Genomic DNA, 733,595 nt, shown 5'->3' on the forward strand with positions numbered 1-733,595 from the left:
TAAGTTCATTCAGACCACGAAAGGAAACCTCATGCTCGACACCACGGGAACGCTGCATAAAGTAGACATCGGCGAGTTTATAACCGAAGCTGGCGCAACCATTCCCAATGTCACCATCGCTTACCAGGCATGGGGAACCTTCCACGGCAATAACCTCATCGTGGTAGAACACGCATTGACGGGGGATTCCAATGTGGTCGACTGGTGGGATGGCGTGGTCGGGCCGGGAAAAGCCCTGGATACCGATAAATATTGTGTGCTCTGCACCAATGCCCTGGGCGGATGCATGGGCTCCACAGGGCCGACCAGCCTCGCACCCGACGGCAACCACTGGGGATCCCGTTTCCCCGCGCTCTCTATTCGGGACCTGGTGGCAGCGGAAAAACAATTCCTCGACAAAGTCGGGGTAACGCAGATACTCGCGGTCCTCGGCGGCTCCATGGGTGGGGCCCGAACCTTGGAATGGACCCTGCTCTACCCACAACTCGTCAACGCCGCACTCGTGCTTGCGGTCTCAGCCCGAGCCAGTGCCTGGCAAATCGGGATACAAACCGCCCAAATATCCGCTATCGAACAAGACCCCGACTGGCAGGGTGGCGACTACTATCGCACCGAAGCCACCCCGCACAACGGTTTGGCCGCGGCCCGGCGCATCGCACACCTCACTTACCGAGGCGAACTAGAAATCGACGAGCGTTTTGGCACCACAGTCCAACCAGGGGAAAATCCGCTAGGTCCCTACCGTGATCCCCATCAACGATTCGCGGTACAAAGCTACCTTGATTATCAGGGGGTAAAACTCACCGAACGATTCGACGCTGGCACATATGTCACCCTGACCGAGGCCATGAACCGGCACGATATCGGACGCGGACGCGGCGGACTCAATAAGGCGCTTGCCGCATCACAAGTGCCAACCATGATCGCCGGCGTAGACACAGACATTCTTTACCCCTACCACCAGCAGGAACACCTCTCCCGCAACTTGGGCAATTTACTGGCGATGGCTAAGATTTCCTCACCAGTTGGACACGACGCATTCTTGGTGGAATGCCGACAGGTCAGCCGAATTATTCGGCATTTTCTCACCATGGCGGATGCCAATGGCACAGACGCCAATATGTATTTCATTTAGGGCTTTTGGGGCTGTACCCTGCACAGTCCTGGGAGTCAGTATGACGGATCCGGGACGATCAAGCGAGCCCATTCCCCGGCGACCCCTGTCACCATAAGAAACCTGGCCTTCACGAGTCACCGCCGAACCGATTTCCCGCCTTTTAAGGCAGCCACCCCACCAGTATCGAAACTACTGAGCTGGAGTTGCGTTCTCCAGGCCCCACCACAGTGGCATCTGAATCGAGAAAGTACAGCTCAGCACTTGCGCTATAGCCACAGTGGTGTGGTTATGTGATGACGCAATAGGATAACAGCAGGGTCTGACGCGCAAGTATCCGCCCAGTTTTCGCAAATCCACGATGGCAGCTTTCCGTAGCAAGTTCGCTGAGCTGGAGTTCCGGCCGAGAATGCCGTGACCACCATCAAGATACCTATAGCCTCAATGCTGCGTATTTGTTACCCCAGCTCAGCAAATCTGCAGCATCTTGGGGGATTTCCCAGCAGGCTCACCAAGACTCCCCAAGGTGGTTCGTAGGCTAACGGCTCTCCGGCTAACTCCCCAGGGAGTCCACGGATGCTGAAAGAAAGAGGATAAAAGCACCAACAACAGACGTAAAGATCGCATCAAACTTCCGAGACCGCACCGCCAACACCGAAAGAACTTTCGAATCACAGGTTAACCGCACCACCGACAGCCATACCAGTCCAGCTCCTAGAGTGAACGTGGCGCGGCGCCAGTGCTCCATGACCGCGAATCCGCCAGACACCACAATCGCTAACAGGAAGAGTCCCAAACAACCGTATTGCGCCGTCAAAGGCAGTTTGGAAGGTTTGAGGCCAACATCATGCGGATTATCAAGGATGTTTGCCGGTTTTTGCCTGGTGGGTTTCCCCTCCGATGGATTATGTTCTGACGATTCGGGTTTTTCGGCCTTAGCGGGAACGGTTGCAGCTGTCGCCTCAGCGTCAGCCATTTTGCTCCAGTTGCTGCTCCGCACGTTCTACCACATTGCGCACCAAAAAGGCCCGGGTTAGTGGGCCTACGCCACCGGGGTTGGGGGAAACATGGCCGGCAACTGCCCACACATCAGGGTGAACGTCACCAAGCAATTTGCCATCAACCCGGGACACGCCCACATCAAGCACCGCCGCGCCGGGCTTCACCATGTCAGCGGTCAGCATATGTCCCTTACCTGCGGCAGCAACAATAATATCGGCAGCAATGGTTTCAGCCTTCAGATCCTGTGTACCGGTATGACACAACGTCACCGTGGCGTTTTCCGTCTTACGGGTGAGCATAAGCCCAATCGGCCGTCCCACGGTCACGCCCCGACCAATAACCACAACTTTTTTACCCACGCTCTCCACACCATAACGTTTCAGCAAATGAATGGCACCGTTAGGAGTGCAAGGCAATGGGGCGGGTTCGTTCAGAACCAATTTACCCAAGTTCACTGGATGTAGACCATCGGCGTCTTTAGCCGGATCAATACGCTCCAGCACGGCATTTTCATTGAGATGCTTGGGCAATGGCAGCTGAACAATGTAACCAGTACATGCGGGATCAGCATTGAGCTCATCAATGACGGCATGCAATTCTTCCTGGCTAATATCTGCTGGCAAGTCCTTTCGAATCGACTTCACCCCCACCTGTTCACAGTCCCGGTGCTTCATTTTGACATATGCATGGCTGGCGGGATCATCCCCCACCAGCACGGTCGCCAACCCTGGCGTGATTCCTTTTTCCTGGAGTGCCTGAACGCGAGTGGCGAGATCCGCAAAAATCTCATCCCGATAGAGATTGCCGTCAAGTTTGATTGCTGTCATGGTTGCCATTATATTCACCGCCTAGAATCTAAGAGCCGTAATCCTGCACTGATAATCATCCATGCGATTGCCCCACACCTACATTCCCTGACTGTGCGCTAACTCAACCAACCCATCGGAAAAATCGGCAGGCGTATAGGCCATCATTATGAAGTAGTAAAGGTGCTGAGCTGGAGTTCTCAGAATTAACGCCCCAGCAAATGGATACTGAATCGAGAAAGTCCAGCTCGGTACTTTCGCCAACCTTTCGCTGTTGCCGGAACCTACCGACCCCGTGGACATCCGAGCGCATACCCGTACGATTCAGCATGGCGGCAAAACCAAAAATCACCCAAATTGAACGACTTCACCAATAGCCGGTCAGATTTTGCAACGCCATTCCCTATCAACCTCCTGTCGGTGCCACGCTATGTCGCATTATCAATACACCATCCGTTGCGGCGTAAAGTGCTTAATCATGACCACTGAACCTTTCGCGTCATTTGCCCATATTATTTTCGACCAACCATGCATTCCCCCAAACACCGGCAATGCCATCCGCCTCTGCGCAAACACTGGTGCAACCCTCCACCTGGCTGGGCCATTAGGGTTCAATCTGAAGGATAAAAATCTCAAGCGTGCCGGCCTGGATTACCACGACTTCGCCAATGTGCAGGTATACAAAAATCTCCAGAATTGTTTCGACACCTTACCGGAGCACCAACACCGAGTCTTCGCGTTTAGTTCGCATGGCACCACCACCCACACCGATATCACCTACCGATTTGGTGACGTATTACTCTTTGGAACGGAACCTACTGGCTTGGATGAGTCGGCATTACACCATCCACGAATCACGGAAATTGTACGGATTCCCATGCGGCCGGGGATCCGGTCGATGAATCTGGCCAATGCCGCCTCCGTGGCCATTTACGAAGTATGGCGACAATTGGGTTATCCCGGCGCAGCCGATCCCACCATGCCTGACTCCCACAACGCATCGAGCACAATCTAGCCAAATTTACCAAGCCCAAATCTCCAACAAACCGGAAACAACCACAGAGGCTGGAACAACCGCGACAATCGTAATGGCCATACCACTTGACTCAATACGCAACATCTATGGTTACGAAATCTTTACCCCACCACCCCCGGCCAATCTGCATAATGGGATAGTAAAGACTGCCTACACTAACCCCGAAAGGAACACGTATGGCACACGAGGCAAGTAGTAAGCGTGATCGAGATGAAGCCCATCTACAAGGGCATTGGTTGCTGGCTAAGCTCGGGAAAAAGGTGCTTCGTCCTGGTGGAAAGAAACTCACCAATTGGATGATTGATAATGCGAATCCTACAAATAAGCGTGTAGTGGAATTTGCGCCGGGCTTGGGAATCACAGCTGCTGAAATTCTGGATCGAAACCCGAAAACGTATACCGGCGTAGATCAAGACCCGGATGCGGCCACCGCAACCACGTTGTCCACAAAGCAAGCTCGGCTGGGAATCCCTACCGAGGTCATCAATGGTGTGGCATCTGATACTGGCTTGCCGGCAGGCTCTGCCGATTTAGTGGTGGGCGAAGCAATGCTCACCATGCAGGGCGAAAAGGGAAAAGCCGCTATTGTTTCCGAGGCGAATCGCATCCTAGCCACGGGGGGACGATATGCCATTCACGAGCTGCTGCTTACCCCTAATAATGTCGATCAAACGGTTGCCGATAATCTGCGCAAGGCTCTGGCCACAACGATCAAGGTGAATGCTCGCCCGTTGACTGCCACCGAGTGGAGCGAGCTATTGGAAAATAACGGGTTTAAGGTGCTATCAATCAAGGTGGCACCCATGGGGTTACTGCAGCCCAAGCAAATGATTGAGGATGAGGGCCCACGGGTATTGAAGATTATGTTTAATCTGGCCCGTAACCCACAGGCACGCAAGCGGGTCTTGGCAATGCGGAAGGTTTTCAGCGAGAATGCCCAGAATTTAGGCGCCATTTCGATCATCGCGGAGAAGATTTCCGACGTGAAACCTGCCGAAACAGCGGCATCCGAAGCACCTGAGCCTGAGGCCTCGCCCAAAGTTACCGAGTCCAAGCCACAGGACAGCAAACCCGCAGCTGACGACCCCAAGGCTAACGACTCCAAAGCCGAAACGCCCAGCAAACCGGCAGCACCCAACGAAGCAGCAGCTCCCAGCAAAACTGCGGCCGACAAGGTGGTAGAGCCCAGCAAAGCCGAGACCGCTAAGACCACAGCTCCCAAGGCCACAGCCCACAAAGCTACTTCCACGACCGCAGAAACCGAGGCGGCAGCCCCCAAGGTCGAGGCTTCTAAGAAAGCCGAGGCCACCCCCGCCAACAGCGCGCAGGCCGGAGCAGATACCAGCAAAAAGCCCGAGGACAAAAAGCCCGAAGCGGCTCAAGACGCCACGCCTAAAAAGGCTGTCCCCAAGCCACACGATCCACGAACCCGGAACAAGAAGTCATAGCGCTGGTGAGCGATGCCCATGCAATGCCCAAAGCAAGCGCTGGGCATCGTCTCGATTTAGGTCGCGTCCACTCATGCTCACCGGCCCCTGCACCAGGTGAAGTTTCACCGTAGAAATATTGGTGATTCGCTGGATAGGCCCAGTGAAGACGCCAAATTCTTGGATGTGCCGACGAAACACGATGGCGGCACGATGCCCGAAAAAGCCACGGTGTTCGATGGCACAGTCGTCGGTAAGCTCGAATGTTTGGCGGCGAAAGTCGATGGGGGACACGAGGAATGCGCGGGCTGGGCTGCGGAATTGGGGGTGCGCCGGCTGGTCGGGGTCAACCCGGCACCCGGTGAGCAGTTCGCACAGCATCATGGCCGTGCGTTTGTCGCCGACGGGGAGGATGGTCATGCCGTCGCTGCGCTCGCCGTAGCCTGCGACGGTGACCTGGACCCGCCACCAACCAAACGGCCGCCATAGGGCGGTTTTTCGGAGACTGATCGCGTGAACCCGGGACATGTTGAGGGTTTTGCGTTGGAGGTTGGCAAGCCCATAGGAAACATTGATAGTGTCGCCAACTCGATGGGCAGTGAATTGGTAGGAGCCATCAATAGTACGCCAAATGTTGGGGATGGTACTGACGAATACCGGCAGCAGTGCCGCCAAATGAATATCAAACCCCATGCTGGTGAGGGTAAGCACCAGGGATATGAACGCCGACAGGCTAAAAAGCGACGCCAGCAGGGAACGATAGATGGGGATGGGAGGAACGAGGAGTTCGCCTTCGGTGAACTGGCCGAGCAATTGTTTCTTGAGGTTTTCGGCGGCGCGGCGTTTCAGGTAGCGGACTTCAATGCGGGAGTTATGGCCCCCGGCGGTTTCGATGCGCACGGCGGCCAGCCCGAAAAGTCGCGCATGGAAGGGCTGGACAACATCAATGGCTTGGGTTCGGTCCAGGCGGGCACTGCGGATTTTGCGCCGAATAAGACCCCACCGAAAGACGATATCGATGTCGGTGACGGTGTAGCTGGTGGCCCGCCACCACAGGAGGGAGGCTCCTGCGGCTATCACCACACCCGCACCAATGATCCCCGCGGCCTGGAGAGTTTCGGTGCGGTCGTTGGACAGGAGACGGTGGACGAGATCGAAGGTGTAGTCGCTAAAGGTGGTGACGGCAAAAATAATGGAGGCGACGATAAAGCTCCAGGCACGAAGCACAGGGGTCAGGGGATGGACGCGATGGTTCATGGGTTTATAGGTCAATCATGTTTTCTTTTGCTCGCCGGGCAATGCGAGCCCGGAGCTCATCGGCGAGGTCGGCATCGAGTCCGGGGATTTTGGCGTCAACACTGGCGGATGCGGTGTGCAATCGCAGGGTTTTCAGCCCGTACCTGCGTTCGATTGGTCCTTGGCTCACATCGAGATATTGGACCCGCCCATAGGGAACGACGGTAAAGGTATGCCAGAGTTTTCCCTTGCTGAGCAGTAAATCGTTGTCGGTTTCGAGCCAGCCAAGGCGATAAACCTGGCGGGGGATGAGCCAAATCTGCCACAGCAGAAAAATCCCGGCAATAATGGCGAGATAATAGCCCCAATGAATGCCCCAATATTCGTCGTCAAAATATCGTGCCCACACAACCGCACCACCAGTAGCAATGATGCACCAAGGGATGCGGGCAAGATAGCGCACCTTAATCAGGTCCGGCGACACGGGGGTGAGAGTTTCGTCCATAGCGGGTTCTACTTTAGTGGACGTCGAAAAGCGTACCGCTCAGTCTGCCACTACCAAGCATGTTATCAATTTTGTTACATTCGGCACCCGTGGGCACAAAACCGCACTTTACGACGCCGCATTGCGCGCAATAGAGCGCTATTATATCACGGATCAAATAGACCAAGCTGTACATTTTTGAGCAACTGCGCTAGGGTCAACTGCTAGTTAAATACACGCATACCTAAGGATGAAGATTTCAACATTATGGGCATTCGTTTCACCCGCCTCATAGCAGCCACCGCCGCCACCGTTATAGCCGCCACCAGCCTGGTTGCCTGCTCCAGCAACAGCAATTCCACCAGCGCCAATGGCGAAACCACCATCCGCATTGGCACCACCGACGCGGAAAAGAAAGCCTGGGAAGTATTCGAACAGAAAGCCAAAGAAAACGGCATCAAACTGGAGGTCACAAGCTTTGGTGACTATAACACTCCCAATCTAGCGCTGTCCCAAGACCAAATCGACGTGAACCTATTCCAACACCTGAAATTCCTCGCGGAATATAATGTTGCTAACAAGGACAATCTCACCCCGGTCGGCGCCACCGAAATTGTTCCTTTGGCCCTATTCTGGAAGGATCACACTGGCCTCGACGGCATTGATGGACAAGAAGTCGCCATCCCCAACGACCCCTCCAACCAGGGGCGCGCCATTAACGTGCTGGTGCAAGCCAAACTGGTCACGCTGAAGGACGACACGAAAAACACTGTCACCCCCACCCCAGAAGACATCGACCCGGACAAATCCAAGGTGAAGGTCGTGCCGGTTGACGCCGCCGAAACCACGGTCGCCTACGGCGAGGGCAAGCCGGCAATCATTAATAACACCTACCTCGACCGAGCCAATATCGATCCAAAATTATCTGTCTTCGCCGACGACCCCAAGTCGGAGGTTGCCGAACCCTACATCAATGCCTTTGTGGTCAAACACGACCGCAAGGATGAGGAAGTCTTCCAGAAGCTGACAGAGCTATGGCATACCCAAGAGGTGCAGGATGCCGTCGCCGAGGACTCCAAGGGCACATCAATACCGGTCACGCGTTCCGCCGAGGATTTGCAAAAGATCCTGGAGCGGCTAGAACAGTCCAACAAATAATTCCCTCAGCCCACACCTAAAACCCCGGTAATACCACTGGGGTTTTAGGGATTTAACCTCAAGAAAGAGGCTTCAGGTGATCGGTACCCAAATCGAATTCAAAAATCTCTCTAAAACATTCCCGTCACGCAAAAAAGGTGCTGAGAACGTTGTTGCGCTCAGTGATATTAATCTCACCGTAGCACCTGGTGAAATCATTGGCATCATTGGCTACTCCGGCGCCGGCAAGTCCACACTTGTGCGCATGATTAATGGCCTCGACACGCCCACCAGCGGTGAAGTGCTTCTCGACGGCACCAATATCGTGGGCATGAAGGAAAAAGAACTCCGAGCTGTGCGCCGCAATATCGGCATGATCTTCCAACAGTTCAACCTCATGAATTCGCGCACCGCCGCCGGCAACATCGACTACCCACTCAAGCTCGCGGGCATCCCCAAAGACGAGCGAGACGAACGAGTGGCCGAACTTCTCGACTTCGTGGGCCTCTCCGATCGAGGCAGTAACTACCCTGAACAGCTTTCCGGCGGCCAAAAACAGCGCGTCGGCATCGCCCGCGCACTCGCCAGCAACCCCGCCCTCCTGCTTGCCGACGAAGCCACGTCCGCCCTCGACCCAGAAACCACGCATGAAGTCCTCCACCTCCTGCGGAAAGTCAACCAGGACTTAGGCATCACCATCGTGGTCATCACCCATGAAATGGAAGTGGTTCGCGCCATCGCCGACAAGGTAGCGGTCATGGAAAACGGCAAAATCATGGAGTACGGCACCACCTACGAAGTGTTTTCCAACCCCAAAACCGTGGTGGCCCAAAAATTCGTGGCCACTTCACTACGGAACACCCCCGACACCATCGAATCGGAGGAACTGCTTTCCCACGAAGGACGCCTCTTCACCATCAACCTCACGGAAGAATCCGGCTTCTTCGCCGCCGCCGCAGAAGCCCGCAGCAACGGGGCGTCGATCGGCATTGTGCATGGTGGCGTCACCACTTTGCAACGCCACTCCTTTGGCAAAGTCACGGTCCGCCTGACCGGCCCAAAATCTGCGATCGACGACTTCCACAACCGGTTGCAGCGCACCACCGACATTAAGGAGATCCTGCGATGACCACTGCTATTCTGGCCGCCGGCGAAACCAATTGGAATCGGCTCGCCGGCCCATTCCAGGAAGCCATCGTCGACACCCTGGTCATGGTCGGCACCACCCTCGTCATTGGTGGACTGTGCGGCCTCATCCTGGGCATGCTGCTCTACACCACCCGCGCCGGGGGCATCCTTCAAAACAAGTTCATTTTCGGGCTCCTCAACATCCTGGTTAACTTTGTTCGCCCCATCCCCTTCATCATTCTGCTTGTCACCCTCGGCCCCCTGACGAAAGCCCTGGTGGGCAGCCAAATTGGTCGGGACGCCGCCATTGTCGGCATGTCGGTCGCCGCGACCTTCGGGGTGGCGCGCATCGTGGAGCAAAACCTTGTGACCATTGACCCAGGCATGATTGAAGCCGCCCGAGCCATGGGGGCTAGCCCCTGGCAGATCATCACCGGCGTGATCATCCGCGAGGCCTTGGGACCGCTGGTGTTGGGTTATACCTTCTGTTTCATTGCCATTGTGGACATGTCCGCCATGGCCGGTTATATCGGTGGCGGCGGGCTTGGTGACTTTGCCATCACCAAGGGATATCGGGCCTTTAACCTGGAGGTCACCTATGTGACCACGTTCATGATTATCATTATCGTGCAGATCGCCCAGCTCTTGGGCAACTGGTTGTCCCGAAAGATCATGCGCCGCTAGCCAATGGTTGATTAGTGGTTGGCTAATTGGCTGGGAGTCAGCTATGCCCTAGCCACACTGGTAGCCACCCATACCTGAGCGGTTTTAGGCTGGTCCCCACAGCTGGGAATAACCCCCGAAGCTTCCCGCTGTTCCAGGGTCACCAGCCACCCTCGACCATCCCGATGGGTGACCAGCAGCTTTTCTGCTCCTTGGCCTTGGGCCGAGGGTTCCGCACTGGTAGCAGTGGCGGCATCGGTCGCAGCGGCCGCAACGGTAAGAACGCCGGGACGAGGCGTCTCACCCTGATCGAATATTTTTTCTAAAACCGCTATCTCGGCCACCTGCTGCTGGCTGGTGAAGATTCCCCGGCCTCGATTCCCCGGCAAAAACAGTTTATCCTGCAGGGCATAGCTGTATACGTCTTGAGCGGCACGGGAATTCAGCCGCCCATAAAAATAGGCCCAGGGAAACAACATCATGGAGGGGGCGAAGCGATGCCCCTTCGTGTGGCTGCATTCCCAGATCGGCGTATCCGGGAATGCCCGCACCAGGTCCTGGGCGATGGGCCGCCCTTTGATCGCACAACAACGATCCCGTTTAGCATGTGTACAAACAAGAAGCTGTGGTTCGGTGATCACGCGTGCTCGTTCCGGGACGGTATCGGGGCTGGTAAGATCCAGCTCCCCCAACTCATCAATGCTGCTAATCATCAGATGCTTGGTGATCCCTTGCTCACAAAACACCAGGTAAGTATTGTGTTCTGGGCCGCACTGTCGGCCGATACGCCCCGGCTTACGGATGAGATAAAGACCAGGGAGCTGCTTGAGCGTTTCGGTGTCGGCCGCACTAAAGGTACCGCCGTCGAGTATGTCGTGGCTCCACGGACCGGCATGCTCGTAAAGAACGAAGACACCACCGGTACGAGCACTACCAGGCAGGGGTTCTGCCGCAACATCCGAACAGAATGTTCTGGACGAGGGGAGCGCACAGGCATTGGCAGCAAAGGGATCGTAGCCCACGGCACTGGGATAGGAATCGGCGGATTCGATGGGGTTGGCGGCATTCATGGTTCCTTAAGTGTATGGGTTGGCATGCCCGGAGGAAACTTGAGAGTCTTACACCGAATCAGGCGGCACCTCCCCAACACGCACAACCTGCCCAGGGCCTACCCACAACGCCGATCAGGACACCGCGCAGAATGCCGACACCAAGCTAGCACAACTGCTGAGCTGGGGTAACAAACATGCTGTTCTGCCACCTGCGACTTCCAGCCGATAGCACCTTCGCTTAACCAGAACTCCAGCTCAGCACTTCCACTACTCCCCCGCTGCCGCCCGGTTATCAACCATTGCCACCCCATCTGGCACCCACGCCGCGGACTCCAAGCTGTACTTTCTCGATTCAGTACCAACCAAGGGCGGCCCCACAGGCCAGAACTCCAGCTCAGCACATCACCTACCCCCACACACACCAGCTTCAACACGCCAACCTCCGCCCCAAACCCCGACAATGACCACAGCAACCACAGGCACCAAGGAAACCCGCGCAACTGGCACGTCCGCCACAGCCGACGCAGTCGGCAAAACCACCTTCCACCGCGGTAGTCCAGCTCAGCAGTTCTATTTCCCCATAGCTTCTCGTTCAACCAGCACATCTCATCTTGGCAAGAGCTAGCCCATAAACCAACACATCAGTCATCGAGTCATATGGCCAAAAGGGCAATGTTAGTGGCATAACCGCAGCATATCGGTTTGACAACGATCGTTCCGATAATACGCAGTCGTACTCGCCAATCCCTGTTACAGAAGTTACTATTGTGATATGAGTGAAAAGAATCTGACCCCCCGAACCTTAGCCATCATCATTACCGTTGCGGCGCTCATCCTCGCTGCCTGCAATAACAGCGACAGCAACACGAGCAAACCCGCAAACACCGCCAGTACCGCCCAACCCCCCTCCGCCACCGCACCCCCCACCTCCGAACAGCCCGCATCCACCAGCCCCAACGCTCCAGCTGCAACCACCGCAAGCAATAATGCTGAGGGCAACACAAACCCAGGCACAAACCAAAACACCGAGGAAGGGAAACTCGTCCCCATTGGGATGATCGTCGGCAATTATGACGACTACGATCAGGTCACCATTAATTTCGCCGGCACCAACACTCCCGAATGGACCGCTGAATACATCGATAATCCCACCCAGCAGGGCAGCGGCCGACCCATCAAATATGATGGCGACCATGCACTAAACCTATACATCAAAAACGTTGCCATGCCGTTCGAAGTCGGGCGAGACGATCCAAATCTCAGCCCAGTACCGGGCATAGGGCCGGCAGTGTCAGAAGTGCGTTCCGGCGGCACATTCGAAGGACAAGCCCAATTTGTTATTGGCCTCAAAGACAGCAAACATCCCTACAAAGTCCACACAGAACAAAACCCCACCAGGCTCATCATCGACGTACAGCATTAACCGCATAGCCCAAACCAGCAAGGTCGGACATGCTAGCGTGTTACCATGACTGCCACCCCTCAGACTCCACTCGTAGTCCGCATCGCGTCCTCCGCGCTGTTGAGCTGCGCGGTTGCTGTATTATCGACCGATCTCCCCAAAAATATGCGGGCCATCATCATGGTGACATGCATCGCAGTCGGCATAATGGTTATCTACACCCACCCCTACCGCAAACAGGTCCAACAGTTTCTTGCCAGCCATAATGTGAAACCGCAACCACGTCTCACCGATATGCTGCCCGTCATAGTGGTCTGGATTGCATTACTCCTGGTCCCGGTTTTCGCCCCAGCCCCATGGTGGCTCACAACCATATGCTGGCTGGGGATTTTCGCGTGGATGTGGATAGTATTCCCCATCATCGACGGTACCCGGTCGCTGCGGAGGCTAGCGTCGTAACGCACCATAGCCCGGGTCGACCGTAGACTCCGCCGCCTCAACCACCACAATGGGCACCCAATTGCGCTGCTCAGTGCCAGTCCCGGGCAATAATGTGACGGTGACATGCACCCATGTGCCGGCTGGAATGTTACGGAGCTTGTGCCGCGGGTCGGATAATTCAATCCGATAGGCACGGGCATCAGCAGCGCAACAAATGATCACCACCCGCGACAATAAGCTCACCCCATGCTCTACACTTAATTGTCCTGTGACCTGCACTTTCTTCCCGCGTAGCTGATCGTCCACCGGCGCCATGAGCCGCCCTATAATATCGGGAATCTCCAATTCTGGCGTGTCTCCGGGCGGCAACGGCGGCATGGCGCCCCCATTATTTGTGGCAAGCACCACCCGGTTTGCGGTCTCCACCTGCGCAGGCTGTAGCGCCGCAGGACTTGCCCCCACAATAATGACGGCCAAGAACCCCAACACCCACGGTGACCAGCGGTGATCGTGATTTCCGCAGCCACAATGTTCACGCTGGCAAGCCGTGGTCAGCCCCACCATCACAAGCCCAACGCTCGACAGCGCAATCAACACCGGCGATTGCGACACCCACGCTCGATAACTTCCACTTATCGAAGCATACCCCAAGGCCACCCCCACCAACACGCAGAAACTGCCCACAATCCGCCGAGCCATCACCCCCACCACCCCCATAGACATGCCACCGTCAGGGTGGCGACTAATGCCGACACAAAGCCACTCACCGCAATGAACCGTGTCGGCCTATCCCCCAAAATTCCCTCCATCATCGACGCCAATTTCATATCAATAATCGGCCCCACCACCATAAACCCCAACATTCCCGCCGGATGCACCCCCACCAGTGATGCCGCCACAAACGCATCACCAAAGGAACATAACGACGCAACAATCGCCAACGTCATCATGATGACCACCGCAAACACCACCTGATGACTCAGCGACACCAACAAATGCACCGGCATCACCAGATTAATGACCGCAGCCAAGAACGCCCCCACGCACAAAAACGTGAGGGAATCCACAACATCATGGCTCATCAGACCCCACCAGGACCGACGCCCACCATCATGAGGCGCCACCAGGCCTAATCCGGCAAACGCCCGACCACCCCACACCATGACGGAAACTCCCACCCCCACGACCGCAAGCATTCCCGCAACAAGTCGGGCCACCGCCATCTCCCACCCACCGAATGCCATAAACGTAGCGTAGACCACCAATGGGTTTGCGGACGGTGCAGCCAACATGACCGTAATCGCGGCAGCTGGCGTGACCCCCGAATTCATCATCCGCTTCGCTAATGGCACGGACGAGCACTCACAGGTGGGCACACATATCCCCACCAGGGCGGCAACCACCACCGCGGCTATCCCCCGCCGAGGCAACACGCGAGCCCAGCGGTCCGGGGTCATCCACAGCGCCACGGTTGCAGACAACATAGACCCCACCAATACGAACGGCAGGGATTGCACCACCAACGCCAAAAACGCGGTGACCACCACGTGGACCCGCGGAAATTGTGCAAAAAACTGCTGTGCGACCGGATGCCCCCGACTGGCAATGGCCACCACCAGGACCGCCACCAGAGTGAGAAGCACCCGACCACGGACGCTAGTCCAGGTCACGAGAATGCGCCCACCGGGTCAAGGCATGCCGGTTCGACTGCTGGGTTTTACGGAGAATATTCGATGCGTGGGTTTCGACCGTTTTGATAGAAATAAAGAGCTGACCGGCGATTTCCTTATATGTGTAGCCTCTGGCCAGGAGTCGAAGCACCTCCAGTTCGCGCCGGGTAAGGGCGTCGACTATAGGGTCGTCAATGGGGGGATGCCCCTGTTCGACCGCTTTGTCTCGTTCGGGGGCGTCGACCACACCGACGCCGGCTCGGGCATCAGGCCGGGCAAAGGCGTCGAGAACGAAGCCCGCAAGTCTGGGGCTAAAGACGGCATCGCCATCATAGACTCGGGCGATGGCGTCCACGAGTTCCGGACCGGAGATTGATTTGGTGACATAGCCGCGGGCCCCGGATCTGATGACGGAGATGACATCCTCCGCAGCATCGGAGACTGATAGCGCCAAAAATTTCGGGATGGTGGCCACAGACCCGTTGACTACCCCCTGAATCACCGCGACACCACCACCATCTGGCATGTGAACATCCAATAATACCACGTCTGGGGTGGTGTTTCTGATATTGGTTATGGCGTCAAGGACAGTGCCGGCCTCGCCAACGATGTCCACCGCCTTTCCTATTTCGGCTTTGACACCAGCGCGGAACACGGAATGATCGTCAACGAGGAATACCTTCATATCATCTATTCTTACTGTGCTGGCAATCGAATCTCTACCTCCGTTCCATGTTGCTCAGGGTTTGCTGCCACAGGGGTGGAGTGAATGGTAACTTCACCCCCGGCACGTTCCACCCGGCCAAAAATGGAGTCGCGCACCCCATGACGGTCGGCAGGGATCGCATCCAGATCAAAGCCAGGCCCTCGGTCACGCACATAGATGGTGAGCCCGCCAAAGGTCTCCGCATACACATCGATACTGCTGTCACCAGCGTATTTCGCGGCATTGACCATGGCTTCCCTGGCTGCGAGGACACACGCCTGGTTGGCGTCGTCAAGCGGAATGTCTTCACCCACTGTCACCGGCGTGATCCGCACGCCAAACGTATCCTCTACCTCGCCAGATGCTCGTTGTAATGCGGCAAGCACCGTCACATCGGTCACGGGGTCAAAAAGCCACTGCCGTAATTCGCGTTCCTGACTGCGAGCCAATCGCACAACCTCCTCGGGATTGTTGGCACGTTTTTGGATGAGTGCCAAAGTTTGCAACACGGAATCGTGCAGGCGGGATGCGATTTCGGCGCGTTCGTCGGCGATAAGTTGTGCCTCCCGCTGGGCGGAGAATTTTTCCCATAACCGCAGGCCAAACGGCACGATAAGGGCAGCTATCCCGGTAATGGTCAACAACACGGTGCCGACCGCCGCATTGAATGTGGTTCGTTCTTCCCAGTGGTAGGCCGCCAATAATAGGCCGCTGATCACCAGCAATGCTCCGGCGATAATGGCAATGGATGCGCCTTTGGATTCGAATCGGTCATAGGCGAACCATGCGAGGGATGAACCCACCGCTATGATAAGCAGCGGAATTCCAATCCACAGGCTCACGGCGGCAACGCCGAAAACGCCTACCAACGTAAGCAACAATCCTGCCACCACTAGAGTGAGTGATGTGAGCTTATTAAACCGATCTGGAATCGGTTGACCTTCGGTCACGGATTTTGAGAGAATCCACAGGCCAATGTATATCCCAGCGCCCAATCCATTGAGTACGGATAACACAACAAAGGCAATGCGAATCCAGGCAACGTTAACCCGCAGGTGCGCCGCTAGGCCGCTGGCCACACCGGCAACCACCGCACTATCGCGGCGCCGGAGATATTTGGGATATGCAGGGGCGAGTGTCATGCTTTCTATGTTTCCATGATTTTTCGCTGAGAAGCATCAGGGTAGTCCCGGATTTTGGTTCTCAGGGCGGAAATCAGGGCAACCCCCGATGTTTTTTCTTATGTCCCCCAGGAGAATAAAGAGTATGAACACCAGTGGTCCCAACTCTTATTATTATGATCCCGTCACCGACCCAGACGCTAATTTTATTGTCCCTACCGGCACCACCGCGAATACGTGGCGACGCATGTGGGACAGCCGACCGCCCCGGTTTCCCCGGCGGCAAAACGGTTCGAACTGGGTTGGTGGCGTATGTGAGGGTATTGGTGTGAGATACCGTATCGACCCCACGATAGTGCGGTTGGCCTTCGCTATGATTACCCTCATTGGTGGGGCAGGGGTCACTCTTTATTTGATGTGCATGCTTATCTTCCCCCGGTACTCCGTGGATAAGGCACCCATTGAAGTGCTTTTCAGGTCCCTGGATAAGCGGTATTCCCGGGATCGAAGAGTTGGCTGGTTTGCCCTCATTCTCATGATTCTTATCACCGGGCCCCTAAGGATCGGTAACGGTGGCGTGCTGATTGCCACATTCGGGGTGGCTGCCCTGACCTGGTGGGCGTTAAACCAGCATGTTCCTAACCCGCCAGAGGGGCTGATGATGGGGCGGGAAAATCTCCAGTTTTCCGACCAAGTGGACCTATCGGGATATTTGCCAGCACCGGGGTTTGTCGCCCCATTCGTTGCCCCCACCACAACGATGCCGCAGTGGGATCCACTGGTGAATCAGCAATACGGGAATCCGGCAATGACCCCCGGTTTTCCGGGGTCCATCAACTATGTGACCACCGACCCAACAATGTGGATGGTTCCCACACCACCGGTAAAGAAAAAAAGCCGGTGGCCCCGCGTGGTTATTGGTTTAGCCATCATCTTTGGCACCTTTGTCGCGTTGTTGGAAGCCACGGGCACCCAATATACGCAGATCACTACGGAGCAGGAGATTGCAGGCAACTATGACCACAATATGGGAGACGTCATTACGGATTTCGCCAAGCTCTCCGATGTAAAGCAGGATCATACCGTGAGCATCAGTAATAATCTTGGCGACGTCCGCGTGGTGCTGGGGGACAAGACCCGGTTCAAGGTGGAATGCATCGACAATTCTGGCATTGCAGAATGCCCGAAGGACATCATAAACCCCAAGGCCAAGGGCGGGTTAGTAACAATCACGATGACCAAAAATCTTGGCGACGTAAAGGTGGATACAAAATAACGGCTCATACCACCGATACGTCGTCTTGTAGCAGGTGCTTTACGACGATTATGCGCGTTGTAAAGCACCTGCATTTTTCGCTCACCCTCCCCCAAATGAGGTAATACGGTGGGGGTAATAATCACTTTGAAGAATCATGAAGAGGAATTAATGCCCGTAACCCACCCGGTCAAAAAGCTTCACTTTTTCTAACCCTTACTAGCGCATTTTCCGATTCTGTGCAAGTTCCTGGGCGGGAAATCTGGAAAATAATCAGCCGTTTTCGTTGGTGTCCCGCTGTTCATTTTTCAAATATTGCTAGAATGGTAGCAAAGTTAACAAGGGCTCCAACTGTAGTTTTGTCATTTTTGAGTTTTTGCAACTCATTAATATTACTGAGACTAAATTACATTGGAGTGATTTACACAATACCCCTATTTCGGGGGCTCATATAAGGAGTAGTAACATCATGGGAAAAAGAAACTACACCAGCGAGCAGTCATGGCCGAAACACCCCAAAAAAACGGTCAATGAACTCTTCGATGTGGCCAAGCTTCACGGTTGGACCTTGATAGAGGAAACCAACCACAATGCCTTTAGATTAACCTGCCCCGCCGGTTGCTGCTCTTTCCGAGTCTTCTCCACCGGGCGCGCCCAGGAAAATGTTCTAAAATCCAAGCGCAAAGATATAGTTCGCTGTCCGCATAGCAAATTTGCGGACTCTACGGTTAGAGAGGTCACCCAATCCCTCGATAACCTGGAACAGCTCATCAATGCCACCAATATACAGATGAAGCTAACGGAAACCGAGAAGGCTTTCGATAGCGCCCAGTTAGACACCGAACTTGACGAGCTGCTTAGCAAGGTTGAGGACCTGGAAGAATCTTTGACCTCTATATTAAAGAAACTACCCACCAACCGAGCGAGAATATGCACAGCAAATATATCGGAGATGTCGCAAGCGGCAAACGATGAATCACGCAATGTCCGATCCCTGCTAAAACCCTTAAGCCGTGATCGACAAGACGTGAAACAATGTTGGGAACGACTACGCAAACTTAATAGTCAACTGAGATCGCTCCCCTCCTAATTATCACCCCCTAACACCCACACGCCGGTAATGGTGCTGGTCAGAGGCGTGAGCCTCCCCCCGCTGCCTGCCCCGGCGCTTGATGCTTGCGTTTAAACCGCATAAAATCAGTTGCCAGTTGTCAACCACACCACTGGCTAGTTATCAAAGTAAGGCGGTTTAGACACAGCGTTATGACTACCATCATCCCTCTTCGCGTAACCGGACTCGACATGTCCGACGACGCTACTGCTTGTCGCCTCTACGAACAATGGGGAGCGGAACTGGCCACGAAGAACGACGTGACCATGCTGCTTCTGACCATCGACGACACTGACGATATCATTTCAACTGTCGCCGACTCGATCTCCCAAATCACTCTGGCATTCCCCGAGGTAGTAGCCGAATCCGTCTATCGAGATTTGGTGTCCTTATCAGATATTGCCGACCGGGTGGGGGTCACCAAGGAAGCAGTCCGAAAGTGGACCATGCTCACCACCACTCCCTTCCCGCACCAGTTTTCCACCATTGGTGCTGGCCAAAAGGTGTGGGATTGGATCGACGTCTATGACTGGCTAACCCAAGTCAAAAAGTTTGACATGGAAGATGAGTTTCTTCCCACCCGCAAGCAGGTCATCGCTATTGATGCCTATCTTGCGCGTATTCCCGATTGCATCGAATTGGAATGGAATCACCTCCAACTCAAAGCCCAAGCCTGAGCTTATTCCCATTCAATGGTTCCTGGTGGTTTCGACGTGCAGTCCAATACCACCCGATTCACCCCATCAACCTCATTGGTGATGCGGGTTGAAATTTTTTCTAGCACATCATAAGGCAGCCGAGTCCAATCGGCGGTCATGGCATCCTCTGAGGATACCGGCCGCAATACGATGGGATGGCCGTAGGTACGGCCATCCCCTTGCACTCCCACGGAACGAACATCGGCAAGCAATACAACTGGGCACTGCCAAATTTCATTATCCAAGCCCGCATTGGTCAATTCGGTGCGGGCTATGAGATCCGCGGCGCGCAAGGTTTCTAACCGGTCCTCCGTCACCTCACCAATGATACGAATGCCCAGACCAGGACCGGGGAATGGCTGCCGATTCACGATCTCTTCAGGCAAGCCCAGCTCGCGGCCCACCGCCCGAACTTCATCTTTAAACAGCAACCGCAACGGTTCTACCAGCTGGAATTCCAGATCTTCAGGCAATCCTCCCACATTATGGTGGCTCTTAATGTTCGCGGTGCCAGCGCCCCCACCCGACTCCACCACATCTGGGTACAACGTGCCCTGCACTAAAAATTCCACAGCGCCCACGGTATCGGCCGGCTCATCGGCCAACACCAAACCAACCGCACGTTCGAACGACCGAATGAACTCGTTGCCAATTGCCTTCCGTTTTGCTTCTGGGTCTGTGACCCCAGCAAGCTTAGATAAAAAGGCCTCCCGCTCATCCACCGTGACTAGCTTCGCCCCGGTTGCCTTCACAAAATCGGTCTGCACCTGCTCACGCTCTCCGGCGCGCAATAGACCATGGTCAACAAACACGCAGGTCAGTCGGTCACCAATGGCGCGCTGCACCAAGGCCGCGGCCACTGCCGAATCCACGCCACCGGACAATCCGCAGATAGCGCGGCTGGTATCACCCACCTGTTCGCGCACGGTTTCGATCAATTCATCGGCGATATTCGCGGGGGTCCAGTTCTGTTCTAATCCAGCAATCTCCGTGAGGAAGCGCACCAGAATCTCCTGGCCATGGGGTGAATGCAGCACTTCGGGATGGTATTGCACACCGGCCATCCGTCGAGCCGCGCATTCGAATGCTGCGACGGGGGCACCAGCAGAAGAAGCAGTGACAGTGAAGCCTTCAGGGGCTGCCGACACAGCATCCCCATGACTCATCCACACTTTATGAGTGGTTTCCAAACCGGCATGGAGCACCCCAGGGTCGATAACAGTGAGATCGGTCCGACCATATTCCCGGTTGCCGGTGTTAGCAACCGTGCCACCTAGTGCGTGGGTCATGGCCTGGAAGCCATAGCAAATTCCAAAGACGGGAATTCCCAAGTCGAGCAATTCCGATTGCAGGGCCGGAGCACCGGATTCGTAGACAGAGCTTGGACCACCGGAAAGCACTAAAGCGGCGGGGTTTTTCGCCTTGATTTCCGCAATCGTGGCGGTGTGCGGAATAACTTCGGAATAGATTTTGGCTTCACGTACTCGTCGCGCAATGAGCTGCGCGTACTGCGCCCCGAAGTCCACGACCAACACCGGATTATGTTTATGAGGGTTATGGGGGTGGGTTTGTTTCGTCACAGCTAGATAGTGTACTCATGAGATCGGTGCGGGCCCTAATGCTACGCCGCATTTTGGCTGTGAATGCCCGCAACATGCCCACGGTCAAGAAGATTTCCGAAGATTTCACCAGTAGCTGATTTGCTGAGCTGGAGTTCCGAATGAGCGGATTTTCTACCGGTTGAAAACCGCTGGAGCAAACCACAGCACTTTTGTTACCCCAGCTTAGCAGTGCGAACAACCCCGAAACCCACCTCAACGTAGCTTTCCCCCACCCCGATACTCCAGCTCAGCAAGATTGCAGCACAAAATCATGGGGTTACAGGCCCCTTAGGGCCCCACTTATATTCATAAGCACTTACAAAGGATCGCCCACACCTGAGCTTCAAGAGTTCTGAGCTGGAGTTGTGTTAATGGGAGCTTCGCTCACCCTTATCTGAATCGAGAAAGTACAGCTCATAACCCGATCTGTTCAAAACCGGATTGAAAATCTCACATTCATTACCACCCCAATCACCTCAGCCACAACGATAGTAAGTTTGCTGAGCTGGAGTTTCAGAAAAATAGATCCTTCACATCCCGAAACCGCTGGAATGGAACACAGCACTTTTGTTACCCCAGCTTGGCAGTGCGATCAAGAACTTCAACATCACTAAGTTAGTCCGGCACTCACGACCAAAACCACGCTTTTCTGGGATACGCGCCCCAATCAACCCCTAATCCCCCACTGCTTAGCCGCTAGGCTACGGCAGAAAGGTAAATGTCGAGAGAATTCGGCACCTGGATGCCGCCTTTAGCCTCTTTATATCCATTTGGGGCAGCAAATTGTAGTAATGTGCGCCCCTGCCATGGCAATGTAAAACGCATGCCAGAATCACCGGCCTTCCCTTGAGACGTGGCAGCGACAGCTCCATCCACCTCAACCTCACCAGCCTTAAGGGTGAGCTCGGTGGCGAAAAACTCCTCAGCAACAATGGGAATCGTATTACACACAAATAACGTGACCGGATAATCATCATCTGGGTGAATCTGACCAATGCCCACAGAAACCTGGCGAGAATCACAGGTAGTGAGCGCTGGGGTTTCACACCACATGGTGATAGTTTCTGGCACGTCTTGCGAACCCAAAATGGAAATAATAGGCATTTGGGGACGAACCTGGATGTCGATTCTTTGCATACGGTATTTCCTTCCATGGTGTCTTCGACATGAAGTGTCTTGGTCAATTGTACCGATGGTTTCCCACTATAACTGGGAACAGCGCCACCAATAAGGCACTAACATTATCCCCATGCGCCAGTCCCACAAGGTCACAGGCATTTTACTTGTGTTTGGCTCATGTGTGTCATTGCAGTTCGGTGCCGCACTAGCAATGTCACTTTTCCCACTCGTGGGCCCGTGGACAACCACGCTATGCCGATTGTTTCTATCAGGTTTACTTCTGACCTTGGTGATGCACCCTCAGGCACACCAGTGGTCACGATCACAATGGGTAAGTGTGGCATTCTTTGGCTTGTCGTTGGGAATAATGAACGCGTTTTTCTATGTCGCAATCAGCCATATCCCTCTGGGTACAGCTGTGACGATTGAATTTATCGGACCTTTGGTGTTATCGGCTGTGCTATCTCACAGTATCCGGGACGTGTTGTGGGTGGGATTGGCCATGGTAGGTGTTGGGTTGTTTGGGGTGGAGCGGCTGCTCGGGTTGTCGTCGCTGCACCCGATTGGGGTGGTTTGTGCGTTGGGCGCTGGACTGTTTTGGGCGCTCTATATTTTAGCTGCAGACAATGCCGGTAAAAAGGTGACGGGAACTGGAGTTATTGCCATAGTACTTTTGATTGGATCCCTGCCTTCAACTCCACTTGGCATGGCAAACTTATTCATGGTAGCTACTGACGCGCATCTTCTACTTCTAGCGATAGGCACAGCGATACTAGCATCACTGGTCCCTTACACGCTGGAATTTCTTGCGTTACGACGCCTTCCTCCCAGTACTTTCGGCATTCTTTTATGCATGGAGCCGGCGGTGGCTGCCACCGCCGGCTGGCTCCTGCTGAATCAACACATGGGAGTTTTGGGAATGCTAGCGGTGTGTTTGGTTGTTTCCGCTTGTGTGGGAACTGCGACGTCGAAAAGCTAGTGGTTAGAAACCAATCCGATAGGCCAACTCGACCTTTTGGAAGCTCTTCAGGTCTTGGAAACCGCACTTTGCAACGGCACGCCGCAACCCGCCCGCGAAATTTTGGGTTCCCGATGGGTCGCTTGAGGGGCCATACAGCAGGGTTTCCAGGCTGGGCCGCTGCTCGGGATCTACCTCACTCACGGGTTCGACGCGACCACGCGGGAACCGAGGATGCCCCGCAGCCGAAGGCCAAAAATAGCCCTTACCAGCAGCTTCTTTTGCAGTAGCCAGTGGGGATCCCAGAACCACAGCATCTGCGCCACAGGCAATAGCAACCACAACATTGCCTGAGGTGTAGATTTCACCGTCAGCAATGATGTGCACATAGCGCCCACCGGTCTCATCCAAATAGTCCCTGCGAGCAGCTGCCACATCTGCAATTGCAGTGGCCAGGGCAGGCTGAATGCCCAGGGCTTCGCCGCCATTGATGCCATCGCCGGCACCAACAATGACCCCCACGGCACCGGTACGCATCATATGCATGGCTGTGGTGTAGTCAGAAACCCCACCCACGATGACCGGAATGTCTAAAGAAGCGATGAATTCCTTCAGATTTAGTGGTTCTCCTTGGGACAAGTAGTGCTCGGCAGACAGCAGGGTTCCTTGGATAAATAACAGGTCGGCACCAGCCTTAATTACAACTGGGGCCAACTCGGCAGCATTTTGGGGCGAGACCCGCACCGCAACAGTAGCACCGGCCGCCCGGATTTGATTGATGCGTTCGCTCAGGAGGTCGGTGTCTAAAGGCGCAGCATGAAGTTCCTGCAACTTGGCAATTGCATCAGTATTGTGATAGCTGAATTCACCGTTTTCATCACGGGCAGCAGCGACCACCTGGTCAATTGCCGCCTCAACATCAACATGCCTACCTAACAGGCCCTCTGCATTGATGACTCCCATACCACCCAGACGATCCATTTCAATGGCGAATTCTGGATCGGCAATGGCATCGGTTGGATGTGACACAAAAGGAATGTCGAAGGAGTAGGCATCAATATTCCATGATGTGTCAACCTCTTTGGAGGAGCGGGTGCGACGAGTGGGTAAAACTGTGATTGCCTCCAGTGAATATGTTCGGCGTGCCTTGCGCCCAATCCCAATTTCTACATAATCCCGCATCAGCTGGTTTCCTCCTTCAAGGCTTGTGCACTATCGCACTAATCCTACCTCGATTGCCCTCCAAAACCAGTGATAGAACGCCTCGTGTTCAATTTAACATTGCCCGAACGGGCACAAGCAGGGCAAAGCAAACACCGCATTTTACCGTTGTCGGCATCCTGCTACCGTAATTGCCCTCTTCAGGGGTTATTGGCGGACCAGGCATAAGACAGGAAAAGCGTTCTCTACCTCCTGGTAAGTACGGGTGTTTTTAACATTATTTTTGCCTCAGACACAAATGTTTTGTTTCACAAGAATACGGACATAAATCACAGAATCCATCAATGGCCACATCCCCTTTTAGCAACCTAGATAGTCAAAAATATCATCCCGAAGACTCCCACTACCACAGAAGCCACGATAGTAAACATGCTGAGCTGGAGTTCCCTCATAGCTCTTACCGCCAATACCTTACTGAATCGAGAAAGTACAGCTCAGCACAATCTCTACCTGCACACAATTACTCTGCAACCTCCCCTGAAGCCCACTGAAATCTCAAAGTAACCCCGAAAACGCCTCAAAACGATGGTTCCCACACCCAAAAATATTCCGGGCACGCCTCAAACACCATCACCATAATCAATGGCAGAAGTGCTGAGCTGGAGTTCTAAAATCAGCCCCTTCAAAGCAATCATGATGGCCCAATAACCACCCACGATGCCCCGAGCAGCACAGGGGCTAACCCAAACTCCAGCTCAGCACTCATGATACCCATTGCTATAAGGCATATTGGCTCATCTCTGCTGCTACACCAAGGAAGCCGAGCCCCAGACAAGCCAGCTTAAGATGCGAATGTGGCTACAATAAGACCGCTAATTCCCCTGGCTACCGATAGTTTGGCGCTTCAACAGTCTGTTGGATGTGATGGGGGTGAGATTCCCGCAAGCCCGCGGATGTGATCTGCACAAACTTCGCTTGTTGCAGGTCCAGAATCGAAGCAGATCCGGTATACCCCATCGCGGCACGCAGACCACCAACCAATTGATGGGTAATGGCCTCGATGGGGCCTCGGAACGGTACTTGCCCTTCAATCCCTTCAGGCACTAGCTTGTCTTCACTCTTCACGTCAGCCTGGAAATAACGGTCTTTAGAGAAGGAGCGTTTTTCACCGGTCAGGCCGCGCCCTTGCATAGCCCCCATAGAGCCCATGCCACGGTATCGCTTGTATTGTTTACCGTTGACGACCACAACATCGCCAGGCGATTCAGTAGTTCCCGCCAACATAGATCCGAGCATGACAGAGGATGCGCCTGCGGCAATGGCCTTAGCAATATCACCAGAGAACTGCATACCGCCATCGGCGATAATGGGCACCCCAGCAGCACGAGCAGGCACAGAAGCCTCCATGATCGCCGTAATCTGCGGGGCACCGACACCAGCAACCACCCGGGTGGTACAGATAGACCCTGGCCCAATACCCACTTTCACCGCATCGGCACCAGCCTCGATCATTGCTTGAGCAGCAGCCCGAGTGGCAAGATTGCCACCAATGATATCGGCGCGGTCACCGAATTCTGCTTTCACGCGACTCACCATTTCCAAAACACCACGGGAGTGAGCATGGGCAGAATCAACCACTAACACGTCAACACCGGCGTCAACAAGCGCTCCAGCGCGCTGGAAAGACTCTTCTCCTACCCCAATGCCGGCACCAACCAATAACCGCCCTGAAGCGTCCTTAGTTGCGTTAGGGTGTTGCTCGGTCTTGACAAAGTCTTTGACGGTGATGAGTCCAACGAGTTTATTATTAGCTGAAACAATAGGGAGCTTTTCGACCTTATGCGCAGACAGCAGTTCAAGCGCTGCTTCTTTCGTTACGCCTTCAGGTGCCACGAACAACGGCATAGGAGTCATAATTTCAGATACTTTGCGACTGTAATCAGCCTCAAAGCGCATATCACGGTTAGTGCAAATGCCCACTAGTGTGCCAGCCTCATCCACCACCGGCAACCCAGAGATACGATATTTAGCACAGAGAGCATCCACCTCAGCAATGGTCATATCGGGACTGCAAGTAATGGGATCTGTCACCATCCCAGATTCAGAGCGCTTCACTATTTCCACATTCTGAGCTTGCTCTTCAATGGAAAGGTTACGGTGCAGCACCCCAAGCCCGCCTTCGCGAGCCATAGCAACTGCCATACGAGCCTCGGTCACGGTATCCATCGCCGCAGACACAATAGGAATATTGAGACTGATATTGCGAGTGAGTTGGGTGGTGGTAGTAACTTCTGAGGGAATAACATCGGAGGCATCGGGTAAAAGCAATACATCATCGAAAGTCAATCCAATAAGGGCCACTTTATTAGGGTCATCGCCACCAGTGGTCACGCGCTGTTGCGTCATCAAAGATCCTCCTCAATACTGCTGTGGTGTTTTGTCTAGCCTAGCGCTATCTATGAACGGAAGTAGAATTGCAGCGCCGGTTGTTAGCTATAACGCCACACCACCACAAAATATTCTTGCAGCATAAATAGTGAAGCTTGATACTTCTTTATAAGGGCTTTAGGGTTAAGGGCGTGACTTTTGATTGGCAAATGCCCCGTGACCCGTTCGCTGATGATCCTAACGATCCAGCCTCGCTTTTCGACGATGACGACCCGATGCCGCCACTCACTCAAGAAGAACGAATCCAAATTGAGCGTGATCTCATCCTAGTGAGGAAATTCAAGGCTGCCTTACAACCACGTGGCATTAACGGAATTTTCTTCTACTGCGAGGATTGTGACCAACAACATTTTTATGATTGGGACATCATGACAGCAAATATGCGTTCGACGCTTGCTGGGGAGCTAAGCCCGGTACATGAACCCAGTGCTAACCCTAACCCAGATGCCTATCTACCTTGGGATTATTGCCTTGGCTACCTAGATGGGATGAATTACCGCGGTTGAGAATTAACACAGACTCTCTATCCAATTATTTGCAGTTGAGGATGAATTCTGAATCGTTCAACCACCCCAATTACTAACCCCAAATCTGGAAATTATTGCGAAACCATGGACCTTAGGCCCCTTATAGGCCTATAATTTCATGAAGTCACCAAAAGCCCGGCGCGATGTTTGGTTGTGGTCGCCAGCATCACGTCGTAGCCCTACTGATGTTGACGCATCAGCAGGGCACCACAACTTAATATTCTCCGCAGGGGGATATTTGAAGATACCGCTGCTGAGCTGGAGTTTTGTCTTGATACCTCGGTATCAATGACCTAAAATAAGTGTCGAAAAGTATGGGTCACAACTCCAGCTCAGTGGCTTTTTTATTTACTGAGTCGCTCACTTTACCAGTCGATAATCGCATTATTGCAACAACAGTAGATGCCATCATCTGGGGGAATTTTCGGAAGATTTTCATGTTTTTCGGCATATTTAGACGAAGATCACATTTTTCTCCCCACCCACCGAATTTTTCTACATCGACAACCCCATCCACCACAAGTAGTGGTTGTGCTGAGCTGGGGTAACGGTTGTGCTAGATTCAGGCCTGGGAGTTTGCGACATGTAGAAATACTCCTCACCAGAACTCCAGCTCAGCACAAGTGATATCAACTTCGAACGCCCATAAAACCATCATCAATCCACCATCAGGCCACCCACACATCACCCGTATCACAAGTGCTGAGCTGGAGTTGTGGGCTGCGAGGGAGCCTCTGATGGGTACTGAATCGAGAAAGTCAAGCTTAGGACTCATGCCCCAGACATGTTTGTGGCCCGCACCCTATTCCAGGATACGGGCCACAAGTAGCCAGGTTCGTGGTTAACGGCGGAATTCGTCGGGTAGCTGCAATGGCGGTTCGGCTGGTGCTTGGCCTTGGCTAGGTTCGGCCCCTGGAGCTTGTGCCCCGTCAGAAGGCCGTACTGGGGCAACCTGTGTAGGTGTTGCAGCGTTCTGTGGTTGCTGTTGTTGGGTTTGTACCGGAGCGACCGCAGGCGGCACTGCTTCTACCGTCACTGTAACCGTAGTCGTTTGGGCGGGAGCCGGGGAAGGAGCAGCCGGTGGCGTCACAGTCACAGTGGTGACAGTTGTCTTCGTATTGTCAACCTTCTGTTGCGCTTCGGCTTTATCTTGTCCATTATGAAGCTTGTCCACAATCTTTTGGGCCTCTTGAAGGGACTGCTGTGCACCCTTGACATCACCTTTATTGGTGCGATTGGTAACCTCTTCAAGTTTGCTAGCCAACTCTATGACGGCGGCTTTGTCGGCCCCAGCCCGTTCACCAAAAAGTTTCTGGTGCAGCCCATAAAAAGGTGAACCCTCTTGAGCACTAATGACTGCACCACCAGCACCAGCAAGAACAAGTGTTGCAGCTGCAGCACCAATCAGTCCACTGGCGATACGTCCCAAACCCCACCTGCGGCGAGAGTCCAGGTCAATGACATTATCGGCATCATCGTCGTCATCATCAGACTGATCATCATCCGCGTCTTCTTCCGAATCTACGAGATCGTCATCGGACACTTCGTCGTCAAACTCGGAATCGTCCAGGTCATCATCATCGTCGAAATCATCTTCGTCAATGGCTACGAAGACATCGGTGGCGGTGAGTTGATCATCATAGTCGTCATCGAAGTATTCGTCACTGTCGTCGATGCCAAGATCTGCTAAGGCTGGGGCGGGCGGTATGTCGCTTTCCACCTCATCGCGTAATGCCAAAAACAGGTCAGCAAGTGGGTCTTCTCCGTCACTGACATCAACACCGCGGGACAATTCAGTCAGAAAAACGTCGTCGGCGAAGAGCTCGTCTAAAGCCCTCACCAACTCGTCATCATGACCGTCACTGCGGTTTGTCATTTCACTCATTCTCCTGCGCGATCGCCTTGCGCAAAGTTCCGAGAGCACGATGCTGAGCCACTCGAACCGCACCAGGCGTACTACCAACAATTTCAGCGGTTTCTTCCGCTGAAAGCCCCACAAACACCCTTAAAATAATGATCTCGCGTGGCTTTTCACTAAGTAAATCGAGGAGTTCTCGAACTCTGTTACTACCAGCTGCTACCAGCGCTAACTCCTCTGGGGACTCATGATCTACCGTTTCATCTGGCACTTCCTCCGTTGGGTTGGTCAGGTCACGCGCATAACTGCGATGCGCGTCGGCCACTTTATTAGAAGCTATACCATAAACGAACGCCATGAACGGTCGTCCCCGGTCCACAAATTTATGGATCGAGGTAGCAACAGCAAAGCAGATTTCTTGGGCGACGTCTTCAGGCGTTGGATGACGCCCACCACTAATCCGGGCACGGGCATATCGCAGCACCATGGGATAAATGATCTTAATTACTTTACGCAAAGCACGAGAGTCGCCCTGACTAGCTAGCGGCACTAAGCCGGCTAGCTGTTTCTCGGTGTCGCCCATACTTCCACTTTCTTTAAAGTGCAGCTGAGATTAACTGACTGCACTCTTTACAACCCATAAGACTCTTATTATCCTACAAGCACTCTAGACATTACCCACAACCCCCATGAGATGACGACCCTGCTGCCGCCATCACCACTAGGAATACATGCTATTTACGGGGCAACCATATCACCCCCATGAGGCCAAAACTTACGACGCCCACCGGCTAGTCCAGGGTGGTGGGCCATCAGAATGCGGGTCATAATGCTCATTTGGGCTAATGCGATGAGGGTTTTGGGCTAGAATCCTCCGTATAGTTGGTATCAGTAAATCATCTAGCTCATCGGGGTAAAACCGTAATACGTGATAGCCAAGGGATAATAAATACCGTTCCCTGCTTACTTGTTTCCGGAAGATTTCTGTCACAGTTGTACCATTCTCCCAGGCAAATTCTTCGGTGTATTTTACGCGCCCATCCAGTTCAACGATTATATAATCATCCATGAGGTGATCTACCCTATAGTTGCCGATCATCACCTGCGGGGAAATTTTATGGGTGGGGAATTGTGCTTCCATTTGGTAGCGCATACCAGTTTCTTGTACTGAATCAATAATGTCATATGCCCGGTCTAGGATCCGTTGTGCCTTGGCGACTCCCCGCTGACCGGCATGCTCATGTAAATACTCTTGGAATTGTTCATGACTGTTGCCATTACGCATCGCAGCCTCCACGAAAGCTAAGGACTCCAATTCATCGTACATAACACAAAAATCAACAAACGTGCGTTCGATTGTGGTCACTCGTTTGCCGCTCACCTCGGTAATATCTGATTCTGGTAATGCGGCATCTCGATAATGCATGATTTCGGTGCATTGTCTTGACGATGGCGGATGTCTATCGCCAGGTAGATTAAGGCATACTACCAAGCACTTTTCCTTATTAAGTGTGGGTATTCCATGTATATAGGCCGCAGCAAAACCCACAATAACAGCGGTTTTTATTGACCGATTAACCGCCCGAATATGTAAAGCGAATTGCTCAAAACTCCGAGCCTGTTGATACTCCAACAGTGGAGTCCACCATGTACGTGTCAACTGTATATGGGCACGTTCGAACTCTTTTGTGAGCCGATATGGCCGGCGCACGAGTTGCAGCATCATTGATGATTCTTCCTGGTAAAAGTCGATTTTTATTTTAAGAATCATCCAAGAATGTACTCATACACAATATGGTAGCAATATGACAACCGCCACATATGATTTTGTTTGTTGCAGGACCTTCTTGACCTGTGTTTTATCTAGTGATCATTTCGCAGCGTTATTCCCAACACCCCCATCCGTACAGGTAGTAAACATGATTTTCTAATCAGCTATGCCCATGGCCGCCGACAACGCTTGCAGCAACTGGTAGCATAGTTGCTGAGCTGGAGTTGTATGGTTGCATCCCGCAAAACATTGGCAAATGCAGGAGCAACAATATAGCACATTACAAACCCCAGCTCAGCAATCATGCTACCCAGGCTCAATGATGTTCCACGGTGTCCTCTGATGTCCTGTGGCGCAAATGATCGGGGAAAATGTATGGCGTGCGGAGATAGCAAAACGCACGGGTTGAACTGGCTTGGTAGCCTGTAACCCGTGCGTTCCACAACACCTTAGTCTGGGGGTCGTTAGCTGCTAGCCATCAACTAACAACCTGACCAATGGTGATGAGTAAATGCTAGCACTACTCTGCTGGTAATTTGCTCTAATGATGATGTCCATGTCCACCAGGCGCCGGAGGCGCAGGTGGTTGGGGCTTATCAACCACTGAGGCTTCGGTAGTCAACACCATGCGCGCCACCGAAGTAGCATTCACCACTGCGGAGTGAGTAACCTTCACCGGATCAATGATGCCTGCAGCAAGCAAATCATCATATCCTAAGGTTGCGGCGTTAAAACCGAATCCATTCTTCAGATCTGCAACCCGGGAAACTACCACCGACCCGTCCACACCAGCATTTTCAGCAATCCAGAAGGTTGGTTTCACAAGTGCCTTCGCTAGGGCTAATACACCGACTTGGGTATCACCGGAAAACTCATCAGCATAAGACCGCAATTCTTGGGCGATCTGTACCAAAACAGAGCCACCACCAGCGATAATGCCTTCCTGTACCGCAGCGCGAGCGGAATTGATGGCGTCTTCAACTCGAAGCTTACGCTCGGAGATTTCGGTTTCGGTGGCAGCGCCAACCTTCACCACGGCTACACCACCGGAGAGTTTCGCTAGCCGTTCTTCAGCCTTTTCCCGGTCCCAGGAGGATTCGGTTTTGGCGATCTCGGCACGAATCTGATCACGACGTTTCTCCAGTTCAGCAGCGGTACCAGCACCATCAACGATAATGGTCTCGTCCTTGGTTACGGTCACACGCCGAGCCGAACCGAATACGGACAGGTCAGCGTCATGCATGTTTACCCCGACCTCGGGATCAATGACGGTAGCACCGGTAACCACGGCAAGATCATCCAAGAAGGCTTTGCGACGCTCTCCGAAGTACGGAGCCTTCACCGCCACCGCCTTGAGGATTTTTCGGATGGAGTTAACGACCAATGCTTGTAGTGGTTCGCCTTCAACATCTTCCGCAATAATCAACACCGGTTTATTGGATTCCACAACCTTTTCCAGCAACGGCAGGAAGTCCGGCAGGGAGGAGATCTTGTTACGCACAAGCAACACAAGTGCGTCATCAAGTTCGGCTTTTTGGGAATCAACATCGGTGATGAAATACGGGGATAAGAATCCCTTTTCGAATGACACACCTTCGGTCACATCAAGGTAGGACTCTAGTGACTGAGATTCCTCGACTGATACCACACCGTCTTTGCCCACCTTCTCCATGGCGGCGGCAACCATGTTACCGACCTCAGGATCGCGGGAAGAAACGGTGGCGACATTGGCAATGTCTTCCGAGGAAGACACCTCGGTGGCTCGACCTTTCAGCAGCTCAATAACCTTTTCGGCACCAATTTCAATGCCGTGGTTGAGCTCGATAGGATTCGCACCAGCCGCAACATTCCGCAGCCCTTCGGTAATCAGCGCCTGCGCCAACAAGGTTGCGGTGGTCGTGCCATCACCCGCAATATCATTGGTTTTCACTGCGACAGACTTCACCAATTGCACGCCAAGATTCTCGAATGGTTCTTCGATATCAATATCGCGGGCAATGGTAACCCCGTCATTGGTAACCGTGGGGGAACCGAACGGCTTATCCAACACCACATTGCGACCACGCGGCCCAAGCGTCACCTTGACCACATCCGCCAGGGTGTTGACGCCCTGGAGGATTCCTTCGCGGGCTTCTTGATTGAAAGCAATAAGTTTTGCCATATTTGACTACTTTTCGATAATGGCCAGCACGTCACGGGAGTTGAGCAGCAAGTATTCCTCACCGTCGTATTTCAGCTCGGTTCCGCCATACTTGGAAAACACCACGGTGTCACCCACCTTGATGTCCATGGGAACACGATCATCACCATCAAAACGGCCAGGGCCGGCGGCAATGACTACGCCCTCTTGTGGCTTTTCCTTAGCGGAATCTGGAATGACCAGGCCAGAGGCAGTGGTGGATTCAGCTTCCTTGATTTGGATCAAAACACGGTCTTCTAGGGGCTTAATATTGACTTTTGCCACGATATATTCTCCTTAATGCTTATGGTTGTTGACCTACTGGCACTCTACCCCCGCGAGTGCTAAGGCTCAAGCAGTTACGCTTTCAGCGAACATTGTCTTGGTTTTTACCAAGTGAAGCTTATTCAGGTGCTGGGAAATACGTTCGGCTTCTCAAGACATTAACGCACGTGACTGTTCTCTGAGGATAAGAATAACCAAGGTAGGTAGCATGTTCTTTCCGATTTGTCATCATTGATATGGCCGGGCTTTCCCAATAGCTGAATAAGCTTCAGTCTTACACCATCACGCAGCGCATTTGTTACCCCAGCTTGATGCATGATGCGATCATCATGATGTCCACGTAAGGTAATGCATTCCCCTGGTTTCATCGCCCACCGTAACAGTTTTTCGTCCCACAACGCCACATGCTTCACAAGTTCTGAGCTGGAGTTTGGAAGATGAGCCCACCAACGAAAAGCATCTGAATCGAGAAAGTACAGCTTGGTAGCTTGGCACCACATCCCCGCACCCCACGACCGGTCCAAACTTTGCATAAGCCACAAACAACGTGTGCGCCCCACCATAAAACCCCAAAACCCCACACATACACACTGATGTTCGAGTGCATAACCTATGGTTTAGGATTTTCGCCGGAAGTATGTGTAGATGAACATAGCGGGTGCGATAATAGGAAGAGAAACCACTATGCAAGTCGCAAAGATCTTTTCTGCTAGACGTATATCAATAGCGCTAATCAATGCAATCACATATATGGTGAGAATCACATTGAAGATAATGAGTGCTATGAACGCTACATCATATGCCTGTGGTGTTAACGGATTCATACCTTTTCAGTTTACCGTCAAAACCCAAAAACATAGCACACTACACTATTCTAAAATCACTCCGATACTAGGGGGATTTCAACTTCCAGAGAGGTATCAGTACCAATCGATAATGCCGACGGCTGAGCACCTTCATGAATCAGTTGGGCGGCTAACGCTGCGATCATTACACCATTATCTGTGCACAGTGTAAACCTGGGAACCCTAAGCTCAATGCCCGCAGATTGACAACGCCGGCCTGCCAATTCCCGCAAGCGAGAATTGGCCGCCACGCCACCACCGAGAAGTAACACTTGCGCCCCTGTGTCCTTGCATGCCCGAATAGCTTTGAGGGTCAGCACATCACATACCGCTTCCTGGAATGATGCGCACACATCTTCGATAGAAATTGTGGAGTTGTTTCGCTCTGCCTGCTCCACATAGCGGGCAACGGCGGTCTTTAGGCCGGAAAAGGAAAAATCGTAGGGGCTATTTTTCAGCCCCCGGGGAAATGCGATGGCCTTTTTATTGCCCTGCTGCGCAAGCTTGTCGATAATTGGCCCACCGGGATACCCCAGCCCCAATAGTCGCGCTACCTTGTCATAGGCCTCCCCGGCGGCGTCGTCAAGCGTGGAGCCTAGTTCCCGCATAGGCTTCCCCACCGCAGTAACCTCCAGGAGCTGCGTGTGGCCACCAGACACCAAAAGCGCAATAGCATGCGGCAAAGGCTCACCCTCCAAATTCGCCACCGCGACATGCCCACCAAGGTGGTTGACACCATAGAATGGCACACCCCAAGCCGCGGCATAAGCCTTGGCTGCGGACGCACCCACCAGCAGGGCACCGGCTAACCCAGGCCCCACCGTTGCGGCGACAGCATCGGGGGCCGTAATGCCAGCTTCAGATAGCGCCGCATGCATCACCGGTTGCATGGCCTCCAGATGGGCGCGCGATGCGATCTCGGGGACCACACCGCCAAAACGAGCATGTTGGTCCATGGAACTGGCAACCGCATCGGCAAGGATGGTCATGGTGCCATCTGCCGCCAAGTCGATGATGCCCACACCTGTTTCATCGCAGGATGATTCGATGCCCAGGATAATCATGGGTTTGTCCTATCCCTTTCGCTTAATCGTGGCCGCAACATAGTGTATGCATCGGCGCCAGACGGCATATAATACCCCTTCCGCACCCCTATCGTCGCAAATCCGTAGCTGTGGTACAACGCCATCGCCGGCTCATTGTCGGTACGAACTTCAAGGAATATCGGGGCGTCCTGGGCGTCCGCGATGCGGGTAAAAGCATCCATAAAGAGCTTGCCGACGCCACGGCCTTGGTACGTGGGATCCACCGCAATGGTGCGAATCTCACATTCCGCATCATCAGGAGGCCCCAACACCGCCATACCGGCGTATCCCACAAGCCGCCCAGAAATTTCTACGCCAAAATATTTTGTTAGAACATGGGTAATCTCTGACTGAAACTCTTCAACAGACCAAGGTGAGTCACCCGGGAATAGGAGTTGTTCCAGCTCGGCGCACCATGGGGCATCAGCGAGGGTCAGTTCCCGAAGCTTCATGATTCTTTCCGAACTATCGCTGGTGACGGCGCTTTTTTGGTGGGTTCTTTCGCATCTGGGCGCCGTAAATACAGCGGTTGCAATGGTTCAGGTTTGCCCGTGAAATCGGCCACCGCCACGAGATCCGCGGGAAGCGGCACACCCGAAACTACTGTGGTTTCCTGCAGCACCGCAGGCAACATCGGCGCTAGTTTTGCCGGCACACTCATCACATCCACACGATCAAGTCGATAGTCGGATTCCGGCGTGGGCTCCCCAAGCCGAGCGGGTTGGCATACCTCGGGGCCGGCTACTCGCTGCCCCCCATGATAAGACGACCAATAGACTTCTTTACGACGCGCATCGGTGGCCACTAGAAGGTTATCCGGATCTCCCAGGTTATGGGCTATAGCATCGTGAGTAGGCACACCATACACGGGGATATGGCGAGCATCGCCAAAGGCAGCGGCGGTGGCCATGCCGACCCGAAGCCCGGTAAACGGGCCTGGCCCCACTCCCACCACAATGGCATCAAGATCCGAGAATGTGAGGTGGGCGTCGTTAAGCATGCGTAATGTTGCAGGTACCAGAAGCTCATTGTGCGCACGGGAATCGTTGAGCACCGTTTCGCTTCGGGTAGCACCATCGCACACTACGCCCACAATCAGCGCGGGCGTAGCGGTATCAATCGCAAGAATGTTCATATATTAACTCACCAAATTCCAGGCACCAGACTGGGACTTTTTCAACGGCAACAACGAGTCAGCTCTAAACGACTGCTCCTTCTGAGTGCATAGATCCGCAACCCGACGTTCCAGCTTCTCCACCCGAAAACCTGACGTATTATCAGAGAGAAGTAAATAATTATATTCGCTGGTAATTGGCTTCTCTGGCAGGTGAAGTTTCGCAGCATCTATCTTAAACTTAGCGGCAACAGACTGCCGAGTCTCCCCGGGACACACCACAGTGGCTGCTACATAATTATCGCCATAAATATCAACCAGTCGCACAGCAGAAACCCGTAACCCCGCAGCATCAAGCTTTTCGATAGTTCTTTCGAAATTACCCTCTTGATCGGCCAGTTCGGTATTTGTATGAGCCGAATAAATCATGCCAATAACCAGCAACAGCATGCCGGCAACACCTGACGCAACAATAATGCGCAGTGTGGGGCTTAGATTCATATCAGTTTCACTTTCGTCTTAAAATCCAATGAAATCAGGCGGGCGGGCCATCCAGGCACGCCTAACTTTCCGATGTCTCCACGATCCGCCATGAAATGTAGCGTGCTTGCGAACTGGGGTCTTCTCGGACAGCAGCTTCCCTGTCGATTGTAACAAGCAGGTATTGCGGCACGAGTTGCCCGACTAGCCCCCCGCCCCATTCCGCTACCACCACGGCATCGTCCAGCTCAGTGTCTAAATCCAGGGAGTCGAGACCGCCTGATGCATCATGGTCCAAGAGTCGGTAGGCGTCAACATGTATGAGCGTGGGACCACCGCTGAGAGATGGGTGTTCCCGGGCGATGATAAATGTTGGTGACGTTACTCGGCCTTTCACACCCATTCCGCGAGCCAAGCCTTGGGTGAAGGTAGTTTTACCCGCCCCTACCGGACCATCGAGAATCACCACGTCACCAGCCTCCAGGGCGGCACCGAGCTCGGCAGCTAACTCCTGCGTGTCTTCCGGGGTCTCTAGCCTGCGACTACCGGATGTTGGGAACATATCACGCATGCTGACCCCCAAGGTAGCGGCGCACGGTGCGTCCTGTTGGCGCGCAAATCACCGCATAATTAATGTCTTGAATCCTTGAGGCCAACTCGGTGGCGCTCATGCCGCCAGGCCCGAAGATAATTGCTTCATCACCTGGGCGTACGTTGTGTGGGTTATCCCCCAAATCAATGACAAACTGATCCATGCATATCCGCCCTACCTGCGGATACCTGTGCCCACCAATGGTGACTTCCACGTGATTTTGGGCGCGCCGCGGCAACCCATCGGCATAACCTGCGGGAATGACCGCCAAGTACCCCGGCTTGGCTGCCCGCCAGGTGAGGTTATAGCTGGTCCCTTCACCTGGTTCGATGGGTTTAACCACGGTTACCTTCCCAACCCAGCTCATTGCAGGTTGCAAGCCATAATCGTTGCCATCGGCGAGCGGGCTATAACCATAAACAGCGAGTCCAGGGCGAACCATCTCGTGGTAAAAATCGGGGCGAGTGAGCACTGCGGGCGAATTGCTGAGGTGGTTGACGGGCAGCTCTAAACCGAGTTTTCGACCCAGGGCAATGGCCCGATTGAATGCGGCGGCTTGGGTATCGTTGGCCGGGTTACCGGGTTCATCAGCGCAGGCCAGGTGGCTCATGACCCCAGTTACCTCAATGTTCCCAGTCGCAGTGCCCGCATCCTTAAGCAGGGTGAATACCGCCTCCCATTGGGATTCATCCACGCCCGAACGATGTAACCCCGTATCAATTTTTATGGTAGTTTGGACGAGTTTTTCCGGCTTGCCAGCAGCATACTTCACGATGGCCTGAGCGTGAGCCATGGAAACCACCGCCAGATGAATGTTAGCGTCTAGGGCAGCAGCAAAATCCTGTTCAGGCGACCAAATCCAACACAATATGGGAGCGGTAATACCGGCTTCGCGGAGTTCTAAGGCTTCGGCAAGAGTGGCCACACCTAATTGGTCGGCACCATTAGCTAGGACTGTGCGAGCAACGGGAATCGCTCCGTGATTATAGCCATCCGCTTTCACCACACACATTAATTGCGCTGGCTGAACCAGGTTTTTGAGGATCCGAGTATTGGTTGCTATGGCATCTAGGTCGATGACGGTTTCCAACAAATTCACGACAACCATTGTGCCATCAGGAGCGTAAAGCACCGAACTGAAAGCATCTTCACGATGCCACCAAGCTTGCTTTACTATCGGAATCTAATGAACTACATAATGAGCTGCAGCAACAGTCAAGTACAAAAGCTGGTTTCAGACATGACGAGTACATGCCAACACTTGCTGATGTCCGCCAACATCTGCCAACGCCTCCCTGCGCCTACTAGCTGGTGCCCACATGCTACTCATATCACATGTGCTGAGCTGGAGTTCTGGTTAGAAGCGTTCCTACACGCCACAAACCCCCAGGCAGAAAAACAGCACAATCGTTACCCCAGCTCAGCACAATTGCGACAACACACCTCACAAGCGATAGCAACCTCGAAGCCCAGTGAAACCACGTGCAAACCCCGCAAAACCACCCGAAAACCACCTTCAAACCCCACACACCACCCCGTAGCATAACTGCTGAGCTGGAGTTTAGCCACGGCCATCACACAACCCCAGGTGGCCCCAGCCGGAATAATGCCGCACAGCCACTACTCCAGCTCAGCATTCAAGCTACCACCAGCAATCAAGGGGCAATCGAGGGGGCGATCAAGGCGATCAGGACAATCAACGACTGCGGGGCAGAAAAATCATGACGATTCTGGCCGTTCACTCACACAATTCGTCCCGCTACCGTGATGGCAGCCTTGATGAATGGCATTGCACGTTCCATGCGCTCCGCAACACTACCGCTCACCACCACGGAGGGTACGTCTTCAGCCGCGGCCGCATCCACAAACCACTGGTGCATTTCATGGCGAATGTGTTCGCCATCCCGGATACCGTCTTGGACGAAGGGGATTTCATCACCAGTGATAATATACAGGTCAGCCCGGTCGCGGTTAGCGATGTTTCGCATGGTGTCGGTGACGTGCCCGAGATAGCGTCGCTGCCATTGCAGAGTGGCCCAAGCATTGGTATCACAGATAATGACACCATCACTACGAGCCGCCATGGTGTTTTCGTATTGTTGTTGTAGGACACCGATGCGATGAAAATCATCGTCGGTCCAGGTGTAGTCGGTTGTGAGGATGGATTCGGTGTAGTATCGACCCACTTCAGGAACCCATTCCACGCCCAGTTCTTCGGCAATTGCACGAGTGAGGGTGGTGGTTCCGGTGGATTCGGCGCCAACAACTACGATGCGTGCGGCAAGCCCGGCGCGCACGGGATCGGAGAGGTATTGCCAGTTTCCAAAGAGGTCGGTCCGAATTTTGGTGCCGGATATGGGGTAGCGGTTTCGATTGTGGTCCACGGAAATGTGGGTAGCACCCATGTGGTAGGCCCACGTATCCCCGTAGGTTTCGCTGGTGAAGACGGCATCGGGAACGTAGTGGAGAAATTTGGTTGTGTGGGCGGCCCAGGCAATGGAATCGTCATCTTTCCCAATGTCCGGGATGACACGCAAATTGGCATCGGGGTGGACAGCGGCAAGCCAATCCCGGCGATGTTCTGCTGGGATTTTCTCACCAGGGTTGTCGACCACCAGGACATCAACGTGGTCGCTGTTTCTTAGGGCGGTGTCGATGAGATGATGGTGTCCGACGTGGGGTGGGTAGAATTTTCCGATGACAACGCTACGCGGATAGTGGTGGGTCATTTAGTTACGCACCTCCGCTGGGATTTTCTGTTTGTGCACAGTTGGTTCCGGGGTGTTTTGGTGGTTTTTCCAGTCCCACCAGCCGTAGAAGGCGTTGATGAGGAAGATGGCGTAGAGGATAGCAACGAAGGGGACATGTTTATGCCAATAGAGTCCGACAGCGATGACGTCGAGGATGATCCATAGGTACCAGGATTCGAGTTTGCGACGCATCATGAGGTATTGAGCTGCGAACGCGGTAGTGGTGGTAATGGAGTCGAGGATGGGGAAGTCGGCGGGTGTGGGGAATTGCGCTGGGAGCCAGAGGTGAATGTTGGCGATGACGAGCCCGAGGGCAATGCCGCTGACAAGGATGGCGCCGACCCACATGAGGTTGTGACTCAGGGGCATGGTGGTGATGGTGACTTTATTGTGATCGTCTTTGGAGTTCGTGCGGGCGGCCCACAGGTACCAGCCGATCACTCCAGTGATGAAATAGTACACTTGTTCGGCCATGTCGGCGTAGAGGTTGATTTGGTAGAAGAGGAAGCCGAAGAGAATGACGCCAATAATGCCAATGGGCCAGGTGAGAATGTTGCGTCGGGCCGCCAGGATGACTGCAGCAAGGTTAAAAATGGTACCGGAAAGCTCCAGCCAGCTAATTTGATAACCAAGCACGTCGAAGGCGATATTTGTGACGCTGAAGAAGTCGCTGAGCATACCCCCATAGTAAGTGTCATTTTTACACTAAGTCAAGCTTTGCGGCGCCCACCCCCAGCGTCGCAAAGCAAACTACAGGGAAATAAAATTGAAAATCTCCAGCTCAGAAGAGTTAAACCGATAGAGCTTCGCCGGCCGGTGCGCCCCTTCGGCCCACATGTCACCAGTCTCGGTCACCAACCCCAGCCGCAGAAACTTCTTGCGGAAATTCCGCTTATCCACAAACCGACCCAGCACCGCCTCATAAGCCGTCTGCACCTGACTGAGCGTAAACGTCTCTCCCAATAACCCCGAAACTGCGTTCGAATAGCTTAACTTTGCGATTAACCGATCCCGCCCATACGCAATAATCTCTTGATGATCAAACGCCACCTGAGGCAATGAATCAACCGACCACAACGCATGCGTGCAATCCCCACCCGACAGCGACAGGTTATACCCACAACCCAAATACACCACACTCACCGCATGCCCACGGGGATCCCGCGCCACCGTATCTACCGTCACCAACTGCTCAAAAAACCCTAATCGCTGACCAATGTCCATCCCCACCTTGGTTTTCATCACTCGCTCCACCGCCTGCGTGGTGGTTTCCCCCGCAGCATTATAGCCCCCCGGCAACGCCCATTCACCCTGAAACGGTGGCGCCGTACGGTTGATGAGCAGGACCTTCAACTGCGCGTCTTCAACGCAAAACACCACCATGTCCACGGTGAGAGTAGGAGGGTGATAATCACTAGTGTTAGCCATAATTACTTCCAGCCTAACATTGATATCTGCTACAAATTGGCGGAAAGAATGCAGCAGAAAAATAACCACTCACCACCAAATATCGACTACCCTTAACACCGTGGCTGAGAATCTATCCAAACTGATGAGCAAGCTGTCAAAACGCGGCCCGCACCGAGTCATGGTCGGCAACCTCGACTACGTGGGATTACCGGGAAAACTCTATACCCCATCGGAGGGAAAACAATTGCCGGCCATCGCCTTTGGGCACGACTGGCTCAAAGACGTCAAGGCCTACCACGCGGCACTCCGACACTTCGCCAGTTGGGGAATCGTCGTGGTCGCCCCCAACACCGAAAAAAACTTCAACCCTAACCATCGCGGATTCGCATCCGACCTGGAGACCTGCCTGCAAATCGCCACCGGCGTCAAACTAGGCAACGGTAACGTCTCGGTCGCCCCGGGCCGCCTAGGCCTGGTGGGACATGGCATGGGGGGCGGGGCCGCCGTACTGGCCGCGGCAGGCCGACCCAATGTGGGCGCAGTCGTGGCAGCCTACCCGTCATCGGTAACCCCCAGTGCAGAAGCCGCAGCAGCCTCAGTCACCGCGCCGGGGCTCATCCTAGGCACAGGGGAATATGCGGTGCTTGATTTCGGCAATCCCGCAGCTATCGCGGCGAAATGGAAAGGCGAGGTGGCCTATCGAGAAATCACCGGTGCCGACCAAAGTGCTTTGGCCCACGACCCTGTGGCGAAACTCTTGACTGGCCAGGGCACGAAGGCGAACGTTCGAGAGAAGGTGTGTGGGCTCATCACCGGCTTCCTGTTGGCTACCTTGGGGTCGGATAAAAAGTACCAGGGTTTTACCGCAGCCAACGCCTATGCGAAGAATCCAGTGCCATTCCGTCACACCGCCGATGTGGTGTCGTTCACCGGCTCGAAGCTGCTGGAAAAAGCCGACTTTGCCCAGACGTCATCGACGTAGAATTCCCTTCACTCGACCCCGATGCCGCCGCACCGCACCGCTTTTCGACGTGCCCACCTCCGGTTTCGGCAGTGAGACTCGCTGTTGGGCTTGTATTTCATCGGTGACCATTGCTAGCGATCGCTCAAACTCGGCCATTTGCCTGGCGGTTTCCTGCCGAAATTGATCCACAAACTCCTGATAATCCATCATGACCATGCACCCGCCTTATGCGGTTGAAAACCAACCCGTGGCGGCACCGGCGGGTCCTGTGGTGGCGCTGGCGTTGGTGGAACGCATTGCTGTACCTCTATGGGCATGACCACCTGTGGTGGGTCAGGTGTGGGGTCGGGTTCGGGTGCGGCCTCGGGGATGGGAGCGGGATCAGGGACGGGGTCAGGTGTGGGATCGGGGACTGCTTCAGGCGCGGGGGCCTCGCTAGTCGCTAACGCCTGCCCCCCACCATCGTCCGAGACGGCTATCGTCTCCCCCGTATTTACCCCCGACGTCTCCGGTGTGGCTGGCACCGGCTGCGCAGTAATCACACCAGCATCACGCATTGGGATGGCTGGGTCGGGCTCAAACCCGCCAAAGGCCTGATGGGCTTGATGCAACCCGGCCTCCAGTCCAGCTTGCAACCCCAACTGCACCTCCGCCCGCAATTCCGCCACCATCTGTCCCATATCAGGCACTTCACCGGCGTCGTTCCCACCACGGAAGCCGGCATTACCGATGCTGCCCATACCCACGGATGCAGGCCGGGTGGCAGCTCCATCATGCATCTGATCCAACACATTCACATGCCCATGGAGTACTTTGTCAATCCCACAATTACGCTGCTCATACACACCGCACGACCCAGTAATAGCATGGTCGATGGCCGCGCCGCCTAACGCCACTAACTTCATAAATTGGTGGGGGTTATTCGCTGAATCGATGCCACCTAACACCTCACATACCTTATCCACGCTGCTGGCAGCCTGCGTCGCCATCTGTTCGCATGAATGTTCAGCTTCCTGCCCCATGGTGGTAATGGCGGCAGCTGCCGCATGAGCATCCGACACCACGGTGTTTATCGTTTCGGCATGTCGAGCCCAATCATCCACTAACCGGAAAATCCCCTGGATAAGCTCGTGTCCAGCGAAATCTCCGATGGCGTTTGTCAGACCGGAACGAAACTGGGTGGTGAATTCCTCCGGGCACACCACCATGCCAGAACCTTGTGCAGCCGACAAAAGGCGACCAGTATTGGGTGTTTTCGAACAATCAGCCAGAGAACACAACCGATCGAATGATGCTGGCTTCCGATAAATACCACCAGAAGCCTCGCCCAAAGTAGCAATTGCACCAGCCAGAATGGTCACCGAGGCGTCCATGCTGCATCCCCCATCGTGTGGGCAAAATTAGCATCATGATCTGCGAACCGCCGCACTTCCCGATGCGCGGCAGCGCACGCTTCCCGCAGTGCTGTAACATGCGCAGCCTGGTCCGCATGTAGTTGGGCATAATGATTCCGTAGTGGGGCGGCGAAATCCGCAAACTCGGTGCCTAAGTCGGTGGACTCCAGCTCGGGTGTATCTAGACCATGGGATTTCTGGGCAACAAGATAGTGGTCAATGGCTTGGAAAATGGTTTGGACTTCGTGCAGATCTACCGCAACTGAGTCAAATGGCATGGCAATCTCCTTATAGTTGAACACGTCTACTACATAATTGGACTGCCAGAACCAAATTTTGGGCTACCAAATGCTCTTAGCCATGCATGCAACCCATAAAACCCCATTGCTTCATAAGTGCTGAGCTGGAGTTCTGGTTAGAAGCGTTCCTACACGCCGCGAATCCCCAGGGGTTGGAGGTAGTACAGCCGTTACCCCAGCTCAGCACAATTGTGGCAACCCACCCCACAAACAATAGCTAGTCTGAAGCCCTACGAAACCACGAGCAAACCTCGCAAAACCACCCGAAAACCGCTTTCAGGCCCCCACACACCACCACCCATAGCATAACTGCTGAGCTAGAGTTCCGCCGCGTCCCCCACGCAGCCCCAGGTGGCCCCAGCCGGAATAATACTGCGCATCCACTACTACAGCTCAGCACTTATGAAGCAAACCCCGGATATGGCTTCAACGCCCACCGGGGGCGATGGCGACCAAAAACTAGACGTGAGCAACCACGGCCGCAAGCTTACCTGCAATCCGGCGCGCATTCTCCTCGCTAGACGCCTCAACCATGACACGGAACAGCTCCTCGGTGCCGGAAGGTCGCAATAGGACACGACCGGCATTCCCTAACTCATCCTTTGCCATCTCCATTGCCGCCACCACCTCGGGGTGTGTGGCAATCACTGATTTATCCGACACCGGCACGTTAATGAGTACCTGCGGCAAAACATGCATCACCTCGGCCAGCGTCTTGAGAGACAAGCCAGTCTCGGCCATACGCGACATCAAGGCCAAGCCAGTCAATGTGCCGTCACCGGTTGTACCATAATCGGGCATTACGATATGACCAGACTGCTCGCCACCAAGGCTGAGACCATGCTCATTGAGATCCTCCAACACATACCTGTCCCCCACCTTTGTGGTACGCAAGACAATTCCGACGCTATCCATGGCGAGTCGCAAACCTAGGTTACTCATGACCGTCGCCACCAACGTGGACTTGCGTAATTCCCCGTTCTCCTTCATAGCTACCGCGAGAATAGCCATGATTTGGTCGCCGTCCACCACAGCGCCTTCAGCGTCCACAGCCAAGCATCGATCGGCGTCACCATCGTGAGCCAGCCCCAAATCTGCACCATGCTGTTGAACCGCAGCTCTGACCTGATCAATATGCGTTGAGCCACAATTATCATTGATGTTATAGGCGTTTGGATTGTTATGAATGGCGATTACCTCCGCTCCCGCCGCCTTATATGCCATGGGGGTGACGGAAGAAGCTGCACCGTTGGCGCAGTCCACAACAACCTTGATGCCGGCAAGATTGCGCGGCATGGATTCCTTCAAATGGTCAAGGTAGTGCTGCTGCGCATCCACCGCCTCCTCAATGACCCTACCGACACCATGACCCACAGGGCCGGTCTCAGGCAAGGACTCCATGGTCACTTCGATCTGGTCTTCCACCGCGTCTGGCAGTTTGTGTCCACCCTTGGAAAAAAACTTGATGCCATTATCTGGCATGGGATTATGGCTGGCGGAAATCATGACTCCCATGTCAGCACCATAGAATTCCGTGAGGTAAGCAACGGCAGGCGTGGGCAGCACCCCAACCCGCAACACATCCACGCCGCGGCTGGCCATACCTGCGGACAGTGCAGCCGCAAGCATTTCTCCAGACACACGCGGGTCTCGCCCAACCACAGCCAGTGGGCGGCGTTTAGATGACCGATGATCCACGGTAAGCACCTCAGCCGCGGCTGCCCCCAGCCGTAATGCCAGCGAAGCGGTGAGCGCTTCATTAGCCAAGCCGCGCACACCATCAGTTCCAAAAAGACGAGTCATATTGTGTTCAAATTCCTTGAGTCTACGGACAATCCTCTATAGGATAGCCGCACCCCCAAGAGAAAAAACAAAGCATTCAGGCTTTTCAGACAAATACTAACTGGCGTTCATTATTCCCTCAGAGCCCTCCTCGCTTCCGGAATAAGCACGCCTAATGTAAGTACGTGACCCCTAAGCCCGTCCGATATCAACCAACAATTTAGCCCCCGCCAACTTCCACCAACCCCCATCAAGAACACTAAAAACTGAATTCATTGAGCCGCCTATCGGGCCATTCATCAGATTGGCCAAATATCCTAGATAAGCCCCGCAACACGCACCTGCACATGAGCACCAAGCTGGGGTAACCACTATGCTACTTTCAGACCCTGGGGGTTTGAAACAAATAGAAGCACCTCTAACCAGAACTCCAGCTCAGCACTCATGAAGCTTTAAAGCCCCTCCCCCAAACCTCTCAAAATATATCTCCCGCACCCCAACCGCAAGCCAATCAAAGCATTAGTCCTATTCAATCTCAGCCACTATTAATCTAATAGCTAGAACAAGGAAACCCCTTAAAATACCCCCAGATCTTTCGTCTATTAATATGGTACAGTAATATAAATATTAATAATCAAGGCTTTCATTAAATAATTCTCATAAAACCATGCCCCCGAAATTGGTTATTTTGGCCAATTTTTAGCAGATCACCTACATCAATATTTCTTGTTTATAAATTACACATATAAACCCAAGGTAATTATAATATCCGCATTTTGTGTGTATAATTATCGGATAAGTGACTGCAGAATCATCCGGGCAAAAACTGATTAAAATCGGCGTGATTCTGGGTTATCATGATTTTGAGCCAGATCTGGGCGCGTTTTTCCCTCTGGCAAATGTTTAAGTTTAAAGTTAAGAGATAGTCTGATCCAAAAGCTAATTCTTCCCTAATGGAATTTATAAAAGAAGGCATGGTTATTGTGAAGCATTCGCATGGTTTGGTGGCGACAATCGTTGCCGCCTCTTTGGTTGCTACTTTCATTTCGCCTACCACATCTATCGCATATGCACAGCCTGCTGCTCCTATAAATGGTGCTGGGGCTAGCGCCACCAGCACTACACCCGCAAATCCTGAAGATAATCCTATTGGTACTCAGGGTGACCCTAATGCCCAGCCGGGGTCGCCAAGCACGGAGCCTAAGGCCCAACCAAACCAGCCGAATGGCGCACAATCAGGCACAAATCCTTCGGAGGGTAATAAAGCCGGTTCCAGCAGTTCGGGTGACAAAGACAAGATTGGGAGCGTCGATGCTGGATCGTCGTTAGCGGATAACCTGGCCAATAAGGATCGGGACAAGGAGGGCAGTCTAGAAAAGAATGGCAGCGCCAATAATGTGCTGCATGGCCCAAATTCCAAGACCGATGATCCCAAAGCCAAGGCGGAACCATCCAGTTATGGCCCATTCGCGCATTTTCTTCGCACCATTCTAGCCAGTGGCACGAATGCTAAAAGCTCGACCGGTAAGGGGTTGAAGTTTTTATTGGGATTGTTGAACCTGTTGGGTTTGGGGCATTGGAAGTTCCCAGACCGGTTCCGGGATCACCATTCCGAGTATCCATTGCCCACGGATGATTCAATCACGGAACTCAAGGTAGTGGATAAGCAGGATGAATTCGATGGCCGAGTGCAACGGTGGTCAATTCAGTCGCCGACGATGAAACGCATCGTCGAAGTTGAGGTGATGGCACAGCCTAATGCTGCTACCCCAGCCCCAATGTTGTATCTGCTTGATGGGGTGAGTGCGCCCCGGGTGTCGGGATGGTTTGGTCCCGGCGATATCATTAACCGGCTGGGCAATGAGAACGTAACGGTGGTCGCCCCCACCCAAGGCAATGGTAGCTTCTATGCGGATTGGTCGAATACCGATCCGAGCCTGGGCTATATGAAATGGGAGACGTTTATCACGGAGGAATTGCCGCGGGTCTTGGAGGCTCCACAGGCAGATTCGCGCATTAACTTCAATGGCAAGCGCGGTATCGGTGGGCTATCTATGGGCGCATCGGGTGCGGTTCGGATTGCTGCGAAGAATCCCAATTTATTCCATGGTGTGTTTGGTCTGTCGGGTTGCTATTCCACGGTGTCGCAGTTTGGTCGGACCACGATTGAGAGCACGATTAAGGGCCAGGATGGCAACCCATCCAATATTTGGGGACCGTTTGGCAGCTCGGAGTGGCGGGCTAATGATGTGACGTTGCACCCTGAGGGGTTGCGGTCCATGCCGGTGTTCTTGTCTAATGCCAGCGGTAAGATCACGAAGGAGCAGCTCCAGAAGGACAACGGGTTGCCGTTCTATGACACGTCGTTGGGTGCCACATTGGAACATGTGACGTTGGAGTGCACTAAGGATTTGGAAAAGGTCATGGATCGTAATGGCATGACAAATAAGAAGGTTGTGTATATTCAGTCGGGTATTCACCGGTGGAATGACACGTTTACCAGCCAGATTCTGCCCGCATGGGAGTATTTAAAGCCGTCGTTGCAGTAAGCTTATCGACGCAAAAACCGCCCACCCCGTAAACCCCGGGGCGGGCGGTTTTTTGGTATTCCGCGTAGGTTTTAACGCTTGGAGTATTGCGGTGCACGGCGGGCCTTGTGCAGACCGGCCTTCTTGCGTTCCACGGCACGGGCGTCACGGGTCAGGAAGCCAGCCTTCTTCAGGGCTGGGCGATCTGCCGGATTATAGATGTTGAGGGCCCGGGCGATAGCCAGTCGGAAAGCACCTGCCTGACCGGTGGGGCCGCCACCGGTGAGGTTAGCGTGAATGTCGAATTGGCCGTCACGGTCGATGAGCACCAAGGGTGCCTTGATGAGCTGCTGGTGCAGCTTGTTGGGGAAGTATTCTTCCAGGGTACGGCCGTTGCAGACGAATTGGCCGGAGCCTTCCACCATGCGCACCCGAACAATGGCGCGCTTACGGCGACCAACGGTTTGGATGGGGCCTTCGTGGTAGGTAGGCAGGTCTGCCTCAATCTCGGTTTCCGTAACCATGATTTCACCAATGGTGTTGGTGAATTCTTCGGTTGCGGCGGCTGCGGCAGCGATGTCAGCTGCATCGGCCTCAAAGTCTTCGGTTACGTTATTGTCACTCACTGGGCCACCTGCTTGATCTCATAGGTTTCTGGCTTCTGGGCAGCATAAGGGTGCTCGGAACCGGCAAACACGTGCAGCTTCTTGGCGGAGGCACGGCTGAGCCGGTTGTGGGGCATCATGCCCCGGATGGATTCTTCGATCACACGAGCCGGGTGCAGTTCCAGGGACCGGCCGAGGGTCATGACCTTCAAACCACCCGGGTAACCGGAGTGACGATACCGGAACTCACGTTCCCGCTTGTTGGACGAGACACGCACCTTGTCGGCGTTGATGATGATGACATGGTCGCCACAGTCAACGTTGGGGGTGAAATATGGTTTACGCTTGCCGCGGAGCAGGTCAGCTGCGGTTACAGCCAGGCGACCCAGCACCACATCAGTGGCATCGATGACATACCACTTACGGGTAATGTCACCAGCCTTGGGGTGATAAGTAGACACTGATGACTCCTTTTAAGTCTGTCTAGAACTGCCAGCCGTTATGCGTGTGAAGCCGGTATCAGAAATCGGCGGCCGGTGGAGACCCGATTTCGGCGTTAAATCACACAGATTCACAATCCTATATCAATGCTGCTTAAATGCCAAAGTTGTGGTACTGAAAATCGAAATATTGGGGTTTGGCACTACCCACCGCAACACCGCGGGCACGGGCTCACGCCCATTCATCGACTGTCACCTTCGACTGCCGCCAGGGGCGGGTAGTGGTTGGGAGCCTGTGCCTGCGGCATTGTGGCAGGTGGTGCAACGTTCACCGGTGCCGACCTGATCGTCATTGGGGTGATTGGGAACCCGCAGAGAACTTTAGGTGGCACCGCAGGTCATCATGATTTCGGCATCAGCCATGACACCGTGGGGATTTATCACCATGACCTGACGTCCCTCGAATCAGGAGGATGAGGACACCATCAGGCTAGCCCCAGGACGAAGTGGCGGCCCGATTCACATCGCTCATGTCATCGTTACCGTTTCGTACTGTCCGGGCGATGGTGTCCAAGATTGTATTCAGCTCATCGGCCGAATGATCCCATTTGGCCTGGGCTTCTTGGTAGGCAGTAGATGAGGATCCTTCCCAGGCAGTAACCATGGGTTGGATTTGTGATTTGAGGGTATGCAGTAGTGAGCCGATACGGCTGGCTGTGGTTTGGATGTCCGCGGCGGCAGCATCAATTTCGCTGAAGCCGTATTTAATGATGTCCATGGGTTACTCCTTGAATGTAGGTTGGTGAGGGTCTGATGATGGGGCACTGGAGGGGATCGATGCCCCGTCATCACGTGGTTGGGCCAACTTCACACTGATGGCAAATAATTCGATGGGAAGCCATCATGGTGACCGTTGGCAAGGTTGGTATGTTCCGTAATGTTGCGTCGGTTGCCGCAGGTGATGTGTGGTATTGGGATGTCTATCAGTATGAGTTACAGGACCAGTCCGCCTCCCACATGGTTGAGTGATTGCGCATTGCTGGTTTCCACGTTTTCGAAGGCGCGAGCATTAGCGCGAATATTTTCGCCGATGCTTGTGAGCGCATCGCTTAAGTCTTTGGCGTTGGTATCCCACCGTTGCATGAGCTCGTCGAAGGAGGCTTGGGCTTGACCGCTCCAGGCGCCGCGGAGGCCATCAACCACGCCGCGGAGACGAGAGAGCTCGGATTGCACCTCACTATTGGTGTTGTCGACCTGTCCTGCGGTGGTGACCATGACGTCGGCTTCGGTGCGGAAAGTATTGCTCACTTTCGTTCCTTTCTATTGAATTGGTGTACATATAGTTGGACTGAAAAATCCCAGTTTTGGGCTAGTGACGGATGGTGAGTGTTTCGGCGGCCTTCCGACAGGTGGCGCGTTGCGGCAGATTCGCGGCGGCTGTTCGGGTATGGCAGCCCAACGAAAAAACATGGCCGGCGTCGATCCACACGATCCAGTGGACGGTGGAACCATCGCCGGGGTTTTCGATGTAGTTTTTCTCCTGGCCGCGGCCGATTCCTAATGATTCGGCGGGGGTGAGGGTTGGATCACCGTTGATTGTGGCATCCAGCTCGGCAAATATTGCCGTGGGGTCGGCGTCGAAAAGCGGGTCGATGGCCATGGTGACCCGCAGATTTTCGTCGGCGCCGCGACCAATGAGCATGCCGGGTTTATCGGGCTGTTCCTCGATGCGGTAATCGTGCGGTAGCCCTACCTGGATGTTTCCATGCTCCATTGTGATGGTGCTGGTATTGCTTGTCGACGCTGGTTTCTGGGGAACAGCCGCGAGCTGGGACGTTGGGGATGGACGCGCGCTGGCCTGCGGGAGCGTGGGCGGCGGCGAGCCCGGACCGACCGCCCACAGGGACACGCCGCAGATCAGCACGATGACGCCGGCTATGGCGAGGTAGAGGTAAATATTGCCACGAGTAGCTTCCGGGGAATTCGGACGGGAAATCCGGGGGAACACAGATGTCAGCAATGTGTTATCAACATCACATGATTCCGGCGCGGCCGACAGCGACGTCTGTAACGCTGAATCCTCATCGTCATCATCAACACCATCAGGATCGTATGTCACATCATTATCATCGTTCACATCATCGTCGTAATAGTCGTAATCGCCATCGGCCATATCAGTGGCAGAGGTATCGATGTCGGATACCACCGTGACATTTTCTGCTTGCAACCCCACAACGAGGTTATAGCAATATTCCTCCGGACCTTTGACCTGGATGGTGACGTTCGGCCATTGGGCATGCAACTGCCCCCTGGCCTCTGCTATCACATCAGCCACCTGCGTGCCGGCAACAATGCCGCTGCCGGTCAGATCATAGCGGTAGCTATCGGTCTCACCTTCGAACACAATGGCGGTTTCGTAGACGAGAATGGTGAGGTCAATGGGAGCGCTCATGATGCCTTCGCCTCCGTGGCCTCCAGCATGTCAGCTGCCGCAATCTGGATAAGGCCCTGCTGCGTACCGTGGTGGATCATCACACCTCGGCCGGGTGGCTGCGGCTTCAACCGCACCCCAAACAGTGGCCCATCATCCTTGTCCGCGTCCAGCACAATAATGAACGGCGACTGGTCCTTGATCTCCGCCAGAAACGGCTGGAAGAGGGCCCGCACGCAGCCGCCGGATTTGCGGGTAATCACCACGTGCAACCCCACGTCCCGGGCGTGCGGCAACACCGACAGCAGTGGCGCAAACGCCATGTCGGCCACCAGGTCCAGGTTGTCAACGATGAGGAAGATGTCGGGCCCGGTCCACCAGGAGCGGTCTTTTAATTGTTGGGGTGTGACCTCGGCGGATGGCAGGCGCTCTTCCAGGGTAATTTTCATCGCCGCCACGAGTTTCTCGGTTTCCTGGGTACTGGCACTGTAGCCGGCCAACATGTCCGGGTCGATGGCCCCCAGGTGGCTGCGCCGATGGTCGATGACTATGAGTCGGGCGCGTTCCCGACCGATCTGGGTCAGGCCAGCAATGATTGTGGATATGAGCGTCGACTTCCCGGATTCCTGCGCTCCGATGCACACTATGTGCTGGCTAGCAAGATAATCCCAGTTCACGGCCCCAAGTTTCGGTCCGCCCACCCCCAGCAGTACAGAATTCTGCTCGGGATCTAGCTGCGGCAGATCCGCAAGCATGAGGCTGATTGGTAAGAGCTTCAGTTGGGGCACCGGCGGCTGATCCGCGACCAGGGAACGCGCTATGAAGGCAACATCCTGTTGGGCGGATAATGCAATCAGCATAGTTTCGCCGCTGCTTGTCAGCCCTCGTCCTGGCAGCGCCGGCACCTTCAGCTGCGCTTTACGGTCGATCAGGGAGTCCATTGGCTCCCCCAGCTTGGTTTCTATGCGCTGCGGGATCAGGTCACGAATGGCCGGACGCACCACGGACCATCGGGTTGCGGTGAGCACTAGGTGAACGCGGGCTGCTAAGCCGTCGGCGACGATACGACCCAGCTTTTCCATGAGATCCTCGTGATCCCCGTGCAGCACATGCCAGCCGTCAACGATGAGAAAGGTATGCCGCGGTTCCGGCTGATCGATAAACCCACACACTTCATCGATGATGCGCGCGATCTTCTCGGTGTCGTGTTGGTGAGCGACGCCTGCAACGTGGGGCAAAAGCGACAGTGATTCCAGGTCGTTACCAGACAGGTCAAGAATGTAAAACCGCAGGTAATCGGTGGTATGGGTGCAGGCAAGCGCCAGGACAATGGTGCGCAACGCGGTGGTTTTTCCGGTCTGGGGACCGCCGCAGATCATGGCGTGCCCCTGTTGGCCGGAGAACTCCAGCACATAGGGGTCTTGTTGTTGCAGGAATGGGCGGTCAATCCGACCAATGGTTGCGCATAATGTATTGGGGGTGACGGACTGCGTGATGATATCGGTCAGGGGGATTGCGGCCGGCAGTGGCGGTAGCCACATGGTGTGGGCGCTCTGGTGCCAGGAGCGCGCCACCACCTGGGCTGCCGCCACGAGGGCGTCGACAAGTGTGCCTCGTGGGTCAGGGATCAGCACATCAGCAGTAATCGGAGCGGTTTCAGATGCGTAGCCAGACCATAGTGACACGTGGGGCCGGTCGCCCAATGCCGCACCGTCGCAAGTTGGTTTGGGGCGCATGAGTTGGCCGGACACGTAAGCGGTTTGAAAGCAAATAAGCTGGTCAGCATCGGTTTTAAGGAAACCCATCCCGGGTTTACTGGGAAGATGGTAGGCATCGGCCACACCAAGCACCTGCCGCGATTCCACCGCGGAGAAGGTTTTCAACCCAATCCGATAGGATAGGTGCGACTCTAAGCCGCGGAGTTTGCCTTCTTCCAGGCGTTGCGACGCCAACAAGAGGTGCACGTGCAATGATCGGCCCAGGCGCCCAACCGCGGCAAAGAGCTCGCCAAACTCATTATGTTGACCTAAAAGCTCGGAGAATTCATCGAGGATAATCAGCAGTGCTGGCATGGGCTCCCATTCGGGATGGTTGCGCAGTCGAACGGCCTCATACTCATCCACGTTGGGAAAGTTTCCCATCTTGCGCAATAGCTCCTGCCGCCGATTCATCTCCCCGGAAATAGCATCGTACATACGTTCGACAAGTATGGATTCGTCGGCCAGGTTAGTAATCACCGCCGAGGTGTGCGGCAAGGCATCTAAGCCCAGGAATGTGGCACCGCCTTTGAAATCCACCAGCACAAAATTGAGGGAATGTGGCGAATGTGTTGCGGCCAGCGCCACCACGAGTGTGCGCAGGAGCTCGGACTTTCCCGACCCGGTGGCGCCAATGCATAATCCGTGCGGCCCCATACCACCATGCGCGGCCTCCTTGATATCCACGATGAGGCTGTGTCCGTCACTGTCGCGCCCAATGGGAACGCTCAGACGTTGTTCGCCCCGCGGCTGCCACAAACGTTCGAGAGTCTGTGGAGTGAAATCGTGCACTCCCAGCAAGGCCGGGAGTCCGGCATGGCTGTCGCGCGGATCGGCACTGGGGCGGGAAAATGGCGCAAGTTTTCGGGCAAAGAGCAGGGCCTCAGCCTCGGTCAAGCCGTCGGGAACACCGAGTTCTTCATCTGCATCTTCAACGTGCACAATGAGTCTTTCGCCCACGGTAAACGATAGGCCGTCCTCTATGACGATCTCAGACAACACTGGCGTGCTGTTATTCACGGTTATGACAATGGTCCACTCGCGTTGCGATAGCAGCTCTTCCAGCTGCGAGGTTGGCACGGTACCGTCGACAACCAACACGGTATAGGGCGCATTGGCTAGCGTGGTTGGGTTTGTATGCGGCAACCACTTGGCCCAGGCCAGGCCCGTGCCGTGGGCCGCGATTCCCACGGTGTCCGGACCATGGCATAACGCAAGCTGGCATATGATAGCCCGCGCCAATGCCAGGGCGGCATCCCTAGACCTAGCATCCTCAGGCGGGGCGTCTCCAGCTGGGGTTTCTTCAGACAATGCCAGGGCATCGAAAGCTAAAAGCTGCACCACAATGGGCATGTCCGGCAGGAAACTCACGGTGTTCACGGCTTGCCTGAGGCTCACCGCGCACACCGGTTCCAGGTCTTCGGCAACCCCAGGATCTCCCACGTCGATAGGGGTGCAAAGGTCGGCAATGCCCAACCCTAACCGCACGGTCATGGTATCCATGTCGCCGTCGGACCGCTCCCACATTCGGGTCGTACCTATGCGCGAACCAAGCTCTTTAGGATCCGGGTAATTATATAGCTGGTGCGCCCGTTGTTCCCCCGCGTTCTGGCGTGCAACCTCCCGCACCAACCCCAAATGTCGAAGATATGTGCGACGAATTTCGTCGGTGTTTTCTCCGGGTGGCGGGCTAAACATCATAAACACGCTCATGAGCATCATGAGGGGAAAGACCAACGTCATAGGGTTCAGTTGGCCACCCATCATGAACATCAATCCGACCATGGACAAAGCGGCAATAACCATGACGATGGGCATGATGAGCCGCATCATCGGGATTGGTTGGGGTTTCGGCGCCTCGGGTGCCGGCTCCGGGGCGATAACCCCGGTAGGTAGCGGCGGTGCGGATTCCCGTTCGCTAGTAGCAATGGGTGGCACAATGGTGCCGTCCACGGGATGCTCGTGTGCGGGAATAATGGGAGGTATTGATCGCGCCGGCGGCGACTCCTCCACTCTCACCGTTTCCGACTGCGGCGGCATATCTGGCAGGTCAGGTTCTTTTTGCCGGTGCCGACCACCACCATGTGGCACTGGTCGCGCAGGGCGAAAAGGCGGTTTGAGCTCGGTTGATGCGTGGATTGTTTGAGTCATGGTCTCCCCTGTTTGTGCGCGCATGCGAATCGTGAACATCCACACCGGGTTCTACCCAGGGCGTGTGCACGACACGTACGTGCAGTTTTATTGGGAGTCCACCTCACGATCCCCATCAAGAGTGGACACAAAACTGATTATAAGCCCAAACACCTTAAAATAAATTGTGTTCTTTCTCATAATGTTGATAGACGAATTTCACAGCTTCGAAGGTAGACAGATAAGAAAAAGAGCGTCACAATGGAAAAGAACATCCTGTTATAGCTTGTGGGTATGCACACTGCATGGGGATGCACTCAGCATTACCCCCAAAAGATAGCACGAATGTTTCTGAGGTAGTCGATTGGGAATTCCTCACTTTCAGCCATGTTTCCACCCAGTTTTCCCAGATTTCACCATGACTACCATCAACACCTCCCACACCCTTCGGCTCACCGTGCGCATCGAGCTTTTCGACGCCTCTACCAGCATAGACCTCACTATCCCGACCAGTAGCAGCCTGGCGGAAATAATCGACGAAATCCTGGCCATTGCCAATCTTCCCACCAACCCCGCACCATGGTGCGCCACCACCGTGGCGGGACAGGAACTCGACCCAACCATCCCCCTGGCTCAATGCCACCTCACCCAGGGCGACATCCTGGTCATCAGCCCCATTACCGAAACCCCCACCCCGGTTGTCCGGGATGCGGCAGAACTCTTGGAAAACCTCACCCAGGCCACCCCACCACCAATCGGCACAGTCTTCTGCGCCGGACTGGCCGGACTATTAGGGCTCATACTCTTGGTGGCGACCCTGCCCGGGGTGCCGCTCATACTGCGGCTGCTCATCCCAGTGGTAGCGGCTCTCGGCATGCTGCTTTGGACACGCAAGCTCTTCTTCACCCCCATCACCGTTGGCGGGATCAGCCTCACCACCCTCATAGCCATAGCCGGCTCCCCCACCCTGCCAACGGGGGCACACATGAGCGATAGCCAATTTGCCCGCATGTGGGCATTAGCATGTGCGTGTGCAGGCATTGTCCTGATTGTTAGCACTCTCCTGCTCAGGTTTATCACCCCGCATATCTCCACCATTAGTACGCTCATCACCATTGGAAGCAGCCTCATCATCATGGCAGTGGGCGCCTGCTTCTATCATCCTCCGCTGATAGCGCTCACCGATCCTACCTGGTCGTGGCTGGTCAATGCGGCCGCCCTCGTAGTCGCAGTAGGAATAATCACGCTGGCGTTTTCGCCCCTCTTATCGATCAAAATCGCCGGCGTCCGAGTCCCACAACTCCCCACCTCTGGGCAGGATTTATCAATATCGGACGCGAACCAGACGGACACCCCACGCCGAGCTCTCCTAGCCCAACACATCCTCGACGGAATCATGATCGGGCTCGGTTGTGTCCTCAGCCCCGCAATAATCGTGGTATGTGGCTGGGCACCACAACGAAACTTCAGCTTTGCCCTAGCCGTCTGCATGTGTCTCAGCCTTGTCGTACACGCCCACCGGCACCACGGGTCGCCCCGCACCTGGTCGCTCTGGATCCCAGCCATGGCGGCAGCATGCGGTACAGCACTATCAGCAAGCCCCCACCTCATAGACAGCACCGCACCACCCGCACACCCTGGCCTCATCATCGCAGCTTTTCTCGTATCCACCATAGTATTCACCGCCCCAGGCTGGGCAAAGCACCTCACCGACCTGGAACCCACCACAGTGGTTTGGGTGGAACGGGCCGAACTGCTCAGCATTGCTGCTTGCCTCCCCCTAGCCCTCCATCTCGTCGGCCTATTCAGCCTGCTTCGTGGAATAGCATTATGATCCGCCGACTTCTCACCACGCTAATCCTATGGATATTAGTCCTCACCCTAATACCGCCACCAACAACCGCGGCAGACCCACCACCAACCACCTCAACGCCGAATACTGCGCCGAAACGCCCAACAGACTGCGCCACAACATTCGCCGCCAACCCGGAACTCATCAAATACCAGGCTGCCGTATCCGACCACTATCGTGACGTCCACAAACTCGCCACCGGAATGGGCGTCACCATAGGCATTATCGACACCGGTGTCGCGCCACACCCCCGGCTACCACCGATCACGGACGGCGGCGACTTTCTCGAACCCAAGGCAGGCGCCACCGTTGACTGCGACGCCCACGGCACCATTGTCGCCGGTGTCATCGCAGCACACGATACTGGAGACGGCATTGTGGGCGTAGCCCCAGATGCCGCAATCATGTCATTTAGGCAAACCAGCTCCCAATCCAAAGAAACTGACACCGGTGGCACACTTGCCACCCTCACCACCGCCATCAACACAGCCATCGACAAAAAGGTGCAGGTCATCAATATTTCGGTGGTATCCTGCTTACCGCCCGGCGCGCCACCGATCGACACCCGAGAATTCGATGCGGCAATACAACGGGCTGAGGAACACGGGATCGTTATCGTCGCCGCGGCCGGCAATATGGGGAACAACTGTCAGCAAGGATCCGTGGTATATCCGGCGCATCACACCATGGTGGTCGGGGTGACCGCCACGAGTGATTCTTACCAACCGACGGAATATTCCATTAAATCGCCCCATCCCACGATCAGTGCCCTGGGAACGGTCTATGCGGGTTTAGATCCGCTTGGCTCCGGGTTGAGCACGGGAATAGTGCAGCACACCACAGTGTTGCCGTTTGAGGGCACGAGTTTTGCCGCACCCATGGTGACCGGCACGGTAGCGCTATTGCGGCAACGACACCCGTCGGCCAGTGCTCAGCAGATTCGAAACATGTTGTTTGCCAGCGTGGATCCGAGCAATGGCACATTAGACATTGGTCGGGTGGTGCAGTATGTGATGGAGACGCAGCCATCCGCGAGGGTAGTGGCGGTCAATGCTCAGCCAAAATCGTCTCCCATACCCATGTTGCGGGTGGGGTGGGTCATGGGAATAGTTGTGGTGATAGTGCTGGTGATTCTTGGATTAAAGCTTCGAACACAACGTCGAAAAGCGTGATGTTACATCACCGCATGCATGACTGGATCGAGCATAGAAAACCCACCCATTCGCCACACCACATAAGCGGTCAAACCAACAATTCCCCACACAAAAACAAAGCTAGTTGTGGCGAAGGAATAGCGGAAGGCTCTGGAGCGGCTTGCATACCAAGCGGTGACGTGCTCATATTCCCTAATCCCCCAGGAAAGCAGGCGGGTGGCCCAGTGAAGCTCCAGACTGAGAATGGCAACACCAATAAAAACGATAAGCCAACCAGGACCAGGAAGCGGGATAGCAATAATGCCAACAATGACAACAAACCAACCGACTATGAGAACAGCTGGTCGAACCAGAAAACCGAAGCGTTTCTGCTTCATATGATCGTGGTAGCGGGTGATTCCGTCTAATTTTGTTGCGACTGCTTCACGCATGGACGACATTAAGCAACCACCTCACTTCCAGTTGAATGGCACGCCCACTTTCTTTCCAACTTACTTGTTTATATCACATTTGGGTATAGAGACGCCCAGTTACCAGCAAAATCACAGGACATGATCGCTGGGATATATGTCACCATGGGTCGGTTTTTCTTGCCGAGATCCGTGATACGTGGTGGCTAATATAACGGTTGAAGTGCCTGCTGTTTACTCAATGTCGTTCCCGAAGGCAAAAGCCGCAACAAATCCCAACGAATCGAATAAAAATGCGATATCCCCAATGCTGCAGCGGTTTCCTGACTCTCTACTTGATGCCGCAACCCATGGGCCGACACCACATGGATGCCGCTACCGGTATCCACGCCCACTGCCCAGCCAGGGCCGACAAAATGTGTAGCTACCGCTTTACCTGCTAACGCTACCGCCTCACCCCACGCAGGTTTCCCCTTAATGAGGGGAGCTGTTTCTACCTCACCGTGTTCCGCTACGCACAATGGTTGCGCGGTGGGATCAACCCAGGTCGGCACCCGATCTGGCAGGGGAAGATCCGTTAATGTTTTCGAATCGGGGTTTGCGCCTAGTTCCGTGGCGGTGCCGTCCCGCATGTGTATCCCGGCGTCTAATAGGATATCGGCCTGAATCGGTGTCAGGTGCACCACCCCATCGGCGGTTCGCGCCCAGAGCTGCGGATTATTTGCACCAGGGATGCGAAGGATTTCCAGGATGCCGGTCGGTATGGCTGCGGGTGGTTTTTCGGCGATGGCGGAGAATACTTGTGGTGGTGGGCTCCAGCGTGGTGTGGTTGGGGCAATGCCTAGTCGATGGCGAATGTTCCGGCCGTCTGGCGTGTCGGCGGGTGGGAGGAGCCTGCGGCCGTCGGCGGTGACCAGCCATTCGGCTTGATCTACCAGGCCCACTATGGCGTGGTCTACAGCGAGTCGCTGGAATGTGAGGGTTGTTTGGTTGGTGTCCGTCGGGTTAGCACCGGTTTCCTGCATGATGACGGTGATTTGGCTCGGGGCCGTGTCAAGCCGATTCACTGGTTTCGTCGTGGTGTGGCAGGCGTGGGACAGGAGCTTTTGGGTTGCGGTGTCTGGGGGTGCGATGAGCCCTGGCGCGTCTACGATTCCAATGGGAATGGCTTTGGGGAGGTTTTTAAGAACGGTGTCGCTGCCGGTGTGAATGTCGGCGGCTTCGCCAACGATGAGTCGGGCGCTGGCTAGGTTCGCTACTGGGTGGAGTTTATTGTCGATCCGAACGTAGAGTTGGCCACTTTCCGCTTGAATAATGGCCGCATCACCAGGGTCGATGGCGGGTTTGAATACTGCCATGGCAAGGGCGCCAAGGCATATGAGTACGGTAGCGGCGAGACTAAAGACGTGTGCCCGGTTGCGGGTGGCGAGTGGGTCGTGGATCATGCGGATGTCACCGAGGACGAGTCCGTGTTCCAGGCGTCGGGTGAGGAATTTATGCCCAGATATCTGGGCTTTAGTGGTGGGTGTGATGCCCATGTTGGCCTGCCTTGGGTGTAGGCGGCAAGCGGCGCAGAATGACCACCAGCCCCATCGTTTGTGGTGGTCATGTGGTTTTAGGTTACCAAACCTGCACTGGGTTTGGCAGTTTTACCCCTGTTAGCGGCACACGGGTTAATGTGGGGTCGAAGTGTAGGCTGACTGCTCTGGGTTGGCGTATTCTTGTTGGTGGTTTTCTGCGCGCCAATTTGAGCTTGCACCTACCCTTTTTCTGCAAGCATCCGTAAGCTCCTCGTACTGCCCCGGAGAACTCCAGCTCAGCAATTCTCCTCACTATCACAGCCTACGCGGCAAGGCGTTGCCTGGCCCATGGTGAGATTCTGCTACACCGCTTAGCCACCCCACCCTACACAAGTATCATAGGTGCTGAGCTGGAGTTCTCATTTGCCGCAGACCTTAAGGCACCTGGCAAAAGTGCTGAACCATAAAGTACAGCTCAGCACTTGTGATACCCCGGCGCCATGCCGCATCCAAGTACATCTCAGGGGTATGCCACCTGAGTAAATCGCTTGTTTACCATGCTTGCCACCACAACCACCCCGAAACCCAAGCTGGACTTTACCGATCCAGCACCCGGTTTCGAGCACCCCGAAACACACAACTCCAGCTCAGCACTTATGACGCTGGGCTACCACCCACCGGACACCTACCGAGCTAGGCAACCACCGTGATGAGCGCCGCCTCCCAAGCATCAGGCAGATAGATGGCACAAGCTGCGCGGGCAACGCACACAGCGCAGCCGGCAGCACCGACGCCAAGAGCTTAGAACCGAAGGGTAGCTTTCTCGTTGTGGGCGTAACCATTATCAAGACGCCGTCGCCTAGCCTCTTTCTCCGTGAGATCGAGGCTACTTTTCTCCGAGTACTTATTCGAATTGTCATCAATGCCCCCGCTCTTGGGCGTGACAGGACTCTTGCCCTTCGCATCATTTGCGCGGGGGGCAACATCCGGTTTTGACGGCCGGTGATAGCAGGGTTTCGGCTTGGTAACCGTGGTCTGCTCACCGGTTTCCGGGTCATATTCCACCTGGGTGGTCTCCCCCGCAGCCGCGGCAGCCTTACCGTCAGCCGAATCCTTGGGGCACTGCGGCACCGGCAATTGGTTAGATGCCGGGCCAGACTCACGCATGCGGGTCAATTCGGTATCTTTAAACTTGGCGTTCACCGCATAGATTCGGATTGAATTCTTCTGATACACCAAGGTCAAACCAGGTGCCTTGTCCAGCTTGACCGACATTTCCAGGTTGCTTTGTTGGAACCACCAGAAATTTGGTGGGGAAAGCACAATAAAGTTCACACCTAGGTTTTCTGCCGCAATATCTGCTTTATTGCGCTGGTCGGGGTCACCGTGATTGCCAGCACCAATGAGATAGGCGCTGTCGCGGAGAACATGGCTGGGGGCACCGGGCTTTGCGGACACCCCATCATAGTGGCGGGCCAGCGAGGGCAGCTTATTATAGGCGTACATCCAACCATAACCATCGGCACTATTGCCAAAAATGATACCGTCGTAAGCATGCGGTTGTTTGGCCAACCAGTTGAAAGCATCACGGTCGTCTTTGGTCACCATGCGGCTTTCGTACATGGATTCGATCGCCCACCGGGAGCCCTCCCTCACAGAGTAACTGGCCCACGGCACGATGAGCGAGGTAATCCATACGGCAGCAATGGTTGACAGGCAAACAGAGGCGACACGCCATATTTTATTGCGCACAAACCCGGCAAACACGAACCGAATAACTACCGCCACCCCGACACCACAGTAGGCGAAGAGGAACATGGCCACGGGAATCACTAGACGGTGTGCGGTGCCATAGTGCAGGCCACCGATGATATTGAGCAGCCCGCCCCAAGGCTCAGGGAACATCGTGAGGGCATTCATGGTGATGAGCGCGGAGAAAATCAGGAAAAGTATTCCCCACACATTGCGCCGCCACACAAGGGCCACAACCATACCGATCACCGCAAACCACAGGAGATACGTCCAGTCGGTAAGCCCGAATTCGCCCACATGTCGGGTACGCATCAAGAAGGTTTTGATAAACGTTTCCTTGCGGGAAAGATCTTCGAATGCGGTAACGGATTGGACGTCTTCGGACTGGCCAAAACCGGATTTCAGTTGGGGCCAGAGCAGCAGCACCGCAATGCCACCGGTGGCGGCGAGCAGTCCGAAGTCCCGAAGCCGGGCCATGGTGCCGGCAGCCCATTTATTGGTGCGCCAGTCGCTCCAGATACGGGCACCGACCTGACGTGGTTTCCGCGCCGGGTGCTTCTGCTCTTCCAGTTTTGGCTGCGTCGATTCCGATTCGGAGTCCTGATCCGGCTTGGCAGTGGTAGTATCCGGCGTGGTCGAATCCTCCGCAGGAATCGAGTCCGCCGGAGTCCACCATTGGCGCACCGGATGCCACAGCTGGCCGAATAGCCACCAGAATCCCACCAGGAACACCACGACAGTGATTGGGGCAGGGTGCGCGATCGCCACTCCCATAAACCCCATGACGCCGGCAAACATGCGGACCGGCACCGCCGGAATGGACGTGATGAGGACCGCAACGATACCAGTCATAGAAATGGCACCAAGGTACGGCCACATGCCCACATACACGGGGATCCAATACAACACCGGGGTGGCGATGACGATGGCGGCCGAGAACCCTGCGGCGATCTGGGCGGTGAGCCCCCGATTGCCCACGAGTCGCCAAGCGATCAGCCCAACCGACAGGGGAATGGTGACCGACGGCAGCACAATGGTCATCCAGTTGATTGCCTGGATGGGGGTAAATCCCTCGTAGCGGGCGAGTAATGCGGTTGCGGCATGCCACCCAGAGGGGTAGAACAGTTCCTGATGTCCATCAATGTTGTGGGCTTCACCCATGCGGGTGGAGTCGGCGATGCCGCGTTCCAAAATGAATCGGACCTCGCTGGCGTGCCAATGCACGTCCCACCCCTGCACGATCGAGGAGAAATCGTATTTCAGCCCCTGGTATATCTCCAGGAGCCGGCTGGTATAGGTTCCGGCCCCCACGATAACGCCGGCCAAGGGCAGAATCCATCGCGGATCGAAAATGCCCCCGTTGCTGAATACTGGCAGATCATACCAGTGTTCTTCGTCGCTTGTCGACGGTTTCCCCTGGGGGGATTTCCACCACGGAATCCGGGATCGCAACCACCCCACCAGCGGGTTGGCTGCGGTAGGTGCGGGGGCGGGTTTTGGGTCGTGAACCCGCTGATTCTTCCACCAACTGCCCACCCAGTCGAGGGGTTTGCCACCGTTAGGCTGCCATGTTTTCCGCCACCGCCAGAATTGCCCGGCCAGAAACGGCAACCGCCATATCACGGCAGCTGTAAGAAAATACCAGTAGGCGTGGGTAACGTTGGCGAGGTTGAAGGGAATATCGCGGCAGCTGAGCACCCAGCCGGTGAATCCAACGATGCCCATGGTGGTGGGGATGCCGGCGGCTGCGGCCCAGGGGATGCGGAGGCCAGAAACCCAGTTCACTATCATTCCGGGCAGAATGAGGGCGGCAATAGCGACCATCAGTCCGTGTTGGGCTAACACTGACAGTTCCACCCGGATGCCTCCCTCTAGCCAATAACTACAATATCCTACCGAGATAGCAGTTTAGCCTCTGTTGCGGCTCCTCCACCCCTTTAACCCTCGCCACAGGGCGGATCGGATGGTAGTTCATCCCGTTGAGCACGGGTAACCTGGGCCCGGGCAGCTAGTTGTGACTCATCTGGGTAATCCACCCCCACGAGGGATAATCCGGCTGCTGGGGCGACCGGTACTAATGCGGATCGGGAAGTTTCGGCCAGCAGGGATGTGGCAAATCCTGCGGGTCGTTTTCCCTCCCCCACCACGAGGCAGCAGCCCACTAGGGAGCGCACCATGGACCAGCAGAAGGCATCGGCGGTGACGTGGGCCTCAAAGGTGTCGGGTTCGATGGGGGTGGAAATATCGTTCCAGGTGAATTCCTGCAGGTCTCGGATGGTGGTGGCGCCGTCACGGTGTCGGCAAAAGGCGGCGAAATCGTGCAATCCGATGAGTTCGGCGGCGCAGGCCTGCATGGCCGCCAGGTCCACGGGTTTGGGGTGGTGCGCGGTGTCGGTGACGCGGGTGGGTAACGCCCCCCGAGGGTGCGTCGTCAAGCGATACACGTAGTGGCGTCGTAATGCGGAAAAGCGCGCGTCAAAGTCGGGGGGCGCGATCGTGGCGGCATGGACCCGCACGTCTGTGGGCAGCAATCGAGCTAATCGACGCACGAGCCTGCCGGGGTCGCCTGCAATGCTTCGGGTGTCCAGGGCGGCAGCCGGCACGTCGAAATGGGCCACCTGCGCCGCCGCATGCACCCCCGCATCGGTGCGGCCGGCAACCGTCAAAGCGATGGGTTGCCGCAGCACCAGGGTCAGCGCGTCCTCTAGGACCTGCTGGACGGTGCGCAGCTCGGAATGGCCCTGCCGGGCCCAACCATGGAAATGCGTGCCATCATAGGCCAAATCAAGGCGAATACGGATGGGAGTCACAGTCCAACCGTAGCAAACTCTTTAATAGTGGGAGTAGACGCCTTCAGCGGCAGTCCAGACTCCAAATTCCAGCTCTTGTTGGCCCTCCACCCACACGCTGGTTCGCTGCACCAGGAAAACATCACCGGTAGGAATGTCTTCAAACAAGTCCACCTTGGATTTACTGTGGAAAGTACCCCCGCCGAAGTGGGAATGGTCGAAACCAAATTCCATGACCGAGGTAGCAGAGCAGGCCTTTATGCCAACGATCCGCGCATCCCGATCGTAATGGTATTGCTGCGCCCCCTCGGGGATTTCGTCGATGAGGTTTTCGATCAATTGCGGATGATATTGGGTATCTCGAAGCCGCCAGGTGGTCACCGTCGCCATTTGGGCAAACCACCCGTTGTCTTCAGGAGACACCCACACAGTCCCCTCGGATCCCCAACCCATGGGGATGGTGTCCCAGCCAGCGGGAATGCACCAAAAATCGCCATCATCGGCAATACCGTTTGGGTCGATTTGATCCCAATCAATTTGTTGGGTCACCAAGCGGTCATGCAGGGATGCGGGCGGATAGTGGAATGTCGGCATGAGTCACCTCAATCATTAGTTGGTAAGGTTAGCCAACCCTACCATAAAAGGTAAATCAAAAACTATAATGCGTTACGACAGTCATAATCTCCCCATATAGGGGAAGTGCGTCACAGTCCTCCCAGCGTGACATGACAACGTCCCGCACAGGCCACCCCAATACCCCACCTTTTGTTTCCGAAATACCCACATCGCACTAGTGATATCACCCCCATATAGGGGCTAGCAGTTTTGATGCGGAATCTATTGATTATTGTCAACAGTGTAGTAGTTCAAATCCCCCGTGCTGTAAGGAGCTTCCCCGATGAAGCGCGCCACATATTATGTTGCGACTCTCATGCTCTGCGGCGGCATCATCACCCCCACCGCCGCCATGGCTCAATCATTTCCCCAGCCTGCCCCCGCATCGCAGGCGGCACAAAACCCACACCAGGTGCCGAAACCATTCGAAGTGGGAATCCTCAAATGGTCGCAAGACGTCTATAACGCCGGGCACACCAGCGAGCAAGAAGCCCAAAGATGCTCCTCAGCTACCCCGATGCTGCCCACCCAGTTGGGGCAAACCACAAACCAGGCCGCAACGAATTGCTCGACTCGCGCAATCGGTTTCGTGGAATTCATTACCGCATCACTCGTACACCTTGTGGTGAAAGTCACCAAACCGGTGCCGGGCTATCAGGGCATTACCCCGGCGCCGAAACCCGCCAATGGGGAAATAAACCTTTCGAACGCCAATGTGCTCCCCCGCGACTAGCCAACCAGTGGACACCCCAACGCTTGACGCCGCACCACCATGGCATCGAAAAACCCGCGCCACCGCTGTTCTGTGGGGCGCGGGTTTCGTTACGTTAGCTTGACAGCTTACTGCTCGTCCGCTGCGGCAGCCTCGGCAGGCTTCTCGGCCTGCTGGGAAGCAGCAACCCGAGCCGCACGGCTAGCCTCAGCAGAGACGGTTTCCTCCAGAACGAGAGAAATCTGGCTCATGGGGGCGTTATCCCCCTTGCGGTTCTCCAACTTCACGATGCGAGTGTAACCACCATCGCGGTTTTCGAACTTAGGTGCCAATTCATTGAAAAGGCGAGCAACGATGTCCTTCTGGGGGACCTTCTTCAGCACATTGCGGCGATCGGAGAGCGTGCCGCGCTTGGCCTTGGTGATGAGCTTTTCCACATAGGGACGCAGCAGCTTCGCCTTAGCGTCCGTGGTTTTAATAGCCCCGTGGGTAATCAGCTGGCCCGCGAGATTCGACAGAATATGCTTCTGGTTAGTCGCGGAACCGCCGAGCCGCGGGCCCTTCTTTGGGGTAGGCATGATGTACTCCTCGTGTACAGGTTAAAGTGAGCGCAGGGGCAGAAAGTGCAGCTCCTGCCCACAAGGTGATGGTTTACTCGTCCTCGGGATCGGTGTCGATATAATCGCCGGTTTCCGCGTCGTATCCTTCAAGCTGTGTCGGATCGAAATCTTCCGGGGCGTCTTTCAGGGTCAGGCCCAAGCCGGCAAGCTTGATTTTGACCTCGTTTATGGACTTTTGGCCGAAGTTACGGATGTCCAAAAGGTCGGATTCCGTACATTCTGCCAGTTCACCCACGGTGTGGATCTCCTGCCGTTTCAGGCAGTTATAGGAGCGTACCGAGAACCGCAATTCCTCAATGGGCATGCCATAGGCGGCAATGTGTTCGGTTTCCTGCGGCGAGGGGCCAACTTCAATGCCTTCGGCACTCACATTGAGCTCCCGGGCCAAACCAAACAGCTCCACGAGGGTTTTCCCGGCGGAAGCGAATGCATTCCGGGGCGAAATGGAATTCTTGGTTTCGACATCAATGGTCAGCTTGTCAAAGTCGGTGCGCTGTTCCACACGAGTGGCCTCGACGTTATAGCTGACTTTCAGCACCGGCGAATAGATTTGGTCAACCTGGATGCGACCAATCTCGGTGGTGCCCGAATTGGTGGTTGTGCTGCTGGACACGGGCACATAGCCGCGGCCACGCTCGACCACCATTTCGATTTCCAGGCGACCCTGGTCATTGAGCGTCGCAATGTGAAGATCCGGGTTGTGGATTTCCACACCAGCTGGCGGCTCAATAGTGCCGGCAGTCACCTCACCTGCGCCTTCGGCGCGCAGGTACATCACCACTGGCTCATCCGAGTCCGAGGAAATGGCCAACCCCTTGATGTTGAGGAGTATGTCGGAAACATCCTCCTTCACACCGGTAATGGTGGTGAACTCGTGCAGCACGCCGTCAATCTTGACGCTGGTCACTGCGGCCCCCGGGATGGAGGACAGCAGGGTGCGGCGCAGCGAATTCCCCAAGGTGTAGCCAAAGCCCGGTTCCAGTGGTTCAATAACAAACCGCGAACGGGAGTTATCGACTGGATATTCCGTTAGCCGGGGGCGATGTGAAATGAGCATTGAATTCTCCTAAAAATGACGACCACTATTTGACGTCGATAAGGGCGGAAATTTTCCCGATGAAGTTTTTGGCTTACCAACCGGCCGGGTTCGCCCACCGACCGGCCACAGTATGGCGTCGATAAGCGGCGAAATAACCAGCGGAAAACCAACCAACTTACTTCGAGTAAAGCTCGACGATAAGCTGTTCTTGCAGCGGCACGTCGATTTGAGCGCGCTCGGGCAGCTGGTGCACGAGGATGCGCAAGGTGGAAGGAACAACCTGCAACCAGGCAGGAATGACTTTGTCAGCGTCGACGAGGTTTTCCGTTGCCTCTTCGAACCACAACATGGTGTGGGACTTATCCCGAACATCAATGATGTCGTACTGGGACACCCGGTAGGAAGGAACGTTCACCTTCTTACCGTTGACCAGGAAGTGGCCGTGGGAAACCAGCTGACGGGCCTGACGGCGAGTGCGAGCCAAACCTGCGCGGTACACAACATTGTCCAGGCGGGCTTCCAGCAGGATCACCAGGTTTTCACCGGTCTTGCCGGGCATGCGGTTAGCCTCGGCATAGTAGCGGCGGAACTGCTTCTCCAGCACACCATAGGTGTACTTTGCCTTCTGCTTTTCTTGCAGCTGAAGTAGGTACTCGGATTCCTTGATCCGGTTGCGGCCGGCCTGCCCGGGCGGGTAGGGGCGCTTGTCATATGCCTTGCTTCCGCCGACGAGGTCGACGCGGAGACGGCGGGACTTACGAGTTACTGGGCCGGTATAACGTGCCATTGTAAGTTACCTTTTCCTTTCCTTAAACGCGACGACGCTTCGGCGGACGGCAGCCATTGAACGGCTGGGGGGTCACATCCGAGATCTTGGTGACCTCCAGGCCGGCAGCCTGAAGGGAACGAATAGCAGTCTCGCGGCCCGAACCTGGGCCTTTAACGAATACTTCCACAGACTTCATGCCATGATCCATTGCCTTGCGGGCGGCGTTTTCGGCGGCCAGCTGGGCGGCGAACGGCGTGGACTTCCGGGAACCCTTGAAGCCAACATGGCCGGAGGATGCCCAAGAGATCACAGCACCGTGCGGATCGGTGATCGACACGATGGTGTTATTGAAGGTGGATTTGATATATGCGTGACCAGCGGCCACGTTCTTCTTGACAACGCGACGGCCAGTGCGGCGGGCGTTAGAGCGTGCTTTTGGAGGCATGAATTACTTCTTCTTTCCGGCGATGGTCTTCTTCGGACCCTTACGCGTACGAGCGTTGGTCTTGGTGCGCTGGCCCCGAACGGGCAGGCCGCGCCGGTGGCGCAGACCCTGGTAGCAGCCGATTTCAATCTTGCGACGAATATCGGCCTGCACCTGGCGGCGAAGGTCACCCTCTACCTTCCAGGTTGCTTCGATCACGTCACGCAGCGAGGCGATTTGCTCGTCGGTGAGGTTATCGGTGCGCAGATCCGGAGAAATGCCGGTCTCCTTGAGCAGTTGTTTGGATCGGGCTGGGCCGATGCCATAAATGTATGTGAGTGCAACCTCCATGCGCTTATTGCGTGGGAGGTCTACACCAGCAAGACGTGCCATAAGGCGGTACCTTTCCGGTTGTTACAGTGGTTTTCTCCATGCCCATCCCCGCCAAAGAACGCTTTGTCCGGTCGGATGCCGGAGTGTGGGTTAAGTTTCACGGGGCTCTGGCCACTGTCACCAAAGGTGTGATTGGCGCACAAAACTGCCGCTAGGCATGGAGGCGAAAAATTACTTGTAGCGGTAAACGATGCGGCCGCGAGTCAGGTCGTATGGCGATAATTCCACCACGACGCGGTCTTCCGGCAAGATACGGATATAGTGTTGGCGCATCTTGCCACTGATGTGCGCAAGAACCTTGTGCCCGTTGTCGAGTTCGACACGGAACATTGCGTTTGGCAAGGGTTCAACAATCCGACCCTCAACCTCAATGGCGCCTTCCTTTTTAGCCATATCCTCTGCATTTCCCCAGCATATCCGCCGGTTCGTAGGTTTACTTCTACCATGGCAAGAACACACATGTTCTACACCATCCAACAATAATACACACAACCTGCGACGATGGCTAATTACGCCTCGGGCTTTTGCTTTGCGACGTGCATTCCAAAGGCGTTTGTCACCATGGTAGCGTCACTTTCGATTTTCCGCATTCCACCACCCCGACCGGCCTTGTATCCAATAGTTCGCCACATGAGGCATATGAAAACCGCCTCCCAAGTACTGTGGGAGGCGGTGAAGAATCAACGGGAAAGCTATAACGCTCGGCTTCCTTAGTAGACGTATACCACGTCACCGACCTGGAGTTCGTCGAAATACTGAACGGCATCATCATGCCGAAGGTGAACGCACCCATGGGACCACAGGTTGGGGTTGCCCTCATGGAAGGCAATACCGTTATTGGTGAAGTACACCGAATACGGCATGGGGGCATTATTAAACGGCCGCGAAACCTCATTCTTTACCTTGCGAACCACGCGGTGGGTTCCCTTGGGGGTTTCCCAGCCCACAGCACCGGAGGACATGTCCCGGGCCGGACCGAAAACCTTACCATTCTTCTGCAACCAGGTGCGTTGCTTTGTTAAATCCACACAGGCAGCCGCGGTAGGAGGGCAGGAACCATAATCAAAGTTTTCACGCTCTTTTGCTAACCGCTCGGCTTCTGCCCGGTCCTTGGCCTCCTGGGCTTCTTTGTTCTTTTCGTCGACAATCCCGGGGGCCACCGCATTAGCGGCACCATCAACGAGTTCTTTTGCCTTCTGGGCAGAATTGGGATCTAGCTTTTCTGCTTCTTTATGTAGATCGTTGCGAGCCTTCCAGGTATCATTGCGAATCTGGTTCGTAATGTCGACTGCGTTGGGTACGCCCGCCGATTGCGCAGAAGCAACAATGGGGCTTCCCACTGCCAGCACCGAGAAAGCGGCAATGGCAGCCGCGATACCTTTAATACGACGCTTCATCGTAAAAGGCTGAGCATTACGTGACTTAAAATACATGCTGAATACTATAGCCTGATTTTCAGCAAAATCAGAGGCTACACCCTCCCCAAGTGAGGGTGAATTTTTTATCATTTTCGCCATCCTCCCAGTTCAGGACCAATAGTCACAATTTGGCAAAGGGCGACTATGACGCCCACCACAAAACGAATGCAACAATTACACCCAAATATGACCGTTATTACTTCGTTATTTTATAGCGTGGTGTAAGGATACGAGGTCCCGTTGCGGTGGCGGCCACCGTGTGCTCCCAGTGAGCGGCGAGCGAACCATCGGCAGTGACCACTGTCCAGCCGTCGTCAAGCACGAAAGAATCGACGCTGCCCAGCGTAAGCATAGGCTCGATAGCCAGCACGGATCCGTCTTGGATGAGGGGGCCACGACCAGGACGCCCTTCGTTTGCCAGCCACGGTTGTTCATGCATGGTCCGACCAATTCCGTGTCCCCCATAACCATCGACGATGCCAAGTGTTATACCCCATCGTTGCTCAGCTTGGCGGGTGGCCTGCTCTAAGGCGTGCGAAACATCGCTGAGTCGGTTTCCTGGGATCATGGCCTTCATGCCTTCCATGAGCACCCATTCGGTGGCCTCATTCAGCGCCGCAGCCGGCGGCTTCAGAGCCTCCTGACCGCCAATGCCAAACGTCCACGCGGAATCCCCCACCCAGCCGTCGAGGGTGGCCCCACAGTCTATAGAAACAAGATCACCTGTCCGCACATGAGTGCGATCGTTGGGGATGCCGTGAACGATTTCGGTGTTGATCGACACACAGATTGATGCTGGAAACCCCTGATACCCCTGAAAAGTGGGAATTGCCCCAGCACTGCGAATGACGTCTTCGGCTACCTTATCGAGGTCAAGAGTGCTCACCCCAGCTGTTGCCGCTGCTTTAACTGCTTGAAGCGCCTTGCCGACGACTTCCCCGGCCGCTTGCATCGCATCCAATTCACCTGGTGTTTTAGCAGGAATTATTTTACGACGCTTCCGGAAAACCATTTCTTACCCGTATTTCTACCCGTTATTTTGATATATGTGGTGAATTGGTTTTACCACGAATCCCGAGCCGATGCATGGACCGCCGCACCTCATTGATTTTTACTTCCCAATGGTATTGCTGCATGAGTTGGGCGGCGATTCGGGCGGCCCCGAATACCTCATTGGAGTCTAACCAAATCTGGTAGACAAAAAGATCAAGTTTATCGTTTAATCGTTGCTGCTTCAGTCGATTTTCGCGGCGAGGTTCCTCTATGTGCTTATAAAATCCGCCCTTGGTGACCCCTAGCAGGCGCGCCATGCGGCTGAGATCAAAGTTGCCACGTTCCTGTTCCATGAGGTCGAATTTTTCGCTCTTAGTGGCGTGATCGGGCAGGTTTTTCTTCATCACCGCCAGAAATTGTTTATCAAGGTCTTCGTTGCGTTGTTGGCGGGCGAGTCGGCGTTCTTTAATTTTTTGGGCCCGGGCGGCGGCCCGGCTATCACGGCTGTCAAGTTCGGATTGGATTTTCACCCATCTGCTGAGAGTCATGGGGTTGACGCCTACTTCTTTGGCGACTGCGCTGATTGGCCGCCCGGTATCAAGTACCATCCGTGCTGAACGTTTCCGGAACCGCCAATCGTAATGTTTATTTGCCATAGAGCTTATCCCCTTTCCGTCTGGTTAGCGTTCAACAATTAGATTACCAACCAATTACCGCGGCCGAAAAGAGAACCGAAATGTTATCGACAAACAAAAACCAGCATCACATACATTTCTGCATAAGTGCTGGTATTTTATAGCTAATTTTTTATCAATTACTTGCCCAATGCAGCCATAGTTGCCGCATTAATTTCCTCCACCGTGCCCTCGGCGGGGATTGTGATAATCCGATCGGCATAGTGTTCGATAAGCGGTGCGGTTTCGTTCCGATACACCTGCAACCGGGTACGGATCGTTTCTTCGTTATCGTCAGCGCGGCCACGAGCCAGCATGCGGTCGACCACCACGTCCTCGGAAACCTGGAAGTTCACCACACCGTCGAGAACAACACCTGCCTCGGTGAGGATTCCGTCGAGGATTTCGGCCTGTTCCACGGTGCGGGGAAACCCGTCGAGGAGGAAACCGTCACGAGCATCGTCCTCGGCCAGGCGTTCCTTCACCATGCGGGCGGTCACATCGGTGGGGACCAGTTTGCCAGCATCAATGTAGCTTTTCGCTTCAAGCCCCAGGGGGGTGCCGTCACCAATATTGGCACGGAATAGGTCGCCGGTGGAAATGTGGGGTACACCAAGTTTTTCGGAAAGAATGACAGCCTGGGTGCCTTTGCCGGCGCCAGGAGGGCCGAGGAGTACAAGTCGCATATTACTTCAAAAGTCCTTCGTAGTTGCTTTGCAGGAGTTGGGATTCGATTTGCTTGACAGTAGTCAAGGCAACCGAAACCATAATGAGGATTGCAGTGCCGCCGAACGGTGTGGATGAGCCAGCCCGGGCGGACACCCCAAAGTCCAGCATAATATTCGGGAGGATAGCAATCACACCCAGGTAGAGGGCACCAACGAAGAGGAGTCGGTTCATCACATAGCCCAGGTATTCTGCGGTGGGCCGACCGGGACGAATGCCCGGAATGAAACCACCGTATTTCTTCATGTTCTCAGCCTGCTCGGCCGGATCGTATTGCACCGACACGTAGAAGTAGGAGAAGAAGATGATGAGCACAAAGTACAGCACGATGTACTGCCACGACGAAGGGGTTTGCAAGTATTGAATGACGTTACGCTGCCACCAGTTATCCGGCGGGGTGGGGGAACCGGAGTTCACGATTTGAGTGATGAGCACCGGCATATAGATCAGCGAGGAGGCGAAGATCACCGGGATCACACCACCCTGATTAACCTTGAGCGGCAAGTAGGTGGAGGAGCCGCCGTATTGGCGCCGGCCCACCATGCGCTTGGCGTATTGTACGGGAATGCGGCGCTGGCCCTGTTCCACAAAGACCACACCCACAACCAGGATGATAACGGCAGCAAGCACAAGGCTGAAGACGAGCCCACCGGAACCGTGGAGAATATTGGCTCCGTCAGCGGGAATGCGGGTAGCAATGCCGGCAAAGATGAGCAGTGACATGCCGTTGCCCACGCCCCGTTCAGTGATGATTTCACCCAGCCACATCACCAGCACCGCGCCGGCCGACATAACGAGCACGAGGATGATGAGGTCAAAGAGGGTGCGGCCTTCTTTGAGTACCCGGGTGCCCTGACCTAAGAGTTGTTCCCGGTCGGCGAGGGCCACAATGCCAGACGATTGCAGCAGGGCCAACGCCAATGTGAGGTACCGGGTGTACTGGTCCATTTTGGCCTGGCCGGATTGCCCCTCTTTTTTCAACTCTTCAAACCGGGGAATCACCACGGTAAGTAGCTGCACAATAATAGAGGCAGTGATGTAGGGCATCACGCCAATGGCAAAAATGGACAATTGCAGCAAGGCGCCGCCAGAGAACAGGTTGATTAAGGCGTAGACACCCTGAGAATCGGATGTCAACTGGTGAATACGTGCTGAAATAGAAACGTAATCAACACCCGGCGACGGTATCTGGGCACCGATGCGGTACAAAATGATCAGGGCAAGAGAAATAAGTATTTTCTTGCGCAGATCCGCATCCTTAAATGCCTGAAGAATGGCGGACACTTAGCCTCCTGGCTCCTCACGCAGCCATAGGGCTGGCAGGAAAATTTTGTGTTTGGTTGATACCCCGCGGTTTTCGTGGGGCGACTTAGAATTGACTGACCTTGCTACTCTATCATCAGAGTCAAACTAAGTCACAGTCAGGTATGTGAGCACTCCCCCATAAAATATTAAAAGAAAATCCTTAATCCTAGGTCAATACCATGCCCTAGTTTCCGGTTTTATCAGCGCTTCGCTCCCATGCCCATGGTAATCTGTTGCATAATGCTCCACCCAAACGGGAGCGGATTCCACAAATCCAGTAGCCTGCAAGAACCTCCGCAGGCAAAACCCCAATGATGCCCAGCATTGCCCCACGTCAGCTCGATTACCCAGGCCTACGAGCACAACCAACTGCGGCGAAATAGCGCCACAAAGCACCATCAGCATCCGCGCTATCCAACACCCGCGCTTGCCCTCTAGAACAAGGCCCTAGTTACCACCCCTGCATCAAACAGAAGCACTTATACTTGTTAACGCTTTACGCCTTTTGGATTACCCCATAGCCTCCCCCATTATTGGTTCCGTCATGGATAATTATATGGCTTCCATCGGGTAAGTCCATGAAAATGCCAAGTGTCTTGAACGGCTACATCTGACTTTAGATTTCAGCGATGATGATAATCATCTATTGTGATAATCAGGTGAGGTTTTTGGCCTGACAATGGTTGCCTTCTCCTCGCAAAGGTGATACAAAAACAGCACCCGGCTCTTATACTTGTATTAGTGGTTTCGGGTAGTCATAACTAGCGGGAATCCGAGAAGAAGCCAACAGTGTTGGATTCCTGCCTCGCTGGGGCTACCGTGACCCTTGCTACTCATACAAGTGACGGGTGCTGTTTAACGAAGTGGGATAGTGACAATGGAAATGGCAGTTTCTGTTGTTGCTATCCCGCTTTGTAGGTTTTCACGCGGTATGCGCGCTATATTGTAGTCAGCGCCATACCATCAGGCGGAACAACTCGCCGGAGCAAGCCAAAATTTCCGCACGGACGGTAAGAAGCGCCTCCGTGGTCAGTTTAAGCAATAAATTCGTGGTATGGCTAGCCTACGTGGCCGGAAAATTGAGGTTATTTATTGTGCTGCTCCCGATTATTGCGCTGACCGTGATAATTACGGGTTACCTTATCCGCCCATTCAGGGGGACCCCCGCGCCACAAATTACCCTATTTTTTGTCTAGATGGGTGGCAACGCGTTGCGCTACTTCTCGAAAGTTTTTAGTAAAAGGATGATCTGCGCCCAGGATACGGACGGTCTCTTCGATCAAAAATTCGTATTCAACTTCAGCTTCGGAGACCCTACCTGCATGAAAGAGTGTCCAGGCATAGTGGTTCCACACGGAAAGCGTCTTTTCGGATTCTGGCCCATTCACCTCCCGACTGTCGTCGAGCAGCGCCGCCCAAGCGGCCAGGGCTTCATCGTAGCGGTGCAGATCAACGAGGCAATGAGCGTATTCGGTGCGCGCATGGAGGGTGACAAAATGCTTATCACCATACACTTTCCGGCAGCCTTCAACCACCTTGGCGCACTCGGCAAAAGCATCGAAATAGCGTTCGACTGCACGAAGACAGAGCACATAGCGACCCCGAGCAATGTTGGTGTCTCGGCCGTATTCCCCTTGATTATTTTCATGGAATTGGGTAAGCGCTTCGTATTGGGCCAGGGCTTCCCACCAGGCTCTGGCCTCGTAAAGGTAGAGGGCGTAGGTGTTCCAGGCTTCCAGGGTTTCGGGGCTGTCCTCGCCGGTCGCGCGTCGATAAGCATCGAGGAGGGACCGCAATTCGGGGAGTGCCTGTTTGAACTGCCCGGCCTCGGCAAGGGTGCTGGCGTATTGGGTCCAGACGTTGAGGGTGCGGGGATGCTCGGGGCCGTAAAGGTGACGGCGGCCCGCGAGGGCATAACCGAACTGTTCGGCGGCCTCGGCAAGGTGGCCGCAGTTACGAAGCAGGGTGGCATACATGCCCTGGAGATACACGGTATCCCGATGGTCGGGGCCCAAAACGTTCAGGCAGGTAGGGAGCAGCTCTCGCCCCTCGGCCAAGGCCTGTTCATCCCGCTCTAGCTCGGAAAGGCAGGTCACATAATTCTTCCACGTGGTGATGGTAGCAGGATTGGTGGGCCCGAAAACATAGCGGCAATCGTTGAGCAGGGATTGCAGCAGGGGAAGCGCTTCTTCGTATTCACCCAATTCGAGAGCACATTCGACAAATTGTTGCCGGACAAATAGCGTGTCGGGGTGCAGCTCCCCATTGACATACCGAAAACCTTCCGCCACTATGGCGTACTCCTCATAAGCCTGATCCATGTCCTGTGCCTGGCGGAGAAAATAGGCATATTTGCTGCGCACGACGCTGGTTTCCAGGTGATATTTGCCCCGTGTTTGTTCATAAACGGCGACGAGGTTGCTGAGCTCCTCGATCGCCTCGTCTATGCAGTATGAGGCGATCAAACTTTCGATATAGGAATCCCACACCGCAAGGGTCTGTGGGTGTTCTGGCCCTAAAGTTTGTTGGGAGTATTCTAATTGCTGCTTTAGGTTTTCGGTGCTCATAGCCCTTACTGTACAATGGAGAACGCAAACTAGCGTTGTTGGAAGTGAAAAAAACCTATTATGCCTGCTCAAACCTGGTTTACTTATCGACGCCTTACCCAAGCTGTGTAGCTATATCTGATAATGTTTCGTGAATGCCTAAGATAATGGGATGCGTCGGCCCCAATTTTTGGACGGTAGCATCCAGGAGACACTCATATTCGAACTGGGCCTCGGAAATCATACCCGCCTTATAAAGGCCCCATGCATAGTTATTCCAGGCCTTGAATGTTTCTTCATCATCATCACCATAAACCTGCCGGGCCTGTTCCACAATGGTGGAAAGTTCGGTGAGGGTTTCTTCAAAGCGACCAAGTTCTAGCAGGCAGCGGGAATATTCGCTGCGGGCAACGAGAAATTTCATGGGGTTCTGATGGGATTGCTGCTGATACGCGGCAATCACCCTATGGTATTCATCACAGGCGCCGACCAAGTGGCGAGTGGCATAAAGGGTTTGGGCGTAGGTCAATCGCACCGTTGTGGTTTCCTCATCCAAAGTCCCATAGAGTTGTTCGAATCGAGCGAGGATATCTGGCAATTCCCGGGCAGCCTCGGGGAATTGTTTAGTAGCGTAAAGGTAATAGGCGTAGGCGTACCAGGTTTCTAACGTTTGGGGACTATCGAGACCATTTACCTTTTTCCGAACGGCAAGGAGCTTTTTCAGCTCCGAGATGCCCCGGTAAAAATCATGGTTGCGGAGCAGACACCCAATCCAATCATTCCATAGAATGAGTGTTTGATTGTGGTGGATTCCGAGGGATTTTTGGGCCGCCTGAAGCGCACGACCAAACTCATCAATGGCCGCGTCGAGCCTCCCCACATCCATGAGGCAGGTCCCCACCGCACCCCAGGCGACAAAGGTACGCGGATGATACTCCCCCAGAGTCTTCCGGCGGCCGTCCAACACCGCCTGATACTCGATCAGGGCCTCGCCGGGCCGCCCCATGGCACGAAGTTGCCCCGCATACTTATAGCGAATCAACAGGGTATCTGGGTGATTTTCGCCAGAGACCTGCACGCGAACCGCAAGAAGCTGTTCAGCCTCGGCCAGTGCCTGAGTGACACGACCCACCTCATCAAGGCAAATCATCACCTCGGTCCAAGTAAGGAGCGTGTCGGGATCATGGGGGCCAAGAATATGACGCTGCTGTTCAAGCACATCCATAAATTCCGGGAGCGCCTCGGAAAATCGGCCAAGCTTGGCAAGACAATCGGCAGCCTTATTCCGCAAATCCAAAACCGACACATTCGCTTTTCCGTATGCTTGTTCGAATCCATCTGCGCTTTTACGGAATAAGGTACGAGCCTCCTCATATTGGCCCATGGCCTGAAGAATTTCGGCGTTTTTTGTTCGGGCAGCACAGGTAGCCGGGTGATATTCGCCATAGTCATGGCGAAGTTCAGCAACCAAATCGGCGATGCTGGTGGCGGCTGCCGGCAACGCCGAGGGCTTAAGCTCGTTACGGTATTCCAATAACACCGCAACGTAATAGGTCAGGGCCGCGAGAGTTTCGGGATCATACGCACCATTAAGCCGCCAGATCTGGGTAAATCTCTGCTTCAGCTCCTGGGTGATATCTTCCGCATTTCGTCCCATAACCTCACTGTACACACTCGCCCTATTGGCTCTTATTAGCTGACCCAATCATGGTTCTGTTTTTCAGTTACGCCCACCTGAAGACAACCATTCCCCGCCAAACAATCCGCAATAAGAGCAGCTCAATACCATAAATAGGTTTCGAAAATATCCCTACTGTGATCTTGCTATCCTCACCCCCATTATCACCAATTCTGCCAATCAACCCCACACGACGCCATTATTATCACCGTCACCACACTGCCAGCTGACTATAACCCCGCTAAAACTCTCGACATATAGGCAGAGCCTCTCCCAGCTGTGCGCATTCTCACTGTAGAGATTCCTCACTTCACTAGCAAAAGCATTTCATTGGTTGCTAAAATCAATCAATTCATGCAGCGGATCCCGAATCGCCACCGTTTCGCCTCTGCTAGCAAAATCCCTCCCTACCAGGCCCAACCCCACCATGCGGGCGTCGACAAGCGATGGCGACTACTCGCCCTGGCGGCGCGAACGCCATTTATCCTGCATCAACGACCCAAAAGTCCGCAGCTTCTTGCTCACCTGATACCGGTCGTCCGCTTCTTCTAGCGTCCGCCGAGTCCGCGCCACATACGGGCCGCACACCCGCTGTGTCTCCGCGATCAGCTCGTCAACCCGCTCCCCCACGCTTCCACTCCCATGGCCCCCGCTCGTGCCGGCCGCTGCCTGCCGATGCGTGGACAGCTCCTTATACTGGCGTAGCGCCTCCTCGTACCGGCCCTGGTCTTCCAACAGCTGCACCCATTTCCCCCACGCCAATAGGGTCCGCTCGTCCGTGTCCCCCAACCCGGCGCGACAGTCCGCCACCACCGGCCCCAGAAGTTCCGTGGCGTCCGCGTCCCGCTGCAGGGCAAGCAGGCATTCCACTACCGAATACCGGGCGTCCAACGTTGCCGGGTCCTGCTTTCCTAGCAGTTCTTCCCGACGCACCGCCACCGCGGTGTACTGTTCTAGCGCCGGCTCGTACAGTGTGGTTTCCGCAAAGCACCTGGCCCAGTCGGCGCGATTATTCACCGTCACGGGATCCTTGTCACCGAACACTTTTTCGCATGCTGCTACGAGTTTCCCGAGTTGGGGTCGGGCCTCCGCGTATTTCTTATCGGCCATGAGCGAGGTGGTGTAGTCTCGCCATGCTGCGAGGGTATCAGGATGTTCCGCCCCTAAGGATTGCCGCATGTGTTCCAGCCGGGATAGCGGCGTCGGTTCCTCCGCGGTGGTTTCGGCGTTCTCGGTTTTAGGGTCCTCGGTTTTGTGAGGCTTGGCTTTGGGGGGCTCACCTTTAGGGGTTTCAGCTTTGGGGGCCTCGTGCTCGTGGGGGTTTTCGCGGGAAGGTTCGTGCGGGGTTGTGTTCGGGGTCTCATCCATGTTTTCACTCTACAGGGTTCTTGGGTTCTGCGATCTCGCCGGCAAACTGCGCCCCAAACTCTTGGACATGCCGGGTTGTTGAGTGATCTTCCCCGTAGATGCGGGTGCAGTCCTGCACCAATGCGTCGTATTCGGACCAGGCGTCGTCTACCCAGCCCAGGGCGAAGAGAGTGCGCATGTAGTCGTAGCGGAGTTCGATGGTCTCTAGGCTGTCGTCACCATTGATTTGTCGGGACACCGCTAGGAGCCCCTCGAATTCGGTCAGTGCCTCCTCGTATCGGTCGAGACACACCAGGGTGGTCGCGTATTGGGACCAAATGACGAAATGTCGCTTGTGGGTTTCTCCAAACACGTCTCGGGCGGCGCGGCGGGCTAGGTCGAATTCGGTGCTGGCCTTCTCATAGTTACCAGCGGCGAGGAGGCTGCGGGCGTAGATGGTGCGGAGCCGGATCACGTCGGGGTGGTTTTCGCCGCGGTCTTTGATAACAAGGTCGATGAGGGCGCGGTAGAATTCGGCGGCGTCTTCGTGCCGGTTGGCGCCGTCGAGGATTTTGGCGTATCCCAGTATGGTGTGAAGGGTGTCGGGGTGGTTTTCGCCAAAGAGTTCGAGTCGGGTGGCGAGGAGGTCGTGGAATTCCATGAGGGATTCTTCGAGCTCGTTTTGGTTGGCGAGTCCGGCCGCGTAGCTGTTCCAGTATCGGAGTGTTTTGGGGTGGTGGGGCCCGAAGACTTTCCGGGAGTCGTCGAGTAATGCGGCGGTGTGGGCGACTGCGGCGTCGGCGTGGTGGGCGTTGCTGAGGCAGATGGCGTATTGGTTGCGGATTTTAAAGGTGGAGGGGTCGGCGGGACCGAAAACCCGCACATAGGATTCGATTGTTTGTTCGTATTCTTCGATCGCTTCGTCGTAGCGTTGGAGTGCGTGGAGGGCGGCGGCGCGTTTGGCGTGCATGATGACGGTGCGTTCGTCGGTTTCGCCCCATACGGCGGTGAATCTAGGGAGGAGTTTTTCGCATTCCGCCAGGGCTTCTTTGTGTTTCCCGGTTTTGCCTAAGGATACCGTGTAGTGTGCCCAACTTGTCAGGGTGTCGGGGTGATCTTTGCCTTGCACGTGGCGGCGGGAGGTATACACTCGGGAAAATATTTGGGTGGCACCTTCAACATTGCCGAGCCGGTTGAGGCATTGTGCTACTTGTTCTTGTGCGTGGAGGGTTTCGAGGTGTTCCGGCCCGAGGTTGTGTGCCGCTACTTCCTGGAGGACCGCGAATTGTGTGCCGGCGTCCCGCACGTCACCCGCCTGATACAGGAAGTTGGCAAATTTGCGGCGGAGTGGGATGGTTTCGCTGCTTTTCTTCCCATAGCTTTGCTCCTGCACAGTCAGCAGCGCACTGAATTCCGCCGCCGCCGCATCCAGTTGGTTCTCCGCCACGAGCGCATCAATGTACTCGTTCCAGGCCCTATAGGTGTCCGGGTGGTGCATGCCCGACCGCTCTTGAAGCTCCACCAAATGGGTTTTCAGCTGGGTGCTTGTTGCAATCATTCTTTAACTGTACAACCCCGGTTGTCTAGTGTTGCTTTTCGACGCTACCCCTGGCAGAAATACTCCGCCACTTTTTGGGATAGCTCCTGGTAGGCCACGGTCTGCGGGTCGTGCTCCCCCAGGATTCGCACACATTCGGGGATGAGAAACTCATATTCCAAATGGGCTTCGGCAATTTTTTCGCTTGCAAATAGTGCCCATGCGTAGTCGTTCCAGAGTTTGAGTGTTTCGGGGTGATCTTCGCCGCGCGCCTGGCGGGAATCGTGGAGTAGGTGTTCCCATTCGCAGAGGGCTTTTTCATAATCGCCTATGTCCATGAGGCAGTCGGTGCATCGTATGCGCAGGTAGAAGGTTCGATCATCGTTTTCGCCATGGAGTCGGCGGGCGCCTTCCCTGGCACGCTGAAATTCCGTGTATGCGTCAAAGATTTGGTCGCTTCCGAGTAGGCAGTGGGCATACCGGCTGCGAAGATCCACGGTGTCGGGGTGGAATTCGCCTTTTTGGTTCGTCGATATTTCCGTGAGTTGGGCGAGTTCGGCAGCGGCTTCGTGAAAACGGCCGGCATCGGCCAGCATGATGGCGTAATTGCGCCAGGTTTGGCGGGTTTCAACGTGGTCGGCACCTAGGAGACGCCGACGGGCGATGAGGAGGGTGTGGGCTTCTGACACTGCTTCGTTGGTGTAGCCGGCATTGGCGAGGCTGGCTATATAGTTATGCCACACGGTGAGGGTTTCTGGGTGTTCTGGCCCGAGAATTCGCCGGTAGTCGGCAAGAAGTCTGGTCATTTCAGCGTAGGCTTCGTTGCTGCGACCGAGTTCGCTGAGGCAGGCGGCGTGGTGGCCGCGGGTATTGAGCGTGTCTATGTGGTCCGGGCCTAAGTCGTCACGCCTGGCTATGAGGAGGCGGTGGATTTCTATCAATGCCAGGTTGGGTTGCCCGATCCCCCTTAGGATTGCGGCATATTTACTACGCACATAGAGGGTGGAATTATGGTGGTTGCCTAAGAGTTTGGTGCAGAATGGGAGCAATAATTCGGCTTCGGCGAGCGCTTTGGGATAATCGCGCTGTTTCTCTAAACAAACCAGGTAGTTTATCCAGGTTCCTAATATGCCTGGATGGTCATTTCCGTAGAGGCGTCGACGGGTGGTGAGGAGTTCGGAAAATATCTGACCGGCTTCTTCGTATTTTCCCAGGTATGTTATGCATTCGGCGGTTTTTCCGCGGAGATAGAGCCATTCCTCACTGGTGGGCCCGTAGTGGTGATATGTGAGTTGCGCCGCATGATGGAATTTGGTGTAAGCATCTTGATATTTGCCCCTTTGCATGAGGTAGTGGGCATATTTGCTGATGAGGCCGGCCACAAATATGTGGTTGTCGCCAAGCATGCGTTCGCTGACCGATATGAGCAGGGCCAATTCGGTGAGTGCGTGTTCGGTGTCACCATCACGTATGAGCGCATCGATGTAGGTCAGCCACACTTCCCTGGTGTCGACGTGCTCCTCCCCTAACCGGGCGCGAAGCTCATCAAAGGTTTTTTTGATACCAGTGGTACGGGAGTTACGGATTTTAGTCATAGGCTTACTGTACAGAATCACTAGTTAACCTATTCTGAACCTTGCCGAGGTTTTGGTGGTTTATTATTTCACATGATGTAGTGGCGTAGATCATGTGATCTTTCTTTGTCTGATCTCGCCTTGGCGTAACCCTGTTTGAGTCGTTGTGCGACCCCGGCCCGACTTGCACCAACCGCCGGTGGCCTGCGTCTTCCTGCAGCAGACGGCGTTATAACCTCTCCATATCCGCATTAATGTCTGAGATGCTACCAATCCGAGTTTTGCCGTTGTTTCACCGCAGTCTCCCAACAATCACACTCATGATCGTGTCCCTATTCGTGTTCCATCTACACCCGCGCCGCCCCCGCCCACAATGGATCTGTGAGACTCGGGCATGCGGTGATTATCCAGATGCGGGCCCGAACTTAGAATTGCCCAAATGAGCATTCAGGTTTCCTGGGACCAACCAGGATGGGTCGAGGTTGGCTAGCCCAGCTCAGCACTTGTTCTAAGCTGGGGTTCGCAGGGGCAAGCTCACGCCGCTTTGCCCTTGGTGCTCGTTGCAGCGGACACTCACTCAGCCACAATCATTCCAACCACGTCCCACGCCCATTGCTGCATATGTGCTGAGCTGGAGTTCGGTCGCCCAGGCACGCTCAAGAACCCGGAAAATCCACGAACCCCAGCTCAGTACATTCACTAAGCCTGATTTTCCGCTGTAGGATCCCCCAATATCGCACTCTTTCCTGACCAAATGCCTTGTCTACGCCACGGAAATCGAGTTTAGAAGACATGCAGCCACGGCAGGACAAGGGGTAGCACACGTTCTGAGCTGGAGTTCCGTATTTTACCGGCCCCTCAAGAGGGTACTGAATCGAGAAAGTCAAGCTCAACAGGACATGAAGTCGGCCGAATGGCACGCCTTAAGAAGGCATAATCCCCGAATACACACCTGGCATACCGCCGCACCACCCTACTGCACTTGTTCTAAGCTGGAGTTCACACTGGGGTGCTAGCCAACGGATGGATACCTCACACTCATGCAAACCGGCTTCGGCACCCTTGTGCCTACTGGGCGCTGTCCAGAACCGCCGGGCTGCCCCAGGGAGAAAAGCCGCCACGCCGGAACTCCAGCTTAGAAAATATGCAGCCACTTCTGCCTGGGGTTCCGGCGGATCTTACCAGGCTTGAGGACGCATGCAGCACAAAACCGCCCTCACCAATAATGATGAGGGCGGCAATGAATCAAGATCAGGGCAGACGAAAGCCTACTTGGCGGTTACGGCGGTTACTGAACCACCGGCGGCCTCGATCTTCTCCTGTGCCGACTTGGAGAATTTGTCGGCGGTGACGTTGAGCTTGACGCTCAATTCGCCTTCGCCCAACACCTTGACCGGCTGGTTCTTACGAACCAGGCCCTTGGCCACGATATCGGCGACGGTGATGTCGCCACCAGCTGGGAAGGCTTCACCAAGGTCGCCAACGTTGACCACTTGGTAAATCACCTTGTTGCGGCTCTTGAAGCCCTTGAGCTTCGGCAGCCGCATGTGGATGGGCATTTGGCCACCTTCGAAAGCTGCCGAAACTTGCTTCCGAGCCTTGGTACCCTTGGTACCGCGACCAGCGGTTTTACCCTTGGAACCCTCACCACGACCCACACGAGTCTTGGCCTTATTCGCACCCTTTGCTGGGCGCAGATCGTGAAGTTTAATCACATCGCTCATTGGTTATTCCCCTGCCACTTCTTCGACTACCACCAGGTGGCGCACAACCTGAATCATGCCGCGCACAATGGGGGTGTCCTGGCGTACAACAGAGTGATTGATGCGGCGAAGCCCTAACGACTGCATGTTTTTGCGTTGTTTAGGGTTAGCACCAACCAGTCCTTTTTTCTGGGTGATCTTCAGGGCCATGGTTAAGCCTCCTGTCCTGCGCGTTGCCGCAGCATCCGAGCGGGGGCGACTTCTTCCAAGCTCTTGCCACGACGGGCTGCAACTTCTTCGGGGCGAACCAGTTGCTTCAGGCCGGCAACGGTGGCATGCACCACGTTGATGGCGTTGTCAGAACCGAGGGACTTGGACAGAATGTCTTGAATACCAGCGCATTCCAGCACTGGGCGGGCAGCGCCACCAGCGATGACACCAGTACCGGGGGCAGCCGGGCGGAGCATCACGATGCCGGCTGCGGCTTCACCCTGGACCGGGTGGGTGATGGTGCCACCAACCATCGGGACGCGGAAGAAGTTTTTGCGTGCTTCTTCGGCACCCTTTTGGATTGCGGCGGGGACTTCTTTGGCTTTGCCGTAGCCCACACCCACCATACCTTTGCCGTCGCCAACAATGACGAGGGCGGTGAAGCTGAAGCGGCGACCACCCTTGACCACCTTGGACACGCGGTTAATAGTCACCACGCGCTCAATGTATTGGGAGCGTTCGTCTTGTTGCTGATTACGACGATCGTCGCGGCGGCCACCACCGCGGCGCTCGTTTTTATTGTCGTCGGCGGAGCGTCCGCCGTCACGCCGTTCACGTCCGGACATTAGGCGTTCCTTCCGTTGTTGTTAATTGCGGTAGCCATTAGAATTTCAGACCACCTTCACGAGCTGCGTCGGCCAGAGCGGCAACCCGGCCATGGTATTTGTAGCCACCGCGGTCGAATACGACTTTTTCAATGCCGGCTGCCTTAGCGCGTTCAGCGATGAGCTGACCAACCTTGGCTGCTTTGGCTTTCTTGTCGCCTTCTACTGCTGCCACAACCTTCTCCACGGAAGATGCGGCGGCAAGGGTGTGACCAGCGGTATCGTCGATCACCTGCACATGCATGTGCCGAGCAGAACGGAACACAGCCAGCCGAGGTGCTTCGGGGGTGCCGCGCAGGGTCTTGCGAACGCGGACGTGACGGCGCACCCGAGCCTCGCGGCGACGAGCAGAGATATCTTTGCCGACCGGCAACCGCTTCTCGTTGTTGTTGTTGCTCATGTTTACTTACCCGTCTTTCCGACCTTGCGACGGATCTGCTCGCCTTCGTAACGAATACCCTTGCCTTTATAAGGATCGTCCTTACGCAGCTTGCGGATAATGGCGGCGATCTGTCCGACTTTTTGCTTGTCGATACCGGAGACTGACAGCTTGGTGTTGCCGTCCACGGCGAAAGTAATCCCCTCCGGGGGCTCGATGAGCACCGGGTGGGAGTAGCCCAGGGAGAATTCCAGATTCTTACCCTTGGCGGCCACACGATAACCGACACCGAAGATTTCCATCTTGATGGTGTAGCCTTCGGTCACGCCCACAACTAGGTTGTTAATGAGCGAGCGAGACAAACCATGCAAGGACCGGTTTTTCCGGTTGTCATCGGGACGGGTCACCAGAATCTGGTTGTCCTCGATAGCAACTTTAATAGGTTCGGCAACGGTGTGGCTCAGGGTACCTTTGGGGCCTTTCACCTCGACAAATTGGCCGTCGATTTTGACGTCGACATTGGCGGGGATGGCGATAGGTGTCTTACCAATACGTGACATTTCTGCGCGCCTCCCTTACCAGACGTAGGCGAGAACTTCTCCGCCTACACCTTTCGCATAAGCCTGACGGTCGGTCAGTAGACCCTGGGACGTGGAGATGATTGCCACACCCAGACCACCGAGCACCCTTGGCAGGTTATTGGATTTTGCGTACACCCGCAGGCCCGGCTTGGATACGCGTCGCAGACCAGAAATGGCGCGCTCCCGGGTGGGACTGTACTTAAGTTCGAGCGTCAAGGTTTTGCCCACCTTGGCGTCGTCGACAGTGTAATCAGCAATGTAGCCTTCGCTCTTTAAAATCTTGGCGATATTCACCTTGAGTTTGGAGGAAGGCATGGACACGGAGTCGTGGTGTGCGTGATTTGCGTTACGCACGCGCGACAACATGTCCGCAATTGGATCAGTCATGGTCATAGTAACGTGACCTGTTATGCCTTTCTCGTTGCGGTTCCTCTTGACCCGTTGCGTAATCCGCATAGCGTTACCGCATATTTTCCGGCCACTTTTCGCTTCCCATGCTCAATAGCGTGGGGCGCTCGCTGCCACAGTTATACGGTCGCACAAGGCGAGGGGCCTACAACAAAGTAGTTTTAGGTATATGGACGTGAAAAATAGTCCAGCGGGACACGTTACCGAAAAATGTGCTATTAGGCAAATGAGCTTTTCGACTGATGATAATGAATATTACGAGTTGGTGCACTTGTTTGCCCCGCAGAACAAGCAAAACCTGCCAGCATCTTCCGGGGACGAGATGAAGCTGAAGACTGCTGCAACGAAACGATTGACGAAGGCCAAAGCCGGGTACAGACGCTTATCGACGCCCATACTACCGGGAGAGACGTACAACGAAGTGTTTGGCACGAATGATTCGGTGAAGACGCCAGAGCCAAAGTCGAGCGAAGCCAGGAATTTTTGATGAATCGTAAAAGGATCCGCTCCTCACCACTGTCATGCCCACCATCGCTGTGGTCGGCGGTATCGCTGCGACCACTTTCGCGTTCCCGCCACAACTGCGGCAGATGTTCCGATTCTAGTAGGAAATGTTCTGAGCTGGAGTTGTGGTTTTATCGGGTAGCTGCGGCGGGGACTAAAAACCGAACTCCAGCTCAGCACCTGTTCTACCCGACGTAGGGGTTGTGCTGAGCTGCGGTTGTTGTGGCCCGACCCACCAGCAATCCGATCACGCACAGGAATGCTGCCGGCAGTAATCCCAGAACGATCAGATTGGGTGAGGCGATCTCCGCCGCGAATTGCCGCAGGATCACGGCATTCATGAAAACTTGGGTGATGACCCCAGGCCAGATCGACCTGGTGGCCCGAAACGCCTCGGTGTAAAACACAGTCCAGCACAGAAACATGGGGATGGTTGCCACCGCCATGGTGGCCCCGGTGACATTGAACTCGGCAATGTGGCTGTTATTGATCACCATGATGCCCCAGAAGGGCAGCCACCACACCCACCACACGCCGGCGACAATGAGGTAGATCTGCCACGACCGGAGGCGTAGTTTCAGGAGTTGATTGGCGAGATAGCCACGCCATAGGGTTTCTCCTACCAGGCTGGTGACCAGCAGCCACGGGAGGTTTCGTGCCACAACCTCCAGGTAGAAGGTGGCGTGAAGCGTCGAAAAGCTGATGGCATTGGCCAGGAAGCCAATGATAAGCGCGACCGCCAGGGCCGTGGGGCAGGCGAGGATGAGCAACAGGTATGTTGCGCCGGCGCCGCGAAGGTTTGGGGCGAAGCCGGCATCCTGCCAACCCCCGGTGACGGCACGTAACGCCACCACGGTGAGGAGCGGCAGGACGAGTCGCGGTAGTTCGCCGCCGGTGAGGTAGTCGTTCAGGCTGGTGGGAGCGGGTTGGCCAGTGAGCCGGTCGGTGAGGAGCCCAACCCATCCGCTGAGGAAAACCGCGCCGCCGAAGAGAATGAGGTTGCCGACCGTGCGTTTCGTATCTGTCATGTTTCACCTCAATCATTGGGGAGTACGAGATCGGGAAGGTGCTCTTTCACCTGGTCCAGGGGCTCATCGGCCATCACCACGTAACCGTCCCGCGCATCTTTGGTGGGCAGTAATGTCACCTTGTGGGGGATTGTTTCACTGCTGGGTTTGTCATCGCCCTGGTAGTGCTTGGTGGTGGTCACATAGATGATGGCTGTGACGGTGCCGTCGATTTTTCCCTTCACGTTATAAATAGCTATGTCACTCCGGGCCTGGGTGATGGGTAGAACTGTTGCCATACTGTCTCGTATCTCAAGGTTGAACCGTTCCGCAGCGGTCAATAATTCCCGGTCTATCGGAACCCCCGGAATCCCCTTACTAGATTGTGAACAATTTACTATCGCGCAATCCGAATTATTCCATTCGGCGTCAACCACCTTCTGATACCCCGTCATCGCACTGTTAATCGAGGCGATTCGGGGCTTTTCTACCCGAAAATGGTAAATGGTTGCGCCAATCAGCGCGAACGAAATGATAAGCAGAGACAAAACTACGTAGATAATCTTCCGCTGGCCCATCATCAGCCCCATCATAGTTGCAATAAACTGGGGTGGCGTGGCAACTACCCACGTTTTAGGAGGTGTATTTGCGACGCATTCGGAGGTTACCGGATCTCACTTCGGCTCGCCTGGTCGAAGAATTCGCGCTCATACGCGCACGCCACTTGGAATGCTGCCGTAGCCGCCGCCCGCTGCACACCGGTGGCCTGGACTAAGGCATGCTCTACCCGGCGTAGTGCCGCCTCGGTGGTCGTGACAAACGACTGGTCACCATAGGTTTTCAACCATTCATGGTAGGGGTGATCTGGGTGATTACTGGCTGCTAAGCACGCCCCCACCTCGGCATAGATCCAATAGCAGGGCAAGACCGCGGCAGCCCCAACCACGTAATCGTCACCATAGGCGGTGGCGGTAAGGAAGTTCGTATACCCCAAGGTCACGGGGCTGGTGTCGCCACTGATGCCACCCAACCACTCGTGATGCAATTGCGCCTCCACCACTAGACAATCCCGGGCGCTCTCCGCCCACTCCACCTGGTACTGCGGCTCACCCGCCTTGGCCGCCAACACCGCCAAAGCTCGGGAATAGTTCGCCAAATAGTGGGCATCCTGGTTCAAATAGAAATCGAACTCCCGTTTGGAAAGACTGCCATCCCGCAATCCCATAATAAATGGTAGCCCCATGATCTGTGACCACACCTCCCCCATGGAATCCCACAGGGACTGGGTATATGGACCCGCCGCCGGAATGGTTGGTCGATACCTCACTTCACCAGTGAATTTCCAAGGTTTTGTACTGGCGCACGCCGCCTGCCGCCGCACTTGGTGGAAATGATCTATGGGACCGTGCCCACCAGGTGTTCCCACCTCCAGGGCCGCCCCGGCGCGGATAGAATCGGCAAGCCAATAGCTCACCCATTCGATTGCTTCGGTGATGGTGTCGCCGGCGGCTAGTCGGGTGGCCAGTGCGGAGGATAGAGAACAGCCAGTGCCATGGGTGTTAGTGGTGTCGATTCGGGGTGTGGTGATGGTGGTGATGCGCCCATCGGGATACACCACGGCGTTATTGGCGAGCTTCCCGTCAAGGTGCCCACCCTTGGCAATCACAATGGTATTCGATTTCTGGGCAAATTCTGCCGCCTGGGACAGGGCTTCCTCGAACGTGCGTGCGGGTTCCGGGGCGCTGAGGAGTACCGCGAGTTCCGGCACGTTGGGGGTCACAATGTCCACATGATGAGCGAATTCGATCACGGCTTGTTCCGCATCAGGGTCGAGAAGCCGATCACCGCTGGTAGCGACCATCACCGGGTCGAGCACGACCAGAGGCATGGGGTGTTCCGCCAACCATTGCCGCACGCACGCCACAATGTCTGCACTGCCAAGCATGCCGATTTTCACGGCGTCAATGGTCACGTCCGAGACCACAGCATCGAGTTGTTCCCGCAGGAATGAAAGCGGTGGGGTATGAATCGACCGCACCCCATGCGTATTTTGCGCCACCAGTGCGGTAATAGCATTCATGCCATAGCCCCCGGCAGCAGCAATAGATTTCAGGTCTGCTTGCGCACCAGCGCCACCGGTGGGGTCGGTTCCGGCTATGGAGAGTACTCGCGGCACCGATGGGCGTCGCATAGCAAAGGCCGCCCGAAGCTCACCGGCAGCCGCCGCGGGGTCAGGGGACGACATGATTGCCGACACAACGCACACGCCGTCTACCTGCTGTAATTCGGCCGCAATATGCTTGTCGACGCCACCAATGGCCACGCTCTTCATCCCATGGGCTGCCGCCATTCGGGCGATCCGTTGCACCCCAGCCACCCCCAGGGGCGTCGCATGGTCGGGTTTTGTCTCGGTGGCACGCACCGGCCCAATACCGACCACGTCGGGAAGCCGCACCCCGGATGCGCGACAGGTTTCTACCACGTGTTCCAGCTGGTCGGCGGTTTCGATGCTGAGCCCCAACATCAATTCCGCCGGTAGCTGCCGTCGAGCCGCAACATAGGACAGGTCTCCCTGACCAATGTGGGCGTGGAGGCCCAGTTCGGCGGCGATATCCACATGATCGTTAATGAAAAGCGGGATCGTGCTCGGGTCAGCATTCGAAACAGCCGTCACCGCCTGTATTGCGTCTTTGAGCGCTTGGGCCCGCTGGCGGATCTGAGGCTTGGTGGCGTGTTTGTCTCGCAGCTGCACCACAGTCACGCCACCGGTAATAGCCTGGGTGACGATGGCGGGCACAGCGTCCGGGTCGGATCCGGGATCGGTGACGAGGTAAAGGTCCCAAATTGGTTCGCGCATGTCTTACTCCTCCTCGATTGTGACAAGCTCAGCGATGCGTTCAGAGGTAAGCTGGTAGAGCGCATCAATCCAGGCGACAGCGAAAGATCCGGGGGCGGATGCCCGTTGAGCGGCAACCATACCAGCGGCACCACTATGGGCGTGGGCCGCCACTACCGCATCATGCAGGTCGAATGCGTCCCGGCTGGCCACTGCAGTGCGGTGGGCGCCAAGGTAAGCTGCGACCAGGGCACCCAGGGAACAACCGGTGCCAATGACTAGTTGCATCATGGGGTGTCCAGAAACCAATCGGGTCACCCGGCGAGTGCTGACAATAACGTCCTGGGCCCCGGAAATGGCCACCACTCCCCCGGTTTGCGCCGCTAGATCACGGGCGGCGGGGATGGTCGCTTCTACTTCATCGGTGGCATCTACACCACGGCCACCGGCCCCGACCCCGGCCAAGGCGGCGATTTCCGAGGCATTACCACGGATTGCGGCGGGCCGGTACGCCAAGATTTCCCGGGAGAAAGCGGTGCGATGCGGCAAGGCTCCTGCGGCAACCGGGTCGAGCACCCAAGGGGTGCCAACGCTGTTGGCGCCGAGGATGGCCTGCCGCATGCCGGCGTATTGTTCCGCGGAGGGGGTTCCCGGGTTGATGAGCACCCCGGATGCGACACTGGCAAAGGCTGCGGATTCTTCCGGGGTGTCGCACATTGCGGGGGTGGCACCGGCCGCGAGTAACACGTTTGCGGTGACTTGGGTAACCACATTATTGGTGAGGCATTGCACGAGCGGACGAGTGTTCCGCATGGTGTCAATGGCGGCGATAAGCGCAGTTTTAGTGGCGTGATTCGGCATGAATGTGAAAGACCTCGACAATTCCTTCGCTAGTATGAGCTAGAGCAGGTTCAATGGGTGTGTTCTCAGCGCTCCAAGGAGCGCACCCCATGTCGATTTCCCAATGTAGCATAATTCGACGCCACCACCTGTCAGTTTGGGCTGACCCAGCTAGCCCCGTGTGCAGTGTTGGCGCCCCGGCCCGACTGGTTTCAGCCGAGTTCGTCAGGCCAGTGGTGGAGCTTGCCACGCTGGTAGATCAACGGCCGGGTTTCTTCCTCCCAACCACAATCATCCACGGTGACAGTGAGGATAACATGGTCGCCACCAACATAGCGGTCGGTGACAGTACCGAGGAACCAGGCTGCCGCGCCGCCGATCAGTGGCACCCCCACATCATCCCGGCTATCAATGCTTGTGGAATTGTCACGATGGGAGCTACGTCGCACAATGTTCACGCCGGCAAACCGGTCCAGACCGTGGCGGGCGAACTGTACCGCCAGGTGCAACTGGTCCTCGGCCAACACAGACACCCCGATGGGTGCGCCCACCATGAGGTGGGGGTGGGATTTGGACCTAGCGTCGATGCTGAGCAGCACCATTGGTGGTTCCAGCGACAGTGAGGTGAAAGCACTCACGGTGAGCCCAAGATCCGCCCCAGTTTCGGTGTCACGGGCGGTCACTACGGTCACGCCTGAGGGATAATTTCCCACGGTTTGTCGATAGTATGTACTATCCACCATTTTCATAGTGCTAAGCATGGGCCCTCGCTCGCTCCAGCTCCCACCGCAGCTGTGCTTCCGAAGGTGATTGCACCGGGATAAACGCTGCCTCCCGGAATCGACGTGACGCCGGCGAGCTCTTGGCATAGCCAGCCCCGCCCGCGACCCGCACCTCCACATTAGCGGCGGCAACCGCAACCTCGGCGGCCTCTAACCGTAATTCCAATAACTCCACGGGGCTAATATCCGAATTACCAACACGGGTAATAATGTTTTCCTGCCGCGCAATAATGTCAGAAACTTTCGCAGCAATATCCTGAACCTCATCGGCGAAGGTCGCATTCACCCCAAACAATCGTTCACTAGCAGCAACGATCGAAGCCTCGGCAACCCCAATGCATTCCGCGATTTGTAGGACCACAAACGTGGGCCGCACCTGGAGGATGAACGCATCAAAATCGTGGGTGAGAACCTGCGACTCTGACACGAACACATTTTCTAATGAAACCCAGGCGGAGGCGGTGGCGTTCAAACCCAATAGACCAAACGGTTTCCCAAACGTAAGCCCCTCAACGCCGCTCTCTACAAAGATGAGCAGTCGTTCACCATCATCAGTGCGTACCGCGGTCACCAGCACGGCATCATCATACAGGTTTGATGCCCAGTTCAATTTGCCGGTCACCCGGTATCCGCCTTCAACCGGAGTAGCGGCCAGTTCGATCTCACCGCAACCGGCGAATTCCTTGAACGCGGCAGCCATGCCGGTGATGCCGGGGCGGGCACCGGAACGCAGCGACTGTTCCACTGCCGACGCCGCCGGCTTGTTGGCATTGGCCAGATAGGTTTGGGTCATGAGGTGGGCCCAAATAGTGAACCCAACCGACAGGTCGCGGCGGGAGATTTCCCGAACAGTTCGAGCCGCGGTGAGCAGATCCGTATCGAGCAGGCCGACTTCGGCGAGGACCGGCAGAATGTAACGTGCGTCTTCGGTCCCTGCGTCAACTACCTTCGCTTTCTCACTCACAGTTTCGAGAATGCTGGGGTCAACGACGAGGGGTGCGGTAGCTTGTTCGATGATAGCGGTCATAGGTTATACCAATTCGGAGGTGAGGCGAGCGGGACGAGTGTAGGTATTAACCACGGGTGACCACTTGATGGCATCGCGGTGAATTTGGTCGAGGGTGTCACGGTCGGCGTCGCCTTCAAGCTTCACCTTGACGCGAACGTCGGAAACTCCGGGACGCTTGTCGTCGGAAAGGTCGCCAACACCCCAGGTGGGAGAAATATCAATGTCACCTTCGATATCAATTTCGATTGCGGTAAGGGTAACGCCACGGTGGGTGGCAATGGCCTGAATGCCTACGGAGATGCAGGCTGCGAGTGCGGCTTGAGCAACCTCGGTGGGGTTGGGTGCGGAGTCGTCACCTAGCAGCGCCGGGGGCTCAGACACAAGCACTGGATCCAACCCACGCACCTTGGTGTAATTACGGAATTGCCCGTCGGCCTCGGTGTGGGTGCGCACGGTCTTCCGGCCCCCCTCGGGGTTGTCGATGTTCTTCTGCGCAAGCTTGGCAAGCCCCTCCTTGTCGATGGGCTGGAGGGGTTCGCCTGGGTTGTGGTTGGGGGTGAGGTCACTCATGGTAAGACTCCTTCAATGTGTCATCGTTGATCGAATTAGGAACCGACACTAACACATAATTTCCAGGTTTGCATACTACTTAGTGCGCCCTTATTCGATAGGTTCATGGGTTTTTACAATCAGATAACCGTAAATAAATCGGTCCCTACCACCTGCGATATTAATTTTTAGACTTTTCCATTCGCCCTCAGAGATCATGAAAAGTAGACAGGATAGATCACTATGAATTAGAGTTAAATACCAGTTTTAAGACCGATCAGTCTACCAATGAAGACTAAGAGAGGTGCCGCAGGAAACCTATTATGCTCTCACCACGTGAACCATCAACAAGTGTTAGCGTTGGCTACCGCGCCACCCCTCGCTTCCTGCACGCTCAGCGTCACAACCCCGCGAACCAGCGGCCGCCATCGCCCGCGCGGCGCCGTTGATACTTGCCGACGCCCAGGGTTATTTCGCCGACCAAAACATCACCGTATCGCTGCGCAAATATGCCGGGTGGACAGGCCGTTATTCTCGCTAACATGCACCGCAACCGCAGCAACCACGACCGCCTCGACCCCAGGGAAGCAAACACACATTCGGTCCATAATTATCTAAGCCTTGCTATTAGCAATCTTCCTATCGCTTTGGCAGTTGGCTATCACCGCCGGCTGGCTCACAGAGTTAGCCCCTACCCCAGTGCGCACCATCACCAGTGTTACTGCGCATGTTGCGCTGTCCGATATCACCAAGTTGTATGGTTCGCACACGATGATTACAGATGTCGCACTGCTGGGAAATATCTGAAGGCTTTTCGACAACCACACGGAGCCGGTCGTCGAAAAGCTCGGAGATTATTCGTATCGTAGTGCCTCGATAGGGTCGAGTTTGCCGGCACGGCCGGCGGGGTACCAGCCGAAGAACAAGCCGATGACGAGGCAGAACATAAGGGATCCGATCATACCCATGATGGGCGGCATGGTCATGGTTTGGAACATGAGTTGGCATACCAGTGGCCCGAGGACGGCACCGATGGCCATGCCGATAAAGCCACCGATGAGGCACACCACCATTGCTTCAATGACGAATTGTCTGCGAATGTCTTTGCGGGTGGCGCCGAGGGCTTTACGAATGCCAATTTCGCGGGTGCGTTCGGTCACGGTGATGAGCATAATGTTCATGACACCAATGCCGCCAACCATGAGGGAGATAGCACCAATGCCAGCAATAGCGGCGCTGATGCCACCAAGGACATTGTTGACATTTTCTAATTCTTTGGTGTAATCCCGAACCTTCATTTCGTATTCGGGGTTCCCCTCAAACCGTGGTTTGAAATAGTCTGCAATGGTTGTCTTGATTTGTTGCAAATCTCCTGCGGCCGCCGGGGTGGTACGGAATGTGACTGACTGCCAGGTACCTGCCCGGTCGCTGAGCCGGGATTCCAGGGTGTAGGGCACGTACATGCTACTGGATTCCGGCCCACGCCCATTCAATAAGCCTTTCTTGGGTTCTTTGAGCACGCCCACAACAGTGAAGTCGCTGAGGCCGTCGTCAGATTCGAAGGTTATTTCTTTGCCGAGGGCGGCTTGGATATTGTCACCGAATATTTGTTTGGCAAGTTTATTGTTGAGCACCGCGACAGGTTTGTTATTGTCGATGTCGTCTTGGGTGAGGCCATGCCCCACTTCGATTTGGGAGTTATTTTGGACGAAGTAGTAGGGGTTGACGAAGAAGGTGGAGCCGTTGATGGTTTTACTATCATAAATGAGGTCACCACTGTAGGAGGAATTTCCACCAATGGACACCCCGGCTAGTTTGTCGCCCAGGAGGTCTTTGATCCGATCAATGTCATCGCTGGTGATTTCGTAGGAGGGGTCGTCGAGACGGCCGGAATAGTAGTAATATTCTTCGCCACCGGCCTGCTGTAATTCTTCCTCCGTAGGGATGGGCCGGGCTTCGGCGACTATTTCGACACCACCATCGTTGTTGAGGCTGGATAGGGTGTCTTCACGCAAACCATCACCAATGGTAAGGATGGTGATGACGGAGGCGATACCGATAATCACACCCAGGAGAGTAAGGGCGGACCGCATCTTATTGGTGCGAAGGTTCGACAGCGCCAGGGTGAGGGATTCAAAAATACTCACTTAGTCGTCACCTCCCGGGGTGGCCTTGGAATCGGAAGCGGACCCACCCGACTGACCAAACCTAGGCCAGGTAGCACCCGTACCAGTGCCGGTGGTAACGCCGCGCCAGGCTTCCCCACTCTGCCCCTGGGCGGTGGTAGAATGCCGCTGCGACTTCGATTTCGCCTTCTTCACCTTTGGTTTTGCCGGCACCTTCGGCTTGGTCGACACCGTTGGTTTGCCTGATGCTGCTGGCTTGGGGGCCGGCGTTGGCGATGATGCCCCGGCAGCCGGCGTCGAAGCTGCTGGCGTTGCATTTGTCGGTGATTGCGAAGCCGCCGCAGCCTTGGCCTCGGCGGCCGCAATATCGTCAGGCGTGATTGCAGTAAACGGGCCGGTTGCAGGGGCAAGCATGACCGCCGGCACAATCCCGTTCTGGGGGGCCGGCGGGCCGGTCAGTATGCCGTCGTTCATGGTGACAATGCGGGTGGTTTCCTCCGCCAACTCCGGGTTGTGGGTGATGAGTGCAATGGTCACGCCATGGTTTTGATTCAGGTCGTGAAAGAGGTCCATGACCATGCGACCGGTGGCGGTGTCGAGCGCACCGGTGGGCTCGTCGGCAAGCATGAGATCGGGCGAGTTACTGAGCGCCCGGGCAATGGCTACCCGCTGTTTTTGGCCGCCGGACAGTTCGGCGGGCAAATGATCGGCGCGCTCCTGCATGCCCACCATTTCTAGTAGATGGTTGGCGCGTTCTGTGCGGTCCTTGCGGTCTACGCCGGCGTACATCATAGGGAGTTCCACATTGCGACGCGCGGAGATGCGCCCAATCAGGTTGAAGTTCTGGAACACGAAACCAATGTGTTTGGAACGGTAGAGGGCGGCCTTGTCGTCGGAAAGCTCCAGGACGTCGACGCCATCGAGATTATAGGTTCCGGACGTGGGCTTATCCAATAATCCAATAATATTCATGAGGGTTGATTTGCCGGAGCCCGAGGTACCGACCACGGAAAGAAATTCGCCGCGCGCCAGGTTAAAGTTCACACCGTGGAGGATTGTGAGTTCGTTGGGGGTGCCGATATTGAAGGTTTTGACAATGTCCTGCATGTCGATGAGCAGGTCGGAGTCGGTTTCCTCCGCGGGGTTGCGTTTCTTCGCCATTTTCTGCCTTTCACTGCCCTGACTCGGGGGCTATCGTACTTCTGCCGCGGCGGTGCTTGTTGCAGTCCCACTGGCACCGCTAGCGCCGGCACCATCCGCGCCCCCGGGGGCTGCGGTGTCGACTGTGGCTTTCTGCCCCACGGATTGGCGGTATTTCGCGGCATCCACCAGGATCTTGTCACCCTTCTTTGCCTCGCCGGAAAGAACCTCCACATCGAAATCGGTCTTGCTGCCCAGTTTCACGGTGCGTTCCACGATGGTGTCGTCGGCGGCGATGGCCAGGACTTTTTTCTTGCCTTGGTCTTCGTACACGGCAGATTGGGGGATGACCATCTTATCAGAGGCCTCCCGGGTAATAATCCGGGCCTTGGCGGTGGAGCCCAACCGCAGGGTTCCCTTATTGCCTAGCACCTCGATCTCAACGGGGAAGTTCACCTTATTATTACTGCCACTGGCACCAGACGATCCACCGGAAGCGGAACCACCGGCCGAGCCACCACTGGCGGGAGTCGCTGGGGTTTCCTGTGGTGCCGCAACCGTGGAGACGAAGGAGACTTTACCTTGGAATTTCTTGTCACCAGTACCGGGGGTGGTGAATTCCACCCGCTGACCAACGGCAATCTTGGCGACGTCGATTTCTTTCACATTGGCGTGAACAATCATGCGGGCATCATCGGCAATGGTCATGAGGGCGCCATTCGCGGCCGACCCCTGCTTGGCGGCAACATTGGTGACCACCCCGTCGAAGGGAGCGCGAATCTGTGCGGAGGCGATATCGAGTTTGAGTTGGTTATCGCCGGCATTATTGGAGGCCTGGGCAGCCCGAGCATTCCGCACCGCATTATCAATGGCGGCCTGATTGTCTTCCATTTGGAATTGGGCATTGCGTTCCGCCACGGCAAGCGCGGTAGCAGCATCCTTTTTTTCTTCGAACGTCTTAGCGACATTACGTTGATCAGTGACGAGCTTATTGTCGGCCTGAGCCAAGGTGGCCTCGTAGCTGTCCTGGGATTCCCGCAGGTTCCGGTCGGCGGCCTGTAGCTTATTGGTCACGTCGGCGGCATCCAGCCCGGAGTCAATAGTATTACGGTATTGTTTGTTTACGGAGTTTTGCAGGGTTTCCACCCGCTCTTCGGATGCCTTGATTTGCGCCTGGATCTGGACCTGCTGCTCCGGGCTAGCCCCATCGAGTTGGGCCTTGAGCTCCGCAAGATTGCTCTGCTCGGTGGCCAGTGATCGGCGTTCCGTGTCCTGGTCTTGGAGGGTTCCTACCGCCTTGAGACCCATGCGAGCAGCCTCAACGTTAGTGTTCATGCTGTCCTGGCGGGCATTTTCGATCTTGGACTGTTGGGCGGCGATGTCTTGCTGCTTCCCATTGCCACGCAGGGCACTTTCCAGCTGGAAGTTGCGGTTTGCCTCATCGTAAGCGGATTCGGCTGTGCGCAATGCGGCCTTGGCGTTATTAATGTCCTGGTTCATACCGTTATCCAGCAGTTCCTTATACCGGTTGTAGCGGGATTCAGCGCCCTTGATTTCGGCAATGGAATTGGCTTCGTTGGTGGCTGCTTGTGCCTTGCTTTTCGCTAATTCGGTTTCTTTATCGGTGACATCAAGGTTGGCGACCAATTGGTCCGCCTGTACCCGGTCTCCCACTTTGACATTGAGTTGGTTGACCGGGCCGGTGAGTCGGGTGGAGAGCACCATGGATTTTTGGGGTTCTACGTTGCCGGACACGGCGACGCGCTGCGAATTATCACGCTTATCAAGAACCTGAACATCAGAGGAAGCTAATGTGATGGCGGATGAATTCGCAAAGAACGAATACATGGCTACGCCTATCAATGTGATTATCACAACCGCTGCGGCGATAATGAAAAACACCTTACGCTTACTAAGGTTTTTTATTCTCACTGCTGCTATGCCTTTCTGCTTCCTGAATTAACGGTATCGAAAGTAAAATTAGCATAGTAACAATTGTGCAGCACGGCCTAGCACGCTTTTGGGGTGGGGGGAAACCCTGATGTCGGACTCATACTGTGGTATGAGTCTGAGTTTTTCCTGAGGTTACGATATAAAAAATAATGCTTTTCGACGCTCAGGGCAAACCCCTAGGGGCGTCGAAAAGCAATTGAATTACTGAGCCTCGGCTGGGACCGGTTTCGGATCAACCGTCATGAGTGCATCACCAGCAGTAATATTACTCGGCAATGGCAAACCTGCGGCAGGAATCACCGGGCCGGTGCGTTTCGAGTTCGACACCACAATCGGGGTGGTTACCTCATATCCTGCGGCCTTAATGGCATCGATGTCAAATTCGCCCAACAGGTCGCCGGCCTGCACCTCATCATCCTGTTGTGCAGCAGGTTTGAAGTGCTCACCCTTGAGATTCACGGTATCAAATCCGATGTGCATGAGGACATCGACGTTCTTGCCGTCGGCGCCTTTGCCACGGATGGCGAACGCGTGCCCGGATGGGAATGCCACCACAACTTTGCCACTGATCGGCGCGGTCAGTTTACCCACGGTTGGGACAATCGCCAGGCCGGCACCCAACTTGCCTTGGGCGAACATCGGGTCGGACACGGCTGACAGTTGCTTGACTTCACCAGTCAACGGGGCAATAACCGGGAGGGCGTTCTCCGCAGCAACCTCGGTGGTCACAACGGGTGCGGCGTCAGTGCTGGTATCGACGGCGGCACCCACATCATCGGGGTCGATGCTGCCGTTACGTTGTGCCAGGTAGCGACCATAGGCGAAGGCTGCGGCGAAAGAAACGATGAAGGTAATCACGGCGCAGATCATGAAGGGGCCCATGTCTTCAGCCTTGATGGACACAACGCCCAGGAAGCCAGCGGCACCCAGAGCAACGGCCTTCACGTTCAACAGGGCAATCAGGGCGCCACCAACAGCGGCGGAACCGATACCAATGAAGAAAGGCCAGCGCAACCGCAGGTTCACACCGAAGATAGCGGGCTCGGTAATGCCCAGTACAGCGGACACACCGGAGGCACCAGCCAGGCCCTTGAGCTTCTCGCCCTTGGCCAGGAAGAACACAGCCAATGTTGCGGCACCCTGGGCGATATTGGCCATGGATGCGGTAGCGAAGATGAACGAACCACCCTGTTGTTGCAGCTGCAATTCGATCGGCGGGAACGACTGGTGCAGACCAGTAATAACGATGGGCGAGTAGACCAAACCAAACAGGAAACCACCAATGGGACCGCCCGCCTCGTACACAGTTTGCAGCCCATGGCCCAGGGCGGTACCGAGGCTACGCATGATCGGGCCAATAACGATGAAGGTGAGGAAGCCCGTGATGAGCAGCGTGAGCATCGGGGTAATAAGGAAGTCCGCGGTACCCTTGAGCTTCTTGTGGAAGAACTTCTCAATGGTAGCCAACACCCAGGAGATCACAAGGATCGGCAGCACGGTGCCCTGGTAGCCGATCTTATCCACAAACAGGCCAAACAGGTTCCACTGCTCGATGGTTCCTTGAGCCTCGGCCTCGGCCATTTTGTAGAAGTTCACCAGGTCCGGGCTCAACATGGCCATGGCGATACCGGCACCCAGGAACTCGTTACCCCCGAATCGTTTGGTTGCGGTGAAGCCCACGAGGATCGGCAGGAAGGCGAATGGTGCTGAGGCCAGCAGGTTAATCAGACCGGCTAGGCCCTCCATCTGCGGATATTGTTCCACCAGGGATAATTCGCCAAACAGGTTTTTAGCGGTGAGCACATTATTCAGGGCCATGAGCAAACCGCCACCGACCAGGATGGGGATCAGTGGCACAAAAATATCCGCCAGCACCTTGATCGAGCGGGTAAAGACGTTGCCACTATTGGCAACCACTTCCTTGAGCTCCTCGGTACTGACGGCGATACTCTTGCTGGTAGCGTTGTCGAGTTCCTTAAACACCGTGTTGACGTCACCCGGACCAACGATAATTTGGAACATCCCACCAGTTTCAAAGGTGCCTTTCAGATCCGGGTCGTTGTCCAAAGCCTTTTGGTCAACCTTTTTTGAATCTTTGAGCACCATACGCAGGCGGGTTGCGCAGTGGGCTGCGGCGACGATATTGTCTTCGCCGCCGACCGCTTTAAGGACGCGGTCAGCAACCTCTTTATGTTGCATAAGAACTTCTCCCTATGTTTAGTTGATCGAAACTCCCCAAAAACCACACAAACTCACATTTTTGCGAAGCCCGATTATCTACCCCCTCTATTAAACAATCATTGCAACATAAAGACAATAGCTAATCACAGTTTCTTGCGATTGTGCTCCAAATCTCATTGACATTTGGGAAGGTAACAAAACTAGCAGCAATGGCTCCATCAGCAGCTGTAACCTCAACCGCACTACGATCCACAAAAACAGTCAACTCACCAGGCGGGCACGGAACTCGGCGTACGTCACCTGCTACATCAATCTCTAGCACCGGATCCGCCCCCGAAAGATAGTGAATAGTTGCCCCTATTGTCCCCTGTGACCCAGTAATCACTAATGTGGTTTCGTGTCCGTCCAGACGTTCCGAATGCCACAAAATTCCCGAATCCATGTGATTAATCTCACCATTCCGGACAGATTCGGGTACAATCAGGGTTTGCCGCAGCACATGATTATGTACTTCCACCCGCCGTGGCACGGTGAGCGAGTGCACCCATCCTTCCGCTGCTACCGACGGAGTATCATCCTGTCCCGGCAATCCCATCCAGCCAAGTAATAAACCTGAGGTTTCGCTGAATCCGGTGATCTGTGGCGCATAGAACTGTTGCCCGTGATCTAATTCACTAAATCCTCGAAGTACTGTGAACCGGGTGCCGTCCAACTTGCCAACGATATAGCCACATTGATCGCTGCTGGCATAGTGAGTAGCGGTATCGGTAGTCACAGGTTCCAGGCCCTGCGGACAGATAATCAGAATGTCCAGGTCTTCTCCGGTCACCGCATCGCGCAGAGTAATCAGGTTTGGACATTCCCACATGTAGCCGCCCGGCACTAGGTCCGGAGCCGTACCCGGAGCCGCATTAGTGGTATCGAACTCCAGTTCCCCCACGAAATTCCAGTTGTGCAGATCATCGCTGTGATAGAGCACCACCGTCCCGGTTTCGTCTTCCCGCTGGGCACCAATGACCATGCGCCACCCATCGTGGGAATCGTGGGGGTCACGGGTAATCATGGGGTCCCGATAGTGGGCGGTGTATCCAGCAGCGGGACCGTCGATAAGCGGGTTCGCCGCATCCCGCCGATACACGCCGCCCATCAGGTCATCAGGGTCGACCGCATTCACCCGGTTTTGAGTGGCCCGACGCGCAAAACCACCATCCGCAGTGGGTTCTTTCAGATTACCGGTATAGAACAGGTAGACCTGCTCGCCATCAACGACTGCGCCACCGGAGTAGCAGCCATCGAGGTCGTAGGCGACATCGGGGTAGAGCGCATCGGGATGATGCAACCACCGAAGAGTGTCAAGCTCGGCGGAGACATGCCCCCAGCCGGTGTGTTTCTTGCCAAAAGGAAACGCCGGATCATGTTGGTAGAAAACATGAAGCCGGCCGGTGCGTGGAGAGACGAACACACCATTCGGGTCATTAAGGCGCCCCTGAGGCGGTGTGATGTGATACCGCGGGCGGAAAAATGTTTCAGAACTCATACAGCCATGATAGATGCATCCCATATCACAGGTCATAGGTTCATGCTTGTCGACGTTTCCCCTGGTTGAGCGTCGACGAGCTCGGAGAATCCAACGCTACTGGCCCAGGTGGGCGCATTCTTCCAACTTGTCGTGGCCATAGCCCGCCATACGTATTGACCGATGCAGCTGCAATTCAAACCCAGCATTGCCTTTATCCATGATTTTCGCCGAGAGCTTCGAGGCCGGCTGCGGCGCATGATCGTCATCTAGCCAATAGACATACTCGTGCAGCTGTGGCCCGTCACCAAGCAGATAGCGGAAGTTTTTAAACACGAAAAACTGGGTTCGCCCTTTGTCTTCGCTGTCGATCCACTTCTTGGCTTTTTGGGGCGAGATGGGATTGTTGCCGGGCTTGTATGCGGCGGACAAGGGATAGGGCAACAGACCTTTGCGTAATTGTCGGTCCAGCCAGGTAATGTCCCCATCCGTGTAGCCGGCGGTTTTCAGCTTGCCGGCTACCAACTTCCATTTCGCCTGGTAGGCCGGATCGGTTTTGTCCTCCAGCTTGGGATTCATCGCCCGAAGCTCGGCAAATTCCGGTACCTCCTTGGTGACCTCGTCAAACACATAGCTTCGGTTGATGGAACTGTCTTGGCGGAAAAGTTTCATTTCGGGGTTCTGATCATCGACGCCGAAGCTGCACATCCCATTGGCGAACGTGAATGTGAACGGATTGGGGCCCTCGGCGTCCTCGGCACTGGCGACCGGTGGCACCAGTGACATTCCGACAACCACGGCGGCGATGAGTGCCACCAGTCGATTTTTCATGATTATCCTTTGGCAAAGTTATTGGACTTTACTAAATATCGAATCATAAACGCATTACTGGTGCTACCACCATTACCCCCGTGCCGCGGAACTCCAGCTTAGAACACCCGATACCCTTAGGTGGCGTCCTCCTAGCCGCCCCCGCACCAGATTTTTACCCCGTCATCTACCGGTATCACAAGTTCTGAGCTGGAGTTCTGACTTGAGGCCACCCTGCCAACACGCCCTGAATCGAGAAAGTACAGCTTGGCAAACCAGGGCACCGTCCCACGCCGACCATCATGCCCATGATTTGCCCAACATGCGGGCGGGTCACGCCCGCAACTAATGAGGCTTCAGATCTTCTGAGCTGGAGTTGGCCGCCACGCCGTATTCTGGGCGACTGCGCGAATCGCCCCTCCCCCACAACCCCAGCTTGGCACCCGATGCACCCGACTATTCGGGCAGCAGTGGGGTGGATAATGTCGGAACGAAAAACCCAATTACCGAATTAATGATCCGGTAAATCGTGCCTAGCGCCCCACCGGGCTTGCGATCCTGCGAAGGTTTGCTAAACATGCTGTCGCTGGCTGCCCGGGAACCGCTGGTCACGGTGGGTTCCGTGGGCAGACCAGATGCGGAAGTCGACTTGGCAGCTGATTGTGATGAAGTATCTGCGCCGGCACCGAACCCGCCGAGCTTCGCGCACTCCTCTAGAATGTCATGTTGATAGCCGGCGAAATCCCTGGCGCGTTTCACTAATTGCAGGTGCCCCTCACCGCTGGCTTTGTCGGTGATTTTTTCGGAAAGCTCGGGCAATGGTTTGTCCGCCGGTGACCAATATTGGAAGAGCTCGATCTTGCCATTCTCATCAATGTTGTAATACAACATCTTGGAGGCATAGTGTTGCATAATGCCCTTAGGTTCCATATCAGCTCGCCGCCTAGCCTCTTTCGGGGGTAATGGCTTACTGAGGTCAGTGTCATCCGCCAATGGGCTTATCATGCCACGCTTATGGAGTACCCGGTCAATCCACATGATGTCGTTATCCGTATAACCTGCGGCTTTGAGCTTGGCCACGGCTTTATCCCAGTTCACGCGGTATCCCGGGTCAGTGAGTTTATTTTCCAGGCGAGGATTGGCAGCCCACACTGGGGCGAATTCGGGTACTTCCTTGGCGATTTTATCTAGAACATAGCTTTGATTGATATAGCCTCTGTCTTGGGAATACGCCCGTGCTTCCGGGTTATTTAGGTCGATTCCAAAGGTACACACGCCATTATCAAGCTTCACCGTATACGGATTCGTGCCATCTGCTGCGAGAGCCGGAGCAGGCGCTAATGCCGTGATGGCGATAAGCGCCGCCATAAGCCTAGTTGTTGTGGTGTTCATGCCTCTCCTTCAATTCCCATACTTAGTATAAAGGCACGCCCCGAGCGTCGAAAAGCAAGCTAAAAGGCAGGAAGCAGGACTGGACTAACCTGTGAAATAATCGTATACGACTGCACAATGGGATCCTTGCGAAGCGACGGATTCGGCGCCGGTGGCTCCCCCTTGCCGCTGCATTCCATCAGCGCATCGTAACGGTAGCCAGCGAAGGTACGGGCCCGCTCGACGAGCTGCTGATAGCCGGCGTTGGCGGGACCGGTGATCTTCTGCGACAACTCGGGATAAGGGGCGTCACGACGCCAATAGTGCTGCGGCGCCAGCTCCCCATCAACCTCATCGGCCCCCAATTTCGATGGCGCATAATACATCCGAGCAGACCGCGACTGGGCCTTTACCGCAAACATCGCCTCCCGTGGGGTGATCGCATGAGCCACCTCCTCATCCAGATCGCGCACACCCCGCTTTAGCGTGATGGCATCCAGCCACATGATGTCGTTACCGGTGTATCCTGCACTTTTGAGCTTTGCGACAACCTTGCCCCACCGCTTCTGGTATGTCGGATCGGTGGCCAGTTTATTTTCCAACCGGGGATTATCCGCCACCAAGGGGCCAAAGTCGGGCACCTCCCGCGCCACCGCCTCCATGACATAGCTTCGATTTATAAGATCGCTGTCAGCCAGGTATTTTCTGGCCTCTGGGTTTGTCTCATCGAGGCTGAATATGCAGTGCCCATTCTTGTATCGCACCTGGTAGGGATTGGTACCACGGGCAGTCTGGGCCACGGCGGCCCCCGGGGATATAAGCACTCCCACAACCAAAATTAGTGTGGTGATAACAGCTGCGGGTTTCATGGCGTCCTCCTTGGGTTTCCCGCCGACATACCATTGGTCATACCAACCGTAACCCATGAACGGTAGCAACCTTAGGACCAAAACCCGCAGGTAGGCACCTTATCCTAAAAACACCAAAAGCCACCCCTAAAGGTGGCTACGCGCGGCAGTGCAACTGCCGCAGCGGGTTTTACTGCTCTTTCTTGAACGGGAAGCCCAGTTCGCGCAGCAGCGCCCGGCCTTCGTCATTGTTGGTGGCAGAGGTCACGACGGTGATGTCCATACCGCGGGGCCGATCGACCTTGTCCACGTCAATTTCATAGAACATGGTCTGCTCAGTCAGGCCGAAGGTGTAGTTACCGTGGCCATCGAATTGCTGGTCGGACAGGCCCCGGAAGTCACGAATACGGGGCAGGGCCACGGTCAGCAACCGGTCCAGGAATTCCCACATGCGGTCGCCGCGCAGGGTCACGCGGGCGCCGATGGGCATGCCTTCACGAAGCTTGAAGTTAGCAATGGACTTCTTGGCGCGCCGCAGTTCGGGCTTTTGGCCGGTAATCAGGGCCAGATCTTCCAAGGCACCATTGATGAGCTTGGAGTCGCGGGCAGCAGCACCGACACCCATGTTCACAACAACCTTGACGACACCAGGAATCTGCATGATGTTGTCGTAGTTGAATTCGTCATTGAGTTTGGTGCGGATTTCTTCACGGTACCGGGTCTTTAACCGGGGAGTGTAATTCTCGCTCATGCTTAGATGTCCTTCCCAGTACGACGGGAGACACGGACCTTCTTGCCGTTCTCATCAAACCGGTAGCCAACGCGGGTGGGGACGCCATCGGAGTCCAGCACCATCACATTGGACACGTGGATGGGGGCTTCTTGGGTGACAATGCCGCCGGAAGAAGCACCACGTTCCGGGGCGGAGTTAGCAACATGCTTCTTCACCCGGTTCACGCCTTCAACCAGCACTTTATCCTTCTGCGGAAAGGCCTGAATAACCTTGCCCTTGGCACCCTTGTCGGGGCCGGAAATAACCAAAACCATATCGCCCTTATGCACCTTCATAAGTTAGATCACCTCCGGGGCAAGCGAAACGATCTTCATGAACTTCTTGTCACGCAGTTCACGGGCAACCGGGCCGAAGATGCGGGTACCGCGCGGCTCGTTATCGTTCTTAATAATCACGGCAGCATTCTCATCGAACCGAATGTAGGAACCATCGGGACGACGGGTTTCCTTCTTGGCGCGGACAACAACAGCCTTCACAACTTCACCGGCTTTGACGTTGCCGCCGGGAGTTGCTTCCTTGACAGTAGCGACGATCACGTCGCCAATGCCAGCAAAGCGTCGGGTAGAACCGCCCAACACGCGAATGCACAGGATCTCCCGAGCACCGGTGTTATCGGCGATCTTCAGACGCGATTCCTGCTGAATCACTTTGGTCTCCTGACCTCAATTTTATGTGTGACAGATTTCTGGACTGCCACACGCGGTCTATGTACATGCCGCCCCCATTACACGAAGATGCAGCATGGGAACAACCCCGCTATTCAACCACATTGGGGGTAAAATTCGCAAATATTCCCGACGCGGACTCGCGGCTCCTGGGCTCACACCACGGGCGGGCACATCGACTGAAGCTGGAGTTCTAGCTTTACGACGCCTCGGCACCCCCTTCTGAATCGGGAAAGTCCAGCTTGGGTTTTGCGACGAAGCTATACTTCATCGTCGTAAACAAGTTTCACGTGCATGCCTCGTAGCGATTCCAGGTCAACTACCGGATCCATTGCTGCGAATTTGCGCAGATCCGATTGCCCAAGCGCAACGATAGGATCATCTAAATCAGGATTATCGAAATCCTGATCATTCACCCACAACGCCAAAAACGGCCTTTTGAGTTCCAGGTCAAGCCACGCACCGGACTCCACTAAATCATCCAAAAGCACATAAACAGCATAATCAGGTGGGCCGCACCCTGGCCGACCCCATATTGCAGGCGGACGGGCTTCGTCAGCGACCCGTTGAAATATATCTTTCGCCATGATCACACCACCCTCAAGTACAGTCGCAAAGATGCTGAGCTAGAGTTTACTCCCCTCGCCAAACTCCAGCTCAGCACATGTCCAGCCAGATGGGACACTGGGGCCACCTGGGCCGTGCAGTGTGGGTAACCCGCATCAACGGCACCGCTAGCGTGTACTCTTTAATCTACAAGCTGCACACCGGCACGGCGTCACCGCGGCCACCTGCCATTGGCACAGTCAAGAATGCACACGACCACCAGCCACGCGATTCAACGGTGGAACGAACCATCTGCCATTGCTCTTTCGACAATTGCGGCGTGCGGGAGAGCACGAAACCAGCCGACCGATTCGGTGAACCAACAATCGCCAGCGAGTAGTCATCAGCCAGATACGTCACCCGGTAGTTCGTTGCGCCATCTTCTTTTTGGAACGGCACACCTGGGAAATTCACCCGCAGCGAAGCCTTCGACCGCACGGTTGCCGAGCCATCAATAAAGGACTGCTGGCCTAACGAGGTACCACACGAATTACGCACCGAAATGGTTGTATCGTTCACCAACTTGTACTCAGCGGTGGTGTTATTCGCGCACTGAAGCGTATATGGCTGCGGAACGGCTGCAACCTGGTACCACTTGCCCACATACTTTGTAAGGTCCACCGATCCGTCAATCTCCGGCAGCTCAGATCCCGTAATGCCAGGTGGGATCAACTGCGAAGAACCACCGCTGGAGCGACCGCCGTTGAAAATATCATCTGCCTGTGCCACCGGTGTGAGTGCCCCAACGGACACCACCACTGCGGCAATAAGAGAAACTAATTTTCGCATAACACACAACCTCGATTCACAATATAAACAAAAACTAACTCAAGCTTATTGCGATATTCAGGCAAGCACAATGCCTTTGATAATCTCCACGACTTACCTGTTCCTGTATGATTTTGTTCATTATGCGGATTGGAGTGATACCACCAGGCAGACCACGCCGATGACCGCGAACACGCACTGTTTCATGGCCGCCCCACGATGTTTCGGGGACTTGAACGCCAGCGCAGCAGCAGCCACAACCATGGAACCAGCCCCGGCCAGCATCAGGGCGGGATTGCGCATTGCCACCCCAATGCCGGCAATGATTGCCAGCAAGAGGTTATACACACCTTGGTTGTAGGCGAAGAATCGAGTTATAGCCAGCTCTTCGACCGAGGCCTCACCAAACACTTTTCGAGCGGCGGGCTTCTCCCACGCGAATACCTCTAGGTAAAAGATGTATACGTGCAGCAGGGCTGCAAGGGAGATAAACATGAGTGCGATTATCATCAGCATACGAGCATCATACTGACGCTATCGCACTACCCCACTAAACCTACTGTTTTTGCGGGGATTTTGGTTTTTGGCGGCTAGCCTCGGCAATGACCTTGGCTACCTCCTCGCTACTCATCGGTGCGAAACCGGGGCAGGCCTCCACCCCGACGTTCACCTGGAGGGTGCCCTTGTCGGACCAGGAGATTTGTTCACCGGAGTGGGTATGCCCGTGGATAAGGGTTTGCCCGAGATCATGCAGGCGGAATTGCATGGTTTTTTCCGGCTCGTAGTCGCCAGAATAGGGGAAATGGTGCAGCATTACTAATGAGCCGTTAAGCGAGTACCGCGCCACGGTTTGGACGCTGTCGAATACTCGATTGAAGTTGCGTAAGGAGCGTAAATTATTTCGCTTCATGGGATGAGCCTGGTCATGGTTGCCTAATAGTGCTTCCATCCACATGTCGGTGTTTTTACGGGAAAGAAGATCGTCGCGGAATTGGGCAATAAATCGCAGGGCTTTTTCCTCCGCCGGAGGTTTGCCGCAATAAAGGTCGCCAAGCATCCATAGGCGAATTCGCTCATTAGATGGCAGCTTATCCATCCATTGTTCATAAAGATAACGGTCGTGTTTATAAGGGTCATCGAAGCCCCGTAACCGGGAAACTAGTCGATGACCAAAGTGTGGATCGGAGATAAAGTAATCTTTCATGGCGACCATTCTATCCCTGGTTACGAAAAAATAATACTCAGCTATAACTGTATCGATTCCGTTGATATAGCCACATAAGGGATCTGTGCGAGAAATGAGTAGCCCGCCATCATTATTGGTGGCGGTGTCATTTCACGCCGCAACCCCCACAGTAAACCTGCGCTAGTCTAGTGGTTCATCATCCCAGCGGTCTCGGCGGTCACGATCTCGATCCCACCGATCCCAATCACGATCTCGACGATCACGGTACCGATCCCGACGCGGATCGTTGCGTTGCACGTAGAGCCAAGCATTGATGGCGGTCATGCCCACGAGCAGGATTGCCCCACCCACGAAGAATCCAATATAAGGAATGGATCCGGCTGCCGAAATGGCGGTGGGGATGGCTTCGTCCGCGTTTTTGTCGAAAAGTCCACCGTTGTTAGGCACGGTGGTGGGCTGGGCGGTGAAGCCGGTGGCTTTGACTTTATTGTGTGCAGCAGTTTCCGTCGTGTTTTTCGCTGTTCCGCTACGGTTTTGCGACGCACCCCGGTTGCCGGCGTTCGAACCCGCGTTCGGTTCCGTGTTGCTGTTGGTTCGGCCGGTTCCGCTGGCAAGGTGGGCGCTATCGCGGCTGGGAGTGGCGCTGGGCTTATTGGCGGCCTCGCTCGTGGCCGCCGGTTTTGCAGTAACTTCAAAGTTGGGACTGTAGCTGGTGTAGTCGTCTGTGGAGGTGAAGTGAAGGCGGTGGGTACCGGTGGGGAAATCGCATGGGATTTCGATTGTTCCCGACGCTGAGCCGGTATCGTCGATGGGCTGCTTGTCAGCCTCTTGGTCGTCGTCAAGCGCAATGTTGAGGGTTTGACCTTTGGGGAAGCCGTGCGCTTCGAAATCAAGCGTGCTGCATTGTTCCACGGACGTGCTGGAAATCCAGGACGACGTGTTGGGCGTGTCTGGTTTAGGGTTGGCGGCGGGCGTGGCCAAGGCCGTCGGTGTGGTGGATATAGCCCAGAACAGGGCTATAGCGCCAACGGCTGCGACGTTATGCGTGCGGGAGGTCATGCTTTTCCTTGGGGGTTCGGTCAGCTGCGTCGAGGACGTCGGAACGCATAGATCATGCTGGCCGTAAGGAGTGGGATGAGCATGGATGCGCCGATCATCCACCAGTCGGTGGCACTCATGACCCCGGCCTGTGCCGCGACTACCTTGTCGTTGTTGTCGCCCTCAACAGCAGCGTTCTTGATTTCGCCGAGTTTCATGTCGACCCAGCCGACGAGTTGGTCTTTTTCGTCCACTGCGGCGACGGTGTATTCGCCGTCGGGCAGGTCTTTGGTATCGAGTTTGACGGAGCCGGTGGAGTCGAGTTGCGCCCAGGCGACGCCGACTGGTTTCTGGGTGGTGTCAGCAGAGTAGATGTATAGGTAGGCCCAGTCACCGGATTTCAGCCGCGGAATTTTCATGGTGAGGGTCTCGTTTTTGAGAGTCCCAGTCACACCATGGGCGTTCTTTTGGGTGAGTTGGTCGCGGGTTTTCACCGGTGGTTTGGGGGTATGTTTCGGCTGCGGCTTCGAGCTTGCCGACGCGGAGTTGCTGGTGGTTGCCTTGGCGGAGCCGGCTCCGGCAGCACCGGCCGCGCGAGCCCCGGCGGCGGCACGCCCATTGGTATTGGGATTGATGACGCGGGCCCCGGTGGCTGGGCTGGTGCCATTAGTGCCAGTGGTGGTTCGGGTAGCCCCGGTTCCGTTGGTGGAACGGGTGGCGCCACCAGTTATCGTGCCGGAGGTCCGGGTGCCGCCCACACTGGTTCCCCGACCGGTGCCGCCGAGCAGGCTACTGAGGCTTCCTAGGCCACTCAAAGCATTGGTTGACGTGCCTTTTTGGGTGGTTTTCGTACCTGCTGCGGCGCCGCCTGCGGTCGACTTACCTCCCGAGGCACCCCCGGTAGGTGCTTTCCCTGCCGTGCCGTTGCCGCTGGTACCGGTGCCGGTTTTATTGCCGCCGGCGTTTCTAGCCTGCCCGCCAGCCCGTGGGGTGGTGGGTGCGGTGGTCTTTGTCGAATTATTCGACCCACCGGGAAGTCCGGGAATGTTACTGCCGCCAGATGAGCTGAGGGCAGCTAGTGCCGCGGCACCCAGGAGGTTTTCGAATGCTTTGTCAAAATTCTTGATTTCCTTCAAGAGGTAGTTGATGTCTTTAATGGTGTCGGTGGAGCTGGAATCATCCTTGGGGGGTTGAGTTGATGCGGTTGTTGACTGTGAGGTTCCCGAATTATTTGGGGGTGTCGAAGTTTTAGACGAGGCCGTCCCTGAGGTGGAGGGGGTGGTGGAGGGGGGCGTTTGTGCAGTACTGGACGTGGATGGCTGCGTGCTGGGCGCGGCAGACGGCGTGGTGGACGCGGTCGCCTTGCCCGAGTCGGTGGGTTCTGCCGATCCGCCCGGAGCTTGCGGAGCCATCACAGCATTAGCGACAGCAGAACCCGTGGCCGAGGCCTCAGCCTTTGCGGATTCGGCGGCTTCCTTGGCGGTGGATTCGATTTCGGCGGCTTTCGCTGCGGCTTCGGCAGCCATAGCCCGTGGCACTGCTCGCGCGGGTGCCGCTTGTTTTTCTACGTATTCTGTGCCACCAATGACCAGGGATTCGGTGGTCTTTTTGCGGCTAAAGTCATTAGTTGCGGCATTCGTTTCGAACTCAAGTTTGAGACCTTGGCCTGGGGTAAGGTTGGGAAGGTCATAGTCCCGCTCAAAAGTACCGTCTTCCTTGGCCTCGATCTTCCAATAAATTTCCGGGTCGGCGGCCTTGCCATCGGCGGGCGATTGTTGGCTTGCGGGGTTTTCCTGTTTGAAGATGTTTTCAGCACCAGTCTGGGCGTCGTAGCCCTTGAGCCTGACCAGAATGGTTGAGCCTTTATTATCCTTATTCTTCCAGTTTTCACCCTTCAAATGCACTTTACCGTTGGCGGGGTCAGTAATCTTCTTAGTGATGGTCACCTTGGCCTTGTCGGTGGTGCCTTCGCCATCCACCTCAAGTTCGAAAGTTTCTTCGGGAGCCTTGACTGTATCATTGAACGCCTGCACTCCCTGTGTAACCTTATCAACAACATCTTGGGTGGCTTTGGTTGCATCGGTGGGTACCGAGTTTGCCAGGTCGGGCAATGCCTGCGTTGTCGCAGAGGGCGCGGCAGCCGTATCGGAGGGCTTCGTTTCATTACCCCCGTTTGCCGGTGGCGGAGCGGCGGGGATTCCCGGCATCGCAGGTGCCTGCGGCAGGTTCCCGGCCAGTCCTTGAACAAAATTGTTAGCATCTTTGACAGGGTCCTGTGCAAATGCGGTTACCGGGGAAACACTCGAAGTCAGTAGTGAAGCAGTAATAACTGCAGCAGTCCGACGTGACCGACGCGATGGGTAATGAGACTTTGATGAGGAGACCATGATGCAATCCTAAATATTGTGGGGATATCATTATACTAGAAGTCCGACGATTTGGTCGACAATTGTATTCATCAGAAGCACACCACCGGCCGATGTCCATAACGAACCGTCCACCGGAATGATGTGATCCTCTTGGTAGGCACGCAGCCCGGTAAAACCCGGCACTTTGGCGGCTTCTCCGACCACTTTCTTAGCTCTTTCAACGTCAACTGTACCAGCGCCTCCCCCACTTCCCACTTCGTCGTCTCCCCCCAAGGTGCCCAGAAAAATATAGTCAGCGTCGATATTGGCAAGGTTTTCTCTAGGTACGGGTTCGGAGTGGCCTTCACCATCCCGATCCTGGTTTGGGGGTCGATCCAGCCCTAAATCGGTGAGGGCGCGACCTGCGGGAAGTTCCTTCAGTATTAAGGAAGCATTATCGCCTTGCCATCGAACAATGCTGAAGGTTTTATTGCGATATTTTTCCAGTTTCCGCTGAGCGGACTTGACCTTTCCGTTGTAGTCGGACACGAGATCATCGGCTTCGCCCGTCATATTGAGGGCATCCGCGGTGATCCGAAGGTTATCCCGCCAATCACCTCCGGCGTAACCGGTGTATGCGAGGGGTGCGATGGCCGTCAGCGATTCGATTACTTGTTGGTCGGTGCCAATGCTGGTGCCATCGATAAGAATGAGATCCGGTTTGGCTTCTTTTAAAGCCCCATAGCTGGGTTGCGCCACATTGCCAAGTATGGGAACACCATGTCCTTTATCTTCTAGATAGCTAGGAATGGTGGATTGCCCACGACCTGCCGTACCACCGATCAGTGTCGCCCCCAGCGCGAGGGCGTTATCTAAGGTGGGTTCGGACATGGCGGCGACCCGTTCCGGCCCGGCGGGCACCACAATATTGTCGCCAAAAGCGTTTTTTATGATTCGGGTACCGCTTTGGCGTTTTTTGCACGACGATAGCACCAGCCCCGCCGCGGTGAGGCCGGCGAGGCTGAGAAAGGCACGGCGGCCGAGCTGTTTGTTATACATGTTTTTCCCTACACTATGACTAGTGCTTTTCGACGCCTAACGCAGCGTCGAAAAGCGCACTCTTGTACATGTTTTTTATACAACAACTCGGCCGCAGCCTGCTACGCTTTGGGCACCACAATGGGACGACCGGTTTCGGGATCATCGACCAGTCGACAGTCAAGCGCGTATACCTCTTTCAGTAGCGATTCTGTCACTACCTCCGTCACCTGGCCTTCCGCCACGATCGTGCCCTGTTTCATCACCACGAGATTCGTGGCGTAGCGGAACGCCAACGTGAGCTCGTGCAGCACCGCAACCACCGTCACCCCTTGTTGCTGCAGGTCACGGGCAAGGTTGAGCACCTCCACCTGATGGGTGATGTCCAGGTATGTGGTGGGTTCATCCAGCAGCACCACCGGCGTGTCCTGCGCCAACACCATGGCCAGCCACACCCGCTGCCGCTGCCCACCGGACAGCTCATCAATGCGTTTGTCACGCAGCCCAGACACCCGGGCTTTCGCCATGGCACGTTCTACCGCCACCTCATCCTCGTGCGTCCACCGGCCCAGAATCCCCTGGTGGGGGTAGCGACCCCGGGAAATCAGGTCGTAGACCACAATGCCGTCCGGGGCGGTGGGACTTTGGGGAAGCAACCCCATGATGCGAGCTATTTCCTTCGTACCCATAGAGTGAATGTCTTCCCCCTGGAGCAGCACCGTCCCCTGGGCCGGCAGCACCCGGGCCAGCGACCGGAGCAGCGTGGATTTGCCGCACGCATTGGGCCCCACAATGACCGTGAATTCACCGGTGGGAATGGAAACGTTGAGGTCGGTAATAATGTTGGCGCCACCATAGCCAACAGAGAGATTACGTGCCTGAAGGGCCGGAGTTGTTGTCGCAGTGGTCATAGTATCCTTATTTCTCATTTCCGCCATTGTCGGCCCAACAACCACACGAGGTAAACGCCACCAAGCAGGCCGGTGACCACCCCGACAGGTAATTGTGTGGGCGCGAAAATCCGTTGGGCGATAATATCGCTCACGGCCACCAGGGCTGCGCCCATGAGCGCCGCATTTCCCATCCCAATCCCGGGGGCCCGGCTGATGCGCCGCGCAAGCTGCGGTGCCGCCAACGCCACGAACGCAATTGGGCCAGCCACCGCCACGCTGATCGCGGTCAGGGCCACACCGACGACCATGAGCTCCCGGCGCCGCCGCTCTACATCCACGCCCAAACCGATCGCCAGGTCATCGCCGGTAATCATGACCGATAGCGGTCGAGCCAGCAGCAGAGCCGCCGGTACCAGCACCAGGATTGCGGACAGGGCAAACCCTACTTCGCCCCAGGTGGTGGCGTTGAACGAGCCTGCCAACCATTGGGCGGCGGTTTGGGCGGCGTTGATTGATGCTTTCACCATGAGCAGCGCGTTCACTGCTGACAGGATTGATGCCATGCCGATGCCTACCAGCACCAGGCGGGCCGCCGACAGTTTCCCGTTGCTCAAGGTGAGCGCGTACACGGCCAGGGCGGACCCGGCGCCGCCTAATAATGCGCCCACTGCCGTGGCGATGGGGGAACCGTCGAGGACGATAATTGTCACCACCGCACCTGTGGCGGACCCGGTAGTGAACCCGATGATGTCCGGACTACCCAGCGTATTCCCAGATAATTGCTGGAAGATGCAGCCGGACACCCCCAGGGCAGCGCCGACTGCGATGGTGGCCATGACTCGTGGTAGTCGCTGGCTTTGGACGAAGAATTGGCCCAAATAATCATCGCTGAAACCGAACAGGTTTGCGATGGTTTCCCAGGCGGTCATGGGATAGTCGCCCAGCGATAACGCGCCAATCATAGCCACGAAAACAATTGCGACCAATATGGCCCCGAGGAGGACGGTGTTGCGTTCCAGGCGGATACCAGCAATGGTGCGAAATCGGGATGTGTTCGTGGTGGCCTGCAGCCCGGTATCCGATGTGGTGGCCACTGCGAAGTTGGTCATGAGAAGGTCTCCAGGTTTTTACGGCGCACAATGGCTATGAAGATTGGGCCGCCCACCAGGGCGGACATGATGCCGGTCTGTACCTCCGCGGGCATAACGATGACGCGGGCGGCAACGTCGGCAAGCAGCAGAAACGCGGGCGCGGCAATCATGCAGGTCGGTATGACTAGCCGCTGATCGGTGCCGCAGATTGCGCGCGCCAGGTAGGGCACGGCAAGTCCGACGAACATGATGGGGCCCACCGCGGCGGTTGCGGCGCCGGCGAGTAGTGTCACCCCAATGATGACCAGGGTGCGGGTGCGGGTTACTTGCACACCCAGGGCTTTACCGGTGTCGTCGCCGAGGGCGAGCGCGTTTAATGCTGGTGCCGTGATGAGCGCCAGGATCAGGCCGATCACGATGAATGGGGCGACTGTGGCGAACACGTCCCAACCGCGTCCTTCGACCGAGCCGGAAGCCCAATATCGGAATTCGTTAAAGGCTTCCTGGTTGCTCAACAGCACGGTTTGCACCATGGCAGAAATTGCCATGGAGATCGCCACACCGGCCAGGGTGAGTTTCGCGGGGGTCACGTTCACCCGGCCCGCGCCGCCTAGCAGGTATACGCCGATGGCCGCTAGTGTGGCCCCCACCAGGGCAAACCACACGTAGGCGGTGATGCCGTGTATGCCGAGGAACGCGACTGCGGTAACCACGGCGAGTGATGCCCCCGCGTTGATGCCCAGGATTCCGGGGTCGGCAAGCGGGTTGCGGGTGAGCGCTTGCATGAGGGCCCCGGCAACGCCGAGGGCTGCGCCAACAATGATGACCACCCAGGTTCGGGGTACTCGCTGTTCGGCAACGACCACATAGGTTTCGTGGTCGCCCAGCCCCTGCATGGCCAGGAATACGTCGCTGGCGGAGATCGCTTTCGACCCATACAGTATTGATGCCAGGCATGCTGCGCCTAATATTACGAGGATCCCTATGAATCCTACTATCCGATTGCTTCGACTCATGAACGGTAGTTTCCGGTCTCGAAGACGTCAAAGGGGTTATCGTCCTGGCGCGATTGCTCCTGCTGGTTGCGCTGGTTGGCTGCATTGACTGCGGCCGCGGCGGTGGCTGCTGCGGTAGCGGCGGCGTTGCGTTGGAGGTAGAGCCACGCGTTGATGGCGGTCATGCCAACAAGCAGGATTGCGCCCCCGACAAAGAACCCAATGTATGGTACCGAGTTCGCGGTTGGGGTGATTTCTTCATCTTGTGCAGCCTTGTCGAAGAGGCCGCCGTTGGATGGCCCGTCGCTGTTGGTGGATTTTTTCTTCGACTTTTTATTGGAGAAACCGCTGGCCTTGGCCTTATTACCGGTTGCGTTTTTGGCTGATCCGGCGGCTTTGGTGCCGGATGCTTTCGTGGAGCCGCCGCTGCCGCCGTTTTTGCTTGACGACGAGTTTTTGCCACCAGAGCCGGATCCACCGCTGCTTCCGCCACTACTGCCACTACCGCCACCTGAGGAGCCACGGCTGGAACCATTACTGGTGCTACCGGAACTGGTGCCACCACCAGAACCGCCACCGGAGGATGCGCTGCCACCACCGCCGGCGCGGGCAGCCCCACCCGAAGCACCGCCACCTCCACCACCGGAGGAGGTAGATTCGTCCTCGTCATCATCGTCGTCATCATCACTGCTGGCAGAATTACCTCGACTACCGCTAGCAGTGTTCCCCCGACTTGTGGTACCGCCACCCGAGGCGGAATTATTACCATGAGCCCCACCAGCCGAAGTGGTACCAGAGGTACTATCCCCACTATTAGAGTCAGAGGCGCCACTGTCCGAGTTATTCGAATCCCCTGATTCTCCTCCCCCACCAGATTTTGCGGTAACCTCAAATTCGGGGCTGCGGTTAGTGTATCCTTCATTCCGTGGTCCGCCAGTGGCTAGGAAACGTAACGTATGCATACCGGTAGGAAAATCGCAAGAGATTTCGACGCTGCCAGAGGCTCGACCATCATTCCCAATTGCTTGTTCATCAACCACACCCTGGCCTTGAACACTTTTATCACCGCCAGAAACATTACCGTCATCAATCTTCACGTTCACGGTTTCACCTGCGGGAAAGCCGCTCACCTCGTAGCTCACAGAGCCGCACTGTTCTACGGAATCGGGTGAGACACTGGAAGATGTACCAGGGGTGTTGACTGTAGCCGCACCTCCGGGGGGTAATGCAGATGCAGAAGGCATATAGGAAAGACCCCAAAACAGAGTCAAAACACCAATGGTAGCCGCAAACCGAGCGATATTATGTATTCGAAAAGTCATTCTAATCCTCTAAAACTAGTTGCTGCGGCGTGATCGGTGAAACACATAAATAACACCAGCAGTTGCGAAGGGGATGAGCACAGAGATGCCAATCAACCACCAGTCGGCGGCACCCATCATTCCTACTTGGGCTGCCACAATCTCATCGTCTGATTCCTCGTTGCCATCGGAAACTGCGGCATTCTTAATGTCGCCCAGCTTCACATCAACCCAGCCAACCAGGTCGCCTTTCTCGTCGACTGCGGCAACAGTATATTCACCATCCGGTAAATCCTTGGTGTCCAGTTTGACCGCACCGGTGGAATCAACCTGGATCCAGGAAACCCCCACGGGTTTTTGCGATGTGTCGGCCGAGTACACGTACAGGTATGCCCAATCACCTGCCTTCAGTTTGGGAATCTTCATGGTGAGGACTTCCTTCTTCAGTTTTCCTGTGACCCCGAAGACGTTTTTCTTGGTGAGCTGGTCGCGGCTCTTCACCGGTGGTTTTGGTGTGTTTTTCGGCTGCGGTTTCGAACTAGCCGACGACCCATTGTTGGTGTTAGTGGAACCACCAGAATTATTAGAGCCTGTAGAGTTAGGAGAACCTGCGGAATTGCCAGATGTGGTACGTGTAGCACTGTTAGAACTAGCGGTAACAGGTTTGGCGCCGCCCGCTACAGTTCCGCCACTACGTGTAGTGGCTGCGGTCCGGACCCCACCAGTAGTTGTAGCTCGCCCCACGGTTGCATTACCACCAGATGCGCTGGTGGTTGTAGTGGTTTTCTTTTTTGATTTTTTCTTCTTGGACGATTCCCCTGCTGTCGTATTATTACTGGCATCGGGGTTATTGCTAGGTGAGGTGGTGGTAGGGGTTGTGGATTTCTTGGCGTTATTAGATCCACCAGAACCTGCAGCACCAAGCCCCATGGATTTCAGCATCCCATCAAACGCGGTATCAACCTTTTTTATCTGCGAGTTGACGTCCTTGAGGGATTTATCAATATCTTGCGGTGAATTACCGGAAGATTGATTACCTGCTTTATCACTCGAAGAACCTTCGAAGCGAAAAGGTGTCCACCCAATAAATTCCCCATATTTATTCTCGTTACCGTTGACAACCGCTAACCGAAAAGTACCGGCTTCCACCTTGCTGGTGTCCTGAATGGTGAATTGCTTATTGGCATCAAGCTGATGCCAACCGTTCTTCCCAGTCGGCCACCATTCACGTTTCTTCCATACGGTTTTATTCTCAACAGTTTTATTCTCAACATAGGGGATGGCATAAACCCAGTCACCGGGTTGACCAGTGGAAACAGTGACTTTTATTTTGCCACCGTCTTGGGCTGCGACCACAGTCTGGTTTTCAGGAGTGAATTTACTGTTCGCAATGGCTTTGCCAGGAGCCCATAGCGGATGGTATTTGCCTTTTACAAAGGTCAGTTCTACCCCAGATACTGGGTCATCATCTTGCAAGGAACCGCTAAGAAATTGGATAACGTGCCTGCCGTCTTCAAAAACCCCTTCTTTTGTCCCGTTCTCACCGGTTGTTGTTCCATTAGGAAGCGGCATATTGATGTCAAAGTCGCCATTATTGTTGGCCTCAGCCAGGAACCAAATGGTATCGTCCCCCTTTTTGTCGCTGTTGGGATCCCATGGTATGGAAAGCGGCTGGAGGCGATGGGTATTCTTCCCGTCTACTTTGATGGCAATCTTGGCGCCACCGCCCTTCGCGTTGCAATAATCCTTGCCCTTGATGTGAATCGTGTTATCAGCGGTAATACCACCAACAATTTCGGGGACTGGGGTGCGCCCGGAGTCAGGAAGACATTCTGGTGATGAATTCGTCTTTGTCTCACCTGCCGTTTCAGATGCAACTGGTTCTTTTGCCCCCTCGGTACTTGCTGCATCAGGTTTCTGCCCACTAGCAGGTGATTCGGAAGTAGGCTCAGAGGTCGAAGTCATGCCGGCATGATTATCTGGTGGTTCAGTAGCCGCATCAGTAGTGGCATGCTTTGATTCGCCTATATTATCCGCTGTTTCATGCGGCACGTTACCAGCTTGTTTCGTTACTTCTGTAGCATCATTACCGGGTTGAGGGGTTTCAGCAATAGCATTTGCCATTGAGAATCCGGACGTCAGCAACGATGCTGTGATGACAGCGGCGGTACGCCGAGCTCGGCGGGGTATTCGACGAGCTGGTTTGGAAGAAGTAACCATAGTGCGATCCTTAACGTGGGGGCGAGTTTTATACCAGGAATTCGACAACCTGATCGACGATTGTGTTCATGAGCAACACACCACCGGTAGAAGTCCACAGGGAACCGTCAACCGGAATGATGTGATCCTCTTGGTAGGCGTAAAGGTCTTCAAAACCAGGAACCTTGGTGGCTTCAGCAATAGCTTCTTTGGCGCCTTCGGTATCTACGGAACCGCCTGCCTGGGTGTTCCCCACTGAGGAACCGCCTAGGGTGCCGAAGAAAATATAGTCGGCATCGATATCGCTGAGGTTTTCTTGCGACACTGGTTCCGAGTGTCCTTTGCCTTCCCTGTCTTGCACCGGGGGGCGTTTGAGGCCCAGGTCAGTGAGGGCCCGGCCGGCCGGTAGTTCTTTGAGGATCAGAGCAGCATTATTGCCTTGCCAGCGAATAATGCTGAAGGTTTTATCCTGGTATTTTTCTAGTTTTTTGGTGGCGTCTTTGACTTTTTTGTCGTAGTCCTTCATGAGGTCTTCGGCTTCGTCCACCATGTTGAGGGCATCGGCGGTGAGCCGCAGGTTTTCCCGCCAATCACCACCCGGGTAGCCGGTGTACACGGTTGGGGCGATTTTTGCTAACGCGTCGAGCACTGGCTGGTTATTATTCACGCTGGTACCGTCGACCAGAATGAGGTCCGGTTTGGCAGCACCAATGGCCTCAAAATTGGGTTGCGCAACGTTACCGAGGATGGGAATATCTTTGCCCTTATCACTCAAGTAGTTGGGGATGGTTGATTGGCCACGACCTGCGGTAGCACCCACTAGTGGCACACCTAAGGCCAACGCATTATCAAGCGTGGGTTCGGACATGGCAACTACTTTTTGCGGACTTGCCGGCACTTCAATCTCATTGCCGTCGAGGTCTTTTACCGTCCTGCTGCCACCCTGTACTTTGGCTTTTTTACCACCATTACACCCGGATAATGCGAGCCCGGCGGCACTAAGTCCGGCGAGGCCCAGGAAGTGACGACGGCTAAATTTTTTATTCATCACAGTATATTTCTTTCTATTTTTGTTCCTGTGCTTTTCGACGAGATCTATAGCGCCTTGCCTCGTCGAAAAGCGCAGTCCACAGCTATTGCCTATAAATTAATGATGCAAGAACCCCCGTCATGACCAGCAAGGCCTATGAGCGGGGATTATTGTCATTTTTAATGATTAGAACCGGAATTGTGGCGGGAACCAATCACGGGGAATCAAATTGAGTTTGACCAGTGACCCCAAGACTGCGGTAGCCAAACCGGCGATGCCCAAAACGGAGGCAACGGCAATGACGACCTTGCGTACGTTGGTGCCGTCCTTGAAGTAGTTCAGAAGGTTCTCGACGCCTTTGTTAAGATTGTTTTGCGGTTCTTGTGAAGGCTTCGGTTTTTCCGAGGTTTTTGCAGGTTCGGAGGTTTTTTCCGGCTCCGAGGTCTTGCTCGGCTTCGGTGCCGGAGCCTCTGAAGTCGTTTCCGGTTGCGAAGGCTTTGGTTGTGGCTGCGGATCTGGCTTTGGCGCTGGGGCTTCTGAAGTCTTTTCCGGTTGCGAGGGCTCTGGTTGTGGCTGCGGATCTGGTTGCGGTTTCACACTTGGGGTAGCACCACAGGCGTCAGAATCATCACCGGTTTCATTGACCCAAATGACGGCGCTACGGGATGCGACCGGACCGCCATCGTTACCACCCAGAAGGGTAATCACCTGCTTACCAGCCTGGAATTTGGCATCAAATGCCGGCAATACTACCCGCACGGTGAAATTGCCATTCCCAACTGTTGCCGCCGGGATTTCCAATGTCGTGGCGTTACCCTCATTGTATTCCAAATTATCACCGGCGCTTTGATCTGCTGGCCACTCCGACTTATTGGAATTCAACTTCATGCCAAGGAAACCGTCACTAGGACGAGCAGCAAAACCAGTACCGGTCATAGTTACGACATCACCCGGTTTGTAGGTCTGCTTGTCAAACGATAGTTCACCCACCCCATTGCCTTTACGCGGTTCATTGACAACACATTGTGCATCCTGCGCGGTTGCAACAGCGGGAACGACAGCAAGGCCGCCACCAAGGAGCGCAACCGACAAGGCACCAGCCATAAACCTGCGAGTTGCGGTAGCAGAGATCTTATTTTTTTGCATATTCACGCACTTTCCCCCGCACGCACATGGAGGAGATTTTGGATTGCGCACGGGCGTGATCGACTTTTCAAGAGCGAGAGCAAAGGAAAAATATTATACTCTCAATATTTGAATTAAGGCTAATCTAATTTCTCTTTGGCTCACCATCAAGATAGTAGGTGAACCTTTGTAAAATAACAAGAGACCCATTGGCGCAGATCACACTGAGGGGTGGTAAAAAAGCCGATTTTTACGCCCAAATCCACCCTTTGATTTAGTTGCCCATTCGCTATTTATAGTGCTAGATGGCATATTATCTATCGATCTCTCGCGGTCATAAAGTTAGGTAGCTATCTAAATGTTGGATACCACACAATCGGTCATAAATACGGGACTTTACCCCTGTTTTTACCCCCGTTAAATGAGACCAATGTAACTAGATTCCTAGGCTCTCTTGGGGGTGAAACCGGCATAGAATCCAGTCACTTTTCAAATAACGGATTAAATCTGACTATAAATAATTCCTACCCAACAGTCAGTATTTATCCAAATTAACCATTAGCCACATGTCTAAATATTGAGGTTGCAAATATTAAATTCATACGATACTGCTCCCCCGTTTTTCATCGGCGACAACGGAATCGCCCCAAAATATGGCCGTTTTTATAATCATCATCACTATATCGTCACCGCAAATACTCCAGGCAACCAAGTAAAATCGTGGGCTTTACGACGCGCCCCGGGCACCGTTGCTAGAAAAACCACCAGCGACCTTCGTGAAAACCTCACCGAAGAGGAGATTCCCCCCACCTACCCCGACACAATTGACCTCTAAACCATGTCATTTGCCGTACATCGTCGGCTTTTCTTTAGCATCACTTTATCTTAATAAGGTATAACTATGTTTTTATTCATCAAAATTGAAATGCGAATTGACATCCACCAAGAAGCTTATTCAGCATCCCCACACATGACTAGTCTCTGTAAGTAAAGAAGATCGAGCTAGACGGTATGTTCTTTCTGATTTCCCACCTGTTAGTGTAGATGAGTTTTCCTAGCGACTGAATAAGCTTCCAACTTCTTCTCGTAAACCTGTTTAGTAAACACAAAAATGTAGCAACGTGAAAAATCACGTTGCTACATTGTGCGCCACAATGAATTATTTAGAACTTAAAGCCCTGAAGCCATTCCTTCGGGATCATGCCTTGCTGCGCCAGGAGACCAACCACACCTGCAATAATGGCCGGGATGCCGATGGCTGCGGCGACCGCGAACAGGATGCCCTTGGTGTTGTCCTTCAGGCTGCCGAAGAACTTGTTGAAGTCGGACTTGCCATTGCCGTCACCAGGCTTGCCCGGCTCAGTGGGCTTGGTGCTGGGTTCGGTGGTCGGTTTGGTGGACTCGGAAGGCTTAGTGGTGGGCTTGCCAGGTTCGGAAGGCTTAGTGGTAGGTTTACCTGGCTCGGTAGGCTTAGTCGTAGGCTCACTCGGCTTAGCGGTTGGTTCACTCGGCTTAGCCGAAGGTTCGGTGGAGGGATTGGCGGGATCCTCCGGCTCTTCCGGAGTCGGTGTTTCTTCCTGCTGGAGGGTGTAGCTACACGGATCACCTTCATGACCAGACTCATTCACCCAGAAGTCAACGCTACGGCTGAGGGTTACATCCTTATCATTATCGTCATCGGTGCCGGAAAGAGTCAGGACGTTCTTGCCCGTGAAAAGACCATTTTCCAGTGATGGAAGCACAGCCTTGACCCGAATGATGCCTTCCTTGGCGTGGCCCTGGTCATCCACATCCTTGATAATCAGCTTGTTGCCATCGACGGTTAGGCCTTCACCATAATCCTGGTCTTCAGGCCAGGCAACACCAGTCATGGCATTCCCATTCAAGGTCAGATAGGGATTCTTGAGAAGGTTCAGATTCTCGGCAGAGATCTCCAAAACGTCACCGGGCCAGTAGGTATTCTTCTTCAAGGCCAGGTTGGAGTCTTCGAGACCCAGGTTCTTTGGGCCGACGAAGCTGCCGTTGCATTCTTTGATTTCCTGAGCACCGGCAACCGAAGGTACCACGGTCAAACCGCCAGCAACCAGGGCCAATGATGTGAGACCGGCAAGTGCCCGTTGGGTGGCCTTTCCGGCAAATACGCTCTTGCTCATGAGCAGTCCTCTCGTAGAGAGGTAAATAGTGGGGGTAACCACCATTTACCTTTACAAAATAGATAAAACTGAAGAAAAGCACAGAAGAACTGATAGCATATAACGAATAATCATATGCAGTCAGCGCTACATTCGCTTATGGTCATGAGCATAAGCAGACCGACCAATGATGCGCAAGGGGTAAGCCTAGTTCAAATCTAATAAAATCCCATATAGCAAATATGCGCACAACGTGGGGAAATGATCTTTTAGGCATGAATCCCTCGGGCATTTAGCGCGCTAGAACATAAGAATCAGCTATACATACAACCACTCACAGAAGGTAAAAATCTCCTTAAAAGTCTCCTGTCAATTCACGTAAAAATATTTTGAAAATTACCCCTATGGTCCTGTCAATCGGAAACTACAAAACCATAGATTTTTTGCTATTAGCCCCAAATGGCCCCTATTTTTAGGGGCTCTGTCCCATAACAAAAACAGCGATGCGGATTCGCATCGCTGTCGGAAATAACGGTTTTGGTTCAGTATTAGTGGTTATCGGCACCGCAGAAGGCGGTGCTTTCACCAGATTCATTCACCCAGAACTCAACATTTTTCATGATGGTGGGCCGACCGCTGTAGTCGATGCCTACAAGAGTGATGGTGTGCTTACCGGTGGTGAAGTCGTCGTCAAGCTTGGGCAGCACTACCTTGGTGGTAAAAGAACCACCAAGATCGGAATCACGCAGGTATAGGGCCTGATCGTAGTCGTCATAGGTCTTCAGGGAGCTGCCGGCACTCTGGTCTTTGGGCCAGTTGGCGGTGTTGGAATCCAACGACAGGTAAGCGTCGATAAGCGGCCGGAACCCGGTGCCGGTAAGGGTAACCACGTCACCCGGCTTATAGGTGCTCTTGTCGGCGGTCATCGTACCTGCGCCTCTTTGCGCGGGTGCACCGGCATCGACATTGCAGGTACCGGCGCGCTCGGCGGCGAAAGCGGTGGGAGCAGCCAAGATGCCACCGGTCATGAGAGCCAACGACATCAATCCAGCAATAGCACGTTTCATAGCCATACCTTTCTGATTGCACGACAAATTGTCGCGGAGGATTTACGGATTTGAACAGAGGAAGGAAGAAGAAGGAGATAAGCACAACGAGGGAAAATAGCAACAAACAAATAATAGCGTGTTATCGCTACCCATTTTGCTTATGGGTCTTGAGTTTAACGAAGCTGCCCCCGGTTCGCAAGGGAAAAATCCTTCGAAAACCCGGTAAAAAATTAGATACTCGAAGAACACTGTCCAGTATTGTGACCCATAGTTATCGCATTAGACGATGTAAACGCCATATGCCGGTAGATGTTTTCAATATATAAAACATACCCCAACAGCCCAAAAAATAATCCCAAAATTACCCCCACATGGCGAAAAAATACCAACAAAACAGTACAACCATGATCGAGGAAATCCGTCATTCAGGGGTAAATCATGGGGTGATTGAGACGTACGGGCGTCGACAAGCAAAAACGGCAACGATGCCATACATCGCTGCCGCTATTGGATGGAAATTTTAGAACCGGAGCTGCTGCGGAACCCAGCTGTTTGGGATCACGTTAAACCGTGCCATGGCGCTCAGGGCGCCGGCAAAGATAGTGGTCAAACCGAGCACCGCAAACACGGTGGCAAGGAGATTCCGCAGAGACGGCAGGTTGGCAGGGTCACGCAGTTTGCTGCTGAAATCTTCGAGCGAATTTCGGTCACCCGGCTTACCTGGTTTGCCCGGATCCTGCGTCACCGCACCGTTGTACTTATAGGTATATACTTCGTCGAAGCGCTCACCATTCTTCTCTGCGGCGGCCTTGTTCACCGCAATGATCGTACCGTCTCCGGCAACGCTCACATGGTTCGGATTCGTGCCTGCCGGCAGGTTAGCAACCACCTTATTGGTAGCAGGGTCAATAACCGTGATCGTGCCACCACCACGGTTGGTCACATACACCCGCTTATCGGCCTTGTTGTAGTGTGCATTCAGCGAACCGGCACCGGTCGGAATGCTTGCCACCACCTTCTTGGATTCGGTGTTCACCACAACCACATTGCCGGAGCCCTGCGACGCAACGAAGATGTTCTTGCTTACCGGATCGTAGGCAATACCTGAAGCGGATTCCACCTGGTCCTTAGGCAGATCGTAAATGGTCACCTGATCGTTGTTGCGAACATCAATCTTGGCCGCCTTAGGAGCATTCAACGAAGTGGCGAATAATTCCCCGGTCTCCTGATTGAACTCAAGGCTCATCACCCGTTCAAAGCCAGGTAGCTTGATCCGCCGCACCGGCTCATTCTTATTGGCATCAAAAACCACTACTTCATCACCGGAGGCAGCGGAAACATAGGCCAAGCTGGTCTGCTCGTCGACTACCACGTCACGCGAGTGTGCCACGGAACCCTTCGGGAAGGTCTTCACATGGCTCAAATCATCCTGCTTGTACACAGAGACGGTATTTTGCTGAGTGTTCGTCACCCATACCAAACCCTTATTATTATCCAGGCCGACGCCGAAAGCAGCATAGAACTTCTCGCCGTCCTTTTCTAGCGCATCATTCTTTGCGACGACATCCAAGGTCTTAGCATCCAGCTTGTAGATCGTGGACTTATTCGTGCCTTGTGCACTCGTCACAAACACGTGACCGGTCTTGTCATTCACTGCCGACTGGTACAGGCCCGACGGCAATTCCTTCTTCACGCCCGAATACTGGTCAACATTCAGGGACTCGGTGCTGGCATTTACTTTGGTGTTGGTCTCAAGGGTCTTGGTTTCACCACCGGCGGTGTAGGTGAAGGAAATCACCTTGCCGAAGGGGGCGTCTACCGGAACCTGGATGTCCTTAATGGTGACTTGCCCCTTGTCATCGGCGGTGCCTTCCTGGTTCTTCAGCCAGTTCACGCCCTCGGTGCCGACCGCGGTCACCTTGGCGTCTTTGGGCAGGCCAGCGGCGTGGAATTCCACTTTCGAACCGGTAGCGGCATTATTGCTGACGGCACCAGCTGGGGTGACTTCGAACGGGATCTCCACGCTGGTGTCCTTGGCAGTAGCCTTCACCGCATATTTACCGGCGGCAAGTCCCTCGGAAATAGTGACGGAACCTTGGGCTTTGCCGTCTTCGCCAACGGTGATGGCGCCACCCCGACCGGCTTTTGTTTCCTGACCATTGAAGGTAACGGTGACTTTTTCGCCCTTGGGGAAGTTTGTTAGAGAAAGGTTGAGTGCTACATCACCCTTCTTGCCGCGGCGATTATCAATCGCAGTGACCGTGGCCTTGGCTTCGCCGGTGGCCTTGGACTGCTGCTCTGCTGGCTTGTTGTCGTTATTGGGTTTATTATTGTCGGGTTTGTTGTTCCCTTGGTTGTTTTGATTGGCTTGGTTTGCCTGATTGTTGCCGTTATTGGCCTGGTCCGCTGGCTTGTTGTCAGGCTTATTGCCGTTGTCGGGCTTGTTACCATCCTGGTTGTTATTGCCGTTATTGGCGTTGTTATCCTGGTTGCCCTGGTTATTGCCATTATTGGCATTATTACCATTATCAGCCTTGTTGTCATCTTGCTTGGGCTGGGTGGGCTTTTCCGTTGGACCTTCTGCACCACACGGCTGAGTTGCATCCCCGGACTCATTGACCCAAATATCAACGCTGGTAGAAACCTGTGGGCCATTATCGTCACCACCCAAAACCGTGATGACATGCTTACCTTCCTGGAATTTATCGGTGAATTCTGCAGGAAGCACCACCTTAATGGTGAAGTTACCATCCTCATCAAGAACCGAACCAGGAGCAATCAACGTAGTCGGGGTGTCGCCACCTTGGTATGCAAAATCATCGCCGGCACTTTGATCCTTCGGCCAATCAGCCTTATTGCTGTCCAGCTTCACTGCCAGGAAGGTGTCCTCTAGCTGTTCGCCAGTGTCACGGTGAACACGCTTGGCAAACCCGGTACCACTGATTTCGACAACATCACCAGGTTTGTAGGTGCTCTGGTTTGCCGAAATGGCACCCTGGCCTCGTTCTTTCCGCTGTTCATGAGCAATGCACTGGGTTGCGGTATTATCTTCCGCGGCAGCATGCGGTATGACTGTCAAACCACCGGCAACTAACGCCAGCGAGGTCAACCCAGCGATAGCACGCTGGGTAGCAGTTCTTGCATTTGCGGTCTTGTTCATATCATGTACTTCCTCTGCCACCATATCCAGCAGAAATGATGCCGGAGATGCTGACAGTTTGGTTGAATTGGTAAGAAAAGCACGGAGGAAACTCATGTGGTCTCCGAAAGAACCACCACATATTTATTACCTCATCGGCTTGCCGTTCTGAGCGTAAACAAGTTAGGCGCAATTATCAATAGTAAGGCATGCCTTAAACCTAATAAAATACCTGGTAACAAACTTGCTAATTATAGTAAGACATATCTTTGGCACTATTTTTATGGATAGCATTCACCATGGTTAATCACAAAAAAGCATCACACGTTTCGATGACGATAAAAGGTTAGCTTTCCCTTAATGGGACCCGTCATGGGGGTGAAAAATTTTTCCAAATTACCCCCAGAATTCTATTCATCCCCCATTGGCAATCTTATATCGCGGAAGCTGCCTCCCCACTACCCCCAGACGACAGAAGCAGACAAAACCCACAAATGATACAACTATTGGTTACCCTATATCGAATCAGGCAATGACCTTAAATCTGCAAAATACCAATTATTACCAAAGTGTTGAACTAAAAATCTATCTTCTACCGGAAGAATGATGCCAAAGTTCATCGTAACGATCGGCGATCTTCTACCCCCAACTATTGTATTATTTTCGCATTCCCGAACGATGCCTGACTGCCTTCGTGTTGTGCACCGTCATTATTTCGTCACAGACGAAATACGGCGATACCTTCTCTTCTATCATGGGAGCGTGTCGCCGTATTTCAAGCAAGTGTTGAACGAGTATTGCGCAGTCCCTGCGCAACTGTTGCACCAGGTGAGTCCCTATCGACTAATTCACCTGGTCAACCAGTTATTATGATCTTCTGGAGCTAGGTCTGGGGACCAGACTTTAGAACCGAAGTTGTTCTGGAACCCAGCTGGCCGGAATCACATTGAACTTAGCCATGGCACCCAGGGCACCAGCAAACAGGCCGGTCAGACCCAGTACCGAGAACACAGTAATCAGCAGGTTCCGAATCCCCTTCAGGTTCGAAGAGGGGTTTTGCGGAGTCGGGGTGGGCTTAGGCTCCGGCTTATCGGTAGGCTTCGGATCCGCGGTGGGCTTCGGCTTCTCCGTGGGCTTTTCGCTGGTCTTCGAAGGTTCCGGCTTCGGCTGGGGATTCGGGTTCGGCTGTGGTTTCACCCCGTTGAACTTGTAGGTATACACCTCGTCAACGGGCTGACGACCCTCACCCTTAACAGTGCCAGCCTTATTCACCGTGATAATGGTGCCGTCGGCAGCAACACTAGTGTGGTTAGCGTTCTTACCTGCGGGAAGATTGGCAACAACCTTATTGGTGGCGGGATCAATGACGGTCACGGTACCAGCACCACGGTTGGTCACATATACTCGCTTATCGTCCTTGTTGTAGACGGCATTGAGTGCACCAGCACCAGTGGGGATGGTGGCAACAACCTTCTTAGTTTCGGTACTCAGCACGACTGCTTCACCGGAGCGTTGCGAGGTGACAAACAGGTTCTTGCTTACCGGATCATAGGCAACACCGGCACCAGATGCGAAGTTCTTCGGCAGGTTATAGATGGTCACTTGGTTGCCGTTACGCAGATCAATCTTGGCTGCCTTGGGGGTACCGCCAGATGCGGTAAATAGTTCACCGGTGTCCTGATTCAGGTCCAGGCTCATAACCCCATCGAAACCATCAAGCTGGATGGTGCCAATCGGCTGGTCTTGGTTTAGGTCGAAGACCACAACTTTGTTGGCGTTATCACCGCCGACAACCGAAACATATGCTAGGCCAGTCTTTTCATCAATGGCCACGTCGCGGGAGTGCGGTGCAACATCCTTCGGGAAGGTCTTCACGTGGGTCAGGTCGCTCTGCCGGTATACTGACACGGTGCCTTGACGGGTATCGGTCACCCAAACAAGGTTGCGGGTGTTATCCAATGCAACGCCGTAAGCAGCGTAAACGTTGTCCGCACCGTCTTTTTCTAGTGCATCGTTCTTTGCGACGACATCTAAAGTCTTCAGATCCAACTTGTAGATGGTGGACTTGGAGGTGCGCTGCGCGCTAGTAACGAACACATGACCGGTATCATTATTGACGGCCGACTGGTACAGGCCAGAGGGTAATTCCCGTTTGATGCCACTGTACTGGTCGACGCTCACCGGTTCGGTGCTGGCGTTCACCTTGTTGGTGGTCTCTGCTTCAACCTTCTTACCATCATTGGTGGTGTAGGTGTAATAGACGATCTCACCAAATTTAGCATCAGCTGGGATCTGAACGTCGGTAATGGAAATTTGGCCATTTTCTGGAACAACCGCATCCCACACCTGCTTCTTGGTCAACCAGTTTTGGCCATCGGTGCCGACTGCGGTGATTTTAGCACCGGCGGGCAGACCAGCACCATTGAAGGTAACTGCGGAACCTGCGGCAGCGTTATCGCTCAGGGTAGCAACGGGGTTGACCTGGAACTTCGCATTGGCATGGGTGTCTTTGGCAGTCACTGTGATTTCGTACTCACCTGCGGGCAAATCCCTCAGGGTAACGGATCCCGTGGCCTTACCGGTTTCGTCAACCGTGACTTCTTTGTCCAGTGGGATTTCCTTATCGTCATATTTGACGCTGACTTTTTCTCCCTTGGGGAATCCTTCCACGGAGAACTTGACGGAAATATCACCCTTCTTACTCCACCGACCGTCGGTTGCGCTAACAGAAGCCGATGCCGAAGCCGAAGCATTGGTATTCGGCTGCGGCTGGGGGTTCGGATTTGGCTGCGGATTTGGGTTTGGCTGCGGTTGCGGCTGTGGGTTGGGTTGCGGGTTCGGCTGCGGCTGAGGTTGCGGCTGTGGATTCTGGTTGTTCACGCCACAAGCATCATCATCATTCCCGGTTTCATTCACCCAAATCTCGGTGCTCTTGGAAACGGTTGGGCCACCATCGGCACCACCAAGAACCGTAATGATGTGTTTGCCAGGCTTGAAGTTATTATCAAACTCTGCTGGAAGCACTACTTCTGCTTCAAAACCGTCGTCGGTCAGCAGGTGAGAGGGGACAATCAAGGTGGTGGCATCACTGCCATCCTTGAATTCCAGCAGGCTACCGTCTTCCTGTACTGGCCACGTGTTGGAATTGGAATCCAACTTCAGTGCCAAATATGGATTAGCGATCGGCTGGCCATTGCTTTGACGTGCATCAAAGACTGCACCATTGAGCTTGACAACATCACCGGGCTTGTAGGTGGACTTGTCTGCACCAAAAGCACCAGCCCCATTTTCGCCACGAGCCTTATTAACAACACACTGACTGGTTTGTTGCTGCGCACTAGCATAGGGCATCACGGTGAGGGTACCGGCAACAAGAGCCAGCGATGTCAGCCCAGCAATGGCACGCTGGGTGGCGTTTCTTGCAACTACATTTTTCATGATCCACGCTTCCTCTACGCGCGATAACTAGCAGGATCACCACGTGTTACCGCTTGTAGTTTGGTCAATTTTGACAAGAAAAGCACAAGGAAACTGATAACAAACATCGAAAAGATCGCTGTGTTTTCAGCACCTTGTCAGCTTGACATCCACGAATGTAAACGAACTATCGACGAAGCACAATAGCGAGCTGCGTGCCAAAATCTGATAAAACCCCTGGTAGCAAACATGCGATAAAGAAAGCTAACCCTAAGATCACTTTGTATATACTTACATTCACCAAGCTAGCCTATATAAAAGTCTCTACATTTAGATGATTATAAAAACTTATGGTTTCCTTAAATGTTAAATGGAAAAAAGATCAAAAATTTTTCCGAATTCACCCCCAAATTCCTGTCAAAACCCACAAAGTATGTCGTATATCATTTTTGATGCCCATAGATTTAGGGGCAACTATCAGAGAGGCCATGTTGAAGGATCAGATATCAACCTATGGCCTAAAAATCAACCTTGAACATTGTTTTAACTTGCGCATGGCGCCCAATATGTTAATCAATTGCGATCAATTGCCGTGTGTGGATTAGTACATAAATATGTACGAAAGGCTACCCCTGAGTTCATCGTCGAAAAGCTCTATAATCCGCAGGCTGGGACTGTTTTACCCATGGAAAGGCTGTATTTTTATCATCGCAGACAAAAATACAGTGGAGTCTTTCGGGGACTGCCACTGTGTTTGGGGATATGCTTCGGTTCAGGCACCAGAGTTGCACTGGAATCCAGCTGGTTGGGCTCACTGGGCGAATGGGATGGCCTTGGATTCCTCGGTATCCTGAGCGTTTGAGTTTTTGCTGGTTTGTCGCCTTCAACACTCACTTCTCTACCAACGCTTTACGACGTTGCGTCTCCACAACTCGCCCATAACAAAAAGGTGCAGCAATGCGGTTAGGCATTGCTGCACCTTAACTTCAGTTACCAAATGACGCTCATGAATTCATTTGGATTTCTGATCCCCTACCGGAATTGCGGAGGGAGCCATTCCTTCGGGATCATGTTGGCGTGTGCCATAGCGGCAACTGCACCAGCAATGATGCCGGTCAGGCCAAGCACGGAGAAGATCGCAATGAGGATAGTCCGATACTTGCCCAGCTTGCTGCTGAGATCCTGGCTGCCGGTCGGCGGCTTCGGCTTCGGGTCCTCGCTCGGCTTCGGCTTCTCGGTTGGCTTCTGAGTGGTGGACTCAGAGGTGGAAGGCTTCGGCTGCGGAGGCGGAGTCGGCGCATTGTACTTGAAGGTGTAGATTTCATCGACATGTTGATCTACACCACTGTCCTTGAAAGCGTTGTTGACCACTGCAACAGTGCCGTTAGGCGCAATGCTCAAGTGACTTGGTTCATCACCAACCGCTAGGTTAGAAACAACCTTATTGGTAACTGGATCAACTACTGTGAGCGTGCCAGCATCATGGTTCACCACATAGACTCGCTTATCCGTGGGATTATACCGTACATCCAACGTACCTGCACCAGTTGGGATGGTAGCAACAACCTTCTTAGTCTCAGTACTCACGACCGAAACTTCGCCGCCACCAGTACCCACAAAGATGTTTTTGCTTGCTGGATCATATGTAGCGCCAAGGACTGTTTCCGCTCCCTTAACAGTGAAGCGTTCAACCTTCTTGCCATCAGCAAGATTGACCTTTGCTACCTGCGGGTCAGCAGAATCACCTGAGGTAGCAATCAACTGGTTGGTTTGCTTATCCAAAGACAGGCTTGCAACCTTCTCGAAACCATCCAACTTGACTGTACCAATAACTCCAGTCCCATCCTCATCAGCATTCATATCAAGGATGGAAATTTCATTACCTTCGCCTGCCACGTAAGCAAGATTTGCCTTTTCATCAACAACTACGCTTGTAGCACCCCGAATTGGCGCCTTAGAGAAGGTCTTAACATGAGTCAAATCACTCTGTCGATAGACTGAAACAGTCCCAGTCTCAAAGTTGGTTGCCCAAACCTGATTCTTGTTATCCAGGGCAATACCATCAGCGGCATAACCCTCATAGATATCGGTCTTAGCCTTAACATCCAAGGTCGTAGCGTCAAGCCGGTAGATGGAGTACAAGCCTTCAGCTGAACGACGGGTCACAAAGATGTTGTTAGAGCTGGAATCAAATGCCGATTGATAAAGAGAGCTAGGCAAAGTCCGCTTAGCTACAGCATACCGATCAATGTTGCTGGTCTCAGTACTGGAAGTCACCTTAGAATCAAGCAGCACTTCATATTCTTTGCCATCTTCTTTTGCCAAATAGGTGAAGAAGATAGGGTCGCCGGACTTAGCATCGGCCGGAATCAGCACGCCTCGAATAGCAACTTCCCCCCTATCATTAGCAAGAGCGTTGACGGATTGGTCGTGCCGCAACCAGTTTGCGCTGTCAGTACCAACAGAGATAATCTTATCTCCCTCTTTCAAACCACTGGCTTCGAAATCCACCTCTGATCCCGCTGCCGTACCACCCGTAATCAAACCTTTGACATCAGGATTCGTTGGTTTAGGAGCAGCTTCTTTCAGCAACTGTGGTGCATTTGCGAGTGCGACAGCAGCGGCGCCTTCAGGCAAAGCTGCATCCTCTGCGGCGGCTTCAGGGGCAGCGGCTTCTGCCGGGGCGGCCTCTTCAGCTGCTGCGTCGTTGTTGGGTTCTGCTGTAGCAACTACTGGTTCAGCAGGTTCATCTTGCGCACCAGCATAGGGCATGACGGTCAGCCCACCGGCAACAAGTGCCAGGGAGGTCAACCCGGCGATTGCTCGCTGGCTTGCAGTCTTGGGAAGTAAGTTCTTCTTCATATCACTTTCCTCGCTGTTCGATGTGACGTATCAAGCCGGGGGAGGAACCAAATAACAATCTCATGAGAGATTTTTGTTTTCAGCCCCCGTGGTGGCTTGTCATCACCGACCATAAACAGGCTTCTTCACAGAGCGCAATAGCCTTTGGAAATCATCACCACGCGCCAGATTCTCAGAAACCGCAGGTAGCAGACATGCCAAGCGTAAAGACTCATCAGTAGCGTTCTTTCTACTTACATGTGTTTGGCATGGTAAACACCTGAAAAACAGCATTATGCAATTACATAAATAGAGTCTCAGCTAACTTTAAGAAAAATGCTGGAAAATTGCTGGAAAAAATCTTGAAATTACCCCCGTTTTCCTGTCAGAAACCCGACAGTTGGCCAGACTCTATGTTTGATACTGCTGTAAATTGCCCCCATTTATGGGGGCATCAAAAGAATTTTCCTGCAGAATTACCAAAACGCCGGCAACTGCCCTTAATTTTATGGGCTAAAAAGTTCAAAATCAAATCCGTGATATTACCCCCATAAATCAGGGCAGCAAACCTACTAAACTCGCTCTTTATTAGGCTCACCTATGATTTGATTGTTTACCCTATGTAGGGGCATGATTACTTAGGTATCCAACCTTTCGACAAGTCCCGTGCCCCCAAAAAGCTGCATGTCAGCTCATCTTTATTTTGACAACACACAACATGACCAATCGACATATCACCATGAAAAACCCACCCCAGCACATTATCATCACCGGTGCTACTGGCGGAATTGGCGCTGCCTGCACTAAACTATTTCGGTCGCACGACCATGTAGTAAGCACATGGGATATACCCGAAGTAGATGTCACCGATATCCACCAGGTCACAGAGCAGTTCCGACAGGACGTCGACAAACATGGACCAGTAGCTGCATTGGTACATTGCGCTGGTGTCATGGAACCAGACTCTGCTACCAATCCGCAAAATACCAGGAATATGACCATCAATTATGGGGGTGTGGTGAACGTATGTTCTGTCGTCGCAAAGCACATGCAGGAGCAACGAGCTGGGGCGATTGTCGTTGTGTCGTCGAACGCCGCCACGACACCTCGCGTCGGCATGGCTAGTTATGGGGCGTCCAAGGCGGCGGTAACGGCATGGGTGCGCACACTGGCGTTGGAATCTGCGCAGTTCGGGGTGCGATGCAATGTAGTCTCGCCAGGGTCGACGGATACCCCCATGTTGCGGGGGATGTGGCAACCAGACACGGACCAGTCCGAGCAGGTCATTGCCGGCACACCACAGGAATATCGGTTAGGAATCCCGCTGCAGAAACTCGCCCAACCTGCGGATATTGCGGAAGCCTGCGCGTTTTTGATCTCCCCAGCAGCCGGGCACATCACCATGCACGACCTGCGGGTTGATGGCGGCGCCACCCTCGACTCATAACTCACTCACCATTCAAGGAGCATAATGGCTATTCCCCAACTCTCCCCCTACGAGATTCCCCCACTGCCCACAAACCAGGCCGCACACTGGCAGCTCGATCCCAAGCGTGCAGCATTATTAATCCACGACATGCAGGAATACTTCATTGCCGCATATGACCGTAATGCGAATCCCATGAGCACGGTTTTATCGAATATTCAATCGATTATTTCATTCGCTGACTCACACGGCATGCCGGTATTTTTCTCCGCGCAACCGCCAGCACAGCACTGGTCACGTCGAGGCCTGCTTAACGACGTGTGGGGCACCGGCATCGTCACGGATGCCCAGGCAGCCATTATCCCAGAGCTAGAGCCCGCAGCCGCACATCACCAGGTAATTACCAAATGGCGATATTCTGCATTCGAACGAACAGACCTGGAACAGGCACTGGCATTCACCCGACGCAACCAGCTTATTATCACCGGAGTGTATGGTCATATGGGATGTCAAGTAACCGCGGTGGATGCCTTCATGAAAGACATTCAGCCCTTCATGGTCGGCGACGCCATTGCGGATTTCTCGGCCACGGAACACGCCGAGGCCATGTCGTGGGTGGCCAAACGCAGCGGCATGGTCATAAGCACCGCGGAGGTACTCAGTGCATAGTTTTATCTTCACCGAATCCGGTTTAACCCTGACCGCGTGTGGGGTGGCCCAAGAGTTTGACCGAATTTCTGATGCGAACGAGTATTTGCATGATGGGCTTTCGTTGATAGTGGGGGCGTTACCATTTCATCGCACCGACGCACCCCGACTATTTGCCCCACGGGAATACAAATTCTCGTCAGAACCGGTGACGCTGGAATCACCGGACGCGCTGCCCGCGGTTGCAAGCGTGGATTTCCTCCCGCCGCTGTCTGTGCACCAGCAACGCATTGAGCAGTGCATCGCCAAAATTCAGGCCGGCACCCTGGACAAACTGGTGCTTTCCAGGGCGGAGCGGTTTCATTTCACCGGTCCAGTGAACCCCGAGGCTGTGCTGGCCGGCTACATGGCGAGCGCCGGCACGGGTTTCGGATACCTGGTAGAGCTGGCGGACGGCGAATTCTTTATCGGTCCCAGCCCCGAGGTGTTGATAAAGAAGCAGGGCCGAGAAATCTCATCATTTCCGCTGGCAGGAACCGCCATGCGTAGCACAGACCCGGAATTAGATCGCGCAATCGCCGCCAATTTACAGGCCTCGGAAAAAGACCTACACGAGCATTCGTTTGTGACCACGGGCATCAGGGAAGCACTCGCACCCCTGTGTACGCAACTGGAGATCCCAGCGATTCCGCTGGTGATGCACACCGCCCACACCTGGCATTTGGGCACCCCGATCAGGGGTATTTTGCGGCCGGACGTAGACATGTCGGCCCTGGACTTGGCGCAGCTCCTCCACCCCACGGCCGCGGTCAATGGGCACCCGGCACAGATTGCCGCGGAGCTTTTGGCTAAGCAAGAACCGGATCGTGGGTTCTATTCCGGCGCAGTAGGGTGGGCCAATGGCCGGGGCGATGGCGAATGGCGGGTGGGGATCCGCAGCGCGCTCATCAGCGGAGATACCGTAACCGCCTATGCCGGCGGCGGGATTGTCGCAGACTCCGTGGCGGCGGACGAACTGCAGGAAACCCACACGAAGTTGGGCCCAATCCGCTCCGCACTGGGCATACTGTAGGGCCGGTTGGTGGCGATCACAGAAAGACAATGAGGGATAGCAATGGGAGTGACCAAATGAGTTTGTACCCGGCCGATTTTGTGGAATTATACCGGCGGGAAGGATTGTGGTTAGACGAGACGTTTGCCACATTTTTTGCCGATGCGGCGAACCGGTTTTCCGACGCCGAGGCGGTGGTAGGACCAGACCATACCGGTGTTGAGCATCGCCTGACCTACCGTGAGCTGGCGGATTATAGCGCGCAGGCTGCCGGAGTCCTGGCCGCACATGGTGTTGGCCAGGGGGATTTCGTGGTGGTACAGCTGCCCAACATCGTGGAATACGTAGTAGCGATCGGGGCGGTGTTCCGCCTGGGGGCGCGTCCGGTGTTTGCGCTCCCCGCACACCGACAGGCAGAGCTCACCCATTTTGTGAACCAGTCGGGGGCGAAAGCGCTCATAACAACCGGCGTGTGGAATGGGTTCGACCATCGGGAATTGGCCCGGGAGCTGAATATCACCACGCTGGTGATCGCGGAGGATCCGCAAGAATTTTCGAGGTTCACATTCGCGGATTGGGCCGAGGCGAAACCGGTACCGGCGGCGCAGGTTGATCCCCTTGATATTGCGTTCTTACAGGTGTCGGGCGGCACGACAGGGATACCAAAGCTCATCCCCCGCAGTCACGCGGACTACCTGTATTCGGTGCGAGAGTCCGCACGAATTTGCGAACTTACCCCGGAGACCAGATTCTTGGTGGTATTGCCGGTCTCCCATAACTTCACCATGAGCTCCCCGGGGATTCTCGGGGTGTTATGGTCGGGCGGCACGATCGTGCTGTGCCCGGAGCCCACGCCGTCGACAAGCTTTACGCTGGTGGCACGGGAACGGATCACGTTGTGCGCGCTGGTTCCACCGCTGGCGTTGGCGTGGCTGGCCATGGCGCCGGTGCTGCACCCCGACCTGAGCAGCCTCAAGGTGTTGCAGGTGGGTGGGGCGAAGTTCACCCCGGAGGCGGCGAAACGCATCGCACCGGAGCTTGGCTGTCGGCTGCAACAGGTGTTTGGCATGGCGGAGGGACTGGTGAATTACACCCGGCCGGACGACAGCGAAGAGCTGGTCATTGGCACGCAGGGCCGACCCATGTCGCCGTTTGACGAGGTACGGGTGGTTGACGATGCGGGCAATGATGTGCCACCTGGTGAGCGCGGCCGGTTGCTCACCCGCGGCCCATACACGATTCGTGCCTATTGGGGCGGGGTGGACAAGGAGTCCTTTACCGAGGACGGGTTTTACGCCAGCGGTGACCTAGTGCGACAGCTACCGTCGGGGCATCTCATCGTTGAGGGTCGGGACAAAGACCAAATCAACCGGGGTGGGGAGAAAATCTCCGCCGAGGAGATCGAGGACCACCTGATTTCCCACGATTTGGTGCATGATGCGGCAATCATTGCGGTGCCGGACCGGCTACAGGGAGAGCGTTCGTATGCGTTTGTGGTGCTCACCGATGGCGCACGGTTGGATGCCACGGTTTTGCGTGACTACCTGCGAAAACGTAGGGTTGCCGACTATAAGATCCCGGATTATTTCGAATTTGCCGAGAGCTTCCCAACTACCGGGGTGGGGAAAACCAATCGCCGGGAATTGCGTCGGATCGTGCAGGAATATGTTTCGGCGAAAACCCAACAGCAAGAAGAATCAACGAATTAATAGAAAGGCGGCATCATGACCGAAACAAAAATCATCACAGACGTGGCGGAATCCCTGGGGGTAGCGCCGGATACGCTCACCCCGGACACCAACCTGACGGACGCCGGGCTGGATTCGCTACGGCTCATCATGCTGGTGGAAAAATGGCGTGCGGAGGGCGTGACTGTGGATTTCCAAGACATACTCACCCGGGCGACGCTAGCAGAATGGTTCGAACTGTTTCAAAGCTAATATGCCTATTTTTTACACCGATGACCAGCTCATTGAGCTAATATCGCAAAGCAATGATCCATCGAATGCGTGGTCGATTATTTGGGAAACCATCACCCGCGAGGGCACACCGTTAGTGGACGAAGATTCCCTGCGGATGACGTTCCTGTTTGATGCGGCAGCCGTATCAGATATGGATGTGGAGTCGGTGCATGTTTGGATTAATCGGCTCACGGACAAGGAACGGGTGACGCAAGGGTTTATGAAGAACATCCCCGATACCACGGTGTGGGTGCGAACGATAGAGGTGCCGCCCAGTCTGCGGGCAGCATATTGTTTTCGGATAAATGCCGGCGAACACCGCCCACCGGGACATAATAGGTATCCGCATCGACGCGACCCCCATGCCCGTAATGGGCATCTGGTGATAGATGGTGACTATGGATTATCCTTGTTGCAAGGCCCGGACGTGGTGGAGGTGCCGGAATCTTCGGCCTGGCAACACGTGGATTTAGCCCATCCAAGCCGGTCGATCACGGGTTCGATTTCTGGGCTGCCCACATACCTGTATTTACCAATCATTCCGCACAAGGATCTGCCCTTGGTGGTCCTGATTGATGCGGATGTGTGGTTCCAACGGTTGAAGCTGGACCAGGTGTTGGACTATCTCATTGCACAGGGACACATGCCCGCGTGTGCCATACTCGGCATCGGTTTTACCGATCCCGCAAAGCGACGCCGACTGTTGGGTGCCAACAATGAGCTGACCGCTTTACTTACCGGTCCCGCCGTGGAATACGCACAGCGGCAAGCACTATCGGCGGGCCATACCATAGCGCACGATACCGTCATTATTGCTGGTCAAAGCCTTGGCGGACTGACCTCCCTGTGGGCGGCATTGCGCCACCCGGACCGAATCCGGTCCGTGATCGCCAGCTCCCCATCGCTGTGGTGGCGCCCGGAGGATGGGTGCACACCGGCCGACCTCGCCACTATTAATGTGCCGTGGCTGGTAGAGCAGATATTGACCGAAGCCCCCAATCATTCCGCGCATTCCGCTTCCAACACCTGCGACATGCTTCCGCCCGCCTATTTGGATGTGGGGATCCGGGAGGGAATGTCGGTCGCACATATGCACGGCCTGCATTTCGCCATGACCAGCCACAATTGGGAACATAAGTTCGAGGTATGGGATGGGGGTCACGACTTTGCCTGGTGGCGAGAGGCCCTGCCACACCGGTTGAGTCAAACCCTGCGCACCTTGCCGCCAGCCACGGTAAATTACCAATAATCATAAGGATAACTAATCATAATGTCCCCGCTATCCCCCACGTTCACACTCAGCCCTGGCCAACGCGCCATTTGGTTCGCTCAGCAAACCAATCCGACCAGCACGGAATACCAGTGCGCAGAATTACTCACCTTCGACACCATGGTGGATGTGGAGGTATTATCACAGGTCATCGCCAATTGTTTGGAAACGCTGCCGGTGTTTCAGGCGCATTATGCAGGCCCGCACGAGGCAACGGCGTGGCCGCACCGCATCGCGGTGGAGCACTATGGCACGGTTGCGGGGGACGTGCAGCAGTGGGCGGCGCAGCGCATCACCGAGGTGACGGATCCGGCGCTGCGGGGCGACACGTTGACGAAGCACTGGCTAGGGACCCTGCCGGATGGCAGGGTGGTGTGGCTGGCCCGGTTCCATCACATCACCGGGGATGGTTTTGCCATCAATGCCCTATTGTCGTGGTTGGGTGAGGCCTACACTGCGCACATGGCGGGCAAACCCCTGCCCAAAAACCATCTGACCTGTGATTATTCGACCATTTCGGATGTGGAGCCCACACAGGAGGTGGCGGATTATTGGGCTCACGCGGAGGTGTCCGCACCGGAGTCGATCATGTCCGCCCAGCCCGCGGACGACGAAATGGTGCTGGCCAGCACGGTCATATCCACGGCGGAACGGGCAAAGTTGCACGCCATCCACCCCGTGGAGATGGAGACCTTGGCCACGGTGGCTGCATTTTATGTTTCCGCGTTCTCTAGCCCCGATGCGGCGACGGTGACGTTGGGCATGCCGCTCATGAACCGGCCGTTGGGACAGTCGCAGGTGGCGTTGACCCCCATGGTGTCGGTGTTGCCGCTGGTGGTGCCGGTTTCTTCCGAGCAGCCCATGACCATCCCGGAGGTGGCGCAGGCGTTTCGGGGGTTGCGTGCGCACGCGGCGATCCGCACCGACCAGTTACGCCAGGTCCTGGGGGTGACCGATCCCCACCGGCATGTGGTTGGCCCACACGTAAATATTCGCCCGTTTACGCCCGAGTTTCAGTTCGGATCGGCGGTTGCCCGCCTGACAACGATCTCCGTAGGCCCCATCAATGATTGTGAACTGGTGTTCCAATCTTTGCCGGATGGCGGCCTGGAAATCATCGTCATGGCCCGGGGAAGTAATCTGAAGCTCGATGTGCATCGACATGCAAACCGGTTGGCTCACCTGATTCGAAAGATCGCTGAACGGGGAAATTTTGATGGTGTTTCGGTTGCCACGACGGCAGAGCTGGCAGAGATTGCAGCAGCAAATGACACAGCACATGAGCTGCCCGCTCGAAGCCTGCCGGAGCTCATCGAGTTCAATCGAACAAGGACTCCCATGGATGTCCTGGCGTTGGGCATATGGTACGACAGCAAGATCAGTAGTGGCCAGGGCCCGCGGGGCACGTTTGCGTGGCGCACGTGGGCGCAGGTGTGGGCCGCGGTTGATGATCGGGTCGCGGTGCTGCGCGACCTGGGCTTGGGGCCCGGCCATGTGGTGGCGGTGCATCTGGAGCGCAGCGAGGAGTTTCTCCTGACGGTGGCGGCGGCCGCCAGCCTGGGGATTGCCTGGTGTCCCATCGACCCGGACCTGCCCCCGGACCGTAAGGTCCACATGGTGGCAACGAGTAACGCCGCGGCTGTGGTCACGCTCACCCCGGTAGCCGACACGGTTGTGGACGACGCCACCACTGGCATTACCACCATTGATGCCGCGAATTGGCGGGTGACGCGGCGGGCGGAGATTCCTGCGACCGGCGACCCGGAGTGCGCGTATATTCTGTTCACCTCGGGCTCCACGGGCACTCCTAAGGCTGTGGGGGTTTCCCAGGTGGGTATTGCTAACCGGTTGGAATGGATGTGCGATTATTATATCCTCGGGCCGTTTGATCGGGTGCTGCATAAAACCCCAAGTTCGTTCGACGTGTCCGTGTGGGAATATTTGTTACCGTTCACCCATGGCATCTCGACGGCTATCGCATCGCCGCAGGCACACCGCAATCCTGAGGAGATTCTGGCCCACCTGCGCGTGGGGAAAATCAGCGTCTGCCACTTCGTTCCCTCGGCGCTGAAGGCGTTTTTGACCTATGCGTCGTATGCGGATAACCAACCAGATTTGCCGAAATTACGTATGGTTATCACGTCCGGGGAGGCCCTGGATTCGGGAGTGGCCCAACGCTGCCGGGCCTTGTTGGGTGTTGCGGTTCATAATCTTTATGGCCCCACCGAGGCAGCCATTGATGTGACCGCCCACACGGTCACGGACGCGGATCGGATCATTCCCATTGGGGCACCGGTGTGGAATACCCGCATCTATGTGGTGGATCGGTATGGTCAGCCGGTGCCGCCCGGGGTGCCAGGTACGTTGTTGATTGCCGGCTGCCAAGTGGCGTTGGGCTACGTGGGCCAGCCGGAGTTAACGGCGCAGCGGTTCCGTCCAGACCCGGATTATCCCGGCGAACAAATATACGATTCCGGGGATCGGGCGTTGTGGCATGGTGGGGAGTTGTATTACCTGGGCCGGTCGGATGGTCAGGTGAAGCTGCGGGGTCAGCGCCTGGAGTTGGGCGAGGTGGAGTCCGCGGTCGCTACCGTGCATGGTGTGGCGCAGGCGGCCGTTGCCGTGAAGGAGGTGGGTGGCGATAAGGCGCTTGTGGCATATTGCGTTCCCACCCCCGGTGCCGACCCTCAGGCAATTCCCGAGGAGGTCTTGACGGCCACGAAGGCGGTTTTACCTGCGTTTATGGTTCCGAGCTTCGTTCTTGTCGTGCCGGAGCTGCCGATGACTCGCAATGGGAAATTGGATGCCTCAGCGCTCCCCTCCCCCGCCCCGCAGGCGGTTTCTACTGTCGCGGACGCCACCCCTGCCGAGCGTCGGGTGTTGCAGGCGTTCAGCGAGGTGCTGGGCACGCCGGTCGCCGATGTGGATGCGAACTTCTTCGCGTTGGGTGGTAGTTCCCTCAGCGCGGTCATGGTCGCAGTGGCGTTGGATGGGGTTCATATCGCAGATGTGTTCGCGCACCCGACCGCCCGATCCTTGGCCCAGCTTATCGACGCCCCCAGCGCGGGTGACGCCGGCTTCGCGGAGGTCATCACCCTTCACGAGCACCATGGTGGCACCCCGGTGTTGTGCTTCTATCCGGCCGGCGGCTTGAGCTGGTCTTACACCACCCTGGTGCGTATGCTGGCGGATCGGGAGTATCCCGGGGGCGTGTTTGGGTTCCAGGCACCGGGCATTCTTGACGAGTCGGAGCGCGCCACCAGCATCACGGATTCCGCCGCCCGGATTTGCGAACACGTTATCGGTTCCATGGGGTTTTCGCGGGTCGCATTGGTGGGCTGGTCGGTGGGTGGTGTGCTGGCTCATGAGGTGGCCACCCAGTTAACACAACGCGGGATTAAGGTCGAACATGTGATCGTTTTAGATGCTTATCCGGCAACGGTATGGCGGCAGTTGCCCGCCCCGGACGATCGGCGGCTTTGGCAGGGGGTGCTGGCCATGGCGGGGATCACTGCGGATCGTGAGCTCACTCCCGCCGAGGTTGTGGCGGCAATGCGGTCGCGGGGCGGCGTGTTTGCCGAGCTTCCGCCCACCGCCCTGGATGGGATTCGAACCATGGTGAAACATAATGCTTACCTGATGCGGGATCATCACACTTCCCACTATCCGGGTGAGCTGATTCACGTGACCGCGGCGGCGGAACTCCCGGAGCGGGACCCTCGGCTGGTGGCGTCCGCGTGGGAGCCGCACGTTGGTACGCTCACCAGTTATCACGCGAATGTACGGCATCCAGGTATGGTGAGTCCGGAAGTGTTATCCCAGGTGGCCGCCATTATTAGCGGTGCTCCCACAACGTGGTGATGGGCAAAAGATACTGCCAATCACGGTAGCGTCGTGAGTGCATGCCGGTGTGGAGAATGACACCGGCAATGACTTGATCGCCTAGCGCCTGCCGCAGGCGTTCCATGGTGGCAAAGTCTTCGATGGCGGGTTGGGTGTTGGTGGTGACGTCGATGAGGACGACCCGGCCATCGACAAGCTCAACCACGACGCCAACGGTAGCGCCATCGCGGGTGCGAAAATGTCTCAGCCGAAACGATGTCGCGCTCCAGGTTTGCTGCGTAACCAGTTGTTGGACGACAAACTGCTCCAATAGCTGACGAAAATATGTTCTACTGCGGGGTATGTCGATCTCTCCGGCGCTAAAGCCCACGTTTTGGGCGGTGAGTCCGGTGTCTAGCAGGAGGCTTTTCGCTGCGCTTACCGAACGTTTATTCGCAGCACTGTGCCAGCCAGGGAGGTCGATAATGACGCCAGCGGCCCGCAGGGTCATCATGGCGACCCGAGCTTCACGTTCGGTAATGCCCAATTCCCGGGAAAGTCGCGCTTGCACGATCTCGGTGACGGGTGTGGTGGCAAGCAGGGCTACAACCCGCCGGAGCACGTCATTTCGCAGTCGGGCGCACAGGTTGCGGGTGTAGTTTCGGCACCAGCGGGCCTGGCTTTTCGTGGTGGCGCACCCCAGGGCCATGGGCATGCCGCCGCGGGTCACCCGCAGCGTCACGGCCTGCCTATTAATGTAGCTTCTCGGCGGGTATTCCACCGGTGGCCGAGCAATGATCCAGGTGACGAAGTCTTCCGGTGTGGCATGCTCGTCGATTTCGCCCTGACTGAGTGGATGAACCGTCACGTGACCGATGTCCGCAGTATCGTGGTCGACACCGCAGCCGGCAGAATCGACCACGAGGAAGCGCCCATCCCAACCGCCGAATTCCGCCAGGCCACATATATGGTCCAGCAGTTCGGGCGCGTAGTGGATGCCATCAATCACCAGCAACTTGCCGGGGGCCTGCCGGACGAATGCGACTGGCTCCTGGTAGGCGAACGCATAGGGGTCGGGGTCATCAAGGTCGACGAAGATCCCGCCAGTTCTATCTGCCAGGTCGCGGGCGATAACGCTTTTGCCCACCTGTGGGGCGCCGTGGAGTGCCACCACCGGGAAATGAGCGAGCAGGTTTTGGATTTCTTGGGTGGCGAAACGTGGTTTTATTGGCATAATCCCCAGGGTACTAGGGTCATACATCATTGAAGCTTTTATTAGTTATTGGGAAACCAAGCCACACTAGCAAGTAGCAAATCGGAAAGAACACGTCATTTGCCTTGGTTTTTGGAGAATCGCTGCACGAGTCACTGAACCATGCTTCTCCGGGCGCCAGATCAACTTCAGCATATGCATTGTTCATGATGATTGAGCACTAGACGCCGGCATTCCAGCCCAGGCTATCGTGTCTCAGCAAAAATCGGAGTACAATGGCGATGCCAGCGTAGACCATGGACGGTATCTTCCCTGGCAGCCGACTAGATTTCAGGCTTCATGTGCATTTTGAGCATATGCAATAACTGAATCATGAAAGAAGATATATAAATATGAACGAAAAGCAAGCGCAGACCCTCGGGTGGATTGCGACTGCAATGTCAGTGATGATGTACGTGTCGTACATTCCACAAATCATGAGCAACCTGAGTGGGCACAAGGGTGATTTTATTCAGCCATCTGTGGCCGCGGTGAACTGTACCTTATGGGTGATCTATGGTTTGTTCAAAAAACAGCGTGACTTGCCTCTGGCTGCGGCCAACATGCCGGGGATCGTCTTTGGCCTGATTGCCGCATCAACCGCACTCCTGTAGCCACTGTCAACGTGTATATTTTTAGCGCTCACCACCAAATAGTGTGATGCGCCCGCCTGTATTGCCCTCACGCCCCCATCTACCCTCCGAGGCGGTGCCGGGTTTCAGGTGACGTATCCGCATAGACTTCTCCGAATACCAGCTAGCCAGAAGCTATAGCGATAGAACTGCTGCTTAGCAAAGTGCAGCCCACAAAATCCTGCCCACTTTAGCCGTCGTAAAGCAAAATAGCACAAACGCCCCCAACAATGATTGCTGGGGGCGAATGCGGATAGTGCTTGAAGTGCTACTGGAAAGTTACCGGGCCTTCTCGACGATTTCGACGAGCCGGAAATGCTTGTCCTTCGACAGCGGCCGGGTTTCCTCGATGCGAACCAGGTCGCCAATACCGGCAATCTCGTTCTCATCGTGCACCTTCACCTTGGAGTTGGTGCGGATGGTCTTACCATATAGTGCGTGCTGTTTCCGGTCTTCCAGCTCCACAACGATGGTTTTCTGCATCTTGTCCGACACCACATAACCGGTGCGAACCTTGCGGGAGCCCTTGGTCTTCTTGTTCACGTTTGCCTCACTCATAATTAAGCCTCAGCTCCCGGAACCACAGACAAGCCCAGCTCGCGCTCACGAATAACCGTGTAGATACGGGCAATGTCGTGCTTGACCGTGCGCAGGCGACGGTTGTTGGTCAACTGGCCGGTGGCGGCCTGGAAGCGCAGGTTAAACAGCTCTTCCTTGGCCTCGGCCAGGCGGTTTTCAAGCTCCTTAGCGCTCAGTTCGCGCAACTCGTGTGCGGGGGTACCGTTAGCCATTAGAACTGGTCCTCCTTCTTGAGAATACGAACCTTGCAGGGGAGTTTCTGGCCGGCGCGGCGCAGTGCTTCTAGAGCCATTTCCTCATTGGGGTAGCTCATTTCAAACAGGATGCGACCTGGTTTGACGTTAGCGATCCACTTTTCCACCGGGCCTTTACCGGAACCCATACGCACGCCGAGCGGCTTTTGGGTCAGGGGACGGTCCGGGAAAATATTGATCCACACCTTACCGCCACGCTTGACGTGCCGGTTGATGGCGATACGGGCGGATTCGATCTGCCGGTTGGTGATATAGGCGGGCTCTAGAGCCTGAATCGCGTAATCACCGAAGTTAATGCGGTTACCACCCTTGGAAACGCCATCACGGTGCGGACGGTGCTGCCGGCGGTACTTCACGCGCTTTGGAATAAGCATAGGTGTTAGCCCTCCTGCTTCTGCTCAGCACGCTGACGACGCTGACCGCCACGACGCGGACGTGCGTTACGGTCACCGCGGCCGCGGCGTTCGGTTGGTGCATTGAGTTCGCTCTCCCGCCGGTTACCCACAACGTCACCCTTGTAGATCCACACCTTGACGCCGATGCGGCCGAAGGTGGTGTGGGCCTCGTAGGTGCCGTAGTCGATTTCGGCGCGGAGGGTGTGCAGGGGAACGCGACCTTCATGGTAGCGTTCGGTGCGGGACATCTCGGCACCGCCCAGACGACCAGCACACATGACCTTGATGCCCTTGACCTGCGGCTGACGCATGGCGCCCTGGATTGCTTTGCGCATGGCGCGGCGGAAGGCGACACGGTTGGTCAGCTGCTCAGCGATGGACTGGGCCACCAGCTGGGCGTTGGCATCAATGTTCTTGACCTCTAGGATGTTCAGGGCGACCTGCTTGCGGGTGAGCTTTTCCAGCTTCGTGCGCAACCGGTCGGCCTCGGAACCCCGACGGCCAATCACAATGCCGGGGCGGGCGGTGTGGATGTCGATGCGAACCCGGTCGCGGGTGCGTTCGATCACCACGTCGGCAATGCCGGCCCGGTCAAGGTTTTTGGTCAGATAGTCGCGGATTTTGATATCTTCCGCAAGATAATCAGCATATTCTTTATCGGCGAACCAGTGGGACTTCCAGTCGGAAGTAATGCCCAATCGGAGGCCGTGTGGGTGAATTTTTTGGCCCACTATTATGCACCTGCCTTCTGGCTCTCGACAACCACAGTGATGTGGCTGGTGCGCTTACGGATCTGGAATGCCCGACCCTGAGCGCGGGGACGGAAACGACGCATGGTGGGGCCCTCGTTGGCGTATGCCTCGGAGATCACCAAGGTCCGCCGGTCCAACCCGTTGTTGTTTTCGGCGTTGGCCGCGGCAGATTGCACTACCTTTGCCACCGGCACTGAAGCATCCTGGGGGGCGTACTTCAAGATGGCGAGGGCTTCCTCGACGGACTTGCCGCGCACCAGGTTGATAACGCGACGGGCCTTCATGGGGGTGACACGGACGAAGCGGGCCGTTGCGCGTGCGCTGTTATCACTCATCGCTTATCGACGTCCCTTCTTCTTCTCTTGGATGTGACCCTTGAAGGTCTTGGTGGGGGCGAACTCACCGAGCTTGTGGCCGACCATGGAGTCGTCTACATACACCGGCACATGCTTCCGGCCGTCATGCACGGCGAAAGTATGCCCAATGAAGTCGGGGAGAATGGTGGAACGACGGGACCAGGTTTTAATGATCTGCTTGGTACCCTTTTCGTTCTGAGCATCAACCTTTGCGAGGAGGTGCTCATCGACAAACGGGCCCTTCTTAAGGCTACGTGGCATCTTCTCTTACCTCCTCTTAGCGCTTCTTGTTCTTGTTCGAGCGGCGACGCTGAACAATCATGTTATTGCTGTAACGGTTGGGGTTGCGGGTACGACCCTCTTTCTTGCCCCATGGGGACACGGGGTGACGACCACCCGAGGTCTTACCTTCACCACCGCCATGCGGGTGGTCAACGGGGTTCATAACCACGCCACGCACGGTCGGGCGTACGCCCTTCCAGCGCATACGGCCGGCTTTACCCCAACGGATATTGATTTGATCGGCGTTGCCGACCTCACCAACGGTTGCCCGGCACCGGATATCCACGCGGCGGATTTCCGAGGAGGGCATGCGCAGCACCGCATAGTGACCGGCTTTACCCAGCAGCTGGATGGAAGAACCAGCGGAGCGGGCCAGCTTAGCGCCGGCGCCCGGCTTGAGTTCCACGCAGTGGATGAGGGTACCGGCGGGGATGTTACGCAACGGCAGGTTGTTGCCAACCTTAATGTCAGCGTTCGGACCGGCCTCCAGCATTTGGCCCTGGTACAGGCCCTTGGGGGCAACAATGTACCGCTTTTCACCATCAATGTAGTGCAGCAACGCAATGTTGGCGGTGCGGTTCGGGTCGTACTCGATGTGAGCGACCTTGGCCGGAATGCCGTCTTTGTCGTTGCGGCGGAAGTCGATGATGCGGTAACGACGCTTATGTCCGCCACCCTTGTGGCGCACGGTGATGTGGCCGTGAACGTTACGGCCACCCTTCTTGGGCAGGGGGCGCACCAGGGATTTCTCCGGCTTCGAGCGAGTGATCTCCTCGAACATGGACACGGAGCTCTGGCGGCGACCTGGGGTTGTCGGCTTATATTTACGAATAGCCATAGTTTTTCCTTATACCTCGACCTTCTTCTTATGCAGCGGAGCCGCCGAAGACGTCGATGGGATCGCTGCCCTCACGAAGCGTCACGTAGGCACGCTTGGTTGCCTTACGGGTACCGTAGCCGCCGGTGCGAGTGCGCTTGCGCTTGCCCTCACGGTTCACGGTATTCACGGAAGCAACCTGCACGCCGAAGATCTGCTCGATGGCAATCTTGATTTCGGTCTTATTAGCGGTCTTGGCGACGAAGAACACGTAGGTGTTCTCCTCCATCAGACCATAAGATTTTTCCGAAACAACCGGGGCAAGAATAATGTCACGGGGGTTGGGAATCTTAGCCATTTGTTCTCTATCCTTCCTCGTTAAGCCTTCTCGGCCGCAGCGGTCGTACGGGCGATGAAAGCGTTCAGAGCCTCGACCGAGAACACGACATCATCAGAGTAGAGGACATCGTAGGTGTTCAACTGGTCCTGGTAGCGGATGGTCACGCCTGGCAGATTACGGGCGCTCAAGCGCGAGGTAACGTCGTCCCGACCCACAACGAACAGAATCTTCTTGCGGTCGGTCAGGCGCGACAAAAACGCGAGAGCTGACTTCGTCGAAGGCTTCTGACCAGCGACCAACTCATCGACCACGTGGATGCGTGCGTGACGAGCACGGTCCGACAGTGCGCCGTAGAGTGCGGCCTTGATCATTTTCTTCGGGGTGCGCTGGCTGTAATTCCGCGGCTTGGGGCCGTGGGAAATGCCGCCACCGGTGAAGTGGGGTGCCCGGATAGAGCCCTGACGAGCCCGGCCGGTGCCCTTTTGGCGGAATGGCTTTTTGCCACCGCCGCGCACTTCACCACGAGTCTTGGTGGAGTGGGTGCCTTGACGCCGGGCAGCCAACTGGGCGTTGACAACCTGGTGCAAAAGCGAAATGGAAACTTCACGATCGAAGATTTCAGCAGGTAGTTCTACCTGGCCGGCAGTGCTACCAGCAGCGGTTTGGACATCTAGTGTTAGATGGCTCATGCGCGGTTACCACCCTTCACTGCGGTTTTCACGGTAACGATGCCGCCCCGGTTGCCGGGGATCGCACCCTTAATAAGGATGAGGTTGGCATCGGCGTCAATCTTTTGAATCTTCAGGTTCTGGGTAGTGACGCGATCCTGACCCATGCGGCCAGCCATGCGCTTGCCTTTGAACACGCGACCCGGGGTAGCGCAAGCACCAATGCCACCAACACGGCGGTGGGATGCTTGGTTACCGTGGCCTGCGCCCTGACCGGCAAAGCCGTGGCGTTTCATGCCGCCGGCAAAACCTTTACCCTTGGTAATGCCAGTCACATCGACGAACGTAATGCCGTCGAAAATGTTTGCGGTGATTTCCTGGCCGAGTTCGTAGCCGGAAACATCATCCATACGGATTTCCGCCACGTGCCGCCGGGGGGTAACACCAGCTTTGTTAAAGTGACCCGCTTGGGGCTTTTTCACCTTGCGAGGGTCAATGTCGCCGTAGGCGATTTGAATGGCGGTGTAGCCATCGGTTTCTTGGGTACGAATCTGGGTAATCACGCATGGACCAGCCTCAACGACGGTTACCGGAACAACATGGTTGTTCTCGTCGAAGATCTGAGTCATGCCAAGTTTCTTGCCCAGAAGGCCCTTGATCTCAGTTTCACTCATTATTTGTTCTCCGCTGCCAAAAATGTCGTCGATTACGCAATATTCACGTCGACGCTGGCCGGAAGATCGATGCGCATGAGTGCGTCAACCGTCTTCGGCGTCGGGTCGAGGATGTCGATCAAGCGCTTATGTGTGCGCATCTCGAAGTGCTCGCGAGAATCCTTGTACTTGTGGGGAGAACGAATAACGGCGTATACGTTCTTTTCGGTTGGCAGTGGCACCGGGCCGACAACACGTGCACCCGTACGGGTCACAGTTTCAACGATTTTACGTGCAGACACGTCAATCGCCTCGTGATCGTAGGCCTTCAGCCGAATGCGGATCTTTTGTCCCGCCACGCTTATCCTCTTCCTCGCTCGTCCCACATCACATTGTGATTGGTGGGAATCGCTTCATTATTACTCTATAACGTTGTCCGGTACCGGTTCCGGTCATGGCGCAACGTCAGCCTGTTACTCGACTTGAAATTCGACAGCGGCAAAGCAAATTCACCACTGTCAGAAATGTCACGCCATGAAGAAGATCGCGTGATCGCTTCATAACACATACTGCCGCTGTTCATTTGCCATGCCCGTGTCCAATTCCGGGTCATGTTTGCTTTACCATGGCAAACGCCGTGTTAAAGCAACCCGAACATTTAAACACGAAGCTGCTACTTAATGCAAGTCGCCCATGCGTGACGACGATCCGATCGGACATTGGGGTCAAAAATCAATCAAAATACTACCCCCATATGTGAGGAGAAATAGAGATTTTATTCACTTAAAATTAGTGTTTCGGGAAGATTATCAACCCCGTTAGCGGCTCTTTTTGCCGTGAGGTTGCGTCGACAAGCTTCCGTGGCGCATCACATGCCAATTGTGACTTAGACAACTCGCCAGGTATCCTAGCGATAAAACCCACAGGAACTTGTCTATTGAAGAATCCACGGAGAACCCAGACATGGTCATGTATTTGGTAAGAAAAACTTTGAGCTGGACGCTCGTGGTTTTCCTGGCAACCAATCTTACGTTCTTCCTGGCATCTAGCTTTCTAGATCCCAGGTCAAACTACCAAGGCAGGCGCCCACCGCTCACGCCCGAGCAGATAACCAGCCTGCTAGAACCCTATAACCTCAATCCCGAAACACCCATATTGGAGAGATGGTGGACCTGGCTCACCAACATTCTGCTGCACTGGGATTGGGGAAAATCCCCCATCGGCGAGTCGGTCAACGAACAGATTTCCTACCGCATCTGGGTCTCGGCCCAGCTCCTCCTGCTCGCCACGATCCTCTCCATCATCCTCGGTATTGCGGTCGGCGTATACACCGCCTCCCGCCAATACAAACTAGGCGACCGCATCTGGCAGGCACTCTCGATCATCGCCCTGAACACGCACATCGTTGTGGTGTCCATCGTGGTCGTCGCCATCGCCCTGAAAATCAATGATCTTGCCGGCACCCGAATCTTCTTCGTCACCGGGGCCAGTTCGCCCGGCGTGACCGGATTCGGGCCAAAACTCATCGACTACCTGCAACATCTAGCCCTACCCACCATATCGCTGCTCATCATTTCGTACGCGAGCTACCACATCACCCAGCGCACCCTCTTGCTCGACAACCTGGGCGCCGACTATGTGCGCACCGCCCGCGCCAAGGGTCTCACCCGGACCGAAGCCATTCGCAAGCATGCGCTGCGCACCTCCATCATCCCGGTGGCCACCTCCATCGCCTTCTCGGTGCCTGGCATTTTCACCGGCGCCGTGATGACCGAACGTATTTTCGCCTGGCAGGGTATGGGCACCTACTTTATCGAAACCATTAACCGCAATGACATCAACGGCGCCGTCGCCGTGGCCGCCTTTGGTGCGTTTATGACCGCCGTCGGCGCCATCATCTCCGACCTCGTTGTTGTTGCCCTGGACCCACGAGTGCGGGTGAGCTAAATGACTATCGACAAGAATCCCAACGATCTCGGCCTCGACATAGAACCCGAGGTAGAAGACGGATTGACCGCCGAGGACGCCGCCGATGTGGTGCGCGGTACCTCCCGGCTCAAACTCTATGTTCGCCGGTTCTTCCGCAATAAACTCGCGGTTGTTGGCCTGGTGATTTTCGTCCTGCTGGCGATACTGGCTGTTGTGGGCGAATACTGTGCCGCCTGGAAATTCGACGACCCGGACTTCCTCAACATTTCCTCCCCACCATCACCCGAACACTGGTTCGGAACAAACGATTCCGGCAATGACCTGTTTGCCCAAACCGCCCACGGCCTAGGGCGCTCGCTCATTATCGCCGTGACCGTATCGTTGGGCACCTCGATTCTCTCGGCGGTCATCGGCGCCGGGGCGGCCCTGTTCGGCGGATGGGTGGAAAAACTCACCCTGCTGATTATTCACTTCCTGCTGGCCATCCCCGCGTTCCTCCTGATCGCGCTCATGGTGTCCAGCTCCGGTGGTGACTGGAAAATGCTCATCATCGTGCTTATCGGCTTCGGCTGGTATTACCCGGCGCGGGTGATTTGGTCCCTGTCGCTGGGGATTCGGGAGCAGGATTATGTGCGGGCCGCCAAGTACATGGGTGTGTCGTACGCGAAGATCATTACCCGGCACATGATTCCGAATATTGGTTCGCTGCTGATTATTTATTTCGTGTTGGGCGTGGTGGGCACAGTGATGTCTGAGACTGCCTTGTCCTTCCTGGGGTTGGGTGTGAAATTGCCTGACGTGTCGTTGGGCACGTTGTTGACGGGTGGTACCGCTTCGTTGGTGTCCACGCCGTGGCAGTTTTATTTCCCGGCCGCTGTTTTGACCCTTTTGACGGTGTCGATGGCGCTTATTGCTGATGGTCTGCGCGATGCCCTCGACCCGAACTCGAAGTCTGGAGGCAACGCATGACCTCGACCACTCATGATTCTCACGAATCCGACCACACTACCACCGCTGAATCGAGCAACCCGCGGGAGCCGCAGGGCACCCCGGTGTTGGAGGTGTCGGATTTGAATGTGTCGTTTCCGTCCGAGGCGGGTTCGGTTGCCGCGGTGCGGGGTGTGAGTTTTGACCTGTATCCGGGTCGCACCCTGGGCATTGTGGGCGAGTCGGGTTCGGGGAAGTCGGTAACCTCCATGTCGATCATGGGGTTGCTGCCGCAGTACGCGAAGGTGACCGGGTCGGTGAAATATGCCGGCGAGGAATTATTGGGCAAAACCGATAAGGAGATGTCAAAGATTCGGGGGAAGGGGATCGGCATGATTTTCCAGGACCCGTTGTCGGCGCTCACCCCGGTGTTTGATATTGGGACACAGCTGGTTGAGGCGATTGTGACGCACCAGAAGGTGACGAAGCAGCAGGCGGAGAAGCAGGCTGTGGAGTTGTTGGATTTGGTGGGGATTTCGGAGCCGCAGAAGCGGATCAGAGCGTTTCCGCACGAGTTTTCCGGTGGTATGCGGCAGCGGGTGGTGATCGCTATTGCGATTGCGAATAATCCGCGGGTGTTGATTGCGGACGAGCCGACCACGGCGTTGGATGTGACGATTCAGGCGCAGATTTTGGATGTGATTAAGGTGGCGCAGCGGGAGACTGGGGCGGCCACGATCATGATTACGCACGACATGGGTGTGGTTGCGGGGATTGCTGATGATGTGTTGGTGATGTATGCGGGCCGCCCGGTGGAAAAGTCGGATGTGTTTTCGGTGTTTTCGCAGCCGCGGATGCCGTACACGATTGGGCTGCTGGGGTCGACGCCGCGGCCTGATGTGTCGAGTGATGAGCCGTTGACGCCGATTGTGGGTAATCCACCGATTTTGGTGGATTTGCAGGATCAGTGCCAGTTTGCGCCGCGGTGCCCGGTGGCGCAGCCTGAGTGTTTGTCGGGGGAGCCGAAGCTTTTGCCGCTTGCCGACGCGCCGAAGGGGGTGAGTCATGCCACGGCGTGTATTCGTTCCGGTGAGATTTGGGATCAGAAGATCAATGGGGAGCGACTGTTCCAGGTGCCGGAGTTGTCGAAGGATATTTTGGCCGGGAAGCCCCGGGATGAGCGGAAGGTGACGCTGCATGTTGCGGATTTGAAGAAGGAATATCCCATTATGAAGGGGTCACTGCTGAAACGGAAGGTGGGGACGTTCCAGGCGGTGAAGGGTGTGAGTTTTGATGTGCGTGAGGGGGAGTGCATGGCGATTGTGGGCGAGTCGGGGTGCGGTAAGACCACGACATTGTTGGAGATCATGGATTTGCAGCCGCAGTCGGGGACGGTGGTGCTCAATGGTCAGGATGCGTCGACGATGACGAAGCGGCAACGTCGGGCGGCCCGGAAGGATATTCAGATTGTGTTCCAAGATCCGATGAGTTCGCTGAATCCGCGGTTGACGGTGCGGGAGGTGATTGCGGAGCCGTTGCAGTCGTTGGGTTATGAGGGGGATGTGAATAAGCGGGTGCAGGAGTTGATGGCGTTAGTGGGGTTGGATACGTCGCAGATTGACCGGTTCCCGGGGCACTTTTCGGGTGGTCAGCGGCAGCGTATTGGGTTGGCCCGGGCGCTGGCAACGAATCCGTCGGTGATTGTGTTGGATGAGCCGGTATCGGCGTTGGATGTGTCGATTCAGGCTGGTGTGATTAACCTGCTGGAGGATTTGAAACGCAAGTTGGGGTTGTCGTATTTGTTTGTGGCCCATGATTTGTCGGTGATTCGGCACCTGTCGGATCGGGTTGCGGTGATGTATAAGGGCGAGTTTGTTGAGGTGGGGAAGGTTGATGATATTTTCGACCATCCGCAGCACCCGTATACGAAGTCGTTGTTGTCAGCTATTCCGATTCCAGACCCTCAGGTTGCTCGAACACAGAAGCGGGTGAAGTATGACCCGGATGCGGTGGCAGCGGTTGTCGTCGAAAAGCCAGAAAGTAACTAAGGGAGGTTATAAGAACATGGTGGTGAAAAACCCATATCGTATGACGGTGGTGGCGGCCTTGGCTGCTGCGGCGCTGGTGTTGGGCGGCTGTTCGGGTTCGTCGAATGGTCCGGCGTCGACGGATTCGGCGGGCGGCGTGGAGATTAAGCCCACTGGGGACTATAACCCGCTGGAGCGCGACCAAATTAGGGATGGTGGCGAGTTGAATCTGGCGGTGAGTGCGGTGGCGGAGCAGTCGAACCCGTCGCATGGGAATGCGGTGTTGGATACGACGAATCTGTGGTATTGGTATAACCCGCAGTTGGTGCTGCTTGATGGGGATGGGTCGTGGCATCCGAATCCAACATATTTGACCAATATTAAGGATGAGGTGGTGGATGGGAAGACGGTGGTCACTTACGACATCAACCCGGATGCCACCTATAATGATGGCACACCGTTGGATTGGCGGGTGTTTGAGAACACGTGGAAGCTGAGCAATGGTGAGAATAAGGACATCGTGGTGAATTCCACGGATGGTTATGATCTCATTGAGAGCGTTGCCGCCGGCGAGTCGGACAAGCAGGTGGTGGTGACGTTTAAGCAAACCTACCCGTGGTGGCCGGCACTGTTTTCCATTTTGATGCATCCTGGGGTGGCGGATGCGCAAACGTTTAATGAGGGCTATTTGAAGAATCCGCACCCGGAGTGGGGGGCGGGCCCGTATAAGGTGGACAAATACGACTATAACAGCAGCACTGTGTCGTTTGTGCCCAATGAAAAGTGGTGGGGGGAGAAGCCGAAGCTGGATCGGGTGACGTTTAGGCAGATGGAGTCGCAGGCCACCATTAATGCGTTCCAGGCTGGGGAGATTGATGCCACGGATGTGGCTACGAAGGACACGTTGGCGATTGCGAAGAGCATGAAGGATGTTGATATTCGGGGCGCGTTGCGGCCGAAGCAGTATTTCGGCATGTTTAATAGCAAGGCGCCGGGCCTGGAGGATGTGAAGGTGCGGGAGGCGTTGTTTACCGGTATTGACCGGTCGACGTTGGCGCAGATCCAGTTTAATGGGTTGGATTATACGGAGCAGCTGCCGGGTTCGATTGTGCTGTATCAAACTCAGCAGGGGTATGAGGATAATTTCAGTCCGGTGGTGCAATACGACCAGGGGAAGGCTAAGCAGTTGCTTGACGACGCCGGCTGGGCGGTCGGTAGCGATGGTATCCGGGAGAAGGACGGCAAGAAGCTGGCCTTGCGGTATGTGAGCTTTGGGGACAGCCAGTTAGTGAAGAGCACGGCGGCTGCGATGCAGAAAATGCTGAAAGATCTTGGGGTGGATTTGAGCATTGTGGAGAAGCCGAGTTCGGAGTTTTCCCGGGTGTTTGCGGATCGGGATTTTGATGTGGTGACTATGAGTATTACGTCGTCGGAGCCGTTTGGGGTGACATATTTCAAGTACACCTATGGGTCAGATTCGCAGCTGAATAAGTCGGGCACGGGCACCCCGGAGTTTGATGCGAAGATTGCCGAGTTGGAGCAGATTCCAGACCGGGAGGAGCAGACTCGGAAGGCGAATGAGCTGGAGCGGGAGGCGTTTGGGCAGTACGGCATCATGCCGTACGCGAATGGCCCCCAGTTGGTGGCGTCGAAGAAGACGCTAGCGAATTTCGGGGCGACCTCGTTCGCCTTCCCGGCGAAGGAAAATATCGGCTGGGCCAAGTAGCCGGGCTGCCGGTGCTGGCCTGGCACTAGACGCTATGAGGGCCGGCATCGGGGCCGGGATGCGTGGTTTTTCTTGTACATACTTTCACCTGTGTATTGAATTCAAGGAGTTATCATGGTGAGGAAACGGTATTGCGCGGCTATAGTGGCCGTGGTGTCGGCGGCGGCGCTGGTGTTGGCTGGGTGTTCCCAGTCGTCGCAGCAGGAGGCGTCGTCGGATTCGGCGGGTGGCGTGGAAATTAAGCTTTCCGGCGACTATAACCCGCTGGAACGCGACCAAATCAAAGATGGTGGCGAGTTGACGCTGCCGATTGGTGAGGTGACGGAGCAGTCGAATGCGTCACACGGCAATGCGGTGGTGGATACGAACACCCTGTGGTACTGGTATAACCCGCAGTTGATGCTCGCCGACGGCGACGGGACACCGCACCCGAATCCGGCGTATTTGACCAATGTGAGCGCCGAAGAGGTCGACGGGAAAACCGTGGTCACCTATGACCTGAACCCGGATGCGGTGTTTAATGATGGTACGGCTTTCGACTGGCATGTGTTTGAGAACACGTGGAAGATGAGTAATGGGGAGAACCCGGATGTGAGCATTAATGCCACGGATGGTTACGACCTGATTGAGAGCGTGACCGCCGGCGAATCCGATAAGCAGGTGGTGGTGACGTTTAAGCAGCCGTACCCGTGGTGGCAGGCCCTGTTTTCGGTGCCGCTGCACCCGGCGGTGGCGGACGCCCAAACGTTCAACGAGGGCTATTTGAAGAATCCGCACCCGGAGTGGGGTTCAGGCCCGTATAAGGTGGACCAGTTTGATTACAACAGCGGCACCGTTTCGTTTGTGCCCAATGAAAAATGGTGGGGCGAAAAACCCAAGCTGGACAAGGTGACGTATCGGCGGATGGAGTTGCAGGCCGCTATTAATGCGTTCCAGTCCGGGGAGATTGATGCCACGGTGGTGTCCGATAAGGATCGGCTGGCAGTGGCGAAAAGCATGAAGGATGTGAATATTCAGGGCACACTGCAACCCACCCACTGGGTGCTCACCGCCAACAGTAAGGCACCGAATTTGGCGGATGTGAAGGTGCGGGAGGCCCTGTTTACCGGCATTAATCGGGAAACGTTGGCGCAGATCCGGTTTAATGGGTTGGGTTATAAGGAGAATCTGCCCGGGTCGTTTGTGATGTTCCAAAACCAGAAGGGGTATGAGGATAATTTCGGGTCGGTGGTGCAATACGACCAGGATAAGGCCAAGCAGTTGCTTGACGACGCCGGCTGGGCGGTTGGTAGCGACGGTATCCGGGAGAAGGATGGCGAGAAACTCACGCTGCGCTATGTGACGTTTGGCGACGATAACCAGGGGAAGAGCATGGCGGCGGCGACGCAGAAAATGTTGAAGGATATTGGGGTGGATTTGCAGATTTCGGAGCGCCCCAGCGCGGATTTCTCCAAGGTGGTCGCCAACCTGGATTTTGATTTCCTCACCAGCGGCATTACCTCCTACGACCCCTATGGGGTGATGTATTTCAAGTACACCTATGGGTCGGATTCGCAGGTGAATAAGTCGGGCACCGGCACGCCGGAGTTGGATGAGCAGATTGCGGAATTGGAGAAGCTGCCCACCCAGGAGGAGCAGATTCAAAAAGCCAACGAGTTGGAGAAAGAGGCCTTGAAACAGTATGGCATTATGCCGTATGCGAATGGGCCGCGGCTTGTGGCGTCGAAGAAGACGCTCGCTAACTATGGGGCGATGGCGTTCGCCGTTGTGCCCAAGGAAAACATTGGCTGGGCCAAGTAGCGACCGCACACAGTTTTCACTTTGACCGCACACCTGCAAGGTGTGCGGCACTAGTAAGTAAAGGAGTTGATTGCCATGAGACGATCATCCGTGATGTCGGTGGTTGCTGTGGTGGCGGCCACCGGCCTCCTGCTCGGCGGTTGCACCTCGGATAAGAAAAACGCCAATTCCGGACCGGCGGCAACGGTAGAGATCAAACCCACCGGCGACTATAACCCGCTGGAGCGCGACCAAATCAAGGATGGTGGCGAGCTGACGCTGCCGATTCTGGAGGTTCCCGAGCAATCTAATTCGCTGCACGGTAACGCCATCGTGGATGGCACCACCCTGTGGCGGTGGTATAACCCGCAAATGACGCTCGCCGACGGCGACGGCACGTGGCACCCCAACCCGGCGTACCTCACCAATGTGAACGCCGAGGAGGTGGATGGGAAAACCGTGGTCACCTACGACATCAACCCGGACGCGGTGTTTAACGATGGCACCCCCATCGACTGGCGGGTTTTTGAAACCATGTGGAAATTCAATAATGCGGAAAACCCGGATGTGGTGGCGAATTCCACGGACGGCTACGACCAGATCGAAAGCGTCACCGCCGGCGAATCCGACAAACAAGCTGTGGTGACGTACAAACAGGCGTACCCCTGGTGGCAGGCCCTGTTCGACCGGGTGCTGCACCCATCGGTGGCGGACGCCCAAACGTTCAACGAGGGCTATTTGAAGAATCCGCACCCGGAGTGGGGTGCCGGACCATACAAAGTGGACCAGTTTGATTACAACAGCGGCACCGTTTCGTTTGTGCCCAATGAAAAATGGTGGGGCGAAAAACCGAAGCTGGACAAGGTAACATACCGGCAGATGGAGTCCCAGGCCACCATTAACGCCTACCAGGCCGGCGAGGTGGATGCGGTAGAGATCACCAATAAGGATCATTTGGCGGTGGCGAAAACCGTGAAGGACACCACCCTCCGGGGCACGCTGCGCCCGTCAAACTACCTGGTGACTCTCAATGCGAAGACCCCAACCCTGGAGGATGTGAAGGTGCGGGAGGCCGTGTTCACCGGCATTAACCGGGAAACATTGGCGCAGGTTCGGTTCAATGGCATGGACTACACGGAAAACCTGCCGGGCTCGTTCGCACTGTTCCAAAACCAGAAAGGGTACCAGGATAATTTCGGTGGCCTCGTGACCTACGACCAGGACAAAGCCAAGCAGCTGCTCGACGAGGCCGGCTGGACCGAAGGCAGCGACGGCATCCGGGAGAAGGACGGCAAGAAACTCACGCTCCGCTACGTCACGTTTGGCGACAGCCAGCTGGTAAAGAGCACCGCGGCCGCCATGCAGAAAATGATGAAAGACATTGGGGTGGATTTGCAGGTTGCAGAACGCCCCAGCTCGGATTTCTCCCAGGTGATAGCGGAACGCGAATTCGACGTGCTCACCAGCGGTTTCACCTCCTACGACCCCTATGGGGTTGCCTATTTCAAACAGGTGTACGCCTCCGATTCGGAGCTAAACAAGTCCGGCACCGGCACACCCGAGATGGACGACAAGATCGCCGAACTCCAGCAGTTGCCCACCCAAGAAGAACAAATCAAGCGGGCCAACGAACTGGAGAAAGAAGCGTTGCAACAGTATGGCATCATGCCGTACGTCAACGGCCCACAATTGTATGCAACTAAAAACGGGTTGGCGAACTACGGTTCGTATGCTTTCGCCTTAGTGCCCAAGGAAAACATTGGCTGGGCCAAGTAAGGAGTAATGATGAAAAAACGATACGGTTTAGCGGTTATTGCGCTACTGTCGGCGGCAGCGTTGACACTAAGCGGGTGCTCCGGCACGAAACAGCAGGAGGCATCCTCGGATTCCGCAGGTGGGGTACACATTAACCTCAAGGGTGACTATAATTCGATGGAGCGCGATCAAATCAAGGATGGTGGCGAGCTCACCCTCCCCATCTATGAGATTTCCGAACAGTCCAATTCCCTGCACGCCAATTCGGTGATGGACACCCTCACCCTGTGGCGCTGGTATAACCCCCAACCCGTGCTTTTCGACGGCGATGGCACGTGGCACCCCAACCCCGACTACCTGACCAACGTGAAAGATGAGGAGGTGGATGGGAAAACCGTGGTCACCTATGACATCAACCCGGACGCGGTCTTCAACGACGGCACCCCCATCGACTGGCGGGCCTTCGAAACCACCTGGAAGGTCAGCAATGGGGAAAACAAGGACTTCAGCGTGTCCAGCACCGACGGCTACGAACTGATCGAAAGCGTCACCGCCGGCGAATCCGACAAGCAGGCCGTGGTCACGTTCAAACAACCATTCGCCTGGTGGCAGGCCCTGTTTAACCAATTCATGCACCCGGCGGTATCCGACCCACAAACCTTCAACGAGGGCTATCTGAAGAACCCGCACCCGGAGTGGGGCGCCGGCCCATTCAAGGTGGATACCTTCGACTACAACGGCGGCACCGTCACATTCGTGCCCAATGAAAATTGGTGGGGTGAGAAACCCAAGCTGGACAAGGTAACATACCGGCAGATGGAATCCCAGGCCATCATTAACGCATTCCAGGCCGGGGAGATTGATGCGGCTAGTGTGGCGACGAAAGACAACCTGGCCGTCGCAAAGCAAATGAAAGACATCAATATTCTCGGCGCGCTCCAGCCGTCAAACTTCCTGCTCACCCTCAACAGTAAAACCCCCATTCTGGAGGACATCAAGGTGCGGCAAGCCCTCATCACGGGGGTCGACAGGGAAACTCTGGCGCAAATCCGGTTCAATGGGTTGGATTATAAGGAAGACCTGCCCGGCTCAATCTTCCTGTTCCAAAACCAGGAAGGCTACCAGGACAATTTCAGCTCCGCGGCGCAATACGACCAGGACAAGGCCAAGCAACTGCTCGACGAGGCCGGCTGGGCCGAAGGCGGGGACGGCATCCGAGAAAAAGACGGCAAGAAACTCAAGCTTCGCTATGTCACGTTTGGTGATGATCAAATGATAAAAAGCAGCGTGACCGGCCTGCAAAAAATGATGAAAAACATCGGGGTCGACATGCAGGTTGAAGAACGACCAAATTCGGATTTCTCCCGAGTCTTGGCGGAGAAAGACTTCGACCTCATCATGAGCGGTTTCGGCTCCACCGACCCGTTCGGGGTGCTGTATTTCAAGCAGGACTACGCATCCAATTCGGAGCTCAACAACTCCGGCACCGGCACACCCGAGTTTGATGAGAAAATCAACGAACTCTACCAGATTTCGGATAAAACCGAGCAGATCGCCAAGGCAAACGAGCTGGAGAAAGAGGCATTCGCCCAGTACGGCATCATGCCGTACGCGAACGGCCCACAACTGACCGGCGTGAAGAAGGGGTTGGCAAACTTCGGCGCCTACGCCTTCGCCGTTGTCCCGAAAGAAAACATCGGCTGGGCTAAATAATCCGTAGCCCTTGCTGCTTTACGACGACAGCCGCGTCGTAAAGCAGCCTTTTTATGGGCGCCCCACCGGCTTAGGAACAGCCAACCAACCTGACCTCACATCGCCCAAACCTGCCGCAATGGCCGAGGCGGTTTCCGACCACGACCGCAACTCGGAAATGACCAGCTCAGCCGCCGACATGCGGGCCGCAGCCATGATCTCCCGCGCACACAACCGCTGATCTGATAGAGAAAGCTCCCGCACCCAGGGGAAAAACTCCGCCATGAGATCATGACCCGGCCTTGGTGGTAACCACGATTTAGCATAGGTTTTAGTTGTAGCAGCCATAGAAACATTATAGTATGGTCCACCATGGCCCGGTTACGCACCAACTCCGCATTCCAGCGGCTCACCGCCGCCTACGCCAGCAATGAAATGGGCGTGACCATCGCCTACATCCTCATCCCCCTCGTCATCCTGGACCTCACCGGCTCCGCCACAAACGCCGGCCTGGTGACCGCCCTCGCCACCACCGCCAGCACGGTCGCCGGCATTATGTCCGGGGCCATCGCGGACCGCAGCAACCCCAGCTTTCTCCTGCGGCTCAGCTTCGGCCTGGAATTCCTCCTGTGGGGGCTACTCGGCCTCCTGCTGTGGCAAGGCACCGCCAACGTGGCGATCATCGCGGTTCTCGCCATCATCACCTCCGCCGTGGGGGCGATTGATGGGCCCAGCGAATTCGTCATCCTCAAACGCATCATCCCCACGAACCAGCTTGGCGAAGCCACCGCCATCACCGAAGCCCGCGGCTCCACCACTGGGCTCATCGGCACGCCGATCGGCGGCGCCCTGTTCACCCTGGGCGGGCACATCGCCTTCGGTATCCAATCTCTCCTCCACCTGATAGCAATCTTCCTCGTGCCCCCGGTACGCGACGCCCGCACCACCGACCCCGAAGACCAACCCGAGAAACCTCACTTCCTCCAGGATGTGAAGACCGGATTCACCCTGGTCATGGGCAATATGGGCCTGCGGCACCTCACCTATGTGGCCAGCATCGCCAACCTGGGCATGGTGCCCATATCATTCATCCTGCTTGCCGAGCTGGAAACCCACGGCACCCCTCCCCCACTGATCGGCGTGATACTGGCCTGCTTCGGCGGCGGCGTGTTGCTCGGCGCACCACTCACCGCAAAACTCACCAACCGGTTCTCGCTCGCAACACTCCTCCAGTCGGCACTGGCCATATACGCCCTCACCAGCCTGGCGCTCCTGGTCACGATCCACTACTTTTGGGTCAGCGCCGTCATCGTCCTCATCTCCGGGATTGCATTGCCCGCAATGAACTCCGCTATCACCTCGTACACGCTCGCCGTCAGCGACGAAGCCCACGTGGGGAAAATCTTCACCGCATCCGGGGTGCCCGGCATGATCCTCGCGCCCCTGGGCCTGTGGCTCGCCGGCGTCACCCTCGACCATTACGGGTTCACCATCACCATGGGGTGGGCGGCCGGCGCCCTCACCATCGCCCTCGCCATGAGCTTGGCTAGCCCGGCGCTGCGGGCCATGCCGAAACTCGCCGACCTCGCCGACCCCACCGAAGCTGAAACCCCCTGACAAGTTTTGGCCGGTTGTCACGGATAAAGGTATTCCACCCCGGCCACGCCCTTAAGCAAATCCGGGTCCACCGGCTCACCGGTGCGGAAAATCGACATCTCACCCGTCGGTTCTAAAATCATGAGCTGCACATACTTCATATTGGGAATCCCCGCCCGCCGCACCGCATGCTTCACATCGGCCTTCCGCACATGGGTTTTCTTCAACTGCTCCGCAATAATCTCCCCATGGGCCACCAACACCTGCGGCCGCCCCACCAGGGTGGCCTTAATCCCCCGCAGGTCCCGCACCATGCCAAACAGGGCCTCCATGGCCATGAGCGTCAACAGACCAATGATGCCGGCGACCAAGGTTGGTGGGTGGCCGATCACCACCCGGCCGGCCACCGCCCCGAACATGACAATGACCACCGCATCAAACGTGGTCATTTTCGCCAACACGCGAACCCCAAACACCCGCACCAGCAGTAAAAACCCCAGGTAGATACACACCCCGCTGAGTATCACCACGGGGATGCGCGCCGGGTCGATAGCGAGTTGCGATATGGCCAACTCCTGTATCCGGTCGAAGAATGTCACACGCTACCCCTGTGCCTTAGTCGTGCGCGCCCACGCCGTTCCCGGCTTTGAAGCAGGCCCGGATGATGCCGGCCGGGGTGTCGTCCCCCACCTGGGGCGCCCGCACCAGTGGGAACTGGTATTCGCTGATGTCAATACTGCGCCGACCACGCTGCTCCACCCGCAGCCGGCCCTGATACCAGAAACCCAACACGTTCTCGTCTTCGAACATGAAGACGTATGGTGCGGTGGGGTCCGGGATGGTGTCGATCATTTCGATGGCAATAATCGGCTCGTCCGAGTCGCACCATTCGGTACCCCCATCATCGACCAGGCGAAGGGGCTGGTGCAGCCGGGCCGAACCTATGCGGCGGTAGCGGCGGGCGAAAAGCTGCCGGCCATCACCATAGAAAATGAAATAGTCCGGGTAAAGGGCGCACCGCATGCGCCCGGTTCCCATGATAACCAAGGCGGAGGTTGCGGCCTGCCCCTGCGGAGTGAGCGGCACCCGGGCCGGCCGGAGGCCGGTGAGATAGGAACACAGGCTGAGGGCCTCATAGTTGGTGCTGTCCGGGGCGAGGCCAGCGCGGCGGAGGACGTCGAAAAGCTCATAGAGGGTGAGCCTGGGGTTGCCTTCCCACACGTCGGCAAGCTCTGCCATAACCTCGGAGCGCGAAATGGGTCGCATGTGCACGAATGTCCTCTCTCAAATTGATCTACGGCATACTTTACGCGGTAGCCGGTATTCTGTTGTTACCATGAGCTTTCCACGTGACCTTCGCATCGGCATTCCCGCAGTACTTGGCGGGCTGCTTGTTGTGCTGCGGTGCGTGCAGGTTTCGCAACGCACCCTGTACTGGGATGATCTAGTTATTCCGGCAAAATTTTCGCCGCTCAGTTTCACCGGCCTGTTCAGGCTGTACGACAATCATCTCATGCCGGGTTCGGCGCTGGTGCAGGTGCTGGTGGCCCGGGCCGCGCCACTGTCCTGGTGGTTGCCGGCGCTGATTATTGTGCTGCTCACCGCTGCCAGTTTTCTGCTGTGGGTTTGCGCGCTGCGGGCGCTGGCACCAGACCAACCGATGATGCGACTTATCGGCCTGGCGCTGTTGGGGTTTTCGCCGTTTCTCATGGATGCAGCCGGGTGGTGGTCGACCGCGATCAACGCCTACGCCTGGCAGTGCGCCTGCGCCGGAGTGCTGTGGCTGGTGCTGCGCAAACACCCGTGGTTCGCCGCCATTGTGCTGCTTGTGGGGCTAGTTTTTACCGAAAAATCCCTGACCATCATGCCGGTCATTGTGGTGCTATTACTCATCATCGGCAAGATCCGCTCGCACAAACTGTCGATCTTCCTGCTGGTAGTGGTGACGGCCGGCTGGCTGGCAGTGTACCTGCCGCGCCTCGACTTTGGCCTGGGCGGCACCACTAGAACCGTCACCTTCGGCCTGCCCACCGCCCTGTTTCAGGCGATCATCCCCGGCGCGTTCGGCGGCCCCTGGCAGTGGTCCCGCTGGATCCCCGGCAAAGCCTTCGCCGACCCCAGCATGCCACTTAGCATCATTGCTGTCATAGTGCTGTTTGTCCTCATGTTTCCCGCCGCTTTACGACGCCCGCAGCGCGTGTTATTGCTCATCCCCACCCTCGGATACCTCATCACCATTTGGTTTTTCCTCTTCACCGCCCGCGGCGGGGAGGAAACCAGCGAAACCCTGCTGCGCAGCATGCACTATTACGTGGACTGGTGGTCCATGACCGTGCTGGTGGGGGTGGCCGGGCTCCGGCTGCGCAACACCACCATCATCAAGGTTTTCACCTGGGTGTTTGTGGCCTCATCCATGGTGTCGACCGGCACGTGGATCGCGGCGTGGCACACCGACCCCAGCCGGGAATATTTACCAAACGTGCGTGCCGCCCTGGCCCGCGAAGGAGACACCATACTGAACCAGCAAACCCCCCTGGAAGTCCTAACGCCCCTGATGCACCCATATAATTGGGTTTCCGCCATCGCGGGCATCACACCGGTGAACGCCACCACCCAACCCCGGGTTTTCGACGCCCACGGCCTGCTGCACCCGGCGCGAATAGAACCGGTGTCCCGCTCCCAGCTGGGGCCAGAACCGGAATGCGGCTACCGGGTGTATTCGGGTGGGAGCGTGGACATTCCCATTAACCCCGGGGTGCCGTTTGGCGAATGGGTATGGGAGTTCAACTCCCTGGCCAGCACCGACGGGATGAAAGTCACCATCACCACGCCCAACGGTTTGGAACCCATTGCCGCAACAAACAGTCGAGCAATCACGGTACCGCCGCCCACCGAATTGGGCACGAAGTGGGTGCGAGTGCCGGGCGGCGGCCAGATTCTGCGGGTGGTGGTGACCGGGCCCGACCCGCAGGCGCACGTGTGCATCGGCGCCGGGGCGCTCGGGCCCCTGGTGCCGGTGGGATGATTGGTGTAAGTCATCACCCGCCGGAGACACGCGACCATTCCTCATGTCCCCTACAGGGGAAGAAACCCCGGAATGCATTTGGCAGTAGGCCGGGAGGTGGGCGTCGTAAAGCGGGGTGCTACAGCATTTTCCCATGCACGTCCCAGCCCTTCGTCTCCGCCTCGTGAAGCGCAGCCATTCGGCGGAACCCAACCGCGTGGTCGGACAAGAAGTTAGCCACCTTGATCCAGAAACCATCCTTGTGCGCGTGCACGCTCGCAAAATACTCGTCCATATTGACCCGATGCCCCAGATGCTTGCCGCAGTACAGGTGGATCATACCCTTGCCGCCCGCGGGAGCGTAATACAACGCCACCCGATCGGCCGTGTACTCCTGCGCGCGAATAACCGAGGCCTGGAGGCGAAGCGCCGTCGTCACCGGGCGGATCATCGACCGCCACAAATCCACATGCCCACACTTGATGTGCCCCAGCTCGTGGGCCAGCACAAACCGGACAAACTCCCAATCCTGATACGTGTAGCCCACGTCCACAAGGTCGGAGTGGATGACGACATATCCGCGGGACACCTGGCATTTCGACGCATATGCATTCATGACCCCATTCCCATTTTTGATATACAGCCGGGGCAGGCGGGTGATCCCCTTCCCAGCAGCGTCGGGGCGGAAGCCCATCTGCTGGGCAAGGTCATGGTAGATGGTGTAGACCTCGGGGAACTGGGCTGGGGTCACCTCCACCGCGTTAGTGATAGCGCTCCAATAAAACCATCGGATAGCAAAGAATGCGAGCGCCGGGGCAAGAATGCCAACCAAAACCCCCTGGCCGAACTCGCTTAACGACATGCCGATCAGAATCACAAAAATGCAGGCGACCACCGCCAGGATCGTCAGAATCCCACCAAAGACCAGCATTGGGATCTCCGCCCTATGGCGAAACTCCCGGACGGTGGGATGGGGTTGCGCTTGCTGCGGGGTCTGGGGTTGCGGTGGGATTTGCTGGGTCTGGGGTGGGACCTGCGGTAGGGTCTGAGACGGGGATTCTTCACCCGATCTTTCAGGGTTGTCAGGGTTGGACTTCTCGGGCTTGGGGTCGAAACTGCTCACTGTTGTGCCTCCTACGACTTGCTGGGCCTTGGCCGCCTTATTACATAATTGTGTGCCTATTAATTATGCCGGATATTATTTGATGCCTGCATGACTGAAGACTAGTGGGAAATCTATAGGAGATGGTGTGCTGAGGTCTCCGCATGAGCATCAGCCACGCTGACAGCACATGTTCTAAGCTGGGGACCTGAAACCAACACGGTTTTCCTCCAGGCATTTCCCTTACCATAAAACAGGTCCCCAGCTTAGAAGGTTTGCTGTAGTCACTGAACCGTTATCAGGGCGATCCTGATATTAAGGCGCAAAGCCGACAAGGCTACTGCACAGTTGCTAAGCTGGGGACCCAGTCTGTAGTGGGCTGCCCTCCAGGGAATTTTGGAAGGAAAAATTTAGGTCCCCAGCTTAGAGAATATACAGCCAGGTTCCCTGGTCAGGGAAGAATACCCACAAAACCCCAACCGTACAGGCAGCAGATTCGATAAGCTGGTGACCTTACCGCGAAGCCAAGATGTACCAGGAAAAACAAACGTAGGCACGAGGGTCCCCAGCTTAGACAATGTACTACCCGGGATCAGAGGATGTTCCGCACCTTGGGGCGTCGCAAAGCGGGAGGCTGCACAACCGATGGGAAGCACTCATTCACGCGTACAATGCCTCGGGTAAGGTGAAAATAGACTCACCGTTTTGCTTGACTATTGGAAAGGATCATTGAGGCATGCCAGCCCAAACCATCATTGCCCCGCCATCCACGGCGGCATTATTTTTGGTCTTCACCATCGACGAAACCGCGCCAGATGCGATCGACACAGTTCGGGACCTGTTCGCGGACTTCCCGGGACTCAACCGCACCGTCTCGTTCCGCTACCCCGACGCCGATCTTTACGGCGTGATTGGGATAGGCGCCCGACTGTGGCCGCTCATCACCTCCGCACCCATCCCCGAGCAACTGCACGAATTCCGGGAGATCCGCGGCGCCAAGCATTCGGCCCCATCCACACCGGGAGACCTCATTCTGCACCTGCGGGCAGCAAGTGTGGATATGTGCTGGGAGCTGGCCCGTATTGTTATGGATCGGCTCGCCAATGTAGCAACTGTGGTTGACGAAACCCATGGGTTTAAATTCTTCGACAACCGGGATTTACTCGGGTTTGTTGACGGCACCGAAAACCCGGAAAACAGTGACGCCGAAGACGCAGTTCATATCTCCGCCCCGTCTACCTCGCCATACATCAATGGTTCATACCTGATTGTGCAAAAATACCTGCACGATATGAATGCATGGAAGGAACTCAACACCGAAGAGCAGGAGAAAGTCATTGGCCGAACCAAACTGGACAACGTGGAACTAGACGACGCCACCAAGCCAAATAATTCCCACGTGGCCATCAATGATGTTGACAGCGACATTTACCGACTCAACATGCCATTCGGTTCATTCAAAGAACAGGAGTTCGGCACCTATTTCGCCGGCTATTCTGGTGACGTGTCAGTGACCGAGGAAATGCTGACCAACATGTTTGTTGGCAAACCCACCGGGAATTATGACCGGATCCTGGACTTTTCCTACCCGACCACCGGCACCCTGTTCTTCATCCCGTCAATAGAATTACTGGATGATTTCACGGAACAACTACCCAAACCCACCAAGTAGCGTTTCCTCTAAGCTGGGGACCTGGTTTGTGATGGGTTGACCTCCAGGGAATTTTGGGAAGAAAATTAAGATCCCCAGCTTAGGAGATCTGCTGGCGATCGTCTGAGCAGTTTGCAGCCTCCCAGGAACACTCCCCGACCCTACAGCACTGTTGCTAAGCTGGGGATCTTATTATGTCTGCCGAAATCCCTGGGGTTTTAGGTGAAATATTCATGGGACAGTTCAGATCCCCAGCTTAGATAATGTACTACCCTGCGTGAGGGCACCTTGGGGCGTCGCAAAGCAGTGAGCTGCACAACCGATAAGCTAGGGACCTTCGGAATGCAGATTTGTTTGTCCTGGCGCATTGCGGCGGCCATTGAGGAAGGTCCCCAGCTTATCGACGTTGCTACCGCTGGGGTGTGCGTCGTAAAGCAGAAAAAATCCGGCCCCCAGAATGGGAACCGGATTCTTATCTATAACCTAGACCAGCAATTACTTGATGATCTTGGTGACGCGGCCAGCGCCGACGGTGCGGGAGCCTTCGCGGATAGCGAAGCGCAGACCCTCGTCCATGGCGACCGGCTGGATCAGGGTGACGGACATGTCAACGTTGTCGCCAGGCATGACCATCTCGGTGCCCTCAGGGAGCTTCACAACACCGGTAACGTCGGTGGTGCGGAAGTAGAACTGCGGACGGTAGTTATCGAAGAACGGGGTGTGGCGGCCACCTTCGTCCTTGGACAGAACGTAGACGGAAGCCTCGAACTCGGTGTGAGGGGTGTAGGCGCCGGGCTTGGCCACAACCTGGCCACGCTCAACTTCTTCGCGCTTAACGCCACGGAGCAGCAGACCGCAGTTGTCGCCAGCTTCGGTGTAGTCCAGCAGCTTGCGGAACATTTCGATGCCGGTAACGGTGGTGGACAGAGCCTTGTCCTTGATGCCGATGATTTCGACTTCTTCGTTCACCTTCAAGGAACCGCGCTCAACACGACCGGTCACCACGGTGCCACGGCCGGTGATGGTGAAGATATCCTCGATAGGCATGAGGAAGGGCTTGTCGGTCTCACGAACCGGATCCGGGATGAAGTCATCGCAGGCCTGCATGAGGTCCAGGATGGACTGGGTCCACTTGGGATCGCCTTCCAGGGCCTTCAGGGCAGAGATCTGGATGATCGGGGCATCCTCGTCGTATTCCTGATCAGCGAGGAGCTCGCGGAGCTCCATTTCCACGAGCTCGATGATTTCATCATCAACGTCGGGGGAGTCACACTTGTTCAGTGCCACGAGGATGTAAGGAACGCCCACCTGGCGAGCCAGAAGCACGTGCTCCTTGGTCTGCGGCATCGGGCCGTCGGTAGCGGCCACGACCAGGATAGCGCCGTCCATCTGAGCGGCACCGGTGATCATGTTCTTGATGTAGTCAGCGTGGCCAGGGGCGTCCACGTGTGCGTAGTGGCGCTTTTCGGTCTGGTACTCCACGTGAGCGATGTTAATGGTGATACCACGCTCTTTTTCTTCAGGAGCCTTGTCGATGGAGTCGAAGGCGAAAGCCTGGTTCAAGTCGGGGTATGCGTCAGCCAAAACCTTGGTGATAGCTGCGGTCGTGGTGGTCTTACCGTGGTCAACGTGACCGATGGTGCCAATGTTTACGTGAGGCTTAGTACGCTCAAACTTAGCCTTTGCCACTGTATGTCCTCCTGGACTTCATGGTGGCTACGAACCTCGCAGCCACGGGTTGATATGCTGAACCTTCTGATTCGCCGTTTGAATTATTCATTCGGCAACTCATCAGAACAGCGATTACAAATGTGCCAATTACACGATCTTATGCGTTATCCGCGAGTTTTTCAAACTAACTCGAACCAACTCGCATCAAGTTCTTAAGAATCATTCATTTGGTAATGGCCGTGGCGGCCGTCACAATCCTTGCGGAGTTCCGGTGGGGCGCCGATGGGGCTCCAGCGAGAAACCTGATCGGAACCCGCGGGGCACTTCCCTCAGGCACCCGCACCGGATAATGCGTGACGGTCAACAAGGCCATTACCGAAAATCATTCGGCTTATCCCGCCCACCATCTTGCTTGGCACGACAAGACAGTGGGCGGCACAGGCTTATGGAAAAGCCTTAGGAGCCGTTGCGCTCGGCGATGATCTCGGCTGCCACGTTGGTCGGAACCTCGGCGTAGGAGTCGAAGATCATGGTGTAGTTAGCGCGACCCTGGGTCCGGGACCGCAGGTCACCCACATAACCGAACATTTCGGACAGCGGCACCCGGGCCCGCACGACCTTTGCACCAGCCCGATCATCCATGGCGCTAACCTGGCCACGGCGAGAGTTAATGTCGCCGATCACGTCACCCATGTACTCTTCCGGCGTGATGACCTCAACCGCCATGAGCGGTTCCAGCAGCACCGGCTTTGCCTTGGCAACGCCTTCCTTCAGGGCCTGGGAGCCGGCCAGCTTGAAGGCCATTTCCGAGGAGTCCACTTCGTGGTACGCACCGTCAAGCAGGGTGGCCTTGATGTTCACCAGCGGGAAGCCGGCGAGGTAACCGTACTGCATGGCGTCCTGAATACCGGCATCCACCGAGGGGATGTATTCCTTCGGCACGCGGCCACCGGTAACAGCGTTTTCGAACTTGTAGATGGCGGACTCGCCTTCTTCCAGCTCGGATGCATCGGGGGCGTACGGCTCCAGGGCAATAATGACCTTGGCGAACTGGCCGGAACCACCGGTCTGCTTCTTGTGCGTGTACTCGATCTTCTCCACCGGCTTGCGGATGGTTTCACGGTAAGCCACCTGGGGAGCACCCACGTTGGCTTCCACCTTGAATTCCCGCCGCATGCGGTCAACCAGCACGTCGAGGTGTAGCTCGCCCATGCCGCCGATCACGGTCTGGCCGGACTCGGAGTCCAGTTCGACGGTGAAGGTCGGGTCCTCTTCGGCCAGCTTCTGAATAGCGATACTCAGTTTTTCCTGGTCGGCCTTGGTCTTCGGCTCGATGGACACCTTAATAACCGGATCCGGGAAGTCCATGGACTCCAGGATGATCTGGTTATTGGTGTCACACAGGGTGTCACCGGTGGTGGTGTCCTTCAAACCGATGAAGGCGTAGATGTTGCCAGCACGGGCCTCGGTCACCGGGTTTTCCTTGTTGGCGTGCATCTGGAACATCTTGCCGATGCGTTCCTTCTTGGCCTTGGTGGAGTTGGTGACCTGAGCACCAGGCTCAACCAGACCGGAGTAGACGCGCACGAAGGTGAGCTTACCGAAGAACGGGTGCACGGCAATCTTGAAGGCGAGTGCTGCAAACGGATCATCCACGGAGGGCTTCCGCACCACAACCTGGGATTCGTCGTTCACGGCATGGCCAGCAACCTCACCGATGTCCAACGGGTTGGGCAGGTAGTCAATCACGGCGTCGAGCAGCGGCTGCACACCCTTGTTGTGGTATGCGGTACCGCACAGCACGGGGTAGATTTCGGAGTTGATGGTCATCTTCCGAATGGCGCCCTTGATTTCGTCGATGGTGAGTTCCTCGCCACCGAAATACTTTTCCATGAGCTCTTCATCGGATTCTGCCACTGCCTCCAGCAGCTTCTCCCGGTATTCTTCGGCACGCTCCACCAGGTCAGCGGGGATTTCCTCGATGACCGGTTCGGCGCCAACGTCAACTTTACCGCGCCAGGTGATGGCGTTCATGTTGATAAGGTCCACCACGCCGTCGAAGGTGTCTTCGGCGCCGATGGGCAGCTGCAACACGAGAGGCTTAGCCCCCAGGCGGTCAATAATGGTTTGCACGGTGAAGTAGAAGTCTGCACCCAGCTTGTCCATCTTATTAACAAAGCAGATGCGCGGCACATCGTATTTGGCGGCCTGACGCCACACCTGCTCCGACTGCGGTTCCACGCCTTCTTTACCGTCGAACACGGCAACAGCACCGTCGAGCACCCGCAGCGACCGCTCCACCTCAACGGTGAAGTCCACGTGACCAGGGGTGTCGATGATGTTGATCTGGTTGTTCTTCCAGAAACAGGTCACGGCAGCCGAGGTAATGGTGATACCACGCTCTTTTTCCTGCTCCATCCAGTCGGTGGTGGAGGCACCGTCGTGGGTTTCGCCCACCTTACGGTTGATACCGGTGTAGAAGAGGATACGCTCGGTTGTGGTGGTTTTACCAGCATCGATGTGTGCCATGATGCCAATATTGCGGACCTTGGTGAGGTCCTTAAGCACTTCTTGAGGTGCCACGATATTCCTATCTGATAGATGATTTCGTGCGTCGAAAAGCTCAAAGCTTTACGACGAATTACCAGCGGTAGTGAGCAAACGCACGGTTTGCTTCAGCCATCTTATGAGTGTCCTCACGACGCTTCACGGAAGCGCCCAAACCATTAGCTGCATCCAAGATCTCATTAGCCAAACGCTCGATCATGGTCTTCTCGCGGCGCTGTCTCGTGAACGTCACCAACCAGCGCAGGGCCAGGGTGTTGGCGCGGGCAGCCCGCACCTCAACCGGCACCTGGTAGGTGGCGCCGCCCACGCGACGCGACCGAACTTCGAACTCGGGCTTGATATTGCCCAAAGCCTTTTCCAAGGTCAGAACCGGATCGGTGCCGGTCTTTTCCTTGCACTTTTCCAAAGCACCATAAACAATACGCTCAGCAACGGACTTCTTGCCGTCCAAGAGCACCTTATTCACCAGCTGCGTCACAACTTCGGAACCGTATACAGGATCCTTGACTACGGGACGCTTCGGAGCCGCATTCTTACGCATTTTAGATTACTTCTCCTTCTTTGCACCGTAGCGGGAACGACCCTGCTTGCGATCACGAACACCCTGAGTGTCGAGTGCGCCACGAATGATCTTGTAGCGCACACCCGGGAGGTCCTTCACACGACCACCACGAACCAGCACCATGGAGTGCTCCTGAAGGTTGTGGCCCTCGCCTGGAATGTATGCGGACACCTCGATGCCAGAGGTGAGGCGCACACGGGCAACCTTACGCAGAGCAGAGTTAGGCTTCTTCGGAGTGGTGGTGTACACACGAGTGCACACACCACGACGCTGCGGAGACCCCTTGAGTGCTGCGGTCTTCACCTTTGCAGTCTTGTCATGGCGGCCCTTGCGGACCAGCTGTTGAATAGTTGGCATGAACCGTCTTTCTATTTTCGGTATTGTGCTTTTATTTTTTGCCTGTCAGACACCGCTAAGACATAGGTCCCTGCCCCATTATCGCTAATAAACAAGCAAAAATAGGGGCTCTTCACCGGGGCCGCTGCCGTGTGTCTTGGTAAGTTTTGAAAGCATTAGCCAATCGACCAAGGCCTTACTTCCAAGCAATACCACCTCACCATAATGGGGGTACTACCAGGCAAAACTTAAAGACTCCCACCACAAACATGTGGGACTATCGGGTAATACTATCTGATACTGACCACTAACGTCAAGCAGGCGAACGCCACCGGATACCACAGCAACCACCAGAAACTCGGCCGCTGCGCTTGCCCCTGGCCGTGCCCAGGGGTGTCCCCAAGGTTGTTCTCCCCCGCCCGGTAGTGCAATAATGCCACCCCCAGTGCCGGGGTAATGAAACACACCGCTCCCAGCATTCCGGCCGTGAGCATCATGGTATTCTCCCGGTCCCGTAAATAGTGAAACATGATGAAAAAGGCGTAAATGACGAGGCCAGCCGGAATAAATGGTAGCCATTGCCCTACCTGAAATATCACCAGCCACGCCAGGCCCGCGAGTACCACCGCGACCTGGATCGGCCACGGCTGGTGCGTGATGAACTTTTCCACCAGAAAACACACCACCAGGGCCCAGGCCAGGTTCGATGGTCGGATCGTGGCGAATCCGAACCATTCCCCGGTCACCACCCGGTCGTAGAACGGTTCGGTGATGAGCGCCAGGGCGCATGTGCCCCAAAGTAGCCGCCACTGGTTGTTAGTTTGGCATTCCTCCAGGTAGAGCCATGCAGCAATGGGGCAGGCGATGAGGCCCAGCAATGCCAACAGCAATTCCGCTCCGACCAGGGGCCCGAAGGTGTCAATGTCGGCCGTTGCCGCCACGCCAGCCGGTATTAGCTTATCAATCCCTAGAGCAATGATAGACAGACTTATGAATATGCCCACCAGGAGCATATAGCGGGTGGTGCTGATGCCGGCACGTCGTTGTTGTTTCACGTCTTCTTACCTTAGGCGAGTTTTCCGAGGTTCTCTTGTCGCCACACAAAGCTGCATCCGTTCTAAGCTGGGGACCTTCGCTGGGCCGGCTGAAATCCCTGGGGTGCGGGCAGCCGTCAGCCGGGTCCCCAGCTTATCTAGTTTGCTACCCCCGCTTTGCGACGGTCCCCAGGGCCGGATCCATACCTTTATCGCCCTGAAACCCCACAAGGCCCCACGCAGCAAATCCGATAAGCTAGGGACCCGTCGCACGACGGGTCCAACACAGGAATTTCCCCAGGAGAAAATCCCCACCCCGGAGAGTCCCCAGCTTAGAAAATATGCTACCGGTCACCGGGGGGAGGGTAGGGCGTCGTAAAGCAAAAAAGCTGCTTATTTCACCAATAAGCAGCTCGTCGGCTACCGGAGAATTTTGCACGACACTGCAACTTTCCCATTCGCCACCGCCCCCCCAAAGTAGCGACTCAACAGCCCACTATCGGGGGCAAAATTCATTACCCCCGAATCAAACTTTATTTCAGAATAGAATGACCGTTTCTATATTAGCCCTTCACGGAGCCGGCCATGGACTCCTGGTAGAACCGCTGCATGAGAATGAACAGGATCACAATGGGGATCGACACGCAAACGGCGCCAGCCGCAAACCGGGCAAACCAGTCCTGAATATATTCGCGTTCCAGCATGCGCCATAGGCCCAGGGAAACCGTGTAGTTATCCTGCGTGCGGGCGATTGCGCGGGCCAGCACGAAGTCCAGCCACGGGATCAGGAAGCCGGTGATTGCCTGGTACACGATCATGGGCTTGACGATCGGCAAAATAATCAGGTAGAACACCTGCCACTTGGAGCAACCGTCCAGGTAGGCTGCCTCATCCAGGCTGGCCGGAATGGTGTCCATGTAGCCCTTCATCATGTAGAAGGTCATGCCTGCGCCGGCCGAATACACAATGATCAGGGCAATGTTGGTGGTGCTGCCGCCCGTAAGCCGCAGAGCCTTGAGGATGAAGTAAATAGCGACCACGGCCATAATGCCGGGGAACATGCCCAACACCAGGGCCGTGTTCATGTAGATGCGTCGGAAGGGGAACCGGAGCCGGGAGAGGCAGAACGACACCAGCAGCACGAAGCTCACGGAAATCACGCAGGTAAAGACCGCAATAATGAACGTGTTCATGAACATGCGCGGGAAGTTCAGCACCTCGGTTTCCGTGAACAACTGCACGTAATTATTCAAGGTGTATTCGGTGGGGAAGAAAGTCTGCTGGTAAGGAGCGGTGTCCTTGTTGAAGCTTTCCAACACCACCCAGACGATGGGCATGACCCAGATAATGGCCAGGATCCCGAGCAGCGCGTGGACTGCGATGTCGGTAATCCGGCGGGATGCGACTTGGTTGTGAAGTTTTGGTTGATTGGCATCGGTGACAACGGCGGCACCCGTGGTTTTGTCGGTCACTGGAATCCCTCCTCATTGCGATACGAGCCGGAACGGCGATAGGTGATGAGGGCAACCGCGCTGAGCACAATGAATGTCAAAATACCGATAACGGCACCCACGTTATAGTCGCCTCGGTCCACCGTGAGTTTATAGAGCCAGGTAATCAATAGGTCGGTCTTACCTGCTGACGCCCCGACGGGGGTTGGGTTACCGCCAGAGAGCATGTAGATCACATTGAAGTTATTGACGTTGGCGGTGAACGTCGTAATCAGGTACGGGGTGGTCACAAACAGCAGGTAGGGCATGGTGATAAACCGGTAGGTTTGCCACCAGGATGCCCCATCCAAGCGGGCGGCCTCGTAGAGTTCACCCGGGATGTTTTGCAGAATGCCAGTGATCTGCATGATGGTGAACGGGATGCCGATCCATAGGTTGATCACAATGACCGTCACCCGAGCCCAGGTGGTATCGGTGAAGAACGGCAGGGGGTCGTTGATAAGCCCGGAGTTCATGAGCAACCGGTTGATAGCACCTTGCGGTTGCAACATGGAGCGCATGACCAGCAGGGATGCGAACTGCGGCACGGCCACGGATAGGGAGAAAATTGCGCGCCACACGTTTTTCCCCACGGTGGTGCGGCGGTTAATCATCATGGCCACGAACATGCCCAGGAAGTAGTTCAGGAAGGTGGCGAAGAACGCCCACACCAGGGTCCAAACCAGCACCCCGACAAAGAGGTTGAGGTTCACAATACCGCCGCTGTTGGAAAGCACCTTACCGAAGTTTTCAAAACCCACCCATTCGAAATACAGAGTATGGCGGGAATCGTAGCTGGTGAATGCCATGGAGATCATGAAGATCAGCGGCAAAATGGTGAACAGCAAAATTCCCAGGGTGGGCAGCGTCATAAAGGTGATGTGCGCATCATCGTTGGTCAGCTGCCGTACATCCTCCTGGAAGTTCCGAACAGTGCCGGTGCGCATCTGCGCTTCTTGGGCCTTGTAGGCGCTGCGGCAGGAGACGGTAGCGAACCAAATCAGGGCGACGAGGCAGCAAATAGCCACCACGCCATAGAGCAATACCACCACCGAGGGCGTGGTTTGGTCGTAATGCCAGTATCCGTCGATTTTTTCTTTCGTTTGCGCACCATTGCTGCCGAGTCCTGGCAATTCCAGGATTTTTTGCAGGCCAATGGTGAAGAACCAGATCAGGGCGGCAATTTCGATGGCGAGGAATATTAATCCCTTGGCCATCTGGCCGCGTTTCATATTGCCAAGACCAAACACTAACAGGGAGAGTTTGGTGTAAATATCGCCGTTCGTTTGAACGGTTTTCAACGTGGAAAGCATGACTTATAGTCCTATAGTCCTCAAATCGTCTTTCGGTTATTTATAAGCCTTGAACCATGCATCAGTCTTTTCTGCAGCGTTCTCCTCGGTGACCTCCCGGTTGAGCAGAGCTCGACCAAAGTTTTCGGCGGGGTCCCAAAAATCGGTCATCTTCTTGATCGTAGGCTGCAAAATGGATCCATTCGTCACCGTTTTAATGAGGGCAATAGCGACCGGATCTGCACTGATTTTTTCATCTGAGGCCAAGTTCTTATCCGCCGGAATCACCCCGTTCTTCTCGTAGTGCACCTTTTGCGATTCCGCAGAGGCGAGGAATTCTGCGAACATGGCGGCTTCCCGGGGATATTTCGTGTGCGGGTTATAGGCAATTGCCTTGGATCCGGCAAACGCCTTCATTTGGGTGTCTTGCCCATCAATGTTGAACATAGGGACCATGGCCACCCCAAGGTTATCGCCCAGGGCTTTTTTGGCGTTTTCGGAATCCCAAGCACCAGAGAACACCACATCCACGCCTTTGCCGAGCGAGCCTAAACCAGCGCCATCATTATCGTTGATGAAATTGGGGTTATTAACCAGTTTGACCAGGTATTTTGTCACATCAACGGCTTTGTCACCGGCTTGGATGCCGGCATTCTCATCGAGACCGTCTTCGCCAAAGAAGGTGGTGCCGGTCGCCGCATAGAAAGCGGGCATGTACCAGGAGTTCGACAGCGGGAAGGAGACTTTGGCTTTCTCCAGCATGAGGTCGAAGGAGTTGACTTCCTCGCTGCTAAGTTTGGATTTGTCGTAGTAGACGAACCAGGTGTTGGGCTCGTAAGGCAGGCCATAATACTGATCGTCGGGCCCCTTGACCGAGTTGAGGAGGCTTTCTTCAGCGTATCCCTTCAACATCGCCTCACCATTGTCGGATAGTTGCCCGACGGCACCCGCGGACATCAGGGTTCCCAACTGGTCATTGGCGAATTGGTAAACGTCGGCGGCGGCAGCGGGGTCTTGCCCCACCGTATCGACAGCGGAATCCGGCGGAACCACGGAGTTGTGCCAGGTGATATTCAGTTCGGGGTGGTCTTCTTCGAACCAGGCCTGCATGGTTTGCAGCCAGGCGTCTTGATTTTTTTGGTCTTCCTGACTGGTCCATACAGTCAGCTCAATATTATTACCGGAGTTAGTGGAACAGGCACTAAGGCTAAGGGAGGCTAGCAGCGCAGTGCCTACTGCCGCTATAACCGTACGCTTCATAAATCATCACTTTCCTTCAGTACGCACTGAAATTTTCACATAGCATTTAGTGATGCTCATTACCAATGATGAGACAGTCAGAATAGATCACATCTTACCCCCATCAATCGTATTATTTAAGACTAATGTCCAAAAAACAGGACAAGAATCACATTCTCTCCCCACCCCTGTTACTTACAACACATTGCGCCCCCGCTTTACGACGACTAAAGCTGGGCCCAAGTCCCCTCTCAACTGCAACAACACCAGCCCCATCTATGCTCACGCTCATCCCCCGCACCACCACCCCCACCACCCCCACCGCTGTCACAGCCGTTTCGGCGGCTCCAGCTCCGGCCACTGATTTACTCCTCCTCACTAAACAATGGTGCGTCCCCCGCCTCGACTACACCAATGCGACCCCCGAACAGCAGCTTGTCATTCACATTCAAGCGGCCACCATTTCCTGCCGAACCGCCGTCATCAGCGGCCTGGCGGCGGCCCTCATCCAGGGCATTCCCACCCTCAACCAAGATCACGACACCCACGTCGAACTGACTCTACCCCACCACCATAGACCCCCTTCCCGCACCCAATGGCCCCTTATTTTTTACTACCGTGACGCCTACCTCCCGCCGGAAGACATCACCAATATCGCAGGCCACCGGGTCACCACCATCCCCCGCACCTTCACCGACATCTATGCCCGACATGGTGAATTGGAAGCATTGGCCTACCTCGAATCCGCCCTCAACCGGGGCCACACCAAGCAGGAATTTCAGGACTACCTCACCACACACCATGGGCAATGGAACACGGTCAAACTCCAGCGCATTCTCGACCTTGCCTGCTACGGCATCGAATCCGTGCAGGAAACCCGGGCCCGCTACGCCATCATCACCCAACTGCCCACGACACTAGTTACCCCACAGGCCGTCATCCCGGTCCCCCACCGCACCATCGTTGGTAGGTGGTCGTTGAAGCGTGTGGATCTCCTACTCGACAATTGGCTGGTTATTGAAATCGACGGACACAGCAAATACATCGGCGCTCCCCAGCACCGGCTCAATATTTTCCAGAACCAAATCCATCGTGACGTCCACATTTCCCGCCACGGCTACCACATTCTCCGCTTCACCCCGGCCGAAATAGCCACATACCTCATCCCCACCATTGCCCGGATCCTCCAACTCCAACCGGCTGCCCCACCAACCAGACACACCGTCTACGACCTGACGGCTACCATCCCCTACTGGTCCCACCAACAATAACGGGAAGATTAGACGGCCTTCCCCTGGGTCACCATGCCTACATAGCCAAATCGCATCTGCTACCACCTATTTTCAGCTGGTAGCAGGTGCGATTTTCCGTGATTAGGCCGTCTCCACCAAGACCTCCCCACCCAAATCCCCGGTAGGCCCTCAGTAGGCCCCCGATAGCAAATCCAATAAGCTGGGGACCCGACTTTCTCCCCTGCCAAGGCGGCATTTCACCAGGGAAAACACCACACCCCGGCGGGGTCCCCAGCTTAGCGGAAGTGCAACCTGGCAGGGGACCTCGCTACATGTCCCTGAACAGGGATTCTGGCCCCTGGGAGACGTCGTAAAGCTAGCTGCAGCAAACCCGATAAGCTAGGGACCTCAACCCCCACCAGGCAAACGGCCAGGGAAAACAGGCGCATCCAGGAAGGTCCCCGGCTTAGCAACTATGCGGCGCCAAGCACGCCCAGCCGGGGCACGGAGAACGGGGAACAGACAGCAGAACCGATAAGCTGGGGACCCGGCTACGGGCGGCGTGTTTGCGCTGGAGCCACATGGCCGCTCCACCAGGTCCCCAGCTTAGAAGAAGTGCAGCCCCGGCAACCCTGGGGTGGCCCTGGGTGGCCTTGGGCAGGGACCGGGTGCATTACCCTGGGAGCATGAGCAACACTCCCCCACCATCAAACCCCGGCCTGGACCTGGAGTCCGAGATCCTCTACCAGATTTATCCCCAGAGCTTTGCCGATTCCAATGGGGACGGCATTGGGGACCTGGCCGGCATCACCAGCAAGCTGGATTACCTCGCTGACCTGGGAATCACCATGATCTGGCTCAATCCGATTTTTGATTCCCCCTTCAAAGATGCCGGCTACGACGTGCGCGACTACTACCGGATTGCGCCGCGGTACGGCACCACGGAAGACCTCGTGACCCTCGTGGAGCAGGCGCACCGCCACGGCATAAAAGTGCTACTCGACCTGGTGCCGGGCCACACCAGTGAGGAGCACGCCTGGTTTCAGCAGAGCGCGCGGCCGGAACCGAACGAATTCTCCGACCGCCACATCTGGACCGAACACGCCTTCGATAATGGGGCGGGTTTGCCATTCATCGGAGGTGAGTACGATCGGAATGGCACCTACATTTTGAACTTCTTCAAGTCACAGCCGGCCCTGAATTATGGCTTTCACCAGCGGAATCGCCCATGGCAGCAGTCACCGGACGCACCGGGACCCATGGCCACTAGGCAGGCCATGGTGGAGGTCATGAAGCATTGGCTCGAACTGGGATGCGACGGGTTCCGGGTGGATATGGCGGATTCGCTCGTGAAGTTCGACACGGAGGACAAGCAGGCGACCATTGCCGTGTGGCAGGATATGATCGGCCGGGTGCGCGCAATGTATCCGAATGCGATCCTGGTGTCGGAGTGGGGCAAGCCCGAACTGGCGCACGAGGCGGGGTTTGATATGGACTTCTATTTGGATTGGGGTGACAACGGGTATCACCTGCTCACCAGGGAGTCCCCGGATCCGTTGGATCGCACGCATGATCGAAGCTTTTTCGCCCAGCATTCCGACACCCCGGCCACCGATTTCATTGTGCAATACGAACCATTGTATCGGCATGGATTGTTTAACATTATCAGTGGGAATCACGACACCCCACGCCTGGCCCCGCGCCTCACCGAGGCCGAACGGATGGCGTTTTTCTTCTTCCTGCTCACCATGCCCGGCGTGCCCACCATTTATTACGGTGACGAAATCGGCATGGAATACGTCAAGATTCCCACGAAGGAGGGCGGATATGCCCGCACGGGGTCGCGCACACCCATGCAGTGGGATAGCACCCAGCCCAACTATGGGTTTTCCACCGCCGCGCCAGAGTCCCTGTATTTGCCGGTTTCCGGCGGTCCGAGCGTCGATAAGCAGCCGCAGTTATTGGCGCTGACCAGGCAGCTTATTGCGATTCGCCGCACCACGCCCGCGTTGCAAGCCAGCGCGCCGCTGGAGTTCCTGCCCACGCCACACCCCCGCCTGCTCGCTTATCGACGCTCCCACCTCACCATTGTTATCAATCCCAGCGCGCAGCCGCTCGACTACCCGGACGCCAATGGCACCATGGTCGCAGGGATCGGCGGGGCTGAGCTCACCGAGGCCGGGCTGCACCTGCCGCCCACCGCCGCTGCGATTGTTGATACAGATAAATAGTCTGACCTATCCGCACCACTGCCACGGCCCATTCCGTGGCTATTTTCATATGAAAAGCCCTTTTGCTACATTAATAAACCCTCATACTCCAAGCGTGTTGCAGATTTGCTAATTCGCCGTGACCAAGGATAACGAACAAATAAACATTCATAGAGATCATTTCGGTATATTTTAATTCTTTCATGATTCTGTACTTTATTTCCCCTAGTTACTAGCGTGGAAAGTGGATAACCTCACCGATTAATCTTTGTATTAATCTCGGTGAAAAATATTTACCGACCTGTTACACAATAGTTTTTGAGGAATAACGATCATTATGAGTGCTACCGGTTTTACGGACTCCCTCGCGGGCCCTAGCCTAGTTCCGCCGGCACGCCACATTAATAAAATGGTTTTTCCTATGAACGGCGGGGGTTTATGACCGATGCGTATCGCTTACGTTAGTGTCGACCCCGGGGTGTCGGTCTTTGGTCCGCATGGTGCCAGCGTCCACATCCAAGAAATTGTGCGCGAATTTGCAGCTCAGGGGCATGAGGTTACCATTTTTACTACCCGGCGCGGGTTCGACCTGGTTTACGAACGGTATTCGCTATTCAACACGGTGATTGCGGAGGTAAATCAGCCCGGCGTATTGGAGGTGAATTCGCCGCTGTTGGATCTGCAGCGGGCACACCGGGACGTGGTGGATTATGTGATTTGGGCGGCCGCGGTGGCCCAGGAGCAGTGGCAGTTGCGGATTGTGGGGGATGGCCCGCAGCGGGTGCCGTTGATGGACTTAGCGCAGAAATTGCGTGTAGATGCGGATTTTCGGGGCGCGGTGAGCCCTTCGGAGATTCCAGGACAGTTGCGAGGTTCGGCGATTGGGGTTGCGCCGTACCCGGAAACAGTGTCCGCGCATCATTATTTTTCCCCATTGCAGGTTTATGAGTATTTAGCCGCGGGTCTGCCGATTGTGGCTTCAAATATTGGGCAGATTCCGCACGCGGTGGGGGACGCCGGGGTGCTGGTTCCGGGCTCTAATGCCAGCGCCCTGGCTCAAGCTTTGGTGAGCCAGTCGCGGGGTATGTCGGGGTGGCGCCGGCATATAGGGCATAGGGGGCATAGAGGGTGGCATATGCGGGGTACGGCGTCATGAGCTAGCCGAACCTTTTCATCGCCACCTTTTGCAACCCATAACCCTATAACCAGCCAGAATCATCAGGAATTATAAAGAAGTAGGAATAACCGCATCATGGATACCTCGACTGTGCTTCGTACGTTGTTGAACGATCAAGACCGTGCCGAATTATTGGGCCGGGATACTGCAATTACGCAGGTGGAGGTTGCGCCGGATACGTCGATTGTGTTGGGGTTGGCGGATAATCGGTGGGCTCGGGTGTTGTGGCCGACGCAGCATAGTAGTGCGAAGCGGGTGGCGGATTGGGCGCGTCATTATCATTTGTGGGAGTCGACGACGCAGTTGTCGCGGGATATTTTATTGCAGCAGGGGGAGTTGAAGGCGGATGAGAAGTTGGCGCCGCATTTGGTGGGGATGGGTGGTTCGACCCGGGTGTTGCGGTATACGCCGTCGAAGCGGGTGGTGTTGCGGCATGGTAATCATGTGATTGAGGTGTCGCATCGGCGGTTTCCGCAGCATCAGATTACTGGGGTGCCGACGCCCCGGAAGTTAGGGCCGGTGGCGGATCCGCATTTGGTGGTGCATGAGTTTGTAGCCGATCGGGATTTGTCGTCAGAGCATGCCCCGGAGTTGGATGCGATAGCGGGGATGGTGTTTGCGCGGCTGCATCGGTTGCCGCCGCCGGAGGGTCCGTGCACGAATGTGTTTCGGCGGTTGGCAGCGTTGGCTCAGCTGTTTCGGTATTTGAATCCGATTTTGGCGGCGCGGCTGAATTGGATTGCGGGGCATGTTGAAGAATTAGGTGGTACACCGGTATTTAGTCATGGCGATGCTTCTCCTGCACGGGTGCTGACTGATGGTACGCAATTGTGGTTGACCAATTTTGAGCGTGCTTGTGGTGGGCCGGCTGCGGTGGATGTGGGGTCGTATGTGGAGACGAGTGACTCAGAAGCTAGTGAACGGTTCATTTCTGGTTATACGCGGGCTGGTGGCAAGCTCCCGAATGCGCGGGCATTGCGGCATGCTCGGGCCCAGGCAAAGCTTTTGCGTATTGCGGATCCATTGCGGCAAGGCCATGCTGATTGGGAAACCGAAATTTTTGCTGAGCTTGATGCAGTAAAGGAGCTTGTATTATGAGCGCGTTGGACACGTTACACCAGTTGCCCAAGGTGCGCCGCAGTTGGCCGCATGATGATGGCAGTATCACTGTGGAGCTTGTCGACGATGATTCCCGGGTGCGGGCCGGTCTGATTCATCCGAATGGGGTGTGGGAGATGGCCGACTATGGGGTGGATGAGAAGCTGCCGGATTTGACGCCGCACGATGGGATTGTGAGCCATAAGTGGCATGAGCATGCGGTGATTATGGATGCGGATCGGGTGTACGGCTATATGTTGCCGGAGCAGAATCGGGCGATCATTCGGGCGCATTCGTTATTGGCGCAAAAATGCACGGTGGCGCATTTGAATGTGGCCCGGGTGTTGTCGCACACGGATTCGATGGTGATTTTGAATCGGCTGCCGGGAATTACGGTGTATGACTTTGGTGATGAGGCGGCACCGGCGTGGGTGATTTTTGCCCAGTTGTGGCCGCAGTTTACGACGTTTCAGCTGCCGGTGAAGAAGCACACGGCGGCGGATGAGGCGCAGGTGTTGCGGTGGTGGGCCGATAAGGTGCCGGGCATTTCGGTGGATCAGGCGATTGCCGGTTTGACCAGTGGTACTCCCGACCCGGAGGTGTTGTTGCATGGTGATTTGCATGATAAGCACCTGTTTTTTGATGGGTCCCGGCTGAGCTTGGTGAGTTTGGAAACGCTGGCGCGGGGTGAGGCCGCGGCGGATTTGGGCAATGTGTTGGCCTATGCGGAGCTGCGGTGGTATCAGGGCAATATTAATGATGCCACCCGGGATGTGATGGTGGATTCGGTGCATACGTTGGCGGATTCGCTGCATGTGAGCCCGGCGCGGCTGTCGGCGTATTACGAGGCGGCGCGGCGCCGGGTGGCGTGTGTATATAGTTTCCGGCCGCAGGCGTCGTCGTGGTTGGCTCAGTGGATTGCGACGTTTTCGTAAGGCGTTATGAAGATTAATGTTATTGGTTGCGGCTATTTAGGCACGGTGCATGCCGCTTGCTTGGCGACGCTCGGGCACGAGGTGGTGGGCGTCGACACGGATGCGGCCCGGGTTCAGCGGCTTTCTCGTGGTGAGGCTGGGTTTTTTGAGCCGGGTTTGCCAGAGCTGTTGGCGCAGGCACTCGGGTCGGGCCGGCTGTCGTTTGCCACAGAGCCCACGCCGGCGGAGGTGTATTTCCTGACGGTTGGCACCCCGCAGGTGGCGGATGGCCTGGCGGCGGATGTGAGTTTTGTGCATGCCGCAATTGATAGCATTCTTCCGGTTGCTTCCCTGGATGCGGTGGTGGTGGGGAAATCCACGGTGCCGGTGGGGACGGCGGCGGGACTCGTCGACAAGCTTGGTGGGCGGGCTTTGGTGTGGAGCCCGGAATTTCTGCGGGAGGGGTTCGCGGTCGCGGACACGCTACACCCGGATAGGTTAGTGTATGGGCTACCGGATGATCCGGCTACGGCGTGTCGCGCCCAAAATGCTCTCGATCAAGTGTATGAATCTATGTTGGCGGCTGACGTGCCGCGACTGACGATGAATTACGCCACGGCGGAGCTAGTCAAAATGGCGGCTAATTCATTTTTGGCCACAAAGATTAGTTTTATGAATACCATGGCGGAATTATGCGAATGCACTGGTGGGGACGTGACATTGCTAGCAGAGGCATTGGGGTTGGATGCTCGCATCGGGCCGCTGTTTCTGCGCGCAGGAATTGGATTTGGTGGGGGTTGTTTACCGAAAGATATTCGGGCAATTATTGCCCGTGCTACCGAACTAGGAGTCGATGATACCGTGTCGTTTTTACATCATGTGGATGCCATTAATCAGCACAGTCGGGACCGGGTAGTGGATCGGGCGTTGCAGCTGTTGGGCGATGAGCCGGAGGGCAAGAAGGTGACGGTGTTGGGCGCATCGTTTAAGCCCAATAGTGATGATATTCGGGATTCTCCCGCCCTGGAGGTGGCCGATAGGTTGCACGATCAGGGGGCGGAGGTGACGGTGACGGATCCGCAGGCACTGTTTGGGGTGCATAGGAGTTTCCCGCATTTGCACACCGAGTCGGATATTACCGCGGCTTTGACCGGCGCCGAACTGGTGTTGTTGTTGACGGAGTGGCAGGAGTTTTCCCACTTGGATCCGCAGGCGACGATTGATTTGGTGGAACGCCCCCAGCTTATCGACGGCCGGAACGCGCTCAATCCTAGAGCTTGGCGGGCTGCCGGTTGGCGTTATACCGGGATGGGGCGGTAATAGTTTCGGGTAGTACAATGACGGCATGCGTGCTGGACCGGATTCCCTACCCCAACCCATGCCTGATTGGTTACGGGACGTGCTGGTCACGATTATGGTCATTAGCGTCACGTTCACTGCCGACCCCGCTCACCCGTATCAGCCGCCCACGGTTCTTTCGATTGTGTTGTCGGTGACGGCGGCGGGATTGTTGTTGATGCGCCGCCGCCGGCCGATCCTTATCGCCATTGCTATGGTGGGGTTGTTTGTTGTGGGGTCGGTGTGGGCGCGGGACCATAACCCTGGGTTGTTGTTGGCGGTCACTATCGCAATAGCTGGGTTGTTTTACCAGCGGGGCATGGATGTTGGGATTCCCGTGGCGATCGGCGCCCTCATTGCCATGGAGGTGGCTACCTGGCATTTTGTGGGTGCGGTGTTTACCTACCACATGCTGCACCCGATTTTCAGCGTGGCGTTTGCCGGTGCCGCCGGCGATTCGGTGCGCATGCACCGCCGCTATATTAAGGCCATCACCGACCGGGCGATTCGGGCGGAGCAAACCCGCGAGTCCGAGGCGGCCCGGCGGGTCACGGAGGAGCGGCTACGGATCGCCCGGGATTTGCACGATACGGTGGCGCACCAAATTTCGGTGATTAGCCTCAACGCCGGGGTGGCGTCCCAAATGATGGAGAAGCACCCGCAGCAGGCCCGGGAGTCGTTGGCGACGGTGCGGAATGCCGCCCGGTCGGTGTTGACGGAGATCGGGAACCTGCTGGAGCATTTACGCAGCACGGAGTCCGGCGGCACCGGGGAGTTGGATACCACGCCCCAGCCGTCGATAAGCCACATTGATGGGCTGGTGGCGAAGTTCAGCCAGGTGGGCATGCGGGTGGTGGTGCAGAAACCCGACGACCTGGGTCGGGTGCCGGCAGCGGTGGGGCGGGTGGCGTACCGGATCGTCCAGGAGGCACTAACGAACGCCTATAAGCATGGCGATAACACGCACGCGGTGGTGGATTTGCGGCTGAAGGATTCCGCCCTCACTATCACCGTCACGAACCCGGCCAGCCCCCAGCCGGAAACCACTGGGCAGGGTTTCGGCCTGATCGGGTTGCAGGAGCAGGCGGCCAGTGTGCGGGGCACTATCGCCGCCGGGCTGGTGGATAATGATTGGCGGGTGACCGCCACCCTCCCGTTTCAAGGAAGCACCCTATGATTAGGGTTTTGCTTGTCGACGATCAGGCGCTCATCCGACAGGCCATTTCCGTCATGCTTGACGCCACCGACGACATCACTATCGTGGGCCAAGGCGATACCGGGTTGGATGCCATCGCCATGGCGCAGCGACTCCAGCCCGATGTGGTACTCATGGATATTCGCATGCCCGAGCTTGATGGCATTGCGGCCACGGAAAAAATTTGTGGTAACCCGGATTTGGCCGCCACTCGGGTGTTGATTCTCACCACGTTTGAGAATGACACGAATATTGTGGCGGCGCTGCGGGCCGGGGCCAGCGGGTTTATCGGTAAGGGGTCGGAGCCAGAGGAGCTCGCCCGGGCGGTGCGGGCGGTGGCGAACGGGGATGCGTTGTTGTCCCCCTCGGCGACCCGGAGTTTGATTACCCGCATGCTGCAACCCACCGAGGCTGACCCGGAGCCATATGCGAACCCGGAGCTCATTGATGCCCTCACGATTAGGGAGCGGGAGGTGTTGCGGCTGGTCACCAAGGGGTTGTCGAATCAGGAGATCGCGGACGAGCTGGTTATTTCCATTCATACGACGAAAACCCATGTGGGGAATATTATGACGAAGCTGGGCGCCCACGATCGGGCGCAGTTGGTGATTGTTGGTTACGAGAGCGGCCTGGTAGCGCCGGGGGGCTAAAATATCCACCACCGTATACCCCTGTGGGGGTAGGCGCGAGCGTGGAAAGATCACCTTCCCAGGCGATGTTACTTATCAATCGGCTACTTATTATTAGCTACTATGACAACGAAGTTAACAACAGAAGACGTGCCTCAGCCGGTGGTGCCGCCGCAATCCCCTACCGGCCAGGATGCGAATAAGCGCACAATATTCATGGTTTTCGCCGGACTCATCGTGTCGATGCTTTTGTCGGCGTTAGACCAGACGGTGTTTTCCACGGCGCTGCCCACCATTGTGGGTGAGCTCGATGGGGTGAACCACATGCTGTGGGTGACCACCGGCTACCTGGTGGCCGTCACCATTATGATGCCGATTTACGGCAAATTAGGCGACATGATGGGCCGGAAAACGCTCTTCTTGGGGGCGCTCACCGTGTTCCTCATCGGGTCGGTGATTGGTGGGTTCGCCACCAATATGACCTGGCTTATTATTGCCCGCGTGGTGCAGGGCCTGGGCGGCGGCGGGCTCATGATCTTGTCGCAGGCCATTATTGCAGACATTGTTCCCGTCCGGGACCGCGGCAAATACATGGGTGTGATGGGGGCCGTGTTCGGCCTGTCCAGTGTGGTCGGCCCCGTGCTGGGTGGTTGGTTCGCCGAGAGCATCGGGTGGCGTTGGGTATTTTGGATGAACCTGCCCATCGGGATAATCGCCATTATCATTGCGGCCACCGTGTTAAAGCTACCCAAGCATGACACCAAGTTCACGTTCGACGTGTGGGGCACGCTCACCATGGCGGTTGCCGTGACCTCGATCATTCTTATTGCGTCCTGGGGTGGGGTGGAGTACGAGTGGGGTTCCGCCACGATCATTAACCTCATTATCACCGCCATTGTGTTCTCTGCCCTGTTTGTGTGGGCGGAGGCGACGGCCACGGATCCGCTTATTCCACTGAAGGTGTTTCAAAGCCGAAACTTTGTGCTGGCCACTATCACCGGGCTGTTTATCGGCATCGCTATGTTCGGAGTGCTGGCCTACATGCCCACCTATTTGCAAATGGTGACCGGGGTGAATGCGACCGGTTCGGGGTTGATGATGTTCCCCATGGTTGTCGGGTTGATGGGCATGGCAATGACCACGGGGGCACTCGCTTCGAAGACCGGTAAATACAAGTGGATGCCGATCGCCAGCATGGTGGTGTTAGCGATCAGCCTGTGGCTGTTGTCCACCCTCACGGTCGAAACCCCGCTGTGGGTGCTGCTTAGCTATATGTTCCTGCTGGGTGCCGGCATTGGGTTGGGCATGCAGATCCTGGTGCTTGTGGTGCAGAATTCCTTCTCCGATCATGAGGTGGGCATGGCCACGGCGTCGAATAACTTCTTCCGCGAGATCGGCGCTTCCCTGGGTGGGGCGTTTGTGGGCGCCCAGTTCACGACCCGGCTGACGGATCTGCTGGGCGAACGTATGTCCGCTTTGGGCCCGGCCGTGGCCTCCGCAATGGGTGGCGGGAAAATGGATATGAATTCGCTCACCCCGGCCCGGGTGAACCAGCTGCCGGATGCGATCCACGACGTGATTGTGGGCGCCTATAACGATGCGCTGACACCGGTGTTTTTGCTGCTCATCCCCATGATCGCCGCCGGGTTTGTGACGGTCATGTTCATCAAGGAGGTGCCGCTGCGGGCTAAGTTGGAAACCGCCGAATAATTCGTGACAAATCCCATGTCTCCTCGGGGCTGGGATACGTACAATTGAGCTAACAGGGCGTCGAAAAGCTTACTACTACACCCGCGCGAAGCTTTTCGACGCTTTTGCTTTGCCCTAGTTAATGTGCTCCACCACCGCCAACCGGAGTGGGGGCACCACGAGTTTCTTATTGATCTCCTGCGCTTTCGGGTCGAAATGCACCACACCGTCGTTGATGTGCACCTTATAGGTGCCGGCCGGCAGGGGGTGGTGCCAGGAGGAATAGTTGGCGTTGATCATGACCAGGGCATCCCGGCCGGTCCCGAACGCGCCAGCCACCCGGTAGCTTAGATGCAGGCCCTTTGCGGTGATGAGTTGAGCCGAGGCCTTAATCACTTCATAGTCGGATTCCCGCAGCCAGGGCCAGGTTTTCCGGAACGCATTCAGGTCTTTGAAGTAGCGCACCTCATTGGCGAACCTGCCGGCCCGATCGTAGTCGAACACGTTCACGGAGTCGGGGCTACGGTAGGAGTTTTCGACCCCGTTTTTGGTGCGCAGAAACTCCTGGCCGGCGTGGATGAATACCACTCCCCGACCAATGTATTGGGTGCCGGTGGCCAGAATGTGGCGTTTGGCGATATCGGGTTCCCGCGCCCACATGAGTGTGTAAGTGCCGCGCAGCTTGTCGAACATGGTCCAGTTGTCGTGCGCCTCGTTATAGAGCACCGATTGGGCGGCGGAGGCGAATCTCCGGTTCGCGGGTGTTCCCAATAGGGCATCATATAACGCCCCCGCATTGGATTGCACGCAATCATAGCTGCCGACGCAGCCGGACACGAAGCCCGGGTCGGAGAGGATAAAGTTGGAGCCTTTGATGATGTCCCGGTAGAAATCGTTGAACGAGCTCACCCCCGGCATGAGTCGGCTATTGCCGTGGTGGGCCGGCACCACTCCGTCCGGGTGGTGGCCCAAATCCCAGCCCTCGCCAAGGAGAATGATACCGGGGTCGATGTCGTCCACGGCGGCCCGCACCGCATTCATGGTGTCCACATCGTGAATGCCCATGAGGTCGAACCGGAACCCGTCGAGGCCGAAGGTGGTGGCCCAATAGGTGATGGAGTCGACAATGAATTTCCGCATCATGAGCTGCTCGGATGCGGTTTCATTGCCGCAGGCGGTGCCGTTATAGAAGCCGCCATCGGGCCGCATGCGGAAATAGTAGCCGGGAACAGTGCGTTCCAAGGGGGAATCCGCCGCGTCGTACACATGGTTGTATACCACGTCCATGATGACGCGAATCCCGCGGGCGTGAAACGCATCCACGAGCTGCCGGAACTCCTGAATGCGACTGGTGGGGTCGGTGGGGTCGGTAGCATAGGATCCCTCCGGCACGTTATAGTGCACCGGATCATACCCCCAGTTGTATTGGGCGCCGAACCGCAGGTCCCCGGTTTCGTCGACCGAACCGAAATCAAAAACGGGAAGTAGCTGCACGTGGGTGACCCCCAGGCTGGCAATGTAGTCCAGGCCCGAAAGATTCCCGGCGGCGGTGCGGGTGCCGGCCTCGGTGAGGCCCAAGAATTTGCCCTTGTGGGTGATGCCGTTTCCCGGGCCGATTGTGAGGTCGCGGACGTGCAGTTCGTAGATGATGGCGTCCGATGCCGACCCAAAGCTAGGCATGCGGGTGGCCTGCCCCAAAAGCTTGTCGACGTTCACTACGACGCCGCGCTGCCCGTTGGCGGTGACCGCGCGGGCATAGGGATCAACGGACTCGGTCCCCGAACCGCCGGCTTCGAACACCAATGTGTAGGTGTATTCGGCACCGTCCTGGTCACCCGACAACCGGCATTCCCACACCCCCGGATGGGGTTGGTCGGGGGTCATGGGGTAGGTTCCCGCGGCGGGACCGGAGTGCACGTTCAGCACCACCCGCCAGGCGGTCGGCGCCCACAGCCGAAACGTCGTGCCGTCGGCTGCGTGCAATGCGCCTAGGGTGCCGTCGAAAAAGTACCGGTTATTAAACTCGGGAGAGTGCAGTTCGCCAATGGTGTAGCGGGGCATACCCGAGACTCCTTTCTGCCGTGATGCGGATAGCGGGGGTAATCAGTACGAGGCTACCCCTCCCGCCGGCATGTGCGCGAGTATGCCCGAAAACCGCTGGGGGTTAGACCGGTAGGCGCTCCCCGGTGGCGGTGGCGAACACGTGGTGTTCATCCGGATTGATCCGAACGTGGAACACCGAGCCCGGCGCCGGCGCGCTGTTCGGCAAGGTGCGAACCACCACCTGGGTGGAATCTTCCGGAGTGCCGGTGATGTGCCCATACAGGTAGGAGTCGGAGCCCAACTCCTCCACGAAATCGAGTTTGATGGGGATGGTGTTCGGTTCGGAATCCGACACCAATTCGATGGATTCGGGGCGGAAGCCCACGGTCACTTCGGTTTCGGACACGGCGGGGATCGGGATGCGGGCATCCCCGTAGTGGGCGATGTGGTCTTCGTCCTTGGTGCATTCGAGGAGATTCATGGCGGGGGAGCCAATGAATCCGGCCACAAACACATTCTGGGGGGCGTCGTAAAGCTCGCGGGGGGAGCCGGCCTGCTGCAGAATGCCGCCATTGAGCACGGCAATGCGGTCGCCCATGGTGAGCGCCTCGGTTTGGTCGTGCGTCACATAGAGGGTGGTGACGCCGAGTTCGCGTTGCAGGGCGGCGATTTCGGTACGGGTCTGCACCCGCAGTTTCGCATCCAGGTTCGAAAGCGGCTCGTCCATGAGGAACACTTTCGGCTTCCGCACAATAGCGCGGCCCATGGCCACACGCTGCCGCTGGCCGCCCGAGAGCGCTTTCGGCTTACGATCCAGGTAAGGCAGCAGGTCCAGGCGCTTCGCCATGGTCTCAACCTGCTTATCAATCTGATCCTTGGGCATGCCCGCAATCTTGAGGGCAAACCCCATGTTTTCCCGCACCGACATGTGAGGGTAGAGCGCATAGTTTTGGAACACCATGGCGATATCGCGTTCCTTCGGCGGCGCGGTCGTCACATCGGTGTCACCAATCAGGATACGGCCGGCGGTCACGTCCTCCAGGCCAGCCAGCATGCGCAGGGTTGTGGACTTGCCGCAACCCGACGGGCCAACGAGCACTAGGAATTCGCCATCGGCGACTTCCAGATCAAAATTATTAACAGTAGGGGCTTTGGCGTTGGGGTACACCAGGGTGACGGCTTCATAGGTCACAGATGCCATAATAAAAATCCTCCATCGGCAGGTACGTGCCGAACGATCCGAGTGGAAGTCTCCCGTATTATCCGGGAGCTTATCGCCGCAGGATTACGACTATGTTCTATTTAATCAGAGTAAGATGAATTTGTCGTGTTTTCACAAAATATTGAGAGATAAAATTAGTTATGAGTGATGACATCCGTAAACGCGCCAGCGGTTTCCAACGATCAACGATTGCTAACGCCCTCCGGTTCGCGTTTGACGACGGCCAACTCGACTTCGCCGAATACACGGAGCGCAGTAACACGGCCCTGGGTGCCACCTACCGGGACGAGCTCAAGCCCCTGGTCGCCGACCTTGATTTGGGGCCGCATCTTCCCGCACCCGACGCGGATAACTTCCTCGAACAGGTGTCCGCTCGATTCCCGCAGCCGATCATGCCGGACGAGGTAGACAAAATCCACTCCGCGCCACCCGAAGGGCAACAAGCCGCGTCGAATGCGTTAGCGGTCCCCACCCCCAACGCCGTGGCGAACATACCCACCCAGGCACGATGGTTGGTGCCCACTAATTCGGCAGGGCAGGCCCTCATGAAAACCAGCGCTTTTCTTAGCGAAACCGACCGGTATGGGACCTGGACATGCGGCCCCACTCACTCCGTCACCGGGGTGTGCTCCGAACTAGTTCTCGACTTCACCAATGTTATCCTCACCAGCCCCCAGGTGGAATTAAAAATCACGCTGGTGATGGCCGCCCTAAAACTCATCGTCCCAGACCAGTTTCAAATACAAAATAACATTACGGATATTCTTGCGGAAACCACCACCGACTATTCATCGGTCGCCACCAACACCGGCAGCGGCCAGGCGAACCCCACACCACCGGTAACCCTCATTCTCACCGGCACGAATGCCCTCAGCGAGATAGAGATCAAGGTGGTGCACGTCTAGCCGGTGTCGAAAAGCTAGCGTCGCTTAGTCCACGACACCGTACCCCAGTAGGCCGTCGTAATCTTTCTTCGTGTTGTTATACACGCGGATCCGGCCGTCCTCGTTGCCGCCCACGGTCACCAACGCCCCGTCGTTATTCTGCACCACAATATTGGTGTGGTCACCGAAAATGGGCGAACCATTATACATGGCCACATCCCCCGGCTTGGGCTGGTATCCATTCCCAGCCTTCTGGAACTTCCCAATCGACTCGTAATACTCCTGCAACGTGAACGTGCCGGGAATCCGCCACCCGCCAGTGTTGCCGTTTTTCAGCGGCGCCCCCGCCTCCCGCATCACCCAACTCACGAAATCCGCGCACCATGCCTCCTCGGTGCCCTCACTGTATTTCGTGCCCTTATTTTGTGCCTCAAATTCGGTTTTGGCCAATGATAAAATCCGCTGCCGCACCGGGCTTAACTGTGACGTATCAACCTGTGGAAACTCTGCCTCACCCCGGGTCCGATCAATATCCGACGTGTTCGTGGCGGACCGCACCTTGTGCATGATCGGCTGCCACTTATAAGCAACCACGGCACCCACCGCCACGAACCCCACCAGCATGATGCAGGCAATAATCAACTTATACGGTTTTGCACGCTTTTGTTGTTGCTCCATAAAATACGAACGTACCAGCACCCGAGGCCACTACCCCATTGCGGGTAACAATCGGTAGCACATCTAACGCACATCCCGGCGCGCATTCACCACAAACGCCCCAAACACCATGCCCACAAGCCACACGAGAATCACCCCAATGTTAAACACCATGGGTTGCATGCTGGCCAAATCCCAACCGGATGGCAGCCCGGACGTGTGCACCAGCTGGTTCGCCAACTGTTCCATGCGGTTCGCTGGCTCCAACAACCACAGGAACACCAGCTTCGGCGACATGTGGGCGGCATAGCTCACCAAAGATGTGAGCATCATGTTCCACAACACCATGAGCGTCATCCCACCCAGCCGGGAGCCGAGCATACCCGAAACCCCAGCCGTCAACAGGCCCACCATAATCAAGCTCCCCACGCTGGAATACAACGGCACCAGGTTCGACAGGTCCAGGTTCAGGCCCATGACCAGCAGCACTAGGATCGTCAAGACCATCGCTGCAATGTAGGCGGCCAGGAGTATGGTCATGGCCACCAGGATGCGGGCCCCCAGCCACAGGCCGCGGCGGTCTTGGGTTAAAAACGCGTGGGCGTTCATGCGGGTCTCTACCTCACCGGCCACCGCGGACGCCATAAACACGGTGGCGATCAGGGTAAACACCGGTCCACCCATGGTGACCACATCCCACCCCACCGGTTTCGGCCCGGCGGCAAACATGGTGTAAATGAAAATGGGGCCGACCAGGCTGGCGATAAGCGCCGCCAGATACACCCAGAAGGATGTGAGGGACGTGAATTTTAGGGTTTCCGAACGCACAGCGTTGAAAAAAGCAGACATGATGATAATGCTCTTTCTTGAGTAAGTGAATGGTTTAGTTCGTGGGGGCGGGGGCGGCCACCGCATCATCTGTGTGGTATTCCTGCACGTTCTTTGTTGCCTCCAGGAATCGTTGCTCCAGATTCTCCCGGTGGGTGGCCATGCCCACCACCAGAATGCTGTTCGTCAACGCCACCTCCGCGATGATTGTGCGCAATTTCATGTCGTCGTGGTCGGCAGGCACCGGCACTCGCACCACCGACACACCCTGCGCCGCCAGCGCGTTCGTGCTATGGTGGGCTGCCGTCAACCCCCGCTCCGCTAACCGCTGCTGCAACTCGTCCGCTTGGGGGGTTTCTACCTCCACGATCGTGCCGTCCGCCAAAAACTCCGCCATCGAATACTCACCGATCATGGTGCCCTTGCCGATCACCACCAACCGGTCCGCGGTCTGCTCCATCTCCGCAAGCAAATGCGACGACACCACGATCGCTTTCCCCTGCTCCGCCAGGGTGCGGATCGTGCGCCGCATCCAACTCACCCCCTCCGGGTCCAGGCCGTTGATGGGCTCATCCAAAATCAGGTGCTGCGGATCCCCCAACAAGGCGGTCGCCACCCCCATGCGCTGCTTCATGCCCAACGAATAGCCGCCAATCCGCTGATTAGCGGCCTCCGTCATACCCACCACCGCCAGGCACTGCTCCACCCGATCGTCGGAAATGCCGGCGCCGCGGGCAATAACCCGCAAATGGTTCCAGCCACTCCGGTTCGGGTGAAACCACCCAGCATCCAAAATCGCGCCAGCCACCGCCGGCTTATTGCGCAGCTTAGCGAACTCGTCATCATAAGCCTTCCCCCCACACTCACCACGGAATATCACCCGACCCTGGGTGGGGGCGTCCAAACCCAACATGCACCGCATTGTCGTGGACTTGCCGGAACCATTAGGGCCTAAAAACCCCGTCACCTGGCCGTCCGGCACGGTGAAACTCACATTATTCACCGCAAGTTTCGAACCATATTTCTTACTGAGGCCCTCCACAATAATCACAACAACCACCTTTCTGTTAAAACCCTGTTGCGTTATCGCCAATGCCTCCTATTGTGGCACCATGGCCCCCGTGCTACATCATGCCCCGGTCTCATTTTTGGGTATGACCCCCCGGTCAAACGCATATAGCACCGCATGCACCCGATCCCGCGACCCGGTCTTCGCCAACACCCGCCCCACATGGGTCTTCACCGTCGGCAGAGAAATAACCAAATGGTCGGCAATCTCCGTGTTCGACAACCCTCGGGCAATCAGCAGTAAAATCTCCGCCTCCCGATGCGTCAACGGCTCCACCAACCCCCGATTCAGCGCCACCATCGGATCCACCGTCGGCGCCATATGGGTGCGCAACCGCTTAAACAGGGTTGCCGTCGCCGCCGGGCTAATCACCGCCGACGACTCCCCCACACTCTGCACCGCCGAAATCAACTCCTCCGGGGAAGTATCCTTCAACAAAAACCCGCTGGCCCCCGCCTCAATCGACTGCACCACATAATTATCCGTATCAAACGTGGTCAACACCACGATGCGGGTGAGCTCCCCCGCCGGGCCCCGCAGCCGCTGCGCCACAATCTCCTTCGTCGCATCAATCCCATTGACCACCGGCATTTGAATATCCATGAGAATCACATCCACCGGCTGTCTTTGCGCCAACATCACGGCCTCCCGGCCATTATTCGCCTCCCACACCACCTCAATATCATCCTGGGAGCCCAACACCATGGAAAACCCGGCCCGCACCAACTGCTGATCGTCGGCAAGCCCAACGGTAAACATCATTATTCTCCTAACGGTAGAGTGACTTCCACAACCCATTGTCCAGCATGCGGCCCCCAATGCGCAGCACCACCATGAATTTTGGCCCGCTCCGCAATACCAATAAGGCCGCGACCACCTGGAACGTCGGCAAGCTGCTGGGGGTCCACCAACCCCCCACCCAGGTCATTTTTCACCACAATAATCAACCGGTCCGACAACCAGTCAAGCGACATGATAATGTTCGCACTCCCATGCTTGAGGGCATTCGTGAGGCACTCCTGTACGATGCGGAACACGCTCAACCCCAACGATTCCCGCACCACATGGGGCGTACCGGTCACCGTGTAGTCCACCTCCGCCCCGGCGCGCCGGGTCTCTTTAATAAGATCACCGATACCGGCCACACCGGGGGTGGTGGCAAGACTGCGTTCCGGGGTTTCGGTTTCCCGCAGCACGCTGAGGAGTTGGCGCATTTCGGCTAGGGCGGACCGGCCCACATCCCCAATGGTGTCGAGGGCTGTGATCGCCATGTCCGGGTTCTTTTTGCCGGCGAACTTCCCGCCGTCAGCTTGGGCGATCATGACGGTGAGCGAGTGGGCGATAATGTCGTGCATTTCGCGGGCGATCCGGTTGCGCTCCTGAACCACGGCATAGTCGGCCCTGGCTTCGAGATCCTGCATGCGCTGATAGCGGCGGCGAATCCCGGAGCCGACCAGCCAGAAAAACCCAATGGTGACCAGGACCCCAACGATAACGGCACCAATGATGAGAATGACGTTGTAGAGGTGCAGCGTCTGCCACCAGTGCAGCCTGCTCTTGCCCTGGAACAGTTCGGGAACGATCAAAATATATGCGCTGGCGTAGAGGCTGCCAACAATAATGATGGTGAGCCAAAGACGACGGCGAAAATTCAGCCGGGCAGCCGCAACCGCAGTTTGATAGCACACAATCGGATAGGCAACGAATTGTATAGGAAACACCGCAAACGATGAACAAAACAACCCCAGGCCCACAAGACCTAATCCCAACTCAAACCGGGTGAGCTGCACCACCAACCCCAAGGCCAACAGGGCAAACCCAATGACCTCCATGACAACAACCAACGTGGCCACAGAAGCGGGGTAAATCAGTTCCCGAGCCTCAGAATCACCCACCCCCATAATCAAAATGAGCACAATCATCAACGCGATAAAAACATATTGGCGCCAGGTCACCAGCTCCTCGGTAAACGGGATGAGCCATCGTTTATGCACAGTCATGACTGTTGAGGTTAATAAGGCGCAAACCATCACACATCATGCTGGGGTATTGGTTTGTGGCATGATTTTTCGCGGCCGCCCGCGAGTTGCTCCCCGGCTTCACCGGCTTTCCTTGAACAATGGGGAGGAATCACGAGTTTTTACGGTTTTAAGGAAGGTCCCCATGTTGGATGATATACGGTGGGAATTCGGGTCGCGGCGATACCTGTCGCTGGAACAGTTCGTCACCGAGGTGTCCAGGGTCAACAAGTCGGCGTGGCCACACGACGAGATTGTGATGAACAACCCCAAGGTGGCGTTCGAATATTCGGCGTTGATATCCAGCCTGGATGAGTTATTGCCGTGCGAAAACCTCGCCCACGCGGACGCGGTGCTCCGGCCGGACCCGACGGCCGACGGTCTCTTTTCGGTGGACATCCGGGCGGAGATCATGGCGACGAACCGAACATCGTTTTCGGCCGGCGAGCTCCTGTGGATCGCCCACAGCCTCCAGGCGAATAAGCGGCTGGGGGATCACCCTCGGTTTGCCGGGTTTGAAATCGCCGACGAGCATTCGGGGGTGCCGGCGGTGACGATCACTACCGCCGCCTAGCCGCCCGCTTTGCGACGCTGGGCGCCGCGATATAGCGGCGGGTCACCCATAATTCCAGGAAGAGGAGCGCAAGGGCTGCGGCGGTGATGAGGACCATGGCAACCCAACTGTGGGTGATGCAGTCGTTCGACCAGGAGAGAATCTTCGCCACCCGGGGGTTCAGCATGAACGAATAGCTGCCCTTGCAGACGCGCCGGGCACCGTTCACGCCGGTGACGTGGGCATGGTTACGGGTGAGCCACCACATGTAGGTCATGACGAGGGTGCTGGTGAGGGAGACGAAGAGTTTGTTTTCGATGGGGTGTTTGCCGCGACCGCGGAAGGCTGCGAGCCACGGCAGGAGGGCGGCGAGCGCCACCAGGCCGATGAACACATAGGTAACGATCTGGCCCTTGATGGTGATGGAGCTCAGGAATGAGGTGGAGCCGGAATCATTGCGGATGTCGGCCATGACGTAATATTTGCCGTCGACCTGCTTCAGGGTGATGGTGTGGGCGTCGCTCAGGTTCCCGGGGGTGGGTTTGCCGTCTTTGCCGCCCTCGGTGAGGGTGGTGGTGATGGTGGCGATGACGAAGGCACTACCATCGGGTTGGGGGGTGGCTTGGGTGATGGTGACGTCGCTTTTTGCGACCGCGAACCAGGTGCCATCGGCGAGGAGTTCGTCACGGATTTTCAGGTTTTCGCGCTCCACCTGGGTGAAGGTGTCCCGGCCGGCGGGGGTTCCGACGATTCTGCTGCTGGAGCTGAGGCACCGGGAGAGGGTGCAGCTGGTGTTGGTCCATTGGGCGTCGAGGACGCTTTGGTATGTTTTGACGGCGGTAGTGATGGCGGCGTTATCGGTGGTGGCGGACTGTGGCGCTGCGGTAGCCGTCGATAAGCTACAGGCGTAGCACATCAGAATGAGCCCACACAAGGCAAGGATTTTGTGCTTCATTGGTGCCCCTTTAACCGCGTTGCGTAATGAAGTAACGCAGGATTTTGCGTTCCAGCATGAGGATCACGAGGGCTGACAAGAAAAACAACGCTATGGCGAATCTGCTATTGAGTATGCATTCGTAGGATCCGATGAGGCGTTGCACACTGGTGTCCAGCATGTTGGGGTAGCCGTAGTTGCAGGAAACCTTATCGCCGTAGCCGTGGGTGGTGTAGGCGTCGCCAACATGGATCCACAGCATGAGAAATGTCATGATGCCGGCGCTGACAAACGAGACCCGTAAGCGGGTGGCAATGGAGTCTCTGAGGCGGGTGGGGTCGTCGGTGACCCAAGGGAGAACCGCCGCCACAACAACGAGCACAAAGAACACGTACATGACGATTTGTCCTTCGATCAATGCCTGAGCCATGCCGATTCTCTTTTCCTTGTCGCTCCCTTATGAGGTGTAAGTCAGCTAGAAGATACCTCAACGCTACCGCACCCAAAATTCGGGGGTAGGTCAACAAACAAAAGAAAAATGTGTGCGGGCGGCGGCTTTTAAAGAAATATGCGCATGCTAGCACGATCTCTAACGGAAATATTAGTTGCGGTTTAGCGTCATTCGCCGCGGGCGAGGTTTACCCCCTCCCGCACCGTTCCCGCTTGACGACGCCCGACGGCGCGGAAATCCGTGACCCCGGGATACTTCAGTGGGAATAGTTTCATGAATCACCCCGACACGCCGATGTAACGAATTGCACTTATACTAAATCTGGATTGAAACTCGGGAACAAACCCACCCATACCACAAGATATGGGATTAATAATATTTCATCTATACATATGTAGTGGTTTGCGGGTGTTGATCCGGTAATCTTATTCACCATGCAGAGTTACGACCATTCCAGCATCACCGAATACTTATCCCACGCCGATTGGCGCATTAACGCCAACGCTAACCAGGATTTTTCCCTCGGCGGCCTGATCCTCAACACCTCCGGCAAGGCCATAGCCAACTATTGGCTCGACCAAGTATTCTCTCCCGAAGCGGGGCAGGCGCACCGGGACGGTGACATCCACATCCACGACCTCGACATGCTCTCTGGATACTGCGCCGGCTGGTCGCTCCGCCAACTCATCGAAGAAGGATTCGGGGGCGTGCCCAACACAGTCTCCTCCGCCCCGCCGAAGCATTTAAGCTCTGCCTGCGGCCAGGTGGTGAATTTCCTAGGTACTCTGCAAAACGAATGGGCCGGGGCACAAGCTTTTAGCTCCTTCGACACCTACATGGCGCCCTTTGTCCGCATCGACCAACTCACCTTCGAACAGGTGTACCAGGTGTTGCAGGAGTTTGTGTTTAACCTCAACGTTCCCTCCCGGTGGGGCACTCAAACCCCCTTCACTAACCTCACCTTCGACTGGACCTGCCCGGCAGACCTCCGCGACCACACCCCCATCATCGGCGGGGAAATCATGGACTTCTACTACGGCGACCTCCAGCCCGAAATGGACCTCATTAACCGGGCGTTCCTGGCCGTCCTCGCCGAGGGCGACTCCGACGGAAGACCCTTCACCTTCCCCATCCCCACCTACAACATCACCAAAGACTTCGACTGGGACTCCCCCAACACCGAAGCGCTCTTCGACATGACCGCACAATACGGTCTCCCCTACTTCCAAAACTTCATCAACTCCGACCTGGACCCGGGCATGATCCGCTCCATGTGCTGTCGACTCCAGCTTGACCTGCGGGAGCTCCTCAAACGCGGCAATGGGCTCTTCGGCTCCGCGGAACTCACCGGCTCCATCGGGGTGGTCACCCTCAACTGTGCCCGACTCGGCTACCAATACGCCGGCGACGAAGCCGGGCTCCTGGCCGCCGTCGACAACCTGGTGGCACTGGGGGTGGACACGCTCGAACGCCGGCGGGCATTCGTCACCGAACAATTACACAACGGGCTCTACCCCTACACGCGACGGTGGCTGCCCAGCCTGGACAATCACTTTTCCACGATCGGCGTGAACGGCTGCAACGAAATGGTGCGGAACTTCACCCACGACGCCTACGACATCACCGATCCCCAGGGCAAAGCCCTCACTGTCCGACTGCTCGACCACATCAATAACCTCATCGTCGCCGCGCAGGAACAAACCGGACACCTGTTCAACCTGGAGGCCACCCCAGCGGAAGGCACCACCTACCGGTTCGCCAAGGAAGACCGCAAACGATTCCCCGACATCATCCACGCCGGATCCGAGCGGGAACCCTACTACACCAACTCCTCCCAACTGCCGGTCGCCCACACCCCAGACCCCTTCGCCGCCCTCGAACACCAGGAAGAGCTGCAAAGCAAATACACCGGCGGCACGGTCCTCCACCTGTACATGGGGTCGGCCATGTCCGACGGCAAGGCCTGCGCCAAGCTCGTGCGCCGCGCCCTGGAAAACTTCCACCTACCCTACATCACCATCACCCCAACGTTCTCTATCTGCCCAGAACACGGCTATATTTCCGGGGAACACCCCCACTGCCCGCACTGCGACCAAACCACCGAAATGTGGACCCGGGTCATGGGCTACTTCCGGCCGGTCGAAAGCTTCAACATCGGGAAAAAAGGCGAATTCCATGAGCGTCAGTACTTTAGCGAAACCTACGTGTAACCGCAGCCAGGCTGGGGCTCGCACGCTGCCGGTTGCGGGAATCATTCCGTTCTCCGCCACCGACTGGCCGGGCAATATCACCATCACCATCTTCACCCAGGGTTGCCCACTGCGCTGCGTCTACTGCCATAATCCCAGCTTGCAGGCGTTCGGCGCCGGCAGCCACGATTTCGCGGAGGCGCTTGCGTTAGCCGTCGACAGGCGGTCGCTTATCGACGGCGTGGTGATCTCCGGCGGCGAGCCCACCGCCGTCCCTGGGCTTGCCGACGCCATTGCCGCGGTGCACGAAACCGCCGGCCTACCAGTGGGATTGCACACCTGCGGCTACAGTCCGGCGCGAATCGGCCGGCTCCTGGAGCGGCCGGAAAGCACCCCGGACTGGGTGGGTCTGGACATTAAAGCCCTCCCTCGGCACATGCCGGAAGTGACCGGGTGCGCGGCCACCGTGAGCGGTCGGGTGTGGGACAGCCTGCACCTTCTTGTCGACGCCGGCGTGGACCTACAGCTGCGAACCACCCTGTGGCGGGACTCGGTCATCTCCCAACACCTGCCCGAACTCCAACACCTGGTATCCGAACAAGGATTCGACCTGGTGATCCAGCAGGCCCGGGCCGCCGACGGCAGCCCATTCCAGCTGGTGTGATGGAGGGTCGGCGTTAGGGTGGGAAGGGTGGTGGTGTGTTGATCTGGAAGCGTTGGGAGTAGGGAGGAGCAGGGATGCCGTGGAGGGAGCGGCGACGCCGCATTGAAGCGAGTGGTGCTGCGCGGGGATGCTTGTACGGAAACGTTGATTCGCTCAACGTATAAAGGTCCGGCACACTGATAGCTTAATGAAGGTATAACTGTTGCGGCCTCAACCGAACGCAGCCCGAAACCTCACCTGGAGCCTAAAAACCGAAGAAGCGTGGGCAGGTTTTGAAGGCCCTGGGGCAGGGCTCAAGCCAGCCCGCTTGATGCTGATACCGATTTCGACGATGCTAGCCATCGGCGGATCAAACACCATCAAGCACCCTGCCCCGACTCAAGAAGTATTACGTATGAGAGGGAGTTAGCAGAAAAGCGTGGGAGGAGGGAGTGTGGGCAGGAATAAGGATCATAGGGCGTAGAGGATTGTCAGTAGCAGAATTTTTACCCCATAATTCGGCCATAAATCCCAGATTCCAGAGCGAATTTTGGCCCATTTTTGAGAATCATGCTATAAAAGGCCCAGCTCATTCAGGTATTCTCCGCGTACGCGGAGGTAGTTCCACCATCGTGATCTACGCCCCAACTCTGCGTAGGTATTCTCCGCGCACGCGGAGGTAGTTCCCACGGTGCCGATAAGCCCAATGCCGAATTTCGGTATTCTCCGCGCACGCGGAGGTAGTTCCGTTGATCTCGATCTCGGTGCCGGAGGCTTCTTGTATTCTCCGCGCACGCGGAGGTAGTTCCAGCGGGCAAGGGGGTTTGCCCAATAGCAGGGAGTATTCTCCGCGCACGCGGAGGTAGTTCCCACGGTGCCGATAAGCCCAATGCCGAATTTCGGTATTCTCCGCGCACGCGGAGGTAGTTCCGTTGATCTCGATCTCGGTGCCGGAGGCTTCTTGTATTCTCCGCGCACGCGGAGGTAGTTCCAGCGGGCAAGGGGGTTTGCCCAATAGCAGGGAGTATTCTCCGCGCACGCGGAGGTAGTTCCAAGTTCACGGGCGTACATGAAAAAGTCCATGAGTATTCTCCGCGCACGCGGAGGTAGTTCCCACCCGTAGATGTGTTTCATCCTTCTCATCCAGTATTCTCCGCGCACGCGGAGGTAGTTCCTGATCCACCGATACATGCCCGCCCCGGATAGCGTATTCTCCGCGCACGCGGAGGTAGTTCCCGCCATTATCCATTTGGTAGCCGGCCTGCACCGTATTCTCCGCGTACGCGGAGGTAGTTCCTGGGATGGTGCTGAAGATTTCAGTGATGATTTGTATTCTCCACGTGCGCGGAGGTAGTTCCTTAATAGCGAAATCGACCTTCTCCCTCTTTTTGTATTCTCCTGCGTATGCGGAGGTAATTCCACAATATGATAATTACCCAGGTTTTCCAGAACCTGGCCAGGCCACACGTTGAGTAAGGGCCGGATCGGTCGGCCGTCGATAAGCTAACAACTTGGCACACACACCAACCAGCGTCGTCTAGAATCTTTGCTGGGGCGCGCCTGACGATGGCGGCCATTCGACAGAAGGAAAGCTCATGAAGGTTCTCATCACCGGCGGCGCAGGCTACATCGGCTCTACCATCGCAGCATGCTGCACAGACAATGGCATCACACCCGTCATCCTGGATGACTACAGCAAAGGACTCCGGGAATTCGCGCGGCCGTACGCGAACTACGAGGGCGACATCGCGGACACCACCCTCATCCGCCGCATCCTGTCCGAACACCCCGATATTGATGCTGTCATCCACTGCGCAGCAAAAATCGTGGTCCCGGAATCCGTATCCGCACCACTGGCCTACTACGAAAACAATGTCGCTAAGTCTATTACGCTGTTACGCGAGCTCTCGGCCCTCGGCGTCCGCCGGTTCATCCTCAGCTCCACCGCATCCATGTACGAAGCCGGCGATGACTACATGGTCGACGAGTCCGCAGCAATCGCCCCGCAAAGCCCTTATTCGGCATCGAAATGGATGCTGGAACGCATCCTGCGTGACTTCGCCGCCACCGGTAACATGAACGTGATCGCGCTACGCTACTTCAACCCCATCGGCGCCGACCCGGCCATGCGCAGCGGCCTCCAAGACCCCAAACCAACACACGCCCTCGGCAAAATGATCGAAGCATACCAAAGCGAGGGAGTATTCACCGTCACAGGTATTGATTGGCCCACCCGGGACGGCTCCGGGCTCCGCGACTACGTGCATGTTTGGGATCTCGCCCGGGCCCACGTGGCAGCCCTCCAAAACTTCGACAAGGTCATCGCAAGCTCCGCAATCGACGGCTTCGACATCATCAATCTTGGAACCGGAACAGGCACAACAGTGTTCGAGCTTGTCGACGCATTCAAGGACGCCACCGGTAAACCACTCGACGTCCAAACCGCACCCCCACGGCTCGGCGACGTCGCAGGTTGCGCGACCCTGACAGCCAAGGCCGAACGGCTCCTCGACTGGCGGGCCGAGCTAAGCATCGCCGACGGGGTGAAAGACTCACTCAAATGGGCAGAAAAACTCCCATCCATACTCGCCCGCGAACAAGCCAATGCAACGGCAAAAGACCGTTAACTCAATCACCGGCCCGGCTTGGGTTTTATGGTGATGGCACGACGGGCGCCATTCAACGGAACGGGCCGGCAAGCAAGCCACTCCACACTCCGCAGCGAGGCTACCCTTACCCTATGACGATCGGACCACAGAAACTTGGGCCCTACTGGCTGATCGGCGCCACCACATTTTCAAGGATCGGCACACTCGCCTACACCGTTGTGATGACGTGGGCGGTCAGCAAAGCCGGGGGCAATAACAGTGTGGGCTGGGTGAATGCGGCCGCAGGCTTCACCATCGTTCTCGTGGGAATCTCCGCCACCTTCTGGCTGGACAAATTCGACAAACGAACCCTGCTTCTTCTACTCGATGTCTCCGCGGCCGTGGTCTGCCTCGCCGCCGCTGCGGTACTGCTCTTAGTGCCGATGAGCAGCGTTGTTTTCACCGGGGTGGTCGTTGCCGTCGTAACATCAGCAGTCGCTAGCTTATATTCACCGGCCAGTCGAGCGCTCATCCCGTCGATGGTCCCCGCAGAAGGACTAGAGCGATACAACAGCGTTTACACGGGTTTTAGCGAAACCTCTCGCGCCGCCGGGCCAGGACTGGGCGCATTACTACTCGCGGTTGGGGGCTCGGAAGCCTTTCCGCTGAGCCTGATAATAAACAGCATCTCCTTTATCATCTCCTTTCTCCTCACGCTTCCGCTCCCACCGGACCCACCACGCCAGGCCAACGAACACAAGCAAAAGGAACGTACATTCTTCCAAAACGTTCGCGTTATCACCAAACATGCGATCCTGCGGGGCGAGGTACTAGGCGCGCTGAGTATCAACTTCCTCCTGCCGAGCAACACGTTCATTCTGTTAAACCGCATAGCAGAAACCGGTGCGAAAGCATCCATGTTCGGGCTTGCGAATTTTTTCGAAGCGGCCGGGGCGGTTACCGCAGCACTCACCGCCGCAATCATCGCAGTACAACTGCGGCGTATCCGTGCAAGCCAACTCATGGCACCAATTGCCCTGGCCTTGCTTTTATGTCTTACCGCTGGGATATGGGCAACCATTATCTCGCTGACGATCGTTACCGCACTCGTGACGGTTTACAACATCATTCTCTTCAGCCAGCTACAACGCGAAATCCCAAGGGAGAAAATAGGCCGCGTCATTGCGGTCGTCACCACGAGCTCCGCAGCCGTGATGCCGCTCGGGAATCTAGTTTTCTCCAAACTCTCCACCACTATACCCACACACATGCTCATTTGGGCCACAACCATCACCCTCCTAGTGACAGGGTTGGCGATAACGATTGGCAACCGAAAACGCGGGGGATCGGTTTGAATGAAGCTCAGCTGCTGGGAAAACATGCTCCCGCTAAGCGTTGAATGGCTACGAGAGGAATAAGCTTCAGTGCAATGTATTGGCGGGATTATAAAGGATCACGGGGCATGGAGGATTGTCAGTGGCAGAATTCTCACCCCACAATTCGGCTATAAATTTCAGATTCCAGAGCCAAATTTGGCCCATTTTTGAGAATCATGCTATAAAAGACCCAGCTCATTTAGGGTATTCTCCGCGCACGCGGAGGTAGTTCCACTACAGCTACCGCATCGCACGCACACTTATTGTATTCTCCGCGCACGCGGAGGTAGTTCCAGAAAGGAAATGCCATCATGTTTGAGCAAATCGTATTCTCCGCGCACGCGGAGGTAGTTCCATACACCACATGGTCGCCAAACTGTTTCTTGTGTATTCTCCGCGCACGCGGAGGTAGTTCCTTATGGGAATGCTGGGAGGATAAAGCATTGCGGTATTCTCCGCGCACGCGGAGGTAGTTCCGTGCTTCTGAAAATCGCGCAACGTTGCGCCGGGTATTCTCCGCGCACGCGGAGGTAGTTCCGATATCGGTTCGGGCGATATCCGGGTGCATGAGTATTCTCCGCGCACGCGGAGGTAGTTCCATGTCAGGGGTGGCGCCTACACCAGGGGTGCCGTATTCTCCGCGCACGCGGAGGTAGTTCACCTGTTCTCCCTCAAAGGCGCTACCGGCGGTATTCTCCGCGCACGCGGAGGTAGTTCCACTATACACGTCCCCATCAGGGCGTTTGACCCGTATTCTCCGCGCACGCGGAGGTAGTTCCCGCGATAACGTGCAGGTTTTCCAAAACCAAATGTATTCTCCGCGCACGCGGAGGTAGTTCCAAGGCGATTTGGGGCGTTGGGGAGGGTGTTACGTATTCTCCGCGCACGCGGAGGTAGTTCCAGGGCGGCTACCACGCCGCAGCATTGTTATCTGTATTCTCCGCGCACGCGGAGGTAGTTCCCGCGGGTGGCCGCATATCCCGATTTTCTGGGTGTATTCTCCGCGCACGCGGAGGTAGTTCCCGTACTGGCCCTGGAACATACCTCCGGCCATAGTATTCTCCGCGCACGCGGAGGTAGTTCCACCAATCAGGAAATTGCTACGCTTTTACACATGTATTCTCCGCGCACGCGGAGGTAGTTCCAGCGGCTAGATCATCGCCTAGTATTCTCCGCGCACGCGGAGGTAGTTCGAAACCTGGATCCTGGCGAACCCGTCCTATGGGGTATTCTCCGCGCACGCGGAGGTAGTTCCTGGTCAACCGAAACATGCCCGCCACGGATAGCGTATTCTCCGCGCACGCGGAGGTAGTTCCCCCTATGACTCATAGTATACACGCACCCCAACGTATTCTCCGCGCACGCGGAGGTAGTTCCATGTTTGAGAACACCATCGTTGATATCATGCAGTATTCTCCGCGCACGCGGAGGTAGTTCCACGCCCCCGAATCCTTCTGTCCCGGTTTTTGCGGTATTCTCCGCGCACGCGGAGGTAGTTCCGCCACACGTAGTGCGGCACCCCATTAATATCAGTATTCTCCGCGCACGCGGAGGTAGTTCCGGGTTTTCGCGTTTAGATGGTCTAGCGTGGCGGTATTCTCCGCGCACGCGGAGGTAGTTCCTATTGGAACAGTTGTTCGAGCGGTCGGAGGTGGTATTCTCCGCGCACGCGGAGGTAGTTCCACGTCCGGTAGTTGGCCGGAAACGCCTTTGAAGTATTCTCCGCGCACGCGGAGGTAGTTCCAGCGGCTAGATCATCGCCTAGCATGGCTCGATGTATTCTCCGCGCACGCGGAGGTAGTTCCAAGCACTCCGCTACAACCACGGCCCCGTAAACGTATTCTCCGCGCACGCGGAGGTAGTTCCAGCCTACCAGCGCTACCCCTCACACCCGCCGAGTATTCTCCGCGCACGCGGAGGTAGTTCCTCTTCCATTTGGAGGTAGGTGTGGAGTCCGAGGTATTCTCCGCGCACGCGGAGGTAGTTCCGATATGGTAACGGAGATTCAAGTCACCCGTGAGTATTCTCCGCGCACGCGGAGGTAGTTCCTTGTTCATGAGGTCGCGTACATGCTCCTCATCGTATTCTCCGCGCACGCGGAGGTAGTTCCATGGCTCATGGAATCGCCAAAAGCCGCTGAGCGTATTCTCCGCGCACGCGGAGGTAGTTCCAACTGCTGTTTTGGCCTGGTGCAAAAGCCCACGTATTCTCCGCGCACGCGGAGGTAGTTCCAACTGCTGTTTTGGCCTGGTGCAAAAGCCCACGTATTCTCCGCGCACGCGGAGGTAGTTCCCCTTGTTGGTGGGGTTTGCGCAGGCTCAGATCGTATTCTCCGCGCACGCGGAGGTAGTTCCCACCGCATCGAACTCATCGCCGCCCCGGTGCCGTATTCTCCGCGCACGCGGAGGTAGTTCCACCACCCATGACGGCGGCCCGATTGAGGGCTTGTATTCTCCGCGCACGCGGAGGTAGTTCCACCCTCAAAGGTTGGTTTAACACCACGGTGGAGTATTCTCCGCGCACGCGGAGGTAGTTCCAGGGCACCGTGGTCGAACGCGAATTTGTTGAGGTATTCTCCGCGCACGCGGAGGTAGTTCCCAGGGTGCGGGGGTCAGCAGTCACCTCTGCGGGTATTCTCCGCGCACGCGGAGGTAGTTCCCGGATAATGAACGCGAAGCCGACGAATGGGCCGGTATTCTCCGCGCACGCGGAGGTAGTTCCAAAAACGTCACAAAAATCTGCGGTTGTGCACAGTATTCTCCGCGCACGCGGAGGTGGTTCCATGCGAGGCCCGGGGTTTATGCCCCGGGTTTTGTATTCTCCGCGCACGCGGAGGTGGTTCCCTATGCTTGTATGATGAGTTCATTTGGATTGTGTATTCTCCGCGCACGCGGAGGTAGTTCCGTATCGTTGTTTGAAAGCGGCATAGTATTGGGGTATTCTCCGCGCACGCGGAGGTAGTTCCGTGAAAGAGTTCCGCAAATCCCTCTACGGTGAGTATTCTCCGCGCACGCGGAGGTAGTTCCCTTGATGAGAAACTCCGCGCCAGTTTCGAGGAGTATTCTCCGCGCACGCGGAGGTAGTTCCGATGAGCTCTTTGCTCGCGCATATGCCCAATGGTATTCTCCGCGCACGCGGAGGTAGTTCCACCTGGACGGCATATGTCAGCCGGGGCCAAGCGTATTCTCCGCGTGTGCGGAGGTAGTTCCAAATCCGTGAATATCAACGACCTAATGCGCTAGTATTCTCCACATATACGAAGATAGTCTTCATAGTGATCTCAGGGATCTAAAAAATACCTTAACGAGGCCCTATCACCCTACCACGAGAACCCCCGAGAAAGGAGAAAACACCATGAAAGTGCGACCTATGTATATAGCAGCGATTGTCACATACAGCGCCGCAGTTGCTACCACCCTTTGCAGCAAGAACATTCCTATCATCACACCTGTACTGCTCGCCATCGACACTGTAATCCTCGGATACCTCACCTGTACTGGCCGTTGGCGCTGCTAGTTACTCGCCCCATTAGCCTCGACCAACGGGATATATCTATTGCTCTTTCACAAAAGACCCCATAATGATCGGCATCACCCCCATCATGGTATCTCAGGTTATCATTCTCCCAACGTGAAGCTTATTCAGCCGCTGGGAAAAACTCATCTACACCAACATGCAAAAAACAGAAAGAATGTGTTATCTAGCTTGGTCTCCCTTAATTTACAGAGTCCAGTCATGTGTGTGGGAGGACGCCGAATAAGCTTCCCTATTTCCCCGCAACTAAATAAGCTTCATATAGCAAAAATCCCCAGCCGCCTTCGTCGAAAAGCAAGCTGGGGCGTGACTATGCGCTTCAGAAGATTTCAGAGACTTCCGTCAACCATTGGTTGCGGTCTTTCACGACGGGAACCGTTGTGGTGGTGTAGCCATAATCATCCAACGCATAAAAACGCAGAATCTTCTTGGGTTCTTCCCCACCTACGGTAGGGATGCGCGCGAGAGTGTCGTCCGGACCCGCGCCTAGGTAGAAGGGGAACGATGGCGCAAAGGCTTTCCGGCCCAGGTACGTCACAAAATGGGGCTGCTGCAGTTTTTCGGCCAAAAGCTCTTGGTGTTCCCGTGAACCGGCCTTAATCTGCACAATGAATTCACCGTCAGCGATATAGGTTCGTTCCGTGATAGCGGTGAGGCCCTGCCCATCAGGCGTGCTATTAAGCAGCTTCTTTGTTGGTCGCTGTCCCATAGCAAGAAGGAGCCTGGATCGGAATTCCTCTTCCGTGTCCCGCGGATTGATGGTGTGAAAATCATCAACCAGCGTCCCACGATTGTCCTCCCGGATTTGGAAATGCAGCTGGGTGAGCCATTCGGGGTATTCTCCCCGACCATAGCCGCAAGCACCCGCCAACAATCCCACAAGTCCAGAACGAGTAGGTCGTGGTTCCGTTCGAACAAAATTGCCAGTGATTGCTGGCCCCGCCCATGATTGCAACGGGCCAGCAAGACGAATATACAGTGCTTCTGTCATTGCTTAATCCAGGCGACCACAGCGTCAATGAGCTCATCTTTGGAGCCGTGTTCAGCATCTTTGAAAAGGTTTTGGACTTCTGCTGCCGTACCAGCAACAAATTCCACCCCATCAAAATTGCCCCGGTCAAAAGCCCGTGCAGCGGTATACTGCCGATCCAGTTCCTCCAATGTTGGCTTCAAATACCCGCCTTCTTTCCGGTCTGGCTGGACCGGTGCTTCGAAATCATAGGCGCTACGGTAGCGTTGCTCTTCAGCCAGAACCAGGGCAGGCTGCACGAAAGGCGCCGTGGAATGCTGTTTACCTCGGGGAAGCCCATAGATGATAGCGTCGACAAGCAATCGTAGGCTTTCATCGCTATCGGGGGAATCAAAACCGGTCCAGGACCTCCGCAACTGTTGTTTATCAATAGTCACGGTGCGATAGAACACCCCGGTCGTGTACTGGGCCACGCCAAGATAGGTTGCGCCAGTATCACGATTGGCTTCTTTAATATCATCAATGGTGGAGAAATAGTCCGTAGCGATAGCAACCGCATGCGTGGTGACCGCGGGCGAAACACTCAGCGCCGCCTCCGTACCCTTTTGCGGCGCGGCAGCAAACATGCGACCGAAAGAAGCAATGGCGAGGGAGCCTGTTTTGTAGTCTTGCAGGAAATCACCGTCAGCATCTTCTAGAATTTGTGCTGCTGCTGTCTCCAACTCTTCACTACTCAACCAAATGGACCGATCGGATTCTTTACCCTTCTCTGGATCGGATTCCTTTGCCTTGGTGAGCTTACCAAGTAGGGTTTTAGCTTTCTTGCGCAACGCTTTTTCATCAGCATCGGGATTAATAGCAAGCGCCCGATCCACCACATCAGCATCCAACTGTCCGGAACGCACAGATGTTACCAGCGAATTCGCCTCGTATTTCGTGCGGATCCCCTTTTTGATAGATTGCGAGCTCAGTAACGCCGCTAAATACCCACCACGACGAACGTGCTTGGGCGTGCCGGTGTCATCACGGTTCAGATTGGAGTAGGGAACCGAGGCAATAATATGCAGGGTTAGATGGTGGGACATGAGTTTCCTCCTTTAATTGGTAGTGACGGGGTTCGATGCGCCGTAGAAATCTCGCAAGATTTGCAGGCGACGGTTCAGGGAATCATTGTTGTAGCCATTCCCCCAGTACCAAAAGGTTTTAAACAATTGAATAAAATCAACTCTTTGGGTAAAGCTATTACTCTGGGCGTACTGCAGAATCCGCCGGATTGTAGTGATGGCTTCCTCTACGTCCTGGGTATGCAAATACTCCAGGCGAGAAGCGATCATGCCATCCACCGAATCATCATCACCGATCTTCCGAGCAAGATGATTTGCCCAGACGCCAAACCGCAACGGCGACGCATCATCCGAATCAGCACCTAGATCAGCATATTCCGCAATCATGGCGGCGCAGCGCAACGCAACCATACGCTCCCGTGGCGAAGCATTACCAAGATCTGGCAACACATAGGGATAAGCCCGATATTCCGTGGTGATGGACATTCCAGAGCGAAGCGCAGCTATTTCCCTTATCGCCTGGGAATCCCGCGATTCCTGTTTCCGCTTTGCCTGACGAATAATGTGTTGCACGAAGTGATAAATATTGAGCTCTGACATTACTGACCTTTCTTATCCTTGAGTAGTGCATAAAGGAAGCGTATTGTCCGCTCTTTGACATTGATATTTCGCTTAGGATTCTGTAGCAAATACGGATCAATAACTGCATCAAGTGCGGCAATGGTGGCGGCTACCCCTTTTTCATACAGCTCCACCACATTAAAATCCGCCGCTTGTGCGGTACTAATCACTTCCTCGTACACGGGAGTGATACGGCGCCAAAACTCCGCTTCCATCATGGGTCGGAGATCTGCGAGATCATCAAAGGTGGGATGGTCCTTATCGCTTTGCCTGCGAAATGGTGCGCAAACCCGCTGTTTGAGGGTATCGATAAACTCCGCCTGGCCAATGATCCTGGCCTGCACCTCTGGATCCTGGTCAAGACACCACAGCGATGATGCAGTATTGGTGGTCACCGATTCCCGAATAACCGGCGTCGAGGCGTTACCGCCAATCTGATGCCGCGCAAATAACAGCTTGTCATGCTTAAAATTAGGGGCTGCTACCCGCCCCGCCATGAGGCTATCAAGCTTGGAAATAGTCCCCTCCCGAGCCCATTCCACAGCGAGCTGAATGAGATCCTTGCTGAGATCCAATCGCTTTGCCTTGGGATCATTCGTTTTGGAATCCCGTATGTACAGGTAGAAAGGGTCTTCCGTATCCCGCTGCTTAAACCAGGCTTTATAAGACTCCTTAGCATCCTTATCGCCATAGGGGCTCCACACTTTAGAGAATGATCCCAAATATTGTGGGGGTACCCCGCCGACCCCCACGCCGACTAGCTCTCTGCCCTCCCAATAACCGCTCACACCATTAGGCATCCAAGAAGCCTGCCACAACGGATGCATGCCGGTATCAGTTTTCGACTGCTCCCCCATTGGATCTGCCCAGGCAGGCATGCCGGATCCAGCCACCCAAGTTGCTGGAATGGAACATAGCAGACTATCCCACAAATTTTTCGACTGCACCATCACTTCGGTCGCAGTATTTCCGGCACCAAGAAATCGGATTCCCGGGGAACCATTCTGGCATTTACGGTTCTCAAACTTATTATTTCCAGCCGAAGAATACATGCTGAAAATCAGTATTTGCCGCATGGCCTCCTCGGCCGAAAGGGTTACAGGCTTGTGTTTATCACGATCCCAATAGGCCTGCGAATTATCCCCCGGAGCCGTGGGCGATAGCTTAGAGGTAGGCTGTTTTCCCCTGCCAACCACCCCTTTTGAATCCGGGATTTGGAAAAAATTCTGTTTACCGCCATAAAGCGGCCGATCCGCTTCCAGCTCCGCCAAAGTTTCCACAATAAGCCCATCCGGCAACGGCTTCTTTCTATGTTTCCGGTGAAGAGAATCATCCTTCTGCAGCATACGGGCACCAATATGCGAAAGAAGCCGAATAATCGACATGAATTCCATGCCGGAAACATCAAGGTTTAGTCGGAAATCTGGGTCAGTTGCATGCTTGAGAACCTCTTCAACCGTCATATCGACAGGCTCATCTCGTAAAAAAGTCCTAATAAATTTTACCTCCGTGAGCGGCATAGGACCCATGGACAACTCCTCAATACCAAAAATTAAATAATTCTATCCTTAACGTTAACCGTCTGATACACTGCTAGTCAAGAGAAAATTGCACAGAGGTATTTACCCCCGTTGACATCATTTCTTTCCAAGCCCCAGTGCGAGATAAGGAGATGCATCTCACATGTCATTTATGACTTATTTGACCAAGTTTCCGGTCCATGTTGCCCTAGCGCGAAAACCGGAAAAGACCCAACGGTGGCGAGTGGATGATCCCGAGTTTCGGCACCGGGCAGTGATGGGACTATTCCCGGATTTTGAGGATAATCAAGCGCGCTCCAGAAATAATATTCTCTTCCGATATGAATTCATACCAGGTCAAGCACCATATTTCCTGGTGCAATCGGATTGCGATGTGGTCGCACCAGACTTGGAAGGGGTGATAGAAACGAAACAGGTGGAATACCCTTCGTACGAAAATGGAACTCCCATAATCTTCCGGCTAGCACTGAATACGGTTACCCGACGCACCATCGAAACGAACGGTAGAAAACGAGAAGTTATCACCCCTGTTGCACTACAGCCGCTCGATGCGGAAACCGGATTAAATCCGGCAGAAAAGCATGTAGCATATAAACTATCCACAGCATTGCAAGGGATAGAATTCCTCAATCATAATAGGCAAGTATTACAAGTCCCTAAGGTTTCCAGGGCTCTGCAAATTGATACTTTCGATTGCATGGGGGTAGTGACCAACAGCCAAGCATTGGAACACATCATGCATGCCGGCATAGGCCGCGCAAAAGCCTATGGTTGCGGACTCCTCACCGCGAGAAGGGCCGCATAATGTCGCCGCTGGGTGTGGATATGAATGTGGTGTGGGCCAAAGAGCGAGGGCTCGAAACACCCTACCCACTGCTAGGGCACCTATTAGACACCAGCGCAGTTATGGGTGAGCTGTATCATCGCTGGTTGCGTCCGGGGTTACGCTCCCTGCTTATCGACGAGCTAGGGGAACACGTCGACAAGCTCTTAATGCTCGTGGCGGGCCTGCATGACATTGGGAAAGCCAATCCACATTTCCAGCAACAAAACAAGCAACAGGGGGAGACTTTTACGGCGATTCGGGAAAACCTCCGGCGGCACGGACTTACGGTGAGCCCGGATTACATGAGCTATTTCTCGGAAACACGAGCTATGCGACGGCATGAGAATCATTCCGCAATCATCCTGGATGAAGATATCGAAACCGATATGGATGCAGCGGATTCTTGGCTAGCGCTGGCGTTGGTGGGGCATCACGGAAAATTTGCCGCGTTTAATCCCACGAGAGCAACCGATCTCAAGATCACTAAGATCAAACAAATTTTCGACACTACCCCGTGGGGTAAGATTCATAAAGCCCTCATAGCGCAGGTGGAACTCGGGGTAGGGATGAGTCGAGATGAACTCCCCGATCACGTCTCCCCCACCGTGACAGTGCTCATCTCTGGCCTTGTCGTGCTGGCCGACCGCATCGCCTCACAATTGGACTGGACGCAAACCGCGCAACGCGAGATGGACGAGGGGATCATTAGCCTGGCGGACCCGAAACAGTGGGTGACGCATCGGGCGGCGGAGTCGGTGGAGATCATCAAGAAAACCGTGGGACTTTACCAGAATTGGTCCACGCGGGAGGCCGCACGCGCAGACATTCTCGACGGCTTCCCGCCCCGCTTTGCGCAGGCAGCGGCGCTGGAGCAGGGTGACGGGCTGTGGAACGTCATGGCGGCCACGGGTTCCGGCAAGACCGAGGCGGCGCTGCTGCGCCACGCTACCCGGAACGAGCGCCTGATTTTCCTGCTCCCCACCCAGGCCACCACAAACGCCATCATGCGTCGAGTGCAGAAAGCTTTTAAGGGCACCACCAATGTCGCATCGTTGGCTCATGGTTTAGCAATCACGGAAGATTTCTATTCCCAGAACATTTCGGTGTCCGACGTGATGGTGGGAGATAATTATCAAGATAACGGCGGCCTGTTCCCCACCGAGTTTGTGAAGTCCGGGGCCTCGCGGCTCCTGGCGCCGGTCTGCGTTGGCACCGTTGACCAGGCGATTCTAGGATCGCTGCCTACCAAGTTTAATCACCTGCGGCTCCTGGCCCTCGCCAATGCTCATGTGGTCATTGACGAGGTGCACACCCTGGATGCCTACCAATCCGAGCTGCTCGAAGACTTGCTGCACTGGTGGGCGGCCACCCACACCCCCATTACTTTCCTCACCGCAACTATGCCGGCGTGGCAGCAGGAAAAATTCAAGCAGGCCTACAGCAAGCACGACAGCGACCCGGCGCGCTTCCCCAGCTTCACCACGTGGCTTCCCCGGTCGGGGGACGAGATCGACTCGGACCCGGCCACGGACGCGCCTCCCGTGGTAATACCGACGGAGCCTTACACCATTGATCTCACTGTTGATCCGGTTCCTTATGACCAGTTAGTAGACAGCCATATCCGGTGGATTCAGGCCCAACGCCAGGCGTATCCGCAGGCTCGCATCGGAATAATTTGCAACACTGTGGACCGGGCGCAGGCAATCGTGCAGGCATTCGATCATGAGAAACCGGTGTTGTTGCATTCGCGCATGACCGCCGAGCATCGGCGACGGAACGCCGAGGAACTCGAACAAAGTATCGGTAAGAATGGCGAGGCAACGACCGTGCTTGTGGTTGGGACTCAGGCGATAGAGGCGTCGCTGGATATCGACCTTGATGCGCTCCGCACCGAGCTTTGCCCGGCGGAGTCGCTCATTCAACGGGCCGGGCGGCTTTGGCGCCGCGATGATGTAGCCCGGGCGGATCGGGTGCCTGGGTTGGCGCATAAAACCATTTCCATTGCCGCCATCGATAATCCTAAGGAGTGGCAGACCAAGCCGTATTTCGCGGCGCAACTCGACCGGGTGGCCCATTGGATTGCTGCGCTTGATGAGGTTGATGGGAAGAAGCCGCTGCGCTTCCCCGACCAAATCCAGGATTTTATCAATCAATCGTCCATGGGGCTCACCGAACTGTTTACCACCCTGAACGACGACGAAGACGATAATGCGAGCGGCATGGACGAGATCGCCGAGCTTATCCACAAGATCAACGCCGGTAATAACGCTCGCATTGATTTCTCCACGGTGCTTGCCGACGATGCAACAAACACCGATTTTTTCACCATCACTCATAAAGATGAGCTCGCCGAAACCGCCACCCGACTCATCGACCGGATCACCATTCCCGCAATCCTGCACGACCCAACAGGGACGATTCCCGGCGCCTGGACGGGAAGCATTGCGGACCTCAACAGCATCAAATGGCATGATACCGAAGCCATTCGGGAGGCGCTGCGGGCGGTCGTGGAAATCCCGGACACCAGCAGCTATAAGGCGATGACCAGCGAGGCCACAGACATTACCAGTAATTCATCCATCCTATGCCGCTACAAGGTGGTAGAAAATGCCAACAGGTTCTACGATCAGCGGCTTGGGCTCATACCCATTAAGGAGAGCTGATGGCCTATTCCGAGGAAGCCCTAGCGTTTTCAACAATCCCGACAAAAGACCAGGTGCGGTTGGAGGATCGGGTTTCGTACCTTTACCTGGAGTATTGTCAGGTTCGGCAGGATCGCACGGGTGTTATTGCACGTCAACGTGGGGATTATCCCAGTGATTCCCCTAAGCGGATTCGTATCCAGCTTCCGGTGGCTGGGTTGGGGGTGTTGATGTTGGGTCCGGGAACCAGCATTAGTCAACCTGCGGCAACGTCGTGTGCCCGGGCCGGCACAGCAATTTTGTATTGTGGTGGCGGTGGGGTTCCAGCTTATAGCTTGGCGACGCCGCTCACGTCGTCGGCCCGGTGGGCAATCGCCCAGGCACGGCTGGTGGCTAATGAGGCTCACCAGCGGAAGGCCGCCGTCATTCTTTATCGGAAACAGTTGGGCATTGAGGTCATGCCTAATAATGCGTCCATAGCCACCATGCGGGGGCTTGAGGGGCGGCTTATGCGCCAAACCTATAAGCAGGTGGCTGCCCGCTATAAGGTCAAGGATTTCAAGCGCAACACCGAGTCGCCGGATCCGATCAATCAGTCTCTCAATCTGGCGAATTCTATTCTTTATGGTTGTGCAGCGGCTGCTTGTTCCGCAATTGGTGTGAATCCCGCCTTGGGGATCATTCACCGGGGTGATATTCGTTCGTTGCTTTTTGACCTGGCCGATATGTATAAGCCGGATATATCGATTCCTTTGGCGTTTAAGCATGCTCGTTCGGATAACTATGCGACACTGGTCCGTAGTGATCTGCGGAAACTTATTGTGAAGAACAAGATTCTTGAAGAGATGCTCCAGATTCTCATGACGATTTTGACCCCCTACCTTCCGGCGCGGAATGATGACCGGCTTATTGGTGGTCGTAATCGTGAGGTTGCTGGGCATACCCAGTATGCCTAGTCGCAGGTTAGGGGAATGTGATGTTTGCTGTTATTAGTTGTACGGCGATTCCCGATCATGTGCGGGGGTTTCTCACTCGGTTCTTTTCCGAGGTGTCGACTGGGTTATATGTGGGGATTGTTTCCCCAGTGGTGCTTGATAATCTTTGGGCCCGGATTGATGGGACTATCACAATGGGTTCGTTCACGTTGGTGCATAGTTGCCATGAGCGGGAGCAGGGTTTCAATATTCGGATGACGGGTCCGCAGTCGCGTCCGCTGTTTGATATGGATGGGTTGTTATTGACTTCGCGGGTTCCACAGGATGATGAGCCGGAGTTAGACGAGGAAGACACGGAGGATGCGGCGTAGCATCGGGCCCGGCGGGGTGCTTTAGGCGTCGTAAAGCGGGAAACAGAGAAACCCGCCCCACCACGGTTACCCAGGTGGGGCGGGTTATGCAGACCAGAAATTGCGGATTCTTGGCTGACTACATGTCGAATGCTTCGTCCAGCGGGACGGAGGCACCCGTGAAGTCACCATACCCATCATCACCATAGATGGCGTCACCGTAGGTGGGGATGGAGTACGCGGCATTGCGGGCAGCCTCGGTGGGCTTCACCGCAATATTGCGATACCGGGCGATGCCGGTGCCGGCCGGAATGAGCTTACCAATAATCACATTCTCTTTCAGGCCAATCAGCTTGTCGGAGCGCTTATTGATGGCTGCGTCGGTGAGCACGCGGGTGGTTTCCTGGAAGGATGCGGCCGACAGCCAGGACTCGGTGGCCAGGGATGCCTTGGTGATGCCCATGATTTCGGAGCGCAGCTCGGCGGCCCGGCCACCGGCCTTAATGGCCTCTGTGTTGGCGGCCTTAGCCTCCGCCAGGTCGACGAGGGTGCCGGGGAGGAATTCGGTAGAGCCGGATTCGATCACGGTGCCGCGGCGCAGCATTTGGCGGATGATGATTTCGATGTGCTTGTCGTGGATGGCCACGCCTTGGGCGCGGTACACTGCCTGCACTTCATCAACCAGGTGTTGTTCCACACCGCGGCGGCCCAGGATTTCCAGAACGTCGTGGGGGTCGGCGGGGCCGCGCAGGAGGCGGTCGCCGACGTTCACGTGGTCGCCTTCGGCCAGGGTGCGTTCGATCCAGGCACCCGGGTTAGAGCTCATGGGCACGCGCACGTTGGCCAGGCCTTGGCGCTTGGACAGTTTCTCGTACACCACATCGTCCGAACCATCATCGGGGCTGATGGTGAGGGTGTAGAAGTTGCCTTCGTCTTCCAGATGTACCGTGCCGGCCACCGAAGCAATGGGGGCGCGGTTCTTGGGCACGCGGGCTTCGAAGAGCTCCTGCACGCGGGGCAGGCCGCCAGTGATGTCGCCACCAACACCACCCTGGTGGAAGGTACGCATCGTCAGCTGGGTGCCAGGCTCGCCAATGGATTGGGCGGCCACAATACCCACGGCTTCGCCAATGTCGACCTGCTTGCCGGAGGCCATGGAAATGCCATAGCACTTGGCGCACACGCCGGTGGCGGTTTGGCAGGTGAGCACGGAGCGAACCCGGACCTGATCCACCCCGGCGTTGACGAGTTTGGTGACCAGTTCGTCAGTGAGGTAGTCGCCGGCTTCGGCCAACACTTCGTCGCCTTGGGTGACCGCCTTGGCAAGGGCACGGCCGGACACGGAGGTTTCGATCATGGGGTGCGGTGTATAGCCCACGACATTACCCTCAACGTCTTTGACTTCCTCGGAGATGGGAACGCGGATGCCTTGGGCGGTGCCGCAGTCTTCTTCCCGAACAATGACGTCCTGTGCCACGTCCACGAGACGACGGGTGAGGTAACCCGAGTCAGCGGTACGCAGGGCGGTGTCGGCCAGGCCCTTGCGGGAGCCGTGGGAGTTGTTGAAGTACTCCAGCACCGACAGGCCTTCCCGGAAGGAGGTTTTGATCGGCCGGGTGATGTAGTCACCCTTGGAGTTCACCACCATGCCCTTCATGCCGGCCAGCGTCCAGATTTGGCGCATGTTACCGGCAGCACCGGACTTCACAATCATGGGGATTGGGTTGTCGTCCGGGTAGAGCTCTTCCACGGCCTTACCCACCGTGTCGGTGGCATGCTTCCACAATTCGACCAGGCGTTCGTACCGGTCGCGGGTGGTGAGGGCACCCTGCTCCCAGTATTTGCGCTCGATCTCCTGGGCCTCGGCCTCGTAGGATTCGAGCATTTCTTCCTTGTTGTCCAGCACCAGCACGTCGGACATGGCGATGGTGACACCGGAGCGGGTAGCCCAGTAGAAGCCGGCGTCCTTCATCTTGTCCATGGTTTGGGCGACGGTAATCATGGGGTATTTGGCGGCGAGGTCGTTAATGACATCACCGAGCATGATTTTGTCGGTGCCGCCGCCTTTGCGCACCATGACGCCTTCAAGGTACGGGTAGTTCCAGGGCAGCAGCTCGTTGAAGAGGATGCGACCCAGGGTGGTTTCCGCCAGCCAGGTTTGGCCCTGCTCCCAGCCGTCGGGGAAGTGCTCCGCCTCGATGTCGGCGGGGGGCCGCAGGTGGGAGATGCGCACCTTGATCTTGGCTTGCAGGCCCAACACGCCGCGGTCCTTGGCCATGATGGCTTCCGCCACGGAGGAGTACACGCCGGTGGCGGGGCCGTCGGCGGTGGCGGGCCGATAGGCGCCTTGACCGCCGAATTCGTCCTCGCGCTTGTCCATGGTGAGGTAGTACAGGCCGGTCACCATGTCCAGGCGGGGCATGGCCAGCGGCTTGCCGGATGCGGGCGACAAGATGTTATTGGATGCCAGCATGAGGATGCGGGCTTCCGCCTGCGCCTCCGCGGACAGCGGCAGGTGCACGGCCATTTGGTCGCCGTCGAAGTCGGCGTTGAAGGCTTCACAGGCCAGTGGGTGCAGCTGGATGGCCTTGCCTTCGATGAGTTTCGGTTCGAAGGCTTGGATACCCAGGCGGTGCAGGGTGGGGGCACGGTTGAGCATCACCGGGTGTTCGGCAATGGCTTCTTCCAGCACATCCCACACCTCGGGGCGGTGGCGTTCCACCATGCGCTTGGCGGACTTGATGTTTTGGGCGAAGTCGTGTTCGACCAGCCGCTTCATGACAAACGGCTTGAACAGTTCCAGTGCCATGAGTTTCGGCAGGCCGCACTCGTGCAGTTTGAGCTGCGGGCCGACAATAATAACGGAACGCCCGGAGTAGTCCACGCGCTTACCCAACAGGTTTTGGCGGAACCGGCCCTGCTTGCCCTTGAGCAGGTCGGACAGGGATTTCAGGGGTCGGTTGCCCGGGCCGGTGACGGGGCGTCCCCGACGGCCGTTATCGAACAGGGCGTCGACGGATTCCTGCAGCATGCGCTTCTCGTTATTGACGATGATCTCGGGGGCGCCGAGGTCAATCATGCGCTTGAGGCGGTTATTGCGGTTAATGACGCGCCGGTACAGGTCGTTGAGGTCGGAGGTGGCAAAACGGCCACCGTCGAGTTGCACCATGGGGCGCAGCTCCGGGGGGATGACCGGAATGCAGTCGAGCACCATGCCGGCGGGATCGTTGCCGGAGCGTTGGAACGCGGCAACCACCTTGAGGCGTTTGAGGGCCCGCATTTTCTTCTGGCCCTTGCCCTCGGCAATGATGGTGCGCAGCTCTTCGGCCTCCGCATCAAGATCAAAGTTCCGAATGAGTGTTTGAATTGCTTCGGCACCCATGCCGCCGGTGAAGTAGTCCTCATAGCGGTCGACGAGTTCCTCGTAGATGGTTTCGTCGATGATCATTTGCTTGGGGGACAGTTTGACGAAGGTTTGCCAAATCTCCTCCAGGCGGTCGATTTCCCGCTCCATGCGCTCCCGAATGTGCTGCATTTCCTTGTCGGCAGCGTTTTGCACTTTACGACGCGCGTCCGCCTTGGCGCCCGCGGCCTCTAGTTCAGCCAGGTCCTCTTCCAGTTTTTGGGCCCGCTCCGCAAGCTCGGATTCCGCATCGGCCTCCACATCCTTCTTTTCCAGCAGCATTTCCGCTTCGAGGGTGGTGAGGTCATTGTGGCGGGCCTCATCATCCACACTGGTGATGATATTGGCCGCGAAATAGATGATGCGTTCGAGATCCTTGGGGGCCAGGTCCAGCAGGTAGCCCAGGCGGGACGGCACACCCTTGAAGTACCAAATGTGGGTGACCGGGGCCGCCAATTCGATATGGCCCATGCGTTCGCGGCGCACCTTGGACTTGGTGACTTCCACGCCGCAGCGTTCACAAATGATGCCCTTGTAGCGCACCCGCTTATATTTGCCGCAGGCGCACTCCCAGTCCCGGGTGGGACCGAAAATCCGTTCGCAGAATAGGCCGTCCTTTTCGGGCTTTAGGGTACGGTAGTTGATGGTCTCCGGCTTCTTAACCTCGCCCTTCGACCACCGGCGGATGTCGTCAGCGGTCGCCAGGCCGATGCGAAGCTCTTCGAAGAAGTTGACGTCGAGCACGTAGCTCCCTTTCTTAAAGAAGTGTGGTGAAATACCGTTAGGCAATGTCAGCGTCGGAACGCTCATCGCGGCTCAAGTTGATACCCATTGAGGCACCAGCCTGGTCAAAATCATCATCGTCGGAGCCCGACAGTTCCATCGGGGTGCCATCGGCGGACAAAACCTCCACGTTCAGGCACAGGGACTGCAATTCCTTGAGCAACACCTTGAACGACTCGGGAATGCCCGGGTCGGGGATGTTTTCACCCTTCACAATGGCCTCATACACCTTCACGCGGCCCACCACGTCGTCGGACTTGATGGTGAGCAGCTCTTGCAGCGTGTAGGCGGCGCCGTAGGCCTGCATGGCCCACACCTCCATTTCGCCGAAGCGCTGGCCACCGAATTGGGCCTTACCGCCCAGCGGCTGTTGAGTAATCATGGAGTACGGGCCGGTGGAGCGGGCGTGAATCTTCTCGTCCACCAGGTGGTGCAGCTTCAGAATGTACATGTAGCCGACCGACACCGGGTAGGGGAACGGCTCGCCGGAACGGCCGTCGAAAAGCTGGGCCTTACCGTCGGCGTTCACCATCACATCCCCGTCGCGGTTGGGCAGGGAATTAGCGAGCAGGCCGGCGATCTCGTCGTTCGTAGCGCCGTCGAACACCGGGGTGGCGGTCAACGAGCCGGCGGGCACATCGTACAGGTCCTCGGGCAGGGTCTCCAGCAGCTTGGCGTTGGCGGGATCATTCACGTCGACCTTCCAGCCGGCGGCCGCCAACCAACCCAGGTGAACCTCCAGCACCTGGCCGATGTTCATACGACGCGGCACACCGTGCGTATTGAGGATCACATCGACCGGGGTGCCGTCGGGCAGGAACGGCATGTCTTCCTGCGGCAGGATCTTCCCCACCACACCCTTGTTGCCGTGCCGACCGGCCAGCTTATCGCCGTCCTGGATCTTCCGTTTCTGGGCCACATACACCCGAATCATCTCGTTGACGCCCGGGCCCAGGTCGTCCTCATCCTCCCGGGAGAAGCGGCGCACCCCAATGACCTTACCGGTCTCACCGTGCGGCACCTTCATCGAGGTGTCACGCACCTCACGGGCCTTCTCGCCGAAGATGGCACGCAACAGGCGCTCCTCCGGGGTCAGCTCGGTTTCGCCCTTGGGGGTCACCTTGCCCACCAAGATATCGCCGTCGCGCACGTCGGCGCCAATGCGCACAATGCCCCGCTCGTCCAGGTCCTTGAGCACGTCCTCGGACACGTTCGGGATTTCCCGGGTGATCTCTTCGGCACCCAGCTTGGTGTCGCGCGCATCAATCTCGTGCTGCTCAATGTGGATGGAAGTCAAAATGTCCTCCTCCACCAGGCGCTGGTTCAAGATGATGGCGTCCTCGTAGTTGTGGCCCTCCCACGGCATGAATGCCACGAGCAGGTTCCGGCCCAACGCCATTTCCCCGTTGTGGGTGCCGGGGCCATCAGCCACGACTTGGCCTTCCTCCACCCGGTCGCCTTCGTCCACGAGCGGCTTCTGGTTATACGAGGTGCCCTGGTTCGTGCGTTCGAATTTGCGCAGCATGTAGGTGTCGCGCACCCCGTCATCACCCATGATGGTGATGTAGTCGGCGCACACGGTTTCGACCACGCCGGCCTTCTTGCTGATAATCAGGTCGCCCGCATCGTAGGCGGCACGCAGCTCCATGCCGGTGCCCACCAGCGGCGCCTCGGAACGCACCAGCGGCACGGCCTGGCGCTGCATGTTCGCACCCATGAGGGCACGGTTCGCGTCGTCGTGTTCCAGGAACGGAATCATGGCGGTAGCGACGGACACCATCTGCCGCGGTGACACGTCCATGTAGTTGATGTCTTTGCCATCCACCACCTGGATGTCACCCTTTTTCAGGCGCACGGTCACGCGGTCTTCGGTAATGACCCCGTTCTCGTCAAACTTGGTGTTGGCCTGGGCCACCACATAGCGGTCTTCCTCGTCGGCGGTGAGGTAATCCACCTCGTCCGTGACCACGCCGTCAACCACCTTGCGGTACGGGGTTTCGATAAAGCCGAAGGAATTCACCCGGGCATACGACGCCAGGGAACCGATCAACCCAATGTTCGGGCCTTCGGGGGTTTCGATCGGGCACATGCGGCCATAGTGGGAGGCGTGCACGTCACGCACCTCAATGCCGGCGCGTTCGCGGGACAAACCACCCGGGCCCAGGGCGGACAGGCGCCGCTTATGGGTCAGGCCGGACAGGGAGTTATTGAGGTCCATGAACTGCGACAACTGGGAGCTGCCGAAGAATTCCCGAATGGCGGCGGACACTGGCCGCACGTTAATCAGGGAAGTTGGGGTGATGGACTCCGCATCCTGGGTGGTCATGCGCTCGCGCACAACCCGTTCCATGCGGGACAGGCCCACCCGAACCTGGTTTTGAATCAGCTCGCCCACGGTACGCAACCGACGGTTACCAAAGTGGTCAATGTCGTCGGTTTCCACGGGTATGATTTCGCCGGTGGGTGAGGTCATGGAGGTCTCACCAACATGCAACCGCACCAAATACTCGATGGTGGTGGCTATGTCTTCTTCCGTGAGCGTCATCAACCCATCGTGGTCGCCGCCCAGGCCGAGTTTGCGGTTGAACTTATACCGGCCCACCTTGGCCAAATCATAGCGCTTGGGTCGGAAGAACGAGTTTTCCAACAGCGATTGCGCCAAGTCTCGGGTGGGCTGCTCGCCGGGGCGCTGCTTGCGGTAGATTTCCAGCAGCGCCTCATCCATGTTGGCCACGCCGTCGTTTTCCAGCGTGGACATCATTATTTCCGAGAAGCCGAACCGTTCGACTATCTGCTCGGTGGTCCACCCCAACGCTTTGAGCAGCACGGTCACCGGCTGGCGGCGCTTCCGGTCGATACGCACCCCCACGGTATCGCGCTTGTCTACGTCGAACTCCAGCCAGGCACCCCGCGACGGAATGACCTTCACGGAATGCAGCGGACGCTCGGTGGACTTGTCAATGGTTTGGTCGAAATACACGCCAGGGGAACGCACCAGCTGGGAAACCACCACCCGCTCGGTGCCGTTCACAATGAATGTGCCCTTGTCGGTCATCATGGGGAAATCCCCAATGAACACGGTTTGGGACTTGATTTCCTGGGTTTCGTTATTGATGAACTCGGCGGTCACATATAATGGCGCGGAGTAATTGATATCCTTGTCTTTACACTCGTCAATGGAGTTTTTCATCTCCTCAAAGCGGGGTTCCGACAACGACAAGGACATATTGCCGGAATAGTCTTGAATCGGTGAGAGTTCTTCGAGAATATCCTCTAACCCACTGGTTACTCGAACGTCTTCACCCAATTCGGCCTGACGACGGGCACGCCACTCCGGCGAACCGATCAACCAAGCAAAAGACTCCAATTGAATATCTAATAAGCCTGGGACTTCGATGGGTGATTGAATCTTCGCAAACGACTTCCGTTCGGGAGCCCCAGGGATAGTGGCCTTGGTCTGGCGGGAGACTGCCAAGATGGGTCCTTCCAGCACCTCACGCGGATGGTGACCCCGCAATATTGGCCACCAAAACCGCTGGTAAATGAGCAATTTGGTCTGCAAGGGAATCCCTAAACCTCAAGCGCCAGTAAATAGCACTGAATGACCTTGTCAAATTGGGTTTTTTGCTACCCGGTTGAACAAGGTCGTGACATGAAAGGCTTAGAAGATTCCAGCGCAAAGAACCATGATATACACTTTTTCTACTTTTGTAAAGCACATCTGTCAATACTGCTCAGATGCTGCCGAAATGTGCCGATCGCTCGCGCCGAAATCACTCTGTTTGTGCCAATATTATATTAAAAATTGCTCTGACTATCACCATTGGGTGCTCAGCACACACCATAGCAGCATCCACGGAAATAATCACCATAACAGTGGGGGACGTTACATTTCTTTAGACTTCTTCCAGGTCTTCGGCATACTCGTCCTGGCGGCGCCCTACCCCGAACGCCCCCATGATGCCGGCGAAGGTGGTAACCACGCCCAATCCCAACACCACCCAAGTAATGATGCGCATGATATGCCCGTCGCTTAGCTGCGCCGCCTGCGCCAACATGGCCGCCGACTGCTCATTGCTCATCTTGCCGGCAAACAGGTGGGCGTCGGCAAGCTTGCCGCCATTACGATCACCGTAATAATCGATAATATTTTCGGACATGTCGACGATCATGCCGCTGATCTGATCCACGTAATAGTCGCGGACCCCGGAATGAAACAGGTACGCCTCAATGTCCTGCGGCTTGTCGGCCGGCGGCGCAGGCTTAATCGGCAGCTTAATGGTGGTGAAGAATGTGGAATACAAATCCGCGGTATTCGTCGGATCAATCTTTTGCTGATAGTGGTAAATGGTGCGGCCATTGCGTTCCTGGGAATCCTTATACACGGCGGGCGCGGTCCGGCGCAGCGTGGCATCAAATACCTCATAGCTGGTTTGCTTCGCGTCGAGCGGGAACTTCACCCAATAGCCGGAAAAATCCACGTCAATGGCACCAGTGGCCGGCATGTTCACGAATTTCACCGGCGAAGTGTTCATACCGGTGGTGCGTTTAAAGGTGTAGGTCCATACGGTGGCTTCCACCAGTCGATCGAGGTCAGAGGCCTGAATCGCCCCTTCTGGACCGTGTTCGCCCCGCATGAGACTCACACCAATGCGGGCGGTTGCCACCTCCTGATCCACCGGCGGCAACAGCTCGGCATGATACTGCTTAGTCATGGGGCCGGTGTAGGTTGTGCCATCGTTAGGTATACGTTGCGTGGCATGTTGGTCGACCAAAGTCATGGTTGTTTGCTTCAACGACAACGGCAGGCGAGCATCGGTGGGAACAATGCGTGGAAAGAGCACCCCCCACGCCACGAGCGCTAGTCCAAGACCAATCGCAAGGGCTGAAACAATACGTGACTTTGGAAGCATGGGTACTGATTCTAATGCAAACCTCATACGCTTTCCCACCGTGATCCCTCCCCCTTCGCGCGTTACGACGCCCTCCGGCACCCAATCCCCCGCACCCGGGTAGCCCTAAAGCTACCCAGGTGGCACGTGAGTAGCAAAGGTTCTGAGCTGGAGTTTGGGTTTTTATCCTGCCTGCACATGGGCACTGAATCGAGAAAGTCCAGCTCAGAAAAACCGCTACTTTTCATCGGTTGGTTGGTCGGGGCAACGCCGGGGGTCTTCTCGATCCTGCGACGGGCGGCCGTGGGCGTCGTCAAGCAAAAAATAACCCCCACCGATCACGATGGGGGTCGCACAAGTATAAGGATTACTTGAGGGTAACCTTAGCGCCAGCTTCTTCCAGCTTAGCCTTGGCAGCCTCGGCATCTTCCTTGTTAGCGCCTTCGAGGACAGCCTTAGGAGCAGATTCAACCAGTTCCTTAGCTTCCTTCAGGCCCAGGCTGGACACGAGTTCACGCACAGCCTTGATGACGCCGATCTTCTTAGCGCCGGCATCTTCGATGATGACGTCGAACTCGTCCTTCTCTTCCTCAGCAGCGGCAGCAGCGCCCGGAGCGGCAGCGGCAGCAACAGCAACCGGAGCAGCAGCGGTCACGTCGAATACCTCTTCGAATTCCTTCACGAATTCGGAAAGTTCGATGAGGGTCATTTCCTTGAAAGCCTCGATGAGCTCGTCCTTGGTGAGCTTAGCCATAATGGTGTTCCTTTCGGTGAAACAGAAAATAGTGGTGTGGGGGTGGTGGGCGGAAACCGATTAGGCTTCCGCTTCCTTTTTCTCCTGAAGCGCGGCAGACAGCCGAGCAACCTGGGAAGCCGGAGCGTTGAAGAGTGCGGCGGCCTTGGACAGGCTGCCCTTCATGGCACCAGCCAGCTTTGCCAAAGTGGTTTCGCGGTTGTCCAGCTCAGCGATGGCATCAACCTGTTCGGCGGTCAATGGATTGCCATCCATGTAACCACCCTTGACAACAAGAGCCTTGTTTTCGGCTGCGAACTTCTTCAGTGCCTTAGCAGCATCAACGGCTTCGCCTTGGATAAAGGCAACAGCGGTGGGGCCGACAAATAGTTCGTCAAGGCCTTCCACACCCGCATGCTTGGCAGCCAACTTCAGCAGGGTGTTCTTGGCGATGGAGTACTGGACGTCAGCACCAAGAGCCTTACGCAGCTCGGTGGTTTGTGCCACAGTCAGGCCGCGGTATTCGGTGAGCACCAGCGAATCGGTGTCGGTGAACCGCTGCTTGAGCTCTGCCAACGATGTTTCGTTCTTGGGATTTGCCACTACTTCGCCTCCTTCCTGAATTCATAACAATGTGAGGTTATCCGCCGGAGCGTTTTGGCCTTCAAACTGGGATTACCCTAGGGCGCGCCTTGAGGAATGGAACCCGAGAAACCAAAAGCCCCGTACAAGAGCACAGGGCACAATACTCCAGGAGGAGGACGGCGCAAAAGTGACTCCTGCGTGGGCCAGCCTAACGCGACACACTGTGTGATTACGGTGTGGTTTGTGTTAGACATCTTCGAGCCGCTCCATTTCCCATTATGGGGTGTAGCGGCTGACCGACGGTCTACGGTGAAACTTGAGCGATGATAATTCCGGCAACAGGTTGCGGAACTACCTTCTATTTCAAACTTCCGTGGCCACTATAGTGGGGGCGAAATCAGAATGCAAATCGGTTTTATGGTATAGCGAGTTGATGTCTGCTTGACGACGGGGGCTAAAGGGGACATCGAAGCAGTTAACAGGGATATTGTGGCCCCGAATAGGTAGAATTGACCCGATAGCAGTGATTAGCAGCCTGAGTTTTTCAAAGTTTAAGGAGAGCACAATAATGAATGGTATGGATAATTCAAGCATAGAAGAAATGGCTGTACACTATTTTAAAGGACTATTTTTCAAAGTTGGTCTCCTAAAAACTATTTTTACAGAAGGTGACAAAACCCCACTAGTTGATGGAAGCATCAGCATCTATCAAGATGGAAATAAGAAAAATGAGGATTTAGTGGGCACCATCCCTGTGCAGATAAAAGGGACTACCCGAGCTATCTCCACCCGTACGCCAACATTTCCACTGACTAAAAATGATCTTGAAGGACTCAAGAGTCACGGAGTCTTACTCCTTGTTGCAGCACTAAAACCAGATGAAGAGAATCATAAAGGGTACTATGCACACCTCTTTCGATTCCAGATTGAAGATTTGTTTAAGGATATGAAGCCTGGACAAAAGCAAAAGAGCATTCCACTAAAAGAGCTTCCGCATGATCCTGAAGAATTATTAAGAGTCTGCTATCAAGCAAAGGACATCCAGGAAAAAAGCACTCGTCCAATAACAATATCCCCTGAAGAATTCTCTAATCCCCAAAAAATTTCTTTTACATTCTACGAAAGTCCTGTTTCAGACATCTTTACGCGCCCCACCCGAATTGGACCACGCTTAGGCAAAGATGATATAAACGCAGTCATAGAACTCACTAATGTGAATAGGACAAAAATACCAACAAACGCCAATATATTGCTAAGCCCCAAGGAGTACGTATACCAGCCAACTGGACATTTTATTAATTCTGGGGAGATAACCTTCCAGGATTCACAGCATAGACTTTTATCGGAGAATCAGCTTGAGATTGCTGTTAGCCCTGGACTAAAACTCATAATTAATCGCGGGAATCCTGAATGCGAAGTTAAATTACGCATACAAGATACCTTGAAGCTTATTCAGTTGCTGGGGAAATAGGGTTCGGCTGGTGGTTGGTAGAACATTATCTTCCGTATCACGTTAATCGCCCGAATGGTTGTGATTCGGGGGAGCCTGCAAGGGGTAGATAGTATCCGCCATACTTTCAGATGAGCTATGGATCGTTCGACCACATACCGGATGGCATTGATTCCCTTGTTGAATCGTTTCTGCCAGCCTAGCAGGGGTTTGCCTGGTCTTCTCTTGAAAGGCGTGTCGCATCCTAACCCCACATATCCTTTATCTGCGGTTATATGCCAGGGCTGCATATAGCCGAATAAACCAGTGTTTCTTATAGCTGTGATGTCATGGGTTGATCCTGGTAATGGCTCGGAAATATAGAATATTTCACCCGCCTGGTCTGTTAAAACTTGCAGGTTATGTCCTGCCCTATGAAGCTTATTCAGCTGCTGGGAAAACATGGTTCGGTTGGTGGTTGGTAGAACATTATTTTTCGTATCACGTTGATTGCCCGGATGGTTGTGATTCGGGGGAGCCTGCTAGGGGTAGAAAGGATCCGCCATACTTTCAGATGAGCTATGGATCGTTCGACCACATACCGGATCTGGTTGATCCCTTTGTTGAATCGCTTCTGCCAGCCTAGCAGGGGTTTCCCGGGTCTTCTCTTGAAGGGTGTGTCGCATCCTAACCCCACATATCCTTTATCCGCAGTACAGTGCCAGGGTTGCATATAGCCGAATAAGCCAGTGTTTCTTATAGCTGTGATGTCATGCGTTGATCCAGGTAGTGGTGGTGAAATATAGAATATTTCACCTGCCTGATCGGTGAGTATTTGCAGGTTATGCCCTGCCCTATGATGCTTCCCGCTGTATAAGTTCCTGGCGTTTTTCCACCACCAACACGGTATGAGCGTGCCATCTAACACGTATAGCCGTTGGGGACTAAGGTCTTTCGGCCTTGGTGGGGGTGGGAGCACCATGTCAAGGATGTTCAACACAGTATTAATCGCCCTGGAGATAGTGGGTTGGGACGTGCCAAAAATACCAGCTAGGGTTTGTTGCCTTAGGTTTTCTTGCAGGTAGAGCATGGTGATTTGCACGCTGGTGAAGACTCCGAGGCTTGGTGGGCAGTGGTGGTCTATTCCTGATGTGGTGATGATGTTTGCTAGGGCGAGGAGATTATCTGTGGTGAGTGTGCTAGGATCAGCGGTGCGGGGTCGATAGAGTATTTTATTGTTGTACACACTTACTATAAGTACACTACCGGCCTCGTTTTCCTATGCTTTCGGGGGTGATCAGCTACCGGGTAGTGAGGGGCCTATTTAAAAACGCTTGAATAAGCTTCTATGATGCTTTCCGCTGTATAAGTTCCTAGTGTTCTTCCACCACCAGCATGGTACGAGCGTGCCGTCAAGCACATACAACCTATTAGGGTTAAGATCCACTGGTTGTGGTGGGGGTGGAAGCACTACATCAAGGATGTTTAACACAGTATTGATCGCTCTGGAGATAGTGGGTTGGGACGTGCCAAAAATATTGGCTAATGTTTGTTGTCGTATGTTTTCTTGCAGGTAGAGCATGGTGATTTGCACGCTGGTGAGCACTCCGAGGCTTGGTGGGCAGTGGTGGTCTAGCCTTGATGTGGTGATGATGTTTGCTAGGGTGAGGAGATTATCTGTGGTGAGTGTGCTAGGATCAGCGGTGCGGGGTCGATAGAGTATTTTATTTTTGTTCACACTTACTATAAGTACACTACCGGCCTCGTTTTCCTATGCTTTCGGGGGTGATCAGTTACCGGGTGGCGGGGTCGTAATTCAAAACGCCTGAATAAGCTTCCTTATATGACGCCTACCGCGACTTGGAGTTTTTAAAATCATGGAGTGATTCAGGAGTTATTTACCACGATAATCAAGTGCTACTAAAAGCCAAAATCCCACTCAAAAAAATTCCATATTTTGAAGATCGATATCAAGTATTTTCAGATCTACATAAATTGTTTGAAATCCTTAAAATAAACTCACGGCTTATTCAAATTGAAGATCTCACCGAAGAAACACTCGAAAAACTTGAAGGTCTTGTCAAAATCTTTGTCTATAAAATGAAACCATCGATCCAATCAGATCCTAAGGGCTTGAGATATAAGGTAATGATAGGGGATGACCATTTACATTTTATTTTTACATACGACTCAGATACGGATGCTTGGAACTGTTTTAGCCTGACAGCTGCACCGATATTATTACGCATCCCTGATAATGAAATATCAAAAGCTAATTTAATCACTGCTTATGATCTTCTTACGAAGGATAAAACACTACGGAGGACATTGAATCTCCACCCGGAGAACTTCATTGTGAGTTATAAGAAGATTCTAGATCGTACACCCGACACGGAGAAACAATCTTTCAGGAATATCGCAACTGGTACGGTAATAGAACTTATTACTGGTGCAGATTTAAATCCTTTACGTAGACGAGAGCTTCTCTCAATGGCCAAAGAACTGAATGAATGGCTACTTTCATACGAGCCAGAGAACTCAATTTTCTTAATAAATCAATGGCAAATACTCCATCGTAACGGCTTACTTACACCAGAACTGGAAAAAAAGGTTCGTGCACTCAAACGATCTCTCTCGAACAAAGACATTCACCGTGAAATAGCGTGTGCTATTCTACTTGGCCAGGTTGAGGAAACACAGTATTTGATGGAACAATTGCCACAAGAAGGTCATGAAATCAAATCCTGGCCAATCTATTACCTATTTGAGCATCAGGAGACTTATAAAATTCCTGATCTTAACAAAAATCCGGCATGGCCAGCGTTCCTTGATTCTGCCTTACGAGAAGAGAAGCAATGACATATTTGAAACAAATCGCACCAAACTCTGTCAACGAAAAAATCATTATCCAACCACCCATGGAGAACAATTAATTACCCCCAATTTTCACCCAGAAAAGACTCTGATTTTATGAATGCGCAATATAGTGAAAGCACCCCTCAATGCGGTGCAATTTGTCATCATTTATAATGTAAACACAATGGGTTTTATTCCTTTTTTATAATGGCTATTAACGAGCCTCCACTTCGAAGGGATACCACTTATGTTTATGCCGAAAACTGTGCGCACAATCCTGGCCGGGACTGTGGCCGTGGCCACAATGCTGGCGGCTACGCCGGTCGCATCTGCGAGGGATATTGAGGAAACGGAGGTTTCCGCTGGTGGGTGCATCAAGTATTACATTAGTTACTTGGATAAATTTGACGATTTCATGATGACGATCAAATACCACAAGCGTGGCGCCATGCAATGCTCCATCCAGCTCACGCCCCTCGATTCGGATTTCGGCCCCGCCCCCAGGCTTCGGCCGCGGGATGATTGGCCGACAACCTCTGGCAAGCTCGGGAAGGCGTACGAAAACACCCTGTACAAGTGGGAGCTGCTTGACGACCACGACAAGGTGGTCAATAGCGGCACGTTCTACAGTTAGCGGGTTTGAGCTGGTGCTTTAGGCGTCGAAAAGCCGCATGATGGGGGCCGCTAACAACCGCACCACCGGCACCATAAATGGCACAACGGGAACATATGTGCTGGTCTGATTGAAACCGATGACCTTATTCACGTCCTTCTCCCCCACCGTGAACGTGAACGCCTCGGGCGCGTAATGGCGGAAACCGGTGCGCTGGGCGTCTTGCGCGTTCTCATACACGGTACATAATGTGCCGACGGGAAGCTTTTCCGGCGCGATGGCCTGCTGACCGTTGCCGGACACCGCAAGCGTGCCGGTGATCTTAGTGTGCGCCGGATCGACGCATTCATAGGTGAAGTTGATGGTGCCGTTACGCAGCGGCTCCCACACCCGCACCGTGTTGGCGATGCCGAACTGTGCGGTCTGGCGCTTGTACACGTTTTCGAAGAGCACGGAACCTCCCACCGTGACGCTTTGCGACGCCGGTGCGTTCCACGTGTACCCGGCCACCGGGGCGTCCTGCTCGGTCACGGTACAGGTGGTGCCGAGCGGAAGATCAATGCTTTCGGCAGAGGTGCCGGTAATGGTTAATGCCTGGTCAACGGGGGCAAAGGCGCCATCATAGGCGGGCTGGCAGGTGTAGGTGAAGGGGAAATCGCTACGGCCCGTGGGAATGTCGGCGGTGATCTTTTTGCTCACCGTGAACTTGCCCACCCTGGCGGTGTAGTCGCTGCTCGAAAGGAATTTCGCATTGGTGGGAACTTGGGTTCCGGCGGGCTGACCGTTGACGAAATACGTGGTGGCCATGGTGGCGGCGGGAACCTGGGCGTCCTGCTCCGTCACGGTGCACGTGAGACCGGGCACCGCGGGCGTGGGGATGGTCACGGTTTCGCCGGCCCGCACCTCGACGGTGCCCCGCTGCGCCGCGCACTGGTAGTCGAACTTGAAGGTCTTGGGGGCAAGAGCAACGGCGTTCCCCGTCACCCGCTTGCTAATGGTGAGCGAACCGGCATCACGGTTATAATTCTCCGTCAGAGTAATAGCCTGTTCCTTGGTGGTGACGGTGACTTTCTGCTTGTCGAACTGGCTGTTTTTTATATAGCCCGCCCGGTCGCCGCCCAGGTCGGTGAATTCGCACTGGGTGCCGGTGGGAATGTTCTCGATGCGGGCCGGGTTACCATTCTTCAATTCCGCCTCGCCGGTGAGACCACCACAGGTGTAGCCCACCTTAATGCTCGCATCGGGGTTGGCAGGTTTGCCGTCAACCTGGAGTTTTTGGGCGATGCTGATGCTGCCGGTGGAACGTACATAATTATTCGTGAGGGTGACATCGATGGGTTCCCTGCCGATGACCACCTCGGGCTTGGGTTCAATATCGATCTTGTCCAGGGCGTAGCCGGGGAGCTGCTGATTTGGAACCGTCAGGGTGCAGATAGAACCGAGCGATAAGGGTGGCGACGTGGCCTCGCCGTCGACCTCAAGGAAACTCGTGACCGGCCCCTGACCATTCGAAACTTTCGGGTCTATGCAGGAGTAGTCGACCCGAAACTTCCGGCCGGTTTCCGCACCAACAATCTTGCTGGTTATCTTGAAAACGCCCTGCTCCCGGGCATAGGTGTTGGTAGCGGTAATGACCTGGTTCTTGTCGGTGACGAAGAACTTCTGCTTGTCGAAACCCACGGTTTTGGTGTATCCCTCACGATCACCGTCTTGTTCGAATAGTTCGCATTCGGTGCCTAAAGGTATATTGTCGACGCGAGCAGGCGTCTCGGTGGTGACGGTGAGTTCACCAGTTTGTTCCCCGGTGATGGCCTTGCAGGTGTAGCGCACCTTAAAGGGTGTAGGGGAAGCCTCGGGTTTGCCGTCGACAAAGACTTTTTGGGTGACGACAAAGCCACCGGTCAGCAGGTTGGTAATGATATCGCTGCTGAGCGGTTCTAGGGATATTTCTTGCGCGGTCGCGGTTACTGGGGTGGCGTAAAGGCCAAGAGCTGCGCAAATAGCAATGGTGGTTTTCTGTAATCCTCGTGTCACCGGGGCTCCTAAGATAGTTGCACGCGTAATACATTATGGCCTATCAGGGTGTTATGCAACAACAACGGCCAGTTTTGCCCTCATTACCCCACCATCGCATAAGGTTACCTCGCGGTTTTCTAAGCCATGGGGTTCATTCCTCATGTGCCCTCGTGTGCCTTCATGTGCGTTGCGACGACACTCTCGGCGGTATTGGCGTGAATTGATAATGACTTGGCGTCTTTTGATGAGCACCCGTCGGCCATACCAAGTTACAATAGTGGAGAACTAATAATGTTACCACCAACCAAAAGGTAAAATTTATCATGCAGAATGTGGCACTCATTACCGGCTCCTACGGTGGACTGGGCACCGGCTTCGTCGACATCCACGCAGCCCGCCATGGTGACCTCATCCTTGTTGGTCGCAGTGAAGAAAAGCTCAATGCCCAGGCCAAGGAAGTAACAACCAAATATGGCGTTGAAGTGCGCACCATCGCAGTCGACTTGTCCACCCCCGAGGCGGCTCAAACCATCGTTGATGCCTGCGCCGACGTGGTCCCGGACATCATCATTAATAATGCGGGTTTCGGTGGCCAAGGTGATTTTGCCAGGGAACGCTCCATGGACCAGGACTTATCAATGATTGCCGTCAATATCGAAGCCCCCACCCGACTCCTCAAATTATTCCTGCCCAAAATGATTGAGCGGGGCAGCGGCAAAGTCCTCAACGTCAGCTCTACGGCAGCTACCGTACCCGGGCCGTTGCAGGCCGTATACTATGCCACCAAGGCATACCTCACCAGCTGGTCCAACGCCCTATGGCGGGAACTTCAAGGCACCGGCGTGACCGTGACCGCCCTCATGCCAGGGGCCATGCAAACCGGCTTTATCGCCACCGGTGGGCTATCAGATACGAAATTATTTGCGAACGCGGTAGAGCCCCGCCAGGTGGCACAGGAAGGCTATGATGCCATGATGGTAGGCAAGATTAATGTGATCTCCGGCCTGGTGAGTTGGCAAAAACCCTTCGTATCGCTGTCCCCCGTTATGCCCCGAAAAGCATTACTGAATTTCGTGTATAACCAGCAAACCACTGGCCATTAATCACAACTCATGAAGCGGCATATCCTTGAGCAGAACTATCCTCGACTACTGGCATCGGTTGGAATAGACGCTGAGCAGGTGTTACGCAAGGCCGGGGTGGCGGAAGATACCTTTACTCATCATCCGCCTACAATGACGACTAGTGATTATTTCGCATTTCTCACTGCCATTGGAAAGCTGTGCCCTCCAGGCTCCGCCGTTCAGTTGGCTAGCGCGACCGGGATTGAGCAATTCAGCCCACCAGTTTTTGCCTCTTATTGTGCTCGAAACGGCAGGGTATGCATAGAACGGCTGAAACAATATAAACGCATCATAGGACCCTTAGAATTCCATACCACCGGCACCACAAAACAAATGAGTATCGAATTGGTGTGCGAAGGATATGAGTTGCCATCGTTTCTTGTGGAATGCGAATTCGTTTTCCTGGTCAACCTGCTGCGTACCGCCACCGGGGAACATATCACGCCGACATCAATACAATTGCATCAATTAGATGTTGATCGTGCCGTCGTAGATTTTCTCGGGTGCTTACCGCAAGTTGGCCCAAGCAATGTCATTGCGTTTGCCACCCGTGACATGGAGCTGCCCTTTATCAGCCACAACGACAGCATGTGGAGCTATTTCGAACCGGAGCTGCAACGCCGCCTTGCGGAACTCGACGCCGATGATAGCTACACCACTCGGGTGCAAAGTGCGCTCATGGAGATGCTTCCTGGTGGGGAAACCGGCATTGATGATGTTGCCCACCGGTTGGGGATGAGCAAACGCACCCTCCAGCGCAAGCTGGGCGCAGAGAAGACAACGTTTCAGGCACAGTTGAAACATACCCGACAGCTATTGGCACAACATTATCTCACCACCACATCAATGAAAGTTGATGAGATCGCCTACCTATTGGGGTATATAGAGCTCAATAGTTTCCTGCGGGCCTTTTATACATGGCTAGGGATGAGCCCCAGGGAATATCGCGCACGCCATGCTGTCGACGGGCAAACCTTACGGCCCCCGACACCACCTACACCACCGTGAGCAAACAGGTTTTCGATAGTAGGTTTTAGAGAATGTGCTGAGTCATAATAGCCTAGTTTCTCCAGGTGGCCTCCCACTGCCCCGCAGGATCGCACTCCTATTCGAACCTGGGTTCCGGGAGGGTTAGGCGTCGAAAAGCAAAAAGCCGAGAAAGCATGATGCTCCCCGGCTCTTGGCGGTGTAAGGATTATTCTTCGGTGAAATCCTTCTGGATGGACGGGTCAACCGGGATGCCGGGGCCCATCGTGGAGCTCAAGGTCACCTTGCGCAGGTAAATGCCCTTGGCGGACGACGGCTTCAACCGCAGCACTTCTTCAATCAAAGCACCATAGTTTTGGGCCAGCTGTTCAGCGGTGAACGATGCCTTGCCGATCAGCGCATGCAGGTTAGCGGCCTTATCCACGCGGAAGGAAATCTTACCGCCCTTGACCTCGGCGATTGCCTTGGCAACATCGGTGGTCACGGTGCCGGTCTTGGGGTTCGGCATCAGGCCGCGGGGGCCCAGCACGCGGGCCACACGACCCACCTTAGCCATCTGGTCGGGGGTGGCGATTGCCACGTCGAAGTCGGTCCAGCCTTCAGTGATCCGGGCGATCAAATCGTCGGAGCCGACCACATCGGCACCGGCGGCCTCAGCCTCGGTGGCCTTCTCGCCAGCGGCGAACACGACAACGCGCACGGTCTTACCGGTACCGTTCGGCAACGACACGGTACCACGCACCAGCTGGTCGGCCTTGCGGGGGTCAACACCCAGGCGAATAGCGACATCAACGGAGGCATCAAAATTCTTCGAAGAGGTCTCCTTGACCAACTGAGCGGCCTTCAATGGGGTGTACAGCCGACCCTTGTCCAGCTTCTCTACCAGTGCCTTATAGGCTTTTGATTTTTTGCTCATAATGTCTTACATCCTTGAAATTTGTGGTGAAAGATATGTGGTGGAACGGGCCGAAGCTGGCCCTCCCACAGGAATATTTTTAGCCCTCGACCTCGATGCCCATGGACCGGGCAGTACCGGCAATGATCTTTGCGGCAGCATCAATATCGTTGGCGTTGAGGTCTTCCAGCTTGGTTTGGGCGATTTCCCGCACCTGGTCCATGGTGACCTTGCCCACTTTTTGGGTGTGTGGAACGCCGGAGCCCTTCTGCAACCCGGCAGCTTTCAGCAGCAGCTTAGCGGCGGGCGGGGTCTTCAGTTTAAAGGTGAACGACCGGTCTTCGTACACGGTGATTTCCACCGGCACCACATTGCCGCGCTGGGATTCCGTGGCCGCATTATAGGCCTTGCAGAATTCCATGATGTTCACGCCATGCGCACCCAGGGCCGGGCCAACAGGCGGAGCAGGGTTCGCCGCACCGGCTTCGATTTGAAGTTTAATGAGGCCAGAGACCTTTTTCTTGGGAGCCATGATGTTACCTACTTCCTTGATAACAGGCCACGGATTATGGCAATTCCGCGACCTGTCCGGATGCCTGCGCTACGCAAGCCACCGGGAAACAACGATCGAAAACGCATGACATTCATAAACATGCACACGCAATCGAACATCCTATAGCAAACCCCAGCTTGCACCCAAATTCTGGGTTTTCTAGTCGATCTTCTTAATCTGGTCGAACGTCAAATCCACCGGTGTTTCCCGACCGAAGATCGACACCAACACCTCAACCTTGCTGTTTTCCGCATCAATCTTCGAAATGGTTGCTGACACTGACGCCAACGGCCCTTCCAGAATGGTGACGGCCTCGCCCACCTCATAGTTGACCACAACCTTTGGCTTTGCCATATCCGTCGGCATGGCCACAACCTTCTCCCCTTCTGGGGTTTCACCAGCAGCCTGCGTACTCTCTGCAACAGGCTTCGTGTCGCGCGGCATGAGGAATTTCGCCACATCCCGTGGCTTCACCGGCGTCGCATTCCCCTCATTGCCCACGAACGACGTCACACCAGGGGTTTCCCGCACCACGGACCAGGCGTGGTCGTTGATGTTCATGCGCACCAGCACATAGCCAGGCAGTAACTTACGCTTGACGATCTTGCGCTTACCATCACGGATTTCTAACGCCTGCTCCACCGGAACCACAACCTCAAAAATGGAATCCTCCACCTCTAGGGTTTGGATACGCATATCAAGGTTGGCCTTCACCTTATTTTCATAGCCCGAATAGCACTGGATGATGTACCACTGGCCCGGCTGTTTCTTTAGTTCGCGGATATATCGCCGCAACCGTACCTGGTACTCACCGTCCTCATCGGTTTCGGTAGCCTCTGCGGTTTCTGTGGCATCGGCGGTTTCGGCGGCCCCTGGTTCGGGGGCTGCGGTTTCACCAGCCCCTTCGGACTTCACGGTTTCGGGTTTTTGCTCACCGGCCGGCGCCGACTGTGACGCTTCCGACGCTTCAGCTGCCTCGGACTCGGACAGTTCGGACATGGCCGCGGCGAGGGAATCCTGAGTTTCTTCGCTCATGAGGGGTCTCCTGACATTCGTTGATTATTACTATGCTACCGCCCCCGCTTGTCGACGCTTTCCAGACGCCGCACCGGTGGGGTAAAAATTATCCCGCCGTTCCACAAGGAATTCGGCGGGATGCTATAGAAGCTATACGAATGATACTACCTATCGGACCAGTACCTTCTCAACTCCGATACCAGCGAGGAAATCCACACCAGCCACCAAACCCGTCAACAAGATCAAAAAGGCAAACACAATGATGGTGTAATTCAGCATTTGCCGGGCAGTCGGCCAAATGACTTTCCGCATTTCGGACACGACCTCGGGCATGAATGCCACAACTTTATTCTGACGTGGCGCATCATCATCGTCATTGGTAACAACTTGTTTGCCCTTGTAAGTAGCAGTCGAGGTAGTACTCACCCCGGCCAGCTGACGCTTGCCCGTGGGGCGGGCACCCGCCCCGTGCTTTGGCTGATTCTCGCTCACGGCTCTCCTCGAATACGTTTTTATAAAGCGCTTTGACTATACCAAAAAACTAACGGACCCCAATATCCACTAACCCCACCAACACCACATATGCAAAAAGGACACCCGCCATAATGGCGAATGCCCTTCAACTATGAAGCAGGGGCGACAGGACTTGAACCTGCAACCTACGGTTTTGGAGACCGTTGCTCTACCATTTGAGCTACGCCCCTATTTTGGATAACAACCTATCCAGTAGCGATGGCGAGAATTGAACTCGCGACACAGCGATTATGAGTCGCTTGCTCTACCACTGAGCTACACCGCCCAACCGTTTACTTTTACGATCATGTGCACAAGTCATAAAAGAAAACAGAGCCCCCTGACAGAATCGAACTGTCGACCTTTTCCTTACCATGGAAACGCTCTGCCGACTGAGCTAAGGGGGCTTAGCCTCATCGTTTTGCTCCGTTGAAGCTTTCAATACTGTACCCCGACCGTAGCGGTGAAAACAAATCACCAGTACACAACCTGTTTTACCCACCTTTAGCCTTTAATTATTGGCACACATGATCCATGTGAAAGCGCTGCAACACCAAAACCCCACCGCGGTAAATTTTGCGGTGGGGCTTCATGTTGGTTTTGGTGCTAGGTAGAAGATTCGAACTTCTGTAGGCAAACGCCGGCGGATTTACAGTCCGCTCCCTTTGGCCGCTCGGGCAACCTAGCGCGCTCTAGGAATTGTATTACCGATAGTGATAAAAGCACAAATCTCCAGGTTGGTGCCGATAACTACGCCTCGCCCCTATCCCACACGGGCCACCGTAACCCGAGCTAGCTGACGTAAGGCCCGGGTGGTGGGATTGTCGGGGAGTTGGTCTAGTTTCTCCTCCGCTTCGGCCAGGTACTGGTGGACGTCGGCAAGCGCTTTTTGCCGCCCATTGGAACGGGCCAGGAGTTGCAGTGCCCGATCCACGCTGGCGTCGTCGACAAGCGGACCGGTGAGCAGTTCCCGCAACTCCGCCCCCACCGGGGTGTCTTCCTGCAGCGCATACAGCACCGGCAGCGTGAACACCCCTTCCCGCAAATCGGTGCCGGGTGTTTTACCGGAATCCTCGGGGGTGGAAAAAATATCGATAATGTCATCGACGATTTGGAACACCATGCCAACCGCGGTCCCCACTGCCTGCAAACATACCGCGGTTTCCATGTCCGCACCCGAATGCAACGCCCCAAGGTAGCCGGCAGCGGCAATCAGCACACCGGTTTTCTCGTTAATCACCTTCATGTAGTGCTCAATCGGATCACCGGTGCCGGGGCCTTCGGTTTCCCGCATTTGGCCGGTCACGAGCGCACCGAAGGTTTCGGCGAAATGCGCAACCGTGTCTACGCCCAACTCGCTCATGATCCGAGAAGCATGCGCCAAGAGAATGTCCCCGGATAAGATCGCAACCGAGTTCGACCATCGCATATTGGCAGAAGGCACGCCGCGCCGCATTTGAGCTTCGTCCATCACATCATCGTGGTAGAGGGTCGCCAAGTGGGTCATTTCCACCACCACGGCGGCTTTGAACACGTCCTCGCACATAGGTCGTGGGCCATAATTCGACGCCAACAACGTAAACATTGGGCGAAAACGTTTACCACCAGCCTTGGTCAGGTGCATCACCTTCTCCTGAAGAAAGTCTGGACTTTTTTCCAGCTCCACCCGTAACCTATCTTCGACGTTTTCCATGCCGCGAAGAACATGTTCGTTGAGGGTGTCATCGCCCAAATCAATGCGCGCGCCGATGGTGGAATCGCCACGGTTCTGACGAATTACGGCACCATTGTTCATGCTGTGTCTACCTTTTCCCATACGGATCGGACTGCGCCCAACCAGCAAATTTGCCGAATCGGGCCGAACGAGTTCATCCAACTAACCCTTTAACCGTAGTCCATTACCCGCCCGACATACACCCTCAGGATTATATGCGGGTGGCATGAGACGGTTACGGCTTGCAACAATAGTGGTCGTGACTGACTCCACCCCCACCATTCACCAACACGGGAACCGAAGCGTTGAGCTTCTCATCATTGGGGCCGGGCCCGCGGGCGCAACCGCCGCCATTCATGCCGGCCGCCGCGGCATAAGCACCCTGCTTATCGACGCCCAACCGTTCCCCCGCGACAAGACCTGCGGCGATGGCCTCACCCCCCGCGCTATCCACCAGCTACAACTGTTAGGGTTGGCGGATTCCGTGGTGGCGCGTTATCGCTCCCACGGGCTGAAACTGCACGGGTTTGGGGGCTCGGTGACGGCGCCCTGGCCGGAAAGCGCATTCGGAACGGTGGGGTCGGCAATGCCCCGGCGCGAGTTTGATGATTTCTTGGTGGGGTGCGCGCGTTCGCATCCGTCGGTGGAGTTTTTGGGTGGTGTGCGGGCGGTTGCGGTGTCCATGTCGACGCCGGTGGGGGCTGGTTCCGACAGCATTATTTCCGGGAGCGGCATCATGTCGGGAGATGCTGCTTCGGTGGGTGCGTTGGTTGCTGCGGTGGAGTTATCGGATGGGTCGTGGGTGCGCCCCAAGCAGGTCATTGTGGCGGATGGGGTGCGGTCCCCCATTGGTAAGTTGCTTGGTCGCACGTGGCATAAGGGTGAGGTGTATGGCATTGCGGCGCGTTCGTATTGCGCGACGCCGCGGTCTGAGGAGCCGTGGATTCATTCACACCTGGAACTGCGGGACGCGGATGGGGTGGCGCAGCCCGGTTATGGTTGGATTTTTCCGCTTGGGAATGGGTTGGCGAATGTGGGGTGTGGGGCGTTAAGCACGGATCGGCGACCGGCCCGGATTAATACGAAGAAGCTATTGGGGTTGTATGCGCAGCAGTGTCGGCCGGAGTGGGGGTTTGGTGCGCCGGATCGGGTGGCGTCGGCGTTATTGCCGATGGGTGGTGCGGTGAGTGGGGTGGCTGGCCGTAATTGGATGTTGATTGGGGATGCGGCGGCGTGCGTGAATCCGTTGAATGGGGAGGGGATTGATTATGGAATGGAGACGGCTCGGTTGGCGGTGGAGTGTTTGGGGGCGGGTAAGGATTACACGTTGTTGTGGCCGGATGTGTTGCGGCGGGAGTATGGTGAGGCGTTTGGGTTGGCGCGCATGTTGGCGCGGTTGTTGACGTACCCGCAGTTGTTGCCGGTGGTTGGCCCGGTGGCTTTGCGACGCCCGTTGGGGCGGCATGTGATGCCGGTGGCGGCGCGGTTGATGGGGAATTTGGTGACTGATGCGGATCGGGATGTGGTGGCGCGGTTGTGGCATGCGGCTGGTCGGTTTGTTGCCGATCGTGCGGTGGCGCGATCGGGGTTGGTGGCTGCTCGGCCTGGCGCTGCTGGGGTGTTTGGGGCCGCGTTGTGGGGCTAGTTTCCGGCTTTGGGTGCGATCGGGGTTGCGTCGGGTTTTATGGCGGAGTGGAGGGCGACGATGCCACCGGTCAGGTTTTGCCACCCGCAGTGTGACCAGCCGTGGTTATTGACCATGGTGGCGAGTTGTTCTTGGTTGGGCCATTGGCGGATGGAGTCTGCTAGGTATTCGTAGGATTCTGGGTCGGAGGATACGAGTTTCGCTATGGCTGGTAGGGTTTTGAGTGCGATGTTGTGGTAGAGCTGTTTGAGCCCGGGGATGACGGGGGTGGAGAATTCGGCTATGGTGAGTCGGCCGCCGGGTTTGGTGACGCGGGCGAGTTCGCGGAGTGCTGCGGTGGGGTCGTAGATGTTGCGGAGACCGTAGCTGATGGTGACGGCGTCGAATGTGTTGTCGGCGAAGGGGAGGTGCATGCCGTCGCCGCATACTTTGGGGACGGCCCGGTTTTTGCCGGCGGCGAGCATGCCTTGGGAGAAATCGCAGGCGACGCACCAGGCCCCGGATTTGGCGAGTTCCACGGTGGAGACGGCGGTGCCGGCGGCGAGGTCAAGTACTTTGTCGGTGGGTTTGAGTTGGAGGCGTTCGCGGGTGCGGCGACGCCATCGGGCATCAAGTCCGGCGGCGAGGACGGTGTTGGTGATGTCGTAGTTTTTTCCTACGGCGTCGAACATGCGTCGTACTTCGATGGGTTTTTTGTCCAGGGATGCTTTAGCCACGCAGATTAGTGTAGCGGGTTGGGTTGTGAATGACTGCTTCGTAGTGGTGTATGAGTTCGGAGCAGATGGTCTCCCAGGTGCGGTTTTCCACCCCGGCGCGGGCGTTATGGGACATGGTGTGGTGGTTGGCGTAGATGGCATTGATGGCGTGGGGGAGGTCGCGTTCGAATCTGGTGGGGCCTAGGAGGTAGCCGTTGTGGCCATTGGTGATGAGGTCTTGGGGGCCGCCGGCGTTGGGGGCGATGGTGGGGACGCCTGCGGCGTGGGCTTCTTGGACGGTTTGGCAGAAGGTTTCGAATTCGCCGGGGTGGATGAAGATGTCGAAGGTGGCGAGGGTGTGGGCGAGTTGGGTGCCGGTTTGGGGGCCGAGGAAGCGGGCGGTGGGGAGGAGTTTACGGAGGCGTGGTTCGAGGGGCCCGGTGCCGACGATGGTGAGGGTGGTGTTGGGGAGGTTGGTGATGGCTTGGAGCCGGTGGAGGCCTTTTTCGGGGGCGAGGCGACCAACGTATCCGATGATGTGGTTGGTGGGGTCGGGTTGGTGGTGGTCGGGGTTGAAGAGGGTGGTGTCGACGCCTCTACCCCAGTGTTTGATGGTGGTGATGCCGTGGTTGCGGAGTTCGGTGATGGTGCTGGTGGAGGGGGCTAGAGTGAGGTCGCAGTGGTTGTGGATGTGGGTGATCCAGCGCCAGGCGGCGGTTTTGAGTTTGGGAAGGTGGTAGCGGGTGGTGTAGTCGGCGATGTTGGTTTGGAATATTGCAATGGTGGGGATGGTGAGGTGTTGGCAGGCGAAGGCTGTGGCGGCGCCAAGGAGGAAGGGGGATGCGAGGTGGACGATGTCGGGTTGGAAGTTACGGAGGGTGCGGGTGATGGTGGGTGTGGGGAGTCCGATGGGGAGCCCAAGGTTGAGGTTGATGGTGGGGATAGTGATGATGGGGAAGCCGCGGTAGGTGGTGGGGGTGCCTGGTTGTTTGGGGGCAATAATGATGGCTTCGTGGTGGTGTTTGTGGAGGTGGTCGAGGGTTTTGGTGACGGAGTTAGTGACGCCATTGATGGTGGGAAGGAAGGATTCGGTCACGATGGCGACGCGGTAGCGTCGGCGACTCATGTGGGTTGCTTTCTTCTGGTGGTGTCGGTAGCGTCGGGGGCGCTGGTGCTAGTGATAACGGTGGTGTTGGTGGGGGTTTTCGGTTTGGTGTGGTTTTTGTGGTTTGCGTGTTTTGCACGCCGGAAATGTCGGGGGCCGAGGATGGCGAACCAGAGGGCGCTGGTGATGAGGGTGGTCACGGCCGCGGAGCTGAGGGCGGGGATGATGGCGAGTGTCCATTTGCGGCCGGATACTTTCACAAGTTCGGGGTTGCTGCGGGCGTAGGTGACCCACACGCGTTGGCCGGGGCCGAGCCCGGTGGGATAGAGAAGACCGCCGGGGGGTGAGTGGTAGGTGTTGGTGTCGTCTTGGAATTCGACGATGGTTTTGGTGCTGGTGACGGATGTGACGCGGGCGAGGGCCCGCCCGGGGTTGGATTCGATGATGTAGTCGTTGATGCCGGGGCCGATGACGAGGCTGGCACAGCCGAGCATGGCTGCCGCGTAGCAGACCAGGATGGTTTGTTTGATGCGGCGGCGGGTGCGGAAGATGCGGCGTTCGCGGGCGTGTGGGTCGGTCATGGTTGGTGTGCGCTAGTGGGAGAGTTGGTGGTGGAGGGCGGCCCGGGTGGCGCGGGTGGTGACTGCTTCGATGATGCGCAGCCCGGTGGTTTCGGCAGCATCATCCAGGGCGAGGATGAGATCGGGGAGGGTGGTGACCTGCTGGTATTCCAGCCCGTAGGCGTCGCATAGGGCAGCGATGTTGGTATTGTGTGGTGTGCCGAAGGCTTGTTCGAAGCTGGGTTGGAATTCTGGGTCGCCGACTTCTAGGGCGTGGAAAATGCCGCACCCGTTGTCGTTGGCTACCACGATAGTGAGGTTTTCGGGGAGTGGGGAATTGTCTGGGGTGAGGAGCCCCCCAACATCGTGGAGGAATGTGACGTCCCCGATGAGCGCGAGGGTGCGTGGGGCCCGGATTTCGGTGGGGTGTTGCGCCTGGGCGGCGAGGGCGATGCCCATGATTTGTGAGGTGGTGCCGTCGATGCCTGCAACACCGCGGGGCGAGAAGGTGTCTACCGCCTGGAATGGTAGTCCGACGAGGCTGGCGTCCCGGATTGGGTTTGAGGCGCCGAAAACTGCGTAGTCGTTTGTGCTAAGGCTGTCGGCGACGGCGGCGGCAACGTGCAGTCCGGTGAAGCCGAATGTTTCATCGGCGAGAACGGTGCGGACTTTTTCTATGGCCACGTCGGTGGCGGCGGCACAAATCCGTATCCAGTCTGCGGTGGGTTCGTTGATGACCCACACCCGGGTTGCGATAGTTGCGTTACGACGCCACGGGTTTGTGACCTGCGTGGTTTTGGAAAGGATGGTCAATTCTATGGTGTCGTCCGCCACGAGTTCCATGATGTCCCGGCTGAGGGTGGGGTGCCCCACCACAATGATATGCTCCGGTTTGGTGTATTCGGCGTATTCGTTGGTGAATGTTTGCACGGCCAGGGGGTGAACCGGATGATATGGGGCGGGGGCCGTGGGTTCCGCCACGGTGGGGACGTCTTCCAGGCCGGGAACTTCCCAGGCTTCGTCCCCCGCAATCACGAGCGTGCGACGGGACAGGTCAATGGTGGTTTCCCCATGGTCGACTATAAAGGTTGGGGTTGGTATTTTAACCACTGGTTGTGGTGGTTGCGGCAGGCCTTCAACCAGTGGGGCGGCCAGCCGCACGTTTATATGCACCTGTTGGTGGTGTTGAAACACGTCCCCCAGGTCATGCTGGTCGGCAATGTCGTAGGTTTCCAGCCCCAGCAGGCCGCGCTGTTCGATGGTTTGATTCGCCCCGGTGCCCACTAAATAGTCTGGCCGGTCGGCGGAAATGATCGCCAGGGGTATGTGCGCGTTCTGTGCCTCCAGCACCGCCGGCAGGCAGTTAGCGACGGCTGTGCCGGAGGTGGTCACCACCCCCACGTGCCGCCCAGTGACTCGGGCGATCCCCACCGCGAGGAAGGCTGCGCTCCGCTCATCAATCCGCACGTGGACCCGAACATCCGGCCGGGCAATCAGCGCTAGAGACAGGGCGGAGTTGCGGGAACCTGGGCAGATCACCACGTCATCAACATAGTGGGCGATGTCTGCGACGATGGCTTCCGCGATTGGTTGGGAGGAGTGCGGCTGGGAATAGGCAGTCATGAATCCAAATTCTTATCGTGGGTGTTGTGTGGGGTCAGACTCCCTGATTCTGCCATCACACTATGGTTCACTCCAACCGCTAAAATCCAGTGCGGCCGGGTTTGGTGTGGTCACAACCGTATCCTGGACTGGCGCCACCTCTAATTCCCGGATCACATCATTGATGATGTGCACTGCCACAATGGCGTCCTGCCACATATCATAAGCGAATAAGATTTCATCCGACCACGCCTGTGCCACTGGCACCCCATCGAGCGCGAATTCGATGGATGCGCATGTGCCGCAACCGCATTCCCGCGCCACCGAAACCCTAGGTACTTGGTTTAACCACATCGTGCGCCGTTCCTCCGTCATTGATTCCGGGGTAAGGTCCGGTGGGGCGTGTTGAATCATTGCCGTCAACACGGCAACTTCGGCATCCGTTAGTGCTCGCATTAGTCCTGGTTGAGGTAGTTCCAGCACTCGGTGACCCGATTGATCCAGAAATCCTTTCGCTCCCCCGAGGCGGCAAACTCCGCCAGGCGTTCCGGCTCCGGGGCCAGTAATTCCGTGCTTAAGTAGCCGTCGACAAGCTGCCGCCATGGGGTCACATCGGCAACGAAGAGCCGCTGCGTCGCCAACCCCGCGGCGGCGGGCGGAACCGCAACATGGGAATCATCAACAAGCTGCGGCAATGCCGCCACCGACGCCAGCCCGGCGTTCATCCCCACCCCAGTGTCCAAAGCGCTGGCAACAGTAATGTTCAGGCCCCGGGTACGCATGAAATCCGCGATCCGCAGCACCGCCCGCGGACCCCCCAACGGGGCGGCCTTCACCACCGCAACATCCGCCGCACCCCGCTCCGCTACCGCATACGGGTCAGACGCCCGCCGAATCGACTCGTCCGCCGCCACCCGCACATACAAACCCCGATGCACCAGCTTAGTGCGCAGCTCCGCTAGCTCCTCCACCGTGGCGCACGGCTGCTCGACATAATCCAACGGGCCCAATTCGGCCAGTGCCGCTAGCGCCTCCGCCACCGACCAGCCGCCATTCGCATCCACCCGAATACTCGCATCCGGCGCATACGCTCGCACCGCCGCCACCCGGGCCACATCATCGGCCAGGGTTTGCCCCTGCTCCGCCACCTTCACCTTCACCACCTGGCAGCCGGGAAAATGCGCCAGCACCTCATCCACCTGCCATGGCGCCACAGCCGGCACCGTAGCATTCACCGCAATCTTGTCCCGCAACCGTGGTGGGGGCCCCGCAAACGCCATCTCCAGGCCACACCGCAGCCACTCCGCCGACTCTGGCACCCCATACTCCAAAAATGGCGAAAACTCCCCCCACCCCTTCGGGCCCTCAAACAACAGTGCCTCGCGCTCCCGCACCCCCCGGAATCGCACCCGCAACGGCAAGCTCACCACATGCGCCCGCGCCAGCATATCCTCAACATTGATACCGCCAAAACTGTGTCCGCTCATAGTTATAACAGTAGTGACAGAAACCGCACGCCCGCTAAGCTTTACAGCTATGACTGCTTCCACGCCAACAACCACACCAGCATCCCCAAACCCCTTCAAACCCGAACTTTGGAACCCGGTTCCCGGCTTCGAACACCTCACTGACATCACCTACCACCGGCATATCGGCACCCACCGGAGAGATGGTATTGTCCGCATTGCCTTCAACCGGCCCGAAGTCCGCAACGCATTCCGCCCCCATACCGTCGACGAACTCTACACGGTTCTCGACCACGCCCGCCAAACCCCCGACGTGGGCAGCATTCTCCTCACCGGCAACGGACCCAGCCCGAAAGACGGCGGCTGGGCCTTCTGCTCCGGCGGCGACCAACGCATCCGCGGCCGCTCCGGCTACCGTTACGCCCACGGGGACACCGCCGACACCGTTGACGAAGCCCGCACCAAAGCCGAAGGCGGCCGACTCCACATTCTTGAAGTCCAACGACTCATCCGCACCATGCCGAAAATCGTCATCGCCGTCGTAAACGGTTGGGCGGCCGGCGGCGGGCATTCCCTCCACGTGGTGTGCGACCTCACCATCGCCTCCCGACAGGAAGCCCGCTTTAAACAAACCGACGCCGATGTGGGATCCTTCGACGCCGGCTACGGCTCCGCCTACCTGGCCAAAATGGTTGGTCAAAAATTTGCCCGAGAAATCTTCTTCCTCGGCCGCACCTACGACGCCGAAACCATGCACCGCATGGGCGCCGTCAACATTGTTGCCGACCACGCCGACCTGGAAGACGAAGCCATCACCATGGCCCAAGAAATCAACGGGAAATCCCCCACCGCGCAACGCATGCTCAAATTCGCCTTCAACCTCACCGACGATGGCCTCATGGGGCAACAGGTTTTCGCGGGCGAAGCCACCCGGCTCGCCTACATGACTGATGAGGCTGTCGAAGGGAAAAACTCTTTCCTAGAAAAACGCGACCCAGACTGGTCCCCCTTCCCCTACTACTACTAAAACTAAAACCATGACCCACAACCTACTCCCCGACCCCACGCCGGATCCCACGCCTGGCCCCGCGGAACCGCCAACCAGGTCGGCAACAAACCCACTGGCAGACCCCGCGCTGGATTCCCCGAATTCGGGCGTGGCCGATTGTGACGGTGATGAGGGTGATGAGCCGCATGCGGGTGACGGCGACAGACCCGATGACGCCACCAGCGACGCAAATAACCCGGATAATCACCTGCTTGAGCCCTTCCCAGTCCTCCCCACCGACCCCTACCCCTTCCTCGACGCCATTGAAGAAGCCATAGCCGGCACCCGAACGCTCCTGCCCATCCCCGCCGACGACCTGGACCGCACCAAGCTGCTTACGGAACAATTACGCGCCGGGACGGAAATCGACCCGGAGGTGGCGTTAGTGGTGGCCACCTCCGGGTCGACCGGTATCCCCAAGGGGGCGCAACTCACTGCGGTGAATTTAGTGGCGTCGGCGGATGCCACCCACCAGTTTTTAGGCGGTGCGGGGGCGTGGCTGTTGGCGTTGCCGGCGCACCACATAGCGGGCATCCAGGTGCTAGTGCGATCATTGGTGGCGGGCATCGACCCCACGTTCGTCGACTTGTCGGCGGGGTTTCAGGTGGCAGAGTTCGCGGACGCGGCGGAGGAGCTACGGGCGGATGCGGCGCGTTGCTATACCGCCCTCACCCCAATGCAGCTGCTCAAAGGCATGGACACGTTGCAGGGCATCGAGGCACTGCGGCTTTTCGACGCCATCCTGGTGGGTGGCGGCCCTCTGCTTGATGATGATCGGCGGGCCGCCCGCGAACTGGGGATCAGAGTGGTGACCACCTATGGGTCGGCAGAAACCACAGGTGGGTGCGTCTATAACGGATTACCGCTGCCCGGGGTGACGATCCGGTTGGAAAACGAAAGAATCATGGTCGGTGGACCAATGGTGGCGCAGGGATACCGCAACTTCCCAGACCATGAGGCGTTCTCCCGACCTGGTTTTTATCGCACGTCAGACACGGGTTTGTTGCGGAATGGGGTGTTGAGAGTGACGGGGCGGATTGACACCATCATTGATTCTGGGGGGTTAAAAATCCACCCGGAGGTGTTGGAGCAGGTATTCATTAACATTGCCGGGGTGGATGATGTGTGCGTGGTGGGGATTCCCGACCAGCGGCTGGGGCAAGCCATCGTGGCCGCATACATGGGTTCCGCCAACATGGAGGACATTATTGCGGCGTTTCAGGACTATCCACGGTGGCAGATTCCCAAACATATTCAGCGGGTGGCCGAACTACCGCGCACAAGTTTGGGGAAAATCGACCGAAACAAAGTGACCCAATTATTCTAGATTTTTGTGTGGTTTCAGCACTGCTTTGGGGGTGGTTGTGTGATGATTGTGGGGCACCAGCGTGGGCTTTGTGATTCGGCGGGTGTGCACAGCACAATGGTATGCATGACAGAGACCACAACCGCCGCACATCCGCGGGAACATAACCATCCCACATTGCGTGAATGGTTGGCGGGGGCACGACCCCACACCTGGGCGAATGCATTCGCCCCCGTCGTTGTTGGAACTGGGGCAGCAATCCACACGGTTTATGGCACTGCTGAGGGGGGCATGCACCTATGGCGGGCGTTTCTGGCCGGGGTGGTGGCCTGGTCGCTGATTATAGGCGTGAACTACGCCAATGATTACTCCGATGGGATTCGGGGCACTGATAATACCCGCAGCGGCCCCCTACGGTTGGTGGGGTCGGGGATTGCCCAACCATTGCAGGTGAAATTGGCGGCGTTCGGGGCGTTTGGGGTGGCCGCGGTGGCAGGCACAGTGTTGTCGTTGTTGTCCTCCTGGTGGCTCATTCTGGTGGGCATGGTGTGTATCGTTGCTGCCTGGTTTTATACCGGGGGCAAAAATCCTTACGGCTACAGCGGCTGGGGGGAGATCGCGGTGTTTGTGTTTTTCGGTTTGGTGGCGGTGTTGGGCACGCAGTTCACCCAGGCGGGACGGGTGGATATCGCCGGGGTGGTGGGAGCGTGCGCAATCGGAGCCATGTCGGCAAGCATCAACTTGGTCAATAATTTGCGGGATATCCCCACGGACTCGCAGACGGGCAAAATCACGTTGGCGGTACGGCTAGGGGACGCAAAGACCCGGGTGTTGTATTACCTGTTGGTGATCTCACCGCTGGTGGTGACCATAATTTTGTCGGTAGTGGTCACCCCGTGGGCACTACTCGGGCTGGTTATTATTCCACTTGTGTATGTGGCCAGCGGCCCGGTGCGGTACGGTGCGGTTGGCCCGGCTTTGATACCAGTGCTAGGCACGACTGGGCGGGCAATGCTGGTGTGGGCAACGCTCACCACCGCTGTGCTCATTTTCGTCAGCTAACAGCTACGCCAGTTTTTGTGGTGCGCCAGCGTGGTTACCTGGAGGATAGTTCCTGCTTCACCCACTCCTTGTATGCTTTGCGCTGCGCATCCCATTCGGCCACGGCGGCGGTGGTTTTTAGCCGCAGGTTCTTAAAAACGAAAACAGACAGGGGGAAGGCCACGATGAGCGCCAACAGTGCAGCGATGTAAATGGGCAGCGGCTCGACAACGAGGGCCGAAACCAGCTGGATTAAGATGGTGAGGGCCAGGAATAGGCCAAACCTGGCGGCGCCGTATTTGATGACATTATTGCGTGCCTCACGGCGTAATTGGGGATCCCGCTCGGGGGGTGCTGATGCCGGATCGGGTGAGGCGCTTGATTGGGTGTGATCTTCATGTGGAGTTGGGTCTTCGCTCACGTGTAAAAACCCTACTCAATGACATGCAAACAAGCTAGTCGCAACTATGGCGTGTCAAGTAGTGCATTTGTGCCTAAACTGGTGAATTGTCCCCATCAATATCATTAACCATCACACTGATTCAAGGAGCATGTTACCGTGGGTCGCATTATCGTTTTGTTGCTGCTTGTCGCAGCCGTGTATTTGGTGTGGCGGGCATTTGGGCCACAGTCGTGGAAACGTGCCATGCTTTTCGACGCACCCCAGGAACCCCTCATCAAAGGGCCCGATGATGATGAAGAGTTCCTGTGGGAATTGGAAAAACGACAATTCAAGCAACGCCGCGCGAAGGAAGAAGCCCAACGACAGGAAGAGGAACGGATTCGGCGCGCTCAAGCCCGCTATAATCGCCCCTCCCCCACCGACACGACCGCTGCTGCGGATAATAATTCGGATGACACAAAACCGGCAGCAAGTGACAAGAATTCGCCCCGGCCCGACACCTCCGACACGTAGGAAAACACCAGCTGGTGTTGGGAAAACCGCATAAAAACCCGCCAATAATCACAGGGTAGCCTTAATTTACTTAGCTAAAGCTTGCCTTTATAGTGGTAGCATGCGTTCATCATTGGTGGTTTCCGAGTGTGACAACGCTCCCCTGCAACGGCTGAAGGCAACCCAATTATTCAAGACTCTCAGCGACCCCACCCGTCTCCAAATCCTGTATATCCTAGCGCAAAATCAAGGCACCAATATCTGCGCCATTGAGCTTTCCGACGCCCTAAAGGTATCGCCGCCAACCGTCACCCACCACATGAAAAAACTCATGGACACCAACCTGGTGACCCGCCATAAAACCGGCAAATGGGCCTACTACAAGCTCGTGCCCGACACCTTTCGACGCGTCCATAGACTCATTGATTCGCTCTAAAGCCCAACCATAAAAGGATTGGGCGAACCTCCGCAACGGTGGGCGTCGACAAGCACCCGGCTAATTCAAACCCGCATAGGAATGCAAACCCGACACAACCAGGTTAATGAAAAACAGGTTAAACACCATGGTCACCAGGCCCAAAATATTGATCCACGCGGCCTTGGCATCCCGCCACCCGGCGGTCGCCCGGGCATGCAAATAGGCCGCATACAGCATCCAGGTAATCAGCGACACGGTTTCCTTAGGATCCCACGCCCAAAACCGGCCCCACGCTGATTCCGCCCAAATAGCCCCCAACACAATACCCAGCCCAAACACCGGAACGGTCACAATGATCGTGCGGTAAGCAATCGCATCCAGCGTTTTCGCCGACGGCAACGGCTTCGCCACCGAACCGAAGAATCCATGTTCCTTCCCCACCGGCTGCCACATCCGCAACAAATACAGCAAGGATGCCACACCAGACACCATGCCTATCGACGCCCCAATCGACACCGACCCCACATGGATCGCCCGCCAATACGACTTCAACGCCGGCACCACCGGGGCGGAATCAACATAAAGCTTCGTCCCGCCAAAAAACAGCAACGCTAAAATCGGGGTCAGCACCCACGGCCACAACACCCGCAGGTCCTTACGCTGCAAATAAAACGCCGCCACAATCATGGTAAACATCGTGATCTCAGTGATGTACTCGTAAAGATTACCAAACGGGAACCGCCCTGCCGACAACCCGCGCAACACCACCGACGTCACATGCACCATGATTCCCAGCCACACCACCGACTGAGTCATGCCAGCAAATTTCTCGGCCGAAGCCTCCCGCGCAGCTATAAGACCAGCAATCTTCTTCTCAGCATCATCCGACATGTCCGATGCGGATGAGGCCGTGGAATCAGCAGCAACCGGGGCGGAATCCGAACCCACCGACACCAGCTGATGCTCATGAGATGCAACATCCTCATGTTCCTGCCGCTCCCGCTCCAGATCAACCAATCCCTGCCGCTTAATATAAAACACCACGGAAAGCACCAAGGCCAACGAGTAAATAATAAAGGCACTGAAAAACGCGTAATCCGAAAACGACGCAAGCGTGTGGTCAACATTCATAGGTAATAACCTCACATTATTGGGGGTATGCGATGCTGATTAGAGAATACTCTCACTAACGGCATAACCAAAGCCCTAGCCGCACCATACCCGCCATCCACCATCGTCACGGGCATTATCGGCCACCAACACCAATATTCATCACTGGCCAGCGTCATCATCATCGTCATCGTCGGGATCCGGCAACCCCAATAATTGCCGATGAATTTTGTGGTATTCCTCCCCCCACCCGGCGCGATCCGTGCGTGCTAAACCTGCGGTCTCTACCCGGGTTTCGGTATCACTCACCGGCTCTAACCGCACCCAAATTCGCCGCCGCTTCACCGTCAACGACCCCACCAAAGCGCCCAACGACACGATCGTGAACACCAAAACCCAGTATTGTGTCGGATCGTATGACACCTGGAAATTAGCAAACTCCTCCGCACCAACAAAAGTAATTTCCGTGCCATCGTCCAAAGTCACCGACTGTTGTTTCGTCAGGTTAACTCGTTCGATCTTTTGCAGCTGACCAGTGTGGACTTGCGTCGGGTCGATGGTGAAAATGTTTTGGCTAGTACCAGAATCCAAGCCGTTATCGCCCCGATAAATGTCGATTGCCACCGCCGGGTCGTTCATGGCCGGGTAGCTGGAGGAAAGAATATCGTTATTGTCACCGCTCCAGGCCGCGGTTGGCGCGAAGAGGCCTTGGATGGTGATTTGGTGTTGCCTGCGTTCGTACAGATCCGGGTACATGCCGGCCGGTGGGTCGAATCGGACCACGCCGGAGGACAGGAAAAATGTGAGGTCGTCGGGGCGGAACTGTACTGTTTGTGTGCGCTCCTCCCCGTTCGGCCATTTGATTGTGAATGTGGGAGCGAAACCGTGACCCTGCAAATAGACGCGGTCACCGCCAAGCCGCAGCGGGTGGTTCACGGATATTTCCTGGTGCTTCCAGCTGGCGGAATCCGTGTTGATCTCATCACCGACCGCATAGGACACGTCCGAGCGGAAGGAATCCGCCTGACCATTGGGAAGATAGTTGGCGGAAAAGTTGTGTACATCCAGGCAGTAGGTGTTCAGGCCGGTGCCGTCGAAAAGCAGCCCGGCGCGGAATGAATCAAAATTCGCGGTGGCGGTATTGCAAAATTGGGAGTTGACATCATCCCGGTCGGATGCGATGACGATGACTTGTCCTTCGTAGTACACCATGCGGCCGATGGCCATGGCAACGAGCATGCCCACGAGCCCCAGGTGGAAGAGCAGGTTATAGAGCTCCCGACTGTAGCCTTTTTCGGCGGAAAAGGAGCGTTGACCGGCACGGTCTTCTTCTTTGGTGTATGCGGCAAGATGCCAGCCTTTGAACAAGGTGGTGATGTGTTGTTCTACCTCCGGCAGGGGTTTATTCACGATGCCGACGGCGTTGAGTGGGAGCCGGCTGAGGTTTTTCGGTGCCCGCACTGGGCGGGTTTTCAGTTGCTTGTAGTGGTCTAGGGAACGCGGCAGAATACAGCCGATGAGGGATATGAACAGTAGGACTGCGATGGAGTTGAACCAGGTGGAGCTGAAAACGTCGAAGAGTTGCAGTTTGTCGTAGATTTCGGCGATTTTGCCGTTGTTTTTGAGGTATTCGGTGACGTTGTCCTCGTTAAGGGAGCGTTGTGGGAGGAGGGCGCCGGGTGCTGCGCCCAGGGCGAGCAGGAACATGAGGGCCAGGGCGGTGCGCATGCTGGTGAGCCAGTGCCATGCTTTTTTGATTGCTGCGAGAAGGATTTTCACGCTGCTCCCTTGCGGTTTTAGTGGTGGTTACTGGTTTGTTGGGGGTGAACCAGTTGTGGTTAGGGTTAACGCTAGCGGTTAGATAAGGGTTGCCCCAAACTCGCTTGTGATGATTCGTATCCAGTTAATGAAGTCGCCCCAGAGTCCGGTGATGAGTGCTAGGCCAACGAGGATGAGAGTGATGCCGCCAATCAGTTGGATGGTGCGGCTGTGACGGCGGAGGAAGCCGACACCGGTCATGGCTTTGGTGGAGCCGAATGCTACCAGTATGAAGGGGATGCCCAGGCCGAGGCAGTAGCCGATGATGAGGAGGATGCCGCGGGCGGCGGTCATTCCCTCGGTGCCGGCGGCGACGGAGATGATAGATGCGAGGGTGGGGCCAAGGCAGGGGGTCCAGCCTAAGGCGAAGACCGCACCAAGGAGAGGAGCGCCTACCCAGGTGGACCAGGTGGTGGTGGGCTGGATGCGTTTTTCTTGTTGGAGGAAGGGGATTCCGCCGAGAAAGATGATGCCCATGAGGATGGTGATAGCGCCGCCGATGCGCATGAGGATGGCACTACTGAGTGTGAGGAAGCTGATAGCGCCGAAGACGGTGACGCTGGTGAGGATGAATATGGTGGTGAAGCCGAGAACGAAGAGGAGGGCGGCGGTGGTGACTTTGAGTCGGCTTTGTTTGGTGACGAGGGGGCCGTTATTGTCGTGGTAGGTGACGGTGCCGCCGACGAGTCCGGCGAGGTAGCTGATGTAGCCGGGCACGAGGGGGATGACGCAGGGGCTGGCGAAGGAGACGAGGCCAGCGGCCATGGCGGCAAGGATGCCGAGGAAGAGGGGCCCGGTGGCTGCGGTGGTGGCGAAAGTTGTGCCGATGGCGGCGGTGGTGAGCATTTTTGGCGTATTCCTAGGCTGATGTGCTCCCAGGCGGGTTGTTATGCTGGGGTTTTATGCTGTTTCGAGGGGTTTTATGGCATCGAGTAGTTCTTGTGCGGTGATTTGGCGGAGGAAGACTACGGCAGGCCGGTGTTGTTTGTCTAACACGATTGTCGTGGGGACAACCGATGCGGGTATACCCCCGAGTGAGGCAGCTAGTTTAAAGGGCGGGTCATAAATGCTGGGGTAGGTAATCCCGTTGTCTTGTATGAAGTCTTTTGCTAGTGACTGGGTGTCTTTGACGTTGATGCCGATGACGGTGCCGCCGGTTTTCGCTAGGTGTTCTTGGACTTCTTCGAGGTCGTCGACTTCGGTGCGGCAGGGGCCACACCATTGGCCCCAAGCATTGAGGACAACTATTTTGTCTTGGTAGTCGGCGAGTTTGACTTCTGTGTTGGGGTCGGTGACGGAGGGGCCGGTGATGTCAGCAATGGGTTTGCGATCGGCTTCGGGGTAGGTGATGACGGTTTCGCCACCGGGTGAGTGGAATTGGAAGGTTCCCCCTACTGCTACTGCGTCTTTACCTGCGGTGTCGGTGCTGCATGCGGCGAGCGCCAGTGTGATGGCGGCTAAGAGTGATGCTATGAGGCAGCGGGGGTGCGGCATTTATATCTCCTGGGCTGGTTCGTTGTAGCGGTAATCTACCAGTTGGTCGCCGCGGAATACTAATGATGTAACGCTGGCCAGGTCGCATACCCGGTTACTGGGGTTGTGGGCGAGGGGTTGGCCCAGGACGGTACGTTGCACACACACGATGGGGAGTTGGTGTGTGACGAGTATCCCCTCATGCCCGGCTGCTTGTCGACGGGCGGAGTCGACGGCGTCCATCATGCGGGCGGCAATATCAACGTAGTGTTCACCCCAACTGGGAAGCGCGGGGTTCCACATGAGGGGCCAACGGATCGGGTTGATGAGTTGGGAGCGCCAGGAGTTGACGCGGAGGCCTTCGAACCGGTTCCCCGCCTCAATGAGGCGGTCATCGAGGGTGATATCGACACCGGTGGTTTCGGAGATAGGGCCGGCGGTTTCTTGTGCACGCTCCAGGGGGGAGGACCAGAGGAGCGCAATGTCGTGATTGGCGAAGGATTGGGCGGTGGCGGCGGCCATGGATTGGCCGCGGGCGGAGAGATGATAGTCGGGGATACGACCATAGAGGATGCGGTCAGGGTTGTAGACTTCGCCGTGGCGAACGAGGTGAATGATGGTGTGGGACATGATGGGTGGGATGCTTTCCGTTTTCCGTTAGTGGTTACCGTGTGGGTATGTGGCGGCTAGATATTGAGCCACTTGTCATAGGAGGCGTTAGCCGATGCCTTGGGCTGCCGCAGCGGCTTGAGCTGCTGGTTTGAGGGCTGCTTCGATGCGGTCAAAGTCGTCATCGGTGAGGGCCGCGGACACAAACCAGGTTTCAAAAACACTGGGTGGCGCGTAAACACCATTATCGAGAAGGGCGTGGAAGAACGGTGCGTAACGGAATGTGTCCGCCTGTTTCATGTCGGAGAAATTATGGCCTTCCCCGTCGGCGAATCGTACGGAAAGCATGGTGGCGGCGCGTTGAATGTGATGGGCGACGCCGACGGCACCAAGCGCATCATGGATGAGATCGGCAAGCCGATCAGCATGAGCACGAATAATGTCGTATATTTGTTCGGTTGCTAGTTCGAGGGATTTCTTCCCGGCCGCCATGGCGATAGGGTTGCCGGACAATGTGCCAGCCTGGTAGACAGGGCCCACCGGGGCAAGATGGTCCATGATATCGGCGCGGCCACCAAACGCGGCCGCGGGGAGCCCCCCTGAGATGACTTTACCGAAAGTGGTGAGGTCACCCGCAACATTATCGACGCCGTACCAGCCGGAATAAGAGGTACGGAACCCGGTCATTACCTCATCAAGAATGAGAAGAGCCCCATTGCTGTGACATAGATCTTTCAACCTCGCATTGAAATTATCATGGGGGGCAACGGTCCCCATATTGCCCGCGGCAGCCTCGGTGATAACGGCAGCGATCTGCCCCTCATTCTCGGCGAACGCTTGTTCGACAGCCTGGATATCGTTATAGGGCACGACAATAGTGTCGGCAGCGGTCGCACCAGTAACACCAGGAGAATCCGGCAACGCAAAAGTAGCAACCCCCGAACCGGCGGCGGCAAGAAGCGCATCCACATGGCCGTGATAGCAGCCCTCAAACTTCAGGATTTTAGGGCGACCGGTAAACCCACGGGCCAAACGAACCGCCGACATGGTGGCCTCAGTACCGGAATTGACCATGCGGACTTTCGCCACACTAGTACGGTCAACAATCATTTCCGCAAGATCAATCTCGGCCTCGGTTGGGGCGCCAAACGACAAACCATTCGCCATGGTCTCAGTCACAGCAGCAAGAATTTCCGGGTGAGCATTCCCCAAAAGCATCGGCCCCCAGGAATTCACAAGATCAACGTACTGGTTGCCATCAACGTCGTAAAGCTTCGAACCGTGTGCCTTAGCAATAAACCGAGCCTGCCCCCCAACTGACCCAAAAGCTCGAACCGGTGAATTCACGCCACCCGGAATGACATGTTGAGCGCGCTCCATAAATGCCCGAGAACGAGCTACGTGCGCTGAAGTTGGATATGCGGGGGAAAAAGTCATGCACCCTATTGTAGGTTTTGTGGGATGCATTAGCGATTACGCACGCTAATTTGCTCGCCAATATGGGTCCCGGTGGTGTTTTCTACCTCATCAACCAGCGCGGATGCATAATCCGCATAACTGATCTCACTTATGCCACTGGCACCGACGGTGAAAACATCGCCTGCAAACTCGTAATCATGGCGAGCCGGGGCATCGGGCAGAAAATTGGCCGCCGGACTGATAGCGGTCCACTTCAAACCAGTGATACCGCGCAGAGAAGCGGAAGCCGCGGCATGAGCCTCAGCATACTTTCGATATTCGGCCGGAAAATTCGGGGAATCAACCAACCGCTCGGTACGTGCCGGGGTGGTGTAAAGCGTGCCGGTGCCACCAATAACCACGAGTCGGGTATCGGTACCGGACAGGATCTGGCCAAGGTGGGTTGTGAGTTCAACAATTTGTTGTGACCCTAGGGCGGAAATGACCACGTCAATGGCTTTGAAGTCTGTTGTGGTGAGATCGGTAACGTTCTTGACAAGCGTGTGTTGTGCTGGGGTATTTGGGTGAGGGCGTCGGCTAATTGCGGTGACTTCGTGGGAACGGTTGACTGCTTCTTGGACGATGAGTTTTCCCGCTTTTCCGGTAGCACCAATGACTGCTATGCGCATGTGTTCCTCTCCTGCGAATTCTTTGGAATATTTTCCGGTGTGTTCCAAAGCATAAAGAGAGCAGTATCCTTTGGGAAGAAGGCACTATAAAGTACCGTAGGAACCGAATAGATACTATTAATGGTCAAGGGGCAAAAGCATGGAAATAAAAAAGCCTGATCTTCCCACCTGCCCAGTAGAGACCACGCTATTTTTCCTGAGCACTAAATGGTCGGCGCTCATTCTGCGCGACCTCATGGATGGGCCACGCAGGTTCAATGAATTACAACGCAGCATTGGGCACATTTCTCAAAAGGTGCTCACCAGTAATCTGCGGCAAATGGAGAAGCATGGGTTGTTAACCCGGACGGTCTATGCCGAGGTACCGCCCCGGGTGGAATACGAGCTCACAGAGTTAGGGGCAAGCCTGAAACCGGTGCTGGATACGTTGCGGTGGTGGGGCGAAATTTATTCCGCATCCGCATCAGGCACCAGTCTTACCGGTCATCGACAACCCCCACACCCGTAACCATGACCGATTATTTTAGTAAGCGGTGGGCGGCGGCTCGCGCATCTGCGATAACCGCAGGTACCCCCACACCTCGCATAAAGGAACCCGCTATTTCCACGTCTTCGGTATCAGCAACCACCGCTTCGATTTCGGCGACCGTTGCCAAATGAGTGGGCGAATACACCGGCAGTCCACCAAACCAGCGTTGTACATAAATTTCGTCTAACCCGGCTGCGCGCCCATCAAAACCCGTGATGGTTCGCAAATCATCAAGGGCCTGATCCACCAGGGCGTCTTCTTCCCATCGGGTAATTTCGTCATCACCGAAACGGCCGAAAGAAGCCCGCACCAGGGCCCCACCTCGCGCACCGATATGCGGCCATTTTTTTGATGAAAATGTGAAAGCTTTCGCCTTCACACCAGGTTCGTTCGTCGCCACCAAAATTCCGGAATTATCCGGCAACCCCTCATCGGAGGCAAACTTCATGCCTACAACAACGGAAGATGCTAGCTTCACAGCCTTCAGCGGCGCCTCGGCAGCAGGCATGATGTCTTTAACAAGCATCGCAGTGGTTGGGGCCGGCGTGGCGAATAATATCCTGTCATAGAAGCCACTACCAGCACCTTTCAGTACAAACCCCTGCGATTTTTTCGCCACACCAGAAATAAATGCGTCAATGTGGATGGTTGCCTCTGATTGCTCCGCCAAGGTCTCATACAGTTGCTGGTACCCCTGGCGGAAGGCACCAAATACCTGTGGGCGGTAATTTTTTGCGTGCTTTGTGTGATCGGCCTTTTGTCGCTCTAAAATTCGATTGACGGCACCAGAGAGGGTCACTTTCTCACCACTGCTCGCCATATCATCAAAAGTCTGAGCTAATTGCGGGATAGTGGCCCGAATTCCTAGATCATCAGAGATACAGGAGAAAACCCCGCCCTGAAAAACTGAAACAAGACGATCAACAATTTGATCGCCGTAACGGGCCCGCACTAATCCACCCAGAGACATTTCCGTAACCCCGGCAACCCAGGCAATACCTGGTTGATCCGCTTCATCATCAATGCGTGCCTGCGTGTGAATATCAACAAGTTTGGCAACGGTACTGCCCGATGCGGGAATCCCCATCACAGTATTCCGAGGCATCTCATGCACCGCATCGTTGAAATACAATAATGATGGTAATCCTGATGGTTTTACCAGCTCATCCCTTAACCCTAATTGGGTAAAAAATTGTGTGGCATCCACACGTATAGCCAGGTATGCCTCGGCGCCCATATCAGTAGGCCCCGCGGTAAACGGCACCGTATAGAGTTTGCCACCAATACGATCGGCTGCCTCAAATATCTCTATCTCAACACCGGGGTGTTGATAATGAATCTCCCACGCCGCAGTAAGCCCTGATAGGCCAGCGCCAATGATTGCAACCCGCATATAAAACTCCCTATTAACCAGACTAATTATTATTAGATAGTACCTATATTTGTGGTGGTGTGATCTCGTGCACCAACGATACCGCACGGGTAATCATCTCAGGATCCGTTGTTGGCAACACACCATGCCCTAAATTAAAAATATGACCAATCGCATGGCCAGCAGAAATAGCACGATCCGCTTCAGCACAGATCCGAGCTGCCTCAGCACGCACCACTTCTTCGCCCGCACATAATAGTGCCGGATCCAGGTTCCCTTGCACCGACTTTGGCCCTACTGCATGATGAATACGCCGCGCAGCCACATCCAGCGGCACCCGCCAGTCCACACCAGTCACATCAGCACCAGCCTGGCTCATCGCTCCTAAAAGTTCACCGGTACCCACCCCAAAATGAATCCTTGGGATGCCCGCCCCAGCAATCGCCGCGAAAATCTCCATGGAATAAGGCAGTACGTATTCCCGATAATCCCGCTCCGTCAAGAAGCCCGCCCACGAATCAAAAAGCTGCATAGCGTCAATCCCAGCCGATATCTGCATGGACAAAAAATGAGTAATCGTCGGGGTTAACTTCCGCATCAAAGCATGCCATGTTTCCGGTTGTGCATGCATCATCGCTTTGGTCTTTTCGTGGTTACGCGACGGCCCACCCTCAACCAGATAACTAGCTAGAGTAAACGGAGCCCCAGCAAACCCAATCAATGCTTGCGACGAGGTAAGATTATCTATAATAATACCTACACCTGCCATAACTCCATCAATATCCGAGTCTAAAACAGGCAATTTATCCACGTCCGACATGCTAAGAATTGGCTGCGCCACCACCGGACCACGGCCCGACACAATCTCGACGTCCACACCAGCAGCTTTCAGCGGCACCACAATATCGGAAAATAGAATCGCAGCATCAACATCGTGACGACGTACCGGCTGCAACGTAATCTCAGCTAAGAGTTCCGGCATAAAACACGAATCAAGCATGTCAATCCCGGCGCGAACCTGCCGATATTCCGGCAGCGACCGGCCCGCTTGCCGCATAAACCACACGGCACGTCGTTGTTCCCGCACGCCAGGAGTAATTGCGTCAATCAATGGCGCATTGGTCAATGTTCGTTTACGTGAAGAGCGCGCAACAAAAGTCATAGCCAAAAGTATGCCGTGTCCCCCAACCTTTGCAAAGCAAGCCACACCTTTCCCACTACCCCCACACACAACTTTTTATTGGTAGACAAGCCACCAAGAGGTGTGATGAAAATCATATAAATTATGTTGGCCAAAAAGTGGCCAATTTCGGTCCAACTATATGAGGGCGAAAATGGCGGTTTCCACTCTTGGCGCCGTCGACAGGCCGCCTATGGCTCGTCGATAAGCCACTAATAGGCCGCGTTGTCTTCCCCACTATCCCAGCAATCATTCGAGGAGAATCCCATGAACTTATCTATTAACGCAATGTCCCTTTCCCATGGGGTGCTACGGCTCAAAAATGTCGTTGACCTCACCCATTCACTCATTGATACTGCCAGCAATAACACTCTTTGCGGCTCATATTCTGGCATGTCGGAGCTGAGCGAGCTCGGCGCAACCCATGGGTGTGTGTTATACGGAAGTGTTGGAAGTGCCATAACGGTCGCCCAGTCGTTGGCGGAACAGGTTGATTGGGGCCGTCACACTCTTGACCTCAATCGGCAATCATTCCTGGGGCAGGACTGTGTTTTTGGCAAAGCGTTAGCATCATGTGATGTTCAGCATTTGGTTGAGCAGATTCGCGCAACGTATGCTCCGAACCCTACTCCATGTTTTGCGGATTTCAGTTTCCCGACCCCCATTCCCACGATTCCAGTATCACTCGATGATGTCATTGCCAGGCTTACCAGCACTAATCATGAGCAAGCCCATCAGGCCCTCACGTCGTGGACTACCATGTCGTCGATCTCGCATCAGGCTTCGGCCGAGCTCAGTAGCATCGCCAATGATTTAGTTAAAGAAAATAGTGGTGATGCTATTTGCGCAGCTCATAAGACTCTTACTGCCATGGCGGCAACTGCGGAGGCGTTTTCTCTCACGAGTGCCGGCATGGCTGGCACTGTCGGCTATTTTGCGGCAATCGCTTTAGCGTTTCTTCCTGGACTTATGACTGCCCGAACTTTGTTGTTGGCGATCCCGGAGCCTGCGGAGCGTGAGAGCATTGAGGCGGCAATTTTGGTGAAGTTTCGGGCGCTTTTTGGCCAAGCACTCATGGGTGCGGTGCCGGCTATTCGTAACTTGACTCAGGTGCTTTCCGTTGTTGGTGACGGGCTGGTTCAGCTCGCTGGTGGTTCTAACGGCCAGCCCCCGATTGAGAAATTGGGGCATGAAATGTCGGAGTCTGCTGTTGAGTTGGCGCAGCCACAATCCCACAAACATGAGTGTCATGTGGATTCAAAGTCGATGGCAGAGTTGAATACCGATGCTGCTAGTGGTGGCGGTGGCTATGCGGGCTCGCATGTGAGTGCCTCTGTGGGCTCGTCGTTTCAGGGGGCGGTTGAAGCATCGGCGAGTGGTGCAGGTGCCGTTGGCGGTAGTTCCTCCACCCCGTTAGGGTCGCCGCGCCTTGGTGGGGTTTTAGGGGGTTCGGCACTTACTGCGGCACATATTGCAACGCAGCCTGCGGGGGTTGATGCCCAGGCTGTATCTGCTGGTTCTCAGGTGGGGTCACGAGGCGCTGCCACTGGTTTTCCGGGATTTTTGGGCGGTGTTCATGGTCGTCCGGTTCGTCATGCTGCATCGTCTCATTCGGCATCAACTTCGAATGCGGTGGCGCACATGGCTACCACAGCATCTGCAATGTCTCTGTCGCAACGGCAGGTACAGCAACCATCTGTGATTCCCGAAGTAAGCGCGGATCATACGCCAAAGAAGGGCAAGGTACATGGGGTTTTGCAGCACATGCCACAAACTCCTAATGCCCGCGATTTGTTGGGGGAGAATCCACCCACGGTCCCTGGCGTGATTGGAACATGGGTGCGCATTGATCCGCAGGAACGCACGCCCAACGATTTTAGGACAGGCCTTATTGGTTAGCCTTTTGCTTTTCGACGCCCAAAGTTTTCCCTCAAATACAGTGTTAGGAGCACTATCATCATGTCTCATCGCAATCACACTCGTCAGCGCCAGCAGAAGAACCCTGCCGAATTGCCAAACATGCAGGCTGCAACGTGCAACTATAATCGGACGGTCTTCGCCCACTTGTTGGCGGTGACGAAGAAGAAAAATAATCTCAGCCAAACTGCACTGTGTGCCCTCATCATGAGCACATTTGGTGTGGTCAAGGCTCACGCGGTTTATCTCATTACGGCGGTCACAATGCTGCGCCGCTACCCCACTATCTGCGCAGCCATTCACAAAAATGGCACTATTGATATTGCTCGTCTGGCGATCATTGGCAAGCATCTCACTGGGCTGTCAAAAGCGCAGTTCAAGCAAATGAAACCCCAGCTTCATGCGTTATGTGACGAATCGGAATGGATCACCCCTGCGTCCTTGCGGTCGATGCTGATTCAAGCACGGATCAAGGTGGATGAGAAAGCACGGCAGAAAGCCGAGGCGCAGGCGCAAAAACGTGCCCGGGCTCGGGCGAATAAGGACAAGCCGGTTGTTGTGACCGAATTACCGAGTGGGGTCACGGAAATCACCTTACGGATCGCTAAGGAGCAAGCTGTCGGTTTTCACCGCTATATTACGGCTGCGGCTGCCCATACGAAGCAGCCTGTGGAGAAGCTTCTCCATGATTATGTGACGCGTTTAGCGGATCCGCCGGTTACTCTTCTAGGCGCCACGGATCACAATGGTGCGTTAATGATTGAGGGGCTGGGCACCTTTACGGTCAGTAACGTGGATGATTTTCAGGACGTTGCTGCCGCTATCCACCACACGTCACTTGCCCAGTTGCAAGCGTTGGGGTTGACCCCCGCGACATCCACAACCCCTACGCAGGCGGATGCACCTCAAGGACTTCTGGTTTCGGATTCCGGTACTACTGACATCTTGGATGCACCAGAAATGTCGAAGTCGTCGCAGGGGGTGCCGCAGGTACCAGAGACGCCGGAAATGCCGGAAGTATCGATGAAACCAATGGCGCAGCCAGAAACCCCGAAAGTCCCGGCAGGAAAGGCCTCAAATACTTCGGCGAAACAGGTAGCCTAGTTCTTTCTGGTAGCACCAACTATTTACTCATCCTTATCAACCATTGGGAAGTTTATTATGGCCTGATTATTGATTGATGAACCCTGTTTAGAAGGTTCGAGATAGCGTGGATCGGAACTCAATCAACAGTGATGACGCCAACATCAATACGGTTGCCAGCATAGGATGCAATAATCCCAGGCATGCGGCAGCGATGGCGATACCGTTGTATAACCATGCAAACAGGAAGTTACTTTGAATGAGCCGGTTCATGCGTCGCGCACCAGAGAAAAGCCAAGGGATTGGGCTGGTTTTACCATCAAGCAGAACCACGTCTGCAGCGGTGTCTTCTAAATGGGAAGGATTAGGCAGACTAGTCATTGCCCCAACCATGACGCCTACAGATGCAACCCTGAAACAGCCATCCACGCTATCGTCACCAACCATTGCCACAGCTGCACCATGGTTGTGTACACTGCGGACAGTTTGTTCCTTTTGCCCAGGTTGGATACCAGCTAATACATGAGAAACCCCCACCGAATCACCGTAACGGCGGGCAACCGGATAGGTGTCTCGACTCAGCATCATGGTTTCAATGCCCATTGCTTCAAGTGCATCTACGGAACTTGTGGCATCAGGCTTCGCTTCATCATGTAGAGTGATGACCCCACGGTCTTTGCCTTTCCATCGAACCACTATTGGGGTGCCGTCAGACACTGCGGCGGCGGCTAACCGACCTTGCAGGTCGGAAAGGTTCCTAGGTCGCCATAGTTTTGCTTCAACACTGCGGTTTTCGACATGCCCTTCGGAATCTTTCACGGGAAGTTCAATGAGACCGGTGAAATTACCAAGTTCATCAACTTCAATCTGACTCACCTCAATCCAACCCGGGATAGAACTATTGGAAGACGAATCCCGCAGCTCCCGAGCTGCGCGCACTAACGCCCGCGACACAGGATGATCGGATTCCAGGGTGAGAACACCTGCGACACGAAGCACTAAATCAGGATTTTCACCACGACCAGCGGTGACCGTCTCCACCGTCATTTCGCCTTCACTTAACGCCCCCACCCGGTTGAAGATAATAGTGTCGACTTGATCGAGCCTGCGAACCGTTTGGGCATCTCGAATGAGCACACCTTTACGTGCCGCATTTTCAATACCTTGACGCATGGCAACGGATGCGGAAACCGCCAATGCCACAGGTGCCACGCATCCTAAAACGGCTAGTGCTGTGGCGAATGCCTGGTTGACGTTGTTCGTAGCAAGCGCCCAAAGGCTAAAATCCGTGAACGCGATGGCTATGGCTGTTGGGACTAAAAAAGAGGCAGTTTTTGTTGCAAGAGCATCAGAATGGTCTTGGTTTATTGAGGAAATAGCCACCCACCGATAAACCGCAGCAAGCCAGGTACGATGTCCTGTGGCAACAACTCTGATTTTTAGTGCTTTTTCACCATTAACACAACCAGCATAAACTTTGCCGTTTACTTTGGTAGCGATTTTTCCTAGCCCTAGAACGCATGCATCAATGATCGCTGACCCGCCAATAACCACCCCATCAACAGGGATGATAGCACCAGCGGGCACAATAATGTCATCACCAACATTAAGCTTTTGTATTGGTACTTCTTGTTCTATTGATTTGCCATTATTACGTAGTTTTTTCACCACTATAACAGTGCTATTTGGAACAGGTTTGTATTGGGATAATTCCACGGGAAGACTGGCCCGACTCTTACGCACAAAAATTCGACCAGCCAATAGGAAAAACGTCATAACGCAAGCAACGTCGAAGAATAGTGCACCATTTTCGAATGCCGCCAATTTGATAGCAAAAAGTTCAGAGTCACTACGATATGATATCTTCCCCACATCAGTGAAGATAATGAGCGCTAGCGACCATAAATATGCGAGCGTAATAGCAACGGAGCTAGCGCCATCTAGCGCAGACATGCCTCGTCGAAGCCCACCAATAAATGACCGATGAAATGGGTAGGCACCATAGGTTACTACTGGGAAACTAAGCAGAGCAACGAACCACTGCCAATAGTTGAATTGCAGACTTGGCATGTAGCAAATCACGATTACCGGAATGGTGAGGAATGCGCTGGCGAATAGCCGCCACCTAGTAATGAGATTCCGAGCGGTAAAAAGCACATCTGTAGGTTCTTTATGGACAAATCGTTGTTCTGCCCCGTCAAGAAAACCAGATTTGCGTAGGTATTCTAGCTGTTTTTCCTCTTCAAGTGCTTGTTTATGCAAAAAATGTTGTTGGGCTAAGTGCTTACGGCGGTGCTGCCGCCGCGACCTCCTATACCGGCCTTCTTCAACATCGGACCAAGCCATTCGCCGGCGTAACGATGAATCAGTTAAATTTGCCTCAATACCATAGTGTTTGAAGATGCCTACTAGTGCCGAAATATCCACACCACGGTTTGCGGAAATCCACGCCATATTCGATGTATAAACGATCCGGGCTTTCACACCATTGAGCTGTTCCAAGGCTTCTTCGATTTCACCTATGCTAGTGGCACTGTCTAGCCCGGTAAGTTCGAAAGCAAAAGAGGTTCGACCCTGGAAATACTCTTCAGAAAATTCATGTGTGTGAAGATCATTTGTGTTAATCCCAACATCTGCTGCGGCCTGTTTTGCCCGCGATATCGCACTAGATACGGATGTATATGTTGCATGTGAGATGCGATCGGCAGAATCCGAAACATTAGCTGCTGCGGGAGTTTCCGCCATGATGTCATCCTTCCCAATGAGTACTACAAAAGCTAATATGTAAATATTTTCGGGGGTTGCAACAACAACCCCCTGGCTTCCTGAATAGTGGTTGAACGTAATATACCGCCATTATGGCACTACGCTGCTGCCAATGGCGGTATTCAGAGGATAAGGCTGGACAAATATGTTCAGCACTTACTAACATACGTTGCTTTTGCTATTTTTTGCGTTCGTCTTTCTTTTCATCGTGCCCATTGCCGTTAGGCGGTGGTGAAAATCCTACGGGTGTTTCCCCCACCCATTTTAGGGAGTCATCACGCGCACCCAAAACCACCGCCACCAATGCAATGACGCCAACCGTAATGGCAATTGCCCCATCAATAGCAGAAAATGCTATTGGCAATGAGTTAGCCGGAATCGTGCTAATTTCAGTATAGATAAAAACTATTCGCACCCCCAGATATAACCCATAAAAAGCAAGAGCACGTCGAGCCCAAAAAGCCCGTTTTGTGGCTTTATTGAAGCTATTTACAAGCGCAAAGATAATGCCAACAAACACTATTGCTATGGCCCCTCCAATAATGCTGAATACTACAACATGTAACTGCTGTGTAGCATCGGAATTAATCTGTGGGTCACCGGTTTTTTGGATTATCTGGTGAGCTGTTTCTTCTCGATTGAGAATCTTCTCTATAACTTCAATGATCTGATGAATTACTTCAAAGAACAGGACAAACGCCCATGCCTTTACGGCTAACACAACGGTTTCTGGTCGGCCCAGCTCATCCTTTATGTCTCGTCTTCCATTATCCGTTTGGGCATGTTTCGGAGTCTTAGTATTAGGACTCCACAAGCGTTTTTTGGACGTGGAAGAACGCCGCCTTCGCCCCGTCGAGGCTGGCGGATCGGTGATATTCGGTGAGTTCACCAAGTCTATTCTTCCTCTCTGCACTTTATTTATACGAGCAATTCCATCATGACTTATCTAGGATATTAGCAATAAACTAACAAGCTTATTATTAGTTTATTAATAGCGAAGCATCCTCGCCGCATCCAGCGCAAAATAGGTGAGTATTTGATTTGCCCCCGCTCGTTTAATTGAGGTTAATGATTCCATTATGACAGTATCAAGATTTAACCACCCATTGCGAGCAGCAGCATGCAACATGGCATACTCACCAGAGACTTGATATGCAGCCACTGGCACTAATGATCGCTGTGCCACCGCTGCGATCACGTCAAGGTAAGGCATTGCTGGTTTAACCATAACAAAATCTGCCCCTTCAGCAATGTCAAGGCTTGCTTCTAAGAGCGATTCTTTCAAATTCGCTGGGTCTTGTTGGTATGCTCGACGATCACCGTCAAGAGAGGACCCGACTGCTTCCCGGAACGGTCCGTAAAACGCTGAAGCGTATTTAGCGGAATACGCCATGATAGCCACATCTTGGTAACCAGCCTGGTCAAGTGCTTGACGAATATACGCAATCTGCCCATCCATCATCCCTGATGGGCTCACTATATGCGCCCCCGCAGCAGCCTGGGAAACTGCCATCTTTTGGTAAAGCGCAAGCGTTTTATCGTTGTCGACATAGGTATTTCCCCACCGGTCTTCGGCAAGCACTCCACAGTGACCATGGTCAGTGAACTCATCCAGGCAGGTATCCGCCATGATAAGAATATCGTTGCCGAATTCTTGCCTGAGCTCTGCAATTGCTGCATTCAAGACTCCAGTTTCACTCCATGCTTGGGAGCCATAAGCATCTTTATCGGAGTCAAGGGGTACACCGAACAAATCTATACACCGAATACCAGCATCAATCGACTGTTCCACAATATTTTTCAGGGTGTGTATCGTATGCTGATACTGACCTGGCATTGATGAGATTTCTCGACAAGCAGTGATACCGTCAGCAATAAAGAGCGGATAAATAAGGTCTGCTGGGGCAACATGAGTCTCAGCTACCATATCTCGCATTATGGGGGTGGTGCGAAGTCGACGTGGCCGGCGCAGCGGAAAACCGCCATTAGTCGGCTCATGGTTATCAGTCATGGTTACCTCCCGTAAAAGTACTGCCTGATAGGGTGGTGTCTGTAGTTATGGTTGAAGTTTCTGCCGCGCATAGGTAGCTAACGCATCAGCTAGGGCCTCTGCTTCCGAAACCTCAGGCACCACTGCTACATTCAATCCTAGTTTTTTCGTAGCTGCTTCAGCAGATGGCCCGATACATGCTAGCAATGTTTGAGGGTGTGGACGTCCCGCGATGGTGATGAGATTGCGAATCGTGGAACCCGAAGTGATACAGATTGCGGTGATTTGTCCAGTTACTAATAGATCGTGAATATTTGGTGGGGGTGGATCCGCGAGAATAGTGCGGTAGCCAATGATATCATCCACAATCCACCCTTGTGATTTGAGCCCATCTACCAGCGTTGATGGGGCAATATTGGCATGGGGAACTAAAATTTTACGACGTTCTTCCGACCGAGAATTTGCCGGTTCAAATGCCTCAACTAGGCCCAAGGCATTTTGCCTAGTTATTGGTGGTTGTAAAACCGGATCAAGGTGGTAATGACGAGCTACGCGGGCCGTAGCACGACCAACTGTGGCTACCCGAGTCTGTGAGTTTAAGGGACCGGTCATGCGCTCTGCTATGCAGCGGACCGCATTTGCGCTAGTGAATACCACCCATTCGTAGGTGCCTGCGCGTAGCTGACGTGCCGCATGGTGTAGTTGTGTGAGGTCAACGGGAGGCACAATGCGAATAGTAGGAATGCTAATAACCTCAGCGCCATAAGTTTCCAGGCGGGTTATTAATGAGTGTGATTGCTCTGGGCTGCGCAATACCGCCACTTTCCAACCATGTAACGGTAGGGTCATGATGCAGCAAGCAATGAGGAAGCGCCATCATCTAGGAGCGCGCGTGCGACGGTCATCCCGAGGTTTTCGGCAGTATCTATTGGCCCAGCAGCAGTGGCCCGAAGTGTAGCGCTACCGTCCACGGCAATCACTGCGGCATGAAGCGTCATAATGTTGTCGGCCGCAACCGTGGCATATGCGGCCACGGGGGCAGTGCAACCGGCTTCCAACCGCGCCAACACTACCCGCTCAGTGTGTGCGCAGGCATAAGCTTTGGGGTCAGCGATAGTGGTTATTGCGGCTATCGTGTCTGCATCATCCGCACGGCATTCAACAGCCAGGGCCCCCTGGGCTGGAGCAGGAAGGAATTCCAATGGGTCGAAAACTTCAGTGGCTTCATCAGCACGATGAACACGCGACAACCCAGCGTAAGCCAGTACTACAGCATCTAATTCACCATCATGAACCTTCGCCATGCGAGTATCAATATTGCCGCGTAATGGAACTGTATGAATATCAGGGCGAAGCGCCTTAAGCTGCGCAATTCGCCGAGGAGCGCCGGTACCAACCACAGCACCAGTGGGAAGCTCAGCAAGGGTGAGGTTATTCCGGGCGATAAGGCAGTCTCGGGCATTTTCCCTGTGGGGAACGACCAAGTGAAAACGCTCATCAACAGCTGTGGGAAGATCTTTGAAAGAGTGCACCGCTATATCACATTCACCTGCTAATAATGAGTCACGAAGCGCCTGGGTAAAAACTCCCACACCAATTCGTTCCACCGGAGCTAGGTTGACATCACCAGTGGTTGTCACGATACGGAGCTCACTGGGATACCCATGTGAGGTAAGGGCATCACGAACATGTCCAGCCTGAGTGGTCGCCAGTAAACTACCACGTGTGCCGATGATGGGCATTTACACTCCTTGAGTTTGACGCAACTGTTTATGTTGCTTTTGCAATGTTTCTGCCTTAGTGATGGTTGCCAGCTTCGCAGCATCGGGAAGCATGTCAAGATCAACTTTGACAGGTTGAGAGTCATTATCAAGCCCAAAGAGTTCCTGCAGTGCGGTTTCATAACTCACTACCCCGGAGTTAGCTGCGAGTTCTTTTACTCGAACCGTAGGTTGGTGTAAAAGCTTATCGACGACTCGACGCACGGTGCGGCTGACTTCTTCAAATTCGTGGTCATCCATGTCAGGAGTGCGCGATTGGAGCCTTATCAATTCAGTTTGAATAAGGTCAGCGGCATGGCGTCGTAAAGCAGTAACTGCGGGAGCAATATCTTTAATTCGCTGCTGGGAACTGTATGCTTGCAGCTCCTCAGCGATAATTCGTAATGCCGCGCCATCACTTTCAGTCTCATCTTGGTGCAACAATCGGAGCTTTTCGATATTCACCAGCCGCGCCTGGGTGCCTCGAATCACATTATCATCAATGTCTCGCGGCAATGACAGATCCACCAGCATTAATGGGTGGTCGGTGGGAATATCGTCCCGCGAAATAGTGAAATTTTGAGAACCCGTAGCCGACACCACAATATCAACGTGAGAAAGTACCACGGTACGCTCGTCAAAATCTACAACGGTAGCCTCCACACCAGCTTCCCGTGCATGCTGCGCCAACCGTTCCGCACGTTCCCGAGTGCGATTCGTCATGATCAGTTCATCAATGCCTTGCTTGCCTAAATGTGTGGCAGCAAGTGATGCCATCGCGCCGGCACCAATGACCAGGGCTCTGTGGCCAGCGAATGGTTGTGATTCATCTTTCACCCCCAGCTGGGAGACAGCCTCATCGAAAGCAAACGACACCATGGACACGCCAGCATTATCAATGTCAGTCTCTGTATGAACTCGCTTGCCGGTACGAAGAGCTGCTTGTACCAATCCATGCAGTTGCGGCCCCACCGTACCCGAATTGGCCGCGTATTGGTAGGCAGTACGTACCTGACCGATGATCTGCTGCTCCCCCGTCACCATGGAGTCCAGACCTGCCGCCACCAACATTAAATGCTCAGCAGCAGCATCTGCATATCGAACATACAAATAATCACGCAAAACGTCGATGGGAACACCACTCATGTCGTGAAGCACATCGACCACATCAGAAACACCCTGGTGAAAATTAGTTGTTGTTGAATAAACCTCAAGTCGGTTGCAGGTGGACACAATCATTGATTCAGTCAATGCTGGCTGCCGAATCAAAGCTAAGGCGGTTTGGTGTCGCACGGACTCATCCATGCTTAATTTTTCCAGCAACGCCACTGGCGCGGAGCGGTGGGACATCCCCACTACCAGCACACTCACGCTTGCATCACCGTGTTCCTCTCACCGATTAGGCTCGGCATTCATGTCAGGTTGTTACCTTCCTGCTATGACTGTAACAGTCCAATTCAAACTTTAGGTTGACTATTTGACGCTACTCTGATCCATATCACCGTAGTAGGGGGTCGATAAGTTCACAACAAAGCCTTGGCTAACTCAGCATTATCCACTTCCCAACATGCGAATTCCTCACCATCAACCACTACAACTGGTACCCGATCACCATACTCTGCAAATAATTCTAAATCGGAATCGACATCACGGTGCACCAAATCTGCCCCCACCGCAGCCACAATGGGGGCGATTTGCTTTGATACGCGACTACAAGAACCACATGATTCTCGCACCATCAACTCAACCACATGCACCACAGCGTTTCCTTTCTTCCCTGCTCATTCACTCACCTATCGCACTGCCCAACATATAGATTACAGTGGATATTCCCTGCCCTGCGCTGCTAATACACAGTTACGACGCAGTAGAAGACTACCATTAGATAGGATTTGATAGTGACCTTGGAAAGGTTAAGTGCGCGCCATGTCCCCACTTGATCCACATTGGCACCAACGACCTGAAGATTTTCTTGCCGCTTGGTCTAGTTCTCGTGGCAATTTGCGGCGGTTTTTTGAAGACATTGCCCTTCCCCCCATTGATAACCACACCCAACAACAGGCCGGTGAAGCTGCCGCCGCAAAAGCTGTGGCGGAACTCTTTGATTTAGATCTCAGTGAATTTACTTCCGGACTTGATTCAGTATCAGGGTCATTTACTGCCGCAGGAATGTCACGGCTCACTCCCCCAGACCCGGCTATACCGCAGGATGCTGGAGCTGCGGCATTCTTTGATGTGGATAACACGCTCATCCAAGGATCATCATTAATCGTTTTTGCTATAGGCCTAGCCAAAAAACGATACCTCAAATTATCAGAGATACTCCCGGTGGTATGGAAACAAATAAAATTTCGTATCACGGGTGCTGAAAACGCCGACGATGTTACCGAAGGACGCCAACAGGCGCTAGCGTTTATTAAGGGACGCAGCGAAGCCGAATTGGTGGCATTATGTGAAGAAATCGTTGATAAAAACATGAGCGAGAAGTTATGGCCGGGGACCAAACAATTGGCTGACACCCATATAGCTAACGGCCACCAAGTATGGCTAGTGTCTGCCACCCCAGTTCAACTCGCGCAGATTTTAGCAAAGCGATTAGGGTTCACCGGCGCCCTCGGAACAGTAGCGGAAGTCAAAGATGGAGTATTTACTGGTCGACTTGTGGGAGATATCCTCCATGGTCCAGGTAAACGTCACGCCGTCGCCGCTCTAGCCGCCCTAGAACGACTCGATTTGAGTCGGTGCACCGCCTATTCAGATTCCATCAATGATGTACCCATGCTATCCATGACCGGAAACGCAGTTGCCATTAATCCAGACCGTAGACTCCGTAAAGAGGCAGAACATCGTGGTTGGCAAATTGAGGATTTCCGCAGTCTTCGGAAGGCAATACGAACATTCGGCATCCCCGCATTGGTAACCGCGATATTTAGTTGGCAGGCATTGAAGCGCCGTTTTCACCGAGGTATACTGCCGCAATAATCACCTTGAACCATCCCGAAAATAACCAAAACCGCCCCAATCAAGGGCGGTAAGGAGATTATTTGCCGAGCTTACGACGCTGGACCCGGGTGCGACGTAGCAACTTGCGGTGCTTCTTCTTGGACATGCGCTTACGACGCTTTTTAATCACAGACCCCATAACGGTTTCCCTCGCTTTACTTTCTAGATGTACGTACTTTCTTGTCAGCCGCCCGCACGGACCAAAACGCTAAATCACAGCCGAAGTGCACTTTCACCCGCGAAGTCGTTGTTGTTTCAATAGTGAACAACAAACAATGCCGTATGTAGGCGTGGTGCTGACACGAATGGCCTTATCTTACCGATCTAGCAGGCTTCCAACAAAAACCAAAGCGACGTTCCCACCCGCTACCCATTGCTTATAATGGGAAACAAGTCACGAAACGCCGCTTTGAGCTCGATCAGGCACTACCCAAACATCATTTATCCTACCTCATAATATGAGGCATCAAGATACTTGTTTACTGCCGTCTCGTGAACACGGAAACTCCGTCCTACACGGACCGCAGGTAGTTCACCTGAGTGAACTAACCTATATACAGTCATCTTAGAAACGCGCATAATGTCCGCGACTTCGGCGACTGTCAAGAAGGTTCCATTATCTTCTCTAGCCATAATTATCTTACCCTTCAGCAAGTGGCGCGCTGCAGGCTTCCCCTCCCGCAGAATAAACACGCACGTGCTAATAGAAGCTTAGCGTGAAACATGTGACTGGTGCGACCTATTGTGTCGAAAATATGCCAAAGAGATAGAAATCCTGCCCTATAGTTCTATGGGAAAACGCCAGTCGCTGGGGTTTCCGCAAACATACAAAAATGAGTGACATATGTCTCATATTATTATTTTTAGATGTATCGTGGATTTATAACGGTCACCAAAAATATCTATGTGGGGGTTCGTTCAAACCCCCACAATAGGCTTTGTTATTAGGTCAAATCCATTAGGAAGCACCAAGTTCTTTCGAACGACGGGCGCATGCCTCAGTGGCACGATATACTGCTGCCCGCAAACCTGCTTCCTCAAATTCTCGGATAGCAGCAATGGTGGAACCACCAGGAGATGAAACATTGGCCCGCAATTCCGCAGGCTCCGCACTCGTATCCAATAGCATTTTTGCCGCACCGTAGAAGGTCATGGTGCTCAATTCCCGAGCTGCATCCCGAGTTAAACCTAAATTCACACCTGCATCAATCATTGCCTCAACTAATAGAAATAGGTAAGCAGGTGCAGAACCTGACATTGCAGTCACCGCATCCATATCATGTTCATCGACTACTCGCACCGCACCAACCATACTGAGCAGATCTTTGACCCGGGCTAGTTGTTCTGCTTCCACGAACCTTCCCACCGCCATTGCGCACATACCGGCACCAACTAGCATTGGGGTATTGGGCATCACCCGAATCACTGGGGCACCAGCAGCCAGGCCCTCCTCCACCACGGCAATGCTAATTCCTGCTGCCATGGAGACCACTGTCGTGGCCTCATTATTGTCTATTCTGTCGCTTATTTCTTCGACCACGGATGCCACTACTTTAGGTTTCACACAAAGAAAAACCACATCAGCACCGTCAACTGCGAGGATGTTATCGTCAAACGTCAATACCGCGTACTTATCCCTGAGGTACTGGTTACGTTCAGGTTCACGGTTGGTCACATGAATGTTTTTGGGGTTGATGCCCCCATTAATCAAGCCAACGATGAGCGCTTCACCAATTTTTCCGCCACCGATTACTGCTATGGAACTCATAAATTCCACCATGCCAAAAATTCACCGGGCACGCAGCATTACATGATGATCACCGGAAAAATCACTCATATTTCTTGTACACCTCAAAATTTATGGAATGACAGTTTGTCACCGGGCAGCGTCGACAAGCGCAAAATACTGATAATTGAAATATGATTTCCGCACATCCCCACCCTAAAACAAGCACTGAGATCATAAAAACCACCGTAACCATCGCTTTTCATAGTGTGGGAAGGCCAGCGAAGTGGTTACGGTGGTTATTTTCTAGTGTTCTATAGCATCCCTTTCTGCATCTTCTGCATGAATAATCTTTGTTATATCTAACTGCCACGCCGCGCCCCGTATGGGTATCCCGCCGTCCTGCCTGAATCGGCAGGAAGATAGCGCAAGATAGCTTCGCCGGGGACTTTTATGCCGACATGTTCACAATAGCCAGCGGACCGAATGTCATGGTGACACCAACCAAACCTGCAAGTGTCATGGAAAACCCATCCCACGAGGTACGCAGCATGTGCACGGCACCAACAATTATGGTGATGGCCACACAGGCAAGCCCAGCAACGATGAATTTATTGCTGATGCTATCCCACAGAACTTGGAACCCGGCAAACACGCCCACGCCTACTAGAACACCCACAGCCGCCATGCCCAGGATGGCTAGGACGGACATTTTCTCATTGGACGATTCTTCATCAAAATCATCTTCAAATTCTTCTTCGAATTCATCGAAGTTATCAATGAAGGGGTCGTCCGCGGGATCATCAATGTCGTTACGAGCACTCGATAACCGCCCCCGCCCCGGACGGCCCAGATCCATGTCATCACGATCATCAGTGTCGTTATCATCTTGCAGGTCAGTTTGTAGAGCCTCCTGCACATCATCGTCTTGTTGCATCTGAAGCGGCTGGGATAGCCGTGAATGACGATATGGGAAACGCCCATGCTCATCATCATGCGTGTCGTGCGATTCTTCAAAGCGCCCCATATCGAACCGGGATTCTTCAAATTCCATCACACCTGTGGCGTCCGGAGCATTCATATCCATATCAGCTTCCGTATCGGAATCATCCGTCACATCCGCATCATCGTCAACGTCTTCGCCCTCAGTAAAGTCATCGTTGGTGAACATGCCACCGGCATAGGCTTCATCGGGATACGCATCATCGTCAACGTCATCATAATCGTAGGAATCTTCGTAGTCGTAGTCATCTTCGACCTCTTCCATGTCCGATTCGTCGATGCTAGTTTCACCCATGTTCTCGGAATCGTCGAATTCGCTGGTTGCTGCATCTTCGGACTCTGCGATTGCCGGGAATCCAACTACCATGGTGTGGTCTAACGCATCGGCTTCTGAATCATCTGTGAACGTGTTTACCGAGGCATCAGCTGTGTCATTCATGGATGTCATCGAATCAGCCACTGACTCGCCCGATGAGCCCCGACGCATATCGTGGCCGGCGGTACGATAGCCTAAACGTGCTGCGGTTTCCGACTCGTCTGACACTTTTTGGAAGGATTCCGTGAGCGCTTTTTCCGCCCGAGTTGGTTGGGCGATCTTTTTTTGCATAGGCAGCTCCGGTGGCTGCGCTAGATCCTCCACGGATGCCTTAGTAAAATGGTGATCCTTCAGCCGGGGGAATGTGCCAGTCGTAAGCCGCACCGGACCACCTTCATCAACCACGGACAACACAATGGTGGAATCGTCACCAGGGGTAAGATCCGCAAAAGGCCGTTCCGATTCCCCTTCAGGGGTCAGGGGAGTTACAGGATCCTGCGTCAATGATTGCTTCATCACCGGCTTCATGACTGGCTTCATGGCCGGCCGAATCATGGGTTTCGGCATAGTTGGCAGAGATGCCGATGGAGCGGTCTTAGCTGTTGCCGAAGAACCAGCGACGGAACCAACAACAGCAGACTCTGCCGGTGCAGAACCTGTAATAGTGGAGCTGGCCGCAGCAGCCGGGCTGGGGGCAGTGGCTGCCGGAGGTTGATGGGCGGCTGCGACCGGAACCGCATCACGCGAATTCGAAGAAGTGTACGAAGACCCCTCCATTCCGCCTATCCCACCGGTATTCCCGGCTCCACCGGAAATGGGTCCACCTGAAACACCCGAGCCACCCGAGCCACCATGACCATCTCCTATGGCCCCACCAGGATTGTCGGTTTTACTGAAGAAAGACAAGGTCGCTGGCGGTTCTGATGGGTCAGAGTGTTCTGCCTGCCCCCGACCATCCTGGCCGATATCACCATGGTCGTCGAAAAGCGATGTGACGTGCCCAGCTTCTGTCGGCGAATCGCCAAATAGCGAGTTAGATGCAACCGCACTGAATGGGCCAGTATAGGTGGTTTCTTCCGCGTCAAGCGGACTGCTGGAATGCCGGGATTCGGTGGGTTTTGCCTCGACTTTTGGAATGCGACCAGTCAGCTCAGCAACCGAAACCCCGCCAGAGTCAACGCTTCGGCGCCGCCGACGCCGAGGCGTTTCCTCGCCTCCTCCTTCGCCTTCTCGGCCAGCTTTCGCCAGCAGTTCGGCGACAGTAAGTTGTTTCTCACTCATTGTCTTTATGCCTTCCCACTTTTCGGACAGGACCATCGCCCTGTTCAATTCGCCGGAGAATAATTCCTTCGCGTAGCGCCCAGGGACAAATCTCCAGCTTGTTTATATTTAATGCGCGCATTGCTGCTTCTGCAACCAGTGCACCCGCCACAATTTGCTGCGAACGACTGGGAGAAACTCCTTCTAGTTCAGCACGGTCAACCGCTGTCATGCGGGATATAAACGCAATAAGCTGCCGCAAACCTGGTGCCGTGAGCTCACGGGTGATATGGAGGCCCGCCGATGAGGGTGCTGCACCGGTTAATCGTGCTAACGTCCTGAAAGTTTTACTAGTTCCCACCGCCAGCCTAGCGGAACCATAGTTACGCATTGTTCGAGTGGGTTCAACCAACTCTGCATCAATATAGTCCCTGAGCAGATTTATTTTTTTACGCTCAGGTGGGTCAGTATGGAACCAGTTATGTGTCAGTCGCCCGGCACCGAGGTTCAACGAAAACGCACAATCGGGTTCTTCATTTACTCCAGTAGACATTTCCAAGGAACCGCCGCCAATATCAAGATTAATGATACGTCCAGCGGACCAACCGTACCAACGACGTGCCGCAAGAAAGGTGATCCGCGCCTCATCCTCACCGGATAAAATCGTCAGTCGTACCCCGGTTTTTTCGTGAACATGTTCTAATATTTGCTCCGCGTTGGTTGCGGAACGCACAGCAGATGTTGCGAACGGTGTGAGTTCATCGCAGCCAAGCTGATCGGCCAAGGCGGCAGCTTCTGCCACATTATCGGTGAGCTTTTTTATACCCTTATCCGTTATGGCACCATCCTCGTCAAGATACTCAACCAGCTTGAGGTTAGTTTTCCAGTCACTCATGGGTGTCGGCGGCCCACCCCGGCGCGCATCTACGGCGACGAGGTGAACCGTGTTGCTGCCCACGTCTAATACACCTAATCTCACAAGAATAAGGTTAGACGGTCTACGGTATTAAATTGTGAACCACCCCGACATAGAGACTGTATATCTTGGTTTTCCGAAATCTTCCCCGGCCGCCCATTCTATTCTTGCTGGTCAGGAGCTTGCACCGGATTTTCCCCGGCAATGGTTAGAGTTTGTTCATCCTAGTGATGAAAAACATGTGTTTTCTATTGATTTAACGTGGTTAGAATCACATTATTCCTGCGGGTTTGGTACCCCCGCATGTCGGGGTATTTTAGCTGATTTGCCAAGTGTGGGCTGCTGTCACCACGGTGCATTTTTATGTGATGAGACAGATCGGGATCAGTTATTTGATGCTGTGTCGCGGATGCCTCGACGGTTTTGGCAGTTTTATTCCGATGAGATTGCGGCGTTTCTTGCGGACCCGACAATCGTTAACGCTTCGGATGTGGAGCCGTGGTTGGTGTGGGATGAGTTGGATGATGAGGATGGCAATCCTGAGCCTGCGTTGAAAACCGCATTGGTGGATGGGGCATGTATTTTTGCGAATCGCCCGGGCTGGCCAACTGGGGTGGGTTGTGCTTTGCATCAGTGGGCGGTGGCTGCCGGGGAGGATTTGACGGTGGTGAAGCCGGAGGTGTGTTGGCAGTTGCCGTTGCGCCGGTTGGAGGTATGGGAAGAGCGTGCGGATGGTGAGGAGATTTTGCGTACGACCATTACCGAGTATGAGCGGCGGGGTTGGGGTAATGGTGGGGAGGATTTTGACTGGTATTGCACGACGGCTCCTGCTTGTCATAAGAATGCGCAACCGTTATGGCAGTCATGTGAGGCAGAGTTACGGACACTCATGGGTGATGAGTGTTTTGAGGTTTTAGCTGGGCATTTGCGAGAGCGTGCAACGCTTTTCGACGCCCAAGGGTTGCCGCCGGCGGCGCTGAATCCGCATCCGGCAACAGTGATGGCTTTTCGGGATACTTAAGGCGGGAGGCTGCATTGTTTGGCTGCCTCCCGCCTTAAGTCCTATTTTATTGTTGGCGGATAGTTTTTAGGCGTTATTTTTTAGCACCTTGAGCTGCAACTGCGGCTGCACCGGCGGCTGCGGCTTCGGGGTCGAGGTAGGTGCCACCAGGGTTGAGGACTTTGCCCTCGGAGTCGAGTTCGTAGACCAGGGGGATGCCGGTGGGGATGTTGAGTCCGGCAATATCGGCATCGGAGATGTTGTCCAGGTGCTTCACGAGGGCACGGAGGGAGTTACCGTGCGCTGCCACGAGGACGGTTTCGCCGGCGAGGACTCGGGGGAGGATTTCTTTTTCGAAGTAAGGGACGAAGCGGATAACTACATCTTTCAGGCATTCGGTTGCTGGCACTTCGCTGAGGTCAGCGTAGCGGGGGTCGTGTGCCTGGGAGTAGGTGCTGTCTTCTTCGATGGCTGGCGGCGGAGTGTCGTAGGAGCGACGCCATGCCATGAATTGGTCATCGCCGTATTTTTCCTTGGTTTCTGCTTTGTTGAGCCCTTGCAGTGCACCGTAGTGGCGTTCGTTGAGACGCCAATTACGGACGACGGGGATCCAGAGTAGGTCTGCTTCATCCAGGGCGATGTTTGCGGTGCGGATAGCCCGACGGAGCAATGAGGTGTAAACGACGGTAGGGACGATACCCTTTTCTTTGAGGAGTTCTCCGCCACGTTTTGCTTCTGCCTCGCCTTGAGGGGTTAGGTCGACGTCAACCCATCCGGTGAATTGGTTGGAGGCGTTCCACTCGCTTTGACCGTGCCGGAGCAGCACTAGTTTTCCGTTAGCCATAACCCAAGTGTGCCACAATTTTCACGTCCGAACATTAAACTTATTGTGGACTTTCTTACACTTTATTGGTTTTTACGTGTGTTTTCGCTGGAGACCACCATAGAACCAGGCGGAGGTGACGCCGCCGTCGATGAGGAAATCGGCTCCGGTGATGAAGTTGGCGTCTTGGCTCAATAGGTAAGCGCCGAGTTGGCCAATTTCTTCGGGGGTTCCGGCGCGCCCTGCGGGGCTTTTTTCGATCATTTCTCGATAGTTGCCGCCGGCCGGCCCAGAGAATTCTTCGCGGGCCATGGGGGTCATGATGATGCCGGGTGAAATGACGTTGATGCGGGCACCACGGGCTCCCCAGGTCATTGCTGCGGCTTGGACACGGAGGGTGTTTCCGCGTTTGGCGATTTGCATGGCGTGTACGGGATCGGTGATGTAGCGCAGCATGGGGAGGTTGAGGAGTTTTTCGGTGGGGGTGATGGCGAGTTGTCGGTCTTCGGCGGCGTAAAGTGCGGGAAGACGGTGTCCGGCGTGGGAAGAAACGATGATGCCGGCCCCTCCTGCCGTGATAACATCGCCGAATTTTTCGAGGATGAGGGCGGTTCCATAGAGTTCTACGGTAAGGATGTCGGTAGCAGTGGTGTGGGTGGGTGCGGCACTGGCGGTGTGAATGAGGTGGGTGAGGTGTCCTTGGCTGATGGCGAAATCGCAAAGGGTTTGAACGGATTCGCGGGAGGTGACGTCGACGGTGGTGGGAACAGCGGTGAAGCCGGTTTGGAGGAGGCTGCGTGCAGATAGTTCGGCGTTGTCAAGGTTGCTGTCGGCGAGGATGAGTATTTTACCGGCGCTTATTCTGCGGGCAATGGCTTGGCCGATGGATCCAGTACCAATGAGTACAACCACCTCCGAGCGTTGCTGCGCCATGGTGTTTACCTCACTTTGTGTATTTTCTGTGTGATTTCGTCAGGGTACACCTATACCCTACATAAAGCTAATAAATACCTGATAGTACATGGTGGTATTCGTGATAAAATGGGTACCCCCGTTAACGGAATAGGTGTTCTACTATCAACGAATGGGATCGTATTGGCTACAGAAAATATTTGCCTAGCCGTAGCATTTTGGTCATAGTGGCGGCATACAGTCGGCGTGGTAGCAGGCATGGCCCAGCGATGGGCATGATACGTTGTTCAGCAATAGTTTTTGGTTCCGTGTATTTCAATAATCCGGTCACACCATGTCGGCGCCCCATGCCGCTGTGTTTCATCCCGCCCATGGGTGCAGCAACTGATCCGAATGCGGCAGCAAAACCTTCGTTGATATTCACGCTGCCTGCATGCAATTGGCGGGCAATACGTCGCGCTGTCACAGGCTTGGCAAAGATACTGGCGGCTAGGCCATAGTTGGAGTCATTGGCCTTGGCAATAGCCTCGGTTTCATTATTGACGGTTTCTATGTATACGACTGGGCCGAACACTTCTTCCCGGTATAGTGCGGCTTCTGGCGGCACATCGTTCAACAGGATAGGCGCCAGGAAGCTTGGCCCCAGATCTGGCCGCGGCCCGCCAGTGAGTAAGGTTGCACCACGGTTTACTGCATCGTCAACGAGTTGACACACATGCGTAACGTGGGCCGGTGAAATTAATGACCCCATGTCTTCCGCCCACCCGCCGGTACCAATATTGAGCTTTTCGATGCGGTTTACCAGGCGATTCGTAAACTGGGTGGCTATGGCTTTATCCACTAAAATCCGTTCGATAGAAACGCATAGTTGTCCCGAATTACTAAAACACCCAGTGATTGCCCCGGTCACTGCGCTGCGAATATTAGCGTCCTGGGTCACAATCATCGGGTTTTTACCGCCGAGTTCCCCGGAAAATCCGACGAGTCGCCGCCCAGTACGTTCCGCCAATTGTTGCCCCGTGACAGTGGATCCAGTAAACATGACGTAATCCGCATTTTCAGCTATCGCGGTCCCCACCACCGCACCTGTGCCCGGCAACACCTGAAACACGTTTGATGGTACGCCTGACTCCCGGAGGATTTGCTCCCCCAAGAGAGCCGATAGCGGGGTTTGCGCATCCGGTTTTACTACCACTGTATTACCAGCCACCAGCGCCGGCAGAGCATCAGATAGTGTGAGGGTCAACGGATAATTCCATGGGGCAATAATGCCCACAACTCCTCGTGGTTCCCGAACCACAGTTGTGCGGGTCATCACCGGTAATGCGCCCCGTACCCGCCGCGGCCGCAACAACCGTGCCGCATGCCGAGCATAGTATCGGGCGTTGATAGCAACATCCATCACTTCATCTAACGCACTTGCCCGATTCTTCCCAGTCTCCAATTGGATGATGTCTAACAGTTCATCGCGGTGTTGCAACACAGCATCGTGAATCCGCATGAGGATTTTTGCCCGCTCCACCACCGGCCGGGCCGCCCACGCAGCCTGGGCTGCACGAGCATCCTGGATCGCTGCCAAGGTTTTTGCCGCGGAACATGCCGGTACTGTGGCACACACACTCCCGGTACGGGGGTTTATAACCTGCATCATGGTGGTATCGCTCATATCCTCAGCCTACGCTGGGGATCATGTCCACCATTTTCATCTCCGGCGCGGCCCGTGGAATCGGGCGGGCGATCGCCGAATTATTCCTCGACCGGGGTTGGATCGTCGGCGCCTATGACATTGATACCGTCGATTACACCCATCCAAATCTTATTACTGGTGTTCTCGATGTCACCGACGCCCAGTCGTGGCAAACCACCCTGGCGGAGTTCGCCGCCCACTCCCCCACCAGCACTATCACCGTTGTGGTGAATAATGCGGGGGTTCTCACCTCTGGTAACATCGCTGATATTTCGCCTGCAGCTATCGAACACCAAATTTCCGTGAACTGCACTGGAATAGCGCTCGGCGCACATGCTGCATTCCCACACCTCAGGACTGGCAGCACCCTTGTCAATATGGGTTCTGCCTCGGCAATTTTCGGCCAGCCCACCATCGCCGTTTACTCAGCCACTAAATTTTTCGTGGCTGGGCTTACCGAAGCCCTCAGTTTGGAGTGGGCAAAACACCATATTCGAGTCATTGACCTGTGGCCGCTCTGGGCTAAAACCGACCTGTCCTCTCATGCTAACGCAGGTTCCATCAAACGTCTTGGCGTCCACATCACCCCTAACCAGGTCGCACATCGTGTGTGGGAGGCAATCCACCCCCACAACCGATGGCAGGCGGGAAAACTCCATTATGGGGTTTCCGTGGCAGACACCGTACTCTATTACGCCCGCCGCCTAGCCCCCACCCGGGTAGCCCGCCGTATCACCCAACTCGTGGCCCACTAGGGGTAGACACGTCGGCTAATGCCTCCCGATAAATTTCCACCAGTGCTGCTGCCGATGACTGCCAAGAAAACTGAGCAGCGTGGGTTACCGCTTGCTCGGCCATTGCAAGCCGCATGGCGTCGTCGTCAAGCATGCGAGCAATAGCATCAGCCCAATCGTCTGGGTCATGACCATCAACAAGAATGCCGGTTTCCCCATCCGCCACCACAATCGGTAACCCACCCACCCGGGCCGCAATAACCGGAGTACCGGACGCCTGCGCTTCGATCACCACCAGCCCGAACGATTCATTATAGCTGGGCGCAGCAACGATATCGGCTGCCCGATAAATTTCCACCAGTTCCTCCGGCGGCCGGGGATCTAAAAACCGAACTCGATGCTCTAGCCCTAATTCATGCACCAACCCAATGTAGTTTTCCAACGCGGCACCAGCACCCGATGCCCCACCACAAATCAATACCTTCAGGTTTCGATTCGGATCCCGCGCTACTAACCGTTCCGTCGCCCGAATCAACACCTGCGGGCCTTTAAATTCTTGCAGCCGACCCACAAACGCCACCACTTTCGCGCATAATGGGATTCCTAATTCGCGCCGGGCCCGCTCCGTATTTCGCTCTGTGCCTGGGGTGAATAATTCTGTGTCTGTGCCTGGAGTCATCATCCGTATTTTGGCGGGTTGCGCATCATAATGATGCACCAAATCATTAGACTCCTCCGACGTATTCACCACTAACAGGTTTGCATTATCAACTAATTGTTGCTCGCAGATGCGCCGCGCCTCCGACTCCGGGGTATCCGTTAATGACCGGTGGTGATTTTTCACAGCCGCCAAAGTATGGGCAGTATGCACCAGTGGCACCTGCCACACATCCCGAATCAACCACCCCACCTGGCCTGATAACCAATAATGGCTATGGACCAAGTCGTAATCAATATGGTTTTCCCGCACAAATTCCAATACCCCTCGGGCAAACGCCGTCAATTGCGTGCACAGCTCTTCCTTGCTCAGCCCCTCATATGGCCCAGCAACCACATTAATAACCCGCAAATTGGGTTGTAGCTGCACCACTGTCCCCTGACTGGGGCGGGTAGCCCGAGTATAAATGTCCACCGTAACGCCCAGCTTTGCCAAGTGTATCGCTACATTAAGAATGTAAACGTTCATGCCGCCGGCATCACCAATGCCTGGCTGTTGGAGCGGGGAAGTGTGCATAGATATCATTGCAACGCGCATATTTTCAGTGTAGTTCTTCCTAATCCCGGCTTTTACATTGGGTGTTTAAATTATTGGTTGTTATGGTTACTGGCACGAATGTAACTATCATCATTGCGCAGTAACTGCGCTACGCTCCAGAATCCTTCGTAAGGAAATGCTCACGTTGTGGGGTATGCTTCTAACTACATATTTTCATGTGGTAGTTATGCTCCACTCTGCGTTGAGACACACTACGCTATTCATAACTATCACCCATAATCCATGTAGCGTAAGGATGACACAAATGCCAAAACAGGAACCCTCATCCCAAAATTCACCGAGTCATGAGGCTGCACAACCAGAAACGTTGAATCAAGATACGCAGGAAACACCAGCTATATCTGAGGCATCAGCAGCATCCGAGGAAACCACTGGGCAGAAGAAACCACAGGCCTATGAAACAAAAGCCTGGCTTGATCTTTATGGCCCATGGACTCCGCACTCACTGGATTATGGTGACACCACGCTGCTGGATATTTACGACAATAACCTTTCCCTCAACGCCGACAAACCCGCAACCTATTTCTTCGGCCGCACGCAAACCTACAGTGAACTAGACAAACAAGTACGGTCTGCCGCCGCAGGTCTCCGCGCTCTAGGGGTACGGGCAGGAGATCGCGTCGCCATCGTCCTTCCCAATTGCCCACAACATGTTGCCGCATATTTCGCGGTCCTAAAACTCGGGGCAATCGTGGTAGAGCATAACCCGCTATACACCGCCCACGAACTCGAATCCCCCTTCAACGACCATGCAGCCCGAGTAGCCATTGTTTGGGATAAAGCCGCTTCCACCTTGGAAAAGCTACGCCGAACCACCCCGCTGGAAACCATTGTGTCGGTGAACATGATTGATGCGATGCCCAAGGCAAAACAGTTCATTCTCGGGCTACCGCTACCAATGATTACCAAACGTCGAGAGGCACTCACCGCACCCGCACCAAACTCCATCCCGTGGGATCTGCTCATCAGCTCAGCCCTAGGCGGCAACGGCGACGATGTGGTGTCAAACATTGACGTCACCACGAAATCCGTCGCGGTGATCCTATACACTTCGGGAACAACCGGAGATCCCAAAGGGGCCCAACTCACCCACGGTGGACTCTTCGCTAACTTATTACAGGGCAAAGCCTGGGTGAAAGATCTCGGCAGCGAAGAACGGCTACTGGGGGCATTACCGTTCTTCCACGCCTATGGGCTCACTATTGTGCTGAACCTGGCTGTCTATATTGGTGGCGAAATCATGCTCCTGCCAGCACCACAAATCCCCCTCATCATGCAGATCATGAAAAAACGCACCCCCACATGGGTCCCGGGAGTGCCGACGCTGTACCAGAAAATTGTGGACGCGGCGAAAACCGATGGCATTTCCATTAACGGGGTGCGAAATTCTTTCTCGGGTGCATCCACACTGCCGGTAGACACGGTGGAGCAATGGGAAAAACTCACTGGCGGACTACTGGTAGAAGGCTATGGCCTCACCGAAACCTCCCCCATCATTGTGGGTAACCCCATGAATTCCAATCGGCGACCTGGCTATGTGGGCATCCCATTCCCAGACACAGAAATACGAATCGGCAACCCCAAAAATTTGGATGAGACCATGCCCGACGGGCAAGAAGGCGAAGTGCTGGTACGGGGACCACAAGTATTCGCCGGGTATTTAAACAACCCAGAGGCCACCGAAAAAGCATTCCACCACGGCTGGTACCGCACCGGTGATGTGGGCATCATGGAAGAAGACGGATTTATCCGCCTAGTAGCGCGTATTAAAGAAGTCATCATCACCGGTGGCTTCAATGTTCACCCACTAGAAGTGGAAGAAGCACTGCTGTCACACCCGGATATTACCGACTGCGCCGTGGTAGGCATGCCACGCAAAGACGGGTCAGAATCCGTGGTTGCCGCCATCACACTCGGCCCCGGCGCGGCATTGGATCCAGAGGGATTGAAGGAGTTCTGCCGCGGCCGGTTGACCCGCTACAAGGTGCCACGCACGTTCTACCACTTTGAAGACATGCCACGAGATCAAATGGGCAAAATTCGGCGGCGCGAAGTCCAGGCTGAACTTATCCGCAAGTTTATAAACTAACACCCACCCACACAGGTTCGGGGGCAAGGCTCACACCGAAGGTTTTTTCTACCCCATTGCGCACAGTACGGGCGAGCTCTACCAGATCTTCGGTGGTGGCACTGCCGCGATTCGTGAGCGCAAGAGTGTGTTTCGTGGAAAGCCGTGCGGGGCCATCTTCGGGATAGCCTTTGGGGTAACCGGCGCGCTCGATAAGCCAGGCGGCGGAGAGTTTTTTCCGCCCACCGCTAGCGTCGAAACATGGCATGGCGGCAGCATCGTCTGCGCCGTGGAGCTTTTCGACGACGGTACGAACGTGTTGGACAACTTCTGGGGAAACGATGGGGTTGGTGAAGAATGAGCCTGCGGACCACGTATCGTGATCGTCGGGGTTATACACCATGCCTTTCTTTTTCCGTAGCCGTAGAACCTCAGCACGCACGGTGGTGGCGAGCCTGCGTGCTTCGATTTCGTTCACGGATACGTTAAGGACCCGGGCGAGTTCCCCAAACCGTAGTGGTGCTGATAGACCATCATTGCGGAGTCGCAGTCGAATTCCGAGCACGACGGCTTTGTTGGTAAATTTCAGGTTGGAGTAGCGGTAAGAAAGTTCCAGGTCGGCGGAGCGCACCCACTCCCGGACACCGGTGTCACGGCGGTAAAGCTCCACTTCGGTGAGGACATCGGCGATTTCTACACCGTATGCCCCAACATTCTGCACGGGAGTAGCGCCAGCGCTGCCGGGTATGCCGGAGAGACATTCGATGCCGCCCATACCCTGATCGACAGAGAGGGAAACAACCGTGTCCCACACGGCACCGGCGTCGGCCTCAAGTTCACCAGTTTCTTTGTCCAAGTAGATCTCGTCACAGGCAACAATGACCGCGATGAGGGGAATATCGCCGTCGGCAATGACAAGGTTGGAGCCACCGCCAACGACGAGAAGTGGAATGTTGTGCTTGTCGAGGAGTTGCACAATATCAACAACCGCATCACGGGTGGTGCAGCGTAGTGTGTGGGCGGGTCGTCCCCCAAGGTGGAGGGTGGTGAGTTGGGCGAAAGTGGTATCGACGAGTTGTACATCATCGCGCTTCTCAACGACGCCGCGAACATGGGCGTCGAAAAGCTGTAATAAGGGTTCCATGAGCATAGTCACCATATTAAGGGTAATCTGTATGCATGACTACGCGTAGTTCGAATATTGTAACCATTAAACATCCAGCTCAATCGGTGCATGCTGCTTTGACCACCGAAGAATATTGGGCTCATGTGGCTGCTACTCTGTCCCCCGAGCCTGGCGAGGTGCATGAATTTGTACCTACAGATGGTGGCGCGGAAATCACCCTGTACGAGGTGTTGCCGCTGGAAATTTTGCCGGAGGCTGTGCGTTCGATGATCAGTCAGGCACTCAAAGTCAAGCGGGTAGTGACGGTGGGGCCGTTGACGGGGGAAACCGCTGCGTTGTCGTACACTGCTGACGTCAAGGGGACACCGGTGGATTTCAAAGGCACCATCAACCTATCTGGCAGTGGTGACGAAACGACTCTCGAATATGCGAATGAGGTCACGGTCAATATTCCTTTCATGGGGCCGGCCATCGAGCCGAAGGTGGCTGAGGCGCTAGGAGAGTTGTTTGGTAACGAGGGTGCTATCACTTCCGACTGGGTGGCTTCACACTAATTTTTTGCAGATTTTATGGCGAATCATGGGCATAATCAGCGCGCACAGTTTCGCCGTCATTCACAACAGCCCATTGGGACCATTACCCGCGGCACGACTGGTTTTAACCGGCTGCGGAAGGTAGACCGGTGGGTTTTTTATCATCCTGAGCTGCACCAGAAACTGCGTCCGCATGCGGTTGCGGCACCGTTAGCCATTGATGTGGGCTATGGGGATAGTTACACGACGACGTGTGAATGGGCGTGGTGGTTACGTCGCATAAACCCGCACATATCAGTGGTTGGGTTGGAGATTGATCCTAGCCGGGTATTGCCGCCGCGGGATGGGGTACGGTTTGAGCGGGGTGGGTTTGAGTTGGCGGGTTACCGACCCCATTTAGTGCGGGCTTTTAATGTGTTGCGGCAATATGATGTGACGCAGGTGCCGGATGCGTGGAGTATGGTGTGCGGCCGGCTGGCCCCAGGTGGGGTTTTCATTGAGGGAACATGCGATGAGCTGGGTAGACGGGCTAGTTGGGTGTTGCTTGATCGACGGGGACCGGTGTCGCTGACATTGGCGTGGCAACCGTGGGATGTGGCGAAACCCTCAGATGTGGCAGAACGGTTACCTAAAATACTGATCCACCGGAATGTACCGGGGCAGAAAATTCACTCATTATTGCAGCTTTGCGACGACTGTTGGGATAAAACCAATGGTTTGGCCGCATTTGGGCCGCGAATCCGGTGGCGGGAAACCCAAAAGTTATTGCGTGAACACTTGCCGATCCCACGACCACGGTTGCTTCGGGACAACATTTTGACGGTCCCATGGTCGGTGGTTGAACCGGAAACAACCGTATTTTTGTGATCTTGTGGTGCTGATTGTGGCACAATCGAGGTTTATCAGCCACACTAGATGGTTATGAAACAACGTTCATCTGCTGGGAAAATCCTCCTAACAATAATCATCGTGATAGCGGTTCTACTGCTGCTCGCCGAGTTTGGGCTGCGCTGGTTTATTGGTAATCAGGTGGTGCAGGCCCTGACAACGCAAGATACCCAAACTTCATCGGAGCAAAAAGAGAAGCCTAAAATCTCATTTGGCACATCACCTCTATTGTTGGGCCTGGTCAAGGGGGAAATTCCTCATGTTGAACTGGATACGCCATCAACGATAAATATCAAAAAGAATGCTGATTCCACCATTAGCGAAATCACCGGGGTACCCAAGACTCGCATGGTTGCTGATGGGTTATCGCTATTAGATGCAGAGAATCCCACCGCTCGCACCATGACACTGGAGGTAGAGCCGGACGATGCTTTCTTGCTGGCGATGGTGCAATCAGCCGTGGCGGAGCAGGATGGGGCAGGTCAAACGGATGCGTCTGATTTGAAGGCGAATCTGCAGGGGATTTTGCAGCAGGTGGTGAAGGTTACCAAGGTGACAAGTAATCCGCAAAATTCCACGATTGATGTGGAGTTTACTAATGGGGCGGCCACGTTAACGCTGAAGCCTAAGGTACAGGATGGCAATTTGGGTTTTGACGCGGTGAACACAGCATTATTTGGTTTTGCATTGCCGTCTGAGGTGACGGAAACCGTGTCAAAGGGCCTGAACGAGAACATTTCCAAGGTGAATACTAATGGCATGGCCACCGATGAGGTGACAGTTATTGATGGTGGGCTGCGGATTAAGATGAGTGGCCAAAACGTGAAATTGTCGGCGGCTTCCCAATCAATGCAGACACAATAAACCAACCACAATAAAATCATTCTTTGTGGGTTCCCTGCGCACCGGACGCCACAAGGAATTGGTTTGGATTGGGGTCTATCTGTAAGGGTGAGTGAGCACGGAGTTGGTGGGGGCTCTCAATAGGCTTAGAGAGCTTGAGAACCGCCGCCCTAAGTTCTTAGCCGAACCCAGGTTGATTCGCTACCTCACCATTTGCTGCTTAACGTGTTCGGTGTTGCTTGAGGCATCATGGTGCAGAGCTGTGCAGTACATGATGGTTATCCAGTTTTATTCCGCTGAATTAATGTCTGTGTTGAGCCATATGGCGGCATCCTGGGCACATGCGGAGCTTCGCCCAATGGCAATGACAGGAAGCACTGATGCTAAAACTGGGTGGGAGTGGGGTCGGGATTCAGTCACGCCCGTGCAGATGGCATCGGCACCACTGGTTTTAGCAACGGTGGCTAAGGCAAGGGCTTGGGCATCATCAAATTTTTGGGTATCTATCATGATGGCTAAGGTGGTTGGATGTGGTACAGCTTCTCGCAGTAACACAATTTCAGCCATGAGCGGTTCATGAATACCCGTACTGGTTGTTCCAAGCATGGCGCCGGATATGATGCTGGGGACGGCGATAATGAGTCGTGCGCCTTGTTGTGCCGCTAGCCGGGCTTCGCTGGCTTTGACAAGTTGATGGTGGTTACCTGTGGGGTAGCCAGCGAAGCTGGCAACGTCACCTGTGGCAAAATCCAACATGTTGGGGGGCACGCAGACGCTATGGCCGGCAGCGCACGCCGCAATGATTTCTTCCGGCTGGGGGGTGAGGAATGTGCGATAGATTTTCATGCGCGGCATTCACCAGTGTTTATGCTAGCTACCATCCGTAATTTCCGCTCAGGATATCGTTGATTTGTGGTCGCACATCGAACCAATACAATCCGGTGATGACTATGCCAATCCATGATAGGAACGGCATGGCGATAGCTATGGCTAGTGCTGATAGAAGAAGCAATCCAACCCATGCTAATTTTCCTTGACGTTCAGCGACAGTGAACGCATCTTCACGAGTGGTAGCTGCCAGTAGCGCCCCAATGAGCGCGAAGATCGCTATAAGCCAATAGCCGAATAGAATTGCTTGGTTGAGGATGCTTTCAATGTTCATGGCCACAGTTTTTATTCCCTGCAATATTGATGGTTCTACGGGTTATTGTATATATGGTTGGGTTACAACGGGGAGATTGTGAAGAGTAGATACGAAACAGTGTAAATAGCAAGACCTGCCAGCGCCCCCACGATAGTGCCATTAAGGCGAATGTACTGCAAGTCTTTGCCCACCATGAGTTCGATTTTATCGCTTGCCTCATCAGCATCCCACCGTTCGATGGTTTCAGAGATAATGCTGGTTACTTCGTCCGCATAGTTATCAGCGAGGAAGGCCGCTGCACCAGTGATTCGCTGGTCCACGGAGTACCGCAATTCGTCATCTGTTTGGAGTTTTTCTCCCCATGTCATGGATAGTTCTACAATTTTGCGGCGGAGTACGGATTGGTCATCACGGGCTGCGGATATCAAACCGTCACGGGCGCTGTTCCAAAGAGTTCCGGCGGCGTCGTGCACGGCAGAGGAATTCATGATGTCGGTTTTGATTTCCTCAACGCGGGCGATCATGGTGGGATCGTGTTGTAGGTCATCAATGAATTGGTTGATGAAGCGGCGAATAGCGTGACGGGCCTCATGGTTTTTATCGGCATTGACCGCGGCAGTCCAGGTGATGAGCTCACGGTATACTCGGTCGCCAACAAGTTCGTTGACAAAACGGGGAGCCCAGATCGGGGCGCGATCATCAAGCACTCGGGTGATGAAGTCTTCTGAGGTGAGCGCTTTTTTATGCATCCAGGCGACAAATTGATCGACTAAGGGTTCAATTTGGCCACCATCGGCAAGTTTTTGCAAGACTCGACCTAGTGGTGGCCCCCATTCCGGTTTGGAGAGTTTATCGATGAGTGAGGCTCGGATAACGGCTTCTGCATCTTTAGGATCAAGAGCGTTAACGGCATTGGCTACAAATTTACCTACTTCCCTGGATACTTTTTCCGCATTATCTGGTTCAACAAGCCATTTGGCAATACGCTCCGGCACTTCGGCCTTAGAAACTTTTTCGGTAATGAGTTCCGCATTGAGGAAGTTCTCACCCACAAAACCGCTGAGTGCTTCACCAACTTGGTCCTTTTTGCGCCGGATAATAGCTGTGTGGGGTATTTTTAGGCCCAGGGGGTAACGGAAGAGTGCGGTCACTGCGAACCAGTCGGCCAGGCCACCAACCATTCCAGCTTCGGCAGCAGCACGAACAAAACCAACCCAAGCACCAGTGTGTCCTTGTGCCTCCCACCAACGACATCCGAAAAATATGACAGCGGCAATAAGCAGCAATCCGGTGGCTAACGCCTTATACCGTCGTAGTTCAGTACGTCTGAGTGCCTCCATTTCTGGTGAGGGGCCAGGCACTGCTAACCGTTGTGTGGCGGTGATTACGGGTTTTTCCATATTTGCTATTATCCCTGTTTTTATTTGTCGATGCTGATTTCAGTAAGGTCCTTTTGAACATCGCATGTCTGCCTATATCCGGCATGAACCATCTTGAATGTCGAAAACCCCGCCGAAGCGGGGTTTTCTAGATGTAAACGCTTGGTTAGTTTACGCGACCAGTTTCAGCGCGATACTGGTAGTAATAACGACGACCATACTGAATGAGGCCAAAACCACCAACTAACAAAATCGCAGCTAGTACCAAGCCAATAATCAAATACGTGGATGCATAATCACTGATATGATACACCGAACTGGCTGCCCCAAATATTGTCAGCCCGATCGCCGCCAATGACGACAGGACAAGGCCCATGCCAACCCATGTGCTGGTGCGTAGCAGGGAAGAATGCGGAGCCATCAGGCTTGATGGATCATAACCATCAATGTAGTTCATGCGGCTAGAAACCTGGCCGTCGAAGACCGGGTACTCAGCCATCTGGTTTTCGGCTGACATGGACGTGCCTTTCTTTCTGAAGTTTTAAGCAGTGTGAGTTAAATGCGAAAAATCGAGGTATTAATCAAGAGATTATGTTATCAGTCTAGCAATGCCTGACCAAAGTTCAGGCATTACTTTCTGATATTGTTACCAAGACTACTTTCACGAGCTCATAAGCACTTATGCGTCTACGCATCCTTGGCGGTAAAGAACGCACGAGCCCGTTCTTTGTTCACCGCAGCCACTGCACTCAATGGGATACCTGCAGGGCAGACATCGGCACATTCACCGTAGAGGGTGCAGTGGCCAAAGTTGGTTTCCAACTCGTCGATCATCTTACGAGCACGGCGACCGCGTTCTTCTTTACCCAAGGGCATGAGTGACAGGTGGACCAGCTTGGCACCAGTAAACAGGTGGGCGGCACCATTGGGGCACGCGGCCACACAGGCACCGCAACCAATGCATGCAGCATGGTCAAGGGCAAGCTCTGCCGTTTGGTGATTCATGTGCAGAGTGTCGGCGTCGGGAGCGGTACCCGAGTTCACGGACACATAACCACCTTGCTGCATCACTCGGTCCAGGGCAGACCGGTCGACCACCATGTCTTTGATCACGGGGAATGCAGCGGAACGGAATGGTTCGATCTTAAGGGTAGAACCATCTTTGACGTTGAGTAGCCGCTGTTGGCAAGCTGGCTGGTTTTGTTCCAGACCATGAGGACGGCCATTGACCAGGAGCCCGCAGGTACCACAAATACCTTCACGGCAGTCAGATGCGAATGCGAAAGGTTCCTTTCCTTCTTCGATCAACCCAGAGTTAACGTGATCCAAGAGTTCGAGGATGGACATTTGAGCAACTGCGTCTTCAACGGTGACGTATTCGAAGTGTCCCTCGTGATACGGACCGGCCTGACGCCAGATTTCAAGATGGAGTTTCATTACTTGTAGTTCCTTGTCATCAGAGGGATGGCTTCGAAGGTGAGCGGCTCGGCATGACGAATGAACTCGCCTTCGTTCTTACCTGCTTCCCAGGCAGAGACGAAGCACCAATGTTCATCGTCGCGCTCGGCTTCGCCTTCTGGTGAGAGGTGGTCGTCCCGGAAGTGCGCGCCACAGGACTCATCCCGGTCAAGGGCATCAATACACATGAGTTCACCCAGGTCAATGTAGTCTGCGACACGGGCAGCATATTCCAGCACCTGGTTCATTTCGTCTTGCGAACCAGGGATACGCAGGTTGGACCAGAATTCTTTGCGTAGTGCCCGAATCTTTTCGATACCTGACTTGAGGTCTTCGATGTTACGTGCCACACCGCAAGAGAAATACAGGATTTCACCCAATTGGCGATGATAGTACTCGGGGCCGTGTGGATCACTGCCCTTAATGTTCATCAACCGGTCAATACGGGCTTGAGCGCGGTCCAGAGCAACCTGAACAGCAGGTGCGTCTTCAGCAAGTGGTGGCTCATTAAGGTGATGAGCCAGGAAGTTGGGGATAGTGAACGGCAGAGTGAACCAGCCATCCACAGATGCCGACAACAACGAGTTTGCGCCAAGACGGTTAGCACCATGGTATGTCCAGGAGCACTCACCGGCGGCAAACAAGCCAGAAATTGAGGTCATTTCGTTGAAGTCAGTCCACAGGCCACCCATGGTGAAGTGGCAGGTGGGGGCAATGCGCATGGGAGTGGTGTAGGGGTTTTCGCCAATGGCTTCTTCATACATTTCGAAGAGGTTGGAGTACCGTTCCCGAATGGTGTCTTGTCCCAATCGTTCAATAGCGTCACGGAAGTCGAGGTAGGCTGCGTTATGCAGCGGCCCGACCCCGAGACCTTTGTTGATTTGTTGGGAGATAGCACGAGAAGCCACGTCACGGGGCACCAGGTTACCGAATGCCGGATAGCGCCGCTCCAGGAAGTAGTCGCGTTCCTCTTCGGGGATGGTGTTGGGGTCACGATCGTCTTTGGGTTTGATGGGTGACCACACTCGACCGTCGTTACGCAACGACTCCGACATCAGAATGGTTTTGGATTGCCATTCAGAATTCACCGGCAAACCGGTGGGATGGAATTGGATAAATGAAGGAGATGCTAAATATGCCCCGGCTTCAAATGCTCGCATCATAGCACCAGCGTTAGAGTTCTTCGCCAGCGTAGACATATGGAACACATTGCCATAGCCGCCAGTACCAAGAATGACCGCATGGCCAGTGTGGGCTGTAAGTTCACCGTTGATGAGGTTACGCATCACCACGCCTTCGCAGCGTTTCTCACCATCAGTTTCTGTGATAATCAAATCCACCATTTCGTTGTGAGTGAAGATTTCCACAGTTCCCAAGTGGATTTGGCGTTGCAGGGCTGATGCTGTAGACAGCTGCAACTGTTGGCCAGTTTGTCCACGGGTGTAATAGGTACGAGACACCTGCACACCGCCGAAAGAGCGGGTAGCTAGTGCACCGCCATATTCCCGAGCGAACGGAGCGCCAATGGCGTTCATGTGGTCGATAACCCGAACGGATTCGTAGGCTAGCCGCCAACAGTCGGACTCACGACAACGATAGTCACCGCCTTTGACAGTGTCTTTCACATGGCGGTATGCGCCGTCGTTATCGACTTTTTTACCACGAGCGGAGTTAACGCCGCCCTGGGCTGCAATGGAGTGGGCACGTCGGGGAGCATCATGGTAGGTGAAAGCCTTAACGGTGTAACCCAATTCGCCGAGTGCAGCTGCGGCAGCGCCTGCTGCCAGCCCAGTTCCGACAACGAGAACTTTGAATTTACGACGGTTGAGTGGGGAAACCAACTCCATGTGGTCTTTATGGTATTGCCACATTTCTTTGGTGGGCACGCCCTTAGGCTCGTGAGATTCCAGGATGGTTCCTGGTACAACACCGGGAACAATGGAAGCAGGATGTTGGAACTCGGGTCGAGTTACGGTTTCAGAGTGAGTGCTCATTGATTATTTACCTTTTCGTCCGTTTATAACCTAGTGGATTAACCCTAGGGCGATAGACAATGGGATGGAAATATTGCCAATCATCACAACGGCCGGAACCAAGTAGGACAGTGCTAGCATGACCGCACGGGTGCGCTTGCCGGTGATGCCGAGGTCGGAAACCGCCAGATAGATGCCATGGGAAAGGTGCAGGAAAAGCACAACCATAGCCAGAATGTAGAAGATTGCGACTGGCCAGCGGGAGAAACTAGCAATCATATTGGCGTAAATATGACCGTGTTCAAAGGCGGTCGGTGCGGCAGGGGCTACGCCCAGGGTGAGGTCAAGGATGTGGAAAATAATGAAAGCCAGCAGCACAATACCCGTAACCAGCATGGTTTTGCTGGTAAAGGAGTTCATTCCACCAATAAGGTTGGTGCGACGGAATTTGCCACGAGATTTGCGGGACCGCCCGGTAAGTACGAATGCACCATAGATATGCAGAATGATGGCAGCTAGCAACACGATACGGAAAATCCACAGCATAGCCTCATGGGGTAGCAATGGATAAAACATCTCACGCAGCCACTTGCCGTACACGTTAATAGGACGACTTCCGTCCTCGTACGCAGGCAAGAAGACCTTTAAGTTACCAACCATGTGGAATACCACAAAGGCAGCAAAGAGCAGGCCGGTGACGGCCATTGATAATTTCAATACCCAGGTCGGGTGTTTCGGCCGATCACGAAGCGGTTTTTCAGTAATTTTGCCGTGAGCGATTGCGTCACGATCGATGTTATTTACAGTCATGGCACCTCCAGTGTCGTCCTTACTTTATTCTGCTTTTGAGGTCTCCAACTACCTACTTCACCGCTATGTGTCTTATGTCATATAGAAAAAAATAGCCAACTACCAGCAATTTAGGGTAGCCTGGCCTGAAATATGTTGGCCATTGCAGTGATTCCACCCCCACTAACAGGGGTTTTGGAAAAGCGTGAAGTGACATCTCTTTGACGTTCCCACAATGATCCAAAATTTTTGTGTTAGCTAAATCCCACCCGTTTGGTATCAATCGAAATGTTGACGCTGAGATGGGTATCAAACTGACTGTTGAACTGCATACTATCTTTGTTGTGTTCGAAGCTACGTTATGCCCTTGGTTTACTGCTATAGCAGTAAACCAAGGGCATAACCTCCGTAACTAACTGAACTAGTCGCAAACTAATTACGGGTGCAGTGGGCCAGGATTAACTACAGGTTAATCATATGCCCCATGATGCCTTCTGCTGCCTCTTTCATGGCTTCAGACAACGTTGGGTGGGTGTGAACGTTCCGACCGATTTCTTCACAGGTGAGATCGAACCGTTGTGCCAAAGTGAGCTCTGGCAGCATTTCGGACACTCCTGAACCAACCATATGGGCACCTAATAGCTCCCCGAACTCGGCATCAGCCACAATCTTGACGAAACCTGCGGATTCCGCTAAACCTTGTGCCTTCCCATTCGCCGAGAATGGGAAAGTGGCGCTTTTAATCTTACGATCTGCAAACTTCTGTTTTGCCTGTTCTTCGGTGTAGCCGAAAGAAGCAACCTGCGGATTACAGAATGTTGCCCGTGGCATCATCATGTAGTCGCCAAGTTCTTGAGTCTCGGCGTTAGCGATGGTTTCTGCCGCAACCACACCTTGCGCTTCAGCGACGTGAGCCAACTGCAACTTAGCGGTCACATCCCCAATGGCATAAATGCCAGGAACATTTGTCCGCATGCGTTCATCAATGTCAATGGCACCCCGGTCGGTAAGTTTCACACCGGTGTTTTCCAGACCATACCCCTCAACTCGTGGGGCGAAGCCGATGGATACCATGACTCGATCAGCCTTGATAGTGTCAGACTTGGAACCATCCTTGGATTCCACGTCTACTTCCACGCCTGCACTCCCACCCAGGTCACGGATTGCGGTGGTCTTGTAGCCGGTGAGCAGTTTGACACCAAGTTTCTTGTACTGTTTTGCAATTTCTTTAGAAACATCGGGGTCTTCATTCGGCAATACCCGATCCATAAACTCCACAATGGTAATGGACACGCCATAGTTAGCTAGCACATAAGCGAATTCCATGCCGATAGCACCAGCACCAACAATCACCATTGACTTTGGTGCTTTGGAGTGAAGAATCTGTTCTTCAAAGGAAACAATGTTCCCACCAATTGTCACGCCCGGCAGTGAACGCACAACCGAACCCGTGGCAATAATGCAGTTATCAAAAGTAATGATTTTACCTGTATCTTTACCCTCCCGCACTTCAATGGTTTTAGCGTCTTTAAAAACACCTAAACCATTGATCTCGGTAATCTTGTTTTTCTTCATCAGGTAATGTACGCCACGCACGATGCCTTCAGACACTTTGCGGGAACGCTGATGAGCAGCCCCAAAATCGAAAGAGGCATTACCCGAGATGCCAAATGTTTTCGCCTCGTGGTTAAAAATGTGGGCCACTTCTGCATTCTTCAATAATGCTTTTGATGGAATGCATCCCACATTGAGGCATACACCACCCCAATACTGCTTTTCTACAACAGCAACCTTTTTACCAAGCTGAGCTGCGCGGATAGCGGCAACATAGCCACCAGGACCGGCACCAAGCACTACTACGTCAAAATGTTCAGTCACATATCCAGAATACGAAAAAATCACAAAAATGTCGCATTTTTCGCCCGAACACTACACGATCGCTAAGTTAACGGAACCCTATTCACACGCTCTTGCTCATGCGTGCTGCAAGAAACCACCATCATCTTCCACCGCTTCGACTGAAATTTTACTGTGTAGTTGGTTGCCAGGTTTTAAAGCATACCTAGGCTCTCGCTCAACGTACTGGAGGTGGAAGATCCCAAGTTCAACAGAACACCCAAGATTTCATTAAGTTTGATGGTGATGAGTTCAACAAAAGATAGGTCCCGCATGAGTTTCTCCTTAGATCAATGTGGCTTGAAGCCTTTGACAGTGATGACATGAACAATTCATGTATAGAGCATGTGATCCATTCAGGAAAACCACATGAGCTATCACACGAATATGTGTTCTTCTCGTTCCTTCTTATTTATTACCACTGTCATTCTTCAGCGTTACATGGTAACTATGCAACCATGGGGTATGTTTCTCCCCCCAAATTGGTCCCCCTTATCTATTAACACATCATGGTAGCCTGCAGGCCCAACCGAAAATCGTTGAAGTTTCCATTAGTATCAAGACAATACCCCCTCATGGAATGCTACTACCCCCAGGTGGCGGGGTAATTTCTCACTAGGTCCAGCGTATTGCTGGTTTAACTTATGTAATAAACAGGGGTACCTATAGATATTTTGCGACTCGATGCTCTATCATCAGCCTTATCCTCAATTGTTTTAAGTCGATAAGACTTATAGATGAGTGCGTGTTGTCACAAGCTGATGTTTTCCGGCACTGTTAACAACTAAGCACAAACAACCGATGGTAAATACAGCATCTGTAACGTCTTACACGCTCAAATAATGATCACAGCTTTGGCTGAATGAATCAGTCAAACACACAATAGGAAAATTCGTCTATGAAGCTCACTCGTACATTAGCCGCTACTATTGCCGCACTTTCCCTCTTTGCCGCCACACCACATGCTGCTTTTGCCTCCGAAGTGACACCTGCACAGATCGCCGGTAATACTCCGCAATCCGTAATCAAGGTGGGCAAAAAAGAAGGCGAAGACCCTGCATGGCGGAAGAAACTGGATGCCAACGACAATCGGGTTACCGAAATGTGGGCAACCTCACCCGCCATGGATAACCGAGAGGTCCCACTTGTTGTCATCAAAGCCGCCGACGCCAATCGACCAGTCCTCTATCTCCTCAATGGCGCAGATGGTGGTGAAGGTAATGCTAACTGGATAGCTCAAACAGACGTTATTAATTTCTACAAAGAAAAGAATATCAACGTGGTTATTCCCATGGCTGGTAAGTTTTCTTACTACACTGACTGGGTCAGTGATTCAGCCAAGTTGGGCGGCAAACAAAAGTGGGAGACCTTCTTAACCAAGGAACTCCCTAGCCCCTTGGAGAAACTACTCAAAGGTAATGGCAAACGGGCCATCGCTGGCATGTCCATGTCTGCGACGAGCTCTATGTTGCTTGCTGAGCACAACCCGAAGTTTTATGACGGCGTAGCATCGTTCTCGGGCTGCTATGCATCCTCCAAGCCAATTCCTGCTGAATTCGTCAATGTCACTCTCAATCGTGGTGGCAGTTCCCGGGAACAAATGTGGGGTCCCCTTGGTGGACCGGAATGGCAGCGTAATGACGTCCACGTTCAAGCTGAGGGGTTGCGTGGCTCCCAAATTTACGTATCCAATGGCACTGGCCTGGCCGGTGAATGGGACATGCCTAATGGCCCTAAGCTCCGAAAGGCCGATCCCTTGGTCGCATCCGTAAGCTCCTCGATTCTCGTCGTTGAGGGTGGCACTATTGAGGCAGCGACCAACGCCTGCACGCATGACCTCAAACAGAAGTTGGAAAGCATGAAGATTCCGGCTAACTTTGTCTTACGTAACACTGGTACCCACTCTTGGTCGTACTGGGAGCAAGATCTGCGGGACTCGTGGCCGACATTTGAGAAGGCTTTCAGCTAAAATAGTAACTGGTTTTCTGCATTTCAGTAGAGGCAAGCCAGGAGTAACATTATTACTCCCGTAAAACCCCACTATTTACCGCGTTTAGTGGGGTTTTACGCATGTATGCTCTCTGTGGCCTCCAACCACACGCAACTTGATGGAATAACGCAATAGTGGTACATGCAAAACATCAGCAGACACCCCAGCACCCTATTTTTACCCCCGATCCCCCCATGCCCCCAGTTTTCTCCCATTTGATGAACACCATGTGTCTCATCTCATACCATTTTTCTGCGATGCTGTAATGCTATATGTAGCTGGCCATCAGTGAAACGTGAATCACAAATCCACTCAACTAAAAGATATAAACATGAATGACACAAAGCTGAATGATGTGAAACCACATCAACCTCAAGTGGAACAATCAATGCGGTGGCTATCAGTTGCTACTGCCATTGCTGGTATCTCCGGCTTTGCCGTGGTCATTATTCCCGGTCGAGCTTTCGGTAAAGAATCAACTATCTCCATAGAGTTCCTTGCCTACTGGGGGTTATTTTTTACAATTACGGGAATTATTACCGGTCTGACGCAGGAAACTACTCGGGCAGTCACTACAGCTTTGGAAACCCAAAAGCCTAGAGATAACTATGATGATTCACACGGAATAAATCCCATCACCACATCCACGGGAAAAAACTTGGCTCAACCTATCATTATTGGTTTGTGGATCGCCTTGGTCACCATGGTTACCGTCATTGTTGTGGCACCACTGTGGTCGCCGCGGATTCTGTCGCAGCATAACCTTGTAGGCATTATCCTGATGGCGGTTGGTTTAGCAAGCTATACCGTGCAAGCCACTATCGCTGGCCTCATTTCTGCATCTAGATTATGGAATCGTTACGCGTTACTCATCACATTGGATTCCGTCTCACGGATGGTGTTAGCGATTATTGCCTGGATTTTTGGCTGGAAACTTGTGGCGTTCTTGGTGGTCACTGTGCTGGGGGCAGCATCATGGCTGGTGTTGGTAACTTTTAGCTCCCAGGTGCGTGAGACTTTGCGGTTACGTGCGGATGTTTCCACTAAGCAGTTTCTTCAACGTGCGGGTTTCGCCATGGCGGCTTCCGGGGCAACCGCGGTACTTATTACGGGCTTTCCGACCTTGGCAAAATTCACCCATCCTGATGTCACACCTGTTGGTGAGGTGTCAGTCAATGTGGTGTCTTATGGGGTGATCTTGACCAGAGCACCATTATTGGTGCCGTTGCAGCAGTTTCTATCTGCCTTGGTCGTCCGGTTTGTCCAGCATCGTAATAAACCACTGCAGGCACTATCGCAACCATTCTTGCTGATATGGTCTGTTGGGTTATTGGGAAGTTTTGCCGCATGGTTGATTGGCCCATGGCTCATGGTGGCCGTTTTGGGTGATGCGTATGTTATTTCAGGTCGATCACTCGCATTATTCACCCTGGGCGCAACATGCACCGCATCACTGATGATTACTGGTGCCGCCGCAATGAGTATCGATAAGCACCAGTATTACCTTTGGGGATGGGCAACAGCCACACTGGTGGGTATTTGCTTTCTCGCTTCACCATTATCGCTAGAAAATGGTGCCTGGTTAGCATTATGCATTGGCCCGCTCTGTGGGCTGGTGGTGCATATGGTAGGAATTTTTACGGCACGAACGAACTCATCAAGCTTATCGACGTCTGTAGCTTAGGCAGCCGCATGCCCGGATGAGTCTGGATCTGCGGGACCTGGTTCCGGTGCTTCCGGGGTGGTGATCAGGCCACGCAGTTTCGACAACCGGTATCTGCGGGCCTCTCGAACAGCATTTTGCAGGTCAATTACGTTTTTAACCACCATTGGCTGGCATCCTTCTACCACAAGATTGCCCTTGTCATCTGCTACCGCCAAGAGTGTCACATCTGGGTCAACAACCGCATGAACGTGATCGTACAGGTAATCGGCGACTTCTTTACCAGCGGTTTGGGCAGCCTCAGCTACCTGTTGGTTGAATTGGGGTGAGTTTTCCTTGTCTATACGGATGATGATTTCCGTTCGGCCGTCATTCAGTTCATGATGCACCAACCGGCTTTGTTGTTGCTGTTTCTTCTCTTCTCGGGCTGCAACCCGAGCTTCTTCAGCCGCCCTGGCTTCCTCATCCACATCGAGGCGAGCGGCTTTCAGCGCTGCGCGAATGATGGTGGTTTTCACCCACTCATATGTTTCCTCATCGCTAGTGAATAGATTATAGATGGCTGGTTCTACCTCCATTATTTGGTCATCGTTGAGACCAGCAAGTTGTTTACCTATGATGATGAGGCGTTCCAGGTCAGCCGTGCCTGCATCGTAAATACGGGCACGTATGTCGGGGAGAATGGTAAGAATGTGTGCAGTGGTCAGCAAATGTTTGCCGTTGGCTTTGGTGAGTCCAAAACCATCACAAATCAGCATGAGTGCTTCATCGTAGTGTTCGTCGTAGATCAGCTGATATTGCAGGAGATGGTCCAAAACAGCGCGATTGTAGTATTGCGTGGCAGTCTTAAATGACTTGAATGATACGGTTTCATTGTCATCAGCAATATCGGGGGCGAGTGTTTCAACAATTGCGGGAAATTCTGCTAGCGCGGACTGACGAAGGGCTGCCTGGCGTTGTCGACGCTGGTTTCGGCGAGCTTGATGGTTTCGGTGGTTTTTGCGGTTGCGTGACATGGTCATCGTGCTCCTTAGACCTATATGGTGACTGGTAGTGGACTGGGAATTTGTCCCTTTAGCACCAGATTAATCAGCGCGCAACCATGCTCGCTAAGTAGCACAAAAGTTATCCACAAGTAAAGGTGCTATTTTCTAGACATATATCTTGAGCTGCATAAATAAAAATCACATTTAGGTTACACTACACCCGAATACCTGTGGAATTCTACAAATATGCTACTTCTTCCCCGTGGGGTGTGTCGTTTTTCTGCCGACTGGACCCCGTATCATTAACTCTTATGAAGATGCTTGTTACAGGCGGCGCCGGTTTTATCGGCACCAATTTTGTGCGGCGCACACTAACTACTCGTCCAGAATATGAGATCACAGTCTTGGATAAACTCACGTATGCCGGAAATAGCAGTAATCTCACGGGACTTGATGTTCACTTCGTGCAGGGTGATGTTGCTGACCGGGAGCTCGTCGATAAGCTAGTAAAAGCTTCGGACGTTGTGGTGCATTTCGCGGCGGAAACCCACGTTGATGCTTCGCTGCGGGACCCGGCGGCGTTTGTGCATAGTAATGTTGTGGGAACGTTTGCGCTGCTTGAAGCCATACGAAAATATGATACTCGGCTGCATTATATTTCCACGGATGAGGTGTTTGGCGACCTGGAGCTCACCGACTCCCGCAGGTTCACGGAAACCAGCCCATATAACCCATCGTCACCATATTCCGCTACGAAGGCTGGTGCGGATCATCTGGTTCGCGCATGGATCAGATCGTTTAATATTCCTGCTACGCTTTCGCACTGCTCCAATAATTATGGACCTTACCAGCACATTGAGAAATTCATTCCCCGCCAAATCACAAATATTCTCACCCACCGGACGCCAAAACTGTATGGTACTGGTGCGCAAATCCGCGACTGGATCCATGTGGACGATCACAATTCAGCGGTACAGCTCATTCTCGATAATGGCACTATTGGGGAAAGCTACATCATTGGCGCCGATAATGACCATATAACAAACAAGCAGGTCATCTCACTTATTTGCGAACTCATGGGGCTCAGCCCCGACGCTTACGAACACGTAAGTGATCGCCCCGGGCACGATCAGCGCTACGCCATGGATTCTACAAAGCTACGCACCGAATTGGGGTGGCAGCCGCATTTTACCGACACCAACACCGGCATGCGGACTGGGTTAGCGGAAACCATCACCTGGTATACCGAAAATCGCGCGTGGTGGGAACCGCTCAAAGCACAGGTTGAAGCAAATTACGCCGCGACCGGACAATAATGGAAACCAATTCGAAGCAATAGCCGGAAAGTAGTGCCAATAACCATGAAGTCACCCACCCCTTTTTCTGCAACATCCACACCTATCGCCGGATTATATGTCCTGCATTTAGATGTGCGGCCGGATAATCGTGGCTGGTTTAAAGAAAATTGGCAGCGGGAAAAGATCGCAGCGATCCCGGAGCTCAGTCAGGCATGCCGGGAATTCCGCCCGGTGCAAAATAATATTTCTTTCAACGCCCAACCAGGGGTTACTCGGGGTTTGCATGCTGAACCGTGGAACAAATTTGTCACCATTGCTCAGGGCGAGGTTTTTGGCGTGTGGTGTGATCTGCGTGCCGACTCCCCCACTTTCGGCAAGGTTTTCAGCACTAGAATCACTACTGAGCAGGCAGTTTTCGTGCCGCGGGGGGTGGCAAATGGTTTTCAAGCATTAGAGCCATCCATCTACACGTATTTGGTGGATGCACACTGGTCGCCTCAAGCTCATTACAGTCACGTCAATTTAGCGGACCCCGCATTAGGTATTTGCTGGCCAATTCCGCTGGATAAGGCCGAAATTTCCGCCGCTGATCGCACTCATCCGCTGCTTGCCGACGCCACCGCTGTGCCTCCCGGAAAGATTCTGATCACCGGGGCGGATGGTCAGGTGGGGCGGGCTTTGGCCACCCAGTTTCCCGACGCAACATTGTGTAACCATTCGGATTTTGACCTCACCGCGGATTATCAAGCTCTTGAGGATGCAGTGAATTGGGATGAGTATGCAGTGATTATTAATGCGGCAGCCTACACCGCGGTGGACCATGCCGAGATGGATAGGGCCCGATGCTGGGCGGTGAACGCAGCAGGTCCGGCAAAACTGGCTCGGCTGGCAACAAATCATGATCTTACCGTGGTGCATTTTTCTACCGATTATGTATTTTCCGGCGATGCACCTGGGGATCAGGATGAAACCACCCCGATTGCTCCCAGTAATTTCTATGGGGCGAGCAAGGCTGCTGGGGATGCCGTGATCGCGTTGACCACGAAGCATTATATTGTGCGTACCAGTTGGGTTGTGGGGGATGGTAAGAATTTTGTGACCACCATGGTGCGTCTTGCGCAGTCGGGAGCTCATCCAGCCGTGGTGAATGACCAGGTGGGACGATTAACGTTCAGCACTGATATTGCCCAGGCAACAGCGCATTTATTGGCCGGGGAGCATCCTTATGGGGTTTATGGTTTCAGTAACAGTGGCCAACCACAGTCGTGGGCGCAGATAGCTCGCCGGGTTTTCGAAATCGTCCAGGTTGATCCTAACCACGTGATGGAGTGCAGCACGGAAGAATACACCGCGCGGGTTTCCACCCAGGCTTCTACGGCATCGCCCACACCGACGGCGCCGGCCACAGCAGCAGTACCGACGCCGGTGCTGGCGGTGCGGCCGAAAAATTCGTGCCTGTCATTGGCGAAAATCGAAGCGACCGGGTTTATTCCACCGCTGTGGGAGGCTCGACTGGAAGAATATGTGAGGAATCTCGTGGCACCTGATCCATCATCGTTCAATAGTGAAGAGGCAGAGTGATGAAAGGCATTATTCTTGCCGGTGGTACCGGCACTCGCCTGTACCCAATAACCCAAGGGATTTCCAAGCAGCTCATGCCCATTTATGACAAGCCAATGATTTACTATCCCTTGTCGACACTCATTCAGGCTGGGATCAGCGACATTCTCGTCATCACCACCCCTGAAGACCAGGGTGCATTTCAGCGACTTTTAGGCGATGGCTCGCAGTTCGGCATTCGTTTGACGTATGCGGTACAGCAGCGACCGGAAGGGCTAGCGCAAGCTTTTATTATTGGGGCAGATTTCATTGGTGATAGCAGTGTGGCCTTGGCGTTGGGGGACAACATTTTCCATGGTTCCCAATTTTCGGCATCGTTAAGTCAATGCCGGGATCCACAGGGAGGCATCGTATTCGCCTATGAAGTGTCGGATCCTAGCCGTTATGGTGTTGTGGCGTTTGATGAGTCCGGTCAAGCATTATCTATTGTGGAAAAACCGCAACATCCGCAATCAAATTTTGCGGTGGTGGGATTATATTTCTACGACAATTCGGTGATCGACATTGCCCACACCATTACCCCCTCCACGCGAGGTGAGTTAGAAATCACAAGCGTGAATGAAGCGTATTTACGGCAAGGAAAATTGCAGGTCCAAAAACTAGCACGGGGTGACGTGTGGTTGGATACCGGAACATTCGATTCCATGAGTGAGGCATCGTCTTATGTAGAAGTTTTGCAGAAACGCACGGGCATTATTATTGGTTCACCGGAAGCTGCCGCCTACCAATCTGGGTTTATTGATGCCGAACAGCTGCAAATTTTGGCTGCACGATTGGACAAATCCGGGTACGGCAAGCTACTACGAAACATTTTATAAAGATGTTCAATATGAAAGGCTAGTGCTTTTATGCCCACGTCCGTGCCCCCTGAATCCGCCACCCCCATGCCGGGAGCATCAACACCTACAGTGAGCGTGTTGATGAGCGTATACCGCAACACTCGTGCCGACGAGTTGACCGCCGCATTGGATTCCTTGCTTCAGCAAACCCGCCGCGCCGATGAGATTCTTATCGTGGAGGACGGCCCACTCACGCCAGAATTATACGAGGTGCTAGAACAGCATTGCCGCGAGCATCCTACCAGCAAACGGCTACCGCTACCGGTGAATCAGGGGCTGGGCCCAGCATTGCAGGCTGGGTTAGAAACCATTGAAACGGATTTCGTGGCCCGACTAGATTCGGATGATATTGCCGCACCGGAACGATTTGCTCGCCAGTTGGCGTGCTTTACCACAGGCCAGAATCTTGATGTGGTGGGCTCTGCGGTATCGGAGTTTTACCATCATCCGGGAGACACCAATAATGTGCGTGCGTTACCGGAAACCCACGAAGCGATTCAGCGTTACGCCAAGATTAATAATCCGATAAACCACCCCAGTGTGATGATGCGGGTTTCGGCTGTGAAGGCCGTGGGTGGGTACCAAAATGTGCATTTCATGGAGGATTATGATTTGTTTGCCCGACTGTTAGCCCATGATTACCGGTTTTATAACATCCCGGAGCCGTTAACATTTTTCCGGGTATCAGACGACCAGTTCCGGCGGCGAACCAGTGCTGGTATGTGGGCGGCAGAGCGGCAGTTGCAGCGTAATTTAGTTACCTATGGCCTGGTTTCTTACCCCCGTTCGGTTGGGAATTTTATCATTCGTATGTCCTATCGAAAAATACCCCATGGGCTTCTTAAACGTGTTTATTCACTGCTGTTTCACCGTTCTTCGCAGTAAGCCAGCCGCTACCCCCGCGGTACGATGAGTCCATTATGACAATGCGATACCAATTGAACAGTAATAATTCAGCTGATTTTTCTGATACTTGGCTGATAATTCCGTGTTATAACGAGGGCCAGGTCATTCAAGGTGTCATTGAAAATGCTCGGGCTGTCTTCCCTAACATTGTTGCAGTGAATGACGGTTCACACGATGATTCGGCTTACCGCATTCATGCGGGTGGGGCGCATTTGGTAAACCACCCGGTGAATTTAGGTCAAGGGGCAAGTATTCAAACCGGGGTGGAATATGCCCGCCAACAGCCGGGGGCACGGTATTTCGTGACGTTTGATGCGGACGGCCAACACCAGGTGAAAGACGTGATACGGATGGTGCAACGGTTACGCACCGAACCGCTGGACATTATCGTGGGAACCCGGTTTGGACGCCCCAAATCTGACCACGATCAGGTTCCGTGGATTAAACGCCTAGTGCTGCAAACCGTGGTGTTATTATCACGGAAAACCCGCAAGTTAGGGTTGACAGATGCTCATAATGGGCTACGGGCTTTCAATAGACGAGTGGCTGATGAGTTGAATATTCGGATGAACGGGATGTCGCACGCATCAGAAATCGTGTCACAGATCGTGGACAACCAGTGGCGGGTGTCGGAGGAACCGGTGGATATTTTGTACACCGAATACTCGATGAGCAAGGGCCAATCATTGATTAACGGGGTCAACATTCTAGCTGACGGGCTGTTGGTAAAGGAAAATTTGATATGACAACTATAGTTCAGGCATTATTGCTGGCCACCACGATTTTATTGGTGCTATATTTCCTCACGAACCGTCGTAAAGCGCGGGCAAAAGCCGGGGTGAAACTAGGGTTCGTGCTGCTGGTGTTATTGGCGATTTGGGCGGTGTTACGGCCAGACGATGTGACGGTTGTGGCGCAGGCTGTGGGGGTCGCCCGGGGCACGGATTTAATGCTCTATGTGCTCATCATGGCGTTTGGGTTTACCACATTGTCAACGTGGATTCGGTTCCGGGAGCAAGAACTACGATACGCACAGCTAGCCCGGGCGATAGCACTACAAAATGCGGTACGGCCGGAGGAAGAGTTTCTCACATAGGTCACCAGACCATTAAACTAATGCCAGTTTTGGCTGATCTAAGGAGTATGCATGGCACAAAAACTCTTGCGGCTCACCCCTCCGAAGGTGGTGCGCCTTGTCATTATATTCGCCATCATCGTGGCTGGTATTTTTGTGATCGGATATTATGCGGGGTATTATAAAGTCTCCACCGCGCAACACAACCAGGCGGATTTACGCACCACAGCAACCTCCGAAGCCGCAAAACGGAAAGATTTCGCACCGGCAGGCACCGGCAGTGTGAAACCAGTATCGGACCCGGCACAGTTGGATGCGTTCATTGTGGGCCCCGGCGGGGACATCAAATCAGAGAATGACGTACTCAATGTTCATCGGCGCAACGCAAAAGACCCATTCGCGGTGGGGGCGGTTGATGCACCAGTCGTCATTTCCGAGTTTTCCGATTTTGAATGCCCATTTTGCGCCCTATACGTCAATGGTGCGCGAAAACAGATTTTATCGGAATATGTGGATCAAGGACTGGTGCGGTTAGAGTGGAACGATTTTCCCATCAACGGTCCCAACGCGGTTGCCGCGGCAAAGGCTGGACGAGCAGCGGCAGCCCAGGGCAAATTCCACGAGTTCCACGATGCGTTATACCAAGCCTCTGCGGGGGTGAAGGGGCATCCAGAAAATAAGACCGCCGATTTTGTGCGATTCGCCAAAGAAGCCGGGGTTCCAGACCTGGCAAAATTCGAAGAACAAGCCACCGACAGCACATACGACGAAGTAATTAAGAAAGCGCAAGGGTATGGGTCATCGTTAGGCATCGATGGGGTGCCCGCAGCATTGGTGGGAACCCAGTTTGTGAGCGGAGCCCAGCCCATCGAGGTATTCCGGCAAGTCATCGAAACGGAACTGGTCAAGGCAAAGGCCAAGACAAAGAGTGCCTAGTCACGCATAGCTGTCGTGGGCTGCTACTCCAAGGCAGCCATGGATGGTTACTAGAAAAACATGATCATTCACCGGCATAAATGGCGTACGCCGCTAATAAAACACCATGCCTTTTCGGGGGTAATTCTCATGGCTGTAATAGGTATCTTCTGATAGTAAATTCCCAGGAAATGCTATGGTTAGGCCGCTGCGCACCGATCAGCATAATAGGATGCTGGAGGTAGCAGCGTAACCTTGTCACAGCAGACGTCGATAAGTAAACAAAAGATACTTTTGATGACGGTTAATTTCTACCCATGGTTAGCTTCTTCACCGTTGTGATCAGTGTCAATCCCTCATTGGCCTTGAACTATATTACGGAGATACGCCGCTTATGAATAAACTTGCTTTTACCAAATTTGCCCGCACCATGGTACAGCTCAAGGATTTAGTGCCAGCGTTGTTGAAGTCTGGGGTCATTTCCACCGAAGGCGGATTAAAAGCAATGCTGGCAACGCCACTGGTGCTTGCACGGTATCGGTTCACCACGGCACGAGAGGTAGAACAAGGCGCCATTGCTTGTCCACACCGCACTGCGCTTATCGACGACTCCGGGTCACTGACGTACTCCCAATTGCGGGCTAACGCCCGAATATTTGCCGCCTACCTGCGGGACACCATGAACGGCAATATCCACATGGGGGTAATGGCACGCAATGGTCGAGGAATTATTTATCCCATGGCGGCCAAAGGGTTCGCTGGGGCAACCATATATTTGCAAAATATTGGCTCGTCAAAGGAACAATTGACCAATTGTCTGAAACGGGACGGCGTCAACATTCTAGTCATTGATGAGGAGTTCATCAACCGGTTTGATGCCGACGCAATGGATATTCCGGTGATTATTGCGCATCGGGATTCGAACCGGGATTACGGCTACCCGGACTTAGAATCAATCATCGCAACCTATATTCCGCAGCAACGCCTACCGTTCTTCCCGAAACACGGCCCGATTGTAGTCATGAGCTCGGGGACCACGGGCACGCCAAAGGGGGTTGTGCGGGTAGAACCGGTGGCGCCGACGGTGTTGGCGGGAATCCTGACAAAGGTACCGTGGCGCGCCGGGATGCGGGTACAGATCACCGCATCAATGTTCCATGCGTGGGGGTGGGCGGTGTTCAACATTGCGCTAGGGATGCGGGGCACCATTGTGACGCACCGAATTTTCGACCCGGAACGGGTATTCCGGGATATTGATGAGGGCAAATTGGATGGCATGTTATCGTCACCGATTTTCCTGAAGGATTTGGTGAATCTGCCGGATAACGACCGGTATGATTGCTCCAGTTTGAAGTTTATTTTCTCTTCCGGCAATGCACTATCACCCTGGCTTGTGGAAAAAATGCATGACCGGTTTGGGAAGAATTTGTGTAACCTCTATGGGTCGACGGAAATTTCGGCGGTGGCGGTGGCCTCTATGGAGGAGATTGCGCAGCACCCAACCACGTCGGGGCCGATCTGCACTGGCACGGATTTCATCATTTTGGATGAGAATGATCGCCCCTGCCCGACGGGCACCCCGGGGCGGATTTTCTGCTACAACACGGTAACGCTGCGTGGCTATACCGACCCGAATATTCCCATGACCCAATATGGGCATTTAATCCAGATCGGCGACCGGGGTTATTTGGACGAGAACGGGTTCTTGTTTGTGTTGGGCCGCGCGGACGACATGATCATTGTGGGTGGGGAGAACGTGTATCCCCGCAGCGTGGAGGAAGTTTTGGAGGAGATGCCGGGCATTGCGGACATGTATGCCGGCGGCGTCGAGGATGAGGAAACTTTCAAACGCATCGCGGTGTGGGTGGTACGATCCGATGATTATGCAGGGCAGAACCTCACCACGGAGGCGATCCAAAACTGGGTGTTAGACCGACTAGCAGCCCATTCGGTGCCCCGGGACGTGCATTTTGTGGATTCCCTTCCCCGCACCGCCACGGGCAAGGTCATGCCGCGGCAACTGGTTCCACCGCAACACTAAGGTTAACGCCGACGAAAGTTCATACGGGATTATGTGGGGGTTGTCCGGCTAGGTAGGCCCGTCCGTACTCCTAGTGAAGCTGCTGGGTGGTACGGAAATAGTCCACGGTTTTGGCCACGCCTTCGACAATGCTTACCCGCGGTTCCCACCCCAAAACGTCGTGGGCATGCTGGTACGATAGGGCCGACCTGGGCACATCACCAAGGCGGGCGGGAGCATAGTCGGGGGTGTCGGGGGCACCGGCGGCCCGGGCCACTAGGGTATGGAGCTCCCGGTCAGAGGTTTCTATGCTAGTGCCAATATTGAAGCGATCACCGCCACCGATGGGGCCGGCCGCCAGGTAGAATGCGCGCACCACATCTTCAACATAAACATAGTCGCGGGTATTGCCGCCATCGCCAAAAATGGTGGTGGGGTAACCGTTCAAGAGTCGTTGGGCGAAAATCGCCACCACACCGGCCTCACCATGAGGGTCTTGGCGCGGACCATACACATTCGCGGGGGCTATGTGTGAGCAGTCGAGACCATAAAGGTGGCGAAAGGTATTGAGGTAGATTTCGCCGGAGATTTTTGCGGCGGCGTAGGGGGAATGCGGGTCGATGGGGGTGTTTTCAGTGACGGGGAATTGCTCGGGTTTACCATATATGGAGCCGCCGGATGAGGTGAAGACAATTTTCCGAACATTGTTTTTTCGGGCGGCTTCGGCAAGCCTGATTGTGGATATGATATTGGTATGGGCGTCGAAAAGCGGCTCAGCGACGGAGCGCCGAACATCAATTTGGGCTGCGAGATGAAAAATAACTTCTGGTTGTGTGTCGACAATGAGCTGTTCCAGGTCCGAGTCGAGTAGGTCCTCCGTAATGACCCGAACGTTACCGCAGGCGAGCGCGTTATCAAGGTTAGACATCTTGCCACGGGAGAGATTGTCAAAAACAGTCACGCTGTGGCCGTGAGCAACAAGGAAATCAACCAGATGTGAACCTATAAAACCGGCACCACCGGTAACGAGAACGTGCATATGTTTAATGTACAGGTAGATCAGTTAGACTGCTTTCCAAATGTTTTGCACATAGTAAAGAAAGGTTTTAGGGGCAAGCCATGAAATTACGGTATTGGACGGTACGCGCGGTCCCCAGCGCTAATAGCATCACCACCATTGGCATTGGTGTCATTGTCGAAGACATGGCCACTGGGGAGATCGCCGCAAGGTTTAAAAAGGATTCCTCCCAATTGGCGTACATGGAGTCACAACAATCCATCATGCGGCTCGCCGATGAACTAGAACAACATGTGGTGCATCTCGCTTGCCAACATCACAGACACAGTATTGGTCATGAATTAAGCGTCAATGGTTACCTCGCATCATTGATGGACTACTGGAATAATATGCTCATCATTGACGAGCCAAAACAGGTGGATTCGACCTCGATCGAGCAGGCAACCCAGCTATTATTCGTCACACTCATTGGCGACGAACACTATTTGGAGCATTCCCAATTAGAAATCCAGGCCCGGGACATGGTGAAGGCAACATATCGGCGCCATAAGCAGCTAGAAAAGAACATGTATCTGCCCGCATCGGTCGATGTTGACGGGTTTGAGATACCACTGAATTTGGTGATTATAAAAAACGCAAACGTTTTCGAGCTTAATAGTGTGTTTTCGTTTGAGAGCCTACACCCGCAAGAAACCATATCCATGGTGGAGGCATGGACACTCAAGATCGATAAGCTACGCACAAAAGGCGGCCGGCTGCATACCGATAATCATGTGATTAGCCTGGCAAAAGACACCGACATTACCGCGGTATATTGGCCACCGAAAACCCCACGGCAACATGAGGTGTTTGACTCGGTGACGGTGCCGTGGGCAGGCTTGGGGATTACGGATATACCGCTAGCCGAAACCGACGAGCACGCCGGGGAGCTTGCAAAACGATTGGATCAATAACACCACCCCACATGCCCGACCCATAAGGGGGTATTTAAGCAATTTTTCCACCACACCCATATAGAAACCGCTCATGGCTGGATAAAATTTCTCTTAAACATTATTTACATAAATTTTAAAGGATTCGGTCATGCCCCCAAGCGGTTATGATGCACGCCCCACGACCGACTGGTACGGCCAAAGAGTTGTGTCGACTGCGGACCACGCCATCGTGTTGCGGGAAATTGTGGCGCATGTGCCACGAAGCGGCAATTTTAGGCTTTTCGACGCCACCCTCGTGCTGGAGATCGACAACCCGCAGGCCTCATCAGGCTATGCGGTATCAGTTCGATGGCAAAGCCAGGTTCTTGGCTATCTTCCCGATTCCGACATTGAACCTTATTTCCCCGAACTGGCCCGGCTCGCTGCCAGCGGAGTTGACGCCGTCGTCAAGGCGCGATTGTGGACGAACATGGACGACCCAAGCCACACGCCGGGCTCTGAGGAGTTCACGGTCACGGTTGGGGTGCAACCGGCGGGCGAAATCGTACCGTTGAATGATCCGCCACTGGCACAGTGGGTGCTGATTCCTCGTGGTACGGCCATTACCGCAATCACTGATCGGCAGATTTTCAAGGTGGCAAAAAACCGGGATAGCGGGCATTATCTTGTTACCCTCCACCTTATTACTGGCGGCATTGAAATCCGGCTTGATGATAAATACATTGGCACCTTGCCGGCTTCTACGAGCGAGAACATGCGCGCACTCGTGGAATCTTACGACAAGCAAGGCCTTGTTGTCGCATGTCACGCCACCATTGATGTTCCAGATGTGCTGGTGGATGTCAATCCAACCTATAAGGAAACGGGGAAACCGTTAGTGTCACCGCTTCCCGCCTTGGCGCCTTATCGAAAACATCCCCGTGACTATCACATACCTGGGCGGTATCAGAAATCACGCCGCCCCTCCCCTGCTGCGCCACCTCAGACAGCGGCGCAACCTACACGTGTATCTCAACTCCAGCAGCCCCAGCCTCAGGTCCAAGCGGCTTCCGCGTCGGCAAATGCAGCACCGCCGCGTAATACGAGTCGCCAGGATTTCGCGGCATCGGCCCCAAGCCCACAATCAGCTCAGTTCTCACCCGCTCCACCAACCTCGCAGTATCGGGGTACTGCCGCGGCCGGCACGGCACCGGCTTCCCGCACGAAGCACCGGCTCATACCACTAATAGTGATAACTGGTGTTCTTTTCTTTCTTATTATTGTGCCGGTGTTTATCTCCTGCGTTTCGCAGCTCACGGATTCCGCAAGCTCTACACATTCCACAACCGGAAGCAGCTCAACAAGCGCAACGTATTCGGATGAATCCAGTGTGAGCGAATCGACCAGTTCCGCCAGCGAAGATTATGCGTCCGAGTCTGCCGAGCCAGATATTTCCGATTCGGATTTAACGGAAGACACAAGAAACATGACCGGCACGACGGGAATGAACGAGAAAATCAGGGGGTGGAGTGTATTTCAGGCTCGTGAGCTGTGCCATAGGAGGGTTGCCCAGCAGTTACGGTCCCCCCAATCGGCAACGTTTGAGTCGGAATCCGAGTTTGCGGCACGGCCGAATGCAAACCCACCCGGGTGGGTGCTTGCCGGGTATGTGGATTTGCCGCAACGTTCCGGGATAGTGCGGTTGACATGGGCGTGCGCGGTAGTGCCAGTAAGTTCGGATAGCGCACAGTCCCGGGCAATCCTCGTCAGGTAATTTTCAAGCAAAGAAGCAGGTGATATTCATGCGTAGACATGCTGCAATTTTTACGTTGGGTTGTGTGTTTTTAGCAGGCTGCCAAAGCGCACACAGCACCCCGGCGCCGACGGCGAAACCGGTGACTGTGACGGTGACCACGACTGCGACTCGCACAGTTACCGTCAGCGTTACACCTTCTGTCTCAGCGACGGTCTCGACGACCACGGTGCCACGGACGCAGGAGGCCGGTGGATCGCTGGAGGATAGCGAACCCTATGATGGGTACTCTTACGAAGATGATTATGAAGATGACTACGATTCGGGAGTGGGAGGTTATTATCGCTCGGAGCCAAAGTTGTTTATGCATCGCAATCCGGGTAATAATGTCGTGCCGAAAATCCCGAGTCAGAAGCGATATAATTCGACGCCCAACCATAGTGGTGGCAGTAAAAACAGTGGTGGTACTGGTAGCGGTAGAAGCAGCGGCGGCGGTAGTAGTGGAGGTGGCCGGCGACGTTAGCTTATCGACGCCAACGCCATACTAGCAAAGCATGTGAAAAAGAGTAACTTTGCGCCATGATTAGCAATGGTCTTCGTATTTTTAGGACACCTCCATATGGAGGTGTCTGTACATGAGCACTAGCCAAAGAAAATTGGATTTAGTAGTCTTCACTTAAAATTCAGAGTTTTTCTAGTTCTCACAGGAGGATCATATGACTTCACCATATAACTCTGGTGACCCTAATTTCCAACAACACGACTCAATTTTCGGCCCTCCGCAACAACAACCGGGTGGTCCTGGTCCAATGCCGCAGCAACCGCAGCCGGCTATGAATGCTGGTATGCCGCAGCATGTTCAGCAGGTTGTGAATGTGAATCTGACGGCTGCTCAGGTTCAGGGCATGGCTGGTGCCGAACCGGTGCAGCACGTTAAGAGTTTTGGGGTGTATATGATGTGCCTGGCTTTTGGTGGGTATATTGGCGCACACCACTACTACACCGGCAATATTGGCAGAGGGCTGCTGTACACCTGCACCCTCGGTTTGTTTATGTTCGGCTGGTTGGGTGATCTGGTGAATGCTCGCCGTAATTTCAACCGGGAGATGGCTTCCCAGGGGATTTTATCCGCCCAGTACCGAAGCTGATTCGCCTTTGGAATATTGCCATAGAGTATAAACCCCAGCTTACAGTGTCTGGGGTTTGTACTGTTTAGTTCGTAGTTTGGGGGTGGAACTACCTCCGGATGGGCGGAGAATACGATAGGTGGCACATTCCCCCAGCAGTCCAGTGTTCAGTGCCGGTCTCATCAACGAGCTTTTAACTTTAGCCGCATTATTTCTCCTTCAATAGCGTGTCGACAATGATGTTGAGCGCTACCACTGTAAGCAGCATGATACTCTCCCAGAGCCGGCCCCCTACGAGGGGGAGCAGTACTGCCGCGATGGGCAGCACAATGTAGCAAAACACGACATGACGCTTTGACATGATGGCCTCCCTTCTTCTGATCCGTGCGGTAGGGTGGTGGGGGTGACCCCCGGTTCAGGATGGTTCGCGCTTCCTGAACCGAGAGAGTCACCATCGGCGGTGCCGGCCTCGGTAGTGCTTAGATTTTCTCACGAGCCATTGGGCGATGCGGAACTACCTCCGCGTGCGCGGAGAATACACACCACGGCAACCCCACCACCACATTTGGGAACTACCTCCGCGTGCGCGGAGAATACCTTTAATATGGTTCAGGCGCTGGTGCTGTTTCGGAACTACCTCCGCGTGCGCGGAGAATACGCTAGGAATATGCCATACTTGAAGAGGTAAAGTTAGTTTTATTCCTCTTGATAAGTAATGAGGTAGATCATTATGTACACCCGTGAAAATGCGCCGCTAACACCAGAACAGCGAAAACACCTGGATAACGTCTTGGCCAATTCCCGTATTGAGGGATATGAGATTACCGACCAGATGATTGATGATGCCATTAGGATAATCCTAGGGGAAAAAACCTCAGATGAAATCCGGGATGAGATCCTCCAGCGCTATGGGGTAACCCCAGAAACCACACCTGACACATGAGTGAGTACGATGACTGGAAGCAAGAAAACGACCGGTGGGAAGCCTATCTCTACCCCAATGGAGTCCTACGCAATAAACTTGGTATTACCAAAGCTGCAAAATGGCACAAAATGGAACGTGAATTCGTTGCAGCTCGAAATAATGATCTTCGCCCTAATACTGGGCTTACTACGGGGAATGTTGGGGAGGAGCTTTTTGCTGGAACTACCTCCGCGTGCGCGGAGAATACGGGTGCTAGATAGCGACCCCGGCACCGGGTATGGAACTACCTCCGCGTGCGCGGAGAATACCACGGACGACACGGAAACCATCAACATGCATGGGAACTACCTCCGCGTGCGCGGAGAATACACGGGCGCCAGGGCTTTACCCGCATCAAGCACGGAACTACCTCCGCGTGCGCGGAGAATACCAAATCCGAAAGAATGTCCGATGCCCCGCCTCGGAACTACCTCCGCGTGCGCGGAGAATACTCGGGGATAAGGCAATGGGCTTGCACCCAGGCGGAACTACCTCCGCGTGCGCGGAGAATACGGTCACCATCAGGGTCGAGGGCTTCCAGCATGGGAACTACCTCCGCGTGCGCGGAGAATACCTGCTTCCAGTAAAGCAAATGATTCCACCGGCGGAACTACCTCCGCGTGCGCGGAGAATACCGTGGTGCTGCAAGATGCCGACACGGGGGAATCGGAACTACCTCCGCGTGCGCGGAGAATACGGATCACGATAGCGTGGGGCTGTTCCAGCAACGGAACTACCTCCGCGTGCGCGGAGAATACGGGTCAAACGCCCTGATGGGGACGTATATAGTGGAACTACCTCCGCGTGCGCGGAGAATACGCTGCGGGCTGTGGTGTTTTTGTAGATTCCGCGGAACTACCTCCGCGTGCGCGGAGAATACAAGGAGGCAAGCGTGTATGAGATGACCTACGTGGAACTACCTCCGCGTGCGCGGAGAATACTTTTTTGGTCACCGGGTCGTTGGGGTCAATAAGGAACTACCTCCGCGTGCGCGGAGAATACTAGCCCCCAATAAGGTTGCATAGATGGTCATAGGAACTACCTCCGCGTGCGCGGAGAATACGCGGCCACGATGCGGTGGTAGGTGTCCAGCATGGAACTACCTCCGCGTGCGCGGAGAATACAGCACTGCCATTAGGAATGGATCGTATTTACCGGAACTACCTCCGCGTGCGCGGAGAATACCTTTTGGTTGACTAGTTTTGGGGGTGATGGTTGGAACTACCTCCGCGTGCGCGGAGAATACCGTTTTTTTGGGGCGAGTATTTGAGGGGCAGCGGAACTACCTCCGCGTGCGCGGAGAATACAGATTAGTGCTGGTGACGCTGCGGATTTGCAGGGAACTACCTCCGCGTGCGCGGAGAATACAATCCCTCCAGGTCAATATCCCAGTCGGAAATGGAACTACCTCCGCGTGCGCGGAGAATACTCGGCGGGGGTAGCGACCTCCTGTATCCAGTGGGAACTACCTCCGCGTGCGCGGAGAATACGATGTGCGCAATAAGCTCTTTTCGCCAAAAGCGGAACTACCTCCGCGTGCGCGGAGAATACCCTAAATGAGCTGGGTCTTTTATAGCATGATTCTCAAAAACGGGCCAAATTTCGCTCTGGAATCTGGATTTTATGGCCGAATTATGGGGTGAAGATTCCACAACTTCCAATCCCTCATGATAAAGCCTATTCAACCGCTGGGAAAACTCATCTACACCAACAGGTGGAAAATCAGAAAGAACACGTCATCTAGCCTGTCTTTCTTACTTCCAAAAGATGGTCATGCATGTTAATGCCTCAAGAAGCTGAACCACATTTCCCTGCAACCGAATTAGCTTCGACAACCAATACATTAGCCATGGGCTTACCGCCCTAGCAGCCCAGGCCAACACCTCCCAGCCGATCGGCCCACCCTGCATGCGCGGAGAATGCTACTACCTGCACGAATCTGCCCCCACCCCGACGTCGTAAAGCATGCAAAGAACCCCAGCTCACACGTATTTTGAGCTGGGGTTTTGATGGAGCCGCCTGTGGGAATCGAACCCACGACCTTTTCATTACGAGTGAAGCGCTCTACCGACTGAGCTAAGGCGGCACGAACCGTAATTGGTTCAAGCGGTGATTGTACCTTATGGCGTGTCGGTTTAGAAAACCATGGGTGGTGTTCCTGGTGTTCGCGCATGTTATTGCACGTTGCATGCTTTACGGATTCGGCCAACCATGGCGTCCATGGCGGTTTCGGCCCGGACGTTGTGGGTGATGTCGTCACGGCAGTGGCTGATGGCTTCGATACAGGCCAGGAGGTTGGGTTCGCCAATGGTGCTGAGTTCACCGGCGAGCCCTTGCATGTCGGGGTGGATGGGGCTCACCTGGGCGTGGGCAGCGATCATGAGGGCGTCACGGTAGATTCCGATGAGGTCGACAAGTTGGGTATCGAGGGCGTCGCGGATAGCGCGGGTTTCGCGCCGTTTTTGGAGTTTTTCCAGTTCTTTGATTTGGCCGGCGCTGCCCCGGAGGGCTTTGTGGGCACCGCGCCCTTTGGCTCCCATGCCGAGGGCGGTGCGGAGTTTTTCTAATTCTTGTTCGTTGGTTTCGGCCAGGGAGTTTTTGGCTTCGTCGGTGGCGGTTTTCACCAGGCTGGTCACGGCTTGGAAGGCTTGGGATCCGTGGAAGATGAGTTCCGCCAGGTTGAGAATGTTGGTGCGCCGGATCTGGGATTCCTGGTGGTGGAGGAGGTGGCGGGCCCGCCCAATGTGGTTTCCCGAGGCCATGGCGGCACGGCGCGCGTCGGCTTCGGTGGCGTTGTCGGTGCGGGTGAGGATGGCTACGATGTCGTCGATGCTGGGTTGGGGAATGTAGAGGTGGCGGGATCGGGACAGGAGGGTGGGAATAATGTCTTCGGGGTCGGTGGAGGGGGCACAGAGCATAATAACCGTGTGCGCCGGGGGCTCCTCCACGGTTTTCAGGAGGGTGTTGGCGGCGGCGTCGGTAAGCCGGTCGGCGTTGTCGAGGATGACGATGCGCCATTTGCCAACGGTGGGGAGCATGGCGGCGGGGGTGACGACTTCGGTGCGCATGGTTTCGACGCCAATGGTGAGTTCTCGGGGGGTGATGTGTACCACGTCGGTGTGGGCGCCTCGTTGCACTTTACGGCATTGTTCACAGGTGCCGCAGCCGATGATGTGTGGGTCGGTGCATTCGAGGGCGGCGGCGAAGGCGACCGCGGCGTTGGATCGGCCGGATCCGGGTGGGCCGGTGAAGAGCCAGGCGTGGGTCATCGCGCTGCTCCCACCACTACCGCCACGACCGGCACCCTCACCATAACCGTCATGATCGGCACTTCCCATCCCACCGTCACCACGGCTAGTACCACGGCGGGCGGCTGCCGCGGCGGCGCGAAGGGTGGGGGCAACCACAGCTGCTACACCCATTTGGGCGAAAATATCATTGTCCACTCTCTAATAATATGAGTGATTTGGGATGAAGGTCTACCACGAATGTGTGGTTTTGCGGTTAAAGTAGTGAGCATGCAAAGACTGTGGCGTGCCATTCGTTGGCTGGGAGGAACCTCTTGGCCGTTGTATACGGCAGCAGTGTTGGGTACTAACCTTTTGGCCGCGGTAGGCGTCATTGCATTTCTGGAGTTTCTCCTGCCATTATCGGTGATCGACCCGGATATCATTCCCCTGCAGGTCTCCGGCACGGTCTTGGGGGTTGGGGTCGCCTATATTGTGGTAGCAGCCATTATCAGCATCGTTACTTCTTTCGCATTATTCCGGCCGGTACTTGACTGGCAGCGGCATCCCGACCGACATGACCCAAATATGGTGCGGAATTTAGTGATGCGCATCCCATTTTATCAGACGGTGCTCACGTCATTAGTGTGGGTGGTGGGGATTGCCATCATCACAGGTTTCGCAACCCGGGGGTCGAGCACATTGGCGATCACGGTGGGTGTGACCACTTCGTTGGGGGGCGCGATGGCGGCCATGGTGACGTATTTAGAAGCGGAGCGACTGGTGCGGCCGGTTGCCGCCCTGGTGTTGGCGCGCCGGTTTGAGGATTCCACGCTGGAGCCACCGGTCACGTATCGGTTGCGGTCAACCTGGTTGTTGACTTCCGCGGCACCAATCGGTGGGGTTTTGTTATTGGTGTGGGCACACTACACCCAGTTTTTTCCCGCGTCGTTAGCACAGTTATTACCGGCAATCGTGGTGTTGTGTCTCACGTCGTTAGTGTTGGGGTTTATTGGCACCACGCTGGTGGTCATGAGCGTGGTGGACCCGATCACCGAATTGCAGCGCGCTATCTATCGGGTGCGCCGGGGAGAAACGGATGTTGCGGTAGATATTTACGATGGCGCGGAGCTGGGGGTGCTGCAGGCTGGTTTCAATGAGATGATGCGAGGGCTGCAGGAGCGACAGCGGGTGCGGGACATTTTTGGCCGGTATGTAGGCATGGAGGTGGCTCGACGCGCCCTAGAGGAACGCCCAGAGTTGGGGGGTGAGGATCGGGAGGTGGCGGTTATTTTTGTGGATGTGATTGGTTCGACCACGTTTGCCGTGACCCATGAACCGGAGGAGGTGGTGGTGGAGTTGAATAAGTTTTTCGAACATGTGGTTGCGGTAGTACACCGAAATAAGGGGATTATTAATAAGTTTCAGGGGGACGCGGCACTGGCGGTGTTTGGGGCACCGATTACACTGTCCGATGCGGCCGGCCATGCGCTCAAGGCGGCGCGGGAGCTGCGGCAGGAGTTGCAGCATATGCGGCTTCAGGCGGGTATTGGAGTGGCGGCCGGCCATGTAGTGGCGGGGCATATTGGGGGACATGACCGGTTCGAGTACACGGTGATTGGGGACGCGGTGAATACGGCGGCTCGACTGACGGAAATCGCCAAGGGCACCCCCGGTCGAGTGATTACCAATGCTAGCACGTTGGCAAAAGCCAATGAAGCAGAACAGGCACGGTGGACGCTCATGAAGTCGGTGGAATTGCGGGGCCGGAATATGATGACGCAGATTGCCCGGCCTATCCGCCCAACGTTGGCGGACCGTTCGTAGGATCATCCCCAACAAATCACCCCCAATACTCACCCCCGTTCGGTGTAGTTCTTACCAAAAAATTGCACCTATTTTATTCCGTTGGTCACATTTCTCTACATAAAAACAATAGATCACATATAGGTGCGGGTATGTTTAATAACTGATCGCACAAAACCGTCACAATCGTACAAAACCGTACGGAACATAGAATAGAGAAAGGATCCTGGCAATGACACCCACAGGCGCCACAAGCGCTGCCGGTCCGGCGAAGCCCAGAAGCGGCATCAAAGAGCTGACCGTCCGGGGGATTATTCTCGGCGGGTTGATTACATTGATCTTTACCGCGGCAAATGTGTATTTGGGGTTGAAGGTGGGGTTGACGTTCGCCACCTCGATTCCAGCCGCGGTGATTTCCATGGCGATATTGCGGAAGTTCCAGGACCATTCGGTCCAGGAGAATAACATTGTGCAGACGATTGCCTCGGCGGCAGGCACATTGTCTGCCATTATTTTCGTGTTGCCTGGTTTAGTCATGATCGGGTTTTGGTCGGGGTTCCCCTATTGGACGACCGCCATTATTTGCGCAGTCGGCGGCACATTGGGGGTGATGTATTCCATTCCGCTGCGCCGCGCCCTCATCACCGGCTCGGATTTGCCGTATCCCGAGGGGGTGGCCGCGGCCGAGGTGTTAAAGGTCGGTGACGATCATGCCGACGCCGAGGCCCAGAAGGAAAATAAGGTGGGCCTGCGGGTCATTATCGTGGGCAGTCTGGCGTCGGCAGGCTACCAGTTCTTGTCGTATCTCAAGGTGGTGGCCGGCAGCGTCAAGACGGTGTTCCCGCTGTTTGGCGGGGCGTCGACCGTGGCCACGTCGCTGTCGCTGGCTCTCATTGGTGTGGGGCACCTGGTGGGGTTGGGTGTCGGCATCGCCATGATCGTGGGGTTGCTCATCTCCTACGGGGTACTGCTGCCGGTCTTCTCCGCCGACGCCATGGGCTCCGGTGATATTTCCGAAATCGTGAAGACCACATTCAGCCAGGAAGTGCGGTTTGTGGGTGCCGGCGCCATGACCGTGGCCGCCATTTGGACGCTCGTGAAGATCATTGGCCCCATCATCAAGGGCATTAAGGATTCGCTGGCATCGTCGCAGGCCCGCAAGTCCGGGGAAACCGTGGCGTTGACGGAGCGGGACATCCCCTTCAACATTGTCATGGGCGTGATTTTGGCCTGCATGGTGCCCACCGGATTATTGCTGTATCTGTTCGTGCAGAATTCGGAGATTTCGCACCACACCACCACATTAGTGATTTTGAGCGTGGTGTTTGTGCTGGTGACCGGCCTGGTGGTGGCCGCCGTGTGCGGCTACATGGCCGGGTTGATCGGTGCTTCGAATTCGCCGATTTCGGGCGTGGGCATCATCGTTGTGTTGGCTTCGGCGCTGCTCATTAAGGTGGTGACTGGGAACGAGCACGAGACGAACGCCCCGGCCTTGGTCGCGTACACGCTGTTCACGGCGGCGGTGGTGTTTGGTATTGCCACGATTTCGAACGACAATTTGCAGGATTTGAAGACCGGCCAACTGGTGGATGCCACGCCGTGGCGGCAGCAGGTGGCATTGATTATTGGCGTGGTGTTCGGGTCGATTGTGATTCCGCCGGTGTTGCAGGTGATGTTGCAGGCCTTCGGGTTCGATGGCATGGCGGGCGCCGGCCCGGACGCGTTGGCCGCACCGCAGGCGGCATTATTGTCGTCGGTGGCGAACGGTATTTTCGGCAATTCGTTGGATTGGAACATTTTTGGCCTGGGCGCGCTGATTGGCGTAGGCGTCATCATTGTTGACGAGATTCTGCGGAAAACCACTGGTGGTAAGCGGTTCCTGCCGCCGCTGGCGGTGGGCATGGGCATGTACCTGCCGATCAGTTTGACCCTGGTGATCCCCATTGGCGCGGTTTTGGGCGTGGTGTACAACAAGTGGGCGGACAAGCATGAGAATTCGGAGTCGCTGCGCCGCATGGGCACGCTGCTGGCCACCGGTTTGGTGGTAGGTGAATCCCTGCTGGGCGTGATCTACGCCGCCATTATCGTTGCCGCCAATAAGGAAGAACCGCTGGCCATCGTGGATCTCGGCGGCGTGGCCGACGGTTTGGGCATTGTGGTGTTTGCCGCGGTGTGCTTCGGCCTGTACCGGTGGTTGCAGACCAGCATTGCTCCGAAGGCTCAGGCCAGCAAGCCCGCCGATTAGCTCGCTTTGCGACGCCCAACGGTGGGTTGCAGCAGTTTCAGCCCGGCCAGTCCCGACACACACAGCGCAATCATGACGCCGAGGGATATGCCGATATGGCTGGCAGACCCACCGGAGTTGCCGAAGGCCACCAGCCCCGAGGTCGCGTAGTGCAGCGGCATGAGGCTGGTGGCTAAAAGCCAACCGGTTGGGATTGCGGTGGTTGCGGCCAGGTTCCAGGCCCACCCCACGATCCCCACCTGCGCAAGCGCGGTCATGAGGGCCGCGATCTGCCCCCACATTCCGCCGAAAATCCGCACCATGAGCGATCCCGTGAGGATCGATATCATTCCCAACAGCAGGGTGATTGCGGTGATGCCGGCCACCTGCCCCGCACCCAGGCCGAAGCCCACCATGAGGCACAGCAGGCTGGCGGTGACCGCCAACCCGACGAGCGTCACCACCACGGTGAGCAGTGTTGCCTTGGTGTGGATTCGGCCGCTGCCGCGAATGGTGGCGCCGAAGAGCACCCCGGCGGCGATGAGCACCGCATACATTGGTGCCAGGGTTCGGGTGTCGGTGTCAGTGTGGGATTGGGCAGTTGGTAGCGCCCGCTGGATTTCCCCGATTTTCGCCTGGGTGTTTTTGGCCATGGTGTCGATTCGGGCAGAACCGGTACGCAAATCATCGACGCTCTTCAGGGCGGTCTCCAGGTCGGTGGTGGCCTTCCCCAGGCCGGCGTTGAGGTCTTGCGCCCCCTTGGTGGCGGTGTAAATGCCGTCATGGTAGGCCTGGCCGGGCTCCGATAATTGTTGCGCTATCTCCCGCGACCCGGTTTTCATCTCCTCTAGCTGGGATTTCGTCGTGTCGTCCAGGGTGAAGGTGGTGGCCTGCTGCCGGAGGGTTCCCAAATCCTCGCGGAGCTTCACCGTGTCCGGGTCTTGGGCGTCCTTAATGCGTTCCAGGTAGCCGTCGATAGCGACCACGATTTGGCCACGCACCGCTTCGAACCCGGTCACCTGGTTGACGGCGGTCTCCACCCCGTCGGCGACCTTCGTGGCGCCCTGCCCCATCTGCCCGGTGGCGGCCTGCAACTGGGTCATGCCGTCCGAAAGCTTTTGGGTTCCCTCCTTGCCGTTGGTGAGGGCGGTGGATATATCGTCGGTGCCGCCAGTGATTTTGCCCACCCCGTCGACAAGCTGCTTGGTGCCGCCGGTGAGCAAACCGGCCTGGGAACTGGCCTCACCCGTCGCGCGGCGGGCGTCGACAAGCACGGAATCGTCAACAATGGTTGGGGCCCCGGCGCGGGCGGTGCTGTCTGACCAAGTGTCGGCGGGGTCGATGCCGGATGCGAGGGAATATATGGCTCCTACCAGCACGGGGAGTGCCACGATGAGTGCGGCGATGGCGCGGCGAACGACGATGGGCCCGGGTTTCATACCTTGAAATGTAACCATTTCTTTAGGGAATCTCAGCGAGGCGCACCGCGGCAGACTGGTAGGATTAACAAATGTTATTGTCGTTCAAACATGAAAGAAGGCGCCGCTCGCCCGGATTGTCATACGTGTTTTATGCGGGTCGGTGGGGCCACCCAGCCTGGTAACAGGTGCTGGGGGTGAAAAATCTGTGTCCTTAATAATTATACTTGGTGTGGCAGCGGTTGCGATCGTCCTCTCCCCTGTTTTGGTGAAGCTTATTGGCACGAAGGCGGGATATCCGCTGGGTATGCTAGCTCTTGCCGACACTGTTCTTCTGGCCCGCGAGCTACCCAGAGCATTGGTGGAGCCTATTACCATAAGCTACCCGTGGGTGCCTGGTGCGCTGGCGGATATTGGTTTTAGTGTGCGGCTTGATGGTTTGTCCGCTATTTTTGCGCTGCTTGCGTTGGTTGTTGGGGCGGTGGTGTTCCTGTATTCCGCCGCGTATTTGCCGGCCCGGGGTGCGGGTGCCACGAATTTTTATACGCTCATGACGGCGTTTATGACTTCGGTGTTGTTGCTGGTGCTTGCCGACGACGTGTTTTTGCTGTTCATCGCCTGGGAGTTGGTGTCGCTGGCGTCGTTTATGCTTATTGCCCGGTCTGGTGGGCGTGGCGGTGAGGCGGGGTCGCAGCGCACACTCATTTTGACGTTCATTGGTGGTTTGACGCTGTTGGTGGCCATGAGTATTGCCGCTACCCAGGCCGGCACTACCTCTATTCATGGGATTTTGCGTTCGAGTTTTTGGGTGGATAAGCCGGGGCTGACGGCCGCGTTGGCGGTGTTGGTTGCGGTGAGTGCGTTTACGAAGGCCGCCCAGTTTCCGTTCCATTTTTGGTTGCCGGAGGCGATGGCGGCCATCACCCCGGTGTCGGCGTTTCTGCATGCCGCGGCCGTGGTGAAGGCCGGTATTTATGTGCTGCTGCGGTTTTCCACGGTGTTCCATGATGTGGCGGCGTGGAATTATTTGCTGATTACCATTGGCATGGTGACCGCGGTCATGGCGTCATTATTTGCTATTGGCCAGACCGATTTGAAGCGACTGACCGCCTATTCGACGGTGTCGCATTTGGGGTGGATTGTGGCGACGATTGGGGTGGGAACACCGTTCGCGTTGGCTGCCGCATTGGTGCACACCATCGCCCACGGGTTGTTTAAGTCGTCGTTGTTCATGCTGGTGGGGGTGGTAGATCACCAAACCGGCACCCGGGATATTGAGCGGTTGGGGAGTTCGTGGCGGCAGTTGCCGTTCACATTCACGTCCACGGTGATTGCGTGTGCCGCGATGGCCGCGGTGCCGCCCACGTTTGGGTTTATTTCCAAGGAAAGCATGCTGACCGCTTTTGAGCAGGCCCCGTTGGATAATGTTGGGGTGGTTGTGCTACTGGGGGCGGCCACGGTGGGAGCATTGTTGACGTTTACGTATTCCGCCCGGATTGTTGCCGATGGGTTTATTGATGGGGATCGGGACATGAGTGGGGTGCGGGAGGCCCCATTCTTGCTGTGGTTCCCGGCCGCGCTTCCCGGGTTGGTGACGGTGCCGCTCGCAGTGTTGGCGTCTGTGGTGGAGGGCCCGATTGATGCCGCCGTGATTACTATGACAAACACCGACCCACGGGCACATGTTGCGTTATGGCATGGGGTGAATACGCCGTTTGTGCTGTCCCTGGTGGTGTTGGTTCTTGGGGTTGTGGGGGTGTGGTACCGGCAACGGATTTGGCGGGTGGTGACGCACCGCCAGTTCTTGCCGGTTGATGGGAACCAGCTGCTCAAGCTGGGGTTGCAGTCGCTGTCGGCTGCCGGGAAGTCGTTGGGCCGGATGGCGGACACGCTCAGCCCAGCGCGGCATCTCGCGTTGCTGTTTGGGTTGTTTATTGTGTTCGGCGCGGTCGTGGGCATCAATGGCCTGTTGGGGGGCGGCGTGGATGGGGTGGCGTTGCACCCGCGGGTTCCCGGTTCGGATCGGGTGACCGACTTGTTGCCGTTGGCGATTATTGTTTTGGCTGTTGTGATTATTGTGCGCACCCCGAGGCGGTTGACGGCGGTGGCTGGTATTGGTGTTGCCGGCGTGGGCGTGACATTGCAGGTGTTGATGTTGGGTGCCCCGGATGTGGCACTCACCCAGTTCTTGGTGGAGTCGTTGACAGTGGTCATTATGATGCTGGTGGTGCGCCAGCAGCCGGAGCGGTTCCACCCGGAGCATCGGAAGTCAGCGGCGTCGAAAAGCATGCCGATTGTGGTGGCCGTGGGCTTTGGGATTGTGACGTTCTTGGGCTCGTATCTGCTGGTGGGGCGGAATGATCGGAGCGATTTGGCCATGTGGTATTTGCAGAATGGTCCGAAGGTGACCGAGGGCGATAATGTGGTGAATACTATTTTGGTGGAGTTCCGCGCATTTGACACCATGGGCGAGTTGAGTGTGTTAGGCATGGCGGCGATTGTGATTGCGGCGGTGGTGACGTCGATGCCGCGGTACCCGTTTATGCGGGGGACACATCCGGCGCCGATTGGGCATGCCGAGTTGAATACGATTCCGATGAAGACACTACTGAAGATTATGCTGCCGGTTTTGGGGGTGTTGAGTGCGCTGATTTTCTGGCGGGGCCATAATTCGCCTGGTGGCGGGTTTATTGCCGCGTTGGTGGCGGGTGGTGCGCTCATGCTGGTGTATTTCTCGTATCCGCGGGATCAGCGGGTAGCGAAGGTGAATGTGCCGGTGATTCTTACCGGGTGCGGCATTATGACCGCGGTGTTTTCCGGCGTGTTGGGCCTTATGAAGGGGTCGTTTTTGTTCCCGATTCATGGGCATTTTTTGGGGCAGCATTTCACCACGTCGATGATTTTTGATTTGGGCGTGTATTTGGCGGTGTTGGGCATGTTGAGCATGGCGGTGAATGTGTTGGGTGGTTATTTGCGTCCGGGCATGGAGTATGAGGATTTAAATTTCACCCGGGTGGATTCGCCGTTGGTGTCGACGCCGGTGGTGGGGGTGGATGCGCAGCATGAGCCGGCGCCGGAAACCCCGGAGCATAAGCGGATTGTGGCGCAGGCGCGGCGGGATGCGGCGTTGTTGAAGTTGGATTCGTCGAGGCATATTGCGCAGATCATGGCGTCCAGTGATCCTGATGCCGACCCTGGTGGTCCTGGTGGGGATCCCGGTGGGGGCGGGTCGCCGAAAGCATCGGAAGCGCCGAAGACCGGGCCGGAGGAGTTATCGTGATTATTCCCCTTTCTATTGCCATTCTTGCTGGTGGTGGCGTTTATTTGGTGATGCAGCGGAGTATGCTGCGGATTATTGTGGGGATGACGCTTTTCAGTCACGCCACGAACTTGTTCATCATGTCGACGGGGACGACAACGTGGCGGGGTGAGCCGTTTCCCTCGTTGACGGATTTGCAGGATGCGGCCGACCCGGTGCCGCAGGCGTTTGTGTTGACGGCAATCGTCATTGCCATGGCGACCACGACGTACATGTTGACGCTGTCCGGGTTGGGGAGTTCGGATGATACGACGGCGCACGCGGTAGCGGATGAGGATTCGCCGTTGCAGACGTTGGGCCGGTCGACGACGATGGCGGAGTTAGCGGCGGCTGATGCGCACGCGGCGAAGCAGGAGCAGGTTGCTTATCGACGGGCCCAGGAGGCCCAGCGGAAGGAAGGGCACTAGATCATGGTGGTGTCGCAAGTAATGACGGCCGCAACGGTCACCGTCGCCCAGGCCGCGGTGGGGCCGATTCCGGGGCAGCCGCTCACTCCCCCAGCTGTTTTGCCGCTGTTTTTGGGGGTGCCGTTGGCACTCATGGCGTTGGCGGTGCTGGCCCCCTGGCGGCAGGCCCGGAATGCGTTAAGCCTGGTGGGTCCCCTGATTACCGGGGCTGCGGGTGCGTGGCTGTTTAGCTACACCGCGGCCCATGGGACGATCGCCCACTCGGTGGGCCTCTATGTGGGCGGGGTGGCAATCCCGTTTGCCGGCGACCAGTTTTCGGCGTTGATGATTGTGACCGCCTCGGTGGTGATTTTCGTGGCGAACTGGTTTGCGATCATCGTGGGGGAAACCCGGGCCCGGTTTTATCCAGCATTGTCGCTGATGCTATTGGCGGGGTGCATGGGCGGGTTCTTGACCGCCGATTTGTTCAACTTCTTCGTGTTTGTCGAGGTGATGCTGCTGCCGTCCTACGGCCTGCTGGCGATGACCGGCACGTGGGCCCGCATGTCGTCGGGGCGCACGTTTGTGCTGGTGAATTTGACCGCATCCACCATGCTACTCATCGGGGTGTGCTTCATTTACGCCACGGCGGGGGCGGTGAACATTGCGGCGCTGCGGGGGGCAGCGGCCGGCAATGGACCAGTCACGGTGGCGGTGGGTATTGTGGTGTTGGCCATGGTGGTCAAGGCCGGCCTGTTTCCGGTGCACACGTGGCTGCCGCGAACCTACCCGCAGACGTCGGCAAGCGTCATGGCGTTGTTTTCCAGCGTGCACACCAAGATTGCCGTCTATATTCTATTCCGTATTTATGTGGTGATTTTTGACCTGGATCCCCGCTGGATGTGGCCGATCGTTGGGTTCTGTGTGGTCAGCATGGTAGTGGGGTCGTTCGCCGGGTTGGGGGAGAAGTCGCTGCGCCGGGTGTTGGCCTACCAAATGGTGGGTGGCATCCCACTGATCGTGGTGATATTGGCGTTCAGCTACGGCCAGCCGAGTGTGGCGTTGGCGGCAGGCATTTTCTACATGGTGCACCACATGATTACCGTGGGGTCGCTCATTCTCACCGCCGGCGCGATCGAGGAAACCTATGGTGAGGATCTGTTGTCCCGGCTGTCGGGCCTGGCCCGGCGGGACCCATGGGTGGCCACGGTGTTTGCCGCGGGGGCGTTTTCGGTGGTGGGGTTCCCGCCGTTTTCCGGCCTGTGGGGCAAGGTGCTGACCGTGACTAGTATCGCGCAAGCCGGATCACCGGTGGCGTGGCTGGTGATCGCGGTGGTGGTTGTGACGAGTTTCGCCGCGTTCATTTCCATGCTGCGGGTGTGGCGGAAAGTGTTTTGGGGCGCGGAAATGAACCGGCAGCGCATCCCAGAGAATCTGCGGGTCCCCGCCTACCGGATTGCGCCGGCCGGCGTGCTGATGCTGATCTCGGTGGGCATGTTTCTTGCCGCCGGGCCCATGGTGCAAGCCACCCGGGATGCGGCCGATTCGCTGGTAAACGTTACCGACTACCAGCATGCGGTGTTGGGTGATGACCTGGCCGATGCGGTGGGCATCCCGGCCCCGCAGGACTCCTGACCGGGTGGTGTCAAAATGGTTTGTGATGTGAGGAGAATGATGTGAAGGGCTTATTGCACGCCGGCTATTACTCCGCCTGGTTGATTGGCCAATTATTATTGGCGTCCCGGGATGTGCTGGTGGATACGCTCACCGGCAATAAGAAACTGGACCCCAGCGTGGTGGCGTACCCGCTGCGGGTGACGAAGGATTGGCAGATCACGGCGTTTGCGTGTTCCATTACGATCACTCCGGGCACGATTTCCATTGGGTTGGATGAGGGGCCATCAGGTGAGCGGCTGCTCATGGTGCACGCCATTTTCGGCTCCGACCCGCTGGCGGTACTCAAGGATTTAGCGCACATGGAGGAAACCCTGGCGCCGCATGTTGCGGGGATTGATAACCAGCTGGAGCGGGCGGCAACGTATCATCCGGCGCCGCGGCCCAGCAGCCTCCGAAACCGAGGAGTGAATTAATGTTCGAATATTTTCTGTGGGTGGCGTTAGGCCTGATCGCGGTGGCGCTTCTAGGCACCCTGCTACTCATGGTCCGGTCCCGGGACGAATACGTGATCGTCGCAATATCCGACCTGGTGTTCTATTCCATGATTGGGTTTTATATTGTGTGGGGCATGTATAACCGCACCCAGATCGCCTACGAAATCATTCTGTTGGCGTCGGTGGTGGGCGGCATTCTGCCCACCATGTCGATGGCCCGTATCATTTCCCGGGGGCGGCGGTAACCATGATAATTGCGGAAATTTTCGCGGGCATACTAGCGGTGGCGGCCGGGCTCATCATGGTGGTCACCATGGTGGGGTTGTGGCGGGCCCCGGATGCGCAAACCCAGGCGAACATGTTGGGGCCCACCACCGGAGTGGCGATACCACTGCTAATTTTCGCCAAATTGGCCTACGACATCAGCCGACACGGGTTTGTGTTCAGCGATGTGGCGCGGGCGCTCATTGCGGTGGTGGCGTACCTGGTGGTGTTGGCGTTGGGCGCGTTCCTGCTGGGCCGGGCGTTCCTGGCCGTGGCCGTTGAGGCCGACCAGGCGGAGTCACAGGACGAGCCGGCGTAGGGTTTCTTGTAAAATCGGTTGGCATGGGCTCTTCTGATCATGTCACCGAATTGGCATTGCGGGCGGGTCGGGGCGATCGGGCAGCCCTGACCGAGTTTATTAAGGCGACACAGTCGGATGTGTGGCGGCTGTTGGCGCATTTGGGCGGCACGGACCGCGCGGATGATTTGACGCAGGAAACCTATTTGCGGGTGATGGGGGCGTTGCCCAGGTTTGCGGCCCGGTCATCGGCCATGACGTGGTTATTATCGTTGGCGCGCCGGGTGTGGGCGGATAGTATGCGCTACGATCGGGCACGGCCCCGGAAGTCGGCCGCGGAGGTGGAGTCGGTGGCGGCGCTGCGGGTGCCGGAATCAAGCTGGTCGGAGTGGGTGGATGTGCGCATGCTTATCGACGCCCTCCCGGCCGAGCGTCGAGAAGCTCTTATTTTGACGCAGGTGTTGGGGTACAGCTATGAGGAGGCCGCGAAGATCGCGGATGTGCGGGTGGGCACGATTCGGTCGCGGGTGGCCCGGGCGCGGGCGGATATTATTGCGGCGGTGCGGCAGAAGGATCAGGGTACCCAGGTCGGAGGACCGCGCGCTAGCTAAAAACCATAGATCACATGACCCTATTTATTAACGGGAAACATCAAGAAAAAACGTATTGACACATGTTAGCGGTATAAGTAAACTTTTGTGAAACACTTTCCTTCAACCCATAAGGAACGACTTTCAAAGGAAGTATTATGCCGATCCTCACCGTTGGTGACCAATTCCCCGAATTCACCCTCACCGCCTTAAAAGGCGGCAACCTGCACGAGGCTAACGTTGCAGCGCCAGAAGATTATTTCGAAACCGTCTCCCTAGACAAATACGAAGGCAAGTGGAAGGTCGTGTTCTTCTACCCGAAGGACTTCACCTTCGTCTGCCCCACCGAGATTGCGGCCTTTGGCAAGCTCAACGAAGACTTCGAAGACCGCGACACCCAGGTGTTGGGCGGAAGCACCGATAACGAATTCTGCCACTTCAACTGGCGCGCCACCCACCCGGAGCTCAAAGACATCCCCTTCCCCATGTTTTCTGACATCAAGCATGATCTTATTCGGGCCTTGGGCGTCGAAAACGCCACCGGTGCCGCCGACCGCGCCACCTACATCATCGACCCGGACGGCATTATCCAATTCGTGTCCGTCACCCCGGACGCCGTGGGCCGGAACGTGGACGAAGTCCTCCGGGTGCTCGACGCCCTGCAGTCCGAAGAAGTATGCGCCTGCAATTGGCAAAAGAACGACCCCACCAAAAACATCGACCGGTTCGCAGAACTCCAGAAAGGTCTCAACTAATGTCCATCGATAACCTGAAATCCGGCCTCCCCGATTACGCCAAAGACCTCAAGCTCAATATCGGCACCCTGGTTCGGGGGAATGTGCTCACCGAACAACAGCTGTGGGGCACCCTATTATCCACCGCCGCCACCACTCGCTCCGAGGTTGTGCTGTCCGAAATCGCCGACGAAGCTCAGCAGCACCTAAGTGAAGCCGCAGTGAAAGCCGCCTACGGCGCGGCATCCATCATGGGCATGAATAACGTGGCCTACCGCGCCAAGGCGTGGTTAGGCGACGACTACGCCCAGGTGCGCATGGGATTGCGCATGAACATCATCGCTCAGCCAGGCGTCGAACAGCCAGATTTCGAACTGTGGGCGCTCGCCGTTTCCGCAATTAATGGCTGTGAGCACTGCACTCTTGCCCACGAGAAAGCCTTAAAAGAAGCTGGCTTCACCAAGGAACAGATTTTTGAGGCCATCAAGGTTGCCGCTGTCGTCCAGGGCATCGCCCAGGCTCTAACTATCGAGGCCAGCCGGTAATAATCGGCACAAACCAGGGAAGGTTTTCCGCCTAAGTGAGAAGAACTTAGGCGGTTTTTCTTGCGCCTTTTTCGGTTGTTGCATACGCAAGCAGCGCAAACGCACTTTTGCTATCATAAAGTTGCACAAAAATGTATGTGTAAAATTTTTATAAAGAATTAATCAAATTAAAATCACATTTGAAGCCTTTTCTTTTTTCTTGTCGTTACTATGTGCACCATGCGCCAACACAATGCAAGAAAAATGACCCTGACCAAAACCATCGCCGCTATCGCAACATCCGTTGCGGTGTCTGGCAGCACCCTTATTGGTGCCCCGGCAGCCAGCGCCCAGCCGGCCGCCCCCGCCCCCACCGCAGCAAGCAGCACCGGGACCCGGGATCTCAATAGCATCCTCGCCTGGTTCAAGTCGTTGTTCTCGGGCTTTAGCTCCTCCAATGGTTCTTCCGACAGCTCCAGCAGCGGCCAAGGTTCCTCACGGGGCTCCAGCAATTCGGGCAGCGCCACCAGCGCACTCTCGTCCCCCACCTCCCCGGCATCCTCGACCGCCTCCACCACCGACCCAATCTTCACCAGCATGCCCACGGTCCCGGACGCCAAGAACACCACCAGCGCTGAGCGACCACCGGAGGAGCCAACAACCTCAGCGGCCGCGGCACCTGCGACCACTAAGGTACAGCAGGATAAGATCGAGGGCCTGACCAAAACCGCCGGCAATGACCCGCTCATCACCATGACCTCCAAGGTGATTGATGAAACCAACCAGCACCGCAAGAGCCACGGGCTCGGCGAAGTCACCCTCGACAACGACCTACAGTCCAAGGCCCAGGCCTATGCGGACGAAATGAAGTCCTATAACACGTCGAACTTCTCCGACCAGCCCATTAACTACCATCACCAGCCGGGCATCGACCACTACGAAAACATCATGTGGGCCCACAATATGCAGCCCGGTTCGATCGACCCATTCGAAAGCTGGAAGAATTCCGACGCCCATAACCGGGCCATGCTTGCCGACGTGCACCGCATCGGCGTGGGAGTCGCCTTCGACCAAAACACCAAGCACTTCTTCGCCGTCATGAAGCTGAAGTAACTTTGCCTGACTGATACCTGACCCATCGTGCCGCACCGGAGACCCCCGGTGCGGTTCTTTTTCACCCCACTTAGCTACCCCCATTTAGGGTCAATCGTTACGGGCTTTTGCGATTCATGCCATTCAATACGGAAATATGCTACCCAAGAATAGGTTTAATTTTCCGATAATCGAGGCGCATATTTCTTTCCCAGGTTCACACGTCGACAAGCGAAAAACCCCACCGTCACCGGTGGGGTCAGCAATCGGGGGGATTATTTCTTGGCGGCGAACCGCTTCCGCACCTCGGCGCCAAGCTGCGGATCAACCTGATCCCAATACCAGTAGCACCGCTGCTCGGTTTCTGGGGAGACCCCCACCATAGCGTTGGTGATATTGTGCGCTAGGCGATCCTTCGCCCCATCATCCATGACCTCCCGGTAGAGAATGCCGGCCTGCCCGAAATCGTCGTCCTCGGGGTGGGCTACGTAGGGGGCGCGGCCCAGGTCGGTACCGTGGGGGTCGGGGTTGATGAAGAGCTCGTCGGCTGCCCCATAGCCGGAGTTGGACGACACCCCATCGTCCAGGTAGCCGGCACCCTTGTCAAACCGGTTGGGGGTGTAGACCGGCGCCGATGCGGGATTGAACTGGTAGGCCATCGGCCCCTGGTGGGCGTAGGTATTCACCGGATGCACCGGCTGGTTGACGGGCAGCTGCCGGTAGTTGGGGCCAATCCGATAGCGGTGGGCATCGGCGTAGGCGAAAGCCCGGGCCATGAGCATGCGGTCGGGCGACAGGCCCACACCCGGCACCAGATTGGCCGGGTCGAAGGCGAGCTGTTCGATCTGGGCGAAATAATTCACCGGATTCCGATTGAGGACGAAATATCCCACGTCGATCAGGGGATAGTCCTTGTGCGACCAGGTTTTGGTCAGGTCGAAGGGGTTGTACCGGTAGGTTTCGGCCTCGGCGAAGGGCATGATTTGCACCTTGACGTCCCAGATGGGATAGTCGCCGCGTTCAATGGCGTTAAACAGGTCTTCGCGCTGGTAGTCGGCGTTCTTGCCGGCCATTTCCTGGGCCTCTTCGTCGGTGAAGCAGTCCCAACCCTGGCGGGTCTTAAAGTGATACTTCACCCAGAAAGCCTCGCCCTTGGCGTTCAGCCACTGGAAGGTGTGGGAGCCGAATCCATCCTGGTGGCGGGAGGTTTTCGGGGTGCCCCGATCCCCCATGAGGTAGGTCACCTGGTGGGCGGATTCTGGGGTGCGGGTCCAGAAGTCCCATTGGGCGTCAGCGGACCGCAAACCGGTGGGCCCCATGCGCTTCTGGGAATGGATGAAGTCCGGGAATTTCATGCCGTCACGCAGGAAGAACGTGGGGGTGTTATTGCCCACGATATCGAAGTTACCTTCCTCGGTGTAGAACCGGACGGCAAACCCGTGCACGTCCCGCCAGGTGTCGGGGGAGCCCTGCTCGCCGGCGACCGTTGAGAACCGTACGGCCACCGGGGTCACGGTGTTGGGCTGGAACAGCTGCGCCTTGGTGTAGGCGGACACGTCGTGGGTGATGTGTAATTCACCGAACGCCCCGTGGCCTTTGGCGTGAGGGTTCCGCTCCGGGACCCGTTCCCGGTTGAAGTGGGCAAGCTTTTCAACGAGGTGAATGTCGTTGAGAACGGTGGCGCCTTGGGGGCCGGCGGTAATGGAAACGTTTTCGCTGGCAACCGGTCGACCACCGTGTTGGTGGGTGGTGCCGGTGAGCTCTGGGCCCATGCCGTTTGTCACAATATCATTGGTGTTCATGGCATCCCTTCCATCAATATTGGGTTATTTCTATAGGTTGGAGTCTGATTTATAGCCTACACTCGAAAGGTATAACTTTTCAACCATGGAAAATTAAAAGGGAAGCCTAATCAAATGTGATATTGGTGGTTAGTCAGGCATGACAGGCCCTATCGCATTACCTGGTGATGATTTTCTGGAACCGAAACGAATAATCGGGAACACCAGTACCATCAGCTTCATGTTGCAAAGTTTCCGGGGACTCGTGGGGCTCTGGGTGTCCAGGGTGAAAAAATTCCACAATGTGGAAGCCGCACTTATTCACATAGAAATGAATGTTTCGTTTTTCAAAATAGGGGGTGTGGGTTTCCCAAACCCGCACGGTGGAATACCGCCGCTCTATGGCCTGCCACGCAGCAAATCCCACACCGCTACCCTGGCTAACCCCGTCGAGGAAAAAGAACTCCAGATTGCCATGGCTGCCATCATGATCGGTGGACACCACCGCCCCACCCACGGATTTCCCTTCGTGGACAACGTGTAACACCTCAACCCCCGGCGCGGCAAACGATTCGGCTAATTCCGCGTCGGAAGGAATGGGTTCGGTCAGGGAATCCCCGAACTCCGCAATGACCGCGGGAGCGAAAGCGGCCTGGAGTCGGCGTTTCAGTTCAGGGAAATCCGTGGGCAATGCTGGGGTAAGCGTGATATGAGACATGAAGTCCCATGATAGACGCATATCCCCGGCAGCCGCGGATTTCCCGAGGCCACCGGGGATACGTGCACTGGTTTGTGCGCTACATGTGTTAGACCAAGAGTTCGGCGATTTGGACCGCGTTCAGGGCGGCACCCTTGCGGAGGTTATCGCCGGAAACCACGAAGACCAGGCCCTTGTTGTCGTCAACGGTTTGGTCTTGGCGGATGCGCCCCACCAGGGAGTCGTCCTTGCCGGCGGCGGCTAGCGGGGTGGGAACATCCACGACCTGCACGCCGGGGGCGCCAGCCAATACTTGCCGGGCCTGGTCCGGGGTGATGGGCCGGGCGAATTCGGCGTGCACCGTCATGGTGTGGCCGGTGAACACGGGAACCCGCACGCAGGTGCCGGCCACCTTGAGATCGGGCAGGCCCAGGATTTTCCGGGATTCGTTGCGGAGTTTTTGCTCCTCATCGGTTTCTTCACTGCCGTCGTCGACCAGCGACCCGGCCAACGGCAATGCATTGTAGGCAATCGGTGCCACGTAGGGGCCCAGGTCGCTAAACGATACGGCGGAGCCGTCGACCGCCAGTTCGGTGGCCCGGTCGCCGGCCTCGGCGATTTGCTTCGCCAGGGTGTCTACACCGGCCAGCCCGGAGCCGGACACGGCCTGGTAGGAGGAGACGTGCAGTTTTTCCAGGCCGGCAACATCGTTGAGGACGGCCAGCACCGGGATGATCGCCATGGTGGTGCAGTTCGGGTTGGCGATAATGCCCTTGGGCACGGATTGCGCCGCCTCCCGGTTGGCCTCCACAACGATGAGGGGCACGTCGGGGTCTTTGCGCCAGGCGGACGAGTTGTCGACCACGGTGGCGCCGGCGGCGGCAAACAGGGGGGCGTATTGCTTGGAGGTGCCGCCACCTGCGGAGAACAGGGCGATGTCGATGCCGCGGAGGGATTCTTCGGTGGCTTTCGCCACGTCTTCTACCTCAATGTCCTGGCCGCGGAATTGCAACACTTTGCCGGCGGAGCGTTCCGAGGCAAAGAACCGGTAGGTGTCTGCCGGGAAGTCGCGGGATTCGAGGATGCGGCGCATTTCCCGGCCGACCTGGCCGGTGGCGCCGACGACTGCAACAGTAGTCATGAAAAAGGTGTCTCCTTATAAATAGTGGGCTGTGAGGATGGCGGTGATGGGCGGGTTAGCGGCCGGTTCCCGCATATACGACGGCTTGTTTGTCGCCACCCAGTTCGAAAGCTTCGTGAAGGGCTTTCGCGGATTTCGCCAGATCGGTTTCCCGAATGAGCACGGAGATGCGGATTTCGGAGGTGTTGATGAGTTCAATGTTCACGCCGGCGTCCCGCAGGGCTTCGCAGAAGGTGGCGGTCACGCCGGGATGCGACCGCATGCCGGCGCCCACCAGGGAGACTTTGCCGATTTGGTCGTCGTAAAGCACATTGCGGCAGGTGCCGTCGTTTTGCAGCCGCATGAGGAGTTCCACGGCGCGGGGGCCGTCGGCGCGGGGGCAGGTGAACGTAATGTCGGTGCGGTTATCCGCAAGGGAGGAAATGTTTTGGATCACCATGTCGATATTGATTTCGGCGTCGGCGAGCACGCGGAACACCTTGGCAGCCTCACCCGGGTTGTCGGGAATGCCCAGCACCGATAGTTTAGCTTCGGAATTGTCGGTGGCCACACCGGTGAGTACTGCTTCTTCCATAGGGATATCCTCCATCGAACCGGACACGAGGGTGCCGGGGTCATTGCTGTACGACGAGCGCACACGAATAGGAACATTGAAGGCGCGCGCGTATTCCACACTGCGCAGCACCAGGATTTTCGAGCCGGATGCCGCAAGCTCCAGCATTTCTTCGAACGATAGCTGATTCAGTTTTTGGGCGTCGGGCACCAGGCGGGGGTCCGCGGTGTATACGCCGTCCACGTCCGAATAGATTTCGCACACGTCGGCCCCCAGCGCCGCAGCCAGGGCCACCGCGGTGGTGTCGGAGCCGCCGCGGCCCAGGGTGGTCACGTCGCGGGTGTCTTTGTTCACGCCCTGGAAGCCGGCGACCAGGCAGATTTTGCCCTGGTCTAAGGCGTCCCGCACTCGGCCCGGGGTGACGTCCACGATGCGCGCATTGCCGTGCCGTTCGGTGGTGAGCACGCCCGCCTGCGACCCGGTGAATGATTGTGCTTCCGCCCCGAACGAGGCAATGGCCATGGCGACCAGGGCATTAGATATGCGTTCGCCGGCGGTCAGCAACATGTCCATCTCCCGCGCCGGCGGCACCGGATTGACCTGGGCGGCAAGATCCAGCAGGTCATCGGTGGTGTCCCCCATTGCTGAGCACACGACCACCACGTCATGACCCTGTTTTTTGGTAGCGACAATCCGTTCGGCGACTCGGCGAATTCGCTCCGCGCTTTCGAGTGACGAACCACCGTATTTTTGTACGATAAGTGCCACGGGCCACGCCCTTCCTCATAAAACTATCAACCTAACGAAAGTCAAGCATACAAGCTAAGGTAGCGGGAAACCAGTCTATAAGCTTTTCGACGCCGGACTGTAGCGGTTAGGCTAGACTGGTGCATGACAATCTTCTAGCCGTAGGCTTCGCCCTCATTGCGGCCTTAGTTATTGCCTGGGGCACCGTCGTGCGTCATCGCATTGCCGCACACCAGCCTGACAATGGCGACTCCCCCATCGTGGCGGCCGCAAAACGGCCCCTCTGGTGGTTTGCCCTGCTCACGGCACTATCCGGTTATGGGTTTCAGGTGCTTGCCCTGGGGTTCGGCACCTTACTCATTGTGCAGCCCGTCCTGGCCCTGACCCTCATGTTCACCTTCCCCATGACCGCGTTCTATGAGAAACGCCGCCTCACCATGGACGAAATCATCGGCGGGGCGCTGCTCACCGTGTCGGTGGCCACCCTGGTGATTTTGGGGAAACCCGTCCCCTTCCACGGCAAAGTCACCTTCCACGATTGGTTGCCTGCCATCATTGTTACGGCGATAGTCATGGGCATTATTTATGCAGCCTCCATCCGAATGTCGGCTCCCTACCGGGGATTATCCCTCGGCGTCATCACCGGCATCACCTATGGGTTTGTGGCCGTTTTATCCAAGGCGGCGGTGAATGTGTTCAACCATGGTGGCCTGCTCATCCTCCTGACCGCCTGGGAGTTTTACGCCCTCATCGCCTGCGCTGTTCTTGGCACCATCATCCAGCAATACGCCTTCAACGTGGGAGCGCTGCGCCTCTCCCTGCCGGCCATGACCACCTTGGAGCCCGTGGTCGCCTTTATTTTGAGCTATGCCGTCTTGGGGGAAAAGTTCCAGGTGCATGGGTGGAATTGGGCCATCATGGGGATAGCGCTCGTCACCATGATTCTGTCCACATTCGCCTTGTCCGCACGCGGCAACGCCTGACGCCTGAGCCTAGATCGCCCATTCGAAAAATACCAGCATAAACACGGAAAAACAGGTGCCGAACGCAAACCATAGCACCGCCGGCACCACCCAAACGGTGTGCCACCCAACCCGGCGCGATAGTTTCTCCAGCCACAACACCACTGGCAGGAGCAGCAGCAGGGCGGGCAGGAGGAGGCGGGGTCGGGAGTGCATGATGCCGTCCGAAAGCAGAACGTTGGCGGTGATTCCGGTGCCGAAGACCCATAACGCCCAGGGGAGGCGTCGAAAAGCGATGAGCATGGCGATGGGGGCGCCGATGATGGACACCACGGAAAGAATGTAGCCTATGTCGTTGAATTCGGTGAGGGTGCTGTACACCCAGTCGACGGTGGCGACCCCCCAGTCGAATGTGGAGTTCCAGCCTTTCGACTGCATGCCGAAATAGCCACCAATGTCCTGGGTGGATGCGGACGCGAACCGAATGTAGGTGATGAGCGACAGGCCGGAAACCGCGACCCCCAGCCAGGCGCGCCAATTCGTGCGGGCGTAGAGCAGCACAATGATGGCGAATGTGGCAACCAGGTCAATGGCGGTGAGTCGCACAAACCCCAGCAGATAGATGAGGACGGTGGTCTGCCACCAGCGTTCCTGGATCATGAAAATCAGCGCCCACACGCACAGGGCCAAGAATGGGGCCTCCGTGTACACCATATTGAAGGTGACAGCCATGGGGGCGCCCAAGAAGAGGATGCCGGCGAGGATCCGGCCACGGTAACCCGCGCCCAGGAAGGCGGCCAGGGCCATGATGCCGGCGGTCATGACGATGCCGGCAATAGCAACAACCAGCCAGCCGCTCGCCACATATCCCAGGCCGGTGAGTAGGTGGACTTGTTGGATGAGTGCCGGCAGGCCGGGGAAGAAGGCGAGCCGCTGCTGGAAGACGTCCGGTTCGGGGCCGCCTTGGCCGTCGCTGCTGAAGTAGCCGTATTGGGCGATGTCCACAAAGTGGAGGGCGTCCCATTGTTGCAGCACATCGGTGAAGGAGTGCGCGGAGGTGAGGAGCCGCAGAGTTCCCAGCCTGATTGCGGAGGTGACGGCGAATAGTATGGCGGCGATCCCCCAGTCCCGCCAGCCGAATGGTTGTGGCTGCCAGCCGGGTATGGCCAGGATTCGGCCGATGATCCCTGGTAGTGGTGGTGATAGGGGTGTGACCGATGCGTCCAGTTGTGCAGGTATGTGCGCTGGTGGGTGTGTTTGTGGGCCCGCGGATGTCTCGGATATCTCGGGGATTTTGGGGGCATCGTGGGACCCAGGGGGCCTAGGGCCCGCTTCTACCGGTTTCTTCGGTGACTTCGGTTCCTTTGCGGATTCCACACTGTTGCTACTCACGTGTTCCACTCAATCATAATCGCAGGTTTTCCCGCATCCTGGTGGTGGGTGTACACCCCCACAGAGTTGGGTGTTTTTGGTGGTTTCGGCGATTTCGGTTGTTTCGATTGTTTCGGCGGTTTTCATGATTTGCTACCCATGCTGCGCCATTGCACACCACCCGCCCGGGGCTTCAGGTGTTCTAAGCATGGTTTCCATTCCGGCCGACCACAAACCCCAGGGGAAACAGCCCACAACACCCAAACACCATGCTTAGAAGAAATGCAGCATGATAAGTCATGGAGGCGGCACCTAAAAACCAGACAGACAGCAAAACCGATAAGCATGGTTTTCGGTCAAATCAGCCCTCCACAAGGCCCCATCTAAATAAAGACCATGCTTAGCACAATTACTACCCCCAGGGGCAAGAGCGCCACCGCCAACCCACCTGGGCTTCAGAAGTTCTAAGCATGGTTTCCGGTTTTAGGGCGAGTTGGCTCCTGGGGGTTTAACCCAGCAGAAAAAGAAAACCATGCTTAGCAGACTTGCGGCCTTTGGGGGGCTTGTGCAGCCCCTTGTATACCTCCGGCAGCGTGTTTGCTAAGCATGGTTTCCGTTCCAACAGACTACAAAGCTCCAGGAGAAACAACCCACAACAGCCAAACACCATACTTAGAACCATTGAAGCCTCATGACTCCCACAACCAACCCTGGCAGCAAAACCGATAAGCATGGTTTCCGATCCCAGAGAGTTCACCGTGCCCTTCAAAAACGCGCAATCCAAGCTTATCGAGTATGCAGCTCCAACCCCCTCAAAGGCTGCATGTGTTCTAAGCATGGTCTTTGAGTTGGGTGGGCTATTGTTCCTGGGAGTTTGAGGTGGTGAAATTCAAAGACCATGCTTAGCAAACATGCTGCCGGGTCGAGGGTGGGGCGGTGGCGCCACCAGACCGCCAGGCTGGCCGCTCGCCAGACCACACCACCCTGCCACCAGGCCCCACCAGGCTGCCACCTAAGCCGGCAACGCACCTTGGGTGGCGTCGTCAAGCAGAGTGGGGAGGGAAAGTATGCCGGATTCAACAAATTGCGGTATGATGTGACGCATGCTGCGTGCGTGTGCGGGCCGCCTTCATGGCCTCCTCCTTCTGAGCCGCGGCGGGTCTTGGGTCTAGAATCTGTTGAGGATCAACGGCCGGCTCCCCGTCGCGGGGTTTCGCATCGACTTTTCAAGTGCCGGCCGTGACATATCACATCAACTGTTTTAGAGGGATTTTCACCATGGCCATCCATGACACTTTTATTTCCGCCCCCACTAGCGACATCACCAAACCTGCCGGGGAGCCGCCCGCAGACCAGCCGAAATGGAATAAGCAGCGCGGTTCCGCCATGCCAGCGCACCGCTATCAGCCGTTCGCCCAGGAGGTTGAGGACGTCACCCTGCCGGACCGCACCTGGCCGGATAATAAGATCACGCACGCGCCAGCCTGGTGTGCGGTGGATTTGCGGGACGGAAACCAGGCGCTGATTGATCCGATGAGCCCGGAGCGGAAACGCCGCATGTTTAACCTGCTGGTGCAGATGGGTTACAAAGAGATTGAGGTGGGGTTCCCGTCGGCGTCACAAACCGATTTCGATTTTGTCCGGGAGATCATCGAACAGGACATGATCCCGGACGATGTGACCATCCAGGTGCTGGTGCAGGCCCGGGAGCACCTGATTCGCCGCACATTCGAGGCCTGCGAGGGTGCCAAGAATGTGATTGTACACTTCTATAACTCCACATCGATTTTGCAGCGGAATGTGGTGTTCCGTAAGGACAAAGCCGCAATCAAGAAACTGGCCACGGATGCCGGCGAATTGATTAAAACGATCGCCAAGGAATACCCAGACACGAATTGGCGGTGGGAGTATTCCCCGGAGTCGTTTACCGGCACCGAATTGGCGTATGCGAAGGAAGTGGTGGACGCGGTGGTGGAGGTCATGGACCCCACCCCGGAGAATCCGATCATTATTAATCTGCCGTCCACGGTGGAGATGATTACCCCGAACGTGTATGCGGATGCGATCGAGTGGATGCACCGGAATTTGAACCGGCGGGATTCCATTATTTTGTCGCTGCACCCGCATAACGATCGGGGCACCGGGGTGGCTTCCGCCGAGCTGGCGTTCATGGCCGGCGCGGACCGGATCGAGGGCTGTCTGTTTGGGAATGGCGAACGCACCGGCAACGTGTGCCTGGTCACACTGGGGTTGAATCTGTTGACGCAGGGTGTGGATCCGCAGATTGATTTCACCAATATCAACCAGATTCGCTCCACGGTGGAGTACTGCAACCAGCTGCGGGTACCGGAGCGGCATCCCTACGGCGGTGACCTGGTGTTTACCGCGTTCTCCGGGTCGCACCAGGATGCGGTGAATAAGGGGCTGGATGCGATGGCCGCCCGGGTGCATCCGGGCGCGAACCACAGCGATGTGAAGTGGGAGCAGTTGCGGGACGAACTGTGGGAGGTCCCCTACCTGCCGATCGACCCGAAGGATGTGGGCCGAAACTACGAGGCGGTGATTCGAGTGAATTCGCAATCCGGCAAGGGCGGCGTGGCCTACATCATGAAGACGGATCATGGCATGGTGCTGCCGCGGCCCATGCAGGTGGAATTCTCGTCGGTGGTGCAGGACGTCACCGATGCGCAGGGCGGCGAGATTGAGTCGAAGGCCATGTGGGACATTTTCGCCGAAACCTACCTGGATGCGACCACCCCCCTGGAGCAGGTGGCCATGCGTGTGGATGCGGCGGTGACGGAGCGGGACCAGGCGAAGATCACGGCCGAGCTGCGGTTCCAAGGGGAATCGGTGACGGTCAGTGGCACGGGCAACGGTCCGATCGCGGCGTACGCGAATGCGCTGGAACAATTGGGGATTGATGTTGAGGTGCAGGAATACACCCAGCACGCCCGGACCGCGGGTGATGACGCGGAGGCCGCCGCCTACATTTTCGCCGACGTGAACGGCCAGAAGGTGTGGGGTGTGGGCATCGCCGGATCTATCACCTATGCGTCGCTGAAGGCGGTCACGTCGGCGGTGAACCGCGCATACCAGGCTTTTTAAGCTTTACGACGCGCCAACGGTGGGAAAGCCGGTACAACCGGCTACACTAAACCGTTATGACCACTGATCCACGCCGGCGTTCTCGGCGCCGCCGGTCGGGCGGCGCGGCACACAAACCCCAATCCCAATCCCAACCGCAGCCGCAATCCCCCGCGGCCACCCCGAAGCCCCGGGAGGTGTCCCAGGAGCGGGCCGAGGAATTGGCCCGCACCCCATTTGTGGCCGTGACCGTGAAAACCACGGGCATTCACCCGTCAACCGCGCAACTGGTGGTCATTGATGCGGTCGTGTTGACCGCCTCCGGGGAGCCGGATTCCGACTTCCACGCGGTGTTATCGGTGCCGGACGATCCGGGACCCAAACACATGCACGGATTATCCCGGGAGGAAATCGCCGACGGGAAATCCTTCAGCTCCATCCTGAAGGCATTGGGCAAAACCATAGATGGCCGCACCATGATCACCCATAATGTGCCGCTGGTGTGGGGGTTCATCCATAAAGAAGCGCGGCGGGCGATGACGGCCGCCGCCCGGGCAAACCGGCGACGGGGAAGCCGCGGAAAACCCCGGCGCCGGCAACGCGTCGGGCACGTGCCCCGGCCGGTGGGAATCGTCGACATGCTGGCCACCGCCCGGCGGCGGGGCGTGGACCTCCCCGACACCCGCATTCGAACGGTTGCGCGAATGCTGGGGGTGGAGTGCGAGCCGGCAACCGCAACGGTGGAACGGGCCCGCCAACCAGAATTCGACGTCACCCGGGCGGAAACCCTCCTGGTGGCCGACATGTTCTTCCGCGACCCCGACCACGTGGTCGTCGTCAAGCCGGACGAACTCCAACCAGACCGGTTCGGGCTGCAACGCTCCAGCATACGAGTAGCCGCGGCAAATGCCACCCCAAAATTCCACAACCCGGGCGTGTTCACCGGCACACTGGTCCAGGGCATGCAAATCGTCGTGGCCCCCGAAATCACCGCAGACCCCGACGACATCATCCGGGCAATCACCACGCACGACCTCTCCTACTCCGAAAAGGTAACGCGACAAACGTCGCTGGTGGTATGCAACAAGCGAAACAACCTGTCCGGCAAGGCCATGCATGCGGCCCGAAAAGGCGTGCCACTCATGACAGATGATGAGTTCCTCACGCTAATTACCACCACACAAATTACCCCCGGCGAACCAACCCCGCCGCCGGAAACTTCGCCGGTACTTCGCTCAATTACCGGGCGATCAACACGCCAACCACGGAAAAAGGGCAGTCGGCGAGTTTCCAGGCGATAGTTTAGGACTAGACTCTTTCCTCATGAAGTTCCCTCGTTTACGCGCGCGCACCAGGGCGGCCATTGGGCTGGCGCGGCTTGCTACTTTCGCTTCTCGTGCCACCGGGCGTGGCTCCGGCGGCATGATTGGCGGACTGGTTGCGGAAAAAATCGACCCCCAGATCATGAAAAACCTGGGATTCGGCCGGCCGGTCGCGCTCATCACCGGCACCAACGGTAAATCCACCACCACCCGAATGCTCGCCACCGCGATTCGCAGCGCACACCAAGTAGCCACCAACGAAGGCGGCGACAACATGGACGCCGGCATCATCACCGCCCTCATGGCCGGCCAAGAAGCCAGCCACGTGGTCCTAGAATGCGACGAACTCCACGTCCCCTCGGTAGCAGACCGGCTGCAACCATCCTGCCTGGTGCTCCTCAACCTGTCCAGGGACCAACTCGACCGGGTGGGCGAAATCAATAAAATCGAACGCGCCCTCCGGCAATGCGTCCTCAACCACCCAACCATGACCGTCATCGCCAACTGTGACGATGTGCTGGTCACCTCGGTGGCGTGGGAAGCGAAAAACGTGGTGTGGGTGTCGGCCGGCGCCGGCTGGAAAGGCGACTCAGTGTCCTGCCCCCGAACCGGTGGGCGCATCATCCACCACCCGGACGGCACGTGGGAAGCCGTCCAACCACTGGCCGACGGCACAATATTCCGCCGACCGGAACCCACCTGGACCATCACCCCAGAAGGCATCCACACCCCCACCAACGATATAGCGCCACTCGCCCTGAAACTACCGGGAACCGCCAACCGGGGGAACGCAACCCAGGCAGTCGCGGCAGCCGTGGAATGCTTCGGCATCCCCCTCGACGTGGCAATGTCCGCGGTCGAAACCGTGGACGATGTGGCCGGCCGATACTCCACCCTCCGGCTCGGCAACCGGGACATACACCTCCTCCTCGCCAAAAACCCGGCCGGCTGGCAGGAGGCCATGTCCATGGTGGACCGCACCGCCGACGGCCTCGTTATTGCTGTCAACGGCCAGGTTGCGGACGGGGAAGACCTGTCCTGGCTGTGGGATGTCCGATTTGAAGACTTTGGCGAACTCGCGGTGAAAGCCTCCGGGGAACGCGGCACAGACCTCGCGGTGCGCCTCACCTACGCCGAAATTCAACATGAACTCGTCCACAATATGATGGACGCCATTCTGGCCTGCCCGGAAGGCCGAGTGGAAGTGTTGGCCAACTATACGGCATTTCGGGATCTTAAACGCGCATTGGTGCGCCGGATTGAAGCGGAGACACATTAAATGAGCACCCTACAGATTGGTTTGGTTCTGCCCGACGTACTCGGCACCTACGGTGATGACGGCAACGCCCTCGTGCTACGCCAACGCGCCCGCATGCGCGGCTTCGACGCGAACATCGTGCGCATCCACCTTGGCGACCCCATCCCCACCAGCCTCGACGTGTACTGCCTCGGCGGTGGCGAAGACACCGCCCAAATCCTTGCCGCGGAACACATCAACACCGACGGTGGCCTGCACAAAGCAGCGGCGGCCGGCCGACCCATCCTGGCGATCTGCGCCGGGTTGCAGGTTCTTGGTGAATCGTTCCGCGCCGATAATAGGATGGTCACCGGCGCCGGGCTTATCGACGCTACCACCGGCAGCCTGAAAAAGCGGTTCATCGGAGAACTCCAATCCACCCCCCACCCAAACGATGGCGGCATCACCGCCGGCCTCACCGAACCGCTCACCGGGTTTGGTAACCATTTCGGCTCCAGCATTCTCGGGTCGGATGCGAAACCATTAGGCATCGTCACCCACGGGGTGGGCAACTCCGATACCGAGCAGCCCACCTACGAAGGCGCAGTTCAGGGCAGTATCATCTGCACCTACATGCACGGACCGGTCCTGGCCCGCAACCCCCAACTGGCGGATCTTCTCCTGGCATGGGCATTGGACATGCCCATGTCCGAACTGCAGCCGTTGGACCTTCCGGTCGTCGACAAGCTGCGGAGGGAACGGCTACAGCGTTAGTCGGCCGCTGAGCGCCCGCGACAAGGTGAGCTCGTCCACAAACTCCAAATCGCCGCCCAATGGCATGCCGGATGCGAGACGAGACACCACCAGCCCCGGAAAATCCTTGAGCAGCCGCGCCAAATAGCTCGCGGTGGCCTCCCCCTCAGTGTTGGGGTCGGTGGCAAGAATCACCTCGGTGATCTCCGGGGTGGTGTCGAATAATGGCTGCTCTGGGGTGGAATCCGCCAACTCCCGATCCGGCAACACCCCGCCGATCCGCTGCAACAAGGCAGTAATGTTCAACTCCTTCGGGCCAATGCTATTCAGCGGATCCAACGCCCCACCGAGCACATGATACCGCCCATTGAATTCGCCAGTACGTTCGAGAACCTGGATGTCTTTGGGCTCTTCAACCACGCAAATTGTCGACCGGTCCCGGCCCGAATCCGCGCAAATCCGACACACCTCATCCCGGGAAATGTTGTGGCAGATCCGGCAAAAACTCACCCCCTGCTGGACGGCCCCCAGCGCAGCCTGCAGCCGAGTAATGTCTATCGGATCCACATGCAGCAGGTGAAACGCGATACGCTGCGCACTCTTCGGCCCCACCCCAGGCAGACGCGACAATTCATCAATCAAATCCTGCAACGGGCCTTCAAACACCGCACCTCATCCTTTCATCACTCGACGTCGATTCTCCCACACCGCCCGGACATGAAACAATGGGGCGGGGCGGCGCTGCGTGTTGCGAGGCGGGGCGCGACACACCCAGGGCTTCAGGTGTTCTAAGCATGGTTTCCACATTCTGGAGACCTGGCAACAACCGGATTTCACCCAAAACCATGCTTAGCAAGTATGCGGCAAAGTGAGCTGATTGGGCTGCTACTGGGCGGCAGCACCCCACACCAACACCACAACTATGCCGCACGTTTGCTAAGCATGGTCTTCATCCCAGTCAGCTGCAAAACCCAGGGAAAACCAACCACAGCAACCAAACACCATGCTTAGAAGAATTGAAGCTTAAGCAGGCTGATGAAGGTATCTTTACCCTCAGGTGGTAGCAATAGTTCTAAGCATGGTTTCCAGTTTTAGAGCCAGCCGACCCCTGGTGATTTAGTGCACCAGAAAAAGAAAACCATGCTTAGCAGATCTGCAATGTGACCGAGGGCTAAAACTGTCCTGGAAGAAAACCAATCAACCCACCCCGCTTCACGACTGCTAAGCATGGTCTTCGGTCAAATCAGTCCTCCACAAGACCCCATCTGAATAAAGACCATGCTTAGCATAACTACTACTCCCAAGGGCAAGAGCACCACCGCCAGCCCACCTGGGCTTCAGAAGTTCTAAGCATGGTTTCCGGCATTAGGGCAAGCCAGCTCCTGGGGATTGAGCACAACAGAAACAGAAAACCATGCTTAGCAAACATGCTGCCAGAGGTGTGCAAGGCACAAGGGGTTGGGCCGGCCGGGAGGGCGTCGTAAAGCAAAAGGAAAACCCCGACCGCAAAGGGCCGGGGATGCATAATATGCAGACTAGAATCCGAAGCCACCCATGGCGCCTTGCAGGGGCCCCATCTTATCCTGGGCGATCTTGGCGAGCTGGCCGTGCGCATCGTTGTAGGCGCCAACCAGGAGGTCCTGCAAAGTGTCGGGGTCTTCGGGGTCGATCACCTTCGGATCAATGTTCACCGACGTGACAGTGCCGGAACCCTGCATCGACACCGACACCAGCCCATTGCCAGCCTGCCCAATCACAATGGACGACATAATCTCTTCCTGCGCAGCCTGCAGCTTAGCCTGCATTTCCTGCGCCTGGGCCAAAATATCGGACATATCAGGTTGACTCATCATTTTGCCTTTCTCTAGAGTTTCGCCGCTCAAGTGTACCTGCCATAGCAGCTATCATGCATACTCAGACACGCGCCGGGCCACAACGCTTTCGCTATACGACGACTATACGACGCGCCCCCCAAGCTCCTGCTCCACCAGGGAAATCGCAATGGTCATGGCATCACGATGGTCGTGCTCCCCCAGCTCCGTGGCCGCCTGGTGCATCATCTCGGCCTCCTCATCACCAGGCCGGTGGGGCTGGCGGGACTGATGATGCTGGTGGTGGGTGCGACGGTGGGATGAATCGTTGCTGGTGCCGGCACCAGGGCTGCTACCGCTATCAGGGGCGGAGCCGGGGGCGGGGGCTGCGTTCTGGGATGCCCGTGCGGGGGCCGCGGATGCCGCAGACGCGGAGGCTATCGACGTAGTGGGCGCCGACACTCCAGGCGACACCGGACTCGCAGGACCCACCGGCGTCGCAGGAACCACTGATTCCCGCTGCTCAGAAGGCTCGGGTGCCCCCTTGGGCGCAGGCGGCACCGGCTGACCGGGCGCAGCTCCAGACACCGGCGCTGCCCCAGCCCCGAACCCAGCCTCCACTCCGGGCTCCGGCGCCGACATCTCGGGCACATCAGCCTGCGGTGGGGGCGGTGGGGGTGCGTCCCATGGTTCCGATGGTTCTGGCGGCGCCGGGGTACCATCCGAGAACCGGGGCGCATTCTGTTGCTCTGCCAGGAGTTTATTTCCCCGGCGCGCCCGTTCCCGCCACGTTGAGGTCGTGGGTCTTGCCGATGGCTGAGGTTGGGTTTGCGCCTGGGGTGCGGGTCGTTCGTGTACCGGTTGGGCGGGCTGCGCCTGGTAGGTGGGTTGGTGAGTTGGCTGGTGGGCAGACTGGTGGGTAGGCCCTCCACCGCCCCCTAGTTGTGCCGGTTGCCCCCAAATGCTGGTTGCAGATTCGACAGCAGGGTTGGCGGTGCTGGACTGCTGGTTAGGCGCGACAGCAGGGTTGGTGCCGGCCTCAGAAGCGTCTTCAGGAACGACAGCACTGTCTGATTTGGGCATGTCAGGCGCGGATTCTGGTGCTCCGCCGAGTCGCGCGGGTTCACCCCAGGTGTCTTCCGGAGCTGCAAGCGCGGGTGGTACAGGGGGTGCAGACGGCTCGGGCTCCGGCGCGACTTCCCGTGCGGGCTCCGGCGTGGGCGGCGAGGGTGGCGTGGCTTCCGGTTCTGTCGCATCCTCAGGCAACTGTACGAGCCCCGAATCCACGTCAGACTTCGCCAGCTTCGGTGTGTGCCCTGATTCCGCTGGTTCCACCTGCTCGGCCGCCACTGGATTGGTCGATTCCGCCTCTTGCGCAGCGGTTTCTTGGGCATCCCCGTCGCTCCCGGCCTCGCCGGCATCCTGTTCGGGGTTCCATACGGGCTTTGGGCTGTCGGTCTCAAAGCCGAACGCTTTTGGGTTGGTGCCCACCTCGCATCGCACTTCCAGCTCTAGCCCGGTGGTTTCCAAAACAGCACTCTGGATTGTGGCATTGTGCTCGGGTGCGTTGAGCCGCGAAGCCAGCGCCCCCGTGTTATGCCCCAGAACCAGCGTTTCGTCCGCGATTCCCAAAGGTTGGGCTCCGGTGAGGAGGATGCCCGCAACCGCATTGGTTTTCGATACTGTTGAGCGGATTTTGTCCCAGGCGTTTTTGATGGCGTCAATGGGTTGCGCGTGCACGCTTGTCGACGCCGGCTGGGGCGGCGTCGACCGGGTTTCCGGAGATTCCTCGGATTCCCGGGGTTTCGCCTCGACCGGCGCCTCGACAACCTCGGGTTTTTCGGCCACGTTACGGGCTTCTTGGGCTTCGCGGGCGCGACGTTGGGAGGGCCGCTCGTATTTTGATGATGGTGTCGATGCGGGAGCGGCTGGCGTAGGCCGCGCAGAAGGTGCGGATAGCGCAGGTGCGGGGGCCGCTTGTCCTCCCGGCTCTATGAGCATTTTTGCGCAAAGGATTTCCAGCAGCAGCCTGGGGCTGGTTGCGCCTTTGAGGCTGCTGAGGCCATCGTTGAGAATGCCGGCGATCCGGGGAATTCGTTGCGAGTCGAACTCTTGTGCTTGTTGCAGGAGAATTTCACCCCGATCCGTGGGGGCGTCGACCAGTCCTAGGTTGACGGCATCGGGGACGGCCTGGAGCAGCATGAGGTCGCGCAGGCGGTCGAGGAGGTCTTCGGAGAATTTTCGGGGCGACAGGCCGGCCTCGATGACGTCATCGACCGTGGTGAAGAGGCTGGCACGATCGTTGGTGGCGAGGGCGGCGATAGTGGCGTCGATAAGCGTGTCGTCGGTAACGCCGAGAAGCATGCGGGCGTATTGGTAGGTGAGGCCGTCGGGGCCGGTGCCGGCGAGAAGTTGGTCGAGGATGGAGAGCGTGTCGCGGGGTGAGCCGCCGCCGGCACGGATGACCAGCGGATACACGGATTCTTCAATGATGGCGCCTTCGGCAGCGACGGTGCGTTCCAGCAAGCCACGCATGGCCTGGGGGGTGAGCAGGCGGAAGGGATAATGGTGGGTGCGGGACCGGATGGTTCCGATCACTTTTTCGGGTTCGGTGGTGGCGAAAATGAAGATGAGGTGCGCGGGCGGCTCCTCCACGATTTTCAAAAGCGCGTTCGAACCCTGGTTGGTTATCATGTGTGCTTCGTCGATGATGAAGATGCGATAGCGGGATTCGGCTGGCGCAAACATGGCGCGGTCGCGAAGTTCTCGCATGTCGTCAACACCGTTGTGGCTGGCGGCGTCGAGCTCGGTCACGTCCAGGTTGCCGGGCCCGTTGGCGGCAAGGGACACACATGAGTTGCATTTTCCACAGGGTTTTGAGGTGGGCCCATTCACACAGTTGAGCGAACGGGCCATAATGCGGGCAGAGGAGGTTTTGCCGCAACCGCGGGGGCCGGAGAAAAGGTAGGCGTGGTTGATTCGGCCATTGTCGAGCGCCGCCGACAGTGGCACGGTTACTTGTTCTTGACCGACCAGTTCGTTGAAGGAACCCGGGCGATATTTGCGATATAAAGCCACGGGTTCCAGATTACCGCATGACGCCTACCACATGCGGACACAATAGTAACTGGGCTACCGTTGCCAATCGAGCAGGTTAACCCCGGTTTTTTCCAGCTCATCCAGGAGGTCTCGCGCGCCGTAGGTGACGGCGTAGTTGAACTCGTCCTCGGTAATCAGCAGCAATTCCAGCATGAGCGTCCACCGATCTTCCTCGATAAACTGCGGCACCGACGGCCCCCACACCTCCGGGGCCACGAAAAGCCCATGGCAAACGGTGAGATGTTCGGGCAGCACCGCCAGGCCAATGCCGGGGATAATAGTGTCGGGTTGCGCATGCAGCGTGCCATTGGCCTGCACCAGCGTTTGCACAGTAGCGTCCACGACGTGCATGGCATCGCTTTGCGACGCTTCCGTGATCGTGAAAAACTCACACCTCACATCGAGCCCACCCGATTCCAGCCCTGTGTCCACCTCGTTAAATCCCATGGTCGAGCAGAGGGATATTTGTTCTTCCGTTTCGAAAGTCGCCAGGATAGTGGGATACCCTTCCTCCCGTTTCGCCTCGTGAAGACTCATTTCTCCATCGAATAGACCATCGATCCAGGCGGCGGTTTCATGAATATCCATTGCATACTTTCTTAGGTTATGGGGGCTCGGAATCACGGCGCGGTGGTGGTGCAGTGTGGCGCGGCGGCAGCAACGCAGCGGTGCGGCAGGACACGCGCCTTGCGGGTTGGGGTTGGGCCCCACCGGCGCCGACCACCAGCAGGCCGACACCAGCCGCCCACCGCGTCGTAAAGCGACTTAGCTAGCTGCGGCTTTCTCCGCGGCGGCCTTGAGTACGCAGGTGGCCACGCCATCCATGGCGATCTCCAGCTCGGACACCGGCGGCAGGGACGGCGCCAACCGAATGTTACGGTCATTGGGATCCTGCTTGAGCGGGTAGGAGGAACCGGCGGCGGTCAGGGCAATGCCGGCCTCCTTCGCCAACTCCACCACCCGACTGGCGGTACCATCCACCACATCCAGGGAGATAAAATAGCCGCCCTTCGGCTTCGTCCAGGTAGCCACGCCGTAGTCGCCGAGGCGTTCCTCCAAAATGGTGAGCACCCGTTCGAACTTGGGGGCGAGCGAACCGGCATGCTTCTGCATGAGGGCCTTGAGTCCGGCCACATCCTGAAAATATTTTGCGTGGGCTAGCTGGTTGATCTTGTTCGGCCCGATGCCCCGAATGTTGGCGTAGCTGGCGTACCAGTCCAGGTTGGCGGTGGAGGACGCGAAGAAGGACACGCCCGACCCGGCGTGGGTGATCTTCGAAGTGGAAGACATGAACCAGAACCGGTTGGGGTGGCCGGCCGCCGCGGACAGCTCCAACACATTGTAGACAACCGGGAATTCGTCGGTGAGGGTGTGGATGGCGTAGGCGTTGTCCCAAATAATGCGGAAGTCGGGGGCAGCGGTGTCCATGGCGGCAAGCTCCTTGCAGGTGGCCTCGGAGAAGGTCACGCCGGTGGGGTTACCGAAGATGGGAACGGTCCACATGCCCTTGACCGCGGGATCCTTGACCAGTTCCTTGACCACGGCCATGTCGGGGCCGTCGTCGGTCATGGGGACGTGGAGCATCTCAAAGCCGAACAGTTCGGTGATGCTGAAGTGCCGGTCGTAACCGGGAACCGGGCACAGCCATTTGACCTTGGGCTCGTCCCGCCAGGGCCGCTCGGAATCGTTGGTGCCGAACATAAAGGCGAAGGAGATAAGGTCGAACATGATGTTCAGGCTGGAGGCGTCGCCAGCGATCACATTATCGACCGGCAGACCGAGAGCTTCAGCCCAGAGAGCGCGAATGTCTTTGATGCCGGTCAGGCCCCCATAGTTGCGGCAGTCGGTGCCGTCGGCGGCGTGGTAGTCGTCCACGCCGGGCAGGGCCAGGATGGCGTTGGAGAAGTCCAGCTGTTCGGCGGATGGCTTGCCGCGGGTGAGGTCGAGCGTGAGGTTGCGGGCCTTGAGCTCGTCGTATTTTGCGTTGATGTCTTTAGTGAAGGCTGCGAGGCGTTCAGCGTCATAGTCACGTAGGGTCACGATGATCCACCTTAGGTAACAGTATGGTTGGGATTTCTCCAACAAACTTTAGCGTCATCCCCCAGTTTTCGCCGCTAGTTTCCAGCAACCCCCAAACCCCTGCCCCAAAAACACAAAAGGGGACTCCGCACACCCGTCAGAGCCCGCTGACCCTTGCTGCATTCCTGCCCTGGGGGGGTTCACGAGATATACGCCATGCGAAGTCCTGCATCTGACTCTAGCCGAAAGTTGCCGATAAACCCAACCAGCCACCATTTCCGCTGGACAGGGCCGGGCGCGCGGGTGGATTTGGAAGTTGCTGCACAGTTAGGTAAAGTGTCCGTGGTACATGCGCATGTACGTTGGAGGATTCGACTAGCGGCCTATGTCACACGCCTGGAACGCGTGCGGGGCTAACGCCCCTCGTGGGTTCAAATCCCACATCCTCCGCTCTATCACCCCGGTTCTTTCCCAGAGCCGGGGTTTTGCTTTGCGACGCCCACCTCCCGGCCGAAACCTCCAGAAAAACAGTGCTCCCCATCACCCTGATCGATTCAGTATCACCTTCCCCACTCCACCCCCGAATCGGGGGATGAACCGACCAAAACGCCCTTTTCAAGTTCAATCCTTGGGGGCACTCGCTGGCAGCAAAAGAGCACTCCGACCACTCACCACAATGGCCACCAACCCCACCCCCGTAAGGGGGAGAAATTGCGTGAGTCTGGTACTAAAATCACGCCAACTCCCAGGCGCCCCGCACATATATTCGGAATATAGAACGCTGGCAGATTCCATATTTCCTCACGGTCACTACCCCAGAATTGGGTTAGCCACGTGAGCTCGTCGGCAAGCGGGGAATTACAGTGGCGGTATGCCCAACAACGAATTCGGCGATTTTCAAACCCCGCTGGCACTGGCGCGCCGCTGCCTGGAGGTGCTGGCGTTGCCGCAGCATGGGCCGATTCGGGTGCTGGAACCCACGTGCGGGCGGGGCGCGTTTCTGCGGGCGGCCAAGGAACGAAACCCGACGTCAATCAGGTATGGGATCGACATTAACGCCGATTATGTACAGGTAGCGCGCAACTATGGCACGGTGGCACACGCCAACATATTTACCCGCAATCTGACAGACATTTCCTGGCCGGACCCGACCGCGCCGCTGTTCGTTATTGGGAATCCACCGTGGGTCACCGCCGCAGAGCTCAACCGCATGGGATCGAATAATATTCCCCCGAAGAAAAACTATAAGGGGATGCCGGGCATTGCCGCCCTGCTGGGAAGCTCCAACTTTGACGTGTGCGAATACATTATTCTCAAGGCCCTCACGGAGCTGCGGGGCCAACCGCTGCGCCTGGGCATGCTCTGCAAGACTCATGTTGCGCGCAATGTTCTTGTGGAGTGTGCCCGGGCCCGCATCCAGGTGGCCACGGCCGCCCTCTACCCCATCAACGCCCGCCGCTGGTTCAACGCAGAGGTCGATGCCTGCTGGTTCACGCTCACCATCGACCCAGCACTCCCCCAGGGAAACTACGCCATTGATGTACACGAAAACCTATTCGAAGGCGCCGGCAAGATTGCCCGCCGTTGGGGTATTGTCGGAACCACGCTCGTGTCAGATCTTGATGCCTACCAGTTGGTTCGTTCCGCCGACGGCCCCAGCCCCTATACGTGGCGGTCTGGCCTGAAGCATGATGCCGCCCGGGTGTTCGAATTCACGTCGTTCCCGGAGAATTTAGAGTCCGAATACATTTACCCCCTGCTCAAGGGCACCGATGTGTTTCGGGGCCGCCATCAGCACCCCTCCCGATGGGTGCTGGTGCCGCAGCACAAATTTGGTGAGGACACCGCCCACCTGCAGTACACGGCGCCGAAGGTGTGGCGCTACCTCATTGGGCACGCCGCCGCCCTAGACAATCGCAAGTCGATGATTTACCGGAATCGTCCCCGGTTTTCGGTGTTTGGCCACGGCGACTACACGTTTGCCCCCTTGAAGGTGAGCTGTTCCGGCATGCACAAGGAGTCCCGGTTTCAGCTGGTCACGCAGGCTAAAACACCGCGTGGTGCCCGGCCGGTGGTATTGGACGACACCTGCTATTTTCTGCCGTTTGAAAACAGCACGCATGCGGCCCTGGTCACGGCAATCCTCCGTAGCCCCGAGTGTCAGGCGTTTATCCAGTCCCTGGTTTTTTGGGATGCGAAGCGCCCGATCACGAAGAAGCTCCTGTCCCACATTGACCTGTTCGCCCTCCCCTGCGACCGGTCCACGATCCGCGCGACGGCTGCGGCGATTGCGGCCGATGCGGGTGTTCGGTTTGATGCAGATGAGGCCACCGAGTTATTTTAGCACGAACGGTTCGCGCGAAAGCCGCTCCGGCCGGAACTGTTTCAGCAGCTCTTGGGATGTTTCCGCCCCATAGCTTAACGACGCCGCGATGCGCGGGAACATCTCTTGCGGCCGCATGCTTCGCAGGGTCACCTCCGCCCCGTCCCGTTTTGACAGCCGTTGGCCGGCCGCATTCATGACCAGCGGCACATGCACATATTCCGGCACCGGCAGCTGAAGAAGATGCGCCAGGTAGGCCTGCCGTGGTGCGGAGCTGAGCAAGTCATCACCCCGAACCACCTGATCCACCCCCTGGTAGGCGTCGTCTACGACGACGGCCAGGTTATATGCCCAGTCTGGTTGCGACCCGCCCCGGCGCAGCACCATATCATCGACTTCTCCCACCACCTCCCCGGCGTAATAGTCGTGGATCTGCCACTTGGCAACTCCGGCCCGGAGCCGCAGGGCCGGCACCCGACCCTGCCCAATCAATTCGGCCCGCTTGAACATGCGTTCGTCTTCCGTGAGGTCCCGGCAGGTCCCCGGATAGTGGCCCGGTATACTGTGCGGCGCCTGGGATGCCTCGGCTATTTCTTTCCGGGAGCAGTAGCATTCGTAGTGTGGTAATTTCACCAAAGCCGCAGCATAATCCTCAAATCTTTGCGACTGGTACAGCACCTCCCCATCCCAATCCAGGCCTAAATCCGCCAAATCGGCGATCTGCTGGGCCGCCGACTCCGCCGACGACCGCCCAGTATCAATGTCCTCCACCCGGAGATAGAATGCTCGACCAGTTGTTCTAGCGAACAGCCAGGCCAGCACCGCCGTACGGAGATTCCCGAAGTGAAGGTCCCCACTGGGACTGGGCGCATACCGGCCCGCACCTACAAAATCTGTCATGGCATATATCCTAATTATCCCCCACCGGTCGGGCCGGGCTAGACGCCCGTGGCAGTGCCCATGGCCATGGCGCCCTACGGCGCCCCACCCTGCCGCCGCCGCTCCGCGCCGTACCACCCCGCCGTGCATCGCCCCACCCCATCCCGGCACCCGAGGCGGCAGCACATTTGCTAAGCTCGGTTTTCTCTCGGAGCCGGCCCACGCCACCCCAAATCCGCAGGAAAATTCCTGCCGCCAACCAAAGACCATGCTTATCAAGTATGAAGCCAAATTCCCCTGCCCCTCCAATCCCTCAGGCTACTGGATCGCGGACTCCCCTCTCGCTAACTTCCTCGGATTTTGCTCCAAAACAAGCCCAAGCCCGAGGGCCCACACCCGGAAATCGAGCTTATCAAACCTGCAGCCGCACCCCCGACCGTCCCCAACCCCTCCTGGCAACACCGGGAAGCACCGCCACCCTGGGCTGCACAGGTTCTAAGCTTGGTTTCCATTCCTGCCTGCCCCAAATCCGCAGGGTGATCACCGCCCAAAAACCAAACACCATGCTTATCAAATCTGCTACCCACACCTCAAACAAAAACCCGCACCCAATTCAGGGCAACGAGGATCAGAATTTCAAGGGAAAACGGCTGCCCAAGCCGCAAAAGGCCGCAAAGCTAGTCGCCCGCCGCACCCCAAGCCCCCGCCCGGCCTCAGCACACCCCAGCCCAACCCCCAGACCACAACAGCCTTGCTTAGGCGACCGCGAACCGGTTATCCCACGATGGATGCCCGGCCTGTAGGTTGGGAATCTGGTGGACGTCAGGCGCGTGGTCGCAGTGCAACATACCCAGGGTTTGGGTGAGGGTAGGGATCAAGAGGGTTCTGAGTTCCCAGGGGGCGAACCTCAGCACGTGGTAGCCGTGGCGAATCAGGTGCTTTTCTCGATACATCTGGTCGGAGAGCACCTCGATGAGTTTATCTTGGCTTTGCTGGTATTTTATCCGCCCATCAATCTCGATGATGATGAACCGTTCGATCAGGAGATCCACCCGCCGCCGCGAAAACCCGTCATAATACCACCTGCTGGGAATGGGAATGATCGCCTGCGGATCAACCTGAAGGGCCGGCAGCATGGTGGTGATAATGTAGCGAGCATAGGTCTCATACACGGATTCAATTCCATATAATGCCTGGTCAAGAACTTTTTGGGCGCGGGCCATGCCCCACCGGTGGTCGTTTCGGTCTATGTAGGCCTGGAATTCTTGTTTGCTGTGCCCCATGTGGAGGGCGGCTTCGAGGAAGGCAAGCCCTTCCAATTCCCCGTTGATGGTGCATATGTCGGTGAAGGTGCGGGCGAGGGTGGTGACGCGGTTGCCGCCGATGAGGCATATGTCGGTATCCGGGAGCACCGCGTATCGGTAGCGAAGGATGCTGTTTTCCCATTGGGATCTGGGCGGCGGCTGTTGTCGGCCGGGGAGGGTGAGGTGCACCACCACCTGGTTGGCGTGGTTGAGTATGGGAATGTGGTGCAGGATTCCGGCAGCCAGGCCGGTGATGACGGCGGTGCGCACGGAGGCTGCGGCAACCCTGGTGTGGAGGTCGAGTTTTTCGTGGGCGGGGGCCTGTTCGTAGTCGAGTCTGGGGGTGCTCCATCTGCGGGTGAGGGGCTCGTAGGCGTAGGTGTCGTCATGATGGCGAATCATGGTCAGCATTTTTGATATTTTTCCTGGTCATAGGTGGTTTCACCCTTAGCAATACTCCCATCTAACCCGGACCGCAATATGATATGCACCATAGGAAAATATAGAATATCCGCTATGCCTTCAGGTTCTTCATATATTCCGGTGCAGAAATCCGCTTATCCGGTGTTGCTTGCCCTGTTCACCACGATTTTTGTTTTGTCTAATATTGTCTCCACCAAGGGCGTGCAGGTGGGGCCGCTGGTGACGGATGGCGCGTTTTTCCTGTTCCCGGCGGCTTATGTGATTGGGGATGTGATAAGTGAGTGTTATGGGTTTCGGGCGGCCCGGCGCGCGGTGTGGACTGGGTTTCTCGCTATGATTATTGCGGTTTCCACATTTTATGTGGCGATTTTGCTGCCGGCGGCGTCGTTTTACGAGGGGCAGGCGGCGTTTGCTGCCACCCTGGGGTTGGTGCCCCGGATTGTGGTGGCGTCGTTAAGCGGATATGCGGCGGGGCAGCTGCTCAATGCGTGGTTGCTCACGTTGATGAAGGATCGGCTGGGCGAGCGGGGTTTGTGGAAGCGGCTGTTGGGGTCGACTGTGGTGGGCGAGTTTGGCGACACGCTGATTTTTTGCCTGATCGCCGCGCCGGTTATCGGGATTTCTACGGTTGGCGATACGGCGAATTATGTGGTGGTGGGTTTTGTGTGGAAGACGCTGGTTGAGGTGGTGGTCATGCCGATCACGTACCTGGTTATTCGCCGCATCAAGGCTCACGAATGATAGTACCTGCCTAAGAATTCGCGTTTGTAGTCTTCGTAGTATCCGCCGTTGATGGCGGCCCGGATGTTGTCGACTAGGCGCACGATGAAGCTCACGTTGTGGATTGTGCAGAGAGTGCCGCCTAGGAATTCTTTGGCTTTGAAGAGGTGGTGGATGTAGGCACGGGTGTAGTTTTCCGACACGTAGCCACCGAATTCGGCGTCGATGGGTTCGAAATCTCGTTTGAATCGGGCGGCGGTGAGATTGACTCGTCCGTCTAATGTGTATGCTCCGCCGCGTCGTCCGAGTCGGGTGGGGGCAACGCAGTCGAATGTGTCTGCGCCCGCTTCGATGGCGCGGAAGAGGTCGTCGGGTTCCGAGATTCCCAAGAGGTGGCGGGGTTTGGTGGCGGGTAGTTCGTCGCACACCCAGCCGACAATGGTGCCGAGGTTTTCTTTTTCGAGCGCGCCGCCGATGCCGAAGCCGCCGAAGCCGCGTCGCCCCTCTGCCTCAGCTTGATTGGAAAGTTCTATCAGTCCGCGGGTTGCTTTACGACGCAGGTCCTCGTACTGGGCGCCCTGCACCACTCCCCACAGGGATTGTAGGGGCTTGTCGACGCGCTCCCGAGTCAACTTATCGTGTTCATCCAAACACCTTTTCGCCCACCGATGGGTGCGGTCCACCGAGGCCTCTTGGTATTCCCGGGTGTCCGCCAACACCGTCAGCTCATCGAACGCAAACATGATGTCAGCGCCGAGTTGGTGTTGGATCTGCATGGAGATTTCCGGGGTGAATCGGTGTTTTGAGCCGTCGATCACGCTGCGAAAGTTCACGCCCTCCTCATCCACCAGGGCGTAGCGGTCTTTCTTTTCGGTGCGGGCTACTGGTTCTTGGCTCACGTGATCCATCATGAGCACCTTTTTATGACCCACGCCCAGGCTCATCACCTGGAACCCGCCGGAGTCAGTGTAGGTGGGGCCGTCCCAGTTTTGGAAGGCGGCAACGCCGCCGGCCTCGTCAACAATGTCCGGGCCCGGCTGGAGGTAGAGATGGTAGGCGTTGGCCAGCACCGCCTGCGCACCCGTGGCTTTGACCTGCTCGGGGGTGAGTGTTTTCACGGTTGCCTTGGTGCCCACGGGGATAAACGCCGGGGTGTGAATGTCGCCATGCGGGGTGTGGATCGTGCCGGTGCGCCCATTTTCCGTGAACTCCGTGCCCACGGTGAAGCTCGTGTCTGCCTTCGCTGCCATGCAAGGTAGTGTACAAGTTGGGGACGCTGGTGGCGCAATTACTGGGCTGCGTCGCGTGCCGCATGGGTCACGTGGCGGTTCACCCGGGTCGTCAGGCCGGCCTTGATGGCGGGCCATTCGGTGGAGAGGGCCGAGTACAGCACGGCATCATCAACAACGCCATTCCGCAGCCTGGCATAGGATCGCAGAATGCCATCGCGCTTTAACCCCAGTCGTTCGATTGCGGCCCGGGATTGGTGGTTTGACCATTTGGTGCGGATTCCCACCCGCTGACACCCCAATTCCTCGAAAGCGTATTCGAGTAGTAATAGTTTTGAGTCTGGATTAGTGCCGGTGCCGTGGCTGCTGGCCCGACTCCAGGTGTAGCCGATTTCCAGTCGGGGAACCTCCGGGGAGAGGTCATAATATGTGGTCACGCCCACGGTTACGCCGTCGACAAGCCGAATGCAGGCGAACGGCACCATGCTGCCGGCGTCCCGCAGCGCCAATTTATTGCGAATGTCGGCAGCCATGGCGTCGGGGCTCGGCGTCGAGGTCCACCATGCGGTGTGCAGCTCACCGTCGCGGACGGCCTCGCGCAGCGCATCAACATGGTCGAGGGTGAGGGGTTCGAGGCGAACCAGCTGGCCGGTCAGCGTCAGCGACGGCGAAATCCATAATGAACACATGCCCCTAAGCCTAGCTTGACTCCGTGCCGGCAAATGTCGCCCCGTCCAGATCGCGCCGCAACACCTGGAAATAGCCGGCGTCCCCGATGCACATGTCGCGGGTGGAGTCGAGCGTGACCAGGTGCCGCCAGTCCGACACCGCCCCACCCAGCTTGTCGACGGCATCCGCCGCGGAATCGAAACCAATGCCCGCATGGTAGCCACCAACCCGAATAATCGCCTCACCATCGGGCTCAGCCATCAGCCGGAAATCTTCGTACAAGTCTTCGAATTCGTCGTCTTCTTCGGGGAGCCGAGCCTGGAGTATGTCCATGAGCTGGTCGTGTGCCTCGGAACTCCACCTGGGTATATCCAACCCCTGGTGGGGTATAACCGGATGGTAGCGTTCGAAGAATTCCGGGTCCATGAACCATTCGGAGAGGAACGTGTTGGCGGGATAATCCCGCCGTTCGGTGGGCGCCTCGGGGTCGAAGTACGCCACGTGGTGCCCGCCGGGCTCGTTGGGTTCCCCGGCGAAGACCGCCAAGCGGTAGGGAAATAATGGCCGAGCGTCGACCTGAAACAGAAAGGTCAGGGGTTTTTCGTCCTGGGTGGGCCAGACGAAGTCCGCCGTCGCGTCGGGGCGACCACCAACATAGCTACTGCCCACCGGGGGTTCCGTGGTTGGAACGTCTTCGACTCCTGCGGGGTCCAGGAGAGTGAACCAGAGTGCGGGCTTCGCGCTTTGGGCAATGTCGTCGGCCCAAGCCTGAAGGGAATCGCCACCGAAATTTTTTGCTGCCGCATAAATTCCTTCCGTGTGTGTAAACATATTCTCCACCCTACCGAACCCGCCAGACACTGCAAGAATATATGTTCGAATCCTTAGTGGGTGGTGTCCAATCGACACGTTAGGGTGCTGGCCATGACGATTATGCGACCAGATATCACCAAGATTCCCGCCCAGTATCGGGACGTTCTCACCCGCAACGCCCGGCGCGTAGTGGCCCTGCAGCTGACCGGGGTCCCGGAGAAGAAGGGCGCCGCCGATGCCGCCGAGCCTACCGGCAGCCGCGTGGGCGGGTTAGCGTTTGTCACGGATGATTACCCGGAGCCGCGGGATAGTGATGGTAATCGCATGATTTTTCTGGCCCAATTGAATCTGGCTAAGCTGCCGCCGCTTGAGGGCTATCCGACCGAGGGACTGCTGCAATTTTTTATTGCGGATGATGACCTATTGGGTTTGGAGTATAACAAGTTGGCCGGTGGCTCTGGGTCGTTTGTGGTTCGGTTGATTCCCGCGTCAGAATTGGGCCGGGGTCGCTTGGCGGAGGCGTCGCAAAGCGAGTACACGCCGGTGTCGGGCGGATATTTCACCGTTGACGGCGTGCTGTATGACCAGCTACCCAACTCCGAGGATAAGGATTTCGGTGCCGTGACGGGGATTGACTGGTATTCGGAGGACCCAGAGATTGAGGCCATGTTTGGCTCTTTGTTCGAGTTTCCGCAATCGGTGTACGGCGCGGGGTGGGCAACGTTTACGCAGGAGGATCCGCGCGATGGCGATAGCAAGCTTGAGCTGCTGTTTCAGTTAGATTGGGAGAGGGATAATGGGGTGGAGGTCATGTTTGGCGATGCGGGTGTCGTGAATTTCTTTATCACTCGTGAAGATTTAACGCAGCGCAATTTCCACAACGCAGCGTACAACTGGGACTGTTGCTGAGTCTGCCTCTCCCCAAAACCTAAACCAGCACCGGCTCTTGGGCTGCCGCGACCCGGGCCCGATCCACCATGTTCATGATTTGTTCGGCGATGAGTTCCGGCTCGCTCAGGGGAATATTATGCGCGGATTTGGTGGCGGGCACCCAGCGGCCGGCGGCGGCGATTTTTTGGTGGGCGGCGATGAGCTCCCGGCGGATTTTTGCGATGATTTTCGACCCTTTCATCCCGGAGATAACGCACACATCCACGCCGTCGAGCCGAAGGGGCTGCTTGCTTAACCAGTCGATTTCCGAGAGGAAAAGTTCGGCTTCGGCCGCGGCTGCTTCGGTGGCGGTGCGGCTGGCGCTGCCGGCGATGGCGGCGTTGCGGAGTGGCCGTGGTAGGCCGGCGCCGAGTTTGAACATTGCTAATTTGGCCAGCCGGGTGCGGCCGAGTAGCCGCAGGATGGGTGGGGCGAGGGCAACGCTGGTCCGTACTTTGAGGCTGCTGTACTGGTTGGTCCGGGTGCTGGAGTCGACAAGCATGACGCCGGTGATGGTGCGCCCGGCGGCGCGTCGGCGGGCGGCGGCGAATTGCGCGAGGGTACCGCCCCAGCTGTGGCCGATGAGGAAAACCTGGCGGGGGACGAACGAGTCGATAATGGTGTCGAGGTCGTCAGCCATGTGGGCGAGGGTGCGGGGGCGCGGGTCGGGGTCGCTGCCACCCATGCCGGCCCGATCGTAGGCGACAATGCACACGTTGGGGAGTTTTTCGGCCAGCAGTTTATAGGTTTTACTCCAGTAAAAGCCGTTGGCCCCCAGCCCAGCATCGAGCACCACTAATGTGGGCCCGTTTCCGTGGATCATTGCCCGTATTTTTCGCCCATCGGGGGTGGTGATGAAGCGATCTTCGCCCATAAGGCCGAGTCCTACATATTTCGCCGTTGTGGTCATAGGTACGAGAGTACGCTAATTCGGGGTTAATTGACGCATTCGGAAGGATGGTCACCCTTCAGCTATTGGTGGTACTCTCCCCTGCTTATCGACGCCCACCTCCCGGCACCACCGCACCTCTCCGGCAGCAAATCTGATAAGCATGGTCTTTCAAATCCGCCACCCCAAACCCCCTGGAGCCGGCGCGCCCGCCAAGGGAAAACCATGCTTATCCAATCCGCTACCCCACCCGCCGCGACCCTCCGGGGCGGAAGGCGCCCACCACACAAGGGCAGCAAAAGTTCTAAGCATGGTTTTTATTTTTACCGCCCCAAATCCCCTGGGGATTCATCCGGCCAAAAACCAAAAACCATGCTTATCTGAACTGCTACCCCACCGGGATGCCACGGCAACACCAGGGCGGCCTCAACAACCGCACACAGCACACTTGCTAAGCTTGGACTTCCGGGAAATGCTCCACAATAATCCGCCCACCAGACCGGAAACCATGCTTAGAACATTTACAGCCCAACCCGGGAAAGCCTCCGCAACTCTGTTATCCCACACCACCGGGGCAGCAAATCTGATAAGCATGGTCTTTCAAATCCGCCACCCCAAACCCCCTGGAGCCGGCGCGCCCGCCAAGGGAAAACCATGCTTAGCATTTCTGCTGCCTACTTGATTGCGGGCAGGAAGCGCAGCCATGGCAAACTATGGCCTATGGGCCGTAAAAACCAACGCTATTCGTTCGACACGAAAATGGCAGACCAGCGGGGACGCGGGCCTCGACCCGCGCATGAGGAGGCCCACCAGCACCAACGCCGACACCAACGCCGAGACTGAGTTGGAGAGGCTCCGACGCGAAAACTACCGCCTGCGGATGGAAAGAGATGTTTTAAGAGCGCTCAAGGCCTTAAGGGAGAGCAAGCTCGACAGCAGCTGGGATTGATTACGGTTTGATGGCGGGGAATGAGTCGGTTTGGCCAGCTGGCTTCCAGTGGCGGCCGGTGCTGGCCACTTCGAAAGCATCTTCGATCTCTTGCTCCAGTTTGGCACCCTCAATATCCAGCTGGGGGAGGATCTTGTCCAGCCAGGCGGGCATCCACCAGGTGGCGTGACCACAGAGGAACATTGCCGCTGGGACGAAGGCCATGCGGATGAAGAAGGCGTCGAAAAGCACGCCGGCACCGAGGGCAAACCCGAAAATCTTAATAAACGGAATGGGTTGGCCAATGAAGGCCACAAACACCGCAATCATAATCATGGCGGCGGCGGTCACCACGCGGGCGCCTTGGGCGAAGCCATGAATGATCGACGCCTCGGTGCCGTTGTAATTGCCTTCACCTTTGCCGTGCGCATGCGTGTAATGTTCCCGCATAGCAGAGACGAGAAACACCTGGTAGTCCATGGCTAAACCGAAACACACGCCGATGAGGAAGATCGGCATGAAGGCAATAATCGGGCCCGGAGTACCCACAACCCCCCACAGGCCCTTCTGCCAAAACAGCACCGTCACACCAAACGCCGCACCAACCGACAGGAGAAAGCCGATGCCGGCAATCAGCGGCACCAGAATACTGCGGAAAATAATGAGCAGCAGCACGATCGCCAAGCCCACCACGATGGAAAGGTACAGCGGCAACGCATCACTGAGCCGGTTCACCACGTCCTGCTGCACCGGCACCAGGCCGGTAATACCGGAATCCACCCCGGTGGCCGCTATCACTTCTTCTTCCTTGATGCGTAGCGAGGAAATCAGCTGGTTAGTGGCCGGATCAATGTTCGCCTTCTTCGAGGTGATCGCTAGTTTCGCAGCCATGCCATCGTCCGACGCCCCAATCAGCTGAACGTGCTTCACGTCCTGAGTGTTGCCGAATTTGGAAATCACATACATGTATGTGGCAAATGCCGCCGCCCGCTTCCGGTCGAATTTTGCTGCTTCCGGGGAGCCCTCCGGCGGCTGTTGGAACCGAATCAGCGGCTGGAGCACTTCCGCGTCGGGGTTGACGGTGTGAGCATCAATCACGACCATGAATTGGGCGTCGGCACCTGGGCCGAAACCCTCATAGAGTATTTCGGCCTGTTTCCGCTGGGTGGTTTCTTTTGGGGACTGCCCGTCCGAAGGCAGGGACAGGTGCAGGTCGGCGGCGGGGATCGTCAACGAACCCAGGCCAAACACCACAACGGCCACGATCAGGGACGGCATTTTGTGCACCAGTTTGACCCACCGCTCCCCCATCGGATTGGTGCGCGGCCGGTGGGTAATGAACTTGATTTCTCCCTTAAACACCCGCGGGCCCAATACCCCCAGGATGGCCGGCAATAGGGTGATGGAGATAGTCACGGCCATGGCCACGGTGAAGGCGGCCGCCAACCCCATGTAGGTGAGGAAGGTGATGTTGGCAACAAACAAGGCCACGAGGGCCACGATCACCGTCAGGCCGGCGAACACCACCGCCGACCCGGCGGTACCAATGGCGATGCCCACCGCTTCTTCCCGTTTCACCCGGGATAGCTCGTGTCGGTAGCGGAACAAGATAAACAAGGCGTAGTCGACGCCCACGGCCAACCCCAGCATCACCGCCAACACTGGGGTGATGTTGTTCAATGCCACCAGCGAGGTGGCCAGGGTAATGGACAGGGAGCCGATGGCCACGCTCACCACGGCCACGATCAGCGGCATGCCCGCCGCCACCAGGGAGCCGAATGTGAAGATCAAAATGATGGCGGCCACTGCCAGGCCAATGATTTCGGAAGCTTCTTCCACCCGGATGGGATCACCGTAGCCGGCTCCGCCGGCTTCTACCTCCAGGCCTTCGGCCCGGCCCAGGTCCATGGCGTCCGCAATGACTTTGCGCTGCTCCGTGGTCACATCAGCGGGAATGGGCACATCCACGGAAAAGCTGGTGAACCCGATGCGCCCATCGGCGCTGACCAGGCTGAGGTTTTCGGCGTCTTTCCGGGCGTTTTCTTCCGGCAAACCTTTACTCGTGGAAGTTTCGATAATGAATTTTTGCAGCTCTGGGTTTTTCGTCACCGGATTGCCGAACCGCTGGCCCGGTATCAAACCGTCAAGATTGTCTTGAATATGTTTGATGACTTTGTCGATGGCGGCGGAGTTTTTGGGGCTATCCAGCCGCTCCCCGGGCGGGGCTTTGAACGCGATAGTCACCCCGGCCTCAGCAACCGGGTTTTTCTCTTGGGGAAAGTTTTTCTGCAATAGGTGGGTTGCTTTTTGGGCCTTAGTGCCGCTGATAGTAAACACGTCGTTGTAGTGGGAGCCCAGAGCCAACGAGCCGCCGCCCAATGCGATCAGCACTATCAGCCAGGCTATAATCACAATCCATTTCGCTCGGTAGCAAAATCGCCCCAAGCGGTATAGCAGTTTCGCCACGCTTTAGCCCTTTCCATAGAGATATTCACCTATGCTACAACTCACTATGGATGAAATCGCAAAACCCCGGTGCACTATTACGCACCGGGGTTAGCCGTGATATGGCGGTGGCGGCGGGATTTGAACCCGCGGTTGGGGGTTACCCAACACTCGCTTTCGAGGCGAGCACCTTCGGCCGCTCGGACACGCCACCGCGAAAAATCCTAGGGCATATTGGTGCTCTAACGCAAATTACTTGTCGGAATCGTCCTTGAACGAGCCAACAACCTTATTTGCACCGTCCTTGACCGCGTCTGCCACGTCAGACTTGACCTGATCGGCCTTGCCTTCGTCTTCGAGGCGCTCATTGCCGGTAACCTTACCTGCGGCTTCTTTAGCCTTGCCTTTAATTTCATCAAATGCGCCCATGTGTGTCTCCTCACAATGCGGTCGGGGGTAATACCGTGTCCATCCTACTCAAATCCCACATTAATGTCACGGATAATCAAAAATTTATCGACATTCCTGAAAAAATACCCCCAGTTGTGCAGCGCATTCGTCTGCAAGGACCCCTCCAATTACCTGCGGTTGGTACAAAACCTGTGGGTCGCGCACCACATCGAAGACTGAGCCGCAGGCCCCCATTTTGGGTTCGTAGGCGCCGAAAATAATGGTGCCGATCCGCGCCGCCACCAGGGCTCCAGCGCACATGCAGCAGGGCTCCAGGGTGACGGCGATGGTGCAGTCGGTGAGACGCCAGCCGTCGTGAAAGTTCCGCACCGCCTCCCGGATGGCGATGATTTCCGCATGGGCGGTAGGGTCGCCGTCCGCTTCTCGACGATTACTTCCCCGACCAATCACATTCCCATCCGGGTCGAAGATCACCGCCCCCACTGGGACGTCGCCAAGCGGGGTGGGAACCGCCAACGCGTGACGCATTTTTGCTTCGGCCGCCACCCGGAAGCCTGGGCGTCGCAAAGCGGGGCACATTTAGCCCACGGCCTTCGCCAGGGCGTCGTCGAATCCTAGTTCTTCCGCAATCCGCTGCAGCTGCTCCGACGCCCACCACTCGGACTCGTCCACGATCACGCTAAGCACCTGCTCGCTCAGGCCAACATCGACCAGAATGTCGAAATCGCCCTCAGGCCACCCTTCGGTGTCGGCGAAATCTTCCTCCGCAATGTCCGGCACCTCAACGTCTAATTCCTCTAAAATGCTCGCGGCAAAATCATCCACCGCCCCCATGGACGCGTCCGATAGGAATAATCGCACGCCACTGGGGGTAGGTCGCACAATAACAAAATATTCGTCATCCACGCATAACAATGCAAAAGCCGCGGACTCCGCGCGCAAACTACGCACCGCTCCTACTGCGGTATCCACGGTGGAAAAATCATCATGAAAGGTGCTGACATCCCAGCTAGAACCAAGACGGGCCACGGTTACTGCAAAATTACGTTCCATATCGAATAACCGTAGTCGTTCTGTGTCACACTTGTCAGGTGAGTATTAATGAAATTTCCCGCCCCATTTGCATCCTCGGCCTCGGCCTCATCGGCGGTTCTCTGCTGCGCGCCCTCGCCCAAGCGAGCCAGATGGACTCTGGACGGGACAACCAACACGATCAGGGCGACCTGGTTGTCTACGGGTATAACCGTTCCCCTTCCGCAGCCAGCACCGCCAGAAACGATGGGTACGACGTCAGCAATGACCTTATTGAAACCCTGCAACGCGCCGAAATCGACAAGGCACTCATTGTCTTGGCGACCCCCATGCCCGCTATCGCCGGCCTGCTCGACGTCATTTCCGAGCATGCTCCCTCCTGCGGTTTCACCGATGTTGTGAGTGTGAAAGGCGAGGTGTACAAGCTGGTTCAGGAATACGGCATGGCGGACCGGTATGTGGGCGGTCACCCCATGGCCGGCACCGCGCACTCCGGCTGGTCCGCATCCCGCGCCGACCTGTTCCGCCGCGCCGTGTGGGTGGTCACGTTCGACCATGCGATCGACGCCGACCCCAGCCGCGACTGGCTTCGACTCTGGGTGGATGTGGTGCACATGGCCAGCAAGGTTGGTGCTGAGGTCATCCCCGCCCGGGTTCGCCAACACGATGCCGCGGTCGCCCGGGTCAGCCACCTCCCCCACCTGTTGGCGGAGACCCTGGCCATTGTTGGCGATAATGGTGGCGCCTTGTCATTGTCACTGGCAGCAGGCAGTTTCCGCGACGGCACTCGGGTGGCTGGCACCGCGCCGAACCTGGTGCGGGCAATGTGCGAAACCAACCATGTGGCTCTCCTCGATGCGCTGGATGAGGCGCTAAGCTTGCTGAACGACGCCCGGGATCATCTCCTCATGGAGGATCCCTCGCTCGCGGACCTCGTGGACAACGGCTATCGCTCACGTATTCGATTCGAGGCTAGGTCAGGGTTGAATAAGGAGCAGTCGGTGAGCCCGACACATATTTCGAATCGGCCGGTGTTTCGGCTGCATCCGGGTGGCCCGCAGTGGGTGAATCAGCTGATCCAGGCGGAAAACACGGGGGCCCGCATCGAGGTGGTGTAGGCGCGGGCACTGCTGTGGTGCTGGACTGGTGCCGGGTGCTGCGGGGCTGGACCTGCGTTGGGTCACCGCCGAGTCGGCACCGCCGCCGGGGTGAGCACGGGCACCGCCGCCGAGCACCCAGCCACCCTCACCCGAACAGGTCGCGGGGATCCCCCAGGTAGGCGTTGACATCAATGGCGTGACCGGCAACCGTGGCCTCGGAGGAGAACTGCCACAGGTCAACAAGCAGCCCGCCGTAGCTGCGCCACCCGCCGGTGCCGGCACGTTGGTAAATGGCGGAGGCGTATCCCTGCTGGGGTTCGACATAGTGGGAGGACCACAGGGGCGGCAGGCCAGTGTCAGCAAGATCGGGGCTGCCGACCTGCTGCCAATACCAGCGGGGCAGGTAGGTGAGGATGACCCGGTAGCCTCGGCTGGTGAACTCGTCGTGGATGGCCCGCCAATGGTTTGGGTCTGTGCCGGAGCCCGACTCGATATCGAGGCAGATGGGTACGCTCATGTCACCGGCGGCGGCCCGAACGACATTATCGAGGGCATCGACGTGTTCCTGCGGACTGGTTTCCGAACGTACGTACGCATAGGCAGCGGTGTGGAGCCCGGCCTCCCGGGCTGCGGAATAGTGCTGTTGGAAGCAGGGATCTAGCCAGGTTCCCTCCGTGGCCTTAAGGATGGCAAATTCGAATCCTTCTTCGGCTATGGTCTTCAGGTTGATGTCCGGCTGGTGGTTGGAGAGGTCCACACCGTAGCAGATTGGCGGGTTACTTTGCGCGGGGGTCGGCGCGGGGGCGTCGTCAAGCCAAGCAACAGGGTCGATTTGCGAGCCGGGCTGCCACACAAATGGGTGTACTTGGAAGTGCAGGTGGGGCGCGGTGCCGCCGTTGGTGTTAGGGTCGGGGTTGATGCGGGCGATGCGTTGGCCGGCGCGCACCCACTCGCCTTCCGCAACTTCGGCGATGATGCTGCCGTAGACGGTGGTGCCGCTGCCTGCCGCGGTGGGATGGTCGATCACAATCCAGCCTGCGGGCGCGGGTCCGCCGAATCCTTGCGCGGCACCGGCGTGGGTTACGAGCCCGGCCTGAGCTGCGAAAACAGGTTGGTCGCCGGAGCCGCCGTCTCTACCGAAGTCCACGCCCGGGTGGCCCGTGGCGAATTCGCTGGTGATGTGGCAGTCGTCTGATATTGGTTTGAAACGCTGAACCATACCATATTATATCTTCGCTTTACGACGCCCTCCCGGCCCCAACCATCATCACGGAAAAGGAGAAACTTATGACGAATCAGCAACCACCCCAACAACCACAAGACTTTCCACAATACCAATACCAACAACCTCAACCACAGGAATACGCACAACAACCACAACCCCAACCCCAGGAATACACACAACAACCCCCGACGTCGCCTGCGCAACCGTCATTTTTTCAGGTACCAGCGTCGGTGTCTTTTAATAGGCAGCAAATCATTGCCAAGGTGATTGCGGGCTTGGGCATTGCGGTTTTCATTGTCAGCCTGCTGGGGTTTCTCGCCACCCGTGGAGACTTCGGGCCTGACGACATCATCGACTTCATGATCTCCGGAATCTCGCTGGTCATTGTTGTTCTTGCCTGCATTTGGAATGCACTAGCAACCATCGGCAAACACATTGTGAAGACTGAATAATAGGCTGCAAACACGGTAAAACCCCAGTCGACACGCGCTGCTCACTGGGGTTTTCCTTTGTGCGCCCGGAGGGATTCGAACCCCCAACCTTCTGATCCGTAGTCAGATGCTCTATCCGTTGAGCTACGGGCGCGTGATGAAATTTTCATTGCGATTGAATGTTACACCGCTACCACCAATCAGCCAAATTACCTGGTTACAACCTTTGCGCCCAGAGCAACCACAATTCCGGTAATCCAGGTGGGAGCGGCCCCCACCACCAGTCAGCACCACACCACGCCAAACCGGCAGCAGACTTGATAAGCATGGTCTTTGAGATTTGTCACCCTAAACCTGCTGAGACCAACACACCCAATCGGGAAAAACCATGCTTAGAACATGTGCAGCAGTCAGGCGCACAGACGGTCCAGTACCAGCACATGTTCTAAGCTTGGACTTCTATTGACAACAGTTCAAACCTGTAGGCACCGACATGCCTCCAGAATGAAAACCATGCTTAGATAACCTGCTGCCCTAAAGTACCGTACGCAGCACACCCGCTAAGCATGGTCTTTCGAATCCACTGTTCCAAATCCCCTGGAGCCAAAGCATCTGCCAGAGAAAGACCATGCTTAGAATATGTGCAGCCCCGCCTGAGGTTATCGGCAGCACTTTTCCCAAGCTTGGTTTCGTTCAAGAAACGGATTCCCTGGGGCATCTAAAGAGGATTTTGCGGCTTAGCACTTGCGCCATCAAACGGAATGGATAAGGCTTCATGTCTGATAAGCATGGTCTTTGAGATTTGTCGCCCCAAATCCACTGGGACCCACACACCCATCCGGGAAAGACCATGCTTAGACAATCTGCTGCTCTCACGGTTCTGGCAGCCCAGCCCGGAATATCTGCCACACAACAAAGCAGCAAACCTGATAAGCATGGTTTCCATTTTGGCGGCCTGATATCTCCTGGAAATCCATCCAACCATAGCCAAACACCATGCTTATCTAACCTGCTACCCAGCCATTATGGGTTTTAGGCCAGGTTCCTCCCCTATCAATAAAAACAGCACACCCACTAAGCATGGTCTTTCAGATCCACCGCCCCAAATTCCCAGGAGCCGACACGCCCTCAGGATGGAAACCATGCTTAGAACATGTGCAGCCCTGCCCCGCTCCAGCCCCACCAACCACGCGGCCACCCAAACCCCTGGCCAGACCCCTGAACAGCGGAAACAGCGGGAAGCCCCGGGCTCAGCGCGTAGCGTGGGCCCGGGGCTTCTCCATCGTAGCGTCGTCGTAAAGCGGATTATTCAGCGACGCGGGCAGCTAGTTCTTCCAGCACATGGACGTATTTCTTCCCGGTGGCGCGGGTCATGCCGATTTCGCAGGTCCGGTTGCAGGAGAGGAACAGGTCGAAGTCGTCGTTGCGAACCGAGCGGGCCTCGTCATGGGTGGCGGTGGCGGTGAGCTCTTCGTGGAGCATGCCCCGGTCGCCGGCGAAACCACAGCACCGCCACCCGTCGGGAACCACGCATTCTTCGGCAACGAGCCCGGCGAGCATCATGAGGGCGTCGTTGACCCCCAGGTGCGTGGAGGAACAGGTTGGGTGCACCGCAGCTTTGCGGGCCCGAATCACCGGCGGCAGCATGGGGGCCACATTCGTTGCCACCCATTCCGTGGCATCCATCACGGTGATTCCGGTCACCCCGGCGTTTTCCAGGGCGATAATGATGCCTTCGGTGCAGGACACGTTGTCGCACACCAGGGGGATTTGCCCGTTGAGGGTGTTGTCCACCACCCACTTTGTGAGCTTGTTTTTCATCACTTCATAGCCTTGCGCCAGCCCCTTCGACTTCCAGGGGGTGCCGCAGCAGAGATCCCGCACGCCCTGCGGAGTACTGAGCGTGCGCCCCGCAACGGCAGCAAGTTGCCGAACAGCCGCCTCAACGCCTTGCCCGCAGGCGTGGTCGGTCTTAAACATAGAGCCCACGCAGGCCGGCAGGAAGATCGCGTCCGGGTTTGGCGCCGGCTGCACCGTGCGCAGCTTCCCGCCACCCGGCATTTCCTTGGTGAGGGTAGGCACGATATCGTCGCTGGTCACCTTGCGGGCGATGCCCAGCATGCCGCGCAATGGTGCGGTTGGCAGCGCATGTGCCATGTGCATGCCTACCGACGCGCTCCGCAGAAGCATATCCCAGTGCTCGGCGGCGACTTTCCAGCCCTTGTCCAGGGTTTCGCTTTGGGTTTCCCGGCGCTTTGCCCGGATCAGGTCACCGGTGTTGATATTCACCGGACAGGCGGTCTGGCACATGCCATCCACGGCACAGGTTTGGACCACATCATATACCTCTTGGGCTTTGAGCCGTTCCGCCAGGTCATAGGCCCCGGAGGCTTCGCAGGCGGCGATGGCGCGTTGGATGACGATCCGCTGCCGGGGTGTGGTGGTCAGGTGTTGGGAGGGGCAGACGGGTTCGCAGTAGCCGCATTCCACGCAGTCGTCGATGATGTCTCGGACGGTTTCGGTGGGTTTGATGTATTTGAGGTGCAGCTGCGGGTCGTCGGTGATGATGGTGCCCGGGTTGAGGATGCGGTTGGGGTCGCAGGCGTCTTTGACGTCAACCATGGCCTGGTAGAGGTCGTCACCGTATTGGCGTTGCACGAAGGGGGACATGATTCGGCCGGTGCCGTGCTCGGCCTTGAGGGTGCCTTGTTCCCGGAGCACGAGGTCCACCATGTCTTCGGTGAATTGGTCGTAGCGGTTAAGGGATTCTTCACCGGCGAAGTCCTCGGTGACGAGGAAGTGGATGTTGCCGTATTTGGCGTGTCCGAAGATGACGGCGCCGTCATAGTGGTGTTTGTCGAAGAGTTCTTGCAGGTCGGTGCAGACTCCGCCGAGTTTTTCCATGGGGACGGCAATGTCTTCCAGCAGGGCCATGGTGCCTTGGGGGCGGTTGCGCATGATCTTGGTGTAGAGTCCGTTGCGCATGACCCACATTTGGTTGCGGCGTTTGACGTCGCCGGTCATTTCAGGCGGGGTGGAGAGCCCACCGAGTTGGGCGAAGGTTTTTTCGCCGGTGGCGATGCGTTCGGCGATGCCGTCGTCATCCATGGCCTGGTATTCGACGAGCAGGGAGGCGTGTTCGCCCACCTTGAAGCCCTTGGGGAGGACGGAGGATGCGTCGGGGCCCATTGCCCGGATGGAGGCGGCGTCGATAAGCTCAACGACTTCGGCGCCGGAGTACACGATTTGCGGCAGGGCTTCGGTGGCGGCGTCGAGCGAGTCGAACATGAGCAGGCCGGTGGCGGTGCGCTTGGGCACGGGGACGGTGCGGAAGATTGCTTCGGCAACAAATCCCAGGGTGCCTTCGGACCCGATCATGAGGTGTTCGAGGATTTTCGCGGGCGTGTCGTAGTCGAGGAAGGAGTTAATGCCGTAGCCCATGGTGTTTTTGATGGCGTAGCGGCGTTCGATGTCGGCACGGTATTTGTCGCCGCGGAGAGTGTCGCGGAGTCGTTCGAGCACGCCGACCAGTTCGGGTTCGTGCGAGCGCAGGATGTCGTCGGCGTTGGGGTCGGCGGTGTTGACCACGGTGCCGCTGGGGAGGGCGATGGTCATGGATTCCAGGGTGCGGTAAGCATTGGCGGTAGTGCCGCAGGTCATGCCAGATGAGTTGTTGGCAATCATGCCGCCGATGGTGCAGGCGATTGATGAGGCTGGGTCGGGCCCCAGTTTGGTGCCGTAGCGCGCCAGCGCGGCGTTGACCTGGGTGACGGTGAGGCCGGGTTGCACACGCACGCGGCGGCCATCGTCGAGGACTTCCATGTTTCGGAAGTGCCGGCGGGCGTCCACGGTGAGCCCTTCGGAGAGAGCCTGGCCACACAGGCTGGTACCGCCGCCGCGGAAGGTGAGCGGCCAGTTCATTTGGGCGGCGACCCGCATGGCAATGCCCACGTCGGCGGCGGATCGGGCCCGCATCACAGCGTCGGGGGCGTGCAGGTAGTGGGATGCGTCGACCGCGAGGGCCATGCGGTCGAGTTCCCGGTCGCTGACGGTGGCGCCGCTGCCGAGGGCGTCGCGGAGTGCGGCGAGTGCGGCGGCGTTGCCTTCGGAGAGCAGCGAACGGGATGTGGTAACGGTAGCAGAGACGGACATTAGGTACTCCAAATCCGTTTGAAGAGGGTGGTTGAATTTATGGGCTGTATGTATCTAGGATATAGCGAGAGTTTGGGGGAAGTCCGAAAAATTTGTGTGGTAATGGTCTCTTAGGTTAGGCATAAATTACCCTTGTGAGCTTTAGGTTTGCATAAACTAAGTTGAGAAAACGCCTCCTCCGCACTGCCTTCCGCCCGCTTTGCGACGCCCTCCCGACCGTCCTCATCACCCCGGCGCTCAGGCCGCCAACCCAACAACCTGCCTGCGACTCAGCTTCTCCAACCCCGGCGGCAGCACTTATTCTAAGCATGGTTTTCATTTCTACCGCCAGGCATCCCCTGGGAATTCTTCCGCCCACAACCAAAGACCATGCTTATCCAATCCGCTACCCCACAAGACACCGTGGCAGCATACTTGCTAAGCTCGAATTCCCGCCGACAACACTTCAAACCCCCAAGAGCCAGCACACCCCAAAACCGAAAACCATGCTTAGCAGGTGCGCTGCCAACGATTTGCCTGCATGGCCACCGGCTGCATTTGTTCTAAGCATGGTTTTCCACTCTGGACGAACTGTCGTCTAGCGGATTTGGGGTGGTGGATTTAAAAGACCATGCTTAGAACACATGCAGCCCGAATCCACAGCGAACAGCACCTTTCAATACAGCACACGTTCTAAGCATGGTGTTTGTTTATGGCACTTCATAAACCCAGGAGAAGACAACCGCCAAACCCAGAAACCATGCTTATCAAGTGTGCTGCATGTGGGTATAACCCACCCACCACAACCATTAGGGCAGCAAATCCGATAAGCATGGTGTTTGGCGTAAAACAGTTCAAACCCCCAGGAGCTGACAACCATAAAAATGGGAAACCAAGCTTAGAACACATGCAGCCCCCATCCACATCATTGCACACAATGCTAAAGAGGCAACCAACACATTCCCAACCCAACCCCTCACCCCACCACAACCTCGTCCCTGTACGAAGAGCACAGCCCCTTCCCCACCCACGCCAAAACCCCGGCCAATGCATAATATTAACCGGGGTCTTTATTGTGGTTGTGCGCCCGGAGGGATTCGAACCCCCAACCTTCTGATCCGTAGTCAGATGCTCTATCCGTTGAGCTACGGGCGCGTGGCGGAGACGAGAGGATTTGAACCTCCGGTCCTCCGTTAAGAGGACAACTCATTAGCAGTGAGCCCCATTCGGCCGCTCTGGCACGTCTCCAATTCAAATTTTTGAATCTTGAGTAATGTTACTCAACGGACGTTTTAGTTACAAACAGGCTGGTTATGTATATACCCCCGCCTCATCTGAACTCATCTGATCTCGTCAGGCTGGTGGGCGGATTATGATGTGCTGCATGATAGTACGTGCTGACATATCGGAGATTCCCTCATATGTTCCGGGAAAGCGACTGGCCGATGCACTCAAGCTTTCCAGCAATGAAGTAGCCCATCCCCCACTGCCGGCCGCGGTGGCCGCCATGGCGGAGGCGGCCGCCGCGGCGAATCGTTATCCCGACATGGGGGCCACGGATCTTGTTCATGCCATCGCCAAGCACCTGAAGCTGCGCCCCGAACAGGTTGCGGTGGGGTGCGGGTCGTCGGCCTTGTGTCAGCAGTTGGTGCAGATCACCTGCAAAACTGGGGATGAGGTAGTGTTTCCCTGGCGGAGCTTTGAGGCGTACCCGATTTTTGCCCGGGTGGCGGGAGCCACCCCAAGGCCGGTGCCGCTCACGGCGGATCATCGCGTGGATCTTCCGGCCCTGGCGGCAGCGATCACGCCGGCCACACGGTTGGTGTTTGTGTGTAATCCGAATAATCCCACCGGCACCACCATCACCAAACAGGGGTTCGAAGAGTTTATGGCGGTGGTGCCGCCCACCACCTTGGTGGCTTTGGATGAGGCCTATTTTGAATTTGTGCGCACCCAGGACACGCCAATGGGGACGGAAGTCGTCGTAAAGCATGAAAATGTGGTGGCGCTGCGAACGTTTTCCAAGGCCTACGGCCTGGCGGGAGTGCGGGTTGGGTACGCTTTCGGCAATCCGGCGATCATTGCGGCGCTCAATAAGGTGGCGATCCCGTTTGGGGTGAGCGCCGTCGCGCAGGCCGGGGCGATTGCCAGCCTGGCGGGGGCGGCGCAGCTTCTCGAACGCACGAACGAAACCGTGAGCGAGCGCGACCGGGTGGCCCGAGCCATTGGCGCCATACCATCCGAAGCTAATTTCGTGTGGCTCCCCACCAAAACCACCGAAACCGCCGCCACATTAGCGCAACAGCTTGCCGACCAGGGGGTTATCGTCCGGGCCTTCCCCGAGGGCGTGCGCATCACCGTCACCGACCACGCGGAGGCCGACCGATTTCTGGCAGCATGGAACTCAATCACGCAATAGCTTAGGAGATAATAATGCTGGGAACTCTAGGACGATTAGCAATCCGAATCATCACGCTCGCCCTCGCGCTGTGGTGCGCCATCTATTTTGTGCCAGGCATCAATCTGGCCATGCCCCCACACACGCTGGTCGGCGACGGGCACTACGATTATTACGTCGTCTTCCTCCTCGCCGGGGCCGTACTATATGTGGTCCAAGCCACCGTGGGGAAGGTGCTGCGGATCATCAGCCTCCCCTTCACAATCCTCACCCTCGGACTGTTTCTCCTGGTGGTCAATGCTGTCACGCTGCTGGTTGCGTCCGAAGTTGCCCACCATTTCGGCATCGGGCTCACCGTGGATTCGTTTTGGGACGCTGTAATAAGCAGCGTCATTATCAGCATTGTGACAGCGATTGTAGGCGTAATCACCGACTAATTTATGGCACACGTTTATCAATGGCTCAGCATTCCCATCACTAACCTGGCCGCGGTCACGCTGTTTCTCGCCGCACTCGTGGCCCTCGCCGTCTGGGTGGGCTGGCGCAAACCTTATCGCATACTCGTTCGAGCCGCACTGATAAGTGCACTGTTTACCGGCGCTTTTTGGCTGCTTTACGACGTCATCATCATCCCATACATGGAAAAACTGATGCCCATCCTCTACCCGGGCATCGCCCTCCTGGCATTCATCATCCCGCTGAGCATCAACAAGCGTGGCATCATCGCCATCGCCGCCACCATCCTCCCAGCCATGGGCCTCACCAATGCCGCTTACGACCAATACGCCACCCTGGCCGACCTGCTCCCCAGCCGCAACGTCGTGCCCCTCACCTACCAGGAATTTCAACACCAACAGGCCGCCCCTACCATCGACGGCAATCCGGTTGGGGCGCTGGTGAGCGTGGACATCCCAGCGTCGAAAAGCGGATTCCCGGCGCGCACCTCACTCGCCTACATCCCGCCAGCGTATTGGTCGGGGGCGCACCTGCCGGTGGTGGTGATGATGGCGGGCAATCCCGGTTCACCAGGGCAATGGTTTGGGCCGCTGAATGCCCAGGCGGCGTTGCAGAGTTTCCAGGCCGCGCACCATGGGGTGGCGCCGATCGTGTTTTCCATTGACGCCACCGGTTCGACCAACGGCAACCCGTTATGCATTGATGGCCCGGAATATAAGGTGCACACCTGGCTTGCCGACGACGTGCCAACTGGCATCAAACGCATGTTCACCGTAGACAGTGACCAGAATCACTGGACCATTGGGGGGCTATCGTATGGGGGTACTTGTGCGCTTCAAGTGGTGACAAATTCGCCTAGCTCGTACGGTACTTTCATTAGTTATGCTGGTCAGGGCGAGCCCATATATAAGGACCATACGACTACTCTAAAAATGTTCTTCAATAATGACGAGGCAGCGTTTCAGGCCGTGAATCCAATGAATTTATTACAACATCCCACTCCAGAGCGCCGGGCCGAATATCGGCGGTTGGCCGGCTGGTTTATTGCCGGCACTGCCGATGAGCATTCGCAGCAGGCGCTTCGTCAGCTTCACGAGATTGCCCAGAATGCTGGGATTGATTCGCGGTACACGGAGATTCCCGGTTCCCATACGGCCCGGGTGTGGCGGACGGGGTTTGGTCAAACATTGCCGTTTGCGGCGGCGCGTGGTGGGCTCACCGCCGGGGCCGACAAGGGCGCTGACAGCGGCGCCGAAGCCACCAGCACCAACACCACGGCCGCTAGCACCAAGGGGCGGGCAGCATGAAATCGTTGATGCAGTCGCTTCGGAAAACCAAGAGGTCGCAGGATCAGGGTGTCTCCGCGGACGCCGCAGCCGCCAAGGCACCCAACAACGCCAATAACACCGGCAACGCAACCGCTGCCCCTGGCGCCGGCCGAGTAAAACTACTCGCATACCTGCGGCATGTGACGTGGATTATTCAGGTGGCGCGCCGGGTGCCAATCACATCGGTGTTGATTGTGGTGGCGTGGGTGATGTGGCTACTGGCCCGCAACACGTCGCCGCAGCGGGCCTATGGGTTGACGTCGGATATGGCGGGCCAGTCGTGGCGGTTTTTCACTTCCGGGTTGACGGAGAAGACTTTCCCAGCATTGTTGATTGCCACGGTGGTGTTGGCGGTGTTGGGGAGCGCCGCCGAATACATGTTGGGGAGCCGCCAGTATTTGGGGTTTGGCCTGGTGTTGCAGGTGTTTTCAGTGATTGGCATGCTGGTGACCCGGGATGTGATGGTGGTGTGCCGGTCGTCGTGGGCGAAGGCATGGTTGACCGAGCCGTTTTTGTCGCAGATTCCGTGGGTGTTTGGGGTGGCGACGGTAGCGTCATCGCATTTTGGTAGGTTGTGGCGGCGCCGCCTGTTGGTGGTGTTGTTGGTGATTACCGGGTCGATGGTGTTGTATTCGGGTTCTGCCGCGGATGTGGCGCGGCTGATGGCTGTGGTTGCTGGGGCGGTGATGTCACGGACGCCGGTGCGGGGTTCGTTGCGGCGAAGTTCGCTTCAGGAGTTTCGGCTGCTCATTGCCGCGGCGTTTGTGATGATTGCCGCAGGCCCGTTGATGACGTCGGTGAATCCGGATTCTGATGCACCGTTGTCGCGGATTTATCTGCTCACGTGGGAGGAGAGCCCGGTGACGGTGCGTGAGGCCGGGGTGTTGGGCGCGATTTTTAATCTGGTGCCGTTGATTATTGCGGTGGTGTTGGCGATCGGATTGGCCCGGGGCCGGCGGATTGCCTGGTGGGGTGCCCAGGTGTTTTTGTGGGCGACAATTGCAGGATTGCTGTTTGAGGCGTTTCGGATTACGAAGCTGGAAACAGATATTCCTATTAATCTCATGGCTTCGTATGGGTTGCTGACGGTGTTGCCGTGGTTGGTACTCATTGTGGTGTTGCTTGTATATTGGCGGGATTTCCGGGCGCCGGCGGAGCATGGCACAACAAAGCTGCTGGTATTGCGCATTTCGTCGTTTGCGGTGTTGGTGTGTTGTTTGTGGGTTGGGAGCGTCATGGCGTTGCGGGATCATTTTGAGCCGCATGTGTCGCTGTTGGGGACGATAAAAGCCCTGCGGGTGGTATTGTTGCCGCCGGTGTTATCGAGGGTGTTTACGGCGGATATTCATCCAGCGGACCAGTTGGGCTGGTGGCTGGGGTTGTGGCCGGGCCCGGTGTTGGGGATCGCGGTTGCAATTTTCTTGTATATTGCGTGCCGGTCGACACATGTGGAGTTGGGGGATGATGCAAAGCATCAGCGGATGCACCAGATTTTGACGACTGGTCGGGGTGGGGATCATTTGTCGTGGATGACATTGTGGCCGGGCAATTTGGTGTGGGAAGCCAAGGATGGCGCTGGTTATGTGGCATATCGGCTGCATTCGTCGACAGTGCTTACGTTGGGTGAGCCGGTGGTGAATTCGGGTGATGCCACAGCCCAGTCACTTGCCGATGAGTTTGGGAAGTTTGCAGAGCAACAGGGGTGGACGTTGGCGTGGTATTCGGTGGGGGCAGAGTTTGCCGCGGGCCGGCCGGGTACGTCGAAGTTGCAGGTGGCTGAGGAATCGATTGTTTCGACGGAGTTAGTGACGTTTCGGGGGAAGAAGTTTCAGGATGTGCGGACTGCCCGGAATCGTGCCGGTAAGGAAGGGATTCGGGCGGTGTGGACCACGTGGAATGATGCCGGCACGATGATTCGTAGCCAGATTCGGGCGTTATCGGAAGAGTGGGTATCGGATAAGTCACTGCCGGAGATGGGGTTCACGTTGGGGAATCTTTCCACATTGCATGACCCGGAAGTGCGGTTGATGTTGGCATTGGATGAGCACGATAATTTACATGGGGTGACGAGTTGGTTACCGGTGTATGAGGATGGGGCGCTTGCCGGGTGGATGTTGGATTTCATGCGGCGGGATCCAGCTGGGTTTAGGCCGGTGGTGGAGTTTTTGATTGCGGAAACTTTGGTGCAGGCCCATGAGGATGGTTTAGGCTGGATTTCTTTGTCGGGTGCGCCGTTGGCGCATGAGGCGTCTGGTGAAGAAAATCCGTTGAATATTGTGACGGATGTGTTGGGCCGCACATTGGAGCCGCTGTATGGGTTCCGTAGTTTGGCGTCGTTTAAGCGAAAATTTTTGCCAGAATATGCGCCGTGGTTCCTGGTGTATACCGACCCTGCGACTCTTCCAGCGATAGGATTAGCGGTGAGTGCTGCATATGTGCCAGACTTTTCGATCGCAGATATGCAGCGTGCTGCCCGACAATTACTTGCCGCCCGCAAGGAGGAATAATGGCTTTGTTCGACTGGATTCCGCGGTTTGATCCGCGTAAGGCGTTACCGTCATCGATTGGTACTAGTGGTACGCCTGTGGTGTTGCTGCATGGCGCATATAGCACCCCGAAGGCGTTTGGGGCGTTGGCGGTGGCGTTGAATGAGATAGGGCGGCCGTTTATAGCTCCCGATTATGCGCATTATGGTACGGGCGCGTTTGTCGATGGGCTTCGGGATGTGACGGCCATTTGTGAGGGGTTTCGGTCGTTTGACATAGTGGGCCATTCGTTTGGTGGCATTGTAGGACTCCAGTTGTTGCGGCAGCCGGAGTTTGTGGGAAAGGTGTCGACGATCATTGGTTTGGGCACGCCGTGGCGGGGGTTGCCGACGAAGGGGAAGCATATGGTGAAGTTGTTTGGGCAGGCGTATGAGGATTTACGGGGCCCGTTTGAGGTGGATGATGTGGATCCTGCTACGAAGGTGTATTCGGTGATTTCCACGGCGGATAAGACAGTGAATCCAAAGTTTTCCCAGTTTGGGGAGGTTATAGTGTTGGATGGTTCGGTGGCGCATGCAGCGTTACCGAGGGAGACGAAGGTGATTACGTCGCTCCTGGAGGAAGCGGAGTTGGCCCGGGGGCAGCAATAGGTTTCGCTAGTCGATGGTGGGTGGCCTGGTTTTCCGCTGTAAGGTCGTCGACAAGTATGTGTGTGCTTGTCGACGCCCAAAGGTGCGGGAACTTATGGAATATCAGCTATTTTTGCAATTTTTGAATGGTCGCCACACATGCTTGCCGCATGACGATTCTTGACATTCATGCCCTCAATATGAGTAGCACCCCCTAGTGAGGGAATGTGTTCTGTGTCGCAATCAAAATCTCTGCTCTACTATTTTATGCGACTTACAAGTCATTAGTTCAATTGGCGATATTTAATCCAGTCCAAATAAACTTTATCTATTAATCTCTTTGACATCCATATAGCGCGACTGACATGCTCAACATCATGGGAAGTAGATCAAGAAATGATGTTGGAGCGTTTGGAAAAATCGTCGCCGAGATCCTGAACGACGCACGATTAAACCACAATGTTTCGCAACTTCAACTTCAAGAATCCACAGGTATTTCCCAATCCCAGCTATCAAAGCAATTACGTGGAATTCGGGCAATTAACCTTGATGAACTTGAAGCAATCTGCGCCACATTATCAATATCTGTAAAAGAAGTTCTTATCCTTGCAGAAGCAAAACTCGACGCCACCCGAAAGGCATAATGAAGCCCTTAAAGTCCCCACATCCACAGCCCCACAATGCGAGAAATCACGGAGGGTTCCGACGGATAATCGACCCAATAATCCATAGGATAAGTTTATTTAATACCACCCTCATGTGGCGACCATCTTATATAATCTCTTAAATGAAATTTATTACCATTAGTATCAATATGTGAGGGTCATCATATCAATCTGGGGGTGTTTTCCAAAACTCTACCAATACATTAGGCCGATTCGGTAACACCCTCACTTTGAATGCTGCCTCTGATGGATCCGCATGACGTATCGATCCAGTAGCACACAATTTATCCTCACCCTAGGGGTGTCAACCCTCTTTCTTGCTGCCCCCTGTCCACCTGCCCCGATTATTCGCGGCAGACCTGGTCGGTGCGGCACTCGCCGGATTGGGGACGCAAAATCCAAGGAGGGTATTGGGAGGGTGCTCAAACCTATACACAGGGCGCGTGGCATGCTTAGTCAAACATGTGTGCTATGCGTCCCGCTTTATCAATTTAGGTAGCTGACCAAACTCAACAGCCCCCATCGGCCGCAGCACTCAGGGAGCCGAGACATACACCGGCTAGGGATTTAAGTCCCCAGAAGAAGTATGCTCCGTACACATAATGGTAGCAGCACAACCAAGGCGTACAGTTTCCGCGTTCCCCAAGCTTAGACGAGATAAGAAAATCAAAAACATTGGATCACGCTGAAGCCCCCAATGGGTTCTTACGGACAACTCTTAAATCAGTGCAGGTCAGGCTTTTTTAGCGTCAAAATGGAACAGCAGGAAACCCGCCATGAGTTTCCCCACTAAAACAAAACCCTACAAAGGAGTCGCACATGACCGACCAAGAGAAAATAGCCTATTTGGAGCAAGCACTCCGGGAGAAAGACCACGAGCTCATGCGGGCCCGGCAGGAGTTTTCTAGTCAGATTGCGGCCAATGATCTGGGGGACGCCTCACTGCGGCACAGGATAGCGCTAACGGAACAAGAACTTGGGTTTATGCGGCAACAACTCGCCGACAAGGATGCCGAAATCGACCGGCTCACCAAGGTGGTCGACACATTACAGGGAGCCATCGCCACGTTGAATGGTTCCGGCGCGGGCGCATAGCACAATAAACCCCCAGGTCACACCGTACGATGCGAGCTGGGGGCTGTACTTGGCGGAAGCGGGGGGATTTGAACCCCCGGATAGTTTCCTATCGCTGGTTTTCAAGACCAGTGCATTCGGCCGCTCTGCCACACTTCCCTATGACAAGGAAAGATTACCAAAAAGTCGGTACGCTGTAAAAGCATGAAAGCGATAGTTGTTACGGCTGATAAAACCCTGGAATTGGCCGAGGTTCCCACCCCACAATTGCGGGCCGGGGAGGTGCTCGTCAAGGTCCATGCGACCGGGGTGAACCGGGCGGATTTATTGCAGGCCGCGGGCTATTACCCGCCCCCACCAGGCGAATCAGAGATCATGGGGTTGGAGTGCGCCGGCGAAATCGTGGATACGGGCGACACCGACCGTCAGGTTGGCGAGAAGGTTGCGTGCCTCCTGGCGGGCGGGGGCTACGCCGAATATGTGGCGGTGCCGGCCGGCCAGCTGCTGCCCATTCCTGAAGGTTATTCCTATGAACAGGCGGCCGCGGTGGTTGAGGTGGCGGCCACAGTGTGGTCGAATCTGGGCATGCTCACCGGGTTGGCGGCGGGCCAGACCGTCCTGATTCATGGAGGCGCGGGTGGGATTGGCACGTTTGCTATCCAATTGGCGAAGCATTTGGGGGCACAGGTGGCGGTCACCGCGGGTAGCGTCGAAAAGCTTGAAGCTTGTCGACGCCTGGGCGCGGACATCCTCATCAATTATCGGGAGGAAAACTTCGCCGACGCGCTCAAGAACCGGTGCGACCGGATTCTCGACATCATTGGGGCGAAATATCTGGATCAGAACGTGACCGCGCTGGCGCCGGACGGGCACATGGTCATCATCGGGATGCAGGGCGGGGTCAAGGGCGAGCTCAACATTGGCAAGCTGCTGGCCAAACGCGGCACGATCTCGGCGACGGCGCTTCGGGCACGCAGCCACGCCGACAAGGCCCGAATCGTGACAGACACCATCAAGCATGTGTGGCCGCTGCTGGCCGACGGAACCATCACACATCAGCTGCACGCCACTCTCCCGCTTGCCGATGCCGCCCGCGCCCACGAACTGCTCCGCAGCGGTGCCGTCACCGGAACCCTAGTTTTGAACGTTTGTTCGAACGAGGCATCAAAAGGTTAATCGAACATTTATGCGAGTGACGCAAGGACTCGGATGAGCTGATCCACGTCGTGAGTCGTGTTATATGGCCCCAGGCCCACCGTGATCGCCCCATCGGTGTCCTCCAAGCCCATGGCCGACAGCAATGGATCCGGCTTCGCCACCGTGGTGACCAGGCGATTATCTATGAGTCGGCGGCGGATCGTTGACGCCGGAACCCCCGGAATGCAAAAGGTCACTCGGGGAATCCGGGTGGCCGTCGACCCGTAGGCGATCTCGCCCGTCACCCCAAACACATGCAGCCGAGTCATACTGCTCAACGAGTCCGCTAGATAGTCGGCCATGCGCCGCAAATACAGGCCAGCCTCAAACAGGCTGGTTTCCAGCCGCTGCCGCCGGGAGCCATGATCCTGCTCTACCAACCCGGCAAGATGATCCACGGCGGCAGGCAGCCCAGCAACAAGGCCTGGGGCCACATCCTCAAGGAACGCGGCCATGTCGATGCGGGGAAACATGGAGGTGTCCCGAAACGCTAACGCCGCCACCTGGGGGGCACCAATGGCCGTGCAGTCCACGATCACCATGTCCACCCCCAGGTCATCTATAGTGATCGGCGAGAATCCCGCCAACGCGGTGGCGTCGACAAGCACCCAAGCCCGGGAATGCTCCCGAACGTTTTCGGAAATCTGGGACACGTCATTCACCGTGCCTACCTGGGGATGCACCGCCGATAACGTCACCAGCCGAGTGTCACCGGTCACGAGATTCGTGTACTGCCATGCCGGCACCTCACCGGTCCCCAAATCCGGTTCAGCATAGGCGATATCGTCGTTGGTGAGTTGATGGGTATCCGCCCGCGACGCTAAAAGCTGGCCGCGACGCAGCACAGGCCGAAGCGCGGTATCCAACCGTTGGTAAAGAACATCAATGCTGGGCGCAAGAATCACAGCATTAGCAGTTGTGCCAGTAAGATCGGCGACCGCCTGCCGCGCGGCCTTCATTTGCGACTCAGCCCCCAGCCTCCCCATTTCGGGGGCAACAGAATGATTACCATGATTACCCGTATTGGGCTCCACATATTCTACAACCGGCGCTTGACGGAATCCGCGGGCCACCGCAGACGACACTCGTTCGGGGATTTGCGGCTGGGCATGAGCGGACAAATACGTCCAACCATCGCCTAATGACGTGTACAAACCACGCACTCGCGCTACGTCAAAGACCATCTGGGACTCCTTCAGCATGTCCATAATCAACCTTTTAATAGTATGCCTACCGTATCCATTGTGCGCACAGAGACCACTAAGCTAGAAATCTGTGCAGGATCATCAAGATGAAGAAAAACTGGCAAAACCGCCGCAGACTACTACGTCCGTGACGCTTTCAGAACAGATCAACCGCATCACCAATGCGACCGACTTAGACCCTGAACCCTCAGGTTCAAAGACTTTCGCCGCCGCCTGGCATGACCTCGTGCGTGGTTTTCACCAACACGAACTGTGGCTCCAACTGGGCTGGCAGGATATTAAACAACGATACCGCCGATCCGTCCTAGGACCGCTATGGATCACCATTGCTACTGGTGTGATGGCTGCCGCACTTGGACTATTATATTCAGTTCTCTTTAAGATTCCGGTAGCGCAATTCCTCCCCCATGTGACGGTAGGGCTTATCATGTGGACGTTCATCTCAGGTTGTATCAAGGAAGGCGCGCAAGTTTTTATTGATAATGAGGGCCTAATTAAACAACTGCCTTCCGCGCTCTCTGTCCATGTCTACCGACTCGTATGGAAGCAAACCCTCTTCCTTGGGCATAATTTGATTATTTGGGTTGCCCTCATGGTTATTTTCCCTAGGCCATTGGGGTGGGATTTCCTCCTGGCCATACCCGCGCTTATGCTCCTAGTTGCCAATGGTGTGTGGGTGTCCATGTTCTTCGGCATCATAGCCACCCGCTACCGGGACGTCGCGCCCCTCCTCGAAGCCGGCACCCAACTATTGTTCTATGTCACGCCCATTGTGTGGATGACCCAAACCCTGAAAGACCAGGGCGGCGCCATCTCCGACCGGGCAAAACTCGCCCAACTCAACCCGCTTTACCACTACATGGAGGTCGTCCGCGCCCCACTCATCGGCGCCGACCTGCCCGTCTACCACTGGTGGGTTGTGCTCGGATGTACCGTTGCTGGGCTCACCATCGCCCTGCTCGCCATGCGGCAATGGCGGTTCCGGGTCAGCTACTGGGTATAACTTTGAAGGAGACGTGACTCATGGTTTCGATTGATACTTACAACGCGTGCGTGGACTTCCCCATTTTCGACGCGAAATCCCGCTCCATGAAAAAGGCCTTCCTCGGGGCGGCCGGCGGCGCCATCGGCCGCAATAAGGACAACACCGTGGTGGTTGAGGCGCTGCGCAATGTGAATCTGCATCTCCGCGAGGGCGACCGGGTGGGGCTGGTCGGCCATAATGGTGCCGGCAAATCCACCCTGCTGCGCCTGCTGTCCGGCATTTACGAGCCCACCCGCGGCTCCGCACACATCCACGGTCGGGTCGCACCGGTGTTCGATCTCGGTGTGGGTATGGACCCGGAGATCTCCGGGTATGAGAACATCATTATCCGCGGGTTATTCCTCGGCCAGACCCGGAAACAAATGAAGCAAAAAATGGATGAAATCGCCGATTTTTCCGAACTCGGCGAATACCTTTCCATGCCGCTGCGCACCTATTCCACCGGCATGCGCATTAGGTTGGCCCTGGGGGTGGTGACCTCCATTGAGCCCGAAATTTTGCTTCTCGACGAGGGAATCGGGGCGGTGGATGCCGCCTTCATGGCCAAGGCCCGGGCTCGCCTCCAGGAGCTGGTGAAACGCTCCGGTATTTTGGTGTTTGCGTCCCACTCCAATGATTTTCTCGCCCAACTCTGCGACACCGCCCTGTGGATAGATCACGGCGAGGTTCGGGAAGCCGGCCCGATCCCAGATATTGTTGAATCTTATGAAGGTCCGGGTGCCGCAGAACATGTGCGACGCATTATCGAGGATTTGCATAATGGGGATGCGGAGAACATGAGCGCCGCCCCTGAATAAGGGTGGGGCGAGTTTGTGGCGGGGCTGGCTGCGCCGATGGGTTTTGGCGGTTCCTGGGCGGGTTTCGTCGGGCCCAGCGGCAGGCCATGGTCATCTGAATTATTCGGATGGCGCGGGGCCTGGGCGTTCTCCGGTGAGGAATTCATGAAGGCTCGGGGTGTGGCCGGTGATGACGACGTCGGGGTTGGGGGTGTAGTCGTCACGCCGCAATTCGGCCAGGACCGCGGGTAGCGGAGTGCCGTTCGGCCCGGCAGGGGCTGTGACCGACTCGACCACCCGGTAACCGACCTTGGCGGATACCGCTGCAGAAGCGTGATTGCCGGCTATCCAGACGGTTTGCATGACGGTAGCCCCCAGGGTGACCAGGCCGTATTCGCAGATGGCGCGGCGAATGGTGGTGCCATAGCCGCGTCCCTGATGCTTGTGGAGCACCCAGGAACCAGTACTGATACAGCGAGTGGTGGCAAAGTTGGTGGCTCGAAGGTCTATGGCACCGATAAATTCGCCTGTATGTTCGTTAAAAGCAGCAAGGTCTAATGACCATTTTTTCGAACTCATATTCGCACGGTTGGACCAGCGGAATTGGGCCGCGGCCACGGGGGTTGAGGTGAAAAGCCAGGTGAACGCATGATCGGGAATCGTGTCGCCGTAAATGTCCGCGAATGTTATGGTGCACACGTGGGGCAGGTGCTCGTCGGTGATGGCGACGATGCGCAGGCCGCCCGCCCGGATTTGGAGGGTGCTTGGTGGCCATAGAGTTTCCAACATGGCCTTATCCTAGTCCCGGTTTATCGGTTTTCCCACGCGGGATTTAGCTGCGCGTTGGCTGTGGGGCGGAAGAAATGGTGTGATAGAGACATGGATATTTCGGCTGCTCGACAAACCATTCGGTCACGGTTAATTACGGCACTACGAGAAGAAGAGTTGATTCCGCAGGATACGCCGATTCCCCCAGATGAGGACCCGGTAATGGTGTTACGGAAGCTTCGATCTGAGTTGACGGTTCCAGCCACAAATTTTGATCGGGCGGCCGCCGAATTGGCGGATAGTGTGGTGGGATTGGCGCGGGCGCGTGAGGGCGTGGCGCGACGCTATCAAAGCCGCACGTCGTTAGGCAATATGGAGCAGCTGGTGTGCGAGGGGCACCCAAAACATCCGTGCGCGAAAACGTCGCTGGGGCTGGGAGACGCCTATAAGGATGTACTGCCGGAGCAGGTAGAAACGATTCAGCTGCGGTTTGTGGCGGTTCGGGAACAGCTGGCGCGCACCTCGGGAATGCCGCTCATTGCGGCGCTTCGCAGCCAGATTCCGGGACTGGCCGACCGGTTGGCGGCGGAGTGTCCGCCGGGGTTTGTGGTGGTGCCGGTGCACCCGTGCCAGGATGTGGCACTGTCCGATGATGTGCGGGAGCTGGCCACGTCGATAGCAGCGGAGCCGCTCATGAGCGTGCGGACGCTGCGGGTGAGCGACGAAACCGGGTGTGTGCACATCAAAACCAGTGTGGGGTTTCAGCTGACCGGGGCGATTCGGGGGATTTCGTACACGGCGTTGGCGGGGCCGGTGATTGCCGAGCGCGCGGAACAGCTGATGCGCACGTCGGGGATTTCCCCCTACACCAGCGACGATACGCCGGCGTTTCGGGTGGCGCGGGACTTGGCGGGGGTGCGGGTACCGCAGGCGGATGGAAATTCGTTTGGGGCGATCGTCCGGGTGCCACCCCAGGGGATTCCGGCGGCGGCCCTGTTGGCGACGAATCCGCTCACGGGGGAGAATTTCTTCGCGGAGTTTTTGGCGGAGTCGGGGGCGACCCCGGCGGAGTGGTTTGATCGATTGTCGACGATCCTGATCCAGCCGGCGCTCACACTGCTGGACCAAGGGTTGGCGATGGAGCCGCACCCACAGAACACGGTCATTGAGCTGCGGAATGGTTGGCCGTATGCGGTGACGGTGCGGGATTTCGGCGGGTGCCGGATTGTGCGCGATTCCGCGTTCGGCCAGCGGTACGATTGGGGTTTCCTGGAGGGCACCGCACTCCTGAGCGACCATGATACCGCCTATGACAAGCTGATTTATCCGATGATTACGAATTTGGTGTTGGGGTTGTGCGAGGCGGCGGGCATTGATCCGGGTACGATAGCCCTGGATAATCTGCCCCCGATGCTGCCGCGGAAGCGCATGTTTGGCATGCGGTTGTCAGGGGCGGTGACGGAGCAGGATTACGTGCGGATTCCCAATCCGATTCCGCCGGTTCCGCTTGTCGACGAGCTCCCGTGGGCGCGCGAACACGTGTCCGAACGCCTCACCGAAACCATGGCGGTGGAAGGCCTCACGCAACTCCCTGAATGCGATGTGGATAATGCGGTGACCACCTTGGCCCATGTCAAACAGGTCGTCGATCGTCGACTCCGATTCTACCGGTCACCGGCAGACCTGATCTCCACCGCTCCCCCGGAGCTGCGTGGCGTTGTTGCCGACTCTTTGGCGATCACCGGCCATAATGTGCACCCATTAGCGAAGCTGCGCCTGGGGTTTGATGCAAAAGATTCCGCACTGTACGGGCCAGAAAATTTCCGGCCCACCAATCTCAAGCTGATTGGTGTTCACCCCAATCTGCTCGCAGAGACCGGGGACGTGACGGCAATACTGCGGGCCGAGTTTCCCGAGAATACGCCGAACACTACGCTGCGCATTGTTCCCGTCCACCCGTGGCAGTGGGAACATGTGATCGGTGCGGAATTCGCCCGGGAGATCGCCGCCGGCACGATCATGGACACGGGGGCAACGCTGCCGGTGCTGCCCACGCTATCGCTCCGAACCGCACTGACGTTCCATCTGGGAACGTCGGGACACCGGCTATTCATCAAGACGTCGGTGGATGCGACATTGACGTCGACGCGGCGGTCCATGTCGCGGGATTCCGCCCTGGGCACCCCGCTAGTGGCCGCCCACCTGGCCGGCTTGGGGTTGCCGTGCGATCTGCTGCCGGAGATCGCTGGGTGCGCCTACGATGGGCCGAAGACGAATCCGCGGGCGGTTCGGGGATTGAGCACGCTCATCCGCGAGTCCACACCCCGGACGGCCATCACGGCGGCCGCGCTGCGGGGACTGCCCACGGTGACGGAAGAGTTCTTTTCCCGCTACGCCCGCGACCTACTATCAACGGTGCTGCCCACCATGTGGCATGCGGGCATTGCTTTGGAAGCGCATTTGCAAAACACCCTGGTGTATGTGGATGATGACTTCCAATACCAGGGAATCTGCCTTCGGGATTTCTCCGGCCTGCGGGCCTACCGGCCCCGGGCCACGGGTGTACCCATCCGGGATGGCGCCATCACCATGACTGATGACTACGACGTGTTCATCGCCAAGGGATATTATGCCGCCATTCCCGGCAACCTGGCGGCGTTTGTAGATCAGCTGCCCGATGATCCGCGCCATTATTGGCGGCTGGTCCGGTCCATTGTGAACGATCTGATTGCCGAGCATAATCCGCCGCAGGTGGACGTCGACAAGCTATTGGCGCCAACGATGAAGCAGAAGGCATTTCTGCGCATGCTGACGGACCCGGCGCGGGGTGATGTGTATGTGGATGTACCCAATCCACTTGTAGGATAACTGCTACTCGTGGGTGCAAAATCTATTGGGGTTTTGCGGTGTCTGCGTTGGGTTATGGGGATGCGCATGCTTGCGCCCTAGGTCTCTAGTTGATATCAAATGAACTATTTTTAGGTAACAAGGATGCCAACTAGGTGCTTTTTTCAAGTTTCACGTTATGATTTAGGTAGTGGGCACCTCCGTTTCTAGCCAACGGGGGTGCCTGCTATTTATGATTTTCGACTATTAGATCGCGGTTTTTGACGTTTCTGCTGGTAGCAGCGCAGCCAGATGATGAGTTTGGGTGCCCAATGGGTTGGGTAGTGTCCTATTTGTTCCCCTCCCTATTGAAGGGAAAACACAGCGAAATCTTCCCCGCCCATCATTTTGGGGGTGTTCTTTAGTTGTAAAATAGGTTCAAACTTTTTATTAAACTCTGCGTAATCATGGTGGGAAAACTGTCACCAGTAGGGTTTTTGCATCGCCGACCTTATTTCTACGGGCGCGACGGGTCACGGCTTGGGCACTACTTCTTAAGTATGGACATGAGAAAAATGAGCCATTGCTTAGCGACTACATGTGATGAGCTGATGAAAAATGAAGAACGACTCCAACCAAACGACCGCCGAGCCGCCCGCATCAACATTAACGGCCATCCCTACCAGCAGTGTTGCAGCAGCAACGCCCACAATCGGAGCACCTGGGGAAGATATATCGCAAATTCACCTTTGGTGTTGGTATAGAAGATAATAGTGCCACCCGGGAGCAGGTGGCGGTCTTCACGCTCATTGACGCCCCAATTGCACTCGTAAGGGCGTCGTCAAGCTACGTGCGGGACCGCAGGCGGACCACCACCCACACGGCGAGGAAGATCAGGCCGTCGACAAACGCCATGGTTGGGGACGTCGCCGTATTAAAATTATAGGCGACCCAAAAACCCACCTGGGAGCTAATAAGCGCCACCAATAACGTGACCGTCAGCATCGCCCCCTGGCTGTGGGTGACCAACAACGCCGTGGTGGCGGGCACAATCATGAGCGCCACCACCAGCACCGCGCCGGCCGCATTAAACGCCACCACCACAGTCAGGGAGGACAGCACCATCACCAGGTAGTCCAGCAGGCGGTGCCGCACCCCAATGGTGCGGGCAAACACCGGGTCAAACGTGGCAATAGTCAACGGCCGGCGGGCCAGAATCAGCACCACCAGGGTGACCACGCCGGCACCGCCCACAATCCACATGTCCTTCGGGCCCAGGTCGTAGCCGCCCACAATCCAGTGGGACATGGCCGCAATATTCAAATCCCCCACCAGCACCGTGTGCTCCGAAATCATGCTGCCCGCAAACCTGGTGGAGATCAAAATCACGCCGATGGCGAAAAACGCGGGGAAAATCAGGCCGGTCGCGGAGTCCTCGGTAAACCGGCCGCGGGCCCGCAGCCATTCCGTGGCGGCAATCACCACCACCCCGCCGATTGTGGCCCCCACCAGCAGGATTGGGTCGCGCGGGCTGCTCGCCCACAGCGCCGAAATCGCAATGCCCGGCAGCACCGCATGCGAGAGCGCATCCGACAACATGGCTTGTCGACGCAACACCAGCACCACCCCGGGCAGCGCCGTGGTGAGCGACACCACCGCCGCGAGCAACGCCACCGATACCGCAAAACTCATAGACGCTCACCTCCGCCAGGGTGCATGGCGCCGCGCCGGGGTGCGACGATCATGGAGACCAGCACAATCCCGCTCAGCACTAGCACGATAACCGGGCCGGTCGGAACCTTGCCCATCGTCACCGATATATAGGTTCCCAATACCGACGCCACCGCCCCAAAGAGGCCGGACAGAAACGTCATCCGGCCAACAGTTCGAGAAAACTGTCGGGCCGCGGCCGGCGGGAATACGGCGAACGCGATCATGAGGATCAGGCCCACCGCCTTCACCCCGATCACGATCGCAAGCACGATCAGCCCGAAGAGTGCGGGGGATAAAACCGCGGTTTTGAGGCCACTGACCTTGGCTAATGTCGGGTCGAAGGTCATGAGGGTGATGGGTCGCCACAGGAGCGCGACCGCAAGAAATACCACAAACGTCACCACGGCGATCGTTCGCACATCCAGGTTTGTGAGCGTGGCGGCGTTACCGAACATGAGGTCCTCAATTCCGCCTTTGCCCCGAATGTGGGAGCGCTGAATGACCTGCAAGATCAGCAGGCCGCCGCCCAGGAAGAGCGACAAGACCACCGCCATGGTGGCGTCGATCCCGATCCGGGTGGTGTCCGCCACCTTATTGGCCAGCACCACCGCTATTAGGCCGGTGATGAGTGCCCCCACCACGATCACCGGCATGGACCTGGCGTCAAACCCGCCGAAAATCAGGCTGACTACCAGGAATGCCCCCATCACGCCTGGGGTGGCGGAGTGGCCGATCACGTCCGACATGAGTGATTGGCGGCGCAAATACAGGAATGTGCCCATGGCCCCGGAGCAAGCCCCGATGAGCATGGTACCGATCACAATTCGCCGGTAGGAGAACTCGGAGAGGAACTCGATGAGGCTCATTCCAGTAGCCCCAATCCGAAGGCCTTGGTGATGTTTTCCCTGGTGAACTCCTCGCTGGTGGGGCCGGTGGCGATGATTTCCCGGTTGAGGATAGTCACATGGTCGCAGAGTTCGGCAACCGTGGACAGGTCGTGGTGCACAATGACGATCGTGGCGCCCTGGTCCCGCAGCTCGTGGAGCACGCCCCGGATCACTCGTTCGCTGGCGGCATCCACCCCGGCGAACGGCTCATCCAGCAGGTAGAGTTCTGGGGCTTGCACCAGGATGCGGGCCACAAACACGCGGCGGCGCTGGCCGCCGGACAGTTCGGAGATTTGCCGTTTGGCCAGTTCGGCAATGCCTACCCGGTCGAGGACTTCCATCACCCGGCCGCGGTGGGCGGCATTGGCGCGGCGCAGCCAGCCGAGTTCGGTGTACATGCCCATGGTCACCACCTGTTCCACGGTAATGGGATAGTCCCAGTCCACAGCAGCGACCTGTGGCATGTAGGCCACCTTGCGGCGCACCTCCCCGAGGGGTTTGCCGAAAAACCGCACGGTACCGGTGTGGTCCATGAGTTCGAGGCCGGCTTTGATAATGGTGGATTTGCCAGCACCGTTCGGGCCGAGAAGCCCCATGACGGATCCGACCGGCACGGTGAAGGTGGCGTGTTCGATGGCGAGGGTTGCCCCGTAGGAAACGGTGACATCGGTCATTGACATCGCCGAGGCTGCTTGTGTAGATGCTGCTGGGGCTGGTGTTGCAATTTTTGTTGTCTTTGCTTGATCCATGTATTAGCTCGCTAGGGCTGCGGAAATGGTGTCGGCATTGTATTTCATCACCCCGAGGTAGGTGTCGACCGGTGGGTTGGGGCCCAGCGAGTCGGCGAAGAGTTCCTTGTCGGAAATCGTCACTTCCCAGCCGCCGGCCTTCACGGTTTCTTGCAGCGAGTTAATGGCCTGCGGATTAGCGAGATTGTCCTGGAAAATGGTTTTGATCTGCTTTTCGGCAATGTATTCGCCCAATTCCTTGATTTCCGCTGGGGAAATTTGGGATTCCGAGGTGACAAAATCTGTAGCGCGAATCTCTAGCCCGAATTGTTTACCGAAATAGTTAAAGGCATCATGCCCGGTGATGAGGATGCGTTTGTCCTCCGGGATCGCATTGATTTTCTCCCGGACGTAGGCCGCGGTTTCGTCCATGGACTGCTCGTATTTTTTGGCATTTTCCTGGTACTTGTCCTTATTGTCGGGGTCGGTAGCGGCGAGTTTGTCGGTGATGGCCTGCACCACGTATTTCCAGTTTTCGGTGGAATTCCACACGTGCGGGTCATATAGTTTTTCCCCGTTTTCGCCCAAGTCGGGCCAGTCGAGCAGATCTTCCTTGGGGATCGCCTCGGCGACCGCTACCTGCCTGTCACCCTGCGATTTGAGCTGGTCAATCATGTGGGCTTCCATGTGGAGGCCGGACCAGAAAACCAAGTCGGAGCTGGAGATTTTTTCGGTGTCTTGGGTGGTGGGTTGGTAGGTGTGCGGGTCGCCGCCAGGCCCCACCATGACGGTCACGTCTGCGTCGGGGGCAATATTTTTCACTGTGTCGCCAATGTAACCAGTCGTGGCAAAAACGGTGAGCTTTTTATTCTCCCCTTGCTTATCGACGGCGCAAGCGGTCACAACCGCCACCAGGGAAATCCCCAAAATCACGGCAAAAATGGAGCGCTTATTGATAGTAATGTTCATATCAAATAAGCATACAAATAGGGGTACAAAACGCAAAATCCCAATATAAGGTAGCTTTACCTACCGCCCACGGAAAGGTGAAAGCCCCATGAGTCCCAACCTCTATCGCCCGATATGAAACAATAGAACCATGATTCTTTCCGCCACCGATAAAGTCGCCGCTGTTGTTGTCACCCATAACCGGGTAGAACTCTTGAGATCCTCCCTGGAAGTGGTAGCGCAACAAAGCCGACCAGTGCACTGGATTATTGTGGTGGACAACGGCGCCGACCCGGCCGTCGAAAAGCTCCTTGCTGAGATCGCCGGCGACCGGGGCATATATCTGCCCAGCAAAACCAACCTTGGTGGCGCTGGCGGATTCGCATACGGATTCCTGGTTGCGCTCGCACAGGGCGCCGACGCCGTATGGTGCGCCGACGACGACGGCCGGCCCGAAGGCCCCGACGTGCTCGCCACCCTCCAGGACTGCGCGGTCCGACACAACCTGGCCGAGGTGTCGCCCGTAGTCTGTAACCTCGACAACCCCGACCGCCTTGCGTTCCCACTCCGCCGGGGGCTGGAATGGCGCCGCCTCCGCAGCGAACTCACCGACCCGCGCGGCACCGAAGTCGGCGACACTGCCAACAACCTGGGCGACGACCTCCTCCCCGGCATCGCCTCCCTCTTCAACGGGGCCCTCATCTCCACGCGAGCCATGGAGGTTATCGGCATCCCCGACTATCGACTGTTCATTAGGGGTGACGAGGTGGAATACCACCGACGATTACACCGATCCGGACTTCCCTTCGGCACCTGCCTCACCACTGCCTACCTGCACCCGGACGGGTCCGAAGAATTCCGGCCCATCCTCGGCGGGAAAATGCACACCCAATACCCGGAGAATCCCGGAAAACGATTCTTCACCTACCGAAACCGTGGCTACCTCATGAACCAGCCCGGCATGCGCCGCCTCCTGCCGCAAGAATATGCCCGATTCGGCTGGTTTTTCCTGGTGCAGCAAAAAGACCCCAAAGGTTTCTGGGAATGGCTGAAACTCCACCGGTTAGGCCGCAAAGAGCGATTCTTCCGGCCATAAAGGCAAAGGTATAAATGTAAACAGCCTCGAACCCCACACCACAACCCCCGCGCTGTAATGCGCACTGTAATGCGCCGACATGGTGCGGGGTTTATGGTTGATGATCTTGATTACGCTGCTGCAGAAACCCAGGACCCAAGGCCCTTGGCTGTAGGTAGCAGGTTAGATAAGCATGGTTTCTGTCCTGAGGCCAAGTCGGCTCCTGCAGGTTTGAACTGCGACCAGTAGGAAACCATGCTTAGAACAAGTGCTGCTACTTGAGTTACCCACGAATCCTGGCTGCATAAGTTCTAAGCATGGTCTTTAATTCTGGGGCGTGTTGGCTCTTGGGGGTTTGATGTGGTGATTTTTGAAAACCATGCTTATCTAATCTGCTACCCCCAAGATGCCGTATGCAGCACACCTGATAAGCATGGTTTCTGTTCCGATGGTGTATCGGCTGAGGCATTGTCGGTGGGAAACCATGCTTAGAACATGTCCTAGGGGCTGGTCCGCCATATACTTAGCTGCCGCACATGTTCTAAGCATGGTCTTTGCCTGGCGAGCGTATTGACTCCAGGGGACTTGATGGGCCAGATCTCAAACACCATGCTTATCAGATATGCTGCTCATGATTATTGGTACTGCCCTAATACTCTCGGCAATATAGCAAGTTAGATAAGCATGGTCTTTGATTGTGGTTGGATGCTTGTCCAGCAGGTTTGAGCTGGCCTGTTTTAAAGACCATGCTTATCAAGTGTGCAGCCCACAGCCCCTTGGGGGTAGCGGATTAGATAAGCATGGTTTTGTTCTGATTGGCGTATTGATCCCAGGGGATTGAACTGCCACCGATAGAAGTCCAAGTTTAGAACATGTGCTGGTGATGTCCCACCCACCCACTTGGCTGCCGCACATGCTCTAAGCATGGTTTCCACTCTAGGGGTATGTTGGCCCTTGGGGGTTTAGGGTGGCAGATTTTGAAAACCATGCTTATCAGACATGAAGCCCCAGTCATTCCGTCTGGTAGCACAAGCCCTGAGCTTGACTTCACACTCCCTCCCGCCTAACTCCCAGTAGGTAAGATCTTTGCTACCCCAAACCCCAGCTCAACATCAGCACAGCACAACCCCTAAACCACAAAACCCCCTCCAGGTGCCCTGGAAGTTCACCCTTTTGAACGAAACCAAGCTTAGAGGAAATGCTACAGCAACCCAGAGCAGCGCTGCACATGCTCTAAGCATGGTTTCCATTCCGGGGGCGTACTGACTCCTGGAAGTTGAACTGTCATCAATAGAAGTCCAAGCTTAGAACATATGCGGCAATCAGGTGTCTCGGCGACCAGCCCCTAGCACATGTTCTAAGCATGGTCTTTCCCTAGTAAGCACATTGGCTCCAGGGGATTCAGGCCGGCAGCCCTCAAACACCATGCTTATCAAGTGTGCTACGCGCGGGTGCAGCAGGAGCACGGTCGCTAAGCTTGAGGTCCACCCGACATTCGGCCCTCAATCAATGCTGATGGCGCGCACACGCCGGTTCGTCAGGGCGCATACCACCATGGCGGCGTGCACTGCGACAATGATGAGCAGGATGGTTCGATATGGATCGATCCCTGTTGTGGGCTGGTGCCGAGCAAGCGTGTCGGCAACCACACCCCAGAGGGGAACGGCCAAGGCGCCCACCGCACCGACAACACTGATGAACACCGACATTGCCTGGCCGACCTTTTCGGATGGAACAGCCTGGACGAAGATTGTTTGGAATGGTGGGTTGAGCACCCCTTGGCTCGTCGCAAAGCTAAAACCGACAACCACGGCAACCAGGGCGGAATCCGTCACCGAAATGATGGCTAGGAGGAGACTGACCGCAAGATTACTGAGCGCCAGGAGCTTGAAGAACCTCATGCGCTCCGACAACCACGGGGCGGCGAGGTAGCCTATCGCATAACCAGCGGCAACCAGGGCATTCCACACCCCATACCAGGTGGCCGAAACATGCAGCGTGGCGGTGAAAAAATAAATGGCCACCATGCTCAACGCCGACGAACTGACAGCCTCCAGGATCGCAAAGGGCAGCATCACCCGGTAGCTTTCCGAACCGACCATGGCGCGGAGCCCGGCTTTCCACGCGAGCCAAAACCCCTCAGCGAGCCCGGCGGTTTGTCGGCTCATACTGTGGCGAATGGGCGCGAGAATCAGCGCCGCCACGAGCAATGCCACGGTTTCCAGCGCCATGGTGCCGGCAAACCAACCCCGATCAGCACCAATACCAGCCAAAATTGGCCCCGCCATGGACCCCAGCAAGGCGAAAAACCGCAACCAGCCGAGCAGCCGCACAAGCTCCTGGCCGTCCGCCAATCGGTGGGAAACCGACGCGGCGGCCGGCAAATAGGCTGTGTCACACATGGCCTCGATGACGGCAAGGGCAATGACCGCTAGAACGGCCGCCAAACCCCCGGTCGGGCAGAAGACCAGGATCGCAATAATCCCGGCGCTCGCAACCGCCCGCACCAGGCATGCCATGGTCATAGTGGCTATCGGGTCGTGGCGGTCCGACACCGCGCCCGTGAACAGCCCGGCGAGCAGCTGGGCAACCGCGATGACGGTCAGGAACCCGCTCACCCACGGCACGGAACGTTCCTCGCCAAACACCGCAAGAACGAACCACAGGCTAATGATCTTCGCCGCCAGCGATGTGGCCAGGTTAGACAGGAAGTCGCTGCAGAGGAGTCGCCACACCAGATGCTTTTTACCGCCAATTATGGTCATTGCCGTCCTTCATGCTGAGTTTTTCGACGCCAACCCGGCTCCCCTCCCACCCTATTGCACACAATGCGACTCGTACAAAAAACCATTCCATAAATGGAGTACTCGACATGACGAAAGGAGGTGGTCTATACGACATCATGACCTAGAACATTGATACCTTGCCTAAACAGCCAAAACGGCTGTTTAGGTTTTCTCCGGCAACAGGGCATGATCCGACCGCGGGAAGCGTCGATAAGCGGGCTAGCGTTGTTTAAAAATAAATGCCCGCTGCATGACAAAGTTCGTCACGGTAGCCACGCCTTGGGCGATGACGAAGGAAATCGTGTCCACGACGAACTTGGGCAGCTCGAAGGAGTGCAGCGGCATCGGCACCACCTTGTACAGAATGTTTTGAACGGCAAACGTGGACAGGTACAGGATGGCCACGGCCACGGTTGCCTTCGCAGAAGTTTTCGAATTGAACGTCCATTTTGCATTCATAAAATAGGCCGATGTGGTGCCAGCAACCCACCCCACGGCTTTAGCCCACCCCCGGGGCACCCCCAACACATAGTCCAGTAGCAAGGTTGTGCCGTAGTCGATAACGGCGCACACCACGCCCACCGCAATGAACCGGACAAGCTGGGTGCGCAGCGAACCATCGGACTGGGACTGCTGTGCCGGCTGCGGCGATGCCGACGATGCTGGTTGCGTAGGCTGTTCGGGCGATTCGGAAGGCATGGATGCTGAAGTGGTAGGAGTGCCTGGTGGGGTTGCTGTCATAAGCCACCAGGTTACAGGCGGAGCAGTTCCCGGTAAATCTCAATGCGCTCCACTGGGGACGATAACCCCCCAATATCCCGCAAATGTTTCAGCGAGTTTGGGCACAGCGCACGCACCTCGTTCGCTGTTTTGTTCCAACCGAGGGCCTGCACAATGCTTTCAATAATCGCATCGGTCACTTCCTCATCGCTCATGCAGCTGAGCCCCAGGACCACCGCCCAAAACGCATCCTGCTGCACCGGGTCTTCCTCCACCGGCAGCACCGCACACATCATGGCAACCTCCGGGTCGATGTCGGGGGTGCGGGAAAAATCAATGGCCTGCAGCAGCGGCACAAAGTCCAAAATGCCGGAGCGCCGAATCAGGTTAGCGGGCTCGGGTCGGGTGCGTCCCAGCACGGTTTCGATGGTTTCGGCGCCGGTGAGCCGGGTGTTGATCCTTGTGAGGTCGAAGCTGTCCTGGCAGGTGGCACATAACCGCATGCGATCTATGGCGCCGGAATTGCCGGCGGGGGCAGCGCTCGGGTTGCCGTGGGCGTCAACGGCGCCCACAAACCCAGAAGCAACCGACGCGCCGGGGCCGCCGGGGGTGCCGGGGCCGCCAGGGGGACCGGAACCACCCGGACCACCAGGACTACCGCCCGGCCCGCCGGCGTCACCATCGTAGAAATCGTCGAAATCGTCGTGGTCATCGAAGTCGTCAAACAGGAGATCCGCCATGGACCCAAAACCGCCTACACATAATGCGGTGGGGGTACCATTATCACGGGCGATAATTTCAATAAGTTGAATACGGATTTGCCATAAACCCACCACACAATGAAATTCATCACCATCGGCTTGTAAATGCTCCCATAATAAACTGTCGGGATCTAAGGTAGTACCCCCGAAGTTGCAACAATAACGGTCGAATTCTGGGTTATCGAGGTCGAAGCAAATCGTAATGATGTTATAGAATTCCGCCACCGTTACGGCGCTATCAACACCGATATGGCGGATAATCTCGTGGTCGGTGGATACAACCTGAGCTTGGATTATCAGCGTTGACTGCGCATAGGTAGCTGCCGCAGTGCCGCTACGGCTACTACTTACTGGGGTGGACATGGTACCCACAGTAGTGGCGAAAAATGAAAATTGCCGAAACAGTCTGAGAATTACACAAAAGAAACATGTGTTATCACTCTTGCTTACGGGGTTAAATGGGGGCAATTTTATGGCGGCTTTCCGCCGAGCTTTTCGACGCTTTTTGCCCATGGTTTCCCACCACCAGATAGCATATACATCATGTTTGGCCTGTTTAAGAAGAATATTTCCCCTGACCATGCCGCCGCGGATCACACAAATCTGCCGCTCGACAATTTTATGACAACCCTTATGGCACAAGAGCTACCATTCTTGGATTCCGCATCACGTATTCGGGTGTATGAGATTCTCAACACTTATGATGGACCAACCATCACTAGCCAGGAAGAATTACCCACAGAGATCCGTGAACTCATGGACCTATAGTCCCACTCATCCGCCCATTTATGAGTGATACGTCACGTTCTGCTGTGTGCTACCCCTCGAAACGGGGAGGAAATCCGAAATCAGACAGCAGGCGAGCTGAGGTGATCTCGCTTTCATGCTCCCGCTTACCCAGTAGTCAAACCCAAAAAATAGGTAGGGTTGAGCGTGAGAAAAATTTGAACTTAACCCAAGAAGCATAGAGAAGGTGGGCCAGACCCGAATGACGCAACGTCCAAACCTTTCCACAACCACACAGAAACTCACCGGTTGGGGCCGGACCGCCCCCACCACCGCCCAGGTGCTTGCCACCCCGGACGTGGAAGAGATTGCTCGTGCGGTTGCCCTGGTGGCAGAATCCAACGCCGATAAACCCGACTACCTCAAGCGGGGTGTGATCGCCCGGGGCATGGGCCGCTCCTATGGCGACCCGACCCAAAACGCTGGCGGCCTGGTCATTGACATGCAGCCGGTGAATCACATTCACTCCATCGACCCGGAGACCGCCATTGTCGACGTGGATGGTGGTGTCACTCTCGACCAATTAATGAAGGCCGCCCTGCCGTATGGCCTGTGGGTTCCGGTGCTGCCGGGCACCCGCCAGGTCACCATTGGTGGCGCCATTGGTCCTGACATTCACGGTAAGAACCACCACTCTGCCGGCTCCTTCGGTGACCATGTGGTGTCGATGGAATTATTGGTTGCCGACGGTCGGATCCTGCATCTTGAGCCGGAAGGCACCCCCGATGATCCTAAGGGTGACCTGTTCTGGGCCACCGTTGGTGGCATGGGGTTGACCGGCATCATTCTGCGGGCCCGCATCAAGATGACCAAGACCGAGACCGCCTACTTCATTGCCGACGGCGACCTCACCGCCAACCTGGATGAAACCGTGGCCTTCCACTCGGATGGTTCCGAGCATAACTACACCTATTCGTCTGCCTGGTTCGATGCGATTTCCCCGGAGCCGAAGCTGGGCCGGGCCGCTATTTCCCGTGGTTCGCTCGCCACCTTGGCCCAGTTGGAGGAGTTGGCACCGAAGCTGGCCAAGGAACCCCTGAAGTTCAATGCTCCCCAATTGGTGACGGTGCCGGATATTTTCCCCTCCTTCACCATGAATAAGCTCAGCATGATTGCCATTGGGGAATTGTGGTGGCTCAAGTCGGGCACCTATAAGAACAAGGTGCAAAACCTCACCCAGTTCTACCAGCCACTCGACCTCATTGGGGAGTGGAACCGTGGCTATGGCTCCAAGGGATTCTTGCAGTACCAGTTCGTGGTGCCCACCGATGCGGTGGAGCCGTTCAAGGAGATTGTGCGCGATATTCAGCGTTCCGGCCACTATTCGGCCCTGAACGTGTTCAAGCTGTTTGGTCCGGGTAACCGTGCCCCCTTGTCGTACCCGATGCCGGGCTGGAATGTGTGCGTGGACTTCCCGATCAAGAAGGGCCTGGGCGCATTCTTGGATGATCTGGACCGTCGGGTCATGGAGTTTGGTGGCCGACTGTATTTGGCTAAGGAGTCCCGTACCTCCGCCGAGAACTTCCATAAGATGTATCCAGGTTTGAAGGATTGGTTGAAGTTGCGGCACGAGATCGACCCCACCGGGGTGTTCGCCTCCGATATGTCCCGTCGACTGGAACTGAACTAACAAGAAAGGCATGTGAAGTAAAAATGTTGAACGCTGTGGGTCAAGCCCAAAGTATTCTATTGCTCGGCGGCACCTCGGAGATCGGCCTAGCTATCGTCACGGAGTTTCTGTCGAAGGGCCCGGCCAAGGTGGTGTTGGCTGCTCGGAAGAATTCGCCCCGGCTTGACAACTCTGTCGCCTTGGTGAAGGCCGCCGGCGCCTCCGAGGTTGAGGTCATTGATTTCGACGCCACCGATTTCGCCAACCATCCGAAGGTCATTGACAAGGCGTTTGCCGGTGGCGACATCGACATCGCTATCGTGGCTTTCGGCACCCTGGGCGACCAGGAGGCCCTGTGGCACGACCAGAAGCTGGCCGTGGAGTCGGCGCAAACCAACTTCACCGGCCCGGTGTCGGTGGGTGTGCTGTTGGCGGAGAAGTTCCGGACTCAGGGCCACGGCAATATTATTGCGCTGAGTTCGGTGGCTGGCCAGCGGGTTCGCCGGTCGAATTTTGTGTATGGCGCCGCCAAAGCCGGCATGGATGGTTTCTATGTGAACCTGGGCGAAGCCCTGCGCGATGTCGGCGTGAATGTGTTGGTGGTTCGGCCGGGTCAGGTGCGCACCAAGATGTCCACCGTTGCTGGTGAGCCCGAGGCCCCGTTGACCGTGAATAAGGAAGATGTGGCCAAGGCGGTTGTTGACGCCGTGGTGTCGCATAAGGAAGCAATCTTCGTGCACCCGTTGTTCCAGCCGGTGTCGTTGGCGTTTAAGGTGATTCCGCAGAAGATTTTCCGTAAACTGCCGTTCTAACCGGTTTTCACCGGTTTTAAGCCGTCTTAAAGGTTTTCCGCCCCCGTTTGAGGATATTCCTAGCGCAGCTAGGAATGTTCGAGGGGGCTTTGTCATGAGCAATGTGAAAGACTAGTGAGTATGACTTTAACGGAATCAGGTCAACGGGACTTCGTTGATACCTCACGGTTACAGGAATATGGTCCCGATGTCTTGAGCACCCCCCGCACCGTCGTCGGCATTATTGCCGCAGCTCTAGGCGGTGCGGTCTTCACGCTGGGGTGCTGGTTTGCGTTGAAAACCACGCACCTGCCGGCCTTTGGGCCCTCCAATGTGACTAAGGCTGTTGGCACGTTTGGGACCGTGCTGGTCTTGCTCACGGTGGCCGGGCTCACCCTATTGTGGGTGTTGGATGAGAAGAAGCAACAACCGCACCCCCGGTGGCGCACCTGGATCACCTATGTGGTCAGCTACCTGTCCCCCGCCGCATTGATCGTCACCACTTTGGCCATTCACTTGGCGGCCACCCGGCTGTATTTGGATGGCATCACGGTGGACCAGGGATTCCGCACCCAGTTCATGACCCGCATGGCCGACGGTTGGGGCCTGTCGGACATGAACTATATTGACATGCCTACCTTCTACCCGGCCATGTGGTTTTGGTTCGGGGGCCGGCTGGCAAACCTCTTGGGCATACCGGGCTGGGAGGTGTTTCAGCCGTGGGCGTTGATATCCCTGGCCGCCGCCGGCTCCACCCTGGTGCCGGTGTGGCAACGGCTGGTGGGCAGCCTGCCGGTAGCCACCGCCATTGCCCTGGTCAGCACGTGCGTCACCCTGGTGATGAGCGCCGAGGAACCCTATGCCGCCATTATTTCCCTGGGCGTGCCGGCCGCCGTGGTGGCCGCCCGCCGGGCATTGGTGGGTCGGAACATGGCCATGGTGGGGTTGATTGTCTACCTGGGGTGTTCGGCGTCGTCCTATACCTTATATACAGCGGTGGTAGCGCTCAGCACCATGGTGATCGCCGCTCTGTTCTCGGGGGTGGTGTTGAAGTCGATAACCCCCATCATCCGATTGGTCATTATCGGGGTGGGGTCCATGGCGATCGCGGCCATTTGGTGGGCGCCCTACTTCCTGGCCATTCTTCAGGGGCGCCCGGTGTCGGGGGCGACCGCCTCGCATTATCTTCCCCTGGAGGGCACGCGGGTGCCACTGCCCATGTTGGCGCCGTCGGTGATTGGGCTGTTATGCCTGATCGGCCTGGTGTATTTGATTGTGCGGTCCAGTAATTATGATGTGCGCATGCTGGGGGTGGCGCTGTTGGTGTTCTACGGCTGGGTGGCGCTCTCTATGGTGTTTACCCTCATAGGGTCGACGCTGCTTGGGTTCCGCATGGATGTGGTGATTGCCACTACCTTGGCGACGGCCGGCGTGTTGGGCGTGGCCGAGCTGCGGATTTATGCGATCCACCAGTGGTTATTCCCCCAAGAGTTCGATGTGAAGACGTCGCGGATGATTACCTGCGTATTCCTGGCAATCCTCATGGTGGGCGGCCTCAGCTATGCGCAAAACATTCCGAACCAGAATGCGGACCCGATTGAGCGGGCATATTCGGACACGGATGGTTATGGGGAACGGGCCGACCGGTATCCGCCGGATTCTACCCAGTACTACAAGCAGGTGGCGGAGTTCATCGACAAGCACATGGGGTTACAACGCAATGAAACCGTGGTACTCACGGACGAATTAAACTTCATGTCGTATTACCCATACCGGGGTTTCCAGGCGTTTACCAGCCACTATGCCAACCCACTGGGGGAATTTGATGTGCGCAACCAAACGATTACGGAGTGGGCATTGGGCAGTTGGGAAAACGCCAACACACCCGAAAAATTCTTGGCAAAAATGCTGGAGGCAAAGTGGCGAGCCCCGCAGGCATTCGTGTTCCGGGCGGACCTGGAATCCTATAAGCAGGACAAAGCCGCAGGTAAAGACAGCAGCGGGTGGGTGTATGACCTGGCCGAAGACATTTACCCGAATAATCCCAATGTGCGGTTCCACGGGCTCCGGTTCAACCCGGAAGTGTTCGTGGGCGACGGCACGGAGTGGGAAGTCAAACAGATTGGCCCATTTGTGGTGGCAGTACGAAGCTTCGCGAGATAACGCAAGGTAGAAGATGGATAACGTAGACGAGAAACAGAGCGATACCCCAATCGACCCGCAAGTCGCGCCCGAGGCAAGCGACGCTTTGCGACGCCAAGTGTGGCGGCAAAACGCCATGTTACGACGGGTGGCCGCCATCAGCGGTGTGGTGGGATTTGTGCTTTTCATGCTCACCCCATTCATGCCAGTGGACCAGGTGCAGTCCTCCCTGACCTGGCCGCAAAACGGGAACCTCAATAGCGTCAACGCACCCCTGGTGTCGTACGCACCGGAAAACCTTGATATCACGGTGCCGATCTCCGCGCTGAAATCCCTGCGTGAGGACGAAACCACGGTGGTGAGCACCCTGCCGTCGACAAGCGAAAAAGCGACCGAACGTGGCCTGTTCGTGCGCTCCGACAAGGGCGCGCTGGACGTAGTGCTGCGGGATAACGTGTTCTTCCAAATGGATGCCGAGGAAGTGGCCGCCCTGCCGCGGGATGCAGTGCTGAAAATCCACTCGGGGTTGAAGGAAACCTGGGTGGAAATTCCCGGCGCCACCGACGCCAACGGTCAGCCGCTGCGCAAGGCCAACGACAAAAAGGACGATAAAGAAGATCTGCGCCCCCAAATTTCCGGCATTTACACCGAGCTGACTGGGGATGCGGAGCCGCTCATCCGGGCTGGGCTCAATGTGCAGGTGGAGATCAATTCCCGCTACACCTCCTCCCCCACCGTGCTGAAATATTTCACCATGATCGGCGGGGTGTTGTGCACCCTGGTGGCGTTGTGGGCGCTGTTCCGCATTGACCGGTTGGATGGTAAGGGCCGGTATCCGTTCTGGCCGAAGGGTTTTTTCCGGCCGCGCCCTTTGGATGGCCTGGTGGCCGGGGTGTTGGTGCTGTGGTATTTCTTCGGGGCGAACACGTCGGACGATGGGTTTATTTTGACCATGGCCCGGGTGTCGTTGGAGTCGGACTATATGGCCAACTATTACCGGTGGTTTGGGGTTCCCGAATCCCCGTTCGGTGCGCCCTATTATGATTTCCTGGCGTTAATGACCCGGGTGTCGACCGCATCCACGTGGATGCGGCTGCCGTCGCTGGTGGCTGGCTTGTTGATCTGGCTGATTGTGTCCCGGGAGGTGCTGCCGCGCCTGGGTGCGGGGATTGCCGCCCGTAGGGCTGCGCATTGGACGGCGGCGCTCATGTTTTTGGCGTTTTGGCTTCCCTATAATAATGGTTTGCGCCCGGAGCCGATCATTGCGTTGGGCACGTTGACCGCCTGGGTGTCGTTCGAACGTTCCATCGAGCAGAAGCGGTTGACGCCGGCGGCTATTGGCACGATCATTGCGGCGTTCACCTTGGCGTGTGGCCCGACCGGCCTGATGGCGGTGTCGGCGTTGCTAGTGACGTTGTCGAGCCTGATTCGGATCATGAACCGGTGGTTGGACTATTTTGGGGTGACGGAGGATTCCACCCGGTGGCAGCGGATCAGCGGGTGGACGGCCATGTTGGCGCCGTTTATGGCGGCCGGCACGTCAGTGTTCATTGCCGTGTTCGGGGATCAAACGTTGGCGAATGTGCGGGAGTCCACCTATGTGCGTGCGGATAAGGGCCCGTCGCTACAGTGGTTCCAGGAGTGGGTGCGCTACGAGGTGCTGTTCCAGCAGGAGGTGGATGGGTCGTTCTCCCGCCGGTTTGCGGTGTTGATTGCGTTCATGAGCATTGTGTTTGTGTTCGCGTCGATGCTGCGGAACGGTAAGGTGCCGGGGTCGAGCCGGGGCCCATCGCTGCGGCTGATGATGATTTTCATCGGCACCCTGTTCTTTATGAGTTTCACCCCGACGAAGTGGACCCACCACTTTGGGGTGTGGGCCGGTATCGCGGCGGCCCTGGGTGGCCTGGGGGCGATTGCTTTGAGCGAGTTCGCTAACCGGTCGCGGCACACCCGCACCCTGGTGTTGGGTGGGTTGTTGTTTATGTTTGCGTTCGCCCTGTCGGGCACGAACGGCTGGTGGTATGTGTCCAGTTACGGTATTCCGTGGTGGGATAAGTCCATCCAGTTCAAGGCGATTGAGGCGTCCACGGTGGTCATGGTGATTTCCGTGATTGTGCTGCTGGTTGGTATTGTGCAATCGTTCCGGGTGGGGTTGGCCACGGAGTTGGATGATGCGTCGGCAGCCTATAAGAAGGCGGATCGGAAACCCAGCCGGTTTACGTTATTATTCTCCGCCCCGATTGCGGCGTTTTGCCTGGTGGCGATCCTGTTTTCCATGCTGTCGTTCGCAAAAGCGTTTATCACCCAGTATCCGGCGTATTCGGTGGGATTGGGGAATATGAACAGTGTTGTGGGGAAGACCTGTGGCCTGGCGGATTATGTGCTGGTGGAGACAAACACGAACGAGTCGTTCTTGAAGCCGCTCACCAGTAAGTTGGGGGATTCCCTCCAGGTGGATAAGAAAACCCGGGGTTTTGAGCCGGATCGGATTCCCCAATTGGGGAGCGACCAGCTGCCGGATCTGGTGAGTGCGGGGGATCGCCTAAATGTGGAGGGTGGCCGCAGCACCACGAAGGGTGTGAATGGTTCGAAGTGGGTGTTGCCGTTTAACCTGGATCCGGCGAAGGTGCCGGTGATGGGCTCGTATACGGTGGGCCGCCAATATTATGCGCAGATCACCACGGACTGGTATGACTTGCCGAAGTCTACGCCGGAGGCGCCACTGATTGTGGTGTCGGCGGCGGGCATTATTGAGGGTGTTGACGCTGATGGTGTCACCCAGGAGGGCCGGAAGTTGCTGTTGGAGTACGGCAAGAAGAATGCTTCCGGTGGGGTGGATAAGTTGGGTGAAACCCAGATGCTGGATATTGGCCCGAAAAAGAAGTGGCGTAACCTGCGGCTTCCCATTGATGATCTGCCGAAGGATGCGGATGCGGTGCGTATCTATGCTGAGGATGATTCGCTCGACCCGGAGCAGTGGCTGGTGGTGACGCCGCCGCGGGTGCCGAAGCTGGATTCGTTGAATTCGGTGGTTGGCAGCACGGAGCCGGGGTTGTTGGACTGGTCGGTGCCGTTGCAGTTCACGTGCCAGCGGCCGTTTAGCCACTATGCGGGTGTTGCGGAGATTCCCACGTTCCGTATCCTGCCGGACTATAAGGGGAAGCGTTCAGGCGCCAGCTTCGAGGATTATCATGGCGGTGGTGTGTTGGGCACCGCGGAGTCCGTGAATTATTCCTATGAGTTGCCGGGTTATGCCAAGGATGATTGGTTGCGTGACTGGGGTTCCCTGGAACTCTATGCGTTGCGCCCGAATTCGCAGGGCCAGACGCCGGATGTGGCGCGCATTGACCGGACCACGAAGACCCGGTGGGGTTGGTGGTCGCCGGGGCACCAGAATATTGATACGGATAAGAAGGATTATTTGAATTAGTCCTTCGCTTGACGACGCTCACCTCCCGGTGGGCGTCGTTCCGCTTCTCCCACCCCATCTGCCTGCCCGCGCCTGCCAGCCCACATCTGCCCCCCTCTGTGCGCCTACCCCCTGCCCCCCTGCCCCCGGCGCTGCACATGTTCTAAGCTTGGTTTCCCATTTCTATGTCCACCAGCTCCTGGGGGTTTGCCGCCTTTGCACAAAACACCATGCTTAGCAAACCTGCGACCCTCTTTGAAAACGGTAACGCCACAGCACCGCCTAGGGCTTCATACCTTCTAAGCATGGTTTTCAAAATCTGCTGCCCCAACCCCCCAGGAACCGACATGCCCGCCAAGGAAAGACCATGCTTAGAACATATGCAGCAGTTAGATAGGCGAGTGGACCAGCCCCTAGCACATGTTCTAAGCTTGGACTTCTATTGGTGGCAGTTCAACCTGGAGGAGTCAGTACACCCTCGGAACGGAAACCATGCTTATCTAATCTGCTGCCCCAAGGTACCGTATGCAGCATACATGCTAAGCATGGTGTTTGAGTCTTGCCGTCCCAAATCCCCTGGAACTGACATGCCCTCAGGGTGGAAACCATGCTTAGAACATATGCAGCGCCGCCCTGGGTTGCCGTAGCATTTCCCCTAAGCCTGGTTTCGTTCAAAAGGGTGAACTTCCAGGGCACCCGGAGGGGGTTTTACAGCTTAGGGGTTGTGCTGCCAGGCGGGATGAATATGGCTTCATGTCTGATAAGCATGGTGTTTGAGGACTTCCAGCCTGAATCCCCTGGAGTCAATGTGCTCGCCAGGGAAAGACCATGCTTAGAACATGTGCAGCAGTCCGGTATGCGGGTGGGCCAGCCCCTAGCATATGTTCTAAGCTTGATCTTCCATTGGCGACAGTTCAAACTCTCAGGAGTCAGTACGCCCCCAGAACGGAAACCATGCTTATCTAATCTGCTGCCCCTAAGGCGTCTCGTGCAGCATACATGCTAAGCATGGTTTTTAAAATCTGCCGCCCTAAACTCCCAGGAACTAACACTCTCTCGGGATGGAAACCATGCTTAGAGCATGTGCAGCGCTACCCTGGGTTGTTGTAGCTTTTCCTCTAAGCTTGGTTTTTGTTTAAAAGAATGGATTTTCCGGGGTGCCTGGAGGGGGTTTTGCGGTTTAAGGGGTTATACTGCGCTGATGTTGAGCTGGGGTTTGGAGTAGCAAAGATCTTACCTACTAGGAGTTAGGCGGGAGGGAGTATGAAGTCAAGCTCAGGACTTGTGCTACCAGGCGGAATGACTAAGGCTGCATGTCTGATAAGCATGGTGTTTGAAATCCGCCACCCCAAATCCCCTGGGAACAACATGCCCCCGGAGCGGAAACCATGCTTAGAACATTTGCAGTAATCAGGTGCACAGATCAGCCATCACCAGCACATGTTCTAAGCTTGGACTTCTATCAACGACAGTTCAAAATCCCCTGGGATCAATACGCCAATCAGAACAAAACCATGCTTATCGAATCTACTACCCCCCAATAGCTGCGGCAGACCACCCAAGCAGCAAACCTTCTAAGCATGGTGTTTACTCTGGGAACGCGTCGACTCCTAGGGGTTCAAGGTGGCGGTTTCCAAACACCATGCTTAGAACATATGCAGCCCACAGCTGCATAAATGCACATCCACCAGCACTCCTCCTAAGCTTGGGTTCTGGTTTTGGCGCATTGCCGTGCCCAGATCGGTGTCGCCGTATTGCCGTATTGCCGGTCTCCCGGAACCCAAGCTTAAGGGTGGGGTGCCGGAGGTTATTGCGTCGAAAAGCCTTCGGGGGGTTGGACACCGGGCATGACCTGCGTGGCGGGGGGCGCATCGGGCGCAGGCTCTTCCAGGGAGGCCAACGGCAAGTGGGGAACCGTGATGGGGCCGCTACCTTCGGTTTTGATTTGGCGGACGCAATGCACCCAGCACGACAGGAATGTGCCGTAGAGCACGATGGCAACACCAACCCACCACACGATCTGGAGGTTTCCGGCGGAAATGATGGTGTTCCAGGCGAAGTGGAGGAGAAAACTCGTCCCCAAGCCACCGAACATGTATGCTAATCGCTTGCGCATGGGAATGTCGGCAAGGTAAATGGCATAGCCGATCGCTAGCCCGGAAATCGCCGTCAAACACATGTGCAGGCCAGGACCGGCAACCGTGCGATATCCCCACACGGATAGGGCACCATCCACATCCGAATTCGGGTCAATCATCGCCCCGAAGCTCCCATAGACTATGTTTTCGAAAGCTTCGAAACCCAGGCCCACCATGCCGCCGACCACGAACCCGTGCCATGGCCTGCTGAATCGCTGCGACACAATGAGAATAAGGGCGACACCTAAGAGTTTGGAAATTTCTTCCGGGTAGGCCCCGCCAAGGGCGGCCTCGAAAAACATCAGGTTGAGCCGCTTCAGCACCGTGCTAATGGGCGAGCCGATCACCGACACCACCCCAACCGAGGCGCACCCACCCCAAAGTAGGCAGGTCAGGTACCATTTCCAGTTGAGTTCTTCCGGCCACATGGGCGATACCCGAAAAATTGCGGTGCCGACTATCAGGTAGGCGATGAATCCGGCCAGGTTGATAAGGCTTACCGGCGCGTCCACCAGGAAGGCGCTCATGCCGATGCTGAATAGTGAGACGATCACCCCAAGGACCACGCTGACCAGCAGCACGGTTTTTCCGTAACGCAGCATTAGAATCCCAACTCCTGTTCTCCCTGCATGGGTTTGATGAGCGGCTGAAGCATGTCACCGCCGTCACTGCTATCCCCCTCACCAGCACCACCAGGCTCGCCGCCAGAGCCGGATTTGCCGTCAGCATCAGGGTTGCCTGCCGCAATTTCCGCCGCCCCGGAGTCGGCGACGATTCGTGCCGCCGCCGCGTAATCCACATTGTCGCCCTGAAGGTGTCGGTCTTCCCGCACCAGGTTTGTCATCAGCAATTCCGCCAATGATTGGCGTTGTATTGGGGCACCGGTCACGGTCACCAGGAGGCTTTTACCGTCTTTGTCGCCGGTGCCGGTGAGAATAAGGACCGTTTGGCTTTCGTCTTGCCCTTGCCGCGATAGCCGCTCCATTTGGCTGTACCGAATATTGCCGAGTTCTTTGATCTGGTAGTCAATGTCCATGATTTCCTGCAGGTGGCCGCGGATGGCCCGCCGGAAGGTGCGTTCCGGTTCCCGCCCGGATTCAATAATTTTCGAGGTGACGGCTATCCGGTTGACTCCGCAGGTCCAGGTGCCGGATTGTTCGAGTAGTGAGACGGTGCCGGGGCATTCCAGTGTCGTGTCGTGTTGGTCGGTGACGGGGACTGCCCAGTCGGCGCTCTCAAGCCCGAGGGTGACGGGTATTGTTTCGCCGTCGTTGTCGGGGATTGTGAGGTAAAGTACCGCCGGCAACAGTAGCGCGCACAGTACGAGGCCGGTGAACCCCAGCCAGGTTTTTGTGGTCCCGATGGGGCTAACACGATAAAACGCCATGACTCCAAATTTACAGTGTTTTAGTAGGCTTTATAGTTTTCGGTTTGTAGTTATCATTTTTGTCTAAGCTAGACACCATGACAATTTTGATGACTGATTTGTTCCGGTTCGTCAACGAAGGTTGGCTTGCCACACACGCCATTCCCGATGATCGCCCGATTGATGGCACATTCTACCAATTGAGTGAGCAGGCAGAGTTGGATGTTTATGAGATTGTGAAGAATTCTCCAGATTCTCGCGCCGGCAAGCTGTTTCATTCGTTCATGGATACCGAGGCGATTGAGGCCGCCGGCATCGCACCGCTTGACCCCGACTTGCAGCTTATCGACGCCGTGACCAGCGTTGATGAGCTTGTTGCGGCTTTCGTGAAGCTGTGTCGCACTGGCGTGGACGTGCCGGTGGGCGCGTATGTGGCCAAGGATTCCGGCTCCGATGACGCCATCCCCTACCTGGCCCAGGCCGGCCTGGGCCTGCCCGACGAGGCCTACTACCGGGAGCCGATGCACCAGCAAACCCTGGCCGCCTACCAGCAGCATGTGGGCACCATGCTGGCGTTTTTGGGGCTAGATGCCACCGCAGCGGAGCGGGTCGTCGCCCTGGAGAAAGATATTGCGGCCGGCCACTGGGATGTGGTCTCCACCCGGGATGCGGTGAAAACCTATAACCCCACCGCGCTTGCGGATCTTCCGGGACCAGTGCGGGACCTGATGGTGGGAATCCTCCAGGGCACCACGGACAAGGTCATTGCCAGGATGCCGTCTTTCCTGGATCATGTGGCGGGCCTGCTCACGGCGGACCGGTTGGATGATTGGAAGCTGTGGGCGAAATGGCATGTGTTGCGCGGCCGGGCCGGCCTGCTCACGGATGAGATTTCCCAGGCGAATTTCGCGTTCTACGGCACGGTACTCACCGGCACCCCGGTGCAGCGAGACCGGTGGAAGCGCGGCCTGGATCTCGCCGACAGTTATGTGGGGCAGGAGATTGGTCAACTGTTTGTGGCCAAGCATTTCCCGGAAAGTTCAAAAACCGAAATGGTGGAGTTGGTAGATTACCTGGTCAAGGCCTACCACGAACGGATCAGCCAGTTGCCGTGGATGACCCCAGCAACCCGAGAACGAGCCCTGGAGAAGCTGGCCAAGTTCCAGGCCAAGATCGGCTACCCGGATAAGTGGCGGGATTACACCGGCCTGGAGTTCGAGTCGGATGGGGCTGCCTTGGTGGAAAACGTGCGCCGGGGTTCCGCATTCCTGCACGACTATGAGTTGAACAAAGTTTCGAAGCCTTATGATCGTTCGGAGTGGTTTAGCACCCCGCAGACCGTGAATGCGTTCTATAATCCGACGGTCAACGATATTACGTTCCCCGCCGCTATTTTACGCCCACCGTTCTACTCCCCTGACGCCGATGCGGCGGAGAATTTCGGGGCGATTGGCGCGGTGATCGGCCACGAGATCGGCCACGGGTTTGACGACCAGGGTTCCCAATATGATGGTGACGGTAATCTGCATTCCTGGTGGTCTGATGAGGATCGGGCGGCGTTCACGGAACGCACCGCGAAGCTGGTGGACCAGTTCCAGGGTCTTGTTCCCACATCGGTCCGGGAGGCTGGTATTGAAACCACCGGGGTGAATGGCGAGTTCACTCTAGGCGAGAACATTGGTGACCTGGGCGGTTTGGGCATTGCCATTGTGGCCTACCGCATGTATTTGGCCGATCGGGGTTTGACCTTGGCGGATGCCCCGGTCCGCCCGTTTGTTGCCGAGGGTGGTTCGCCGGAGTTAGCGAAGCACGAGTTTTCGGGGTTGCAGCGCCTGTTTTTGGCGTGGTCGCATGTGTGGCGGTCGAAGACCCGCCCGGAGTTGGATGTGCAGTTGATGGCGTCAGATCCGCATTCGCCCTCGGAGTTCCGGTGCAATGTGATTGCGGGGAATGTGGCCGAGTTCTATGAGGCGTTTGAGGTGCCGGCGGATGCGCCCATGTTTATCGCCCCGGAGAACCGGGTGACCATCTGGTAACCCGACCCCAGCAGGCCACCTAGCAACGGGCCCGGCCGACCAAGCTGGGCCGCCCGCTAGATAATGAGCTCGGCAAACACGTAGTGGTCGCCGGTTTCGGGATCAATTCCGATGAGTGCGGTTTCGGGCATCCCATTCTTGTCCGCGGCAGCCGCCGGGATGACCGGCACTTGGGTGGGCAGGCTGAGCGAGAAGGCTTTGTGGTTGCCGTTAACGTCGATGTGGCCGGTGACTACGGTGTCGGCGATCTTTTTCAGGTGGATATTGCCCAAGGTGAGGGTGTCTACCCCGGCGGTGCCGGTGCCGCGGATTTCATAGGGTGAGGTTTTGCCGTCGGATCGTTGCACGTTGGTGTCACCTTCGAGAATGACGCGAATGATTTCGGTCACAGCCACGGGGTCGGCGACGATTTTCGTAATGTGCCGGGTGCCGAGGTGGCTGTGTTCGGTGGTGCCGACTTCGTGCGTGTCACTGATGCGTTGTTCCCGGTAAGTGACGGGAAACTGCAAAAGGGCACCATCGGTTTCCCGGACCAAGAGGGTTTCGATGCCAACCTTGCCGTTAGGGTCGACGAACCGGAAGGCACCGATGTTGGTGACCGGCCCGAATTGTTGGTGCAGGATTTCGTCTTTGGTGGGGTTGAGAGTCGCCGTGGGGTGAATCTTCGCAATGCGTTCCATAGTTGATTTCCTTTTCCCTGGGGTGGGTATTTAGCTACCATAATGCCATGAACGAAAACGATAGGGTTTCTGCTTCGTGGGAGGAAGAGGATCGGGCGGCGTTCCAGGTGGGCGGCGTCGACCGGGAGTTATCCCCCGAGCAGCAATTAGAGCAGCTTGCCACGTATATTCATGCCCATTATGAGGCGCCGGCGAAGAATCCGCCGTGGTCCGATGATCCGTCGGACCCGGTGGCGGCCGACACGTTTGATGCACGGTTGCCGGACCGGCTGACGCATTCGGCGATGCTGATGTTGGGGGCGGCGGTGGATCACAGCATGCCGGGTGTCGCGTTTGCGCAGGGTGTGACGGCCCAGTCGGTGCCGGAGATCAATGCTCAGGTGTTCGTGCCGGAGTCACCGAATGGCCGGTATGCGGTGTCGCTGCATCCGGGCGGTTGGTGGAAGGGTTCGGGCGTGGCCTTGGAGAATGCGTGGCGCCCGGAGGTCGCGGCGGTGGCCCAGCTGTCGGGCGTGACCATGGTGGATGTGGATTATCCGCTGGTGCCTGAGGCGTCGCTGCCGGAGGTGATGTCGGCGGTTGCGGACGCCGCGGCGTGGGCTCGTCGTCAAGCTGGCTGGGTGGGCGCGTGGGGTTATTCGTCGGGTGGCGCGTTGGCGGTCTTGTGTGCGCAGCTTTTCGACGCCCTGGCGTTGACGTTCCCCCACCTTGACCTGACCGTGCTGCCTGACGACGTGCGGGCCGGCGTCGACGAGTTCCCGACCACATTGCCGCCGACGTTTATCCAGGTGGCCAGCAACGACACGATCGCGGGCCGCTATGAGTGGGCGGAGGCCCTGGCGGTCAAGGTGACGGAGTACGTGTCGGAGCATCGCGTGTCGACGCCCAAGGTTGCCCGGCAGCGAGTCATGGATGTGGCCGAATTCCTCAAGAGTGTTTAGCTTGGTGCCCCACCTTATATGGCGGTGGGGCATTGAGGCTCCCGGTCGGGATCGTATGTGTACAACGATCGAGAGGAATTTGCTAGTGGGAATTTGATGGGATCAAGTATTTGATCTTCCATCACTACATAGTCATCAGGATGAGTGGTACTGGGACTAAGCGTTATTTTGTGGGTGTCGGTGGCATTGCTGTAGGAGTCAGGCTGCTTGGACGAGTAGCATTTCATAATCATGATGTTGACAATGGCGGTTATTGCCCCGTTTTGTTCCTGTTTGGTGCTATAGAGGCTGAAGCTACTCACAGGCACGCCGGTGGTGTCAGAAATGATTTTTCCCCGAAGCTCCACGTTCGAACGCTCGTATTTGGTGAACATGGCTCGTTCTTGTGGCACACCAGGTAGTGATTTGCTGGAGTTGGGGCAATGTTTCAGGGAGCAGTCTTGATCAGACCATTCTGCGTCGAGGGTTTGTAGATAAGTTGTTATGGCCGTTCCTACCGACTCATCCACAGACGTACCCGCGGATTCTTGGGGAAGCGTGGGGCCAATGAGTGCCTGCTGTTTTTCATAACGATAGTCTTCATAAATATAGGTACTTATAAAGGCAATCATCATAATCATAGTTATCAAACCAATGGAAATCAACATTTGTTTTGATAATCTTAAGTTTTTCATTATTTACCACATGCTTCTAAAATTCCTCCAAATGATTAAAGGATATAGCGATGATACTTTCATTGCTATATCCCATTATTCATGAGTGTATCACCGTGTTGTGATTGCGTACCACCGAGCCTTTTCCAAATTTACACCCGCTTCACGAGCAAATTTTTGAGATTCATAAAGCGTGATGTTATTGCGATTACTCGTCTTTTGAGAAATACGCGGAGTGGTAAAACGATTCTTTGGCGAATCAGTACCGGTAACAATCATCGTGTGATCCAACTCCCCATCAGCTTTCTTACCTTCACGACTATCCCAATCAACAAAGATCAAATCACCTTTTACAGCAAACTCTTTCTGCGCCAGATCTCGGTAAGGACTATGCTGCTTCGCATATACGTATAGGTTTGCGGCAGCACCCCACGTGTGGCTGTGTTTTACCTGCCCATCAATATCTTTCATATGAGGGGTCCAAATATTCGGGTCCCTAGCCACATTTACAGGAGCTTCCATGAATTCCCATCCGCCTGCACGCAGCGCTTGAGAGGCAAAATTAGTACAATTATTTTCCAAAATAGGATACGCAGGATTCATAACATCAACATCTGGATTTGGATTCACTTTTGGGCTTGTCCAGTGCAATGCATAAGCAACCATTTTTTGAACATCTGGTTTCTTCTGCTGCGCATCCCAAGGTAATGATACTTGTTGCATAGTGGCCACTTCTTTATCCTTATGCACAGGCAACAATGCAAAATCAGCATCTACTGAATTTTTTACCGGACGATTGGTACCGGTACTTTCAGAACCTAAAATTTGATCGGAAGAAAGGCTCTTGAATTCTGCATCAGATGGAATACTTTCTGGATGTGATTCTTCTTGTGGTTCTGGATCAATTGTATCCTCAACCACTGCAAACAAATTCTCCGGATTCGGGGACAACGTCAACGTATGAGTATCAACCATGTAGCTGGGTTCATCATTATCACTTTCATAAGTTTTAGTAGTACCCACAGCTACGGAGACTGTTACTTTCCCATCAGCATTCATCTTGGCATCTTTAACGCTGATTGTGCTCTTCGCAGTCTTGATCGGCAAACCAAAGTCTTTCATCGCATCCCGCACCCGCAAGATTGTAGCTTCAGCTTTCGTGAATTTCGGGTTTTCGCCGGAATTCTTCCTCTCATCCCGGCCCTTCTTCGAGGAACCCCCAAAACTCGACCCCCGCTGAGACTTCTTATCCCCCGATGACGCGAACACCGAACTACTAGCATTCACACAACTCGACAACGAACAATTCGAATCCGTCCAATGCGAATCCAACAAATCCTGATACGCAGTAACCACCTTCGTCACCACATCAAGATCCACCTCAGCACCAGCAGCAGACACCACCGGGGCAGACCCCAGCGCAAGACCGGCCGCCAGAATCAGCGTCCCCCCCCACGCCACAAACGAAGTTTCGCCTTCATAACTTACTCCCAAAAATAGAACTTACCTTGGATGTGCAATGCTGAGAACATCAACACATCTGCGACCCTACGACACGCATCATCACACCGTCCACCCCTCACCAACAGCACGGGGGTACGAATCGAACACCTAATCGATATACACCAACCAGCAATTTTAAGGAAAACATATCACACTACCAGGACATCTTACCTCATAATTAACCCTTGCTTATCCGAAAATACAATTAATAAGCTTTACCCCCGTTACAGCGTTCATACTGACCTATAAAAAATAATTTATATATCCCAACGTTACATATTCACTACCACGCTCAAAAAACGATACAGATCATGTAAGCTGCGGAAATAAAAAATTCTAGCAATAGTAAGGCAGGCAATACTATTTGAAAATAACTAACAGTAGAAAATATAGGCAGGACTTTACCGCCACGAGAGCCAAGTAAACTCATTACTAAAGTCAAAAATTAGAACATATATTCCCCATAATCATATACGGGAGACATAATCAATCATCACATACCCTAATCATAGATAATACTTAATATAGAATAATAATCCCCCTCTGCTATCAAGCTATTTTTTTCTGAATATAAGAAAAATACCGCAATCAATCATCATTAAAATGTATTCCACACTAAAGAATCACTGCAAAGCATGTCGTTATTTAGCATATACTTTCGAATTCTCTCTAAAACCGCTGTCAGGTATCAGATTCTTGAATGCTGGGGTGGGATGGGCTCAACACTTCAGCAACCATTATCGAAGCTTATTCAGCGTCCCCAAACATGACCAGTCTCTGGAAGTAAAGAAAAACAAGCCAGATGGCACCGATCCTCCACCTGTTGGTATAGAGAGTTTCCTTAGCGACTGGATAAGCTGCCTTCAAGTCTTCACGGGGAGATAATAGTAATGGATTTTCCTGAACTGGCCGATAAACTCGCCCCTAAACTCTATAAGAGATTCAATCCCACTACGAAATAGCTAACGGATGTTTCAAGATAGTGCTAACGTAGCGAAGTCACGACAACTTCTCATCCAAGTTATTCAACGCACTCAACATCAGTGGTATTTTCCGCTTGCTTTGACCAAAAAAGTATAAGGTATGACAGCTATACCAAGTTGGTTAATGATCCACCTAGTCTAGTTGTTTCAATAGCGAGATAGATAGTACAGGCCAAGCTGGCAGGGATGATCTAAAGTTCTATTTCACTTTAGTGTGCAGAGAAATATACCAACAAGTCCGGCAAACCCAACATGCTTGAAACTTATTCAGTTGCTGAATCTATTCACACCAGCAGATAGGAAATCAGAAAGAATATCCCTTCCAGCTTGGCTGTCCTTGTCTACAAAGACTATTCATGTGTGGGAACACTGAATAAGCCTCCTTCAATTTATCCCCTCAGTACCGCTACAACGCCAGCATTTTCCATTCTCTCCACATAATGTGACCAGCATCATATTAGACCCCCCTGAAGATGGGCTTCATATTCGCCAAGCGGGCGTCGTCGATAAGCACATATTGCCGAACACTACCCCTTATTCGATCCTGAATAATACCCCCTCAGCTGCATGGGAGCCGCCGATCGGGCTTTTAAAAACTTAAAACTACATATGTGTCATTCATTTGCAGCAGGGTTAATACCGCCGGTATTCGCTATTTTGCTATCTGGTTAAGGTGGTGTTTTGTGTGAAAGTTGTCAACCTAAGTGATGATTTATTTTATAAAAGACAAACTTAAAATAGTTGCAAAATAACATTAAGTACCATATTATCGAATCCACAGGCACATAGGCATACATATCAGGAGGTAACACTGATTAGAGTTCACACGCCCAAGCCCACAAGATTTTTCATACACGATTGTTGGCGCAATACATGACTTGTGGGCTTGGTACGTGCCTGTTCTACCTTAGCATTTCAATTGCGCGCGGCACTCACGAATAGTAACCCGTAACCCCAGGTGGGGGATATTTTCCGCATCCCAATGGGCAACCGCCTGGTCAGCAACAGCACTCGTGCCATCGCTCCGCACCACCCGCCACCAGCAGGTGAGCTGCCCATGGGTGGCCATGATCCGCCCCACCACCCGGGGCGTGGTGCCGCAGGCCGCACCAACATCACCATAGCTCGCAACCTGGCCTTGAGGAATGCTGTCGCATAGGGCGAGCACCCGCTCGGTGAGGTCGTCAAGCTCGATCATTATGGCCACCCAAAATCACTACAGGATGGAATCCGACTCCGACAGTTCCTCCTCCGGCACGGGCGGCGCCACCTCGCACAGCGTGACGGTCGCACCGGTGGAGTCAACAATGATGGACATCGTGCCGAAGCCCGAATCGAACGGCTCCCGAATCACATCGCCGCCCAACTCCCGGACCTGGGCGACCGCGGCCGTCACGTCCGAAACCCCCAGGAAGGTCTGCCAAAAGCTCGGCACGTGGGGCGGGAATTTGCCGGTGGCGTCGAAGATTCCGGCGAACGCGGCACCATCGACCAGCGCGGTGGTGTAGTCCTGGGCATCGGTCGTGGCGGTCACCCATCCGAATAGTTGTTCGTAAAACTCCACCGCTTCAGCATACGAAACGGTGGCGGTCAGCTCATGCCACACCGGGGTGCCAGGCTCGCCCGCAGCAATGAAGGAGTCCTCCCCGGCCGGCTGGATCAGGCCAAACACGCTACCGGCGGTATCAACCAGCACCGCCAGCTGCCCCAACCGTACTTCAACCGGCGCCACCAACACCCGACCCCCCAATTCGACCACACGTTCGCAATCATGGTCGATATTGTCGGACTGGAAATACGTCACCCACGTGTCGGGCTGGTTCTCCGCCTCGGGGCGCTGCACCAACCCCGCAACCGGGAGCCCCTGCAGCCGGGCCATGCGGTAGCCCTCGGAGATTTCCTCAATCTCCCACCCCAACACCTGCGAATAAAAATGGGACGATTTCCGCACATCGGAGCTGGTCAGGTCGATCCAGTATGGCATGCCGGGTTCGGCTTGGAAAGCGGGCATTTACATGTTCCTCCACTGCTCGGGGTCAAAATCATCGTTCGCGGTCGCCTCGTCGAAATAATCATCGTCGGCCGAACCCACCTGCACCTGCGCGCACATGTCGTCGACGCACACCACATCCCCATCGCGTAGGGTTTTGCCGCGCCGGGTGTCGGTGGCGCCGTTGACGGTCACCCGCCCGTCGGCGATGACTTCCTTGGCGGCACCACCGGTTTCCACCAGGCTGGCTAGCTTAATGAACTGGCCGAGTTTGATGGTTTCGCTGGAAATTGTGACTGTTACGGGTTGCATAGACAGTTAGTCTACGCGATGCCCTCTAGCGAAAAGTCACGGCGGTGCCGGTTGCGGCAACCATGAGCATGCCGCCGTCCACGCCAATGCTTTGGTAATCCAGTTTGACCCCGATGACGCCCTGCGCGCCCAGCTCCTGCGCCGCCTCAACCATTTCCGCCAACGCCCCCTCCCGCGCGGTGCGCAGCTCCCCTTCGTACGCCTGCGACCGGCCGCCCACAATGTTACGGAACCCCGCCGCAATGTCCTTGAAAAAATTCGCGCCCACGATCACTTCCCCGGACACGACCCGAAGATACTGCGCCACCTGCTGCCCGTCAATATTATTTGTGGTGGTAACGATCATGATTCTGGTGCCTTTCTGCCGCTGAATTTTGTCTCCAGCATAGCTTTACGACGCCCTCCCGGGGCCGGCGGGTAACCCCGGTAACATGCAGAACCCCCTTACCAAATCACCTGTTCCTGCGGAGTGACCACCACCTGGTCGATATTCACGTGGCTGGGCAGGCCGGCAACCCACCGAATGGTTTCGGCAATATCGTCGGCGACCAGGTTTTGGTGGCCGTCGTACACGGCGTTGGCGCGCTCGGCATCACCCTTGAACCGGACCAGGGAGAAGTCGGTTTGCACCCGGCCCGGGTTGATTTCGGTCACCCGCACCCCGGCGTCGACGAATTCCATGCGCATCACATGGCTGAGCGAATGCACCCCGTGTTTGGCGGCATTATAGCCGGCCCCACCGCGGTAACTCCGCAACCCGGCAATCGAACCAATGTTCACTACGTGGCCGTGGGCTTCGGTAAGCCGCGGCAATAATGCCTTGGTCACCCGCATGGTGCCCATCACATTGGTGTCGTACATCCACTGCCAGTCGGCCACATCCGCCTCGGCGATGGGATCCAGCCCCTTGGCGCCGCCGGCATTATTGACCAAGAGATCACACCGGGACACCTGGGCGGCGAACTCGGCCACGGAATCGTCATCCGTCACGTCCAGCCGAATGGCGGTGCCGCCGATTTCCTTGGCGATGCGTTGCAGGTTCTCTAGCCGGCGGGCTGCCACAATGACGTGCCACCCGTCGGCGGCCAGCGCGCGGGCGGCGGCCTCCCCGATCCCTGACGACCCACCCGTGACTACTGCTGTTTTCTCACTCATATGTTCACCATAGCGAACCAGCGGCGCCGCGCCCACCACCCGGTCGTCGACAAGCCCGATGGCTTGCATTGTCGCATACACCGTCGTGGGGCCCACAAACTGGAAACCGTGCCGCTTGAGTTCTTTCGCTAACGCCGTGGATTCCGGGCTTGTCGACGCGATCCCCGCCACCGTCGTGGGCCGCTCGTGGTGCGTGGGGCGAAACGACCACACCAAGTGGGACAGGCCGCCGGATTTCCGCAGCTCAATGGTGGCCTTCGCGTTCGCTATCACCGCCGCGATCTTGCGGCGATTCCGGATCATGCCCGAAACCTGCATGAGTCGCTCAATATCCGCCTCGGTAAACTTGGCCACCTCATCCGGGTCGAAACCGTGGAATAGTTTCCGCAGCAGCGGCCGCTTGGCCAGGATCGTTTGCCAACTCAGGCCCGACTGAAACCCCTCCAGGCAGATGCGCTCAAAAATATGGGCCTCGTCCGTCACCGGCGCACCCCACTCCGTGTCGTAGTAATGGCGCAGCTCATCGCTCACCGCCGCCCACGGTGGCCGCAGCCCACCATCCTCACACCGGACAAGACCCGACTCAGTAAGCTCTGGATGATGTGTGGTAATCCGCATGCGCCCCACCTTACGCCGGTGCCTTACCCTGGTTGCTGTGACGAAGAACGCGACAAAATTTGATCTTGACACCATCGGCGCCGGCCTACCCGTGCACGCACAACTCGCCACCATCCAGGCCGCCGGGTCGGTGGTGGTGCAGGCGCCGCCCGGCACCGGGAAAACCACCCTCATCCCACCACTGATATCGAACGAAGTTTCGGAAACCGTGGGCAAGGTTGTGGTGACCGCGCCCCGGCGCGTGGCGGTGCGGGCGGCCGCAAGCCGGTTGGCCTTACTGGATGGCAGCGTGGTTGGGGATCGGGTGGGGTACACGATTCGGGGCGACGCTCAGCCCGGCCGGCTGGTGGAGTTTGTGACGCCGAAGGTGCTGATTCGCCGGCTGTTGCGGGACCCGGAGCTTGCCGGGGTGGGGGCGGTCATCATAGACGAGGTGCATGAACGCCAGCTTGATGGCGATTTATTATTGGGCATGGTTGCGGAGCTTGCCGTGTTACGCCCGGAGCTTCGAGTGGTTGCTATGTCCGCTACCGCGGATGCCGAACGGTTTGCTGCGCTGTTGGGGGTGCCGGTGATCTCGACCCCGGCCGAGATGTTTCCGGTGGCGGAGCGGTATGAGCCGCTGCCCGGTAGGGCGGGGTGTGGGCCGGAGTTTGTGGCGGGCGTGGCCCGAATTGCCGCCGAGAACACGAACACGTATTCGACTTTGGTATTTCTTCCTGGGGTGCGGGACATTACCGCGTGCTGCGCCGAGCTGGGCCGGATCACGGATGTGCCGGTGTTTCCTCTCCATGGCGGCCAGTCCCCTGCTGAGCAGGATCGGGCGCTGCGGCATGCTGGGCCCCGCATTATTGTGGCCACCAATGTGGCGGAGTCGTCGGTGACGGTGCCGGGTGTGCGCACCGTTGTTGACGCAGGCCTGGCCCGGGTGCCCAAGCGCGACACCCTGCGCGGCATGAATGGCCTGGTCACGGTGAGTTGCAGCCAGTCGAGTGCGGTGCAGCGGGCGGGTCGTGCCGGCCGGGAGGGCCCGGGGATGGTGATCCGCTGCTATTCGCGGTCGGACTATGCGCATTTCGCACCGCATACCGAGCCGGAGATTCGGTCGGCCGATCTGACGGAGTTTGCCCTCTTGTTGTCGTGTTGGGGTGCTGCGCCGGCCGAGTTTCCGTTGTTGGACCAGCCGCCGGCCGCCGCGTTTGCGCAGGCCACGGCCGCGTTGGCGGCGATTGGGGCGGCGGATCCGCAGGTGGCGGCCCGGCTGGCACAGTTGCCGGTGGATCCGCGGCTCGGGAAGGCGTTGCTGGATTTTGGCCCGGCAGCGGCCCCTACCGTGGCGCTGCTCAGCCTTGGCGAGACGGGCAATATTGCTTTGCGACGCCCTGACCAGCGGGAGGTTCGACGTCTTCAGCGGCTGGCCGGCCCAGGCGGATCCCGGCAGGTCGCCCCGGGTGAGGTCATTGGGCATGCGTTTCCGCATTTGGTGGCGCGCCGGGTGGCGGACGGGGAGTATTTGTTGGCTCAGGGGACGCGGGTGGTGGTGCCGGCGGAGTTCGGGCTTATGGGTGAGGAATGGTTAGCGGTGGCGGATGTGCGGCTGGAGCGTTCGGGTCGGGCGCGGGTTGCGGCGGTGGCGCCGATCACGGAGTCGGTGGCGCTGGATGTTATTGGCGTGTCGGAGGAAACCGAATGTGTGTTTGAGGATGGTCGGGTGCGGGCGACGCGGGTGGTGACGGCTGGTGCGATCGTGTTGTCGCGCACCCCGGTGCGCCCGGATCCGGGTGTGGCCCGGGCGGCGGTGGCCGCGGTGGTGCGGGAGCGGGGTGTGGGGTTGTTTCCGATGAGTGGTCGGGCTGCGCAGTTGTGGAATCGGTTGCGGTTTTTGGCGCATCGGGTGGGTGATCCGTGGCCGGATGTGGCGGCGCTGCCGGCGGATGAGTGGTTGGCCCCGGAGATTGATCTGGTTGCTTCGGGCACAAAGGTGGAGGATATTGACTTATATTCGGCTTTGCAGCGGGTGTTGCCGTGGCCGGCGGCGAGCCGGTTGGATGAATTGGCGCCGGCCGAGTTGGTGGTGCCGTCGGGTCGTGGTGTTTTGGTTGATTATGGTGGGGATCGACCGCGGGTGCGGGTGAAGTTGCAGGAGTGTTTTGGGTTGGCGGATTCGCCGGTGTTTGGGGGTGAGCGGGTGGTGTTTGAGTTGTTGTCGCCGGCGGGTCGGCCGGTGGCGATTACGGATGATTTGGCGAGTTTTTGGGTGGGGCCGTATCAGAATGTGCGTTCGGAGATGCGGGGGAAGTATCCCAAGCATCCATGGCCGGTGGATCCGTTGACGGCGGTGGCGACGGCCCGAACGAAGCGGGGTGAACAAAACCACAACAAGTCAACATAGGTTGACAATCTCCAGGCTTGTCAACTATTGTTGACGGCATGAGTACCACACCACGCTTCACCAACGCCGCCAAACACACGCTGAAAACCTCCCGACTCGTCGCCCGCAACCGCGGCGTCCCCCAGGCCAACCACCTCGACATCCTCCTGGCCGCCCTGGCCATAGGCACCGAGCTTCACCCCACCATGCCCATCCCCACACCCCGACCCCTCTGGGACAGCCTGCGCCACCCCATAGGCTTCACACCCCATGCCCAATCCCTGGTGCGAACCGTCGCAACACAGGCCACCACCGACATCACTCCCCGAGACCTGGGGCTCGCCGTGTTACGGATCAAGGAACCGGAGGTCGTCGAAAAGCTTGACGACATGGGGCTCAGCGTGGACCAATGCACCGCAGCCTTCAACTAAAGTTGACGGTGTGGATTCCGAAAGCCTCATCAACCTCACCAAAGCAACCGGGGACATCAACCCGCTAACCAGCCTCGAAGCCACCCGACAGCTCCGCACCGAATTAGAGCGGCGTGAAACAATGCTCGTGCGCCGCGCCCGGAACCAGGGCGCCACCTGGGAGCAGATCGCCGCCGCGCTCGGGGTAACCAAGCAGGCGGTGCACAAAAAGTACGGTGGCCGCGGGCTGCTGTACCGAGAAAAATAATGATCACTCTCCACTCTGCACTCACCATTGCTATCGCAGCGAAACTCCCCATTCTCCTGTGGGGCGCGCCGGGCAGCGGAAAGACTTCCATGATTACTGCCCTCGCCCACGATCTTGACCTCCCGTTAGAGGTCGTTGTTGGGTCCATTCATGAGCCCAGCGACTTTACCGGCCTGCCCGTGGTGCGCGAGACCACTACCTGGTTTGCGCCGCCGCACTGGGCCGAACGCCTCGCCAAGCAGGGCCGGGGCATTCTCTTTCTTGATGAGCTCACCACCGCCCCGCCCGCGGTGCAGGCCGCCATGTTGCGGATTGTGCTCGAAAAAACCGTTGGCCACCTCAGGCTTCCCCCGCATGTGCGGATCATTGCCGCCGCTAACCCGCCCAGCGTGGCCGCCGACGGCTGGGACCTGGCAGCGCCGCTGGCCAACCGGTTCATTCATCTGCAATGGCAGCCCACCGCCACCGATATCGCCACCGGGTTTATCAGTGGGTTTCCCCGGTTCACCAGCCTCAAAGCCGTCTCGCCAAATGCGGCGCAAATCGCCGTGGCGAAAACACATATCGGCACGTTTCTGCGGGTTCGGCCCCAGCTCGTCTCGGTCATCCCCGACTCCCCGGATCGGGCGGGCCAGGCATGGCCCTCGCCCCGCACTTGGGAGATGGCGGCCATTGCGGTGGCCACCAGCTGGGCTAATGGTGCCGGCGAGGATGTCATCGCTACTCTGCTCATCGGGGCGGTGGGGGAAGCCGCCGGGTTCGAAGCCTTGTCCTGGCTGAAGAATCTTGACCTGCCCGACCCGCAGACAATATTGCGGGACCCAGATGGGGTGGCATTACCCGTGGAGGTTGATCGGTTACACGCCCTGCTCAGCGCTGTTGTTGCTGTTGCGGTCACCGAGCTGGAGGAAGCCGAGTTGGCGGACACCGCCGCACACGATAGCGATGCTGCGCGGGAAACCTGGCAGCGGGCGTGGCGGGTGATCGCCCGGGTAGCCCGCACCACCCCGGACGTGGCGGCCACCGCCGCCCAGTCCCTGGCACAGCACCGTCCCGCGGGCGCGCCGCTGCCCGCCGAGCTGCTGGAGTTAGCGCCGATATTGCGGCGGGCCGGACTAATGCCATGACCAATCCTGCGGAACCCGAGAAACCTTTGGGGGCTGATGCCGCCGAAGCGTGGGCTGCCGAAACACGAAACCGGTTTCGCCAGGCACGCCTGTGGGCGGCGCATGCCGCCCCCTATCTGACCTCGGCGTTATTCGCCCTCCAACCGGTGATCTTGGAGCCCAACGTTTCAGCACCGCAGCCGGATAACCAGGCGGATCGGACGAGCGGCGTTCGGCAGCCGGTGCCGGACCCAGAGTTCCGGGCGTTTCCGGCGGACACCCACTGGCGCATCCACATTGACCCCGGTACGGCGCTTGTCACCCCCACCCCGGAGTTTGGCTGGTGGTTATTGCACCACATTGGGCATCTGTGCCGCCACCATGCCGCACGCTCCCCGGTCGCCCACGATCATGATGCTGACCAGTCCCGCCACGCCGTCGGCGAGCAAACCGATGACCTTGCCGCCCGCAGGTGGAACCAAGCCGCCGACGCGGAAGTCAACGACGACCTGGAGACCCTGGGCCTCGCCTCGCCGCCAGGAGTCGTATCCCCGCAGGCCCTGGGGCTGCCCGAGGGCCGACTCGCGGAAGAATATTTATCCCTCATCGAGGTCTTGGATGAGGCGCACCTGGCCGGCGGCAGCCATGTCGCGGACCTCATTGACTGTGGTCAGGCCGCCGACGGGATTGCCGATGGCGGCCTGGATACGGGCGACGCCGACGATGGGACCCACCCCATGTCCGATTTGGCGCGGAACCTGCTAGAGTTGCGCATCGCCCACGACATTGAGCAGCAGGTGGCCAACCGCACCACTGTTCCCGGTGGGTGGCGGCGGTGGGCTCAGCAACAGCTCCGCCCAACGATAGATTGGCGGGCCACGCTACGCGCAACGATACGGCAAGGCTTGCGTGTTGGGGCCGGCCAGGTGGATTATTCTTATCGACGCCCGTCCCGCCGGCCCGCACCCGACGGGGTGATACTGCCCACCATGGTGGCGCCAAAACCGGAGATCGCCGTGGTGGTAGACACCTCCGGGAGTGTAAGTGGCCAGCAGCTCAACACGGTCATGACGGAGCTTATTGGAATCACCCAGTACGCTAACCTGCGGCAAATCCGGGTGATTTGTTGCGACCTGGTTGCCCATCCCCCGCAAACCATCCGAGCCGGCCACATGCCGTTATTAACAGGCGGCGGCGGGACGGATATTCGGGCTGGCATCGCTGCAGCTAGTAAACTAAAACCGCAGCCTACCCTGATTATTGTGCTCACGGATGGCGAAACCCCCTGGCCGGACCATCGACCACCGATACCGGTCATCATCGCGGTGATCCGAACCCCGCGTCGAGATCCCACCAGCACATACCCCATCCCATGGTGGGCGCGCACCGTCAACATTGATGAATAGCATCGAGAACCAACAACTGAAAAAGGAGCATTCCATGGTCGCCTCAACCCCACCTCCCCAGCAGCCCTCGTCACCCCAGCTACCGCCCGAACGCCTGCACCAGTGGACGACCCATGGTTTCAGCGTCGGCTTGGCCCGCCGGTGGATTGGCAAGGGTTTTCGAATCGCCGCCGCGGACCAGTGGCGTAACCACGGGGTTTACGCCCCAGAGGAGGCGGTCGCCTGGCAGGAGGCCGGTATATCTCCCTACGAGGTGGCGGATCTACTGCAGGCCGGTATGACGCCGAAGGATATAGTGCACTGGCGGGAGTTAGGATATTCGCCCCCGGAGGCGCTGGCACGGCACATCAAGGGGGAGAAACCCCAGCCACGAATCTGGTGGAAAGAACTGTTTGGCCGGCACGAAGCGGCACCCTCCCAATTGCCGCCGGCGGCTGCCGCCTCAATGCAGGTGTTATTGCAGGCCGGGGTGCCGGCCGCCGCCGCCCGCATGTTTATAGACACCGGCTGGCAGGGGGTGGACGCGGTGCCGTGGGCGAAGGCCAGCATTAACCCCACCCAGGCGGCGGTGTATCGGGAGTTAGGCATTCAGCCTGGCGAGGCCACCCGATTAGCGAAGGCCGGCTATGATGCGCTCAGTATCCTGCGCACCTGGTGGGATGGTGGGATTCCCCGCACCGAGGTGGCGGCGTGGCTGGGGGCGGGTTTTACCCCCGCGGAGGCGGCGCAGGCACGCACCACGGGCACCAGCGTGGAGCAGGCTGCGGTGCTGCGGGCCTTGGGCGGCGTCGGCAAGCTCGGCGGCAAAAATCGCCGCGGCACTAACGTATCCGATAACCCCAATAAGCCGAAAAGCTAAGGTCGTCACATGCACATATAGGCGTCAGATATTAGTCGGTGAATTTGCCATTTGGATTAATTTTCGCCATGACCGTGCCAATGGCCTTTAGGTCGGCATCGGTAAAGTTGAGCATTTTCACGATTTCCTGCTCCATGACGATGGCTTCTTCCTGCAGCTTTTGCCCCCGCTGGGTGAGGAAAAAGAGAACGCGTCGATAATCGGTTTTATCCGCTTGTCGACGCACGAAGCCGCCGTTTTCCATGCGCTTGAGCAGTGGCGACAAGGTTCCCGAATCAAGATCCAAGGGGATTGATAGGTCGGCAATGGTTTGACCATCCTCCTCCCATAAGCACTCCAATACCAAATATTGGGAGTACGTAATGCCCCATTCGTCGAGATAGGGCCGGTACATTCGCTGCATCAACCGCGAACCGGTGTAGAACTGAAAACTAATTTGACTATTGAGCCGTTGTTGTGCGGACATACCTCAATCATATTGCACGCAACCTTAGGGGGCACGTACCATCCTAAGGTTTAACCCCATTAAGGGCAGTGGCAGGAGCGGTAACTGACGTTTTTCACAATTATTGCCTCGGGGCGTAGAACTCCCGGTAGCTATTGAGCAGAATCGCAAACTCGTTCGTTTGATATCCGGGCGGGACACATAGACATTCCTCGGGGCGCGCCTCAGCACTCAAACCAATGCACGGCACGCCACCATCGTCGACCACCACGAGTTCCCCAATGGTATCCCAGGGAATAATATCCACCTTTTTAGCGGGATAGCTCACCCGTAACCCCTGCTCATCTAGGGTAAGTCGGCGGGGCTGTCGGAAAAACGTCATCAAGAATATGCCAGCGGCCGCGCACCCCGCGACCAAGGACGCGAGCGCAAACACCATGTCTTTGCGATACAGGGAAACCGCTTGATACACCCCCACCAACAAGAGGATGATTCCCACTATAATCTCAATCTTTGCAAATCTTTGTTCGAAAAGAAATTCTCGGGGCGGATAGTCTGTAGCATCCATGAGCGCGCCTTTCTGCCATACAGCCTACTTATAATGCTACATGCCCCACGGAGTAATGAGACCGATAGCTATTGAGCAGTTTTGCTAACTGTACTACCCGGAATTCCTGGGTGTGCGATAGTCGGCGAGTAAGGTATACCTGCGAAGTATCCCCAGGCATGACGGTTCGATAGTCAAATTCCACCATGCGTCCGGTCAGGGTCCACACGACCCGAAACTCTGATACTTCACCCCACTTAATAAAGAACCCCTCATTGGCTTTGGTCCGCACATTTACGCCCGTGTTGCCAATAATAAGCGAACCAGTGTTAGCAAATTTTGTTTTATACATGAGGACGATGACCACCCCCAGAAATGGCAGAAATACATAGGGAGTGCGCAGCACCGTCAAGGTGCGGCTCACCGAGTCAAGAATCAGCACCGACAACAGGCAAAGATAATAGGTGACAATGACCGAATTGGACTTATCAAAATAGCTCAATCGCCGAACGGGAAACCGGGGATCCTCGGGTGGGGCAAAGGCCGACTGTATAGGCGTGAGCAGCGGCACATTATGCGTGTACCGGGAGTAACTATTGACGTCCATTATCTTCATATTTCCAACAACCTTTCGGTCATATTTTTCCGACGAGCCCGATAAAATTACACCTATTCTAGGGTGGAATATGGAGATAATTTTGTATTGTCTTTTATCCGGCGTGTTGCAATAACTGCAAATTTACTGGCCTATTTGGAATATTAACCCCATTAATTCCCCCTTAATCAAACAAATATCTATTTTATAAGTTTTGTTTTCGCTGAAGCATAATTACTTCATATTGCCCGTTAACGTAATGGCGGCAATGACGAGAAATCCGCCGCAAAATAAATTATTTTCCTCACCTCACCATGATGCTGTGTGGCACGCTTCGCCACACTCCACCACATTGCGTAGGTGCTGCTGCCCGGCGCGCCTGTCACCAGCGCGAACGATTGGCCGGAGCGGTTTTCCGCATTAACCCCCGACTAGGCCATCATCAATCCGGGAGAAGCTTAAAGCTGTTCCATTGCTTCCCCGCTGAAAAAGTTATGGTAGTGCTGTTTATTTATAGAGACACCAGGTATTGCTCATTTTCATTGAGGTTCGCAGAAACATCAGTCCAGCCGGCTGGGGATTTGCCGGCGGAGGCATGAGCTTCTGCATCTGGGTATATGTTGCCGTTCCTTGCAAATCAAGAACACTCCTAATCCCAGTTAGAAACGCTTTACGCCGGTACGGGCTCATGAGCATCATGGATATAATTTATCATTTTTTCTGAAATCTATTTTCTTGAAAATTAACGCGCTGAATTTTTTCAGTCCACCTGCTCCTCTGTTGCTGCCGGCGCCGCCGGGGTTTTGATGGTGAAGGTAAGCAGGAGCGGGATGAGCAGCATGAGGGCTGAGGTCCAGGGGATGGTGCCCGCCCCCACGGCGTCGACGACGATTTTTCCCACAGCACCAGCCAGGGCGAAGCCCGTATAGACCGCGGAGGACAGCAGTGCGATGAGCAGGGGCGCGTTGGCTGGGTTTTCGGCGACGATTCGGGCTTGTTGCGGCACGGTGAGCATGCCACCGAAGAAGCCGTTGCAGGCAAGAACGATCAGCATGATACCGAGGTGGACGCCCAGGTTGAAGGTGGTTTGGCTCAGGGCCAGGCCAATGATGCTGACAAGAACCGCGAGTTGCGGGGTGTAGGCGTCGGTGAGTTTGCCGGCGGCGAAGTTACCGATGATGGTGCAGACGCCGAACGTCGTCAAGCCGATGATGAGCATGGTTCCGGTGGCGCCGGTGATGAGCCCGGTGTACACGTAGATTTGCATATTGCTGCCCACGACGAGGATTGTGGTGGCGACGATGCCGAGAACCCGCAGATCTTTGAGGGGTTGGAGCCGGTTGCGGAGGGGGATGGCCGGCAGGGTGACTGGGGGAATCCACCGGAAGACCGCGATGAGGGATGCGACGCCAAGTACGGTGAGTGCCCACATGGTGTGGCGCCAGTTGGTTTGCCCGATGATGAGGCCGAGGGAAACGCCGAGGGCGGTTGCGGACATGAGCCCGCCCATGACGATGGCGAGGGCGCGGCCGCGTTTGTCGGCGGGGGCGAGGGCGACGGTGATGGTAGAGGCGGAGGGGGTGAGTAGGCTGGCGCCGAGGGCGGTGAGTATGCGGGCGGCCAGGGCAAGGCCGAAGGTGGGGGCGAGTGCGGTGGCGGCATTGCCGATGATGAATCCGATGAGCCCGAGTTTGAGGGCGGTGTCGCGCCGGAGGCCACCGGTGATGGCACCCAGTATGGGGGCGGCCAGGGCAAAGGTGATGCTGAAGGCGGTGACAAGTTGCCCAGCGCTGGTGGGGGAAACGTGGAGTTCTTGGGAGATTGCCGGGAGGAGGCCGGCAATCACGAATGTGTCGGTGCCGACGGCGAAGGTCACGATGGTGAGCGGGAGAAGGATCCGCAACGGCATATTGTTTGACATGTATCCAACCATATTATGACTATCAAACAGTTGCAAGATCATCCAACTATTGAGGTTGGACCATAACCGGCAACGCCGCAGCGTGACGTATTACACTTGCTGTGTGGAACCAGCGATTCTCCCCCAGCCCGACGCCAATGATGTGCTGCTCAGCCGAATCTTGTATGTGCTTGCCGAGCCGGCCCGCCTCTATATTTTCACCCGGCTCGTCACCAACGGCACCGTAAGCTGCCTTGATATTGCAGATGAGCTCAACCTGCACAAATCGACGGTTTCCCACCATTTGAAGATTTTCCGCGAGGCCGGCCTGACCACGACCACCGTTGTGGGCCGCGACCGCAAGGTGAGTTTCCGGCGCGCCGAGCTCGATGCCCGCTTCCCAGGGCTTGTCGACGCCCTCTACGCCGGCGCCCAGCTCGAATCTCTCCGGGAGCGCCCCTGAATCACGGCGCATCGCACCGGTTGGAACCGTCGAAAAGCCAGGATAGTTAGCATTAACTACGCCAACTTAGGCGAGCTTTTCCTGATTTATGTAAGGTGAATAGTAAATAGCATTGCGTGCTACCCCACATGGTGTTATTGCTGCCATCGTGGGGGCGCACACCCCATGTCACGAAGGGAAAGCTCATGGCTAAAGTCCAGCGTCAGCTGCCGCATCCAACCGAACTTTTTGATCTGATTAAGTTTAAAAAGCTCGACCTCAATCTCAAGCGGGCGCGCCTCAGCGACGCCCAAACCATTGATGACCTGCGCAAGATCGCCAAGCGTCGCACCCCGGCAGCTGCCTTTGACTACACGGATGGTGCCGCCGACGACGAAATCTCGATGAATCGGGCCCGCCAGGCATTCAAGGATGTGGAGTTCCACCCCTCCATCCTCAACGATGTCAGCAATGTGGATACCAGCTGCGAGGTGTTCGGCGGCCCGTCCGCCCTCCCGTTCGGTATCGCCCCGACGGGTTTCACCCGGCTCATGCAGACCGAGGGCGAGCTGGCCGGCGCTTCCGCCGCCGGGAAGGCCGGCATCCCATTCTGCCTGTCCACCTTGGGTACCACCTCTATTGAGGATGTGAAGGCCGCGAACCCGCACGGCCGAAACTTCTTCCAGTTGTATGTCATGCGGCAGCGGGAAATCTCCTATGGGCTGGTGAAACGCGCCGCTGAGGCCGGTTTTGACACGTTGTTCTTCACGGTGGACACCCCGATTGCGGGCGCCCGGCTGCGGGATAAGCGCAATGGTTTCTCCATTCCGCCGCAGATTTCGTTGGGTACCGTGGCGAATGCGATTCCGCGCCCCTGGTGGTGGGTTGACTTCCTCACCACCCCCACGCTGTCGTTTGCATCGTTAAGCAGCACGGGTGGCACCGTGGGTGAGCTGCTGAACTCTGCCATGGATCCCAGCATCCAGTTCTCGGATTTGGAGGAGATTCGCTCCATGTGGCCGGGCAAGCTGGTGGTCAAGGGTGTGCAGAATGTGGAGGATTCCAAGAAGCTCGCCGACCTGGGTGTGGATGGCATTATCCTGTCCAACCATGGTGGCCGCCAGTTGGACCGGGCGCCGGTGCCGTTCTGGCTGCTCCCCGAGGTGGTTCGTGAGGTCGGTAAGGACCTGGATGTCACCATGGATACGGGCATTATGCACGGCGCCGATATTGTGGCTGCCATGGCCATGGGGGCCAAGTTCACTTTCATTGGCCGCGCCTACCTGTATGGGCTCATGGCTGGTGGGGAGGCCGGCGTGACCCGGGCGATCGAAATCCTGGCGGAGCAGGTTCGCCGCACCATGCAGTTGTTGCAGGTAGAGACCATCGACGAGCTGTCCCCCAAGCATGTGACGCAACTGACCCGCCTGGCGCCACGCACCCAGGTCCATAACCTGGAGCACAGCTAGGCTTATCGACGCCCTACGCCCGATTCACCCCGGCTTCTTCTAGGGCTTCCCGCAGCCGGGTGCGGGCCCGATTCAGGCGGCTCTTCACCGTCTGCACCCCCACCTGTTGGTGTTCTGCGATTTCCTGATAGTTCATTCCAGCGTATTCCCGCAGGATAATGGCCTCTTTGAATTCCGGGCTGAGGGTTTGGAGGGCTCTGCGGATGACGATGCTCGCGGTAACTTGGTCGTCGACAAGCGAATATTTGTCGGGCTCGGACATGCCGGCGTCGGCGTCGAGGGTGTCGCGGCGGGAACGGATCACATGCAGGGCGGCGTTGGAGGCAATGCGGTACGCCCAGGTGGAGAATTTTGCGCGCGGCTCGAATTTGCCGATATTGCGCCAAATGCTCGTGAGGGCGTTTTGCAGGGCGTCCTCGGCATCATGCCGGTTCCCGGTGGTGGATAGGCACACCGCCCACATGCGCGAATGCGCCTCTTGTATGAGCTGCCTGAAGGCCCGCTGATCGCCCGCTTGTGCGAGTCGAATGAGCTCCAATTCCGTCTCACGGTCATTGGAAATCATGTCCCAGCCCTCCCAGCAAATCATCGCCCCCATCGTCAAGGTTGTCGAATGAGTGATCGAGATGGTCTAAATGGTCCAGGCCACCGAAATGGTCTGGATCGTCAAGATCATCAAGATCATGATGTAGATCATGCGTATCGACCGCGAAGGGGTCATCGCCGTCGTGAACACTCTCCTGACCGCCATTATGTTCCTCACCTAGATTATCATCATCGTGGTCAATGGTCTGATAAATATCCAGGTCATCATCCGATACCGCCCCCAGATCCCCAGCAGGGTTATCGAGCTCCCCTAAATCAACGTCATTGGTGGGAATATCAATGCCGGGGTCTAAAGTATTGAGGTCGAATGCCACATCAAGCATCGACCCCAACTCCGGTGGCGCTAACGCCACATCGCCGAATAAATTTTCTAATGGCGGCAGTATTGAATCATTATTAGCATCGTTTAACTGTGTCATGATGTCACCTCCTTTCACCGACCACGAGCCCGCGCTCGTCTACGGTGAAATGCCCTCACTCAAAAAAATGTTCCCGAAACTGCTACCGCTTGTGTTCTCCGCCGCAGCTTGCCGCAGTTTCGGGAGGCTTCCCTATCAGGGTACTACTAACTCATGACACCAAGGTATTTCAGATACTCGGTGATTTCGGTCTTGCTGGGCTGGCCATAGGCCTCAAAATACAGGGTGAATTTATCCTTGGGGTAGTACATGTACACGAACCCGCTGCCCGTCTTGGGGAAGGCCAAGCCCACCTCTGGTTTCGAACTGCTGGATTCCTGCAACTGTGACGTGTGGATGGTGGAATCGTCGTCAGCGCGCAGCACCTTGCCGGATTGCAGCTCGGTGTGGGCGGTTTCGGACTGGTCGCCGGGTACCCAATAAATATAGCTGGGTTTACTGTCGTCCATCTTGGGGGCATCATCATCGTTGCTGAGGCCGCACTGATAGACGGGCACGGTGAGGTGATCGTTGTATTCGTCAGCCTTGCCACCGCACCGCTGCATCACATTGAGTAGTTTTGCCGGCAAGAATTGGTTTGCAGTGCTATAGCGTTCTAGCAGCGGAATGTCCGAATCCTTCGCGGTAGTGTTCACCTGTGTGACGGTGGATTTCGTGCCCAGCATCCGGTACGCCACCGCGCTCACGCCCAGCAGCGCTACGACCGCGACCACCGCAATGACAAGTTTTTTCTTGCCGCCCTTTTTGCTTTTCGACGGCGTGGCCGTCGACGTTGCCGCCAGCGTTTGGGCGCCCTGCGTGGCCACCTCTCGTCCCGACGGGTCCGGCTGGGTGGGGAATTGGGTGGTGAGGTTCGGCGCCGCGGTAGCCGACGCAGTCACCGAGCTCAAGGTGCCAGGCCCCTCGCCGAAGGGATTATCTGGCCGGGTGGGTTTCGGCACCACAATGTTGCCGGTGCCCTCGGTGAACCCCAGCATTGTGGCCTCCAGGGCACCCCGAGCCACCACGGTCTTCGGGTCATCCAGGGTCATCACCACCGCGACCTCGCCCAACCGGTTTTGCACATAGGGTATCCTCGACGACCCACCGGTCATATAGATCGGGGTGCGACGATCCACCCCGGCCTGCTGCAACGCGGACTGAGTGAGCTCCACTGCCCGGTCCACCACCCCGGAAATCACCTCGTTGAACTCGTCCCGGGTGATGAGGAAATCCTGCTCCCCGTGCGGGGTGGACACTGTGATCGTCGCCGAGGACGTGTCCGACAGCATTTCCTTGGCCTCCCTAATGGACTCGTCCAGGGAATGCATGATCGACACCTGGGAGGAGTGTAATTCATCGGCCAGGTCGGGGTCGTCCTTTTCCACCTGGTCGATCACCCACCGATACAGGAGGTTATCAATGGTGCGACCGCCCAGGCTGTTGTCGCCCTTGGCGGCAATCACCCTAAAGTCACCGGTGGGTTCCGCCCGCAGCACCGCAATGTCCAGGGTGCCGCCACCGAAGTCGAACACCGCCACATGCGACCCGGGCGGGATTTTCTGCTTGGCCGCATAGTGCATGGCTGCCGCCCGCGGCTCAGTGATGGTGCGCAACACATCCTTAGGCACCCCAATGCTGGTGGCCGCCCCCAGCAATGTGTCCACGTTATGCACAGACCAGGATTCTGGGTGGGTGATGGTGATGCTGGCCGGGGTCTGGCCGGCGTGCTGGGCGCAGCCCTTTTCTAGCACGCCCCGAAACAGGGCGGCCATGAGATCCTTCAACGGCACATCCTTGCCGGCAAGCTGCACCAGTTCGTGGCCAATATAGCGTTTGGGGGACACCACCATGCGGGACGGGTTCCGGCGCCCCTGCGACAGGGCAGCCTCGCCATACAGCACGGAACCATCATCGTTCACATAGACCGCCGAGGGAACCAGGTTACTGCGGTGCGACAAGGGTAATGTTTCTACCGCAGCGGTCAGTGGCGCGGTGTGGGCGGCCGCCGAATTTGATGTCCCAAAATCAATGGCCAAGTGCCATGGATTATTCATGATCTCCTCGCTCTATTACCTTAATGACCGTAGCGCATGCTGGTGCGCCACAATCAACCGTTCCCGGGCCTCATCTTCAGCAGCAGATAACGGCGTCATAGCTAACATTTGCAGTTTACCGAGTTCTTCCTCATGCTTAGCACGCACAACACCGGGATCGGCGCTGGACGTGAGGCCGGCCACCTCGGCGGGATTCGTGGCGGTGATCGCCCGTCGCAAAGCAGGTAGCAGCACCGAATTAGGATTCGAAGCATACGTATTGCGGTAGCTACGGTACAGCAAGACGAAATGCATACCAGGCTGCGATAAAATCACTTCCTGCACCCACCGAACATGGTTCCTCACATTGTAGTTATTGGATATATCTTCTAATGCATCCAGCATTCGCACCGCCCGCTGCAAAATCGCAAAATACACAATGTCACCCGTGAGTAGCTGGGTCAATGCCTCGATGCCGGAAACCTCCCGCATCCACTTCAATAACCCCGTTGCCCCCGACTGGTGGGCCACGCCCCGACCTGCCATAATGCCGTACTCCCCCACTGCATCCAGCAGATCATCCCGCATCGCGGGGGTAAAACCACGCACAATCACCCCCGGATCATCGACCTCAATAAAGTCCAGCACCTGGTCCCGATCCAACATGACTAACGACCCCAGGTTCCGCGCCAGGGTTTCCGTGACCCGCCCCACCGACGCCGACTCCGCCAATAGCCCCGATAGGGGTAATACGGTTTCGACGACCGATTGCAATTGCTCCGCAATCTTATATGCGTGCTCCCCGGCAAAAATAATGGGGTCAACCTGACCAAACGCCCCGGCACCAAACGAGTCCGCGCGGGAGAGCACTCCCACCGTGGTGAGCGGGGTCATACCCAACTGGGATAGAAACGTGCGCTCATCGTCCCGCGGCGCCGAATCCGACAAGAACACCACACAGTCCGCCCACGAGCTGGCCCGGCGCGTGTCTTGGCCGCCATCCACGAGCATGCGGCGGGTGCGTTCCTCGTTTTCGACGGTGAGGGTGGCGGTGCCGGGGGTGTCGATGAGGGAGAGTTGCCGCAGGCTCACATTGGGTAAATATTGGCGGACGTAATCAATTTCGTCGAGGGGTCGGGGGAGTTTTTGCAGCGGCCCATTGCCGAGGGGTTCCCTGATGGATTCCCCGTCGAGGCCGATGATTTCGGCGCGGGCGGGTGCCCCATCGAGGTACATGCTGACGACGAGCGTGCATTCGAGGGAGTCGGTGGCAGCGATACGGTGTTGGGTGAGTGCGTTGACCAGGGTGGATTTCCCGGATTTGAGCCTGCCAACGATGGCGACCCGGGGTGGCCGGGTGACCATTTCCCTGAGTTCTTTGGCGGGTTCCACAAGCTCCGGTCCGCCTTGTTCCAGGGCGTCGATGGCTTGCCTGAGGAGGATTGTGAGGTCGCTGATTGCTTGTTTGTGATAAGGGTTCATGATGAATGTGGGGGTGCTGGCTAGGATCGGGCGAGGTGGGCGTCGAGTTCGGCGATGGTGCCGTCAATGATGGCGGCGTTGCGTTGGGAACGGGTGATGCGTTCGCGGCGCTCGGTTTCGGAGGTTTGGGCGATCTTGCGGGCCTCGTCGATGCGGGTTTGGAGTTCCTTGATTTTGGTGCGCAGGTCCGCCCGGTAGCGGAGCATGAGTTCGGTGCGGGCGGAGGTGATGACGGTGTCGAGCATGCGGGCGGTGGCCATGCGGGTGGTGGCGGTGGTTTCCCGCAGCCACATGATGAGGTGTTGTTTCCCGTTGCGCATGGCACGGAACCCCAGGTTGACGCCCACCCATACGGCGCCAGCGAGCGGGGCAAAGGGCAGGATGGGCATGAGCATGCTGGAACCGATGGCACCCATGCTCACCAGGGTGGGGTCGAACAGGTCTTTGGTTTTCTTTTCGACGCTGTGACTAGATATGTCGGCCGGCGCCAGGGAGGCAACAGCCGTGGCGAGGATTTCGTCGATGGTTTCGGGCTGGTCGGTAAATAGGGCGTTGGCGGTTTTCGCTATGGCCGCAACCATGTCGACCATGGTTTGCTCCATGAGGGCTTTGAGTTCGGTTTCGATCTGGCTGGTAAACACCTGTGGTTTGGAGCGCAGCACCCGGAATTGTTGCCGGTTGATTTGGTCCTGCCAGCTTTGTTTGATGTCGTCAAGGTTTTTGTCGAGCATGTCGGTGACTTCGTTGCGGGCCACCGCCAGATCGCGTTGGAATCGTTGTTCGAATTCTGAGGATTCTTCGCGGAGCTTTTCCAGTTTGGTGCGTTCGGCTTCGAGCTCGGCCATGGTGTCGTTGGAACCCTCAAGCAGCGCAATGTCTTGCTTCACACCCTTCACGATGCTAGTCAGGGCGGTTTTCATGGATTGCAGGGCTGCGCGTTCCCCAATGTTGGCGGGCTGCTTGAGCTGCCCAAAAATGGCTTCGCGGAGTTCGGTGATGCCGCTGCGCCGTTCGATTTCGGCCCTACGGGTGGGGTCGGGGATTTCCCCGGCGTCGGAGCCCCGCAGGCTGGACACCCCGATGACCGGCAGGTCCAGGCCTAGGTGGTCGTTGATGAGCCGCCGGTTGTCGGCGATGATGGATTTCCATCTACGAATGTTTTTGTCGGTTTTCGTGACCGCAACGATGACCCCACCGACGGTTTCCTTGGCTTCGCGGAGAATGTCCATTTCCGGGGCGGTGATTGGGCTGGAGGCATCACACACCATGAGGAGAACACCCGCGTTTCGGGCCTCCAGGAGGGCGGATTTCACGGCCTGCTGGTCCAGGCCACCGACGCCGGGGGTGTCGACCAGGGTGATGCCGGCGAGACTGTCGCAGCGCAGGGTAATTTCGGCGGCGCTGGGCAGTTCGGCCTCCAGGTTTCCGCTGGCCTGGGTGCCGGCCTGGGTGACCCACTGGTAGAGGTCGTTGGGGTGCACGGTTTGGCGTTCCGTACCGCGGACCAGCGCCACCTGGGGGTATTCGGGGGCTTCGTCCCCACCCTGAATGTGCACCCGAATGGGGGCACTAGTGCAGGTGAGCACGTCGACAGGCAAGAGGTTGCGGTAGCCGATGAGCGCATTCACGAGCGATGATTTGCCGCGTTTCACCTCGCCAATGACGACGACGGTACCGGCGCGGAATTTCGCGGTGAGGGTGGCGAGGGCGCGGTCAGCCGCAACGGTTTTGCCGTATCGACGAGCGATTTCGGCGGCGCGGGTGACGGATTCTACGGGGGTGCGTTGGGTTTTCGTGACCATAAACTTTTTGTTGGGATAGTGGTGATAAAACTACTTCCTACTTTAGTAACACAACCAACGATGACTGACCACCGTCTCCCGTGATTATGCTGGTGATCGCGGTGATGGAAATTTTTTTGACCCCCTGGGAACAATTCCAGCAATCGCAGTATTCCATTCACGACAGAGCAAGAGAGAACGCCGAAAGGAAGCAAAATGTCCGGCGAAAACACCAATAGCCACCTGACCGACAGCAGCATGATCGACCTGACCGATGTGGATGGGACCCACACGACGGGAAGGGTGATGGGGTCCGTCGACAGCGACGCTGACGGTAAGACCGACACCTACTCCGTCGACACCGACGGCGATGGTTTCGCCGACGCCCAGGTGGTCGACAGCAACGAAGACGGCAAGATTGATTCCATCGACTACGACACCGACCATGATGGTGTCGTCAACGCCCACCTACAAGACAATGACAACGACGGCCGCATAGACGAGGCATCCTTCGACACGAACCACGACGGCAAGCTGGACACCACCATCGAAGACCAGGATCGTGACGGTGACATGGATGTGAAGCAGATCGACACCGATGGCGACGGCCAACCCGATGTGGAAATCCGGGATACCAATAATGATGGCATCACCGACTCGGTGGCCTACGATACCGATGGTGATGGGGTTTCCGACTACCACGAATACGACAACGACCGGGATGGTGTAGTGGACTCCACCTCCGGCACCAACCATGTGTCCTCCGCCCAGGCCTCGGCGGTGGCCGCTAACCATGGGGTCGACACCGTGAATGTGGACCTAGGTGGCGACACCCACCACACCTCGGCGCCCGCCCAGAGCGGCACCACCCAAAGCGGCGCCACCGGCACCCCCGCAGCCTTCGACATTGATCTCGACCACGACGGGTTCAACGACGCCGTGGCCGCCGATCACAATAACGATGGGCATATGGATGAAGTCAGCGTCGACCTCAACCACGATGGCATAACCGACGTCACCTACACGGACACCAACTTTGATGGGCACGCCGACCAGGTAGCCTACGACACCAATGGTGATGGCGTCGCCGACCGGATCAACATTGATGACAACTTTGATGGTCGCGTCGACGTGCAACACCAAGACACCGATGGCGATGGCCACATCGACACCATCCTCGTCGACCAGGACCATGACGGCTACGCCGATGGCATGTTCACCGACGCCGACGGGGACGGCATGATCGACGACTTCAGCGCCGGCCACTCCGATAATATCGCCCCCATGATCGACGACTTCGGTGTCGAAGCTGACGACCTGCACCAGGTGGGCCACGACGACCTACACGACGGCGGCGACACGATCGGCGTGTAACAACCCACAACCCGCAACTGTTCTCAATGGTTACGGAGCCCACCCTTGCGCCACTTCAGGCCGGGGTTGGCCCACCGATTAAATCCATCGAACAACCCATCGAGGGAATCGGCCACCACAATGGCGTCTAAATAACGTTCCCAAATAAAACCCTCTTCCTCCATGGCGCGCAGCGCCGTCAGGAAGGGGGTCCAATAGTCTTCCACATTATAAAGAGCCACCGGGCCGGTGTATGGCCCCAACTGTTGCCGCACCAACACCTCGGAAACCTCCTCCAAGGTGCCCATGCCCCCGGGCAGCGCCACAAACGCGTCGGCAAGCTCCTCCATGCGGGTTTTCCGCGCCAATATGTCGTCGGTAAGCTCAAGGCGACTCAAATGCGGGTGCACCAACTCTAAATCAGCAAGCCCCCGCGGCATGACCCCAATAACCTCACCACCGGCGGCCAAACAGGCAGAAGCAGCCTCGCCCATGAGCCCCACGCTGGCACCCCCGTACACCATGGTGATGTTGCGGCGGGCCAGCTCCTCGCCCAGCTCCGCGGCGGCCTCCGCAAACTCGGGCCGCTCACCCATGACCGAGCCGCAATACACCGCGACCGCGGTAATGAGTGGGCTGAGTGTACGTAACATCACCCCCTCATCGCTTTGGGTCACAAACTCGTTGCGGGCGTAAAGGCGACGGGCCGGGCTTTCCGACTCCACACTCACCGAAATCCCCTGCCACCCGTGAGTCCGACCGTAATTCACCGCCTGCTTGATGAGCCAACCACCAATGCCCTTACCTCGCCAATTAGGCTCCACACTCAACACCATCTCCGGCACCGAATCGGCAATGAACCCTTTGGCGGTAATAAACGACACCCACATGCTCGCCACCGGCAGGCGCCGCTCGTCTTCTAAAATCAGGCCCATATCGCCCCGGCTCGGATCAAACGTGAGATATGGGGCGAACGGGGAATGATCCGTCACATCGGCCAAAGTATACCGCTCTGCAAGCCGGTTCAGGACTCGCAAATAGGCGTGGGCCCGCACATTCGTGGCGGCCGGGGTCATGACGCGGGCACTCACGCCGGCAACCTCAGGCGCATCAAATTTAAAGGTCATAGAAAATAATACTAAGCCCTATAGCCAATAACCGCTCACCGTAGTCATAAAATTATGGTCTCGCCGCCACAATTCCGGAACTTATTCGCAGGCTTATCCGCGGGTTATCAACGCCCACGCGCCAAGATGCCCCGCCACCGACTGCCGCAGCTCACCACAACTTGCCGCAGCCCCGACCTCGCCCCAACTTTGGCCCGGCCCTGGTTTTCGCCCCGGCCCCACCTGGGCGAAAACCAGGCCTACAATGGAATCATGACCGCCCGACCCACAACCATCGCCGATTTCCCACCCGCCATTATCGAAAATTTGAGCGAGGCGCGCCGGGTGCATGTGTTTACGGGGGCTGGCATGTCAGCGGAATCTGGGTTAGAAACCTACCGCAACGATAAAACCGGCTTGTGGGAGAATGTTGACCCACAGGCCATGGCTAGTATTGATGCTTGGGCGAGAGATCCCGAACCCATGTGGGCGTGGTATCTGTGGCGCGCCCACGTGGCCGAGGAGGCGCAACCGAATGCCGGACATATCGCACTAGCCGAGTGGGAACAATTATGCGATAGCATGCTGGTGACCACCCAAAATATTGATAACCTGCACGAACGGGCTGGCTCCCAGCATATCGCCCACCTGCACGGCAGTTTATTTGCGTGGCGGTGCAGTATCTGCGGCCGCCCCTATAGGATTATGGAATTACCTACTCAGCCTGCGGCACGGTTGACGCCGCCGGAGTGTCCGCTATGCCATAATCCGGTACGGCCGGGGGTGGTGTGGTTCGGGGAGTCGCTACCGCAACGGGAGTGGGAGTTAGCGGAACAGTGGATGATGATCGCCGATGTGGTGGTGGTCGTGGGGACGTCCGGGGTGGTGTATCCGGCTGCGGCTTTACCCCGAATTGCATATGAATGCGGCACACCAATCATAGAGATTTCGCCCGCGGCCACGGACCTCACCCCCTTAGCGACTGTGAGTTGGGCCACCACTGCGGCGCGGGGATTGCCGGAGTTAGTGGCAAAGGTGCAAGAGTCACGGGGGTAAGGGGGAGGCAAAGGGGGTAGCTTTGCCCACAGATCCCGGAAAACTTAACCGAGACTTAGCTTTTCTTTATCTAACTGGTTATTACCGGTCAGGTATTGTTATTATTTCAGAATTATCTTACCGGTAATTGTCATTATCTGTGATACAAAGCTGCAAATCCACCACGGATTTTGAGTGTAACCTAACGTCATACTTTATTTCGTTCGTTCATTATTAATCTCATTAATAGTCGCTATATGGCTACAATATCTCTACTATTTATATTGCAGTCTTTTGAATAAGTATTTTTCCCTCAACAGGCGTTGAACATTGGTTTTTCAAGGAAGCAATTATTTTAATCCCAGTTTTATTGTCGTAATTCTAAGCATTGAATCATTTGTTTTCCATACATCGGTAGGTACAATATGTCCCCTAACGCCAAAATGTATTAATCTACGCCGCCCTTATACACCCATCGTCGGCATTTGTCATAACAACCGCGCATAAACATCATTTACCTGCATAGATTTTTATTCATAATAATTTAGCACAAACTCCATCTTGTAGGTTTCTTCTATAATTAGCACTTTGGCCAACGATGGTGTCGAGAACGAAAACGCAAGTTCCCTACCCTAATACAGGAAATAATAACCACATTTTCCCCGAATAAAAGTGGAAAACCGGCAAGAATTACCCTCAAAAACGGTCAAACCCTCGATATATGATTTGAAATACTTTACCTATACATCTACTAGACAGAATTGTCTGTTAGCCGTAAAATTCTTTTCATGTGCCCCCCTTCAGCCATTAATATTTCGCCCGTATTTCGCGGCCCAACAACACCGGCCGCAGTGTGCTTCCAAGTCATTCGCCTGAAGCAACCGGTCACCCGCACTCATCTTTTCCAACATTCCACCCACTCGCAACCCACTATTGCCCGTGCCGTGACCGCCCTTATAGATGCTCACCTGGTGCGAGAACGCCCAGATAAGATCGTTGCAGAAGGTCCAGGTCGGCCCAAGATCCCCCTAGAAATGACCCCGACTCCCTGGGTACATGTCGGAGTTGCACTAGGCACAAAATCCACCTACCTGGGCATTTATGGCACACGAGGACAATTACTGCGAGAACAGTTCGTAGAAATCACCCCCGCCAAGCATCGCATGAGCGCATTTATTGCCGAAATCATTCCACATATCAATGCCATGGTTGCCAGCACCCAACTCCCCCTGGCTAATATCGGCATATCTGCTTCTGGTGTTGTGCGTGAGCAAAAATTTATTACCGCCCCAAATCTTGGCTGGGATGGCGAAGACATAGTCACCCCCTTCGCACGGCTTTTCGACGTTCCCATCACCGTGGCCAGTGTGGTAGAAGCCATTGCCGGTGCTGAGCAGCAAACCCAAGAGCCGCCGCTGCGGCCCACTGGCTCCGAACCATTGGCGGATCATCGAGGCCTTATCTTCTATGTGGACGACACCACCGGGGCCGCCATCCACACCCGCACCTCGGTGGAATCGATCGATCTGAATATTGGGAAATACCCGACTCTCGCTGCGGCGGCGCTGGACCTCACCGCGCGAACCGAACCGGATACTGTGGTGTTGGCGGGATCCGCCTTCGCCCACCGTGCCGACACCCAAGTGGTAGGTCGAGCCTTGCAGGAAATCGGCGGTGTCGAGGTGCGGGTCATCCCCACCCACATTGATAATGCCCGAGCCGCAGCCCGGGCATTAGCGTTAAGTGGCCTCCTCACCAATCCGCTCACGTTTTCGAAACAATTATCACTCCTGATTGATGAGTATGCCATTTAGATGCGTCGAAAAGCCCACGTCGGCGGCTATTCGAATTGCACCTCGGCGAGACTCAACGCCTCAGAAATGCTGGCCTGGCCGGCGGCGGTCTGCACATAGCGCGCCGCGTGGGGAATAAACCCGGCGGACTGCTCGTCGGACAACTGGCGGCGCACCTTGGCTGGCACCCCCGCGGCCAGCGACTTCGCCGGAATTTCCTGCCCTTCTAACACCACGGCACCGGCCGCAATCAGCGAACCAGCACCCACCACCGAGTGCGAAAGCAGGTTTGCTTTCATGCCGACGAGAACACCATTACCAACGGTGGCACCATGTACCAGGGCGAGGTGCCCCACGGTCACGTCGTCGCCAAGGGTGCAGGGCGCATCCGCGTCCACGTGTAGCACACAATTGTCTTGAATGTTTGTTCGATCACCAATGGTGATGCGGTTGAGATCGCCGCGCAGCACCACGTTATAGAACACCGAGGCGTGCTCCCCAATCACCACGTCACCAATGATGGTGGCGTTTGGGGCAATGTAGGCGGTCTTATGGATGCGCGGCACCTTGCCGTTGAACGGCAGAATCAGTGGACCTGTCATGATCGGCGCCCGCAATTAGTAGGTGTCGTTGACGCGACGGTTCGCCTGGCGACCCGGGTGAGCTGGATGTTCCGCCGGATACCCGAGCGAAATCACCATGGCGACACCATGGTCGGTGCTGCCCTCCAGGCCCACGGCCTTGAGTACCCCGGCCTCATCCCAGCCGGTGGTGGGCGACGTACCCAGCCCCTCGTTCTGCGCCGCCAACAGGGCAAATCCGGACACCAGCATGGCGTCTTTCAGCGCGGTCTCCCGCAGTTGGGCAGCATCTAAACCACCGAAAAACTTTTCGACATAGCCGGCCCGGTCGGGGCCCAGGATCTCGACCAGGTCGGTGGGCTTGCCGGTGCGGGCGATGGTGACCAATACCACTGGGGCGTCTCGGTGTTGTGCCTGGCCGGAGGCGGCGAAAATGGCGTCCTTGACCGCCTGGTCTCGCACTACCACCAGGTCGGCGCGCTGCACATTAAAGGCGCTGGGGGCCTCCAACGCAAGATTCACCACCCGGTCCAGCACCTCATCGGTGACCTCTTGATCGGTGTATTTCCGGGTGGCCCGCCGGGTTTTAATGGCATCGTTCACATTAAGCGTCATATACGTGCACTTCCTTGAAGATATAGGTTTTACTGTTCTGGGCTGTGGTTGCCGGCAGGGTGGCCGCTATACAACATGTCACGGAAACGTATGGCCTGCCGGCCGGGGCCCTTACACACCCCTAACGCCAAACTTTACGCTTTTTATTCCCGAGGCTGTTGGGTTAATGGTGTCGGCCGCCGGTTTTCGCCCGCAGGAATCCCGCCCTAAAGTAATAAGGTGATGATTGATTTCACGCAGCCGGCCGACATTGTTGCACCACAGCTGTTAGGGACAGCGCTCAGCCATGGCGATGTGACAATACGGATCACCGAGGTTGAGGCCTATCTGGGTGCCACCGACCCGGCCGCCCACACCTACCGGGGTATGACGAACCAGAATAGAGCCATGTTTGGCCCGGCCGGGCGGCTTTATGTGTACCGATCCTATGGCATCCATTTGGCTTGTAATATTGTGTGCGCCCCGGAGGGGGATGGTCAGGGATGCTTGCTGCGGGCCGGCGAGGTCATCCATGGCATTCCCCGGGCGCTGGACCGGCGCGGCCTACGGCCGCTGTACCGGCTGGCGCAGGGCCCCGGGAATTTTGGGGCCGCCCTGGGGGTGGACTTGGGCTTGAATGGGGTCAGTATTTTCAGTGCCCAATTGGGGTTTATTGATCGGGTGGCCGAGCCGGAGATTGTGGTTGGCCCCAGGATCGGCATCAGTAAGAATGCCGACGCCCCGTTACGGTTTTGGATCCCTAACCATCCCACGGTTTCCGCCCGCAAGGGGTATCCACCCAGCTTAACAGCATGATTCCTGGCGCAGGGCTCTAGGCTTAGGGTTCCGGGCAGCACAATGCCAGCACGGCATGCCTACGTGATGGGCCCGCAAAATATGCAGTTTTTCATTCGAATGAGCAATCAGGCGTGGTAACGAAACGTCAAAGGTACCCCATGGTGGTCATGCCTGCGGTACCCTCGTATCACCCATAAGGTGGCGGGGATAAGTCCTCTTGGGAATTTTGGCGGATACCCGCGCCACGCAGCACGAACACCCGAAAAATAGGAAGTGTGCTGACCACGTGGTGGCCTCTTGGCAGCCCCCTGATGCCCCACTATCACCAGGGGGGATAAGTGCCACCTAGGAGGAAGTTAGGTACACTCTACAAGACTGGCAACCGATGCTACAGAATCTACTTTCTATATAAGGAACACGAACATGATGGAAGCCTTGGCGCAATATATCGTCCACCTCGGGATATTCGCCGTTATTGCTGTAATCTTCGCTGAATCCGGGCTGCTCGTCGGATTCTTCCTGCCTGGTGATAGCCTCCTGTTTCTCTCAGGCTTCTTAACGCAACAGGGCACCTTTGCTCTCAATATTCATCTTCTGGTGCTATTCCTGTTTCTTGCCGCGGTTTTGGGCGATAACGTGGGCTACAGTTTTGGTGCCCGCGTGGGTAGGAAGCTGTTTGAGCGCCCGAATTCGAAGCTGTTTAAGCAGAAGTATCTCATTCAGGCGGAAGCGTTCTTTGAAAAACACGGTTCCAAGGCCATTGTGCTCGCCCGGTTTGTTCCTGTTGTGCGTACCTTCACCCCGATTGTTGCCGGGGTTTCCAAGATGCACTACCACACGTTCTTTATCTATAACCTGCTGGGCGGGTTCTTGTGGACCGCTCTGTTCACCTATGCCGGCTACTATATCGGCCAAAAGCTTCATGACATGGGCTTTAGCATCGAGATCATTTCGGTCATCATCATTTTGATTTCCGTGGCCCCCATTGGCATCCACGCAATCTCTTCGAAAGAGCGTCGGGATGCGTTGCTGGCCAAGACCAAGAGCGTGTTTGTTCGCAAGTAGATTCGACTATTTTCGGTTTCCCGCACCGTGAACCATCCTGACCCTATACTGGGCGTTATGGATGTTCACGTGCGGGATCTTCGCTATTTTATTGCGGTGGCCGAGGAGCTTCATTTCCGCAAGGCTGCCGAACGTTTATTCGTCAGTCAGCCGGTGTTGTCTCGGCAGATTGCCCGGCTGGAGACCATGGTGCAGGCGCGGTTATTGGAGCGCGACCACCGGTTGGTGCGGCTGACGCCCGCGGGGGAGTATTTGCTTGGGCGGGCCCGCATGCTGCTGGCGGAGTGGGACGAGACCGGTGTCGAGCTGGCCCGGCTGGGCAAGTTGCATGCATCGACGCTGATTGTGGGGTTGCAGACCGGTGTCGGTCGCGGGTTGACCGGCCGGTTGGCCGCCGGGTTGCGGGAGGTGGGGTGGCAGCTGGAGGCCCGGAATATTCCGTGGTCGGATCCACTGGCTGGGGTGGGCACGAAAGAGTGCGATGCGGGTTTCGCCTGGTTGGGGGCAACTACGGACCCGCAGTGCGCCCATGTGGTGGTGGCGGAGGAGCCGATCATGCTTGCGGTGAGCAGCGACCACCGGCTGGCCACACGCCCTGAGGTGGTGTTTGCGGATATTGCGCAGGAGGCCCTGGTGGCTCTGCCCGCCGAGGCTGGCGTGCTGCGTTCGTTTTGGTTGGCGGAGCACGCCCGCGACGATACCTGCCCGGCCACCGTTTCTTGCTTGTCGACGACCGCAGATGCCGCCCTGGAGAATGTCGCCGCCGGCCGTGGGTCGGTGTTGTTGGCGGCGGGGAATGCCCAGCTGTATGGCCGGGAGGGGTTGTGTTTTCTGCCGGTGGTGGATTTGCCGCCGGCCCGGCTGGCGTTTCTGTGGCGGGCGGCGGATGACCGCAGCATCATTGCCCACGCGGCCCGGATCATGGGCGACGCATCCGGTGATGCTTTTTCGCTATAGCAAAAAGTATTAGACACCGCCTACCAGCCGCTTTAGGCTGGGGGCATGATTTTTACTACCACCCGCGTTCGGTTTCCTAGTGGATCTGATGTTTTGGTTGGTGATCTGCACCAACCGCAGGGCCAGGATACTGAGAGCGCTACCACAATCGTCATTGTCACCGGGTCGTGGACCACCGTGAAGGAGCAGCAGGCCGACTTTTATGCGCGTCGACTAGCCGCGGCGGGACTAACCACACTGGTGTTCGATTTCCGGGGTTTCGGGCAGAGCGAGGGTAACCCCCGGTGTTGGGAGAATCCCGCGCGGAAGGTCGAAGACATTCACGCCGCCGTCTCGTTCGCAGCTTCCCAAGGGTATACCCGGATTGGGGCGTTGGGGATTTGCGCATCCGCCGGCTACCAGGCGGTGAATGCTGCCGATGATCAGCGGGTTTGTTCCCTCGCCCTGGTGGCGCCTTGGCTGCACAACCGGGAGCTTGTTGCCCCATATTATGGTGGGGAGGCCGGCGTTTCGGATCGCATCGACATGTCGCGTGCCGCGGCGGCCCGCTACGCGGAAACCGGGGAGGTGAGCTACATTCCTGCCATTTCCACCACCGACGAATCCGCAGCTATGTTCGGACCGTTTGATTATTACCTGGACCCGCAGCGAGGGGACATTCCCGAATGGGATAAGCAAATCGCTGTCATGTCGTGGGAGCCGTGGCTGACGTTCAACCCCATCGACTCCGCCTCGAAGGTCACCGTCCCGGTGCACATGGTTCATTCCCGCGACGGCGCGGTACCCGATGGTGCGCAATTATTTTTCGATGCGCTCCCCGGCCCGAAACATATTGACTGGCTGCCGGGAACCCAATTGGACTTTTATGACCAGCCGGCACAGGTCGACCCGGCGGTTGCCGCGGTTGTTGAGCACTTCCGGCACACACTATAGGAGCAAAACCCATGAGTAACGACATTATTCACGCCATCACCCGCCTGTTTTGGGCGGTCGACCACCACGATTGGGACGCGCTCCCCAAGGTTTTGGGTAAGGAGGTGCTGCTTGATTATGGTGAGCCGGCAACGCTCACGCCCACCGATATTGTGTCCATGTGGCAGCCCCTGTTTACGGCGTTGGACGCGCACCAGCATTTGGTGGGCAACCATCTGGTCACCGCCAGCGGGAATGCGGCGACCGTGACCGCGTCGTTTATTGCGACACACCAGTATGCTGGTGAAACTTGGACACTGGGCGGCGATTATGAGTTTCGGCTGCTTAACGACGCCGGGTGGCGGATCACCGCCATGACCATGACCCCGGTGTGGCAGACCGGCCCGGCGGACCTCATCCAGCGCGCCACCGGCAACTAGAAAGCGAAGCTTATTGGCCGCCGCAATATATGCTTGCTTTTGAGAACGGTATTCCGATTCACCACCTGTCGGGGTAATGCACCGGGATAGGCTTCGGGAAGCATCGGAATGGTACGGGTAATTTTTCCACCGAGAAATAGAAAACAAGTTCGATACGAAAGGTTATATGGGATGAGGGACTGGTAGAAAAGGTCGTGTGCCTGCCCAATGCTTATGAGTAGTCACGGAAGCGACTAGAAGCACTACCACCGTACCCGAAAGGCTAGGTAGTCGGTTCAGTCTCTTATCAATAAGCCCAAATAATCTTCATGATAGAAAGCTGTCGACTATGTATTCTGGTTTTTCTCCCGAGCTGAACGCCGCTATCGAAGCCGGGGTGGCTAAGTATGGTCCGTTGGAGTTGTCGAAGCGGTTTTTGTTTCACTATATGCGGGAAAACGGCGTAACCTATGGTGATGCATGGCAGTGCGTGATGGAGTTGTCGGAATCTTCTTTTGAGGACCCTGTATATTTTCGCAAAGTTGAGCAGATTTATGCGAAGTACGCGAAAATCGTAGACGAAGATTCAGCAGGCACTGAAGAGGAGAGCATCAGATGCTTTACGAAGAACGATGTGCTCATCAGTGTTTTATATAGTTCAGAATATCCCATATCACAATTGCCTTATGATATTTGCGACAACGTGAAGGGGTTGTGTTGGGATGAGGAGCGGATACAAGACAGCTTCGCGGAATTAGATAACGAAACAGGGATACCTGATTTTCACCCACCTGCTATTACATTTTCTACCCCTATTAAGTCGTTGGATGATGCCCGTAAGGCGGTGGCTGCCAGGAAGGATTTGGATCGCCCATTAACATTGCTTGATACGTGGGGGTTTGAGTCACCTACACAGTTTTTGGTGGTGGCGATTTTGTTTCAGGATTGGCCTATACCACCCTATAATTGTATTGTTGATAAAACAGATGGCAAGGTATACACAACCGATATGAAAAACGCGGAAGTGTTTAAGCATTTCGGGGAAGACGGCATACGGGTTGTGAGTATGACGGGCAAAGATAAGGTTTTATGGCATGAGTGGTCACGCACAATGCTGGAGACATTGCCACCATACCCGGGGGAAAACTGGCTCACATAGATGCCACTGTATTGAGTTGACGGAAGACAATCGAAACTAGGATTTGGGCTGACCTTTTCCTGTATGATGCCTGGAACTGTGGCTTTAATTAATGCATTTAGCGGGCGGCCATTATCATCAGGTAGAGCAGAACTTTAGTCAATCTTGAGAATGATACTATGGCGGTCTACTTTGGTAATAAATAGCAGTAAGAAATGGTCGTTGAGCCCCGTATTAGTGCTAGCTGGTGCTGAATTATGGGGCGCAATAGGAATGCAAGTTGCAGTATTCGCTGTTCCGCTGATTGCTCTCGAAATGTTCCAAGCCACACCAATGCAGGTTGCCTGTCTCAATCTGATGGAGTCTGCCGCGGCATTGGTCTTTGGTCTTGTGGTAGCGGGATCTATAGACCGTTTGCCGGGTGTTAGGGCAATAACAATCGCAAATTTTCTTCGGCTGATTGCCTGCATTTCGGTCGCTGTTTTTCTTTTTACGCGACCATCTTTCTCAATTCTGTTCGTTTGCCTATTTATCCTCGGCGTGTCAAGTTTGATGAATGAGGCCGGTGTCAACTCCACGGTGGTGGCTGTCGTCGGGCGCGGCACCAAATCCCTTAATAGGGTAAATTCGCTTCTTCGCAGTTCTGGAGTAATTTCTGAGCTAGGGGGAATTGCGCTAGGTGGTGTTGCATTAACTCTATTGACTTTCGCGGAGACGATGGCGATTGGTGCGTTAAGCTTCGGCCTCGCCCTGTTTCTTTCTTTTCGTCTTTGGCTTGTTCTGAGTCGTCAAAAAAAGGACAACGATGTTGTTTCATCCGACCGGGAAAGTGCTGTTGAACCTGTCGGTTGGAAGGGGGAAGAATCAACTTTAAGTGGGCTCAAATATATATTCGGTAATAGCTTTTTAAAAAAGCTCACTCTTACCTCTTTCCACTTTAATTTTTTTAGCTCGATTTTTCAGGCCGTGTTTGTCGTCTTTTGCGTGCAGATACTGGACTTCAAGCCCTGGGCGTTATCTATCGTCGGGATAGCCGGTGCGGTTGGGGGTCTTAGCGGAGCCGTGGCTGCAAGCACGTCGTTCTGTTCGAAGAATGCAAAGATTCTTTATGCGATCTCTATTGCTCTTCCGTCTCTGAGTATCTCTTTAATGCTCTTTGCGCAATATAGCGGTTCAAACAACTTGCGAATTGGTTTAGTTGGGCTGGGTGAGTACATCTTCGGCTTCTGTATGGTGTTATGCATTGTGTTATTTAACACAGCAAGACAGCAATGTTCGCCTGATTCTATGGTGGGCAGTATAGCGGCTACAGAACGTACAGTTGCGCTTGGAGGTGAGGTTCCGGGATTTTTGCTCGGAGGAGTTCTTGCCACTGTCTTTTCCCTGGGGATAGCTATGTTAGTGGCGATTATAGGTATTCTTTTCGCTCCGGCTTGGCTTTGGCGGCTGAAGACATGGCCTTCTGGAGATGAATTCAGTGGTTCAGTGCAGACTTGATTCAAAGAGCGGACTTTTTTACTGACTGTGTTGTCTCTCGTGTTGATTTTTCGCTTTGCGACGTCACTTAAAGTAGTAAACCTGTAACAGCGAAGGACGGCGCAAGTGCAACAACGATATTTCTCGCCACCGTCTTTGTTGAAAAGAGACATCCCTATACCAGGGGCCTGCTCTCGATTGATCAGAACTGCGGGATTCTCACCAATAATACCTGTAAAAAGCATATTTTTCATGCGTATCACCTATAGGCACCTATGTGCATATGGAAAGACTTTTCCGTAAACTTCCGTATAACGGATATCAACGCAACGTGGAAGGAAACGCATCATGTTGGTCGAATATCAGGTTGCCAACTTTGGGCCCTACAAACAGCCCATTTCGCTCAACATGAAGTCCACAGAAGACGACAGCTTCTGTGGACGTATACCTCGATTTGAGTCCCCTTATCACATGTCAGTTAATCCTGTAGCCGCCATCTATGGGCCCAATTCTTCAGGTAAAAGCACTATTTTTGAGTCATTATCCCGATTAGCTTCTACAATCCTGGGAGACAAACCAACGATTTGGCAACGACGATGTACTTTTGCCCTCGATCCATCTATGCAAGATGAACCAACATTATTCAAGTTGGTTTTTATGCTTGATGAAAAAATGTATTCATATTTTTTAGCTATTCGCAATGGCTATGTGATCGAAGAATATTTAGCATTACTGACCGCAGACCAAGAAAAACTCTATTTCGAACGAACTGTAGATGGCACGGAATTCGGTAGTACATGGGACAACGACATCTTACTTACCGAAATAGCTAAAACATTATCTGAAAAAGACACCCTTACTGGTCGAATAGCTAAAATCCTCAGTAATAACGAAAAATACACAGAAATTAATTCTGTCTATCACTTTCTAGAAAGAACATTTTGGGTTTCATCCAATTCACTTGAAACCGGCATCTTCCCGGGTTTTACGATAATGACAGCCTTAACACCATCCTTAGCACTCTAGATACTGGTGTCACTGGTCTAGATTTCACGCCTCTTACCATGGAGGAACAGCCATTTGATCAAGAGGAGTTGGATTTGAGTACTTCCATCGACATGCAGATGGGAGAGTTTCGCACCAAAAATGGAAAACTCTATGCCGTCTCTCATGGCGACCACAGTGGGAAAGGAAACCCTGAAGTTAAATATGTCCGTTTTCGCCACCGTGGTAGTCAAGATCATGAATACTTTCTCGATTGGCATCAGGAATCACAGGGCACTCGAAAAATAATCATGTTGCTACCATTGTTATGGATAGCTGCAAGATCGCCCGGTGACCTCATATTATTAGTGGATGAATTGGATAATAGCCTCCACACACAATTAGCCAAAGCTCTTATCCAAGGATTTCTGGATACCTGCACGAATCGTACACGTGCACAACTAATTTTCACCACACATGATTTATTACTCATGGATTGCAACGAGCTTCTTCGTCGGGATGAAATCTGGATCACAGATAAATCGATTGATGGCGAATCCACCCTCATTGGACTACCAGAATACCGTGGCATCATGCATGATGAGGATATTCGCAAAAGCTATCTTGAAGGACGTTTTGGCGGCATACCCCAATTAGATAGCTTTACATTGGAGAAATAAAACGATGTCAAAGAGTAAAAGTTATCGTGGAAAGTTGGATGGATCATATGCTCCCACCCGACTTCGAAAAGCATAAGCAGGTTATTGAGGCCCGCACTTGATGGTTTATAATTTTTGAATACTTTCAGTTATCCTATCAAAATCCCAATCGTCATTTACCGCATCATAACAGGCATTATAGGGAAACTCTTCAATAGGTGATTTTAACCCATCATAAATACCTTCCATAACGGAAATGTGTACTACCAGCGTAATCTCTGCTGGTTCGCGCCTTTCATCCGAGTACGCATCTTCACTATATTTATCGGTTAGTTGCTCAACTTTCGCTATATATTGGGGATCACTATAGGATGATTCCGAAAGTTCTGCCAGGCAATCCCATACTTCACCATCATGCACACCACTTTCAGTCATGAAGTAAAACAAAAATTTTTTAGCGCATTCTATGGGCCCAAACTTGGCGGTGGCAGCATCAATTGCATCTTGGAGCTCTTGCGGAAAACCGTAACCAAACATAAATATTCGCCTCGATATCGCCTATATTTTTCTGATGACATAGTTTCTCCAAAGGAGTTAGTACCTGGAAGTTTACCCATCTGCTGGGACAATTCACCTGCACCAACAAATAGCAAATCGGAAAGAGCATGTCATCCGCCTTGCTTTCTCTTGCTCAGGTTACCCACGGTTAGGATGTAACTATAATTGGTATAGCCCGGAACTTTAGGCCTTGAAAGCACAAGGTATAGGTGTGGACAAGTTGGTCGGCTATGCCAGCTTGCAGTCGGCGCTCATCGCTTCAACACTGTTTCAGCAAAAGGAAATTGTAGTCCATAAAATGAAATCACTCCGGTTTTTCCTGGTCCTGTTACTGATTTGGTTAGGAACCCAAATTGTTATCTGGGGCTGGTCAGAATTCATCTTGAAAGGCAGCCAGTTAGAGCGTGTGCTAGAACTCGAAGACGTAGAGCCCTACCTCAAAATCCCTTTCTATCTCCTTTTCCCAGTACCCTATGCTGTAGCAGTCACACATCGAATAGTGAAGAAGGACAACACATAACTCGCACTACAATTGGGACACAGTCGCATTCATGCCTACTGTCTTCGTTCAATAAAGCCTGGGCGGCACCACCCACTCCAGGCTTCATACTTGATTATTTCGTCACTTTGACTAGAATCACTCTCAGAAGCAAGGGCGCTTGATTGTTGCCAAGATGCATCAAGAGGGGGCCTGGCTTGTGACCGTGACTTTTGAGTCACAGGGCTGCGGCAGGCGCAAGCTGCTTCACATTCTTTAACTCCCCAAGATTCATCCCCTGGGGAGCTTTTATTCGTGTTGAGCAACCCAGTTCTAGAGCCATACTCCTGGAGAAGCTTGCTGGACCGACTATCGTTGTTAATGCGGCTATTGAAGCTTACTTAGATACTAAGGGTGAATAAGGAGAAGAGTATAACATTTGCTTGAAGAAAAAGGTATAGGGAGAATCTATAAAACCATTTACTGCTACTATAGACAGCCTTTAGCGTTGTGACGTTTTAGCGTGCCACTACTAGTGCTACCACACGATCGTTACGCGCTCGCCTGGTCTTTAAAAATTCGTCTCCCTTAGCCACCCACGATCAATGTTTGTAAAAGACCCCAAAAATTTCACGCGGTACAAAAGCAATAATGTGCTAGACATCTACTAGAAAGCTTATTCAACTGCTGGGAATACTCATCTACACAAACAGGTAGAAAATCGGAAAGAACATGCTATCTAGCTTGGTCTTCCTTACTTAAAGAAACTAGTCATATGTGGGGACACTGAATAAACTTCTTTCTCTTGGGAAGCATCCCCCTATAAGGTAGGAGATTGATGATCAGTGTTACCCAGCTCATTATTCGAACTGGTCTCACTTTGTGCGTTATCTGGAGTCGCGCGATTGAGTTGCTGTTCAATAAGTTGCGCAAGAGGCATTTTCGCTTGTTGCTGCATTAAAAACCCCAAAGGGCCCTTGGCTTCAGGTGCCTGATTGTAACGTTCTGGAGCTTGCGGATCATTCTGGATCTTTTTCATTCTTTCCGACATGATCGGCAACACACGAGGATCAGGATTGGTATTTTCATTTAGGACGGTGACGTGGGAAAACTTCTGCAGATAGTCACCAAACCATTGTGAGGTTTCATTATAGGGATGAGTGATAGTACGACGGTAGGCCATAGCAGCTGTATCTGGCAACCACAAGTTACGATCAATCTGCGGTGAAATTAGTTTAAAGGCCATCGCCGGGGAAATTTTTTCTTCAAGGCGGAGGTTACGAATAAATGCGTCGTCTGAATTATTCTTTCTACGGTTATCTCGTTGCTCCATTATGGCTCCCCGGAAAGACTTATCAGCGTTCGTGAGATCAATAAGAAGCTCAGAGAGAACCTGATGCCGAGCCTTTTCCATTGCTTGCTCGTCGGAACCATCCACGTTGGTAGTAGCGACGATAATATTCATGGTGGGATGAGAACGCATGTGTTCTAGCATGTCTAGGAACACATCCGTACGGCCATCACGGAGAGCTTCTGTGGCATGCCAATAGTTACCACCGACGATCTCACGAAGATCATCCTGCATGGTAAAAATATGCTGGCCTTGAAGAACAACACCACAAACAGAATAGAAACTGTTAGGAAATTGTGGTGCAGGTTGCTGGAAGGTTTCATCGAGATAGACCACTGTTTCACTTGGTGCGATTTCGGAAAGAAAAGCATTGTGGTCGTGAAGACCAAAACTTGATTTTTTCGTCACTTTGACTAGAATAGTCTTTGGAAGCAAGGACGCTAAATTTTCGCAGTTTTTGCGGGAAGGAAGAGTCTGGCTTGTGACCGTGACTTTTGAGTCACAGGGCTACGGCAGGCGCAAGCTGCTTCATATTCTTTAGCTCCCCGAGGTTAATCCCTTGGGGAGCTTTTCTTTTTGTGTTAAGCAGTCCCCAGTTCTAGAGCCATACTCCTGGAGAAGCTTGCTGAACCGACTATCATTGTTAATGCGACCATTGAAGCTTACTTAGATACTAAAAAGCCTATTCAAGTGTTTGAAATTACGACCCCGCCACCCTGGTGAACGATCACCCCCAAAAGAACAAGAAAACGAGGCCGGTAGTGTACTTGTAGAAGTGTGAAATCAAACAAAATATCCTATCGACCCCGCACCGCTGATCCTAGCACTCACCACGGATAATCTCCTCACCCTAGCAAACATCCCGCACCATTGCCCACCAAGCCTCGGAGTGCTCACCAGCGTGCAAATCACCATGCTCTACCTGCAAGAAAACCTGCGGCAACAAACCCTAGCCAATGTTTTTGGCACATCCCAACCCACTATCTCCAGAGCCATCAACAACGTACTCAACATCCTTGACATAGTGCTCCCACCCCCACCACAACCGAAAGACCTTGAAGTTTATTCAGCTGCTGGGAAAATCCATCTACGCCAACAGGTAGAAGATCAGAAAGAACATGCTATCTAACTCGATCTTCCTTACTTACAAATACTAATCGTGTTTGAGGACACTGAATAAGCTTCTAGCCATAAGATGCACAGTGGGGAATATGAATACAGGCGCATTCATTGGTACACTTTAAACATCATTGAAAATAGATGAAAGTCCTGTTAGGAGCAAAGTAATGAGCGTCCCTGAGCCACAATTCCCTTCCGTCTATGAGTTTGTTGACTGTTTGATTTTGCCAATGTATGGATCTGCTGGATCCAGGATCCGATCGGTAAAATGGTCAGCCCATTGGTGGGCCCACCCGGAGGCAGTGGCCAGACTTGATAGCCTCTGGCGACGCTATGAATTTCTCAGAGTTGATGAACCTGCGACATTCCTGGAGACTTTTCTGCGCAACCACGCGGATTACCATATGCGCCAATTGATGGCTGATTCCAGTGTATTTGCAGACTGCCGTCGTGAAGATACACCCACTATCCCTCTGCCGTCAGCACCCATGAAAGACCAGAAAAATTAGGAGGTTCAACCATGACATCCCACAGCTACTCCACTATGCAAGAAATTGATCAGACCCTGGCCAGGATCCTGCGAAGGGTTCGCCAAATGGAAGCACGTGTAGCCAACGATCAAATAGCAGTACGCGTTTATCCGCGCACACGGATTCCCGGACCATTATCATATGCACGAATGAGTACCGGTCGGCTAGCCATGTCTGCGTTCGCAGGAGCGGCAGTTTATCACTGGTCTTGCCAAGAGCAAAATACGTTTAAACAGGAACTTCAGTCTCGTGGATTCAAGAAATCACTTGATACATGGCATGGGGAGGAGGTAGCAGGCGAAGGTGGTTTGGCAACACCAAGATTTGATTTTCTAGCAGAACACATTGTATGGCTTACCAACAATACTCTAGATAATCTTGCAGGAGCTATTGACGAAGTTATTGTTAGCGGTGACAGCCACGTACTGATGGCCATGTCTCCATCTGAGCTCATTGATGATATGCGGTTGGCAGGTATGGATACAGAAGCCATTATGGCTTTTGAGGAAGGTGTGGGAACATCCACGGTATCTCCAACAGAGCAAATTGATATCCAGATCGCCACATATGCCACCAAACAAGAAGATTCAACCCTGGCCTATGAGGAAAGCAATGAACATGGAATGATCTTTCAGTAATTGATTTTCCTCTTGGGAAGCATCCCCCTATAAGGTAGGAGATTGATGATCAGTGTTACCCAGCTCATTATTCGAACTGGTCTCACTTTGTGCGTTATCTGGAGTCGCGCGATTGAGTTGCTGTTCAATAAGTTGCGCAAGAGGCATTTTCGCTTGTTGCTGCATTAAAAACCCCAAAGGGCCCTTGGCTTCAGGTGCCTGATTGTAACGTTCTGGAGCTTGCGGATCATTCTGGATCTTTTTCATTCTTTCCGACATGATCGGCAACACACGAGGATCAGGATTGGTATTTTCATTTAGGACGGTGACGTGGGAAAACTTCTGCAGATAGTCACCAAACCATTGTGAGGTTTCATTATAGGGATGAGTGATAGTACGACGGTAGGCCATAGCAGCTGTATCTGGCAACCACAAGTTACGATCAATCTGCGGTGAAATTAGTTTAAAGGCCATCGCCGGGGAGAGCAGTTTAGAATTCTGAAGTTTTTTTACCAGAGCTCGATCAGAGTTGTCTTTGCGACTTTGCTCTCTCTTTTCAAGGATGGCTCCCCGGAAAGACTTATCAGCGTTCGTGAGATCAATAAGAAGCTCAGAGAGAACCTGATGCCGAGCCTTTTCCATTGCTTGCTCGTCGGAACCATCCACGTTGGTAGTAGCGACGATAATATTCATGGTGGGATGAGAACGCATGTGTTCTAGCATGTCTAGGAACACATCCGTACGGCCATCACGGAGAGCTTCTGTGGCATGCCAATAGTTACCACCGACGATCTCACGAAGATCATCCTGCATGGTAAAAATATGCTGGCCTTGAAGAACAACACCACAAACAGAATAGAAACCATGTTCGTTGTGATCTCCTTCACGACGAAAGGTTTCATCGAGATAGACCACGCTCTCATTGCTCCCTAGCTTGGATAAAAAATCAAGGTGTGACGATAATGCTGCTGATGATGGTCGTGATGTTCTCATTTCGTCTCCGTCTTGACGTGTCTTGTTATATTTACAGTGCTATGATATAATAAGCTTCGGAAGCAAGGGCGCTTGATTGTTGCCAAGATGCATCAAGAGGGGGCCTGGCTTGTGACCGTGACTTTTGAGTCACAGGGCTGCGGCAGGCGCAAGCTGCTTCATATTCTTTAGCTCCCCGAGGTTAATCCCTTGGGGAGCTTTTCTTTTTGTGTTAAGCAGTCCCCAGTTCTAGAGCCATACTCCTGGAGAAGCTTGCTGGACCGACTATCGTTGTTAATGCGACCATTGAAGCTTACTTAGAGATACTAAGGGTGAATCTGGAGGGTTTCATCAAGATAGACCACCGTTTCACTTGGTGCGATTTCGGAAAGAAAGGCATTGTGGTCGTGAAGACCAAAACTTGATTTTTTCGTCACTTTGACTAGAATAGTCTTTGGAAGCAAGGACGCTAAATTTTCGCAGTTTTTGTGGGAAGGAAGAGTCTGGCTTGTGACCGTGACTTTTGAGTCACAGGGCTGCGGCAGGCGCAAGCTGCTTCACATCCTTTAACTCCCCAAGATTTATCCCCTGGGGAGCTTTTCTTTTTCTGTGCCAAGGCGCCAAGACCCACAATCAACAAACGTAAAACTCCAGCCATCGTGGCCGGTTGCCAATCCGCGTGCGTATCGCTACCCTGTTCTACAGACAAGCTTGCAGACAGCTTAGTCTAAAATTTTTAGACCGTTACCATAAGTGCCGTAAGGATACGCATGTCGAACCATAAGCTCTGGGATATAGCCACCAGCCTGCGCAATGATTACCGCTATGTTGATCTCACCCATTCTTTCTACCCTGGCCAACCCAAATTCAGCATGTTAGAAGACCAGGTAACCACAAGGCTCTTCACCGTTGCCGAACAGGGTTTCGAAGTGGATCGCTATAGCATTGTGGGCCAGTGGGGCACCCACGTCGACCCGCCCATTCACTTCGTGGAGGGGGCGCGCACGCTCGACGAGCTGCCGGTGGAGGAAATGATCCTGCCGCTGGCGGTGCTGGACCTGCACAAGGAGGCGGAGGAGTTCCATAATCTTGCGGTGACCGTGGATCACATCAAGGATTGGGAGGCCCGCAACGGCCGCATTCCCGAGGGGGCGTTTGTGGCGCTACGGACCGACTGGTCGAAGCGGTGGGTCACGGATGATCTTTACGGCATTGACGCCGAGGGTAAACGCAACTGCCCGGGCTGGTCGCTTGAAGCGCTGGAGTTTTTGCGGCATGAGCGAGGTGTGGTGGCCATTGGGCATGAAACCACCGACACGGATCCCGGTTCGTCCATTGATGCCGGCAGTTTCGCCTGCGAATTATATTGGTTGCAGCAGGACCGGTGGCAGATTGAGCTGCTTAATAACCTTTCCGAGGTTCCCGAAACCGGCGCCCTGATCTGCGCCACCTGGCCGAAGCCGAAAGACGGCACCGGGTTCCCCGCCCGGGTGTTCGCCATCGTCCCCCGCTAGATTTCCCTGATTATCCCTGCTGAAAAGGAGTTTCTGATGTCAGTGTCACAACCTGATCCATTACTGCCGGTGTTACGTGACGATGAGCTATCCGAACGGGCCGCGGCGGTATTCGCCGATATTCGTGCCACCCGCAATACCGATTTCGTGAATAATATTTGGCGAGTGTTGGCTAACGATCCGCCACTGCTGGAGCAAACCTGGGCAGAGGTGAAAGGCGTCCTCGGTGCGGATGGCGAACTCGATGTGCTCACCAAGCAGCTCATCTATATTGCGGTGTCGGTGGCGCAGGGCTGCAATTATTGCATCCGATCCCACACCGCGGCCGCGCGTAACCTGGGGCTTACGGATGCGCAGTTCGCTGAACTCCATGCGGTCATTGGGGTGGCGGCAAAGACGAACCGGCTGGTTCAAGGGCTGCAAGTCCCCATTGATGATGCTTTCCTATAAAATTTGAGGAGTTCTTATGGATCTTGGTCTTACTAATCGGCGCGCCATTGTGACCGGTGGTAGTAAAGGGCTGGGGCTTGCCACGGTCACGTCGCTTATCGACGCCGGGGCCAACGTCGCGTTTTGCGCCCGCAAAGCCGACGAGGTGGCAGCGGTGGAATCCGAGTTGAATGCTCGGGGCGCCGGCACTGCCCACGGTTTCGTTGCCGACGTCACCGACGCCGAGCAGGTGGAACAATTTATCAAGGATGCCGCCACCGCCCTCGGCGGCGTGGATATTCTGGTCAATAATGCTGGTGGGGCGCACCCTGGGACGGGCGAATCCATCACCGATGAGGCATTCCAGGCCGACTTCAATATCAAGGTGTTGTCGTGGCAGCGAACGATTCGGGCCGCACTGCCCTACCTGAAGCAGAGCGACCAGGCCCGCATCATCACCATTGGTTCCGTCTACGCGCACTCCCCCTCCCCGGCGTTTTTCTCCACGTCCGTGCACCGGGCGGCCGGCGTGAACCTCACCAAGGCGTGGGCGGTCGAGTTGGCGCCGGCCGGCATCCTGGTCAATGGTGTCAACATTGGGGTGATCGAAACCCCACAGTGGGCCAATATTCGGGACAAGCGCGCCCCCGGCGCGACCTTGGCGGAGTTTTTCCAGGATACTGTGGATGCGGATATTCCCCTGGGTCGGATCGGTCAGCCGCAGGAGTTGGCGGATGTGGTGACGTTCCTGGCCAGCGCCCGGTCGTCCTATGTGACGGGCACGATCATTGATGTTGCTGGCGGCATGGGGATCAGCTAAAACCCCTACTGGATACGGGCAGCCCACCGCGAGGTGGGCTGCCTGCGTCGTAAAGCTAGGTATGAATAAAAATATGGCCAGATGATTTGGGACTGCAAGTGTTGTATGACTATTATCACTAGACAGATTAGTCTAAGAAAAGGAGACAACACTGTGGGTAAGAAACTCGGCAATTTTGGGGTGCAGATCACCATTGGCCTCATTGCCGGTATCATCCTCGGGCTCATTGCGCGCAATATAGGCTGGTTGGGTGGCACACTGTCCTGGCTGGGCGATACCTATGTGCAGCTACTCAAGGTGATGATAGCGCCGCTGATATTCACCGCCGTGGTGACGTCGATCGCTAACCTGAGGCAGGTCACCAATGCTGCTCGGCTGGCCGCACACACCCTCATATGGTTTGCCGTCACCGCATTCCTCGCCGTGAGCTCAGCTATTATTCTCGGAATCCTCATCCAGCCGGGCGTGGGCGCCGGTGTGGATGCCAGCGCCGCCCAGGAGCCTGCCACCACCGGGTCGTGGCTCGGGTTCTTGAACTCCGTTATTCCCAGCAATATTTTGGGGTTGGGCGCCAAGTTGAAGAATGGTTCCGTCGCCCTGGATTTCAATGCGCTGCAACTCATTGTGATCTCCATGGCCATCGGCATTGCCGCACTCAAGGCGGGCAAGGCCGCCGACCCATTCCTGCGGTTCACCGAATCCCTGCTGAAAATCGTGCAGGTGGTGTTGTGGTGGATCATTCGGCTCGCCCCCATCGGCACCGCCGCCCTATTGGGTAACGCCGTGGCAGCCTACGGGTGGGAAGCCATTGGGTCACTCGCCAGCTTTGTGCTCGCCATCTACCTGGGGTTGGCCGTCGTCATTTTCGGCATTTACCCGGCGATCCTGGCGTATCATCGCATCCCAGTGCTGGGCTTCTTCAGGCGGGTTTGGCCGGTCACGTCGCTGGGGTTTGTCACCCGCTCCTCCATGGGGGTGATGCCCGTCAACCAGCGGGTGGCCGAACAGTCCATGGGTGTGCCGCCCGCCTATGCTTCGTTCGCCCTGCCGCTGGGGGCGACCACCAAAATGGATGGGTGCGCCGCGGTGTTCCCGGCTATTGCCGCTATTTTCGTGGCCAACTTCTACCATGTGGACCTGACTATCACCCACTACCTGCTGATTATCCTGGTGTCGGTGTTTGGTTCGGCGGCCACCGCCGGCACCACCGGCGCCACGGTGATGCTCACGCTCACGCTTTCCACGTTGGGGCTGCCGCTGTCCGGCGTGGGACTGCTCCTGGCGGTCGAGCCGATCATCGACATGGGTCGCACCGCCGTGAATGTGACCGGTCAAAACCTGGTGGCGGTCATTGTGGCGAAGCGGGAAGGCATCCTGGACCAGGACGTGTGGGATGCTGCCGAGCACGGCCATTCGGCGTTCGACGAGGCACCCACCGGCGCCGAAGCCGTCGACAAGCTAGTGGCACCGCAACCCGCAACGGCCGGTTAGCGGGTTAGCTCGTCGCCGCGGATTCCACCACATCCAAATATTTATCCAACCCCCACGGGATGGATAGCGGCGACGGGTTGGCCACGGCCCCCACCGCGCCGTTGTCTAAAAACGCCACCTTCCCCTGCTTAATGGCTTTAATCTTGCCGAGCAGGGGATCTTTTTGCAGCTTCCCCAACCATTCCTGGTTGGCCTCGTCGCTGTCCATACCGTAGGCGACGATCATGTCAATGTCGTCAAAGACCGTGGGGTCCTCGGCGGATACTTCCACCCAGGCGTCGTTGCCGGATTTTTTGGATTCCTCCGCCACCACATTGGGTATCCCCATGCCCACGGAATCGTAGAGGAAGCCGGCACGCGGGTCGCTGGAACGGTAAAAGCCCAGCTTATTAAAGCTGTTCTGCGGGCCGAACGCGGTAAACAGCACCTTCTTACCCTTGAGGGCGGCATGCTTCGCTACCGAGGCTTGAATCTGCTTCTTCAGGTCGGCGGCAAGCTTCTTGCCCTCGGCCTCCTTGCCCATGGCAGTAGCGTTCATTTCGATCATTTGTTCCATAGATGTTCCCCATGGTTTGTCGGGGTAAGCCACCGTGGGGGCGATAGCGCTCAGCTTGTTGTAGTCGTCCTGGCTCATACCGGAGTAGGCGGCCAGAATCACATCCGGGTGAGTGTCAGCAATCTGGTCAAACGGGATAGAGTCGGTCTCCTCAAACAGCTTCGGGGGTTCGCCGCCGAGTTCCTTCACCTTGTCCGCCACCCACGGCAGCATGCCGGTCGTGTCGCTCCCCCACGACACGTATTGCATGCCCACCGGCACCACCCCAAGCGCCAACGGCACCTCCTGGTTTCCCCACGCCACGGCCGCAATCCGCTCCGGTTTTTTATTAATCACGGTCTCGCCGAACGCATGCTTAATGGTGATCGCCCCGGGGGCCGCCGATGTGCCCTTGCCGCTTTGCGACGCCTTACCGCCGCCCGCCTTGGGTTCGTCGGCAGACTTCGAACAACCAGTGAGCACCAGGCTCACAGTGGTAAGAATGGCGGCAATCCGTAGAAATTTCATAATATCCTTCCCGCTTGTGGAGGTTCATCTTATCCAAAATCTAACACCACCGCCGGAATGGGGGCTAGCGATAACGCTACTGGTAGCTGATGAACCAGGGGGTTGGTTGCACACCAAGCGTCTGGCGAGGATCGAACATAGGTGTGTCTTCATCAATGAAATTCTTCCACGCCATGAAGATCTGCGGCTGAAGCCCTTCCCGCATCTTGTCCCACGTGGCCATTTTGTCGTGGGCGTCACCATGACCATCAGCATGCAGCACAAACGACAACTCCGGGTGGTTAAGGTTGAGCTGTTCCCGATTACGGATCATTTGCAACTGGAACTGGTGCATGATGAATATTTTTTGGGGCAGCTTCTTGGTTTTTGTGAAATCCGCCAACCAGGCCGACACCTCATTCACCTCGGCGGCGGTGGTGTTGCCGACCCGGCCCAATGGTTTCTCGTCCGGCCCGATCTTCCACTCCGGGTCTAATGCCAAACCCACATAGGGCAGGGCGAGCAGCTCCTGGTAGCGCTGTGCCTGGCTTAAAAAGCTGGCCCGGCCGGGCTGGAGGTCGAGGACGGCAAACCCGCCGGCCTTGCCGATGGCCTCCACATAGGGTCGCAGCTCCTCAACCGTACCTTCGTTCGAATAGTCGCCGTCGTCCCCGGGGGAAGAAGACGCCACGGTGGCAATGACCTCAAACGCCGGCACGGTGGGTGTGTCCGGGGTGAGCTCCTGGTATTGGCGAACCAAATCATTGACCCGTTTCACCGCCTCCTGCGGCGGCTGCTCCCCCATGACGCCCAGGGCCGGCCCAGAGGGGTGACCGTAGAGGGCAATAATGCGCCTGCCTGGGAATACCAGCCCGGTTTTACCGCTGGGCACTGGGCCGGCATCCGCAAGCTCTAGGCGGGTGGCGAAGTCGGACTCCGTCCCGAAGTCGGCGCCGAGGGCATAGTAGGTGGCGGGTTTCTTCGCCATGAGGCTCACGCTGGCGCGGGGGTCAGCGGCGGCGAGCCGCTCAACGGTGAGGCCGCCCGCCATGGCCGCCAGCACGCTGGGGGCGTCGGTGGTGTCGGTGACCAGGGCGATCGTGGCGTCGCCGCCGGGGGTGTAGCCGTCCAACAGTTGGGCCACGGTGGGGCCAGCGGCAGCCGGGGCGGAAGTGGGTGCGCCCGACGTGCTCGGGGCGCTCGGCGCCGCGGACGCGCCGGGGTCCGCGTCCGCCACTCGTTCTTCTTTGGCCTTCAACCGTTTGATTTCGGTGGCGATGGCGTCGGTGTTGGTGCCGTCATCAATGAGCAGGGGCGCCTGCAATTCTTTGGCTTTTTGTGCACCGGCGCCCGAATTTGTTTTCGAGGCCACCACGACGGTGTCGGCCTTATTCACGAGCTTCTGCACGGCGGCAACCCCGGTGCGGTCGGTGGCAATAAGCTGCGGCGGTGGGGATGTTTCGGTGGCGGCTGGACTGTCTGTGGCGCCAGCGGCATCGGCCGGCGCGGGGACATCGGTGGTGTTTGAATGAGTAAAACCACCAAAGCCGCAGGCAGAAAGCAGCAGGCCAACTGGAATACAGACAGCGAGGACGACACGAGTAAGGGGGCGTTTCATTATGGGATCCTTGGGATTAGTGATTACCTGAATGGGACTTCAGCAACGGTGCGCCGCAGTTTTCTGGTGCGCAATCGGTGCGGGGATTCGGCGAGGTTTTCTACGGCTCGCACGGCGCACATCACGTGCGCCTCCTTGGAGGATGAATAGAAAGCTTGTGCGGCTGCGGGAAGTTTAGGAACCGCGTGCAACGGCAGGTCGGAAACACTCAATAACGTACCATAGGGGATTCGATACCGATAGCCGTTGGCGGCCAGGGTGGCGGATTCCATGTCGCAGGCAATGGCGGTGGAGCAGCGCAACCACTCCCACAGGGCCTTGGGGGTGTGCCATTCCCAATTGCGGTCGTCGGTGGAGATGACGGTGCCGGTGCGCATGAGGGACAGGTCGGCGCCATAGACCTCGGCGACCCCGGATTCCAGGGCCCGCTGGACCTCGGGAACGGCCGGGATGGGAAACTCCGTGGGGATATGCGTGTCGAGCAAATGATCGCTCCGTTGATAGGCGTTTCCTAAGATAAGGTCGCCCATGCGCATGCGGCCGTCGAGGCCGGCGCAGTGGCCAATCATGATCCACAGGTCGGGCCGCAGCACGGCCAGGCAGTCGGTGATGGTTTTCGCATTGGAGGGCCCGACCCCAATATTAATCATGGTAATCCCCCGGTTACCGGGTGAAATCAGGTCGTACCTGGGCATTTGGTAGTGGGATTCCATGGTGAGGGCGCTGATGTCCATGGTGGCGGCCTGGGCTTTGGTGATGGTTCGGCCGTCGGCAAGCACGAGTGCGGTGTAGCGGCTATCGGTGTGCAGTTCGGCAAGCCCGTAGCGCAGGAATTCATTGGTGTGCATGCCGTAATTGGTAAAGAGAATATATTTCTGCACGGTTTCCACGGGAAGGCCGGTGTAGTGTTCGATGCGTTCGCAGGCAATGTCGAACCGTTGAGGGGTGAAGTGGAAGAGGGGTTTTTCCGGCCCATGGAAGGCGTCCCAGTCGCCGTCGATGATGGCGTCGTCGACGTCGTCAAGCGTGGGGCGGGGGATTTCGGGGGCGCGTTTGGCACCGACCGCGCCGGCAAGCCCGTCGATAAATTCGGGCGGGATGCGCACGCCGGAATCGCCGACGGTAATGGTGCAGTCATAGTTGCGCGCGAGCCGTTCGAGTTGTTCGACGAGGTAGGGTTCCATGAGCGCGGGTTTACTCAGGCAGGCGGTGTAGGTTCCGGCTTCCTCGACGTAGCCAAAGGGTTCGGTGCGGTCGACGGGATGCCAGCTGTGAATATCAACTATAAGTTTTGGGTAGGTTACCTGCGGGTATTTATGGGGTTCGTATATGGCGGTGCGTGCAATGGCTGTCACGGTGTCATAGTGTCGCTTGAGCTTTTCGACGGCTGCCGCCGGTGTCAACCCGCTCACGGAATCGTTCTCCTTCCCTGTTTCTTATGATGCTACTAGGGAAGTCGTATGTTCGGGGTTGCTACTTGGTGAATTTCCGGAAAAATTCGATGCTGCCAGCGCCTACCACGGAACCGAACCCCATGTTGGGTGGTTCGACGCCGAAGTCTTGCCATGTCACATCGACCTTCCCGGCGGTTTCCAGGCCAGCATCGGTGCGGGCCATGTCCAGTTCGGCCACCGGGTAACCGGCATAGAGTTTTGGTGCCGAGGACGGCGGTAATTATGTATAATTACTATCAAAAAGGACAAATATGCTGCTCTACGACCTGGTTTTCTCGTTCGGACTGTTGTTGGCGATCCTGCTATTCATAGGGTTTTTATTTGCATTGTCCCGCTCTGCCGAGACGCCGAAGATGAAAACGGTGTGGGTCATCATTGCCCTGTGCGTCCCCATCGTCGGGCCGATCTGCCACTTTATCGTCTACCGGGGCCAGCGGTCGTGACCGGCGAATGGCGGTTATCCTGCGGCGATGCCCTCGATTTCTACGACACCTGGGACACCCCCACCACCATCATTTCCGACGGGGCCTACGGCGTGGGCGGCTTCCCCGGGGACCCCAGAACCCCGGCGGAGCTGCCGCGCTGGTACGAGCCACACATCGCCGCGTGGTCCGCGAAGGCCACACTGGCCACAACACTTTGGTTGTGGAATACCGAAATCGGGTGGGCGAACATTCATCCCCTGCTCACCGACCATGGGTGGCAGTACGAAACCCTCAACATTTGGAATAAGGGAACCGGACACATTGCCGGAAACGTGAAAGGGCTCACCAGGCTTGGACGTAGCGTCGACAAGCGAGAGCATGCTAGTCGTCGGAGTCCACGTATTCGGTCACATGAATATCCGTAGTGATTTGCCTGGCTTCCGAATCCTCCACCCAAAAAGTATGCGTACCCGCCTTATAAATGCTGCATTCCAATACCAGGTTCTTTTCGTCATACATCTGGCATTCACTGGACGACTCTTGCAGTTTTTTATTGACCTTGAACAACACAGATGTGGGCAATTCGACGGGATACTTAAACGCATTCTTATCCACCATTTTGATCCAGAACGGATCACAATCAGTTGTTGCACCCTCGTCTGGAATTGACCAACCATAAGCTTTTTGCAACTTTTGCAGTCCAACCTGCCGATCCCCACAATGATGAATCGTCCGGGCGCCCATGTGAACATATTGCCGCGGCTGCCGAGTGGCCCAGCCATCAAGCATGGCGGTAAAATTCTTGGGAGACAACCCAGACTCGTCGAACATATCATATGCCAACTTCAACTGTGCTATATCCCATTGGGACAGGTTCTGATCAAACGACGCAGCTTGGAAAAACATGCTTCGCATATCCGTTACCCTGGAAATATTCCACCGGGAAATATCGCCATTAAAATAAAAGGCACTCATAAACATGTCCCTCATTGTGGTGGCATTTCGAGTATCCCATTTGGAAATATCACCATTGAATTGCGAGTCGTGAAATGCGGAGGAAAAATTCTCAATATTACTCACATCCCACTTATTTAAATCACCGATAATCGACTCAACATATTCGAATACCCGTTCAATTGAGGTGGCTTGGCTGAGATCTGGGACGCCCGCACTATCCGCAAATTCCACCGTGTGGAATCCCGCAAACATTTTTTCCAGGCCCTTATATTTATTCTTCCCCCACTGCTGCACCGTCAGTTCAAGACTGCCGCTTCCCGAGGTATTGGTGGAAAAATCCACGTTGGCAAAGTTCCCGCCATAAATGGCAATGGTTGTCGGCCCCGATTTTGTGGTTTTGCAGAGTTTTTGCGCCGCCTCAGCAGGGGTTTTCGTGACTTCATGCGAATTAATGCACCAGACCCGCACGTCACTATCCGCACCCGCTATCACCGGATTTATCTTCGTTCTATCTCCGAAACCCCACACATCCATAATGAATGCCTCTGGGTGCTCCGCGGTGAAAGCAGCGACCTTTTCGGCGCGGGCCTTCGCGGTCACCCAGTGCCCCTCGTCAAAAATTTCAAAATCACTTACCCCAAACGTGAAACACGACGCCAACCAATAGACAACGATAATGCTAATGCCAATGGTTTTTATCTGACGCCACAGCGAGGATTTAGAAGACTTGGAAGACCTCGCGGATGACGACCGGGATTTTTTCGACCTGGAGGATTTCTTACCTGACGAAGCGGCCATACATAATTCCTATCAACTACACCCATGAATCATCACCACTCAATACCACCCACCAGTATATGTACTACGCAATAAGAAACCTGTCTGACTTTGGCAGGACCTACCCCACATTCGTCCTACTTCCCCCGCAGCCTCCCTGCGACTATTCACCACACGCTATGCTAGAAACATCAGACCAGCACAACATCTAGGAGGGCCGTCATGTCTCCCGCCCAGAAGTTTTTCCCGACATATTTCCGACCACGCAATCAGTACGAAATAGCATCGGGGCTGTGCTCCGTGCTCATAGTGCTCTGCCCACTCATTGGGCACATGGCGTTTCAGCTGTTTCCGCAGGGGATATTTTCCGCCATTATTTACACCATTCCCTTGGGCATTATCCCGGGAATATTGGCCATATTATCGCGGAGTGTTCGCTGCGTAGTTTTGGCATTATGCACGGCTATTTTTCCCATAACATTCTTCTTCGTACACTCTTTTATTGTCACAATTCTCTATTTTATTTCCTTTGGAAAAATTGTCCTGGCATAGGCCGCTTACACCAGCTGCGGCATGATCTGTCGGAAGGCAGTGGCGAGATCCGTGCGCCACAGCACGTCGACCCGATCATCGGCGCGGCCGGGCCCGCCGTTCATGACGCTCACCTGCTTGTGCTGCTTTTTCGCGTCAAGAATGATGCGCATGCCACTCATGACCGCCAGGGACGAGCCCACCACCAGCACAGAGTCGGATTGGTCGATAAGGTTGGCAACCTGCTGTTTTCTGGGTCGGGGTACGGGCTCCCCGAAGTAAACCACGTCGGGCTTCATAAGGGCGGAGCCACAGCGGGCGCAGCCGACCACGTGAAAACCATCAATGGCGGAGTCGGCAAGCTGGACGTCGCCGTCCGGGTTAATGGTGGCGGGGTCGAGGGTGATGGCCTCGGCAAATCCGGGGTTGGCAATGGTCATGCGCGCATCGTACTCGCGGCGGTCCTCGCGGGCGCCGCAGCTCAGGCAGATAACGGTGGCGAGGTCGCCGTGCAGCGGAATCACGGTGCGGCTGCCGGCGGCCTGGTGCAGGCCATCAACGTTTTGGGTGACGATCCCGGTGAGGTGGCCGGTGGCTTCGAGCGTCGATAAGCAGCGGTGCACATAGTTAGGCTGGGCGCCCGCGAGGTGCCGCCACCCCAGGTAGGAGCGGGCCCAATAGCGGCGGCGGGCGTGGTCGTCGCCGCGAAACTCCTGGTAGGTCATGGGGCGATGGTGACGGAGCGAGCCGCCCGGGCCCCGATAGTCGGGAATGCCGGAGTCGGTAGACACCCCGGCGCCGGTGACAACCAGCACATTTCCAGCCTGCAACTGCTTGACGAGTGCCGCAGCCGCCACCGGGGTCGGCGTGGGCGGGGCGGTTTCGGTGACGACGCGGCGGATGGAGCGCAGCGCCGATTCATGGGCATCCAACACAGAATAAATCATACAAACAGTAGCGAATGGACCGAACGGTCTACAAGGTCTAGACTATCTAGTATGTTTAAGAAGCTTGGTGCCGTTCTTATTTGTTTACCCTTGATATTTGGGCTTACCTCATGCTCACAGAGCAGTAATAATCCTGATGATTCGAAAAGCATTAAGGTAGGCACGTCACCCGGGCCCTATAGTCAGCTATTCAAAGACGCCGTAGCCCCCATATTGCAAAACCAGGGCTACAAGATTGAATACCAGGATTTTTCCGTGCTCAAACAGGCCGACGTTGCCTTAAACGAGGGCAGCATCGACCTCAACGTTGACCAGCACACCGCCTACATGCAGGTGTTCAACAAGGAAGAGAACGCGAAGCTCGCCGCCATCACCGAAATCCCCACCGTGCCCGCCGGCCTGTACTCCAGCCGCCACCGCTCCCTTGACGACGTTGCTGACGGTCACACCGTGGCCATACCGCAGGACGCCTCCAACCAGTCCCGCGCCTACAATATTCTGGCCACCGCCGGGTGGATTACCCTCAAACCCGACGCTAACCTGGCGCTCGTCACCGAAAACGATATAGCGGACAACCCCCACAATCTCGATATTAAGCCCATGGATTCGGCCACCATCCCCCGCTCCCTGCCGGATTTGGATTGGGCGGTGATCCCCGGTTCGATTTCCTACAGCTCCAAGGTGGATTCCCAGCTGGAGTTATTCCAGGAGAAGCTGCGCCCCGAGCTCATACTGGTGGCCACCACGACCGAGGACAAGGTGAATTCCCAGTGGGCGCAGGCGGTGCGCAAAGCCTACGCCTCCCAGGAGTTCAAGGACTACATGGAAAAGCACAACGACAATAATTATTGGTACGTCCCATAATGAGCACGGCTATTTCATTCCACCAGGTCAGCCGGGTTTTTGGCGACTTTACCGCCCTAGATTCGGTGACCTTTGATGTGCCCACCGGCAGTATCTTCGGCGTGGTGGGGACCTCCGGCGCGGGCAAATCCACGCTGATTCGCACCGTCAATGGGTTGGAGACTCCCAGTTCGGGCAGCGTGACGGTCCTGGGGACACCGCTGGATGAGGCGGACCTGCGGGCATTGCGGCGCACTGTGTCCATGGTGTTTCAGCACTATAATCTGCTCAGTTCGAAAACAGTTGCGGAGAATGTTGCGATTCCCCTGGTGCTATCGAAAACCCCCAAGTCTGAGATCGACGAGCGGGTCGCCGAGGTGTTAGGGTTGGTGGGCTTAGCGGGGCGCGCCAAGCATCGTCCCAGCCAGCTTTCCGGCGGCCAGCAGCAGCGGGTTGCCATAGCCCGGGCCCTCATTACCAACCCTGATCTGCTGCTTTGCGACGAGCCGACCAGCGCGCTCGACCCCATCACCACCGCCCAAATCCTGGATTTATTGGTGGAGATCAACACCAAGTTGGGCGTGACCATCCTCATTATCACCCACCAAATGAATGTGATTGCCGCCATCGCCGACCATGTGGCGGTGCTGGAACACGGCCACCTCATCGAACACGGACCGGTCGAACAGGTTTTCGCCCACCCGCGGGAGGCATTAACTCGGCAATTCGTGGGCACCGTCGTGCCGCAACGCCTGCCCGACACATTGGTGCGGGAGGTCAGCTCCGGCGCCTGGGACACCGTGCTGCGCGTGGTCCACACCGATGCCGCAGGCCGGGGCGTCATTTCCCACCTGGAGAAAGAATTCGGCATCCAGGTGGAGCTTCTCCACGCGGTGGATGCCTCGCTGCGGCACACCTCGGTGGGGATCATCATCCTGGGCCTGCGGGGGCCCAGCATTGTTATAGATCAGGCCCTACGGTGGCTTCGTTCCCGGAAACATCTCGAAGTGGAGATCCTGCCATGACCCAACTTTTCGACACCAATGTCACCGTCGACCAATACACCAAGGCCTTCACGGAAACCGTATACATGGTCTCTATCTCCCTGTTCATTGGGGCGCTTCTGGGGATCCCGCTGGCGATCATCCTGGTGGTGACCCGGCCCGGGGGTTTGAAGCCCAACAAGTGGGTGTATAGCATCCTCAATGTGGTGGTGAATATCATCCGGTCGGTGCCGTTTATCATCCTCATGGTGGCTATCGTCCCACTCACCCGCCTGATTTCCGGCACGTCCATTGGTACGACCGCCGCCCTGGTGCCGCTCACGATCTTCATCGCTCCTTATATATCCCGGCTCATCGAAGCCTCCCTGCTGGAGGTGCGGTCCGGCATCCTGGAGGCGGCGGATTCCATGGGGGCGACCATGTGGCAAACGATTCGGATTTTCCTGCTGCCTGAGGCCAAAAGCTCCATCATTTTGGCCCTGACCACCGCCACCATTGGGCTGATCGGGGCCACCGCCATGGCCGGCACCATTGGGGGCGGCGGCGTTGGCGACCTGGCGGTTTCCTACGGGTATCAACAGTTTGATACCCCGGCCATTGTGATTACCGTGCTGATCCTGGTTGTGGTGGTGCAGGGGATTCAGTCGCTCGGTAATTTTTTGGCGCATCGCACCCGCGTTGCGTAATGCGTCGTAAAGCTGGCTAGCGGTTATCCAGGTACATCGAATCAATGGTGCCGTGGCGGGAGCAGCGGGCGTCCCACCCGTCGGGACGCACCTGGACCACCATGCGCCGGCCGCACAGCTGACAATAGCGGGGCGCCTCCAGGCCAGCGCGCGCGGATGGGGAAAGCTTCAACGCTCCATCTTCGGCGAGATTCTGGCCGGTATTGGGGTGGAACCGGGGTGCGTCACCGGCGAGCAAGGCTTCTAACAGTTCCGTGGATTCCTTAGACACTGGTGGTCAGCACCTTCAGGGGAATGCGCAACTTATCGAGCATATCGAGGTCGTTTTCCATCGGGCGACCCAACGTGGTCAAGTAATTGCCCACAATCATTGCGTTGATGCCGCCGAGCAGGCCCTGCTCCGTGCCCAGGTCGCCCAGGGTGAGCTCCCGGCCGCCGGCAAACCGCAGGATCGTCTTGGGCAGCGCCAACCGAAACGCGCCGATTGCCCGCAATGCATCGGCGGTGGCCATGACCTCTTTGTCGGCAAACGGCGTGCCGGGGCGGGGATCCAGGAAGTTCATCGGTACCTCTGTGGGGTTTAATTCCGCCAGGTCGGACGCAAATTCGGCCCGCTGCTCCAGGGACTCCCCCATGCCCAAAATGCCGCCGGAACACACCTCTATGCCGGCCGCCGCAACCATGCGCAACGTGTCACGGCGGGACTCCCATGTGTGGGTGGTCACCACGTTCGGGAAAAACGATCGGGCGGTTTCCAGGTTATGGTTATAGCGGTGCACGCCGGCGGCCTTGAGCCGGTCCACCTGCTCCTGGGTGAGAATCCCCACCGAGGCGGCAACCTCGATATCCACCTCGGCCTTGATGGCGGCCACGGCCTGCTCCAGCTGGTTCATGAGCCGGTCGTCCGGACCCTTGACCGCGGCGACAATGCAAAACTCGGTGGCGCCCGACTTTTGGGTTTGTTTGGCGGCCTCAACGAGTCCGGCAATGTCCAACCAGGCGGACCGCACCGGGGATTCGAACAGGCCGGATTGGGAGCAGAAGTGGCAGTCCTCGGGGCAACCACCGGTTTTGAGCGAAATAATGCCCTCGGCCTCGATCTCCTCGCCGCACCATTTCAGGCGTACCTGGTGGGCTAATTCCAGGATTTCCGTGATGCGGTCGTCGCCGAGTTGTAGGACCTGGAGGGTTTCGCCCTGGTCGAGGCCAATTCCTTGGTCTAAGACTTTGGTGCGGGCAAGCTCTAAAATATCCGTGGGTTTCGCGGATTCTGTGAGGGGCATGAGGGTGAGTCTCCATTCTTGATCTCTTGATCGGTGTTCAAGCGATTGTAGTTGAATAGTGTTCAAGTATGTGTCATTTCCGGCCAACAATTTGAATTTAATCACCCCCAAATGTGCAGGATTGTGCTATCAATGGGTTTCATGACCTCCTCCCACATCCCCTCGGACAACCCGCTCTACCACGACACCCTGGAGCTGCTCATAGCCCTGGTCCAGAACGCCTGCGTCAACGACTTCACCCCCGGCAGCGGCCAGGAAGTCCGCAATGCCGACACCCTCACCGAATTCTTTGCCGACACCCTCGGGATCAACATCCAGCGCTTTGAGCCGGAACCTGGACGAGTATCCCTGGTGGTCACCGTTCCCGGCACCAACCCCCAAGAGGCCGAACCGCTCACATTCCTGGCGCACACCGACGTGGCGCCCGTCGATAAGCAGCATTGGACCAAGCCACCGTTCGAAGGAATGATCGAAGACGGGAAAATATACGGTCGCGGCACTGTTGACATGCTGTTTATCACCGCAGCCATGGCCGTGGTCACGCGCGAGGTGGCGCGCAAGGGCGGGAACCTCGGAACGCTGCATTTCGTGGCGGTCGCCGACGAGGAAGCGCGGGGCGGGCTGGGCGCCAAATGGCTCGCGGAGCACCACCCCGACGCGTTCTCTTGGGCAAACTGCGTCGGCGAAACCGGTGGCTCCCACATCCACGGGCAAGACGGGTCGGATTCCACCATCGTTTACGTGGGTGAAAAGGGCGCGGCGCAACGTCGAATCCATGTGTACGGCGACCCCGGGCATGGCTCCGCGCCCTACGGCAAAGACCTGGCGACCGTCAAAATTGGCGAGATAGCCCGCCGACTCGCCGCCGCCCAACCAGCGGTCACCGACTCCGACACCTGGCGGCAATTCGTCGCGGCCTTCCGCTTCGACCCCAACACCACCGCCCTCGTCAAACAAGGCAAAGGATACGAACATTTAGGCGAATTAGCCGCCTACGGTGACGCGATTTCCCACCTGACTATCTCCCAAACTGTGCTGCGCGCCGGCCAAGCTATCAATGTGCTGCCGTCCCACGCCTGGTTAGAGCTGGATATCCGCACCCTACCCGGGCAGTCCCAAGACTACGTTGATTCCGTGCTTGACGACGCCCTCGGCACCGACATCGAATACACAATCGAACACCTCATCACCGAAGACGCCACCATCTCCCCCACCGACCACCCCCTCTACCGGGCCATATCCGCCGTATTCACGGACTTCTTCCCGGACACCACCGTGGTGCCCACCATCGCCGCCGGTGGTTCCGACCTGCGCTTCGCCCGCCAACTCGGCGGCGTTGGCTACGGTTTTGCCGTGCACAATCCCGAACGCACCCTAGGGGAAATCCACCGGCAGCTCCACTCCCACGACGAACACCTCTACCTGGAAGACCTGGAGTCCACGCTCGCCGGCTACCTCGCACTCGTGGCCGCATTTCTGTACCCATCCAACCCGGAAGCTTTCCGACATCCCTAGCGCACCTTGCGCCTCCGCCCCAACAGCACTTCTGATAGCTGCGAAACCCGGTTTGACGGGCCGGAAAACACGACATCGCGGGAGTTTCGCAGCTACCAAACCCGCTACCCGGGGCTACATGGGCCACCGGCAGCCGAGGATGGGTGGAAACGGCGTGGGCCGGCGTCGACAAGCAAGCAGTAGCAAAACCGATAGCTGCGAAACCATCAAAACACCCCGCCACAAACCGGTTTTGCCGCTACCCTGCTTTATGGCACCCCGCAGCACTTCTGATAGCTGCGAAACCGGGTTTGGCGGGGCCTTAAACACGGTGTTACAGGGGTTCCGCAGCTACCAAACCCGCTATTGCCGCTCGCGGGCAAAAACCAACGGTGATACCGCCTGCTCCGCCTCATGATCCGGACCCAAGGGAATACCCGTTCGGTCCTTAAACAGGCAGATAGCGACAAGCCCAGCCACCGCCATAGCAATGAGATAATAAGTAACACCGCTGGTAGAACCGGTTTTTTCAATCACCCACGCCGCAATCATTGGGCTAAACGCACCACCCAAAATCGCGCCAATGGCATACGACACGGACACCCCGGAAAACCGCATCGAAGCGGGAAACAGCTCGGTATAAAACGCGGACTGCTGGCCATAGGTAAAGCCCAACCCCACGGTCAGCAGGGCCAGGGCCAAAAACAGCTTCGTAATATCACCGGCATTCACCAGTGGGAACAGCGCCGCGATACCAACGATCTGCGCAATAAACCCAAGAATATAGGTGTTTCGCCGACCAATCTTATCCGAAACAATGCCGGCAAGCAGGGTAAACACCAACCATGTTGCGGCAGAACCCGTCACAGCCCACAACACCGGCCCCCGCTCTAACCCCATATTTCCGGTAGCGTATTTCTGGATAAACCCGCCCGCGGTCATATACCCCGAAGCCCCATTGCCGGCAAACACGATAGCTGCCAACAGCACCACCGAAAAACTGCGTTTCAGCACCGCACCAATAGGATTGCTAGCAACCTCTTTCCGGGCAGATATTTCCGCAAACACCGGCGATTCGGCCACCCGATGCCGAATATAGTGCCCCACAAATATCAGGATGAAACTGAGCAGGAACGGAACCCGCCAACCCCACTGCAAAAACTGTTCCCCCGGCGTAATCATGGTCATCACCGCCAGTACCCCCGACGACATGAGCAGACCAATAGGCACCCCAATCTGCGGAAACGCCCCAAACAGCCCCCGCCGATTCTCCGGCGCATGCTCAACCGCCATGAGCACAGCCCCACCCCACTCGCCGCCGGCGGAAATCCCCTGGATAATCCGCAAAAAGATAAGCAGCAGCGGCGCTATAATACCCGCGGCGGCGTAGGTGGGCAGCACACCGATCAAGGTGGTGGCGATCCCCATGCCAAAGAGGGTAATCATGAGGACCTTGCGCCGACCTATCCGGTCACCGAAATGCCCGGCCAGAAAGGCGCCGAGCGGCCGAAACAGGAACGACAGGCCCACCGTGAGAAAGGATAGGAGCGTTGCTATGGCTGGTTCGCTGGATGCGAAGAACACTTTGTTGAACACCAGCCCCGCCGCCGCAGCGTAGAGGAAAAAGTCGTACCATTCGATGGCTGTGCCGATGATAGTGGCTGCTGCCACACGCGTTTCACCTCGTCTGTTGGTCATACATAACTCCCTAAAGGTTGTAGATACCTTATGTATCGCGTACACCGCACAATAATGTACACAAGCACCAACCTGCCGCACCATTGATAGCTGCGAAACCACTATACTGTCCCACTTTTAAGCCCTGCTGAACCCGGTTTTGCAGCTACCAAACTTGCTACCCCCGGCCTGTGGGATGGTGTCGGGCTGGCAGCTCGCGGGGATTGCACCCGGCAGCACTTCTGATAGCTGCGAAACCAGGTTTGGCGGGGCGGAAAACACGGCATTGTGGGGATTCCGCAGCTACCAAACCTGCTACCCGGGGCCGTGCCGGGCCGAGGATAGACGGAAACGGTGTGGGCCAGCGTCGACAAGCAAGCAATAACGCTTTACGACGCCCGCCAGCACCGCGGCAGCACTTCTGATAGCTGCGAAACCAGGTTTGGCGGGGCAGAAAACACGGCATTGTGGGGGTTCCGCAGCTATCAAATGTGCGACAATGGCGCGCGGAAGGGCTGCAAACCTACGAAAAACGGTATCCCCCGGCATCCGGGCACGCCAAACCCACCCCAACCCCCAGTACGTCCGCTATTTATTCCACCACGGCGGCTGATTATGTAAATCTAATACGCGGTGCCTATTAAGCGTGGGATGGCCGGTGAGAAACGCGATCTTCCGCAGCAGCTTCGACGCGATCTCGTCCGGGTGAACCCGCAGCACATGATAGCCCGCATCCGACAGGAATTGCTCGCGAGCAATCTGCCGCTCATAGATCGCTCGCACCTGCTTGTCCGAACCCCGATACTTTTCCCAACCATCAATCTCCAGGATCAAAAAACCCGCGACCAATAGGTCTACACGATAATACGAGTTTGGCGTGGAAAACACCGCCTGGGGTTCGACCGTGAGGTGTGGAAAGTATTCCTCGATGAGGCAGCGCGCAAAGGTCTCATACACGGAGTCAATACCATATAACGCCTTGGCCAAAATCTTTTGGGCTTTCGATATACCCCACCTGCCACAATTACTATCCAGATACTGTTGAAATCTACCCTTGGTATACCCACGCCGCAGGGCCGACTCCAGAAACACCAGGCCCTCAAGCTCACCGTTGACCGCGCAAATGTCCACAAAAGTACGCTCCACCGTTGTCACCCGATACCCCCGCACCACCGTAATGTCGGACTCCGGCAGGTAGGCGTCGCGGTAGTGAAAAATCTCCGGGTATCCGGAGGGCGGCCGCGCCTTGCCCGGCAGATTCAGCTCGACGCGGGTGGATCGTTCCAGGTTCAGCACCGGAATCCCATGCACCATTGCCGCAGCTAGGCAGCTAATCACCGCTTTCTTGCGCGTCACCTGCGCCGCATTAGCGTGCAGGAGCAGCCGCTGAAAATACGGCGCCTCCTCGTATTCGAACCGCGGGGTGCCCACCGTCGCGGTCAGGGGCAGGTAGTGGTATTCGAATTCCTCGGTCGGAAACTGCGGCCACCACACTAGTTTCAGCTCCACCATTGCTGCATTCCTCCTGGTGATAAGGCATTTCTACCTACAAGGAATACGCCACATCATGCGGGCGCGGGTGAAACCTACTCAATTAGGGGTAAGGAAATATTTGTGTCGATGCGCCGAGCATCCAGGATTGAATTCGTGGCCGCAGCCTGGGCAGTTATCCACCGCCTGGTATTGACAGTAGGTCATCGCCGTGCCGCACGCCCCACATAACACCGCAGGTTCGGTCAGCGGCATGCGCCCGAATGGGTGGTCGGCAAGTGCGTCATGGCATTGGTAGCAGGCCCAATAGCGGCGACAGGTCGCACATTTGTTCGCAATAATGTCGCGGTCGCTGTGGTAGTGCGCGCAGCGACCGTACGCGTCTACGGCAACGCCGACAATATTGGTCACGGCAGTTCGACAAGAACTTTGCTGCTGAGCACGCTAGGATAACGGTCATCGGTGGGGGCGAATTCCGTGAGCAGTTTGTGTGCCTGCGCCGCGTCAGTTACCCCATCAAGCTTGACGACGGTATCCAGTTGGTAAAGCTCCAGCTTCTTCCCGCCAATGCTGTGTATTTCAGCGTATTTTTGTAGAAGTTCTTCATACACGGACTGATGCTCAGCAGGCTCCTCTGTATCCGACAGCAAGACAATGGTGACTCCCGGATTAGCGTTGATCTCGGCTAATTTTTCCAGGTAAACGGCATATATTTCCGGGAGCTCAGCTTCGGTAGCGATGAAATAGTTGGTTGCCAGTAGGTTCACAGGACACTCCTTGATTAGTAATCATGTGCTTTCAGATCAAATGTATTCTACAATGCAACCGACCCATTATTATTGTGTCGCTACTCACTGCTTATTTGCTGCTCGGCGCGGCGGGCAGTTCAAATGACTTTTCAAATTTGGGGATTTCTTTCTTGTCTGAAGCTGACGGCATCAGGATCTCGGCAGCCTGCCGGGTATAGGTCAAGGTGTAGGAGTCGACGTTCTTGCCAGCAATGACCCCATACCAACCAACCCGTTCTCCGTCACCGCTCTTCACGTTACCGATGGGAGTGTGCCCAGCCTTCTTCATGGCCTCTTCGGGATAGCTAGTTGGCGAGGAACCCCGCTTGTCTTCCTTGGAGCTCAGCCTAAAGTCGCCACGGGAAATGATATTGGTGTACACCTCCCCTGGAATCACCTTGACCTGCAATAACACTGTTTCCCTGCCGGTACCACGGGCGTCGGACGGGAAATTACGGATGATCGACAGTACCTCGATATGGTCCTGGGTTTCCGGGTCGTCGAAGATAATGTTAGTGAGGGGAATCTCGACCGGCTTGGGCTCGGCGCTGGTGGTTGTTGGGGTGGCAGCGATGGAAGTGGAAAGCTCAGTAGGCAATTCCGTGGGGTAATTCGTAGGCAGTTCGGTCGGATAATCGGTGGGCAGGGTGGGGGGCAGCAATCTGCGCATTCATGTTGCCACCCACGGGGAGCGCACAGGCGGTGAGCGCCATTGTGGCACCCAGAACGATAGTTATGGCGATTCTTGAGAGGTATGTCACTACAATAACCCTTCATCAGATGTTTGACGAACCTCAACATATCGCACTAACTTAAATATTCAATAAGAGAAACTATAGTATTTCTATAAATTACCCCCGTGAGGGTGAGGTTTTACGGGAATCGGTGGCAACTGAAGCCCCTGGCCCCGCGGTTCTCAGGGGCCGGTGGAGCCACACGATTACAAACACAATAAAAGTGACACCCAAGGTTTTCATGAAGATTTACCGGCTTAGAACCAATGCTACATAAGTGCCGACAGGTGGGCGTCGATAAGCGAGAAACGCGAAAACCCCACACCTTAAAGTGTGAGGTTTCCATTACGTGTGCCCAGGGGGGGACTTGAACCCCCACGTCCTTGCGGACACTGGCACCTGAAGCCAGCGCGTCTGCCAATTCCGCCACCTGGGCCGGCGGTGCAAATACCACGTTTTGCGACTCGAATAACATATCATGAGGGTGGGGCAGGAAGTCAAATCGGCAGCTTATCTGAAAAATCTTTATATACCTACCCTCACTTGAAGTAGGCCACTGGGTCCAATAAATCTATACTAATAGAATCACGTGTCAGATATTCCGGTAAAAGTGGTGTAGAAGGAGGCAAAGCAATAATGTCTTTTATGGGCAAAATCGCAAAGCTCGACAGTGCCATGCAACGTGGGCTGGACAATAGCTTTGCCTATGTCTTTGGTGGTCGAGTAGTCCCTGCAGAGATTGAAGAATTACTCAAACAAGAGGCCGAAGACAACCTCGTACGAACGTACGAAGGCACAACTGAAGCACCAAACGTGTTTGCGGTTCGGATTAGCCCGAAAGATTTCGCTAACCTGTCCAACGAACACCCCAACCTCGGCACTGATTTCGCGGATCAACTTACCCGATATTTCCGTAATAATGGGTGGATAACACCAGGTCCAGTCACCGTCACCATCCAAAGCGACGATTCGCTTCGCACCGGGCAAAGACGCGCAGATAGTTCAGTCAGCCATACACCAGAATATGGTAGTGGGTTTTTAGGTTTAGACAGTTTCCAGAATAATTATTCGAACACACCGAACAACACATCAAACGCGGCATGGGCGGAGTCGGATTATCAAGATCAACAATACGATCAGCAATACAGCGAATCATATACTTCCAATGAAAGCGAGCCAGAAGTGAGCAATAACCCCATCACTGAGCAAATGAGTGCCCAAGCACCCGGCCCCCAACCGCGGCCTACCTCGGCTGTCAGCTTGCTCTTACAAGATGGTTCTTCCCGCACCTATTACGTTAATGAAGGCTCCAACATTATCGGCCGGGGCAATGACGTGGATTTTCGGCTCCCAGACACAGGGGTGTCTCGGAAACACGCTGAGATCATTTGGAATGGTCAAGATGCCATCCTAGTGGATTTACAATCAACCAATGGCACAACCGTGAACGACACTCCGATTGAAAACTGGCTGCTAGCTGACGGCGACGTCATCACCGTGGGCCACTCCCATATCGAAGTTCGCATCGTGAACTAATTTAACTAATAAGGAACTTTCATGGATTCAGTGATTCTGTTTGGGCTGCGCATAGGACTGCTCGTAGTTCTATGGCTGTTCATTCTCTTTGCGCTTAATTCCATGCGTAAAGATGTAAAGATCGCCGCGTCCTCCCCTAATCGGGGGGCTGGTAGTGGGGGTAGCGCATCATCGGTGCCGCCGGCCGCTCATCACGGTGGCATGCCCCAACAGATGACGATCGTCGATGGCCCCATGACCGGATCCCGAATGGATTTAGGCGATCTCACCGAAATAACCATCGGCCGCGCCCCCGACTGCGATTTTTTGGTGTCGGATGATTTCGCTTCCGGCCGCCACGCCCGACTGATTAAACGCGACTCCGTGTGGTTTGTGGAAGACCTAGATTCCCGCAATGGCACCTTTGTGCATGGGGAAAAAATCGAAGGACCCGTGCGGGTTACCAGCGGCTCCGATATTAAAATCGGCCGCACCACTGTGAGGTTGGTTGCCTAGATGAAACTAAATTATGCTATTGGCTCCGACCAAGGCCTTGTGCGGGGGAATAATGAGGATTCGGCCTATGCCGGCCCGCATCTCCTCATACTTGCCGACGGCATGGGCGGGCACGCCGCGGGAGAAGTTGCCTCCCAACTCATGGTGGAACACGTCTCCCAACTCGACATCGACCCCGGCAATGACGACATGCGGTCCATGCTGGCCACTGCCGCAGACGAAGCCAACCGGTCCATTGCCCGCCGGATAAAAAAATCTCCCGAAACCGACGGCATGGGCACCACGCTCACCACCCTGTTGTTTAACGGGACCGAGTTTGGGCTGTGCCACGTGGGTGATTCACGGGGTTATCGAATGCGCGACGGTAACCTAGAGCGCATTACCACCGATGATACCTATGTGCAGTCGCTGGTTGACCGGGGCGAATTAGACCCGGAGGATGTTTCTACCCACCCGCAACGGTCTATGATCCTCAAGGCCTACAACGGGCGGGTGGTTGAGCCTACTCTGAAAACCCTCGACGCACGGCCGGGCGACCGGATTATGCTCTGCTCCGACGGCTTGAGCGATCCGGTGACAGACTCCACCATTGAGACCACATTAAGCAGCGAAGGCACACCCGAGGGTGCGGTGAAACAGCTTATAGGGTTGGCGCTACGATCCGGTGGCCCCGACAATGTGACGGTGATTGTGGCCGATGTGGTTGCCGACGATTATGCCGACACCCCCCTGCCCACCGAGCCCCTGATCGCCGGCGCCCCCAACACGGGCCAGGAATTAGATCCGCGCCCCGATACCTCGTCGACCCGCGCCGCCGCCGTGATCGCCGGCAGTCGAGCAGCCAAACAGGCACAGCAGGCGCGTCAGGCAGCAGCATCGCTTGACGACGACACCCCCACGGACCCCAAAATCCCGGAGGTGCCGGATCCCGACGACATGGATGACCTGGATGACCCAGGCGACCTGAGCAATGCCAATGGGGGCAAGGGCGCCAAGGCCAAAGGTGCAGCTGCCGCAGCCGGCGCCGCCAGCACTCATGGCGATGGTGACGATGATGACGAGGATGCCGAGGATGCCGACGACGAATATGACGCGGCGGACGAACCAGCAACAAAGAAGGCCAAAAAGAAGAAGAAAACCCCAAAAAAGCAGACCCGGAAAAGTCGCCGCGGCTGGATCGTGGGACTCGTCTTCATTATCATTGTTGCTGTATTAGTCACCTGTTTCTTTTTTGTTGACAAGTACATGAAAGACCGGTATTTCATCACGGTCAATGCGAACGACAAAATCGTCATTAACCAGGGAATGAGCTCGGATATATTGGGTGGTCTATGGAATACCCCCTACCAAGAAGCATGTCTGAATGCTAACGATAATCTCACCACCATTCAGGTGGGAGCCATTGAATCCTGTCACCGATTTGGCTTAAATGATTTAAAGGAAACCGCCCGAGGTTCCATTTCTTCACTTCCCGGTGGTGATTACAGTGAAGTACTGCAACAACTCCACCGACTTGCAGCCGAAGCACTCCCAGCATGTGTGATACGCAAGAGTGAAACACCAACACCAGCCCCACCAACGCCACCAACATCAAGTGAGGCACCACGCTCCAACAACACCCCAGGAGAGGAACCACCAACGTCAACTGAACCAGTTCCTACCCCCACAACTTCACAGCAAGTAGTAGACGACGGCAATCTCAACACTCCAGGAGTAACCTGCCGGGAGGTGAATTAGTTATGAATATTTTCCGCCGAATCATTGGCCGCGGCACGGAATTTGCGCTGCTTCTCGCGGCCACAATTATCATTACTGTCGTCATGCTCAACCTGTATACGGCACAGGGAATCAAGCTCAATAGCGATATTGGGTGGGTCATTGGCGGCTTCATTGGGGTGTTCACCATCGCCCATTTGACCCTCTGTTTCCTCGCCCCCCAGGCCGACCAATTTATGCTGCCGGTGGCCGCGCTGGTCAATGGGTTAGGGTTAGCCATGATTCACCGGATTGATTTGGCGGAAGATACCCACCTGGTGTCCCGCCAGGTCATGTGGATGGTGGTGGGCATTGGCTTGCTCATTACGGTGCTGGTGTTCCTGCGGGACCACCGCAGTTTACAGCGCTACTCCTATGTGCTGGGCGCCATTGGCCTGTTCCTCTTGGCCATGCCCCTGTGGTGGCCGTTCAAGGGTGCACATTCGGATGCGAAAATTTGGGTGTCATTCGGCCCGATTTCCCTCCAGCCGGGCGAATTTTCCAAGATTTTATTATTGCTGTTTTTTGCCCAATTATTGGTAACAAAACGAACGCTTTTTAATCTTGCGGGTAAACGCTTTTTAGGTTTGGAATTTCCCCGCCTGCGTGACCTCGCCCCCATCCTGGGTGTGTGGGGCTTTGCCATTTTAATCATGGCCGGCGAAAACGACTTCGGCCCGGCCCTCCTGCTCTTTAGCACGGTGCTAGGTATGCTGTATCTATCGACAAACCGGGTATCGTGGCTGCTCATCGGCACCGTTTTGGTTGTGGTAGGTGGCACCGCCGTCTACCAGGTTTCGAGCAAGATTCAGGATCGATTCTCTAACTTCCTCGACCCAATCGGGAACTACGACACCACCGGCTACCAGCTTTCCCAAGCCCTGTTCGGCATGTCCACCGGCGGGGTAACCGGTTCCGGGTTCGGCTCCGGGTTTCCCCAGAATGTGCCAGTGGCCGAGTCGGACTTTATTCTGGCCGCCATCGGGGAAGAAATGGGATTGGTGGGACTCGCTGCGGTATTGATCCTGTTCACGATCTTCATTAGCCGGGGCATGAATATTGCACTCAAGGCCAAGGACGTGTACGGCAAGCTGCTGGCTTCCGGCCTGTCCCTGACCCTGGCGGTGCAAATCTTCGTGGTGACCGCCGGCATTTCGGCACTCATGCCCATGACCGGTCTGACCACGCCCTTTATGTCACAAGGTGGATCATCATTGATGGCTAACTATATTTTGCTGGCAATCATGCTGCGGATTTCCGACGCCTCCCGAACCGGCTCCATGGGGCAACAGGTGGTGAAACGATGACCATGAATAAACCCATTCGAAACATCATGTTTTTTGCGCTCATCATGGTGATTATTTTGATGGCAAATTTAAGCATTGTTCATGTGTTTAAAGAAGACGAATATGCCAATAATCCCCTGAACCGGCGCATGTTTATTAAGGCAAAATTGCAGCCGCGCGGCCAAATCTCCGCTGGCGGCATTGTGCTGGCCGAATCCAAGCAGGAAGAAGAAAACGGCTTCTACCACCGGGAATACCCCAACCAATCGCAGCAATTCGGCATCGTGGAGGGCTATCTGTCCGACGTGTATGGTTCGAACGGTATTGAATCCTCCTATAACGATATTTTGAGCGGCACCGCTAATTCCCCCAAGCTGTGGTGGAAAAAGCTTATCTCCAATGAAAAAGTGGTGGGAAATGTGGAATTAACCCTCATTCCCTCCGTACAGCAGACCGCCTACAGCAAAATGTCCGATGCTGGATATGAGGGCGCCGTGGTGGCGATCAAGCCGTCGACAGGCGAAGTCCTCGCCATGGCCTCCACGCCGTCGTATGATTCGGCAAAAATCGCCGACGAAAACACCGCGGAGCAAGCCTGGAAGCAATACACCGAGGATGAGGGTTCGCCGCTGCTTAACCACGCCACCCAAGACATTCTGCCCCCTGGTTCCACATTCAAAGTGATTACCACCGCCGCCGCGCTGGCCAGCGGCAAATATAATCCCAGCTCCACACTCACCGGCGAGTCACAAATCACCCTGCCGGGCACCACCTCCACACTGGAAAACTATGGTGGCCAAACCTGCGCCGGATCCCACCAGGTATCACTGCTCACAGCCTTTCAATACTCGTGCAACACCGCCTTTGTGCAAATGTCCATCGACGTGGGCACCGACGAGCTGCGCACCGCCGCTGCCGCATTCGGGGTGGAGGAACAATATGACCTGGGACTCCCCATGTCCAAGGGCACGCTCGGCCCCATCCCCGACAATGCTGCCCTCGGCCAATCCTCCATTGGTCAGCGCGACGTGTCCATGAGTGTGCTGCAAAATGCCGTGGTTGCGGCCACCGTCGCCAATGGTGGGGTGCGCATGGAACCCCACGTGGTGTCCAAGGTGCGTGCCAACGACCTGTCCATCCTCAGCGAAACGAAACCCAAGGAGCTCTCCCACGACATTAAGCCGGAAACCGCGGAGACGCTCACGCAGCTCATGCGCGCATCCGAACAACACACCTCAGGCGGTAGCAGCAGCCTCAACATTGCGTCGAAGACTGGCACGGCCGAACACGGCGAAGATTCCCGTAACTCCAACCCGCACGCCTGGTATATTGCCTTCGCCCCTGGTGAAGACATTGCCGTGGCGGTCGTGGTGAAAAACGGTGGTGACCGGGGCCAAGCCGCAACCGGCGGTTCCGTTGCCGCGCCCATTGGGCGTGCCGTCATCTCAGCCGTGCAGGCTGCGAATGCCCAAGGAGGCAAATAATGAGCGAACAAGACATGCTGCAAGACCTCTTGGGCGACGAATACTTGCTCAACTGGGTGGTTGGTAACGGTGGCATGTCCACCGTGTGGCTTGCCGACGACATCGAGAACGAGCGCGAGGTAGCCGTCAAGGTACTCCGGCCGGAGTTTTCCGACAATGTGGAATTCCTCTCCAGGTTCCGCAATGAGGCCCTGGCCAGCGAAGACATCCGCAATGACAATGTGGTGGAAACCTACAACTATAAGGAAGTCACCGACGATTCCGGCCGGACCTTCTGCTTCATTGTCATGGAGTTCATTCGGGGCGAATCCCTGGCGGATATGCTCATTAGGAAGGGGTCGCTCTTAGAACCCGATGCCCTGGACATTCTGGAACAGGCCGCCCACGGCCTGGCCGCCATCCACGAACGTGGCCTCGTCCACCGGGACATCAAGCCCGGCAACCTGCTCATCACCCAAAATGGCAAGGTGAAAATCACCGACTTTGGTATCGCCAAGGCCGCGGCCGCCGCCCCACTTACCCGCACCGGCATGGTGGTGGGCACCGCCCAATACGTGTCCCCGGAACAAGCCCAGGGGAAAGACGTCACCACCGCCACCGACGTGTATTCTCTGGGGGTGGTCGGCTACGAAATGTTGGCCGGCAAGCGGCCGTTCTCGGGGGATTCCTCAGTGTCGGTGGCCATTGCACACATCAACCAGGCCCCCCCGGCCCTCCCCACGTCGATTAGCGCCCCCACCCGGGAGCTCATCGGTATTGCACTCCGCAAGGAACCGGAACACCGGTACTCCGATGGGGCAGAGTTGGAAAAGGCCGTGGCAGCAGCCCGGTTAGGCAAACGGCCGCCGCAACCGGTGGGCGTCGCCACACCGTCGCAAAGCATGGAGGAAACCTCTGCCACCGCCCAAACCTCGCAAATACCGGCAACCGACGCCACCACCATAGCGCCGCAGGAAACCACCGGGCCGCGCACGAATCCCCCCACTACCCCACCTGCGCGAGCCAATAATGTACCGGCGCGGGCGGCATCGGCAACCATTGCGCCGCCCCGGAAACCTCGGCCGCATCCACAACCAGAACCGGAGGAGGAGTCGCGCACAACCGGGCTCATCACCGGGATTGGCATTTCGATAGTGCTGGCCATTGCGGTTATAGTCGGCATGTACTATTTCTCGGGCGGCAAATGGACGGGTAAACAACAGCCGAAAAGCTCATCGGTGGTGGCAACCACCACATCATCAAGCCCACGGACCGTGACAGTTACCCAAGACACGCCCGTGCAACAGGCTCCCCAGGTTCCTGATAATTATACTAATAATAACCAGTACGAGGCACCATCCCAACCAACTGTGCAGCACAATAATCAGTCCACGGTGGGAACCCCCTCATACCAACCCACCTATGCACAGCCGACGCCAACCCCCACAGTGGTTATTACGGATCTCCCAACCGCAGTTCCCACTGCTGTACAACCACCAGTCGTCACCGAGCCGACAGCACAACCGGACCCGGGTGACGGTAACGGTGGTGGCGGCAATGGCGGCGGCGGTGGTGGCGGCCAAAATAACCAAAATAATCCAGGAGCAAATCAGTGAGTGAGCTAATTGCCAACCGCTACGAACTTGGGTCCGTAGTGGGTAGTGGCGGCATGTCGGTGGTGTACTCGGCCACCGACACGCTGTTAGGGCGCGAAGTCGCAGTGAAAATGCTGCGCAGCGAACTTGCTCGGGATGCAAATTTCCGTGAGCGGTTCCGCCGGGAAGCCCAAAATGCCGGCCGGCTTAACCACCCCGCCATTGTTGCCATCTACGACACCGGGGAGACGCTTCACGACGGCCAAAGCACCCCCTATATTGTGATGGAGCTGGTCAAAGGCCGGAATCTGAAAGACATTGTGGCAGATGGGGGACCGCTCAGCCCAGACGAGGCCGCAACAACACTCATCCCAGTGTGTGAGGCATTGCAGGTCAGCCACGACGCGGGAATTGTGCACCGGGACATCAAACCGGCAAATGTGATGATTACCAACACCGGCGTGGTGAAAATCATGGACTTCGGCATCGCCCGGGCCCTCGACGATGTAACCTCGCACATGACGCAAACATCGGCGGTGATCGGCACTGCCCAATATTTATCGCCGGAGCAGGCCAGGGGGAAGCCGGTGGATGGCCGGTCGGATCTTTACGCCCTGGGTTGTTTGATGTACGACATCATGGTGGGCCACCCACCATTTGATGGGGATACCCCGTTCGCGGTGGCGTATCAGCATGTGCAGGAGGATCCCACACCCCCATCGGAATTCATTCCAGACCTTTCTCCCACCGCCGCATTAAACGTTGATGCGGTGGTGTTGACCGCCATGGCGAAACATCCCGGGGATCGGTATCAGACCGCCGTGGAAATGGCTGCCGACCTGCAGAGGTTAGAAAAAAACCTGGTGACAATGGCGGCACGGCAATACGTGGATCATGATCCCGAGGGGGCGGCAAGCCTGCCGGGTCCAGCCGGTATTGCGGCGGCGGAATTGGCCGCTGCTGGCGGGGCTGGGGCGGCCGGGTTAGCTGGCGCCGCCGGAGCTGCCGGTGCGGCTGGCGCTGCTGGGCTGGAGGCTGCTGGGTTTGCCGGCACCGGCGCTGGGGTCGGGGCTGGTGCCGCCGATGCAACGGAAACCACAGTGGTGCCTGCGGTGTCGGAGGAGTTTCCTCCGAGGCCGACACCACCAATGCAGTCGCGTAGGGCAGCGCATGCGGCACCGGCCGATCCGCGCATGTCCCCGAGCCGTACCCCGCAGGGTCGCGCCGCTGGTCAACATTCCGCGCATGCGGCCCAGGCTGGACAGGTGCAGCGACACCGGCGGGCTGAGCTGGATGCGGATGATTATGATTCGTATGAGGATCGGCCGCGGAAGGGCCTGCGGATCGCGTTGATTGTGGTGGCGGTCTTGTCGCTGGGTGTCGCCGCAGCATTCGCCTATCAGTATTTTTCGCCAACGATTCTCCCGACAAAAAACAATGTGACGGTGCCGGATCTACGAAACCAGACGAAGGAAGACGCCTTGGCTGCCCTGGAAAAGCTGGGGCTGAAAACCGAGGTGGTGAATGACGCCAGCGCGGATGTTCAGGAGGATCACGTGGTGGGCACGGATCCGACGGCGAATTCGACGGTGAAGAGCGGTTCCACGATCACGGTCACGGTGTCGTCGGGCCGGGAAAACACGTCGGTGCCGGACCTGTCGGGGAAGACCACTGCGGAAGCATCGGCAATTTTGAAGAAGAAGGGCTTGGACCTGGACCCGGTGGTTCGTGAGGGCTCATCTCCGAAGGTGGAGCGGGGCAAGATCATGGAGCAGAATCCGTCAGCTGGCACGCAGGTGTCGAAGGGTTCGAAGGTGACGATCACGGTTTCGACCGGCGAGGCCACCACCCGGGTTCCGGTGGTGACCGGCATGCAATGGTCACAGGCTGAGGGCAATTTGACCTCCCTGGGGTTCGAACCGGTGGTCGAGTTTGTTGACGGCTCGGAGCCGGATGGCACGGTGATTTCGGTTGATGGTGAGGGTACACAAATGCCCGCTAAGTCGAAGATCAATGTGAAGGTTTCCAACGGGTCGCTGATTCAAACGCCCAATCTGACGAATATGACGGTGGATGCGGCATATTCGGCGCTGCAGGCGGCAGGTTGGAAGGGTAATCGGTCGCAAATTGTCTTGGGTGATCCGGTGAAGACCGGTGCGCTGGTCAATGGTGGTCGGATTGCACAGCAAACCCCGGCAGCTGGTTCGCCGGTGCGGAAAGATGGTACTGTGACAGTGCAATTGTGGGAGTTCGATATCACCGCTATTGGACGTTAAGTTGAGAGAGGGTTAAGAGCTATGCCTAAGTCAAAGATCGTGAAGGGGTCACTCCCGGTTTCTTCCACTACTACGAACCGCACGCCGGTGAAGATTAATTCTTCCGGCACCCCATTGTGGTACAAGATTATTATGTTTGGCCTGATGGCTGCGGGCTTGTTGTGGCTGATTGTGAACTATTTGGCTGGGCCCCAGATTCCGTTCATGTTGCAGCTGGGACCGTGGAATTACGGTATTGGGTTTGGCTTGTTTATTGTGGGCCTGCTCATGACCATGGGGTGGCGTTAGCCTCTAGCTTTACGACGCCCAAAGGTACCCACCACCAACTCAAGCCGCGCAACCCCGCCCCTGGTTTCGCGGCTTCATAATCGACCCCACCAGCATCACATCTGATAGCTGTGAAACCCCTCCGCACCCAACCTTCTTGAAGTGTCGTTGGTTTTTTGGACGGGTGTTTTCCTTTCCCCTGGTAGAAGAATTCGTGTGACAGGAAAGGAAACCGGCCCTGGGCCGGGTGGTTATGGGTAAACTCACGCTCATCCAACGACAACAAGCAGTAGAATTATTCGAGCAAGGCTATGGGTACGTTCTAGTATCTAGGATGCTGAAACTCAACCAATCCCAAGTAGAACTCTTAAGCCGTATGTGGCGTATCCATGGCAAACTATGCCTTATGCGGAGGAAAAACAAACACTACCCATTCGAAACGAAAAAAGAAGTCGTAACCCGGTACCTACAAGGCGATAACCCTATCGAGCTAGCGAAACAATACAACATCAGCTCGGACAGGCTGATCCGTATATGGGTGAAGAAATGGAAAATTAGTGGGGACGTGGCCCTACGACCCCGGATGAAAGGATACCCACCGGCCGGGGATACTAACATGCCTTTGACCGAGGTAGAAAAACTCCAACGCGATAACTACTACCTACAAATGCAGGTTGATGTCCTAAAAAAACTCAAGGCCTTAAGAGAGAATCCACCAAGCGCGAACTCACCTATATAGTGGCATCTCTTAAGGCAAACTACCGGCTTGATACGCTCCTTACCCTGGTAGGGCTTGCTAGGTCTACCTACTACTACCATCTGAAAAAGATACGAGAACACTATGACAAACACGCTAGATTGAAACAAGAAATCTTCCGGTTGTTCCACGAGCACCATAAAGTATATGGGTGCCGCAGGATCAGGCTTGCGCTTTTGAACCGCGGCTGGGTGGTATCGAAAAACTTGGTGCATACCCTGATGCGGTCTATGGGGTTGCGGTGTGTGATCAGACGCAGGAAATACCAGTCTTACCGGGGTCGGGTAGGAAAGATCGCCGGGAATGTTCTTGGCAGGTGTTTCACACCAGCTAGGCCGAATAAAGCATGGGTGACGGATGTGACAATGTTCCAGGTGGCGGGGAAGCGAGTGTATTTATCGCCGGTTATGGATTTGTATGACCGTAGTATTATCGGGTATTCCACATCGCTAACTTCTACGGTTGAGTTTGCGGTGACGAGTTTGAAACAAGCGTTTACTCAGGCGGGGTGCCCTCATGGGGTGGTGGTGCATTCGGATCAGGGTTATCACTACCAGCATGAGTCCTGGCGTGGGGTGCTTGACATGTTTGGTGGTATCCAGTCGATGTCGCGGAAAGGTAATTGTTGGGATAACGCGGTGATGGAAAACTTTTTCGGCCATATGAAAGCGGAAATGTTCCATGGGCGGTGTTTCACCAGTACAGATGAGTTAATCACTGCTATTCGTGAATACATTACTTGGTATAACATGACAAGGCTGCAAGGAGTACTCGGTGGGCGTACCCCGATCCATGCTAGGTATCAAGCACTCGTGGTATAAATAACCCAAACGGATAGGAAAACAACAATCCAAAAAACCACGACAGTTCATCTGAGTCTCTTCAAACCCGGTTTCGCAGCTATCAATCCTGCTATCACACTAAACCCGGGGGCCACACACAGCCCAAAACCAGCACATCTGATAGCGTACAAACCCCTCTCCGAGCCGTGTTTCCTGCCCTCCTGGACGCGGTTTGTACGCTATCAAATATGCAGCGAGGTTTCTGGTTGGTTGCAATCGGCAAAACCGGGGGATTTCGGGCCGATTTACATGCTTACACTCCCGATAGAAGACCCGATAGCTGCGTAACCATTGCGGTTTCCAACCAACTTGGCGACCTGGACCCGCACGCATCCCAAAACCAGCACATCTGATAGCTGCGAACCCCTCCCAGGAGCAGCCAAATGCGGGGCGTCAACAGGGTTTCGCGGCTATCAGATGTGCTAGCGCGTGGGGAATATGATTGAGGGGCTCGTGGCATGCCGTCCACCCCAGGTAGCGGTTTTGATAGCGTACAAACCGTGTTTCAGGGGTCTGGGAGGCTGGGGGCGGAGAGGGTTTCGCAGCTATCAAACGTGATACCGGCATGGGGGGGCGTGGAGGTGTGGGAGTGTGGGGATGCTAGGCAGGGAGGAGGGTCAGTCCCAGGGCTGCCGCGCCAACGGTCAGGACCGCTATCCACTGCACTACCTTGCGTTGGGGCCAGATCGTTGCAGGGATGAGGAAAACCCCGGCGCAAAGCCCACCGAGGTGGCCCCACAGGCTGATTCCGGGGGCGAGAAGGCTGTAGGCCAGGTTGACGGCAATGAGGATGATGGGGGCACGCAGGTCGGAACGGCGTCGAAAAGCGATGCCGACGAGCAGGGCCATGAAGGAGTACAGCACGCCGGAAACCCCGGCAACAACGGAGTTGGGGTGGAAGTGGACGATGGCGGCGTCGGCACCCAGGCCGCTGACGAGGAATACCGCGGCGTACAGCCAGGGGTCGCGCAGGGACATTTCGATCTCGCGGCCAAGCAACAGCAGCATAATCGTGTTCATAGCCAGGTGGGCGGCACCAAAATGCATAAACATATTGCCCACGATGGACACGGGGGTCAGCTGCTGTGGATAGAGCAATAATTGCTCACCCAATGATGAATCAGCATTGTTGGCAAGCGAACCAGCCTGCGCGGCAGTGGCCAACCAAATAATCACCATGACCAAGGAGAAGGCCATGGTGACGGGGGCTTGGCGTGCGTAGTTGTGGATCATGCTATGTCACACTACCGCCGAAACCCGGAAAACTGTGCAGAGAAGCTACTTGGTTACTTCAATGGATTTAATCACCACAGGATCGAGCGGCACATCGCCGGGGCCGGTAGCAGTCTTGGAGATTTCCAGCACCACTTTTTGAGACTCGGGGTCGGTGACCTCACCGAAAATGGTGTGGTGGTTGGTCAGGTGGGGGGTGGGGGCAACGGTGATGAAGAATTGAGAACCGTTGGTGCCGGGACCAGCATTAGCCATGGCAAACAGGAACGGGCGATCGAAAACCAGTTCGGGGTGGAATTCGTCGGCGAATTGGTAGCCGGGGCCGCCTCGACCGGTGCCGGTGGGGTCACCACCTTGGATCATAAAACCATCAATGACCCGGTGGAATACGGCGCCGTCGTAGAAGGGACCGTCGGTGGTGCCGGAGGCATTGGGGGTTTTGTAGGGTGCAGTGCCATCAGCGAGGGTGACAAAGTTTTCGACGGTTTTCGGTGCGTGGTTCCCAAAGAGGTCGATTTTAATGTCACCATGGTTGGTGTGCATGATTGCAGTTGAAGTCTTTAAACTCATGCAGCCCATCATAGGCACGAATCGCAGAACATCGCTAGGCTTGATAAAAATATCGTCTTAAATCCTCCAAGGAGTCATCATGAATCTTTCTACCCTCCGAACTACTACCCGCATGGCCCGGCGCGCCTATGGCAGTTACGCTGATTACCGTAACCGTAAGGCGCAGCAGGCGTATGAGGCCCTGGTTGAGGCCGCTAATAAGGCTGATGTGCATGAGCTTATCGACGAGTCCCAGAAGCGGTTTAATACGTTGTCGGAAAAAGCCCTCGATCGTATTGAGGCCGCCCGGAAGGACATCAATGTTGAGGGTGCTGTGGAGAAGGCTTCGGAGAAGTTTGCGGAGCTGACCGAGTTGGGGAAGAAAAAGACTCGGAAGGAGCGGAAGGCTCTGAAGAAGTCGGCTCGGAAGGCGGAGCGGAAGGTGAATGCGAAGTTTGCTCGCCGGAAGCGGGGCCGGAAGTTTGTGAAGTTCACGGTGCTGACGGCCATTGGTTTTGGTGTGGGTGCCGCGGTTTATTATGTGTTGTGGCCGAAGTCTGCCCCAGAGGGGTATGGTACGCAGCCGCCGACCGTGGGTGAGTATGAGGGGTCGGAGGGTTCCGAGGCTGAGGCGCAAGCGAAGCCGGCTTCGCCTTCCTCGCCAGCTTCGCCGGAGGTTGGTGTGAGTGCCGCCGAACGGGATGATGAGTTGTTGGATGCGCTTGAGGAGCAGCTCAAGGATCATAAGTCGAACGACTAGGGGTATCCCCTGGGGTTGCTGGGTTTGCAGCCCCAGGGGTTAGTTTGAGGGTTGTTGGGTTATTCCCACAGCTCGTGGCTTAGGGCTTCGAGTTCGCTGCCGCCGGCCATTTGTTGGGTGAGTGCCGCCAGGGATACTTCGTCCCGGTCGGCGTCGAGTACTTGCCGCCCCAGGTTGAGGATGGTGAAGTGGTCGCCGACCAGGTAGGCGTGGTGGGGATTGTGGGTGATGAGTACCACGCCCACACCGCGTTCTCGGGCGGCGGCAATGAAGCGCAGCACCATGCCGGATTGTTTCACGCCGAGGGCCGCGGTGGGTTCATCGAGGACGATGACGCGGGCGCCGAAGTGGACGGCGCGGGCGATGGAGACGACTTGGCGTTGGCCGCCGGAGAGTTGGCCGACTTCCACATCAACGTTGGGCAGGTCGATGCCCATGTCGTGCAGCTGGTTGCTGGTGATGGTTTTCATTTCTTCGTCTCGGAGCAGGCCGAGGCTGGTGGTGAGTTCGTTACCAAGGAAGAAATTGCGCCACACGGACATTTGGTCAACAACGGCCAGGGTTTGGTACACGGTGGCGATGCCGGCGTTAAGGGCGTCGCGGGGGCTGCCGAATACCGTGGGTTTGTTGTCGACCAAGATTTTGCCGGAGGTTGGGGGGTGGAGTCCGGCAAGGGTTTTAATGAGGGTGGATTTGCCGGCACCGTTGTCGCCGAGAACACAGGTGACTGTGCCTTCGTCGACGGTGAGGTTGACTCCGTTGAGAGCGGTGAAGGCGCCGTAGGTTTTGGTGATATCGCGTAGTTCGATAATGCTCATGACGTTGTACCCTTCCCCTATTCTTGGCGTCCGGTGGTGATTTTCCCGAAGGAGGAGTTGACGAGGACCGCGAAGAGCAGCATGGCGCCGAGGAAGAATTTGAACCAGTCGGGGTTCCAGCCGGCGTACACGATGCCTTGGTTGGTCATGCCGAAGATGAGGGCGCCGATGGCGGTGCCGATGGCGGTGCCGCGGCCGCCGGTGAGGGCGCAGCCGCCGATCACTGCGGCGATGATGTAGAGGAATTCGTTGCCGACACCGTTGCCGGCTTGGATGGAATCGAAGGCGAAGAGGGTGTGCATGCCCACGAACCAGGCGGCGAAGCCGACGAACATGAAGAGGGTGATTTTAACCCTACGGACTGGGACGCCGACGGCACGGGCGGATTCTTGGTTGCCGCCGACGGCGAAGATCCAGTTGCCAAATTTGGTTTTGAACAGCAGGATTGATGCGAGGATGACGAAGAAGATCCACCAGAAGACTGTGACTCGGACGTTAACGCCGAAGATGGTGACGGCGCCGGCAAATACCATTTCGGCGGAGTCGAAGCCTTGCATGTCGCTAATGCGGGGGGTAGCAACCTGGCCGGTGATGAGTTTCGTTACCGCCAGGTTGAGGCCTTGGAGCATGAGGAATGCCGCCAGGGTGATGAGGAAGGATGCAATGCCGGTGCGGGTCACCAGGTAGCCGTTGAGTGCACCGATACCGAGGGCGACGATGAGAGATAAGAATGCGCCCACCCAGGAGTTGAGCCCCAGGTTGTAGTTGAGCATGGTTGCGGCCAGGGCGGCGGTGGTGACGGCCACGCCGGAGGACAGGTCGAATTCGTCACCGATCATGAGAAGTCCCACCGCCAGCGCCACAATGCCGAGCGTGGAGCTGGCGTAGAGGGTGGTAGCGAAGGCGTCGAGCGACCTAAAGGCCGGGGCTACGATCATGAAGAAAATGAAGATGACGAGGGCACCCAGGGCGCTGGCAAGCTCGGGGCGTCGAATGAGTCGGCTAAGGGTCATCGCAGGCCTTTCTGTGCTGCATCGGCAATGTTGGAAACGTTGCCGGCGTCGATAAAGCTAGGTCCAGTGTAGACCGGTCGGTTGCCGCCCATGACACCGCCGTTGCGCTTGGCTAACCAGAGGGAATCAATTGCGAGGTAGCCCTGCAGGTAGGGTTGTTGGTCGACGGCCCACACGATTTTTTGGGTGCGGATGGCGTCGACAAGTTCGGCGTTGGTGTCGAATGTGGCGATTTTGGTGTTGGTGCCGGCCGCGGTTACGGCGTCGATGGCTCGCATGGCAACGGGGGCTTGGAGTCCCATGATCCAGTCGATGCTGGTGTCTTGGGCGAGTTTGGCCTGCATGGTTGCCTGGGCGGCGGTGAGGTCTTGGCCGTTGACGTAGAGGATGTCGAGTTCGCCGCCGCCGAGGCCTTCTTTGATGCCGGCGCAGCGGGATTCTTGCGACGAGTTGCCTTGTTCGTGGATGACGCACAGGACGTGTCCGGCGTTTTCTTCGGCGAGGCGTTTGCCGGCTTGTTCGCCGGCGATTTTTTCTTCTTGCCCGAAGAAGGCAGATACGTCATAGTCGCGGTATTCGTCCATGCCGGCGTTGAGGGCGACGGTGGGGATGCCGGAGTCGGCTGCCCGCTTTGCGACGGGTCCCAGAGCGTCGGCGTTCGGCATGGTCAGGGCGATGCCGTCTACTTGGGAGTCGATGGCGGACTGGACCAGGTTTGCTTGGTTGGGGGCCTGGGGGTCGTTGGAGTAGCGGAGTTCCAGGTTGTCTTTTTTGGCGGCGTCTTCGGCACCTTTACGGACCAGGTCCCAGAAGGTGTCCCCGGGGGCCCCGTGGGTGATCATAGCTACAACATAGCGGGGGGTCTCAAGACCACTGTTTTCAGCGCTTCTGCCGCCGGTGGAAGAGCAGGACGTTAACCCTCCGACCAGTGTCACCCCAATAATTACACTCAAGATTTTTCGTAAAGTCCTCATGAGCTTATGGTGTCTGATAATTACCCCTGGGTCAAACTTTTTCACTCATGTCTTTACCGTTTAAGAGGGGCTAAGCAGGGTATTAATAGGCATAAAAAATTTGCCGGAACGATGGTTTGATCATACCGGAGCAATCAAACCATCAGACACCGGCCGGGATTGGATCATCACAAGCACAATCCCAAGTTTTTTGTGATAAATCACCAACCGCGTTCTGCCAACCGGTGCGGTGCCGGCAGATCAGCTACATTAATTCCTACCATGGCCTCCCCCAGGTTTCGGGACACGCGGGTAATCACCGCCGGATCATTATAGTGCTTGGTGGCCTCAACGATTGCCTGGGCCCGCTTTTCCGGGTTGCCCGACTTGAAAATGCCGGAGCCCACAAACACGCCCTCCGCACCAATCTGCATCACCAGGGCAGCATCCGCCGGGGTAGACACGCCACCGGCCACAAACATTGGCACCGGCAACTTCCCGGTCTCCGCCACCTCCTGCACCAGATCGTAGGGGGCCTGAAGATCCTTGGCCGCCACAAACAACTCATCCTTATCCAACGTACGCAACCGATGAATCTCGTTGAGAATGGTCCGCAAATGCCGCACCGCCTCCGACACGTCACCCGTGCCGGCCTCCCCCTTGGAGCGGATCATTGCGGCGCCTTCGGCAATGCGTCGTAAAGCTTCGCCGAGATTGGTCGCACCGCACAACGTCGGGATCGACAGCTCCCACTTATTAATGTGATTCACATAGTCGGCGGGGGTAAGAACCTCGGACTCATCAATGAAATCAATGCCCAACTCCGCCAAAATCTGGGCCTCCACGAAATGGCCAATGCGGGCCTTCGCCATCACCGGGATCGACACCGCCTCCTGAATCTCAGCGATCATGCCCGGATCCGACATCCGCGCCACACCCCCCTGCGCCCGAATATCGGCAGGCACCCGCTCTAACGCCATCACCGCAACCGCGCCGGCGGCCTCGGCAATCTTCGCCTGCTCCGGCGTCACCACATCCATGATGACACCACCCTTCAACGACTGGGCTGGTTCCCGATTCACACGAATACTCATGCGGTCTATCAAACCTGCGTAAGTGGTTTACCACCAGATCCAAACACCACAAGTTGCACTAGACCACTTTGGCGGGTTGGATAACAACCATGCGTCCCGACCTTGTTGCCGACATCCCCCTCCACCTCACCGCCGGCACCCCAGGCAACCCCCAAAATCCCCTCCCCACCCAGATCACCACCCAAATCCGCACCCTCATCCACACCGGAGTGCTGGCGGCCGGCGACCACCTACCCAGCACCCGCATGCTCGCCCGGCAACTCGGGGTCGCCCGCGGCACCGTGGTAGCAGCATACGAACTCCTGGCCGCCGAGGGGCTCACCGTATCGGCGCACGGCTCCGGCACCCGCGTCAACCCAAACCTTGCACAGCTTGCGGAGCGCCGCATCGACGGCACAACACCCGGCGCGCCCACCATGCCCAGCGCGCCCAATGCGCCCGCCGCACGTCTGCTTCCGCTCATCCCCGGCATGCCCGACACCCACACCCTCATCGACTCCACCTGGCGGGCCGCCTGGCGCGACGCCTGCACCACCGCCAGCGTCACCGGCACGGAACCCGCCGCCACCGGTATCCCACAACTCAGGGAAGAAATTAGCACACACTTACGACACATGCGGGGTCTGGTGGTGAACCCAGACCGCATTATCGTCACCGCCGGTGCCCGCGATGGGCTAGCCCTACTGCTCAATGTTCTCGGCCCCGGCACCATCGGGGTCGAATCCCCCGGCTACCCCAGCCTCCGACGAGTCCCCGCCACCCTCGGGCACACCATTGTTGACCTGCACACCGACCACCATGGGGTCAATCCCGCGGAGCTACAACACCTCCAGGGGTTGGACCGGGTACTGGTCACCCCCAGCCACCAATACCCCTCCGGCGGGTCGCTGTCGGGGTCGCGCCGGGTGGCGCTGACGTCGTGGGCACAGCACACCAATACCGTAATAATCGAAGATGATTTCGATTCCGAGTTGCGGTATGTGGGCCAGCCGCTGCCGGCACTTGCCGCGCTCGCCCCCGACCACACGGTGCTGTTGGGCACGTTTTCTTCGGTGCTGTCACCGGCCTTGGCCTGCGGTTATATCGTTGCGCCGGCGCGGCTCTTGCTGGCGCTCACCCGCCTGCGCGAGGCCCTGGGCCCGGCGGTCGGTGGTATCCCCCAGCACGCGCTCACCCAGTATTTGGCCACCGGCGCTTTACGACGCCGCACCCAGCGGTTACGCCGGGTTTATCGCCGTCGACGCAACCTGATTACCTCCCTGCTTGCCGAAGCCCCCGGCTGTCGCCTGCGTCCCATCACTGGTGGCCTCCACGCGGTGTTGCTGTGCGACGCCCCCGCCCACCAGGTGGTCGATGCCTGCCGACGCAGCGGCATCCAGGTGACCGCCCTGCATGACTATTGGGGTGGCCAGGGCGAGGAGAACGGCATTGTGCTTGGGTTCGGCTGCCACGATGACGACACCCTGGACTGGGCGGTCAATGAGATCAAATATTGCGTGAGTTGCTTATAAAATTTTTCCCGCGGATGAGAGGACTGCAAATGCCGATGCGATTATTTATGGATGAGGGCGGACAACAGAATGCGAAAAGTATTGTCTTTTTTCATGACCTTGGTTCCAGCAATCAGGTATGGCGGTATCACATGGCTACGCTCAGGCATGATTTCCACTGTCTGCTTGTGGATCTTCCTGGGCATGGCAACAGCCGCGATATAGAGTGGACGAATTTTGATGATGTGGCGGAGATAGTTGCGGATGCCATCAAGGATAGGGCACGTGGGAAACCGCACCTTGTTGGTTTTGCCCTGGGCGGCTATCTCATTCTGAAGTTACTAGAAAAACACGCCGATCTAGTGGATAAAGTTATTGTAGATGGGGCTGGTCATCGACCGATTACGGGTAACCACAAAGGCATTGCCATGACGCATCTGCTGCCATTATTGAAAAATACCAGGATCGTTGCCCAGTCGCTAACAATGATAATGCGGGAAAATGGTGTACCGGAGCCGGACTGCCGAATCCTTATTGAGGACCTACAACGAGCCGGAAGGAAGTCGGTTCAGCGCGCCATGTCGCAGGCTGCCACGCTCAAGGTGGATGCAGTTTTCGACAATCCTGCCCTCTTTGTTTCGGGGGAGTATGAGGCTGCGGCTATTCATGATTCCCACCGAATATTAGCGCAGAAAAACCCGTGGTCTGAATGTGTCTACTACCCAAATAGGGGGCATGCTTGGTTATTTGGCGATATTGCAAGCCATATTCAGCTTGTGAGATATTTTTTACTGGGCGACGATTTTCCAGAGAAATTACGGCGGTTATAAATGGCTGGAGCGCCATGGTAATACGCAGTCAGGGAAGCTTCTCATTGAAGGAGAATAAAAAATAATGAAATTGAATGGATCACATGAAAACCTGAATGTAATATCTTTTGAAACGAGGAATGATTTACATGAATGGCTACTGGAAAATGAAAAAACATCTGATGGAATCTGGGTGAGAATATTTAAGACAAAAAGCAAAGTAAAATCTGTCACCTTCCATGAAGTGCTAGAAGAAGGTTTATGCTTTGGATGGAGCGAAAGTTCCCGACATTCGTATGACGATTTATCGTATTTACAGAAGTTCACTCCTAGAAAAGGTAAGAAGACCCAATCGGAGCGTAACTTAAAGCTAGTGAAAAAATTAGAAGGCGAAAAACGAATGCGACCATCAGGATATTTAGCGTTAGGCCTAGAAAATAAAAGTGGCAAGGACGATAGCTAAAAACTCCCTGCACTTTACGACGACTCACCCATCAGCTATATCGTATTCATCACTGTCATCATAAGAAAGCCTGGGGCTATACCATAGCCCCAGGCGACAACGTTCCGGTCCCCGGTAACTGAAGAAGCTCCTTAGAATGTTACTGATAAATACATTGTGAGCTTTCTCGCCCGGAGGGAGTGACGATTATTCCCCGGGTACGGCTGGGGAAGAGTTCAGGGCATTCATCGTAGCTGTCACTGAGCTCCAGCAGAATAGCTGCTTCCCGAACGTTGTCTCCTTCCTCGTCTTCGGGGACGGTCACAATGGTGGTGAAAATGAATACTGCGTATTCTTCCAGTTCTTCTTCGGTAAGGGTTTTTCCGTACCCAAAGGCCTGCGGTAGAAGTAAATCAAGAATTGGTTGTGAATGCCCCATGCTATAAGCCTGCTCTGAGGCCAATACCACCTCGTATTTTTCTCGCACCGCATCTACTCGTTCCTGGTATCGTTTCTTTGCTTCATTCAATGAGTCATAGCGGCACAAAAACTTAGTGATATAACACCAGGTGTACGATTCTTCAGTCATGAAACCTCAATTGTCGTGGGCTAATTGTTGGTGGGGAAATTCTGGGGTTTGGTTTCCTGATGCGGATACCAGTGTGGCACTTGTACGGCTGGGGAATGTTGGTGATGCTCCATCCGGGTAGTCTAGTTCCAGCAGGTGAGCAACCATGTGGGGGTTGGTGTCATTGGGAATGGTGATGATGGCGGTGAAGACGAATGTGTCGTATTCTTCTTCCCTGCATGTGGGCTCTGGGTGGGAGGCAATAAGCTCGGCAAATAGTGGTGGGGTGGAGAGTCGGTAAGCATGTTCGGCTACGAGAACCACATCGTAGTTTTGTCTTACTTCGGTGATGCGCTCGTGATAGCGTCGTTTAGCTGCATGAAGCAGACCGTATTGAGTGACGAAAATGGTGTAATAGCACCAGGATTGTGTCATAGCGATCCTTAATTTTATACGTCTTCGCATTCGGGGTCTTCATAGCCCGAGGGTGTCATGTGGATGAGTCGGGTGCGACTGGGGAAAACCGCCGGGAACTCATGCACATAGTCCAGTTCTAGAAGGTTCATTACATAAAACCAAAGATCATCAATGCCGCTTTCGCTGCGTTCGGGAATGTTGACGATTGTGGTGAGAGTGAAGGTTGAGTAGTTTTTCTTTTCGGCTTCGGACGGAGGTTCGTCGAAACCGATGAGCTCACTGAGAAGCGACTCGAACATGTAGTCAACATGCCCCAGGTCAAGGACTTGTTCTGATGCGAAAACAATATCATAGCCGCATCGCGTTGTGGTGAATAACCGTTCCTGGTAGCGTTCTTTTGCCGCTGCAAGGGAATCGTAGTGACATACGAAAATGGTGATATAGCAGTAGGTATTGATTGGTATGGTGGATTGATTCGACAATGGTTGTGCCTTAACTTTTTCTATCTATCATTAGGGATAGTCAGGCTGAAACTCAACTACCCATAAATGTAAGAAGGACTGCTATTGGAAGGTGAAGCCTGGAGTTTCCTGACCGGTAGGGGACATCGTTATTACCCGAGTATGGCTAGGAAAAACCGCGGGAAATTCGTCAGCGTAATCCATTTCCAAGAGATCGATTAACCCCCAAGCGGCATCGTCATTGTCATCTTTAGGAACGCTGACGATGGTGTTAACCATGAAAGTTGAGTATTCTTCTTTTTCCTCTTCTGATAATGGCTCACCAAAAGCAACAATCTCTTTCAACAAAAGTTCGAAAAGCATATCTGATTGCCCAAGGTTATAGACTTGTTCAGAAGCTAAAACAACTTCATACTTTTTTCGTGTTTCACTTAACCGTTCCAAATATCGTTGCTTGGCTGCTGGCAGCGCATCAAACCGACATACAAAGCAGGAGATGCAACACAAAGAAATAGATTCTTGAACAGTCATGATTATCTCTTTTCTAGACTGGGTTCATACCCGTGCCCGCCTAATCGGGAAACAAATGTGTGAGCTTCCTTGAGCAGAATGTCGTAGTTATCACTATTACCAAAAACAAGTCTGGCGATTGCATTACCGGCACCAAACTCATGAACCCGGCGTCTTACTGTGAGGCATGATTCAAATAGTATTTCCCAATTTCTTCCCGCGTCAACACCTATACCCCAATGTTCATCAACATTTTCATGCGTATCCATAGAAGCTTATTCGGTGTCCATACACATGGCTAGTCTTTGGGAGTAAGGAAAGGCAAGCTAGATGGCATGTATTTCCGATTTTTCATCTGCTAGTGCAGATAAGTTTTCCCAGCGACCAAATAGCTTTACCATAAGGAAAACCATGGCATACTCAATACATAATTTTTTGCGAAAAACAACGGAAAAAACCAAGGCCTTGGACCAAATGGCTTCGTATATTCGCCAAAACACCGACATGAAGGTCTATCTTTTCCTTAACCTGGACAACTATGCGGATTTTGAAGCGATTCAGGAACACTATCATGGGCGCATCAAATGGGTTGTTAATAGTGTTGAAACGTGTCCTTTTGGGTTCCTGGAATCTTGTCCATTTTATGGGCTTGTGGAATTCGATGGGAAAGACGCCAATATTGATCCCGGCGGTGCATTTTACTCCACGCTTACTTCCTTTGAAGGTACAGTCATAATGGCCGATATAGTTGATTTCTCTGAGAAAGCCAAAGAGATTTTAGCCCCAAACGCTGCTGATTTCCCAGAATCTTTCGATGACTATTTACGCATGATTCAAGAGCAAGACGATGATCCAGATCCTATCGAAGCTGATTTACTAACAGCTGGTGCGTCATTGGTTTATTCACTAGATCTTTCTGACACTGTATCTGGTGATGCCCCAGGAGAACTCTTTCTTTCAGAAAGCGTATGTATCGGTGACACACGTGGGGAAGCACTCATGTACCAATTCTTCGATCCTAACAATGCTGACCAATAATCACCTGTGTTGAGTAATGGCGCTGAACTGCAGATTACGGGAATTTTCCACCCCCGAACACACTTGTTACCTAATGCATCCCGGAAACTCCCGAAACCTCCTCCTTTTCTTGGTCTTCCTGATCCCGGTGCTGCAAATGGTAGAGGGCTCCCTGTTCGGCCAGTAGGTCGGCGGGGCTGCCTTGTTCCACGATTCGACCCTGGTCCATGACCGCCACCCAGGTGGAGTCGGTGATGTTGTCCAGGTCGTGGGCGATTTCAATGATAGTGGCATCCGGGTGGGCTGCGTGCAGCCGGCGGCGCACCTCGGCAGCAAGGGCGGGGTTGAGGTGGGCGGTGAACTCGTCAAGCACCAGCACCCGGCCGCCCCGCAGGAGCGCTTGAGCCAGGGATAATCGTTGCCGTTGACCCCCAGAAAGCGCGCTGCCACCCTCCCCCACCGGGTCTGCCAACCTAACCTCTTCGTCCAGGCAGGCCACCCAGAGGGCGGCCAGCAGGTCGGCATCGGTGGCGGTGGGCTGGGCCAACCGGAGGTTGTCGGCCACAGTGGTGTTCATAGCCCGAATGTCCTGGGTGACCACCGCCACGGCGGCCCGGAGGGAGTCGAGGTCGTATTCCCGGTGGTCACGGCCGTCGATAAGCACAGCGCCGTCGTCAACATCCCAATAGCGTAGTAGGAGTTTCGCCAGGGTAGATTTGCCGGAGCCTGTGGTGCCCACCACGGTCACCCATGCGCCGGCGGGCACGGCCAGGTTCACCCCCGTGACGACCGGCCGGGGGCTGCCCACATAGGTATAGGACACGTCGCACCATTCCACGCTCAGGCCGGGTCCGTGTGGCGCCAACTGGGCGGACCCGGAGGTGGGGGCGAGTCCGGCGTGGGAGAGCATCCACACCCGGCGGGCGGCTGCGAGCGACTGGGAGAGGTGATTACCCAGGTCGGCGACCTCGTTTACCATGTCCCAGCAGCGGAGCACCGCAAACATGGCGGCCACGGTGACGGGCAGGTTGTCGGTGGCCGGCAGCAGCATGAACAGCACCGCGAGCCGGGCTGCGGCCACCGCCCCAGTGCGGGCCCCTACCAGGGCGCTGCGGCGCACATAATCGTGTTGCAGGGGTATTTCTAATTCGGATAGTTCGCGGTGGCGGCGTTGTTCGGCATCGTACCCGATGACTTCGGCGACCCCACCCACGGAGTCGGTGATGTGTTGGGCGAGGGCGCCGCGGCGGCCGGTGACGCGCACGGCGAACCGGTAGGCGCTGGTGTCAATGGTGATGAGGGTGACGATCAGCAGGATAATGGCGGCGATGAGCCCCTGCCAGGGGGCGATGACGGCCACGCATGCGACCACGCAGGTGGGGACGATGATGGCGGATATGACGGGGGCGGTGGTGTGGGCGAAGAACACCTCGATTTGGCTGATATCGCGGGTGAGCCGGGTGAGCATGTCGCCGCTGCCCACGGCCCGGTTTCCGGTGGCGGACACGATGGCGGGGGCTTGGGGGTAGATGTCGCGGAAGACCCGCACCCGGATGAGTTCGAGGGCCTTGAACGCAACAAGGTGTCCGAAATAATGTTCGAGATACCGGAGGAAGGCTTTGGCGAGGGCCGCGACAATCATAAAGCCGATCACGACCGGAATGCTGGGTGGGTTCGCCCCGCCATCACTGTCAACAGCCCCCATGGCGACGGCGTGCGCGACCAGCGCGTAGACGGGGACCACATAAAGGAGTATGCCGAGCACTTGGTTGGCGATGCGGCAGAGCGTGGAAACGCCCAGTGGGGCCAGGACCGGCCGGGTGATGCTAATAAGCCAGGTGACGAGTTGTTTAACGGTGGGTTCCATGGTGTTCTGCAAGGGTGTTGTCGGCGGTGAGGGTGCCGTTATTGACGGTGATGATGTGGTCCATGTGCCGCAGGGTGGTGGTGCGGTGGGTGACCATGATGAGGGTGTGGTCGCGGCCCAGGTCGTCGATGGCGGCAAGAATTTCGCGCTCGGACGCCAGGTCGACGTGGGAGGTGGGCTCGTCAAGCAGGATAATGCGCCGCCCAGAAATAATCGCACGTGCGAGCGATATCCGTTGTGCTTGGCCACCGGAGATGCCGAGGCCTTGCTCGCCAAGTTGGGTGTCGAGCCCGCTCGGCATGCGGCGAATCTCGTCGGCAACGCGGGCGCGTTCGAGCGCGGCCCACATGTCGGCCTCGGTGGCTTCAGGGCGGGCGATGCGCAGGTTGTCGGCGATGGTGCCGGTGAACAGCCAGGTGGTTTGCGCCACGCTTGCCGACGCCTCCCGCAGCGTGACCTGCCCGCTTCGGGGAATAAGATCGCCACCCATGAGGGCCAGGAGCGTGGATTTACCTTGGCCGCTCCGCCCGATGATCCCCACCCGCTCGCCGGGGGCGATGGTGAGGCTGATGTGGGAAAGCACATCCCGGTCGTCGTAGCCGAACGACAGGTCGGTGATGGACACCGCGGCCTCTTGGTGGGGGTCGATGGAAACGTCCCGGCGACGGGCCTTGCTGCGACCACGGAGGAAGCCGAAAATGCCGCGCTGGGCGCCCAGCCCGCTCATGCCCACATAAAAGAAGGCGCCCACCTGGTCCATGGGCTCCAGGAGCAGAATGCTCAACCCCATGATGGCGATGGCCTGGCCGGTGGTGAGGGCAGTGCTGCTCAACACCAGGTAGGCGGTAGTGGTGACCACGGCCAGGTAGAAGGCAGCATCCATGACAAACAAGATGAGCTGGTTGCCCTTGAGGAGCCGCATGACGGCCTGCCGGTTGCGTTCCCCGGTCGCGGCCAGCTGGTCGGAGATTCGGCCGGCGGCACCCAATAATTGGAGGGTGCTGAGCGATTTCAGGGCGTCCATGTAGGCGGCGGCCAGGGCCTTTCTGGCGTCCTGGGAGCCGGAGGACACCGTGGAAATGATCTTGCGGAAGCCACAGATGAGGAGCGGCACGATGACGAGCATGCCGAGCAGGATGAGAGCGATGCGCCCGGACATGGTGCCGATCACCCCCAGCACCACCAGGGGTGCAGTGAGGGAGGCGACGACTTGGCCAACGAATCCCACCCGGAGAGCCATCATCTTTTCGCTGGATTCGGTGGCAAGCGACACCACGGCCCCGGTGCTGTCCACCGGTCCGCTGGTGAAGACCGCATCAATGATGCGGTGCCGGATTCGGGATTCTTCGGCAATATGACCCCGGGCCACCACCATGGTGCGGATCATGATGGTGGTAAACGTGAGGATCACTCCCCACAGAATCAGCTCGCTGCCACCCCCATCAATGACGGCCCCGGCCCCCATGATGGATAATGACATTCCCACGACGGAAAGCCAGGTCAAAGGCACCGAACAGACAATGGTGAACCGGGCTTGAGCACTGAGCCGATAGGGAGGTTTGGATTGCCTAACTTGCATAGTTTTTAATGATATCTGGCCGGCAATCACCCCCACCCTTACCCCAACTTTAGGTTAACCACCCTCATCCTCCAATAGTTTTAGGGCCGTCAATCATAATGATTGACGGCCCTTATTGTGGAGCATAGGAGAATCGAACTCCTGACCTTCTGCTTGCAAAGCAGATGCTCTACCAATTGAGCTAATGCCCCATGTTCCAGTGGGCCTAGCAAGAATCGAACTTGCGACCTCATCGTTATCAGCGATGCGCTCTAACCGACTGAGCTATAGGCCCCGGGGAACGAGATAGAACTTTACCCAGTATGACCGGGACTTGGCAAATCGCCTGCTCGGGGCCTAGTTTCGCCTGCGTTACAGCGTCGTAAAGCTATTCTACTCTGCTTCGTAGCGGAGTGTCACGCGAATGCCGCCAAACAAATCCACCACCGCGTTATACAGCACCGCCGTTAGCGGGGCGAGCGCGGAGAAAAAGATAGCAAAAATAGCGCCAATGAGTGCCACCAGGGACATCACCACGCCAAACGATAGGGTTTGGTCGCCGCCCACGCCACCAATAACCTGATTGACCTGGTCCCACACCCCAAACGCCGCCATGCCTAAATAGAGCACCACAGCACAAATTATCCAGGCCGCCAGGCCGATGATAGAGAGCGAAAACGCCGTGCGGAACGCCGACATCGGGGCAATACGTTGCACCGTGTATTCACGAGTAGCCATTAATCTTCTTCCTCAATGGTTTCTTGCTTAGGAGCGCGCGACTTGGCAGTAGCCACGGCTTCTGCTTCCTCCTCGCCTTCGCCCTCAACATTACGGTCGATGGCAAGGAGCTCAATGCCGTCTTCTAGATTAACCAAACGAACTCCCATTGTGGCACGAGAACTTGGTCGGATTTGGTTTACTTCCGTCCGAATAACCCCGCCGGCGGAGGTAATGGCAAAGATTTGGTCGTCATCATCGACCGCTAACGCGCCAATCAATTTGCCCCGTTTCGGGTTGTATTTGAATGTCACAACACCGACCCCACCCCGGCCTTGCACGGAATATTCGTCCATCGACGTCCGCTTCCCGTAGCCGCCGGCGGTCGCCACCAGAAGATACGAACCGTCCCGAACCACCGTCATGGCGAGCAGATGATCGTCACCCCGGAATCGCATCCCCTTTACCCCCGCCGTCGACCGACCCATGGGGCGCAACTGTTCATCGTCGGCGCTAAACCGAATGGATTGACCTTCCTCAGACACCAACAATAAATCGTCCTCATTGGAGCACAGCGAAGCACCAATGAGCTTGTCCCCCTCATTCAGGTTAATCGCAATCAACCCGCCGGAACGAGCCGATTCATAGTCAGACAACCGGGACTTTTTCACCCGGCCCTGAACCGTCGCCAACACCAGATAGGGGGCGTCCTCATAGCTTTGAATCTGAATGACCTGAGCAATCCGCTCCTCCGGCTGGAATTCCAGCAGGTTCGCCACGTGCTGCCCACGGGCCGTCCGGGACGCCTCCGGCAACTCGTAGGCCTTCAACCGGTACACCCGACCAAAATTGGTGAAGAACAGAATCCAGTCGTGGGTGGAGCACACAAAGAAGTGCCGCACCACATCGTCCTGCTTCAGCTCGGCGCCCCGCACCCCCTTGCCGCCGCGGCGCTGCGACTTATACGCATCCACCTTGGTGCGCTTCGCATACCCCGTGGACGTGATGGTGACCACCACGTTTTCGCGGGCGATCAGGTCTTCTTCGGTCACGTCGCCGGTGGCGGCAATGATTTGCGACCGGCGATCATCGCCATATTTGTCTACAATCTCTTTCAGTTCATCGCGGACAATGGTGCGCTGCCGGCCCGGGGAGGCCAGAATGTCCTTCAGGTCGGCAATGATCGCCTCAATCTCGGCGAGCTCATCAATGATCTTCTGGCGTTCCAGGGCGGCTAGGCGCCGCAGCTGCATGGCGAGAATCGCATCGGCCTGCACCTCGTCGATAGTGAGCAGGTCGATAAGGCCGCGGCGGGCAACATCCACGGTTTCCGACCGGCGGATCAGCGCAATGACCTCGTCCAACATGTCGAGGGCCTTCACCAGGCCACGCAGAATGTGGGCCCGCTTCTCCGCCTCGTCCAGGCGATACTGGGTGCGGCGCACAATAACTTCGATCTGGTGGGCCACATAGTAGCGGAGCATCTGATCCAGCCGGAGCGTGCGCGGCACCCCATCAACGATCGAAAGCATGTTCGCACCGAAGTTGGTTTGCAGCTGGGAGTGCTTATACAGGTTGTTGAGCACCACGCGCGGCACGGCATCCCGCTTAAGCGTGACTACGATGCGCATGCCCACCCGGTCGGAGGATTCGTCCTCGATCTTGGAGATGCCGGCAAGTTTGCCGTCCCGCACCTGCTCGGCGATACTGGAGATCAGATTATCCGGGTTGACCTGGTAGGGAAGTTCGGTAATCACAATGGTTTGCCGGCTGCCCTCCTCCTCGATGCTGGTCACGCCGCGCATGCGGATGGAACCACGCCCGGTGGTGTAGGCGTCCTTGATGCCCTGGGTGCCAACGATGAGGCCGGCGGTGGGGAAATCGGGGCCCTTAATGTGCTCCATGCAGGCTTCCAGGGCGGTGGCGTCGTCCGCATCCGGGTTTTCCAACAGCCAATAGATGGCATCGGCCAACTCCCGCAGGTTGTGCGGGGGAATGTTGGTGGCCATGCCTACGGCAATACCGTTGGAGCCGTTCATGAGCAGGTTCGGCACCCGGGACGGCAAGATGTCGGGTTCCATGGTTTTGCCGTCGTAGTTGGGGGAGAAATCCACGGTGTTTTCGCGGATGTCCCGCACCATTTCCATGGCGAGCGGGGTGAGGCGACACTCGGTGTACCGCATGGCGGCGGGGCCGTCATTACCGCGGGAACCAAAGTTGCCCTGGCCGTCGACCAGCGGGTAGCGCATATTCCAGTCCTGGGCGAGCCGCACCAGGGTGTCGTAGATAGCGGAATCACCGTGCGGGTGGAATTGGCCCATGGTGTCCGACACGGGCCGGGCGGACTTGACATAGCCGCGGTCGGGCCGATAGCCAGAGTCATACATGGCGTAGAGGATACGGCGGTGGACGGGCTTCAGGCCGTCCCGAACCTCCGGCAGCGCCCGACCCACAATGACCGACATGGCGTAGTCAATGTAGGAGGTTTGCATCTCCTCGTTGAGGTCGATGGGGAGAATACGATCATAATCACTCACAGCATCCCATGATACCGCGTGCCCAATCAGTGGTATCATAGTGATACCATGGCCATGACACTTCGACTAGATTCTCACCAAGATCGCGCCCTCTCCCTGCTTGCCGACGCCTGGGGTTGCAGCAAGCAAGAGGCCGCCGTGCGCGCCATCGTGGTCTCCGCCCAACGCACGCTTGCCGACGCCCACATCGCCCAACTCGCGGAAACCATTATCCCGGAGCAGGCCGTGTTGGCGGCCCGAATTCGGAGAAACCGCGGGTAAGCCATGGGTTTTCCGTCGTTAAGCGGGGAGCAATTGCTCATTATCGCGGACGTGTTTTGCGCGGAATACGACGTGGACGTGGCGGATTTTTCGGCGCTGTATGCGGCGGCGAGTGTGACCCGGGCGCAGTTTTCCGGCATTCGCGTGCATACCCCCGACACGGTGGGGCCGGCGCTGGCAGCGACGATCATCAAGCTGGCCCCGCTCACGGACCGCAATGCGGAGTTCTCGGAGCAGGTGCTGCTGGTATACCAGGCCTACCTGGAGCTCTTCGGCTAGTGTACTCAGACACTCCATTCGTGGCACTTTTAGCCGCCGCACTAGTGATACCGCCCAAAATAACCCGGGAAATGTCTAATTATATGCAGGTAGCACCTGTGATCCGGCTGGCAATTCGGTAAGTTTTTCCGGTGTATTGCGCTATCTGGGATAACTCCTGTAACATTTGTGACAGTTGTGATTACAGTTAATTAGAGTGGCCTTTGGTGACTGCAATCTATCGTTATCGTCCCCTATAATCGCTAGGAGTGTTACTTAAGAACTGTGGCGGAAGAATTGCAACAAAACGATCGCAATCGTTGGTAACGCTGACATTGCGGTCGTTTTTTCTTTATTCTTGTCACTAGATCTCAGGCCACGTTTTTTATCTTTAGAAAGGATATTTGTATGTCTGATCTTTCTGTTCTTCTCGGCGATCAGCGCGAAAAAGTCGCAGCCGAGCTAGCAGAAGTTGCAGAGTCCGCCATCGACGATGCCGGCATTGCTGTCAAGACCGGTTTCGGTGCCGCCAAGTTGGCGGACAAGAATATTGCTGCTAGGGGCGTCAACCGGGTTCTCCCGGAGCTGCTTGAAGCTCTGCAACCTCGTTGGGCAGAATACGAGGCTTCCGATGTGGAAGACTTCGGCACCTACCTCAACACCCACTCTGATGCTGCGATTGCCGACATCTTGGCTGTTGCTGATGCAAACGTCAAGAAGGCCGACAAAGCTACCCTGGAGAAGATCTACGACAAGGTGCGCCCCAAGGCTGCTAGCCTGATGAAGCCGCATGTTCCCATGCTTGGCGACATCCTCGAAAAGCACATGAAGGCCGCCTAATTAGGCCCCGCCTAACCTAGCTAAAGCCGACCCTGGTTTTCTTCGGTGAACCCGGGTCGGCTTTTGCATCCCCTCGCTTTACGACGCCCACCTCCCGGCCCGCCAGCCCCAGCCCCACCGCCCCAGCCCGCAGCACATCTGATAGCTGCGAAACCCCGTTCAATCCCCTCTCCCAAGCCACCCACAACCGGTTTCGCGGCTATCAAACCTGCTGCAAACTGCAACACCCCACGCAGCACATTATCTAAGCGGGGTTTCTCCCGAAAACTTCTCCCCCAGGAGCCCGCAAACCGGGATTGTCAGCTTAGAATCAGTGCAGCACCGACAGTAGCAACTCTGATAGCTGCGAAACCTCCAAATCCCCCGAATTCCATGTCCTCTAAACAAGGTTTTGCAGCTATCAAACCAGCTACATCAGACATAAGGCACAGCACATTATCTAAGCTGACAAACCGATTGCAGGAATCCCACATTCACCCACCCAAGCCAAAACCCCGCTTAGAACATCTACAGCCATTGTCCACTGCAAAAGTACTAAGCGGGGTTTCTCCCCCAAGGCCCATCTGAAAGAAACAAATCATGGGGTTTGCCAGCTTAGAAAACGTGCTGTTCACTCGGTAAACGAAACCGCTTCTCCCGCACCCCCGCTTAGAACATATACGGCAACGATGACCGCACATCTGATAGCTGCGAAACCCCCAAACCTCCCGGATTCCATGTCTCCTAAACAAGGTTTTGCAGCTATCAAACCTGCTAAGCTGATAAACCCACCGCCCCCATTGCTGCTGCACATTATCTAAGCGGGGTTTCTCCCGAAAATCCTCCCCTGCACCACCCATAACCAGGATTGTCAGCTTAGCATCCATACAGCCCAGCCGGCAGCACTTCTGATAGCTGCGAAACCCCGTTCAGGCGGTCTCAAAAGTGGGGACTTCGGAGGTTTCGCAGCTATCAAACCCGATACACCGCCCCGCAGCACATGTTCTAAGCTGACAAACCGATTGCAAGAATCCCGCATTCCCCCACCCAAGCCAGAAACCCCGCTTAGATAATGTGCAGCAAGGCAAAGGTGTTGTGCTTCAGAACAGCTAAGCGGGGTTTCTGGTGCCAGTGGTCCCGGGTGTGGGCATGCACACCCGGGAGGGCGTCGTAAAGCGGCGGGGGCTTGCGTGTAACGTAACGTCGCACTTTATAGTGAAGGCATGAACGCTTATCCGATTGAGATTTCGCAGCTCAGCAAGGATTTCGGGAAAACCCGGGTACTCAACAACGTCAACCTCACCGTCACCGCAGGCACAGTCCACGGATTCCTCGGACCCAACGGCGCCGGCAAATCCACCACCATCCGCTGCCTCCTCGGACTCATCCACCCCACCACCGGAACCCTCCGCATCAACAACACCGACCCCACCAAAACCACCATCCACAACGTCGCCTACGTCCCAGGGGATGTAGAACTCTTCCCCAACCTCACCGGCAACCAAGTCCTCGACACCCTCGCCAAACTCCGACCCACCAGTGACAACAAGAAAAAACGCGCCGAATACATTGAACGATTCAAACTCGACCCCACCAAAAAAATCCGCACCTACTCCAAAGGCAACCGGCAAAAAGTCATGCTCATCGCCGCCTTCGCCGCCAACGTCGATATCCTCGTCCTCGACGAACCCACCTCCGGACTCGACCCACTCATCGAACAAACATTCATCAACATTGTTCGAGAACGCCGCAACGAAGGCGCAGCAATCCTACTGTCCAGCCACATCCTCTCCGAAGTCCAAGAACTCGCCGACGACATCAGCATCATCCGAAACGGCACCATCGTCGAATCCGGATCCTTGAAACAACTCGCCCACATCCGCGGCGTCCGAATCCGCGCCACCAACCCGGACTACGACCACATCCACGAACAAGACAGCGTCAACCCCACCCTCCAACACCTCATCGACCAAGGCGCATCAAACATCACCATCACCCCCGCCAGCCTCGAAGAACTCTTCCTCGAATTCTACCAAGACGGACAAGGCAAACCCGCCCAGCAACAGGAAGCCCAAGGCAACCAAAACCAACAACAAGGAGGGGCCAGCCATGCTTAACCTCATCCAAATCCACCTCCGCACCCACCGCTTCTTCCTCCTCGCCTGGCTCACACCACTTGTGCTGCTGGCCGCCACCTCACCGGGAACATATATCAGCAGCTACCCGGACGAAGGTTCGCTGGCCGCGGTGGGGGCTTCCATGCGCGGAACGCTGGGGCCGGTGGTGCTCTATGGCACCATTCCGGAACCATTCAACTATGCCACCTGGACTTCCTGGAAAACCATATCGTGGCTGATTATTCTTGCCGCCATCATGAATATTCTCCTGGGTTCCAGCGTGTCCCGGGGTTTAGAGGAAAGCGGCCAGGCGGAACTGCTGCAATCTAATGGCCTCTCCGCCGGAGTACTTCGCCGCGCCGCACTCACCGTCACCATCCTCACCAGCGTCTTGTGGGGCGTGCTGGTGGCAGTCAGCCTGTGGGCGAATTCCGCTCTTTCGGACCAGTTCACGCTGAAGGGAAGTCTGATCGACGGGGGCGTGTCGCTCATGAGTGTCGGCTTCTTTGGTCTCCTGGCCATTCTTGCCGGGGAGGCCTTCGGTTCGGTACGTGCGGCCCGACAAGCATCGCTCTTGGTGCTACTTGTTTCGTTTGGTGTGCGGATTGTTGCCGATGTGTATCACCAGCATTGGCTGCGGTGGCTCACGCCTGTCGGATGGTTTGAGGTGGTCAAACCCTACGAGCACGATGGGGACCGGTGGGCGCCGCTGCTGGTATTTGCCCTGGTACTCGCCCTCATGGCCCTGCCCACCGTGATGGTCAAGCGGGATCTGCATTCCCAATGGGTGCAACCCCAACCTCGCAAATACCGGGCCGCCGGCTGGGGCCCGTGGTCACTCTGGTGGCGACTCCAAGGCCCCATGGCCGCCTGGTGGGCGGTCGCCATTGCGGTGGTCTCCATTGGACTGTCTGCCATGACCGGGGAAATGTCGGACATTTTCACGGAATCCCCCGGCACCTCGGAGCTTTTCAACCAAATCGCCCCAAACATCCAGGATCTGCGGGATGTATACGCCCAGCTGATGGCGATCATGGTGGGAATCCTGGCCTGCTGCATGACCGTCCAATTAGTGTTGTCCCTGCATAAGGACGAGAATCAGGGCCTGCTCACGTTGGCGCTCACCACCGGCCAATCCCGGCGCGCAATGTTTCTGCGGAATTTCTGCTATGCCGCGCTGGCAGCTATTTTCGCGGTAGTCCCTACGGCGTTTCTTTCGGCGATGGCAGCAAGTGCGGATTCCCGGGTATCGTCGGAGCATTTTGGCACCGTGGTGTGGTCCACGCTTGATGTGCTTCCGCCAACGATCATGTGTTGCGGGTTTGCGGCATTGTGCGTGGCGTTGTGTGTGACGGCGAAGACTAGTGCCGTGGCGATGACGATGGTGTGGCTGCCGGTGGCGGTTTCGGGTTTCCTGTCGTTTTTCGGGGAGTTGTTGAAGTTAGATAAGTGGGTGTTGGATTTGTCGGTGTTTGCGTGGGCCCCACACACGGTGGATCATTATCGTGGCGCGATTGTGCTGTTAGCGATTGGGCTAGGTTCCCTGCTAGTTGGCACTATAATGTTTAGCAAACGGGATGTGGTGGTATAGGTATTATGCGTGTTTCAGATGCAGCAAAGATTGCCGGGTGTAGTGTGCGTACGGTTCGGTATTACCATAATTTGGGGTTGTTGCCGGTGCCGACGAAGCAGCGGGGGCCGTGGCGGGATTATGAGTTTGCGGATGTTGCCCGGTTGATTCAGATTCGGAGTATGGCGCAGGCGGGCATGCGGTTGGATGATATTCGGTTGGAGTTGTCGGCGGCAGAGACCGCGGTGATGGCGGCGGTGCCGGCCCCTGCTGCCGCTTCAACGCAGCTTGTCGACGCACCCACCGCCACCCCTGCCGCAGGTACCACCGCCCCCACCGACCCCGCCGACTGTGACTGCGAGATTTACGATCAGACACTGCGTAGCCTGGACCAGCAGATCGCTAAGTTGCAGCAGCAGCGGGCGCGGTTGTTGGAGATGAAACAGCAGGCCAGGATGAAGTCGCCGCCGTTATCAAAGACTGTTCACGACCTGTATATGGAGGCAGAGGAAATCCTCAAATCTGAACAGGAATTCGAAGCCTTGGAGTTTATACAGCGGAAGCATAAGTTGGCGATTTTGTTTTCCGAGTTGGGGTTTTTCAAAACCTCCTTCGACAACCGGGCCCAGCAGGTGGATCCGCGGCTCATGGCGGAGATTTCAAAGCGTTTGGTGCGGCTTCAGCAGGATGATTGGACCATGGCCGATGTGGAGAACCTGGTGGAGTATGCGGTGGCAATGGATAAGAGTGTGCCGCCGCTCACGGGCATGGCATACCAGTTGACGCGGCGGTTTTTATCGAGTCAGACGGCGGAAATGTTGTGTGTGGCGGCCTACCCGGAGCCGGGGATGAAGGCGTTTATCCGCCTGGGGTTTGCCCGGTTTCGCACCATTTACGTATAAGCTGTCCGGATTCATCATACCTGGGTCGGAGTTGAGTTTTCCGACCCGGGTCCGATTATTTTCCCAGCTCATGCGGGCAGAATGAAGTTCATGAGTAAGAATGAGAATGTGTCCGCAGTGGACTTGGTAAAGCGTTATGGCGAGGGGGCCACCCAGGTGACAGCATTGGATAATGTCAGTTTGACGGTGGAGAAGGGAACATTCGTCGCCATCATGGGCCCGTCGGGGTCGGGGAAGTCGACATTGATGCAGTGCATGGCCGGGTTGGATACGGTGGATTCGGGTCAGGTGTTTATTGGGGGCACCGAGATCACGAGGATGCCGGATCGGGAGCTCACCAGGCTGCGTCGTCAGCATGTGGGGTTTGTGTTTCAGCAGTTTAATTTGGTGCCCACGTTGACGGCCCAGCAGAACATTGTGTTGCCGCTGACGTTGGCTCGTCGCAAAGTTGATGAGGCGTGGTTTGCCAGCGTGGTGGAAACGTTGGGGATTGCCCAGCGGGTGCAGCATAAGCCGCATGAGTTGTCGGGCGGCCAGCAGCAGCGGGTGGCGATTGCGCGGGCGTTGGTGGCCCGGCCGACCGTGGTGTTTGCGGACGAGCCGACGGGTAGCCTGGATTCGCATTCCGGCACCGAGGTGCTGCGGGTTTTGCGGGAGAGTGTGGTCAATTTTGATCAGACGGTGATTATGGTGACGCACGATCCAGTGGCTGCGTCGTATGCGGATCGGGTGGTGATGCTTGCCGACGGCCGAATCGTGGAGGAGCTTACCGCCCCGAGCCTGGACGACATCATGAATGCTTTGCGACGTGTGGATGTGGCGGTGTAACCGATGAAGTTCCTGCTTTTGTCTTCGATGCGGAACCACCTGGGCCGCCTGCTTGCGACGGCGTTGGCGGTGGTGTTGTCGGTGGCGTTTATTGTCACCACGCTTATCACTATGGCTTCGTACACGGATTCGATAACGAAGTCGTTGACTGCCGAATTGGCCAACACTGATGTATGGGTGGGGCCCCAACCGAATGCTCTCAACAACGAGTTGGAGCGGAAACTGGTCAAAGATGTGGAGAAGATTCGGAAGCTGCCGGGTGTGGCTGCCGTCAGTCCCCGGACCATGGCCATGGGCGAAGTCAACCATGATGGTCGCCGAAGTAATGCCCGGCTGCTAGCGCAGGTGGACCCCAGTTTGCAGTGGAATTCCTTGACCCGGGGCGAGTGGCCTACCAAGCCGGATGAGGTGAGTATTTCTGAGGGCACTGCGGAGACCATGAAGGTGTCGGTGGGTGACACGATGGTCATCACGCCGCTGGGTGTCTCAAAGCCGGTGACGGTGCGGGTTGTGGGGATCACATCTGGTTCGTCTGCCATGGATATGGGCATTCCGGTGTTGACGCTCACCCATGAGGGGTTGACGGCGTTGCAGTCGCCGACGATGGCGACAACGGAATTGCTTGTGCACGCCACTCCCGGAACAACCACGCCCGAGTTGGTTTCCAGCATCAAGCAGACGGTTTCAGACGAGAATCTTCAGGTGTTGACCCGGGAGGAGGCCGCGGATCGGCAGGTGAAGCAGCTGTCAGGCAGTAGTTCTTCCCTGTTGGCCATGCTGGCGGCGTTTGCGGGGTTGTCGCTGATTGTGGCGGGCTATGTTATCGCTAACACGTTCCAGGTTTTGGTGGCGCAGCGAATCAAGGAGCTGGCCTTACTGCGGTGTATTGGCGCCGAAAGCCGGCAGGTTCGAACGCTTATTCTTGCCGAGGCTGCCCTGGTGGGTTTGGTGGCGTCCGCTGTGGGAACCTTGCTGGGCATTGGGATTTCGGCCCTCTTTGTGCAGCTCGCCAAAGGGAGCGGTTTCACCATTGACCACCTGGTGGTTCCCGGCTATGCGCCGCTGGCTGGCCTAGTGGCGGGCACCCTGGCGACGGTGGCCTGCGCCTATGGGGCGGCCAGGAAAGCCACCCAGGTGCGCCCGATCACGGCGCTGCAGCCCATGGAGGCCACCACCCAGAACACGGTGCCGCGGGCCCGAATCATCCTGGGCAGCCTCCTGGTGCTGGCGGGCGTAGCAGGCCTGGTACTGGCGGCCCGGGGCACGGGTGGTGACGCCGCGATCTTCCTAGGAATCGGCGCCGGCATGGTCTGCCTGGTGGGCGTGCTCATGCTGGGCGCAGTGGTGCTGCCGCCACTGATCCACCGGGTGGGCATGCTGATCTCCCCGCTGGGCCCCACCACGGAGCTGGCCGCGGCGAATTCGATGCGGAATCCGCTGCGTACCGCGGCCACCGCCACATCCCTGCTGATTGGCGTCACCGTGCTAGTGCTGTTGGTGACGGGTATTACCTCCACTCGGGAGTCGATCACTTCGGAGATCGACACCCAACGGCCAATCGATTTGGTGGTGCGTACCACGGATTCGTTTACCCCAGCAGAGATCACCGGTATCAAGCAAACCCAGGGCATCACTGCCACTGCTTCTCTGGAGAGCGCCCCGATCACGGCAGCCACCTCCGGTGGGGACAAGAAGCTGATGGCCCAGGGCATGGACCAGGCCCAACTGGATCAGGTGCTGCACGCACCCAAGCAGTTAGCCCCCGAGCCGGGGCATATGAAGGCCAACACCAGTGATTTTCCGGGCATGCACAGCGGCGACACCGTGACCGTGTTTGGTGATACGGGTTCCCTGCCCGTAACCCTGGACCTATCCGACAAGGGCGAAAACGGGGCGGTTGCGTTGAACCAGGCCGACCTGGCCAAGCTCAGCACCAAATTGCACACCAACCAAATGTATATGAAGGTGGATTCCAGCTTGTCGGCGCAGCAGATCCAAACCATTGTGTCCGACCTGAATTCCCTGAACCCCCACTTCCAGGTTGGCGGCGGGGCGCAGGAGCGGGCCGACTATATCAAGATTTTGGATACGGTGCTGTTGGTGATGATTTCCCTGCTGGCGGTGGCCATTATCATTGCGATCGTGGGAATTGGTAACACCACCGCCTTGTCCATCATTGAGCGGCGCCGGGAGTCGGCCATGCTGCGGGCGGTGGGTCTGGAGCGCCGCCAGCTGGTGGTGATGGTGATGATCGAGGCCGCCCTGACCGCGGTGGTTGCGGCGATCTGCGGCACGATCCTGGGCGTGGCGTTCGGCTGGTCGGGCATTCTGTCCATCAGCGCTAGCATGGCGAAGCTGCCCCTGCACCTGTATGTGCCGTGGTCGCAGATTGGGTTGATCGTGGTTGGCGCCGGCGTGGCTGGGCTAGTTGCGGCCGCGTTGCCCGCCCTGGGAGCTTCTCGACGCCGACCCATCCAGGACCTAGCCACCATCTAAGACCTCCCACAATTCCCCGGCAATTGCTGGGGAATTTTTGCCCCAATATCGGGGTTTTCGCTAGTGCCGCCAGAACACTATTGCTAAGATAGGTGAAATATTCATATGAAACTGAAGGCGGGTCATCATGTCAACACTGTTCGATTCTTCCACCAAGCCCACGCTCAACATTGCTCTCAAGCGGCTGGCGTTCTACGGGATCGTGCTGGGTTTGGTGTCGCAAATCATGTCCGTTGTCATCAGCTTCATGACAGGTAGCGGCCGGTTATCATATGAAAGTTTCACCACCGGCCTGGGCCTGGCCCTTGGGTGTTCCATAGCGCTTCTGTTGGATGGCAAGGTCAATAACCACATCCGCACAGCAATAGCGGTCGTGCTTTCCATTGCCGCCATGGTGGGACTTACCTACGGTGCGAGTACGCTTTTCCATTCTTAAGGTTTGATCCCAACTACCTCTTATGGGGGGCATGCGACACGCGCATTGGTCACAAAAGCATAGCTCATTTTTAAAAAGTAGATAATACTTTAAAACGTGAAAACCATAAATATCCGCGCAACACTATTATGCGCATTCCTGCTCCTCGCCATCCCCATGGCGACGACTACTGTCGCCGGAGCGACTGACCTCTATGATGGCCCGCTCACCCCTATCGGATTTAAGATCGTGAACGGCAAAAGCACGGGAAACCCAATAACAATAAAAACCGAAGACCTCGTAAAAAGCCCGGGTTACACGCACACGGAATCCTCCCCTGGCACCTACACCACCCCCGAGGCTGTTATCGAAACGGATGACCGGGAACAGATCACCGACACCACCAAAACCCCCTACCGATGGCTGGGAAGGGTGGGCTTCACCATGGAGGATGGGCGCAAGAACAACTGCACCGGCTTCCTTGTCAGTAGCGATACGGTCGTCACCGCCGGTCACTGCGTGTCAGGGAAGGTGTCCGATATCACCTTCACCCCCGGTGTCAATGGGGACACCACCCCCTTCCCCACGGCGAAAGCCACCCAAATTTGGTACGACAATAAGGTTTTTCTGCCCAACCCCCAACAAGACTGGGGCGTTATCAAATTAGACACCCCAATAGGTGACAAGGTTGGGTGGTTCGGGATGGCTATCCCCAACGACGAGGACCTCATTGGCCGCCAAGCCACAGTGATTGGCTATCCAACCACTTACCCCGGCAAGCCGGAGGCAACCCTGTGGAAGGATCGCAATACCATCACGGGTATCACCCCGATAGAGATCACCCATATCATTGACACCACCCGGGGCCAATCCGGGGGCCCAATCCTGAGCGACACCAATACCGTGTATGGGATTCACAAGGGCGGCTCCGCCTACGCCAATGTGGGCAACCGCATGACCGCAGAGCTGTTCAACCTGATTGTCAACGTATCCAAGATGTAGACAACCACCCGGGCGGGCGTCGTCAAGCATCCACCACCATATGGCGGTAGCAGAAACCCGCAATGAGCTTGTAGTTTACCGCCCCAAACCGGATATTACTGGTTTTCCGCTCGTTTCCACCCCAACGCACGTACAATTATAGTCGCAACCAATGTTATCTATGTTGAAGCGGGAGACGTGTGTGATTATCTCGGCGTGGAATCAAGCGGGATTACGACCACATCCAGGCAGCCTATGCCTGGTAAAAACTGACTACGGGTATATTCCCGCCGGCGTGGTGCTCACGGACTCATACCTGGGTATGTGCCACCTGGTGCATTTTTACCGCACCATCATCACCAACCCTAAAGACACCTCCTATTTCCCGCTGGTGGAATCCAACGACCTATTGATACCGCCCATGGATATTCCCCGGCAGGCCTTTGATGCCTCCGGTTTCCTGGTGGTCAATAATCTGGAGGATGCCCCTGTGGCCCGGGTGCTGGACCACTACTATTTTTACGCCAACGGCGATAAATGGAACGTGGACGAGCGCGCCTTCGTCCCCATGGACAAGCCCGACGCCACCGGCACCCAATCCCCCATACCGCTCAAGCAGCGACTCATCTACGAAAAACTGCCCGGCGAGGACCGCAGCATTGGCGTGCACGAAATCCCTGCCGGCGCCTGGGTCTCCCCCAGTAGAACCGCTAACCTGGCCATGCTGGAGGAGGCGCTGGGCGAATCGCTCCGCTACTACGGTCTCCTGCGTGGCGCGGCCTCCCCACAGCTGGGGATTTCTTCCTCCCCCTACGAGCGTGCCGCCCAGGCGAAGGCGATCGACACGGCCTCCAGGGTGCACCTGGTCAGCACCGGTGGCGTTACCGCGCTGTATTTTGAGGCTCCGGGCCCGGAGTCGGTGGCGCAGATTATCCGTAACGCCGGGTTTGTGGGTAATGGTTATTTTTGGCATTCCCTCATTAAGTTTTATGCCGACCAGCGCGGTTTCTCCGACAAGGTGATTTTCGACCCCGAGGCCGGCATGTTCTCCGTGATTGGCACGTACGAAATCCTGGACCACCTGCGGGAAGTGATCGAGAGTTGGTTCAATAACCCCCAAAAACTTGCCGACATTATCAACAACGCCCAGGACAGCGACGTAGACTTCGACGACTAGCCCGCTTTACGACGCCCACCTCCCGGCACCCCAACCAACCCCAGCCCCGGCCACGGTTCACCACCTCACCGCCGGGGCTTTTCTCATCATGCCCACCAGGCCCAGCCACCACACACCCGCGTAGCACTTCTGATAGCTGCGAAACCCCGTTTAGCCCCTCCGCCCAAGCCACCTGCAACCGGTTTTGCAGCTACCAAACCTGCTACCCCAAGCGCAGCACACCTACTAAGCTGACAAACCCACCGAAACTATTCCCCCGCACCCCAGCATTCACCCAAAACCCCGCTTAGAATATCCGCTACCCCCGTCAGTTCCTGCTTCACATTATCTAAGCGGGGTTTCTGCTTCTGGTAGGCACCGGCACAGCCAAAATTCTGGGAAACCCCGCTTAGCACCCGCGCTACAACAATTGCCGCACATTTGATAGCTGCAAAACCCCCAAAAATCCCGTTTCTTCCACCTCCCGTAACCGGTTTTGCAGCTTAGCACCCTCCCTGCAATCCTGCTTCAGAAATGCTAAGCGGGGTTTCCGGTTCAAAGTCGTCTTCGGAGAGAACAAATTACTGGGTTTGTCAGCTTGGCGAGCCGGTCAACATCACCTGCGTTATGGTGTGATGGGGCTGCACATTATCTAAGCTGACAAACCACCTGAGGGAGTGCCAGTTTTATTCGCCCACACCGGAAACCCTGCTTAGAATATGCACTACCCTATCGGTTACTGCTGCACATTATCTAAGCGGGGTTTCAGTTTTGGGATCGTTGATGTTGTAGGGAAACGCCGGTTTATCAGCTTAGAAGATATGCTGCCAAGCTTTTTGGCATACGATAAACGCGCCTTCCGAATATGTATTCGAGTGAAATAATCACGCCCAGGATTACACCGCGCCGTGAGGCCTAGGACTCTTCTGCTAGAAATTCTTCCAGCGAAATACGAGTCCCATCGTCTTCGGCGCGGGCCTGACGCAGTGCTTCAACATCCGCACGCATTTCTAACTCGTCTAATAACTCGGCATCTTCAATGGGCACAATGACCGCCACCTTTTAATAACCATAGATTCTTCCTTTGTTTAGGATCTTGCAGAATCCCAAAGAAACACAATAAGTTTTGCTCCCCACAGATAACCATGGGGAGCAAAAGGCCATTCATTCTGTTACACGTCCAGGAAGCGCACGTCCTTGGCCTTGCGGGTGATAAATGACCGGCGAGCAGCCACGTCATCACCCATGAGGATGGAGAACAGTTCGTCGGCAAGCTGAGCGTCATTCATGTCAACCCGCCGCAGGATACGCACCTGGGGGTCCAGGGTGGTTTCCCACAGCTCGGAGGCGTTCATCTCACCCAAGCCCTTGTAGCGCTGGATGCCATCATCTTTGTTGATCTTGCGACCGGCGGCCAGGCCCTCGGCAAGCAGCTCGTCACGCTGGTTGTCGGAGTAGGCGAACCCGGGATCGCCCTTCGCCCATTTCAGCTTGTAGAGCGGTGGCTGAGCCAGGAACACGTGGCCCTCCTCGATCAGCTGGGGCATGAACCGGAACAGCAGTGTGAGCAACAGGGTCGCAATGTGTTGACCATCCACGTCAGCGTCGGCCATGAGCACGATCTTGCCGTAGCGGAGTTTTTGAATGTCGAACTCGTCGTGGATGCCAGTGCCCAGGGCAGTGATGATGGCCTGGACCTCGTTGTTTTTCAGCACCTTGTCCAGGCGGGCTTTTTCCACATTGAGGATCTTGCCCCGCAGCGGCAGGATCGCCTGATACATGGAGTCCCGACCACCTTTGGCCGAGCCGCCTGCGGAGTCGCCCTCCACGATATAGAGCTCAGATTTGGCTGGGTCTTTGGACCGGCAGTCCGCAAGCTTGCCGGGGAGTCCGCCCAGGTCGGTGGCGGATTTCCGCCGCACCATTTCCCGGGCTTTGCGGGCCGCCACCCGGGCGTGCGCCGAGGATACCGCCTTGTTGATAATCACCTTGGCTTCGGCCGGATTGGCGTCCAACCAGTCGGAAACATGTTCGTTGATGGCTTTTTGCACAAAGCCTCGCACCTCGGAGTTACCCAGTTTCGTCTTGGTTTGCCCTTCGAACTGGGGTTCGCCCACCCGCACCGAGATCACGGCGGCCAGGCCTTCACGGCAGTCGTCACCGGTAAGGTTTTGTTCTTTCTCTTTGAGCAGCTTGTGCTCGCGGGCGTACTTGTTCATCAGGGAGGTCAGCGCCGCCCGGAAGCCTTCTTCGTGGGTGCCACCCTCGATGGTGTTAATGGTGTTTGCGAACGTGTGTACGCTTTGGGCATAGCCGGAGTTCCATTGCATGGCCACCTCAACCTCAAGGTTCTCGCCCTTGACTTCCAGGCTAATGATCGTGGGGTGGATCGCCGTCTTGGACTTATTCAAATGCTCCACATAGTCCTGCAACCCATTGGGGTAGTAGAAGGTCTTTTTCTTTTCCTTCTTTTTGACGACTTTTTCCTCGGCAGCTTCGACCGCGGTCTCGGGGTCACCTTCGGCGATTTCTTCCGCCAACGTTTCCAGTTCGATTTCCTCTTCGGAGGCCCGCTTGTCGGTGAGGGTGATGGTGAGCCCCTTGTTCAGGAACGCCATCTCCTGCAGGCGGCGAGCAATCAGTTCGAAGGAGAAAACCGTGGTTTCAAAAACTTCAGGATCCGGCCAGAATCGAACAGTTGTTCCTGTACCTTCGGCGGGCCCACCTGCCACTAGTTCTTCGGGAATAGCATTGGTGAAGTTCTGGTACCAGTGCTTACCGTCGCGTTTAATGTCGGCTTCGACCCGGGTGGAGAGGGCATTCACCACGGAAATACCCACGCCGTGGAGGCCGCCGGACACGGCATAGGATTCGGAGTCGAATTTGCCGCCGGCGTGCAGTTGAGTCATAACAACTTGAACGGTGGGAGCACCGGAGGGGTGCATTTCCACGGGAATGCCACGGCCGTTATCAATGACTTCGATACCGCCATCAGCAAGAATGGTCACCTCGACTTTGTCGGCGTAGCCGGCCATTGCTTCATCCACCGAGTTATCCACAACCTCCCACACCAAGTGGTGTAGGCCACGCTCGTTGGTGGAACCGATGTACATGCCGGGACGCTTACGAACAGCCTCTAGTCCCTCAAGGATGGTGATTGATGAGGCGCCATATTCGTGTTCAGCGGTAGCCACGTAACTAGCACTCCTTTGAATTTTAATAGCATTTAGACCGTTCTATTCTACACTGCCTAGGGACCTACATGGTAAGACATTGCTCGCGTCTTAGGGCAAGTTAGCTTAGTTCTCGGGCTTAGCCGTAGGTATCGCGGGGCCCGCGGCCCTTGACATGCAGCGGCCCATACCGCCAGCTGGGAGGCTTAGGGCCGGAAATCCGCAATTCCGTCACGATGTTGGGCCCCACTTTTTCCTCAATGGTACTCAAAATATTTCGCTGCATGGTGCGGAGGTTCGATGCCCAAGCGGTCGAATCGCAGCTGATATATAATTTTTTGTCAGCGAATTTCTCCACCTTGGTGTGCCCCGCAATGCGGTCGCCGACCAGCAGCGACCAATGCGAATGAATCCACCCGCCGGCTAGTTTAGTGCGCCAACCGCGCGCGGTGATTTCCTGCTCTACCAGCGCAGATATCCCCTCCAAATTGCGGTCCGGCCTGAGGATCGCCCGCCCGTCCAGGCCGGTCGGTTGCCCCTTGCTTGTCGACGCCCGCAAGCGCCGGACCGACCGCCTAGGTCGGATAAGTCTGGGCACGGTGCCTCGTCGTAAAGCTTCCTGACGCATACGTTCAAACGCATATGCGACTGAATCCCGTGATTCGGTCATGGTGGCTCCCTATGATTCATTGCTACTAATCACCGATGTGCGGTCGGTCATCACGACGGGAATGCGATGAATATCACCCAAGTCCGGTGGCAGGTCGTCCGGCACCGCCACGGTAATGAGTACCTGTTCTACGTCCTGGGTGAGGTGGACCAGGCGTTCGCGTCGCAACGCGTCGAGTTCGGCGAACACATCGTCGAGGATGAGCACGGGATCGGTGCCGTCGGCGCGCAGCAGTTGGAACTCGCCGAGCCGCAGCGCCAACACCATCGACCAGGTTTCCCCATGCGACGCAAACCCCTTCGCCGGCACATCACCCAGGGTGATAACCAGATCGTCCCGGTGCGGACCCACCAGGCTGCGACCTCGATCAATCTCCTTGGGGCGCATCCTGCCCAGCTCAGCGAGCATGGCGGCCTCAATCAGCGCGGGATCCTCGCCTACGTCGGGAACCGTGGATTCGTAGGCGATGTGGGCCGGCCGGGACTCCGGGGCGATGCCCGCATAAGCCTCGTGGACGAGCGGATCCAACTCCGTCACCAGGGCCCGCCGCGCAGCGATCATTTGCGCCCCCTGACGGGCCAGCTGAGCGTCCCACACATCCAATGTGGCCAATGACCCGTCATCGCCAGAATAGCCGCGTCTGAGGGCCGCTGAGGACGTTTTTAGCAGGGTTGTTCGTTGCCGCAACACTTTCTCGTAGTCCGCCTTGACGCCCGCAAGCCGCGGCCGGCGGGTGGCAATGATGTTATCCAGGTAGCGGCGACGCTCGGCGGGCTCCCCTCGCACCAGCGCTAGATCCTCGGGGCAAAACAGCACCGTGCGCACCACACCCAGCAGTTCCCGGGGCGAATTCAGTCTTGTGCGGTTAATGCTCGCCTGGTTGGCCCCGGACGCGTTGATGAGCAGGTGGGCGGTCAATTCCCGGTCGTCCCGTACCGCGGTTGCCGACACCCGGGCGTTGGGCTGGCCGTGGCGTACCAGGGGCGCGTCCTGGGCCACCCTGTGGGAGCCGAGGTGGGCCACATAGCCGATGGCCTCCACCAGGTTGGTTTTCCCGTGGCCGTTGCGCCCCACGAACAGTGTGATTCCCGGACCAAGCCGCACATGGCAGTGGGGCCAGGAGCGAAAGTCGCGCAGGCTGAGCTCTCGAATAAACACGCTGGCCGGATTAGCCGGGCAACCGCACCGGCATGAGCAGGTAGGTGAAATCCGTGTCCGGGGTGGGGTACAACCCGTCGTCGTTGAGTTCGGGCAGCTTCTCCGGCTCGGGGATGAGGATCGCGGGGCGGGAGGATTCCGTGAAGCCGAACACAACCCGCTGGGTGCGCACCACGTGCAGCCCGTCGCGTAGGTAGGCGGGGTTGAAGGCGATGAGGAGTTCTTCCTCGGTGCCGATGAATTCGCAGGGCACGGACTCCTCGGCATGACCGGCGTCGGAGCCACCCGCCGAGAGCAGCACCTCCCCTGGGGTGAAGTGCATGCGGATTTGGGCGTTCCGGTCAGCCACGAGGGCAACCCGCTTGATGGCGTCCTGAAGGGACGAGATTTCCACGCTGGCCAGGCACTTGTGGAATTTGGGCAGCAGCGGGTTGACGTTGGGGAATTCTGCGTCCAGGAGTCGGGTGGTGGTTTGCCGGGCGTCCACGTGAATGCCGAACAGCCCTTCGGCGCCGATGGAGTCACCGGAGCCTACGGCGATTTCCACCGGTTCTGTGGAATTCGCGTCGAGGGTGCGGGCGTTTTCCACAAAGTTTTTCGCCGGGATAAGCAGCTTGGCCTGGGCATCCGGGAAGGCAGGAATCCATTGGAACCGCCGCAGCGCGAGCCGGAACCGGTCGGTGGCGGTCAGCGTGATGTCTTCGCCCTCGATCTCCATGTGTACGCCGGTGAGCATGGGCAACGTGTCGTCCTTGCCGGCCGCGGTGGCGACCTGGGTCACTGCGTCGATGAACAGCCGGGGATTGATCGCGCCCGTGACCTCGGGGAGCGTGGGCAAGGTGGGGTAGTCGTCGAGGGGAATCGACGGGAGCTCAAACCGAGAGGAACCGCATTTGAGCTGCACTGTGGAGCCGTCCACGAAGATCTCGACAGGCTTGTTTGGCAGGGTGGCGGTGATGTCGGCGATGAGTTTGCCCGCGACAGCGATCCGTCCCGGCTGGTTGACCTCGGCGGGAATGCGCACCTTGGTGGACACTTCGTAGTCGAATCCGGCAAATTCCAGGCCATCGTCGTCGGCGGTGATAAGCATTGCGCGGAGAACCGGTTGTGCAGGCTTGGTAGGTAGATTGCGTGCTACCCACGATACCGCGCTGGCGAGATCTTCTTTTGCAACGACAAATGACACGGCGCCTAGATCCATGGGTTCGGGTTGCTCCTTTGTGCGGTTCGCTTTTCGACGGCTTTTCGACGGCTTTTCGACGGCCAAACGGTCAGGCGGCCAGTAGGGGCCGCAGCTGCCTCCAAACTTACCCGGAAGATCTCGACGGCGAAAAATCGGGGCGGCGGCGAAGTAGCAAGTTTGCGGCGAAGTCCCTACAGTTACCAGAGATCTACCTAGGTATGTAGTTGGTAGTAGTAATAGGTCCTGTGGATATTGTGGAAAACCCTCCTTTTCGCAGCTCAGAGCATGTGAGTGCCTGTGGATAAACTTGTGGAATTAATGTGGATAACTTCGAAAACCTGTGGATAACTTTTTTGGGCCCAGATTTATCCACAGGTTTATCCACAGAAATCGGCCAGTTATCCACAGAAATTTTGGAGTTATCCACACCCCCTGTGGACGCACATTTGCAGCAACGTGGTGACCGGAATCACTTTTGCATAGCTTGTGGATAACCATCCTGTGGACATTGTGGATAACTTTTGATAACCGCAGCTCAAGGCGCAAAAATTTATCCACAATTTTATCCACAGGCTGGGGAAAACTCCAGGTCGACTTTTTTGCATAACCGAGGCTGCAAAGTCGATTTCTACCCTCTTTTGTGCACAGCGGGGGTAAAACTGTGGATAACTAGTTTGCTACAGGTCGATTTTGACGCATTTTCCCTGTTCGACGGGGGGTGCATTGCGCACAACTTATAGGATTGTGGATAAATAATATCAGGTTTGCAGCCGTATTTTTGGCCAATTTTCGGCATTTAGCAGGTTTGCGGCAGCATGTGGAGATTATGGGATTTTTTCATGGTTTTTCGTATTGTGTATAACCAGGTATTTTACCACTTCAACCGCTATCTAATGATGTTATCCACAGGCTGTGATTTTGGAAAAATAGCAGACTTGATAAATGTGGTGCAGATCATGCAATTACCCCCTTGCCGGTTTTGGGCCGCCTAGGCCGCCCGGGCTGTGCATAACTCGATATTTCCCCAGTTCACACCGCATTTTTGCCTCACTATTGGCTGTAGACGCCGTCTGCGCTTGTGGATAACCACGCTATAATGCCCAAAAATACCCATTGAACAGGGCAAACCCGGTAAAACCGGTGAGTTATCCACATGTCCCCATGGCGGACGGTCCGCCTGGGCTGTGCATGACTGTGGAAAACCCGGCTGCACATGGGCTATACACAGAGTAAAACCCCAGCCAAAATACGCTTTAAGCTGGGGTTTGTGTATATCTCTTGGGTGGCTTGAGCGTAGTTGAGGCTTCGCCGAACACAGCACACTCAAGACCGTACTCACCTGTGGCTTGTGGATACTGCTTAGTAGGAGGAGGCAGCTAGGGCTTCCCGCAGGCAGTGTCCGGGAGGCATTCCTGGGGAAGACTCACTGGCGCACACCATATAGGCGATGACTGGCCCATAGATTGGCAGGGCGCTGAGGCTGAGGAAATCCAGACTACTGTCCACAGAGGCAGGGAGTTCAAACCGCTCTCCTGCGGATACTGGGGTGAATGAAGTTGCTGCCAAGGCCAGGCATGCTGTGGTGATTGCGATTTTGATGGAACGCATGGTGATCTCCTAGAATTGGGGGGCCATCCTTGGCTTCATGAGCGGTACGATCGAGAGCGCCAGCGGGAATGTGACGATATCCCAAAGAACCGAATAGATGGTTTTGAACACACTATTTTGCTCGATTTCTTGGCTCAACGCGGTCGAGGTATCAGGTTCCACATCCGCAGCGTAGGCCGGGGTGATGGTGGTAGCCGTTGCGATTGCGGTGCAGGTGGCAATGATGGCGAGTTTGATACGGCGCATAATAACTCCTTATGGTTTGAGCTGGGTTTCTTGTCCTAGATCATGCCAGGCTCGACGGATAGCGAGATCGAGAGTGCGACTGGAAGCATGGCGACCTCCCAAAGCACCATATAGGCGGTTTTGAGCACGCCATTTTCCTTGACTTCTTCGCTGAGCGCGGCCAGGGTATTGGGCTCGACATCCGCAGCATAGGCTGGGGTGGTGATGGTGGCTGCTGTGACCGCAGCACATGTGGCGACGATGGCGAGTTTGATACGGCGCATGGTAACTCCCTATGTTTTAGCGCTGATTCATGGTTTGAACTGGGGTTTGTGGATAACCCTTAGTAGGATAGGGCTTCCCGGAGACAATATCCGGGAGGTACCGATGGCAGCCCATGAGACGACCCGCTGGCACACAGCAAGTAGCGGATGACTGGTCCGTAGATTGGCTCGGCTGCACCGCTGAGCACATCTACGCTAGTTTCCACAGAACCGCGGTGTTGCTCCTCCGCAGCGTGGGCCGGAGTGATGGTTGCGGCTGCGACTGCAGCGCATGTGGCAACGATAGTTAATTTGATACGACGCATGAATACGATGATATTGAGGCTTGATGACCTCTATATATAGGATTTGTCACGGGGGTAACCGTCGTAAAGCTATTAACCACGACCGTAATTTTTAATCATTGTGGTGATCTTTTGGATCTCATCATAGGTGTCGCGTTTCTCGGCGAGTTCTTTGCGGATTTTGCGTTCGGAATGCATCACGGTGGTGTGGTCGCGGCCAAACCGCTCCCCCACCTTCGGCAGGGACAGTTCGGTCAACTCGCGGCACAGATACATGGCGATCTGGCGGGCGTGCGTGATCGGGCGGGATTTGCTGGTGCCGGATAGTTGGGCGATGGTAAAGCCGAAAAACTCTGCGGTCATCGCCATGATCGTGTCCGTGGTGACCTCCAGGACGCTGTGCTCCGGCATGAGGTCTTCCAGCGCCTGCTCGGCCGTTTTCAAATTGATCTGCTGATTATTGAGCGACGCCCACGCCGACACCCTAATAAATGCCCCCTCCAGCTCGCGGATGCTGGAGCTAAATTGGGAGGCGATTAATTCCAGCACATCCCTAGATGCCACAATCTGCTCCGCCTCGGCTTTCTTCATCAGAATGGCGATGCGGGTTTCCAAATCCGGGGGGTAAATGTCGGCAATCAGGCCCGACTGGAACCGGGTGCGCAGCCGATCCTCCAAGGTGGTGAGCTGTTTCGGCGGCCGGTCCGAGCTCAACACAATCTGTTTGCCGCCCTGCTGTAGGGCGTTAAACGTGTGGAAAAACTCCTCCTGGGTGCCCTCCTTGCCCTGGAGGAATTGAATATCATCCACCATGAGAATATCCAGGTTACGGTACCGGCGTTTAAAGGATTCCTGCCGGTCATCCCGCACCGAATTGATGTAGTCGTTGGTGAACTGTTCGCTGGACACGTATTTGATGCGCAGGTTCGGGTCCAACTGTTGGGCGTAGTTACCGATGGCGTGCATGAGGTGGGTTTTCCCCAGGCCGGAATCCCCCCACACGAAGAGCGGGTTATAGGCGCGGGCCGGTTTCTCCGCCACCGCAATCGCGGCCGAGGTCGGAAGTTTGTTCGAATCCGACACGACGTAGGTGTCAAAGGTGTATCGGGGGTTGAGGGAATCGTCTTGGGCCGGGTTGTGGGCCGGCTTTTCCCGGGACCGCAGCGTGGCCCTGGCCGTAGTTGCGGGCTGTGGGGTGACCGGATTGTCGGCCTGGTCGGTGTGGCTCGTGGTCCAGCCGGTGGCGGTGATGGTGAGCATATCCCGGTCGTCCAGCTCTAGCTGGGGTGATGCATCTGGGGCGGCTGCCGCGGACTTTCTGGGCACGGATTTGCCCGAGGGGGGTTGGGCTGGTGGCGGCTCCGACACCGATGGGGTTGTCGCTTGCGGCGCCGCGGCCGCCGGTGTTGGGGCGGGTTTTGCCGCGGTTTTCCCCCGCCGGGAATTTCGGGGCGTCTTCCGCGCGGCTGTTTTTGTTGTTGCGCCTCTCGACCCCCGGCCCCCCGATGTTGGGGTGGCGATATCCAACATTTGTTGTTCTGCGTCCTCAGACTCTTCGGGCTCGTCTCTGCGCTTGCCGATCGTCGGATTGACCGTGACCGCTAGGCTATATTCCCGCCCAAACTTATTGCTGAGGGCCATGCAAATTACCCCGTAAAGGTTACCCTCTAAATATTCTTTGGCTTTTGCCGACGGCACAGCCAATACCGCTACCCCGTCGAGGAGCCCAATGAGTCGGGCAAGGTTTAAATAGGCCCGCTGTTGGGGGCCTATTGGTTCGATATGGAGGTCGTCGGATTGTTCGCTTCCATTGATTAATTCCTTGACAACGGATTTCCAGGTTTTTTGGGATGCCTGGTTTGAATCACTCGAAGTCACCGATGCTCTTCCTCATTTCAAATTTGGGGCCGAAAAATTTCCGAGAAACTGCAAGAATTACCTGGGGTTATCGTCGTAAAGCTAAGAGGACTAAAAATAGCCTTAACTTTGTAGTGCTACCCGTCTATATCTTTTTGTTATCAAATTTTTCGGCGGGGATGGCACCCAGCGTAGGCCGTTTTGCGGTGTGACGGACCGCAGGCAGCCGCGAAGAGGGTCCATGCTGGGTGGATATCCGCGCGTTATCCACAGCCAGGGCGGGTGGGAAAAACCCATGGTTATCCACAGGGTGTGGGAAAAGCTGTGGATAAATCTATGGCAAAATTCACACCCATTTAGCTGCGCTTATTTTAATATCGGGGGAAATTATAGCGGTAAACGGCAAAGTTATCCACAGGGAGCGGAATTACAGTTGTGTAATTCGGGACGTCAGTGGCAAAATTGCTACTTTGTGTGTGGCGGTAATTTGGCTGCGGAGCGGCGGTGGTTCCGGTGCAGTGTTGACGCGACGGGGGTAGCCGGGTGGGGTGATGGATTGTTACCTATTAGTGACCTTTCGGGTGGATATAAGCACTACCTACTACTAAAAAGATCCTTAATTACAGATTTGTAATTACTGGGTATATCGGGGGTATTTATGGGGCGATTTGGCCTGAGCTGGAAAATTCACGTAGTCTGTACAGGTCTGTCACATCGGAACCGATGAAATATCGAGATACCGATCGTGTCTGGAGTAAGGAAATTATTGTGCGGACTTGCCGCATTTATGTGCTTGAGCTGGGTTTTAGCAATAAGATTCGAAAGCACAATGGATATGCCTGCTCCGTATCATCATTCAGCTTGAGGCGTTTGATACGTCTTGCAACATATATAGGAGTAACTACCGTGACCAAGGGTAAGCGGACGTTCCAGCCGAATAATCGGCGGCGCGCACGTAAGCATGGCTTCCGCATTCGGATGCGCACTCGTGCCGGCCGTGCAATTGTCGCCGCACGTCGAAGCAAGGGTCGGGCAAAGCTGACCGCATAGTCGGCTTGTCACCCTTGAAATAACGGTGCTCCCGTCTCAGCACAAAATCACTTCCTCCGAAGAGTTTCGAAAAACCATTCGGAGTGGTAAGCGTGCAGGCGGGGGCACCGTTGTGCTTCATGTATTATTCTCCCGAGATGTGCTGACCACTAAACCCCGCTGCGGTTTAGTGGTATCCAAAGCCGTTGGCAATGCGGTAACCCGGCATGCGGTGAGCCGGAAACTCCGCGCCATCATCCGCCTGCTTTTCGACGACTTACCGCCCGGCACGCTCATTGTCATTCGCGCCCTGCCAGCAGCGGCACACGCAAATTCGGAGGAGTTGAGCCACGATGTGCAGCGAGCACTCGCAAAAATCCGTGAGCGTTAACGTCAGCCCGGCCGCCCGACTACTCATTGCCGCGGGACATTTTTACCAACACTATCTTTCCGGCCTCAAAGGCGGGCCCTCCTGCCGGTTCGAACCAACCTGTAGTTCGTATGCCATTACCGCAGTGCGGGTCCATGGCGCCCTCAAGGGCATAGTGTTAGCCTTGGTGCGACTATCCAAGTGCGGGCCCTGGCATCCGGGTGGTTTCGACCCAGTGCCGCAAACAACCCTTTACCAATTCGAGGAGTAACGACCCCTGTGCTTAACTTCGTTTATTGGCCAATCTCGGTCATACTCTGGTTATGGCACAAAGCCTTAAGTTTTGTGCTCAACCCAGACTCCGGTCTGACCTGGGTGCTAGCCATTGTGTTGCTCACCTTCACCGTGCGCATCCTCCTGGTTCGCCCCACAATCAACCAAATGCGCTCCATGCGGAAAATGCAGGAAATCCAGCCCCAAATGCAGGAAATCCGCAATAAATACAAGAACGACCAGCAGAAAATGATGCAGGAAACCCAGAAACTGCAAAAAGAAATGGGTTTCAATCCGCTCGCCGGCTGCCTGCCGATCCTGGTGCAAATGCCCGTCTTCCTCGGGCTTTACCATGTGCTGCGCTCGTTCAACCGCACCGGCACCGGTGCCGGCCAATTAGGGCTCACCCCGGAACAAAACCGGATGACCCCCAACTATTTCTTCTCCGCGGAAGACGTGCAATCCTTCCTGGACGCCCGCCTGTTTAAGGTGCCGCTCTCGGCCTATATCTCCATGCCGGAGTCCATGTATCAGGCTTTCCCCGGGGATTTCACCAAAACCAATATCATTATGCTGGCGGCCCCCCTGGTGGTCATTATCGTGGTGGCCATCCACATGAACGCTAGGCTGTCCGTGGACCGGCAGAAGGCCCGCATCGCGTCCGGGAAACAAAAACCCGCGGCCAACGACCAAATGCAAATGCAGGCCGACATGATGAACAAGATGATGCTGTGGTTCCTGCCCGGCACCATCCTGCTCACCTGCACCTTCTGGCATATTGGGCTGTTGTTCTACATGGTGTCCAATAACGTGTGGACCTTCTTCCAGCAACGCTGGGTGTTCAAACTGATGGATACTGAGGAAGAAGCCGAACTCCAGGCCAAGAAAGACGCCAAACGGGCATCCGCCCCTAAGGTTGGGCAGAAACCCACCGACCAAACCAAAAAGAAGAAGCGGAAACGCTAACTTTAGAGGAAGCCGTCGCACAGCCTCATATGCGGCGGCTTCTCACTATCCCAAGGAGACCCCATGACGCATGCAGCTCGCATCTTCGGTGACAACCTGGCGCGAGCCGAACGCTACCACGACCTGCTGGCCACCACCGGCGCTATCCGCGGCTTCATTGGCCCCCGCGAAACCCCCAAACTGTGGGACCGCCACATCCTCAACTGTGCCGTCCTCGGCGAGGCCATCGCAACCGGCCTCACCGTCGCCGACATTGGCTCCGGCGCCGGCCTGCCCGGCATCCCCCTCGCCATCGCCCGCCCCGACCTCACCATCTACCTGGTGGAGCCCCTCCTGAAACGCTCAACGTTCCTCACCGAGGTTGTCCGCGAACTGGGCCTGGAAAACGTGACAGTCATCCGCGGCCGCGCCGAAGAACGTGAGGTCAAAGTCACCCTCGGGCTTGTCGACGTCGTGACCTCCCGGGCCGTGGCCCCCCTAGGGAAACTCGCCGGCTGGTCACTCCCCCTCGTCAAACCCGGCGGCCACATGCTCGCCATGAAAGGCGCCTCCGTGTATGACGAACTCGCCCGGGACCGGGTCGAAATCCGCAAAGCCGGCGGCGGCACCGCCACAATATTCACCGTAGGAAACGACCTGCCGGAACCCACCACCGTGATCGACATCCCAAAGAAACGGTGATGTTAGAATTGATACTTAATACAAACACAACAAGCAGGTAGTTAGGTGGTCATGGAAGAACAAGACTGGGATGACACCCCCATCGCTGCGGAAGCCCAGCGTGCAGCCCAAATATTGACGCCGCACGCACTGAAACTCCCCCGCCCGGAACGCCCCCGGCGCCTGGCCATCTCCAACCAAAAAGGCGGGGTCGGCAAGACCACCACCACCGTCAATCTGGCCGCAGGCTTGGCCCGCAATGGGCTGAAAATCCTGGTGGTTGACCTCGACCCCCAGGGCAACGCCTCCACAGCATTAGGGGTGGAGCATCGGGAAGGAACCGTCTCCAGTTACGAACTCCTCCTCGGCGCCTGCACCCCCGAACAGGTGATCCAACGGTCCACCGCCAACGGCAATCTGTTCTGTATCCCAGCCACCATCGACCTGGCCGCCGTTGAAATCGAACTGGTGTCCAAGGTTCGCCGCGAATACCGGCTTCGGGACGCGCTCAGCCCCGAATTCATCAAAGAAGCCGGCTTCGACTATGTTTTCGTCGACTGCCCGCCCTCCCTGGGGCTCCTGACCACCAACGCCCTCAACGCGGTCGAGGAAGTACTCATCCCCATCCAGTGTGAATACTATGCGCTCGAAGGCGTGAACCAGCTGCTCAAATACATAACAATGGTGCAGCACCAGCTCAACCCCCAACTGCACATCTCCGCCATCCTGCTCACCATGTTCGACGGCCGAACCAAACTGGCGGAAGAAGTCTCCGCCGACGTGCGCAACACCTTCGGGGCACTAGTGCTTCGCAACCGAATACCCCGATCCGTGAAGGTGTCCGAAGCCCCCGGATTCGGCCAAACCGTGCTGGATTATGACCCCGGGTCCCGCGGGTCCATGGCGTACATGGATGCGGCGAAAGAACTCGCCAACCGGGGAGACGTTCGCTTCGTGAAGTAGCGAGGCGGGCAACGCTCGTCGAAAAGCTAAAAACCAGAGAAAGGGAAAACCGTGACCGCTCGAAAAGGTGGTTTAGGGCGGGGGCTGGCTGCGCTCATCACCAACCAACCAGACTCCCGACTGGGTGATAATGCCGCAGACATCGTTATCGGCGGTGCCCGTAAGCCAGAACCCGATGCCGAAGAAACCCCCACAAGTGCGGCACTGCGGCCGCAGCTGGAGGTCGTGCCCGAAACCGAGCTCGCCGCCCACTACCAAGAAATCCCCACCGACCTCATCGACCCCAACCCCAAAAATCCCCGCAAAGTCTTTGACAACTTCGACCTTGACGAGCTCGTCCACTCCATCAAGGAATTCGGGCTGCTCCAGCCCATTGTGGTGCGGCGATCCGGCGACCGGTACGAACTGGTCATGGGCGAACGGCGCTGGCGGGCCGCCACCCAGGCCGGGCTCGACACCATTCCCGCTATTGTCCGCAAAACTGATGACGACTCCATGCTCCGCGACGCGCTGCTGGAAAACGTGCACCGCGTCCAACTCAACCCCCTCGAAGAGGCCGCAGCGTACGAACAACTGCTCGAAGAGTTCGGGGTCACCCAAAGCGAACTGGCGGACAAGCTGGGGCGGTCCCGGCCGGTGGTCACCAATATGCTCCGGCTGCTCAAACTGCCGGTTGCCGTGCAGCAAAAAGTCGCCGCCGGGGTTCTTAGTGCCGGCCATGCGCGGGCGCTCCTCGCTATCAACGAGGATCAGGAAGGACAGGAACGGCTTGCCAACCGCATCGTGTCCGAAGGGCTCTCCGTCCGGGCCACCGAGGAGGCCGTGGTGCTGCTCAGCCATGGGGAAACCGGGCCGGTGCGGAAGTGCGCCAAAGCCCCCATGCCGGAATACCTGACCACCGCTGCGGAATCCCTGGCCGACAACCTGGACACGAAGGTATCCGTGTCTATGGGTAAACACAAAGGGCGCATCGTGGTGGAGTTCGGCGGTAAAGACGATTTTGAACGCATCATGGGGCTGCTCAGCGGTGACGAAAGTGCTGGGCCAGTCGCCGACTTGGCGGAAACCGCGGGAATCACCGATGCCGTGCTGCCGCCTGCGGATGCCCCGGATCCTGCGGATTCCACGGAGTAGCCCTGGCCGATGGATGTGCAGCTACAGGCGCTGACCGCGGAAACTATCCCCCTCGTGCAGCACGAGTGTGCCGGCAGTGTGTTCTGGGAGCTCAGTGCCCAAAACCAGCACACTAAAAATCTCGATAGTATGTTCGAGAAGGAGGCGTGGTTGGCGACCGGCATGCTCGATGGTGTGTGCCGGGGGTTTAATCTGCGCTACGACCGCCCCGACAGCATGCCAACTCTGCGTGCCATCGCCACCATTTTGTACTGCTCTCCCACGTTCGCGCCGGGTGCCGCGCAGCTTCCGTCCGCCCCCGTATCTGATGACGCCTGGTTGGTGTCTTCCCTGCACATCAACCCGGTTTATGCTGGTGTTGGCCTGGAGGCGGTGCTGTTGGACGCCGTCATCATGGATGCGGTTGCCGCCGATCTTTCCGCCCTGGAGGCGTTCGGCTACTACGCCGATTTTGTGGAGGACCCGGACCTGCCCCTGCCACCCGACCAGTGCGATATTTTGGCCCGCACTCATGATATTGGTTTGTTGGACGTTGAGGTGCTCCAGGCCGCGGGGTTTGTGGTGGCGCAAGACCATCGGGTGTTGCCGAAGCTGCGCCTGGATTTGCCGCCGGCCCGCGAGCTGCTGACCGTGCAGGCCGCCGAAGAATTGCTGAATAGCATCGTGGTATAGCCCGCCTCCGCCCCGCTGCACTTGTGCTAAGCGGGGTTTCCGTCCCAAACGGCGCCACAGGATGCCGCTCACCGGAGAAACCCCGCTTAGCATGTGTGCTGTCCCCGCATTTTTAGCTTTACGACGCCTCCCCCGGCGGGATCCCCGCCCCAGCCCCCCGCGGTAGCATATGTTCTAAGCGGGGTTTCTGGCTTGGGGCGGGCTGTGGGGTGCTGTTTGTCCCCAAAACCCCGCTTAGCACCTGTGCGGCAGTGGCTCCGGGGTGGCGAAACGCCCAAAAACCCCGCCCAGCAGATATGCTAGGCGGGGTTGGGGTGCGGGGGACCCAGGGAGGGGCCCGGATTGTGGGATGGGGTGCAGAGTGCGTCGTAAAGCGGATTAGGTGCGCTGCCACCAGGGCGGCTGATGGTATAAGTCCACAATCACGTGTCGGTCTAGTGGGGGTTTATTGGTAAGGAACGCCACCTTGTTCGCCAGCTTTGTGGCGATCTCGTCTGGGTGGATGCGTGCCACGTGGTAGCCCAGGTCGAGGAGGAACTGCTCGCGGGCGATCTGCTTCCTGTAGACCTGGCGCGCCTGCTTGTCGGGGCCGGCGTACTTCTCGCGGCCATCAACCTCAAGGATCAAAGAGTCCGCGATCAATAAATCAACTCGATAATACGAGTTCAGGGTGTAGAAAACTACCTGGGCGGACACGGAGAGCTGCGGCAGGCAGGTCATAATCACATACCTGGCGTGCGTCTCATGCACCGAATCAATCCCGTACAGCGCCTGGTCCAGCACCTCCTGGGCTTTCGTAATCCCCCACCTGCCCCGATGCGAATCCAAATACATTTGGAATTGCCGTTTTCGGAAGCCCTGCCGCAGCGCTGCCTCGATAAACGCCAGCCCCTCTAGCGCGCCGTTGACCGCACAAATATCCACAAAGGTGCGCTCTATCGTGGTGACCCGGTATCCGTTCACCACCGTAATGTCGGATTCGGGCAGGTAGGCGCAGCGGTAATGAAAAATCTCCGGGTACGTCGACGACGGCTTCCCGTTGCCAGGCAGGTTCAGCTCGACCACCGTGGAGTGCTCGCGGTTCAGCGTGGGGATCCCGTGCACCCGCGCCGCCGCCAGGCAACTAATCACCGCCGTGCGGCACGACAGCTGCGCAACCTGGATATGCAGCAGAAATCGCAGGAAATACGGAGCCTCCTCATAGGCAAACCTTAACGATCCCAGCCGTTTTGTTAACTGTATATAGTGGTATTCGAAGGCGTCCGAGGCACTCCAGCCGCCGCTTTGCGACGCCGACACCTGCGGTTTTCTAGGCCAAGCCACCAATTGTAACTGTTCCACACCAACCACCTTATGGAAACGCCAGGGCGGGGTTGGCCAATGGGGCTGCATGTCAGGGGGTAAACAGCGGGGGTAAGCAAGTGTGCTGAAGATGGCCGAAACTGGCGGCAAGTGGTATAGGGCCAGGCACGTTGTGGCCGGGTGCCGGGGTGGGCGCCAGGTGCTCAAACACCCACCCCAACGCTGAACGCCAGCGGCGCCGGCTAGCTGAGCATTTCCTGGGCCAGCAGCTCGCTGAATTTGAAGGTGCCGGTGGGTTTATCGTCGTTATCCATGAGGTAGAGCCGTTTCACGGCGACCACAATGGATTCGGCTATAGCATCGCGTTTGGCGGGGTTGGTGAGTATCCGCACGTCACCAGGGTTGGTGAGGTAGCCGGTGACCACTTCCACGCAGGGCATTTGGGTCATGCGCAGTAGATCCCAGGTGCGGGCGTGGTTGCCGCAGTTAACGAGCTTGGTGCGGTGCGCTATCTCCCGCTGGATGAACCCGGAGAGGAGCTCCCCGGTCATGGAGTAATTGCCCTGTTCGGAGCCGAAATAGAAGGTGGCGCAGCCGGAGGCCTTGTCGTTTTGGTAGCGGTCGGCCTGCAGGCAGATCATGAGGTCGGCGTTGAAGGCGTTGGCGATGTCGGCCCGCTGCCGGAGGGAAGGGTTATCGTGCCGGGGTCGGGAAACAATGGTTTCCATGCCGGCGGCAATCATGCGGCCTTCCACCCGGGATGCCAGGTCCCACATGAGTTCTTCTTCGGTGATTTCGCCGTAGAGGCCACGGACGGTCATGCCTTTGTCTGGCCCGCCCAGGGAGGGGTCGATGACAACGCGTTTGCCGGTGAGGCGGGGTCCGGCGGCACGCATGCGTTCGCGTTCCCTAAGTTTTTGGGGTGACCCACCGGTGATGCGGCGTCCCAACCGATTCAGTGATCTGATGGTGTTGGGCCCGCAAATGCCATCCATATTGAGCCCGTAGTTCATCTGATATTTCAGGAGGGCCCGGTAGGTGTGTTCGCCAAAGTGGCCGTCGATGCGGTCGGAGTAGAAGCCGAGCTCTTGCAGTTGTTGTTGCAGCTGGACCACGTCGTCGCCGCTCATTTCGTTATGCGGCTGGTAGTTGAGGACGCGGGCCCCGAGCTCGTAGGATGCTTCCCTAAGGACGCGGAGGGTCATTTCGTTGATTTCGCCGCTGGCGATGATGCCGCGGGCTTGCTGGAATCCGCGGAGCGCTGCTTCTAGTTCGTCGTCGAAAAGCGTGTCCGCGTTGTAAATTGCGTGGTCGGGGTTGCCGCTTTCATTATAGTTAGGTAGCAACCCCAAACGTGCGAGCGACTTTCGCACTTCAGCAACACGGGGGCTATTATCGCCCACCTTTAAAACATCAGACACGCTTCTCCTATCCTCACGGGTGAACTATGTTGTTTGTCAGGATACCAGTCAAATCCGGTAGCACAGTGGAGTTCCCCTAAAGGTGTTTCTTCAATTGTGCCACGATTTCAGTTTTGGAACCGCGGGCTATGAATTGCTCGACCTTTTTACCGTCCTTGAAGATGAGCAGGGTGGGGATGGACATTATTTGGAACATGGCCCCCAGGTTGCGTTCATTATCAACGTTGACTTTTGCCACCACGACTTGCCCGTCGAATTCCTCCGCCACCTGGTCAATGACCGGCGCCAGCTTCTTGCACGGTCCGCACCATTCTGCCCAAAAATCCACGAGCACGGGTTTGTCGGATTCCACCACGACAGAGCGGAACGTGGTTTCGGTAACTTCAATAGGTTTCATGTTTTCTCCTTATTTTTTGCTTGTCGACGCCCACAGGTTTTACAGCGCCGCCAGGTAGTGTTCGGCATCAATGGCGCCCCTGGCACCGCTGCCAGCTGCGGTGATTGCCTGCTGGTAGTGATTATCCACCAAATCACCAACGGCAAACACCCCGGGAATATTGGTCTTGGTGGTGGGGTGCTGGACCGTCACATACCCGGTCTCATCGGTGTCGATCACATCCCGGAACAGTTGGGTGCGCGGATCATGCCCGATGGCCACAAACATGGCGGTCACATCCAGGACAGAGGTTTCCCCGGTCTGGGTGTCGCGGAGCTCCAGCCCGGTGACAGCGCTCTCACCCAGGACTTTCTCCACCACCTTATTGGTGGCGAACCGGATTTTATCGTTGGCCCGGGCGCGCTCCAGCATGATCGCCGAAGCCCGGAACCCCTCCCGGCGGTGCACAATGGTCACGGACTTGGCGAACCTGGTGAGGAAAATAGCCTCCTCCATGGCAGAATCGCCGCCCCCAACCACCGCAATATCGTGGTCCCGGAAGAAGAACCCATCGCAGGTGGCGCAGGCGGAAACCCCATGCCCTAGGAGCTCTTGTTCCCCGGGAACCCCCAGGTAGCGGGCTGCCGAACCGGTGGCGAGAATAACGACGCGGGCCTGAAATTCCTCGTCATCAACCCACACCTTTTTCGTGTCCCCCGTAAGATCCACCTTGGTGACCAGCTCGGGGCGCAGGTCGGCGCCGAACCGTTCCGCCTGGTTCCGCATTGCCTCCATGAGGTCTGGTCCCATAATACCATCTGGGAAGCCGGGGAAATTCTCCACCTCGGTGGTGGTCATGAGCGCGCCACCGTATTCGTATCCCTCAAAGACCAGGGGTTTTAGGTCGGCCCGGGCGCTGTAGAGTGCGGCCGTGTAGCCGGCGGGACCCGAGCCAATGATGATGACATCATGCACTGTCATAGTTACGGTAAACCTTTCATCTGGGTTCTTGTTTATGGGTTATTCTTCGCTAACCACAGTAACAGTCCCAGATGCTGGTGTATTCCCGCCGGGCTTGTTTCCGGCACCCAGCCCTACCCAGGATTATGCGGCGAGGGTGTCACGCAGGTACGTTCGGGCTTGAAATCTTCGGGTTTTGACGGTGCTGCCGGAAACCCCGGTGATGCGGGCAGCCTCATGCTGGTTGTAGCCTTTTAAATCCATCAGTATGAACACCTCCCCGAGTTCGGCGGATATTCCGGTGAGATAGTTGATGGCCCGCCGGATTTCGAGGGCGGTGATTTCCATGTCGACCGGGTTGTGCGCCAGCATGCCTTCGATGGTGCGGCGTTGGTTGTCGTCGTCTAGTGCTGCCGGGTGTGCTGTGGGCTCTTTCTGCAGGTAATCGTAGCCGGCGTTGGCGACAAGGCGGTGAAGCCAGGCACCGAGGCTGCATTCGCCCCGGTACATATGGAGGCCTTTCGCAGCCCGAAGCAGGGCTTCTTGTAGCAGGTCTTCGGCGTCGATAATCCGATCGGTGTATTTGTGCGCCACCCACAGCATGAGCCGGTAATACCTGGAAACGATGACGGTGAAGGCAGCGGTGTTGCCATCCAGGTACGCGGTGACGAGTTCGCTGTCGCTGAGTTCGATGAGGGATTTCGGCAGATGGTTGAGGCGGTGATAAAGACTCTTGCCCGCCAATTGAGCGATGAGGTGCCGCTCATCTTCTCTGGTATTCATGTTGACCTCTTGGTTACACAGGTGCTGCATTGATTTGATTAATATTCAACCACGCTTACTGCACTCTGGAATAGAGGTAATTTCCCAATACATTTGTAACTGGAGTGGCGCGCGCAAAGCCGCAGGTATAATGCGTATTTTACTGCTTCATGTTTGCCGCAACCTGGTAGCACTCTTCTAAAATTATAGCACATGCATTCGTATAATTAATGGTGGTTATCTCTCTACCCCATGCTTCCCTATTGCATCCGGTTGCTTTACGACGTCCTCCCGACCCCCACCAATCCAGCTTCATATCCGCTAAGCGGACCCGGGGCGGCAATCCCGCTCCCCTGCCGCAAATGTTCTAAGCGGGGTTTCTCCGGCACGTCGTATCCCACAGCCCACCACAAACCGGAAACCCCGCTTAGCATTTATGCAGCAGGAGCTGACATTCCCTATATTCCTAGCCTTTCCGATGTCGCCCAAAGCCAAAACCCCGCTTAGAACAAGTACAGCCCCCCCAGCCCCGGCGTTGCTGCAGACTTACTAAGCGGGGTTTCTCCATCGGGCTCCACCCTGCGGCCCCTCCCCGGGCAGAAACCCCGCTTATCGAAAGTGCTGCCAAACCCCATCCCCCACTGCAAATGTTCTAAGCGGGGTTTCCGGTTTGTGGCGGGCCACAGGGCGCTGCTTGGCGCAGAAACCCCGCTTAGCATCTGTGAAGCCTTGCGGTTGTGGGGCTGGCGGCTGGCGGGCATAGCGAAACCCCAGCCGAAGAACAAGGCTGGGGCTAGGGTCGGGGATCGACCAAACTAGGGCGCTTAGGGCTCGCCCACTACCGTGACATCCTTAATCACCAGAGGGCTGCCATTGGGGGTGACTACCCACAGGAGGATCTGATTGAACTTCTTGGTGGATTTAATGTCAACATTCATCTTGGTGCTGTTCACATCAGTGCTGCCAATCACATTATTCGCCAACAGTTGGTTGATCGCTGATGTGATTTGGGCTGAACTCGTGGGACTCGGGGTTGGATTTGTCGTATCCAAACCAATCACCTGCACGTTTGTGCCCTGGGTTACACCGGACAACACCACGGTCTTAATCCGATGGGCCGAATTCAGGCTTAACACCAGGCCGGTTTCCGGGCCGGTTTCCCACATGGTTGCCGGATTGTCGTCAATGGTGTAGGCGGCAGTCGGATTCTCCAGGCCCCAGGCGGAAGCCGATTTGATTGGCAGCAACTCGTCCGGCTTCTTTGGTGGTGATGCAATCCGGGAAGTGAGCGAATCCTGCCGCAGTGGGGAATCCTTGTTTTGGTTGAACAGGGTGATGAGGAAGGCGGTGAGCATGGCCGCAATAATCACCAGGATCGTGGCCCCCACCAGCACAATGCCTGTGGTCATCCGGGAATAGCCTCGGCCGAAGCCGGGGGCGGCCGTCACTTGTGGGACTTCCTCTTCTTCGATTTCTAGTGGTTGCTCCACATTAGTGGCTGGTGATGGGCTCATCATCAGGGCGGCATAGGCCTCCGGCATATCCTCCAGCTCACAGGTCAAAAGATTGTGGATGCCGGGGGGCGCCGTTGGGGCGTCGATAAGCGAGCTGAGTGCGGTACGGATGGAGCGCAGATCCTTCTCATGCGACGCTGACTCCAACACCGCGGGGAACGCCAACACCGCAATCCCCTGGGTGTTAATGCGGATCCGGGCGTGATTATCCAAGCCCAACACCCCAACCTGGGATGCCTCCACCAGGGGCTGCATGGCGTGAGCTGCCGCATACGGGTTCACATCACCATGCGCCACTGCCGCCAGCGAACTGCCCGGCACCCACTCAGCGATGACCAGGCAGCCACTGCGGTAGGAACGGACCTCGATATCTGAGGCAATGGCCGCATTATTGATTCGCCCCAGTTTCATGGTACGTGCCGCCACAAGCTCGCTAGCTGCCCGGGCCGCAGCCGGGGTTGCTGGAGCCATGGGGGCTAAACCGGAGGTGTCCACAAACGTGAGGGCTACTTCCTTGCCGGTGGCTTTTTCCCGGGCATGCCAGAAGCGGGCACCCGGCACCGAACCGTGGTCTGCCAAAAGCCTGAAGGAGCCGTCAGACACTTCCGCGCCGGGGACCAGGCGCGGTCCGCGCACAATACCGGCCGACATGGGCGGCGGCACCGGGGTGGCGTTGAAGGTGTCGTCCACATAGGTGGCGGCTGCCCGGAGCTGCGGGGTGGCGACTTCTTCGTAGTATTCGTTGCGTTCTGGTTCGGCAATGAACCGGCTGAGGCCGGGGATGCGGCGGGCCACCCGGGAGAGCACTGATAGTTCGGGCAGGCCGGATCGGGAGAGTACGATGCCGGTAATCACGAGGAAGACCACACCGGTGATGGCCAGGTCGAGGATGAAGCCGATGCTGCCTATCCGCATAATCACGGGCCGCATTGCGAATTTGAGCAGGTAGTGCAGGCCGAAGGCCATGCTGCCGCCCACGAGAGAGGACATGAGCGCCCAAACACATGTTCGGGTAACTTGTTTGGTGCCGAGGTCCCCTAGTTGGCGTCGCAATAGGAAGCCGCCGATGAGGGCGCCGGCCACGAAGCCGAAGCCATTGGCCGCACCCAGGAGGATAACGAGTTTCTGTGGCTCGGTGCCCACCATGGTTGCCAGCCACGACAGGGCGACTTTGGTCACGGTGATGCCGGCGATGATGAAGGTGGGGGTCCAGGCCTCTTCTCGGGCGTAGAACACCCGCAGGTGCAGGAGCACCGTGGAGTAGGGCAGCAGGGTGAAGGCGGAGAAGCTGAGCGTCCAGCCCAGCACTGTTGCGGCTTCGACGTCGAATTTGCCGTAGGCGAAGAGGCCTTTGGCGATGTCGGTGCCGAAAATGGTGAAGAAGATGACGATGGGAATGAGCGCGATATAGGTCATCTTTGAGCCCATGACCAGGTCTTCGACCACGGCTTTGTCGTCACCGTCGGCGGCGTTGCGGGAGAGCCGCGGCATGATTGCGGTGAGCAGGGTAACACCAATAATGCCGTAGGGCACCTGCAGCAGCAGCCATGCCTGCTGGTAAATGTTGGGGGCCAGTGCGTCGGCGGAGGCTGCGATTCGGGAGGTCACAAAGTAGCCGAATTGGGAAATACCCACGTAGACGACGATTGCGGCTGCCATGCCGCCGAATTGTTTCAGGCGGGAGTCGATTCCCCAGAGGGGTTTGAGGGATACCCGGGATTTCCTAATGTAGGGCAGCATGATGAGCGCTTGCACGATCACGCCGGTGGTGGTGCCAATGCCTAGTAGTAGCACGTGCGGGTTGAAAATGCCCACGCTGTGGTCTTTGGGGTCGAGCTCCCCAGGCAAGACCCAATAAAGCACCAAGACGGTCAGGGTGATGATATTATTAATCACCGGAGCCCATGCCCCAGGCTTGAACACATTCTTCGTGTTCAGCACGGCCATGAGCAACGCAAACACCCCGTAGAAGAAGATCTGCGGCAGCAGCCAGTAGGCGAAACTTGTGGAGATAGCAAGGTTCACCTTACTCTCGGAGCTTAGGGCCATTTTTACCAGGTTGGGCGCAAGAATGACCGAGAGTATCGTAACAGCGCCTAGGAGTGACACCGATAGGGTAAATAGCCGGCGGATAAACGCTTCACCATGGTCGGGGTCTTCCTTTTCCGCCCGCACCAGCACCGGTACAACCAGCGAGGTCAGCACTGCACCCAGCACAATTTCCGTAATAATATTGGGTAGCTGATTCGCCGTGTTGAACGCCGATGCGATTGCACCACCCAGTGAGGCGGTGATGAGCATGTTGCGGAGGAAACCCGTGAGTCGGCTCAGCAGCGTGGCAATCGCCATGGACCCGGATGATTGCAGGACCTCCGAGTCTGAGGCGTTGTCGTCGCCGGTGTCGCCGTCGGCGTCGTCGGGTGGTGCCTCCGCGGCTGGCCGGCTGGGCCTAGTTTTCACCGCCGTCCCGGCAGGCATGAACGCCGCATCGTTGTGCATTGCCGCTAAGAGCCCAGGTGCTTCCTCCGCGGAGGGGGCTTGTTTTAAGAGCGAGCGGTCGTTTGCCGGTCGTCGCCGACGAAGCTCCCGACGAGCAGGCACCGGCGAGGGGGGTGCCGGCGGAATGATTCGACGTCGGAATCCCGATTGCTGGTCGTTGTCATTCAAAGGGATACTCCTTAATAATCTTTATGGAATATTTCAGATTATCAGTCAGAATTTGTGCTTACTGTACTCTTTGAGTCGGCTGCGGCTTCGGATTTGGCTTTACGACGTCGTAACGTTAACCGTCCTAGTAGCGCAATTGACAACACTATGACTGCCAAACTGGCTAAACTACCGGATGTTCCAAGTACACCCGAACGGGTTCGTACCCCAATCGTAATCTCGTCCGAAAACCGTGACCCACTATTTGTGGCTAACCATAGGTTCAGATCGGTGCGTTCATCCCACGCAGTATCCGTCGGCAAGCTGGCGGTCATTTGTACCGTAATTGAACCTTTGGCTGGTATGAAAATCGTTTCTGGCATATTAATCTTTGCCCCCGTTGGGCCCCAATAATGGATGCGCGTATCAACCGGCAATGGCAACCCATTGCGGGCAACAATAAGGAGTGGTGATGACTCCGAGATCCGGGTGTACACATTCCCCGGCGGAATCAGGGCCACCGAGCTGCGTAGTTCTTTGAGTACGATGTCTTCGTTGTCGAGGAGGCGCTGCACGTCTCGGACATTCGTGTCGTAGGTGGACATGGCCCGCCGTCGGTCCCGGCTGAGTGCCCGCAAAATATCTTGTCGTAGGGGTTCGGTGAAGCCGTAGGGCGTGAGGGCAATGGTGGGGTCGCTGATGACAAGTTGGGTGAGATTGTCGATTGATTCGAGGAGACTGGTGGCCCGGAAGATTTCTGAGTCGGAAATCACGCCGGGATCCTCGTGTGGCGCCCCAAATGGGGTAGAGTTTGGTTGCGACTGCTCCGCCGTGGTTGCAGCGTTTGCCGTGCCCGTTGCCGTTGTTGCGGGCGCCGGCACCCGTTGTGTCCGCTGGGAGTCCACCGAACTTGCCGGCCGCACCGAGCCCGCCAGCCGGGCAGATCGCCCTGACTGTACCGCCTGCGCCGACTGCGTGAGCCGTTGTTGCTCATCCGCCTCGGTTGCCGCATCAGCTGCCGCGGAGGTCGCGGCTGAGGTGGCCGCCGCCATGCTTGCCAACTGTTCTACCTGTTGCAGGGAGGGGTTCACATAGTCCGACAGCTTCATGGGGGTGGCCGCATTCGATTCGAACATTTTTACAAGAGCATCGAGCCATTGTGCCGTATTGGACATCGCTGACGGCAGTTGTACCAGTAGTGGCTGCGGTGAACTCGCCCCGGATACTGGCGAGTCGCCCTGGCCGCCGCCCCGGGAATCGCTCATATTCCCCTCGTTGTTGGCCTTCATAATGCTCATTTGCAGGGCAGAAGTCGCGGTTGCCCGGCGTGCCGGCAGTGAATCCAGGTCGTAGTTGAAGCGGGCATTATAGTTGCTGTATCCGACGGTTGTTGCGGTGTCGGTTGCTTCGGCGAGGGATGCAGCGAGGGATCCTAAATATGTGACGGCGCGGATGCCACCGCCGATATTGCTGTTGGTGGTGGCGTTTTTGGTTGCCCCGGCGGTGTCGAGTACCCCGAACCTATCAACCTTAGGGATTCCCCACACGGTGTTGTCGGCGACTAGCACGTCTACGGGGGCGGTAGGGACGGGGGCGCCTACCTGTTTGGAGTCTGTTTGCCATTCTTCGGAAATGTTTGGGTATTCGTTGCGGGATCGGTAGGGGGCGAGGTCGGCCCAGCCGAGGTTACCTGCGGCTTGGGTGGTGACGTAGCCGGCCCCGGGGATCACAATGTTTGTTTCTGGGGTGATACCGAGGATGGTGGCGATAATGCCCGGTCCGGTTTGGACGGCTTCTCGCATGAGCCAGTCGTTGCCGGTGGCGGCCACAGAGTTGAGGTCGGTGTTTCCCCAGGGGAGAGCGATGGTGCATTTGGCGTGTTGCGCGGTTTTCCGTAGTTCGGCGAGCCAGCGGCCGGCATCGTCGGCGCCGGTGCCGGGGGTGCCGGATTCGGGTTCGTCGTCGGTGCCCCAGGAGTCACGGAGTCGGCGTTTTTGGGATACGGTGCTGGGCCGGTCGTGGGCGATGGTGTACCCGCCGGCCATGCGTTCGACGACGCTGACGAGTTGCGGGTCGATGGCGAGGCAGGTTGCGGTGGCTAGGCTTTCCGACGCCTTGGTGTAGGTGGAATAGTCTTTGAGGAGGGTGTCAAGGCGGCCGCCGGATCGTAGCTGTTCTGCTAGTTGTTCGCTTTCAAGGATGAGGGGTGGGTGGTTTGGTGCTTCACCAGTTTCACCGCCCACACTATCGACGGTGGCGGTGAGGGGATAAACTATGGTCACCCCAGGCGATAATTGCGAACTGGTTTTCGAATTAGTGTCGGCGGTTTGGCTGCCGGTATTTGTCCCGGAGTTTCCTTGGTGCGTGGCTCCCGTGGTTGCCCCCGATCCGGTGGTGTTTTTGGCGTTGACGTTGAGGAGGAAGCGTTGTGTGTAGAGCAGTGCATCGTTCTCTAATGACCGTAACGCGAATAACACGGGATAAAAATCTGCCTCACTGATATTGAATCCACCCGTCGCTCCGGGTGCTGTAGGAATAATAACATCAATATCTACACTATGACCAGGTGCAATAATATCATCCCTACTAATCGTTTTGGCTTGATAAGGGTATGCCCCGGGTTCTTGGGATAATACGATGCGTGCGGTGGCGAGATCTTTGGGGGCGTCGGCGTGGGCGGGAACAATTTTGAAGCCCGCAATTGATTCGGGTGAATTATTAACAACTTTGAGAGTAACCTTAAGTTCTTCGCCGAGTTTGATGTGTTGGGGGACGCGGAGGATTTCGATTTTGTAGTTGCTGGTTTCTTCGCCGGTGCGGAGGTTTGGGTTGACCCATCGGGCTTTGGCTATGGGGTTTGTGGGAAAATTAGGGAGTGCGTCGGCGCGGGCAGCGGGGATGGCACTGGTGCTACATAAGGTGGTGGCGGTGGCTGTGGTGAGGGCGGTGAGCCCGAGAATGATACTGTGGTGGAGTCGGCGTCGTATCCGGTTGAGTGGGCCGATTGATAGGCGTGGAATATGGTGGGTCATCGGGGTGTGGACCTCCCCGCCGCCTGCTCGTCACGGGCCAGGTCGGGTAGCAGATCGTGGGCGATGCGGGCGAGTTTGCGTTCGTCGGCGTAGGCGAAGCGTTCGATGAGGCCGGATGCGGGGATCCAGGCGACTTCGGTGACTTCGGGGTCTTCGTCGTTGAGTTCGCCGTCGACGTAGCGTAGCAGGTGGTGGTGCACGGTTTTGTGGATGCGGGTACCTTCCGAGACGAACCAATAGTCGATGACGCCAAGTTCGGCGAAGACTTCGCCGTGGATGCCGGTTTCCTCCCAAACTTCGCGGGCGGCGGTTGCGGTAATGTCTTCCCCGGTTTCGACGTGTCCTTTGGGCATGGACCATAGAAGGCGGCCACGGCGGTCTAGCCGGCCAATGAGCGCGACGTAGACACGACTTAAGTCTACGCTGCCGTCGGCCGCTACAGCTTCCGAGAGGCCGGAAATAACGAGCCCGCCGGCGGAGGTCTCGTTGCGGGTTTCCATGCTGGTTTCGGCGGTGCGGGGTTTTGTGGTCCGGGATCGGTTGGTGCTGGTTGCTTTTCGACGTTTTTTGCCACTGGTTTTTCCGCTGGTTTTGGCTTGTTTGCCGGAGGTTGTGGCGTCGACAAGCGTTGTGGTGGGTGGCTGAGATTGAGGGGTGCGCTGCCGGGATCGACGCCGGTTACGCCGTCGGGTGGAGCGTGCCTCGCGGGTGTCGTTGTTCTTCTCAGTCATCCTGTGATCGTAATCCTTAAATAAGTTGTAGTGGGGTATTGGCCCTTCCTGTGGAATATTGAAGTATTCAATGATACCTTCCCTAGACGGGTAGAATCATTCCCTGTGACACAACCACAAGAAATCGAAGTCCTTGCGCGTGCTGAAGCCTCGTTTTCGGCGCTGATGCCCATCATTCAGCCTTTGGCTGCTGAGTTCAACACTCGCGGTCATCACCTGTATTTGGTGGGGGGATCGGTTCGTGATGCGCTTCTTGGCAGGCTGGGCAATGATGTGGATTTCACTACCGACGCTCGTCCAGAAACCATACTAGAAATTCTAGAACACTTTGCCGATATCACTTGGGATACCGGTATTGAATATGGCACCGTGTCGGCGGAAAAATCGGGGCAACAGATAGAAATTACCACGTTTCGTTCCGATATTTATGATGGGGAATCCCGCAATCCTGAGGTGGTGTTTGGGGACACATTGGCGGGGGATTTGGTGCGCCGCGATTTTACGATTAATGCCATGGCGGTGGAGATCACGTCGGCCCCCGATGCCGCAGGCGCCACGCCTGCCGCGGCCGAGTTGGAGTTTTTCGACCCCATGGGTGGGTTTGCGGATCTCATGAAGGGGGTGATTGATACGCCGGCGGCACCGGACCAGAGTTTTGCCGATGATCCATTGCGGTTGCTGCGGGCTGCCCGGTTTAGTTCCCAGTTGGGGTTTACGGTGAGCGATCGGGTGCGGGCGGCCATGACCGATTTGGCTTCAGAGATCCAGCGGATCACGGTGGAGCGGGTGCAGGTGGAGTTGGATAAGATGCTGTTGGGGGCGCAGCCGTGGTTGGGGATTGATCTCATGGTGACCACGGGGTTGGCGGATTATGTGTTCCCAGAGTTGCCGCGGTTGCAGCTGGCGCAGGATGAGCACCACCAACACAAGGATGTGTATGCGCATAGCTTGCAGGTGCTCCGGCAGGCGATGGATCAAGAGGCTGCGGGCGAGCCGGATCTGGTGTTGCGGTGGGCGGCACTGGTGCATGACATTGGCAAGCCGGATACGCGGGAGTTCACCGAGGACGGTCGGGTGAGTTTTCACCAACATGAGGTGGTTGGGGCAAAACTTGTGCGAAATCGAATGCGGAAGTTGAAGTATTCGAAGGCCATGGTGCGGGATGTGAGCCAGTTGGTGTATTTACACATGCGGTTCCATGGGTTTTCGGAGGGCCAGTGGACGGATTCGGCGGTGCGCCGGTATGTGACGGATGCGGGGGATTTATTGCCGCGGCTGCACAAATTGGTGCGGGCGGATTGCACGACGCGGAATAAACGAAAGGCAGCATGGTTGCGGCAGATGTATGCGCAGCTTGAGGAGCGTATTGCTGATCTTGCGGCGAAGGAAGACTTGGCGAAGGTGCGCCCAGACTTGGATGGTAAAGAGATCATGGCAATCTTGGGATTGCAGCCCGGCCCGGATGTGGGGGAGGCATGGTCGTATTTGAAAGAGGTTCGCCTGGAGCGGGGCCCGTTGGATCGAGACGAAGCGATCAAAGTGTTAACAACGTGGTGGGCGGATCGACAAGGTCAGCAGGAGCAACAAGACCAACAAATCCACCAAGTCCAGCAGGATGAGCGGTAACGTAAGGCCTAAAGACTCTCAAGGAGGAATCACGTGTCAGAAATTTTTGCCGACCGGTTATTTAATGGCATGGAACGAGAAGAACCAGCGGCAGGAAAGCTTTTAGTCGCAGCCCCTGGTATGCAATCGACCGCCTTTTCTCGAACTGTTGTTCTATTATTGGAGCATGATGCCAATACTACCTTTGGTGTCGACCTTGCCCACCGCATGGACATCGCGGTGGCGAATGTGCTCCCCGATTGGGTGGATTGCATTTCCAAGCCGCAGGCCATGTATGCCGGCGGCCCGGTCAGCCCCCAGTCGGCGGTTGGCGTGTGCGTGACTAAGCCTGACCTGGATATTAATTCCCGACCCTATTTTAAGAAGCTGGCTAACCGTCTCGCTTTGGTTGACCTTGGTGCACCTCCTTCCGAGGTCAAGGCGGATATTACCGGCATGCGCATGTTTATAGGCTATGCCGAGTGGAGCCCCGGACAGCTCGATGAGGAGATTGCGGCCGGCGAATGGTATGTTGCCCCCTGCCTCCCCTCCGACGTGACTGCCGCAGGTAGCGTGGACATTTGGGGTGACGTTATGCGTCGACAAGCTATGCCATTGCCGCTTTTCAGCACGTTTCCTGCGCGCCTGGGCGAGAATTAACCCCCATGTTTCACGTGAAACACCAATTTTTGCTTTACGACGTCTATAGCAGCCGGCCGTGTTTCACGTGAAACATTGACGTTTTGGTGTGCGTGGAAAGCTCATTCAGGTACGAAGCGGCCACGCTAGCAAACGGTGAATCACGAAAAACAGGTCGCTCATTTCACTCCTCCCAGTTGTCATAGCTTCAGGGAATAGAGGCTTTCCCCGCAACGGAATCGGTATCAGGGATAAGCTGGCTGGAATGCTGCGGAGTGCCATTGGGGATTTGGCGGATACTTCGCGGAATGTTTCACGTGAAACATGGTGGGATGGCTGAGCTATGGGGTCGGCAATTTGAAAAGTACCACTTCTCCCCCACACGCTATCGAGGGGTCAGTGTTTCACGTGAAACGTGGGTGCGTGACGTGTTGGGGTTGGGGAGGTGTGTTTATGGGAAGCTGGGCTGTTTCGTTCTTTTTGGTTTTATGGTGATGTGGTGGTTTCACGTGGAACATGGGCAATGCTTGTAAAGGAAATCTTTTGTGACTGCAGTCATGTTTCTTGGTGCTTGAAAGTTTCTCGATGTTTCACGTGAAACACGACGTTTCTACAACAACCCAATTGTTTTACGTGAAACGTTGGTTGTTTTTGTTGTAGGGGGGTGGTGTTTTGGGTTTTAGTTTTTCTTGTTGGAGGTGGATGTTTCACGTGGAACATGGAAGCTTCAGTTGCCGGGAAAATATGATTCAGCTTCTCAAGACATTGATGCATGTGACCATTCTTTGGAGGTTTGGAAAAGCAAGCTGAATGGTATCTTCTTTCGATTTGTTCCCCATTGGCGTGGATGGAGTTACCAGCAACTCAATAAGCTTCCATATTCGGATGTATATGGAAGTTGGATTGCGTCCTCTTCACAGCTGACCAAGCGTTACTGGTTTCATGACGGTTTGGATGTTTCACGTGAAACGTGGGTGGGGTGGTTGTTTCTTTTCTGCTAGCGGTCTGAGATTGGGTGGTTCTTTTAATGGCGTGTTTCACGTGAAACATGGGTAATACCTGTAATGAAATCCCTCGCGTCTATGGTCGTGCTTTGTAGAAGATGCTGGATCTTATCCCGTATATTTTTAAAATTCATGCAGTTTGTTTTAGCAGATGGGTGTGTTGTGTTCGTATGGTGAGTGTTGAATTGCTAGGGGCTTGCCATTTGGATTTGTGCTTTCCTGGAAGCTTTTCAACGTTTCACGTGAAACGTAAGTTTGGTGGCTGCGGAATGTGGGAGTAGTTTCACGTGGAACATCTCTCCTACCTAGAAGCTTATTCAGGAGTTGGGAAAACCTGTCTACACTAACAAGTGGAAAATCAGAGAGAATAAACCATCTAGCTTGCTTTTCCTTACTTACAAAGACTAGTCATGTTTGGGGACGTTGAATAAGCTTCCATGTTTCACGTGAAACGTGGGTGGGGAGGCTGGAATTCGGGTAACTTGTTTGGACGTGTTACATGGGATGTAGATCTTGTATTTTTGATGGCTGACTAATTTTCTTTTTGGGCTAGATTGGTGGATCAAATGAGGTTTCACGTGAAACACTGATCGTGGGAATAGCTGGTAAGGGAGAGTGGCGTTTCCAAACGGCTATTTTCGGTTTTCCTTTCGTGATTTCGTAATTGCGATTGTTTCACGTGAAACGTGGTGGTTTATCGGGGTGGTTGGTTGTTGTGGTTTCGTCGTGTTTGAGAGTGGTTGGTGTTTCACGTGAAACATTGGTTTTGCTTTACGACGTCCCAAGGATGTCAATGTGTTTCACGTGAAACGTAGTCGGATGGTTGAGTTGTCAGGGGGTGGTGTTTCACGTGGAACATCTCTCCTGCCTATTTTTATGGCTGTCCATGGTGATGGTTAGTGGGTAGGTTGGGTGGTGTGTTGTGGTGATTCTTTTCTGTTTGGATAAGTTATATTTGCTCCCCAAGTGAAGGAACAGGGATCCTAGAAATCACTATTTCATTCATGGCGACAGATCGGTGTTTCACGTGAAACACCGTGTTTTGGAAGTCTACTCAGCGGGTGGGGAAACTCATCTATACCAATAGGTGGGAATTAGAAAGAGCGTGTCATCGAGCCTGCTTTTCCTTACTTCTAAAAGTGGTTATGCGTGTTAATACCTTGGGAGGCTGAACCGCAGTTCCCAGCAACTGAATGAGCCTCATTGCTTCATGTTTTTGTTGGTGTTTCACGTGGAACGTCGTGGGTTGGGGATGGTTTTGGGGTGTGGCTCCCCTCCCCTACTAGCTGTTGTGAGGATTGATGTTTCACGTGAAACCATTCCGCTAATGGAAAGAATCCTTCTCGTCGCCCCGTCATGTTTCACGTGGAACATCGGCATTTCCACAAGCAATATTCTCCGCACCTACAGTCGTGTTTTGTGGAAAGCATTAGCGTCGCTCCGCATGTTTAAATCCAGAGAGCTTATTTCGAAGGATAGGTGGAGCGTGTCTTAGCTGTCTTGGGGCTGGGTTGCGTTTCCCTGGTGTTTGAACTAGGTTCTCCATGTTTCACGTGAAACATGGCGGGTTGCTGTGGGCGTCGTAAAGCGGGGTGCGATGTTTCACGTGAAACGTAAGTTTGGTGGGTGCGCAATGCGAGAGTGGTTTCACGTGAAACACGACCGAATAGTTGAGGTGTAGGAGATAGCGGTTGAAGTGTATTGCCTCTCCCCTACTGGGTGCTGGGCGGGGGTTGGTGTTTCACGTGAAACACCGGACTCGTGAACACTCCCGGTTCAGATAGCGAAGGAGTGAAGGCGAAGGCGGTGAGGGCTCGCTAGAGGTTGTTGAAGGATCACGAAGGGGAACCGTGGAAAAAGAAAAGGGTTGGGGCGATTACGTCACATGACTTTATTATTTGCTGGGGAAATGCCGGAAACGCGCAGCGTTTCACGTGAAACATTACAAACGTGAAATAAAGTGTTGAATCAACACTAACTTGGTAGCGCAACTGAAGTATGGTTTGACCTAGGATGATGTGGAAAGAACTATGGGAGGGCAGGAGGGTATGTGTTCTTGGTGTGTCGCCCACCTACCACCTCTCATTGCCGAGAGGTGGGCGTCGACAGGCTAGAGGCTGGAGATTAGGCGAGCTCGGGGAACTTGGCGATGGCTTCGGCCCAGAGGGCGTCGAAAAGCTCCACGTCAATGGGGGTGCTCGTAATATCGGGGAAGTCTGCATACGTGTCAGGGTGTGGCACAATCGGTTCGGGCGCACTTGCCATCCCCACGGTGACCTTGGGCGTTGCGGCACCTTGAATTGCGCCGCTGGGATCAAGCTCGATGATGCGTTGCATAGCGCACAACTGAGGCGACTGCTCCACCAACTCGGCAATATGCGTGCTCACGCCAATCTGCGGTACGGTCAAATCAACCCGAATATATAACGTAGACATAGCACTTATGGTAGTTGAGCATAGCGTGAGGCTAGCCACGAACACATCATTAGCTGGATTTGGTGGAAAATCATCAAGGGAACAATTAATAAACCAATCGACGAACTCCCGAAAATCACCGCAGCCATAGGTAAACCAGACGCTAATGATTTCTTCGAACCGCAGAACTGAATCGCCTTCATGTCGGCATTGTCAAACCCTAGTCGCAATGCTGCAAACCGAGACAACCACAGCATAAAGGCCACCAAAACCACCGAAAATACGCACAAAATTACGATGTCCCGCACCCCAATTGTTGACCACACCCCGGCAACCACTCCGGCCGAAAACGCCGAATACACCACCATGACGATCGAACCGCGGTCCACCAGCTTCGTTGCCTTCCGCGCCGCGAACTCCGCCACGCTCCCCCACCTGCGGGCGAACTGCCCCAAAATAAACGGCAACAACAGCTGAAGCGCAATATCACCAAACACATGCGCATCAATAACCACACCGCTGCCACCGCCACTACGCTGCGACATGAGCAACATGACCAATGCCGGAGTCACCACCACACCAAGCACATTGCTTGCCGACGCGCTCACGATCGCCCCCGCAACATTGCCACGTGCAATCGACGTGAACGCCACCGACGACTGCACTGTTGATGGGACCAGCGTCAAATACAATACCCCCATGTAGAGCTCTGGATTATACGACATTCCCACTGGCCGTAATGCCACTCCGATCAGCGGAAATAGCACAAACGTGAACGCCAAAATAGTTGCGTGCAACCGCCAATTTGTTAACCCATCCAGTGCCTCCCTGGTGGATAACCGCGCGCCGTAAAGGAAAAACAACACAGCCACAGCGACGACGGTGGCGGTACTAAACCACTCCGCGGGCCGCCCCGAAATCGGAAAAAAGATCGCAACAATCACCGCTAGCACAATAAAAATGATGAGCGGATCCAGGCTGCCAAATCTGGAACTCACCTTGCTACCAAACTTGCTAAGCATAGTTATATTCTATGGCGTCAGGTGAGAAAACTCGGGAAAACCGCTGGTTACGTGCGTGATTGGGGATGTGGGTTGTGGTGTGTGGTGGATCGTGGTGGGCGTGGTGGTGGGGCCTGCGAGGTGGACCCGGCGCGGCGAAATCGACCTGGCTGCGTTGCAGTGAGCTGGGTGGACCCGGCGTGTCGCAACGGCGGTGCCGGACTGGCAATAGCTGTGCGACCGTAATAGTGGTCAATGTAACATTCTACAGTCTGGTTACGTACTCTGAACAGCGCAAACATTAGGTTCGGTGGCGGTATGGGCCTGCATGAAATACTGGCGCCTTACCGTTATCGCAGGTAGCATCAGGGAATGACTATCAGTCCCCTTTTTGCTCCCCTTACCCTCCGCGGGCTCACTATAAAAAATCGTATTTTCCTCCCACCAATGTGCCAATACCAGGCTGGTGAAGACGGCATTCCTACCGACTGGCACCTCGTGCATTATGGTGCTCGGGCGGCTGGTGGCTTCGGGCTCATCATGGTTGAGGCAACCGGCGTTTCCCCGGAAGCCCGGATTTCCCCGAACTGTGTTGGTCTCTGGAATGATGAGCAGGCCAAAGCATGGAAGCCCATTGTAAAATTCGCCCATTCCCTGAGGGCGGCGATTGGCGTGCAGCTCATTCATGCTGGTCGTAAGGCTTCTAGTTTCCCTGGGTTGCCCGGGTATGCCAGTGGTACGGTTCCCCTGGAAGAAGGCGGTTGGGTGACAAAGGCCCCCAGCCCGGAGCCTTTCCCTGGGTATGTGCCGCCGCAGGAGCTGACCGTTTCGGATATTGCTGCCGTTGTTGCGGATTTCCAGGCTGCGGCGCGCCGGGCGGTTGCTGCTGGGTTTGATACGGTCGAGATTCATGGTGCCCACGGCTACCTGCTGCACCAGTTCCTTTCCCCGGTGTCGAATCATCGCACCGATGATTATGGTGGAAGTTTTGATAATCGGGCCCGGATCGTGATCGAAATTATTGACGCCATCCGCGAGGTTATCCCTGCTGACATGCCATTATTGCTTCGATTGTCTGCAACTGATTGGCTGGAGAATGTGCCGGGTGTGGAGTCGTGGGGTATCCCTGAAACGATTCAGTTGGCGACGCTTGCCCAGGAACATGGGGTAGACATGATCGATGTTTCCAGTGGTGGGCTCGTTCCTGCCCCTATTTCTACGGGCCCTGGTTACCAAGTTCCATTGGCAAATGCTGTCCGTGAGGCCGCAGGCATTCCCGTCGTCGCCGTTGGTGAATTGGGGGATCCGCTCACCGCCCAGCAGGTGCTTGTCGACGGCCTGGCGGACGCCATCGACGTTGGGCGCGCCGCACTCTTCGAACCCCAGTGGCCCCTCCGTGCCGCCCGCGAGCTTGGCCTCCCCTCCGAAGATTGGCCGGTCGCTCCTAGCTATATCCGAGGCGTGTGGGGCTAGTTTCGTGATGTTTCACGTGAAACATTGCTTCTTGCTTTACGACGCCCCAAGGCAGTTAGCGCGTTTCACGTGAAACATGGTGGGGTAGTTGAGCCTTGGGGTTGGCAATTTGAGAAGTGCCGCTTCCCCACGTGCTGTCGAGGGGGCAGTGTTTCACGTGAAACGTGGAAGTTTATTCAATTGTTGGGGAAACGTGTGATCCAGCTTTTTGTGGTCGCTGGAGCGTATGGCTTTGCTCTCTTTGAGAATCGGGAGACGCAGACTAGATGGCGTGCTTTTGCTGATTTAGCATTTGTCAGGGTGGTCCTTTCCTTCTTGTCTCTTGAAATAAGGTTGAACCATCCTGTCGTGTTTCACGTGAAACCATCTCGGTAATGCTACGTAGTTTATTGAGCCCTGGGGGTCGTCGTGTGTTTGGGGAGTGGTGTTTCACGTGAAACTGTTTGGTCGTATTGAGGTTTATTTAGAAGGGTTGGTTAGTGGGAGGTAGTTGCGTTGCTGGAGGGGAATTTTAGTTTCGGGTTTTGGTTTCACGTGGAACATGGAAGCTTATTCAGCTGCTGGGAAAATTCACCTACACTAACAGGTAGAAAATCAGAAAGAACATGTCATCTAGCTTGGTTTTTCTTGCCCCCAGAGACCAGTTATGTCTAGAGCGGCTGAGCTACATTTCTCCAGCAGCTGAATAAGCTTCATGAGTTGGCGTAGTTGGAGTGGTGAGTTTATTGAGCGAGGTGTCGTGTTCCACGTGAAACACTGTGGGGTTGGTCGGTTCGCGGGTTGGTTGTTTGAGAGCGTTGTTTCTTCTCTGTTAGTTGTTGGTGGTTGGTGTTTCACGTGGAACAGTTGTGGTTATGGGTTTGGGGGTGTTGTTGGGAATTGGAGATGGGGCTTTTAATGGAGTGTTTCACGTGAAACGTGGAAGTCTGTTTGGGATGATTCGTTGGGATTAGTCGCTGTGGTTTTGAGAGATGGAATCGTATTTCCCTAACGGTTGAATGAGCGGACTTGTCATGTTTGCAGATGGTTGGTGTTTCACGTGAAACGTGGTGGGTTGTTGGAGTTTATTTACTTGCTGTGTTTCACGTGGAACATGGGTAATGCTTGTGAAGGAAATCTTTTGCGCCTGCGGTCGTGTTTTGAAGCTTGTTTTATGGGGTGGGCGTGGCGTATTCGCACAAATGAATGTTGGATTGGCCGGGGGATTGTCATTTAGTTTTGTGCTTTCTGGTGTTTGAATGCTTTTCGATGTTTCACGTGAAACACGACGTTTTTACAACAACCCATTTGTTTCACGTGAAACGTTGTTTTTGCTTTACGACGTCCCAAGGATGTCAATGTGTTTCACGTGAAACGCATGGTGGGGTGGTTAAGTTGCTGGGGATAGTTTTTGAGAACTGTTTCTCTTGTCGTTGTCGAGGAGGTGGTGTTTCACGTGAAACATTGGTTTTGAATCTTATTCAGCTGCTGGGAAATGCGGTTCAGCGTCTCAAGGCATTGACATGCATGACTACTTTTTGGGAGTAAGGAAAAGCAAGACAGATGACGTGTTCTTTCTGATTTTCCGCCTGTTGTCGTAGATGGATTTTCCCAGTAGCTGAATAAGCTTCACTGTAAGATTTTTGTATTGTGGTTGGTTGTGTGTTTTTGGGGATGTTTCACGTGGAACATCTCTCCTATCTATTTTTATGGCTGGTTATGGTGATGGCTAGTGGGTAGGTTGGGTGGTGTGTTGTGGTGATTCTTTTCTGTTTGGATAAGTTATATTTGCTCTCCAACTGAAAGAACAGGAGTCCTAGAAATCACTATTTCATTCATGGCAACATATCGGTGTTTCACGTGAAACGTGGGTGGGGATGTGTGTGGTGCTGAAGAATGAGGGGATGATTTTTGATCACGTCATTTCTCCCCTACCGGTTGTTGTGGGGGTTGGAGTTTTTAGTTGCTTGATGTTTCACGTGAAACTATTCCACTAACGGATAGAATCTTTCTCATCACTCTGCACTGAAGCTTATTCAGTCATTGGGAAAACTCATCTACCCTAGCAAGTGGAAAATCAGAAAGAACATGCCATCTATCTTGGTCTTCCTTAACGTCCAGAGACTAATCATGTGTGGAGACGCTGAATCAGCCTCACCGTTTCACGTGAAACACTGGTAATGCTTGTAAATAGAATCCTCTGCGACTACAGTCCTGTTTTGCAGAAAATGTTGGTATCTCTCTACAAGTTTAAAATCATAAAGCTTGTTTTGAGGAATATGTGGGGCATGTTTGTACGGATGAATGCTGAATTGCTGAAAGTCGGTTATTTAGTGTTGTGCTTTCCCGATATTTGATAGCTTCCTGATGTTTCACGTGAAACGTAAGTTTGTTGAGTGCGGAATATGGAAGAGTGGTTTCACGTGAAACATGATCGGATGGTTGAGTTGCAGGAGATAGCGTTTAGGGTGCGTTGCCTTTCCCCTATTGGTTGCTGAGGCTTGGTGTTTCACGTGAAACGTGGGGGGTGTTGGAATTGGGGCAATTTGTTTGGATGTGTTTGTGGGATTTTGAGGCTTCGATGTGTATGACAGCTTGAAAGATCAATTGAGGTTTCACGTGAAACACTGATCGTGGGAATAGTTGGAAATGGGGAGGCGTGTTTCCCAAACGGCTATTTTCAGCTTTCCCTTCGTGATTTTGTAATTGCGATTGTTTCACGTGAAACGTGGTGGGTTGGTGGTCGAGTTGTTGGGGATAGTTTTGGAGTGTGCCTCTCCTCCCCTACCAGTTGTTGTGAGGATTGATGTTTCACGTGAAACACGCAATTAAAAGACCCACCCTAATCCCCGGCAACTCATAGAAAAGAAGAAACAACACTCTCAAACAGCCAACCTACGAACCAACCCCACCATGTTTCACGTGAAACCATTCCAGTGACACGATAAAAATTTATTGAACACCGAGAAATAACATTCGATTTCCCAACCTGACACCTTCATGCTTGCTTTCTGCCAATCAAGAATTCACCATCCATCAACATAATCATCCCCACAAACAGCTTTGAATAAACTCAAGTGTTTCACGTGAAACATTGGCATTTTCGTAGACAGGATTCTCTGCATCTGCAGTTATGCTTTGTAGAAAGCGTTGGCCCTTATCCCGCATATTCTTTGGAATCCATATGGCTTATTTCGAGGGACGGGTGGGGCGCATACAAATAAGCGCTGAATTGACTTAAGGTCTGCCATCCAGTTTCTTGTTCTCCTGTTCCCCAAAGAGTTGGTTGAGTGGCTTGGCAGTCGTGGGAAGTCAGGGTTATGTTCCTCGATGTTTGAACTAGGTTCTCCATGTTTCACGTGAAACGCGGCGGGTTGCTGTGGGCGTCGTAAAGCGGGGTGCGATGTTTCACGTGAAACGTAGGTTTGGTGGGTGCGCAATGTGGGAGTGGTTTCACATGAAACATAGTCAGATAGTTGAGGCGTAGGTGATAGGGGTTGAAGTGTATTGTCTCTCCCCTACTGGTTGTCGGGTGGGGGTTGACGTTTCACGTGAAACATGTGACGCGACATAGCGCAATGTCTACAGGTAAAAAGTCATATGACAAAAAGTAAAGTGTCCTAATTATTGGTGTCCAGATTCTATGGCAATGCGGTGTGATAATGCTACCTTAACATTATTATAACTATTGATAGGTGTTTGTGAAATCCGGGGGATACGGTTGAAGCCGCAAAAACCGCCCCTCCCCTACTCGTGGTGAACGCGAGGCGGGATGGGGCGGATGTGCGGTCATGAAGATGGTTGGGCGATCGGGCGATTGGGCTACTTCACCACGATGCTGTCACCATCTTTGCTGAATTCTTTGGGGCTCAAGCCGGCCTGCGACGGGCCGGAAATCACAGAGCCATCCTTGATAGAGAACACAGAGCCGTGGCGGGTGCATTTCACGGTGTCGCCAGACACCTGGGTGATAGGCGACCCTTGGTGAGGACATACGGTGGAATACACCTTATACTCGTCGGCGGCCGGCCGGGCAATAATGGCGTCGCCAGTGATTATTGCGCTACCCACCGGGACATCGTTGGCGGCGGTTTTGGTTCCAGAAGAACCGCAGGCCACCAGGAGGGCGCCCGCGAATGTGGTTGCCGTCCCGAGCAGGAATGCCCGGCGACTGCACGTATGGTTATGGGAGGTCATTCCCCTAGTATAGTGGCCGACTTCATCACACTAACAAAATCGTATAATTCCCGCTTTAGCTCATCCATGTTGCCAATATGCGCTGGTTCTGGGTGGTTGCCAGCGCAATGGCTTTCGATGATTTTCGTGATCGCTGAGCCGGTAATCGCCCCACGAGCGCCGGCGGCAATGGCGTTGGCGACATGTTGGGGGGTGGAAATCCCAAAGCCCAACAGCACCGGTGCCCCGCCGAATCGGGTGATATTGGCAACCACGTCGCGCAGGCCCACTGTGGATGACTCCTTTTCCGTGCCGGTCACGCCGTCACGAGAGATCGCATAAATGTAGCCTTCCGACGCTTTCGCCACCCCGGCGAGGGTCGTTTCCAAAGCCTGGGCCGGTGCAATAAAGATGGGAGCGATGCCTGCCTTCTGGGCGGCGGCCACAAAGGGGGCGCCTTCCCGCACCGGCACGTCGGGGATGAGCACACTGTCGGCGCCCGCCGCCGCGAATTCCCGATAGAAGTTATCCAACCCCTGGCTGAAGGGCACGTTCCCGTAAATGAGCAGGCCAATGGGGATGTCGGGGAACTCCGCCCGCACCTGCGTGATGAGGGCAATAGAGCCCGCCACCGTGGCCCCATTGTCGAGCGCCCGCAGGTGGGATTTCTGGATCGTGGGGCCGTCGGCCACCGGATCCGAGAACGGCACCCCTAACTCCAGGGCGTCCGCGCCGGCGGCAATGACGGTGCGAATAATCTCCAAAGACTCCTCCGGGCCGGGGTCGCCCAGCATAATGAAGGGGACAAATGCGCCCTCGTGAGACGTCGACAAGCGAGAGAAAAGAGCTGCGTAACGGTCCATAATTACATATTCTCCAATACTAGTTCCGGGTGCGCTTCCAGCGTGCACCGCACATGCTCAACATCCTTATCGCCCCGACCCGACAGCGACACCACAATGGTCACCGGCTGCTGATCGCGCTCGGCCGCTGCCGCCCGCTTCAAGGCGTAGGCCAGCGCGTGCGACGACTCCAACGCCGGAATGATGCCCTCCTTGCGGGACAACAACTGGAACGCCTGCAACGCCTCCGCGTCCGTCACCGCCACATAGCTGGCCCGGCCAGTGTCAGACAGGTGCGCATGCTGTGGCCCCACACCCGGATAATCCAGTCCGGCGGAAATGCTGTACGACTCCTCCACCTGGCCCTCGCTGGTGCGCATCACATAGCTGCGCGCCCCATGCAAAATCCCAATCGAACCATTATTAATGGTCGCCCCATGCTCCCCCGAATCCAGGCCATGACCGCCAGGCTCCACGCCCACCAGCTCCACATCAGGATCATCAATGAACTCGGCAAACATGCCAATGGCGTTCGAACCGCCGCCCACGCAGGCCACTACCACATCCGGCAACCCGCCGGTTCGCTCCAGCAGCTGCGCCTTGGCCTCCGCCGAAATGACCTTGTGGAATTCGCGCACTATCGTCGGGAACGGGTGCGGGCCCGCCGCAGTCCCCAGCAGGTAATGCGACTCGTGGAACGTTGCGGTCCAATCCCGCAGCGCCTCATTCACCGCATCCTTCAACGTGCCCGAACCGGAATCTACCGGCACCACCTTCGCCCCCATGAGTTGCATGCGATACACGTTCGGCTGCTGCCGCGCCACATCCTTTTCCCCCATGTAGATCACACAATCCAACCCGAGCAGCGCACACGCCAACGCCGTCGCCGTCCCATGCTGCCCCGCCCCGGTTTCGGCAATGATCCGGGTTTTCCCCATGCGTTTGGCAAGCAGCGCTTGACCAATCACCTGGTTGGTTTTATGCGCACCCCCATGCACTAAATCCTCCCGCTTGAGAAAAATTCGGGCATAACCCCGGCCGGCACCAGCCAACGGTAAGTTCGAACACTCCGTCAACGGTGTTGGCCGACCCAAATAATCCCGCAAATAACCAGCAAATTCCTTATGGAATTCTGGATCATTCTGCGCATCAACGAATGCTTGTTCTAACTGGTCGAGTGCGGGAATGAGGGATTCCGGCACGAACTGCCCCCCAAACTCCCCAAAATATGCTGGCAATAATGTCATGCCTATCGTCCTTCCTTATGCCCGCGGATCATGCGGATAGTATGCGCGAATGATATCAAAAGCGCTATTAAGCGCCCCGGTGTCCTTCTTTCCCGGCGCGTATTCAAACCCCGAGTTGAGGTCCAACCCGGCCGTCCCCGCGGCGAGCGCCTCCGCAAGATTCTGCGGGTTAATGCCGCCGGCAAGCAGGGTTTTTCCGGCAAGCTCGGCGGGGATGGTCTCCCAATTAAAGCTGGTGCCGCTACCACCATCGCCGGCGTCAAGAACAAGCTTGTCGACGCGGTCAGCTACCGCTCGGGCCCACTCCTGGCCGGCCTCCGCCTGGCTGGCTGGCCCGGCCTGGTCGGATTCGCCCGGTTGGTTAGCGGTCCCGGCGGTGCCCGTGGGGCCGGTCATGGAGACGGCCCGCCAGATTTCCGCCCGGTTGCCGGTGGCCTGCCGGATGGTGTCGATGAGCGCGTGTTCGGCATCGACACTGCCCTGGTAGGGGCTGTGGATTTGCAGCGCGGCGATTCCGGGGATTGCCGCCAGCTCCGCCCATTCTTCCGCGTTGGTGCTTCGGGACACCGCCACGAATTTCAGGCCGGGCTCCGCGGCGATAATGGTGCGGGCGGTAGTAGGGGTGATGGCGCGTGGTGAGGCTTGTTCAAAAATGAGTCCGCCGTGGGTGGCGCCGGCGGCGCGGGCGGCTTGGGCAGCGGCCGGGCTGGTGAGACCGCAGATTTTCGTGGTTCCGTAGATGAGTTCCCGGGCGGCATAGTCGATGCTTGGTTGGCTGGTGAGTTGGGAGCCAACAAGGAATCCATGAACATACGGTTTGAGGGTGCGGACGGTGACATTATTGCGGATGCCGGATTCGGAGATGATGACGGCGTCATCGGGGACGTGCCGCGCCAACGTGGGGGTGCGGGTGAGGTCGATACTGAGGTCGTGAAGATTGCGGTTATTGATGCCGAAAATGTTTGCCCCAAGGTTTATGGCCCGCGCCACCTCGGTCTCGGTGATGACTTCGGTGAGGATGTCCAGGTTCCACCGGTGGGCTTCGGCCGCGAGGGTACGGTATTCCGCATCGGTGAGGACGCTGAGCATGAGAAGAATGGCGTCGGCACCATAGTGGCGGGCGGCCCGGATTTGGATGGGGTCGATAATGAAGTCTTTGCAGAGGACGGGAAGGTGCGTGGTGGCGGCAACTGCCGCCAGGTGGTCGTAGTCGCCGCCGAAGCGTTCGGGTTCGCAGAGCACGGAGATACCGGCCGCGTACTGGGAGTAGATTTGGGCGATCGTACTGGGGTTGTAGTCGGCCCGGATGAGCCCCAGGGATGGGGATGCGGATTTGCATTCCATGATGAAGGCATTGCCGGCTTTGAGGTTGTGGTAGAGGCTTCGGGTTGAGGGCTGTGGTTCGGGGATGTTGCGGATTCGGTGGGCAATGTTGGGGAGGTGGGTGCGTCGGGCCCGAACAATGTCGGCGAGGATGGTGGGCGTGGCGTCGGGGGTGTGGTTATGCATAATTTGCCTCTTCGTGGGTGCGGAGCCAGGTGGCGACGGTGCCGTCGTCAAGGAGCCGGAGAGCGAGTTGGGCGCCTTCCCGCATGGTGGGGGTGCGGTCGTGGAGGTAGAACATGGCGCCGGCGGAGGCGGCGAGGGCGTCGCGTTGGGCGGGGGTGCCGCGGCCGGCGAAGATTTCGCGGAGGATAGCGGCGTTTTCCGGGCCGTCGCCGCCGGCGAGTTCGGCGAGGGGATGCCGGGAAAGCCCGAGGTCTTCGGGGGTGATGGTGTAGTTGGTGATGGCGCCGTTGCGGAGTTCCCATATGGTGGTGGGCCCGTGGACGGCGATTTCGTCGACGCCGGAACCGTGGACGACGAGGGCTCGTTCGCGCCCTAGTTCGAGGAATACTTCGGCGATGATTTGTCCCAGGTCGGGGTTGGCGATGCCCATGATTTGGAGGGCGGGTCGCGCCGGGGAGAGGATGGGCCCGAGGGTGTTGAAGATGGTGGGCATGCGGAGGGCGCGTCGTACTGGCATGACGTGGGCGACGGCCGGGTGGTATGCGGGGGCGAAGAGGAAGGTGAAGTTGGAGGCTTCGACTTGGTGGACGGCTCGTTCGGGGTTGAGGTCGAGGGGAATGTTGAGGGCTTCGAGGACGTCGGCGGAGCCGGAGCGGGAGCTGACGGATCGGTTGCCGCATTTGACGACGCGGCAGCCACCGGCGGCGACGATGAGGGAGGCGCCGGTGGAGATGTTGATGGTGTTGGCGCCGTCGCCGCCGGTTCCGGCGGTGTCAAGGACGCCGGCGCCGGTGATTGGGAAGGGCCTGGCGGCTTTGAGGAAGGCGCGGGCGGCGCCGGTGATGTCGGCGGCGGTTTCGCCGCGGGCTTTGAGGGTGGCGAGGAGGGCGGCGATGTGGATGTCGGAGTAGTCGCCGTTGGTGAGGGGTTCGAAGGCGGCTTGGGCTTCGTCGGCGGTGGGGTTGGGGTTGGTGAGGTAGGTGATGAGGTTGTCGATGAGGTCCATGATCTGGTCCTTTCGGGTTTCGTTGAGGGTGGTTAGTGTTGGTTGAGGAGGGCGGTGATGCACCGGTCGAGGATGATGGGGCCGGTGGGGCTGAGGATGCTTTCTGGGTGGAATTGCAGTCCGATTGCCGCGCCTTCGGTGGTGTTGGTGGTGGCTGCCATGACGACGGGGCCGGTGGTGGCTTGTGAGGTGCCGAGTGGGGTGAGGTTGGTGGGGATTTCGGTGGTGAGGCAGCCGAGGGAATGGTAGCGGGCGATGGGAACTTGTGTTCCAGTGAAGTTGTTTTCGGGCCCGGCGTCGACTGTGAGGCCGTCGAAAAGCTTGCTGGTGAGGCCGGCTTTGGTGAGTTCCATAATGTCGGTGACCCCGTGCATTGGCCCGCAGGGGCGGACGGATCCGCCAAAGTGTTCGAGGAGTGCTTGGAAGCCGAGGCAGATGCCGAGCACCGGAATGTTGCGGTCGAGGGCGGCGGCGAGGATGCCCATGAGGTTATTGGCGTCGCGGGGGTGCCCGGGCCCGGGGGAGAGACAAATGAGGTCGGGTTTTGCGGCGAGCACGTCGGCCACGGGGATGGTGTTGCGGAACACCGTGTGGCGGTAGCCGGCGACCGCGAACGCATCGACCAGGTTGTAGACGAACGAGTCTTGGTTGTCGATCATGACCACATGCGTTTCGTGGGGGGCTGGGGTGGTGGGCATTATCGCAGTACCTCTACTTTCTTCCCTTGTGCGCTAGCGATCGCGGTGAGCACGGCGTATGCCTTGTGCAGGGTTTCGTTCGCTTCGGATTGTGGTTGGGAGTCCCGCACCACCCCGGCGCCCGCCTGTACGATTGCGGTGCCGTTGCGGACGAATGCGGAGCGGATCACTATGGCGGTGTCCATGGAGCCGTCGCCCTTGAGGTAGCCGATTGCCCCGCCGTAGGAGCCACGCCGGCGGCCTTCGACTTGCCGTAAGAGTTCGGTGGCGCGGAGTTTCGGGGCGCCGGTCAGGGTGCCCATGTTCATGCACGCCCGGTAGGCGTCGAGGCAATCAAAGTCTGGGTGGAGGGTTGCGGTGACCCGGCTGACCAGGTGCATTACCCGGGAGTATCGGTCGACTTGGAGCAGGTCGGCGACTTTGCGGGTGGTGGGGACCGCCACCCGGGCCAGGTCGTTGCGGGCCAGGTCGACCAGCATGGTGTGTTCGGCGACTTCCTTGCTGTCGGTGCGCATTTCTAGTTCGGCGCGGATGTCCAGCTCCGGGTTGGTGCCGCGCGGCCGGGTGCCCGCCACCGGGTAGACCTGCACGAGCCGGCTGGTGGCGTCGAATTTGAGGTTGGATTCCGGGGATGCGCCGAACAGTTCATAGTCGGGTCCGTGCAGGTAGAACATGTAGGGGCTGGGGTTGGTGTCCCGCAGTGCCCGGTAGGCGGCGAATGCGTCGGGGCAGTCGGCGGTGAACATGCGGGCGGGCATGCCCTGGTAAATATCCCCGTTGTGGATGTATTCCTGCATGTCACGCACATGGCCGCGGAATTCGGCGTCGTCCATGCTGGCCCGCACCGTGAGTGGTTCCGTGCTTTGCGACGCTGCCCCCGCTGGCGCGTCCGTCGCAAAGCTGGGTGGGGTGTCGGCGATGCGTGCCGCCCATTCGCCTGCCGACGCCGGGTTCAGCGATTCCACGAACGCTTCCTTGGTCAAATGGTCGATGGTGAGCACGGTTTCGGCTAGCAGGAACTGGTAGTCGGGGAACGTGTTCGGCCCGTCGGCGACCGGTGGCAGCTGCTCGTAGGTGCCCAGGTAGTCGAAGGCGAACCCGCCGCCAAGCAGCGGCAGCACCTCGCCCTGGTAGTCGGCGTGCTGCTGGAGTTGGCGGAGCACCTCCACGTTACTGATTGCCCGCAATCGTTCTCGTTCGTCGGTGATCACCACCGGTGGGAATTCGAACGTGGCCACCAACGGCTGTTCGTCACGACCAGACACAAACTCCCCCAACTGGTCGCACAACCGTTCGGTAATCTGGGTGCCGGCCGTGGTCAATGCCGCCACCGTCACCGTCTGGCCGTGGCACGTCACCCGGGCCGCAGTCTCCAACACCGCAATGCAGCCAGTGTTCTTCTTCGAATCAATATCCGCGCTCTCCAGGAGCAGCGTGTCCGGCCGGGCCACCCCGCCAAGATGCGCAAAGAGCAGTGACGCATCCTCGTGGTAGCGCACCGGAATCCGAATCACCTGAACCATGCCTACTCCCCCACCTGCTCATCATCATGGTGCGCGTACCGGCCCACACCCTCCCGGGCATTCGACTCGTCGGTCATCTTCTCCAACACCTCCGCCACATGCGGGTCCGTGACCTTGGTGGTTGCCGGATCCTCCGCGGCTAAATCCCCCAAAATATGCCGCACATAATCCACATCCTTATCGCCCCGGCCCGACAAATTCACCAAAATATTCAGCGGCTCCCCCTGCGGATCCGCATGCTCCGCCAGCTTCAATGCATACGCGAGCGCATGCGACGACTCCAACGCCGGAATGATCCCCTCATACCAGCTGAGCATCCGAAACGCCTGCAACGCCTCCGCATCCGTGATCCCAACATACTCGGCCCGGCCACTATCCAACAGATAAGCGTGCTCCGGCCCAACTCCCGGATAATCCAGGCCGGCCGACACCGAATGCGAATGCATCACCTCACCATCGCTGCCCAACATCACATACGATTTCGATCCATGCAAAACCCCCACCTTGCCGCGGTTCAATGGTGCACCATGCTTGCCGGAATCCAGCCCCTCACCAGCGGGTTCCACACCGATGAGCCGCACCTCCTCATCCGGCAAATATTCGGCAAACGCCCCAATGGCGTTCGATCCCCCACCAACACACGCCACCACCGCATCCGGCAGCCGGCCGGTGCGCTCCAGCATTTGTTGCCGAGACTCCTCCGAAATAACCTTCTGGAACTGCTTCACCAGCTTCGGGAACGGGTGCGGGCCGGCGGCCGTCCCCAACAAATAGTGGGTGGTTCCTAAGCTTTCCACCCAATCCGCCAACGCCACATCAATAGCATCAGACAGTGCTTCACCATGCTCGTTCGAAACTGGCACCACCTTCGCCCCCATCAGCCGCATCCGATACACATTCGGCTGCTGCCGGGCCACATCCCGCGCCCCCATATAAATGGTGCACTCCATGCCCATGAGCGCCGCAACCATGGCGGTGGCCATACCATGCTGCCCCGCACCGGTCTCGGCAATAAGCCGGGTTTTGCCCATGCGCTTCGCCAATAACGCCTGCGCAAGCACCTGATTTCCCTTATGGGCGCCGCCATGTAGCAGATCCTCACGCTTCAAAAATATCCGGGCATTCCCGGAAAGCGGCAGGTTAGCGCACTCGGTGATGGGGGTGGGCCGTCCCAAATAATTTCGGCGCAGGTCGTCAAGCTCCCGCAAAAATTCGGGATCGTTCAGCGCATCCACATACGCCTGTTCTAACTGGTCAAGCGACGGATACAACACCTCGGGCACGTATTGGCCGCCATACTCGCCGAAATAAGCATCAATCAGGGTAGGATGAGGATGAGTCATGGTAACGGGAACCTCCTTCATGCGGGTCAGGTTCCCTCACAGGCCCATCGCCGCCGTGGTCAGCTGTGGTTATTGGGCCTGAATGATGAAGTCACTAAAGTTGGCCCGCTATTAAGCGCGCCACCACCAAAGTTTCTTCATCGTGTTCATAGCTTAAAAATTCTAGCCCCTGTCATGATCCCGCGCAACCGATTACGCGTCGGCGGCACCAGCCGCACGTCGTAACGCATCAAAATCAACCTGGGGGGCAGGCGCCGCACCAGAAGCATCACTGCTGTCACCGCCGCAGCAGCCGCCTGACGACTCTTCCCGCACCAACACCCCGGCGGCCCGCGCCCCCATGCTCGAACCCAAACCAAAAAAGTACACCGACGCTACAACCCCCACCAGCGAAATAAGCAACAACCAGCTCACACCACTAAACGGCGGCACCGCGGCCACCGCCATCGCCACCCCAGACGCCAACCACAACGGGCCGGCAAACTGGTGCACCGCATCCCACACCTCCCGGGACTCCCGCACCTCCGGCACCTTAATACCCACATACTTATTGCCCGGCAAATGGCGAGTCCACGCCAACGCACCAACCAGCAGCAACACCACGGCAAGAGCAGCAAGAACACATCCAAGAACGACCATGGACACCACTGTACCGTGCCGCAACCACGCCACCAACATGCCACCAGCACACCGGCAACACGGCGCCGGCGTGCCATAACCATGCCGCAAACCAAAACCAAGAATGCGATATGGCTAACACAAAATAGGAGAATGTGGGGTACACCAATTAGGTTAAAACCTGACCAAAATACCCAACACAAGGAGCCATCCATCATGGACCTTAAGCGAATAACCTCATCGCTGCTCTTCAAAATCGTTGTGGCCATCATTCTTGGCATCGCATGCAGCTTCTTCTTCCCCGTATGGCTCGCCCGCGTCTTCGCCACCTTCAACGGCCTGTTCGGTAACTTCCTCGGATTCTTCGTCCCCGTCCTCATCTTCGCCCTCATCACCCCGGCCATCGCCGGCCTGGGCCGCGGCGCCGGCAAATGGTTAGCCGTCACCACCGCCATCGCCTACCTTTCCGCCCTGGTAGCAGGCCTGATCTCCTGGGGGCTGGCCACCGTCCTCTACCCCGTCCTCCTCGCCGGCCAAGAAAGCGTCAAAACCGGCGACATTGAAAAAGGCGCCCTAGAGCCCTACCTCAAGGTCGACATGCCAGCACCCATGGAGGTCATGACCGCCCTCATTCTTGCCTTTGTCGTCGGTGTTGCCATGACCAGCGTCAAATCCGACACCCTCTACGGTGGGGTTGCCGACCTGCGGCGCGTAGTCATGAAAGTCATCACCGTCATGATTATCCCCCTGCTGCCCGTCTACATTTTCGGCCTGTTCCTCTCCCTCGGCATGAACGGCAAACTCGTTGACGTGCTCTCCGCGTTCTCGAAGGTGCTGGTACTCGCCATTGTTGTCTCATTCATCATGCTGATCGTCCAATACAGCATCGCCGGGACCATCGTGCGCAAAAACCCATTCCGCAGCCTGAAAAACATGATGCCCGCATACTTCACCGCCCTGGGCACTTCCTCGTCGGCCGCAACCATCCCCGTCACCTACGAATGCACCCGCAAAAACGGGGTGTCCGCATCCGTCGCCGGCTTCGTCATCCCATTGTGTGCAACAATCCACCTCTCGGGGTCCATGCTGAAGATCACGCTTTTCGCGTTCGCCGTCATGTTCATGGACGGCATGCACATTCCCCTGGGCGTGGCCGTGGGCTTCATTCTCATGCTGGGCGTCACCATGGTGGCCGCGCCAGGCGTGCCGGGCGGCGCGATTACGGCCGCGGTTGGGTTGCTGAGCGCCAGCCTGGGGTTCAACGACGACCAGGTGGCGTTGATGATTGCCGCGTATATTGCGATCGACTCATTCGGCACCGCCTGCAATGTTACCGGCGATGGTGCCATCGCATTGGTCATCGACAAGCTTGCGAAAGGCACGATCCAGCGCAGTGAACTTGACGACGATGATGAGCTCGGGCTTGCCGCAGCCATCGCGGGCATCGAGGAGACAGAGGAAAAGGAAGCGGAAGGAAAAGCAGACCAGCAATCCGCCGACCAGGCAACCAGCAAGGAAGCTTAACGACGCACCAACGGGCCGACCCCTGCTCCTTTCAGAGGGAGGGCGTGAGTGAGCAGGGTGCCCCCTGCCCGTGATGGACAGGAAAGCAGCCGGCGAAGCTCCTTGAAGGTTCTTTCGTCGGTCGGTTGGTTGATCGCTTTTCCGTGCACTGTACGGGTATTATTCGCTGCAGTCAGGACTGGGACGCCTAGAAAACTAATGAGATCACACCGCCCAGTGTGGCATGCCCGAGTCTGCCTTTACCATGCAGCTTTCTAGATCATCGGGAAAGGGGATCCCGCTTTCACCGGGGACGACCGCGGGGGCGAGCCGCGTCACCCGTTTTTATCTACGGGCGCAGAGATGTGGCAGGAAATTAACCTAGAGCATTAGCTACTTCGTATATTTCTGTAGGTCTAATACTTGACATAAGATACTTTATACGCCCATAATTGTCTTATGTCAAGTATTATTAACATTTATGGTACTTATTAATAAATCTTTACTTTTAAAATTACCCCCCATATAATTGACACATGTTGGTTTTAGTTGGAAAAACTGGTGCTATACCCCAATTTGGGATCAACCATAGAGTGAAGCTCGCCCGAGAATATGCCGGCATGCAGCAGCATGATCTGGCAGATAAAACCGGGTTGAGCAGGACCTCCATCGCAAATATGGAGACAGGCCGTACCAAACCACGCAAGAAAACCATCACAATCATCGCATCAGCGACCGGGGTTGACCGTGAATGGCTTGCCACCGGCAATGCGCCGGTTTATATCACCGAAATGGGTAACCCCGATGTGGGGTCAAAAGATTAAATTGGGTGCTTCACCTTTACTATAATCATGCTGTGACAAGGATATTCCCGAATGTCCCTCAGCGCATCTTGGGGTGACACCTCACCGAAATAGAGTGATTCAATAGGTGCTTCAATGAACGTAGGAAATGATGTGGGGGCAGTGCCGCAATGGGAGCTCCAGGATCGAATCCAAAGAGCCCGGCGGCATGCTGGCCTGGAACAAGGACAACTAGCCGAACTCGCGGGCGTGTCACGCAAATCGGTGAGCAATTGGGAAATCGGCAAAACAGTGCCCCGCCGAAGTGCGCTTATAGCAATAGCTTTCGCCACCGGGGTGAATTTATACTGGTTAGAAACCGGCGAGTCACCCTACCCGCCCGAACCTGTCAAAGATGCTAAATCCGGTAATTCTATGGTTTAATAGAATTCCATGTTAGGTTTCGATCGGGAAAAATACATCGAGCTGCAATCCCAACACATCAAGGAGCGCCGCGCCGAAATTGGTGGCAAACTTTATCTAGAAATGGGGGGCAAGCTTTTCGACGATCTCCACGCCAGCCGGGTGCTTCCCGGTTTCACCCCTGACAATAAGATCGCCATGCTGGAACAAATACGCGACGAGCTGGAAATCCTCATCTGCATCAATGCCAAGGACCTGGAACGCCATAAAATGCGCGCCGACCTTGGCATTAGCTATGAGGATGACGTGCTCCGACTCGTCGATGTCTTCCGTGATCGAGGCTTCCTCGTCGAACACGTGGTCATCACCCAAATGGAGGACGACAATCGCCTGGCCGTCGCCTTTGTGGAACGGCTGCAACGCCTGGGGCTCAAAGTCGCCCGCCACCGTGTGATTCCCGGCTATCCAACCAATTTAGATTTGATCGTCTCCCCCGAAGGATTCGGCCGCAACGAATATGCCGAAACCACCCGTGACCTGGTGGTTGTGACCGCGCCGGGGCCGGGTTCGGGGAAGCTCGCCACCTGCCTCAGCCAGGTGTATCACGAGCACCGCCGGGGTGTGAACGCCGGCTACGCCAAGTTTGAGACGTTCCCCGTTTGGAACCTGCCGCTGGAACATCCGGTGAATCTTGCCTACGAGGCCGCCACCGTGGATCTGAACGATGCCAATGTCATCGACCATTTTCACCTCTCCGCCCACGGCGAGCAGACCGTGAACTATAACCGGGATGTTGAGGCATTTCCCCTGCTCAAAAGCATGCTGGAGCGACTGACCGGCACTACCCCGTACCAATCCCCTACCGACATGGGAGTGAACATGGCCGGCTATTGCATTGTGGACGATAAAGTTTGTTGGGACGCGAGTAACCAGGAGATCATTCGCCGCTATTTCAAGGCGCTTGTCGACGAAGCCCGGGACAATTCCGACTCCACCCAATCCGATCGGGCAGCAGTCATCATGGCGAAGGCCGGCATCACCGTCGACAAGCGGGCGGTAGTGGCCCCCGCCCGTGCCGTGGAGGCCGCAACCGGGGAGCCCGGCTCCGCCATCCAACTTCACGACGGCACCATCATCACCGGTGCCACCTCGGAACTTCTGGGGTGCTCCGCCGCCATGCTATTGAATGCTCTGAAATATCTTGCTGGCATTGATAGCGAAGTACATTTGTTGTCGGTGGAGTCCATCGAACCGATCCAAACCCTCAAAACGGTGCACCTGGGCAGCCGTAATCCCCGGCTGCACACCGACGAGGTGCTGATCGCTCTGTCAGTGTCCGCCGCTAGTAATGAGGATTCCCGCCTGGCCCTGGAGCAGCTGAAACAGCTCCGGGGTTGCGACGTGCACACCACCACCATTTTGGGCTCGGTGGATGAAACCATCTTCCGTAACCTGGGTATCTTGGTGACCTCCGACCCGAAGTTCCAACGCAAGAAGCTTTATCAAAAACGCTAACCAAGTGGCGCTAGCTGCACGATGTGGTCCACGCAGTGATTGAGGAATTCGATGTCGTGGCTGATGACGATCACGGTTTTCCCATCGGCTGCCAGGCCGCGGAGTAATTCGGCCACCAGTTTGAGGTGATGGTAGTCGACGCCGGAGGTTGGCTCGTCGAAAAGCAAAACTGGTACGTCCATGCTGAGGGCGGTGGCGCACACGAGTCGTTGTTTCTGGCCGCCAGACAGCGACAATGGGTGCCGGTCCGCCAACTGGTCCAGGCCGAGCTGTGCCAAAAATTCTGGGCCCGCCTCCTGCGCAACGCTTTCGGTAAACAGCTGGCGGTGCGCATCCTGCATGACCAGGAATGCTCGGCCCGGCTTCGCCGAAAACTCAATCGTGCCGGCCTGCACACGCTGCAAACCGCACAGCACCCGGGCCAAGGTAGTTTTACCGGCACCATTGGGGCCAATAATGCCGGTGACCTTGCCTTCTGGAAAACACATGTCGGCAATGTCGAGCACGCGCCTGCCACCAAACGACACCTGCACCCCACGCACATGCACGCCCCGCTCCGCCGGAGACGGCTCGGGGACCCTATTCAACTGCGGTTTTTCGAGCGTGCGCAACCCCAACTCTTGGGCCTTGGCGCCGAGGCCGAAGAACTCCTCCCCCGTGTACATGTGGGCGACCCGACCGCCTACAATCAGCAGCACCTGGTCGACCAGCCCGCGGAGAAAATACAGGCGGTGTTCCGCAATAATAATGGTCTTACCCTGCGCCTTCAGCCGGCCCAAGAGCGCCGCAAACTCGATTATTGCCGCAGGATCCAGGTTAGAAGTGGGCTCATCAAATAACATGATCGGGGTGGTTTGCGCCACGGCTTGGGCACAGGCCACCTTCTGCACCTGCCCACCCGATAAGGTGCGCAGCGACCGCCCAGCCAAATCTGTGATCCCCACATCCCGCAATGCCGCGGCCGACCGTTTGCGCAGCTCATCCGCCGGAACCTGGAAATTCTGGCCGGCAAATGCCAGTTCGGAATCCACCTCAGTGGTGAAAAACTGGGTACGCGGGTTCTGAAACACGGTTGCGCACGACTTCCCGATCTCGTAGAGCTGCATGTCCGCAACCGATTTGGACCCTAACCGCACCGTGCCGGTTTGGGTAACCGCATGAAAATGCGGAATCAACCCATTGATTAACCGCAACACTGAGGACTTCCCGCTACCACTGGCGCCACATAATAAGGTAATCCCTGGTTGCGGGGCGAAATTCACGTTCTCTAGCACCGGCCGTTCTGGTGCCGCGGCGTAGGTCACGCTGACATTATCTATGTCGATTATGTTTGCTTCCGCAGCCAGTCCCGTATTTGTATCTGCGCTGGTGTCCGCCATCATTACCTCCAGTTCCCGTTATGATCGTTGCGCAATCGTCAGGCCAATAAATCCAAGAATGGCTAGTAGTATCACCGCATCCCACGCCCCAAACCTGTGGGTAGACAGCTGTGTTGGCCGACCCGGCGCACCCAACCCGCGAATGAGGGCTGCGGCCGCGAGCTCGTCGGCGATCCGGGCCACCGCCGAGAGCAGGGGTACCACAATGTATTCGGCGGTGCGTATGGGGTGCAGCCAGGGTTTTTGGTAGCCCCGCAGTTTCATCGCTTCGACGATTCCCCGCATTTCGTCAATGACGACGGGGAAGAATCGGAACATGACGCTGAGGGGAATGACAATCATATTGGGGAGCCGCATTTGGTGGAATGCGGTGGTGAATTCGCTGATGCGGGTGGTGCTGAACATCCATATGGCCACAGACAGGCTGACGGTGAAGCGCAGCACCCAATAGCCGACAATGCCGAGGGCCACCCCAAGCCAGTTATTCATTCCCGGTACCCCGGGGAGTAGCGTTGCCCCGAAGCTGATGAGGATAATGGCCAGATATCCCAGGAAGAATCTCCGGGACATGTCGCAGGCAATGAGTATCCCCAGGCAAATGATGATGGGCCAGAGAGTTGATCGGGTGTTGAGGCCCATGACCAGCACATTGCAGACAATGAGGTAGAGCAGCTTCATGCGGGCATCAATATTGGTGCGGGGGCTGCTGGAGTCGCCGAGCGTGCTCTCGTTATCGGCGTGAGTGGTGTTGGCGGTGGTGTTGTTGCCGGTCATTACACTATCCCGGCGCGGGTGAAATGCTTTTTGAGGGTGCGCATTCCGATGAAGCCGGCAATGAGACAAACGATGAAGGTTGCGACACCCCAAATGAGGATCATGGTTGGGGTGAAGACGTGCCGCATGGTGTCGGCGTATTCGGCGCTTTTCATTTGGGCTTCAATGTCGGCGAAATAGTCGTCGGAGTTAATAAATATGGGTGCGACGAGTGCCATGGACCAGAGTTGGAAGACGGCGTACGCTAGGGGGTTGGTGAGTTTTCCCTGGTAGTTGCCGCTGCGGGCGATGGTGTCGCCGATGAGTCCGGTGATGATGGCGGTGGGGACAACGTACCAGACGTGTCCGGTGAGCATCATGCCCAGCCCGGTGATGAGGCCGAGGATGGTGAGTGACCCGAATTGCGGCACTTTTGCTAGGTAGAGCATGATTACAATGCCGTTGATGAGGGTGCTGATGATTCCGCCGACCATAATCATGATGGGTGAGAAGATTCCGAGCATTCCACCGGAGAACATGACTACAAAATAAACGCAGCAGAATACGCCGATGAGTACTAGGTTCCTGGGGCTTCCCATGGGTTATCTCCTTAGGTTAGACTTCACTAACTATGAGACTAGCATTGGGCTTTTCGACGGTTCTGCTTACCGTTTGTGCTACTGTTGCTGTTCCCCTGGTTGCCGCCGGTGAGACCCGCATGCCGACCATTCCGGATAATAATCAGGCGCAGGAACATACCCGTATCACTGTTACTACGGAGTCGGGTGAGCCGGTGACTGGGCCGGTTCATCGTGGTGATGTGTTATTGGTTCATGGTTCTGGTTTTGATCCGCAGGCTAATAAGGGCGGGTTCCCTATCCCCGTACCGCCCGGCACCCCCAATGGGGTGTTTGTGGTGTATTCGGCGTTTCCTGAGTGGTGGAAGCCGAGCGAGAATGCGCCAGAATCCCACCGGAAGCACCCCCATGATAGGGGTATTGCGTGGATGATGCCGGCCGGCACGTTGGAGTCTATACCGTCGGCTTTTCGACGGTCGATTGCTCGTCAGACGCAAACCATGAACCCTGATGGCACGTTCACTGCCCGCCTGGTGGTGGATCCACCGGCCCAAACACCTGGTGACCGGTGGGGTGTGTATGTGTATGCGGGTGCCGGTTCGGTGAATCCGGCGGAGGAAACGTTTGTGCCGATCCCGTTTTCTTCGGATCCGGGGCCGAACACGCCGCCTGCGGCGACACCGGATTTCACCATTGATGCCGTCACCGTTACGCAAGTGGCTCATGCTGCTGGTGGGAATGTTACTACGAAGAATGGTGCGGCCCGGGATGGTGATCGGGTGACGTTTAGTCGGGCGGCGGATGCCGGCGATGGGATTATCCGGTATCGGGGTGTTGCGGTGGCGGCGGTGAAGTATAACGTGGTGGAGGTCGCGGTGGCCGACCCGTGGTTGGAGCCGCGCGGGAATGGGATGTGGGCGGTGACCGCTGAGGTGTCGACTGGTGCGGATGTGGGCCCGGATTCCATGGTGCGCCGTGAGCTGGGCACTATTTCCGGCACGACGGGCACGTTCCCGCTGCTGGGTAGTTCGGTGACGGTGCGTTAGGCGTTAGGTTTTAGTGGTAATGCTGGTGCCCTCGACGCACCAGCATTTTTTGGTGTCTCCGCGTCTACACCACGACGAGGGTGAGGGACATGCGGGAGGGTTCGAGGGCCTCGACCGCGTGGGGATCATTGGGTGCAAGGTAAATAACGTCGCCGGGTACGACTTCGTTGTCTTTGCCGTTTATTGTGAACCGGAATCGTCCTTCGAGGATATTAATGATGACGGCCCGGGTGGAGGTGTGTTCCGTGAGGACCTGTCCGGCATCCATGGTGAACATGACGTGCCGCAATACATCGTTATTGACGAGGACGCGGGAGGTGGTGGCTTCCTTGGAGATCGGTAGGTCGGTGTAAGTGTTGGTGTAGACGCCGGATTGGCTGACTGGGGTAGTTGTCATGCTGTTGTCCTTCCTATTGGTGGGCTTGTGTCTTCCTACACTACCCCCAAAATAGCCAATAGGATAGGCCCATTATGCGTGGCTTTATTGATTTGGCGTGGTTGTGGCCCACTATACGGTTTGCGTCGCTCGGGATTATCGGGGGTGGGGTGCATTAAACTTTCCCGCGAGAAGAAAGGTGCTTTGATATGACTGTTTCCGAACGCGCTGAGGCAATTTTCACCACCGGTTCGCTTCAGGCCCCCGAGTTTGCGTCCCTGGTCGGCAATATCGCTACCGCCATTACTGCTACGGCGAAGGCCCAGGCCGAGGCCATGGGTGCGCAGGGGTCGTATGCCCGCCCGCTGGTGTTTACGGCAACCCACGATGGGTTTAGGCTTGCGGCGGCGCCCCGCCCTAAGGATTCGGCCGATGTGGAGTTGGATTTTGTGGTGCACGATATTGATGATGTTGCGCTCCGCAGGGTCGTCGATACGCTTTTCGACGATTCCCGCAGCCTCACCAGTCTGCCGTATGCTGCGCAGCGCCCCCTGGCGAATGCCGCAAGTGTTATGGCGAAGCGACATCATAGTTTCAGTGTTACACTGCAACAACGTGGAACAGATACTATCAACTATTCCGGCAATATTGAGCATATGGTGGGTCTTATCACGGAGTTTCAGACGAAAAGAGTCGTCACCGAAACCATCGAAGATGTGTTCCAATTTGATGGTTTTCAGGGGTCGTCGGACACGATTTTCCTCATGATTGATGGCACATCCTACGCCATTAAGGCCACTGACGAGCAGGTGCGGCAGGTCACGGGGTTTGTGGCCAGCCACGGTCCGGAGCTCACCTTGGATTGCACCATTGAGCAAACCACCTGGCATAAGCCGGGCCGGAAACCCACCATTATGCGTAGGTTGTGTGCCGTGTCCCGGCGGGATCGCCCCAGGGTGGGCGAACAATTTACCCTATTATGATAGGACTTTGCCCAGGTAGCATGGTGGGCGGACCTCTGATCGTGCCCGCCTGATTGGTGCGGCTAGGTTCCTAGTTCGTTCGCGTTGTAGGCGCCCATGGCGATGTACTGTTTCTGCGGTGTGCATTCTTGCTTCACTGCGGTTTCTTGCTGATTGGTCACAACCAGGGATGCGAACATGTCAGCCGTGGTTTCCGCATCTTTCACGCTCTTGTCACTCGTGCCCACAATGTAACCCACAACCTCGTTGTGCTTGCCCGGTGCGGGATTCATCATGGGGCATTTCACCGTGAACATCCCCAAACTGTCACGGTTGCTGCCTTCCGGTTCGGTGCCGTAGTCACCGGGGCACACCACTACCTCATCGAAGCGGCCCAAGGCTGGGCCAATGTTTGCCCGGGTTCCGGGTTTGACCGGCAGGCATTTGGTGTCGGGGCCGAACGCCATTTTGGCCTTCAGGTTGAGGGTTTTTGTGGTGTCGCAGTTGTTGTAGGCCTGGACGAAACCCCATTCGGTTTTCATTTCAATACAGTTGGGGGCTCGGGTTTCCGCCGCCAGCGGCTGCGCCTGGGCCACGCCAGTAAGGCAGGTGAGGCAAGTGAGTGTTACAGTGCAGGATAATAGGGCAGTACGAAAAAGTTGACCCATAAATTTTTCCTAATTTATTTGATCCACAATATTTTTTCCTCATCTTATCAATCCAAAAAGGTCAAATCTATCAATGCCCCTTTTTTGGGGGTTTGGTTCGTGTTGCAGGAGGATGCGGTTATCCGCTTTTGTGGTGGCGGGGGTGGGAACATGCCGATCGTATATTCGACTGATAGCGAGATAATGGTGGCATAAAGCCCTCTGGTGGCGCCATGCGGTTTCCTGATAGGCGCGACCCATCGCGTGTCGACCATGTTTTCGATGCTAGCCCCAGGCCGCCGGCCGAATCTAGACGGCACGGTGGATATGTCGTAGGGTCGCAAGCGGTGAGGTAATGACGTGAATAATCGAGATTCATTGCGTAAGGCTTGGTGGCCCATGAAAACAAAAACCCGTCAATGGTGCATACTTGTAGTAATAATCCTGCTGGTTGTAGCCGGGGGCTGGGCCACCATGCAATACAAGAGGATCAACGCGGTAGGCGCTGCTATCCAACAATATGAAAAACATCTCGACGCCCAATGGATAGACAAGGACTGCACCCTGGAGCATTGTCTGAAATCCAGTAAATCACTCCCCGGAATGCTCCCAGACCGGGCCGAATTCACCCAGTATGAACGATTCAACCTCAAATGGCGCGGTGACTATGTGACCCTGAGCGCTCCCGTAACTGACGTCTGGGTGTACCGTGTGACAAAAACCAATGATGGGAAATTAGAAGCCATCGTAGGAATCGGAATCACGAGATGCGCGATAGATTCCGATGGCTATAGTTTCACAACGGATATCCGAAAAATAACCCTTGCTCCAAGCACTATTGCGGGTGAATACGTGGTGGTGGAAGACGAATCGTATTCGGGTAAAACGCATAACCCATTATTTCCTTTTCCCAAGACGCTCTATGTCAGCAAAGATAATGGGAAACCACAATGCCCACGATGAAACCGACACACTAGTTTGGGAAATCCTTTGATCTAGTATTGCGGTATGTGGTGAGATGGAATATCTTCAGATGAGTAGTTCCCGCAGCCGCCTCTCTTGGAAGCGTCCCGCTGTAGTGGCCCTGATAAGCCTTAGAGACCAACTGGTTTCTAGGGCTTATCCGCTATTCTAGGTCGAGAAAATCCACCCCCAGCTGCGGGTTTATGCCATGGCCGGTGGGCGGGAACAGTGCTGGAGCAAACCGACTACACTATTTACCCATGAACAATCCGAGTGAGGTACCAGCACATCGCTATTCCCCGGAACTAGCGGGTGTTATTGAGAAGAAATGGCAAACACTATGGCGGGAGAACGGCACGTTCCAGGCCCCCAACCCGGTCGGCACCCTTGCTACCGGGGCTGAGCTCCCCAGCAATAAGCTGTTTGTGCAGGACATGTTCCCATTCCCTTCCGGTGCCGGCCTACACGTGGGCCACCCGCTCGGATACATCGCCACCGACACATTCGCCCGGTTCAACCGCATGCTCGGCAAGAATGTGCTGCACACCCTGGGCTATGATGCGTTCGGCCTGCCGGCGGAGCAATACGCCATCCAAACCGGCACGCACCCGGCGATCAAAACGCAGGAATCCATCGAAAACATGGAGCGCCAGCTGGGCCGTTTGGGGTTGGGGCACGATAAGCGCCGCGCCATTGCCACCACCGACGAAGACTATTACCGCTGGACCCAGTGGATTTTCCTTCAGATCTTCAATGCCTGGTTCGACGCCGAGTCCAACAAGGCGCGCCGCATCGCTGAACTTGTCCCCCTCCTGGAGAACGGCTCCCGGCCCGTCCCGGAGAAACTCGCACAGGAGTTCGGCACCTCGGACTTTACAAAGTTGGATAAGGTGCAGCAGGCCAAGGTGATTGATGAATACCGGCTGGTCTACCGGTCGTATTCCATGGTGAATTGGTGCCCCGGCCTGGGCACGGTGTTGGCGAACGAGGAAGTGACCGCCGACGGCCGTTCCGAGCGCGGTAACTTCCCGGTGTTCCGCAAAAAGTTGTCCCAGTGGATGATGCGCATTACCGCATATGCCGACCGGCTTATTGATGATCTTGAGGTTCTGGATTGGCCCGATAAGGTCAAGAACATGCAGCGGAATTGGATCGGCCGGTCCCGCGGTGCCGAGGTGGATTTCACCGCCGCAGGCCATTCGATCACGGTGTTCACCACCCGCCCCGACACCCTGTTTGGCGCAACCTACCTGGTGTTGGCCCCCGAGCATGAGCTTGTCGACGCCCTCACGGCCGACACCCCCTACCCGGCTGGCACCGATTCCCGTTGGACCGGCGGCCAGGCGACTCCCGCGGCGGCGGTGGCCGCCTACCGGGCGGCCATTGCCGCAAAGTCGGACGTCGAAAGGCAAGAAAATAAGGACAAAACCGGCGTGTTCCTGGGAACCTACGCCACCAACCCGGTCAATGGTGAGCAGGTGCCGATCTTTATCGCCGACTATGTGCTCACCGGCTACGGCACGGGGGCGATCATGGCCGTGCCCGCACACGACACCCGCGACTACGAGTTTGCTACCGTGTTTGGCTTGCCCATCGTGCCGGTGCTCGACGGGGATGTGACCACCGAGGCGTTTGTTGGTGACGCGCCGCACATTAATTCCGCCAACACCGACGGCCTCGACATCAACGGCAAGGACACCCCCACCGCCATTGCGGACACCATCGCCTGGTTGGTTGCGCACAATGTTGGTACGGAGAAAATTCAGTATAAGCTGCGTGATTGGCTGTTTGCCCGTCAACGCTACTGGGGCGAACCGTTCCCCATTGTGTACGATGAGAACGATGTGGCGCACGCCCTGCCCGAATCGTCCCTGCCCGTGGTCTTGCCCGAGGTGGAAGACTACAAGCCGGTGTCCTTCGACCCGGACGACGCCGATTCCGTCCCCCACCCCCCGCTGGCCAAGGCCACCGACTGGGTGAATGTGGAATTGGACCTGGGCGATGGTCTGAAGCACTATCGGCGGGACACCAATGTCATGCCGCAGTGGGCCGGCTCCTCCTGGTACCAGCTGCGCTACATTGATCCGCAGAATCCCGACGAGTTCTGTGCCCTGGAAAACGAACGGTACTGGACCGGCCCCCAATTCCCCGGCGACTGCGGTGGCGTCGACCTGTATGTGGGCGGCGTCGAACACGCGGTGCTGCACCTCATGTACGCCCGGTTCTGGCATAAAGTCCTGTTTGACCTGGGCTATGTTTCCTCCTACGAGCCATACCGCCGCTTGTACAACCAGGGCTACATTCAGGCATTCGCCTACACGGATTCCCGGGGCGTGTACGTGCCCGCCGCCGAGGTCGAGGAGCGCGACGGCAAGTTCTACTACCAGGGTGAGGAGGTCACCCAGGAGTACGGCAAGATGGGCAAGTCGCTCAAAAATTCGGTAAGCCCCGACGAGATTTGCGACGATTACGGTGCCGACACCCTGCGGGTTTACGAAATGGCGATGGGTCCCCTGGACACGTCACGCCCCTGGGCCACCAAGGATGTTGTGGGCGCCCAACGGTTCCTGCAACGCCTGTGGCGCCTGGTGGTGGACGAGGAAACCGGCGATGTGACCGTCTCCGACGCGGAGCTTGACGACGACACCGCCAAGGCACTCCACCGCACCATCGCCGGCATCCGGGACGACTACGAAAACCTGCGGCTCAACACCGTGGTGGCCAAGGCGATTGAGTATGTGAATTTCCTGACCAAGCATTTCGCCGCCACACCGGTGCCGCGGGCGGCGGTCATCCCGATTGTCATCATGATCGCCCCGATCGCCCCCCACATCGCCGAGGAACTGTGGCAGCGCCTGGGCCACGACGACACCATCACCTATGTGGACTTCCCCATCTTCGACGAGAAGTGGCTGGTTGACGATGAAATCGAATTGCCGGTGCAGATCAACGGCAAGGTGCGCAGCCGCATCATGGTTCCCACCGAGGCCGACCGCGACCAGATTGCCGCCATCGCGCTTGCCGACGCCACCATCCAATCCCACATTGCGGACAAGACGGTGGTGAAGCAGATCGTGGTGCCCGGCCGCATGGTGAACCTAGTGGTCAAGTAGCCGGGCCGCGTGCAGGGCGAGGAAGGTTTCCTCGTCCTCGGTGATGTCCACCCCCAGGTCGTCGGCCACCAGGTGTGCAATGTTTCGGCCCACCTGCATGGCCTCGGGGTGGTTTGTCACCAGGGAAGCCCGCACCGTGCTCAACCCGGTGTCTAACTGCTGGCCGCCCAACACCCGGGTGAGAAACAGCCGCACGTGGGTGAGGAACTTCATGCCCATTTGCACCGGCAGCAGGCGGGTGATGTGGTCGAGTTCGGCGGCCATGAGGTGGGCGTCCGCCACAGTTCCGCCGACAACACTGGCCGCCACCAGGTGCAATGCCACCAGGTTAGGGTCGGCGTTCCGCAGGTGATGTGCGATCAGCCGTTGCGCCACCCGGTATTCGGTGGGAAACCAGGACGATACGTCCCGAACCGGTGCGGCTGGCCTTCGCTTCTGCGGCAGGGTTTGCAACTGGTGGGTCAGTGCGGGTGCGTCAACAACGGCCAGGTCAGACCGGTTGAGTTCGGTGAGCAGGGCATCCATCATGGTGTGAGCGTGGCCCCATTGCTGGCGATCACATCCTTGTACCAGTAGAACGACTTCTTCCGATACCGTTGCAGCGTGCCCGAACCATCATCATTGCGATCAACGTAAATGAAGCCGTAGCGTTTGGACATTTCCGCGGTGGACATGGACACTAGGTCGATGCACCCCCAGGAGGTGTAGCCCAGCACCGCCACGCCGTCGCTTAGTGCCTCGCCGACCTGCGCCAAATGGTCATTCATGTAGGAGATCCGGTAATCGTCGGCCACCGTGCCGTCGACAAGCTCGTCGCGGGCACCCAAGCCGTTCTCCACAATAAACAGGGGTTTTTGCCACCGATCCCAATACTCGTTGAGGACGATGCGCAGGCCCACCGGGTCGATCTGCCACCCCCACTGCGACGCCGCGAGCGTGGGGTTGGGGACACCGCCGATGAGGTTGCCGGGGCCGCGCGTGGTGTCCGTCGCCGACTCGCACACGGACATGTAGTAAGAGAACGACACGAAATCCACCGTGTTGCGCAGGTCAATGCGGTCCTGCTCGGTAATATCGAGCTCGATGCCAGCCTCCCGCAGCTTGCGCAGAAAATAGCCAGGGTAGGTGCCGCGGCAATGCACGTCGCCGAACGTGAAATCGTCATGGGCGGCGTCGAGTGCGGCCCACACATCGTCAGGGTTCGGGGTGAGCGGATAGCGCGGCATCGCCAGAATCATGCAACCAATCTTATTGGTAGCATCCACCTCGTGGGCGATCTTCGTCACCCGCGCCGACGCCACTAGCTCATGGTGAATCGCCTGGTAGAGGTCCTGCTTGTCGGTAGTGTTCATGATCCCGGCCAGGATGGGGAAGTGCAGAATCGAATTGATCTCATTAAATGTGAGCCAATATTGCACCCGCCCTCGGAAGTGCTCAAAGACCGTTCGGGCGAAATTCTCGTAGAACCCAATGAGCTTCCGGTTCGTCCACCCGCCGTACTCCTGCGCCAGGTGCAGCGGCAGCTCGTAGTGGCTGAGCGTCACCAACGGCACAATATTGTGAGCAAGTAATTCGTCGATGACGCGATCGTAAAACGCCAGCCCCGCCGCATTCGGCTCCGCCTCGTCGCCCCGAGGGAAAATCCGCGACCACGCGATAGACAGGCGGAATACCTTAAACCCCATCTCCGCAAATAGTGCAATATCCTCCTGGTAGCGGTGGTAAAAATCAATCGCCTCCAGCTTTAAATTGTCCGGTGTGGGCCCCGCACTCACCGGCTTGACGACGCCTCCCGGTAGCACATCCTGTACACTGAGCCCCTTGCCATCCTCCGCATAGGCGCCCTCAATTTGGTTAGCGGCGGTGGCGCCACCCCACAAAAATCCTTCGGGAAAACCCATGGTGTCTCCTCACTTTTTGGTTTTCTTTCAGTTTAGGCATGTTTAGCCAGGATGGGGTGTCGCGTAACTATTTTTGACAAAAATGGCGTATGAACTGGAGGTATGATAGTTCGGTAGCGGTGATTGGTTTTAGCGGCTTGCTTCTATCGTCTGCAAAAATACCCCCGAAAAGAGTGGAAAGATCAACTGTTAAGTGGCTAGCACTTTTTAAGGATCACCATGGGGTTTTGGGGGTGCCTGCGGGGTGTGGGGTTAGGAAAAGCTTGGTATTTACAAGGCGATTTACGCCGGTAGCGGAACTGATTTTTACGGTGGATTACGGAGGAATGTTGGTAATCGAAAATCAGGGCGAATCATAATAGGGGTAATATATTAGTTTCTTATTTTGAGCTCACGATTGCGCCATTGGCCACAGTGGGAATAGTGACTTATTGTCATCATTACATCTTCATGATGTGCGTGATTTTTATTCCCTCATGATGGCGTGAAATGGTGAATTGCAATAGGTTTTTGGCGCGGCCATCATTATGGCTTCCCGGAGTGGCCGCAGCATTCGCCGTTTTCGCTTGCTCAAAATTGAACCTAGAGAACACGCTGCCTTCATCGGTGGGGTCCGTTATCCTTCGCGGAATGACCTTTATGACCAGCGGATTGGCCGTGTCCGTGGCGTGGGATGCCGCAAGGCTCCATGAGGTAGCACGCATCATGGGCCGCCGCAGCCAACTACTCAAGCTTGTCGGGTGGATTCTCATCCCCTGCTGGGCGTGGATTCTCGTGGCGTTTCTCCTGCTCTGGGGATACCAAATTATGGCCATGGGTGCGGTGATTTATCCGCACCCATTGACGCTTTTACTGGCCGTAATTATGGGGACAACATGGTCCATTTTGGGGATAGTTTTTGTCTGGGTACTACCGCATATTGTCGGGTTGCTTATGGCCATTATTATGCCATTTATGGTGACGTCTTTTGCCTGGACTCTTCCCGATTTTAGGTGGCGGCATATGTTTGGGGTGCCATCGTTTTGTTGCGGATTATCTTCCACGCTCAATACGAATATGGTTCTTGCCTCAACCTTGTGTTTAACCAGCATTGCCACCGTTGGCATAGCATTTATCCTATTTGTGCGTGGTGTCCCGGCCATGCAGGTCACGCGGGTGATTTCTGGTGCCATCATGGTCATTGGTGTGGGCGGGTTTGGTGGTTCCGCAATGATAGCCCAATCATTGGAAAACTTTGCCGCCACCCAACCCCGAGACATCAGGGAATCCGTGTGCCGGAATGGCATGTGTTTCTGGCCGGAGCACACGGAGGAACAGATCGCGGCTAATAGTGCAGCATACGACCAGATTCGCGCAACAATGCCGGCCCAATGGTTGCCGCCAATGTCACCGACCACGCCTGCGATCAGCCCGGACCCCAACTTTAAGATTGGTGTCATCAATGAATCATCATGGATGCTGGGAGAACCGAACTCGCCGCTGCCCTTCACAGACAGCGTGGATAAAAATGAAATATATGGTCATTTTGCCAACATTCTGGTTTCGAGACAGCTGGGATTTCTGATTCCGCTTATCGATGCGGATAACTGGCAGAAATGGGCGAGCCACCAATCAAAACCAGCATCCCCGGAGGAGATTTATTCATGGGTCGATTCAGAGTTGAAACAACGAGGACTTTCCGATATTAAGCCACAATAAAAGAATGAGTAAATTTCGATAACGCCATTTACTTCGGATGTTTTTTATGCTTAAAATTTAATCATATTTGAGGAGGTTATGATGAAAGAATTATTCATGGATCCCCGGCGGGTTCTCAAGGCATTTGGTGCCGTGATCGTGGGGGTGATTGCCTACTGCGTGCTGGTCGCTCCCCTGGTCAAGGAAGGCAGTTACAGTGATGTTGTGCGCGATACTCTCGCATCGGTGGGCGTGGGATACTGTGCCGCTGTCGTGGTCGTTGGCGCCCTGTGGCTCGGGGTTATCGCGGTGATCAACCGTCGTAAGCAATAACCAGCAAGAACACAACTAACGAGCACGGTGGCGTTGCTCCGCGGAGTAGCATGTTTCGTGCAGCAACGCCATATGGCTGCTATATTCGAGGCTTATTCAAGTTCCCGGCAACTGAATAAGCCTCTTTTGCTATCATTTACCGACTCGATAAGGGAAAATTATGCGCTATGTTCTATTGCTTCGCGGCATTAACGTTGGCGGCAAGAACAAGGTAGTCATGGCTGATCTCAAGGCCGATTTGGCGGAGCTGGGGTTCCAAAACCCGGTCTCCTATATCAATAGTGGCAACCTTGTTTTTGACAGCGAAAACCGGGAGGCGAAGATCGCGGAAACCCTGACGGACTATTTCCGCAGCACCTATGATTTTCCCCTCCCGTTTATCCTCATCAGTGCTGCCACGCTCCGCAAGGAGGCGGCCCAGGTGCCGGATTGGTGGCGGGACGAGACGGCCTACCGGCGGGATGTGCTCTTTTACCTGCCCGAGGCGAAGAAAGACGAGATTGAAGCAGCCACCGCGGATTGGGCCACCGACACGGAGCGGCTGCATTTCGGCCACACGGCCTTCTTTTACAGCAACACTAACCAGGCGGATTATCTCAAGTCCAACTATCACAAGAAGCTGCTCAAGGCTAGTTTTTATAAGCAGCTGACCATCCGCAACGGCAAAACCTTCCAGAAGCTCATTGAGCTTGCCGACGAGGCTTAAAGCGCCTACGCCTTGTTCTCTGGTTTTGTCATGAGTGCGGTCATGGCGTCTTGGATTGAGGTCCCAGGGTGGTCAATGCGGTATTGCTTAATTACCGCTGGATCTGGGATCTCGCCCTCGGGAATCTTTGTCGGCAGGATTCGAGAGGAAAGCACGGACATTACCAGGAAGAAGAACAAGACAAACGCAAAGATATATTCCCCGCTGATAATGGCCAGCAGAATAGCTACTGGCAGGAGGGCGTATCCGACGTACTGAAGAGTTTTTGCTAGTTTCATGATGGTTCTCGCGTTTTTCTTGATGGAAGATCTGGAAAATTGTTGGGTATGTATTATGGGCACAAGGTTGGTGTTGTTTTACCGCGAGCGACATTCACCTTAATCCTATGGATACAAGATATTATATAACCTGTCGGTGTGGTTATCTTCCAAAAATCATCTGTATAGCGTTTAAGATAGTAAGCTAATCTTCAGATGATTGAGTCATATGTGAAATGTTCGCAACTACGCTGAAGAGCTCGTTTGTGAGGAGAGTTCCCCAATTATGTTGAGAATTCCCATTGGTATGGATGGCATAAATGCTTGCCTTGTCATCTAAGACTGGAGCCCCTGATTGTCCACGGTAAGTATCAGTGTTGTAGTAGACTTGTTTATCAGTCATTTTAATGATAGTGCTTTTATCTTTCCATAGGGTATTTTCCGGTTTATCACTGGGGTATCCCGCAATCGTTGCATACTGATTGAAAAGCGTGGTCTTGTTGGCGACATGCATACCAAACCATCCTATTTTATCTCCAATAGGGGTTGCTAATTTTAGTATTCCCCAGTCATTATTTATATAGTCAAAGTTTTTGTCATACCATACTTGAGTTACCTGAATAGTTCCGAAAGGACGATTATTTCCATTTCTTCCAGGTGTGAAAGTAAAATTACGGTTCCCTCTAGCAACACAATGTCCAGCAGTGAGTACTGTGTCTTTAGAAATAAGTGCCCCCGTGCAAATACCTTCATTATTGGCAGATGTAGTGTAATCGATCATTCCCAGCCAGCGGTATGGGGTATCTGTAGTGTTAGTAATAAGAGCGCGGTTATCTTCTTTGATAATTTTTTCTTCGGTTGCAATGTCTGAATCAGGAAGAGAGCCTGGATTTGAATCAGTTCTGGAGTAGCCTGGATCTTCCATCAAATTTGGATTTTCTATGGGATTTTTGGTGTCTAGATGACCATTGATGATATCGTAGCCAACTGGTTCAATAGAGATATTTTTCGTCGATTCAGCATGCGCAACGCTGACAGGGATTAGTGCTGAAAATAAGATGGTAGTAAAAGCTGTTATGAGATTTAATAGTAACTTTCTATTTATGATCATTTTGAATCGAAATGCCTTACTCGGGATGCATTGGTTATTTTTCCATGAAACTGGTTCGCACACAATAATAATTGTGTGCGAACCAGTTGATCTTATTTAGGTCATACAAGTACTATGCTTGAGTTCCGTCATTGCGATTTTTCATGATCGCATTGACTGCTTCTGGAATTGATGTTCCTGGATGATCAATACGATATTGTTTGATTACCGCTGGATCTGGGATTTCTCCACTCACATCACTATCGAAAGCAGTTTGGCGAGATAGGAGTGAATCCAGCAAAAACATTCCCAAGACGAGGCACATTATTATTGCAAAAACGTACTGCCCACCGGTGAAACAGAGTACGGCTAGAAGTGCAAGTCCTACGTAACCACAATATAGGAAGATATTTGCTAGTTTCATAAGAACCCCATAGTAGCAGAAGCATTTATTATGTACTTGCGAAACTCCGATAAGTTCAGTAGCAAGTGTATTGAGTGTATTACTTGCATCGCTTGAATTTCGGACAGCTTCTTAAAGAATCAGGTGTGTAAGAACCACATGACCATCACGCAAATGATACCTGCTGAGACTGCAGATAAGAGCATGAGGGATTGTTGTTTGTCTTTCACCGTTTTCGTATCACCAGACATTGCTTTTTGACCTAACGCAAGAAGCAATGCAATCACAACGAATTTGATGAGATATGCCCAGTAAGGAACGTGATTATTTCCAAACAGCTCAAAATCAATAGTGAAAATTGTTGATAGCAACAAGATCCAGAATACTTTATAGACTTTTGGCTTCTCCATGATGGAAGATCTCAATCGTTAAATCGTTAGCACTTTACGGCTGTTACCAGTGCATTCCCTGCGGTATGGCAGCCAGCGGCTACAGCACCTTGGACTAGCGGTGATCCGGGTGTAGCTGCAAGGGTACCTGGTAAGCATACAAGTCCATCCCAAGCGCCTTGCATACCCCAATGAACCCACTTATTATTCGTGCATCCTTCGTTTGTCGATTCATTTACGACAGACACTTTCTTAGTTTTTTGATCCAGATGAACTTTCTCACCAAATTCAAGATCAGGTGAAACCTTGACGATTTCTTTTCCTGATTCATTTGTCACAACCACATCTTTTCCTTTAAGCGTGATTGAGTCAGAATCATCTAGTTCAAATTGCAATGCGCCCGTACCATTAGCCTCATCCACAGCTTTAACAGTACGAACATTGCCTTTGTCACCGAAATACATCGTGGTATTTTTCGCCTGTTGATTTTGAGGCTTCTGATCAGCCTTTACAGCAGTTGTAGCAGTGGCAGTGGTCTTTTCGGTGTTCTTCTCTACTGCCATGGCCTGGGTAGACAGTGAGAACGAGATCGGCAGAATGCCTGCCAGCATAGCAGCAAGAATCTTATTCTTCATTGCAGCCATTAACTCCTTATCAAAAATGATGAATATATGACATATGCCCTGTTTCCCTTGTGGGCATGCCATAAGAATATTTGCACTAATTTCTCTACGTCAATATGGCTACCCCCGATACTTGTGGGGAGCTAATAGATGATCGCATTAACCTGAATATAAAGGGTTATTTTTGTTATATGTTTTAATATTCGCTGCTTTGATTAGCTTAGTTTGCCACGGAGGTACGTCTTATATTATGGGTAGATGACTTTAATTATTGTCTCAACTGAAGTTGGATTTTGCCACATATAAGAATTCTCTTATATGATCAATCATGGTATCTAAGTGGGAAATATCGATGGGGTAATCTTTATCGGAGCGTTATGTTTATCCATTTCTTAAAAGCCCTGTTGTATTTATTTTATGGTTGAAATAGATACAACAGGGCTTTTATTGTAGGTTTTTGTAACATGTCTGACCTTGTATAATTGAATAATTATCGTGATATTTGTCATTGACATGTCTTGCTATTTTTGTATCGAATAGTTGTAGATGTCATCTTTCTCTATCGTTTCTTTTCAATGAGGGATAAATATTCCAAATAAAATTCCGTCATGCTATAGATGAGCATACCTGTATTGATGAGAAATTACTGTGTGGGGTAAATCGTATAAATTATGCTGCAGATTTCACCCCCGATTGCTTGATAATCCCGCGCTTTAGAAGTTGCCGAATGACTTCGGGACTACCGTGAGGTTTATTTAATTGCTGGAGAATGCATGACCTAGATTTCCAAGATCCTTGAGACGTGTCACTAATTTTTTTGAATACGTCTCCCGGTGGCATGCGCGCAACCTTTGGGCGTCGATAAGCAACCGGTAGCCCCAAATAGGCCCTGACCTGGGGGTACCCGCGGCTTGTAGGATGTGGGTTCGTTACCCTGGTGCTATGAGACAGAAGCTCCAGTATCTGGCGTTGGTTTCCACAATGGGGATGATCGTCGCCCTCACGACTCTGAAGATTTTCTACCGCATCGGCAAATTGTGGCGCCCGGAACGGCAGCATGCGCGGGCCTTGGAGCTTGTGCCCTTCGACATGTTTTTCAGTGGAAAGCACTGGTTTTATCCCCTGTTTGAAACCCTGGGGAATATTAGCATGTTTGTGCCATTCGGGCTGATGTTATACATGGTGCTTCCCAGGTCGCGGTCGCGGCGGATCCTCACCGTTGTGATCGCCGGTTTCCTGTTTAGCCTGGCCATTGAGGTTGCCCAGTATGTATTTTCCGTGGGCCGCACCGACATTGACGACCTCATCTGCAACACCATTGGCGCATACGTCGGTGCGCTATTCGCACACTGGTTCGGTCCCCGCTGGCATTTGGTGTGGACAGTGCTGGCGCTGCTTGCCGCCACCGCGTTCATCGTCCTGGTGTTCGTGAGCAACGTGCCGTGCAGCACCGGCTTGAATGCGTTCTGCCACCTGAAAGAAGTCCCCTAGCCCAAGCTTTACGACGCCGCACCCCAGGGCGTGTGACTTTTCATTCAGGTGTGGGGAAATGCGACAAATGACATATGGTCTGGTGTAAAACCGGTTTTGTGTTTATACTGAGTGCAACAGCACCCCCAACGCCTCTCAACGATGCGCCTCCTGGGGGCCCTCTAGTCTTTGAAGATAGAAAAACTTTACATGGTGAGCCCCTATCTGTTGCCGGAAAACCGAGAAGCCTACCTGCGTTCCAAGGGATTGATAGAAGGCGACATATCTGACGATGACCGCGAGTGGCTTTATTTCATTAACCCCCACTACCTGATTAGTTATGCACGCAACTACCAGTTGCTGGTTGAACAAAACCAAATCACCGAACCCAAAACCCTCAACAACATTCGGGGGATTGTTGAGGCGGACGCCCAATTAGCGGCCATTTTGATGCCATGGATGCGCACGGCCGAGCTGAATCTTCGGGCCCTGACATTGAAACATTATTGCGCAGGCCACCAGTTTGGCGACGGCTACCTGGATATTAGCCGGTGGACGCGCATGCAGGAAGGGGATGACAAACGCCTGCAAGGAGCATTGCTGAATAGTATTTCCCGCTGTGGCGAACCCCATGTGACAGAGCACTTGGATAGGAAATGGGCAAAAACCCACACTGGTGACCGGCCGAAAGTCTATGACAACCACGAACACGAGCTGTGGCTGGAGCTCTGCAGCGGGCTACCGTTATGGGCGGTTGTCGATAGTTTTTCGATGGGCACATTGGGGAAGTTTATTATGCGCTGTGGCGTGCAGTCGCAAGAAAATCCACTGTTTAAGGTCATCGCCGGAGAGCTGGGTATTACGGCGAAATATTTTGGTACCGCCGTTGAGAGTTTCGGCATCACCCGAAACCTCCTGTTTCACCACCAACGGCTGTGGATGCGCCCCATGCCGAAAAGTCCGGGACTGTCCAAAGATTTGATTCGGAAGTATCGGAACTATGATTTTAAAGAGAAACACAAGCAGGCCCAGTTCATTGCCCTGCTGACGATCTCTAGGTTCCTGCCCCGAAAGCAACGCGACTGCTACTTGGATGAGCTGGAGAACACAATCGACCAAAACGAAGTATTTTCACTGGGGATCAAGAAACCCCCGTTCCCTTGGATAAGGAAGCCTGATAGGCGTAGGAGATCGGGAAATAGCTGAACGGCAACACGGATGAGCCCTAGGCGCCTAGGCATTCGGGTGAGCAACCAAGGGGTTTAGACGCAAGCAGCACCGCCTCCTACACTTAAAACAGTGAAGCAAATTCCCGAACTTCCCGTTTTTGATAAACGCTGGCTTGCGGTTGCTCCGTTAAGCATTGCCGTGGGATTTATCTTTTACAGGTGGAATGTTCCTGCCGCATGGATTCTCGCGGCGATTCTCTGCGCCGGCGGCTGCGCACTATTGACCGGCCGTGAACTGGCGGTCCACTCCGAAGTGGAAGGATTCGCCAAGGCATTGATCGCCATGATTACGGCAGTCCCATTGATCACAACCCCACCACAGCAGTTGGCGCTCTTTATTCTTCCAGGTCTCATGGTCGCCGCCGTGACTCTGGTCATGAGTTTTGTAGGTGGGTTCGTGCTCGCACGGGCGAGCTCGGGCGAGATCACCCAGGAGACAGCAATTTTATCGTTGCTGGCGGGTGGGGCGTCCATAATGCCGCCCCTAGCCCAAGAACTGGGGGCGGATTACCGTTATGTTGCGCTCTCCCAGTATTTACGCCTGTTCACGGTTACCATTACTTTGCCGCTGATCACACCATTATTAGGTCTGCATTCGCAGGGTGCTGTTGCCACGCAGCCTCATGGCGCATTCACGTGGATGAGCTGGGTAGTGATGATCTTCATCGTTGTTTTCGGCGAACGGGTGGGTAAACTCCTCCACTTTCCTGCCGCAGGGCTCTCTACGCCGCTGGTTCTCACGGTCGTGGCGTATTTTCTGCTGCCGGCAGGCACATCACTGCTCCCGCCGGATGCGGTGCTGGTGGCAGCATTCGCTGTTATTGGCTGGATGGCTGGTGGTGGCTTATCGACGTCTGCCCTCACCAGCTTTGCGCGTCAACTCCCCATCACCATTGCCTTTATTGCGACCCTCCTTGCCGGGTGCGCGGCAATGGCGTGGCTGCTGCACGGTTGGCTTGACGTGTCCTATCTTGATGCTTATCTAGCCACCACACCCGGCGGCCTGGAAGCCGTGCTGGCCTTGTCAAACGAAGCCAATTCCGGCCCGGTTGTTGCTTCTGTCCAAATCATTCGGCTGTTACCCATCCTGATTATCGCGGGCTGGTTGCCGCAACTTATCCGACTATTTGTCCGCAAAAAATAGTTTGTGGAAGGATTCGTGCGGGTGGGCACGTCGAAACCCCATCATGCGGTGAAACAACACGGCAGCCGGTTCGGTCGGTAGCTGGGGGCAGTCCTTCCCGACAGAGAGACCCGGTTGGAGGGCGTCGACAAGCAGGGAAGAATCCAGCGTTGCGGCGGCAACGTAGCGGGCCGCATGCACCTCGGCGGCTACAATCCGGCGCCAATCAAGCGACCACCCGGCGTGGCGCAGCATGTGGTCGAAAAAATACCGTTGAGTTCGGGAATTCCCGTCAAGGAACGGGTGAATAATCGTTAGCTCTCCCCAATGCCCCGCCACCGTGCGGAGCGCAGCCTCCCGATCCGTTGCCGACGGCGGGCTCTGCTCAATCCGCCGAAAGAGCCGGTCTAATTCCTGGTCCACGTATGCCGCCCGGCACATGGCGAGCCCCATGGCCCCCACCTCCCCGGTTCGGATCGTCCCAGCCCACGGATACACGTCACCACAAAGGTAGGCGTGCGTTTTCAGCAGCGTCTCCCTGGTGAACACCGTCAGGGGCCGTGACGATTCCAGCTTGCTGAGCCGCCGAAACGCGGTTTTCTCAACCAAATCAGTGGCATCACGGCTGGCATCTGCCAGGACCTGATGGACCGACTCGTCCGCCGAAACCTCACCCCGAAGGATCCTCCGGGACTCCTCCCGATCCGCTTCGGTCATGGTGTAGCCTGCCATCGTCATCGAGGCCGCCACCGCGGCAAGCCGCTGCTCAACGGTACGATTGTCCGCCATAACGGGATTACCTGCGGGTGGTGGCAGTGAGCCGGGCCGTGGCATCCTGCACATGTGCCGCGATGGGTGACGCCGATGTCGGCGCCGGACCATAGGGGGTTTGGGCAGCCAACCAGGCGGCATCCGCACACAGATGTACCGCAATGATCGCAGCCTCATGCAAGGGCCGGCCCAAGGCCGCATGCCGCGCCAACCATGCCCCCATCACCCCAGCCAACACATCACCGCTCCCCGGCGTAGCCGACCAGGAATGCCCAGAATTAATGCTGGTGATCGGCTCCGAACCGGGGGTGGCGACAAGCGTGAACCGGCCCTTCCGCACCACAATGAGCCCCAACTGTTCAGCCAACGCCTGGGTGTCGGTGAGCCGATCCGTCCTGGAGATGCCGGCGACCTCGGCCAGGGTGGCGAACTCCGCATCGTGGGGCGTGACCACCGTTGCAGCCGTCCGGTTGGCCAATAAATCCATGAGGTCCGCGTTTTTGGCGAGGAGTTTAATGCCATCGGCGTCAATAAGCAGGGGGATATTGCGGCTAAGCAAATCCCGCAACTCTGCGGTTGTGGCGCCGCCGGGCCCGGCCACCCATGCCTGCACCTTACCGGCCGTCGCAAGACTGCTGGCAATAACCTCGGGGGTGGCATCCAACACGAAATCCCGGGCGGCACCAACGTAACGAACCATCGACGGTGTGGCCCGAACTGCGCCCTGAACACACAAAACGCCCGCGCCGGGATACCGCTCGCTGCCGGCCAGCAACCCCACCACGCCCCGTGAATACTTGTGGTCGTCCGGGCCCGGCTCCAGGGACTCAATTGCGGGGATGCGCGGGATTGGATGCAGCCCTTCCGGCCATACCCGACCTGTGCCCACTGACCGGTAAACTTGCACGTGGCTTCCCTGCGGTGCGATCCCAATGTCGCCCACCACCACCTCACCGCAGGCCGGGGACACCGCGTGGGCGTACCGCAGCGTCCCGAACGTCACCGTTGCGGTCGCGGTTATGTGCGCCCCCATCGGCACCCCAGTATCGGGATTGATACCACTGGGGACGTCGATGGCCAGGATTGGCGTGCCCGCGCACCGGGCCAGTAATGTGGCCACATCATCCGATAGTCCTTTCGAACCACCTAATCCGATAATGCCATCAATCACCAGGTCATAATCCCCGAGCTTGGTGACAAATTGGCCGCCAGCATGTTCGAATGCCGCGGCGGCGCGTTCGTGAATTCGGGTGCCGACTCTGATCGCTTCGACGTGATGCCCGGCGCGGGCCAGCTCGGCGCCGGCGTACAGCCCGTCGCCGCCATTGCCCCCGGATCCGGCCACTACCAGCACGTTTCCCGGGTAGGCGGCATTCGGCAGCGTTTCTGCCAGCAGCGTTGCGGCTGCCTGCGCGACATGGCCGGCGGCCTGCTTCATGAGAGCGTCATCGGGGCCGATCAGCGGCGCCTCAGCGTCCCGGATGGCCTGCACGGAATAGGCATACATGACCCCAGGATAACGGTTTTTACGATGCCGCACGTCGCCCTAACCCCGCGATCCTTCGGCGCACTTCCGGCGGTGGGGGTGTGTGGCGTTCGGGTTCCACCGCCGGCACGATTGGGGGTGGCCCATCGTGTGCGCACCGGATGACCAGGCTGTTTCCGTTGGTGTCTTCGGTTTGGGCCATGCCGCGGTCGTCGCAGTGTGGGCACGCCGCAATGCTCGCTTTACGACGCTCAGCCTCCCGGTTTTCCCACTCCACCACCAAGGCTTCGGCTCTTTCCCGCTCGGCCCGGCATGCGTGGCATGCCGGCACGTAGCCGTTTGGTGGGATGTGCGCATGGTCGGGGCAGCGGGCCGCTGCGGGGTTGGGCGGGGGATCGGCGGTGACCTGTCCCCCTCCTCTCTTATTCTCTTCTATTACTTCTTCTCTTACGCGAGGGACGTCATCGTGGACATTGTGGTGGACATCCTGAGGTGGGCTGTTTTGTGGTTTTGCTGGTTTTCGCTGTTCAGGCCGGTTTTGGGCTCGTGATCGCTGTTTTGATTCCCGCCATTTTCTGCGCCGTTCTTCCACCTCTTCTCGGGACAAATTGTGTTCAAACCAGTGACAAAAGATGTACACTTTGGTTCCATTTTGTTCGGATTCTGCCCATACATTGTTCTTGATGAGTGTCTTAATTTGTCGCACGGTGCCGCCAAGATGGCGGACGATTTTGGCGGGGATGACCCCGTCGGTGAGGTGTCGTTTGCACCAGGTGCCGCAGGTGACCCAGAGGCCGCGGGCGGACATATTGACTTCGAAGAATTCGGGACTGTCGTAGAAATTGACGTCGACCGGAAAATAGATGGACATGTGGGCTCCTCATCGTTGCCAGAGGCGGTTGCTGCATCATATTTGCAGTTAAAAGTGTTATTTACGATACGTTCCTATATAATCACATACTAATTAGATTCTCGTGACTGTGCCATAACGGGTGTGAGTGCTCTGGGACTAGTGCTGTCATGCGGTAGAAATTAGGGTATGACTGAACCGGTATTTATAAGTGAAAATCCTGAATCATTTGGTGTTGCAATTAAGCGGTTACGGGAAGCACAAGGATGGACACGAGCAGATTTCTTACGGCAACTAGGAAAAACCGGCTACTACATGCACGCAACCACATTAAAAAGAATCGAGGAAGGCGAGCAGATAGCAAAGGTTCATGAGGCAGTTATCATTTCCCGATTATTCGGTGTGACTGTTGAAGAGATGGGTCCTGTAGGAATGGATGAGGAAAAGCAGCTGCTTGCTTATCTCAAACATTCAAATACGCTATTCGCGGATATTGGGGCGAGGTTTACTGAGATAGTGAGTTCTTGGCTACAGGAACGACAGACATTGCAACAACATGTAGAAAGGGCTAATGAGTTGGGATTAGCCGAGAGTAATGAAGATCTATCTACTGCTCATCAATTATTACTTAAATTTGGCACATTTGAAGCTATTCAAAAAGATGTTCTAAATAGGCTTAAAGAAAAAGAGAACAGGTGAGACGCTCAAAATGCTGGCTTGGTTTTTCCGGTAAAAATTGAGGTATGAACAATACTTCATGGGTCGACCACTCCGAGTTATTCGGCGATACAGTCCGGCAAATGCGTGAAGCTCGCGGGTGGACCCGGGCTGATTTGCTGCGTGAATTAGACAAAATCGGCTACTGCATGCACGCCACAGTGTTGGCGCGGATTGAAAAAGGCGACCGAATCGCTAGAGTCGCCGAAGCCCTCGCAATCGCACAATTATTCGGAACAACTGTTGAGGAAATGAACTCCGTCGGCATGAGCGACAAGACCTGGGCAATCATCCAGCTCAATCGCACAAATGCCCTGTTCGCCGATACCGGAACCCGGCTTTCCGAAATAATTGAGCATTGGTTAGAAGAGCGCCAAACGTTACGGCGTCGCATAGAAGCAGTAGAAGGATTCGGGGTGACCGAGGAAGACGACGACCTGTCCACCGCCTACCAGCTGCTTGCCGAATTCGGCACGCTCGACGCCATCCAAAAGTACGTCGTAACCAAGCGTAAAAGAGAAAGCGCAGGCTAGTCACCTTTTTGGCAGGTGGGGCACCAGAAAAGATTCCGCCCTTCCATCACCTGCTCGTTGATAGGTGTGCCGCATATATAGCATTTCTGACCGGCACGCCTATACACATATACCTCCCCGCCATGGTCGTCGACACGCGGCGGGCGATTCATTGCCTCGGGCGTGTGTTCGGGTCGCACGGTGTCGATGCGCCCCGCCTTGACCCCCTCGGCCATGAGCTGCACCAGATCAGCCCAAATCGCGTCGAAATCCGCATCCTTACCGCTGCTAAACGGGTCAATCCCCAGCCGAAATAGCGTCTCAGCACGGTAAATATTGCCCACGCCAGGAAACAACGACTGATCCATAAGCAGCGACGCAATACTCCGGTTCGACTTATTGACCTTCTCTTTAATGGGCTTCGGGTCCGCATCGGCCCGCAGCGGATCCGCCCCCAGCTTATCGACGGCCACCGCCTTCTCCTCCGCCGTAATCAGCCGACACCACTGTGGCCCCCGCAGGTTTGCAGCAATAGTATTGGTGGCCATGTGCAGCCGAATCTGCCCCTTGGTTTCCGCAGGGTCCTCGAAATGCAACGAACCGATGAGCCCCAAATGTATATAGATAATGCGCTCCGGTTGGGAAACATCAAACTCGATAAACAGATGTTTCCCATAGGCATCCGACTCCAGGTATGGCTGACCGTCCAGGGTTCGGGCCTGGGCATCAAATCTGCCCTGCGGCGAGGTGACTATTGGGCTGGTGTCCGTGAATTCACGATTGAGATGTTGGGCAAGACGATGAATGACGTGGCCTTCAGGCATAGGTGTGTAGTCTAGTCCCATTCCCCGTCCAAAGCATGTCTACTAGTGGAGCCGCGTTGCTTTCTCATGCTGCAGGGAGATCCTCGGGGCCGGCCCCAGCACCTTAGCGGCCGCAAACTCCAGCTCAGCACTTGTGCGGCACCAAGCTTGCCTGTAGCTGTTCTTCTAAGCTGCGAAACCCTCCTGTGGCAAGCTTGGGGGCTTACGTTTCGACAGAAACGCAGCTTAGAACAATTACTAACAGTACTGCTTTCGTGTATCCACGAGGCTGCATGAATGCTAAGCGGGGTTTCCACCTGAAACTGATGCCTTTGGGTGCTCCTTGAACTGGAAACCCCGCTTATCAGAAGTGCTGAGCTAGACTTCGGATTCCCTCCCCATGCTTCTCTTGTTGTTACGTATATCTGCTACCCTGAACTCAAGCTTAGTACTGGTGCAGCTGGCCTTGTAGCGCAATCTCTAAGCTGTAAAACCCTCCCGATTGAGCTTGGGCGCCTTGGGTTTTGGCGGAAGTGGAGCTTAGAACATGCACTACCCGTTTCTCCCTGGGGCTGCAAGAGTTCTAAGCGGGGTTTCTCCCAATGGGCTGGCGCGCTCCAGGCGAAACACAGGACCTAAACCAGAAACCCCGCTTAGATAATATGCAGCCCTACTACTTCACGCTGCCCAAATTCAAGCTCAGCATCCGTGCAGCCGACTATGTAGCACTACGCCTAAGCTGTAAAACCCTCCCAGCTGAGCTTGGCCGTCTTGGGTTTTGCCAGAAATGCAGCTTAGAACGCTTACTACTCGTGTTTTCTCGTGGCTGCAATTGTTCTAAGCGGGGTTTCTGGCTGAAACTGGTACTCGTAGGTGGCCCCGAAACCAGAAACCCCGTTTAGCAGAAGTGCTGAGCTTGACTTTGGGTTTTTGCCTGTTGCTACTCCTGCTGGTATGCACACCTGCTACCCGGAACTACAGCTCAGCACTAGTGCAGCCAATGCCGTAGCACAATATCTAAGCTGCAAAACCCTCCCAGAGACGCTTCAAAAGCACCACGTTTTGACAGAAACGCAGCTTAGAACACCTGCTATCCGCGTCGCCCCACCACAGCCTGGAGTTGCAAGAGTTCTAAGCGGGATTTCTCCCAATAGGCTGGCGCGCCCCATCCGAAACAAGGCGCCTAAACCGGAAACCCCGCTTAGATAATATGCAGCCCTACTACTTCACGGGTGCTAAGCGGGGTTTCTGTCGTGGGCAGTGCCGTTGGGCGGATCCTATAGCAGATTCCCTGCTCAGGAAGCATGTAGCATTGTGATATGGCCGTGTCAGCCTCCACATATACAAGGCATATCTGGCACATTTGGTACATCTGGGGCGTTCGGCATGTGGCAAATATGCGGTCGCGGTGGGCGCAGGGGATGGGGTTTGCGTGCGGGAGGGCGTCGTCAAGCAAGGAGGGAAGGAGGGGGAGGGCGGGTACCCCAATAAACTTCCTGTTCAGAATGGGTTATGGGGGTGCTGCGGGGGTGTGGCGCGAATTGGGGAATGCCCTCGCACCGTGCTCGTATAAACCATGACTTATGGATGGCATGTCATCGTGGGGGCAAGAAAAAGTAATAAATACCAGTATTATGCCTACCCCTAGGTGGGTCGCAGTGGGTGTTTCGAACAGCCACTATTAAACTTAGGCAGTAACTGCATAGCTTAAGAACTCACAGAATCGGAGTTGATATAGAAACATCCGGTTCGCGTTGCGTGCTTGACCACAAGCAGTTGCTTTGTCGAACAAGGAGAAATTCGTGTCCAGTAAGCGCCCCACAACCCGCAGCTTGCCGCTAATCGTGTATTTGGTCATTGCAGTGGCCGCATTGATCGGTACCGGCGCCGGGTGGGCTTGGTATGTCACCTACCCACCTGAGCGAATGGTGGCACTCATTGTCGGTATCGTTGCCGTTGTAGTGGTGGCGGCGGCGCTTTTAGCGAATCGGCGTGCCTGGCAGATCATCATGAATCTAGCCCCCACGGCCTTACTGCTTGCAATATTGCCCTTTGTGACCAAGCAACTTGGTGCGCAAACCACCATTGTGGTGCTTGTGGCCATCACCACGCCATGGTTGGTTGGTACCGCAATGCTGCCGGCGTTTCGGCCGGTGGCTAGGCTGTCCGGCACGGATAAACAGGCCAAGCAGGATTTTGTTCGGGAATTCTGCCGCGGCTGGCTGCTCATGCTGGTCTTCACGCTCATCCCGGTGGGGATTTTTTCGCTTCTCCTTCTTATCTGTGGTTGGTCCGCCGGCAACGTTGGCCTCTATATTGCCGGCGTCATGAGTAATGTGTTTTTCCTGCATTGCCTCATACCCACCATGGAGATCCGCAAGGAAGCGGTCGTGGCCGGCTGGGTTGCCTACGGGGCGGTGTTCTTCTTCCTCCCCGGATTCTGGTACCTTGCCCCTCTCGCCGGCGCGGTGCTGCAAATCCCCTTCCTTGGGAAGGGCCTGCTTGGTTTATTCCGGGCTCCCGCCATGGATCTGCAAAGTATGCTGGCCAAGGCTGTGTATGGGGTGCTCATTGGTGGGGTGCTGTGGATGGATAAATTCTTGGTTCTGGTGCTCACGCCGAACGAGGAAAACCTTTGGCTGGCATACACCGCCATTATTCCCGTCACGGTGACGCTCGCGGTGTGTAACGCCACGAAGTTCCCGGACTTGCAGCACAGTTTTGACCAGCTAGTGGATGATGTGGCCCACCGGCCGTTGTCGCAATTGGGGAGCGATATTTCAAATTCTCGGGGGAACCTGGCCTATTTGGTGGCTAGCACTATTGCGGTCAGCACGTCTGCAAGTTTAGGCTCGTTGCTCATGGGTGGTGTTTTTGGCATTCAACATGGGTACACCAGTTTGTTGCTGTTCTTGTTGCCGGCCACATTGGTGGCGGCATATGTCAGTATGGCGCAGTTAAGTCAGGTGCGGCGGCACGTGAACGCGGCGGTTGGTGCTGGCGGCTATTTGGTATTGGTGACGGTGGCGTTCGCATTCCTGTCACCATTGGTGGGTTTGGTTATGGCGTTGTTGGTTTCGTCGGTTGTGGCTATGTTAGCGGCGGTCCGAGTGGAGCGCAGCGTGGTTGATGCACCATATGAACTCTTCTGGCAAAAGGCGGTGGCATGATGCCCAATAATGAAAACGATAAAGACACATCGAGCTTGCCGACGGACGTATCGCGGGATGCGTCAAAACTCAATCATCCCAAGCCGGCAAGCCGACCAACCACACCTAAATCGGCTATTAAAGGCAGTGGGCAGCTGCGGAAGGAACCCTTATTCCCCTCCCGCACCGACATGCCCACCCCTCCCAAGGTGGCCGATGAGCCGGAGAAGCCTCGCACTCCGCTGTTCCCATCGTGGCATTCGGAAAAGTCGGAAAAATCCGATCCCGAGCCGCCACGTACCCCCCTATTTCCGTCATGGCATAACGAGCGGCCCCCCACACGTCCCATGGAGACGGCCAAGCCATCCGAACCTTTGTTCCCGTCCCGATCATCGTCAACAAATCCGAATCGGCATTTGGCAAATGACTCTGACGTAGAGAAGCCCAAGACTCCGCTGTTCCCATCGTCAAATTCGAAACCACGATCATCTGGTGACGACCCCGACATCCCGGACAAGCCGCTGTTCCCGTCTACCGGCGGTTTTCGGCAGTCGAAGACCCAGTCGCACGATCCGATATCCATTTTCAGTGGGTTCACGATGATGGATAATCCCACACCGCCACCGGTACAGAAACCCAAGCCACCGAAGCCGACGTCCCGACCGAAACCCGAAACGTCGAAGCAGGATCGACCCGCATCTATTTTCGATGATTTCAAGTTCATTAAGCCGAAGTCCGAACCGGATTCCGAGCCGGAGCCTGCCCCAAAGGCTGAAGCTCCTCAGGTGCAGCCCGAGGCTCCCGTGGCGCCGAAGCCCCCCAAGGCGGCTGAGACTCCCACTGTGGCGGAGCCGGAGCCCACCGTGGACGTCACACCGGAACCCGAGCCGGCACCTGCAACACCCGAGCAATCGGCCCCACCGGTATCCAAGACCCCGGCGTCCCCACCGCAGGCGGCATCGACACCAATCGTGCCAACCGCACCATCTACGCCGGACGTTTCGGACGTGGACGTGCCTGATGCACCTGAAACATCGGATGCGCCGGACACGTTGGAAGTGTCCGATACATCGGATTCCGCAACCATCAAGCCGGAATTACCCAAACACGAGCAGGCATCATCCATGCTCGGCAGCTTTGATTTCGTCAAAGCCCCCGAACCGGAATCCCGGCCTACGGAACCTGACGAGTCACCAGTGCCAATTGTGTCGGCGGAACCGCCGGCGGCCGAAGCACCTGAGTCTGAAGCAACGGGAGTAACTGAAGCTGCCGAACCAACCGAGGCGGTGGAAGTGCCGGAAGACCCGGAAACCACCGGCATTGGGGAAGAACTGCCCACATCAAGCATATGGACTGATGGTTTCAGCTCACTGAAACCCATTACCCCCTTGCCGCCCACCATCACTAATTTCGATGATGACGATGACTTCGACTACACCCCACTCTTTAACGAGTTGGGGGCCCAAGTGGCGGCGTCGAAGGCCGAGTCGGCGGCGAAACCTGAACCCGAGCCGGAACCTGAACCCGAACCTGAGCCGGAAGAGCCGGAGGCATCCGACGAGTTGGGGGTCATAAAGCCGCTCATCATTGGACACCAGGCGGATCTGAAACCATCCACTAACCCGTTTTCCGCAATAGTGCGGCAACCCCTGGCGTCGCCGGAGCCCGAGCCCGAAGCCATACAGGACCCCACATTGGGGGTAGCAGGGGTCTCAGAATCAGTGACACAGGTAACACCAACTGTGCCAACCTCGCCAACTGCGTCGACTGTGCCGGAGGCACCGGAAGTTCCGGCAGCCCCAGAATCTTCGACGCCACCGGAGGCAGCGCCGGCGCCCGCCAGGATCCCTACGGCTGTCACCACCCCCGCGCCCGCCGTCCCTGAGGCTCCGCCGGTAAAGCCGTCGAAGGCGCGGAAACCTGTGGACGTCGACAAGCTCAAAGCCGAATTGAGCGAGTGGGGCGCTTGGGCGTCCATGCCACAGCTGGGGTCAAAGAAACCGCAGGACAAGAAGAAATCCAAGGTGGGCGGGCCATCATTGGTGTACCGCTTTCCAGGCGACAGTCAGGTGTTACAGGAGGTCGATATTGCGGTTGTGATGGAATCCACATATCCGTTTACGGCGGGTGATACGGCGGTATCGGTGCAGAACATTATTCGGCACAATCCGGACCTCACATTCGGCGTTATCCACATCGCAGATAATTCGAACGCACCTGCGAAAAGCATGTTTGAGCTTCCCGCAAATGTGAAGTGGGTTGACGTGATTTATCTCGAATCGACGGAAGTCTCGGAAAAATTTTCCGGCCTAGTATCGTCACCGGTGACCGATGAGCAAGTCCGAGAAGTGCTTGACGCTATTGAATCATCGGTGACCGGCAACCATGAACCGATGCATGCGTTGTACGAGAACGCCATCAATCCGCAAACCCGCACATGGTCGGCGTGGGGCGCGCTTGGGCATCGGGAATTCATGAACGCCGCAATTAAAGCCGCAGGTAAAGCCGATGATATTAGCCTCAGTCAGCTCTTCGACCTCGCCTATAATTTCTTCTTGCGGATCTATACGCTACTCGATCGGGTGCTGCCTACTGCGCGGGTGTATCACGCGCATTCCAGTGGCAATGCCGGCCTCGTGGCCGCGGCAGGTGCGGTGCAGAACAAGGGCAAATTCTTCCTCACCGAGCACAACCTGAATATTCGTGACTCCATTAACAAACTATTGAGCCGGGATCTCAACCGGCGGGTTACTAGTGAAGCACCACTAAAGCTAACCACAGATACGTTCGAACGCTTCTGGACCCAGTGGTGGCTCGAACTTGGGGCATTAAACTATGCAGAAGCAGAGTTGATTACTTACCTGTATCCGCAGGCTGTTACCGATGCCCAAGAGCTAGGCGGCGCCCAGGAGAAAGCGGAAGTTCTTCCTGACGGTATTGAGTGGGAAGACCTGGAGATTCCCCGCATTTGGCGGCAGCAGGCAGTGCCGAAGCTGGAGCGCAAAATCAGTTGGAAACTCGCAGTTGTGGGAGATTTCCAGCCGAGCAAGGGCATCATCGAGCTCATTGATGCGGTCAAATTGATGGTGGATGGTGGGAAAACCGATGTGCGCGTCGACCTGCTCAAGCCCGCCGACGGCAGCACCACCGACGAACCGGAATATTATTCGCGTTGTGTTGCTCACATTAAGCAATTGTCGGTAGAAAACTATGTGCGGTTGCGTGATGTGAAAGACGCCCGCGACGTGATGCACGAATACGATGCACTGGTAGTGCCCAGTTTCCAGGAGAGCCAACCCCATGCGGCACTCGTGGCCATGACCATGGGTGTGCCAATTATTGGCTCCAGTGTGGGCGGCATGAACGCTCTAGTCACCGAAGAATTATCGGATGCGCAGCATAAGAAGATTGGTGCAAGTGGGGAATTAGTTCCCCCCGGTGATTCAGCGGCTCTTGCTACACTTATGGCAAAGCTTACGCAAAGCCCAGAACTTTATCGTGCATGGCATGAAAATGCCCTCGCTCGCATCAAGGCTTTTTACCTTTTGCCACAGGTTATGCGTCGCTATAACGCGATCTATCGCAATCTTGGGGCAGGGAAACACAAAGTAATTGGTGGCATGGCGATGGTGCCGTGATGATGCTGCGGTTGTACATGGTGCCGCGGAAACGTTATTGATTGTGCAATGGCTTTGTTGAAAACAATGCTGGGGCACAATCATGACGGAATTCTGATGTATCGTGTGCTGTTCGTGGCGGTTCTGGTGGCTTATGGCAGTGAGCGTATAACCACATTCGTACCAGCTACTAGAGGAGGTGGCTGACATCTCTACGCCTGAAGATTCACCCATTAATTCCACATCAGAAGACCCGTTCGAAGTCGCATCTACTGAGGCAGACGCTGCGCCTGCTGATGCCGCATCAGCCGAGGTTGGGGGCACCGAATCGGTGAACTCCGCCGAGGCTCCCGAAGCCGCTGCGGCCCCCAAGGTCAACCTTGCTGAAGCCATTGATGCTGTGCCGTTCCCCGAGTTCAGCCGTGCCGCATCGGCGACCGGCGAGTCAGAGACAACCCCGGCGGAATCCGGGGAACCATTAAAACCGCATCCCCGGCTTTCCTGGGTTCGGCATGGGCATCCGATATCGTCGTGGCAGTTGAAAAAGGCCGCAGGCAGGTACCATGTTGCGATTCTGAACCCGTGGGAGCTTCGCGCCGCCCACAATCTTAAAAAGCACAACCCGCACATGAAGGTGCTGGCCTATAAGAATCTCAGCTCGGTGCCCACCGCCGCGGCCGAAGAAAAAGGCCCGATTTACACCTCCGGCATACATCCAGTCATGGCCCAGAACCTGGGCACGAGCGCCCGGCTGACCCGGCGCGTTTCGCACAAGGGTCGTGACCACCAGCGGGTGTGGGATCTCACCTACCAGCAGGCTTGGTTGGGTGGTGTTGCCGCGGAGATGGTCGATAGCCCGTTCGACGGGGTGGTGGTTGATTCTGATCTTGATGAAAGGTTTTTCCGCCACGAATTGGACAGAGAACAAATGTATGAGGGCATAGAAAAGCTGTTCAATCGGGCTGGTGACCGGTTGACTTCCATGGGGAAGATAGTTGTGCCGAATTTCCCGGCTCGGGATGGTAATTGGCGGGGTCAGGGCCGCTTCGGTGGTGTGTTCGAATCCAATTGGTTGGGTTGGGGCGGCGCCGGCGATGGGTGGTTGAGCGCCGATGAGTGCGTGGAGCAGGCCCGTCGTTTGAATGAGGCCGAGGGGCAGATTATTCTCCGGGCCCCAGGCGCGAACCGTAACTATATTCGCCATTTGGGGTTGGCGTTGGCGGCGGCGTGGGTGTTTTTCCCGCAGCGTGAGGTATCGGTTGCGGCGACGGGCGCCGATGATTTCAATGGTGTGCCGTTGGTTCCCGAGGTTGATCTTGGTGATCCCACCTCGGATGTGATTCGTGACGGGGATTTGTTCCGCCGCGAGTTTACCGGTGGTGTCGCCAGGATAAATTTGAGTGAAACCACATCTATTGATGGGTTGCGTCCGCATTCCGGCAGCGTGGAGGCTTCGTAGTGAGCCTGTTGGTGCTTGCCGCCTAGGCGCGTGTTACCTCCCCGGACTTTTTGGGTTCGGGGAGGTTTTTGTGGGTTTTGGGGTGCCGTGTTGTTGGCTACTAGGCTGGGAAGGCATGAGCCTTGGCAAGATTCTCCTGTTTTATAAGTTCACCCCTATTGCGGATCCGCAGGCGATGCGGTTGTGGCAGCGTGACCTGTGTGAGCTGCTTGGTCTTACCGGCCGGATTTTGATTTCGGAGCATGGTATTAACGGCACCTTGGGGGGTGACATGGAGGATTGTAAGCGGTATGTGCGGAAGTTTCGGGAGTATCCGGGGTTTAAGGACACGGAGTTTAAGTGGTCGGCTGGTGGGGCCGATGATTTTCCGAAGTTGTCGGTGAAGGTTCGGGATGAGATTGTGGCGTTTGGGGCGCCGCAGGAGCTGCGGGTGGATGAGCATGGTGTTGTTGGTGGGGGCGTGCATTTGAAGCCGGAGGAGGTGAACCAGTTGGTTGCGGATCGCGGCGATGATGTGGTGTTTTTTGATGGGCGGAATGCGATGGAGGCCCAGATCGGTAAGTTTAAGAATGCGGTGGTGCCGGATGTGCGGACGACGCATGATTTTATTCGGGAGTTGGAGTCCGGCAAATATGATTGGATGAAGGATCGGCCGGTGGTGTCGTATTGCACTGGGGGGATTCGGTGCGAGATTTTGTCGGCGCTGATGAAAAATCGTGGGTTTACCGAGGTGTATCAGATTGATGGGGGGATTGTGCGCTATGGGGAGAAGTATGGGAACCATGGTTTGTGGGAGGGGTCGTTGTATGTGTTTGACAAGCGCATGCATATGGAGTTTGGGTTAGGCACGAAGGACCCGGGGTTTGTGCAGTTGGGGCATTGTAAGTGCGGTAAGCCGACTAATAAGTTTGAGCATTGTGTGAATGAGGATAATTGTCGGGATTTGGTGCTGATGTGTGAAGATTGTTACGCGAACCCGGCGACGCGGCATTGTGGTCGGGAGGAGTGCGCCGAAGTTGCTGCTCAGGTGGCTGCTGTGGCGGGTTAGTGTTTGGTGAGGTATTGACCACCTTCGTCCCATGGGGTGGGGTTTTGATGGAAAAATGTCAACCATGGCATCAAAACTTTTAGCGCATGGCGCGCATGTGACTAGCGTCGATAATAAGCTTGGCGAATTATTGTGGTTGAGCCCGGTTGCGAAACTTGATGGGCCGGGGGCGATTCGTGGCGGTGTGCCGATTATTGGGCCGTGGTTTGCGGCGCTCACCGGCCAGGAGCCGAAGCATGGGTGGGCCCGGGTGTCGCAGTGGCAGCTTATCGACGACGCTACCGCACGGATCACGAAGGATGGTCTGGAACTTCAGGTGGTTGTGGTGAATCATGCGACTGGGTTCACCATGACGTATAGTGCCCGGAATGTGGGTGATGAGCCTAGGAAGATCCAGTTGGCGTTTCACCCGTATTTCCGGGTTGCCGATGTGGAGAAGGTGACGGTGTCTGGGGTGGATGGCGCCGATGTGTATGACGCGGTCACGAAGACGCACGTGACCCAGCAGGGGGATTTGACGTTTACGGCTGGTGAGTATGATCGCATTACCCGGGGTGGGGATTATGAGTATGTGATTTCCGACCCGGGGTTACGGCGTCGCATTATTGTGAGTTCGTCGGCGGCGGATAGTGTGGTGGTGTGGAACCCGGGCGAGAACACTATTGCCGATATTGGTGACGAGTGGCGGCATTTTGTGTGTGTGGAGCCGGCACTGTTGGGTGAGGATTATCAGGGGGTGGTAGTTGAGCCCGGGGGGAATCGTACGATTTCGTTGACGGTGCAGGCGGAAGCGTTTTAGGGGGTGAGCATGGCCTTGAGGGCGGTGCGGGAGTCCATTGCCTGGTAGGCGTCGGCTACTTGTTCGAGCGGCAGGGTGAGGTCGAAGACCTTGCCCGGGTTGATTTTGCCGGAGAGCACGTCGGCGATCCCTGCTTCGAGGTAGTTGCGGACTGGTGCGGGGCCGCCGGCCAGGCGGGCGTTTTTGCCGAAGAGGGAGCCGAATCCGATGGGTGCTTCTTCGTATTGGGGAACCCCAACCCGGGAGATGATGCCGCCGGGGCGGACCACGCCTACCGCTTGGTCGTAGGCGGGCATGTGGCCTACGGCTTCGAGTACCACGTGAGAGCCGTAGCCGCCGGTGAGGTCCATGACTTGGGCGATGCCGGCTTCGCCACGTTCGGCCACCACGTCGGTGGCCCCGAATTCGCGGCCCAGGTCGGTGCGGTCTTTGTGCCGGCCCATGAGGATGATGCGTTCGGCGCCGAGGGATTTGGCGGCGAGTACCGCGGAGAGGCCGACGGCGCCGTCGCCGATGACGGTGACGATTTTGCCGGGTGTGACTTCGCCCATGTGGGCGGCGTGGTAGCCGGTGAGGTAGACGTCGGAAAGCGTGAGCAGGGAGGCGAGCAGTTCGTCGTTGGCGGTGTCGGGGTTGATGCCGGGGACTTTCACCATGGAGCCGTCGGCGAGGGGGATGCGGGCGTATTGGGCCTGGAGTCCGCCGGGGTCGGGTTGGCCGTAGAAGCCGCCGTGGATGCAGGAGGTTTGCATGCCTTCTTGGCAGTAGACGCAGGTGTTGTCTTGGTAGGCGAAGGGGACGATGACGAAGTCGCCGGGGTGGACGGTGGTGACGTCGCTGCCTACTTCTTCCACGACAGCAATGAGTTCGTGACCCATGGGGTTGCCGGCATCGTTGCGGGGCATGTTGTGGTAGGGGTGCAGGTCGGAGCCGCACACGCAGGCGCGGACCGTGCGCACGATGGCGTCGGTGGGGTGTTTGATGGTGGGTTCGGGAACGTCGGCGATGCGCACATCACCGGCACCGAACATGAGTGTGGCTTTCATTGGTGGACCTTTCATTGATAAGAAAGCACACCATGCTACCACAAGCCAATAATGTAGGTTTCACCTATTAATGATGCATCAGGGCCATTTGGAACGTCGTAGTCATCCACAACATGGCAAAGGGGATGACAAACCAAAACGTGCCCATCCACGGCCGCCACCTGGTATACGACACTAATTTGCGATACATCATAATCGCCGTGCCGAACATACTAGCGATAGGAATCATGCTGGTGGCAAACGGCCACCAAATCTCCGCCTGCCGCGAACAAAACCACGTGGCCGTCCCCGCCTCGCAATACTCCCCACCCTGCATCCGAGCCACCACCGCCAAGAACCCGGCAACCAGCAACGTCACCACCGGCGTGAGTACCGCCCACAATATAGCCTGACGAGTGGAACGCCGATTCGCCTGCGCCACCACCAGCGGGTCCGGAGCATCCGCCAACTCATCAAAATCACGCGGCACCGGCCGCATCATATTGGTGAAATCGGCATCGGTAATAAGGTCATTCTCTGGGTGATCGAGATACGATTGATTCAACATGGGATCCCTTTACAACAACGGGGGCAAGGCAGGGCGAACAACAACATCAGTAAGGCTTGCATCACGTGGCGTCTCTAGCACATCCCCCACAACCCGGGCAATGGTATTCGGATCAAGATACTCATCCGGGATATACGGCAACCCCTCCTGGGCCCGAATCGCCCGCTGCATATCCGTAGCAATCCGACCGGGAAAAACACTGGTCACCCGAATCTCCGGCTCCTCGGCCCGCAACGCATCACACCACCCCCGCGCCGCATGCTTGCTGGCACTATAAGCACTCCAACCGGCCGCAGCCTGCCTGCCCGCCCCCGAATTGAGATACACCATCGTCCCCCGCGCAGCCCGCAACGCCGGCAAGAACCGTTGCGTCAACTCCACCGGCGCCAAATAATTCACCGCCATATGCTGCGCCGCAACCTCCCGCGACTGGCCCCGCCCAACGCTCGCAATCCCAGCACAATGCACCAGCGCATCAAGCTTGTCGACGCCCGGGGCGGCGTCGTCAAGCGGAACCAAAAAATCCGCCTGCCACCATGTCAACCGCGAATGCTGGAGATCGGCTGGGGCAGTACGGTAATGGGCAAATACTCGATAGCCCCGATCGAGCAATAACCTTGTGACCGACAGGCCCACGCCACGGCTAGCACCGGTGACAATTGCGTGGGGGATCATACCCGAATTATAGCGATCAACAAGGGAAAATAGAATCAAACTAAAGTATCAAAAAAGCGCCATTGGGTAAACCTATATACCCTGGCGCTTGCGGAAACGTCACTAGTTATTGTCGAGAGTGCCGTCCAAAATCGCTTGAACATTGGAGCGGCGAGATGCCTTTTCGAACGCTTTAAGTGCTTCTTCGGTGTCATAGGCTTCTGATAGTTCATTGATCAAATTGGCCAGTTTGGTGATGTCGCCCAGCTTCTCCTCTGGTAAAGCTGCCAGCATATTTGCTAGGTAGGCGGTGCGTTCATTACCAACCCGCTCCAACTCAGACTTACCAAACGGCGTCAACTGCACCTTGACACCACGACGGTCAGTCTCCTCCCGAATCCGCTCAATCATGCCGCGGTCCTCTAACTGGTGCAAAGCATTCGATGCCGTAGGCATACGAATCCCCTCAGCCTTAGCGATCTGGCTGATGCGCGCCGGGCCCTCATTATCGAGCCGGCTCAAAATCGTTAATTGCGGACCCGTGAGATCGGACGTTTCCGCTAGTCGGAAATATAATACGTACAACTTAGTTAGGGCGGGCCGAATCCGTGCCGCCAACTCTCGATGTGCTTGTGATGTCATGAAACACATTCTATCGGTTTGTCAACAAACCTACCGCCCGAGATGCCGGAAACCCCGAAAAACTTTGATTTTATGATTGATTCCAAGGTATTTTATAAACCTTTAATAGGCTGCATTATTACAGTAATGTCAGAAGAATCTTTGGTTCAGATGGGGGTAATTTTCCCTTTTGTGGTAAAGATTAGGAGTATGCATCAATGACGCTACACTGTATGGGGTGGTGGAATTTCAAGGCCAAATTTCACATCGGTTTGCCCGGGCTAAAACCCTCGCCGCTTGGCGGGCTAACAAGGTGAAACAAGATACTATTTGCGATGCTGATTCCTTGCTTCTAGCTGCGGCTAAGTTTCATGGAGTTCCGGCATCCACTCCCTGTCCTATCTGTAACAAAACCAACCTTCGAGAGGTGCTGTGGGTCTATGGCGACGAATTAAAACGAGCGGCGGGCAGTGCTCGATCACTTACAGAAATTGAACAATTTGCAGCCGCCGGATTAACCTTTACCGTCCACCGAGTCGAGGTGTGCACGAACTGCAAATGGAATTATTTACTCATGACTGCAATTGCAGCTCCTTCTTATAAAAGTGATACTTAACACATAAAGCCCCTGAGTGGTGATTATGCTAACACACGGGGTTAAAACCATCTCGAACGGGAGTGTGACCACGCTAGAGAACATACTAAAGTCATAGGTTAATCAAGGCTGCTTAACATTGAGGAAGAACTGTCGTGACAAACAAACGCAACACTCGCAAACCCGTGGGCTCGCGGCCTAGTCGACCCCGCAATAAAAAGCGGCCCACCAGCAAGAAGAAAAACCGCAATAAATGGCTAAAAATTGGTGTCATAAGCACTATACTCGTCATGTTCTTAAGCCCATTTCTTCTTTTTATGGTTGCTTATCTCATGGCGGATGTGCCGAAACCCAGTGAGTTACAGAACAAGCAGATCTCCCATATTTATGCCAGCGATTCAACCACCGAATTGGCCCGCATCGTTCCAGCTGATGGCAACCGCCAAGAAGTGCCTTTCGAACAAATACCCGAAGTGGTGCAGCATGCCGTGTTAGCCGCTGAGGACCGGCAGTTTTACACCAATAGCGGCTTCTCCTTCACCGGGTTTGGTCGCGCTATATTAGGCCAGCTGACCGGCAATTCCTCCGCCGGTGGTGGTTCGACCATCACCCAGCAATATGTGAAGAAAACCTTAGTGGGCGACGAGTCATCCTTTAAGCGTAAGGCCAAAGAATTAGTGTATTCCGTGAAAATGGCCAACGAGTGGAGCAAAGAAGAAGTGCTCGGCGCCTACCTCAACACCATTTATTTTGGGCGTAACGCCTACGGCATCGACGCCGCCGCCCGCGCCTACTTCGGCATCCCCGTCCAGGAACTCAACGCCAGCCAGGCAGCCGTGCTGGCGGCCTGTATTCAGCGGCCCAGCCAGCTTGACCCCCGAAACAACTTCGCCGAGGCGGAGGAACGCTGGCGGTACGTGCTCGATGGCATGGCTGAAGAAGGCTGGCTCAGCCCCTCCGACCGGGCTTCTCAAACCTACCCTGAAACCATCGACCCGGCCACCATCCCGGAACAGGCGCCCGAAGTTTCTGGGCCCAATGGGCTCATTAAAAACCAGGTGCTCGCCGAGCTGGGCAATCTTGGTATTGATGAAAGCGAAGTCCAAACCCGGGGTCTGAAGGTCACCACTACTATCGACATGAAAGCCCAAAACACCACCGTCGACATGGTCAATGCCGAGCTGGCCAAACAGCGGGAAAACGTGCGGATGGCCGCGGTGTCCGTGGAACCAAAAACCGGCGCGGTTCGCGCCTACTTTGGCGGTAACGACGGCAATGGGTGGGACTATGCTAACGCCCCCCTGCAAACCGGCTCCACCTTCAAAATCTTCACCCTGGCAGCTGCGGTATCCCAGGGCATCCCCACTAGCCAGGTGGTTTCCGACGCCAGCTACCAACTCCCCAACACCGTGGTGCCCGGCGGCGGGTGCCGGGGCGGCTGCACCATTAAGGAAGCCCTCAAACGATCACTCAACCCCCCATTCCTCCGGTTGCAGGGGGAACTGGCCCACACCACCCAAGATACGGCCGACATGGCCCACGCCCTCGGCGTCGCTAGGTCCTTGCCCGGCATTGAAAAAACCCTCACTGAAAACGGAGCCGCCCCCTTCGAAGGCATTACCCTGGGCCAATACCAGTCCAGGCCTCTCGACATGGCCCACGCCCTGGCAACCCTCGCTAACCTGGGGGTTTACCATGACGCACACTTCGTGGAACGGGTGGAAGCCGCGGACGGGCAGGTCCTTTACCAGTTCGATGCCGGCGCGGGCGAGCGTCGTCTAGCAAAAAAGGTAGCCACCAACGTGCTCGAAGCCATGGCACCCATCGCCGGGTGGTCTGGCGGCAATAACCTTGCCGGTCGCACCTCCGCCGCGAAAACCGGCACCACCCAGCTGGGCGACACTGGCCAAAACAAGGACGCCTGGATGATCGGCGCCACCCCGCAACTCGCCACCGCAGTGTGGGCCGGCACCGACAGTGGCGAAGCGCTGATTAGCCAATACGGCGCCGATATTTACGGCGCTAACCTGCCCGCAACCGTGTGGAAAAACATTATGGATGGCGCGCTCGAAGGGCAGCCGGCCGAAACCTTCCCGGCCGCGGAATCCATGGGCTTCACCCGTAGCGGTGGCGCCATCGGCCCGGTGGTTGCGCAACCACAGTCGGTGCCGACCCAGCAGGCACCCGTCGTGACAAACACGCCGGACACCAACACCGGGCGGCAAGAAACCATCGAAATTCCTGGGCTGCCAGACATTACCCTGCCGGGGAATGTGACCAATAACGTGCCCAATAACATGCCCGGCACCATGCCGGGGAATCTCCAAGACTTACAGCAACAATTAGAGAATCCCCGAGGGCAGAACACCACCCAAAATCAATGAGATTGAAGAATAATGAGGCGGTTATGGCGAGCGTAACCGCCCAACGGGGTAAAACTGCGCTACGCTAAAGCGCGATGAACGCCACCGTACACAACCGATACTCACCCGCAGTCGAGGAACCCATGGCTGCGGGTTTTATCGAATTCATTGGTGGCAAACTCGGCCGCTATGCCCAGGTGGGGACGCAACGATACTGGACGCCCCTGCGGGTGCTCCTCATGTTCGCTGTCATATTTTTAGGGCTGGCATACCTCAGCAAAGCCTACTGCCTGGAATCGGTACTGCCAGGTGCCGGCCTCGGCGGCGCCGGAAGCGCTGGTAGTAGCGGTGGGGCAGGCGCTACCACCGGGGCTGGGGAGGCGCTATTGAACTGGTCCGGGAATCGCCAATATACCGCCGCCTGCTACAGCGATACCATTGCCGGCTACACCCAGTTTTCCTACAACTTCCCCTACAATGTGCCTGTAGCGGACGCCCCCAAAAGCCCAGTCCTGTCGACACTCTTTGGGTGGGTCATGTACTGGATTTCGGGCATGGTCGGTGTGGTGGTGCGGTTGGTGGGTTTGCAGATAGCGCCGCCAGTGGTGTACTTCGCGGTGACCGCGGTGACGCTATCGATACTGTGGATGATTACCGTGCGGATCATGGTAGACCTGACGGGCAGCCGGGTGTGGGACACGCTGCTGCTCACCTGTTCACCGGTGGTGATTGTGCACGCATTCACCCACTGGGAAATCCTGTCTATCACCACCGCGGTGGGCGCATTATGGTGCCTGTCCCGCCAACACTTCGGGTACGCGGGCGTGTTCATCGGCCTGGGCATCAGCGCCCAAATATGGCCGGTGTTTTTACTACTTGCGTTGTATATCATTGCCGGCCGCAACGACCAGTGGTGGGAAACCCTGCGATGCACGCAGTTCACCATTCTAAGCTGGGCGGCCATCAACATCCCGGTGGCGGTACTGTTTCCGCACACATGGTTTCGGTACTTCGTTGACGTGTACCTGCAAATGTGGGACTGGCAGTCCGGTTTTGCGCTACTGATCCGGGAGACGAATTGGTTAGGGTTTGACCGCGCCACCACACTCAACCTGGTGACGGTTGGCATGTTCTCGGTCCTGCTGGTCATGATTATCGCGGTGATCTGCCAATCCCCCAGCACACCCGGTGTCCCCGAGGTCACGCTCCTGCTACTTGTTGCGTGGCTGTTGAGCACGAAAGAGTGGAGCTCCCAGTTTTCCCTATGGCTGGTGCCAATCATCGTGCTAGCGGTGCCGAAATGGCGGCTGGTCTTTGCCTGGGGGGCGGTAGAAGCAGTGCTATGGTATGTGCAGGCGCTGCATATGTTGGGAAAAGACCACCTGGGGCTGCCGGGCGGCATGCTGGATTTCATGTTGATTATCCGCGGCGGTTTATTATTAATGCTGGTGTGGGTGATGCTGCGTGACAATATTCCTCACATCCCCAAAACCCGCCGCCGAGCCTATAGGAAGCACACATGGACAGCACCACAATCGCCACAATGGGAAGCGTCTTTATGGGATTTCTCTGCTTCGGCGGATCGTTCGCCAGCTACATGTACCACAAGCCGGCGAAGCTCACCTGGGGACTCTTCGCCATAGCCGTGGTGCTGATTACGGTGATCCCGGTGACGTTGGCGGTGTTCTCCGCCAGCACCCCATAGCTTTACGACGTTGTCTAAAGCGTTTTATTCATGTGCCCTGTAGCTTTCTTCGGCGTCGTGCCATAATGGGCGGCATGACTGAGCATAATGAACATCAAGAACACGAACACCTAGAGCAGCTCATCGACAAGGTAAAAACCACATTGGACTCTCACGTGCAGCAGACTGGCCCCCATGACCATGAGGTTTTAAAACAACAATTACAGGATGTCAATGCGGCGTTCGACGAGCACGTGAAGCATCATCACGCTGGTGATGACGACCAGTCGCATGCGGATCACGTCGCTATTGAAACGAAACTCAAGAATGTGCTCGACAAGTTTGAGGAGCATGTGAAGCACGACGTTGAGGCCGGACATGACCAGCTCAAATCCCAGTTAGATGAGTTAGTGACCAAGTTTAAGGCCCACACCAAGCACTCATAATTGCAATAAATCTTGCGCTATGGCGGCTCCTTGTCCGGGTGGCCGCCATTCGCAGTTATTGCATGGTGTGCAATGAAAATCATTGAGCGGGGCTGGTTCCTGGTTGCCAGAATTGTCGAATCTATTTCTAAGTAGTACAAGTGAGTGGTTGATGAGGATGGTGAGATAACAGATCCTATAGAGAGTATTGGGAACAGTGATTAGGGGAAGCCATAGAAGCGTAGTTGATTTCCCTTGACATAACAGGTGCCAGATGGCTTTTATAGAGATCCCCCTAGGGGATCCCTGGCTAAAATGGCCTCCCCAGTGGAATTTTCCCAGTTTTACCGCTTCCGTCGCCACCCCACGCCTAATAGCCGTCGCACCTCCATATGCGACGGCTTCTGTAGGTTCGCACCACCAGGTAAAAGGCCAGGTTACCGGTGGCCCCACATCGCCGCTCTCGATGTAGGATTGCTGCTAGAAGCACTTTAGCGGTCCTAGTTGTTGATATTTTCTATCGTGTCCTGTACTAGGATGAGAAAGCAGGACGGAGGTTGACTACTAACTAGTGGCTCTCGCAGATACTTTTGCAAAGAGTCACGACATCCACCGCCAGCTGGAGGCGGCGGATTACGAAACTCCCAGCAGAAGTGGATAACTTCTCGCTATTCAGAAGCATCTCAAAAACAAAATCACCTGACTCAAGTAAAACCATTCCACGATGATGAAATATTGCTGATGAAGCCTAGCCTAAAACCTTGCTTCCAGATTCAATCACTTCTTTAGTATTCATATACATCTTTTTACACTTAAATCCTCCGTATTTCAAGGGGTAAGTATTTGAAATGATATTTTTATATTGATGATTGGTTACTAAGGGTCATGGAGTGATAAAATAACCGTATGAATACCTTATATAGCCCTGGGGCCATCCCGGTCTTTGAACTACGGCATCGGGTCCGGTTGGCAAGGGAGCATGCGAGCCTAAGCCAGGGAGAACTGGCGGAAGCATCAGGGCTATCAAGGCCGGGGATCGCCAAGATTGAGCAAGGTAGCACTAAGCCACGCAGAACCACATTGCTGCTGATTGCGCTGGCCACCGGAGTCGACAGCTATTGGTTGGAAACGGGGGAATCGCCAAAAACGAATGCTTTTCGGGCACCTCATCCGCCAGACGAACACACCTCCTAATTATTATTGGTCACCGAATAAGTTTCATTGTGCTTTTCCAGTCGATTAGCTAACCTGGCCATATGGAATCAAGGGGATCTATACCAGTGATGTCACTACAGCAACGCATGCGGATATCCCGGGAAAACGCCGGCCTCAACCAGGAAGAAATGGCCAAAAAGATCGGCATTGGCCGCGCCACGTATGCCAAGACGGAGCAAGGGGTTCGTGAACCGCGGCGTGGGGAATTACTGGCCATCGCGGCGATCACCGGCGTTGATAGCCATTGGCTAGAGACTGGAGAAGTGTCGGAAGCTGGCGAGAACTGACTGAATAAAAACCAGGGTGGTGTCCACACGGTTGACAGGTGGAGTTTTCGCTACGTTGGCGATGTAATGAAGCGTGATGAAAAATAGAGCTAATCGAAAATATTTTCTATTACGATCCCGAGTGACGGTGCCCTGTCATTCAGATGTGCGCTAATTATTATCGCATGCCCTAGAACTTGGGAGTATTCCATTATTTCCCCAGCTTATATTAGCTGTGTATTATACAATGATTTGTATGGTATGCTTTACTTTCTCGATATAGCTGAGAAGACGGTGCCGGTTTTTCTGGTTATTACCGGAAAACCGGAAGATTAATAAGGAATATGTCGGTAAATAGCTGATTTACCATTTTCAATTATACCGTTCATGTTTTCGATAATTAATTTGAGAACCTGTGACATTATGAAAAAAGATCACATAAAAACACTGGAAAACTCGTCATTTTACCGGAGGCATTGATGCAGGTTTGGTGCCCCAATTTCTGAGGGGTTTAAGCTGAAAGCCATGTTTTTCTTTCCTAAGATTCGATACTCTTAGCCTATGACTATTCGAGTGGCGCTCATTGAAGATCATCCGACAACCATTTTGGGGGTGAAGAGCATGCTTGAGAACGCGAAAGACATAGAATTCGTCAAAGGATTCCCCACCGTAACGGCCTTTTTTGACTATGTTCGGTTCGTTCGAACCGGTATCGCCCTCCACCCAGTCGATGTGGTCCTCTTAGACTTGCGCCTGGCGGACCTCTCCATGCCCTACGACAATGCCAAAGCCCTCATCGACCAAAAACTAAAGGTATTAGTTTATTCATCATTAGAATCTCCCTATCTTATTCGAGATGTATTACGCGCCGGCGTCCATGGGGTCTTCGAAAAGAATAGAAGCGCCGAAGAACTATTGGATGCCATCAGAATCGTGAGCGCCGGAAACACGCACGCAACAACTGAATGGGCATCTATCATTGATAGTAATTACCAGGCGCTAGGAGTGGACCTATCCCCACGGCAACAAGAGGTCCTAGAACTCATTGCCTCTGGGGAAACCGACCGAGCTATCGCCGAAATGCTCAACATTCGGCAAAGCACGGTCAACGACTATGTCAACCGTATCCGCACCAAATTCGCGCAGGCGGGTTGCGAGACCGAGGGGAGGGGGGAACTCATTAAGCAGGGTATGTACAGCGGTATTTTGCCTGGGCCATCCGATCCTCGGAACTAAACACCTGCTCATGGGTACAACAATGGTGCCCTTTATTCTGGGGTCTTCTGTGAAGACCCCTATTTATCCAGTACTGATTTCGATATGGTGAGTTCATGAGAACTATAAAAGTAGCAATGATTGATGACCACCCATCAACTATTTTGGGGGTAAAAACCGCGGTCAACCAGGCTAACGACATGGAATTCTATAATGGGTACGCCACCCTCCCAGAATTTTATGAAAACGTGTACGGACCCTCCCGGAAGGCAGTGATCTACCCGGTGGACGTGGTACTCCTGGATTTACGACTCGCGGACTCCTCAAACCCTTACGACAACACCATTGCTCTTATCAAGCTTGGCTTCAAGGTTCTCATCTACTCCTCCCTGGAATCCCCCTTCCGATTCCGAAGCGTCCTCGGTGCCGGGGCGCACGGGCTCTTTGAAAAAAGCCGATCCATGGAAGAATTATTATCCGCCATTCGACTCGTGGCTGCTGGGAATACCTTCTCCGACGCCGAATGGGCATCCATCATCGACAGCAACTATAAGCTACTGAACGTAAAATTATCGGATCAGCAAAAAACCGTACTGGAACTCATGGCCGCCGGGGAAACCGACAAAATGATCGCCAAAAAAATGGGCATTTCCCCCAACACGGTTCGGGATTATATTAATCGAATCCGCGACAGCTTCGCCAAGGCGGGCAGCACTCCCGAGGGGAGAGTTCTCCTGGTTCGGGAGGGGATTAAAAGCGGCATCCTTCGGTGTCCTACGGATCCCTAATTCCAGCGCAGCGAGGCATATCGGTCCCGCCCCGCGGGCAGCAGCCGCAATGTTAACGTGTGGGGGTTCTTCCCCAAGGCGTCGGTGGTATTGGCGATGATTTTGCTGTGCTCTTCGGGGTCGGCGCAGGTGGGGCTTCGGTCGTCGATAAGCGTGACTCGGCTGCCGGCCGCCCTGGCCCGCCACACCGCCGCCGTGAGCTCCGGGACGTCCAGGAGCGGGGATCGGATGGCGTCGCGTAGCCGCAGTTCCATGAGCTTTGCCACCATGGGGTCGTCGACAAGCTGGAGCAGCGAGTGCAGCCATTTCGTCATCTCTGAGGTGTATCGTTGCAGGTCCGGCTCCAAATATTCGTTGCTGTCCACCCGCTGGAGCGTAGGCAGCGACTTGACCACCCAATTGAGCTGGAGCGGCACAATCGTCGCAGGAATAAGCAGCGGTATGCACGCAATAATCGAGCTTGCCGACGCCAAAAGGTCCAGCCTCAGCCACGACTCGGCGACATACGTTATTACCGCAAACCCCACCCACATCGCCCACGCCACCCCCGGTCGCAGCCGTAACGCCAAATACATTGCTAGCACCACCGAATAGGAGACAAACCAGCCATAGCGTTGGAGCTGCGGCGGCTGCGGATAATGCGAAAACTGTCCAATCGTCATGAGGGCACTCACGCACACAATCAAAATAATGGTGTTCCGCCACGGTAACCGCAACTGGGACCGGTCCGTGAGCGACCACAATGCGCCCGCCACCAGCCCCATGCTGATAATCAGCACATGCCACTGCCCCCTATGGTCGTAGGGCATCACATCGAAAGTGAAGATAGCAAGCGCATACGCCGCCACCCAGGGCCGAAACAGCCGATCAAACCCCAGCTTCTGCACCTGGTATAGAAGCATGTTCTGCTGCTCTTTCGACCCCTCAGGCGCCGCCACGGTATCCGTCACATTCCAAGTAATCTCATATCGGGTGCCCTGTTCCGGGGCGGACATGAGACTCACGGATACCCCATTGTAGATTTGTGGGCGCTTGAGCATGGTAATCTTCACACCCGCATGATTATGCGAGACCTTATCGATGTGAAAACCCGGGCCCGAATCCCGAAACACAATATTCATCACGGTGCTATTCCAACTAATGGTGAGCTCCCGCGTGGCTTGTGGGGCGTGCTCCACCGAATTATGGGACGCCTCAGCCACCGCATCAATAAGAGCCATGGCGGTCTTAAACGGCAACGGCATGGTGAGATCGGCAACAGCCTGAATGGTGATCTTGGTAGATTCGGTCACGGAATCCCGCAGCATAGTAATAAAATTCCCCACCGACATGGTGTCCGCCTGCGTCACATCCATGATATTGATGCGCGGCACATCGGTAACAGGCGTCAGTCCCGCCGCAGCGGAATTCAAAGTGGGCAAAACCTTGTCGTGGATACGGCTAGTAAAATAGCTCTCCAGCTCGGAAAACGATTGTGACCGCAAGAATGTCATATTGGCCTGAGCACTCTGAAAAATCGCTGCATCAGTCTGCCGACTCGTGTGGATTCCGCTATACACCATGAACAACACCGGCCCGGAAATCAGGGTGGAATACAGGGCTGCGTCAAAATCACTCATGTGCCAAAACGGCAGCTGATTATCGTGCAATGTCACAACCATCGAGGTGGTCATCAGCATAGTGACAAACCACCACCAGTGCGGAAATAGCATCATGAGTAAACACGCTGGGATCCCCACGAAATCCCCCAACAGCATGTCCCCGATCGCCGAATGCCCATAATGGGCCAATTGCGCTATCTGAATCATCGGGAACTGGGCATACGCCAGGGCAGAACCCGGCAGGGCCAGAAGGTACAGCACCCGCTTATTCATCATGACGGCAATTACCAAGAGCACCAGCGACCCGGCAAACATGACCATGGCAACCATGATCCACCCGCCGTAACTGTCATTGGTGGAAAGGCATGAATAAATTAAGCTCGACTTCATCACCAAATATCCGCAGTAAGAAACCAAACAGATAATAGTGATGTAGCGGATCAGCTTTAACTCGGTGATTCGTGGTTGTTGAGGAATAAAGAAATCGGAGTAATGGTGACTTCGCGGTGCCGGGCGTGCGAGCTGAACCAAATCCGAATCCTTCATTCTTGAGATTCTATTGGTTTTCTCCAAGCTAGGACCCCTAATCAGGGCCCCAATCTTCTGGGGCAGCAGCGGGGAACCGAGACGACGTGCCATTTCGGTTGTACGGCAACCTTAAACCCATAATATCCAACAAGGATATCTTAAGGTGGAGGCCCATAAAAATATGGGCTGTTACCTTGAGAAGATTAGAGCTATGCTTGTAACATGGTTGCGGTTTTGCGCAATAGTCTATGGATTGTGCAAAGAAAATCTTAATTCTATTAAGGTTTTTATGTGGCCAATAGCACTGCTTTCACTCAGGCGGTTGTCGGCATTATTTTTGGAAAGGATAACGAAATCATGCCTGTTCATTTTGATTGGCGGAGCTTGCAACAATACGCTCTGCCGGCGTTGGGGATTGTATCTCTGCTGGTGTCAGCGATCATTGCGGTTGCCGGTGGGTTGGGTCTGGGTGGCTCCTCCTCGGAGAACGACAACACGGATGCCAATGTCATTTTCAAGGTTGTGGACCAGCACGGGATGCCGCGTGTTTGTTTGCTGATTCCAACAACAAGTCCACATGATGATAAAGCCAGGTATAACAATCTCGATGGAACCTATCCCATCAAAGCAAAACCTGGCCAAACGGTGACAGCTATATTCAGCTGTAATCAGGCCAAAGACGGTGTCTTAGACACCGTGGAAGTATCCGCCGTCGCCCCAGAGACCGGTGTGCTAGAACAAAAAGTAGTGGTCCCCAGCCCGAATGCGCCATCGGCAAATACGCAATCATCATTACTCGATGACAGTGGCAAGGATGTCAACGTCGTATTCAAAGTCGTGGACCAGCACGGACTTCCGCGCTTTTGCCACGTTAAGCCAACCGGTGCTCTTCACACCGATAACATAGTGTACACCTCACAGCTGGGAACGTACGGCGTGAAAGTAGAACCAGGTTCCACGGTGACCCGGATTTTTGATTGCAAACCGTCGGAGCCAGGCACCCAGGTTGTTGAGGCCAGTGCCATCGCACCGCAAGGTGATGGAAAAATCCTGCAAGAAGTAGTGATCCCGGATCCGAACTCCCCATCGGCCTCATTCAGCAGCTAGGTGCCGTCACCGCGCCACAAGCGTGGCGTACCGGTCCCGCCCCGCCGGCAGCAGCCGGATTGTGGCCGTGCTCGGGCCTTCAGCCAGCTTTGCCACCGCGTCGGCAATGATGCGCTGGTGTTCCTCGGGGTCGGGATCGGCGGGGCTCCGACTGTCGATAAGCGTAACCTGGGTGCCCGACGCCCGGGCCCGCCACACCGCCATCGTGAGCTCCGGGACATCCAACAGTGGGGACCGGATGGCGTCACGAATCCGCACCTCCATGAGCTTTGCCGTCGCAGGATCGTCGACAAGCTGAAGCAAGGAGCGCAGCCACCCGGTCATCTCCGCCGTATACTGCTGCTGCGCCAACGCCGTTTCCCACTGCAAATGCTCATTGCGGTTCACCCGCCGGAGCGCAGGCAGCAACCGCACCACCCACTTTACCTGCAGCGGCATCAGCGTCGCCGGAATAAGCAACGGAATACACCGCAAAAACATGCTTGCCGGTGCCACCAAATAGAACCCCAACAACGAATCCACCACATAGGTTATCGCCGCAAACCCCAGCCACATCGACCACGCCACCCCCGGCCGCAGCCGCAACGCCAAATACATGGTCACCAACAGGGCATACGATAAATACCAGCTAAAATGCTGGTCTCGTATGGGGCGGGGATAATGCGACAACTGGCCCACAAATATAAGGGCACTGACGCACGCAACCAAAATGATGGTATTATGCCATGGCAACTGCACCTGCGAGCTATCCGTGAGCGCCCACAGTCCCCCTGCTAAAAACCCGGTGCCGGCAAGCAAAATATGCCACTGACCAGTGTGATCGTACTGTATGGTGTCAAACGCAAATGCGGCAAGCATGACTATCACCCATCGCATCCGAAACAGCTTATGAATCCCTAATAACTCCGCATCGGACGGGACATACGTGTCCTGCTTGTTGGTAACACTCGGTGACCTGGCAGAATGGTCCGTCACCCATGTGACCTCATAGCGAGTGCCCTGCTCTGGACTGGACGTGAGATCGACCGTCACCCCATCATAGATTTGTGGGCGGTCCGTCATAATGATGTTCACGCCCGTGTGCTTCCGCGACGCCTTATCGACGCGAAACCCCGGCCCGGTATCCCAAAACACCACAGACATGATGGTGCCATCCCAATTGATCATCAGCTCACGATGAGCATTTGGGGCATAGCGCACCGAATTATGGTGCGCCTCACTAATGGCATCAACCAGGGAAATGGCGGTTTTCAGCGGCAACGGCGTGGATGCATCGGCGATTCTATTGATGATGACCTGGGTGGATTCGTCGACGGAATCCTGCAATGAGGCAATAAAACTTTCCACCGGTATGGTGCCAACATTCGTGTCATTCGTGATATCCGCCTTGGCGACATCGCTGATGGGGATGAGCCCGGCGGCAGCCGCATTTAGGGTCGAGAGCACCTTGTCGTTAATGTGATGGATGAAATAGGCCTCCAATTCGGCCAGGTAGCGTGACCGCAATACCGTGGTGGTGGCCTGATACTCCTGAAACACCGCTTGGTCCGCCGCACGGCAGACCCGAATCCCATTGTACGCAATGAATAGGGCTGGGCCGCAGATCAAGGTGGAATAGAAGGCGCCATCGAAATCGTAGTAGTGCCAAAACGGTAGATAGCCGTCCGATAAGGCCGACATCATGCAGATGCTGAGTAGGCAGAAAATATAGCAATACACATTGGGAAAAACCGTCACCAATAGGCAGGTTGGGATGCCGCTGAAGTCCGCCAAGTATAGATTCCCCACCGGGGAATTCCCCCGGTCGAACAGCTCCATCATTTGAATCAGCTGAAACTGACTGTAGGCCACGGCCGAGCCGGTCAGGGCAACAACATAACCCATCCGAGTGTTAATAATTGCGGCAACCACCAAACCCGCAAGCGTGATGACGAATAACCATATGGAGACCGTGGTCCATACCGGAAAAATAAAATCTTTCGTGAGATACTCCCGCAGTATTTCCCACTTCAGCGTCAAATACCCAAGATAGGCAACAAAACACACGAGCGTAATACACCGGATAAGCGTGAGTTCGGCAAGTCGGGGTGGGGTACGGGCCGCCAAATCCGAATACTGACGGATCTTGGGCGCGGGCTGGGCCACACGAGCGAGAACCGAACTTTCCATGATCTACGATTGTATACCTTTAAAATGCGACTACAGGTGCGTAATATCCCCAAGTTATTGGATATGTAACCCGATTCATAACGCCGCCATGGTTCACCAAGGATGATCGCCAGAGCGGGGGTCATTTAGGTGACCATGAAAACCAGGGCACTGTGGGGAAGCTATATAGCTACTATGATTACACTGAAAATTATAGCCCTTCCAGTACATATGCCCCAGGAGATACCATGCCTCCCAGCGGATCAGTAATACACTAAGGTGGCGTAGCGGCTCCGGCCAGGCGGCAGAAGCCGCAGCGTCAGCTTGCTGGGTTGAGACTCCAAGGCTGCGATAGCGTTCGCAATGATGGCGGGATGCTCCACCGGATCGGGATTGGGGTCTTGCTCGCTTCGGGCGTCGATAAGCACCACCTCGGTGCCGGCTTCCCTGGCCTGCCATACCGCCGCCGTCAGCTCGGGAACATCCAACAGTGGGGACCGGATAGCGTCACGCAATCGCTTCTGCATGAGCCCCGCGGTGGCCGGGTCGTCGACAAGCGACAAAAGTGAACGCAACCAACCGGTCATAGCCTGCACATACTGCTTCTGCGTGAGCGCGCGGGCAAGCTCCAAATGCTCATTCCGCTGCACCCGCTCCAACGCCGGAAGCGACCGAACCGCCAACGCCACCTGAGACGGAACCAATGTTGCCGGCACAAAGAGCGTAATTCCCACAAATAAGCTGATCGGCCAGGCGGACAATTGAATATTCATGATGTCGTCAACGACAAACGTGGCGGCGGTAAGACTCAGCCACACTACCCACGCCGTAATAGGGCGCAACCGCAATGCCATATTAGCCACCAAAATAAGCCCATACGATAAAAACCAGTGCGAATGATACGGCATAAGCGGGCTATAATGCGCCAACTGCCCGGTCGACACCAACCCCACAACACAACCCGACAAAATAATGGTGTTCCGCCGTGGTAACTTCAACTCTGTTGTACTCGTCAACGCCCACAGCCCGCCCGCAAAAAACGCCGACCCAATAATAAACGCCGGCCACCTGCCCTCATGGTCGTAACGGTACGAGTCGGCGAAAAACACCAGAAACGCATACACCGCCCAGCGTGGCCGAAAAATATCTGCAACACCAATCAGTTTTGACACCGACAACGGCTCAGCGGTGGCCGCTAACTCTTGTTGCGGAACTAACTGCCACGTCAACCGGTATCGGGTACCCTGCCCCGGCGCGGTCGTGAGCTGCGCTGACACGCCCGGGTGGTTTCGGGGTCGCTCAAGCATGGTGATGGTCACGCCCGCATGGTGATGCGGGATCTTTGCGACGTTAAACCCAGGGCCGGTGTCCGCAAACACAATGCTCAACTGGGATTCGTCCCATGTTGCCACCAGTTCCCGTTGGGCCTGTGGGGCGTGCGCAATGGAATTGGTGTAGGCCTGTTCGATGGCCGCTAGCATTGTGGCCGCGATTTCCATGGGAATCGCCACCGTGTTACTGGTGGATTCCGGCATGACGACCCGGGTGTCGTCTCCCACCTGGGTTTTGAGGTTTTGGATAAATGTGGTGAGCGGCATGGAACCTGTTGGCATCAGGTCAAAAATATCAATGGTATGGATGTCTTCGGGATCGGCAACCCCCTTGTTGATGTTATTGAGTGTGGACAATATTCGGTCGTGAATATTACTTAGTGATGTGGTCTCTAGCTCTTTCAACTGGTTTGACCGTTGAATACTGGTGAGTGCCTGGTACTCGTCAAACGCCGCCTTGTCTGCTCTGCGGCTGGTGGCCACCACATGGTGCACCATGTACATCCATGGGGTGCCGATAAAAGTGGAATAGAGCACATCAAACACGTAGGGGCGCAGCATGATGGAGTTGACGTTTTGGCTGGTGGCAACTACCGGAATGATAATGATTGCCATAATCATGCCTATTTTGCCGAGTTTTCGGTGCAGAATGGACACCGTGAGGCAGGTGGGGATGCTGGCAACATCTCCCAGGTGGAGTTGGTCCCAAGGGGAGTCGTGAAAAATGATGAGCTCGGTGATCTGAATGGTAGCCAATTGCAGATAGGCCACCATGGCGATGGAAATGACAATGGTGTAGATCGGATGCTTGTTGACAATGATGGCGAACAATAAACTCGCCAGGCTCAAGGAGAAAATGACAAAGGCGCTATTGGTCCATGTGATAAACCGGTGGTTGTTTCTGAGAAATTCCAGAAATGGGCCGAACTTGAAGAGGATATTCGTAATATATGTGGCCAGTCCAATGAGGGTGATGTACCGGAGCAGGGTTAATTCGGTGAGCGCAGGTGGTTTTTGTGTGATTGTTTGATCGGAATAGTCCCGCCTTCTGGGGGCGGGTTGCGCGAGCTGCGCAATCTCTGATTCCGTCATGATAGTGATTGTATAATGCTCGTATTTGCTAAGCGATCGTTATTGCTACTTTTTAGCTTCAGATTATGGCCTGCGATTGCTTGGGGTGAGCTGGGGTGTGGGAGTTGGGGTGGGTGGTGTGGGCTTGTCGGAAACCCCGCTTGGGGTTTTGCAGTCTTTCTGCTTCACCATTGCTAAGCGGGGTTTCTGGTTGGGGGCTCGGATGAAAAGTGTTGGGAAAGCGCCGGTTTGCTAGGAAACCCCGCTTAGAATTAGTGCAGCTCTGGGTAAAGTTCTGGCAGCAGATGTTCTAAGCTGCGTTTCTCCCGAAATTTGGGCTTTCCAAGATGCTTTGGGAGAGTTTTGCAGCTTAGAGAAAGCGCTATAGGCGGTGCTGCATTAGTGCTGAGCTGCAGTTCCGGGTAGCAGGTGTGCATACCGGCAGGAGTAGCAATCGGCAGAAACCCAAAGTCCAGCTCAGCACTTCTGCTAAGCGGGGTTTCTGGTTTTAGGATCACCCAAAGGCATCGGTTTCAGTTGGAAACCCCGCTTAGAACTCTTGCAGCCACAGAAAAATACAAGTAGTAGGTGTTCTAAGCTGCGTTTCTGCCGAAACTCGCGGTTTCTGAAGGAACTCAGGAGAGTTTTGCAGCTTAGAGGAGACGCTATAGGCGGTGCTGCATTAGTGCTGAGCTGTAGTTTGGGGCAGCAGTTGTGCATACCAGCAGGAGGGGTGATGGGAGGAACTCTGAAGTCAAGCTCAGCACATCTTCTAAGCGGGGTTTTCGGTTGGGTACGGTTCGATTTGCCTGGGGTGGTGTCGGCTTGTTGGGAGAAACCCCGCTTAGAACTGTTGCAGCCTCAAGCTGTCGTGGAACAGCGCAGATAGCAGGTGTTCTAAGCTCCACTTCTCCCGAAACTTGGGCTTTCCAAGATGCCCTGGAAGGGTTTTGCAGCTTAGACATTATGCTACGGAATTGGCTGCACTAGTGCTGAGCCTGAGTTTGAGGTAGCAGGTGTGCATACCAGCAAGAAAGTCGGCGGACAGAAATCTAAAGTCCAGCTCAGCACTTCCGCTAAGCATGGTTTCCGGTTTTGGGACCACCCACAAGTACTAGTTTCAGACGGAAACCAAGCTTAGAACATCTGCTGCCAGAACCTTACCCAGGGCTGCAATAACTCTAAGCGAGGTTTCTGGTTGGGTGCGGTTCGATTCGTCTGGGTTGGTGTTGACCTATTGGGAGAAACCCCGCTTAGAACATATGCTGCCTAGGTTGGGTTGATGCTGGTGGGAGTTTGCCGGGTTGCGGGGAACATGTTTCGACTTTGAGCAGTAAATAAGGTATGTTTGACGGGTTGCTGACGCAACGACCCTCCTGCCACAACCAATACGGGTTGCGGCCGAAACTACGATATTGAAAGACCATAGGAGGTGATGAGGTCCGTGCGTCACTACGAAGTTATGATCATTTTGGATCCGATCCAGGATGAACGCACCGTTGCCCCGTCCCTGGACAAGTTCCTTGAAATTGTCCGCAAGGAAAACGGCACCGTGGAAAAGGTTGATATTTGGGGGAAGCGCCGGTTGGCGTACCCCATCGCTAAGAAGGAAGAGGGCATTTACGTCGTCGTGAACCTTCATTGCGAGTCTGCTACCGTTCAGGAATTTGACCGTGTTCTGACCCTGAATGACAGCGTTCTGCGCACCAAAGTTCTGCGCAACGATAAGTAAAATCCTTGCGTAAAACCTTGCGTGTCCAAGGTTATGACTAAGGTTGCTTGTAGTAACTGAAAAATACGCAGAAAGGCTAACGAACATGGCATCAGGAGACGTGAATATCACTGTTGTCGGCAACGTAGTTGCTGACCCGGAGCTCCGCTTCACCTCAACTGGGGCGGCGGTTGCTACCTTCCGAGTTGCCTCGACTCCGCGTCGGTATGACTCCCAGTCCGGTCAATGGGTTGATGGGGAAGCACTATTCCTCACCTGTAATGTGTGGCGGCAGGTTGCCGAGAACATTGCGGAAACCCTGACTAAGGGCATGCGGGTTATTGTTACCGGTCGCCTCCGGTCCCGCTCGTACGATACCCAGAATGGGGATCGGCGTACGGTCATGGAGCTGGAAGTTGATGAAGTTGGTCCGTCACTGCGCTATGCGACGGCACAAGTTACCCGTAATCCCCGTGGTGAAGGCGGTGGCAATTATGGTGGTGGTTTTGGCGGCAATCAGGGTGGCGGCATGCGGCAACAGCAGCAGGCCCCAGCCCAGCAGCAGTCTGCACCGCAACAACAGCAGCAGATGCAACCGCAATATTCGCAGCCACAGCAACAGCAATCGCAGCAGCAACCACAACAACGGTCGTCACAACAACAGCAGCAACCACCCGCCAATGATCCTTGGTCATCCGCACCACCAGCCAATGGTGGTTTCGGGGGCGCTGATGATGAGCCTCCGTTCTAAAACCCAGTGAAAACCTTATAATTTCCATGAAAGGCAGGGGTCATGAAACTGATCCTCACCGCTGCCGTTGAGAACCTCGGTGTCCCTGGTGATATCGTCGAGGTGAAGAACGGCTACGGACGTAACTACCTGCTTCCGCGCAACCTCGCAATTGTTGCGACCCGTGGCGCAGAGAAGCAGATCGCCACCATGAAGCGTGCTCAAGAAGAACGCGCCATCCGCGACCTCGATCACGCTCGTGAGGTCAAAGAACAACTCGAAGCACTTACTGACGTGTCCATCTCTGTGCGGACTTCGGAAAAGGGTAAGATCTTCGGTTCGGTGTCTGCCGACAATATTGCCGCTGCCATTAAGGCTGCCGGTGGTCCCAAGTTGGACAAACGCAGCATTGAGTTGCAGAAGGGTGCCGTGAAAACTGTCGGCTCCTATTCCGTGAACGTCAAGCTGCACTCCGATATTGCAGCAACTGTGAACTTCCAGGTTGTAGCTGCCTAACAACCAGCTACAACGGTCACATTTGTGACCCAACGACAACAGCACAAAACGAGCTAGCCTCAGCGCCGGCTCGTTTTATTTTTGCATACATGTTGCGGAAAGTTTAAGAAAAATCAGCTGGTGATATAGGTTTCCTTGATGAGTAAGGTTCCCACACTTGGGGGGCCTGTGGATAACCCTGTGGATAACTCCCCGCAGGTAGTAGCAAAATCATAGTTTTACCCAATGTCAAACCCGCTGGTAACCGATTTATCCACAAGATGAAAATATGTTCTGAACTGCGTAGATAATAAGTTTGCAGCAAGTTTATCCACAAGGATCACTCGTTTTCCACAGCCCCTGTGGATAACTTTATCCCCAGGCTGTGCATAATGCTGGTAGCAAAGTGTAGAAAATCCCCTGATTCCGAGTAGAAAAATCCCCCCATATGCAACATGAAACCCATGGCATGTTAAGGAAAAACTCAGGTATGGGGGTAGTCGTGTGGCGGAGAAGCATTCATCTCGATATTCGACTAGGATTCATAAAGTCATGACCTGCGGGTTTGCTACAATCGGGTAGGGAGAATGTTCACACCAACCAATAGCGTGCCGTTAGAAGAATACGCACTTATCGCCAACCACCACACTGTGGCGCTGATTTCCCGCGCCGGTCGGGTTGACTGGTTTTGTCCGCAGGTTGACCACACTGCTACCTTCGCGGCCCTCTTGGGGGAACCAAAACACGGCAGCTGGAGCATTACTGTTGATGATGCGAATATGACCGCCCGCACCTATCTGGATCACCCCGATCACCTGATTCTCCACACCACATGGCTTTCCGCCACCGGCACCGCCGAGGTGGTGGATTACCTGGAGGGAACCACCCTGGTGCGCGCCGTGACCTGCACCACCGGGGATATCACCGTGAGCCATGATCTGAAAATCCGCACCGACTATGGCTCGCGCTCCCCAGCCTGGCACGATCACTTCCGCTTCGTTGACCGGCAGGGGGAGGCGGTCACGGCCCTCCACGGGCCCGAATTGCACCACACCGGCAGGAATGCTGATTTTGTCGGCTCCTTTGACCTGGTGGCCGGAACCACACTGACCTGGACCCTGGGCGAAACCGCGGCGCCACAGAGGGAATTTCGGGAAGCGCCCCTGCCCCCATATAACGGTCAGTGGGTGCGGCTCGCCGAACGCTCCGCCATGGTGCTGAACGCCCTGGCGCTCACCAATGGGGCGATTCTTGCGGCCCCTACCGCCTCCCTCCCGGAAATCATCGGGGGCGACCATAATTGGGATTACCGGTTTTGTTGGCTCCGGGATTCCGCGTTCGCCATAGACTCCCTCCTCATGGCGGAACAGAACGGCTACACCCGGGCCCCGGTGCGGGAGCGGGCCGTGGCGTGGCGGGATTGGTTGGTGCGCACCATCGACCCCGAGAATCTCCAGATTGTGTATGGGGTGCGGGGCGAGACCCATTTGGAGGAGCGCATCCTGGCCCATCTGCCTGGCTATCTCGACTCCCTGCCGGTTCGGGTGGGGAATGCCGCTGCATCCCAGTTTCAGGCCGATGTGGTGGGGGAGATTCTTTTGGTCTGTCGGCACATGCGGGAGGCTGGAATCCCGGAGACTGAGGAGTCATGGCGGCTACAAACAAGGCTGTTGGATTATTGCATCAAAAACTATGAGCGCCGGGACCATGGTATTTGGGAAATGCGGGGGGAGCTTCACTATTTCACCCATGGGCGGGCCATGATGTGGGCGGCATTCGATTGCGCCCTGGATGCCGTCGCAAAGCATGAAACGCTGACCGGGGACACCGAAACCTGGCGGAAATACCGCGACCAACTCTATGACGAGATTTTCAGCCGCGGCTTCGACGCCGAGCGGAACACGTTTAGGCAGATTTACGACAACCCCGGCGTCGATGCGTCGCTGCTACAGCTGCCACACACGGGCATTATTGCGGTGACCGATCAGCGCATGCACGACACGGTGGTGGCCATTGTGCGGGAGCTTGGCGACGACCATGGGCTCATATACCGCTATAACAGTGATGGCCCCCGGGCGGAATACCCCTTCCTCATCTGCAATTTTTGGCTTGCCGAGCATTATGCGCGGGCCGGCCACCTGGATGCCGCCACCAGGCTCTTAGAGCAGCTAGTCGGCTATGCAAACGATTTGGGGTTGCTGGCGGAGGAATACGATCCGGTGCGGGAACGGTTGGCCGGTAATTTTCCGCAGGCATTCTCACATATCGGAGTGATACGTGCGGTCGATGCAATTGCGCGGGCTCAGTGATGGTACTAATGATAGAGAGAAAATTTTTCCCCAACCAGACCAACCACAGCTAATAATGAGGGGGTGAATCGGCAATGAGCAGCGACTTTCCCAGCGAACCAGATTTTAGCGACGAACCAGCAGAACCCCCGGCATCCTTGGTACCCATGCCATCCATGTCCGAGGGGTCTCGCCGCAGCCGAGACGGCCGAGGCAGCTGGAGTGGCCGAGGCGGGCGCACCAACGGTCGAGGCGACGACCAAAACTATGATGATTTTCGCCAGCCACCCCACGATATTGATGCGGAGCAAGGCGTCCTCGGGGCCATGCTCCTGAGCCCCACCCTTGTGGTCGACATCATAGAAACCCTCGTGCCTGATGATTTTTATCGGCCCGCCCACCAGCTCATTTATAACGCCATCATCGACCTGTTCAGTAATAACAAGGAGATCGACCCGCTGATCGTTGCTGGCCGGCTGGACCGCGACAATAATCTCGAACGTATTGGCGGATCCACCTATTTGCACACGCTGGTGTCGGCAGTGCCCACCGCCGCCAATGCCCGCTACTATGCGGAAATCGTGGCGGAAAAAGCGGTGCTCCGGCGGCTGGTGGCTGCCGGCACCAGGGTAGTGCAGCTCGGCTACGAAGGCACCGAAGGCGCCGAGTTGGAAACCGTGATCGACATGGCGCAACAACAGGTGTTCGATATCGCCCAGCGGCACCATGTGGAAGACTATTCCGTGCTTGCCGACCTGATCCAACCCACCATGGACGAACTTGACCTGATTTCTGTGCAGGGCGGGCTGGCCCGGGGCATCCCCACCGGGTTTGAAGATCTCGACAATCTCACCAATGGGCTCCATGGGGGCCAAATGATTATTGTCGCGGCCCGGCCGGGTGTGGGCAAATCCACCCTGGCGCTGGACTTTGTGCGCTCCTGTGCGATCAAGAACGGCAAGGCCGCGGTCATTTTCTCCCTGGAAATGGCGAAAAGCGAAATTGTCATGCGCATATTATCCGCCGAGGCTGACGTGAAACTGTCGGACATGCGGTCGGGGCGGATGACCGACCAGGATTGGGCGAAGCTTGTGAATCGGCTCGACACGATCGAGCATTCCCCCATTTATATTGATGATTCCGCCAGCCTCACCATGATGGAAATCCGGTCGAAGTCACGCAAACTCAAGCAGGTAGCAGACCTGCAAATGATTGTGGTTGATTATCTTCAACTGATGAGCAGCGGCAAACGAACCGAGTCACGGCAGCAGGAGGTGGCGGAATTCTCCCGCCAGCTGAAACTCTTGGCGAAGGAACTCGATGTACCATTGGTGGCGATTTCCCAATTGAACCGGGGGCCAGAGTCGCGCACGGATAAACGCCCCCAAATTGCGGATCTTCGTGAGTCGGGTTCCCTGGAACAGGATGCGGACATAGTGATGTTGCTGTATCGTCCAGATAGTCAGGACAAAGACGACACGCGGGCGGGCGAAGCAGATATCATTGTGGCGAAGCACCGTGGTGGTCCCATTGATACTGTGCAGGTGGCACATCAACTGCATTTCTCGCGGTTTAAGGATATGGCCCGGCAATTATAATTCACCCCTATTTGGGGTGGTGTTTTGCGGAAATATTTAAAAAGAATATTAAATCAGGATATTATTTGTTTGAATAATCTGTTATCATCCAAGCGGGGTTCACATGGTATTCCAATTATTTACATCTATTCTCGCCTCGATCGTGGCGTTTTTCGGCGCGATCGTGCCGCTTAATGATGACGTAAAACACTGGTTTGCCGATATTACCGTCGGCAAAACACTCGACACCGTGTTGCCTGCCGACGCCCATCCGGTGTCGGCAGCCGAGTTGAAAGACGTGCGTTCCGGTAACTGGATGTCTGTAGTTCGCCCCCAAACCACCACAATGTTTTTCGGGGATTATTACCGCGACGCACCCAAAAAACTACCGAATATTGGGGAAGAATTCGGTGGCAATGCACCAGCCGATTTACAGCATTTTTCGGGTGGTGCATCATGTAATGGGACCGCCAGCGGGGTATGGTTTGACGGCAATGTGATGCACAAAACCCGCCAGATCCTTGTCACCAATAATCCCTGCCCAGAGGTGGCAAATACCCGCGACAAAGATGTTCAAGCCTTCCTGAGCGCCAACCCCGAACTCTACCTGGACGGGCAGGGTCACCTCTACCTCAAGCGCCCCGACGGGGTGGCCTCCGAATGGCAGCGTCCCTGGTTGGTGAAATAACGCTGATCCCCCCGGATGAGGTAGCAAATAGGTCATGGTCGCTATCGCCGGCAATACGCAACGATGCAGGACGTTGTGCATATTGCCGGCTTCGTCGTTGCCGTGGGTGAAACGTCGAAAAGCTGATCTTGTACGTTGGGAATTAGAACATTATTTTTCCTGATAGTACTGATAGGAAGCTTTTGCTGTGATTCTTAAGTTTCTCATGACACTGTTTACGGCGATCCTGGCATTTTTTGGCCTATCGACGCCGACCCCCACCACGACAATAACTGAAGGACATACCAGGCCGACCGTAGGGCCCCTGACCCGGTCGGCAGCCGCAGAGCCAACGGACTCGACCACCGTTGTCACGGTCACCCCTCAATCCGGTGGCGTAACTATTCCCGAAGACCCCAACTTCAAGCCCATCAAGGCTGCGGAACCTACTGACTCCGCCGTCAAGCTGGTACACACCGCCAAAAAGGACGGTCAGGATCTCCTCAATGGTCGGGAACCCGGCGATGGTGAGGGACCCATCCCAGGAAGCGCACTCGACACCACCCTGCCGGCCACTGCCCATGTGGCCACCCCGGCGGAAATCGCCCAGGTTCGCACCAAAAACTGGCAGTCCACCGTTCGGGCCAACACTGTGCTGAAATTCCAAGGCGCACCCACCAGCAGCGACTGGGACTGGCTGCACCAGTACTATGCGGCCAAGCCGCCGAAGGAGAAAATTCCCGAGGCCGACGCCATCAATGCCTTCGCCGGCAGCAGCTGCAACGGTCGCGGCGCCGGAATTGCCTGGTTTAAGGGCGCCGAACTGCACTACTACCTGACCGACCGGGGCGCCCAATGGCATCGGGAATGCGACAACACCAGCGATGTCCAGCATGCCGAAGCCCTGAACTACATTGTGGGCCGCCCAACCGTATACCTGGACGGAAACGGCACCATGTACCTGAAGCGGCTAGCAGACGGCAAGGTCAGCCAATGGCGGGAGGTGCGCGGCTAACATGCCTCAACCCGGGGGACTAAGAGGTCATACATCATACGTTTTTCCTATGGATAATTCCCCTCGATCTGGGGCAATAGCATATGGTACGGGTATATTAGTACATATTCTAATTGTTAAAACCTATGGTCTGGTAGTTGGGAATCCGGCCTATAGGCAAAACAGAGGATCGTAAGGAAGAACCTATGAAGACGAAGATTTTCGCCGCCGGCATCGCTGCCGTGACTGTGGGGGTGCTGGCGCCGATCCCAGCAATGGGCGTCGACAAGTCCAGCGACAGCGTATCGACGAGCATGACCACAACACCCCGGGACATCATCGACGACTGGCACAAACCGCACCCGGTTCCGCCGCTCAGCGGCACAATGCCAGCCGGAACCCACGCTGCCACCGCCGCCGACATGCAGAAATTCGTGACCAAGAACTGGGTATCCACCGTCAGCACCGCGAAACTCGACTTCACCCAGTCGAAACTGTACAAGGGGAACGAAGCCGAATTTCGGACCACATTCCGCAAAGCGGAGCAGAAATTCAATGGCAACGTGCCAGACACCGCCCGCACATTTGGCGGCGGCTCCACCTGCCGGGGCGGCCTGGTGCTGGTGTGGTTCGAAAACGACAACGTGATGCGGTTCATTGATGCGGGCCCCACCATTGCCGTTGCTTGCCAAACAGAGGTAGAGGAGCAAGACCGGGAGCTGCAAACCTACCTGAAACAGTCCACCATCTACTTCAATGAGGTCGGCGACCACATGTACTTGAAGCGGGCCTCGGATGGGGCCGTCAGCCACTGGAAACTCGCCGACGCGGAAACGGTGAATCGATCATGATCTTTAAAATCTTCGCCACCCTCCTCGCGGCAGTCTTAGGGTTCTTGGGACTGCAACAACCCTCGACATCGTCGGCGCCTCCCACGGCCGCCAGCACCACCAGTGCGGCGGTGACCTCGGAACCCACCAGCACATCGACGCAGGTGAGCACATCGGTGCCCACCACCGCACCAGTCGTGGCGGTGCCGGAATTTGGGATGCGGCTCGTCCCCGCGCTGCCGGCCAACGCCCACCCTGGCACCGAGGCTGACATGCAGAAATTCGTCACCAACCTGTGGGTGTCCCCCGACAGCACCGATGCGAAAATCGACTTTTCTCAATCGAAGCTGTACAAGGATTATCCCCCAATGGATTTCCTGCGCGACTTCGGGCCCCGGATTGCTAAACAGCTGAAAGATACAACCGTGCCGGACAACACCCGCAGCTATGTGGGCGGTACCATGTGCCCCAAGCTGCGGGGATTGGCGTGGTTCGAAGGCAACCGCATCCACACCATGAGCTGGTGGAAAACATACCCGGCCAAAGGCTGCGGGATGGTTCCGCAAATTGAGGATACGGAATTCCAAAATTTCCTCAAGAACGCCACCCTGTATTTCAATGCCGCAGGTGACCGTGTCTATGTTGAACGCCACACCGACGGTGCCATCAGCGAATGGAAACTCCATAGCTAACCCACGGAAGATGCCAGCGAGGACAAACTCATGATTTTCAAGATCTTTGCCACAATCGTCGCATTCATCATGGGTTTGTTAGGGCTGCACCAGCAACCGCCGCAACCAACCACGCCGATCACGCCTGCTACGCGGACAGCGCAACCGGAGGCTTCCGTGAAACCGGCCCAGCCCACCTCTACCAGCGCCACCAGCACCATTAGCGTACCGGCGACATCGACCCCGATTCCGCCCCGGCCACCACTGATGGCGCTGTCGGATCTGCCGAGTGGTTTACACCAAGCAACCGATGCGGAAATGCAAAAACTCACCACTCACCGGTGGGTTTCCACCAGCCCGCTGATCTTCCGGGTCAATAATTACGCCGAAATAGACTTCACCACCAACCACGACACAAGTAGTTCCCGCCGAGTATTCTCCGGTGGCACCAAGTGCTGCACGGTGCAGGGAACCGTTCTGGTGGCACGCAACACCATCAGCATCACCGCCTGGGGAGACTCAAGAAAAACTGCCTGTGACCCGCAAGTCTTGGCGGTGGAAGACACAGAATTCCGGGAATTCTTGGACCACTCCACTGTGTACTTCAACTCTGATGGCAGCAGCATGTATCTGAAACGAAGTTCAGATGGTGCCGTCAATGAATGGAAACTAGCTGATAACCAACATGTGAGGTAGGAAACATGATTTTCAAACTGTTTGACATGATTGTCGCAGCCATAATAGCGCTATTGGGCGTGAATGTGCCTGGACCGACGATACAGCCGACGGCGTCGCAAAGCAACGCCACCACGGTACAACCGCAGCCCACAGGCACGAAGGTCACCAGCACCCCGGCCACCCCCACGCCAACAGTGCCGGTGCCGAAGACGATCGGTGGGGCAACGCTGCCGGCCGATGCGCACCCCGCCACCGATGCCGACCTTCAGAAGTTCATGCATAACGAGTGGATTTCCACCGCCTACAAGAAGGCTTCGCTGAATTTCTACGAATCGACACGCTTCATCCTCAAGGGCAATGAACTGGATTCGCGCCAGGCAAATGGCAATAACGCGACACCCAACGACGTTGGTTTCATCCCCGATGATGCCCGCAGCTTCACCGGCATTCCGGTATGCAACACGGCTGTGTCCTGGGCAGCGTTCGAAAAGAACGTGATGCAGGTGTACTGGGGCCCAATGACCGAAAAGGCCTGCGGCGATGAGACCTTGTTGGATGAGGACATCATGAAGCATTTCAGCTCCAGGCCCAGCCTGTACTTCAATGCTGATGCCACCTATGTGTATGTGCAGGGCGGCGGCACCATCAGCGAGTGGAAGTATAACGAGCACCCAACTCCCAAAGCCAGCAAGTAATTTTCACCACCTTTTGGAGGAGAAACACCATGATTTTCAAACTCTTTGCCCTGATAGTCGCGGCAGTTACCGGACTGCTAGGCCTGCTAGGAATGCACCAGCCGGTCCCGAAGCCGTTGCCGACTCCCTCGACGCCAACCTCAACGCCGACCTCGACCGCATCGTCGGATTCCACCGGGGTGCCGGCCCCGAGCACGTCGGTGACCGCAGTACCGGAACCGTTGCGGCCGGTGGCGATGGATATGCCGGCCGGCACGCATCCCGCCACCAAGGCCGACATGAGTAAATTCCTGTCGCACAACTGGGCCTCCACCGCGAATAAATATGCCGTGATCTATATGGGCAAGTCCCAGCCCTTTGACGGCACCGAGGAGATCAAGAAGGAATTCAACGGCAACGTGCCGGAAGGCCTGCGGATGCTTACGTACGATCCAACCTGCAACGCGGTTCAGACCGCGGTGTGGTTTGACGGCAATACGATGCGAACCACCGCCTGGGGCATGCAAACTCTGCGCGGCTGCCAAATTGATGTGGAGAAGCAGAGCGAAGAATTCCAGACGTTCATGAAGCAATCCGACATCTACTTCAATGCCGCTGGTGATCGTGCTTATTTGAAGCGCACCGACGGCAAAGTGAGTGAATGGATCATCGCTACCAATTAAGCTTTGCGACGCCAAAAATCCCCACTTTCGGGTGGGGATTTTTCTTGCGTCTTATGGGAGTCTCACGGTCTTATTCCCGCAATTCGGCAATGATGACGACCCCATCGCCCCGGTGGGCCGCGGCTCCATAAAACCGTTTGAGCCTGGTAAACGTGTCCATCGCCCACCCGTCGGGAACCCCCAAATGGGTGCTGGGCCCCTGTAGTGGTTTGAGGTTCATATTCGGCAAATCCGCCATGATAGTGATGACGATCTTGGGATCATTGACGGTCACCCAGGTATCCCAAGAGCACCAGCCCGTGATCATGCTATTCAATGGGTCGGCACCCCACCCCAGGAGCATGAGCGGCACCCAATAATGGTGGGTGATAGCCATCGAAGGGTAGCGGGTTTGATGCATGAGTTGGTGGGCGTCATGGGTGTAGGTGGGCGAATAACAAAGATTATCGAGCACCCGTGCGGGCACCGCGTGGTAGTGGAGAACCAATTCCGCGGGCCGTTTCGCCACCGGTGCTGATGCGGGTGGATCCTCGGGGAAAACAAGCTTTTTAAACCGGGTCACCTGCTCAACGGTTTCGGTGCTCATCCCCGGCAGCGGGTATTGCCACCGCCCAGCAACATTCGGGTACTGGCACGTGGAGACGAAAAACTCTTCCCCGGAAAACACCAGTTCGGCGTTTCGGGTTGCACCGAAATCCGACTCCTCCGTGACAAACCGAACCTGATTATGGGACAAATAAAATGGCTCTGTTTCCCTAGGATCAACAGTCCAGCCTTCGAAAAAGGCGTTTTGATTAGAGTGGCGGAGTTCCACCTTGGCGTTACGAATATAAAACTCGTAGTAGGAGCCATACCACATGGATACGCAGGCCGGGATATAAATATCGTTACCAAAGTAATAGGCGTGGTGGTCGATCCACAGCTCATCACGGACGGTTTCCGCCACATATGTGAGGAATTCTTCGCTGGTTATCATGTGTTTTCCCAAACTTGTTTCAGCACAGCTAAAACGCCGAGGTGAATCCCCGAAGCCGCAGCGAATTGCTCACCACAAACACCGAAGAAAACGCCATGGCGGCCCCGGCAAACATGGGGTTCAACAAGCCCATGGCGGCCACCGGGATAAGCACAATGTTATAGGCAAACGCCCAAAACAGGTTACCTTTGATCGTCGCCAAGGTGCGGCGCGAGAGCCTGATGGCGTCGACAATGCCGCGGGGGTCATCGTTCATGAGCGTAATATCACTCGCCTCGATAGCAACATCGGTGCCCGCGCCCATGGCCAGTCCCAGGTCCGCCTGCGCCAACGCCGCGGCGTCGTTAATGCCGTCGCCAACCATGGCCACAACCTGGCCCGATTGTTGCAGCTCAGCGACCTTTGTCACCTTATCCGCGGGCAGCACGCCGGCAATCACCGTGTCGATCCCCACCTTGGTCGCCGCCTGCCGCGCCGCCCCTTCGTTATCGCCCGTGAGCAGGATCGGCATTAGCCCCATCGCCTTGAGCTTGTCGACGGCCGCCGCGCTGGTCTCCTTGGGCTGATCCATCACCGAAATATGCCCCGCCAACTGCTTATCGACGTGCACCGCCACCACCGTGGCCCCGGTATCGCCGCCCGATTCGGCCCGGCCCACCTCAACCCGACGGCCATCAACCATGCCGCTCACGCCCACCCCAGTCGTGCTCTGAAACTCCGTCACCTCCGGGATATCGGTGGCCTCCGCCACAATGGCCCGGGCGATGGGATGCTCCGAAGCATTCTCCACGGCCGCCGCTAACCGCAGCACCTCGTCCTTCTCGAAGCCAACCTCCGGCTGTATGCTGCTCACGGACATGATGCCCGTCGTGATCGTGCCCGTCTTATCCATCACAATGGTGGTGATTTTCTGGGTGTGTTCCAGCACCTCAGGGCCCTTAATCAACAATCCCATTTGGGCGCCCCGGCCGGTCCCCACCAGCAGGGCAGTGGGGGTGGCCAGCCCCAAAGCGCAGGGGCAGGCGATAATCAGCACGGCCACCGCCGCCGTGAATGCCTCGGCCAACCCATGGCCCAACACAAAAGCGTGAACCAGCAATGTGGCCACCGACACCAGAATCACCACCGGCACAAACACCTGCGAAATCCGGTCGGCAAGCTTCTGCACCGGAGCTTTCTTCGCCTGCGCGTCGCTCACCAACTTCGCCATCTGCGCCAGCGTGGTGTCCGCCCCCACCCTGGTGGCCCGCACCACCAGCCGGCCCGAAGAATTCATGGTCGCCCCAGTGACCATGCTATCCTTCGTCACCTCCACTGGCACCGATTCGCCCGTGAGCATGGACTCGTCCACCGCCGAATGGCCCTCGACCACCACGCCATCGGTGGCGATCTTCTCGCCAGGCTTGACGACAAACACATCCCCCACCGCGAGCTTGCTGATCGGAATACGGTGCGTGGCGCCGTCGACAAGCACGGAAACATCCTTCGCGCCCATGTCCAACAACGCCCGCAATGCCTCGGAACTGCGGCCCTTTGCGCGGGTCTCAAACCACCGGCCCAGCAGCAGAAACACAATCACCATGCCCACGGATTCCAAATAGATTTGGTCCATGCCCTCATGTGAATGCGCCGACAAACTCATCGACATGCGCATATCATTCATGCCTGCATTGCCGAAGAACAGGGCCCACATGCTCCAGAAAAATGCGGCTGACGTGCCCAAACTAATCAGCGTGTCCATGGTGAACGCCCCATGCCGCAGATTCTGAAGCGCCGCCACGTGGAAGGGCTTGCCCCCATAGAAAAACACTGGTCCAACTAGGGCAAAACTCAACCATTGCCAATTATTAAACTGCAGCTGCGGAATCATCGACAACGCCAACACCGGCACCGACAACACGGCGGAAATGATCAAACGCTTTCGCAAATCCGCGGCATGCGCATCCCGAGCCGCACTCGTGGCATCCGTGCCGGAGGCTTCCGAAGGCTCCGAGTCTGGGCCAGCGTCATTGTCTGGTGTGATTTCAAACGCATCGTAGCCGGCGCCCCGCACCACATCAATCAGCTGCGGTATCTTCACGGATGCCGGATCGTAACGCACGTTGGCGGTTTCCGTGGCGAAGTTCACCGTGGCTTGGGCGCCCGGAACCTTATTCAGTTTCCGCTCCACCCGACCGGAACAAGATGTGCAGGTCATGCCGGTGACACCCAGGTCCACACTAATGAGTCCTGGAGTATTTTCTGTTATCACTTATAGAACCTCCATGTAAATAAACCATCAGGTATAACCACGCCTGCTGGGCAAAAATTCCCGTGGATATTGAGCCTCCGGGTTGGCCTGTGCGGGCGCTGGGGTGGGTGCCGGGGACTGCTTCACTTGTTCTAAGCTTGGTTTTCTGTTGACAGCCTCCCGTTTGCGCAGGGGGAATATTGGCCGAAAAATGGAAACCAAGCTTAGCGGAAGTGCTGAGCTTGGGTTTAGGGTTATCCGGGGTTTTCGGGGGTCCTGAGTTGGCCGAAACTCCAGCTCAGCACTTGTGCAGCCGGTGTGAATGTGCCCATGGCCTGTGCCGCAGAAGTTCTAAGCATGGTTTCTGGTTTGTGGCCCCCTATTTTGAACGAAACCAAGCTTAGAGAAAACGCTACCAACAACCCAGGGCAGCGCTGCATATGTTCTAAGCATGGTCTTTCCTTGGCGGGCATGTCGGTTCCTGGGGGGTTGGGGCAGCAGATTTTGAAAACCATGCTTAGAAGGTATGAAGCCCTAGGTGGGCTGTGGCGTTACCGTTTTCAAAGAGGGCCGCAGGTTTGCTAAGCATGGTGTTTTGTGCAAAGGCGGCAAACCCCCAGGAGCTGGTGGCCATAGAAATGGGAAACCAAGCTTAGCGAATGCGCTGCCACAGTTGATGGTGGGTATCAAGTGTTCTGAGCTGGAGTTCCGTTCCTGGACATGCCTACATTGGGTCACTGAATCGAGAAAGTATAGCTCAGCATGTTTGCAGCCAGGCTTACTGCATGAATGCTGAGCTTGGGTTCGGGATTATCCGGGGTTTTGAGGGGCCCGAGTTGGCCGGAACTCCAGCTCAGCAAACGTGCAGCCGGTGTGAACGTGCCCATGGTCTGTGTCGCAGAAGTTCTAAGCTTGGTTTTCTGTTGGTGGCCTCCCGTTTGCGCAGGACGAGTGTTGGCCGAAAATTGGAAACCAAGCTTAGCGGAAGTGCTGAGCTTGGTTTTGCGGATGGGGTTTGGGGCTGGACTGGGTTGGGAGCCTTTGGGCGTCGTCAAGCAAAGAAAAACGCCACGGCAACGAGACCGTGGCGCAGGGCTGACTGCTAAGCCTTGACGGAATAACCCGCCTCGGAAACGGCAGCGCTCACCTGGGCGTCGGTGAAATCTGAGCCCGACACGGCAACCTGGCCGGAAGCCACATCAACATCAACCTTGGTAACACCGGCGATTTCGCCCACCTCTTCGCGGACGGAAGCTGCGCAATGCTCGCATGTCATGCCTTCAACTTGGTAAGTTTTCGTCATGGGAATTCCTCTCTTTACGCTGGTTATAGGTATAACCCAAATAAAATGCGACGAAATCTTCGCTAACGGGAATAATGTGGACACTACTGAATGTTAGGAAGACTAGAACTTAGATAACTACTTTGAAGGAGAGAATGCAACCATGGCACTCGTAGAAGTAAGCGAAGACACATTTAACGACACGGTCACCCAAGAAGGCATTGTGCTTGTCGACGCCTGGGCCGAATGGTGCGGACCCTGCCGGCAATTCATGCCCGTCTACAAGAAGGCATCCGAAAAGCACGAAGACATCACCTTCGCCAAGCTCAACACCGAAGAAAACCAAGGCCTGGCCGCCGCCCTGGAAATCCAGGCCATCCCCACCATCATGGCCTTCCGCGATGGGATCATGGTTTTCCGGCAGTCCGCCGCCCTGCCGCCCGCAGCATTGGAAGACGTGATCGAACAAGTGCGCGCATTGGACATGGATGATGTGCGACGCCAAATCGCAGAACATAACGCTACGAACAACTAATATTATGGGTCTGTGGGAAACCGCGGACCCATAATTGTGAGATATCTTCGGGATTCCCCACCACCATCATGGTTTTTCACGGGACCCCAGTGTGAGTCCGAGTACCTTCATCACACAGCTATGGGCTTTCGCACTACACTAGTAGATGCTTTTCAGCATGGTTGCGAGGGGCCTACGGCATAAAAAATATGTGTTCCACCCCTTCGAAACCCTGTATCGAATTTAGTAACAACTAGCGGAGGAAGCATATATCATGGCGAACCCATTTTCTAAAGGGTGGAAATATTTACAGGCGTCACTAGATCAAAGCATTGATGAAAACGCCGATCCTCAGATTCAAATTCGGCAGGCCGTCGAAGGGGCCAAAAAACAGCACCAGCAAATCTCCCAACAAGCCGCAGCGGTGATAGGGAACAAAAACCAACTGGAAATGAAACTCAACCGGTTGATCGAAGAGCAACAAAAACTTGCCGATAAAACCCGCCAAGCCCTCACCCTTGCTGACCAGGCAAACGCCCAGGGAGATGCCATAAAATCCCAAGAGTTCAGCTCCACCGCCGAAATTTACGCCACCCAACTTGTGAGCGTCGAAACCCAGTTAGAGGAAACAAAAACCCTCCACGCCCAAGCCACCCAAAATGCCGAACAAGCCAAACGCCAAGTGCAACAATCCGAGGCACGGCTCAAGCAACAATTGGCTGAAGCCGATCAGTTGCTCAATCAGGCTCGCCAGGCGAAGATGCAGGAATCCGCCACCAAGGCCATGGACACCATGAACCAGCTCAAGCCTGATGACAGCGTTCCCACTCTCGACCATGTGCGAGCCAAAATCGAATCCCGCTACGCCACCGCCATGGGCGCCCAGGAGCTGCTGGAAAACTCCGTTGGCGACCGGCTCGCTGAAATCGAGGCGGCAAGCAACGACATGAAAGCCTCCGCAAAGCTCGCCGAAATCCGCGCCCAAATGCACGGCGGCGACAGCGCCACCGGTGGCCAGCTTACCGCTGGGTCCGATTCCACCAGCCCCCAACTACCCGCAGGTACCGGCATGAATACCGGTGTGGGCACTAATACTGGTGTCGACGCCGGAACGACGCCGCAATCCGGTTTCGGGGCTGGGAGCACCGGAGGAACTGGGAGCGCTGGGGTTGGGGGGACGGGGGCCTTCCCGGCCTCGGGCGGGCCAGCAACAGGTGGGCCGGTAGCAGGGACGCCGATGTCAGGGACGCCGAGCGTTCCGAATACCCCGGCAGCGGGCAACTCGGCCCCGAGCGTTCCGGTGATGGGCAGCTCGGCGCCGACGACTCCGGCAACAGGAATCCCGGCGACAGGGACGTCGGCGGCCTCCACGACCCCCATGGACGCAGAACCTGTGTTCGAAGAGGTGGGTCCAGACCAAAACCCTTTTAAACCCGCAGGCTCTTCTGGAACAACCAGCGTCACCAACACCCTCGACGTTGACGACGCCGATGTGGTGGAAGACTCCACCGACGAGCCAGCCGGTACCAAGCCAAAAACCACCCCAAATACCGGGAGCACCGGCAGCGCCGGAAACAGCAATACTACTGGTAACGGCTTCCAACTCCCCGGGCCACAACACAAAGAGCTCTAAAACCACAGGAATAACCAGCGAAAAACACCCCAATTTTCGTTGGTTTCCTCTGGGGGTAGCGCACCTACCACAAGCTCCTCAGGCGTGTGGGTAATGCTACTGTTTTTTCATGGCCCATGGATCCTCGGCTAGGAGAAGCCCTGCTTATAGCAGCTCAAACCGCCCGAAGCGTTCATCGCACTCGGCGCATTCAGCGCATTCGGCGCGCGTGACGAACGCGCCGGGTGCTCACGTCACACGTGATGCGTCGCGTTCGTATCAGGGGCATTCATATCGAGGTCGGGTATTGGGAGTGCTTATGCTCTCCCAGTTTTTTGCTGCGTTTCCCCTGGGCATGGTGACCGCGCTCATCCAATTGCAGTATGCGCACCATCATCAGGCGTCGGGAGTGTCTTGGTTGAGCATTGTGTCCCAGGTGGGGTGCGTGGCGGCAATCGTTGGACTTACGAGGATTACCCTGCGGCAGGGACGTCGATTAGCGCTGGTATTGGGCATGGGGCTCATGTTGGCGGCCAGCGTGTTGGGATTAGTCTCCGCCCTGCTCGACGTGGATTTACTACTCTACCTTGTTGCTTTCCTGTTGGGGGCGGGGTTGGCCGCGAACTGGTACGCCCCATTTGCCGCCACGGATTTCTCCTCAAAAACATCGCGTGCCAGCGATTTCTCCTATGTCCTGAGTATGACCGCCATAGGGATGGCCCTGGGGTCGCCAGTGGTGAACTACACATATTATTTGGAGCAACAGGCGGAAATTCCCCTTGGGGTCATTGGGTTCACGCTATGCATGCTGTGTTGCATGGTATCGGTCATTATTCTCTGGTTTGGCCTCCATCCCATAGCAGACACCATGCAGCAATCCGAACATTTGAGCGAAGATAATGATGCCCGGTTTCGGTTTATAGAAGCGCCAGGTGCAAGCGCCGCAATAGTGACGCTCACCGCCATGATCTTAGTGATCGACCTCCTCTGGACCACAACCACGGTCTATGTGGTGTCTTCCGAAAATGAACTGTACGGCACGCAGTCATTGATGCTGGTGGGGGCAGCCCAAATATTGTCGAGCCTGATCGGATATGGCATGTCTCCCCTGTTCGGCGTGGTAGCGGATCGGCTGGGGCGCACCCGGGTGGTGGCGACAGGCTACGGCCTGGCGGTGATAGGTTGCCTGATTTTAGTGGTTGCGGCCAGCGAGACCATGTGGGTGCTCGCGGCCATTGTGATATTAGGCATCGGCAAGGTTGCGGTGATGGTTGCCACCGGTGCTTTGCTTGTCGACGCCGTACCGCGCCATCACCGTGTCATCCTGCAGGGATGGGCCGGCGGCATCAGCATGGCCATCGCACCCCTCGGCACCGTGATGGCATTCTTGGGCATGCCCCGGCTGGCAGCCATCGGCATCATAGTGCTCATCATCGTGTTCTTTTTCGTATTCGGGGCAGTGCGCCGCACTCCCCGCCACGATTAGTCAAACCGATTATTCACCAAAATCCCCCGAATACCCGTGTGAAACCCATCTCGCAATTGCACCCGCTGGGTTTCAGTCAAGGTATATTCGTGCAGCGCATCGCACGCAAACTGCAGCAGTGGCCGGTCGATTTCTGGGGGCAAACCCCCGCCAGAAAGTAGATGGGCGGAATCTCGCTGTTCGCTGGTGGCGGCGTTTTCATACCACCAGATGGCATATTGTTGGCCCACATCAAACGGGGTAAGAAACCCGGCGGAAGTCCACACCTCATTATGCAAGGGCACATAATGCGAGCGGAGCTTGCGCCGGGGGGCCATCATGGAAGGGTTGGGGCGCCTGGTGGGCGCATCGGCTGGCGAGGGTTTTGCCTTGCCGTCGGAAGCAGCCGATGGGGTTTCGGCGGTTTTTCCCTCCGAACTCATGGTGAGCGAAATCTGCCCAGTTTGTCGAATGGAGTGGCTATTGTCGGTAAGCGTCTCCATGGTGGTGTGGCTGACCGTAATAGTATTGATATCGTCGAGTTCTGGTTCCGAAAATTCGGGGTCCACTTGTTCAGCAGGTTTATCAGGCTCGGGTACAGATTCGGTGGCTTCCACTTCGATGGCGACCACCTTGGTTTCTTCGTCGTCAAGCGGATCATCCACAGTGCGCACAATTGGTGGCAGGGGGCCTTCCAACACATGCAGCTGCATGCAATCGCCGAAATCCTCGCGCGGGTCGAGTATAACCAGGGAATCGCAGGCGTGCCGCAGGGCGGAAGACATGGAATCCCAACCAAACCCATAAAGATGCACGCGAATCCCATGATTCACCGCTTCTTGCACGCCCGGAATCATGTCGGCGTCGCCCGATACTAATACAATATCGGTGACTTCCTGACGAACACTGGTGAGTACCATGTCGGCAACCAGCCGGGTATCGACGGCTTTTTGCGTACGACGCTCACCCCATTCGATGAGCTGTCCGGCCCGCAACTGCACCCCATCGCAGGTACGCAGTGCGCGCTGGTAGCGATGCGGCCCGGTGTCGGGAATCCCGTCATACCAAAACTGCCGGTGAACGGGCTGTTCAAATTGTTCAGTCACCATGGTTCCTAATGTTCGAACCACGGCAGGTAGATCTATTTCTAATTGTGCTCGGGCACCAATTTCCCACGAGTTATAAAAGCTCGCCAAAAGGTACGACGTATCCACAAAGATTTGTGTGCGTTCAAGCATGGCTCCTGATGTTTCTTTCGTGTCTAAATAGCTAAATTAAGTCGTTAATATCAAGCATGCCTTAAAGCAAGCTGCAAGTCGACACGACATTCAAAGCCCCAGCGTACAACTTTGCGGCCACCATAATTATATCTATAGAAGTATGAGCTCAAGTACCTGTGTTAGTTACATCAAGAGCGTAAGCTAGCAAACTTTGTATAGTTTTTCCCGGTTTTTGTTGTTGTGACGTGGTGGTTTGTGGTTTTGTGGTGGGGTTTGTATATTTGTGTGGTCGCTGTTTGCGGCCCTTACCTGGTTTTGGGTGGGGTTGTGGGTGGTGGTGTTGTTTGAGAACTCGATAGTGTGTCATTTGATGAAACGAATTATTGTTTGAACATGAACGCGAACGTGGGCACCAAATAGTTATTGATAGTTGTTGGTGTTTGTTGTTTGTTGTTGTTTTGTTGGTTTCTTTGTTTTTTGCCTGTAATTTTTTGTTTGTTTTTTTGGAGAGTTTGATCCTGGCTCAGGACGAACGCTGGCGGCGTGCTTAACACATGCAAGTCGAACGGAAAGGCCCGCATCATTTTTTTGGTGGGGGTGCTCGAGTGGCGAACGGGTGAGTAACACGTGGGTGATCTGCCCTGTACTTCGGGATAAGCTTGGGAAACTGGGTCTAATACCGGATAGGACCATGGTTTAGTGTCTCATGGTGGAAAGATTATTGTTTTGGTGCAGGATGAGCTCGCGGCCTATCAGCTTGTTGGTGGGGTAATGGCCTACCAAGGCGTCGACGGGTAGCCGGCCTGAGAGGGTGGACGGCCACATTGGGACTGAGATACGGCCCAGACTCCTACGGGAGGCAGCAGTGGGGAATATTGCACAATGGGCGCAAGCCTGATGCAGCGACGCCGCGTGGGGGATGACGGCCTTCGGGTTGTAAACTCCTTTCGTTAGGGACGAAGCCGCACCTGTTTTGGGTGTGGTGACGGTACCTTTGTTAAGAAGCACCGGCTAACTACGTGCCAGCAGCCGCGGTAATACGTAGGGTGCGAGCGTTGTCCGGAATTACTGGGCGTAAAGAGCTCGTAGGTGGTTTGTTGCGTCGTCTGTGAAATTCCGGGGCTTAACTTCGGGGTGGCAGGCGATACGGGCATAACTAGAGTGCTGTAGGGGAGACTGGAATTCCTGGTGTAGCGGTGGAATGCGCAGATATCAGGAGGAACACCGATGGCGAAGGCAGGTCTCTGGGCAGTAACTGACGCTGAGGAGCGAAAGCATGGGGAGCGAACAGGATTAGATACCCTGGTAGTCCATGCTGTAAACGGTGGGCGTTAGGTGTGGGGACCGGTTTGGTTTCTGTGCCGTAGCTAACGCATTAAGCGCCCCGCCTGGGGAGTACGGCCGCAAGGCTAAAACTCAAAGGAATTGACGGGGGCCCGCACAAGCGGCGGAGCATGTGGATTAATTCGATGCAACGCGAAGAACCTTACCTGGGTTTGACATGCACCAGACGGTTGTAGAGATACGTACCTCCCTTTGTGGTTGGTGTGCAGGTGGTGCATGGTTGTCGTCAGCTCGTGTCGTGAGATGTTGGGTTAAGTCCCGCAACGAGCGCAACCCTTGTCTTATGTTGCCAGCACTTTGGGTGGGGACTCATGAGAGACTGCCGGGGTTAACTCGGAGGAAGGTGGGGATGACGTCAAATCATCATGCCCTTTATGCCCAGGGCTTCACACATGCTACAATGGTTAGTACAACGCGCTGCGAACCTGTGAGGGTGAGCGAATCGCTGAAAGCTAATCTCAGTTCGGATTGGGGTCTGCAACTCGACCCCATGAAGTCGGAGTCGCTAGTAATCGCAGATCAGCAATGCTGCGGTGAATACGTTCCCGGGCCTTGTACACACCGCCCGTCACGTCATGAAAGTTGGTAACACCCGAAGCCCATGGCCTAACCACCATTTGGTGGGGGGAGTGGTCGAAGGTGGGATTGGCGATTGGGACGAAGTCGTAACAAGGTAGCCGTACCGGAAGGTGCGGCTGGATCACCTCCTTTCTAAGGAGAATAGAGTATTTGTTTTGTCGCCTGGGTGCTGGTTAGTACCTGGTGGTGACAAGTTTTTGTCATTGTTTGGTGTCTGGTTTGGGCGCCTGGTGGTGGCAAGTTTTTGTTTTCAGGTGAAGACAGGTATCGCACGCATTTCATGTGTGTGGTTTTGGGAGTTGATGAAACAAGAATTTTTTGCGGTCTTTCAGCCCTTGTTGGTTGTAAAGGGTTTTGCAGAGTAACAAGTGTGTTTGTGTTCGGGTTTGTTTTGTTTTGTGGCATGCTGTTGGGTGTCTAGAGCAGCACGAGTGTTGTTCTATGGATCACCCCTGGTGAGCAAGGCCTTTTTGCTGGTTGCGGCCCGTGTGTTTGGGTTGTGTCTGGTTGGGTGTTGTGTGTGGGGTGGTGTGTTGTGTGAGAACTGTATAGTGGACGCGAATGCGATAAAAAAAGCAACAATGAATGGTTGTTGTTTGTTTTTTCTTTTTTGTGGTTTTGTTCTTGGTATTTTTTGTTGTCTGTGCGTGAAAAATGTGTGTGTTTTTTGTTTTTTAGGCGCATGGTGGATGCCTGGGTATGCTAAGCCGATGAAGGACGTGATAGGCTGCGTTAAGCCTCGGGGAGTTGCCTGATGAGCGTTGATCCGAGGGTGTCCGAATGGGGAAACCCGGCCATGGTTATGTGTGGTCACCCGCCAGTGAATGAAATAGTTGGTTGGGGGGTTACGCGGGGAAGTGAAACATCTTAGTACCCGTAGGAGGAGAAAACAAGAGTGATTCTGCTAGTAGTGGCGAGCGAACGTGGATAAGGCTAAACCGTGTGCGTGTGATACCGGGTAGGGGTTACGCATGCGGGGTTAGAGGAGCACGGCGTATCAGTTCTACCTCGGCTGGTGCTGTTGTTGGTGTGTGTTAGTGGAAGTGGTGTGGAATCGCCTGCCAGAGACGGTGAGAGTCCGGTACACGAAAACACTCGCTTGCGGGGTTGTTGTGTTTCCTGAGTAGCGGCGGGCTCGTGGAATCTGTCGTGAATTTGCCGGGACCACCCGGTAAGCCTAAATACTTAGCATGACCGATAGTGGAGTAAGTACCGTGAGGGAATGGTGAAAAGTACCCCGGGAGGGGAGTGAAAGAGTACCTGAAACCATGTGCTGATAATCCGTCATAGCCCCCCCTTTTTTTTGGGTGGGGTGGTGGCGTGCCTTTTGAAGAATGAGCCTGCGAGTCAGTGGCATGTTGCGTGGTTAACCATGAGTGTGGGGAGCCGTAGCGAAAGCGAATCCTAATTAGGGTGTGTGTGGCATGTTCTGGACCCGAAGCGGGGTGATCTACCCATGGCCAGTGTGAAGCAGAGGTAAGACTTTGTGGAGGCGCGAACCCACTTAGGTTGAAAACTGAGGGGATGAGTTGTGGGTAGGGGTGAAAGGCCAATCAAACTCCGTGATAGCTGGTTCTCCCCGAAATGCATTTAGGTGCAGCGTCGCATAGTGTGCTTGTTGGAGGTAGAGCTACTGGTTGGTTGAGCGGGACGATAATCTTAGCAACATCAGCTAAACTCCGAATGCCAGCAATGTGGGTGCGGCAGTGAGACTGCGGGGGATAAGCTCCGTTGGTCGAGAGGGAAACAGCCCAGATCGTCGGTTAAGGCCCCTAAGGGTGTGCTCAGTGGGAAAGGATGTGGGATCGCGAAGACAGCCAGGAGGTTGGCTTAGAAGCAGCCATCCTTGAAAGAGTGCGTAATAGCTCACTGGTCGAGTGGTTCTGCGCCGATAATGTAGCGGGGCTTAAGTACACCGCCGAAACCGCGGCAACACACGTAAAGGTGTGTTGGGTAGGGGAGCGTCGTGCATGTGTTGAAGCTATTTGGTGACAGGTGGTGGAGTGTGTGCGAGTGAGAATGCAGGCATGAGTAACGATTGATGTGTGAGAAACATATCCGCCGGATGACTAAGGGTTCCTGGGTGAAGTTTGTCTTCCCAGGGTGAGTCGGGGCCTAAGGCGAGGCCGACAGGCGTAGTCGATGGATGACGGGTTGATATTCCCGTACCCGTGTGCGTGCGACAAGTGATGAATCTTATGGTACTAACCGCCCGCTTGTTTCCGCTGATCTTTTTGGTTGGTGGTTTCAGGTGCGTGGGATCTTCGTGGGTAGTAGTCAAGTGATGGGGTGACGCAGAGTGGTAGCTAGGCTTCCTTATTGGATTGGAGTGCAAGCGTGTGGCCTGTGGGGTTGGGAAATCCGCCCCGCATATGAGGTGAGGCGTGATGCGGACACCATGTTGTGGTGGTAGTTAGTGTGCCTGTGCTGTCTAGAAAAGCCTCTAGCGAGTGCGTGCATGGCCCGTACCGGAAACCGACACAGGTGGTCAGGTAGAGAATACTAAGGCGTTCGGGTGAACTGTGGTTAAGGAACTCGGCAAAATGCCCCCGTAACTTCGGGAGAAGGGGGACCATTACTGGTTGCTGACAGCGAATTGGCTGGTGGTGGTCGCAGAGGAGAGAGGGAAGCGACTGTTTATTAAAAACACAGGTCCGTGCGAAAACGTGGAAGTTGAGGTATACGGACTGACGCCTGCCCGGTGCTGGAAGGTTAAGAGGACCCGTGAGCACGCCTTATGTGTGTGCGAGGCGGAGAATTGAAGCCCCAGTAAACGGCGGTGGTAACTATAACCATCCTAAGGTAGCGAAATTCCTTGTCGGGTAAGTTCCGACCTGCACGAATGGCGTAACGACTTCCCTGCTGTCTCAACCACAGGCCCGGTGAAATTGCAGTACGAGTAAAGATGCTCGTTTCGCGCGGCAGGACGAAAAGACCCCGGGACCTTTACTATAGCTTGGTATTGGTGTTTGGTCATGCTTGTGTAGGATAGGTGGGAGACTGTGAAGCCGCAACGCTAGTTGTGGTGGAGTCGCAGGTGAAATACCACTCTGGTGTGATTGGGTACCTGAACCTTGGCCCGTGATCCGGGTTGGGGACAGTGCCTGGTGGGTAGTTTAACTGGGGCGGTTGCCTCCTAAATGGTAACGGAGGCGCCCAAAGGTTTCCTCAGTCTGGTTGGCAATCAGATGGTGAGTGTAAGTGTATAAGGGAGCTTGACTGTGACACTGACGGGTGGAGCAGGTGCGAAAGCAGGGACTAGTGATCCGGCACCTACGTGTGGTTGTGGTGTCGCTCAACGGATAAAAGGTACCCCGGGGATAACAGGCTGATCTTCCCCAAGAGTTCATATCGACGGGATGGTTTGGCACCTCGATGTCGGCTCGTCGCATCCTGGGGCTGGAGTAGGTCCCAAGGGTTGGGCTGTTCGCCCATTAAAGCGGCACGCGAGCTGGGTTTAGAACGTCGTGAGACAGTTCGGTCTCTATCCGCCGCGCGCGTTGAAACTTGAAGAAGGCTGTCCCTAGTACGAGAGGACCGGGATGGACGTACCTCTGGTATGCCAGTTGTCACGCCAGTGGCATGGCTGGTTAGCTACGTGCGGGAGGGATAACCGCTGAAAGCATCTAAGCGGGAAGCCTGTTTTGAGATGAGGTTTCTGTTGAGGTTCCCTGTAGATGATGGGGTTGATAGGCCAGGGCTGTGAGCATGGTGACGTGTTGGAGGTGACTGGTACTAATACACCGACACAAAAAACACCTAGTGTGTGTGGGCAACAAAGAAATGTGTTGCCGGGAGCATGTGTTTGCCGCAAAAAGAAGAATGATTATTGTGTTTGTGTTTGTTGTACAGTGTTTGACGCAACACGCTGCCCGTACCCTGTTGGGGTGTGGGGGTGGTTTGTTTCAAATTGGGTTTGTGTTGGTGGTTTTAGCGTCGAGGGTACGCCCGGTCCCGTTCCGATCCCGGTAGCTAAGCTTGACTGCGCTGATGGTACTGCAATCGTGGGGTTGTGGGAGAGTAAGACACCGCCAACACACCAAAAACTTAATATCTACATCATGGTGTGTGGGGTGTGTGGGGGCTTGTCCGGGTAAAACCGGCAGGCCACCACACACCCCACTTTCGCACACCCTAAACGTCGAAAAGCGGCAGGATTTATGAGAAAGTTATCCGGCAAATCACATGAGCAACAACAAATCCTCTAAACTCATCTTCATGAAACGAGCTCAAATAGCTGCTGGTCTTACAGCAATACTGGTACTTTCTGGTTGTGGTTCCTCATCAGCCATGAATGAACTAAACCTGTCGTACGAGGGCGCTAAACTGCAATTCATGGGGGATGCAGTGCAATGTGCAAAAGACGCACAAGGCGGACTATCGGCAGTGGTGGATCAATCATCCACGAATCAGGCAGACCCCTCGGTTGTGAACCTCACGCTCATCGACCAGGGCGGCAAACCCATGGTCAATATCTACGCCAACTCCAATAAAACCATTGTGGCCTCCGCAGCCATGGAAACCACCAAGGACGGCGAAACCTACAACTACAAAGGCAAAGCCCTACTCACCGGAAACAACGAAAACAAAGAGGTTGATGTTGAAGGCTCATTCCGCTGTGTCACATTCGTGGAAACCAGCACAACGCCTAGTAAATAGATAACGAGCGGAATTCCCGCTCCACCCCACTGAGGGGATCGGTGAAGCGTAACATCTTAGCCCGAAGATGCATGGGGACAGCAAAGTCCTCCTCAGCCTCTGGGAGCACCGTAGGATAAGCTGGGTCGCCCAGGATCGGCACCCCCGCCTTCCACATGTGCAGCCGCAGCTGGTGTGTGCGGCCCGTAGCCGGCTGTAACACGTACCTGGCCTGTTGTGGTAGCTCCGACCCATGTGTGGCCCGCAGCGCCCGCATACGCTCAGTTGGCACAGGCTCTACCGCAATCACCGTGGTGATCGCATTCGGTTCCCCCGGAACAAAATAGCCCTGCAGCTCGCCAGGGTTTTTTGTCATGCGATCCCGCCACACCATACCCGGTTGCGCCTTCGGATTCACCGGATCATAACGCGCAATCGCCTCGTACGTTTTTTCGGCCTCCCGCCGCGCAAACAACTGCTGATACGCCCCCCGAACCTCCCGGGTCTTCGTAAACACCAACACGCCCGACGTCAATCGATCCAACCGATGCGCCGGCGAAAGCTCCCCGTTACCCGTGAGTTTCCGCAACTGGACCGTGGCACTCTGGGTAATGTGTTTTCCCCGCGGCATGGTGGCAAGAAACGGCGGCTTATCGACGACTAACAGTCGCTCATCCTCAAAAATGGTTTCACACCGATAAGGCACCGGAACCTCAGGGGCGGGAATCCGATAAAACCACACCTCCTGATTCGCCCGCAGCGGCGTCTCTGCCGCCAATTCCCGGTCCTTCGGCCACATTCCCGCCCGCACCTCACCCCGGCGAAAACTCGCCCGCAGGGCGGCCTCCGTGTCCGCCGGATGCCGACGCCGCTGGGTGCGCTTCAACTCCCACACAAAATCAAACGCGGTCATCCCCGCAGCCGCCGGTGGCACCTGTGCCCGACTCGGATTCAGGCCATCCCGGATCGGTAGTGGCGGCTGCGGACGCCGTGAATGTGGCCTGCTTGGGTGGGGGTCGGATACGTTCATGTTTGCTAATGCTATTACGGCGAGTAAATTAAGAGAAAGCTTAAGTCCGAGACGAATGGAGAACCCCCATGGATTTTAACGCCATCATTGAACCTGCCATCAAATTCTTTTCGACCGGTATCGGTGCCATGATCGCCGAATTTGCCCGGGCCATCTACAACGCCCTGTATCCGGCCAATGCTGGTGCCGCCACCACAGAGACCTCCGCGGTCACCCCGCCTCCCGGTAAGTAGGGGCGATGCACCTTTGGGCGTCGTAAAGCAGGGGCCAAATTCACAGCGCGTAGTGGTTCTAACCAGTATCACAACTGGTAAAATAAGTGGTATATAACCGCTTCTACGTGAAGAAAGGTCCCAAATATGACTGCCGAAAACACCGTCGTAGTAGCTGTTGATGGTTCTGACGCCGCCAAAAATGCGGTACGTTGGGCAGCTAACACCGCATCAAAGCGTGGCGTTCCGCTCCGCATAGCCTCCAGCTACACCATGCCACAATTCCTCTACGCAGAAGGAATGGTGCCACCCCAAGAACTCTTCGACGAACTGCAGGCCGAAACCATGAGCATTGTCGAAGAAGCCAAAAAAATCGCTGAAGAAGTCAACCCTGACCTCAAAATCGCCTACACCATTGCCGAAGGCACCCCCATCGACATGCTGTTGGAGCTCAGCGAAACCAACAAAATGATCGTCATGGGCTCCCGTGGCCTCGGGGGGCTCTCTGGCATGGTGATGGGGTCCGTTTCCGCTGCCGTGGTATCCCACGCGCACTGCCCAGTTGTGGTGGTGCGGGAAGACAACCACCTCACCGAAGAAAACAAATACGGCCCTGTCGTGGTAGGTGTCGATGGTTCGGACGTGTCCCAGCAGGCCACCGAATTCGCCTTCGCCGAGGCCGACGCCCGGGGCGCCAAGATTGAGGCCATCCACACGTGGATAGACATGCAGGTCCAGGCCTCCCTGGCCGGCCTGGCTGCCGCGCAACAAGAATGGAAAGTGGTGGAAGAGGAGCAGACCCAACTGCTGCAAGAACGCCTCGCTCCCCTCCTGGAACAATATCCCAATGTTGATGTGGACATGGTTATCACCCGGGACCGGCCCATCCGTGCACTTGTCGACGCAGCAAAGCACGCCCAGCTGCTTGTAGTCGGCTCCCACGGGCGCGGCGGCTTCCGGGGCATGCTGCTTGGCTCCACCTCCCGAGCCCTATTGCAGCAAGCACCCTGCCCCATGGTTGTGGTTCGGCCGACCAAGCCAATCAAACAGGCCAAATCATTCAAATCGCTGAAGTCGTCTAAAACACCGAAGTCAGACAAATAGGTTGTAGCGGTTGTAGCGCGTGCTGCTGAGCCCCGGTTCACCACCGGGGTTCTTTTTTGCATTAGGTAGTGGTGCCGAAGCGGGGGATGCTCATGGATGCTCATGGATGTGGTTGTGGGGCCTGTGGGCCGCGTTGTTCTGAATCGTTCCAGTTGTAGGGCTGCAAGTTTGGTGGGCTGGGGTTTGTTTTTGTCACCTGTTGTGGGTGGGGTGACTTCCGACAAGTCCTAGCCCACCAAATCTGAAGCCTTTATGGTTGGGGTGCCGATGGCTCACGAGTAGTCGGCTCTGGCCTGATTTTGGCCAGATTCTGGTTTCTGCTACCCGTCCCCATGGCGGGGCTGCAAGTTTGGTGGGCTGGGGTTTGTCAGGCGGGTGGCAACGCGCGGCAGGCAGCAAAAACAAATGCCAGCCCACAAAATATGCTACTTATTATTACCGAGTTTATCCGGTAGAAAATGTTATCTAACTGTAGCTCTATTACGACCCAATGATGGTGGGGCTACCCCTATACTTGGAGGTGCTACTGGCAAACACGTAGACATTAAATAGTTAGGAGTAAAAAATGTTGGCATTAGGATTTGTGGGCTGGATCGTTATCGGCGGCTTGGCCGGTTGGATCGCCTCAAAGATCAAAGGAAACGATGCTGAACAAGGCATCCTCATGAACATCGTTATGGGTGTGCTCGGCGGTGTTCTTGGCGGGTATGTGTTGAAGTTCTTCGGTGTTGATGTGGCCAATAAAGGCATGATTTTTAGCTTCGTCACCTGCCTGATAGGTGCCGTGGTTGTGATCTCGATCAAACAGTATTTCCAGAAGAGGTAATATCACGCCTGGTCAGGGGAGCAATTATTGCTCCCCTTTTTCCATTTCTCCGGTCTCTAGCCAATGCTGACTGATCCCGGTCACGGCGGCGAGCGTCGCTAGTTCTTCTGGGCGTGGTTGCCGCACCCCTTGTTCGGTGCTGGCGTAGGTCGCTCGGCTGATACCTATCTGTCTCGCCATTTTGGCTTGGGTCAGCCCTAGGTGTTCTCGGGCTATCCGCATGCGTTGCTGTAGCGAGAGTGTTGGAATAATCCCCTGCTCATCCATGAGATTAAGGCTAGTAAGATGTCTGGAAAACGGCAAGGGCTGACCTGCATTTTTGGGTTGGGGTGGTTTGGTGAACGTGGAATTATGCTTAAAATAGACTAGTCTGTTCAGTGGTAGTCTAGTTTTCAAAGGAGCGAAGTGTCATGCCCCTCGCAAAGGCCGGAAGTGCCGCACCTTCGACCTCGGGGGTGAGCCGCCGGCGGAGTCGTCCCACCCCGCGGCAGCGCTTGCTTGATGGCGCCACGAAATTATTCACCACTGAGGGGATCCGGGTGATTGGCATTGACCGGATTCTGCGGGAGGCGGATGTCGCAAAGGCATCGCTGTATTCGCTCTTTGGTTCGAAAGACGCTTTGGTGATTGCCTATTTGAAGCGCATGGATGAGCAGTGGCGGCAGGCCTACCAGGAGCGGATCGCGGATCTGAAAACGCCGGATGAGAAGATTTTGGCGTTTTTCGACCAGGTGATCGAGGAAGAGCCGGCGAAGCAGTTCCGGGGGTCGCACTTCCAGAATGCGGCCACCGAGTTTCCGCGCCCCGAGACCGATGCGGAGCGGGGCATTATCCAGGCGGTCATTGACCATCGGGAGTGGAAGCTGGCCACCCTGACTGATCTGCTCACCGAGAAGAACGGCTATCCGGGGCGCAGCCAGGCCCTGCAGCTGCTGGTGCTTCTTGATGGTGGTTTGGCAGGCGGGCGCGTGTCGCAAAGCATTGAGCCCCTCCAGCTGGCGCGGGACCTTGCCGTGCAGCTTTTGGCGGCCCCGCCAGCGGATTACTCCATTTGAGACTGGTTTTTTCGCTGCCGTTTCTCAATAATCGCCCGCTCCGCGCTCTCCCTGAGGTGAGTGCTTTTCGCTTTACGACGCTCAGAGCTGATGGCCTTCCGGCGGGCTTTTTCGGCTTTCCGCTCGGCCCGATCCTGGTGAAAATAGGCATTGGCCTCATGGATTCGCCGCCTATGGTCGTCGTAAAGCCAGGGAACAACCACGATGCCCACAAGGGACAACGCACGCTTGAACCGGTGTGCCCGGCGAGTGCGGAGGCGGCCAATGCGCAGGTGGCGCTGGTCGCGTTGAAACGCCAAAATTTCGGGGCTGAGTGGGAACCGGTAATGCAAAATCAGGTAGATTGTGACGTTCTGCACCAGCGTCCATAGGTTATTGGCCACCCAATACGCGACGATTGCGGTTGGTACCGGGCCGGTCAACCCGCCGGATACCAGCAGGAACGGAGTGCACACCGTGGCCACAGCCACCATGCGCATCACCACAATTGCCGTCTGGGACTGGTGGTCGATGGTGAGATAATTGCGTATCACCGTGATCGACATATTAATGAAGGTAATCAGCGCTGTGGCCAGCAATAATGGTGCCACAAACCGCATTACCTCTTCGTAATTCGTGCCCAATCGCGCAAACTGCTGAGGGGTCATTGACACATATGCCGACACCGGGATACTGCCGAATCTCGCGTGCAGGAACGATGACACATCCGCGGAACTGAGCATCCCAATGGGGTCATGCACTTGAGAATCTAACCCATTTTTGGGGCGAGCCATCCGCAGCAAAACCTGATATAAACCTAAAAATACTGGGATTTGAATGAGTGGCGGGATGCAGCCTGCCGACACTCTATAGCCGTACGATTTCCGAATCTCCCGCTCCCGCTGGTCCCGTTCGGAGATCTTCTCATATGAGGTTTCGTTCTCGTACTCTTTATGGAGGGCGGTGATCTCCGGACGCATCATGACCGTGAGGCGGCCCGAGTGAAGAATATACCATTGAGCTGGGGCAATAAGGCCACGAACCACAATAATGAGGCCAAAAATTGAGAGCACCCATGCCAGGGAATCGTTAATGCCTAAAACCGAGTGCAACAAAATGTGCCACAGTTTCATGATTCCCGAAACGGGGTACATGAAGATGCCTAGCATTGGTTCTTCGCTCACTCCTGACTTAAAATTTCTTCGGTAACGGCTTACAACTACACAATGGTACTTAAAAGGAAGAGGTTCATGGGTCGTCATTTACCATCGACGGCTCCGGCTGCGAGGCCGGAAGGTCGGGAGTCGAAAAGCAGGCTAAGTGTATCACTGGTGCTGGGAGAACTCATGCTGACCATGGGGGTAATCGTGCTGCTTTTCGCGTTTTATGAGGCATATTGGACCAACATTGAGTCGGCCAAAATCCAGACGCAGGTGAGCCATGACCTCGATCAGAAATGGCAGAAACGAGTGAACCCGCGGCGGAAAATCCAGCCTGAACTTGGTACCGCATTCGCTCGAATGTATATTCCCTCATTCGGGTCTGATTTCAACTTTGCCATCGTCCACGGTACCGACGATACTGCGCTGCTTGCGGGTCCGGGGCATTATGTGGATTCCCAGCTTCCCGGTGAGAAAGGTAATTTCGCGGTTGCCGGACACCGGGTGGGCAAGGGCGCGCCGTTCAATGATTTGGACAAGCTTCAGGCCTGCAACGCCATCGTGGTGGAGACCCAGAGTGCCTGGTACACCTATCGGGTGCTCCCCATTGACGTTACTGGCGAACAGCGGCTTTCCGAGGCGCAGCAATGCCTCACACCAGAGCAGGTGGCGCGCGTGGCCGGCGGCGATTATGCCGATGTGCAGGGCCGATACATCACCACTCCCACCAATGTAGCGACCATTGGCGCGCATCCCGGCATCAACGATCACACGCCCGCCGACACCATGGAGCCGGTGCTGACGCTGACTACCTGCCACCCGCAGTTCTCCAACGCCGAGCGCATGATTGTGCACGCCATGTTGGTGGAATCGCATCCCAAGGAAGAAAACTACCGACCGCCGGCGCTGACAAGCAGCTAGGCTCACAGTGAGGATTTTGCAAATGTATGGATTATTATGGCGTTCCCTGCCTGGGCCCTGGTGGGTAAAACTGGTGATAGTGCTTGTTCTATTGGTGGCTGTGTTCCTTGTGCTAATGGAATACGTGTTCCCCTGGGTTTCCACCCTCATGCCCTACAACGACGTGTCCGTGTAGGCATTGGGCCCTGGCTATGCCCTGGCGCCGGTCCCTGCTGTGCCCTGTTGCCCCGCCTGGCTTCGCCTCGCCCTGAGCTGCCCTGAGCTGAATCGTTTCAGTCGTTGGGCTGCAAGTTTGGTGGGCTGGGGTTTGTTTTTGTTGCCTGCGATGCATGGGGTGGGTGCTGGCAAGTCCTAGCCCACCAAATGTGAAGCTGGATGCTTCCCGCTTGTCGACGAACTAAAGTGAGCCCTCTCCGACCAGCCGAAGGCCGCCCCGCGGCCCACTTCGGGGCTGCACTGTAGCTATGTGGGCCTTATGGCCGCTGGTACTGATGCCCTGTGGCGCTTTGCGCCGCCCTGTGGTGGGGGCTTCAGGTTTGGTGGGCTGGGGTTTGGGCGGCGCCCTAGGGGATGAGTACCCCGTGGGAGGCTAATGCCAGCCCACCAAATGTGAAGCCGGGTGGAAAGGGGGCATTGGCGCGGTGGGTGGGCGTTGGTGGGGCGTAGCAGGGATTAGTGGGCCTCGGCAGGAGGTGGTGAAGGCATAAAAATAAGACCGTTAGGCCTGGAAAATCGAGAAAAGGGCAGACTGCCCCCTCAGAGGGGGCCAAAATTTAGCAACGGTACCTGGAGGTGGACCACCAGGGGCGACTCTTCAGGTTTTGGGGTACATGCTCAGTTAAGGGTCGGGTGTGGTGGATGAGGCTAGTGAGGTGGGTTATTGTGGGGATGAGATGGTGGGTGAGCTCGTCGGGATGCAGGCGGAGGACGTGGTAGCCGAGGTTTTCCAGGTAGTGTTCACGCCGGTTTTGGTTGAGGAGGGTCGTTTTCACCTGAGTGTCGGTGCCTTGTTCTTTGAATCGACCATCGATTTCCACTATGAGCCAATCGTCGATAAGCAAATCAACGCGGTAATAGTTGTCGGATTCCTGGAAGAAAAACACCACCTGGGCGTCCACGGATATATGCGGCAGCTGGGTAATAATCAGGTAGCGGGCGTAGGACTCATACACCGAATCAATGCCATAAAGCGCCCAGTTGAGGACCCGTTGGGCGCGAACCATGCCCCACTGGCTGCGATGGCGGGCAACGTAAGCCTGGAAATAATGCAGGTCATAGGCGCGGAGGGCGGATTCCAGGAACGCCAGGCCCTCGGCCTCCCCATGCATGGTGCAAATATCGGTGAACGTTCGGGCCGGGGTGGTCACCCGATAGCCGTGGACGATCATGATGTCTTCGGGCAGGAGGTCGGCGCTCCGGTAGTGAACAATGCTGGGCCACTGGCTACGTGAGGGAGGCTGGGCCTTCCCCGGAAGCGTGACATCGACGGTGGTGATGTGGTGCAGGTTCAGCACCCCAATGCCCAGCAGGCTGGCGGCGGCAAAACCACTGATGACGCCGGTTCTTCTGGTAGCGCCTACCGCCCGGGCGTGGGTGTCGAGCCGCTTATGGCTGGGAAGATTGTGGTAGCTCTGTTTGGTCATCCACCAGCCGCCGGCAAGTTGGATATTGGCGGCCTGGAACTTGGCAGTTTCGGAGGTGGTGCGGCGGGGCCGATAAGTATAAGTGGTGTAGGTGGTGCGGGGAACACGGGTCTGTGGGGGTGGCATGATTGCTATCTTCGCAGGTGAAAAGCTATTTTAATTCCACCAATACTCCCGGGGTGGCCAGAATGCAATATGATTTATGTCTCTTATAGGTTGAGGTTTTTTATGGTCTCCTTGGCAATTAACTCTGCTTTGAGGGATTGCTCCTGGTTGCTAAACACCACCACGGCCACCGGTCCCTTCTGCACTGCATAAACCGCACCCTGCGGGTTGCCGCTGCGGCCACCCGACCAGCCGTTCTCATCAACCGGCTCGGTGGTGGTGATGGGGGCAGCCCAATCGACCACATTGATGGCGGCCTGCTCGGTGGGCATGTGGCGCACAATCACGGTGGCCTGGGGCTCGTCAGGGAAGGACCAAAACACGCAGGCCGGGGTGTTGAACCGGGCGTCGATACCCTGGCCGATCATGCGCTGCCCATTGGTGTTCGCCACCCATTGGGTATCCAGGTAGGGGCAGGGAACCATTTCGGACTTACCGGCAGGTATCACCGGGAGGGCATCAACCGGGAGATTGCTATCCAACACCGGGGCCGTAGGGGCCGCGGAAGCCGAGGCGGCCACAGTACCCTTACCAGTATCACCTGAGCTGCTACAACCGGTGAGTCCGGTAAGACCAACAAAACAGGTGAGGCAGGCGAGGAGAACCATGCCGGAACGTGCAGTGCGATTCATGGTCTATAGCCTAGAGTGAGTATAGTTCGGGTATGAAATCGAACCAGCTAGAAGCATCGAAAAGCAATATTGCTGCGGGAGATGTGTCAACCTACGATTCACAGCCGGGGGCCGCCAACTACCGGCGCGCCATGAACATATTAACCGTGGCGCTCCTCATTGGGGCGCTGGGGGCGGCGGTGCGCACCCAGGATGTGCAGGCCGCCATTGTGGCGGTCATCCTCTGTATTCTCTTCGCCTTCTTCTACACCATGGCGGTGACCCGCATCCGGGACAGGCTCATGCTGAAAATCATGTGGCTGGCCGGGCTGACCGCAGTCTGGGTGATTATGCTGCCCATCATTCCCGTCAGCGTGTACTGCGTTTTCCCGCTCTTCTTCCTCTACTTGCGGGTCCTCCCGGACTATCGGGGCATGATCGCCGTCGTCGGGGCGACCTGCGTGGCAATCCTCAACTTTAGAGCCCACCTCACCTATGGGGCGGTGATGGGCCCAACCGCATCGGCCCTGGTAGTAATTGGTATCCACCTGGCATTCCAAGCCCTGTGGAAGGGGGCCAGGGAGCGGGAAGAACTCATTGATGAACTGATCGAAACCCGATCCCAATTGGCGGCAACCGAACGGGCCGCCGGCATTGTTGCCGAACGCCAGCGGATCGCCCACGAAATCCATGACACCCTGGCCCAGGGCCTGTCCTCCATCCAAATGCTGCTGCGGGTGGGGGAGCAGGAGATAGAGCAGTCCGCCCTCGCCGAGGCGGAGAAAACCAAGGTGCTCAAATACATGGAGTTGGCGCGGAACACCGCGGCAGATAATCTCTCCGAGGCCCGCGCCATGATTGCGGCGCTGCAGCCGGCGGCGCTCAGTAAAACCTCCCTGGAGGGGGCGCTGCACCGGGTGGCGGAAAGCTTCGTGGGGGTGGATTGGAGCATTCAGGTGGATGGCGATGAACGCCAGTTGCCCATGAAGACTGAGGCCGCCTTGTTGCGGATTGGGCAGGGGGCGATGGGAAACGTCGCAAAGCATGCGAATGCTACCCGGTGTGCCGTCACGCTCACCTATTCCGCCGACGAAATCCGCCTGGACGTGGTGGATGACGGCGACGGTTTTGTGCCACAGGATGTTGCAGATCGCCCGGCTGGCCTGGGGCATATCGGAATTAACGCTATGCGGCAGCGAGCGGCGGAATTAGGTGGCACACTGGAGGTAGAGTCGCAACCAGGTGAGGGTACTGCGGTGACGGTGGCATTGCCGGTTGAGAGTACCGAGTAAGCATGAGCTATGTTAGTTTGGCTTTTGATGTATCCAATAGTAAGGACCCTGTTATGATTCGCGTTTTGCTTGCCGACGACCATGAGATCGTGCGTCTGGGACTACGGGCAGTACTAGAAAGCGCCGACGACATTGAAGTGATCGGTGAGGTCGCCACCGCGGAAGCGGCTATCGCCGCCGCCCAGGCCGGTGGCATAGACGTCATCCTCATGGACCTGCGATTTGGCCCCGGGGTTGAAGGCACCCGGCTTGCCACCGGCGCCGACGCCACCGCGGAAATCAAACGAACCATGGAAAAACCGCCGCATGTGTTGGTCGTCACCAACTATGACACCGACGCCGATATTCTGGGTGCCATCGAGGCCGGGGCACTCGGCTATCTACTCAAGGACGCCCCACCGGAGGAGCTCTTAGCAGCAGTACGTTCCGCCGCCGAGGGAGATTCCACCCTGTCGCCCACGGTGGCGAACCGGCTCATGACTCGGGTGCGTACTCCCCGGACCTCGCTCACTCCCCGGGAGCTGGAGGTTTTAAAGCTGGTGGCGTCGGGGTCATCGAACCGGGAGATTGGGCGGGCCTTATTGTTGTCGGAGGCCACGGTGAAAAGCCACCTGGTGCACATTTACGACAAGCTGGGGGTGCGGTCGCGGACGTCGGCGGTGGCGGCAGCCCGGAAACAGGGCGTACTGTAGGCATACCGACGCCGAGGCACCGAGGCGCCAGGACATCAGGGCACCAGCCAGGCCGGAACACTTAAGCGCTGATTAACTTTACTTAAGCAATTATTTAGATTTCTTAAATATAGCTAATTAGCGCTTCGATATATTAATTGGTGTTTGCGGCCAAATAATCGTCGATTAATTTCCGGGAAAGTTTTCCACGTACCGCGACCTCATATCCTCGGGCTTGGGCCCATTCCCGCACGTCTTTTGCATTATACTTTTGATTCGGCAGGTGCCGGGCACTTATAGATTCCGGGCGGGCTTTATCAATGAACTCCACAATAGCATTGCGGAATTTTTCGCAATTCTCCTTGGAGACATCCATGACGTAGCTGGATCCGTCAATGCTGAACCGGATAACATGCACATCTGTTTCCTGAAGCGGCTTGTCATCCAAGTCGTCATATATCTGGGTTATTTCGCGCCGGGCCATGCGAATCACCTTTCTAATACCTATGAATTAGTCAATACTTCACTAAAAATATTTCCTACTTGGCCTAAATGGTGGGTAGGTAGGAGATATGAATTTGTCAGCAACCATAAAAAGCTACACGGCAATTCCTTGCTATTAGTATAGATAAAGATTCAATAAATGCAATACACGACATGGAATATCGGCCTATTTATGGAGTTTGGTTTAATCCTTAATTGCGTGCAGCGAATCTGATATGAGGAAGATGTGTTGGTTCTTGTATGATTCTTGGATCATTCTTGTGTGGCTCTTATCGCATTCTTGCGCAATCCATTCCGGCCGTAAAATGATGAATATAATTATTTTGACCTGAAAATATAAGAAATTATTTATCTATTCCCGGCGGGTTGATAACAATTTTAACCGAATAAATCAGGGAAAAATAAAAAACTTGTCTGTTGCTGAAACCCATGAGTTTCGCCACAGACAAGTGAAGAGAATTACGGTTTATCGGAGAACTATAGGAGCCGGGCTAATACTTCTTTGTTTAATTCGTCCAAATCCGCAGAAATAGTCCGGTGCGCGCGTTTCCGCTGGTCTGGGCTCATCCGATCAGCGTTCTCCACGGCGGTCCGCAAGGCTTGCAGGCGTTCAACAACATCGGTTTGAAAACCTTGCGGCAGCTTATAGGTGGCCAGTGACTTTTCCATCCCCGTGATTCGGGCCTTCAAATCCGCCCCCGGGCCGGAATGCTGCGCCAACTCGTCCACTGATACGCCCAACTGCTGGGCACGGGATTTCGTGTTCGCGTCACGCACCATCACCACCGCTTTATACACCAGTGGTAGAAGCAGCGGCGCCATGGCCCGGATCGCAGCCGAATACCGCAGCACCTTGCCGGAATTCAGGCGGCCCTTGCGCAGCCGCTGCAATTCCGCAGTGGCCATTTTTTCCCGATGCTTGCGTTGTGCCTTGAGGAGCTTGCTCTCGTTCTTGAGCAGTTTTTTCTCCTCAGCGGCCAGCAGCTTCGATCGGCGGAGTTCCAATTGGGCGGCCGACTTGATTTCCTGCCGGGCCCGCGCCTGGGCGGCCTTGACCTCGATCTTTGTTTGGGCACGCCGTTTCAAAATGGTTTTTAATAGTCCCATGGGTTTCGATAAGCTCCTTGCTCGTAAGACATCAATTCCACACTACATTGCTTCCTAGCTTAGGCTTTCATAGTTGTGGAGGAAGATATCATGTTGTTGCAACCATCCGATCTTGTTGGCTGCCGCTACCGGTTGTCGCAGAAGCAGCGGCACCCCGATATCCCCCCGACCGACACGACGTATGCTCGCCGCCGACGCCTGACGCTCGCTCGTCGTCAAGCAACCGCGTTACTGCCCACCCACCCGCAGCGAGGCGATAAAAAACTCTTCCACCGCGTCGATCTGGGCACGCTTGACGACGCCGAAGACCGCTGGTTTGCCACGCTCGAAGCCCTGGCCGCCCAGGCAACCATCATCACCGACGCCATGCTGCACACCACCTGCGGTGGGCATGCCTTCGCCGTGCCTATCGACGCCCTCGTCCGCCGGCCCGACGGCAACTACATGCCGGTGCTCATCACCAACCACCGCATCATCCGCCCCGATCCCAACCGCAGCATCCAGGTCATGAGCACTCGCAGGCTGGGCTTGGGAACCCCAAACATTGGGCACTACCGGCTGAAACACCACTCCGCCGACTCGTTCACCCTGGCGCTCGCCAACCACGCCCTGGCCGATGTTGGGCATGCCGCCCAGCGTGGCATCCTCATCGGCCAAGACCCCGAAATCGCGGTCATTCTCGACACGGAACTGCTGGAACAGGGCCTGCAACTGGCCCTGAAACAGCCCATTCCCGCCCACGCGCACCGGGTGAAAGAATGCGGCACCTGCCGATTCTGGCCCCTCTGCGAGGCGGAACTGGTGGAACGCGATGACCTGAGTCTCCTCTTCGCCGGGGACAAGTCCGCCCAATACCAGCGGGAGGGGATCATTACCGTTGCCGACCTGGCCCAGGAACCCGCGGGGAACCCGGTCAACCCAGACATTATTTTGGCGCGAGCATTCCGGCGCGGCAGCCACCTAGTGAAACGCCGGCCAGAAACCACCGCCCCCAGCTTCGACCTGGAAATCGACATTGATGTCGAGGCCTACCTCGACCGGGGCGTATACCTGTGGGGTGCCTACGACGGCACCACCTATCATCCGTTCGCCACCTGGGACAATCTCGGCGGTCGCGCCGAGGCCGAAAACTTCGCCCGCTTCTGGACCTGGCTCACCAACACTCGCCGCGCCGCCCATGCGGCCGGGAAAACGGTGGGCGTGTTTTGCTACTCCAACCATGGGGAGAATTATTGGCTTCTGTCGTCCGCCCGCAAGTTTGAGACGGAGTTTTCGGATATTGCCGGCCTGCCGTCGATGGCAGAGGTGCGGCGGTTTATTGCTTCCCCGGAATGGTTAGATGTGTTTGCGTTGGTGCGGCGGGAGCTCTTGGGGACGCGGGGGCTGGGGTTGAAGATAGTGGCCCGGGCGACCGGGTTTTCCTGGGATGAGCAGGATGTGGATGGCGAGGCCAGCATTGGCCTGTATTTGGCTGGGACGCCGGCCGCCCGGGCGGCATTGCTGAGCTATAACGGTGATGATTGTCGCGCCACGGCCGCGGTGCGGCGGTTTTTGGCGGCTGGTGCGCCCGGGTTGCCGAGCATGGCAGATTTTGCCTAACGGTGCCGGTTGCCTAGTTGCAGGGGATACCAGTGGAGTGGCGGGGGCAATAGCCGCCGGGGTTTTTGTCTAGGTATTGTTGGTGTTCGGCCTCTGCGAGATAGAATGTGCCGGCGGGCGTGTCGATGAGGGGCATGACTTCGGTGGTGATGTCACCGTAGCCGGCGTCGGTGAGTTTGGTTTGGTAGTGTTCGACGAGTCGGCGGGCGATTTCGAGTTGTTCCGGGGTGGTGGTGTAGATTGCGGAGCGGTATTGGGTGCCAACGTCGTTGCCTTGGCGGAAGCCTTGGGTGGGGTCGTGGGCTTCGAGTACTTTCACGATTAACTGTTCGGTCGTGATTTTTTGGGGGTCGTAGACGACTTGAACTACTTCGGCGTGGTTGGTGCGGCCGGTGCATACCTCCCGGTAGGTGGGGTTTTGAGTGACGCCGCCCGCGTAGCCGGCTGCGGTGGATTCCACGCCGGGGGTTTTCCATAAGAGTTTTTCGGCGCCCCAGAAGCAGCCGAGGCCAACGTAGAGGGTTTCTTGGGTGTCCTTCCATGGTCCGGTGATAGGGGTTCCCAGGACCGCGTGCGGGGCGGGGTGGGGGAGCACCGGATGAATGCTGCCCTTGAGTGCTTTTGCGACGCTCACAAGTTGTGCTGGTTTACCGAATAACAAATCCATAATGATGGCCCTCTTCTGGTGATGTGTTTCAGGCATGTTCGTGGTGAGCATGGTGAATGGGTGAACTATTGATGGATAATTTGATTGTTATAATTATTGACTCTATATACCCTATTAACGATACTGGGACGGATTTGATTCCCATTGTGACAGAATACGCATAAAAGGGGCCGATATGACGTGCGGAACGCATGATTATTGTGCGTGATGTCGGTCGGTTGGGATGATTATTTGCTGCTGAGACGTTGCAATATAACAGATTTGCCCTATCATGGCTAGAAACACCCATTAGGAAAGGATCATAGTTTTTATGGCCAAGAAATACGTACTTCCCGAGCTCCCTTACGCCTATGATGCGCTGGAGCCCCACATTTCGGCGGAAATCATGGAGCTACACCACAGCAAGCACCACCAAAATTATGTCAATGGCGCCAACGCCGCCCTGGAGAAGCTGGAGGCCGCCCGCAAGGATGGTTCCATCGCGGCCGTCGTGACCGCACTGTCGAAGGATTTGGCGTTTAACCTGGGTGGACACACCAATCACTCCCTGTTCTGGGAGAATCTGGGCCCCAATGGTGGCGGCAAGCCTACCGGCGCATTGGCCGCAGCCATTGATGCGGATTTCGGTTCCTTTGAGGAGTTCCAGAAGCATTTCGCCGCCGCCGCCTTGGGGCTGCAGGGTTCCGGCTGGGCGGTGCTGGCCTACGACAAGATCGGCGAGCGGCTCGTTATTGAGCAGATGACCGACCAGCAGGGCAACCTGTCTATCGACCTGGTGCCATTGTTGCTGCTCGACATGTGGGAGCACGCTTTCTACCTCCAGTACAAGAACGTGAAGGCGGACTATGTTGCCGCCGTGTGGAACGTGTTCAACTGGGATGAGGTTGCTGCCCGCTACGCCGCCGCGGTGAAGTAACTTTCACTCACGCCACTGCCCTCACTGGGTGGTGGCATTTTTGCTGTCGGTGTTTCCCCGTCGGCCGCGATGGTTATAGTAGTTGTGCGTTAAAAACCCCGTCGATAAGCAGGCAGCGAGGAGACACCATGAACCGCCTGGCCAAAACCGCCTGGCACCGTAAGGCCAGCAAACCCGTCACTGTGTGGATGGCCGCATTAGTGCTCATCAGCCTTGTGCATTGGGCGCTACCGAATTACCGGTGGGTGCTGATCCACATGTTTACGCTGGGGATTGTCACCAACTCCATTATGTTGTGGTCGCAGCATTTCACGGAGAAATTCCTGCACCACCAGCTCCCCGAGGAGACCCGACCGTGGCAGTTGCGGCGGTTTGCCATTTTGAACGTTGGGATCCTGCTGATTATCACCGGCCAGCTCACCAAGAACATGTTTGCCCAGCACTGGCATGTTACCGCCGTGGGCGCCACCGTGGTGGGCGGGTCGCTTGCCTTCCACGCCGGCTATCTGGGGCGGCAATACTTGCAGGCCAAGCGCGGTCAGCGGTACGCCCCGAGTGTGATTGCCTATATTTGTTCCGCCTGCTGTCTGCCGTTGGGGGCGTTGGCTGGTGCGGCGCTGGCGGCGGGCTTCCCCAATCCGTGGCAGGAGCGGCTGCTGCTCACCCACCTGATTCTCAATATTTTGGGGTTCGTGGGGTTTGCCGCTATCGGCTCGCTCATGCTGCTTTTTCCCGCGATATGGCGCACCCAGGCCCACTATGAGCGCGCACCGTTGACCTTTGCCCTCATGAGCATTGGTTTGACGACGGCCGCAGGTGGGGCACTCTTCGGCCAGGGGCTGATTGTGGCCGGTGGGCTGGTCGCCTACCTCATTGGGATTATCATCCCGATTATGAGCTGGGGGGCGTGTGTCGTCACCGTGCTGCGTGATCCCCGGGATCGCGTCACGTTTGCCGCGGTGTCGGTCGCCGCCGCCCCATTGTGGCTGTGCGGCACCCTGATTGTGCTGGCCTATCGGGCCGCCACAGACTTGGGTACCACCGCCATTTCCCTTCCCACCATGCCATTCCTCATTGGGTTTGCCGCCCAACTCCTCATCGGGGTGATGAGTAATATCCTGCCCAGCAATATTGGTGGTGGCCCCAAAGCCACCCGCACCGGCATGCTTGTCTACGATCGGGCCGGCCTATTCCGGGCCACCTTGGTGAATGTGGGCCTGGCCTGCTGGTTATACACCGAAAATTCGTGGCTGCGGGTGGTGTTGTCCATCCTGGCCATGGGGTCGCTGGCGGTCTTCTTGGTGCTCACCCCGTTTGCGGTACGTGCCCAATTGGGGGTTATCCGTAAGACTCGGGAGCCGCTCCCGCTGGCGGAGAAGCCGAAAACCAACCAGATCACGGCGGCCCTAGCGGTGTTGGCGCTGGTGATCGCCTCGTTCGGTGGTTTGGTCGATGGGGGTTCCGGCGGGTCCTCCGGGGTAGTTACCGCCGGCGGCACCGGGAAGACCACCGAAGTGGCGTTGGACATGAAGGGGCTGCGGTTCAGCCCGGATGTGATTACCGTGCCTGCCGGAAACCAATTGGTGTTGACCGTGCACAATAGCGACACCATGGCCCACGACCTGAAGTTCGACAATGGGGCGCATACCGGCCGCATGAATCCGGGCGAGCAGAAACGCCTGGAGGTTGGGGTGATTAGCACCGACATGGCCGGCTGGTGCACCATTGCGGGGCATCGGGCCCAGGGGATGGAAATGACGGTCAAGGCCGACACCAGCGGCGGCAGCGGTAGTAGCAGTAGCGGCAGTAATGGCAGTAATGGCGGCGGGGCGGATACCGCTAAGCCAACCTCGGCGCATAAGCCCACCCATCCGATTCAAAACGGCACCGATGACAGCCTCGAACCCATTACGGAGCGTTAAGCAGCTCTGATAGATCCCGGATGGTGGGATACCGTGGGTCGGTGGTGCCGGTGCCTGCGTGGTCGACGTGGATTGCCGCGATGCCGGCGGCGATGGGGGCCAAGACATCGTTGGGGAGGGTGTCGCCCACCATGATGGTGTCCGCCGGAGCGGTACCCACGATGTCGAGGGCGCGGGTATAAAACTCTGGGTTGGGTTTGGCGGCTTCCATTTCGACCGCGGCCAACATGATAAGCCGATCGTCCCATAGGCCGGTGGTCCGAAGTTTCGTGGTTTGTAGGCTGGCGGCGCCATTTGTTGCAATCCCAACTAATTGTCCACAATCGAAACATTGTTCGAGTACCTCGGCGGCGCCTGAAAATGGCTGCATAGAAGCTATATATTGGTGCAAAAACCCGTCAAAGAGCTGCAGAGCCGCCGTCTCGGATAACTTTGGTTCATGCAAGTATTCCCGCACCCGAGCCGCCCGCTGCCCCGAATGGGTCAGCTTGCCGTGTTCATAGGCCAAAAACCACTGTTGTTCCAAGGCCTGCCACCGTGCCGGGTCGGGGGGAATTCCCAGCTCCTGGCTCCAGGCTATAACGCCTGCTCGGGCTGCATTGCTGTGGTCGACAAGTGTCCCATCGAGGTCAAAAAGCACTGTGCGATACGAGTTCAACATGGGTCATTAGTGTAGTCTTTGTGACGCCAATTACAGGGATGGGGGTGGGGTTGACAAACCGCAACAGTTCCGCAACCACAGGAATGAGTTATCAGACATGTTCAATGCAACCGAAAAAATCAGATCATTTATAGGAGAAAAAGTTTGAGCGGAATAATAATAAGGCCACGCAACACTGTTCTGTCCCTGGTGATTGGTGTTGCGTGGCCGTTGGTTGGGCGTCGACAGGCGCGGCTAAATCTGTTGGGGGTCGATAACTGGGTGCGGCACTTCGAACATGGTGCCGAATGTTTGCATTTGTTGATTGAGCGCCTGAATCGCCTGGGAACTGCGCACGTGCTCGCCAATGTGGGCCTCGTCTTCGGCAGTGAACATGGTGCCGGCTAAGTCGAAGGTTTCCATGAGCATGAGCCGCATGACAAGCGGTGCCGCGGGTACATCCACCTCATAGAGCAACTGGACGGTAGCATCATCGTTGTCGAGCTTGACCTGGAAATTTACATCCCGCTCCGTGGCGGGCTCGGTTCTCTGAATGCCACCAGTCGCCGGCTGATAGATCGCGGGCGTCGCGGCTTCAGCAAGCAACCAAGTGAGCGTGGGCGTGCCATATTTAGATTGGAGAAAACTCATTTTGGGCTCCATTGTTGTGATGATTACCACCTCCATGGTAGTGGCACCTGCTCAAAGGTATCCATGCGAAATATCGCACATATGCACGTTTGGGGGCATGTAGATATGGTGCTACCGGGGCTTTTCGACGATCGGCGTGTCGGTCCCAAATCTCTGTGGAACCTGACATATTGTTATTAGCAATGGCGTTAAGATCACAAGCATATAACAAATGATTTCTGAACCTAACTAAAAGATGTTAGGCGCATAAGCATGCTTGCCGAAAAGTAAATCCTACGTATATCAAATATGCCATTTCCCCTCAGTAACCACGATTTTATTCATGATATTTTGCTTAGCGGGGGTAGTGGGGGTTTTAGCTAAAGGTTTACTGATGTCTTCTTATCTTATAGGCAGCGCCAGTCAGAAGAACTGATGAGGTGTTTTTTGTATAACCTAGAGCTTTGCCGTTTAATGACAATTAAATTCATTAGTAAGGAAAAGGGTGATGAGTCCACTAACCTAAGAAGCTCAAGTCGTGTTCTACCCCCGGTACAATTTTTCAAACAAAATTACTATTGATGCAATGTTCGAATGACTTAGCAATGAATAAAACCCAATTGAACTCATAGTTTACTGAATTAGATTTTTAGCAAATGTGCTATTCAAACATTCTCTCTAATTTATTCTGATTTAACACTCAGTCGACCAGATATGATAGCTTGCAGCCAGTTGGTTGATAGGCCAATGCGGGTTACCGCCAGACCTGTCAACAAATTTTGGATTGATCACAATCGAAAGCTTGGTCATCGTGATACAATTGTTATTTTCAATAGTATTGGGAGTATGTATCCCGAAGACCTCAACCCGGACACTAAAGGAACAATGAACAGACTCAACGGTAAAGTTACTGCTAAATTCATGGCCGCTAGCGCTTCCGTCATCGTCGGAATCAGCGCTATGCAACCCGCAGCAGCACAGGAAATCTCCATCCCAGATGAACTCAATAACCTCCTTGACCAGCATGGAGCCACCACGGACATCTGGAACAGTGGGGCTCAGCTTCCCGTCAATATTCCGGACATCCCACTGGACTCCTCCTCCGACATTCTCAACCAATTGACCGGTGAAGCGAACAAGGCGATAAACTCCGTTCCCGAGGTTCAGGTGCCGGCGCTTCCTGCCGTCCCCGAAGTCCCGGCTACACCCCAAATTGGTGGATATAACGCGGGCGAAGTCATTGGCCGCACCATCGCCGAGATCAATGCCTATCGGGCCCAAAATGGTCTACCCATGGTGAACCAAACCCCGGCCGCCCAGGCCTCCGCCCAGGGCTATGCCGACTTTATGTTGGGGCAAAACATCGGCAACTTCAGCGGTACCCCTAATGGCTACCACCACGACCCCACCTGCAACTGCTGGGAAAACCTGCTTTGGGGCTACAACAACCCTGACGCCATGTACCATCCCTTCAACTACTGGCGGAACTCTCCCGGCCACAACGCCAACCTGTTGGCCCACGGGCCAACCAGCATCGGCGTTGGCGTAGCACACGACGCCGCTACCGGCCACTTCTTCGCCGTCATGCGGATGTTCTAACCGGGAATCATGATGCCGTTACGGTAGCCCAGCGTCAGAAACGCGGTAACGCTGGGCTACCATGACAGCTACCTGTTTCCGGAAAGACTTGGTTGGTCTTCCTGCCGGTTTCGCTCTCGGGTCGTGAAGCCTACCTGGAACTCCACGATACCGGCGACCAGCAGCCCAACCGCACTCAAAGCCACCATCGTCGACATCATGCCAGAGGAGTCGAATGCCACCAATCCGAGAATGATAGCCACCGCTAGCACGCACAATAAGCTAGCAAACAACATCGTAGTGCGAAACCGATACTCTGAATGCACCAGCTGCGGTTGCCGAAGAACGGACATGAACGACCGAAACCTCTTTTCTTGTGTGGAGTTTTCATGGAAGAGAAGAGCACCCCCAGTACTAGGTACTGAGAGTGCTATGGTCGGGATAACAGGATTTGAACCTGCGACCCCTTCGTCCCGAACGAAGTGCGCTACCAAGCTGCGCCATATCCCGTCGAAAAGCAATGCTAGTCGGCAAACTACTCTCGTGCCAAATCCGGCTTCTCAACGAGGGAAATCAGCGTTGCTGACGGGCGGCAAAACAGCCGCACTGGTGCAAACTTAGACGTTCCCAAACCATTACTGACATGCAACATCATGCCATCGAACTCGTGCAGTCCCCACGCGCGGACCCGGTCGATACCACAATTCGTCACCAATGTCTTCCCTCCAGGCAAACAAATCTGCCCCCCATGGGTATGCCCACATAACGCCAATTGGTAACCATCGGCGGCAAACTGAGCAAGCACCCGTGGCTCTGGGGAATGCGCCAACGCCAACCGCAGATCCGCCTCTGCATTCGGCGCCCCCGACACCTGGCCATAGTCATCCAAATCATGATGCGGATCATCCACGCCGGTGGCCGCAATCCGCACCGAACCCACCTTAAACTCCAGCCGCCGATGCGTGGCATCCTGCCATCCGTGCTCAATAAACGCCGCCCGCATGCCCCGCCACGGCAATTCCACCCGCGAAGCCTTCCGCTTTTTCCCCACCACATACGACAGCGGATTCACCACGGTCGGCGCGTAATAATCATTCGAACCAAACACAAACAAGCCCGGGCGCCGCATGAGCGGCCCCAAAGCCCGCAACGTGGCCGGCACCGCCTTCAGGTCCGACAAATTATCCCCAGTATTGACCACCAGATCCGGCTGCAACTGATCCAGGCTGGCCACCCACTCCTGTTTGGCCCGCTGCCCCGGCACCATATGCAGATCCGAAATATGCAGCAACCGGAACTCCCGCTTGCCCCGCAACGTACCAGGCGGCAATAACGGCAATTCTAAGCGTCGCAATTGGAACTGGTGGCATTCCCGTACCGCCCAGGCTGTTACCCCGGCAGCGGCCACGCTAGCGGTGATTGCGGTGATTCCAGCGATTCGGCCGATTCGGCGAAACCGGTCAGCGGCCGATGGAACGGCGTCGTCAAGCGTCAAAATTATTCCCACCCACGTAACAATACCGGAACGCATACAATAAAAAGCTATGAGTAACCTGCAAACACAAATCCGGGACGACATGAAAACCGCCATGAAAGCCCACGACAAACAACGCACCGGCACGCTCCGCATGTTCCTCGCCGCACTTACCGCCGAGGAAACTTCCGGCGCCCGACACAAGCTTGACGACGACGAGGTACTCAAAGTCCTCGCCCGCGAAATCAAAAAACGCAAAGAATCCGCCCAAGTCTACGCCGACGCCGGCCGCCAAGAACTTGCCGATCAGGAACTCGCCGAAGTAGCGGTCCTGGAGGAATACCAACCAACCCAACTCACCGACGACGAAGTAACCGCACTCGTCCAGGCCGCCATCACCGATGTGGCCGCCGGCGGTGACATCAGCATGAAACTCATGGGTCCGGTCATGCAGCAGGTAACAAAAACGGCCGCTGGCCGCGCCGATGGTAAGCGCCTGTCAGCGGCCGTTCGTGCGGCCTTGCAGTAGATAACCCCTATCCGGTGGGCTATCCACCACCGAAGAGCTTCTTCAACTCCTCGGCAATGTTATTAATATCGTTCTGCAGCTTATTCAGGTCTTCCTCATTCTGGTTGTCCTGATTAGCTGCCCCGCCGGTGCCATCCGACACCTGGAGCGTAACCTTACTGCCCCGGCGCAGCGGCGGATTAGCAATCACCTTCACCACTGTGCCCTTTGGCGCGCCATTCCCCGGCACCGCCTGTTTCTGCACGTCGTAACCCTCGGTGCGGAGTGTCACCTCAACCTCTTCAGCATTACGACCCTGATACTTCTGGCTCATCGCTTGGGTGCGACCCGAACTAAACTCCGAGCTTGGCGACGGCAACGACCCCGACTGGGCGCCCACCGCATTCGCGGCCTGGAACCAGGTCCGGGCGGGCTCATAACCACCGTAAATGTCGCCCCAACCGCACTGGCGGGCCGGGCTGGAACAAATCGGGGACGATGACGTGCCGTCGTTGAAAATATAGGTAGCGGCTGCAAACTTATCGTTAAAGCCCATGAATGCGGCCGACTCGTGCGCCTCGGTGGTGCCCGTCTTTGCGGACACCGGAACGCCCCAACCATTAGCCCGAGCGGCCTGAGCGGCGGTACCATTGCCCACCGCGTCGCCACTCAATGCGGCAGACAGGGCATAGGCCACATCCTCGTTCAACGCATTCTCACACGCCGGGGTGTCAATGAACACCTCTTTGCCCTTCTGGTCGGTCACCTTCTCGATCGGGGACGGTTCACACCACACCCCGCCCGAGGCAATCGACGCCGCAACATTCGACAACTCCAACCCATTCACCGCGGTCGGACCCAAGGTAAACGAACCCATATTGTGCTTCTTAATATGATCCGCAATGGATTCTTTCTCCCCATCCCAAGTGCCGGGCTTAGCATACGAACGCATACCCAACTTCACGGCCAAATCCACCACCGTAGGCACCGTCACCTGCTCAATCAGCTTCACGAACGTGGTGTTCGGCGACTGGGCCAACGCATCCTTGAGCGTCAGCGTGCCCGGATACGAACCAGCGTTCCGCACGCAATACAGGCCCTCTGGGCAGCCGGCCGCACCGCCGGAACCCATGCCGGCCACATTCACCTGTGCCGGCACCGCCAACGGCGTATTAATGCCATAGCCCTGATCCAGGGCGGCCGCCGCGGTGAAAACCTTAAACACCGAACCTGCACCGTGGCCTACCAGGCTGGCGGTCTGCGGCAGCATCGTCTCGTACTTGTCCGCATCCAGGCCATACTTCCGCGACGACGTCATCGCCCGAATGTAGCGGGTTTCCTTACCCGGCTCCACCACGTTCATGATCTCCGCCACACCTTCGGTCTGCGGATCCACGTTACGGGTTACCGCCTCATGGGCGGCTTTCTGTACATCCGGATCCAAACTGGTGCGAATGGTGTACGAACCACGCTTAATATCATCCAGGCTCATGTTCTTGCTGTCCAAATACTTCAACACATAGTCGCAGAAGAAGCCCTTATCGTCGGCGGTAATGCAGCCATTATCAATCTGCTGCGGCTCATCAAGTACCCCCAGCGGCTCCTTCTTGTATTTGTCGGCATCCTCCTGGGAAATCTTCCCCAGCCGGGCCATCTCGTCCAACACGGTACTGCGACGCTCCTTCACCCCCTCCTCATTGGTATAGGGGTTCAGCACACTTGATGATTGCACCATGCCCGCCAACATGGCGGACTGTGGCACATTCAATTCCTTCGCGTGCTTACCAAAATAAACCCGGGCTGCGGCCTCTATGCCATAGGCGTGATTGCCGAACGGCACCAAGTTGAGATACCGGGTCAGCACCTCATCCTTGGAAAGCATTTTGTCGATAGCCGACGCCATTCGCATCTCCCGTAACTTCCGAGGAATCGACTGCTCGGTCGCAGCCTGCCGCTCCTCATCGGTGCGGGCGGTGGCCAACAGTAGATAGTTCTTCACATACTGCTGATCCAGGGTGGACGCACCCTGCTCCACCCCGCCGGCCACAAAGTTCGTCAATACGGCACGGATATTGCCTTGGATATCGACACCTTTATGTTCGTAGAAGCGACGGTCCTCAATAGAGACGATGGCGTCCTTCATCGCCTGCGGGATATCCTCCGACTTAATCTCATACCGACGCTGGCCAAACACCCAAGCAAAGGGCGTGCCGTTTTTATCGGTGATCGTCGTGACGCCAGGAGTGGCGCCTTCGGTAAGATCTTGCAGGTTAGACTGCATCGTTTCGTTCGTGCGTTTAGCCGCAACGCCGCCTAAAGCGGCCATAGGCGTGAGCGCAACAGCGGCCGTCAAACCGACGGCGACTGCTGCGCCAATAATCTGTGACAAGGGTTTCCATACAGGCACCCTTAATACACTAGCGATTATCGGGCATAGGGGGGAATAACCAATCACCCCTCAATGTGTGATGCATTCGACTTGGGATATTTCGTGTGAATACACTTACATACGTTCGGATGTGTAAAACTGCCGGATATCACATGTAACAATCCTTAATTAGCCAGGAGGAACTACGATGTCCGCACCTCGGGGAAGCGAGATAACGCGCAATCCTTTCCTAACTAGCCCGGAGGGTGTGAATACTGAGCGCGGTGAATGGGTCATGCAGGCTAATTGCCGAAACGGTGATCCTGATGCTTTATTTGTTCGTGGCGCAGCCCAGCGTCGGGCCGCCGTCATTTGCCGTCAATGCCCGGTCATAGTGCAATGCCGGGCGGATGCGCTAGATAATAAGGTGGAATTCGGGGTGTGGGGTGGGCTTACCGAGCGCCAGCGCCGGGCCCTACTGCGGAAAAATCCCCACATTACGTCGTGGGCAGAATATTTAGCCAATGGGGGAGAGCTCGTCGGCATATAACAACTTACTGTTAGATCAGTCACGCTGAGAGCTTTTCGACGGGTGATATTGTCCGGTATGGTAGGTGCATGAAGAAATGGGAATATGCTACTGTACCGCTACTAGTTCACGCCACTAAACAAATTTTGGACACGTGGGGTGAAGACGGTTGGGAGCTCGTCACGGTCGTGCCGGGTATGAATCCGGAAAACGTGGTGGCCTACCTCAAGCGGGAGGTTGCCGAATGACCGTTCTCGAACGCTTGAGCGAATTAGGTATTACCCTGCCGGCGGTGGCCGCACCCGTGGCCGCCTATGTGCCGGCCATTCGGGTAGGAGACCAGGTGTGGACCTCGGGTCAGCTCCCATTTGTGGATGGCAAACTACCGGCCGTCGGCAAGCTTGGGGCGGATATCACTGTCGAACAAGGGGCCGACTATGCCCGCCAAGCCGCACTCAACGCATTGGCCGCCGTCGACGCACTTGTTGGCATTAATAATGTCAAACGGGTGCTGAAAATTGTGGGCTTTGTGGCATCCGCCGATGGTTTTGCGGAACAACCTGCCGTCGTCAATGGTGCCTCCAACCTTATTGGGGAAATTTTTGGCGAAGCCGGAGCTCATGCGCGGTCGGCTGTTGGGGTTGCTGAACTGCCGCTATCGTCACCAGTAGAAATAGAAATAATCGTTGAGGTTTAGCCAATTTTGATAGTGTAAACAGCTTTTCATGGCTAAGCTTTAACACATGGAGCATCCAGCCTACAGTCAACTACGACCGGTAACCCCCTCAGCATCCGTCGTGTTATGTCCCAACCCCGGCTACAGCTCCCTCGAAGGCACAAATTCGTGGGTGATACGGGCACCAGAAGACACACACAGCATAGTGATCGACCCCGGCCCCACCGATGAAGGACACCTCAATGTGCTGAATAATAAAGCATCAGAGGTCGGACTCATTCTACTCACCCACCGCCACCACGACCACGCCGATGGGGCCCACCGGTTTCGGCAACTCACCGGAGCTTCTGTGCGGGCCTGGGACCCCGCCTACTGTATTGGGGCGGAGCGGCTCACCAATGGGGAAATCATCAGTCTTGAAGACGTCACCCCCCAAATCGAAGTTGTTTATACCCCCGGCCACACGAGTGATTCCGTGTGCTTTTTCATTTGGTCCGGCGTGCCCCACGAATCTACCCTCGAAGGCATCGTCACCGGCGACACCATTGCCGGCCGCCACACCACTATGATCTCCGAAACCGACGGCGACCTGGGCCTGTATTTAAAAACCCTGGCGCTCTTAGAAGAACGCGGCTCCGGCGTGAAACTCCTCCCCGGTCACGGCCCCGACGGTTTCGACGTGGCCAGTTTCGCCCACTGGTATATCGAACGCCGCCAGCAACGCCTCACCCAACTCAAGGCTGCCCAGGCCAAACTCGGCCCCGACGCTTCGCTCAAAGAGCTTATCGACGAAATCTACGACGACGTCGACCCGGTACTTCGGGGAGCCGCCGAACAATCCACCCGGGTGGCGCTGCGCTACCTGGCCGAATAGTGGCCCAAAACCCCACAGCACATTCATCCATGACTGTGGGGTGAGGGTAGGGTGAAAAAACTTTTTGTTACCGGGCGCGCTTGGCCAAATGCTCCGTATCAATAATGAGAACCGATTTGCCTTCCAGGCGGATCCAACCCCGATATGCGAAGGTTGCGAGTGCCTTATTGACGGTTTCCCGCGAGGCCCCCACCAATTGGGCAATCTCCTCCTGGGTCAAATCATGATTCACCCGCAGGGCACCGCCTTCTTGGGTGCCAAATCGATTGGCCAACTGCAATAAGGTTTTTGCCACCCGGCCGGGTACATCCGTGAAAATCAAATCCGCCAATGCCGAATTTGTGCGGCGTAATCGGCGGGCCAGCACCCGCAAGAGTTGCTCCGAAATTTCGGGATGGTCGGCAATCCACTTGCGGAGCATCTCCGAATTCATGGTTGCGGCATGCACCTCGGTCACGCACACTGCTGATGAAGTGCGGGGGCCCGGGTCGAAAATGGATAGCTCCCCAAACATGTCGGATGGGCCCATGACTGTGAGCAGGTTTTCCCGGCCGTCGGGGGCATGACGCGCCAGCTTCACCTTGCCGGCCGTAATGATGTACAGGCGATCACCGGGTTCGCCCTCCTCAAAGATGGTGGCGCCGCGCGGATATCTGACGGACTCTAAATCCTCAATCAGATTGGTGACGGCTACCGGGTCGACGCCTTGGAAAATCCCTGCGCGAGATAGGATGTCATGCACGCCTTCCACGTCTTAGCACTCCTCATACATGTAATAAGTTGGTATCTACTGCCCACAACTCTACTATGTCTTACGTCACTTTCGCACCCCAAAAAAAAGCTGTGTCACAAAAGTGTCAAATGAGGGGCCCCAAAGGGGGTATTAACCTTGCGTTTCCGAGACTTGAGGCACTGCCCCGGCGGGTACCGTCGACAAGTTTACATCGAGCGGCTCTATCAAATCGGGAAACACCACGGCCCGCTCTAACCAGTCCATCACCATCGGGAATATCGCAATCACGATGGGAATTACAAACACCAAAAGGATTGACATACCCTAAACCATAACCCGATGAGAAGGATATTATGACAACTAAGGCCGTCATCACTATGTCACGCACCCCCTCCCCAATAGGCAATCGCCACCCCATGCCAACAATAGGAATCCTGCTAATAGATCAGCGTGCTACCCCCAAACTGGCAGAAGCGGGTCGGCCTACTGGTTACTGAACTCATGCGAAAAACCATCATTATCTCCACCGCGGGGTTCCTCCTCATATTGGCGGTCCTCATTACCATGATGCTCACCCCCCGCGACACCCAATCCCAATCGGCTACCGCGGAGGCGGAGACGCAGCAGCCCATAGCCGCCCGACCCTCCTGTCCCCCTATTGGGGAAATTGACTTGCCCTGCCTCGGGGCGGAACGTAACAACCAGGGCAAAGACATCACGGTCGTCAACCTGTGGGCGTGGTGGTGCGTGCCCTGCCGTACCGAACTGCCCCTCATGCAGCAGTTGGCTGCCGAAAATCCCCAATGGGCGGTTGTGGGGGTGCACGCCGACCAGGATGCCGCCCGGGGCGCCCAACTGCTCACCGACCTGGGCATTGACCTCCCCAGCTACCAAGACGACACCAATGCCTTCGCCGGCAAGCTCGGTTTGCCCAGTGTGGTGCCAATAACCGTTGTATTCCGTGGGTCAGAAAAACTAGGGGTCATTCCCCGGGCTTTCACTCATTACAATGATCTCGCCACTGCTATTGGGGAAATGGTGAACCAATGACACACAAACAACAGCGACCAGACCAGCCCGGAACCAACATTATGTTGCGGCCCGAGGACTCCCCCCAATGGCTCACTCCCCTTATTGGGGAAATCAGGTCGGGGGAGGTTGACGGAACGTTGCGTCGTAAAGCGGGGTTGAGCGCCGACAGCGGGCCCAAAAAAGCCGCGGTGCTCATGCTTTTCGACGGCCAAACCACCCCCACGCTTCCCGATGACGCAACCATCTTGCTCACCCATCGGTCGCCAACAATGCGATCCCACTCCGGGCAAATCGCATTCCCTGGCGGGCGCGTCGACGCCACCGACATCAACCCGGTCGACACCGCTCTCCGCGAAGCCTGGGAAGAAACCGGCCTCGACCGCACCAAAGTCACCCCTCTCGCCCAATTGGGGAAAATCTTCATTCAAGCCAGCGGCTATCCGGTCTACCCCATCCTCGCCTATTGGGGAAAACCCGGGTTGCACGACAACGTGCGGGTGGTGAGCCCCAATGAGGCAGACGAAGTTTTTGCCGCCCCTATTGGGGAACTACGGGACCCCATGAACCGTTTTACTGTTAGTCGCGGCGCATGGAACGGTCCCGCGTTTCGATTCAACGACTATGTTATTTGGGGTTTCACCAGCAATATACTCGATGCACTCATTGCCCATGCCGGCTGGGAACTCGAATGGGATCGAGAGAAGCACTACGATTTAGCGCAGACACTCGCGGCATCGCGAAATAACGAACGACATTTTTAAGGAAAAGTGAGGTAGCAATCAGGATGGGCAGCGTTAGTACATCGAGCCTCATCGTTGATGGCTTCATCATTTTGGTGGTCGGTTTTGCGATCTACGCTGGCTGGCGGCAGGGCGCCTTCGCCTCAGTCCTTTCCACCATTGGGGTGATAGCCGGACTGGTGTGTGGGGCAGCCTTCGCGCCCTTTGTCATGCAGCTAACAAATTCCGTTGCCATTCGGTTTCTGCTGGCGTTAGGGATCATCATCCTCCTGGTCGCTATTGGGAGTTTGGTGGGTGGATCCCTGGGGTCGTCGTTACGCGAACGTATACAACTGAGATCGTCGTTGATTATTGACTCGGTGATTGGCGCGGTCTTCCAGGCGCTAGCGATGCTTATAGCCACATGGTTGGTGGCGATACCCCTGGTGGCGGGGTTGCCAGGTTCGGCCGCCAATGGCATTCGCAATTCGTTCATATTGGGGCGGGTGGATGCTGTCGCACCCTCAATGTTGGCGAATCTGCCCAGTCGGGTATCCGCCATGTTGTCCGATACTGGGTTGCCGCCGCTGATTTCCCCCTTTAGCACGTCGAAAAATGTGGCGGTGGATGCGCCCGCTATTGCGGTGGAAGACGTGGCGTTGGTTGAGCGTGTCCGCCCGTCTGTCATTCACGTTGTGGGGGAGTCACAAGCGTGTGGTCGCAGGCTCATGGGGTCCGGCTTCGTTGCGGATAAATAACATGTGATTACCAACGCGCATGTGGTTGCCGGCACGGAGGAAGTATGGCTCGATACCGTATTGGGGACTTTTAAGGCAGATGTGGTGTTTTATGATCCCCAATTGGATATTGCGGTGTTGCGTTCTGAGGAATTAACCATGGCGCCGCTCCAATGGGCCTCAGCGACTGCTGTCACGGGTGAAGACGCCATTGTTATGGGTTTCCCCAATAGTGGGCCGTTTGAGGCGGCTCCGGCGCGTATTAGCGAACGGTTGAAGATTGCGGGCCCCAATATTTATGCGACGGGTCGTGTGGAACGGGAAGCCTACACTGCCAGGGGCTCGATTCGTCAGGGAAATTCTGGTGGTCCAATGTTGAATTTGGACGGCCAGGTGTTGGGCGTGGTTTTTGGTGCTAGCGCGGACGAAAGCGATATTGGGTATGCATTAACGGCCGATGAGGTCAAGGAGGCTATCGGCAATATTGCGGCGTTGGATACACCGGTGGGTACGCAGGAGTGCGTGGTCCGTTAGTTGAGCGGGTACCAGTCGTGGTGGCATCCGAGGATATTTTGCGCATAGTTGAGGGCATTTTTGCTGTTCGCTCGGGATTTATTGCGGGTGATGGTGCCGTCGGGCATACGGTAGTAGACGGCCCCGGTTTCGGGGTCGGTGAAGACGTGCCCGTGTCGGGGTTTGTGGCGGTCATCATCGTTGGTGAGGTTGTGTTCGCGGCAGAGGGGGCAGAGGTTTTCGGGTTTGGTTTCGCCGCCGCGTGAGTAGGCGATGATGTGGTGGGTTTCGCAGCGTACTGCGGGGATGCGGCAGTGGGGGTTTTGGCAGATGAGGTGGGAGACGATGCTGATGAAGCGGTCGTCGGCGTCGGCGAGCCGCTTGACTTCCAATAGTTGTTGGGGGCGGGGGTTGCCGTCGGGGCCGTTGTAGCAGGCCACGGCGAAGCCGAATTCCGCGAGGCGGGCGTCGACAAGCTCGCGGATGTCGACACTTTCGCCGTCAGTGTTGGTGACGGTGCCGTCGTTATGTGACTGGATGTTGGCAATGGGCACAAGAAAGCACGGGCGTTGGCGTAGGTCGCGCGGGTTATTGGGGTTTTCGGTGGTCTCAACCTGCTCTAGGGTGGTCACGTCTATGCCGTGGAGGACCCGATCGGTGAGTGCCTTGGCTAACCCTTCTGACTTGTCGACGGCCTGGCCTTCCTGTACCCATTGTCTGCCTTGGGGCTCTAGGGAGTTCATAATGCGGGTGGCTACGTGGGATGGCAGCTTCATGATAATGTGCCGCATATTGTCGGCGTCCGCCAGTTCGGAGCAGCGCAGATACCATTTGCGCCGCCGATTGTAGCCAGCATTGAGTTCCCCAATGAGGGATTTGATGTGTTCCGCCAGCTCATCCACGGTGCAGTCGACGGCGGTTTTCATGAGGTCCAGGCGGAAGTCTCGCCGGTTGATGTCTGGGTTGGCGAGCTGCTTGTCGGTGCGGGAAATGAGCCGCAGTTTCGACACAGATAGCCGCAGCTTGGTGGCTTGTGCTAATTCTTCGGCGTCAAAAACCTTGGCGATTGCCCGGAGCATACTGACTTCTCGTTTGGCCACATCTAGCTGTGCCGCGAGTTCCCCAATGGTGAGTGAGGAGGATTTCACCTCAGCCAGCAACACGGCCCCCAATGGGGCAAGTTGTGTGAGGCGGCTGAGTACGGTTTCCATACTGTTAACGTTAGGGAGTTCCCAGGTGGTGGGCAAGATTTGCTGGGAATTTTCAGAATCATTTTCCCCAATACACGGAGAATTTGTGAATTTGGTAACAATTTCGGAGAAAATTGGAAATTTTGGCCCGAAAAAAAGTCCAACTAGTAGGGGGAGTCTGTCCCTTGGATGAAGCTACCCACAAACGTGGTGAACCCTTCAGGGTTTTCTAAGTGTGGGCGGAGCCTGGTGTCGGGGATGTGGGCGATTGTGGGTTGGGTGAGGCAGCGGTTGTGGGCGGCTCGGATGAGGGAGCGGGATTGGCGGGAGGCGTCGACAAGCATCATGGTGGGAACCTGCACTTTTGAGGTGGCCCATTTCACTGGTGGTATGGCGAGGGGGAGCCGAACTGTGCGGATGACTGCGGCGGCGGTGTTGGCGATCGCCAGGGCGGTGGCGCGTAGGTGAAGATTGTCGTGGTAGGCGGGGGAATGTTGGAATTGGAGGGTGGTGTTGCTGCGCAGGTCGCGGCGGATGAACCGGCCGCGGGTGCGCCAAAGGTTACGGACAAGCCAGCTGGGCAGCCGGAAGAGCCCCGATGTGATAAGGAGGGTGGTGAACAGCCAAGGATGGGTGAATGTGGCGCGCCGCATGTCAATGGGGTGGATGGCACCACAGCTGGTGATGGATGCCACATGGTCGGGGTAGCCGGTTGCCATGGTCCAAGCAAGGGTGGCGCCGGTACCCATGCCCACAATGTGGGCTTTGTCGTGGCCTAGGGTGCGGATGGCGCCGGCAATATCACCGCAAAGGTGCCGAAGGTCGTGCCCCATGGGTGGTTTGTCCGACATGCCATAGCCGCGGAGGTCGACGGCGATGGCATGGAGCCCTAAATTCCCCAATAGGGGAAGGACATCTTTGAAGTCGGCCCAGCAGGTGTAGGCGTCGTGAAGGAGGACGATTGCGGGGTCGGCTGGGTTGCCGGCGGTGGCCGCGTGGAGCCGCAGGCCACGGGTGTGCACCATGTCGTGGCGGAATTCGCCGTCGAGTGCGACCGCATTGGGGGAAAGATTGCGTCGCATGGTTATGGTGGGTTACCGATCGGTGCTGCGCGCGTTGAGGGCGGCTTCGGCGTTGCCGGGTCGGAGGGCGCGGAGTTCGGCAACGGATTCGATGGTTTTCTTTGGCGCCTTGATTTGTTTGACTTTCCGGAACCCAATGAACGCCAGGAGGGCCGCGAAGAGCAGCATGGCGAAGAAGATAATAAGGTAGGCGGCCCAGGCCCACAGCCAAATTTTCAGCACCTCGGCAAGTGCGAAGAAGAAGAAAAATGAGCTGTAAAGCGCGATCACTCCGGCCACGGTGAACAGGCCGCCGCCGATGGCGCCTTTTTTGGCCTCCACCTGGATTTCGGCTTTGGCCAGTTCGATTTCGGCACGCATGAGTGAGGAGATTTGTTCGGTGGCGTTCGAAACGAGTTCCCCAATGGAGCCTTTGGTGTTAGTGTCTACGTCGGAAAGCGGAATGGAGTTGACCTGGGGTTTTTTCGCGCCGGTGAACATTCCTTCGTCGTTACTCACGTGGGTTTTCCTTCCAGAGTATTTTTTAGTCACTGCCAATGGTGCCATGAATTGCCCTGAAACGTGAATTAGTTGCGTGGATTGTTGCTGATTCTTTGTTTTTTCTCTATTGTTACGACGCATTATGGATCCGCTCGCCCATATTGCCGCCCATCCCACGATTGCTTCGCTTATCGACGCCGCCACCGCCAACCTTCAGGCCCTCCACCGGCACCCCGCCACCGCGCGGGGCTCGGGGGTGACGAGCTCCGAGGGGGTGCTTCGCGGCGCCCGGCTGGCCGCCCTCTTGGGGAATGCGCCGGAAACACAGCTGGTCGACGCCTATAGCGTTTTGGCCCCGGATGTTCGGGAGCAAACGGCCCGCACGTTTATCAAGGCCCCGCTGCAGGTGTTGGCGCGGCTGGATGTGCTGGTGGGCGGTTCCGGCCGGCCTCGTGATGGGCGGGCTGCCGGCCGGTTGGCCCTATTGGGGAGGATTGTGGCTGCCGGGCCGCACCAGGCGGTGATCCCGGCGGTGGTGCAGGGGGAGATCATTGCCCATGAGCTCTTTGGGCCGCGGAGCGTGGCGGTGGGGTTGGCGGCTGCTCGGGTGAGCGCGTTGGCCAGCGGTTTTGACCCGCGGGGGTTGGCGGTGCCGGAGGTGTACTATAACCGGCACCGGTCGGAGTTGCTGGCCTTGGGGGCGGGGTTTGCGCAGCCGGCCGGGGTGGTGCCGTTTGTGGCCTATTATTTGGCGGCGATGCGCGCCGGGGTGGTGGAGGCGCGGGGGATTGCGAATGCGGCACAGCAGTCGGGTGTGGGTGGCCCTGCCTGTGGGCGTCGTTAAGCGGCGTGGTGGGGTCTGCGGTACCACCACCAGATTCCGGCGCTGACCGCGGCTATGCCGGCGATGACGCTCCCGCCGATGCTGAGTTCTTTGCCGGTGGGCATGGGGATGAGGGGGATGGGGTTGCGGAAGGTGCGGATTTCCCAGTCGCGTTCGGCGGCGATTTTGCGGAGCGCCCGGTCGGGGTTGACGGCTATGGGGTGGCCGACGGTTTCGAGCATGGGCAGGTCGGTGGCTGAGTCGGAGTAGGCGTAGCTGGTGGCAAGGTTGTAGCCGTTTTGGGCGGCGAGGGTGCGGATGGCTTCGGCCTTGGCAGCGCCTTTGCAGTAGAAGGATATATTGCCGGTGAATTTGCCGTCGGCTTCTTCAAGTTTGGTGGCGATGACCGTGCGGACGCCGAGTTCTTTGGCGATGGGTTCGACGAGGACGGTGGCGGATGCGGAGATAATGACCACGTCGTGGCCGGCTGCGAGGTGGTGGGCGATGAGGTCGCGGGCCTCGGCGTAGATGGTGGGGGCGACGACGGTGTGGAGGGTGTCGTCGGCAATCTGTTTGACCTGGTTGACGTCCCAACCGGTGACCATGTTGCTGAGCTGGTCGCGGCTGGCATCCATTTGTTCGCTGGAATGCCCGGAAACCATGTAGCTGGCTTTGGCGAGTGACATGGAGAAGGCGGTGCTGGGGCTGATGAGCCCGGAGTTCAGGAATTCCTTGCCGTAAACGTAGGCGGAGGAGGTGGCGATGACGGTTTTGTCCAGGTCGAAAAATGCTGCGGTGGTGGCGGGTAGGCGCATGAGTTCACCACGGGTTGTGCGGTGGTTCTGTGTTGGCCTTATCATCTTGAATAAGTGTAGTCGTTTTTGGTGATTCCCCGGGTAGGACATGTCATTATCGTGTGGTATTGCTCTCTTCGAAAACCTGTGACATAATGGTCCGTGCAAGGCCCCGATATACAGTGTGGCCTGCCCCGGCCTCAAACCCCCCTTTGTAATCGGCCGGGTTTGGCGGCCCGCGCAGTCCCCCCCTTTAGCGCGGGTCGCCCTTTATGCTTTACGACGACCCCCGCCCGGGGGTAGCCACCCCTTGGTTTTCTGTTATTAGTGTTGCCTGTGGTGCTGGTGGGAAAAGTTATCCACAGAATTTTGTGGTCCTCATCAACAATATGGTGGGTTTTCCACAGCCTAGCGGCGTTGGCAAGCGTGCCGGGGGCAATGGGGCGAAACTGAAAGCATGACCACCACGCCAACCATTCTCGTGAGCGTCACCGACCCTGTGCTCCACCCTGAGGCGATTAATATCGCAGCAGCTACCGGCATGGATATTATCGACACCAGTGACCCGCGCGACATTGTGCGGCACGCCCCCAAGGCCGCCGCCATCCTTGTGGACGCCACTACCGCCACCCACGCCGGCGGCATCCACCCCCGCGGGCACCTGTTTCTGTTGCATCCCGAGCCCGGGCCGGTTGATTGGACACTGGCCGTGCGCATTGGGGCCGCCGACGCGGTGATCCTGCCGGCGCAATCCAATAAACTGCTCGCCACCCTCGCTGCTACCACTGCTGCCCCGGACTCGCCCTCACCGGCCGCCGCGGCCTCGGTGATCGCCGTCACCGGGGCCGTGGGTGGGGCGGGCACCTCCACCCTGGCGGTCGCCCTCGCCCTGCAACTGCACGAGATCGTTCCCACAGTCCTGGTCGACGCCGACCCGGTATCGCCAGGCATGGATCTCCTCCTCGGGTGCGAAACCACCGGTGGCATTCGGTGGGCGGACCTGAGCTTTCGCTCCGGCTCCATTGCCGCCGCCGACCTGATTGCCGCCCTCCCCGAAACCGAGAGTGGCCTGCCGGTACTCACCACCGACCGCGGCGGTGATAGCACCAGCGGCATCACCGAAGACAAACTCCTCCGGGTGATCGGCACCATGCACCACACCCATTGCGTGGTCGTGGACCTCCCGGCCACCGCCCCATTCTTTGCCGCCCTCACGGATGCCTGCGACTTTGTGGTGCTCCTCATCCCCGCTGAAGTGCGGGCCGCGGCTGCCGCCAGCCGCATCGCCCACTCCCTGACCGCCCGGCGCGTCGACACCGTTGGGGTTGTGCGGCATCGTGGCTGGTCCGGCCTGACCGCCCATGATGTTGCGGACATCGTTGGGGTCGACGTGGTGGGGGAATTGGGGACCGTGTCGCAGGTGCCTCGGGTGGCGGAGACCACCGGGATTCGCACCCTGGGGGCGCTGCCCCGTGCTCTTCGTAAGGCTGTTCGATGCGTGTTGCCGCAGGAGATGGCCTAAATGCCGGTCGATGCTGCGGTTATTGCCGACAAGGTGCAGCGGGTGTTGGCCGCGGTGCCTGCGGAGCAGGCCTGCGACCCCGGCTATGTGGCCCACACCATTCGGGCGGAGGCGGGCGGCATCATGAGCGATGTCGAGGTGTTGTCGGTGTTGCGGAAGCTGCGCCACGATTCGGTGGGGGTGGGGCCGTTGGAGCAGGTGCTTTCCCTTCCGGGGGTTACGGATGTGCTGGTGAATGGCACCCAGGGGGTGTGGTTTGATCGGGGCCGTGGCCTGGAGGCCGCCGATATTGGGTTTGCGTCGGAGCGGGAGGTGCGGCAACTAGCCACCCGACTTTTGGTGTCGGCCGGCCGCCGGCTGGATGATACGCAGTGTTTCGCTGATGGGCAGTTGTCGCGTGATGATGGTTCCAGTGTGCGGGTGCATGCGATTTTGTCGCCGCCGGCACAGGGCGGGACGTGTATTTCGCTGCGGGTGTTACGCCACGCCGTCACCAGTCTCGAAACTTTGTGCGAGCGCGGGACGATGTCCAGGCCTACAAAAGCGTGTTTGCAGCAGTTGGTGGCGGCGCGCCGCTCCTTCCTGGTCATCGGGGGAACCGGCAGCGGCAAAACCACATTATTGGCCGCCCTGCTGGGGGAAGTGAGCCACCGACAGCGCATCATTTGCATCGAGGACACCGCCGAGCTGCGGCCCAACCATCCCCACATTTTGGGGCTGGTGTCCCGCGGCACCAACACCGAGGGCAAAGGGGCGATCACCATGGCTGATTTGCTCAAGCAGTCCCTGCGGATGCGGCCCGACCGGATCGTGGTGGGGGAGATCCGGGGCGCGGAGGTCATCGACCTCCTGGCCGCCCTGAACACCGGGCACGACGGGTGCGCTGGTACCGTGCACGCGAATTCCCTGCTGGAGGTGCCGGCCCGCCTGGAGGCGCTGGCTGCCCGGGGCAATATGAGCCGCGACCAGCTCATGTCCCAGCTTGCCGCCGCGAAACCCGTGGTGCTTGCTATGCGACGCCAGGCCGACGGCCGGCGGGTCTTACACCAAATCGGGGTGCTTTCCGGGATTCCCACCACCGTGACGGTGCTGTGGGATGTGGAAACCATGGCCCAGCCGAATATTGATTGGGCGGCGGTGCAGCAATGATATCCATGCTGGTTCCGGCCGCCCTCGGCTCGGCGGGCCTGCTACTATGTGCCCCAACCAGCGGGGTTGGTCGCTTGACGACGCCCCGCCACCGGTGGGTGGCCCGGCTGGGTGGGCTGGTGCGCAACCACCCGTACCAGCTGGCCATCGGCGGCGTGGTGGTGGGGGCCGCCACGGTGGGTCAGCATTTCCCCACCTTGGTTGCTGCTGTTTTTGCCGGTGGTACCGCGATGATGATGCTGCGGCGGATGCGGGCGCGTCGTCAAGCAGCCCGGCAGCGTGCCGAGAGCGCCACCATGCTCACGCTCATCGTGGGGGAGTTGCAGGCCGGTGCCACCATGGGTGCCGCCCTCACCGCCTGCCTGCCGACCCTCACCGAACCCGAACTCCGGCGCGAAATCACCGTGGCCGCCCGCCGCTGCGCCACCGGCGGTTCCGCCGGCGCCGAACTGGAACAATCCCCCATCCTGGCGCTCAGCCTCATGGGCCATGCGTGGCGCATCGCCGAAACCAACGGCATGGCGCTCGCCGGGGTCCTCGACAACATTCGCCACCGCATCGACCACCAAAACCGGCACGAATCCCGCACTAAAGCCGCACTTCAGGGCGCGAACGCCACCGCCATCGTGTTGGCGCTCCTGCCCCTGCTGGGCATGGTGATGGGTCACGCCATTGGGGTGAACGTGCCGGCCTTCCTCACCAGTGGTGGTGTTGGTGGTCTCATTCTCATCGCCGGCGTGAGCGCCGAATGCGCCGGCATTCTCTGGTCCGATCATATTATTCAGAAAGCTCACTCATGCTCATCGTCAGCTCCTTCCTCATCCTCTGCGCCCTCTCCCTCACCCGCGGCCGGCCCGCATCCCGGCTAGGCCCGGCAGAAAATGCTGGCCGGCGGGGTGTGGGATCACGGTGCGCCGCGTGGGCGCGCGCCGGGCCGGCCGGGCGGCTCTACCGGTGGTGGCTGGCGAAGCTCGCCCCCACCCCCAACCCGCTCGATACCGCCGCGGACCTGGAACTGTTTGTCGCGTGCGTGTCCGCCGGCCTCAGCCCGGCGCGGGCTGCCGCCGCGGTCGCTACCACCAGCTCCTGTGTCGCGTGGCGGAGTACCGCCAGCCTCCTGTCCCTGGGGGTTGACGTCGACCGGGCGTGGCGGGAACTCGCCCAGGCCCCTGGTTTGGGCGAGCTGGCCGCCCTGGCGCGCAGCTCCCACCACTCCGGTGCTGGGTTGTCGAACGGGTGTTCACGGATCGCGGCGCGGTTGCGTGACGACGGTGCCGACCATGCCACCGCCGAGGCCGAGCGCGCCGGGGTACTCATCGCCCTGCCCATGACCCTGTGTTATTTGCCGGCTTTCTTCCTCCTGGGCCTTGCCCCCATGGTCATCAGCCTGGGAACCAGTATTCTTTCCTCCCACTAGTTTCTTGTAAAGGAACCCATCATGAGTCGCCTCATGCATCTCCCTGTCACTGCCACTACTACCCTCATGGCCGCCACCATGAATCTGCTCGCCAAGGCGTTCGAACGCCTTGGTCGGTTCGATAACGACGAGGGGACAACCACCATCGAGTACGCTATGGCGGCCCTCGCCGCGGCCGCGCTGGCCGGCGTCCTCTATGTGATCGTCACCTCGCCCACCGTGCACGATGCCCTCCAGGGCATTATCACGAACGCCCTCTCCAACACCCCCTAACCGCCATGTTGGGGAACGATGATGGTGCTGTCACCGTCGAAACCGCCATTGCCACCGGCGCCCTGATCGCGGTGTTCACCACCCTGGTCGCCGGCCTGGTGGCCGTGGGTGCTCACCTTGCCGCCATCGACATTGTCGGCGCGGCCGCCCGGGCCTACACCATTGGTGTGCCCTACGAGCCGCCCCGGGGTGCCGTCACCGTCACCGAATCCGGTGGGCTGGCCACCGCTACCGCTGTCGTGCCCAGCCCCCTGGGGGCCCAAACCGCCCGCGCTATCTTCCCCATCGAACAAGAATTCGGAACACCATGAGCGGGCTCACCACCTTGCGTGACGACGATGGTAGCGCCACCATCACCACTGCCGGCCTCATTGTCGCCCTTATCCTCGTGGTCCTGGCCCTCACCCATGGCATCCGAGGCACCATTGCCACCCACCACGCCAAAGTCGTGGCAGACCTCAGCGCCGTGGCCGGCGCCTATGCTGCCTACACGGGTGTCGACCCCTGTGACACGGCCGCCACCGTCGCCCGTCGTAACGCGGCAACCCTGGACCACTGTGCCACCAGCGGCGACGATGTCACCGTGACCGTTTTCGATGCACCAGCCCACGCCGTCGCTACCGCCGGCCCACGCTAACCATCCAGCATCGAACATATTTTCTGCAACAGGGTGATTGCGCCGCGTTTGTCTAACGGCTGGTTTCCATTCCCGCACTTCGGCGACTGCACGCATGACGGGCACCCCGACTCGCACTCACAGCCCGCCACTGTCACCGCGGTCGCCGAAACCCACTCGCTAAACCGGGAAAACCCGCAGTCCGCGAACCCCGCCCCGCCCGGATAGCCGTCATACACAAACACCGTGGGTAGCCCCGTGTCCTGGTGCAACGCCGTCGACACCCCACCAATATCCCACCGGTCACAGGTCGCCACCAGCGGCAAAAGCCCAATTAGCGCATGCTCCATCGCGTGCAACGTGCCCGGCACATCCTGAATCCCCAACTCCGCCAACACCACTGGATCTATCGTGATCGCCACCGCCCGAGTCACCAGCGACTCCGGCGGCATACCCAACGGCACCGCTGCTAGCGTCGCCCCGCCCGGATCCCGCACCGCATAGCCTGTCACCTGCCGGGTCACCTCCACCAGCATATTTGCCACCAGCAGCCCCGGCGCCACCTCATCGCATGCCGCATCAGGCGCTGACACCACCCGAATCGTCGTCGACGACAGCGCCTGCGTGAAATAATCCGGCATCTCCCCGTGCACTAACGCCACGCCTTCCGCCAGCGATAACTCATCCACCACATAGCTACGCCCCTGATGCAAATACACCGCGCCCGGATGCACCTGGCTCGCCGCCTGGCCGGCATCGACCGTGCCCACCACCCGGCCCGTCGCCGACTCCACAATCGTGACCTCCCGGCCCGAACCCCGCACACTCACCACCCGATGTGGGTCCGGCTGCCCCGGTGGCACCGCCGCATAATATCCCCGCGGTCGCCGCCGCAACCACCCGTCCGCCACCAGCCGGTCCACCACCGGCCCCGCCCGAAACCACGCAACTTCCCGATCCGTCAGCGGCGCCTCCAATGCCGCGCACAGAACATGGCCGGCAAGAATGTGGGGATTGGTGGGATCGAACACCGCCGCCTCCACCGGCCTGCTGATGAGCGCATCCGGGTGGTGCACCAAATACGCATCCAGCGGATCCGCACTGGCGATAAGCGCCACCGTGGCGGCCTGATTCCGCCGCCCGGCACGCCCCGCCTGCTGCCAAAAACTCGCAAGAGTTCCCGGAAACCCGGCCGTAATCACCGCATCCAAACCCCCAATGTCAATCCCCAACTCCAGGGCATTGGTGGCAGCAACCCCCAATAGCTCACCATCGTCGAGTGCCTGTTCGATCCGCCGCCGGTCGGCCGCTAAATAACCAGCCCGGTAGGCGGCAACCCGGGCACTCAGGTCTGGTCTACCGACCCGGGCCAACTCCGTTTGGGCGCGCAACGCTACGAGCTCCGCGCCGGCCCGGGACTTGGTGAACACCAGGGTGCGGGCACCCTCGACGAGGAAATCCGCCATGAGCAGCGCCGCCTCCGTGGTCACGGAACGCCGTCGGTCACCAGGGCGAACGTCGGCTTGCCGCCCCGCATCCCCCGCATCCGCCGCCAAGCCTTCCCCCGTGCCCCCACCGGAAGCCTCACCGGAGTCTTCGCCGAGGGCCCCGCCGGAGGAATCCGCTGGCCCCGCTTCCGTGAGAATAATGGTGCGCCGACCCCGCGGCGACCCATCCTCGGTGACTGCCACCACGTCAGGATCGCCAATGAGCCGTGCCGCATGCTGGGCCGGATTATTGCTGGTGGCGGACGCCAGGATCACGACCGGCCCGCCAGTTTTCGGCCCACCATGCCCGCCGGCCCCAACCCCACCCCCACGCCTGCCTTCCCTCATATTGCCCCGTGGCTGCTGTGCGCGCCGAGCGAGCCGGAGCAGCCGCCGAAGCACCAGGGAAACATGCGCCCCAAAAACACCCCGGTATTGGTGGGCCTCATCCACGATGACATATCGCAGGTTTGCAAACAGCCGCCGCCACAGGTCCGGGTAGGCGAGAATCCCGCCGTGGAGCATGTCCGGGTTAGTGACTAGGTAGCGGCTGGTGGCCCGAATGGTGCGGCGGGCCTCGGTGGGGGTGTCACCGTCGTAAGGCGCGGGGTTGATGCTGGCCAGCGCCGGGTCGGCCCGACAGAGCCGCAGTATTGCGGTGAGCTGGTCGTTTCCCAAGGCTTTGGTGGGGGTGAGGTAGAGGGCGCAGGCTGCCGGGTCGCGGGCCAGGTCGGTGAGGGCGGGGAGTTGGTAGCCCAATGATTTCCCCGACGAGGTGCCGGTGGCGACAATGACGTGGCGCCCATCGTGGGCGGTGGTGGCGGTGAGGCTTTGGTGCTGGTAGGGGCGGGTGATGCTGTATTCGTCGGCAAGCTGGGTGATGAGTGGGGGATATGCCCAGGTGGGCCAGTCGCCGTAGACTGCGGGTCGGGGCGGCTGGGTGATGGTGGTGCGGTAGGTGGGGGTCATGGATGGTCCTTGGCGGCAAAGAATCAAGTACAACCATTAAGCATAAGGGTGTGAATCAGGCCACTGATCTATTCTTTGGGGGGTAAACATGGAACACTAGAGGATGGTTGTCACATGAGGTTTTGTATCTTCGCGGCATTGTAGCAAGGTGATGTGCCTCTGATTTATTGTGTTGCCCCATGGTTTGTGGCGTCGGGCGTGTGTTCAGCAATGATAGGTTGCCGAGATGAGCGCGCTTGATCTGCCCTGATAACAATCTCTTATTGACTATATATGAAGGAAAATACTATGGCTAAAGGCACTGTTAAATGGTTTAATGCTGAGAAGGGTTTTGGGTTTATCGAGCCGGAGGATGGTTCGGCTGACGTGTTCGTGCATTATTCCGAAATCAACGGTGATGGGTTCCGATACCTGGAGGAGGATCAGGTAGTGGAGTTTGAAGTGGGTGGCGGGGCTAAGGGCACCCAGGCATTGAACGTTCGTGTGATTCGGTAATTGGTTGGTGATCCTTGCTCTTGTGGGGGTGAGAGCAAGTAAGCTTTTCGACGCTTGCCCCTGGTGGCTGCGTGAAAAAATAGCCCCCGGGTCTGGGGGTTTTATGGGGGCGTTGGACATTTATGTCAGGTGCAGCCGTATTATAAGGAATCGTCTGTAATTTTTTTATGTTCACATTGAGACACTGAGATTGAGATTGAGGTTCATTCGGTTCATGGCTGAAGGCAATGACATCAAGCGTCTGGTCATCGTTGAGTCCACGACGAAGGCCAAAAAGATTGCCCCCTATTTAGGCAGCAATTACATCGTTGAGGCGTCGGTGGGTCATATCCGTGACCTGCCGCGGGGGGCTGCTGATGTGCCGCCGAAATATAAGAAGGAGCCATGGGCGCGACTCGGGGTGAATGTGGATAAGAACTTCACCCCGTTATATGTGGTGAGCCCGGATAAAAAGAAGAAGGTGGCGGATCTCAAGGCCAAGCTCAAGGATGTGGATGAGCTGTTGTTGGCCACTGACCCGGACCGGGAGGGTGAGGCCATTGCGTGGCATTTGTTGCAAACCTTAAAGCCGAAGGTGCCGGTGCGGCGCATGGTGTTCCATGAGATCACCAAGCCGGCGATTTTAGCGGCGGCCCAAAACACCCGGGAGCTGGACAATAACCTGGTGGATGCGCAGGAGACCCGCCGCATTTTGGACCGGTTGTATGGCTATGAGGTTTCCCCGGTGTTGTGGAAGAAGGTGATGCCCCGGCTGAGCGCGGGCCGGGTGCAGTCGGTGGCGACCCGGGTGATTGTGGATCGGGAACGCAACCGCATGGTGTTTGTGCCGGCCGAGTATTGGGACTTGGCGGCCGAGTTCACGGCCCCCGCGTCGGCGGGCACGGCGTCGCAAGGCTCGTCGACAAGCACGGACGGCGGGGACGACCGGAAGTTTACGGGCCGGCTGAGCAGGGTCAACGGCAAGCGGGTGGCTGCGGGCCGGGATTTCAACGATCGTGGCGAGCTCACAAGCGACGCGGTGGTGGTGACCAAGGCGCAGGCCGAACAATTGGCTACCCAATTGCAGCACGTGACCCTGCCGGTCATAAACGTGGAGGAGAAGCCGTACACCCGGAAACCGTCGGCGCCGTTCATGACTTCAACGCTGCAGCAGGAGGCGGGCCGGAAGCTGCACTACACGTCGGAGCGCACCATGCGGGTGGCGCAGCGACTGTACGAAAACGGGCACATCACCTACATGCGTACCGACTCCACAACCCTATCTGAGCAGGGTTTGCAGGCCGCCCGGCAGCAGGCGATCGCCTTGTTCGGCAAGGATCATGTGGCGGATTCGCCGCGTCGCTACGACCGTAAGGTGAAGAATTCGCAGGAGGCCCACGAGGCTATCCGCCCGGCCGGGGAACAGTTTTCCACCCCGGCGGAGCTCCGGTCACAGCTGGATGCGGAGGAATATAAGCTGTACGAACTGATTTGGCAGCGTACGATCGCATCGCAAATGGCGGATGTGAAGGGCGTGTCCATGAAGGTCACGATCGGTAACGAGGATGTGGAGTTCACCACGACGGGCCGCACGGTCACGTTCGCCGGGTTCCTGCGCGCCTATTCGGATGCGATTGCCGATGCCGCCGCGAGCTCCGACGCGAACCAAAGCCGACTGCCGCACCTGAAAGTCGGCGACGAGGTGGCGATTTCCGATGTTGCCGCCGACGAGCACACCACGAACCCGCCCGCCCGCTACACCGAAGCGTCGCTGGTGAAAAAGATGGAGGATTTAGGCATCGGCCGCCCCTCCACATACGCCAGCATCATTAAAACCATTCAGGACCGCGGCTACGTGTATTCGCGCGGCAATGCGCTGGTGCCCAGCTGGGTGGCGTTCGCCGTGGTGGGGTTGATGGAGAAATCGTTCGCCGCCCTGGTGGACTATGATTTCACGTCCTCCATGGAGGATGAGCTCGACGACATTGCTGCAGGGAACGAGGTTGGTGCGAACTGGCTCAAGGGGTTCTATTTCGGCGACAAGCACGCCTCCGACGCCACCGCCGAAACCATCGCTCGCCAGGGCGGCCTGAAAGCGCTGGTGGGCAATAACCTGGAGCAGATTGATGCGCGAGTGGTCAACTCCCTACCGCTTTTCGACGACGACCAGGGCCGACCCATTTATGTGCGGGTGGGCCGGTACGGCCCCTACCTGGAACGCCAAATCGGGGTGAAACCGGACGGGGAACCCGAATTCCAGCGCGCTAACCTTTCCGACACCACCACCCCGGACGAGCTCACGCTGGAGTTCGCCGAGAAACTCTTCGCCACCCCCCAATCGGGCCGGGAGCTGGGCGTAAACCCCGCCAACGGCCGGGTCATTGTGGTCAAAGAGGGTAGGTTCGGGCCCTATGTCACCGAGATCATGGGTGCGGACGAGAAGGAAAAAGTGGCGGTGTCCGCGGAACAGATTGTTGCCGAGGAGCGGGCCGCGGAGGACGCCCAACGCGCCGCCGAGGGCAAGCGGGCCAAAAACTGGGAGACCAAAACCGCGATTGCCGCGAAGGAAAAACGCATCAACCAGATCATTGAGGAAACCCTGAAGCCGGCCACCGCTTCCTTGTTCTCCAGCATGGACCCGTCCACGGTGACCCTGGAGGAAGCCCTGCAATTGATCTCCCTGCCCCGGGAGGTGGGGGTAGATCCCACCGACGGCCAGATGATTACCGCCCAAAACGGCCGCTACGGCCCCTATCTGAAGAAGGGCACGGATTCCCGATCCCTAAGCAGTGAGGAACAAATCTTCACCATCACCCTGGATGAGGCCCGCCGCATTTATGCGGAGCCGAAACGCCGGGGTCGGGGCGCCGCCACCCAGCAGGCCATTAAGGAACTGGGCGATAATGACGTGTCCGGCAAGCCCATGAGCGTGAAGGACGGCAGGTTCGGCCCCTATGTGACTGATGGGGAAACCAATGCGTCGCTACGCAAGGGTGACGATCCCCTCACCCTGACGGATGCGCGGGCCAACGAACTCTTGTCCGAGCGGCGCGCCAAAGAAGCCGCGGACGGCGGGCCGAAAAAGAAGGCCACGAAGAAAACCGCGGCAAAGAAGAAAACCACGACGAAGAAGGCGGTGAAGAAACCGACGAAAACCACCAAGCGGGTCGTGAAGGCCGGCAGCCGCAGTAAATAATCACCCGATTGTGTGAAACACGGCACGAAACATCTGGTTTCGGCTCCCAATCTCCGATAGGATTTGTATTACAAACATTTTATCGGCAACTATCGGATGTGGAGTTTGTGATGAAACTGCGTGCGGCACTGGCGGTAACAGCGACCATACTTGCCGGTGCCGTGGGCGGACTGTCCGGTTGCGCCCTACCGACCGGCATGGCGGGTCTCGGCAACGGCGCCGGCACCGGGCTGACCGGCACACAGGTGGCCGACACCGAATGCCACCCCCAACTCGACCTGGCCGAAACCGCTTTCGGACTGTGGGTAACTGCTAAGAAAATCCCCATCCAGGGCAGCAGCCACCAGTTTTATTTCACAGTGCAGGACAACTACTTCGACCCCTGCGCCGACCTCAGCTGGGTGACCCTCCAGGGCGTGGAGCAGGACCCGGCGCACTACGATCCCATGGCAATGGAATCCGCACAACGCACTCTCATATTTTTTCATCGTGACCAATTGATTACCGATGCGAGTTTCCTCCTTGCCTATGATGCGCGCGACATTACGGTCGCCGATAACCAGCTGGAAGTCACCTACGAAGCCCTAGCCTACCCGCGCGTGACCGAGGGGCCCACCCAGAAAATCACCTATAAATATGCGGATGGGGCGCTGCGGCAGCAAGCCAACCCCACCATCGACGTGAAGCCTCTGAAGCTGGACTTTCACACCAACCCGCCCGCGAGCGACGCCATCACCATCCCCCTGGGTAACGCGAATTACTCGCCCGCAATTAAAACATATGAAGGTAATGTGCTTGCCGACGTCCCCATGGGCGGCGGAAAAATCCTCTGCGATTTCTACCTGACCCAGAAAACCAGCGGCCCGAGCTGCACGAACCGGCAGAAAGCCACCTGGCCAATCGTCAATGAGGGCCCCGCGCAGGCGCCAACCAATAGCGACAGCAAGAGCAACAGTGAAGGTAAAACCAATTTCGCAGCCTTCTCGTTCAGCCCACCACCATCATTGCGCACATCCTATTTCCCGTCGGGGAATATCAACCCGAGGACACGTTCCCGGACGAGTCCGTGGTGCAAGTGGGCCCCTATTTTGTGGATACCCGCGGCGATACCGTCAAGATTTCGAATAATTCCAGCACCGTGGTGCTTGGCGACGGCGTGGCGGAGCTCCGGGACGAGCCACTATTCACTCTGGACAAATCCCGGTGGCCGCAGGATCTGAAGTCGAGCCGGTAGTTTCGGCACATCATCCCAGGGTGATTAATGCCTCGGCAATACTCCGCGACGAGGCGATGGGGATCCAGTGGGAATGTATTTCATAATGTTATTCGATTACAAGCCAAGTTCATTTTCATCATCTTCATCATTATCTTCTCTTGCCGCGAACCATTCCTCATCCTCTTCGGTGTCCCATTGCTCTTCCTGAATTGACATGACTTCTTCTTCCCTTTCCAAGCCTTCATCCAACATTAGTTGGGCAGGTATGCCAGCTTCTATTAACTCTCTGGGATCAGTCATGTAATATGTAGATTTAGCATCCGTAAGCTTGACATGTTTGTTACACTCACAATCAAAAGCACCATGTAAACTTCTTGTATCTTTATCTGTTGTAGTGTCCTTAACCTCCCAGATTTTCATGTCAAAATTCTGAAGATCTTGTATGGTAAATTGGGATGATTTTTGTTGATTTTCTAGATTTTGTAATTGTGGGTCGTGAACATCAAGTTCCCACAAGCTACCCTTGGGGCACTTTAGGAGTTCAGATAATATTTTGACCATAGTCTCTACAGAGAACCGATTAATCTGGTAAAAATTATCGTTTCCACTATCAATATAGTCCCGGTTCTTTTGAGCTTGTGTGAAGAATTCTGTCATGTTTTGTCGGGTAGGAATGGTAAAACTACCATGGGAATCAATGACAAGATCGTTTAAGGCCTTCTGAAATTTATCAGAATCGATAGGAAGACTTGTAGCAAGGGTCGTAATATCGCGGAGGTCTTTCCAGCGTAAAACTTTTTGCAACTTGCCAGATTGGATACGGAAAAGCCCGGCTATTTTTCCAGCAAGGTATTTTTCTGGGCTAATGAGTTGGAGTGTGGTGAGTTCTTTTTTGTCATTATGGGTGGATAGTAGTGGGTCCCGCACTCGTAGTTTAGTTACCCCATTAAACATACCTTGTTGGTTAAGTTCTCTTCCTCTAGCTTTGATTGCATCCATCTTGATAGTGCTTTGGAATCGCCCATGAAGATATACATCAATTTCAAAGCTGTTGCCTTTTCTACTTTTAATATCATCAGCATGGAAGCATTCGTATGTGAAAGGATCATTTTTATCCTCAGACATGAGTTCGCACAAAGCATCCATTGCTTTGGTTGTTGGATTAAAGAGAGTGAGAATATCAAGATCTTCTGTTATTCGGGCATCAGGTGCTCGGAGCATGAGAGAAGTACCACCACTAATCATAATTTTTCCACGAGCATGATTGGTGAGTTGGATGGCAAGATGTCGGCTCAAAACTTGCTTTGTTGCTCGATTCTTTAACTCAATAGGATTTTGAGAATTAGAGTGTAGTGGTTTTGTTGTAGTGATTGTATTGATGAGTCGTTTGAGGATTCCTTCAGGGGTTTCTCGGTTTCTGTCAGCGAGATTTTTTAAGTCATTTGGTGTAGGGGGCATAGCGGTTATTTTTGTGGTTTATTTGTGGGTCGAGGTGGCGTATGTTCTTCGAAGAACAGGTCGAGGACTTCTTTGCCATTGATAGGGGTTTTACCAGTTTTATAGCTGTGCCATACTCCAGCCGCAGGTTCGAGGGCCCAGGCGATTTCTTCCCAGGAATAGCCACGTCGGTAAGCACTGAATGCCATAACGACGGCATCATCAAAGTCATCACTTCTAACATGCTCATAGTATTTTCGCATGGCAGAGATGATTTTTTCTACTGGAATATCATCAATAAGCACCCAATCATCAGAGGTAATGTTCTCATTTGGAATGTAGGTAATACCAAAATCCTTATTCGCATAGGGCATTAATTCTGGTGGAGTTACCATCATTAATGGTGCTGTTGACCAACTGGCAGAAAAATGCTGGATGCGTAATGCTAAATCACAAGCGAAGTAGGGCATAGGGTGTCGCTTTTCGGTGGGATAGTGGGGAATGCTATCAACCAATCTCGATAGGCATCATCAGCAAGATTATATGTAACAAGTTCGGTGTAGTACACATACTTCATAAACTCTTCATCCTGTGGTGGGACGCCAATGAAACCAGTTCCGCAGCCTCATCATTAATTCTTCTTTGGTGATTTGGCAAGGGAGAATGAATCCGTGTTGTTTTTCTGCTATTTTTCGATAATCCATAAAATCATTCCCTAAATAATCATATCTAATACCTTAAAGCGTAACTGCGTCTTGGTATTGGAATGGAAATATAACAATTCATCTTTGATTATAGGCGATGAACTTTATTCAGGGGTAGGGGAGGTTCATGAAGCTTATTCAGCTACTGGGAAAATCCATCTACGACAACAGGAGGAAAATCAGAAAGAAAATGCTATCTAGCTTGTCTTTCCTTACTTACAGAGACTAGTCATGTTTGGAGACGTTGAATAAGCTTCCATATGGGGAAGTTTATGTCAGGTGTCCACAAAACCCGACACTTGACAGTTATACACAAGCACACTACCTGCCTCGTTTTCCTATTCTTTCGGGGGCGATTGGTTACCGGGTGGCAGGGGCATTCAAAAACGCTTGAATAAGCTTCATGCTATCCGTTTTATTTGAGTGCGGCTTCCATGAATCTTATGATGCTGCTCATTTTTGCACTGCAACCCCGCGGAAGTTCGTCATCAAGCATTGTGGTAGACATAAACCACGGGTGATACTAGTATAATGAGCGGCACCGAACCCCTAATAAGAATATTGCATTTGCGGAATTCGATGCCATGAAGGATGCTCTGAGTGCCTTGCGAGCCACCTATGTTCATAGGAACATTGCTGATGGGAGTAGTGCTGCGGACAAGTAGTGGACTGCCAAGTTTATAGCTGCTGGTCAGCTTCTCAAAACAGCAGATGACAGTAAACCCGAGGAGTGCTTGCGATTGCGCGGTTGGCTAATGCGGAAATCGCCATGATGGGTGGCATTGGGCTTCCGCCAACGGAGAAACCGTAACGACCACCGCATGCCAGTGGTCGTTACGGTTTATTGCAAACAAGCTCGCTTGTCGACACCCCAAGGTGCATTATCCGCAGCTACAGCTGCATTTCCTCTAGGATCTTTCCGGTGGGCTTGTCGCTGCCGGCCACCGGTTCCTCGGTCAGAAACACCTTGGATGTGGCGGATTCGAATGGCATCCACACGTCTTTATGCTCCTCTGGGGTGATTACCCCGGCCGAATTGATGCGGCCGGCTTGGTTCACGCTCCATACCTGGATTCCCATGCCTTTTTTCACCTCGGGGGTGCCCTGCACCATTGCCCCGGCCTTATTCATGGTGGTGGATGACACCAGGTGAAGTTGTACCCCACTGGAACTCATGGTGATGCTTTGGGCATCCGCGGACTGCATGATCTCGGACATCGCCTGGTTGGTAGGCCCGGTGCTGGGGCGAAGAGCAGCTTGGGCAGGAGGAATCCGCTGCCAGCCAAGAGTGCGACCACCGCGGCCGCCGCGGCAATGAACATGATGCGTTGCTTCGATAAGCGAAACCGCCAATTGCCCAGGTTGATAACACGCCCACCACCGGCACTACTCGCCTCACCGGCACCGGCCCCACCCGAATCCGCCTTGGCCGCGGTCACATCCGCAGGCTCCGCAGCATCCGGGTCCGTGGCAGCAGCGTCCGTACTGGTCACCGCGTCTGTGACTGCGGCGTCCGGGGCACCGGAATCCCCCTCCGGTTCGATTCCGTTGATGGCTGCCAGCACAGTATCCTTCAGGGAATCCGACGGGGTGACCGGCACCGTGGACAACGCCAGGGCGTCGGCAAGCTCAGCGTCGGCTAATTTCTCGTCGGGTAACCAGGATTGGTCCTTAGTAGTCATCGTGCCTCTTTCTTATTAGTAACATGCAGGGCAGATTTTAGTTTTTTCAATCCATCACGGACCCGGGTCTTAGCCGTCCCAGGGGAATGCCCAGGTGGTCGGCGAGTTGTTGCTGGGTGAGCCCACCAAAATAGGTGAGCATAATGGCGGTGCGGTGCGGCTCCCCAATGTCGTTTACCGCGGCACGCAAATGCTCACCCTCAACACTAGTTATGGCGTCTTCTTCCACATCAATGTAGGGGTGAGCTGTTCAAGCATGGTGGTGCGCTCGTCGCGCGCGAGTGCCGCCATGCGGGAACGAAGCTTATCAATGGCGCGGGAGCGGGCCAGGCGCAGCACCCACCCCCTGCGCGCTCCCTCTTTCGGGGGAAAACATTGGGGCGGTGCGCCAGATTTCCACAAATACCTCTTGGGTGATTTCTTCGGCGATGGCCCGGTTGCGGAGTACCTGCATGCAGATACCCATGACTCGGGATGCTAGCCGATCATAAAGTTCGCCGAATGCGCGCTTGTCACCAGTGGCGACCTGCACAAGTAGCTCTTCGCTGGATAGATCCATGTTATCCAGAGTAGCGCCCCACACAGGTTTGTGCTTTTTACCACTCATCATTACTGCCCCGATTTTTCCTCGGTCATCATCGTGTTTTCCTGAGAATCCATCCCCGACGGTGCCATGGAATCGGACGGGCTCATGGCCTCCGACGATGACGGCGTCATGGCATCCGATGGCGTGTTCGACATGGACATTGCGGGCGACATGGCTGGTGCGGACGCCGGCGACATCGCCCCAGTTTTATCGCACGCAACCAGACCCGTGGCGGCCAGCCCCAATGCGCAGGTGATGGCAATAAATTTACGGTTGGTCATGACTGTCTCTTATCGTATGTGGTAGCCGCCATTGATTTGGCGGTCATAAAGAGTTCGGAGTCCTCAAATATTTGGATTGGTCCAATCCAAAGCGGCGGTTGGCACCGAATATTCCCACAAGAACTTTGAAAGGACTTTACTCATGGTTTCTCTTATTCTGATAGGTCTTATCGGTGGGGTGTTGACGAGTCTTTCCCCCTGCATTATCCCGGTGCTGCCACTGGTTTTGGCCGTGAGCGCCGGGGATAAGCGGCGCCCCTACTATGTGGTGGCCGGCATGGTTGTCAGTTTCGCCGCGATCACCCTCAGCGGTTCGATCGTGCTCAATTTATTGGGGCTGCCCCAGGACACGGTGCGCTGGGTGGGCATTGGGCTGCTCGTCCTCGTGGGCCTGGGCATGCTCATTCCGGTGCTGGGCGAGTGGGTGCAGGCGCCATTCGACCGGCTGCCCCGCCTCCACGCGCTCCTGACCAAGGCGCAGGGCCGGGGCGGTTTCGTAGTGGGGCTGGCCCTGGCGCGGTGTACGTTCCGTGCGCCGGGCCGGTCCTGGCCGCCATTACTGTTGCCGCGGCCACCGGTGAGATTGATACCTCGATCATCGCACTGACCATCGCGTTTGCCATTGGTGCGGCCATTCCGCTGTCCATGTTTGCCCTTGGCGGCAATCGCATGAGCGACTGGTTTCGATCCCATCACACCGCTTTTCGACGCTCGGCCGGTGCCGTCGTCATCGCCATGGCGGTCCTGCTTGCTGTCGACGCCCCAACGGCCCTCCAACGGCTCGTGCCCGATTGGACCAGTAGTGCCCAACAGGCCCTAGGAAACCACATCATCGGAAACCAAGACCTGGAGTCCTGTCGTAAGGGTGACCCCGGAACCCCACACGATTGCGGCCCAGTGCCGCAACTATCCAGGCTAGAGAACTGGATCAACACCGACCAGGCCATTGATCCGGCCACCTCGGGGAAGGTGACCCTGGTGGATTTTTGGGCCTATGCCTGCATCAACTGCCAACGTGCCAACGAGCACGTCGTCAAGCTTTACGACCACTACAAGGACTATGGCCTTGACGTCATCGGCGTGCATGCGCCCGAATATGCATTCGAACGGGATGCGGACAACGTTCGGAAGGCCATCGTAGCGCAGCACATCAAGTACCCGGTGGCGCAGGATAATAGCTTCGCTACCTGGAAAAACTTCCATAACCGCTATTGGCCGGCGCACTATCTTGCGGACCACACCGGTCGGCTGCGGCAGGTGCACGAGGGCGAGGGCAAATACGCGGAGACCGAGCGGGTGGTGCGGCAGCTCTTGCAGGAGCGCAATCCGGGCATTGCACTACCAAACCCGATTGAACAGGACGAACACGCCATCACTGAGCCGCGATCCCCGGAAACCTACCTGGGTGCCTCCCGGTCACAGTACCGGGTTTCGGGAACTCCGCCGCTGGGATATTATGCGCTTCAGGGCGAGTGGGACGTCAACCCCATGGACATCACGCCCCGGAGTGATGGGGCGGCGGTGGAGCTTCACTACCAGGCCCGTTGGGTGCAATTGGTGGCCTCTGGGCGGGGAACGGTTACGGTCAAACGCGCCGATGGTACTGAACAAACTTTCGATATCACTGGTGATGGTACAGTGGATATTATTCGTAAAGATAATGGGGATCCAGAACTTATCACCATTGCGCCATCCCCAGGTGTTCATCTGTATTCCATTACTTTTGGCTGAGTAATTCTGCGATATTGTTCACAATACTACCGCAAATCGGGCATAGTCACAGAAAATCGGCATACTTGGCGGTATAGATATGTCGTCAGGAAGGGTGCTTTCAGAATATGAAAGATATCGTTGGTAATAAAATTGTGCTTATTGGCGCAGGCGATGTGGGCGTCGCTTACGCGTATGCTCTGGTGAATCAGGGCACGTGCGATCACCTGGCAATCATCGACATCGATGAAAAGAAGTTGGAAGGTAACGTCAAGACCTCAACCACGGCGTGGTGTGGCATCTTCGCGGACTCGGGTGGTCAAAGGGCACCTACGCGGATTGCGCCGACGCCGCTATGGTCGTCATTTGCGCCGGTGCCGCCCACAAGCCTGTGAAACGCGGTTGCAGCTCGTTG

The 733,595-nt window shown here is 56.2% G+C and carries 639 protein-coding genes, 15 tRNA genes, 3 rRNA genes, 1 other RNA gene, 14 pseudogenes, 3 CRISPR repeat arrays and 1 riboswitch; of the genes and pseudogenes, 290 read left to right on the forward strand and 382 right to left on the reverse strand.

The features are described 5' to 3' along the window. The first annotated feature begins 31 nt into the window (after positions 1-31). Complete coding sequence (gene metX / locus HBA49_RS09470; RefSeq protein ID WP_005524122.1) at positions 32-1,135, forward strand: homoserine O-acetyltransferase MetX; 1,104 nt, start codon at positions 32-34, stop codon at positions 1,133-1,135. 532 nt (positions 1,136-1,667) lie between these two features. Here the strand turns inward: metX and HBA49_RS09475 are convergent. Beyond that, positions 1,668-1,979: a DUF3017 domain-containing protein gene (locus HBA49_RS09475; RefSeq protein WP_172458858.1), complete on the reverse strand. Its 312-nt coding sequence runs from the start codon at positions 1,977-1,979 to the stop codon at positions 1,668-1,670. A 103-nt stretch (positions 1,980-2,082) separates the two neighbouring features. Beyond that, entirely contained in the window at positions 2,083-2,943 is an 861-nt protein-coding gene (locus HBA49_RS09480) for a bifunctional methylenetetrahydrofolate dehydrogenase/methenyltetrahydrofolate cyclohydrolase (RefSeq protein WP_112767137.1), read from the reverse strand. A gap of 457 nt (positions 2,944-3,400) precedes the next feature. Here HBA49_RS09480 and HBA49_RS09485 point away from each other — a divergent pair, with 457 nt between their 5' ends. Together HBA49_RS09485 and HBA49_RS09490 are read left to right on the forward strand one after the other, a co-directional pair. After that, positions 3,401-3,937 (forward strand): tRNA (cytidine(34)-2'-O)-methyltransferase, encoded by a 537-nt coding sequence (locus HBA49_RS09485; RefSeq protein ID WP_005519889.1) that lies wholly within the window; start codon positions 3,401-3,403, stop codon positions 3,935-3,937. Between the two features lie 197 nt (positions 3,938-4,134). Then, on the forward strand, positions 4,135-5,406 hold the full coding sequence (locus tag HBA49_RS09490) for a class I SAM-dependent methyltransferase (protein WP_005523906.1): 1,272 nt from the start codon (positions 4,135-4,137) through the stop codon (positions 5,404-5,406). Here HBA49_RS09490 and HBA49_RS09495 read toward each other — a convergent pair. Then, positions 5,401-6,642 carry a PH domain-containing protein gene (locus tag HBA49_RS09495; RefSeq protein ID WP_040431356.1) on the reverse strand — a complete coding sequence of 414 codons (1,242 nt, stop codon included), beginning with the start codon at positions 6,640-6,642 and terminating at the stop codon, positions 5,401-5,403. The two genes, HBA49_RS09490 and HBA49_RS09495, sit on opposite strands and share 6 nt — an antisense overlap. Before the next feature lie 4 nt (positions 6,643-6,646). Further along, positions 6,647-7,126 (reverse strand): PH domain-containing protein, encoded by a 480-nt coding sequence (locus HBA49_RS09500; RefSeq protein ID WP_005523892.1) that lies wholly within the window; start codon positions 7,124-7,126, stop codon positions 6,647-6,649. Positions 7,127-7,378: 252 nt separating this feature from the next. Here HBA49_RS09500 and HBA49_RS09505 point away from each other — a divergent pair, with 252 nt between their 5' ends. The 3 genes from HBA49_RS09505 to HBA49_RS09515 all read left to right on the forward strand — a co-directional run bounded on the left by HBA49_RS09505 (position 7,379) and on the right by HBA49_RS09515 (position 10,054). After that, complete coding sequence (locus tag HBA49_RS09505) at positions 7,379-8,263, forward strand: MetQ/NlpA family ABC transporter substrate-binding protein (protein WP_040431504.1); 885 nt, start codon at positions 7,379-7,381, stop codon at positions 8,261-8,263. A gap of 76 nt (positions 8,264-8,339) precedes the next feature. Next, positions 8,340-9,371, forward strand: coding sequence for a methionine ABC transporter ATP-binding protein (locus HBA49_RS09510; protein WP_005524191.1), 1,032 nt, complete (start codon positions 8,340-8,342; stop codon positions 9,369-9,371). Further along, positions 9,368-10,054: a methionine ABC transporter permease gene (locus HBA49_RS09515; RefSeq protein ID WP_005519882.1), complete on the forward strand. Its 687-nt coding sequence runs from the start codon at positions 9,368-9,370 to the stop codon at positions 10,052-10,054. The genes HBA49_RS09510 and HBA49_RS09515 overlap by 4 nt, the downstream gene beginning before the upstream one ends. Before the next feature lie 41 nt (positions 10,055-10,095). Here HBA49_RS09515 and HBA49_RS09520 read toward each other — a convergent pair whose 3' ends face one another. Further along, on the reverse strand, positions 10,096-11,103 hold the full coding sequence (locus HBA49_RS09520) for a sucrase ferredoxin (RefSeq protein WP_005523931.1): 1,008 nt from the start codon (positions 11,101-11,103) through the stop codon (positions 10,096-10,098). Between the two features lie 754 nt (positions 11,104-11,857). Here HBA49_RS09520 and HBA49_RS13020 point away from each other — a divergent pair. Next, positions 11,858-12,508 carry an AMIN-like domain-containing (lipo)protein gene (locus HBA49_RS13020; RefSeq protein ID WP_005524549.1) on the forward strand — a complete coding sequence of 217 codons (651 nt, stop codon included), beginning with the start codon at positions 11,858-11,860 and terminating at the stop codon, positions 12,506-12,508. Between the two features lie 45 nt (positions 12,509-12,553). After that, complete coding sequence (locus tag HBA49_RS09530) at positions 12,554-12,946, forward strand: hypothetical protein (RefSeq protein WP_040431360.1); 393 nt, start codon at positions 12,554-12,556, stop codon at positions 12,944-12,946. Here the strand turns inward: HBA49_RS09530 and HBA49_RS09535 are convergent. From HBA49_RS09535 to HBA49_RS09550, 4 genes are read right to left on the reverse strand one after another with little or no spacing between them, the layout of a single operon-like run. After that, on the reverse strand, positions 12,935-13,651 hold the full coding sequence (locus HBA49_RS09535) for a TIGR03943 family putative permease subunit (RefSeq protein WP_040431362.1): 717 nt from the start codon (positions 13,649-13,651) through the stop codon (positions 12,935-12,937). The two genes, HBA49_RS09530 and HBA49_RS09535, sit on opposite strands and share 12 nt — an antisense overlap. Next, entirely contained in the window at positions 13,627-14,598 is a 972-nt protein-coding gene (locus tag HBA49_RS09540) for a permease (RefSeq protein WP_225866047.1), read from the reverse strand. Before HBA49_RS09540 ends, HBA49_RS09535 begins: the two co-directional genes overlap by 25 nt. Next, on the reverse strand, positions 14,585-15,283 hold the full coding sequence (locus HBA49_RS09545; protein ID WP_005519872.1) for a LuxR C-terminal-related transcriptional regulator: 699 nt from the start codon (positions 15,281-15,283) through the stop codon (positions 14,585-14,587). Before HBA49_RS09545 ends, HBA49_RS09540 begins: the two co-directional genes overlap by 14 nt. A gap of 11 nt (positions 15,284-15,294) precedes the next feature. After that, entirely contained in the window at positions 15,295-16,446 is a 1,152-nt protein-coding gene (locus HBA49_RS09550; protein WP_005524338.1) for an ATP-binding protein, read from the reverse strand. Between the two features lie 124 nt (positions 16,447-16,570). On the opposite strand from HBA49_RS09550, the gene HBA49_RS09555 reads away from it, so the two are divergent. The 3 genes from HBA49_RS09555 to HBA49_RS09565 all read left to right on the forward strand — a co-directional run bounded on the left by HBA49_RS09555 (position 16,571) and on the right by HBA49_RS09565 (position 19,468). Continuing rightward, positions 16,571-17,701 carry a PspC domain-containing protein gene (locus HBA49_RS09555; RefSeq protein WP_005524482.1) on the forward strand — a complete coding sequence of 377 codons (1,131 nt, stop codon included), beginning with the start codon at positions 16,571-16,573 and terminating at the stop codon, positions 17,699-17,701. A 448-nt stretch (positions 17,702-18,149) separates the two neighbouring features. After that, positions 18,150-18,770: a hypothetical protein gene (locus HBA49_RS09560; protein WP_005519869.1), complete on the forward strand. Its 621-nt coding sequence runs from the start codon at positions 18,150-18,152 to the stop codon at positions 18,768-18,770. A 173-nt stretch (positions 18,771-18,943) separates the two neighbouring features. Next, complete coding sequence (locus HBA49_RS09565) at positions 18,944-19,468, forward strand: hypothetical protein (protein WP_005519867.1); 525 nt, start codon at positions 18,944-18,946, stop codon at positions 19,466-19,468. A gap of 2 nt (positions 19,469-19,470) precedes the next feature. Here HBA49_RS09565 and guaA read toward each other — a convergent pair whose 3' ends face one another. Next, positions 19,471-21,069 carry a glutamine-hydrolyzing GMP synthase gene (gene guaA / locus HBA49_RS09570; RefSeq protein ID WP_005524723.1) on the reverse strand — a complete coding sequence of 533 codons (1,599 nt, stop codon included), beginning with the start codon at positions 21,067-21,069 and terminating at the stop codon, positions 19,471-19,473. A gap of 717 nt (positions 21,070-21,786) precedes the next feature. Then, positions 21,787-22,227: an ATP-binding protein gene (locus HBA49_RS09575; protein WP_005519864.1), complete on the reverse strand. Its 441-nt coding sequence runs from the start codon at positions 22,225-22,227 to the stop codon at positions 21,787-21,789. Positions 22,228-22,339: 112 nt separating this feature from the next. On the opposite strand from HBA49_RS09575, the gene HBA49_RS09580 reads away from it, so the two are divergent. Beyond that, on the forward strand, positions 22,340-23,188 hold the full coding sequence (locus HBA49_RS09580) for an EamA family transporter (protein ID WP_005524436.1): 849 nt from the start codon (positions 22,340-22,342) through the stop codon (positions 23,186-23,188). Between the two features lie 3 nt (positions 23,189-23,191). On the opposite strand, the gene HBA49_RS09585 is transcribed toward HBA49_RS09580, so the two are convergent. Both HBA49_RS09585 and guaB read right to left on the reverse strand, forming a co-directional pair. Next, positions 23,192-24,349 carry a GuaB3 family IMP dehydrogenase-related protein gene (locus HBA49_RS09585; RefSeq protein WP_005523911.1) on the reverse strand — a complete coding sequence of 386 codons (1,158 nt, stop codon included), beginning with the start codon at positions 24,347-24,349 and terminating at the stop codon, positions 23,192-23,194. 864 nt (positions 24,350-25,213) lie between these two features. Then, positions 25,214-26,734 (reverse strand): IMP dehydrogenase, encoded by a 1,521-nt coding sequence (gene guaB, locus HBA49_RS09590; protein ID WP_005519860.1) that lies wholly within the window; start codon positions 26,732-26,734, stop codon positions 25,214-25,216. 173 nt (positions 26,735-26,907) lie between these two features. Here guaB and HBA49_RS09595 point away from each other — a divergent pair, with 173 nt between their 5' ends. Beyond that, positions 26,908-27,282, forward strand: coding sequence for a DUF5319 domain-containing protein (locus HBA49_RS09595; RefSeq protein ID WP_005524145.1), 375 nt, complete (start codon positions 26,908-26,910; stop codon positions 27,280-27,282). Between the two features lie 862 nt (positions 27,283-28,144). On the opposite strand, the gene HBA49_RS09600 is transcribed toward HBA49_RS09595, so the two are convergent. The 14 genes from HBA49_RS09600 to HBA49_RS09665 all read right to left on the reverse strand — a co-directional run bounded on the left by HBA49_RS09600 (position 28,145) and on the right by HBA49_RS09665 (position 41,690). Then, a complete protein-coding gene (locus HBA49_RS09600) occupies positions 28,145-29,143 on the reverse strand; it encodes a hypothetical protein (protein WP_225866061.1) in 999 nt (332 codons plus the stop codon). Between the two features lie 37 nt (positions 29,144-29,180). Continuing rightward, a complete protein-coding gene (locus tag HBA49_RS09605; RefSeq protein WP_005519855.1) occupies positions 29,181-29,744 on the reverse strand; it encodes a sigma-70 family RNA polymerase sigma factor in 564 nt (187 codons plus the stop codon). A gap of 192 nt (positions 29,745-29,936) precedes the next feature. Then, positions 29,937-30,932: a DUF559 domain-containing protein gene (locus tag HBA49_RS09610; RefSeq protein ID WP_005524703.1), complete on the reverse strand. Its 996-nt coding sequence runs from the start codon at positions 30,930-30,932 to the stop codon at positions 29,937-29,939. A gap of 541 nt (positions 30,933-31,473) precedes the next feature. Continuing rightward, positions 31,474-33,093 (reverse strand): chaperonin GroEL, encoded by a 1,620-nt coding sequence (gene groL / locus HBA49_RS09615; RefSeq protein WP_005524542.1) that lies wholly within the window; start codon positions 33,091-33,093, stop codon positions 31,474-31,476. 6 nt (positions 33,094-33,099) lie between these two features. Further along, positions 33,100-33,396 (reverse strand): co-chaperone GroES, encoded by a 297-nt coding sequence (gene groES / locus HBA49_RS09620; RefSeq protein WP_005519848.1) that lies wholly within the window; start codon positions 33,394-33,396, stop codon positions 33,100-33,102. An 880-nt stretch (positions 33,397-34,276) separates the two neighbouring features. Further along, complete coding sequence (gene tsaD / locus HBA49_RS09625) at positions 34,277-35,305, reverse strand: tRNA (adenosine(37)-N6)-threonylcarbamoyltransferase complex transferase subunit TsaD (protein ID WP_005524271.1); 1,029 nt, start codon at positions 35,303-35,305, stop codon at positions 34,277-34,279. Continuing rightward, positions 35,302-35,778, reverse strand: coding sequence for a ribosomal protein S18-alanine N-acetyltransferase (gene rimI / locus HBA49_RS09630; protein WP_005524378.1), 477 nt, complete (start codon positions 35,776-35,778; stop codon positions 35,302-35,304). The genes tsaD and rimI overlap by 4 nt, the downstream gene beginning before the upstream one ends. Beyond that, positions 35,775-36,461: a tRNA (adenosine(37)-N6)-threonylcarbamoyltransferase complex dimerization subunit type 1 TsaB gene (gene tsaB / locus HBA49_RS09635; RefSeq protein WP_005524729.1), complete on the reverse strand. Its 687-nt coding sequence runs from the start codon at positions 36,459-36,461 to the stop codon at positions 35,775-35,777. Before tsaB ends, rimI begins: the two co-directional genes overlap by 4 nt. A 3-nt stretch (positions 36,462-36,464) precedes the next feature. Further along, complete coding sequence (locus HBA49_RS09640; RefSeq protein ID WP_005519841.1) at positions 36,465-36,941, reverse strand: hypothetical protein; 477 nt, start codon at positions 36,939-36,941, stop codon at positions 36,465-36,467. A gap of 61 nt (positions 36,942-37,002) precedes the next feature. Further along, complete coding sequence (gene tsaE, locus HBA49_RS09645; RefSeq protein WP_040431349.1) at positions 37,003-37,491, reverse strand: tRNA (adenosine(37)-N6)-threonylcarbamoyltransferase complex ATPase subunit type 1 TsaE; 489 nt, start codon at positions 37,489-37,491, stop codon at positions 37,003-37,005. Further along, positions 37,484-38,611 (reverse strand): alanine racemase, encoded by a 1,128-nt coding sequence (gene alr, locus HBA49_RS09650; RefSeq protein WP_040431498.1) that lies wholly within the window; start codon positions 38,609-38,611, stop codon positions 37,484-37,486. Before alr ends, tsaE begins: the two co-directional genes overlap by 8 nt. A gap of 643 nt (positions 38,612-39,254) precedes the next feature. Continuing rightward, entirely contained in the window at positions 39,255-40,241 is a 987-nt protein-coding gene (locus HBA49_RS09655) for an AAA family ATPase (RefSeq protein ID WP_005524593.1), read from the reverse strand. Next, positions 40,242-40,940 carry a nicotinamide riboside transporter PnuC gene (pnuC, locus tag HBA49_RS09660; protein ID WP_005524726.1) on the reverse strand — a complete coding sequence of 233 codons (699 nt, stop codon included), beginning with the start codon at positions 40,938-40,940 and terminating at the stop codon, positions 40,242-40,244. 72 nt (positions 40,941-41,012) lie between these two features. Then, positions 41,013-41,690 (reverse strand): NUDIX hydrolase, encoded by a 678-nt coding sequence (locus HBA49_RS09665; RefSeq protein WP_005523885.1) that lies wholly within the window; start codon positions 41,688-41,690, stop codon positions 41,013-41,015. A gap of 100 nt (positions 41,691-41,790) precedes the next feature. On the opposite strand from HBA49_RS09665, the gene HBA49_RS09670 reads away from it, so the two are divergent. Next, positions 41,791-42,654: a poly(ethylene terephthalate) hydrolase family protein gene (locus tag HBA49_RS09670; protein WP_040431346.1), complete on the forward strand. Its 864-nt coding sequence runs from the start codon at positions 41,791-41,793 to the stop codon at positions 42,652-42,654. On the opposite strand, the gene HBA49_RS09675 is transcribed toward HBA49_RS09670, so the two are convergent. From HBA49_RS09675 to glmM, 4 genes are all read right to left on the reverse strand, one after another. Further along, positions 42,643-42,846 (reverse strand): hypothetical protein, encoded by a 204-nt coding sequence (locus HBA49_RS09675; protein ID WP_225866048.1) that lies wholly within the window; start codon positions 42,844-42,846, stop codon positions 42,643-42,645. The two genes, HBA49_RS09670 and HBA49_RS09675, sit on opposite strands and share 12 nt — an antisense overlap. After that, positions 42,843-44,009 (reverse strand): hypothetical protein, encoded by a 1,167-nt coding sequence (locus tag HBA49_RS09680; RefSeq protein WP_005523919.1) that lies wholly within the window; start codon positions 44,007-44,009, stop codon positions 42,843-42,845. The genes HBA49_RS09675 and HBA49_RS09680 overlap by 4 nt, the downstream gene beginning before the upstream one ends. Then, the gene (locus HBA49_RS09685; protein ID WP_225866049.1) at positions 43,994-44,308 is read right to left on the reverse strand and encodes a hypothetical protein; all 315 of its coding nucleotides are present in this window, start codon (positions 44,306-44,308) and stop codon (positions 43,994-43,996) included. The genes HBA49_RS09680 and HBA49_RS09685 overlap by 16 nt, the downstream gene beginning before the upstream one ends. Before the next feature lie 480 nt (positions 44,309-44,788). After that, on the reverse strand, positions 44,789-46,132 hold the full coding sequence (gene glmM / locus HBA49_RS09690; RefSeq protein ID WP_005524396.1) for a phosphoglucosamine mutase: 1,344 nt from the start codon (positions 46,130-46,132) through the stop codon (positions 44,789-44,791). 953 nt (positions 46,133-47,085) lie between these two features. On the opposite strand from glmM, the gene HBA49_RS09695 reads away from it, so the two are divergent. Further along, complete coding sequence (locus HBA49_RS09695; RefSeq protein ID WP_232022421.1) at positions 47,086-48,660, forward strand: alpha/beta hydrolase; 1,575 nt, start codon at positions 47,086-47,088, stop codon at positions 48,658-48,660. Positions 48,661-48,731: 71 nt separating this feature from the next. Here the strand turns inward: HBA49_RS09695 and rpsI are convergent, their stop codons facing one another. Both rpsI and rplM read right to left on the reverse strand, forming a co-directional pair. Continuing rightward, on the reverse strand, positions 48,732-49,265 hold the full coding sequence (gene rpsI / locus HBA49_RS09700) for a 30S ribosomal protein S9 (RefSeq protein ID WP_005523923.1): 534 nt from the start codon (positions 49,263-49,265) through the stop codon (positions 48,732-48,734). Next, a complete protein-coding gene (rplM, locus tag HBA49_RS09705) occupies positions 49,262-49,705 on the reverse strand; it encodes a 50S ribosomal protein L13 (protein ID WP_005519822.1) in 444 nt (147 codons plus the stop codon). Before rplM ends, rpsI begins: the two co-directional genes overlap by 4 nt. 288 nt (positions 49,706-49,993) lie before the next feature. Here rplM and HBA49_RS09710 point away from each other — a divergent pair, with 288 nt between their 5' ends. Then, a complete protein-coding gene (locus tag HBA49_RS09710; protein ID WP_169309388.1) occupies positions 49,994-50,161 on the forward strand; it encodes a hypothetical protein in 168 nt (55 codons plus the stop codon). A 13-nt stretch (positions 50,162-50,174) separates the two neighbouring features. Here the strand turns inward: HBA49_RS09710 and HBA49_RS09715 are convergent, their stop codons facing one another. The 4 genes from HBA49_RS09715 to eccCa form a co-directional block, all read right to left on the reverse strand. Further along, complete coding sequence (locus HBA49_RS09715; protein WP_005524277.1) at positions 50,175-50,462, reverse strand: WXG100 family type VII secretion target; 288 nt, start codon at positions 50,460-50,462, stop codon at positions 50,175-50,177. Between the two features lie 215 nt (positions 50,463-50,677). Further along, positions 50,678-50,992 (reverse strand): WXG100 family type VII secretion target, encoded by a 315-nt coding sequence (locus tag HBA49_RS09720; RefSeq protein ID WP_005524594.1) that lies wholly within the window; start codon positions 50,990-50,992, stop codon positions 50,678-50,680. 61 nt (positions 50,993-51,053) lie between these two features. Further along, complete coding sequence (locus HBA49_RS09725; protein WP_005524358.1) at positions 51,054-52,136, reverse strand: type VII secretion-associated protein; 1,083 nt, start codon at positions 52,134-52,136, stop codon at positions 51,054-51,056. Then, positions 52,133-56,023, reverse strand: a complete 3,891-nt coding sequence (gene eccCa / locus HBA49_RS09730; RefSeq protein WP_225866050.1) for a type VII secretion protein EccCa — start codon at positions 56,021-56,023, stop codon at positions 52,133-52,135. Before eccCa ends, HBA49_RS09725 begins: the two co-directional genes overlap by 4 nt. Positions 56,024-56,420: 397 nt before the next feature. Between eccCa and eccD the strand changes: the two genes are divergently transcribed. Together eccD and HBA49_RS09740 are read left to right on the forward strand one after the other, a co-directional pair. Next, the gene (gene eccD, locus HBA49_RS09735; RefSeq protein WP_005523895.1) at positions 56,421-57,836 is read left to right on the forward strand and encodes a type VII secretion integral membrane protein EccD; all 1,416 of its coding nucleotides are present in this window, start codon (positions 56,421-56,423) and stop codon (positions 57,834-57,836) included. After that, positions 57,833-59,026 (forward strand): S8 family serine peptidase, encoded by a 1,194-nt coding sequence (locus HBA49_RS09740; RefSeq protein ID WP_005524756.1) that lies wholly within the window; start codon positions 57,833-57,835, stop codon positions 59,024-59,026. Before eccD ends, HBA49_RS09740 begins: the two co-directional genes overlap by 4 nt. A gap of 2 nt (positions 59,027-59,028) precedes the next feature. Here the strand turns inward: HBA49_RS09740 and HBA49_RS09745 are convergent, their stop codons facing one another. The 5 genes from HBA49_RS09745 to HBA49_RS09765 all read right to left on the reverse strand — a co-directional run bounded on the left by HBA49_RS09745 (position 59,029) and on the right by HBA49_RS09765 (position 66,073). Further along, complete coding sequence (locus tag HBA49_RS09745; protein WP_005524263.1) at positions 59,029-59,448, reverse strand: TIGR02611 family protein; 420 nt, start codon at positions 59,446-59,448, stop codon at positions 59,029-59,031. 176 nt (positions 59,449-59,624) lie between these two features. Next, positions 59,625-60,956 carry a type VII secretion protein EccB gene (gene eccB, locus HBA49_RS09750; protein WP_005524086.1) on the reverse strand — a complete coding sequence of 444 codons (1,332 nt, stop codon included), beginning with the start codon at positions 60,954-60,956 and terminating at the stop codon, positions 59,625-59,627. A gap of 783 nt (positions 60,957-61,739) precedes the next feature. Next, on the reverse strand, positions 61,740-64,547 hold the full coding sequence (locus HBA49_RS09755) for a DUF6541 family protein (protein ID WP_225866052.1): 2,808 nt from the start codon (positions 64,545-64,547) through the stop codon (positions 61,740-61,742). Between the two features lie 80 nt (positions 64,548-64,627). Then, a complete protein-coding gene (gene truA / locus HBA49_RS09760; protein WP_005524635.1) occupies positions 64,628-65,500 on the reverse strand; it encodes a tRNA pseudouridine(38-40) synthase TruA in 873 nt (290 codons plus the stop codon). Between the two features lie 21 nt (positions 65,501-65,521). Further along, complete coding sequence (locus HBA49_RS09765; RefSeq protein WP_005523984.1) at positions 65,522-66,073, reverse strand: hypothetical protein; 552 nt, start codon at positions 66,071-66,073, stop codon at positions 65,522-65,524. 304 nt (positions 66,074-66,377) lie between these two features. On the opposite strand from HBA49_RS09765, the gene HBA49_RS09770 reads away from it, so the two are divergent. Then, positions 66,378-66,827, forward strand: coding sequence for a hypothetical protein (locus tag HBA49_RS09770; protein WP_005519806.1), 450 nt, complete (start codon positions 66,378-66,380; stop codon positions 66,825-66,827). A 107-nt stretch (positions 66,828-66,934) separates the two neighbouring features. Here the strand turns inward: HBA49_RS09770 and rplQ are convergent, their stop codons facing one another. The 22 genes from rplQ to rpsH form a co-directional block, all read right to left on the reverse strand. Beyond that, positions 66,935-67,384, reverse strand: a complete 450-nt coding sequence (gene rplQ, locus HBA49_RS09775) for a 50S ribosomal protein L17 (RefSeq protein WP_005524634.1) — start codon at positions 67,382-67,384, stop codon at positions 66,935-66,937. Between the two features lie 73 nt (positions 67,385-67,457). After that, positions 67,458-68,483, reverse strand: a complete 1,026-nt coding sequence (locus HBA49_RS09780; RefSeq protein ID WP_005519804.1) for a DNA-directed RNA polymerase subunit alpha — start codon at positions 68,481-68,483, stop codon at positions 67,458-67,460. A gap of 157 nt (positions 68,484-68,640) precedes the next feature. Further along, complete coding sequence (gene rpsD, locus HBA49_RS09785) at positions 68,641-69,252, reverse strand: 30S ribosomal protein S4 (protein WP_005524126.1); 612 nt, start codon at positions 69,250-69,252, stop codon at positions 68,641-68,643. Between the two features lie 22 nt (positions 69,253-69,274). Continuing rightward, positions 69,275-69,679 carry a 30S ribosomal protein S11 gene (rpsK, locus tag HBA49_RS09790; RefSeq protein WP_005519802.1) on the reverse strand — a complete coding sequence of 135 codons (405 nt, stop codon included), beginning with the start codon at positions 69,677-69,679 and terminating at the stop codon, positions 69,275-69,277. 3 nt (positions 69,680-69,682) lie between these two features. Then, positions 69,683-70,051 (reverse strand): 30S ribosomal protein S13, encoded by a 369-nt coding sequence (rpsM, locus tag HBA49_RS09795; RefSeq protein ID WP_005519801.1) that lies wholly within the window; start codon positions 70,049-70,051, stop codon positions 69,683-69,685. A gap of 171 nt (positions 70,052-70,222) precedes the next feature. Continuing rightward, on the reverse strand, positions 70,223-70,444 hold the full coding sequence (gene infA, locus HBA49_RS09800) for a translation initiation factor IF-1 (RefSeq protein WP_005519800.1): 222 nt from the start codon (positions 70,442-70,444) through the stop codon (positions 70,223-70,225). 317 nt (positions 70,445-70,761) lie between these two features. Continuing rightward, positions 70,762-71,484, reverse strand: coding sequence for a L,D-transpeptidase family protein (locus HBA49_RS09805; RefSeq protein WP_162019681.1), 723 nt, complete (start codon positions 71,482-71,484; stop codon positions 70,762-70,764). Positions 71,485-71,665: 181 nt separating this feature from the next. Further along, the gene (gene map / locus HBA49_RS09810) at positions 71,666-72,481 is read right to left on the reverse strand and encodes a type I methionyl aminopeptidase (protein WP_005524026.1); all 816 of its coding nucleotides are present in this window, start codon (positions 72,479-72,481) and stop codon (positions 71,666-71,668) included. A gap of 22 nt (positions 72,482-72,503) precedes the next feature. Then, positions 72,504-73,118, reverse strand: a complete 615-nt coding sequence (locus tag HBA49_RS09815) for a transposase (RefSeq protein ID WP_005524599.1) — start codon at positions 73,116-73,118, stop codon at positions 72,504-72,506. A 158-nt stretch (positions 73,119-73,276) separates the two neighbouring features. Continuing rightward, complete coding sequence (locus HBA49_RS09820) at positions 73,277-73,822, reverse strand: adenylate kinase (RefSeq protein ID WP_005524391.1); 546 nt, start codon at positions 73,820-73,822, stop codon at positions 73,277-73,279. Position 73,823: 1 nt separating this feature from the next. Continuing rightward, the gene (gene secY / locus HBA49_RS09825; RefSeq protein ID WP_005519791.1) at positions 73,824-75,146 is read right to left on the reverse strand and encodes a preprotein translocase subunit SecY; all 1,323 of its coding nucleotides are present in this window, start codon (positions 75,144-75,146) and stop codon (positions 73,824-73,826) included. A 1,202-nt stretch (positions 75,147-76,348) separates the two neighbouring features. Beyond that, positions 76,349-77,734 (reverse strand): tetratricopeptide repeat protein, encoded by a 1,386-nt coding sequence (locus HBA49_RS09830; protein ID WP_005524294.1) that lies wholly within the window; start codon positions 77,732-77,734, stop codon positions 76,349-76,351. Between the two features lie 94 nt (positions 77,735-77,828). After that, positions 77,829-79,370 (reverse strand): tetratricopeptide repeat protein, encoded by a 1,542-nt coding sequence (locus HBA49_RS09835; RefSeq protein ID WP_040431337.1) that lies wholly within the window; start codon positions 79,368-79,370, stop codon positions 77,829-77,831. 474 nt (positions 79,371-79,844) lie between these two features. After that, complete coding sequence (locus HBA49_RS09840; protein ID WP_005524429.1) at positions 79,845-80,759, reverse strand: tetratricopeptide repeat protein; 915 nt, start codon at positions 80,757-80,759, stop codon at positions 79,845-79,847. A gap of 4 nt (positions 80,760-80,763) precedes the next feature. After that, a complete protein-coding gene (locus HBA49_RS09845) occupies positions 80,764-82,296 on the reverse strand; it encodes a tetratricopeptide repeat protein (protein ID WP_005524343.1) in 1,533 nt (510 codons plus the stop codon). A gap of 44 nt (positions 82,297-82,340) precedes the next feature. Beyond that, on the reverse strand, positions 82,341-83,870 hold the full coding sequence (locus HBA49_RS09850; protein ID WP_040431334.1) for a tetratricopeptide repeat protein: 1,530 nt from the start codon (positions 83,868-83,870) through the stop codon (positions 82,341-82,343). 1,247 nt (positions 83,871-85,117) lie between these two features. Continuing rightward, positions 85,118-85,573: a 50S ribosomal protein L15 gene (rplO, locus tag HBA49_RS09855; RefSeq protein WP_005519776.1), complete on the reverse strand. Its 456-nt coding sequence runs from the start codon at positions 85,571-85,573 to the stop codon at positions 85,118-85,120. Positions 85,574-85,576: 3 nt separating this feature from the next. Next, entirely contained in the window at positions 85,577-85,762 is a 186-nt protein-coding gene (gene rpmD / locus HBA49_RS09860; protein ID WP_005519774.1) for a 50S ribosomal protein L30, read from the reverse strand. 2 nt (positions 85,763-85,764) lie between these two features. Then, positions 85,765-86,388, reverse strand: coding sequence for a 30S ribosomal protein S5 (rpsE, locus tag HBA49_RS09865; protein ID WP_005519772.1), 624 nt, complete (start codon positions 86,386-86,388; stop codon positions 85,765-85,767). Between the two features lie 37 nt (positions 86,389-86,425). Beyond that, complete coding sequence (gene rplR / locus HBA49_RS09870) at positions 86,426-86,827, reverse strand: 50S ribosomal protein L18 (RefSeq protein ID WP_005519771.1); 402 nt, start codon at positions 86,825-86,827, stop codon at positions 86,426-86,428. 2 nt (positions 86,828-86,829) lie between these two features. Beyond that, a complete protein-coding gene (gene rplF, locus HBA49_RS09875; RefSeq protein ID WP_005519769.1) occupies positions 86,830-87,366 on the reverse strand; it encodes a 50S ribosomal protein L6 in 537 nt (178 codons plus the stop codon). 15 nt (positions 87,367-87,381) lie between these two features. Beyond that, positions 87,382-87,780, reverse strand: a complete 399-nt coding sequence (gene rpsH, locus HBA49_RS09880) for a 30S ribosomal protein S8 (protein ID WP_005524540.1) — start codon at positions 87,778-87,780, stop codon at positions 87,382-87,384. 241 nt (positions 87,781-88,021) lie between these two features. Here rpsH and HBA49_RS09885 point away from each other — a divergent pair, with 241 nt between their 5' ends. Further along, the gene (locus HBA49_RS09885) at positions 88,022-88,282 is read left to right on the forward strand and encodes a hypothetical protein (protein WP_225866053.1); all 261 of its coding nucleotides are present in this window, start codon (positions 88,022-88,024) and stop codon (positions 88,280-88,282) included. A 202-nt stretch (positions 88,283-88,484) separates the two neighbouring features. Here HBA49_RS09885 and HBA49_RS09890 read toward each other — a convergent pair whose 3' ends face one another. From HBA49_RS09890 to HBA49_RS10055, 34 genes and pseudogenes are all read right to left on the reverse strand, one after another. Next, complete coding sequence (locus HBA49_RS09890; protein WP_005524015.1) at positions 88,485-89,327, reverse strand: CPBP family glutamic-type intramembrane protease; 843 nt, start codon at positions 89,325-89,327, stop codon at positions 88,485-88,487. Positions 89,328-89,335: 8 nt separating this feature from the next. Next, positions 89,336-89,887 carry a hypothetical protein gene (locus HBA49_RS09895; RefSeq protein ID WP_225866054.1) on the reverse strand — a complete coding sequence of 184 codons (552 nt, stop codon included), beginning with the start codon at positions 89,885-89,887 and terminating at the stop codon, positions 89,336-89,338. Positions 89,888-89,970: 83 nt separating this feature from the next. After that, complete coding sequence (locus tag HBA49_RS09900) at positions 89,971-92,163, reverse strand: bifunctional hydroxymethylpyrimidine kinase/phosphomethylpyrimidine kinase (protein ID WP_005524324.1); 2,193 nt, start codon at positions 92,161-92,163, stop codon at positions 89,971-89,973. A gap of 3 nt (positions 92,164-92,166) precedes the next feature. Next, on the reverse strand, positions 92,167-93,003 hold the full coding sequence (gene thiM / locus HBA49_RS09905; RefSeq protein WP_005523917.1) for a hydroxyethylthiazole kinase: 837 nt from the start codon (positions 93,001-93,003) through the stop codon (positions 92,167-92,169). Between the two features lie 3 nt (positions 93,004-93,006). Continuing rightward, a riboswitch (TPP riboswitch) is annotated at positions 93,007-93,103 on the reverse strand. Between the two features lie 91 nt (positions 93,104-93,194). After that, positions 93,195-93,743 carry a flavin reductase family protein gene (locus HBA49_RS09910; protein ID WP_005524518.1) on the reverse strand — a complete coding sequence of 183 codons (549 nt, stop codon included), beginning with the start codon at positions 93,741-93,743 and terminating at the stop codon, positions 93,195-93,197. Then, complete coding sequence (locus HBA49_RS09915; RefSeq protein WP_005524216.1) at positions 93,736-94,791, reverse strand: acyl-CoA dehydrogenase family protein; 1,056 nt, start codon at positions 94,789-94,791, stop codon at positions 93,736-93,738. Before HBA49_RS09915 ends, HBA49_RS09910 begins: the two co-directional genes overlap by 8 nt. Before the next feature lie 3 nt (positions 94,792-94,794). Then, positions 94,795-95,343, reverse strand: coding sequence for an OsmC family protein (locus HBA49_RS09920; RefSeq protein WP_005524738.1), 549 nt, complete (start codon positions 95,341-95,343; stop codon positions 94,795-94,797). An 833-nt stretch (positions 95,344-96,176) separates the two neighbouring features. After that, entirely contained in the window at positions 96,177-97,469 is a 1,293-nt protein-coding gene (locus HBA49_RS09925; RefSeq protein ID WP_005519754.1) for an ABC transporter permease, read from the reverse strand. A gap of 435 nt (positions 97,470-97,904) precedes the next feature. After that, positions 97,905-98,555 (reverse strand): annotated as a pseudogene (locus HBA49_RS13025) (ABC transporter ATP-binding protein); the annotation flags it as partial. An 84-nt stretch (positions 98,556-98,639) separates the two neighbouring features. Continuing rightward, a complete protein-coding gene (locus tag HBA49_RS09935; protein WP_225866056.1) occupies positions 98,640-100,436 on the reverse strand; it encodes an efflux RND transporter periplasmic adaptor subunit in 1,797 nt (598 codons plus the stop codon). Between the two features lie 306 nt (positions 100,437-100,742). Further along, on the reverse strand, positions 100,743-102,740 hold the full coding sequence (locus HBA49_RS09940; RefSeq protein ID WP_005524250.1) for a sucrose-specific PTS transporter subunit IIBC: 1,998 nt from the start codon (positions 102,738-102,740) through the stop codon (positions 100,743-100,745). Between the two features lie 121 nt (positions 102,741-102,861). Then, positions 102,862-104,259 (reverse strand): glycoside hydrolase family 32 protein, encoded by a 1,398-nt coding sequence (locus HBA49_RS09945; RefSeq protein WP_050773665.1) that lies wholly within the window; start codon positions 104,257-104,259, stop codon positions 102,862-102,864. A 96-nt stretch (positions 104,260-104,355) separates the two neighbouring features. Then, entirely contained in the window at positions 104,356-105,069 is a 714-nt protein-coding gene (locus HBA49_RS09950; RefSeq protein WP_050773664.1) for a hypothetical protein, read from the reverse strand. A gap of 435 nt (positions 105,070-105,504) precedes the next feature. Beyond that, positions 105,505-106,440 (reverse strand): hypothetical protein, encoded by a 936-nt coding sequence (locus HBA49_RS09955; protein WP_005524164.1) that lies wholly within the window; start codon positions 106,438-106,440, stop codon positions 105,505-105,507. Positions 106,441-106,499: 59 nt separating this feature from the next. Then, positions 106,500-107,288 (reverse strand): hypothetical protein, encoded by a 789-nt coding sequence (locus HBA49_RS09960; RefSeq protein WP_244248366.1) that lies wholly within the window; start codon positions 107,286-107,288, stop codon positions 106,500-106,502. 169 nt (positions 107,289-107,457) lie between these two features. Next, a complete protein-coding gene (rplE, locus tag HBA49_RS09965) occupies positions 107,458-108,018 on the reverse strand; it encodes a 50S ribosomal protein L5 (RefSeq protein ID WP_005519738.1) in 561 nt (186 codons plus the stop codon). A gap of 2 nt (positions 108,019-108,020) precedes the next feature. Then, on the reverse strand, positions 108,021-108,335 hold the full coding sequence (rplX, locus tag HBA49_RS09970) for a 50S ribosomal protein L24 (protein WP_005519737.1): 315 nt from the start codon (positions 108,333-108,335) through the stop codon (positions 108,021-108,023). 3 nt (positions 108,336-108,338) lie between these two features. Then, positions 108,339-108,707: a 50S ribosomal protein L14 gene (rplN, locus tag HBA49_RS09975; protein WP_005519735.1), complete on the reverse strand. Its 369-nt coding sequence runs from the start codon at positions 108,705-108,707 to the stop codon at positions 108,339-108,341. A gap of 278 nt (positions 108,708-108,985) precedes the next feature. Next, a complete protein-coding gene (locus HBA49_RS09980) occupies positions 108,986-109,312 on the reverse strand; it encodes a hypothetical protein (RefSeq protein WP_040431329.1) in 327 nt (108 codons plus the stop codon). A 166-nt stretch (positions 109,313-109,478) separates the two neighbouring features. Further along, complete coding sequence (locus HBA49_RS09985; RefSeq protein ID WP_005524471.1) at positions 109,479-110,120, reverse strand: lipocalin family protein; 642 nt, start codon at positions 110,118-110,120, stop codon at positions 109,479-109,481. Positions 110,121-110,240: 120 nt separating this feature from the next. Continuing rightward, on the reverse strand, positions 110,241-110,594 hold the full coding sequence (locus HBA49_RS09990; RefSeq protein WP_225866057.1) for a DUF1304 domain-containing protein: 354 nt from the start codon (positions 110,592-110,594) through the stop codon (positions 110,241-110,243). Between the two features lie 61 nt (positions 110,595-110,655). Beyond that, positions 110,656-111,303 carry a metallophosphoesterase gene (locus tag HBA49_RS09995; RefSeq protein WP_005524731.1) on the reverse strand — a complete coding sequence of 216 codons (648 nt, stop codon included), beginning with the start codon at positions 111,301-111,303 and terminating at the stop codon, positions 110,656-110,658. Positions 111,304-111,465: 162 nt separating this feature from the next. Beyond that, positions 111,466-112,344, reverse strand: coding sequence for a hypothetical protein (locus HBA49_RS10000; protein WP_005524179.1), 879 nt, complete (start codon positions 112,342-112,344; stop codon positions 111,466-111,468). Between the two features lie 20 nt (positions 112,345-112,364). Next, positions 112,365-114,530 (reverse strand): hypothetical protein, encoded by a 2,166-nt coding sequence (locus tag HBA49_RS10005; RefSeq protein ID WP_005523899.1) that lies wholly within the window; start codon positions 114,528-114,530, stop codon positions 112,365-112,367. A gap of 210 nt (positions 114,531-114,740) precedes the next feature. Then, positions 114,741-115,730 carry an ABC transporter substrate-binding protein gene (locus HBA49_RS10010; RefSeq protein ID WP_005524424.1) on the reverse strand — a complete coding sequence of 330 codons (990 nt, stop codon included), beginning with the start codon at positions 115,728-115,730 and terminating at the stop codon, positions 114,741-114,743. 101 nt (positions 115,731-115,831) lie between these two features. Further along, a complete protein-coding gene (locus HBA49_RS10015; protein WP_005524036.1) occupies positions 115,832-116,620 on the reverse strand; it encodes an ABC transporter ATP-binding protein in 789 nt (262 codons plus the stop codon). Positions 116,621-116,634: 14 nt separating this feature from the next. Continuing rightward, positions 116,635-117,711, reverse strand: coding sequence for a FecCD family ABC transporter permease (locus HBA49_RS10020; RefSeq protein WP_005524020.1), 1,077 nt, complete (start codon positions 117,709-117,711; stop codon positions 116,635-116,637). After that, complete coding sequence (locus tag HBA49_RS10025) at positions 117,708-118,709, reverse strand: FecCD family ABC transporter permease (RefSeq protein WP_005524141.1); 1,002 nt, start codon at positions 118,707-118,709, stop codon at positions 117,708-117,710. The genes HBA49_RS10020 and HBA49_RS10025 overlap by 4 nt, the downstream gene beginning before the upstream one ends. Further along, complete coding sequence (locus tag HBA49_RS10030) at positions 118,706-119,830, reverse strand: hypothetical protein (RefSeq protein ID WP_112767105.1); 1,125 nt, start codon at positions 119,828-119,830, stop codon at positions 118,706-118,708. Before HBA49_RS10030 ends, HBA49_RS10025 begins: the two co-directional genes overlap by 4 nt. A gap of 195 nt (positions 119,831-120,025) precedes the next feature. After that, positions 120,026-122,209 carry a hypothetical protein gene (locus tag HBA49_RS10035; RefSeq protein WP_225866058.1) on the reverse strand — a complete coding sequence of 728 codons (2,184 nt, stop codon included), beginning with the start codon at positions 122,207-122,209 and terminating at the stop codon, positions 120,026-120,028. Between the two features lie 28 nt (positions 122,210-122,237). After that, a complete protein-coding gene (locus tag HBA49_RS10040) occupies positions 122,238-123,236 on the reverse strand; it encodes an ABC transporter substrate-binding protein (protein WP_005524489.1) in 999 nt (332 codons plus the stop codon). Positions 123,237-123,404: 168 nt separating this feature from the next. Continuing rightward, positions 123,405-124,322: a hypothetical protein gene (locus tag HBA49_RS10045; protein ID WP_244248367.1), complete on the reverse strand. Its 918-nt coding sequence runs from the start codon at positions 124,320-124,322 to the stop codon at positions 123,405-123,407. A 1,184-nt stretch (positions 124,323-125,506) separates the two neighbouring features. Continuing rightward, the gene (locus tag HBA49_RS10050; protein WP_005523921.1) at positions 125,507-126,496 is read right to left on the reverse strand and encodes a hypothetical protein; all 990 of its coding nucleotides are present in this window, start codon (positions 126,494-126,496) and stop codon (positions 125,507-125,509) included. A 527-nt stretch (positions 126,497-127,023) separates the two neighbouring features. After that, complete coding sequence (locus HBA49_RS10055; protein WP_050773663.1) at positions 127,024-127,542, reverse strand: hypothetical protein; 519 nt, start codon at positions 127,540-127,542, stop codon at positions 127,024-127,026. A gap of 353 nt (positions 127,543-127,895) precedes the next feature. On the opposite strand from HBA49_RS10055, the gene HBA49_RS10060 reads away from it, so the two are divergent. After that, complete coding sequence (locus HBA49_RS10060; protein ID WP_162019679.1) at positions 127,896-128,048, forward strand: hypothetical protein; 153 nt, start codon at positions 127,896-127,898, stop codon at positions 128,046-128,048. Here the strand turns inward: HBA49_RS10060 and HBA49_RS10065 are convergent. From HBA49_RS10065 to HBA49_RS10075, 3 genes are all read right to left on the reverse strand, one after another. Next, entirely contained in the window at positions 128,045-130,684 is a 2,640-nt protein-coding gene (locus tag HBA49_RS10065; RefSeq protein WP_225866059.1) for a YncE family protein, read from the reverse strand. The genes HBA49_RS10060 and HBA49_RS10065 overlap by 4 nt on opposite strands. 882 nt (positions 130,685-131,566) lie before the next feature. Further along, positions 131,567-134,101, reverse strand: a complete 2,535-nt coding sequence (locus tag HBA49_RS10070) for a YncE family protein (protein ID WP_005524670.1) — start codon at positions 134,099-134,101, stop codon at positions 131,567-131,569. A gap of 1,011 nt (positions 134,102-135,112) precedes the next feature. After that, entirely contained in the window at positions 135,113-136,942 is a 1,830-nt protein-coding gene (locus HBA49_RS10075) for a hypothetical protein (RefSeq protein ID WP_005524108.1), read from the reverse strand. A gap of 697 nt (positions 136,943-137,639) precedes the next feature. On the opposite strand from HBA49_RS10075, the gene HBA49_RS10080 reads away from it, so the two are divergent. From HBA49_RS10080 to HBA49_RS10110, 7 genes are read left to right on the forward strand one after another with little or no spacing between them, the layout of a single operon-like run. Then, positions 137,640-138,368: an SDR family oxidoreductase gene (locus tag HBA49_RS10080; RefSeq protein WP_005524292.1), complete on the forward strand. Its 729-nt coding sequence runs from the start codon at positions 137,640-137,642 to the stop codon at positions 138,366-138,368. Positions 138,369-138,392: 24 nt separating this feature from the next. After that, positions 138,393-139,016 (forward strand): isochorismatase family protein, encoded by a 624-nt coding sequence (locus HBA49_RS10085; protein ID WP_005524445.1) that lies wholly within the window; start codon positions 138,393-138,395, stop codon positions 139,014-139,016. Further along, on the forward strand, positions 139,009-140,067 hold the full coding sequence (locus tag HBA49_RS10090; protein WP_005524097.1) for an isochorismate synthase: 1,059 nt from the start codon (positions 139,009-139,011) through the stop codon (positions 140,065-140,067). The genes HBA49_RS10085 and HBA49_RS10090 overlap by 8 nt, the downstream gene beginning before the upstream one ends. Positions 140,068-140,123: 56 nt before the next feature. Continuing rightward, positions 140,124-141,755, forward strand: a complete 1,632-nt coding sequence (locus tag HBA49_RS10095; protein ID WP_005524707.1) for a (2,3-dihydroxybenzoyl)adenylate synthase — start codon at positions 140,124-140,126, stop codon at positions 141,753-141,755. Positions 141,756-141,770: 15 nt separating this feature from the next. Then, positions 141,771-141,986, forward strand: a complete 216-nt coding sequence (locus HBA49_RS10100) for a phosphopantetheine-binding protein (RefSeq protein ID WP_005524737.1) — start codon at positions 141,771-141,773, stop codon at positions 141,984-141,986. Position 141,987: 1 nt separating this feature from the next. Beyond that, positions 141,988-143,256, forward strand: coding sequence for an alpha/beta fold hydrolase (locus HBA49_RS10105; protein WP_005524632.1), 1,269 nt, complete (start codon positions 141,988-141,990; stop codon positions 143,254-143,256). A 21-nt stretch (positions 143,257-143,277) separates the two neighbouring features. Further along, positions 143,278-147,138 carry a non-ribosomal peptide synthetase gene (locus HBA49_RS10110; RefSeq protein WP_005523956.1) on the forward strand — a complete coding sequence of 1,287 codons (3,861 nt, stop codon included), beginning with the start codon at positions 143,278-143,280 and terminating at the stop codon, positions 147,136-147,138. Here the strand turns inward: HBA49_RS10110 and HBA49_RS10115 are convergent. Continuing rightward, entirely contained in the window at positions 147,113-148,333 is a 1,221-nt protein-coding gene (locus HBA49_RS10115; protein ID WP_225866060.1) for an ATP-binding protein, read from the reverse strand. The two genes, HBA49_RS10110 and HBA49_RS10115, sit on opposite strands and share 26 nt — an antisense overlap. Before the next feature lie 371 nt (positions 148,334-148,704). Between HBA49_RS10115 and HBA49_RS10120 the strand changes: the two genes are divergently transcribed. After that, positions 148,705-148,965 carry a SemiSWEET family transporter gene (locus HBA49_RS10120; protein WP_005519682.1) on the forward strand — a complete coding sequence of 87 codons (261 nt, stop codon included), beginning with the start codon at positions 148,705-148,707 and terminating at the stop codon, positions 148,963-148,965. A gap of 297 nt (positions 148,966-149,262) precedes the next feature. On the opposite strand, the gene rpsQ is transcribed toward HBA49_RS10120, so the two are convergent. From rpsQ to rpsJ, 11 genes are read right to left on the reverse strand one after another with little or no spacing between them, the layout of a single operon-like run. Beyond that, positions 149,263-149,541, reverse strand: coding sequence for a 30S ribosomal protein S17 (rpsQ, locus tag HBA49_RS10125; RefSeq protein WP_005519672.1), 279 nt, complete (start codon positions 149,539-149,541; stop codon positions 149,263-149,265). Positions 149,542-149,543: 2 nt separating this feature from the next. Next, complete coding sequence (rpmC, locus tag HBA49_RS10130; RefSeq protein WP_005519671.1) at positions 149,544-149,774, reverse strand: 50S ribosomal protein L29; 231 nt, start codon at positions 149,772-149,774, stop codon at positions 149,544-149,546. Further along, positions 149,774-150,190 carry a 50S ribosomal protein L16 gene (gene rplP / locus HBA49_RS10135; RefSeq protein ID WP_005519669.1) on the reverse strand — a complete coding sequence of 139 codons (417 nt, stop codon included), beginning with the start codon at positions 150,188-150,190 and terminating at the stop codon, positions 149,774-149,776. The genes rpmC and rplP overlap by 1 nt, the downstream gene beginning before the upstream one ends. A 5-nt stretch (positions 150,191-150,195) precedes the next feature. Then, positions 150,196-150,942 (reverse strand): 30S ribosomal protein S3, encoded by a 747-nt coding sequence (rpsC, locus tag HBA49_RS10140; protein WP_005524222.1) that lies wholly within the window; start codon positions 150,940-150,942, stop codon positions 150,196-150,198. A 2-nt stretch (positions 150,943-150,944) separates the two neighbouring features. Then, on the reverse strand, positions 150,945-151,298 hold the full coding sequence (gene rplV, locus HBA49_RS10145) for a 50S ribosomal protein L22 (RefSeq protein ID WP_005519666.1): 354 nt from the start codon (positions 151,296-151,298) through the stop codon (positions 150,945-150,947). Between the two features lie 3 nt (positions 151,299-151,301). After that, the gene (rpsS, locus tag HBA49_RS10150) at positions 151,302-151,580 is read right to left on the reverse strand and encodes a 30S ribosomal protein S19 (RefSeq protein WP_005519659.1); all 279 of its coding nucleotides are present in this window, start codon (positions 151,578-151,580) and stop codon (positions 151,302-151,304) included. A 16-nt stretch (positions 151,581-151,596) separates the two neighbouring features. Continuing rightward, positions 151,597-152,439, reverse strand: a complete 843-nt coding sequence (gene rplB / locus HBA49_RS10155) for a 50S ribosomal protein L2 (protein ID WP_005524365.1) — start codon at positions 152,437-152,439, stop codon at positions 151,597-151,599. Positions 152,440-152,467: 28 nt separating this feature from the next. Beyond that, the gene (gene rplW / locus HBA49_RS10160) at positions 152,468-152,776 is read right to left on the reverse strand and encodes a 50S ribosomal protein L23 (protein WP_005519657.1); all 309 of its coding nucleotides are present in this window, start codon (positions 152,774-152,776) and stop codon (positions 152,468-152,470) included. Positions 152,777-152,796: 20 nt separating this feature from the next. Then, positions 152,797-153,447 (reverse strand): 50S ribosomal protein L4, encoded by a 651-nt coding sequence (gene rplD, locus HBA49_RS10165; RefSeq protein ID WP_005519656.1) that lies wholly within the window; start codon positions 153,445-153,447, stop codon positions 152,797-152,799. Continuing rightward, on the reverse strand, positions 153,444-154,100 hold the full coding sequence (gene rplC, locus HBA49_RS10170; RefSeq protein ID WP_005519655.1) for a 50S ribosomal protein L3: 657 nt from the start codon (positions 154,098-154,100) through the stop codon (positions 153,444-153,446). Before rplC ends, rplD begins: the two co-directional genes overlap by 4 nt. 32 nt (positions 154,101-154,132) lie before the next feature. After that, positions 154,133-154,438, reverse strand: coding sequence for a 30S ribosomal protein S10 (gene rpsJ / locus HBA49_RS10175; protein ID WP_034994818.1), 306 nt, complete (start codon positions 154,436-154,438; stop codon positions 154,133-154,135). Positions 154,439-155,042: 604 nt separating this feature from the next. On the opposite strand from rpsJ, the gene HBA49_RS10180 reads away from it, so the two are divergent. The 7 genes from HBA49_RS10180 to HBA49_RS10210 all read left to right on the forward strand — a co-directional run bounded on the left by HBA49_RS10180 (position 155,043) and on the right by HBA49_RS10210 (position 165,935). Next, positions 155,043-156,026, forward strand: coding sequence for an ABC transporter permease (locus HBA49_RS10180; protein ID WP_005519644.1), 984 nt, complete (start codon positions 155,043-155,045; stop codon positions 156,024-156,026). After that, positions 156,027-156,977: an ABC transporter permease gene (locus HBA49_RS10185; protein ID WP_005519643.1), complete on the forward strand. Its 951-nt coding sequence runs from the start codon at positions 156,027-156,029 to the stop codon at positions 156,975-156,977. Next, complete coding sequence (locus tag HBA49_RS10190) at positions 156,974-158,983, forward strand: dipeptide ABC transporter ATP-binding protein (RefSeq protein WP_005524623.1); 2,010 nt, start codon at positions 156,974-156,976, stop codon at positions 158,981-158,983. The genes HBA49_RS10185 and HBA49_RS10190 overlap by 4 nt, the downstream gene beginning before the upstream one ends. A gap of 16 nt (positions 158,984-158,999) precedes the next feature. Next, a complete protein-coding gene (locus HBA49_RS10195) occupies positions 159,000-160,688 on the forward strand; it encodes an ABC transporter family substrate-binding protein (protein WP_005523903.1) in 1,689 nt (562 codons plus the stop codon). A gap of 114 nt (positions 160,689-160,802) precedes the next feature. Further along, positions 160,803-162,488: an ABC transporter family substrate-binding protein gene (locus HBA49_RS10200; RefSeq protein ID WP_005524028.1), complete on the forward strand. Its 1,686-nt coding sequence runs from the start codon at positions 160,803-160,805 to the stop codon at positions 162,486-162,488. A gap of 75 nt (positions 162,489-162,563) precedes the next feature. After that, the gene (locus HBA49_RS10205; RefSeq protein ID WP_040431317.1) at positions 162,564-164,243 is read left to right on the forward strand and encodes an ABC transporter family substrate-binding protein; all 1,680 of its coding nucleotides are present in this window, start codon (positions 162,564-162,566) and stop codon (positions 164,241-164,243) included. Positions 164,244-164,249: 6 nt separating this feature from the next. Continuing rightward, entirely contained in the window at positions 164,250-165,935 is a 1,686-nt protein-coding gene (locus HBA49_RS10210) for an ABC transporter family substrate-binding protein (protein ID WP_081455658.1), read from the forward strand. 51 nt (positions 165,936-165,986) lie between these two features. On the opposite strand, the gene HBA49_RS10215 is transcribed toward HBA49_RS10210, so the two are convergent. Beyond that, positions 165,987-166,262, reverse strand: a complete 276-nt coding sequence (locus HBA49_RS10215) for a hypothetical protein (protein WP_112767107.1) — start codon at positions 166,260-166,262, stop codon at positions 165,987-165,989. Between the two features lie 24 nt (positions 166,263-166,286). Here HBA49_RS10215 and HBA49_RS10220 point away from each other — a divergent pair, with 24 nt between their 5' ends. Further along, positions 166,287-167,531 carry an MFS transporter gene (locus HBA49_RS10220; RefSeq protein WP_005524394.1) on the forward strand — a complete coding sequence of 415 codons (1,245 nt, stop codon included), beginning with the start codon at positions 166,287-166,289 and terminating at the stop codon, positions 167,529-167,531. A 17-nt stretch (positions 167,532-167,548) separates the two neighbouring features. Here HBA49_RS10220 and HBA49_RS10225 read toward each other — a convergent pair whose 3' ends face one another. After that, positions 167,549-168,109, reverse strand: a complete 561-nt coding sequence (locus HBA49_RS10225) for a DUF421 domain-containing protein (protein WP_005519629.1) — start codon at positions 168,107-168,109, stop codon at positions 167,549-167,551. Between the two features lie 16 nt (positions 168,110-168,125). After that, a complete protein-coding gene (locus tag HBA49_RS10230; RefSeq protein WP_005524696.1) occupies positions 168,126-168,776 on the reverse strand; it encodes a hypothetical protein in 651 nt (216 codons plus the stop codon). A 70-nt stretch (positions 168,777-168,846) separates the two neighbouring features. On the opposite strand from HBA49_RS10230, the gene HBA49_RS10235 reads away from it, so the two are divergent. Then, positions 168,847-170,535 (forward strand): hypothetical protein, encoded by a 1,689-nt coding sequence (locus HBA49_RS10235; RefSeq protein WP_005523915.1) that lies wholly within the window; start codon positions 168,847-168,849, stop codon positions 170,533-170,535. Positions 170,536-170,653: 118 nt separating this feature from the next. On the opposite strand, the gene HBA49_RS10240 is transcribed toward HBA49_RS10235, so the two are convergent. Continuing rightward, a complete protein-coding gene (locus tag HBA49_RS10240; RefSeq protein WP_005524306.1) occupies positions 170,654-171,637 on the reverse strand; it encodes a M48 family metallopeptidase in 984 nt (327 codons plus the stop codon). A gap of 715 nt (positions 171,638-172,352) precedes the next feature. Here HBA49_RS10240 and HBA49_RS10245 point away from each other — a divergent pair. Further along, positions 172,353-173,288 carry a Dyp-type peroxidase gene (locus HBA49_RS10245; RefSeq protein ID WP_005524174.1) on the forward strand — a complete coding sequence of 312 codons (936 nt, stop codon included), beginning with the start codon at positions 172,353-172,355 and terminating at the stop codon, positions 173,286-173,288. A gap of 474 nt (positions 173,289-173,762) precedes the next feature. Here the strand turns inward: HBA49_RS10245 and tuf are convergent, their stop codons facing one another. From tuf to HBA49_RS10285, 8 genes are all read right to left on the reverse strand, one after another. Then, the gene (tuf, locus tag HBA49_RS10250; protein ID WP_005519609.1) at positions 173,763-174,956 is read right to left on the reverse strand and encodes an elongation factor Tu; all 1,194 of its coding nucleotides are present in this window, start codon (positions 174,954-174,956) and stop codon (positions 173,763-173,765) included. A 438-nt stretch (positions 174,957-175,394) separates the two neighbouring features. Then, a complete protein-coding gene (gene fusA / locus HBA49_RS10255; protein WP_005524554.1) occupies positions 175,395-177,521 on the reverse strand; it encodes an elongation factor G in 2,127 nt (708 codons plus the stop codon). A 58-nt stretch (positions 177,522-177,579) separates the two neighbouring features. Next, a complete protein-coding gene (gene rpsG, locus HBA49_RS10260; RefSeq protein WP_005519602.1) occupies positions 177,580-178,047 on the reverse strand; it encodes a 30S ribosomal protein S7 in 468 nt (155 codons plus the stop codon). A gap of 6 nt (positions 178,048-178,053) precedes the next feature. After that, positions 178,054-178,425, reverse strand: a complete 372-nt coding sequence (rpsL, locus tag HBA49_RS10265; RefSeq protein ID WP_005519601.1) for a 30S ribosomal protein S12 — start codon at positions 178,423-178,425, stop codon at positions 178,054-178,056. Positions 178,426-178,694: 269 nt separating this feature from the next. Further along, the gene (locus HBA49_RS10270; RefSeq protein ID WP_005524173.1) at positions 178,695-179,459 is read right to left on the reverse strand and encodes a hypothetical protein; all 765 of its coding nucleotides are present in this window, start codon (positions 179,457-179,459) and stop codon (positions 178,695-178,697) included. Positions 179,460-180,001: 542 nt separating this feature from the next. Then, a complete protein-coding gene (locus HBA49_RS10275; protein ID WP_225866062.1) occupies positions 180,002-180,829 on the reverse strand; it encodes a sugar ABC transporter permease in 828 nt (275 codons plus the stop codon). A 77-nt stretch (positions 180,830-180,906) separates the two neighbouring features. After that, positions 180,907-182,241: a carbohydrate ABC transporter permease gene (locus HBA49_RS10280; RefSeq protein WP_005523918.1), complete on the reverse strand. Its 1,335-nt coding sequence runs from the start codon at positions 182,239-182,241 to the stop codon at positions 180,907-180,909. A 36-nt stretch (positions 182,242-182,277) separates the two neighbouring features. Beyond that, a complete protein-coding gene (locus tag HBA49_RS10285) occupies positions 182,278-183,480 on the reverse strand; it encodes an extracellular solute-binding protein (protein ID WP_005524705.1) in 1,203 nt (400 codons plus the stop codon). A gap of 257 nt (positions 183,481-183,737) precedes the next feature. Here HBA49_RS10285 and HBA49_RS10290 point away from each other — a divergent pair, with 257 nt between their 5' ends. The 9 genes from HBA49_RS10290 (at position 183,738) to HBA49_RS10330 (ending at position 194,962) form a co-directional block, all read left to right on the forward strand. Continuing rightward, a complete protein-coding gene (locus HBA49_RS10290; RefSeq protein WP_005524025.1) occupies positions 183,738-184,730 on the forward strand; it encodes a hypothetical protein in 993 nt (330 codons plus the stop codon). 647 nt (positions 184,731-185,377) lie between these two features. Beyond that, the gene (locus tag HBA49_RS10295; RefSeq protein WP_040431313.1) at positions 185,378-186,922 is read left to right on the forward strand and encodes an alpha-amylase family glycosyl hydrolase; all 1,545 of its coding nucleotides are present in this window, start codon (positions 185,378-185,380) and stop codon (positions 186,920-186,922) included. 424 nt (positions 186,923-187,346) lie between these two features. Then, on the forward strand, positions 187,347-188,057 hold the full coding sequence (locus tag HBA49_RS10300; protein ID WP_005524150.1) for a glycosyltransferase family 4 protein: 711 nt from the start codon (positions 187,347-187,349) through the stop codon (positions 188,055-188,057). A gap of 96 nt (positions 188,058-188,153) precedes the next feature. After that, positions 188,154-189,176, forward strand: a complete 1,023-nt coding sequence (locus tag HBA49_RS10305) for a phosphotransferase family protein (RefSeq protein WP_005524587.1) — start codon at positions 188,154-188,156, stop codon at positions 189,174-189,176. Further along, positions 189,173-190,111 (forward strand): phosphotransferase, encoded by a 939-nt coding sequence (locus tag HBA49_RS10310; RefSeq protein ID WP_005524487.1) that lies wholly within the window; start codon positions 189,173-189,175, stop codon positions 190,109-190,111. Before HBA49_RS10305 ends, HBA49_RS10310 begins: the two co-directional genes overlap by 4 nt. 6 nt (positions 190,112-190,117) lie before the next feature. Then, on the forward strand, positions 190,118-191,410 hold the full coding sequence (locus tag HBA49_RS10315) for a UDP-glucose dehydrogenase family protein (RefSeq protein WP_005523897.1): 1,293 nt from the start codon (positions 190,118-190,120) through the stop codon (positions 191,408-191,410). 25 nt (positions 191,411-191,435) lie between these two features. Beyond that, complete coding sequence (locus HBA49_RS10320) at positions 191,436-192,605, forward strand: sensor histidine kinase (RefSeq protein WP_005524660.1); 1,170 nt, start codon at positions 191,436-191,438, stop codon at positions 192,603-192,605. Further along, on the forward strand, positions 192,602-193,273 hold the full coding sequence (locus tag HBA49_RS10325; RefSeq protein WP_005524265.1) for a response regulator transcription factor: 672 nt from the start codon (positions 192,602-192,604) through the stop codon (positions 193,271-193,273). Before HBA49_RS10320 ends, HBA49_RS10325 begins: the two co-directional genes overlap by 4 nt. Positions 193,274-193,468: 195 nt before the next feature. Further along, positions 193,469-194,962 carry an MDR family MFS transporter gene (locus tag HBA49_RS10330; protein ID WP_420888495.1) on the forward strand — a complete coding sequence of 498 codons (1,494 nt, stop codon included), beginning with the start codon at positions 193,469-193,471 and terminating at the stop codon, positions 194,960-194,962. A gap of 114 nt (positions 194,963-195,076) precedes the next feature. Here the strand turns inward: HBA49_RS10330 and pulA are convergent, their stop codons facing one another. Then, the gene (pulA, locus tag HBA49_RS10335) at positions 195,077-197,002 is read right to left on the reverse strand and encodes a type I pullulanase (protein WP_005524137.1); all 1,926 of its coding nucleotides are present in this window, start codon (positions 197,000-197,002) and stop codon (positions 195,077-195,079) included. A gap of 103 nt (positions 197,003-197,105) precedes the next feature. Then, complete coding sequence (locus tag HBA49_RS10340; RefSeq protein ID WP_005524121.1) at positions 197,106-198,185, reverse strand: ABC transporter ATP-binding protein; 1,080 nt, start codon at positions 198,183-198,185, stop codon at positions 197,106-197,108. Positions 198,186-198,346: 161 nt separating this feature from the next. Here HBA49_RS10340 and HBA49_RS10345 point away from each other — a divergent pair, with 161 nt between their 5' ends. Next, entirely contained in the window at positions 198,347-199,111 is a 765-nt protein-coding gene (locus HBA49_RS10345; protein WP_005524030.1) for a DUF1707 SHOCT-like domain-containing protein, read from the forward strand. Between the two features lie 24 nt (positions 199,112-199,135). On the opposite strand, the gene HBA49_RS10350 is transcribed toward HBA49_RS10345, so the two are convergent. From HBA49_RS10350 to HBA49_RS10370, 5 genes are all read right to left on the reverse strand, one after another. Continuing rightward, the gene (locus HBA49_RS10350) at positions 199,136-199,768 is read right to left on the reverse strand and encodes a CHAP domain-containing protein (RefSeq protein WP_040431308.1); all 633 of its coding nucleotides are present in this window, start codon (positions 199,766-199,768) and stop codon (positions 199,136-199,138) included. Between the two features lie 63 nt (positions 199,769-199,831). Then, positions 199,832-200,596 (reverse strand): ABC transporter permease, encoded by a 765-nt coding sequence (locus tag HBA49_RS10355; RefSeq protein ID WP_005524606.1) that lies wholly within the window; start codon positions 200,594-200,596, stop codon positions 199,832-199,834. A gap of 34 nt (positions 200,597-200,630) precedes the next feature. Beyond that, the gene (locus HBA49_RS10360) at positions 200,631-201,635 is read right to left on the reverse strand and encodes an ABC transporter ATP-binding protein (RefSeq protein ID WP_420888494.1); all 1,005 of its coding nucleotides are present in this window, start codon (positions 201,633-201,635) and stop codon (positions 200,631-200,633) included. Between the two features lie 69 nt (positions 201,636-201,704). After that, positions 201,705-202,403, reverse strand: a complete 699-nt coding sequence (locus tag HBA49_RS10365) for a response regulator (protein ID WP_005524488.1) — start codon at positions 202,401-202,403, stop codon at positions 201,705-201,707. A 2-nt stretch (positions 202,404-202,405) separates the two neighbouring features. Beyond that, a complete protein-coding gene (locus tag HBA49_RS10370) occupies positions 202,406-203,644 on the reverse strand; it encodes a sensor histidine kinase (protein WP_112767109.1) in 1,239 nt (412 codons plus the stop codon). 163 nt (positions 203,645-203,807) lie between these two features. Here HBA49_RS10370 and HBA49_RS10375 point away from each other — a divergent pair, with 163 nt between their 5' ends. Then, positions 203,808-204,236, forward strand: coding sequence for a hypothetical protein (locus HBA49_RS10375; protein ID WP_005524562.1), 429 nt, complete (start codon positions 203,808-203,810; stop codon positions 204,234-204,236). Here the strand turns inward: HBA49_RS10375 and HBA49_RS10380 are convergent. Next, positions 204,223-205,170: a hypothetical protein gene (locus HBA49_RS10380; protein ID WP_005524521.1), complete on the reverse strand. Its 948-nt coding sequence runs from the start codon at positions 205,168-205,170 to the stop codon at positions 204,223-204,225. The genes HBA49_RS10375 and HBA49_RS10380 overlap by 14 nt on opposite strands. A 10-nt stretch (positions 205,171-205,180) precedes the next feature. Then, positions 205,181-205,579: a hypothetical protein gene (locus HBA49_RS10385; protein WP_005519553.1), complete on the reverse strand. Its 399-nt coding sequence runs from the start codon at positions 205,577-205,579 to the stop codon at positions 205,181-205,183. Positions 205,580-206,034: 455 nt separating this feature from the next. On the opposite strand from HBA49_RS10385, the gene HBA49_RS10390 reads away from it, so the two are divergent. From HBA49_RS10390 to HBA49_RS10405, 4 genes are all read left to right on the forward strand, one after another. Then, on the forward strand, positions 206,035-207,810 hold the full coding sequence (locus HBA49_RS10390) for a ribonucleoside triphosphate reductase (protein ID WP_005524205.1): 1,776 nt from the start codon (positions 206,035-206,037) through the stop codon (positions 207,808-207,810). Then, on the forward strand, positions 207,776-208,453 hold the full coding sequence (locus HBA49_RS10395) for an anaerobic ribonucleoside-triphosphate reductase activating protein (RefSeq protein WP_005524287.1): 678 nt from the start codon (positions 207,776-207,778) through the stop codon (positions 208,451-208,453). The genes HBA49_RS10390 and HBA49_RS10395 overlap by 35 nt, the downstream gene beginning before the upstream one ends. 576 nt (positions 208,454-209,029) lie before the next feature. Next, positions 209,030-209,790: a CRISPR direct-repeat array (repeat unit 29 nt; unit sequence GTATTCTCCGCGCACGCGGAGGTAGTTCC). Positions 209,791-210,027: 237 nt separating this feature from the next. Beyond that, the gene (gene galE, locus HBA49_RS10400) at positions 210,028-211,059 is read left to right on the forward strand and encodes a UDP-glucose 4-epimerase GalE (RefSeq protein WP_005524109.1); all 1,032 of its coding nucleotides are present in this window, start codon (positions 210,028-210,030) and stop codon (positions 211,057-211,059) included. A gap of 113 nt (positions 211,060-211,172) precedes the next feature. Beyond that, entirely contained in the window at positions 211,173-212,375 is a 1,203-nt protein-coding gene (locus tag HBA49_RS10405) for an MFS transporter (RefSeq protein ID WP_005524652.1), read from the forward strand. Between the two features lie 225 nt (positions 212,376-212,600). After that, positions 212,601-215,605: direct repeats of the CRISPR family, unit length 29 nt; unit sequence GTATTCTCCGCGCACGCGGAGGTAGTTCC. Positions 215,606-216,249: 644 nt separating this feature from the next. Here the strand turns inward: HBA49_RS10405 and cas5e are convergent. From cas5e to HBA49_RS10425, 4 genes are read right to left on the reverse strand one after another with little or no spacing between them, the layout of a single operon-like run. Then, entirely contained in the window at positions 216,250-216,921 is a 672-nt protein-coding gene (cas5e, locus tag HBA49_RS10410) for a type I-E CRISPR-associated protein Cas5/CasD (protein ID WP_005524251.1), read from the reverse strand. Then, positions 216,918-217,985, reverse strand: a complete 1,068-nt coding sequence (locus HBA49_RS10415) for a type I-E CRISPR-associated protein Cas7/Cse4/CasC (RefSeq protein ID WP_005524116.1) — start codon at positions 217,983-217,985, stop codon at positions 216,918-216,920. Before HBA49_RS10415 ends, cas5e begins: the two co-directional genes overlap by 4 nt. 12 nt (positions 217,986-217,997) lie before the next feature. Then, on the reverse strand, positions 217,998-218,564 hold the full coding sequence (locus HBA49_RS10420; RefSeq protein ID WP_005524431.1) for a type I-E CRISPR-associated protein Cse2/CasB: 567 nt from the start codon (positions 218,562-218,564) through the stop codon (positions 217,998-218,000). Next, entirely contained in the window at positions 218,564-220,114 is a 1,551-nt protein-coding gene (locus tag HBA49_RS10425; RefSeq protein WP_005524646.1) for a type I-E CRISPR-associated protein Cse1/CasA, read from the reverse strand. The genes HBA49_RS10420 and HBA49_RS10425 overlap by 1 nt, the downstream gene beginning before the upstream one ends. A gap of 154 nt (positions 220,115-220,268) precedes the next feature. Between HBA49_RS10425 and cas6e the strand changes: the two genes are divergently transcribed. The 4 genes from cas6e to cas2e are packed head-to-tail and all read left to right on the forward strand — an operon-like array spanning position 220,269 to position 224,900. After that, positions 220,269-220,931: a type I-E CRISPR-associated protein Cas6/Cse3/CasE gene (gene cas6e, locus HBA49_RS10430; protein ID WP_005524691.1), complete on the forward strand. Its 663-nt coding sequence runs from the start codon at positions 220,269-220,271 to the stop codon at positions 220,929-220,931. Continuing rightward, positions 220,931-223,615: a CRISPR-associated helicase/endonuclease Cas3 gene (locus HBA49_RS10435; RefSeq protein WP_005523909.1), complete on the forward strand. Its 2,685-nt coding sequence runs from the start codon at positions 220,931-220,933 to the stop codon at positions 223,613-223,615. The genes cas6e and HBA49_RS10435 overlap by 1 nt, the downstream gene beginning before the upstream one ends. After that, complete coding sequence (gene cas1e, locus HBA49_RS10440) at positions 223,615-224,550, forward strand: type I-E CRISPR-associated endonuclease Cas1e (protein WP_005524098.1); 936 nt, start codon at positions 223,615-223,617, stop codon at positions 224,548-224,550. Before HBA49_RS10435 ends, cas1e begins: the two co-directional genes overlap by 1 nt. A 20-nt stretch (positions 224,551-224,570) precedes the next feature. After that, positions 224,571-224,900 carry a type I-E CRISPR-associated endoribonuclease Cas2e gene (gene cas2e, locus HBA49_RS10445; protein ID WP_005524224.1) on the forward strand — a complete coding sequence of 110 codons (330 nt, stop codon included), beginning with the start codon at positions 224,571-224,573 and terminating at the stop codon, positions 224,898-224,900. Between the two features lie 118 nt (positions 224,901-225,018). Here the strand turns inward: cas2e and HBA49_RS10450 are convergent, their stop codons facing one another. The 5 genes from HBA49_RS10450 to rplJ form a co-directional block, all read right to left on the reverse strand. Next, positions 225,019-229,026 (reverse strand): DNA-directed RNA polymerase subunit beta', encoded by a 4,008-nt coding sequence (locus HBA49_RS10450; protein WP_005524331.1) that lies wholly within the window; start codon positions 229,024-229,026, stop codon positions 225,019-225,021. A gap of 37 nt (positions 229,027-229,063) precedes the next feature. Beyond that, complete coding sequence (gene rpoB, locus HBA49_RS10455) at positions 229,064-232,558, reverse strand: DNA-directed RNA polymerase subunit beta (RefSeq protein ID WP_081455667.1); 3,495 nt, start codon at positions 232,556-232,558, stop codon at positions 229,064-229,066. Positions 232,559-232,961: 403 nt separating this feature from the next. Further along, the gene (gene pgfA / locus HBA49_RS10460; RefSeq protein WP_034994794.1) at positions 232,962-233,978 is read right to left on the reverse strand and encodes a cell envelope lipid trafficking protein PgfA; all 1,017 of its coding nucleotides are present in this window, start codon (positions 233,976-233,978) and stop codon (positions 232,962-232,964) included. Positions 233,979-234,324: 346 nt separating this feature from the next. After that, positions 234,325-234,711, reverse strand: coding sequence for a 50S ribosomal protein L7/L12 (gene rplL / locus HBA49_RS10465; RefSeq protein WP_005519536.1), 387 nt, complete (start codon positions 234,709-234,711; stop codon positions 234,325-234,327). A gap of 60 nt (positions 234,712-234,771) precedes the next feature. Continuing rightward, positions 234,772-235,293, reverse strand: coding sequence for a 50S ribosomal protein L10 (gene rplJ / locus HBA49_RS10470; RefSeq protein WP_005524719.1), 522 nt, complete (start codon positions 235,291-235,293; stop codon positions 234,772-234,774). Positions 235,294-235,843: 550 nt separating this feature from the next. On the opposite strand from rplJ, the gene HBA49_RS10475 reads away from it, so the two are divergent. After that, entirely contained in the window at positions 235,844-236,746 is a 903-nt protein-coding gene (locus HBA49_RS10475; RefSeq protein WP_005524608.1) for a DUF4365 domain-containing protein, read from the forward strand. On the opposite strand, the gene HBA49_RS10480 is transcribed toward HBA49_RS10475, so the two are convergent. The 3 genes from HBA49_RS10480 to HBA49_RS13030 form a co-directional block, all read right to left on the reverse strand. Next, positions 236,728-237,168, reverse strand: a complete 441-nt coding sequence (locus tag HBA49_RS10480; RefSeq protein WP_081455657.1) for a transposase family protein — start codon at positions 237,166-237,168, stop codon at positions 236,728-236,730. The two genes, HBA49_RS10475 and HBA49_RS10480, sit on opposite strands and share 19 nt — an antisense overlap. Continuing rightward, positions 237,150-237,794 (reverse strand): transposase, encoded by a 645-nt coding sequence (locus tag HBA49_RS10485; protein WP_244248399.1) that lies wholly within the window; start codon positions 237,792-237,794, stop codon positions 237,150-237,152. Before HBA49_RS10485 ends, HBA49_RS10480 begins: the two co-directional genes overlap by 19 nt. A gap of 234 nt (positions 237,795-238,028) precedes the next feature. After that, on the reverse strand, positions 238,029-238,286 hold the full coding sequence (locus HBA49_RS13030) for a transposase family protein (RefSeq protein ID WP_244248400.1): 258 nt from the start codon (positions 238,284-238,286) through the stop codon (positions 238,029-238,031). Between the two features lie 278 nt (positions 238,287-238,564). Here HBA49_RS13030 and HBA49_RS10495 point away from each other — a divergent pair, with 278 nt between their 5' ends. Next, positions 238,565-239,563 (forward strand): hypothetical protein, encoded by a 999-nt coding sequence (locus HBA49_RS10495; RefSeq protein ID WP_005524068.1) that lies wholly within the window; start codon positions 238,565-238,567, stop codon positions 239,561-239,563. Between the two features lie 250 nt (positions 239,564-239,813). After that, a complete protein-coding gene (locus tag HBA49_RS10500) occupies positions 239,814-240,194 on the forward strand; it encodes a hypothetical protein (protein WP_146743653.1) in 381 nt (126 codons plus the stop codon). A gap of 18 nt (positions 240,195-240,212) precedes the next feature. Here HBA49_RS10500 and HBA49_RS10505 read toward each other — a convergent pair whose 3' ends face one another. Then, positions 240,213-242,207, reverse strand: a complete 1,995-nt coding sequence (locus HBA49_RS10505; protein WP_005519524.1) for a DUF5979 domain-containing protein — start codon at positions 242,205-242,207, stop codon at positions 240,213-240,215. Positions 242,208-242,512: 305 nt separating this feature from the next. On the opposite strand from HBA49_RS10505, the gene HBA49_RS10510 reads away from it, so the two are divergent. Together HBA49_RS10510 and HBA49_RS10515 are read left to right on the forward strand one after the other, a co-directional pair. Then, positions 242,513-243,292, forward strand: coding sequence for an SDR family NAD(P)-dependent oxidoreductase (locus HBA49_RS10510; RefSeq protein ID WP_005523900.1), 780 nt, complete (start codon positions 242,513-242,515; stop codon positions 243,290-243,292). A gap of 9 nt (positions 243,293-243,301) precedes the next feature. Next, entirely contained in the window at positions 243,302-244,321 is a 1,020-nt protein-coding gene (locus tag HBA49_RS10515) for an AraC family transcriptional regulator (protein WP_005524470.1), read from the forward strand. 187 nt (positions 244,322-244,508) lie between these two features. Here the strand turns inward: HBA49_RS10515 and rplA are convergent, their stop codons facing one another. The 9 genes from rplA to HBA49_RS10560 all read right to left on the reverse strand — a co-directional run bounded on the left by rplA (position 244,509) and on the right by HBA49_RS10560 (position 249,073). Next, positions 244,509-245,216: a 50S ribosomal protein L1 gene (gene rplA, locus HBA49_RS10520; RefSeq protein ID WP_005519519.1), complete on the reverse strand. Its 708-nt coding sequence runs from the start codon at positions 245,214-245,216 to the stop codon at positions 244,509-244,511. 79 nt (positions 245,217-245,295) lie between these two features. Continuing rightward, complete coding sequence (gene rplK, locus HBA49_RS10525) at positions 245,296-245,727, reverse strand: 50S ribosomal protein L11 (protein ID WP_005519518.1); 432 nt, start codon at positions 245,725-245,727, stop codon at positions 245,296-245,298. 180 nt (positions 245,728-245,907) lie between these two features. Next, positions 245,908-246,783, reverse strand: coding sequence for a transcription termination/antitermination protein NusG (gene nusG / locus HBA49_RS10530; RefSeq protein ID WP_005524422.1), 876 nt, complete (start codon positions 246,781-246,783; stop codon positions 245,908-245,910). Positions 246,784-246,933: 150 nt separating this feature from the next. Beyond that, positions 246,934-247,257 (reverse strand): preprotein translocase subunit SecE, encoded by a 324-nt coding sequence (secE, locus tag HBA49_RS10535; RefSeq protein ID WP_005524029.1) that lies wholly within the window; start codon positions 247,255-247,257, stop codon positions 246,934-246,936. 139 nt (positions 247,258-247,396) lie between these two features. Continuing rightward, positions 247,397-247,469: transfer RNA gene (locus HBA49_RS10540), tRNA-Trp, on the reverse strand. A gap of 23 nt (positions 247,470-247,492) precedes the next feature. Then, positions 247,493-247,564, reverse strand: a tRNA-Met gene (locus tag HBA49_RS10545). A gap of 48 nt (positions 247,565-247,612) precedes the next feature. After that, positions 247,613-247,685, reverse strand: a tRNA-Thr gene (locus HBA49_RS10550). Between the two features lie 194 nt (positions 247,686-247,879). After that, a tRNA-Tyr gene (locus HBA49_RS10555) sits at positions 247,880-247,965 on the reverse strand. 76 nt (positions 247,966-248,041) lie between these two features. Next, positions 248,042-249,073 carry a polyprenyl synthetase family protein gene (locus tag HBA49_RS10560; RefSeq protein WP_005524170.1) on the reverse strand — a complete coding sequence of 344 codons (1,032 nt, stop codon included), beginning with the start codon at positions 249,071-249,073 and terminating at the stop codon, positions 248,042-248,044. Positions 249,074-249,218: 145 nt separating this feature from the next. Here HBA49_RS10560 and HBA49_RS10565 point away from each other — a divergent pair, with 145 nt between their 5' ends. Continuing rightward, positions 249,219-250,637: a geranylgeranyl reductase family protein gene (locus HBA49_RS10565; RefSeq protein ID WP_005523902.1), complete on the forward strand. Its 1,419-nt coding sequence runs from the start codon at positions 249,219-249,221 to the stop codon at positions 250,635-250,637. Here HBA49_RS10565 and HBA49_RS10570 read toward each other — a convergent pair. From HBA49_RS10570 to HBA49_RS10595, 6 genes are read right to left on the reverse strand one after another with little or no spacing between them, the layout of a single operon-like run. Beyond that, positions 250,634-251,353 carry a demethylmenaquinone methyltransferase gene (locus tag HBA49_RS10570; protein ID WP_005524610.1) on the reverse strand — a complete coding sequence of 240 codons (720 nt, stop codon included), beginning with the start codon at positions 251,351-251,353 and terminating at the stop codon, positions 250,634-250,636. The genes HBA49_RS10565 and HBA49_RS10570 overlap by 4 nt on opposite strands. After that, a complete protein-coding gene (locus HBA49_RS10575; RefSeq protein WP_005524552.1) occupies positions 251,346-252,458 on the reverse strand; it encodes a glycosyltransferase family 4 protein in 1,113 nt (370 codons plus the stop codon). The genes HBA49_RS10570 and HBA49_RS10575 overlap by 8 nt, the downstream gene beginning before the upstream one ends. Next, a complete protein-coding gene (locus tag HBA49_RS10580; protein ID WP_005524428.1) occupies positions 252,455-253,018 on the reverse strand; it encodes a DUF3592 domain-containing protein in 564 nt (187 codons plus the stop codon). The genes HBA49_RS10575 and HBA49_RS10580 overlap by 4 nt, the downstream gene beginning before the upstream one ends. A 12-nt stretch (positions 253,019-253,030) precedes the next feature. Then, entirely contained in the window at positions 253,031-254,620 is a 1,590-nt protein-coding gene (gene menD, locus HBA49_RS10585) for a 2-succinyl-5-enolpyruvyl-6-hydroxy-3-cyclohexene-1-carboxylic-acid synthase (RefSeq protein WP_005524298.1), read from the reverse strand. Positions 254,621-254,680: 60 nt separating this feature from the next. Beyond that, a complete protein-coding gene (locus tag HBA49_RS10590) occupies positions 254,681-255,055 on the reverse strand; it encodes a hypothetical protein (protein ID WP_005519508.1) in 375 nt (124 codons plus the stop codon). Continuing rightward, the gene (locus HBA49_RS10595) at positions 255,055-256,086 is read right to left on the reverse strand and encodes an o-succinylbenzoate synthase (protein WP_005519507.1); all 1,032 of its coding nucleotides are present in this window, start codon (positions 256,084-256,086) and stop codon (positions 255,055-255,057) included. Before HBA49_RS10595 ends, HBA49_RS10590 begins: the two co-directional genes overlap by 1 nt. Positions 256,087-256,135: 49 nt before the next feature. Between HBA49_RS10595 and HBA49_RS10600 the strand changes: the two genes are divergently transcribed. The 3 genes from HBA49_RS10600 (at position 256,136) to HBA49_RS10610 (ending at position 259,481) form a co-directional block, all read left to right on the forward strand. Next, positions 256,136-257,092, forward strand: coding sequence for a 1,4-dihydroxy-2-naphthoyl-CoA synthase (locus HBA49_RS10600; protein WP_005524711.1), 957 nt, complete (start codon positions 256,136-256,138; stop codon positions 257,090-257,092). Between the two features lie 10 nt (positions 257,093-257,102). Then, entirely contained in the window at positions 257,103-258,440 is a 1,338-nt protein-coding gene (gene menE, locus HBA49_RS10605; protein ID WP_005524642.1) for an o-succinylbenzoate--CoA ligase, read from the forward strand. 96 nt (positions 258,441-258,536) lie between these two features. Continuing rightward, on the forward strand, positions 258,537-259,481 hold the full coding sequence (locus tag HBA49_RS10610) for a 1,4-dihydroxy-2-naphthoate polyprenyltransferase (protein ID WP_370443783.1): 945 nt from the start codon (positions 258,537-258,539) through the stop codon (positions 259,479-259,481). A gap of 34 nt (positions 259,482-259,515) precedes the next feature. Here HBA49_RS10610 and HBA49_RS10615 read toward each other — a convergent pair whose 3' ends face one another. Next, the gene (locus HBA49_RS10615) at positions 259,516-259,881 is read right to left on the reverse strand and encodes a DUF4229 domain-containing protein (RefSeq protein ID WP_005524327.1); all 366 of its coding nucleotides are present in this window, start codon (positions 259,879-259,881) and stop codon (positions 259,516-259,518) included. Between the two features lie 138 nt (positions 259,882-260,019). Between HBA49_RS10615 and HBA49_RS10620 the strand changes: the two genes are divergently transcribed. Next, positions 260,020-260,376, forward strand: a complete 357-nt coding sequence (locus HBA49_RS10620; RefSeq protein ID WP_005524087.1) for a hypothetical protein — start codon at positions 260,020-260,022, stop codon at positions 260,374-260,376. Positions 260,377-260,476: 100 nt separating this feature from the next. Continuing rightward, on the forward strand, positions 260,477-260,791 hold the full coding sequence (locus HBA49_RS10625; protein WP_005523995.1) for an ArsR/SmtB family transcription factor: 315 nt from the start codon (positions 260,477-260,479) through the stop codon (positions 260,789-260,791). Positions 260,792-260,851: 60 nt separating this feature from the next. Here HBA49_RS10625 and ccsB read toward each other — a convergent pair whose 3' ends face one another. The 7 genes from ccsB to HBA49_RS10660 all read right to left on the reverse strand — a co-directional run bounded on the left by ccsB (position 260,852) and on the right by HBA49_RS10660 (position 267,870). Next, a complete protein-coding gene (ccsB, locus tag HBA49_RS10630; protein WP_005524644.1) occupies positions 260,852-261,904 on the reverse strand; it encodes a c-type cytochrome biogenesis protein CcsB in 1,053 nt (350 codons plus the stop codon). 141 nt (positions 261,905-262,045) lie between these two features. Continuing rightward, positions 262,046-263,611: a cytochrome c biogenesis protein ResB gene (locus HBA49_RS10635; RefSeq protein ID WP_225866068.1), complete on the reverse strand. Its 1,566-nt coding sequence runs from the start codon at positions 263,609-263,611 to the stop codon at positions 262,046-262,048. Positions 263,612-263,740: 129 nt separating this feature from the next. Further along, positions 263,741-264,547 carry a cytochrome c biogenesis CcdA family protein gene (locus HBA49_RS10640; protein WP_005524612.1) on the reverse strand — a complete coding sequence of 269 codons (807 nt, stop codon included), beginning with the start codon at positions 264,545-264,547 and terminating at the stop codon, positions 263,741-263,743. Positions 264,548-264,601: 54 nt separating this feature from the next. After that, positions 264,602-265,195: a TlpA family protein disulfide reductase gene (locus HBA49_RS10645; RefSeq protein ID WP_005519490.1), complete on the reverse strand. Its 594-nt coding sequence runs from the start codon at positions 265,193-265,195 to the stop codon at positions 264,602-264,604. Continuing rightward, positions 265,196-265,804, reverse strand: coding sequence for a histidine phosphatase family protein (locus HBA49_RS10650; RefSeq protein ID WP_005524152.1), 609 nt, complete (start codon positions 265,802-265,804; stop codon positions 265,196-265,198). An 87-nt stretch (positions 265,805-265,891) separates the two neighbouring features. Next, positions 265,892-267,220: a glutamate-1-semialdehyde 2,1-aminomutase gene (hemL, locus tag HBA49_RS10655; protein WP_040431292.1), complete on the reverse strand. Its 1,329-nt coding sequence runs from the start codon at positions 267,218-267,220 to the stop codon at positions 265,892-265,894. Positions 267,221-267,249: 29 nt separating this feature from the next. After that, positions 267,250-267,870, reverse strand: coding sequence for an NAD(P)-dependent oxidoreductase (locus tag HBA49_RS10660; protein WP_005524363.1), 621 nt, complete (start codon positions 267,868-267,870; stop codon positions 267,250-267,252). A gap of 139 nt (positions 267,871-268,009) precedes the next feature. Between HBA49_RS10660 and HBA49_RS10665 the strand changes: the two genes are divergently transcribed. Next, entirely contained in the window at positions 268,010-268,378 is a 369-nt protein-coding gene (locus HBA49_RS10665) for a winged helix-turn-helix transcriptional regulator (protein WP_005524528.1), read from the forward strand. 10 nt (positions 268,379-268,388) lie between these two features. Here HBA49_RS10665 and HBA49_RS10670 read toward each other — a convergent pair whose 3' ends face one another. Together HBA49_RS10670 and hemE are read right to left on the reverse strand one after the other, a co-directional pair. Beyond that, a complete protein-coding gene (locus HBA49_RS10670; protein WP_005524730.1) occupies positions 268,389-269,792 on the reverse strand; it encodes a protoporphyrinogen oxidase in 1,404 nt (467 codons plus the stop codon). Between the two features lie 43 nt (positions 269,793-269,835). Then, on the reverse strand, positions 269,836-270,933 hold the full coding sequence (gene hemE / locus HBA49_RS10675; protein ID WP_050773660.1) for a uroporphyrinogen decarboxylase: 1,098 nt from the start codon (positions 270,931-270,933) through the stop codon (positions 269,836-269,838). A 285-nt stretch (positions 270,934-271,218) separates the two neighbouring features. Between hemE and HBA49_RS10680 the strand changes: the two genes are divergently transcribed. Together HBA49_RS10680 and HBA49_RS10685 are read left to right on the forward strand one after the other, a co-directional pair. Then, positions 271,219-272,850 carry a hypothetical protein gene (locus tag HBA49_RS10680; RefSeq protein WP_005524090.1) on the forward strand — a complete coding sequence of 544 codons (1,632 nt, stop codon included), beginning with the start codon at positions 271,219-271,221 and terminating at the stop codon, positions 272,848-272,850. A gap of 60 nt (positions 272,851-272,910) precedes the next feature. Further along, positions 272,911-273,972, forward strand: coding sequence for a DUF222 domain-containing protein (locus tag HBA49_RS10685; RefSeq protein WP_005524283.1), 1,062 nt, complete (start codon positions 272,911-272,913; stop codon positions 273,970-273,972). Positions 273,973-274,059: 87 nt separating this feature from the next. On the opposite strand, the gene HBA49_RS10690 is transcribed toward HBA49_RS10685, so the two are convergent. The 7 genes from HBA49_RS10690 to HBA49_RS10720 form a co-directional block, all read right to left on the reverse strand. After that, entirely contained in the window at positions 274,060-276,696 is a 2,637-nt protein-coding gene (locus HBA49_RS10690) for a heavy metal translocating P-type ATPase (RefSeq protein WP_005519470.1), read from the reverse strand. Positions 276,697-276,895: 199 nt separating this feature from the next. After that, positions 276,896-277,606 carry a hypothetical protein gene (locus HBA49_RS10695; RefSeq protein WP_225866063.1) on the reverse strand — a complete coding sequence of 237 codons (711 nt, stop codon included), beginning with the start codon at positions 277,604-277,606 and terminating at the stop codon, positions 276,896-276,898. Between the two features lie 99 nt (positions 277,607-277,705). Further along, positions 277,706-278,728, reverse strand: coding sequence for a porphobilinogen synthase (hemB, locus tag HBA49_RS10700; protein ID WP_005524344.1), 1,023 nt, complete (start codon positions 278,726-278,728; stop codon positions 277,706-277,708). Between the two features lie 45 nt (positions 278,729-278,773). Then, positions 278,774-279,556, reverse strand: a complete 783-nt coding sequence (locus HBA49_RS10705; RefSeq protein ID WP_005524617.1) for a uroporphyrinogen-III synthase — start codon at positions 279,554-279,556, stop codon at positions 278,774-278,776. Next, a complete protein-coding gene (hemC, locus tag HBA49_RS10710) occupies positions 279,553-280,449 on the reverse strand; it encodes a hydroxymethylbilane synthase (RefSeq protein WP_005524448.1) in 897 nt (298 codons plus the stop codon). Before hemC ends, HBA49_RS10705 begins: the two co-directional genes overlap by 4 nt. Then, positions 280,450-281,838 carry a glutamyl-tRNA reductase gene (locus HBA49_RS10715; protein WP_005523950.1) on the reverse strand — a complete coding sequence of 463 codons (1,389 nt, stop codon included), beginning with the start codon at positions 281,836-281,838 and terminating at the stop codon, positions 280,450-280,452. 152 nt (positions 281,839-281,990) lie between these two features. After that, on the reverse strand, positions 281,991-282,206 hold the full coding sequence (locus HBA49_RS10720) for a glutaredoxin family protein (protein WP_172458862.1): 216 nt from the start codon (positions 282,204-282,206) through the stop codon (positions 281,991-281,993). Between the two features lie 187 nt (positions 282,207-282,393). Between HBA49_RS10720 and HBA49_RS10725 the strand changes: the two genes are divergently transcribed. Beyond that, positions 282,394-283,449, forward strand: coding sequence for an HAD-IB family hydrolase (locus HBA49_RS10725; protein ID WP_005524231.1), 1,056 nt, complete (start codon positions 282,394-282,396; stop codon positions 283,447-283,449). 58 nt (positions 283,450-283,507) lie between these two features. Here HBA49_RS10725 and HBA49_RS10730 read toward each other — a convergent pair whose 3' ends face one another. The 5 genes and pseudogenes from HBA49_RS10730 to HBA49_RS10755 form a co-directional block, all read right to left on the reverse strand. Next, entirely contained in the window at positions 283,508-283,609 is a 102-nt protein-coding gene (locus HBA49_RS10730) for a 30S ribosomal protein bS22 (RefSeq protein ID WP_003402602.1), read from the reverse strand. 302 nt (positions 283,610-283,911) lie between these two features. Beyond that, positions 283,912-284,103 carry a helix-turn-helix domain-containing protein gene (locus tag HBA49_RS10735; protein WP_040431459.1) on the reverse strand — a complete coding sequence of 64 codons (192 nt, stop codon included), beginning with the start codon at positions 284,101-284,103 and terminating at the stop codon, positions 283,912-283,914. A gap of 325 nt (positions 284,104-284,428) precedes the next feature. Further along, positions 284,429-285,238: a pyrroline-5-carboxylate reductase gene (proC, locus tag HBA49_RS10740; RefSeq protein ID WP_172458849.1), complete on the reverse strand. Its 810-nt coding sequence runs from the start codon at positions 285,236-285,238 to the stop codon at positions 284,429-284,431. A 2,353-nt stretch (positions 285,239-287,591) separates the two neighbouring features. Further along, positions 287,592-287,795, reverse strand: a pseudogene (locus HBA49_RS10750) (hypothetical protein); the annotation flags it as partial. Beyond that, positions 287,788-288,753, reverse strand: a complete 966-nt coding sequence (locus HBA49_RS10755) for a Ppx/GppA family phosphatase (protein ID WP_005524400.1) — start codon at positions 288,751-288,753, stop codon at positions 287,788-287,790. The gene HBA49_RS10755 and the pseudogene HBA49_RS10750, both read right to left, overlap by 8 nt. Positions 288,754-288,787: 34 nt before the next feature. Between HBA49_RS10755 and HBA49_RS10760 the strand changes: the two genes are divergently transcribed. Beyond that, on the forward strand, positions 288,788-289,711 hold the full coding sequence (locus tag HBA49_RS10760) for a DUF3109 family protein (RefSeq protein WP_005524203.1): 924 nt from the start codon (positions 288,788-288,790) through the stop codon (positions 289,709-289,711). A 73-nt stretch (positions 289,712-289,784) separates the two neighbouring features. On the opposite strand, the gene HBA49_RS10765 is transcribed toward HBA49_RS10760, so the two are convergent. From HBA49_RS10765 to HBA49_RS10775, 3 genes are all read right to left on the reverse strand, one after another. Then, positions 289,785-290,534 (reverse strand): phosphoglyceromutase, encoded by a 750-nt coding sequence (locus HBA49_RS10765; protein ID WP_005519450.1) that lies wholly within the window; start codon positions 290,532-290,534, stop codon positions 289,785-289,787. 72 nt (positions 290,535-290,606) lie between these two features. Beyond that, positions 290,607-291,446 carry an SDR family oxidoreductase gene (locus tag HBA49_RS10770; RefSeq protein ID WP_005523973.1) on the reverse strand — a complete coding sequence of 280 codons (840 nt, stop codon included), beginning with the start codon at positions 291,444-291,446 and terminating at the stop codon, positions 290,607-290,609. A gap of 166 nt (positions 291,447-291,612) precedes the next feature. After that, the gene (locus tag HBA49_RS10775; protein WP_005524249.1) at positions 291,613-293,091 is read right to left on the reverse strand and encodes a succinic semialdehyde dehydrogenase; all 1,479 of its coding nucleotides are present in this window, start codon (positions 293,089-293,091) and stop codon (positions 291,613-291,615) included. Between the two features lie 23 nt (positions 293,092-293,114). Between HBA49_RS10775 and HBA49_RS10780 the strand changes: the two genes are divergently transcribed. Then, positions 293,115-293,867, forward strand: a complete 753-nt coding sequence (locus tag HBA49_RS10780) for an SDR family oxidoreductase (protein WP_005524648.1) — start codon at positions 293,115-293,117, stop codon at positions 293,865-293,867. On the opposite strand, the gene mshA is transcribed toward HBA49_RS10780, so the two are convergent. Beyond that, positions 293,845-295,101: a D-inositol-3-phosphate glycosyltransferase gene (gene mshA / locus HBA49_RS10785; protein WP_005524476.1), complete on the reverse strand. Its 1,257-nt coding sequence runs from the start codon at positions 295,099-295,101 to the stop codon at positions 293,845-293,847. The two genes, HBA49_RS10780 and mshA, sit on opposite strands and share 23 nt — an antisense overlap. 265 nt (positions 295,102-295,366) lie before the next feature. Between mshA and HBA49_RS10790 the strand changes: the two genes are divergently transcribed. Beyond that, the gene (locus HBA49_RS10790; RefSeq protein ID WP_005524693.1) at positions 295,367-297,211 is read left to right on the forward strand and encodes a long-chain-fatty-acid--CoA ligase; all 1,845 of its coding nucleotides are present in this window, start codon (positions 295,367-295,369) and stop codon (positions 297,209-297,211) included. Here HBA49_RS10790 and HBA49_RS10795 read toward each other — a convergent pair. Next, a complete protein-coding gene (locus HBA49_RS10795) occupies positions 297,201-298,340 on the reverse strand; it encodes a UDP-N-acetylmuramate dehydrogenase (protein ID WP_040431284.1) in 1,140 nt (379 codons plus the stop codon). The genes HBA49_RS10790 and HBA49_RS10795 overlap by 11 nt on opposite strands. Positions 298,341-298,369: 29 nt before the next feature. Here HBA49_RS10795 and HBA49_RS10800 point away from each other — a divergent pair, with 29 nt between their 5' ends. Genes HBA49_RS10800 through HBA49_RS10810 form a run of 3 tightly spaced genes read left to right on the forward strand, consistent with a single transcriptional unit; the run spans position 298,370 to position 300,601 of the window. Continuing rightward, positions 298,370-298,870 carry a DUF2505 domain-containing protein gene (locus tag HBA49_RS10800; protein WP_005524585.1) on the forward strand — a complete coding sequence of 167 codons (501 nt, stop codon included), beginning with the start codon at positions 298,370-298,372 and terminating at the stop codon, positions 298,868-298,870. A gap of 15 nt (positions 298,871-298,885) precedes the next feature. Continuing rightward, on the forward strand, positions 298,886-299,716 hold the full coding sequence (locus HBA49_RS10805) for a class I SAM-dependent methyltransferase (protein WP_005524512.1): 831 nt from the start codon (positions 298,886-298,888) through the stop codon (positions 299,714-299,716). A gap of 54 nt (positions 299,717-299,770) precedes the next feature. Further along, positions 299,771-300,601 (forward strand): LmeA family phospholipid-binding protein, encoded by an 831-nt coding sequence (locus HBA49_RS10810; protein ID WP_225866064.1) that lies wholly within the window; start codon positions 299,771-299,773, stop codon positions 300,599-300,601. Positions 300,602-300,868: 267 nt separating this feature from the next. Here HBA49_RS10810 and HBA49_RS10815 read toward each other — a convergent pair whose 3' ends face one another. From HBA49_RS10815 to lpdA, 8 genes are all read right to left on the reverse strand, one after another. Next, positions 300,869-301,426, reverse strand: a complete 558-nt coding sequence (locus HBA49_RS10815; protein ID WP_005524304.1) for a beta/alpha barrel domain-containing protein — start codon at positions 301,424-301,426, stop codon at positions 300,869-300,871. Between the two features lie 28 nt (positions 301,427-301,454). Continuing rightward, positions 301,455-301,742, reverse strand: a complete 288-nt coding sequence (locus HBA49_RS10820; RefSeq protein ID WP_005519438.1) for a DUF2516 family protein — start codon at positions 301,740-301,742, stop codon at positions 301,455-301,457. A gap of 62 nt (positions 301,743-301,804) precedes the next feature. Continuing rightward, positions 301,805-303,064, reverse strand: coding sequence for a DUF445 domain-containing protein (locus HBA49_RS10825; RefSeq protein ID WP_040431453.1), 1,260 nt, complete (start codon positions 303,062-303,064; stop codon positions 301,805-301,807). 205 nt (positions 303,065-303,269) lie between these two features. After that, on the reverse strand, positions 303,270-303,620 hold the full coding sequence (locus HBA49_RS10830; RefSeq protein ID WP_005524597.1) for a hypothetical protein: 351 nt from the start codon (positions 303,618-303,620) through the stop codon (positions 303,270-303,272). 170 nt (positions 303,621-303,790) lie between these two features. Continuing rightward, positions 303,791-304,540: a succinate dehydrogenase/fumarate reductase iron-sulfur subunit gene (locus tag HBA49_RS10835; protein WP_005519434.1), complete on the reverse strand. Its 750-nt coding sequence runs from the start codon at positions 304,538-304,540 to the stop codon at positions 303,791-303,793. After that, positions 304,540-306,555, reverse strand: a complete 2,016-nt coding sequence (locus HBA49_RS10840; protein ID WP_005524534.1) for a fumarate reductase/succinate dehydrogenase flavoprotein subunit — start codon at positions 306,553-306,555, stop codon at positions 304,540-304,542. Before HBA49_RS10840 ends, HBA49_RS10835 begins: the two co-directional genes overlap by 1 nt. A gap of 30 nt (positions 306,556-306,585) precedes the next feature. Next, positions 306,586-307,344 carry a succinate dehydrogenase cytochrome b subunit gene (locus tag HBA49_RS10845; protein WP_005519432.1) on the reverse strand — a complete coding sequence of 253 codons (759 nt, stop codon included), beginning with the start codon at positions 307,342-307,344 and terminating at the stop codon, positions 306,586-306,588. A gap of 441 nt (positions 307,345-307,785) precedes the next feature. Further along, the gene (gene lpdA, locus HBA49_RS10850; protein ID WP_040431451.1) at positions 307,786-309,201 is read right to left on the reverse strand and encodes a dihydrolipoyl dehydrogenase; all 1,416 of its coding nucleotides are present in this window, start codon (positions 309,199-309,201) and stop codon (positions 307,786-307,788) included. A gap of 916 nt (positions 309,202-310,117) precedes the next feature. On the opposite strand from lpdA, the gene HBA49_RS10855 reads away from it, so the two are divergent. Together HBA49_RS10855 and HBA49_RS10860 are read left to right on the forward strand one after the other, a co-directional pair. Further along, positions 310,118-311,188 carry an alpha/beta hydrolase gene (locus tag HBA49_RS10855; RefSeq protein ID WP_005519428.1) on the forward strand — a complete coding sequence of 357 codons (1,071 nt, stop codon included), beginning with the start codon at positions 310,118-310,120 and terminating at the stop codon, positions 311,186-311,188. Positions 311,189-311,540: 352 nt separating this feature from the next. Beyond that, positions 311,541-312,893 (forward strand): polysaccharide biosynthesis protein, encoded by a 1,353-nt coding sequence (locus HBA49_RS10860; protein ID WP_005523877.1) that lies wholly within the window; start codon positions 311,541-311,543, stop codon positions 312,891-312,893. On the opposite strand, the gene HBA49_RS10865 is transcribed toward HBA49_RS10860, so the two are convergent. Then, the gene (locus tag HBA49_RS10865; protein ID WP_005519425.1) at positions 312,890-313,894 is read right to left on the reverse strand and encodes a hypothetical protein; all 1,005 of its coding nucleotides are present in this window, start codon (positions 313,892-313,894) and stop codon (positions 312,890-312,892) included. The two genes, HBA49_RS10860 and HBA49_RS10865, sit on opposite strands and share 4 nt — an antisense overlap. Before the next feature lie 281 nt (positions 313,895-314,175). On the opposite strand from HBA49_RS10865, the gene rfbB reads away from it, so the two are divergent. The 8 genes from rfbB to HBA49_RS10905 all read left to right on the forward strand — a co-directional run bounded on the left by rfbB (position 314,176) and on the right by HBA49_RS10905 (position 322,552). Then, positions 314,176-315,174: a dTDP-glucose 4,6-dehydratase gene (gene rfbB / locus HBA49_RS10870; RefSeq protein WP_040431280.1), complete on the forward strand. Its 999-nt coding sequence runs from the start codon at positions 314,176-314,178 to the stop codon at positions 315,172-315,174. Positions 315,175-315,219: 45 nt separating this feature from the next. After that, complete coding sequence (locus HBA49_RS10875) at positions 315,220-316,737, forward strand: sugar nucleotide-binding protein (RefSeq protein WP_040431276.1); 1,518 nt, start codon at positions 315,220-315,222, stop codon at positions 316,735-316,737. Further along, entirely contained in the window at positions 316,737-317,594 is an 858-nt protein-coding gene (rfbA, locus tag HBA49_RS10880) for a glucose-1-phosphate thymidylyltransferase RfbA (protein ID WP_005524760.1), read from the forward strand. Before HBA49_RS10875 ends, rfbA begins: the two co-directional genes overlap by 1 nt. 30 nt (positions 317,595-317,624) lie before the next feature. After that, the gene (locus HBA49_RS10885; RefSeq protein WP_005524332.1) at positions 317,625-318,500 is read left to right on the forward strand and encodes a glycosyltransferase; all 876 of its coding nucleotides are present in this window, start codon (positions 317,625-317,627) and stop codon (positions 318,498-318,500) included. Positions 318,501-318,535: 35 nt separating this feature from the next. Beyond that, entirely contained in the window at positions 318,536-319,267 is a 732-nt protein-coding gene (locus HBA49_RS10890; protein ID WP_005519415.1) for a glycosyltransferase family 2 protein, read from the forward strand. Next, the gene (locus HBA49_RS10895) at positions 319,264-319,617 is read left to right on the forward strand and encodes a DUF2304 domain-containing protein (protein ID WP_005519413.1); all 354 of its coding nucleotides are present in this window, start codon (positions 319,264-319,266) and stop codon (positions 319,615-319,617) included. The genes HBA49_RS10890 and HBA49_RS10895 overlap by 4 nt, the downstream gene beginning before the upstream one ends. A 51-nt stretch (positions 319,618-319,668) precedes the next feature. Then, positions 319,669-320,532, forward strand: coding sequence for a DsbA family protein (locus HBA49_RS10900; protein WP_005524166.1), 864 nt, complete (start codon positions 319,669-319,671; stop codon positions 320,530-320,532). 373 nt (positions 320,533-320,905) lie between these two features. After that, positions 320,906-322,552: an AMP-binding protein gene (locus tag HBA49_RS10905; protein WP_005524255.1), complete on the forward strand. Its 1,647-nt coding sequence runs from the start codon at positions 320,906-320,908 to the stop codon at positions 322,550-322,552. A 70-nt stretch (positions 322,553-322,622) separates the two neighbouring features. Here the strand turns inward: HBA49_RS10905 and HBA49_RS10910 are convergent, their stop codons facing one another. After that, the gene (locus HBA49_RS10910; protein ID WP_005524258.1) at positions 322,623-323,570 is read right to left on the reverse strand and encodes an NAD-dependent epimerase/dehydratase family protein; all 948 of its coding nucleotides are present in this window, start codon (positions 323,568-323,570) and stop codon (positions 322,623-322,625) included. A gap of 80 nt (positions 323,571-323,650) precedes the next feature. Between HBA49_RS10910 and HBA49_RS10915 the strand changes: the two genes are divergently transcribed. The 3 genes from HBA49_RS10915 (at position 323,651) to HBA49_RS10925 (ending at position 327,364) form a co-directional block, all read left to right on the forward strand. Beyond that, complete coding sequence (locus HBA49_RS10915) at positions 323,651-324,502, forward strand: DUF3037 domain-containing protein (protein ID WP_005519406.1); 852 nt, start codon at positions 323,651-323,653, stop codon at positions 324,500-324,502. Positions 324,503-324,632: 130 nt separating this feature from the next. Then, the gene (locus HBA49_RS10920; RefSeq protein WP_005524484.1) at positions 324,633-326,237 is read left to right on the forward strand and encodes a hypothetical protein; all 1,605 of its coding nucleotides are present in this window, start codon (positions 324,633-324,635) and stop codon (positions 326,235-326,237) included. Between the two features lie 695 nt (positions 326,238-326,932). After that, complete coding sequence (locus HBA49_RS10925) at positions 326,933-327,364, forward strand: TM2 domain-containing protein (protein ID WP_225866065.1); 432 nt, start codon at positions 326,933-326,935, stop codon at positions 327,362-327,364. A gap of 187 nt (positions 327,365-327,551) precedes the next feature. Here the strand turns inward: HBA49_RS10925 and HBA49_RS10930 are convergent, their stop codons facing one another. Beyond that, a complete protein-coding gene (locus HBA49_RS10930) occupies positions 327,552-327,704 on the reverse strand; it encodes a hypothetical protein (protein WP_005524196.1) in 153 nt (50 codons plus the stop codon). A gap of 369 nt (positions 327,705-328,073) precedes the next feature. Between HBA49_RS10930 and HBA49_RS10935 the strand changes: the two genes are divergently transcribed. Continuing rightward, a complete protein-coding gene (locus tag HBA49_RS10935; protein WP_005524433.1) occupies positions 328,074-328,286 on the forward strand; it encodes an antitoxin VbhA family protein in 213 nt (70 codons plus the stop codon). 200 nt (positions 328,287-328,486) lie between these two features. Continuing rightward, positions 328,487-329,858: direct repeats of the CRISPR family, unit length 29 nt; unit sequence GGAACTACCTCCGCGTGCGCGGAGAATAC. Between the two features lie 459 nt (positions 329,859-330,317). Here the strand turns inward: HBA49_RS10935 and HBA49_RS10940 are convergent. Both HBA49_RS10940 and HBA49_RS10945 read right to left on the reverse strand, forming a co-directional pair. Then, positions 330,318-330,393: transfer RNA gene (locus HBA49_RS10940), tRNA-Thr, on the reverse strand. 88 nt (positions 330,394-330,481) lie between these two features. Beyond that, positions 330,482-331,753, reverse strand: a complete 1,272-nt coding sequence (locus tag HBA49_RS10945) for a DNA polymerase III subunit delta' (protein ID WP_256588184.1) — start codon at positions 331,751-331,753, stop codon at positions 330,482-330,484. 537 nt (positions 331,754-332,290) lie between these two features. On the opposite strand from HBA49_RS10945, the pseudogene HBA49_RS10950 reads away from it, so the two are divergent. Together HBA49_RS10950 and HBA49_RS10955 are read left to right on the forward strand one after the other, a co-directional pair. Next, a pseudogene (locus HBA49_RS10950) lies at positions 332,291-333,361 on the forward strand (adenylate/guanylate cyclase domain-containing protein); the annotation flags it as partial. A gap of 211 nt (positions 333,362-333,572) precedes the next feature. Next, positions 333,573-335,585 (forward strand): OPT family oligopeptide transporter, encoded by a 2,013-nt coding sequence (locus tag HBA49_RS10955; RefSeq protein ID WP_005524006.1) that lies wholly within the window; start codon positions 333,573-333,575, stop codon positions 335,583-335,585. Here the strand turns inward: HBA49_RS10955 and HBA49_RS10960 are convergent. Further along, positions 335,582-337,003: a hypothetical protein gene (locus tag HBA49_RS10960; RefSeq protein ID WP_005524228.1), complete on the reverse strand. Its 1,422-nt coding sequence runs from the start codon at positions 337,001-337,003 to the stop codon at positions 335,582-335,584. The two genes, HBA49_RS10955 and HBA49_RS10960, sit on opposite strands and share 4 nt — an antisense overlap. A gap of 187 nt (positions 337,004-337,190) precedes the next feature. On the opposite strand from HBA49_RS10960, the gene HBA49_RS10965 reads away from it, so the two are divergent. The 10 genes from HBA49_RS10965 (at position 337,191) to HBA49_RS13035 (ending at position 346,321) form a co-directional block, all read left to right on the forward strand. Next, a complete protein-coding gene (locus HBA49_RS10965) occupies positions 337,191-340,262 on the forward strand; it encodes a DUF4040 family protein (RefSeq protein ID WP_040431269.1) in 3,072 nt (1,023 codons plus the stop codon). Continuing rightward, the gene (locus HBA49_RS10970; protein WP_005519384.1) at positions 340,259-340,708 is read left to right on the forward strand and encodes a cation:proton antiporter subunit C; all 450 of its coding nucleotides are present in this window, start codon (positions 340,259-340,261) and stop codon (positions 340,706-340,708) included. Before HBA49_RS10965 ends, HBA49_RS10970 begins: the two co-directional genes overlap by 4 nt. A gap of 3 nt (positions 340,709-340,711) precedes the next feature. Then, positions 340,712-342,322, forward strand: coding sequence for a monovalent cation/H+ antiporter subunit D family protein (locus HBA49_RS10975; protein WP_005524664.1), 1,611 nt, complete (start codon positions 340,712-340,714; stop codon positions 342,320-342,322). Between the two features lie 41 nt (positions 342,323-342,363). Then, positions 342,364-342,777: a monovalent cation/H+ antiporter subunit E gene (locus tag HBA49_RS10980; protein WP_005524124.1), complete on the forward strand. Its 414-nt coding sequence runs from the start codon at positions 342,364-342,366 to the stop codon at positions 342,775-342,777. Continuing rightward, positions 342,777-343,043: a hypothetical protein gene (locus tag HBA49_RS10985; protein ID WP_005524449.1), complete on the forward strand. Its 267-nt coding sequence runs from the start codon at positions 342,777-342,779 to the stop codon at positions 343,041-343,043. The genes HBA49_RS10980 and HBA49_RS10985 overlap by 1 nt, the downstream gene beginning before the upstream one ends. A 2-nt stretch (positions 343,044-343,045) precedes the next feature. After that, positions 343,046-343,381 (forward strand): Na+/H+ antiporter subunit G, encoded by a 336-nt coding sequence (locus HBA49_RS10990; protein WP_005523971.1) that lies wholly within the window; start codon positions 343,046-343,048, stop codon positions 343,379-343,381. Between the two features lie 23 nt (positions 343,382-343,404). Beyond that, a complete protein-coding gene (locus HBA49_RS10995) occupies positions 343,405-343,971 on the forward strand; it encodes an RNA polymerase sigma factor (RefSeq protein WP_005519378.1) in 567 nt (188 codons plus the stop codon). 137 nt (positions 343,972-344,108) lie between these two features. Continuing rightward, complete coding sequence (locus HBA49_RS11000; protein WP_005519377.1) at positions 344,109-344,705, forward strand: peroxiredoxin; 597 nt, start codon at positions 344,109-344,111, stop codon at positions 344,703-344,705. Continuing rightward, positions 344,705-345,229, forward strand: a complete 525-nt coding sequence (ahpD, locus tag HBA49_RS11005; RefSeq protein ID WP_005524004.1) for an alkylhydroperoxidase, AhpD family — start codon at positions 344,705-344,707, stop codon at positions 345,227-345,229. Before HBA49_RS11000 ends, ahpD begins: the two co-directional genes overlap by 1 nt. 219 nt (positions 345,230-345,448) lie before the next feature. Next, entirely contained in the window at positions 345,449-346,321 is an 873-nt protein-coding gene (locus HBA49_RS13035; protein WP_225866066.1) for a CAP domain-containing protein, read from the forward strand. A 254-nt stretch (positions 346,322-346,575) separates the two neighbouring features. On the opposite strand, the gene HBA49_RS11015 is transcribed toward HBA49_RS13035, so the two are convergent. From HBA49_RS11015 to HBA49_RS11030, 4 genes are all read right to left on the reverse strand, one after another. Beyond that, entirely contained in the window at positions 346,576-348,102 is a 1,527-nt protein-coding gene (locus HBA49_RS11015; protein WP_005524589.1) for a catalase, read from the reverse strand. Between the two features lie 157 nt (positions 348,103-348,259). Then, positions 348,260-348,799: a GNAT family N-acetyltransferase gene (locus HBA49_RS11020; RefSeq protein WP_005524473.1), complete on the reverse strand. Its 540-nt coding sequence runs from the start codon at positions 348,797-348,799 to the stop codon at positions 348,260-348,262. A gap of 88 nt (positions 348,800-348,887) precedes the next feature. Next, complete coding sequence (locus HBA49_RS11025) at positions 348,888-349,919, reverse strand: aspartate-semialdehyde dehydrogenase (RefSeq protein WP_005519370.1); 1,032 nt, start codon at positions 349,917-349,919, stop codon at positions 348,888-348,890. Between the two features lie 55 nt (positions 349,920-349,974). Beyond that, positions 349,975-351,240, reverse strand: a complete 1,266-nt coding sequence (locus tag HBA49_RS11030) for an aspartate kinase (RefSeq protein ID WP_005524406.1) — start codon at positions 351,238-351,240, stop codon at positions 349,975-349,977. A 119-nt stretch (positions 351,241-351,359) separates the two neighbouring features. Between HBA49_RS11030 and HBA49_RS11035 the strand changes: the two genes are divergently transcribed. After that, positions 351,360-352,202, forward strand: a complete 843-nt coding sequence (locus tag HBA49_RS11035; protein WP_005524290.1) for a DMT family transporter — start codon at positions 351,360-351,362, stop codon at positions 352,200-352,202. Between the two features lie 9 nt (positions 352,203-352,211). On the opposite strand, the gene HBA49_RS11040 is transcribed toward HBA49_RS11035, so the two are convergent. Further along, positions 352,212-353,573 (reverse strand): hypothetical protein, encoded by a 1,362-nt coding sequence (locus tag HBA49_RS11040; protein WP_225866067.1) that lies wholly within the window; start codon positions 353,571-353,573, stop codon positions 352,212-352,214. A 1,257-nt stretch (positions 353,574-354,830) separates the two neighbouring features. Between HBA49_RS11040 and leuA the strand changes: the two genes are divergently transcribed. Genes leuA through HBA49_RS11060 form a run of 4 tightly spaced genes read left to right on the forward strand, consistent with a single transcriptional unit; the run spans position 354,831 to position 359,969 of the window. Then, positions 354,831-356,657, forward strand: coding sequence for a 2-isopropylmalate synthase (leuA, locus tag HBA49_RS11045; RefSeq protein WP_005524339.1), 1,827 nt, complete (start codon positions 354,831-354,833; stop codon positions 356,655-356,657). 56 nt (positions 356,658-356,713) lie between these two features. Then, the gene (locus HBA49_RS11050; protein WP_005524497.1) at positions 356,714-357,937 is read left to right on the forward strand and encodes a BRCT domain-containing protein; all 1,224 of its coding nucleotides are present in this window, start codon (positions 356,714-356,716) and stop codon (positions 357,935-357,937) included. A gap of 22 nt (positions 357,938-357,959) precedes the next feature. Beyond that, entirely contained in the window at positions 357,960-359,237 is a 1,278-nt protein-coding gene (locus HBA49_RS11055; protein ID WP_005524541.1) for a MurT ligase domain-containing protein, read from the forward strand. Further along, on the forward strand, positions 359,238-359,969 hold the full coding sequence (locus HBA49_RS11060) for a type 1 glutamine amidotransferase (RefSeq protein WP_005524715.1): 732 nt from the start codon (positions 359,238-359,240) through the stop codon (positions 359,967-359,969). On the opposite strand, the gene recR is transcribed toward HBA49_RS11060, so the two are convergent. The 4 genes from recR to HBA49_RS11080 form a co-directional block, all read right to left on the reverse strand. Next, on the reverse strand, positions 359,958-360,614 hold the full coding sequence (gene recR, locus HBA49_RS11065; protein WP_005519351.1) for a recombination mediator RecR: 657 nt from the start codon (positions 360,612-360,614) through the stop codon (positions 359,958-359,960). The two genes, HBA49_RS11060 and recR, sit on opposite strands and share 12 nt — an antisense overlap. An 869-nt stretch (positions 360,615-361,483) precedes the next feature. Next, positions 361,484-361,798 (reverse strand): YbaB/EbfC family nucleoid-associated protein, encoded by a 315-nt coding sequence (locus HBA49_RS11070; protein ID WP_034994756.1) that lies wholly within the window; start codon positions 361,796-361,798, stop codon positions 361,484-361,486. A gap of 105 nt (positions 361,799-361,903) precedes the next feature. Then, positions 361,904-364,837 (reverse strand): DNA polymerase III subunit gamma and tau, encoded by a 2,934-nt coding sequence (locus tag HBA49_RS11075; RefSeq protein WP_005524682.1) that lies wholly within the window; start codon positions 364,835-364,837, stop codon positions 361,904-361,906. Positions 364,838-364,891: 54 nt separating this feature from the next. Beyond that, a complete protein-coding gene (locus HBA49_RS11080) occupies positions 364,892-365,446 on the reverse strand; it encodes a suppressor of fused domain protein (RefSeq protein WP_005524302.1) in 555 nt (184 codons plus the stop codon). A 55-nt stretch (positions 365,447-365,501) separates the two neighbouring features. On the opposite strand from HBA49_RS11080, the gene HBA49_RS13190 reads away from it, so the two are divergent. Then, on the forward strand, positions 365,502-365,627 hold the full coding sequence (locus tag HBA49_RS13190) for a hypothetical protein (protein ID WP_256588185.1): 126 nt from the start codon (positions 365,502-365,504) through the stop codon (positions 365,625-365,627). Here HBA49_RS13190 and HBA49_RS11085 read toward each other — a convergent pair. Together HBA49_RS11085 and ffs are read right to left on the reverse strand one after the other, a co-directional pair. Beyond that, on the reverse strand, positions 365,624-366,898 hold the full coding sequence (locus HBA49_RS11085; protein ID WP_005524031.1) for an aspartate aminotransferase type Ic: 1,275 nt from the start codon (positions 366,896-366,898) through the stop codon (positions 365,624-365,626). The two genes, HBA49_RS13190 and HBA49_RS11085, sit on opposite strands and share 4 nt — an antisense overlap. A gap of 113 nt (positions 366,899-367,011) precedes the next feature. Beyond that, positions 367,012-367,108: signal recognition particle sRNA small type (ffs, locus tag HBA49_RS11090), an RNA gene on the reverse strand. Between the two features lie 133 nt (positions 367,109-367,241). On the opposite strand from ffs, the gene HBA49_RS11095 reads away from it, so the two are divergent. After that, positions 367,242-367,327: transfer RNA gene (locus HBA49_RS11095), tRNA-Ser, on the forward strand. 421 nt (positions 367,328-367,748) lie between these two features. Then, positions 367,749-369,221: a DNA methyltransferase family protein gene (locus tag HBA49_RS11100; RefSeq protein WP_005524195.1), complete on the forward strand. Its 1,473-nt coding sequence runs from the start codon at positions 367,749-367,751 to the stop codon at positions 369,219-369,221. On the opposite strand, the gene gluQRS is transcribed toward HBA49_RS11100, so the two are convergent. Continuing rightward, positions 369,213-370,100, reverse strand: a complete 888-nt coding sequence (gene gluQRS / locus HBA49_RS11105; RefSeq protein WP_005524515.1) for a tRNA glutamyl-Q(34) synthetase GluQRS — start codon at positions 370,098-370,100, stop codon at positions 369,213-369,215. The two genes, HBA49_RS11100 and gluQRS, sit on opposite strands and share 9 nt — an antisense overlap. A 734-nt stretch (positions 370,101-370,834) precedes the next feature. Then, the gene (locus HBA49_RS11110) at positions 370,835-371,785 is read right to left on the reverse strand and encodes a hypothetical protein (protein WP_225866116.1); all 951 of its coding nucleotides are present in this window, start codon (positions 371,783-371,785) and stop codon (positions 370,835-370,837) included. Between the two features lie 78 nt (positions 371,786-371,863). Between HBA49_RS11110 and HBA49_RS11115 the strand changes: the two genes are divergently transcribed. Next, entirely contained in the window at positions 371,864-372,547 is a 684-nt protein-coding gene (locus tag HBA49_RS11115) for a queuosine precursor transporter (protein ID WP_005524070.1), read from the forward strand. On the opposite strand, the gene tgt is transcribed toward HBA49_RS11115, so the two are convergent. Genes tgt through HBA49_RS11130 form a run of 3 tightly spaced genes read right to left on the reverse strand, consistent with a single transcriptional unit; the run spans position 372,538 to position 375,255 of the window. Continuing rightward, positions 372,538-373,776: a tRNA guanosine(34) transglycosylase Tgt gene (tgt, locus tag HBA49_RS11120; protein ID WP_005523967.1), complete on the reverse strand. Its 1,239-nt coding sequence runs from the start codon at positions 373,774-373,776 to the stop codon at positions 372,538-372,540. The genes HBA49_RS11115 and tgt overlap by 10 nt on opposite strands. A 38-nt stretch (positions 373,777-373,814) precedes the next feature. Beyond that, positions 373,815-374,444 carry a GNAT family N-acetyltransferase gene (locus HBA49_RS11125; RefSeq protein WP_005524128.1) on the reverse strand — a complete coding sequence of 210 codons (630 nt, stop codon included), beginning with the start codon at positions 374,442-374,444 and terminating at the stop codon, positions 373,815-373,817. A 10-nt stretch (positions 374,445-374,454) separates the two neighbouring features. Then, complete coding sequence (locus tag HBA49_RS11130; RefSeq protein WP_005524267.1) at positions 374,455-375,255, reverse strand: DUF1963 domain-containing protein; 801 nt, start codon at positions 375,253-375,255, stop codon at positions 374,455-374,457. Between the two features lie 93 nt (positions 375,256-375,348). Between HBA49_RS11130 and HBA49_RS11135 the strand changes: the two genes are divergently transcribed. Then, positions 375,349-376,146 carry a YwqG family protein gene (locus HBA49_RS11135; protein WP_005523888.1) on the forward strand — a complete coding sequence of 266 codons (798 nt, stop codon included), beginning with the start codon at positions 375,349-375,351 and terminating at the stop codon, positions 376,144-376,146. 19 nt (positions 376,147-376,165) lie between these two features. Here HBA49_RS11135 and HBA49_RS11140 read toward each other — a convergent pair whose 3' ends face one another. Further along, the gene (locus HBA49_RS11140) at positions 376,166-377,077 is read right to left on the reverse strand and encodes an alpha/beta hydrolase (protein ID WP_040431257.1); all 912 of its coding nucleotides are present in this window, start codon (positions 377,075-377,077) and stop codon (positions 376,166-376,168) included. A gap of 682 nt (positions 377,078-377,759) precedes the next feature. On the opposite strand from HBA49_RS11140, the gene HBA49_RS11145 reads away from it, so the two are divergent. Next, positions 377,760-378,005 carry a hypothetical protein gene (locus HBA49_RS11145; RefSeq protein ID WP_040431254.1) on the forward strand — a complete coding sequence of 82 codons (246 nt, stop codon included), beginning with the start codon at positions 377,760-377,762 and terminating at the stop codon, positions 378,003-378,005. Here HBA49_RS11145 and HBA49_RS11150 read toward each other — a convergent pair whose 3' ends face one another. The 5 genes from HBA49_RS11150 to HBA49_RS11170 form a co-directional block, all read right to left on the reverse strand. Continuing rightward, positions 378,006-380,450 (reverse strand): MMPL family transporter, encoded by a 2,445-nt coding sequence (locus HBA49_RS11150; protein ID WP_005523913.1) that lies wholly within the window; start codon positions 380,448-380,450, stop codon positions 378,006-378,008. A 102-nt stretch (positions 380,451-380,552) separates the two neighbouring features. Next, a tRNA-Ser gene (locus tag HBA49_RS11155) sits at positions 380,553-380,643 on the reverse strand. Positions 380,644-380,681: 38 nt separating this feature from the next. After that, a complete protein-coding gene (locus HBA49_RS11160) occupies positions 380,682-380,858 on the reverse strand; it encodes a CsbD family protein (RefSeq protein WP_005519316.1) in 177 nt (58 codons plus the stop codon). A gap of 84 nt (positions 380,859-380,942) precedes the next feature. Beyond that, entirely contained in the window at positions 380,943-381,419 is a 477-nt protein-coding gene (locus tag HBA49_RS11165) for a nucleoside deaminase (RefSeq protein ID WP_005519315.1), read from the reverse strand. Further along, positions 381,420-381,893 (reverse strand): tRNA adenosine deaminase-associated protein, encoded by a 474-nt coding sequence (locus HBA49_RS11170; RefSeq protein WP_005524356.1) that lies wholly within the window; start codon positions 381,891-381,893, stop codon positions 381,420-381,422. It lies immediately after the preceding gene. Positions 381,894-381,931: 38 nt separating this feature from the next. On the opposite strand from HBA49_RS11170, the gene HBA49_RS11175 reads away from it, so the two are divergent. Beyond that, entirely contained in the window at positions 381,932-382,990 is a 1,059-nt protein-coding gene (locus HBA49_RS11175; RefSeq protein ID WP_005524446.1) for a prephenate dehydrogenase, read from the forward strand. Positions 382,991-383,117: 127 nt separating this feature from the next. Here the strand turns inward: HBA49_RS11175 and HBA49_RS11180 are convergent, their stop codons facing one another. Next, the gene (locus tag HBA49_RS11180; protein WP_005524673.1) at positions 383,118-384,191 is read right to left on the reverse strand and encodes a GH25 family lysozyme; all 1,074 of its coding nucleotides are present in this window, start codon (positions 384,189-384,191) and stop codon (positions 383,118-383,120) included. A 68-nt stretch (positions 384,192-384,259) separates the two neighbouring features. Between HBA49_RS11180 and HBA49_RS11185 the strand changes: the two genes are divergently transcribed. After that, entirely contained in the window at positions 384,260-384,649 is a 390-nt protein-coding gene (locus HBA49_RS11185; RefSeq protein WP_040431251.1) for a hypothetical protein, read from the forward strand. A 60-nt stretch (positions 384,650-384,709) separates the two neighbouring features. Here HBA49_RS11185 and HBA49_RS11190 read toward each other — a convergent pair. The 4 genes from HBA49_RS11190 to HBA49_RS11205 all read right to left on the reverse strand — a co-directional run bounded on the left by HBA49_RS11190 (position 384,710) and on the right by HBA49_RS11205 (position 390,007). Beyond that, positions 384,710-384,782: transfer RNA gene (locus tag HBA49_RS11190), tRNA-Arg, on the reverse strand. Positions 384,783-385,933: 1,151 nt separating this feature from the next. Continuing rightward, positions 385,934-388,780, reverse strand: coding sequence for an FAD-binding and (Fe-S)-binding domain-containing protein (locus HBA49_RS11195; RefSeq protein WP_005524510.1), 2,847 nt, complete (start codon positions 388,778-388,780; stop codon positions 385,934-385,936). Between the two features lie 1,061 nt (positions 388,781-389,841). Then, positions 389,842-389,914 (reverse strand) — tRNA-Arg (locus HBA49_RS11200). A 1-nt stretch (position 389,915) separates the two neighbouring features. Further along, a tRNA-Ser gene (locus tag HBA49_RS11205) sits at positions 389,916-390,007 on the reverse strand. A 139-nt stretch (positions 390,008-390,146) separates the two neighbouring features. Between HBA49_RS11205 and hisC the strand changes: the two genes are divergently transcribed. The 7 genes from hisC (at position 390,147) to HBA49_RS11240 (ending at position 397,816) form a co-directional block, all read left to right on the forward strand. Next, complete coding sequence (gene hisC / locus HBA49_RS11210) at positions 390,147-391,178, forward strand: histidinol-phosphate transaminase (protein WP_040431443.1); 1,032 nt, start codon at positions 390,147-390,149, stop codon at positions 391,176-391,178. A gap of 14 nt (positions 391,179-391,192) precedes the next feature. After that, complete coding sequence (locus HBA49_RS11215) at positions 391,193-391,594, forward strand: phage holin family protein (protein ID WP_005519298.1); 402 nt, start codon at positions 391,193-391,195, stop codon at positions 391,592-391,594. Between the two features lie 3 nt (positions 391,595-391,597). Further along, the gene (locus HBA49_RS11220; protein WP_005524733.1) at positions 391,598-392,920 is read left to right on the forward strand and encodes an alpha/beta hydrolase; all 1,323 of its coding nucleotides are present in this window, start codon (positions 391,598-391,600) and stop codon (positions 392,918-392,920) included. Further along, complete coding sequence (locus HBA49_RS11225; RefSeq protein ID WP_040431246.1) at positions 392,917-395,448, forward strand: DUF2156 domain-containing protein; 2,532 nt, start codon at positions 392,917-392,919, stop codon at positions 395,446-395,448. The genes HBA49_RS11220 and HBA49_RS11225 overlap by 4 nt, the downstream gene beginning before the upstream one ends. Next, positions 395,448-396,077 (forward strand): esterase/lipase family protein, encoded by a 630-nt coding sequence (locus tag HBA49_RS11230; protein WP_040431244.1) that lies wholly within the window; start codon positions 395,448-395,450, stop codon positions 396,075-396,077. The genes HBA49_RS11225 and HBA49_RS11230 overlap by 1 nt, the downstream gene beginning before the upstream one ends. Before the next feature lie 344 nt (positions 396,078-396,421). Beyond that, positions 396,422-396,700 carry a helix-turn-helix domain-containing protein gene (locus HBA49_RS11235; RefSeq protein ID WP_005524591.1) on the forward strand — a complete coding sequence of 93 codons (279 nt, stop codon included), beginning with the start codon at positions 396,422-396,424 and terminating at the stop codon, positions 396,698-396,700. An 840-nt stretch (positions 396,701-397,540) separates the two neighbouring features. Next, on the forward strand, positions 397,541-397,816 hold the full coding sequence (locus HBA49_RS11240) for a hypothetical protein (RefSeq protein ID WP_005523982.1): 276 nt from the start codon (positions 397,541-397,543) through the stop codon (positions 397,814-397,816). Positions 397,817-397,866: 50 nt separating this feature from the next. Here HBA49_RS11240 and HBA49_RS11245 read toward each other — a convergent pair. Further along, positions 397,867-397,954, reverse strand: a tRNA-Ser gene (locus tag HBA49_RS11245). 45 nt (positions 397,955-397,999) lie between these two features. Between HBA49_RS11245 and HBA49_RS11250 the strand changes: the two genes are divergently transcribed. Next, entirely contained in the window at positions 398,000-398,971 is a 972-nt protein-coding gene (locus tag HBA49_RS11250) for an NAD(P)H-quinone oxidoreductase (RefSeq protein ID WP_005524062.1), read from the forward strand. Between the two features lie 8 nt (positions 398,972-398,979). On the opposite strand, the gene HBA49_RS11255 is transcribed toward HBA49_RS11250, so the two are convergent. Beyond that, a complete protein-coding gene (locus tag HBA49_RS11255; protein ID WP_005524161.1) occupies positions 398,980-400,176 on the reverse strand; it encodes an aminotransferase class V-fold PLP-dependent enzyme in 1,197 nt (398 codons plus the stop codon). A 118-nt stretch (positions 400,177-400,294) separates the two neighbouring features. Here HBA49_RS11255 and wzm point away from each other — a divergent pair, with 118 nt between their 5' ends. Further along, positions 400,295-401,200, forward strand: a complete 906-nt coding sequence (gene wzm, locus HBA49_RS11260; RefSeq protein ID WP_050773670.1) for a galactan export ABC transporter permease subunit Wzm/RfbD — start codon at positions 400,295-400,297, stop codon at positions 401,198-401,200. Positions 401,201-401,220: 20 nt separating this feature from the next. After that, entirely contained in the window at positions 401,221-402,039 is an 819-nt protein-coding gene (gene wzt, locus HBA49_RS11265) for a galactan export ABC transporter ATP-binding subunit Wzt/RfbE (protein WP_005519276.1), read from the forward strand. A gap of 99 nt (positions 402,040-402,138) precedes the next feature. On the opposite strand, the gene HBA49_RS11270 is transcribed toward wzt, so the two are convergent. After that, a complete protein-coding gene (locus tag HBA49_RS11270; protein WP_005524596.1) occupies positions 402,139-402,807 on the reverse strand; it encodes a GNAT family N-acetyltransferase in 669 nt (222 codons plus the stop codon). 90 nt (positions 402,808-402,897) lie between these two features. Here HBA49_RS11270 and HBA49_RS11275 point away from each other — a divergent pair, with 90 nt between their 5' ends. Beyond that, positions 402,898-405,654: an IucA/IucC family protein gene (locus HBA49_RS11275; RefSeq protein ID WP_005523996.1), complete on the forward strand. Its 2,757-nt coding sequence runs from the start codon at positions 402,898-402,900 to the stop codon at positions 405,652-405,654. A gap of 804 nt (positions 405,655-406,458) precedes the next feature. Here HBA49_RS11275 and HBA49_RS11280 read toward each other — a convergent pair. From HBA49_RS11280 to HBA49_RS11295, 4 genes are all read right to left on the reverse strand, one after another. Then, on the reverse strand, positions 406,459-407,304 hold the full coding sequence (locus HBA49_RS11280) for a metal ABC transporter permease (protein ID WP_005524524.1): 846 nt from the start codon (positions 407,302-407,304) through the stop codon (positions 406,459-406,461). Beyond that, positions 407,301-408,191: a metal ABC transporter permease gene (locus HBA49_RS11285; protein WP_005524233.1), complete on the reverse strand. Its 891-nt coding sequence runs from the start codon at positions 408,189-408,191 to the stop codon at positions 407,301-407,303. Before HBA49_RS11285 ends, HBA49_RS11280 begins: the two co-directional genes overlap by 4 nt. Beyond that, the gene (locus tag HBA49_RS11290; protein WP_040431238.1) at positions 408,188-408,892 is read right to left on the reverse strand and encodes a metal ABC transporter ATP-binding protein; all 705 of its coding nucleotides are present in this window, start codon (positions 408,890-408,892) and stop codon (positions 408,188-408,190) included. Before HBA49_RS11290 ends, HBA49_RS11285 begins: the two co-directional genes overlap by 4 nt. A 72-nt stretch (positions 408,893-408,964) precedes the next feature. Continuing rightward, on the reverse strand, positions 408,965-409,909 hold the full coding sequence (locus HBA49_RS11295; RefSeq protein ID WP_005519261.1) for a metal ABC transporter substrate-binding protein: 945 nt from the start codon (positions 409,907-409,909) through the stop codon (positions 408,965-408,967). A gap of 130 nt (positions 409,910-410,039) precedes the next feature. On the opposite strand from HBA49_RS11295, the gene glfT1 reads away from it, so the two are divergent. Continuing rightward, positions 410,040-410,984, forward strand: coding sequence for a galactofuranosyltransferase GlfT1 (gene glfT1 / locus HBA49_RS11300; protein WP_005519259.1), 945 nt, complete (start codon positions 410,040-410,042; stop codon positions 410,982-410,984). A gap of 1,481 nt (positions 410,985-412,465) precedes the next feature. On the opposite strand, the gene HBA49_RS11305 is transcribed toward glfT1, so the two are convergent. The 3 genes from HBA49_RS11305 to HBA49_RS11315 form a co-directional block, all read right to left on the reverse strand. Next, positions 412,466-413,728 carry an MFS transporter gene (locus tag HBA49_RS11305; RefSeq protein WP_005524002.1) on the reverse strand — a complete coding sequence of 421 codons (1,263 nt, stop codon included), beginning with the start codon at positions 413,726-413,728 and terminating at the stop codon, positions 412,466-412,468. Between the two features lie 240 nt (positions 413,729-413,968). Further along, complete coding sequence (locus HBA49_RS11310; RefSeq protein ID WP_005524720.1) at positions 413,969-414,490, reverse strand: GtrA family protein; 522 nt, start codon at positions 414,488-414,490, stop codon at positions 413,969-413,971. A gap of 11 nt (positions 414,491-414,501) precedes the next feature. Further along, complete coding sequence (locus tag HBA49_RS11315) at positions 414,502-415,593, reverse strand: hypothetical protein (RefSeq protein ID WP_005524063.1); 1,092 nt, start codon at positions 415,591-415,593, stop codon at positions 414,502-414,504. Between the two features lie 180 nt (positions 415,594-415,773). Between HBA49_RS11315 and HBA49_RS11320 the strand changes: the two genes are divergently transcribed. The 5 genes from HBA49_RS11320 to HBA49_RS11340 all read left to right on the forward strand — a co-directional run bounded on the left by HBA49_RS11320 (position 415,774) and on the right by HBA49_RS11340 (position 423,988). Further along, positions 415,774-415,998, forward strand: a complete 225-nt coding sequence (locus tag HBA49_RS11320) for a hypothetical protein (protein WP_005519251.1) — start codon at positions 415,774-415,776, stop codon at positions 415,996-415,998. A gap of 220 nt (positions 415,999-416,218) precedes the next feature. Then, entirely contained in the window at positions 416,219-417,646 is a 1,428-nt protein-coding gene (dprE1, locus tag HBA49_RS11325; RefSeq protein WP_005519250.1) for a decaprenylphosphoryl-beta-D-ribose oxidase, read from the forward strand. A 23-nt stretch (positions 417,647-417,669) separates the two neighbouring features. Next, positions 417,670-418,437 (forward strand): decaprenylphospho-beta-D-erythro-pentofuranosid-2-ulose 2-reductase, encoded by a 768-nt coding sequence (gene dprE2, locus HBA49_RS11330; protein ID WP_005524721.1) that lies wholly within the window; start codon positions 417,670-417,672, stop codon positions 418,435-418,437. Positions 418,438-418,557: 120 nt separating this feature from the next. Next, complete coding sequence (locus HBA49_RS11335; protein ID WP_040431234.1) at positions 418,558-420,579, forward strand: galactan 5-O-arabinofuranosyltransferase; 2,022 nt, start codon at positions 418,558-418,560, stop codon at positions 420,577-420,579. Between the two features lie 115 nt (positions 420,580-420,694). Then, the gene (locus HBA49_RS11340; protein ID WP_172458863.1) at positions 420,695-423,988 is read left to right on the forward strand and encodes an arabinosyltransferase domain-containing protein; all 3,294 of its coding nucleotides are present in this window, start codon (positions 420,695-420,697) and stop codon (positions 423,986-423,988) included. Between the two features lie 1,786 nt (positions 423,989-425,774). On the opposite strand, the gene HBA49_RS11345 is transcribed toward HBA49_RS11340, so the two are convergent. Then, entirely contained in the window at positions 425,775-426,707 is a 933-nt protein-coding gene (locus HBA49_RS11345) for a PrsW family intramembrane metalloprotease (protein ID WP_005524238.1), read from the reverse strand. Continuing rightward, a complete protein-coding gene (locus HBA49_RS11350; RefSeq protein ID WP_005524089.1) occupies positions 426,707-427,492 on the reverse strand; it encodes a hypothetical protein in 786 nt (261 codons plus the stop codon). The genes HBA49_RS11345 and HBA49_RS11350 overlap by 1 nt, the downstream gene beginning before the upstream one ends. A gap of 89 nt (positions 427,493-427,581) precedes the next feature. Here HBA49_RS11350 and HBA49_RS11355 point away from each other — a divergent pair, with 89 nt between their 5' ends. Continuing rightward, positions 427,582-429,507 (forward strand): M13 family metallopeptidase, encoded by a 1,926-nt coding sequence (locus HBA49_RS11355; RefSeq protein ID WP_172458864.1) that lies wholly within the window; start codon positions 427,582-427,584, stop codon positions 429,505-429,507. A gap of 56 nt (positions 429,508-429,563) precedes the next feature. Here HBA49_RS11355 and HBA49_RS11360 read toward each other — a convergent pair whose 3' ends face one another. After that, on the reverse strand, positions 429,564-430,187 hold the full coding sequence (locus tag HBA49_RS11360) for a CG0192 family protein (RefSeq protein WP_005524172.1): 624 nt from the start codon (positions 430,185-430,187) through the stop codon (positions 429,564-429,566). A gap of 47 nt (positions 430,188-430,234) precedes the next feature. Here HBA49_RS11360 and HBA49_RS11365 point away from each other — a divergent pair, with 47 nt between their 5' ends. Continuing rightward, the gene (locus tag HBA49_RS11365) at positions 430,235-431,128 is read left to right on the forward strand and encodes an alpha/beta hydrolase (RefSeq protein WP_040431431.1); all 894 of its coding nucleotides are present in this window, start codon (positions 430,235-430,237) and stop codon (positions 431,126-431,128) included. A 14-nt stretch (positions 431,129-431,142) separates the two neighbouring features. Here the strand turns inward: HBA49_RS11365 and HBA49_RS11370 are convergent, their stop codons facing one another. The 8 genes and pseudogenes from HBA49_RS11370 to HBA49_RS13045 form a co-directional block, all read right to left on the reverse strand. After that, positions 431,143-431,742, reverse strand: a complete 600-nt coding sequence (locus HBA49_RS11370) for a hypothetical protein (protein ID WP_225866120.1) — start codon at positions 431,740-431,742, stop codon at positions 431,143-431,145. Positions 431,743-431,892: 150 nt separating this feature from the next. Continuing rightward, entirely contained in the window at positions 431,893-433,275 is a 1,383-nt protein-coding gene (locus tag HBA49_RS11375) for an amidase domain-containing protein (RefSeq protein ID WP_005524095.1), read from the reverse strand. Between the two features lie 1,899 nt (positions 433,276-435,174). Further along, positions 435,175-435,465 (reverse strand): MGMT family protein, encoded by a 291-nt coding sequence (locus HBA49_RS11380; RefSeq protein ID WP_005524279.1) that lies wholly within the window; start codon positions 435,463-435,465, stop codon positions 435,175-435,177. 18 nt (positions 435,466-435,483) lie between these two features. Beyond that, positions 435,484-436,278 (reverse strand): VOC family protein, encoded by a 795-nt coding sequence (locus HBA49_RS11385; protein WP_005524157.1) that lies wholly within the window; start codon positions 436,276-436,278, stop codon positions 435,484-435,486. Next, the gene (locus tag HBA49_RS11390; RefSeq protein WP_005519220.1) at positions 436,279-436,569 is read right to left on the reverse strand and encodes an RNA-binding S4 domain-containing protein; all 291 of its coding nucleotides are present in this window, start codon (positions 436,567-436,569) and stop codon (positions 436,279-436,281) included. Between the two features lie 25 nt (positions 436,570-436,594). Next, positions 436,595-436,915, reverse strand: a complete 321-nt coding sequence (locus tag HBA49_RS11395) for a YbjQ family protein (protein WP_005519219.1) — start codon at positions 436,913-436,915, stop codon at positions 436,595-436,597. Positions 436,916-437,013: 98 nt separating this feature from the next. Beyond that, positions 437,014-437,724 carry an SDR family oxidoreductase gene (locus HBA49_RS13040; RefSeq protein ID WP_225866123.1) on the reverse strand — a complete coding sequence of 237 codons (711 nt, stop codon included), beginning with the start codon at positions 437,722-437,724 and terminating at the stop codon, positions 437,014-437,016. Positions 437,725-437,766: 42 nt separating this feature from the next. Then, positions 437,767-438,456: pseudogene (locus HBA49_RS13045) on the reverse strand (DNA-3-methyladenine glycosylase I); the annotation flags it as partial. Here HBA49_RS13045 and HBA49_RS11405 point away from each other — a divergent pair. The 6 genes from HBA49_RS11405 to HBA49_RS11430 are packed head-to-tail and all read left to right on the forward strand — an operon-like array spanning position 438,341 to position 444,762. Further along, positions 438,341-440,734 carry an ATP-dependent RNA helicase gene (locus HBA49_RS11405; RefSeq protein WP_005524572.1) on the forward strand — a complete coding sequence of 798 codons (2,394 nt, stop codon included), beginning with the start codon at positions 438,341-438,343 and terminating at the stop codon, positions 440,732-440,734. The pseudogene HBA49_RS13045 and the gene HBA49_RS11405 sit on opposite strands and share 116 nt — an antisense overlap. 38 nt (positions 440,735-440,772) lie before the next feature. Next, on the forward strand, positions 440,773-441,144 hold the full coding sequence (locus HBA49_RS11410) for a hypothetical protein (protein WP_040431222.1): 372 nt from the start codon (positions 440,773-440,775) through the stop codon (positions 441,142-441,144). 10 nt (positions 441,145-441,154) lie between these two features. After that, entirely contained in the window at positions 441,155-441,391 is a 237-nt protein-coding gene (locus tag HBA49_RS11415) for a hypothetical protein (RefSeq protein ID WP_005524380.1), read from the forward strand. After that, positions 441,391-442,518, forward strand: a complete 1,128-nt coding sequence (locus HBA49_RS11420; RefSeq protein ID WP_005524689.1) for an AAA family ATPase — start codon at positions 441,391-441,393, stop codon at positions 442,516-442,518. Before HBA49_RS11415 ends, HBA49_RS11420 begins: the two co-directional genes overlap by 1 nt. Continuing rightward, positions 442,515-443,903 (forward strand): vWA domain-containing protein, encoded by a 1,389-nt coding sequence (locus HBA49_RS11425; protein ID WP_005523968.1) that lies wholly within the window; start codon positions 442,515-442,517, stop codon positions 443,901-443,903. Before HBA49_RS11420 ends, HBA49_RS11425 begins: the two co-directional genes overlap by 4 nt. A 34-nt stretch (positions 443,904-443,937) precedes the next feature. Next, positions 443,938-444,762 (forward strand): hypothetical protein, encoded by an 825-nt coding sequence (locus tag HBA49_RS11430; protein WP_005523898.1) that lies wholly within the window; start codon positions 443,938-443,940, stop codon positions 444,760-444,762. Positions 444,763-444,793: 31 nt separating this feature from the next. Here the strand turns inward: HBA49_RS11430 and HBA49_RS11435 are convergent, their stop codons facing one another. The 4 genes from HBA49_RS11435 to HBA49_RS11450 form a co-directional block, all read right to left on the reverse strand. Continuing rightward, a complete protein-coding gene (locus HBA49_RS11435; RefSeq protein ID WP_005520515.1) occupies positions 444,794-445,228 on the reverse strand; it encodes a MarR family winged helix-turn-helix transcriptional regulator in 435 nt (144 codons plus the stop codon). A gap of 100 nt (positions 445,229-445,328) precedes the next feature. Further along, positions 445,329-445,775 (reverse strand): hypothetical protein, encoded by a 447-nt coding sequence (locus tag HBA49_RS11440; RefSeq protein WP_005520514.1) that lies wholly within the window; start codon positions 445,773-445,775, stop codon positions 445,329-445,331. Positions 445,776-445,803: 28 nt separating this feature from the next. Further along, the gene (locus tag HBA49_RS11445; RefSeq protein WP_040431220.1) at positions 445,804-446,370 is read right to left on the reverse strand and encodes a hypothetical protein; all 567 of its coding nucleotides are present in this window, start codon (positions 446,368-446,370) and stop codon (positions 445,804-445,806) included. A 739-nt stretch (positions 446,371-447,109) separates the two neighbouring features. Next, positions 447,110-448,270, reverse strand: coding sequence for an MFS transporter (locus HBA49_RS11450; protein WP_225866119.1), 1,161 nt, complete (start codon positions 448,268-448,270; stop codon positions 447,110-447,112). A gap of 103 nt (positions 448,271-448,373) precedes the next feature. Between HBA49_RS11450 and HBA49_RS11455 the strand changes: the two genes are divergently transcribed. Further along, positions 448,374-448,712 carry an ArsR/SmtB family transcription factor gene (locus HBA49_RS11455; RefSeq protein WP_005520506.1) on the forward strand — a complete coding sequence of 113 codons (339 nt, stop codon included), beginning with the start codon at positions 448,374-448,376 and terminating at the stop codon, positions 448,710-448,712. Between the two features lie 185 nt (positions 448,713-448,897). Next, a complete protein-coding gene (locus HBA49_RS11460) occupies positions 448,898-450,160 on the forward strand; it encodes an alpha-hydroxy acid oxidase (RefSeq protein WP_040431424.1) in 1,263 nt (420 codons plus the stop codon). 13 nt (positions 450,161-450,173) lie between these two features. Here the strand turns inward: HBA49_RS11460 and HBA49_RS11465 are convergent, their stop codons facing one another. The 5 genes from HBA49_RS11465 to HBA49_RS11485 all read right to left on the reverse strand — a co-directional run bounded on the left by HBA49_RS11465 (position 450,174) and on the right by HBA49_RS11485 (position 456,484). Further along, a complete protein-coding gene (locus HBA49_RS11465) occupies positions 450,174-450,725 on the reverse strand; it encodes an RNA polymerase sigma factor (RefSeq protein WP_005520503.1) in 552 nt (183 codons plus the stop codon). Next, positions 450,712-451,185, reverse strand: a complete 474-nt coding sequence (locus HBA49_RS11470; protein ID WP_005524162.1) for a hypothetical protein — start codon at positions 451,183-451,185, stop codon at positions 450,712-450,714. Before HBA49_RS11470 ends, HBA49_RS11465 begins: the two co-directional genes overlap by 14 nt. Before the next feature lie 146 nt (positions 451,186-451,331). Next, a complete protein-coding gene (locus tag HBA49_RS11475; RefSeq protein ID WP_005524727.1) occupies positions 451,332-453,221 on the reverse strand; it encodes an Hsp70 family protein in 1,890 nt (629 codons plus the stop codon). A 15-nt stretch (positions 453,222-453,236) separates the two neighbouring features. Then, positions 453,237-454,682: a GTPase gene (locus tag HBA49_RS11480; RefSeq protein ID WP_005523975.1), complete on the reverse strand. Its 1,446-nt coding sequence runs from the start codon at positions 454,680-454,682 to the stop codon at positions 453,237-453,239. Positions 454,683-454,702: 20 nt separating this feature from the next. After that, positions 454,703-456,484, reverse strand: a complete 1,782-nt coding sequence (locus HBA49_RS11485) for a dynamin family protein (RefSeq protein ID WP_005524341.1) — start codon at positions 456,482-456,484, stop codon at positions 454,703-454,705. Between the two features lie 195 nt (positions 456,485-456,679). Between HBA49_RS11485 and HBA49_RS11490 the strand changes: the two genes are divergently transcribed. Continuing rightward, positions 456,680-457,837: a hypothetical protein gene (locus HBA49_RS11490; protein ID WP_005524474.1), complete on the forward strand. Its 1,158-nt coding sequence runs from the start codon at positions 456,680-456,682 to the stop codon at positions 457,835-457,837. A 23-nt stretch (positions 457,838-457,860) separates the two neighbouring features. On the opposite strand, the gene HBA49_RS11495 is transcribed toward HBA49_RS11490, so the two are convergent. After that, positions 457,861-458,943: a TIGR00730 family Rossman fold protein gene (locus HBA49_RS11495; protein WP_005524615.1), complete on the reverse strand. Its 1,083-nt coding sequence runs from the start codon at positions 458,941-458,943 to the stop codon at positions 457,861-457,863. Positions 458,944-459,195: 252 nt separating this feature from the next. Between HBA49_RS11495 and HBA49_RS11500 the strand changes: the two genes are divergently transcribed. Together HBA49_RS11500 and HBA49_RS11505 are read left to right on the forward strand one after the other, a co-directional pair. Beyond that, positions 459,196-459,978, forward strand: coding sequence for an NAD-dependent deacylase (locus tag HBA49_RS11500; protein WP_225866121.1), 783 nt, complete (start codon positions 459,196-459,198; stop codon positions 459,976-459,978). Positions 459,979-460,745: 767 nt separating this feature from the next. Then, entirely contained in the window at positions 460,746-461,771 is a 1,026-nt protein-coding gene (locus HBA49_RS11505; protein WP_005524135.1) for an ROK family protein, read from the forward strand. Positions 461,772-461,797: 26 nt separating this feature from the next. On the opposite strand, the gene HBA49_RS11510 is transcribed toward HBA49_RS11505, so the two are convergent. Both HBA49_RS11510 and HBA49_RS11515 read right to left on the reverse strand, forming a co-directional pair. Next, positions 461,798-462,352: a gamma carbonic anhydrase family protein gene (locus HBA49_RS11510; RefSeq protein WP_005524603.1), complete on the reverse strand. Its 555-nt coding sequence runs from the start codon at positions 462,350-462,352 to the stop codon at positions 461,798-461,800. A gap of 15 nt (positions 462,353-462,367) precedes the next feature. After that, the gene (locus HBA49_RS11515; RefSeq protein ID WP_005524107.1) at positions 462,368-462,946 is read right to left on the reverse strand and encodes a nitroreductase family protein; all 579 of its coding nucleotides are present in this window, start codon (positions 462,944-462,946) and stop codon (positions 462,368-462,370) included. Between the two features lie 222 nt (positions 462,947-463,168). On the opposite strand from HBA49_RS11515, the gene HBA49_RS11520 reads away from it, so the two are divergent. The 9 genes from HBA49_RS11520 (at position 463,169) to HBA49_RS11560 (ending at position 471,354) form a co-directional block, all read left to right on the forward strand. Further along, positions 463,169-463,741: a DNA-3-methyladenine glycosylase gene (locus tag HBA49_RS11520; protein WP_005524531.1), complete on the forward strand. Its 573-nt coding sequence runs from the start codon at positions 463,169-463,171 to the stop codon at positions 463,739-463,741. Between the two features lie 405 nt (positions 463,742-464,146). After that, a complete protein-coding gene (locus HBA49_RS11525) occupies positions 464,147-464,788 on the forward strand; it encodes a DedA family protein (protein ID WP_005524439.1) in 642 nt (213 codons plus the stop codon). Between the two features lie 57 nt (positions 464,789-464,845). Then, on the forward strand, positions 464,846-465,745 hold the full coding sequence (locus HBA49_RS11530) for a LysR family transcriptional regulator (RefSeq protein ID WP_005524548.1): 900 nt from the start codon (positions 464,846-464,848) through the stop codon (positions 465,743-465,745). Between the two features lie 45 nt (positions 465,746-465,790). Next, entirely contained in the window at positions 465,791-466,678 is an 888-nt protein-coding gene (locus tag HBA49_RS11535) for an alpha/beta hydrolase (protein WP_005524430.1), read from the forward strand. Between the two features lie 11 nt (positions 466,679-466,689). Then, positions 466,690-467,097 carry a nuclear transport factor 2 family protein gene (locus HBA49_RS11540; RefSeq protein ID WP_005524425.1) on the forward strand — a complete coding sequence of 136 codons (408 nt, stop codon included), beginning with the start codon at positions 466,690-466,692 and terminating at the stop codon, positions 467,095-467,097. A 328-nt stretch (positions 467,098-467,425) separates the two neighbouring features. Then, positions 467,426-468,235 (forward strand): hypothetical protein, encoded by an 810-nt coding sequence (locus tag HBA49_RS11545; RefSeq protein WP_005524683.1) that lies wholly within the window; start codon positions 467,426-467,428, stop codon positions 468,233-468,235. Between the two features lie 252 nt (positions 468,236-468,487). Then, positions 468,488-469,711 carry an MFS transporter gene (locus HBA49_RS11550; RefSeq protein ID WP_112767114.1) on the forward strand — a complete coding sequence of 408 codons (1,224 nt, stop codon included), beginning with the start codon at positions 468,488-468,490 and terminating at the stop codon, positions 469,709-469,711. Between the two features lie 327 nt (positions 469,712-470,038). Next, the gene (locus HBA49_RS11555) at positions 470,039-470,716 is read left to right on the forward strand and encodes an AAA family ATPase (RefSeq protein ID WP_005524450.1); all 678 of its coding nucleotides are present in this window, start codon (positions 470,039-470,041) and stop codon (positions 470,714-470,716) included. Between the two features lie 38 nt (positions 470,717-470,754). Beyond that, positions 470,755-471,354, forward strand: coding sequence for an AAA family ATPase (locus HBA49_RS11560; protein ID WP_005524319.1), 600 nt, complete (start codon positions 470,755-470,757; stop codon positions 471,352-471,354). A 105-nt stretch (positions 471,355-471,459) separates the two neighbouring features. On the opposite strand, the gene HBA49_RS11565 is transcribed toward HBA49_RS11560, so the two are convergent. Continuing rightward, on the reverse strand, positions 471,460-471,870 hold the full coding sequence (locus tag HBA49_RS11565; RefSeq protein WP_005523986.1) for a hypothetical protein: 411 nt from the start codon (positions 471,868-471,870) through the stop codon (positions 471,460-471,462). A 232-nt stretch (positions 471,871-472,102) separates the two neighbouring features. Here HBA49_RS11565 and HBA49_RS11570 point away from each other — a divergent pair, with 232 nt between their 5' ends. Continuing rightward, complete coding sequence (locus HBA49_RS11570; protein ID WP_005524059.1) at positions 472,103-472,411, forward strand: hypothetical protein; 309 nt, start codon at positions 472,103-472,105, stop codon at positions 472,409-472,411. 778 nt (positions 472,412-473,189) lie between these two features. On the opposite strand, the gene HBA49_RS11575 is transcribed toward HBA49_RS11570, so the two are convergent. Then, positions 473,190-474,128, reverse strand: coding sequence for a hypothetical protein (locus tag HBA49_RS11575; protein WP_146743654.1), 939 nt, complete (start codon positions 474,126-474,128; stop codon positions 473,190-473,192). A 481-nt stretch (positions 474,129-474,609) separates the two neighbouring features. Between HBA49_RS11575 and HBA49_RS13050 the strand changes: the two genes are divergently transcribed. From HBA49_RS13050 to HBA49_RS11590, 3 genes are all read left to right on the forward strand, one after another. Then, positions 474,610-474,849: a transposase family protein gene (locus HBA49_RS13050; protein WP_040431206.1), complete on the forward strand. Its 240-nt coding sequence runs from the start codon at positions 474,610-474,612 to the stop codon at positions 474,847-474,849. Between the two features lie 157 nt (positions 474,850-475,006). After that, positions 475,007-475,348 carry a DUF4913 domain-containing protein gene (locus HBA49_RS13255; RefSeq protein ID WP_081455651.1) on the forward strand — a complete coding sequence of 114 codons (342 nt, stop codon included), beginning with the start codon at positions 475,007-475,009 and terminating at the stop codon, positions 475,346-475,348. Positions 475,349-475,518: 170 nt separating this feature from the next. Beyond that, positions 475,519-476,007 carry a hypothetical protein gene (locus HBA49_RS11590; RefSeq protein ID WP_151505559.1) on the forward strand — a complete coding sequence of 163 codons (489 nt, stop codon included), beginning with the start codon at positions 475,519-475,521 and terminating at the stop codon, positions 476,005-476,007. Positions 476,008-476,034: 27 nt separating this feature from the next. On the opposite strand, the gene HBA49_RS11595 is transcribed toward HBA49_RS11590, so the two are convergent. Continuing rightward, positions 476,035-476,901, reverse strand: coding sequence for a hypothetical protein (locus tag HBA49_RS11595; protein WP_146743655.1), 867 nt, complete (start codon positions 476,899-476,901; stop codon positions 476,035-476,037). A gap of 827 nt (positions 476,902-477,728) precedes the next feature. Here HBA49_RS11595 and HBA49_RS11600 point away from each other — a divergent pair. The 4 genes from HBA49_RS11600 to HBA49_RS11615 all read left to right on the forward strand — a co-directional run bounded on the left by HBA49_RS11600 (position 477,729) and on the right by HBA49_RS11615 (position 481,212). Next, the gene (locus HBA49_RS11600) at positions 477,729-478,472 is read left to right on the forward strand and encodes a cyclase family protein (RefSeq protein ID WP_005526883.1); all 744 of its coding nucleotides are present in this window, start codon (positions 477,729-477,731) and stop codon (positions 478,470-478,472) included. 36 nt (positions 478,473-478,508) lie between these two features. Beyond that, entirely contained in the window at positions 478,509-478,922 is a 414-nt protein-coding gene (locus HBA49_RS11605) for a carboxymuconolactone decarboxylase family protein (RefSeq protein ID WP_005526916.1), read from the forward strand. Positions 478,923-478,938: 16 nt separating this feature from the next. Beyond that, positions 478,939-479,721: an SDR family NAD(P)-dependent oxidoreductase gene (locus HBA49_RS11610; RefSeq protein WP_005520452.1), complete on the forward strand. Its 783-nt coding sequence runs from the start codon at positions 478,939-478,941 to the stop codon at positions 479,719-479,721. A gap of 105 nt (positions 479,722-479,826) precedes the next feature. Further along, the gene (locus HBA49_RS11615; protein WP_040432169.1) at positions 479,827-481,212 is read left to right on the forward strand and encodes a dicarboxylate/amino acid:cation symporter; all 1,386 of its coding nucleotides are present in this window, start codon (positions 479,827-479,829) and stop codon (positions 481,210-481,212) included. Between the two features lie 4 nt (positions 481,213-481,216). On the opposite strand, the gene HBA49_RS11620 is transcribed toward HBA49_RS11615, so the two are convergent. The 4 genes from HBA49_RS11620 to HBA49_RS11635 form a co-directional block, all read right to left on the reverse strand. Next, a complete protein-coding gene (locus HBA49_RS11620) occupies positions 481,217-482,275 on the reverse strand; it encodes an iron-siderophore ABC transporter substrate-binding protein (protein ID WP_005526775.1) in 1,059 nt (352 codons plus the stop codon). Positions 482,276-482,351: 76 nt separating this feature from the next. Beyond that, entirely contained in the window at positions 482,352-483,872 is a 1,521-nt protein-coding gene (locus HBA49_RS11625) for a hypothetical protein (protein WP_005526651.1), read from the reverse strand. 23 nt (positions 483,873-483,895) lie between these two features. Next, entirely contained in the window at positions 483,896-485,284 is a 1,389-nt protein-coding gene (amn, locus tag HBA49_RS11630; protein WP_005526910.1) for an AMP nucleosidase, read from the reverse strand. 61 nt (positions 485,285-485,345) lie between these two features. Then, positions 485,346-485,504, reverse strand: a complete 159-nt coding sequence (locus HBA49_RS11635; protein WP_005520445.1) for a hypothetical protein — start codon at positions 485,502-485,504, stop codon at positions 485,346-485,348. A 73-nt stretch (positions 485,505-485,577) separates the two neighbouring features. Here HBA49_RS11635 and HBA49_RS11640 point away from each other — a divergent pair, with 73 nt between their 5' ends. After that, positions 485,578-485,769, forward strand: a complete 192-nt coding sequence (locus HBA49_RS11640; protein WP_005526893.1) for a PLDc N-terminal domain-containing protein — start codon at positions 485,578-485,580, stop codon at positions 485,767-485,769. Beyond that, on the forward strand, positions 485,766-486,176 hold the full coding sequence (locus HBA49_RS11645; protein ID WP_005526920.1) for a hypothetical protein: 411 nt from the start codon (positions 485,766-485,768) through the stop codon (positions 486,174-486,176). Before HBA49_RS11640 ends, HBA49_RS11645 begins: the two co-directional genes overlap by 4 nt. On the opposite strand, the gene HBA49_RS11650 is transcribed toward HBA49_RS11645, so the two are convergent. Together HBA49_RS11650 and HBA49_RS11655 are read right to left on the reverse strand one after the other, a co-directional pair. Next, complete coding sequence (locus HBA49_RS11650; RefSeq protein ID WP_005526778.1) at positions 486,133-487,506, reverse strand: BspA family leucine-rich repeat surface protein; 1,374 nt, start codon at positions 487,504-487,506, stop codon at positions 486,133-486,135. The two genes, HBA49_RS11645 and HBA49_RS11650, sit on opposite strands and share 44 nt — an antisense overlap. 536 nt (positions 487,507-488,042) lie before the next feature. Beyond that, the gene (locus tag HBA49_RS11655; protein ID WP_040432166.1) at positions 488,043-488,963 is read right to left on the reverse strand and encodes a Sir2 family NAD-dependent protein deacetylase; all 921 of its coding nucleotides are present in this window, start codon (positions 488,961-488,963) and stop codon (positions 488,043-488,045) included. Positions 488,964-489,014: 51 nt separating this feature from the next. On the opposite strand from HBA49_RS11655, the gene HBA49_RS11660 reads away from it, so the two are divergent. The 3 genes from HBA49_RS11660 to HBA49_RS11670 are packed head-to-tail and all read left to right on the forward strand — an operon-like array spanning position 489,015 to position 491,496. Further along, positions 489,015-489,827 carry a MetQ/NlpA family ABC transporter substrate-binding protein gene (locus HBA49_RS11660; protein WP_005526897.1) on the forward strand — a complete coding sequence of 271 codons (813 nt, stop codon included), beginning with the start codon at positions 489,015-489,017 and terminating at the stop codon, positions 489,825-489,827. Beyond that, the gene (locus tag HBA49_RS11665; RefSeq protein WP_005526766.1) at positions 489,827-490,831 is read left to right on the forward strand and encodes a methionine ABC transporter ATP-binding protein; all 1,005 of its coding nucleotides are present in this window, start codon (positions 489,827-489,829) and stop codon (positions 490,829-490,831) included. Before HBA49_RS11660 ends, HBA49_RS11665 begins: the two co-directional genes overlap by 1 nt. Then, complete coding sequence (locus HBA49_RS11670) at positions 490,828-491,496, forward strand: methionine ABC transporter permease (RefSeq protein WP_005520429.1); 669 nt, start codon at positions 490,828-490,830, stop codon at positions 491,494-491,496. Before HBA49_RS11665 ends, HBA49_RS11670 begins: the two co-directional genes overlap by 4 nt. Positions 491,497-491,512: 16 nt before the next feature. On the opposite strand, the gene bsaP is transcribed toward HBA49_RS11670, so the two are convergent. Further along, positions 491,513-491,767: a biotin synthase auxiliary protein BsaP gene (bsaP, locus tag HBA49_RS11675; RefSeq protein ID WP_005526894.1), complete on the reverse strand. Its 255-nt coding sequence runs from the start codon at positions 491,765-491,767 to the stop codon at positions 491,513-491,515. Continuing rightward, on the reverse strand, positions 491,760-492,779 hold the full coding sequence (gene bioB, locus HBA49_RS11680; protein ID WP_005526716.1) for a biotin synthase BioB: 1,020 nt from the start codon (positions 492,777-492,779) through the stop codon (positions 491,760-491,762). The genes bsaP and bioB overlap by 8 nt, the downstream gene beginning before the upstream one ends. A gap of 132 nt (positions 492,780-492,911) precedes the next feature. Here bioB and HBA49_RS11685 point away from each other — a divergent pair, with 132 nt between their 5' ends. Continuing rightward, positions 492,912-494,294 (forward strand): M20/M25/M40 family metallo-hydrolase, encoded by a 1,383-nt coding sequence (locus tag HBA49_RS11685; protein WP_005526749.1) that lies wholly within the window; start codon positions 492,912-492,914, stop codon positions 494,292-494,294. 342 nt (positions 494,295-494,636) lie between these two features. On the opposite strand, the gene HBA49_RS11690 is transcribed toward HBA49_RS11685, so the two are convergent. From HBA49_RS11690 to HBA49_RS11715, 6 genes are all read right to left on the reverse strand, one after another. Then, the gene (locus tag HBA49_RS11690; protein WP_040432165.1) at positions 494,637-495,971 is read right to left on the reverse strand and encodes an MFS transporter; all 1,335 of its coding nucleotides are present in this window, start codon (positions 495,969-495,971) and stop codon (positions 494,637-494,639) included. Between the two features lie 567 nt (positions 495,972-496,538). Beyond that, entirely contained in the window at positions 496,539-497,462 is a 924-nt protein-coding gene (locus tag HBA49_RS11695; protein ID WP_005526656.1) for a hypothetical protein, read from the reverse strand. Positions 497,463-497,540: 78 nt separating this feature from the next. Then, positions 497,541-497,852 (reverse strand): CHY zinc finger protein, encoded by a 312-nt coding sequence (locus HBA49_RS11700; protein ID WP_081455699.1) that lies wholly within the window; start codon positions 497,850-497,852, stop codon positions 497,541-497,543. Next, entirely contained in the window at positions 497,849-498,208 is a 360-nt protein-coding gene (locus HBA49_RS11705; protein ID WP_005520418.1) for a hypothetical protein, read from the reverse strand. Before HBA49_RS11705 ends, HBA49_RS11700 begins: the two co-directional genes overlap by 4 nt. A gap of 91 nt (positions 498,209-498,299) precedes the next feature. After that, a complete protein-coding gene (locus HBA49_RS11710; protein ID WP_005526683.1) occupies positions 498,300-498,899 on the reverse strand; it encodes a hypothetical protein in 600 nt (199 codons plus the stop codon). Between the two features lie 416 nt (positions 498,900-499,315). Then, a tRNA-Leu gene (locus HBA49_RS11715) sits at positions 499,316-499,399 on the reverse strand. 200 nt (positions 499,400-499,599) lie between these two features. Between HBA49_RS11715 and HBA49_RS11720 the strand changes: the two genes are divergently transcribed. From HBA49_RS11720 to HBA49_RS11765, 10 genes and pseudogenes are all read left to right on the forward strand, one after another. Beyond that, positions 499,600-500,499, forward strand: a complete 900-nt coding sequence (locus HBA49_RS11720) for a DUF3662 and FHA domain-containing protein (RefSeq protein WP_005520415.1) — start codon at positions 499,600-499,602, stop codon at positions 500,497-500,499. 21 nt (positions 500,500-500,520) lie between these two features. Further along, positions 500,521-500,994 carry an FHA domain-containing protein FhaB/FipA gene (locus HBA49_RS11725; protein ID WP_005520414.1) on the forward strand — a complete coding sequence of 158 codons (474 nt, stop codon included), beginning with the start codon at positions 500,521-500,523 and terminating at the stop codon, positions 500,992-500,994. Then, positions 500,995-502,731, forward strand: a complete 1,737-nt coding sequence (locus tag HBA49_RS11730; RefSeq protein WP_005526799.1) for a PP2C family protein-serine/threonine phosphatase — start codon at positions 500,995-500,997, stop codon at positions 502,729-502,731. A gap of 2 nt (positions 502,732-502,733) precedes the next feature. After that, on the forward strand, positions 502,734-504,056 hold the full coding sequence (locus tag HBA49_RS11735) for an FtsW/RodA/SpoVE family cell cycle protein (protein WP_005526861.1): 1,323 nt from the start codon (positions 502,734-502,736) through the stop codon (positions 504,054-504,056). Between the two features lie 2 nt (positions 504,057-504,058). Next, entirely contained in the window at positions 504,059-505,519 is a 1,461-nt protein-coding gene (locus tag HBA49_RS11740; RefSeq protein ID WP_040432192.1) for a penicillin-binding transpeptidase domain-containing protein, read from the forward strand. Beyond that, the gene (locus HBA49_RS11745) at positions 505,519-507,114 is read left to right on the forward strand and encodes a serine/threonine-protein kinase (protein WP_005520409.1); all 1,596 of its coding nucleotides are present in this window, start codon (positions 505,519-505,521) and stop codon (positions 507,112-507,114) included. Before HBA49_RS11740 ends, HBA49_RS11745 begins: the two co-directional genes overlap by 1 nt. Further along, positions 507,111-509,369 carry a Stk1 family PASTA domain-containing Ser/Thr kinase gene (locus HBA49_RS13200; protein WP_005526714.1) on the forward strand — a complete coding sequence of 753 codons (2,259 nt, stop codon included), beginning with the start codon at positions 507,111-507,113 and terminating at the stop codon, positions 509,367-509,369. Before HBA49_RS11745 ends, HBA49_RS13200 begins: the two co-directional genes overlap by 4 nt. A 21-nt stretch (positions 509,370-509,390) precedes the next feature. Further along, positions 509,391-509,657, forward strand: coding sequence for a cell division protein CrgA (gene crgA, locus HBA49_RS11755; protein ID WP_005520406.1), 267 nt, complete (start codon positions 509,391-509,393; stop codon positions 509,655-509,657). A gap of 385 nt (positions 509,658-510,042) precedes the next feature. Beyond that, complete coding sequence (locus tag HBA49_RS13265; protein ID WP_162019713.1) at positions 510,043-510,375, forward strand: helix-turn-helix domain-containing protein; 333 nt, start codon at positions 510,043-510,045, stop codon at positions 510,373-510,375. Beyond that, positions 510,339-511,214 (forward strand): annotated as a pseudogene (locus HBA49_RS11765) (IS3 family transposase); the annotation flags it as partial. The gene HBA49_RS13265 and the pseudogene HBA49_RS11765, both read left to right, overlap by 37 nt. Positions 511,215-511,835: 621 nt before the next feature. Here the strand turns inward: HBA49_RS11765 and HBA49_RS11770 are convergent. Both HBA49_RS11770 and HBA49_RS11775 read right to left on the reverse strand, forming a co-directional pair. After that, entirely contained in the window at positions 511,836-512,468 is a 633-nt protein-coding gene (locus HBA49_RS11770) for a rhomboid family intramembrane serine protease (RefSeq protein WP_005526895.1), read from the reverse strand. A gap of 45 nt (positions 512,469-512,513) precedes the next feature. Continuing rightward, positions 512,514-513,050: a peptidylprolyl isomerase gene (locus HBA49_RS11775; RefSeq protein WP_005520403.1), complete on the reverse strand. Its 537-nt coding sequence runs from the start codon at positions 513,048-513,050 to the stop codon at positions 512,514-512,516. 67 nt (positions 513,051-513,117) lie between these two features. On the opposite strand from HBA49_RS11775, the gene HBA49_RS11780 reads away from it, so the two are divergent. Beyond that, on the forward strand, positions 513,118-513,777 hold the full coding sequence (locus HBA49_RS11780; protein ID WP_005526792.1) for a hypothetical protein: 660 nt from the start codon (positions 513,118-513,120) through the stop codon (positions 513,775-513,777). 59 nt (positions 513,778-513,836) lie between these two features. Here the strand turns inward: HBA49_RS11780 and HBA49_RS11785 are convergent, their stop codons facing one another. The 4 genes from HBA49_RS11785 to pdxS form a co-directional block, all read right to left on the reverse strand. After that, positions 513,837-514,595: an ATP-binding cassette domain-containing protein gene (locus HBA49_RS11785; protein WP_005520397.1), complete on the reverse strand. Its 759-nt coding sequence runs from the start codon at positions 514,593-514,595 to the stop codon at positions 513,837-513,839. 17 nt (positions 514,596-514,612) lie between these two features. After that, the gene (locus tag HBA49_RS11790; protein WP_005520395.1) at positions 514,613-515,608 is read right to left on the reverse strand and encodes an ABC transporter permease; all 996 of its coding nucleotides are present in this window, start codon (positions 515,606-515,608) and stop codon (positions 514,613-514,615) included. After that, entirely contained in the window at positions 515,605-516,582 is a 978-nt protein-coding gene (locus HBA49_RS11795; RefSeq protein ID WP_040432162.1) for a substrate-binding domain-containing protein, read from the reverse strand. Before HBA49_RS11795 ends, HBA49_RS11790 begins: the two co-directional genes overlap by 4 nt. 200 nt (positions 516,583-516,782) lie before the next feature. Next, a complete protein-coding gene (gene pdxS, locus HBA49_RS11800; protein WP_005520392.1) occupies positions 516,783-517,655 on the reverse strand; it encodes a pyridoxal 5'-phosphate synthase lyase subunit PdxS in 873 nt (290 codons plus the stop codon). 89 nt (positions 517,656-517,744) lie between these two features. On the opposite strand from pdxS, the gene pdxR reads away from it, so the two are divergent. The 3 genes from pdxR to HBA49_RS11815 all read left to right on the forward strand — a co-directional run bounded on the left by pdxR (position 517,745) and on the right by HBA49_RS11815 (position 520,417). Then, on the forward strand, positions 517,745-519,166 hold the full coding sequence (gene pdxR / locus HBA49_RS11805; protein WP_005526811.1) for a MocR-like pyridoxine biosynthesis transcription factor PdxR: 1,422 nt from the start codon (positions 517,745-517,747) through the stop codon (positions 519,164-519,166). Positions 519,167-519,180: 14 nt separating this feature from the next. Further along, positions 519,181-519,975, forward strand: a complete 795-nt coding sequence (locus tag HBA49_RS11810) for an alpha/beta fold hydrolase (RefSeq protein WP_225866143.1) — start codon at positions 519,181-519,183, stop codon at positions 519,973-519,975. A gap of 64 nt (positions 519,976-520,039) precedes the next feature. After that, on the forward strand, positions 520,040-520,417 hold the full coding sequence (locus HBA49_RS11815; protein WP_005520384.1) for a YdeI/OmpD-associated family protein: 378 nt from the start codon (positions 520,040-520,042) through the stop codon (positions 520,415-520,417). A gap of 139 nt (positions 520,418-520,556) precedes the next feature. Here HBA49_RS11815 and HBA49_RS11820 read toward each other — a convergent pair whose 3' ends face one another. The 5 genes from HBA49_RS11820 to HBA49_RS11840 all read right to left on the reverse strand — a co-directional run bounded on the left by HBA49_RS11820 (position 520,557) and on the right by HBA49_RS11840 (position 522,621). Next, positions 520,557-520,985, reverse strand: coding sequence for a hypothetical protein (locus HBA49_RS11820; protein ID WP_005526768.1), 429 nt, complete (start codon positions 520,983-520,985; stop codon positions 520,557-520,559). A gap of 6 nt (positions 520,986-520,991) precedes the next feature. After that, complete coding sequence (locus HBA49_RS11825; protein ID WP_005526873.1) at positions 520,992-521,399, reverse strand: hypothetical protein; 408 nt, start codon at positions 521,397-521,399, stop codon at positions 520,992-520,994. 14 nt (positions 521,400-521,413) lie between these two features. Continuing rightward, positions 521,414-521,863 (reverse strand): hypothetical protein, encoded by a 450-nt coding sequence (locus tag HBA49_RS11830; RefSeq protein ID WP_005526850.1) that lies wholly within the window; start codon positions 521,861-521,863, stop codon positions 521,414-521,416. Between the two features lie 81 nt (positions 521,864-521,944). Continuing rightward, positions 521,945-522,373 carry a hypothetical protein gene (locus HBA49_RS11835; RefSeq protein ID WP_040432158.1) on the reverse strand — a complete coding sequence of 143 codons (429 nt, stop codon included), beginning with the start codon at positions 522,371-522,373 and terminating at the stop codon, positions 521,945-521,947. 2 nt (positions 522,374-522,375) lie between these two features. Beyond that, the gene (locus tag HBA49_RS11840; protein ID WP_146743656.1) at positions 522,376-522,621 is read right to left on the reverse strand and encodes a hypothetical protein; all 246 of its coding nucleotides are present in this window, start codon (positions 522,619-522,621) and stop codon (positions 522,376-522,378) included. 61 nt (positions 522,622-522,682) lie between these two features. On the opposite strand from HBA49_RS11840, the gene HBA49_RS11845 reads away from it, so the two are divergent. Further along, positions 522,683-523,390, forward strand: coding sequence for a hypothetical protein (locus tag HBA49_RS11845; protein WP_005526779.1), 708 nt, complete (start codon positions 522,683-522,685; stop codon positions 523,388-523,390). A 70-nt stretch (positions 523,391-523,460) separates the two neighbouring features. Here HBA49_RS11845 and HBA49_RS11850 read toward each other — a convergent pair whose 3' ends face one another. From HBA49_RS11850 to gyrA, 6 genes are all read right to left on the reverse strand, one after another. Beyond that, positions 523,461-525,236 (reverse strand): ABC transporter ATP-binding protein, encoded by a 1,776-nt coding sequence (locus HBA49_RS11850; protein ID WP_005526918.1) that lies wholly within the window; start codon positions 525,234-525,236, stop codon positions 523,461-523,463. Beyond that, a complete protein-coding gene (locus tag HBA49_RS11855; RefSeq protein ID WP_005526702.1) occupies positions 525,220-526,716 on the reverse strand; it encodes an ABC transporter ATP-binding protein/permease in 1,497 nt (498 codons plus the stop codon). Before HBA49_RS11855 ends, HBA49_RS11850 begins: the two co-directional genes overlap by 17 nt. 217 nt (positions 526,717-526,933) lie before the next feature. Then, positions 526,934-527,006, reverse strand: a tRNA-Ala gene (locus HBA49_RS11860). Positions 527,007-527,015: 9 nt separating this feature from the next. Further along, positions 527,016-527,089 (reverse strand) — tRNA-Ile (locus tag HBA49_RS11865). A gap of 98 nt (positions 527,090-527,187) precedes the next feature. Beyond that, positions 527,188-527,532 carry a DUF3566 domain-containing protein gene (locus HBA49_RS11870; RefSeq protein WP_005520378.1) on the reverse strand — a complete coding sequence of 115 codons (345 nt, stop codon included), beginning with the start codon at positions 527,530-527,532 and terminating at the stop codon, positions 527,188-527,190. After that, positions 527,532-530,087 carry a DNA gyrase subunit A gene (gene gyrA, locus HBA49_RS11875; protein WP_005526647.1) on the reverse strand — a complete coding sequence of 852 codons (2,556 nt, stop codon included), beginning with the start codon at positions 530,085-530,087 and terminating at the stop codon, positions 527,532-527,534. The genes HBA49_RS11870 and gyrA overlap by 1 nt, the downstream gene beginning before the upstream one ends. A 9-nt stretch (positions 530,088-530,096) precedes the next feature. On the opposite strand from gyrA, the gene HBA49_RS11880 reads away from it, so the two are divergent. From HBA49_RS11880 to HBA49_RS11890, 3 genes are all read left to right on the forward strand, one after another. Continuing rightward, positions 530,097-530,309, forward strand: coding sequence for a hypothetical protein (locus tag HBA49_RS11880; protein ID WP_005520376.1), 213 nt, complete (start codon positions 530,097-530,099; stop codon positions 530,307-530,309). A 3-nt stretch (positions 530,310-530,312) separates the two neighbouring features. Beyond that, positions 530,313-530,588 carry a hypothetical protein gene (locus HBA49_RS11885; RefSeq protein WP_005520375.1) on the forward strand — a complete coding sequence of 92 codons (276 nt, stop codon included), beginning with the start codon at positions 530,313-530,315 and terminating at the stop codon, positions 530,586-530,588. A gap of 387 nt (positions 530,589-530,975) precedes the next feature. Further along, positions 530,976-531,407, forward strand: coding sequence for a DUF6918 family protein (locus HBA49_RS11890; protein ID WP_005526819.1), 432 nt, complete (start codon positions 530,976-530,978; stop codon positions 531,405-531,407). 16 nt (positions 531,408-531,423) lie between these two features. Here the strand turns inward: HBA49_RS11890 and HBA49_RS11895 are convergent, their stop codons facing one another. Further along, positions 531,424-531,570: a hypothetical protein gene (locus tag HBA49_RS11895; RefSeq protein ID WP_005526860.1), complete on the reverse strand. Its 147-nt coding sequence runs from the start codon at positions 531,568-531,570 to the stop codon at positions 531,424-531,426. 1,039 nt (positions 531,571-532,609) lie between these two features. Between HBA49_RS11895 and HBA49_RS11900 the strand changes: the two genes are divergently transcribed. From HBA49_RS11900 to HBA49_RS11935, 8 genes are all read left to right on the forward strand, one after another. After that, positions 532,610-533,503: an ABC transporter ATP-binding protein gene (locus HBA49_RS11900; RefSeq protein ID WP_005526838.1), complete on the forward strand. Its 894-nt coding sequence runs from the start codon at positions 532,610-532,612 to the stop codon at positions 533,501-533,503. Next, positions 533,496-535,094, forward strand: coding sequence for a hypothetical protein (locus HBA49_RS11905; RefSeq protein WP_005526673.1), 1,599 nt, complete (start codon positions 533,496-533,498; stop codon positions 535,092-535,094). The genes HBA49_RS11900 and HBA49_RS11905 overlap by 8 nt, the downstream gene beginning before the upstream one ends. A gap of 5 nt (positions 535,095-535,099) precedes the next feature. Next, complete coding sequence (locus HBA49_RS11910; protein ID WP_005526776.1) at positions 535,100-535,975, forward strand: helix-turn-helix domain-containing protein; 876 nt, start codon at positions 535,100-535,102, stop codon at positions 535,973-535,975. An 81-nt stretch (positions 535,976-536,056) separates the two neighbouring features. After that, entirely contained in the window at positions 536,057-536,803 is a 747-nt protein-coding gene (locus tag HBA49_RS11915) for an ABC transporter ATP-binding protein (RefSeq protein ID WP_005526663.1), read from the forward strand. A gap of 3 nt (positions 536,804-536,806) precedes the next feature. Next, positions 536,807-539,299, forward strand: coding sequence for an ABC transporter permease (locus HBA49_RS11920; RefSeq protein WP_005526827.1), 2,493 nt, complete (start codon positions 536,807-536,809; stop codon positions 539,297-539,299). Positions 539,300-539,426: 127 nt separating this feature from the next. Beyond that, positions 539,427-539,735, forward strand: a complete 309-nt coding sequence (locus HBA49_RS11925) for a hypothetical protein (protein ID WP_005526730.1) — start codon at positions 539,427-539,429, stop codon at positions 539,733-539,735. A 96-nt stretch (positions 539,736-539,831) separates the two neighbouring features. Further along, positions 539,832-540,716, forward strand: coding sequence for a trypsin-like serine peptidase (locus tag HBA49_RS11930; protein WP_005526869.1), 885 nt, complete (start codon positions 539,832-539,834; stop codon positions 540,714-540,716). A 151-nt stretch (positions 540,717-540,867) separates the two neighbouring features. Further along, positions 540,868-541,872 carry an Imm51 family immunity protein gene (locus HBA49_RS11935; protein WP_112767119.1) on the forward strand — a complete coding sequence of 335 codons (1,005 nt, stop codon included), beginning with the start codon at positions 540,868-540,870 and terminating at the stop codon, positions 541,870-541,872. Between the two features lie 894 nt (positions 541,873-542,766). On the opposite strand, the gene HBA49_RS11940 is transcribed toward HBA49_RS11935, so the two are convergent. From HBA49_RS11940 to dnaA, 10 genes are all read right to left on the reverse strand, one after another. Continuing rightward, entirely contained in the window at positions 542,767-542,898 is a 132-nt protein-coding gene (locus HBA49_RS11940) for an antitoxin PHD (protein ID WP_225866135.1), read from the reverse strand. Between the two features lie 125 nt (positions 542,899-543,023). Further along, entirely contained in the window at positions 543,024-545,045 is a 2,022-nt protein-coding gene (gene gyrB / locus HBA49_RS11945; protein WP_005526688.1) for a DNA topoisomerase (ATP-hydrolyzing) subunit B, read from the reverse strand. A gap of 118 nt (positions 545,046-545,163) precedes the next feature. Continuing rightward, entirely contained in the window at positions 545,164-545,694 is a 531-nt protein-coding gene (locus HBA49_RS11950; protein ID WP_005526856.1) for a DciA family protein, read from the reverse strand. 9 nt (positions 545,695-545,703) lie between these two features. Further along, positions 545,704-546,852 carry a DNA replication/repair protein RecF gene (recF, locus tag HBA49_RS11955; protein ID WP_005526644.1) on the reverse strand — a complete coding sequence of 383 codons (1,149 nt, stop codon included), beginning with the start codon at positions 546,850-546,852 and terminating at the stop codon, positions 545,704-545,706. Between the two features lie 10 nt (positions 546,853-546,862). Further along, positions 546,863-548,053 (reverse strand): DNA polymerase III subunit beta, encoded by a 1,191-nt coding sequence (gene dnaN / locus HBA49_RS11960; RefSeq protein WP_005520346.1) that lies wholly within the window; start codon positions 548,051-548,053, stop codon positions 546,863-546,865. 1,341 nt (positions 548,054-549,394) lie between these two features. Further along, positions 549,395-549,643: a hypothetical protein gene (locus HBA49_RS11965; RefSeq protein WP_005526726.1), complete on the reverse strand. Its 249-nt coding sequence runs from the start codon at positions 549,641-549,643 to the stop codon at positions 549,395-549,397. A 9-nt stretch (positions 549,644-549,652) separates the two neighbouring features. Next, a complete protein-coding gene (locus HBA49_RS11970; RefSeq protein WP_005526678.1) occupies positions 549,653-549,889 on the reverse strand; it encodes a hypothetical protein in 237 nt (78 codons plus the stop codon). 35 nt (positions 549,890-549,924) lie between these two features. After that, the gene (locus tag HBA49_RS11975) at positions 549,925-550,152 is read right to left on the reverse strand and encodes a hypothetical protein (RefSeq protein ID WP_005526841.1); all 228 of its coding nucleotides are present in this window, start codon (positions 550,150-550,152) and stop codon (positions 549,925-549,927) included. A 59-nt stretch (positions 550,153-550,211) separates the two neighbouring features. Next, on the reverse strand, positions 550,212-550,457 hold the full coding sequence (locus HBA49_RS11980) for a hypothetical protein (protein ID WP_081455698.1): 246 nt from the start codon (positions 550,455-550,457) through the stop codon (positions 550,212-550,214). A gap of 72 nt (positions 550,458-550,529) precedes the next feature. Next, complete coding sequence (gene dnaA / locus HBA49_RS11985; protein WP_005520330.1) at positions 550,530-552,314, reverse strand: chromosomal replication initiator protein DnaA; 1,785 nt, start codon at positions 552,312-552,314, stop codon at positions 550,530-550,532. Between the two features lie 885 nt (positions 552,315-553,199). Here dnaA and rpmH point away from each other — a divergent pair. From rpmH to HBA49_RS12025, 8 genes are all read left to right on the forward strand, one after another. After that, entirely contained in the window at positions 553,200-553,343 is a 144-nt protein-coding gene (rpmH, locus tag HBA49_RS11990; RefSeq protein WP_005526743.1) for a 50S ribosomal protein L34, read from the forward strand. Between the two features lie 25 nt (positions 553,344-553,368). Next, entirely contained in the window at positions 553,369-553,713 is a 345-nt protein-coding gene (gene rnpA / locus HBA49_RS11995) for a ribonuclease P protein component (protein ID WP_005526710.1), read from the forward strand. After that, positions 553,676-553,963: a membrane protein insertion efficiency factor YidD gene (gene yidD, locus HBA49_RS12000; RefSeq protein ID WP_005526836.1), complete on the forward strand. Its 288-nt coding sequence runs from the start codon at positions 553,676-553,678 to the stop codon at positions 553,961-553,963. Before rnpA ends, yidD begins: the two co-directional genes overlap by 38 nt. Before the next feature lie 8 nt (positions 553,964-553,971). Further along, a complete protein-coding gene (yidC, locus tag HBA49_RS12005) occupies positions 553,972-554,931 on the forward strand; it encodes a membrane protein insertase YidC (protein ID WP_005520320.1) in 960 nt (319 codons plus the stop codon). A gap of 63 nt (positions 554,932-554,994) precedes the next feature. Next, the gene (rsmG, locus tag HBA49_RS12010; protein ID WP_005526803.1) at positions 554,995-555,612 is read left to right on the forward strand and encodes a 16S rRNA (guanine(527)-N(7))-methyltransferase RsmG; all 618 of its coding nucleotides are present in this window, start codon (positions 554,995-554,997) and stop codon (positions 555,610-555,612) included. Positions 555,613-555,663: 51 nt separating this feature from the next. Next, entirely contained in the window at positions 555,664-556,554 is an 891-nt protein-coding gene (locus HBA49_RS12015) for a ParA family protein (RefSeq protein WP_005520317.1), read from the forward strand. 51 nt (positions 556,555-556,605) lie between these two features. Continuing rightward, on the forward strand, positions 556,606-557,688 hold the full coding sequence (locus HBA49_RS12020) for a ParB/RepB/Spo0J family partition protein (protein ID WP_005526754.1): 1,083 nt from the start codon (positions 556,606-556,608) through the stop codon (positions 557,686-557,688). A gap of 9 nt (positions 557,689-557,697) precedes the next feature. Further along, positions 557,698-558,360, forward strand: coding sequence for a hypothetical protein (locus HBA49_RS12025; protein ID WP_005526878.1), 663 nt, complete (start codon positions 557,698-557,700; stop codon positions 558,358-558,360). A 378-nt stretch (positions 558,361-558,738) separates the two neighbouring features. Here the strand turns inward: HBA49_RS12025 and HBA49_RS12030 are convergent, their stop codons facing one another. The 8 genes and pseudogenes from HBA49_RS12030 to HBA49_RS12065 all read right to left on the reverse strand — a co-directional run. Beyond that, positions 558,739-559,701, reverse strand: a complete 963-nt coding sequence (locus tag HBA49_RS12030) for a hypothetical protein (protein WP_005526707.1) — start codon at positions 559,699-559,701, stop codon at positions 558,739-558,741. A gap of 203 nt (positions 559,702-559,904) precedes the next feature. Then, positions 559,905-561,083, reverse strand: coding sequence for an N-acetylmuramoyl-L-alanine amidase (locus HBA49_RS12035; RefSeq protein ID WP_005526844.1), 1,179 nt, complete (start codon positions 561,081-561,083; stop codon positions 559,905-559,907). A gap of 76 nt (positions 561,084-561,159) precedes the next feature. Continuing rightward, positions 561,160-561,480: a thioredoxin gene (gene trxA / locus HBA49_RS12040; protein WP_005526764.1), complete on the reverse strand. Its 321-nt coding sequence runs from the start codon at positions 561,478-561,480 to the stop codon at positions 561,160-561,162. Between the two features lie 39 nt (positions 561,481-561,519). Beyond that, positions 561,520-562,440 (reverse strand): thioredoxin-disulfide reductase, encoded by a 921-nt coding sequence (trxB, locus tag HBA49_RS12045; RefSeq protein ID WP_005526675.1) that lies wholly within the window; start codon positions 562,438-562,440, stop codon positions 561,520-561,522. A 123-nt stretch (positions 562,441-562,563) separates the two neighbouring features. Then, on the reverse strand, positions 562,564-563,202 hold the full coding sequence (locus HBA49_RS12050) for an RNA polymerase sigma factor (protein ID WP_005526807.1): 639 nt from the start codon (positions 563,200-563,202) through the stop codon (positions 562,564-562,566). 803 nt (positions 563,203-564,005) lie between these two features. Further along, on the reverse strand, positions 564,006-567,362 hold the full coding sequence (locus tag HBA49_RS12055) for a murein biosynthesis integral membrane protein MurJ (protein WP_005526723.1): 3,357 nt from the start codon (positions 567,360-567,362) through the stop codon (positions 564,006-564,008). Positions 567,363-567,403: 41 nt separating this feature from the next. Then, complete coding sequence (locus HBA49_RS12060) at positions 567,404-570,373, reverse strand: hypothetical protein (protein WP_005526680.1); 2,970 nt, start codon at positions 570,371-570,373, stop codon at positions 567,404-567,406. Beyond that, positions 570,370-570,867 (reverse strand): annotated as a pseudogene (locus HBA49_RS12065) (NUDIX hydrolase); the annotation flags it as partial. The pseudogene HBA49_RS12065 and the gene HBA49_RS12060, both read right to left, overlap by 4 nt. Positions 570,868-571,209: 342 nt before the next feature. Between HBA49_RS12065 and HBA49_RS12070 the strand changes: the two are divergent. Together HBA49_RS12070 and HBA49_RS12075 are read left to right on the forward strand one after the other, a co-directional pair. Next, positions 571,210-572,730: a CCA tRNA nucleotidyltransferase gene (locus HBA49_RS12070; protein ID WP_005526782.1), complete on the forward strand. Its 1,521-nt coding sequence runs from the start codon at positions 571,210-571,212 to the stop codon at positions 572,728-572,730. 42 nt (positions 572,731-572,772) lie between these two features. Next, positions 572,773-573,369, forward strand: coding sequence for a YqgE/AlgH family protein (locus tag HBA49_RS12075; RefSeq protein WP_034995136.1), 597 nt, complete (start codon positions 572,773-572,775; stop codon positions 573,367-573,369). A 3,107-nt stretch (positions 573,370-576,476) separates the two neighbouring features. On the opposite strand, the gene HBA49_RS12080 is transcribed toward HBA49_RS12075, so the two are convergent. Both HBA49_RS12080 and HBA49_RS12085 read right to left on the reverse strand, forming a co-directional pair. After that, positions 576,477-576,788, reverse strand: a complete 312-nt coding sequence (locus HBA49_RS12080) for a hypothetical protein (RefSeq protein ID WP_005520270.1) — start codon at positions 576,786-576,788, stop codon at positions 576,477-576,479. 5 nt (positions 576,789-576,793) lie between these two features. Then, positions 576,794-577,765: a bile acid:sodium symporter family protein gene (locus HBA49_RS12085; protein ID WP_370443784.1), complete on the reverse strand. Its 972-nt coding sequence runs from the start codon at positions 577,763-577,765 to the stop codon at positions 576,794-576,796. 375 nt (positions 577,766-578,140) lie between these two features. Between HBA49_RS12085 and HBA49_RS12090 the strand changes: the two genes are divergently transcribed. Continuing rightward, the gene (locus tag HBA49_RS12090; RefSeq protein ID WP_005526664.1) at positions 578,141-579,241 is read left to right on the forward strand and encodes an NADH:flavin oxidoreductase/NADH oxidase; all 1,101 of its coding nucleotides are present in this window, start codon (positions 578,141-578,143) and stop codon (positions 579,239-579,241) included. A gap of 3,801 nt (positions 579,242-583,042) precedes the next feature. On the opposite strand, the gene HBA49_RS12095 is transcribed toward HBA49_RS12090, so the two are convergent. The 9 genes from HBA49_RS12095 to HBA49_RS12135 form a co-directional block, all read right to left on the reverse strand. Then, the gene (locus HBA49_RS12095) at positions 583,043-583,417 is read right to left on the reverse strand and encodes a Rieske (2Fe-2S) protein (protein ID WP_005520254.1); all 375 of its coding nucleotides are present in this window, start codon (positions 583,415-583,417) and stop codon (positions 583,043-583,045) included. Then, positions 583,414-584,259 carry a tryptophan synthase subunit alpha gene (trpA, locus tag HBA49_RS12100; RefSeq protein ID WP_005526649.1) on the reverse strand — a complete coding sequence of 282 codons (846 nt, stop codon included), beginning with the start codon at positions 584,257-584,259 and terminating at the stop codon, positions 583,414-583,416. Before trpA ends, HBA49_RS12095 begins: the two co-directional genes overlap by 4 nt. Positions 584,260-584,261: 2 nt before the next feature. After that, positions 584,262-585,485 carry a tryptophan synthase subunit beta gene (trpB, locus tag HBA49_RS12105; RefSeq protein ID WP_005526711.1) on the reverse strand — a complete coding sequence of 408 codons (1,224 nt, stop codon included), beginning with the start codon at positions 585,483-585,485 and terminating at the stop codon, positions 584,262-584,264. Between the two features lie 15 nt (positions 585,486-585,500). After that, the gene (gene trpCF, locus HBA49_RS12110; RefSeq protein ID WP_005526777.1) at positions 585,501-586,994 is read right to left on the reverse strand and encodes a bifunctional indole-3-glycerol-phosphate synthase TrpC/phosphoribosylanthranilate isomerase TrpF; all 1,494 of its coding nucleotides are present in this window, start codon (positions 586,992-586,994) and stop codon (positions 585,501-585,503) included. Then, positions 586,987-588,000, reverse strand: coding sequence for an anthranilate phosphoribosyltransferase (gene trpD / locus HBA49_RS12115; RefSeq protein ID WP_005526871.1), 1,014 nt, complete (start codon positions 587,998-588,000; stop codon positions 586,987-586,989). Before trpD ends, trpCF begins: the two co-directional genes overlap by 8 nt. A 32-nt stretch (positions 588,001-588,032) precedes the next feature. Beyond that, a complete protein-coding gene (locus HBA49_RS12120; protein WP_005526721.1) occupies positions 588,033-588,698 on the reverse strand; it encodes an anthranilate synthase component II in 666 nt (221 codons plus the stop codon). Further along, positions 588,698-590,221, reverse strand: a complete 1,524-nt coding sequence (locus HBA49_RS12125; protein WP_005526787.1) for an anthranilate synthase component 1 — start codon at positions 590,219-590,221, stop codon at positions 588,698-588,700. Before HBA49_RS12125 ends, HBA49_RS12120 begins: the two co-directional genes overlap by 1 nt. A 2-nt stretch (positions 590,222-590,223) precedes the next feature. Then, positions 590,224-591,564, reverse strand: a complete 1,341-nt coding sequence (gene trpB, locus HBA49_RS12130; RefSeq protein ID WP_225866077.1) for a tryptophan synthase subunit beta — start codon at positions 591,562-591,564, stop codon at positions 590,224-590,226. A 192-nt stretch (positions 591,565-591,756) separates the two neighbouring features. After that, a complete protein-coding gene (locus tag HBA49_RS12135) occupies positions 591,757-592,203 on the reverse strand; it encodes an SdpI family protein (RefSeq protein WP_112767152.1) in 447 nt (148 codons plus the stop codon). Between the two features lie 195 nt (positions 592,204-592,398). Here HBA49_RS12135 and HBA49_RS12140 point away from each other — a divergent pair, with 195 nt between their 5' ends. The 4 genes from HBA49_RS12140 (at position 592,399) to HBA49_RS12155 (ending at position 596,405) form a co-directional block, all read left to right on the forward strand. Continuing rightward, positions 592,399-593,706, forward strand: coding sequence for a dicarboxylate/amino acid:cation symporter (locus HBA49_RS12140; protein WP_005526865.1), 1,308 nt, complete (start codon positions 592,399-592,401; stop codon positions 593,704-593,706). A gap of 515 nt (positions 593,707-594,221) precedes the next feature. After that, positions 594,222-594,509: a helix-turn-helix domain-containing protein gene (locus HBA49_RS12145; protein ID WP_005526653.1), complete on the forward strand. Its 288-nt coding sequence runs from the start codon at positions 594,222-594,224 to the stop codon at positions 594,507-594,509. Between the two features lie 114 nt (positions 594,510-594,623). Then, on the forward strand, positions 594,624-594,911 hold the full coding sequence (locus HBA49_RS12150) for a helix-turn-helix domain-containing protein (RefSeq protein ID WP_005526815.1): 288 nt from the start codon (positions 594,624-594,626) through the stop codon (positions 594,909-594,911). A 9-nt stretch (positions 594,912-594,920) separates the two neighbouring features. Next, positions 594,921-596,405: a DUF1846 domain-containing protein gene (locus HBA49_RS12155; protein ID WP_005526848.1), complete on the forward strand. Its 1,485-nt coding sequence runs from the start codon at positions 594,921-594,923 to the stop codon at positions 596,403-596,405. Here the strand turns inward: HBA49_RS12155 and HBA49_RS12160 are convergent. The 3 genes from HBA49_RS12160 to HBA49_RS12170 all read right to left on the reverse strand — a co-directional run bounded on the left by HBA49_RS12160 (position 596,402) and on the right by HBA49_RS12170 (position 599,136). Further along, a complete protein-coding gene (locus HBA49_RS12160; RefSeq protein WP_225866076.1) occupies positions 596,402-597,709 on the reverse strand; it encodes an ABC transporter ATP-binding protein in 1,308 nt (435 codons plus the stop codon). The genes HBA49_RS12155 and HBA49_RS12160 overlap by 4 nt on opposite strands. 93 nt (positions 597,710-597,802) lie before the next feature. After that, positions 597,803-598,558 (reverse strand): energy-coupling factor transporter transmembrane component T, encoded by a 756-nt coding sequence (locus tag HBA49_RS12165; protein ID WP_005526708.1) that lies wholly within the window; start codon positions 598,556-598,558, stop codon positions 597,803-597,805. Next, positions 598,558-599,136, reverse strand: a complete 579-nt coding sequence (locus HBA49_RS12170; RefSeq protein ID WP_005526825.1) for an MptD family putative ECF transporter S component — start codon at positions 599,134-599,136, stop codon at positions 598,558-598,560. The genes HBA49_RS12165 and HBA49_RS12170 overlap by 1 nt, the downstream gene beginning before the upstream one ends. A gap of 32 nt (positions 599,137-599,168) precedes the next feature. On the opposite strand from HBA49_RS12170, the gene HBA49_RS12175 reads away from it, so the two are divergent. Then, on the forward strand, positions 599,169-600,161 hold the full coding sequence (locus HBA49_RS12175) for a hypothetical protein (protein ID WP_005526881.1): 993 nt from the start codon (positions 599,169-599,171) through the stop codon (positions 600,159-600,161). Between the two features lie 64 nt (positions 600,162-600,225). On the opposite strand, the gene HBA49_RS12180 is transcribed toward HBA49_RS12175, so the two are convergent. Then, on the reverse strand, positions 600,226-600,558 hold the full coding sequence (locus tag HBA49_RS12180; RefSeq protein WP_005526696.1) for a cupin domain-containing protein: 333 nt from the start codon (positions 600,556-600,558) through the stop codon (positions 600,226-600,228). A gap of 188 nt (positions 600,559-600,746) precedes the next feature. Between HBA49_RS12180 and HBA49_RS12185 the strand changes: the two genes are divergently transcribed. Next, on the forward strand, positions 600,747-601,520 hold the full coding sequence (locus HBA49_RS12185) for a hypothetical protein (RefSeq protein ID WP_005526846.1): 774 nt from the start codon (positions 600,747-600,749) through the stop codon (positions 601,518-601,520). A 62-nt stretch (positions 601,521-601,582) separates the two neighbouring features. On the opposite strand, the gene HBA49_RS12190 is transcribed toward HBA49_RS12185, so the two are convergent. Continuing rightward, on the reverse strand, positions 601,583-602,167 hold the full coding sequence (locus tag HBA49_RS12190; RefSeq protein ID WP_225866075.1) for an alpha-amylase: 585 nt from the start codon (positions 602,165-602,167) through the stop codon (positions 601,583-601,585). Positions 602,168-602,545: 378 nt separating this feature from the next. On the opposite strand from HBA49_RS12190, the gene HBA49_RS12195 reads away from it, so the two are divergent. Together HBA49_RS12195 and leuS are read left to right on the forward strand one after the other, a co-directional pair. Further along, on the forward strand, positions 602,546-603,109 hold the full coding sequence (locus HBA49_RS12195; RefSeq protein WP_040432156.1) for a hypothetical protein: 564 nt from the start codon (positions 602,546-602,548) through the stop codon (positions 603,107-603,109). Positions 603,110-603,369: 260 nt separating this feature from the next. Next, positions 603,370-606,222 carry a leucine--tRNA ligase gene (gene leuS, locus HBA49_RS12200; protein WP_040432155.1) on the forward strand — a complete coding sequence of 951 codons (2,853 nt, stop codon included), beginning with the start codon at positions 603,370-603,372 and terminating at the stop codon, positions 606,220-606,222. Here the strand turns inward: leuS and HBA49_RS12205 are convergent. Together HBA49_RS12205 and HBA49_RS12210 are read right to left on the reverse strand one after the other, a co-directional pair. After that, positions 606,208-606,750, reverse strand: a complete 543-nt coding sequence (locus HBA49_RS12205; RefSeq protein ID WP_005526833.1) for a PRD domain-containing protein — start codon at positions 606,748-606,750, stop codon at positions 606,208-606,210. The genes leuS and HBA49_RS12205 overlap by 15 nt on opposite strands. Next, positions 606,747-608,123, reverse strand: a complete 1,377-nt coding sequence (locus tag HBA49_RS12210) for a glycoside hydrolase family 1 protein (RefSeq protein WP_005526834.1) — start codon at positions 608,121-608,123, stop codon at positions 606,747-606,749. The genes HBA49_RS12205 and HBA49_RS12210 overlap by 4 nt, the downstream gene beginning before the upstream one ends. 630 nt (positions 608,124-608,753) lie before the next feature. On the opposite strand from HBA49_RS12210, the gene HBA49_RS12215 reads away from it, so the two are divergent. From HBA49_RS12215 to HBA49_RS12225, 3 genes are all read left to right on the forward strand, one after another. Further along, positions 608,754-609,821, forward strand: coding sequence for a hypothetical protein (locus HBA49_RS12215; RefSeq protein WP_225866074.1), 1,068 nt, complete (start codon positions 608,754-608,756; stop codon positions 609,819-609,821). 78 nt (positions 609,822-609,899) lie between these two features. Continuing rightward, positions 609,900-610,133, forward strand: a complete 234-nt coding sequence (locus HBA49_RS12220) for a hypothetical protein (protein WP_005519187.1) — start codon at positions 609,900-609,902, stop codon at positions 610,131-610,133. 160 nt (positions 610,134-610,293) lie between these two features. Next, on the forward strand, positions 610,294-610,839 hold the full coding sequence (locus HBA49_RS12225; RefSeq protein WP_005526830.1) for a DUF1697 domain-containing protein: 546 nt from the start codon (positions 610,294-610,296) through the stop codon (positions 610,837-610,839). A 5-nt stretch (positions 610,840-610,844) separates the two neighbouring features. Here the strand turns inward: HBA49_RS12225 and HBA49_RS12230 are convergent, their stop codons facing one another. The 5 genes from HBA49_RS12230 to HBA49_RS12250 all read right to left on the reverse strand — a co-directional run bounded on the left by HBA49_RS12230 (position 610,845) and on the right by HBA49_RS12250 (position 613,613). Beyond that, positions 610,845-611,117: a hypothetical protein gene (locus tag HBA49_RS12230; RefSeq protein ID WP_005526722.1), complete on the reverse strand. Its 273-nt coding sequence runs from the start codon at positions 611,115-611,117 to the stop codon at positions 610,845-610,847. 184 nt (positions 611,118-611,301) lie between these two features. After that, positions 611,302-612,270 carry a trypsin-like serine peptidase gene (locus HBA49_RS12235; protein WP_146743657.1) on the reverse strand — a complete coding sequence of 323 codons (969 nt, stop codon included), beginning with the start codon at positions 612,268-612,270 and terminating at the stop codon, positions 611,302-611,304. 49 nt (positions 612,271-612,319) lie between these two features. Then, complete coding sequence (locus tag HBA49_RS12240) at positions 612,320-612,610, reverse strand: hypothetical protein (protein WP_081455697.1); 291 nt, start codon at positions 612,608-612,610, stop codon at positions 612,320-612,322. Between the two features lie 119 nt (positions 612,611-612,729). Beyond that, positions 612,730-612,999 carry a hypothetical protein gene (locus HBA49_RS12245; RefSeq protein ID WP_005526677.1) on the reverse strand — a complete coding sequence of 90 codons (270 nt, stop codon included), beginning with the start codon at positions 612,997-612,999 and terminating at the stop codon, positions 612,730-612,732. Positions 613,000-613,025: 26 nt separating this feature from the next. Next, entirely contained in the window at positions 613,026-613,613 is a 588-nt protein-coding gene (locus HBA49_RS12250; RefSeq protein WP_005526674.1) for a hypothetical protein, read from the reverse strand. A 930-nt stretch (positions 613,614-614,543) separates the two neighbouring features. Between HBA49_RS12250 and HBA49_RS12255 the strand changes: the two genes are divergently transcribed. The 3 genes from HBA49_RS12255 to HBA49_RS12265 all read left to right on the forward strand — a co-directional run bounded on the left by HBA49_RS12255 (position 614,544) and on the right by HBA49_RS12265 (position 617,444). Continuing rightward, the gene (locus HBA49_RS12255; protein ID WP_040432144.1) at positions 614,544-615,092 is read left to right on the forward strand and encodes a VanZ family protein; all 549 of its coding nucleotides are present in this window, start codon (positions 614,544-614,546) and stop codon (positions 615,090-615,092) included. A gap of 189 nt (positions 615,093-615,281) precedes the next feature. Beyond that, complete coding sequence (locus tag HBA49_RS12260) at positions 615,282-616,277, forward strand: Abi family protein (protein ID WP_005526735.1); 996 nt, start codon at positions 615,282-615,284, stop codon at positions 616,275-616,277. A 93-nt stretch (positions 616,278-616,370) separates the two neighbouring features. Beyond that, on the forward strand, positions 616,371-617,444 hold the full coding sequence (locus tag HBA49_RS12265; protein WP_005526906.1) for an AbrB family transcriptional regulator: 1,074 nt from the start codon (positions 616,371-616,373) through the stop codon (positions 617,442-617,444). Here HBA49_RS12265 and HBA49_RS12270 read toward each other — a convergent pair. The 3 genes from HBA49_RS12270 to HBA49_RS12280 are packed head-to-tail and all read right to left on the reverse strand — an operon-like array spanning position 617,424 to position 620,551. After that, entirely contained in the window at positions 617,424-618,212 is a 789-nt protein-coding gene (locus HBA49_RS12270) for a Fic family protein (RefSeq protein WP_005526885.1), read from the reverse strand. The two genes, HBA49_RS12265 and HBA49_RS12270, sit on opposite strands and share 21 nt — an antisense overlap. Before the next feature lie 7 nt (positions 618,213-618,219). Then, complete coding sequence (locus tag HBA49_RS12275) at positions 618,220-619,701, reverse strand: bifunctional ADP-dependent NAD(P)H-hydrate dehydratase/NAD(P)H-hydrate epimerase (protein ID WP_040432179.1); 1,482 nt, start codon at positions 619,699-619,701, stop codon at positions 618,220-618,222. Positions 619,702-619,720: 19 nt separating this feature from the next. Continuing rightward, positions 619,721-620,551 carry a hypothetical protein gene (locus HBA49_RS12280; RefSeq protein ID WP_005526645.1) on the reverse strand — a complete coding sequence of 277 codons (831 nt, stop codon included), beginning with the start codon at positions 620,549-620,551 and terminating at the stop codon, positions 619,721-619,723. Between the two features lie 168 nt (positions 620,552-620,719). On the opposite strand from HBA49_RS12280, the gene HBA49_RS12285 reads away from it, so the two are divergent. Then, complete coding sequence (locus tag HBA49_RS12285; RefSeq protein ID WP_005526794.1) at positions 620,720-621,229, forward strand: helix-turn-helix domain-containing protein; 510 nt, start codon at positions 620,720-620,722, stop codon at positions 621,227-621,229. Positions 621,230-621,273: 44 nt separating this feature from the next. Further along, the gene (locus HBA49_RS12290; RefSeq protein WP_005526889.1) at positions 621,274-621,780 is read left to right on the forward strand and encodes a helix-turn-helix domain-containing protein; all 507 of its coding nucleotides are present in this window, start codon (positions 621,274-621,276) and stop codon (positions 621,778-621,780) included. Here HBA49_RS12290 and HBA49_RS12295 read toward each other — a convergent pair. Continuing rightward, positions 621,777-622,583, reverse strand: a complete 807-nt coding sequence (locus HBA49_RS12295) for an Fpg/Nei family DNA glycosylase (protein WP_005526913.1) — start codon at positions 622,581-622,583, stop codon at positions 621,777-621,779. The two genes, HBA49_RS12290 and HBA49_RS12295, sit on opposite strands and share 4 nt — an antisense overlap. 1,781 nt (positions 622,584-624,364) lie before the next feature. Here HBA49_RS12295 and HBA49_RS12300 point away from each other — a divergent pair. From HBA49_RS12300 to HBA49_RS12320, 5 genes are all read left to right on the forward strand, one after another. After that, positions 624,365-625,732 carry a hypothetical protein gene (locus HBA49_RS12300; protein WP_005526773.1) on the forward strand — a complete coding sequence of 456 codons (1,368 nt, stop codon included), beginning with the start codon at positions 624,365-624,367 and terminating at the stop codon, positions 625,730-625,732. Beyond that, complete coding sequence (gene pelF / locus HBA49_RS12305; protein ID WP_225866073.1) at positions 625,729-629,349, forward strand: GT4 family glycosyltransferase PelF; 3,621 nt, start codon at positions 625,729-625,731, stop codon at positions 629,347-629,349. Before HBA49_RS12300 ends, pelF begins: the two co-directional genes overlap by 4 nt. 178 nt (positions 629,350-629,527) lie before the next feature. Then, positions 629,528-630,787: a putative glycoside hydrolase gene (locus HBA49_RS12310; protein WP_005526728.1), complete on the forward strand. Its 1,260-nt coding sequence runs from the start codon at positions 629,528-629,530 to the stop codon at positions 630,785-630,787. A gap of 115 nt (positions 630,788-630,902) precedes the next feature. Continuing rightward, entirely contained in the window at positions 630,903-631,835 is a 933-nt protein-coding gene (trhO, locus tag HBA49_RS12315; RefSeq protein ID WP_040432138.1) for an oxygen-dependent tRNA uridine(34) hydroxylase TrhO, read from the forward strand. A gap of 64 nt (positions 631,836-631,899) precedes the next feature. Then, on the forward strand, positions 631,900-632,634 hold the full coding sequence (locus HBA49_RS12320; RefSeq protein WP_225866072.1) for an aldose epimerase family protein: 735 nt from the start codon (positions 631,900-631,902) through the stop codon (positions 632,632-632,634). On the opposite strand, the gene HBA49_RS12325 is transcribed toward HBA49_RS12320, so the two are convergent. The 4 genes from HBA49_RS12325 to HBA49_RS12340 form a co-directional block, all read right to left on the reverse strand. Next, a complete protein-coding gene (locus tag HBA49_RS12325; RefSeq protein ID WP_005526724.1) occupies positions 632,631-633,680 on the reverse strand; it encodes a zinc-binding dehydrogenase in 1,050 nt (349 codons plus the stop codon). The genes HBA49_RS12320 and HBA49_RS12325 overlap by 4 nt on opposite strands. 67 nt (positions 633,681-633,747) lie before the next feature. Further along, a complete protein-coding gene (locus HBA49_RS12330; protein WP_005526901.1) occupies positions 633,748-634,227 on the reverse strand; it encodes a hypothetical protein in 480 nt (159 codons plus the stop codon). A gap of 9 nt (positions 634,228-634,236) precedes the next feature. After that, complete coding sequence (locus HBA49_RS12335) at positions 634,237-634,902, reverse strand: SDR family oxidoreductase (protein ID WP_040432134.1); 666 nt, start codon at positions 634,900-634,902, stop codon at positions 634,237-634,239. Between the two features lie 102 nt (positions 634,903-635,004). Continuing rightward, the gene (locus tag HBA49_RS12340; protein WP_005526817.1) at positions 635,005-635,523 is read right to left on the reverse strand and encodes a MarR family winged helix-turn-helix transcriptional regulator; all 519 of its coding nucleotides are present in this window, start codon (positions 635,521-635,523) and stop codon (positions 635,005-635,007) included. Between the two features lie 217 nt (positions 635,524-635,740). Between HBA49_RS12340 and HBA49_RS12345 the strand changes: the two genes are divergently transcribed. The 9 genes and pseudogenes from HBA49_RS12345 to HBA49_RS12380 all read left to right on the forward strand — a co-directional run bounded on the left by HBA49_RS12345 (position 635,741) and on the right by HBA49_RS12380 (position 644,053). Next, the gene (locus HBA49_RS12345; RefSeq protein ID WP_005519142.1) at positions 635,741-636,118 is read left to right on the forward strand and encodes a DUF5318 family protein; all 378 of its coding nucleotides are present in this window, start codon (positions 635,741-635,743) and stop codon (positions 636,116-636,118) included. A gap of 134 nt (positions 636,119-636,252) precedes the next feature. Then, positions 636,253-638,481 (forward strand): transglycosylase domain-containing protein, encoded by a 2,229-nt coding sequence (locus HBA49_RS12350; RefSeq protein WP_005526866.1) that lies wholly within the window; start codon positions 636,253-636,255, stop codon positions 638,479-638,481. A 533-nt stretch (positions 638,482-639,014) separates the two neighbouring features. Continuing rightward, positions 639,015-639,683, forward strand: a pseudogene (locus HBA49_RS13065) (glycosyltransferase 87 family protein); the annotation flags it as partial. Between the two features lie 296 nt (positions 639,684-639,979). Continuing rightward, entirely contained in the window at positions 639,980-640,165 is a 186-nt protein-coding gene (locus HBA49_RS13070; RefSeq protein WP_225866071.1) for a hypothetical protein, read from the forward strand. A 74-nt stretch (positions 640,166-640,239) separates the two neighbouring features. Further along, entirely contained in the window at positions 640,240-640,590 is a 351-nt protein-coding gene (locus tag HBA49_RS12360; RefSeq protein WP_225866070.1) for a hypothetical protein, read from the forward strand. Positions 640,591-641,475: 885 nt separating this feature from the next. Continuing rightward, the gene (locus HBA49_RS12365; protein WP_081455696.1) at positions 641,476-641,763 is read left to right on the forward strand and encodes a helix-turn-helix transcriptional regulator; all 288 of its coding nucleotides are present in this window, start codon (positions 641,476-641,478) and stop codon (positions 641,761-641,763) included. Positions 641,764-641,852: 89 nt separating this feature from the next. After that, a complete protein-coding gene (locus tag HBA49_RS12370) occupies positions 641,853-642,071 on the forward strand; it encodes a helix-turn-helix transcriptional regulator (RefSeq protein ID WP_172458850.1) in 219 nt (72 codons plus the stop codon). 540 nt (positions 642,072-642,611) lie between these two features. After that, positions 642,612-643,286, forward strand: a complete 675-nt coding sequence (locus tag HBA49_RS12375) for a response regulator transcription factor (RefSeq protein ID WP_005526876.1) — start codon at positions 642,612-642,614, stop codon at positions 643,284-643,286. Positions 643,287-643,381: 95 nt separating this feature from the next. Further along, a complete protein-coding gene (locus tag HBA49_RS12380; protein WP_005526852.1) occupies positions 643,382-644,053 on the forward strand; it encodes a response regulator transcription factor in 672 nt (223 codons plus the stop codon). On the opposite strand, the gene HBA49_RS12385 is transcribed toward HBA49_RS12380, so the two are convergent. Next, positions 644,050-646,200, reverse strand: a complete 2,151-nt coding sequence (locus HBA49_RS12385; RefSeq protein ID WP_005526694.1) for a sensor histidine kinase — start codon at positions 646,198-646,200, stop codon at positions 644,050-644,052. The two genes, HBA49_RS12380 and HBA49_RS12385, sit on opposite strands and share 4 nt — an antisense overlap. 273 nt (positions 646,201-646,473) lie before the next feature. Here HBA49_RS12385 and HBA49_RS12390 point away from each other — a divergent pair, with 273 nt between their 5' ends. After that, positions 646,474-647,289 (forward strand): hypothetical protein, encoded by an 816-nt coding sequence (locus HBA49_RS12390; protein WP_005526666.1) that lies wholly within the window; start codon positions 646,474-646,476, stop codon positions 647,287-647,289. A gap of 6 nt (positions 647,290-647,295) precedes the next feature. Here the strand turns inward: HBA49_RS12390 and HBA49_RS12395 are convergent, their stop codons facing one another. Further along, positions 647,296-649,458, reverse strand: coding sequence for a sensor histidine kinase (locus HBA49_RS12395; RefSeq protein WP_005526840.1), 2,163 nt, complete (start codon positions 649,456-649,458; stop codon positions 647,296-647,298). Positions 649,459-649,700: 242 nt separating this feature from the next. Further along, positions 649,701-651,860, reverse strand: coding sequence for a sensor histidine kinase (locus tag HBA49_RS12400; protein WP_005526733.1), 2,160 nt, complete (start codon positions 651,858-651,860; stop codon positions 649,701-649,703). Between the two features lie 1,423 nt (positions 651,861-653,283). On the opposite strand from HBA49_RS12400, the gene rpsF reads away from it, so the two are divergent. The 12 genes from rpsF (at position 653,284) to HBA49_RS12460 (ending at position 663,837) form a co-directional block, all read left to right on the forward strand. After that, positions 653,284-653,571: a 30S ribosomal protein S6 gene (gene rpsF, locus HBA49_RS12405; protein ID WP_172458851.1), complete on the forward strand. Its 288-nt coding sequence runs from the start codon at positions 653,284-653,286 to the stop codon at positions 653,569-653,571. Between the two features lie 85 nt (positions 653,572-653,656). Continuing rightward, positions 653,657-654,301: a single-stranded DNA-binding protein gene (locus HBA49_RS12410; protein WP_005526814.1), complete on the forward strand. Its 645-nt coding sequence runs from the start codon at positions 653,657-653,659 to the stop codon at positions 654,299-654,301. Positions 654,302-654,343: 42 nt separating this feature from the next. Next, a complete protein-coding gene (gene rplI / locus HBA49_RS12415) occupies positions 654,344-654,796 on the forward strand; it encodes a 50S ribosomal protein L9 (RefSeq protein ID WP_005519112.1) in 453 nt (150 codons plus the stop codon). Between the two features lie 566 nt (positions 654,797-655,362). Further along, the gene (locus tag HBA49_RS12420) at positions 655,363-657,084 is read left to right on the forward strand and encodes a glycoside hydrolase family 15 protein (RefSeq protein WP_005526902.1); all 1,722 of its coding nucleotides are present in this window, start codon (positions 655,363-655,365) and stop codon (positions 657,082-657,084) included. A 146-nt stretch (positions 657,085-657,230) separates the two neighbouring features. After that, positions 657,231-658,661: a replicative DNA helicase gene (gene dnaB, locus HBA49_RS12425; protein ID WP_112767156.1), complete on the forward strand. Its 1,431-nt coding sequence runs from the start codon at positions 657,231-657,233 to the stop codon at positions 658,659-658,661. Positions 658,662-658,764: 103 nt separating this feature from the next. Next, positions 658,765-659,328, forward strand: coding sequence for a hypothetical protein (locus HBA49_RS12430; protein ID WP_005526758.1), 564 nt, complete (start codon positions 658,765-658,767; stop codon positions 659,326-659,328). A 187-nt stretch (positions 659,329-659,515) separates the two neighbouring features. Then, positions 659,516-660,322 carry a hypothetical protein gene (locus HBA49_RS12435; RefSeq protein WP_005526692.1) on the forward strand — a complete coding sequence of 269 codons (807 nt, stop codon included), beginning with the start codon at positions 659,516-659,518 and terminating at the stop codon, positions 660,320-660,322. A 185-nt stretch (positions 660,323-660,507) separates the two neighbouring features. Then, the gene (locus tag HBA49_RS12440; protein ID WP_005526786.1) at positions 660,508-661,152 is read left to right on the forward strand and encodes a hypothetical protein; all 645 of its coding nucleotides are present in this window, start codon (positions 660,508-660,510) and stop codon (positions 661,150-661,152) included. After that, positions 661,149-661,823, forward strand: a complete 675-nt coding sequence (locus HBA49_RS12445; RefSeq protein ID WP_005526780.1) for a hypothetical protein — start codon at positions 661,149-661,151, stop codon at positions 661,821-661,823. Before HBA49_RS12440 ends, HBA49_RS12445 begins: the two co-directional genes overlap by 4 nt. 30 nt (positions 661,824-661,853) lie before the next feature. Continuing rightward, positions 661,854-662,498, forward strand: coding sequence for an META domain-containing protein (locus HBA49_RS12450; protein WP_005526739.1), 645 nt, complete (start codon positions 661,854-661,856; stop codon positions 662,496-662,498). 5 nt (positions 662,499-662,503) lie between these two features. After that, entirely contained in the window at positions 662,504-663,175 is a 672-nt protein-coding gene (locus HBA49_RS12455; RefSeq protein WP_005526701.1) for a hypothetical protein, read from the forward strand. 29 nt (positions 663,176-663,204) lie between these two features. Continuing rightward, a complete protein-coding gene (locus HBA49_RS12460) occupies positions 663,205-663,837 on the forward strand; it encodes a hypothetical protein (RefSeq protein ID WP_005526796.1) in 633 nt (210 codons plus the stop codon). 70 nt (positions 663,838-663,907) lie between these two features. Here the strand turns inward: HBA49_RS12460 and HBA49_RS12465 are convergent, their stop codons facing one another. The 3 genes from HBA49_RS12465 to HBA49_RS12475 form a co-directional block, all read right to left on the reverse strand. Next, positions 663,908-664,813 (reverse strand): hypothetical protein, encoded by a 906-nt coding sequence (locus tag HBA49_RS12465; RefSeq protein ID WP_005526891.1) that lies wholly within the window; start codon positions 664,811-664,813, stop codon positions 663,908-663,910. 28 nt (positions 664,814-664,841) lie between these two features. Further along, complete coding sequence (locus HBA49_RS12470; RefSeq protein ID WP_050773726.1) at positions 664,842-667,010, reverse strand: heavy metal translocating P-type ATPase; 2,169 nt, start codon at positions 667,008-667,010, stop codon at positions 664,842-664,844. A gap of 1,135 nt (positions 667,011-668,145) precedes the next feature. Continuing rightward, a complete protein-coding gene (locus HBA49_RS12475) occupies positions 668,146-668,346 on the reverse strand; it encodes a heavy-metal-associated domain-containing protein (RefSeq protein ID WP_005519093.1) in 201 nt (66 codons plus the stop codon). Between the two features lie 142 nt (positions 668,347-668,488). On the opposite strand from HBA49_RS12475, the gene HBA49_RS12480 reads away from it, so the two are divergent. The 3 genes and pseudogenes from HBA49_RS12480 to HBA49_RS12490 all read left to right on the forward strand — a co-directional run bounded on the left by HBA49_RS12480 (position 668,489) and on the right by HBA49_RS12490 (position 671,937). After that, positions 668,489-668,860, forward strand: a complete 372-nt coding sequence (locus HBA49_RS12480; protein ID WP_005519092.1) for a thioredoxin family protein — start codon at positions 668,489-668,491, stop codon at positions 668,858-668,860. A gap of 253 nt (positions 668,861-669,113) precedes the next feature. Continuing rightward, a pseudogene (locus HBA49_RS13075) lies at positions 669,114-669,887 on the forward strand (PspA/IM30 family protein); the annotation flags it as partial. A gap of 883 nt (positions 669,888-670,770) precedes the next feature. Beyond that, the gene (locus tag HBA49_RS12490) at positions 670,771-671,937 is read left to right on the forward strand and encodes an MFS transporter (RefSeq protein WP_005526699.1); all 1,167 of its coding nucleotides are present in this window, start codon (positions 670,771-670,773) and stop codon (positions 671,935-671,937) included. Here HBA49_RS12490 and HBA49_RS13270 read toward each other — a convergent pair. Together HBA49_RS13270 and HBA49_RS13275 are read right to left on the reverse strand one after the other, a co-directional pair. Next, a pseudogene (locus tag HBA49_RS13270) lies at positions 671,934-672,275 on the reverse strand (NYN domain-containing protein); the annotation flags it as partial. The gene HBA49_RS12490 and the pseudogene HBA49_RS13270 overlap by 4 nt on opposite strands. Before the next feature lie 299 nt (positions 672,276-672,574). Further along, a pseudogene (locus HBA49_RS13275) lies at positions 672,575-673,154 on the reverse strand (NYN domain-containing protein); the annotation flags it as partial. 482 nt (positions 673,155-673,636) lie between these two features. Here HBA49_RS13275 and HBA49_RS12500 point away from each other — a divergent pair. The 4 genes from HBA49_RS12500 (at position 673,637) to HBA49_RS12515 (ending at position 679,718) form a co-directional block, all read left to right on the forward strand. After that, a 16S ribosomal RNA gene (locus HBA49_RS12500) occupies positions 673,637-675,191 on the forward strand. A gap of 530 nt (positions 675,192-675,721) precedes the next feature. Next, positions 675,722-678,818 (forward strand): 23S ribosomal RNA (locus tag HBA49_RS12505). 161 nt (positions 678,819-678,979) lie between these two features. Continuing rightward, positions 678,980-679,096: ribosomal RNA gene (gene rrf / locus HBA49_RS12510) — 5S ribosomal RNA — on the forward strand. Together the 16S, 23S and 5S rRNA genes form the textbook arrangement of a ribosomal RNA operon. Positions 679,097-679,277: 181 nt before the next feature. Further along, positions 679,278-679,718 (forward strand): hypothetical protein, encoded by a 441-nt coding sequence (locus tag HBA49_RS12515; RefSeq protein ID WP_126299049.1) that lies wholly within the window; start codon positions 679,278-679,280, stop codon positions 679,716-679,718. Here HBA49_RS12515 and HBA49_RS12520 read toward each other — a convergent pair. Next, positions 679,708-680,727 (reverse strand): pseudouridine synthase, encoded by a 1,020-nt coding sequence (locus HBA49_RS12520; RefSeq protein WP_005524863.1) that lies wholly within the window; start codon positions 680,725-680,727, stop codon positions 679,708-679,710. The two genes, HBA49_RS12515 and HBA49_RS12520, sit on opposite strands and share 11 nt — an antisense overlap. A 68-nt stretch (positions 680,728-680,795) precedes the next feature. Between HBA49_RS12520 and HBA49_RS12525 the strand changes: the two genes are divergently transcribed. From HBA49_RS12525 to HBA49_RS12535, 3 genes are all read left to right on the forward strand, one after another. Next, complete coding sequence (locus tag HBA49_RS12525) at positions 680,796-680,960, forward strand: hypothetical protein (RefSeq protein ID WP_005521980.1); 165 nt, start codon at positions 680,796-680,798, stop codon at positions 680,958-680,960. Between the two features lie 126 nt (positions 680,961-681,086). Further along, complete coding sequence (locus HBA49_RS12530; RefSeq protein WP_005521983.1) at positions 681,087-682,043, forward strand: universal stress protein; 957 nt, start codon at positions 681,087-681,089, stop codon at positions 682,041-682,043. Positions 682,044-682,608: 565 nt separating this feature from the next. Then, positions 682,609-682,869, forward strand: a complete 261-nt coding sequence (locus tag HBA49_RS12535) for a GlsB/YeaQ/YmgE family stress response membrane protein (RefSeq protein WP_005521989.1) — start codon at positions 682,609-682,611, stop codon at positions 682,867-682,869. 24 nt (positions 682,870-682,893) lie between these two features. On the opposite strand, the gene HBA49_RS12540 is transcribed toward HBA49_RS12535, so the two are convergent. After that, positions 682,894-683,136, reverse strand: a complete 243-nt coding sequence (locus HBA49_RS12540) for a helix-turn-helix domain-containing protein (RefSeq protein WP_005521991.1) — start codon at positions 683,134-683,136, stop codon at positions 682,894-682,896. Positions 683,137-683,279: 143 nt separating this feature from the next. Between HBA49_RS12540 and HBA49_RS12545 the strand changes: the two genes are divergently transcribed. After that, positions 683,280-683,924, forward strand: coding sequence for a TetR/AcrR family transcriptional regulator (locus HBA49_RS12545; protein ID WP_005525032.1), 645 nt, complete (start codon positions 683,280-683,282; stop codon positions 683,922-683,924). On the opposite strand, the gene yidC (HBA49_RS12550) is transcribed toward HBA49_RS12545, so the two are convergent. Beyond that, complete coding sequence (yidC, locus tag HBA49_RS12550) at positions 683,912-685,072, reverse strand: membrane protein insertase YidC (RefSeq protein WP_005525199.1); 1,161 nt, start codon at positions 685,070-685,072, stop codon at positions 683,912-683,914. The two genes, HBA49_RS12545 and yidC (HBA49_RS12550), sit on opposite strands and share 13 nt — an antisense overlap. Positions 685,073-685,153: 81 nt before the next feature. Between yidC (HBA49_RS12550) and HBA49_RS12555 the strand changes: the two genes are divergently transcribed. Beyond that, a complete protein-coding gene (locus tag HBA49_RS12555; protein WP_040431590.1) occupies positions 685,154-685,984 on the forward strand; it encodes a class E sortase in 831 nt (276 codons plus the stop codon). Between the two features lie 773 nt (positions 685,985-686,757). Here HBA49_RS12555 and HBA49_RS12560 read toward each other — a convergent pair. Both HBA49_RS12560 and HBA49_RS12565 read right to left on the reverse strand, forming a co-directional pair. Then, a complete protein-coding gene (locus HBA49_RS12560; RefSeq protein ID WP_005525163.1) occupies positions 686,758-687,753 on the reverse strand; it encodes a PDDEXK family nuclease in 996 nt (331 codons plus the stop codon). An 83-nt stretch (positions 687,754-687,836) separates the two neighbouring features. Then, positions 687,837-688,400 (reverse strand): DUF2020 domain-containing protein, encoded by a 564-nt coding sequence (locus HBA49_RS12565; RefSeq protein WP_040431760.1) that lies wholly within the window; start codon positions 688,398-688,400, stop codon positions 687,837-687,839. 56 nt (positions 688,401-688,456) lie between these two features. Between HBA49_RS12565 and HBA49_RS12570 the strand changes: the two genes are divergently transcribed. Then, entirely contained in the window at positions 688,457-689,695 is a 1,239-nt protein-coding gene (locus tag HBA49_RS12570) for a sensor histidine kinase (protein ID WP_005522016.1), read from the forward strand. 53 nt (positions 689,696-689,748) lie between these two features. Beyond that, positions 689,749-690,387: a LuxR C-terminal-related transcriptional regulator gene (locus tag HBA49_RS12575; protein ID WP_005524934.1), complete on the forward strand. Its 639-nt coding sequence runs from the start codon at positions 689,749-689,751 to the stop codon at positions 690,385-690,387. A gap of 133 nt (positions 690,388-690,520) precedes the next feature. Here HBA49_RS12575 and HBA49_RS12580 read toward each other — a convergent pair whose 3' ends face one another. Together HBA49_RS12580 and HBA49_RS12585 are read right to left on the reverse strand one after the other, a co-directional pair. Continuing rightward, on the reverse strand, positions 690,521-690,850 hold the full coding sequence (locus tag HBA49_RS12580) for a histone-like nucleoid-structuring protein Lsr2 (RefSeq protein ID WP_005522018.1): 330 nt from the start codon (positions 690,848-690,850) through the stop codon (positions 690,521-690,523). 497 nt (positions 690,851-691,347) lie between these two features. Then, entirely contained in the window at positions 691,348-691,977 is a 630-nt protein-coding gene (locus tag HBA49_RS12585; RefSeq protein WP_005524980.1) for a DUF6474 family protein, read from the reverse strand. A gap of 90 nt (positions 691,978-692,067) precedes the next feature. On the opposite strand from HBA49_RS12585, the gene HBA49_RS12590 reads away from it, so the two are divergent. After that, complete coding sequence (locus tag HBA49_RS12590; protein ID WP_005525343.1) at positions 692,068-693,576, forward strand: TM0106 family RecB-like putative nuclease; 1,509 nt, start codon at positions 692,068-692,070, stop codon at positions 693,574-693,576. 13 nt (positions 693,577-693,589) lie between these two features. On the opposite strand, the gene msrA is transcribed toward HBA49_RS12590, so the two are convergent. After that, positions 693,590-694,243, reverse strand: coding sequence for a peptide-methionine (S)-S-oxide reductase MsrA (msrA, locus tag HBA49_RS12595; protein WP_034995923.1), 654 nt, complete (start codon positions 694,241-694,243; stop codon positions 693,590-693,592). A 310-nt stretch (positions 694,244-694,553) separates the two neighbouring features. Between msrA and HBA49_RS12600 the strand changes: the two genes are divergently transcribed. Together HBA49_RS12600 and HBA49_RS12605 are read left to right on the forward strand one after the other, a co-directional pair. Continuing rightward, entirely contained in the window at positions 694,554-695,159 is a 606-nt protein-coding gene (locus tag HBA49_RS12600) for a superoxide dismutase (RefSeq protein ID WP_005522022.1), read from the forward strand. Between the two features lie 128 nt (positions 695,160-695,287). After that, positions 695,288-697,081 (forward strand): cupredoxin domain-containing protein, encoded by a 1,794-nt coding sequence (locus HBA49_RS12605; protein WP_005525230.1) that lies wholly within the window; start codon positions 695,288-695,290, stop codon positions 697,079-697,081. Here the strand turns inward: HBA49_RS12605 and HBA49_RS12610 are convergent. Together HBA49_RS12610 and HBA49_RS12615 are read right to left on the reverse strand one after the other, a co-directional pair. Next, entirely contained in the window at positions 697,068-697,742 is a 675-nt protein-coding gene (locus HBA49_RS12610) for an HAD family hydrolase (protein ID WP_005522024.1), read from the reverse strand. The two genes, HBA49_RS12605 and HBA49_RS12610, sit on opposite strands and share 14 nt — an antisense overlap. 234 nt (positions 697,743-697,976) lie before the next feature. Further along, positions 697,977-698,372, reverse strand: a complete 396-nt coding sequence (locus tag HBA49_RS12615) for a hypothetical protein (protein ID WP_146743649.1) — start codon at positions 698,370-698,372, stop codon at positions 697,977-697,979. Positions 698,373-699,197: 825 nt separating this feature from the next. Between HBA49_RS12615 and HBA49_RS12620 the strand changes: the two genes are divergently transcribed. Further along, on the forward strand, positions 699,198-699,950 hold the full coding sequence (locus HBA49_RS12620) for a CAP domain-containing protein (RefSeq protein WP_005525333.1): 753 nt from the start codon (positions 699,198-699,200) through the stop codon (positions 699,948-699,950). A 68-nt stretch (positions 699,951-700,018) separates the two neighbouring features. On the opposite strand, the gene HBA49_RS12625 is transcribed toward HBA49_RS12620, so the two are convergent. From HBA49_RS12625 to HBA49_RS12635, 3 genes are all read right to left on the reverse strand, one after another. After that, on the reverse strand, positions 700,019-700,282 hold the full coding sequence (locus HBA49_RS12625) for a hypothetical protein (RefSeq protein WP_040431762.1): 264 nt from the start codon (positions 700,280-700,282) through the stop codon (positions 700,019-700,021). Between the two features lie 80 nt (positions 700,283-700,362). Beyond that, positions 700,363-700,439, reverse strand: a tRNA-Pro gene (locus tag HBA49_RS12630). Between the two features lie 25 nt (positions 700,440-700,464). Continuing rightward, complete coding sequence (locus tag HBA49_RS12635; RefSeq protein WP_005525057.1) at positions 700,465-701,460, reverse strand: metallophosphoesterase; 996 nt, start codon at positions 701,458-701,460, stop codon at positions 700,465-700,467. Between the two features lie 13 nt (positions 701,461-701,473). Between HBA49_RS12635 and HBA49_RS12640 the strand changes: the two genes are divergently transcribed. After that, positions 701,474-701,932, forward strand: a complete 459-nt coding sequence (locus HBA49_RS12640) for a GatB/YqeY domain-containing protein (protein WP_005522033.1) — start codon at positions 701,474-701,476, stop codon at positions 701,930-701,932. Positions 701,933-701,951: 19 nt separating this feature from the next. On the opposite strand, the gene HBA49_RS12645 is transcribed toward HBA49_RS12640, so the two are convergent. Further along, a complete protein-coding gene (locus HBA49_RS12645) occupies positions 701,952-704,300 on the reverse strand; it encodes a transglycosylase domain-containing protein (protein WP_005525314.1) in 2,349 nt (782 codons plus the stop codon). A gap of 274 nt (positions 704,301-704,574) precedes the next feature. On the opposite strand from HBA49_RS12645, the gene HBA49_RS12650 reads away from it, so the two are divergent. The 4 genes from HBA49_RS12650 to HBA49_RS12665 all read left to right on the forward strand — a co-directional run bounded on the left by HBA49_RS12650 (position 704,575) and on the right by HBA49_RS12665 (position 706,358). Next, positions 704,575-704,829: a WhiB family transcriptional regulator gene (locus HBA49_RS12650; RefSeq protein ID WP_005522037.1), complete on the forward strand. Its 255-nt coding sequence runs from the start codon at positions 704,575-704,577 to the stop codon at positions 704,827-704,829. A gap of 68 nt (positions 704,830-704,897) precedes the next feature. Then, the gene (gene sp36 / locus HBA49_RS12655) at positions 704,898-705,056 is read left to right on the forward strand and encodes a Sp36 family protein (protein WP_005522039.1); all 159 of its coding nucleotides are present in this window, start codon (positions 704,898-704,900) and stop codon (positions 705,054-705,056) included. Then, the gene (locus HBA49_RS12660; protein WP_005522041.1) at positions 705,053-705,505 is read left to right on the forward strand and encodes a RidA family protein; all 453 of its coding nucleotides are present in this window, start codon (positions 705,053-705,055) and stop codon (positions 705,503-705,505) included. Before sp36 ends, HBA49_RS12660 begins: the two co-directional genes overlap by 4 nt. 46 nt (positions 705,506-705,551) lie before the next feature. Further along, positions 705,552-706,358 (forward strand): MBL fold metallo-hydrolase, encoded by an 807-nt coding sequence (locus HBA49_RS12665; RefSeq protein ID WP_005525197.1) that lies wholly within the window; start codon positions 705,552-705,554, stop codon positions 706,356-706,358. A gap of 67 nt (positions 706,359-706,425) precedes the next feature. Here the strand turns inward: HBA49_RS12665 and glxR are convergent, their stop codons facing one another. Both glxR and HBA49_RS12675 read right to left on the reverse strand, forming a co-directional pair. Next, positions 706,426-707,109 (reverse strand): CRP-like cAMP-activated global transcriptional regulator GlxR, encoded by a 684-nt coding sequence (gene glxR / locus HBA49_RS12670; protein WP_005522045.1) that lies wholly within the window; start codon positions 707,107-707,109, stop codon positions 706,426-706,428. A gap of 132 nt (positions 707,110-707,241) precedes the next feature. Continuing rightward, the gene (locus tag HBA49_RS12675; RefSeq protein ID WP_005522047.1) at positions 707,242-707,412 is read right to left on the reverse strand and encodes a hypothetical protein; all 171 of its coding nucleotides are present in this window, start codon (positions 707,410-707,412) and stop codon (positions 707,242-707,244) included. Between the two features lie 180 nt (positions 707,413-707,592). Between HBA49_RS12675 and HBA49_RS12680 the strand changes: the two genes are divergently transcribed. From HBA49_RS12680 to HBA49_RS12690, 3 genes and pseudogenes are all read left to right on the forward strand, one after another. Beyond that, positions 707,593-708,141 (forward strand): TlpA disulfide reductase family protein, encoded by a 549-nt coding sequence (locus tag HBA49_RS12680; protein ID WP_005524908.1) that lies wholly within the window; start codon positions 707,593-707,595, stop codon positions 708,139-708,141. Then, complete coding sequence (locus tag HBA49_RS12685) at positions 708,138-708,884, forward strand: NUDIX hydrolase (protein WP_005525226.1); 747 nt, start codon at positions 708,138-708,140, stop codon at positions 708,882-708,884. The genes HBA49_RS12680 and HBA49_RS12685 overlap by 4 nt, the downstream gene beginning before the upstream one ends. 23 nt (positions 708,885-708,907) lie before the next feature. Further along, positions 708,908-710,113 (forward strand): annotated as a pseudogene (locus HBA49_RS12690) (MarP family serine protease). Here the strand turns inward: HBA49_RS12690 and HBA49_RS12695 are convergent. From HBA49_RS12695 to HBA49_RS12705, 3 genes are all read right to left on the reverse strand, one after another. Continuing rightward, on the reverse strand, positions 710,110-711,303 hold the full coding sequence (locus HBA49_RS12695; RefSeq protein WP_005524869.1) for an HNH endonuclease: 1,194 nt from the start codon (positions 711,301-711,303) through the stop codon (positions 710,110-710,112). The pseudogene HBA49_RS12690 and the gene HBA49_RS12695 overlap by 4 nt on opposite strands. A gap of 143 nt (positions 711,304-711,446) precedes the next feature. Then, positions 711,447-712,364, reverse strand: coding sequence for an alpha/beta fold hydrolase (locus HBA49_RS12700; protein ID WP_005524956.1), 918 nt, complete (start codon positions 712,362-712,364; stop codon positions 711,447-711,449). A 12-nt stretch (positions 712,365-712,376) separates the two neighbouring features. Next, the gene (locus tag HBA49_RS12705) at positions 712,377-712,862 is read right to left on the reverse strand and encodes a phage holin family protein (protein ID WP_005525450.1); all 486 of its coding nucleotides are present in this window, start codon (positions 712,860-712,862) and stop codon (positions 712,377-712,379) included. 124 nt (positions 712,863-712,986) lie between these two features. Between HBA49_RS12705 and HBA49_RS12710 the strand changes: the two genes are divergently transcribed. After that, on the forward strand, positions 712,987-713,688 hold the full coding sequence (locus HBA49_RS12710) for a hypothetical protein (protein WP_005524867.1): 702 nt from the start codon (positions 712,987-712,989) through the stop codon (positions 713,686-713,688). Here the strand turns inward: HBA49_RS12710 and HBA49_RS12715 are convergent. After that, a complete protein-coding gene (locus HBA49_RS12715; RefSeq protein WP_005525341.1) occupies positions 713,685-714,482 on the reverse strand; it encodes an HAD family hydrolase in 798 nt (265 codons plus the stop codon). The genes HBA49_RS12710 and HBA49_RS12715 overlap by 4 nt on opposite strands. Before the next feature lie 436 nt (positions 714,483-714,918). Here HBA49_RS12715 and ssd point away from each other — a divergent pair, with 436 nt between their 5' ends. The 7 genes from ssd to HBA49_RS12750 all read left to right on the forward strand — a co-directional run bounded on the left by ssd (position 714,919) and on the right by HBA49_RS12750 (position 719,459). Continuing rightward, positions 714,919-715,983 (forward strand): septum site-determining protein Ssd, encoded by a 1,065-nt coding sequence (gene ssd, locus HBA49_RS12720; protein WP_005525214.1) that lies wholly within the window; start codon positions 714,919-714,921, stop codon positions 715,981-715,983. Further along, complete coding sequence (locus HBA49_RS12725) at positions 715,984-717,132, forward strand: TadA family conjugal transfer-associated ATPase (protein WP_005525133.1); 1,149 nt, start codon at positions 715,984-715,986, stop codon at positions 717,130-717,132. Between the two features lie 5 nt (positions 717,133-717,137). After that, complete coding sequence (locus HBA49_RS12730; protein WP_225866128.1) at positions 717,138-718,001, forward strand: type II secretion system F family protein; 864 nt, start codon at positions 717,138-717,140, stop codon at positions 717,999-718,001. Continuing rightward, a complete protein-coding gene (locus tag HBA49_RS12735; RefSeq protein ID WP_112767102.1) occupies positions 717,929-718,549 on the forward strand; it encodes a type II secretion system F family protein in 621 nt (206 codons plus the stop codon). Before HBA49_RS12730 ends, HBA49_RS12735 begins: the two co-directional genes overlap by 73 nt. Before the next feature lie 78 nt (positions 718,550-718,627). Next, positions 718,628-718,822 (forward strand): DUF4244 domain-containing protein, encoded by a 195-nt coding sequence (locus HBA49_RS12740; RefSeq protein WP_172458852.1) that lies wholly within the window; start codon positions 718,628-718,630, stop codon positions 718,820-718,822. A 5-nt stretch (positions 718,823-718,827) separates the two neighbouring features. Beyond that, the gene (locus HBA49_RS12745; protein ID WP_005524842.1) at positions 718,828-719,133 is read left to right on the forward strand and encodes a hypothetical protein; all 306 of its coding nucleotides are present in this window, start codon (positions 718,828-718,830) and stop codon (positions 719,131-719,133) included. Beyond that, the gene (locus tag HBA49_RS12750) at positions 719,130-719,459 is read left to right on the forward strand and encodes an Rv3654c family TadE-like protein (protein ID WP_005525243.1); all 330 of its coding nucleotides are present in this window, start codon (positions 719,130-719,132) and stop codon (positions 719,457-719,459) included. Before HBA49_RS12745 ends, HBA49_RS12750 begins: the two co-directional genes overlap by 4 nt. Here HBA49_RS12750 and HBA49_RS12755 read toward each other — a convergent pair. Beyond that, a complete protein-coding gene (locus HBA49_RS12755) occupies positions 719,456-721,894 on the reverse strand; it encodes a DEAD/DEAH box helicase (protein WP_005525295.1) in 2,439 nt (812 codons plus the stop codon). The genes HBA49_RS12750 and HBA49_RS12755 overlap by 4 nt on opposite strands. 288 nt (positions 721,895-722,182) lie before the next feature. Between HBA49_RS12755 and HBA49_RS12760 the strand changes: the two genes are divergently transcribed. The 3 genes from HBA49_RS12760 (at position 722,183) to HBA49_RS12770 (ending at position 726,784) form a co-directional block, all read left to right on the forward strand. Continuing rightward, complete coding sequence (locus HBA49_RS12760) at positions 722,183-722,389, forward strand: cold-shock protein (protein WP_005525063.1); 207 nt, start codon at positions 722,183-722,185, stop codon at positions 722,387-722,389. A 214-nt stretch (positions 722,390-722,603) separates the two neighbouring features. Continuing rightward, positions 722,604-725,564 carry a type I DNA topoisomerase gene (gene topA, locus HBA49_RS12765; protein WP_005524983.1) on the forward strand — a complete coding sequence of 987 codons (2,961 nt, stop codon included), beginning with the start codon at positions 722,604-722,606 and terminating at the stop codon, positions 725,562-725,564. A gap of 107 nt (positions 725,565-725,671) precedes the next feature. Continuing rightward, entirely contained in the window at positions 725,672-726,784 is a 1,113-nt protein-coding gene (locus HBA49_RS12770; RefSeq protein ID WP_244248370.1) for an LppP/LprE family lipoprotein, read from the forward strand. 110 nt (positions 726,785-726,894) lie between these two features. Here the strand turns inward: HBA49_RS12770 and HBA49_RS12775 are convergent, their stop codons facing one another. From HBA49_RS12775 to HBA49_RS12795, 6 genes and pseudogenes are all read right to left on the reverse strand, one after another. Next, a complete protein-coding gene (locus tag HBA49_RS12775; protein WP_005525115.1) occupies positions 726,895-728,238 on the reverse strand; it encodes a nucleotidyl transferase AbiEii/AbiGii toxin family protein in 1,344 nt (447 codons plus the stop codon). A gap of 5 nt (positions 728,239-728,243) precedes the next feature. Continuing rightward, positions 728,244-728,732, reverse strand: a complete 489-nt coding sequence (locus HBA49_RS12780) for a hypothetical protein (protein WP_208634952.1) — start codon at positions 728,730-728,732, stop codon at positions 728,244-728,246. Between the two features lie 1,080 nt (positions 728,733-729,812). Continuing rightward, on the reverse strand, positions 729,813-730,139 hold the full coding sequence (locus HBA49_RS13080; RefSeq protein ID WP_244248371.1) for an anti-sigma factor: 327 nt from the start codon (positions 730,137-730,139) through the stop codon (positions 729,813-729,815). Then, positions 730,094-730,603, reverse strand: a complete 510-nt coding sequence (locus tag HBA49_RS13085) for a hypothetical protein (RefSeq protein ID WP_244248372.1) — start codon at positions 730,601-730,603, stop codon at positions 730,094-730,096. The genes HBA49_RS13080 and HBA49_RS13085 overlap by 46 nt, the downstream gene beginning before the upstream one ends. After that, positions 730,600-731,162 (reverse strand): annotated as a pseudogene (locus tag HBA49_RS12790) (sigma-70 family RNA polymerase sigma factor). The gene HBA49_RS13085 and the pseudogene HBA49_RS12790 overlap by 4 nt, the downstream one beginning before the upstream one ends. 50 nt (positions 731,163-731,212) lie before the next feature. Next, complete coding sequence (locus HBA49_RS12795) at positions 731,213-731,470, reverse strand: hypothetical protein (protein WP_208634953.1); 258 nt, start codon at positions 731,468-731,470, stop codon at positions 731,213-731,215. 142 nt (positions 731,471-731,612) lie between these two features. Here HBA49_RS12795 and HBA49_RS12800 point away from each other — a divergent pair. Both HBA49_RS12800 and HBA49_RS12805 read left to right on the forward strand, forming a co-directional pair. Further along, positions 731,613-733,201 (forward strand): annotated as a pseudogene (locus HBA49_RS12800) (cytochrome c biogenesis protein CcdA). A 107-nt stretch (positions 733,202-733,308) separates the two neighbouring features. Further along, positions 733,309-733,594, forward strand: a pseudogene (locus HBA49_RS12805) (lactate/malate family dehydrogenase); the annotation flags it as partial. Position 733,595 lies beyond the last annotated feature (1 nt).

Source organism: Corynebacterium matruchotii, assembly GCF_011612265.2.
Taxonomy (GTDB): Bacteria; Actinomycetota; Actinomycetes; order Mycobacteriales; family Mycobacteriaceae; genus Corynebacterium; species Corynebacterium matruchotii.

Coding starts and splice junctions, on each gene's coding strand:
- metX (WP_005524122.1), top strand. CDS start 32: ATGCTCGACACCACGGGAACGCTGCATAAAGTAGACATCGGCGAGTTT.
- HBA49_RS09480 (WP_112767137.1), bottom strand. CDS start 2,943: ATGACAGCAATCAAACTTGACGGCAATCTCTATCGGGATGAGATTTTT.
- HBA49_RS09485 (WP_005519889.1), top strand. CDS start 3,401: ATGACCACTGAACCTTTCGCGTCATTTGCCCATATTATTTTCGACCAA.
- HBA49_RS09490 (WP_005523906.1), top strand. CDS start 4,135: ATGGCACACGAGGCAAGTAGTAAGCGTGATCGAGATGAAGCCCATCTA.
- HBA49_RS09495 (WP_040431356.1), bottom strand. CDS start 6,642: ATGAACCATCGCGTCCATCCCCTGACCCCTGTGCTTCGTGCCTGGAGC.
- HBA49_RS09500 (WP_005523892.1), bottom strand. CDS start 7,126: ATGGACGAAACTCTCACCCCCGTGTCGCCGGACCTGATTAAGGTGCGC.
- HBA49_RS09515 (WP_005519882.1), top strand. CDS start 9,368: ATGACCACTGCTATTCTGGCCGCCGGCGAAACCAATTGGAATCGGCTC.
- HBA49_RS09520 (WP_005523931.1), bottom strand. CDS start 11,103: ATGAATGCCGCCAACCCCATCGAATCCGCCGATTCCTATCCCAGTGCC.
- HBA49_RS13020 (WP_005524549.1), top strand. CDS start 11,858: ATGAGTGAAAAGAATCTGACCCCCCGAACCTTAGCCATCATCATTACC.
- HBA49_RS09530 (WP_040431360.1), top strand. CDS start 12,554: ATGACTGCCACCCCTCAGACTCCACTCGTAGTCCGCATCGCGTCCTCC.
- HBA49_RS09535 (WP_040431362.1), bottom strand. CDS start 13,651: ATGTCTATGGGGGTGGTGGGGGTGATGGCTCGGCGGATTGTGGGCAGT.
- HBA49_RS09545 (WP_005519872.1), bottom strand. CDS start 15,283: ATGAAGGTATTCCTCGTTGACGATCATTCCGTGTTCCGCGCTGGTGTC.
- HBA49_RS09550 (WP_005524338.1), bottom strand. CDS start 16,446: ATGACACTCGCCCCTGCATATCCCAAATATCTCCGGCGCCGCGATAGT.
- HBA49_RS09555 (WP_005524482.1), top strand. CDS start 16,571: ATGAACACCAGTGGTCCCAACTCTTATTATTATGATCCCGTCACCGAC.
- HBA49_RS09560 (WP_005519869.1), top strand. CDS start 18,150: ATGGGAAAAAGAAACTACACCAGCGAGCAGTCATGGCCGAAACACCCC.
- HBA49_RS09565 (WP_005519867.1), top strand. CDS start 18,944: ATGACTACCATCATCCCTCTTCGCGTAACCGGACTCGACATGTCCGAC.
- HBA49_RS09575 (WP_005519864.1), bottom strand. CDS start 22,227: ATGCAAAGAATCGACATCCAGGTTCGTCCCCAAATGCCTATTATTTCC.
- HBA49_RS09580 (WP_005524436.1), top strand. CDS start 22,340: ATGCGCCAGTCCCACAAGGTCACAGGCATTTTACTTGTGTTTGGCTCA.
- HBA49_RS09585 (WP_005523911.1), bottom strand. CDS start 24,349: ATGCGGGATTATGTAGAAATTGGGATTGGGCGCAAGGCACGCCGAACA.
- guaB (WP_005519860.1), bottom strand. CDS start 26,734: ATGACGCAACAGCGCGTGACCACTGGTGGCGATGACCCTAATAAAGTG.
- HBA49_RS09605 (WP_005519855.1), bottom strand. CDS start 29,744: ATGGGCGACACCGAGAAACAGCTAGCCGGCTTAGTGCCGCTAGCTAGT.
- HBA49_RS09610 (WP_005524703.1), bottom strand. CDS start 30,932: ATGATTCTTAAAATAAAAATCGACTTTTACCAGGAAGAATCATCAATG.
- groL (WP_005524542.1), bottom strand. CDS start 33,093: ATGGCAAAACTTATTGCTTTCAATCAAGAAGCCCGCGAAGGAATCCTC.
- tsaD (WP_005524271.1), bottom strand. CDS start 35,305: ATGATTATCCTGGGCATCGAATCATCCTGCGATGAAACAGGTGTGGGC.
- rimI (WP_005524378.1), bottom strand. CDS start 35,778: ATGAAGCTTCGGGAACTGACCCTCGCTGATGCCCCATGGTGCGCCGAG.
- tsaB (WP_005524729.1), bottom strand. CDS start 36,461: ATGAACATTCTTGCGATTGATACCGCTACGCCCGCGCTGATTGTGGGC.
- HBA49_RS09640 (WP_005519841.1), bottom strand. CDS start 36,941: ATGAATCTAAGCCCCACACTGCGCATTATTGTTGCGTCAGGTGTTGCC.
- tsaE (WP_040431349.1), bottom strand. CDS start 37,491: ATGCGTGATATGTTCCCAACATCCGGTAGTCGCAGGCTAGAGACCCCG.
- HBA49_RS09655 (WP_005524593.1), bottom strand. CDS start 40,241: ATGACCCACCACTATCCGCGTAGCGTTGTCATCGGAAAATTCTACCCA.
- pnuC (WP_005524726.1), bottom strand. CDS start 40,940: ATGCTCAGCGACTTCTTCAGCGTCACAAATATCGCCTTCGACGTGCTT.
- HBA49_RS09665 (WP_005523885.1), bottom strand. CDS start 41,690: ATGGCTAACACTAGTGATTATCACCCTCCTACTCTCACCGTGGACATG.
- HBA49_RS09675 (WP_225866048.1), bottom strand. CDS start 42,846: ATGATGGATTATCAGGAGTTTGTGGATCAATTTCGGCAGGAAACCGCC.
- HBA49_RS09680 (WP_005523919.1), bottom strand. CDS start 44,009: ATGGACGCCTCGGTGACCATTCTGGCTGGTGCAATTGCTACTTTGGGC.
- HBA49_RS09685 (WP_225866049.1), bottom strand. CDS start 44,308: ATGCCATTTGACTCAGTTGCGGTAGATCTGCACGAAGTCCAAACCATT.
- glmM (WP_005524396.1), bottom strand. CDS start 46,132: ATGACTCGTCTTTTTGGAACTGATGGTGTGCGCGGCTTGGCTAATGAA.
- HBA49_RS09695 (WP_232022421.1), top strand. CDS start 47,086: ATGGTTATTGTGAAGCATTCGCATGGTTTGGTGGCGACAATCGTTGCC.
- HBA49_RS09715 (WP_005524277.1), bottom strand. CDS start 50,462: ATGGACATCATTAAATACGGCTTCAGCGAAATTGATGCTGCCGCCGCG.
- HBA49_RS09725 (WP_005524358.1), bottom strand. CDS start 52,136: ATGAGCGCTCCCATTGACCTCACCATTCTCGTCTACGAAACCGCCATT.
- eccCa (WP_225866050.1), bottom strand. CDS start 56,023: ATGACTCAAACAATCCACGCATCAACCGAGCTCAAACCGCCTTTTCGC.
- eccD (WP_005523895.1), top strand. CDS start 56,421: ATGACTACCATCAACACCTCCCACACCCTTCGGCTCACCGTGCGCATC.
- HBA49_RS09740 (WP_005524756.1), top strand. CDS start 57,833: ATGATCCGCCGACTTCTCACCACGCTAATCCTATGGATATTAGTCCTC.
- HBA49_RS09745 (WP_005524263.1), bottom strand. CDS start 59,448: ATGTCGTCCATGCGTGAAGCAGTCGCAACAAAATTAGACGGAATCACC.
- eccB (WP_005524086.1), bottom strand. CDS start 60,956: ATGGGCATCACACCCACCACTAAAGCCCAGATATCTGGGCATAAATTC.
- HBA49_RS09765 (WP_005523984.1), bottom strand. CDS start 66,073: ATGCCGACATTCCACTATCCGCCCGCATCCCTGCATGACCGCTTGGTG.
- HBA49_RS09770 (WP_005519806.1), top strand. CDS start 66,378: ATGAAGCGCGCCACATATTATGTTGCGACTCTCATGCTCTGCGGCGGC.
- rplQ (WP_005524634.1), bottom strand. CDS start 67,384: ATGCCTACCCCAAAGAAGGGCCCGCGGCTCGGCGGTTCCGCGACTAAC.
- HBA49_RS09780 (WP_005519804.1), bottom strand. CDS start 68,483: ATGCTCATTTCACATCGCCCCCGGCTAACGGAATATCCAGTCGATAAC.
- rpsD (WP_005524126.1), bottom strand. CDS start 69,252: ATGGCACGTTATACCGGCCCAGTAACTCGTAAGTCCCGCCGTCTCCGC.
- rpsK (WP_005519802.1), bottom strand. CDS start 69,679: ATGCCTCCAAAAGCACGCTCTAACGCCCGCCGCACTGGCCGTCGCGTT.
- rpsM (WP_005519801.1), bottom strand. CDS start 70,051: ATGGCACGTCTTGCTGGTGTAGACCTCCCACGCAATAAGCGCATGGAG.
- infA (WP_005519800.1), bottom strand. CDS start 70,444: ATGGCTAAAAAGGAAGGCGCCATTGAGGTTGAGGGTCGGATTGTTGAA.
- HBA49_RS09805 (WP_162019681.1), bottom strand. CDS start 71,484: ATGTATTTTAAGTCACGTAATGCTCAGCCTTTTACGATGAAGCGTCGT.
- map (WP_005524026.1), bottom strand. CDS start 72,481: ATGGTTTTCCGGAAGCGTCGTAAAATAATTCCTGCTAAAACACCAGGT.
- HBA49_RS09815 (WP_005524599.1), bottom strand. CDS start 73,118: ATGGCAAATAAACATTACGATTGGCGGTTCCGGAAACGTTCAGCACGG.
- HBA49_RS09820 (WP_005524391.1), bottom strand. CDS start 73,822: ATGCGACTTGTACTCCTCGGCCCTCCTGGCGCCGGCAAAGGCACCCAG.
- HBA49_RS09830 (WP_005524294.1), bottom strand. CDS start 77,734: ATGAGCACCGAAAACCTAAAGCAGCAATTAGAATACTCCCAACAAACT.
- HBA49_RS09835 (WP_040431337.1), bottom strand. CDS start 79,370: ATGGGACGAAATGCGGAAGATATCACCCAGGAGCTGAAGCAGAGATTT.
- HBA49_RS09840 (WP_005524429.1), bottom strand. CDS start 80,759: ATGGATGAGACCCCGAACACAACCCCGCACGAACCTTCCCGCGAAAAC.
- HBA49_RS09845 (WP_005524343.1), bottom strand. CDS start 82,296: ATGATTGCAACAAGCACCCAGCTGAAAACCCATTTGGTGGAGCTTCAA.
- HBA49_RS09850 (WP_040431334.1), bottom strand. CDS start 83,870: ATGACTAAAATCCGTAACTCCCGTACCACTGGTATCAAAAAAACCTTT.
- rplO (WP_005519776.1), bottom strand. CDS start 85,573: ATGAGCGATGTGATTAAACTTCACGATCTGCGCCCAGCAAAGGGTGCG.
- rpmD (WP_005519774.1), bottom strand. CDS start 85,762: ATGGCCCTGAAGATCACCCAGAAAAAAGGACTGGTTGGTGCTAACCCT.
- rpsE (WP_005519772.1), bottom strand. CDS start 86,388: ATGTCCGGACGTGAACGGCGTGACGGCGGACGCTCCGCCGACGACAAT.
- rplR (WP_005519771.1), bottom strand. CDS start 86,827: ATGAGCAACAACAACAACGAGAAGCGGTTGCCGGTCGGCAAAGATATC.
- rplF (WP_005519769.1), bottom strand. CDS start 87,366: ATGTCACGTATTGGTAAGACACCTATCGCCATCCCCGCCAATGTCGAC.
- rpsH (WP_005524540.1), bottom strand. CDS start 87,780: ATGACCATGACTGATCCAATTGCGGACATGTTGTCGCGCGTGCGTAAC.
- HBA49_RS09885 (WP_225866053.1), top strand. CDS start 88,022: ATGAGCTTTTCGACTGATGATAATGAATATTACGAGTTGGTGCACTTG.
- HBA49_RS09890 (WP_005524015.1), bottom strand. CDS start 89,327: ATGACAGATACGAAACGCACGGTCGGCAACCTCATTCTCTTCGGCGGC.
- HBA49_RS09895 (WP_225866054.1), bottom strand. CDS start 89,887: ATGATGGGCCAGCGGAAGATTATCTACGTAGTTTTGTCTCTGCTTATC.
- HBA49_RS09900 (WP_005524324.1), bottom strand. CDS start 92,163: ATGCGCGAACCAATTTGGGACCTTTACCTCGTCACCGATCCCGGATCC.
- thiM (WP_005523917.1), bottom strand. CDS start 93,003: ATGCCGAATCACGCCACTAAAACTGCGCTTATCGCCGCCATTGACACC.
- HBA49_RS09910 (WP_005524518.1), bottom strand. CDS start 93,743: ATGCTTAGCACTATGAAAATGGTGGATAGTACATACTATCGACAAACC.
- HBA49_RS09915 (WP_005524216.1), bottom strand. CDS start 94,791: ATGACCGCTATCATCGAACAAGCTACCGCACCCCTCGTCGTTGACCCC.
- HBA49_RS09920 (WP_005524738.1), bottom strand. CDS start 95,343: ATGAGTGACCTCACCCCCAACCACAACCCAGGCGAACCCCTCCAGCCC.
- HBA49_RS09935 (WP_225866056.1), bottom strand. CDS start 100,436: ATGTATTCGTTCTTTGCGAATTCATCCGCCATCACATTAGCTTCCTCT.
- HBA49_RS09940 (WP_005524250.1), bottom strand. CDS start 102,740: ATGCAACATAAAGAGGTTGCTGACCGCGTCCTTAAAGCGGTCGGCGGC.
- HBA49_RS09945 (WP_050773665.1), bottom strand. CDS start 104,259: ATGAGTTCTGAAACATTTTTCCGCCCGCGGTATCACATCACACCGCCT.
- HBA49_RS09950 (WP_050773664.1), bottom strand. CDS start 105,069: ATGAAAAATCGACTGGTGGCACTCATCGCCGCCGTGGTTGTCGGAATG.
- HBA49_RS09955 (WP_005524164.1), bottom strand. CDS start 106,440: ATGAACACCACAACAACTAGGCTTATGGCGGCGCTTATCGCCATCACG.
- HBA49_RS09960 (WP_244248366.1), bottom strand. CDS start 107,288: ATGAAACCCGCAGCTGTTATCACCACACTAATTTTGGTTGTGGGAGTG.
- rplE (WP_005519738.1), bottom strand. CDS start 108,018: ATGAGCGAGAATTACACTCCCCGGTTAAAGACCCGGTACCGTGAAGAA.
- rplX (WP_005519737.1), bottom strand. CDS start 108,335: ATGAAGGTGCATAAGGGCGATATGGTTTTGGTTATTTCCGGCCCCGAC.
- HBA49_RS09980 (WP_040431329.1), bottom strand. CDS start 109,312: ATGGCGAAAGATATATTTCAACGGGTCGCTGACGAAGCCCGTCCGCCT.
- HBA49_RS09985 (WP_005524471.1), bottom strand. CDS start 110,120: ATGCGAAAATTAGTTTCTCTTATTGCCGCAGTGGTGGTGTCCGTTGGG.
- HBA49_RS09990 (WP_225866057.1), bottom strand. CDS start 110,594: ATGTTTATCTCCCTTGCAGCCCTGCTGCACGTATACATCTTTTACCTA.
- HBA49_RS09995 (WP_005524731.1), bottom strand. CDS start 111,303: ATGAAAGATTACTTTATCTCCGATCCACACTTTGGTCATCGACTAGTT.
- HBA49_RS10000 (WP_005524179.1), bottom strand. CDS start 112,344: ATGACCTCCCGCACGCATAACGTCGCAGCCGTTGGCGCTATAGCCCTG.
- HBA49_RS10005 (WP_005523899.1), bottom strand. CDS start 114,530: ATGCCGGGAATCCCCGCCGCTCCGCCACCGGCAAACGGGGGTAATGAA.
- HBA49_RS10010 (WP_005524424.1), bottom strand. CDS start 115,730: ATGTATAACAAACAGCTCGGCCGCCGTGCCTTTCTCAGCCTCGCCGGC.
- HBA49_RS10015 (WP_005524036.1), bottom strand. CDS start 116,620: ATGACCACTGCGACAACAACTCCGGCCCTTCAGGCACGTAATCTCTCT.
- HBA49_RS10020 (WP_005524020.1), bottom strand. CDS start 117,711: ATGACCAACTTCGCAGTGGCCACCACATCGGATACCGGGCTGCAGGCC.
- HBA49_RS10025 (WP_005524141.1), bottom strand. CDS start 118,709: ATGAGTCGAAGCAATCGGATAGTAGGATTCATAGGGATCCTCGTAATA.
- HBA49_RS10035 (WP_225866058.1), bottom strand. CDS start 122,209: ATGGTTACTTCTTCCAAACCAGCTCGTCGAATACCCCGCCGAGCTCGG.
- HBA49_RS10040 (WP_005524489.1), bottom strand. CDS start 123,236: ATGAATAAAAAATTTAGCCGTCGTCACTTCCTGGGCCTCGCCGGACTT.
- HBA49_RS10045 (WP_244248367.1), bottom strand. CDS start 124,322: ATGGCTGGTGCCTTGTCGGTTGCGCTCCTTGGTGGCGGCCTTGCTGTC.
- HBA49_RS10050 (WP_005523921.1), bottom strand. CDS start 126,496: ATGAGCAAGAGCGTATTTGCCGGAAAGGCCACCCAACGGGCACTTGCC.
- HBA49_RS10055 (WP_050773663.1), bottom strand. CDS start 127,542: ATGAAACGTGCTATTGCTGGATTGATGTCGTTGGCTCTCATGACCGGT.
- HBA49_RS10060 (WP_162019679.1), top strand. CDS start 127,896: ATGGCGAAAAAATACCAACAAAACAGTACAACCATGATCGAGGAAATC.
- HBA49_RS10065 (WP_225866059.1), bottom strand. CDS start 130,684: ATGAACAAGACCGCAAATGCAAGAACTGCTACCCAGCGTGCTATCGCT.
- HBA49_RS10070 (WP_005524670.1), bottom strand. CDS start 134,101: ATGAAAAATGTAGTTGCAAGAAACGCCACCCAGCGTGCCATTGCTGGG.
- HBA49_RS10075 (WP_005524108.1), bottom strand. CDS start 136,942: ATGAAGAAGAACTTACTTCCCAAGACTGCAAGCCAGCGAGCAATCGCC.
- HBA49_RS10080 (WP_005524292.1), top strand. CDS start 137,640: ATGACCAATCGACATATCACCATGAAAAACCCACCCCAGCACATTATC.
- HBA49_RS10085 (WP_005524445.1), top strand. CDS start 138,393: ATGGCTATTCCCCAACTCTCCCCCTACGAGATTCCCCCACTGCCCACA.
- HBA49_RS10095 (WP_005524707.1), top strand. CDS start 140,124: ATGAGTTTGTACCCGGCCGATTTTGTGGAATTATACCGGCGGGAAGGA.
- HBA49_RS10100 (WP_005524737.1), top strand. CDS start 141,771: ATGACCGAAACAAAAATCATCACAGACGTGGCGGAATCCCTGGGGGTA.
- HBA49_RS10105 (WP_005524632.1), top strand. CDS start 141,988: ATGCCTATTTTTTACACCGATGACCAGCTCATTGAGCTAATATCGCAA.
- HBA49_RS10110 (WP_005523956.1), top strand. CDS start 143,278: ATGTCCCCGCTATCCCCCACGTTCACACTCAGCCCTGGCCAACGCGCC.
- HBA49_RS10115 (WP_225866060.1), bottom strand. CDS start 148,333: ATGCCAATAAAACCACGTTTCGCCACCCAAGAAATCCAAAACCTGCTC.
- HBA49_RS10120 (WP_005519682.1), top strand. CDS start 148,705: ATGAACGAAAAGCAAGCGCAGACCCTCGGGTGGATTGCGACTGCAATG.
- rpsQ (WP_005519672.1), bottom strand. CDS start 149,541: ATGAGTGAGGCAAACGTGAACAAGAAGACCAAGGGCTCCCGCAAGGTT.
- rpmC (WP_005519671.1), bottom strand. CDS start 149,774: ATGGCTAACGGTACCCCCGCACACGAGTTGCGCGAACTGAGCGCTAAG.
- rplP (WP_005519669.1), bottom strand. CDS start 150,190: ATGCTTATTCCAAAGCGCGTGAAGTACCGCCGGCAGCACCGTCCGCAC.
- rplV (WP_005519666.1), bottom strand. CDS start 151,298: ATGAGTGATAACAGCGCACGCGCAACGGCCCGCTTCGTCCGTGTCACC.
- rpsS (WP_005519659.1), bottom strand. CDS start 151,580: ATGCCACGTAGCCTTAAGAAGGGCCCGTTTGTCGATGAGCACCTCCTC.
- rplB (WP_005524365.1), bottom strand. CDS start 152,439: ATGGCTATTCGTAAATATAAGCCGACAACCCCAGGTCGCCGCCAGAGC.
- rplW (WP_005519657.1), bottom strand. CDS start 152,776: ATGGCTAAGATTCCCAACCCCCGTGACATTATTCTTGCCCCGGTTGTT.
- rplD (WP_005519656.1), bottom strand. CDS start 153,447: ATGAGCCATCTAACACTAGATGTCCAAACCGCTGCTGGTAGCACTGCC.
- rplC (WP_005519655.1), bottom strand. CDS start 154,100: ATGAGTGAAACTGAGATCAAGGGCCTTCTGGGCAAGAAACTTGGCATG.
- HBA49_RS10180 (WP_005519644.1), top strand. CDS start 155,043: ATGGTCATGTATTTGGTAAGAAAAACTTTGAGCTGGACGCTCGTGGTT.
- HBA49_RS10185 (WP_005519643.1), top strand. CDS start 156,027: ATGACTATCGACAAGAATCCCAACGATCTCGGCCTCGACATAGAACCC.
- HBA49_RS10190 (WP_005524623.1), top strand. CDS start 156,974: ATGACCTCGACCACTCATGATTCTCACGAATCCGACCACACTACCACC.
- HBA49_RS10195 (WP_005523903.1), top strand. CDS start 159,000: ATGGTGGTGAAAAACCCATATCGTATGACGGTGGTGGCGGCCTTGGCT.
- HBA49_RS10200 (WP_005524028.1), top strand. CDS start 160,803: ATGGTGAGGAAACGGTATTGCGCGGCTATAGTGGCCGTGGTGTCGGCG.
- HBA49_RS10205 (WP_040431317.1), top strand. CDS start 162,564: ATGAGACGATCATCCGTGATGTCGGTGGTTGCTGTGGTGGCGGCCACC.
- HBA49_RS10210 (WP_081455658.1), top strand. CDS start 164,250: ATGATGAAAAAACGATACGGTTTAGCGGTTATTGCGCTACTGTCGGCG.
- HBA49_RS10215 (WP_112767107.1), bottom strand. CDS start 166,262: ATGGCTGCTACAACTAAAACCTATGCTAAATCGTGGTTACCACCAAGG.
- HBA49_RS10220 (WP_005524394.1), top strand. CDS start 166,287: ATGGCCCGGTTACGCACCAACTCCGCATTCCAGCGGCTCACCGCCGCC.
- HBA49_RS10230 (WP_005524696.1), bottom strand. CDS start 168,776: ATGCGACCCATTTCGCGCTCCGAGGTTATGGCAGAGCTTGCCGACGTG.
- HBA49_RS10235 (WP_005523915.1), top strand. CDS start 168,847: ATGAGCTTTCCACGTGACCTTCGCATCGGCATTCCCGCAGTACTTGGC.
- HBA49_RS10245 (WP_005524174.1), top strand. CDS start 172,353: ATGCCAGCCCAAACCATCATTGCCCCGCCATCCACGGCGGCATTATTT.
- rpsG (WP_005519602.1), bottom strand. CDS start 178,047: ATGCGTAAGAATGCGGCTCCGAAGCGTCCCGTAGTCAAGGATCCTGTA.
- rpsL (WP_005519601.1), bottom strand. CDS start 178,425: ATGCCAACTATTCAACAGCTGGTCCGCAAGGGCCGCCATGACAAGACT.
- HBA49_RS10280 (WP_005523918.1), bottom strand. CDS start 182,241: ATGCTTTCCACGTTGAAAACCGTTCAAACGAACGGCGATATTTACACC.
- HBA49_RS10285 (WP_005524705.1), bottom strand. CDS start 183,480: ATGAAGCGTACGGTTATAGCGGCAGTAGGCACTGCGCTGCTAGCCTCC.
- HBA49_RS10290 (WP_005524025.1), top strand. CDS start 183,738: ATGCTCACGCTCATCCCCCGCACCACCACCCCCACCACCCCCACCGCT.
- HBA49_RS10295 (WP_040431313.1), top strand. CDS start 185,378: ATGAGCAACACTCCCCCACCATCAAACCCCGGCCTGGACCTGGAGTCC.
- HBA49_RS10300 (WP_005524150.1), top strand. CDS start 187,347: ATGCGTATCGCTTACGTTAGTGTCGACCCCGGGGTGTCGGTCTTTGGT.
- HBA49_RS10305 (WP_005524587.1), top strand. CDS start 188,154: ATGGATACCTCGACTGTGCTTCGTACGTTGTTGAACGATCAAGACCGT.
- HBA49_RS10310 (WP_005524487.1), top strand. CDS start 189,173: ATGAGCGCGTTGGACACGTTACACCAGTTGCCCAAGGTGCGCCGCAGT.
- HBA49_RS10315 (WP_005523897.1), top strand. CDS start 190,118: ATGAAGATTAATGTTATTGGTTGCGGCTATTTAGGCACGGTGCATGCC.
- HBA49_RS10320 (WP_005524660.1), top strand. CDS start 191,436: ATGCGTGCTGGACCGGATTCCCTACCCCAACCCATGCCTGATTGGTTA.
- HBA49_RS10325 (WP_005524265.1), top strand. CDS start 192,602: ATGATTAGGGTTTTGCTTGTCGACGATCAGGCGCTCATCCGACAGGCC.
- HBA49_RS10330 (WP_420888495.1), top strand. CDS start 193,469: ATGGTTTTCGCCGGACTCATCGTGTCGATGCTTTTGTCGGCGTTAGAC.
- pulA (WP_005524137.1), bottom strand. CDS start 197,002: ATGCCCCGCTACACCATTGGCGAACTGCACTCTCCCGAGTTTAATAAC.
- HBA49_RS10340 (WP_005524121.1), bottom strand. CDS start 198,185: ATGGCATCTGTGACCTATGAAGCCGTCACCCTGGTGTACCCCAACGCC.
- HBA49_RS10345 (WP_005524030.1), top strand. CDS start 198,347: ATGAGTGATGACATCCGTAAACGCGCCAGCGGTTTCCAACGATCAACG.
- HBA49_RS10350 (WP_040431308.1), bottom strand. CDS start 199,768: ATGGAGCAACAACAAAAGCGTGCAAAACCGTATAAGTTGATTATTGCC.
- HBA49_RS10355 (WP_005524606.1), bottom strand. CDS start 200,596: ATGTCTGCTTTTTTCAACGCTGTGCGTTCGGAAACCCTAAAATTCACG.
- HBA49_RS10365 (WP_005524488.1), bottom strand. CDS start 202,403: ATGTTTACCGTTGGGCTTGCCGACGATCAGCAGTTGGTGCGGGCCGGG.
- HBA49_RS10370 (WP_112767109.1), bottom strand. CDS start 203,644: ATGACTGTGCATAAACGATGGCTCATCCCGTTTACCGAGGAGCTGGTG.
- HBA49_RS10375 (WP_005524562.1), top strand. CDS start 203,808: ATGTTGGATGATATACGGTGGGAATTCGGGTCGCGGCGATACCTGTCG.
- HBA49_RS10380 (WP_005524521.1), bottom strand. CDS start 205,170: ATGAAGCACAAAATCCTTGCCTTGTGTGGGCTCATTCTGATGTGCTAC.
- HBA49_RS10385 (WP_005519553.1), bottom strand. CDS start 205,579: ATGGCTCAGGCATTGATCGAAGGACAAATCGTCATGTACGTGTTCTTT.
- HBA49_RS10390 (WP_005524205.1), top strand. CDS start 206,035: ATGCAGAGTTACGACCATTCCAGCATCACCGAATACTTATCCCACGCC.
- HBA49_RS10395 (WP_005524287.1), top strand. CDS start 207,776: ATGAGCGTCAGTACTTTAGCGAAACCTACGTGTAACCGCAGCCAGGCT.
- galE (WP_005524109.1), top strand. CDS start 210,028: ATGAAGGTTCTCATCACCGGCGGCGCAGGCTACATCGGCTCTACCATC.
- HBA49_RS10405 (WP_005524652.1), top strand. CDS start 211,173: ATGACGATCGGACCACAGAAACTTGGGCCCTACTGGCTGATCGGCGCC.
- cas5e (WP_005524251.1), bottom strand. CDS start 216,921: ATGACAGAAGCACTGTATATTCGTCTTGCTGGCCCGTTGCAATCATGG.
- HBA49_RS10415 (WP_005524116.1), bottom strand. CDS start 217,985: ATGTCCCACCATCTAACCCTGCATATTATTGCCTCGGTTCCCTACTCC.
- HBA49_RS10420 (WP_005524431.1), bottom strand. CDS start 218,564: ATGTCAGAGCTCAATATTTATCACTTCGTGCAACACATTATTCGTCAG.
- HBA49_RS10425 (WP_005524646.1), bottom strand. CDS start 220,114: ATGGGTCCTATGCCGCTCACGGAGGTAAAATTTATTAGGACTTTTTTA.
- cas6e (WP_005524691.1), top strand. CDS start 220,269: ATGTCATTTATGACTTATTTGACCAAGTTTCCGGTCCATGTTGCCCTA.
- HBA49_RS10435 (WP_005523909.1), top strand. CDS start 220,931: ATGTCGCCGCTGGGTGTGGATATGAATGTGGTGTGGGCCAAAGAGCGA.
- cas1e (WP_005524098.1), top strand. CDS start 223,615: ATGGCCTATTCCGAGGAAGCCCTAGCGTTTTCAACAATCCCGACAAAA.
- cas2e (WP_005524224.1), top strand. CDS start 224,571: ATGTTTGCTGTTATTAGTTGTACGGCGATTCCCGATCATGTGCGGGGG.
- pgfA (WP_034994794.1), bottom strand. CDS start 233,978: ATGCTTCCAAAGTCACGTATTGTTTCAGCCCTTGCGATTGGTCTTGGA.
- rplL (WP_005519536.1), bottom strand. CDS start 234,711: ATGGCTAAGCTCACCAAGGACGAGCTCATCGAGGCTTTCAAGGAAATG.
- HBA49_RS10475 (WP_005524608.1), top strand. CDS start 235,844: ATGAATGGTATGGATAATTCAAGCATAGAAGAAATGGCTGTACACTAT.
- HBA49_RS10480 (WP_081455657.1), bottom strand. CDS start 237,168: ATGTTTTCCCAGCAGCTGAATAAGCTTCATAGGGCAGGACATAACCTG.
- HBA49_RS10485 (WP_244248399.1), bottom strand. CDS start 237,794: ATGCTCTACCTGCAAGAAAACCTAAGGCAACAAACCCTAGCTGGTATT.
- HBA49_RS13030 (WP_244248400.1), bottom strand. CDS start 238,286: ATGCTCTACCTGCAAGAAAACATACGACAACAAACATTAGCCAATATT.
- HBA49_RS10500 (WP_146743653.1), top strand. CDS start 239,814: ATGCCGAAAACTGTGCGCACAATCCTGGCCGGGACTGTGGCCGTGGCC.
- HBA49_RS10510 (WP_005523900.1), top strand. CDS start 242,513: ATGCAGAATGTGGCACTCATTACCGGCTCCTACGGTGGACTGGGCACC.
- HBA49_RS10515 (WP_005524470.1), top strand. CDS start 243,302: ATGAAGCGGCATATCCTTGAGCAGAACTATCCTCGACTACTGGCATCG.
- rplA (WP_005519519.1), bottom strand. CDS start 245,216: ATGAGCAAAAAATCAAAAGCCTATAAGGCACTGGTAGAGAAGCTGGAC.
- rplK (WP_005519518.1), bottom strand. CDS start 245,727: ATGGCTCCCAAGAAAAAGGTCTCTGGCCTCATTAAACTTCAAATCGAA.
- nusG (WP_005524422.1), bottom strand. CDS start 246,783: ATGAGCGAAGAAACTCAGGATTCCCTCGCCGCGGCCATGTCCGAACTG.
- HBA49_RS10560 (WP_005524170.1), bottom strand. CDS start 249,073: ATGAACAATGGTGCCGTAATTCGTCAGAACCGTGGCGATTCCACCATC.
- HBA49_RS10565 (WP_005523902.1), top strand. CDS start 249,219: ATGAGACGGTTACGGCTTGCAACAATAGTGGTCGTGACTGACTCCACC.
- HBA49_RS10575 (WP_005524552.1), bottom strand. CDS start 252,458: ATGAGTCGCCGACGCTACCGCGTCGCCATCGTGACCGAATCCTTCCTT.
- HBA49_RS10580 (WP_005524428.1), bottom strand. CDS start 253,018: ATGACCGACCCACACGCCCGCGAACGCCGCATCTTCCGCACCCGCCGC.
- menD (WP_005524298.1), bottom strand. CDS start 254,620: ATGACTGCCTATTCCCAGCCGCACTCCTCCCAACCAATCGCGGAAGCC.
- HBA49_RS10590 (WP_005519508.1), bottom strand. CDS start 255,055: ATGCGAGCACTAACGGATGCCGAAGTTGCCGTGTTGACGGCAATGATT.
- HBA49_RS10595 (WP_005519507.1), bottom strand. CDS start 256,086: ATGAGCGGACACAGTTTTGGCGGTATCAATGTTGAGGATATGCTGGCG.
- HBA49_RS10600 (WP_005524711.1), top strand. CDS start 256,136: ATGACTGCTTCCACGCCAACAACCACACCAGCATCCCCAAACCCCTTC.
- menE (WP_005524642.1), top strand. CDS start 257,103: ATGACCCACAACCTACTCCCCGACCCCACGCCGGATCCCACGCCTGGC.
- HBA49_RS10610 (WP_370443783.1), top strand. CDS start 258,537: ATGGTATGCATGACAGAGACCACAACCGCCGCACATCCGCGGGAACAT.
- HBA49_RS10625 (WP_005523995.1), top strand. CDS start 260,477: ATGCGTTCATCATTGGTGGTTTCCGAGTGTGACAACGCTCCCCTGCAA.
- ccsB (WP_005524644.1), bottom strand. CDS start 261,904: ATGAATGTTGACCACACGCTTGCGTCGTTTTCGGATTACGCGTTTTTC.
- HBA49_RS10635 (WP_225866068.1), bottom strand. CDS start 263,611: ATGCGCACCGCCCTGGCCCTCATGTTCCTGCTCGCCCTGGGCGCAGCA.
- HBA49_RS10640 (WP_005524612.1), bottom strand. CDS start 264,547: ATGCTCACCACCGCCGCCATCGGCACAACTTTCGCCACCACCGCAGCC.
- HBA49_RS10645 (WP_005519490.1), bottom strand. CDS start 265,195: ATGCCGCACCCCCGCTGCCTCATAGCATCACTCTTAGCCGCCATCACA.
- HBA49_RS10650 (WP_005524152.1), bottom strand. CDS start 265,804: ATGTCCCACACCATCATTCACCTCGTTCGCCACGGCGAAGTCTACAAC.
- hemL (WP_040431292.1), bottom strand. CDS start 267,220: ATGACTTTTTCCCCCGCATATCCAACTTCAGCGCACGTAGCTCGTTCT.
- HBA49_RS10660 (WP_005524363.1), bottom strand. CDS start 267,870: ATGCGCATAGCAGTCATTGGTGCTACCGGAAAAGCGGGAAAACTCATC.
- HBA49_RS10665 (WP_005524528.1), top strand. CDS start 268,010: ATGGAAATAAAAAAGCCTGATCTTCCCACCTGCCCAGTAGAGACCACG.
- HBA49_RS10670 (WP_005524730.1), bottom strand. CDS start 269,792: ATGCGGGTTGCAATCATTGGCGCTGGCCTATCAGGGCTTACTGCGGCG.
- hemE (WP_050773660.1), bottom strand. CDS start 270,933: ATGACTTTTGTTGCGCGCTCTTCACGTAAACGAACATTGACCAATGCG.
- HBA49_RS10680 (WP_005524090.1), top strand. CDS start 271,219: ATGAACTTATCTATTAACGCAATGTCCCTTTCCCATGGGGTGCTACGG.
- HBA49_RS10685 (WP_005524283.1), top strand. CDS start 272,911: ATGTCTCATCGCAATCACACTCGTCAGCGCCAGCAGAAGAACCCTGCC.
- HBA49_RS10690 (WP_005519470.1), bottom strand. CDS start 276,696: ATGGCGGAAACTCCCGCAGCAGCTAATGTTTCGGATTCTGCCGATCGC.
- hemB (WP_005524344.1), bottom strand. CDS start 278,728: ATGACTGATAACCATGAGCCGACTAATGGCGGTTTTCCGCTGCGCCGG.
- HBA49_RS10705 (WP_005524617.1), bottom strand. CDS start 279,556: ATGACCCTACCGTTACATGGTTGGAAAGTGGCGGTATTGCGCAGCCCA.
- hemC (WP_005524448.1), bottom strand. CDS start 280,449: ATGCCCATCATCGGCACACGTGGTAGTTTACTGGCGACCACTCAGGCT.
- HBA49_RS10720 (WP_172458862.1), bottom strand. CDS start 282,206: ATGGTGCGAGAATCATGTGGTTCTTGTAGTCGCGTATCAAAGCAAATC.
- HBA49_RS10725 (WP_005524231.1), top strand. CDS start 282,394: ATGTCCCCACTTGATCCACATTGGCACCAACGACCTGAAGATTTTCTT.
- HBA49_RS10730 (WP_003402602.1), bottom strand. CDS start 283,609: ATGGGGTCTGTGATTAAAAAGCGTCGTAAGCGCATGTCCAAGAAGAAG.
- HBA49_RS10735 (WP_040431459.1), bottom strand. CDS start 284,103: ATGGCTAGAGAAGATAATGGAACCTTCTTGACAGTCGCCGAAGTCGCG.
- proC (WP_172458849.1), bottom strand. CDS start 285,238: ATGAGTTCCATAGCAGTAATCGGTGGCGGAAAAATTGGTGAAGCGCTC.
- HBA49_RS10765 (WP_005519450.1), bottom strand. CDS start 290,534: ATGGCTAACGGAAAACTAGTGCTGCTCCGGCACGGTCAAAGCGAGTGG.
- HBA49_RS10770 (WP_005523973.1), bottom strand. CDS start 291,446: ATGGCGCAGCAACGCTCGGAGGTGGTTGTACTCATTGGTACTGGATCC.
- HBA49_RS10775 (WP_005524249.1), bottom strand. CDS start 293,091: ATGAGCGATACCACCATGATGCAGGTTATAAACCCCCGTACCGGGAGT.
- HBA49_RS10780 (WP_005524648.1), top strand. CDS start 293,115: ATGTCCACCATTTTCATCTCCGGCGCGGCCCGTGGAATCGGGCGGGCG.
- mshA (WP_005524476.1), bottom strand. CDS start 295,101: ATGCGCGTTGCAATGATATCTATGCACACTTCCCCGCTCCAACAGCCA.
- HBA49_RS10790 (WP_005524693.1), top strand. CDS start 295,367: ATGCCAAAACAGGAACCCTCATCCCAAAATTCACCGAGTCATGAGGCT.
- HBA49_RS10795 (WP_040431284.1), bottom strand. CDS start 298,340: ATGCTCATGGAACCCTTATTACAGCTTTTCGACGCCCATGTTCGCGGC.
- HBA49_RS10800 (WP_005524585.1), top strand. CDS start 298,370: ATGACTACGCGTAGTTCGAATATTGTAACCATTAAACATCCAGCTCAA.
- HBA49_RS10805 (WP_005524512.1), top strand. CDS start 298,886: ATGGCGAATCATGGGCATAATCAGCGCGCACAGTTTCGCCGTCATTCA.
- HBA49_RS10810 (WP_225866064.1), top strand. CDS start 299,771: ATGAAACAACGTTCATCTGCTGGGAAAATCCTCCTAACAATAATCATC.
- HBA49_RS10815 (WP_005524304.1), bottom strand. CDS start 301,426: ATGAAAATCTATCGCACATTCCTCACCCCCCAGCCGGAAGAAATCATT.
- HBA49_RS10820 (WP_005519438.1), bottom strand. CDS start 301,742: ATGAACATTGAAAGCATCCTCAACCAAGCAATTCTATTCGGCTATTGG.
- HBA49_RS10825 (WP_040431453.1), bottom strand. CDS start 303,064: ATGGAGGCACTCAGACGTACTGAACTACGACGGTATAAGGCGTTAGCC.
- HBA49_RS10830 (WP_005524597.1), bottom strand. CDS start 303,620: ATGTCAGCCGAAAACCAGATGGCTGAGTACCCGGTCTTCGACGGCCAG.
- HBA49_RS10835 (WP_005519434.1), bottom strand. CDS start 304,540: ATGAAACTCCATCTTGAAATCTGGCGTCAGGCCGGTCCGTATCACGAG.
- HBA49_RS10840 (WP_005524534.1), bottom strand. CDS start 306,555: ATGAGCACTCACTCTGAAACCGTAACTCGACCCGAGTTCCAACATCCT.
- HBA49_RS10845 (WP_005519432.1), bottom strand. CDS start 307,344: ATGACTGTAAATAACATCGATCGTGACGCAATCGCTCACGGCAAAATT.
- HBA49_RS10855 (WP_005519428.1), top strand. CDS start 310,118: ATGAAGCTCACTCGTACATTAGCCGCTACTATTGCCGCACTTTCCCTC.
- HBA49_RS10860 (WP_005523877.1), top strand. CDS start 311,541: ATGAATGACACAAAGCTGAATGATGTGAAACCACATCAACCTCAAGTG.
- HBA49_RS10865 (WP_005519425.1), bottom strand. CDS start 313,894: ATGACCATGTCACGCAACCGCAAAAACCACCGAAACCATCAAGCTCGC.
- rfbB (WP_040431280.1), top strand. CDS start 314,176: ATGCTTGTTACAGGCGGCGCCGGTTTTATCGGCACCAATTTTGTGCGG.
- HBA49_RS10875 (WP_040431276.1), top strand. CDS start 315,220: ATGAAGTCACCCACCCCTTTTTCTGCAACATCCACACCTATCGCCGGA.
- rfbA (WP_005524760.1), top strand. CDS start 316,737: ATGAAAGGCATTATTCTTGCCGGTGGTACCGGCACTCGCCTGTACCCA.
- HBA49_RS10885 (WP_005524332.1), top strand. CDS start 317,625: ATGCCCACGTCCGTGCCCCCTGAATCCGCCACCCCCATGCCGGGAGCA.
- HBA49_RS10890 (WP_005519415.1), top strand. CDS start 318,536: ATGACAATGCGATACCAATTGAACAGTAATAATTCAGCTGATTTTTCT.
- HBA49_RS10895 (WP_005519413.1), top strand. CDS start 319,264: ATGACAACTATAGTTCAGGCATTATTGCTGGCCACCACGATTTTATTG.
- HBA49_RS10900 (WP_005524166.1), top strand. CDS start 319,669: ATGGCACAAAAACTCTTGCGGCTCACCCCTCCGAAGGTGGTGCGCCTT.
- HBA49_RS10905 (WP_005524255.1), top strand. CDS start 320,906: ATGAATAAACTTGCTTTTACCAAATTTGCCCGCACCATGGTACAGCTC.
- HBA49_RS10910 (WP_005524258.1), bottom strand. CDS start 323,570: ATGCACGTTCTCGTTACCGGTGGTGCCGGTTTTATAGGTTCACATCTG.
- HBA49_RS10915 (WP_005519406.1), top strand. CDS start 323,651: ATGAAATTACGGTATTGGACGGTACGCGCGGTCCCCAGCGCTAATAGC.
- HBA49_RS10920 (WP_005524484.1), top strand. CDS start 324,633: ATGCCCCCAAGCGGTTATGATGCACGCCCCACGACCGACTGGTACGGC.
- HBA49_RS10925 (WP_225866065.1), top strand. CDS start 326,933: ATGACTTCACCATATAACTCTGGTGACCCTAATTTCCAACAACACGAC.
- HBA49_RS10930 (WP_005524196.1), bottom strand. CDS start 327,704: ATGTCAAAGCGTCATGTCGTGTTTTGCTACATTGTGCTGCCCATCGCG.
- HBA49_RS10935 (WP_005524433.1), top strand. CDS start 328,074: ATGTACACCCGTGAAAATGCGCCGCTAACACCAGAACAGCGAAAACAC.
- HBA49_RS10955 (WP_005524006.1), top strand. CDS start 333,573: ATGACACCCACAGGCGCCACAAGCGCTGCCGGTCCGGCGAAGCCCAGA.
- HBA49_RS10960 (WP_005524228.1), bottom strand. CDS start 337,003: ATGAAACCCGGGCCCATCGTCGTTCGCCGCGCCATCGCCGCACTCATC.
- HBA49_RS10975 (WP_005524664.1), top strand. CDS start 340,712: ATGGTGGTGTCGCAAGTAATGACGGCCGCAACGGTCACCGTCGCCCAG.
- HBA49_RS10985 (WP_005524449.1), top strand. CDS start 342,777: ATGTTCGAATATTTTCTGTGGGTGGCGTTAGGCCTGATCGCGGTGGCG.
- HBA49_RS10990 (WP_005523971.1), top strand. CDS start 343,046: ATGATAATTGCGGAAATTTTCGCGGGCATACTAGCGGTGGCGGCCGGG.
- HBA49_RS10995 (WP_005519378.1), top strand. CDS start 343,405: ATGGGCTCTTCTGATCATGTCACCGAATTGGCATTGCGGGCGGGTCGG.
- HBA49_RS11000 (WP_005519377.1), top strand. CDS start 344,109: ATGCCGATCCTCACCGTTGGTGACCAATTCCCCGAATTCACCCTCACC.
- ahpD (WP_005524004.1), top strand. CDS start 344,705: ATGTCCATCGATAACCTGAAATCCGGCCTCCCCGATTACGCCAAAGAC.
- HBA49_RS13035 (WP_225866066.1), top strand. CDS start 345,449: ATGCGCCAACACAATGCAAGAAAAATGACCCTGACCAAAACCATCGCC.
- HBA49_RS11015 (WP_005524589.1), bottom strand. CDS start 348,102: ATGAACACCAATGATATTGTGACAAACGGCATGGGCCCAGAGCTCACC.
- HBA49_RS11020 (WP_005524473.1), bottom strand. CDS start 348,799: ATGTCTCATATCACGCTTACCCCAGCATTGCCCACGGATTTCCCTGAA.
- HBA49_RS11025 (WP_005519370.1), bottom strand. CDS start 349,919: ATGACTACTGTTGCAGTCGTCGGCGCCACCGGCCAGGTCGGCCGGGAA.
- leuA (WP_005524339.1), top strand. CDS start 354,831: ATGGCCATCCATGACACTTTTATTTCCGCCCCCACTAGCGACATCACC.
- HBA49_RS11050 (WP_005524497.1), top strand. CDS start 356,714: ATGACCACTGATCCACGCCGGCGTTCTCGGCGCCGCCGGTCGGGCGGC.
- HBA49_RS11055 (WP_005524541.1), top strand. CDS start 357,960: ATGAAGTTCCCTCGTTTACGCGCGCGCACCAGGGCGGCCATTGGGCTG.
- HBA49_RS11060 (WP_005524715.1), top strand. CDS start 359,238: ATGAGCACCCTACAGATTGGTTTGGTTCTGCCCGACGTACTCGGCACC.
- HBA49_RS11070 (WP_034994756.1), bottom strand. CDS start 361,798: ATGAGTCAACCTGATATGTCCGATATTTTGGCCCAGGCGCAGGAAATG.
- HBA49_RS11080 (WP_005524302.1), bottom strand. CDS start 365,446: ATGGATATTCATGAAACCGCCGCCTGGATCGATGGTCTATTCGATGGA.
- HBA49_RS11100 (WP_005524195.1), top strand. CDS start 367,749: ATGCCCAACAACGAATTCGGCGATTTTCAAACCCCGCTGGCACTGGCG.
- gluQRS (WP_005524515.1), bottom strand. CDS start 370,100: ATGACAGATTTTGTAGGTGCGGGCCGGTATGCGCCCAGTCCCAGTGGG.
- HBA49_RS11110 (WP_225866116.1), bottom strand. CDS start 371,785: ATGATTCGCCATCATGACGACACCTACGCCTACGAGCCCCTCACCCGC.
- HBA49_RS11115 (WP_005524070.1), top strand. CDS start 371,864: ATGATATGCACCATAGGAAAATATAGAATATCCGCTATGCCTTCAGGT.
- tgt (WP_005523967.1), bottom strand. CDS start 373,776: ATGGCAGCGAAGGCAGACACGAGCTTCACCGTGGGCACGGAGTTCACG.
- HBA49_RS11125 (WP_005524128.1), bottom strand. CDS start 374,444: ATGTGTTCATTATGGATTTCGCCGTCGCTGACGCTGACCGGCCAGCTG.
- HBA49_RS11130 (WP_005524267.1), bottom strand. CDS start 375,255: ATGTTTACACACACGGAAGGAATTTATGCGGCAGCAAAAAATTTCGGT.
- HBA49_RS11135 (WP_005523888.1), top strand. CDS start 375,349: ATGACGATTATGCGACCAGATATCACCAAGATTCCCGCCCAGTATCGG.
- HBA49_RS11140 (WP_040431257.1), bottom strand. CDS start 377,077: ATGACCACAACGGCGAAATATGTAGGACTCGGCCTTATGGGCGAAGAT.
- HBA49_RS11145 (WP_040431254.1), top strand. CDS start 377,760: ATGGCAAACTATGGCCTATGGGCCGTAAAAACCAACGCTATTCGTTCG.
- HBA49_RS11160 (WP_005519316.1), bottom strand. CDS start 380,858: ATGGGCGCATTTGATGAAATTAAAGGCAAGGCTAAAGAAGCCGCAGGT.
- HBA49_RS11165 (WP_005519315.1), bottom strand. CDS start 381,419: ATGTGCCCCGCTTTGCGACGCCCAGGCTTCCGGGTGGCGGCCGAAGCA.
- HBA49_RS11170 (WP_005524356.1), bottom strand. CDS start 381,893: ATGGAACGTAATTTTGCAGTAACCGTGGCCCGTCTTGGTTCTAGCTGG.
- HBA49_RS11180 (WP_005524673.1), bottom strand. CDS start 384,191: ATGGTTCAGCGTTTCAAACCAATATCAGACGACTGCCACATCACCAGC.
- HBA49_RS11185 (WP_040431251.1), top strand. CDS start 384,260: ATGACGAATCAGCAACCACCCCAACAACCACAAGACTTTCCACAATAC.
- HBA49_RS11195 (WP_005524510.1), bottom strand. CDS start 388,780: ATGTCCGTCTCTGCTACCGTTACCACATCCCGTTCGCTGCTCTCCGAA.
- HBA49_RS11215 (WP_005519298.1), top strand. CDS start 391,193: ATGCTGGGAACTCTAGGACGATTAGCAATCCGAATCATCACGCTCGCC.
- HBA49_RS11220 (WP_005524733.1), top strand. CDS start 391,598: ATGGCACACGTTTATCAATGGCTCAGCATTCCCATCACTAACCTGGCC.
- HBA49_RS11225 (WP_040431246.1), top strand. CDS start 392,917: ATGAAATCGTTGATGCAGTCGCTTCGGAAAACCAAGAGGTCGCAGGAT.
- HBA49_RS11230 (WP_040431244.1), top strand. CDS start 395,448: ATGGCTTTGTTCGACTGGATTCCGCGGTTTGATCCGCGTAAGGCGTTA.
- HBA49_RS11235 (WP_005524591.1), top strand. CDS start 396,422: ATGCTCAACATCATGGGAAGTAGATCAAGAAATGATGTTGGAGCGTTT.
- HBA49_RS11240 (WP_005523982.1), top strand. CDS start 397,541: ATGACCGACCAAGAGAAAATAGCCTATTTGGAGCAAGCACTCCGGGAG.
- HBA49_RS11250 (WP_005524062.1), top strand. CDS start 398,000: ATGAAAGCGATAGTTGTTACGGCTGATAAAACCCTGGAATTGGCCGAG.
- HBA49_RS11255 (WP_005524161.1), bottom strand. CDS start 400,176: ATGGTCTTTGACGTAGCGCGAGTGCGTGGTTTGTACACGTCATTAGGC.
- wzt (WP_005519276.1), top strand. CDS start 401,221: ATGGTTTCGATTGATACTTACAACGCGTGCGTGGACTTCCCCATTTTC.
- HBA49_RS11270 (WP_005524596.1), bottom strand. CDS start 402,807: ATGTTGGAAACTCTATGGCCACCAAGCACCCTCCAAATCCGGGCGGGC.
- HBA49_RS11275 (WP_005523996.1), top strand. CDS start 402,898: ATGGATATTTCGGCTGCTCGACAAACCATTCGGTCACGGTTAATTACG.
- HBA49_RS11280 (WP_005524524.1), bottom strand. CDS start 407,304: ATGAGTTTTGCGGTATCGGTGGCGTTGCTCGCGGCGGTGGTGTCGCTC.
- HBA49_RS11285 (WP_005524233.1), bottom strand. CDS start 408,191: ATGAGCCTCATCGAGTTCCTCTCCGAGTTCTCCTACCGGCGAATTGTG.
- HBA49_RS11290 (WP_040431238.1), bottom strand. CDS start 408,892: ATGTCAATGACCGATGTCACCGTTTCCTACGGGGCAACCCTCGCCATC.
- HBA49_RS11295 (WP_005519261.1), bottom strand. CDS start 409,909: ATGAACATTACTATCAATAAGCGCTCCATTTTTGCCGTGATTTTGGGG.
- glfT1 (WP_005519259.1), top strand. CDS start 410,040: ATGATTCTTTCCGCCACCGATAAAGTCGCCGCTGTTGTTGTCACCCAT.
- HBA49_RS11305 (WP_005524002.1), bottom strand. CDS start 413,728: ATGACCATAATTGGCGGTAAAAAGCATCTGGTGTGGCGACTCCTCTGC.
- HBA49_RS11310 (WP_005524720.1), bottom strand. CDS start 414,490: ATGACAGCAACCCCACCAGGCACTCCTACCACTTCAGCATCCATGCCT.
- HBA49_RS11315 (WP_005524063.1), bottom strand. CDS start 415,593: ATGTCCACCCCAGTAAGTAGTAGCCGTAGCGGCACTGCGGCAGCTACC.
- HBA49_RS11320 (WP_005519251.1), top strand. CDS start 415,774: ATGTTTGGCCTGTTTAAGAAGAATATTTCCCCTGACCATGCCGCCGCG.
- dprE1 (WP_005519250.1), top strand. CDS start 416,219: ATGACGCAACGTCCAAACCTTTCCACAACCACACAGAAACTCACCGGT.
- dprE2 (WP_005524721.1), top strand. CDS start 417,670: ATGTTGAACGCTGTGGGTCAAGCCCAAAGTATTCTATTGCTCGGCGGC.
- HBA49_RS11335 (WP_040431234.1), top strand. CDS start 418,558: ATGACTTTAACGGAATCAGGTCAACGGGACTTCGTTGATACCTCACGG.
- HBA49_RS11340 (WP_172458863.1), top strand. CDS start 420,695: ATGTTACGACGGGTGGCCGCCATCAGCGGTGTGGTGGGATTTGTGCTT.
- HBA49_RS11345 (WP_005524238.1), bottom strand. CDS start 426,707: ATGCTGCGTTACGGAAAAACCGTGCTGCTGGTCAGCGTGGTCCTTGGG.
- HBA49_RS11350 (WP_005524089.1), bottom strand. CDS start 427,492: ATGGCGTTTTATCGTGTTAGCCCCATCGGGACCACAAAAACCTGGCTG.
- HBA49_RS11355 (WP_172458864.1), top strand. CDS start 427,582: ATGACTGATTTGTTCCGGTTCGTCAACGAAGGTTGGCTTGCCACACAC.
- HBA49_RS11360 (WP_005524172.1), bottom strand. CDS start 430,187: ATGGAACGCATTGCGAAGATTCACCCCACGGCGACTCTCAACCCCACC.
- HBA49_RS11365 (WP_040431431.1), top strand. CDS start 430,235: ATGAACGAAAACGATAGGGTTTCTGCTTCGTGGGAGGAAGAGGATCGG.
- HBA49_RS11370 (WP_225866120.1), bottom strand. CDS start 431,742: ATGATGATTGCCTTTATAAGTACCTATATTTATGAAGACTATCGTTAT.
- HBA49_RS11380 (WP_005524279.1), bottom strand. CDS start 435,465: ATGATCGAGCTTGACGACCTCACCGAGCGGGTGCTCGCCCTATGCGAC.
- HBA49_RS11385 (WP_005524157.1), bottom strand. CDS start 436,278: ATGCCCGCTTTCCAAGCCGAACCCGGCATGCCATACTGGATCGACCTG.
- HBA49_RS11390 (WP_005519220.1), bottom strand. CDS start 436,569: ATGCAACCCGTAACAGTCACAATTTCCAGCGAAACCATCAAACTCGGC.
- HBA49_RS11395 (WP_005519219.1), bottom strand. CDS start 436,915: ATGATCGTTACCACCACAAATAATATTGACGGGCAGCAGGTGGCGCAG.
- HBA49_RS13040 (WP_225866123.1), bottom strand. CDS start 437,724: ATGAGTGAGAAAACAGCAGTAGTCACGGGTGGGTCGTCAGGGATCGGG.
- HBA49_RS11405 (WP_005524572.1), top strand. CDS start 438,341: ATGCGCCCCACCTTACGCCGGTGCCTTACCCTGGTTGCTGTGACGAAG.
- HBA49_RS11410 (WP_040431222.1), top strand. CDS start 440,773: ATGAGTACCACACCACGCTTCACCAACGCCGCCAAACACACGCTGAAA.
- HBA49_RS11420 (WP_005524689.1), top strand. CDS start 441,391: ATGATCACTCTCCACTCTGCACTCACCATTGCTATCGCAGCGAAACTC.
- HBA49_RS11425 (WP_005523968.1), top strand. CDS start 442,515: ATGACCAATCCTGCGGAACCCGAGAAACCTTTGGGGGCTGATGCCGCC.
- HBA49_RS11430 (WP_005523898.1), top strand. CDS start 443,938: ATGGTCGCCTCAACCCCACCTCCCCAGCAGCCCTCGTCACCCCAGCTA.
- HBA49_RS11435 (WP_005520515.1), bottom strand. CDS start 445,228: ATGTCCGCACAACAACGGCTCAATAGTCAAATTAGTTTTCAGTTCTAC.
- HBA49_RS11440 (WP_005520514.1), bottom strand. CDS start 445,775: ATGGATGCTACAGACTATCCGCCCCGAGAATTTCTTTTCGAACAAAGA.
- HBA49_RS11445 (WP_040431220.1), bottom strand. CDS start 446,370: ATGAAGATAATGGACGTCAATAGTTACTCCCGGTACACGCATAATGTG.
- HBA49_RS11450 (WP_225866119.1), bottom strand. CDS start 448,270: ATGTCAAACAATATGCCGTTGCGGATCCTTCTCCCGCTCACCATCGTG.
- HBA49_RS11460 (WP_040431424.1), top strand. CDS start 448,898: ATGGCTAAAGTCCAGCGTCAGCTGCCGCATCCAACCGAACTTTTTGAT.
- HBA49_RS11465 (WP_005520503.1), bottom strand. CDS start 450,725: ATGATTTCCAATGACCGTGAGACGGAATTGGAGCTCATTCGACTCGCA.
- HBA49_RS11470 (WP_005524162.1), bottom strand. CDS start 451,185: ATGACACAGTTAAACGATGCTAATAATGATTCAATACTGCCGCCATTA.
- HBA49_RS11475 (WP_005524727.1), bottom strand. CDS start 453,221: ATGAATAATCCATGGCACTTGGCCATTGATTTTGGGACATCAAATTCG.
- HBA49_RS11480 (WP_005523975.1), bottom strand. CDS start 454,682: ATGAACCCTTATCACAAACAAGCAATCAGCGACCTCACAATCCTCCTC.
- HBA49_RS11485 (WP_005524341.1), bottom strand. CDS start 456,484: ATGGTCACGAAAACCCAACGCACCCCCGTAGAATCCGTCACCCGCGCC.
- HBA49_RS11490 (WP_005524474.1), top strand. CDS start 456,680: ATGTCCGGCGAAAACACCAATAGCCACCTGACCGACAGCAGCATGATC.
- HBA49_RS11495 (WP_005524615.1), bottom strand. CDS start 458,943: ATGACCTTTAAATTTGATGCGCCTGAGGTTGCCGGCGTGAGTGCCCGC.
- HBA49_RS11500 (WP_225866121.1), top strand. CDS start 459,196: ATGACCGCCCGACCCACAACCATCGCCGATTTCCCACCCGCCATTATC.
- HBA49_RS11505 (WP_005524135.1), top strand. CDS start 460,746: ATGTGCCCCCCTTCAGCCATTAATATTTCGCCCGTATTTCGCGGCCCA.
- HBA49_RS11510 (WP_005524603.1), bottom strand. CDS start 462,352: ATGACAGGTCCACTGATTCTGCCGTTCAACGGCAAGGTGCCGCGCATC.
- HBA49_RS11515 (WP_005524107.1), bottom strand. CDS start 462,946: ATGACGCTTAATGTGAACGATGCCATTAAAACCCGGCGGGCCACCCGG.
- HBA49_RS11520 (WP_005524531.1), top strand. CDS start 463,169: ATGATTGATTTCACGCAGCCGGCCGACATTGTTGCACCACAGCTGTTA.
- HBA49_RS11525 (WP_005524439.1), top strand. CDS start 464,147: ATGATGGAAGCCTTGGCGCAATATATCGTCCACCTCGGGATATTCGCC.
- HBA49_RS11530 (WP_005524548.1), top strand. CDS start 464,846: ATGGATGTTCACGTGCGGGATCTTCGCTATTTTATTGCGGTGGCCGAG.
- HBA49_RS11535 (WP_005524430.1), top strand. CDS start 465,791: ATGATTTTTACTACCACCCGCGTTCGGTTTCCTAGTGGATCTGATGTT.
- HBA49_RS11540 (WP_005524425.1), top strand. CDS start 466,690: ATGAGTAACGACATTATTCACGCCATCACCCGCCTGTTTTGGGCGGTC.
- HBA49_RS11545 (WP_005524683.1), top strand. CDS start 467,426: ATGTATTCTGGTTTTTCTCCCGAGCTGAACGCCGCTATCGAAGCCGGG.
- HBA49_RS11550 (WP_112767114.1), top strand. CDS start 468,488: ATGCAAGTTGCAGTATTCGCTGTTCCGCTGATTGCTCTCGAAATGTTC.
- HBA49_RS11555 (WP_005524450.1), top strand. CDS start 470,039: ATGTTGGTCGAATATCAGGTTGCCAACTTTGGGCCCTACAAACAGCCC.
- HBA49_RS11560 (WP_005524319.1), top strand. CDS start 470,755: ATGGAGGAACAGCCATTTGATCAAGAGGAGTTGGATTTGAGTACTTCC.
- HBA49_RS11565 (WP_005523986.1), bottom strand. CDS start 471,870: ATGTTTGGTTACGGTTTTCCGCAAGAGCTCCAAGATGCAATTGATGCT.
- HBA49_RS13255 (WP_081455651.1), top strand. CDS start 475,007: ATGAGCGTCCCTGAGCCACAATTCCCTTCCGTCTATGAGTTTGTTGAC.
- HBA49_RS11590 (WP_151505559.1), top strand. CDS start 475,519: ATGAGTACCGGTCGGCTAGCCATGTCTGCGTTCGCAGGAGCGGCAGTT.
- HBA49_RS11600 (WP_005526883.1), top strand. CDS start 477,729: ATGTCGAACCATAAGCTCTGGGATATAGCCACCAGCCTGCGCAATGAT.
- HBA49_RS11605 (WP_005526916.1), top strand. CDS start 478,509: ATGTCAGTGTCACAACCTGATCCATTACTGCCGGTGTTACGTGACGAT.
- HBA49_RS11610 (WP_005520452.1), top strand. CDS start 478,939: ATGGATCTTGGTCTTACTAATCGGCGCGCCATTGTGACCGGTGGTAGT.
- HBA49_RS11615 (WP_040432169.1), top strand. CDS start 479,827: ATGACTATTATCACTAGACAGATTAGTCTAAGAAAAGGAGACAACACT.
- HBA49_RS11620 (WP_005526775.1), bottom strand. CDS start 482,275: ATGAAATTTCTACGGATTGCCGCCATTCTTACCACTGTGAGCCTGGTG.
- HBA49_RS11625 (WP_005526651.1), bottom strand. CDS start 483,872: ATGAAACGCCCCCTTACTCGTGTCGTCCTCGCTGTCTGTATTCCAGTT.
- HBA49_RS11640 (WP_005526893.1), top strand. CDS start 485,578: ATGCTGCTCTACGACCTGGTTTTCTCGTTCGGACTGTTGTTGGCGATC.
- HBA49_RS11650 (WP_005526778.1), bottom strand. CDS start 487,506: ATGGCCGCTTCGTCAGGTAAGAAATCCTCCAGGTCGAAAAAATCCCGG.
- HBA49_RS11655 (WP_040432166.1), bottom strand. CDS start 488,963: ATGATTTATTCTGTGTTGGATGCCCATGAATCGGCGCTGCGCTCCATC.
- HBA49_RS11660 (WP_005526897.1), top strand. CDS start 489,015: ATGTTTAAGAAGCTTGGTGCCGTTCTTATTTGTTTACCCTTGATATTT.
- HBA49_RS11665 (WP_005526766.1), top strand. CDS start 489,827: ATGAGCACGGCTATTTCATTCCACCAGGTCAGCCGGGTTTTTGGCGAC.
- HBA49_RS11670 (WP_005520429.1), top strand. CDS start 490,828: ATGACCCAACTTTTCGACACCAATGTCACCGTCGACCAATACACCAAG.
- bioB (WP_005526716.1), bottom strand. CDS start 492,779: ATGCCCCTCACAGAATCCGCGAAACCCACGGATATTTTAGAGCTTGCC.
- HBA49_RS11685 (WP_005526749.1), top strand. CDS start 492,912: ATGGGTTTCATGACCTCCTCCCACATCCCCTCGGACAACCCGCTCTAC.
- HBA49_RS11690 (WP_040432165.1), bottom strand. CDS start 495,971: ATGACCAACAGACGAGGTGAAACGCGTGTGGCAGCAGCCACTATCATC.
- HBA49_RS11695 (WP_005526656.1), bottom strand. CDS start 497,462: ATGGTGGAGCTGAAACTAGTGTGGTGGCCGCAGTTTCCGACCGAGGAA.
- HBA49_RS11710 (WP_005526683.1), bottom strand. CDS start 498,899: ATGCGCAGATTGCTGCCCCCCACCCTGCCCACCGATTATCCGACCGAA.
- HBA49_RS11720 (WP_005520415.1), top strand. CDS start 499,600: ATGTCTTTTATGGGCAAAATCGCAAAGCTCGACAGTGCCATGCAACGT.
- HBA49_RS11725 (WP_005520414.1), top strand. CDS start 500,521: ATGGATTCAGTGATTCTGTTTGGGCTGCGCATAGGACTGCTCGTAGTT.
- HBA49_RS11730 (WP_005526799.1), top strand. CDS start 500,995: ATGAAACTAAATTATGCTATTGGCTCCGACCAAGGCCTTGTGCGGGGG.
- HBA49_RS11735 (WP_005526861.1), top strand. CDS start 502,734: ATGAATATTTTCCGCCGAATCATTGGCCGCGGCACGGAATTTGCGCTG.
- HBA49_RS11740 (WP_040432192.1), top strand. CDS start 504,059: ATGAATAAACCCATTCGAAACATCATGTTTTTTGCGCTCATCATGGTG.
- HBA49_RS11745 (WP_005520409.1), top strand. CDS start 505,519: ATGAGCGAACAAGACATGCTGCAAGACCTCTTGGGCGACGAATACTTG.
- crgA (WP_005520406.1), top strand. CDS start 509,391: ATGCCTAAGTCAAAGATCGTGAAGGGGTCACTCCCGGTTTCTTCCACT.
- HBA49_RS13265 (WP_162019713.1), top strand. CDS start 510,043: ATGCGGAGGAAAAACAAACACTACCCATTCGAAACGAAAAAAGAAGTC.
- HBA49_RS11770 (WP_005526895.1), bottom strand. CDS start 512,468: ATGATCCACAACTACGCACGCCAAGCCCCCGTCACCATGGCCTTCTCC.
- HBA49_RS11775 (WP_005520403.1), bottom strand. CDS start 513,050: ATGATGGGCTGCATGAGTTTAAAGACTTCAACTGCAATCATGCACACC.
- HBA49_RS11780 (WP_005526792.1), top strand. CDS start 513,118: ATGAATCTTTCTACCCTCCGAACTACTACCCGCATGGCCCGGCGCGCC.
- HBA49_RS11785 (WP_005520397.1), bottom strand. CDS start 514,595: ATGAGCATTATCGAACTACGCGATATCACCAAAACCTACGGCGCCTTC.
- HBA49_RS11790 (WP_005520395.1), bottom strand. CDS start 515,608: ATGACCCTTAGCCGACTCATTCGACGCCCCGAGCTTGCCAGCGCCCTG.
- HBA49_RS11795 (WP_040432162.1), bottom strand. CDS start 516,582: ATGAGGACTTTACGAAAAATCTTGAGTGTAATTATTGGGGTGACACTG.
- pdxS (WP_005520392.1), bottom strand. CDS start 517,655: ATGAGTATTCGTGTGAATCGGGAACCAGCCCAGTCGTTGAAGGGTGGT.
- pdxR (WP_005526811.1), top strand. CDS start 517,745: ATGCGTCCCGACCTTGTTGCCGACATCCCCCTCCACCTCACCGCCGGC.
- HBA49_RS11810 (WP_225866143.1), top strand. CDS start 519,181: ATGAGAGGACTGCAAATGCCGATGCGATTATTTATGGATGAGGGCGGA.
- HBA49_RS11815 (WP_005520384.1), top strand. CDS start 520,040: ATGAAATTGAATGGATCACATGAAAACCTGAATGTAATATCTTTTGAA.
- HBA49_RS11820 (WP_005526768.1), bottom strand. CDS start 520,985: ATGACTGAAGAATCGTACACCTGGTGTTATATCACTAAGTTTTTGTGC.
- HBA49_RS11825 (WP_005526873.1), bottom strand. CDS start 521,399: ATGACACAATCCTGGTGCTATTACACCATTTTCGTCACTCAATACGGT.
- HBA49_RS11835 (WP_040432158.1), bottom strand. CDS start 522,373: ATGACTGTTCAAGAATCTATTTCTTTGTGTTGCATCTCCTGCTTTGTA.
- HBA49_RS11840 (WP_146743656.1), bottom strand. CDS start 522,621: ATGGATACGCATGAAAATGTTGATGAACATTGGGGTATAGGTGTTGAC.
- HBA49_RS11845 (WP_005526779.1), top strand. CDS start 522,683: ATGGCATGTATTTCCGATTTTTCATCTGCTAGTGCAGATAAGTTTTCC.
- HBA49_RS11850 (WP_005526918.1), bottom strand. CDS start 525,236: ATGGAACCCACCGTTAAACAACTCGTCACCTGGCTTATTAGCATCACC.
- HBA49_RS11855 (WP_005526702.1), bottom strand. CDS start 526,716: ATGTCATTATCCATCATGGGGGCCGGGGCCGTCATTGATGGGGGTGGC.
- HBA49_RS11870 (WP_005520378.1), bottom strand. CDS start 527,532: ATGGCTACTCGTGAATACACGGTGCAACGTATTGCCCCGATGTCGGCG.
- gyrA (WP_005526647.1), bottom strand. CDS start 530,087: ATGATACCACTGATTGGGCACGCGGTATCATGGGATGCTGTGAGTGAT.
- HBA49_RS11880 (WP_005520376.1), top strand. CDS start 530,097: ATGGCCATGACACTTCGACTAGATTCTCACCAAGATCGCGCCCTCTCC.
- HBA49_RS11885 (WP_005520375.1), top strand. CDS start 530,313: ATGGGTTTTCCGTCGTTAAGCGGGGAGCAATTGCTCATTATCGCGGAC.
- HBA49_RS11890 (WP_005526819.1), top strand. CDS start 530,976: ATGTCTGATCTTTCTGTTCTTCTCGGCGATCAGCGCGAAAAAGTCGCA.
- HBA49_RS11900 (WP_005526838.1), top strand. CDS start 532,610: ATGAACGCTTATCCGATTGAGATTTCGCAGCTCAGCAAGGATTTCGGG.
- HBA49_RS11905 (WP_005526673.1), top strand. CDS start 533,496: ATGCTTAACCTCATCCAAATCCACCTCCGCACCCACCGCTTCTTCCTC.
- HBA49_RS11910 (WP_005526776.1), top strand. CDS start 535,100: ATGCGTGTTTCAGATGCAGCAAAGATTGCCGGGTGTAGTGTGCGTACG.
- HBA49_RS11915 (WP_005526663.1), top strand. CDS start 536,057: ATGAAGTTCATGAGTAAGAATGAGAATGTGTCCGCAGTGGACTTGGTA.
- HBA49_RS11920 (WP_005526827.1), top strand. CDS start 536,807: ATGAAGTTCCTGCTTTTGTCTTCGATGCGGAACCACCTGGGCCGCCTG.
- HBA49_RS11925 (WP_005526730.1), top strand. CDS start 539,427: ATGTCAACACTGTTCGATTCTTCCACCAAGCCCACGCTCAACATTGCT.
- HBA49_RS11935 (WP_112767119.1), top strand. CDS start 540,868: ATGTTATCTATGTTGAAGCGGGAGACGTGTGTGATTATCTCGGCGTGG.
- HBA49_RS11950 (WP_005526856.1), bottom strand. CDS start 545,694: ATGACCGAATCACGGGATTCAGTCGCATATGCGTTTGAACGTATGCGT.
- dnaN (WP_005520346.1), bottom strand. CDS start 548,053: ATGGATCTAGGCGCCGTGTCATTTGTCGTTGCAAAAGAAGATCTCGCC.
- HBA49_RS11965 (WP_005526726.1), bottom strand. CDS start 549,643: ATGCGTTCCATCAAAATCGCAATCACCACAGCATGCCTGGCCTTGGCA.
- HBA49_RS11970 (WP_005526678.1), bottom strand. CDS start 549,889: ATGCGCCGTATCAAACTCGCCATCATTGCCACCTGCACCGCAATCGCA.
- HBA49_RS11975 (WP_005526841.1), bottom strand. CDS start 550,152: ATGCGCCGTATCAAACTCGCCATCGTCGCCACATGTGCTGCGGTCACA.
- HBA49_RS11980 (WP_081455698.1), bottom strand. CDS start 550,457: ATGCGTCGTATCAAATTAACTATCGTTGCCACATGCGCTGCAGTCGCA.
- yidD (WP_005526836.1), top strand. CDS start 553,676: ATGTGCAGCGAGCACTCGCAAAAATCCGTGAGCGTTAACGTCAGCCCG.
- rsmG (WP_005526803.1), top strand. CDS start 554,995: ATGACGCATGCAGCTCGCATCTTCGGTGACAACCTGGCGCGAGCCGAA.
- HBA49_RS12015 (WP_005520317.1), top strand. CDS start 555,664: ATGGAAGAACAAGACTGGGATGACACCCCCATCGCTGCGGAAGCCCAG.
- HBA49_RS12025 (WP_005526878.1), top strand. CDS start 557,698: ATGGATGTGCAGCTACAGGCGCTGACCGCGGAAACTATCCCCCTCGTG.
- trxA (WP_005526764.1), bottom strand. CDS start 561,480: ATGAAACCTATTGAAGTTACCGAAACCACGTTCCGCTCTGTCGTGGTG.
- trxB (WP_005526675.1), bottom strand. CDS start 562,440: ATGACAGTGCATGATGTCATCATCATTGGCTCGGGTCCCGCCGGCTAC.
- HBA49_RS12050 (WP_005526807.1), bottom strand. CDS start 563,202: ATGAATACCAGAGAAGATGAGCGGCACCTCATCGCTCAATTGGCGGGC.
- HBA49_RS12060 (WP_005526680.1), bottom strand. CDS start 570,373: ATGACCCACCATATTCCACGCCTATCAATCGGCCCACTCAACCGGATA.
- HBA49_RS12080 (WP_005520270.1), bottom strand. CDS start 576,788: ATGTCTACGTTATATATTCGGGTTGATTTGACCGTACCGCAGATTGGC.
- HBA49_RS12090 (WP_005526664.1), top strand. CDS start 578,141: ATGACTATCAGTCCCCTTTTTGCTCCCCTTACCCTCCGCGGGCTCACT.
- HBA49_RS12095 (WP_005520254.1), bottom strand. CDS start 583,417: ATGACCTCCCATAACCATACGTGCAGTCGCCGGGCATTCCTGCTCGGG.
- trpA (WP_005526649.1), bottom strand. CDS start 584,259: ATGGACCGTTACGCAGCTCTTTTCTCTCGCTTGTCGACGTCTCACGAG.
- trpB (WP_005526711.1), bottom strand. CDS start 585,485: ATGACATTATTGCCAGCATATTTTGGGGAGTTTGGGGGGCAGTTCGTG.
- trpCF (WP_005526777.1), bottom strand. CDS start 586,994: ATGCATAACCACACCCCCGACGCCACGCCCACCATCCTCGCCGACATT.
- trpD (WP_005526871.1), bottom strand. CDS start 588,000: ATGGACCTCATCGACAACCTCATCACCTACCTCACCAACCCCAACCCC.
- HBA49_RS12120 (WP_005526721.1), bottom strand. CDS start 588,698: ATGCCCACCACCCCAGCCCCCCACGAAACGCATGTGGTCATGATCGAC.
- HBA49_RS12125 (WP_005526787.1), bottom strand. CDS start 590,221: ATGGTTCAGGTGATTCGGATTCCGGTGCGCTACCACGAGGATGCGTCA.
- trpB (WP_225866077.1), bottom strand. CDS start 591,564: ATGACTCATCCTCATCCTACCCTGATTGATGCTTATTTCGGCGAGTAT.
- HBA49_RS12135 (WP_112767152.1), bottom strand. CDS start 592,203: ATGGTCGTTCTTGGATGTGTTCTTGCTGCTCTTGCCGTGGTGTTGCTG.
- HBA49_RS12140 (WP_005526865.1), top strand. CDS start 592,399: ATGGACCTTAAGCGAATAACCTCATCGCTGCTCTTCAAAATCGTTGTG.
- HBA49_RS12145 (WP_005526653.1), top strand. CDS start 594,222: ATGTTGGTTTTAGTTGGAAAAACTGGTGCTATACCCCAATTTGGGATC.
- HBA49_RS12150 (WP_005526815.1), top strand. CDS start 594,624: ATGAACGTAGGAAATGATGTGGGGGCAGTGCCGCAATGGGAGCTCCAG.
- HBA49_RS12155 (WP_005526848.1), top strand. CDS start 594,921: ATGTTAGGTTTCGATCGGGAAAAATACATCGAGCTGCAATCCCAACAC.
- HBA49_RS12165 (WP_005526708.1), bottom strand. CDS start 598,558: ATGACCGGCAACAACACCACCGCCAACACCACTCACGCCGATAACGAG.
- HBA49_RS12170 (WP_005526825.1), bottom strand. CDS start 599,136: ATGGGAAGCCCCAGGAACCTAGTACTCATCGGCGTATTCTGCTGCGTT.
- HBA49_RS12175 (WP_005526881.1), top strand. CDS start 599,169: ATGAGACTAGCATTGGGCTTTTCGACGGTTCTGCTTACCGTTTGTGCT.
- HBA49_RS12180 (WP_005526696.1), bottom strand. CDS start 600,558: ATGACAACTACCCCAGTCAGCCAATCCGGCGTCTACACCAACACTTAC.
- HBA49_RS12185 (WP_005526846.1), top strand. CDS start 600,747: ATGACTGTTTCCGAACGCGCTGAGGCAATTTTCACCACCGGTTCGCTT.
- HBA49_RS12190 (WP_225866075.1), bottom strand. CDS start 602,167: ATGGGTCAACTTTTTCGTACTGCCCTATTATCCTGCACTGTAACACTC.
- HBA49_RS12195 (WP_040432156.1), top strand. CDS start 602,546: ATGAAAACAAAAACCCGTCAATGGTGCATACTTGTAGTAATAATCCTG.
- leuS (WP_040432155.1), top strand. CDS start 603,370: ATGAACAATCCGAGTGAGGTACCAGCACATCGCTATTCCCCGGAACTA.
- HBA49_RS12205 (WP_005526833.1), bottom strand. CDS start 606,750: ATGATGGATGCCCTGCTCACCGAACTCAACCGGTCTGACCTGGCCGTT.
- HBA49_RS12210 (WP_005526834.1), bottom strand. CDS start 608,123: ATGGGTTTTCCCGAAGGATTTTTGTGGGGTGGCGCCACCGCCGCTAAC.
- HBA49_RS12215 (WP_225866074.1), top strand. CDS start 608,754: ATGACCTTTATGACCAGCGGATTGGCCGTGTCCGTGGCGTGGGATGCC.
- HBA49_RS12220 (WP_005519187.1), top strand. CDS start 609,900: ATGATGAAAGAATTATTCATGGATCCCCGGCGGGTTCTCAAGGCATTT.
- HBA49_RS12225 (WP_005526830.1), top strand. CDS start 610,294: ATGCGCTATGTTCTATTGCTTCGCGGCATTAACGTTGGCGGCAAGAAC.
- HBA49_RS12230 (WP_005526722.1), bottom strand. CDS start 611,117: ATGAAACTAGCAAAAACTCTTCAGTACGTCGGATACGCCCTCCTGCCA.
- HBA49_RS12240 (WP_081455697.1), bottom strand. CDS start 612,610: ATGAAACTAGCAAATATCTTCCTATATTGTGGTTACGTAGGACTTGCA.
- HBA49_RS12245 (WP_005526677.1), bottom strand. CDS start 612,999: ATGGAGAAGCCAAAAGTCTATAAAGTATTCTGGATCTTGTTGCTATCA.
- HBA49_RS12250 (WP_005526674.1), bottom strand. CDS start 613,613: ATGAAGAATAAGATTCTTGCTGCTATGCTGGCAGGCATTCTGCCGATC.
- HBA49_RS12255 (WP_040432144.1), top strand. CDS start 614,544: ATGAGACAGAAGCTCCAGTATCTGGCGTTGGTTTCCACAATGGGGATG.
- HBA49_RS12260 (WP_005526735.1), top strand. CDS start 615,282: ATGGTGAGCCCCTATCTGTTGCCGGAAAACCGAGAAGCCTACCTGCGT.
- HBA49_RS12270 (WP_005526885.1), bottom strand. CDS start 618,212: ATGGCGGACAATCGTACCGTTGAGCAGCGGCTTGCCGCGGTGGCGGCC.
- HBA49_RS12275 (WP_040432179.1), bottom strand. CDS start 619,701: ATGTATGCCTATTCCGTGCAGGCCATCCGGGACGCTGAGGCGCCGCTG.
- HBA49_RS12280 (WP_005526645.1), bottom strand. CDS start 620,551: ATGTCCATCTATTTTCCGGTCGACGTCAATTTCTACGACAGTCCCGAA.
- HBA49_RS12285 (WP_005526794.1), top strand. CDS start 620,720: ATGACTGAACCGGTATTTATAAGTGAAAATCCTGAATCATTTGGTGTT.
- HBA49_RS12290 (WP_005526889.1), top strand. CDS start 621,274: ATGAACAATACTTCATGGGTCGACCACTCCGAGTTATTCGGCGATACA.
- HBA49_RS12295 (WP_005526913.1), bottom strand. CDS start 622,583: ATGCCTGAAGGCCACGTCATTCATCGTCTTGCCCAACATCTCAATCGT.
- pelF (WP_225866073.1), top strand. CDS start 625,729: ATGATGCCCAATAATGAAAACGATAAAGACACATCGAGCTTGCCGACG.
- trhO (WP_040432138.1), top strand. CDS start 630,903: ATGAGCCTTGGCAAGATTCTCCTGTTTTATAAGTTCACCCCTATTGCG.
- HBA49_RS12320 (WP_225866072.1), top strand. CDS start 631,900: ATGGCATCAAAACTTTTAGCGCATGGCGCGCATGTGACTAGCGTCGAT.
- HBA49_RS12325 (WP_005526724.1), bottom strand. CDS start 633,680: ATGAAAGCCACACTCATGTTCGGTGCCGGTGATGTGCGCATCGCCGAC.
- HBA49_RS12330 (WP_005526901.1), bottom strand. CDS start 634,227: ATGTTGAATCAATCGTATCTCGATCACCCAGAGAATGACCTTATTACC.
- HBA49_RS12335 (WP_040432134.1), bottom strand. CDS start 634,902: ATGATCCCCCACGCAATTGTCACCGGTGCTAGCCGTGGCGTGGGCCTG.
- HBA49_RS12340 (WP_005526817.1), bottom strand. CDS start 635,523: ATGACATCACAAGCACATCGAGAGTTGGCGGCACGGATTCGGCCCGCC.
- HBA49_RS13070 (WP_225866071.1), top strand. CDS start 639,980: ATGGACAGCACCACAATCGCCACAATGGGAAGCGTCTTTATGGGATTT.
- HBA49_RS12360 (WP_225866070.1), top strand. CDS start 640,240: ATGACTGAGCATAATGAACATCAAGAACACGAACACCTAGAGCAGCTC.
- HBA49_RS12365 (WP_081455696.1), top strand. CDS start 641,476: ATGAATACCTTATATAGCCCTGGGGCCATCCCGGTCTTTGAACTACGG.
- HBA49_RS12370 (WP_172458850.1), top strand. CDS start 641,853: ATGTCACTACAGCAACGCATGCGGATATCCCGGGAAAACGCCGGCCTC.
- HBA49_RS12375 (WP_005526876.1), top strand. CDS start 642,612: ATGACTATTCGAGTGGCGCTCATTGAAGATCATCCGACAACCATTTTG.
- HBA49_RS12380 (WP_005526852.1), top strand. CDS start 643,382: ATGAGAACTATAAAAGTAGCAATGATTGATGACCACCCATCAACTATT.
- HBA49_RS12385 (WP_005526694.1), bottom strand. CDS start 646,200: ATGAAGGATTCGGATTTGGTTCAGCTCGCACGCCCGGCACCGCGAAGT.
- HBA49_RS12395 (WP_005526840.1), bottom strand. CDS start 649,458: ATGGAAAGTTCGGTTCTCGCTCGTGTGGCCCAGCCCGCGCCCAAGATC.
- HBA49_RS12400 (WP_005526733.1), bottom strand. CDS start 651,860: ATGACGGAATCAGAGATTGCGCAGCTCGCGCAACCCGCCCCCAGAAGG.
- HBA49_RS12410 (WP_005526814.1), top strand. CDS start 653,657: ATGGCATCAGGAGACGTGAATATCACTGTTGTCGGCAACGTAGTTGCT.
- rplI (WP_005519112.1), top strand. CDS start 654,344: ATGAAACTGATCCTCACCGCTGCCGTTGAGAACCTCGGTGTCCCTGGT.
- HBA49_RS12420 (WP_005526902.1), top strand. CDS start 655,363: ATGTTCACACCAACCAATAGCGTGCCGTTAGAAGAATACGCACTTATC.
- dnaB (WP_112767156.1), top strand. CDS start 657,231: ATGCCATCCATGTCCGAGGGGTCTCGCCGCAGCCGAGACGGCCGAGGC.
- HBA49_RS12430 (WP_005526758.1), top strand. CDS start 658,765: ATGGTATTCCAATTATTTACATCTATTCTCGCCTCGATCGTGGCGTTT.
- HBA49_RS12440 (WP_005526786.1), top strand. CDS start 660,508: ATGAAGACGAAGATTTTCGCCGCCGGCATCGCTGCCGTGACTGTGGGG.
- HBA49_RS12445 (WP_005526780.1), top strand. CDS start 661,149: ATGATCTTTAAAATCTTCGCCACCCTCCTCGCGGCAGTCTTAGGGTTC.
- HBA49_RS12450 (WP_005526739.1), top strand. CDS start 661,854: ATGATTTTCAAGATCTTTGCCACAATCGTCGCATTCATCATGGGTTTG.
- HBA49_RS12455 (WP_005526701.1), top strand. CDS start 662,504: ATGATTTTCAAACTGTTTGACATGATTGTCGCAGCCATAATAGCGCTA.
- HBA49_RS12460 (WP_005526796.1), top strand. CDS start 663,205: ATGATTTTCAAACTCTTTGCCCTGATAGTCGCGGCAGTTACCGGACTG.
- HBA49_RS12465 (WP_005526891.1), bottom strand. CDS start 664,813: ATGATAACCAGCGAAGAATTCCTCACATATGTGGCGGAAACCGTCCGT.
- HBA49_RS12470 (WP_050773726.1), bottom strand. CDS start 667,010: ATGACCTGCACATCTTGTTCCGGTCGGGTGGAGCGGAAACTGAATAAG.
- HBA49_RS12475 (WP_005519093.1), bottom strand. CDS start 668,346: ATGACGAAAACTTACCAAGTTGAAGGCATGACATGCGAGCATTGCGCA.
- HBA49_RS12480 (WP_005519092.1), top strand. CDS start 668,489: ATGGCACTCGTAGAAGTAAGCGAAGACACATTTAACGACACGGTCACC.
- HBA49_RS12490 (WP_005526699.1), top strand. CDS start 670,771: ATGCTCTCCCAGTTTTTTGCTGCGTTTCCCCTGGGCATGGTGACCGCG.
- HBA49_RS12515 (WP_126299049.1), top strand. CDS start 679,278: ATGAAACGAGCTCAAATAGCTGCTGGTCTTACAGCAATACTGGTACTT.
- HBA49_RS12520 (WP_005524863.1), bottom strand. CDS start 680,727: ATGAACGTATCCGACCCCCACCCAAGCAGGCCACATTCACGGCGTCCG.
- HBA49_RS12525 (WP_005521980.1), top strand. CDS start 680,796: ATGGATTTTAACGCCATCATTGAACCTGCCATCAAATTCTTTTCGACC.
- HBA49_RS12530 (WP_005521983.1), top strand. CDS start 681,087: ATGACTGCCGAAAACACCGTCGTAGTAGCTGTTGATGGTTCTGACGCC.
- HBA49_RS12535 (WP_005521989.1), top strand. CDS start 682,609: ATGTTGGCATTAGGATTTGTGGGCTGGATCGTTATCGGCGGCTTGGCC.
- HBA49_RS12540 (WP_005521991.1), bottom strand. CDS start 683,136: ATGGATGAGCAGGGGATTATTCCAACACTCTCGCTACAGCAACGCATG.
- HBA49_RS12545 (WP_005525032.1), top strand. CDS start 683,280: ATGCCCCTCGCAAAGGCCGGAAGTGCCGCACCTTCGACCTCGGGGGTG.
- yidC (WP_005525199.1), bottom strand. CDS start 685,072: ATGCTAGGCATCTTCATGTACCCCGTTTCGGGAATCATGAAACTGTGG.
- HBA49_RS12555 (WP_040431590.1), top strand. CDS start 685,154: ATGGGTCGTCATTTACCATCGACGGCTCCGGCTGCGAGGCCGGAAGGT.
- HBA49_RS12560 (WP_005525163.1), bottom strand. CDS start 687,753: ATGCCACCCCCACAGACCCGTGTTCCCCGCACCACCTACACCACTTAT.
- HBA49_RS12565 (WP_040431760.1), bottom strand. CDS start 688,400: ATGGTTCTCCTCGCCTGCCTCACCTGTTTTGTTGGTCTTACCGGACTC.
- HBA49_RS12570 (WP_005522016.1), top strand. CDS start 688,457: ATGAAATCGAACCAGCTAGAAGCATCGAAAAGCAATATTGCTGCGGGA.
- HBA49_RS12575 (WP_005524934.1), top strand. CDS start 689,749: ATGATTCGCGTTTTGCTTGCCGACGACCATGAGATCGTGCGTCTGGGA.
- HBA49_RS12580 (WP_005522018.1), bottom strand. CDS start 690,850: ATGGCCCGGCGCGAAATAACCCAGATATATGACGACTTGGATGACAAG.
- HBA49_RS12585 (WP_005524980.1), bottom strand. CDS start 691,977: ATGGGACTATTAAAAACCATTTTGAAACGGCGTGCCCAAACAAAGATC.
- HBA49_RS12590 (WP_005525343.1), top strand. CDS start 692,068: ATGTTGTTGCAACCATCCGATCTTGTTGGCTGCCGCTACCGGTTGTCG.
- msrA (WP_034995923.1), bottom strand. CDS start 694,243: ATGGATTTGTTATTCGGTAAACCAGCACAACTTGTGAGCGTCGCAAAA.
- HBA49_RS12600 (WP_005522022.1), top strand. CDS start 694,554: ATGGCCAAGAAATACGTACTTCCCGAGCTCCCTTACGCCTATGATGCG.
- HBA49_RS12605 (WP_005525230.1), top strand. CDS start 695,288: ATGAACCGCCTGGCCAAAACCGCCTGGCACCGTAAGGCCAGCAAACCC.
- HBA49_RS12610 (WP_005522024.1), bottom strand. CDS start 697,742: ATGTTGAACTCGTATCGCACAGTGCTTTTTGACCTCGATGGGACACTT.
- HBA49_RS12615 (WP_146743649.1), bottom strand. CDS start 698,372: ATGAGTTTTCTCCAATCTAAATATGGCACGCCCACGCTCACTTGGTTG.
- HBA49_RS12620 (WP_005525333.1), top strand. CDS start 699,198: ATGTATCCCGAAGACCTCAACCCGGACACTAAAGGAACAATGAACAGA.
- HBA49_RS12625 (WP_040431762.1), bottom strand. CDS start 700,282: ATGTCCGTTCTTCGGCAACCGCAGCTGGTGCATTCAGAGTATCGGTTT.
- HBA49_RS12635 (WP_005525057.1), bottom strand. CDS start 701,460: ATGCGTTCCGGTATTGTTACGTGGGTGGGAATAATTTTGACGCTTGAC.
- HBA49_RS12640 (WP_005522033.1), top strand. CDS start 701,474: ATGAGTAACCTGCAAACACAAATCCGGGACGACATGAAAACCGCCATG.
- HBA49_RS12650 (WP_005522037.1), top strand. CDS start 704,575: ATGCAGGCTAATTGCCGAAACGGTGATCCTGATGCTTTATTTGTTCGT.
- sp36 (WP_005522039.1), top strand. CDS start 704,898: ATGAAGAAATGGGAATATGCTACTGTACCGCTACTAGTTCACGCCACT.
- HBA49_RS12660 (WP_005522041.1), top strand. CDS start 705,053: ATGACCGTTCTCGAACGCTTGAGCGAATTAGGTATTACCCTGCCGGCG.
- HBA49_RS12665 (WP_005525197.1), top strand. CDS start 705,552: ATGGAGCATCCAGCCTACAGTCAACTACGACCGGTAACCCCCTCAGCA.
- HBA49_RS12675 (WP_005522047.1), bottom strand. CDS start 707,412: ATGTCAATCCTTTTGGTGTTTGTAATTCCCATCGTGATTGCGATATTC.
- HBA49_RS12680 (WP_005524908.1), top strand. CDS start 707,593: ATGCGAAAAACCATCATTATCTCCACCGCGGGGTTCCTCCTCATATTG.
- HBA49_RS12685 (WP_005525226.1), top strand. CDS start 708,138: ATGACACACAAACAACAGCGACCAGACCAGCCCGGAACCAACATTATG.
- HBA49_RS12695 (WP_005524869.1), bottom strand. CDS start 711,303: ATGGAAACCGTACTCAGCCGCCTCACACAACTTGCCCCATTGGGGGCC.
- HBA49_RS12700 (WP_005524956.1), bottom strand. CDS start 712,364: ATGCGACGCAATCTTTCCCCCAATGCGGTCGCACTCGACGGCGAATTC.
- HBA49_RS12710 (WP_005524867.1), top strand. CDS start 712,987: ATGGATCCGCTCGCCCATATTGCCGCCCATCCCACGATTGCTTCGCTT.
- HBA49_RS12715 (WP_005525341.1), bottom strand. CDS start 714,482: ATGCGCCTACCCGCCACCACCGCAGCATTTTTCGACCTGGACAAAACC.
- ssd (WP_005525214.1), top strand. CDS start 714,919: ATGACCACCACGCCAACCATTCTCGTGAGCGTCACCGACCCTGTGCTC.
- HBA49_RS12725 (WP_005525133.1), top strand. CDS start 715,984: ATGCCGGTCGATGCTGCGGTTATTGCCGACAAGGTGCAGCGGGTGTTG.
- HBA49_RS12730 (WP_225866128.1), top strand. CDS start 717,138: ATGCTGGTTCCGGCCGCCCTCGGCTCGGCGGGCCTGCTACTATGTGCC.
- HBA49_RS12735 (WP_112767102.1), top strand. CDS start 717,929: ATGCTCATCGTCAGCTCCTTCCTCATCCTCTGCGCCCTCTCCCTCACC.
- HBA49_RS12740 (WP_172458852.1), top strand. CDS start 718,628: ATGAATCTGCTCGCCAAGGCGTTCGAACGCCTTGGTCGGTTCGATAAC.
- HBA49_RS12745 (WP_005524842.1), top strand. CDS start 718,828: ATGTTGGGGAACGATGATGGTGCTGTCACCGTCGAAACCGCCATTGCC.
- HBA49_RS12750 (WP_005525243.1), top strand. CDS start 719,130: ATGAGCGGGCTCACCACCTTGCGTGACGACGATGGTAGCGCCACCATC.
- HBA49_RS12755 (WP_005525295.1), bottom strand. CDS start 721,894: ATGACCCCCACCTACCGCACCACCATCACCCAGCCGCCCCGACCCGCA.
- HBA49_RS12760 (WP_005525063.1), top strand. CDS start 722,183: ATGGCTAAAGGCACTGTTAAATGGTTTAATGCTGAGAAGGGTTTTGGG.
- topA (WP_005524983.1), top strand. CDS start 722,604: ATGGCTGAAGGCAATGACATCAAGCGTCTGGTCATCGTTGAGTCCACG.
- HBA49_RS12775 (WP_005525115.1), bottom strand. CDS start 728,238: ATGCCCCCTACACCAAATGACTTAAAAAATCTCGCTGACAGAAACCGA.
- HBA49_RS13080 (WP_244248371.1), bottom strand. CDS start 730,139: ATGTCCGAGATCATGCAGTCCGCGGATGCCCAAAGCATCACCATGAGT.
- HBA49_RS13085 (WP_244248372.1), bottom strand. CDS start 730,603: ATGACTACTAAGGACCAATCCTGGTTACCCGACGAGAAATTAGCCGAC.
- HBA49_RS12795 (WP_208634953.1), bottom strand. CDS start 731,470: ATGACCAACCGTAAATTTATTGCCATCACCTGCGCATTGGGGCTGGCC.